The 902,172-nt window shown below is 66.4% G+C and carries 847 protein-coding genes, 7 tRNA genes, 7 pseudogenes and 5 riboswitches (2 of these 866 cut by a window edge); of the genes and pseudogenes, 451 read left to right on the top strand and 410 right to left on the bottom strand.

Annotated features, from left to right (window positions below):
• A protein-coding gene (ugpC, locus tag GV161_RS07100) for a sn-glycerol-3-phosphate ABC transporter ATP-binding protein UgpC (RefSeq protein WP_152015372.1) crosses the window boundary here: on the top strand, nucleotides 1-480 show its final stretch. It extends 588 nt beyond the left edge of the window; 480 of the gene's 1,068 nt are visible here — the last part of the coding sequence; its start codon lies beyond the left edge, outside the window; the stop codon is at nucleotides 478-480.
• A 20-nt stretch (nucleotides 481-500) separates the two neighbouring features.
• The gene (locus GV161_RS07095) at nucleotides 501-2,777 is read left to right on the top strand and encodes a glycoside hydrolase family 31 protein (RefSeq protein ID WP_152015373.1); all 2,277 of its coding nucleotides are present in this window, start codon (nucleotides 501-503) and stop codon (nucleotides 2,775-2,777) included.
• Nucleotides 2,778-2,834: 57 nt separating this feature from the next.
• Here GV161_RS07095 and GV161_RS07090 read toward each other — a convergent pair whose 3' ends face one another.
• From GV161_RS07090 to GV161_RS07070, 5 genes are read right to left on the bottom strand one after another with little or no spacing between them, the layout of a single operon-like run.
• Nucleotides 2,835-4,157, bottom strand: a complete 1,323-nt coding sequence (locus GV161_RS07090; protein WP_152015374.1) for an MFS transporter — start codon at nucleotides 4,155-4,157, stop codon at nucleotides 2,835-2,837.
• A gap of 54 nt (nucleotides 4,158-4,211) precedes the next feature.
• Entirely contained in the window at nucleotides 4,212-5,288 is a 1,077-nt protein-coding gene (locus GV161_RS07085; protein ID WP_152015375.1) for an Ldh family oxidoreductase, read from the bottom strand.
• Nucleotides 5,289-5,332: 44 nt separating this feature from the next.
• On the bottom strand, nucleotides 5,333-6,064 hold the full coding sequence (locus GV161_RS07080; RefSeq protein WP_152015376.1) for an SDR family oxidoreductase: 732 nt from the start codon (nucleotides 6,062-6,064) through the stop codon (nucleotides 5,333-5,335).
• A 1-nt stretch (nucleotide 6,065) separates the two neighbouring features.
• The gene (locus tag GV161_RS07075; protein ID WP_152015377.1) at nucleotides 6,066-7,196 is read right to left on the bottom strand and encodes a mandelate racemase/muconate lactonizing enzyme family protein; all 1,131 of its coding nucleotides are present in this window, start codon (nucleotides 7,194-7,196) and stop codon (nucleotides 6,066-6,068) included.
• 24 nt (nucleotides 7,197-7,220) lie between these two features.
• Nucleotides 7,221-7,904: a GntR family transcriptional regulator gene (locus GV161_RS07070; protein WP_152015378.1), complete on the bottom strand. Its 684-nt coding sequence runs from the start codon at nucleotides 7,902-7,904 to the stop codon at nucleotides 7,221-7,223.
• A gap of 146 nt (nucleotides 7,905-8,050) precedes the next feature.
• On the opposite strand from GV161_RS07070, the gene GV161_RS07065 reads away from it, so the two are divergent.
• Together GV161_RS07065 and GV161_RS07060 are read left to right on the top strand one after the other, a co-directional pair.
• The gene (locus GV161_RS07065; protein WP_152015379.1) at nucleotides 8,051-8,755 is read left to right on the top strand and encodes a GntR family transcriptional regulator; all 705 of its coding nucleotides are present in this window, start codon (nucleotides 8,051-8,053) and stop codon (nucleotides 8,753-8,755) included.
• 277 nt (nucleotides 8,756-9,032) lie between these two features.
• Nucleotides 9,033-9,992 carry a dihydrodipicolinate synthase family protein gene (locus tag GV161_RS07060; RefSeq protein ID WP_152015380.1) on the top strand — a complete coding sequence of 320 codons (960 nt, stop codon included), beginning with the start codon at nucleotides 9,033-9,035 and terminating at the stop codon, nucleotides 9,990-9,992.
• Nucleotides 9,993-10,216: 224 nt separating this feature from the next.
• Here the strand turns inward: GV161_RS07060 and GV161_RS07055 are convergent, their stop codons facing one another.
• On the bottom strand, nucleotides 10,217-11,251 hold the full coding sequence (locus GV161_RS07055) for an Ldh family oxidoreductase (protein ID WP_152015381.1): 1,035 nt from the start codon (nucleotides 11,249-11,251) through the stop codon (nucleotides 10,217-10,219).
• A gap of 102 nt (nucleotides 11,252-11,353) precedes the next feature.
• On the opposite strand from GV161_RS07055, the gene GV161_RS07050 reads away from it, so the two are divergent.
• Entirely contained in the window at nucleotides 11,354-12,355 is a 1,002-nt protein-coding gene (locus GV161_RS07050; protein ID WP_152015382.1) for a 4-hydroxyproline epimerase, read from the top strand.
• Here the strand turns inward: GV161_RS07050 and GV161_RS07045 are convergent.
• Nucleotides 12,309-13,277: an AraC family transcriptional regulator gene (locus GV161_RS07045; RefSeq protein ID WP_152015383.1), complete on the bottom strand. Its 969-nt coding sequence runs from the start codon at nucleotides 13,275-13,277 to the stop codon at nucleotides 12,309-12,311. The genes GV161_RS07050 and GV161_RS07045 overlap by 47 nt on opposite strands.
• Nucleotides 13,278-13,374: 97 nt before the next feature.
• Here GV161_RS07045 and GV161_RS07040 point away from each other — a divergent pair, with 97 nt between their 5' ends.
• Entirely contained in the window at nucleotides 13,375-14,133 is a 759-nt protein-coding gene (locus GV161_RS07040) for an SDR family oxidoreductase (protein WP_152015384.1), read from the top strand.
• Between the two features lie 24 nt (nucleotides 14,134-14,157).
• On the opposite strand, the gene GV161_RS07035 is transcribed toward GV161_RS07040, so the two are convergent.
• The 8 genes from GV161_RS07035 to GV161_RS07000 all read right to left on the bottom strand — a co-directional run bounded on the left by GV161_RS07035 (nucleotide 14,158) and on the right by GV161_RS07000 (nucleotide 24,754).
• A complete protein-coding gene (locus GV161_RS07035) occupies nucleotides 14,158-15,000 on the bottom strand; it encodes a TIM barrel protein (protein ID WP_152015385.1) in 843 nt (280 codons plus the stop codon).
• 13 nt (nucleotides 15,001-15,013) lie between these two features.
• The gene (locus tag GV161_RS07030) at nucleotides 15,014-15,628 is read right to left on the bottom strand and encodes an NIPSNAP family protein (protein WP_152015386.1); all 615 of its coding nucleotides are present in this window, start codon (nucleotides 15,626-15,628) and stop codon (nucleotides 15,014-15,016) included.
• Between the two features lie 21 nt (nucleotides 15,629-15,649).
• Complete coding sequence (locus GV161_RS07025; protein ID WP_152015387.1) at nucleotides 15,650-17,368, bottom strand: FAD-dependent oxidoreductase; 1,719 nt, start codon at nucleotides 17,366-17,368, stop codon at nucleotides 15,650-15,652.
• Complete coding sequence (locus tag GV161_RS07020; protein ID WP_152015388.1) at nucleotides 17,365-19,104, bottom strand: FAD-dependent oxidoreductase; 1,740 nt, start codon at nucleotides 19,102-19,104, stop codon at nucleotides 17,365-17,367. The genes GV161_RS07025 and GV161_RS07020 overlap by 4 nt, the downstream gene beginning before the upstream one ends.
• An 8-nt stretch (nucleotides 19,105-19,112) precedes the next feature.
• Complete coding sequence (locus GV161_RS07015) at nucleotides 19,113-19,919, bottom strand: shikimate dehydrogenase (RefSeq protein ID WP_152015389.1); 807 nt, start codon at nucleotides 19,917-19,919, stop codon at nucleotides 19,113-19,115.
• An 82-nt stretch (nucleotides 19,920-20,001) separates the two neighbouring features.
• Entirely contained in the window at nucleotides 20,002-22,524 is a 2,523-nt protein-coding gene (locus GV161_RS07010) for a branched-chain amino acid ABC transporter ATP-binding protein/permease (protein ID WP_152015390.1), read from the bottom strand.
• A complete protein-coding gene (locus tag GV161_RS07005) occupies nucleotides 22,521-23,390 on the bottom strand; it encodes a branched-chain amino acid ABC transporter permease (protein WP_152015391.1) in 870 nt (289 codons plus the stop codon). The genes GV161_RS07010 and GV161_RS07005 overlap by 4 nt, the downstream gene beginning before the upstream one ends.
• Before the next feature lie 92 nt (nucleotides 23,391-23,482).
• Nucleotides 23,483-24,754: an ABC transporter substrate-binding protein gene (locus GV161_RS07000; protein ID WP_152015392.1), complete on the bottom strand. Its 1,272-nt coding sequence runs from the start codon at nucleotides 24,752-24,754 to the stop codon at nucleotides 23,483-23,485.
• 202 nt (nucleotides 24,755-24,956) lie between these two features.
• Between GV161_RS07000 and GV161_RS06995 the strand changes: the two genes are divergently transcribed.
• The 7 genes from GV161_RS06995 (at nucleotide 24,957) to GV161_RS06965 (ending at nucleotide 32,394) form a co-directional block, all read left to right on the top strand.
• Entirely contained in the window at nucleotides 24,957-26,003 is a 1,047-nt protein-coding gene (locus GV161_RS06995; protein ID WP_152015393.1) for a Gfo/Idh/MocA family oxidoreductase, read from the top strand.
• A 4-nt stretch (nucleotides 26,004-26,007) separates the two neighbouring features.
• A complete protein-coding gene (locus GV161_RS06990) occupies nucleotides 26,008-26,865 on the top strand; it encodes an IclR family transcriptional regulator (protein WP_091837826.1) in 858 nt (285 codons plus the stop codon).
• Nucleotides 26,866-26,894: 29 nt separating this feature from the next.
• On the top strand, nucleotides 26,895-27,752 hold the full coding sequence (locus tag GV161_RS06985; RefSeq protein WP_152015394.1) for a sugar phosphate isomerase/epimerase family protein: 858 nt from the start codon (nucleotides 26,895-26,897) through the stop codon (nucleotides 27,750-27,752).
• A gap of 135 nt (nucleotides 27,753-27,887) precedes the next feature.
• On the top strand, nucleotides 27,888-29,315 hold the full coding sequence (locus GV161_RS06980; protein ID WP_152015395.1) for an FAD-dependent oxidoreductase: 1,428 nt from the start codon (nucleotides 27,888-27,890) through the stop codon (nucleotides 29,313-29,315).
• Between the two features lie 106 nt (nucleotides 29,316-29,421).
• Entirely contained in the window at nucleotides 29,422-30,474 is a 1,053-nt protein-coding gene (locus GV161_RS06975; RefSeq protein ID WP_159650185.1) for an ABC transporter substrate-binding protein, read from the top strand.
• Between the two features lie 34 nt (nucleotides 30,475-30,508).
• Nucleotides 30,509-31,315: an ABC transporter ATP-binding protein gene (locus GV161_RS06970; protein ID WP_244624145.1), complete on the top strand. Its 807-nt coding sequence runs from the start codon at nucleotides 30,509-30,511 to the stop codon at nucleotides 31,313-31,315.
• Nucleotides 31,312-32,394 carry an ABC transporter permease gene (locus GV161_RS06965; protein WP_152015397.1) on the top strand — a complete coding sequence of 361 codons (1,083 nt, stop codon included), beginning with the start codon at nucleotides 31,312-31,314 and terminating at the stop codon, nucleotides 32,392-32,394. The genes GV161_RS06970 and GV161_RS06965 overlap by 4 nt, the downstream gene beginning before the upstream one ends.
• 16 nt (nucleotides 32,395-32,410) lie before the next feature.
• Here the strand turns inward: GV161_RS06965 and GV161_RS06960 are convergent, their stop codons facing one another.
• The 3 genes from GV161_RS06960 to GV161_RS06950 form a co-directional block, all read right to left on the bottom strand.
• Nucleotides 32,411-33,100 carry a GntR family transcriptional regulator gene (locus GV161_RS06960; RefSeq protein WP_152015398.1) on the bottom strand — a complete coding sequence of 230 codons (690 nt, stop codon included), beginning with the start codon at nucleotides 33,098-33,100 and terminating at the stop codon, nucleotides 32,411-32,413.
• Nucleotides 33,101-33,255: 155 nt separating this feature from the next.
• Nucleotides 33,256-34,074 (bottom strand): sugar phosphate isomerase/epimerase family protein, encoded by an 819-nt coding sequence (locus GV161_RS06955; RefSeq protein WP_159650184.1) that lies wholly within the window; start codon nucleotides 34,072-34,074, stop codon nucleotides 33,256-33,258.
• A gap of 10 nt (nucleotides 34,075-34,084) precedes the next feature.
• Nucleotides 34,085-34,825: an SDR family NAD(P)-dependent oxidoreductase gene (locus tag GV161_RS06950; RefSeq protein ID WP_152015400.1), complete on the bottom strand. Its 741-nt coding sequence runs from the start codon at nucleotides 34,823-34,825 to the stop codon at nucleotides 34,085-34,087.
• Between the two features lie 151 nt (nucleotides 34,826-34,976).
• On the opposite strand from GV161_RS06950, the gene GV161_RS06945 reads away from it, so the two are divergent.
• From GV161_RS06945 to GV161_RS06910, 8 genes are all read left to right on the top strand, one after another.
• On the top strand, nucleotides 34,977-35,705 hold the full coding sequence (locus tag GV161_RS06945) for a hypothetical protein (RefSeq protein ID WP_152015401.1): 729 nt from the start codon (nucleotides 34,977-34,979) through the stop codon (nucleotides 35,703-35,705).
• Nucleotides 35,702-36,607: an NAD(P)-dependent oxidoreductase gene (locus tag GV161_RS06940; RefSeq protein ID WP_152015402.1), complete on the top strand. Its 906-nt coding sequence runs from the start codon at nucleotides 35,702-35,704 to the stop codon at nucleotides 36,605-36,607. Before GV161_RS06945 ends, GV161_RS06940 begins: the two co-directional genes overlap by 4 nt.
• 131 nt (nucleotides 36,608-36,738) lie before the next feature.
• Nucleotides 36,739-37,569 carry a transporter substrate-binding domain-containing protein gene (locus GV161_RS06935; RefSeq protein WP_152015403.1) on the top strand — a complete coding sequence of 277 codons (831 nt, stop codon included), beginning with the start codon at nucleotides 36,739-36,741 and terminating at the stop codon, nucleotides 37,567-37,569.
• Nucleotides 37,570-37,659: 90 nt separating this feature from the next.
• Complete coding sequence (gene aroQ / locus GV161_RS06930; RefSeq protein WP_152015404.1) at nucleotides 37,660-38,094, top strand: type II 3-dehydroquinate dehydratase; 435 nt, start codon at nucleotides 37,660-37,662, stop codon at nucleotides 38,092-38,094.
• A gap of 8 nt (nucleotides 38,095-38,102) precedes the next feature.
• Complete coding sequence (locus GV161_RS06925) at nucleotides 38,103-38,921, top strand: aldo/keto reductase (protein ID WP_244624146.1); 819 nt, start codon at nucleotides 38,103-38,105, stop codon at nucleotides 38,919-38,921.
• Between the two features lie 27 nt (nucleotides 38,922-38,948).
• On the top strand, nucleotides 38,949-39,611 hold the full coding sequence (locus tag GV161_RS06920) for an amino acid ABC transporter permease (RefSeq protein ID WP_152015406.1): 663 nt from the start codon (nucleotides 38,949-38,951) through the stop codon (nucleotides 39,609-39,611).
• 10 nt (nucleotides 39,612-39,621) lie between these two features.
• Nucleotides 39,622-40,266: an amino acid ABC transporter permease gene (locus GV161_RS06915; protein ID WP_152015407.1), complete on the top strand. Its 645-nt coding sequence runs from the start codon at nucleotides 39,622-39,624 to the stop codon at nucleotides 40,264-40,266.
• Nucleotides 40,267-40,324: 58 nt separating this feature from the next.
• On the top strand, nucleotides 40,325-41,044 hold the full coding sequence (locus GV161_RS06910) for an amino acid ABC transporter ATP-binding protein (RefSeq protein WP_152016220.1): 720 nt from the start codon (nucleotides 40,325-40,327) through the stop codon (nucleotides 41,042-41,044).
• Nucleotides 41,045-41,103: 59 nt separating this feature from the next.
• On the opposite strand, the gene GV161_RS06905 is transcribed toward GV161_RS06910, so the two are convergent.
• The 8 genes from GV161_RS06905 to GV161_RS06870 all read right to left on the bottom strand — a co-directional run bounded on the left by GV161_RS06905 (nucleotide 41,104) and on the right by GV161_RS06870 (nucleotide 50,415).
• A complete protein-coding gene (locus tag GV161_RS06905) occupies nucleotides 41,104-42,762 on the bottom strand; it encodes an OFA family MFS transporter (protein WP_152015408.1) in 1,659 nt (552 codons plus the stop codon).
• A 96-nt stretch (nucleotides 42,763-42,858) separates the two neighbouring features.
• Nucleotides 42,859-43,128 carry a formate dehydrogenase subunit delta gene (locus tag GV161_RS06900; RefSeq protein ID WP_348521245.1) on the bottom strand — a complete coding sequence of 90 codons (270 nt, stop codon included), beginning with the start codon at nucleotides 43,126-43,128 and terminating at the stop codon, nucleotides 42,859-42,861.
• Nucleotides 43,125-43,877, bottom strand: coding sequence for a formate dehydrogenase accessory sulfurtransferase FdhD (gene fdhD, locus GV161_RS06895; RefSeq protein ID WP_248310621.1), 753 nt, complete (start codon nucleotides 43,875-43,877; stop codon nucleotides 43,125-43,127). Before fdhD ends, GV161_RS06900 begins: the two co-directional genes overlap by 4 nt.
• A gap of 79 nt (nucleotides 43,878-43,956) precedes the next feature.
• Nucleotides 43,957-46,839 carry a formate dehydrogenase subunit alpha gene (fdhF, locus tag GV161_RS06890; protein ID WP_152015410.1) on the bottom strand — a complete coding sequence of 961 codons (2,883 nt, stop codon included), beginning with the start codon at nucleotides 46,837-46,839 and terminating at the stop codon, nucleotides 43,957-43,959.
• A 10-nt stretch (nucleotides 46,840-46,849) separates the two neighbouring features.
• Complete coding sequence (locus GV161_RS06885; RefSeq protein WP_152015411.1) at nucleotides 46,850-48,421, bottom strand: NADH-quinone oxidoreductase subunit NuoF; 1,572 nt, start codon at nucleotides 48,419-48,421, stop codon at nucleotides 46,850-46,852.
• A complete protein-coding gene (locus tag GV161_RS06880) occupies nucleotides 48,418-48,888 on the bottom strand; it encodes an NAD(P)H-dependent oxidoreductase subunit E (RefSeq protein ID WP_152015412.1) in 471 nt (156 codons plus the stop codon). The genes GV161_RS06885 and GV161_RS06880 overlap by 4 nt, the downstream gene beginning before the upstream one ends.
• A gap of 227 nt (nucleotides 48,889-49,115) precedes the next feature.
• Nucleotides 49,116-50,030: a LysR substrate-binding domain-containing protein gene (locus tag GV161_RS06875; RefSeq protein WP_244624147.1), complete on the bottom strand. Its 915-nt coding sequence runs from the start codon at nucleotides 50,028-50,030 to the stop codon at nucleotides 49,116-49,118.
• A gap of 160 nt (nucleotides 50,031-50,190) precedes the next feature.
• Nucleotides 50,191-50,415 carry a hypothetical protein gene (locus tag GV161_RS06870; protein ID WP_152015413.1) on the bottom strand — a complete coding sequence of 75 codons (225 nt, stop codon included), beginning with the start codon at nucleotides 50,413-50,415 and terminating at the stop codon, nucleotides 50,191-50,193.
• A gap of 348 nt (nucleotides 50,416-50,763) precedes the next feature.
• Between GV161_RS06870 and GV161_RS06865 the strand changes: the two genes are divergently transcribed.
• Nucleotides 50,764-56,028, top strand: a complete 5,265-nt coding sequence (locus tag GV161_RS06865) for an autotransporter domain-containing protein (protein WP_159650183.1) — start codon at nucleotides 50,764-50,766, stop codon at nucleotides 56,026-56,028.
• Between the two features lie 18 nt (nucleotides 56,029-56,046).
• Here GV161_RS06865 and GV161_RS06860 read toward each other — a convergent pair whose 3' ends face one another.
• The 3 genes from GV161_RS06860 to GV161_RS06850 form a co-directional block, all read right to left on the bottom strand.
• Nucleotides 56,047-58,677, bottom strand: coding sequence for an AAA family ATPase (locus GV161_RS06860; RefSeq protein WP_152015415.1), 2,631 nt, complete (start codon nucleotides 58,675-58,677; stop codon nucleotides 56,047-56,049).
• Nucleotides 58,677-59,798 carry a DNA repair exonuclease gene (locus tag GV161_RS06855; RefSeq protein ID WP_152015416.1) on the bottom strand — a complete coding sequence of 374 codons (1,122 nt, stop codon included), beginning with the start codon at nucleotides 59,796-59,798 and terminating at the stop codon, nucleotides 58,677-58,679. The genes GV161_RS06860 and GV161_RS06855 overlap by 1 nt, the downstream gene beginning before the upstream one ends.
• A 234-nt stretch (nucleotides 59,799-60,032) precedes the next feature.
• Nucleotides 60,033-60,109: transfer RNA gene (locus GV161_RS06850), tRNA-Arg, on the bottom strand.
• Between the two features lie 246 nt (nucleotides 60,110-60,355).
• Between GV161_RS06850 and GV161_RS06845 the strand changes: the two genes are divergently transcribed.
• Nucleotides 60,356-60,661, top strand: coding sequence for a hypothetical protein (locus tag GV161_RS06845; RefSeq protein WP_152015417.1), 306 nt, complete (start codon nucleotides 60,356-60,358; stop codon nucleotides 60,659-60,661).
• Nucleotides 60,662-60,686: 25 nt separating this feature from the next.
• Here the strand turns inward: GV161_RS06845 and GV161_RS06840 are convergent, their stop codons facing one another.
• From GV161_RS06840 to GV161_RS06800, 9 genes are all read right to left on the bottom strand, one after another.
• Nucleotides 60,687-63,821 (bottom strand): multidrug efflux RND transporter permease subunit, encoded by a 3,135-nt coding sequence (locus GV161_RS06840; RefSeq protein WP_152015418.1) that lies wholly within the window; start codon nucleotides 63,819-63,821, stop codon nucleotides 60,687-60,689.
• Nucleotides 63,822-63,825: 4 nt separating this feature from the next.
• A complete protein-coding gene (locus GV161_RS06835) occupies nucleotides 63,826-64,983 on the bottom strand; it encodes an efflux RND transporter periplasmic adaptor subunit (protein ID WP_244624148.1) in 1,158 nt (385 codons plus the stop codon).
• Nucleotides 64,984-65,147: 164 nt separating this feature from the next.
• Nucleotides 65,148-66,755: an FMN-binding glutamate synthase family protein gene (locus GV161_RS06830; RefSeq protein WP_152015419.1), complete on the bottom strand. Its 1,608-nt coding sequence runs from the start codon at nucleotides 66,753-66,755 to the stop codon at nucleotides 65,148-65,150.
• An 88-nt stretch (nucleotides 66,756-66,843) separates the two neighbouring features.
• On the bottom strand, nucleotides 66,844-67,851 hold the full coding sequence (locus GV161_RS06825; protein ID WP_152015420.1) for a hypothetical protein: 1,008 nt from the start codon (nucleotides 67,849-67,851) through the stop codon (nucleotides 66,844-66,846).
• Entirely contained in the window at nucleotides 67,848-68,639 is a 792-nt protein-coding gene (locus GV161_RS06820; protein WP_152015421.1) for an ABC transporter ATP-binding protein, read from the bottom strand. The genes GV161_RS06825 and GV161_RS06820 overlap by 4 nt, the downstream gene beginning before the upstream one ends.
• Nucleotides 68,639-69,625, bottom strand: coding sequence for an iron ABC transporter permease (locus GV161_RS06815; protein ID WP_244624198.1), 987 nt, complete (start codon nucleotides 69,623-69,625; stop codon nucleotides 68,639-68,641). Before GV161_RS06815 ends, GV161_RS06820 begins: the two co-directional genes overlap by 1 nt.
• Before the next feature lie 35 nt (nucleotides 69,626-69,660).
• Nucleotides 69,661-70,521, bottom strand: coding sequence for an ABC transporter substrate-binding protein (locus tag GV161_RS06810; RefSeq protein WP_201302994.1), 861 nt, complete (start codon nucleotides 70,519-70,521; stop codon nucleotides 69,661-69,663).
• Nucleotides 70,518-72,461, bottom strand: a complete 1,944-nt coding sequence (locus GV161_RS06805; RefSeq protein ID WP_244624149.1) for a TonB-dependent receptor — start codon at nucleotides 72,459-72,461, stop codon at nucleotides 70,518-70,520. Before GV161_RS06805 ends, GV161_RS06810 begins: the two co-directional genes overlap by 4 nt.
• Before the next feature lie 119 nt (nucleotides 72,462-72,580).
• Nucleotides 72,581-72,781: riboswitch (cobalamin riboswitch) on the bottom strand.
• A 46-nt stretch (nucleotides 72,782-72,827) separates the two neighbouring features.
• Nucleotides 72,828-73,583, bottom strand: coding sequence for a GntR family transcriptional regulator (locus GV161_RS06800; RefSeq protein ID WP_152015422.1), 756 nt, complete (start codon nucleotides 73,581-73,583; stop codon nucleotides 72,828-72,830).
• A gap of 141 nt (nucleotides 73,584-73,724) precedes the next feature.
• Between GV161_RS06800 and GV161_RS06795 the strand changes: the two genes are divergently transcribed.
• Nucleotides 73,725-76,112 (top strand): AI-2E family transporter, encoded by a 2,388-nt coding sequence (locus GV161_RS06795; protein WP_152015423.1) that lies wholly within the window; start codon nucleotides 73,725-73,727, stop codon nucleotides 76,110-76,112.
• Between the two features lie 97 nt (nucleotides 76,113-76,209).
• A complete protein-coding gene (locus tag GV161_RS06790) occupies nucleotides 76,210-77,325 on the top strand; it encodes a PLP-dependent cysteine synthase family protein (protein ID WP_152015424.1) in 1,116 nt (371 codons plus the stop codon).
• Between the two features lie 69 nt (nucleotides 77,326-77,394).
• Here GV161_RS06790 and GV161_RS06785 read toward each other — a convergent pair whose 3' ends face one another.
• The 3 genes from GV161_RS06785 to GV161_RS06775 form a co-directional block, all read right to left on the bottom strand.
• Nucleotides 77,395-78,291 carry a hypothetical protein gene (locus GV161_RS06785; RefSeq protein ID WP_152015425.1) on the bottom strand — a complete coding sequence of 299 codons (897 nt, stop codon included), beginning with the start codon at nucleotides 78,289-78,291 and terminating at the stop codon, nucleotides 77,395-77,397.
• A gap of 116 nt (nucleotides 78,292-78,407) precedes the next feature.
• Complete coding sequence (locus tag GV161_RS06780; RefSeq protein ID WP_159650182.1) at nucleotides 78,408-78,971, bottom strand: NUDIX domain-containing protein; 564 nt, start codon at nucleotides 78,969-78,971, stop codon at nucleotides 78,408-78,410.
• A 49-nt stretch (nucleotides 78,972-79,020) separates the two neighbouring features.
• Nucleotides 79,021-80,052: a DUF3616 domain-containing protein gene (locus GV161_RS06775; RefSeq protein ID WP_152015427.1), complete on the bottom strand. Its 1,032-nt coding sequence runs from the start codon at nucleotides 80,050-80,052 to the stop codon at nucleotides 79,021-79,023.
• Between the two features lie 955 nt (nucleotides 80,053-81,007).
• Between GV161_RS06775 and GV161_RS06770 the strand changes: the two genes are divergently transcribed.
• The 3 genes from GV161_RS06770 (at nucleotide 81,008) to GV161_RS06760 (ending at nucleotide 82,564) form a co-directional block, all read left to right on the top strand.
• Nucleotides 81,008-81,382 carry a hypothetical protein gene (locus tag GV161_RS06770; RefSeq protein ID WP_152015429.1) on the top strand — a complete coding sequence of 125 codons (375 nt, stop codon included), beginning with the start codon at nucleotides 81,008-81,010 and terminating at the stop codon, nucleotides 81,380-81,382.
• An 85-nt stretch (nucleotides 81,383-81,467) separates the two neighbouring features.
• Entirely contained in the window at nucleotides 81,468-81,797 is a 330-nt protein-coding gene (locus GV161_RS06765; RefSeq protein ID WP_152015430.1) for a hypothetical protein, read from the top strand.
• Nucleotides 81,798-82,060: 263 nt separating this feature from the next.
• Nucleotides 82,061-82,564 carry a hypothetical protein gene (locus GV161_RS06760; RefSeq protein ID WP_152015431.1) on the top strand — a complete coding sequence of 168 codons (504 nt, stop codon included), beginning with the start codon at nucleotides 82,061-82,063 and terminating at the stop codon, nucleotides 82,562-82,564.
• A 79-nt stretch (nucleotides 82,565-82,643) separates the two neighbouring features.
• On the opposite strand, the gene argC is transcribed toward GV161_RS06760, so the two are convergent.
• Nucleotides 82,644-83,618 (bottom strand): N-acetyl-gamma-glutamyl-phosphate reductase, encoded by a 975-nt coding sequence (gene argC, locus GV161_RS06755; protein WP_152015432.1) that lies wholly within the window; start codon nucleotides 83,616-83,618, stop codon nucleotides 82,644-82,646.
• Between the two features lie 357 nt (nucleotides 83,619-83,975).
• Here argC and GV161_RS06750 point away from each other — a divergent pair, with 357 nt between their 5' ends.
• Complete coding sequence (locus GV161_RS06750) at nucleotides 83,976-84,494, top strand: hypothetical protein (protein WP_152015433.1); 519 nt, start codon at nucleotides 83,976-83,978, stop codon at nucleotides 84,492-84,494.
• An 89-nt stretch (nucleotides 84,495-84,583) separates the two neighbouring features.
• On the opposite strand, the gene GV161_RS06745 is transcribed toward GV161_RS06750, so the two are convergent.
• Nucleotides 84,584-85,171 carry a hypothetical protein gene (locus GV161_RS06745; RefSeq protein WP_152015434.1) on the bottom strand — a complete coding sequence of 196 codons (588 nt, stop codon included), beginning with the start codon at nucleotides 85,169-85,171 and terminating at the stop codon, nucleotides 84,584-84,586.
• Between the two features lie 747 nt (nucleotides 85,172-85,918).
• Nucleotides 85,919-87,526 (bottom strand): malate synthase A, encoded by a 1,608-nt coding sequence (aceB, locus tag GV161_RS06740; RefSeq protein ID WP_152015435.1) that lies wholly within the window; start codon nucleotides 87,524-87,526, stop codon nucleotides 85,919-85,921.
• A 198-nt stretch (nucleotides 87,527-87,724) separates the two neighbouring features.
• Between aceB and GV161_RS06735 the strand changes: the two genes are divergently transcribed.
• Nucleotides 87,725-88,012: an SH3 domain-containing protein gene (locus tag GV161_RS06735; RefSeq protein WP_152015436.1), complete on the top strand. Its 288-nt coding sequence runs from the start codon at nucleotides 87,725-87,727 to the stop codon at nucleotides 88,010-88,012.
• 108 nt (nucleotides 88,013-88,120) lie between these two features.
• Here GV161_RS06735 and GV161_RS06730 read toward each other — a convergent pair whose 3' ends face one another.
• From GV161_RS06730 to GV161_RS06720, 3 genes are read right to left on the bottom strand one after another with little or no spacing between them, the layout of a single operon-like run.
• Complete coding sequence (locus GV161_RS06730) at nucleotides 88,121-88,723, bottom strand: HD family hydrolase (RefSeq protein WP_152015437.1); 603 nt, start codon at nucleotides 88,721-88,723, stop codon at nucleotides 88,121-88,123.
• A complete protein-coding gene (locus GV161_RS06725) occupies nucleotides 88,723-89,358 on the bottom strand; it encodes a DNA-3-methyladenine glycosylase I (RefSeq protein ID WP_152015438.1) in 636 nt (211 codons plus the stop codon). Before GV161_RS06725 ends, GV161_RS06730 begins: the two co-directional genes overlap by 1 nt.
• On the bottom strand, nucleotides 89,355-90,242 hold the full coding sequence (locus GV161_RS06720; protein ID WP_152015439.1) for a folate-binding protein YgfZ: 888 nt from the start codon (nucleotides 90,240-90,242) through the stop codon (nucleotides 89,355-89,357). Before GV161_RS06720 ends, GV161_RS06725 begins: the two co-directional genes overlap by 4 nt.
• 285 nt (nucleotides 90,243-90,527) lie before the next feature.
• Between GV161_RS06720 and GV161_RS06715 the strand changes: the two genes are divergently transcribed.
• The 4 genes from GV161_RS06715 to GV161_RS06700 all read left to right on the top strand — a co-directional run bounded on the left by GV161_RS06715 (nucleotide 90,528) and on the right by GV161_RS06700 (nucleotide 93,544).
• Complete coding sequence (locus GV161_RS06715; RefSeq protein ID WP_152015440.1) at nucleotides 90,528-91,190, top strand: dihydrofolate reductase family protein; 663 nt, start codon at nucleotides 90,528-90,530, stop codon at nucleotides 91,188-91,190.
• A gap of 116 nt (nucleotides 91,191-91,306) precedes the next feature.
• A complete protein-coding gene (locus GV161_RS06710) occupies nucleotides 91,307-91,729 on the top strand; it encodes a YciI family protein (RefSeq protein ID WP_152015441.1) in 423 nt (140 codons plus the stop codon).
• 81 nt (nucleotides 91,730-91,810) lie between these two features.
• Nucleotides 91,811-92,233, top strand: coding sequence for a YciI family protein (locus GV161_RS06705; RefSeq protein WP_152015442.1), 423 nt, complete (start codon nucleotides 91,811-91,813; stop codon nucleotides 92,231-92,233).
• Nucleotides 92,234-92,275: 42 nt separating this feature from the next.
• Nucleotides 92,276-93,544, top strand: a complete 1,269-nt coding sequence (locus tag GV161_RS06700; RefSeq protein WP_152015443.1) for an RNA polymerase sigma factor — start codon at nucleotides 92,276-92,278, stop codon at nucleotides 93,542-93,544.
• A gap of 31 nt (nucleotides 93,545-93,575) precedes the next feature.
• Here the strand turns inward: GV161_RS06700 and GV161_RS06695 are convergent, their stop codons facing one another.
• A complete protein-coding gene (locus tag GV161_RS06695) occupies nucleotides 93,576-94,451 on the bottom strand; it encodes an NAD(P)-binding domain-containing protein (protein WP_152015444.1) in 876 nt (291 codons plus the stop codon).
• Between the two features lie 186 nt (nucleotides 94,452-94,637).
• On the opposite strand from GV161_RS06695, the gene GV161_RS06690 reads away from it, so the two are divergent.
• Entirely contained in the window at nucleotides 94,638-94,985 is a 348-nt protein-coding gene (locus GV161_RS06690) for a helix-turn-helix domain-containing protein (RefSeq protein ID WP_152015445.1), read from the top strand.
• Here GV161_RS06690 and GV161_RS06685 read toward each other — a convergent pair whose 3' ends face one another.
• The 5 genes from GV161_RS06685 to pdxH form a co-directional block, all read right to left on the bottom strand.
• Nucleotides 94,986-95,255 carry a hypothetical protein gene (locus GV161_RS06685; RefSeq protein WP_244543908.1) on the bottom strand — a complete coding sequence of 90 codons (270 nt, stop codon included), beginning with the start codon at nucleotides 95,253-95,255 and terminating at the stop codon, nucleotides 94,986-94,988.
• Nucleotides 95,256-95,530: 275 nt separating this feature from the next.
• The gene (locus GV161_RS06680; RefSeq protein ID WP_152015446.1) at nucleotides 95,531-95,980 is read right to left on the bottom strand and encodes a TIGR02301 family protein; all 450 of its coding nucleotides are present in this window, start codon (nucleotides 95,978-95,980) and stop codon (nucleotides 95,531-95,533) included.
• On the bottom strand, nucleotides 95,977-96,471 hold the full coding sequence (locus tag GV161_RS06675; protein ID WP_348521246.1) for an NUDIX domain-containing protein: 495 nt from the start codon (nucleotides 96,469-96,471) through the stop codon (nucleotides 95,977-95,979). The genes GV161_RS06680 and GV161_RS06675 overlap by 4 nt, the downstream gene beginning before the upstream one ends.
• A complete protein-coding gene (locus GV161_RS06670) occupies nucleotides 96,468-97,190 on the bottom strand; it encodes an SDR family oxidoreductase (RefSeq protein WP_152016228.1) in 723 nt (240 codons plus the stop codon). Before GV161_RS06670 ends, GV161_RS06675 begins: the two co-directional genes overlap by 4 nt.
• Nucleotides 97,191-97,261: 71 nt before the next feature.
• The gene (pdxH, locus tag GV161_RS06665) at nucleotides 97,262-97,864 is read right to left on the bottom strand and encodes a pyridoxamine 5'-phosphate oxidase (RefSeq protein WP_244624150.1); all 603 of its coding nucleotides are present in this window, start codon (nucleotides 97,862-97,864) and stop codon (nucleotides 97,262-97,264) included.
• A 247-nt stretch (nucleotides 97,865-98,111) separates the two neighbouring features.
• Between pdxH and GV161_RS06660 the strand changes: the two genes are divergently transcribed.
• The 5 genes from GV161_RS06660 to GV161_RS06640 all read left to right on the top strand — a co-directional run bounded on the left by GV161_RS06660 (nucleotide 98,112) and on the right by GV161_RS06640 (nucleotide 101,090).
• Entirely contained in the window at nucleotides 98,112-98,465 is a 354-nt protein-coding gene (locus GV161_RS06660; protein ID WP_244624151.1) for an RT0821/Lpp0805 family surface protein, read from the top strand.
• A gap of 84 nt (nucleotides 98,466-98,549) precedes the next feature.
• Nucleotides 98,550-99,467, top strand: a complete 918-nt coding sequence (locus tag GV161_RS06655; RefSeq protein WP_152015449.1) for a J domain-containing protein — start codon at nucleotides 98,550-98,552, stop codon at nucleotides 99,465-99,467.
• 106 nt (nucleotides 99,468-99,573) lie between these two features.
• Nucleotides 99,574-100,413, top strand: coding sequence for an enoyl-ACP reductase FabI (gene fabI / locus GV161_RS06650; RefSeq protein ID WP_152015450.1), 840 nt, complete (start codon nucleotides 99,574-99,576; stop codon nucleotides 100,411-100,413).
• A 108-nt stretch (nucleotides 100,414-100,521) separates the two neighbouring features.
• Nucleotides 100,522-100,776: an AbrB/MazE/SpoVT family DNA-binding domain-containing protein gene (locus GV161_RS06645; protein ID WP_152015451.1), complete on the top strand. Its 255-nt coding sequence runs from the start codon at nucleotides 100,522-100,524 to the stop codon at nucleotides 100,774-100,776.
• Complete coding sequence (locus GV161_RS06640; RefSeq protein ID WP_152015452.1) at nucleotides 100,770-101,090, top strand: type II toxin-antitoxin system PemK/MazF family toxin; 321 nt, start codon at nucleotides 100,770-100,772, stop codon at nucleotides 101,088-101,090. Before GV161_RS06645 ends, GV161_RS06640 begins: the two co-directional genes overlap by 7 nt.
• On the opposite strand, the gene folK is transcribed toward GV161_RS06640, so the two are convergent.
• Genes folK through folP form a run of 3 tightly spaced genes read right to left on the bottom strand, consistent with a single transcriptional unit; the run spans nucleotide 101,078 to nucleotide 102,797 of the window.
• On the bottom strand, nucleotides 101,078-101,602 hold the full coding sequence (folK, locus tag GV161_RS06635) for a 2-amino-4-hydroxy-6-hydroxymethyldihydropteridine diphosphokinase (protein ID WP_152015453.1): 525 nt from the start codon (nucleotides 101,600-101,602) through the stop codon (nucleotides 101,078-101,080). The genes GV161_RS06640 and folK overlap by 13 nt on opposite strands.
• The gene (gene folB / locus GV161_RS06630; RefSeq protein ID WP_152015454.1) at nucleotides 101,599-101,967 is read right to left on the bottom strand and encodes a dihydroneopterin aldolase; all 369 of its coding nucleotides are present in this window, start codon (nucleotides 101,965-101,967) and stop codon (nucleotides 101,599-101,601) included. Before folB ends, folK begins: the two co-directional genes overlap by 4 nt.
• Entirely contained in the window at nucleotides 101,964-102,797 is an 834-nt protein-coding gene (folP, locus tag GV161_RS06625) for a dihydropteroate synthase (RefSeq protein WP_152015455.1), read from the bottom strand. The genes folB and folP overlap by 4 nt, the downstream gene beginning before the upstream one ends.
• Before the next feature lie 144 nt (nucleotides 102,798-102,941).
• On the opposite strand from folP, the gene GV161_RS06620 reads away from it, so the two are divergent.
• From GV161_RS06620 to ribB, 6 genes are all read left to right on the top strand, one after another.
• Nucleotides 102,942-103,538, top strand: a complete 597-nt coding sequence (locus tag GV161_RS06620; protein ID WP_152015456.1) for a histidine phosphatase family protein — start codon at nucleotides 102,942-102,944, stop codon at nucleotides 103,536-103,538.
• A 222-nt stretch (nucleotides 103,539-103,760) separates the two neighbouring features.
• Nucleotides 103,761-107,768, top strand: a complete 4,008-nt coding sequence (locus GV161_RS06615) for a Pls/PosA family non-ribosomal peptide synthetase (protein WP_152015457.1) — start codon at nucleotides 103,761-103,763, stop codon at nucleotides 107,766-107,768.
• Nucleotides 107,769-107,866: 98 nt separating this feature from the next.
• A complete protein-coding gene (locus GV161_RS06610; protein WP_152016229.1) occupies nucleotides 107,867-108,109 on the top strand; it encodes a type II toxin-antitoxin system Phd/YefM family antitoxin in 243 nt (80 codons plus the stop codon).
• Nucleotides 108,109-108,555, top strand: a complete 447-nt coding sequence (locus tag GV161_RS06605; RefSeq protein ID WP_152015458.1) for a type II toxin-antitoxin system VapC family toxin — start codon at nucleotides 108,109-108,111, stop codon at nucleotides 108,553-108,555. The genes GV161_RS06610 and GV161_RS06605 overlap by 1 nt, the downstream gene beginning before the upstream one ends.
• Nucleotides 108,556-108,587: 32 nt before the next feature.
• The gene (aroC, locus tag GV161_RS06600; RefSeq protein WP_152015459.1) at nucleotides 108,588-109,706 is read left to right on the top strand and encodes a chorismate synthase; all 1,119 of its coding nucleotides are present in this window, start codon (nucleotides 108,588-108,590) and stop codon (nucleotides 109,704-109,706) included.
• Nucleotides 109,707-109,899: 193 nt separating this feature from the next.
• Nucleotides 109,900-111,186, top strand: a complete 1,287-nt coding sequence (ribB, locus tag GV161_RS06595) for a 3,4-dihydroxy-2-butanone-4-phosphate synthase (protein WP_193219560.1) — start codon at nucleotides 109,900-109,902, stop codon at nucleotides 111,184-111,186.
• Nucleotides 111,187-111,366: 180 nt separating this feature from the next.
• On the opposite strand, the gene GV161_RS06590 is transcribed toward ribB, so the two are convergent.
• The gene (locus GV161_RS06590; protein ID WP_152015460.1) at nucleotides 111,367-112,296 is read right to left on the bottom strand and encodes a histone deacetylase family protein; all 930 of its coding nucleotides are present in this window, start codon (nucleotides 112,294-112,296) and stop codon (nucleotides 111,367-111,369) included.
• A 233-nt stretch (nucleotides 112,297-112,529) separates the two neighbouring features.
• Between GV161_RS06590 and GV161_RS06585 the strand changes: the two genes are divergently transcribed.
• Nucleotides 112,530-113,126, top strand: a complete 597-nt coding sequence (locus GV161_RS06585) for a L,D-transpeptidase (protein ID WP_152015461.1) — start codon at nucleotides 112,530-112,532, stop codon at nucleotides 113,124-113,126.
• A 24-nt stretch (nucleotides 113,127-113,150) separates the two neighbouring features.
• Here the strand turns inward: GV161_RS06585 and GV161_RS06580 are convergent, their stop codons facing one another.
• On the bottom strand, nucleotides 113,151-114,014 hold the full coding sequence (locus GV161_RS06580; protein WP_348521247.1) for a metallophosphoesterase: 864 nt from the start codon (nucleotides 114,012-114,014) through the stop codon (nucleotides 113,151-113,153).
• A 574-nt stretch (nucleotides 114,015-114,588) separates the two neighbouring features.
• On the bottom strand, nucleotides 114,589-115,971 hold the full coding sequence (locus tag GV161_RS06575; RefSeq protein ID WP_152015463.1) for an aminotransferase: 1,383 nt from the start codon (nucleotides 115,969-115,971) through the stop codon (nucleotides 114,589-114,591).
• A 359-nt stretch (nucleotides 115,972-116,330) separates the two neighbouring features.
• Between GV161_RS06575 and GV161_RS06570 the strand changes: the two genes are divergently transcribed.
• From GV161_RS06570 to GV161_RS06560, 3 genes are read left to right on the top strand one after another with little or no spacing between them, the layout of a single operon-like run.
• On the top strand, nucleotides 116,331-116,861 hold the full coding sequence (locus GV161_RS06570) for a hypothetical protein (RefSeq protein ID WP_152015464.1): 531 nt from the start codon (nucleotides 116,331-116,333) through the stop codon (nucleotides 116,859-116,861).
• Nucleotides 116,862-116,878: 17 nt separating this feature from the next.
• Nucleotides 116,879-117,277: a VOC family protein gene (locus GV161_RS06565; RefSeq protein ID WP_152016231.1), complete on the top strand. Its 399-nt coding sequence runs from the start codon at nucleotides 116,879-116,881 to the stop codon at nucleotides 117,275-117,277.
• Between the two features lie 18 nt (nucleotides 117,278-117,295).
• Nucleotides 117,296-118,324 carry a P1 family peptidase gene (locus tag GV161_RS06560; RefSeq protein ID WP_152015465.1) on the top strand — a complete coding sequence of 343 codons (1,029 nt, stop codon included), beginning with the start codon at nucleotides 117,296-117,298 and terminating at the stop codon, nucleotides 118,322-118,324.
• Between the two features lie 11 nt (nucleotides 118,325-118,335).
• Here GV161_RS06560 and GV161_RS06555 read toward each other — a convergent pair whose 3' ends face one another.
• The 4 genes from GV161_RS06555 to GV161_RS06540 form a co-directional block, all read right to left on the bottom strand.
• Nucleotides 118,336-118,584, bottom strand: coding sequence for a hypothetical protein (locus GV161_RS06555; RefSeq protein WP_152015466.1), 249 nt, complete (start codon nucleotides 118,582-118,584; stop codon nucleotides 118,336-118,338).
• Nucleotides 118,585-118,666: 82 nt separating this feature from the next.
• Entirely contained in the window at nucleotides 118,667-120,157 is a 1,491-nt protein-coding gene (locus tag GV161_RS06550) for an amidase family protein (protein WP_152015467.1), read from the bottom strand.
• A gap of 182 nt (nucleotides 120,158-120,339) precedes the next feature.
• Nucleotides 120,340-121,188, bottom strand: a complete 849-nt coding sequence (locus GV161_RS06545; protein ID WP_152015468.1) for a patatin-like phospholipase family protein — start codon at nucleotides 121,186-121,188, stop codon at nucleotides 120,340-120,342.
• Nucleotides 121,188-121,664: a MarR family transcriptional regulator gene (locus tag GV161_RS06540; protein WP_152015469.1), complete on the bottom strand. Its 477-nt coding sequence runs from the start codon at nucleotides 121,662-121,664 to the stop codon at nucleotides 121,188-121,190. Before GV161_RS06540 ends, GV161_RS06545 begins: the two co-directional genes overlap by 1 nt.
• 117 nt (nucleotides 121,665-121,781) lie before the next feature.
• On the opposite strand from GV161_RS06540, the gene GV161_RS06535 reads away from it, so the two are divergent.
• From GV161_RS06535 to GV161_RS06525, 3 genes are all read left to right on the top strand, one after another.
• The gene (locus tag GV161_RS06535; protein WP_152015470.1) at nucleotides 121,782-123,404 is read left to right on the top strand and encodes a long-chain-fatty-acid--CoA ligase; all 1,623 of its coding nucleotides are present in this window, start codon (nucleotides 121,782-121,784) and stop codon (nucleotides 123,402-123,404) included.
• Between the two features lie 677 nt (nucleotides 123,405-124,081).
• Nucleotides 124,082-124,831, top strand: coding sequence for an SDR family NAD(P)-dependent oxidoreductase (locus tag GV161_RS06530; RefSeq protein WP_152015471.1), 750 nt, complete (start codon nucleotides 124,082-124,084; stop codon nucleotides 124,829-124,831).
• 141 nt (nucleotides 124,832-124,972) lie between these two features.
• Nucleotides 124,973-125,758 carry a DUF4239 domain-containing protein gene (locus GV161_RS06525; RefSeq protein WP_152015472.1) on the top strand — a complete coding sequence of 262 codons (786 nt, stop codon included), beginning with the start codon at nucleotides 124,973-124,975 and terminating at the stop codon, nucleotides 125,756-125,758.
• A gap of 73 nt (nucleotides 125,759-125,831) precedes the next feature.
• Here GV161_RS06525 and GV161_RS06520 read toward each other — a convergent pair whose 3' ends face one another.
• The 4 genes from GV161_RS06520 to GV161_RS06505 all read right to left on the bottom strand — a co-directional run bounded on the left by GV161_RS06520 (nucleotide 125,832) and on the right by GV161_RS06505 (nucleotide 132,089).
• Nucleotides 125,832-127,406, bottom strand: coding sequence for an EAL domain-containing protein (locus GV161_RS06520; protein WP_152015473.1), 1,575 nt, complete (start codon nucleotides 127,404-127,406; stop codon nucleotides 125,832-125,834).
• 186 nt (nucleotides 127,407-127,592) lie between these two features.
• Complete coding sequence (locus tag GV161_RS06515; protein WP_152015474.1) at nucleotides 127,593-128,378, bottom strand: alpha/beta hydrolase; 786 nt, start codon at nucleotides 128,376-128,378, stop codon at nucleotides 127,593-127,595.
• Nucleotides 128,379-128,476: 98 nt separating this feature from the next.
• On the bottom strand, nucleotides 128,477-130,675 hold the full coding sequence (locus GV161_RS06510; RefSeq protein ID WP_159650181.1) for a methyl-accepting chemotaxis protein: 2,199 nt from the start codon (nucleotides 130,673-130,675) through the stop codon (nucleotides 128,477-128,479).
• 493 nt (nucleotides 130,676-131,168) lie between these two features.
• Complete coding sequence (locus GV161_RS06505) at nucleotides 131,169-132,089, bottom strand: LysR substrate-binding domain-containing protein (protein ID WP_152015476.1); 921 nt, start codon at nucleotides 132,087-132,089, stop codon at nucleotides 131,169-131,171.
• A gap of 75 nt (nucleotides 132,090-132,164) precedes the next feature.
• Here GV161_RS06505 and ilvD point away from each other — a divergent pair, with 75 nt between their 5' ends.
• From ilvD to GV161_RS06480, 5 genes are all read left to right on the top strand, one after another.
• A complete protein-coding gene (gene ilvD / locus GV161_RS06500) occupies nucleotides 132,165-134,006 on the top strand; it encodes a dihydroxy-acid dehydratase (protein WP_152015477.1) in 1,842 nt (613 codons plus the stop codon).
• A gap of 27 nt (nucleotides 134,007-134,033) precedes the next feature.
• A complete protein-coding gene (locus tag GV161_RS06495; protein WP_152015478.1) occupies nucleotides 134,034-134,933 on the top strand; it encodes an EamA family transporter in 900 nt (299 codons plus the stop codon).
• A 102-nt stretch (nucleotides 134,934-135,035) separates the two neighbouring features.
• A complete protein-coding gene (locus GV161_RS06490) occupies nucleotides 135,036-137,084 on the top strand; it encodes a caspase family protein (RefSeq protein WP_244624152.1) in 2,049 nt (682 codons plus the stop codon).
• A 9-nt stretch (nucleotides 137,085-137,093) separates the two neighbouring features.
• Nucleotides 137,094-138,431, top strand: a complete 1,338-nt coding sequence (locus tag GV161_RS06485) for a hypothetical protein (RefSeq protein WP_244624153.1) — start codon at nucleotides 137,094-137,096, stop codon at nucleotides 138,429-138,431.
• Between the two features lie 184 nt (nucleotides 138,432-138,615).
• Entirely contained in the window at nucleotides 138,616-139,392 is a 777-nt protein-coding gene (locus GV161_RS06480) for a DUF1499 domain-containing protein (RefSeq protein ID WP_152015480.1), read from the top strand.
• A 105-nt stretch (nucleotides 139,393-139,497) separates the two neighbouring features.
• Here the strand turns inward: GV161_RS06480 and GV161_RS06475 are convergent, their stop codons facing one another.
• On the bottom strand, nucleotides 139,498-140,433 hold the full coding sequence (locus GV161_RS06475; protein ID WP_152015481.1) for an MBL fold metallo-hydrolase: 936 nt from the start codon (nucleotides 140,431-140,433) through the stop codon (nucleotides 139,498-139,500).
• Nucleotides 140,434-140,541: 108 nt separating this feature from the next.
• Here GV161_RS06475 and GV161_RS06470 point away from each other — a divergent pair, with 108 nt between their 5' ends.
• On the top strand, nucleotides 140,542-141,168 hold the full coding sequence (locus tag GV161_RS06470) for a biotin transporter BioY (protein ID WP_244624154.1): 627 nt from the start codon (nucleotides 140,542-140,544) through the stop codon (nucleotides 141,166-141,168).
• A gap of 79 nt (nucleotides 141,169-141,247) precedes the next feature.
• Here the strand turns inward: GV161_RS06470 and GV161_RS06465 are convergent, their stop codons facing one another.
• Nucleotides 141,248-141,391 (bottom strand): hypothetical protein, encoded by a 144-nt coding sequence (locus GV161_RS06465; RefSeq protein WP_159650180.1) that lies wholly within the window; start codon nucleotides 141,389-141,391, stop codon nucleotides 141,248-141,250.
• Between the two features lie 309 nt (nucleotides 141,392-141,700).
• On the opposite strand from GV161_RS06465, the gene GV161_RS06460 reads away from it, so the two are divergent.
• The gene (locus GV161_RS06460; RefSeq protein WP_152015482.1) at nucleotides 141,701-142,018 is read left to right on the top strand and encodes a hypothetical protein; all 318 of its coding nucleotides are present in this window, start codon (nucleotides 141,701-141,703) and stop codon (nucleotides 142,016-142,018) included.
• A complete protein-coding gene (locus GV161_RS06455) occupies nucleotides 142,011-143,468 on the top strand; it encodes a methyl-accepting chemotaxis protein (protein WP_152015483.1) in 1,458 nt (485 codons plus the stop codon). Before GV161_RS06460 ends, GV161_RS06455 begins: the two co-directional genes overlap by 8 nt.
• Before the next feature lie 250 nt (nucleotides 143,469-143,718).
• Here GV161_RS06455 and GV161_RS06450 read toward each other — a convergent pair whose 3' ends face one another.
• From GV161_RS06450 to GV161_RS06415, 9 genes are all read right to left on the bottom strand, one after another.
• On the bottom strand, nucleotides 143,719-144,789 hold the full coding sequence (locus GV161_RS06450; protein WP_244624155.1) for a site-specific integrase: 1,071 nt from the start codon (nucleotides 144,787-144,789) through the stop codon (nucleotides 143,719-143,721).
• A complete protein-coding gene (locus tag GV161_RS31095) occupies nucleotides 144,753-145,121 on the bottom strand; it encodes an excisionase (protein ID WP_244624156.1) in 369 nt (122 codons plus the stop codon). Before GV161_RS31095 ends, GV161_RS06450 begins: the two co-directional genes overlap by 37 nt.
• A gap of 3 nt (nucleotides 145,122-145,124) precedes the next feature.
• Entirely contained in the window at nucleotides 145,125-146,090 is a 966-nt protein-coding gene (locus GV161_RS06445) for an oxidoreductase (protein ID WP_152015485.1), read from the bottom strand.
• Nucleotides 146,090-146,632 (bottom strand): hypothetical protein, encoded by a 543-nt coding sequence (locus GV161_RS06440; protein ID WP_152015486.1) that lies wholly within the window; start codon nucleotides 146,630-146,632, stop codon nucleotides 146,090-146,092. The genes GV161_RS06445 and GV161_RS06440 overlap by 1 nt, the downstream gene beginning before the upstream one ends.
• On the bottom strand, nucleotides 146,629-147,054 hold the full coding sequence (locus tag GV161_RS06435; protein ID WP_152015487.1) for a hypothetical protein: 426 nt from the start codon (nucleotides 147,052-147,054) through the stop codon (nucleotides 146,629-146,631). The genes GV161_RS06440 and GV161_RS06435 overlap by 4 nt, the downstream gene beginning before the upstream one ends.
• 81 nt (nucleotides 147,055-147,135) lie before the next feature.
• The gene (locus GV161_RS06430; RefSeq protein ID WP_152015488.1) at nucleotides 147,136-147,678 is read right to left on the bottom strand and encodes a DUF669 domain-containing protein; all 543 of its coding nucleotides are present in this window, start codon (nucleotides 147,676-147,678) and stop codon (nucleotides 147,136-147,138) included.
• Between the two features lie 29 nt (nucleotides 147,679-147,707).
• Nucleotides 147,708-148,523: an ATP-binding protein gene (locus tag GV161_RS06425; RefSeq protein WP_152015489.1), complete on the bottom strand. Its 816-nt coding sequence runs from the start codon at nucleotides 148,521-148,523 to the stop codon at nucleotides 147,708-147,710.
• Between the two features lie 111 nt (nucleotides 148,524-148,634).
• Nucleotides 148,635-149,210: a hypothetical protein gene (locus GV161_RS06420; protein WP_152015490.1), complete on the bottom strand. Its 576-nt coding sequence runs from the start codon at nucleotides 149,208-149,210 to the stop codon at nucleotides 148,635-148,637.
• Nucleotides 149,207-149,644: a hypothetical protein gene (locus tag GV161_RS06415; RefSeq protein ID WP_152015491.1), complete on the bottom strand. Its 438-nt coding sequence runs from the start codon at nucleotides 149,642-149,644 to the stop codon at nucleotides 149,207-149,209. Before GV161_RS06415 ends, GV161_RS06420 begins: the two co-directional genes overlap by 4 nt.
• Before the next feature lie 506 nt (nucleotides 149,645-150,150).
• Between GV161_RS06415 and GV161_RS06410 the strand changes: the two genes are divergently transcribed.
• The 19 genes from GV161_RS06410 to GV161_RS06320 all read left to right on the top strand — a co-directional run bounded on the left by GV161_RS06410 (nucleotide 150,151) and on the right by GV161_RS06320 (nucleotide 164,670).
• A complete protein-coding gene (locus GV161_RS06410) occupies nucleotides 150,151-150,885 on the top strand; it encodes a helix-turn-helix domain-containing protein (RefSeq protein WP_159650179.1) in 735 nt (244 codons plus the stop codon).
• Nucleotides 150,886-151,308: 423 nt separating this feature from the next.
• Complete coding sequence (locus GV161_RS06405) at nucleotides 151,309-151,614, top strand: hypothetical protein (RefSeq protein WP_152015494.1); 306 nt, start codon at nucleotides 151,309-151,311, stop codon at nucleotides 151,612-151,614.
• A 9-nt stretch (nucleotides 151,615-151,623) separates the two neighbouring features.
• Nucleotides 151,624-151,953, top strand: coding sequence for a hypothetical protein (locus GV161_RS06400; RefSeq protein ID WP_152015495.1), 330 nt, complete (start codon nucleotides 151,624-151,626; stop codon nucleotides 151,951-151,953).
• A gap of 5 nt (nucleotides 151,954-151,958) precedes the next feature.
• On the top strand, nucleotides 151,959-152,285 hold the full coding sequence (locus GV161_RS06395) for a hypothetical protein (RefSeq protein ID WP_152015496.1): 327 nt from the start codon (nucleotides 151,959-151,961) through the stop codon (nucleotides 152,283-152,285).
• Entirely contained in the window at nucleotides 152,282-152,437 is a 156-nt protein-coding gene (locus GV161_RS06390; RefSeq protein ID WP_159650178.1) for a hypothetical protein, read from the top strand. The genes GV161_RS06395 and GV161_RS06390 overlap by 4 nt, the downstream gene beginning before the upstream one ends.
• Nucleotides 152,434-154,104 carry a DEAD/DEAH box helicase gene (locus GV161_RS06385; protein ID WP_152015497.1) on the top strand — a complete coding sequence of 557 codons (1,671 nt, stop codon included), beginning with the start codon at nucleotides 152,434-152,436 and terminating at the stop codon, nucleotides 154,102-154,104. The genes GV161_RS06390 and GV161_RS06385 overlap by 4 nt, the downstream gene beginning before the upstream one ends.
• On the top strand, nucleotides 154,101-154,619 hold the full coding sequence (locus GV161_RS06380; RefSeq protein ID WP_152015498.1) for an RNase H family protein: 519 nt from the start codon (nucleotides 154,101-154,103) through the stop codon (nucleotides 154,617-154,619). The genes GV161_RS06385 and GV161_RS06380 overlap by 4 nt, the downstream gene beginning before the upstream one ends.
• Nucleotides 154,616-154,969: a transcriptional regulator gene (locus GV161_RS06375; RefSeq protein ID WP_244624157.1), complete on the top strand. Its 354-nt coding sequence runs from the start codon at nucleotides 154,616-154,618 to the stop codon at nucleotides 154,967-154,969. The genes GV161_RS06380 and GV161_RS06375 overlap by 4 nt, the downstream gene beginning before the upstream one ends.
• Nucleotides 154,966-155,595 carry a hypothetical protein gene (locus GV161_RS06370; RefSeq protein WP_152015499.1) on the top strand — a complete coding sequence of 210 codons (630 nt, stop codon included), beginning with the start codon at nucleotides 154,966-154,968 and terminating at the stop codon, nucleotides 155,593-155,595. Before GV161_RS06375 ends, GV161_RS06370 begins: the two co-directional genes overlap by 4 nt.
• Nucleotides 155,592-157,010, top strand: a complete 1,419-nt coding sequence (locus tag GV161_RS06365; protein WP_152015500.1) for a DEAD/DEAH box helicase — start codon at nucleotides 155,592-155,594, stop codon at nucleotides 157,008-157,010. The genes GV161_RS06370 and GV161_RS06365 overlap by 4 nt, the downstream gene beginning before the upstream one ends.
• Nucleotides 156,997-157,899 (top strand): DNA methyltransferase, encoded by a 903-nt coding sequence (locus tag GV161_RS06360; RefSeq protein WP_152015501.1) that lies wholly within the window; start codon nucleotides 156,997-156,999, stop codon nucleotides 157,897-157,899. Before GV161_RS06365 ends, GV161_RS06360 begins: the two co-directional genes overlap by 14 nt.
• Before the next feature lie 23 nt (nucleotides 157,900-157,922).
• On the top strand, nucleotides 157,923-158,378 hold the full coding sequence (locus GV161_RS06355) for a GcrA family cell cycle regulator (RefSeq protein WP_159650177.1): 456 nt from the start codon (nucleotides 157,923-157,925) through the stop codon (nucleotides 158,376-158,378).
• Complete coding sequence (locus GV161_RS06350) at nucleotides 158,375-159,487, top strand: hypothetical protein (protein ID WP_152015503.1); 1,113 nt, start codon at nucleotides 158,375-158,377, stop codon at nucleotides 159,485-159,487. Before GV161_RS06355 ends, GV161_RS06350 begins: the two co-directional genes overlap by 4 nt.
• A complete protein-coding gene (locus GV161_RS06345; protein ID WP_152015504.1) occupies nucleotides 159,484-159,690 on the top strand; it encodes a hypothetical protein in 207 nt (68 codons plus the stop codon). The genes GV161_RS06350 and GV161_RS06345 overlap by 4 nt, the downstream gene beginning before the upstream one ends.
• On the top strand, nucleotides 159,687-160,109 hold the full coding sequence (locus GV161_RS06340) for a hypothetical protein (RefSeq protein WP_152015505.1): 423 nt from the start codon (nucleotides 159,687-159,689) through the stop codon (nucleotides 160,107-160,109). Before GV161_RS06345 ends, GV161_RS06340 begins: the two co-directional genes overlap by 4 nt.
• Before the next feature lie 27 nt (nucleotides 160,110-160,136).
• Nucleotides 160,137-162,422: a bifunctional DNA primase/polymerase gene (locus GV161_RS06335; protein WP_152015506.1), complete on the top strand. Its 2,286-nt coding sequence runs from the start codon at nucleotides 160,137-160,139 to the stop codon at nucleotides 162,420-162,422.
• A 242-nt stretch (nucleotides 162,423-162,664) separates the two neighbouring features.
• Nucleotides 162,665-163,342 carry an NYN domain-containing protein gene (locus GV161_RS06330; RefSeq protein WP_152015507.1) on the top strand — a complete coding sequence of 226 codons (678 nt, stop codon included), beginning with the start codon at nucleotides 162,665-162,667 and terminating at the stop codon, nucleotides 163,340-163,342.
• A gap of 83 nt (nucleotides 163,343-163,425) precedes the next feature.
• The gene (locus tag GV161_RS06325; protein ID WP_152015508.1) at nucleotides 163,426-163,734 is read left to right on the top strand and encodes a hypothetical protein; all 309 of its coding nucleotides are present in this window, start codon (nucleotides 163,426-163,428) and stop codon (nucleotides 163,732-163,734) included.
• A gap of 378 nt (nucleotides 163,735-164,112) precedes the next feature.
• Nucleotides 164,113-164,670, top strand: coding sequence for a transcription termination/antitermination NusG family protein (locus GV161_RS06320; protein WP_159650176.1), 558 nt, complete (start codon nucleotides 164,113-164,115; stop codon nucleotides 164,668-164,670).
• A 79-nt stretch (nucleotides 164,671-164,749) separates the two neighbouring features.
• Here GV161_RS06320 and GV161_RS06315 read toward each other — a convergent pair whose 3' ends face one another.
• Entirely contained in the window at nucleotides 164,750-165,016 is a 267-nt protein-coding gene (locus GV161_RS06315; protein ID WP_152015510.1) for a helix-turn-helix transcriptional regulator, read from the bottom strand.
• Between the two features lie 265 nt (nucleotides 165,017-165,281).
• On the opposite strand from GV161_RS06315, the gene GV161_RS06310 reads away from it, so the two are divergent.
• The 16 genes from GV161_RS06310 to GV161_RS06235 all read left to right on the top strand — a co-directional run bounded on the left by GV161_RS06310 (nucleotide 165,282) and on the right by GV161_RS06235 (nucleotide 179,180).
• Nucleotides 165,282-165,821 (top strand): terminase small subunit, encoded by a 540-nt coding sequence (locus GV161_RS06310; protein WP_152015511.1) that lies wholly within the window; start codon nucleotides 165,282-165,284, stop codon nucleotides 165,819-165,821.
• Nucleotides 165,787-167,010 (top strand): PBSX family phage terminase large subunit, encoded by a 1,224-nt coding sequence (locus GV161_RS06305; RefSeq protein ID WP_193219561.1) that lies wholly within the window; start codon nucleotides 165,787-165,789, stop codon nucleotides 167,008-167,010. The genes GV161_RS06310 and GV161_RS06305 overlap by 35 nt, the downstream gene beginning before the upstream one ends.
• Nucleotides 167,011-167,016: 6 nt before the next feature.
• A complete protein-coding gene (locus GV161_RS06300) occupies nucleotides 167,017-168,483 on the top strand; it encodes a DUF1073 domain-containing protein (RefSeq protein WP_152015512.1) in 1,467 nt (488 codons plus the stop codon).
• On the top strand, nucleotides 168,380-169,144 hold the full coding sequence (locus GV161_RS06295; protein WP_152015513.1) for a phage minor head protein: 765 nt from the start codon (nucleotides 168,380-168,382) through the stop codon (nucleotides 169,142-169,144). The genes GV161_RS06300 and GV161_RS06295 overlap by 104 nt, the downstream gene beginning before the upstream one ends.
• Nucleotides 169,141-170,364: a DUF2213 domain-containing protein gene (locus tag GV161_RS06290; RefSeq protein WP_152015514.1), complete on the top strand. Its 1,224-nt coding sequence runs from the start codon at nucleotides 169,141-169,143 to the stop codon at nucleotides 170,362-170,364. The genes GV161_RS06295 and GV161_RS06290 overlap by 4 nt, the downstream gene beginning before the upstream one ends.
• Before the next feature lie 12 nt (nucleotides 170,365-170,376).
• Entirely contained in the window at nucleotides 170,377-170,868 is a 492-nt protein-coding gene (locus tag GV161_RS06285; protein ID WP_152015515.1) for a hypothetical protein, read from the top strand.
• A 16-nt stretch (nucleotides 170,869-170,884) separates the two neighbouring features.
• Entirely contained in the window at nucleotides 170,885-171,922 is a 1,038-nt protein-coding gene (locus GV161_RS06280) for a DUF2184 domain-containing protein (protein ID WP_152015516.1), read from the top strand.
• A gap of 3 nt (nucleotides 171,923-171,925) precedes the next feature.
• Nucleotides 171,926-172,288 carry a hypothetical protein gene (locus GV161_RS06275; RefSeq protein ID WP_152015517.1) on the top strand — a complete coding sequence of 121 codons (363 nt, stop codon included), beginning with the start codon at nucleotides 171,926-171,928 and terminating at the stop codon, nucleotides 172,286-172,288.
• Nucleotides 172,285-172,677: a DUF4054 domain-containing protein gene (locus tag GV161_RS06270; RefSeq protein WP_152015518.1), complete on the top strand. Its 393-nt coding sequence runs from the start codon at nucleotides 172,285-172,287 to the stop codon at nucleotides 172,675-172,677. The genes GV161_RS06275 and GV161_RS06270 overlap by 4 nt, the downstream gene beginning before the upstream one ends.
• Complete coding sequence (locus tag GV161_RS06265; RefSeq protein WP_152015519.1) at nucleotides 172,674-173,156, top strand: hypothetical protein; 483 nt, start codon at nucleotides 172,674-172,676, stop codon at nucleotides 173,154-173,156. Before GV161_RS06270 ends, GV161_RS06265 begins: the two co-directional genes overlap by 4 nt.
• Nucleotides 173,156-173,524: a hypothetical protein gene (locus tag GV161_RS06260; protein ID WP_152015520.1), complete on the top strand. Its 369-nt coding sequence runs from the start codon at nucleotides 173,156-173,158 to the stop codon at nucleotides 173,522-173,524. The genes GV161_RS06265 and GV161_RS06260 overlap by 1 nt, the downstream gene beginning before the upstream one ends.
• A gap of 12 nt (nucleotides 173,525-173,536) precedes the next feature.
• Nucleotides 173,537-174,121, top strand: a complete 585-nt coding sequence (locus tag GV161_RS06255) for a hypothetical protein (protein ID WP_159650175.1) — start codon at nucleotides 173,537-173,539, stop codon at nucleotides 174,119-174,121.
• A 2-nt stretch (nucleotides 174,122-174,123) separates the two neighbouring features.
• Entirely contained in the window at nucleotides 174,124-175,923 is a 1,800-nt protein-coding gene (locus GV161_RS06250) for a DUF3383 domain-containing protein (RefSeq protein WP_159650174.1), read from the top strand.
• 12 nt (nucleotides 175,924-175,935) lie between these two features.
• Nucleotides 175,936-176,397 carry a phage protein gene (locus GV161_RS06245; RefSeq protein WP_152015522.1) on the top strand — a complete coding sequence of 154 codons (462 nt, stop codon included), beginning with the start codon at nucleotides 175,936-175,938 and terminating at the stop codon, nucleotides 176,395-176,397.
• A complete protein-coding gene (locus tag GV161_RS06240) occupies nucleotides 176,334-176,828 on the top strand; it encodes a phage tail assembly chaperone (protein WP_152015523.1) in 495 nt (164 codons plus the stop codon). The genes GV161_RS06245 and GV161_RS06240 overlap by 64 nt, the downstream gene beginning before the upstream one ends.
• 180 nt (nucleotides 176,829-177,008) lie before the next feature.
• Nucleotides 177,009-179,180, top strand: a complete 2,172-nt coding sequence (locus tag GV161_RS06235; protein ID WP_152015524.1) for a phage tail tip lysozyme — start codon at nucleotides 177,009-177,011, stop codon at nucleotides 179,178-179,180.
• Between the two features lie 411 nt (nucleotides 179,181-179,591).
• Here GV161_RS06235 and GV161_RS06230 read toward each other — a convergent pair whose 3' ends face one another.
• Nucleotides 179,592-179,885 (bottom strand): hypothetical protein, encoded by a 294-nt coding sequence (locus GV161_RS06230; protein ID WP_152015525.1) that lies wholly within the window; start codon nucleotides 179,883-179,885, stop codon nucleotides 179,592-179,594.
• Nucleotides 179,886-179,956: 71 nt separating this feature from the next.
• Between GV161_RS06230 and GV161_RS06225 the strand changes: the two genes are divergently transcribed.
• The 14 genes from GV161_RS06225 to GV161_RS06160 all read left to right on the top strand — a co-directional run bounded on the left by GV161_RS06225 (nucleotide 179,957) and on the right by GV161_RS06160 (nucleotide 188,564).
• Nucleotides 179,957-180,499, top strand: coding sequence for a phage baseplate protein (locus GV161_RS06225; RefSeq protein ID WP_152015526.1), 543 nt, complete (start codon nucleotides 179,957-179,959; stop codon nucleotides 180,497-180,499).
• A 2-nt stretch (nucleotides 180,500-180,501) separates the two neighbouring features.
• On the top strand, nucleotides 180,502-180,813 hold the full coding sequence (locus GV161_RS06220; protein ID WP_152015527.1) for a hypothetical protein: 312 nt from the start codon (nucleotides 180,502-180,504) through the stop codon (nucleotides 180,811-180,813).
• A complete protein-coding gene (locus GV161_RS06215) occupies nucleotides 180,810-181,754 on the top strand; it encodes a hypothetical protein (RefSeq protein ID WP_152015528.1) in 945 nt (314 codons plus the stop codon). Before GV161_RS06220 ends, GV161_RS06215 begins: the two co-directional genes overlap by 4 nt.
• A gap of 3 nt (nucleotides 181,755-181,757) precedes the next feature.
• Nucleotides 181,758-182,459, top strand: a complete 702-nt coding sequence (locus GV161_RS06210) for a Gp138 family membrane-puncturing spike protein (RefSeq protein WP_152015529.1) — start codon at nucleotides 181,758-181,760, stop codon at nucleotides 182,457-182,459.
• The gene (locus tag GV161_RS06205; RefSeq protein ID WP_152015530.1) at nucleotides 182,459-182,812 is read left to right on the top strand and encodes a hypothetical protein; all 354 of its coding nucleotides are present in this window, start codon (nucleotides 182,459-182,461) and stop codon (nucleotides 182,810-182,812) included. Before GV161_RS06210 ends, GV161_RS06205 begins: the two co-directional genes overlap by 1 nt.
• A complete protein-coding gene (locus tag GV161_RS06200) occupies nucleotides 182,812-183,981 on the top strand; it encodes a baseplate J/gp47 family protein (protein WP_152015531.1) in 1,170 nt (389 codons plus the stop codon). Before GV161_RS06205 ends, GV161_RS06200 begins: the two co-directional genes overlap by 1 nt.
• A complete protein-coding gene (locus GV161_RS06195; protein ID WP_152015532.1) occupies nucleotides 183,981-184,661 on the top strand; it encodes a DUF2612 domain-containing protein in 681 nt (226 codons plus the stop codon). The genes GV161_RS06200 and GV161_RS06195 overlap by 1 nt, the downstream gene beginning before the upstream one ends.
• A gap of 14 nt (nucleotides 184,662-184,675) precedes the next feature.
• Entirely contained in the window at nucleotides 184,676-185,632 is a 957-nt protein-coding gene (locus tag GV161_RS06190) for a hypothetical protein (protein ID WP_159650173.1), read from the top strand.
• Nucleotides 185,633-185,643: 11 nt separating this feature from the next.
• Nucleotides 185,644-186,246: a DUF4376 domain-containing protein gene (locus GV161_RS06185; protein WP_159650172.1), complete on the top strand. Its 603-nt coding sequence runs from the start codon at nucleotides 185,644-185,646 to the stop codon at nucleotides 186,244-186,246.
• Between the two features lie 75 nt (nucleotides 186,247-186,321).
• Nucleotides 186,322-187,047 carry a peptidoglycan-binding protein gene (locus tag GV161_RS06180; protein WP_152015534.1) on the top strand — a complete coding sequence of 242 codons (726 nt, stop codon included), beginning with the start codon at nucleotides 186,322-186,324 and terminating at the stop codon, nucleotides 187,045-187,047.
• Between the two features lie 44 nt (nucleotides 187,048-187,091).
• Nucleotides 187,092-187,451 carry a hypothetical protein gene (locus GV161_RS06175; protein ID WP_152015535.1) on the top strand — a complete coding sequence of 120 codons (360 nt, stop codon included), beginning with the start codon at nucleotides 187,092-187,094 and terminating at the stop codon, nucleotides 187,449-187,451.
• A 13-nt stretch (nucleotides 187,452-187,464) separates the two neighbouring features.
• Nucleotides 187,465-187,728 carry a hypothetical protein gene (locus tag GV161_RS06170; protein ID WP_152015536.1) on the top strand — a complete coding sequence of 88 codons (264 nt, stop codon included), beginning with the start codon at nucleotides 187,465-187,467 and terminating at the stop codon, nucleotides 187,726-187,728.
• Between the two features lie 13 nt (nucleotides 187,729-187,741).
• Nucleotides 187,742-188,224: a hypothetical protein gene (locus GV161_RS06165; RefSeq protein ID WP_152015537.1), complete on the top strand. Its 483-nt coding sequence runs from the start codon at nucleotides 187,742-187,744 to the stop codon at nucleotides 188,222-188,224.
• Nucleotides 188,211-188,564 (top strand): hypothetical protein, encoded by a 354-nt coding sequence (locus GV161_RS06160; RefSeq protein WP_152015538.1) that lies wholly within the window; start codon nucleotides 188,211-188,213, stop codon nucleotides 188,562-188,564. The genes GV161_RS06165 and GV161_RS06160 overlap by 14 nt, the downstream gene beginning before the upstream one ends.
• A 120-nt stretch (nucleotides 188,565-188,684) precedes the next feature.
• On the opposite strand, the gene GV161_RS06155 is transcribed toward GV161_RS06160, so the two are convergent.
• A tRNA-Pro gene (locus GV161_RS06155) sits at nucleotides 188,685-188,761 on the bottom strand.
• A 179-nt stretch (nucleotides 188,762-188,940) separates the two neighbouring features.
• Between GV161_RS06155 and GV161_RS06150 the strand changes: the two genes are divergently transcribed.
• The 5 genes from GV161_RS06150 (at nucleotide 188,941) to GV161_RS06130 (ending at nucleotide 194,002) form a co-directional block, all read left to right on the top strand.
• Nucleotides 188,941-189,015: transfer RNA gene (locus GV161_RS06150), tRNA-Gln, on the top strand.
• Between the two features lie 662 nt (nucleotides 189,016-189,677).
• Nucleotides 189,678-190,043, top strand: a complete 366-nt coding sequence (locus tag GV161_RS06145; protein WP_244624158.1) for a DUF1127 domain-containing protein — start codon at nucleotides 189,678-189,680, stop codon at nucleotides 190,041-190,043.
• Nucleotides 190,044-190,133: 90 nt separating this feature from the next.
• On the top strand, nucleotides 190,134-190,970 hold the full coding sequence (locus GV161_RS06140; RefSeq protein WP_152015539.1) for a class I SAM-dependent methyltransferase: 837 nt from the start codon (nucleotides 190,134-190,136) through the stop codon (nucleotides 190,968-190,970).
• Between the two features lie 316 nt (nucleotides 190,971-191,286).
• The gene (locus GV161_RS06135; protein ID WP_152016237.1) at nucleotides 191,287-192,231 is read left to right on the top strand and encodes an ABC transporter substrate-binding protein; all 945 of its coding nucleotides are present in this window, start codon (nucleotides 191,287-191,289) and stop codon (nucleotides 192,229-192,231) included.
• Nucleotides 192,232-192,265: 34 nt separating this feature from the next.
• Nucleotides 192,266-194,002 (top strand): adenylate/guanylate cyclase domain-containing protein, encoded by a 1,737-nt coding sequence (locus tag GV161_RS06130; protein WP_152015540.1) that lies wholly within the window; start codon nucleotides 192,266-192,268, stop codon nucleotides 194,000-194,002.
• A gap of 32 nt (nucleotides 194,003-194,034) precedes the next feature.
• Here GV161_RS06130 and GV161_RS06125 read toward each other — a convergent pair whose 3' ends face one another.
• From GV161_RS06125 to mdlC (GV161_RS06075), 11 genes are all read right to left on the bottom strand, one after another.
• Nucleotides 194,035-194,718, bottom strand: a complete 684-nt coding sequence (locus GV161_RS06125; protein WP_152015541.1) for a Crp/Fnr family transcriptional regulator — start codon at nucleotides 194,716-194,718, stop codon at nucleotides 194,035-194,037.
• Nucleotides 194,719-195,298: 580 nt separating this feature from the next.
• Complete coding sequence (locus tag GV161_RS06120) at nucleotides 195,299-195,781, bottom strand: type VI secretion system tube protein Hcp (RefSeq protein ID WP_152015542.1); 483 nt, start codon at nucleotides 195,779-195,781, stop codon at nucleotides 195,299-195,301.
• Nucleotides 195,782-195,945: 164 nt separating this feature from the next.
• A complete protein-coding gene (locus tag GV161_RS06115) occupies nucleotides 195,946-196,962 on the bottom strand; it encodes a hypothetical protein (RefSeq protein WP_152015543.1) in 1,017 nt (338 codons plus the stop codon).
• Between the two features lie 162 nt (nucleotides 196,963-197,124).
• Nucleotides 197,125-197,547: a GFA family protein gene (locus tag GV161_RS06110; RefSeq protein ID WP_152015544.1), complete on the bottom strand. Its 423-nt coding sequence runs from the start codon at nucleotides 197,545-197,547 to the stop codon at nucleotides 197,125-197,127.
• A 373-nt stretch (nucleotides 197,548-197,920) separates the two neighbouring features.
• Entirely contained in the window at nucleotides 197,921-200,581 is a 2,661-nt protein-coding gene (locus tag GV161_RS06105; RefSeq protein ID WP_152015545.1) for a LuxR family transcriptional regulator, read from the bottom strand.
• A 993-nt stretch (nucleotides 200,582-201,574) separates the two neighbouring features.
• Nucleotides 201,575-202,636, bottom strand: coding sequence for a TRAP transporter substrate-binding protein (locus tag GV161_RS06100; RefSeq protein WP_152015546.1), 1,062 nt, complete (start codon nucleotides 202,634-202,636; stop codon nucleotides 201,575-201,577).
• Nucleotides 202,637-202,696: 60 nt separating this feature from the next.
• The gene (locus GV161_RS06095) at nucleotides 202,697-204,031 is read right to left on the bottom strand and encodes a TRAP transporter large permease (RefSeq protein WP_152015547.1); all 1,335 of its coding nucleotides are present in this window, start codon (nucleotides 204,029-204,031) and stop codon (nucleotides 202,697-202,699) included.
• On the bottom strand, nucleotides 204,028-204,576 hold the full coding sequence (locus GV161_RS06090) for a TRAP transporter small permease (RefSeq protein WP_152015548.1): 549 nt from the start codon (nucleotides 204,574-204,576) through the stop codon (nucleotides 204,028-204,030). Before GV161_RS06090 ends, GV161_RS06095 begins: the two co-directional genes overlap by 4 nt.
• 255 nt (nucleotides 204,577-204,831) lie before the next feature.
• A complete protein-coding gene (locus tag GV161_RS06085; protein ID WP_201302993.1) occupies nucleotides 204,832-205,755 on the bottom strand; it encodes a 2-dehydropantoate 2-reductase in 924 nt (307 codons plus the stop codon).
• 9 nt (nucleotides 205,756-205,764) lie between these two features.
• On the bottom strand, nucleotides 205,765-207,225 hold the full coding sequence (locus GV161_RS06080; RefSeq protein ID WP_152015549.1) for an aldehyde dehydrogenase: 1,461 nt from the start codon (nucleotides 207,223-207,225) through the stop codon (nucleotides 205,765-205,767).
• A gap of 17 nt (nucleotides 207,226-207,242) precedes the next feature.
• The gene (mdlC, locus tag GV161_RS06075; protein WP_152015550.1) at nucleotides 207,243-208,856 is read right to left on the bottom strand and encodes a benzoylformate decarboxylase; all 1,614 of its coding nucleotides are present in this window, start codon (nucleotides 208,854-208,856) and stop codon (nucleotides 207,243-207,245) included.
• 79 nt (nucleotides 208,857-208,935) lie between these two features.
• On the opposite strand from mdlC (GV161_RS06075), the gene GV161_RS06070 reads away from it, so the two are divergent.
• The gene (locus tag GV161_RS06070) at nucleotides 208,936-209,859 is read left to right on the top strand and encodes a LysR family transcriptional regulator (RefSeq protein ID WP_201302992.1); all 924 of its coding nucleotides are present in this window, start codon (nucleotides 208,936-208,938) and stop codon (nucleotides 209,857-209,859) included.
• Between the two features lie 30 nt (nucleotides 209,860-209,889).
• Here GV161_RS06070 and GV161_RS06065 read toward each other — a convergent pair whose 3' ends face one another.
• Complete coding sequence (locus GV161_RS06065) at nucleotides 209,890-210,369, bottom strand: DUF411 domain-containing protein (RefSeq protein ID WP_152015551.1); 480 nt, start codon at nucleotides 210,367-210,369, stop codon at nucleotides 209,890-209,892.
• 8 nt (nucleotides 210,370-210,377) lie between these two features.
• Nucleotides 210,378-210,644, bottom strand: coding sequence for a heavy-metal-associated domain-containing protein (locus GV161_RS06060; RefSeq protein ID WP_152015552.1), 267 nt, complete (start codon nucleotides 210,642-210,644; stop codon nucleotides 210,378-210,380).
• A 195-nt stretch (nucleotides 210,645-210,839) separates the two neighbouring features.
• Between GV161_RS06060 and GV161_RS06055 the strand changes: the two genes are divergently transcribed.
• Nucleotides 210,840-211,388, top strand: a complete 549-nt coding sequence (locus GV161_RS06055; protein ID WP_152015553.1) for a chromate transporter — start codon at nucleotides 210,840-210,842, stop codon at nucleotides 211,386-211,388.
• An 11-nt stretch (nucleotides 211,389-211,399) separates the two neighbouring features.
• Nucleotides 211,400-211,936 (top strand): chromate transporter, encoded by a 537-nt coding sequence (locus GV161_RS06050; RefSeq protein ID WP_152015554.1) that lies wholly within the window; start codon nucleotides 211,400-211,402, stop codon nucleotides 211,934-211,936.
• Between the two features lie 19 nt (nucleotides 211,937-211,955).
• Here the strand turns inward: GV161_RS06050 and GV161_RS06045 are convergent, their stop codons facing one another.
• Nucleotides 211,956-212,474, bottom strand: coding sequence for a thioredoxin family protein (locus tag GV161_RS06045; protein ID WP_152015555.1), 519 nt, complete (start codon nucleotides 212,472-212,474; stop codon nucleotides 211,956-211,958).
• 161 nt (nucleotides 212,475-212,635) lie between these two features.
• On the opposite strand from GV161_RS06045, the gene GV161_RS06040 reads away from it, so the two are divergent.
• The 3 genes from GV161_RS06040 to GV161_RS06030 are packed head-to-tail and all read left to right on the top strand — an operon-like array spanning nucleotide 212,636 to nucleotide 214,426.
• Nucleotides 212,636-212,947 carry a thioredoxin family protein gene (locus GV161_RS06040; RefSeq protein WP_244624159.1) on the top strand — a complete coding sequence of 104 codons (312 nt, stop codon included), beginning with the start codon at nucleotides 212,636-212,638 and terminating at the stop codon, nucleotides 212,945-212,947.
• A complete protein-coding gene (locus GV161_RS06035) occupies nucleotides 212,944-213,324 on the top strand; it encodes a metalloregulator ArsR/SmtB family transcription factor (RefSeq protein WP_152015557.1) in 381 nt (126 codons plus the stop codon). The genes GV161_RS06040 and GV161_RS06035 overlap by 4 nt, the downstream gene beginning before the upstream one ends.
• 28 nt (nucleotides 213,325-213,352) lie before the next feature.
• The gene (locus GV161_RS06030; RefSeq protein WP_152015558.1) at nucleotides 213,353-214,426 is read left to right on the top strand and encodes a YeeE/YedE family protein; all 1,074 of its coding nucleotides are present in this window, start codon (nucleotides 213,353-213,355) and stop codon (nucleotides 214,424-214,426) included.
• Here the strand turns inward: GV161_RS06030 and GV161_RS06025 are convergent.
• Nucleotides 214,401-214,751: a metalloregulator ArsR/SmtB family transcription factor gene (locus tag GV161_RS06025; protein ID WP_152015559.1), complete on the bottom strand. Its 351-nt coding sequence runs from the start codon at nucleotides 214,749-214,751 to the stop codon at nucleotides 214,401-214,403. The genes GV161_RS06030 and GV161_RS06025 overlap by 26 nt on opposite strands.
• Before the next feature lie 108 nt (nucleotides 214,752-214,859).
• On the opposite strand from GV161_RS06025, the gene GV161_RS06020 reads away from it, so the two are divergent.
• From GV161_RS06020 to GV161_RS06005, 4 genes are all read left to right on the top strand, one after another.
• Entirely contained in the window at nucleotides 214,860-215,288 is a 429-nt protein-coding gene (locus GV161_RS06020) for a YeeE/YedE family protein (protein WP_152015560.1), read from the top strand.
• An 8-nt stretch (nucleotides 215,289-215,296) separates the two neighbouring features.
• Nucleotides 215,297-215,758: a DUF6691 family protein gene (locus GV161_RS06015; protein ID WP_152015561.1), complete on the top strand. Its 462-nt coding sequence runs from the start codon at nucleotides 215,297-215,299 to the stop codon at nucleotides 215,756-215,758.
• Nucleotides 215,759-215,768: 10 nt separating this feature from the next.
• Nucleotides 215,769-216,662, top strand: a complete 894-nt coding sequence (locus tag GV161_RS06010; RefSeq protein WP_152015562.1) for an MBL fold metallo-hydrolase — start codon at nucleotides 215,769-215,771, stop codon at nucleotides 216,660-216,662.
• 89 nt (nucleotides 216,663-216,751) lie between these two features.
• On the top strand, nucleotides 216,752-217,360 hold the full coding sequence (locus GV161_RS06005) for a rhodanese-like domain-containing protein (RefSeq protein ID WP_152015563.1): 609 nt from the start codon (nucleotides 216,752-216,754) through the stop codon (nucleotides 217,358-217,360).
• Here the strand turns inward: GV161_RS06005 and GV161_RS06000 are convergent, their stop codons facing one another.
• From GV161_RS06000 to soxA, 3 genes are all read right to left on the bottom strand, one after another.
• Nucleotides 217,361-218,251 carry an MBL fold metallo-hydrolase gene (locus GV161_RS06000; RefSeq protein ID WP_152015564.1) on the bottom strand — a complete coding sequence of 297 codons (891 nt, stop codon included), beginning with the start codon at nucleotides 218,249-218,251 and terminating at the stop codon, nucleotides 217,361-217,363. It abuts the gene before it with no gap.
• A gap of 172 nt (nucleotides 218,252-218,423) precedes the next feature.
• Complete coding sequence (soxX, locus tag GV161_RS05995) at nucleotides 218,424-219,032, bottom strand: sulfur oxidation c-type cytochrome SoxX (RefSeq protein ID WP_152015565.1); 609 nt, start codon at nucleotides 219,030-219,032, stop codon at nucleotides 218,424-218,426.
• Between the two features lie 11 nt (nucleotides 219,033-219,043).
• Nucleotides 219,044-219,835 (bottom strand): sulfur oxidation c-type cytochrome SoxA, encoded by a 792-nt coding sequence (soxA, locus tag GV161_RS05990; RefSeq protein ID WP_244624200.1) that lies wholly within the window; start codon nucleotides 219,833-219,835, stop codon nucleotides 219,044-219,046.
• A 212-nt stretch (nucleotides 219,836-220,047) separates the two neighbouring features.
• On the opposite strand from soxA, the gene soxY reads away from it, so the two are divergent.
• The 9 genes from soxY (at nucleotide 220,048) to GV161_RS05945 (ending at nucleotide 227,849) form a co-directional block, all read left to right on the top strand.
• A complete protein-coding gene (gene soxY / locus GV161_RS05985) occupies nucleotides 220,048-220,512 on the top strand; it encodes a thiosulfate oxidation carrier protein SoxY (RefSeq protein WP_152015567.1) in 465 nt (154 codons plus the stop codon).
• 45 nt (nucleotides 220,513-220,557) lie between these two features.
• Nucleotides 220,558-220,887 (top strand): thiosulfate oxidation carrier complex protein SoxZ, encoded by a 330-nt coding sequence (gene soxZ / locus GV161_RS05980; RefSeq protein ID WP_091837539.1) that lies wholly within the window; start codon nucleotides 220,558-220,560, stop codon nucleotides 220,885-220,887.
• 91 nt (nucleotides 220,888-220,978) lie between these two features.
• Nucleotides 220,979-222,676 carry a thiosulfohydrolase SoxB gene (gene soxB / locus GV161_RS05975; RefSeq protein ID WP_152015568.1) on the top strand — a complete coding sequence of 566 codons (1,698 nt, stop codon included), beginning with the start codon at nucleotides 220,979-220,981 and terminating at the stop codon, nucleotides 222,674-222,676.
• A gap of 334 nt (nucleotides 222,677-223,010) precedes the next feature.
• Nucleotides 223,011-224,285, top strand: a complete 1,275-nt coding sequence (gene soxC, locus GV161_RS05970; protein ID WP_152015569.1) for a sulfite dehydrogenase — start codon at nucleotides 223,011-223,013, stop codon at nucleotides 224,283-224,285.
• Nucleotides 224,269-225,006, top strand: coding sequence for a cytochrome c (locus GV161_RS05965; protein ID WP_152015570.1), 738 nt, complete (start codon nucleotides 224,269-224,271; stop codon nucleotides 225,004-225,006). Before soxC ends, GV161_RS05965 begins: the two co-directional genes overlap by 17 nt.
• A gap of 215 nt (nucleotides 225,007-225,221) precedes the next feature.
• Nucleotides 225,222-225,506 carry a c-type cytochrome gene (locus GV161_RS05960; protein ID WP_152015571.1) on the top strand — a complete coding sequence of 95 codons (285 nt, stop codon included), beginning with the start codon at nucleotides 225,222-225,224 and terminating at the stop codon, nucleotides 225,504-225,506.
• A 35-nt stretch (nucleotides 225,507-225,541) separates the two neighbouring features.
• Nucleotides 225,542-226,069 carry a DsrE family protein gene (locus GV161_RS05955; protein WP_152015572.1) on the top strand — a complete coding sequence of 176 codons (528 nt, stop codon included), beginning with the start codon at nucleotides 225,542-225,544 and terminating at the stop codon, nucleotides 226,067-226,069.
• A gap of 47 nt (nucleotides 226,070-226,116) precedes the next feature.
• Nucleotides 226,117-227,391, top strand: a complete 1,275-nt coding sequence (locus GV161_RS05950) for an NAD(P)/FAD-dependent oxidoreductase (protein WP_152015573.1) — start codon at nucleotides 226,117-226,119, stop codon at nucleotides 227,389-227,391.
• A 71-nt stretch (nucleotides 227,392-227,462) separates the two neighbouring features.
• Nucleotides 227,463-227,849, top strand: a complete 387-nt coding sequence (locus GV161_RS05945; RefSeq protein ID WP_152015574.1) for a cytochrome c family protein — start codon at nucleotides 227,463-227,465, stop codon at nucleotides 227,847-227,849.
• 6 nt (nucleotides 227,850-227,855) lie between these two features.
• Here the strand turns inward: GV161_RS05945 and GV161_RS05940 are convergent, their stop codons facing one another.
• From GV161_RS05940 to GV161_RS05920, 5 genes are all read right to left on the bottom strand, one after another.
• Nucleotides 227,856-228,506, bottom strand: a complete 651-nt coding sequence (locus tag GV161_RS05940) for an ATP-binding cassette domain-containing protein (RefSeq protein ID WP_152015575.1) — start codon at nucleotides 228,504-228,506, stop codon at nucleotides 227,856-227,858.
• A complete protein-coding gene (locus GV161_RS05935; protein ID WP_152015576.1) occupies nucleotides 228,506-229,252 on the bottom strand; it encodes an ABC transporter ATP-binding protein in 747 nt (248 codons plus the stop codon). The genes GV161_RS05940 and GV161_RS05935 overlap by 1 nt, the downstream gene beginning before the upstream one ends.
• Nucleotides 229,249-230,172 (bottom strand): branched-chain amino acid ABC transporter permease, encoded by a 924-nt coding sequence (locus tag GV161_RS05930; RefSeq protein WP_152015577.1) that lies wholly within the window; start codon nucleotides 230,170-230,172, stop codon nucleotides 229,249-229,251. The genes GV161_RS05935 and GV161_RS05930 overlap by 4 nt, the downstream gene beginning before the upstream one ends.
• A 5-nt stretch (nucleotides 230,173-230,177) precedes the next feature.
• On the bottom strand, nucleotides 230,178-231,077 hold the full coding sequence (locus GV161_RS05925; protein WP_152015578.1) for a branched-chain amino acid ABC transporter permease: 900 nt from the start codon (nucleotides 231,075-231,077) through the stop codon (nucleotides 230,178-230,180).
• 70 nt (nucleotides 231,078-231,147) lie between these two features.
• Nucleotides 231,148-232,440, bottom strand: coding sequence for an ABC transporter substrate-binding protein (locus GV161_RS05920; protein ID WP_244624160.1), 1,293 nt, complete (start codon nucleotides 232,438-232,440; stop codon nucleotides 231,148-231,150).
• Nucleotides 232,441-232,630: 190 nt separating this feature from the next.
• Between GV161_RS05920 and GV161_RS05915 the strand changes: the two genes are divergently transcribed.
• Together GV161_RS05915 and GV161_RS05910 are read left to right on the top strand one after the other, a co-directional pair.
• Nucleotides 232,631-233,317, top strand: a complete 687-nt coding sequence (locus GV161_RS05915; RefSeq protein WP_152015579.1) for a DUF2848 domain-containing protein — start codon at nucleotides 232,631-232,633, stop codon at nucleotides 233,315-233,317.
• A 56-nt stretch (nucleotides 233,318-233,373) separates the two neighbouring features.
• Complete coding sequence (locus GV161_RS05910) at nucleotides 233,374-234,039, top strand: GntR family transcriptional regulator (protein ID WP_159650170.1); 666 nt, start codon at nucleotides 233,374-233,376, stop codon at nucleotides 234,037-234,039.
• 12 nt (nucleotides 234,040-234,051) lie between these two features.
• Here GV161_RS05910 and GV161_RS05905 read toward each other — a convergent pair whose 3' ends face one another.
• From GV161_RS05905 to GV161_RS05890, 4 genes are read right to left on the bottom strand one after another with little or no spacing between them, the layout of a single operon-like run.
• Nucleotides 234,052-235,395, bottom strand: a complete 1,344-nt coding sequence (locus GV161_RS05905) for an amidase (RefSeq protein WP_152015581.1) — start codon at nucleotides 235,393-235,395, stop codon at nucleotides 234,052-234,054.
• A gap of 7 nt (nucleotides 235,396-235,402) precedes the next feature.
• Nucleotides 235,403-235,783: a cupin domain-containing protein gene (locus GV161_RS05900; protein ID WP_152015582.1), complete on the bottom strand. Its 381-nt coding sequence runs from the start codon at nucleotides 235,781-235,783 to the stop codon at nucleotides 235,403-235,405.
• A 20-nt stretch (nucleotides 235,784-235,803) separates the two neighbouring features.
• Nucleotides 235,804-237,267 (bottom strand): 4-hydroxyphenylacetate 3-hydroxylase N-terminal domain-containing protein, encoded by a 1,464-nt coding sequence (locus tag GV161_RS05895; RefSeq protein ID WP_152015583.1) that lies wholly within the window; start codon nucleotides 237,265-237,267, stop codon nucleotides 235,804-235,806.
• 25 nt (nucleotides 237,268-237,292) lie between these two features.
• Nucleotides 237,293-237,811 (bottom strand): flavin reductase family protein, encoded by a 519-nt coding sequence (locus GV161_RS05890; RefSeq protein WP_152015584.1) that lies wholly within the window; start codon nucleotides 237,809-237,811, stop codon nucleotides 237,293-237,295.
• 101 nt (nucleotides 237,812-237,912) lie between these two features.
• On the opposite strand from GV161_RS05890, the gene GV161_RS05885 reads away from it, so the two are divergent.
• The 7 genes from GV161_RS05885 to GV161_RS05855 all read left to right on the top strand — a co-directional run bounded on the left by GV161_RS05885 (nucleotide 237,913) and on the right by GV161_RS05855 (nucleotide 244,772).
• Nucleotides 237,913-238,458, top strand: coding sequence for a MarR family transcriptional regulator (locus GV161_RS05885; RefSeq protein ID WP_152015585.1), 546 nt, complete (start codon nucleotides 237,913-237,915; stop codon nucleotides 238,456-238,458).
• 270 nt (nucleotides 238,459-238,728) lie between these two features.
• Complete coding sequence (locus tag GV161_RS05880; protein ID WP_152015586.1) at nucleotides 238,729-239,754, top strand: LacI family DNA-binding transcriptional regulator; 1,026 nt, start codon at nucleotides 238,729-238,731, stop codon at nucleotides 239,752-239,754.
• Nucleotides 239,751-240,701, top strand: coding sequence for a nucleoside hydrolase (locus tag GV161_RS05875; RefSeq protein ID WP_152015587.1), 951 nt, complete (start codon nucleotides 239,751-239,753; stop codon nucleotides 240,699-240,701). Before GV161_RS05880 ends, GV161_RS05875 begins: the two co-directional genes overlap by 4 nt.
• Complete coding sequence (locus tag GV161_RS05870; RefSeq protein ID WP_152015588.1) at nucleotides 240,698-241,642, top strand: nucleoside hydrolase; 945 nt, start codon at nucleotides 240,698-240,700, stop codon at nucleotides 241,640-241,642. Before GV161_RS05875 ends, GV161_RS05870 begins: the two co-directional genes overlap by 4 nt.
• A gap of 59 nt (nucleotides 241,643-241,701) precedes the next feature.
• Nucleotides 241,702-242,967 carry a sugar ABC transporter substrate-binding protein gene (locus GV161_RS05865; RefSeq protein ID WP_152015589.1) on the top strand — a complete coding sequence of 422 codons (1,266 nt, stop codon included), beginning with the start codon at nucleotides 241,702-241,704 and terminating at the stop codon, nucleotides 242,965-242,967.
• A 6-nt stretch (nucleotides 242,968-242,973) separates the two neighbouring features.
• Nucleotides 242,974-243,927: a sugar ABC transporter permease gene (locus tag GV161_RS05860; protein WP_201302991.1), complete on the top strand. Its 954-nt coding sequence runs from the start codon at nucleotides 242,974-242,976 to the stop codon at nucleotides 243,925-243,927.
• The gene (locus GV161_RS05855) at nucleotides 243,924-244,772 is read left to right on the top strand and encodes a carbohydrate ABC transporter permease (protein WP_152015590.1); all 849 of its coding nucleotides are present in this window, start codon (nucleotides 243,924-243,926) and stop codon (nucleotides 244,770-244,772) included. The genes GV161_RS05860 and GV161_RS05855 overlap by 4 nt, the downstream gene beginning before the upstream one ends.
• Nucleotides 244,773-244,841: 69 nt before the next feature.
• Here GV161_RS05855 and GV161_RS05850 read toward each other — a convergent pair whose 3' ends face one another.
• The 6 genes from GV161_RS05850 to GV161_RS05825 all read right to left on the bottom strand — a co-directional run bounded on the left by GV161_RS05850 (nucleotide 244,842) and on the right by GV161_RS05825 (nucleotide 250,727).
• Nucleotides 244,842-245,285 (bottom strand): gamma-glutamylcyclotransferase, encoded by a 444-nt coding sequence (locus tag GV161_RS05850; protein ID WP_152015591.1) that lies wholly within the window; start codon nucleotides 245,283-245,285, stop codon nucleotides 244,842-244,844.
• Between the two features lie 76 nt (nucleotides 245,286-245,361).
• On the bottom strand, nucleotides 245,362-246,399 hold the full coding sequence (locus GV161_RS05845) for an ABC transporter ATP-binding protein (RefSeq protein ID WP_152015592.1): 1,038 nt from the start codon (nucleotides 246,397-246,399) through the stop codon (nucleotides 245,362-245,364).
• A gap of 4 nt (nucleotides 246,400-246,403) precedes the next feature.
• On the bottom strand, nucleotides 246,404-247,267 hold the full coding sequence (locus GV161_RS05840) for an ABC transporter permease (protein WP_244624161.1): 864 nt from the start codon (nucleotides 247,265-247,267) through the stop codon (nucleotides 246,404-246,406).
• 2 nt (nucleotides 247,268-247,269) lie between these two features.
• Complete coding sequence (locus tag GV161_RS05835) at nucleotides 247,270-248,241, bottom strand: ABC transporter permease (protein WP_152015593.1); 972 nt, start codon at nucleotides 248,239-248,241, stop codon at nucleotides 247,270-247,272.
• 3 nt (nucleotides 248,242-248,244) lie between these two features.
• Nucleotides 248,245-249,090: an ATP-binding cassette domain-containing protein gene (locus GV161_RS05830; RefSeq protein ID WP_152015594.1), complete on the bottom strand. Its 846-nt coding sequence runs from the start codon at nucleotides 249,088-249,090 to the stop codon at nucleotides 248,245-248,247.
• Between the two features lie 29 nt (nucleotides 249,091-249,119).
• Nucleotides 249,120-250,727, bottom strand: a complete 1,608-nt coding sequence (locus GV161_RS05825; RefSeq protein ID WP_152015595.1) for an ABC transporter substrate-binding protein — start codon at nucleotides 250,725-250,727, stop codon at nucleotides 249,120-249,122.
• Between the two features lie 185 nt (nucleotides 250,728-250,912).
• Here GV161_RS05825 and GV161_RS05820 point away from each other — a divergent pair, with 185 nt between their 5' ends.
• Both GV161_RS05820 and GV161_RS05815 read left to right on the top strand, forming a co-directional pair.
• Nucleotides 250,913-251,842, top strand: a complete 930-nt coding sequence (locus GV161_RS05820; RefSeq protein WP_152015596.1) for a LysR substrate-binding domain-containing protein — start codon at nucleotides 250,913-250,915, stop codon at nucleotides 251,840-251,842.
• Nucleotides 251,843-252,124: 282 nt separating this feature from the next.
• Nucleotides 252,125-253,975, top strand: coding sequence for an ABC transporter ATP-binding protein (locus GV161_RS05815; protein ID WP_152015597.1), 1,851 nt, complete (start codon nucleotides 252,125-252,127; stop codon nucleotides 253,973-253,975).
• Between the two features lie 265 nt (nucleotides 253,976-254,240).
• Here GV161_RS05815 and GV161_RS05810 read toward each other — a convergent pair whose 3' ends face one another.
• From GV161_RS05810 to GV161_RS05785, 6 genes are all read right to left on the bottom strand, one after another.
• Entirely contained in the window at nucleotides 254,241-255,224 is a 984-nt protein-coding gene (locus tag GV161_RS05810; protein ID WP_152015598.1) for a peptide ABC transporter ATP-binding protein, read from the bottom strand.
• On the bottom strand, nucleotides 255,221-256,243 hold the full coding sequence (locus tag GV161_RS05805; protein WP_152015599.1) for an ABC transporter ATP-binding protein: 1,023 nt from the start codon (nucleotides 256,241-256,243) through the stop codon (nucleotides 255,221-255,223). Before GV161_RS05805 ends, GV161_RS05810 begins: the two co-directional genes overlap by 4 nt.
• Before the next feature lie 4 nt (nucleotides 256,244-256,247).
• A complete protein-coding gene (locus tag GV161_RS05800; RefSeq protein WP_152015600.1) occupies nucleotides 256,248-257,153 on the bottom strand; it encodes an ABC transporter permease subunit in 906 nt (301 codons plus the stop codon).
• 40 nt (nucleotides 257,154-257,193) lie between these two features.
• Nucleotides 257,194-258,204, bottom strand: coding sequence for an ABC transporter permease subunit (locus GV161_RS05795; RefSeq protein WP_152015601.1), 1,011 nt, complete (start codon nucleotides 258,202-258,204; stop codon nucleotides 257,194-257,196).
• Between the two features lie 283 nt (nucleotides 258,205-258,487).
• On the bottom strand, nucleotides 258,488-260,104 hold the full coding sequence (locus tag GV161_RS05790) for an ABC transporter substrate-binding protein (RefSeq protein WP_152015602.1): 1,617 nt from the start codon (nucleotides 260,102-260,104) through the stop codon (nucleotides 258,488-258,490).
• Nucleotides 260,105-260,266: 162 nt separating this feature from the next.
• On the bottom strand, nucleotides 260,267-261,856 hold the full coding sequence (locus GV161_RS05785; protein WP_152015603.1) for an ABC transporter substrate-binding protein: 1,590 nt from the start codon (nucleotides 261,854-261,856) through the stop codon (nucleotides 260,267-260,269).
• Nucleotides 261,857-262,128: 272 nt separating this feature from the next.
• On the opposite strand from GV161_RS05785, the gene GV161_RS05780 reads away from it, so the two are divergent.
• Complete coding sequence (locus GV161_RS05780; RefSeq protein ID WP_152015604.1) at nucleotides 262,129-263,463, top strand: 8-oxoguanine deaminase; 1,335 nt, start codon at nucleotides 262,129-262,131, stop codon at nucleotides 263,461-263,463.
• A 127-nt stretch (nucleotides 263,464-263,590) separates the two neighbouring features.
• On the opposite strand, the gene GV161_RS05775 is transcribed toward GV161_RS05780, so the two are convergent.
• The 4 genes from GV161_RS05775 to GV161_RS05760 form a co-directional block, all read right to left on the bottom strand.
• A complete protein-coding gene (locus tag GV161_RS05775; protein ID WP_152015605.1) occupies nucleotides 263,591-264,346 on the bottom strand; it encodes a pyrimidine 5'-nucleotidase in 756 nt (251 codons plus the stop codon).
• A gap of 187 nt (nucleotides 264,347-264,533) precedes the next feature.
• Nucleotides 264,534-265,430, bottom strand: coding sequence for an acetylglutamate kinase (gene argB / locus GV161_RS05770; RefSeq protein WP_152015606.1), 897 nt, complete (start codon nucleotides 265,428-265,430; stop codon nucleotides 264,534-264,536).
• Between the two features lie 89 nt (nucleotides 265,431-265,519).
• Nucleotides 265,520-265,891: a DUF423 domain-containing protein gene (locus GV161_RS05765; protein ID WP_159650169.1), complete on the bottom strand. Its 372-nt coding sequence runs from the start codon at nucleotides 265,889-265,891 to the stop codon at nucleotides 265,520-265,522.
• Between the two features lie 113 nt (nucleotides 265,892-266,004).
• Nucleotides 266,005-267,030: a YihY/virulence factor BrkB family protein gene (locus tag GV161_RS05760; protein WP_152015608.1), complete on the bottom strand. Its 1,026-nt coding sequence runs from the start codon at nucleotides 267,028-267,030 to the stop codon at nucleotides 266,005-266,007.
• Nucleotides 267,031-267,236: 206 nt separating this feature from the next.
• Between GV161_RS05760 and GV161_RS05755 the strand changes: the two genes are divergently transcribed.
• Nucleotides 267,237-267,947: an outer membrane protein gene (locus GV161_RS05755; RefSeq protein WP_152015609.1), complete on the top strand. Its 711-nt coding sequence runs from the start codon at nucleotides 267,237-267,239 to the stop codon at nucleotides 267,945-267,947.
• A 13-nt stretch (nucleotides 267,948-267,960) separates the two neighbouring features.
• On the opposite strand, the gene GV161_RS05750 is transcribed toward GV161_RS05755, so the two are convergent.
• Nucleotides 267,961-268,785, bottom strand: coding sequence for an AraC family transcriptional regulator (locus tag GV161_RS05750; RefSeq protein WP_244624162.1), 825 nt, complete (start codon nucleotides 268,783-268,785; stop codon nucleotides 267,961-267,963).
• Between the two features lie 68 nt (nucleotides 268,786-268,853).
• Between GV161_RS05750 and GV161_RS05745 the strand changes: the two genes are divergently transcribed.
• Nucleotides 268,854-270,029, top strand: coding sequence for a M20 aminoacylase family protein (locus GV161_RS05745; protein ID WP_152015610.1), 1,176 nt, complete (start codon nucleotides 268,854-268,856; stop codon nucleotides 270,027-270,029).
• Entirely contained in the window at nucleotides 270,026-271,156 is a 1,131-nt protein-coding gene (locus GV161_RS05740) for an aminotransferase class I/II-fold pyridoxal phosphate-dependent enzyme (RefSeq protein ID WP_152015611.1), read from the top strand. The genes GV161_RS05745 and GV161_RS05740 overlap by 4 nt, the downstream gene beginning before the upstream one ends.
• A 2-nt stretch (nucleotides 271,157-271,158) precedes the next feature.
• On the opposite strand, the gene GV161_RS05735 is transcribed toward GV161_RS05740, so the two are convergent.
• Genes GV161_RS05735 through GV161_RS05725 form a run of 3 tightly spaced genes read right to left on the bottom strand, consistent with a single transcriptional unit; the run spans nucleotide 271,159 to nucleotide 272,625 of the window.
• Nucleotides 271,159-271,461, bottom strand: coding sequence for a hypothetical protein (locus GV161_RS05735; RefSeq protein WP_152015612.1), 303 nt, complete (start codon nucleotides 271,459-271,461; stop codon nucleotides 271,159-271,161).
• On the bottom strand, nucleotides 271,454-271,990 hold the full coding sequence (locus GV161_RS05730; protein ID WP_152015613.1) for a DUF6151 family protein: 537 nt from the start codon (nucleotides 271,988-271,990) through the stop codon (nucleotides 271,454-271,456). Before GV161_RS05730 ends, GV161_RS05735 begins: the two co-directional genes overlap by 8 nt.
• Nucleotides 271,987-272,625 (bottom strand): TetR/AcrR family transcriptional regulator, encoded by a 639-nt coding sequence (locus tag GV161_RS05725; RefSeq protein ID WP_152015614.1) that lies wholly within the window; start codon nucleotides 272,623-272,625, stop codon nucleotides 271,987-271,989. Before GV161_RS05725 ends, GV161_RS05730 begins: the two co-directional genes overlap by 4 nt.
• Nucleotides 272,626-272,724: 99 nt before the next feature.
• Here GV161_RS05725 and GV161_RS05720 point away from each other — a divergent pair, with 99 nt between their 5' ends.
• Both GV161_RS05720 and GV161_RS05715 read left to right on the top strand, forming a co-directional pair.
• Nucleotides 272,725-273,315 carry a helix-turn-helix domain-containing protein gene (locus GV161_RS05720; protein WP_152015615.1) on the top strand — a complete coding sequence of 197 codons (591 nt, stop codon included), beginning with the start codon at nucleotides 272,725-272,727 and terminating at the stop codon, nucleotides 273,313-273,315.
• A gap of 13 nt (nucleotides 273,316-273,328) precedes the next feature.
• Complete coding sequence (locus tag GV161_RS05715; protein WP_152015616.1) at nucleotides 273,329-274,126, top strand: SRPBCC domain-containing protein; 798 nt, start codon at nucleotides 273,329-273,331, stop codon at nucleotides 274,124-274,126.
• Between the two features lie 9 nt (nucleotides 274,127-274,135).
• Here GV161_RS05715 and GV161_RS05710 read toward each other — a convergent pair whose 3' ends face one another.
• Complete coding sequence (locus GV161_RS05710; protein WP_152015617.1) at nucleotides 274,136-275,005, bottom strand: LysR substrate-binding domain-containing protein; 870 nt, start codon at nucleotides 275,003-275,005, stop codon at nucleotides 274,136-274,138.
• Between the two features lie 130 nt (nucleotides 275,006-275,135).
• On the opposite strand from GV161_RS05710, the gene GV161_RS05705 reads away from it, so the two are divergent.
• Both GV161_RS05705 and tam read left to right on the top strand, forming a co-directional pair.
• Nucleotides 275,136-275,840 (top strand): SDR family oxidoreductase, encoded by a 705-nt coding sequence (locus GV161_RS05705; protein ID WP_152015618.1) that lies wholly within the window; start codon nucleotides 275,136-275,138, stop codon nucleotides 275,838-275,840.
• 43 nt (nucleotides 275,841-275,883) lie between these two features.
• Nucleotides 275,884-276,666 carry a trans-aconitate 2-methyltransferase gene (gene tam / locus GV161_RS05700; RefSeq protein WP_152015619.1) on the top strand — a complete coding sequence of 261 codons (783 nt, stop codon included), beginning with the start codon at nucleotides 275,884-275,886 and terminating at the stop codon, nucleotides 276,664-276,666.
• A 9-nt stretch (nucleotides 276,667-276,675) separates the two neighbouring features.
• Here tam and GV161_RS05695 read toward each other — a convergent pair whose 3' ends face one another.
• From GV161_RS05695 to GV161_RS05670, 6 genes are all read right to left on the bottom strand, one after another.
• Nucleotides 276,676-278,319, bottom strand: a complete 1,644-nt coding sequence (locus GV161_RS05695; protein WP_152015620.1) for a Na+/H+ antiporter — start codon at nucleotides 278,317-278,319, stop codon at nucleotides 276,676-276,678.
• A gap of 97 nt (nucleotides 278,320-278,416) precedes the next feature.
• A complete protein-coding gene (locus GV161_RS05690) occupies nucleotides 278,417-279,349 on the bottom strand; it encodes a 3-keto-5-aminohexanoate cleavage protein (protein WP_152015621.1) in 933 nt (310 codons plus the stop codon).
• A 38-nt stretch (nucleotides 279,350-279,387) separates the two neighbouring features.
• Nucleotides 279,388-280,329, bottom strand: a complete 942-nt coding sequence (locus GV161_RS05685) for a 3-hydroxyacyl-CoA dehydrogenase (RefSeq protein ID WP_152015622.1) — start codon at nucleotides 280,327-280,329, stop codon at nucleotides 279,388-279,390.
• A gap of 136 nt (nucleotides 280,330-280,465) precedes the next feature.
• Nucleotides 280,466-282,991 (bottom strand): branched-chain amino acid ABC transporter ATP-binding protein/permease, encoded by a 2,526-nt coding sequence (locus GV161_RS05680; RefSeq protein WP_152015623.1) that lies wholly within the window; start codon nucleotides 282,989-282,991, stop codon nucleotides 280,466-280,468.
• Between the two features lie 7 nt (nucleotides 282,992-282,998).
• The gene (locus GV161_RS05675; RefSeq protein WP_152015624.1) at nucleotides 282,999-283,907 is read right to left on the bottom strand and encodes a branched-chain amino acid ABC transporter permease; all 909 of its coding nucleotides are present in this window, start codon (nucleotides 283,905-283,907) and stop codon (nucleotides 282,999-283,001) included.
• Nucleotides 283,908-283,996: 89 nt separating this feature from the next.
• Nucleotides 283,997-285,256, bottom strand: coding sequence for an ABC transporter substrate-binding protein (locus GV161_RS05670; protein WP_152015625.1), 1,260 nt, complete (start codon nucleotides 285,254-285,256; stop codon nucleotides 283,997-283,999).
• 192 nt (nucleotides 285,257-285,448) lie between these two features.
• Here GV161_RS05670 and GV161_RS05665 point away from each other — a divergent pair, with 192 nt between their 5' ends.
• The 3 genes from GV161_RS05665 to GV161_RS05655 all read left to right on the top strand — a co-directional run bounded on the left by GV161_RS05665 (nucleotide 285,449) and on the right by GV161_RS05655 (nucleotide 288,492).
• Complete coding sequence (locus GV161_RS05665) at nucleotides 285,449-286,135, top strand: GntR family transcriptional regulator (RefSeq protein WP_348521249.1); 687 nt, start codon at nucleotides 285,449-285,451, stop codon at nucleotides 286,133-286,135.
• A gap of 38 nt (nucleotides 286,136-286,173) precedes the next feature.
• The gene (locus GV161_RS05660) at nucleotides 286,174-286,950 is read left to right on the top strand and encodes an SDR family oxidoreductase (protein ID WP_152015626.1); all 777 of its coding nucleotides are present in this window, start codon (nucleotides 286,174-286,176) and stop codon (nucleotides 286,948-286,950) included.
• A 138-nt stretch (nucleotides 286,951-287,088) separates the two neighbouring features.
• Nucleotides 287,089-288,492 carry a DUF2793 domain-containing protein gene (locus tag GV161_RS05655; protein WP_159650168.1) on the top strand — a complete coding sequence of 468 codons (1,404 nt, stop codon included), beginning with the start codon at nucleotides 287,089-287,091 and terminating at the stop codon, nucleotides 288,490-288,492.
• 21 nt (nucleotides 288,493-288,513) lie between these two features.
• Here the strand turns inward: GV161_RS05655 and GV161_RS05650 are convergent, their stop codons facing one another.
• The 7 genes from GV161_RS05650 to GV161_RS05620 all read right to left on the bottom strand — a co-directional run bounded on the left by GV161_RS05650 (nucleotide 288,514) and on the right by GV161_RS05620 (nucleotide 296,782).
• Nucleotides 288,514-289,854 carry a nucleotide sugar dehydrogenase gene (locus GV161_RS05650; protein ID WP_280179054.1) on the bottom strand — a complete coding sequence of 447 codons (1,341 nt, stop codon included), beginning with the start codon at nucleotides 289,852-289,854 and terminating at the stop codon, nucleotides 288,514-288,516.
• Between the two features lie 156 nt (nucleotides 289,855-290,010).
• Nucleotides 290,011-290,760, bottom strand: coding sequence for an FkbM family methyltransferase (locus tag GV161_RS05645; protein ID WP_152015629.1), 750 nt, complete (start codon nucleotides 290,758-290,760; stop codon nucleotides 290,011-290,013).
• Nucleotides 290,761-290,826: 66 nt separating this feature from the next.
• The gene (locus tag GV161_RS05640) at nucleotides 290,827-291,678 is read right to left on the bottom strand and encodes a metallophosphoesterase (protein ID WP_152015630.1); all 852 of its coding nucleotides are present in this window, start codon (nucleotides 291,676-291,678) and stop codon (nucleotides 290,827-290,829) included.
• Nucleotides 291,675-293,225, bottom strand: coding sequence for an ABC transporter substrate-binding protein (locus GV161_RS05635; protein WP_152015631.1), 1,551 nt, complete (start codon nucleotides 293,223-293,225; stop codon nucleotides 291,675-291,677). The genes GV161_RS05640 and GV161_RS05635 overlap by 4 nt, the downstream gene beginning before the upstream one ends.
• Nucleotides 293,226-293,285: 60 nt before the next feature.
• Entirely contained in the window at nucleotides 293,286-295,016 is a 1,731-nt protein-coding gene (gene araD, locus GV161_RS05630; RefSeq protein WP_152015632.1) for an L-arabinonate dehydratase, read from the bottom strand.
• 154 nt (nucleotides 295,017-295,170) lie between these two features.
• Nucleotides 295,171-296,085, bottom strand: a complete 915-nt coding sequence (locus tag GV161_RS05625; protein WP_152015633.1) for a dihydrodipicolinate synthase family protein — start codon at nucleotides 296,083-296,085, stop codon at nucleotides 295,171-295,173.
• Nucleotides 296,078-296,782 carry a GntR family transcriptional regulator gene (locus GV161_RS05620; protein WP_152015634.1) on the bottom strand — a complete coding sequence of 235 codons (705 nt, stop codon included), beginning with the start codon at nucleotides 296,780-296,782 and terminating at the stop codon, nucleotides 296,078-296,080. The genes GV161_RS05625 and GV161_RS05620 overlap by 8 nt, the downstream gene beginning before the upstream one ends.
• 206 nt (nucleotides 296,783-296,988) lie before the next feature.
• Here GV161_RS05620 and GV161_RS05615 point away from each other — a divergent pair, with 206 nt between their 5' ends.
• Both GV161_RS05615 and GV161_RS05610 read left to right on the top strand, forming a co-directional pair.
• A complete protein-coding gene (locus tag GV161_RS05615; protein ID WP_152015635.1) occupies nucleotides 296,989-297,975 on the top strand; it encodes a tripartite tricarboxylate transporter substrate binding protein in 987 nt (328 codons plus the stop codon).
• Nucleotides 297,976-298,086: 111 nt separating this feature from the next.
• Nucleotides 298,087-298,800, top strand: coding sequence for a ribonuclease activity regulator RraA (locus GV161_RS05610; RefSeq protein WP_152015636.1), 714 nt, complete (start codon nucleotides 298,087-298,089; stop codon nucleotides 298,798-298,800).
• Between the two features lie 21 nt (nucleotides 298,801-298,821).
• Here the strand turns inward: GV161_RS05610 and GV161_RS05605 are convergent, their stop codons facing one another.
• Entirely contained in the window at nucleotides 298,822-299,856 is a 1,035-nt protein-coding gene (locus GV161_RS05605; protein WP_152015637.1) for an LLM class flavin-dependent oxidoreductase, read from the bottom strand.
• A 247-nt stretch (nucleotides 299,857-300,103) separates the two neighbouring features.
• Here GV161_RS05605 and GV161_RS05600 point away from each other — a divergent pair, with 247 nt between their 5' ends.
• Nucleotides 300,104-300,301: a hypothetical protein gene (locus tag GV161_RS05600; RefSeq protein WP_152015638.1), complete on the top strand. Its 198-nt coding sequence runs from the start codon at nucleotides 300,104-300,106 to the stop codon at nucleotides 300,299-300,301.
• A 201-nt stretch (nucleotides 300,302-300,502) separates the two neighbouring features.
• Here GV161_RS05600 and GV161_RS05595 read toward each other — a convergent pair whose 3' ends face one another.
• The gene (locus tag GV161_RS05595) at nucleotides 300,503-300,967 is read right to left on the bottom strand and encodes a hypothetical protein (RefSeq protein ID WP_152015639.1); all 465 of its coding nucleotides are present in this window, start codon (nucleotides 300,965-300,967) and stop codon (nucleotides 300,503-300,505) included.
• Between the two features lie 220 nt (nucleotides 300,968-301,187).
• Here GV161_RS05595 and GV161_RS05590 point away from each other — a divergent pair, with 220 nt between their 5' ends.
• The 9 genes from GV161_RS05590 (at nucleotide 301,188) to ccoS (ending at nucleotide 309,820) form a co-directional block, all read left to right on the top strand.
• Nucleotides 301,188-301,844, top strand: coding sequence for a helix-turn-helix domain-containing protein (locus GV161_RS05590; RefSeq protein WP_152015640.1), 657 nt, complete (start codon nucleotides 301,188-301,190; stop codon nucleotides 301,842-301,844).
• Nucleotides 301,845-302,025: 181 nt separating this feature from the next.
• Nucleotides 302,026-303,639, top strand: a complete 1,614-nt coding sequence (gene ccoN / locus GV161_RS05585; RefSeq protein ID WP_244624202.1) for a cytochrome-c oxidase, cbb3-type subunit I — start codon at nucleotides 302,026-302,028, stop codon at nucleotides 303,637-303,639.
• 8 nt (nucleotides 303,640-303,647) lie between these two features.
• A complete protein-coding gene (gene ccoO / locus GV161_RS05580) occupies nucleotides 303,648-304,412 on the top strand; it encodes a cytochrome-c oxidase, cbb3-type subunit II (RefSeq protein WP_152015641.1) in 765 nt (254 codons plus the stop codon).
• Nucleotides 304,413-304,420: 8 nt separating this feature from the next.
• Nucleotides 304,421-304,576 (top strand): cbb3-type cytochrome c oxidase subunit 3, encoded by a 156-nt coding sequence (locus GV161_RS05575; protein ID WP_091837401.1) that lies wholly within the window; start codon nucleotides 304,421-304,423, stop codon nucleotides 304,574-304,576.
• Nucleotides 304,577-304,579: 3 nt separating this feature from the next.
• Nucleotides 304,580-305,464 carry a cytochrome-c oxidase, cbb3-type subunit III gene (ccoP, locus tag GV161_RS05570; protein WP_152015642.1) on the top strand — a complete coding sequence of 295 codons (885 nt, stop codon included), beginning with the start codon at nucleotides 304,580-304,582 and terminating at the stop codon, nucleotides 305,462-305,464.
• Nucleotide 305,465: 1 nt separating this feature from the next.
• Entirely contained in the window at nucleotides 305,466-306,920 is a 1,455-nt protein-coding gene (gene ccoG / locus GV161_RS05565; RefSeq protein WP_244624163.1) for a cytochrome c oxidase accessory protein CcoG, read from the top strand.
• Nucleotides 306,917-307,462, top strand: coding sequence for a FixH family protein (locus GV161_RS05560; protein WP_152015644.1), 546 nt, complete (start codon nucleotides 306,917-306,919; stop codon nucleotides 307,460-307,462). Before ccoG ends, GV161_RS05560 begins: the two co-directional genes overlap by 4 nt.
• Nucleotide 307,463: 1 nt before the next feature.
• The gene (locus GV161_RS05555) at nucleotides 307,464-309,653 is read left to right on the top strand and encodes a heavy metal translocating P-type ATPase (RefSeq protein ID WP_152015645.1); all 2,190 of its coding nucleotides are present in this window, start codon (nucleotides 307,464-307,466) and stop codon (nucleotides 309,651-309,653) included.
• Nucleotides 309,650-309,820 (top strand): cbb3-type cytochrome oxidase assembly protein CcoS, encoded by a 171-nt coding sequence (ccoS, locus tag GV161_RS05550; RefSeq protein WP_152015646.1) that lies wholly within the window; start codon nucleotides 309,650-309,652, stop codon nucleotides 309,818-309,820. The genes GV161_RS05555 and ccoS overlap by 4 nt, the downstream gene beginning before the upstream one ends.
• Here the strand turns inward: ccoS and tetR are convergent.
• Nucleotides 309,817-310,434: a tetracycline resistance transcriptional repressor TetR gene (tetR, locus tag GV161_RS05545; RefSeq protein ID WP_152015647.1), complete on the bottom strand. Its 618-nt coding sequence runs from the start codon at nucleotides 310,432-310,434 to the stop codon at nucleotides 309,817-309,819. The two genes, ccoS and tetR, sit on opposite strands and share 4 nt — an antisense overlap.
• Before the next feature lie 94 nt (nucleotides 310,435-310,528).
• Here tetR and tet point away from each other — a divergent pair, with 94 nt between their 5' ends.
• Nucleotides 310,529-311,755 carry a Tet(A)/Tet(B)/Tet(C) family tetracycline efflux MFS transporter gene (tet, locus tag GV161_RS05540; protein WP_152015648.1) on the top strand — a complete coding sequence of 409 codons (1,227 nt, stop codon included), beginning with the start codon at nucleotides 310,529-310,531 and terminating at the stop codon, nucleotides 311,753-311,755.
• Here tet and GV161_RS05535 read toward each other — a convergent pair.
• Nucleotides 311,709-312,329, bottom strand: a complete 621-nt coding sequence (locus GV161_RS05535; RefSeq protein WP_152015649.1) for a DsbA family protein — start codon at nucleotides 312,327-312,329, stop codon at nucleotides 311,709-311,711. The genes tet and GV161_RS05535 overlap by 47 nt on opposite strands.
• A gap of 176 nt (nucleotides 312,330-312,505) precedes the next feature.
• On the opposite strand from GV161_RS05535, the gene GV161_RS05530 reads away from it, so the two are divergent.
• The gene (locus GV161_RS05530; protein ID WP_152015650.1) at nucleotides 312,506-313,168 is read left to right on the top strand and encodes a response regulator transcription factor; all 663 of its coding nucleotides are present in this window, start codon (nucleotides 312,506-312,508) and stop codon (nucleotides 313,166-313,168) included.
• The gene (locus tag GV161_RS05525) at nucleotides 313,165-314,490 is read left to right on the top strand and encodes a sensor histidine kinase N-terminal domain-containing protein (RefSeq protein ID WP_152015651.1); all 1,326 of its coding nucleotides are present in this window, start codon (nucleotides 313,165-313,167) and stop codon (nucleotides 314,488-314,490) included. Before GV161_RS05530 ends, GV161_RS05525 begins: the two co-directional genes overlap by 4 nt.
• Before the next feature lie 55 nt (nucleotides 314,491-314,545).
• Here the strand turns inward: GV161_RS05525 and katG are convergent, their stop codons facing one another.
• Nucleotides 314,546-316,723 carry a catalase/peroxidase HPI gene (katG, locus tag GV161_RS05520; RefSeq protein WP_152015652.1) on the bottom strand — a complete coding sequence of 726 codons (2,178 nt, stop codon included), beginning with the start codon at nucleotides 316,721-316,723 and terminating at the stop codon, nucleotides 314,546-314,548.
• 99 nt (nucleotides 316,724-316,822) lie between these two features.
• Here katG and GV161_RS05515 point away from each other — a divergent pair, with 99 nt between their 5' ends.
• A complete protein-coding gene (locus tag GV161_RS05515) occupies nucleotides 316,823-317,755 on the top strand; it encodes a hydrogen peroxide-inducible genes activator (protein WP_152015653.1) in 933 nt (310 codons plus the stop codon).
• Nucleotides 317,756-318,004: 249 nt separating this feature from the next.
• Here the strand turns inward: GV161_RS05515 and GV161_RS05510 are convergent, their stop codons facing one another.
• Nucleotides 318,005-318,217 carry a hypothetical protein gene (locus GV161_RS05510; protein ID WP_152015654.1) on the bottom strand — a complete coding sequence of 71 codons (213 nt, stop codon included), beginning with the start codon at nucleotides 318,215-318,217 and terminating at the stop codon, nucleotides 318,005-318,007.
• 339 nt (nucleotides 318,218-318,556) lie between these two features.
• Here GV161_RS05510 and GV161_RS05505 point away from each other — a divergent pair, with 339 nt between their 5' ends.
• From GV161_RS05505 to GV161_RS05495, 3 genes are all read left to right on the top strand, one after another.
• Nucleotides 318,557-319,183 carry an FkbM family methyltransferase gene (locus GV161_RS05505; RefSeq protein ID WP_159650167.1) on the top strand — a complete coding sequence of 209 codons (627 nt, stop codon included), beginning with the start codon at nucleotides 318,557-318,559 and terminating at the stop codon, nucleotides 319,181-319,183.
• 440 nt (nucleotides 319,184-319,623) lie between these two features.
• Nucleotides 319,624-322,692, top strand: a complete 3,069-nt coding sequence (locus GV161_RS05500; protein ID WP_152015656.1) for a glycosyltransferase — start codon at nucleotides 319,624-319,626, stop codon at nucleotides 322,690-322,692.
• 28 nt (nucleotides 322,693-322,720) lie between these two features.
• Complete coding sequence (locus tag GV161_RS05495) at nucleotides 322,721-324,529, top strand: methyltransferase domain-containing protein (protein WP_152015657.1); 1,809 nt, start codon at nucleotides 322,721-322,723, stop codon at nucleotides 324,527-324,529.
• A 204-nt stretch (nucleotides 324,530-324,733) separates the two neighbouring features.
• Here GV161_RS05495 and GV161_RS05490 read toward each other — a convergent pair whose 3' ends face one another.
• The 31 genes from GV161_RS05490 to dnaG form a co-directional block, all read right to left on the bottom strand.
• Nucleotides 324,734-325,258 carry a TylF/MycF/NovP-related O-methyltransferase gene (locus tag GV161_RS05490; protein WP_159650166.1) on the bottom strand — a complete coding sequence of 175 codons (525 nt, stop codon included), beginning with the start codon at nucleotides 325,256-325,258 and terminating at the stop codon, nucleotides 324,734-324,736.
• Nucleotides 325,259-325,600: 342 nt separating this feature from the next.
• Nucleotides 325,601-325,945 (bottom strand): hypothetical protein, encoded by a 345-nt coding sequence (locus GV161_RS05485; RefSeq protein ID WP_152015659.1) that lies wholly within the window; start codon nucleotides 325,943-325,945, stop codon nucleotides 325,601-325,603.
• A 120-nt stretch (nucleotides 325,946-326,065) separates the two neighbouring features.
• Entirely contained in the window at nucleotides 326,066-326,314 is a 249-nt protein-coding gene (locus tag GV161_RS05480) for a hypothetical protein (protein ID WP_152015660.1), read from the bottom strand.
• Nucleotides 326,311-327,162 (bottom strand): glycoside hydrolase family 108 protein, encoded by an 852-nt coding sequence (locus GV161_RS05475; protein WP_152015661.1) that lies wholly within the window; start codon nucleotides 327,160-327,162, stop codon nucleotides 326,311-326,313. The genes GV161_RS05480 and GV161_RS05475 overlap by 4 nt, the downstream gene beginning before the upstream one ends.
• A 57-nt stretch (nucleotides 327,163-327,219) precedes the next feature.
• A complete protein-coding gene (locus GV161_RS05470) occupies nucleotides 327,220-327,825 on the bottom strand; it encodes a DUF4376 domain-containing protein (RefSeq protein ID WP_159650165.1) in 606 nt (201 codons plus the stop codon).
• 11 nt (nucleotides 327,826-327,836) lie between these two features.
• Nucleotides 327,837-328,745 carry a hypothetical protein gene (locus GV161_RS05465; RefSeq protein ID WP_159650164.1) on the bottom strand — a complete coding sequence of 303 codons (909 nt, stop codon included), beginning with the start codon at nucleotides 328,743-328,745 and terminating at the stop codon, nucleotides 327,837-327,839.
• The gene (locus GV161_RS05460; protein ID WP_152015663.1) at nucleotides 328,745-329,479 is read right to left on the bottom strand and encodes a DUF2313 domain-containing protein; all 735 of its coding nucleotides are present in this window, start codon (nucleotides 329,477-329,479) and stop codon (nucleotides 328,745-328,747) included. The genes GV161_RS05465 and GV161_RS05460 overlap by 1 nt, the downstream gene beginning before the upstream one ends.
• Nucleotides 329,479-330,552, bottom strand: coding sequence for a baseplate J/gp47 family protein (locus GV161_RS05455; RefSeq protein WP_159650163.1), 1,074 nt, complete (start codon nucleotides 330,550-330,552; stop codon nucleotides 329,479-329,481). The genes GV161_RS05460 and GV161_RS05455 overlap by 1 nt, the downstream gene beginning before the upstream one ends.
• Nucleotides 330,553-330,574: 22 nt before the next feature.
• Nucleotides 330,575-331,099 (bottom strand): phage GP46 family protein, encoded by a 525-nt coding sequence (locus GV161_RS05450; protein WP_152015665.1) that lies wholly within the window; start codon nucleotides 331,097-331,099, stop codon nucleotides 330,575-330,577.
• Nucleotides 331,099-331,554, bottom strand: a complete 456-nt coding sequence (locus GV161_RS05445) for a phage baseplate assembly protein (RefSeq protein ID WP_152015666.1) — start codon at nucleotides 331,552-331,554, stop codon at nucleotides 331,099-331,101. Before GV161_RS05445 ends, GV161_RS05450 begins: the two co-directional genes overlap by 1 nt.
• Nucleotides 331,551-332,672, bottom strand: coding sequence for a hypothetical protein (locus GV161_RS05440; RefSeq protein WP_152015667.1), 1,122 nt, complete (start codon nucleotides 332,670-332,672; stop codon nucleotides 331,551-331,553). The genes GV161_RS05445 and GV161_RS05440 overlap by 4 nt, the downstream gene beginning before the upstream one ends.
• Nucleotides 332,672-333,136, bottom strand: coding sequence for a hypothetical protein (locus GV161_RS05435; RefSeq protein ID WP_152015668.1), 465 nt, complete (start codon nucleotides 333,134-333,136; stop codon nucleotides 332,672-332,674). Before GV161_RS05435 ends, GV161_RS05440 begins: the two co-directional genes overlap by 1 nt.
• Nucleotides 333,133-333,855: a DNA circularization N-terminal domain-containing protein gene (locus GV161_RS05430; protein ID WP_152015669.1), complete on the bottom strand. Its 723-nt coding sequence runs from the start codon at nucleotides 333,853-333,855 to the stop codon at nucleotides 333,133-333,135. The genes GV161_RS05435 and GV161_RS05430 overlap by 4 nt, the downstream gene beginning before the upstream one ends.
• Nucleotides 333,855-336,248, bottom strand: a complete 2,394-nt coding sequence (locus tag GV161_RS05425) for a phage tail tape measure protein (RefSeq protein WP_152015670.1) — start codon at nucleotides 336,246-336,248, stop codon at nucleotides 333,855-333,857. Before GV161_RS05425 ends, GV161_RS05430 begins: the two co-directional genes overlap by 1 nt.
• 83 nt (nucleotides 336,249-336,331) lie before the next feature.
• Nucleotides 336,332-336,700, bottom strand: a complete 369-nt coding sequence (locus GV161_RS05420) for a hypothetical protein (RefSeq protein WP_152015671.1) — start codon at nucleotides 336,698-336,700, stop codon at nucleotides 336,332-336,334.
• 10 nt (nucleotides 336,701-336,710) lie between these two features.
• Complete coding sequence (locus tag GV161_RS05415) at nucleotides 336,711-337,100, bottom strand: hypothetical protein (protein WP_152015672.1); 390 nt, start codon at nucleotides 337,098-337,100, stop codon at nucleotides 336,711-336,713.
• 70 nt (nucleotides 337,101-337,170) lie between these two features.
• Nucleotides 337,171-338,682, bottom strand: a complete 1,512-nt coding sequence (locus GV161_RS05410) for a hypothetical protein (protein WP_152015673.1) — start codon at nucleotides 338,680-338,682, stop codon at nucleotides 337,171-337,173.
• Between the two features lie 47 nt (nucleotides 338,683-338,729).
• On the bottom strand, nucleotides 338,730-339,023 hold the full coding sequence (locus GV161_RS05405) for a hypothetical protein (protein ID WP_152015674.1): 294 nt from the start codon (nucleotides 339,021-339,023) through the stop codon (nucleotides 338,730-338,732).
• Entirely contained in the window at nucleotides 339,020-339,826 is an 807-nt protein-coding gene (locus tag GV161_RS05400) for a hypothetical protein (protein WP_152015675.1), read from the bottom strand. The genes GV161_RS05405 and GV161_RS05400 overlap by 4 nt, the downstream gene beginning before the upstream one ends.
• 6 nt (nucleotides 339,827-339,832) lie before the next feature.
• A complete protein-coding gene (locus GV161_RS05395) occupies nucleotides 339,833-340,246 on the bottom strand; it encodes a hypothetical protein (RefSeq protein ID WP_152015676.1) in 414 nt (137 codons plus the stop codon).
• A 10-nt stretch (nucleotides 340,247-340,256) separates the two neighbouring features.
• Entirely contained in the window at nucleotides 340,257-341,279 is a 1,023-nt protein-coding gene (locus GV161_RS05390) for a major capsid protein (RefSeq protein WP_152015677.1), read from the bottom strand.
• 52 nt (nucleotides 341,280-341,331) lie between these two features.
• The gene (locus GV161_RS05385; RefSeq protein ID WP_152015678.1) at nucleotides 341,332-342,009 is read right to left on the bottom strand and encodes a head decoration protein; all 678 of its coding nucleotides are present in this window, start codon (nucleotides 342,007-342,009) and stop codon (nucleotides 341,332-341,334) included.
• A 37-nt stretch (nucleotides 342,010-342,046) separates the two neighbouring features.
• Nucleotides 342,047-342,529: a hypothetical protein gene (locus GV161_RS05380; protein WP_152015679.1), complete on the bottom strand. Its 483-nt coding sequence runs from the start codon at nucleotides 342,527-342,529 to the stop codon at nucleotides 342,047-342,049.
• Nucleotides 342,530-342,554: 25 nt separating this feature from the next.
• Nucleotides 342,555-343,448: a S49 family peptidase gene (locus tag GV161_RS05375; RefSeq protein ID WP_159650162.1), complete on the bottom strand. Its 894-nt coding sequence runs from the start codon at nucleotides 343,446-343,448 to the stop codon at nucleotides 342,555-342,557.
• On the bottom strand, nucleotides 343,445-345,040 hold the full coding sequence (locus GV161_RS05370; RefSeq protein ID WP_152015681.1) for a phage portal protein: 1,596 nt from the start codon (nucleotides 345,038-345,040) through the stop codon (nucleotides 343,445-343,447). Before GV161_RS05370 ends, GV161_RS05375 begins: the two co-directional genes overlap by 4 nt.
• Nucleotides 345,040-345,234 carry a hypothetical protein gene (locus GV161_RS05365; RefSeq protein WP_152015682.1) on the bottom strand — a complete coding sequence of 65 codons (195 nt, stop codon included), beginning with the start codon at nucleotides 345,232-345,234 and terminating at the stop codon, nucleotides 345,040-345,042. Before GV161_RS05365 ends, GV161_RS05370 begins: the two co-directional genes overlap by 1 nt.
• A 20-nt stretch (nucleotides 345,235-345,254) precedes the next feature.
• Nucleotides 345,255-347,351 (bottom strand): terminase gpA endonuclease subunit, encoded by a 2,097-nt coding sequence (locus GV161_RS05360; RefSeq protein ID WP_152015683.1) that lies wholly within the window; start codon nucleotides 347,349-347,351, stop codon nucleotides 345,255-345,257.
• Nucleotides 347,352-347,357: 6 nt separating this feature from the next.
• A complete protein-coding gene (locus tag GV161_RS05355; protein WP_152015684.1) occupies nucleotides 347,358-347,927 on the bottom strand; it encodes a hypothetical protein in 570 nt (189 codons plus the stop codon).
• Between the two features lie 174 nt (nucleotides 347,928-348,101).
• Nucleotides 348,102-348,770 carry a hypothetical protein gene (locus tag GV161_RS05350; protein WP_152015685.1) on the bottom strand — a complete coding sequence of 223 codons (669 nt, stop codon included), beginning with the start codon at nucleotides 348,768-348,770 and terminating at the stop codon, nucleotides 348,102-348,104.
• Nucleotides 348,771-348,881: 111 nt separating this feature from the next.
• Nucleotides 348,882-349,688 (bottom strand): hypothetical protein, encoded by an 807-nt coding sequence (locus GV161_RS05345; RefSeq protein WP_152015686.1) that lies wholly within the window; start codon nucleotides 349,686-349,688, stop codon nucleotides 348,882-348,884.
• Nucleotides 349,689-350,035: 347 nt separating this feature from the next.
• The gene (gene dnaG / locus GV161_RS05340) at nucleotides 350,036-352,861 is read right to left on the bottom strand and encodes a DNA primase (protein ID WP_152015687.1); all 2,826 of its coding nucleotides are present in this window, start codon (nucleotides 352,859-352,861) and stop codon (nucleotides 350,036-350,038) included.
• Nucleotides 352,862-352,938: 77 nt separating this feature from the next.
• On the opposite strand from dnaG, the gene GV161_RS05335 reads away from it, so the two are divergent.
• Both GV161_RS05335 and GV161_RS05330 read left to right on the top strand, forming a co-directional pair.
• Nucleotides 352,939-353,178: a type II toxin-antitoxin system RelE/ParE family toxin gene (locus tag GV161_RS05335; protein WP_152015688.1), complete on the top strand. Its 240-nt coding sequence runs from the start codon at nucleotides 352,939-352,941 to the stop codon at nucleotides 353,176-353,178.
• A gap of 12 nt (nucleotides 353,179-353,190) precedes the next feature.
• Nucleotides 353,191-353,568, top strand: a complete 378-nt coding sequence (locus GV161_RS05330) for a helix-turn-helix transcriptional regulator (protein ID WP_152015689.1) — start codon at nucleotides 353,191-353,193, stop codon at nucleotides 353,566-353,568.
• A gap of 2 nt (nucleotides 353,569-353,570) precedes the next feature.
• Here GV161_RS05330 and GV161_RS05325 read toward each other — a convergent pair whose 3' ends face one another.
• The 8 genes from GV161_RS05325 to GV161_RS05290 are packed head-to-tail and all read right to left on the bottom strand — an operon-like array spanning nucleotide 353,571 to nucleotide 360,679.
• Nucleotides 353,571-356,120 (bottom strand): DNA methyltransferase, encoded by a 2,550-nt coding sequence (locus GV161_RS05325; RefSeq protein WP_244624165.1) that lies wholly within the window; start codon nucleotides 356,118-356,120, stop codon nucleotides 353,571-353,573.
• Entirely contained in the window at nucleotides 356,117-358,198 is a 2,082-nt protein-coding gene (locus tag GV161_RS05320) for a DNA cytosine methyltransferase (protein ID WP_152015690.1), read from the bottom strand. The genes GV161_RS05325 and GV161_RS05320 overlap by 4 nt, the downstream gene beginning before the upstream one ends.
• Nucleotides 358,198-358,371, bottom strand: a complete 174-nt coding sequence (locus GV161_RS05315) for a hypothetical protein (RefSeq protein ID WP_159650160.1) — start codon at nucleotides 358,369-358,371, stop codon at nucleotides 358,198-358,200. The genes GV161_RS05320 and GV161_RS05315 overlap by 1 nt, the downstream gene beginning before the upstream one ends.
• Nucleotides 358,372-358,572: a hypothetical protein gene (locus GV161_RS05310; RefSeq protein WP_152015691.1), complete on the bottom strand. Its 201-nt coding sequence runs from the start codon at nucleotides 358,570-358,572 to the stop codon at nucleotides 358,372-358,374.
• The gene (locus GV161_RS05305; RefSeq protein WP_152015692.1) at nucleotides 358,569-359,216 is read right to left on the bottom strand and encodes a sigma factor-like helix-turn-helix DNA-binding protein; all 648 of its coding nucleotides are present in this window, start codon (nucleotides 359,214-359,216) and stop codon (nucleotides 358,569-358,571) included. The genes GV161_RS05310 and GV161_RS05305 overlap by 4 nt, the downstream gene beginning before the upstream one ends.
• Nucleotides 359,213-359,476, bottom strand: a complete 264-nt coding sequence (locus GV161_RS05300; RefSeq protein ID WP_152015693.1) for a hypothetical protein — start codon at nucleotides 359,474-359,476, stop codon at nucleotides 359,213-359,215. The genes GV161_RS05305 and GV161_RS05300 overlap by 4 nt, the downstream gene beginning before the upstream one ends.
• Complete coding sequence (locus GV161_RS05295) at nucleotides 359,473-360,183, bottom strand: GcrA family cell cycle regulator (protein ID WP_159650159.1); 711 nt, start codon at nucleotides 360,181-360,183, stop codon at nucleotides 359,473-359,475. The genes GV161_RS05300 and GV161_RS05295 overlap by 4 nt, the downstream gene beginning before the upstream one ends.
• Nucleotides 360,184-360,187: 4 nt before the next feature.
• Complete coding sequence (locus tag GV161_RS05290; RefSeq protein WP_159650158.1) at nucleotides 360,188-360,679, bottom strand: hypothetical protein; 492 nt, start codon at nucleotides 360,677-360,679, stop codon at nucleotides 360,188-360,190.
• A 307-nt stretch (nucleotides 360,680-360,986) separates the two neighbouring features.
• Here GV161_RS05290 and GV161_RS05285 point away from each other — a divergent pair, with 307 nt between their 5' ends.
• From GV161_RS05285 to GV161_RS05235, 11 genes are all read left to right on the top strand, one after another.
• Nucleotides 360,987-361,907 carry an XRE family transcriptional regulator gene (locus GV161_RS05285; RefSeq protein ID WP_152015695.1) on the top strand — a complete coding sequence of 307 codons (921 nt, stop codon included), beginning with the start codon at nucleotides 360,987-360,989 and terminating at the stop codon, nucleotides 361,905-361,907.
• A 146-nt stretch (nucleotides 361,908-362,053) separates the two neighbouring features.
• Nucleotides 362,054-362,380 (top strand): hypothetical protein, encoded by a 327-nt coding sequence (locus tag GV161_RS05280; RefSeq protein ID WP_152015696.1) that lies wholly within the window; start codon nucleotides 362,054-362,056, stop codon nucleotides 362,378-362,380.
• A gap of 84 nt (nucleotides 362,381-362,464) precedes the next feature.
• On the top strand, nucleotides 362,465-362,818 hold the full coding sequence (locus GV161_RS05275; RefSeq protein WP_152015697.1) for a hypothetical protein: 354 nt from the start codon (nucleotides 362,465-362,467) through the stop codon (nucleotides 362,816-362,818).
• A gap of 1 nt (nucleotide 362,819) precedes the next feature.
• Complete coding sequence (locus GV161_RS05270; RefSeq protein WP_152015698.1) at nucleotides 362,820-363,191, top strand: hypothetical protein; 372 nt, start codon at nucleotides 362,820-362,822, stop codon at nucleotides 363,189-363,191.
• Entirely contained in the window at nucleotides 363,188-363,496 is a 309-nt protein-coding gene (locus tag GV161_RS05265; protein ID WP_152015699.1) for a hypothetical protein, read from the top strand. Before GV161_RS05270 ends, GV161_RS05265 begins: the two co-directional genes overlap by 4 nt.
• Complete coding sequence (locus GV161_RS05260) at nucleotides 363,493-364,233, top strand: hypothetical protein (RefSeq protein ID WP_152015700.1); 741 nt, start codon at nucleotides 363,493-363,495, stop codon at nucleotides 364,231-364,233. The genes GV161_RS05265 and GV161_RS05260 overlap by 4 nt, the downstream gene beginning before the upstream one ends.
• Entirely contained in the window at nucleotides 364,230-364,580 is a 351-nt protein-coding gene (locus GV161_RS05255; protein ID WP_152015701.1) for a hypothetical protein, read from the top strand. The genes GV161_RS05260 and GV161_RS05255 overlap by 4 nt, the downstream gene beginning before the upstream one ends.
• Nucleotides 364,570-366,537, top strand: coding sequence for a ParB/RepB/Spo0J family partition protein (locus tag GV161_RS05250; protein ID WP_159650157.1), 1,968 nt, complete (start codon nucleotides 364,570-364,572; stop codon nucleotides 366,535-366,537). The genes GV161_RS05255 and GV161_RS05250 overlap by 11 nt, the downstream gene beginning before the upstream one ends.
• The gene (locus GV161_RS05245) at nucleotides 366,534-367,040 is read left to right on the top strand and encodes a thermonuclease family protein (protein WP_152015703.1); all 507 of its coding nucleotides are present in this window, start codon (nucleotides 366,534-366,536) and stop codon (nucleotides 367,038-367,040) included. The genes GV161_RS05250 and GV161_RS05245 overlap by 4 nt, the downstream gene beginning before the upstream one ends.
• Before the next feature lie 2 nt (nucleotides 367,041-367,042).
• The gene (locus GV161_RS05240; RefSeq protein ID WP_152015704.1) at nucleotides 367,043-367,396 is read left to right on the top strand and encodes a hypothetical protein; all 354 of its coding nucleotides are present in this window, start codon (nucleotides 367,043-367,045) and stop codon (nucleotides 367,394-367,396) included.
• Nucleotides 367,393-367,878, top strand: a complete 486-nt coding sequence (locus tag GV161_RS05235; protein WP_152015705.1) for a hypothetical protein — start codon at nucleotides 367,393-367,395, stop codon at nucleotides 367,876-367,878. The genes GV161_RS05240 and GV161_RS05235 overlap by 4 nt, the downstream gene beginning before the upstream one ends.
• 137 nt (nucleotides 367,879-368,015) lie before the next feature.
• Here the strand turns inward: GV161_RS05235 and GV161_RS31090 are convergent, their stop codons facing one another.
• The 5 genes from GV161_RS31090 to mnmA form a co-directional block, all read right to left on the bottom strand.
• A complete protein-coding gene (locus GV161_RS31090; RefSeq protein ID WP_244624166.1) occupies nucleotides 368,016-368,687 on the bottom strand; it encodes a hypothetical protein in 672 nt (223 codons plus the stop codon).
• An 87-nt stretch (nucleotides 368,688-368,774) separates the two neighbouring features.
• Nucleotides 368,775-368,918: a hypothetical protein gene (locus GV161_RS05225; RefSeq protein ID WP_159650156.1), complete on the bottom strand. Its 144-nt coding sequence runs from the start codon at nucleotides 368,916-368,918 to the stop codon at nucleotides 368,775-368,777.
• A gap of 691 nt (nucleotides 368,919-369,609) precedes the next feature.
• Nucleotides 369,610-369,686: transfer RNA gene (locus GV161_RS05215), tRNA-Met, on the bottom strand.
• Between the two features lie 90 nt (nucleotides 369,687-369,776).
• The gene (locus GV161_RS05210; RefSeq protein ID WP_152015706.1) at nucleotides 369,777-370,406 is read right to left on the bottom strand and encodes a class I SAM-dependent methyltransferase; all 630 of its coding nucleotides are present in this window, start codon (nucleotides 370,404-370,406) and stop codon (nucleotides 369,777-369,779) included.
• Complete coding sequence (gene mnmA / locus GV161_RS05205) at nucleotides 370,403-371,587, bottom strand: tRNA 2-thiouridine(34) synthase MnmA (protein ID WP_152015707.1); 1,185 nt, start codon at nucleotides 371,585-371,587, stop codon at nucleotides 370,403-370,405. Before mnmA ends, GV161_RS05210 begins: the two co-directional genes overlap by 4 nt.
• Nucleotides 371,588-371,836: 249 nt before the next feature.
• Here mnmA and GV161_RS05200 point away from each other — a divergent pair, with 249 nt between their 5' ends.
• The 8 genes from GV161_RS05200 to GV161_RS05165 all read left to right on the top strand — a co-directional run bounded on the left by GV161_RS05200 (nucleotide 371,837) and on the right by GV161_RS05165 (nucleotide 380,207).
• Nucleotides 371,837-373,516, top strand: a complete 1,680-nt coding sequence (locus tag GV161_RS05200) for a flagellar hook-length control protein FliK (RefSeq protein ID WP_152015708.1) — start codon at nucleotides 371,837-371,839, stop codon at nucleotides 373,514-373,516.
• A 14-nt stretch (nucleotides 373,517-373,530) separates the two neighbouring features.
• Nucleotides 373,531-374,208: a flagellar hook capping FlgD N-terminal domain-containing protein gene (locus tag GV161_RS05195; protein WP_152015709.1), complete on the top strand. Its 678-nt coding sequence runs from the start codon at nucleotides 373,531-373,533 to the stop codon at nucleotides 374,206-374,208.
• Nucleotides 374,209-374,319: 111 nt separating this feature from the next.
• Nucleotides 374,320-374,595 carry a DUF1153 domain-containing protein gene (locus GV161_RS05190; protein WP_038359348.1) on the top strand — a complete coding sequence of 92 codons (276 nt, stop codon included), beginning with the start codon at nucleotides 374,320-374,322 and terminating at the stop codon, nucleotides 374,593-374,595.
• A 200-nt stretch (nucleotides 374,596-374,795) separates the two neighbouring features.
• Complete coding sequence (gene fliF, locus GV161_RS05185; RefSeq protein ID WP_152015710.1) at nucleotides 374,796-376,484, top strand: flagellar basal-body MS-ring/collar protein FliF; 1,689 nt, start codon at nucleotides 374,796-374,798, stop codon at nucleotides 376,482-376,484.
• Between the two features lie 71 nt (nucleotides 376,485-376,555).
• Nucleotides 376,556-377,584 carry a flagellar motor switch protein FliG gene (gene fliG / locus GV161_RS05180; RefSeq protein ID WP_244624203.1) on the top strand — a complete coding sequence of 343 codons (1,029 nt, stop codon included), beginning with the start codon at nucleotides 376,556-376,558 and terminating at the stop codon, nucleotides 377,582-377,584.
• Nucleotides 377,585-377,853: 269 nt separating this feature from the next.
• Nucleotides 377,854-378,438, top strand: coding sequence for a FliH/SctL family protein (locus GV161_RS05175; RefSeq protein ID WP_159650155.1), 585 nt, complete (start codon nucleotides 377,854-377,856; stop codon nucleotides 378,436-378,438).
• 6 nt (nucleotides 378,439-378,444) lie between these two features.
• Complete coding sequence (fliN, locus tag GV161_RS05170; RefSeq protein WP_152015713.1) at nucleotides 378,445-378,798, top strand: flagellar motor switch protein FliN; 354 nt, start codon at nucleotides 378,445-378,447, stop codon at nucleotides 378,796-378,798.
• A gap of 44 nt (nucleotides 378,799-378,842) precedes the next feature.
• A complete protein-coding gene (locus GV161_RS05165; RefSeq protein ID WP_152015714.1) occupies nucleotides 378,843-380,207 on the top strand; it encodes a sigma-54 dependent transcriptional regulator in 1,365 nt (454 codons plus the stop codon).
• A 65-nt stretch (nucleotides 380,208-380,272) separates the two neighbouring features.
• Here the strand turns inward: GV161_RS05165 and GV161_RS05160 are convergent, their stop codons facing one another.
• The 3 genes from GV161_RS05160 to GV161_RS05150 all read right to left on the bottom strand — a co-directional run bounded on the left by GV161_RS05160 (nucleotide 380,273) and on the right by GV161_RS05150 (nucleotide 382,557).
• Nucleotides 380,273-380,557, bottom strand: coding sequence for a hypothetical protein (locus GV161_RS05160; RefSeq protein ID WP_152015715.1), 285 nt, complete (start codon nucleotides 380,555-380,557; stop codon nucleotides 380,273-380,275).
• Nucleotides 380,558-380,743: 186 nt separating this feature from the next.
• Nucleotides 380,744-382,174: an MFS transporter gene (locus GV161_RS05155; protein ID WP_244624167.1), complete on the bottom strand. Its 1,431-nt coding sequence runs from the start codon at nucleotides 382,172-382,174 to the stop codon at nucleotides 380,744-380,746.
• An 83-nt stretch (nucleotides 382,175-382,257) separates the two neighbouring features.
• Nucleotides 382,258-382,557, bottom strand: a complete 300-nt coding sequence (locus GV161_RS05150) for a hypothetical protein (RefSeq protein ID WP_152015717.1) — start codon at nucleotides 382,555-382,557, stop codon at nucleotides 382,258-382,260.
• A 244-nt stretch (nucleotides 382,558-382,801) separates the two neighbouring features.
• On the opposite strand from GV161_RS05150, the gene flhA reads away from it, so the two are divergent.
• Nucleotides 382,802-384,925 (top strand): flagellar biosynthesis protein FlhA, encoded by a 2,124-nt coding sequence (gene flhA / locus GV161_RS05145; protein WP_152015718.1) that lies wholly within the window; start codon nucleotides 382,802-382,804, stop codon nucleotides 384,923-384,925.
• Nucleotides 384,926-384,931: 6 nt separating this feature from the next.
• Here the strand turns inward: flhA and GV161_RS05140 are convergent, their stop codons facing one another.
• Nucleotides 384,932-385,486, bottom strand: coding sequence for an XRE family transcriptional regulator (locus tag GV161_RS05140; protein WP_201302990.1), 555 nt, complete (start codon nucleotides 385,484-385,486; stop codon nucleotides 384,932-384,934).
• A 140-nt stretch (nucleotides 385,487-385,626) separates the two neighbouring features.
• Here GV161_RS05140 and GV161_RS05135 point away from each other — a divergent pair, with 140 nt between their 5' ends.
• Nucleotides 385,627-386,514, top strand: coding sequence for an EamA family transporter (locus GV161_RS05135; protein ID WP_152015720.1), 888 nt, complete (start codon nucleotides 385,627-385,629; stop codon nucleotides 386,512-386,514).
• Between the two features lie 4 nt (nucleotides 386,515-386,518).
• Here the strand turns inward: GV161_RS05135 and GV161_RS05130 are convergent, their stop codons facing one another.
• The 11 genes from GV161_RS05130 to GV161_RS05080 form a co-directional block, all read right to left on the bottom strand.
• Entirely contained in the window at nucleotides 386,519-387,613 is a 1,095-nt protein-coding gene (locus GV161_RS05130) for a YbhN family protein (protein WP_193219564.1), read from the bottom strand.
• Between the two features lie 176 nt (nucleotides 387,614-387,789).
• Nucleotides 387,790-388,173 (bottom strand): DUF305 domain-containing protein, encoded by a 384-nt coding sequence (locus GV161_RS05125; protein WP_152015721.1) that lies wholly within the window; start codon nucleotides 388,171-388,173, stop codon nucleotides 387,790-387,792.
• 82 nt (nucleotides 388,174-388,255) lie between these two features.
• Complete coding sequence (locus GV161_RS05120) at nucleotides 388,256-390,046, bottom strand: hypothetical protein (RefSeq protein ID WP_152015722.1); 1,791 nt, start codon at nucleotides 390,044-390,046, stop codon at nucleotides 388,256-388,258.
• A gap of 11 nt (nucleotides 390,047-390,057) precedes the next feature.
• The gene (locus GV161_RS05115; protein ID WP_152015723.1) at nucleotides 390,058-390,852 is read right to left on the bottom strand and encodes an aspartate dehydrogenase; all 795 of its coding nucleotides are present in this window, start codon (nucleotides 390,850-390,852) and stop codon (nucleotides 390,058-390,060) included.
• Between the two features lie 11 nt (nucleotides 390,853-390,863).
• A complete protein-coding gene (locus GV161_RS05110) occupies nucleotides 390,864-391,376 on the bottom strand; it encodes a cupin domain-containing protein (protein ID WP_152015724.1) in 513 nt (170 codons plus the stop codon).
• 13 nt (nucleotides 391,377-391,389) lie between these two features.
• Nucleotides 391,390-393,003, bottom strand: a complete 1,614-nt coding sequence (locus GV161_RS05105; protein ID WP_152015725.1) for an ABC transporter ATP-binding protein — start codon at nucleotides 393,001-393,003, stop codon at nucleotides 391,390-391,392.
• Nucleotides 393,000-393,830, bottom strand: a complete 831-nt coding sequence (locus GV161_RS05100) for an ABC transporter permease (protein ID WP_092156595.1) — start codon at nucleotides 393,828-393,830, stop codon at nucleotides 393,000-393,002. Before GV161_RS05100 ends, GV161_RS05105 begins: the two co-directional genes overlap by 4 nt.
• 3 nt (nucleotides 393,831-393,833) lie before the next feature.
• The gene (locus GV161_RS05095; protein WP_152015726.1) at nucleotides 393,834-394,811 is read right to left on the bottom strand and encodes an ABC transporter permease; all 978 of its coding nucleotides are present in this window, start codon (nucleotides 394,809-394,811) and stop codon (nucleotides 393,834-393,836) included.
• Between the two features lie 131 nt (nucleotides 394,812-394,942).
• Nucleotides 394,943-396,547 carry an ABC transporter substrate-binding protein gene (locus GV161_RS05090; RefSeq protein ID WP_152015727.1) on the bottom strand — a complete coding sequence of 535 codons (1,605 nt, stop codon included), beginning with the start codon at nucleotides 396,545-396,547 and terminating at the stop codon, nucleotides 394,943-394,945.
• A gap of 49 nt (nucleotides 396,548-396,596) precedes the next feature.
• Nucleotides 396,597-397,436: a VOC family protein gene (locus GV161_RS05085; protein ID WP_159650154.1), complete on the bottom strand. Its 840-nt coding sequence runs from the start codon at nucleotides 397,434-397,436 to the stop codon at nucleotides 396,597-396,599.
• Between the two features lie 303 nt (nucleotides 397,437-397,739).
• A complete protein-coding gene (locus tag GV161_RS05080) occupies nucleotides 397,740-398,504 on the bottom strand; it encodes a GntR family transcriptional regulator (RefSeq protein WP_152015729.1) in 765 nt (254 codons plus the stop codon).
• Nucleotides 398,505-398,636: 132 nt separating this feature from the next.
• On the opposite strand from GV161_RS05080, the gene GV161_RS05075 reads away from it, so the two are divergent.
• On the top strand, nucleotides 398,637-399,416 hold the full coding sequence (locus GV161_RS05075) for a pyrroline-5-carboxylate reductase dimerization domain-containing protein (protein ID WP_152015730.1): 780 nt from the start codon (nucleotides 398,637-398,639) through the stop codon (nucleotides 399,414-399,416).
• Nucleotides 399,417-399,421: 5 nt separating this feature from the next.
• Here the strand turns inward: GV161_RS05075 and GV161_RS05070 are convergent, their stop codons facing one another.
• The 5 genes from GV161_RS05070 to GV161_RS05050 are packed head-to-tail and all read right to left on the bottom strand — an operon-like array spanning nucleotide 399,422 to nucleotide 403,205.
• Entirely contained in the window at nucleotides 399,422-400,174 is a 753-nt protein-coding gene (locus GV161_RS05070; RefSeq protein ID WP_152015731.1) for an SDR family oxidoreductase, read from the bottom strand.
• A 22-nt stretch (nucleotides 400,175-400,196) separates the two neighbouring features.
• A complete protein-coding gene (locus GV161_RS05065; RefSeq protein WP_159650153.1) occupies nucleotides 400,197-401,132 on the bottom strand; it encodes a 3-hydroxyacyl-CoA dehydrogenase NAD-binding domain-containing protein in 936 nt (311 codons plus the stop codon).
• A gap of 2 nt (nucleotides 401,133-401,134) precedes the next feature.
• A complete protein-coding gene (locus GV161_RS05060) occupies nucleotides 401,135-401,965 on the bottom strand; it encodes an alpha/beta fold hydrolase (protein ID WP_152015733.1) in 831 nt (276 codons plus the stop codon).
• Nucleotides 401,962-402,834: a hypothetical protein gene (locus GV161_RS05055; protein ID WP_152015734.1), complete on the bottom strand. Its 873-nt coding sequence runs from the start codon at nucleotides 402,832-402,834 to the stop codon at nucleotides 401,962-401,964. The genes GV161_RS05060 and GV161_RS05055 overlap by 4 nt, the downstream gene beginning before the upstream one ends.
• Before the next feature lie 47 nt (nucleotides 402,835-402,881).
• Nucleotides 402,882-403,205 (bottom strand): NIPSNAP family protein, encoded by a 324-nt coding sequence (locus GV161_RS05050; RefSeq protein ID WP_152015735.1) that lies wholly within the window; start codon nucleotides 403,203-403,205, stop codon nucleotides 402,882-402,884.
• Nucleotides 403,206-403,473: 268 nt separating this feature from the next.
• Between GV161_RS05050 and GV161_RS05045 the strand changes: the two genes are divergently transcribed.
• Genes GV161_RS05045 through GV161_RS05035 form a run of 3 tightly spaced genes read left to right on the top strand, consistent with a single transcriptional unit; the run spans nucleotide 403,474 to nucleotide 406,702 of the window.
• A complete protein-coding gene (locus GV161_RS05045) occupies nucleotides 403,474-404,445 on the top strand; it encodes a thiamine pyrophosphate-dependent dehydrogenase E1 component subunit alpha (RefSeq protein WP_159650779.1) in 972 nt (323 codons plus the stop codon).
• A gap of 2 nt (nucleotides 404,446-404,447) precedes the next feature.
• Nucleotides 404,448-405,422 carry an alpha-ketoacid dehydrogenase subunit beta gene (locus GV161_RS05040; RefSeq protein ID WP_152015737.1) on the top strand — a complete coding sequence of 325 codons (975 nt, stop codon included), beginning with the start codon at nucleotides 404,448-404,450 and terminating at the stop codon, nucleotides 405,420-405,422.
• An 11-nt stretch (nucleotides 405,423-405,433) separates the two neighbouring features.
• Entirely contained in the window at nucleotides 405,434-406,702 is a 1,269-nt protein-coding gene (locus tag GV161_RS05035; RefSeq protein ID WP_152015738.1) for an acetoin dehydrogenase dihydrolipoyllysine-residue acetyltransferase subunit, read from the top strand.
• 10 nt (nucleotides 406,703-406,712) lie between these two features.
• On the opposite strand, the gene GV161_RS05030 is transcribed toward GV161_RS05035, so the two are convergent.
• Nucleotides 406,713-407,321: a helix-turn-helix transcriptional regulator gene (locus GV161_RS05030; protein ID WP_201303134.1), complete on the bottom strand. Its 609-nt coding sequence runs from the start codon at nucleotides 407,319-407,321 to the stop codon at nucleotides 406,713-406,715.
• Between the two features lie 294 nt (nucleotides 407,322-407,615).
• On the opposite strand from GV161_RS05030, the gene GV161_RS31315 reads away from it, so the two are divergent.
• From GV161_RS31315 to GV161_RS05010, 5 genes are read left to right on the top strand one after another with little or no spacing between them, the layout of a single operon-like run.
• Nucleotides 407,616-407,744 (top strand): hypothetical protein, encoded by a 129-nt coding sequence (locus tag GV161_RS31315; RefSeq protein ID WP_280179055.1) that lies wholly within the window; start codon nucleotides 407,616-407,618, stop codon nucleotides 407,742-407,744.
• A gap of 6 nt (nucleotides 407,745-407,750) precedes the next feature.
• Nucleotides 407,751-409,085, top strand: a complete 1,335-nt coding sequence (locus tag GV161_RS05025) for a DUF3137 domain-containing protein (RefSeq protein WP_152015740.1) — start codon at nucleotides 407,751-407,753, stop codon at nucleotides 409,083-409,085.
• On the top strand, nucleotides 409,082-409,651 hold the full coding sequence (locus GV161_RS05020) for a LemA family protein (protein WP_201303133.1): 570 nt from the start codon (nucleotides 409,082-409,084) through the stop codon (nucleotides 409,649-409,651). The genes GV161_RS05025 and GV161_RS05020 overlap by 4 nt, the downstream gene beginning before the upstream one ends.
• A 34-nt stretch (nucleotides 409,652-409,685) precedes the next feature.
• Nucleotides 409,686-410,000, top strand: a complete 315-nt coding sequence (locus GV161_RS05015; RefSeq protein WP_152015741.1) for a hypothetical protein — start codon at nucleotides 409,686-409,688, stop codon at nucleotides 409,998-410,000.
• Nucleotides 410,001-410,012: 12 nt separating this feature from the next.
• Nucleotides 410,013-412,481, top strand: coding sequence for a serine/threonine-protein kinase (locus GV161_RS05010; RefSeq protein WP_152015742.1), 2,469 nt, complete (start codon nucleotides 410,013-410,015; stop codon nucleotides 412,479-412,481).
• Here the strand turns inward: GV161_RS05010 and GV161_RS05005 are convergent.
• The gene (locus tag GV161_RS05005) at nucleotides 412,472-413,026 is read right to left on the bottom strand and encodes an ECF-type sigma factor (protein WP_152015743.1); all 555 of its coding nucleotides are present in this window, start codon (nucleotides 413,024-413,026) and stop codon (nucleotides 412,472-412,474) included. The two genes, GV161_RS05010 and GV161_RS05005, sit on opposite strands and share 10 nt — an antisense overlap.
• A 248-nt stretch (nucleotides 413,027-413,274) precedes the next feature.
• Entirely contained in the window at nucleotides 413,275-413,892 is a 618-nt protein-coding gene (locus tag GV161_RS05000; protein WP_152015744.1) for a TetR/AcrR family transcriptional regulator, read from the bottom strand.
• 108 nt (nucleotides 413,893-414,000) lie between these two features.
• Here GV161_RS05000 and GV161_RS04995 point away from each other — a divergent pair, with 108 nt between their 5' ends.
• From GV161_RS04995 to GV161_RS04955, 9 genes are all read left to right on the top strand, one after another.
• Entirely contained in the window at nucleotides 414,001-414,693 is a 693-nt protein-coding gene (locus tag GV161_RS04995; protein ID WP_152015745.1) for a PspA/IM30 family protein, read from the top strand.
• A 39-nt stretch (nucleotides 414,694-414,732) separates the two neighbouring features.
• Entirely contained in the window at nucleotides 414,733-415,011 is a 279-nt protein-coding gene (locus GV161_RS04990; RefSeq protein ID WP_152015746.1) for a YiaA/YiaB family inner membrane protein, read from the top strand.
• A gap of 116 nt (nucleotides 415,012-415,127) precedes the next feature.
• Nucleotides 415,128-418,538, top strand: a complete 3,411-nt coding sequence (locus GV161_RS04985) for an acyl-[ACP]--phospholipid O-acyltransferase (RefSeq protein WP_152015747.1) — start codon at nucleotides 415,128-415,130, stop codon at nucleotides 418,536-418,538.
• Between the two features lie 5 nt (nucleotides 418,539-418,543).
• A complete protein-coding gene (locus GV161_RS04980) occupies nucleotides 418,544-419,506 on the top strand; it encodes a hypothetical protein (protein WP_152015748.1) in 963 nt (320 codons plus the stop codon).
• Nucleotides 419,503-420,384 carry a ThiF family adenylyltransferase gene (locus tag GV161_RS04975; protein ID WP_152015749.1) on the top strand — a complete coding sequence of 294 codons (882 nt, stop codon included), beginning with the start codon at nucleotides 419,503-419,505 and terminating at the stop codon, nucleotides 420,382-420,384. The genes GV161_RS04980 and GV161_RS04975 overlap by 4 nt, the downstream gene beginning before the upstream one ends.
• Nucleotides 420,381-421,601: a hypothetical protein gene (locus GV161_RS04970; protein ID WP_152015750.1), complete on the top strand. Its 1,221-nt coding sequence runs from the start codon at nucleotides 420,381-420,383 to the stop codon at nucleotides 421,599-421,601. The genes GV161_RS04975 and GV161_RS04970 overlap by 4 nt, the downstream gene beginning before the upstream one ends.
• Nucleotides 421,598-422,713, top strand: a complete 1,116-nt coding sequence (locus GV161_RS04965) for a GNAT family N-acetyltransferase (RefSeq protein WP_152015751.1) — start codon at nucleotides 421,598-421,600, stop codon at nucleotides 422,711-422,713. Before GV161_RS04970 ends, GV161_RS04965 begins: the two co-directional genes overlap by 4 nt.
• Nucleotides 422,714-422,718: 5 nt before the next feature.
• Entirely contained in the window at nucleotides 422,719-423,711 is a 993-nt protein-coding gene (locus tag GV161_RS04960) for a hypothetical protein (RefSeq protein ID WP_244624168.1), read from the top strand.
• Between the two features lie 76 nt (nucleotides 423,712-423,787).
• Complete coding sequence (locus tag GV161_RS04955; RefSeq protein ID WP_348521250.1) at nucleotides 423,788-424,693, top strand: polyphosphate kinase 2 family protein; 906 nt, start codon at nucleotides 423,788-423,790, stop codon at nucleotides 424,691-424,693.
• On the opposite strand, the gene GV161_RS04950 is transcribed toward GV161_RS04955, so the two are convergent.
• Nucleotides 424,694-425,386 (bottom strand): TetR family transcriptional regulator, encoded by a 693-nt coding sequence (locus tag GV161_RS04950; RefSeq protein WP_152015754.1) that lies wholly within the window; start codon nucleotides 425,384-425,386, stop codon nucleotides 424,694-424,696.
• 150 nt (nucleotides 425,387-425,536) lie between these two features.
• Between GV161_RS04950 and GV161_RS04945 the strand changes: the two genes are divergently transcribed.
• Nucleotides 425,537-426,604: a Gfo/Idh/MocA family oxidoreductase gene (locus GV161_RS04945; protein ID WP_152015755.1), complete on the top strand. Its 1,068-nt coding sequence runs from the start codon at nucleotides 425,537-425,539 to the stop codon at nucleotides 426,602-426,604.
• Nucleotides 426,605-426,630: 26 nt separating this feature from the next.
• Here GV161_RS04945 and GV161_RS04940 read toward each other — a convergent pair whose 3' ends face one another.
• The 10 genes from GV161_RS04940 to GV161_RS04895 are packed head-to-tail and all read right to left on the bottom strand — an operon-like array spanning nucleotide 426,631 to nucleotide 435,292.
• Nucleotides 426,631-427,176: a TIGR02444 family protein gene (locus tag GV161_RS04940; protein ID WP_159650143.1), complete on the bottom strand. Its 546-nt coding sequence runs from the start codon at nucleotides 427,174-427,176 to the stop codon at nucleotides 426,631-426,633.
• Between the two features lies 1 nt (nucleotide 427,177).
• Entirely contained in the window at nucleotides 427,178-428,593 is a 1,416-nt protein-coding gene (locus GV161_RS04935) for an NAD(P)/FAD-dependent oxidoreductase (RefSeq protein WP_152015757.1), read from the bottom strand.
• On the bottom strand, nucleotides 428,590-428,886 hold the full coding sequence (locus tag GV161_RS04930) for a (2Fe-2S)-binding protein (RefSeq protein ID WP_152015758.1): 297 nt from the start codon (nucleotides 428,884-428,886) through the stop codon (nucleotides 428,590-428,592). The genes GV161_RS04935 and GV161_RS04930 overlap by 4 nt, the downstream gene beginning before the upstream one ends.
• A complete protein-coding gene (locus GV161_RS04925; RefSeq protein WP_152015759.1) occupies nucleotides 428,870-429,973 on the bottom strand; it encodes an FAD-dependent oxidoreductase in 1,104 nt (367 codons plus the stop codon). Before GV161_RS04925 ends, GV161_RS04930 begins: the two co-directional genes overlap by 17 nt.
• On the bottom strand, nucleotides 429,970-430,713 hold the full coding sequence (locus GV161_RS04920) for an aspartate/glutamate racemase family protein (protein ID WP_152015760.1): 744 nt from the start codon (nucleotides 430,711-430,713) through the stop codon (nucleotides 429,970-429,972). The genes GV161_RS04925 and GV161_RS04920 overlap by 4 nt, the downstream gene beginning before the upstream one ends.
• 16 nt (nucleotides 430,714-430,729) lie before the next feature.
• A complete protein-coding gene (locus tag GV161_RS04915) occupies nucleotides 430,730-431,338 on the bottom strand; it encodes a UbiX family flavin prenyltransferase (protein ID WP_152015761.1) in 609 nt (202 codons plus the stop codon).
• A gap of 16 nt (nucleotides 431,339-431,354) precedes the next feature.
• On the bottom strand, nucleotides 431,355-432,677 hold the full coding sequence (locus GV161_RS04910) for a UbiD family decarboxylase (protein ID WP_152015762.1): 1,323 nt from the start codon (nucleotides 432,675-432,677) through the stop codon (nucleotides 431,355-431,357).
• Nucleotides 432,678-432,714: 37 nt separating this feature from the next.
• Entirely contained in the window at nucleotides 432,715-433,482 is a 768-nt protein-coding gene (locus GV161_RS04905) for an ABC transporter permease (protein ID WP_152015763.1), read from the bottom strand.
• 2 nt (nucleotides 433,483-433,484) lie between these two features.
• Entirely contained in the window at nucleotides 433,485-434,243 is a 759-nt protein-coding gene (locus tag GV161_RS04900; RefSeq protein ID WP_152015764.1) for an ABC transporter ATP-binding protein, read from the bottom strand.
• 50 nt (nucleotides 434,244-434,293) lie between these two features.
• Nucleotides 434,294-435,292, bottom strand: a complete 999-nt coding sequence (locus GV161_RS04895; RefSeq protein WP_152015765.1) for an ABC transporter substrate-binding protein — start codon at nucleotides 435,290-435,292, stop codon at nucleotides 434,294-434,296.
• Nucleotides 435,293-435,539: 247 nt separating this feature from the next.
• Here GV161_RS04895 and GV161_RS04890 point away from each other — a divergent pair, with 247 nt between their 5' ends.
• The gene (locus tag GV161_RS04890; protein WP_159650142.1) at nucleotides 435,540-436,322 is read left to right on the top strand and encodes an IclR family transcriptional regulator; all 783 of its coding nucleotides are present in this window, start codon (nucleotides 435,540-435,542) and stop codon (nucleotides 436,320-436,322) included.
• 27 nt (nucleotides 436,323-436,349) lie between these two features.
• Here GV161_RS04890 and hutC read toward each other — a convergent pair whose 3' ends face one another.
• Complete coding sequence (hutC, locus tag GV161_RS04885; RefSeq protein ID WP_152015767.1) at nucleotides 436,350-437,132, bottom strand: histidine utilization repressor; 783 nt, start codon at nucleotides 437,130-437,132, stop codon at nucleotides 436,350-436,352.
• A gap of 236 nt (nucleotides 437,133-437,368) precedes the next feature.
• On the opposite strand from hutC, the gene GV161_RS04880 reads away from it, so the two are divergent.
• The 6 genes from GV161_RS04880 (at nucleotide 437,369) to GV161_RS04855 (ending at nucleotide 444,630) form a co-directional block, all read left to right on the top strand.
• Nucleotides 437,369-438,865 (top strand): aldehyde dehydrogenase, encoded by a 1,497-nt coding sequence (locus GV161_RS04880; protein WP_152015768.1) that lies wholly within the window; start codon nucleotides 437,369-437,371, stop codon nucleotides 438,863-438,865.
• A gap of 52 nt (nucleotides 438,866-438,917) precedes the next feature.
• Nucleotides 438,918-440,609, top strand: a complete 1,692-nt coding sequence (locus tag GV161_RS04875) for a thiamine pyrophosphate-binding protein (protein WP_244624169.1) — start codon at nucleotides 438,918-438,920, stop codon at nucleotides 440,607-440,609.
• Between the two features lie 124 nt (nucleotides 440,610-440,733).
• Nucleotides 440,734-441,759, top strand: coding sequence for an extracellular solute-binding protein (locus GV161_RS04870; RefSeq protein ID WP_152015769.1), 1,026 nt, complete (start codon nucleotides 440,734-440,736; stop codon nucleotides 441,757-441,759).
• Nucleotides 441,760-441,881: 122 nt separating this feature from the next.
• Nucleotides 441,882-442,979 carry an ABC transporter ATP-binding protein gene (locus GV161_RS04865; protein WP_152015770.1) on the top strand — a complete coding sequence of 366 codons (1,098 nt, stop codon included), beginning with the start codon at nucleotides 441,882-441,884 and terminating at the stop codon, nucleotides 442,977-442,979.
• An 8-nt stretch (nucleotides 442,980-442,987) separates the two neighbouring features.
• Nucleotides 442,988-443,842, top strand: a complete 855-nt coding sequence (locus GV161_RS04860; RefSeq protein WP_152015771.1) for an ABC transporter permease — start codon at nucleotides 442,988-442,990, stop codon at nucleotides 443,840-443,842.
• Nucleotides 443,839-444,630 (top strand): ABC transporter permease, encoded by a 792-nt coding sequence (locus GV161_RS04855; protein WP_152015772.1) that lies wholly within the window; start codon nucleotides 443,839-443,841, stop codon nucleotides 444,628-444,630. The genes GV161_RS04860 and GV161_RS04855 overlap by 4 nt, the downstream gene beginning before the upstream one ends.
• A 29-nt stretch (nucleotides 444,631-444,659) precedes the next feature.
• On the opposite strand, the gene GV161_RS04850 is transcribed toward GV161_RS04855, so the two are convergent.
• From GV161_RS04850 to GV161_RS04835, 4 genes are all read right to left on the bottom strand, one after another.
• Nucleotides 444,660-445,601, bottom strand: a complete 942-nt coding sequence (locus GV161_RS04850; RefSeq protein ID WP_152015773.1) for an ABC transporter permease — start codon at nucleotides 445,599-445,601, stop codon at nucleotides 444,660-444,662.
• Nucleotides 445,598-446,695 carry an ABC transporter permease gene (locus GV161_RS04845; RefSeq protein ID WP_152015774.1) on the bottom strand — a complete coding sequence of 366 codons (1,098 nt, stop codon included), beginning with the start codon at nucleotides 446,693-446,695 and terminating at the stop codon, nucleotides 445,598-445,600. Before GV161_RS04845 ends, GV161_RS04850 begins: the two co-directional genes overlap by 4 nt.
• Complete coding sequence (locus tag GV161_RS04840; RefSeq protein WP_152015775.1) at nucleotides 446,692-448,224, bottom strand: ABC transporter ATP-binding protein; 1,533 nt, start codon at nucleotides 448,222-448,224, stop codon at nucleotides 446,692-446,694. The genes GV161_RS04845 and GV161_RS04840 overlap by 4 nt, the downstream gene beginning before the upstream one ends.
• Before the next feature lie 63 nt (nucleotides 448,225-448,287).
• Nucleotides 448,288-449,262, bottom strand: a complete 975-nt coding sequence (locus GV161_RS04835; RefSeq protein WP_159650141.1) for a BMP family protein — start codon at nucleotides 449,260-449,262, stop codon at nucleotides 448,288-448,290.
• A 305-nt stretch (nucleotides 449,263-449,567) separates the two neighbouring features.
• On the opposite strand from GV161_RS04835, the gene GV161_RS04830 reads away from it, so the two are divergent.
• Together GV161_RS04830 and GV161_RS04825 are read left to right on the top strand one after the other, a co-directional pair.
• Entirely contained in the window at nucleotides 449,568-450,230 is a 663-nt protein-coding gene (locus GV161_RS04830; RefSeq protein ID WP_152015777.1) for an NAD(P)H-dependent oxidoreductase, read from the top strand.
• A gap of 16 nt (nucleotides 450,231-450,246) precedes the next feature.
• Nucleotides 450,247-451,134: a polysaccharide deacetylase gene (locus tag GV161_RS04825; protein WP_152015778.1), complete on the top strand. Its 888-nt coding sequence runs from the start codon at nucleotides 450,247-450,249 to the stop codon at nucleotides 451,132-451,134.
• On the opposite strand, the gene GV161_RS04820 is transcribed toward GV161_RS04825, so the two are convergent.
• Nucleotides 451,112-452,044 (bottom strand): LysR family transcriptional regulator, encoded by a 933-nt coding sequence (locus tag GV161_RS04820; RefSeq protein ID WP_152015779.1) that lies wholly within the window; start codon nucleotides 452,042-452,044, stop codon nucleotides 451,112-451,114. The genes GV161_RS04825 and GV161_RS04820 overlap by 23 nt on opposite strands.
• Before the next feature lie 12 nt (nucleotides 452,045-452,056).
• On the bottom strand, nucleotides 452,057-452,671 hold the full coding sequence (locus GV161_RS04815; protein ID WP_152015780.1) for an urea carboxylase-associated family protein: 615 nt from the start codon (nucleotides 452,669-452,671) through the stop codon (nucleotides 452,057-452,059).
• 109 nt (nucleotides 452,672-452,780) lie between these two features.
• On the opposite strand from GV161_RS04815, the gene GV161_RS04810 reads away from it, so the two are divergent.
• The gene (locus GV161_RS04810) at nucleotides 452,781-453,656 is read left to right on the top strand and encodes a LysR substrate-binding domain-containing protein (protein WP_152015781.1); all 876 of its coding nucleotides are present in this window, start codon (nucleotides 452,781-452,783) and stop codon (nucleotides 453,654-453,656) included.
• Nucleotides 453,657-453,681: 25 nt separating this feature from the next.
• On the opposite strand, the gene GV161_RS04805 is transcribed toward GV161_RS04810, so the two are convergent.
• From GV161_RS04805 to GV161_RS04770, 8 genes are read right to left on the bottom strand one after another with little or no spacing between them, the layout of a single operon-like run.
• The gene (locus GV161_RS04805; protein WP_152015782.1) at nucleotides 453,682-454,374 is read right to left on the bottom strand and encodes an RraA family protein; all 693 of its coding nucleotides are present in this window, start codon (nucleotides 454,372-454,374) and stop codon (nucleotides 453,682-453,684) included.
• Nucleotides 454,375-454,388: 14 nt separating this feature from the next.
• Nucleotides 454,389-455,174 carry an SDR family oxidoreductase gene (locus tag GV161_RS04800; RefSeq protein WP_152015783.1) on the bottom strand — a complete coding sequence of 262 codons (786 nt, stop codon included), beginning with the start codon at nucleotides 455,172-455,174 and terminating at the stop codon, nucleotides 454,389-454,391.
• A gap of 24 nt (nucleotides 455,175-455,198) precedes the next feature.
• The gene (locus GV161_RS04795; protein WP_152015784.1) at nucleotides 455,199-456,032 is read right to left on the bottom strand and encodes an aspartate dehydrogenase; all 834 of its coding nucleotides are present in this window, start codon (nucleotides 456,030-456,032) and stop codon (nucleotides 455,199-455,201) included.
• 16 nt (nucleotides 456,033-456,048) lie between these two features.
• Nucleotides 456,049-456,936, bottom strand: a complete 888-nt coding sequence (locus GV161_RS04790; protein WP_152015785.1) for a polysaccharide deacetylase family protein — start codon at nucleotides 456,934-456,936, stop codon at nucleotides 456,049-456,051.
• Between the two features lie 13 nt (nucleotides 456,937-456,949).
• On the bottom strand, nucleotides 456,950-457,906 hold the full coding sequence (locus GV161_RS04785; RefSeq protein WP_152015786.1) for a substrate-binding domain-containing protein: 957 nt from the start codon (nucleotides 457,904-457,906) through the stop codon (nucleotides 456,950-456,952).
• On the bottom strand, nucleotides 457,903-458,868 hold the full coding sequence (locus tag GV161_RS04780; RefSeq protein ID WP_152015787.1) for an ABC transporter permease: 966 nt from the start codon (nucleotides 458,866-458,868) through the stop codon (nucleotides 457,903-457,905). Before GV161_RS04780 ends, GV161_RS04785 begins: the two co-directional genes overlap by 4 nt.
• Nucleotides 458,865-459,866, bottom strand: coding sequence for an ABC transporter permease (locus GV161_RS04775; protein WP_152015788.1), 1,002 nt, complete (start codon nucleotides 459,864-459,866; stop codon nucleotides 458,865-458,867). Before GV161_RS04775 ends, GV161_RS04780 begins: the two co-directional genes overlap by 4 nt.
• Nucleotides 459,863-461,365 (bottom strand): sugar ABC transporter ATP-binding protein, encoded by a 1,503-nt coding sequence (locus GV161_RS04770; protein ID WP_159650140.1) that lies wholly within the window; start codon nucleotides 461,363-461,365, stop codon nucleotides 459,863-459,865. The genes GV161_RS04775 and GV161_RS04770 overlap by 4 nt, the downstream gene beginning before the upstream one ends.
• Nucleotides 461,366-461,504: 139 nt before the next feature.
• Between GV161_RS04770 and GV161_RS04765 the strand changes: the two genes are divergently transcribed.
• Nucleotides 461,505-462,479: a LysR substrate-binding domain-containing protein gene (locus tag GV161_RS04765; RefSeq protein WP_152015790.1), complete on the top strand. Its 975-nt coding sequence runs from the start codon at nucleotides 461,505-461,507 to the stop codon at nucleotides 462,477-462,479.
• A gap of 229 nt (nucleotides 462,480-462,708) precedes the next feature.
• Here GV161_RS04765 and GV161_RS04760 read toward each other — a convergent pair.
• From GV161_RS04760 to GV161_RS31420, 5 genes and pseudogenes are all read right to left on the bottom strand, one after another.
• Nucleotides 462,709-462,935: pseudogene (locus GV161_RS04760) on the bottom strand (PHB depolymerase family esterase); the annotation flags it as partial.
• Entirely contained in the window at nucleotides 462,932-463,627 is a 696-nt protein-coding gene (locus GV161_RS04755; RefSeq protein ID WP_152015791.1) for a response regulator transcription factor, read from the bottom strand. The gene GV161_RS04755 and the pseudogene GV161_RS04760, both read right to left, overlap by 4 nt.
• A 95-nt stretch (nucleotides 463,628-463,722) precedes the next feature.
• Entirely contained in the window at nucleotides 463,723-464,004 is a 282-nt protein-coding gene (locus tag GV161_RS04750; RefSeq protein WP_152015792.1) for a hypothetical protein, read from the bottom strand.
• A gap of 226 nt (nucleotides 464,005-464,230) precedes the next feature.
• Entirely contained in the window at nucleotides 464,231-464,890 is a 660-nt protein-coding gene (locus GV161_RS04745; RefSeq protein ID WP_152015793.1) for a hemolysin III family protein, read from the bottom strand.
• 146 nt (nucleotides 464,891-465,036) lie between these two features.
• Nucleotides 465,037-465,171: pseudogene (locus GV161_RS31420) on the bottom strand (DUF892 family protein); the annotation flags it as partial.
• A gap of 429 nt (nucleotides 465,172-465,600) precedes the next feature.
• Here GV161_RS31420 and GV161_RS04735 point away from each other — a divergent pair.
• Together GV161_RS04735 and GV161_RS04730 are read left to right on the top strand one after the other, a co-directional pair.
• Nucleotides 465,601-465,954: a hypothetical protein gene (locus GV161_RS04735; RefSeq protein ID WP_152015795.1), complete on the top strand. Its 354-nt coding sequence runs from the start codon at nucleotides 465,601-465,603 to the stop codon at nucleotides 465,952-465,954.
• Nucleotides 465,955-466,088: 134 nt separating this feature from the next.
• Nucleotides 466,089-466,352 (top strand): DUF1488 family protein, encoded by a 264-nt coding sequence (locus tag GV161_RS04730; protein WP_152015796.1) that lies wholly within the window; start codon nucleotides 466,089-466,091, stop codon nucleotides 466,350-466,352.
• 709 nt (nucleotides 466,353-467,061) lie between these two features.
• Here the strand turns inward: GV161_RS04730 and GV161_RS04725 are convergent.
• On the bottom strand, nucleotides 467,062-468,069 hold the full coding sequence (locus tag GV161_RS04725; RefSeq protein WP_152015797.1) for a glycosyltransferase family 4 protein: 1,008 nt from the start codon (nucleotides 468,067-468,069) through the stop codon (nucleotides 467,062-467,064).
• Nucleotides 468,070-468,089: 20 nt separating this feature from the next.
• The gene (locus tag GV161_RS04720) at nucleotides 468,090-469,697 is read right to left on the bottom strand and encodes an alpha-amylase family glycosyl hydrolase (protein ID WP_152015798.1); all 1,608 of its coding nucleotides are present in this window, start codon (nucleotides 469,695-469,697) and stop codon (nucleotides 468,090-468,092) included.
• A gap of 176 nt (nucleotides 469,698-469,873) precedes the next feature.
• Here GV161_RS04720 and GV161_RS04715 point away from each other — a divergent pair, with 176 nt between their 5' ends.
• Nucleotides 469,874-470,092 carry a hypothetical protein gene (locus GV161_RS04715; RefSeq protein ID WP_152015799.1) on the top strand — a complete coding sequence of 73 codons (219 nt, stop codon included), beginning with the start codon at nucleotides 469,874-469,876 and terminating at the stop codon, nucleotides 470,090-470,092.
• A gap of 31 nt (nucleotides 470,093-470,123) precedes the next feature.
• Here GV161_RS04715 and GV161_RS04710 read toward each other — a convergent pair whose 3' ends face one another.
• From GV161_RS04710 to GV161_RS04685, 6 genes are all read right to left on the bottom strand, one after another.
• Nucleotides 470,124-470,384: a hypothetical protein gene (locus tag GV161_RS04710; protein WP_244624170.1), complete on the bottom strand. Its 261-nt coding sequence runs from the start codon at nucleotides 470,382-470,384 to the stop codon at nucleotides 470,124-470,126.
• A 108-nt stretch (nucleotides 470,385-470,492) separates the two neighbouring features.
• A complete protein-coding gene (locus GV161_RS04705; protein WP_152015801.1) occupies nucleotides 470,493-470,717 on the bottom strand; it encodes a hypothetical protein in 225 nt (74 codons plus the stop codon).
• 54 nt (nucleotides 470,718-470,771) lie between these two features.
• Complete coding sequence (locus tag GV161_RS04700; RefSeq protein ID WP_152015802.1) at nucleotides 470,772-471,011, bottom strand: hypothetical protein; 240 nt, start codon at nucleotides 471,009-471,011, stop codon at nucleotides 470,772-470,774.
• Nucleotides 470,998-472,368 (bottom strand): glycoside hydrolase family 130 protein, encoded by a 1,371-nt coding sequence (locus tag GV161_RS04695; RefSeq protein ID WP_152015803.1) that lies wholly within the window; start codon nucleotides 472,366-472,368, stop codon nucleotides 470,998-471,000. Before GV161_RS04695 ends, GV161_RS04700 begins: the two co-directional genes overlap by 14 nt.
• A gap of 37 nt (nucleotides 472,369-472,405) precedes the next feature.
• Nucleotides 472,406-474,688 carry a glycosyltransferase family 4 protein gene (locus GV161_RS04690; protein ID WP_152015804.1) on the bottom strand — a complete coding sequence of 761 codons (2,283 nt, stop codon included), beginning with the start codon at nucleotides 474,686-474,688 and terminating at the stop codon, nucleotides 472,406-472,408.
• Nucleotides 474,689-475,804: 1,116 nt separating this feature from the next.
• Entirely contained in the window at nucleotides 475,805-476,068 is a 264-nt protein-coding gene (locus GV161_RS04685; RefSeq protein ID WP_152015806.1) for a hypothetical protein, read from the bottom strand.
• Between the two features lie 424 nt (nucleotides 476,069-476,492).
• On the opposite strand from GV161_RS04685, the gene GV161_RS04680 reads away from it, so the two are divergent.
• The 3 genes and pseudogenes from GV161_RS04680 to GV161_RS04675 all read left to right on the top strand — a co-directional run.
• Complete coding sequence (locus GV161_RS04680) at nucleotides 476,493-476,717, top strand: hypothetical protein (RefSeq protein WP_152015807.1); 225 nt, start codon at nucleotides 476,493-476,495, stop codon at nucleotides 476,715-476,717.
• A gap of 190 nt (nucleotides 476,718-476,907) precedes the next feature.
• On the top strand, nucleotides 476,908-477,033 hold the full coding sequence (locus GV161_RS31310; protein ID WP_280179056.1) for a hypothetical protein: 126 nt from the start codon (nucleotides 476,908-476,910) through the stop codon (nucleotides 477,031-477,033).
• Nucleotides 477,034-477,502: 469 nt separating this feature from the next.
• Nucleotides 477,503-477,796, top strand: a pseudogene (locus GV161_RS04675) (HNH endonuclease); the annotation flags it as partial.
• Nucleotides 477,797-478,564: 768 nt separating this feature from the next.
• Here GV161_RS04675 and metE read toward each other — a convergent pair.
• Nucleotides 478,565-480,910, bottom strand: a complete 2,346-nt coding sequence (metE, locus tag GV161_RS04670; RefSeq protein ID WP_152015809.1) for a 5-methyltetrahydropteroyltriglutamate--homocysteine S-methyltransferase — start codon at nucleotides 480,908-480,910, stop codon at nucleotides 478,565-478,567.
• Nucleotides 480,911-481,024: 114 nt separating this feature from the next.
• Nucleotides 481,025-481,227: riboswitch (cobalamin riboswitch) on the bottom strand.
• A gap of 153 nt (nucleotides 481,228-481,380) precedes the next feature.
• A riboswitch (cobalamin riboswitch) is annotated at nucleotides 481,381-481,579 on the top strand.
• A 112-nt stretch (nucleotides 481,580-481,691) separates the two neighbouring features.
• On the opposite strand from metE, the gene GV161_RS04665 reads away from it, so the two are divergent.
• From GV161_RS04665 to GV161_RS04620, 10 genes and pseudogenes are all read left to right on the top strand, one after another.
• The gene (locus GV161_RS04665) at nucleotides 481,692-484,607 is read left to right on the top strand and encodes a ribonucleoside-diphosphate reductase subunit alpha (protein WP_152015810.1); all 2,916 of its coding nucleotides are present in this window, start codon (nucleotides 481,692-481,694) and stop codon (nucleotides 484,605-484,607) included.
• 156 nt (nucleotides 484,608-484,763) lie between these two features.
• Nucleotides 484,764-485,885 (top strand): ribonucleotide-diphosphate reductase subunit beta, encoded by a 1,122-nt coding sequence (locus GV161_RS04660; RefSeq protein ID WP_152015811.1) that lies wholly within the window; start codon nucleotides 484,764-484,766, stop codon nucleotides 485,883-485,885.
• A gap of 5 nt (nucleotides 485,886-485,890) precedes the next feature.
• Nucleotides 485,891-486,673, top strand: coding sequence for a (2Fe-2S) ferredoxin domain-containing protein (locus GV161_RS04655; RefSeq protein ID WP_244624171.1), 783 nt, complete (start codon nucleotides 485,891-485,893; stop codon nucleotides 486,671-486,673).
• Nucleotides 486,674-486,697: 24 nt separating this feature from the next.
• Nucleotides 486,698-486,814: pseudogene (locus GV161_RS04650) on the top strand (cobalamin-binding protein); the annotation flags it as partial.
• An 86-nt stretch (nucleotides 486,815-486,900) separates the two neighbouring features.
• A riboswitch (cobalamin riboswitch) is annotated at nucleotides 486,901-487,103 on the top strand.
• 220 nt (nucleotides 487,104-487,323) lie between these two features.
• Nucleotides 487,324-488,082: a class I SAM-dependent methyltransferase gene (locus GV161_RS04645; RefSeq protein WP_152015812.1), complete on the top strand. Its 759-nt coding sequence runs from the start codon at nucleotides 487,324-487,326 to the stop codon at nucleotides 488,080-488,082.
• Nucleotides 488,079-490,238 (top strand): TonB-dependent receptor, encoded by a 2,160-nt coding sequence (locus GV161_RS04640; protein WP_152015813.1) that lies wholly within the window; start codon nucleotides 488,079-488,081, stop codon nucleotides 490,236-490,238. The genes GV161_RS04645 and GV161_RS04640 overlap by 4 nt, the downstream gene beginning before the upstream one ends.
• Nucleotides 490,239-490,245: 7 nt before the next feature.
• Nucleotides 490,246-491,133: an ABC transporter substrate-binding protein gene (locus tag GV161_RS04635; RefSeq protein ID WP_152015814.1), complete on the top strand. Its 888-nt coding sequence runs from the start codon at nucleotides 490,246-490,248 to the stop codon at nucleotides 491,131-491,133.
• Nucleotides 491,130-492,110, top strand: coding sequence for an iron ABC transporter permease (locus GV161_RS04630; protein ID WP_152015815.1), 981 nt, complete (start codon nucleotides 491,130-491,132; stop codon nucleotides 492,108-492,110). Before GV161_RS04635 ends, GV161_RS04630 begins: the two co-directional genes overlap by 4 nt.
• Nucleotides 492,107-492,856: an ABC transporter ATP-binding protein gene (locus GV161_RS04625; protein ID WP_152015816.1), complete on the top strand. Its 750-nt coding sequence runs from the start codon at nucleotides 492,107-492,109 to the stop codon at nucleotides 492,854-492,856. The genes GV161_RS04630 and GV161_RS04625 overlap by 4 nt, the downstream gene beginning before the upstream one ends.
• A gap of 204 nt (nucleotides 492,857-493,060) precedes the next feature.
• Nucleotides 493,061-493,288: a helix-turn-helix transcriptional regulator gene (locus GV161_RS04620; RefSeq protein ID WP_152015817.1), complete on the top strand. Its 228-nt coding sequence runs from the start codon at nucleotides 493,061-493,063 to the stop codon at nucleotides 493,286-493,288.
• A 93-nt stretch (nucleotides 493,289-493,381) separates the two neighbouring features.
• On the opposite strand, the gene GV161_RS04615 is transcribed toward GV161_RS04620, so the two are convergent.
• A complete protein-coding gene (locus tag GV161_RS04615) occupies nucleotides 493,382-494,434 on the bottom strand; it encodes a LacI family DNA-binding transcriptional regulator (protein WP_152015818.1) in 1,053 nt (350 codons plus the stop codon).
• Nucleotides 494,435-494,492: 58 nt separating this feature from the next.
• Nucleotides 494,493-495,692 carry a glycoside hydrolase family 88 protein gene (locus GV161_RS04610; protein WP_159650139.1) on the bottom strand — a complete coding sequence of 400 codons (1,200 nt, stop codon included), beginning with the start codon at nucleotides 495,690-495,692 and terminating at the stop codon, nucleotides 494,493-494,495.
• Between the two features lie 130 nt (nucleotides 495,693-495,822).
• On the opposite strand from GV161_RS04610, the gene GV161_RS04605 reads away from it, so the two are divergent.
• From GV161_RS04605 to GV161_RS04580, 6 genes are all read left to right on the top strand, one after another.
• A complete protein-coding gene (locus GV161_RS04605) occupies nucleotides 495,823-496,734 on the top strand; it encodes a sugar ABC transporter permease (protein ID WP_152015820.1) in 912 nt (303 codons plus the stop codon).
• Nucleotides 496,735-496,867: 133 nt separating this feature from the next.
• Nucleotides 496,868-497,620: a carbohydrate ABC transporter permease gene (locus GV161_RS04600; protein ID WP_244624204.1), complete on the top strand. Its 753-nt coding sequence runs from the start codon at nucleotides 496,868-496,870 to the stop codon at nucleotides 497,618-497,620.
• A 35-nt stretch (nucleotides 497,621-497,655) separates the two neighbouring features.
• Entirely contained in the window at nucleotides 497,656-498,738 is a 1,083-nt protein-coding gene (ugpC, locus tag GV161_RS04595) for a sn-glycerol-3-phosphate ABC transporter ATP-binding protein UgpC (protein WP_152015822.1), read from the top strand.
• Nucleotides 498,739-498,785: 47 nt separating this feature from the next.
• Complete coding sequence (locus GV161_RS04590) at nucleotides 498,786-500,069, top strand: extracellular solute-binding protein (protein WP_152015823.1); 1,284 nt, start codon at nucleotides 498,786-498,788, stop codon at nucleotides 500,067-500,069.
• A gap of 84 nt (nucleotides 500,070-500,153) precedes the next feature.
• Nucleotides 500,154-502,025 (top strand): DUF2264 domain-containing protein, encoded by a 1,872-nt coding sequence (locus GV161_RS04585; RefSeq protein ID WP_152015824.1) that lies wholly within the window; start codon nucleotides 500,154-500,156, stop codon nucleotides 502,023-502,025.
• Nucleotides 502,026-502,260: 235 nt separating this feature from the next.
• Nucleotides 502,261-503,160, top strand: a complete 900-nt coding sequence (locus GV161_RS04580) for an HNH endonuclease (RefSeq protein ID WP_152015825.1) — start codon at nucleotides 502,261-502,263, stop codon at nucleotides 503,158-503,160.
• Nucleotides 503,161-503,555: 395 nt separating this feature from the next.
• On the opposite strand, the gene GV161_RS04575 is transcribed toward GV161_RS04580, so the two are convergent.
• From GV161_RS04575 to GV161_RS04560, 4 genes are read right to left on the bottom strand one after another with little or no spacing between them, the layout of a single operon-like run.
• On the bottom strand, nucleotides 503,556-504,719 hold the full coding sequence (locus tag GV161_RS04575) for an acyl-CoA dehydrogenase family protein (protein ID WP_152015826.1): 1,164 nt from the start codon (nucleotides 504,717-504,719) through the stop codon (nucleotides 503,556-503,558).
• 20 nt (nucleotides 504,720-504,739) lie between these two features.
• Nucleotides 504,740-505,672, bottom strand: coding sequence for a 3-keto-5-aminohexanoate cleavage protein (locus tag GV161_RS04570; RefSeq protein ID WP_152015827.1), 933 nt, complete (start codon nucleotides 505,670-505,672; stop codon nucleotides 504,740-504,742).
• Nucleotides 505,673-505,675: 3 nt separating this feature from the next.
• On the bottom strand, nucleotides 505,676-506,605 hold the full coding sequence (locus GV161_RS04565; RefSeq protein ID WP_152015828.1) for an alpha/beta hydrolase: 930 nt from the start codon (nucleotides 506,603-506,605) through the stop codon (nucleotides 505,676-505,678).
• A gap of 10 nt (nucleotides 506,606-506,615) precedes the next feature.
• The gene (locus GV161_RS04560; protein WP_152016252.1) at nucleotides 506,616-507,665 is read right to left on the bottom strand and encodes an alcohol dehydrogenase; all 1,050 of its coding nucleotides are present in this window, start codon (nucleotides 507,663-507,665) and stop codon (nucleotides 506,616-506,618) included.
• 154 nt (nucleotides 507,666-507,819) lie between these two features.
• Here GV161_RS04560 and GV161_RS04555 point away from each other — a divergent pair, with 154 nt between their 5' ends.
• The 5 genes from GV161_RS04555 to GV161_RS04535 all read left to right on the top strand — a co-directional run bounded on the left by GV161_RS04555 (nucleotide 507,820) and on the right by GV161_RS04535 (nucleotide 513,692).
• The gene (locus tag GV161_RS04555) at nucleotides 507,820-509,292 is read left to right on the top strand and encodes an NAD-dependent succinate-semialdehyde dehydrogenase (protein WP_244624172.1); all 1,473 of its coding nucleotides are present in this window, start codon (nucleotides 507,820-507,822) and stop codon (nucleotides 509,290-509,292) included.
• Between the two features lie 70 nt (nucleotides 509,293-509,362).
• Nucleotides 509,363-510,604: an ABC transporter substrate-binding protein gene (locus GV161_RS04550; protein WP_152015829.1), complete on the top strand. Its 1,242-nt coding sequence runs from the start codon at nucleotides 509,363-509,365 to the stop codon at nucleotides 510,602-510,604.
• 67 nt (nucleotides 510,605-510,671) lie between these two features.
• Nucleotides 510,672-511,694, top strand: coding sequence for an NADP-dependent oxidoreductase (locus tag GV161_RS04545; RefSeq protein ID WP_152015830.1), 1,023 nt, complete (start codon nucleotides 510,672-510,674; stop codon nucleotides 511,692-511,694).
• Nucleotides 511,691-512,863 carry a CoA transferase gene (locus GV161_RS04540; RefSeq protein WP_152015831.1) on the top strand — a complete coding sequence of 391 codons (1,173 nt, stop codon included), beginning with the start codon at nucleotides 511,691-511,693 and terminating at the stop codon, nucleotides 512,861-512,863. Before GV161_RS04545 ends, GV161_RS04540 begins: the two co-directional genes overlap by 4 nt.
• A gap of 82 nt (nucleotides 512,864-512,945) precedes the next feature.
• Entirely contained in the window at nucleotides 512,946-513,692 is a 747-nt protein-coding gene (locus tag GV161_RS04535; RefSeq protein ID WP_152015832.1) for a FadR/GntR family transcriptional regulator, read from the top strand.
• A gap of 9 nt (nucleotides 513,693-513,701) precedes the next feature.
• Here GV161_RS04535 and GV161_RS04530 read toward each other — a convergent pair whose 3' ends face one another.
• Nucleotides 513,702-514,571, bottom strand: coding sequence for a CoA ester lyase (locus tag GV161_RS04530; RefSeq protein ID WP_152015833.1), 870 nt, complete (start codon nucleotides 514,569-514,571; stop codon nucleotides 513,702-513,704).
• 140 nt (nucleotides 514,572-514,711) lie between these two features.
• Between GV161_RS04530 and GV161_RS04525 the strand changes: the two genes are divergently transcribed.
• From GV161_RS04525 to GV161_RS04460, 14 genes are all read left to right on the top strand, one after another.
• Entirely contained in the window at nucleotides 514,712-516,382 is a 1,671-nt protein-coding gene (locus tag GV161_RS04525) for an NAD(P)/FAD-dependent oxidoreductase (protein ID WP_152015834.1), read from the top strand.
• 40 nt (nucleotides 516,383-516,422) lie between these two features.
• Nucleotides 516,423-517,397: a tripartite tricarboxylate transporter substrate binding protein gene (locus GV161_RS04520; RefSeq protein ID WP_159650138.1), complete on the top strand. Its 975-nt coding sequence runs from the start codon at nucleotides 516,423-516,425 to the stop codon at nucleotides 517,395-517,397.
• A gap of 70 nt (nucleotides 517,398-517,467) precedes the next feature.
• Nucleotides 517,468-518,658, top strand: a complete 1,191-nt coding sequence (locus GV161_RS04515; RefSeq protein ID WP_201302987.1) for a CoA transferase — start codon at nucleotides 517,468-517,470, stop codon at nucleotides 518,656-518,658.
• Between the two features lie 17 nt (nucleotides 518,659-518,675).
• Nucleotides 518,676-519,449 (top strand): enoyl-CoA hydratase-related protein, encoded by a 774-nt coding sequence (locus tag GV161_RS04510; protein ID WP_152015837.1) that lies wholly within the window; start codon nucleotides 518,676-518,678, stop codon nucleotides 519,447-519,449.
• A 28-nt stretch (nucleotides 519,450-519,477) separates the two neighbouring features.
• Entirely contained in the window at nucleotides 519,478-519,936 is a 459-nt protein-coding gene (locus tag GV161_RS04505) for a MaoC family dehydratase (protein ID WP_152015838.1), read from the top strand.
• 257 nt (nucleotides 519,937-520,193) lie between these two features.
• Nucleotides 520,194-521,423 (top strand): hypothetical protein, encoded by a 1,230-nt coding sequence (locus GV161_RS04500; protein WP_152015839.1) that lies wholly within the window; start codon nucleotides 520,194-520,196, stop codon nucleotides 521,421-521,423.
• Between the two features lie 371 nt (nucleotides 521,424-521,794).
• The gene (locus GV161_RS04495) at nucleotides 521,795-522,376 is read left to right on the top strand and encodes a hypothetical protein (RefSeq protein ID WP_159650137.1); all 582 of its coding nucleotides are present in this window, start codon (nucleotides 521,795-521,797) and stop codon (nucleotides 522,374-522,376) included.
• A gap of 84 nt (nucleotides 522,377-522,460) precedes the next feature.
• Entirely contained in the window at nucleotides 522,461-522,652 is a 192-nt protein-coding gene (locus GV161_RS04490; RefSeq protein WP_152015841.1) for a hypothetical protein, read from the top strand.
• Between the two features lie 79 nt (nucleotides 522,653-522,731).
• Nucleotides 522,732-522,941: a hypothetical protein gene (locus GV161_RS04485; RefSeq protein WP_152015842.1), complete on the top strand. Its 210-nt coding sequence runs from the start codon at nucleotides 522,732-522,734 to the stop codon at nucleotides 522,939-522,941.
• Nucleotides 522,938-523,504, top strand: coding sequence for a DNA-primase RepB domain-containing protein (locus tag GV161_RS04480; RefSeq protein WP_152015843.1), 567 nt, complete (start codon nucleotides 522,938-522,940; stop codon nucleotides 523,502-523,504). The genes GV161_RS04485 and GV161_RS04480 overlap by 4 nt, the downstream gene beginning before the upstream one ends.
• Nucleotides 523,505-523,507: 3 nt before the next feature.
• Entirely contained in the window at nucleotides 523,508-525,133 is a 1,626-nt protein-coding gene (locus GV161_RS04475; protein ID WP_152015844.1) for a virulence-associated E family protein, read from the top strand.
• Between the two features lie 328 nt (nucleotides 525,134-525,461).
• Nucleotides 525,462-526,703, top strand: coding sequence for a site-specific integrase (locus tag GV161_RS04470; RefSeq protein ID WP_152015845.1), 1,242 nt, complete (start codon nucleotides 525,462-525,464; stop codon nucleotides 526,701-526,703).
• A gap of 222 nt (nucleotides 526,704-526,925) precedes the next feature.
• Nucleotides 526,926-527,105 (top strand): hypothetical protein, encoded by a 180-nt coding sequence (locus tag GV161_RS04465; RefSeq protein WP_152015846.1) that lies wholly within the window; start codon nucleotides 526,926-526,928, stop codon nucleotides 527,103-527,105.
• Complete coding sequence (locus tag GV161_RS04460; RefSeq protein WP_152015847.1) at nucleotides 527,105-527,332, top strand: helix-turn-helix transcriptional regulator; 228 nt, start codon at nucleotides 527,105-527,107, stop codon at nucleotides 527,330-527,332. The genes GV161_RS04465 and GV161_RS04460 overlap by 1 nt, the downstream gene beginning before the upstream one ends.
• A 270-nt stretch (nucleotides 527,333-527,602) precedes the next feature.
• Here GV161_RS04460 and GV161_RS04455 read toward each other — a convergent pair whose 3' ends face one another.
• The gene (locus GV161_RS04455; RefSeq protein WP_152015848.1) at nucleotides 527,603-527,854 is read right to left on the bottom strand and encodes a hypothetical protein; all 252 of its coding nucleotides are present in this window, start codon (nucleotides 527,852-527,854) and stop codon (nucleotides 527,603-527,605) included.
• A gap of 54 nt (nucleotides 527,855-527,908) precedes the next feature.
• A complete protein-coding gene (locus GV161_RS04450) occupies nucleotides 527,909-528,625 on the bottom strand; it encodes a hypothetical protein (protein WP_152015849.1) in 717 nt (238 codons plus the stop codon).
• Nucleotides 528,626-528,739: 114 nt separating this feature from the next.
• Between GV161_RS04450 and GV161_RS04445 the strand changes: the two genes are divergently transcribed.
• The 8 genes from GV161_RS04445 (at nucleotide 528,740) to GV161_RS04410 (ending at nucleotide 539,153) form a co-directional block, all read left to right on the top strand.
• Nucleotides 528,740-528,967, top strand: coding sequence for a helix-turn-helix transcriptional regulator (locus GV161_RS04445; RefSeq protein ID WP_152015850.1), 228 nt, complete (start codon nucleotides 528,740-528,742; stop codon nucleotides 528,965-528,967).
• Nucleotides 528,968-529,146: 179 nt separating this feature from the next.
• On the top strand, nucleotides 529,147-529,746 hold the full coding sequence (locus GV161_RS04440; RefSeq protein WP_152015851.1) for a restriction endonuclease subunit S: 600 nt from the start codon (nucleotides 529,147-529,149) through the stop codon (nucleotides 529,744-529,746).
• The gene (locus GV161_RS04435; RefSeq protein WP_152015852.1) at nucleotides 529,743-531,311 is read left to right on the top strand and encodes a type I restriction-modification system subunit M; all 1,569 of its coding nucleotides are present in this window, start codon (nucleotides 529,743-529,745) and stop codon (nucleotides 531,309-531,311) included. Before GV161_RS04440 ends, GV161_RS04435 begins: the two co-directional genes overlap by 4 nt.
• Nucleotides 531,312-531,516: 205 nt before the next feature.
• A complete protein-coding gene (locus GV161_RS04430; RefSeq protein ID WP_159650136.1) occupies nucleotides 531,517-532,263 on the top strand; it encodes a GIY-YIG nuclease family protein in 747 nt (248 codons plus the stop codon).
• The gene (locus GV161_RS04425; RefSeq protein WP_152015854.1) at nucleotides 532,260-533,567 is read left to right on the top strand and encodes a restriction endonuclease subunit S; all 1,308 of its coding nucleotides are present in this window, start codon (nucleotides 532,260-532,262) and stop codon (nucleotides 533,565-533,567) included. Before GV161_RS04430 ends, GV161_RS04425 begins: the two co-directional genes overlap by 4 nt.
• Complete coding sequence (locus tag GV161_RS04420; protein ID WP_152015855.1) at nucleotides 533,567-535,207, top strand: DUF6119 family protein; 1,641 nt, start codon at nucleotides 533,567-533,569, stop codon at nucleotides 535,205-535,207. Before GV161_RS04425 ends, GV161_RS04420 begins: the two co-directional genes overlap by 1 nt.
• Nucleotides 535,204-538,425 (top strand): HsdR family type I site-specific deoxyribonuclease, encoded by a 3,222-nt coding sequence (locus GV161_RS04415; protein WP_152015856.1) that lies wholly within the window; start codon nucleotides 535,204-535,206, stop codon nucleotides 538,423-538,425. The genes GV161_RS04420 and GV161_RS04415 overlap by 4 nt, the downstream gene beginning before the upstream one ends.
• Nucleotides 538,426-538,433: 8 nt before the next feature.
• Entirely contained in the window at nucleotides 538,434-539,153 is a 720-nt protein-coding gene (locus GV161_RS04410) for a SprT family zinc-dependent metalloprotease (RefSeq protein WP_152015857.1), read from the top strand.
• A 50-nt stretch (nucleotides 539,154-539,203) separates the two neighbouring features.
• Here the strand turns inward: GV161_RS04410 and GV161_RS04405 are convergent.
• Nucleotides 539,204-539,408, bottom strand: a pseudogene (locus GV161_RS04405) (transposase domain-containing protein); the annotation flags it as partial.
• A 170-nt stretch (nucleotides 539,409-539,578) separates the two neighbouring features.
• Here GV161_RS04405 and GV161_RS04400 point away from each other — a divergent pair.
• Nucleotides 539,579-540,409: an inositol monophosphatase family protein gene (locus GV161_RS04400; protein ID WP_201302988.1), complete on the top strand. Its 831-nt coding sequence runs from the start codon at nucleotides 539,579-539,581 to the stop codon at nucleotides 540,407-540,409.
• On the opposite strand, the gene GV161_RS04395 is transcribed toward GV161_RS04400, so the two are convergent.
• Nucleotides 540,406-541,734 (bottom strand): FAD-binding oxidoreductase, encoded by a 1,329-nt coding sequence (locus tag GV161_RS04395; RefSeq protein ID WP_152012914.1) that lies wholly within the window; start codon nucleotides 541,732-541,734, stop codon nucleotides 540,406-540,408. The two genes, GV161_RS04400 and GV161_RS04395, sit on opposite strands and share 4 nt — an antisense overlap.
• Before the next feature lie 326 nt (nucleotides 541,735-542,060).
• Between GV161_RS04395 and GV161_RS04390 the strand changes: the two genes are divergently transcribed.
• The 7 genes from GV161_RS04390 (at nucleotide 542,061) to GV161_RS04360 (ending at nucleotide 555,384) form a co-directional block, all read left to right on the top strand.
• Nucleotides 542,061-542,912, top strand: a complete 852-nt coding sequence (locus GV161_RS04390; RefSeq protein WP_152012913.1) for a VOC family protein — start codon at nucleotides 542,061-542,063, stop codon at nucleotides 542,910-542,912.
• Nucleotides 542,913-543,010: 98 nt separating this feature from the next.
• Nucleotides 543,011-544,615: an ABC transporter substrate-binding protein gene (locus tag GV161_RS04385; protein WP_152012912.1), complete on the top strand. Its 1,605-nt coding sequence runs from the start codon at nucleotides 543,011-543,013 to the stop codon at nucleotides 544,613-544,615.
• Nucleotides 544,616-544,655: 40 nt separating this feature from the next.
• Nucleotides 544,656-545,633, top strand: a complete 978-nt coding sequence (locus tag GV161_RS04380) for an ABC transporter permease (RefSeq protein ID WP_152012911.1) — start codon at nucleotides 544,656-544,658, stop codon at nucleotides 545,631-545,633.
• Nucleotides 545,634-545,636: 3 nt separating this feature from the next.
• Nucleotides 545,637-546,467, top strand: coding sequence for an ABC transporter permease (locus tag GV161_RS04375; RefSeq protein WP_152012910.1), 831 nt, complete (start codon nucleotides 545,637-545,639; stop codon nucleotides 546,465-546,467).
• The gene (locus GV161_RS04370; protein ID WP_152012909.1) at nucleotides 546,464-548,095 is read left to right on the top strand and encodes an ABC transporter ATP-binding protein; all 1,632 of its coding nucleotides are present in this window, start codon (nucleotides 546,464-546,466) and stop codon (nucleotides 548,093-548,095) included. The genes GV161_RS04375 and GV161_RS04370 overlap by 4 nt, the downstream gene beginning before the upstream one ends.
• A gap of 136 nt (nucleotides 548,096-548,231) precedes the next feature.
• The gene (locus GV161_RS04365; protein ID WP_152012908.1) at nucleotides 548,232-549,851 is read left to right on the top strand and encodes a GMC family oxidoreductase N-terminal domain-containing protein; all 1,620 of its coding nucleotides are present in this window, start codon (nucleotides 548,232-548,234) and stop codon (nucleotides 549,849-549,851) included.
• Nucleotides 549,852-550,509: 658 nt separating this feature from the next.
• Nucleotides 550,510-555,384, top strand: a complete 4,875-nt coding sequence (locus GV161_RS04360; protein ID WP_159653918.1) for an autotransporter domain-containing protein — start codon at nucleotides 550,510-550,512, stop codon at nucleotides 555,382-555,384.
• Between the two features lie 97 nt (nucleotides 555,385-555,481).
• Here the strand turns inward: GV161_RS04360 and GV161_RS04355 are convergent, their stop codons facing one another.
• The 3 genes from GV161_RS04355 to GV161_RS04345 all read right to left on the bottom strand — a co-directional run bounded on the left by GV161_RS04355 (nucleotide 555,482) and on the right by GV161_RS04345 (nucleotide 557,637).
• Nucleotides 555,482-555,988, bottom strand: coding sequence for a cupin domain-containing protein (locus tag GV161_RS04355; RefSeq protein WP_152012906.1), 507 nt, complete (start codon nucleotides 555,986-555,988; stop codon nucleotides 555,482-555,484).
• Nucleotides 555,989-556,120: 132 nt separating this feature from the next.
• The gene (locus GV161_RS04350) at nucleotides 556,121-557,143 is read right to left on the bottom strand and encodes an alpha/beta hydrolase (protein WP_152012905.1); all 1,023 of its coding nucleotides are present in this window, start codon (nucleotides 557,141-557,143) and stop codon (nucleotides 556,121-556,123) included.
• Nucleotides 557,144-557,220: 77 nt separating this feature from the next.
• Nucleotides 557,221-557,637 carry an organic hydroperoxide resistance protein gene (locus GV161_RS04345; protein WP_152012904.1) on the bottom strand — a complete coding sequence of 139 codons (417 nt, stop codon included), beginning with the start codon at nucleotides 557,635-557,637 and terminating at the stop codon, nucleotides 557,221-557,223.
• Nucleotides 557,638-557,786: 149 nt separating this feature from the next.
• On the opposite strand from GV161_RS04345, the gene GV161_RS04340 reads away from it, so the two are divergent.
• Entirely contained in the window at nucleotides 557,787-558,266 is a 480-nt protein-coding gene (locus GV161_RS04340) for a MarR family transcriptional regulator (RefSeq protein ID WP_152012903.1), read from the top strand.
• Nucleotides 558,267-558,401: 135 nt separating this feature from the next.
• Here the strand turns inward: GV161_RS04340 and GV161_RS04335 are convergent, their stop codons facing one another.
• On the bottom strand, nucleotides 558,402-559,598 hold the full coding sequence (locus tag GV161_RS04335) for an aminotransferase class V-fold PLP-dependent enzyme (protein ID WP_193219517.1): 1,197 nt from the start codon (nucleotides 559,596-559,598) through the stop codon (nucleotides 558,402-558,404).
• A 141-nt stretch (nucleotides 559,599-559,739) separates the two neighbouring features.
• On the opposite strand from GV161_RS04335, the gene GV161_RS04330 reads away from it, so the two are divergent.
• The 6 genes from GV161_RS04330 to GV161_RS04305 all read left to right on the top strand — a co-directional run bounded on the left by GV161_RS04330 (nucleotide 559,740) and on the right by GV161_RS04305 (nucleotide 568,188).
• On the top strand, nucleotides 559,740-560,441 hold the full coding sequence (locus GV161_RS04330) for a GntR family transcriptional regulator (RefSeq protein WP_152012901.1): 702 nt from the start codon (nucleotides 559,740-559,742) through the stop codon (nucleotides 560,439-560,441).
• Between the two features lie 205 nt (nucleotides 560,442-560,646).
• Nucleotides 560,647-561,630: a tripartite tricarboxylate transporter substrate binding protein gene (locus GV161_RS04325; protein WP_152012900.1), complete on the top strand. Its 984-nt coding sequence runs from the start codon at nucleotides 560,647-560,649 to the stop codon at nucleotides 561,628-561,630.
• Between the two features lie 140 nt (nucleotides 561,631-561,770).
• Nucleotides 561,771-562,271, top strand: a complete 501-nt coding sequence (locus tag GV161_RS04320) for a tripartite tricarboxylate transporter TctB family protein (protein ID WP_152012899.1) — start codon at nucleotides 561,771-561,773, stop codon at nucleotides 562,269-562,271.
• A gap of 10 nt (nucleotides 562,272-562,281) precedes the next feature.
• Complete coding sequence (locus tag GV161_RS04315) at nucleotides 562,282-563,805, top strand: tripartite tricarboxylate transporter permease (RefSeq protein ID WP_152012898.1); 1,524 nt, start codon at nucleotides 562,282-562,284, stop codon at nucleotides 563,803-563,805.
• Nucleotides 563,802-566,720 carry an FAD-binding and (Fe-S)-binding domain-containing protein gene (locus tag GV161_RS04310; protein ID WP_152012897.1) on the top strand — a complete coding sequence of 973 codons (2,919 nt, stop codon included), beginning with the start codon at nucleotides 563,802-563,804 and terminating at the stop codon, nucleotides 566,718-566,720. The genes GV161_RS04315 and GV161_RS04310 overlap by 4 nt, the downstream gene beginning before the upstream one ends.
• A gap of 265 nt (nucleotides 566,721-566,985) precedes the next feature.
• The gene (locus GV161_RS04305) at nucleotides 566,986-568,188 is read left to right on the top strand and encodes a DNA translocase FtsK (RefSeq protein WP_248312379.1); all 1,203 of its coding nucleotides are present in this window, start codon (nucleotides 566,986-566,988) and stop codon (nucleotides 568,186-568,188) included.
• A gap of 630 nt (nucleotides 568,189-568,818) precedes the next feature.
• Here GV161_RS04305 and GV161_RS04300 read toward each other — a convergent pair.
• A tRNA-Gly gene (locus GV161_RS04300) sits at nucleotides 568,819-568,893 on the bottom strand.
• Between the two features lie 372 nt (nucleotides 568,894-569,265).
• Here GV161_RS04300 and GV161_RS04295 point away from each other — a divergent pair.
• The 5 genes from GV161_RS04295 (at nucleotide 569,266) to GV161_RS04275 (ending at nucleotide 573,615) form a co-directional block, all read left to right on the top strand.
• Nucleotides 569,266-569,793: a prolyl-tRNA synthetase associated domain-containing protein gene (locus GV161_RS04295; RefSeq protein WP_201302986.1), complete on the top strand. Its 528-nt coding sequence runs from the start codon at nucleotides 569,266-569,268 to the stop codon at nucleotides 569,791-569,793.
• Between the two features lie 87 nt (nucleotides 569,794-569,880).
• Nucleotides 569,881-570,780 (top strand): thioredoxin, encoded by a 900-nt coding sequence (gene trxA, locus GV161_RS04290; RefSeq protein ID WP_152013841.1) that lies wholly within the window; start codon nucleotides 569,881-569,883, stop codon nucleotides 570,778-570,780.
• A gap of 20 nt (nucleotides 570,781-570,800) precedes the next feature.
• The gene (locus GV161_RS04285; RefSeq protein WP_152013840.1) at nucleotides 570,801-571,472 is read left to right on the top strand and encodes an LON peptidase substrate-binding domain-containing protein; all 672 of its coding nucleotides are present in this window, start codon (nucleotides 570,801-570,803) and stop codon (nucleotides 571,470-571,472) included.
• Nucleotides 571,473-571,650: 178 nt separating this feature from the next.
• On the top strand, nucleotides 571,651-573,042 hold the full coding sequence (locus tag GV161_RS04280; RefSeq protein ID WP_152013839.1) for an MFS transporter: 1,392 nt from the start codon (nucleotides 571,651-571,653) through the stop codon (nucleotides 573,040-573,042).
• Nucleotides 573,043-573,153: 111 nt separating this feature from the next.
• Nucleotides 573,154-573,615 carry a hypothetical protein gene (locus GV161_RS04275; RefSeq protein WP_210253491.1) on the top strand — a complete coding sequence of 154 codons (462 nt, stop codon included), beginning with the start codon at nucleotides 573,154-573,156 and terminating at the stop codon, nucleotides 573,613-573,615.
• A 120-nt stretch (nucleotides 573,616-573,735) separates the two neighbouring features.
• Here GV161_RS04275 and GV161_RS04270 read toward each other — a convergent pair whose 3' ends face one another.
• A complete protein-coding gene (locus GV161_RS04270) occupies nucleotides 573,736-576,129 on the bottom strand; it encodes a transketolase (RefSeq protein WP_152013837.1) in 2,394 nt (797 codons plus the stop codon).
• Nucleotides 576,130-576,250: 121 nt separating this feature from the next.
• On the opposite strand from GV161_RS04270, the gene GV161_RS04265 reads away from it, so the two are divergent.
• Complete coding sequence (locus GV161_RS04265; protein WP_110491760.1) at nucleotides 576,251-576,733, top strand: Lrp/AsnC family transcriptional regulator; 483 nt, start codon at nucleotides 576,251-576,253, stop codon at nucleotides 576,731-576,733.
• Here the strand turns inward: GV161_RS04265 and GV161_RS04260 are convergent.
• Nucleotides 576,730-577,731 carry a GlxA family transcriptional regulator gene (locus GV161_RS04260; RefSeq protein ID WP_244623999.1) on the bottom strand — a complete coding sequence of 334 codons (1,002 nt, stop codon included), beginning with the start codon at nucleotides 577,729-577,731 and terminating at the stop codon, nucleotides 576,730-576,732. The two genes, GV161_RS04265 and GV161_RS04260, sit on opposite strands and share 4 nt — an antisense overlap.
• A 63-nt stretch (nucleotides 577,732-577,794) precedes the next feature.
• Here GV161_RS04260 and GV161_RS04255 point away from each other — a divergent pair, with 63 nt between their 5' ends.
• Entirely contained in the window at nucleotides 577,795-578,106 is a 312-nt protein-coding gene (locus tag GV161_RS04255; protein ID WP_152013836.1) for a DUF1272 domain-containing protein, read from the top strand.
• A 15-nt stretch (nucleotides 578,107-578,121) separates the two neighbouring features.
• Here GV161_RS04255 and GV161_RS04250 read toward each other — a convergent pair whose 3' ends face one another.
• A complete protein-coding gene (locus tag GV161_RS04250) occupies nucleotides 578,122-579,285 on the bottom strand; it encodes a patatin-like phospholipase family protein (RefSeq protein ID WP_152013835.1) in 1,164 nt (387 codons plus the stop codon).
• Nucleotides 579,286-579,503: 218 nt separating this feature from the next.
• Between GV161_RS04250 and GV161_RS04245 the strand changes: the two genes are divergently transcribed.
• Nucleotides 579,504-580,286, top strand: coding sequence for a 3-hydroxybutyrate dehydrogenase (locus tag GV161_RS04245; protein ID WP_152013834.1), 783 nt, complete (start codon nucleotides 579,504-579,506; stop codon nucleotides 580,284-580,286).
• 10 nt (nucleotides 580,287-580,296) lie between these two features.
• A complete protein-coding gene (locus tag GV161_RS04240) occupies nucleotides 580,297-581,043 on the top strand; it encodes an acetoacetate decarboxylase (protein WP_152013833.1) in 747 nt (248 codons plus the stop codon).
• Between the two features lie 164 nt (nucleotides 581,044-581,207).
• Here the strand turns inward: GV161_RS04240 and GV161_RS04235 are convergent, their stop codons facing one another.
• The 14 genes from GV161_RS04235 to GV161_RS04170 all read right to left on the bottom strand — a co-directional run bounded on the left by GV161_RS04235 (nucleotide 581,208) and on the right by GV161_RS04170 (nucleotide 594,138).
• Nucleotides 581,208-582,254 (bottom strand): amino acid ABC transporter permease, encoded by a 1,047-nt coding sequence (locus GV161_RS04235; RefSeq protein WP_152013832.1) that lies wholly within the window; start codon nucleotides 582,252-582,254, stop codon nucleotides 581,208-581,210.
• Entirely contained in the window at nucleotides 582,251-583,414 is a 1,164-nt protein-coding gene (locus tag GV161_RS04230; protein WP_244623998.1) for an ABC transporter permease subunit, read from the bottom strand. Before GV161_RS04230 ends, GV161_RS04235 begins: the two co-directional genes overlap by 4 nt.
• Before the next feature lie 199 nt (nucleotides 583,415-583,613).
• On the bottom strand, nucleotides 583,614-584,642 hold the full coding sequence (locus GV161_RS04225; RefSeq protein ID WP_152013830.1) for an amino acid ABC transporter substrate-binding protein: 1,029 nt from the start codon (nucleotides 584,640-584,642) through the stop codon (nucleotides 583,614-583,616).
• Nucleotides 584,643-584,771: 129 nt separating this feature from the next.
• The gene (locus GV161_RS04220) at nucleotides 584,772-585,101 is read right to left on the bottom strand and encodes a hypothetical protein (RefSeq protein WP_152013829.1); all 330 of its coding nucleotides are present in this window, start codon (nucleotides 585,099-585,101) and stop codon (nucleotides 584,772-584,774) included.
• A gap of 17 nt (nucleotides 585,102-585,118) precedes the next feature.
• Nucleotides 585,119-586,657 carry a serine hydrolase gene (locus tag GV161_RS04215; RefSeq protein ID WP_152013828.1) on the bottom strand — a complete coding sequence of 513 codons (1,539 nt, stop codon included), beginning with the start codon at nucleotides 586,655-586,657 and terminating at the stop codon, nucleotides 585,119-585,121.
• 153 nt (nucleotides 586,658-586,810) lie between these two features.
• Entirely contained in the window at nucleotides 586,811-587,572 is a 762-nt protein-coding gene (locus GV161_RS04210) for an ABC transporter ATP-binding protein (protein ID WP_152013827.1), read from the bottom strand.
• Nucleotides 587,569-588,579, bottom strand: a complete 1,011-nt coding sequence (locus tag GV161_RS04205; RefSeq protein WP_152013826.1) for an iron ABC transporter permease — start codon at nucleotides 588,577-588,579, stop codon at nucleotides 587,569-587,571. The genes GV161_RS04210 and GV161_RS04205 overlap by 4 nt, the downstream gene beginning before the upstream one ends.
• Before the next feature lie 157 nt (nucleotides 588,580-588,736).
• Nucleotides 588,737-589,771, bottom strand: coding sequence for an iron ABC transporter substrate-binding protein (locus GV161_RS04200; protein WP_152013825.1), 1,035 nt, complete (start codon nucleotides 589,769-589,771; stop codon nucleotides 588,737-588,739).
• On the bottom strand, nucleotides 589,758-590,237 hold the full coding sequence (gene tsaA / locus GV161_RS04195; protein WP_152013824.1) for a tRNA (N6-threonylcarbamoyladenosine(37)-N6)-methyltransferase TrmO: 480 nt from the start codon (nucleotides 590,235-590,237) through the stop codon (nucleotides 589,758-589,760). Before tsaA ends, GV161_RS04200 begins: the two co-directional genes overlap by 14 nt.
• A gap of 15 nt (nucleotides 590,238-590,252) precedes the next feature.
• A complete protein-coding gene (locus GV161_RS04190) occupies nucleotides 590,253-591,011 on the bottom strand; it encodes a molybdate ABC transporter substrate-binding protein (RefSeq protein ID WP_159654042.1) in 759 nt (252 codons plus the stop codon).
• Nucleotides 591,012-591,013: 2 nt separating this feature from the next.
• Nucleotides 591,014-591,832 (bottom strand): molybdate ABC transporter substrate-binding protein, encoded by an 819-nt coding sequence (locus GV161_RS04185; protein WP_152013822.1) that lies wholly within the window; start codon nucleotides 591,830-591,832, stop codon nucleotides 591,014-591,016.
• Between the two features lie 4 nt (nucleotides 591,833-591,836).
• Nucleotides 591,837-592,691: an extracellular solute-binding protein gene (locus GV161_RS04180; protein WP_152013821.1), complete on the bottom strand. Its 855-nt coding sequence runs from the start codon at nucleotides 592,689-592,691 to the stop codon at nucleotides 591,837-591,839.
• 31 nt (nucleotides 592,692-592,722) lie between these two features.
• On the bottom strand, nucleotides 592,723-593,445 hold the full coding sequence (locus tag GV161_RS04175; RefSeq protein ID WP_152013820.1) for an ATP-binding cassette domain-containing protein: 723 nt from the start codon (nucleotides 593,443-593,445) through the stop codon (nucleotides 592,723-592,725).
• Between the two features lie 6 nt (nucleotides 593,446-593,451).
• On the bottom strand, nucleotides 593,452-594,138 hold the full coding sequence (locus tag GV161_RS04170) for an ABC transporter permease (RefSeq protein ID WP_152013848.1): 687 nt from the start codon (nucleotides 594,136-594,138) through the stop codon (nucleotides 593,452-593,454).
• A 120-nt stretch (nucleotides 594,139-594,258) separates the two neighbouring features.
• Here GV161_RS04170 and GV161_RS04165 point away from each other — a divergent pair, with 120 nt between their 5' ends.
• The 3 genes from GV161_RS04165 (at nucleotide 594,259) to GV161_RS04155 (ending at nucleotide 596,913) form a co-directional block, all read left to right on the top strand.
• Nucleotides 594,259-595,149 carry a helix-turn-helix transcriptional regulator gene (locus GV161_RS04165; protein WP_152013819.1) on the top strand — a complete coding sequence of 297 codons (891 nt, stop codon included), beginning with the start codon at nucleotides 594,259-594,261 and terminating at the stop codon, nucleotides 595,147-595,149.
• 106 nt (nucleotides 595,150-595,255) lie between these two features.
• Nucleotides 595,256-596,413: a M20 aminoacylase family protein gene (locus GV161_RS04160; RefSeq protein ID WP_244623997.1), complete on the top strand. Its 1,158-nt coding sequence runs from the start codon at nucleotides 595,256-595,258 to the stop codon at nucleotides 596,411-596,413.
• Complete coding sequence (locus tag GV161_RS04155; RefSeq protein WP_244623996.1) at nucleotides 596,413-596,913, top strand: GNAT family N-acetyltransferase; 501 nt, start codon at nucleotides 596,413-596,415, stop codon at nucleotides 596,911-596,913. The genes GV161_RS04160 and GV161_RS04155 overlap by 1 nt, the downstream gene beginning before the upstream one ends.
• Here the strand turns inward: GV161_RS04155 and GV161_RS04150 are convergent.
• Together GV161_RS04150 and GV161_RS04145 are read right to left on the bottom strand one after the other, a co-directional pair.
• Nucleotides 596,902-597,696 (bottom strand): hypothetical protein, encoded by a 795-nt coding sequence (locus GV161_RS04150; protein ID WP_152013818.1) that lies wholly within the window; start codon nucleotides 597,694-597,696, stop codon nucleotides 596,902-596,904. The two genes, GV161_RS04155 and GV161_RS04150, sit on opposite strands and share 12 nt — an antisense overlap.
• 58 nt (nucleotides 597,697-597,754) lie before the next feature.
• A complete protein-coding gene (locus GV161_RS04145) occupies nucleotides 597,755-598,891 on the bottom strand; it encodes a DSD1 family PLP-dependent enzyme (protein ID WP_152013817.1) in 1,137 nt (378 codons plus the stop codon).
• A 107-nt stretch (nucleotides 598,892-598,998) separates the two neighbouring features.
• Between GV161_RS04145 and GV161_RS04140 the strand changes: the two genes are divergently transcribed.
• From GV161_RS04140 to GV161_RS04130, 3 genes are all read left to right on the top strand, one after another.
• Nucleotides 598,999-600,819: an ABC transporter ATP-binding protein gene (locus tag GV161_RS04140; protein WP_152013816.1), complete on the top strand. Its 1,821-nt coding sequence runs from the start codon at nucleotides 598,999-599,001 to the stop codon at nucleotides 600,817-600,819.
• Nucleotides 600,782-601,339 carry a GNAT family N-acetyltransferase gene (locus tag GV161_RS04135; protein ID WP_152013815.1) on the top strand — a complete coding sequence of 186 codons (558 nt, stop codon included), beginning with the start codon at nucleotides 600,782-600,784 and terminating at the stop codon, nucleotides 601,337-601,339. Before GV161_RS04140 ends, GV161_RS04135 begins: the two co-directional genes overlap by 38 nt.
• A gap of 127 nt (nucleotides 601,340-601,466) precedes the next feature.
• Nucleotides 601,467-602,999, top strand: coding sequence for an MFS transporter (locus GV161_RS04130; RefSeq protein ID WP_244623995.1), 1,533 nt, complete (start codon nucleotides 601,467-601,469; stop codon nucleotides 602,997-602,999).
• Between the two features lie 104 nt (nucleotides 603,000-603,103).
• Here the strand turns inward: GV161_RS04130 and GV161_RS04125 are convergent, their stop codons facing one another.
• Nucleotides 603,104-603,685 (bottom strand): invasion associated locus B family protein, encoded by a 582-nt coding sequence (locus GV161_RS04125; RefSeq protein WP_152013814.1) that lies wholly within the window; start codon nucleotides 603,683-603,685, stop codon nucleotides 603,104-603,106.
• 81 nt (nucleotides 603,686-603,766) lie between these two features.
• Nucleotides 603,767-604,810: a GTPase ObgE gene (gene obgE, locus GV161_RS04120; protein ID WP_152013813.1), complete on the bottom strand. Its 1,044-nt coding sequence runs from the start codon at nucleotides 604,808-604,810 to the stop codon at nucleotides 603,767-603,769.
• Between the two features lie 172 nt (nucleotides 604,811-604,982).
• Here obgE and GV161_RS04115 point away from each other — a divergent pair, with 172 nt between their 5' ends.
• Complete coding sequence (locus GV161_RS04115; protein WP_152013812.1) at nucleotides 604,983-606,134, top strand: PHB depolymerase family esterase; 1,152 nt, start codon at nucleotides 604,983-604,985, stop codon at nucleotides 606,132-606,134.
• A 42-nt stretch (nucleotides 606,135-606,176) separates the two neighbouring features.
• Here GV161_RS04115 and GV161_RS04110 read toward each other — a convergent pair whose 3' ends face one another.
• From GV161_RS04110 to GV161_RS04100, 3 genes are all read right to left on the bottom strand, one after another.
• Nucleotides 606,177-606,833, bottom strand: a complete 657-nt coding sequence (locus GV161_RS04110; RefSeq protein WP_152013811.1) for a GNAT family N-acetyltransferase — start codon at nucleotides 606,831-606,833, stop codon at nucleotides 606,177-606,179.
• A gap of 154 nt (nucleotides 606,834-606,987) precedes the next feature.
• Nucleotides 606,988-607,254 (bottom strand): 50S ribosomal protein L27, encoded by a 267-nt coding sequence (gene rpmA, locus GV161_RS04105; protein WP_129156727.1) that lies wholly within the window; start codon nucleotides 607,252-607,254, stop codon nucleotides 606,988-606,990.
• 99 nt (nucleotides 607,255-607,353) lie between these two features.
• On the bottom strand, nucleotides 607,354-608,049 hold the full coding sequence (locus GV161_RS04100; RefSeq protein ID WP_152013810.1) for a 50S ribosomal protein L21: 696 nt from the start codon (nucleotides 608,047-608,049) through the stop codon (nucleotides 607,354-607,356).
• Between the two features lie 345 nt (nucleotides 608,050-608,394).
• Between GV161_RS04100 and GV161_RS04095 the strand changes: the two genes are divergently transcribed.
• The 6 genes from GV161_RS04095 (at nucleotide 608,395) to GV161_RS04070 (ending at nucleotide 615,682) form a co-directional block, all read left to right on the top strand.
• A tRNA-Ser gene (locus GV161_RS04095) sits at nucleotides 608,395-608,484 on the top strand.
• 513 nt (nucleotides 608,485-608,997) lie between these two features.
• A complete protein-coding gene (locus GV161_RS04090) occupies nucleotides 608,998-609,666 on the top strand; it encodes a hypothetical protein (RefSeq protein ID WP_152013809.1) in 669 nt (222 codons plus the stop codon).
• A 524-nt stretch (nucleotides 609,667-610,190) separates the two neighbouring features.
• Nucleotides 610,191-611,708, top strand: a complete 1,518-nt coding sequence (locus tag GV161_RS04085) for a hypothetical protein (RefSeq protein ID WP_152013808.1) — start codon at nucleotides 610,191-610,193, stop codon at nucleotides 611,706-611,708.
• A gap of 319 nt (nucleotides 611,709-612,027) precedes the next feature.
• A complete protein-coding gene (locus tag GV161_RS04080; RefSeq protein ID WP_159650135.1) occupies nucleotides 612,028-613,221 on the top strand; it encodes a dsDNA nuclease domain-containing protein in 1,194 nt (397 codons plus the stop codon).
• Nucleotides 613,218-613,775, top strand: a complete 558-nt coding sequence (locus GV161_RS04075; RefSeq protein WP_152013806.1) for a hypothetical protein — start codon at nucleotides 613,218-613,220, stop codon at nucleotides 613,773-613,775. Before GV161_RS04080 ends, GV161_RS04075 begins: the two co-directional genes overlap by 4 nt.
• On the top strand, nucleotides 613,772-615,682 hold the full coding sequence (locus tag GV161_RS04070; protein ID WP_152013805.1) for a hypothetical protein: 1,911 nt from the start codon (nucleotides 613,772-613,774) through the stop codon (nucleotides 615,680-615,682). Before GV161_RS04075 ends, GV161_RS04070 begins: the two co-directional genes overlap by 4 nt.
• A 261-nt stretch (nucleotides 615,683-615,943) precedes the next feature.
• Here the strand turns inward: GV161_RS04070 and GV161_RS04065 are convergent, their stop codons facing one another.
• Both GV161_RS04065 and GV161_RS31080 read right to left on the bottom strand, forming a co-directional pair.
• Nucleotides 615,944-617,782: a hypothetical protein gene (locus GV161_RS04065; RefSeq protein WP_152013804.1), complete on the bottom strand. Its 1,839-nt coding sequence runs from the start codon at nucleotides 617,780-617,782 to the stop codon at nucleotides 615,944-615,946.
• Nucleotides 617,783-617,962: 180 nt separating this feature from the next.
• Nucleotides 617,963-618,335, bottom strand: a pseudogene (locus GV161_RS31080) (DDE-type integrase/transposase/recombinase); the annotation flags it as partial.
• A 65-nt stretch (nucleotides 618,336-618,400) separates the two neighbouring features.
• Between GV161_RS31080 and GV161_RS31075 the strand changes: the two are divergent.
• Both GV161_RS31075 and GV161_RS04050 read left to right on the top strand, forming a co-directional pair.
• On the top strand, nucleotides 618,401-620,212 hold the full coding sequence (locus tag GV161_RS31075) for a hypothetical protein (protein ID WP_244623994.1): 1,812 nt from the start codon (nucleotides 618,401-618,403) through the stop codon (nucleotides 620,210-620,212).
• A 165-nt stretch (nucleotides 620,213-620,377) separates the two neighbouring features.
• Complete coding sequence (locus GV161_RS04050) at nucleotides 620,378-625,669, top strand: ATP-binding protein (RefSeq protein ID WP_152013803.1); 5,292 nt, start codon at nucleotides 620,378-620,380, stop codon at nucleotides 625,667-625,669.
• A gap of 126 nt (nucleotides 625,670-625,795) precedes the next feature.
• Here GV161_RS04050 and GV161_RS30890 read toward each other — a convergent pair.
• A pseudogene (locus tag GV161_RS30890) lies at nucleotides 625,796-626,032 on the bottom strand (LysR substrate-binding domain-containing protein); the annotation flags it as partial.
• Between the two features lie 211 nt (nucleotides 626,033-626,243).
• Here GV161_RS30890 and GV161_RS04040 point away from each other — a divergent pair.
• Entirely contained in the window at nucleotides 626,244-626,684 is a 441-nt protein-coding gene (locus GV161_RS04040) for a hypothetical protein (protein ID WP_193219525.1), read from the top strand.
• 468 nt (nucleotides 626,685-627,152) lie between these two features.
• On the opposite strand, the gene GV161_RS04035 is transcribed toward GV161_RS04040, so the two are convergent.
• Nucleotides 627,153-628,079, bottom strand: coding sequence for a phosphotransferase (locus GV161_RS04035; RefSeq protein ID WP_152013801.1), 927 nt, complete (start codon nucleotides 628,077-628,079; stop codon nucleotides 627,153-627,155).
• An 808-nt stretch (nucleotides 628,080-628,887) separates the two neighbouring features.
• Between GV161_RS04035 and GV161_RS04025 the strand changes: the two genes are divergently transcribed.
• The 4 genes from GV161_RS04025 (at nucleotide 628,888) to GV161_RS04010 (ending at nucleotide 633,477) form a co-directional block, all read left to right on the top strand.
• The gene (locus GV161_RS04025; RefSeq protein ID WP_152013799.1) at nucleotides 628,888-629,808 is read left to right on the top strand and encodes a hypothetical protein; all 921 of its coding nucleotides are present in this window, start codon (nucleotides 628,888-628,890) and stop codon (nucleotides 629,806-629,808) included.
• Nucleotides 629,809-630,016: 208 nt separating this feature from the next.
• Nucleotides 630,017-631,030 carry a glycosyltransferase gene (locus GV161_RS04020; RefSeq protein ID WP_159650132.1) on the top strand — a complete coding sequence of 338 codons (1,014 nt, stop codon included), beginning with the start codon at nucleotides 630,017-630,019 and terminating at the stop codon, nucleotides 631,028-631,030.
• A gap of 481 nt (nucleotides 631,031-631,511) precedes the next feature.
• Nucleotides 631,512-633,134: autotransporter domain-containing protein (locus tag GV161_RS04015; RefSeq protein WP_210253490.1), on the top strand; the 1,623-nt coding region annotated here is incomplete at its 5' end.
• Nucleotides 633,135-633,231: 97 nt separating this feature from the next.
• Nucleotides 633,232-633,477, top strand: a complete 246-nt coding sequence (locus GV161_RS04010) for a hypothetical protein (RefSeq protein ID WP_152011742.1) — start codon at nucleotides 633,232-633,234, stop codon at nucleotides 633,475-633,477.
• Between the two features lie 85 nt (nucleotides 633,478-633,562).
• On the opposite strand, the gene GV161_RS04005 is transcribed toward GV161_RS04010, so the two are convergent.
• The 7 genes from GV161_RS04005 to GV161_RS03975 form a co-directional block, all read right to left on the bottom strand.
• Entirely contained in the window at nucleotides 633,563-634,525 is a 963-nt protein-coding gene (locus GV161_RS04005) for a DUF4432 family protein (RefSeq protein WP_152011743.1), read from the bottom strand.
• Between the two features lie 2 nt (nucleotides 634,526-634,527).
• Nucleotides 634,528-636,054, bottom strand: coding sequence for a sulfatase (locus GV161_RS04000; RefSeq protein WP_152011744.1), 1,527 nt, complete (start codon nucleotides 636,052-636,054; stop codon nucleotides 634,528-634,530).
• Between the two features lie 34 nt (nucleotides 636,055-636,088).
• A complete protein-coding gene (locus tag GV161_RS03995) occupies nucleotides 636,089-636,922 on the bottom strand; it encodes a carbohydrate ABC transporter permease (RefSeq protein ID WP_152011745.1) in 834 nt (277 codons plus the stop codon).
• Nucleotides 636,919-637,848: a sugar ABC transporter permease gene (locus GV161_RS03990; protein WP_201302983.1), complete on the bottom strand. Its 930-nt coding sequence runs from the start codon at nucleotides 637,846-637,848 to the stop codon at nucleotides 636,919-636,921. The genes GV161_RS03995 and GV161_RS03990 overlap by 4 nt, the downstream gene beginning before the upstream one ends.
• A 139-nt stretch (nucleotides 637,849-637,987) precedes the next feature.
• Nucleotides 637,988-639,346 carry an extracellular solute-binding protein gene (locus GV161_RS03985; RefSeq protein WP_152011746.1) on the bottom strand — a complete coding sequence of 453 codons (1,359 nt, stop codon included), beginning with the start codon at nucleotides 639,344-639,346 and terminating at the stop codon, nucleotides 637,988-637,990.
• Between the two features lie 72 nt (nucleotides 639,347-639,418).
• The gene (locus tag GV161_RS03980; RefSeq protein ID WP_244623841.1) at nucleotides 639,419-640,933 is read right to left on the bottom strand and encodes a hypothetical protein; all 1,515 of its coding nucleotides are present in this window, start codon (nucleotides 640,931-640,933) and stop codon (nucleotides 639,419-639,421) included.
• 122 nt (nucleotides 640,934-641,055) lie between these two features.
• Nucleotides 641,056-642,159, bottom strand: a complete 1,104-nt coding sequence (locus GV161_RS03975) for a GntR family transcriptional regulator (protein WP_159650130.1) — start codon at nucleotides 642,157-642,159, stop codon at nucleotides 641,056-641,058.
• Between the two features lie 205 nt (nucleotides 642,160-642,364).
• Here GV161_RS03975 and GV161_RS03970 point away from each other — a divergent pair, with 205 nt between their 5' ends.
• The 7 genes from GV161_RS03970 (at nucleotide 642,365) to GV161_RS03940 (ending at nucleotide 649,052) form a co-directional block, all read left to right on the top strand.
• Entirely contained in the window at nucleotides 642,365-643,180 is an 816-nt protein-coding gene (locus GV161_RS03970; RefSeq protein ID WP_244623842.1) for an ABC transporter ATP-binding protein, read from the top strand.
• The gene (locus tag GV161_RS03965) at nucleotides 643,177-643,968 is read left to right on the top strand and encodes an ABC transporter permease (protein ID WP_152011749.1); all 792 of its coding nucleotides are present in this window, start codon (nucleotides 643,177-643,179) and stop codon (nucleotides 643,966-643,968) included. Before GV161_RS03970 ends, GV161_RS03965 begins: the two co-directional genes overlap by 4 nt.
• Nucleotides 643,965-644,738 (top strand): ABC transporter permease, encoded by a 774-nt coding sequence (locus GV161_RS03960; RefSeq protein WP_152011750.1) that lies wholly within the window; start codon nucleotides 643,965-643,967, stop codon nucleotides 644,736-644,738. Before GV161_RS03965 ends, GV161_RS03960 begins: the two co-directional genes overlap by 4 nt.
• 36 nt (nucleotides 644,739-644,774) lie before the next feature.
• A complete protein-coding gene (locus tag GV161_RS03955; RefSeq protein ID WP_152011751.1) occupies nucleotides 644,775-645,824 on the top strand; it encodes an ABC transporter substrate-binding protein in 1,050 nt (349 codons plus the stop codon).
• 76 nt (nucleotides 645,825-645,900) lie between these two features.
• Complete coding sequence (locus GV161_RS03950; protein ID WP_152011752.1) at nucleotides 645,901-646,965, top strand: Gfo/Idh/MocA family oxidoreductase; 1,065 nt, start codon at nucleotides 645,901-645,903, stop codon at nucleotides 646,963-646,965.
• On the top strand, nucleotides 646,962-647,993 hold the full coding sequence (locus tag GV161_RS03945) for a Gfo/Idh/MocA family oxidoreductase (protein WP_152011753.1): 1,032 nt from the start codon (nucleotides 646,962-646,964) through the stop codon (nucleotides 647,991-647,993). The genes GV161_RS03950 and GV161_RS03945 overlap by 4 nt, the downstream gene beginning before the upstream one ends.
• A gap of 72 nt (nucleotides 647,994-648,065) precedes the next feature.
• A complete protein-coding gene (locus GV161_RS03940; protein ID WP_152011754.1) occupies nucleotides 648,066-649,052 on the top strand; it encodes a glucokinase in 987 nt (328 codons plus the stop codon).
• A gap of 12 nt (nucleotides 649,053-649,064) precedes the next feature.
• Here GV161_RS03940 and GV161_RS03935 read toward each other — a convergent pair whose 3' ends face one another.
• Both GV161_RS03935 and GV161_RS03930 read right to left on the bottom strand, forming a co-directional pair.
• A complete protein-coding gene (locus GV161_RS03935; RefSeq protein WP_152011755.1) occupies nucleotides 649,065-649,952 on the bottom strand; it encodes a sugar nucleotide-binding protein in 888 nt (295 codons plus the stop codon).
• A 194-nt stretch (nucleotides 649,953-650,146) separates the two neighbouring features.
• Nucleotides 650,147-650,353: a hypothetical protein gene (locus GV161_RS03930; RefSeq protein WP_152011756.1), complete on the bottom strand. Its 207-nt coding sequence runs from the start codon at nucleotides 650,351-650,353 to the stop codon at nucleotides 650,147-650,149.
• Nucleotides 650,354-650,388: 35 nt separating this feature from the next.
• Here GV161_RS03930 and acnA (GV161_RS03925) point away from each other — a divergent pair, with 35 nt between their 5' ends.
• The 4 genes from acnA (GV161_RS03925) (at nucleotide 650,389) to GV161_RS03910 (ending at nucleotide 657,114) form a co-directional block, all read left to right on the top strand.
• The gene (acnA, locus tag GV161_RS03925) at nucleotides 650,389-653,034 is read left to right on the top strand and encodes an aconitate hydratase AcnA (RefSeq protein ID WP_152011757.1); all 2,646 of its coding nucleotides are present in this window, start codon (nucleotides 650,389-650,391) and stop codon (nucleotides 653,032-653,034) included.
• 48 nt (nucleotides 653,035-653,082) lie between these two features.
• Nucleotides 653,083-654,039: a tripartite tricarboxylate transporter substrate binding protein gene (locus GV161_RS03920; protein WP_152011758.1), complete on the top strand. Its 957-nt coding sequence runs from the start codon at nucleotides 653,083-653,085 to the stop codon at nucleotides 654,037-654,039.
• Between the two features lie 69 nt (nucleotides 654,040-654,108).
• Nucleotides 654,109-655,011, top strand: coding sequence for a GntR family transcriptional regulator (locus GV161_RS03915; RefSeq protein ID WP_152011759.1), 903 nt, complete (start codon nucleotides 654,109-654,111; stop codon nucleotides 655,009-655,011).
• Between the two features lie 393 nt (nucleotides 655,012-655,404).
• The gene (locus tag GV161_RS03910; protein ID WP_152011760.1) at nucleotides 655,405-657,114 is read left to right on the top strand and encodes an MFS transporter; all 1,710 of its coding nucleotides are present in this window, start codon (nucleotides 655,405-655,407) and stop codon (nucleotides 657,112-657,114) included.
• Between the two features lie 249 nt (nucleotides 657,115-657,363).
• Here the strand turns inward: GV161_RS03910 and GV161_RS03905 are convergent, their stop codons facing one another.
• Entirely contained in the window at nucleotides 657,364-658,269 is a 906-nt protein-coding gene (locus GV161_RS03905) for a LysR family transcriptional regulator (RefSeq protein WP_152012433.1), read from the bottom strand.
• 296 nt (nucleotides 658,270-658,565) lie between these two features.
• On the opposite strand from GV161_RS03905, the gene GV161_RS03900 reads away from it, so the two are divergent.
• Nucleotides 658,566-659,363, top strand: a complete 798-nt coding sequence (locus GV161_RS03900; protein WP_152011761.1) for an alpha/beta fold hydrolase — start codon at nucleotides 658,566-658,568, stop codon at nucleotides 659,361-659,363.
• A gap of 91 nt (nucleotides 659,364-659,454) precedes the next feature.
• Here GV161_RS03900 and GV161_RS03895 read toward each other — a convergent pair whose 3' ends face one another.
• The 4 genes from GV161_RS03895 to GV161_RS03880 all read right to left on the bottom strand — a co-directional run bounded on the left by GV161_RS03895 (nucleotide 659,455) and on the right by GV161_RS03880 (nucleotide 665,091).
• The gene (locus tag GV161_RS03895) at nucleotides 659,455-660,924 is read right to left on the bottom strand and encodes an aldehyde dehydrogenase family protein (RefSeq protein WP_152011762.1); all 1,470 of its coding nucleotides are present in this window, start codon (nucleotides 660,922-660,924) and stop codon (nucleotides 659,455-659,457) included.
• Between the two features lie 48 nt (nucleotides 660,925-660,972).
• Nucleotides 660,973-662,613 carry a benzoylformate decarboxylase gene (gene mdlC / locus GV161_RS03890; protein ID WP_152011763.1) on the bottom strand — a complete coding sequence of 547 codons (1,641 nt, stop codon included), beginning with the start codon at nucleotides 662,611-662,613 and terminating at the stop codon, nucleotides 660,973-660,975.
• Nucleotides 662,614-662,680: 67 nt separating this feature from the next.
• Entirely contained in the window at nucleotides 662,681-663,985 is a 1,305-nt protein-coding gene (locus tag GV161_RS03885; RefSeq protein WP_152011764.1) for an MFS transporter, read from the bottom strand.
• Between the two features lie 152 nt (nucleotides 663,986-664,137).
• On the bottom strand, nucleotides 664,138-665,091 hold the full coding sequence (locus GV161_RS03880) for a LysR family transcriptional regulator (protein WP_152011765.1): 954 nt from the start codon (nucleotides 665,089-665,091) through the stop codon (nucleotides 664,138-664,140).
• A gap of 319 nt (nucleotides 665,092-665,410) precedes the next feature.
• Between GV161_RS03880 and GV161_RS03875 the strand changes: the two genes are divergently transcribed.
• The 6 genes from GV161_RS03875 to GV161_RS03850 all read left to right on the top strand — a co-directional run bounded on the left by GV161_RS03875 (nucleotide 665,411) and on the right by GV161_RS03850 (nucleotide 672,908).
• Nucleotides 665,411-666,220, top strand: a complete 810-nt coding sequence (locus tag GV161_RS03875; RefSeq protein WP_152011766.1) for a helix-turn-helix domain-containing protein — start codon at nucleotides 665,411-665,413, stop codon at nucleotides 666,218-666,220.
• Nucleotides 666,217-667,422, top strand: coding sequence for a PLP-dependent aminotransferase family protein (locus GV161_RS03870; protein ID WP_152011767.1), 1,206 nt, complete (start codon nucleotides 666,217-666,219; stop codon nucleotides 667,420-667,422). Before GV161_RS03875 ends, GV161_RS03870 begins: the two co-directional genes overlap by 4 nt.
• A gap of 413 nt (nucleotides 667,423-667,835) precedes the next feature.
• Nucleotides 667,836-669,539 carry a hybrid sensor histidine kinase/response regulator gene (locus GV161_RS03865; protein WP_152011768.1) on the top strand — a complete coding sequence of 568 codons (1,704 nt, stop codon included), beginning with the start codon at nucleotides 667,836-667,838 and terminating at the stop codon, nucleotides 669,537-669,539.
• Between the two features lie 83 nt (nucleotides 669,540-669,622).
• A complete protein-coding gene (locus GV161_RS03860; protein WP_244623843.1) occupies nucleotides 669,623-670,240 on the top strand; it encodes a response regulator transcription factor in 618 nt (205 codons plus the stop codon).
• A gap of 440 nt (nucleotides 670,241-670,680) precedes the next feature.
• Nucleotides 670,681-671,013: a hypothetical protein gene (locus GV161_RS03855; protein ID WP_152011769.1), complete on the top strand. Its 333-nt coding sequence runs from the start codon at nucleotides 670,681-670,683 to the stop codon at nucleotides 671,011-671,013.
• Nucleotides 671,014-671,354: 341 nt separating this feature from the next.
• Entirely contained in the window at nucleotides 671,355-672,908 is a 1,554-nt protein-coding gene (locus GV161_RS03850; protein ID WP_159650128.1) for a methyl-accepting chemotaxis protein, read from the top strand.
• 29 nt (nucleotides 672,909-672,937) lie between these two features.
• Here GV161_RS03850 and GV161_RS03845 read toward each other — a convergent pair whose 3' ends face one another.
• The 7 genes from GV161_RS03845 to GV161_RS03815 form a co-directional block, all read right to left on the bottom strand.
• On the bottom strand, nucleotides 672,938-674,524 hold the full coding sequence (locus GV161_RS03845; RefSeq protein WP_152011771.1) for an ABC transporter substrate-binding protein: 1,587 nt from the start codon (nucleotides 674,522-674,524) through the stop codon (nucleotides 672,938-672,940).
• Nucleotides 674,525-674,589: 65 nt separating this feature from the next.
• Nucleotides 674,590-676,185 (bottom strand): amidohydrolase, encoded by a 1,596-nt coding sequence (locus tag GV161_RS03840; RefSeq protein WP_159650127.1) that lies wholly within the window; start codon nucleotides 676,183-676,185, stop codon nucleotides 674,590-674,592.
• A gap of 295 nt (nucleotides 676,186-676,480) precedes the next feature.
• Nucleotides 676,481-680,809 carry an autotransporter domain-containing protein gene (locus GV161_RS03835; protein ID WP_159650126.1) on the bottom strand — a complete coding sequence of 1,443 codons (4,329 nt, stop codon included), beginning with the start codon at nucleotides 680,807-680,809 and terminating at the stop codon, nucleotides 676,481-676,483.
• Nucleotides 680,810-681,036: 227 nt separating this feature from the next.
• The gene (locus GV161_RS03830) at nucleotides 681,037-681,477 is read right to left on the bottom strand and encodes a hypothetical protein (RefSeq protein ID WP_152011773.1); all 441 of its coding nucleotides are present in this window, start codon (nucleotides 681,475-681,477) and stop codon (nucleotides 681,037-681,039) included.
• Complete coding sequence (locus GV161_RS03825) at nucleotides 681,467-682,966, bottom strand: tripartite tricarboxylate transporter permease (RefSeq protein WP_152011774.1); 1,500 nt, start codon at nucleotides 682,964-682,966, stop codon at nucleotides 681,467-681,469. The genes GV161_RS03830 and GV161_RS03825 overlap by 11 nt, the downstream gene beginning before the upstream one ends.
• The gene (locus tag GV161_RS03820; protein WP_152011775.1) at nucleotides 682,966-683,451 is read right to left on the bottom strand and encodes a tripartite tricarboxylate transporter TctB family protein; all 486 of its coding nucleotides are present in this window, start codon (nucleotides 683,449-683,451) and stop codon (nucleotides 682,966-682,968) included. The genes GV161_RS03825 and GV161_RS03820 overlap by 1 nt, the downstream gene beginning before the upstream one ends.
• The gene (locus GV161_RS03815) at nucleotides 683,448-684,431 is read right to left on the bottom strand and encodes a tripartite tricarboxylate transporter substrate binding protein (RefSeq protein WP_152011776.1); all 984 of its coding nucleotides are present in this window, start codon (nucleotides 684,429-684,431) and stop codon (nucleotides 683,448-683,450) included. Before GV161_RS03815 ends, GV161_RS03820 begins: the two co-directional genes overlap by 4 nt.
• A 398-nt stretch (nucleotides 684,432-684,829) precedes the next feature.
• On the opposite strand from GV161_RS03815, the gene GV161_RS03810 reads away from it, so the two are divergent.
• The 3 genes from GV161_RS03810 to GV161_RS03800 are packed head-to-tail and all read left to right on the top strand — an operon-like array spanning nucleotide 684,830 to nucleotide 687,247.
• Nucleotides 684,830-685,483 carry an NAD(P)H-dependent oxidoreductase gene (locus GV161_RS03810; RefSeq protein ID WP_152011777.1) on the top strand — a complete coding sequence of 218 codons (654 nt, stop codon included), beginning with the start codon at nucleotides 684,830-684,832 and terminating at the stop codon, nucleotides 685,481-685,483.
• Nucleotides 685,480-686,535 (top strand): LLM class flavin-dependent oxidoreductase, encoded by a 1,056-nt coding sequence (locus GV161_RS03805; protein ID WP_152011778.1) that lies wholly within the window; start codon nucleotides 685,480-685,482, stop codon nucleotides 686,533-686,535. The genes GV161_RS03810 and GV161_RS03805 overlap by 4 nt, the downstream gene beginning before the upstream one ends.
• Complete coding sequence (locus GV161_RS03800; protein ID WP_193219466.1) at nucleotides 686,528-687,247, top strand: SDR family oxidoreductase; 720 nt, start codon at nucleotides 686,528-686,530, stop codon at nucleotides 687,245-687,247. The genes GV161_RS03805 and GV161_RS03800 overlap by 8 nt, the downstream gene beginning before the upstream one ends.
• Before the next feature lie 7 nt (nucleotides 687,248-687,254).
• Here GV161_RS03800 and GV161_RS03795 read toward each other — a convergent pair whose 3' ends face one another.
• From GV161_RS03795 to GV161_RS03780, 4 genes are read right to left on the bottom strand one after another with little or no spacing between them, the layout of a single operon-like run.
• On the bottom strand, nucleotides 687,255-688,181 hold the full coding sequence (locus tag GV161_RS03795) for a LysR family transcriptional regulator (protein ID WP_159650125.1): 927 nt from the start codon (nucleotides 688,179-688,181) through the stop codon (nucleotides 687,255-687,257).
• A gap of 16 nt (nucleotides 688,182-688,197) precedes the next feature.
• Nucleotides 688,198-689,583: an FAD-dependent oxidoreductase gene (locus tag GV161_RS03790; protein WP_152011780.1), complete on the bottom strand. Its 1,386-nt coding sequence runs from the start codon at nucleotides 689,581-689,583 to the stop codon at nucleotides 688,198-688,200.
• 13 nt (nucleotides 689,584-689,596) lie between these two features.
• Nucleotides 689,597-690,547, bottom strand: a complete 951-nt coding sequence (locus GV161_RS03785) for an isocitrate lyase/PEP mutase family protein (protein WP_152011781.1) — start codon at nucleotides 690,545-690,547, stop codon at nucleotides 689,597-689,599.
• On the bottom strand, nucleotides 690,544-691,242 hold the full coding sequence (locus GV161_RS03780) for a GntR family transcriptional regulator (protein ID WP_152011782.1): 699 nt from the start codon (nucleotides 691,240-691,242) through the stop codon (nucleotides 690,544-690,546). Before GV161_RS03780 ends, GV161_RS03785 begins: the two co-directional genes overlap by 4 nt.
• A 229-nt stretch (nucleotides 691,243-691,471) precedes the next feature.
• On the opposite strand from GV161_RS03780, the gene acnA (GV161_RS03775) reads away from it, so the two are divergent.
• The 4 genes from acnA (GV161_RS03775) to GV161_RS03760 all read left to right on the top strand — a co-directional run bounded on the left by acnA (GV161_RS03775) (nucleotide 691,472) and on the right by GV161_RS03760 (nucleotide 696,828).
• A complete protein-coding gene (gene acnA, locus GV161_RS03775) occupies nucleotides 691,472-694,189 on the top strand; it encodes an aconitate hydratase AcnA (RefSeq protein WP_201304308.1) in 2,718 nt (905 codons plus the stop codon).
• Nucleotides 694,186-695,547, top strand: coding sequence for an amidohydrolase family protein (locus GV161_RS03770; protein ID WP_152011783.1), 1,362 nt, complete (start codon nucleotides 694,186-694,188; stop codon nucleotides 695,545-695,547). Before acnA (GV161_RS03775) ends, GV161_RS03770 begins: the two co-directional genes overlap by 4 nt.
• Before the next feature lie 18 nt (nucleotides 695,548-695,565).
• Nucleotides 695,566-696,297: an isochorismatase family protein gene (locus tag GV161_RS03765; protein ID WP_152011784.1), complete on the top strand. Its 732-nt coding sequence runs from the start codon at nucleotides 695,566-695,568 to the stop codon at nucleotides 696,295-696,297.
• A gap of 132 nt (nucleotides 696,298-696,429) precedes the next feature.
• Nucleotides 696,430-696,828, top strand: a complete 399-nt coding sequence (locus GV161_RS03760; RefSeq protein WP_152011785.1) for a RidA family protein — start codon at nucleotides 696,430-696,432, stop codon at nucleotides 696,826-696,828.
• A 172-nt stretch (nucleotides 696,829-697,000) separates the two neighbouring features.
• Here GV161_RS03760 and GV161_RS03755 read toward each other — a convergent pair whose 3' ends face one another.
• From GV161_RS03755 to GV161_RS03730, 6 genes are all read right to left on the bottom strand, one after another.
• Nucleotides 697,001-697,738, bottom strand: coding sequence for an arylmalonate decarboxylase (locus GV161_RS03755; protein ID WP_152011786.1), 738 nt, complete (start codon nucleotides 697,736-697,738; stop codon nucleotides 697,001-697,003).
• Nucleotides 697,739-697,746: 8 nt separating this feature from the next.
• Nucleotides 697,747-698,925: an FAD-dependent monooxygenase gene (locus tag GV161_RS03750; RefSeq protein WP_159650124.1), complete on the bottom strand. Its 1,179-nt coding sequence runs from the start codon at nucleotides 698,923-698,925 to the stop codon at nucleotides 697,747-697,749.
• A 93-nt stretch (nucleotides 698,926-699,018) separates the two neighbouring features.
• On the bottom strand, nucleotides 699,019-700,107 hold the full coding sequence (locus GV161_RS03745; RefSeq protein ID WP_152011788.1) for an ABC transporter ATP-binding protein: 1,089 nt from the start codon (nucleotides 700,105-700,107) through the stop codon (nucleotides 699,019-699,021).
• Nucleotides 700,108-700,115: 8 nt separating this feature from the next.
• The gene (locus tag GV161_RS03740; RefSeq protein ID WP_152011789.1) at nucleotides 700,116-700,961 is read right to left on the bottom strand and encodes an ABC transporter permease; all 846 of its coding nucleotides are present in this window, start codon (nucleotides 700,959-700,961) and stop codon (nucleotides 700,116-700,118) included.
• Between the two features lie 3 nt (nucleotides 700,962-700,964).
• On the bottom strand, nucleotides 700,965-702,143 hold the full coding sequence (locus tag GV161_RS03735; protein WP_152011790.1) for an ABC transporter permease: 1,179 nt from the start codon (nucleotides 702,141-702,143) through the stop codon (nucleotides 700,965-700,967).
• 27 nt (nucleotides 702,144-702,170) lie between these two features.
• Nucleotides 702,171-703,208, bottom strand: a complete 1,038-nt coding sequence (locus GV161_RS03730) for an ABC transporter substrate-binding protein (RefSeq protein ID WP_159650123.1) — start codon at nucleotides 703,206-703,208, stop codon at nucleotides 702,171-702,173.
• Nucleotides 703,209-703,384: 176 nt separating this feature from the next.
• Between GV161_RS03730 and GV161_RS03725 the strand changes: the two genes are divergently transcribed.
• Complete coding sequence (locus GV161_RS03725) at nucleotides 703,385-704,935, top strand: aldehyde dehydrogenase (RefSeq protein WP_152011792.1); 1,551 nt, start codon at nucleotides 703,385-703,387, stop codon at nucleotides 704,933-704,935.
• Between the two features lie 21 nt (nucleotides 704,936-704,956).
• On the opposite strand, the gene GV161_RS03720 is transcribed toward GV161_RS03725, so the two are convergent.
• Nucleotides 704,957-705,769 (bottom strand): GntR family transcriptional regulator, encoded by an 813-nt coding sequence (locus GV161_RS03720; RefSeq protein ID WP_152011793.1) that lies wholly within the window; start codon nucleotides 705,767-705,769, stop codon nucleotides 704,957-704,959.
• 158 nt (nucleotides 705,770-705,927) lie between these two features.
• Between GV161_RS03720 and GV161_RS03715 the strand changes: the two genes are divergently transcribed.
• Entirely contained in the window at nucleotides 705,928-707,232 is a 1,305-nt protein-coding gene (locus GV161_RS03715; RefSeq protein ID WP_152011794.1) for an aspartate aminotransferase family protein, read from the top strand.
• 134 nt (nucleotides 707,233-707,366) lie between these two features.
• On the opposite strand, the gene hemC is transcribed toward GV161_RS03715, so the two are convergent.
• The 3 genes from hemC to GV161_RS03700 form a co-directional block, all read right to left on the bottom strand.
• A complete protein-coding gene (hemC, locus tag GV161_RS03710) occupies nucleotides 707,367-708,311 on the bottom strand; it encodes a hydroxymethylbilane synthase (RefSeq protein WP_152011795.1) in 945 nt (314 codons plus the stop codon).
• 286 nt (nucleotides 708,312-708,597) lie between these two features.
• Complete coding sequence (locus tag GV161_RS03705; protein WP_152011796.1) at nucleotides 708,598-709,683, bottom strand: hypothetical protein; 1,086 nt, start codon at nucleotides 709,681-709,683, stop codon at nucleotides 708,598-708,600.
• Nucleotides 709,684-709,862: 179 nt separating this feature from the next.
• Nucleotides 709,863-710,123, bottom strand: coding sequence for a hypothetical protein (locus tag GV161_RS03700; protein WP_152011797.1), 261 nt, complete (start codon nucleotides 710,121-710,123; stop codon nucleotides 709,863-709,865).
• Between the two features lie 278 nt (nucleotides 710,124-710,401).
• Between GV161_RS03700 and GV161_RS03695 the strand changes: the two genes are divergently transcribed.
• The 3 genes from GV161_RS03695 to rpiB all read left to right on the top strand — a co-directional run bounded on the left by GV161_RS03695 (nucleotide 710,402) and on the right by rpiB (nucleotide 714,666).
• Nucleotides 710,402-711,397, top strand: coding sequence for an ABC transporter substrate-binding protein (locus tag GV161_RS03695; RefSeq protein ID WP_152011798.1), 996 nt, complete (start codon nucleotides 710,402-710,404; stop codon nucleotides 711,395-711,397).
• Nucleotides 711,394-714,075: an ATP-binding protein gene (locus GV161_RS03690; protein WP_152011799.1), complete on the top strand. Its 2,682-nt coding sequence runs from the start codon at nucleotides 711,394-711,396 to the stop codon at nucleotides 714,073-714,075. The genes GV161_RS03695 and GV161_RS03690 overlap by 4 nt, the downstream gene beginning before the upstream one ends.
• Nucleotides 714,076-714,216: 141 nt before the next feature.
• Nucleotides 714,217-714,666 carry a ribose 5-phosphate isomerase B gene (gene rpiB, locus GV161_RS03685; RefSeq protein ID WP_152011800.1) on the top strand — a complete coding sequence of 150 codons (450 nt, stop codon included), beginning with the start codon at nucleotides 714,217-714,219 and terminating at the stop codon, nucleotides 714,664-714,666.
• A 142-nt stretch (nucleotides 714,667-714,808) separates the two neighbouring features.
• Here the strand turns inward: rpiB and GV161_RS03680 are convergent, their stop codons facing one another.
• The 5 genes from GV161_RS03680 to GV161_RS03660 all read right to left on the bottom strand — a co-directional run bounded on the left by GV161_RS03680 (nucleotide 714,809) and on the right by GV161_RS03660 (nucleotide 720,578).
• Nucleotides 714,809-715,525, bottom strand: a complete 717-nt coding sequence (locus GV161_RS03680) for a response regulator (RefSeq protein WP_152011801.1) — start codon at nucleotides 715,523-715,525, stop codon at nucleotides 714,809-714,811.
• A 234-nt stretch (nucleotides 715,526-715,759) separates the two neighbouring features.
• Nucleotides 715,760-716,701, bottom strand: coding sequence for an ABC transporter permease (locus GV161_RS03675; RefSeq protein WP_152011802.1), 942 nt, complete (start codon nucleotides 716,699-716,701; stop codon nucleotides 715,760-715,762).
• The gene (locus tag GV161_RS03670; RefSeq protein ID WP_152011803.1) at nucleotides 716,667-717,626 is read right to left on the bottom strand and encodes an ABC transporter permease; all 960 of its coding nucleotides are present in this window, start codon (nucleotides 717,624-717,626) and stop codon (nucleotides 716,667-716,669) included. Before GV161_RS03670 ends, GV161_RS03675 begins: the two co-directional genes overlap by 35 nt.
• 146 nt (nucleotides 717,627-717,772) lie before the next feature.
• Nucleotides 717,773-719,560 (bottom strand): peptide ABC transporter substrate-binding protein, encoded by a 1,788-nt coding sequence (locus tag GV161_RS03665; RefSeq protein ID WP_152011804.1) that lies wholly within the window; start codon nucleotides 719,558-719,560, stop codon nucleotides 717,773-717,775.
• Between the two features lie 133 nt (nucleotides 719,561-719,693).
• On the bottom strand, nucleotides 719,694-720,578 hold the full coding sequence (locus tag GV161_RS03660; RefSeq protein WP_244623902.1) for a LysR family transcriptional regulator: 885 nt from the start codon (nucleotides 720,576-720,578) through the stop codon (nucleotides 719,694-719,696).
• A 142-nt stretch (nucleotides 720,579-720,720) separates the two neighbouring features.
• Between GV161_RS03660 and GV161_RS03655 the strand changes: the two genes are divergently transcribed.
• From GV161_RS03655 to GV161_RS03530, 26 genes are all read left to right on the top strand, one after another.
• Nucleotides 720,721-722,280: an ABC transporter substrate-binding protein gene (locus tag GV161_RS03655; protein WP_152011806.1), complete on the top strand. Its 1,560-nt coding sequence runs from the start codon at nucleotides 720,721-720,723 to the stop codon at nucleotides 722,278-722,280.
• 167 nt (nucleotides 722,281-722,447) lie between these two features.
• Nucleotides 722,448-723,392: an ABC transporter permease gene (locus tag GV161_RS03650; protein ID WP_152011807.1), complete on the top strand. Its 945-nt coding sequence runs from the start codon at nucleotides 722,448-722,450 to the stop codon at nucleotides 723,390-723,392.
• A complete protein-coding gene (locus tag GV161_RS03645; RefSeq protein WP_152011808.1) occupies nucleotides 723,389-724,273 on the top strand; it encodes an ABC transporter permease in 885 nt (294 codons plus the stop codon). Before GV161_RS03650 ends, GV161_RS03645 begins: the two co-directional genes overlap by 4 nt.
• A complete protein-coding gene (locus GV161_RS03640) occupies nucleotides 724,270-725,235 on the top strand; it encodes an ABC transporter ATP-binding protein (protein WP_152011809.1) in 966 nt (321 codons plus the stop codon). The genes GV161_RS03645 and GV161_RS03640 overlap by 4 nt, the downstream gene beginning before the upstream one ends.
• A complete protein-coding gene (locus GV161_RS03635) occupies nucleotides 725,232-726,104 on the top strand; it encodes an ATP-binding cassette domain-containing protein (protein ID WP_152011810.1) in 873 nt (290 codons plus the stop codon). Before GV161_RS03640 ends, GV161_RS03635 begins: the two co-directional genes overlap by 4 nt.
• Complete coding sequence (locus tag GV161_RS03630; RefSeq protein WP_152011811.1) at nucleotides 726,091-728,166, top strand: hydantoinase/oxoprolinase family protein; 2,076 nt, start codon at nucleotides 726,091-726,093, stop codon at nucleotides 728,164-728,166. The genes GV161_RS03635 and GV161_RS03630 overlap by 14 nt, the downstream gene beginning before the upstream one ends.
• The gene (locus GV161_RS03625) at nucleotides 728,163-729,905 is read left to right on the top strand and encodes a hydantoinase B/oxoprolinase family protein (RefSeq protein ID WP_152011812.1); all 1,743 of its coding nucleotides are present in this window, start codon (nucleotides 728,163-728,165) and stop codon (nucleotides 729,903-729,905) included. Before GV161_RS03630 ends, GV161_RS03625 begins: the two co-directional genes overlap by 4 nt.
• A complete protein-coding gene (locus GV161_RS03620; RefSeq protein ID WP_152011813.1) occupies nucleotides 729,902-731,059 on the top strand; it encodes a DSD1 family PLP-dependent enzyme in 1,158 nt (385 codons plus the stop codon). Before GV161_RS03625 ends, GV161_RS03620 begins: the two co-directional genes overlap by 4 nt.
• 264 nt (nucleotides 731,060-731,323) lie before the next feature.
• Nucleotides 731,324-731,566, top strand: coding sequence for a hypothetical protein (locus tag GV161_RS03615; RefSeq protein ID WP_152011814.1), 243 nt, complete (start codon nucleotides 731,324-731,326; stop codon nucleotides 731,564-731,566).
• 52 nt (nucleotides 731,567-731,618) lie between these two features.
• Nucleotides 731,619-733,370, top strand: a complete 1,752-nt coding sequence (locus GV161_RS03610) for an ABC transporter permease subunit (RefSeq protein ID WP_152011815.1) — start codon at nucleotides 731,619-731,621, stop codon at nucleotides 733,368-733,370.
• A gap of 24 nt (nucleotides 733,371-733,394) precedes the next feature.
• Entirely contained in the window at nucleotides 733,395-734,726 is a 1,332-nt protein-coding gene (locus tag GV161_RS03605; RefSeq protein WP_152011816.1) for a nitrate/sulfonate/bicarbonate ABC transporter ATP-binding protein, read from the top strand.
• Nucleotides 734,727-734,805: 79 nt separating this feature from the next.
• Entirely contained in the window at nucleotides 734,806-735,882 is a 1,077-nt protein-coding gene (locus GV161_RS03600; RefSeq protein WP_152011817.1) for an ATP-binding protein, read from the top strand.
• The gene (locus GV161_RS03595) at nucleotides 735,875-736,501 is read left to right on the top strand and encodes a response regulator (RefSeq protein ID WP_152011818.1); all 627 of its coding nucleotides are present in this window, start codon (nucleotides 735,875-735,877) and stop codon (nucleotides 736,499-736,501) included. The genes GV161_RS03600 and GV161_RS03595 overlap by 8 nt, the downstream gene beginning before the upstream one ends.
• The gene (locus GV161_RS03590) at nucleotides 736,498-737,418 is read left to right on the top strand and encodes a LysR family transcriptional regulator (protein ID WP_152011819.1); all 921 of its coding nucleotides are present in this window, start codon (nucleotides 736,498-736,500) and stop codon (nucleotides 737,416-737,418) included. Before GV161_RS03595 ends, GV161_RS03590 begins: the two co-directional genes overlap by 4 nt.
• 86 nt (nucleotides 737,419-737,504) lie before the next feature.
• Nucleotides 737,505-738,338, top strand: a complete 834-nt coding sequence (locus GV161_RS03585) for an NAD(P)-dependent oxidoreductase (protein WP_152011820.1) — start codon at nucleotides 737,505-737,507, stop codon at nucleotides 738,336-738,338.
• Nucleotides 738,338-739,321 (top strand): tripartite tricarboxylate transporter substrate binding protein, encoded by a 984-nt coding sequence (locus GV161_RS03580; RefSeq protein ID WP_152011821.1) that lies wholly within the window; start codon nucleotides 738,338-738,340, stop codon nucleotides 739,319-739,321. Before GV161_RS03585 ends, GV161_RS03580 begins: the two co-directional genes overlap by 1 nt.
• Nucleotides 739,322-739,325: 4 nt before the next feature.
• A complete protein-coding gene (locus tag GV161_RS03575; protein ID WP_152011822.1) occupies nucleotides 739,326-740,408 on the top strand; it encodes a 4-oxalomesaconate tautomerase in 1,083 nt (360 codons plus the stop codon).
• 16 nt (nucleotides 740,409-740,424) lie between these two features.
• Nucleotides 740,425-741,147: a PIG-L deacetylase family protein gene (locus tag GV161_RS03570; protein ID WP_152011823.1), complete on the top strand. Its 723-nt coding sequence runs from the start codon at nucleotides 740,425-740,427 to the stop codon at nucleotides 741,145-741,147.
• Nucleotides 741,144-741,833: a 4-carboxy-4-hydroxy-2-oxoadipate aldolase/oxaloacetate decarboxylase gene (locus tag GV161_RS03565; RefSeq protein WP_152011824.1), complete on the top strand. Its 690-nt coding sequence runs from the start codon at nucleotides 741,144-741,146 to the stop codon at nucleotides 741,831-741,833. Before GV161_RS03570 ends, GV161_RS03565 begins: the two co-directional genes overlap by 4 nt.
• Before the next feature lie 51 nt (nucleotides 741,834-741,884).
• Entirely contained in the window at nucleotides 741,885-743,057 is a 1,173-nt protein-coding gene (locus tag GV161_RS03560) for an ABC transporter substrate-binding protein (protein ID WP_152011825.1), read from the top strand.
• Between the two features lie 188 nt (nucleotides 743,058-743,245).
• Entirely contained in the window at nucleotides 743,246-744,103 is an 858-nt protein-coding gene (locus tag GV161_RS03555; protein ID WP_152011826.1) for a branched-chain amino acid ABC transporter permease, read from the top strand.
• Complete coding sequence (locus GV161_RS03550) at nucleotides 744,100-745,107, top strand: branched-chain amino acid ABC transporter permease (protein WP_152011827.1); 1,008 nt, start codon at nucleotides 744,100-744,102, stop codon at nucleotides 745,105-745,107. The genes GV161_RS03555 and GV161_RS03550 overlap by 4 nt, the downstream gene beginning before the upstream one ends.
• Nucleotides 745,104-745,856, top strand: a complete 753-nt coding sequence (locus tag GV161_RS03545; RefSeq protein ID WP_152011828.1) for an ABC transporter ATP-binding protein — start codon at nucleotides 745,104-745,106, stop codon at nucleotides 745,854-745,856. Before GV161_RS03550 ends, GV161_RS03545 begins: the two co-directional genes overlap by 4 nt.
• On the top strand, nucleotides 745,849-746,556 hold the full coding sequence (locus tag GV161_RS03540; protein WP_152011829.1) for an ABC transporter ATP-binding protein: 708 nt from the start codon (nucleotides 745,849-745,851) through the stop codon (nucleotides 746,554-746,556). Before GV161_RS03545 ends, GV161_RS03540 begins: the two co-directional genes overlap by 8 nt.
• Before the next feature lie 31 nt (nucleotides 746,557-746,587).
• Complete coding sequence (locus tag GV161_RS03535) at nucleotides 746,588-747,697, top strand: 5-methyltetrahydropteroyltriglutamate--homocysteine S-methyltransferase (RefSeq protein ID WP_152011830.1); 1,110 nt, start codon at nucleotides 746,588-746,590, stop codon at nucleotides 747,695-747,697.
• Entirely contained in the window at nucleotides 747,694-748,653 is a 960-nt protein-coding gene (locus GV161_RS03530) for a catechol 2,3-dioxygenase (protein WP_152011831.1), read from the top strand. The genes GV161_RS03535 and GV161_RS03530 overlap by 4 nt, the downstream gene beginning before the upstream one ends.
• 136 nt (nucleotides 748,654-748,789) lie before the next feature.
• On the opposite strand, the gene GV161_RS03525 is transcribed toward GV161_RS03530, so the two are convergent.
• The 4 genes from GV161_RS03525 to GV161_RS03510 are packed head-to-tail and all read right to left on the bottom strand — an operon-like array spanning nucleotide 748,790 to nucleotide 755,870.
• Nucleotides 748,790-749,461 carry an AroM family protein gene (locus GV161_RS03525; protein ID WP_152011832.1) on the bottom strand — a complete coding sequence of 224 codons (672 nt, stop codon included), beginning with the start codon at nucleotides 749,459-749,461 and terminating at the stop codon, nucleotides 748,790-748,792.
• Between the two features lie 58 nt (nucleotides 749,462-749,519).
• A complete protein-coding gene (locus GV161_RS03520; RefSeq protein ID WP_152011833.1) occupies nucleotides 749,520-751,193 on the bottom strand; it encodes an OPT/YSL family transporter in 1,674 nt (557 codons plus the stop codon).
• 46 nt (nucleotides 751,194-751,239) lie between these two features.
• Nucleotides 751,240-755,088, bottom strand: coding sequence for a hydantoinase B/oxoprolinase family protein (locus GV161_RS03515; RefSeq protein ID WP_152011834.1), 3,849 nt, complete (start codon nucleotides 755,086-755,088; stop codon nucleotides 751,240-751,242).
• Nucleotides 755,085-755,870 (bottom strand): IclR family transcriptional regulator, encoded by a 786-nt coding sequence (locus GV161_RS03510; RefSeq protein WP_152011835.1) that lies wholly within the window; start codon nucleotides 755,868-755,870, stop codon nucleotides 755,085-755,087. Before GV161_RS03510 ends, GV161_RS03515 begins: the two co-directional genes overlap by 4 nt.
• A gap of 406 nt (nucleotides 755,871-756,276) precedes the next feature.
• Between GV161_RS03510 and GV161_RS03505 the strand changes: the two genes are divergently transcribed.
• Genes GV161_RS03505 through GV161_RS03455 form a run of 11 tightly spaced genes read left to right on the top strand, consistent with a single transcriptional unit; the run spans nucleotide 756,277 to nucleotide 766,597 of the window.
• On the top strand, nucleotides 756,277-756,969 hold the full coding sequence (locus GV161_RS03505; RefSeq protein ID WP_152011836.1) for an MtnX-like HAD-IB family phosphatase: 693 nt from the start codon (nucleotides 756,277-756,279) through the stop codon (nucleotides 756,967-756,969).
• Nucleotides 756,962-758,410 (top strand): aminotransferase class III-fold pyridoxal phosphate-dependent enzyme, encoded by a 1,449-nt coding sequence (locus tag GV161_RS03500; protein WP_152011837.1) that lies wholly within the window; start codon nucleotides 756,962-756,964, stop codon nucleotides 758,408-758,410. Before GV161_RS03505 ends, GV161_RS03500 begins: the two co-directional genes overlap by 8 nt.
• Nucleotides 758,411-758,426: 16 nt before the next feature.
• Entirely contained in the window at nucleotides 758,427-759,350 is a 924-nt protein-coding gene (locus GV161_RS03495) for an arginase (protein WP_159650121.1), read from the top strand.
• Complete coding sequence (locus tag GV161_RS03490; protein ID WP_159650120.1) at nucleotides 759,347-759,709, top strand: EamA family transporter; 363 nt, start codon at nucleotides 759,347-759,349, stop codon at nucleotides 759,707-759,709. The genes GV161_RS03495 and GV161_RS03490 overlap by 4 nt, the downstream gene beginning before the upstream one ends.
• A 13-nt stretch (nucleotides 759,710-759,722) precedes the next feature.
• Nucleotides 759,723-760,568, top strand: a complete 846-nt coding sequence (locus GV161_RS03485) for an alpha/beta fold hydrolase (protein WP_152011838.1) — start codon at nucleotides 759,723-759,725, stop codon at nucleotides 760,566-760,568.
• Nucleotides 760,565-761,725 (top strand): GNAT family N-acetyltransferase, encoded by a 1,161-nt coding sequence (locus tag GV161_RS03480; RefSeq protein ID WP_152011839.1) that lies wholly within the window; start codon nucleotides 760,565-760,567, stop codon nucleotides 761,723-761,725. The genes GV161_RS03485 and GV161_RS03480 overlap by 4 nt, the downstream gene beginning before the upstream one ends.
• Nucleotides 761,722-762,114: an EamA family transporter gene (locus tag GV161_RS03475; protein ID WP_152011840.1), complete on the top strand. Its 393-nt coding sequence runs from the start codon at nucleotides 761,722-761,724 to the stop codon at nucleotides 762,112-762,114. Before GV161_RS03480 ends, GV161_RS03475 begins: the two co-directional genes overlap by 4 nt.
• Before the next feature lie 53 nt (nucleotides 762,115-762,167).
• Nucleotides 762,168-762,545: a DUF2147 domain-containing protein gene (locus GV161_RS03470; protein ID WP_159650119.1), complete on the top strand. Its 378-nt coding sequence runs from the start codon at nucleotides 762,168-762,170 to the stop codon at nucleotides 762,543-762,545.
• A 40-nt stretch (nucleotides 762,546-762,585) separates the two neighbouring features.
• Entirely contained in the window at nucleotides 762,586-764,313 is a 1,728-nt protein-coding gene (locus GV161_RS03465) for an ATP-binding protein (protein ID WP_152011842.1), read from the top strand.
• Nucleotides 764,310-765,686 (top strand): sigma-54 dependent transcriptional regulator, encoded by a 1,377-nt coding sequence (locus tag GV161_RS03460; RefSeq protein ID WP_152011843.1) that lies wholly within the window; start codon nucleotides 764,310-764,312, stop codon nucleotides 765,684-765,686. The genes GV161_RS03465 and GV161_RS03460 overlap by 4 nt, the downstream gene beginning before the upstream one ends.
• 23 nt (nucleotides 765,687-765,709) lie before the next feature.
• Nucleotides 765,710-766,597 (top strand): MipA/OmpV family protein, encoded by an 888-nt coding sequence (locus GV161_RS03455; protein ID WP_152011844.1) that lies wholly within the window; start codon nucleotides 765,710-765,712, stop codon nucleotides 766,595-766,597.
• A 17-nt stretch (nucleotides 766,598-766,614) separates the two neighbouring features.
• On the opposite strand, the gene GV161_RS03450 is transcribed toward GV161_RS03455, so the two are convergent.
• From GV161_RS03450 to GV161_RS03425, 6 genes are all read right to left on the bottom strand, one after another.
• Nucleotides 766,615-767,676 carry an ABC transporter ATP-binding protein gene (locus GV161_RS03450; RefSeq protein ID WP_152011845.1) on the bottom strand — a complete coding sequence of 354 codons (1,062 nt, stop codon included), beginning with the start codon at nucleotides 767,674-767,676 and terminating at the stop codon, nucleotides 766,615-766,617.
• 15 nt (nucleotides 767,677-767,691) lie between these two features.
• A complete protein-coding gene (locus GV161_RS03445) occupies nucleotides 767,692-769,878 on the bottom strand; it encodes an iron ABC transporter permease (RefSeq protein ID WP_152011846.1) in 2,187 nt (728 codons plus the stop codon).
• Between the two features lie 56 nt (nucleotides 769,879-769,934).
• Complete coding sequence (locus GV161_RS03440; RefSeq protein WP_244623903.1) at nucleotides 769,935-770,876, bottom strand: ABC transporter substrate-binding protein; 942 nt, start codon at nucleotides 770,874-770,876, stop codon at nucleotides 769,935-769,937.
• A gap of 164 nt (nucleotides 770,877-771,040) precedes the next feature.
• Complete coding sequence (locus tag GV161_RS03435) at nucleotides 771,041-771,841, bottom strand: inositol monophosphatase (protein WP_152011848.1); 801 nt, start codon at nucleotides 771,839-771,841, stop codon at nucleotides 771,041-771,043.
• The gene (gene iolG / locus GV161_RS03430; RefSeq protein ID WP_152011849.1) at nucleotides 771,841-772,842 is read right to left on the bottom strand and encodes an inositol 2-dehydrogenase; all 1,002 of its coding nucleotides are present in this window, start codon (nucleotides 772,840-772,842) and stop codon (nucleotides 771,841-771,843) included. The genes GV161_RS03435 and iolG overlap by 1 nt, the downstream gene beginning before the upstream one ends.
• A 36-nt stretch (nucleotides 772,843-772,878) precedes the next feature.
• Nucleotides 772,879-773,679: an SDR family oxidoreductase gene (locus tag GV161_RS03425; RefSeq protein ID WP_152011850.1), complete on the bottom strand. Its 801-nt coding sequence runs from the start codon at nucleotides 773,677-773,679 to the stop codon at nucleotides 772,879-772,881.
• Between the two features lie 123 nt (nucleotides 773,680-773,802).
• Between GV161_RS03425 and GV161_RS03420 the strand changes: the two genes are divergently transcribed.
• The 7 genes from GV161_RS03420 (at nucleotide 773,803) to GV161_RS03390 (ending at nucleotide 781,315) form a co-directional block, all read left to right on the top strand.
• On the top strand, nucleotides 773,803-774,651 hold the full coding sequence (locus tag GV161_RS03420; protein ID WP_152011851.1) for a MurR/RpiR family transcriptional regulator: 849 nt from the start codon (nucleotides 773,803-773,805) through the stop codon (nucleotides 774,649-774,651).
• Nucleotides 774,644-776,545 carry a 5-dehydro-2-deoxygluconokinase gene (gene iolC / locus GV161_RS03415; protein ID WP_152011852.1) on the top strand — a complete coding sequence of 634 codons (1,902 nt, stop codon included), beginning with the start codon at nucleotides 774,644-774,646 and terminating at the stop codon, nucleotides 776,543-776,545. The genes GV161_RS03420 and iolC overlap by 8 nt, the downstream gene beginning before the upstream one ends.
• A gap of 13 nt (nucleotides 776,546-776,558) precedes the next feature.
• A complete protein-coding gene (gene iolD, locus GV161_RS03410; protein ID WP_152011853.1) occupies nucleotides 776,559-778,400 on the top strand; it encodes a 3D-(3,5/4)-trihydroxycyclohexane-1,2-dione acylhydrolase (decyclizing) in 1,842 nt (613 codons plus the stop codon).
• Between the two features lie 14 nt (nucleotides 778,401-778,414).
• Nucleotides 778,415-779,314 (top strand): myo-inosose-2 dehydratase, encoded by a 900-nt coding sequence (gene iolE, locus GV161_RS03405; RefSeq protein WP_152011854.1) that lies wholly within the window; start codon nucleotides 778,415-778,417, stop codon nucleotides 779,312-779,314.
• 14 nt (nucleotides 779,315-779,328) lie between these two features.
• Nucleotides 779,329-780,132, top strand: a complete 804-nt coding sequence (gene iolB, locus GV161_RS03400) for a 5-deoxy-glucuronate isomerase (protein WP_152011855.1) — start codon at nucleotides 779,329-779,331, stop codon at nucleotides 780,130-780,132.
• Entirely contained in the window at nucleotides 780,129-780,881 is a 753-nt protein-coding gene (locus GV161_RS03395) for a hypothetical protein (RefSeq protein WP_244623846.1), read from the top strand. The genes iolB and GV161_RS03395 overlap by 4 nt, the downstream gene beginning before the upstream one ends.
• A 158-nt stretch (nucleotides 780,882-781,039) precedes the next feature.
• Nucleotides 781,040-781,315 carry a hypothetical protein gene (locus GV161_RS03390; RefSeq protein ID WP_152011857.1) on the top strand — a complete coding sequence of 92 codons (276 nt, stop codon included), beginning with the start codon at nucleotides 781,040-781,042 and terminating at the stop codon, nucleotides 781,313-781,315.
• Nucleotides 781,316-781,333: 18 nt separating this feature from the next.
• Here GV161_RS03390 and GV161_RS03385 read toward each other — a convergent pair whose 3' ends face one another.
• On the bottom strand, nucleotides 781,334-781,975 hold the full coding sequence (locus tag GV161_RS03385; RefSeq protein WP_152011858.1) for a hypothetical protein: 642 nt from the start codon (nucleotides 781,973-781,975) through the stop codon (nucleotides 781,334-781,336).
• A gap of 76 nt (nucleotides 781,976-782,051) precedes the next feature.
• Entirely contained in the window at nucleotides 782,052-782,252 is a 201-nt protein-coding gene (locus GV161_RS03380) for a hypothetical protein (protein WP_152011859.1), read from the bottom strand.
• Nucleotides 782,253-782,386: 134 nt separating this feature from the next.
• On the opposite strand from GV161_RS03380, the gene GV161_RS03375 reads away from it, so the two are divergent.
• Entirely contained in the window at nucleotides 782,387-782,872 is a 486-nt protein-coding gene (locus GV161_RS03375; protein ID WP_193219467.1) for a hypothetical protein, read from the top strand.
• A 66-nt stretch (nucleotides 782,873-782,938) separates the two neighbouring features.
• Here the strand turns inward: GV161_RS03375 and GV161_RS03370 are convergent, their stop codons facing one another.
• The 3 genes from GV161_RS03370 to GV161_RS03360 form a co-directional block, all read right to left on the bottom strand.
• Nucleotides 782,939-784,294, bottom strand: coding sequence for an amidohydrolase family protein (locus GV161_RS03370; RefSeq protein WP_244623847.1), 1,356 nt, complete (start codon nucleotides 784,292-784,294; stop codon nucleotides 782,939-782,941).
• Nucleotides 784,295-784,480: 186 nt separating this feature from the next.
• A complete protein-coding gene (locus GV161_RS03365) occupies nucleotides 784,481-785,338 on the bottom strand; it encodes a LysR family transcriptional regulator (RefSeq protein WP_152011861.1) in 858 nt (285 codons plus the stop codon).
• A 649-nt stretch (nucleotides 785,339-785,987) separates the two neighbouring features.
• Nucleotides 785,988-788,660 (bottom strand): autotransporter domain-containing protein, encoded by a 2,673-nt coding sequence (locus GV161_RS03360; RefSeq protein ID WP_159650118.1) that lies wholly within the window; start codon nucleotides 788,658-788,660, stop codon nucleotides 785,988-785,990.
• Nucleotides 788,661-789,051: 391 nt separating this feature from the next.
• Here GV161_RS03360 and GV161_RS31305 point away from each other — a divergent pair, with 391 nt between their 5' ends.
• The gene (locus GV161_RS31305; RefSeq protein WP_280179013.1) at nucleotides 789,052-789,186 is read left to right on the top strand and encodes a hypothetical protein; all 135 of its coding nucleotides are present in this window, start codon (nucleotides 789,052-789,054) and stop codon (nucleotides 789,184-789,186) included.
• Between the two features lie 320 nt (nucleotides 789,187-789,506).
• Here GV161_RS31305 and GV161_RS03355 read toward each other — a convergent pair.
• Nucleotides 789,507-789,582 (bottom strand) — tRNA-Ala (locus GV161_RS03355).
• Between the two features lie 109 nt (nucleotides 789,583-789,691).
• Here GV161_RS03355 and GV161_RS30885 point away from each other — a divergent pair.
• The 4 genes from GV161_RS30885 to GV161_RS31300 all read left to right on the top strand — a co-directional run bounded on the left by GV161_RS30885 (nucleotide 789,692) and on the right by GV161_RS31300 (nucleotide 791,931).
• A complete protein-coding gene (locus GV161_RS30885) occupies nucleotides 789,692-789,982 on the top strand; it encodes a YggT family protein (protein ID WP_091836582.1) in 291 nt (96 codons plus the stop codon).
• A 5-nt stretch (nucleotides 789,983-789,987) separates the two neighbouring features.
• Nucleotides 789,988-790,302 carry a DUF167 family protein gene (locus GV161_RS30880; protein WP_193219468.1) on the top strand — a complete coding sequence of 105 codons (315 nt, stop codon included), beginning with the start codon at nucleotides 789,988-789,990 and terminating at the stop codon, nucleotides 790,300-790,302.
• Between the two features lie 70 nt (nucleotides 790,303-790,372).
• Entirely contained in the window at nucleotides 790,373-791,092 is a 720-nt protein-coding gene (locus tag GV161_RS03345; RefSeq protein ID WP_152011863.1) for a carbonic anhydrase, read from the top strand.
• A gap of 179 nt (nucleotides 791,093-791,271) precedes the next feature.
• Entirely contained in the window at nucleotides 791,272-791,931 is a 660-nt protein-coding gene (locus GV161_RS31300) for a cold shock domain-containing protein (RefSeq protein WP_091836574.1), read from the top strand.
• 102 nt (nucleotides 791,932-792,033) lie between these two features.
• Here the strand turns inward: GV161_RS31300 and GV161_RS03335 are convergent, their stop codons facing one another.
• The 6 genes from GV161_RS03335 to GV161_RS03310 form a co-directional block, all read right to left on the bottom strand.
• Nucleotides 792,034-792,573: an MOSC domain-containing protein gene (locus GV161_RS03335; RefSeq protein WP_152011864.1), complete on the bottom strand. Its 540-nt coding sequence runs from the start codon at nucleotides 792,571-792,573 to the stop codon at nucleotides 792,034-792,036.
• 130 nt (nucleotides 792,574-792,703) lie between these two features.
• Nucleotides 792,704-793,192 (bottom strand): bacterioferritin, encoded by a 489-nt coding sequence (bfr, locus tag GV161_RS03330; RefSeq protein WP_152011865.1) that lies wholly within the window; start codon nucleotides 793,190-793,192, stop codon nucleotides 792,704-792,706.
• Between the two features lie 109 nt (nucleotides 793,193-793,301).
• Nucleotides 793,302-793,589, bottom strand: coding sequence for a hypothetical protein (locus tag GV161_RS03325; protein WP_152011866.1), 288 nt, complete (start codon nucleotides 793,587-793,589; stop codon nucleotides 793,302-793,304).
• The gene (irrA, locus tag GV161_RS03320; RefSeq protein ID WP_091836566.1) at nucleotides 793,586-794,119 is read right to left on the bottom strand and encodes an iron response transcriptional regulator IrrA; all 534 of its coding nucleotides are present in this window, start codon (nucleotides 794,117-794,119) and stop codon (nucleotides 793,586-793,588) included. The genes GV161_RS03325 and irrA overlap by 4 nt, the downstream gene beginning before the upstream one ends.
• A 169-nt stretch (nucleotides 794,120-794,288) precedes the next feature.
• Nucleotides 794,289-795,881 carry a DHA2 family efflux MFS transporter permease subunit gene (locus tag GV161_RS03315; RefSeq protein ID WP_152011867.1) on the bottom strand — a complete coding sequence of 531 codons (1,593 nt, stop codon included), beginning with the start codon at nucleotides 795,879-795,881 and terminating at the stop codon, nucleotides 794,289-794,291.
• Between the two features lie 276 nt (nucleotides 795,882-796,157).
• On the bottom strand, nucleotides 796,158-797,363 hold the full coding sequence (locus tag GV161_RS03310) for an HlyD family secretion protein (RefSeq protein ID WP_152011868.1): 1,206 nt from the start codon (nucleotides 797,361-797,363) through the stop codon (nucleotides 796,158-796,160).
• Between the two features lie 149 nt (nucleotides 797,364-797,512).
• Here GV161_RS03310 and GV161_RS03305 point away from each other — a divergent pair, with 149 nt between their 5' ends.
• Nucleotides 797,513-798,187 (top strand): TetR/AcrR family transcriptional regulator, encoded by a 675-nt coding sequence (locus GV161_RS03305; protein WP_152011869.1) that lies wholly within the window; start codon nucleotides 797,513-797,515, stop codon nucleotides 798,185-798,187.
• Here the strand turns inward: GV161_RS03305 and GV161_RS03300 are convergent.
• The 3 genes from GV161_RS03300 to GV161_RS03290 all read right to left on the bottom strand — a co-directional run bounded on the left by GV161_RS03300 (nucleotide 798,160) and on the right by GV161_RS03290 (nucleotide 801,252).
• Nucleotides 798,160-799,047: an alpha/beta hydrolase gene (locus tag GV161_RS03300; RefSeq protein WP_152011870.1), complete on the bottom strand. Its 888-nt coding sequence runs from the start codon at nucleotides 799,045-799,047 to the stop codon at nucleotides 798,160-798,162. The two genes, GV161_RS03305 and GV161_RS03300, sit on opposite strands and share 28 nt — an antisense overlap.
• A 71-nt stretch (nucleotides 799,048-799,118) precedes the next feature.
• Entirely contained in the window at nucleotides 799,119-800,045 is a 927-nt protein-coding gene (locus GV161_RS03295) for a DMT family transporter (RefSeq protein WP_348521259.1), read from the bottom strand.
• Between the two features lie 172 nt (nucleotides 800,046-800,217).
• Entirely contained in the window at nucleotides 800,218-801,252 is a 1,035-nt protein-coding gene (locus GV161_RS03290) for an aspartate-semialdehyde dehydrogenase (RefSeq protein WP_152011871.1), read from the bottom strand.
• A gap of 449 nt (nucleotides 801,253-801,701) precedes the next feature.
• Between GV161_RS03290 and GV161_RS03285 the strand changes: the two genes are divergently transcribed.
• Together GV161_RS03285 and GV161_RS03280 are read left to right on the top strand one after the other, a co-directional pair.
• The gene (locus GV161_RS03285) at nucleotides 801,702-802,781 is read left to right on the top strand and encodes a hypothetical protein (RefSeq protein ID WP_152011872.1); all 1,080 of its coding nucleotides are present in this window, start codon (nucleotides 801,702-801,704) and stop codon (nucleotides 802,779-802,781) included.
• 122 nt (nucleotides 802,782-802,903) lie between these two features.
• Nucleotides 802,904-803,209 (top strand): hypothetical protein, encoded by a 306-nt coding sequence (locus tag GV161_RS03280; protein ID WP_152011873.1) that lies wholly within the window; start codon nucleotides 802,904-802,906, stop codon nucleotides 803,207-803,209.
• Between the two features lie 58 nt (nucleotides 803,210-803,267).
• On the opposite strand, the gene GV161_RS03275 is transcribed toward GV161_RS03280, so the two are convergent.
• From GV161_RS03275 to GV161_RS03245, 7 genes are all read right to left on the bottom strand, one after another.
• Entirely contained in the window at nucleotides 803,268-804,704 is a 1,437-nt protein-coding gene (locus GV161_RS03275; RefSeq protein WP_152011874.1) for a homospermidine synthase, read from the bottom strand.
• A 97-nt stretch (nucleotides 804,705-804,801) separates the two neighbouring features.
• Entirely contained in the window at nucleotides 804,802-805,632 is an 831-nt protein-coding gene (locus GV161_RS03270) for a phosphodiesterase (RefSeq protein WP_152011875.1), read from the bottom strand.
• A gap of 108 nt (nucleotides 805,633-805,740) precedes the next feature.
• Complete coding sequence (locus GV161_RS03265; protein ID WP_152011876.1) at nucleotides 805,741-807,075, bottom strand: ABC transporter substrate-binding protein; 1,335 nt, start codon at nucleotides 807,073-807,075, stop codon at nucleotides 805,741-805,743.
• A 12-nt stretch (nucleotides 807,076-807,087) separates the two neighbouring features.
• Nucleotides 807,088-807,939, bottom strand: coding sequence for a carbohydrate ABC transporter permease (locus GV161_RS03260; RefSeq protein WP_152011877.1), 852 nt, complete (start codon nucleotides 807,937-807,939; stop codon nucleotides 807,088-807,090).
• Entirely contained in the window at nucleotides 807,936-808,832 is an 897-nt protein-coding gene (locus tag GV161_RS03255; RefSeq protein ID WP_244623849.1) for a sugar ABC transporter permease, read from the bottom strand. The genes GV161_RS03260 and GV161_RS03255 overlap by 4 nt, the downstream gene beginning before the upstream one ends.
• A gap of 204 nt (nucleotides 808,833-809,036) precedes the next feature.
• The gene (locus tag GV161_RS03250; protein ID WP_152011879.1) at nucleotides 809,037-809,573 is read right to left on the bottom strand and encodes an N-acetyltransferase; all 537 of its coding nucleotides are present in this window, start codon (nucleotides 809,571-809,573) and stop codon (nucleotides 809,037-809,039) included.
• A gap of 229 nt (nucleotides 809,574-809,802) precedes the next feature.
• Entirely contained in the window at nucleotides 809,803-810,948 is a 1,146-nt protein-coding gene (locus GV161_RS03245) for a type III PLP-dependent enzyme (protein ID WP_152011880.1), read from the bottom strand.
• Nucleotides 810,949-811,613: 665 nt separating this feature from the next.
• Between GV161_RS03245 and GV161_RS03240 the strand changes: the two genes are divergently transcribed.
• Nucleotides 811,614-813,191 (top strand): glucan biosynthesis protein G, encoded by a 1,578-nt coding sequence (locus tag GV161_RS03240; RefSeq protein WP_152011881.1) that lies wholly within the window; start codon nucleotides 811,614-811,616, stop codon nucleotides 813,189-813,191.
• Nucleotides 813,192-813,353: 162 nt separating this feature from the next.
• On the opposite strand, the gene GV161_RS03235 is transcribed toward GV161_RS03240, so the two are convergent.
• Complete coding sequence (locus GV161_RS03235; protein WP_152011882.1) at nucleotides 813,354-813,782, bottom strand: RidA family protein; 429 nt, start codon at nucleotides 813,780-813,782, stop codon at nucleotides 813,354-813,356.
• Between the two features lie 181 nt (nucleotides 813,783-813,963).
• Between GV161_RS03235 and GV161_RS31065 the strand changes: the two genes are divergently transcribed.
• The gene (locus GV161_RS31065; RefSeq protein ID WP_244665364.1) at nucleotides 813,964-814,689 is read left to right on the top strand and encodes an AprI/Inh family metalloprotease inhibitor; all 726 of its coding nucleotides are present in this window, start codon (nucleotides 813,964-813,966) and stop codon (nucleotides 814,687-814,689) included.
• 153 nt (nucleotides 814,690-814,842) lie between these two features.
• Here GV161_RS31065 and GV161_RS03225 read toward each other — a convergent pair whose 3' ends face one another.
• Nucleotides 814,843-815,460, bottom strand: coding sequence for a GNAT family N-acetyltransferase (locus GV161_RS03225; protein WP_159650117.1), 618 nt, complete (start codon nucleotides 815,458-815,460; stop codon nucleotides 814,843-814,845).
• Between the two features lie 271 nt (nucleotides 815,461-815,731).
• Nucleotides 815,732-816,328, bottom strand: a complete 597-nt coding sequence (locus tag GV161_RS03220; protein ID WP_152011884.1) for a LysE family translocator — start codon at nucleotides 816,326-816,328, stop codon at nucleotides 815,732-815,734.
• Nucleotides 816,329-816,425: 97 nt separating this feature from the next.
• Between GV161_RS03220 and GV161_RS03215 the strand changes: the two genes are divergently transcribed.
• The 11 genes from GV161_RS03215 to lpdA all read left to right on the top strand — a co-directional run bounded on the left by GV161_RS03215 (nucleotide 816,426) and on the right by lpdA (nucleotide 829,231).
• The gene (locus GV161_RS03215; RefSeq protein WP_244623851.1) at nucleotides 816,426-817,289 is read left to right on the top strand and encodes a LysR family transcriptional regulator; all 864 of its coding nucleotides are present in this window, start codon (nucleotides 816,426-816,428) and stop codon (nucleotides 817,287-817,289) included.
• An 88-nt stretch (nucleotides 817,290-817,377) separates the two neighbouring features.
• Complete coding sequence (zapE, locus tag GV161_RS03210; RefSeq protein WP_152011886.1) at nucleotides 817,378-818,556, top strand: cell division protein ZapE; 1,179 nt, start codon at nucleotides 817,378-817,380, stop codon at nucleotides 818,554-818,556.
• Nucleotides 818,557-818,558: 2 nt separating this feature from the next.
• A complete protein-coding gene (locus GV161_RS03205) occupies nucleotides 818,559-819,161 on the top strand; it encodes a TetR family transcriptional regulator (protein WP_244623852.1) in 603 nt (200 codons plus the stop codon).
• A 245-nt stretch (nucleotides 819,162-819,406) separates the two neighbouring features.
• Complete coding sequence (gene mdh, locus GV161_RS03200; RefSeq protein ID WP_152011887.1) at nucleotides 819,407-820,369, top strand: malate dehydrogenase; 963 nt, start codon at nucleotides 819,407-819,409, stop codon at nucleotides 820,367-820,369.
• 85 nt (nucleotides 820,370-820,454) lie between these two features.
• On the top strand, nucleotides 820,455-821,651 hold the full coding sequence (sucC, locus tag GV161_RS03195; protein ID WP_152011888.1) for an ADP-forming succinate--CoA ligase subunit beta: 1,197 nt from the start codon (nucleotides 820,455-820,457) through the stop codon (nucleotides 821,649-821,651).
• 9 nt (nucleotides 821,652-821,660) lie between these two features.
• Nucleotides 821,661-822,545, top strand: a complete 885-nt coding sequence (gene sucD / locus GV161_RS03190; RefSeq protein WP_152011889.1) for a succinate--CoA ligase subunit alpha — start codon at nucleotides 821,661-821,663, stop codon at nucleotides 822,543-822,545.
• A 133-nt stretch (nucleotides 822,546-822,678) separates the two neighbouring features.
• Nucleotides 822,679-825,636, top strand: coding sequence for a 2-oxoglutarate dehydrogenase E1 component (locus GV161_RS03185; RefSeq protein ID WP_152011890.1), 2,958 nt, complete (start codon nucleotides 822,679-822,681; stop codon nucleotides 825,634-825,636).
• Nucleotides 825,637-825,730: 94 nt separating this feature from the next.
• Entirely contained in the window at nucleotides 825,731-826,963 is a 1,233-nt protein-coding gene (gene odhB, locus GV161_RS03180) for a 2-oxoglutarate dehydrogenase complex dihydrolipoyllysine-residue succinyltransferase (protein WP_152011891.1), read from the top strand.
• 12 nt (nucleotides 826,964-826,975) lie between these two features.
• Nucleotides 826,976-827,362 (top strand): phosphopantetheine adenylyltransferase, encoded by a 387-nt coding sequence (locus tag GV161_RS03175; protein WP_152011892.1) that lies wholly within the window; start codon nucleotides 826,976-826,978, stop codon nucleotides 827,360-827,362.
• Nucleotides 827,363-827,377: 15 nt separating this feature from the next.
• Nucleotides 827,378-827,809, top strand: coding sequence for a VOC family protein (locus GV161_RS03170; RefSeq protein ID WP_152011893.1), 432 nt, complete (start codon nucleotides 827,378-827,380; stop codon nucleotides 827,807-827,809).
• 21 nt (nucleotides 827,810-827,830) lie between these two features.
• Entirely contained in the window at nucleotides 827,831-829,231 is a 1,401-nt protein-coding gene (lpdA, locus tag GV161_RS03165) for a dihydrolipoyl dehydrogenase (protein WP_152011894.1), read from the top strand.
• 144 nt (nucleotides 829,232-829,375) lie between these two features.
• Here lpdA and GV161_RS03160 read toward each other — a convergent pair whose 3' ends face one another.
• Both GV161_RS03160 and folD read right to left on the bottom strand, forming a co-directional pair.
• A complete protein-coding gene (locus tag GV161_RS03160; RefSeq protein ID WP_152011895.1) occupies nucleotides 829,376-830,167 on the bottom strand; it encodes a class I SAM-dependent methyltransferase in 792 nt (263 codons plus the stop codon).
• 101 nt (nucleotides 830,168-830,268) lie between these two features.
• Complete coding sequence (gene folD, locus GV161_RS03155) at nucleotides 830,269-831,123, bottom strand: bifunctional methylenetetrahydrofolate dehydrogenase/methenyltetrahydrofolate cyclohydrolase FolD (RefSeq protein ID WP_152011896.1); 855 nt, start codon at nucleotides 831,121-831,123, stop codon at nucleotides 830,269-830,271.
• Between folD and GV161_RS03150 the strand changes: the two genes are divergently transcribed.
• The 6 genes from GV161_RS03150 (at nucleotide 831,122) to GV161_RS03125 (ending at nucleotide 836,279) form a co-directional block, all read left to right on the top strand.
• Nucleotides 831,122-831,346, top strand: coding sequence for a hypothetical protein (locus GV161_RS03150; RefSeq protein WP_152011897.1), 225 nt, complete (start codon nucleotides 831,122-831,124; stop codon nucleotides 831,344-831,346). The genes folD and GV161_RS03150 overlap by 2 nt on opposite strands.
• 1 nt (nucleotide 831,347) lies before the next feature.
• Nucleotides 831,348-832,676: a cytosine deaminase gene (locus tag GV161_RS03145; RefSeq protein ID WP_152011898.1), complete on the top strand. Its 1,329-nt coding sequence runs from the start codon at nucleotides 831,348-831,350 to the stop codon at nucleotides 832,674-832,676.
• On the top strand, nucleotides 832,673-834,100 hold the full coding sequence (locus tag GV161_RS03140; RefSeq protein ID WP_152011899.1) for an FAD-binding oxidoreductase: 1,428 nt from the start codon (nucleotides 832,673-832,675) through the stop codon (nucleotides 834,098-834,100). The genes GV161_RS03145 and GV161_RS03140 overlap by 4 nt, the downstream gene beginning before the upstream one ends.
• 8 nt (nucleotides 834,101-834,108) lie before the next feature.
• Nucleotides 834,109-834,702: an NAD(P)H-dependent oxidoreductase gene (locus GV161_RS03135; protein WP_152011900.1), complete on the top strand. Its 594-nt coding sequence runs from the start codon at nucleotides 834,109-834,111 to the stop codon at nucleotides 834,700-834,702.
• A gap of 81 nt (nucleotides 834,703-834,783) precedes the next feature.
• The gene (locus GV161_RS03130; RefSeq protein WP_091836494.1) at nucleotides 834,784-835,257 is read left to right on the top strand and encodes a MarR family winged helix-turn-helix transcriptional regulator; all 474 of its coding nucleotides are present in this window, start codon (nucleotides 834,784-834,786) and stop codon (nucleotides 835,255-835,257) included.
• Between the two features lie 149 nt (nucleotides 835,258-835,406).
• Nucleotides 835,407-836,279, top strand: a complete 873-nt coding sequence (locus GV161_RS03125) for a DMT family transporter (protein ID WP_244623853.1) — start codon at nucleotides 835,407-835,409, stop codon at nucleotides 836,277-836,279.
• Between the two features lie 132 nt (nucleotides 836,280-836,411).
• Here the strand turns inward: GV161_RS03125 and GV161_RS03120 are convergent, their stop codons facing one another.
• Nucleotides 836,412-837,314, bottom strand: coding sequence for an NAD(P)-dependent oxidoreductase (locus GV161_RS03120; protein WP_152011901.1), 903 nt, complete (start codon nucleotides 837,312-837,314; stop codon nucleotides 836,412-836,414).
• Between the two features lie 104 nt (nucleotides 837,315-837,418).
• On the opposite strand from GV161_RS03120, the gene GV161_RS03115 reads away from it, so the two are divergent.
• Nucleotides 837,419-838,504, top strand: a complete 1,086-nt coding sequence (locus GV161_RS03115; protein ID WP_152011902.1) for a LacI family DNA-binding transcriptional regulator — start codon at nucleotides 837,419-837,421, stop codon at nucleotides 838,502-838,504.
• A 109-nt stretch (nucleotides 838,505-838,613) separates the two neighbouring features.
• Here GV161_RS03115 and GV161_RS03110 read toward each other — a convergent pair whose 3' ends face one another.
• From GV161_RS03110 to ugpC (GV161_RS03090), 5 genes are all read right to left on the bottom strand, one after another.
• Entirely contained in the window at nucleotides 838,614-839,504 is an 891-nt protein-coding gene (locus GV161_RS03110) for an NAD(P)-dependent oxidoreductase (RefSeq protein WP_152011903.1), read from the bottom strand.
• A 49-nt stretch (nucleotides 839,505-839,553) separates the two neighbouring features.
• A complete protein-coding gene (locus GV161_RS03105; RefSeq protein WP_152011904.1) occupies nucleotides 839,554-840,459 on the bottom strand; it encodes a carbohydrate ABC transporter permease in 906 nt (301 codons plus the stop codon).
• Nucleotides 840,452-841,405 carry a sugar ABC transporter permease gene (locus GV161_RS03100; RefSeq protein ID WP_152011905.1) on the bottom strand — a complete coding sequence of 318 codons (954 nt, stop codon included), beginning with the start codon at nucleotides 841,403-841,405 and terminating at the stop codon, nucleotides 840,452-840,454. The genes GV161_RS03105 and GV161_RS03100 overlap by 8 nt, the downstream gene beginning before the upstream one ends.
• 60 nt (nucleotides 841,406-841,465) lie before the next feature.
• Nucleotides 841,466-842,773, bottom strand: a complete 1,308-nt coding sequence (locus GV161_RS03095; RefSeq protein ID WP_152011906.1) for an extracellular solute-binding protein — start codon at nucleotides 842,771-842,773, stop codon at nucleotides 841,466-841,468.
• Nucleotides 842,774-842,878: 105 nt separating this feature from the next.
• Entirely contained in the window at nucleotides 842,879-843,931 is a 1,053-nt protein-coding gene (gene ugpC / locus GV161_RS03090) for a sn-glycerol-3-phosphate ABC transporter ATP-binding protein UgpC (RefSeq protein WP_152011907.1), read from the bottom strand.
• A 244-nt stretch (nucleotides 843,932-844,175) separates the two neighbouring features.
• On the opposite strand from ugpC (GV161_RS03090), the gene GV161_RS03085 reads away from it, so the two are divergent.
• The 3 genes from GV161_RS03085 (at nucleotide 844,176) to GV161_RS03075 (ending at nucleotide 846,898) form a co-directional block, all read left to right on the top strand.
• Nucleotides 844,176-844,937, top strand: coding sequence for a FadR/GntR family transcriptional regulator (locus tag GV161_RS03085; protein WP_159650116.1), 762 nt, complete (start codon nucleotides 844,176-844,178; stop codon nucleotides 844,935-844,937).
• A gap of 177 nt (nucleotides 844,938-845,114) precedes the next feature.
• The gene (locus tag GV161_RS03080) at nucleotides 845,115-846,089 is read left to right on the top strand and encodes a 2-hydroxyacid dehydrogenase (RefSeq protein ID WP_152011909.1); all 975 of its coding nucleotides are present in this window, start codon (nucleotides 845,115-845,117) and stop codon (nucleotides 846,087-846,089) included.
• The gene (locus tag GV161_RS03075) at nucleotides 846,074-846,898 is read left to right on the top strand and encodes an AprI/Inh family metalloprotease inhibitor (protein WP_159650115.1); all 825 of its coding nucleotides are present in this window, start codon (nucleotides 846,074-846,076) and stop codon (nucleotides 846,896-846,898) included. The genes GV161_RS03080 and GV161_RS03075 overlap by 16 nt, the downstream gene beginning before the upstream one ends.
• Before the next feature lie 156 nt (nucleotides 846,899-847,054).
• On the opposite strand, the gene denD (GV161_RS03070) is transcribed toward GV161_RS03075, so the two are convergent.
• The 9 genes from denD (GV161_RS03070) to GV161_RS03030 all read right to left on the bottom strand — a co-directional run bounded on the left by denD (GV161_RS03070) (nucleotide 847,055) and on the right by GV161_RS03030 (nucleotide 856,951).
• Complete coding sequence (denD, locus tag GV161_RS03070; protein WP_152011911.1) at nucleotides 847,055-848,038, bottom strand: D-erythronate dehydrogenase; 984 nt, start codon at nucleotides 848,036-848,038, stop codon at nucleotides 847,055-847,057.
• 29 nt (nucleotides 848,039-848,067) lie between these two features.
• Nucleotides 848,068-849,060, bottom strand: a complete 993-nt coding sequence (gene denD, locus GV161_RS03065; RefSeq protein WP_152011912.1) for a D-erythronate dehydrogenase — start codon at nucleotides 849,058-849,060, stop codon at nucleotides 848,068-848,070.
• Between the two features lie 19 nt (nucleotides 849,061-849,079).
• The gene (locus GV161_RS03060) at nucleotides 849,080-849,826 is read right to left on the bottom strand and encodes an SDR family oxidoreductase (protein WP_152011913.1); all 747 of its coding nucleotides are present in this window, start codon (nucleotides 849,824-849,826) and stop codon (nucleotides 849,080-849,082) included.
• Between the two features lie 38 nt (nucleotides 849,827-849,864).
• A complete protein-coding gene (locus GV161_RS03055; protein WP_152011914.1) occupies nucleotides 849,865-850,311 on the bottom strand; it encodes a GNAT family N-acetyltransferase in 447 nt (148 codons plus the stop codon).
• 1 nt (nucleotide 850,312) lies between these two features.
• Entirely contained in the window at nucleotides 850,313-850,987 is a 675-nt protein-coding gene (locus tag GV161_RS03050) for a GNAT family protein (protein WP_152011915.1), read from the bottom strand.
• Nucleotides 850,984-851,310 carry a hypothetical protein gene (locus tag GV161_RS03045; protein ID WP_152011916.1) on the bottom strand — a complete coding sequence of 109 codons (327 nt, stop codon included), beginning with the start codon at nucleotides 851,308-851,310 and terminating at the stop codon, nucleotides 850,984-850,986. Before GV161_RS03045 ends, GV161_RS03050 begins: the two co-directional genes overlap by 4 nt.
• Entirely contained in the window at nucleotides 851,307-852,146 is an 840-nt protein-coding gene (locus GV161_RS03040; protein WP_152011917.1) for an isocitrate lyase/phosphoenolpyruvate mutase family protein, read from the bottom strand. Before GV161_RS03040 ends, GV161_RS03045 begins: the two co-directional genes overlap by 4 nt.
• Before the next feature lie 147 nt (nucleotides 852,147-852,293).
• Complete coding sequence (locus GV161_RS03035; RefSeq protein ID WP_152011918.1) at nucleotides 852,294-854,132, bottom strand: IlvD/Edd family dehydratase; 1,839 nt, start codon at nucleotides 854,130-854,132, stop codon at nucleotides 852,294-852,296.
• 341 nt (nucleotides 854,133-854,473) lie between these two features.
• On the bottom strand, nucleotides 854,474-856,951 hold the full coding sequence (locus GV161_RS03030; protein WP_244623855.1) for a C1 family peptidase: 2,478 nt from the start codon (nucleotides 856,949-856,951) through the stop codon (nucleotides 854,474-854,476).
• On the opposite strand from GV161_RS03030, the gene GV161_RS03025 reads away from it, so the two are divergent.
• Both GV161_RS03025 and GV161_RS03020 read left to right on the top strand, forming a co-directional pair.
• Nucleotides 856,841-857,947: a pyridoxal phosphate-dependent aminotransferase gene (locus GV161_RS03025; RefSeq protein WP_244623905.1), complete on the top strand. Its 1,107-nt coding sequence runs from the start codon at nucleotides 856,841-856,843 to the stop codon at nucleotides 857,945-857,947. The genes GV161_RS03030 and GV161_RS03025 overlap by 111 nt on opposite strands.
• Before the next feature lie 2 nt (nucleotides 857,948-857,949).
• Nucleotides 857,950-858,285: an NIPSNAP family protein gene (locus GV161_RS03020; RefSeq protein ID WP_152011920.1), complete on the top strand. Its 336-nt coding sequence runs from the start codon at nucleotides 857,950-857,952 to the stop codon at nucleotides 858,283-858,285.
• A 6-nt stretch (nucleotides 858,286-858,291) separates the two neighbouring features.
• Here GV161_RS03020 and GV161_RS03015 read toward each other — a convergent pair whose 3' ends face one another.
• Entirely contained in the window at nucleotides 858,292-859,605 is a 1,314-nt protein-coding gene (locus tag GV161_RS03015) for an MFS transporter (protein WP_152011921.1), read from the bottom strand.
• Nucleotides 859,606-859,675: 70 nt separating this feature from the next.
• Nucleotides 859,676-860,569 carry a DUF533 domain-containing protein gene (locus tag GV161_RS03010; protein ID WP_152011922.1) on the bottom strand — a complete coding sequence of 298 codons (894 nt, stop codon included), beginning with the start codon at nucleotides 860,567-860,569 and terminating at the stop codon, nucleotides 859,676-859,678.
• Nucleotides 860,570-860,846: 277 nt separating this feature from the next.
• Here GV161_RS03010 and ykgO point away from each other — a divergent pair, with 277 nt between their 5' ends.
• From ykgO to GV161_RS02990, 4 genes are all read left to right on the top strand, one after another.
• Nucleotides 860,847-860,972 (top strand): type B 50S ribosomal protein L36, encoded by a 126-nt coding sequence (ykgO, locus tag GV161_RS03005; protein WP_038363015.1) that lies wholly within the window; start codon nucleotides 860,847-860,849, stop codon nucleotides 860,970-860,972.
• 166 nt (nucleotides 860,973-861,138) lie between these two features.
• Complete coding sequence (locus GV161_RS03000; protein ID WP_152011923.1) at nucleotides 861,139-861,780, top strand: tetratricopeptide repeat protein; 642 nt, start codon at nucleotides 861,139-861,141, stop codon at nucleotides 861,778-861,780.
• Between the two features lie 179 nt (nucleotides 861,781-861,959).
• Nucleotides 861,960-862,373: an MbcA/ParS/Xre antitoxin family protein gene (locus tag GV161_RS02995; protein WP_152011924.1), complete on the top strand. Its 414-nt coding sequence runs from the start codon at nucleotides 861,960-861,962 to the stop codon at nucleotides 862,371-862,373.
• Complete coding sequence (locus GV161_RS02990) at nucleotides 862,370-863,080, top strand: RES family NAD+ phosphorylase (RefSeq protein ID WP_244623856.1); 711 nt, start codon at nucleotides 862,370-862,372, stop codon at nucleotides 863,078-863,080. The genes GV161_RS02995 and GV161_RS02990 overlap by 4 nt, the downstream gene beginning before the upstream one ends.
• Before the next feature lie 72 nt (nucleotides 863,081-863,152).
• Here the strand turns inward: GV161_RS02990 and GV161_RS02985 are convergent, their stop codons facing one another.
• Complete coding sequence (locus GV161_RS02985) at nucleotides 863,153-863,587, bottom strand: 6,7-dimethyl-8-ribityllumazine synthase (RefSeq protein WP_152011926.1); 435 nt, start codon at nucleotides 863,585-863,587, stop codon at nucleotides 863,153-863,155.
• Between the two features lie 76 nt (nucleotides 863,588-863,663).
• A riboswitch (FMN riboswitch) is annotated at nucleotides 863,664-863,808 on the bottom strand.
• 120 nt (nucleotides 863,809-863,928) lie between these two features.
• On the opposite strand from GV161_RS02985, the gene GV161_RS02980 reads away from it, so the two are divergent.
• On the top strand, nucleotides 863,929-864,459 hold the full coding sequence (locus GV161_RS02980; protein WP_152011927.1) for a dihydrofolate reductase family protein: 531 nt from the start codon (nucleotides 863,929-863,931) through the stop codon (nucleotides 864,457-864,459).
• A gap of 495 nt (nucleotides 864,460-864,954) precedes the next feature.
• On the opposite strand, the gene pncB is transcribed toward GV161_RS02980, so the two are convergent.
• Nucleotides 864,955-866,259 carry a nicotinate phosphoribosyltransferase gene (gene pncB / locus GV161_RS02975; RefSeq protein WP_152011928.1) on the bottom strand — a complete coding sequence of 435 codons (1,305 nt, stop codon included), beginning with the start codon at nucleotides 866,257-866,259 and terminating at the stop codon, nucleotides 864,955-864,957.
• A gap of 331 nt (nucleotides 866,260-866,590) precedes the next feature.
• Here pncB and GV161_RS02970 point away from each other — a divergent pair, with 331 nt between their 5' ends.
• A complete protein-coding gene (locus GV161_RS02970) occupies nucleotides 866,591-867,505 on the top strand; it encodes a LysR family transcriptional regulator (RefSeq protein ID WP_152011929.1) in 915 nt (304 codons plus the stop codon).
• Between the two features lie 2 nt (nucleotides 867,506-867,507).
• Here GV161_RS02970 and GV161_RS02965 read toward each other — a convergent pair whose 3' ends face one another.
• From GV161_RS02965 to GV161_RS02945, 5 genes are all read right to left on the bottom strand, one after another.
• Nucleotides 867,508-868,113: a histidine phosphatase family protein gene (locus GV161_RS02965; RefSeq protein WP_152011930.1), complete on the bottom strand. Its 606-nt coding sequence runs from the start codon at nucleotides 868,111-868,113 to the stop codon at nucleotides 867,508-867,510.
• 43 nt (nucleotides 868,114-868,156) lie between these two features.
• On the bottom strand, nucleotides 868,157-869,656 hold the full coding sequence (locus GV161_RS02960) for a DASS family sodium-coupled anion symporter (RefSeq protein ID WP_152011931.1): 1,500 nt from the start codon (nucleotides 869,654-869,656) through the stop codon (nucleotides 868,157-868,159).
• A gap of 205 nt (nucleotides 869,657-869,861) precedes the next feature.
• On the bottom strand, nucleotides 869,862-871,301 hold the full coding sequence (pyk, locus tag GV161_RS02955) for a pyruvate kinase (RefSeq protein ID WP_152011932.1): 1,440 nt from the start codon (nucleotides 871,299-871,301) through the stop codon (nucleotides 869,862-869,864).
• Nucleotides 871,302-871,394: 93 nt separating this feature from the next.
• A complete protein-coding gene (locus tag GV161_RS02950; RefSeq protein ID WP_152011933.1) occupies nucleotides 871,395-871,832 on the bottom strand; it encodes a DUF1036 domain-containing protein in 438 nt (145 codons plus the stop codon).
• Nucleotides 871,829-873,127, bottom strand: a complete 1,299-nt coding sequence (locus tag GV161_RS02945; RefSeq protein WP_152012445.1) for a DUF4147 domain-containing protein — start codon at nucleotides 873,125-873,127, stop codon at nucleotides 871,829-871,831. The genes GV161_RS02950 and GV161_RS02945 overlap by 4 nt, the downstream gene beginning before the upstream one ends.
• A 256-nt stretch (nucleotides 873,128-873,383) precedes the next feature.
• Here GV161_RS02945 and GV161_RS02940 point away from each other — a divergent pair, with 256 nt between their 5' ends.
• Both GV161_RS02940 and GV161_RS02935 read left to right on the top strand, forming a co-directional pair.
• Nucleotides 873,384-874,178, top strand: a complete 795-nt coding sequence (locus GV161_RS02940) for an N-formylglutamate amidohydrolase (RefSeq protein WP_152011934.1) — start codon at nucleotides 873,384-873,386, stop codon at nucleotides 874,176-874,178.
• A gap of 184 nt (nucleotides 874,179-874,362) precedes the next feature.
• Complete coding sequence (locus tag GV161_RS02935; RefSeq protein ID WP_152011935.1) at nucleotides 874,363-874,605, top strand: DUF2312 domain-containing protein; 243 nt, start codon at nucleotides 874,363-874,365, stop codon at nucleotides 874,603-874,605.
• A gap of 230 nt (nucleotides 874,606-874,835) precedes the next feature.
• Here GV161_RS02935 and pcaQ read toward each other — a convergent pair whose 3' ends face one another.
• Nucleotides 874,836-875,786 carry a pca operon transcription factor PcaQ gene (gene pcaQ, locus GV161_RS02930; RefSeq protein WP_244623857.1) on the bottom strand — a complete coding sequence of 317 codons (951 nt, stop codon included), beginning with the start codon at nucleotides 875,784-875,786 and terminating at the stop codon, nucleotides 874,836-874,838.
• Between the two features lie 202 nt (nucleotides 875,787-875,988).
• Between pcaQ and pcaF the strand changes: the two genes are divergently transcribed.
• From pcaF to GV161_RS02915, 3 genes are read left to right on the top strand one after another with little or no spacing between them, the layout of a single operon-like run.
• Entirely contained in the window at nucleotides 875,989-877,197 is a 1,209-nt protein-coding gene (gene pcaF / locus GV161_RS02925) for a 3-oxoadipyl-CoA thiolase (RefSeq protein ID WP_152011936.1), read from the top strand.
• A 45-nt stretch (nucleotides 877,198-877,242) separates the two neighbouring features.
• Nucleotides 877,243-877,953: a CoA transferase subunit A gene (locus GV161_RS02920; protein WP_152011937.1), complete on the top strand. Its 711-nt coding sequence runs from the start codon at nucleotides 877,243-877,245 to the stop codon at nucleotides 877,951-877,953.
• A complete protein-coding gene (locus GV161_RS02915) occupies nucleotides 877,953-878,615 on the top strand; it encodes a 3-oxoacid CoA-transferase subunit B (RefSeq protein WP_152011938.1) in 663 nt (220 codons plus the stop codon). Before GV161_RS02920 ends, GV161_RS02915 begins: the two co-directional genes overlap by 1 nt.
• A 114-nt stretch (nucleotides 878,616-878,729) precedes the next feature.
• Here the strand turns inward: GV161_RS02915 and GV161_RS02910 are convergent, their stop codons facing one another.
• The 3 genes from GV161_RS02910 to GV161_RS02900 form a co-directional block, all read right to left on the bottom strand.
• Nucleotides 878,730-880,163: an NAD(P)(+) transhydrogenase (Re/Si-specific) subunit beta gene (locus tag GV161_RS02910; protein WP_152011939.1), complete on the bottom strand. Its 1,434-nt coding sequence runs from the start codon at nucleotides 880,161-880,163 to the stop codon at nucleotides 878,730-878,732.
• 10 nt (nucleotides 880,164-880,173) lie between these two features.
• Nucleotides 880,174-881,748 (bottom strand): Re/Si-specific NAD(P)(+) transhydrogenase subunit alpha, encoded by a 1,575-nt coding sequence (locus tag GV161_RS02905; RefSeq protein ID WP_152011940.1) that lies wholly within the window; start codon nucleotides 881,746-881,748, stop codon nucleotides 880,174-880,176.
• A 308-nt stretch (nucleotides 881,749-882,056) separates the two neighbouring features.
• Nucleotides 882,057-882,644 carry a nitroreductase family protein gene (locus GV161_RS02900; RefSeq protein WP_152011941.1) on the bottom strand — a complete coding sequence of 196 codons (588 nt, stop codon included), beginning with the start codon at nucleotides 882,642-882,644 and terminating at the stop codon, nucleotides 882,057-882,059.
• 187 nt (nucleotides 882,645-882,831) lie between these two features.
• Here GV161_RS02900 and GV161_RS02895 point away from each other — a divergent pair, with 187 nt between their 5' ends.
• Entirely contained in the window at nucleotides 882,832-883,812 is a 981-nt protein-coding gene (locus GV161_RS02895; protein ID WP_152011942.1) for a LysR family transcriptional regulator, read from the top strand.
• A gap of 78 nt (nucleotides 883,813-883,890) precedes the next feature.
• A complete protein-coding gene (locus tag GV161_RS02890) occupies nucleotides 883,891-884,499 on the top strand; it encodes a glutathione S-transferase family protein (RefSeq protein WP_152011943.1) in 609 nt (202 codons plus the stop codon).
• Nucleotides 884,500-884,512: 13 nt separating this feature from the next.
• Here the strand turns inward: GV161_RS02890 and GV161_RS30865 are convergent, their stop codons facing one another.
• The 3 genes from GV161_RS30865 to GV161_RS02875 all read right to left on the bottom strand — a co-directional run bounded on the left by GV161_RS30865 (nucleotide 884,513) and on the right by GV161_RS02875 (nucleotide 890,028).
• The gene (locus tag GV161_RS30865; protein ID WP_244623858.1) at nucleotides 884,513-886,270 is read right to left on the bottom strand and encodes a DUF882 domain-containing protein; all 1,758 of its coding nucleotides are present in this window, start codon (nucleotides 886,268-886,270) and stop codon (nucleotides 884,513-884,515) included.
• Between the two features lie 233 nt (nucleotides 886,271-886,503).
• Nucleotides 886,504-888,387, bottom strand: coding sequence for a L,D-transpeptidase family protein (locus tag GV161_RS02880; RefSeq protein WP_152011944.1), 1,884 nt, complete (start codon nucleotides 888,385-888,387; stop codon nucleotides 886,504-886,506).
• A gap of 150 nt (nucleotides 888,388-888,537) precedes the next feature.
• On the bottom strand, nucleotides 888,538-890,028 hold the full coding sequence (locus tag GV161_RS02875) for a sigma-54 dependent transcriptional regulator (protein WP_152011945.1): 1,491 nt from the start codon (nucleotides 890,026-890,028) through the stop codon (nucleotides 888,538-888,540).
• Nucleotides 890,029-890,229: 201 nt separating this feature from the next.
• Between GV161_RS02875 and GV161_RS02870 the strand changes: the two genes are divergently transcribed.
• From GV161_RS02870 to grxD, 6 genes are all read left to right on the top strand, one after another.
• A complete protein-coding gene (locus tag GV161_RS02870; RefSeq protein ID WP_152011946.1) occupies nucleotides 890,230-892,071 on the top strand; it encodes a M3 family oligoendopeptidase in 1,842 nt (613 codons plus the stop codon).
• 13 nt (nucleotides 892,072-892,084) lie between these two features.
• On the top strand, nucleotides 892,085-892,969 hold the full coding sequence (locus GV161_RS02865; RefSeq protein WP_152011947.1) for a methyltransferase domain-containing protein: 885 nt from the start codon (nucleotides 892,085-892,087) through the stop codon (nucleotides 892,967-892,969).
• Nucleotides 892,966-893,406: a thioesterase family protein gene (locus GV161_RS02860; RefSeq protein ID WP_152011948.1), complete on the top strand. Its 441-nt coding sequence runs from the start codon at nucleotides 892,966-892,968 to the stop codon at nucleotides 893,404-893,406. The genes GV161_RS02865 and GV161_RS02860 overlap by 4 nt, the downstream gene beginning before the upstream one ends.
• A gap of 95 nt (nucleotides 893,407-893,501) precedes the next feature.
• Nucleotides 893,502-895,712, top strand: a complete 2,211-nt coding sequence (gene purL, locus GV161_RS02855; RefSeq protein ID WP_152011949.1) for a phosphoribosylformylglycinamidine synthase subunit PurL — start codon at nucleotides 893,502-893,504, stop codon at nucleotides 895,710-895,712.
• Nucleotides 895,713-895,784: 72 nt separating this feature from the next.
• Nucleotides 895,785-896,021 carry a BolA family transcriptional regulator gene (locus GV161_RS02850; RefSeq protein WP_152011950.1) on the top strand — a complete coding sequence of 79 codons (237 nt, stop codon included), beginning with the start codon at nucleotides 895,785-895,787 and terminating at the stop codon, nucleotides 896,019-896,021.
• Between the two features lie 47 nt (nucleotides 896,022-896,068).
• Complete coding sequence (grxD, locus tag GV161_RS02845) at nucleotides 896,069-896,404, top strand: Grx4 family monothiol glutaredoxin (protein WP_091836387.1); 336 nt, start codon at nucleotides 896,069-896,071, stop codon at nucleotides 896,402-896,404.
• An 84-nt stretch (nucleotides 896,405-896,488) separates the two neighbouring features.
• On the opposite strand, the gene GV161_RS02840 is transcribed toward grxD, so the two are convergent.
• The 3 genes from GV161_RS02840 to GV161_RS02830 form a co-directional block, all read right to left on the bottom strand.
• Nucleotides 896,489-898,219, bottom strand: a complete 1,731-nt coding sequence (locus tag GV161_RS02840) for a carbamoyltransferase C-terminal domain-containing protein (protein WP_152012448.1) — start codon at nucleotides 898,217-898,219, stop codon at nucleotides 896,489-896,491.
• A 78-nt stretch (nucleotides 898,220-898,297) separates the two neighbouring features.
• Entirely contained in the window at nucleotides 898,298-899,290 is a 993-nt protein-coding gene (locus GV161_RS02835) for a hypothetical protein (RefSeq protein WP_152011951.1), read from the bottom strand.
• Between the two features lie 169 nt (nucleotides 899,291-899,459).
• Nucleotides 899,460-900,089 (bottom strand): TlpA disulfide reductase family protein, encoded by a 630-nt coding sequence (locus GV161_RS02830; protein ID WP_244623859.1) that lies wholly within the window; start codon nucleotides 900,087-900,089, stop codon nucleotides 899,460-899,462.
• Nucleotides 900,090-900,120: 31 nt separating this feature from the next.
• Here GV161_RS02830 and argH point away from each other — a divergent pair, with 31 nt between their 5' ends.
• From argH to lysA, 3 genes are all read left to right on the top strand, one after another.
• Entirely contained in the window at nucleotides 900,121-901,521 is a 1,401-nt protein-coding gene (gene argH, locus GV161_RS02825) for an argininosuccinate lyase (protein ID WP_152011953.1), read from the top strand.
• A gap of 76 nt (nucleotides 901,522-901,597) precedes the next feature.
• The gene (locus GV161_RS02820) at nucleotides 901,598-901,858 is read left to right on the top strand and encodes a lipoprotein (RefSeq protein WP_152011954.1); all 261 of its coding nucleotides are present in this window, start codon (nucleotides 901,598-901,600) and stop codon (nucleotides 901,856-901,858) included.
• A gap of 18 nt (nucleotides 901,859-901,876) precedes the next feature.
• Nucleotides 901,877-902,172, top strand: partial view of a diaminopimelate decarboxylase gene (gene lysA / locus GV161_RS02815; RefSeq protein WP_152011955.1) — the 5' portion only. The gene runs 994 nt beyond the window's last position; only the first 296 of its 1,290 coding nucleotides appear in the window; it begins with the start codon at nucleotides 901,877-901,879; its stop codon lies off the right edge, out of view.

The following is a 902,172-nucleotide window of genomic DNA, read 5'->3' as shown; positions in this document are numbered from 1 at the left end:
GCGATGACGCTGGCGCACCGCATCGTCGTGCTCCATGGCGGACGGATCGAGCAGGTCGGCACGCCGCTCGAACTCTACAACCGGCCTGACAACCTCTTCGTCGCCGGCTTCATCGGCTCGCCGCGCATGAACCTGCTGCCCGGCAAGGTGGTGAGGCCGGGCGCGGTCGCGATCGGCGAGGCTGGTCACGAGGTCGCCTGCCAGACCGGCGGCCTTGCCACCGGCGCATCGGTCACGCTCGGCATTCGGCCCGAGCACCTCTCGCTCGCCGCGCAGGATGGTGGCGTGCCGCTCGCGATCGAGCTGGTCGAGCGTCTTGGTGGCGAGAGCTATCTCTATGGCGCTTCGCCCGGCCTGCCGCAGATCACGCTCCGGCTCGACGGCCAGAGCGAGCACCAGCGTGGCGCCAGTGTCGCGCTCGCCTTCCCGCAGCAGCATCTGCACCTGTTCGACGAGAACGGCCGGGCCGTCCGGTCCTGACGACTGACTAGAGAGATCCCATGAAAGCCCTGACGCAAGGCCGCTATCTCGGCCGCGACGGCGAAGCCGCCTTGTTCGATGTCGGCCTCGGCGCGACGATCTCTGTGCGCATCCTCGAAGGCGATATCGGCCGGGTGACGCTGAAGCCGCAGGACGGCTATCGGCTCGATCGCGGCTGGTCGATCGCGCCGGGCGGGCTCGAGCCGGCTTATGAAGGACGCTCGCGCGACGATCTCTCCGGCTTCGCCTGCCCGCAGGCGAGCGTCAGCGAAGGCGAGGGCAAGGTCACGCTGTCGGCTGGCGGTCTCACCGCCGAGGTGACGCTCTCGCCCTTCGGCATTGCCTGGCGGCGCGAGGGCGAGGCGACGCCCTTCCTGCAGGATCGCACGACGCAGGCCTATCTGATCTCGCCGCGCACCGGCGCGGTGGCGCACTTCATGGCGCGCGACTATGCCGAGCGGCATTACGGGCTCGGCGACAAGGCGGGACCGCTCGACCGGACCGGCCGGCGCTTTGCCATCGATGCGGTCGATCCTTGCGGCTTCGATGCCGAGCTCTCCGACCCGCTCTACAAGATGCTGCCCTTCTTCATCGTCGACGGGAAGGCGGGCGCGCATGGCGTGTTCTACGACAACCTCTCGACGGGCAGCGTCGATCTCGGCTGCACGCTCGACAACTATCACGGCCTGTTCCGTTCCTGGAAAGGCGATGACGGCGATCTCGACTATTACGTCATGGCCGGCCCGACCGTGCCGGATGTGGTCAGGCGCTTCTCCTGGCTGACCGGCGGGCAGGCCTTCGCGCCGCGCTGGTCCTTCGGCTTCGGCGTGACCTCGATGGCGATCGCCGACGCGCCCGATGCCGATGCAAGGATCAGCGACTTCGTCGCCAAATGCCGCAAGCACGCCATCCCCTGCGACAGCTTCCACTTCGGCTCGGGTTACACCCAGATCGGCCAGCGCCGCTACGCCTTCAACTGGAACCGCGACAAGTTCCCGGAGCCGCTGGCGACGATGAAACGGCTGAACAAGGCCGGCATGCACACGGTCGCGAACCTGAAGCCCTGCCTGCTCGACGACCATCCGCGCCTCAAGGAGGCGCTGGACCAGGGCTTCCTGGTCAAGGATTCCAGGACCGGTGAGCCGGCCGTGGCGCAGTTCTGGGACGGGCTCGGCTTCCATGTCGACTTCACCAACCCGAAAGGCCGGGCCTGGTGGCGCGCGGGTATCGAGAGCGCGCTGCTCGACCATGGCTTCACCACGGTCTGGAACGACAATAACGAATACGAGATCTGGGACGAGGACGCTGTCTGCGACGGCGATGGGCGTCCGTTCCGGCAGGCACTGGCGCGCCCGGCGCAGCCGCTTTTGATGACCAAGCTGTCCTATGAGGCGCAAGCGGCGCGCGAGCCGGGCAAGCGCCAGTATGCGATCACGCGCGGCGGCTGTGCCGGCATCTCGCGCTACGCCCAGACCTGGTCGGGCGACAACGAGACCGCCTGGAAGACGCTGCGCTACAACCTGACCCAGGGCCTCAATATGAGCCTGTCGGGCATGTTCTCGATCGGCCACGATGTCGGCGGCTTCCATGGTCCGACGCCCGGACCGGAGCTTTTCGTCCGCTTCAACGAGTTCTGCGCGCTCTGGCCGCGCATGGTGATGAACTCCTGGAACGATGACGGCGTCGTCAACCTGCCCTGGATGTATCCGGAGATGGTGCCGCAGGTGCGCGAGGCGATCTCGCTGCGCTACCGGCTGATGCCCTATCTCTACACCCAGATGTGGCGGGCGAGCCGTGACAGCATCCCGGCCGTGCGCCCGCTGCTCTACGACTTCCCGCAGGATGCGACGGCGGTCGCGGTCGACGACGTCTTCATGCTCGGGCCGGACGTGCTGGTTGCGCCGGTGCTGGAGGAAGGCGCGCGCGAGCGAGCCGTCTACCTGCCACAGCATCAGGGCGGGTGGTACGACTGGCACAATGGCGAGCACTATCCCGGCGGCGTCACTGTGACGGTTGCGGCGCCGCTCGGCCGCTTGCCGCTGTTCGTGCGGGCCGGCGCGCTGATCCCGCTCGGTGACGCCAAGGGCATCAGCCAGGAGCGCGAGGTGCTGGTCTGCGGCGTGGTCGAGGGCGCCTCCGGCGAGCTCTATGAGGACGATGGCGAGACCGCTGATTGGCGCGGCGCCGGCTCGACCGTGCTGCGCTTCGAGGTCCGCAATGGCGAGGTCGCGATCGAGCAGCAGGGTGAGGCCAAGCCGCGCTTCAACAAGATCGCGATCCGGCAGATCGGGCAGTAGATCGGGAAAGCCGGATGAGCCTGCGGCTTGGGTCGCAGTCTCATCCGAGGCTCCGCCTCACTCGCTGCCGCGCTCATAGGAGCGCGAGCGGACGGCGAGGACGGCGATCGCCGTCACGGCGCAGCACAACATCAGATAGGCGACGACATAGGTCGGCTTGCCGCCGCCGGCCGTGACGAGCGCCGCCGCGATGAAGGGCGTCGGCCCGGCGATCGCGACGCTGTTCAGCTCGCGCGTCATGGCGATGCCGGAGAAGCGGTAGCGGGTCGGGAACAGGTTGGCGAGGAAGGCGCCCTGAGCGCTCGCCAGCCCGCCGAAACCGATGCCGTAGCCGATGCTGAGGGCGATCGTGCAGAGGACGATGTTCCTGGTGTCGAGCAGCGCGAACATCGGGAAGGCGTAGCAGAACACGAAGATCGCCCCGAACAGGTAGACTTTTGCATGGCCGACGCGGTCGGCGAGCGCGCCGATGATCGGCGTGGTGATGATGCCGGTCAGGGTCGCGATCATCACCGCGGTCAGCGCATCCGTGCGGGGCATGCCGAGCGTGTTGGTCATGTAGCTCAGGCTGAAGGCGCTGAGGATATAGGCGTTGGCGTTGTGGCCGGTGACCGACAGGAAGCCGAAGAGCAGTTCGCGCGGGCTCTTGCTGATGAGCTCGCGTAGCGGGACCTGCGCCTCATGGCGCTTCTCGGCCGCCTTCTCCATCGCCGCGACATATTCCGGCGTCTCGTCGAGATGCTTGCGGATGTAGAGGGCGACGAAGAAGAGCAGGCCGGAGGCCAGGAACGGCACGCGCCAGGCCCAGCCGAACAGCGTCTCCTCCGAGAGCAGCGATACCAGCAGGAAGCTAAGCGTCGCCAGCATGATGCCGACCACCGTCGCCGCCTGGAGATAGGCGGTGTAGTAGGCCTTGCGTTCCGGCGGCACGTATTCGGCGACGAGCGTGACCGCGCCGGCATATTCGGCGCCGGCGCCGAAGCCTTGCAGCAGTCGCAGGACGACGAGCAGCACCGGTGCCCAGATGCCGATCTGCGCATAGGTCGGCAGCAGGCCCATCGCCACGGTCGAGGCGCCCATCAGGGCGATGGTGAAGATCAGGGCCGGCTTGCGGCCGAAGCGGTCGCCGATATGCGAGATCACGATGCCGCCGAGCGGCCGGCTGAAGAAGCCGACGGCGAAGGTCGCGAAGGCTGCGAGCACGCCGGCCGAATCCGAGAATTGCGGGAAGAACAGCTTGTTGATGATCAGGCCCGCCGCCGCGCCATAGAGCGCGTAGTCGAACCATTCGATGACGGTGCCGATCGTCGCCGCCGCGACGGCGCGCCGGATGTTCGTCTGTTCGGCCGGTGTCGTTCCGGCCGCGATCGCCTGCGACATGGGGTTTCCTCGAAGCTTCGTTGTTCTTGGGGATGACGGTTGGCGGCCTAGCGGTCAGGTGATGGCAGCCGGCATGGCAAGGTCGAAGCGCGCCGCACTCTCGCTGAGCCCGGTGACGATGCTGGCGGAAAGCTCGACGCCGTCGCGCAATTGGCGTTCGCGCCGGGCGAGCCCATGGGCGCCCGGCAGCTCGACATGGTCGAAGCCGGGGCGAGGCTGCGCGGCATGACAGCGCTCCGCCAGGACCGCGACCTGGCGGTTGAAGTTCTCGGTTCCGCCGAAGGCGGCAGGGTCCATCACCAGGATGAAGACCGCTGCGCTCCAGCCGTCGCCGCCCTCGGCCCGGCCGCGCCCGGCGAGGCAGCCGGTGAGCAGCTCGACGATGAGCCCGATCGAGAAGCCCTTATGGCCGGCTTCGAGTCCGCCGAGCGGCAGGATCGTGCCGGGCGGGTCGGCGGCGATGACGTTCGGATCGGTCGATGGCCGGCCCAGCGCATCCATCAGGAAGGGGTGCGGCAGGTTTTCGCCGCGCTGGCGGTAGGCGGCGACGCCGCCATTGGTCATCAGCGCCGTCGACATGTCGATCAGGATCGGCGCATCCGGCGCCGGCGCACCGAAGGCGATCGGGTTCGAGGTCAGGACCGGCGTGACGCCGCCGAAGGGAGCGACGCTGCTGTGGCCGGGATCGGTCAGCGTCAGCAGCATCAGGCAGCCGGCGTCGATCGCCGGCTGGAGATAGGCGCCGAGACAGGCGGTGTGGTGGCTGCGCTGGATCGCGACGGCGCCGAGCCCGAAGCGCTTGGCCCGGGTGATCGCCTCGGTGGTGGCGCGGCGTGCCAGCCAGGGGCCGGGCAGCTTGCGCCCGTCCCAGGTCTGACAGGCGCCGATATCGTTGAGGATCTCGGGCTCGCCGGCAGCGGTCATGCCGCCGCTCTCGATCTCGCGCAGATAGAGCGGCAGCAAGGCGAGGCCATGCGTCGACTTGCCGAGCAGGTCACCCTCGACCAGGACCTCAGCGACATCACCGGCCTTGTCCTGTGGCAGGCCGGCGCGTTCCAGCAAAGTGCGCGCCAAAGCTGCGAGTTCGCCGGCGCGATAGCGGGCCGTGCCGTGCCCGGAAGGCTGGCTCATGCGAAATCCTCCTGTCGCCCTTTGCTTGTCAGGCAGCCGGGCCTTCAGATCGTCCAGCCGCCGTCGATGATGTGAGCCTGGCCGGTGGTGTAGGTCGCGCCTGCCAGGTAGACGACGAGATCGGCGATCTCCTGCGGCGTGCCGATCCGCCCGATCGGTTGGCGGGAGACGAAGGCGGCACGGGTTGCCTCATAGTCGCCTTGCGCACTCAGCCGCTGCTGCAATGACGGGCTCTCGACCGTGCCGGGGCAGATCGCGTTACAGCGGATGCCCTGGGCGACATAGTCCGCCGCGATCGACTTGGTCAGGCCGAGCACCGCCGCCTTGGTCAGGCCATAGGCGAAGCGGTTCGGCACGCCCTTCACGCTGGAGGCGACCGAGGCCATGTTGACGATGCAGCCGGATCTGCGCGCGAGCATGCCGGGCAGCGCCGCCTTGATCGTGCGCACCATCGCCTTGACGTTGAGGTCGTAGGCGAAGTCGAGGTCGGCCTCGCTCACCTCCAGTACCGTGCCGCTCTGGACGATGCCGGCGCAGTTGAAGAGCACATCGACCCGGCCGATCCCGGCGAAGAAGGCAGCGACGGCGGCGGCATCGAGCACGTCGAGCCTGCGGCGCTGCAAGTTCGGCCCGGCCTCGATCGCGGCCAGCGCGCCCTCGTTGATGTCCGTCGCCCAGACGATGGCGCCGGCACGGTCGAAGGCCTCAGCGGTGGCGCGGCCGATGCCTTGCGCCGCGGCGGTGATGACGACGATCTGTCCTGCGAGCGTACTCATCTCAAGCTCCCGCTTTGAGGGACGGCGCTGCGCCATGGCTCCTGCGGTGGACGATCGTGCGCTCCAGCGCCTGCCAGTCCCAGTCGATGCCGAGGCCGGGCTGGTCGGACGGGATCGCCTTGCCGTTCTCGATCCGGATCGGCGAGGAGGTCACGAGGTCGAGCTGCGGGATGTATTCGAGCCAGCGGCTATTGGGCACGGCGCAGCACAGGCCGAGATGGATCTCCATCAGGAAGTGCGGGCAGACCGGCACGTTGAAGGCCTCGGCCATGTGCGCGACCTTGAGCCAGGGCGTGATGCCGCCGATGCGGCCGACATCGACCTGGACGATCGAGCAGGCGCCGGCCTCGAGATAGTCCTTGAACTGCGAGAGCGAATACATGGACTCGCCGACCGCGATCGGCACCGTCGTGGACTGCGACAGGCGGCGATGGCCGCCGACATCGTCGGCGTGGATCGGCTCCTCGAACCAGGCGACGTCGAGCTTCTCGTAGTGGCGGGCGCGGCGGATCGCCTCGTCGAGCGAGAGGCCCTGATTGGCGTCGGTCATGATCTCCCAGCCGAAGCCGACCTTGTCGCGCACGGCCGAGAGGCGCTTCACGTCCTCGGCGACATGCGGGCGCCCGACCTTGACCTTGGTGCCGCCGAAGCCGCGTTCCTTGGCCTTGACGGCCTCGTCGACGAGCTCAGCCTCGTCCATGTGGAGCCAGCCGCCCTCGGTGTAATAGAGGTCGATGCTGGTCTTAGCGCCGCCGGCGAGGCGGTGCAGCGGCAGGCCGGCCTTGCGGGCGCGCAGGTCCCAGAGCGCGGTGTCGATCGCCGCGAGCGCGATCGAGGTGATGGCGCCGACCGTGGTGGCGTGGACGCGATAGAACAGAGCGCGCCAGAGCCCCTCGATCTCCTCGGCATCGCGGCCGATCAGCACGGGGGCGAGATGGTCGTCGATCAGCTTGCAGACCGAGGAGCCGCCGGTGCCGATGGTGTAGCTGTAGCCGGTGCCGGTGACGCCGTCGGCATCGGTGATGCGCACCAGCGGCGTCTCCTGCAGTTCGAAGCTCTGCACGGCGTCGGTGCGCTTGACCTTGGGCTTGAGGTCAGCCTGCAGCACTTCGACGGATACGATCTTGGCCATTCCGGATGTCCTTGTCGGGGCGTTTCAGCGTGCGCTCGGCTGGTCGGCATGCCAGCTGCCGTAGCGACGCCATGAGGTCGTCAGATGGGCCGCGACGGCGGCCTGCGCCCCGTCCTCGTCGCCGCGCTCGATCGCGTCGAGGATGGCGCGGTGTTCGCCCAGCATCGGGCCGATGTCGTGCGGGATGCGGCTGAACAGGCGGGCATGGTGCAGATGCGGATGCAGGCTGCGCACGGCCTGGGCGAGAATCTCGTTGCCGCCGGCCGCCAGGATCGCCTCGTGGAAGGCCTCATCGGCCTGGCTGGCGCCGACATAGTCCGATGTCTGCCCCTGCAGCGGGGCCGCCTCCATAGCCGCGATGCTCTCGCGCATGCGGGCGATGGCATCGGGATCGCGGCTGCGGGCGAGCTGCCTCGCGGCCCAGCCCTCATTGAGGATGCGGAAGTCGCGGAGCTGCTCGAACCAGTCGCGCGACGGCTCGGGCGCGACGGAGAAACCGGTGAAGGACGCCGCGGCGACGAGGCCGAGCCCCGACAGGCGGGTCAGCGCCTCGCGGATCGGCGAGGAACTAACCTCGAACTCGCGCGACAGCGCATCGATGTTGAGCTTCTCGCCGGGCGCGTAGTCGCGGTCGAGGATGCGCTCCATCAGCAGCGCCGTCACCTGATCGACCAGTGCGACGCGCGCCAGAACGGGCTTGCGGATCATCTTTTGCCTTCTCCCTGCCGGCTACTATCAAACACGGATCATCGATCGTCAATGACCGATCGTGCATGATCGATGAAATGAGGATGCGGCATCGTTTGCTGCGCTTTCGCTGGAGCTGTATTCGTCATGTCGACAAGGGACTGCACATGACCGAAAAGACCATGGCCGCGCCGACCGAGCGCAAGCGGGGCGAGGGCGTCAAGCTCGTCTACGACATCCTGCGCGACGACATCATCGACCTCGTGCTGCCGCCGGGCAGCCCGATCGACGAGATCCAGCTGGCCGAGCGGCTTTCGATGTCGCGCACGCCGATCCGCGAGGCGCTGGTGCGCCTGGCGAGCGAGGGGTTGGTGACGACGTTGCCGAACCGCTCGACGGTGGTGTCGAACATCGACTTCCTCAACCTGCACACCTTCTTCGACGCGATCACGCTGATGTATCGCGTCACCACAAGGCTGGCGGCGCAGTTCCATGTGCCAGGGGATCTCGACGGCATCCGTGCCCGGCAGGCCGCCTTCGCCGGGGCCGTCGAGGCGCAGGATGCGCTCGCCATGATCGCCACGAACCGCGATTTCCACGCTGCGATCGCCGAAGCCGGGCGCAATCCCTATTATACCGGGCTGTTCTGCCGCCTGCTCGACGAGGGCCGGCGTATCTTGCGGCTCTATTACTCCTCGTTCGAGGATCGCTTGCCGCAGCGCTATGTGGCGGAGCATGAAGAGATGATCGCGGCGATTGCCGCCCGCGACGTCGAGGGCGCCGACCGGCTGGCCAAGGCCCATGCCGACCAGATCGTCCAGCAGATCCAGCAGTTGATCGCGCGCGACCGGCGCCTGACGCTGGCGCTTTAACGAGCTACCCGATCTCCGTCATTCCGGGACTTCGCGCAGCGAAGGGCCCGGAATCTAGAATCGATGCCGGTGGCCCAGAAGCCGCGGGAACGGCAAGGCTTCTTCTGCCATGGCATCGGTTCTGGGTTCCGGGCTCAGGCCTTCGGCCTGCCCCGGAATGACGAATTCCCGCGTGTCGAAAATTCTTGTCGACAAATAAAATACAAAGAGTATTATGACCATCGATCGAGGCGGCGATGCACGCCGCCCGTGGAGCCGCCAGCCTGAGGAGCGCGTGATGAAGGCCCAGATCTTTTCCGGCTGCATGCCGGCGCTGATGACCCCCTGCAAGGACGACCGCAGCCCCGACTTCGATGCGCTGGTGCGCAAGGGCAAGGAGCTGATCGCCACCGGTATGTCGGCGGTGGTCTATTGCGGCTCGATGGGCGACTGGCCGCTGCTGACCGACGCGCAGCGCATGCAGGGCGTCGAGGCCCTGGTGAAGGCGGGCGTGCCGGTGATCGTCGGCACCGGCGCGGTCAACACCGCCTCCGCTGTCGCCCACGCCGCCCATGCCCAGACAATCGGCGCCAAGGGCCTGATGGTGATCCCGCGCGTGCTTTCGCGCGGTTCGGTGGTCGAGGCGCAGCGCCACCACTTCAAGGCGATCCTTGCGGCCGCGCCGGACCTGCCGGCGGTGATCTACAACAGCCCCTATTACGGTTTCGCCACCCGCTCCGACCTGTTCTTCGCGCTGCGGGCCGAGCATCCGAACCTGGTCGGCTTCAAGGAGTTCGGCGGTGCTGCCGACATGCGCTACGCCGCGGAAAACATCACCAGCCGCGACGATGACGTCTCGCTGATGATCGGCGTCGACACCTGCGTCTTCCACGGCTTCGTCAATTGCGGCGCGACCGGCGCGATCACCGGCATCGGCTGCGTGCTGCCCAGGGAGGTGCTGCACCTCGTCAGCCTGAGCCAGGCCGCGGCGAAGGGCGATGTCGAGGCACGCCGGCTCGCGCTCGAGCTGGAAGCGGCGCTCGCCGTGCTGTCCTCCTTCGACGAGGGGCCGGAACTCGTTCTCTATTTCAAGCACATGATGGTGCTGAAGGGAGACGCCGAGTACACACTGCACTTCAACCCGACCGACGCGCTCGGCGAGAGCCAGCGCGGCTATGTCGAGGCACAGCTCAAGCTGTTCGACAGCTGGTATGCGCAGTGGTCGAAGCAGGCCGGCGCGCTGAAGCACGCCGGCTGAGGGGTGCCGAGCGCGAGGCTGATCGCCCCAGTTCCTCCCTTCCCCCTTGTGGGGAAGGGTATGGGGATGGGGGTGGTTCCGCTTGGCGATTGTCCGCAGAAATAAGGGCTGGCAGCAGCGACGGCGCCGTCAACTTCTGCCGCTCGCTCCGGCTTTGCGACCCCCACCCCAACCCCTCCCCACAAGGGGGAGGGGTTTGCGTGTGCGTATGTAGCGGCCGCTGTTCAGGACACCGCGTCGAGCCCCAGCGCCTCCAGCCGGTCGAGCTGCTCGATCTCGGCAGCGGTCAGAACGATGCCCTCCGCCAGCGAGCCCTCCCGGGCCTTGAAGCGGCGCTGCGAGGGCAGGCGTGCACCCTGGCCGGCGATGGCCTCGAACAGGACCTCGGCGCGGGCGAAGGGATCGCCGGGGCGGCCGGCGGCGAAGCGCTCCGGCGAGAACGCCAGGATCAGTTCGCCATGCTGCGGCGCCAGCGTCGTGGTGCCGAGGAAGTCGAGCGCGCCCTGGCTGGTCAGATCGCCGATCATCACGCCAGCCAATAGTTCGATCATGGTCGAGATCGCCGAGCCCTTGTGTCCGCCGAAGGGCAGCATCGCCCCGGCGAGCGCCGCGGTCGGGTCGGTGGTCGGCTGGCCCTGCGAGTCGAGCGCCCAGCCTTCGGGCAGGGGTTTGCCGGCCCGGCGGTGCAGTTCGATCTCGCCGCGTGCCGCGACGCTGGTGGCGAAGTCGAAGACGTAAGGGGGCCCGCCCCGGCGCGGCCAGCCGAAGGCGAGCGGGTTGGTGCCGAGCAGGGCGCTGATTCCGCCGGCCGGTGCGACCGTCGCGTAGCTCGGGCACATCGCCAGCGCGGCGACGCCCATCCCGGCGAGCGCCTCGACCTCCGGCCAGAGCGCCGAAAAATGCGTGCAGTCGTTGATCACCAGTGCGGCGAGGCCGAGCTGTCTGGCTCGCTCGGCGAGGGCGGGCGCCCCCAGCTCGAAGCCGGCGCAGGAGAAGGCGCCGCCCACCGCCACCCGCAGCACGGCCGAGCCGTCATCGTGCAGCACGGGCTCGGCATCGGTCGAGACCTTGCCGGCCTTGATGGTGCGCAGGCAGCCTTCGACCCGGAATACGCCATGCGACTTGCAGCCGTCGCGCTCGCCGGCGGCGATCACGCGGGCAAGCGCTCCGGCATGAAGCGGCGACAATCCGCCCTTGCGGCAGACCGCCTCGATCCGGAGTGTCAACGCCTCCATGCTGAGGATCGTCGTCTCGCACATGGCGTTGCCTCGCTCTGTCGTTGCAAATCTGTATACATGCTGTATTCAAAAAGACGACATGACTTCAAGCAGGCTTTGCGCGCCTCAGGAAGGTTCTGAACCATGGCCAGCCACACCTTCTCCTGCATCGACGGCCACACCTGCGGCAATCCGGTTCGCCTGGTCTCGGGCGGCGGGCCCCGCCTCGAAGGCGCAACCATGCTGGAGAAGCGGGCGCACTTCCTGCGCGAGTTCGACTGGATCCGCACCGGGCTGATGTTCGAGCCGCGCGGGCACGACATGATGTCGGGCTCGATTCTCTATCCGCCGACACGGCCCGATTGCGACGTCGGCGTGCTGTTCATCGAGACCTCGGGCTGCCTGCCGATGTGCGGCCATGGCACGATCGGCACGATCACCATGGGCATCGAGAACGGGCTGATCACCCCGCGCGAGCCAGGCAGGCTCTCGATCGATGCGCCGGCCGGCAAGGTCGATATCAGCTATCGCCAGGAGGGCCGTTTCGTCGAGGAGGTCCGCCTGACCAATGTGCCGGGCTTCCTTTATGCGGAGGGGCTGACGGCCGAGGTCGAGGGGCTCGGCGAGATCGTCGTCGACGTCGCCTATGGCGGCAATTTCTATGCGATCGTCGAGCCGCAGAAGAATTTCCGGGACATGGCCGACCACACTGCCGGCGAGCTGGTCGGCTGGTCGCCGAAGCTGCGGGCGGCGCTAAACGCAAAGTACGAATTCGTCCATCCGGAGCACCCGGAGATCCGGGGCCTCTCCCACATCCAGTGGACCGGCAAGGCGACGCAGGACGGCGCCCATGCCCGCAACGCCGTGTTCTATGGCGAAAAGGCGATCGACCGCTCGCCCTGCGGCACCGGCACGTCGGCGCGGATGGCGCAGCTCGCCGCCAAGGGCAAGCTCGCGGTCGGTGACGAATTCGTGCACGAGTCGATCATCGGCTCGCTGTTCAAGGGCCGGGTCGAGGCGGCGACGACGGTGGCGAACCGCCCGGCGATCATCCCCTCGATCGCCGGCTGGGCCCGGATGACCGGCTACAACACCATCTTCATCGACGACCGCGATCCGTTCGCGCACGGCTTCGTGGTGAAATAGGCAGCTCCGCTGCGGCCGCGCGCTCGGCGAGGTTACGAGCATAGCGGCCGGGCGGCTGCCCGACATGGCGGCTGAAGGCCGTGCTGAAGGTGCTGGCTGAGCCATAGCCGACCCGCTCGGCGATCTCGGCGAGATCGATGTCGCGGCTGCGCAGCAGGTCCTTGGCCAGTGCCATCCGCCAGCCCAGCAGATATTCCATCGGCGGCACGCCGACATTGCGCGCGAAGCGCTCGAAGAAGGCCGAGCGCGACAGCGCGGCCTCCCGGGCGAGCCGGGCCATCGTCCAGGCGCGGGCCGGCTCGGCATGGATGCTACGGATCGCCTCGGCCAGCCTGACATCGCCGAGGCCGCGCAGCAGCCCCGCCGGCGCATCCGCCGCCTGCGTCAGCCGGAGCGCCTCGACCAGCAGGATCTCGACGAGACGGCCGAGCACCAGCTCCCGGCCCGGCCGCTGCGCGGCGGACTCCTCGGTGAGGAGCCGCACCAGGGTCGAGAGCCGGGGGATGTCGCGGATCTGGATCTGCGACGGCAGCAGCGAGACGAGCAGCCCGGCCTCGTCGACATCGAAGATGAAGTAGCCGCCAAGCAGGCGCACATTCGGCGGGCCGTTGGGATCGCCATGGCGCAGCTCGGTGTCGGGCGAGGGCGCGAGATCGGGCGTGATCAGCACCGGCGTCGCCGGCTCGAAGCCGGACAGGGTGAAGCCGGGCGTGGTCGGCAGCAGCACGAAATCGCCGGCTGCCAGGGTCAGGGCCTCCTCTCCGTCGACGGCGAGGCGGCAGCTGCCTTCGACGACCGCACAGAAGCTGGGATGGCCGAAATCGGCATAGCGCACGGCCCAGCGTCCGGCGCCGCTGATGCCCTTGGTGAACACCGCTTGTGGCCGCAGCAGGCTGATGCTCTCGGCGAGCGGATCGATCATGTCCGGACTATCTCAAATCAAATTTGGACTATCGATCGTAGATCGTCCTGAGCGCTGCTCGTATCACGGCGGCATCGAAACCAGCAAGGACATCATCATGAAGACGGTGCTGATCACCGGTTGCTCCTCGGGCTATGGCCTGGAGACCGCCCGCCATTTCCTCGCGCAGGGCTGGACCGTCGTCGCGACCATGCGCACGCCGCGCGAGGACATCCTGCCGCGCTCGCCGGCGCTGCGCATCCTCCCGCTCGACGTGACCGATGTGGACAGCATCGCGGCGGCGCTCGCGGAAGCCGGCCCGATCGACGCCCTCGTCAACAATGCCGGGATCGGCGTGGTCGGCGCCTTCGAGGCGACGCCGATGGAGCATATCCGCAAGGTCTTCGAGACCAACACCTTCGGGACGATGGCGATGTGCCAGGCGGTGATCCCGCAATTCCGGGCGCAGGGCTCCGGCGCGATCGTCAACGTCACCTCCAGCGTCACGCTGATCTCGATGCCGCTGGCGGCGGCCTATACGGCGAGCAAGCAGGCGATCGAGGGCTTCACCGGCTCGCTCGCTCACGAGCTCCGCCATTTCGGCATCAGGGCCAAGCTGGTCGAGCCGGGCTATGCGCCGACCACGCGCTTCACTGAGAACGCCGGCGTGCGCATCGAGGACCTGATCCCGGCGAGCTATGCCGCCTTCGCCGAGCCGATCTTCGCCACGTTTGCCAAGCCCGCCTTGACGACCAAGGAGAGCGATGTCGCAGAGGCCGTCTGGCAGGCGGCGAACGATCTGTCGGGCCGGCTCCACTTCCCGGCGGGCGCGGATGCAGTGGCGCTGGCGGAGATGGCCGGAGGCCGGCGCGGTTAGGCTGTTGGCGGTCGCCCCGCCCGGTCAGTCCGTCCGCAGCGACGCGCCCCTGGCCACCGCCGCATCGCGGGCGGCCAAGGTCGTTCGCGACGCCGCCAGGGCCTGGCGAGCCCATTCGCGCACGCCGAACTGCGCGGTGCGTTCGAGATGCGGAACCTCGACGCTGACCGGCAATTCGGCCGGGAGCTGGCTGAAAATGCCGACGAGGTCGATGCCGCCTTCGCCCGGCAGCAGGCGGGCCTGCCGGGCGGTGTGGATCAGGCCTTCGGTCGTGGCGGGGATCTCGGCCGGAGCGTCGCAGAGCTGGGCATAGCTCAGGCGTGCGGCCGGGATCGCGGCGATGTCGGCGAGCGTGGTCGTGGAGCGGCCGGTATGGAGCGCATCGACCAGCACGCGGCCATTGGGCTGGTCGGCAGCGGTGACGATGCGCAGTGCCGTGCTGGCGTCCGGAACCTTCGTCCAGGGCATGAATTCGAGATCGCCGGTGAGGCCATAGGGCGCCGCCGCCGCGCAGAAGGCTGCGAAGGAGGCGGTGAGGCGGCTCTCGTCGGGATCATCGCCTGCGACCAGCACGGCGCGGGCCTGCAGCGTGCCGCAGACCTCGAGGAAGGGCTTGATCGCCTCGACGGAGAAATCGGCGCCGAGCCGGATGATCTCGACATCGAAGACCGGCACGCCATCGGCGATGGCGCGCCGGGTCTCGGCCAGCAGCGTGGCGTCCTCGATCAGCGGGCTGGTGTCGCCGCCCGGCGCCGCCGGAAGCGCGCGCAGGCCGACGGCGTCATAGCCGAGCTCGGCGGCGAGCCGGACCGCATCGGGCGAGCTCAGTGGCACGGTAGTGAGATAGGCGAGCGACATCAGCGGCATGGTCGGCATCCTCTCAGGCCGGCGGCGAGATCGCGGTCGGCAGCGCGATCGTCGAGTACATCTCGCCGGTCAGCCATTCCGGCCCGCCCTTCGGCGGCCAGATGCCTTTGGCGACGGAGTCGGCGCGGACGGCGGCGCGCTGGTCGAGGCTGGAGAAGGGCCAGATGTGGGTGAAGCGCGGCGGCCCGTCGAGCGCATACATGGCGATGACGAGCGGCGAGAGTTCGACGCGCGCCGGTACAGCGGCCTGCCAGGCCGCAATCGTTGCCGGCACGCCGCCATGCTTCAGCATATAGGTACGGATTTCGTAGACGGCGCCGAGCTTGCCGGGCTGGACCGGCGGCAGGAAGGGGAAGGGCGCATAGCTGTCGAAGGCCAGTTTGGCGATGTCCTCGCCGGCGCCGAACGGATTGCCGCTGGCGAGCAGGCGCTGGCGCTCGGACAGCAATTCGGCCTCGTCGGTGAAGCCGCGCAGCAGGATGACCTGGTTGAGCGTGCCGATCTCGCTGGCCCAGCAGCCGAGCAGGCGGCCCTTCGCCTCCGGCGCCTTCAGTGCGGCGTCGATCGCGGCGACGACAGCTCCCGCCTTGCCGAGACGGACGGTGAGGGTAGCAATTTCATAGCGCATGGCAGCTCTCCGGGCGCGGGATCAGGAACGGTTGTTGGCGAGCGGGATGCCGCCGGCATGGTGGGCGGCGACGTAGCCGAAGGTCATGGCCGGGCCGAGGGTGATGCCCCCGGCCGGATAGCGGCCGGCCATCATGCTCGACATGTCGTTGCCGACCGCATAGAGGCCCGGGATCGGCGCATCATGGTCATCGAGCACGCGGCCCTGCGCATCCGTCTTCAGTCCGGCGAAGGTGCCGAGGCTGCCGGGCACGATCCTGACCGCATAGAACGGCCCCGGCCCGAGCGGCGCGACGCAAGGGTTCGGCCGGTTGTCGGCCGCGCCCTGGATGCGGTTGTAAGGCGTATCGCCGCGGCCGAATTCGGGGTCGCGGCCCTCGGCGGCGGCGGCGTTGTAGGTGTCGAGTGTTCGGGCCAGCCCAGCGGCATCGATGCCGCAGGCTGACGCAAGCTCGGCGATCGTCGCACCGCGCCTGAGATAGCCGTTGTTCAGCCAGGGCCGGATAAGGAAGGGGCGGGGCCGGACGCGGCCGAGCCCGTAACGGCGCAGGAAGGCGTGATCGCAAAGCAGCCAGGCCTCGGCCGGCTCGCCCGCAGGCGTCGCGGCAAAGAGCGCCTGCATCACGTCGTGATAGGAATCGGCCTCGTTGCAGAAGCGTCTGCCGTCGCCGCGCACCATCAGCGCACCTGGCTTGGCGCGCTCGACCAGATGCGGAAAGCGGCCGGGCTCGCCACCCGGCTTCGGCACCAGCGAGACCGGCGCCCAGGCGCCGGCATGCGCTAGATCGCTCCGGACACGCCCGCCTGCCGCCTCGCCGAGCCTGAGGCCGTCGCCGGTATTGCTGCAGGGCGCTGCCGACCAGTGCTCGCGGCCGGTCGGGGCATGCGGGAAGAGTGCCGACTTGCGGGCGAGATCATGCGGAAAGCCGCCGGTGGCGAGTATGACGCCGCGTCTCGCCTGGATTGTCTGGCGCTGGCCCGCGCGCTCGACGATCGCACCGGTTATACGCTCGCCCTCGCGCAGCAATTCCACCGCTGCGGTGTCCTTCAGCAGGGCAATGCCGAGATCATCCGCGGATTTGAGCAGGCGTGCGACCAGGGCATTGCCATTGACCAGATGCAGGCCACGGCCATGGCTGGCGCGATCAATGAAGTGGCGCACCAGCCGGCGCAGCACGTGCAGGAAGGAGGGAAGCTTGCGCGTCGCATTGAGGAAATGCTGGAGATCGGCGCCGGAGGCGATGTTCATGCCGAAGGGAGCGATTTCGGCCAGTGGCGGGCGCAGATCCCGCAGGCGCGCGCCAAGCTCGCGCCCGTCGAAGGGCTTGGCGCAGAGCGAGCGGCCGCCCGTGCCGGCGCCGGGTGTGTCGCCGTGGAAGTCCGGCATCAGGTTGCCGTCGACGAAGTCGAGCGCGCTCTCGCGCTGGAAGAAGTCAACCATGCGCGGCCCCTGCTCCAGCAGCATGGTGACGAAGGCCTCGTCATAACCCTCGCCGAGTTCATGGCGCAGATAGGTGCGGATCGTCTCCTCGTCCTCGTCGATCCCGGCGGCACGGGCGAGCGGATTGCGCGGCAGCCACATCCAGCCGCCGGACCAGGCGGTGGTGCCGCCGAAATGACGCTCCTTCTCGATCACGACGACGTCGAGGCCGAGCACGGCGGCAGTGACGGCGCTCGCCAGTCCGCCGGCGCCGGAGCCGATCACCAGCAGATCGCACGAGCTGGGCAGATCACTGCTCATTCCGCAGCACGCTCCGCTGCCGGCGTACGCTCCCCGAGCGCATGGCGGATCGCGCACCAGGCGAAGGTGATGGCCGGGCCGATGGTGATGCCGGGACCGGGATAGGTGCCGCCCATGATCGACTGCGCCTCGTTCCCGCAGGCATAGAGCCCGCCGATCGGCCGGTCGCCCTCGCCCAGCACCTGCCCGTTCTCGTCGATGACGAGCCCGGTTGCTGCGCCGATGTCGCCGGGCGTCAGTTTGACGGCGTAGAAGGGCGCGGTCGCGATCGGGCCGAGCGTCGGATTGGGTAGGCCCCGCGAGGCGTCGCCGTTGATACGGTGATAATCAGTGCTGCCGCGGCCGAACTCGGGATCGACGCCTTTGCGGACATGGTCGTTCATGCGGGCGATGGTGTCGGCGAGCGTCGCCGGTTCGATCGATAGCTTGCCGGCGAGTTCCGCCACGCTCGCGCCTTCGACGAGATAGCCGTCGGCGAGGAAGGGCCGGAGGTCACGCGTGCCCATCCTGACCATGCCGAGCCCATAGCGGCTTAAGGACTCGGCGTCGGTGATGATCCAGCAGGGAATGGTCGGGCGCGTCTGGTTCGCCTCGAACATGGCTCGGCTGAAGAGATGGTAGGAGGTGGATTCGTTGACGAAGCGCCGGCCGGTCTGGTCGACGCAGAGGGTGCCGGGCTTGCTGCGGTCGAGCACGAAATGCGGGAAGACGGCGGTGGTGCCGTCCGGCCGCGTCCGTGTCGAGACCGGCGCCCAATAAGCGTTGTCGCGGCTGCCCTCGCCGAAGCGGGCGCCGAGCTTGAGTGCCAGGTCCTGCATCGCACCGGTATGGCCGGGGGCAGCGGGGCTGAGCGCCGGCGTCGGGCTATGGAGCATGCCGGCGCGGCGCTGCGGATGGCGGTTGAAGCCGCCGGCGGCGAGCACGACGCCGAGGCCGGTCGCGATCGCGCGTGCCACGCCGCCCTGCTCGACAACGATGCCGGTTACGCCGTCGGGCCCGCTCTGCAGCTCAGTGATTGAGGCGTTGAGCAGGACGGTGCCGCCATGCTGCTTCAGGGTCAGCAGCAGGCTGCCGATCAGGGCGTTGCCCATGACAAGGCGAGTGCCGCGCTTGCCGCTCAGGCGGTCGAGCCCGTAGCGGCCGAGGATGGCGGCCGCGTGCTTGAAAGAGGCCCAGGAGGTCCTGAGCTTGAGCAGATGGCCGATATCGGTGCGGTCGATCATCATGCCGCCGAACAACGTGAATTCGGGGATCGGCGGGCGGATGCGGTGGAGATCGGCGCCGAGCCGGCGGCCATCGAACGGGATCGGCTCCAATGCGCGGCCGCGCAAGGTCGAGCCCTCGACATCCGATTCATAGTCGGGATGGGTGGCGTAGGGACGGAAATGCACCTCGCTGCGCTCTTCCAGCGTGGCGATCGCCTGCGGCCCCGCGCGCAGGAAGGCTTCGCGCAGCCGGGCCGAGGAATGATTGCCGACGACGCCATCGAGGAAGCGGGCGGCCTTCTCGAATGAATCGCCGGTCGCGACCTTCTCGGCATGCAGCGAGTTCGGGATCCAGGTCGTGGCTGCTGACAGGGCGCTGGTGCCGCCGACATGCTCGGTGCGCTCGACGACCAGCACCGAGAGGCCCTCCATCGCGGCGAAGACGGCGGCCGCCAGTCCTGCCGCTCCGGAACCGGCGACGATGACGTCGTAGGATGTCTGTTCCGGCAAGGCTGCCAGTGTCGTGAACACGATGGACCTCAGCCGATGCGCTCGCCTGCGAGCAGGAAGTCGACCATGGCGCTCTGCAGCGCCTGGTACATGTCGCTGCCGGTCGAGGTCTGGCAGCCGCGATTGCGGGCCGCCTCGATCAACGGCGAGACCACGGGAACGGTGATGACGCAGCCGACGAAGGTCTCGGGCGCGAGCTTGTCGACCTCGACCGGCAGCGGATCGCCCGGTTTCATGCCGGCGGGCGAGGCATTGGCGACGAGCTCGAACCCGGTCGGATCGGCGGAACCTACGCGGACCTTCGCACCGTTGCGGCCGTCGAGGCGGGCTATCAGCCGGTCGCGGCGCTCGGCGTCGGCATCGTGGATGGCGAGCTCGCGCACGCCGGCATCGACCAAAGCGAGTGCGATCGCCGAGCCGGCGCCGCCCGCGCCGACCAGCAGAGCGCGCTTGCCGGCGAGCTCGCCGCCATTGGCCTTGACCGCGCCGACGAAGCCGAGCCCGTCGACGATGTCGCCATGCCAGGCGCCATCCTTGCGCCGGCGCATGATGTTGACCGTGCCGAGGAAGTCGCCCCGCTCGGTCGCGCTGGCGCAATGGCGATGGCAGGCGAATTTGTGGGGGACGGTGACGATGATGCCGTCGCAGTTCGGCACATGGTCGAGTGCACCGAGGAAGGTGGAGAGATGCTCGGGCGCAACGCGCACGGGCGCGACGATGCCATCATGGCCGCGCGCGGCGAAGGCGGCGGTCATGCCAGCCGGCGACTTTACCTGCGCGATCGGCTCGCCGACGATGACATTGAGGCGCGTCGCGCCGGTGATGGTGATGCTCATGGTCATATCCTCCGGCAGCAGCAGTTTTTTGGTTGGCGCATTTTCTTCACGCGAACCGGTGCCCACTTCGCTCGAAAATGTTCTAGGCCGCGCGAGTGTCCTGGGTTTCGACGACGCCGAGAAGCCGTGCCTGCAAGGCTTCGTCATGCTCAAGCTGGGCGGCGTCGCCAGCGAAGGCGACCTGGCCGTTGACCAGCACATAGGCGCGGTCGACGATCGGCAGCACGAGCTCGGCATGGTGCTCGACGATGACCATGGCGACGCGGCCGCGCAGCTTCACCAGCGCCTCCATGACCTCGTTGACCACGGCGGGGGCCAGGCCCTCGAAGGGCTCGTCGAGCAGGACGAGCTTGCTCGGCACCATCAAGGCGCGAGCGATCGCGACCATCTGGCGCTCGCCGCCGGAGAGGTTCTCCGCCTTGGCCGCCTGGCGCGTCCTGAGGCGCGGGAACAGAGCGAAGGCCTCGTCCAGCGTGATGCCGCCCGGCCGCTGCGCCAGGAGCAGGTTCTCGGTGACGGTGAGGTTCGGGAAGAGCCGCCGCCCCTCCGGCACCAGCGAGATGCCGAGTCGATTGATCTCGAAGGGCCGGAGCTTGCGCAGGTCGGTGCCGGCGAAGCTGATCGAGCCTGCGTCGAGCGGCAGGCTGCCGGTCAGCGCGCGCAGCGTCGTGGTCTTGCCGACGCCGTTGCGGCCGAGCAGCGCCACCGCCTCGCCCTCGCGGATGGCAAGGTCGACGCCGGAGAGCACGGTGCTGCCACCATAGCCGACGGCGATGCCCTTGGCGTCGAGCAGCACCGGGCTCGTCGCACCCGCACGCCGCGCCACGGCTGGGGCGGACGCCCGCTCGCCATCCTTGGCGGCGCCGAGGTAGGCGGCGATGACCTCGGGATTGCGCGCGACCTCGGCCGGCTTGCCGTCGGCGATCATCCTGCCCTGATGCAGCACGGAGATGCGATCCGAGATCGCCAGCACCCGGTCGATGTCGTGCTCGATCAGCAGCACGGCATGGCGCTGGGCGAGCTTGCGGATGAGGTCGGCGACGACGATGCGGTCGGCCTCGGCGAGCCCCGCCAGCGGCTCGTCGAGCAGCAGCAGCTTGGCCTCGATCGCCAAGGTGACGCCGATCTCGAGCAGGCGCTTGGCGCCATGCGGCAGATCCTGGGCGAGCTCGGCGGCCTGGTCGGCGAGGCCGACGGCGTCGAGGATCGACCAGGTCCGGGTGTTGATCGCTGCGTCGGCATGGGCATCGCGCAGCAGGCCGCGGGCGCCGATCCGCTGTGCCTGCACGGCGATGCGGACATTCTCGAAGACGCTGAGGTTCGGGAAGATCGAGAGGATCTGGAAGGAGCGGCCCATGCCGAGCCGGGCGCGGGCATGCATCGGTAGGCGGGTGACTTCGTTCCCCTCGAAGAAGACCTCGCCGCTGGTGGGCGGCAGTACGCCGGTCAGCATGTTGTAGAAGGTGGTCTTGCCGGCGCCGTTGGGGCCGATGATCGAGTGCAGCACGAAGGGCTTGACCTGAAGGTCGATCTCCCTGGCTGTGACGAGGCTGCCGAACTGCTTGGAGAGCTTGCGCGTCTCCAGGATCGGCTTGTCGGGATCCATCTGCTGGGCGGCGCTGACATAGGGCTCGATCAGCGCCGGCCGCGGCGGGATGCTGTTGCGGGTCAGGGTCCAGCGCTGCTTGCCCAGGATGCGCTGCGCCAGGCCCTGGATGCCCTCCGGCGAGAGCAGCGCGAACAGGATCAGGACCGGGGCGAAGATCAGCCACCAGTTCTCGGTGATCGCCGAGAGCCGGTTTTCCAGGACGATGAAGGTGATCGCGCCCCAGAGCGGGCCGAGGAAATGATGCACGCCGCCGAGCACGGTCATCAGCAGCGCATCGCCCGCATGCTGCCAGCTCAGATTGTTGGCGTAGACGCCCTGCAGCAGGAAGGTCAGCAGCGCGCCGGAGAAGCCGACGAAGCCGGCCATGACGACGAAGGATCCGAGACGCAGCAGATAGACGTTGAAGCCGAGGCTGCGGGCGCGCTGCTCATTGTCGCGGACGGCCTGGAGCGCCCGGCCGAAGGGCGAATGCACCAGGCGCCAGAGCAGGCAGATGCCGGCGACGACGGCGGCCAGCACGAAGAGATGGAAGGAGAGGTCGCTGGGAAAGCTGGCGCGAGCGACGCCCTGCAAGCCGTTCTCGCCGCCGGTGACCGCCGTCCATTTGAAGGCGATCTCGAAGGCGATCTGCGAGCAGGCCAGGGTCAACAGCGAGAAGTAGAGGCCTTTACGGCGCAGGATCAGCGCTCCGAGCCCGAGGGCGAGCGCGAGCGAGAACAGCACGGCGAGCACGAGGCCGAAGACATCGTTGCTGATCCGCCCGAGCACGAAGAAGGCGGCGGCATAGCTGGCGCAGCCGAAGAAGACCGAGGCGCCGAAGGGGACGAGCCCGGTATAGCCAACGAGCAGGTTCACGCCCATGCCGTAGAGCGTATAGATCGCGATCTGGGTGATCAGCCCTATCGGCGCACCGAGGCCGAGCCAGAGCAGCGTCAGGCCGGACAGGACGAGCCCGGCCCAGAGGGCGGGATGCGCAAGGAAGCTGCGGACGTTCATTCGAAGCGCTCCCATTTTTCACCGAAGAGGCCACGGGGGCGCACGAGCAGGATCGCAGCCATCAGCACATACATCGCCGCCCCCGCCCATTCCGGCTGGAACTGGATGGTCATGGCGATGGTGATGCCGACCAGCAGGCCGGCGACGATCGCGCCGGCATAGGAGCCGAGCCCGCCGATCGTGACGATGACGAAGGCGGGCATGATCGCGCTCGCCGCCATCGTCGGCGTCACTGTCCATAGCGGCGCTGCGAGCAGTCCAGCCAGCCCGGCGAGCAGGCAGCCGATGCCGAAGACGAAGCTGAACACCACCGGCAGGTTGATGCCGAGCAGGCCGACCATCTCGGCATCGCGCGAGCCGGCCCGGATGATCCGGCCGAAGGGCGTGTAGGTCAGGAAGGCCCAGAAGGCGACGAGGGCGGCGACCGTCACCAGGAGCACGAACATCCGGTACTTGGTCAAAAGGACCGGCCCATATTCGACGAAGCCGGAGAGGAAGCGCGGCGCGCTGAACGGCAGCGGCGCCCCGCCGAAGATCAGGCGCAGCACCGCCTCGAAGAGCAGCGCCAGCGCAAAGGTCAGGATCAGCCCGAGCAGCGGCTCCTTGCCGTAGAGATGGCGGATCAGCACGATCTCGACCAGCATGCCGAGCGCGCCGGTGACGAAGGGTGCGAGCAGCGCCGCCCACCAGCCGAATTCGCGCGCCAGCACCAGGGCGACATAGGCGCCGAGCGCGAAGAAGGCGCCATGGGCGAAGTTCACGATGCCGAGCAGCCCGAAGATGATCGAGAGGCCGACGGCGATCAGGACATAGAGGAAGCCCAACACCAGGCCGTTCACGGCCTGGGACAGGATCATATCGAGCATGGCAGGCGCTCCTCGAACGGGCGCGGCGAGGGAAGAGGAAGGGACCGGCCGGCGCGTGGCTCGGCCGGTCCTTCATCCGGCTGGGCGGAGCGTCAGAGTGCGTCCATCTTGCAGGCGCTCTCGGCCTGCGAGCCGAAGGCCTTGTCGATATCTCCTTGCGTCTTCGGCAGTTCGGCCTTGATGTCGAAATAGTCCCATTTGTCGGTGATCTTCGGCTTGATGCCGGCGATCAGCAGGCGATTGACCATCTGGTGGTCGAAGTCGCGGTAGTGGACATCGAGGTCGCCGCGCTTGACCTGCCATTTTTCCAGCGCTGCGACGATCGCCGCCGGATCGGTCGATTTGGCGGCCTCGATCGCGTCGAGCAGGCTCTTCATGCCGAACCAGCCCATCCACGCCTTGTCGGCGGCGGGACGGTTGTATTTCTTCTCATAGGCCGCCGCCATCGCCTGTTCTTCCGGCGGATTGTTCGGGTTCTTGTAGTACCAGGTCAGGGTGTAGAGCCCGTCCGCAGCTTCCGGCCCGACGCCCCAGAGATCGGTGTTGCCCACCGAGATCTCGGCGAAGGGAATGCGCCCGCGCATGCCGAGCTCGTTCCACTGCTTCAGGAAGGTGGTGAGGTCGCTCGCCGCGACGCCGCCGATGACGACGTCGGGCTTGGCGGCGCGGATCTTCAGGATGAAGGAACTGTAGTCGGGCGTGCCGACCGGGACCTCGTCGGCGCCGACGATGGTGATGCCGTTCGCCTTGGCATAGGCCTCGAAGGCCTTCTTGATGTCCTGGCCGAAGGCGTAGGCGGCCGTCAGCAAATACCACTTCTTGCCGATCTCGCCGCAATAGGGGGCGAGCGCGCGGACATGCACCTCGACCGGCGGCTGCAGGCGGAAGGTGTACTTGTTGCAGGACTTGCCGGTGAGGTCGCCGGTGGCGGCGTTGGCGGCGATGTAAGGGATCTTGGCCTTCTTCGCCACGGCCGAGATGCCGAGCGCGAAAGAGCTCAGTGCGCCGCCGACCATGCCGACGACCTTGTGCTCGCCGACCAGGCGCTCGGCGTTCTGCTGGGCGCCCTGCGGGTTTGGCTCGTCGAGCCAGACGATCTCGGCGGGGCGGCCGAGCAGGCTGTTGTTGCGCTGCTCCAGCGCCAGCATTCCGCCTTGGGCGAGATATTCCGACTGGTCGACGATGCTGCCGGTCTTGGCCCAGAGCATGCCGATCTTGATCGGCTCGGCCGCGGCAGCGTTGCCGATATAGGGCATGCCGAGCCTGGCCGAGACGAGCCCGGTCGCGCCGAGCGAGCCTGCGCCGAGGAGAAGGCTCCGGCGCCTGATGGTGGAAATCCGCTGTGGCTTGTCTGCTTCGGTCACGACGTCCCTCCCTGCGTTGGCGTTCCCCGGAAGCCTTGTCTGGCTCCGATTGGCTGGCTCCGCGCTGCGGAGACGGCGGCGATCCTCTAGCACGACTGGAATAGAATTCCAGTCTTATTTTCAAAAATGGAATCTTGTTCCAGTTATCTTGACCGAAGCCCCCGCGGGCGGGATAAGGAGGGGCAATGCAGGAGGTCGGGCCATGGCGCCATTTTCAGTCGGGATCGTCGGGGCCGGAGCGATCGGCCGGCTGCATGCGGACGTGATCGCGGCGACGGATTTCGCGGCGGTCGCCGGCGTCGCCGACCCCACCGAAGCTGGCCGGGCCTATTGCGAGGAGCGCGGCCTGCGCTGGTTCCCGGACCATCAGGCCCTGATCGCGGCTGGTGGCGTCGAGGCGCTGATCGTCGCGACGCCGAACCAGACCCATCTGCCGATCGGGCTCGACGCGATCGCGCATGGGATTCCGGCGCTGATCGAGAAGCCGGTCGCGGTGACGGTGGCAGAGGGCGAGGAACTCGCGGCGGCCTCGGACCGAGCCGGCGTGCCGGTTCTCGTCGGCCATCACCGCCGTTACAATCCGATCATCGCCACGGCGCGCGAGACGGTGCAGGGCGGTGGTCTCGGGCGGCTGACCACGGCGACCGTGCTCTACACCTTCTACAAGCACGATGCCTATTTCGAGCTGGCCTGGCGGCGCGAGCCCGGTGGTGGGCCGGTGCTGATCAACCTGATCCACGAGATCGACCTGATCCGCTTCATCTGCGGCGAGATCGTCGGGGTGCAGGCCGTCACCTCCGACCGTGTCCGGGGCCTGCCGGTCGAGGATACCGCGGCGGTGCTGCTCGAACTCGCGAACGGGGCGCTGGTGACGGTCAGTCTGTCCGACACTGCGGTGACGCCGTGGAGCTGGGACTTGTCCTCTGGCGAATTGCCGAACTATCCGGCGCAGCCGGCGCCGGTGACCTCGCATTTCCTGTCGGGGACGGAAGGCTCGCTGACGCTGCCGGGGCTCGACCTCTGGCGCTATGACGGCGAGAAGAGCTGGTTTGCGCCGATCTCACGACAGGCGCTCCCGGTGACGCGCGAAAGCCCTTATCTGCGCCAGCTCAGCCACTTGCGCGATGTCGTGCGTGATGGCGCCAGGCCGCTGATCGACGCCGTCGATGCGACCCGCACGTTGCGGGCTACACTTGCCGTCCATGAAGCGGCACGCCAGAGACAACGCCAGGAACTCCATTATGGATAGGGCCATGGCGAAGAAGCTCGTCGCTGACACGGAAGAGGCCGAGGCCGATCAGGCTCCGAGCGGGTTGCTCGAGCGGACGCTGGGGGTGATCGAGCTCCTGGCGGCCCATGCGCACGGGCTGCCGCTCTACGAGATCGCCGAGCGGCTGAGCATTCCGCGCAGTGCGACACATCGCGTGCTGACCAGCCTGGTCGAGCGCGGCTATGTCCGGCAGGAGCGCCATCACGGCATGTACCAGCTCACGGCCAAGATCGCTTCGCTCGCCTTCAGCTTCCTCGCGGGTAGCGGCATCACCGATCTCGCCCAGCCGGTGCTCGACCAGCTGGCGCGCGAAACGGCCGAGCTGGTCCGTCTCGCTCTGATCGACGGGCGCGAGCTGATCTGGGTGGCGAAATCGCAGGGCTCGCCCTTCGGGCTGCGCTACGACCCCGATATGGGCCAGTCGGGCCGGCTTTCCTGCTCGGCCAGCGGCCATGCCTGGCTCTCCTGCCTGCCCGAGGAGGAGGCGCTCGCGATCGTCGAGCGCCAGGGCTACGGCTCGCGCGAGGAGTTCGGCCCGAAGGCGCCGCAGACGCCTGCGGCTTTACTCAAATACCTGCGCCAGGCGCGCAAGCGCGGCTTCAGCATGGTGAGCCAGACCTATTCGCCCTGGATGAGCGCGACGGCGGCGCCTATCCGCAGCGCCCAGAGCGGCGAGGTCATCGGCGCGCTGGTGATCGCCGGGCCGCATATCCGCCTGACCGAGGAGAAGATGCTGACCTTCTCGCCGATGCTGCTCAGCGCCGCCAGGGAACTGTCGCTGGCGCTGGGGGCGAGCCCGACGCTGGTCTCGCATCAGCCGCGGGGGCCCTTCTTCGGCTGAGGCCAATCTTCACAGGGACAAGCGAGAGAATGCAGCTGGCGGCCCACACCTTCGGTTTCGTCTGGCAGGAGGAGGCGGAGGCTGCGGTCGCGGCGCTGGCCCGCGCCGGCTTCCGCCGGATCCAGCTGATGGCGACGCCGCCGCATTTCGATCCATGGCGGGAAGACAAGGTCCGGACCGCAGCATTGCGCCAGCTTGTCGCCGACCACGCCCTTGAATTGCTGGCGGCGGACCTCGCCAGCAGCGATATCAACCTCGCCAGCGCCGCGCCCGAGGTCGTCGCCTTTTCGGTCGAGGCCTATCGCCGGCTGGCGCTGCGCTGTGCCGAACTGGGCGCCCCCCATGTCTGCGTCGGCTCCGGACGACGGCATGCGCTGCTCGCAAAGGCCAATGACCGGCTGATGCTGAGCTTCCGGCCGGCCTTTCGTCAGGTGGTGGAGGATGCGCGCCGGGCCGGAGTCGGCGTCATCCTGGAGAATCATCCGCAGGGCCTGCTCGACAGCGCCGCGACGATCATGCGCTTCCTCGACGAGGAGGGCTATGACGACATCAAGGTGATCTATGACGTCGCCAACGGCTTTGCGATCGGCGAGGATCCGGCGCAGGGCCTGCGCCGGCTCGCAGGACGCATCGGCATCGTCCACCTCTCCGACAGTCCGGCCGGCCAATGGCGGCACGACTCGATCGGCAGCGGCGCCATCGATTTTTCCGCGATCAGGCACGAGCTGGAGCGTCAGGGCTATGCCGGGCCGGTGGCGCTGGAGATCCTGTCGGAGGCGCCACTCGCCGGGCTGCTCGATGGCGTCGCGCGGCTGGTGGCGCAAGGCTGGCGCTTCGAGGGAGCGTTGCCGAACGCTGCCGAGCTCGGCGGTCGCGATGCAGACTGAGCGCACGGCACCTGTCGCAAATTCATTTGAACGCGGCGTGACAGCGATCCTATCCTCGCTGCCATGAGGCTGCCGCCGGGCGTTGCGCACCATATTGCGACGGTGTCCGGTCATGAGCCGCCAGGGAAACGCATCATGGGATCGATGGAAGGCGAGGGAGGACGGCTATTCTTCCGCTCCGAGACCTTCGACACGCAGAAATTCGAGCGCCGCCGGCCGTCGGACAGGACGGTCGCGGAACCAGCGCGCACGCTGCCCGTCCATACCGAGTGCGACGTGCTGGTCGTCGGCGGCGGGCCGGCCGGCACAGCGGCTGCCGTGGCGGCGGCGCGACTCGGTGCTGATGTCGTGCTGCTCGAGCGCTACAACCATCTCGGCGGGCTCTCGACCGGTGGCCTCGTCATCTGGATCGACCGGATGAGCGACTGGCAGGGCCGCCACGTCATCCGCGGCTTCGCCGAGGAAGTGCTGTCGCGCCTGACCCGCGACAAGATCGCCGGGCCGGAGCCGGCGGAGTGGGGCTCGCATGATCCCGAGCGCGTGGCGTATTGGGGCCAGCGCAACGCCGCCTTCAACGGCACGGTGACGCATGCGCCGACGCTCGATCCGGAATGGCTCAAGGCGGAATCGCTGGCCATGATCCTGGAGGCCGGCGTCCATCCGATCTTCCATGGCTGGGGCGCAAGCCCGATCATGGACGGGCGCCGCGTCGCCGGCTGCGCCTTCGAGAGCAAGGAGGGGCGGCGCGCCATCCTCGCGCGGGTGACGGTCGATGCCACCGGCGACGGCGATCTCTATGCCGGCGCTGGCTCGGCCTACGACACCGAGGTTGATACCCGCGACATCCATGGCTGCATGAACACCTCCTGGCTGTTCGGCGGCGTCGACATGAAGGCATTCCTGCGTTTCCGGGCAGAGACGCCGGAGCAGTTCACGCAGTTCATGGCGCAGGGGCGCGAGGCGCTCGGCTTCTTCGACAAGCCCTCGGTGTCCTGGCGCGACGACATCGCCGTCTTCATGGGGCCGCGCTTCGCCGGCTATTCGGCGCTCAAGGTCGAGGACCTCTCGGAGGTCGAGATCAGGAGCCATCGGCTGATGCTGGAGCATCTTGCCTTCTACCGCGCCCATGCGCCCGGGTTCTCCGGCGCCTTTATCATGCTGTCGGGCTCGCAGCTCGGCGTACGGCATGGCCGGCGGCTCGCGGGGCGCGGCAAGCTCACGCGCGAAAACTGGGACGGCGTCGTGGCGCAAGACGAGATCGGCGTCTCGCCCTCGCTTTCGCCGAAATTCCAGAACATCTCGGTGCCCTATGGCGCGATCGTGCCGCGCGAGGTCGACGGATTGCTGGCGCCCGGCCGGCATCTCTCCTGCGACGCCACTAGCCATTCCTTCATGCGCGAGATCCCGCAATGTTGGCTGACCGGCCAGGCGGCCGGCATCGCCGCGGCCATCGCCGCCGACCGGGGGCTGGCGCCGAGCGAGGTGCCGATCGCCGATCTCAGGGCCGCGCTCAAAGTCCAGGGCGCCTATCTCAACGAGGCCCCCGCGATGGCTGAAGGATGAGCATGCATCCGTCGCGCGGTTGACGAGAGCTCATGAGCAGGCCGAAGAAGCTTGTCGGGGATCAATGGGAAGGCGGCGGCAAGCCGTCTCCAAGGGAGGATCAAGAATGTCGTTTGGATTTGCCCGCTGGCGCAGCGCTTGTGCCGCCCTGGTCTTCGGCCTTGCCGGGGTCTCGTCTGCCTTGGCGCAGGCGCCGGCGCTGAAGCCGCTTGACTCGCCGCAGCCGGTGCGCGTCGCCTATGTGCCGATCACCAAGTTCGCGACCGCCTATGTCGCGGAAGCGCGCGGGCTCTTCAAGAAATACGGGCTCGACGTCAAGCTCGACAGCGTCAAGTCCGGCACCGAGGCGATCGCCTTCCTCGACAAGGGCTCGGTCGATATCGGCGGCATCGCGATCGTCGCCTCGCTCTGGTCGGCCTGGAATCGCGGGCTCGACATAAGGGTGATCGCGCCCGGCGCGCTCGACCCGATGACGGACGGGCCGACCAAGCTGATCGTCCGCACGGACCTGATCGAGAGCGGCGCGGTCAAGAGCGTCGCCGACCTCAAGGGCAAGCGCATCGCCGCGGCTGGCGGGCCGGGCAGCGGCGGCGAGTATTTCGTCAGCAAGGCGCTGGAGAGCGCCAAGGTCAGCCTGCGCGACGTGCAACTGCTCAATGTCGGCAATGCCGACATGCCGGCGGCGATGGAGGGCAAATCGGTCGATGCGGTGCTGACCTCCTCGCCCTATTCCGACCAGATCCTCAAGGCCGGCACCGGCAAGCTCCTGGTGCAGGACATCACGCCCGGGCTGATGACCGTCGCCTTCGTCGCTTCCGGCAAGTTCCTCAAGGAGCGGCCGGAGGTGGCCGAGCGCTTCGTGCTGGCGATGACCGAGGCGGCCCGGCTGATGCAGGGCGCAGATTATCTCTCGCAGGCCAATATGGACGCCTATCTCAAGTTCACGCCCTCGACCGCGGAGGCGATCAAGGGCGGTGGCGCCATCGTCTTCGATCCGAACATGGCGATCCCGACCTCTGGCCTCGCCGATATCGAGCGCGTCCATCGCGAGAACGGCCGCACCGAATACGAGAAGCCGCTCGACATGGCCAAGGTCGTCGACGAGCGCTTCGTCAGCAAGGCGATCGAGACCCTCGGCAAGGCCGCTCCCGCCAAGTGAGGAGGGGCTCAACGTCAGCCCGGAGGGTGATGCGATGATGCTGGCCATGCAGGCCGTGGCCGCGCCGAAGATCGGCGCGCGCAACGTCAGCAAGCATTATCCGACGGCGGACGGGGTCATGGTCGCGCTCGAGGATTTCTCGCTCGACGTCGCCGATGGCGAATTCGTCTGCATCGTCGGCCCGTCCGGCTGCGGCAAGTCGACCTTCCTGCGCATGGTCGCGGGGCTGGAATCGATCTCGCAGGGCGCGATCGCGATCCGGCCCGGCGCAGATGCGAACAAGCCGCTGAACAGCGTTGTCTTCCAGGAATATGCGATCTTCCCCTGGAAGACGCTGGCCGACAACGTCGCCTTCGGCCTGCAGATGCGCGGCATCGGCTGCAAGCAAAGGCTCGACACCGCCCGTTTCTGGCTCGACCGCGTCGGCCTCTCGAAGTTCGCCGATTATTACCCGCACCAGATCTCCGGCGGGATGAAGCAGCGCGTCAGCATCGTCAGGGCGCTCGCCAACGATCCCGAAGTGCTGCTGATGGACGAGCCGCTCGGCGCGCTCGACGCCCAGACCCGCGTCGTCATCCAGGAGGAATTGCTGCGGATCTGGGAGGAGACGCGCAAGACCGTGCTCTACATCACCCATAGCCTCGACGAGGCCGTGCTGCTCGGCGACCGCGTCATCCTGATGAGCGCCCAGCCAGGCAGGCATCTTGCGACCTTCAGGATCGATCTGCCGCGCCCGCGCAGCATCGCGACGACCAACCTGCCGGCCTTCGCCGAATACCGCGCCGCGATCTGGGAGAAGCTCAGCGCCGAGGTGACGCGGGCGATGGAGGCGCGGCCATGACCGTCACCTCCGCCAACGAGACCGGGACGGGTCGTGAGACAACGGCCCGCGCGATGGGCGGCAGCAACGACAAGCGCGCCCTCGTGCTGCTCGTCGCCGGTGGCCTCGCGGCCCATGCGCTGCTCGCCATCCTCGGCCTGTGGCGGGATTTCGCCTGGCCGGTGATCGGCCTCAGCTTCATCCTGCTGGTGCTGATCGGCGAACGCGTCGGCCGGATCGTGCCGGTGCGGGGCAGGGGCATCTATGAGCGCACGCTCGCCTTCGGCTTTCCGGCGCTGGTGCTGCTCACCTGGCAGCTCGCCGGCGATTACGGCCTGCTCAACACCACCTGGTTTCCGCAGCCCTCGCGCATTGCGGCCGGGCTCTGGGACCTGACGGTGCGCTATGACCGCTTCTCCGGCACAAGCCTCCTCGGCCGGCCCTGGCTGATCCCGGAGGTCTATGCCGCCGATGGCATGGCCGGGGTCTGGAAGCTGCTGTCCGAGAGCCACCTGCTGGCGACGGTTGGGCGGGTGCTCGGCGGCTTTATCCTGGGGGCGGTGCCGGGCGTGTTGCTCGGCGTCGTCATGGGCATGAACCAGACGGTGCGCCTGATGCTCGATACGACGCTGTCGGCGATCTATGTCCTGCCGAAGATCGCGATTTTCCCGATCGTGATGCTGATGTTCGCCGACCCCTTCGGCGAAGCCCCGAAGATCGTTGTGGTCGCGCTCGCGGTCTTCATCCTGATGGCGATCAACACGATGGCGGGCGTCCGCGGCATCGACAACGTCTACCTGATGGCCGGGCGCAATTACGGCGCGCGCGGCTGGTCGATGCTGCGCCATGTCATCCTGCCCGGCGCCATGCCGGTGATCTTCGCCGGCCTGCGCATCGCGCTGGGAACGGCGATGATCGTGATCATCTCGGTCGAGTTCGTGCGGGCCAAGCAAGGCGTCGGCTACATCACCTTCTACTACTGGGAGGTGCTCAACCCCGAGAAGATGTATGCCGGCCTCGTCGTGGTGATGGCGCTCGGCGTGCTGCTGACCTACGGCCTGCAATGGCTGCAGCGCCGGCTGATGCCCTGGCAGCGCTGAGGCGTCGGTCGGCAGCTCAATCCAGCAACGGGCTGAACTGGTCGAGCGAGGAGCTGCGGGAGGCTCGGCCGCCCGTCCCGCGGCCGGCCGGCACCGTGATTACGTAACGCTCTGTCATCTTCAGGATATGAGTCGAGATCGCCTCGATGGCTCCGGGAAGGTCGCTTCTTTCGAGCTTGTCGATGATCGCAAAGTGCTCCGCGCTGGCCTCGTTACGGATAGTGCCGGTGGAATTATGCGAACGAATCGCTGCCACCTTCCCCGACACCAGCCGATAGGCATCGATCAGATAGCTGTTACCGCTGTTCTCGATCAGAGCCTTGTGAAAATCGGTGTCGGCATTGGCACTGCCGGAATGATTGTCGGCCAGGATCGCCTCCTGCATCCTGCGGGCGGCGGCCGTCATGGCGGCGAGGGTGTCGCTTCGCTTGCGGACCATGGCCAGGCTCAGCGCTTCGGTCTCGATCATGCGGCGGAATTCGCAGAGGCTCTCGATATCTTCCCGCGTCGGCAGGAAGACGAAGCTGCCGCGCTGCGGCCGGATATCGATCAGGCCCTCCTGCTCCAGCGCCGTCAGCGCCTCGTGGACCGGGCTGCGGCTGACCCCGAGCCTGGAGGCGAGCTTGTCCTCCGACAAGGCGTCGCCGAGCTCGACCTCGCCGTCGAGAATGGCCCGGCGCAATCGCTCGGTGACGCGCGCCGTCAACAGCCCTCGTGGCCTTGAATCCACTGTGATGGACCTCCTCGACCTTAACCGGACGCCAAGCTTGCATCGAACGAGGCGAGCCGTATCCGCAACCGTGCATTGTCAGTCAGAAGAGCGGTCTTCTGGCAGGCGGCTTTCTGTCAAGTTGCAAGTGATCACGTCACAAGTGAATCGAGGAACGCCCGCGTCGCCTGCATCCCCCGCTTTGCCTTCTCCGTAAAGCTCAACCCCGCGACGCTCGCATGCGGGGTCTCGACGCTGATCCAGATGTCGCGCGGGAGCTGCGCCATCAGCTCCTTCAACCAGAGATCGCCCTCGCCCGGCAGCAACCTCGCGCCGCGTGCCTCGGCGATGGCGTCCGCATCGCTGGCGGGCTGCGCTGCCGGCGCGTCGCAGAGCTGGAGATAGAGCATGAGCTCCCCAGGCAGCGCCGCGACGCTGGCCGGGCTACCGCCCGAGCGCGAGAGGTGCAGCGTGTCCAGGAGGATACCGACATTGTCGCGGCCGGAGGCCTTCGCCAGATCAGCGGCGTCCTCGATCGTCGCGGCCGCGCGCCAGCGCATGAACTCGATCGCCATCTTGATGCCGTGCCGGGCAGCGGCATCTGCGATCCGTCCGAGATTGTCGGCGGCGCGCGATCTCTCGGGATCTTCCGAGGTGATCTGCATGATCGGCATGCCGAACTCGGCCGCAGTCTCGATCACCGGCAGCCAGGCCTCGACATCGGTCTGCGGCAGCAAGGTGAAGACCTCGCCGTCGAGGAAGCTGACGCCGAGATCGGCGGCCGCGGTTTTGATCTGCCGGATAAGTATCTTGTCGCCGACGATCGGGTGGGCGAGCTCTAGGCCATGCGGCGCGATCAGCCTGAGGCCGGCGGCGTCGTATCCGGCCGCGGCGGCGGCCCGCACTTGCTCGACCGGCGGGCAGCCAAAGACAGTCAGATAGGCGAGCGAAAGGGGGTAGCGTTGGTGCACGGCGAGGTCCTCAATAGGTCGCGCGGCCGCCGGAAATGTCGAAGACCGCGCCCGTCGAGAACGAGCACTCCTCCGAGGCGAGCCAGCCGACCAGTGCCGCGACCTCTTCCGCCCGGCCGAGCCGACCCATCGGGATCTTGGCGGTGACGAAGGCTTTGAACTCCGGCGTCAGCTGGTTGAGCATCTCGGTCTCGATCGCGGCAGGCGTCACGCAGTTCACCACGATCGGCGTCGTAGCCAGCTCCTTGCCGATCGACTTGGTCAGGCCGATCACGCCGGCCTTCGAGGCGGAATAGGCGACCGCGTTCGGGTTGCCCTCCTTGCCGGCGATCGAGGCGAGATTGACGATGCGGCCATAACCGGTCTTCAGCATCTCGCGCACCGCCGCCTGGCAGCAATGGAAGACGGCATCGAGGTTGAGCGCCATGACGAAGCGCCAGCCCTCGACCGGATACTCCGCGAACGGGGCGAGCGGGCCGTTATGACCGGCGCAGGTGACGAGGATGCCGAGCGGGCCGAGATCGGCCACGACCTTTTCGGTGGCGGCAGCGACCGCTGCAGCATCGGTGACGTCGACCTTGTAGCCCTTCGCGTTCGGCAGCTTTGCCGCGGCCTGCTGGGCGCGGCCGGCATCGATGTCCCAGATCGCGACCTTGTGGCCCTTGGCGGCGAGTCGCTCGGCGATCGGAAAGCCCAATCCGCCTGCGCCCCCGGTCACGATCGCGACCCGAGCCGTTTCCGCTGCCTGCATGTCTTCCTCCCGGTTGGATCGCCTCGCGATTAACCGCTTGACTCATCCAACATACTAACATTCTAGTGGGCTAGTTGTTGAGGAAACGGTCCCGTTGTCAAGCTGCCGAGAACAGGCTGGCTGGCGGCAGGAGGCTCGAGAGACGGACGAGATGGGACTGAAAGGTTCAGCCTTCCTGGCGATCTGGCACGACATCGCCGAGGGCCAGCATGGCGAATACATCGAATGGCATACCCGGGAGCACATGCCGGAGCGCCTTTCCGTGCCAGGCTTTCGGACCGGCAAGCGCCTGCATGCGCCGGAGGCCGACCGCTATGTCTTCGGTACGATCTATGCCGGCGATGATCTCGAGGTCTTCCGCTCGCCGGGCTATCTCGCCCGGCTGAACAATCCGACGCCGTGGACGGCGGCGGTGGCGCCGAGCTTCCAGAATTTCCTGCGCGTCGCCTGCGAGCGGGTCGCGAGCGCTGGCAACGGCGATGGCGGCAGCATGGCGACCATCCGCTTCGAATTCGCGCGTCCGGAGGCCGAGACCGCACTCCGGCAGGCGGCACAAAGCCTCGTCGAGCTGATCCTGACGCTGCCCGGCGTATCCTGCGTCCATCTCGGCATCGCCCGCAACGAGGTGTCCGGGGTACGTACTCGCGAGACGGAATTGCGCAGCGCGATGGCCGAAAAAGGCTTCGACGCCGTGATCCTGGTCGAGGGCTCGCAGCGCGCCGGCCTTGAAGCGGCCCAGCCGGAAGTCGAGCGCCTGGCCATCGCGACGGGTACGCTAACCGCGCCGGTGGTGGACCTCTATGAGACCGCCTTCAGCCTGACCAGCGAGGACATGCAGGGGCGGGATTTGCAGGACGCGAACCGGGAGGTGCGGGCATGACGCGCATCCTCGTCACCGGCGGCGGCGGCTTTCTCGGCGGCTGGATCCTGAAGCGCCTCGCCGAGGACGGCCATGCAGTCAGGATCTTCGATCGCTCGACCGATCGGCGCGTGCTGCGCGAGATCGCCGGCGAGCTGGCCGAGCAGGCCGAATGGGTCCAGGGCGACATCACCGATGCTGCAGCCCTGATGCAGGCGGCACGCGACTGTTCCGCCATCATCCATCTTGCTGCCCTGCTGACGCCGGCCTGCAAGGCCGATCCGGTGCTCGGTGCGCAGGTCAACCTGATCGGCACGCTCAACGTCTTCGCGGCGGCCAAGGCGAACGGCATCACGCAGGTCGCCTATGCCAGCAGCGGCGCCGTCTTCGGGCCGGATGACGGCGCAAGGCCGGAGCCGATCACCCATTACGGCGCTTTCAAGCTGGCGACCGAAGGTTGCGCCCGTGCCTATTGGCATGACGACGGCATCGCCAGTGTCGGCCTGCGCCCGACCATCGTCTACGGGCCGGGCCGCGAGATCGGCCTGACCGCCGGGCCGACGCTCGCCTGCCGCGCCGCAGCGGCCGGGCAGCCCTACACCATCGACTATTCCGGGGCGCAGGACCTGATCTTCGTTGGCGATGTCGCTGCGGCCTTCGCGGCGGCGGCGACGAGGCCGATCACCGGCGCGCATGCCTTTTCGCTGACCGGCGGCACCGCCGATGTCACGGAAGTCATCGCCGCGATCGAGGCGGAAGTGTCGGGCGCGTGGATCGGCTTCGATGGGCCGACGGTGCCGATGGCAGCTGAAATCGCGCCAACCCCGTTCGAGGCGGTTCTCGGAGCGATCCCGCGGACATCGCTGCGCGAGGGCATCGCCCGGACGCTGGCGCATTACCGCGCGCTCGCGCCGGCGGCATAAGCGGGCCGGAGGGGAGAGCCGCAAGCCGATCAAGGAGATTGCCGTTGCGAAAACGGGGCCCGGAACGGCCGCCACAAAACCATCGCGACGGCAAAAGCTGGTGACGACACAACAACTCGGAGGAGGACATCATGTTGGGCAAGTTTTCGCGCCGTGCCGCGCTCGCGATGGTCGCGGGTCTCGGTCTCTTCGGCACCGTATCGCAGGCCGACGCGCAGGCGCTCGAGAAGATCAAGAAGGCCGGCGTTATCCGCATCGGCGTGATGGGCGAGCAGGCGCCTTGGGGCTCGATCGACGCCAGCGGCCAGAACATCGGCTATGATGTCGATGTCGGCCGGCTGATCGGCGAGGAGCTCGGCGTCAAGGTCGAGTTCGTGCCGAATGCGGTCGCCGCCCGCATCCCGAACCTCCTGACCAACAAGGTCGACCTGCAGATGGCGGTGATGGGGATGTATCCCGACCGCGCCAAGGCGGTGCAGTTCTCCAAGCCCTATTCCGGGCTGAAGATCATCCTGCTCTCCAGCAAGAAGAACAAGATCGGGAAGATCGAGGACGCCCGCAGCCTGCGCATCGGCGTGCCGCGCGGCGCCGCCCAGGACAAGGCGATCACCACGCTGCTCGGCGACGTCCCGAACATCCGCCGCTTCGACGACGACAGCTCGACCATGCAGGCGCTCGTCTCCGGACAGGTCGACGCGATCGGCGGCAACACCACCTACAAGATCAATCTCGACAAGGCCGCGCCCGGCAACGACTTCGAGCAGAAGCTCGTCTTCAATGAGCAGTGGCAGGGCGTGACCACCAAGCTCGGCGATGCCGAGATCAACACCTGGCTGAACACGTTCATCGATAAGGCCACGGCCGATGGCCGACTCGAGAAGATCAGCCAGAAATGGCTGGCGCAGCCGCTGCCGAGCTTCCCGGCTGCGGTCGAGGGCGTGCCCTTCACCGTCGCCAAGTAAGGGCGGCTCAGACTCCCATACGCCAAGACAGGCATGGGCGCGGCGGTTCTTGCCGCCGCGCCGGCCTCACCGCTGTCGCGGAGGACGGGAATGCGGACGATCTTCATCCTGAACGGGCCGAACCTCAATTTGCTGGGGCAGCGCGAGCCGGAGATCTACGGCCACACGACGCTGGACGAGATCCGTGGCTGGTGCGAGGCCGATGCGGCCGAGCTCGGTCTCGCCGTCGACTTCCGCCAGTCGAATTTCGAGGGCGAGATCATCGAGGCCATTCATGCGGCCCGGATCAAGGCGGCCGGGATCATCATCAACCCGGCCGGCTATACCTTTACCTCGATCGCGATCCTGGACGCGCTCAAGATGTTCGATCGCCCCAAGATCGAGCTGCATATCTCGAACATCCACCAGCGCGAGGCGATCTATCATAACTCGCTGGTCTCGCGGACGGCGACCGCCGTCATCGCCGGCCTCGGCGCCTATGGCTACCGGCTCGCCTTGCGCGCCATGGCGGAGATGACCCGATGACCTCGCCCATGACGAAGACAATTCAGGGCGAAGCCATCCCGGCCCTCGGGCTGGGTACCTTCGAACTGACCGGGCCGGCGGGCGAAGCGGCGATCCGCGCCGCGATCGACCTCGGCTACCGGCAGATCGACACCGCGATCCGCTATGGCAACGAGGTCGAGGTCGGCCGGGCGATCCGGAGCTCCGGCGTGGCGCGGGGCGAACTCTTCGTCACTACCAAGATCTGGTTCAACGACCTTCAGCCCGACACGGTCCACCGCCGCGTCGAGGAGAGCCTGGAGCGGCTCGGGCTCGACCAGGTCGATCTCCTGCTGGTCCATTGGCCGGCAAAGGACGTGCCCCTCGGCGAGACGCTGGCGGCTTTCGTCGAGGAAAGGAACAGGGGCCGGACCCGCCTGATCGGCGTCAGTAATTTCACGGTCGCGTTGCTCGACGAGGCGCTCGACGTGCACAAGGCCGAGCTGTTCTGCAACCAGGTCGAATACCATCCTTTCCTGTCGCAACAGAAGCTGCTCGCCAGGATGCGGCAGGCCGGCATGCTGCTCAATGCCTACCAGCCGATTGCGCGCGGCAAGGTCTTCGACAACGAAGTGCTCAAGTCGCTCGGACACAAATACGGCAAGAGCGCCGGGCAGGTGACGCTCCGCTGGCTCACCCAGCAGGACGGCGTCGGGGCGATCCCGCGCTCAGCCCGCCTGGAGAACATGCGCGCCAATCTCGACATCTTCGACTTCGAGCTGTCGCCGGACGACATGGCGGCGATCCACGGGCTCGCCAGCGGCCAGCGCTATTCCCGCTTCGACTGGGAACCGGCTTGGGACGACTAAGCAAGAACAGGGGATGGGGGAGGACCGATGACACTCGATTTCAGCGTCGTGACCGGCGCCTGGCAGTCGCTGCTCCTGGGTACGTTCGGAACCCTGTTCCTGGCCTTCTCGGGGATGGTGCTCGCGATGATCATCGGCATCCTCGGCGTGGTCATCCTCAGGATGCAGCTGCGGCTGCCTTCGCTGCTGGTCAACGCCTTCATCGAGATCGTGCGCAACACGCCATTCCTGGTGCAGATATTCTTCCTGTTCTTCGCCCTGCCGCTCGCCGGCATCCGCCTCAACCCGACGCTGACGGCGATCCTGGCGCTCGGGGTCAATGGCGGCGCCTATGCGATCGAGATCATTCGCGGGGGCGTCGAGAGTGTGCCGAAGGGCCAGACCGAGGCGGGCCTGGCGCTCGGCCTGCACAAGCACGAGGTCTTCCGGCTGATCGTGCTGAAGCCGGCGCTGCGCGCGATCTACCCGTCACTGTCGAGCCAATTCATCCTGCTGACCCTGACCACGGCGATCTGCACCTCGATCTCGGCCTATGAGCTGACCTCGGTCGGCCAGCGCATCGAGGCGGAGACCTTCCGCAGCTTCGAGGTCTATTTCACCCTGACCGGCATCTATCTGGTGATCTCGCTGGTGACGATGTGGCTGCTCGCGGCGATCGGCCGCCGCGCCTTCAGCTATCCGCAGCGTTGAGGAGAGCGAGATGGGCATCCTCGAACTCACCTATCTCCTGCAGGGCCTGCTCTGGACCTTGCTGCTCGCCGCGATCGGCTTTGCCGGCGGCATCGTCTTCGGCGTCATCATCGCGCTGATGCGGGTCTCGGACTCGCCCTGGCTGCGGATCCCGGCGATCGGCTGGATCGGCCTGTTCCAGGGCACGCCGCTGCTGATGCAATTGTTCGTCGCTTATTTCGGGCTGCCCCTGCTTGGCTTCGACCTGCCGGCCTGGGCGGCCGTCTCGGTCGCGCTGACGGCGCATGCCTCGGCCTTCCTCGGTGAGATCTGGCGCGGCGCGATCCAGGCGGTGCCGCGGGGCCAGAGCGAGGCCGCCGATGCGCTCGGCCTGCCCGCTCGCAGCCGCATGTTCGACGTGATCATGCCGCAGGCCTTCAAATTGTCGCTGCCGGCGACCGTCGGCTTCCTCGTGCAACTGCTCAAGGGGACATCGCTCGCCGCGATCGTCGGGTTCATCGAGCTGACCCGGGCCGGCACGATCGTGTCCAACCAGATCTACAAGCCGTTGCTCGTCTTCGGCGTGGTCGGGGCGATGTATTTCGCCCTGTGCTGGCCACTCTCGCTCTGGGGCCGCCGGCTCGAGCAGAAGATGGCGGCTGCGACCGCGAAATGAGGGGATGACCGTGACCGAGCCCAGCAGTGCCAAAAACGCCACCGCTCCGATGATCGAGATGCGGCATGTCGAGAAGTTCTATGGCCCGTTCCATGCCCTCAAGGGCGTCAATCTCAACGTGGCCAAGGGCGAGAAGATCGTGCTCTGCGGCCCTTCGGGCTCGGGCAAGTCGACGCTGATCCGCTGCATCAATCACCTGGAAGCGATCAAGAGCGGCGAGATCACCGTCGCTGGCCACCGGCTTAGCGACAGCCAGAAGGCGGTCGACGCGGTGCGCCGCGAGGTCGGCATGGTCTTCCAGCAATTCAACCTGTTCCCGCATAAGACGGTGCTGGAGAACTGCATCCTGGCGCCGATGCGGGTGCGCGGCCTCTCGCGCAGCGAGGCGGAGGCGACGGGGCGGAAATATCTGGAGCGGGTCCGGATCGGCGACCAGTCGGCGAAATACCCGGCGCAGCTCTCAGGCGGCCAGCAGCAGCGCGTCGCGATCGCGCGGGCGCTGTGCATGGAACCGAAGGCGATGCTGTTCGACGAACCGACCTCGGCGCTCGATCCGGAAATGGTCAAGGAGGTCCTCGACACCATGGTCTCGCTCGCCCGCGACGGCATGACCATGATCTGCGTGACCCATGAAATGGGCTTCGCCCGGCAGGTGGCGGACCGCGTCATCTTCATGGCCGATGGCGCCATCGTCGAGGAGAACGATCCCGAGAGCTTCTTCCGGGCGCCGGCACACGCCCGCACCCGGGCCTTCCTCGGCGAGATCCTGCACCACTAGCCCTGTGGAATGAGTAAGAGCCGGACGCGCCGTGAAGCGCGTTCCGGCCCTTTCCGGGCTTAGCGGAACAGCGCCAGCGACTTGCTCAACGTGATCCAGACACCCCAGGCGAGCGGCAGGCCGACCACGGCCCAGGCGAGCAGCGTCGTGCCGTCGAAGCCGCCCTTGCCGATGCCGAAGGAGCCGTACTGGACGGTGGCGTTGGCGCTCGCGCCCTTGGCCTGCAGGGCAGCGACCTCCGCATCCTTCATGAACCACCTGGCCGCGACGGGACGGATGAGCAGGTTGCAGATGAAGCCGAGCACCAGCATGCCGGCGAGGATGTACATGGTCCGGTCATAGACCTGCGCACGCGGCACGCCGGCATTGATCTGCGCCTCGCGGATATAGTTCACCACCACCGGGCCGATGATGCCGGCGGTCGACCAGGCCGTGAGCAGCCGGCCATGGATCGCGCCGACGAACTGGGTGCCGAACATGTCGGCGAGATAGGCCGGAACGGTGGCGAAGCCGCCGCCATACATCGACAGGATGATGCAGAAGAAGGCGACGAAGAGCGCCAGCGAGCCGGCATGCGCTGCCCAGGGCGAGAGCCCGTACATCAGGATGCCGAGCCCGAAGAAGGTGGCGTAGGTCAGCTTGCGGCCGAGCTTGTCCGAGAGCGAGGCCCAGAAGAAGCGGCCCATGATGTTGAACAGCGAGAGCAGGCCGACGAAGGCGGCTGCGATCGTGGCGATCTGCTTCTTCTGCTCGGCGTCGAGGGTGGCGAAGCCGATCTCGGGCTTGCCGATCAGCGAGCCCGCGAAGATCTCCTGCAGCATCGGCGAGGCCATGCCGATGACGCCGATACCGGCCGAGACGTTGAGGCAGAGCGCTGCCCAGATCAGCCAGAACTGCGGCGTCTTGTGCGCATCCTTGAGATGGACATGGCCGGAGGTGATCATCGCGTTCTGGTTCGCCGGCGGGGTCCAGCCGTCGGGGCGCCAGCCCGAGGGCGGGATGCGGTAGCCGAAAGTGCCGGCCATCATGAAGACGAAGTAGATGCCGGCCATCACGACGAAGGTTTGCCAGACGCCGACCGAGGTCGGCGTCTTGAAGGTGTTCATCAGGATGTCGGCGAGCGGCGAGCCGATCATGGCGCCGCCGCCGAAGCCCATGATCGCCATGCCGGTGGCCATGCCGCGCCGGTCCGGGAACCACTTCACTAGCGTGGAGACCGGCGAGATGTAGCCGAGGCCGAGGCCGATGCCGCCGATCACGCCGGAGCCGAGCCACATCAGCCAGAGCTGGTGAGTGTAGATGCCGAAGGCCGAGATCAGCAGGCCGCCGCACCAGCACAGGGTCGAGACGAAGGCGGCCTTGCGCGGGCCGACGCGCTCGAGCCAGCCACCCCAGATCGCCGCGGACGAGCCGAGCAGCACGAAGAACAGCGTGTACATCCAGCCGAGATCGGCGACCTTCCAGTCGCAGGCGGTGGTGAACAGCGAGGCGATGAGGCCGACATCGGCGGCGCAGGCGACGGGCTTGGTCACGCCGATCGCCTGGCTGAGCGGCAGCCAGAACACCGAGAAGCCATAGGCCATGCCGATGCACAGATGGATGCAGAGCGCGGCCGGCGGCACGAGCCAGCGGTTGAAGCCGGCCCTGGCGATGATCCTTTCGCGGTCGAGCAACCCTATGCCGGGGGCCGTCTCGCCGATTCCTTGTGCGATGCTCATCCCTCGTCCCTTTCCCCAAAGCACTGCCGTCCGCGCCGGGGCTGCCCGGCTCGTTGCAACTGCCAATCGCGACGCTTGATCGGCCGTCGCGGCCATTCACCCGCTTGGCGCGGGCCTTATCTTGGCGCGCGCCTGCCACACAAGCGGCGACAGTGCTGACGCATCCTTTTCGAAGCCGACGCGGAAATCCTCCCGCATGCGCTTCGTCCAGAACTGGTTGATGTGGTCGGCGATCGAAGCGACGGCCTCGGCCTCGGGATAGGACTTGAAGAAGTCGCCGATCTGGTTCGCCATGAAGGCGAGCTTGGCGAGATTCTCGCTGGCGTGATCTTGGGTCATCGCCTCGTTGCTCTTCGCCTCGATCATCTCGCGACACTCTCCACGGTGTCGGCGAGGCGCCCGGCGAAGACCGTCGCGGAATCGGCTCGGGCGATGCAGACCAGGGTCAGGCCGAGCGCGTTCGCCCGTTCGATCGCCAGCGAGGTCGGCGCCGAGATCGAGACCAGCGTGCCGGCCCCGAAGATCGCTGCCTTCTCGACCATCTCGAAGGAAGCCCGGCTGGTGACCAGCACGAAGCCGTCGCTCGCATCATGGCCGGCGCGCAGGCGGGCGCCGATCAGCTTGTCCAGGGCGTTGTGCCGGCCGACATCCTCGCGCACGGCCAGGATCGCGCCATCGCGGTCGCACCAGGCTGCGGCATGGACCGAGCGGGTCAGGCGGTGCAGCGGCTGCTGGCGTTCGAGTGTGCCGAGCGCCGCGCCGATCGCTGCAGGCGAAACTGGCGTCGCCGTGGCGGCGCGCGCTTCCGCCGTCGGCAGGTCAGCGAGCGCCTCGACACCGCAGAGGCCACAGGAGGTGCGACCCGAGAGGTTGCGGCGGCGGGCGAGGTGCTCGCGAAAGCGGCCGGGCGCCAGCTCGACGCTGACGACGATGCCGTCCTGCTGCGGGGTCGCCGTGATCCCCCTGATCTCCTCGACGCTGCGGACGATGCCCTCGGTCAGGCTGAAGCCGGCGACGAAATCCTCGAGGTCGGACGGCGTCGCCATCATCACCGCATAGGGCATGGTGCCGTAGACGATGTTGACGGGCGCTTCGACCGCGACTTCGGCGCTCACGGGAGCCGCGTCACTGGTCGCGCCGAAGCTGATGGTCCGGACCTGAACCGCGTGGCTCGCCGGGGGCTGGGCGGGCGGGCTATTCCGCGGCATCGGGCAAGCGCCCCGCGATCAGGCGCAGCGAGACATCCTGCTCGCGATTGCGCTCCTGCCATTCGGAATAATAGTTCGTCCTGCGGACCTCGACCGCCGTGACCTTGTATTCCGGGCAGTTGGTCGCCCAGTCGGAATAGTCGGTGGTGATGACATTCGCGCCTGTCTCAGCATGGTGGAATGTGGTGTAGACCACGCCCGGCTGCACCCGCTCGGTGATCTCGGCGCGCAGCGAGATGTCGCCGGAGCGGCTGGCGAGCGCGACGAGATCGCCGTCCTTGATGCCGCGGCTCTCGGCGTCGAAGGGGTGGATCTCCAGCATGTCCTCGTCGTGCCAGGCCTGGTTTTCGGTCCGCCTGGTCTGCGCGCCGACATTGTATTGCGAGAGGATGCGCCCGGTGGTCAGGATCAGCGGATAGCGCGGGCCGGTGCGCTCCTGCGTCGGCACGTATTCGGTGATCATGAACTTGCCCTTGCCGCGCACGAAGCGGTCGACATGCATCAGGGGCGTGCCCGCCGGCGCCTTGTCGTTGCAAGGCCACTGCACCGAGCCGAGCTTCTCGAGCTTGTCGTAGCTGACACCGGCGAAGCTCGGCGTCAGGCGGGCGATCTCGTCCATGATCTCGCTGGGATGGCCATAGGCCATGTCGTAGCCGAGCGCCTGCGAGAGATCGATCGTCGCCTGCCATTCCGATTTGCCCGACAGCGGCGCCATCACCTGGCGGACGCGGTTGATGCGGCGCTCGGCATTGGTGAAGGTGCCGTCCTTCTCCAGGAAAGAGGAGCCTGGCAGGAAGACATGGGCGTATTTCGCCGTCTCGTTCAGGAAGAGGTCCTGGATGACGACGCATTCCATCGCGGCGAGACCCGCAGTGACGTGCTGGGTGTTCGGATCGGACTGGGCGATGTCCTCGCCCTGGACATAGAGGCCCTTGAAGCTGCCGCCGACGGCCTCATCCAGCATGTTCGGGATGCGCAGGCCCTGCTCGGCGTCGAGCGGCACGCCCCACATCATCTCGAAGACCTGCCGGGTCGCATCGTCGGCGACATGGCGATAGCCGGAGAATTCGTGCGGGAACGAGCCCATGTCGCAGGAACCCTGGACATTGTTCTGCCCGCGTAGAGGATTGATGCCGACGCCGTCGCGGCCGATATTGCCGGTCGCCATGGCAAGGTTCGCCATCGCCATCACCGTGGTCGAACCCTGGCTGTGCTCGGTGACGCCGAGCCCATAATAGATCGCGCCATTGCCGCCGGTTGCGTAGAGCCGCGCCGCGGCGCGGACATCGGCCGCCGGCACGCCGGTGAACTCCTCCGTGGCCTCGGGCGAATTGCGCTCCTGCGCGACGAAGCGGGCCCAGAGCTCGAAATCGGCGAGGTCGCAGCGCTCGCGGACGTAAGTCTCGGCGATCAGTCCCTCGGTCACCACGACATGCGAGATCGCGTTGAGCAGGGCGACATTGGTGCCGGGCTTCAATTGCAGGTGGTGGTCCGCCTTGATGTGCGGCGACTTGACGAGATCGATGCGGCGCGGATCGGCGACGATGAGCCGGGCCCCCTGACGCAGGCGCTTCTTCATACGCGAGGCGAAGACCGGATGGCCGTCGGTGGGATTGGCGCCGATGACGATGATGACGTCGGACTTGGCGACCGACTTGAAGTCCTGCGTTCCGGCTGAGGTCCCAAGCGTGGTCTTCAGTCCGTAGCCGGTCGGCGAATGGCAGACGCGGGCACAGGTATCGACATTGTTGTTGCGGAAGGCGGCGCGCACCAGCTTCTGGACGAGGAAGACCTCCTCATTGGTGCAGCGCGAGGAGGTGATGGCGCCGACCGACTCGCGGCCGTACTTGGCCTGGATGCGCTTGAACTCGCTGGCGGCGTAGCCGATCGCCTCATCCCAGGACACTTCGCGCCAGGGGTCGGTGATCTTTTCGCGGATCATCGGCTTGGTCATGCGGTCCTTGTGGGTCGCATAACCCCAGGCGAAACGGCCCTTGACGCAGGAATGGCCTTCGTTCGCCTGGCCGCCTTTATAGGGCACCATGCGCACGACGCGGTCGCCCTGCATCTCGGCCTTGAACGAGCAGCCGACCCCGCAATAAGCGCAGGTCGTTACCTTGGAATGCTCGGGCTGGCCGAGCTCGATCACCTTGTTCTCCATCAGCGTCGCCGTCGGGCAGGCCTGGACGCAAGCGCCGCAGGAGACGCATTCGGAGCCGAGGAAATCGGTCGGACCCGCGGCGACGCGTGAATCGAAACCGCGGCCGGTGATCGTCAGCGCAAAGGTACCCTGCACTTCGGCACAGGCGCGCACGCAGCGATTGCAGACGATGCACTTGCTGGGGTCATAGGTGAAATAGGGGTTCGAGGTGTCTTTCGGCAGCCAGTTCTCGTTGGCATAGCCGTCCATCACCGCCGGCTTGACGTGGTTCTCGCCGTCATAGCCGTAGCGGACCTCGCGCAGGCCGACCGCCCCTGCCATGTCCTGCAGTTCGCAATCGCCATTGGCCGAGCAGGTCAGGCAGTCGAGCGGATGGTCGGAGATGTAGAGCTCCATCACGCCCTTGCGCAGGGAAGACAGGTTCTCCGTCTGGGTGCGCACGACCATGCCGTCCTCGGCCGGGGTCGTGCAGGATGAGGGCGTGCCGCGTCGTCCCTCGATCTCGACCAGGCAGAGCCGGCAGGAGCCGAAAGGTTCGAGTGAATCCGTGGCGCAGAGCTTGGGGATCTTGGTGCCCAGGCTCATCGCCGCCGCCATCACCGAGGTGCCGGCCGGGACGGTGACGCTCTCGCCGTCGATCGTCAGCGTCACCGTCTTCTCGGCGACCCGGATCGGGGTTCCGAAATCGATCTCCTTGATCAGGCTCATCGATGTCTCCTCACTCGGCCGCCAGCGGCAGCTTCGGCGCCGGCGGGCGGTCGAAATCCTCGAAGAAATGGTTGAGCGCGCTCGTCACCGGCATTGGCGTGAGGCCACCCATGGCGCAGAGCGAAGCATCGGTCATCAGCTTGTTGAGATCGCGCAGCACGGCGAGGTTCTTCGGCCGCTCGGTACCAGCGATGATCCTGTCGACCAGCTCGACGCCGCGCGTCGCGCCGATGCGGCAGGGCGTGCACTTGCCGCAGCTTTCCTTGGCGCAGAACTCGAAGGCGAAGCGGGCTTGCCTGGCCATATCGACGCTGTCGTCGAAGACGACGATGCCGCCATGGCCGAGCATCGCCTTGATGCCGGCCAGCGCTTCGTAGTCCATCGGGGTGTCGAGCTGCTTGGCGGTGAGATAGGCACCGAGCGGACCGCCGACCTGCACGGCCCGGATCGGCCGGCCCGAGAGCGTGCCGCCGCCCAGATCCTCGATGATCTCGCGCAGCGAGATGCCGAAGGCGAGCTCGATCAGCCCGCCGCGCCTGACGTTGCCGCCGAGCTGCACCGGCAGCGTGCCGCGCGAGCGGCCCATGCCATAATCGGCGTAAGCCTTGGCGCCGTGGGTCAGGATCCAGGGCACAGCGGCGAAGGAGAGCACGTTGTTGACGATGGTCGGCTTGCCGAACAGGCCCTGCAAGGCCGGGATCGGCGGTTTGGCCCGGACGATGGCGCGCTTGCCTTCCAGGCTCTCCAGCAGCGAGGTCTCCTCGCCGCAGATATAGGCGCCGGCACCCAACCGGGCCTCGAGCTCGAAGGCCTTGCCCGAGCCGAGCACGGATGGGCCGAGCAGGCCGGCATTGCGCGCCTTCAGGATCGCGCGCTGCAGCGCCTTGTGGGCATGCGGATATTCCGAGCGCAGATAGATGTAGCCTTTGGTCGCGCCGACGGCGATCGCGGCGATCGTCATGCCCTCGATCAACAGGAAGGGGTCGCCTTCCATCAGCATCCGGTCGGCAAAGGTGCCGCTGTCGCCTTCGTCGGCGTTGCAGACGATGTATTTCTGTGTCGCCCTGGCGTCGTGGACGGTCTTCCACTTGATCCCGGTCGGGAAGCCGGCGCCGCCGCGGCCGCGCAGGCCGGATTCCTTGACTTCCTCGACGATCTCTCCGCCGGTGAGCGAGAGCGCCTTCTCCAGGCCCTTCAGCCCGTCATGAGCGCGATAATCGGCCAGCGAGAGCGGATCGGTGAGGCCGACGCGTGCGAAGGTCAGGCGCTGCTGGCGCTTCAGCCAGTCGAGTTCCTCGACCGGGCCGAGCCGCAAGGCGTGCGCGCCGCCGCTCTGGAAGCCGGCCTCGAACAGGCCGGTGACGTCCTTGGCCGCGACCGGGCCATAGGCGATCCGCCCCTCCGACGTCTCGACCTCGACCATCGGCTCGAGCCAGAGCATGCCGCGCGAGCCGTTACGGACGATCTCGACGACGACGCCGCGAGCCTGCGCTTCCCTGGCGATGGTCTGCGCCACGCCGTCCGCGCCGACCGAGAGGGCGGCGGCATCGATCGGGACGAAGATGCGAATGATGTCGCTCATTGCCGTGCTCCGCACAGCGCCGCGACGCGGTCGGCATCGACCCGGCCGAGCAATTCGCCCTCGACCAGAGCCGAGGGGCCGAGCGCGCAGTTGCCGAGGCAATAGACGGTCTCGACCACCGCATCATGGCTGCCGGCGTGAGCGTCGACGATGATGCCATGCTCGCGCGCCAGGTCCTGCACCAGCGTTTCGCAGCCGAGCGCCTGGCAGGCTTCGGCCCGGCAGAGCTTGACGATGCGGCGCGGCGGCGGGGCAGTGCGGAAGTCGTGATAGAAGGAGATGGTGCCGTGCACATCGGCCCGCGACAGGTTGAGCGCGTCGGCGATCAGCGGCACGGCCTTGGGATCGACATAGCCGAACTCGTCCTGCAGCGCATGCAGGATCGGCAAGGCCGCTCCTTCGAGATGCGAAAGCCCCGCGATGATCAGGCGAGCGCCGTCTTCGTCCCAGGCCGGGTATGCCGCCATGTCTCCTCCGTCCCCAGCCGGTTCGGCTCTCGATTGGAGGAATTGGACCTTAAGCTTGGAACAGGTTCAAATCGTTTGTTCCAACTGTACGATAGGTAAAACCTATCAAAAATAACCGAAGCGCGGATGGGACCGGATGAGCATAGCACGATCTGGCCGATAAGCATCGATTATCGCGTATTTTTGCGATGCACAAAAAATCTGCGCTGCGACGCGATAGGGCAAGGCTATCGTACGATCGGGCGCCTCGGGAGCGCGGCCTCGGCGACCGGGCGCGTCATCATCAGGAGGTTGCGCGCCAGTGGCGCGAAGGGTTGCCGGTCGGCGACGATCAGGCCGATGGTGCGTTGCGCGGCCGGCTCGACCAGAGGCAGCGCCTTGGTGCCGATCGGCACGCCGAAGAATTCGAGCAGCTGGATCGAGACGATGCTGGCGACGCCCTGGATGCCGGCATGGGAGCAGAGATTGAAGATCGAATTGGTCTCGATCGCCGGCCGCGGCGCCGCCCCGACCGAGCGGAAGATGCCGTCGATGATGCGCCGGTTCTGCATGTCGGAGGTGAGCAGGCAGAGCTTGAGCTCGGCGGCTTCCGCCCAGGTGATGGTGTCGCGCTCGCCGAACTCTCCATCCTCGCGCGTCAGCAGCACATAGGATTCCAGATAGATCGGCTTGGAGATCACCCGGTCGAGCGGCTCGTTGTCGAGATAGGTCAGGCCGACATCGAGCTCGAAATCGTCGATGCGCTGCTGGATCTCAGCCGAAGTCAGCGACAGCACCGTCAGCGACACCTCGGGATAGCGCGAGGAGAAGGGCGCGGTGATGTGCGCGATCATCGGCAGGGCGGTCGGGATCGCGCCGAGCCGGATGCGGCCGCTGATGCCCTCGCGCAGTTCCGCGATCGATTCCTTCATCAGGTCGGCCTCGGCGAGGATGCGCCTGGCATGGGCGAGCACCGCCTCGCCCTCCTTGGTCAGGCCCTGGAAGCGCCGGCCGCGCTCGACGATCAGCACGCCGAGCTCTTCCTCGAGCTGGACGATCGCGGCCGAGAGCGTCGGCTGCGAGACATGGCAGGCCTCGGCCGCCTTGCGGAAATGCTTTTCGCGAGCGAGCGCGTCGAGATAGACGAGCTGGCGAATGATCATGGCCGCATCTCAGGCATCCCCGTCGAACGGCGCTGGCTCCGGTTCGACTCCCACTCCATGCGGCGCGCCGCGAGCAGTCTTCCCAGATTCCAGAGATTTCCGATAGGCACGACGAAAAGGGGCCGCTGCCGCGACCCCGTCCCAAAGCTTGTGCCGGCGCTCAGTTGTGATGCGGCAATACGCCGGCATCACGGCCCGGCCGGCTTTCCACGTCCTTGAAGTGCTCGTGATAGGCGAGGTACTGCGCCTGCTCGGCGAGGGCTCGCTGGTTCTGGACCTGCTCATGCACGATGCTCTCGGCCCCGAGCTCGGTGGCATAGGCCATGGAGCTCGCTCCCGAAAGCAGAAGCGCCGCCGCGAGGGCGACAATCTTGCGCGAAAGCATGGCAATCTCCTGTGTGGTCGAGTCGCCCATGACATGAGCTAGTCACCGTCCGGCGCTTTCCAACGGCCCTGCGACGAGTAAGGGCTCACATTCCCGTTACGCTCTCCAGCTCCGGCAAATGGTCGCCGTCGAAGGCCGGATAGTCGCGCGACCGGGCAGGTTGGAGCAAATCCGCCACACCCCATCGATTTGGCAGGATGTGAACGGCTGTTCATTGCCTCGCGCGCGACGCTGCCTGAGTCTGCTTGTGCGGTTGGGGCCTGACTATTGATGCCGAACGATCTGAAGCTTGCGCGGATGCTGCCGGCGCGTGGCCGGTGGCCGGCGCAGCTATGTCAGTCCGTTTCGATGCTCGCACTCGGCCTTGCGCTGCTCGCCGCCGCGCCCGCCGCCATCGCCCAGTCGGTGACCGGCACCGGCGAGCTGACTCCCGCCATCCCGGCGGCGCCGCTCCCGAACTGGAATCTGGGAGGGGGCAATCTCACCATCGGCGACACCGGCGCCGGCACCTTGACCATAGCCGGTGGCGGGACCGTTTCCGATGTCCGTTTCGGCTCTATCGGCGGCCGGGCGGGCAGCACCGGCGCGCTGACGGTGACCGGCGCCGGCTCGAGCTGGAGCAGCGATCCGGGCTATATCTATGTCGGCCTTGCCGGCACCGGCACGTTGACGGTCGAGGATGGCGGCGCCGTCTCGACCGGCTACCTTCATATCGGCTATGCCGCCGCCGGCAACGGCACGGTGACCGTGACCGGCGCCGGCTCCAATCTGACCGCATCGACTTTTATCTCCGTTGGCTTCCACGGCGCCGGCTCATTGACCGTCGCGGATGGCGCCACGGTCTCCGGTGGCGGGGGCAGCGCCGACGGCAGCACTGTCGGCGCCTCCGCCAGCAGCAATGGCACGGTGACGGTGACCGGCGCGGGCTCGCGCTGGATTAATGCCGGCACCTTCAGGGTCGCCGTCTTCGGCACCGGCACTCTGAGGGTCGAGAATGGTGGTGTCGTCGAGAGCCTCGATGGCCGGCTCGGCGCTGGCGCCGGTAGCAATGGCACGGTGACGGTGACCGGCACCGGCTCGACGTGGACGAACAGCGGCCAGCTGATCGTCGGCCTCGCCGGCACCGGCACGCTGACGATCGAGAATGGCGGCCAGGTTTCTAACACCAATGGCACGATCGGCAGCAACGCCGGCTCAACCGGCACGGTGACGGTGACGGGCACGGGCTCGACCTGGACCAACAGCGGCTACCTCTATGTCGGCGATTCCGGCACCGGCACGTTGACCATCGAGAATGGCGGCACGGTTTCGAACACCTACAGCAATATCGCCAGAAACTCCGGCAGCGTCGGCGCGGTGACGGTGAGCGGTTCCGGTTCGCGCTGGAGCAACAGCGACGCGCTCCTTGTCGGCAACGCCGGCACGGGCACGCTGACCGTCGCAGCCGGCGGAACGGTCTCGAACACCACGGGCTATGTCGGCTTCAACCCCGGCGGCATTGGCACGGTGGCGGTGACGGGCGCCGGTTCGAGCTGGACCAACAGCGGTGAGCTCACTGTCGGCTACCTCGGCACTGGCACGCTGACTGTCGCGGATGGTGGGACGGTCTCGAACACCACGGGCTATGTCGGCAGAGACCTGGGCAGCACTGGCGCGGTGACGGTGAGTGGTTCCGGCTCGCGCTGGAGCAACAGCGGCGACCTCTATGTCGGCCACTCCGGCACCGGCACGCTGACCATCGAGAATGGCGGCAGGGTCAGCAACACGCTCTTTGGTTATGTCGGTACTTCGAGCGGCGGCATTGGCACGGTGACGGTGACGGGCGCCGGCTCGACCTGGACCAACAGCGCCGAGCTTCTTGTCGGCTACTCCGGCACCGGCACGCTGGCCGTCGAGAATGGCGGCAAGGTTTCGAATACCATTGGCTCTGTCGGCAGAAACGCCGGCAGCACGGGCACGGTGACTGTGACCGGCGCCGGCTCGCGCTGGACCAACAGCGCCGAACTCTATGTCGGCTATCAGGGCACCGGCACGCTGACCATCGCCGATGGCGGCACGGTCACCACCGCCGGGGCGGGCGGCTCCATCGGCACGCAGGCCGGTTCGACCGGCACTGTGAAGGTGACCGGCGCGGGCTCGACCTGGACCATCAACAACGTCTCGGCCATGACCGGCGAGCTCTATGTCGGCTCGGCCGGCACCGGCACGCTGATCGTCGAAGATGGCGGCGCGGTCCGGAATACCTCCGGCTATATCGGCTTTGCCTCCGGCAGCAGCGGCACCGCGACGGTGACGGGCGCCGGCTCGCGCTGGACCGTCGACGGCATCCTCGATGTCGGCCATGACGGCGCCGGCACGCTGACCATCGCCAATGGCGGAATAGTCCAGGCCGTCCTCAGCCAGATCGGAAAAAACGGCACCGGTACCGGTGCCGTGACAGTCACGGGCGCCGGCTCTATCTGGCAGAGCGGAAACGGCATCGAAATTGGCGGCAACGGAACGGTGACCGTCGAAAAGGGCGGCCATGTCGGAACGACTTGGCTGAATCTTTATGGCGGCACGCTGAACCTGGTCGGTGATGCCAGCAGTGGCCGTGGCGTGGTCGAGGCCAACTACGTCATCGTCAACCCCGGAGGCACGCTCAATCTGGACGGCGGCATCCTGCGCGCGCGCACGAACCAGTCCTCGTTCATCGACAGTGTCGGCGTGGTGACCATCGGCGCCAACGGCGCCTTCATCGACAGCGGTGGCCATTATATCGCCGTCTCGGCCACTCTCGGCGGCACGGGCGGATTGACCAAGCTCGGCAGCGGCACGCTGGTTCTGACCGGGAACAATACCTATGCCGGCGGGACGACGATATCCGCTGGCTGGCTCGTCGTCGGGGCGGACTTCAATCTCGGCGACGCCTCGGGCGGGCTGACGCTGGACGGCGGCACGCTCTTGGTGACAAACAGCTTCTCCTCCGCACGCACGGTGACGCTGGGTAGCGCCGGCGGCGGCATCGAGGTCGATAGCGGCTATACCTTGGCGCTGTCCGGCACGATCTCGGGCGCCGGCGGGCTGACCAAGAGCGGGGATGGCCAGCTGGCTCTGTCCGGCACCAGCACCTATTCGGGCGCGACCACGGTGTCGGCTGGCGAGCTCCTCATTGACGGCGCGCAGGCCATGTCGGCTGCGTCCGATTACACTGTCGCGGCGGGCGCCTCGCTCAATGTGAACAATGGGCTCGGCACGGTGACGGCCGGCTCGATCGCCGGCGCCGGGCAGATCCGGATCGAGAGCGGCTCGACGCTGGAAACCGGCGCGACCAACGCCTCGACCACCTTCAGCGGCCTGATCTCTGGCGATGGCGGCCTGCGCAAGGTCGGCACGGGCACGCTGACGCTGACCGAAGGCAACACCTATACCGGCGGCACCACGATCGCCGGCGGTGCGATCAGCATCTCCAAGGAGAGCAGGCTCGGCGCGACCTCGGGGGCGCTGACGCTGGATGGCGGCGTGCTGCAGGTGACCGATACGCTGCTGCACGAGCTCACCCGCAACATCATCCTCGGCAGCAATGGCGGCGGCTTCGACATCGTCGAGGCCGGCAACACCTTCTCGGTCTCGCAGTCCTTCTCCGGCACGGGCGCGCTCTCGAAGGCCGGCGCCGGTACGCTCGTGCTGAAGGGCACGAACAGCTATTCCGGCGCGACGACCGTGTCCGGCGGCACCTTGCGGGCGGGCGTCGCCGGCGCATTCTCGTCGGCCTCGGCCTTCACGGTGGCATCAGGCGCGACGCTCGACCTCGCTAACTTTAACCAGAGCATCGCCTCGCTCGCCGGTGCCGGCATGGTCACGCTCGGCTCGGGCACGCTGACCGCTGGCTCGGACAACAGCTCGACGATCTTTTCAGGCACGATCACCGGCACGGGCGGGGTGACCAAGGCCGGCACCGGCACGCTGACGCTGTCGGGAGCCAACACCTATACCGGTTCGACCAAGGTCTCGTCCGGCAAGCTCGTCGTGAACGGCTCGCTGGCGAGCACTGTCACGCTCGACGGCGGCACGCTCGGCGGCTCGGGCACGATCGCCGGCGTGAGCGTCGCCAGCGGCGCGACGGTGGCGCCGGGCAACTCGATCGGGACGCTGACGGTCTCCGGCAATGTCGCCTTCGCCTCGGGCTCGACCTATCAGGTCGAGATCAATGCCGCCGGTCAGGGCGACAAGATCGTGGCCTCCGGCTCGGCCAGCATCAGCGGCGGTACCGTCCAGGTTCTCGCCGAGAACGGCAACTACGCGGCCTCGACGAACTACACCATCCTGACCGCCTCCGGCGGGGTCTCGGGCCAGTTCTCGACGGTGACCTCGAACCTCGCCTTTCTGACGCCATCGCTGGCCTACGACAACAACAACGTCACGCTGACGATGATACGCAACGACGCCAGCTTCGGTCCTGATGGCGGTGGTGCGCAGCGGGCCTCCATCGCCGCGACGCGCAACCAGGGCTTCATCGCGATTGCGGCCGAGCGGCTCGGGGTCGGCAATCCCGTCTATGACGCGCTGGTCTCGGCGACGGCGGCTGAAGCCCGCGCCGGCTTCGACCTGCTCTCGGGCGAGGCGCATGCCCAGGCCGTCTCGGTGATGATCGACGAGAGCCGGCTGGTGCGCGACACCATTCTGGGCCACCTGCGCGGGCCGCTGCTGACGCAGCCTGGCCAGCAGATTGCAGGCGCCTTTACCGCCGATCTCCCCGGCCGCAAGAGCGCGATCGTGATGCCGGCCCCGGTGCCGCAGCCGCGCTACGCGCTCTGGGGCACGGCCTTCGGCAGCACCGGCAATACGGACGCCGACGGCAATGCCGCGAGCCTGAGCCGCCGCAGCGGTGGCGCCCTGCTCGGCGCCGACCTGGTGCTCTACGATGCGCCGGGGTCCTCGCTGAAGGTCGGCGTCGCCGGCGGCTACAGCCAGTCGCGCTTCGATCTCGATGCCAGGCTCTCCACGGGCAAGCTCGAGAGCGGCCATGCCGCGCTCTATGCCGGGGCGCGCTTCGGCAGCCTGCGCTTCGATGCTGGCGCGGCCTACACATGGTCGGAAAGCGACATCCGCCGCCAGGTCCAGATCCGCGGCTTCGGCGATCTGCTGCGGCTGCAGCGTCCGGGCTCGGTGACGCAAGGGTTTGCCGAACTCGGCTATGGCTTCGCGTTCGATGGCATCGCGCTCGAGCCCTTCGCGCAGCTCGCCTTGATCCGGGTCTCGACCGACGCCGGCACCGAGCGTGGCGGGGCGGCGGCCTTGCGCGTCTTCGGCAGCGACCAGACGCTCGGCTTCACCAGGCTGGGCCTGCGGGCCGAGGCGCAGATCGGGGCGATGCCGCTGTTCGCCCGCGCCATGCTCGGCTGGCGCCATGGCTTCGGCGAGCTCACGCCGCAGGCCAGGACCGCCTTCGTCGCCGGAACCACGCCGGCCACGGTCTTCGCTGCCAGGATCGATCGCGACGCCCTCGTCGCCGAGGCCGGCCTCGACTGGCGCATTTCGCAGGCCACCGCGCTCGGCCTGACCTACTCTGCGACAATCGGCGAGCGCTCCAGAGACCACGCCCTCAAGGGACGCGTCGAGATGCGGTTTTGAGGCTCCTGCCGCCGCTCCCTACGGATCGGGTTGCCACGGCTCCGTGCGCAGGACATGGCCGCCCAGCCGGGCGAAGGCGCGCTGGCGGCAGGAGAAGACGATGACCTGCTGGGCGCTGGCCTGGCGATGCAGCGCGTCGAACATTTTTTCGATGCGATCGTCGTCGGAATAGACCAGCGCATCGTCGAGGATGACGGGGGTGGGCTGGCCGCCCTTGGCGAGCAGCCGGGCGAAGGCCAGTCGTGTCAGGATCGCGAGCTGCTCGCGCATGCCGCCGCTGAGGACGCCGACCTGTTCGTCGAGGCCATTGCGCTGCACCGAGCGCGGCAGCAGCGTATCCTCGTCGAAGGTGACGCTGGCATCGTCGAACAGCAAGCCGAGGAGCGGGCGCAGCTCCTGCAGCACCGGCGCGAAATAATGGTCGCGCGCCTGCGAGCGCGCGGCTTCGAGCGCACCGCGCAGCCGGGTCAGGATAGCGACCTCGCGGGCGAGCGCAGCGGAGCGTTGCTGCGCCTGCGTGAGCTTGTCGCGAGTTTCCTGCCAGGCTTCTTCGATCGCTGTCTCAGTGCGGGTCTGGATGCGGCCATCGAGGCCCGCAGCCTCCTCGCGCAGGCGGGTGATCTCCTCGCGCGCTGCGTCCATGACCGAGCGCAGGCGCAACTGGCGGGCTTCTGCCGCCGCAAGGTCGATGGTGCGCGCCGCGAGCTCTTCGACCTGCTGCTGCGCCGCCCGCCAGGCCCGGTTCGTCTCGTCATGCTCCACCGAGAGGCGCTCCTCGCGCCCGTGCCATTCCCCCTCGGGACCCAGACTCTCGGCGAGTGCGGCGAGTGCGGAGGATAATCCGGCGGCGTGGCGTTCCGCCTCGACCAGAGCGGAGGCTGAGGTCTCGGTCCGGGCCTGCGCCGCTCGGGCCGCTTCGCGCATGGCGCCTACGCGCGCCTCGACGGTCCCAAGCTGTCGGCGTGCCGCATCCAGATCAGCGGGCGCTTCGTTGGCGCCGGCTGCTTCGGTCTCCAGGCGCGCGATCTGTTCCTGCAAGGCTGCGAGCCCGCCGGGCGCCAGCAGCAGGAGGCGCCGGCGCGCCAGGTCGAGATCGGCCTTGAGGTCGCGCGCCTGCACCTCGCGCAGGCGCGCCGCGGCGAGACTGTCGACCTGAAGCTCGTCGAGCAGCGCCTGCCGCTTCGCCCGTGTCCGGGCGATGTTCCGGTCGTCCTCCTCGGCCTGCGGCGCCGTGATGGTCAGGCGGCCGATCGCAGCGATCTCGATCTGCGTCGTGCCGGCGAGCGAGCGCTCCTCGGCTTGTGCAAGCGTCACGCCCGCGATCGAGATCCCGCCTTCCGCGCCGTCCGCGTAATCGATGCGCAAGTGCGGCGCCCGCGCTTCGGCCCTGGCCTGCAATTGCAGCAACTGACCGTCGACCTGCTCGAGCTCGGCGATCTTGCCGGCTGGCAGGACAAGGCTCTTGAGGGTCGCCTCCATGCGCTCGATCTGCTCGCGGGCGGCCTGCGCTTCCCGCTCGCTGTCCCGAGCGGTGGCCAGCCGATTCGCCGCCTCCTGCGCGCGCAAGGCCCGTTCCAGGCGGGCGAGGAGGTCACGCTGCTCGCGTTCCTCGCGTTCGGCGCTCTCAACCGCGGTCGCGGCCTCCCGCACGACGCCGGCGGCGCCCTGGTGGCGGGCGCGGGCGGCGTCCCGCTCCTTTGCGGCGCCGGTCTCGATGTCGCGCAGGCCGGCAAATCGGGCGAGCGCCTGCCGGAAGCCGGTCAGGGCCTGATCCGCCGAGATGCGCCGGTTCAGCGCCAGGGCCGCCTTGCTCTCCGCCGCCTTGAGGGATTCGGTCTGTGCCTTGGCGGTTGCTAATTCCGCCTCGGCTTCTGCCAGAGCGGCCTGGCGTTCCCGCGCCGTCTCCGGCGTATCGATCTCGGCGAGCCGCCCCCGGATCGCCCGGCGTCGGTCGAGCGCCGCGCGCAGATCTGCGACCTCGGCGCCAAGGCGGCGCTCCTGTTCCGCCAATTGCTCGCTCTCGTCGATGGCGATGGCGTAGGGACCGCCCGTCTTGGGCCTGCCGGTCGCCGTCACCAGCCGCAACAGTTCCTCCTCGCAGGCGATGAGCGCCTCGGTCATGCGCCGCCCGCCGGTTAGCGCCTCGACCTCGCCCTGGACCGAGGTCAGCACGGTTTCCCGCGCGCGCCGCTCCGTCTCGTCGTCCGCCTTGGCGCGCCGCTCGATGCCGGTCACGCCCTGTCGGACCCAGAGCAGGCCGGCCGGCCCGCTGATGCCGCCCTTCACCAGTCCGGAGATGAAGCGTTCGGCTTCGTCTGCCTGCGCGATCAGGCGGCCGCTGTCGCGCTCGCGGACCTGGGCGCGGCGGCCGCCATAGAACTGCTTGGTCAGCCGGAAGGCGCCGTCGGCGGTGGTGAGGTCCGCCTCGACCAGCGGATTGCCGCCGCTATAGGGCCGCAGCGCCTGGACAGAGCCGGGCGTGCCGGTATGCGGCTGGAAGAACAGCGCGTGCAGGGCGTCGAAGCAGGTCGACTTGCCATGCTCGTTGGCTGCGCAGAGCACGTTGATGCCGTCGCCGATGTTCTCGATGCGCACGCCGGTGCTGGCGAAGCGGCGAACATTGTGCAGGCGCAGGGCGGTCAGCTTCATCAGGACGCCGCCGCGCAATACGAGAACAGGCGCATCAGCGCCTCGCGTGCCACCTCGCGCTCACCGGAGGAGCGGCCGTCGTCCCGGCTCTCGGCGAGCAGCATGTCGGCGGCCTGCCGCAAGGCGCCAGCATGGTCGATCTGGTCAAGATCCTCGCTCTCGCATTCCGTGACCAGTTCCTGCGCTTCCAGCTGCAGCAGGGCAAATTCAGGCGCGATCGCCTTGATATCGGCTTCCAACCGAGCCCGCGCCGGCGGCCGCGTCCGACCGGTCGCGAGGATGCGAAGAAGTGTCTGGCGCCGCGCAGGACCCGCCGGCAGCAGCGCTGCCAGATGCGCGCCAGGGTCGTCGCCCGCCAGGCAGTCGAGCGCGAGCGTGCGCCAGTCGAACGATCCGGTCTCGATGGGTTCGACCACGGGCTCGGCCGCCGCTGCGGGAATCGTGACTAGCAAGGCGCGGCCCGAGGCGTCGTGCTTGAACCGGTCCGGCTCCGGCGCGCCGCTATACCAGGTGCGCGGTCCGATCCGCATCTGGCCGTGCCAATCCCCGAGGGCAAGATAATCGAGGCCGGCGCGGGTCGCCCGGTCGGGGGCGATGACGTCGCCGGCGCCGCCATCTTCCGAAAAGCTCTGTACGGCACCATGGGCGAACCCGATCCGGATCGCACCCGGCGGGGTCGCCGATCCGTCCAGCCATTCGGTGAGGTCGCGGCCCGGCCGGCGCGTTGTGCACGGCGCCGGCAGGAGGACGACGTCGTCGGTGAGCCGGAGAGGGGCCGGCTCGGTCGCGAGGACGACATTGCCGGGCCGCGACGTCGCAAGGCCTGCCCAGAGCGCCTCGGCGGCGAGCGAATCGTGGTTGCCGGGTAGCAGGATCCAGCGAAGGCCGTCATGCCCCGCCATGGCGGCCAGTGCCTGGCGAAGCACGGCCGGGCTCGGCGTTTCCGTATCGAACACGTCGCCGGCGAGCAGGATCGTCTGCGCACCCGCGGCGCGGGCTTGGGCCGCCAGCCGGTCGAGCACGGTATGGCGGGCCTCGCGCAGCCGCCCGCGCAGTTCGTCCGGCATCGAGCCGAAGGGCTTGCCGAGATGCAGGTCGGCGCTGTGAAGGAAGCGGAACATCTGACGTGGTCTACCTGCCGCTTCCGGCCGTGACCAGATGCTGGCCGCCCGCCTCGCGCTGGACCGGGTCGATCGATGAAACCGGGAGGTCGATCATCGAGATCGCGCTCCGCGCCTGCTCAACGTCATGGACCTTGCGCTACGCTGTCTTCCCCGGCCGCTGGGCGCAGGCCGGCGCAGGCCGGCGCAGGCCGGCGCAGCAGGTGCGTGGTGATTGGGGAAAGGAGTTTGAAATGGCGCGCCCGACACGATTCGAACGTGTGACCTTTGCCTTCGGAGGGCAACGCTCTATCCAGCTGAGCTACGGGCGCTTTCCGTGGAGGCTGGATAGCCGATCCCCGCTGCTTCGGCAATGCGGGAATTTGCGATGATGCGGTTCACGCTGCGAGACCGGTCCCGCACCAGACTCCCTCATTTAGGACGACAGCACGGGAGACCCGCCGATTTGAAGAACGGAGTGGACGGCTTCGACATCGAGGAGGTCTTCCCCGAGGACGGCGACCTCCTCGTGCTCTCGCTGGGCTTCGTGTCGGCGGGCGATTCGCTTGATATCCTGCATGTCGCATGTCGCATGTGGCCGGCAGCGCGGCGGCCGCCAGCCGCCGCGGGTCGAAGGCCTGCTCTACCTCGAACGCACCGACCAGGGTCTGGCCTGCGACGGCTGCGAGGTGATCCGGCTGGCGGCGCGTCTCGACCATGTCGAGCTCGTGCTGAGCGAAGAAGGCGCGCGGCTGCTGCAGCTGCCGCGCCTCGTCCGGTTCCGCTTCGGCACTCGTCCCGAGCTGCTTCCGACCGCGCTGGCTCAGCTGAAGGTTATGGCGGCCGCGGGACAGGATTGCGTCGTCATTGACGGGCCGGCGTGACGGCCCGTCGGCGCCCGGGGCCGGCTCAGGCCTGCTCCTCCTTCGGGCGCGTCGATGGCCGCAGGCGCTCGCGCAGCCCTTGGAAGACGACATAGAGCGCCGGGATCACGAAGATGCCGATGAAGGATGCCGCGAGCATGCCGCCGAAGACGGGCGTGCCGACATCGCGCCGGGCGAGCTTGGACGGCCCTTCCGCGATCACCAGCGGCAGCAGGCCGAGGATGAAGGCGAAGGAGGTCATCATCACCGGACGGAAGCGCAGGCGCGCGCCTTCGGTCGCCGCGTGCAGGAGCGGGTGGCCCTTCTCGCGCAATTCCTTGGCGAACTCGACGATCAGGATGCCGTTCTTGGCGGCGAGGCCGATCAGCACGACGATGCCGATCTGGGCGTAGAGATCGAGCGTCAGCTTCGCCAGGACGATTGCGATAAAGGCGCCGAGGACGCCGACCGCGACCGAGAGCAGCACCGGCACGGGGATCGTCCAGCTCTCGTAGAGCGCGACCAGGAAGAGATAGGCGAAGAGCAGCGCGAAGGCGAGGATGATCGCCGTCTGCCCCTCGGCCCGTTTCTCCTGGAAGGAGACGTCGGTCCATTCGCCGCGATAGCCCGGCGACAGGGTCTTGGCCGCGACCGCCTCCATCGCCTTCAGCGCCTGGCCGGAGGAGACGCCGGGGGCGGGCGAGCCCTGCAGCGTCACCGCCAGGCGGTTGTTGTAGCGGATCAGCGCCTGCGGGCCGACCACGACCTTGGCCTCGACGAAGGAGCGCAGCGGCACCATGTCGCCGGACTTGCTGCGGACATTGATGCGGTAGATGTCGTTGACCGAGGCGCGGTCGGTGCCCTCGGCCTGGACCTGGACCTGCCAGGTGCGGCCGAACAGGTTCATGTCGTTGACGTAATAGCCGCCGAGCGAGGCCTGGAGGGCCTGGAAGACGTCGCTCAAGGAGACGCCGAGGATCTGGACCTTGTCGCGGTCGATGTCGAGATAGATCGACGGCGCCGAATCCGAGAAGGTCGAGAACACCCGTCGCAATTGCGGGTCCTGATTGGCGGCCACCGTCAGGCCGCGGAGCGCCTGACCGAGCGCCTTGGCGTCGGAGGAGCCCATGTCCATCAGCACGTAGCTGAAGCCGCCGCCGCTACCGAGGCCGATGATCGGCGGCGGCGCGACCGGGACGACATTGCCGTCGCGCACGCTGCGGAACTTCTGGGCGAGCCGGGCGATGACGGCCGAGGCCGAATCCTCCGGGCTGGTGCGCTGGTCGAACGGCTTCAGGGTCACGACGAAGAAGCCGGCATTGGGCTGGGAGTAATTGTCGATGAAGTTTAGGCCGATGACCGTGGAATAATCCGCGATCGCCTTCTCGGTCTTCAGGATGCCCTCGACCTCGGCGGCGAGCGTCGATGTGCGGCCGATCGAGGCGCCATCGGGCAATTGCGCGACGACGAAGAAGGCGCCCTGGTCGTCCTCCGGCAGGAAGCCGGTCGGCGTGACCCGGCTCATGGCGTAGATGCCGGCGCCGAAGGCCGCGGTCAGGGCAAGGCTGATGGCCGAGACGCGCACGAGACGCGCCACGCCGTTGCCGTAACGGTCGCGCGTCCAGTCGATGCCGCGCATGATATGGCCGATCGGCCCGCGCCGCGGTCCGTGATGCGGCCTCAGCAGGATGGCGCAGAGCGCCGGCGACAGGGTCAGCGCGTTGATCGCCGAGAGCACCATCGCGACCGCGACGGTGACGGCGAACTGACGGAAGAGCTCGCCGGAGATGCCGGGGATGAAGGCGACCGGCACGAAGACCGAGAGCAGTACCAGCGTGATCGCGATGATCGGGGCGACGATCTCGCCCATGGCGCGCTTGGTCGCCTCGGCCGGCGAGAGCTCCGGATGCTCCTCCATCACGCGCTCGACGTTCTCGATAACGACGATCGCGTCGTCGACGACGATGCCGATGGCGAGGACCACCGCGAGCAGCGAGACGGTGTTGGCGGAGTAGCCGATGGCATTGAGCACGATGAAGGCGCCGACCAGGCTCACCGGCACGGCGATGGTCGGGATCAGCGTCGCCCTGAGATTGCCGAGGAAGATGTAGACGACGAGCACGACGAGGACGAAAGCCTCGATCAGCGTCTTCTGGACCTCGTGGATCGTGGCTGTGACGAAGGCGGTCGGGTCGTAGGTGACCTTCCAGGCGAGGCCGTCGGGGAAGGACTTTTCGAGGTCGCCGATCGTCTTCTTGACGGATTCGAGGGCTGTGAGAGCGTTGGCGCCGGGTGCCTGGTAGACGCCGATCAGCACGGCCGGGCCGCCGTTCAGGCGGGTGTCGCGGTCGAGATTGGCGGCGCCGAGCTCGAGGCGCGCGACATCCGAGAGCCGCAGGATCGAGCCGTCGGCATTGGTGCGCAGCACGATCTTGCCGAACTCTTCCGGCGAGGTCAGGCGGCCCTTGGTCTGGATGTTGAGCTGAAGCTGCTGGTCGTCGGAGATCGGCCGGGCGCCGATGCGGCCGACCGCGGCCTGCGCGTTCTGGCCCTGGATGGCGGCGATGATGTCGCCGGTGGTGATGTTGAGGCCGGTCAGGGCGTCGGTGCGGACCCAGGCGCGGATGGCGTAGTCCTGCGCGCCGAAGAGCGAGGCGTCGCCGACGCCGGCCGTGGACTTGATCGCATCGAGCAGGTTGATGGTGACGTAGTTCGAGACGAAGAGCGTGTCGTAATTGCCCTTCGGTGCATAGACGGCGATGACGCCGAGCAACGCCGAAGACTGTTTCTTGACGACGACGCCGCTGCGCTGGACCTCCTGCGGCAGCTTCGACAGAGCGAGCTGGACGCGGTTGTTGACGTTGACGTTGTTGATGTCGGGATTGGTGCCGAGCTCGAAGGAGACCTGCAGCGAGTAGCTGCCGTCATTGCCGCTGACGCTCTTCATGTAGAGCATCTTGTCGGTGCCGACGATCTGGGCCTCGATCGGCTGGGCGACGGTCTGCTCGACCACCGCGGCCGAAGCGCCGGGATAGGAAGCACGCACCGAGATCTGCGGTGGCACGATGTCGGGATATTGCGCGACGGGAATCGCGAACAGCGAGATCAGGCCCGCGATCGTGGTGACGAGCGCGATGACGATCGCCAGCCGAGGCCGGTCGACGAAGACGGAGCTCAGCATGATGTCAGCTCCGGCCGGTCGTCAGGGTCACCGGCGAGGCCAGCACCGGCACGCCGGGCCGGAGATTCTGCAGGCCCTGGATGACGATCTGCTCGTTGCCGGAAAGGCCCTGGTCGATCGCGACATAGGAGCCGGCCTCGGCCCCGACCTTGACCCGCTTCACCACCGCCTTGCCGTCCTCGACGGCGAAGACATAGGAGCCCTGCTGGTCGGCGATCAGCGCCGATTGCGGGACCAGCACCTTCTCTTCGCTCTTGTCGGCCTGGACGCCGACGCGAACGAGGGTGCCGTCGAGGAGCTTGCCGCCCGGATTGGGCAGAGTGGCGCGGACCAGCACTGTGTCGGTGGAGCGCTCGACGGAGACGTCGACGAAATCGACCCGGCCCTTCTGGTCGTAGGTGGAGCCGTCCGAGAATTTCAGGTTGACGAGCGGGGCGGAACCATCGGCTGGCAGGCGGTTCGTCTTCAGCGCCAGGAATTCGCGCTGGCTGACCGGGAAGGTGACATACATCGGGTCGTCGCTGACGATCTGGGCCAGCACACCGCTATCGGGGCTGACGACATTGCCCTTGGTCACCTTGGTGCGGCCGATGCGGCCGGCGATCGGCGCCTTGATCTCGGTGTAGCCGAGATTGATCTGGGCGGTCTTCAGATTGGCGGCGGCCGTGGTCTCGTCGCCCTGCGCGCCCTTCTCCTCGGCGACACGCTGGTCGCGGATGGCGACCGAGCCGGCATTGGTCTTCAGCAGATCCTCGGCACGCTGGCGCTGCACCGTGGCGTTCTGGAGGGCGCCCTGGGCCTTCTCGAGCGCGCCTTGCGCCTGCTCGACCGCCGCCTCGAACGGACTGCGCTCGATGCGGAAGAGCGGAGCCCCCTCGGCGACGCTCGCGCCGTCCTTGAACAGGACCTCTTCGAGATAGCCGGTGACGCGGGCACGGATGTCGACACGGTTCACCGCCTCGATCCGCCCGACGAAATCGGCGGTCTGGGTGATGGCGCGCTTCTCGGCGATCACGGTGCCGACGGGAACGGCGGTAGGCGCCGGCTGCTGGGCGAGGGCGCCCGCGCCGAGGCCGAAGATGAGGAACACCGCGAGCGTCGTGGAGGAAAGGCGCAAGGCCGTGGAGCGCTGCGCATGCGCCATCCGAGACCGCTCAGACATTCGTTAACCCCTTAGCCATTGTTCGCTCGGCCCAATCGACAGGCACGGAGCGAGCTATCCATATCCTGCGTCGATACTGGGCACATTCCTCCGAAAACGCTACGGTCTTGTTACGCGCCTGCGTTGCGTGCCCGGTTTTCATCATTGTCCTGGCGTGAATGCGCTCACGACAATCTGTCGAAGCTGTCGGTGCGGGCGAGATCCCAGTTGCGGCGATAGAAGGCGTGCTCGCAGAGCCCGGTCAGCAATTCGCCCGGCTGCAGGAAGACGTGCAGATCGGAGAACAGGCGGATTTCGGTGGCGCTGACGCGGCGCACGAGATGGTGCGGGCCTAGCTCTTCGGGATGGGTGAGGCCGGCCGCCGCCAGCATGTCGGCCAGCGCCTGCAGCGTGTTGGCGTGGAAGCGGTGGACGCGCTGCGCCTTGTCCGGCACCACCAGCGCCCGCTGACGGACGGCATCCTGCGTCGCGACGCCGGTCGGGCAGCGATTGGTGTTGCAGGACAAGGACTGGACGCAGCCGAGCGCGAACATGAAGCCGCGGGCGGCATTGGCCCAGTCGGCGCCGATCGCAAGCACGCTGGCGATGTCGAAGGCGCTGACGATGCGACCGGCGACGCCGATCTTGACCTTATCGCGCAAGCCGGCTCCGACCAGCACATTGTGGACGAAGAGCAGGCCCTCGCGCATCGGCAGGCCGATATGGTCGCTGAACTCGACCGGGGCGGCACCGGTGCCGCCCTCGGCGCCGTCGACGACGATGAAGTCTGGCACGACGCCGCTCTCCAGCATCGCCTTGACCATGCCCATGAACTCCCAGGGATGGCCTAGGCAGAGCTTGAATCCGACGGGCTTGCCGCCCGAGAGCTCGCGCAATTGGGCGATGAACGCCATCATCTCCAGCGGCGTCGAGAAGGCGCTGTGGCTCGGCGGCGAGATGCAGTCCTGCCCGACTGGGACACCGCGGGTCGCGGCGATCTCGGGCGTGACCTTCGGCGCTGGCAGGATGCCGCCATGACCGGGCTTGGCACCCTGGCTCAGCTTGATCTCGATCATCTTGACCTGGAGCTCGGTCGCCTGCCGGGCGAAGCGCTCGGGATCGAAGCGACCCTTGTCGTCGCGGCAGCCGAAATAGCCGCTGGCGACCTCCCAGACGATGTCGCCGCCGCCTTCGCGATGATAGGGGCTGATGTTGCCCTCGCCGGTGTCATGACTGAAGCGGCCGAGGCGCGCGCCGGTATTGAGCGCCCGGATCGCATTGGCGGAGAGCGAGCCGAAGCTCATTGCCGAGATGTTGAAGACGGAAGCCGAATAGGGCTGGCGGCACTGGTCGTTGCCGATGATGATGCGGAAGCTCTCGGGGTCGGAGACCGGCGCCGGCCGGGTCGAATGGCCGATGAACTCGTAGCCCTCGCGATAGACGTCGAGCAACGTGCCGAACGGGTGATCGCCGGCGAGGTTCTTGGCGCGGCGATAGACCAGCGAGCGCTGCGAGCGCGAGAACGGCGCTGCTTCCTCGTCCGCCTCGAACAGATATTGGCGCAGTTCGGGCCGGACCAGCTCGGCGAACCAGCGGATATGGCCGATTACCGGGTAGTTGCGCCGGATCGCATGCTCGGTCTGAGCGAGGTCCCAGAGCCCGAGCAGCGCCAACCCGGTCGCCAGCAGGCCGGGCAGCCAGAACCAGCTGTAACGGAAGGCCAGCGGAACCGTGATGAGCGCGACCAGAATGCAGACGATCAGCGTGGTGAAGCGGCTCAGTCGCAACGTCATATCCGATACCTGTCCGAACGAGATCCTTTCCTTCTAGCTTTGACAGATTCGAAAGACGATCGACCAGATGAGCGGACGGCCTTGCCGGCTAGGCATGGCCATAGGCGTCGGCGCCGTCTTCACTCGCCGGCTCCTGCCGGTCGAAGGTTTCGAGCCAGCGCGACAGGCCGGGCAGAGGAGGGCCGGCCCGCAATTGCCGCAGCGTGACACGCAAGGTGTGGCGCGCGAATTTGTTCGCCGGCTCGCGGAAGCCGGCGGGATCGGAGCCGGAGCGGATCGCTTCCAGAACCCCCTGCTTCAACGCCATGAGTTCAGGGTCGCCCGTGACGGCAAGGAGTGCCTGGAAGTGCTCATGTGCCGCGCCGTCCCAGGGCCGCGGCCGGGCCATCGCGTCCTTCAGCGGGTGGGTCGGGATGAGATGGGCGAAAGGCACCCAGCCGTTCGGCACCGGTTCGGTCGCCGCATGAGTGCGGCCGTTGCGCAGCAATTGCGGCAGGACATGGGTGTGCGGCCCTTCCGGGCTCTTGCCGTCGGCCGGCGGGATCGGCTGGTAGACCTCGCAGCGGCCGGCGCGCGTGACGAAGACGCGATGCGGGCCCTTCGCGATGATCGCCCCCATCGCCGGATTACCGGCCTCGAACAGGCTCCGGCCGGCGACGGTGCGCAAGCTCGCGATCAGCTCGGGATCGCCAGTGCGGATGCAGATATCGACCGGCAGCGTGCCGAGGCCCATGTCGAAGAGGATGCCGCCGCGGTCCTGGAGTCGCAGCGCCGCTGCGTCGGGACCGAGCTCGGTCAGGGCCGTGCGCCGGTTCATCGCGCAGGCCGCCTCCGGCAGGCAGAGCGCGACGCGATGGCTCCAGCCTTGGCCGACCGCGGTTTCGGAGGCGAAGAGCCTGACCCGCGAGAGATCGTCGAAGCCGATGCCGCCGCGATTCGTGACGGCGAAGAGCCGGCCCGGACCGTTGCCGAGTTCGACAGGCTCGCTGGGATCGCGCAGGAATTCGGCGATCGCGCCGAATGTGCCGAGATTCCACTGCGTCGTCTCGGTGGCGAGTTCCTGATGGATCAGGCTGGTCACGTCGTCTGCCGTCATCGGCTGGCTTCCTCGTTAGTCAGAGCCTGCCAGGGCAGGACGAATTGTTCGCCGCCGCGCTCGCCGCGCGCGACCGCGATGCCGAAGGCGCTTGCGAGGTTGGCATCGTCGAGCACGGCGGCTGGCTGGCCGTCGGCGAGAATTCGGCCTTGATCGAGCAGGACCAGCCGGTCGCAGAAGCGCCCGGCGAGCGAGAGGTCGTGCAGCACGACGACGACGCCGGTGCCGGCGGCCGCGATGCGCCTGAACAGCGCCATCGCTTCGAGCTGGTGGCGTGGATCGAGCCCGACCAGCGGCTCATCGGCGAGCAGCATCTCCGCTTCGACCGCCAGTGCCCGCGCCAGCAGCACGCGCACGCGTTCGCCGCCCGACAGACTGTCGAGACTGCGCTTGCGGAAGGCGCAGGCATCGGTCGCGGCGAAAGCCTTGTTGATCGCGGTGCGATCGGCCTCGGTCAGGTCGGCGAAGGGGCGCCGATGCGGCAGGCGGCCGAGCGCGACGACGGCCTCCGCCCGCATCTGCCATTGCACGCCGCCGCCCTGGGCGAGGAAGGCGAGCCGCTGCGCGAGCGCGCGGCGTCCCAGCGCTTTTGCGGGCTTGCCATCATAGAGAACTTTACCTGCTGCCGGCGGCAGCAGGTCGGCGAGGATGCGCAGCAAGGTGGTCTTGCCGGCGCCGTTGGCGCCGATCAGGCCGACGAGTTCGCCCGGTTGCAGGGCAAGATCGATGCCGGCGAGGATCGGCTTGCCGTCGAAGGCGATCGCGATGCCGTTCGCTTCGATACGCATCACGCCTCCCGCCGCAGGCGCTGGATCAGGCTGAACAGGAAGGGCGCGCCGATCAGGGCGGTGACGACGCCGAGCTTGAGTTCGGGCCGGATCGGCAGCAGCCGCAGCATCGTATCGGCTGCGAGCAGCAGGATGGCGCCACCGAAGCCGCTGACCAGCAGCAGCCGGCCGGGCTTGTGGCCGACCAGCGGGCGCAGGAGGTGCGGCACGACGAGGCCGACGAAACCGATCGCACCGGTGACCGCGACGGCGCTGCCGACGGCGAGCGCAGCGCCGCCGATCAGTCGCACTCGCAGCCAGGTCAGGTCGAAGCCGAGGCTGCGCGCCGTGTCCTCGCCGAGCGTGAGGCCGTCGAGCGCCGGCGCGCTGGAGAGAAGCAGGATCCAACCCGCTAGCATCAGCGGCAGCACAAGCCAGACATGGATCAGGCTGCGATCGGCGAGCGAGCCCATCAGCCAGAATACGATCTCCAGCGCGGCATAGGGGTTGGGCGCCAGGTTGAGCGCCAGCGAGGTCATCGCCCCGGCGAAGCTGTTGATCGCGACGCCGGCGAGGATCAGCGTCATCGTGCCGGCGCCGCGGCCATTGAGGGCGAAGAGCAGCAGCACGGCGAGCAATGCGCCGGCGATGCCGCCGAGCGGCAAAGCGAGCGCGAAGGCGCCGGCGAAACCGGAATAGAATACGGTGACGGCGCCGAAGGCGGCGGCGCTGGAGATGCCGACGATGCCGGGTTCGGCCAGCGGATTGCGCAGGAGACCCTGCATCGCCGCGCCGGCCAGCCCGAGGCTGAAGCCGACGATCGCGCCGAGGATGGCGCGCGGCAGGCGCAGTTCGACGAGTACCAGCGCCGGCAGGCTCTGCCGGCCGGCGAGCCAGTCGCTAAGCGCGGCGAAGAGGTCGAGCCGGGCATAACCGACGGCGAGCGACAGCGCGGCCATGACGAGCGCCGCGGCGGCCAGGAGGGCGACGAGCCGCCAATAGGACATCCGGTCGGATGCGGAGGAGGGCATGGCCGTAACGCTCATGGGCTTTTTCCGGCTGGCGTCGGCGCGGTCGCGTCGAGCAGCAATTCGATCGCGTCGATCACCGCCGGACCGGCGCAGGTCCAGAGCTTCGACGGCAAGGCGACGAGCTTCAGCCGGTCGCCGAGTCGGGCGAGGACGGGGTGATGCAGGATCTCATGGGCTAGCGAGGGCGGGCCGTTCGGCGTGGTGTTGAGGATCAGGATATCGGCCTTGCCGAGCGCGACGGTCTCGAGCGCGATCTGGCCGTAATTGTCGATGCCGAGCTCGGCGGCGAGGTTGGTCAGCCCCGCTGCCGTCAGGATCTCGTCAACGAGCGAGCCGCGCCCGGTGGTGAAGCCGTTCGGACGCAGCACGATCGCACGCGGATGCGCCGGGCGAGGGCGGTCCGCCAGCGCGGCGAGGCGCTTGTCGATCTCCGCGATCAGGGCTTCGCCGTTCTGCTGCTCGCCGAGCAGCCTCGCCATATCGCGGATCTGGGCGCGCATCTCGGCGAGGTTACCCGGCACGCCGAACTCGCGGACCGGCACGCCGACGCGCTTCAGCAGCGCGACGGTCGAGCGCGTCGTATAGGCGCCGGCGACGACGAGGTCGGGCTTTTGCGCCAGTACTTCCTCGACCAGACCGTGATTGGCCGGGATCGTCAGGGCGCGCGGAGCCATGTTAGCGTTGCGCGGGTCCTGCGACAGCCAGGTCACCGAGGCGACGTGCTTCGGTGACGCCAGCCGCAGCACCAGCTCGTCGGTGCACATGTTGAGCGAGACGATGCGCTTCGGCTTCCCTGGCGCATCGTCCGCATGGGTGGGGCCGCCGAACGCCGCCAGCCAGAGGCCGAGCGCGAGGGCAGCCAGTCGCCTCACAGGCTCACCCTGATCCCGCCGAAGGCGCTGAGGCCCGGCACCAGGAAGCCGACAGGGTTCTCGTAGCGCTTGTCGAACAGGTTATCGACGCGGCCGAACACGGTGAGTCTCTCGTCGACCTTGTAGTCTGCGGCGAGGTTGATGATCGCGGCGCCTGGCGCTCGCATCCTGGAGATCGAGAAGTCGCGGTTCCCGTCCATGCGAGCGCCGACATAGACCAGCGTCGCCGACAGCGTCAGCTTCTCGATCGGCATCCAGCTCGCAGTGACGCTCGCTTTGTGGCGCGGCCGGCGCAGCAGCTCCTGGCGCGCAGTCTCGTCCTTGGCGAGGGTGAAGGTATAGTCGGCCCGGACCTTGAACTGCGGCGTCAGTTCGAGCGCCGCAAAGGCCTCGACGCCCTTGGTCGTGGCGCGGCCGATGTTCGTATAGGAGGTGCGCGTGGCGTTGGTCAGGATCAGGTTGTCGATGTCGTTGTGGAACCAGGTCGCGCCGAAATTGACTTGCCCGTTCAGCAGCGGCTGCTCGAAGCCGACATCCCAGCCGCGGCTTTCCTCTGGCTTCAGATCGGGGTTGCCGTAGAAGTTGAAGGCCGGGCGTGAATCGCTGAAGCGCTCGCTCAGCGTCGGCGCCTTGAAGCCGGTGCCGTAGCTCGCCTTCAGCTTGGTGTCGGTGCCTGGCACGATGAAGACCGGTGCGATGCGATAGGTGGTGTGGCCGCCGAACTTGTCGTCGTCATCGTAGCGGATATTGGCGACGGTGAAGAAGCGGTCGGTCCAGTTCGACTGCAATTCGACGAAGGCGCCTCTATTGCCGTTCGAAACGGTCTTGGCGGAGGTGTCGAAGCGCTCGTTCTCATATTGCAGGCCCATCACCAGCGTCTGGCTCTGGGTGAGCTTCAGGTCGCCGCGCCAGTCGTATTTGGTGCGTTCGCCGAGGTTCTCGGTCGGCAGGCCGAGGATGCCTGCCGCGTTGGCTGTGCGGTTCGAGCGGTCCTGATTGCTGTAGGAGACGCCGAAGCGGTTGACGAAACGGCCCTCGAAGGGATCCCAGACGATCTCGCCGCGGGTGAAGGCCTGGCGGTAGTTCTGGCTCGAGCGGAAGCTGTTCGGCAGGCTCGGAAAGCCGGAATCGCCGGTGAACAGCAATTGCCCGTCGATATAGCGGCCGACCCAGTTGACGCTCAGCGTGTCGGTCAGCCTGGCGCCGAGGCGGGCGGAATAGCTCCAGTTGTCGTAGGAGCTCGGGTTACGCCGGCGGCCGGCGGGAACCAAGTTCGGCGGCGTCACCGGGGTCGAATCCGAGCGGAAATGGCTGACGTTGAAGGCGTAGTCGAAGCGGTCATTGCCGCCGCTCAGCCCGACGCTCTGGTTGAAGGTGCCGTAGGAGCCCGCCTCGACCGAGCCCGTCACCTTGGGCGGGCCCTCGCCGCGCTTGCTGGTGATCGAGATGACGCCGCCGAGCGCGTTGGCGCCATAGAGGCCGCTCTGCGGGCCGCGCAGCACCTCGATCCGCTCGATGTCGGTGGTGAGCATCTGGCCGAAATCGAAGGAACGGTTCGGCGTCGAGGGGTCGTTCACCTCTATGCCGTCGATCAGCACCTTGACGTGGTTCGAGTTGGTGCCGCGCATGAAGACCGAGGTCAGCCCGCCCGGGCCGCCAGTCTGGACGAGGTTGAGGCCGGGCACGGCGGCGAGCGCCTGCGGCAAGGTACGGCGCTGCTGGCGCTCGATCTCCTTGGCGGTGACGACGGTGACAGAGCTGGCGATCTCCCTGGCCGGGGTCGGAACGCCGGTCGGGCTGATGACGATCTCGTCGAGCGCGATCGGCTTCTCGCCCGATTGCGCCAGTGCAGAGAGCGATATCAACATGGTCGAGGCGGCGAGCAGGGAGAGGGCAAGGGGCGAATGCCCGCTCTTGGCGGGCTTTGGCAAACGGAACACGGGAAACCTCGGCGGTAACGTCAGTGGCACGTCACCGCGAACGAGATGTCCCCACCCACTCCCGAAACCGGGCGCGCGCAGTTCTACCACCCATCAGCGCACCCCGGCCGATGTGTTCGCGTGTGACCACGGCTGACGGCAGGTCTCCTGGCTCGCGGGTCGCTGCCCTTCGCCGCCTTCCCAGGGCCGAGGTCCCAGTGGCGTATGGCGAAAGGCTCGCCGCTTACAGTTGCGGGGGCAGCCGCAGCATGAGATGGCCGAGCCATCCGCACTGCGTTCCCTTTTGATCCCGTGAGGGAACCGTCGCGTTCACGAGTAGGGCGGAAATGCGGCAGCGTCAATTCGCCCGTTCACCCTCGCGAGCGGCTATTCCGCGGCCTTGAGCGAGCGCTTGCGTGCGGTCCTGGCGGGCTCCGCCGGCGCCTCCGCATAGGGCGCCAGGATCGCCATGATGTCGCGCCCGCGCGGCTTGGCTTCCGCCACCAGAGCGCGCTCCGCCACCGAATCGAGATGGTGGTGCATCAGGCTCGTGACTTTTCCGACGTCGCCGCTTGCGAGCGCGTCGATCAGCAGGCGGTGCTCGTTGATGCCGCATTCCGAGGAATGCGGCCGGCTGTAGAGCGACAGGATCAGGCAGCAGCGATAGGCGAGCTCACTGACATAGCGGATCAGGATCGGGCTCTCCGTCATCTCAGCGAGCAGGATGTGGAACTCGGTCGCGAGCCGGATCGATATCGCGTCCGGGCCGCCACGCGCCGCATCCTCCGAGTCGACATGGGCGCGCAGGGCCGCAAGCTGCGCCTTGCTCAGCCGGCCGGCGAGCTGGCGCACGACGAGGCGCTCCAGCTCGATGCGGATGTCGAAGGTGTCGCGCGCCTCCTGCCAGCTCGGTGTTGCCACCACGGCAGTGCGGTTGCGGCGTAGTTCGACCAGACCTTCGGCGGCGAGCTGGGCAAGCGCATGGCGTGCCAGGGTACGGCTGACGCCGAAGCGTTCGCCGAGCGCGTCCTCAGGCAAGGCCGCCCCGGGTTCGAGCGCGCGCTCGATGATCGCGCGGCGTAGCGCCCGGCAGATCATCCCAGCCTTGTCCGATGCGCCGTTTCCGGCCTCTTCCCGCGCCATCGCCGACACCAATGGTTGAAGATCGTTTCGTCTTAGCGCCTGGAGCTTGCAGTTCGCAATGCGGCGTGGGGCGCAGGCGGAACCGGGTGGTCCGTCCCACGTTCTTAAGGCGACCCAATAGGGGGCCGGGGGGCTTCGCGCATGGCAACGACACCGGCTCCGAGCCGAAGAGCGGTCCAGCCGGAGGTGGGTGGCATCGGCGCGGGCGATCTGGGTGGCGCCGACATCGTCAAGGTGGCGGCGACGCTCGTCTCGGCGGCAGTGATCATCGCAGCGCTCTATTACGGCCAGGACATCCTGATCCCGCTCGCCTTCGCCTTCCTGATCGGTTTCGCGCTCAATCCCCCGGTGATGTGGCTGCGGCGGCGCGGCGTGCCGAAGCTGGTCGCGATCGCGGCAGTGATGACGGTGGTGCTGGTGCTGCTGGCCGGGCTCTTCCTCGTGCTCGGCACGCAGCTGCGTTCGCTCGGCGAGCAACTGCCGAGCTATCAGTCGACGATCCATAACAAGCTCAACGATCTCAAGGCGCAGTTCAGGGCGCCGGGGATGCTCGATGGTGCGCTGAACGCGATCGCCTCCCTCCAGAAGGAAGTGGAGTCAGTGCAGGGCGCCGGGGCACAGCGCGTCGAGATCGTGCCGGCGCCGGGCACGCAATTGCAGGTGGCTCTGGTCTGGCTCGGGCGGGCACTCGAGCCGCTGGCGACGGCCGGCATCATTCTCGTCTTCGTGGTGCTGGCGCTGCTCGACCGGACCGACCTGCGCGACCGGTTGTTGCGCATCCTCGGCGGTAACCTGCACCGCTCGACCGATGCGATCGAGGATGCCGGCAGGCGGATCAGCCGCTACCTTCTGATGCAGCTCGTGGTGAACACCACCTTTGCCATCCCACTGGCGCTCGGCCTGTGGCTGATCGGCGTGCCCGGCGCTTTGCTCTGGGGCGTGGTCGCGGCTGTCTTGCGCTTCGTGCCTTATGTCGGCGCGCTGATTTCCGCGGTCTTCCCGCTGGCGCTCGCCTTCGCGGTCGACCCCGGCTGGCACATGGTGCTGTGGACATTGGCGCTGATCGCGGGGCTTGAGCTCATCAGCAACAACATCGTCGAACCTATGCTGTATGGCACCAGCACCGGGCTCTCGGCGATCTCGCTGATCGCCGCCGCGACGTTCTGGACCGCGCTCTGGGGCCCGGTCGGCCTGATCCTGTCGACGCCGCTGACGGTCTGCCTGCTGGTCCTCGGCAAGACGCTGCCGCAATTGCAGTTTCTCGACACGCTGCTCGGCTCGGTGCCGGTGCTCAGTCCGACCGAACGCATCTACCAGCGCCTGCTAGCGGGCGATGTCGACGAAGCCATCGAGATCGCCGAAAGCGAGATCGAGACGCTCTCCGTGGTGCCCTTCTATGACACCGTCGGCGTCGCGGTGCTGCGCCTCGCCAGCGACGATTATGGTCGCCAGGCGACTGCGGCGCACCGGCTGCGCATCGCGGAGGGAATGGAGGCGCTGCTGGAGGAGCTGCGCGAGGAGCACCCGGTCGCGGCTGCGGAGGGCTTGCCTCCGAAGGTGGTCTGCATCGGCGGCAAATGGGAGATCGACGGGATCGCCGCGCAGATGCTGGCCCATGCGCTCGACCTCGAAGGCGTCCCCGCGCAGGTGCGCAGGATCGCTCATGTCACGACGGGCTCGGTCGCCAGGCTCGATCTCGACGGGGTGCCGATCGTCTGCCTCAACTATTTCAGCGGCGAGCCCGACAACGCCGCCCGGCAGTTCTGCCGGCGCCTGCGGCAGCGCTGGCCGGAGCTGACGGTCATCGTGGTTCTCTGGACGGTGCCGCCCGAGAGGCTGGCGGGCGAGGCGAGCAAGGAGATCGGTGCCGACGAGATCGCCGCCTCGATCCAGGAGACGATCGGCCGGGTCCAGCGCCTGTTGCCCGAGACGGCGAGCGAACCGGCTGTGGTAGCGATGCCGGCCGACGATGCCGAGCGCTTGGCGGCGCTCCACGGTACGGGCTTCCTCGACGAGGCGCTGCGTGACGATCTCGATGCGATCGCCAAGCGCGCGGCCGATGCCTTCGATGTCGACGTGGCGATGATCTCGGCGATCGATGCCGAGCAGGAGATCGTCATCGGCGGCAGCAAGGAACTATCTGGTTTCGGCCGGGACGCGGCCGGGCGGCCGATCCTGCCACGCCGGGCGGCGATCTGCGAGCATGTCGTGGCCAGTGGCGAGACGCTGGTCGTCTCCGATACCGAGCGCGATGCGCGTTTTACAGACAATCCCGTCGCCAAGACCTGGGGCCTGCGCTTCTATGCCGGGGCGCCGCTGCGCTCCTCCGCCGGCCATGTGCTGGGAGCGCTCTGCATCCTCGATGCGGAAGCGCGCAATCTCGATCCGCGCGAGCGCGAGCTGCTGGAGAAGCTCGCGGCCGATGTCGTCGAGACGATCAGCCGGACCAGTGCCGACGGCTCGCGACAGCCGCCGGCCGAGGCGGAATCCGAAGCGAGCGCAACGGTCGGCCAGCCGGTGCCGGAGTAAGATCGGATGGCCAGCCATCGCAAGGACGGTTCGACGCTGGCCCCGGAGGCGGGCTTGCGCATAATGGCCTATCCGCCCTTGCGCACAGGTCTTCGCGATGGATGCCGAGCTTTCTCCTTCAGTCCGGAAACCCTGCTCCCGTGACTGGACCGACCGTGCCATCGCTGCGCTCGAAGCCGACCAGCACCGCTCGGCTGACACTCATCTCTTCAAGCTCGACTGCCCGGCGCTTGCAGGCATCGACATCTATCTCAAGGATGAATCGACCCATCCGACCGGGAGCCTGAAGCACCGGCTGGCGCGCTCGCTCTTCCTCTATGCGCTGTGCAATGGCCATATCCGCCAGGACACGCCGGTGATCGAGGCCTCATCCGGCTCGACGGCGGTGTCTGAGGCCTATTTCGCCCGGATGATCGGCGTGCCCTTCTATGCGGTGATGCCGCGCTCGACCTCGGCCGAGAAGGTCGCCGCCATCGAGCACCATGGCGGCACCTGCCATTTCATCGACGACGGACGCACGCTCTATGCGCAGGCCGAGGCGCTCGCCCACCAGCTCGGCGGCCACTACATGGACCAGTTCACCTATGCCGAACGGGCGACCGACTGGCGTGGCAACAACAACATCGCCGAATCGATCTTCCAGCAGATGGGCAAGGAGCCCCATCCTGTGCCGGCCTGGATGGTGATGAGCGCCGGCACGGGCGGCACCTCGGCGACGCTCGGGCGCTATCTGCGCTACAAGCGCCATGCCACCCGGCTCTGCGTCGCCGATGTCGAGCACTCGGCCTTCTTCGACGGCTATCGCACCGCCGATGCCGATTGCTGCTGCGAGCGGCCGTCGCTGATCGAAGGCATCGGGCGGCCGCGGGTCGAGCCCTCCTTCGTCTGCGGGGTGATCGATCGTATGGTGCGGGTGCCGGATGCCGCTTCGATCGCGGCGATGAACGTGCTCTCGCGCCGGCTCGGTCGCCGCGTCGGCGGCTCGACCGGGACCAATTTCTTCGCCTTGTGCTGGCTCGCCGATGCGATGCGGGCAAAGGGCGAACAGGGTTCGCTGGTCACGCTGATCTGCGATTCCGGCGAGCGCTATCTCCGGACCTATTACGATGCCGGCTGGTTGGCCGAACGCGGGCTCGAGCCCGCCCCTTACGAGCGTCGGATCGAGGCTGTCCTTGCCGGCGAGCGGCTGGAGTGCCCGCTCGAAGAGGCGTGAGGTGAACCGTCTTTTGTCGAAGCATCAGATTGGTCCCAAAAGTGGATTCCACTTTTGGGTCTGATGCTCTCAGAAGCTGTAGGCCGCCTTCACCTTCAGCAGGTGCTGGCTGAAATTGGTGATGTCGAGATCGCCCGGTACGCCCTTGGCCTTGCCAGCGATCTGGACGTTGTAGGCGGCCGAGATGGCGAGCTGCTTGCTCGCCTGCCAGAAGATGCCGGGGCCGGCGAAAGTGGCGTAGCCCGCTTCCTTGCCGAAGCCGAGCTCGTTGTGGCGGCGCTGATGGCGCACTTCGCCGCTGAGATAGAGCCCGTCGAGCACTTGCCAGGCGAGCGAGCCGCCGACCGTGAAGGTCGAGGAACGCAGATAGGAGCTCGGGCCCGTCCAGGTCAGGTCATGCGAGAAGTTGAGCGCGGCGTAGAGCTTGCCGGGGACGAGCGTCTTGTCGGCGAAAATGCGCAAGCCGGTGTTGTAGGTGGTGAAGTTGCTGGCACCGGTCGGATCGGTGCGGTTGAAGCTGGGATCGACGATGACGGTGAGGCCGATGCCGTGCAGGTCGCGGCCGAGCAAGCGGTACTTCATCTCGACGCCGGCACCGGCACTGCGATTGTCCGCCTTGCTGCCGCCGATGGTGGCGTCGGTGTAGCCGCCGAGGAGGTAGGGGCCGACCTCGAAGCAGGGGAAGAGCCCATAGGAGCCCTGCAACTGCAGGCCATGCGCGGCCTGGCGGCCGTCGCGGACGCCGAAGCCGCCATTATAGGTCAGGCTGGCGCCGAAGGAGCCGGGATCGGCGACATCCGAGCCGGTGGTGAAGCCGAAGGCGTCGGTCGGAATGCCCTCGCTCTCGCTGCAGGCCGAAAGCACCGGCGGCGCGGCCGGGGCGCCCTTGCGTGAGGGCAGGTCGGCGGCGAAGGCGGGCGAGAGCAGGCCCGAGACGGCAAGGGCGAAGGCGGCGGGCCTGAGCATAGCTGGCGATCCTGTTGGCGAATCGACTCTACGTAAATGCAAATGAGTTGCAACATTGGATGATCGATCGCGGGATCATAATGTTACATTGTTGCGATCTAGCAACAGCGAGCCGCTCAGTCCCGGGCGTTCAACGCATGCAAGCGTGCGAACGCGACCGGCGCGATCTCCGCCAGAGCTGCGATGGGCTTCCAGGCGGCCGCGTGGACCTCCTCTTCCTGGGCGATCAGCGGCAGCGCCGGATCGGCGATGAAGAGATATTGCAGGTCATGATGGATGTGTGGCGGCTCGCTGCGGCGTGGATTGCCCGGCACCTCATGGCTGTCGATCGCGAAGGGCAGATCGCCGCCGCGATGCCAGGGATGCAGGATAGGAGCGGCGACGCCGGTCTCCTCCACCGCCTCGCGCAAGGCCGAGGCATGGAAGCTCGCTGCCGGCTCGTAATGGCCGCCGGGCTGGAGCCAGCGGCCGATCACGACATGGTCGATCAACAGGATCTGCGCATGGTCGGGCGAGAGCACGAAGGCGCTGGTGGTGACATGGCCCGGCATGGTCTCGCGCCGGTCGAGCGCATGGCGCTCTGCCATCTGCCAGCGCAGCAGAGCGAGCCGCTCGCGCAGGCCTGCAACCTCGGCGAGATAGCGGGAGACAGTCGAATCGAGGCGCGCAAGGAAGCTCATGGCCACGCGCATCGCATGTCCGGCGCCAGCCGGGAAGGCCGCCTTCCGATCAGGGCAGCTTCAGCCGGTATTCCTCGAAGCCGCCATTCTTCACGCTGTCATAGCCGATGAGGACGCGCAGTTCGCCACGCTCCTGTGCCAGCACGGCGAGCGCCTCCGCCTTGGCGTCCTTGCGTCGGGGCAGCTCGCCGAGCTCACGGATGGCGGCGGGGTCGGCGGTGTCGAGCAGCAGGATCGCATATGGCACGTCCTGCTCCTGCGCCGGACCGACGAGGACGAGCAGGCGGCCATCGGCGAGCGGAGTAAGATCGCGCACGCCGCGCTGAGCTCCGGCGGCAAAGGCGAGGAGCTGCGGCTTGCTCGCTGCCGGCTCGCTGCCCGGCTTGAACAGTTCGGCAACGCTGCCACCGACGAGGAAGGCGCGGCCGCCAAGTGCTGGTGCGCGCAGGCCGAGCCAGAGCCGGTCGCCGACCACCGCGAGGCCCTCGATATTGAGCCCGTTGCTCGTCTCGTCGAGCGCCTTGCCGACAAAGGGCGCGACCTCGCCGGCCGCGCCGAGCAGATCGGCGACGCGCCAGCTCAATTCGGGGGTGCCGGCCTCGCCATTGCCGGCCACGATCCGGGCCAGCAGGAAGGAGGAGGGCCGATATTCGCCGCTGCGCCGCGAGCAGCCATGCGAGCCGACGACGTAGTAATGGCGATCGGCAAAGGCGACGCCCTCGCCGTCGAAATCCTCGAAGCCGCCATGCTTGGGGCAGCTGATCGCCGGCTGGCGTCCGCTCGCGGCGGCGGGGGCGCTGTCCTTGACCAGCGGCAGGCTGGGGCCGGGGATGATCGCGCCCTGCCTCAGCGTCGCGAACTGGGCGGCCTTGTTCTCGTCGTTGATCACGAGGCAGCGATAGTCGCCACCGGCGGGCGGGCGGCAGGCGATGCCGCTGATGTCCTTGGCGGGTTTGCGTGGCTTCTTGCCGGTGAAGTCGGAGGTCGCTTCGATCCTGCGCTCGGGTTTCAGCGTCTCGGCGCGGACGGCATTCGTTGCGAGAAGGCTGAGCGCGAGGGCGGAGAGGATCGCGAGCCGCATCTGGTCATGCTCCGACGGAAAGAGCGGACATAGGGGGCGTGGTGGTGGTTGCAAAGGCCCATGAAGCCGAATGCGCCTGCCCGCGGGGATAATGGGAGATCTTATCACCGGTGTCCTAGCCGGCCCGATAATGCGCTTCGGGCGAGGGAGTAGGCCGTGGCGCAAGCGGATTTCGCAACTGCATTGTTCGACATGCGGCTCGGCGTCGAGCGGATCGCCCTGGCACTGCTGGAGCTGAGACGTGATCTGCTCGCCAGAGGGTCTCGGACCCCGGTCGCGTCCAAATACAACCCCGATCAACCGCGCGTCCCGGCAGGAAATCCCGATGGCGGCCAGTGGACGAGCGGTGGAGGTGAGGGCAGCGCCGGTGAGGACAGTCTAAGCTCGGACCTCGAGAGAGCCCTCGATGGCCTGGACAAGGACTCTCTCGACTGGGCAACGGGTAGGTCGCGTGGAGGTGCCGGTGCCTGGCCGAACGCGACGCCTGCCCAGCAGGCTCGGCTCGTCGCGTCCGAGTTGCAGGCGCAGGCGGCGATCCGTCGGGTGCAGGAAATCGATGCGCGTTGGAAGCCGCCAGCTAGCATCTCGGAGGGCATCGAAGGCGCAATTGCGACGAACCAGGCTGCGGTTAGGCAAGCCGAGGCGCGGCTGCGCGAGCTGCAAGGGATGGGAATCGGGCCGGGGCCATTTGCGGAAGAATCGATACCATCCCGCGGCCCATCCCGACGATTCACAGCTGAGGAACGACAGGAAATCAATCGGCTGGGCTATACATATGGGTGCCATACATGCGGCACGACCGAGCCGGGTTTACCTAGTCGGAACTTTATCCCTGACCACCAAATTCCAAACGCGCTGAGCCCGAAAGGAAGTGGACAGAGGCTTTACCCTCATTGTCGATCATGCAGCGATGCGCAAGGCGGGAACATTCGGGCGATCCAGAGGAGACGGTAGGATGACCCAAACTGCCACTATCCAACCCGTGAATTCGATCGTTTTCGTCCATGGCGGTGGTGACTATGACGTTCCCGTTGACAAGCTGGAGCGGAACGGCAACCTGGTCGCCGCGAGCTCGAATTGCCTGATCGTTTGTGTGTATCCTGAGATCGACGGACCGACCCATATGACGCTGGGACGGTCCGCCGATGTCGACCCAGGCTCGACTCCTTCCTTCATTGGTGAGTTGGAGACGCCGCAAAAGACGCTCTTCATCGATCAAGTCGACGACGTCGTCGTGTTTACGCAAGCGGTGCCGTCGACGCTGACGACCATCCGCATCTGGTTTAGCCATCCACGCTGGCCGGAGAAGGTCGTGATCGGGATCGATTGATCGCGCGCCCTTATGCCGGGGTGGGTCCCTTGAAGGGGATAGCGTGACGATGGTCAGGACAGCAACGATTTGCCCGAGCAACTCGATGGTCATCGTCTCGGGCGGCCGTCCTGTCGACGTGCCTTCGGATCAGCCGATCGCGCCGGTCGCCGCGTCGCCGAGCTGTCTTTTGGTGGCTTGCATGCCGGAGGTGGATGGCGATACCGAGTTGACGATAGGCACGGCAGCTGACGTCGACCCCGGCTATGCTCCGGGGTTCGTTGGTCAACTCGAAACACCAAGGCTGCATATCCTTGTCGAGACGATCGACGATGAGATTGTTTTGGATCAGCCGGTTCGCGCGCTCGTTACACAGATTCGGATCTGGTTCAGCCATCCGCGGTGGCCGGAAAAGGTGGCGATCGGTATCGACTGATCATGTGTCGCTTCTTGCGGAGAAAATGATGCGACACATCATCGAAATTCGACCGGTCAACTCGATCGTGTTCTGCTGCGCATTCCGGTCCAGTCGCTGACGTTGTTGCAAGTAAATGGCAGCGGAACGCTGTGAGGCGAGGCTTGGCGGGCGCGTGCCTTGGTCGTTATCTTCGGGAATGGTCGTACGGGGGCGGTCAGGTGAAGGCAATCGAGCCGCGACCTTCCCGAGGTTCCGCGCGCTTGTGATCGAGCGAGGTAGCGGTGGTGAATGTCGAGCCCGGCGGCAGCTCGCCCTTCGGCAAGGCGGCCTGGCTACTTCTCATCCTGTCGGCCGGGCTTGCGGCCTATTTCGGGCTGTCTTCGCTGCTGCTGCCGTTTGTCGGGGCGCCGAACCTCTACACGGGAATCGAGCGCTGGATCGTTCCGGCAGCAGGCGCGCTCCAGCTCATGGCCGCTGCGGTGGCCTTCGTGCTTATCGGGCGTCGCGACTTGCGCGGCGCGACCCTCGCCGTGGCCGCGTGCTGGATGCTTGGATGGCTCGGGATGCTGCCGTCCGTCATCCGCAACGGGCTCGACCTCGACGCCGAAGCGCGGCGCACATTGGTCTATTTCATCGCGTTGCTCGTAATCGCGGTCTCGGCGGCGGCGTTGGCGTGGCGGAACCGCCATCCGATCCTGGCCGCCTTCATCGTGACTGCGCCGACCGCAGCCGGCGTCCTGTTCACTCTCGCCTTTGCGATCATGATCGCGATGTACGGTTTTTGAGTCGCGACGCCCTGCGCCGCTTGCGCGCATGAGCGGACCTCCGCAGCAGATTGAAGAGCTGCCCGGAGGTCCGCCTTCATCACGGCCAGATGGGTGCGCCGTCCAACCCCGCGGTTTCCGGCAGGCCGCAGATCAGGTTCGCGTTCTGCACCGCCTGGCCTGCCGCCCCCTTGCCGAGATTGTCGACCACGCCCATCGCGATCACCAGGTTGCGCTCCGGATCGGCCGCATAGCTGACGAAGGCGAGGTTCGAGCCGGTCGCCCATTTGGTCTGCGGCGGCCTGTCGGTCACGCGGACGAAGGAGCGCCCGGCGTAGAAGCGCCGTGCTGCGTCAAGGCACTGCTCCGTGGTGGCGCGCCCGCGGCAATAGATGGTGGCGAGGATGCCGCGGGTCATCGGCACCAGATGCGGCGTGAACACCAGCCCGGCCGCGCTGCCGCCGCTCAGCCGCTCGATCGTGCTGGCGATCTCGGGCATGTGGGTGTGCCTGAGCAGGCCGTAGGGCACCAGGTTCTCGTTGCTCTCGGCATAGCCGAACTTGCTGTCGCCGCCGCGGCCGGCACCGGAGATGCCGGTCTTGACGTCGATCACGATGTTGCCGGGCTCGATCAGCTTGCCGGCCAGCAGGGGCGCCAGTGCGGTCAGCGTCGCGGCCGGGAAGCAGCCGGGATTGGCGATGCGGGTCTGACCTTCGATCTGGGCCGGCCAGATATCGGCGAGGCCATAGGCCCAGCCGTCGACATAGCGGTGGTCGCCGCCGATATCGACGATCTTCACGTGCCTGGGAACGCGAGCCAGCGCTTCGGCCGAGGCGCCCGTGGGCAGCGACGCGAACAGCAGGTCGAGCTTCGGCAGGGCCGCAGGGTCCCATTTCTCGATGACCAGTTCGGCCAGCTTGGCCGGCACACCGGGGAAGCGGTCGACCAGACGGCTGCCGGCGCTGCTCTCGCCGGCGGCGTAGACCAGCTCGAAAGACGGGTGGCTCGCGATCAGGCGCAGCGCCTCGCCGCCGCCAAAACCGCTGATGCCGACAATGCCGACGCGAATGCTCATGATGGTGTCCTCTTTGGGGGGGCGGGCAAAAGAAAACCCCCGGAGCCGAGGGCTGCGGGGGTTCAGGAACGCGGGTCGAAGTCGCTTCGGCTGTGGCCTATGGTGAGGCCTTCACGCGGAAGGACGCTGATCGACGCGCAGCCAAGAAGCCGCCGCTCGGATGAAGCGGCGTCGGCGTCGGTCGCAAATGGTCCGGTTCCTGAGCATGCCCTGCGACACTGTCGGCACCGATAGTCGTCGTCAAGCGTAATGTCTGCTACCGGCCCTTAGCGGACGCGGGGCTAGTGAACTCCATAGCGCTCCTTGCTAGACATCACTCCCTAAAAATCCACACAGCGAGGCACCCTGTTGCTTGCAATGAAGCTGTTCCTCAGCGCCGTCGCTTTTTGCGCGGCGACAGCGATCCTTTTCGGCGACCCATCGCACGCGCTTGCCTTGGCGACAATCTGGTCTGATCGGCTAGGACTTCCCTATTGGAGGATGATTGCCCTCCTCTGCATGGCAGCCTCGGCTCTGATCTTCGCTACCCCGCTGAGAACTAGGATCAGCCCAGTACTGCGGCTGCCTGTCTTCACAATCTTGGCGGTGCTCCTGCCAACCGCAATTGTAGGGGTTTATGCCGACAGCGTCAGGCATCGTTCTGTTCTCGCATTTGGTGCAGAGGAGGTCGAAGAACATAGCTTCTTCGCGTCCATTCGAGAGGCTCCTGCGGAGTTTCAATTTTTCTTGCACACGGTGGCGCTTAAGAACTGCGTGCCTTACGCTTGGAGCTATCGGACGCTGTCGTTCTACGAGTTGCGGCCGAACGTAGCGGTCAATGTTTTGCAGCAGCGGTCGATCACCAAGTGCGGGATCACACGGACTGAGCGTCGCTGATCGACCGTCATATCTCCCAAGCTAAGTCCGCTCGCGACCCGTTGCGGAACTTGCGACAGTGCATAGGCGCGCTCCCGCGCCTCTTGCATTCACTTATGGATGCGCTCCAGAGCACGCGTGAAATCTTCGAAGCTTAGTTTGGGTAAGTCGGCGGGCGGTGGTGGTGCTTGGGGCGCTTCCGCCCAGTTGGCGCAGTTGCAGGCAGTCACCACCGAGCCGTTTGCTCGAACGGCGACGGCGAGGCCGGGACCAGCATCCGTCTGAAATACCAACAGCGGGGATGCGGTCTGCCCCCAAAAGCTGGCGATCGACGTATCTAAAACGCGGAACGATTTGCCTGCCTCCATGACCAAATCGGGCTTTATTCCAGCAGCCGTCATGCGGCCGAGAATTGTCATGCAGCCCGAATTGAAACAGGCCTGTTCGATGCGCAAGATAATTAAAGTTTCGCCTTCAACCGGCCCCTGCAACCAGCGAGCTTTTGTATTTTGCAGCGCGTTCTGAAAGTCGGCTGGCCGAAGCTCGCTCAATATGGTTGCCGCTCGCTCGCGAAATTCCGTGGGGAGCGGCAAGTCGATTCTATGGATCGCTTCGACGCATTGCGCATCGCCTGCAAGCGCGAGCGCCACCGCGCCGACGAGTGCTGCTCGTAGATTTACCCACAGATGACGGCTCAACTCAGGCTCCATGGCAGCCAGATATGAAGCGAACAATCTGGTCTCAAAGGCAGCCTTCTACAATGTCCTTTACCGACCCGTTGTAGGCATGGCTCAATGCCCAGTAGCTCTTTTAAACAAATGGCGGCGATTTGATGAGTTTGGCAGTTACCCGAATCTGGTGCTTCTTGATCGGTCTGATCCAGTTTTTGCATGGAGCGGCACACGTCGTTCTGCCGCTGGGTCAAGCCGGACTTGGTTGGGCTTGGGCCATCCCTAATGTAGTTCTTCCTATTGCTTCAGGCATCACGCTTGTTATCATCGGGTTGAGGGGCTTCCGATCTCGTTAATCTACTGCCTGCCCAGGATATTTTCGAATAATGAAAGCTGTAGCCATCACCTGTTCCGTGCTGCTCACGTTTTTCATCGCTGCCGTACTGGGCTGGATTGGCGCAATGGCATTTGGTTACGGGTATGGCCTATTCGCTACGCTATATTGGCCTCTTATGCCCGAGGAAGCCGCAGGGCCGCAGGCCGCTCGCGGTGTGGCTGTGCTCGTAGTCGGAGCCATTGGATTTCTGTGCGGCTGGTCGCTTGGCCTCATGACATGGTCGGCGACTTGGCGACGCGCAAAGGTGGCTGCCGGTATACCTGCAGGCGAGAGCCATTAGGTCCGCTTCCGACCCAAAGCGGGCAAAAGCTGAAATTTACGGCCGAGCGTCAGAGAGCAGACCCGCGCCGCCCATATGAGCGGCGCGGGTCTTCGGATCAGCCCAGCTTCCCGTAAGCCGGCACGGTCAGGAACTCCTCGAATTCCGGCGCGAGCGAGAGCTTCGAGAACAGGTCGATCGCCTCGGGGAAGCGGCCCTTGTCATAGGCCTCGGCCCCGAGCTCGCTCTTCACCCGCGCCATCTCCTCGGGCAGGCAGCGCTTGAACAGATCGGCGTCGACCTTGGCGCCGCCTTCGAGCGCGACACCGTACTGGACGAACTGCCAGATCTGGGCGCGGCTGATCTCGGCGGTCGCGGCATCCTCCATCATGTTGTAGATCGGCACGGCGCCGCGGCCGCGCAGCCAGGCTTCGAGATACTGCACGCCGACGCGGATGTTCTCGCGGAAGCCTTCCTCGGTGCGGGTGCCTTCGTGCACCTCAAGCAGGTTCTCGCGGCCGACCGAGACGTCCTCGCGCAGCTTGTTGAGCTGGTTCGCCTGCGGCATCAGCCGGTCGAACACCTCCATCGCGACGGGAACGAGGTCGGGATGGGCGACCCAGGTGCCGTCATGGCCGTCGCCGGCCTCGCGCTCCTTGTCGGCCTTGACCTTGGCGAAGGCGGCGGCATTGGCCTCGGGATTGTTCTTGACCGGGATCTGCGCCGCCATGCCGCCCATGGCGAAGGCGCCGCGGCGGTGGCAGGTCTTGATCAGCAGCAGCGAATAGGCGCGCAGGAAGGCCTTGGTCATCACCACCTGCGAGCGGTCGGGCAGGACGAAGGCCTTGTTGCGGGCGAGCTTCTTGATGAAGGAGAAGATGTAGTCCCAGCGGCCGCAGTTGAGGCCGGCCATGTGCTCGCGCAATTCGTAGAGGATCTCGTCCATCTCGAAGGCGGCCGGCAGGGTCTCGATCAGCACGGTCGCCTTGATCGTGCCGGTCTTCAGGCCGAGCGCGGTCTGGGCGGCGACGAAGACGTCGTTCCAGAGGCGCGCCTCGAGATGGCTCTCGAGCTTGGGCAGGTAGAAATAGGGGCCCGAGCCCTGGGCCAGCGCTGCCTTGGCGTTATGGAAGACATAGAGCCCGAAATCGACCAGCGAGCCCGAGGCGATCTCGCCGTCGATCTCGATATGGCGCTCGGGCAGGTGCCAGCCGCGCGGCCGGATGATCAGGACGGCGGGCTTGTCCTTGAGCTTGTAGGCCTTGCCCGAGGTCGCGTCGGTGAAGTCGATCTTGCCGGCCCAGCGATCCCTGAGGTTGATCTGGCCTTCGACCATGTTGGCCCAGACCGGCGAGGAGGCGTCCTCGAAATCGGCCATGAAGATCTTGGCGCCGGAGTTCAGCGCGTTGACGATCATCTTGCGGTCGACCGGGCCGGTGATCTCGACGCGGCGGTCGAGCAGATCGGCCGGGATGGTTGCGACCTTCCAGTCACCCTCGCGGATGTGCTTGGTCTCGGCCAGGAAATCCGGGGTCTCGCCGGCGTCGAAGCGCTTCTGGCGCTCCTTGCGCACAGCGAGCAGGCGCTTGCGGGTCTCGTTGAAGCGGCGCTGCAGGTCGGCGACGAAGGCGAGCGCATCATGGCTCAGGACCTCGTCATAGCGCTCGGCGAGCGCGCCCTTGACGACGACGCCGGCAGGAAGCTTCAGGCTGGTCGGGGCGGTCATGGCTGTCATCTCCCAAGGCAGCGATCAGATGGCTGCATTATGGGGCTTCATGATTATGGCCGGAACCGCAGAGAATGTCAGATGATCTGATCAGGAATGGAAATAATCCCCGGTGGAGGCGAAACCGACCCTGATGCTGCCATTGCAACTGCGTGTCACGGCGCGGGGCGTGCCGGTTGACGATCAGGGGACTTGTTCATGACCGCCACCCGCCTCGGCCTGCTCGCTGCCGCTTTCGCCGCCGGCCTCGTGACGACGCCGGCCTTCGCCCAGAACCGCTGCGCCGTCACCGACCCGACCGGCACGCCGCTCAACATCCGCGAGACGCCGAATGGCGAGATCATCGGCCGCGTCACCAACGGCGCCGGCATCCGCGTGATCAACACCAGCTCCGACGAGCGCGGCCGGGCCTGGGCGCTGATCAGCCCGCGCGGCCGCAACCATGTGGTCGGCTGGGTCTATCGGGAATTCGTGTCCTGTTATTGAGCAAGGGCGTCATGCTCGGGCTTGACCCGAGCATCTCGAAAACCAGTGCCTTCTCGTCCTGAGATTCTCGGCCCTTCGCTGCGCTCCGGCCGAGAATGACGCATGGGATTACTGCCCTGTTAGCTCCGTAAACCGCTTCAAAAACGCCCCCTGCGCCTGCTCCGTCGCCTGCGGCTCGAGCAGCGCCAGCACCTCGCGCGGCAAGGCTTGCGGGCGGCCGAAGAAGCGCAGTGCTTCCTCGCGCTCGAAGCCGGCGAGCTCGGTCGCCTCGAGGAAGGCCGAGATCTTGTCGGCGTCCTTGGTCTTGCGCTTGACGATGGCGGGCGTCGCAGCCGGCAGCCCGAAGCGCAGATGGATCGCCGCGAGCAGGCGCAACTCGACGCCCTTATAGGCATCGCCCATCACCGCCTTGAACGGCGAGATCATGTCGCCGATGACGTATTCCGGCGCATCGTGCAGCAGCGCCATCAGCCGCCATTCCCGCGACCAGTCGGGATTGAGATGGCCAGCGATCGCCTCGACCAGCAGAGAGTGCTGCGCCACCGAGAAGGAATGCGCGCCGCGGGTCTGGCCGTTCCAGCGTGCGACGCGGGAAAGACCATGGGCGATGTCCTCGATCTCGACATCGAGCGGCGAGGGGTCGAGCAGATCGAGCCGCCGGCCCGACAGCATGCGCTGCCAGGCGCGCGGCGGAGCGGGCGGCTTCACCATCAGGCGGCGGGGCGCGTGTCGCGGGCGAGCGCCGCGCATTCCTCTCGCCGGAAACAGCCGGTGAGGTGGTCGTTGACCATGCCGCAGGCCTGCATCACCGCATAGACGATGGTCGGGCCGCAGAAGGTGAAGCCGGCGGCCTTGAGCTCCCTTGAGATCGCCTTGGAGACGGCGGTCTCGGCCGGAACCTGCTCGTGGGTGCGGAAGCTGTTCTGGATCACGCGCCCGTCGAGATGCTTCCAGAGGAAGTCATTGAAGGGGCCTTTTTCGCTCAGCCTGAGATAGGCCTGGGCATTGCGGATGGTGCCCTCGATCTTGCCGCGATGGCGCACGATGCCGGCATCGGCCAGGAGCCGCTGGACATCGGGCTCGCCGAAGCGGGCGACGGTCTCGGGCTCGAAGCCGGAAAAGCCGGTGCGGAAGGCGTCGCGTTTTCGGAGGATGGTGATCCAGGACAGGCCGGCCTGGAAGCCGTCGAGCATCAGCTTTTCCCAGAGCGTGCGGGAATCGTATTCCGGCACGCCCCATTCGGTGTCGTGATAGGCGAGATAGAGCGGATCGCTCCCCGGCCAGATGCAGCGATATTTGCCGTCGGGACCCTCGACCGCCGCGCGCCCGCCGGTGACGTCACTCATGCCGCTGCTCCGAATTCTGGCTCGCCCGGAAAGGGGAAGCGAATGAAGGACGGCTTCGGCGCCAGCGTGAAGGCGAGGCCGCCGGCATCGAGCCTGTGGCCGGCGGCGAGCGCGTCCGCCACTCGGTCGAGCCGGAGCAAGGCAAGGCCGCGGCCATTGGCGCAGGAGCCGACACGGCCGAGCGTCTTGCCGCCGGCGCTGGCCTCGACGCCGTCATCCGGGTTGATGCCCTCGCTGAAGACGATCGGCACGATCCGCGAGCGGGCGGTGCCGCGGTGCTGCATGCGCGAGACGACCTCCTGGCCGATATAGCAGCCCTTCCTGAAGGAGACGCCGCCGAGCTGGTCGAACAGCGCCTCATGCGGAAAGGCGTCGCCATAGAGGAAGTCGCGCCCGCCATCGGGAATGCCGAGGCCGATGCGGCGGGCGTGATAGTCGTCCATCGAAGCATCGACGAGCTCGTCGGCACCATCGCGGTCGACGATGGCGCGTTCGCCGAGCTCTGGCAGGCGCGGATCGGCATAGACCAGCCCGGCTTCGGCCGGCAGCCTGCCGCCATCGGTCGCCGCGATCACCGCCGCGCTCTCGCTGAGATCGTCGAGCGTGACCTTGGCGCGCAGCTTGTAGAGCTTCAGCTTCTTCATCAGGTCGGAGATCTGGAGCAGGGGCGTGTCGAGCAGGAAGCCGCCGCCTTCCGCGTCCGGCACGGCGACGATCAGAAAATCGCCGATGATCTTGCCTTGCGGTGTCAGCAGCCCGCCGTATCCGGCGCGTTCGACCGTCACGGTCTCCATTGCGTTGGTGACGATGTTGTCGAGGAAATCGCGGGCGTCGCCGCCGCTGACGCGGATGACGCCGCGGTCGACCAATCTGGTTGCCGGCATGGTGGGGCTCTCTGAGCGATCGCTGTTTCGGCGCGGGCGCCGTTCGCCCCGATAGTTAGGGTGCTTCGGCCAAAGGCTCAACCAATGCGGCGATGGACCCAGGAAATGGGTGCCGTATGCCGCGCGGCCGTCCCGGTGAATTTTTTTTGAGGACCTGTCGATCCGGCGTTTTCCCATTCGACGTGTCAGCAAGAAGCAGCGGAGGTCGCAGGTCGTTGCCGCCTTCGCCCGAGCTTCGAAAGACGCGATGCGGGACCAGGCTCCCGCGAGTTCGGGAGAGATCAGATGAGACAAGTCGTTGCCGCCACTTTCGTGTCCCTCGACGGCGTCATGCAGGCGCCGGGCGGCCCGCAGGAGGATCCGCAGGGCGGCTTCAGCCATGGCGGCTGGACCTTCCAGTACTGGGACGAGGCGATGGGCAAGGTCATGGACAAGGCCCTGTCCGACGAGTTCGACCTGCTGCTCGGGCGCCGGACCTATGACATCTTCGCGGCGCACTGGCCCTATGCCGGCGACGATCCGATCGCGGTCAAGTTCAACGCCATTACCAAATATGTCGCGACCTCGGAGCCGCAGACCCTGGCCTGGCAGAACAGCGTCGCGCTGCGTGGCGATCCTGCCGCTGAGGTCGCAGCGCTGAAGCGCCAGGATGGGCGCAAGCTCCTGCTGCAGGGCTCGAGCGAACTGATCCAGGCGCTGTTGGCCAAGGACCTGATCGACGAGATCACGCTGCTGACCTTCCCTGTCGTGCTCGGCAAGGGCAAGCGGCTGTTCGGCTCGGGCGCCATGCCCGCCGCCTTCAAGCTGGTCGAAAGCAGCGCGTCCAGCACCGGCGTCATGATGGCGACCTATCGCCGCGAGGGCGAGGTCACGACCGGTTCGTTTGAGTTCGCCGAACCGAGCGCTGCTGAAATCGCCCGCCGCGAAAAATATGCAGCCAAGGGCTGAAAAAACTTTCGGACCTTGTCGATCGGGGCGCGCTTCGTTCGACGTGAAGACAGAGGGCGGGAATTCTCCCGCTCCATACCGAAGCAAAATCAACGCGTAGAGATGGGAGAAGACCGATGCGTGTCATGGTTCTGGTCAAGGCCAACAAGGACAGCGAAGCCGGCGTGATGCCGGACGAGGCCCTCCTCACCAAGATGGGCGCCTACAATGAGGAGCTGGTGAAGGCCGGTGTGCTGCTGGCGATGGACGGGCTCCATCCGAGCGCGAAGGGGCTGCGCATGCGCTTTTCGGGCGCGCAGCGGACGCTCACCGACGGCCCCTTCGCCGAGACCAAGGAGCTGCTCGCTGGCTTCTGGATCTGGCAGGTCCGCTCCTTCGACGAGGCAGTCGAGTGGCTGAAGCGTGCGCCCTTCGATGGCGACACCGAGATAGAGCTGCGCCCGATCTTCGAGATGGAGGATTTCGGCGAGGCGATCACGCCGGAACTGCGCGAGCAGGAAGAGCGCGTGCGGGCGGAGTCGGCGAAGCTCGCCGGCTGACCGGACCAAGGCTTTCAATTCCATTCAACCCGGAGGGTGCGAGGCGAGGCCTGCACCCCTCCAACCAAGCGGAGAAGACCGATGCGCTTCATGGTGATGGTCAAGGCGACCAAGGACAGCGAAGCTGGTGCGCCGCCGACCCGGGAACTGGTCGACGCGATGATGGCCTACAATGAAGAGCTGGTGAAAGCCGGCATCATGAAGGGCGGTGACGGCCTGCAGCCGAGCGCGAAGGGCGCACGCGTGCAGTTTGACGGCGAGAAGCGGTCCGTCGTCGACGGGCCGTTCGCCGAGACCAAGGAGCTGGTCGCCGGCTACTGGCTCTGGGAGTGCAAGTCGCTCGACGAGGCGGTTGCCTGGGTCAAGCGCTGCCCCAACCCGATGCCCGGCCCGTCCGAGATCGAGATCCGCCCGGTCGTCGACATCGCCGATTTCGGCGAAATGGTCTCGCCGGAAGCTGCCGCGACCTGGGACCGCCTCAAGAACGAGGTCGGCAACGGCTGAGCCGCTTGCCAGCCCCGATGTTGATGGTGTGTATCGCAAGCCATGACGGCAAGCGATGCACACCGCGCCATCGAGGCGGTCTTCCGGATCGAGGCTCCCAGGCTGATCGCGGGCCTCGCTCGCGTCACCCGCGATGTCGGCCGGGCCGAGGAGCTGGCGCAGGACGCGCTCGTTGCTGCGCTCCAGCAATGGCCTGATGAGGGTGTGCCGCGCAATCCCGGCGCCTGGCTGATGCAAGCGGCGAAGCACCGCGCGCTCGACGGCCTCCGACGCGCCAGGATGCTGCAGCGCAAGCATGAGGAGATCGGCCGCGACCTCGACGAAGAGGACGATCCGATCGCCGGGATCGAGGAAGCGCTCGACGACGAGCTCGGCGACGACCTGCTGCGGCTGATCTTCACCGCCTGTCACCCGGTTCTCGCGGTCGAGGCGCGATTGGCGCTGACGCTGCGCCTGATCGGCGGCCTCACCACCGAAGAGATCGCCCGCGCCTTCCTGGTGCCGGAGCCGACGATGGCCCAGCGCCTGGTCCGGGCGAAGAAGGCACTGGCCGAGGCCAAGGTGCCCTATGAAGTGCCACATGGCCCCGAGCTGGCGAACCGCCTCGCCTCAGTGCTCGAGGTGGTCTATCTGATCTTCAATGAGGGCTATGCCGCGACCGGGGGCGAAGACTGGGTGCGCCCGGCGCTCTGCCAGGAGGCGATGCGGCTCGGGCGCATTCTCGCCGGCCTCGCGCCGCAGGAGCCGGAGGTGCACGGCCTCGTCGCGCTGATGGAGTTGCAGGCCTCGCGCCTGCGCGCCCGGATCGGGCCGGATGGCGAGCCGGTACTGCTGCTCGACCAGAACCGGGCACGCTGGGACCGGTTGCTGATCAATCACGGCCTCAAGGCGCTGGAAACGGCGCGTAGGCTTTCGGCAGGGCCCAGCTCTTACGTCCTGCAGGCCGAGCTCGCGGCCTGCCATGCCCGCGCCAACACCGCCGGGGAGACCGACTGGCGCAGGATCGCGGCCCTCTACGGCGCCCTCGGCGAGCTGACGCCCTCGCCGGTGATCGAGCTCAACCGGGCGGTGGCGATCTCGATGGCGGAGGGGCCGGCAGCGGGGCTGGTGCTGGTCGATGCGCTCGCTTCCGCACCGGCATTGAAGAATTACCACCTGCTGCCGAGCGTGCGCGCCGATTTCCTGGTCAAGCTCGGCCGGCATGGCGAGGCTGAGGCCGAATTCACCCGCGCCGCCGGCATGACCCGGAACCGGCGCGAGCGCGATTTGCTGCTCGGCCGGGCGGAGACGGCGCGAAAGGCGGCCGGCTGAAACCGAGCGCAGCCGTCTGGCGGGCCGTTCTTCAGCGCATGAACTGCGAGATGGCGGCAAAATCGTCCTGGCGATGGCCCGCGGCGATCGCTCTGCGGAAAAGGTCGTCCTGCGCCTTGGGGACGAGATCATTCAGGCCGCGTTCGGCGCAGAGCTGCAAGAGCAGGCCGAAGGCGCCGTAATGGACGTCGAGTGAGGCGAGGGTCTCCGCGTCGGCGGCAAAGCGGCGATCGCGGATGCGGGCGACCAGATCGACCACAGCGCCCTCGACGACGGGCAGGAAGGCCTGCCGATGTTCCTCGAACAGGTCGAGCGCGATGCCCTCGGCCTGACAGATCGCGGCCGCCTGGAACTGGCCGAAGAGCGCGCCCCACATCTGCCCGAGCAGGGAAAGGTCGAGCGCCGAGGCGTGGCCGACATCCTCGCCGACGAATTGCGGATTGCCGCCGAGCGCCAGGAGGACGGCCTGGTTTGTGTCGAACAGGGCCCGAGGTCCGGAATAGAGGATGGTGCCGCCGGGCTCGCCGATGAAGTTCGGCGTCGCCATGATCGCGCCGTCGAGATAGCAGGTGCCGTTGCCGGCTGCCCACTGCGCCTGTTCGCGCGCCTGGTTCGGCGAGCCGGAAGAGACCTGAATGATCAGCTTGCCGCGCAGGGCGGCCGCAGTCTCCGGCACCCGAAACAGCCTGTCCGAATCGGCATAGGTGCTGACGCAGACGACGATGATGTCGACTGCCGCTGCGGCGGCAGCGACCGACGGCGCGACACTCGCGCCCTGGTCTGCAAGAGCTGAAGCCTTGCCGGGCGAGCGATTCCAGACATGGGTGGGGATGCCGGCCTTCAAAAAGGCCTGGGCGAGGGCGGCGCCCATGCGGCCGAGGCCGATGACGGAAACAATGGCACTCATCGATGGCTCTCCTGACAGGGTGGGAGCACGACTGCGATAGAAGGCAGGCCTTCGACCGCGCAGCGTCGCGCTCGCTCTGGGGTTTGGCGGACGCCGGCCCATGCCGGCGGCTGCGCAGGAGATTTCTCAGTTTTATTTTTTATTTCAATTACTTACATGAAGGTAAGTAGTCGGTTGGAGAAGGCTATGCCAGTCAGGGTCAATTTGCCGGACGAATGCGGTCTCGGCCAGGCGCTGTCGGTGATCGGCGGGCGCTGGAAATCAGTGATCCTGTGGGAGCTGCACGAACGGGCGCTGCGCTTCGGCGAATTGCGCCGGCGCCTGCCGGGGATCAGCGAGAAGGTGCTCTACGAGCAATTGCGCGAGATGGAGCGCGACGGCGTCGTCAGGCGCGAAGCTTTCGAGGAAGCAGTGCTGCGGGTCGAGTATTCGCTGACGCCAGCCGGGGCGGCGCTCAACGACGCCGCGCATACTCTGGCGCTATGGGGGCTCGCTCATGCCGGCCGCGGCGAACTCCCGGTCGCCGCCGAATGATCAGTGGCGCGTGCCGGTGGTGAAGTTGCCGCAGCGGATCTTCTCCGGCAGGGCCTCGGCGAAGACAGCGGTCGCCTCCTCGCCATAGGTCTCGACCAGCGTGCGCATCGCCGCGAACAGGGCGGCATGGGCGAGCGAGTCGGAGTCGAGCCCGTCCTGGCGCGCCTCGATGAAGGCGTCCTCGACATAGCAGTAGGCCACGCGGCGGGCGTCCTTGACGTCCTCGGCGAGGGTCGGGTCGAGCGGCAGGTCGTCGGAGAGAGCGGACATGAAGGCAGCGGTATCCGGCGTCGAAAGGAACCTGTCGGACGGAGCAGGCGCGCATGAGCCGCGACTGTTCCAGTGATTTGCCCGGTAAGGATACGATCCGTCGACAGCGGGCGCCATCACGGTCTTTAAGAAAGGTTAATTCTCGGGGGACAATTCTGCTTAAGAATGGCGCAAGCCCGTGCCGAAACCGCGTCGCCAAGCCTCCTGGAGGATGCAAAACGGGGATTTCACCCTGTGCCAAAATCTCTGATTGTCCCGAAAACGGGCATCCTGCTCTAGCCGCCGAAGCGGCTCGCCAGCGACTTGGCGAGTTTTTCGCCCTCCTGGGCGAGGCGGGCGGAGGCCTCCTGCGTGCCGTCGCTACAGGTGCGGTGCGTCGCCGAATAGGCGCGGTAGCCGCGGTTATAGGCGCTGGCCAGCCGCTCGCGCCGCTGCGGCGAGCGGCCTTCCGACTCGAGCAGCGTCGCCATGCGTTCGCGCCAGTCCTGGGCCTCCCGGGCTTCGCAGAGCGTGCGCAGATAGGCGAGCGAGCCGATGATCTCGGCGAGCTGCAGCAATTGCGGCTCATAGGGCGGGGCGGGCGATTCGGGTTCCGGCGGAGCCGGCTCGGCGGGGCGTTGCTGCTGCTGTTGAGGCGGGGCGGGCCGCCGCGTCTGCGCCAGCAGCGCCTGCGGGCTCGCGGTCAGTCCGGCGAGCATCAGGGCTGCGAGCGCGCTTTTCGTCATAAGCCAGCGTCGCCAGCGACAATGGCGGCAGCGCGGCGCAGCACGTCGCCGAGTTCGCGTGTCGTCGGCAGGCCGCCGAGCTTGAGCGGATCTGCCCACATCACGGCACCGGCTTCGGGACCCGGCCGCGGCTCGCCGGAGAGCCATTCTCCGACGAAGGAGGCGATGACGAAATGATGGGTCACCGCGCCTTTGGGATCGCGGCCGACGATCTCGACATGGCGGTTGAAGCCGACGATCCGCGCGCTGACGCCGACCTCCTCCTCCAATTCGCGCAGCGCCGCCTCCTCCAGGCTCTCGCCGGCCTCGACCTTGCCGCCGGGCAGAGACCAGAGCTGGTCGGCCGGCGGCTTGGTCCGCGTCGCCAGCAGGACCTTGCCGTGGCGGAAGACGGCGATCGAGGCGGCGAGCACCGGACGCGCCGCGGCGCGGGCGGGATTGGGGAAGCGGATGACTCGATTGTTGTCCTGGCCGTTGTCCTGCCCGCTCACACGTGCTGCCCGCCATTGATGTGGAGTTCGGCGCCGGTGACGTAGCTCGAGGCATCTGTGCAGAGGAAATGGATCGCCTTGGCGACCTCCTCGGTCTTGCCGAGCCGCCCGAGCGGCAAGGTCGCGACGATCTTCTCGGTGCCGGGGGAGAGGATGGCGGTGTCGATCTCGCCCGGAGAGATCGCATTGACGCGGATGCCGAGCGGGCCGAAATCGGCGGCCATCTCGCGGGTCAGGCTGGCGAGCGCCGCCTTCGAGGTCGCATAGGCCGCCCCGGCGAAGGGGTGGACGCGCGAGCCGGCGATCGAGGTGACGTTGACGATCGCGCCCCTCGCTGTGGTCAGTTCGTCGAGCAGGCCGCGCGCCAGCATGATCGGCGCGAAGAAGTTGACCTGGAAGACCTGGTGCCAGTCGTTGAACGAGGTCGTGGCCGCACCGAGCCGGCCGCCCTTCGGTCCCTTCGGCGAGATGCCGGCATTGTTGACCAGCGCATTGAGCTTGCCGCCTTCGGCGGCGAGGCGCTTCTTGATCTCGGCGATGCCGCGCATTGTGTCCTCGGGATCGCCGAGGTCGATCTGGACATGGTCGTCCGCGCCGGACGGCCAGGGGCATTTGTCGGAGAAGGCCTGGCGTGAGCAGGACAGGATGCGCCAGCCGGCCATGGCGAACTGCATCACCGTGGCATGGCCGATGCCGCGGCTGGCCCCGGTCAGCAGCATCACCGGGCGCTTGCCGGGCTCCGTCTTCGGGAAGTCGAACTTGGGCATGGCCATGTGCTTGTGACTTTCCCTCAGGGGTAGAGCCGCGCCTTCGTCCAGGCGTCGCCCGGCGTGGCACGGCGGAAGACGATGCGGTCATGCAGGCGGAAGGCGCCGTCGCGCCAGAACTCCATGTAGACCGGGGCGATGCGGAAGCCGGTCCAGTGCGGCGGGCGCGGCACCTCGCTGACGCCGAACTTCAGCGCATAGCTCGCCACCGCTTTTTCAAGCGCGAACCGGCTCTCCAGCGGCCGCGACTGCTGCGAGGCCCAGGCGCCGATCCGGCTGTCGCGCGGACGCGACTGGAAATAGGCATCGGCCTCGGCGTCGCTGACGCGGCTGACCGGGCCGCGGATGCGGACCTGCCGACGCAGGCTCTTCCAGTGGAACAGCGCAGCCGCCTTGGGCTGGCCGGCGAGTTCCTCGCCCTTCTGGCTCTGGGTGTTGGTGTAGAAGACGAAGCCCTCGGGGCTGCGGCCATTGAGCAGGACCATGCGGGAATTGGGCATGCCGTCGGCGTCGACTGTCGAGAGCGCCATGCCGTTCGGATCGTTCGGTTCGGAGGCCTTGGCCTCCTCCAGCCAGCTCTCGAACAGGGCGAAAGGCTCGCTCGCTTCGGTGAAGTCACCGCTCATTAACGCATTCACGTGCTTAATCCTCGGAGTTTCAGGAAGCGTTGGGCGAGCGCGATCCGCAATGCGGTTTGATTTGGTAGTCATATATAAGCCCCGCGCGCAGCGGAGCCAGAGGCCGCATGAGCGCAGGCCCCTTGCATCGGGGGCATCCCTCGTCGGCGCGCTCCTGCTCGGACTGGCCTCGGCCGGCTGCTCGATCTCCTTTCCGATCATCGGCCTCTCCAGCAAGGCCGAGGACGAGGTCGCGATGACCACCGCCTCGGTGCTGCCGGCCCGCGCCGTCGAGGGCAAGAGCCCGCTCGTCGGGCTCGCGCCCGATCTCGGTCCCGAGGACTGGCGCCGGGCGGAAGGCGCCATGGCGCTGGCGCTCGATCCGCAGGGCAATGGCGCGCCGGTCTCCTGGGACAACACCCAGAGCGGCATGAAGGGCACGTTCACGCCGGTCGGCGGGCCGTTCCTGAAATCGGACGAGATCTGCCGCGCCTTCCTGGCCTCGATGAGCCTGCAGACCGGCCCCGTGAAACTGCAGGGCACCGCCTGCCGGCCGTCCGGCGGTGAATGGGCGGTGACCGACGCCAAGCCGTGGAAAGGCACGGTTTAAGCCTGTTGCAACTGCGCCACAGTCTTCCCATCTAGGATGCGGTTCCGCTACGCCGGAATACGAAGCCTCCGGGGGTGTGTTTGAATGCGTGATCCGTATCAGGTTCTGGGCGTGGCGAAATCGGCCGATGAGGCCGAGATCAAGAAGGCTTATCGCCGCCGCGCCAAGGACCTGCACCCCGACCGCAACCAGGGTGACCCGAAGGCGCAGGAGAAATTCTCCGAGCTGAACACCGCCTATGAGGTTCTCGGCGACGCCGACAAGCGCAAGCAGTTCGATCGTGGCGAGATCGACGCCGAGGGCAAGCCGCGCTTTTCCGGCTTCGAGGGCATGGGGGCCGGGCGTCGCGGCGCGCAGCATGGCGGCTTCGATTTCCATTTCGACGGCGGCGGAGGCCCCGGCCGCGGCGGCGATCCCGGCTTCGATCCCGCCGACATCTTCGGCTCGCTCTTCGGCGAGGCTGCCAGGCGCGGTGGCGGGCGTGGCCGGCAGAGCCAGCCGCAGAAGCCGCCGGAGCAGAGCTTCAGCCTCGAGGTCGGCCTGGCCGAGGCGGTCAATGGCGGCACGCGCCGGGTGAAGCTGCCCGGCGGGCGCGAGGTCGAGGTGACGATCCCCGAGGGCGTCGCCGACGGCAAGGTCATGCGCCTGCGCGGTCTCGGCCAAACGCATCCGCTCACCGGCGAGGCCGGCGACGTGCTGATGACGATCAAGGTGAAGCCCGATTCCCGCTTCACCGTCGACGGCATCGACCTGCGTGCGCGCGTTGCGGTGCCGCTGGCGACGGCGGTGCTGGGCGGGCCGATCCATGTGCCGACGCTGTCGGGCGCCGTCGAGATGAAAGTGCCGCCGCTGACCGGCACGGCGCGCCAGTTCCGCCTGCGCGGCAAGGGCCTGCCCGGCGCCAAGAAGGGCGAGCATGGCGACCTCTTCGTCTCGATCGACATCGAGATGCCCAGCGAGGATGCCGAGCTGACCGCGCTGATGAAGGCGCGGGCTGGCTGAGACGCCTGAACAGGATTTCGGCACAGGGCGCTTCCACCCTTCGGCCGCCTCGGTTATGAGACCGTCCGGTTCCCTTTTGCCGGTTCGTCCAGTTCGAAGGTCTCAGATGCCTGAATCCAGCAGCGCCGCCCCGACCGCCAACCTCCTGCGGGGCAAGCGCGGTCTCGTCATGGGCGTCGCCAACAACCGCTCGATCGCCTGGGGCATCGCCAAGGCTGCGGCGGATGCCGGCGCCGAGCTCGCCTTCACTTATCAGGGCGATGCCTTGAAGAAGCGGGTCGAGCCGTTGGCGCAGCAGCTTGGCGGCCATGTCGTCGGCCATTGCGACGTCACCGACGGGGCGACGATCGATGCGGTCTTCGCCGAGATCGAGAAGCTCTGGGGCAAGCTCGACTTCGTCGTCCACTGCATCGCCTTCTCCGACAAGGACGAGTTGACCGGCCGGTATGTCGACACGACCGAGGCCAATTTCTCGAAGTCGCTGCTGATCTCCTGCTATTCGTTCACGGCGATCACACAGCGCGCCGAGAAGCTGATGCCGGATGGCGGCTCGCTGCTGACGCTGACCTATTACGGCGCCGAGAAATGGATGCCGCACTACAACGTCATGGGCGTCGCCAAGGCGGCGCTGGAATCGAGCGTGCAGTATCTCGCCGCCGATCTTGGCCCGTCGAAGATTCGCGTCAACGCGATTTCAGCCGGGCCGATCAAGACATTGGCGGCCTCGGGCATCGGCGATTTCCGCTATATCCTGCGCTGGAACGAATACAATTCGCCGCTGCGCCGCACCGTCACGATCGAGGAGGTCGGCGAGACTGCGGTCTTCCTGGTCTCCGACATGTCGCGCGGCATCACCGGCGAGGTGATGCATGTCGATGCCGGCTATCATGTCGTCGGCATGAAGGTGCCGACCGCGCCGGACATCTCGCTCGACAAGGGCGAGTGAGGGCTGAGGCCCGCCCGCAACGGCGCGCTGCAGACGACGTTTCTGTAGCTACTTTGTTGTAACGAGGCGACGCGTCGCCTATCTTGCTCGCGAGAGTGGGAGAGGGCCATGCTGAGCGCAGTCAAGAAATTCGGGAACTCGGCCGGCGTGCTGATCCCCAAGCCTTTGCTGGCCGAGATCGGCGCCAAAGCCGGCGACAGCGTCGAGCTCAGGGTCGAAGGCGGACGCATCGTGATCGAGCCGGTCATCCGCCCGGCGCGCGCTGGCTGGGCCGAAGATTCGCAGCGTCTCGCACGGGAACAGGACGACGAACTCGTCTGGCCGGAATTCGGCAATAGCGAAGACGCGGCCTTGGCATGGTGAAGCGCGGCGAGATCTGGCTGGCCGCGCTCGACCCGACAGTCGGCGGCGAAATCCAGAAGACATGCCCCTGTCTCATCATCTCGCCGCCGGAAATCCACGATTATCTGCGGACCGTCATCGTCGCACCGATGACGTCCGGCAGTCGGCCTGCCGGCTTCCGTGTGCCGGTGCAGTTTCAGGGCATCGATGGCTTGATCCTGCTCGAGCAGAGTCGTGCGCTCGACAAGCAAAGACTTCGGAAGAAGCTCGGCAGCGTTTCCGACGCGACCCTCGGACAGGTACTGAAGACCCTGCGGGAGCTCTACGCGGATTGAGCCGGTGAGGCGGCGCGCAGCCGATGCGTTCCGTCCTCATCCAGACTGACATCCTGGCTCGCGATTGCCATCAGCAGATCGGTGACGCTCCGCTCTCCGATCATGACCGCCGGCGCGATCTCCGCCAGCGGCGCCAGCACGAAGGCGCGCTCGGCGATGCGCGGATGCGGGACCTGGAGGCCTGGCCGGTCGATCGTCTCCGCGCCATAGGTCAGGATGTCGATGTCGAGCGTACGTGGCCCCCAGCGCTCGCGCCGCTCGCGGCCGCTCTCGCGCTCGATGTCGAGGCAGAGCGCAAGCAGGTCGTCGGCGGTGAGCGAGGTCTCGATCAGCACCGCCATGTTGCGGAATTCCGGCTGGTCGAGCTTGCCCCAGGGCGCCGTGCGCCAGACCGAGGAGACGGCCTTGAGCTCGGCTGCAGCATGAGCACGCAGCCGCGCCAGCGCCGCCGCGAAGGCCGCCACGGGATCGCCGAGATTGCCGCCGAGGCCGAGCGTCGCCTTGACGCTCACCGCGTGAAGTCCAGCTTGATCCCGACCGAATCCATGCGGCCGGGAATGGGCGGGGCGGGCTTGCGCAGCGTGACCGCGACCTTGGTCACGGCGGGGTATCCCGCCAGGATCGCCTCGGCCAGTGCCCGCGCCGCCGCCTCGAGCAGTTTGAAGCGCTTGCCCGAGAAGGTGCGTGTCACCAGGCCGACGACCTCGCCATAGTCGACGGTGTCGGCGATGTCGTCGCTGAGCGAGGATACCCGCAGGTCGCAGTCCAGCACCAGGTCCATCGAGAAGCGCTGGCCGAGCCGGCCTTCCTCGGCGAAATGGCCGTGATAGGCGTAGAGGTCGAGCGCCTCGATGAAGATCTGCCCGGTCGCGCTCATTGTGCTGCTCCGATCGCCGCCCAGATTTTCAAGGCGTCGACATGCTCGTCGACGTCATGGGCACGGATGATGGCGGCGCCTTGGGTGACGCCGTAAAGATGCGCGGCGATGCTGGCGGCGACGCGCTCGGCCGGCACCGCCTTGCCGATGACATGGCCGAGCACCGATTTGCGGGAAGCGCCGAGCAGGACCGGGCAGCCGAGCTCGCCGAGGCGGCGAAGCTCCTTCATCAGCAGAAGCGACTGCTCGGCGGTCTTGCCGAAGCGGCCGATGCCGGGATCGACGACGATCTGGCTGCGTGGCACGCCGGCTTCGATGGCGATTTCGATCGAGCGTTCGAGGAAGCGCATGACGTCGGTGAGGATATCGAGCCCGGGATCGACCTCCTCGCGGTTGTGCATCAGGACGATCGGTGCGCCATGGCGGGCGGCGACGCCGGCAATGGCGGGCTCGCGTTGCGCGCCCCAGACATCGTTGACGATCGCGGCGCCGGCTTTCAGCGCGGCCTCGGCGACTTCGGCCTTGTAGGTGTCGATCGAGATCGGGATGTCGCTCTGGGCGGCGATGCCGGTGATCACCGGCAGGACACGGGCAAGCTCGCTTGCCGCATCGAGGCGGATATGGTCGGGCCGTGTCGACTCGCCGCCGACATCGACGATATCGGCACCCTGCCGCACCAGCGTCAGCCCATGCGCGACCGCCACGGCGGGGTCGGCGAAGAGGCCGCCATCGGAAAAGGAATCCGGGGTGACGTTGACCACGCCCATCAGCAGGGGCCTGTGGCCGAGGTCGAGCCTGCGGCCATCCGGTAATGTCAGCGTGGCGTTCATGCGACTGTCGAGCGATGCGAGAGCCTGCCTCTTACACAGGGTAGCGAGGCGCGGCCACCACAAAGCTCACGAGGCAGTGAGGGCGGCCCCTGCGGCGCTTTCGCCGCTTTGACGTTGCTGTCGCTAGCGTGCATGAGGCGAAGCATGACTCCGCTGACGATTCCCGGCCGCCTCTTCCTCGTTCGCCACGGTGAAACCGACTGGAATCGCGAGGGCCGGTTGCAGGGCGGGAAGGACATTCCGCTCAACTCGCTCGGCCGGATGCAGGCTGAGGAGGCGGCGCGCCGGCTCAAGGCGCTGACGCCGAACTACGCCAGCGTGGACTATCTCTGCTCGCCGATGGAGCGGGCGCGCGAGACGATGACGATCCTGCGCCGCGAACTCGATCTGCCATCAGACGGTTTCCGCATCGACGAGCGCTTGCGCGAACTAACCTTCGGCGACTGGGAAGGCTTCACCTGGCGCGAGATCCGCAAGAGCGAGCGCGAGCTCGCACAGGCCCGCGAAAGCGACAAATGGGGCTTCGTGCCGCCCGGTGGCGAGAGCTACCGCATGCTGGCGGAGCGTATCCGGCCGGTGCTCGAGGGGCTGGCGCCGGACACGGTGATGGTCAGCCATGGCGGTGTGGCGCGGGCGGTGCTGGCGCTGATCGGCGCCGTCGGCACGGCCGATGCGGCGCGCGTCGAGATCTGGCAGGGCAAGATCCTCGTGGTCGAAGGCGGCAAGGCGACCTGGATGTGACGTTCGGCCGCCAAAAGCGGACGGTCACGTGATCGCACCCGGGTCTTCAGGCTTGCCGTTCAGCCGCGGTTAAGCCACATCTGCTCCTATACGGCCGGCAAGCGAGCTTCCGCGCGGCTGCGGGGTGTCCGGCCTAGGTTTGATGGACGTGTCGTCATGGGGTGGCGGCCGCCCGGCATGAGGTGCAGTCCAGGCGTCGGCCGGGACCTGCGGCGGAGCAGGATGAACGACATCACCACAGTTTCGGCCGGTACAGCCGGCTCGGGCGTGACGGCGCTCGCGATGCTGGCCGGCGAGAAGCGGCCCGATTTGCTGCGCGACGAAGTGCTCGCCGAGATCTTCGCAGCGAGCGTCGCTGCACGTCCCGATCACCCGGCGATGATCTGTGGTGATCGCCGGCTGAGCTATGTGCAGGTCTGGGAGCAGGCCCAGGCCCAGGCCCGTGGCCTCGCGCTCGCTGGTGTTGGGCCCGGCGACATGGTCGGCCTGTGGATGCCCCGCGGCATCGAGCTCCTGGTGGCGCAGATCGCCATCACGCTGTCGGGCGCCGCCTGGCTGCCCTTCGACGCGGAAGCGCCGGTCGAGCGCATCGCCATCTGCCTCAACGATGCCAGCGCCAAGGGGCTGGTGACGCAGACCGACTGGAAGGCGCGCGCCGCAGCGACTGAACGCACGGTCTGGTGCCCGCAGCAACTGGCCCAGGCGAGCGATGGCAAGCCGATGCCGACCCGCCCTGCCGGGCTGACGGCGGATCACCCGGCCTATCTGATCTACACCTCTGGCTCGACCGGCGTGCCCAAGGCGATCGTCATCAGCCAACGCAACATCTGCCATTTCCTGCGCTCGGGGAATGCGCTCTACGGGATGGGTCCGGAGGACGTCGTCTTCCAGGGCGCCTCGGTCGCCTTCGACCTGTCGATGGAAGAGATCTGGACGCCCTATCTCGTCGGCGCGACCCTGTTCGTCGCGACGCCGCAGATGATGGGCGATGCCGAGAAGCTGCCGTTGATCCTGAACGATGCCGGCGTCACCGTGATCGACACTGTGCCGACCCTGCTCGGCATCCTGCCCTCCGACGTGCCCTCGCTGACATTGATCCTGCTTGGCGGCGAGGCGTTGCCGCCCTCGATCGTGCAGAAATGGTCGAAGCCCGGCCGGCGCATCTTCAACACCTACGGGCCGACGGAAGCGACGGTGGTGGCGACAGCCGCCCCGGTCGAGCCGGGCGAGACGGTGACGATCGGCCGGCCGATCCCGAACTACACCGCCTATATCGTCGACGACGAGATGAAGCTGACTGGCGTCGGCCAGCAGGGCGAACTGCTGATCGGCGGTCCCGGCGTCGCCAAGGGCTATCATCTGCGCCCCGAGCTCACGGCCGAGAAGTTCATCGCCAATCCGTTCGGCGGAAGCGGCAGCGATCCGATCCTCTATCGCTCCGGCGACGCCGTCAGCCTCGACGAGAACGGCAACATCGTCTTCCACGGCCGCATCGACGACCAGGTCAAGATCCGCGGCTTCCGCGTCGAGCTCGGCGAGATCGAGACGGCGCTGTCGGACGAGGCCGGTATCAGCCAGGCCGCCGTGGTGTTGCGCACTGACGACGGCATCGAGCGGCTTGTCGCCTTCCTGGTCGGCGAGCCAGGCGTGCAGATCGAGGGCTCGGTGCTGCGGGCGTCGCTGCGCGAGAAGCTGCCGCCCTATATGATCCCGGCGCATTTCGAGCCGGTCGGCTCGCTGCCGCGCATGATCTCCGGCAAGGTCGACCGCAAGATGCTGAAGGCCGCGCCGTTGACGGCGCCGGCCGCGAGCGGCGAGCAGGAGCCGCCGCGCAACGAGACCGAGGCCGCCCTGCTCGACGCGGCCAAGCGCGTGCTCGGTGCGCAGGCGCTGCCGCTGGAGGCCGACTTCTTCATCGATCTCGGCGGTCATTCGCTGCTGGCGGCGCGCTTCATCTCGATCGTGCGCGAGACGCCGGCCTATGCCGGCATCACCCTGCAGGACGTCTACGGCGCGCGCACCTTGCGGGCGATGGCGGGACTGCTCGACTCACGCGGCGTGCGCGCCGAGGAAGACCTCTCCTTCACGCCGCCGCCGCTGCGGCGCCGCTTCTTCTGCGGCCTGGCGCAGGCGATCGCGCTGCCGATCATCATCAGCCTGTCGACGGCGCAATGGCTCGGCATCTTCGTCAGCTACATGCTGCTCTCGGGCGAAGAATTGTCGGCGATGGCGCAGGTCTTCGCGCTGCTCGGCATCTATGTCGCGATCACGCTCGTCACCGGCTTCATCGCGATTGGCCTGAAATGGCTGGTGCTCGGCCGGACCAAGCCCGGCACCTATCCGCTCTGGGGCGTCTATTATTTCCGCTGGTGGTTTGCCTCGCGCGTCGCCGGGCTCGTGCACATCAAATGGCTGCAGGGCACGCCGGTGATGCGCTTCTACTGGCGCCTGCTCGGCGCCAAGGTCGGGCGCGACGTCATAATCTCCGACTACGAGGCCGGCGCGATCGACCTCGTCGAGCTCGGCGACGGCACGACGCTGGGATCGAAGACCACCTTCGCCAATGCCGAGGCGATCGGGGCCGATTTCATCATCGGCCGGATCACCCTCGGCAAGGACGTCTATGCGGGGTCCTCGGTGGTGTTCGGCCATGGCTGCACCGTTGGCGATCACGCCGAGATCGGCGACCTCACGGCGATCGCGCCGGGCGCGCAGATCGGCGCGGCCGAGATCTGGGATGGTTCACCCGCCCGCAAGACCGGCACGGTCGATGTCGAGTCCCTGCCGCCGCAAGCCGAAGCGAGCGCCGGCCGGCGGGCGGCGATGACCCTGTTCTACATCGTCATGTTGATCGTGCTGCCGCCGATCAGCCTCTTGCCGATCTTCCCGGCCTTCTGGCTGTTCGACAGGATCGACAACTGGGTCGCGACCTGGTCCGATGTCAGCTATCTCTGGTACCTGCCGATCCTGACCTGGCCGACGGCGATCGGCCTGATCACCGTCACGGTCTTCCTGATCTGCGCGCTGCGCTGGGCGATCCTGCCGCGCGTCTCCTCCGGCAGCTATTCGATCCATTCCAGCTTCTACGCCCGCAAATGGACGGTAGCGCTGGCGACCGAGGTGACGCTGGAGACGCTCTCCTCGCTGTTCGCGACGATCTATATGCGCTTCTGGTACCGGATGATGGGCGCAAGGATCGGGCAGGGCGCGGAGATCTCGACCAACCTCTCCGGGCGCTATGACATCACCGGGATCGGCGCCGGCAACTTCATTGCCGACGAGGTGATCTTCGGCGACGAGGACATGCGGCGCGGCTATATGCGCCTCGACATGACCCGGACCGGCGAGCAGGTCTTCGTCGGCAACGATGCGGTGGTGCCGCCGGGTGCGGTGATCCCCGACAAGGTGTTGATCGGTATCAAGTCGAAGCCGCCCGCGAACGATCTGATGAGCGCCGGCGACACCTGGTTCGGCTCGCCGCCGATCAAGCTGCCGACGCGGCAGAAGGTCGATCTCGGTGCCGACTGGACCTACAAGCCCTCGACGGGCAAGAAGCTGGCGCGTGCCGTCTTCGAGGCGCTGCACACCTCCTTCCCGGCGATGCTGTTCATCACCTTCGGCACGCTGGCGGTCGATCTCGTGCTGCAGCAGAAGATCTTCGACCGCGACTGGACTGGCCTGGCGCTCGCCTTCATGGGCTGCGCCGTTCTGATTGCCATCACCCAGGCGCTGATCTGCGCGCTGATGAAATGGCTGCTGATGGGCGTCTACAAGCCGGTGATGAAGCCGATGTGGTCGTTCTGGGCGATGCGCACCGAGGCGATCGCCGTGCTCTATTGGGGTCTGGGCGGCAAGGTGCTGTTCGACTATCTGCGCGGTACGCCGTTCCTGCCCTGGTTCCTGCGCCTGTTCGGCGCGCAATACGGCCAGGGCGTCTGGCTGGATTCGACGGATATCACCGAGTTCGACTGCATCAAGGTCGGTGATTTCTGCACCGTCAACGCCCATTCGGCCCTGCAGACGCATCTCTACGAGGACCGGGTGATGAAGGTCGGCAAGGTCACGCTCGGCAAGGGCGTCTGCGTCGGCGCCGGGGCGACCGTGCTCTACGACACCCATGTCGGCGACTACGCCCAGATCGGCCTGCTTACCGTGATCATGAAGGGCGAGAACCTGCCGGCGAACACCCGCTGGGAGGGCGCTCCGGCTGTGCCGGCAAGCGGGCACTGAGGTCGCACGACCGACAACTCTCTGCCCGTCGGCCTGGCCACATTGCCTTCAGCGTGTTCCGACATTATATGACCATAGTGGTCATATCGGAAACGGCGATGCGAGAAATCCAACTCAAGGACGCCAAGGCCACCCTGTCTGCGGTGGTCGACCAAGCGGTTGGCGGAATGCCCTCGATCATCACGCGCCATGGTCGCAAGGATGCAGTCATCCTGTCGTTCGAGGATTATGAGCGGCTCTCGCGCGCGCCGAGCTTCGGGCGTTTGCTGGCGGCTTTCCCGGGTGAGCCGGAGGATATTCCCGAACGCAGCAGGGAGCCGACTCGACCCGTCGATCTCTGATGTTCCTGCTCGACACCAATGTGATCTCGGCATTGGCCCCCTCGAAGCGGGCGGAGGCGGGAGAACTGGCCGTCTGGCTCGATCGGGCGAGTCCCAATCTGTTCCTCTCGGTGATCACGGCCGCCGAGGTGGCAGCGGGCATCGCAAAGGCCGAACGGGAGGGCGCTGGCACCAAGGCGCGCGTGCTGGCCGAATGGTGGCAGGCGGTCGAGCACTTCTACGGAACGAAGGTGCTGCCGTTTGATCTGCGCTGTGCCCATCTCGCCGGTGGCATGCTCGATCGGGCGCGAGCGCATCGACCCGGTTTCGAAGACATCGCCATCGCTGCAACGGCCGAGGCACACGGCTTGATCGTGCTGACCAGGAATCTCCGACATTTCGCGCCTTTGGGCGTTTCCGCACGGGATCCGTTTCAGGGGCTGCCCCCGTTGCCGGAAACCGGGTAAGAAGCCAGCGCTTCAAGTCTCGTCAGGTTTCCATGTCTCACAACACTTTCGGCCATCTCTTCCGCGTCACCACCTTCGGCGAGAGCCATGGGCCTGCGATCGGCTGCGTCGTCGACGGTTGCCCCCCGCTGATCCCGCTGAGCGAGGCCGAGATCCAGCGCGACCTCGACAAGCGCCGGCCCGGACAGTCGCGCTACACGACGCAGCGCCAGGAGCCGGATCAGGTCCGCATCGTCTCCGGCGTCTTCGCGCGGGAGGCAGACGGCGAGCAGGTCACCACCGGCACTTCGATCGGGCTGATGATCGACAATGTCGACCAACGCTCGAAGGACTATTCCGAGATCAAGGACAAGTACCGGCCCGGCCATGCCGATTTCACCTATGACGTGAAATACGGCATCCGCGACTATCGCGGCGGTGGCCGCTCCTCGGCGCGCGAGACGGCGATGCGGGTCGCGGCCGGGGCGATCGCCCGCAAGGTCGTGCCGGGCATGCTGGTGCGCGGCGCCCTCGTGCAGATGGGGCCGCACAAGGTCGATCGTGGCAACTGGGACTGGGCCGAGGTCGGCAACAACCCGTTCTTCTGCCCGGATGCCAAGGCGGCCGAGCGCTTCGCCGATTATCTCGACGGCATCCGCAAGTCCGGCTCCTCGATTGGTGCCGTGCTCGAGATCGTCGCCGAGGGCGTGCCGGCGGGTCTGGGCGCGCCGATCTACGGTAAGCTGGACGCCGAGATCGCCGCGGCGCTGATGAGCATCAACGCGGTCAAGGGCGTCGAGATCGGCGATGGCTTCGCTGCCGCCGAACTCTCCGGCGAGGAGAATGCCGACGAGATGCGCGCCGGCAATGACGGCAAGCCGTTGTTCCTGTCGAACCATGCCGGCGGCATCCTGGGCGGCATCTCGACCGGCCAGCCGATCGTGGCGCGCTTCGCGGTGAAGCCGACCTCCTCGATCCTCTCGCCCCGCGCCACGGTGAACCGCACCGGCGGCGAGACCGAGATGTTCACCAAAGGCCGGCACGACCCCTGCGTCGGCATCCGCGCCGTGCCGGTGGGCGAGGCCATGGTCGCCTGCGTGCTCGCCGACCAGTATCTGCGCCACCGCGCTCAGGTCGGCGTGATCGAGCCGCGTTGGCCGTTCGAGGGCTGACCGCGTCATTCTCGGGCGAAGCGAAGCGCAGACCCGAGAATCTCAGAACGGGAAGGTGCTGGTAGGCGCTTTTTCCGGCAAGAGATGGTCGGGTCAAGCCCGGCCATGACGGCTCGGGATGATCATTTCAGTATTACTGAAAAATTTTCCTCCCTTCATTGCGGATGAAGCGGAGGCGTATTAGCTTCTCTTCATGAAGCTCGATGTCTGGCTCCAGCAAACCAAGACCGCCCGCAGCGCCTTCGCGCGGCAGGTCGGCCTTTCGCCCGCCAGCGTCACGGCGCTCTGCAACGATCCGACCGCCTGGATCTCACGCGAGAGCGCCGAGCGTATCGCCGCCGCGACCGGCGGCGCTGTCACCCCCAACGATTTTCTGGGCCTGCAGGGCCCGCGCGAGGCTGTCATGACCGCAAGCAATGTCGCCGAGACCGTCGAAGCCTTCGCGCGCGGCGAGATCGTCATCGTCACCGATGACGACGATCGCGAGAACGAGGGCGATCTCATCGTCGCCGCCTCGCTCTGCACGCAGGAGAAGATGGCCTTCATCATCCGCAACACCTGCGGCATCGTCTGCGCGCCGCTGACGTCGGGTGAGGCGCGCCGCCTGCGGCTCGACCCGATGGTCTCCTCCAACGATGCCCCGCTCGGCACCGCCTTCACCATCACGGTCGACGTCAAGCACGGGCTGACCACCGGTATCTCGGCGGAGCAGCGGACCAATACGGTGCGCGCGCTCGCCAACGGCAATATGGGCGCCGCCGATTTCGTCCGGCCCGGCCATGTCTTCCCGCTGATCGCCAAGGATGGCGGCGTCCTGATGCGCTCGGGCCATACCGAGGCCGCGGTCGATCTCTGCAAGCTCGCCGACCTGCCGCCGGTCGGCGTGATCTGCGAACTCGCCAATGACGACGGCACGGTGATGAAGGGCGCGCAGATCACGGCCTTCGCCCAGAAGCACAATCTTAAGCAGATCACGGTCGCCGACCTGATCGCCTATCGCCAGGCGCGCGAGAAGCTGGTCGAGCGCGTGCACTCCTTCCCGGTCAAGACCGAGTTCGGCGAGATGACCGGCCATGTCTACATCACGCCCTTTGACGACACGCAGCATTTCGCCTTCGTCATGGGCAAGCTCGGCGATGGCGAGAAGGTTCCGGCCCGGCTGCACCGCGCCAATGTCGTCGCCGACGTGCTCGGCGGCGCCTCCTCGATCCAGTGCGTGCTGCGCCGCTTCCAGCAGGAGGGCAAGGGCGTGCTGGTCTATCTGCGCGACGGCTCGGCGGGCGTGCCGATCAAGAGCGTCGAGGACGAGGAGGGCTCGGACGCGCTGCGCTCGCAGCAATGGCGCGAGGTCGGCCTCGGCGCCCAGATCCTGCGCGATCTCGGCGTCGCCTCGATCGTCAACCTGGCGTCCTCGACCCGCGCCTTCGTCGGCCTCTCGGGCTTCGGCATCGAGATCGCCGAGACCGCGCCGTTGGAGTGAGGCTCCGTCTTTCCGGGGCGGGCCGTCGGCTCGAGCCCGGAACCCAGAACCGATGTCCTTTCTCGATAGGGCGGCGATGTTCGCGCTTCTTTGGAGGCTGCATCGGTTCTGGGTTCCGGGCTCCTCGCTGCGCGAAGCCCCGGAAAGACGGCGTGTTTCCTCGCGAGCCGGCAGCTCGCCTCACCCCCGCATCAGCGCCATGACATGAGCGGCGGTCGATTTCGACAGGCCTTCGAGGTCGTAGCCGCCTTCCAGGATCGAGACGAGCCGTCCGCCGGCATGGCGGTCGGCGATCTCCATCAGCTTCTGCGTCGCCCAGGCGAAGTCGGCTTCCTTCAGGTTGATGTTGGCGAGCGGGTCGCGCCAATGCGCGTCGAAGCCGGCCGAGATGATCACCAGATCCGGCCGGAAGGCTGCGAGCCGCGGCAGGATCGCGCTCTCGAAGGCGTCGCGGAAGGCGTCGGCGCCGTCGCCGGCCCGAAGCGGTGCGTTGACGATCGTGCCGTGCTCGCCACGTTCGGAGGGCGCGCCGGTTCCGGGATAGAGCGGCATCTCATGGGTCGAGGCGTAGAGCACGCTAGCGTCGCCCCAGAAGATCTCCTGCGTGCCATTGCCGTGATGGACGTCCCAGTCGACGATGGCGACGCGCTCGGCGCCATGGGCATTCTGGGCATGGCGGGCGGCGATGGCGGCATTGTTGAAGAAGCAGAAGCCCATCGCCTTGTCGCTCTCGGCATGGTGACCGGGCGGGCGCATGGCGCTGAAGGCGTTGGTCGCGCGTCGGCTCATGACCTCGTCGACGGCGTGGACGGCAGCCCCGACGCCGTGAAGCGCCGCAGCGAGCGTACCTGGCGACATGATGGTGTCGGCATCGACCTGGACCATGCCCTCCTGCGGCGCGGCATCGACGATAGCCTGCGCATAGGCGGCGGGGTGGCAGAGCGCGACCTGGGCGAGCGTGCCTTCCGGGGCATCGACGCGCTGCAGATGCGCGAATCGCTCCTCCTCCAGCGCCTGCTCGACGGCGCGGATGCGGTCGGCGCGCTCGGGATGGCCCGGCGGCGTGACATGGCGGAGGCTGGAAGGATGGCTGATCAGCAGCGTCGTCACGCGCAAGTCTCCGATAGTCGCGAAGCTTTCCAAACGGGGTAGCCCGCAAGCGTGACCATATTGTCACTGCAATGCAGCAAGACGCCAGAGCAGGTGCTGAACTTCATTGCCTGAGAGTCATTTGCGCCGTAAGACCAGCTTGTGTTCGACCCGGGCCTTGTCTCGTCGGGTCACCGTTTTTTAACGATGCATTCATCATAACGAGCACCGTTTCGGTGCCGGCGGTGGACCCTATGAAGCAGACTCTCGTTACGGTGCTCGGCCTGTCGGTGCTTCTTGGCGCCTGCCAGTACAAGACGGTTCATGCGCCGTCGCTGTCGGCGCGCGATGCCGAATACATGGCGCTCGTCCCGAATTTCGAGACGCAGCTCACGCATCTGCCTTACGAGATCACCGACCCGACCGGCGAAGAGCCCGGCACGATCGTGGTCGATACCACCGAAAAGTTCCTCTACTTCGTCCTGCCGGGCAAAAAGGCGATCCGCTACGGCGTCGCAACCGGCGACGAAGCCTTCGGATGGACTGGTACGGCCGTGATGCAGCGCAAGGCCGAGTGGCCGCGCTGGACGCCGCCGGCCGAGATGATCGCGCGCTGGCCGCATCTGGCGCCGCGCGCCGGCGGCATGGAGGGCGGGCCGGACAATCCGCTCGGCGCCCGCGCCCTCTATCTCTACCAGAACGGCAAGGACACGCTCTACCGCATCCACGGCACCAATGAGCCGGAGACGATCGGCCGCTCGGCCTCGTCCGGCTGCATCCGGATGCGCAATATCGATGCGATCGACCTCTACAACCGCGCTGCGGTCGGCGGAAAGGTCATCGTCCGCTGATCGGATGACGCTGCGGCGTCGCCCTCAACCCAGTTCGATCAGGACGATCTCCGGCGGTGCGCCCAGCCGGATCGGCATTTTGCTGCTGACGCCGAGGCCTGCTGAGACGATCAGGTTGCAACCGTTCTCGACGATGTGACCGTAGGCGTAGCGGTTACCGTAGCGGGACGGCACCACGGGTGACCAGCCGAACAGCCTGACTTGGCCGCCATGGGTATGGCCCGATACCGTCAGAGCGATGCGCGCCGGCACCCTGGTGAAGATATCGGGCTCATGCGCCATCAGGATCACCGGTGCATCGTCTGTGACCATGGCGAGAGTGCTCGCGAGATCGTCGATGCCGCGATGGGCTCTGGGCATCCCCGGCGGCTGTAGCCAGCGTGGGAAGGCCCACTGATCGCCGAGTCCGGCGAGCCAGACCGGCCCGGCCGCGGTGTTGAGCTTGAGCGCCTGATTCTCCAGCACCGGAATACCGACCGCCGCCAGCGCCGAGCCAGCCAGCGTCGGGCCGCGGCGCGCGCTCTGGGCGCGCTCGTCATGCCACCAATCATGATTGCCGAGCACGGCAAAACGGCCATTGGGGGCCTGCAGCCGGGCGAGCTGCAGCGCCCATTCGACGGGCTGCGGATCACTCGGACGCCAATCGCGGCTGGCGACGAAATCACCGAGCAGGAGAATGAGGTCCGGTTTCAGCTGATTGGTCTGGTCGACGATCTCGCCTACGCGCGAGATCGGCATATAGCCGCTGCCGACATGGATGTCGCTGAGGACGGCGAGGCTCAGCCGCCTGCCCTCCGGCCAGCCGGCTGGCCGGAGCTTGTAGCGGGTCACGCCCTGATGGGTTGGCTCCCAGGCATAGGCATAGCCGCCGAGCCCGATGCCGGACAAAAAAAGACCGGCGAGAGTCTGAAGAACTCTGCGCCGGTCAAGCATTTGGGGTCTCAATGGGAGGTGGTCGTATCAATCTTCGAAACCGTTGCGCAGGAGCGCCGGAACGTCCCTGTGCTGCGAGGTCAACGCGGCCGGGGTCCAGCGGGTTCCCGCGAGAATGGCAGGAATCGCGATCGGACGAAAGCGCGATGCATAAGCCTCACGTGCGCTGGCATCATGGAAGCTGGCGGAGCGGTGCGCGGGGTGGCGCGGCTTATGCGTAGACATGATCCTCGATTTCCGGTTGTGGCGCCGACGGTTCCTGGCCGTCAGCACCGCCAATGTCGCTGCCGATCGGGTCGGGCCGGCGGCGGCATTTTGAATTTCTTGTGACGTTTTCATCGTCACACCGAGGCTTTGGTCAGCTTTGGCACAGTTTCGCTGGTAGGCAGGCTGAAATCAGCGCCAGCCGCTTTTTCTCGTCATGATCGGGCTTGTCCCGACCATGCACGTCTTCCTCCGTGGCATGCGGTGTCCACGACGTCATGCTCGCCACAAGGGCGAGCATGACGTCGTGGTTCGGGTGTGCGGATCAGCCCGCGAGCAGCCCCTCGGCCTTGACCCAGTCGAGCGTCTTGGCGAGCGCACGCTCGTAGCGGTCGAACAGCTCGTCGATCTCGGCTTCGCTGATCACCAGCGGCGGGCAGAAGGCAACGCGGTCGCCGCCCAGCGCGCGCAGGATCAGGCCTTCTTCCTGGGCGAAGCTGGTCGACTTGAGGGCGACGCCCTTCTTGGCCTCGAACTGGGCCTTGCTCGCCTTGTCCTTGACGAACTCGATGCCGCCGATCAGGCCGACGCCGCGGGCTTCACCGATAAGCGGGTGCTCGGCGAGCTTGGTGAGGCGCTGCAGGAACTTCGGCGCGACCTTGCGCACGTGATCGATGATCTTGTCGCGCTGGTAGATCTCCAGCGTCTTGACCGCGACCGCGCAGCCGACCGGGTGGCCGGCATAGGTGTTGCCGTGGCCGAAGGTGCCGATCTTCTTGCTCTGGTCGACGAGCACCTCATAGACCGGCTCGTTGATCAGCACGGCGCTGAGCGGGAAATAGGCCGAGGTCAGGGCCTTGGCGCAGGAGAGCGTGTCGGCCTTCATCTTGTAGGTGGTGGTGCCGAACATCTCGCCGGTGCGGCCGAAGCCGGTGATGACCTCGTCGGCGATGAAGAGGATGTCGTATTTGGCGAGGACGGCGTTGATCGCCTCGAAATAGCCCTCGGGCGGAGTGACCGCGCCGCCGGCGCCCATCACCGGCTCGGCGATGAAGGCGGCGACGGTGTCCGGCCCCTCGCGCTGGATCATCTCGTCGAGCTCGGCGGCGAGACGCGCCGAGAAGTCCAGTTCGCTCTCGCCCGGCTGCGCAAAGCGATAATGGTGCGGGCTGGAGGTGTGCAGGATGCCGGGGAGCGGCAGGTCGAAATCGGTATGGTTGGCCGGCAGGCCGGTCAGCGAGGCCGAGGCGACGGTGACACCGTGATAACCCTTCAGCCGCGAGATGATCTTCTTCTTCTTGGGCCGGCCGAGCGCATTGTTCATGTACCAGACCAGCTTGACCTGGGTGTCGTTCGCGTCCGAGCCGGAGGCGCCGTAGAACACCTTGGAGATCGGCACCGGCGCGATTTCCTTCAGCTTCTCGGCCAACTCAATCGCCGGATCATGGCTGCGGCCGGAGAAGAGATGGGTGAAGGGCAATTTCTTCAGCTGCTCATAGGCGGCCTCGGCCAGCTCCTGGTTGGAATAGCCGAGCGAGGTGCACCAGAGCCCGGCCATGCCCTCGATATAGTCCTTGCCGGTGGTGTCGTAGACGAAGACCCCCTTGCCGCGCTCGAGCACCAGCGGGCCGACTTCGCGATGCGTCGCCAGGTTGGTGTAGGGGTGGACGAGCGTCTCGATGTCGCGGACGGCGAGGTTGGTCAGCATTTCCCGGCTCCTGCTTATTTACGCGTTGTTTATGCGAGCATAGACCGCGATCGGCGCAAGCGCTGAGCGATTTTCCTGCAGATCAGGGCAGAGTCTGGCGCGGGACGGGCCCGGCTCGTCGGAATCTTGAGGCGACTTCCAATCCGCAGCCCTCATCCTGAGGAGCGATCGCGGGTCGTGTCTCGAAGGATATTCCAGATGGCTCAGGAGCCCACTAGAGCATCCTTCGAGGCGCAGCCTGATGACTGCTCCTCAGGATGAGGGCTGAGAGGCGGATATCGCGCCTGGAATCATTCCAAACCGGCTTGCCAGCCGCCGCCGCTCTGCGCATGGTTCCGCGCTCTTCGAAGAGGTCAGGCATGATCGATCCCGCCCGTATGGTGAACCAGCCGGCGCCCGGCCGCGACTGCGGCACGTGCACATTGTGCTGCAAGGTCTATGACGTGCCGGCGGTGGAGAGCGTCGCCGGCAGCTGGTGCAAGCACTGCCTGCCCGGCCGGGGCTGCGGCATCCATGCGACGCGGCCGGACCATTGCCGCGCCTTCTTCTGCCTCTGGATGACGCAGAGCTTCCTCGGCCCGGAATGGAAGCCTGACAAGGCGCGCTTCGTGCTGACCATGGACCCGGCGACGAACTGGCTGTTCGTCCAGCTCGATCCCGGCGCGCCGCAGGCCTGGCGCAAGGAGCCCTATCTCACCCAGCTGCGCCGCTGGGCCGCCGCCGGCAATCGCCCGGTCATCGTCTTCCTCAACAAGTCGGCGACGGCGGTCATGCCGGACCATGATGTGCAGCTCGGCCTGATCGCGGCCGATGAGCGGCTGGTCCTACGCGAGGAGCTTGCGGGCGGACGGCCGCGTGTGACCGTGGCGAAGGTCAAGGCGGCGGCGTGAGCGAGGCGAGCCGGCCGATGCTGCATCACCTGTCGCTTGGAGTGGCCGATATCGAGCGAGCCGTCGCCTTCTACGATGCCGTGCTCGCGCCGCTGGGTTACGTCCGGGTCTGGAGCGACCTTCGACCCGGCAAGAGCAATCAGGCGGTCGGCTATGGTGTTCCAGGCGGCGGCGACGGGCTGGCGCTGAAGCACCGTCCGGACGGGCAGCGGCCGCCAGGGCCGGGGTTCCATGTCGCTTTCGCGGCTCCCGGCCGGGGAGCGGTCGATACGTTCCATCGGGCGGCACTTCTGCATGGCGGGCGCGACAATGGCGGGCCGGGCCTGCGGGCGCATTACGGCCCGCACTACTATGCGGCCTTCGTCATTGATCCCGATGGCCACAACATCGAGGCCGTGTTCAACGCGGCCATGTGATCGGAACGGGAGGTCCCCTTGAGCAAGCGGGCGCGCGATTACGGCCTGATCTGCGGCGCGCTGCCGCCCGGCCCGCTCAATGCGATCACCGACGTACCGGGCGTCACCGTTGGCCACCGCACCCTGCGCGAAGACGATATCCGCACCGGCTTCACCGTGGTGCTGCCGCATCCGGGTGATCTCTTCCGCGAGAAGGTGAGGGCCGGCATCGAGGTGATCAATGGCTTCGGCAAGAGCGCCGGGCTGATGCAGCTCGCCGAACTCGGCCAGATTGAGACGCCGATCCTGCTCGGCAACACCTTCTCGGTCGGCGCCGGCACCGAGGCGCTGGTCGGGCGGGCGCTCGCCGGCAATCCGGAGATCGGCCGCAGCACGGGCACGGTCAACTCGCTCGTGCTCGAATGCAATGACGGCTTCCTCTCCGATATCAGGGCGCGGCGCCTGACGGTGGCGGATGCGGAAGCTGCGCTGGATGCTGCCAGCGGAGGACCGGTCGAGGAAGGCGCGGTCGGCGCCGGCACCGGCATGAGCGCCTTCGGCTTCAAGGGCGGCATCGGCACGGCCTCGCGCCTGATCGAGCTCGACCGCCGCAGCTTCACGCTCGGCGTGCTGGTGCAGGCGAATTTCGGCAATGCCGGCGATCTGGTTTTGCCCGATGGGCGCCGACCGGTGCCGCCCGCCGCAGGTTCGGCCCAGCCGCCGGAGCGCGGCTCAGTCATCATCGTGCTGGCGACCGACCTGCCGCTGGAGAGCCGCCAGCTCACGCGGATCGCCCGGCGCTGCGGCGCGGGGCTGGCGCGCCTTGGTGCCTTCTGGGGCCATGGCAGCGGCGACATCGCCATCGCCTTCTCGACCGCAGGCCGGATCGCCCATGACGACGAGGCCGGTCTCGTCCCGCTCACCGTCCTCAACGAGAACCGGATCGACCTGCCCTTCCGCGCCGCAGCCGAGGCGACGCAGGAAGCAGTGCTGAACGCCATGCTGGCGGCGCCGGAGACGGTCGGGCGTGACGGCAACCGAAGGCCTTCGCTGGCGGATTGTCTGTAAGTTGAGCCGATTCAGCCGATTTCTTTTCGGCAATCGGTCAGAAATTCGATCAACCCATCTACTGCTTCAGGCGTCAGCGCTATTTTTGTCCGTACGGAGTTTTCTGTCTCCGGCAAGGCAAACACGAATTTGGAATCCTCCTTTTCGCGAACCAGCGCCACGAGGAGGACTTGTGATGCGCCTTTGGTGAAGAAAAACTTCTTGGCTGCGATGTCCGCTCCGTAAAGCGGATCGAGGGCTCGTAAGAAACGCTCCAGCACCAGACGCCTCCACCAAGCTCTTTAAGGTGCTTAGTGGAGCGGAGTGACGTGCGCCTGTAAAGCGCTAGCCTATGGGAGGCAGTCACCCTGTTGCTGGCTCCTCCAGTAACGACGCTTCGGCCAGTCGCGGTACCCTAAATCCACCGCCCTGCTTCTCCAGCATCGCGCCGACTGCGATCGCCGTCCGGTCCTCGCCGAAGGGTGCGATGATCTGCACGCCGGTCGGCAGACCAGCCTTGGACAGACCGACCGGAGCCGAGAGTGCCGGCAGGTCGGCGCCGGTGGCGAGGCTCGCCCAGCACAGGAAGTCGAGATAGGGGCGCTCGACTCCGTCGATGTCGAGTCGGCGGGCGTGGAAATCGGGCAGATGGTCGTGCCTTTGCGCTGCGACCGGCGCCGGCGGGCAGAGCAATACGTCCCAACTCTGGAAGAAGCGGGCCCATTGCCGCTTCAGCGCGAGGCGGCGCTGGTGGAGCTGCTGGTAGAGGCCGGGTGTCATCCGGGCGCCGCGCGCCTGCAATGCCTGATGCGAAAGATCGCCGGGCGCATACTTCGCCGCTTGCGCCTGGATGCGGGCGCGCACTTTTGGCGGCAGGCCATAGGCGACGACGGCGTGGTTCAAGAGTGCATAGACCTCATAGGCCTCGGTGAAGCGGAAGCCGGGGCGGGCGGTCTCGTCGACGAGCGCGCCCGCTTCGGCGAGGCGCCGGCCGGCTTCGCGCACCGTGTCCGAGACCTCCTTCGTGACCGGCGCGAATGGCTCCTGCGCCCAGACCGCGACACGCAGGCCGCTCGCCTCGCGGTGGCGCGGCACCGGCAAGGCCGGGCCGGCGACGTTCGGATCGCGCGGGCCGGTCAGCACCGGTAGGATCAGGTCGAGGTCTTCGGTCGCGCGGGCGATCGGGCCGGCGACGACGAGATCGGCATTGCGCAAGGTGCGCCGCTCCGGCGGCGGCGGGATCAGGCCCCAAGTCGAGACCATGCCCCAGCTGGTCTTGAGGCCGAAGACGCCGCAGGCCTGCGCCGGCCAGCGGATCGAGGAGCCGAGATCGGAGCCGAGCTCGAAGGCGCTCATCCCCGTGGCGACCGCGACCGCCGCGCCACCCGAGGAGCCGCCCGGCGAATAGTCGGGATTCCACGGGTTGCTGGTTACGCCATGGGCCGGGTTGTAGCTCTGGAAGTCGCCGGAGAAGACCGGAACCATGGTCTTGCCGAGGATGATCGCACCGGCGGCGCGCAGGCGGGCGACGGCGGCGGCGTCCTCCTGCGGGATGCGCTCCTTATAGGCGGGCAGGCCGCCGGAGGAGGGCAGGCCGGCGATATCGAAGGCGTCCTTGATCGTGATCGGCAGCCCTTCGAGGGCGCGGGCCTTGCCGGAAGCGATGCGCCGATCCGATTCCGCCGCCATCGTTCGTGCCGCGTCGCGATCCTGCGCGACGATGGCGTTGAGCGACGGGTTCAGCGCGTCGATGCGGGCGAAGGTCGCTTCGAGCAGATCCATGGCGCTGAAGCGGCGGGCGAGTAGTCCGGCGCGCAGGCTGGTGGCGGAGGCGGTCAGATCGATCGAGGCCATCGCGGATTCCGGCGGGAGGGACTCGAATCGTAGTGCATTGCGGCAGGCGGCGGAACCGCACCCGTCATGGTCGGGCTTGTCCCGACCATCCACGTCTTTCCGGACGCAGTGCGGTGTTCAAGACGTGGATGCTCGCCACGAGGGCGAGCATGACGAGGTGGCTGGCATTGCCTTAGCTGCGTTCAACCCGCCTTCCGCCGCTCCATCGCTCTCAGGAAGTCCTCGCCATCCCTGACGCCGAGTTCGTAGGCGAAGCGGATGCCTTCCCAGTTGCGGATGGTGAACTGGCTGACGGGAATGGTCTGCGAGGGGCGGGCATAGGTGCGGTTCTTGATATCAGGCACCTCGGCGAAGGGGCGGGTCAGCAGCACCAGCGTCTGCTCGCCGGCCGCCTCCATCTCGGCGAGCGCCCAGGCCGGGGCGCTGTCGACGAGGCCGCCATCGAGCGCGGCACGGGCGCCGATATTGCCCGCCGGCATGAAGGGCGGCACGGCGGCGCTCGCCATCAGCGCATCGACCAGCTCTTCGGGATCGGCGCAGTCGGCGATGCGGATCAGGTCGGGCCGGAAGCCGAGCTTGCGGCCGACGGTCGGGTGGACCGGGCGGCGCAGGCGCTTTTCGAGCTGGTAGGCGCCGATCCCGATCGTGGTGATGACGGGCAATGGCCAGAAGCGCGGCGGCCGCGAGATCGCGATCAGGAAATCGGCCTGGCCCTTCAGCACTGCCAGCCGCTCGGGCGTGAACAGGCTCGCCAGCATGCTGCGGTACATCTCCGCGACCGGGAAGAGCCGTCCGCCACGGCGGAAGGCGGCCCAGTCGACCTCGGAGGTGCGGCCGGTGCAGGCCTGGCGCAGCATCTCGCGCACGGTGGGGCCGACGCCGAGCGCATTATAGAGCATCGCCCCGGCGCCGGCGCTGGCGCCGACGATGCGGCGCGGCTTCAGGCCGATGTGGGGCGCGACGGTCTCGTAGAAGCCGCCCTGCCAGTAGCAGCGATTGCCGCCGCCGGCGTAAGCCAGGCCGGCGAACATCAGGGCGTGTCGAGGGCGCGGGCGCGCTCGCGCCAGGCCAGCACCAGCCGGTCGAGCTCGGCGAGGTCCTCGTGCGGGAGCTTGCCGAGCGTCTGGGCAACATAATCGCGCTGCGTCGTCATGCCGGCGTCGGCGAGGCGCCGGCCTTCTGCTGTCAGGTGCATCGCATAGGAGCGCCGGTCGCCGACGATGGCGCGGCGCTCGACCAGTCCCGCCTGCACCAGCCGGTCGACCAGGCCGGAGACATTGCCCTTGGTGACGTAGAGCCGCTCGGCGAGCTCGCTCTGGCTGATGCCCTCGCGCTCGCTCAGGGTCGAGAGCAGGTCGAATTGCGGGATGGAGAGACCGAGCTCGCGGATGCGCGCTGTCATCTGGCCGAGCATGCGCTGATGCAGGCGCATGAAGCGGAACCAGACGCGATCCGGCTCGATGGGTTCCGGGGCGGGGATTGGGCGCGGCACTGACAAGGCGTTCATCCCTAGATCGTTTAGTTGTAAACTAACTCATCTCCAATCGGGAGGCGAGGGCTTTCGCCGCGAGCCGTCCGCTGGCTATGCTGCCAAAAAGCGAAGCAAGACGACAGGGAGAAACGCATGCTCGGGCTGATGCAGAATTGGCCGCTGCTGATCCACCGGATCATCGATCATGCAGCGATCCAGCATGGCACGCGTGAAGTCGTCTCCCGCAGCGTCGAAGGGCCGATCCGGCGCACGACCTATGCCGATATCCGCCAGAGCGCGCTCAGGATCGGCAAGAGGCTGACGCGCGAAGGCATCCGCCTCGGCGACCGCGTCGCAACGCTCGCCTGGAACACCGACCGGCATCTTGCGCTCTGGTACGGCATCAGCGGCATGGGTGCGATCACCCACACCGTCAATCCGCGGCTCTTCCCGGAGCAGATCGCCCAATTGATCGATCATGCCGAGGACCGGCTGGTCTTCTTCGACCTGACCTTCGTTGCGCTGATGGAAGGCCTGCAGGACAAGCTGCCATCAGTCGAGCGCTACATCGTCCTGACCGACGCCGCGCATATGCCGCAGACCTCGCTCCGGAACGCCGTCGCTTACGAGGACTGGCTCGCCGAGGTCGATGCCGATTTCGCCTGGGCCGCGTTCGACGAGAGCACTGCGGCCGGGCTCTGCTACACCTCGGGCACGACCGGCGGACCCAAGGGCGTGCTCTATTCGCACCGCTCCAACGTGCTGCACGCCATGGGCTGCGCCCAGCCGGACTATATGGGCCTGTCGGCACGGACCGTCGTCCTGCCGGTGGTGCCGCTCTTCCACGCCAACAGCTGGTCGCTCGCCTTCTCGGCGCCGATGACCGGGGCGAAGCTGGTGATGCCCGGCATGAAGCTCGACGGCGCCTCGCTCCTCGAACTGCTCAACGATGAAAAGGTGACGCTGACCGCGGCGGTGCCGACGGTCTGGCTCGGCCTGCTGCAGCATCTGGAAGCGACCGGCGGCAAGCTCGACACGCTGAAGCGCGTGGTGATCGGCGGCTCGGCCTGCCCGCGGGCGATGACCGAGGCGTTCGAGACAAAGTACGGCGTCACCGTCGACCATGCCTGGGGCATGACCGAGATGAGCCCGATCGGCTCGTTCTGCTCGATCAAGCCGATCTATGCCGATCTCACGGGCGATGCGCTCTACGACCTCAAGGTCAAGCAGGGCCATCCGCAGTTCGGTGTCGAATTCCGCCTGACCGATGATGATGGCGCCGACCTGCCCTGGGACGGCAAGACCTTCGGGTGCCTGAAGGTGCGTGGGCCCGCCGTCGCTGGCGCCTATTACAGGCATGACCAGCCGATCCTCGACGAGCACGGCTTCTTTGACACTGGCGATGTCGCGACGATCGACCCGCACGGCTACATGCAGGTCACCGACCGCTCCAAGGACGTGATCAAGTCCGGCGGCGAATGGATCTCCTCGATCGAGCTCGAAAACCTCGCCATCGGCCATCCCGATGTGGCGGAAGCCGCCGTGATCGGCGTTGCCCATCCGAAATGGGACGAGCGGCCGCTCTTGGTGATCGTGCCCAAGCCCGGCAGGACGCCCGGCCGCGACGAGATGCTCGCCTTCATGGCCGGCAAGGTCGCGAAATGGTGGCTGCCCGACGATGTCGTGCTGGTCGAAGCGATCCCGCACACCGCGACCGGCAAGATCCAGAAGACGGCGCTGCGCGAGATGTTCAGGGAGTATCGGTTGCCGGGGTGAGGGGGGTATCTTACTGTTCGCCGCTAAATGAGCCCTTTATCCGATAGGATTTTTTCCCACATCGACCTTGTCGAGGATATAACATCTAGCAGGAGATATTTCTTCCCATCAAAATACAGGTTTAGATGATGCCTTTCCCGCCCTTCGACTTGAGGCGCGAAATGGTCATACTCCCTAAACACAACCCAATCTCCATCTGTTGGATTCTGAGTAAGAATCAAGTGCTTTGACCTGTTAGCCAGGTCGCGAACGATCCTCCACTCTGGATATCGCCTTAAGGCCAGATCAAGCTCATCTTTGAGAAAAATGCCATCACCAATGAGCCATTCACGGAGAGAGTGGCTCCAAATGAAGTACGCGAGAGCATAGTCAAGCGCCGTGTTAAATTCGGTCGCTGGGAGGTTTGTTAGCGCGTGTACTGCGCGCTCTTCCCATCGTTTGGTTCGCCTGAAATGATTGCTCCAGCCGCCAACCCGGTCTGCTCCTCGACTAAGGGCGTCCTTAATTTCCTTCATTCCAGAAAGCTAAACCACAGCTGACGGATGAGCCAGTATGCCACTGAGTGAGCCGCCTCCGAGCAGGTACCTGCCATGCGCAGATGGCGGGCGGCGAGCCTTGAAGGCAAGCCTTGCGCCGCGGTTATCTAGATGTCGAAACGTCAGTAAGGAATCGCCCATATGGCCCAGGACTTCGCCGGCAAGCGCGTGATCGTGATGGGCGGCAGCCGCGGCATCGGGCGCGCGATCGCGCTGGGGTTCGCGGCGCGAGGTGCCGCGGTGTCAATTTGTGCGCGGAGTACGGGGCCGCTCGAAGCGACGCGCCGGGAGATCGAGGCGTTCGGCGTGACCGCACATGCGGCCAGCGTCGATCTCGCCGATGCAAGCGCGATCGAGGCCTATGTACCCGAGGCGGTCAAGGCTCTCGGCGGCCTGGATGTCCTCGTCAACAACGCCTCCGGCTTCGGCCATTCCGATGACGAGGAGGGCTGGGCCGCCTCGCTGACAATCGACATGATGGCGATCGTCCGCGGCAGCCATGCCGCGATCGCGCATCTGAAGCCGGGCTCGTCGATCGTGAACATCTCCTCGATCTCGGCGCTGCGGGCATCGTCGCGCTCGGCGCCCTATGGCGCGATCAAGGCGGCGGTGATGCACTACACGGCAAGCCAGGCGAAGATGCTGGCGAAGCAGGGCATCAGGGTGAACGGCGTCGCGCCCGGCTCGATCGAGTTCCCCGGCGGGACATGGGAGGATCGGAAGACCTCGAACCCCGAACTCTATCGCTCGACCCTGGCCAGCATCCCCTTCGGCCGGATGGGCAAGCCGGAGGAGGTTGCCGAGGTCGTGCTCTTCCTGGCCTCCGACAAGGCGAGCTGGGTCACCGCCCAGACCATCGTTGTCGATGGCGGGCAGCTCGTCGGACCCTGATCCCGGCTCATCCGCTGGCGGCAACGATTGGCGCTGCGGGAGATGTTCAGGGGCATCGCTTGCCGGGGTGAGGGAGTCGGGAGAAGCTGAGGCTCACACCGACTGGGTGTCCTGATCCAGAGGCCGAGCCAGGGAGATCGTATGGAACTCCTCCTGGTCCTCGCATTTCTCGCGCTGTTCAGCCTGAGCGCGCTGGCAGGCATGGCTTTGCGGAAACTCCTGCACGAACATCACCTGACCAGCGAGAACATGGATTCGATCAGGCTGGTGACTGGGCTGATGGTCACCTTCGCCGCACTCATCCTCAGCCTGCAATTATCGACGACCCGGGCACGTTTCGACGTCACCAGCGGCAATCGTTCCAGCTATGCCGCGCGCCTCGCCAATCTCGATCAGTGCCTGCGCATCTTCAAAACGGTCGCCGACCCGACCAGGCTGAAACTTCAACAGTACACGGCTGCAGTTATCGCCAGCACGTGGCCCCGTGAAACAGCACCTGTGGTCGCGGGTATGCCCGACACGCGCCGTATGGCGATACGCGGCGAGGATCGGAGTCTGTCGCAGCTGATCAATGACATCGGCGCAGATGTGGATATCCTGCCAACCACGGGCCTCGAACATTCAGCGACCCGCTGTCGGGCGGCCTATGCCGACGTCTCATCCGCAAGATGGAACGTGATCGAGGATGCCAACGCGCCATCCGGCGCCTTCTTTGTCGGCATCCTGAGCTTCTGGCTCAGCCTGGTCTTCCTGAGCTTCGGCCTGCAGATCCCGCGCCGAGCACTCAGCGCCGCCGTCCTGGCGATCGGGGTGCTCTCCGTCTCGAGCATCATGTTCATGATCGTCGACCTCAGCCTGCCCTATCAGGGGGTGTTCCATATCTCCAGTGAGGCGATGCGCGAGGCACTTGCGGACATGATGCGTTAGGGCGACGCGTCGAACTCCTCCGAGGATGATGAGCGCCGGAGAGCCCAGGCCTGCGACGGAGCGGGTTTGGCCGTCACGCTGCTTCCGGTACCGGAGCCCCTTCGTTGCGTTGCCTGTAAAACCGAAGAAACTCTCCGGGTGGCAAGGCCTTGGAGTAGAGCCAGCCCTGCGCGAACTCGACACCGGCGGCTTTCAGATAGGCTGCCTGCTCCGCCTTCTCCACACCTTCCGCCACGACGACGAATGTCAGGGTATGCGCCATGTCGATGATGGATGGCGTCACGATGCTGGTCGCAGCCTCGCGGCCGATGGCATCGATGAATGACTTGTCGATCTTGAGCGCATTGAGGGGCAGGCTTTCCAGAAGGGACAGGCTGGAATACCCCGTTCCAAAATCGTCGATCGCGATGGTGTGCCCGAGTTGCCGTGCCCGCTCGAGCGTGGCGCGAGCCGCGTCGGCCTCGATGAAGCTGCGCTCGGTTGCCTCGAGCCAGACTTGCGCCGGGTCGACTTGCGCTTTCTCGAGGGCGGGGGAGAGCACGTCCAGGAAGCGGCCGCTCTGGATGTCTTCGGCCGAGATGTTGATCGCGATGTGCAACGAGGGATCGGCTCGCAGCGCCGTCGCCATGTCTTCCAGCACCCGCGCGATCATGATGTCGGTCACGGGTGCGATCATGTGATGGTCTTCAGCATAGGTGATGAAAAGATCCGGCCGGACCCAGGTGCCGTCCGGTTTGGGCCATCGGACAAGCGCTTCAGCTCCAACGCATCTGCCGGTCGCAAGCTCGATGATGGGCTGATAGTGCGCCACGAACTCGCGGTAGACGATTCCTGTCTTCAGCTCGCCTGCCAGCGACATGCGCTGGCGCGATGCCCAGATGATCAATGCGATGATGCTCGCCGACATCGCCAAGCCGATTGGGATGAGTTTCCAGAGCTCGCTATCGGTGCGCCAGGCGACGACGCTGTGGTCCGAGATGGCGAAAGCAATGAAATCAGCGCTGCGCAGCGACGAGAACACCTTCTGACCAGTTGTACCACTGGTCTCCTCCAGCGAGAGCTGCCGCACCAGAAGAGGATCGGTGCGCCCTGACAAGGCGAGGAGTCTGCCGTCATATGTGGCGATCCCGATAACCATCGGGGTGTCGTGCAGGACGTCGATCAGGCGTTCCTTCTTGATGAGCGCCTGGTAAGGCCCGTATGCGACCGCTACCATCTCGGCGGGCGGACGCTGCAACGTCGGCCCCGAAGCTATGACGAGGCCAAAATCTTGCGACAGGACGATATCCGGCTTTCGCATCGGCTCCGGACTCGTCGAGGCCCCCCAACTGTCGCAGACCAACGTCCCATCTTTGAAAACATCGATTTTCTCTACGGAGAGGACATCCTTGGTCAATTGCTGCAATCGCTCCAGGTGGAGCGGTGAGCACAGCGCATGGTTTTCCATCACCAGCCGGCGCAAAGCATCCTTGGCTCGCGTGACCACCAGGTCGGCCCGCTGCAAGGTCCACCTCGCATAATCCTTCAAATGTACGCGTTCGGTCGCAATGGCCCGCTGCTGCGACAGGTAATAGGCAGCTGCCAGAGGTAGCAAGCCCAAGCTGATGCCAAGCCCAATCGCGATGGGCAGGATCAAGCGGCGGCGCATCAAAATACCTTTCCGGAGAGTATCCGGATTTATCCTAGCAGATATTCGCACGATGTTCAGTTTGATTGTATTTGTGCAATTATATACTCTACTGAAAGAGCTTGATAACCGTAAGATCGCGGTCTTTTGTCGAGGCGTTTTCGGGAGGAAAATCGCGGGGAGCGGGGATGAAGGCAGCACCGCGGATTAAATTGCGGCCAGGAAACCCGCGATCGCCGCGACGAGAACATCTTCTGCCTCGCGATGCGGGACATGGCCTACTCCCGGCAGGATCAGCGTCTCGCCGCGCCCCTCGGCGATGCGCGGGGGATGGCGGAGCGAGCCGTATTCGTCCAGTTCGCCATGGATGGCGAGGACCGGGCAGCGCATCGCGGCCAGCGGCCGGTCGAGCGTCCAGTCCGCGAAGGCGGGGGAGAGCCAGGTCCCGATCCAGGCTTCGAGCACCCAGGGCGTCTTGTCGCCGTGATAGCGCGCCAGCCGGGCGAAGTTGTCCGGGTTCTGGAAATCCTGCTGCGCCACCCTGATCCCGGCCAGCGTCCGATCCTCGATGAAGGTCTGGGCGGCGATGGTGACGAGGGCCTGGCAGCGGCCGGGCCAGCGCGCCGCCGTCTCGATCGCCATGCAGCCGCCAACGCTATGGCCGCAGGCGATGAAATCGCAGAGGCCGAGTTGGTCGCAGAGCTGCGGGACGACGCTCTCCGCCTCGTCCGCGACGAAATCGAGGCCGAGCGTTCCCGGATGCGGATCGGAACGGCCGAAGCCGAGGCGGTCATAGGCGACGACGCGCCGGCCGGTCGCGGTTGCCAGCTTTTCGGGGAAGCTGCGCCAGAGCTCGATCGCGCCGAGCGAGTCGTGGAAGAGCAGAACCGGCGTGAGCCGGTCCGCCTTGGGATCCGAGGGCGTCCAGCTGCGCGTGAAGAGCTGGTGCTCGCCGAGCCGGAGCAGGGCATCCCGTTGGTCGATCGTGGTCACTCAGGAAAGCTCTGCCGGCAATTGTCAGGGCGGCCATTCTGCCTGTGCCGGACCCTTTCGCAAGGACGCCGGCCGCCCTTGGGCGGCCGGCGGTGGGGTCAGAACTCGGCCCAGCCGCTGTCGCCATGCTTGCCGGCATTGGCGACCTTGCGCGGGGCCGGGCTGAAGGCGGTCGCGGCGAGCTGCTGCAGGCGCTGCGGCTCGGCAGCCGCAGGCTTGCGCACGGCGGCCGAGCGGGCCGGTGCGGCGTGAGACATGGACGCGGTGGCGGCAGCGTCGCCTCCGGTCTTGAAGGCCGCGACGAGGTCATTGAGCTGCGTGATGCGCTGGTTGAGCGCATTGGCGCTGGCGGCGCTCTGCTCGGAGAGTGCGGCGTTCTGCTGGGTCATCTCGTCCATATGGGCGACGGTCTGGCTCATCTCCTCGATGCCGTTGGCCTGCTCGGCCGCGGCCGAGGAGATGTCGGCGATGGTCGAGGCAACTTTCTGTGACGCCGCCAGGATCTGCGTCAGCGCGTCACCGGCCTGGCGGACCAGCTTGACGCCCTCGCCGACCTCGACGTTCGAGGAGGAGATCAGCGTCGAGATGTCCTTGGCGGCTTCGCCCGAGCGCTGCGCCAGGGTGCGTACCTCCGAGGCGACGACCGCGAAGCCCTTGCCGGCATCGCCCGCCCTGGCGGCCTCGACAGCGGCGTTGAGGGCGAGAAGGTTGGTCTGGAAGGCGATGTCGTCGATGACGCGGGTGATATCGGAGATCTTCTTCGAGGCCTCTTCGATCCGGGCCATGGCGCTGACCGCCTTGCCGGCGATCTCGCCGCCGCCCTCGGCTGCGCGCATCGCCTCCTCGGCGGTGGTCGCCGCCTGGCGCGAGGCCTGGGCAGACGCCTTGACGGAGGCCGCGAGCTCCTCGGTCGTCGCGGCGCTCTCCTCCAGCGAGGAGGCCTGCTCCTCGGTGCGCTTCGACAGATCATCCGCGCCGGTCGCGATCTCCCGGGCCGAGAGCCCGACATCGGCGGAGGTGAGCTGGATCGTCTTCACGGTCGAGGACAGGCGCTCGACGGTCTCGTTCACCGCGCTCTTCAACTCGCCGAAGCGGCCGCGATACTGGGTGGCGATATCCTGCGTCAGGTCGCCATCGGCGACACGCTGCAGCACGGCGACGAACTCGGTGGTGGCGCCGTCGACCACGGCATTGATCTCGTTGATGCCGGCGACCAGCTTCTGCATCTGCTCGTCGGCATCGTCGATCTGCAGCCGGGCCGAGAAATCGCCATCGGCCGCGGCGGCGACGACCTCGCCGACATCGGAGACCACGCGCGACATCGCCTCGGCCCGGGCGGCGCGGGCTGCGGCCTCGGCCCGCTCCTGAGCCTCCAGGGCGCGGATTTGCACCAGCTTGTCCCGGAACAGCAGCAGCGCGGTGGCGACGGCGCCGACCTCGTCATGCCGCCCGGTCTGCGGGATCGGCGTCTCGAGCTCACCATTGGAGAGCCCGTCGATGCTGGTCTTGATCGCGGCGAGCGGCCGGATGACGCGCGAGACGATCAGGGCGCCGGTCGCAAGCATCAGCGCGACCAGCGTGCCGAGCAGCAGGTTGAACACCCACTGGATCTGGCTGACGGTGGCGCCGGTCGCATCGAGGCGCGCATTTGTGCGGGCCTCGACCAGCCCGAAGAACTCGTCGACCGGCTTCATGATTTCGCCCTTCATCCGATCGTAATCGGCTGAAAACAGCAGCTCGCGGGCGAGGTTGAGGTCACGCTCCTTCTTGACGGTGTATTTGCCGCTGCCATCCTCGAACAGGCCCTTGGCGGCGTTCATGGCGCGGGTTTCGAGAGCGACGAGACCATCCGATTTGGCGGCGGCCTGGCCGAGCTTGGCGAATTCAGCCTCGGTGAAACCGGCCTCCTTCATCTCGGTCAGCAGAGCCTTGGTCTGGCCCGGGCCGCGGGGGCGCACGGCATTGTCGAGGACGAGGTCCCAGTAGATCCGATGCGGCTCGACGGGACGGGGCTTCTCGCCGCTGCGCATGGCGATGACTTCGAGGTATTGCTGCTCGTAACGCGCATTGCCGGTGACAGCGAAGGTTCGCGCCAGCCGCGTCAGGTCGTCTGAGCTCTGCCGAAATTCGTCGGCGAGCAAATAGGATGTGTGGGCCTGGCGATAGGCGCCGGCCCGGGCACCGACAGCCTGCTGCTGGAAATACCACGCCCCGATGATGGCCGCGATCAGGGCGGCGAAGAGTCCTGCAATGCACAGGAATATCTGCTTGATGGTGAGATTGGCTGCCAGGCGCATGCTTTTGATCCCAGTAGGACATGACATAAGGGAAGGTCGAGCCGGGCGAAGCGCGACCAGGTTCGGAGCGATTGGGGCGATCAATCGGTAGGACGCCGGAACCCGCGTCTGGTCGCGGGAACCCTGGTGGCGATGCGTTCGCAGGGCCGCAGGGACGCGTCGTTTCGGAAGGGTTGAACGCTGCTCCGATCGAGCATGCTGGTATCCAGAGTGCCGCTTTTCTAGGCATATCCTGAAGCGGGATAGTAAATTTTTACTGAAGGTTCAGGATCTTTTACTAACCTGTATGACCAGTCGTCAGTGGAAGCTGAGATTCCGATGCGGGATCGGGCGATGCCATCTCATCGCGGCGAGGCCATGATCGATATGTAGCGCATGAATACACGTATTGCGCGTTCTTGTATGATTATACAACCTGTGTAGTATTTACGGCCAAGTCTTCGAGAACGCCTGTCGCCACCGCCGAAAGCACCCCACGAGCCTGGCCTGTGTTTCACCCGGCGCCAACCTTCAATGTCTCGATGAGGAAGACCGCGAAGGCGCGAGCGGCCGGAGCGGGGCGGCCTGGAGCCAGATGCAAGGCGATCTCCGAGGCGGGCAGGGGAGGCAGGCCATCGGCCTCGCCGAGCAGGCGCAATCCCTCGCGGGCCGTGCCGGCCTTGACCACGGTGAGCGCCGCGCCAGCGGCGGCGACCGCCTCGACCGCGCCGATGCTGGAGGAGGAGAACAGGATGCGCCAGGGCCGGCCGGCCTCGTTCAGCGCCGCGAGCGCCCATTCGCGGTACATGTTCGGTGCCGTGAGCAAGGCGAGCGGCAATGGTCCTGCCGGTGGAAAGTCGTGGCGGTCGGACCAGGCCCAGGCGGTACGCTCGCTGCGCAGCACCTCGCCGCTGCCGTCCCCTGCCTTCTGCGTCGCCAATACGAGGTCGAAGGCCTCGCCGAGGCTGCCGATCAGGTCGCGGGTGAAGCCGGTGGTCACCTCGAGCTCGACCTCGGGATGGGAGCGGGCGAAACGGGCGAGCGTCTCGGGCAGGACAACGGTGGCGTAGTCGTCCATCACCGCGAGCCGGACGCGGCCGGAGACGTTTCGTGCCCGGACGACGTCGAGCGCCTCGTCATGCAGCGCGACGATGCGGCGGGCGTAGCCGAGGAAATCCTCGCCGGCGCGGGTCAGGAGGACCTCCTGTGGCGAGCGCTGCAGCAGGGTCTGGCCAGCGATCTCCTCGAGCTTGCGCACCTGCGTCGAGATCGTCGACTGCGTGCGGGCGAGCGCGGCGGCGGCGCGGGTGAAGGAGCGCAGTTCCGCGATGGTGACGAAGGAACGCAGCAGGTCGATGTCGATATTGCGCAGCATCGCAAGGCCTTTCGCGCCCGCAGCATGGACGGCGCCGATCATCCAAATCGAATAATTCAATTTTGGCTGGCCGGGCACGCCCGCTAGCTATAGGGCGAACCCTTCTGTTCGGGCGTCGCGTCAACGAGGTCAAGCATGCCGAGGCTGAGATCCGCCACCACCACCCATGGCCGCAACATGGCCGGCGCTCGCGGCCTCTGGCGCGCCACCGGCATGAAGGACTCGGACTTCGGCAAGCCGATCATCGCGGTGGTGAATTCCTTCACCCAGTTCGTGCCGGGCCATGTCCACCTGAAGGACCTCGGCCAGCTGGTCGCGCGCGAGATCGAGAAGGCCGGCGGCGTCGCCAAGGAGTTCAACACCATCGCGGTCGATGACGGCATCGCGATGGGCCATGACGGCATGCTCTATTCGCTGCCCTCGCGCGAGCTGATCGCCGACAGCGTCGAATACATGGTCAACGCCCATTGCGCCGACGCGATGGTCTGCATCTCCAATTGCGACAAGATCACGCCCGGCATGCTGATGGCGGCGATGCGCCTGAACATCCCCGTCGTGTTCGTCTCGGGCGGGCCGATGGAGGCTGGCAAGTACATCGCCGAGGGCGTGCTGAAGAAGGTGGATCTGGTCGATGCCATGGTCGCTGCGGCCGACAGCAAGTACTCGGACAGCGAAGTCGAGGTTATCGAGCGCTCGGCCTGCCCGACCTGCGGCTCCTGCTCGGGCATGTTCACCGCCAATTCGATGAACTGCCTGACCGAGGCGCTTGGCCTGGCGCTGCCGGGCAACGGCTCGACGCTGGCGACCCATGCCGACCGCAAGCGCCTGTTCGTCGAGGCCGGCCACCTCATCGTCGACATCGCCAAGCGCTACTATGAGCAGAACGACGAGAGCGTGCTGCCGCGCAATGTCGCGAGCTTCAAGGCCTTCGAGAACGCGATGACGCTCGATATCTCGATGGGCGGCTCGACCAATACGGTGCTGCATTTGCTTGCGGCCGCGCACGAGGCCGAGATCGACTTCACCATGGCCGATATCGACCGTCTCTCGCGCAATGTGCCGGTGCTGTGCAAGGTCGCGCCGGCCGTCGCAAACGTCCATATGGAGGACGTCCACCGCGCTGGCGGCATCATGGCGATCCTGGGCGAGCTCGACCGCGCCGGACTGATCGACACTTCGCTACCGACGGTGCACAGCGCGACGATGGGCGAGGCGCTCGAGCGCTGGGACATCAGGCAGACGCAGAGCGAGGCGGTGCGCTCCTTCTACAGCGCCGCGCCCGGCGGCGTGCCGACGCAGACGGCCTTCAGCCAGGACCGGCGCTATGAGGAGCTCGACCTCGACCGCGAAAAGGGCGTGATCCGCGAGAAGGCGCATGCGCATTCGCAGGATGGCGGCCTCGCCGTGCTCTACGGCAATATCGCGCTCGACGGCTGCATCGTGAAGACGGCCGGCGTCGATGCCTCGATCCTGACCTTCTCGGGCACGGCGGTGATCTTCGAGAGCCAGGACGCGGCGGTCGAGGGCATCCTCAACAACAAGGTCAAGGCCGGCGAGATCGTGCTGATCCGCTATGAGGGACCGCGCGGCGGGCCGGGCATGCAGGAGATGCTCTATCCGACCAGCTATCTGAAGTCGAAGGGTCTCGGAAAGGCCTGCGCGCTGGTCACGGACGGGCGCTTCTCCGGCGGCTCGTCGGGCCTCTCGATCGGCCATGTCTCACCCGAGGCGGCCGAGGGCGGCGCGATCGGCCTGGTCGAAAGCGGCGACGTGATCGAGATCGACATCCCCAGGCGCAGCATCGTCCTCAAGGTTTCCGACGAAGAGCTGGCGCACCGCCGTGCCGCAATGGACGCCAAGGGCAAGGATGGCTGGAAGCCGGTGGCGCCGCGCAAGCGCAAGGTCTCGACCGCGCTGAAAGCCTATGCGGCGCTGGCGACCAGCGCGGCCAAGGGGGCGGTGCGCGCGATCGATTGAGCTGACAAAGCCAGCGGAGGCCCCGGCATGAGCGAGCTCTGGGGTGTGGTGGCCGCGGCAGCGTCGAGCGCGCTTGGAGGGACCTCCATCGCCGCGACGCGCTATCTCGTCGGCCATCTCGATCCCCTCGCGATCGGCTCCTTCCGCTTCGGCATCGGCTGCCTGCTGCTTGCTCCAGTCGCCCTGCTCGGCGACCGGCGCTGGCCTGAACGCGGCGACTGGCTTCAGACCGCCGGGCTCGGGCTGCTCTTCTTCGCGATCTTCCCGATCCTGTTCAACGCCGCGCTGATCTATACGAGCAGCGCGCGTGGGGCGCTGGCCCTCTCGACCCTGCCGCTGCTGTCGCTGATGGTCGGCGCGGCCCTCGGCCGCGAGCGATTGACGGCGCGCAAGACCATCGGCGTGCTGGTCGCCATGGCAGGCGTCGGCTTCGCGCTGCTCTCCGGCCTCGGCCACGCGCCGCCGCAGGCCTGGCGCGGCGACCTCCTGATGATCGCGGCGGCGCTCTGCATGGCGCTTTACGGCATCTGGTCGAAGCCGGTGATCAGCCGCTGCGGACCGATCCCGTTCACCACGGTCGCGATGGCGGTCGGTGCTGTGGCGCTGGTTCTGATCTCGGCGCTGCGCGGCAGCTTCGATGCGGTCTCGCAATTCGCCGTCCCGCAATGGTCGGCGGCCATCTATCTCGGCGTGATCGGCGCCGCGCTGACCTTCTATCTCTGGGCCTTCGCCTTGGGGCGGGCGTCGCCGACCAGCGTTGCAGTCACCGTCACCATCAACCCGGTCACGGCCTCGCTGGTAGCCGCCGTGTTGCTGAACGAGCCGATCGGCTGGAATCTCGTCATTGGGATCGTCGTCGTCGGTATCGGCATCTGGCTCGCGACGACGGACGAGCAGGATCGTTCGGCTAGGCAAGGTGCAGGTTGAACGAACCGAGCGTCACATCTTCGCCACGGATCGTCCGGACAAAAGCCGCATCGACGCACCCGTGCGGTCCCGCGCTGGCGCGCCCTGATTTCGGAGGCGATCTTGCCGGCATTCCTGATCGCGATCCTGCTCTGGCTCGGGCTCGCCTCCAGTTCGATCGCGCAGGCCCCGCCGGCAACCTTCTCCGACAATGCCGAGTCGATCGCGGTGGTGGTCGGCAACAAGAGTTACAAGCAGACCAGCACGGTCGACTTCGCCCATAACGACGCCGAGGCGATCAAGGCCTGGCTCACCGGCACGCTCGGTTTCCGCGAACAGAACGTCTTTCTGCTGAAGGATGCGACGCTCGGCGAGCTCACCCAGATGTTCGGCAGCGAGGCCAATCCGCAAGGCGGCAAGCTATGGCGCAGCGCGGTCGAGGGCCGCTCCAACGTCTTCGTCTATTATTCCGGCCATGGCGTGCCTGATCTCGCCACGCGCCAGCCCTTCCTCTTGCCGCAGGACGGCAACCCGAACGCCAGCGAGAGCGGCTACGCCCTGCAGACGCTCTACCGCAATCTCGAGCTAGTCCGGCAGAAGATCGGGCCGCAGCGGCAATTGATCGCGATGATCGACGCCTGCTTCACCGGCGAGACCGGGCGCAAGGGCGAGAGCCTGCTTGCGGTCTCGGCGCCGGGCTTCACGCCGGCCAAGCCACGCACGGGCGGCGGTATCGTCAAGCTGGTCGCGACCTCCGGCACGACCCCGGCCAACTGGGACGAGAACCAGAAGCTCGGCCTGTTCACCAGCCGCTTCTTGATGGGCGCTGCCGGGCTGGCGCGGCCAGCGGGAGCGCCTGAGACCGGCCCGCTCGCCTGGTCCGACCTGCAGCGCTATCTCAAGGACAGCGTCGAGGCGGCGGCCCGGCGCGACAGCGGCCGCGAGCAGGCTCCGGAGATCGACCTCGCCTGGATCGCCTTGCCGGTGGCGCAGCCGGTGCCGGCCGTGGCGCGTGCCGTCGCATCGGCGCGCGATGAAGCCAACTGGCAGCGGGCCAAGGCGGCTGGCGAGCGCAGCGTGCTCGAGGCCTATGTCGCGCGCTGCGGCGAGACCTGCGGCTATCGCGAGGCGGCGATGGCGCTGCTGCTCGACAAGCGCCGCAGCGGCGAAGCCGCGAGCGACGAGCAGAACTGGATCAGGCTCGGCGGCTCCGGCAAGTACGAGGACTATCTCAAGGGCTGCGGCGCGGTCTGCGCCTATCGCTCCCTCGCCGAAGGCTATCTCGGCCGCACCGACGCTTCGCGCGATCCGCGCGTGCTGGACTGCGACGAGCTCGCGGGCGATCCCAACGATCCCGACAGGCGCGAGGGCGTCAAGGGCGTGAAGTTCGCGCGGATCGATGCCCGCGCCGCGATCTCGGCCTGCAAGCAGGCGGCGGAGTCGCAGCCGCAGATCAGGCGGCTCTCCTACCAGCTCGGCCGCTCCTACGACAAAGCCGAGCGCTACAAGGAGGCGCTCGCGGCTTACGACAAGGCGGCCGATGCCGGCAGTGCCGCGGCGATGAACAATCTCGGTGCGCTCTACGAGAATGGCCAGGGCAATAAGGTCGAGCTGCAGAAGGCCTTTACGCTCTATGAGCAGGCTGCCGGCACCGGCAATGCCATCGCGATGAGCAATGTCGGGCGCATGCTGCAATATGGCCGCGGCCGGCCGCGCGACGAGGCGGCGTCATTACGCTGGTACCAGAAGGCAGCCGAGGCGGGCGACGCCTTTTCGATCGCCAAGCTGGTGCCGGCCTATCTCGAAGGGCGTCCGGGTTTTCCGAAGAATCCGCAGAAGGGTTTTGACCTGTTCCGCCAGGCCGCCGACAAGGGCGATCCGATCGCGATGGTCTCGACGGCGACGCTGATCGACAACGGCTTCGGCTCCTTCTTCCCCGGCGCGAATTCGCTGCAGATGCTGATGAAGGCGCTGGAGAAGGGAGAGGCGGGCGCCGCGGCGATCTCCGCCAGCGATGTCTCCGAGCAGAAGCTGAAGCCGGAGACGGTGCGCGCCTTGCAACGGGCCGCCCAGAAGGCCGATCATTACAGCGGCGCGATCGATGGCCGCTTCAACCCCGTCTTTGTCCGGGCGCTCGATGGTTATGCGCGGTCGCTGGAGCAGGAGCATTAGGACCCGGCTGTGAGCGGTTTGCTGCGAAGCCTCCTCATCGCTGGACTGTTCCTCGCCGCCGGCGGCGCCGCGCGCGCCGACGCCTTGTCGACCTGGCTCGACAATGTCGCAGTCTGCTCGGGCAAACGCGATCTCTCGCTCGCCGTGGTCGGCTTCGATGGCGGCCAGCAGGTCTTGTCGCGCACGCAGGCCGACGAGGTCAGGCTCGCCATCGAGAGCCGCCTGCAGAGCGAAGGTCGGGTCAGGCTGGCGGCGAGCGCCGATGTCGTCCGCATCAAGACGCTGCGCGACAGCCTCAATCTGCAGAAGCAAGGCGAAGCCGAGGCGCAGATCCGCAGGGCGTTCGACGGCGATGCCAGCGTGTTCTTCACCGAGCCGGCGCGGCAGGAGGACAAAGCGAGTTTCCGCCTGCAAGCGATCGCCAAGACCGGCGACTGCAAGGCGACCAGCGAGCCAGTCGAGATCGCGATCCGGATCAAGCCCGGCGTGGTTGACGTCGACCAGGTGATGAGCCGGGTGGTCGAGAATCTCGCGCGCGCAGCGCCCGATCTCAGGCGGGTCGATATCTGCCCCTTCGCTGCAGTGAGCGGCTACAGCGGCTGCAGCGCAGCGCTCGGCGAGCGGCTGCTGCTGGCGCTCGACGCTGAATCGCGTTCCGACGATCGCGTCCTGCGCTCACGGCCGCTGGAGATCCGCAAGGCGGCTCCTGGCCAGTGTGGCGCTGTCGGCGCCGAGGTGACGACGCGCGGCCGTTTCGACCGGGACCGCGACGGCCAGAGCTGGATGGAGCTCGAATTCCGCCGCGGCGGCGCCGTGCTGGCGCCGAGCGGGCGCAATCGTATCCCGGTCGAAGGGCTGGGCTGCGACCCGGCGGTAAGGCCCTTTCTCGAGCATGTCGCCGCCACCGCCGGTTCGGATCGATCTCGGCTCGCTCTGCTGCCGGCGGCGTCGCCTTTCGCGAAAGGGAGGCGGCTCGATGTCCGAATCGAGGGCAAGGCCGGGACGCGGCTGTCCTGCTGGGTGCTGGCGCCTGACGGCACAGCCTCGGTCGTGCTGCCGGTGCGCGGCGAGGAGGGCAGGAGTGTGCTGCGCGCCGGCGGCCAGTCCTACCCCTATGATTTCGGGCTGAACGACATCGTGCTCGACGCGGCCTTCGAGAACCTGTTCGCCTGCTTCGGCACCGACGCCGAGCTGCCGGCGGCCTTGCGCGAGCGCTGGCTCAAGGCGGCGCCGAGCGCTGCCGAGGATGCGGCGACTTTACAGCCGGACGAGGTGCTCGATCTGATCGAGAAACTGCGGGCCGTGCCGGGCGTGGTCGAGGCGACGGCGCGGATCGTCGTGCGCTGATTTTCCTCTGAACCACCACCGTCATCCCGGACGTAGCGAAGCGGAGATCCGGGATCCATTCCTGAGCTTCACCGATAAACGTTCCGGCATGGGTCCCGGGTCTGCGCTACGCTCCGCCCGGGACGACTCGGTCAGTTTCAAGCGATCCCTTGTTTTCTTCCCGAGGCTCAAGCACCTAAGAGAGATGCACCGTCGTCTCGTCTTCGAGGAGCCAATCTCGCGCGCGGCGATCTGGAGCCGGCGGCTGGCGCTGTTCGGGCTGACGGTCGTCGTGCTCGCCGTGCTGATCTTCCGCTTCGGCCAGCCCTCGGTCGAGCGGCTGGCACCGATCGCCGGCGCCTATATCTTCGTGCTGCTCGCCTTCCTGCTGGCGCTCGCCGCCTTCGTCCGCATCTGGCAGGACGGGCATCGCGGCATCGGCATCGCCGTGCAGGCCTTCCTGCTCTGCCTGCTGCTGCTGGCACCGGTCGCCTATGGCGGCTTCCAGCTCGCGACGCTGCCCTTCCTTGCCGACGTCTCGACCGATGTCGACGAGCCGCCGGCCTTCAGCCGCTCGCGCGTGGCCCTGACCGCACGCGAGGGGCGGGTGCCCCCCGATGTTCCGGCCGAGCGGCGCAAGGCGCAGCGCCAGGGTTATCCGAAGGCGGTGCCGATCGTGCTCGAACTGCCGGCCGAGATTGCCTACGACATCGCCCGAAAAGCCTGCGTCACGCTCGGCTGGCAGGTGCTGGAGGGCGCCGCGCCGGGCGGGCGCAGCGGGGCGGGGCGGCTCGATGCGGTGGCGCGCTCGCGCGTGCTGCGCCTCGTCGACGACATCACCATCCGCATCAGGCCGCGCGCCGACGGCAGCCGCATCGACATCCGCTCGGCCTCGCGGCTGGGCGGCTTCGATTTCGGCGCCAACGCCAAGCGCATCGCAGCGTTCGAGGAAGAGGTGAAGCTTTTGGTCGAGCTGCGCTGAGCTGCATTGCCGTCATTGCGAGCGTAGCGAAGCAATCCAGGGGACGTAGAGCGCTGCCGCCCTGGATTGCTTCGTCGCTATGCTCCTCGCAATGACGATGGTGCTTCACGCCAGCCGGTAGCGGCTCGCCAGCAGCGGTGCCCCGTCGTCACAGAGGACGACGCCACGCTCGACCAGATCCTCGAGCTGCGCCAGCACCGAGAGCGATGCGGCGCCGAGCAGGCGAGGTGGGAGTTCCTGATAGATCGGCGGCACCATCTCGGCGATCGTTTCGTCGCCGGCCTGCAGACGGCTGAGGATTGCGGCCTCGCGCAGGCGGCGGTGCTGGACCAGCCCGCGCAGGAAGCGCTGAGGCTCGCGCACCGGGCCGCCATGGCCGGGCCAGTAGAGCCGGTCCTCGCGCCCGCGCAATTTCTCGATCGAGGCCATATAGGCGACCATCGAGCCGTCGGGCGGGGCGACGATCGTCGTCGACCAGGCCATGACATGGTCGCCCGAGAACAGCGTGTTCTCCTCCGGAAGGGCGAAGGCGAGGTGGTTGGCGGTGTGGCCGGGCGTTTCCAGTGCCTGGAGCGTCCAGCCCGGGCCGGAAACGGCATCGCCCTCGGCCATGATCAGATCGGGCGCGTAGTCCCGGTCGGCGGAGGCGTCGAGCGGATTGATCTCGCCGAGAACGAGTTCGCGTGCCGGCCGGTGCAGGCCGCAGCCGACGATGCGCGCGCCAGTCGCCGCCTTCAGCGCCCGCGCCGCCGGGGAATGGTCGCGATGGGTGTGGGTGATGACGATGTCGGTGACGGTCTCGCCAGCGACCGCCGCGAGCAGGGCCTCGACATGGCCGGGATCGTCCGGGCCGGGGTCGATGATCGCGATGCGCCCGCGCCCGACGATGTAGCTGCAGGTGCCGGTGAAGGTCATCGGCCCGCCATTGCCGGCGATCAGGCGGCGCACCAGCGGCGAGAGCTGGACGAGCTCGCCGGAGGCCGCGCCGGGGTCGCGGTCGAAATCGAGCGGCTCGTCGGTCTCGGGAGTAGGGCTGGTCATCTGCACATCCGGAAGCGGCATGATCTCCGGCTTGTCGGCCGGCGGGCCATTTCCTATAGACGAACAGGCCGGGCGTCGACGGCGCCCGAAGAAGAAGGACGAGATCCGATGGCCGAGACGCTGCCACTGCCCGCCACCTCCATGGTCAACGCGGCCCTGCCGGCCCTGTCGGATCCGCGCACGCGCGTCCTGCGCAATGTCGCGCTCGCCGTCATCGGCAGCCTGCTGATCGTCGCTGCCGCCAAGGTCAAGGTGCCGTTCTGGCCGGTGCCGATGACGCTTCAGACGCTGGCCGTGCTCGGCCTCGGCGCCGCCTATGGCGCGCGCTTGGGCGCTGCGACGGTCGCGCTCTACATCGCCTACGGCCTGTTCGGCCTGCCGGTCTTCACCAACACCCCACCAGTCGCGGCCGGCCCGCTCTATCTGCTCGGACCGACCGGCGGCTTCCTGATCGGCTTCGTCGCCGCGGCTGCGATCGCCGGCTGGGCCGGCTCGCGCGGCGCCTCGCTCCTGCGCCTCGCCGGCGGCGTGGTGCTGGCCGAGATCGTGCTGATGGCGCTCGGCTTCGCCTGGCTGGCGCTGGGCGCGCAGATGGCGAGCGGGGCGACCGGCCTCGGCTTCGCCAAGGCCTGGGCGGCGGGCGTCGAGCCCTTCCTGCTCGGCGACCTGATCAAGGCGGCGCTGGCTGCGAGCCTGGTCGGCGCCGGCTGGTCGGTGCTGAAGCGCCGCGGCTGAACCGATCGACTCCATGGAATCAGAAAGCCGGGGCGTTGCCCCGGCTTTTTTGTTGTCCGGAAGCTTCCGGCGTTCTGTGTCAGCCTGCCGGCTTCTGGTCGGTGCAGGCCTTCTTCACCGGCTGCAGGAACATGTCGAGTTCCATCATGTTGCCGCAGCGGTCGCAGCCGGCGAGCAGCGTCGTGAGGCCGAGAATGGCGATGAGGCGGAAGGCGGATTTCATGCGAGCGCGGCTCCAGATTGCGGCGCGAGCATAGCGAAGTGGCCCACTGCGCGCCACTGCGCGGGACGGGCTCCTCGCGCGGCACGCGGGGGCTACGTGCGACAACGCGGCGGAGCAGGGAATTCTCGGCTTCTACCCAGACTTGCATGCGAGACGCTGCGGCGGGGCCGCTTGTTCGTGTGCATCCAGATCTGGTGAGAAAGTGAACACTGGTTCACAGTAATCGCTTCCGTTTACCTGTTGTAAAGCCCAGCAGTCGCACTCTTTGGACAGTTTCTTAACTGCGGATCGGATGCCGGGGGGCACGCGATGCGTGAAATCGGCTTCGGCCTGATGTTCGCTCTGGCCATGGCTTTGGCCGCCTTCCTCGTCGCGGCCTGGCCGGTTCCCGGGCAGCCGATCGCTGCCTTCTTTCCGACCGGTACCTCCCAGCCGGAGATGGCGCGCGCCGTCGCGGAGGCGGGCGGCAGCATCCTCCAATTGGACGCCACTGCAGCCGTCGCGATCAGCGTCGGCGACGGCCGGGACTACGCTGCCGCGCTCTATCGGGCCGGTGCCTGGCTCGTCGTCGACGGTTCGCTGGCTCAATCTTGCATCCGTCAGGCAAGGGGCCTTGCAAATGGGTGAAGTCGAGCGGCTCCGCACACGATTCGCCAAGCTCCTGATCGCGATCCTGTGGGCCAATGTCGGCTTGCTCCTAGTCGGAACGCCGTCCGGCGGGCCTGCCCAGTCGAACCTCATTGTGATGGGTGGGGCTCTCGCAATCCTGAGCACCCTTGCCTGGCGCATTGACCGGATCGGCTGGATCACGCGTCAGGTCACCAGCGTCGCGCTCGTCGGCCAGGTCATGCTGCTGGTCTATGCCTTCGCCGGGCATCCCTACCAGGCCGACCTGCACATGTATTTCTTCGCCATGCTGGCGGTGCTGGCCGGCTGGCTGGACTGGCGCATCTTCCTGCCGGCGACCCTTGCCATCACCGCCCACCATCTCGCGCTGAGCGCCTTCAACTCGATGGGCGTGTTTCCCGGCGGCAGCGACATCAAGCGGGCTTTCCTGCATGGCGCCATCGTGGCCGTGCAGGCGGGGGCGCTGAGCTGGATCGTCTGGTCGCTGCGGCTTGCAGTCGAATCATCCGAGCGGGAGCGGAGCGAGGCGCAGGCAGCGCGCTCGATCGCCGACGAGGCGCGCCGGGATGTCGCCGAGACGACGGCGCGGGCGGCGCATGAGCGGCGGCGCATCCTGCATGACCTCGCCAACGAGTTCGAGCGCAAGATCGCCGGGATCGCGCGGGCGGTGATCGCCTCGATCGCCTCGCTCAGAGCCGCATCCGTGCAGATGCGGACCGGCGCGGAGGAGGTGTCCCAGCGCTCTGTCGCCGCATCGCAGGCATCGCGCTCCTCGTCGTCGAACGTCGTCGCCATCACCGAGGCGACTTCGGAACTCGCCAGTTCCTTCACCGAGGTCGATCGCCAGGTGAACGAGGCGGCCCGGCTCGTCGGCGACACCACGCAGCAGGCGCTGACCGTGCTCGACCGGGTCGGCGATCTCTCGCGCAAAGTGCATGAGATCGGCAACGTCACCCATGTCATCTCGACCATCGCCCGGCATACCAACCTGCTGGCGCTCAACGCCTCGATCGAGGCCGCCAGGATCGGCAATATGGGCGGCGGCTTCGCCGTGGTTGCGCATGAGATCAAGGGGCTTGCCGACGAGACCTGGCGGGCGACCGAGCAGATCCAGAGCCAGATCGACGCGATCGGCCTCTCCGGGGCCGATGCGATCAACGCGATCGACGCGATGACGGCGACGATCGACACGCTCAACCAGATTTCGATCGCCGTCGCGGCGGTCGTTGAGAAGCAGAACGTGGCGACGGCCGGCATCGCCGAGAATGTCAGGCGCGCCGCGGACGAGACCGTCACGGCCGGCGGGCATATCGACATCGTCAGCCGTGTCGCCGAGGAGACCGGCGAGGCGGCGAATCACGTGGCGGATTCGGCCGATGTGCTGTCGCGTCAGTCGGCCGATCTCGACAGCGAAGTCGCCGATTTTCTCGGCCGGATCCGGGTCGCCTGAGGCGGCTTTTCGGCTGGAGCGCGGCGGCATCGGAACGGGATGGACGGCCCTACGGATCGTCGGAACCGGGCCGCGCTCGTCGAAACCGTCGGCATCTCCGTCCGGAAACGAAAAAAAAGCCCCGAAGGGCCGTTTTCGCAACGTCTTGGACTATCTCGGGAAAATTTGGTCGGAGTGGCAGGATTTGAACCTGCGACCCCCTCGTCCCGAACGCTAGCCGGTGCGAATGTGGTGCGCGGGAACGCCGATTCTATCGGGCTTTTGCAAATTCCGGATCTCGTTCTGTTCCTGCGTTTCTGTCCATATCTGTCCGGAGTTCGCGCTTTGGCCTTTTGGCGATGGCAGCAGCGGCCTCGCGGTTATGGTCGGGGTGATGGTGGCCGTAGACGTTCTGAAGCGTCTCCAGCGTCATGCCGAGCATGCCGGACAGGGCGTAGGGATCAGCTCGGTTCTGCATGCCCCAGGTCGCGGCCGTGTGGCGGAGGATGTGCGGCGTGACGTCCTCGCCAAGGCCGGCCGCTTCGCGTACCGCCCGGAAGGCTTTGTGTACGCGCTCGACCGGCTGGCCGTTCCATTCGACCACGAAGCTCTTCGACAAGCCCTTGGCCTCCCAGCGGCGCAGGTGAGCCAACAAGCGCTGATCAAGCCCGACCGGCGGGGTGCGCTTCTTCGTCTCCCGAGTGCCCGGTGGCCGGCGATAGAAGACCCCGCGATCGAGGTCGACATAGCCATGGCCGACAGTCGGGCGGATAGCTGCCGCGCAGACGGCACCGGCGCGGGTGCCGGTGTAGAGGCCAACGAGAATGAAGCGAGCGACATGCCTGGCCGTGTAGCGGGCTGTCTCCAGCGGCGGCCCGCCATCGTCGCCGCGCCGCACGCGCTTTTGCTTCTCGCGCAACTGCCACGCCGCCCAGAGCAGGCGTGCGACCTCGGATCGTGTCAGCCAGCGCTCACGCGGCGGGCCGGCCTGCGGCAGTTCGACAGGGATAGGGTGTGGAAGGACTCGCTCTTTCCAGGCATGCCGCAGGGCCGCGCGCAGATCCTCGAGCTCGCGCCTCGCCGCACCATCTCCGCGCTCTTTCGCGTAAGCCTGGCAGGTGCTCGGCTTGATCTCTGAGCAGCAGCGCTCCTTCCACCATAGGGCGAGCCGCTTGATCCTCGCTCGCGCCTCTGACGGCCGCGCCTGTTTCTCAACTCGCTGTTCGAGATACAGCGCGAGGACATCGTAAATTTTCGGGTCACCGCTCGACAGCGCAACGGCGACCACAGGATTGTGCTTCTCGGTCAGATATTGGCTGAGAGCTTCCTCGGCTGCTCGCATTTCATGAGCAGCGAAGCCAGTCCGACGCTTATTGTTTCCGTCTCGGATGACCCAGCTGGCGCGGTCGACGACGGTTCCGGTGTCGTCGCGCCTTTCGGGCTGGAGGTAGAGCCTCGGTCCTTTTGACGGGCGCGGCATTGCTTCAACATCTCCTCGATCGCAGAGAGCGAGGTGTATTCCTTGCCGGCGACGAACCACGTTTCCAGCCGGCCGGCATCACGCTCCTTGCGCAGCCCGGCAGCCTTCATCCCCCCGCCCGGAAATGCAAGCTCTGCGGCTGTGGACAGGCGCAGCGGGGTGTCAGCAGTAACGGAACCGTCAGCGGCTAGCACGGCCTATTCTCCTGCCGCGTCTAGTCGCGGATCACTCGCCTGAGGCCCGTCGATCCATGTCGAGCCATCCGGCATGCGATAGGTGACCGTGCACGCCGCCTCGTCCGCGTCGATCTGGTCGCCCGGCACGAGATCCGGGATGTAAAGGTGCACGGCGCAGCCCTGCCGCTGTTCCTCGGCCGAGAGGTCGACGCCATGGCGGGCACATCCCCATCCGCCTTCCGAGACGCAGGATGCAAGGCAGGTTCGGCAGTTCCGCCGCGCCTCGGCCGCGCCGTGACAGACCTCGCGAGCGGGGCAGAACCTGCACTCCCAAAAATCAGGATCATCGCTGATGCGGGCCGGCGGGCTGTCAGCGAGCGCGATCCGTTCGGCCCTAGCTTCGTGCGCGGTGGCCAAGGCTGCATCGTAGCTGATGCGCTCGGCTTCGATCTCTTTCGTGTCGCGGTTTTCGGCAACGATCAGCGCTCGGGTGAGACCTAGCGCCCGCATACCGAGCTGGGCCTTGATGAAGTAGCTCGGTTCGCTCTCGCGGATGCCCTTGCGGCGCCAGTTCTCCCAGTCCTTGCGGCTGTAGATGCGGATCTGCAGGAGGTGTGTGGTCACTGGCGCTTCCGGCACCATTGTTGCTGTGCCGTCGAAGAACGTAGTCAGATGACCGCCGGCCATGCGCGCCGAAAATTTGAACCAGGTCTGCGGGTCGCGTGTCTGCACCTTCAAGCCGGCATTCATCAGCAGCGTGATGATCTCAGCCTTGCGCGACATGTCGCTCTCGATCAGACGCCGCTGCCTAGCTTCCGGGCTGAAGGACTTGTGCGCCCAGCGATAGGAGTACCAGAGGCGTCGGTCGCATGCGGTTGCAAGACCGGTGATGCGCAGACTCTCGCCGTCCTTGTACGGCGGCTTGCCGTCAAGGTGCGCCTCGATCGCGAGCGAGGTCGGTGATTGGAGAGACGGGAGCGCGGTCATTAGGCCGCCGCTTTTTCTGCGGCCTCGCGCAGCGCCCAGTATTCCGACATGGCGAGCTTCCGCGAGTGATCCGATGCAAAGCAGGGCGTCTCGCTATCACTCACGGGGACGGACAACAGCAGCGCGTCGCCGATGAATTCCCACGACATGTACATGATCCGCATGCCCAAGCCGTCGCCAGCTTTCATAGTGCTCCTACCGCCCATATGGGCGGTGAAGTGGCTCGCTCCTTTGGCATGAACGGAAGCCAGATCGGCGCAGATCGCCTTGAGTGCCTTTGTCGTACGCTTCGGCATAAACACCGGACGGCGCCGGTCGCCGAACGTCATACGCGTGACTTCGCGCCAGCCGGCTGGGCACTCGTCAGTAGGAAAGCAGAGCCCGGCGATGGTGCTGCCGCGCGTGACGAATTCGTCGCCCCCATGGCGTTTGGCGATGTCAGCCATGGCGACCAGCGCGTCGCTGCGCTCCTTGATGAACGCCTCGGCCTTCGCCTTATCCTCGCCGTCGGCGAGCCAGTATTCGCGCTCCTGATCGCTCATGACCTCAGCTCCTGCAGAACCTCGGCAACCGAGATGCAGATCCTGTCAGCCAGGAGCGCCATCAGCTCCGGTTCTTCACCGTCGCGGGTCAGGACGAGCGTGCGCTTGCCAGCGCCGGCCATCCATCCGAGCTCGAGATGGGCAGAGCGTCCGCTGGGCAGCAGTAGTAGCCCGGTATCGGCCCAGCGCATGGCCGAGAAATCGGCATTGAATCCCTGCGCCGCGCGCGGATGCGAGAGCAGCGCCCGGCGATAGTCGGCAGCAGAGCAGGGCAATTCCAGGCCAATGTCCGACCATTTGAACCCGGTCGAATGCGGCGGATTGCGGAAGTCATAGACTTCGTGCCCGGCGATGCGCAGGCGCTCGACCAGGGCGGGCTGTTCCGGGTTGCGCCAGGATGATGCGAGATAGATGCGAGCCATTTCGGTTTCTCCCGGCAAGGCTCCGCCGTTCGCCGTGGAAGGGTCCGCGGCGTCGCCTTGCTTCAGTTCGAGTTGATCAGGTCAGCGGGCGCCGGCTTGGCGGTTCATCCACCCTGGCCGGCTGCCGCCACCGGTTGCCGCCGAAGCGGCCTGACGCTGCTGCTGCGCCGGTGCCGGCCGCTGCACGGGGGCGGAGCGTTGCGAGCTCGCGCCGCCATCACGCGGGATGAAGCGGCTGATCTCGTTCTTCGGGTCGGGGTATTCAGGCGTCGTCTTGCCGATCTTCACGCTCGCCATGAACGCGATGCCGTGCAGGTCGTTGCTGTCCTCCAGCGGCCCGGTGTGGCCGATGGCAGCGCAGAGATTCTTGATCTCCCGCTGGCCGATCTCCTGCGCGGTCGCGTTCTCATGCTGGAAATTGTGCTGCGAGAAGATGCGCCGGTTCTCGTGCGGGCCGCTGACGACGCGATGCTGGAGCTTGAGAAGCATACCCTTGCCGCTCCTGGTCTGGACAAGGTCGCTGTCGACGACCTCCAGTTCATAGCGACCAGGCGGGATCGGCTCGAAACTACCATTGTCGTCGTCCGGGACTTCGTCGGGATTGAAGCCATTGAGGTTAGCCATAGCCGTCTCTCCTGTCGTTCGGGTTTGGGTCAGGCCGCCTTGGCGACCTTGGCGGGTTCGGCCGGCTCAGGCTGGCCGGGCAGGTACTTGGCCAGCTCGGCATAGCCCTGGCCCTCGCGGTACGGGATCTTCGCCGGCAGTTTGTAGCGGGAGCCGGCAACCTGCGACGGGCGCCCCTCGCTGTAGATGAAGCGGGTCGCGCCGCCCTCGGCATGCGCCCGCTTCTTGTTCGGGCCGGCGTCTTCTTCCTTCACCGTGACGTCCCGCTTCAGCAGCAAGATGGCGTCCATCTCGCGCTCGATGAGCTTCTGCGCCCGATCGTGCACGTCGATCTCGTAGCGGTGATAGGAGACGGTCTCCGGATCGTCGAAGCGGTCGACCTTGGCGTGACCGATGAGGATCGTCGTCATGCCGCGCCCGGTGCGCAGCATGTTGATCGCGTCCATCAGCTCCTTCCAGACGTTCAGGGCGTAGATGTAGCCCTTGCCGTAGCCGAAGTCCTCGATGCGCTGCTTGGCGTTGCCCTTCTCGTCGCCGCGCGCGCAGGTCTCGTCATAGATCATGACCTGCAGCTCGCTGATCGAGTCGATGACGAGCGTCTTGAATTCGTGCTCCTCCTCGTAAAGCGAGCGCATCGCCTCCATCACGTCGCCATAGGACTGGATCTCCGAGCGGCCCCAGCCGTCGAGCGAGACGGACGTGTTCTGCCCGTCCTCGATTTGAATGAAGACCGCGTCGGGGAATTCGCTGGCCAGCGTCGTCTTGCCGATCTTGGGCGGGCCGTAGATCAGGATGCGGGGCGGGTCGATCGCTTCGATCTTCCGCAGCTTGCTCATGAAGCTCATGGTTGCGTCTCTCTTTCGTCTCTGTCGGATCGTCTCCCGATTGAGGTCCGCGCCGGGGACCGGGAGACGAAACCGGATGTCGCCCCGCTCACGCGGGAAGCCCCGGCGCAGCTATGCAGCCTCAGCCCCTTCCTGAGGGAGGAGAGCAGGAAGGGGCCTCGGGCCGCCGCCGACGCTCGCGAGCGCAGCGGAAACGTGTTGGATGGGGACGACCGTCACGATGCAGGCCTTGCCGGCGACAGCATTCGAGCGGTGTGCCATGACGAGGTCGGCATAATGATCGTCGGGCGTCAGGCCGTGCGCGACGAGAAGATCCTCGGGCGCCTTGATCCGGTTGCTGCAGTCGCCGGGCATGCCGCGCGGGAGAGCCAGCAGGAAGGCGAACGGGCCAGTCACTGGCGACAGCCGCTCTTGTTTGAGCGCCCAGCCGGCGGCCTCGATCCAGCGCGCATAGTCCTGCGATTTTGCACGGCCGCGCCCGACAGCCTTGAACAGATTGTTGGTCGACGGAGGCAGAGGCAGCGTGATCGTGAAGCCCTGGGCGGCCCCAGCTGACGAGGCCGGGGCCTGTTTCCCAGATGAGTCACGAGTTGAGCTTACGCCATGGAGCCTCGTATCAACCGTAACCCGGAGCGCCGGGCGCGCATCGCCGGGTCTCCCGGCCATGTTCAGGAGCGGTGCGGTCATGGCGTCACCTGATGAGTGCCTTGCCCAATCGGGCGAGCAGCGCGCCGCAACGCATCAATCGCGTCGCTATGGAAATCCGGGTCGATCGCGACAAGCGCCGCCTCGATCCGCGCAAGACGCGCCTCAAGAGCCTGAGCTTCATCGCGCGTTTCCTGTTCGCGTTTCGATGCGCGTCGCAGCGCGTCCATTTCCTCAGCCCGGATCGCGCGGGCTTCCTTGCGCCAGATGTCTTCGGCCCGGCCGAAAGACATGGGCTTGGCGAGGAAGCGGGATGCCCGCCTGGCAGCGCGATTGATCGCGGATTTGATACTGTCTCCGGGCGGGCATGGCTGCGCCAGCGCCCGCATGAGATCGGAGGCTTCACAAACGGCACTCATAAGCAACACCGTGCGCTCGGGATGATTTTCCGATTTCTCGGGGTGAAATTCCGACATCTCGGGAACGCCTTCTGTTTTGATCAGGGCGTTCCGAGACGGAGATGTCCGAATGAGAAGACTTGATGCGATCGTCGCCGACCTGCTTGCCGGCCTGCAGGCGATGATCGCGAAACGTCAGCGCCGCAGGCTGCAGCGACTGAACCTGAGCCGCCGATCTGGGGCGGCGCGGCAGCCAAGGCGACGACGAGGGGAGGGCCGCGACTGACATCACGCGGCCTCCGCCAAATAGAAGTCATTCGCGGTGACTTGGCCGCGAGTTGCCTCAGTGATCCGGCGCATGTCGCCGGGACGGGGCACAGCCTGGCCCAGCATCCATCGGCTGACATTTTGACGACTTGATTGGACCTTCCGAGCGAACTCGGAAGGCTTCATGTCGTGGGTCCGGAGGTAATCGGCGAGTTTCATGTCACACGTTATGTCACATCATGAGTGACATCGCAAGCGGAAGCGTCGCAAATTATGTGCGTTCCGATTTGTGTCGCAATTTGCGAGCGTCCCGCGCCATGACGCCGCTCGCGCAAGCTGTTGAAAAAGCTGGGATCAGCCTCAGCGAATTGGCGCGTCAGCTCGGCACTAGCCGGCAGAACGTGTCACGCTGGGCATCCGGAGCTGTGCCGCTCCCGCGGGATCGCGCGGTCCGAGTGGCTGAGATCCTCGGGGTACCGGCGCACGTTCTTATTCTTGGGGGCGAAATGCACTCCGGGTCTGACGTTCTTCTGGCGCTCACGGCCAAGGAAGCACCGCAGATGACTGGCTACCGTGTTGAGCCAAATGCGGTGTTTGAAGGCGGCGATGTACGCCTCCCCGCCGTCGGGCAAATGCTCCGCGATATTCAAGAGCTCGGTGCTACCGTCGGCGGCTTCGGCGACGATGAAAGCGCGTTCGAGATGAATGGGCAGGTCGTTGACTTGGTCCCTCGGCCACCTGGCCTCGCTCATCGCAAGGATGTCTTCGCGTTGCGCGTGTCCAACAATAGCATGTGGCCAAAATTCAAAGACGGCGAGCGCGTTTATGTCGAGCGGCGCAAACCGGCTATCGGCGACGATGTCGTAATCGAACTGCACCCGGCCGAAGAAGGCCAGCCGGGGAAATCGTTCATCAAAAACCTGATCAGCCGAAGCTCCGCACTGATTATTGTTGAGCAGTACAACCCGTTCGGCCGCCTCGAGTTTGATTCGCGCGAAGTGCGGCAAGTTTTCCGGGTCATCCCCTGGCAGGAAGTAGCTGGCCTAGCCTAGCCGCGCCTGAAAGTCGGGATGAGGAATAGGTTGCGGCCATAGGCGCCGCGGTCCTTGCATGGCTGGCAGATGAGCTTCGGCTTGAGATCCGCATCGCACTGGAAGCCCTTTCCATAAAGCGACGAGAGGGTCTCAGGCCCCATGCGCTTTGCGTTGCCGCAGTCCTCGCATCGAATAAACAGCGCTGCGTAGTCCGCTAGCGTCGGCTTGGGGGATTGAGCGGGTCGCACGCTACTCATGATCAATCCTTAATGTTCCGTTTCTGTTCTCATTGAAGACAGAACCGGTGCAAGGAGTCGAGTCGAATGATTCGCCGCTCGTCCATGGCGGCGCACATCAGGATGTCACATTTTTTGTTCCACCCGTATTGTCACACGTCACATATTGTGAGACAACGTCTCCACCCAACCGGGAGACGAACTCATGGCAAACCCCTTCCACAATGTTTCCAGCGCCCTGCTCGCCGACGAGTATGGCCAGCTGAAAGGCGAGATCGACGCAAGATCCGAGCGCATCGACGCCATCAAGGCCGAGCTGATCGCTCGCAAAGAGGAGCGCGTCGAAGGCCGTCAGGTCACGCTGACGATCGCCGAGCAGACTTCGACCCGCCTCGACACGAAGGCCGTCGAAGCCTTCTTCGGGCCAGGATCGCTCGACCAGTTCAAGAAGGAGACCAAGTCGACCGTCGTGCGCATGAAGCCGACGCTCGTCTTCGGTCAGGCCGCGTGAGGTGCTCTGATGGGCACCTTCGACTTCACCTACGAGGCTTCCGATCTCGATCTCGGCAACTACTGCCTGTCCGGCGACTGGGCGCTGAAGCTTTCAACTGATGACGACGGCTTCAGCTTTAAGCTGATCGACGCCGAAAGCTGCCTGAAGGGCGTTTCGAAGGCGGGCTTTGCCAGCGTGCAGGAATGGGTCGAGTGCGACACATCTCCGCGCGCTCGCGGCTCGAAAGATCGCTCCCTCGTCCGGCAGGCCTACGAGGATGCTCTCGTCGAGCGCCGGGTGGATCGTTCAGCCGATCGCGCCGCATGGACGCATCAGTTCCTTCCGGCGGCGGAGTGATGGCCATGAGAACCGTCACCTACTGGATACCCGCCGCGACCCTCGCTGAGGCCGGCGTCGTCGCCCGAGCCGTTCATCGCCGCGCCGTGCCGCGCATGCCCTGGCATGGCGATGAAACCGCCTGCCAGCGCCGCGCTGACGAGTGCAATGCCTTGCTCGGCGCCCGGCCGGTCAAGCCGTTCGCCATCGTGATCGAGGAGCGAACCGTCGACGATGGCCGCATCGTCAATGTCTGGGCAGGCGACCGTATCGGCGAGATCGCTGCCGCCATCGTCCTCTTCGCCATGATCCCGCTCGTCGGCATCGCCAGCTTCTACGAGGTGATGGCATGACTCAGCACGAAGCGTTTGTCCTCGGCTGCATCGTCACGATCGTCGTCGAGTTGATCGTCCTTGGCGCTCTCTGGATCGCTCGCTCGCGCCAGAGCGTTGAAGCGGCGGACGAAGTGTATGGCGACTGGCCACATCTGGAGCGCCGGCCATGACCGAGCTTCGCCCCTATCAGCGCGAGGCGATCGACGCCGTCCATGCCTATTGGGAGAAGGGCGGCGGCAATCCGCTCGTCGATCTCGCCACCGGCACCGGCAAGAGCGTCGTCCTGGCGCAGCTCGTTCGCGACGTCGTCGAGGACTACGACGCCCGCGCGCTCGTTCTGACACACGTCAAGGAGTTGGTCGAACAGGACCTGCGCGCCACCCTGCGCCTTTGGCCGCAGTGCCCGGCCGGGATCAATTCCGCAGGTCTCGGCCGTCGCGATTTGCGCTCGCAGGTTCTGTTTGCCTCGATCCAGTCCGTCTTCAAGCAGGACGGATATTCGCTCGGCAAGCGCCATCTCGTGATCGTCGACGAGGCCCATCTCGTGCCGCGCTCCGGCGACGGGATGTATCTGACGCTGATCAACAAGCTGCGGGAGACCGAGCCGGAGCTGCGCGTCGTCGGCCTGACCGCGACGCCCTATCGCCTCGACTCCGGGCGCTTGAACGAAGGCGACGGCCGGCTGTTCGACGACATCGTCTATTCCTACGGCATCGGCGAAGGCGTGCGCGACGGCTTCCTGTCGCCGCTGAAGTCGCCGAACCTCGAGGTTGGCATTATCGACGCCCGCGGCATCGCCAAACTGGGCGGAGAATTCAAGGCGAGCGCGCTCGAGGCGGCTGCGAACAAGGACGCGCTCGTCAAGGCTGCGGTCGCCGATATCCTCGTGCGCGGCCAGGATCGCCGCGGCTGGATCTTGTTCTGTTCGGGCGTCGACCACTGCGAGACGGTGCGCGCTGAATTGGCGAGCCACGGCGTTGCGGTGGCCAGCGTCACCGGCGAGACGCCGAAGGACGAGCGGGACCGCGCCATCCGCTCCTTCAAGGCCGGCCAGCTGCGCGCCCTGACCAGCGTCGGCGTACTGACGACCGGCTTTGATGCCCCGCATGTCGATCTCATCGCCATGCTGCGCCCGACCCTGTCGACCGGCCTCTACGTGCAGATGCTCGGCCGTGGCACCCGGCTGGCTTCCGGCAAGGATAACTGCCTCGTCCTCGACTACAGCGGCAACGTCCGCCGCCATGGCCCGGTCGATGCCATCGAGATCCTCGGCCGCGGCCAGGAGGCCGGCAAGAGCGAGAAGACAGAGGTCGAAACCGTCAGGGCCAAGCCCTGCCCGCAGTGCAGCGAGCTCGTCGCGCTGCGCACCATGGAGTGTCTCGACTGCGGCTATCAGTGGCCCGTCGAACCCAAGCATGAGGCCAAGGCGGACGAGGAAGCCGCCGTCATGGTCCGCGAGGTCGAGGAGCGTTGGCTGACGGTCGACGGCATTTCCGCGCGCCCGCATGTCTCTGCGGCCGGCAACACCTCTCTGCGCGTCGACTATTTCGTCGGGCTGAAGGCCTACACCGACTGGGTCTCGCTCGGCCAGTTCGGATGGCCCGGCGAGAAGGCGGCCGCCTGGTGGAAGCGGATGACCGGCATGTCGGCGGAGGGCGTCGACGTAGACGGCGCCGATAGGCTGATCCGCGACGGTGACGCCAAGATCAACTGCAGCGCGATCCGCATCAAGCGCGACGGCAAGTACTGGCGCGTCGTCGAGCGGCTGCGCTCGGACGGCTTCGCGGTCGACGAGAAGCTGAAGCTTCGTGCGGTCGAGCGGAGGGTCGCGGCATGATCCTCACTCTCTTCTGTGACGCCTCGCATTGCTCTCGCACCCTGTCAGCTGGATGGGGAGCCTGGGCCAAGCGCGAGGAATGGGAGCGCGGTCGCATCTTCGGCGGCCCGCTGACCAGCAAGCCCATCAACTCGACCGAGGCCGAGCTCGCGGCCATCGCCAATGCGCTTCAGCAGCTCTCCGGCTCTGGAGATCTCACCGGCATCAAGACCCTGGTGATCCAGTCCGACAGCCTTGCCGCGCTGGCGATCGTCCGGTCCCTGCCGACGGCTGCATGGTCACGCAGCGACGATAGGCGGGATAGTAGCTCGGCACCGACCAAGCAGAGGCTATCGGCCTCCGAGATGGCATCGCTGTCGACTATCCGCGACGCCGCTGGCGGCCGACCCCTCTTCCTGCGCCACATCAAGGGCCACAAGTCCGGCACCGGTCGAAACTGGGTGAACGGCCAGTGCGACCGCGTCGCCAAGCGGCACATGGTCCAGCTGCGCCAGGCTGGCGAGATGACGGTATGACTGTCATCCGCTTCCCAAGACCGCGCATCTGCCTCGAATGCGGTGAGCAGTTTCAGGCCCGCGACGACGAGGTGCATTTCTGCACGACCGAATGCCGCAAGGCTTTCAATAACCGCCGGGCCGTGCGCGGCGCCGAGCTTTACGACCTCTACATGGCGCACCGGTTCGAGCGGACTGAGGCGCAGGCTGCCGGCGTGTTCAAGGCGATCAACCGCCTCGCCTCGAACTGGCGAGAAGAGGACAAGCGACAGCGCGCCGGCCGTAAGTCCTGGCGCCCCTTCCGCAGAATTTTCGACGCGAAGCCGTATCTCGGCGCCGTCCGCCTCGGCTGGATGAGGGCCGGACGATGAAGGCGCTTCGTGTTCTCGTCGCCTGCGAATTTTCCGGGACCGTGCGGCGCGCCTTTGCAGCTCGCGGCCACGATGCATGGTCCTGCGACCTGCTGCCGGCCGAAGATCGCAGTAACCGCCATATCGTAGGGGATGCCCGCGCGATCCTCAGCGATGGCTGGGATCTGCTGATGGTCGCGCATCCGCCTTGCACGCGACTGTGCAACAGCGGGGTGCGCTGGCTTTCAGTGCCTCCGGCCGGTCGATCGCTCGACGACATGTGGCGCGATCTCGACGAAGGCGCCGCTCTGTTCTCCGCATTCTGGAACGCGCCGATCGAGCGCATCGCCATCGAGAACCCGGTCATGCACCGGCATGCGAAGGCCCGCATCGTCAATTACCGCGAGCCGGCGCAGAGCGTGCAGCCGTGGCAGTTCGGCCATGGCGAGGTCAAACGGACGTGCCTCTGGCTGAAGAACCTGCCGCCGCTCACTCCTACCAGCGTCGTCGAAGGCCGCACGCCTCGCGTCCACCGAATGAGTCCCGGCCCTGATCGCTGGCGGGAACGCTCGCGCTTCTTCTCCGGCATCGCCGACGCGATGGCTGACCAGTGGGGCGGCCTTGTCGAAGAAACGAGGGCGGCATGACCGATCATCTCACCGCCTATCGCGCGCTCTGTGCGTCCAAGCGTTCCGAGCCGCTGCGCGCAGGTATCAGCCGCACGCCAGAGCTCAACGCCACGCTGCGTGACCATCAGCGTGCTGGCGTCGAATTCGCCCTGCGCGCCGGCCGCTCAGCGCTCTTCTACGATACAGGCCTCGGCAAGACCCGCATGATGCTCGACTGGGGCAGATGTGTCGTCGAGCACATGAACAAGCCGGTGCTGATGCTGGCGCCGCTCGCCGTTGGTGAGCAGCACCTGCGCGAGGCGGAAGCCATGGGCGTTGATGCGTCGATCTCGCGCTTCGGCCAGCCACCATCATCGCCGCGTATCGTCATCACCAACTATGAGCGCCTGGAGCGCTTCGACCCCGCTGATTATGCCGGCGTCATCCTCGACGAGTCGTCGATCCTGAAGAGCTTCACCGGCGCCACGACGCGCAAGCTAATCGAGGCCTTCCGGCAGACGCCTTTCCGTCTCGCTGGCAGCGCCACGCCGGCGCCGAACGACCATACCGAGCTGGGCCAGCATTCCGAGTTTCTTGGCGTCGACAGCCGGACCAAGATGCTGACGCGGTTTTTCCTTCACGATAGCGCCGACACCGGCGAATGGCGGCTCAAAGGTCATGCCGTTCGCCCGTTCTGGGACTGGGTCGCCAGCTGGGCGCGTTGCGTATCGAAGCCATCAGATCTCGGCTTCAGTGACGAAGGCTATGACCTCCCCGCGCTCGATATCGTCAAGCACCTGGTGCGCGCCGATCGCATGCAGGACGCCGGCGAGGAGAAGAACGGCCAGTTCCGCATGTTCCGCATCCCGGAACGATCGGCGACGTCGATCCACAAGGAGAAGCGCCTGACCGCAGCAGATCGGGCCGCGCATGTCGCTGGGATTGTTGCAGGTGTTCCGACCGGCGATCCCATCTGCATATGGGTCGATACCGACTACGAGGCGGAGGCCGTTCGCGCCGCCGTGCCGGAGGCGATTGAGGTCAGCGGCAAGATGCACGCCGATGTCAAGGAGGAGCGGCTTTCCGCGTTCTGCCGCGGTGAGCTGCGCGTCCTCCTGACGAAGCCGTCGATCGCCGGTTATGGCCTCAACTGGCAGCACTGCAACCAGACCGTCTTCACCGGCCTGAGCTTCAGCTACGAGGCCTTCTATCAGGCCGTCCGACGCTTCTGGCGCTTTGGCCAACCGCACCCAGTCTCGGCTCATGTCGTGATGGCGGACACCGAGGCCGCGATTGTCGAGGTCGTTCAGCGCAAGGCCGGCGACCATGACCGCATGAAGGCGGAAATGGCTGCCGCCATGCGCCGTGCCGCCGTCGAGCAAGCCGTTCTCAGTCCTTACAGCCCAGACAAGGAGGCCACGCTCCCGGCGTGGATGGCCAATGCAGGTCTTTGATCAGAAGATTGGCGAGCGCTTCGCCGCCTACAACGTCGACACCGTCGAATTTACGGCCGGCATGCCGGCGTCATCGGTCGATTTCAGCGTCTATTCTCCGCCCTTCGCCCACCTCTTCGTCTACAGCGAGAGTGAGCGCGACATGGGCAATGTCGCTGATTACGAGGAGTTCCGGGCGGCTTATCTTCCGCTGGTCACGGACCTCCTCCGCGTCACGAAGCCAGGGCGTGTCACTGCTGTCCATTCGAGCGATATCCCGACAACCGCCAGTCGCGACGGCGTGATCGGGCTGCGTGATTTCCCTTCGGACATTCGGCAGGCCCATGAAGATGCAGGGTGGATCTACGCCGGCAAGGTGACGATCTGGAAAGATCCCGTTGTCGAAATGCAGCGGACCAAAGCGCATGGCCTGCTCTACAAGACGTTTCGAACTGATGCGAGCCGCTGCCGCCCCGGCATGCCGGACTACCTGACTTTCTTCCGGAAGCCTGTCGACGGGGCGACCAGCAAGACCCCTGACCCGGTCGTCCACGACCCGAACCAATATCCAGTCGATCGATGGCAGGAGATCGCCTCGCCCGTCTGGATGACCGTCGACCAGACGAACGTCCTCAACGTCAAGGTCGTTCGCGACGACAAAGATGAGCGGCACCTTTGCCCGCTTCAGCTCGATGTCATCGAGCGAGCGATTACGCTCTATTCCAATCGCGACGACACGGTCTACTCGCCGTTCATGGGTATCGGCAGCGAGGGCTACCAGTCCCTACGCATGGGGAGAAGATTTATCGGGACAGAACTCAAGGACGCCTATTTTCGACAGGCGGTCAAAAACCTTGAGAAGGCCGAGCGCGAGGGGCCGGCAACCGATCTGCTGGCGAGGGTTGCGTGATGGCGCTGCCCTGGCCCGCTCAGATGATCGCCGAGGCGCGCCGGCTCTGGGAGGTGGAGGGCTATTCGGCCTCCCAGGTCGCGCAAGCGCTCGATCGCGATCACCGCTTCGCAACCTCGCGCAGCGCAATTTGTGGCCTTGCACACCGGCAGGGCTGGAGCGCCCGCAAGCTGCAGCTCAATCGTGTCTCGGCGCCGAAGAAAGAGCGCGTCGTTCGCCTCGTTGCGCCAAGGACCAAGCCGGCGCCGCTGCCCAAGCTTACCCTCGTACCGTCACCGTCGCCGCCCGTTCCGACGCCGATCGAGCGCCAAGGTGTCAGCTTCTTCGATCACCGCGAAGGTCAATGTCGCTGGCCGCTCTGGAGCCTCGGCACGCCGTTCGAGGCCAAGCGCTTCTGCGGCGAGCCGGCGCCCGGGCCGGGGCCGTACTGCGCCTATTGCCGAACCCTTTCCTATGAACCTGCCAGGAGCGCCGCATGAGCCTCACCTTCCTCGCCGGAGAGTTGCGCAAGGCTCTCATCGCCTGCAGGGGCGTTGTCGAGACGCATTCGACGATCCCGGTCCTCACCTGCATCGTCATCCGCACGGTCGACGATCAGACCTATGTCGAGGCGACCGACCTCGACCTGTATCTGCGCTGGCCGGTCGCGTCGACCGGGTCAGGTTGCTTCGTCGTGCCGTTCGCTCCGCTGGCCAAGATCGTGCGCCATCTCAGTGACGGCGAGATGATCCGGATTGGCGCCGCGCCCGACAATCGAGTCCGCATCGACATGACCGATGCCCGCGCTTCGTTCCTTAGCCTGCCAATCGCGGACTGGCCCGGCTCAGGCTGGGATATAGGCAAGGCTCCGCTCAATCTCACCATGCCGCCGTCCTCGCTCGCGGACTTGATCCCGTTCATCTCCACCGAGGAGACGCGCTACTACCTCAATGGCGTCTGCATCGACGTCGGCATGGAGACGGCCCGCACGGTGGCGACCAACGGTCACACGCTGGGCATGATCGTCGGCGCGGCTGATCGCGTCGATGACGGCGACTGCGGCCAGTTCATCGTCCCGCGCCGGGCGGTCAACTGGATCGCAGCCCATGCGAAGGGCGCCAATGCGCTCGACGTCGCGCTCACCTTTGCGAAGGTTCAGTTCAAGACGGCGGGTTTCGAACTGACCAGCAAGCTGATCGACGGCAAATACCCTGACTACAACCGCGTCGTGCCTGCCGCCGATACGCCGCCGCTGCTGGAGATCGATGCCGGCGCCTTCAATCGCAAGCTCGCGCGGCTGGAGGCGTTCGGGAAGCGCTATTGCGGCCTGAGCTATGACGGCTCGCGGCTCGTCGGCAGTGCCAGCGGAATGGACAATGAGCTGATCTCGATCGCCTTCGGCGGCAAGACGCATCGGCGCTTTGACCTGCAGTTCCAGTCCTGCCTGCTGATGCAGGGTCTCGCCTTTGTCGGCGGCCAGGTCGTCGTGAAGACCGGCGGCGACGGTCATCCTCTCCGGATCGAAGGTGATGGGTCTCGTATCGGCGTCGTCATGCCTGCCAGGGCTGGCGCTCTGAAGCACGACCTGCCGCAGGATATCGCGGCATGAGCGAGGAAACCCTGCTCTCGGCCGCGCGCCGCGCTCTCCGCTTCTTCCGGATCGACGAAGCCCATGGCGGCCTGACCAGCCAGGATACGCTCATCGCCATGGATACGCTGGCGCTTCAGGTCGAGAAGGAAAGCGAGCGCGAAAAACGGGCCGGCACTGACACATTTGACCATGCCGAATCGCCGTCAGGATCGCGGACATGACCGGCATCCTTCTCCAACGCTCCAAAAATCCTGCGCTCTGCATGTGTTGCAGCCGCATGGCGGTTGGGCTTGGCGTCTACGAAGGCCCGAACAAGCCGGTCGTCGCATGGGTCTGCAACAACCGCACCTGCTCAGATTGCACGGGAGTGCTCGTCACCATGAAGTCGAATGAACTGACCGCGCTCGAGCAACGCGCCTGCGAGGCATCCGCTGAGAAGGTGACCGAGGCGATCGTCAACGAGGTGATGGGCGCCATGTGGGACGCAGGCGTGCGCGATCTGTCCGCCGCCTCGCCGGAGCACGTCAATTCTGCTCTTGCCAACCTGAGGGCGCCTATGGCTGCTCAGGTCGAGGCCGCGCTGGTTGCCTTCGGCGCCTCGGTCAAGCAACAGCTGCAGAACGGTGAGTGTCCGTTCTGATCCCGCAACGCCTGCCTGCGGCGCATCATGGACAACCCCAATCTCACCGCCGCAAAACGTCTTGCCGACCTCGGCATAGCGGTCTTCCCATGCAACCAGACCAAGCGCCCGCAGCCAGGCGTGCGTTGGAAGGACGAGGCATCGACCGATCCTCGCCGCATCGAGGCGTGGTGGCGCCGGTGGCCCTCGTCGCTGCCCGCGTTCGAGCTCGGCCGACATAAGCTCGTCGCGATCGACTGCGACCGCCACGGCAAGGATGACGGCGTCATCGCGCTTGAGACCCTCGCAAGGGACAATGGTGACGACCCTCGCGACTGGCCGACGGTGGAAACGCCATCGACGGGCCGGCACGTGTTCTTCCGGCAGGATGGCGCGCTGACCAACGCCCGCGGCACGCTCCCGGCCGGGATCGACGTGCGCGGCAGCGGCGGCTACGTCATCGCTGAAGGGGCGGAGCTGCCGGACGGCCGCAACTATCATCCCCTTGGCGATGGCCTGGTCACGGCTCTGCAGGCCGATGCCATCCCAGACCTGCCGCAGTGGCTTGCAACCACGCTGGCCAGCAGGGTAGTCGACGACGCTCGCTCGGCTGAGATCATCGCGACTAGTCGCGTTCCAGCCGCCGCTCCGGCTCATAGGCCTGAGACCGGCGCGCGCGAGCGGGCAGCATTCGAGGCCGCTCTTGCCGATGAGGTCCGTAAGGTCACTCAGGCAGGCGAGGGGCAGCGCAACCATACCCTCAACATCGCCGCCTTCAGCCTTGCGCAGATGGTGGCCAGCGGATGGGGCGGCCAATCGGAAGTCGATATCGCGCTGACCGAGGCGGCGCTCGCGTGCGGACTGAGACAGCCCGAGATCCGCAAGACGATCGCCTCCGGCTTCGCGAGCGGGTCAAAGAAGCCGCGCGCCGCGCTGGATGATCGTGCGGGCTACGCAGACAGCGGCCCTGAGATCGAGATCAGGCTGACGAAGGTCAATGGCGTGACGATCGTGGCCGATACTGGCGAGGTTGTCGACGATGCCGACGATGATCCGGAGGACGAGGAGGGCGAGGCGCCGCCGATCGACGAGGCGCTGACGCATGTCGACGGCGTGCTAGGCGAAGTGATTGATTTCATCGTCGCGACCTCGCGGAGACCGAATAGACGGCTCGCGCTATCGGCCGCGCTGCCGCTGTGCGCCACGCTGCTGGGCAGGCGGATGGCGACGCCAACAGGTGCCGGGCTTCAGCTCTATGTCATCGCCACCTATCCGACCGGCGGCGGCAAGCAGCACCAGCTCGACGCGATCGACCGGCTGATGCGCGCGGCCGAACTGCAGCGTCATGTCGGCCCGTCGCAGTTCATGTCGATGTCAGCGCTGGTCAAGCACGTCGCCAACTCGCCGCTGACGATCTGCGCCCAGGATGAGTTCGGCGCCCTGCTGAAACGCTTGTCGCACCCGCGCGCGTCTACGCATGAGCAAGGCATCAGCATGGTCCTGCGCTCGCTCTGGGGTTCCAATTTTGCTACCGTGCGGACCCCGGCGTACGCCAGCACGTCGAGCGTGGAGATCGCGGCGCCCTGCCTGTCCCTTTACGGCCCGACGACGCCGGAAGAGCTCTACGAGGCGCTGCGCGGCCGCGACGTCGTCAACGGCTTCCTGAACCGCTTCCTCGTCATCGACGGCGGCGAGCGCGTGGCCGAGGTGGAGCCCAGACGCAAGCTGAGAGACGTCCCGGACAGTCTGCGCGACGGCATGATGCGCCTCTATCGCGCAGGCACCACCGGGCGCGGCAATCTCTCGGGCTACGTTTGCAAGAACACCGCCCCCGATCCTGAAGGCCTGCACGCAAGGTGGCAGGACCAGAGAGCCGAGGACATCTATCGCGACCTGTCGTCGACGGCGCAGCGGCGCATCGACGCCGATGCGGAGACCGGCCAGTTCATGGCCCGCGTGGCGGAGATTGCCGTCAGGTGCGCCACGATCCGCGCCTGCGGTCGCGACCCCGATATCCCGACCGTGACAGGCGACGATATGGATTGGGCCGCAGCGCTCGTCTGGCAGTCGACCGAGCGGCTTATCGGCGACGCCGGCCGGTTCATGGTCGACCCGTTGGGCGCAGCAGAATTCGAGCGCAAGCTGCTTGCCAAGGTCCATTCGGCCGGGCCGCGCGGCGTCCGCATGCGGGAACTGCACCGGGCGATGCAGAGACATTTCCGCTTCGCGAATGATCTCCGAAACACCCTCGATGCCCTGTCGCGCTCAGGCGTGATCGTCGTCGATGAGCGGAAGGTCGCCGGCGGCGTGTCGCGGCGAGTCATGATGGCCTAGAAAGGGGAAGGGGATAGCGGCGCGAGGACAAAATTATTGCAATTTGCCTCTGCGTTCGCCGAGAAGCGTCGCTAGAACCGCAGCGAGGCGGTGCCACATAAATCTGATTCTGTCAACTCCCTATTGAAAATGACGCGTTTTGCGTTATATTTAGCCCATAACCCACCCGCAGCGTGCTGCGGGCCCAAAGGCCGCAAAGGAGAAATCCGGCGCGGCCTTTGCTTTATCAGGGGCCGGAAGCCGTGAGGACCATCGTCTACGTTGATGGGTTCAATCTATATTACAGGCTTTTGAAAGACCAGCCGCAGTTCAAATGGTTAAATCTTTGCGAACTCGCTAAGCAGGTCTTAAGCCCGAAAAATCAAATCATCAAGGTCAGGTACTTTACAGCTCGCGTTTCAGGGCGATTTGACCCAACGACGCCAGCCAGGCAGCAGGCTTATCTCTCCGCGTTATCGACCATTCCCGAGATCGAAAGCCACTTCGGCAACTTCTTGGTTAGCAAGACATGGGCCGGGATTGTCCATCCCGATCTAGATCCTGCGAAACCAAACGCCAAGCCGCCATTCCTACCATGGCCAAACGTTGTACGCGTTCACAAAACCGAAGAGAAAGGAAGCGATGTCAATCTGGCCTCGCACCTGCTCTCAGATGCATATAACGACCGCTTCGATGTAGCTGCGATCATCACCAATGATACCGATCTCGTCGAGCCAATTCGCCTTGTTCGATCGGAGGTCGGAAAGACGATCGGCCTTCTGACGCCTGTGCCGAAGCCGTCTGCAAGTCTCGCCAGAGAGGCTCATTTCTGCCACCACATCACGAATAATCATCTTTCGAACTCCCAGTTTCCGGACTTCCTCAATTTGCCAGGCGGCAAAGTCGTCAATCGCCCTCCCGAGTGGGCAGCGGCGCCCTGATCGCCGCGGCTTCGTCGACCACGCTCCCTTGACTCCCACGACCTGATTGTTCCTGTTATGTTCTCAATCTGAGAACGTGACCCGTGTCGCCCGCTTCCATGCCCGAACAACCGCCGCAGACGCCTGCAGAAGCCATATCCATGGGCTGGGTATGGCTCCGCGTGGAGTGTATCCTGTGCTTCCACAAAGGGCAGGTGCGCTTCGACGAGTTCCGGATCATCGAGGCCAGGATGCAGCTCGCTCGACTGATGGCGCGCTGTCGCTGCTCGAAATGCGGCGGACGGCAATTCAGCCTCCTGCTCGGCACCTATCTGACCGGTAGCGGTCAGCCCTTCCCGCATTACCTGCCGATCGAAATCCGCGGTACCAGCATCATTTCCGCACCGCGATAGGTGTCGACGCAGGTGTCATCTAGGTGTCGACGCAGCGGTGACACCTGAAGCGCATCATGGCGAAAATGTGTTCTAGGTGTCGACGGCGGTGACAGCTACGGTGACACCTAGGTGACACCTATCTTATTGAAATCATTATATGTGATTTCTAATATCAATGACTTAGCAGGTGTCGGCGGCTTCTTAGGGGGTTTTTGCTGTTTTGAGAACAGATGCGAACGAACCCTCGATCACTCGATAAGGGCGCCGACACCTGACAGCGGCCAGTTTCGCCCTATACGATCCTAAACCAGCCGCTTGCCCATGGCTGGCGGCTCTGGCATCACGGTATCGCCGCCTTCCGACTGCTTCGCGAGTGCCCAACATGAAGGGCGCCGCATGTTCCAAGATCACTCCTGGTTCATCATCCACACCAAGTTCCAGCAGGACCGCATCTGCGCCGACGCGCTGGAGCGGAAGAAGTTCGGCGTCTATCTGCCGATGCGGCAGACGATCGTCACGCACGCTCGCCGCAAGGAGGTTGTGATGAGACCGGCGCTAGGCAGATATCTCTTCGTCGGCTTCGATCCGAATGAGCAGCTCGGCAAGCTTATGTCGGAGTGCAAGCGCACCATCGGCGTCGAATGGATGATTCAGCCGGCCGGAAGCCGCGCGCCGTTGCCGGTGCCGGCCAACATCATCGCGGCGCTACGCCAGGCGGAAGACGCCGGCACCTTCGACGATCCGGAGTGCATCAGGATCAGGGACGGCCAGGCGATGGCGAGCCGCTTGCCCAAGCGCGGCGACAAGGTGCAGGTGATGGAAGGGCCGTTCGCCGGGTTCCTGGCGGAGGTGGCCAGCGCTTCGACCGAGCATCGCATCGAGATCGTGATCAAGCATGCCCGTCTTGCAGGCCGCATCACGACGTCGCTTGCCAAGCTCGAAAAGGTGGCGTAGCCCATGAGCACGAGCCGGGCGGTGATTTGAAATCACCTGTCCGGCGGGAGCTTGAAAAAAGCCCGCGCAGCCCCGTCGATCAGGCGGGGCTTTGTTTTGCCGGAAGCTTCGCAAAGTCTCTCGCCGTTTTGGCGGTGATTGGATCGACGAGCGAAGCGTCGCCTTTTTCGACCGCGAGCATGAGTGTGAGGTGATCGAGGGCGAGGATGTGCCACATCCTGATCTTGGTCACGCCGTTCTCGATATCCTGCCAGCTGCGCGTCGACATGCCGAATGCGGCTGCCAGGTCTTCCTGGCGTAGTTCAGCCTTCTCCCTGAAGGCGACGATTCGCTCTTTGGTCCACATCGTTGTCTCTCCCGCGGCCTTGGGCTATTCTCTGTGTCGCGGGAACCGGGATGGCTGCAACCACCCCGGCCCCCGGACTTACCGGCTCATGGAGAGTGTCAGTCTCCACTTGCCGATCCGGACTTGGAAGGTGAGCTTGAAGCTCATGGGTTCCTCCTAGTCCTTCGTCAGGCGTTATTGCCTGACAGGATTTTTATACGAGGTTTCCTCGTGTCGCGCAAGCGAAATACGAGGAAACCTCGTATTTATTTTGGCCGCCACCCTCATGTCCCTTACCCCTCTGAGGCAGCGCTTCGTCGAGGAGTACCTTGTCGACCTGAACGGCACCGATGCGGCCATCCGGGCCGGCTACAGCGCTAAGTCGGCAAAAGCGCAGGCTTCCCAGCTCCTGGCGATCCCCGAGGTTCAGGCGGCCGTCTCCGAGGCGCAGGCTAGTCGCAGCGCTCGCACGAAGATCGATGCCGATTGGGTCCTAAACCGGCTCGCAGAAGAGGCCGATGCCGATGTCGCCGATCTCTACGACGATACCGGCACGCTGAAGCCGGTCAGGGACTGGCCGCTGATCTGGCGCAAAGGCCTCGTCGCCGGCCTCGATGTCGAGGAAGTCCGCGAAGAGGGCGCCGTCGTCGCAGTCGTCCGCAAGGTCAAGCTCAGCGATCGCATCAAGCGCATCGAGCTGATCGGAAAGCATGTCGGTGTGCAGGCGTTCCGCGAGCAGGTCGGTATCGGCGATCCGAACGGCGAACCGCTGAAGATCGAGACGATCCGCCGTGTCATCGTTGACCCTAAACATCGAGACACCTAGGGCGTTCGTCCCGCTACTTGAACCGGCCCGCTACAAGGGCGCCCACGGCGGTCGCGGCTCTGGCAAGTCACATTTCAAGGCCGAGGCTCTCGTCGAGCGCGCCCTGATGCAGCCGGGCCTGCGTTGGGCCTGCATCCGCGAAATCCAGAAGTCGCTGGAACAGTCGGTCAAGCGGCTGATCGAAGACAAGATCCAGAAGCTGGGCGTCGGCAGGCACTTCGACGTTCAGCGGGAGAAGATCATCACGCCCGGCAATGGCGTGATCATTTTCCAAGGCATGCAGAACCACACGGCCGAGTCGATCAAATCCCTGGAGGGGTTCGACGGCGGATGGGTCGAGGAAGCGCAATCACTCTCAACTCACAGCCTGAAGCTGCTCACGCCGACAATCCGCAAGCCGGGTTCGGAAATCTGGTTCAGCTGGAACCCGGATAGCCCCGAAGCGCCGGTCGACAAGCTCTTTCGTGGCGACAAGAAAATCGGCGCCCCTCACGGCATCGTCGTCGAGGCGAACTGGCGCGACAATCCCTGGTTTCCGGACGAGCTGGAACTCGATCGCCAAATCTGCCTTGCCCGGACGCCCGACGATTACGGGCATGTCTGGGAAGGCGAATATGTCACCATCTCGGAAGCCGTCATCTTCCGCCGCCGCGTCGAGGTCACGGCATTCGATGAGCCGGTCGAAGGCACTCGCATCTTCTTCGGTGGCGACTGGGGCTTCGCCAACGACCCGACGGCTCTGATCCGCTTCTGGATCGCCGACGATACCCTCTTCATCTCGCACGAGGCCTATGGGCACGGCGTCGAGATCGATGAAACGCCCGCGTTATTCGACAGCGTCCCGGGCTCGCGCTCCTGGCCGATCAAGGCGGACGGCGCCCGGCCTGAGACCATCAGCTACATGCGCCGGCAGGGCTTCAATATCGAAGCCGCGGAGAAATGGCCGGGCAGCGTCGAAGACGGCGTCGCGCACATGAAGGGGTTCAAGCGCATCGTGGTGCACGAGCGCTGCCCCCGGATCGCGCAGGAATTCAGGCTCTACGCCTACAAGGTCGACAAGATCAGCGGCGATATCCTGCCGATCATCGTCGACAAGTGGAACCACGGCATCGACGCCGTCCGCTATGGGCTGGACGGATACATTCAGGCCCGCGGCGGCCTCGGGGTGTGGTCGAAACTCGCGAGCTGACCGACTATGAGCAAGCCTCGCATCCGCGTCCCTTCGCGGGCGCTGACTGCTGACGGCTTCGTCAACTTTCAGGCTCGTCTCGGCTACGGCGCCGGCAACCAGTTCAGCGCGTCGACCTACCAGAACAACTTCATCTCGCGCGATCGCATCCGCCTCGAGGCGATGTATCGAACGAGCTGGGTCATCGGCCAGGCGGTCGACGTCGTTGCCGAGGACATGACCCGCGCCGGCGTCGACCTGAAGTCGAAGGACGACGCGGAGAACACCGAGGCAGTCCAGAACGCGCTTCGCCAGCTCGGTGTCTGGGCCTCGGTCGAGGAGACGGTGAAATGGGCTCGCCTCTATGGCGGCTGCATCGCCGTCATGCTGATCGACGGACAGGATACTGCGACCCCGCTGCGGGTCGAGACGATCAGGAAGGATCAGTTCAAGGGCCTCCTCGTGCTCGATCGCTGGATGGTTCAGCCGTCCGTCGTGAACTTCGTAGAGGACTACGGGCCTGAACTGGGCCACCCTGCCAGCTACGATGTCCTGCCAAACCCATGGGTGCCACTGTCAGGGAAGCGCGTCCACCACACTCGCGTCGTGCGATTGGAGGGTGTGAAGCTGCCTTATCAGCAGCGGCTCACCGAGAACGGTTGGGGCCAGTCGGTCGCCGAACGCATCTACGATCAGCTCGTCGCTTACGACAGTACCAGCCAGGGCGCTGCCCAGCTGGTCTACAAGGCGCACCTGCGGACGCTCTCGATCGACAAGCTGCGCGAGCTGATCGCCGCCGGCGGCCAGATGTTCGAAGCGGTCCTGAAGCAGGTCGACGTCATCCGCTCGATGCAGTCGAACGAGGGTTTGACCCTCCTCGACGCCAGCGACAAATTCGAGACCCACGCCTATTCGTTCTCCGGGTTGTCGGACGTCCTCCTGCAGTTCGGGCAGCAGCTTTCCGGCGCGCTTCAGATCCCGCTCGTGCGTCTGTTCGGTCAGTCCCCCGCCGGTCTCAATTCGACCGGCGAGAGCGACCTTCGCACCTACTACGACGGCATCCTGCAGAAGCAGGAAAGCACGCTGCGGGTGCCGATCGGGCGGCTGCTCGACGTCGTCTACCGCTCGGTTGTGGGTGCCGACCCGCCTGAGGATCTGATGTTCGAATTCGAGCCGCTCTGGCAGCTCTCCGACAAGGAGAAGGCCGATGTGGCGAAGACGATCACGGAGACCGTCGCGACGGCGAACGACGCTGGTCTGATCAGCGACAGGACTGCGCTCAACGAGTTGCGTCAGTCCGCGGAGATCACCGGCGTGTGGTCGAACATCACCAACGAGGAGATCGAGGCGGCCGAGGAGTTGCCGCCCGATCCGAGCGAGATGGCGCCGGATGCTGAAGCGGCTGACCTACGACCGGGAGACGAGACGATCGCCCCGAGCGGAATGGATCAGGAGCAGGAAGGCGGAGAAAAGGTACGCCAGCCAGCTGCGTAAGATCGCCCGCGTCGTAGCGGACATCATCTCAGGCTTCGGTGTCATCGGCCCGAACAACGAGGCCTCGCTGCGCCAGGCGCTCAACCGCTACGCCGACATGCTCGACGACTGGGCGAAGTCGGTGGCCCGCCGGATGCTCGCCGATGTCGCCGCCCGCGACGAGCGGGCATGGATGGCGGTTTCTCGCGAGATGGGCGCGGGGATCGGTCGCATCGTCAAGGAAACGCCGATTGGCGAGGCGATGCGCGAGAAGATGGCGGAACAGGTCGGGCTCATCAAAAGTCTGCCGCGCGAAGCTGCCGAGCGCGTTCATCGCCTGGTGATCGAGGGGCAGGAGACCGGCACGCGGGCTGAAGTCATCTCTCGCGAGATCCTGCGGACAGGCGAGGTCACGAAGTCGAGGGCCAACCTGATCGCCCGAACCGAAATCGGCCGCGCCGCGTCGACGCTGACGCAGGTCCGCGCTGAGGCTGTGGGCAGCGTCGGGTACATCTGGCGGACCTCGCGCGATGCGGACGTTCGGCCATCGCACAAGAGGATGGAAGGGCGCTTCGTGGCCTGGGACGCCCCGCCTGACCTCGACGGGCTGACCGGCCACGCCGGCGCGCTGCCCAACTGCCGCTGCTACGCCGAACCCGTCATCCCGGACCCCGACCTATGAAGTTCTTTTCGAAAGGCGAGATCGGGTCGCGCCGGACGGTCACGCCGGAAGGCTTCGTGGTTTGCCACGACGTTCCGATCGCCCGCATCGGTCAGCAGATCTATGCGGCGTTTGAGGTGCCGGTCGAAGCCAACATGGTCGGTGAGATCTTCATCGACCGGCCGGCCGAAGAGGTGTTCCGCGAAGAGACGGTGGCATCGTTCAACGGCAAGCCGGTCACGATCGAGCATCCGTCTGAGTTCGTCTCGCCCGACAATTGGAAGGCCCTGGCTCAGGGCGTGACCATGAACGCGCGAGCCGGGCAGGGGATCGACGGCGACGTCATCCTCGCCGACCTGCTGCTGACCGGTCGCGACGCCATCAAGCTCGTCGACCAGGACGGCATTCGCGAGGTCTCGGCTGGGTACGAGGCCGATTACGAGCAAATCGAGCCCGGGCGCGGGGTCCAGCGCAACATCATCGCGAACCACGTAGCGCTTGTGGCCATGGGCCGGTGCGGTTCGCGATGTGCCATCGGAGATGAAGACATGGCCAAGAAGACCTCATGGCTGGATCGGGTTCGCAGCGCCTTCAAATCGAAGGACGAGGCGGCGATGGAGGAGGCCCTGAAGGAGGCCCCGACCAGCGACAGCGACGACGAGGATGAGGACGACGAGAAGTCCAAGACCGGCGACAGCGCGGTTCTGGCGGCCATCGGCGGTCTCACCAAGCGCCTCGACACCATGGACGCCCAGATCAAGGCGCTCGCCACCAAGGACTCCGACGAGAAGAAGGAGACCGAGGACAGCGACGACGAGGACGAGGAAGACGGCAAGACCAAGGATGCCGCGCTGAAGCGCTTCCGGGACACCGTCTCTCGTGCCGAGATCCTCTCGCCGGGCGTGCGCATGCCGACGACCGACGCCAAGGCGAGCGCGAAGACCATCGACGCGGCCGTGTGCAGCTGCCAGCGCAAGGCGCTCGCGGCCGCCTATTCCACCGATGCCGGCAAGAAGGCCGTTCAGCCCTTCCTGGGCGGCGGCGAGCCGACGTTCGACACGATGGATGCCGCCACCCTGCAGGCTGCGTTCATCGGCGCCTCCGAGCTGATGCGCGCCCAGAACAACGCCGCTGGCCTGCGCCCCGGCGTGACCACGCAGGACTTCGGGCGCGCGCCCGTCAAGACCGCCGACCTGAACGCCAAGCACAAGGCGTTCTGGAACCGCAACCAGGCCAACTGAGGAGCATCCGACATGGTCTCTTTCCTGTACCGGATGCCCGCGGGCATTGCCGGTGACGTCACCCGTCCGTCGCAGTCGACGATCGAACCCGGTCAGATCGACGCCGCGGCTCCGCCGACGAAGTACGGCGTGTTCCTCAAGATGGTTTCCGGCAAGCTCCGGGCACTTGGCGCCGGCGATGCGGCTGTCACGCCCTACGGACTGCTGGCCCGTCCCTATCCGACCAACGCGGCCAACGAGCCGCTCGGCACGGCCACGCCGCCGACGTCCGGTCTCTGTGACCCGATGGTGCGCGGTTACATGACCGTGAAGCTCGCGCTCGGCACGGCGACCAAGGGCGGCGCCGTCTACGTCGTGACCACCGCCGGCGGCTCGGTCGTCGGGGGTGACATCGTCACTGCTGCCTCGCCGGCTGGCGGCGGCACGGCAACGGCGGTTCCCAACTGCATCTTCATGGGCGGGGCCGATGCCGACGGCAACGTCGAAATCCGCTTCAACATCTGACGGGGCCAGAGAGATCATGAGCAAGATCATCCTTCCCGGCCTCGGCGCGCCCCTGGCGGCCCCGGCCATCCTGAAGCGGGTTCGCTTCACCGACGCGGCCACCTTCGACCGCGCCACCATCGACTCGGCCGGCGCCTTCGTCATCGGCGAGCTCGAGCGTCTCGACCAGACGCTGCATGAGCCGCTGGTTTCGTTCTCCTGGTCGCGCGACATCGACCTGCGCTCCGACGTGTCGATCGCGGACGAGGTGTCGTCCTTCACGAATTCGACCTTCGCTGCGATCGGCGGCCTGACCCCGACCGGCAAGGCCTGGATCGGCAAAGATGCCTCGGCCATCGCCTCGCTGGCGCTGGATATCGGCAAGACCGCCAACCCGCTGAACCTGTGGGCGATGCAGCTCGGTTGGACGATCCCCGAGCTGGAAAGCGCGCAGCAGGTCGGGCGCCCGGTCGACAGCCAGAAGTATTCAGGCATGGTCCTGAAGCACAATATGGACATCGACGAGCAGGTCTACATCGGCGACACCGATCTGGGCTTCACCGGCCTCGTCAATTCCGGCCTGATCACGCCGTCGAACGTCCCTTCCGATGGTACCGGCTCCTCGCCGCTCTGGGCGAACAAGAGCCCGACGCAGATCCTGCGCGACGTCAACGACACTCTGACGGCCGCTTGGCAGGCCACCGGCTTTGCCCAGGTGCCGACGAAGCTGCTGCTGCCGCCGCTGAAATTTGCCTACATCAACGGGCAGCTGGTTTCGTCCGCCGCGGACAAGTCGATCCTGACCTATCTCCGGGAGAACTCCCTGACGATGGCGCAGACCGGTCGGCCGCTCGATATCCAGCCGGTGAAGTGGCTGACCGGCCGTGGCGCCGGCGCCACCGATCGCATGGTGGCGTACACCCAGGCGGAGAATTACGTCCGCTTCCCGATGGTGCCGCTGCAGCGCACCCCGCTGGAATACCGCGACCTGCGCCAGCTCGTGACCTACTTCGGGCGACTCGGCGTCGTCGAGTTCGTCTACCCCGAGACTGTCGCCTACCGGGATGGGATCTGAGCCATGGCCAAGAGCGAAACCTTCACCGTGTCGACCCCCGTCAAGGTCGACATCACCCTGAACGACGGCAAGGTCTACAGCCTCAAGCCGGGGCTCAACCACGGCGTCCCCGACGAGGTCGCGCATCACTGGTACGCCAAGGCGGCCGGGTGCGAGATCGTCGAGGCGAAGGCCGATGATGACGGCAAGGCCAAGGGCGGCAAGGGCAAGGGAAGCAAGGGCAAGGATGCCCCTGAGACCCCGCCCGAGCTGACGCTTGCCGAGCGCGCGAAGGCCGTTGGCCTCGACGACATCGCCGGACTGGCCGAGGACGAGGCCCTGAAGCTCATCGAGGAGGCGGAGGCCAAGGCGAAGGCCGCGGCGTGACCGTCACTCCGGCCAGCTTCCGCGAGCACTTTCCCGAGTTCGCGGACGTTACCAGCTACCCCGATGGCTCGGTCAGCTATTGGCTGGGCATCGGGGCATTGATGCTGCGCCCTGATCGCTGGGCTGATCTGCTCGACCACGGCCTCGAGCTGTTCACAGCGCACCACATCGCGCTTGCGCAGCAGGCGGTTCGGTCGTCGGCGTCCGGCGCTGTGCCTGGAGCCAATACGGGTGTGGTGACCGGCAAGACGGTCGACAAGGTGTCCGTCTCCTACGATGCCGGCAGCACCACGCTCGACACCGGCGCCGGTCACTGGAACGCCACGACCTATGGCGTCCAATTCCTGCAGCTTGCCCGCATGGCCGGCTCTGGCGGCTGGCAGCTGTGAACGTCCGCATCGTCAAGGATCGCGTTGGCGCGGTTCTGAAGGGCGTCCGGGATCTGACCTCGAAAGAGGTTCTCGTCGGCATCCCCTCGACCACGGCGGGCCGCACGGACACGCCGATCAACAATGCCGAGATCGGCTATCTCATGGAGACCGGATCGCCGGCGCAGAACATCCCGGAGCGGCCCTTTTTGGTCCCGGGCGTGGAGAGCGCCAGCAAGCAATTCGTGCCGCATCTCAAGGCCGCCGGCTTATCGGCACTGGAAGGCAAGTCCGAGATGATCCAGCGCGATTTCGATCGTGCTGGCATGGTGGCGGCGAACTCCGTCAAGGCGAAGATCACCGAGGGTCCGTTCACGCCGCTATCTCCCAAGACGCTGGCGAAGCGCCGGGCGAAGGGGAGGACCGGGGAGCGCCCCTTGATCGACACCGGCCAGTTGCGCCGCGCCGTCACACATGTGGTGCGCAAGAAGGGTAGCTGATGCCCCTGCTCGATGTTTCCGATGTGCTCAGCGATCCGCTGTTCGCCGATGCAGCCAATGTGACCCGCAGCGTCGTCGACGTCGACCCGCAGACCGGCCGCAGTGTCAAAACCGAGACAACTACCGCGATCTCGGTCGTCGTCACCTCCGACAAGGGCCGCAATCTCCAGCGCAACCCCGAGGCGGCACTGTCGACCGGCTCGATCATCATGCACTCGGTGTTCCGCTTCACCGAGGGTGGCGCCGGCCTCGACGCCGATGTCGTCACTTGGAACGGCCGCCGGTACACCGTCGTGACCGTCGACGATTATTCGCGCTACGGCGCCGGCTTCACCTGCGCCACCTGCCGGTTGCTCGATCTGCGCTGACGCGAGGCTTCCATGTCCAACGACAGTTCGACGGGCGGCTATCTCGCGCCGATCTCGACGCGTCCGGTCGAAGATGATGCCTTTGAGAATTTCATCGGCGATGTCGTCACCGGCATCACTGGCTTGACCCGCAGCCTCGTCCGACCGCGCTGGCAACCCGAGCCGCCGCCCCATCCGGACATCGGGACGAACTGGTGCGCGATCGGCGTCACGGTCATCGCGTCCGACTACGGCACGGTGAAGATCCATCATCCGGGAAATCAGGGCGAAGACGAACAGCAGCGTCACGACACGGTCGAGCTGCTGGCCAGCTTCTACGGGCCGAACGCCTACTCGTTTGCGAGCCGCTTGCGTGACGGCCTGATGGTCGCCCAGAACCGCGAGGCGATGCGGGCAGGCGGCGTCAACCTGCTCGAATGCACCAGGATGCGCACCGCCTCCGATCTGCTCAATGAGCGATGGGTGCGCCGCGTCGATCTCGAAATCCACCTGCGGCGCGCCTTCGTCCGCACCTACCCGATCCTGAACATTCTCTCCGTCGGCGGCGCATTCGAGGCGCATGGCGGGGAGACGCAGCCCTTCATCGTGGAGAACTGAACATGGCCCAGGGACTGGCAGTCTCCGACGTCGTCAACATCAATGTCAGCCTGGCGCCCGTGGCCGCTCCGACGCGGAACTTCGGGGCCGGCATGGCCGTCGGGGCTTCCGACGTCATCGACGTTGGCGAGCGGATTCGCAGCTACTCGAACATGGCCGGCGTCGCGCAGGACTTCTCCTCGACCGACGTCGAGTACCTCGCGGCGATGCGCCATTTCGGCCAGACGCCGCAGCCGTCGCTCTACTACATCGGTCGATGGGCTCGCGCTGCGACCAAGGCGACGCTGCGCGGCGGCGTCCTGACCTCGGCCCAGAGCGCGTTGTCGGTCTTCCAGGCGGTCACCGCCGGGGCATTCTTCATTTATATCGACGGCGTCCCGGTCACGGTCGACGGCATCAACTGGTCTGCCATCACCAACCTGAACGGTGCGGCTTCGCTCGTGCTTGCGGAGCTCCCTGTCGGCTCGGCCTTCGTCTGGGACGGCAACATCCGCCGTTTCCGGCTGCAGGGTCCGGGCATCGGCGCCGGCCGTACGCTGTCGTATGCCATGCCGCCGACGGCATTCGGTTCCTACACCTTCTCCGGCCAGCCCGCGCCAGCCGACACGATCACGATCAAGGGCACGGCGATCACCTTCGTCGCTTCGGGGGCGGCCGGTAACCAGGTCAACATCGGAGCTAACCTCGCTGCGACGTTGGCTTCGCTGGTCGCGTTCCTGAACGAGAGCGCGGACGCCAATCTCGTCGCCATGACCTACACGGTCGTCGGCTCCGTCCTCTATTGCATCAGCAAGGCGACCGGCACCGGCGGCAACGCCTACACCATTGCCAAATCCGGCACGAACATCGCAGTCTCCGGCGCAACGCTGTCCGGCGGAGCGGGTACCGACGTTTCCGGCATCCTGAAGCTCACGCAGGCCACCGCCAGCGCGCCGGCCGACGGCATCGACCCGGAAAGCCTTGTCGAGGCTCTGGAGGCGCTGGCGGACGTCTCTGGCGATTGGTATGCCGCGATCCTTGCCGAGGAGGGCGTCGGCATCCCGGAACTGCTGGCGGCGTCCGCCTTCATCGAAGCGCAGCAGAAGAAGCGCCGGCTCGGGCTGACTTCCGGCGATACCCGGATCATCGATCCCTCGATCACCGACGATCTCGCCTCCCAGCTTTCGGATGCCGGCTACAAGCGCACGTTTCTGCAGTATTCGACCAAGTCCGGCCAGTCGGTGGCCTCGTTCTTCGGCCGCGCTGCGACGGTGAACTTCCAGGGATCGAACACCACGATCACACTGATGTTCAAGCAGGAGCCGGGCATCACCCCGGAGACGATCACGCAGACGCAGGCCGCGGCCCTGAAGGCCAAGCACGCGAACGTCTTCGTCAACTACGACAACGACACTGCGATCATCCAGCACGGCGTCAACAGCGACGGCTCTTTCTTCGACGAGTGGCACGGCCTCGATTGGCTGGAGAACGACATCCAGACCGCGCTCTGGAACGTCCTCTACACCTTCCCGAAGGTGCCGCAGACGGACGAGGGCATGACCACGCTCCAGACGGTCATGGAAGCGCGGCTGGCGCAGGCGGTGCGGAACGGCCTCGTCGCGCCCGGCCAGTGGAACGCTGCCGGGTTCGGCCAGCTCAAGACCGGGGACTTCCTGCCCAAGGGCTACTACGTCTTCGCGCCCCCGGTGGCGCAGCAGAGCCAGGCCGATCGGGAGGCCCGCAAGTCGGTGCCGTTCCAGATCGCTGTGAAGCTCGCCGGCGCCGTCCACTCGGTGGACGTCATGATCAACGTCAACCGGTAATCGGGGGCCGCAATGTTCATCAACGCATACAGCTTCGCCGACGTCACGGCCTCCTATGTCGGGCCGGGCGGGACGATCACGCTCGGTGATGGCGCCGGCCCTGCCGAGGAAGGCATCTCGATTGCCCAGGCGGACAACAAGGGCACGCTGATGATGGGTGCCGACGGTTCCGGCACCCATTCGCTGCACAAGGCGCAGAACGGCATCGTGACGATCCGGCTGCTCAAGGGTTCGCCCACGAACAACCAGCTCATGACCGCCTACAATATCGAGACGAGTTCCGCATCGCTCTATGGCCAGGGCGTGATTGTGCTGCGCAACGCCGCGACCGGTGATGTCATCACCTGCCTCGGCCTCGGTTGGTCGAAGGCGCCGGATCTGACCTACGCCAAGGACTCGACCGTCAACGAATGGACCTTCAACGCTGGCCGCATCGAGTACCTGCTCGGCACCGGCACGCCTTCGGTGATCTGATGCTGAGCGCGCCCCTCGAATTCAACCTTGCCGGCCACACCTACAAAGCTGGTCGGCTCGATGCGATGACACAGCTCCATGTCGTTCGCCGGCTGGCACCGATCCTGACTACGCTGCGCTCGGTGGCGGAAGATGGGGCGGGCGGGAACGTTTCGCCCGAAGCTGCACTCCAGCGAGCGGTGGAGGCGCTGGGTGAGGTGTCCGACAATGCCGTCGAGTATGTCATCGCTCGCAGCATGGAGCGTGTGCAGCGCAAGATCGATGGTGATCGTGGCTGGGTTCCGGCCTGGAACAAGGTGGCCGGCAAGCCGCAGTTCGACGATATCGGTGGCATCCATCTCCTGACTATCGCATCGCGTGTCGTCATGAACGAGCTCGGCCCTTTTTTCGACGGGCTGGCGTCGAATTTGACCGGCGACAGCCCGGCCTGAAATACGACGCCGTCGCGCTGCCGGACGGCAAGGATTACGTCCTGCGGCCCGTCCTGCGCGGGCTCTGCCGGTACACCGATGTCATCGACGGCACCTTGTCGCTCTACGACGTGGCCGAGATGAACGACGCGCTCGACGTGCTCGACGAGAACACGTGGCGCTCGCAGGAGGCCTCCCGGAATGGCCGGTGACGTCATCAAGGAGTTTCTGGTCTCGCTCGGCTTCCGGGTTGAGCCAGGGCAGGAAAAGAAGTTCTCCGGCGCCGTCACGACCGCGACGAATTCGGTCGTTGCGCTGGGAAAAGCCGCTGCCGTCGCGTCTGCTGCCGTTTCGGCCGCGGTCGTCAAGATCAGCCGTTCGTTCGACAGCCTGTATTGGCAGGCGCAGCGCACGCAGACGACCGTCTCGCAGATCAAGGCCGTCAGCTATGCCGTCTCGCAGCTCGGGGGCTCGGCCGAGAGCGCCGGGTCGTCGATCGAGACATTCGGCAAGAACCTGAAGTGGAACCCCGGGTTTGAGGGGTTCCTGAAGCAGATCGGCGTCGTCACCCGCGAGAACGGCAAGCTTCGCGACAGCGTGGCGCTGCTGAAGGACTTCGCCAACACCATCAAGGGCCGCAGCCGCGCGGAACAGATGGGGCTGGCCGAGTTCGCCGGCGTCGACCTGAAGACGCTGGAAGCGCTCCAGAACGGCCAACTCGCAAAGCGAATGGCGGAGCACTCCGCCACACTGAAGCGACTCGGGGTCGATGAGGACGAGGCGGCCCGCAAGGCGAACGCGCTGCAGGTCGCGCTCGGCAAGCTCTCCGATACGCTTGGCGGCATCGGTACGTTGCTGCTCGATCGGTTTGGGCCGGGCCTGACCGGCACGTTCGAGAAGCTCGACGAGTTTCTTGTCCAGAACTCCGACAAGATCGTCGCCTTCTTCGACAAGCTCGGCAAGGTGGCCTCGGAGCTGGCCGGCATCTTCGAAAAGCTCCTCGAGGTGCTGGGTCCGCTCTGGCAGAAGTTCGACAACCTCACGCAGTCCATCGCCGGCGTCGACGGCCTCACGGCCGCGCTCGTCGCACTGATAGGCCTCAAGGTGTCCGGCTGGCTCCTCGGTGTCGCGGCAGCTATCGCGAAAGTCGGGACGGCCGCGTCGGTCGCGCTGCTCGGTGGCTCGCTCGGCAAGTTTCTCCGCCTGTTCGGTATCGGCGGCGCCATCGCGCTCGGCATGTCGCCGACGGAGGCTAATGGCGGAGAGGACCAGGAGATCGCTCGTCGTCGGGCTGCCGGTACGTTCGGGCCGGCCAGTCCGGGCGATCTGGAAGCTGATGCTGCCAAGCGCCAGCAGGGCCAGAGCAAGGACACGTCGCTTTGGGGCAAGGTGAAGCGCTGGTGGCGCGGTGGCGGAGACCCTTCGAATGGCGCAGCTACGGCGCCGAAGGGGAGCGCTGCTAAGTTGGCGGCGGCGCAAGAGTCCTATGATTTCTGGCGAAGCAAGGGCCTTTCTCACGAAGCTGCTTCAGGCCTCGTGGCAAACGAGGAAGCTGAGTCGGCGTTCAACCCTAACGCCCGAGGCGACGGAGGCCGTGCGCACGGTCTCTATCAGCATCATCCCGATCGCCGTGCCAACATCCTAAGGGGAACCGGCATCGACATGTCCTCAGCCGACGCGCGGCAACAGCGTGAAGGCGCTTATTGGGAGATGACGAAAGGCCAAGAGCGCAAAACCTGGAATATGCTCCAGGGCGTGACTTCAGCTGGAGAGGCCGGCGCTATCGTTTCGCGGGAATATGAGCGCCCGGCTGATCGCGCGGGGGAGGCTAACAAGCGGGCGGCTGCTGCCAACGGCTGGTCCGCTCGCCTTCAGCAGCAATCGACGGAAGTAACGCCGTCGGCAGCAGGCTCAGGCGGCCAGGCGGAGGCCTATCGCCGAAAGACTGGCCGCGACCTCCAGTCAGACATCAATTCGAAAGACCCCTATGTCCGTGACTGGGCTGCGAAAGAAGCCGGGCTCACCCCGAACTCCAAGGATGACGGCGGCTCGGTCAAGATGCCGAGTTTCGGCGATCGGGTGCGCGAGGCGGATCGGCAGACCGCCATGGGCCGCGTGCAGTCCTATGAAGACGCTATCGCGCAGGCCGGTGCAAACGTGGGTAAGATCGACGGTGGCGGCCTGGGCGGCAACGGCGCGTCTCTGACACCCCCTCCGGGTTCTACGGCCGGGACGACTGTCACGGTCAACCAGGAGAACCACGTCAGCGTCACTGGCTCCGGTGATCCCCACGACACCGCTCAACAGATCGGAAATACGCAGCGCGACGTTAACGCGGGCATGGTCCGGGATCTGAAGGGAGCGGTCAGATAATGGCTCAATTCGGAATTACTGGCTCCGCGTAGCAGCGGCACGGTTCTTTTGGACAGTCATGCCCATCGCCAGGGTGGCCACCTTTCGGTGGCCTTGCATAGGCGAACCGTTTGCCATTGTTATTTGCACACCGGGGACAAACATCGCTGTCCCCAGCTGTACGCCAGATGTAATGAGTGGACCCAACCGACTCGGCTCTCTTCCGATTGAAGTCCCAGGTCACCTCAGCTTGTTGCTTCCGTTCTGCTAAATGCCGCTGAAGGTCCGCTTTCTTCTCGGCCTCAGTCAAATTCTGCGACCGAGAAGGCGGGCGAACCCGGCGCTTCATCTCTTCTGGGAAAATCTTGTCGGTGAGAGCGAATGGATTTCCGTTCGTCTTTTGAAACAGACGACGCCACCAACTCATCGTCGCTACCGCATCTTGCTACCATCCAGCATCATGAAGCGCTTGTTGACCCAGCCGGTTCCAGAGGCTGTTTTGACATTCCAGCGGTTTCCCGACTGCCCGAGCACGACGGCTGGCGTGTGATCGTCCAAGTTACGGCAGGATAATTGATCGCGGTCGCACAACGCGGCGCCCGACTTGATCCAGCAATCCTGCTGATCAAGCGAGGAACACAGGCGACGAACGGCCTGATCCCAAGGCTCTGCCGCCCACGCGGCGCCGCTCGCCACCATCGCAATTGCAAGAACAAGCGCTCGCATATCCGTCTCCAAAGAGGGCGCGCACGATAGCACGCCGTCCGGCATCTTGACCAATTCCGACAGGTTTTCGCATGGCCCTGATCGACGGCGGGTACGCGCTGCTCAGCGACCCATCGACCCAGATCGCGCATTTCATCCCGGACGCTTCGCTGCGCGAGGTCGGACGGAACGACTATGCGATCACCGATCACCCGGTCGAAACCGGCGCGGTCGTTTCCGATCACGCGATTCAGCTTCCGCCATCGGTCGAGATCAACTGTGTCTTCTCTGGCTCCCCGCACGGCGAAGACTACCCGAACCGGCTGCTGATCAACCTCCTGCTTTTCCAGAAGAAGCGCCAGCCGATCGACGTCTACACGGTGCGCAGGCACTACGCGAACATGCTCATCCAGAGCGTTTCGCATACGACCGACAAGAACACCTCAACCGTGCTCATGGCGACGATCCGCTGCCGCCGCATCATGATCGTCAGCACCAAGACGACCTCGACCAAAGAGGCCGGCAAGGAAAGCCAGCAGTCGCCGGAAAAGACGGCGTCGACGGAGAAGACCGGATCTCAACAGATGAAGAGCTCGAACACATCGGGCTTCGCCGGCCCCAGCCAGCGGGCGTGACCATGGCCGTGCTTGAATTTCCGCTGTCCCCCAACGCGCAGCAGATGACGGTCTCGATCGGCGAGAAGGAATTCACCTTCCGCTTCGCTTGGTCGGATAGCCCGGCCGGAGGTTGGTTCATCGACATCTCGGCGCTCGACGGTACGCCGCTTGTGCGCGGGCTGCCGCTGACCGCCGGCGAGAACGTCCTTCAGCAGTTCGATTATCTCGGCATCGGAGGCGACATCTACGTCCAGACCGACGCCGATCCGCTGCAGGAGCCGACCTACGACAACCTCGGCCTCAACGGCCGCGTGCTTCTGGTGACGCCATGACGAAGCAGTGGCTGCGAAAATGCGTCCTCAAGATCGAGGGAGCCGGCGAAGATATCGACATGTCGGAGCTGCGTATCCGCTTTCAGGTCGAGGGGGCGCTGACCGACTTCTCCAATATCGCCTATATCTCGGTCACCAACCTCAGCGACCGCACCGCCCAGAAGATCCACGAGGAAGGCAAGCAGGTCACATTGGAGGCCGGCTATGAGGATGGCTATGGCGTCATCTTCAAGGGCAACATCTTCCAGAAGCGCGGCAATGCCCGCGAGACGCCGACGGACAAAGTCTTCCAGATCACCGGCAAGTCAGGCGATCGAGGCCTCGTCTATGGCGTCGTCAACAAAACGCTCTCCGCCGGCCACACCTGGCGAGATCAGGTCGACGTCGCGCTCGACGTCCTGAAGCCCTTCGGAATCACCGCGGGCCACATCGCCGATCTTGGCTCCCAGACCTTCCCGCGCGCTCGCAGCCTGTTCGGCCAAGCCCGCGACCTGCTGCGCACCATCACGCAGTCGACCGGGACGACCTTCCACATCACCGACCAGAAGCTGAACATCGTCAAATCGAACGAGACGCTGCCAGGCGAAGCCTTCGTGCTGAACTCCAACACCGGCATGATCGGCATGCCCGTCCAAACGCTGGGCGGAGTGCAGGTCCGCATGCTGCTCAATCCGCGCGTCGCGCCCGGAACGCGGCTGAAGATCGACCAGAAGTCCATCGTGCAGGCGCAGCTGGATCCGAGCGGGCGACCTGGCTCCTACGTCAACAACATGAGCTATCCGTCGCTCGCAACGGACGGGCTCTACAAGGTCGTCACCCGTGACCACATCGGCGATACCCGTGGCCAGCCCTGGTACACGGATGTTTCATGCATCGCCCTGGGTGAAAAGGGCCTCGTGACCAGCCGATACGGCGCTGCCGGCATCAACGTCCCGGACTGACCAATGTCGATCGATATCCGCGAGCGCATGCCGTCGCTTGGCGAGCTGATCACGGCTGCCGTTGATAAGGCGAAGTCGCAGATGGTGACCTCGCTGCCGGTGAAGGTCGTCAGCTACGACCCAGAAAAGCAGACCATCAAGGCCCAGATCACCGTCAAGGCCTATGTCCAGCAGGAGGACGGCTCCACCAAAGCCGTCGACTATCCGCAACTGGAGGACGTGCCGGTCCAGTTCCCTGGCGGCGGAGATCAGGTGATGACCTTCCCGATCAAGGAAGGCGACGAAGGCCTCGTGAGCTTCTCCTCTCGCTCGGTGGACAGTTGGCAACAGAGCGGCGGCGACCAGGCCCCGCAGGACGCCGGCATGAACAATCTCTCGTCAGGGTTCTTTCAGCCGGGCTTCCGATCAGAGCCGTCGGCGAAAAAGCTGACTGGCGTCTCCACTTCCGCAGTCGAGATGCGCAGCGTGGACGGCAACACACGCGTCAGCGTCTCCCAGGCTGGCGGCATGAGCGTCGCGACCAACAAGGCCGTGTCAGTTACGGCCGCGCAGGGCGTCACGATGTCTGGCGGGGCAGGGGACATCAATTTCACCGGAACGCTGAAGGTGACCGGCGAGATCGAGCTCAACGGCATCAAGCTATCGCTGCACAAGCACACCGGCGTCGTGCCCGGTGGCGGCACTTCGACAGGCCCGACGAACTGATGCTCTACCGCAAGCTCGACGAGAACGGCGACTACAGCTTCGGGCGTGGTCCCGTCGATTTCTGGCGCGACGTCCCCGACGCCGTGGCGCAGTCCGTCCGCACCCGCCTGCACCTCGAGCAAGGCGAATGGTACCTCGACAGCCAGGAAGGCACCCCCTGGCGCACTCAGGTGCTCGGCAAGCGGACTGAGAACACCCGCGACCTGATGATCCAGATGCGCGTCACCGAGACGCCAGGCGTCAACGAGCTCGTCTCCTACAGCTCCGACCTCAACCGCGAGACACGCGGCTTCAGTGTCGGGCTGACCATCGACACGATCTATGGCCCTGCCAGCCTCGTGGAGCCGCTGTAATGGCGTTGCCTGTCTGCACGATCGACGAAAACGGCATCCACAAGCCCGATTATGAGGAGGCGAGGGCCTACTTCGTCGAGGCCTTCCAAGGCATCTTCGGTCAGGACATCTATGTCGATCCCGACAGCCAGGATGGGCAGCACCTCGCCATCCTCTCTTCGGCGGTCAACGACGCCAATGCGATGGCCGTCGAGGTCTACAACTCGTTCTCGCCGTCGTCCGGCCGGGGCGCTGGCTTGTCGTCCATCGTCAAGATCAACGGCATCAAGCGGCGCGTCGCATCGTTCTCGACCGTCGATCTGCTGATCACCGGGCAGGCCGGCACAACGATCACGGATGGTGTTGCGACCGACGGAAATGGCAACCGCTGGGCGCTGCCCGCATCCGTCACGATCCCGCCCGACGGCGACATCGTCGTCACCGCGACCAGCAAGGCGCTGGGGGCGGTCACCGCGGCTGCAAACACGATCACGACCATCGGCACGCCGACGCGTGGCTGGCAGGATGTCACCAACCCCGCCGTGGCAACGCCGGGCGCTCCGGTCGAGAACGACGCCCAGCTGCGCATTCGCCAGTCGGTTTCGACCGCTATTCCTTCGCTGACAGTGTTCGAAGGGACGATGGGCGCGGTTGCTTCGATCCTCGGTGTCTCGCGCTACCGCGGGTACGAGAACGATTCGGACGCGACCGACAGCGACGGTATCCCCGGTCACACGATCTCGATCGTTGTCGATGGCGGCGATGCGCAGGCGATCGGCGAGGCCATTGCTGCCAAGAAGGCGCCGGGAACCGGTACCTTCGGCACGACCTCGGTCGACGTCATCGACGAGTATGGCGTCACCCGCGCAATCAAGTTCTTCCGCCCGACCAGCGTAGGCATCAAGGCCGAGATCACCCTGACGCCTCGGCAGGGGTATTCGGCGGTGATCGAGGCGCAGATCAAGCAGACGGTCGTCGACTATATCAACGCCATCCGCATCGGCGACGATGTCGTCCGGTCCAAGCTCTATCTGCCAGCGAACCTCTTCGGAGGCACTGGATCGCAGAGCTTCGACATCGGCAACCTGCAGATCGCCAAGCTTGCCGACCCGCTCGGTACCGCGGACATCGCCATCGCCTTCAACCAGGCGGCGGCGGCCTCGATCGCCAACATCTCGATCGTCAGCTGATGGCCTCCGTCGACGACTACCTGGCGCTGATCACGGCCTATCACCGTGGGAAGCCGAAGTTCTCTGCGATGGTCCGCGCGATCGTCGAACCGTTTGTCGCGATCCAGGATTTCATTGCTCATCTGCCTATCGACTTCGACCTCGACGTTGCGATCGGCGTGCAGCTCGATGTCGTCGGCGAGTGGGTAGGGCGATCTCGGTTCATCGAGACGCCGATCCCGAACGTCTACTTCACGCTGGATGACCCGCTCCGCGGCTTCAATCTCGGTGTCTGGAAAGGGCCGTACGACAACGACGTCGGCATCGTCAGGCTCGACGACGAGACCTATCGGACACTGCTGCGCGCCAAGATCGCGGCGAACAACTGGGATGGAACGCTCGGCACGGCGAAAGAAGCCCTGTCGATCATCTTCCCAGCCGGAGACACGCTCCTCTTCGTCCTCGACAACCAGGACATGAGCATGACGTTCGGCATGGCCGGGCGCATACCTTCCATCCTGTTCATGAGCCTGCTGTCGCGTGGCTACGTCCCGCTGAAGCCAGAGGGGGTGAGGGCGATCTACGCCGTCACCAGCGTCGATGACGCCCCGCTCTTCGGCTTCGACGTCCAGAACGAATTCATCTCCGGCTTCGACGCGGGCGCCTGGGCCGTCTCGCCGGAATTCTACTTCGATGCCTGAGGAGGCCGATCAGCATGGCGACCAATAATTTTCTGCCGTTCGCAATCGACCCGGCGGCCAATGTGATCAGCCAGGGGGCGTGGAACGCCCTGCTGGCCCGAACCGGGGGCTTCACCGCCGGCGTCGCTCAATCCAATCAGCTGAACAAGGTTTGGCGCCAGAGCTCTGTCATTGCCGCGCTCATCGGACGCTACGTCGCGGAGATTGGCGGTCTCGATGCCTTGGACGATGGCGATGTCACCGCTCTGCTGGATCACTTTGTGGCCACTCTTCGCGCTCAAGCCCCCAACTACTTCGTCGCCGGGGGGTCGGCGAACACACTGACCGTCACGTTCAGCCCGGCCTTCGTGAATGCTGCGGCGATGATCGGCGTGCCGATCCGGGTCAAGATCGCCTCGGCCAACACTGGCGCGGCAACGCTCAACGGTTACCCGATCGTGCGCCAGGATAGCGCCGCGACTCGCAAAGGCGACCTGCAGCCTGGCATCCGCGAAATGTTCTTCGACGGGACGAGCTTTCGGCTGTTTTCGCTGATTCTCCAAACCGAGAGGACGGTGACGCTGCTCGGCCGCGTGACGGCTCAGTATGCGACGAATGGCGTGGAAACCGCGATCGAATGGGCGCCGCCCGCGGCCGGTACCGACCCGCTCGGCTGGTACAACCCGGCTCAGCCGACGCGCCTGACCTGCCCCGCAGGCATCGACCGCGCCGTCTTCTCATTTTCCATTGGCTTCGAGGCCAGCAGCGTCGGCTATCGGAAGGGCCGCGTCGTGGTGAACGGGACGGCGGAGGGCTCCGGCCTGCCGGTGGATGTGCTTCTGCCGAACGCCTCGGACCTCACTATCCCGAACGGCGCCGGCGCACCCTATCCCATGGCTGCGGGCGATTATGCGCAGGTTCTCGCCTTCACCAACCCAGGCGGCCCCCACCTGCTGCGTCGTCAGAACACCTTCTTCTCTGTGTCTTACTGAGCGAGGCCGCCGTGACCGAGAATTCCCCCGAGCTTTCCGAAGACATCGTCGTCGAGGAAGCCGTGCCCGTCGTTTCCCCTCCGCCGCCCTGGGCCGAATGGGCCTCGATCCCTGTCGCCGGGACCGACGACCCCCGCGCCCTGGCGCTGGCAGCAGGCAGCGCGGCCGGGCCGTCCGACATGATCATCGACGACGGCCGCTTCTACGTCCGCGACGTGACGCAGGCGGCACTCGACGCGGCGCTGACGGCCGGCCCTGTGGTCGATCTGATCGCCTATCTCAAAGAGCTGCGCTGGCGGCGGGAGGTCGGCGGCGTCACGGTCGAGGTCGGCGGCGCGCCTGTCCTGGTCTCGACGGCGCGCGGTGACGACCGCGCGACGCTGCATGCGACGCTGACCGCCATCACGATGGGCCTACGGGCAGACGGTGCGACCTACAATTTCGTCGATGGGCGCCCGCGCGCGGTCAGCAACGCGGACATGCAGGTAGCGATCCTTGCGGCCCTCTCGCATGTCCAGGCCGCTTTCGACCTTGAGATGGCGCTGACTGTCGAGATCGAAGCCGGCACGATCACCACGACCGCCCAGCTCGACGCGGCATTCAGCGCCGCCTGACGCGCGCCCGCGCCAGCCGCTCGCCTCGACAGATGCGCCGCCTTCGGGCGGCATTTTCAAATCCGGAGAGATCTGATGACGATCGCTGAAATTCAGCGGGCGCTGGTCGCGCTTGGATTTTCGGTTGCTGTCGACGGCCGCTTTGGCGAAGAGAGCCGAGCCGCCATCAGGTTTTTCCAGCAGTGCTATGGGCTTCACGCCGATGGCATACCTGGCCCGCAGACGCAGGCCGCGCTGAAGCAGGCGCTGGCGGCGCCGAAGCCCGGCCGGCCGGAACCGGACAAGAGCGCAATGGCCGCGCCGGCGCCTGTCCCGCAGCGGCTCGGCACTGCCGCTGCGGCGCCGCCTCCCAATGTCGCCAGTCTGCAGCTGCTCGACACGGCGCGGCCCGTCGCGGAGATCATCTGGCATTGCACCGCCACGCCCGAAGGCAAAGACTTCACGGTCGCTGATGTCCGCGCCTGGCACAAGGCGCGGGGCTGGTCCGACATCGGCTACCACTATGTCGTCTATCGCGACGGCCGGATCATGCTCGGCCGGCCGGTTGGGCAGATCGGCGCCCATTGCGAGGGGCATAACACCGGCACGATCGGCTGCAGCTACATCGGCGGCCTCTCCGCCGACGGCAAAACCGCCAAGGACACTCGCACGTCGGCGCAGCGCGCTTCCATGCTCTGGCTGACGCAGCAGCTCTCCGCCAAGCATCGCGGCATCAAGCGCGTCTCCGGCCACAACCAGTACGCCAACAAGGCATGCCCGAGCTTCGACGTCCGCAAGGACGATCTCGGCCGCCTCATCTGAACCCGCCGGCGGCCGGGCCTGCCGTCATCCTCAGGAGCATCTCCATGAACCGCTTTGTCCTGGCGCTCGTCGCCCTGGGATCGCTGGCGCTCGCCGGCTGTCAGAGCCTGAACAATCCGACCGCATGGGGCCAGATCGCCGCCGGCGTCGGCGCCGTCATCGGCGAGACCAAGATCGACCCGCAGATCGAGCGCGTCAGCACGAAGCTGGCCCACTATTGCGCCGAGGTGCAGACGGCGGCGCTCGCCGTCGATCTCCTCGCCCCGGTGAAGCTTCAGGACGCCGCGAGCGACGGCCGCATCGCGGTCGCCACCTTCTGTGCCGCACCGCCGAAGAACTTGGCTCAAGCGCTGGCGGCTCTCGCCGGCGCCTATGCCGCGATCGAGGCCGCCAAGCGCGCCTGACTAGGAGACTACCATGAACGAACAGATCCTCAGCTTTCTCCGCACGCTTGTGCAGTCGGGCGCCAGCGCGCTCGCCGCCAAGGGCCTCATCGACCAGCAGGGCGAGACGGTCCTGGTCGCCTTCGTCATGTGGCTAATCCCGACGGCCTGGGGCCTCTATGTCCGGCGCAAGGCCGGCCTCGTCGCTTCGGCCGCGGCGCTCCCCGAGGTGGCGACGATCGTCACGACGCCGGAGATCGCGGCCAAGGTCGACGATCCATCCGTCACGACGCGATAGGGCAGGGCGAGTGATGCCCCATCGCGACAAGCCGCTGCCGGTAAGGCTCTATCTCGGCATCCACGATCACTTTCCGGCCCGCCGGTCGGAATGGGTGCTGGCCTGCATCCTGATCGCCTGGGGCTGGATCCTGCTGAAGCCTGCGGATGCGTTCGGCGGCAATCCTGCTTGGGCGCAGATGGCGGCGATGATGGGCGAGGAGGCGTGGGGCAAACTCGCTATCGCGATCGGCGCATTCCGGCTCGTCGCGCTCATCATCAACGGCACCTTCTCCCGCACTTGGTACGGGCGTTGGTCGCCGCATGTCAGGGCGCTGGCGAGCTTCCTGACATGCTTTCTCTGGTTCCAGATCTCGTTCGGTCTGTGGAATTCCGATGCGGCGACGACTGGCCTTGCTGTGTATCCCGGCCTGCTTGTGCTCGACGCGATGAACATCGTCGCCGCGACACGTGACGCGGGGAGCATGGACAAGGCCGTCTCTGATGACCGACCCTAGCGCGCTCACCACCGAAAACATCATCGGCACGGTGATCGCCGGGGTCGGGATCGGCATCTACGCCCTGCGCGAGTACTTCAAGACCCGCAAGGCACCGGCAACCGCACAGAACGGCGACCGGGTGATCCCCGGCGTGACCATCGCCGACATGCAGCCGATTCGCGAGCTCGCGGCCGAGCAGGCGCGCACCACGGCGGCCAATGAGCGCATCGCGGCCGCAGCCGAGGGCCTGTTCAAGCTGCTCAGCGATCAGGCGCAAGACGACGCGATTGAGGAAGAGGTTGAGCGCCGCCTCCGGCAGCGAGAGATCGATCGGCGGCGCCGCACCACGAGAACCTAACAGGCCGTCGTCATCGAAAGGTGGCGGCGGCCTTTTCGTTTCTGTCCGGGTTTCTGTCCGGAAAAGAAAAAGGGCCGATCCGGCCCTGTCTCTAACTACTTGCAAAGTCTCGGGAAATTTTGGTCGGAGTGGCAGGATTTGAACCTGCGACCCCCTCGTCCCGAACGAGGTGCTCTACCAGGCTGAGCCACACTCCGATCAACTGGTGGCCGGCTTATAGCCAGCCGCTCGCCGCAGCGCAACAGCCAAGGAGATGGGTCGTGCGATGTTTTTCCGCAAAGGCCCTGGATGCGCGGCGCTGCGCAGATGCTGACCCGGGGACGGGCGATCCGCTGTTGCGCGCCGCGGCGGCGCGCTCTAGAAGCGCAGCGCAGATTGGGGCGTCGCCAAGCGGTAAGGCAGCGGTTTTTGGTACCGCCATTCCCAGGTTCGAATCCTGGCGCCCCAGCCACTTTCCTGTAAAGCACTGATTTACAAGCGGTTCTGCTGTCATCAACGGTTCGGCAATGCGTTTTGCTGTAGCCCGGCGCGATCTTTTGCACCCACGCTCAGTGGAGCTTGCAAGCATATCCGGGCGCATCAGACTGAGCGCGGGGGTTTGACGATCGCTGGATCCGGCCGGGTTCCGCATTTCTCACAGACCAGCTGCACGGCGAGATCCATTAGCCGATCACTCCCATGACGCCCGGCAACAGGCGCCATAGAATTTGCTTCAGCACCCCGCAGGGCTCGCAGCTCATCTCCAGGTGCGTCTTCCCCGCATCGATGGCGTGGTTGACCGTTTCCATAAGGCCGCGGCCATGTCCTCGAAGCCGGCAGGGGTCTCATCCCACTGCTCATGAATGACGGCACCGTCCCAATCGCCGGAGGTCGGGTCGCCGGTCCGGGAAAACACGATCGCGCCGACCTTGCAGTCCTTGGCGCGAGCGCTCGCTCGCAAGGCCTCACCCGTCGTCGTCTGCAGGCTTTCCGATCGACCACAGTTCCACAATCGGCCTCGCCGGGACGCTGAGTCGATTGTGTGCGGCACCTCACGGACGAGATGCCCCCCGAACCGCCACAACGCTGCAACACCGCCCGAGGAGGCGGCGGACAAAGCAATGGAGCGGCACAATGTATGCGCTGAGAAGCGACTTTCTTCACGACATCGACGACCTGACCGACATGCTGCGGCCTCGCACCAAGTCGGTGCTCGATCGGCTGGTCGGGCGCATGGCGGTCGGGCAGATCTTCGGCGATCAGTTCCTCTATGAGGTCCACGGCCCCTTCGTCCCGCCGCATCAAAAGCCTGCCCGGCGCCCGCTGACGACCAGGCTGATCGAGGCGCTGTCGGGACGGCTGCGCAAGATCGCCCTTGGGGTGCAGATACGCCACGCGGCAAATGCGTTGTCGGGTCTCGACGACAGGATGCTGAAGGATATCGGCATCAGCCGTTCGGAGATCGAGTTCAGCGTTCGGCGCGCCGATCCGCGGCCGTGACCACTCGCTGTACGGCGCGAGGCCCCCAAAGCGCCATGCCCACCCGTTCATCCGAGCCTGCCGAGCGAAACTCACAGGGAGAAACATCCAATGTCCAGCATGCTTCAAGCCGCTGCTCCGCAGAAGGTCGACCACGCGGCGATCAAGCTGCGCCAGCATGGCGCCTGGTCGTCCGGCGATTACGCCATCGTCGGAACGACCCTGCAGATCGTCGGCGAACGTCTGTGCGAGGCGCTCGACTTGCGCAGCGGCCAGGCCGTGCTCGATGTCGCCGCCGGAAACGGCAATGCCAGTCTCGCTGCGGCTCGCCGCTGGTGCGATGTCACCAGCACGGACTATGTCGCGGCCCTGCTCGATCGCGGCCGCGAGCGCGCTGCGGCCGAGCGGCTCGACATCTCCTTCCGCGAAGCCGATGCCGAAGCCTTGCCGTTCGCGGATGGTCAGTTCGACGCGGTCATGTCGACCTTCGGGGTGATGTTCACGCCCGATCAGGAGCGCGCGGCCGCAGAGCTTCTGCGGGTCTGCAGGCACGGCGGCAAGATCGGCCTGGCCAACTGGACGCCGGACGGCTTCGTCGGCCAGCTCTTCAAAACGATCGGAAAGCATGTCGCGCCGGCTCCCGGACTGCGTTCGCCCGCGCTCTGGGGCACCGAGGAGCGCCTGGCCGAGCTGTTCGGGTCGGCCGGCGCGTCGATCCAGACGACGCGGCGCGACTTCGTCTTCCGCTATCGCTCGCCGGAGCACTGGCTCCAGGTCTTCAGCAGCTACTATGGACCGGTGCTCAAGGTCTTCGGGGCGCTGGACCAGCCTGCCAAGGCGGCGTTGGCACTGGATCTGATGGCGCTTGTCGAACAGTTCAACCGATCGGGCGATGCAACCGTGGTGGTGCCGAGCAGCTATCTCGAGGTTGTCGTCGCGCAGGGCTGAAATGAGTTCGGCCGCCTCAGTCCGCGCCTGCGCCCGGGCGGCTGCTCCAACTACACGCTGACGCGTCTTTCGCATCGACTAGGCCAGGCCGCTCGAACCGAGGATCCACGACCTTCGTGGCCCTCGGATCGGCCACCCGCGACTGGTTCAACGACACGGCTCATCCGGCATGATATAAGGGCATCTGTGCGGGTTCGGCGCTTTCCGACCTGCGCAGATCTCGGTCGGAAGGGGAACGGCCGTGCGTTCTATGCCCTGCTTCTTGCGCCAGGCTGTTCCAGCGACGCGGCGCGAGACCATCGTGCTGCTCGGCACGATGGCGGCATCGACGATCTCGGCCGGGGCGCAGCAGAAAACCACGCCGGTCATCGGTTATCTCGGCTCGGAATCGCCCGAGCCTTATGCCAGCCGCCTCGCCGCCTTTGCCGAGGGGCTGGCCGAAGCCGGGTATGTCGACGGCCGCAATGTCGCGATCGATTTTCGCTGGGCTGAAGGCCGATATAGCCGATTGCCGGCACTCGCAGTGGATCTGGCGGATCGGCAGGTCACCGTCATGGTCGCGCCGGGCGGTGCGGAGGTCGCGCTCGCCGCGCGATCCGCCACCAAGACGATCCCGATCGTCTTCGAGTTGGGGGGCGACCCTGTCGCGCTGGGGCTGGTCGCCAGCCTGTCCCGGCCCGGCGGCAATCTCACCGGCGTAAGCAGCCTGAGCGTGGAAGTCTCGCTGAAACGGCTGGAGTTCATGAGCGAGCTGTTTCCGGCCGCCAGGACCTTTGCCGTCGCCGTCAATCCGACGAGCCCGACCTCGGCTTCGCAATCGAGAAACCTGCAGGCCGCTGCGGGCACTCTCGGACTGGAGCTGCGCCTCCTCAATGCCAGCAGCGAGCCGGAGCTGGAGGCTCTGTTCGCGGCCGTACCGCAGATGCAGCTGCCCGGGCTGGTCTTCACCTCCGATCCTTATTTCGCCTACCGAAGCCGGCGCCTCGCCGAGCTTGCCATGCGTTACAAAGTACCCGCCATCACCCAGGCGCGGGATTTCCCCAACGCCGGCGGCCTGATGAGCTATGGTGGCGACTTCAGGCAGTCACACCGCCATACCGGAATCTATGCCGGCCGGATCATCAAGGGCGAGAAGCCCTCCGATCTGCCGGTCCAGCGCGTGACGAAGCTCGAGCTGTTCGTCAATCTGAAAGCGGCCGAGCAACTCGGGCTGACCATGCCGCCTTCAGTTTTGAGCAGCGCGGACGTGGTGATCGAATAGACTTGGCCGGAAAGCCGGCGCATGAGCTGTCACGGTGACTCAATCGCCATCCGCTCCACGGAGCTCGCTCTTCGCGAAGTATTTCATCGCGCTGTTCGCGGCAGTCGTCGTGCCGCTTCTTGTTGCCGGCGGTAGCGAAGCCTGGTTTGGGCATCGCGACCAGAAGGCCAGGCTGAACGACCTTCTCGAAGCAGAAGCCCGATCCGCCGCTGCGAAAATTCAGGATTTTCTGGACGGGATCCGCGATCAACTGGCGTGGACGGTCCAGCTGCCATGGTCCGACAGCGCTGACGAAAGACGCAGGCTCGACGCCTTTCGTCTGTTGCGTCAGGTCCCCGCCGTTATCAGCCTGGCCCTTGTCGATGCCACCGGGCGAGAGCGCATATTTGTCTCGCGCTTGGGGCTCAACAAGGTCGAGGGCGGTGCGGACCACTCGGTCAACCCTGCGCTCCAGAACGTCCGCCCGGATGGCGTTTGGTACGGCCCCGTGACCTTCCATGGCGGCTCCGAGCCCTTCTTGACCATTGCCGTAGCCGGTACCCGTTCGGCGGTCGGCGTGGCAGTCGCCGAGGTCAATCTCAAGCTGATCTGGGACGTCATCTCGGCGATCCGGGTCGGCCGAACCGGAGCAGCATTCGTCCTCGACCAGCCGGGGCGCCTCATCGCTCATCCCGATATCAGCCTGGTTCTGCGCGCCGACCAGACCGCAATCCAGCCGCTCCAGACTCTTCGAGCGAGCATTGCGGCGCAAAGCGGCCAGGCGACGTCAGGACGCGACATCGGCGGCCACATGGTTCTGGCCGCGATGGCGCCGATACCCGGCGTCGACTGGAGCGTCGTCGTCAAGCAACCGGTCGCCGAGGCCTTCGAGCCGATCTATGCCGCTCTGTGGCGCACCGGAGCAGTCCTCATCGTTGGTTCCGGCCTCGCGGCGGCGCTCGCCTACTGGCTTACCCAGCGCATGATCGAGCCGATCCGCATTCTGGAAGACGGCGTGGCGCGGATCGGCGCCAGGCAATTCGACCATCGGATCGACATCGCCACAGGCGACGAATTCGAGCGGCTGGCGACACGCTTCAACGAGATGGCGGGCGATCTGGCCGTGTCGCAGGAGCGCTCGGAGCGGATCGGCCGGCTGAAGCGATTTCTCGCGCCGCAGGTGGCCGAACTGGTCGACCGGTCTGGCGACGACAGCGTGCTCGACGGTCGGCGTATCGAGGTGGTCGTCGTTTTCGGCGACCTGCGCGGTTTCACGGCCTTCTCGGCGCGTGCCGAGCCCGACATCGTCATGAGCTTCCTCGGCGAATACTACGACGCACTGGACAGAGTGGTGATCGAGCACGGGGCCACGCTGACGCATTTTTCCGGTGACGGGATGATGGTCCTGATCAATGCCCCGGTGACTCGTGCGGATCCGGCTTTGTGCGCCGTCAATATGGCGCGGGACATGCAGAAGACCGTCCAGACCCTTTTGCTCGATCGACGGAGCCTCGACCATCAACTTGGCTTCGGGATCGGGCTCGCGATGGGGCTTGCGACGGTGGGGCGTATCGGCTCCGAAGGCCGGCTCGAATACACCGCGATTGGAACCGTCGTGAATCTCGCCTCGCGCCTATGCGCAAGCGCAGGTAATGCCGAAGTCCTGATCGATCTGGTCGCCGCGGAGGCCATCGATGGGCGAGCGCCTCTGGTCGAATTGAATGCGCACTTTCTGAAGGGGTTCGACCAACCTGTTCGGGTTTTCGCCGCTGACATAGGGGCAGCTGGATAAGCGCTCGAGCTGCCGCAGTGTTTACTCAGCTGCTAGGCGGCATCGACTTTTGCCAGACGCCGCAAATCGTCGATATCCCTGATCACCAGTCGTCCTCGTCCCAAGGAAATGACGCCGCTGCGCTTCCAGGACTGGAGGTGGCGGTTGACTGTTTCGCGCGTCACGCCGGTGAGCGATGCCAGTTCCTCCTGAGACGCACGGACATCCGTGCCGTAGTCGGCGGCGAGCACCAGAATGCGTCGCGCAAGCCGAATTGCGGATGGCAGGAATCTCGTCTCCTCCATGCGGTCTATGACATCGCGCAGCCGGGCGCAGAGGAGGCCGATGACCTGCTGCGCGATCGAAGGCTCGCGAGCAAGCAGGCTCAAGAATTCGCGTCGCGGCAGAAAAAACATGTCGGTGTCATCCATCGCCACGGCATCGGCGGTCCGGGACTGGCCGTCGAGCAGCGCGATTTCACCGAAGACGTCGCCGCCGCCGAGGACGTTCATCGTCATCTGCTGGCCGAGATCATCCGTCGTTCCGATGCGGATCAGGCCGCGCCTGATGGCATAGAGTCCGTCGCTGGGGTCGCCTTTCAGAAACAGTATCTCCCGCGAAGCGAGGTGTCGCGGTCTGCAGGCCGCCGCGATCTTCTCGAGGGCGTCCTGTTCGAAGCCCGCAAAGAATGGGTTCGCGGACAAGATATTCACGACGCGATGAAGGGCGTCGCTCATCGGTGGCCTCCAGAATTGAACCGCGACGGGGCCCTCCGCAGCCTCTGTGATCCGGCGCACAGAACGCCTGGTCGGAATTGTGCAGAAACCCGAGAAGATCGGCTGCCGCGGCTGTGTTGAGGTCATGTACGGTCGATCCTGAGGAGAGTACCACACTGGCGAACGGCCCGGACCGTCATGCGTTCACGCAACGATCAGGCCTTCGACCATTGCACGAGGCGCCCCCCCCGCGGCACGCGGGCGGGAAAGCCCATTCCTGGCGCGAATATCTCGTACAGCCCGGAAACTGCGCCTGGGGCTCGCCCAGGCTCTCGGAAGCCGAGGCTTTCACTACGGCGCAGCGCCCCTCGACGACAGGACTCCGAACGACATCGTCTCGTCGCGCATGGAGGTCCGCGACTTGAGGCCGCTATCATCTCGGACGTGCCGCCCTGTCCTGCCTGGATCGTTTCGGTCCGGCTGCTGACGTGGCGACGATGGGGCTGCGCACACGTCCAATGACGATGGTCCTCAAAAAACGGGAGGACGAACGCCGGCGGCCCGGCCGAAGTCCGCTCGCGCGGCGCCGGCCGGGGGCATGTTACTCCTTGTTTGCCTTGAGATCGTAGGTGCCGGTCACGGTCGAGCCGAGCGAGCCGTCCTTGTTCTGCGGCTTGTACTCGAACTTGATCTTGGCGAAGTTCAGCGAGAACTGGTCGGTCGGCACAGGGTTGCCACCGGTCGAGTCACCCGACTGATAGCTCGACACGAGCAGGTCCTCGAGGGTGATCGTGTAGAACTCCTGCTGGCCCTTGCCCTGCTTGCGGACATGCAGCACGGCTTTCTTGATGTGCTCGCCGGTGGCGCATTTCAGCATCAGCGTGGGCGAGGCCTTGCTGACATTGGCCGTGAATTGGAGATCCTGGAAACTGGCCTTGCCAGAGCCACCGCCGCCTCCGGAGCCGTGGCTTCCGGAGTTGCTCGCGCCCCAGGAGAAGGACTCGACCTCGATCGTGTCCTTGTGCTTGGAATCCTGGCTCTCGCCTTTGATTCCATCGATCTCGAGCAGAAAGTCGCTGGACATTTTCATCTCCGGTGTTTGATCGTCGTGAAACGAGGTTCGGTGGTGGAAGCGCGTCGCTTGCCAGGTCGCATTGGCATGCGCGGCAGGCGCGGGGCAGACGGTTTCGATGGTCAGCTAGAGCACCGGCAGCACGCGGGAGCGCCGCCATCGGGCATCGGCAAGCCTCAAGGCCCGCTTTGCACGGCCTTGATCGCCTCCGCGCGATCAAGCTTGATGTCGACCCGCCTCTCGGCCGGCACCGCGCCCTTCTGCTCGGCTTCGCGGTTGCCTTTGGCCTGCCGAACGAAGCGAATGGCCCGGCTCTCGAATTTTCGCCTGATCTCGATTTCCAGCGAGGTGACGCGATCCAGGCTGATCTTGTCATTGACCTTGGTGGAGCCGGTCGTGCTCGCGTAGCCGGAGAGCGAGATCGGCACCTTGCCGCCTTTGATCGCGCCCGTCAGGCTCGGGGAGTCCCGCTTCAAGCGGCTGATCCAATCGTCCAGCCGGGACAGATGCGCATCGCTGATGACCCGCTCGTTCTCCACGAATCGAACGGAGAACGACAGAAGATCCTCGGGGATCGTGACCGGCTTTTCCTTGCTTGGACGATTGACCGCGTAAAGGAAGATCTTGAGCGGCACATCGAGCGAATAAGACGACTTCGAGGCGCCGAGCCCGCTCACGCCGACGCCGTACAATCCGAAACTGAGCCCATCGCTCGAATCCCCCGCCTTCATCTTGATAAGGAGGGAAACGAATGCGGCATCGGCCTCGTGCGAATTCTGGTTCTGAGTCAGTTCGACGGCTACGGCGACGCCTGACGATCCACCGTTCGAGCCCAGATCGACCGTGCCTTGCGGATCGAACGAAAGTCCATCGTCGCCATAGTGCACAAGCCACGACGTGGAAAATTTATAGTGCCCGGTTCCAGGTGCATTAGGGTAATTTTGCTGAATCCTGGGATTCTGCATAAATTGCCCGATAGCGATGTTCGTAATATTGTCTTCATACAAGGCATAATCGATATTGATATTTAATTTTATCTCCGTTACTTTTTGCCACTTAATATGCCAGTACTTTGCTAAAAATATTGCACTGAATCCAGTGAAATCCAGTTCATGGGTGACATCACCGATAATTGATACCTTGGCGTCGATATTGATAGTCCCTTTATATTTATGTGGGTTGTAGATCTTCATCAACTTGCTTCCATATTCAGGATGCGATTCTACGACGCTGGGCATCCGCCCTCGCGTGTCCCATTCATTTCGTTGGGGGAGCGCCCAGCGCCTTGCTGTCGTCCGCTCGGCCTGCGCAAGCAGCTGAACCGCCGGCCTGAAGGCCTTCGACGATGTCGTGGACTACTCGGCGATTTCCTCGCCGGAGCCGCCGAACGCCGCCGGGAAGTCCTTCAGCTTGGGCAGGCCGTCCCGCATCGGCAGCACGGTCTCGGCGTAGTTGACGTGGACGCCGGGGGCAAAGGGCAGCGTCGGGATCGTCGCGGCGAAGACGTCGACGAGTCCCAAGGGCGGATGGTTCGTCATCAGATGCCCGCCGCATTTCGAACAGTACTGACGCTGGCTCAGCGCGGTCTTCTGGAAGGTCGCGACATGCTCGGCCCCGGATGTGACCCGCACCGCCTCGGGCTTCCACAGGGTAAACGCGTTCACCGGACCGCCGGACCACGAGCGGCAGGAGCTGCAATGGCAATAGCCCATCGCCTCCGCTTCGCCGCTGACCTCAAGTTCGACTGCGCCGCAAAAGCATTTTCCAAAGTGCGTCATGGCGTCCCGTTTTCAACTGATTGAACCCTGCTAACCTGATCAAGCTAGGCTCCGTGACAGGCGGCGGCATCGGGAAGGGCTCCCTATTTTGCGGCCTGGCCTTCCCTATTTTGTCGTCGCCACGATGAGTTCGATGTCCTGCCTCACCCGGCCGCTGAGTGGCCTCTCCTCGCATCGCGGCCTGGGCAGATGCGTCGGCCAACGGAAGCCGCAATGATCCTGAGGTGCCCGACGCAGGCCGCGAGGCCGAGTACGACGGCCCTGCAAGAGCGTCTCCGACAGGAGCCATTGCGTCCCGCCTCGATCCCGTTGGACTGCCCCAACTCGATCAAGCCATGTGGCGTGGCGGGCGGGAGCAGCGGGAGCGCTTTTCCTATTTTGCGGCGTTCTCTCTGTTCTGCGGCAGCAATCGCTGCTCGGCGGCAATCCGGGCCGCCTCAGCGCGCGTCCCGACCTCGAGCTTTCCGAGCACCGAGGAAACATGGTGATCGACGGTCTTCGGAGAGATGTGCAGCTGCGCGCCGATCCTGCCATTGCTCAAACCATCGGCGAGGCAGCCGAGAATCTCCATCTCGCGCCTGGTCAATGCGAACGGATTCCGGCGCGTGGACGCTCTTTGGCCGCGCGGAATCTTGAGCATTCCGTTGCCGCGCATCTTCTGCCGCAGGATCGCGGCTGCCGGCGCGGCACCGAGCCTGTCGAATATCTCGAGAGCGGCCAGCTGTGTCGGCGCGTCGCCATCCGTCAGAGCGCGAGCTTCCTCATAGGGACAGCCCAGGCGTCGCCAAGCTTCGGCCGCGCCCTGCCAATTCCCCTCGATCTGCAAGAGGAAGGGCGGCGCGCTGTACTCCGGCGCGACGACAGGGCCGCCGGCCTTCCAGCGCCAGAACGCGAGCTCGCCAGCGTACCAGTTGTGCCGGCACCGAGTGGCAAGATCGTAGACCGCGATTGCCTCTGCCCTCGCGGTCTCATGGTCGCCGGCAAGCCAGGCGATTTCGGCGCGCGCCGCCCGAACCGGCGCGAGCCGCTGCAGGGTGTTTGTCTGCAACGATAGCTCGAGCGCTTCGTCGAGAGCCGTGGTTGCGCCGGGATCGCCGCGCCTTGCGCGCAAGCGGCCCAATGCGACCAGGGCTACGATCCGGCTTATGGCCGCGATGTTGCGGCATTCGACAACCGAGGTTGCGATGTCGAAAGCCTCATTCCAGCGTCCCTGATAGAGCCGCGTGATCGCGAGCCAGGCGCCCATGTAATGACTGGCACGATCCAGGTCGCGATCGGCTGCGTAGGCGATGCCCTCGACGAGATGTCGTTCAGCTTCGAAGAACTGATGCTGCTCGCCATAGCATGACCCCAGATTAGTGTAGGCGTGGCCGATCAGGTCTTCGAGCCCGGCCTGGCGGGCGAAGGCGAGGCTTCTGTCCATATACGGACGGCCTCTCTCGTCTCCGGATACAAGCATCGCCGACCCGACAGTATTCTCCGCCGCGGCGATGATGGCCTTGTCATGGAAGCGGGAGGCGAGCTCGATCGCCTTCTTCCCCCAACGCATGGCGATCAGGCATTCTCGATTCAGCATCCGCAGATGGGCCTGGACCTGGTAGGCAGCTGCCAGCTCGCGCGTGGGAGGCATCACCTCCAGCACCTCGATGGCGCGCCGGCTCGCCTCTTCTGCGGCGGCGTTCTGGCCGCTCCGAACGAGAGGCAAGGCGCGAGCCGCGAGACTCTCGCCCTCCTTCAGGCGATCGCCCGCCTGCCGCCAGCATTCGGCCGCCTTGCGATGCGCTTCGCTGGCCTCGATCAGCTCATCGACGGTGGCGGATTCCCGGGCATAGGCTTCGAAGAGCTGTGCTCGTTCGGCGGGCGCTTGAGCGCCGGCGAAGTCGAGGACGCGGAGATACTGCGCGGCAGCGGCGCGATGAGCACCGGCAGCTGCGGCGGCGCGGGCCGCGGCAGGTCCGAATTCCAGGACGGCCTCTGTGTCGCCGGCACCCTCGGCGAAATGGGCCAGCAGCGCCAGGTCGCCGCGCCCGCCCCCAAAGGCTTTCAATCCTTCGAGCGCCAACCGGTTGAGCTCGCGACGACGTCTCGGGTCGAGATGGGTCAGGATCGCATCGCGGACCAGCTCGTGCCGGAACGCGATGCCAGATCCTGCGGCCTCGATCATTCCGTGCCTGACGCAATCCGCCAGGCCTTCGGCCGCGCCGCCAAGGACGTCTTCCAGCAGGCTGTACTCGATCCGGCTGCCGATCACGGCGGCGGCTTCCAGGACATTGCGGCCTGCCGCACTCAGCTTCGCGGCCCGCGCCAGAACGGCGTCGCGCACCGTCGTCGGTATGCCGCGCCCGGCATTGGCCAGAACCTCCGTGATGAAGAAGGGATTGCCCGACGTCAGCCGGTGCAGTGCGGCAGGATCGAGCGGCTGATCCGCCGCCAGGATGCGCACGGCGTCGATCGTCAACCGCGTCAACTCGATGCGGATGGCCGCTCTTGACGATGCCAGTTCGCCCAGAAGGATCTGCAGCGGATGCTGTGCGCCAATCTCGTCGTCGCGATAGGTCACGACGATGAGAATGCTGGTTTGCGCTAGGCGACGGGTGAGAAACCGGATGAGATCGAGCGTCGCCTCATCGGCCCAATGAATGTCCTCGATAAAGAGGAGCGTAGGCTGCGCCGGATCGCGGATCTGATCGAGCACGTTGGAGAAAAGGGCGGCGCGCGGCGTATCGCTCTCCAGTTGCGCCAAGAGCCGTCCCCCCAGCTGCGGAGCAATGTCGTAGAGCGGGCCGAGTGGCGAAGGCGTGAAAAGCGCATCGCAGTTTCCCTTCAATATGCGCATCGCGTGACCGCTGGTCGCGAGAAAGCGATCAACCAGGGACGTCTTCCCGATGCCCGCCTCGCCGCTGATCAACGCAATCCGCCCCTGACCGGCGATCGCCTCGCGGCGTGCGGCCTCCAGCGCTTCCAGATCTGCTTCTCGTTCGAGCAGCTCCAATCGCAATTCCGGCGGCGAGCGGTGGATGCGTTGAATGTTCAATGGGCACCCGGATCCAGGCTCAACGCCCGGCCTTCCATGGGCAGGCCGCGCCAGGCGACAGATGATGCAGCTGCTTCACTGAGATCCGCCTTGTCCGAGAGAAGGCCATAGCGCCGCACCTTGAACGCCCGCCACGGCTGTAATCTGTTCGGGGGCCCTTGATAGCATGTGCCACCATGTGATCGGTATCACGACACCGTATGTGATCTACATCACACTCCTGCGGCTTTCGCCGGTTTGGCGATCGGCAGCGACAGGTTGGAAGAGTTGCCAATGCCGAAGCCGAGACGCACCACGCCAGGAATAGGTCGTGGCGAGCAGTCATGCTTCACAGCTCCGATTTTGGATAAGCGGCCGAACCTCGGCGTGGCCGGCCTGGACAATCGGCTTGGCCGACTCTGAAGCTGTTTCGGCGTCGCTGAACATGAGTTCAGGGCTGCGAAGGGGATAAGCTGAACGTTAGCCAAGGGCCAGTTCCGGCCGTGCTGCCCTTACCGCACTGAACCGCCCGGAAGCGGCCCCCTACCTGTCAGCTCGCAGGGAAGGTGGGCGTCAGCTCCTGCCCCGTCTGCTACACTCGCTTGCTACAAAACATGCGTGTTTCGTTCATCCAGGCAGTCGTAACCGCTTGAAGAAATTGGTGCCGCGAAACTGGCTGGGTATCCTGGCGCTCCAGACATCTCCTCCTGAAGTCTCTGCAGGTACGCATTTGCATTCTCTGTAGCCGGCGCGATCTTTTGCACCCCCCTCAATAGAGCCTGCAGGCATAGCCGGGGCGTCAGGCTGAGCGCGGGGCTTGACGGTCTCGGGATCCGGCCCGGTTCTGCATTTCTGACAGATCAGGTGCGCGGCGAGATTCGTTAGCCGATCGCTTCCCATGACGCCCGGCAACAGGCGCCATGGGGTCTGCTTGATCATCCAGCAGGAGCCGCACCTGACGTTCTGGTGCGTCTGCCTGCTCGGATGGCGTCGTCGACGCGATCTAGCCTCAGCTCACTTGCCGTATTGCTGGATCAGCGCGCGGGCTTCGGCGAGCAGCTTCTTGCCGTCCGCGCCCTTGGCGCTGACCTCCTTGACCCATTCCTCCTCGACCGAGGCGGTGGCGTCGACCCAGCGCTTGTACTCGTCCTGCGGCAGGTCATAGAAGACGCCGCCCAGATCCGCCGCCTGCTTCTTGAAGGGCTCGACCACCGCGTCGAAACCGATCTCGCCGGCCCAGGCCGAGGTCTCCGGGCCGCTATTGGCGTCGATCACCTTCTTCAGGTCGGCCGGCAGGGCGTCGTATTTCGCCTGGTTCATCCCGAACAGGAAGATCGTGTTCGAAATGCGCGGCGCTCCCGCCGGCACGTTGAGATGGTACCTGGCGATCTCGGCCAGCTTGATCGATGGCGAGCCTTCCCACGGCACGGCGGCGCCATCGACGACGCCCTTGGCAAGTGATTCCGGCACGGCCGGCAGCGGCATCTGCACCGGGGTCGCGCCGAGCGCCGCGAGCATCTTCGAGTTGGCGCGCGTCGCGGCCCGAATCTTCAGGCCCTTCATGTCGGCAAGCGTCTTCGGCTGCTTGCTGGTGAAGTGGAAGAGCGCGCCGTCATGGACATGCATGAAGATGCGCTTGACGCCTTTGAACTCGTCCTCGGCATTCTTCTCGACATAGTCCCAGAAGGCGCGGCTGCCGGCCTTGGCCGTCACCACCATCCATGGCAGCTCGAAGACCTCGGACTTGGCGAAGCGGCCGGCTGCATAGGTCGGCACGGTCCAGATCGCATCGACGACGCCATCGCGCACCTGGTCGAAGAGCTGTGCCGGCGTGCCGCCGAGCTGCATCGCCGGGTAGATCTGGCATTTCAGCTTGTCGCCGGACTCCTTGGCGATCTTGTCGCACCAGGGCTGGATCAGTTTGACCTGCGCGCTCGAGGTCGAGGGCAGGAAATGATGGACGCGGATGATGACCTGCTGCGCCGCCGCCTGCGAGAGGCAGGCGAGGCTCGCCAGCCCGCCGAGGACGAGACCGGCGCAGAGCCGGCCGAGGATGGATGTCTGCTGCTTGCTCATGCTGCTCTCCCTGTGTGTTTTCTGCCTGTGCTGTCGTTGTCTGCCTAGTTGTGAACGGCCTCACAGCGCGCCGAATGCCTTGACCAGGACGAGCGAGATCGAGGGGAAGGCGACGAGGAGGATGATGCGGACGAGGTCGGAGGCCAGGAAGGGCATCACGCCCTTGAAGGTCTCGACCAGCGGCACGTCCTTGGCGAGGCGGTTGATGATGTAGACGTTCATGCCGACTGGCGGATGCACCAGGCCGATCTCGACCACCATCAGCGCCAGGATGCCGAACCAGATCGACTTGTCCTCGACCGACATGCCGTAGAAATCGAGCCCGACGATCATCGGATAGAAGATCGGGATCGTCAGCAGGATCATCGCCAGCGAATCCATGACGCAGCCGAGCAGGATGTAGATCAGGAGGATCATCGCCAGCACGAGGAGCGGGGCGAGGCCGCTGTCCTTGACCCAGGCCGCAAGCTCGGCCGGCATCTGCGACAAGGCGAGCGCTGTGTTCAGCATGTCGGCGCCGAGCAGGACGAGCAGGATCATCCCCGTCGCCTGCGCCGTGCCGAGCGCGCTGTCGATCAGGCCGCGCCAGCGCATTCCGCCACTGATCACCGCGATCGCGCCGCAGGCCGCGGCGCCGATCGCAGCCGCTTCGGTCGGCGTCGCCCAGCCGCCATAGATACCGACGATGACGAGCACGAAGACGAGGATCACCGGGAACACGCCGGCGAGCACCTTGAGCCGCTCCGGCCAGGGCACGCGCGGCCCGGCCGGCCCGGCTTCCGGATTGCGCCGCACGATCAGCTGCACGACGAACATGTAGCCGAACATCGCGATCAGCCCGGGCAGGACGGCCGCCATGAACAGCTTGCCGATCGATTCCTGGGTCAGGATCGCATAGATCACCAGCGGCACCGAGGGCGGGATCATGATGCCGAGCGTGCCGCCGGCTGCGAGCGCGCCGGTGGCGAGGCTGCCGGAATAGCGGTAGCGGCGCAGCTCCGGTAGCGCGACCTGGCCCATCGTCGCCGCGGTCGCAAGCGAGGAGCCGCAGATCGCGCCGAAGCCGGCGCAGGCGCCGATCGCCGCCATGGCGACGCCGCCGCGGCGATGGCCGATGAAGGCGCTGACGCAACGGAACAGGCTCGCCGACAGCCCGCCATGGGTGGCGAACTGGCCCATCAGCAGGAAGAGCGGGATGACCGTCAGGTCGTAATTCGACAGGCGGGCATAGGGGATGGATTTCAGGATGTTGAGCCAGGGCGTCCAGTTGCCGCCCATCAGGTAGACATAGCCGCCGGAGCCGGCGACGAACATCGCGATGCCGATCGGCACGCGAAACGCCATCAGCGCCAGCAGGCAGGCGAAGATGGTGAAGCCGACCGAGATCCCGCTCATCCACGGATCTCCCCGCGGCGCGTCGCTTCCTGGGCATGGCGTGTCGCCATGTAGAAGCCGGCCAGCGCCAGCAGTGCGAAGCCCGGCACCATCGCGATCTGCGCCCACCAGATGGGTATGTCGAGGATCGCCGAGGTTTCGCCGTCCTGACGGGTACCGACCGCGCCGACATAGACGCGCCAGGTGATGACCGCGCCGACGAGCCCGACCAGCAGCGAGCCGAAGGCGTCGAGCGCATGGTTGACCCAGGGCGGGGCGGCGGCCGTGAAGAAGTCGACCTTCACGTCGCCATGGTTGAGATGGCAATAGGCGAAGAAGGCGGCGGAAGCCGCGGCCGCGATCATCTGCAGGAGCTCGACATCGCCGGGAACGGGAGCAGAGAACAGCTTGCGGCCGACGATCGAGACGATCGACATCACGACGAGGCCGACGAAGAGCAGCCCTCCGATGATCGCCAGGACCTTGGCGACCGCCAGCAGCACGCGCCCCGACGGCCCGAAGATGATCGGATCGTTCGCCGGCACGCCCGGCACGGGTTCCTGCATCGGCCTTCCTCCCCTTGTCCGCCGTCGGCGCGCTTGCTTCCGCGCGTTCCGACCGCCAGGCGGATCGCTCCGCCTCTGTGATGCTTCGCACGGAAACGAGGCCGGAGCCCGCTCCCTTGCATGCCCGTCAGCCGTGCGATCCCTCTTCACCCGGCGCTTCGAAAACTATTTCACATGTTAAATAACATGCAACTGGAAAATTGAACGGCGGGAGCACGCCTTGGGCGCGTCGCGGATGGATGGTCCGAAAGGCCGTCATGCGTCCTGTTCCGCCATTTTCACGAGGGCGTAGAGCGCCTCGGTCCGCGCCACCGCGATGCCGTGCTTTTCGGCGATACGGACGACGGCGCCGTTCAGCGTCTCGATCTCGGTCGGACGCTTCGCCAGCAGGTCCTGCAGCATCGAGGGTTTGTGCCCGCCATGATGGTCGAGCGCATGGTCGATCGTCGCATGGCTGCGCTCGGGCAGGACCGCGAGGCCCTCCGCCTGCGCGACCGCGAGAACCTCGCTGGCGACGGCGTGAGCGAGCCGGCGCCCGTCCGATGCGCTGCCGAGGCCGCCGACCGTGCGCCGCGTCACCGCGCAGAGGCTGTTCAACGCGACATTGAAGGCGACCTTCTCCCAGATCGCGACGACCGCATCGGGATCAGCAGCGCAGGGCAACCCCGCCGCGTCCAGCGCCGCCGCCAGCTCATCGAGCGCGGCGTCCGTGCTGCCGTCGACCATGACGACGCGGGTCTTGCTCTCGCCGTGCGAATGCACCTCGCCGGGGGCGACGAGATCGGCCGGGACGGTGGTCATGCCGATGGCAATGCGCGAGGCATCGGCGAAGCCCGCCAGCTTCTCGGCATTGCCGAGGCCGTTCTGTAGACTGAGCAGGCGTGTCTGCGGCCCGATGAGATGCCTGGCCGCCGCCAGCGCGCCCTGCGTATGCATCGCCTTGGTGAAGACGATCAGCCAGTCAGGCTGCGTCGTCGCCTCCTCCGGCCGCAAGATCGGGAGCGTCAGCCGCCGTTCGCCGGCATCGTTGCGGATCAGCAGCCCATGCTCGCGCACCGCCGCGATCTGGGCCGGGTTGACGTCGATGAGCTCGACCTCATGCCCGGCCTCGGCCAGGAGCCCGCCGAACAGCGAGCCCATCGCGCCGGCGCCAAGAATGGAAATGCGCAGGGCGCTCATCGCCTGGCCTTAGAACGGATAGTGGCGCGGCGTGGTCTGCAGCGTCAGCCAGCGCAGTTCGGTGAAGGCCTCGATGCCGGCGCGCCCGCCGAAGCGGCCATAGCCGCTGTTCTTGACGCCGCCGAACGGCATCTGGGCCTCGTCATGCACGGTCGGGCCGTTGACATGGCAGATGCCGGATTCGATGCGGGCCGCGACGCGCCAGCCGCGCGCGGTGTCGCCAGTAAACACCGCGGCCGAGAGCCCATAGGGATTGTCGTTGGCGCAGGCGATCGCCGCCTCCTCGCCGTCGACGCGCACGATCGCCTTGACCGGGCCGAAGCTCTCCTCGCCATAGATCCGCATCGCCGGAGTGACATGGTCGAGCAGCGTCGCCGGGAACAAGGTCGTCTCCGCCTTGCCGCCGCAGACCAAAGTCGCGCCCTTGGCGAGCGCGTCGTCGATCAGGGCGTTGCAGCGCTCGACCGCCTTCATGTCGACGACCGAGCCGAGCACCACCGGCCCCTTGCGGGGATCGCCGAGTGGGAGCTTCTGCGCTTTCGCGGCGAGCCGCGCGACGAAATCGTCGGCGATCTTGCTGTCGACCACGATGCGCTCGGTCGACATGCAGATCTGGCCGGAATTGGCGAAGGCGCCGAAGGCGATGCCGGCGACCGCCGCATCGAGATCAGCATCGTCGAGCACAAGTGCCGGCGCCTTGCCGCCGAGTTCCAGCACCACCGGCTTCAGATGCTCGGCGCAGAGTTTCGCGATGATCCGCCCGACATGGGTCGAGCCGGTGAAGTTGACCCGCCGCACCGCCGGATGTCCGACCATCGCCGCGACGACCTCGGCGGCGTCCTCCGGCGCATTGGTGACGAAGTTGACGACGCCCTCCGGCAGCCCCGCTTCCTGCAGCGCCGCGATGATCAGCCCATGGGTGCGCGGGCAGAGCTCCGAACCCTTCAGCACGACGGTGTTGCCGCAGGCAAGCGGCACCGCGACGGCGCGGGTGGCGAGGATGACCGGCGCGTTCCACGGCGCCATGCCGAGCACGACGCCGGCCGGCTGGCGCACCGCCATGGCGAGGCTGCCCGGGACGTTGGAAGGGATGACCTCGCCACTGATCTGCGTCGTCAAGGAGGCTGCCTCGATCAGCATGTCGGCGGCGAGATGGACGTTGAAGCCGGCCCAGATGGCGGAAGCGCCGGTCTCGGCCGACATCGCGGCGGTGAAGTCGGCGGCGCGGGCCTCCAGCGCATGCGCGCCCTTGACCAGCAATTCGCGGCGCTTCGCGGGGGACGTCTGCGACCAGGCGGGGAAGGCGCGGGCGGCGGCATCGACCGCTGCGCGTGCATCGTCCGGCGTCGCCGCTGCGGCACGGCTGGCGACGGAGCCGTCGAGCGGATTACGCCGTTCGAAGACGCGCCCGCCGGTCGCCGCGACCGCCTTGCCGCCGATCAGGAGATTGATGGTCTCGGTGCTGGTCATCTCTCGATCCTCGAAGCTCAGGCGATCACGATGTCAATCAGGTTCGGGCCAGGCGCGGCGAAGGCGGCGCGCAGGCGCGGGGCAAGATCCTCGGGCCGCTCGACGCGCTCGCCCGGCACGCCCTGCCCACCCGCCAGTTGCGTGAAGTGGATACCGGGCAGTTCGGTCCCGGCCGGCTTGTCGTTCGGCGCGTAGCCGAAGACCGGCGCGAAATCCTGCAGCGCCGCATAGCGGCGGTTATTGAGGATCAGGAAGGTCATCGGCAGGTTGAGCTGCGCCGCGCTGTAGAGCGCCTGGATCGAATAGAGGCTGGAGCCGTCGCCGATCAGCGCGATCACCCGGCCCGGCAGCTTCATCCGCTGGCGTGCCAGCGCGATGCCAACCGCGGCCGGCATGCTGTGGCCGAGGCCGCCGCTCGCCATGGTGTAGAAGCTGTCTGCGCCGCTCATCGGCAGATAGGTCTGGATGGTCGAGCGCGTGCTCGGCGCCTCCTCGACCACGACGTCGTCGGTATGACGCTCGCGGTCGATCACCGAGAGCGCAAAGGCGGCCGACATCGGCACGCCAGGCGACGGCACCGGCGGGACGGGGCGAGACAATGCCGCCTCGCGTCCGGCCTGGGGCGCGCTCGCAGCGAGCAGCGCCCGCACGCCGAGATCGAGGCTGGCGACGACGCTGTCGCCGACAGGCGCCCAGGCCGCCTGCTGCGGATCGTCGACGATCTGGGCGAGCTGCGCGCCCGGAGGGACATGCGGGCCGTTGCCCTCGACGTGATAGGTGAAGGCCGGTGCACCCAGCACCAGGATGAAGTCGTGCGGCGCCAGGCGCTCGACGATCTTCTCGCGCATCGCCGGGAGGAAGCCGCAGAACTGGGGGTGGCGCTCGGGGAAGCCGCAGCGTGCGCACATCGGCGGGACATAGACCGAGGCCTGATGGCGCTCGGCCAGCGCGACGACAGCGGCGACGGCCTGATCGCGCGCGACGCCGGCGCCGACGACGAAGGCCGGCCGCTTGCTGGCGTTGAGGCGTTCGGCGATCGCGGCGATCGCGTCCGGCGCCGGCGCAAGCGCCTGGCTGACGCGGCGCGGCACCACGAATTCGCCGGGCTGGTCCCAGTCATCGGCCGGGATCGAGATGAAGACCGGGCCGCGCGGCGGCTGCATCGCGATATGGTAGGCCCGCGCCAGGGCCAGCGGCAGATCAGCGCCGCGCGCCGGCTCGATCGCCCATTTGACGTAAGGCTTCGGCAGCTCCGTCGCCTGCACCGAGGCGAGGAAGGGGTCGAAAGGCAGGATCGAGCGGGCCTGCTGGCCGGCGGTGATCAGGAGCGGCGTCTGGTTCTTGAACGCCGTGAAGATGTTGCCCATGGCGTGGCCGACACCGGCGGCCGAGTGCAGGTTGACCAGCGCCGCGTTGCGCGTCGCCTGGGCATAGCCGTCGGCCATTCCCACCACGACCGCTTCCTGCAGGCCGAGCACATAGCGGAAGTCTTCCGGGTACTCCCGGAACATCGGCAATTCGGTCGAGCCGGGATTGCCGAACACCGTGTCGATCCCAAGCTGGCGCAACAGGTCGAGCACGGCCTCGCGGACGCTCGGGCGGGCAGGAGAGGATGTGTTGTCGGCTGGCATGCGCGTCCCTCGGATTGGGGGCACTGTGACGACATGCTCGCCATTGCTCAATTAGATGAAGCGACTAAGTCTTATTCGTATGGCGAATATCGATTCGATCGACCTGAACCTGCTGAGGCTGTTCGACGCGGTTTACCGCACCCGCAATGTCAGCCGCGCCGCCGAGGAACTCGGGCTCTCGCAACCGGCGACCAGCCAGGCCCTGACGCGGCTGCGCCTGCTGCTGCGCGACCCGCTGTTCGAGCGCGTCGCCGGTGGCGTCAGGCCGACTGCGCGCTCGGAGCGCCTGGCGCATTCGGTCCAGGCGGGGCTGGCCCTCCTGGAAGCGGGCCTCAACGAGGGTGAGCACTTCGACCCTGCCACGACGGATGCTGAGCTGCGCCTGCATCTCAGCGATATCGGCGAAGGCCGCTTCCTGCCGCCGCTGATGACCAGTTTTCGCGAGATCGCGCCGAACCTGCGCATCGTCGCACGCGCCTGGCCGCATGAGGCGATCTCGGAGGCGCTCGACAATGGCCAGCTGCATTTCGCGCTCGGCTTCCTGCCGACCGTGGGCGGCACCGCCCATGCGGAGATGCTGAGCGACCGCTATCAGGTCTTCGTCCGCGCCGACCATCCGGTGACGCGCCAGGTCGTCGACGGCGCCTTGAGTGCGGATGATATCGCGAAGCTCGACTTCGTCGCCGTGCGCTCGCATGCCCAGACGCAGCGGATGCTGGAGATGCTGCATCTCGATCCGCGCATCCGGCTGGTCGTCTCCAGCTTCATGGCGCTGCCGCCGATCATCCGCGCCACCGACCTCGCCGTGCTGATGCCGCGTCAGATCGGCCTGCACCTCGAGCCGATCGGCGCCTTCGCGCTGCTCGAACCGGCGCTGCCGCAGCGCGATTTCAGTGTCGCGCTGCACTGGAGCCGGCGCCACGCCCAGAACGCCATGCTGCGCTGGGCGCGGGAGGTCATCCTGGAGCTGTTCCGGACCGGCCGGCGATCGGAACTCGACTGAGACTGTCCCTCCGCTGCGGACACGGGATCGTCAGATCGGCTGCGCCCCGCGATAGCGCGCGAAGACGTTCTGCCGGCCGGCCGAGAAGACGACGACGTCGTAGCTGTCGGGCGCCTGCCCCGGCACTTCCATGCCGGGCGAGCCGACCGGCATGCCGGCGACGGCGAGGCCGGTCACCTTCGGCTTCTCGGCGAGCAGGCGCTTGATCGCATCGGCCGGGACATGGCCTTCCAGCACATAGCCGCCGATCTCGGCGGTGTGGCAGGAGGCGAGCGCGTCGGGCACGCCGAGCTTCGTCTTCAGCGGCGCGACGTCCGGGACCTCGACCACCTCGACCGGGAAGCCTGCCGCCTGCACATGCTTGACCCAGTTGCCGCAGCAGCCGCAATTCGGATCGCGCGTCACGACCATCTTCGGCAGCGTCTCGGCGGCGCTGGCGGAGCGCGACAGCCCGAATGCGGCGGCGCCAACCAGCAGCGCGCGGCGGGAGAGGGTGAGTTCCTTCGTCATGTCCCGCCTCAACCGACCAGTTCCGCGCTCGGCGTATAGCCGGCCGCGGTGATGGCAGACCTGATCGCGGCGACATCGGCGCTGCCCTGCACGCTGACCAGCTTCGAGCCGGGATCGGCGGTGACGGAGGCGCCGGGGACCTTGCCCTCGACCGCTTGCTTGATCGTGCCGGCGCAGTGGCCGCAGGTCATGTCCTCGACGCGAAAGCTGATAGCACCGCCGGGATCGGGCATTGTGGCCGAGGTGGTGGTCGAATGCTGCTGGCAGGAGCACATGGTGGCAGGATCCTTCGAATGATGATTGCCGCAGCCTGCACCTTCCAGCGATGGTAAGGTCAAGCGCCTTTTGCGATTTTCTTGCAGGCAGCGCAGACCACGTCTTGGCACTCATGCCGGATATGCGGCATCGCGCTGGTCTGGCGGCGCAAAGCCTGCATTGTTTGCTTAAAGACGCCGCAGCCACGAACGCCCATGTCCGAGACAGATGTCCCGCGGCCGACGCCGCTGCAGCTCTTCCTGATCTTCGCCCGGATCGGCCTGACCAGCTTCGGCGGCGGCCTCAGCGGATGGATGCTGCGGGAGTTCGTCCAGCGCCGCCGTCTGCTGAGCGAGGAGGATTTCCTCAACGGCCTCTCGATCGCGCAGGCGCTGCCGGGGGTCAACGTCACCAACATGGCGATCTGGATCGGCTACCGGCTCGCGGGGCGGGCCGGCGCCGCCGTCTCCTGGCTCGGCATCGTCGTCCCGGCCGCGATCGTCATCGTCCTGATCGGCAGCGCCTTCGCCTCGATTTCAGGCTATGCGCTCAGCCATGTCGCACTCGACGGCGCGGCCGCCGCGGCGATCGGCCTCTCGCTGGCGATGGGATTGACGGCGGCGCGCCGGGTGCCGCGGCGGATCTTCCCGCTCGCCGTTATGGCCGCGACCTTCATCGCGGTCGTGGTGCTGCACTGGCCGCTGCTCTGGACCGTGCTGGGCATCGGTTCGCTCAGCATCGCCGTCGCCTACCATCAGGGCTGAGGACGCCAGCGATGCCGCCGACTGCCTTCAGCATCCTCCTCGTCTTCCTGCCGCTGTCGCTGGTCACGATCGGCGGCGGCCAGAGCGCGATCGCCGACATGCATCGCCAGATCGTCGACGTGAACCACTGGCTGACCGCCTCGCAATTCGTCGACGCCTTCGCCATCGCCCGGCTGGCGCCGGGGCCGGGCTCGCTGCTGGCGACGCTGATCGGCTGGCAGATCGCCGGCTTCTGGGGAGCGCTCGCCGCGACCGTCGGCATCTTCGGGCCGACCGCCGTGCTGATCTATGCGGTGACCAGCCTGTGGTCGCGCTATCAGGGCGCCCGCATCCTCACTGCACTGGAAACCGGCCTGCGGCCGGTCGCGGCCGGGATGATCCTGGCGGCTAGCTATGTCCTGATCCAGGCACTCGACGGCGGCTGGTTCGCGCGCGGTCTCGCCCTGCTCTCGACCGCACTGCTGATGCTGACGCCGGTCAACCCGCTCCTGCTGATCGGAGCCGGGGCCGGCTGCTTCGTCGGCCTGCACATGCTGGCGCTGGTCTAGACGACCGGATGCCTCGGTTTCACACGCCGTTCTTGACAGCGCGGAACTGGGCGATGAAGGCCTGCGGCTCGGGCAGCGAGGCCATGCGCGCAACCTCGCGCTCTTTCGGTGGCTTCGCCGCGAGCCCGTTGGCGCTGGCCGGGAAGAACTGGATCGCCGGCGTGCCCTCGATGCCGTAATGCTTGGCGAGCGCCTTCTCGCTCAGCTTGCCGCCGCCGAAATCGGTGACGTCGCGTGAGCCGAGGATGTTGAGGTGCAGCACCGCGAAATTGTCGCGGATATAGGCTTCGGTCGCCGGGTCGGCGAGGTGGACCTCGTGCATGCGCCGGCAGGCCGGGCAGTTGCGCAGGCCCCAGAGGATCGCGAAGCGCTTACCGCTTTGGCTAGCATTGGTCAGGTCCTCGGCGAGATCGAGGAAGCTCTCCAGATACCAGTCTTCCTGATAGAGCCCGTCCTCGCCGAGCTTCGCCTTGGCCAGGGCCGGCGCCGCCGACATCGCCACCACCGTGCTTGCCAGCAGGCCGCGTCGTGTGATCATGGCGTCGCCTCCGCAAGAGCCTCTACGGGACTCTGGTATAAACATATGAATACGACTATGTTCTGAGGATGATTGCAAGCAGGCGATATCGCGCAGGGGCGGCGGCAGCGTTCACGTTGCCGCTATTGCTGTCGCTGCCAGCCTTCGCGGCCGAGCTCGTCATGTACACGCGCAATGGCTGCCCGTTCTGCCTGCGCTTCGAGCGCGAGGTCGCGCCGGTTTATGCGAAGACGCGTGAGGGCAAGGCGGCGCCGCTGCGGCGGATCGACCTGCCGGCCGGTGGCGTGCGCGGCGAGGGGCTGCGCGAGCCGGTCATCGCGACGCCCACCTTCGTGCTGGTGGAGGAAGGCGAGGAAGTCGGCCGCATCACCGGCTATCTCAACGACGACATGTTCTGGGGTTTGCTCGGGCGGCTGGTTGCTGTCATTGAGACTCCCGACCAGGTTCAACGATCAGGCACGCAGACCCAATGACCGCGATCGTCTCGAAAGCGCTCGAAACTGAACTGCGCGATGGCGCCGAGTTCTCGCCCGAGCTTGACCAGCTGATGCGCAAGGCCCGCAAGGCCAGCGATTTCCTGAAAGCCCTCTCGCATGAGAACCGGCTGCTGCTGCTCTGCCTGCTGGCCGAGCGGGAGCGCACCGTGACCGAGCTCGAGAACCTGCTCTCGCTGCGCCAGCCCATGGTCTCGCAGCAGCTCGCGCGCCTGCGCCTCGACCAGCTCGTCACCACCCGCCGCGACGGCAAGGCAATCTATTACAGCCTCGCCAGCGACGATGTCCGACGCGTCATCGCCGTGATCTACGACATCTTCTGCAATCCGCCCGGAACCGAAGCCGGAAAATCGTGAGCATCCACCGCCTTCATCGGCGACTGCCATGATCGAGCTGCCGGCCTGGGGCGCGGCACTGGCGGGCGTGGCCGTGGGTGCCGCCTGTGGGTTCACCGTCCGCCGCGCCCGGCTGTGCTCCTTCGGCGCGGTCGAGGATGCCTGGATGGGCGGCGACACTCGCCGCCTCAGGATCTTCGGCCTTGCACTGGCGATCGCGCTCATCGGCACGCAAGCGCTGATCGGGCTGCATCTGCTCGACCCCGCCAATTCCACCTATGTCCAGCCGGCGTTGCCCTGGCTGTCGATCGCGGTCGGCAGCACGCTGTTCGGTCTCGGGATGGCGCTGGTCGGCACCTGCGGCTTCGGCTCGCTGATCCGGCTCGGCTCGGGCGACCTGCGCAGCCTGATCGTGATGATGGTGTTCGGCGCGGTCGCCTATGCGACGCTGCGCGGCATGTTTGCGCCGATCCGGATCGAGGTGCTGGAGAAGGTCTATTGGCCGCTGCCCGGCGGCCTCAAGGGCGACCTTGCCGGCATCCTGAGCTATCTCGGCGCCCCGGCTGCACGTGTCCTGATCACCGCTGCCGGCGCGCTCGCCCTGATCGCCATCGTCGCCATCGACCCGCGGCTGCGGCGTTCGCCACGATTGCTGCTCGCTGGGGCGACGCTCGGCCTCGCTGTGGTCGCCGGCTGGTGGGTGACCGGCGTCGCCGTCGATGCCTTCGACACCGTGCCGCGGGCGCAGAGCCTGACCTTCGTCTCGCCGGTCGGGCGGGCGCTCTATGCCGTGCTGAGCGTGCCCTCGGCCCTGCTCGAATTCGGGATCGGCACGCTCGCCGGCGTGACGCTCGGCTCATTCCTGTCGGCGCTCTATGACCGCGAATTCCGCTGGGAAGCGTTCGACGATGACCGCGAGATGCGCCGCCATCTCCTCGGCGCTGTGCTGATGGGCGGCGGCGGCGTACTCGCCGGTGGCTGCACGATCGGGCAGGGTATCTCGGCCGGCTCGATGCTGGCCCTGTCCTGGCCGCTGGCGATCGCCGGCATGATGATCGGCGCGCGGATCGGCATCGCCTTCCTGGTGGAAGGCTCGATCAGGGGGCTGTGGCAGCGCGGCTGATGGCCCGTGCCGGCGCGCAATAAAGCGCGTGCAACGTCTCCAGCACGGCCTTCGCCTCGTCGCTGGCAAGCGAGAAGAAGACTGCGATGCCGCGCCGCCGTGCGGCGATCAGCCCGAGCCGGCGCAACTGCGCCAGATGCGAAGCGACGCCAGCCGGGCTCAATCCGGTGATCTCTGCCAGTTCGGCGGCCCCCGCCTCGCCCTCGACGAGCCGGCAGAGGATGGTGAGCCGGCGCGGGCTGGCCATGGCGGCGAGAAGCGCGGCCGCCTCGCGGATCGGCGGGCTCGCGGGCGCTTCGGCGGCAGGTGGCGTTGCGATTGACATATTGTTTTTTCTATATATCTGATATTCGGAATTCGATAGTGCAGGAGATGGCCATGGTCAATGTCGATTCCGGCAATCGCACCCGTCGCCCTGCGGAGTGGCGCTGAGATGATCGAGACCACGTTCACCCCCGTGGCCTCGTTCGTCGGCGGCGGCATGATCGGCCTGGCGGCGGCGCTGCTGATGCTGTTCCAGGGCCGGATCGCCGGCATCAGCGGCATCGTCTCGCGCCTCTTGCCGTCGGATGCGGACGGCGAGACCGGCGGGCGTCTCGCCTTCGTCGCTGGTCTCGTGCTCGCACCCCTTGTCGTCTATGCTGCAGGATCGGCTTGGCCGGCTCCGCAGATCGCCGCGACTATCCCGGTCCTCGTCATCGCCGGCTTGCTCGTCGGCTTCGGCTCGGTCTGGGGCAATGGCTGCACTTCGGGCCACGGCATTTGCGGCCTGTCGCGCCTGTCGTTGCGCTCGCTGATCGCCGTCGCGACCTTCATGGCGAGTGCGATCGCGACCGTCTTCGTCGTTCGGCACCTGCTGTGAGGCCGGCCATGTCGATCCTCGTCCAGTTCGCCATCGGCCTGATCTTCGGCCTCGGGTTGATCCTTGCCGGCATGTCGAACCCGGCGAAGGTGCTGAATTTCCTCGATCTCGCCGCCATCCCGGCCGGGCGCTGGGACGCCAGCCTGCTCTTCGTCATGGCTGGCGGCATCGCCGTCACCATGCTTGGCTATCGGCTCGCTTTCGCCCGAGGTCGCCCGCTGTTCGCCGAGCGCTTCGCCCTGCCGAGTGCCGGCCGACCGGATGCACGACTGGTCACCGGCGCTGTCCTGTTCGGCATCGGCTGGGGGCTCGCGGGCTTCTGTCCCGGCCCGGCCCTGGTCGCGGCGCTGACCGGCGGCGTGCCGGCGCTGACCTTCCTCGCAGCGATGCTCGCCGGCATGATCATCGCCCGCGGGCTCGCGAGGGCCGCTGGCGCTTCCATTCGACCGGCCGAGCAGAGCCGGGCCTGAGGAGGGAAACATGGCCGCGATACCGCACCCGGTCGACCTGTCGACCAAGCCCGAGATCACCGCCTTCTTCGACGGACAGACGAACACGGTCAGCTATGTCGTCAAGGATCCCGGCTCGAACATCTGCGCCATCGTCGATTCGGTGATGGACATCGACTATGCCTCTGGCCGGATCACCTATGATTCCGCTGACAAGGTCATCGCTTACGTCCGCGAACGCGAGCTCGCGGTCGAATGGCTGATCGAGACCCATGTCCATGCCGATCACCTCTCCGGCGCGCCCTATATCCAGGACAAGCTTGGCGGCAGGATCGGCATCGGCGAGCGGATCACCATCGTCCAGGAGACTTTTGGCAAGATCTTCAACGAGGGCACCGCGTTCCAGCGCGACGGCAGCCAGTTCGACCATCTCTTTGCCGACGGCGACAGCTATGCGATCGGCGGCCTGAAGGCCTTCGCCATGCATACGCCCGGCCATACCCCGGCCTGCATGACCCATGTGGTCGGTGATGCCGCCTTCGTTGGCGACACGCTGTTCATGCCGGATGGCGGCTCGGCCCGGGCCGACTTCCCGGGCGGCGACGCGCGCACGCTCTACCGCTCGATCCAGCGGGTGCTGGCGCTGCCGCCGCAGACCCGCCTGTTCATGTGCCATGACTATGGCCCGAACGGCCGCGAGATCCGCTGGGAGACGACGGTCGCAGAGCAGCACGAGCATAACATCCATGTCCGCGACGGCATTGGCGAGGACGCGTTCGTCGCGATGCGCGAGGCGCGCGACGCGACGCTCGCCATGCCCAGGCTGATCATCCCCTCGCTGCAGGTGAACATGAAGGCCGGCGAGCTGCCGCAGCCGGACGAGAGCGGCAAGCGCTTCCTCAGGGTTCCGCTGAACAGCTTGTGACGAGCTCCCGCGGCCACTCTGTCGGCCAATCCAGCCGAGGATGGCGCTTGCCCGAAACCAGATGACGAATCTCGATCGATGAGGACAGCATGATGAACCGCAGGAATGCCCTGACGCTCGCAGCCGGGGCGGCCATCGCCGGCATCACTGTTCGCGCCGAGGCGCAGCAGGCTGCACCGGCAGCCGGCCCGCAGGCCGGTATCGCCAAGGCCAAGCAGACCACGCTCGGCCTTTACATGACTCCGCGGGAGGCGGCCGATGTGGTGGCGCGCGAGGGCACGAAAACCCTGTTCGTCGATGTCCGCACCCGCGCCGAGATGATGTTCACCGGCTGGGCGCCGGCGATCGACGGCAATGTGCCCTTCGTCGATGTCACCGAGTTCTGGGACTGGGACGACAAGGAAGGCCGCTACAAGCTCGAAGCGAATGCGACCTTCTCACAGGATGTCGGCCGGCTGCTGGCGGCGAAAGGCCTCGCCAAGACCGACCGCGTCATCGTCATGTGCCGCTCGGGCGATCGCTCGGCGCGGGCGGTCGACAAGCTCGCCGAGGCCGGCTTCACCCAGGCCTATAACCAGTATGAGGGCTTCGAGGGCGATCTCTCGCCGGAAGGCCGGCGCAGCGTGAACGGTTGGCGCAATGCCGGGTTGCCCTGGACCTTCAAGCCCGACAAGGCGAAATTCTACCTGCGCGGTTGATCAGGTCGCCGCGATGAAGCGATAGGCCGTGCCCTGCCGCTCAACGCGCCCGACCGCGCCGGGCAGGTGGTAGCCGATGATCTGCGTCTTCTCCTGGCTGAGCCGGTCGAGCAGCTTGCGCCGCGTCGCGACGGCGAGATCGGCGTCATGGTCGGAGGCCGGGCGCCAGTCCGGTCGCGTGAACGAGATCAGCGGATGCGTCAGCGCATCGCCGAGCACCATCACCGGCCCGCCAGCTGCCTTGAAGGCGAACGAGACATGGCCCGGCGTATGGCCGGGCGTCGCCACCGCCTCGATCCCCGGCAGCCATTCGCGGCCGGGCTCGACCCGTTCGAGCTTGTCGCCGAGCTCCTTGGCGATGCGCTGCGCCCCGGCGGCGAAGGCGTGGCGATCCTCGGGCAGGCCGGCATAGACCTTGGGATCGCTCCAGAAGCCGATCTCAGGCGCTGCCACCAGCCAGCGCGCATTGGGAAAGAGCGGGCTGTCGAACTCGTCGAGCGCGCCCCAGAAATGGTCGGGATGGAGATGCGTGAACAGCACATGCGTCACCGCATCGGGCTCGATCCCCGCCGTCTTCAGGCTCTCGCCGAGCTTGCCGGAACCCGCCAGGAAGTTCGCGCCTGAGCCGCAATCGAACAGGATGACGTCCTTGCCGCGCTTCAGGCAGGTGACGTTGAGGACCGAACGCGTCGGTCCGGTCTGCTTCGCCTCGGCGGCGAGCTCCGCCGGCGCGATATCGCGCGCCAGCATCGAGAGCGGCAACTCGAAGCTGCCGTCGCTGAGGACGGTCAGCGTCTCCTCGCCGGAGCCGAGCGTCGCGACGACCTGCGCCAGGGCCGGTGAGGCCAGGGCGCAGGCTCCGGCGGTGACGAACAGGCGACGCGTCAGCATGGAGCGCTCCGAGGATCGATCGGTGCAGTGAGTTCCAAAGGCGGCGGTTCCCTAGTCGTCATTGCGAGGAGGCGAAGCCGACGAAGCAATCCAGGAGCGGCAGAGCGCTACGTCCCCCTGGATTGCTTCGCTGCGCTCGCAATGACGGATGTGGCCGCAATGCCGGCTGCCCCTACTTGTTCACCGGCGATTCCGGATCGAAGAGATAGGCCATCACGTCCTTGATCTGCTGCTCGTCGAGCACCTTGTTCACGCCGAAGCGCGGCATGTTCGAGCAGGGCACCACCGCCATCGAATTGTAGATCTTCGTGTAGGCGTCCTTGATTGTCTCCGGATCGTATTTCCGGTCCTTGCCATAGGCGGCGAGGCTCGGCCCCAGCGTGCCGTAGCTCACTTCCTTCGGGTCGAGCTGGTGGCAGGCGAAGCAGTTGCCGCCGGCGACCGTGCCGGGCGGGTCGGAGAACTGGCCGCCACGGCCGTTATTGGCGACCTGATAGCCCTTCTTCCAGTCGCCGAGGAATTTGCCGTCGGCAGGGTAGACGACGCGGGCGCTCTCGCGCTTCAGCATCGCCTCGGAGTCGGCCGAGGACGGGTTGTTGCGGGTCGTGTTGCAGACCGAAAGCGAGTCGTCCGGCTTGATCCTGGCCTGCCATTCGGCCGAGGCCTTGCCGAAGGTCGACTTCAGATAAGCGTCGATCACGGCCTGCGACGGGCGCTCCTGTGCGCCGGCCCCGCCTGCTGCGAGGAGCACTACTGCGAAGGGAATGAGTGTCCTGATCATGACGTTTCCCCTCAGCGCTTGATCGACGGAACTTTGATCTCACCGCCTTCGGCCTGCTTCTGCAGGAAGACGGTGAGCGCGGTCAGGGCCTCCGAGCCGTATTCCGGCACCGGCCAGCGCTGCTGGCGATAGCAATCCCAAAGCCGGTGCTGCATCGTCCGGAGTGCGCTCTGCGAGACCCGGTAGGTCGGCCAGGAGCCCATCGTCTCCTGTGCGGTCTTGCCCTTGACCGAGAGGTTGGGCAGGCCCTGCAGGCGGATGCGCTTGCCTTCCTCGGCATGGCAGGTGGCGCAGGAGAAGTCGTTGACGCCGCCGCGGGTGTAGAACAGAGCCTCGCCGACCGCCGCCATCTCCTTCTCCTTGGGATGGGAGAGCTGCGGCTGGATCTTCATCTCGCTCGATTTGTTGGCGATGAAGGCGACGAGGTCCTCCATATCGGATGCCCGCGCCGGGCCCGAGAAGCGCCGCAGGACCACATCCTTGGTGTCGAGCCCCTGCAGCTTGTCCATGCACCAGAGCAGGCGCTGCTCGGTGTCCATCACCTTGTCGGCGTCGGCGAAATAGCGCGGCAGCTTGGCGAAGGCGCCTTCGAGCTTGCCCGGCCCCTCGCCGAGATCGCAGCCCTCCAGCGAGACGTTCTTGGTGCCGCGCTTCTCGGCCCACAGCGCTTCGCCGCGATCGACCGCCAGGAAGCCCGGATTCGAGAACGGGTCCGAGAGCATCTGGCGATAGCGCTCGATCTCCTTCTCGCTGTCGTCCTGCGGCGGCGACTGCGCGGTCAGCGGCCCGCCCGCGACTATCATGACGGCCGCCAATGCGGCCGCTCCGAGGATCGGAAGCTTCATCCCTCGCCCTTTCGTTTCCTCCGGGACCGCTTATCCTGCGATCTCGTCGCCGGCCCTCTCGGGGGCTTTACATTCACAAAAAACAATATCACGATACGTGCAAATGATTGGCGACCCGGCGCGGCGCCGTCAAGCGTTAAAACGAGACGAATTCCAGGGAGGAGCCCCGCATGCAAATCCAACCGTCGACGCTGTCGCGCCGCGATGCGGTGAAGGCCGCCGCCTGGGCTCTTGCTGCCGCCGCGATCGCGCCGAAGCTCGCCTTCGCCGACGAGAAGGCGGTCGCCGCCGAGATCAAGAAGCTCTACGGCGACAAGCCGATGGCCTCCGGCAAGATCAAGCTCGACGTGCCCGAGATCGCCGAGAACGGCCTGGTCGTGCCGATCAATGTCGAGATCGAGAGCCCGATGACGGAGGCCGACTACGTCAAGGCCGTGCACGTCTTCGCCGAAGGCAACCCGCTGCCGGGCGTCGTCAGCTACCAGTTCACCCCGGCCTGCGGAAAGGCCTCGGCCGCGACGCGCATGCGGCTCGCACAGACGCAGGACATCATTTGCGTCGCCGAGATGTCGAACGGCGCGCTGCATACGGCCAAGGCCAACATCAAGGTCACGATCGGCGGCTGCGGCGGCTGACGCCCGGCATCATCGTCACCGACCAGAACAAGGCGAGGAAACACCATGACCACCAAGCCCACGCCGCGCGTGCGCGTTCCGGCCAAGGCCACAGCCGGTGAGATCATCGAGATCAAGACGCTGATCTCGCACGAGATGGAATCCGGCCAGCGCAAGGACGCCAAGGGCGAGACCATCCCGCGCAAGATCATCAACAAGTTCTCGGCGAGCTTCAACGGCAAGCCGGTCTTCTCGGCCGACTGGTTCTCGGCGATTTCAGCCAATCCCTACCAGTCATTTTTCTTCAAGGCGACGGAATCGGGCGAGTTCACCTTCACCTGGAAGGATGACGACGGCTCGGAATACACCTCGAAGAACAAGCTGACGGTCGGCTGAGCCTTTTGAAATCGTATCGCCGCCGGCTTCCGGCGGCGCCTCCGCTTTGGATTCCCTGGATCGCGATGTGCGCGCATCCAAAGGATGAGTCATGATCTCGAGACGAGACTTCCTGCAGGCGACGGCGGTCGCCGCGGCTCTGACTGCCGGTTCCGGCCTCGGCCCGCTCGGGCGCGCCGCCGCCCAGCAGAAGCTGTCGCAGGCCGATATCCTGCGTTTCGAGCCGCAGGGCCAGGTCACCATCCTGCATGTGGCCGATATCCATGCCCAATTGATGCCGCTGCAATTCCGCGAGCCGGCGGTCAATCTCGGCGTCGGCGAGGTCAAGGGCCTGCCGCCGCATCTGACCGACGCGGCCTTCCGCGAGCATTTCAAGATCGCCGCCGGCTCGGCCGACGCCTTCGCACTGACCTCGGACGATTTCGTCGCGCTCGCCCGCAATTATGGCCGGATGGGCGGGCTCGATAGGATCGCAACACTGGTCAAGGCGGTCAGGGCCGAGCGCGGCGACGACAAGGTGCTGCTGCTCGACGGCGGCGACACCTGGCAGGGCAGCTGGAGTTCGCTCCAGACCAAGGGCCAGGACATGGTCGACGCGATGTCGGCCCTGAAGCTCGACGCCATGACCTCGCATTGGGAGTTCACGCTCGGCGCCGAGCGGGTCAAGGAGATCGTCGAGGCGGCGCCCTTCGCCTTCCTCGCCCAGAACATCCGCGACAAGGAGTGGAACGAGCCGGTCTTCCCGCCGCGCAAGGTCTTCGAGAAGGGCGGCGTCAAGGTCGCGGTGATCGGCCAGGCCCTGCCGCGCACCGCGGTCGCCAACCCGCGCTGGATGTTCCCGGAGTGGGAATTCGGCATCCGCGAGGATGAGTTGCAGAAGCAGGTCGAGGAAGCGCGTGCCGAGGGCGCCGCGATCGTCGTGCTGCTCTCGCATGACGGCTTCGACGTCGACCGCAAGCTGGCGAGCCGGGTCAAGGGCATCGACGTCATCCTGACCGCCCATACCCATGACGCGATGCCCGGGCTGATCCGGGTCGGCGAGACGGTGCTCGTCGCCTCCGGTTCGCATGGCAAGTTCGTCTCGCGTCTCGATATCGCGGTGAAGGATGGCAAGGTCGCCGATATCCGCTTCAAGCTGATGCCGGTCTTCGCCGATGCGATCGCGCCCGATCCGGAGATGGCAGCGCTGGTCACCAAGCTGCGCGCGCCTTATGCCGCCGAACTCGCCAAGGAGATCGGTCGCACCGAGTCGCTGCTCTACCGGCGCGGCAATTTCAACGGCACCTTCGACGACCTGATCTGCGACGCCATGCTCTCGCAGCGCGACGCCGAGATCGCGCTCTCGCCCGGCTTCCGCTGGGGCGGCTCGCTCCTGCCGGGCGAGGCGATCACCTGGGAGGCGATCAGCAACGCGACCGCGATCACCTATCCCAACTGCTACCGGATGGAGATGACCGGCGCGCAGCTCAAGGAGATCCTCGAGGACGTCGCCGACAATATCTTCCACCCCGATCCCTATTTCCAGGGCGGCGGCGACATGGTCCGTATCGGAGGCATGGGCTACGCCATCGATGTCAGCAAGCCGATGGGGAGCCGCATCTCCGGCCTGACGTATCTGAAATCCGGCAAGCCGATCGACGCTTCCCGCAAATACGTCGTCGCCGGCTGGGCCAGCGTCAACGAGGGCACGCAGGGGCCGCCGATCTGGGACGTGGTCCGCGACCACGTCGCCGCAGCGAAGACCATCACCATCAAGCCGAACGACGCCGTGAAGGTGAGCGGGGCATGAGCGTCGTGGTCACGGGGCACCGGCCTGACGCAGGGGCGCGTCCCCTTCCCCCCGCTTGCGGTGGGGAAGGGTTAGGGATGGGGGGCGGGAAAGCAGGGCTTGGACCTTCTTCCAGCGCTGACCGAGCGGCACTGCCCCCCAGGTTAGGGATGGGGGGCGGGAAAGCAGGGCTTGGACCTTCTTCCAGCTCTCACCGAGCGGCACTGCCCCCCACCCAACCCTCCCCACCGCAAGCGGGGGGAGGGCTTGCTCCCTCCAACCGCGACGCAACACCCTTTCCAGCGATTGTCCTGGCCACCGCCCCGACGACGATCGCCAGACAAGGAGACGAGGCATGACCTCTCCCGCAAAGCCCGATGCGCTGAGCCGCCGCCGCTTCCTTGGCGGGGCGGCGGTCGCCGGGGCCGGTCTCGCCGGCACCGGGCTCGCCCGTGCTGAAGCCGGCAAGCCCGATCCGCTGATCACCGAGGTCCAGGACTGGAGCCGCTATCTCGGCGAGGGCGTCGACAAGCGGCCCTATGGCACGCCGTCGCGCTTCGAGAAGAACGTGATCCGCCGCGACGTCTCCTGGTTGACGGCTTCGCCGGAATCCTCGGTCAACTTCACGCCGCTGCATGAGCTCGACGGGATCATCACCCCGTCCGGCCTCTGCTTCGAACGCCATCATGGCGGCATCGCCGATATCGACCCGGCCAATCACCGATTGATGATCCATGGCCTCGTCGACAAGCCGCTGGTCTTCACCATGGAAGACATCAAGCGGATGCCGCGGCAGAACCGCATCCACTTCCTCGAATGCGCTGCGAATTCCGGCATGGAGTGGCGCGGCGCGCAGCTCAATGGCTGCCAGTTCACCCACGGCATGGTCCACAACGTCATGTACACCGGCGTGCCGCTGAAGGTGCTGCTGGCCGAGGCGGGGGTGAAGGCCAATGCCAAATGGCTGATGCTGGAAGGCGCCGATTCCTCCGGCATGAACCGCTCGCTGCCGCTTGAGAAGGCGCTCGACGACACACTGATCGCCTTCGCCATGAACGGGGAGGCGCTGCGGCCCGAGCAGGGCTATCCGCTGCGTGCCGTGATCCCCGGCTGGGAAGGCAATCTCTGGGTCAAATGGCTCCGGCGCATCGAGGTCGGTGACCAGCCCTGGCAGGCGCGCGAGGAGACCTCGAAATACACCGATCTCCTCGCCGATGGCCGCTCGCGCCGCTTCACCTTCTTCATGGACGCCAAGTCGGTGGTGACCAATCCGTCGCCGCAGGCGCCGCTGAAGCAGAAGGGCCGCAACGTCCTCTCCGGCCTCGCCTGGTCGGGGCGCGGCACGATCAAGCGCGTCGACGTCACCCTCGACGGCGGCAAGAACTGGCAGCATGCCAGGATCGACGGGCCGGTGCTCGATAAGTCGCTGACCCGCTTCTATGTCGATTTCGACTGGACCGGGCAGGACCTGCTGATCCAGTCGCGGGCCATGGATTCGACCGGCTATCTCCAGCCGACCAAGGAGGAGCTGCGCAAGATCCGCGGCACCAACTCGATCTACCATAACAACGGCATCCAGACCTGGCATGTGAAGACGAACGGGGAGACCGAAAATGTCGAGATCGGTTAATCCCGTCCTGCTCGCGGGCCTCGCGGCATTTGCCGTCCTGGCCGCCGCGCCGCTGATCGCCCAGACCAAGCCGGCGGCAAAGCAGGCGCAGACGCATCCACCGGCCAAGGCTGCTCCGGCTCCCGCCCCGGCCGCCAAGCTCGGCCTCGGCCGCGAGGCGCTGCCGGAGGAGATCAAGGCCTGGGATATCGCGGTCCGCCCCGACGGCAAGGGCCTGCCGCCCGGCAAGGGCACAGTCAAGCAGGGCGACGAGGTCTTCCAGGCGCAGTGCGCCAGCTGCCATGGCGAATTCGGCCAGGGCAACAACCGCTGGCCGGTGCTGGCCGGCGGCATGGGCTCGCTGAAATCCGATCGGCCTGAGAAGACGATCGGCTCGTTCTGGCCCGACCTCTCGACGGTGTTCGACTATGTCCGCCGCGCCATGCCCTATGGCAACGCCCAGTCGCTCTCGCCGGACGAGCTCTACGCCGTTACCGCCTATTTGCTCTATCTGAACGACATCGTGAAGGACGAGGACTTCGAACTGTCCGATAAGAACTTCACCTCTGTGAAGCTGCCGAACGCGGCCGCCTTCTATGACGACGACCGCGAGACCACGGAGAAGGCCTTCTGGGGCAAGGAGCCGTGCATGACCAATTGCAAGCCGGAGGTGAAGATCACCGGACGGGCGGTGATCCTCGACGTGACGCCGGATTCGAAGACGGCGCCGAAGGTCGATTGATGCCGAGGGCCGGCCAGGAGCAATTGCTTAGGGCAGACCCGCGACGGCTCTGCCGGGCTCAAGCCCTCCCCCCGCTTGCGGTGGGGAGGGTTGGGAGGGGGGCAGTGCCGCTCGGTGCCACGCCGAAGAATGGTCTCGCCCTGCTTTGCGGCCCCCCATCCCTAACCCTTCCCCACCGCAAGCGGAGGGAAGGGAATGCGCGAACCGTTTTAGCGATGGTCCTGGCACTGGCCTTGTCGCCGGCGAACGCCGCCGGCGACAAGGCGCTGGGGGAATATCTCTCCGCCGAATGCACGACCTGCCACCAGAGCAGCGGCAAGCAGGTCGGCGGCATTCCGGCGATCGTGGGCCATCCGGCCGAGCAGTTCGTCGCGCTGATGAACGCTTATCGCGAACGGCAGCGTGACAACCAGGTGATGCAGGCGGTCGCGGCGCGGCTCTCCAGCGAGGAGATCGCGGCACTGGCCGCCTACTACGAGAGTCTGAAACCCAATCCATAGCCAGGCATATGGCCCGAGCAGCGGAGGAGGACACGATGTCGGAGGAAACCCAGCAGGCTTCGCGCCGGGCGCTGATGCTGGCGGCGGCCAGCGGCGTGGTCGCCGCGGCCACGCCGGTGCTCGCAGCGCCCCGGCAGACGGCGCTCGGCGACCTCAAAAAGGAGGCCGACGTCGCCTGCCTCTATCATTGCGATTTCGGCGAGCCGCAGCGCTTCATCCAGATGCTGCAGAACATCGCCAACCATTATTCCGCCTATGGCGCCGATCCGTTCGCACTGCAGCTCGCCATCGTCGCGCATGGCGCCGGGGTGAAGTTCTTCCTGGAGAACTTCGAGGGCACGAGCTGGAGCGAGGAGGCGGCCGCGATCCCGAAGATCTTCGAGCGGGTCGAGGACGTCGCCAAGAACGGGCTGAAGGTCCATCTCTGCGAGATCACCTTCTCCCGCCTCAAGATCGACAAGAGCAAGGCGCGCAAGGCCGAATTCGTCGGCTTCGTGCCCTCGGGCGTCGCCGCCGTCGCGGCGATGCAGGCCAAGGGCTTCGCTTATTTGAAGGTCGGATAGGGTCCGCAAGAGGCCCGCCGCCAATCATTGGAAGGGGAGAGGGAACCATGTCGACCAGTCGCCGCACATTCCTGACCGGCCTTGCCGCCGCGGGCAGCTTCGTCATCGCCTCGCCTGCCGTGCTCGGCCAGGGCAAGCCGCGCGTCGTGGTGATCGGCGGCGGAGCCGGCGGCGCGACCGCGGCGAGGTACATCGCCAAGGACTCGAACGGCGCCATCGCGGTGACGCTGGTCGAGGAGAACGAGGTCTACCAGACCTGCTTCCACTCCAACCTCTTCATCGGCGGCTTCAAGAGCTACGATGAGATCAGCCATCGCTATGACGCTCTGGCGAAGAACCATGGCATCACGCTGGCCCGCGCCCGCGCCACCCAGATCGACCGCGACAAGAAGGAGGTCGTGCTCTCCACCGGCGATCGCCTGCCTTATGACCGGCTCGTCGTCTCGCCCGGCATCGACCTGAAATACGATTCCGTCCCTGGCTGGTCGAAGGAGGTCGAGGAGGCGATGCCGCATGGCTGGAAGCCCGGCCGGCAGACGCAGTTGATCAGGCAGAAGCTCGACGCGGTGCCGAACGGCGGCACGATCGTGATGATCGCCCCGCCCAACCCCTATCGCTGCCCGCCCGGCCCCTATGAGCGCGCCTCGATGTTCGCGCATGTGCTCAAGGCGAGCGGCAAGCGCGATTGCAAGATCTTCATCCTCGACCCGAAGGACAGCTTCTCGAAGCAGGGCGTCTTCCAGGAGGGCTGGGAGAAGCATTACGGCGCGATGATCGAATGGCTCGGGCCGAAGGTGCATGACGGCATCAAATCGGTCGATCCCAAGACCAACACCGTCGTCACCGGCTTCGAGACCTACAAGGACAGCGCCTTCGTCAACGTCATCCCGGCCCAGATGGCCGGCGAGATCGCCCGCTCGGCGGGCCTGGCGCCGGCCGGCGGCTACTGCACCATCGATCCGGCCTCGATGAAGTCGGCCGCCGATCCCAGCATCTTCGTGCTTGGCGATGCCTGCATCGGCGGCGACATGCCGAAATCCGCCTTCTCGGCCAACAGCCAGGCCAAGGTCGCGGCGATGGTGATCCGCGGCGAGCTCGCGGGCGGCCGTACTTTCCCGGCGCGTTACATCAATACCTGCTGGTCGCTGATCGAGACCGACGACACCATCAAGGTCGGCGGTCGCTATGAGCCGAAGGACGGCAAGATCGCGGCAAGCGAAACCTTCGTCTCGCAGCCGCGCGAAAGTGCCGAACTGCGCAAGGAGAACCAGGCCGAGAACATCGGCTGGTACGCCGCGATCACCGCCGACATGTTCAGCTGAAGCCATTCACGGCGCGGCCGCCTCCGGGAAGCCGCGCCGACCACCCTCTCTTCAATCAAGGTCTGAAACGCATGAAACTGCCTGTCGCCGCCGCTGCTTTCGCCGTCGCCTTCATCACGACCAGCGCCCGGGCGCAGGACATTTCCGCCGGCGAGCGCTCGTGGAACAAGTGCCGGGCCTGCCACCAGACCGGCGAAGGTGCCAAGAATCTGGTCGGCCCCCATCTCAACGGACTGTTCGGCCGGCATACCGGGGCGGTCGAGGGCTACAGCTATTCGACCGCCAACAAGGGGGCCAACATCACCTGGGACGAGGCGGTCTTCGCTGAATACATCAAGGACCCGAAGGCCAAGATCCCCGGCACCAAGATGATCTTCGCCGGCATCAAGAACGACAAGGAAATCGCCGACCTCACCGCCTTCCTCAAGCAGTTCGACAAGGACGGCAAGAAGATGTGATCCGGCTTAGTTGATCGCACCGCGCTCGATCTGCAGCGTCTCGTCAGCGATCGCGTCGAGCAGCGCCGGCGTCGATTCCGTGATCAGGATGGCGAGGTCCGGCCGGCCGCGCCTGAGCTCGCCGAGCGTGCGCGCATAATCGAGCGCCAGCGCCGGGGCGAGGCCCTGGAAGGGCTCGTCGAGCAGCAGCGCCGTGCGGGCGACCATCAGCGCTCGGCCGAGCGCCACCATCTTGCCCTGGCCGCCGGAGACGCCGCCGCCCGGGCGCTTGCGCATGGTGTGGAGCTGCGGCAGCAGCTTATAGACCTCGTCGAGCCGCTTTGCCCGCTCGGGCGCCGGCAAAGAGAGCGCCAGCGCCGGCAGCAGGATGTTGTCCTCGACGGTGAACTCTGGCACCAGCCGGCGATCCTCCGGCGCATAGCCGATGCCTTGCGCGGCGCGCTGATAGGCTGGCGTCGTGCCGATCTCCTGGCCGTCGAGATGGACCGCGCCGGCTTCGACCGGCAGAAGCCCCATGATCGCCCGCAGCGTCGTGGTCTTGCCGGCGCCGTTGCGGCCGATCAGGATCGTGGTCTTGCCGGAGGTCAGCCCCAGCGACACCGATCGCAGCACCTGAACACCAGCGATCGCGACGGTCACGCCTTCCATGCGCAGCATCACGCCACCCCCACGACATTGCGCAGCACGCGCTCATCCTTGAACACCTCGGAGGGCGGCCCTTCAGCCATCACCGAGCCGGAATCCCAGACGACGACGCGGTCGGCGTAGCGCTGCACCACGTCCATGTCGTGCTCGACGAACAAAGCCGTGACCTTGGCGCGACGCAGCGCGGCCATCAGCGTCTCCATCAGGGTGAAGCGCTCGATCGTGCTGACGCCGCTGGTCGGCTCGTCGAGCAGGACGAGGCGCGGCTTCAGCGCCAGCGCGATGACGATGTCGAGGAGCTTGCGCCGTCCCTCCGGCAGCGTGCCGGCGAGCTGCCCGGCCTCGGCGTCGAGCCCGACGAGGGCCAGCAGTTCTTCCGCCTCGCGGCGGCGGCCATCGGCGCCGAGCGCCTTGAACGGCACCCAGATGCCGCGCTTGGCCGCGACCGCGATCATCAGGTTCTCGATCACGCTTTGGTCGAGGAAAAGCTGCGGGATCTGGAAAGCGCGGGCGATGCCGCGCCGGGCGATCGTGCGCGGCGCCATGGCGGTGATCGGCTTGCCGTCGAGATAGACCTCGCCCGAGCTCGGCCGGAGATAGCCGGTGCAGAGGTTGAGGAAGGTCGTCTTGCCCGAACCGTTCGGGCCGATGATGGCGAGGAACTCGCCCTCGCGGATCTCGAGGTTGACGCCGTCGGCAGCCTGTACGCCGTAGAAGGAGATGCGCAGGTTCTTGGCCTGGAGGAGGGGCGTGCTCATGCCGGCTCTCCGCTGCGGCGCCGGAGCAGGCCGTAGAGCCCGCTCGGCAGGAAGAAGATCACGCCGATCAGCGCGACACCGATGATCAGGTTCCAGGCATCGGTGACGCCGACCGCGAGCGTGTGCAGCACTTCGAGGAAGAGCGAGCCGATGAAGGGACCGGCGACGCCACCGATGCCGCCGAGCACCGCGACCAGGACGAGATGGCCGGACGCCGTCCAGAAGGCGAATTCGGGCAGGATATGGCCGATCGCCATCGCCGCGATCGCCCCGCCGATGCCGGCGAGCGCGGCCGAGATGGTGTAGGCGATCAGCAGGACGATACGGACGGGAACGCCGAGATATTCGAGCCGGAGCTCGTTGGTGTGCACGGCGGCGAGCGCATGGCCGAGTGGGCTCGCTAGGTAGCGCTGCACGCCGTAGCCGACGCCCACCATCAGCACGAGGCCGGCATAATAGAGCGCGGTGTCGAAGCTCGCCTTGTCGAGCGCCAGGCCGAAAAAGCGCGGCACCGCGAGGCGCAGTCCGTCCGTGCCGCCGGTGATGCCGTAGAGCTTGGAGAGCAGCGCGTAGAGCACCATCGACATGGCGAGGTTGAGCATGGCGAAGAAGATCGCGCGGTAGCGCACCAGGAAGGCGCCGACGAGGAGGCCGGCCAGCGCCGAGGCGAGCGTGCCGAGCACGAGCAGCACCACGAACTCGTTGAGGCCGGCCCGCGCCAGGAAGGCGATGGCATAGGCGCTGACGGCGTAGAACATGGCGTGGCCGATCGAGATCAGCCCGCCGCGCAGCAGCACGGCGACGCCCAGCGCGGCAAAGCCCTTGGCGACGGCGAGCGTCAGCACGAATTGCAGCCAGGGCGCGGCGATCGGCGCGAGCGCCAGCGCCGCGAGGGCGACGAGGAAGAGGGCGGCGCGCATGGCGGTCAGATCCTCCGGGTCGCCGCCTGGCCGAACAACCCGTAGGGGCGGACCAGCAGCACGACGAGCATGACGATGTAGGGCGCGACCGCATCGAGCGACGGCGCGAAATAGATGGCGAGCACGCGGGCGAGGCCGACGATGATCGCCGCCAGCGCCGCGCCCTCGATCTGGCCGAGCCCGCCGATGGCGGCGACGGCGAAGGCGAGCACCATGGTCTCGGCGCCGAGGCCGGGGGCGGCGCCCGCGGTCGGTGTCGCCAGCGCCCCGCCCAGCGCCGCCAGGAAGACGCCGAGCGTGAAGGAGAGGATGAAGACGCGGTTGGTGTTGATGCCGATGCTCTGGGCCATCTCGCGATCGGCGACGACGGCGGTGACGAGCCGGCCGATCCGGGTCTTCGTCAGCAGGAGGCGCAGGCCGACGACCACGATCACGGCGAGGCCGATCAGCAGGAGCTGGTAGTTGAGGTAGACGACGCCGCCGATCTGCGTCGAGCCGAGCAATTGCATCGGCGTATCCTCTGCGAGCGAGCGCACGCCGAAGACGATGCGCTGCAGGTCTTCCAGGATCAGGAACAGGCCGAAGGTGACGAGGATCTGGATCGCTTCCGGCTTGCCATAGGTCCAGCGCATCAGGCAGCGCTCGACCAGCGGGCCGAACAGGGCTGCGACGATTGCCGCGCTGAAGACGAGGGCCGGGAAGGAGAGCCAGGGGTTCAGGCTCGCGCTGGCGACCCACAAGCCGATCGAGGCGGCGACATAGGCGCCGATGGCGTAGAAGCTGCCATGCGCGACGTTGAGCACGCGCAAAACGCTGAAGACGAGCGTCAGCCCGACGGCGACGAAGAAGATCAGCGCCGCGCTGGCAAGGCCGTCGACGGCGAGCGGAATCAGGGTGTCGAGCATGGGCGGCACCTGGGATTGGTGACTGGGAAAAAGGGGCGGGAGGGCCGAAAGGCTCCTCCCGCCGGCGCGCTTACTGGTAGCTGCCGGGCTTGGGCTGGGCGGCGAGGAAGGCCGGGGTCAGCGTGCCCACCCATTTGATCGCGTCGTCGCCCTGGGGCGGCATCAGCGTGTCGCCCTTGTAGCGGACCATGCCGCCGATCACCGGGAACTTGTAGTCGGGCGACTTGGTGGTGACGCCGACGACCTGGTCGACGAGGCCGTCATTGTCCTTGCGGGTCACGGTGGTGCCGGTCAGCGTCTTGACCGTGCTGCCGCGCATGGCATCGGCGAGATCGTCGCGGCTCGGCCATTTGCCGCCGGTCTTCTTCAGCGCGGCCTCATAGGCGGCCTTCATGTAGATGATGGCGTTGGCCATCTTGACTGACGGGAAGACCGGATATTCGCCGAAGCGCTTCTCATAGGCCTCGACGAAGGCCTTGGTCACAGGATTGGCCCTGGCGTCGGGAGACATCCACCAGCCGTCGCCGAGCACGCCGACGATCACGCCCTCAGGCAGGTTGGCGCGCTGCAGCACGGTCTCGCCCAGCGCCAGCACGACCTGGCTCGAGGTGAACAGCCCGCGCGGCTGGGCCTGGCGCACGAAGTTCTCGAGATCGGCGCCCCAGAGGTTCGAGAAGACGACGTCCGGCCGCGAGGCCGAGAGCTTCGAGATCTCGGTCTGGAAATTGGCCGAGCCGAGTTTGGGGAACAGCTCCGCCACGACCTCGACATCCGGCTTCAGCGCCTTCATCGCGGTCTTGAAGATCAGCGCGGCGTCATGGCCGAAGGCGTAGTCGGGATTGACGATGGCGATCCGCTTCACATCCGGCTTGCGCTGCAGGAGATAGAGCGCATAGGCGACGAATTCCGGGATCGTGTTGCCGTTCGGGCGGAAATAATAGCGGCTCTTGCCGTCGAGCAGGAGCTGGTGTGTGTCGCAGTTCCAGCCGATCGTCGGGGCCTGCAGCTGCTCGGCGAGGGGGGCCAGCGCCAGGCAGTTGGCGCTCGACAGCGCCGCGATCATCACCTGGTTTCCCTTGTCCTCGGCGAGGCGGCGATATTCAGCGATGACGCCCTGCGTGCCCTGCGCCTCGTCGACATAGGTCGCCTTCAGCGGCACGCCGCCGATCCCGCCCCTGGCATTGATCATGTCGATCATCAGCTCGGCGGCGTTCTTGCCGGGGACGCCATAGGCGGCAGCCGGGCCCGAGGTGAAGGTCATGACGCCGACACCAAGGGATGCCGGCTTCTCCTGCGCGACGGCCGGGGCCGCAACTGCGCCGAACGAGACCGCCAGAGCGGCCATCCAAGCTGATCTGATCATGGTTTTCCTCTCCGTTTCCGATCGGCGTCCTGTCCGGGCGCCGTCGCCGTCCCTGCGCAACTGCGGCGCTTGAGATCCTCTATAAAAATCCTTGTGAAACTTCACAAGGATTTTTATAGAGGCATCGCGAAGTTTTTTTGGGCAGGCTGCCCTGCGAACGGGCAGCGCGATTTCGGGAAGGCGAGAGGCGATGAAGACCCTGGCACTGACGGTGGAGAGCCGGACCGGCTCCAGCCCGCTGACCGCGGCGATCGACGAATTGGTGATCGGCGGCTGGGCCGGGCGCGACAAGGCGGCGATGGAGCACCACATGGTCGAGTTGGAAGCGCTCGGCGTGAAGCGGCCGGCCTCGACGCCGGTCTATTATCGCGTCGCCGCCGCCCGGCTGACCACCGACCCGGTCATCGAGGATGTCGGCGCCAACAGCAGCGGCGAGGTCGAGGCCGTCCTGTTCGCCTGCGGCGGCAAGACCTATGTCGGCGTCGGCTCTGACCACACCGACCGCCAGGTCGAGACCTATGGCATCAGCGTCTCCAAGCAGGTCTGCGACAAGCCGGTCGCCGCGACCGTCTGGCCCTATGAGGAGGTCGCCGGCCATTGGGACGAGCTGATCCTGCGCAGCTTCGCGGTGATCGACGGCGAGCGCCGGCTCTACCAGGAGGGGCCGATCTCGGGCCTGCTCGCACCGGACGACCTGATCCGCGGCTTCAACGGCACCGGCGCGCTGCCCGAGGGCACGGCGATCTTCGGCGGCACCATGCCGGCGATCGGGGGCATCCAGATGGCCAGCCGCTTCGAAGGCGAGCTCGAGGATCCGGTCCTGCGCCGCAGCATCCGCTTTGGCTATGACCTGAAGATTCTACCGATCCGGGGTTGACGTCGCGGCCCCCGGAAGGACGATGGCTGCGACCTCAGACCGCGGTGCGAGCAAACGTGACTCTTCTGGACAAGCCCAAGGATGCGCAGCGGCATGTCTCGCTGCGTGACCAGGCCTACACTGCGATCAAGCGCCTGATCATCACCACCGGGCTGCGGCCGGGCGAGATTCTGAGCGAGCCCGCGTTGAGCACGCAGCTCGACATCGGCCGCACGCCGATCCGCCAGGCGATCGACCGCCTGCTCAATGACGGGCTGGTCGAGGTGATGCCGCGCAAGGGCACGATCGTGAAGCCGGTCAGCCTGGACGAGATCCTCAACATCATCGATGCGCGCATCGTCAACGAGACCTTCTGCGTGCGCGTCGCGGCTGAGCGGGCCAGCACCGAGGTGCCGGCCCAGCTCAGGCGCAATCTCGAGGCGATGCGCGAGGCGGCGCAGGCGCGCGACATCGAGACGATCGCCGATCTCGACCAGGAGTTTCACGCGATCATCGCCGGCTCGGCTCGCAATCCCGTGATGAGCGACCTGCTGCGGAACCTGCACGAGCGCTCGGCACGGATGTGGTTCATCTCGCTCAGTACCAACGAGCAGCATTTGCGCATCTGCGCCGAGCACGCCGCCATCGTCGACGGCATCGCCCGGCAGGACCCGGACGCGGCCGAGCGGGCGATGCGGGCGCATATCGAATCCTTCCGCGCCAACATCACGCGGCAGGGCTGAGCTTTCGCCAGCTCAGCCCGCCAGCGCCGCCTCGGCGGCCGCCGCGATCGCGAACAGGGCGGCATCCTCGCCGCCGGCCCGTGCCAGCATCAGCCCGGTCGGCGCCTCGCCCGCTCGATGCATCGGCAGCGAGATGCCGCAGCCGTCCATCATGTTGATCAGGGTCGGGTTGCGCAGCATCAGCAGGTTGAGGCGGGTGAAGGCCTCGTCATCGGCATCGCATTCGGCGATGCTCGGTGCCATCGTGGGGACAGTCGGCAGCGCCAGCACGTCGAAGGTGCCAACCTCCTCGCGCAGCGCGGCGACGAAGGCGGCGCGGGCGCGCAGCAGTTCGATATAGTCGGCGCAGTCCTGGTTGGCGCCGCGCAGAATGCGCTGGCGCACGCGCGGATCGTAGCCCTCGCCCTTCGCCGCGATCAGCGCGCGGTGATGCGCATAGGATTCAGCCGCGGCGAAGCCACCCTTGGCGTTGATCCGGGCGACCTCGGCGAAGCGCGCGAAAGGCTGCTCGATGATCTGCGCGCCGGCCCTGGACAGGGTGGTGAGCGCCCGCGCGAAGTGCGTGGCGACAGTCGCGTCGAGCCCGTCGAGCGCGACCGTCTGCGGCACGGCGATGCGCAGGCCGGCAAGGCCGATCGCCTGCGTCGGCAACTCGGCCCCGCTCATGATCTCGTGCAAAGCGCGGCAGCAGGCGACGCTGCGGGCGAGCGAGCCGATCGAATCGAGGCTCTGCGAGAGAGGAAACGCGCCGTCGAGCGGTACGCTTGATGCCGTCGGCTTGTAACCGGTGATGCCGCAGAGTGCGGCGGGGATGCGGCAGGAACCGCCGGTGTCGGAGCCAATGCCGGCCACCGCCATCCCGTCCGCGACCGAAACCGCCGCGCCTGAGGAGGAGCCGCCGGGGATGCGGCGGGTCGCGCGGTCATAAGGCGAGGCCGGCGTGCCGTGATGCGGGTTGAGGCCGAGCCCGGAAAAGGCGAACTCGCTCATATTGGTGCGGCCCATCACAATGAGCCCGGCACGGCGCAGGCGCGCGATCGCGGGCGCGTCGCGCTCTGCAGGTGACGCGTCGGCGAGCACGGTTGAACCCGCGGGCGTCGGCTCGCCGGCGAGGTCGAACAGGTCCTTCACCGAGATCGGGATGCCGGCGAAGGGGGAGGGGCTGAGCCCCGCATCCCGCAGGCGGTCCATTGCCTCGGCGGCGGCGAGCGCGGCCTCGCGATGGACCTTGATGAAGGCGAGCCGGCCCTCGCCATCCGGTGCCTCGATCCGCTCGAGCGCTTCGCGCACGAGGGTGAGCGAGCGTGTCCGTTCCGAAGCGAGATCGTCGGCGAGATTGGCGAGGGTCGGCATCATGGCTGGCTCAGACCGGGTCGAAATAGTGGATTTCGAGCAGGATGCAGCCCTTCTGCGACTTGAACGGCCCGTGCGGGGCATGCGGTGGGCGCACTGCATAGGTGTGCGGCGGGAAGCTCTCGCCGCCCTCGCCGTTGGCGTCGTTGCCGACGGTGAGGTCGCCCTCCATCAGATAGACCTCTTCCCAATAGTCATGGGAGAACGGCGCGGTGGTGTAGACGCCGGGCTGGAAGCGCAGCAGGCGGGTGCGCGTGCCGCGATTGTTCACCTCGTCGAGGGCGCCCGACAGGATCTTCTGCTGGATGCCGGCGGGATAGCCGGCCGGCACCTCCCAGCCCTTGGACATGTCGAGGGTGTAGAATTCGTCGTGGCTCTTGTTGACGGGCATGACGCTGTCCTTTCGCCGGCTCAGGCGGCTGATTTGGTGTCGAGGTCGTAGGAGTCCAGCATCGACTGGACGATGCCGCCGGCCTTGCCCCAGTCATAGGTGCGGAAGGAGTGGCCCTTGGTCACGAAGGTCGCCCCGGCATAGAACATCTCGTACTGGTGGTGGCGCGAGCCGAACTCGGAGCCGACCGCGTCCCAGGCGAGCTTGTAGAACTTGACCCGGTCATGCGAATTCGCGGCCGGCGACTGCTGGGTCTTCTCGATGATCGCTGCGATCTCGGGGTTGGCGAAATCGGCGATCGAGGAGGGCAGCATGATCATGCCGCCGCCGGCGAGCTCGCGCAGCGAGTTCAGGATCTTCGGATACATCTGCTGGGTCAGCACCTGCGCCGAATAGAGCATGTGCCGGTCGGGCACGAAGTAGGGGCCGGCCTGCGTGCCCTTGGCCTCCATGGCGTTGACGAAGGCGTCGACCATCGCCGCCTCGGCGGCGAGCTGGCCGAGGGTCTCGCGCACCTGCGGGAACTGGGTGATGCCGTTGGTCTGGGTGGTGCGATGGGCGATGCCCATCAGGAACTGCAGCTTCACCTTGAGGCGGATCATCGCCTGGTAGTTCTGGTAGACATGCGCCGGGGTCGCATGGAACTGCTTCTGGCACATCTCGACGCTGCCATCGATGAAGACCCGGTCCCACGGAACCTTGACATCGTCGAAGAACAGCACCGCATCGTTCTCGTCGTAGCGGCTGGCCAGCGGGTTGTCGAAGATCGAGCCCGCCTGCGCCTCATACGATTTGCGCGAGAGCATCTTCAGGCCCTTGGTGTTCATCGGGATGGCGAAGGAGACGGCATAGCGCTCCTCGCCCGGCTGCATCGGCTGGATCGTGGTGACGAAGACCTCGTTGGCGACGACGCCGCCGGTCGCCAGCATCTTGGCGCCGCGGATGGTGATGCCCTCGGCGTCGCGGTCGACGACGCCGGCGGTCAGGAACGGGTCGGCCTGCTCGGCCGCGTTCTTGGAGCGATCGGCCTGCGGGTTGATGATGACATAGGTCAGGTAGAGGTCGTTGTCGCGGGCGTAGCGATAGTAGCTTTCCAGCGCGGCGGCGCGGGCCGGATCGTAGCCCTCGAACACCGGCAGGCCCATGCGCATGCCGGAGATGCAGGAGGCGACATGGTCGGGCGCGCGGCCGAGGAAGCCGCCATGGATCGCGGTCCAGGCCTCCAGCGCCCGGCGGCGCTCGACCAGGTCGGCATAGGAGGTCGGCAACTGCCAGATCCGGTTGGCGCGGCCGCCGGTCTCGGTCTCGAAGGTCATGAGGTCGCGGCGCGAGGCATCGCCGGCGAAGTCGAACAGGCCGGCGACCGACTGCGCGACATTGCGGAAGGCGCGGTGGCTGGTGACGTCCTCGACACGGGCGCCGTCGATATAGATCGAGCGGTCGTCGCGCAGGCTGGCCAGATGCTGCTGTCCGGTCTTGGTCATGGGTCTCTCCTCGCTCTTTTGACTGTCAGTAGTGGATGGGCAGCGGCCAGGACGGCTCGCGCTGGGTCTCGTCGACGAGGTCGCGATAGCGGCCGCGGAAGAAGATCAAGGGCGCCGGAGTGCCGGCGCGCACGGTGTGGCGCAGCACCCGCACCAGGAAGATGACATGGTCGCCGCCGTCGTGATTGGCGTAGGGCTCGCACTCGAAATGGGCGAGCGATCCGGTGATCAGCGGTGCCTGGGCGTGACCGACGCTGCGCCTGGTCTCCGACCATTTGTCGCCGAGCGCCCGGGCGAAACGGTTGGATATGTGCTCCTGCTCGCGCGCCAGCACATTGACCGCGAAGCCCTTGGCCTCAAGCATGGCCGGCAGGCTGTTCGCCCGCCTGTCGACGCTGAACAGGACGAGCGGCGGATCGATCGAAACGGAGTTGAACGAACTCATGGTCATGCCGATGAGCTCCTCGCCGCTGCCCTGCGCGGTGATCACCGCGACGCCGGTGGCGAACTCGCCCAGGGATTGCCTGAAGGCCTTGGCGTCCATCGTCCCCTCCTCTCCGGTTGCTTTTGCGATGTATCCTTGTTAAGATAGCTTTGTAACAAAGCTATTAGAGTGAGTCAACAGCCCTTGAGGACGACCAAACCATGTCGAGCGAGAACCGGCGCATGACCGTGGCGAAGCCGGATTTGCTGGATGGCGGCAGCGATACGCGCTTCCGCGACCTGCTCTACGATTTCTTCGCCTTCGGCGGCCGGCTGGAGGAGGCGAGGGCACGCTTCGCCGCCTATATCGGGCTGACCCCGCCGCAATATCTGATCATGATCGCGATCAGCCGCGCCGCTGCCGTCGGCGAGGTCGGCGTGGCGCAGGTCGCCGAGCGGCTGCATCTCAGCGGCGCCTTCGTCACCATCGAAGTGAACAAGCTGGTGAAGAGCGGGCTCGTCGCCAAGCAGCCGCATGCCAGCGACAAGCGCCGGGTCAATCTCTCGGTGACGCCGCTAGGTGCGGAGATGCTGGAGCGCCTGGCTGCACTGCAGCGACCGGTGAACGATGCGCTGTTCGCCTCGCTCGACCGCGCGGATTTCGAGATGCTGAGCGGCATCATGCGCCGGCTCGCCCGCGGGGCGAAGCAGGCTCTCCATCTCGCCGATCACATCGTCGCCGACGAGAAGGCGCAGGCGCACGATTGAGATCGCGCGTACCGGCGCTCTCCTGATCATTATCATCGCTTGAGGCGAGGGGCGTTCGGCACGCGGAGGTTGCCGAATCCTTGCCTTTCCAGTGATACAAAACGTTTGCGCAAACGTTTTGTATGATTATCTTCCCCATAGAGCGGCCGTTGAGCCGCAGCGGGAGGCTCTGTTGGCGCGCCATTGCCGGTTTTCCAGCGTGTGTCGTCACACCATGGTGAAAGTCGTGCTGCGCCGCCGCGGCATCCTTGCCAGCCCTGGGCGCAGCCGATGGTGACGATCAAGGACGTCGCCCGCGCCGCCGGGGTCTCGGTGACCACGGTGTCCCATGCGGTCAACCGCACGCGTCATGTCAATCCGGGTACGATCGAGAAGGTCCAGGCGACGATCGAGCAGCTCGGCTACCAGCCGAGCGGCGTGGCGCGGGCGCTGAAGAGCAACCGCACCCACACCGTCGGCATGATCGTCACCAGCTCGACGAACCCGTTCTTCGCCGAGGTGATCCGTGGCGTCGAGACCGGCTGCTTCGATCGCGGCTACAGCCTGATGCTGTGCAATTCCGGCGATGTCGCGCAGAAGCTCACCGCCTATCTGCGCACGCTGATGATGAAGCGCATCGACGCGCTGCTGGTGATGACCAGCAATGCCAGCTCGGACTTCTTCCGCCGCCTCGAGCAGATCAGGACGGTGCCGATCATCGCGCTCGACACGACGATCCCGCGCGTCGACTGCCTGATCAACGACGATTCCCTGCTGGGCGGCCGGCTCGCCGGGGCGCATCTGGCGGGCAAAGGCTTTGCCCGCATCGGCTGCATCACCGGCCCGGCCGAGCATCCGCGCAGCATGGAGCGCCTCGCCGGCTTCACCGCGGCGCTGGGGGAGGCGGGCAGGCCGCTCGATACGGCGTTGATGATCGAGTCCGACCTTACCGTCGGCGGCGGCCATACGGCGATGGCCGCGCTGCTCGACCGCTGCGGTGCGAACCGGCCGGATGCGATCTTCTGCTTCAACGATCTCGTCGCCATCGGCGCGATGTGCGCGGCGCAGCAGCGCGGCCTGCGCGTGCCGGAGGACCTTGCGGTCATCGGCTATGACGACATCGACATCGCCGCCTTCACCTCGCCGCCGCTGACCACCATCCGCCAGCCGGCCTATGACATCGGCGTCAAGGCGGCCGAATTGCTGGTCGGCCTGCTCGACCATGGCCGGCCGTTGCCGCCCACGCTGGCGCTGGAGCCGGTGCTGGTCGAGCGCCTGTCCGTGACGCCCGCAACCAACCCTGGAAGGTCCGCATGACCCGCTACATCATCGATTGCGATCCCGGGCATGACGATGCGATGGCGATCCTCTACGCCGCCAAGCATCTCGACGTGGTCGGGCTGACCACCGTCGCCGGCAACTCCTCGCTGGAGAACTCGACCCGCAACGCCCTAGCGATCTGTACGCTGGCGGGCCTGAAGCTGCCCGTCGTGCCCGGCCTCGACCGCGCTTTGATCGAGCCGCCGCTCGACGGCGCCTATGTCCATGGCGCGACCGGCATCGACGGCGCGGAGCTGCCGGCACCCGGCTACGATCCGCTGAACCGGCATGCCGTCGATTTCATCATCGAGATCGCCAAGGCCGCACCCGGCGAGCTCAGCCTGATCGCGATCGGTCCGCTCAGCAATGTCGCGCTGGCGCTGCGGCTGGAGCCGCGGCTCGCCGGCTGGCTCAAGTCGATCGCGATCATGGGCGGCTCGACCACCAGCGGCAACCGCACGCCCTATGCCGAGTTCAACATCGTCTGCGATCCCGAGGCGGCGGCGATCGTCTTCGATGCCGGTGTGCCACTCAGCATGGTCGGGCTCAACGTCACTCGCCAGGCGGGGATCGCCGAGCGCCATATCGCCAGGCTGCGTCAGGGCGGCGGGCGGGTTTCTTCGGCAATGGCCGACCTGCTCGCCTTCTACCTTGCCAAGATGCAGGAGCGCTACGGCACGCCGACCGCGGCGATGCATGATCCCTGCGCCGTTATCCCGCTGGTCAAGCCGGGGCTGATCACCTTCCAGGCGCTGCCGGTCCATATCGAGCTCGGCGAAGGCCCGCTGCGAGGGATGACAGCCTGCGACAGCCGGCCGATGCGCCGCGACCACGACCAGCCCGGCGCCAGCCGCCCGGCGAATTGCAATGTCGCCGTCGCCGTCGATGGCGAGGCCTGCGTCGATGCCGTCATCGACACCATCCTCGGATATGACCGGCCATGATCCCGCTGCTCATCGACTGCGATCCCGGCCATGACGATTCCATGGCCATCCTCTATGCCGCCAAGCATTTCGAGCTGCGCGGCCTGACCACTGTGTTCGGCAACTCGATCGTCGAGAACACCACGCGCAATGCGCTGAAGATTTGCGAACTCGCCGGGCTCGACATCCCCGTCGCCGGCGGCATCGGCGCGCCTTTGGTCGGCAGCTTCGCGCCGTCGATGATCCATGGCGCCAGCGGCCTCGACGGCGCCGACCTGCCCGAGCCGAAGCGCCGGCCGGTCGACATGCATGCGGTGACGATGATCATCGAACAGGCGAAGAAGGCAGAAGGTGAGCTCGTGCTCGCCGCGATCGGCCCGCTGACCAATGTCGCAGTGGCGCTGCGCACCGAGCCGCGGCTGGCGCGCTGGCTGAAATGCATCACCATCATGGGCGGCAGCCTCGATATCGGCAATGCCGCGCCTTACGCCGAGGCGAACATCCTGAAGGATCCGGAAGCGGCGGCGGCCGTCTTCTCCTGCGATGCCGAGATCTATCTCGCTGGCCTCAACTTCACCCGCCAGGCGATCCTCGATCGCAGCCATGTCGAGCTGCTGCGGCGGGCGGGTGGGGCGGTGCCGGAGACCGTCGCCGGCATGCTCGATTTCTACCTGACCCGCAACGAAGCCCGCTACGGCAGGCCGATCTCGCCGATGCACGATCCCAGCGCCTTCGTGCCCTTCGTCCGGCCGGACCTCGTCGAGCACAAGCCCTTCCATATCCAGGTCGAGCTGGCGAGCCCGCTGCTGCGCGGCATGACCGTGGCGGACCAGCGCAACGTCACGCGCCGCCCGGACGAGCCGGAGCCGCCGCGCGCCAACGTCATGGCCGGCATCCGCATGGATGGGCCGGCCGCGACCCGGCATGTGATCGAGACGATCGCGAGCTATGGGCGCGGCTGAAAGCGCCCGGTTTCGACTGGCCTGCTGCCCGCAACAACAAGACTGATCAGGAGGATTGGATGACGACGCGCCGCACCGTTCTGAAGGGCATGACAGCCGCCGGCGGCCTGCTCGCTGCGCCGCAACTGTTGCGCGCCCAGGCCAAGACCGAGCTCAATGTGATCTGGGTCGGTTGGCCGGAGAGCCACATCACGCCGATGGCCGAGATGTTCATGAAGAACAACCCGACGATCGGCCTGAAGCTCGAGCGCATCCCGTTCAACGAGCTCTTCCCGGCGCTGGAAGTGCGCCTGCAGGCGCGCACGCCGCTGCCCGACATCTTCTTCGCCGATGGGCCGCTGACCGCCTCCTATTCGATCCGCAAGCATCTCGCCGAGCTGGACGGCATCCTCGGCAACGATCTTGGCCGCTACACCAAGGCGGCGCTTGCGCAGGGCACCTACAAGGGCAAGCTGATGACGCTGCCCTATATCAGCAGCGGCATGGTGCTGTTCCTCAACCGCAAGCACTTCGCCGATGCCGGCGTCGCCCTGCCCGAGCCCGATGTCGCCAAGCGCTGGACCTGGGAGCAGACGCTCGAAGCCGCCAAGAAGCTGACCGACTCCGCCAAGAACCAGTGGGGCCTCGTCTTCGAGATGGCCGACCGGCCCTATCAGGCGTTGACGCTGCCGCAGTCCAAGGGCGCGCAGGTGCTGAGCGAGGACGGGCTGACCGCGACGGGCTATGTCGATTCCAAGCCCTTCATCGACGCGATGCAGTTCTACGCCGACCTGTTCAACAAGCATAAGGTGACGCCGACCGGCGTGTTCGACACCAATCTCGCGCTCGAAATGTTCGCGACCGGCCGGGCTGCGATGTATCTCGCGACGACGCCGAGCCTCGCCTCGATCTCGGCGCGCAAGGATCTCGACTGGACGGTGGCGCCGCAGCCCTATTTCGAGGGCGGCAAGGCGGTGACGCCGACCGGCAGCTGGCATATCGGCATGAACCCGCGCACCAAGCAGCGCGCCGTGGCCGAGACCTTCATCAAGGCCTTCGCGCAGCCTGAGTATGTCGAGGCGCAGGCGCGCCTGCGGCCGAACCCGCCGGTGCTGAAATCGGTCTGGGATTCGATGGGCGCCGAGCTCGATACGCCCGGCTGGCGCATCGTCCGCTCCGAGATGGAGAACACCGCCGTGCCGCGGCCGGCGACGCCGGGCTGGCTCGAATACGAGGACATCCTGCGCGGCGCCTTCCGCGAGATCCAGGGCGGCGCCAATGTCGAGCAGCGGCTGAAGAAGGCCGCCCGCGACATCGACCGCGAATTCGCCAAGTACCGCGGCTGACTGGAGATGACCGCCTTGTCCGACCGGGCCTTGGCCCCCGTCGCCGCTTCGGAGGCGCCGCGTGCCGCGCGTCGCCGCTCCGCCGATCCGATGCAGCCGCGCACGCTGGTGCTGCTCGCCTTCCTCTTGCCGGCGCTGGCCTTCCTCGTCCTGTTCCGGCTGACGCCGATCGTGATCGCCATTGGCGGTAGCCTGTTCACCCAGAACCTTGCCGGCGAGACCTCCTTCGGCGGCCTGACGAATTTCGCGCAGCTCTTCGGCGACGAGCGCTTCTGGAATTCGCTGAAGGTCACGCTGATCTTCAACATCATCATCAACCCGCTGCAGATCGCCATTGCCTTCTGCTACGCGCTGCTGGTGATGGCGCCGGGCAGGGGCGTCACCTTCTTCCGTGCCGCCTTCTTTCTGCCGATGACGCTCTCCACCGGCCTTACCGCCGTGTTGTGGAACATCATGCTGGATTCCAATCTGGGACCGGTGAATGCCATCCTCGAGGGCATCGGCATCGGCCGCCAGCCCTTCTTCCTGTCGGAGCATCAGGCGCTCGGCACGATGATCGCCATCGCGACCTGGAAGGGCTGCGGCTATTGGATGATCTTCCTGCTGGCCGGGCTCTACCGCATTCCGGGCGAGCTCTACGAGGCCGCCCGCATCGACGGCGCCAGCCGCTGGCACCAGCTCGTCCACATCACCCTGCCGCAGATGCGCCGGCCGCTCGCCTTCGTCTTCGTGGCGGACACCGCGATCAACTTCCTGTTCTTCGCGCCGGTCTACATCATCACCAAGGGCGGGCCGAACGGCGCGACCGACCTGCTGATGTTCCGCGCCTACGAAAACGCCTTCACCTTCATCAACTGGGGACGTTCGCTGGCGCTGTCGACGATCATCCTCGTCATCATCGGCGTGATCGCCGCGATCGAGCTCCGGCTGTTCCGCGACAAGGAAGGAGCCGACGCATGAGCGTCGATCGCCGCTCCACCGTGCTGGCGCTCGGCACGGCCCGCTACGTCACGATGTCACTGATCGCGCTCGTGCTGCTCTTGCCGCTGATCTGGCTCGTCGTCTCCTCGCTGCGGCCGCCGGCTGATATCTTCGCCCATGGCAGCCGCCTCGGTTGGAGCATGCTGATCCCCGACCGGCTGACGCTGGAGAATTATACCTCGCTCATCGGCACCGGCTTCCCCCGTGCCGTCGGCAATTCGCTCTTCGTTGCGCTGACGACGATGGTGGTCGGTGTCGTCATCAATGCCGCCGCGGGCTTTGCCTTCGCGGTGTTCGATTTCCGCTTCAAGAACGTGATCTTCGTCTTCGTCCTTGCAGCGGCGATGATGCCGTTCGAGGCGATCGTCATCCCGCTCTACATCCTCGTGCAGAGTCTCGGCCTGATCGACAGCTACGCCGCGCTGATCCTGCCCGACCTCGCCAACGGCTTCGTCATCTTCATGTTCCGCCAGTTCTTCGCCGGCCTGCCGCGCGAGCTCTACGAGGCGGCGCGGGTCGATGGTGCCTCCTGGGGGCATATCTGGCTGAAGATCGCGCTGCCGATCTCCTGGCCGGTGGTGCTGACCGGCGGCATCATGCTGTTCATGCACCAGTTCGAAGCGTTCTTCTGGCCGCTGGTGGCAGCGCCGTCGCCGGAGCACACGCTCGTGCAGGTGGCGATCGCGCGCAATATCAGCCTTGAGGGTACGGAATGGGGGCGATTGTTTTCCTCGACCACGCTCGCCGGCCTGGTCGCGCTGGTGCCGTTCCTGCTCTTCCAGAAGTTCTACATCCGCAACTTCGTCACGAGCGGGCTGAAATAGGGTGGGTGATTGCGGCGGCCTCCGCCTGGAAGGTCGCCGCAATCCCGAAACAGGCGCTGACGGCGCAGATCACGCGCCGTTCATCAGTTTCTCAAGCTTGGCGATATAGGCCGGCGGCAGCTTGTTGGCGCGCGCGCCCTTGAGCAGCGGCTCGATATAGTGCGCCGGCGCACCTGCCGGTGCCGACGGGTTGGGCATGTCGTAGGTCGTCGAGGCAACGACCTCGCCGGCGGCGGTGTGCAGCACGATGGATTTATGGGCCCAATGGCCCTTGTCGGTGCCGGCGGACTTGTCCATCGCCGCCATGTCGCTCTCGGAGAGCTCGTAATGGACGCCCCAGGTCTCGGCACCCTTGACGGGAGCGAGCCGCGCGCCGTTGTAGGCGCCGTCCGTGGTCGTTCCGAAGGAAAGCTCGTAGTCCCTGAGGCAGGCGATGCTGAGCGCCTTTGCCGAGGGTGCGACGCCGTGGATCAGGTCGATATCCATCAGATTGGCATAGGCGAAGTAGTTCACGTCGGTCTCCTTGGCAGGTTTGAGTCTTGGACGAGGGCGCTCGCTCGGGATCAGCGGGCCGAAGCTCGGAAAGGCGTCATCGCGGCGCCTGGCGCAGGGCGTCCCAGGTCTGTGGCAGGGCCGCGAGCGGGGCGAGCGCGTCGATCTCGGCGGCGCGATGGCAGCGGGCCTGCCGCCCCGGCGCAACGGTCGCGAGCGGCGGCGGCTCGCTCCGGCACAGCGGCAAGGCGAAGGGGCAGCGCGCGGCGAAGCGGCAGCCTGGCGGCGGCTCGACGAGGTCGGGCGGCCCACCCGGGATTGCGATCGGTTCGTCGCGGCTGCCGAGGCGGGGCAGGGCGTTCTTCAGGCCGAGCGTATAGGGATGGGCCGGCCGGCGGATGACGTCGCGCGTCGGCCCGGTCTCGACGATCTCACCGGCATACATCACCGCGACGCGCTCGCAGTTCTCGATGACCAGAGCGAGGTCGTGCGTCACCAGCAGCAGCGAGAAGCCGAGCCGCTGCTGGAGTTCGCGCAGGCTGCGGAAGATCTGGTCCTGGACGACGACATCGAGCGCGGTCGTCGGCTCATCGGCGAGGACCAGCGGCGGCTCCAGCGCCAATGCCATGGCGATGATGGCGCGCTGGCGCATGCCGCCGGAGAACTGGTGCGGATAGTCGCGCGCCCGCTCCGGCGCGACACCGACCATGGTCAGCAGCTCTTGCGTGCGGCGCCAGGCCTCGGCGCGCGAGAGCTGGCGATGGGCGAGGATCGCCTCGGCGATCTGGTCGCCGACGCGCAGGACGGGGTTGAGCGCGTTGAGGGCGCTTTGTGTGATCATCGAGATGCCGGCCCAGCGCACGGCACGGCGTTGCTCGGCGCTGGCCGTCATGAGATTGCGGCCCTGGAAGGCGATGCTGCCGGCGTCGATGCGGGCATTGCCGGGCATCACGCCCATCACCGTCTTGAGCAGCGTGCTCTTGCCGCAGCCGGATTCGCCGATCAGGCCGAGATTCTCGCTCTTGCCGAGCGCGAGATCGATCTTGGCCAAGGCGCTGGCCGGGCCGCGCGGCGTGGAATAGCTCGCGCTGAGGCCGGCGATCGAGAGCAGGGGACGGGTGTCGCTTCCTGCCATGGCGTCAGCCCATCCTCAGGCGCGGGTTGACGACCTGCTCATAGGCGCGGCCGACGAAATAGACCGCCGAGACCAGCACCATGATCGCGATGCCCGGCGGCACCACCCACCAAGGCGCGCGGTACATCATCTGCGAGGCATAGGCGTCGTAGACGATCGAGCCCCAGCTCACCACCGTGGGATCGCCGAAGCCGAGGAAGCCGATGCTGGCCTCGGTGATGATCGCCCAGGCGAGCGCGAAGGCGACGCTGACCAGCGCGATCGGCATGATGTTGGGCGCGATCTCGCGATAGATGATCGTAAGATCGCTGGCGCCGGTGATGCGGGCGGCGGCGATGAAGGGCATCTCGCGCAGCGACAGCACCTGGGCGCGCACCACGCGCGCCGTCGAGCGCCACATCACCAGCGTCATCGCGATCACCATGGTGGTCAGGCTGCGGCCGGTGAGCGAGAGCACGATGATGATGAAGGGCAGGAAGGGCAGGCCGAGGAACATGTCGGTCAGCCGCATCAGGACAGAATCGATCCGGCCGCCGAAATAGCCGGATATCAGCCCGATATTGACGCCGATCAGCACGGTCCCCAGTGCGGTCAGCCCGCCGACGAGCAAAGCCGGGCGGGCGCCGACCAGCATCTGGCTGAGCACGTCGCGGCCGAGGAGGGTGGTGCCGAGCCAGTGCTGCCAGGAGGGCGGAGCGAGGCGCAGGAGCTTGCCGGCGGCGTCGTAATTGCGCGCGACCGGGTCATAGGGGGCGATCGCGGGCCCCAGGATCGCCAGCGCGACGCAGAGACCGAGGATCATCAGGCCGGTGGGACCGAAGGGACCGCGCCAGACCGCGCGAAAGAAATCGAGGATGATGGTCGACATGATCAGGCGTAGACGACGCGTGGATCGAGCAGACCGTAGAGCAGGTCCGCGATGAACGTGCCGAAGACGGTCAGCACGGCGATGAGCAGGAAGGCGGCCTGCGCCACGGGGTAATCGGCGCGGCTGATCGCCTCGATCATCAGGAGGCCGAGGCCCGGCCAGGAGAACACTGTCTCGATCACCACCGAGCCCGCCACGGCCCAGCCGAGGATCATCGGCAGCGTCGTCGCCAGCGGCAGCAGCGCGTTGCGGGCGGCATGGCCGAAGAGGACGCGGCGCTCGCTCAGCCCCTTCATCCGGGCGAGCTCGATATAGTCCTCGCCGATGGTCGAGAGCATGGTCGAGCGCATCAGCAGCAGCGGGAAGCAGAGCTGGTAGAGCGTGTTGACCAGGAAGGGCAGTGCGAGGTGATGCAGGAAGTCGGCGGAGAGATACATCCGCCAGTCCTGCTCGGGGAACATCCCGGGCGTGACGATGTGGCCGATCGGGAAGAGGTCGAGCTTGATCGAGAACAGCAAGATCGCGAGCATGCCGAGCCAGAACAATGGCGCCGATTGTAGTGCGGTCGCGGTGAAGACGAGGCTGACCTCAGCGGCGCCGCCGCGCTTCCAGGCGGCGATCGCGCCGATGACCGCGCCCAGGAGATAGGCGGCGAGCATCGAGGGCAGGATCAGCAGGATCGTATTGAGCAGGCGGCCCTGAATCATCTCGAAGACCGGCCGGTTGGTCTGGAAGGAGAAGCCGAAATCGAGGACGCAGAGATTGCGCAGATAGAGGAGATACTGCTCGAAGAGCGGCCGATCGAGCCCGAATTGCTGGCGCATCGCCTCCTGCGCCTTGGGATAGAGCGAGGGGCTGATCACCGTTGCGGTCGGGTCGCCCGGCAGGAGCCGGAACAGGAAGAACATCAGCGTCGCCATGGCGAACAGCGTCAGGACCATGTGGCAGAAGCGACGCAGGAGATAGCCGGCCATGGTTCAGCCCGCCGCTTGTTGGAGAGCGGGCGGCGGCACCCGGACGATGTCGGGATCGGCCGAGGGGATCGCTGCGATCAGCGTGCGCGTATAGGCGTCGCTCGGCGCTGACAGCACCGCCTCGACCGGGCCGGTCTCGACGATGCGGCCGCGATACATGATGGCGAGCCGGTCGCAGACCGCGCCGACCGTGGCGAGGTCATGGGTGATGTAGAGCATGGCGATTCCGCGATCGCGGGCGAGGCGCTTGAGCAGGCGCACGATGTCCCATTTGATCGAGACGTCGAGCATCGAGACCGGCTCGTCGGCGACGATGAAGCGCGGTTCGAGGATGATCGCGCGGGCGATGCAGACACGCTGGCGCTGGCCGCCGCTCAGCTCGTGCGGATGCTTGGCAAGATAGCTTTCGGGCGGGTTGAGGCCGACTTCCGCGAGGGCGTCACGGACGCTCGCCGCCACCTTGGCGCGGTCGCGGACGCCCTGGTAAAGCAGCGGCCGGCCGACCAGCTCCTCGACCGTATGCTGCGGGTTGAGTGCGCCATAGGGGTCCTGGAAGATCATCTGGACCTGGCGATGGAAGGCCTTCCTGTCGCGAGCACGGGCGTTGGCGCTGTCGGTGCCGTCAATCCGGATCGTGCCGGAGCTCGGCGTCTCCAGCCCGACCAGCAGGCGCCCGGTCGTCGACTTGCCCGAGCCGGATTCGCCGACGAGGCCGAGCACCTCGCCGGCGCCGATATCGAAGCTCACCCCCTCGACAGCCCGCGTGACCTCGCCACGCCGGCCGGGCAGCAGCGAGCGCAGGCCCGCCGCCGCGGCATAGTGTTTGGTCAGGTCGCGGACGTCGATCATCGGCGCAATGCTCGCGCGACCGGCGGTAATCACTTCGCCGGGGCGCGCAGGGCGCCGTCCGGGCCCCAGCTGTAGCCGGCGGCCTTCAGGATCGCTTTGGCCTTGTCGATGTCGTAGGCCGGCAACGGGATCGAAGCGTCGTGCCAGAAGGCGTTGACCGGGACGATCGGCGTGGCGCTGCGGCCGGCGTCGCCACCCAGCACTTCCTCGATGATCGCGTTATAGGGGATGGCATGGGCCATGGCCTGGCGCAGCGCCTTGCTGGCGAGCGCCGGGCGGGTGGTGTTGTAGCGCATCGACATGTGTCCGTTCGAGCGCGCCTGAATCAGCTTGACGTTCTTCTCGGCGGCGAACTCCTTGACCACCGTCGGCACGATCGGCTGGAAGGAGACGTCGATGTCACCCTTCTTCAGGGAGGCGCCGACGAGCTCGGCCGAGCCGAAGACGACGATCAGCAGATCGGAGGCCGGCTTGGCGAAATGATCGGCGCGACGCTGCAGCGAGATCTCCTGGCCTTCGCGCCAGTAGCGCAGCGTGTAGGGGCCACTGCCGACGAGCGGCATGTTGCGGAAATCCTGCGGCTTGGCGATGCCGGTCTTCTCGACTACGTCCCCCCAGACATGCTTGGGCAGGATCAGCACCTGGCCGAGCGTGTTGATGATGAAGGGCGCATAAGCCTCGGTGAGCTTGAAGCGCACCGTCGTGGGGTCGACGACCTCGACCGAAGCGAGCTTCTCCAGGTATTTCTTGAAATAGGCCGCGTCCCAGCGCTTCAAATAGTCAAAGGAGAATTTCACGTCCTCGGCGGTGACTGGCTTGCCGTCGCTGAAGCTGTGGCCCTGGCGGAGCTTGACCACCACGGTGGTGGGATCGACCACCTCCAGCGCCTCAGCCAGCCACATGCGCGGCGAGCCGTCGGCACCGAGCTCGACCAGCTTGTCGTAGACCAGGCTCAGCGTGTTGAAGTCCTCGACGATCGTCGCGGCCAGCGGGTTGAAGGTGCCCTGGTCGATGGTGCGGCCGATCTTCACGGCAGTACCGGCCTTGGAGGTCAGGCGCAGCATGTTCCAGAGCGAGCGCGGCCCGTCCGAAGTGTCTTCATAGCCGGGGATCTCGACCTTGGCGGTGTTCATCGCGAAGGTGTTGACGACATAGGCGAGGACCGCCTCGGGCTGCTCGTCTGCCAGGGCGCGCTGCAATTCGTGGATCACCTTGCGGCGCTCCTGCGCGTCATAGAGCGCGAGCTGCCTGCCACCGAGTTCGTCGACCTTCGGGCTGGAGAAGGAGCCGACATTGGAGTCGCCCGGCGCGCTGTTGCGCGAATTGAACTGGGCGTTGGTGAAGAAGTCGGGCTCCGAGCGCTGCGGCGAGCCCGAGAGGACCGACATCACCACGTCGAAATCATGCTCCTTGAACCATTTCGACAGCATCGGATTGGGGAAGGGCTGCGGGTCGAGCGTGACCTTCAGGCCGAGCTTGCGCCAGCCCTCGGCGACATAATTGGAGGTCTCGAAATAGTGCTGGTACTTGGCGGCCGGCCAGGTCAGCACCTTGATCTCGGGAACCGGCTGCTGCGCCAGAGCCATGCTTGCGCCGAGCCCGATCAGCGCGCCTGCGAATGCCGTCGCCAGCCTCATCGTCCTCCCCCTTCTTGTTCTATCGGACAGACAAGTCGCCCGGCGGCTCTCTAAGAGCGCTCGTGTCACGATTTGCCTGTCGCGTTCCCTCGCTCGGGAAGCTAGGGCCGGGCAGCCGGCTTGCCCATTGCTGATTTCCGATGCAGATCATTCCGGATTGGAATGAGCGGATGGGAGCGAGATCCGTGCGCAGGACCTTGCCACCGACCCGGGATCTCGCCTGCTTCGAGGCGGTCGCGCGCCACCGCAGCGTCACGCGCGCCGCGGCGGAGCTCAATCTAACGCAGAGCGCCGTCAGCCGCCGCCTGGCTGCGCTGGAGGAGTTGCTTGGCCAGAACCTGTTCCTCCGCGACAAGCAGCGACTGACCCCGACCGTTGCGGCCGAGGAATATGCCGAGGAGCTGCGCAGCCTCTTGAACCGGGTCGAGGTCGCGACCACCCGGCTGCTCTCGCATGGCCGCAAGGGCGGCGTCCTGACCGTCGCCTGCCTGCCGACCTTCGGCTCGCGCTGGCTGGTGCCGCGCCTCGCCCGCTTCATCGCGGCGCATCCGACGATCGACATCAACCTGATCTCGAAGATCCGGCCGTTCAGCTTCGAGGAGGACAAGGCGCATGCCGCGATCCACTTCGGCAGCCCGACCTGGCTGGGCGCCCGCATCCACCACCTGATGGACGAGCATGTGATCCCGGTCTGCGCACCCGAGCTGATCGGCGGCGAGGCGCTGGCCAGCCCCGAGGGTTTTGCCCGCCTGCCATTGCTGCAGCACACGACCCGGCCCTATCTCTGGCGCGACTGGCTTACTGACGCCGGCGCCAGCGGCGTCAACGGCATCGCCGGGCCGAAATTCGAGTATTATTCCCTCGTGATCCAGGCCGCGATCGCCGGGATCGGCGTCGCGATCCTTCCGGACTTCCTGGTCCGGGAGGAGATCCAGTCGGGAGCGCTGATGGTCGCCTGCCCGCATCGGATGCGCTGCGAGGACGCCTATTTCGTCGTCTACCCCAAGCGCTTCGACGAGAACGTCAATGTCCAGGCCTTCGTCGGCTGGCTCCGCGACGAGGCCGGGCTCTACACCGGTCAGGCACAGGCGAGCGAGACGAGCGTACCAATCTGATGCGGCGTGCGGGATCTCGAAGCGGCGCAGGACGCTGCTCCGCCGCCCGGTTTTGCTATGCAATGTAGACGCGAGTCGTACTTCAATCAGCGCGCAGGCCGTGCAGTTCGGTCGTGCACCGGCGCAAAAAGCAGGCAGGGTGCTGAATCTTTTATGACGCCGGCTGCTGACATCCGCCGCGCTCTGGGTATTCTGACACGACTTTGAACCCGGCCCACCGGCCGCGGGGTGGGCGCTTGTGCCCGGTCCGCAGCCCAATCAGATCGCTAAGAAGGACCTGGCATGACCTCTCCGATCCTCTCGGTCTCGAACCTGACGACCTCGTTCCGGGTCGAAGGACTCTGGAAGCCGGTGGTGCGCAACATCTCCTTCGACATCAAGCCGCAGGAAACGCTGGCGGTGGTCGGTGAATCCGGTTCCGGCAAGAGCGTCACCGCGCTCTCGATCATGCGGCTGACCCCGCCGAGCTCCAGCAAGATCGAGGGCTCGATCAAGCTCAACGGCAAGGAACTCCTGACCCTGCCGGATGCGCAGATGCGTCAGATCCGCGGCAACGATATCGCGATGATCTTCCAGGAGCCGATGACCTCGCTGAACCCGGTGCTGACCATCGGCTTCCAGATCGCCGAGGCGCTGATCCTGCATCGCGGCCTGTCGCGCTCCGAGGCCGAGGCCGAGACGGTGCGCCTGCTGGAGAAGGTCAAGATCCCCTCGGCGAAGTCGCGCTTCCACGAATATCCGCACCGCTTCTCCGGCGGCATGCGTCAGCGCGTGATGATCGCGATGGCGCTGGCCTGCAAGCCGAAGCTCCTGATCGCCGACGAGCCGACGACCGCGCTCGACGTGACGATCCAGGCGCAGATTCTGGAGCTGATCAAGCAGCTGCAGCAGGAAGAGGGCATGTCGGTCCTCTTCATCACCCACGACATGGGCGTCGTCGCCGAGATCGCCGACCGCACCGTCGTCATGTACAATGGCGACGAGGTCGAGACCGGCGCGACCGAAGATATCTTCGCAAACCCGCAGAAGCCCTACACCAAGGCGCTGCTTTCGGCCGTGCCGCGGCTGGGCTCAATGATCGGCCGTGGGCGTCCGATGCGCTTCCCGGTGGTCGACCGTGCGACTGGCGAATCCGATGTCCCGACCGAAACTCCCGATACGGTCCAGGCAGCCGAGCGCCCGGTACTGGAAGTCTCGGGGCTGACGACACGCTTCGAGATCCGCTCGGGCCTGCTCTCCTCGGTCAAGGGCCGGGTGCATGCGGTCGAGAACGTCTCCTTCAGCCTGAAGGCGGGCGAGACGCTGGCGCTGGTCGGCGAATCCGGCTGCGGCAAGTCGACGACGGGCCGCTCGGTGCTGCGCCTGGTCGAGCCGCTCTCCGGCTCGGTGCTGCTCGATGGCGTCGACGTGCTCAAGCTCAGCCAGGGCGAGCTGCGCGAGCAGCGCAAGCGCATGCAGATGATCTTCCAGGATCCGTTCGCCTCGCTCAACCCGCGCATGAATGTCGGCGCCGCGATCGCCGAGCCGCTGCTGATCAACAACCTCGCCAGCCGTTCCGAGGCGCGCGACAAGGTTGCGGACCTCCTGAAGCGGGTCGGCCTGCTGCCCGACATGGCGAGCCGCTTCCCGCACGAATTCTCCGGCGGCCAGCGCCAGCGCATCTGCATTGCCCGCGCGCTCGCGGTCGAGCCGCGCCTGATCGTGGCGGACGAAGCGGTTTCGGCGCTCGACGTTTCCGTCAAGGCGCAGGTGGTCAACCTGATGCTCGACCTGCAGGCGAGGATGGGGCTGGGCTATCTCTTCATCTCGCACGACATGGCGGTGGTCGAGCGCGTCAGCCACCGCGTCGCGGTGATGTATCTCGGCGAGATCGTCGAGATCGGCCCGCGCGAGGCGATCTTCGGCAATCCGCAGCACCCCTACACCAAGCGGCTGCTGGCGGCGGTGCCGATCGCCGATCCGGCCCGGCGCCTGCAGAAGCGCCCGGTCTCGAACGACGAGATCAAGAGCCCGATCCGTCCGGCCGACTACGTTCCGCCGGTGCGCCAGTACCGCGAGGTCTCGCCCGGCCATGCCGTGATGATCTGGGGCGAGGAGTGGGAAGCCAAGCCGGTCATTGCCAAGGTGGCGTGAGCGGAGCCGCGGCGTCTTTCCGGGGCAGGCCGAAGGCCTGAGCCCGGAGCCTATGTACACGACAAGACGCGATGGAGCGCCAAAGGTGTTAGGCGCTTTCTTGCAGAAAAGGCGCGAGTCGTCCCGGGCGACCGGAGGGAGACCCGGGACCCATTCCGGAACCTCTTTCGGAAAGGCTCCGGAATGGATCCCGGATCGGCGCCGCTGACGCGGCTTGTCCGGGATGACAGTGTGATAGGTGTCGAAGCCTAAGCTTCGCCCGGGCTCAGGCCGCCGCCTTCGCCAAAAACGTCTCGGCGTAGTGGCAGGCGACTTTCCGTCCGTCGACCTCGCGCTTCTGCGGGCGCTCGGTCCGGCAGCGATCGGCGACGAAGGGGCAGCGGGTCGAGAAGACGCAGCCCGTCGGCGGGTTGAGCGGCGAGGGCAGTTCGCCGCGCAGCACGATCTTCTCGCGCTTGTCGCCGCCGACGCGCGGCGTCGAGGCGAGCAGCGCCTGTGTATAGGGATGCAAGGGGCGGGCGTAGATGCGCTCCTTCGGCCCGTGCTCGATGGCATTGCCGAGATACATCACCATCACGTCATGGGCGATGTGGCGGACGACGCTGAGATCATGGGAGATGAAGAGATAGGCGAGTTTGAGCTCGTCCTGCAGGTCGGCGAGCAGGTTGAGAACCTGCGCCTGGATCGAGATGTCGAGCGCCGAGACCGGCTCGTCCGCGACCACCACCTTCGGCGACAGGATCAGTGCGCGGGCGATCGCGATGCGCTGGCGCTGGCCGCCCGAGAACATGTGCGGGTAGCGGGCATAGTGCTCCGGCCGCAGGCCGACCTTGGCCATCATGGCGCGGGCCTTCTCGGTGCGCTCGGCCTTGGAAAGGTCGGTGTTGATCAGCAGCGGCTCCTCGAGGATCGTGCCGATCTTCTTGCGCGGGTTGAGCGAGCCATAGGGGTTCTGGAAGACGAACTGGACGGTGCGGCGCAGGCGGCGCTGCTCGCTCGCCGGCGGCGAGACTGCGTCGAGGCCATCCAGGGTGAGAGAGCCGGAGGTCGGCTTCTCGATCAGCGTCGCCATGCGGGCGAGCGTCGATTTTCCGCAGCCGGATTCGCCGACGACAGCCAAGGTGCGTCCGGCTTCGACCGCAAAAGAGACCTTGTTGACCGCCTGCAACTGCGCCGGCGGGCGGAACAGCCCCTGCCTGACCTGATAGGTCTGGACCAGTTCGCGGGCTTCGATGACGGGATTGCTCATCGGGTCGCCTCCGTCGTCGCGCCGGCTTCGTCGCGGGCGCGCTCCGCCTCGCGCTGGGGATCGCCGAGCGGGTAATGGCAGCGCACATGGCCGTCAGCCCAAGGCCGGAGCTGCGGCTGGACGGTCCGCGAATGCTGGGTGGCGTAGGCGCAGCGCGGGCTGAACAGGCAGCCCTTCGGACGGTCGTTGAGGCCGGGCACCATGCCGGGGATGGTGGCGAGGCGGTTCGCACCTTCGCTGCGCTCGGGCAGGGCGGCGAGCAGCGCGGCGGAATAGGGATGCTGCGGAGCGGAGAACAGCGCGTCGACCTTGCGCTCCTCCATGATCTGCCCGGCATACATCACCATGATGCGCTGCGCGGTCTCGGCGACGACGCCCATATTGTGGGTGATCAGGACGAGCGCCATGTCGCGCTCCTTCTGCAGCGACATCAGGAGGTCGAGGATCTGCGCCTGGATGGTGACGTCGAGCGCGGTGGTCGGCTCGTCGGCGATCAGCAGGCGCGGATTGCAGGCGATCGCCATGGCGATCATCACGCGCTGGTTCATGCCGCCCGACATCTGATGCGGGAACGCCTTGAGGCGGCTCTCCGGGGCCGGAATGCCGACCTGCTCGAGCAACTCGATCGAGCGGCGCTTTGCAGCCTTGCCGTCCATGCCCTCGTGCTTCCTCAAGGTCTCGGCGAGCTGGAAGCCGATGGTGAAGCAGGGGTTCAGGCTGGTGCTCGGCTCCTGGAAGATCATGGCCACGTCCTTGCCGGTGAGCTGGCGGCGCTCGCGGGCGGACATGGTCAGCAGGTCGCGGCCGTCGAAGCGCAGCTTGTCGGCGCGGACGCGGCCGGGATAACCGACGAGGCCCATCAGCGCGAGCATGGTGACGCTCTTGCCGGAGCCGGATTCGCCGACGACGCCGAGCACCTCGCCCTCGTCGAGGGTGAGGTCGATACGGTCGACCGCGCGCAGGGTTCCCTGGGAAGTCGGGAACTCGACGCTGAGGTTTTCGATCTCGAGCAGGGGCATGGGATCAGCGCTTCAATTTGGGATCGAGGGCATCGCGCAGCCCGTCACCGAGCAGGTTGAAGGCGAGCACGGTGATCAGGATGGCAAGGCCCGGGAAGGTGACGACCCACCAGGCGCGCAGCACGAATTCGCGGGCGTCGGCGAGCATGGTGCCCCATTCCGGCGTCGGCGGCTGGGCGCCGAGGCCGAGGAAGCCGAGCGCGGCGGCGTCGAGGATCGCGGTGGAGACGCCGAGCGTCGCCTGCACGATCAGCGGTGCGGCGCAGTTCGGCAGGATCTCCGAGAACATCAGCCGGGCGGTCCGTGCGCCGCTGACCTGGGCGGCGACGACATAATCCTTCGAGGATTCGGCGATGACGGCGGCGCGGGTGATGCGGACATAGTGCGGCAGCACGACGATGGCGACGGCGAGCATCGCATTCATCAGGCCGGGGCCGAGGATGGCGACGATGACGATGGCGAGCAGCAGGCTCGGCATGGTCATCAGGATGTCCATCAGCCGCATGATCGCGATGTCGGCGATACCCTTGAAGAAGCCGGCGACGAGGCCGAGCACGATGCCGACGACGATGGCGAGCGCGACGACGGCGATGCCGATCACCAGCGAGAGCCGCGCGCCGTAGAGCAGGCGCGAGAGGATGTCGCGGCCGATCGCGTCGGTGCCGAGCGGATAGGAGAGCGAGCCGCCCTCCTGCCAGAACGGCGGCTTCAGGAAGACGGCGTTGTTGGTCAGGTTCGGATCATGCGGGGCGATCAGCGGCGCGAACAGCGCGCAGAACAGCACGAGGCCGATGACGATCAGGCCGGCGACGGCGCCGCGATTGGCGCTGAAATAGGTCCAGAACTCGCGGGCGGGGTGGGGCGGCGCGCCGGCTGGCGTGGCGGGAACTTGCAAGGTTTCGGCGCTCATGGGCGGAGGCTCCGATGGGAGCGAAGGGAGGAAAGAGCGTTCATCGTGCGTGCCTGATGCGCGGGTTGATCAGGCCGTAGGCGAGGTCGACCAGGAGGTTGACGCTCATCACCACCATGCCAAGGAGCAAGGTTCCGCCTTGCAGGACCGGATAGTCGCGCCGGCTGATCGCCTCGATCAGCCATTTGCCGACGCCCGGCCAGGAGAAGATCGTCTCGGTCAGGATCGCGCCGGTGAAGAGCGTGCCGACCTGCAGGCCGATCACGGTGACGACCGGGATCAGCGCATTGCGCAGCGCATGCAGGGCGACGACACGAAGGGGGGCCATGCCCTTGGCCCGGGCGGTGCGGATATAGTCCTCGCCGAGCACTTCCAGCATGGCCGAGCGGGTCATGCGGGCAATGACGGCGAGCGGCACGGTGCCGAGCACGATCGCCGGCAGCACCAGATGCGACAGCGCCGACCAGAAGGCATCGACATCGCCGGCGAGCAGGCTGTCGATGGTGAGGAAGCCGGTGACCGGCTCGATGAAATACTGCACCGCGATGCGACCGGAGACCGGGGTGATGCCGAGCTGCACCGAGAACAGCAGGATCAGCAGCAGGCCCCACCAGAAGATCGGCATGGAATAGCCGGTGAGCGATATGCCCATCACGCCATGGTCGAAGATCGAGTTTCGCTTCACCGCGGCGATGATGCCGGCCGGCAGGCCGATGATCAGCGCGATCAGGATGGCGCAGAGCGCAAGCTCGATGGTGGCGGGGAAGAGCTGGCCGAATTCGGAGAGGACGCTGTCGCGCGTCACGATCGACTTGCCGAGATCGCCCTGCACGACGCGCTCGATATAGCGGCCGTACTGGACGAAGAGCGGCTGGTCGAGCCCGTATTCCTTCAGCAATTGCGCATGGCGGGTGGGGTCGATGCCGCGCTCGCCGGCCATGGTCTCGATCGGATCGCCCGGCACGAGCCGGACCAGGAAGAAGGCCAGCAGTGTGATGCCGATGAAGGTCGGGATGACGAGGCTGACCCTGGTCAGGATGAAGCGAAGCATGGTTGCGCCAGTCTTGTTGGCCGGGCGTCTCGTCGCGCGGCGGCCCCTCTTGTGAGCTTATTCAAGTTCGAATTCAGGCGCAGCGCAAACACCAGAACGCCGCAAAGATCAAGAACGCGGCCACAAAATCGGTGGATCGCCAGGGTCAGGAAACAGATTGGCGCCTGCGCTCGACGCAAGACTCGAAAAACACTCGCGTCATACAGCGCAATATTAGGGACAGACCTAGCGCCGGCAAAGCAATGATTGCCATGCCGGCGCCGGGATTATTCGGCGCAGAGATTTATTTGCCGATCGAGACGCCGACGAATGGCTGCCCGCCGAAGAAATGGATCTTGTAGTCCTTCACCTCCTTGCGCACCGGCGTGAAAGCCTGGGCGTTGGCGAAGAGCAGGCCGGCGACATCTTCATGGAAGATTTCCTGGAAGCGCTTGTAGAGTTTGCTGCGCTCGGCCTGGTCGGTGATGGTGCTGGCCTTGGCGAGAGCGTCCGAAGCCTCCTTGTTGCACCAGCGCGCCCGGTTGGCGCCGGTCGCCACGCCTTCGCAGGTCCAGCCGGTGAGCAGGATCTGGCTCGGATCGGGATAGTCCCAGGTGTAGCCGAACATGCCGACCTCGTGCTCGCCGGCGCGGCCGCGCTTGAGGTATTCGCCCCATTCGAAGGTCTGGATCGTCGCCTTGACGCCGATCCTGGCCCAATCGGCCTGGATCAATTCTGCGGCGCGGCGGCCGTTCGGCATGTAGGCGCGCACGACGGGGATGGCCCAGAGCGTCGTCTCGAAGCCGTCGGGATAGCCGGCCTCCTTGAGCAGAGCCTTGGCCTTCTCCGGATCATAGGGCCGCGGCTTGAGGTCGGCGTCATGCGACCAGAGCGAGGGCGGAACCGCCGAGGCGGTCGGCTTGCCGGTGCCCTGGTAGACGGCGTCGATGATCGCCGGGATGTTGACAGCATAGGCCAGTGCCTCGCGCACGCGCTTGTCGCCGAAGGGCTTCTTCTGCTGGTTGAAGGCGAGGAAGCTCTGATCGGCGATGCTGCCCTGCAGCACGTTGATAGTCGGTTCGGTCTTCATCGCGGCCAGGTCGCCGGGATTGGGGTAGCGGGCGATCTGGCATTCGCCGGAGCGGACCTTGGCGAAGCGGACGGCGGCGTCGGGGGTGATCACGAAGATCAGGTCGTTGACCAGCGCCATGCGGTCGCGGTCGCCGGCGGCCTTGGTCCAGTGGTCCGGCACCGCCTTGAAGCGGATCACCGCGTCCTTCTGATAGGAGAGCAGCGAGAACGGGCCGGTGCCGATCGGGGCGAAGTCGATCTGCTCGGGCGTGCCGGCCTTGCTCATCGCTGCCGCGTATTCGGCCGAGAGGACCGACATCGGCTCGACCGAGAGTGCCGAGAGCAGCGGCGCGTTCGGCTTGGTCAGGACGATCCGGACGGTGTAGTCGTCGACCTTCTCGACCGCCTTCAGGCTCGGCTTCACGATCTCGCCGAAGAACTGGTAATTGCCGCTGCCGACCTTGGCGTAGGGGTGGTTGGCGTCGAGCATGCGGTTGAACGAGAACAGCACGTCGTCTGCGTTGAACTCGCGCGTCGGGGTGAAGCTCTTGCTGGCGTGCCATTTCACGCCCTTGCGCAGCTTGAAGGTGTAGGTCAGCGCGTCATCCGAGATCGTCCATGACTCGGCCAGGCTCGGGATGATCTGCGAGCCGCCGCGCTCAGTCGCCGTCAGGCGCTCATAGATCTGCGCCGCGACGTCATAGGCGGTGTTCTGGCTGCTGAACTGCGGATTGAGGAAGTCGGGGCTGGCTTCCGAGCAGACGACGAGCGCCTGGGCATTTGCGATGGCGGGCAGCAGCAGGGCGCCGAGGCCGAGGGCCAGGGTAAGGGGGCGGGCGGATCGGGACATGGCGATCTCTCGGGGGCAGGCAGCGGCCGGATCGGGCGCGAAGCCTCATGCCCCGTCGTCTTCCGGCCCGGGAAGGGCGCGGCCCGCGTGGGCCGCGCCGATTGGCAAGCATCATCCGTGCCGGCACCCGGCACGGATGATGGGTAGGCTCGGTTGCCGAGCTTACTTGATGTCGACGCCGTAGAAGACGTGGCGGCTGAACGGCGAGAGCTTGAAGTCGATCACTTCCTTGCGGACCGGCTTGAGCTGGACCGCATGGGCGATGGTGAACCAGGGCGCTTGCTCCTTGAAGATCACCTGCGCCTGCCGATAGAGCTTCTCGCGCTCGGCCTGGTCGGTGATCGTCTTGGCCTTCGTCACCAGCTCGTCGAAGGGCTGGTAGCAGAACTTTGCGACGTTGCCGCCATTGTTCTTGGAGGCGTCGCAGCCGAGCAGCGTGTGCAGGAAGTTGTCCGGATCGCCATTGTCGCCGGTCCAGCCGAACATGCCGGTCTGGTGCTCGCCCGCCTGCAGGCGCTTGCGATACTCGCCCCATTCGAAGGTCTTGATCTCGGCCTTGACGCCGACCTTGGCGAGGTCCGCCTGCATCAGTTCGGCGATGCGCTTGGCGTTGGGGTTGTAGGGACGCTGCACCGGCATTGCCCAGAGGTCGATCTCCAGCCCGTTCGGGTAGCCGGCATCGGCCAGCTCCTTCTTGGCCGCCTCCGGATCATAGGGATCGTCCTTGATGGTCTCGTTATAGGACCACATGGTCGGCGGGATCGGGTTGGTCGCCGCGACGCCGCTGGAGAGATAGACGGCGTCGATGATCGCCTTCTTGTTGATCGCCTTGTTGACGGCGCGGCGGACCTTGACGTCGTCGAAGGGCTTCTTGGTGGTGTTGTAGGCGAGATAGCCGATGTTCAGGCCTGGCTGCTCCAGGATCTGGACATTGGCGTCCTTCTTGATGGCGTCGAGATCGGCGGGGTTCGGATAGGGCATGACATGGCACTCGCCCTTCTGCAGCTTGGCCCAGCGGACCGAGGCGTCCGGCGTGATCGCGAAGATCAGGTCGTCGATCTTGGCCTTGCCGGCCCAGTATTCGGGGAAGGCCTTGTAGCGGATGATCGCGTCCTTCTGGTACTGCACCAGATAGAACGCGCCGGTGCCGACCGGCTCCTGGTCGAGCTTCTCGGGCGTGCCGGCCTTCAGCATCGCATCGGCGTATTCCTTCGACTGCACGCCGGCATATTGCATGGCGAGGTCGGCGAGGAAGGGCGCCTCAGGCTGGTTCAGCGTGATCTTGACGGTGTAGTCGTCGACCTTTTCGACCGACTTCAGCAGCTTGGGCATGCCCATGTCGTTGAAGTAGGAGTGGTTCGAGCTGGTCACCTTGTAATAGGGATTGGCTTCCTTCCACTGCCGCTCGAACATGAACATCACGTCGTCGGCGTTGAAGTCGCGCGTCGGCTTGAAGTTCTTGTTCGAATGCCACTTCACGTTCTTGCGCAGGTGGAGCGTGTAGGTCAGGCCATCCGGCGAGACGTCCCACTTCTCCGCCAGGGCGGGCTGAACCTTGACGCCGCCGCGCTCGAACTGGACGATGGTGTCGTAGATCTGGGTGTTGGCGTCGAAGGACGTGCCGGTGGTGTTGACGCTCGGCGCGAAATTCTCCGGGCTGCCTTCCGAGCAATAGACCAGCGTCTTGGCGGCCAGCGGCTGCGCCGCCATCAGCGCCGAGGCCGACAGCGTCGCCAGCAACAATTTCTTCATGGAATCTCTCCTTGAGCCACGCTTCGCCTCGCAAGGCGAACGTTTTCCCCTGTTGGACCGGAAGCCTCGCGGAGGAAATTCCGCCGGCCGCCTTGCCAACAGCTTATTGAAAGATGGCGGGCGCGAACAGTCGTCCGGGGCTCACCCTGGGCGTGTGTTTTTGCGCCGGAGCACGCAAAAACCTCATCCAGAAGACCCAGCCTGCCGGACTGGCCTTGGCCACCAGGCAAGCCTATGACATTCCAAGAGAATCACTAAGCGCCGGACCCACCATGCGCATCTGGATCAGGAACCCGCTCGCCATCCTCGCTGGGAATGCCGGGGGCGGGGTGGTGGTCGAGGACGGAATGATCGTCGAGCTGGTCGCGAGCGGTGCCTACCCGGCCCTGCCGGTGACAGAGAGCTTCGATGCCTCCGGCCATGTCGTGCTGCCCGGCTTGATCAACACCCACCACCATTTCTACCAGACGCTGACCCGGGCTCATCCGGCCGCGATCGACCGCGAGCTCTTTCCCTGGTTGAAGGCGCTCTATCCGCTCTGGGCGCGCTTACGGCCGGAGGATCTGCGCCTCGCGATGCGTGCCGCGCTGGTCGAGCTGATGCTGTCGGGTTGCACGACGGCGGCCGACCACCACTACCTCTATCCGGCCGGGCTGGAGAACGCCGTCGACATCGCCGTCGAGGAGGCGCGGGCGCTCGGCATCCGCGTCACCATCTCGCGTGGCTCGATGAACCTGTCGCAGAAGGATGGCGGCCTGCCGCCCGACGAGGTCGTGCAGGACGAGGACACCATCCTCGCCGATTGCGAGCGGGTGCTCGGCCTGTTCCATGATCCCAAGCCCGGCAGCATGGTGCAGATCGCGCTCGCGCCCTGCTCGCCCTTCTCGGTGACGACCTCGCTGATGGCGGCCTCGGCCGAGCTCGCGACGCGCTTCGATGCGCCGCTGCATACTCATCTCGCCGAGACGCAGGACGAGGACGCGTATTGCCTGGAGGTCTATGGCAAGCGCCCGCTCGACCTGCTGGAGGAAGCCGGCTGGTTGCGGCCGAAGACCTGGCTGGCGCACGGCATCCACTTCTCCTGCGAGGAATGCGAGCGATTGGGCAAGGCCGGAGTCGGCGTCTGCCATTGCCCGACCTCGAACGGCATGCTCGCTTCCGGCTTCTGCAAGACGCGCGAGCTGGAGGCGGCCGGCGCACCGGTTGGCCTCGGCGTCGACGGTTCGGCCAGCAATGACGGCTCGAACCTGATGGAGGAATTGCGCCACGCGCTGCTGGTCAACCGGCTGCATTACAAGAGCGCCAGCGCAGTGACGGCACGCGATACGATCCGCTGGGCGACGGAAGGCTCTGCACGCTGCCTGGGGCGTTCCGATATCGGCCGGATCGCGCCCGGCATGCAGGCTGATCTTGCCTTCTATCGGCTCGACGAGCTGCGTTTCTCGGGCGCGCATGACCCGATCGCGGCGCTGGTGCTGTGCGGCGCCAACCGGGCCGACCGCGTCATGGTCGGCGGCCGCTGGCGGGTGATCGATGGCGAGATTCCAGGCCTCGATCTCACGAGTCTGCGCCGGGCGCATGGGCTTGCGGCGGAGCGTTACGCCTAGACCTTGTGGAAGTCGTCCCGGACAAGCCGCGAAGCGGCGCCGATCCGGGACTCATTCCGGAACCTTTCCGAAAGACGTTCAGGAATGGATCCCGGGTCTCCCTTCGGTCGCCCGGTATGACACTGTCCTATTTAGCAACCGGAAACGGGGGGAGTTCAGGCCGCATCAGCGGCTTGAGGAACCCAGTCAGGTCATCGGTGACGAAATGGACGTGAGCGGCTTCGACCACGGCCTGCTCCGAGGCGTCGCGGAAGGGATCGGTCGTGCGCGGCACGATCAGCACCGTCTTCATGCCGAGGTCGTTCGGCACGATCAGGTTCTTGTCGATGTCCTCGAACATCGCCGCCCGGGCCGGATCGACCGCATGCTTGGCGAGGAAGTTCTCGTAGGTGGCGCGCTCGGGCTTGGGCAGGAAGCCGGCCTCGACGATGTCGAAGATGTCCTCGAAATGGTGGAGGATCCCAAGCTTGCCGGCGACGTTCTCGGCATGGCCGCGCGAGCCATTGGTCAGGATCAGCTTGCGGCCGGGCAGGGCGGCGATCGCCGCGCCGAGATCGGGATTGGGATCGAGCATCGTGAGGTCGATGTCGTGGGCGAAGGCGAGGAAATCGTCGGGATCGACGCCGTGTTCCTCCATCAAGCCTTTCAGCGTGGTGCCATAGCGCTCGTAATAATAGCGGCGCAGCTCGTGCGAGGAGAGGCCGTCGAGACCGAAGAGCTCGAGCAGGTACAGGCTGATCCGCTCGTTGACCTGTGGCCAGACCTGCGCCTCATGCGAATAAAGCGTGTTGTCGAGGTCGAAGATCCAGTGGTCGACATGGCCGAACGCCGCCTGCTCCGGCAGGAGCGGAACGGCGGTGGTGATTGATGCGTTCTGGTTCATTGGGGCATGTCATGTGGGGCTGACCATCATGACATGCAAGATGCTTGCAAAGTCCTTGCGACGATCAAGAGCGCTTCATGCTCGGGCTTGACCCGAGCATCTCTTGCCGAAAGGGCGTTGATCGGCGCCTTCTCGTCCTGAGATTCTCGGGTCTGCGCTGCGCTTCGCCCGAGAATGACGGCCACCTTCACTTCCGGATGATCGTGCCCGAGCCGGTATCGGTGAAGAGCTCGATCAGCGCGGCATGCGGAACCTTGCCGTCGAGAATGACCACAGCCTCGACGCCCTTTTCCAGCGCGTAGATGCAGGTCTCGATCTTCGGGATCATGCCGCCGGAGATGGTGCCGTCGGCGATCAGGCGCCGGCATTGCTCGATGGTGAGCTCCGGGATCAGATTCTTGTCCTTGTCGAGCACGCCCGGCACGTCGGTGAGCAGCAGCAGGCGCTTGGCGCCGAGCGCCCCGGCGATCGCGCCGGCGAAGGTGTCGGCGTTGACGTTGTAGGTCTGGCCGTCGGCGGCGGCGCAGACCGGCGCCAGCACCGGGATCAGCTCTTCCTTGAGGATCGCCTTGAGCACGGTGGTGTCGACCGTCTCGGGCTCGCCGACGAAGCCGAGGTCGAGCACCTGCTCGATCTTCGAATCGGGGTCGACGATGGTGCGGGTCGCCTTCCGGGCGAGCACCATGTTGCCGTCCTTGCCGCAGAGGCCGATCGCCTTGCCGCCCTCGCGCGAGATGTAGCCGACGATCTCCTTGTTGACCGAGCCGGCCAGGACCATCTCGACCACGTCGACGGTGGCGGCGTCGGTGACGCGCAGGCCCTGCTTGAACTCGGACTTGATGCCGAGCTTGTCGAGCATGCGGGCGATCTGCGGGCCGCCGCCATGGCAGACCACCGGCTTCAGGCCGGACTGCTCGAGCAGCACCACGTCCTCGGCGAAATCCTCGGCGGTGGCGGCGTCGCCCATGGCGTTGCCGCCATACTTGATGACGATCACCTCCTGGTCGTAGCGCTGCATGTGCGGCAGCGCCTGGACGAGCAGTTCGGCGGCTTGCGAGGGCGTGAGATTGTGAGGGGCGTTCATCGGCAGGCTCCGCGAAGGCGCAGGGAGGCAGCCGCGCCGCGCCGCGTTCTAACTGAAGACGAAAGGCTGCGAAAGCGTGCCGATGCCGGTCAGGCGCGCTTGGAGAACAGAGCTGCAAGGGCGAGCCCGAGCCAGCCGCCGAGCATCATGAAGCCGCCGGCGGGCGCAGCGCCGAGGAAGAGCCGCTCACCATGGAAGCCGCGCATGGCGAGGTCGGCCGAAAACAGCGCGACGCCGAGGATCAGCAGCGAGATCGCGAGCCGTGCCGGCCAGTCGGCGAGCAATTCGGCGCGGCGCGCGGCGCAGGTTGCGATCACCGCGGGCGCGTGGAAGAGCAGCATCTGCCCGGCGATCTGGACGTTGTCGGAGGCGCCGGAATGCGTGCCAGCTGCGAGCAGCGTCACGCCTGACAGTCCCATCAGCATGGCGATGGTGAGGTGGATGCGGGTCGCGGTGATCATGGGCATATCCGTTTGGCTGGCCGGGCAAGGGCCTGACGTGGCGATCAGCAGATGCTGCGCTTGAAGCCGAGGTCAAGCGGGTGCGGCTGTGGCATCATGCTCCAGTCGCGAGCTCAGCGTCCGCCCGGCGCGTTGCGGCTGAGTTGCGTCACCGGCGCGGGCGCCGAGCCATGGCGGCTCTGATGCTCCAGCTCGGCATTGAGCTCGGCCCCGGAGAGCACGATCGTCGCCGAGAGCCAGAGCCAGGTCATGAACACGACGATGGTCGCGAGCGAGCCATAAGTCGCAGTGTAGCGGCCGAGCGTGCTGACATACCAGGAGAAGCCGACGGAGGTCGCGACCCAGAGCAGCGCCGCGGCGATGGCGCCTGGCAGGACCCAGGCGAAGCGCGGCGGCTTGCGGCTCGGGCCGATCCAGTACAGGCAGCCGATCGCGGTGATGCCGACGAGAAAGAAGGCCGGCCAGCGCAGCCAGCGGATCAGCACTTCAAGCTCATGGCCGAAGGGGAAGAGCGCGCTCACCACCGGCAGGCTCGCGATCAGCGACAGGGCCAGGATCAGCACGACGAGGGCGCTCAACGTCGTGCCGAGCGAGACCAGGTTGAGGCGGATGAAGCCGCGGCGCTCGCGCACGCCATAGATGATGTTGAGCGCATCGAAGACCGCCTTCATCGCGGCATTGGCGCTCCAGACTGCGACGAGGAAGCTGATCAGGAAGGTGACGGAGAGATTGGCGGCGCCTTGGCTCGCCAGCCTGATCGCCTGCTCGCGGATCAGTTCGCGCGCCGCCAGCGGAAAGACGATGGTGACGTCGTCGAGCTGGCCGACGATCGTCGCCGGGTCGGTCAGCATGCCGTAGAGCGTCACCAGCAGCGACAGCGCCGGCACCAGCGAGAGCAGGGTAAAGAAGGCGACGGCGCCGGCGAGCGAGAGCACCCGCGCCTCCTGGATGCGGGCGGCGAAGCGCAGCAGCACGTCCTTCCAGCCGCGCCAGGGTAGGGTGATTGGGCTCCTGGCCCCGCGTCCGCGTCTCGCCTGGCGCAAGGGCTCGCCGATCCGGCGCGAGACCAGGCCATGGACATAGCCGGCGACGACGGCGGCGAGTCCGGCAGCGCCTGTCAGTCGCTTGAAATAGGCCATGGGCGCTCCGGTCGAAGGCCGCCGATCTTAAACGGCTCCGTCGCGCTGCCAACGTCGTGGCGGAGGTTTTCGTTCCGGCCCGGTACTCGCGACGAAGCCGCTTAGAGGTTCGTTAACCTTAACAATTTCATAATCGCGTTCCCATCGCCACCACGGCGCCGGCCGGATTCTCCTTGGCCGCAGCCGTCGTTCGAGCCGAGATCTTGATGAAGACCCTGCTGAAAGCCGCCGTCGCAACCATCGCCCTGCTCAGCGCCGGAGCCTCCCTGGCGGCCGATCTGCGTGGCAGGGGCGTGCTGCCGCCGGCGCCGGAACTGCCGACCTTCTACAACTGGAGCGGCGTCTATGTCGGCGGCCAGGTCGGCTATTCCTGGGGCTCCGACCGGGCGAGTGAATTCGCGACCGCCGGCCGCGTGCCGCTCGGCCGCTCCTTCGACTACAGCCCGTCCTCCTTCATCGGCGGCGCCCGCCTCGGCTTCAACTACCAGTTCGGCGCGATCGTGGTCGGCGTCGAGGGCGACATCGAGGGCATGAATGCCGCCGAAGGGAAGGGCGATCTCGGCGGCACGGTTCGCGTCCGGCAGGACTGGCAGGGCTCGGTGCGCGCCCGCCTCGGCTACAGCCTCGACCGGATCATGATCTACGCCACCGGCGGCGTCGCGTTCACCAAGCTCGAATATGCCTATGTCAGCCCGCTTGCGGGCCTGACCGAGACGATCAATTCCTCCAGGACCGGCTGGACGGTCGGCGGCGGCGTCGATTACGCCCTGACCGACAATCTGATCCTCGGCCTCGACTACCGCTACACCGACTATGGCCGCTTCGACCATGTCGGGGGTGGCGCCTATCTTGGCCGCACCGTCGAGCACGAGCCCTCCGCGCATGCGGTGCGCGCCAGCCTCGCCTACAAGTTCTGAGTGATCAGACGCCTCAGCCCGCCTTGCGGAACATGCCGGGCGTGATGCCGTGCACGGCGCGGAAGCTGCGCGAGAGATGGCTCTGGTCGGAAAAGCCGGCGGCGAAGGCGGCGTCCGCCAGGCTCAGCCCCTCTTGGATCAGCCGGTTGGCACGGCGCAGGCGGCGGTCGCGGATGAAGATGGCCGGCGTCGAGCCGGTCAGCTTCTTGAAATCGCGGATGACCTGGAAGCGGGTGACGCCTGCAGCCGCGGCGAGCGCCTGCAGGTCGATCTCGCCAGCGAGCCCTGCTTCGATCATCTCCTCATAGCGCGCGAAGCGGCGTTGTGCGCCTGAGCGATTGAGCGGTTCGGCCGGGCGGTCGGCGTCGCCATGCCAGAGGATCAGGCGGCGCAGCGCAGCCAATAGCGAGGCTTCGGCGCGGGTCGCATCCGCCGAGGTCGATTCCGCATGGGCGGCGGCGAGCAGTCGGGAAAGGCTGGGGTCGTCGAGTAGAACCTGCGGGAACAGCGGCGTCTGCGCCTGCCCAAGCTCGGCCGCGACCTCCGAGAGGAGCGCCACGGAAGGGTAGAAGGTGCGATAGGCCCAGCCCTGCTCGGCGCCGGCCTGCCCGTCATGCCATTCCTCGGGATTGACGACGAGCACCGATCCGGCCGGCGCCAGCACCTCCTGCCGGCCAACGCGCACGCGCTCGCAGCCCTCGGTGATCAGCGCGATGACATAGCCTTCATGGGTGTGGCGATCGTAGCGATGCTCGCGAAAGCGCGCTGCGAGCAGGCCGAGCTCTCGGAAGGCGGCGTGGCGCCAGAATTTCTGACTCTCCTGCTGCGGCACGTTCATCGGTCAATCTGGTTCAAGACGTTGCCCTGCCTGCTCTCCTAATCCTGGGGCATGGACAGGAGAGAACCATGCTGCACAATGACCCGATCGCCAAGCTGACGCCAGAGGTCGTCGCTTGGCGCCATCACATCCACGCCAATCCCGAGCTCGGCTTCCAGGAGGTCGAGACCGCCCGCTTCGTCGCCGAGAAGCTGCGCTCCTTCGGGCTCGAGGTGCAGGAAGGCATCGGCGGCACCGGCGTCGTGGGTACGCTGCGCTCGGGCTCCGGCAAGCGCGCCATCGGCCTGCGCGCCGAGCTCGACGCGCTACCGGTGATCGAGCGTACCGGACTGCCCTACGCCTCGAAGACGGAGGGCGTAATGCATGCCTGCGGCCATGACGGCCACAGCGCCATGCTGCTCGGAGCGGCGAAGCTGCTCAGCGAGACCCCGGATTTCGACGGCACCGTCCACTTCATCTTCCAGCCGGCCGAGGAGAACGAAGGAGGCAGCATGCGGATGATCGAGGCCGGGCTGTTCGAGCGCTTCCCGGTCGAGGCGGTCTATGCCGTGCACAACTGGCCGGGCGTGCCCTTCGGCACGATCGCGGCCCGCGGCGGGGCGCAGATGGCTGCGGTCGACAATTTCGAACTGCGCTTTTCCGGCCTCGGCGCCCATGTCGCCATGCCGCATCTCGGCGACGACCCGATCCTCGCCGCCGGGGCCTTCATCCAGAGCGTGCAGCGCATCGTCTCGCGCGGCGTCGACCCGCAGACGCCGATCGTGGTCAGCCTGACGCAGGTCCATGGCGGCAATGTCGGCAACATCGTGCCGAAGGAAATCTGGCTGCAGGGCACCTGCCGCTTCTTCGACCCGGCGCTGTCCGATCTGTGCGAGAGGCTCATCGGCGAGATCGCTGATGGTGTCGCCGCGTCGCACGGCGTCACCGCGACGCTCGATTACAAGCGCGGCTATCCGCCGGTGATCAACACCGTGGAGGCGGCGGCGCTGGCGGCGCGGGCTGCCGCCGCAGCTGTCGGGTCGGAGAACGTGTCGACCGAGTTCAAGCCGAGCCTGGGCTGCGAGGACTTCGCCTTCATGATCCGCGCCGCGAGCGGTTGCTATGCCTGGATCGGTGCCGGCGAGGTCGGCCCCGGCGAAGGCCTGCACGGCGACCGTTATGTCTTCAATGACGGCATCGTTCCGCATGTTCTGCGCTACTGGCAGAACCTTGTCGCCAACGCCTTGCCGAAGGTCACGCCATGAACGCGCATGTCCCCGCCCGCAGGGTGATCGAGCGCCGCCGCGGCGGGCGCATCCTGCTCGACGGCGTCGACACGATCATGCTCGGCGCCAACGACTATCTCGGCCTCTCGACCGATGAGCGTGTGTTGGCGGCGACCAACGAGGCCTTGCGGCTCTACGGCAGCGGTACGGGAATCTACCCGGTCTTCGCGACGACGCCATTGCACGAGGCGCTGGCGGAGAACCTCGCCTCCTTCCTCGGCGTCGAGGCGGTGGTGCTGTTCTCCTCCGGCGGTAGCGCCAATGGCGGGGTGCTGACGACATTGGTCGGCGCCGGCGACGTCATCATCTCCGACCGGCTGAACCATGCCAGCATCATCGATGGCTGCCGGCTCAGCCGGGCCGAGGTCGAGACCTATGAGAACCGCAACATCGCTGGTCTGCGGCGGGCGCTGGAAGGGACGAGGCGGGCTAAGCGCCGGCTGATCGTCACCGACGGCATCTTCAGCATGGAGGGCGGCGCGGCGCCGCTACCGGAGATCCAGGCGCTGGCGCGCGAGTTCGATGCGCTGCTGATGATCGACGAGGCGCATGCGACCGGCGTGGTCGGGCCGGGTGGCGCCGGCACCGCGCCGCTCTGCGGCCTTACCAATGGTGCGCCCGACATGCTGCTGACCGGCTCGTTGTCGAAGGCGCTGGGCGGGGCGAGCGGCGGCTTTGTCGCCGGCCCGCGCGCGCTGGTCGAGAAGCTCAAGACGCAATCGCGCAGCTGGATCTTCACCATGGGGATGACGACGGCGAACGCCGCGACGGCGCTGACGGCCCTGAAGATCTGCCGTAATGACCCCGGCCCGTGCGAGCGGCTCTGGCGCAATGTCGCTCACTTACGCGAGGCGCTGCGCTTCTATGCTCTCGCCTGCCACGACAGCGACAGCGCCATCACCGCCGTGAAGATCGGCGGCGAGGAGCGGGCGCGGGCGATGACCACGCGGCTGACACGGGCCGGCGTCTTCGCCCCGGCGGTGTCCTTTCCGATCGTGGCGCAAGGCGAGGCGCGGCTGCGTCTGCAGGTCAGCGCCGCGCATGAGACGGCCGAGCTCGACGAGGCGGCCGCCGCGCTGGCGACGGCGTTCGCCGAGACGGGTTGAGGTCAGCTCGTCGCGAGCCGGTAGAGATGCACCGGCTTGCGCGGCGCGCGCCTGATCACGCCCTTGGCTTCGAGGTCGAGCTGGACGGCTTTCAGCCACCAGCCGGCCGTGGCGCCCTGCGGGAAGAGATTGTCCGGGAGGAGCGGCAACAGCGCTTCCTTCGCATCCGGCACGGTCAGACCGGGCGCTTCGTCAGGCAGCGCGGCGAGCAAAGCCTTGCGCATCGCCAGGTACTTGCCGCGGTCGACCCGCTCGGACTTGCCGGGCTTGTTGACGTTCTCGATCTCGATCTTGTCGTCAGGCATCGATCGTCCCCGCTGTCGTGATTGTCGGATTGCGGAAGCCCATGGCGATCCAGGCGCCGAGCAGCTTGGCGTAGAAGGATACCGTGTGGGTCTTGAGGTTCGGGATGTCGGCCGGCAGGGCGGAGGCGTCGGGCAGGTCGCCCGTCATGGTCCGCAATTCCGGCTTCGGCCGGGCGTCTTCAGGCCAGAGATGCGTGTAGAGGCTGAGCCAATGCGCGCCCTTCATCTCAAGGAAGACCGGCGTGTTGCAGCAGGTCGCGACGACGCGGCGCGAGCCGGCATCGGGCTTCAGCCGGAACTCGCGCAGGTTCTCCGCGCCCGCAACGATCTCGACCCGGTCCTTGCGGTACTCGGCCGACGGCGTCGCGCCATATGAGGTGAGGATGTCGCTGCCGCCGGGCAGCTTGGCGAGCCGCGCCGCGGCGGCCCGGCAGCTGTCGCACAGGCATTCCGAAACGAGGATGGGGGCGCCCTGGACCCTCAGTCGGGTATGGCCGCAGGCGCAGCCGATCGTCATGGACTGGCTCATGCTGCGCGCTTCTCGGCGACGTGGAAGAGATGGCGGATGTAGCGATCGAGATGATCGAGGCTTTCGCGCGCCAGATCGGGATCATTGCCGGCCTTGGCGAGGACGAAGCCGCCCTGCAGCACGGCCTGGGTGTGCCGGGCGAGGCTTTCAGCCGTCCACCCGGTCGTGGTGATGCCGTGGTCGCGGCGCGCCTGCTCGATATCGGCCTCCAGCGTCGCGGCATGGCCGAAGATGCTGCGGCCGCAGGCGTCGCGGATGTCGGGTGCGCTGGCATGGACCTCTTGCGCCATCGTCCCGACCAGGCAGGTGAACTCGTAGAGGTCTCCGGCGATGATCGCCTTGCGGAAGGCGACATAGGCGAGGACGCGGTCGAGGGCCTCGGCCGGCTGATGATAAGGCGCGGCCGCGAAGAAGGGCGTGACTTCCTGCGTCCAGAACTCGGCAGCGGCGACGCCGAGCGCCTCCTTGCTGGCGAAATGATGGAAGAAGGCGCCTTTGGTGACATCGGCGGCGCGGCAGAGCTCGTCGACGCTGGTGGCGGCGAAGCCCTTGGCGCGGATGACGTCGCGCGCCGCTTCGAGCAGGCGGATGCGGGCATTGCCGCGTTCAGGGGACTGTTTGGTGGGGCGTGGCATGGTATAAACATACCAGTCAGTTGGTATGTTGCAAGCGGCTTCTTTCGGCTGTTGCTGCGATTCATTGACAAAAAAATCTGTCAATGAGAGCTTCGGGTCATGCTTGACCTCGATGTCATCGACGATCCCGTTCGCGCCGCCGTGGCGCTCGATCCAGTCAAGCGCCGGATTCTGGCCGAATTGTCGGAGCCGGCCTCGGCGGCGGCGCTCGCTGGGCGGGTCGGACTGACGCGGCAGAAGGTCAACTACCATTTGCGTGCGCTTGAGGAGCACCAGCTGGTCGCGCCGGCGGGCGAGCGGCACTGGGGCGGGCTGACCGAGCGCTTGCTGGTGGCGAGCGCCGCGTCCTTCGTCGTCTCGCCGGCGGCGCTGGGTTCGCTCGGGGCCGATCCCGAGCGCAACCGCGACCGGCTCTCGGCGAGCTACCTGATCGCGCTCGCAGCCAGGATCGTGCGCGAGGTCGGGGGGCTCTGGAACGAGGCACGCCGGCAGGAGAAGCGGTTGGCCACGCTCTCGCTCGACAGTGTCATCCGCTTTCGCTCGGCGGCCGAGCGTGCCGCCTTCACCCGCGAGCTGAGCGAGGCCGTGGCCGGGCTCGCCGCTCGCTATCACGACGAGAGTGCGCCCGGCGGGCGCTCGCATCGCCTCGTGGTCTGCGCCTATCCGGCGCCCGAGGCGACCAATTCCTGAAAGGATCAGAGTCATGCCGATCAAGAAGGATGGAACCGGCAAGCGCTGGGTCGAGATGGAAGTGCTTGTTCCCGGTACGCCCGAGCAGGTCTGGCAGGCGATGGCGACCGGGCCGGGCAATGCCGCCTGGTTCACCCGCACCACGATCGAGGAACGGGTCGGCGGCAAGCTCAGCTTTAATTTCGGGCCGGAGATGAGCTCGACCGGCGAGATCAACCTCTGGGAGCCGCCGCACCGCTTCGGCTACACCGAGTACGAATGGGGCGAGAAGGCCCCGCCGATCGCGACCGAGATCACCATCACCAGCCGCTCCGGCGGCCAATGCCTGGTCAGGATGGTGCACTCGCTCTTTGCCTCGAGCGATGACTGGGACGATCAGGTCGAAGGGTTCGAAGGCGGCTGGCCCAGCTTCTTCGCGGTGCTGCGGCTGTATCTCAGCCATTTTGTCGGTCTGAAAGGCGCTTCCTTCCAGGCGATGCGGGTGACCGAAGGCGAGCATCTCGCCGTATGGACGGAGCTGACCGAGACGCTTGGCCTTGCCGGAGCCAATGTTGGTGAGCGGCGCGAACTGGCGGCCGTGCCGCAAGCCTTCGCCGGCACGATCGAGCAGACCGAGCAGAACCGGAAGCAGCGCCATGTGCTGCTGCGCTCAGATGACGGTGTCGCGCTGATCGGCAGCTACCAGATGGGCGGTAAGGTCAATGTCAGCGCCAGCCTGTTCTTCTATGGCGACGATGCCGACAAACGTGTCGCCGAGAACGAGCCGAGATGGCAGGCCTGGCTCAAGGATACCTTCGTCTCGGCAGGTTGATCTCTCAGCTCAGCCGCGCTGTGCGAGCAGCCATGTCCTGACCAGTGTGGTTTGCTCGGTGTGCCGCGGTTTGCGGGCGCTGACCACGTAGAAGTCGAGGCCGCCGCGCATGCCGGCTGTCGTCGCAAGGGCGAGGCGGCCGGCGGCAAGGTCGGGCTCGACCAGGAAACGGCTGGCCAGCGCGATGCCCTGACCGGCGATCGCGGCATCGATCGCGAGCGCGGTCTGGTTGAAGCGCGTGCTGCGGATCGCCAGCGGCATGGATCGCCCGAGCGCGCGCTCGAAGAACTCCGGCCAGAGATCGTGTCCGTCGCGCAGCAGAGGCAGGCGTGCCAACTCGTCCTCGCTGGGGCACAGGGCAGGCTGGCAGATCGCGACGATCTCGTGCTCGAACAGCAGATCGGCGGTCAGGCCGGGACCGAAGGGCGGGCGGCCCTGGCGGATGGCGATATCGACGCCATCCGACTGGAAATTGGCGAGCGCATCGCTGGCGAGGATGTTGAGTTCGAGCTGCGGATGGGCGGCGGTGAAGTTCGGCAGGCGCGGCACCAGCCATTTGGCCGCGATGCTCGGCGTCGCGCTGATCGTCAGGCGCAAGGGCTGCGGGCGCAGGGTGTCGGTCGCCTCGGCCAGCAAAGCGAAGGCGCGGGCGACATGGGTTGCATAGCTGCGGCCGGCGCTGGTCAGGGCGAGCTGGCGCGGCTGGCGCTCGAACAGCTTTAGGCGTAACTCGGTCTCAAGGCCACGGACATGCTGGGCGACCGCGCCCTGGGTGACACCAAGCTCATCGGCCGCGGCACGGAAATTGAGATGCCGCGCTGCCGCCTCGAAGGCGCGCAGCGCATTGAGCGACGGCAGGCGTTGCTGCGGCTCGATCATGCAGTAGTTTTTCTATCGATACGATGTTGGCCAACTGACTGGTGAGCTTACGCGGCGAATGCGAGAAAGGCCATAATGAGCGCTGCCACCTGCGGCGTCACATGTCCTTCGCAGAATGATGGAGCGTCCTATGGCAGGAGAAAAAGTCGCTGTTGTTACCGCTGGTGGCAGCGGCATGGGTGCGGCCGCGGCGAAGCGGCTGGCGCAGGATGGCTTCAAGGTCGCGATCCTGTCCTCCTCGGGCAAGGGTGAGGCGCTGGCCAAGGAGCTCGGCGGCTTCGGCGTCACCGGCTCGAACCAGTCGAACGACGACCTGAAGCGGCTGGTCGACGAGACGATGGCGCGCTTCGGCCGCATCGACGTGCTGGTCAACAGCGCCGGCCACGGCCCGCGCGCGCCCATCACCGAGATCACCGACGAGCAATGGCATACAGGGCTTGACGTCTACCTGATGAACGTGATCCGGCCGACCCGGCTGGTCGCGCCGGTGATGGCGGCGCAGAAATCAGGCGCGATCGTCAACATCTCGACTGCCTGGGCCTTCGAGCCGGCCGCCAATTTCCCGACCTCGGCGGTGTTCCGCGCCGGGCTCGCCGCCTACACCAAGCTCTTCGCCGATCAGTATGCGGCCCAGAACGTGCGCATGAACAATGTCCTGCCCGGCTGGATCGACTCGCTGCCGGCGACCGAGGAGCGGCGCGCCGGCGTGCCGATGCAGCGCTACGGAACCAGCGAGGAGATCGCCGCGACGATCGCCTTCCTCGCCTCGGATGGCGCCGGCTATATCACCGGCCAGAACCTGCGCGTCGATGGCGGCTTGATGCGCTCGCTGTAGAGGCGTAGGCCGTCGCGCCAGACGGACGAACGGAGCAGGCGCGATGACGGGCAAGGTCGACTGGGATGCGAACCAGTATCTGCGCTTCGAGGACGAGCGGACGCGCCCGCCGCTCGACCTGATCCAGCGGGTTCGCCTTGCCGATCCGCAGCTTTGCATCGATCTCGGCTGCGGGCCGGGCAACAGCACCGAGCTGGTCGCCGCACGCTTCCCGAACGCGGCGGTCGAGGGCTTGGATTCTTCGCCGGACATGCTGGAGAAGGCGCGCAAGCGCCTGCCGCAGCTGTCCTTCACCCTGGCCGATCTGGAGAGCTGGTCGGCGCAGGGGCGCTACGATCTGATCTTCGCCAATGCGGCGCTGCAATGGATTCCAGACCATCCGGCCCTGTTCGCCCGATTGGCCGGGTCGCTGGCGCCGGGCGGGGTGCTCGCGGTGCAGATGCCGAACAATCTCAGCGAGCCCTCGCATGTCTCGATGGACGAGGCCGCGGCCGAAGGGCCGTGGGCGGCTCGCCTCGCCAATGCGCGGGCGTCGAAGGCGGTGATCGGCTCGTTCTCGGATTACCGGCGCTGGCTGATGGAGGCCGGCTGCGAGGTCGACATCTGGCAGACGACCTATGTCCATGCGCTCGCCGGGCACGACGCGATCGTCGAGTGGTTCAAGAGCACGGGCCTGAAGCCCTATATCGACCCGCTGCCGGTCGATGAGCGCGAGGCGTTCCTCGCCAGCTATCGCGAGAAGATCGCCAAGGCTTATCCGATCGAGCCTGACGGCAAGGTGCTGCTGCGCTTCCCGCGCCTGTTCATCCTGGCCACGCGGACCTGACGCTGGCGGTCAGTGCGACCTTGCTTTCGACTCGGCGAGCACGTCGTGCAGGACGAGCTCGTGCGCCAGCGCGTTGAAGGTCGTATCGTCGATCTCGCCGCTCCTGAGCAGGCCGCGCAAGGCCTCGCGCTCCGCCGCCAAGGCAGTCTGCCGCAGGGTGCTTTCCGAGCGCTGCAGCGCCACGGCCTCCTCGCGCGGCGTCTGGCCGTCGTCGAGTAAAGCAAGGCGGCGCCGATAGGTCGCGATCAGCCCCTCCGCCACGGCCTGGTCGACGGTCGCGGCGCCATCGGTGCCGCCGCGATGGGCGACGCCCTCCAGTCGCGCGATCGCAGCTTCGGTCGCCGTGATCCGCGCCCGCCGCAATTCGGTGGCGTGGATGGCGCCATGGCCGGCCGCCAGCCCGCGCACGATCGGCGGCAGGCCGAGGCTGGCGATCGCCAGCCAGAGCAGGATCACGCCAGCGGCCAGGAAGATCGCGACGTCGCGCCCGGGGAAGGGCGAGCCGTCGAGCGCCAGCACCGGGAATGACAGCACGCCGGCGAGCGTGACCGCGCCGCGCACGCCGGCGACCGAACCGGCCAGCCGCGTGCGCAGCGTGGTGTGGAATTGCTCCAGGCGTAGGCGCCGGCTGATGACGCGGCTCAGCGCGATGGCGACCGTGATCCAGATAAAGCGCAGCAGGATCAGGCAGAGCGTCAGTGCGACGATGATACCGAGCGGCTGCCAGAGCCAGTGCGTATCAATGAGTGCCGGCGGGACGGTGCGGATGATCGCCGGCAATTGCAGGCCGAGCAGCACGAAGATCGCGCCATTGAGGAGAAAGGCGAGCATCGTCCAGAAGGAGTGGGCCAGCATATAGGCGGAGACGCTGAGCTGGTTGGCGGTGCGCGTGCGTCCGACCGTCAGGCCGGCGACGACGGCAGCGAGCACGCCGGAAGCATGGATGGCTTCCGCGGCCAGGAAGGCAGCGAAGGGCAGGAACATCACGATCAGCACCTGCGCTTCCGGCGCGATCCGGTCGAACTTCGCCAGCAGCTTCAGCGCCCAGGACACGACGACGACCGCGAGCAAACCCGCGGCGACGCCGCCGGCGACGGCCAGGAGGAAGGCGAGCGAGGTCTGCCAGAGCGAGAAGCTGCCGGTCAGGGCAGCCGCGGCGGCGAAGCGGAAAATCACCAGGCCTGATGCATCGTTGAGCAGGGATTCCCCTTCGAGAATGTGCATCAGATTCTTCGGCACGGTCTCCTTGTCGACGATGGCGGAGACGGCGACCGCATCGGTTGGCGAGAGCACGGCGGCGAGTGCAAAAGCGACCGGCAGCGGCATGGACGGCACCAGCCAGTGCAGAGCGAGCCCGCAGAAAAGCGTGGTGAAGAAGACCAGGCCGAAGGCGAGCGACAGGATCGGCCGGAGCAGCTTGCGGTATTCGCGCTTCGGCGCCTCCCAGGCGTCGGCGAAGAGCAACGGGGCGATGAAGAGCAGGAGGAATAGCTCCGGCTCGATATGAGGATGGAAGCCGGCGGTCGGCCAGGCGAGGGCGGCGCCGAGCGCGATCTGGATGATCGGCAGCGGGATGACCCTGAGCAGCCGGGTCAGCGGCTGCGAGGCCACCACGGCCATGACCAGGATCAGGATGAAGGTGAAGGTCTGCATTGGCTACGCGGCCGGCCCGGTTCGCTTGGGGTCGGCCGCGAGGTTTATCGTTCGGCCTCCGATGAGCCAAGCTCACCGGAGGCGGGTGCACGCAATTTCAGAACGCGACCTTGTCGGCGCCCTTGAGCTGGAGCTGCTCGCGGGCATCGTCCGGGGTGGCGATCTCCAGGCCGAGGCCCTCGATGATCTTGCGCGCGGCGCGGACCTGGTCGGCGTTCGACTTGGCGAGCTGGCCCGGGCCGAGCCAGAGCGAATCCTCGAGGCCGACGCGCAAATTGCCGCCCATCGCGACCGCCATCGCCGCGATCGGAAGCTGGTGGCGGCCGGCGCCGAGCACCGACCAGTGATAGTCGTCGCCGAAGAGCCGGTCGGCCGTGCGCTTCATATGCGCGACATCCTCGGGATGCGGGCCGATGCCGCCGAGCAGGCCGAAGACCGACTGGACGAAGAAGGGCGGCTTGACCAGCCCGCGATCGACGAAATGCGCCAGCGTATAGAGATGGCCGATGTCGTAGCACTCGATCTCGAAGCGCGTGCCGTTCTCGGCGCACGTCGTCAGGATGTTCTCGATGTCCTTGAAGGTGTTCTTGAAGACGCGGTCGTTCGAGCCTTCCAGATAGGGCCGCTCCCAGTCATGCTTGAACTCCTTGAAGCGGTTCAGCATCGGGTAGAGCCCGAAATTCATCGAGCCCATGTTGAGCGAGGCGACCTCGGGCTTGAAATGGGCGCAGGGCTGCAGCCGCTCCTCGACCAGCATGGTCGGGGCGCCGCCGGTGGTGATGTTGATGACGCAGTTCGAGCGCTGCTTGATCACCTTGAGGAAGGGCTCGAACGCTTCCGGCGACTGGTCGGGCTGGCCGGTCTTGGGGTTGCGGGCATGGACATGGACCAGCGCTGCGCCGGCCTCGGCCGCGCCGACGGCGGCGTCGATGATCTCCTCCGGAGTCACCGGCAGATAGGGCGACATCGAGGGGGTGTGGATCGCGCCGGTGACGGCGCAGGTGATGATGACTTTGCGGTTCTTGGCCATGCGATTAAGTCCTTCGCTGATCCCTAAATCTTTGAAACTCACGCCGGCTTGCGCTTCGCGGCGCGCTTATGCGCCTGCAAAGCGGCGAGGCGGCTGTCGCGCCAGTCGCTGAGGCGCTTGACGCGGCCGGCTTCCTGCGCGCCGCGCCATTCGCGCATGACCTCGGCGACCGTCTCGGGCTTGAACGGGTTGCCGAGCCCTTCCGAGGATTTGACCATGCGGTCGAGCGAGTCGGAATAGCGCGAACAATAGTCGGGGATCCCGCCGGGCGCATTGAGCTCGATCGTCTCGAACGGGCCCATGAACGACCAGCGCAGGCCGAGCCCGTCGCGGATGGTCTTGTCGACATCCTCGGCGCTGGCGACGCCTTCGCCGACGAGGCGGAAGGCCTCGGCCAGCAGCACCGCCTGCAGGCGGTTGAGCACGAAGCCGGGCTTTTCCTTACGCAAGGTGATGGCGACCTGCCCGGCCTGCTCATAGATGCGCTTGGCCTTGGCGACGACCTTGGGATCGGTCCAGGGCGCCGGCGCGAGCTCGACGATCGGCACCAGATGCGGCGGGTTGACCGGATGGGCGACGAGGCAGCGGGCCCGGCCCTTCAGCTCCTCCGAGAAGGTCGAGGCCATGATGAAGGAGGTCGAGGAGGCCAGGATCGCCGAGGCCGGCGCCAGCGCGTCCATCTGCGCGAACAGCTCGCGCTTGGCTTCGACCGTCTCCGGCCCGTTCTCCTGCACCAGCGCGACGCCCTTCAGCGCATCTGCGAGGTCCTTGGCGACGCGGATGCGGGCGAGCGAGCCCTGGGGATCATCGACCAGGCCGTGGCCGGCGAGCTCCTTGAGGTTCTTGCCGATATGGCTGCGGGCGGCCTTGGCCGCCTCCGGCTTCACATCGTGCAGCGCGACCTCGAAGCCATGGCTGGCAAAGACGGTGGCCCAGGCGCGGCCGATCAGGCCCGAGCCGACGATGGCGATCTTGGTCATGCGGGAGAGTTCCGAGTGGGAGCGTGAGGGCGAGAGCAACCGCCGTCATTCTCGGGCGAAGCGAAGCGCAGACCCGAAAATCTCCTGAAAGAGATGTTCGGGTCTACGCCCGAGCATGACGCGCTACGGGATTCCATCACAGCCACAGCACCTGCCGCCGCAAGGCCAGATCCTGGCTCAGCGCTCGCGAGGGGCCGATATGGGTGACCTGGCCGCGCTCGAGGACGACGGTGCGGTCGGAGAGCGCCAGCGCCAGGTCGAGATGGTGGTCGACGATGACGATGGCGATCTCCTTGCGCAGCTTGTCGAAGGCCTCGAACAACTCCTCGACCACCGCCGGGGCCAGGCCCTCGAAGGGCTCGTCGAGCAGGAGCACCTTGGTGTCGCCGGAGAGGGCGCGCGCCACCGCGACCATCTGCTGCTCGCCGCCAGAGAGATAATCGGCCGGTGACTGCCAGCGCTCCCTGATGCGCGGGAAGAAGGCGAAGATCTTTTCGTCCTCCCAATGTGTGCCGTTGCCGGTGCGGCGGCGCAGGCGGCCGAGCTCCATATTGTCCTTGACGCTCATGCCGGCGAAGAGGCCGCGCCCCTGCGGGACGTAAGCCACGCCGGCGCGGGCGATCTGGGCCGGAGGCAGGCGGGCGATATCGCTGCCCGCCAAGCTGATCGTGCCGGACGCAGGCGGGGCGATGCCGGTGATGGTCTTGAGCAAAGTCGATTTGCCGGCGCCGTTGCGGCCGAGCAAGGCGACGATCTCGTTCTCATGCACGCCGAAGCTGACCTGCCGCAGGATGTGGCTCTTGCCGTAGAAGGTGTCGACCTGATCGAGGCCGAGCAGGACCTTGTCGCCGGCGGCGCTCTCGCGCGGCTTCTCGGCCAACGCATGGGCGCCGGAGCCGATATAGACCTCCTGCACCCTGGGTGAGGAGCGTGCATCCTCGACCGTGCCGTCGACCAGCACCGAGCCCTCGTTCATCACCGTGACATGGTCGGCGATGGCGAAGACGCGGTCGATGTCGTGCTCGACCAGGAGCACCGGCAGATCGGTCGAGATCGACTTGATCAGGTTGCCGACGCGCTCGCGCTCGGCCGCGGCGAGACCGGCGAGCGGCTCGTCGAGGAGCAAGATGCGCGGGCTGGTCGCGAGCGCCAAGGACATGTCGAGCAGGCGCTGGCCGCCATAGCTGAGGGAGCCGGCCTCCGCCTGCTCGATGCCGGAGAGGCCCATGGTCGAGATGACCTGACGGGTTTCGTCATTGACCTGCTCCAGGCCGCCAGCCGCCTGCCAGAGGCCGAAGCGTTCGGGCGCCCGCGCCTGCACGGCGAGGCGGACATTCTCGGCGACCGAAAGCGCCGGGAAGAGATTGGTGATCTGGAAGGCTCGGCCGATGCCGGCTCGCGTAATCGCTTCCGGCGAGAGGCCGGCGACATTGCGCTCGCGCAGGCGGACCTCGCCACGGTCCGGCTTGAACAGGCCGGAGATCAGGTTGAAGGCGGTGGTCTTGCCGGCGCCATTCGGGCCAATCAGCGCATGCAGCTTGCGGTCGCGCATGGCGATATCGACGTTCTCGACCGCCTTGATGCCGCCGAAGCTCTTGGCGAGGCCGGTCGCGGTCAAGATCGTGCCGTCGCCGGCATCCTGCGGCTTCATGAAGGCGGGGAGCTCGACCGCGCCGGCCTTGCGGGCCGACATCGCCGCATCCTCGGCCGCCTGCTTGCGGAAGGGCTTCAGCAGGCGCTGGCCGACACCGACGAGACCGTCCGGCGAGAAGACGATGAAGGCGACGAAGAGCAGGCCGAACCAGAACAGCCAGTTCTCGGTGACGCTGGAGAGAAGATCGCGGAAGACGACGAAGAAGAGCGCGCCTAGCGCCGGCCCGAGGAAGGAGCGCATGCCGCCGATCACCACCATCGCCAGCAATTCGCCGGAGAAGGCGACCGAGATCGGCTCGGCCGAGGTCATGCGGTTGTTGAAGAGGAGGAGCGTGCCGGCCAAGCCGGTCAGCGCCGCCGAGACGGTGAAGGCGACGAGCTTGTAGCGGGTGGTGGCATAGCCGAGGAACCGGGCGCGCTGCTCGTTCTCGCGGATCGCGACGAGGACGGTGCCGACCGGCGAGCGATGGAAGCGCCAGAGGCCGTAGACCACGGCGAAGCCGATGGTCGCGACCAGCATGTAGAAGGGCAGGGCGGTCTCGAAATCGATGCCGGCGAAGAGCGGGCGCTTGATGCCGCCGAGCCCGTCCTCGCCGCCGGTGACCGAGGTCCAGCGGAAGGCGACCGAATAGATCATGGCGGCGAGCGCCAGCGTCAGCAGCGAGAAATAGACGCCGCGGCGGCGCAGGATCAGCGCGCCGAAGGCGAAGGCGATCAGGGCGACGAGCGCGACCGCGAGCAGGATCGGCAAAGCGAACTGGCCGGGGAGCCAGTTGCGCTGGATCAGGCCGGCGGCATAGGCGGCGATGCCGAACCAGGCGCCATGGCCGAAGGAGACCAGGCCCGTCGTGCCGACCAGTACGTTGAGTGCCATGCAGGCGATGGCGAAGACGACGACCTCGGTCGCCGAGGTGGTGCCGAGCCCGACCGTGTGCATCAGCGAAGGCAGGATGGCGAGGCCGATGGCGGCGAAGGCAAGCGGGAGATAGTCGCGCTGGGAGCTGGTCATGTCGGCCTCACTCGAAGCGCTGGATGCGCTCGCCGAACAGGCCGCGCGGACGGAAGAGCAGGACGAGCAGCATCATCAGGTAGATCACCGCGGTCGACCATTGCGTCAGGCCAAGGCCGATGGTGATGCCCTTGACCAGGCCGACCATCAGGGCGGCGACGACGACGCCCCAGAACGAGCCGAGCCCGCCGATGACGACGACGACGAAGGCCGGGGTGATGATCTCCTGGCCCATGGCCGGATGGATCGAATAGATCGGCGCCAGCAACACGCCGGCAAGCCCGGCAAGGCCGATGCCGATGCCTGCGACCGTCATCATGTAGGGCTGCAAGGAGATGCCGAGCGCGCCGACCATGTCAGGGTTCTGCACGCCGGCGCGCACGACCCGGCCGAAGGCGGTGCGTTGCAGCAGGAACCAGAGGCCGAGGACGCAGGCTGCTGCGATCAGGATCAGCAAGGCACGGTAGCGCGAATAGATGAAGTCGCCGATGAAGAGCTGGCCGCGCAGTGCCGGCGGGATCGAGAAGGAGAGCGGCGGCGCGCCGAAGATCATGCGCAACGACTGCTCGGCGACCATGGCGAGGCCGAAGGTCAGGAGCAGCGAGAGGATCGGATCGGAGCGGTAGAAGCGCTGGAACAGCCCCCGCTCGATGACGATGCCGATCAGCGCGACCAGCACAGGAGAGGCGATGATGGCGCCGCCGAAGCCGATATGGGGCGCGAGCACGATCGTGAGATAGGCGCCGATCGCATAGAAGGCGCCATGCGCCAGGTTGACGATGCCGCCGAGCGAGAAGATCAGCGACAGGCCGAGCGCGATCAGGAGGTAATAGACCCCGTCGAGCAGCCCGTTCAGCACCTGCTGGATGAAGAGGGTGAGCAAGGGATGACCTTTGCGGACTCGTGCGATGAGCATCTCAGGCCGAAGGAGGCGCCAGCCGGCGCCTTCCAGTCATGAGATTCTCGGGTCTGCGCTGCGCTTCGCCCGAGAATGACGTGAGGTGCTCAGCTCATCTTGCAGACGGCTTCGTCGCCCTGGGTGGCGATGACCTCCATGTCCTCGTTCGGGCCGGGCACCGGCGGCGAAGAGGTGAAGAGGTCCCACTGGTTCTTGACCTGCGCCGCCGGCAGGGCGGTGATCGTATACATCTCGCTGATCAGCTGATGGTCGGAGGCGCGGAAATAACCCTGGCGCGGCTTCATCACGTCGAACTTCGCGCCCTTCTCGAGATGCTCGAGGATCTTGGCCGTATCGGTCGACTTCAGCTCGTTCATCGACTGGGCCATGACCTTGACGCCGACATAGTCGCCCCAGGCCTGGTTCTCCGGCGGCTTGCCGTATTTCTTGGTGAAGGCGGCGACGAAGGCCTTGGTCGAGGGCGTGTCGATCAGGTGATGCCAGACGCAGGGCCAGATGCCGCCGAAATTGTCCTTGCCGGCGGCCCAGGCGAGGGCGGTGTCGAAGCCGAAGCCGGCGACCGGGAAGGTCAGGCCGAATTCGGAATACTGCTTCAGGAAATTGGTGATCTGGTTGCCGGCAAGGTTGGAGATGACGAGATCGGGCTTGGCGGCACGGATCTCCAGCAGCAGCGCCGAGAAGTCGGTCGCGTCGGTCGGCACCAGCTTGTCGGCGGCGAACTGGCCGCCATTGGCTTCCATGAAGCGCTTGGCGACCTTGCTGAGATCATGGCCGAAGGCATAGTCGGCGGTGAGCGAGAACCACTTCTTGCCCTTGACCAGACCCTGTGCCAGCAGCGAGCGGCCGGCGCTCTTCACATACATCGAGTTCTGATGCTCGACATGGAACATGTAGCGGTTGCAGCTCTCGCCGCGGAGCGCATCGGAATTGCCGCCGGTGTTGAAGAACAGCTTCTTGTTGCGGGCCGCGACCTGCGAGATCGTCAGGCAGGAGGCCGACGAGATCTCGCCGATGATACAGGCGACCTGGTCGCGCTCGAACATGCGCTCGGCCTTGGTCGAGGCGGTCTGCGGGTTGACAGAGTCTTCCTTGAGCAGTTCGAGCTTGCGGCCGTTGATGCCGCCGGCGGCGTTGATCTCTTCAGCGGCGAGATCAGCGGCCATGACGCCGTATTCGCCGAGCGGGCCGAGGAAGCCGGTGCGCGGCGTCAGGTGCCCGAAGCGGATCGCTTCCGATGTCTGCGCGAGAATGACCGCCGGGCTGGCGACGAGGCCCGTGGCCATCCCGCCGAGCCCGACGAGCGTCTGACGACGCGAGAGGCCCTTGATCCTTGACTGCTCTGACATTCCGTTCCTCCCAGAACTCGCCCGCGCTCTTCGGCGTCGGATCGCGTGGATCGTCTTCTTCACTCTGCGGTTTCGAACCGCTTGTCGTGATCTGTGATCACAGTTAGGTTGGCAGACATGGTTGCCCGAGTCCAGCCCTCTGTTGCGCCGCAATCGCGGCCTGCCTCCTCCGGTGCGGGGAAGCTGGGAGAGGTGTCGGCGCTCGACGAGGTCGGCTCGCTCCAGCACGAGACGCTGGGCGAACGGGTCACCGGCGAGCTCAGGGCGCTGCTGATCGCCGGGCGGCTGGCGCCGGGCGAAAAGCTGTCGCTGCGCCGCGTCGCCGAAGCGCTCGGCGTCTCGATGATGCCGGTGCGCGAGGCGGTGAGCCGGCTCGCCGCCGACAAGGCGCTGGAAGTCCTGCCGGGGCGGGCGGTGCGCGTGCCGGTGCTGACGCTGGCGCAGTTCCGCGAGCTCACCCGGATCAGGCTGGTGGTCGAAGGCTTTGCCGCCGAGGAGGCGACGAAGGTCATCACCGACGCGCAGATCGCCGTGGTCGCCGAGCACGAGGCGGCGTTCCTGGCCGCGGCCAAGGACCCGCCTGACCCGGCCGCCGCGGTCGCGGCCAATCGCGACCTGCATTTTTCTCTCTACGAAGCCGCCGGCATGCCCTCGCTGGTCGAGATGATCGGGCGGCTCTGGCTGAAGGCCGGGCCGGTCCTCAATCTCGACATGCGGCACGAGCCGCGCCGGCTCGATGGCGGCAGCGCCGTCGTCGCGCATGCGCAATTGCTGGCGGCCCTGCGGCGGCGCGATCCGGCGGCGGCGCGGCAGGCGCTGGTCGAGGACATCAGCGCTGCGGCCGAGCATATCGAACGGACGGCGCGGCTGGCGGAATAACCGGCCGGCCGAAGAATGAAGGAAGAGGGACGGAAACGATGGATCTGACGATCAAGGGCTTGCGTGTGCTGGTGACGGCGGGCGCCAATGGCATCGGTCGGTCGACGGCGCGCGCCTTCGCGACAGAGGGCGCCAAGGTCCATATCTGCGACGTCGACGAGAAGGCGCTCGCCGAGATGGCTGAGAGCGATCCTGCGATCACACGCTCGGTCTGCGACGTCTCCGACCGCAAGGCCGTGGCAAGGCTGTTCGAGGAAGCCCTGGCGGCGCTCGGCGGGCTCGATTGCCTCGTCAACAATGCCGGCATCGCCGGGCCGACCGGCCGGGTCGATGAGATTGCGCCGGAGGACTGGGATTCCTGCGTGGCGATCGACCTGACGGGCCAGTTCAACTGCACGCGGCTCGCGGTCGAGCACCTCAAGCAGTCGAAGAACGCGTCGATCGTCAATCTCTCCAGCCAGGCCGGCAAGCACGGCTTCCCGTTGCGCTCGCCCTATGCCGCGGCGAAATGGGGCGTGATCGGCTTCACCAAGGCGCTCTCGGCCGAGCTCGGCGAGTTCGGCATCCGCGCCAACGCGATCTGCCCCGGCCTCGTCGACGGTCCCCGCATCCAGAGCGTCATCGCCAACAAGGCGCGCTCGCTCAACGTCTCGCATGACGAGATGACGCATCGGCTCTTCGCCGGCGTCTCGATCAAGCAGTTCGTCGATCCCACGGACATCGCCAAGCAGATCGTCTTCCTGGCCTCGCCCTTCGCCAAGACGATCTCGGGGCAGGAGATCTCGGTCTGCGGCGATACGCGGATGCTGAGCTGAGGGCTGCAGACGCATTTTTCCGGCTCGATCGACCCGGTGCGGGGATAGATTCGCAATCGATCCCCGCTGCTTGCGAAGCCCGCATAATCGGCTGGCATGGCGCGCCTCCCGCGCGCTGCTCCGATCCAGCGAGGTCCCATGAGCGATACGCCGCGTCTTGGCCTGCCCCTGCTCGCCGCCGGGCAGGCGCAAAAACATGTGACACACAATGATGCGCTGATGCGGCTCGACGCGCTGGTGCATCTCGTCGTCGCCAGCCGGACGCAGACCGTCCCGCCGGCTTCGCCCGGCGAGACCGCCGCCTATATCGTGCCGGCTGGTGGCACCGGCGTCTTCGCCGGGCACCAGGACGATCTTGCGATCTTCGAGGACGGTGCCTGGAGCTTCCTCGACCCGCGCTCCGGCTGGCAGGCCTGGGTGAGCGACGAGGCCGAGCATCATGTCTGGACCGGCACGCAATGGCGCCGCTCGCAGCCGGTGAGCAGTCTCGGTGCTGCGCTCTGGGGTGTGAATACGACCGCCGATACGACGAACCGGCTCTCGGTTTCCGCCGACGCGACCCTGTTCAATCACGCGGGCACCGACCATCGCCTCAAGCTCAACAAGGCGAGCGCCGCGCGCACGGCGAGCCTGCTCTTCCAGGACAACTGGTCCGGCCGGGCCGAGATCGGCCTCGCCGGTGACGACCAGCTCCGGATCAAGGTCAGCCCGGACGGGAGCAGCTGGACCGAGGCGCTGGTCGTCGACCGGACGAGCGGGCTGGTCACGCTCCCAGCCAGCAACTGGGCGCGTGAGACGCCGCGGCCGAACCTGCTCGTCAATGGCGACTGGCAGATCAACCAGCGGGGCTTTGCCGGCGGCTCATTGGCGGCCGGAGCGTTCGGCTATGACCGCTGGAAGGCGCATACCGGCGGCGCCAGCCTCAGCAGCAGCGGCTTCGACCTGACGCTGACCTCCGGCGCAATCCGCCAGATCGTCGAGCCGGCGCTCTGGGGCGTGACGTCCTTCGCATCGATGCCGCTATGCCTGTCGGTCGAGGCTCTCAGCGGCGGCAGTCTCGATGTGACGGTCGGCAGCGTCTCCGGAACGATCACTGCGGGCAGCGGCCGCCGCTTCGTCGCGTTGACGCCGGCTGCCGGCGACACCGGCAACCTGACGGTTCAGCTCGCGCCGGCGGCGGGGGCGGTGACCTTCCGCGCGATCAAGCTTGAGACCGGCGCGGCGCCCAGTTCATGGCTGGCGCGCAGCCAGACGCAGGAACGGCAGCTCTGCGAGCGCTACTATTGGCGGCCCGGCCATCCGTGGTTCATCGACTGCTATCAGGTGGGCAGCGCATACTCGCAGCAAATCCTCGCTTTCCCGACCGCGATGCGGACTGTGCCGACGGCAAGCTATTCCGTCACGGCAGAAGCCAACATATTCGGCGGCGAGCGCTCGATCTCGTCGAGCTCCAATGTCGGCGCACTGGCGATGATCCGGATTTCGACGCTCGGCCGGGCCTATGCCATCTTCAACGACATCGCCTTCAGCGCCGAGCTTTGAGCCGCCGCCGGCCGCGTTCCATCAGGCTTTGAAGATGTTGTCCGCCTTGATGCCGGCCCGTGTGCAGACATTGCGCGTGTCGATCACCAGCTTCGAGCCGGCGACGATCGCCGCATAGTCGACGTCGTCATGGTCGGTGGCGATGAGCACGGCGTCGAAAGCGGCGAGCGAGGCGGCATCGACCGGCACGCTCCTGCGGCCTGCGAGCGTCGGGTGCTCGCGGGTCGGCGGTAGCACCGGGACATGGGGGTCGTGGAAGGCGGTGCGGGCGCCGCGCTTCTCGATCAGTTCGATCAGCTTGAGCGAGGGGCTCTCGCGGGTATCCTCGACATTCTTCTTGTAGGCGAGGCCGAGGATCAGGATCGAGGCGTCGCTCAGATTCTTGCGGCCGTGGACGTCGAGCAGGGTCGCGAGGCGATCGACGACCAGATAGGGCATGCGGGTGTTGATCTCGCCGGCGAGCTCGATGAAGCGGGTAGCGACATCGTATTCGCGCGCCTTCCAGGTCAGGTAGAACGGGTCGATCGGGACGCAGTGGCCGCCGAGCCCGGGGCCGGGATAGAACGGCATGAAGCCGAATGGCTTGGTCTTGGCCGCCTCGATCACCTCCCAGATGTCGATGCCCATGGCCGAGTAGACCGTCTTGAGCTCGTTGACGAGGGCGATGTTGACGGCACGGAAGATGTTCTCGGTCAGCTTGACCGCCTCCGCGGTGGCAGTCGAGGAGACCGGCACGGTCTTGACGACGAGCGCTCCATAGAGCGCCAGCGCCATCGCCTGTGCGTCGAGGCCGTCGCCGCCGACGACCTTCGGGATGCTGGAGGTGCCGAAGTCCGGGTTGCCGGGGTCCTCGCGCTCTGGCGAGAAGGCGAGGAAGAAGTCCTCGCCGCTCTTCAGCCCGCTCGCCTTCTCCAGGAGTGGGCGCATGATCTCGTCGGTGGTACCGGGATAGGTGGTCGATTCCAGCACGACGAGCTGGCCGCGGCGCAGGCGCCGGCCGATCGCCTCGGTCGTCCTGACGACATAGGACAGATCCGGTTCGCGATGCCTGGTCAGCGGCGTCGGCACGGCGATCAAGAGCGCATCCGGCTCGCCCAGACGGTCGAAATCCGCGGTCGCAACGAAACGGTCGGCGGCCACGGCCTGCGCGATCGACTCCATCGGGATGTGCTTGATCGCACTGCGACCGGCATTGATGTCGTCGACGCGCCTGGCGTCGATGTCGAAGCCGACGACGCGAAAACCTTGCCGCAAGGTCGCGAGCGCGAGCGGAATGCCGACATAGCCGAGGCCGATGATGCCGACGACGAGCGAGCGGTCGTTGACGCGTTCAATGAATTGCTGGGCTGCTGGCGACGTCACGGTGCATCCTGAAATTGCGGCAGCATCGGCCAGCGGCTCATTTATCGGTCGAGCTTTTCCAGAGTTACCAAACTGCGTCAACATCCGCTGAGGCCTTCGTGATGCGGTCTGGCCCTGTGTGCATCCGTTGTGGCAGGCGTTTACCTGCGCTTGGCTTTAGTCTTTGAAAATGCTTTTGAAATGTCGGTTGATCGCGCCATCGTCGACCACGACGCCGCGGTTCCGCTCGATCAGGAACGCGGGGTGCCAGTACCAATCGTCGAAGCCGACATTGAGGCGGTCGTAGCCGGCCTCGGCCAGCAGAATTCGCATCTCCTCGCGCCGAGGCTCGACGAAATTGTGCTCGATGGTGAAGAGCGCGATACGGTGGCGGGCGAAGTCGATCGTGCGCAGAATCTCCAGTTCCGATCCTTCAGTGTCGAGCGAGACATAGTCGAAGCCGGTTTCGGCGAAGTCTGCCATCGCGGCGATCGCGGCGAAGCTGATCGTCTCGACCTGGATGAGCCCATGCGTTGCGGCGGCGCGAGCACGGTCGTCGGCATAGCGGTCATTGCCGGCGAATTCGGCCAGTGTCCCGATTTCCTGGGAGGGGATGAAGGACAGGACCTGGCCGGTCTCGCGATAGACCGCCCGTTCCAGGCAGATCGCGCTGCGGCTTTCGCGCAAGCGAGCGAAGAGGCCGGGGTTCGGCTCGACGCAGACACCCTGCCAGCCATGTTCGCTTTCGAGGAAGTAGCTGTTGCTGTGCAGGACGCCGTCGAAGGCGCCGATCTCGGCGAAGCGGCCGTCGCGGCGGCCATTGCACATGGCGAAGACCCAGCGCTCCTGCTCGATCTGCGAATTGGTTGGCATCTCATAGGCGATCGCGGGATCGAAACGGCGCTCGTCCAGTTCGGATTTCGTCATTGCCGCCCTTGCGCCTGCTGCCCGGAACAAGGCTAGCCGGGCCTCTTCAGAAGCGCCAGCTGGCACTCAGGCAGCGATCCGCGGCGGGGAGGGTGGCATCTCGCGCAGGAAGCGGTAGCGGCCATGCTGCTTGATGGCGGCGAGGTCATGCGAGACGAGGCCCTCAGGCCGGACAATCTCGACGCCGACATCATCGCCATCGAAGTCGAGCACCGCAAAGCCACAGCGCCGGTCGCCGCCCTGCCCGTGATTGCCGGAGAAGGCGAGCGAGGGTACCCAGAGATGGCGCAGGCCGTCGATCCGGCGGTCGCGATGCGCGTGCAGGTGGCCGCTGACGATCAGCCGGATATCGGCCTTGCAGAGACGCTGTATCAGCTCGCCACGCGGAGCTGGGCAGAGCGAGGCGGGGCTGGGCTCGGCCTCATCCGGACTCTCGACGAAGAGCGGCTTGTGCAGCACGAGTGCGACGCGGTCACCCTTACTCTCCGCGAGCATCGCATCGAGCCAGTCGTTCTGCTCGGCTTCACGGGCAAGCCCCGAGCCGAAGAGCTGTGCGTTGACGCCGAGCAGGGTCCAGCCGTCGAGCTGGAAGCGCCAACGGTCAACGCCGATGGCGTTGTCCCAGCGGGTGAGGCGCGGCTCGTCGACGATCTGGTTCGGATCTTGGCCCGGTGGTTCGTCGCCGATGTCGTGATTGCCGGGCAGCGGCAGCACGGTGCCGGGCAGCGTGGCCAGCGCCTTGGCGGCGAATTCCATCTCGGCGTCGCTGTCGGGCCCGTCGATGCAGAGGTCGCCGTTGACAATGGTGCAGGCCGCCTCGATCCGGCTGGCGGCGTCGCAGGCGAGCTGCCAGTTTGGCCAGAAGAAGCCGTGCGTGGGCGAGAGATGCGGGTCGGAGAGGACAATGACGCGGGTCATGCGAAGCTCAGGTTTAAGGGGCGGAAATCCATGTAGTAGAGCGGGTAGTGGTTCCACCTGACATCGCGGCGCTTCGCGAAGTATTCCCGCACCTGGTAGAGGGTCAGCGCCGGGGCCTCGGCCTCGTATTCGTCCATCAGCGCCAGCCAGAGCCGCTTGCGCTCGGCCGGATCGGTCGCGAGCTTCAGCTCGTCGCTGATCGCGTTGAATTTCACCGGCTGCCAGAAGCCGCTCTTCTGGGTCGAATAGTCCTTCGACAGATTGACCATCAGGCCGCCGCCGAGCGGATCGGGAAAGCGGAACGAGACCGAGATCGGCCGCACATCGGCGCCCGGGCGAATGACCTGGGCGACATTCTCGACGGTCTCGAGGCGGCTCCTGACGCCGACCGCCTCCCACATCTGCTGGACCACCTGCACGGCAAGGTCCATCTGCAGATAGTAGCCCGGCGCGATCCGGATCACGACCTCCTCGCCCTTGTAGCCGCCTTCCTTGAGGAGCTTGCGAGAGAGGTCGGGGTCATAGGCGTGGCCGCGGCGGCCGGTGTCGTAATAGTCGCCGAACGCCGGCGTCTGCAGCGCTGCCATGCGCTGGAAGTTCGGCCCCCAGAGCGACTTGCCGAGCGTCTCCATGTCGACGGCATGGTTGAGCCCGCGCCGGACGCGGGCATCCCTGACTACCGGGTTGCGCGTGTCGTAATAGAGGATATGGGCGAGATCGAGCACGACCTCGATGCCCTCCAGCGTCGGGCTGCCCCTGAATGTCTCGGCCTGCTCGGGGAGCAGGTTGGTGACGAGGTCAAAATCGCCCGCGTGCAGGCCGGCGAGGCGTGTCGCAGCTTCGGGCACGGCGATCAGGATGATCTGGCGCGCGGCAGGGCGACCCATCCAGTATTCGTCATGGCTTTCGAGCACGAGGCGCTGGTTGCGCTGGAATGAGCCGATGCGATAGGGGCCGCTGCCGACCGGCTTCTGGCGCATGCCGGCGAGGCCCTGCTCCTTGTAGAATTTCGCCGAATGGATCCAGCCGCCATAGGAGGCCAGGCGCTGCGGCATCGCCACGTCGGGCGTTGCGGTCCTGAATACGACCGTATCGCGTCCCTCTGCCTCCACCGCAGTGAGGTGGCCGAAATTGACGCGGCCCTCATGGTGCTGGACCTCCTTGCCGTACATGCGCTCGGGCGAGAAGGTCGAGAGCACGTCCTCGGCCGAGAGTACGCTGCCATCATGCATGCGCACGCCGTCGCGCAGCTTCGCCTCCCAGGTCAGCGGATCGCGCTGCCGCAGCGAGGTCGCAAGATGCGGCAGCAAATGCTGGCCGCCTTCGGCAGCCTCGCGGTTGAAGTCTCGGCGCCAGAGCGTGTCGAAGACATTGTAGGTCGACCGCAACCCGACATTCGAGATCGCCTCGAACGGCTCAAGTGTCGGCGGCAGCGCCTGCACGGCGACGCGCAGCACCGGGCGCGTATCGGCCTGCGCCCGCACCAATCTGGGCAGGAAAGCGGGCGCGGCGAGACCGGCTGCGAGAAGGTTGCGGCGGGTGACCATGGCGCGCTCCGTTGGGAGCCGCGAAGCTGGTCGCCTGCAGTTACAGCGATGTGACGGCGGTCAGTGAATCTCCGGCTCGGCCACCTTCGCCGTGCCCACGAGATAGTCGAAATCGCAGCCCTTGTCGGCCTGCTGGATATGGGCGGCGGACATCTTGCCCCAGCCGCGAGGATAGTCACGGTCGGGGGGCGACCAGCTCTTCAAGCGCTCGGCGATCTCGACATCCGACAGGTTGACAGAGATGCTGCGCGCTTCGACATCGACGCTGATGATGTCGCCGGTCTTCACCGCTGCGAGCGGGCCCTTGATATAGGCCTCCGGCGCGATGTGGAGCACGCAAGCGCCGTAGCTGGTGCCGGACATGCGGGCGTCGGAGAGCCTGAGCATGTCACGCACGCCCTGCTTCAGCAGCTTCTTCGGGATCGGCAGCATGCCCCATTCCGGCATGCCGGGGCCGCCGACCGGGCCGCAATTCTTCAGCACCATGACATGGTCGGCGGTGACGTCGAGGCTCTCGTCGTTCACTGCCTTCATCATCGCATCATAGTCCTCGAAGACGAGGGCCGGGCCGGAATGCCTGAGCAGGCGCTCCTCGGCCGCGGAAGGCTTGATGACGCAGCCGCCCGGAGCGAGGTTGCCCTTCAATACCGCGAGGCCGTTGGCGGTCGAGACCGGCTTGTCGAGCGGGCGGATGACGTTGTCGTCATAGACCTGGGCGAGGGCGATCGTCTCGGAGATCGGCTTGCCGGTCACCGTCATGGCGCCGGTGTGGAGCTTGCATTCGAGCTGCTTCAGCAGGGCAGGGAGCCCGCCGGCATAGAAGAAATCCTCCATCAGAAAGTCCCCGGACGGACGCAGGTTGGCGATCACCGGGACCTTGCGCGAGAAGGCGTCGAAATCATCGGGCGTCAGCGGCACGCCGGCGCGGCCGGCCATGGCGACGAGATGGATGATCGCATTGGTCGAGCCGGCGACCGCCATATGGACGGTGAGCGCGTTCTCGAAGCTCTTGCGGGTCAGGATGCGGTCGGGCGTCAGATCCTCCCAGACCATCTCGACGATGCGCTTGCCGGAGGCTGCGGCCATGCGCGGATGGGCGGCGTCGGCGGCGGGAATGGCGGAGGCGCCCGGCAGGGTGAGGCCAAGGACCTCGGCATGGCTCATCATGGTCGCGGCCGTGCCCATCACCATGCAGGTGCCGTAAGAGCGGGCGATGCCGCTCTCCATGTCGCGCCATTGCGCGTCGGAAATATTGCCGGCTTCCTTCTCGGCCCAGTACTTCCAGACATCGGCGCCGGAGCCGAGCGTCTTGCCGGCCCAGTTACCGCGCAGCATCGGACCGGCCGGCACGAAGATGAAGGGGAGCCCGGCGCTGCAGGCGCCCATGATCAAAGCCGGCGTGGACTTGTCGCAACCGCCGAGCAGCACGGCGCCGTCGAGCGGGTGCGAGCGGATCGATTCCTCCGCCTCCATCGCCAGGAAGTTGCGATAGAGCATGGTAGTCGGCTTCTGGTACTGCTCGGAAGCCGACATCACCGGGATCTCGACCGGGAAACCGCCGGCGGCCCAGACGGCGCGTTTCACCGCCTCGGCGCGGTCGCGCAGATGGGTGTGGCAGGGGTTGATCTCGGACCAGGTGTTGAGGATGCCGATCACCGGCTTGCCCATGAACTCGTCATGGTTGAGGCCCATCTGCAGCGCCCGCGAGCGGTGCCCGAAGGAGCGCAGGTCGCTGGCGCCGAACCAGCGCTTCGAGCGCAATGTGTCGGGCGTCTTGCGGGGATGGGACATCGGCGTTTCCTCGAATTTTTGGTGTTCTAACTTGGTGATCGGGCTGGAGAAACGTCATGGTCGGGCTTGACCCGACCATCTCGGAAACCAGTGCGTTCTGGTCCTGAGATTCTCGGGTCTTCGCTACGCTTCGCCCGAGAATGACGGCAGAAATTTACTCCGCTGCCGCGCGCTGGCTTCCCCAGCTGCCGACGATCTTGCGCAGCTCGGCGCGCTCGCTCTCGTTCAGCTCGGGCAGGCCGGGCAGGCGGACCGGGCCGACATTGGTGCCGAGCAGGCCGAGCGCTTCCTTGACCACGGTGACGTTGGCGCCGTTGCCGTATTTGGTCCGCAACGTCTCGAAGCCGGCGATCTCGTCAACGAGGCGGCGGGCGAGCTCGTAATTATTGGCCTCCAGTGCCTGCCAGATCGCCAGCGAGCGCTCGGGCGCGACATTGACCAGCCCCGAGGTGAAGCCGCGGGCGCCGAGCGCATGGAAGGGCGCGGCCCAGCCCTCGGCGAGGCCGCAGATCCAGTTGGCGCTCGAGCCTTGCGTGGCGCGGACGCATTCGGCGAGCAGCATCATATTGGGCGATGCGAACTTGACGCCGGCGACGTTGGGATGGGTCGCGACGCAGGCGAGGTCCTTCACGCCGATCGCGTCGGAGCGGATATAGGCGACGAGCGGGATCGTCAGCGCCTCGGCGATGGTGAGGATGTAGTCGGCCTGGCTTTGCGGGGCGGCGAAGGGGTCGAGCGGGTGATGCACCATCACCGCGTCGCAGCCGGCTTTGGCGGCGAGCTTGCCGGTCGCGATTGCCTCGCGCAAAGACCTTCCGATGCCGGCGGTGACCAGCGCCTTGCCGGCTGCGGCCTCGGCGGCGACGGCGTGGCTGCGCACCACCTCGTCGGTCGTCATCGGGTAGAATTCGCCGGTGTTGCCGGCCGAGACGATGTTGTGGATCCCGGCCTGCGCAATGCCCGCGACGATCTTGCCGGTCAGCGTCCAGTCGGCCTCGCCATCGCCTTTCCAGGCGGTGACGTGCACGCCGGAAATGCCGCGCAGCGCGGCGCGAACCTTGTCACTCATCGTAATCCAATCCTTCCGCATCGGCGCCGAAGACCTGGCGCACATGGCTCTTGGCGGAGCGCACGATATGGCTGCGCATGCGCTGCTCGGCCCTTGCCGGCTCGTGTGCGCGCAGCGCCTCGAAGATGCCGCGATGCTCCTCGAAGCCGCGGGCGCGTTCGCTCGGCTCGCCGAGCAGAGCAATGCGCTGGGCATGGTCGTACATGCGCTGGCCGTCGAGTCGGCGCTCCAGATAGGCGCAGCCGGAGATGCGGTGGATCATGCCGTGATAGGTCTCGTTCAGATTGACGAGGTCCTCGAGATCTCCATGCGCGGTCGCCTGCGCCATCTCGTCGATCAGGCGGGCCATCTCGGCGATCTCGCCGGCGCTGATGCGGTTGGCGGCGATGTGGGTCATGACGCTTTCGAGCGCGGCGCGGCCGAGCGCCATCTCCAGCGCCTGACGGGCCGAGAACTCGACGAAGACGCCGCGGCGGGCTTCGGTCCGGACCAGGCCCTCGCTCTCCAGCATGCGGATCGCGTCCTTCACCGGCGTGGTCGAGACCCCCAGCATGTCGGCGAGCTGGCGCTCGTTCAGCCGTTCGCCCTCGCGGAACTTTCCCGCGACGATCGCCCGGCGCAGGCGCTCGTGCACATGCTCGCGTAGCGAGCGCAGCAGGTGCGGCGAGACGGGTTCGATGGCGAGCGCGTTTGACATCCCGAGTCCTCTGGCGAGACAGCGGCACGATTCGTCTCGGCCGCAGCTCTCTCGCCATTGCCTCACCAGACACCACAAAGTGCAAGCGACATCAAGTCTGAAATTTCAGATTTCAAATCTGGAATTGCGTGCTATGGAGTCGAGCAAGACGGCCGCAAGACGCCGGAACGGCAAGGCTGGACGAGATAACGACGAGGGAGGATTGGATGACATCGATCACACGCCGCGGCCTGCTCGCCGGAGCCGGCGCCATGCTGGCCGCACCGGCCTTGACGCCTGCTTGGGCGCAGAGCGGCTATCCCGGAGGGAGGGTCGTCACCATCGTGGTGCCCTTCGCCGCGGGCGGCACGACCGACCTGCTCGGGCGCATCCTGGCCGATCGGCTGGGCGCACGCCTCGGTGGCAAGTTCATCGTCGAGAACCGGGTCGGGGCAGGCGGCAATACGGGCGCGGCGGCGGTCGCTAAGGCGGAACCGGACGGCTACATGCTGACCATGGGCACGGTTTCCAGCCATGCCATCAATCCCGGCGTCTACACCAAGATGCCCTATGACCACATCAAGGACTTCGCGCCGATCTCGCAGGTGGCGAGCGTGCCCAACCTGCTGATGGTCAATGTCGACCTGCCGGCCAAGACGGTGCCGGAACTGATCGAGCTCCTGAAGAAGAACCCCGGCAAATACTCCTTCGGCTCCTCGGGCGCCGGAACCTCGACCCATATGGCGGCCGAGCTGTTCAAGGTCTCGACCGGCACCGACATGGTCCACGTGCCCTATCGGTCGAGTGCACAGGTGACGCAGGACCTGCTCTCCGGCCAGATCCAGTTGACCTTCGACAACATCACCATCGCCTGGCCGCATGTCGAAGCCGGCAAGATCCGGGCGCTGGCGACGGCGACGCCGAAGCGGCTGGCGGTCGCGCCCGACCTGCCGGCGCTGTCGGAGTTCATCCCGGGCTATGATGCCAGCTCCTGGCACGGTTTCTTCGCGCCGTCGAAAGTGCCGCCGGAGATCGTCGCCAAGCTCTCGACCGAGACGCAGGCGATCATGCGCGAGCCGGCGGTGATCGAGCAGCTCAAGAAGCTCGGCGTCGACCCGGTCGGCTCAAGCCAGGCCGAGTTTACCGCCCATATCGCCAGCGAGACCAAGCGCTGGGCGGACGTTGCGCAGAAGGCGAATGTGAAGATCGAGTGAGCGAGGCTGGTTGGCGTCTAGTCATGAGATTCTCGGGTCAAGCCCGAGAATGACGGCCAGCACGGCGCCGGGACCATCACTGCAAGCGACAGATCAACAGGACAAAGCCGCATGACCGCCCTGACCTCCGAGAACCGCGAGAAGCTGAAGCGCGTCTCGACAGCGACGCTGACCACGGCGCTGTTCAAGCGCGGCCTGCGCAACCAGTTCATCCAGGACGTGCGCCCGCTCTCAGCCAACGCGCCGCGCATGGTCGGCGAGGCCTTCACGCTGCGCTACATTCCGGCGCGCGAGGATCTCGACCATCTCAGCGTGTTCGAGGGCACGCAGCATCCGCAGCGCGTCGCGGTCGAAACCTGCCCGCCCGGCCATGTCATGGTGATCGACAGCCGCAAGGATGCGCGCGCGGCCTCCGCCGGCTGCATCCTGGTGACGCGCCTGATGCAGCGCGGCGCCGCCGGCATCGTCACGGATGGCGGCTTCCGCGACAGCCCGGACATCGCCGCGCTGGGCTTTGCCGCCTATCACAGCCGGCCGAGTGCGCCGACCAACCTGATCCACCACCATGCGCTCGACATCAACGCGCCGATCGGCTGCGGCGACGTGCCGGTCTATCCCGGCGACATCGTCGTCGGCGACGGCGAGGGCGTCTGCGTGATCCCGGCCCATCTCGCCAACGAGGTAGCGGCCGAAGCCTATGAGCAGACCGCCTATGAGGATTTCGTCGAGATGAAGGTGCGGGAAGGGCGCGGCATTTTTGGCCTCTACCCGGCCAATGCCGAGACCAAGGCCGAGTTCGCCAGATGGCGGCCGGACTGGAAGTAGGTTGGCGAGCTGGCGGCGGATTCAGGCCGCCAGCAACTCCCGCACCATCGGGATGACCTCGCGGCCATAGAGCTCGATGCAGCGCAGCAGCTTGTCCTGCGTCAAGGGGCCGGCGCTGATCTTGAGCTGGAAGCGCTGCAGGCCGAGCGCCTTGACCGTCGCGGCGATCTTGCGCGCGACGGTCTCGGGCGAGCCGAGATAGAGGGCTCCGCCCGAAACCTCACGCTCGAACTCCTCGCGCGACAGCGGACCCCAGCCGCGCTCGGCACCGATACGGTCGCGCATCGTCTTGAAGGCGGGGAAGAACTCCTCGGCCGCCTGCTCATCGCTCGCCGCGACATAGCCGGGCGAATGCACGCCGATCGGCCGCTCGGCCTGGCCAAGGCGCCCCATCGCGTCGCGGTAGAGCTGGGCGTAAGGGACGAAGCGCTGGGCCGGACCGCCGATGATGGCGAGCATCAGCGGCAGGTCGTAGCGCGCGGCCCGCACCACCGATTCCGGGCTGCCGCCAACACCGATCCAGGTCGTCAGCTCGCCTTTTTCGATCGGCGGGAAGACCTGCTGGTCGCGCAGCGGCGGGCGCAAGGAACCTTCCCAGGTCACGCTCTTCTTGCGGAGAAGCTCGACGAAAAGGTCGAGCTTCTCCTCGAACAGCACCTCGTACTGGCGGAGGTCGAAGCCGAAGAGTGGGAAGGATTCGGTGAAGGAGCCGCGGCCGAGGATGACCTCGGCGCGGCCGTTCGAAAGTGCATCGACCGTCGAAAAGCGCTGGAAGACGCGGATCGGATCGTCCGAGCTCAGCACCGTCACGGCCGATCCCAAGCGGATGCGGCTGGTGCGCGTCGCGATGCCGGCAAGCACGGTCTCGGGCGAGGACACCGCGAAATCGCCGCGGTGATGCTCGCCGATACCGAAGAAGTCGATGCCGATCTCGTCGGCGAGCACGGCCTGCTCGACGAGGTCGCGGATCACCTGTGCATGCGGGAGGAGGACCCCGTCCGGGCCGGCGGTGACGTCGCCAAAGGTGTCGAGGCCGAGTTGGAGAGAGGCGGGCATGGTCGGGTCCGAAGCTGGTGCAGCACGCCGTTTTGCCGGCGCCCGCGCCATCTGGCGCTGGCATTGCCGCCGTTCAAGATGCGCCGGCGCCGAGGGGTCTATGCGAATTCGCCAAAATCGGTACCATGAGGAACAATAATATCCGCCTCACCCCCCATTTGGGTGTGGCGGGGCGCTGACGATTGCTGTTGCTTCGGCAAGCTCCGGGAAACGGATTCGCGCGCAGTCGCAAAGGGGGGAGAGGTTGATGGACGGCGAGGCTGTGGCCGAGAGCGATCGCTCTATCGTCGGCAATCCGATGCTGCTGCCGTTCTATGATCTGTCCTTCGAGGAAATCGAGCTGCTGTGCCGGGTGACGGCGGTGTGGCGAGAGGGCAGCACGGAGGTCGCCGACGGCGCCTGGTTCGCGAGTTTCATGGGCGCACGGAAGGAGCCGACCCGATAGGCGAGGCGATTCTAGTAGCGCTCGCCATGGTCGCCATTGCGGTGGGAGCGTGGTGGGCGACGACCCGGTGGCGGCTCTAGACGCGGCCGCCGCTCGACCATATCCGGCGAAGCCGGTTTGCCGGATATGCCTCGGCTTTTTGTTTTGCGCAGTTCCGGACGCCAAACCGCTGCGCACTTTCGCTGCAACGGCCTTGGACGATCACGCCGCCGGCTCGAGCCTGGCGCGGCCGAGGACCATGACACGGTCGATCTGGAAGCCGCAGCGCTGCAGGGCGTCGTGATCCTGCGGCCAGGCGGCCGAGCGCTCCAGCGAGATCGCGATGCGTGGCAGGTCAAGCTGGGCGGCGAGCTGGTTGGCAAAGCGCAGCAAGGCATCGACGAGACAGGTTCCAGGCAGCCGCATCATCGCGATCTCGGAGATCTCCAGCGTCGTGCCGCCCGTGATTGTGCGCGCAATGCGAAAGCCGAACAGGGCATGCGGCATGCCACGTGCGTCACGCAGGGCGAAGACACCTGATGGCTGAGTCCCGTCCTGCGAATGGTCGCGCACAAAGGCGGCCCAGCCATCCGGGGTGAGCTCGGGATGCAGCAGGGTGACGAGCCCGTAGACCGTGTCGGCGCTGTCCGGCAGGATGCGCGCGACTTCGAAGATGTCATCGCCCATCAGGTGCGGCTCTCCCGAGTTTCCAGGCAGCAACCTCGTTTCGCAGGGCCTATTGCCGCATTGATCTGGATCAAATCCGCAGCGCCGAGGCAGGGCGTGTGCTTTGTCAGCCTGCGGCCATGGGGTAGGGTCCTGTGATGAACAGGAAGGTGCGATTGTGAACTGTCAGCCCTCGGTGTGTAGCGGCGCCGCTCGCGGCGAGAGCGGATGCCGCAACTGCATGGTCCGCCTGGTCAGCGTCTGCGCCTCCCTGAACGATGACGAGCTCGCCTTGCTGGAGCAGCTGGCGATGCCGACGCATTTTGCCTCCGGCGACACGCTGTTCTCGCAAGGCGCCGAGGCGCACTGCGTCTACAACGTCACCGGCGGTGTCATCCGGCTCTACAAGCTTTTGTCCGACGGGCGCCGCCAGGTCGTCGGCTTCGCGTTGCCAGGCGATTTCCTCGGGCTCGCCATGCGCGATGCCTATGGCTTCTCGGCCGATGCGATCGGCGACGTTGCGGTCTGTGCCTTCTCGCGTGGCGCCTATACGGCTCTGGTCGACGCCAAGCCGCATCTGCTCAAGCGCCTGCACGAGTTCGCGACGCATGAGCTGACGCTCGCCCATGAACAGATGATGCTGCTCGGCCGGCGCACCGCCGAGGAGAAGCTGATCTGCTTCCTGCTCGGCATGCAGCAGCGCTGGGCCCGGCTCGGCAAGCCGTCGGTGACGGTGCCGCTGCCGATGACGCGGCAGGACATCGCCGATTTCCTCGGCCTGACGATCGAGACGGTCAGCCGCACCTTCACCCGTCTCGCCAAGGAGAAGACGATCCTGATCGTGCCCGGCGGCGTGCGCGTGATGAACGCGGAGCGGATGCACGCCGTCGCGGCGTGAGCTGCGCCTTCGCGCCGCAGCCCGTTCCGTCCTGCCCTTGACCTGGATCAAAGCCCCCCGCTCAACCGGCCGCTAAGCCTCCCGCTGAGGGCGCATCCCAGCGCCTGTGACGAAGCGGGAGTCAGCGGTGACGGCGACGACGAGCCCTGTCCGGGCAATGACGGTCGGCGAGATGATCGGGATGCTGATCGCGGGCGCCAGCGTGCTGCCGCTGATCCTGATCGGCGCACTGACCGAAAACTCCGGCTACGCCTTCCACGCCATGCTCGGCGCAGCCGCAGCCGCGGCCAGCATGATCCTGATCGGCAATCGCTGCTTCGACGGCTCGCCCGCGGTCCCGCCGCAGGAGATCGATGGCAAGCCCAATTACAATATGGGGCCGGTCAAGTTCGCGACCGTCGCCTCGATGGTCTGGGGCATCGCCGGCTTTGCCGTCGGGCTGATCATCGCGCTCCAGCTCGCCTTTCCCGGGCTGAACTTCGACCTGCCCTGGACCAATTTCGGCCGGATGCGGCCGCTGCACACCTCGGCGGTGGTCTTTGCCTTTGGCGGCAATGTGCTGATCGGCAGCTCGTTCTATGTCGTCCAGCGCACCTGCCGGGCCCGCCTCGCCGGCGACCTTTCGCCCTGGTTCGTCGTGCTCGGCTACAACCTGTTCATCGTCATCGCCGGCACCGGCTACCTGCTCGGGATCACCCAGAGCAAGGAATACGCCGAGCCGGAATGGTATGCCGATCTCTGGCTGACCCTGGTCTGGGTCGCCTATCTCCTGGTCTTCCTGTTCACGCTGAAGAAGCGCCGCGAGCCGCATATCTATGTGGCGAACTGGTTCTATCTCGGCTTCATCCTGACCATCGCGGTCCTGCATGTCGGCAACAACGTCGCCGTGCCGGTCTCGATCCTGTCGCCGAAGTCCTACGGGCTGTGGTCGGGCGTGCAGGATGCGATGTTCCAGTGGTGGTACGGCCACAACGCGGTCGGCTTCTTCCTGACCGCCGGTTTCCTCGCGATCATGTACTACTTCGTGCCCAAGCGCGCGGAGCGGCCGATCTACAGCTACCGGCTCTCGATCATCCATTTCTGGGCTCTGATCTTCATCTATATCTGGGCCGGCCCGCACCATCTCCACTACACCGCGCTGCCCGACTGGGCGCAGACGCTCGGCATGACCTTCTCGATCATGCTGTGGATGCCCTCCTGGGGCGGCATGATCAACGGCATCATGACCCTGTCGGGCGCCTGGGACCGGCTACGCACCGACCCGGTGTTGCGGATGATGGTGGTCTCGCTCGCCTTCTACGGCATGTCGACCTTCGAGGGGCCGCTGATGTCGATCAAGGCGGTGAACGGGCTCTCGCACTACACCGACTGGACCATCGGCCACGTCCATTCCGGCGCGCTCGGCTGGGTCGCCTACATCTCCTTCGGCGCGATCTATTGCCTGGTGCCCTGGCTGTGGAATCGCAAGGGGCTCTACTCGCTCAAGCTGGTGAGCTGGCACTTCTGGGTCTCGACCCTCGGCATCGTCTTCTACATCACGGCGATGTGGGTCTCTGGGATCCTGCAGGGCTTGATGTGGCGGGCCTATACCTCGCTCGGCTTCCTCGAATACGCCTTCATCGAGACCGTCGCGGCGATGCACCCGTTCTACGTGATCCGGGCGCTCGGCGGCGCGCTCTTCCTGATCGGCGCGCTGATCATGGCCTTCAATCTCTGGATGACCGTGCGCTGCGAGGAGGCTGCAGACACGCCGCAGGCCCATGCGCTGCCGCCGCGCCAGCTCGCCACCGCCTGAGGACCATCATGACGAGCATAGACCACAAGCCGCCGCGCCGCTCGCTCTGGGCCAAGCACAAGATCTTCGAGACAAACTCGATCATCCTCGCCCTCGGCACGCTGCTGGTGATCTCGATCGGCGGCCTCGTCGAGATCGCGCCGCTGTTCTATCTCCGGAACACGATCGAGACGGTGCAGGGCATGCGGCCCTATACGCCGCTCGAGCTGGCCGGGCGCGGCATCTATGTGCGCGAGGGCTGCTACAACTGCCACAGCCAGATGATCCGGCCGCTGCGCGACGAGGTCGAGCGCTACGGACACTACTCGCTCGCGGCCGAGAGCATGTACGACAAGCCGTTCCAGTGGGGCTCGAAGCGGACCGGGCCGGACCTCGCCCGCGTCGGCGGCAAGTATTCCGACGAATGGCAGCGGGCGCACTTGGCCGAGCCGCGCGCGATCGTGCCGCAGTCGATCATGCCGGGCTATTCCTTCCTGGAGAAGACTGAGCTGAAGTTCGGGGACATCGCCGACGAGCTCCGCGCCAACCGCGCCGGCGGCGTGCCCTATAGCGACGAGATGATCGCGCAGGCTGAGGCTGATCTGAAGGCGCAGGCGACGCCGGACCATCCCGGCCAGGCCGATCTGGAGAAGCGCTATCCCAAGGCGCAGTCGCGCGATTTCGACGGCAATCCGCAGCGCATCACCGAAGCCGACGCCCTGATCGCCTATCTGCAGGCGCTCGGCACGATGGTCGACTTCAAGCTCTACGACGACAAAGCCAACATCCGCTGAGCCAACCCATGCAAACGACCTATCACTGGCTCGCCGGCTTCGCCCAGTCCGCCGGGCTCCTCTACTTCGTCGCCGTCTTCCTCGGGGTCTGTGTCTACGCCTTCTGGCCGAAGAACCGCGCCCGCTTCGAAGAAGCCGCGCTCAACCCGCTGCGCGAGGACTGACCGATGGACCAGAAGCACGACGATCCCCATGTCGATGCCGCCACAGGCTACAGCACGACCGGCCATGAATGGGACGGCATCCGCGAGCTCAACACGCCGCTGCCGCGCTGGTGGCTCGGCATCTTCTACGCCACGATCGTCTGGTCGATCGGCTACTGGATCGTCTACCCGGCCTGGCCGCTGCTGACCGACGCGACCAGGGGCGTGATCGGCTATGCCAGCCGCGCCGACATCAGCGCGGACATGGCCAAGCTCAAGGCGCAGCGCGCGGCGCAGGCGGCCGGCATGGCGGACGCAACGCCGGCGCAAATCAAGGCCGACTCGACCCTGTTCCAGATCGCGATGGCGCAGGGCAAGGCCGCCTTCGGCGACAATTGCGCGGCATGCCATGGTGTCGGCGGCGCCGGTGCCAAGGGCTATCCCAACCTCAACGACGACGACTGGCTCTGGGGCGGCTCGCTTCCGGCGATCCAGCAGACGATCCGCCATGGCATCCGCGTCGCCGGCGACAACGACACCCGCGTCAGCCAGATGCCGGCCTTCGGGCGCGACGGCGTGCTGAAGCGCGAGGAGATCGCAGCCGTCGCCAGCCATGTCCGTGAACTCGCCGGCCTGCCGACCGAGCCGAAGGCGGACCTGCCGCTCGGGCGCAAGGTCTTTGCCGACAACTGTGCCGCCTGCCATGGCCCTGCCGGAAAGGGCAACCAGGAACTCGGCGCCCCCAACCTCACCGACTCGATCAGCCTCTACGGCATGGACATGGCCTCGCTGACCGAGACCATCAGCAACAGCCGCAACGGCGTGATGCCGGCTTGGGCCGGGCGTCTCGACGAGACCACGATCAAGGCGCTGACCGTCTATGTCCACTCGCTGGGGGGAGGACAGTAGCGTGAGCAGCACCGGGACCGACCAGGACGACATCCCGCTCTTCGCGGCGTCGCGGAAGGTCTATCCGCAGAGCGTGTCGGGTCCGTTCCGGCGCGCCAAGTGGCTCATCCTCTTCCTGTGCCTGGGCATCTACTACCTGCTGCCCTTCCTGCGCTGGGATCGCGGCCCCTATCTCCCCAACCAGGCGGTGCTGGCCGATATCGCCAATAACCGCTTCTACTTCTTCTTCATCGAGATCTGGCCGCAGGAGGTCTACTACTTCACCGGCCTGCTGATCCTGGCCTCCTTCGTCCTCTTCCTGATGAACGCGGTCGCAGGCCGGGTCTGGTGCGGCTATCTCTGCCCGCAGACGGTCTGGACCGACCTTTTCCTCGCGGTCGAGCGCTTCTTCGAGGGGGACCGGCGCGAGCGCATGCGCCGCGATGCCGAGCCCTGGGGCTTGGACACGCTCTGGCGCAAGACCGCCAAGCATGCGGTCTGGCTGGTCATCGCCTGGTGGACCGGCGGCGCCTGGGTGCTCTACTTCGCCGATGCGCCGACGCTGGTGCGCGAGCTTGCGACCTTCACCGCGCCGCTCTCGGCCTATGTCTGGATCGCGATCCTGACCTTCACCACCTATGCGCTCGCCGGCATCATGCGCGAGCAGGTGTGCAAGTATATGTGCCCCTGGCCGCGCATCCAGGCGGCTCTGACCGACGACGAAGCGCTCAACGTCACCTATCGCTATGATCGCGGCGAGCCGCGCGTCTCGGTCAAGCAGGCGGTGAAGCTGAAGGCGCAGGGCGCGCCGGCAGGCGACTGCATCGACTGCTTCCAATGCGTCGCGGTCTGCCCGACCGGGATCGACATCCGCGACGGCGCGCAGGTCGACTGCATCCAGTGCGGGCTGTGCATCGACGCCTGCGACACCGTGATGACCAAGATCGGCCGCCCGACCCGGCTGATCGCCTATGACACCGACGGCAATGTCCAGCGCCGCCTCGCCGGGCTCGCCGCGATCTACCGGCCGGTGCGCCTGCGCACCTTGGCCTATGCGGCGCTGATCGCGATCGTCGGCGGCGCCATGCTCTGGCAGCTCGCGACCCGCAGCACCGCCGGCATCTCGGTGCTGCATGAGCGCGCCCCATTGTTCGTCACGCTGAGCGACGGCTCGATCCGCAACGCCTATGCGGTGCGCCTGCTCAACAAGCGCCCGGAGCATCGGCCTTTCGCCCTAACGGTCTCTGGCCTGCCGGGCATCAGGATCGAGGCGGTCGGGATCACGCCGAGTGCCGATCTGCGCCCCGTCGTCAGCGTCGATCCCGATTCGACGCGCGAGGTGCGCGTCCTCGTCACCGTCCCGGCCGGCGTGCCGCTTGCGCCCTCGCAGGCGATCACCATCACCGCCTCCGATCTCTTCGCCGGCGAGACGGTGCGCGCCGACGACCATTTCATGGCGCCGGAGACCCATCGATGAGCTGCTGCGGAGTCATCCTCATGCCCTATGAGAATCCAAGGCCGATCGCCCCGCGCCGCCCCTTCGGGCTGACCGGCGGCATGGTCGCGGCCATGCTGATCCTGTTCTTCGGCGTGATCGTCTCGGTCAACGCGACGATCCTGACGATGGCGCTGCGGACCATGCCGGGCGTCGAGACCCGCAGCGCCTATGAGGACAGCCAGCGCTTCAACGAGGAGATCGCCCGCCAGCACGAGCGCGATGCACGCGGGTGGGCCGCCACCACGACGCTGGTCCGGCAAGGCGAGGGCGCGACGCTCGCAGTCAGCCTGGCCGATCGCAGTGGCGGGCCGCTCGCCGGCCTCGCGGCCAGCGCCCGCCTGCGCCACCCCGCGACCTCCGCCCGCGACCATGACCTCGTGCTGAGCGAAAGCCGGCCGGGGCGCTACGAGGCCCGCTTCGAGACGATCGAAGCCGGCTCCTGGATCCTCGAATTGCAGGCGAAGCGCGGCGAGGAGGTCGTCTTCGTCTCGCGCAGCCGCGTCACCTTGGCGGAGCGCTGAGATGGCGGCGCAGGACCTCTCTGTCTTCGTCCGCCATCGCGACGATGGCATCGCCAGCATGGAGCTGGCGGTCGACGGGATACGCTGCGCCGGCTGCATGCAGGCGATCGAGGGTGGGCTCGCCCGCGAGCCGGCCATTTTGGGCGCCCGCGTCAACCTCGCGCTGAAGCGCATCTCGGTCGAGTGGCGCGAGGCGCTGCTGCGGCCGGAGGCGGTGGTCGAGAAGCTGGCCGCGCTCGGCTTCAAGGCCTATCCCTTCGCGCCCGAGCGCCAGGTGGACGGGGCGGCTGCCGAGGAGCGTTATCTGCTGCGTGCGCTCGGCGTCGCCGGCTTCGCCTCGATGAACATCATGCTGCTCTCGGTCGCGGTCTGGTCCGGCAACAGCGGCGAGATCGACCCGACGACGCGCGACTTCTTCCACTGGCTCTCGGCCCTGATCGCGCTGCCGACCGCCGCCTATGCCGGCCGCCCCTTCTTCGAGAGCGCGCTTCGGGCTTTGAAGGCCGGCGCGGTCAACATGGACGTGCCGATCACCATCGGCGTCGTGCTGGCGCTGGTGATGTCGGTCGCCGAGACCTGGAACCATGGCCGCCACGCCTATTTCGACGGCGTGGTCATGCTGCTCTTTTTTCTCTTGATCGGGCGCTATCTCGACCAACTGATGCGGCGGCGCACCCGCGACCTTGCCGGCAATCTCGCCGCGCTTAAGGCCGAGACCGCGACGAGGCTCGCCGCCGATGGTAGCGCGACGGTGATGCCGATCGCCGCGATCGCTCCTGATGATCTCGTGCTGGTGCGACCGGGCGAGCGCGTCTCCGTCGACGGCATCGTCGAGACCGGCCGCTCCGAGCTCGACCAGAGCCTCGTCACCGGTGAGACCGCCCCAGTCGTGATCGGGCAGGGCGAGCGCGTCCATGCCGGCACGCTGAACCTGACCGGCGCCTTGACCGTGCGGGTTGAGGCGGCCGGGCAGGGCACGCTGCTCGACGAGATCGACCGGCTGATGGATCAGGCCGTCGGCAACCGCTCGCGCTATGTCCGCCTCTCCGACCGTGCCGCGCGGCTCTACGCCCCGGTGGTGCATACGCTGGCGGCCTCGACCTTCCTCGGCTGGCTGGCCTTCGGCCTGTCCTGGCCGGAGGCGCTGATGATCGCCGTCACCGTGCTGATCATCACCTGTCCCTGCGCGCTCGGTCTCGCCATTCCCGCCGTGCAGGTCGTCGCGGCCTCCGCACTGTTCAAGCGCAAGATCATGCTGAAGGAGGGCGATGCGCTGGAACGCCTGGCCGAGGCCGACATCGCCGTCTTCGACAAGACCGGCACGCTGACCCTGCCGGAGCCGGACATTCTCAATCCCGAAGCATTGCCGGTGGAACGGCGGGCCGAGATCGGGGCGCTCGCGGCGGCGAGCGGGCATCCGCTGGCGCAGGCCCTCGCAAGGGCGCTCGGCGTTTCGCGCGCCGCGGAAGACGTGCACGAGGAGCGCGGGCAGGGCCTCTCGGTCGGCAACGGGAACGACGAGCGCCGTCTCGGCAGCGTCGCCTTCTGCGGTGCGCAGGCGCAGGCGACCATGGTCGCGGCGCTGCATCCCGGCGCCTCGCTGATCGCCTATCGCCATGGCTCCTTCCGCACGGTGCTGGCGCTGGGGCAGGCGCTGCGGCCGCAGGCCTGCGAGACGGTCGCGGCGCTGCGCAAGGCTGGGCTAGAGGTCGCGATCCTCTCAGGCGACCGGTTCGAGGCGGTGGCGCCGATCGCCGCCGAGCTCGGCGTCACCGAATTGCATGCCGGCCTGATGCCGGGCGACAAGCTCGCTTTGCTCGAAAAGATGGCGGCTGGCGGCCGCAAGGTGCTGATGGTCGGTGACGGGCTCAATGACGCACCGGCGCTGGCAGGGGCGCATGTCTCGCTCTCGCCGGTCAGCGCCACCCATCTGGCGCAGGCGGCGGCCGACATCGTCTTCCTTGGCGAGAGCCTGGCACCGGTCGCGGGGGCGCTCGAAATCGCCCGCAAGGCGCGTCGGCTGATGCTGCAGAACCTCTTCTTCGCGGTGCTCTACAATGCGGTTGCGGTGCCGATCGCCATTGCCGGGTTGGCGACGCCGCTGGTCGCCGCCGTCGCCATGTCCGGCTCCTCGCTGGTGGTGACGCTCAATGCACTGCGTGCCCGGGGCGCGTCGGAGGCTCGGTCATGAACATCATCGTGATCCTGTTCCCCTTGGCGCTCGGCCTAGGGCTGTTGGGGCTTGGAGCCTTTTTCTGGTGCATGCGCAGCGGCCAGTATGCCGATCTCGACGGCGCGGCCTGGCGGATTCTGCAGGATGATGATGCGGGCAAGCCCTCCGGGAGCGATGAAGTCTAGGTTGAGAGCCGGCGTTCGAGGCCGGCAATGAAATTCTCCAGGCCGTAGTCGAAGGCAGTGTCCGCCCCATCCTGCTCGACCTCGTGGAAGAGGGTCTGCAGGAATATGGACAGTTCGGATGAGCCCGGTTCTGCACCTTCCCGCTCTGTCATGTCCGTCGGCGAGGCCTGCTCTTCGATAACGGCGCCGACCACATAGTGGCTGATTGCAGCCAGAGCGCGGGCGGCGTCCCTCGGGGCGAAGCCGCCCGCGCAGAGAAGACGAATCTGCGCTTCGATTGCGCCGGATTGCGGGGCACTCGGCCGAGTGCCGGCATGGATGCGCGCGCCATCGCGATAGGCGAGCAGCGCCTTGCGGAAGCTACGGGCGTTTTCACTCAGAAACACGCGCCAGTCCTCGCCGAGCCTCGGCATGGCGCGAGTATGGTTCTCGGTCAGCATGGCCTCAGCCAACGTATCCAGCAAAGCGCGCTTGTTGGGGAAATGCCAGTAGAGGGCCGGCTGCTGGACCTTCAGGCGTTCCGCGAGCCTACGTGTGGTGAGGCCGTCGGCCCCGACCTCGTTCAGCAGGCCGAGCGCTGCGCGAACGACGATATCTCGATCTAGTTTTGCCATTGCCGCTCGATCTCACCTCTTGACAATTTATCGATGATAAATTTTTTGTCCACGAACTTATCGTCGATAAATTTTGACTCGACCGGGAGCCAGCATGAACAAGTCGCTCGCCGTTGCTCTGATCGTCACCATTCTCGATGCCATGGGCGTTGGCCTGGTGATGCCTGTACTGCCGGCTCTGCTGCGTGAGCATGTGCAGCCCGGAGAGGTGGCTGCGCATTACGGCGCCCTGCTGTCGCTCTATGCGCTGATGCAGGTCTGCTTCGCGCCACTGCTCGGGCGACTATCGGACCGCTATGGCCGCCGCCCCGTGCTGCTGGTCTCGCTCGCCGGTTCTGCCATCGACTACGCGATCATGGCAGCGGCGCCGGAACTCTGGGTGCTCTATATCGGCCGACTCGTTTCCGGGATCACCGGAGCGACCGGATCGGTCGCAGCCGCCGCCATTGCCGACACGACGAAAGAAAGCGAGCGCGCACGCTGGTTCGGCTATATGAGCGCCTGCTTCGGCGTCGGCATCATCGCCGGACCTGCGATCGGGGGCATGTTGGGCGAGCAGGTAGCCCATGCCCCCTTCATCGCGGCGGCGCTCCTCAACGGTGCGGCGTGCGTGTTCGCCTGTTTTGCCCTGGCCGAGACCGGGCGCAATGCGAGTGACGGGGAAAGGCCGGGGTGTCCCGGGCCACTCGCAGGGCTTCGGCAGAGAGGCGTACTGAGGAGTGTCGCGCCGCTCTTCTACGTCTTCTTCCTCGTCCAGTTGATCGGCCAGGTGCCGGGAGCCCTATGGGTGATCTATGGCGAAGATCGCTTCCAATGGGATACAGCCATGGTCGGCCTGTCGCTAGCAGCCTTTGGCGCGATGCATGCGCTGGTCCAGGCCTTCCTCACCGGACGGCTTTCGAGCCGGCTCGGAGAGCGCCTAACCCTGCTTGTCGGCATGGCATCGGATGCCGCAGGCTTTCTCCTGCTGGCTTTTGTGACGCAGGGATGGATGGTCTGGCCGATTCTTGCCCTGCTAGCCAGCGGTGGGGTCGGCATGCCGGCGCTGCAGTCGATGCTGTCGCGGGCGGCTGGTAATGATCAGCAAGGAAGATTGCAGGGACTCCTCGCGAGTCTGACCAACCTGACCTCGGTCGTCGGCCCACTCGGCTTCACGATGCTCTATGCCGCGACGTCGGGAATCTGGAATGGCTGCGTCTGGATTGTCGGCGCGATGCTCTATCTGGCGTGCCTGCCGGCCTTGCGCAGGTCGGCCATGATCCGTGCGCCCGGCCTCACTGGGATGCCGGCTTGGCGCGGGCATCAGCGACGACCTGCTTGAAGCCCTTGTAGTCGAGAGTCGAGGTCCGGAACGGGCCGACCAGGTAGGTCGGCGTGCCCTGCAGCCCGAGCGAGTCGGCCTGGGCCATGTTCCGGCGCAGCAGCGCGGTGATCTTGTCGCCATTGGTGTCGAGATCGGCCTGGAGACGCGCCATGTCGATGCCGGCGCCCTGGATCGCCGCCGAGATCTGCGCCTTGCTCAGCCGCCCCTTGGTCGCCATCAGCGCATGGTGCGCGCGCTCATAGGCTCCCTGATAGGTCGCGGCGAGCGCGAGCTGCGCGGCATAGACCGAGGTCTCGGCGATGACCGGCCAGTCCTTGTAGACGAGCCGGATCTTGCCGTCCTCCTTGACGATGCGGGCGAGGTCCGGAGCCGATGTCTTGCAGTAGGGGCAGTTGTAGTCGAGGAAGGCGACGATCGTGACATCGCCATTGCGGTTGCCCGAGATGGGCGCTTCTGGGTCGTTCAGGATGGCCTCGACGTCGATCTTGTTCCCCTCGGCCAAGACGGCCTCCGGCAAGGCCGCAGCCAGAAGCGAAAGGCCGAGGAGGATGGTGCGACGGTCGTGGTGCATGGGCTTGCGGCTTTCTCGGCTGCCGGGACCGCGCTGCGCCTGCCGATCCGGGAGCCAGGCGCGGCTCGCGGCGGTCGCATCGTCACGTCCCCGGCGGTGGACGGATGCGGGCCATCGGCGCTACCCAGCTTAAGCCAGCCTTAAGCTCGGCGGTGATGCTGGGCCGTGGAGGTCACATGCGCGTGCTCATCGTCGAAGACGACCCGCTTCTCGCCGACGGTCTCGCCGTCGGGCTGAGGCTGCACGGCATGAATGCCGAGCTGGTCGGCAGTTGTGCCGATGCGCGGCATGCGCTGGCGGCCGGCGTCTTCGATGCGATGGTGCTCGACATCATGCTGCCGGACGGATCTGGCCTCGATCTGCTCCGGGATCTGCGGACACAGGGCGAGCGCTGCCCGATCCTGCTGCTGACCGCGCTCGACGAGACCCGCGACCGCATCGCCGGGCTCGACCGTGGCGCCGACGACTATCTCGGCAAGCCCTTCGACCTCGATGAGCTCGCGGCAAGGCTGCGCGCGATCGGGCGACGTGGCGAAGGCCGGGCAGCGCCCGCGATCGAGGCTGCCGGCCTCATGCTTGATCCGGCGCGCCACGCGGTGGCGCGAGACGGCACGACGATTGATGTGACGCGACGGGAGTTCGCCGTTCTGCGCGCGCTGGCTGAGCGGCCGGGCGTCATCCGCTCGCGCGCGCAACTGGAGGAGCGGCTCTATGGCTGGCAGGAGGATGTCGAGAGCAACGCGATCGAGGTCCATATCCACAATCTCAGGCAGAAGCTCGGGCGCGAGCTGATCGAGACGGTGCGTGGCCTCGGCTACCGCCTCAAGGACGTGTCATGAGCTCGCTGCGTGGCCGGCTGTTTGCGATCCTGGTCGTCACCACGAGCCTGATCTGGCTTGCCGCGACGGCCTGGATCTATCTCGGGACCAAGAACGAGCTCGAGCGCGTGCTCGACACGCGCCTGCAGGAAGCGGCGCGCATGGTCGCCTCGCTGGTGCATGACGATAGCTCCTCACAGGCAGCAATCGCCGGCACTCCGCAATTCAACCCCACGGAAGCGGCTGGCTACGAGCGCCAGCTCTCCTGCCAGATCTGGTCGCTGGGCGGGCGTCTCGTCGCTGCCTCGACGACGGCGCCGGCCGAACGGCTTTCGGCACATCCCAGCGGTTTCCATGACAGTGTGATCAACGGCGAGGCGTGGCGCGTCTATGCCATCGAGGACGCCGCCAAAGGCGTGCGGGTGCTGGTCGGTGACCGCCTCGGCCTGCGCGAGCGGCTCGTCCAGGATCTCGTGCTCGGGCTGGTGGCGCCGACCTTGCTGATGCTGCCACTCTTCGCCGGGCTGATCTGGCTCAGCGTCGGCAGGGGGCTGGCTCCTCTCCGTCAGATCGCCCGTGACCTGCAGAGCCGCCCGGCGGATGATCTGAGCCCTGTCGGCGCCAATGCGGTCAGGGAAATCCGCCCGCTAACCGATGCATTGAACGGGCTGTTCCGGCGTCTCGACCTGGCCAGGCGGCATGACCGCGAGATCACCGCCTTCGCCGCGCACGAGCTGCGAACACCGCTCGCCGGCATCCGCACGCAGGCGCAGATCGCGCGGGCAGCCGATAGCGACGCGATGCGCCTCTCGGCGCTCGACAGGATCATCGAGGGCGTGGACCGGACCGCCCGGCTGATCAGCCAATTGCTCGTCCTGGCCAGGCTGGATGCGGACGCCACCGGCTCCGACCGGCAGCGCATCCTCGTCGGTCCATTGCTGCGCGAGATCGATGGCGAGCGGAAATGGCCGGGGCAGACCGTCGAGATCGACCCGCGTCTCGATGACTTCGTCGTGCTGGGGGAGCCTGACAGTCTGCGGCTGGCCTTGCGCAACCTGCATGAGAATGCCTGCGGGCAGAGCCTTCCAGGCGGGCAGGTGCGCTGGCTGCGCGTCGCGGACAATGCGTTCGCGGTCGAGGATGATGGCCCGGGCATTCCGGACGAGGAGATATCGTTGGTGACGCAGCGTTTCTATCGAGGGCGCAGCAGCAGGACGGCTGGAACCGGCCTGGGTCTTTCGATCGTCGAAGTAGCACTCGCGCGCCTGGGCGCGGTGCTGACATTGGAGAATCGTCCCCTGGGCACAGGGCTGAAGGCGACGGTCACGCGTCCGGCGCCATGATTGTGCTGCCTTGATCAAGGCGCGGCCGCCACCGGGCGGCCGCGCCTCGCTATTCTCAGGCGACGTCGAAGCGGTCGAGGTTCATCACCTTGGTCCAGGCCGCGACGAAATCCTTGATGAACTTCTCCTTGGCGTCCTGGCTGGCATAGACCTCGGCGAGGGCGCGCAGGATCGAGTTCGAGCCGAAGACGAGATCGACGCGGGTACCGGTCCACTTGGCGGCGCCGGTCTTGCGATCGGTGCCCTCGAACACGTCCTTGGCCTCGGAAGTCGCCTTCCATTGCGTGCCCATGTCGAGCAGGTTGACGAAGAAGTCGTTCGTCAGCGCGCCCGGCCGGTTGGTCAGCACGCCGTGCTTGGAGCCGTCGGCATTGATGTCGATGGCGCGCAGACCGCCGATCAGCACCGTCAGCTCGGGGGCGGTCAGCGTCAGCAGCTGGGCGCGGTCGATCAGAGCCACCTCGGCCGGCACCCTGGCGCCCGGCTTCTGGTAGTTGCGGAAGCCGTCCAGAGCCGGCTCCATCACCGCGAAGGAATGGACCTCGGTCTGCTCCTGCTTGGCATCGGTACGGCCCGCGGTGAACGGCACGCTGACGTCATGGCCGGCGGCCTTGGCGGCCAGTTCGACGCCGACATTGCCGGCCAGCACGATCAGGTCGGCCAGCGAGACCTTCTGGTCGCCATCGGCCTCCTTGTTGAACTGGCGGCGGATGCCGTCGAGGACTTCGATCGCCTTGGCGAGCTGGGCGGGCTGGTTGACCTCCCAGTCCTTCTGGGGCGCGAGGCGAATGCGAGCGCCATTGGCGCCGCCGCGCTTGTCGCCGCCGCGGAAGGTCGCGGCCGAGGCCCAGGCGGTGCCGACCAGCTCGGAGACGCTGAGGCCCGAAGCCTTGATCTTCTCCTTCAGCGCGGCGACGTCCGCCTTGTTGACCAGCGGGTGGTCGGCGGCCGGCAGCACATCCTGCCAGATCAGCTCTTCCTTCGGCACTTCCGGGCCGAGATAGCGCGAGCGCGGGCCGAGATCGCGATGGGTCAGCTTGAACCAGGCGCGGGCGAAGGCCTCGGCGAAGGCCTGCGGGTTCTCGAGGAAGCGGCGCGAGATCTTCTCATAGGCCGGGTCCAGGCGCAGCGACAGGTCGGTCGTCAGCATGGTCGGCTTGTGCTTCTTCGACGGGTCGTGCGCGTCGGGGATGACCGCCTCGGCGTCCTTCGCCTCCCACTGGATGGCGCCGCCGGGGCTGCGCGTCTGCACCCATTCGTATTTGAACAGGTTCTCGAAGAAGAAGTTGCTCCACTGCGCCGGGGTCTGCGTCCAGGTGACCTCGATGCCGCTGCCGACCGCGTCGGCGCCATGGCCGGTGCCGAAATTGCTGGCCCAGCCGAGGCCCTGCGCCTCCAGCTCTGCGCCTTCCGGGTCCGGGCCCTTATGCGACTCGGGCGCGGCGCCATGGGTCTTGCCGAAGGTGTGGCCGCCGCCGATCAGCGCGACCGTCTCCTCGTCGTTCATCGCCATGCGGGCGAAGGTCTCGCGGATGAAATGCGCCGCCGAGATCGGATCGCCATTGGCGCCCGGACCCTCAGGGTTGACGTAGATCAGGCCCATTTCGGTCGCGCTGAGGGGCGCATCGAACTTGTCGAGCGGACGATGGGTCAGCCAGGCCGTCTCGGCGCCCCAGTTGACGTCGTGATCGGGTTCCCAGGTATCCTCGCGGCCGCCGGCGAAGCCGAAGGTGCGGAAGCCCATGGTCTCCAGCGCGACGTTGCCGGTGAGGATCAGCAGGTCGGCCCAGGAGATGGCCTGGCCGTATTTCTGCTTGATCGGCCAGAGCAGGCGGCGCGACTTGTCGATGTTGACATTGTCCGGCCAGCTGTTGAGCGGAGCGAAGCGCTGCTGGCCGCGACCGCCGCCGCCGCGGCCGTCGGCGAGGCGATAGGTGCCGGCGGCATGCCAGGACATGCGCACGAATTGCGGGCCGTAATTGCCGAAGTCGGCAGGCCACCAGTCCTGCGAGTCGGTCATCAGCTTGCGCAGGTCGTTCTTCAGCGCCTCATAGTCGAGCGTCTTGAACGCCTCGCGGTAGCTGAAGGCCGGATCGAGCGGATCGGACTTGGCCGAGTGCTGGTTCAAGAGGTCGACAGGCAGCTGGCTCGGCCACCAGTCGCGGTTCTGACGGGCGCCGCCGCCATGGGCGACGGGGCATTTGCCCGCGCTGTCCTCAGTCTTCGCGTTCATCTCTCTCTCCGAAGCTCGGCTGGGTTCCGGGATGGGTCTTAGCAGGGCCGTTTCATTATTTTAATTCCGATTTTCTGATCGCGACGATAAGCTCAGAATATGACGAACCTGACCTTCAAGCAGCTGCGCTATTTCGAGGCGCTGGCACGGCACGGCCATTTCGGCCGTGCGGCCGAAGCCTGCTCGATCTCGCAGCCGGCTTTGTCGCAGCAGATCAAGGCGCTGGAGGAGGAACTCGGCGCCGGGCTGTTCGAGAGGGACAGGCGCCAGGTCCGGCTGACGCGCTTCGGCGACGAGATCGCGGCGCGGGCCCGGGACGTCCTGCGCTCGCTCGACGAGCTGGAAGGCTATGCGCACGCCTCCCGGGAGGGAATGGTCACGCGGCTGCGCATCGGCGTGATCCCGACTGTCGCGCCGTACCTGCTGCCCGGCCTGATCGGCGATCTCACCCGCCTGCATGGCGAGCTCGACCTCAATGTGCGCGAGACGCTGACGCCGAAGCTGGTGCAGGAGCTGAGCGAGGGGCGGCTCGACATGGCGGTCGTCGCTCTGCCGGTGTCGGAGCCGTCGCTGACCGAGGTGGCGCTGTTCACCGAGCGCTTCGTCCTGGTGCGGCCGCGTGCGGACGAGGGCAAGCCGGCGCCGGATCGCGAGGCGCTGCGCGAGATGCGGCTGCTGCTGCTGGAAGAGGGGCATTGCTTCCGCGAGCAGGCCCTGTCGTTCTGCAGCACCAAGCCGCGGACGGTGCAATCGCGCGACCTGCTCGACGCCAGCTCGTTGTCGACGCTGGTGCAGATGGTCGATGCGGGCCTCGGGGTGACGCTGATCCCGGAAATGGCGGTAGCGGTCGAGACACGCTCGGCCTCGGTCGCGATCTCGCATTTCAAGGCGCCGGAGCCGTCCCGGACCATCGGTATGGTCTGGCGCAAGACCAGCCCGCTGGCGAAGCAGTTATTGGAGATCGCGGAGGTGGTGCGGCAATCGGCCGGCGCGCTGCGCGGGACGCACGGCAACGGCCTTGCGAAGCCGTAGCGGCAAGTGCCCGGAATAGATTGGGGCTGTACGATGAGATGGTAGCGGGAGAGGGACTCATACCGCCCCCCCGCATTCCCATCGCCTTCCGATTGCGGGCGAGCACCGTGGGAACCCCGTCCCCTTACACTTCATCAGTGGCCTGATCAGAATGCTGAGCAGCGCGGAATTGATCAGCAGCAACCTGCAGCGCGCTCCGCCTCTGGCTAAAGCCGAGGCGGCTATCGTCAGCCATGTAATGGCGATTATCTATGAATTACGATTTTGCCTTTGTAGTAATATAGCTTCTATCGCAGAGGCTATATCTCTTGCCGCCGCCTGATAACCTTTACCAAAATCAATATCGTCACTTTCTACAACTGCATGAGCGTGTGCGATAAGAAGTGCCTCGGACATGGCGTTTGCATACCCCTCTAAAATAGAGCTTCTATAAAGCTCAAGATCCGACTCTTTCCAATTCAAGCGCACATCTCCTAATTTGGCGCACTTATCCATCTGCAAAAAGCAGTCCGCAGTGAACATGGACCAGCAAATAGCATGAGAGAAACTGCGAAATTTTCTTACCTTATCGAGTTGTCCTCAAGGGCTGCACGGCCTGATCTAGCGTAAATCTTCAACATGAGGCGGTCCTTAACCTTAGCGTCTCAGCCGCTGGCGGGGGGCGCCATGAGGTCATAATGGCCTGCATCGCCGCGTCAAGGAATGCTGGCCCGAAGCAGCCATTGGTTCGGAAGAGAAAGAGCGAGTGGCGCCTCGACCAAATCTCGGTATTGTCAGCCCGCTACCAATCGGAGCCAGCCTGTGCACGCCAATTCAGCAGATTACGCCGCACGCCTTCATATCAGGCCGGGTGACATCGTCTATGATGTTGGGGCTAACAATGGACACGTGACCAGGATATTAGCGACCGTTGCGAAACATGTTTTCGCGTTTGAGCCGAACAAATCGGTTATAAAGCCATTGGCAGACGATAGAATCCCCAACGTAACTATAATTGAAAAGGCAGTTTCTGATGTGCCGGGCTTCGCTACGTTCTACGTTGATAATAGAGAGGGCGTCGGAGCGGTGGCATCTTCCTTGATGCCTTTGATTGGCATGGAGGGAAAAACACTTCCCGTCAGAGTGGAGACGACGACGATAGATCTATTTTCCCGTCAGTCCGCGACGGTGCCAAACCTGATAAAAATCGACGTGGAAGGATTTGAGCCTAACGTTATTGCCGGGGCCGAATGGGTCATCAGGGAATATAGACCTATTATAATATTTGAATTATGGGAATCTCATTGGAATAGGTTTCAAACGATGATCTCTCAGCTCCAGAAGGAGTATCATCTGGTAAAATTGTCGAATGGCGAAGCTGCTATTCCGTTCTACGATGGAGGTCAGTATGAAGGCATCGACGATATACTGTGTCTGCCCCTTCGATAAAACTTGGTTTATGCGGAATTGTATATTTTTCTTGGGTGCTAGCCCGAAATAACGCTCTTGCCTTTCGTACTCGCGCGGCAGGGAGATGCCGTGTCGGGCTTGCTTGCGCTTGACTAGATCGACAGAAGGTCCCTGCCACGACGGCGTCGTGGCAGCGCCCATTCCGTGGCGCCCCCGCAACTCGAGCTTCAGTCTGCGAACGATGGCGGCTTGCTAAAAAAGCCTAGTCGCGGGGTTCACCTGCCGCTTCCTTCATTCAGACAGCGAGTTTTGGTTGCTATCAACCGCAATGCAGCTCGCGCGACCGCGTAACCCCGCTCGGCGATATGAGCCAAGCACCTAGAGACGTCAGCGCGCCACTTGTGCCAACCTAAGAGTGTGTTAAATGCCGTATTAATGCTTTTGCAACGGGCAGGCAATCTGGCTAGGCGTTTGATACAATGCTGTACATCCTCGACCCAAACTTGAGGGATTTTGTAGGTCACTACCTCGAATATGATCGCTCCGTATCCGAAGCCGCCAAGTTGGCCGGCCTGTCATGTGTCATTCTCGGACACCGGTCATTTACACCTTCATTCGACGGCTTGATTGACGTACGTCCGATTTACTCGGCCGACATTTGGAACAGGCTGCCCGATCACGACTTTCATTCAGTTAAAAGCCTCGAATTTGCCAATTCTCAGTTTGCAGCAGAGACCATCCTGTTCCTAAAGGACCAACCGCTGGGACCGGAAGATATCATCTTCATTCCAACTCTGACAAAAGCGCAAATCGCAGGAGTCGCAGCGCTGGTGCAGCGTTTTGGCCAGTCCGGCGCAGCATTCGAAATCATGCTGCGATATCAGCCTGGCCTCTACGATGGGACGGTCGCGACGAAGGCATTTCGCTCGCTGGAGAGATTGTCCAAAACCACCCGCATCCGCTTGAGCACGGATAGTCACAGGCTCAGCTCCGAACTCGGCATGCTGACCGCGCTGGAGATTGCCGTCTATCCGATCCCGCACACGGACAAGTTTGCTACGCCGCTAAGTGGAATAACCGGTGACGGATTGCATTTCGTCAGCTTGGGTAATGCTCGCGGCGAAAAGGGGCTTGCCGAGATATTCGACGCGATCGAAATAACGGCCAGCAAGCCCTGGGCAGATCAGCTTCGCTTCACCCTTCAATGCAATGATCCATCAGAAGACGTTCGTGGTCGGATCGCACGGTATAAGGAGAAACCGGACAAGCGCGTAACGCTGATCGAGCAGGCCATGGGCACGGAGGCCTATTACGAACTGCTCGGCAATGCCGATGTCGTGCTGGTTCCTTACCACGTGGACATCTATGCCTCCCGCACATCAGGCGTCTTTCTCGAAGCCATGACGGCCGGTAAGATCGCAATCTGTACACGCGACACGTGGATGAGCGATCAGCTCGATCTCCATGGCGGCGGGATTGCAGTGGACGACCGATCCGCTGCGTCCCTCGCTATCGCGATCTCCGACGTGTTGAATACGTACGACGAGTTGCACGTCAAGGCGCAAGTCGCCAGAGCACACTGGAAAACCATCCACACGCCTGAAAACCTGATCTCGCATCTCAAGGGCTCTCCAGCATTCCCCGTTGCTGTTAAACCAGGTCGGCGCGCCGCAGTTATCTATCCATGGGGTGACGCGATCGATGGCGGCGCCGGGGCTGCTACACGGCTGCATCTGCTGGTTCGATACCTCGAACAGCATTACGATGAGATTCGCGTTGCGTTTCCTGGGAAAGGCCGGAAGCAAGTTTCGAAAAAAGCACTTTTTGAAGCATTCGAGAACGGTCGCTGGGACAACCATTGGCTTCGCCGTAGGCTTGAGCAACTATCTCGGTGGCTGTGGAAGGCCCACCCAGGCAAAGTGTTCCATTTATGGAACCATATCTGGCCGTTATTCGACCCCATAATAAAGCGTCGGAGCGAAGAACTCGCGCGCTGGGCGGACGATGCCTATCTCGAATACAGCTATTTTTCTCCCGTGGTCAGCAAAATCTTCAAGGCGCAGGGTAAGCCTGTTGTTCTGACGCAGCACGACATCCTTTCGGAAATATCGTCCGGCATTCCCGTTATTCACGACCTCACGCGCGTCTTTGAGTTTCGCGGCCTTCGCGCCGCCTCGCGCGTTGTGGTTGCCACGGAATATGAACGCAAGCTCTGTTCGGATGTCGGCATAAAGGCAGATGTTATACCTCATCCCATCGATGCCCACGCTCACGATTATCTGTCACGTGAGGACGCAAGCTTCATTGTCGAGCGAATTCTCGAACTCCCGGCGGAAGGCCGGACCGTCTGTCTGTTCGTCGGCGGCAGCTACGGCCCAAACAAGTCCGCAGCTGCACTCGTACGCTCGATGGCCGAAACAGCCGCCAACGATCCCGATCTCAACCGGGTCCTATTTGTCGTGGCTGGAGCCTGCATGGAGCCGCAACACGCCGAGAATTTCGTAGCGCTCGGGAAGATTGAAAGCACTGCACTGTCCGCACTCTATCGGGTCGAGCCGATCGTGCTGATTCCAATCAATGAAGGGACGGGGTCGAGCATCAAGAGCATCGAAGCTCTGGCCGCCGGATGTCCGATCATTTCGACCACGGTCGGGATGCGCGGGCTGGCGGTCGAGGGAGGGAGGCACTGCATCATCGAGGATAACGTCGAGCGCTTCCCGCTGCGCCTGAAGCAACTGATGGCCGGCGATATTGACGTAGCGGTGCTTCGTAGGGAAGCTCGTGAGTTCGGCAAAAACAATGACTACCGCAGAGTCTTTCAGGCCTATGATGCAGACAGAGCTTCGGCAACCAGGTTAAAGGCCGAGGAGATTCCCGCCAGCGTGCATTTTCGTGACCTAGTGCCCCGCGTCAGTACCAGCGGGACCGATGAAGTTAAGTCCTTTCTGGCCAAAAGACTTGGGATACCCCGGGCCGAGCTAGACGACCTGCCCGAGGAAGGATCTGCCATCTCGAACAAGTTCCGACATTGGCAGGAGCTGTACAAAGTTGGTCATCTCACCCAAATTTGGCGAGAGGCCGGCGATTTTTTCGAACAGGCCTATGAAATTGAGGGCCCGAGCTTCAAACCGGACGCCCGGGCCGAACTCTGGAACCTACTTAACTCCGAGAACAACGACCTGGCCGCCATTCTGGCGGAGGCGCTCTTGCAAAGCGTTCCGAAACTTCAGGATGCCGAGATCAGCTACATCGCCGCACAGGCCCTCCATCGGGTTCTCGGCGGAGGCTCACGCGTACTGAAACACTATGGAGACGCGATCGCTAATGGCTACGATGACGGTTGGGCGCATTACCACCGAGGTCACTTGTGGCTGATGGGTGCTCTCCCGGATGGGGTGACCGAGCTTAAAAAGGCAGTCCGGAAAGGCGGAGAAGCCAGCTCTGCCGCAAAAAAGGTTCTAAGCAGGTCTGACCTGAAGCACGTTGCACTACGTGGCGTCGTGACTAGATTCCACCATTACAATAACTGGCGCAATCGGTTCGATTGAACGGCATTTGAAAGACGGTGTGTCCCACATGAGCCCAACAGCCTGCCCTATTTGCGCGTCTACAGACCGCGCACGCTTCAACGAAAAGGGCGGCCGAGCCCTCCTCATCTGCAGGGATTGCCGACACCTCTCCTGGGAGAAGCTACCCTCCGAGACAGAGCTCGCCGGCTTTTATCGCCAGGAATACACCGATCACCATCAGCAGCTTGAGATCCAGAAGAATAATGCCTCCTACTATCGCGGCCATGTTGCCGAATTAGCTAATCTCGCACGTTGCGACGTTGCTGAACTGGCCATCGCCGATATTGGCAGCTCATACCCAGTTTTTGTGGAACAGGCGGTTGCTCAAGGCTGTCGCTCCGCAATCGCGGTCGACTGGTCAAGAGAAGCTGCAGAGTATGGTCGCAGCGTGGGAGTCCCAGTCGTTACCCCGGAAGAGTTCATCGAGCTGATCCCTGATGCTTCGCTCGACGTGCTACGTTACGCGCACACACTTGAACATATGATCGACCCTGCTGGCGCATTGAAACAACATCTCCAGAAGCTCAAGCCGGGAGGACTCGTCTATATAACCCAGCCCAATTTCCCAGTGCTCAAAGCACAGTTTTTTGGGCAGGATATCATGGACCAAGTTTGGCCGAACCACCTCCATTATTTCAGCCCGGCGTCAGCGCGAGCATTGCTTGAACTCTGTGGGCTCGACCTTTTGAGGTTTTTCACAATCGCCAATGCCGAAAAAACCGAGGCGAAATTCAGGACCGCATTCGATGTCGATATGGCGAATACACTTGCGGATTGGTGCCAAGGGAAGGGAGAAGAGGCTCGCGGAGCGCTCAGTAATTTTCCTTATTTCTTTGGGGAGAATTCTGCCATCTACGCGACTTTGAGGCCTGACGGCGCTGCCGCTTTGACAGCATGCCATGCTGACGTCGTAACCGCCATACAGAGCGTCTTATCTAGGCCATCTATGCCGAAAGCGGCGGCAGATGCAGAACCCTCTGTTCCGACCCCGACAGCTTCAGTCGTTAGCGAAGCGCTGCACCAGCAGCGCGTACTGGATTTGTTGCTGGACGCAGCGGCTCTGCAGGCTCGAACAATGTCGGTAGGGAAAGACAGCCGGTACAGGCTTGCAACTGACAGCCCGCTCGCTGGCGCGAGTGCGGATCATTTGCACCCGAGAGGTGCGGCCAATGATGACACGCGGCATCCCCGCTTTGTTCGTGCCTGCGAGAAGCACTTTAAGGCGCCGATCCGGCACCTCGACATTGGATGCGCTGGCGGCGGGCTGGTGTGGGACTTTCTGCTCTCCGGCCATCGATCAGTTGGCCTGGAGGGCAGCGACTTTCCGCTCGTCAACCAGAAGGCCTACTGGCGGGTCATTCCCGATAATCTGTTCACTGCCGACGCGACGAAGCCGTATCGCTTCCAGGATAGCGACGGAGCGCCCGCCAAGTTCGACGTCATCACGGCATGGGAGGTACTCGAGCATATCCCCGAGACGTCGATTCCTGGATTCTTGCAGAACATCTGTGAACACTTGGCGCCAGACGGAGTGTTTGTCTGTTCCATCGCCACCTTCTCCGACGAAGATCCGTCAACCGGTGCCGTTTGGCATGTCACAGTCAAGCCTCGCGACTGGTGGGAACCGGTTTTCAGGCACAATGGGCTAGAGGTCTGCGAAGGCATTTTCGGCCACCGAGACTTCGTACGCGGCTCCGGTAATCCGCGCGCGCATGATTGGGACGCCGCCAAGAACCCTGAACTGGGGTTTCATATGGTCACTCGCCTGAGGAGCTCTTCGCCTGCAGCAGAGGGCGGCAACAGCTCACGAGAATGAGCAACTGGTAACGGACGTTCAGGTCGCGGCACCGTGAAGCTACGACGCTATTTCCAAAGAATAGCTCCCGACACAAGCCGACGGTGCCACTTACACAAGAGCTCGGGCGCAGCACCGAGCTTGCGAGAAGACGCTGAGATGTCAGCGTTCTGTTAAAAGTAAAAAGGCCGGCGGCGCGACGCTGCGGCCTTGCCTAACATAATGTCAAATTCGGCCCGTCTTGATAACGACGGCATGCCCATTGAGATTATGCAGCACCACACCGTCTGATAAGCCGTAGACATCCTCGTTGACGAACTTGATGACACCTGCACAGTCGACCCAGCCGTAATCATCGAACACAACGGCACCGCCGACACTGACTTTTGGCCAAGCCCATTCAAAAGTCTGGCGCGCAGATTGATAAACGTCGACGTCGATGTGGATCAAGCTGAAGCACAGGCTTTCGAGTTTACTTGCCGTATCGTCTGGAAACATTCCTCGGTGAATGCGGACATTAGGGAGATTGTTTCGATCAACCCGCGCCTGCACCGCCTCTAGGCTGGTGTCGGAAAACTCGCCTCCCTTGTAAAAGGGGTCATGCTCACCGGCTTTTACGATCCCCTCAAACGTGTCGCACAGATGGACGATACGAGAGGCGTTGCAGCGAGCCGCTGCGTGAGCGAGAAGCACTCCAGTCCCTCCGGTCCAGACCCCAACTTCCAGAAAGTCCCCGTCGATATGCCCCATCTGAAGTGCTAGTCGCCATAGCTCATAGTGTCGGAACATGTCGACCGCGGTGTACTGGCTCACCTCAGCGAAGACGGTTTGAAGGCCACATCGGCCAACCATGGCGAGTAGTTCGCCTCGGACTTTAAATCCGATCGTGGCAGCCCGTATTCGATCTGCATCGCTGATGGCCCCTGTGAACGCTCGAGTACAGCGTCTTAGCCTGGCCGATGCTGAGAGGCCACGGACAAAAAATGGTTGCGCGCCCCTGAATGCTGACGCGGCCAGTATAAGGAAAAGCCGCCCAACGAGGGTGGTCGGCAGTTTCGGTGAGGCGATCGCCGGCCCGCCCAGCAATTCCGATTAGGATGCCTTCGGTCGGGCCGCTCCTCGTGCCGTGCGGCCTTCAATGACGCGATCGAGGCGCTCATTGACGCTTCCGACATCGTTCTGGACGTCGCGCAGCAGGTCCATGACCTGGCCGACCTGCTCGCGCAGGCCCTGCTTGCTGACATAGGTTTCGGCGACATGGACCCTGAATTCGCCGAGCGCCGTCGCCAGCACATCAGCCTTGGCGGTCGCGGTCGCGGCTGCAAGCATCGCGTCGGCGCGCGCCGACCGGATCGCGGATTCGATCCGGAACCAGAGCGCCCCGCCGGCGCCGCAGACGGTGAGGATAAAGCCAACCAGTTCGGCAGTGATCGTCACCGACCGGCCCTCCAGCCGCAGGCGCCGACGCCCTTGGCGTTGTGCTGGTCGATCTGCGCCATTGTCTGAGGCGTGTCCTTCGATGGCGCGCCGGCGATCGGCGCGAAAATCCGGCAGCCGTCAATCACGGCGGTCGAACTGCTGCACCCGGCTGCGGTCAGCACCACCGTGCAGGCGATCCACTTCCTTGCGCGCCGCATCGGCCGCCTCCTGCAGCTTGCGTTCCTGTGTGTTCGAGGCTGCTCGCTCGCCGCGGCGGTATTGCTGGCAGCCATAGTCGCCGATCCCGAGCACCAGGACGACGACGGCCCAGGCCTGCCATGGCAGCGCGCCGGCGACGAGGCGCGCGCCTGCCCAGAGCGCGCTCATGCCGTGACACCGTCAGGCAGGTCGAGTGCGTCGGCCAGAGCCTGGCCCTTGCGCGCAGCCCACCAGCGATAGGCGAAACCGCCCGCCGTGAGCACGACGCCGGTGATCACCAGTGCCGCGACGATGTTGCCGATGAACTGCGAGCTCGCGGCCAGCGGATCGAGCTGCTGGCGCGCTTGCTCGAGCACGCCGCCGAGCCCCCCTGAGCCGATGCCAGCGCCCGTCGTCGCATCAGCCGGGGCCTTGGTCGGCAGGGGCTTCGCCTGGTCGATCGTCGCCTTGGCGTTGCCGCCGGAGACGAAGGCAGGATCCGGCCCGACCGAGCCGGTGGCCCAGGCCTGGCCGATCTGCTTCACCTGCGCGACGCGCGCGCTCCAGCCGCGCCCGAAGGTCGACCAGGTCCTCAACGCCTGAAGAAAGGCGAGGCGCCGGCCGAGCATCAGGGCGATCAGTCGGTCGTGATCGGGATAGGCCTCGACCGCCGCCAGGGTCGCCTCGCCGATGACGCCGTCGACCTTGACCGATCCGAGCGCACGCTGCAGCCACTTCACCGCCTGCGACGGGCCGGAGTTCACCGCCCCGTCGAAGACGGCATAATCGACACCCTCCGGCAGGCTGTCGCCCTTCACTACGTCCCAATACTGCCGGCGATAGATGGCCTGCAGCTCGGCATCGGTGATCTGGCGAACTGAGCGCTTGGCCTCGTCGCGGCGCTTGCGATAGGCGTCGTAGACGCCCTGCGTCACGCCCTTCATCGTGGCGCCGCCCGGATCCTTGGGATGGTCCGCATAGCCGCCTTCGTGGACCAGGACGCGCGACAGCGCCCGCGCATAGTTCTGCGCAGTCATCAGATCACTCCGGATATGAGAAAGCCGCTCAAAGGCGACGTGGCGGACGCGGCTGCGTCAGGCGGCACTGAATGCCGCGTCGAGCTCGGCCGTTGTCGTGATGCTTCCCACTTCGATCTCGCCGGTCAGCGCCATCTCGAGGTCGAAGGTGGCCTGGACATGCGAGAGGGCTGCAAGGATCGCCACCTGCATGTCCGCATTGCTGACTGCGCGCGGGCGCCCATCGACGAAATTGTAGGTTGCGCCGTCTGCCCGCAGGCCCAGCGTGATCGCAGTCAGCGTGGCATGCAGCGTCGCGCGCTCATCGCCGCGCGCCGTCGCGACGAGGACGGGTTCGCCGCTGATCTCGACCGTGACGCCGGATGTCTCTCGCCGCCAGCGAAGATCCTTCAGATAGGCGATGAGATCGATAACAGGCCCGGCCGCCAGCGCCGCATCGAGCGTCGCCTGCGAGACGTCTCGGACGTAGAAGCGGCCGTCGTCGATGATCAGGTCGGACGGTCCTGCCGCGCTCCCGGCGGCTAGAGCCAAGGCCCGCGGATCTTCGATGTCGACGACAGCGATCGACGCCCAATCGGCCCAAGGGGGCGCTGGAGATACCACCGGTACAACTTCTTCAACGACAGCAACATTGTCGGGGGGGGCGGTGGCAATTTCGTTCACGGCGGCCTCGCTCAGTAGGAGACGGAAAAGGAGGTGTTGGCGCGCCGCAGCAAGTGCGGTCCGCCGGGGTTCGTGTACCCGAGGACCTGGACATAATCGCCCGCCGCCAACGGATAAGGCGAGCCGGTGCCGTTCGGGATACCTATGTCCGCGGCTGTCGGGAGAACAACATCCACCGGCAGACCCGAGCCTTCATTGACGCCGTTGTGCACCACTCGGCCCTTGCGGTAGCCGACGCTACTGTTCTCAAATCCGATGGCGAACGAAAAGACGGCGCGTTCGATGCCAACCGGGCAGGTCAGGCGCGTCGGCTGAGCTGGATTATACCAGCCGAGCGGATCGGTGCCGGCCGCCGGCGGTGCCCACTCGACAGCAGTTTCGACACCGTTTGGGAGGTATTGGGCCGTCACGCGGCCGGTTAGCGTCACCGTCCGCTCGGTCTGGAGAACGAGCGAGAAGAGCCGCAGATTTACGCCGTCGAAGAAGGCTTCGCGGATGCCGGGCTGCAGATCGCCCTTCCGCAATGCAGCGCCGTCCTGGCGCACGATCGCGATCGGGGCAAGCCCGTTGAGGGCAATCGCGGCGGGCCCAGTGTTCGCAAGCAATATTTTCAGCCGCAGGGGCGTTCCGATAGCGAGATCGTCATAGGACGCGATCGCGGGATCAAGCGCCCCCGTCAGGGCGTTCGCTGTACCGCCTACCGCGATGTAGTTCAGCCGCCCCGACCGGATGCCCTTGGCGACATCCAGGCTGCCGGTCGAAAGCGCCACGCCGCTCTTCTCGACGACATTGCTCAGCTCATCGAGGATATTCTGATAGCCATCTGCATCCGGCCGCGAGCCTCGCGCGCCGGTGCCCTGGTCGAAATTGACGTGAATCCCGCCCGGGCCGGGATAGAGGATAGGCTGCCAGCGCTTCATCAGGGGGTCTCCAAATCAAGGATGCCAAGGGTGTGAGCCGGACGCAGGCGCTCGATCAGGCAGGTGAGGCCGGTGTCGCTGAGCTCGCCGAAGCCGATCTCGCCAAAGCCGTTCTCGCCGAAGGCGAGCCAGTCGAGCGCGAGATCGGCGCCGCGGTAGAGGAAGATGTGCGGCAGTCCGACCGAGCCGAAGCCCTCGTCGCCGCCGAACTCCGACAATCCAAATTCGAAGGCGTTCGGCTCTTCGAAATCGACGGTGAAGCCGGCACGCCGCAGCTGGAACAGGATCTCGCGGCCATTCGCCGTCTCCAGCGGCGTCTTGGCGTCGAGCACGAGACCACGACGCTCGGCTAGTCCGGTGACGGCGGCCAGGCACTCGTCCGGCAAGCCGTGTTCGCGCTCATGGTCCTCGACGAATTCCGGTCGGCATTGCGTGATGAAGGCCCCGTAGCGCGCCCGGTTCAGCCAGTCATGAATTTGCGCCATGGTCTCGGCGACCATCCTGGCAAGGCCGTGCCAGACAAATTCGCCGATGCCGCGAACCGTCTCGTCCGGCCAGGCGCGCCCGCGCGGGAACAGCCGCAGGCTGGGGCGCCAGAGATCGTCCGCCGTCACGCCGGTGAGCCGATCGGTTGTGATCGGCGGCTCGCCGAGCCCGGGCGGCATGGCCAGCGGCGGCGGATCGGCCACCCAGTTGGGCGGTTGTCCCTGAATGACGATGATGGTGCGCGACATCAGGCGACCACCGTCAGGCCGCCGAAAACCGGATATTCGCCGGGTAGCAGACCGACGTCGGCGGGCGGCACGGTGAGGCGATGGCGCGTCTCGCCGACCGCGCGGCTCGCGGCTTCCGACAGCCAGGAGAGCGGGAAGGTCTCGCCGCCACGCGCGACGAAACCACGCTCGTCGAACAGGTCGAGCATCTCGGCGACGATCTCGGCCCGCGTTTCGGCGCTGTCGGTCGCGAGCTGGGAAATGGTGACGGGGATCAGCCTGGCGACCGGCTGGACCACGACGACGGTCGCGGCCAGCGGGCGCTTTGTCTCCAGATAGTCGGCGCAGCGCACGACATCTGCCGGGCCGGGGATGCGCCCCGCGCCGGAACCCTCGAGGAGCGGATAGACCCTGACCGTGCCGGGCTCCGGCGTCGAGGCGAAGGCGCGCGTGCCGGTGGTCGAGAAGCCGGCGACCTCGCCGACCCAGCCTTCGTAATCGCTCTTGGCGCCACCGCGGGGCTTGTTGCGCTTGCGGAAGATCAGGCGGCGGCGATACGGCTCATCCTGTTCCTTGACGATACCGCCCGACAGACCGAGGGGCCCGACCTCGCCGGCTTGCGTGATGCCATCCCAAGGCTCGCGCAGGCGGACCTCGGCACCGGCCGGCAGGTTGCCGAGCGCGCCGGTCTCCAGCGCATCGACCAGAACGCTGATGCTGTTGCCAGCAGCGACGGACCCGGCGCGGATCGAGAAGGACAAGCCACCGGCGTCGATGATCGCGCCGGCCGGCAGCGTCGCGCCATCGATCGCGGCAAAGATCATCAGCCCGGTCGCCGCCGCCGCGGGCTTGCGCCCGAGCCCGATCTCGTAACCGTGCAGATCGAGCATGTCGGCGTCTGCCGTCGAGACGAAGACCTGCTTGAAGATCCATTCGGCCCGCAGGTTGCCCTGGCCGGCCGCCATCGCTACGACCTTGATGAAGATCGGCAGGTTGTTCGGCCAGAGATCGGCGCGCGCGCCCTTGATGGCGGAGGCGACAAGGCCGCGCAGCCAGCGCGACGTCGCCGTCAGCGTCGGGATGGAGAATGCCATGATATCCTGCGGATGCTCGCCGTCAGCCGGCGCGAAGGGCGTCCCAGAGCCCCGCATAGGGCCCGGAATAGAGCACCGTCCCGTCGGGGCGGCGGATATGGATGATGCGCCGGATCAGGTTGTTTGCCGGATCCGGCTCTGCGGAGACGTCGACCTCGCCGATCGCGCCCTGATCCTGCAGCGGCTTCAGCGCGACAAGCGTGGAGTCGATGACGCGCTGAGCATTTTCGTCGTCGACCGCGTAGCGCCAGGCGGTCCATGTGGTCGAGCCGAGCGGGGCTTCGCCGCGGGCGCGATCGACGTCGAAGCCGTCGCCCGGCCAGCCGCGCACGTCATAGGCGTAAGGGTCGAGCGGGTCGCGCTCGCCGCGGGCGTCGGTCTCGAGCGCCAGCACGATCGCGGTCAGCAACGGGTTGCGCGCCAGCAGCCCGCCGGGGTTTCCCGGCTCAGAGAGGTGCGCCACAACCATGTCGCCGCGCTCGCCATCCCATACGGTATCGGGGCCGGCGGCCTGCGGCGCCAGCGGGTCGACGATCAGGCGGGCCATCAGGCGAAGCGGGCCCAGACGAAGGGCGATGGGCCCGATTCCGTCATCACCTTGGCGAAGGAGCCGCCTTCGGCCGGGTCGCCACCGAGATAGACTTTGCCGCCGCCGGCCTTCGGCGCGATGATCTGGTCGCCCTGAGCCGCCTTCATCAGGATCGAGCCATCCGGCTTCATCACATAGGCCTGCCCGTTCGGGCCATAGACGGTCTTGCCGCCTTCCTCTTGGCTTTTTGGACGGTCGCCCGGCGATTCCAAGGCGATGACCACACCGTTCTCGCGCGAGCGATCGAACAGGGCGACACCCATCGCGCCCTTCTTGGGCGCCGTCGAAATGCCGTCCTGCTGCGGCCTGTAAAGGTCGAGCTGCTCGCCGCCGGCGCCTCGGCCGGTGACCTTGCCGAACTCGCCGCTATCGTCGAAGCCGTCGGCGCGAAAGCGCACCATCTCGACGCTCATTCCAGCTCCTCATACTTCGCTTTCTTGGTTGGAACATTCCAGGCCTTGCCCGACTTGCCCTTGGGATCCTTGCCGCCGATCGTGCGCGGGTCGACCATTGTCAGCCGTGCGATCTGGGCATCCTTCGACCAGGTGAAGCGCCCGGTCTTGATCGCCATCAGCTGGTCGATCGCGACGTCGGGCGCGAGCACATGGCGGGCATAGGCCGGCATCCAGAGCTTGCCATCGGGGTCGCGCCAGTCGGGCGTGCCGATCACCACCTGCGTGCCGTTCCCGGCGTCGCCGCCGGCGGCGCGGCGGCCATCCCATTCGGCCCGCTCGCGCATGTCCGCCTGGTCGAAGTCATGCTCCATGCGCTGGATATCGATCCGATGACGACGAACCGCCTCATTCTCGACAGTGGCGTAGCCGTCGGTCTGATCCTTGCCGGAACTCGGCTTGTAGCGCTGGCCGTAATAGTGGGTTTCCGAGAACTGGCCGATCTCGCTGTCTTCGTATTGCAGCGTCTCGCAATTGGCGTCCTCGCCGCCGGTGATGAACTCGCCGGCGTGGCGACCGCGCACCCCCTTGTAGAAGACGACGCCGCCATCGCCGGAGCCTGTCTGCGACAGGCCGGCCTTGCGGGCTCGCTCCTCGATCACGCTGAAGGCGCGCTGGCCGGGCTGCCAGGCGATATCCATGGTGCGGCTGTCCGCCTCGATCGTCACCGGCACCTTGAACGGGCGATAGAGCGTCTTGGCGTGCTCGCCGATCTTCTTCTGCTTCAGGCGGTAGCCATGCTTGCGGCCATCGGCGGCGCTCTCGACGACGTCGCAAGCCTTGCTCTCAATGTATAGAAAGCGCCGCATCGCCGGCTTGCCAACATCACCATAGGTGCGCCGGACCCAGCCGGTGACGAGCAGCTCGTCTTCCTCTTCGCCCTTGGCCAGGAGCTGGGCCTCAGCGCCCCGCGGCGTCAGTGGCGGGAAAGGCACCTCGCTGACGCTGGCATTGGCGGCGCGCTCGGTGACGCCGGCGGTGACCTTGAATAGGGCGTTGTTGGCGTCGACCTCCCATTCGATCGAGAACAGCCCGGCATGGCGGACGCCGTCGATCAGGAGATAGAGGTCTTCGGCCATCAGCGGCCGGCCCCGGCCGGCGCATCGTCCGGCATCTGGGCCAGGAGCGTCTCAGGCAGGAACTCTGGACAGCGCGCGCCGTTGAGGCGCACCAGCTCGGCAGCGCGCTCGGTGTCGCCATAGAGCTGCCACGCGACCAGGCAAGCCGGCTGGCTTTCGCCGGTAGTCACACGCGCGATCGGCTTCAGCGACAGGATGCGCGCGTCGAGCGCCTGCAGCGCCGCGCCGTAGGCCTCGCCGACCGTGGTGAGCAAATTCTGGTCGCGGGCCGCAAGCTCGAGGAGCGGTTCCATCATCGTGACCAGCCGTTCGCGATAGGCCTCGGCCTGCTGGCGCGAAGAGTACGAGACGCGCAGCACGCCGCGGGCGAAGGCGAGCGCCGCCATGAGCCGGGCGAAGGCGCGCGCCATCTCGCGCCCGCGCTCTTCGGCGATGCGGGATTTCGCGCGCGGATACTCGCTCATAGGCCCAGCCACTCCTCGCCGAGCGCGATCGTCTCCAGGGCCGAGAGGCCGATATCGCCAGCGAGCGACAGCCCGTCGAAGATATCGCCAAGGCCGGCCCAGCCCGCGACCGAGCCGACGCCGGCGACGACGTCCGCAAGATCGCCGATGCCGGTCGCGATCGAAGCGACCATGTCGAACATGGCGAGGCCCTCGCTGATGAAGGCGGCGGCTTCGGAGACGAATGAGCCAAGGGAATCGATCAGGCCGCCAAGCGCCTCGCCGAAGGCGCCGGCGATGCCGGCGACGGCGCCGATCGCGCCGCCGACGATGCTCTCAGCCAGACCGAGAGAGGGCGCCCCGACATCGTCCGTTCCGTCCTCGACGAACTCGACGCGGCAGTTGAAGTAGCCAAGCTGCCGCGATTCCCAGCTGTCTTCCCAGCTGCGGGCCCAAACCATGACCGGCGGGCGCGCCGGCAGGATCAGCAGGCCGGGGGCTTCCACCTCCAGCGCCGCATTGAGCGCCATCATCCGCGCCTGTGCATTCGCCTCATCGGCGACATACATCTCCTCGCGGAAGCCATCCTCGTTCCGACCGAGATTGATGACGCGGTGGCGGCTCGACAGCGGGTAGCGGTCGATCTGCAGCGAGCGGGAGCCGGTGCGGGCGTCGCGGCGCACCTCGAAAGGCACGCCCCGGAAGGAGGCGCGGCGCAGATTGCCGCCAGGCGTCGCCATCAGAAGCGGCTCGCGGCCGAGGAGGCGCCGCCGCCGCCTTCCTTGCCGGGCAGCGAGACGCCGCCCATGCTCTTGGGAGCCTTGGCCTCGATCCGCGCATCGACCTTGGCCCAGAAGTCGGGCGACTGTTCCACTTTGACCTCGACCTTCGACGTAACGTCCACATCAGCTTTCGCCGTGATCTGGTCAGGCTTGACTTCGGCCTTGATGCCATCGAGCGCCTGCTTGATCGCGTCGCCGCCACCGCTGCCCTGCAATGGGTCCGCGCCGAGACCGGAGGCCGGCTTGTCCGCAAGCGTCTTCGCCGCCTGCTGCAACTGCTGAAACAATGCGCCGACCTGCTCGGGCTTTGCCGAGCCGGTCTGCTGGCGGAGCAAGACCTCGACGGCCGCCTTCAGTTCGCGCGCAGCGCTATCGGTCGAGCGGCCAGCCGTTGGGTCATAGCCGGTTTGCGTCCGCCCGCCGTCGGCATCGGTCGGGAGGCCGCGGCGCGTCAGAGAGCGGCTGCGCTCGACCTTCATCATATCGGCGAAGGCGCTCTGCAAGCGGGTGCCGGCCTCGCCGGTACCAGTCAGCGCATCGCCGGCCGTGACGGTATCGTCCGCACGCTCGATCCGCTGCTTTTCACGGTTCAGCGCTTCGACATCCCGATAGACGTCGGCACTGCGGGATGGCGCAGCGTTGTCGTTCGCGTTCTGCTCCCGCTCCTGCCGAAGGAAGTCGGCGCGGCGGCTCTGGCGCTCGCGATAGTCCTTGAGACCCTGCTCCTCGGCATATTCGTCCCGCGCTCGCCTATGCTGGGTCAGCGCGTGCATATGCGAACTGACCCGCTCCGCGACCGGCTTGCTGCGATCGTCGAGCACCTTCTTGGTCATCTTGCCGGCTTCGGCCCGGATGCCACCGCCGTCGAGCTGATCGAGCTCGGCCTGTTCCGCGATCGTCCGGCTCGACTTCTTGCGCAGGGCGGCCTCGCGGGCAGCGGCAGTCTTGGCGGCCCGCCCGGCGAAGCCACCATCGCGGATATCGTAGTATTCGGACTTCGGATCATCCAGCTTGCGCTGGCGTTCGCGCGCCCGTTCGGCGTTCTCCACCGCCTGCTCCGCCCGGGTCTTCTGACGATTGCCGATCCGGTTGAGCCGCTCGTCATCCGTTTCGCCTGGCTTCAGCGCCTCGCTCGCCGCGTCCAGCGCCTGCGTCGCAGCATCGGCCATGCGCTTGAATGCCGGCCCGACGCGGTTACCGACGATGTCCGCGAAACGCGAGGCCGAATTCGACAGCCGATCGAATGAGGTCTGACGGTCAGCGAGCACACGGGCGAGATCCGTCGCGACCGTGCCGGCCGAACTCGTCTGCATGGTGCGGGAGAGATCTTGCCACTCGCCCTTGAACATCATCAGCGCCTGGACGCCGCGCTTGAACTCCATGTCGTCGATAATCTCGCCGAGGCGGGATCGATCGCCCTTCAGAGCCTTGTCGACGAGCTGCTCGAAGACCTCGACCAAGTTCTTGCCCTCGGCCCGCGCCTTCTTGAATGCCGCCTCGGCATCGACGCCGAGCCCCTTCAAGGCCTTCGTCGTCTTGTCGCTCTCCATCTTGGCGAGGATGTTGTTCATCGACGCCACCGCCTCTTCGGCAGTGCCGGAGCCTTTGCGCATCACCTGCAGCATGGCGACGAGATCGGAGAGGCCCTTCTTGCCTTCGAAGCCGATCGCCGAAGCGGCCGGGCCAAGGCTGGGCAGATAGCGGGCCATGTCCTTCAGCTCGAATTTGCCGGCCTTGCCGCCTGCCGCCATGATGTCGAAGGCAGCCTGCATGTCGCCGCCGGCGAGCTTGAAGCTCTCGCCGACAGAATCCGCCGTCTTGGCGATGTCCTGTACTTCCGATCCGGACGCCTGCGCCGTCTTCGCCACGGCCGGCAGGAAGGCCATCGCTTCCGGCAGCGAGCGACCGGAGGCGACGAGCGCATCCAAGCCCTCGCGAACCTTGTCGACCGGCTGGGCCGTGTCGTCGGCGAGCCGCTGCAGTTCGGTCCATGACGCCTGCTGCGCGGCGCGCGAGGCATCGGCGGTGACGGCGATGCGCGTCATCGCCCGCTCATTCTGCGCAAATGCCCGGTTTGCGCCGCTAAGCGCCGCGCCCGCGCCATAGACCGAGATCACGCCGGCGAGCGGGCCGGCCGCACGCAGGGCTGCGGAGCCCACGCCGCCGAGCAGGGCGGTGGTGCGCGCCAAGCCGGCCTGCGTCCGCTCCTGCGCGCGGCCATTGTTCGACTGGGCGTTAAGCCGGGTCGCGGCGCGGTCGAGCCGATCGAAATTGCGCGCGACCATGGCGAGCACGGCCGAGGCGCGATCCTCGGCCGTGAGGATCGCGCGGGCTTCGTTGACGACGGTCATGGAAAGCTCCGCCTAGATGCCGAGGTTCTGACGCAGGGCCCAGGCCTGCCAGCGTCGATGCAGCGCCGTCATGTCGATCAGGCTCATTCGATCCGGGTCTTCGCGGATTCTGGCGCCGAAGAGGAGGTCGTCGGCGGCGGCGCCGGCGCCGTCTCGGCCGCCGGCGATGTGAAAAAACCGAGAAGCGCCGCCTTGGCGCGCTCGGCCTCCGCCGGGGTCAGCATGTCGACCAGGCCGGAATTGGCCTCGACTTCAACCAGCGCCTTCAGCCAGTCATAGACCGCCTGCCAGTTCGTCTCGTAGAGGCTCGACCGATCCGGCAGGTTGCGGATGCGCTCGATCTCCGGCAGCTGCCGCAGCAGGAAGAGTGTCGGATCCTTGAAGCCGATCTCGTCGACAAAGGTCTTCGCCGGCCATTCGCGCTGGCGGTCGAGCTTGAGGGTCCAGCCCATCGGTTAGCCCTCACTGATTCCGCAGGCGATAATTCGCCTTGGCGCAGGAGACCTCGAGGCCGGTCATCTTGCCGTCCTTCATCGAGCCCTGCGCTTCGCCGGTGAAGCCGGCCTGCGTCATGAAATGCGTCATGCCCGCCAGGACCTCGGTCCACGTCATATCGAACCGCGCGGTGATCAGCGCATTCCAGTTGATGCTGCCGCGGTCGAAATCGCAGGAGACGATCACCGGCTGCGGCTCGAAGCCGCGGTTCATGACCTGGTGGTCGCTGCTGACCTCGGCCGAAACCTTGTAGCCGGTGGACTTGATCTTGATCTCGCCCATGGCGGAGAGCGTCCGCCCGGCCAGCGGGCCGGAGAGGACGGAAATCACGACGTCGCCATAGTCCTTGCCGGCCATGGTGCGCTCCTGATGCTAGATTGAATAAGAGGCGCCCCGGCCGACGGCCGGGGCGTGGTGGCGCGCCGGATCAGGCCTGCGCGCCGGGGGCGAGCTCGCCGACGATCGACTTCGTCGCCATGATGTAGAAGGGGTTCGCCCGGTAGATGCGCTGCTCGGCATTGGCCCGAACCGGATCATCCGACAGCTCGACGCGCAGGTTCTGCTCGAAGGACTGCACGTCCTGCACGATCCGGCCGCGGCGGTTCAGATCGGTGTAGGAGGCGACGATCGTCTTGTGCAGATCCTGCGGCCGGGTCTGGCCTTCGGCGAAGTCTTCCTGATCGCCGACCAGCGTCGTGTTCTGATGGGTATTCCAGACATAGTGCCGCTGATACTGCACCGTATAGGCGTCGATACAGGGCCCGTTGATATCGAGATAGCTGATATCCTCGAGACCGGTCGAGGCGCGGCGCTGGAACGTCGTGATGACGCGCTCCAGATAGACCTTGCCCTCCTTGGCATCGAGCGGCGAGATACCGTCGAAATAAAGCAGGTTGCGCTGCGGCTCCGAATAGACGTCGTCGCTCTCCCAAGGTCCGGTCAGGCCCTTGACCTCGCGGCCGGTGAGCCCGCGGGCGAAGATCTGGACCTCGGTGATCGACCGGGCGAAGTCGAAGACGAAGGCCAGTTCCGCCCCGACGCAGGCGGCCATGATCGGCTCCGGCTCCGACGAGCTCTTCAACGCCGGCAATACGCGCTTGCGATCGTTCATCGCGTCGCCGATCGCCGCGACACTCGCCTGCGAGCCGATGATGCCGGCGCTAGCCCAGCCATAGCGCATGGCGAGCGGCCCCCATTGCTCTTCGAGCCAGGCGTCGATCGCGGTGAGCGAGGTCGCATCGCGATAGGCCGAGATCACCCAGGCGAAGTAGCCGGTGCCGACGCCGGCGAGAGCGGCAGCCATGTCGGGCCCGCCGGTGCCGGCCGTGAAGGTCAGGGTGCAGCAGGCGGCCAGCGGCGAGGTCTCGCCGCGGCTCTTGAAGCTGAGCCATGTCGTGTTGTTCAGCATCGCGCCGCCATTGCGGGCGGTGATCGTCGCGGTATCGGTCGCGGCGGTGCCGATCGCCATATCGACCAGCGACTTCGAATCGCCGGGGATGGTGACGCGCTGGTTGACCGCCGCGGCGATCTTGGCAGCGACCGTGTTGACGGTATCCGCCGCGGTCACGGTGATCTGGCGCCGCCGGTTGTTGCTGAACAGCCAGAACGGCCAGGTGCCCGGAGGCGGCAGGGTGTCGACCTTAACGTCGAGCTTCGCCTTGGTGCCGGTATCGGCGAGCGGCAGCACCCGAAAGTCGAGATAAGGCCGCGCCAGCCGAGCATAGTTCAGCATGGTGCCGAGCAGGGAGCCCGGGCCATAGGCGGTTTCGAGGTCGTCACGAATGCGCTGCGAAACGCCGAGCGGGACGGTCGATCCGGCAGCGACCGGGCCCGGGATCAGGACCTGCATGCCCTGCGCGAAGGGCGGCCGGCCCAGCGAGAACTCATTGCGATAGCCCGGGGTGCGGACGGGGCCGATCTGGTCGAAGGAAATGGTCATGGGTGGTCAGCCTCAGAACGGCGCGGGGCCGATTGCGGGAAGGCGGTTCAGCTCTTGCGGGGCTTCGATCCGCCCGCGTCGGCGGTCGGCTGCGGATCGGCTGCCGGCAGGTCGCTCGCCGGCGCGCCGGACGGCGCGAAGACATCGGCCGGCTCCGGCTGATGCGGCTTCAGCGCGACGTCACCGTCGCGCTCCAGGCGCAACAGATGGATCGAGCGCCTGACGCCGCGCAGCACATGGCCGAACGGCAGCAGCTCGCCGGTCTCGATGCGCACGCGGCGGCCCTCGGTGGGGTAGACGTCGACGAATTCCGGCGGGGTGGCCGGGGTCTGCTCGGTCATGGCAAGGGCTCCTTCGGATCGAGCGTGACGGAAAGGCGATCCGCCGGCGGCTCCGGCGGGGTCGATGGGCCAGGTGCTGGGGTGACCTGCGAGACGCCCTGAGCGACCAGGCCGGCGGAGAAGGGCCCGGGCGCAAAGCCGCTGCGGCGCTGCACGGCCGCAGCGAGGAAGGCGCGGGTCGATGCGAGGCCCCCCAGGGCGAACTCGGCGCGCTTGCGCTCGGGAGATGCCGCCGGCAGGCCGTCGACGACGAGCTGCAGCGCCTTCTCGCCATCGTCGAGCGGCGCGACGAAGTAAGAGGTCGCGAGCACCGCGAGTTTCTCGCCGGTCTCGGTCGACGGGTAGGGCTCGGCATCGAGCTTGACGATCCGGCGCCGCAACTTGCGCACCAGAGGGTCGGCTTCGATCACCAGCCAGATCTGATCCTGCAGCAGGGCGAGATGGTCGGCCATTTCCTGGTCGAGCAGGTCAGCGGCTTCGGCGTCGAACTCCTGCTCGGTCTCAGGATCCGTGAACTTCTGGCGCGAGGTGATCTGCGCCGAGATCACCAGCCGGGCCGTCAGGTCGAACCCGCGCTCGGCATGGGCGCCGTTCTGGCCAGAAAAGGCATCGCCCTCGGTCGCCTCGGCAGCGAAGACGACGAGCGGCGTGCGCTCGCCGCCGCGGCCGTCGATCTGGTCGAAGCGGGAATCGAAGAAGCGGTCGGCCGCGATGGTCGGCCAGCTTACGGTGGCGCCGTCCGGCCAATACGGGGCGAGCGCCGCCTTGACCGCAAGGCGGAGTGCCATGATGGACAGATGCATCTGCGCCTAGCCTTCGCCGAGGGCTTTCAGGTCGAGCCGGATATGTCCGGTCGCGTCGCCGCCCGGCGGCTTCTCGATGCGGAATTTTCGACCCACGGCGGGCGCCGGCAGCGTTTCCTGCACGACGTCGTCCTGCTGGATTCGGCAGCCCGTCGGCACCGACCAGACGACAAGGGCGAGAGCGTCGCCGACGATGCCGGGCGAGCGCGCCGTCTCGAAAGCGGTGGTGTCCGAGACCTTGCCGTCGAGCTTGTCGGGCGCGAACAAATGCGCCTGCACCTCGAATTCCGGCCGCGATGGATCCGGCTCCGGTCGGTCGCCGGCGCGCTTCACCTTGCGCGGCAGCACGCGCCAGGTAGCGCCGGTGGCGCGGGCGGCCGCAGCGCGCGACCGCCCGATGGCATCGGAAAAAGCCGTCACGGTTCAGCGATCAGTTCGAGCTGATCACCTCGACCAGCGCCTTCGGCCGCTTGCAGACCGGCAGCGGGTTGCTCTGGCTCTTGGTCTCGACGCCCTCGCCATGGTCGAGGATCTTCTCGCTGATGAAGATCTCTTCGCCGGGCGTGTTGACGCGATCCATGTGGTGGGGCGGGCCGTCATAGGTCGCGAAGGTCTCACTGGTACCGGCCGGATAGGCGTGGCCTTTGACCGGGTCGACAAGATATTCGTTGCCAGCCTTCAGGGGCACCTGCCCCTTGTATTCGCGGAAGAAGACGTTGCCGAATTCGAACGTCCGGCCATGGTCATTGCCCTGGCCATGGCGCTGCATGTTGGCGAGACCCTGCGCCGCCTGATAGTTGAGCCAGTACTTTTCGACCTTGGCATGCTGGACGAACTTACTGAACAGGGTCGAACCGATCACAACCTCGACGCTCGACACGGTATCGCCAACGACGCCAGCGTGAACCTTGTCATAGATCTCCTCGACCTTGTCGATGATATTCGTGCCCGCAGTGCCGAGCACCAGATCGACCTGCTGAGGAACGATATTGAAGAGCTGAAAGAAGTCGGCGAGCGTCGTGCCGTCACCGTCCTTGACGATGCCCTTCAAGGCGTTCACCCGCAAATATTCGCGCGTGATGGCGTGCTTGCGGCGGATCAGCATCAGGAGCTTCGCCGTCGCCGCAGCCATGGTCATCGGCACGGGGCGGCCATCGACGATCATCGCCTTGTTCTGGATATCGGCGGGGCCGATGTTGTCGATCGCCGGAAAGTGTGGGATCTGCAGCGGGATACCCTTGTTCTCTCCGGTCTGGCCGGGCGTGCCCTTGTCGCCGCGCGCCTTCTCCGGCAGCACGCGCAGCTTGTTGTCGGCGAAAGTCACCAGAACCGTCGTGGTCGAGATCGGCTCGGACGGAAAGAGGTTCAGCGCCTCCATCAGCCCGTACTGGTTCGGGATGGTGTTGACCTCGTTGGTCAGTGTGATGCTGTCGTACGGAAAGACGAATTCCATGGCGGGCGTCCTAGAAGGCCCGCGACCGCGGGCTGTTGCGGGATGAAACGGGTCAGACGTCGCGGGCGAGGATCAGCTGACTGGAGAGCGTCGCCAGGGCGCGGGCCTTGTCGGCGGCCGAGATGCCAGCCTTGAAGATCAGCCGCGAGGAGCGAACCAGCGCCATGCGGCGCACGATCAGCGCCTTCCGGTCGACGCTGGTAGCATCGACGGTGTCGCCGAGGACGGCGATGGCATACTGCGAGCCATCGACCGCCGCAGGGTCGTGCGGCACATACTCGAAGCTGCCGTCAGAGGCGGTCAGCGTGATCGCGCCGGTATCGCCCGCGACGAAGTCCGTTGCACCGTCCGCGAAGGTGAACTTGACCGAGCCGTCATAGGCGACGCCGACATTGCCGGTTCCATCGAGGGTACCGTCAGGGCGGAGCACCTCGAAGGTACCGGCATTGGCGGCCGGCTCGATGAAAACGATCGGATACTTTCCGACCTCCGCGCCAGGCGCGAAGGCCGGGTTCGCGAGGGTGAGGACGCCCTTGCCGGCTCCGGCGACATCGGTCTTTGCCGCCGCAAGGGCGCCGCGCATGATCTGGCCCAGCACTAGGCCGATCTTGCAGATGCCGGAGCCCGACGAAATGACGGCGGTCTCACGCGAGAAGCCGGGGTCGAGCTCCTGATAGAAGACTTCGCCGAAGGTCAGCGGCCTCTCGACGGTGCTGCCGGGAATGTACATGGTCGGGCTCCTGATTCAGGGATGGGTGAACTGGTTGTCAGGTGCGCTTGTTGGCTTTGACCTGCGCCTGCACCGCTGCGGACAAGCCGGCCTTAGCGTCACCATGCTCATTGCCGCCGCCCTGCGGCGCGATGTTCGGCTGCGGCACGTTCGCGCCGGTCAGGGTGCGAACAGGGGCGGCCTCCGCTTTGGGGGCGGTGGCCAGCAGGCCGCCGGCGGTGTCGGCGGCAAGGTCAGTGCTGAAGGCGAGGTGTTGCGCCATCGCGGCGCGGCCTTCGGCCTCCGGATGGGTGACGATCGCCTTGATCCGGTCGCGCTCGGCGGCGCGGGCTTCCGCGCGGACGGCGCTCAGATCGACCGGCTGCTGAGCGGTGGAAGCCGGAGCAGCCGGCGCAGGCGCTGCAGCAGCAGGCGCCGCGGCCGGGGCAGCGCCGCCCTCGGCCACGGCCGCCGCCGCCGCGAGAGCTGCGGGCGAGACGGAACCCGCCGCCGTGACGGCAGCGTTCGTGAGAAGGGACATTCCTGTTCTCCTGTTTGAAGCCGGTTCAGAGCCGGCTGACTTCCGCCCGGAAGGCGGCGAAGGCCTCGAGCGGATCGCCGATCGCGTCGGCGAGCCCGAGCGTGACGGCCTCGCGGCCGGAGAAGACCTGCGCCTCGGTCGCCATGGCGGCCTTGGCGGTCAGGGCCTTGCGGCGCCCGCCGGCGACGACTTCCGCAAAACGCGTGCGGACCTGGTCGAGATCGGCGCGGATCCTGTCGGCGACATCGGTCGAGAGCGCCGCGAACGGGTTGCCATCGACCTTGTGCGCACCCGACGAGATCAGCGTGACCTTCACGCCGGCCTCATCCAGCATCGCCGAATAGTCGACATGCATCACGACGGCGCCGATCGAGCCGGCAAAGCCGAATTCGGGCATGACAATGCGGCGCGCTTGGCTCGCCAGCAGATAGGCCGCCGAGCAGGCGCTGCTGGTCAGGATTGCCATGGTCGGCTTCTCCGCCGACAGGCGGGCGATATCTGCCGCCGTCTCGAAGACGCCGGAGACGGCGCCGCCGGGGGAATCGACCTCGAGTACGGCGGCCTTGACCGAGTGGTCGCGACGGGCGCGGGCGATCTGCGTGCGCAACCCTTCATAGGAGGTTTCGCCGCAATCCATGCCAATCCAGCTGCCCTTATGGACGAGCGCGCCCTCGATCTCGATGACGGCGACGCCGTCGACCGCTGGGAAAGCGTTGCGCCCCTCGCGCTGCAGGCGGACGTCGAGCCGCTGCGGCAATAGGCCGGCGCGCTGTTCCAGATCGGCCTGGCCCGCGATGACGACGGGCTTCCCGAACAGGCGCGGGCCGAGCGACTGCAACATGATGTGCGCGCGGGCACCGTCGATCGCGAGCGGCGTGTTCAGCAGCTCGGCGGCGACGCGGGACAGGAACAGGCTCATGGCGCCTCGCTCTCGGCAAGATCCGGCTGCGGCTGGGCGGAGCGTGCCGCGACACGCTGGATCACCGTGGCGCGGGTGAGCTTGCGGTCGACAAGCTCCTGCTCTTCGCGGGCGATCTGGTCGAGCACCTCCTCGTAATCGAGGCCCTGCTCGGCGCATTCCATCTCGAGCGTCGAGACCATCGTCTCCATGCGGAGCGCGGCGGATTCCGCTTCCTTGACCGGATCGACATAGCCGCGCCCCGGCCCAATCCAGCGGCCGGAGAGCCAGGCGGCCGGCTCGTCCCAAAGCAGCCGGCAGCCCTTAGGCTGGCGGATGTAACCCTTGTCGACGCCTTCCTCGATCACGCAGAGCGCCATCGGAATCGGTCCCTGCTCGATGAACTGTGCGACCTTGCGGCGGACCCCGCGCCAGGTCTCATTCATCAGGCTGCGTGAATTCGAGTAGTTCATCCGCTCGAAATTCAGCAGGATCTGCTGGCGCGACATGCCAGAGGCGGCGCCGATATGGTCGACGAACACGTCGTGAAAGTCGCGCATCGCCGCCGTCTGTCGCGGCGTGCCATTCATCGTGATCTTGTCGCCGACCGGCAGTACCGGGATCCGGGTTCCGCCGATCTTGACCGGGTTTCCCAAGTAGTAGTCGATCCGCCGGTCGTTATAGGTGTTGCCGGCATCGACCACCGACTGCGGATCCATCGACGCCGCGACTTCGGCGAAAGGCATGTTCGACTCGATGAAGGCGGCGTGCAACGCGTTGACCGCCGCGGCGGCGATCTCCAGCTCAGACCAGCGATCGACCATGCGGAGGCGCGAAATCATCGGCGCGAAGGGGGAGATCGGGCGGTTCTGATCTTCGCGCTCCGGCTCGAAAACGTGCATGAACACCGGGCGGCCATGGGCCATTTCGCGGGGCACCAGTTCCCAGCTCGCCGGCGAATAGCCGAAGCCGTCGCCGGGGTGGCGATTGCGGATGTAGTAACCGGTTGGCGCGCCATAACGGTCGATCGCGACGCCGCCGCGGAGGGTGTGATCGTCGCGCCGCCCGACCGGATTGCTTAAGCGTTCGGGGTCGACCGCGAGGAAGGCCGTCTCGTAGGGGCCTTGGCCTTCGCGCCAGGTCGAGACGACGCAAGCTTCATTGAGCTTGCAGACGCTGCGCGCCAGCAGCCGATAGAGGCCATTGGTCGAGACCTTGCGCTGCGCATCGGCGCGCTTGCGCGGGTCGTTGTAGTGGCGGGCGAGCTCGCGCTCGATCTGTTTGCCGAGATCCTGCGCCTGCTCGCGGGTGATGCCGAGCGTGTCGGCATGGGGTTTCGACGAAAAGCGCAGGCCTGCGCCGACGATCATGTCGACCATGCGGGTGAGCGCTGCGACCGCGATCGGGTTGTTGCGACCTAGATCTTCGGCACGGTCAGCAACCAGCCGACGGTCGCGCAGCACGGCGCCATCGCCGGAGAGGGTCGGCGGGCGCCAGTTCGCCAGGTCCTGCGACCGCAGATCGGCAGCGCGATAGGCTGACGCCGCCGCCGCGGCGCGCAATGGCGTCTGTCCGTCCGGCCCGACCAGCGCGGGCAGCGCGAGCGGCTGCATCAGAAGGCGAAGCCGATCGCCCCGCGGCGCGGGCGCCCCTCTTCCTTCGCCTTCAGATCGTCGATCCGATCATCCAGCCGCGCGAGGTTCGGCGGAGCGAATTCGACGCGGTGCGCGTTCGGCGTGACCATGACAGAGGTCGCCTGATCGCCGCGCAGAATGCGGTCGCGGGCCGCCTCGAGCTCCGCAAGCATTTCAGCATCGGTTGCCATCATCAGTCCTGTGCGTTGTTGAGCGCGGCGAGCCGCGCGAACATGTCGTTCTGAGGCTTCGCCGGCGCGGCCGATGCCGGTGGCGGAACCCCGTCGAAGAGATCGGCGACGCCTTCCGGCGGCGCCAGGCGCTCGCGCCATTTCGCCCATTGAACCGGGCCCATGGTGTCGAGGCCGAGCTGCCAGGCGAGGGCGCGGCAGCCGACGACGATGTCGAGCGCTTCGTTTGCCCAGCCGGCCCGCTTCACCCAGATCCGGTGATCGCCCGGCTTCTCATGAAGCTTGCGCCGGGCATTGCCCTTGGCCTCCTGCGCTGGGTCGATGCAGACCTCGGCAGTGAGTTGGCGGCAGTAAGCCTCGTCGACGATCTCCTTTGGCAGCCGCAGCGTGCCGGGGAGCCAGGCTCCGCCTTCCAGCGGCCCCGCCACGAACTGGCGCAGGCCCCGATAGACCGTGTGCTTCAGGTCGAAGACGCCTGTCGGATAGACGATCGCCTTCGACAGAACGCGGCCGTATTTGTCCTTGATCGGCAGCCGCTTTGGCGTGCCGACGATCGGCGCGGTCTTCTTCTCCGCACCCTCAAGAACCAAGAGCCTGTGGCCGCGGCCTGCTGCGATCGAACGAACCCAATTCGACCAGTTCGACCCGTCGATGCCCCAGCGCGCGACCTCGAGTATGCCGCCGGTCATCGCCGGCCAGGTCCTGGCGAGCAGTTCGTCTATGCCGGCGAGGGCTTCGACCGTCTCCGGCGCGAACGGAATGATGCCGCGGTCTAGCAGCACGCCCTGCGCCAGCGGACCCCAGGTCCAGACGCCCCATTCGAGGCGGTCGCCCTGCAGGTCGATCATGCCAGTCGCCAGCGGATGATCTGCGGTAGCGATCCGCGCCCTGATCTCCTCGCGGGCGGCATGCAGCTTCTCATGCTCGACTTCGCCGGCGCCATCTTCCCATGCGCGGCCGAGCGTCTGCTGCGTGAAGACCTTGAGCAGGACCGGCGAGGCCTTGGCCTTCTCCCAGCCTTCCCAGATCGATTGCCAAGTCTCCGCCGGCGAATAGGCCGTCCAGAGCTCATAGCTCGGTTCGAACTCGCGGCAGCGGCCCTCTTTCGGGGCGCAGCGATAGCGGTCCATCTGGGCCGGTTCGATAACGTCGGGCACCGCAGCCGGCTCGGCCTCAGGATCGTCAATCGAGGGAATCTGCCGGGTCGATATCCACTCGCCTTTCGCCAGCATCTCGGCCTTGTGACGCTCCTCGATCATGCCTCCGCAGGAGAGGCAGGCGAAGTGCGACAGAAAGGCGGTCGATTCCGACGGGGGCTGTAGCGCATCCTCCGTCAGGATCTGATAGGCGCCGCATTCCGGATGCGGGCACGGCACATAGCGCCGTCGGCGGTCGCCCTCTTCATAGGCTGCCGTGATCCGGCAGGTCGCCTTGTGGCCGGGCGTCCCGGAGACGAGGCGCTTGAGGTTTTGCGTATAGGCTTTCTGGCGGGCCTTGCCCTGCTCCAGCGGATCGCCTCGGCCATCCGTATCATAGGGATAGCCGGTGACCTCTTCGGCAATCAGGTACTTGACCGAGATCATCTGCAGGCCCTTCGACGAAGAGGCCGTGACGATTTGGTTGAACCCGCCGGCGAAGCGTTTGAAGGCGCTGGTCGACGCCGCTTCGTCGCGCTGATTTTCCTTCTTGACCCGCAGTCGCAGCTCCGGGCTGGCGTCAATGGTCGGCTGCAGCTTGACCCGGTTATACTTGATCGCTTCGTCCATCGACGGAAGCATGGTCAGCATCGGGCCGGCTGCGCGGTCGACGATGAAGGCGAACCAGTTGACGCCGACCTCGGTCTTCGCGGTCTGCGCCGCCCATTTCAGCGTGACTTGGCGCGCTGGGTGATCCGGATGCAGGCAGTCCTGCGGCTCGCGGACATGCGGCATCCGGTCGGTGCGCCAGTCTCCCGGCCAGGGCGAGCCGGATTCCGGCGAGACCTTGCGATAGCGATCGACGTATTCCGAGACCGTCAGATCCTCGACCGGCTCCGCTTTGCGGAAGAGCGCGGTCAGGAGCAGGCGGCCGGCGCGCGTCGCGACGGCTTCAGCCAGCATGTGACCTCATGTGGCGGACGGGCCGACCTCCGGCGGCAGGACGTCCTCGAGTGACCTGCGGAACGCCGCCAGCGTGCTGCGCTTCAGCTCGCGCAGGCCGGGGCGGATGTAGCGGGCTTCCGACCTGGTGCGCCGGGCGATATCGTCGACCGCATCGCTCTCGCCCTTGTCGAGCGCCGCAGAGAAGGCGGCGATGGCCGCCTCGGCAGCCTTCACCACGTCGGCGACGGGAACAACCTCGCCGCGCTCTAAGGCGCGCTTCTCTTCCTCGCGCTCCAGCTCGATCTCGTCGAGCCGGAGCTGAACTTCACCGCGGCGCTCCTTATGGGAGGAGACCTTGACCGCAGCCTTGTAAGGTTCGTCGCTGCCGCGCTCGACGCGAATATTGATCTGGCGATGCTCCAGCAGAGCATCGACATCGATCAGAGTTTCGCGCCCCTCGCGGCGCGGCTTGAACTCCGACGCATAGCGCGTGACGTACCGGGACAGGGTCGAGCGGTCGACCTTCTGGCGCTCCGCTGTCGAGACGATTTCCGCCGCCTTCGATACGGAAACGAAGCGTGCACCCGTGCTCACGCCTGTGCATTCCCGTGCATCGCTTCACGCGTCCCGGCAACTAGCGAAATCCCGCGGGTCAATGAACCCGCTGCCGGGGGGATGCCGGGGAAGGACCCGTGAAACACTTTTCGGGTTGCGTGAAACATTCCGAGCGTGCGGGTCGCGAGGCAGGCGAGGCGAGGGCGCATCAGGTCAGCGCGATCGGCCCGCGCGCAGCGCCCGCATGTAGTGGCCACGCGCCGCGCGCTGCGCCATGGACTTCACGTCCAGCCCCTCGACGACAACCCAGAGCTGGTGCGCCATCTCTGCGGGAAGCTCGGCAGCCACCCGGTTGAACTCGGCTTGCGAGCGGCGATCAATGAACGCCATCGGTACCATCACCCCGGCCACCGACCGGAAGCCCTGACGCCTGCCTTTGCCGACGCCGTAGACGATCCTGCCATTCAAGGTACCCCGGCGCTTCGCCGCGTTTCCGGGCTGAGAGCTGGGCCTGCCTGTCTTGCCCTGGAATGCGATGGGCAGATGCTCTTCGCCCTGGACCCAATCGTTCGGCACGACACCGACTTTGATCCCCTTGTAGGTCTGGAACGTCGGGAATTCCTTGAGGTTGATGGTGCCGCGCGCCACGATGCCGTAGCTCGCCGGGCCTTCCATCCCCCCCCTGATCTTGCGGCGCACCTCGCGAAGCTTGACGCCGAGCATGTCGCGCACGGCGCGGGTCATCAGGCCACGGGCCTTTTCGCCCTTGCGCTTGACGGCGCGACGGATCGCGATCGGGGCCCGCTGTCCGGCGGCGGCATAGAGGTTGCCGAGGTCGCCGAACTGCCGCCCGTCGCACCGCAACAGCACCGGACCGATCAAGCGCGCCTCCATGAAAAACGCCGCCTCGGTGCGAACCGGGCGGCGTCTTGCGATCTGATGAACCGTCACTGGTCTATGTCAAATTCCAGTCGCAGCGCAATCGGGGACGCATCACGACGCAACACGATTTTCCCAAGGCCGCGCCAGCCGCTGCGCCGGCTCCACGACATGGCCGGTCAACACGCCCGGCGCGCCGAGCGTCCGGCGGACCTCGTCGAGCGCCGCAAACCATACCTCGTATTCGGCCCGGTCGACGGCCGCGAGCATCGGATCGGGTGTCAGCGTCATTTTCTTGTAGGCATCATGCCAGGGCCGGCGCGACTTAGGATTGAAGCCGTCGACCTCGCGTTCGAACGATGTCACCCCCTCGGTCACCACCACCTTGCGGAACCAAGCCGGCTTGCCGTTGGTGCCGAGCACGAAGCTGCCGACCGGCGCCTTCGCCTGCCAGTCCGGGGCGCTGCGCATGATCGCATGATGGCGCACCAGCTCGGCCGGGCGCTGGCGAAAGCGCACGCGGCCCTTGCCGTCGGTCAGCAGGATGCGCCCGCGCGCCCGCCCGACGCAGTCGGCGATATCGGCAGCGGACAGGTTCATGTCGGCGAGTGGATTCCAGTCATCGGGAAAGCCGACTTCCCAATGGTCGAGGGCCGAGATCGCATCATGGGCGGCGAGAGCATCCGGATCGGGCGGGCCGCAGTCGATCGCGATGGGCAGCACGCCATATTGGTTCGGGCGGCCGTCGCTGACCATCTCGGCCAGCAGCTCGCCCTGTTGCGAGACGGCATCCCAGCCGCCGGCATAGCCGCTCGCCCCGCCGCCGCTGCGCCCGCCGAGCATGACCGGCTCACGCCCCGCCTTCGGTAGCTCCTCGACATAGGCCCAGGACAGGAAGGCCTCGATCCCGATGATTTTCATTTGCGCCGCTCCATTGGCAAACCTGTCAAACCTTTGAAGAGAAGAGGAAGGAAGGTTTGACAGGCCAAGCCCTTGAAAATGCTGGATTTGGTAAACCTGCCAGACCTGACAAAACCATTTCCGGCCCCGCCGGCTGACTACTTGGCCCGCGAGAGCGGGAACGAAGCGATTTTTACGCCCCGGTTGCGCTGCCGCTGACACACACGCCGCGCATGCGCGCGGACCCCTCAAAAAGGTCTGACAGGTTTGACAGGTCTGCCAGAGCCTTTGTTTTCAAGAGCTTGGCGTGGCCAACCTTATCGCGCTGGCAAACCTCAAGGTCTGCCAAGAGGCGCGGAAAAGGCGATTCACCCCTTCCATCCCGCTCCCTCTCGCGTCTCGGGTTCTTGCGGCCACGACACGGGCTGTTGCAGCGCGGCTTCGAAAGCGGCGCGGCAGTCGTCGAGCGGCGGCATCAGCCAGTGCCAGACGCGTTTCGTTTCGCTGGGGGTTTCGTCAGTGCACTGGCGTTTGTCGGCGATACCCGGGACGAGCTTCTGCAGCTTCATCCCTAGCTCGGTATCGGCGGCCTTGCGTTTGATACCGATCCGGTCGGCTGTGGCGATATAGTCATCGGCGAGCCAGCTCTTTGGGATCGCCGGCAACCAGTTATCGCATTTCGTCGTCGTTGTGCCCGACATGAGCCGGCCGAACCACCAGCTTTCGACCGATGACAGCGAGCGGATCTTCTGTTCGAGCAGCGCGTCGGTGCGCGGGATCGAGCGCAGTTCGACGGATGAGAGGTCGAAGGCGAGGAGATCGGCCAGCAGGGCCTGGCGCCCGCCTTGGTCGAGCTGCTCGTCCATCTCTCGGAAATAGTCGAAGTTCTCTTTGACGGTGTCGCCGACGTCGAAGACGGCGAAGCGGCGCTCGTCCATGCCGGCCGGCACCACCCAATCCTCATTCGAAGTCATCAGGATCCGCACATAGTTGACCAGCCGGATCGGATCGATGCCCTTGGCCTCGATCATCTGCCAGCGCGAGGTGATCAGTCCCTTCAGCCGGCCCTCTGCCGCCTTGTCGCCGGCCCAGACGGCTTCTTCGGCCTGCAGCAGCAGGCAGGCCGCCATATGGGCGTTGAACTGGCCGGTGATGTAACGGGGATCGTCGACCTGAAAGTGATGGTCTTCGATCAGCGAGCCGATGACCTCGCCGGGCTTGGTCTTGCCGGTGCCCATCTTGCCACGCAGCACCACGGCCGTCCCGACGCGCTCGCGCGGGCGCTGCACCAGATGGGCGAACCACGCCCAGAGCCAGGTGAAGCGCTCCTTGTTGCTGCCGCAGACATTGGCGAGCAGATGATCCTTGAAGATCGCGTAGGAGCCGGCGCCGGCCTTCGGCTCGACGGCAAAGCCCCGCCAGAGATTGAGATAGCCCGGCGTGCCCGGCGCGTTCTCCGGATCGGGATGGAACTCGATGCCGTCGAAGCTGCGGCGGTTCCTGTCGCGCAGCCAGCGATCGGCATAGGTCACGGTCTTGAGCTTGCCGTCACCGCTCAGGACCTGCGTCACGCGGTTGAGATAGAGCGCGCGAAAAGCGTCGAGGCCGAGCACGCGGACGCGGTCCTCGACCGGCGCTTTCGCCTGCTCGCGCACGATGACCGCCTTGGAGCCCATCAGGACGAGCGCCCATTCGCGGTTCAGCTTCTCGGTGTCATACCCCCATGCGGCGGCCTGCACCGTGCCGGCGGCCTCTTCACCCGATTCATCCCGGTCTCTCCCGCGCTTCGCTTTCGCGCCCTTGTCGGGAGCCTTGCCCTTGCCGCCATCGAGCAGCTTCAGCACCGGCAGCTTCGCCGCCTTCAGCCGCTGATTCAGTTCATTGCGATAGGCGTCGGCGACGTCGATATCGCCGATCGCGTCGACACGTCCGCGCACCGCCTTGACCAGCGCGGCCTTGCGCTCCGGCCGGTCGAGCGGGCCGGCCTCCGCCAGCATGCGCTCCCATGCCATATCGATGAAGGGAACGGCCGCTGCGGCGATCCGTTGCAGCGCCGCCAGCGCCCAGCCTGCGCCCAGCGTGGCGGCATCCTCTTCTCTGGCATAGCCCGGCCGGGCCACCCAGCCCGCCGCCAGCCGCAGCGCCCGCGCCACGATATCGGCCGGGTCGCGCCCGCCATCGAGCTGCGCGAAGGCGAGGGAGGACAGTGCCCCAAGGCGCGGCCATGCCAGGTCCACTACCTTGCCGGCGGCGCGCTGGCCGGCGGTGTCGCCGTCGAGCATGACGATCGGCGCCGGCGCGACCCGCCAGGCGGTTTCGAGATGCGCCTCGGTGATCGCGGTACCGAGCGGCGCGACCGCCTCGGTCCATCCGGCCTGATCCATCAGGACGACGTCGAGATAGCCCTCGACGATGGCGAGCCGGCCGGAGCCGAGCGCCTCCGGCCGGGCGCGATGCAGGTTGTAGAGCGTCGCGCCCTTGTCGAAGGCGGCCGTCTCCGGCCCGTTGAGGTACTTCGCCGCCTTGTCGTCGGGCGCGAGAGCCCGGCCGCCAAAGGAGACGAGCCGGCCCGAACCGTCATGGATCGGGAACATGATCCGGTCGCGGAAACGAGCATAAGCGCTGCGGCCGGGCTCATCAGGCTGCGCCAGCACGCCGGCGGCAAGCATGGCGGCGTCGTCGAAGCCTTTGGCGCGCATCGCCTTCAGGAAGGCGCTGCCGTCGGCCGGCGCATAGCCGAGGCCAAAGCGCTCGATGGAAAGCGGCGCGACCACACGTCCGGCCAGGAACTGCCGCGCCTGTTCGCTCTCGCTGAGGGCGCGCTGGTAGAACGCCTGCGCGGCGGCGAGCGTCGCGGCGATATCGCGCCGTTGCTCCGCCTTGGCCTTCGCCTCCGGTGTCAGCTCCGGCAGCTGCAAGCCCGCGCGTTCGGCGAGGATGTCGACGGATTCGACGAAGCTGACGCCCTTCGTCTCCATCACGAAGGCGAAGACGTCGCCATTGCGGCCGGAGGAGAAGTCGAACCAGCGCTCCTTGCTGTCGTTGACGAAGAAGGACGGCGTTTTCTCGGCTGAGAAGGGCGACAGGCCCTTATATTCCTTGCCCGCCTTGGCGAGCTTGACCTTGTCGCCGACCACCTGAGAGACAGGCAGGCGCGCTTTGATCTCGTCGAGGAATCTCTGTTCGAAGGCCATTCCGGTTAGCTGCCTTAGTATCTCGAAATGAGATATTCAGCCTTGACTGAATTATCTCTATATGAGATATAGAGGGCATGAAGACGGTCACCTACACCTCTGCCGCCCTTGCCGATCTGGCCAAGCACCGCAACCGGGCCGCCAAGATCATGGACAAGGTCGAGCGCTACGCGGCTGATGGCCTCGGCAACGTCAAGCAGCTCACCGGCTCGCCGGCCAAGCGCCTGCGGGTCGGTGATTTCCGAGTGATCTTCGAGGAGACCGCCACCACCATCACCGTCTCGCGCATCGCCCCGCGCGGCGGTATCTATGACTGAGGAGAGACCGCGATGAACGCCATCCCGCATGCGACCGTGACCACCCCCGGCGGCGAGGAGCTCGTGCTCGTGCCCCGCGCCGTCTTCGATGCGATGCAGGACCGCTTCGACGCAGCTGCCCATGCCGAGAGCATGGCCGCCGTCGCGCGCGGCGAGCAGGAGCTGCTTAGCGCCGAAGAGGTCCGCGCCGCGCTCCTCGAGGCGACCCCGCTCGCCTTCTGGCGCAAGAAGCGCGGCCTGACACAGACCACGCTCGCGGCGCAGGTCGGCATCAAGCAGGGCTTCCTGTCGGAGGTCGAAGCCGGCAAGAAGATGGGTGACCCGCAGCTCTATCGCCGCCTCGCCGGGGCGCTGCGCGTCCGCATGGAAGACCTGGTGCCGGAGGGCTGACGTCACGCCGCCGCTCCCTCGGCCGGGAGCCAGCCTTCCGCCGCGCCGAGGTCGAACAGCGTCGCAGTCGCCATCTTGCGCTGCGTCGCCTCCAGCACCTTGACGCCGTCGAGGAAGTAGCCGGGGTTGAGCTCGGCCGCGCGCCCGCGCCGGCCGGCCAGCAGCGCCCGCATCGGCACGGTGAAGAGCCCGCCGAACGGATCGAAGACGAGTTCGCCCGGCTCGCTCCAGCGCTGGATGCAGCGATCGACAATGTCGAACTGGAGCGGGCAGACATGCTGCTCTCGGCCCTTCGCCGCCTGCTCGGTGTTGAGCGTCAGCATGCGGTTGACGTCGCACCAGACGTCTTCGCGGTTCGTGCCGGGCATCAGCGCCATGTAGATCGAGGGCAGGCGCTGGCGGGCCTCCAGCGCCTCGCCGATCTTGAGATGCGTCTCGAAATCGTAGATGCGGCCGGCGCTGGCCTCGCGGAAGACCTTGGGCAGCAGCTTGGGGTCGATCGCCATCAGCTCCTGCGGCGTCAGCAGGCGGTTGCCGGAGGAGCGCCAGCGCGCATGCGCGTCGAGCTGCCAGCGCGCGAGACTGTAATCCTCGATCCGCTTCTGCACGGGATCGTCGGCATAGCCCTTGCTGCGGTCGCTCTGGACCTTGCGGAACAGCAGCACGAATTCAGGCGAGCCGACGCCCATCTTCGTGCCGTCCTTGCGCATCTCGGTATAGCCGAGGCGATAGGTCTGGTTGTTCTCGCGGACCACGTCGGTGTCGACATAGATCAGGCCGAGATAGGCGAGCCCGTGCCGGCGGTAATGGGCGATACAGTCGGCATGGAACGGGTTCACCGTCGGGAAGCCCAGGCCGGTGACGTTGCCGAACAGGATCCTGTCCTTGACGTGGATGCAGGCGAGCCGGCCTGGCTTCAGGATCCTGATCAGCTCCGGCGTCAGATGGTCCATCTGCGCGAAGAAGTGGCCGTCATTGTCGGTGTGGCCGAAGTCGTTATAGCTCGGCGTGTACTCATAGTGGTTGCTGAACGGGATCGAGGTCACGATGAGGTCGACCGAGTTTTCTGGCATGCTGCGCGCCTCCAGCACGCAGTCATTGTTGGCGACCTGCCAGCCTTCACCGGTCGCCTCGATCCGTTCGACCCCGATCGACCGTGTCAGCTCGGCCGTGAAGTTGAGCGGGTCGAGCCCGTATTCTCTGATGATGTCGGACATGGTTGCGACGAGCCTGTCGTGTTCGGCCCATTTCGCCATGAGGTCGCGCACCACCTCGCGTTCGGATTCCGCGTGGATGATGTCGATCTCGACGGTATGGGTCTGGAGGAAGCGGGCGATGCGGTGGATCGCCTGGATGAAGTCGTTGAACTTGTGCGAGACGCCGACGAACACGGCCTTGTGGCAGTGGCGCTGGAAGTTGCAGCCGGAGCCGGCGATCACCGGCTTTGCCGCCAGCAGCCGGAACTTGCCGTCCGAGAAGTCGACGATCGTCTGCTCGCGGGCGTCGAGGTCCTGCGTGCCGTAGACGCTGCGCACGCCCGGCAGGGCTTTCTCGATCGCCCGGCGCTCATCCTCGAGGTCGTGCCAGATGATCCGGTGTGCGGCCGGGTCGGCGGCGACGATCTGCGCCATCCGGGCGATGCGCGCCGGCAGAGTGTCGCGTCGCTCCTTCGCCTCCTGCATCAGGCCCCGCGCGCCGTCGCGGAACAGGATGCCCTGGCCGTCGCGCTCTTCGCCAGCATCGGCAAGGTTCGTCTCGACCTCGTGCCAGGTCACGTTGAGCGGCGGCAGGGCATAGCCCTCGTCGCTATGGCCGAGATCGGAGGGCCGCTGCACGAAGCAGGCCCAGCTGTTCACCCAAAGCCAGAACTCGCGTTCCTTGTGCGGATAGAGGGTGAGGTTACCGGCGCTCTCGCTGTCGCGCTGGAAGTAACGGGTCAGCGCCTGGCCGGTGTCCATCACGCCGAGGAAACCGGCATAGTGGATCAGCTCTTTGGTCCGGTTCGGCGAAGGCGTCGCCGTCGCGACGAAGCGGAAACGCACGCCGGCGAACAGCGCCAGGAAGGTCTGGAAGGTCTTGCTGCCATAGCTGCGCAGCACGCTTGCCTCGTCGAGGCTGGCGACATCGAACAGCGCCGGGTCGAGCTTGCCGTCGCGCACGATCTCGTAGTTCGTCAGGTATAGGCCGGGCCCGTCGATTTCGTCGCTGCGCCGAATGAAGCGGACATTCAGGCCGAGCGTCGCCGCGTCGCGGCGGAACTCCTGGCGCACGCCGAGCGGCAGCACGATCAGCCCGCGCCCGGCCTTGCCCTCCAGCGCGAACAGCTTGGCGAGCACCAGCGCGACGCTCTGCAGCTGGATGAAGGTCTTGCCGAGGCCGAAGGCGCAGAAGATCGCGCGCCGGCCGCCACGCACGGCCCAGCGCACGATGTCGCGCTGATGCGGCTTCAGCAGTGGATGCATCTCGCCGTCGTCGACATCGAAGCCGATGGCCGGCGCCATCCTGATCTTCGCCTCGAGGAAGGCGCGGTAGGGGTCAGCGTGCGCGTTCACTCCGCCGCCTCCATGAAGAACGGGAGCGGCGCGGCCGGCCTGCCGGGACGCTTGCGCTCACGCGGCTGGTAGTTGGCGGCGACCAGGTCGCGCGCCTCGGTCGGGCAGACGGCGTTGCCGCACATGTGCCCTTGCTGCTCGAGTGTGAACTCGATCACCGACCCGTCGGCGTTGATCCCGTGGTCGATGATGTAATCCGGCGGGAAGCCGTTGGCGGTGTAGCGCTCGCGCGGCGTCAGCATCCGCATGCAGATGTCGACCAGCACGAAGGTCGCGTCGTCGAGATCGACCGTCACGAACTCGCGCTCGTCCCAGCAGCCATGCTCGCGCAGGAAGGCCGCAACAACCCGCGCACGCTCCTGATGCTCCGGCCCGAAGGGCGGCGCCATGGCAGTCGCGTTCAACAGACCGAAGCGGTCCCGCACCGTGTCGGTGCGCAATGGCGCATCGGCCTGCGCGGCATCCTTCTCCGAGCCGTAATAGACCGTCATCATCGGCAGCGAGACGACGGCGTTATGCTGCCCGCCCGATGAATCGGTCAGCCCCGGTGAATCGGCGCTGGCGTCGCGCCTGTCGCTGCCACGCAGCGAAACCATCGACGCTGCGACCAGCCCCTGCGTGCAGCCCTTGTTGACGATCGTCGAGACCGGCTTCTCGACATCGTGTCCGATCAGACCGGTATTGTGCTGGGCGATGAACGCCGCCACCACGCCGGCCTTGCCGTCGCCGCCGGCCGTGATGGTGCCGACCGGCTCGTCGGCGCCGGAGCCGACGGAATTGCCGAACTGGCGCGTCAGGTGCACGACGGCAACGCTGCCCTCGTTCGCGTCGGGAACGATGGTCGGTCCAGGCTGATCTGCCGAAGCCGTGCGCGGCTCCTGTCCCGGCCGTTCGCCGTAGCGCGGCACCAGATAGGGCGCGACGACCGTGTTCTGATCCTTCGGCGAGGCGGTGATCGTCTGGATTGGCGCCTCGGACGGCCGCAGCCCGCCGCCCTGCTGCGCATAGGCGACGAAGGGCGCGACGATGCCGAGCGGCGCTGCGCCGCCACCATGCGTCTCGCTGGAATGCGCCGTGATGGTATGCACCGGCTCGTCGGCGCGGTGCCCCACGGCCCCGGTCCGGAACTTGGTCACGAAGGGCGTCACCAGCGCATCGTCGCGCTTGCCGGTCAGCGCCGTCAGCGGCACGTCGAGATCCCGGTCGCGGGCCTCGTCTCGGCCGGTATGGTTGACCTTGATGACGAAGGGCTTCGCCGCCTTCAGCACATAGCGCTCGACGCCCTTGGCCACCCGCGCCATCGTTTTCGGCGCCAGTGGCCGCTTGGCCGTCAGGCCGAGCTTGGCCTTGATCTGCGCGGCGCTGTCGAAGATCGACGGAATCGGCCGCGACCAGTCGATGCATTCCGCGATCGTCACCCAGGGCTTGAGTTCCCCGGCGGCGATCCGGACGGCATCGGCGGGCAGGTTCGGATTGCCGAAGCGAGCCGGCGGCCAGACGATTGGCTCGCCGTCGCGCCGCATCATCACGTAGAGCCGCTTGCGGATCGTGCCGGAGCCGGACCACCAGGCACGCCGCTCGCGCCATTCGACGATATAGCCGAGTGCACGCCATGCTTCGACGAAGGCCTTGAATGTCTCGCCCTTGCGCTTGGGGCAGCGCTTGCCGTTCGGCAGCAGCGGGCCCCAGTCGACATACTCCTCGACATTTTCGAGGCCGATGACGCGCGGACGCTGCCATTTCGGCAGGGCCTTGATCCAGCCATAGATCGCCCAGCCGATGCCGCGCGTCGTCGTCTCGCCGTCGCGGCGCGGCGCCGCGCCCTTCGCCTTGCTATGGTCGGTGCAATCGGGCGACATCCACAGGAAGCCGATCGGCTGCCCCTGGCACATGCCGACGGCGTCGACCGTCGCCACGTCCTGCAGCATGTGCCGCGTGTTCGGATGGTTCGCCCGGTGCATGGCGAGCGCGATGCGGTCATGGTTCACGGCGATGTCGGGCGAGCGGCCGAGCGCCATCTCGATCCCGGTGGACGCCCCGCCGCCGCCGGCGAAGGAATCGACGATCAGCTCACGCATCACTCGACCCCGTGCAGGAGAACGCTGACGGCGACGCCGACATAGACCAGCGCGATCGGCCACCAGATCCAGCGCACCGGTTCCGCTAAGATGCCGGCCGGGCGCAGGCCGCAGGCGCGCTCGATGCAGGTCAGCACGGCGGACAGACAGGCGGCGAAGACCGCGAGGCGCATTCACTCCTCCTCTTCGATCGCTTCGCGCAATTCGAGCGCGGTCATGCCTTCCGGCACGTTCTGTAGGAAGCGCAGGATGGTGTTGCGGGTGGCGGCGAGCCGGCCGGCCGAGACGCTGCGATGCGCCGCCGAACTCTCCATGATCGCGCCGTCGCCGCTGCCGGCCGCGACCTCGACGGCGTCCGTTACCTCGCCGGTCATGACGCGGTGGCCCCGATCTCGATCCGCTCGATCTTGCCGGCATAGGTTCGGCCCTCGCCGAAGCGGATCAGGTCGGCGAGGGCGTAGAGGTTCGTCGCCTCGGGCGAGGGCGGCAGCCGGCCGCCGTCGATCCATTCGGCGGCGCGCCCCAGGAAGATGGCGGCGCGATCCGGCGAGCCGGCCAGCACCAGCGTCATCGCATAGGCGACGACATTGGCGAGCGGCCCGGCGGCGGCGCGGCGCTCGCCGAGCGTCTCCGGCTCCGGTTCGGCGCGGTTCACCGTGGCGGCGAGCAGCAGCCCGTCTTCGTCCTGGCGGATCAGACCGCCCTTGCGCAGTCGCAGGATCGCCTCGCGGGCGATCGGTGCCGGCGCCCCACAACGCAGGATCGCCAGGCGGCGCGGCACGCCGCTGCCGCCGGCCAGCTCGATCATCGTCAGCAGGCGGTCGGTCAGGCTGCCCTGCCGCGTGGTGCGCGGGGCGGGCGGCAGATCGCCTGCCTTGCGCAGACGGTGAATCGTGGTGCTGACCGTGCCCTCGGAGACGGCGAGCTTCCGCGCGATCTCGGCATAAGTCAGGGGAGTTTGTTCGCTGGCCTTGACCAGATCGCAGATGCGCTCAGAAATCGTCTCGCCCGTGCTCACTGGCCTCTCCCGATCGGTGACATGGCGAAGGTGAAGCCGGGGCAAGCGGCGAGGTGCTTGAACACATGGCTGGCATAGGCGAGCGCTTCGGCCTGGCGGCGGGCCTCGCCGACGCTCAGGCGGTAAATCTCGGGCCGATCGGCTGATTGCGTGCTGGCGCGCGCGGCCTGCAGCTCCAGCTGATTGATCGCGACCAGCTCGGTATTGGCGGCGGCCAGGAGCCGCGCCGCGACCTCGTCGAAAGAAAGCGGTCCCGTCATGTGAAGGCTCCGGTGCGGCCGGCGGCAGTGAACTTGGCGGAGTTGGCGGCGCGCTCCTGCACGGTGCGGCCCTGGCGGGCGTCCGGAATGAGCGGACGGCAGGCGGCGCAATAGCTGCGACCGGCCTCGGACGGCTCGCCGCAGAACAGGCCGGTCCGCGCGAAGTCGCCCCAGAGCGGCATGCGGCAATGGTGCGCGCGCAGGTCCTGCAGGCTGACGGCGTTCGGCCCGGCCGGCTTCGGCCAGCCTTTTGGCGTGGTCAGTCTTGCCGGCGCATTGTCGATCGCGTCGTCGATCAGCGATTGCACCTCGTCGCGCTTTGCGGCTTGTGGAACGCGGACGATCAGACGCTCGGGAACACCGATGTCGTCGGATACGACCTTCGACTTGCCGGCGCCGCGCCTGTGAACCACGGAGGCCGCCCCTGTCGGCGCCGGCCCGGTCTTGCGGGCGGCTTCGATCGCTTCGACCAGCGGCATCTCCGCCGTGTCGGATGGCATGTGCATTCCGGCGGGCCCGGGCCCGGGCTCGACCGGCACGGCCTGCCCGGTGAAACGGATGCCGAGGCGATTGGCCTTGCCGAGTACGGCCGAGCGCGAGGTGCCGAGCCTGATCGCGACATCGGCGGCGGTATGGCCGGCCGCCGCCATCAGCGTCAGCAACTCGATCTTGGCTTTCGACCAGCCATCCCCAGCCTGCCGCGCCATCGGCTCAGCCTTCAACGGCGCGGAGCGCGGGGCCCCCGGCGCGAACCGAAGCGAGGTTGCGGCGCATGTCGCCGACCGCGGCGTCGAGCGCCCGGGCGGAACGGTCGATCCGCTCGGCTTCGGCGGGCGTGATCTTGCCATCTGCGAGCGCCAGCGCCATCGACGTGGCGAGCTCGGCCGTCTGGCGCAGTACCTCGGCATTGTCGCGGATCAGGCAGGTCGCTTCGCTGACCGCGGCGACGTCGTCGGAAAGGCGCCGGCCCTGCAGATCGGCCATCGCTTCGGTGATGATCGGCATGCCGATCTCGGCTTCCAGCGCCAGCGCTGCCGGAATCGGGATGATCCCTTCATCGGTGACGCTCTGCCAGCGCGACGCCTCGGTCTTCGACGACAGCGTGATTTCGCCGGCTCGCACCACGCCGCCGGCGCGGACGATGGCGTCTCGTGTCGCCGCCTTGATGCGGAAGAACCAGGCGTCCGAAATGGCGCGGGACATGGGGGCAAAGCTCCGCTGTCAACGGGAAAGCGCGTCGGGCTTTCCCATGTTGGGAAGAGGTTTCGGCTGGCAGTGTCGCGTCCGTCAGATCACGGCGGAGGCAACCAGTGACTCAGAGCAACGAACGGCATCAGGCGACCCTCGCTTCGGCCATGTCGGGGACGGTCTCGCGGCTGCGCCGGCGCGGCGCCTCCGGCTCTACCGTAGGGTCGGGCCGCGGCACATCAGCCGGCCAAGCGGTTTCGGCCGGCCAGTTGGCGGAGAACCACCAAAGCGCGCGGTCGCTTCGCTTTAGGGTCGGCGACGAATGACCGCGCTCCAGATCGACAAGGAGCTTGGATTCGTCGAAGGCCCGGCGCCCCGCGACCGAGAGCGAAACACTCTCGGCCGCGCAATAGGCGCGCGCTACCAGCAGGAGTTGGTCAGTGAGGGTCAGCATGACGGCGCGACGGTATGCGGAAATTTACCCTCGCGTCAAGGGGTGGATTTCCGCGCCGACAGAAAGGGTGAAACGGGGTATTTTCCCCGCATGACCGACAACCCACTCGGCGAGCGCATCAAGCAGCGGCTGGAGCTGCTTGGGAAGACTGCGACAGGCGCGTCGCTGGAGATAAGCCAGAACAAGGACCTGCTGCGCGACATCATCAATGGCCGCACCAGGAACCCGCGCACCGATACAATGCAGAAAGTCTCCCTCGTGCTTGAATGCACGGTGGAATGGCTGATGTACGGCGATGGCGAGCCGACGCCGCCGCTTTTGGAAGGCCGGCCGAAGCCTAATGCGCGCTTGACGGATATTGATCTGCCGGCTCGCGGCACGCTAGTTAGAGACATCGAGGTTCGCGGTACGATTGCAGGCTCGATGGGCGGCGCGTTCCAGTTCGAAGGTGGCGTAGTGGACTATGTGGCTAGGCCTCCCGGGCTGATCACCGCGAAAGGCATCTACGCGCTGTATGTCGAGGGCAATTCGATGTTCCCGGCCCACCCCGAGGGCGAACTCCGCTTTATCAGCGCATTCAAGCCGCCGCGGATCGGAGACACGGTCGCAGTCACCGCGCGTTACATGCCAGACGGCCCGGTCGAAAGCTTCATCAAGACCTATGTGAAGAAGACGCCGACCAAGCTTATAGTTGAGCAGCTGAACCCTAAGAACACGATCGAGTTTGATCTCAATTACGTGGTCAGCGTGCATAAAGTGCTGACAGTGAACGAACTTTTCGGGATCTAGGGCGAGGGCACCATGGTCGCGTTTCTTGGCATCATCTTTTTGCTGGCCTCTTCTCTGTCTTTGAATTGCTGCAGACCTGGCGCCCCGGCGCAACCGTCTTTCAGCAGATCTCGGTCAGGCTCGACCTTGGGCTGAGCTTGCTAACCATGGCGACGGCCGGTGGTCTCGCCGCCATCCTGGAGCAGTCGCGCTCTCAGACGGCGGCTTTGGTTTCAGGGCTGGCAAAGCTTCAGGGCGTTCCCGCCACGCCCCAAGGGCAACCGCAGAGCACAGCCGTTGCTGGCGCGCAGGCGCGGACTTCGGCGCCGCGACCTCCTGCTGGCGCTTCCGTTCATATGCATAGGAGCGTTCCATTTTATCTGATCGACGACGAATACGTCGCGACCGTCAACGGCAAGGAAGTCAAGGCCTCCACGACTGACCTAATGAAGCTCCGAATCAGTTCTGCGTTGAACGGCGAAAACCCCGCTTGATGCGGAAATTTACCCTCATTGACTTGACAGGGTAAATTTACCCTCTTAGCCTCACCCTCCATCCGCAACCGATGGAGGGCGTCGATGCACGCTGTCACCACCTCAGAGACGGGCCCGCGTTCGGCAACCAGCGCCGAGCTGCTCAAGGCCCAGCTTGTCGCCGAGCCGCTCGCCTGCCGCGCTCGTCAGGCGCTCGGCCGCGGCGATGGCCTCGGCTCCGCCGTAACCGCTGTCGTCGTCGCCGACATGGTCGAGCTCTTCGCCGTCGGTCGCGAGGAGCGCGGCTTCGCCGACGTGCAGGACCTGGTGCGCGCCGGCTATGACGGCGAACTCGCCTGGAAGCTCGGGCCGGCCGCCGGCAAGGAGCTGGCCCGGCGCGTCGCGCTGGCCGAGACCGAGCGCAGCGGCGATCTCGACGACGCGCCGGAGGCTGCCTGACATGGCCGCTTTCGCACTCAGCGAGGAGGAGATCGCGCGCCGCCGCGCCGCGATCCTCAGGCTGCAGCAGGTCACGGCGGATCTCGCCAGCTTCACGCAGCTGATGCAGCATGGGCGTGGGCAGGAGGGTCTTGCCCTCGGTCCCCTTGCCATGGCGGCGCGCAAAGGCTGGGCCTGCGCGCAATACGTCCTGATTCAGGCTGAAGGCGGCATGCCGTCGGTCGATCTGATCGCGGCCATAGCGCAGAGGGAACCGGGGCTCGCCTGCCCGAACCTGCGCCGGCTCGCGGACACGACATTGCTTGCCGCCGAGGCGCGGCTGCACGGTCGCCCGCCGGCCCCCGCCCCAAGCCTGCGCGAGGCCAGCCGATGAGCGCGGGCAAGCATAGCGAACGCGATATGGCCGAAGGCTACGTCGCCTTACGCGGCGCCATGTCCCGTGCCGAGGTCAAGGCAGCCGAGGATGAGGCTGCGCTGGCGGTAGCGCGCCTGGCAGCCGATGAGGCTCGCCTTGCCCATGAAACGCGGACAACGCTGGCCGACGCGCAGTTCCGGGCCAAGCTGCTCAACGGCGACACCGGCTTCGACGCTCTCGACATGGCCGATCTCGATGCGCTGCTCGGCATCGCCGACGGCATAACTCAGCGCCGCCGCGCGGCCGAACAGGTGCTGCTGTGAAATCCCCCGCGACCGTCCCGGCGCAGGCCGTGCCCTGGGCCCAGACCGCCAGCGGCCGAGCCCTGCCGCTCGGTCGGGCGATCGAACCCGGCGGGCTCGACATCCGGCGCGATGTCGGCGTGCCGCTGGGCAACACCGGCCGCTTCGCCAATCAGACGGCAAGCGGCATTCTCTATTCCGTCGCGCAACATTGCTGCATCGGCGCCGACTGGATCATGGCGCAGACCTTCGATTACCGGCTCGCCATGGCCTTCCTGATCCATGACGCGCCGGAAGGCCCGCTTGGAGACTGGACCACGCCAGTCCTGCAGGCGATGCAGATGGTGCTCGACGAGATGCGCCGCGAGGCCGGGCACGACCTGGTGCCGCGCATTTCCATGGCGGCGATCAAGAAGCGCATCAGCGATCCGATCGACCGCTACGTCCATGCCGAGGCGGGCCTGCCCTGGCCGCTGCCGCGCGAGATCGCATCCTACGTCCACCTGATCGACCGGCGCATGCTCAAGATCGAGCGCGAACATCTGCTCGCCCGCCCGCCGCGCGCCTGGGATGCCGGCATCGAGCAGTTGAAGCCGCTGCCGCTGAAGCAGCGGATCAAGCCGATGTCTTCGGCCAAGGCGGCCGAGAACTGGATCAACCGTTTCGAGGATTGGAGCGCCCGGCTTCATGCCGACAGGGGCGCCGGCCAGGGCTCGCTGATGGCCCTCGCATCGACAATCCGCGAGGCGGCGGAATGACACGGATCCGGCCAGCCGAGCGGCGCAAGTCTGCGACCTTTGAACTGGTCTACCAGTTCAAGCCCTATGCGGTGACGATCAGCCGCTTCGACAGCGACGTCAGCGATCCCGGCGCCGGCGGCGGCCCCGTTGCCGAGGTCTTCGTCTCCGGCCCGAAATCTGGCGAGCATATGCATGCGATCGTGCGCGACGCCGCGATCCTAGCCAGCCTCGCATTGCAGCTTGGCGCGCCGGTTGACGCGCTGCGAGCTTCCGTCTCCCGCGATGAGCGCGGCCAGCCTCATTCCATCATCGGCGCCGTGCTCGACGCCCTCGCCATTGAAGAGGCGAACCATCATGGATCGTGACATCCGCGAATTCTGGCCGCACGACCTCGTGCTGTCGCCGCTGAACTGCCGTAAGAACGATGACGACGTCACCGAGTTGAAGGCGTCGATCGCCCATCGCGGCGTGCTGCAGCCGCTGATCGGCAGGCTTCGCCCCGACGATACGGCCGAGATCGTCGCCGGCGGGCGCCGGATGCGCTGCGCCCGGGAGCTCTTCGACGAAGGCGTCCGGGCCGAGAAGGTCCGCGTCATCCTGCTCGAGGAAGGCGATGACGCCGACGCCTATGAAATCTCGATCGCTGAGAACGTCACCACAAGGCCGCTGCATCCCGTCGTCGAATTCGAGGCCTTCGCCGCCCTGGCCGAGCGCGGACGCACGCCAGACGAGATCGCGGCGCATTTCGGCATCACCGTCCGGCAGGCGCAGCAGCGCCTCGCGCTCGGCGGACTTCACCCCGCCATCCGTGCCGCATGGCATGACGGGCGGATCACGGCTGAGGCGGCGCGCGCCTTCACCCTGGCAGAGCCGGCCGAGCAGGCGGCCTATCTGGCGAGCGCAGGCCAGAACGATCTGCGCCCGCTCGCCATCCGCGATCATTTCGCGAGGGAATCGGTTCCCGCGACGACGCCGCTTGCACGCTTCGTCGGCGCCGACGCCTATACCGAAGCCGGCGGCGCATTGGTGCCGGATCTCTTCGCCGAGCATCGCGACTTCGCAGACGGCGCGCTGCTGCGCCGCCTCGCCGAAGGCATTCTCGACCATGAGGCGGAACGGGTGAAGGAGGTCGAAGGCTGGGCCGAGGTCCTGCATGGCGACGCCGCACGGGACCGCTTCACCTGGCAGCGCCTGCTGAAGCCGCCGGAACCGGATGGCCACTATGATGAGGATCCCGATCAAGCCGCTTGGCTGTCACTCTCCGCCGAAGACCGGGCCAAGGCCGTCGCGGTGCTGGAGATCGGCGAGGAAGGCCAGCTCCGGAGCCTGCGCGGCTTCATTAAGGCGCCATTGCCGAAACCTTCTGCCGTCAAGCCGGAGCGCACGGCGCTGACGAAGGCGGCGACGCGCGCCCCGGAGCCGCAGACGGAACTGCCGGAGACGGTCGAGCTGCCGACGCAAGCCGAGCAGGCAAAGCTGCCCGTCGCGGTGCTGGATACGCTCGCAACCGCCGCGACCAGTGCGGCGGCCCATGTCCTCGCCGGCGAACCGCGCATCGCTTTTGCGGCGCTGATCGCCTCACAGGTCAGCCGCGGCGGGCCAATCCGCATGTCCAATGACGGCCTGCGCCAGGGGCCCAGCCTCGGCTGGCCAGAAGTCGAGGATGGCGGCGCCGCTTTCAGCGAGGCCTTCCGCACCTGCCTGCAGCTGCCGCCCGAGCGCCTGACCAGCCTCGCCGCCCGCGTCATTGCCCGCAGCCTCGACTTTACTGCCAAGGCGGTCGCGCGCGGCATCGACCCGGCGGCGGTGCAGGACCTCCGCTGCGCTCTGCCGGCAGCGGCGCACCGCAAGGCTCTGGTCGCCGCCTTCGACGCATCAGCCTATTTCGCCGCCGCGCCGAAGGAATTCGCACTCGCGGCCCTGGCCGAATGCGGCGCCGCCAATCTTGCCGCGGCCAAGCTGACCAGGGCGGAAGCGGCCGAGCATGCCGCCCGCCTCGCCGGCGAACAGGGCTGGCTGCCGCCGCTGCTGCGCGGCGAGGCCTTCGACGCGACAGCCCCGCTGTCGCGCATCGACGCCGCGCCGGCACCCGAACCGCTGACGGCTGCCGAGGCGGCGCTGCAGATCTGGGAGCAGCAGGAGCAGGAAGCCCCGCAGACAACGGCCGGAGCTGTCCGCTCCTACTATGCGAAACTGAAGGTTCCGGATCTGCGCTTCCTGCTGAAATCCCGCGACGTGACCATCCCCTTCGGTGCGACCCGCGAGGCGATCATCGATCTCGCCTGTCAGTCCGACACGAACTTGGCCGAGGCAAGCCAATGACCCGCAATCCGAATGATTGGGCCGGCAGCGGCGAGTATCGCCGCGAGCTGCGCCGCGCCCGCCTGCTGCAATACGGTCTGGGGGCGGCCGTCGCCGGCGTCTTCACCCTGCTTTTCGGTATCGTGCTGGTCAGGGCGGAGGAGGTCGACGGCGACCGCATCGTCATCATCGACGGCGACACCGTCGCCCTGCCGGGCGGCGAGCGCATCCGGATCCTCAACATCGACGCGCCGGAGACCAGGGGCGCCCGCTGTGAGGCGGAAGCGGTCGCCGGCTATCGCGCCAAGGAGCGGCTTGCCGAGGTGATCCGCGGCGGCAAGGTCGAGGTCACCCGCTGCGAAGCCTCCGGGCGCTGCCAGGACCGCTATCGCCGCACCCTGGCGCGGCTCTCCGCCGGCGGGCGGGACCTTGGCGACGTGCTGGTCGCCGAGGGTAAGGCGCTCGCCTGGGCCACCGGCCCGGCCGCCCGCCAGAGCCGCGTCGCCTATTGGTGCGGGAGGTAGCGATGGCGAGGCTGAGAGACCTGCTCGACCGCATGGTCGCCAATCGTGCGGCCCGCGACGTCACCGAAGAGCGCAAGCTGCTCGCTGAATTCGCCGAGTTGCGGCGGGATAATCCACAGGCCGGCATCGTCGTCGGCACGCTGGATATCCCGCCCGACTGCTATGATTTTACCATTGACCTCGGCGCCTGCGACTTCGGCCTGGTGCATTGGGTGGCGCTGGCCGATTCTGCGCTCGAGCATGCGCTCAAGCTCATGACCGAGATGCCCGATCCGCCGGCCGACCTGATGGCCAGCATCATGCGGAGCCGGGCCGAGATCGACTTCGCCGACGACTCGGCCGAGGCGGTGCAATGAACCCGCTCTCGACCGATCTCGCCAAGGGCCTGCCGCCTTCCGGCGCCCCCGGCGATTTCCTCGGCCGCGACGGTGCCGGCAATCTATTTCTGCTGCGCTGGAGCGCAGGTGGCTGGGTGGCCCTCGGCTATGAAGGCGCCGGCGCGGCGACCCGGCCGACCTGTCGCGCGCTGACGGGCGTCGATCAAGGACTGATCACGGCGCATCGCGCGCTCGGCAAAGCGATATGCCGCGCCGATCTCGACGCGGCCGTGCTCGCAGTGCTGGCCCAGCGCGACGTGGCGATCACCGCTGTCATCCGCGGCATCGTCGCCACGCGGCCGGGCTGGCGCGACCTCACCACCAGGCGGATCCTGACCGCATGCCGCCGGCTGGAGCGCGCCCGCCTGATCGAACAGGCGCAGACATCCTACGCCGTGATGCTGTCCTGGCGGATCACCCAGGGCAGCCGGGAGCAGCATCATCGGAAAGGCGTGCACTGATGGCCGGCGGCGTTAACGAGATCTGATGCCGCGCGCCGCCGCCAAGCCGCCGCAGGCTCTCGACCCTGCCATTGCCCGGCTGGTCGAAGCGCTTGCGCGCGAGGCGGCCCGCCGCGATCATGCCGCCGCCACCGGCATCAGGATGGACTATGACACGCGCGGCCCTCTACGCCCGGTTCTCGACCGATCTGCAAAGTGACCGCTCGGTCGAGGACCAGCTCGCGCTTTGCCACGCCTACGCGGCTCGCCAGGACCTGAGCGTCACTGACATATTCGCCGACCGCGCCGCATCGGGAGCCTCGATCCATGGCCGGCCGGACTATCAGCGGCTGATCGGCCTCGCGCTTGCCGGGCAGTTCGATGTGATCCTGACCGAGGATCTCGACCGGCTCTCGCGCAATCTCGCCGATATCGCCCGGCTCTATGAGACCGCGCAGTTCGCCGGCGTGAAGCTCGTCACCGTCGCCGACGGCGAGATCAGCGAGATGCATATCGGGCTCAAGGGCACGATGTCGGCACTGTTCCTGAAGGGGCTGGCTCAGAAGGTTCGACGCGGCCTCGCCGGCGTCGTTCGCGACGGCCGCAGCGCTGGCGGCCGGGCTTATGGCTATCGGCCGGTTCCAGGCCAGCCCGGCAAGCTGGAGATCGTCGAGACGGAAGCCGCGATCATCCGCCGGATCTTCGCCGAGTATCTTTCCGGTGATTCGGCGCGCACCATCGCCGGGCGGCTCAACCAGGAGGGTGTGCCGCCGCCGCGCGGGCGCTTCTGGACCGCGATCACGATCAACGGCAACCGAAAGCGTGGGCACGGTCTGCTGCTCAACCCGATCTATGCCGGCAAGCGCGTCTGGAACCGGGTGCGCATGGTCAAGGACCCGGCGACAGGCAAGCGCATCTCACGCGTCAACGGCGAGGGTGACTGGCAGGAGCAGGATGCGCCGGAGCTGGCGATAGTCGATCGCGCTTCTTATCAGGCGGTTCAGCAGCGCCGGGGCAAGCGGGTCGAGAAAAGCCCGCGCGATCGCGCCGCGCCGCGGCACCTACTCTCCGGGCTGCTGCGCTGCGGAGCATGCGGCGCCGGCATGTCGATCAAGGATCGGCGCAGGAACCGCACGCGCATCCGCTGCACGCAGGCGATCGAGGCGAGGAGCTGTTCAGATGGTCGCGCCTATTGTCTCGAGGATGTCGAGGCGGCCGTCGTCGGCGGACTGAAGCAGCAGCTCGGCCAGAGCGAGGCCATCGCTCTCTATGTGAAGGCCTATAACGACGAGCGCCTACGGCTGGCGGCGGACGCGATCAATCAACGCGCACAGGCGGAGAGGCGATTGGCGGCAGCCGAGCGGGCCTATGATCGGGTCTATCGCGGCTATATCGACGGGATCATCGACGAGGAGGAATCAGCCCGCGAGCTGCCGCGACTTCGCGCAGAGAAAAAGCGTCTGCAGGACGAGCTCGCGGGGCTCGACGAGCCCCCGAAACTGGTCACCTTGCACCCGGCCGCCGTTAAGCACTATCTGGCAGCGATCGAGGCGCTGGCGCAGACGATCAGGGCCGGCAGCGCGTTCGGCGCCGAATCAAAAACCTCCCTGCGCGATCTGATCGCGACCGTGACGGTTCACCCGGCGCGAGTCGGGGAAGCTCCGGAGATATCGATAGAGGGCCACCTGACGAAGCTGGTTGGCGGCGACCATTTTCCGACCCGCCGCGTTGGGGGGGGACGGGGGAATTTGATGGTAGCGGGAGAGGGACTCGAACCCCCGACACGCGGATTATGATTCCGCTGCTCTAACCAGCTGAGCTACCCCGCCCCGATGGCGACGCACCGTGAACGGCGGTCAATCGCGACGGCGCGGATATAGGGGGCGGGGGGCGCCGGCGTCAAGCCTTGATGACGCGGTTTAGCGCAGCTTCCTCAGCCTGACCACCTTGAAATAGCCCTGGCCGACATGGACGGTCTCGTAGCGGCCGGTGCTGGCGGCCCAGCCGGTCAGGCGCGAGACCTTGAAATCGCTGCTCCAGCCGATCGCCCTGGCCAGCGGCGCGACTGCCTTCCAGAACGGCGCGGCGAAGCCGCCATCGTCGACCAGGCGGCTGGAGATGACGATCTCGCCGCCCGGGCGCAGCACCCGGTCCATCTCGGCGAGCGCCTGCTCGGGATCGGGCACGAGGGTGATGACGAACTGGGCGGTGACCGCGTCGAAGGAGTTGTCGGCGAAGCCGAGCCGGCAGGCGTCCATCACCATCAGGCCGCGGACATGGTCGAGATTCTGGCTCAGCACCTTGGCGCGGGCGACGCGCAGCATGTCGAGCGAGAGGTCGGCGCCGACGACCTGCTTGTCGCGCTCGAAATAGGGCAGGGTCAGGCCGGTGCCGACGCCGATCTCGAGGATGTCGCGGCCGCTGGCGCAGGCCGCCGCCACCGCCTCGCGCTGGGCGCGGGCAAGCAGGCCCTGATAGATCCGGTCGTAGAACTTCGCCCAGACCGCATAGACGCGCCTCTGCGCGTCGAGACCGTTCGTCGTCGTCATGAGATGGCGTAGGCGGGCTCGGGCTGCGGCGCCGGGCGAGGCGCCCGGTTGGCCATGATGACGCCGCCGCCGAGCACGCGGGCTCCGCTGCCGGCATGGTCGTAGATCACGCAGGCCTGGCCGGGCGAGACGCCCTCCTCGCCCTGCGCCAGCAGGACATGCACGCCCTTGTCGTCGACGAGCAGGCGGGCCTCGCGCGGGGCTCTGGTCGAGCGGACGCGGACCGCGACCTCGATGCCCTCGGGCGGCAGCTCGGCGAGCGCGAAGTCGCCGATCCAGTTGAGATCACGCAAGTCGACGCGGCTGACGCTCAAGGCCTCGCGCGGGCCGACGATGACATGCGCGTTCTCGGCGTCGAGCGCGACGACATAGAGCGGTTCGGCGCTGCTGATGCCGAGGCCCTTGCGCTGGCCAACCGTGTAGCGCAGCACGCCCTCGTGCTCGCCGAGCACGCGGCCGTCGAGGTGGACGATGGCGCCGGGGCGGGCGGCGCCCGGCTTCAGGCGCTCGATCACTTCGGCATAGCGGCCGTTCGGCACGAAGCAGATGTCCTGGCTGTCGGGCTTGTCGGCGATGGCGAGGCCGAATTCGGCGGCGAGCGCCCGGGTCTGGACTTTGTCGAGGCCGCCGAGCGGGAAGCGCAGCAAATCGAGCTGCTCCTGTGTGGTGGCATAGAGGAAATAGCTCTGGTCGCGGCTCTCGTCGGCGGCACGAAAGAGGCCGCGATGGCCGGTGCCGAGATCGCGGCTGGCGACATAATGGCCGGTGGCGAGCGCATCGGCCCCGAGCTCGCGGGCGAGGCCGAGCAGGTCGCGGAACTTCACGGTGCGATTGCACTCGACGCAAGGGATCGGCGTCTCACCGGCGAGATAGCTTTCAGCGAAGCGCTCGATCACCGCGTCGCGGAAGCGGCTCTCATAGTCGAGCACGTAATGCGGGATGCCGATCGCCTCGGCGACGCGGCGGGCGTCGTGGATGTCCTGGCCGGCGCAGCAGGCGCCGGCGCGATGCACGGCTTCGCCATGGTCGTAGAGCTGCAGGGTGACGCCGACGACGTCATAGCCCTGGCGCTTCAGCAGCGCCGCCACCACTGAGGAATCGACGCCGCCCGACATGGCCGCGACGACGCGTGTCGCCGCGGGCGGCTTGGCGATGTCGAGCGAGTTGAGCGAAACGGTCATCAGGGTTCCGGGCGGGTTCGAGCTGGAGAGCCCGAGGATTTGGGCGCTCTATAGCGGTTTTGACAGATGCCGGCCAGCATCCGGCCGGCAATTCCTGCCGAGTGGTGCCGTCCGATGACGTCATTCCTGCCGGGTTCGGGGTGCAGTCGATTCAATCAAGCTATTGAATTATAACGATTTTCTGGTTGGCTCACCTCTTGCTGGGAGAGCGGCGGCCACATCGTCACGGTTCCGTTCCGGAGAGTACCCATGTCAGCTGCGCCGGTTTCGCGTTCCTCTGCGCTGCCTGAGATCACGTTTCCGAGCCGCCGCGGCCCCGAGCGGGACGCCTCGGAACAGGCTTTCACCCTGCCGCCCGAGCCGGCGGACCGGCCGCGTCCGCGGCTGGATGACGATCGTCCCCGCGCGCGTCTCGATGATGACCGCAACGCCCGCGATGAGGCCGGCATGCGCGATCAGGCGAAGCCGGACGATGGCGCCCGCAAGACGAGCGCGGCTGATGCCAGGTCGTCGACCCGTGCCGACGATACCGGCAAGGACAGGAAGACTGCGGACGCCAGCGAGACATCCGACAAGACCAAGGCGGAGGCTGGCACAGACAAGGCTGAGGTGAAGGACGCCTCGGCGAGCGAGACCAAGACGAGCGAGACAGCTGCCGGCGACAAGCCAGCCGGAGGCAAGACGGTCGAGGAGCGCAAGGCCGCGTTGGCCGCTGCCCTCGACGGAGCGCCGGTGATCGGGAAGGGCACGCCGGACGAGCAGGCCGCCGCAGGTGCGGTGATGCAGCCCGTGCCGCCGCCTGCGATCGCCGCAGAATTCCTCGCGCTCGCGGCAGCCGCGCTCCAGGGCGGCGTGCCAGCAAAGCCGGAAGGCGTGACCACTGAGGACGGCAAGGCCGTGACGGCGGCTGGTGCGACCGGGGCTACGACGGCGCAGGCAACCGGCGAGGCCATCGCCGTGCCGGTCCCGCCAGTTCTGCCGGCGAAGGCCGACGGCCAGGCGAGCGCGGGCGGCGAGGCCGCCGCTGCCGACATCAAGGCGGGGCTGAAGCCGCAGCTTCCGGCTGCCGGTACCGAAGCCAAGACTGACGGCAAATCGGGCGAAGCCAAGTCCGGCGGCGCGGAGCAAGGCGCGGCGAAGACGGCTGAGACCAAGTCGGGCGAGGCGCAGGCCGCAGCCAAGGACGATAGCGAGACCGGCAAGGTCGCTGCGAGCGCCGCTGGCAGCGATACGAAGGCGACGGGCGATACCAAGGCTGCCGACAGCGCCGCTGCGCCTGCGGCCACCGGGCAGACGACGCAGGCTGCGTCGACCGAAGCCACCAGCGGCGCGCAGCAGGCAAGCGCGCCCTTGAGCCCGCAGGCGATTCTCGCGGCCGGGCCGCAGAGTTTGACCGCGCCGCAGGCGCCATTGACCGAGCTCGACGCCGCGGCCCAGGCGACGGCCCGTGCCCAGGCCGAGGCGGCCCACAAGATGACTTCCGGCGAGGCCGGGCGGCCGACGCCGCTGCATGTCGTGCCGATCGAGATCGGCGCGAAGGCGCTCGCCGGCAACAGGCGCTTCGACATCAGGCTCGATCCGGCCGAGCTCGGGCGCATCGACGTCAGCCTGGAAATCTCCGACAAGGGCGATGTCAGCGCCAAGCTGACCGTCGACCGGGTCGAGACGCTGCATATGCTGCAGCGCGATGCCCGGACGCTGGAACGCGCCTTCGAGCAGGCCGGCCTGAAGCCGTCCGAAGGCGGAATCGACCTCAGCCTGCGCGATCCGGGCGGCCAGCAGGCGGGCGGGCGCCAGCAGCAGGGCGACGAGACGCCGCGCGGCCGCCGCACCTGGGTCCAGGCCTCCGAAGACAGCGCGCTCGTCACCGATGTCGCGACCCTGCCGCGCAACGCCAGCCGTCTCGGCGGCGTCGATCTCAGCATCTAAGGGAGGGACGCGCCATGACCGTCTCCAATACCGGCAAGCTGTCGAATTCCCAGGTTGCGGCCGCCCAGAACAACACCGCGGGTGGCAACGGCACCTCGATCGCCAATAATTTCGACCAGTTCCTGACCCTGCTGACGACGCAGCTGAAGAACCAGAACCCGCTCGATCCGCTCGACACCAACCAGTTCACCCAGCAATTGGTGCAGTTCGCCGGCGTCGAGCAGCAGCTCAAGCAGAACGAGACGCTGACCGCGCTGCTCGGCGTCAGCAAGGCGACGACGGGTGCGAGCGCGATCGGCTTCGTCGGCCAGACGGTCACGGCCGACGGCGCCGCGACGCCGCTCAAAGAGGGCAAGGCCGAATGGAAGCTCAACGCCTCCAAGGGCGGCACCGGCACGGTCACCATCAAGGATTCGAGCGGCAAGGTCGTCTACAGCGGCACGAAGACGCTGACGGCCGGCGACCAGACCTATAGCTGGGACGGCAAGACCTCGACGGGGTCCACTGCGCCCGACGGCGAATACACCATCACTGTCGACGGCAAGGATGTCTCCGGCGCGGCGATCACGGTCAAGACCGAGATCACCGGCAAGGTCGACGGCATTGACTTCTCGACCACCGTGCCGACGCTGCTGATCGGCGCGATCAAGGTCCCGCTCGACAAGGTCAAATCGGTGAAGAGCACGTCCTGACGAACCCGTCATGAGCCATGCCGAAAGCCTGCGTGATTGCTTTAGGCAAAATTTAAGCCCGTCGGGGCTAGGCTCTCTGGCAGTAGGTCTGTTGAGTTGTGTGAGAGTACAATGACCGAGCCGCTGCGACCGCGCGTCAAATATGTGATCGGGCCCGATGGCAGCCCGTTGACGATCGCCGATCTGCCGCCGATGAACACGCGCCGCTGGGTGATCCGGCGCAAGGCCGAGGTCGTCGCCGCCGTGCGTGGCGGCCTGCTCAGCCTGGAGGAAGCCTGCCAGCGCTATACGCTGACGGTCGACGAATTCCTGAGCTGGCAGATGTCGATCGACCAGCATGGCCTCGCTGGCCTGCGCACCACCCGTATCCAGCACTACCGCCAGTAATTTCTTCTGGCGTCTGCAGAAATTCGGGAGGCGCCGGCCGAGAGGCCGGCGCTTTTCGCATTTCGGCGATGTGGCATTTCAGCCGAACTGTCCCGTTTCCTAACCGTCGTTAACCGGGCGCTAACCATGCACCGGGAAAAACTTGCCTAGTGGTGTGTCTGTGCGTTGGTCTCGCAGACACCGGGCGACGGAAGAACGACGTGAACGGGCTAGTCGAACAGTTCCGGAGATTCGGCGCGGCGCGGCTGGCGGCTATGCTGGCGGTGACGCTGGCGCTGATCGGCTTCTTCGCCTTCGTCATGCTGCGCATGTCGCAGCCGGCGATGGGCGTGCTCTTTGCCGACCTGTCGAGCCAGGACGTCGGCGCCATCACCAAGGACCTCGACACTCGCGGGATCAAATACGAATTGCGCGGCGATGGGCAGACCATCCTGGCACCGCGCGCCGATGTGCCGAAGCTTCGGCTCGAGCTCGCCGGCAAGGGCATCCCGTCCGGCGGCGGTGTCGGCTACGAGATCTTCGACAAGGGCGATGCCTTCTCCTCGACCAGCTTCGTCCAGAACATCAATCATCTGCGTGCGCTCGAGGGCGAGCTCTCGCGCACCATCCGCTCGATCGGCCGCGTCCAGGCAGCGCGCGTCCATCTCGTCATCCCGGAGCGGCGCCTGTTCGAGCGCGACCGGGAGCCGCCGCGCGCCTCGATCGCGCTCAAGCTCGCCGGCGATCTCGACAACGCCCAGGTCAGGGCGATCCGCCATCTCGTCTCCTCGGCCGTCGATGGCCTGAAGCCCGACCGGGTCTCGATCGTCGACGAGCGCGGCCGGCTCCTCGCCGACGGAGCCCAGGGCGAGCAGGGCATGATCGGCGTCGCGCTGGACGAGCGCCAGGGCACGATCGAGCGGCGGATCAAGGCGCAGGTCGACGACATCGTCGCGAGCATCGTCGGCCCGGGCCGAGCCCGCGTGCAGGTCTCGGCGACGCTCGATTCGAACCGGATCGAGAGCCGCTCCGAGACCTTCGATCCCGAAAGCAAGGTCATCCGCTCCAGCCAGAACCGCAACGAGGCCTCCGCCTCGAACGAGCAGCGCGAGGGCGTCACCGTCGGCAACGAATTGCCGGGCGCGCAGCAGAACCAGGGCCAGCAGCAAGGTGCGCAGCGCGACACCAGCTCGAAGAACGAGGAAGTCGTCAACTACGAGATCTCGCGCACCACCCGGACCGAGGTGCAGGAGGGCGGGCGCATCCGCAAACTCTCCGTCGCCGTGCTGGTCGACGGGCTCTACAGCAAGCAGGGCAGCGAGGTCAGCTACCAGCCGCGGCCGCCGGAGGAGCTGGAGCGCATCTCGCAGCTGGTGCGCACCGCGGTCGGCTTCGACCGCCAGCGCGGCGACCAGGTCGAGGTCGTCAACCTGCGCTTCGCCGAGGCGCCGCAGGCGCCGACGGACCTGACCGAGCAGACGCTGATTCAGCAGCTCACCTCCTTCACCAGGGAGGACATCGTCCGCTTCGCCGAAATGGGCGTGATTGCGCTGCTCATCCTGATGGTGCTGATGGTGGTGGTGCGCCCGCTGCTCAAGCAGGTACTGGCGCCCGATCGCGAGCTCCGGGCGATCCCGAGCTTCATGCGCAACGGCATGGTCGTCGTCGACCAGGGCACGGGCGATCCGTCGACCTTCCCGTCCGTCTCAGGCAGCGCGGGGACCGGTTCCGGCGGAGAGGGTGGCCAGATCGACGTCGAGGCGCCGTCCGAGCGCATGCTCGCGATCGCGCAGATCAAGGGCCAGCTCAAGGCCCAGTCGGTCGAGAAGATCGGCGCCATGGTCGCGCAGAACCCGGCGGATTCCGTCGCGGTGCTGCGCAGCTGGATCCACGAGAAAGCACCAGCGTGACGGGAGCCTGAACCATGGCCGCGACACGCTCCATCGCAACCCGCAGCGGAAGCAGCGACTCCGACGGCGAGATGACGAACTATTCCGACGGCCCGATGATGCTCGACAGCATGACCGGGCCGCAGCGCGCCGCGGTCATCCTGCTCATCCTCGGTGAAGACCATGGCCGGGTGATCTGGCAGGAATTCGACGACGAGGAAATCCGGATCATCACCCGCGCCATGGCCGAGCTCGGTACGGTCGATGCCGATCAGGTCGAGAAGCTGATGCTCGACTTCGTCGGCCGGCTGTCCAGCGCGGGGGCGATCACCGGCTCCTTCGACCGCACGATCTCGTTGCTGGAGAAGATCCTGCCGACCGACCAGGTCGCTCTGATCATGGAGGAGATCCGTGGTCCTGCCGGCCGCAACATGTGGCAGAAGCTCGGCAATATCGACGCCGTCGTGCTCGCGAACTTCCTCAAGAACGAATATCCGCAGACGATCGCCGTGATCCTGTCGCGCATCCGGCCCGACCATTCGGCCAATGTGCTGCGCAATCTGCCGAACGAATTGTCGATCGAGGTGGTCGGCCGGATGCTGCGCATGGAAGCGGTGCAGAAGGAGGCGCTCGACCATATCGAGAACACGCTGCGCACCGAATTCGTCTCGACGCTGACGCAGACGCGCCGGCGCGATCCGCACGAGATGATGGCCGAGATCTTCAACGGCTTCGATCGCCAGACCGAAGTGCGCTTCCTCGCCGCGCTCGACGCCACCAACCAGGAATCGGCCGAGCGCATCCGCGCCCTGATGTTCACCTTCGAGGATCTCGGCAAGCTCGATTCCGCCGGCCTGCAGACGCTGATGCGCCAGGTCGACAAGGATGCGCTGGCACGTGCCCTCAAGGGAGCCAACGAAGACATGCGCGCCTTCTTCATGGGGGCGATGTCGCAGCGCGCCGCCAAAGTCCTGCAGGACGACATACAGGGCCTCGGGCCGCTGCGCCTCAAGGAAGTCGACGAGGCGCAGATGAAGATGGTGACCCTGGCCAAGGACCTTGCCGAGAAGGGCGAGATCATCATCTCCAAGGGCAACTCCGAAGACGAGCTGGTTTACTAGAGGCTTTCATGGACCATGGATGAGACTTGGGTGAGGTCAAACCGTCCGAATGCCAGGAGCATTGTGCGGCCGATACCGCTGGTATCGGCAAGCGATGCGACGCCGCAGTCGGCCGGTTTCACCTCACCGCGCAGCGGCGTGGCGCTTTTGCCCGATTGCGGCGTCGCTCGTCACGGCCAAGCCGGAAGGCTTGGCCGCACCAAGCTTCTGGCACTCGTACAAAATCGCCAACGCCCAAGCCTCATCCATGGCCCATGAAAGCCTCTAATATGGCAGCAGCCAAGAAATTCATGTTCGCCACCGACTTCCGCGGCAACGGCAGCAAGGCGGTCGACGAGGCGACGCTCGAGGCCGCCCGGGCGGATGGATTCCACAGCGGGCTCGACCATGCGCGGCGCGAGGCCGACCAGCAATTGGGCGCACTGCTCTCGCAGCTGGTGCGCCAGAGCGAGCGATTGCTGGCGCACCAGGATGAGCAGCTGGCGCAGATCGAGGCGCAGGCTGCGCAGCTTGCGATCGCGACCGCGCGCAGCCTTGCCGGTGCGGCGCTTGCCGACAAGCCGCTGGCGCAATTGCTCGATGCGGCGCGCGAATGCCTTGCCCATGCCCGGCATGCGCCGCACCTGGCGATCCGGGTGCATGAGAGCCTGGTCGAGACCGTCGAGGCCAAGCTGTCGGCGTTGGCGCGCGAGACCGGATTCGCCGGCCGCATCGTCGTGCTGGGCGAGCCGGACATCGCCCTCGGCGATGGCCGGCTGGAATGGGCCGATGGCGGCATCGCGATCGAAAGCGCAACGCTCAATGAGGCGGTCGACAAGGCCGTCAGGGCCGTCTTCGGCCCGGCAGCGGGGTAAGAGACAATGGCAAACGAAAACGACCTCAACCTGCCGCCGCTCAACCCGGCCGATCTCTCCTTCGATAATTCCGGCTCCGACTCGGTCGCGCGCTCCGGGCCGGTCCCGGTCAAGACGGCGGAGGACCTCGAGCAGGTCTTCGACGTGCCGGTCACCGTCTCGGCCGTGCTCGGCTCGTCGCGGATCGCGGTCGGCGACCTCTTGCGCGTCACGCCCGGCACCGTGCTGGAGCTCGACCGGCGCGTCGGCGAGGCGATCGACATCTTCGTCAACGAGCGCCTGGTGGCGCGCGGCGAGGTCGTCGTGGTCGAGGAGCGCCTCGGCGTGACCATGACGGAAATCATCAAGACCGACCGGTGACGAACCGGCCGGAGCGACTGCATTCTTCAAGGAAGGCCTGAGCCATGCGCCTCATCATCGTCGGCAGCCTCAAGGGCCAGCTCATCACCGCCGCCAAGATCGCGGTGTCGCAGGGCGCCGCCGTCACCCATGCCGAGAGCATCGAGCAGGCGCTGGCGGTGCTGCGCACCAAGGGCGGCGACCTGCTGATGGTCGATGTCGAGCAGCCGATCGCCAAGCTCATCGCGGCGCTCGAGGCCGAGCGCATCCGCACCCCGCTGGTCGCCTGCGGCACCTCGACCGATGCCCGCGCCGCCGTCGCCGCGATCCAGGCCGGCGCGCGCGAATATGTGCCGCTGCCGCCCGATCCCGAATTGATCGCTGCCGTGCTCGCTGCCGTTGCCGGCGACAAGGCGAGCCTGATCTGGCGCGATCCGGCGATGGAGCGCGTCGTCCAGCTCGCCAACCAGATCGCACGCTCGGATGCGCCCGTTCTCGTCACCGGCGAGAGTGGCACCGGCAAGGAGATGATCGCGCAGCATCTGCACCAGAAGTCGCTGCGCAAGGACAAGCCCTTCGTTGCGGTCAACTGCGCCGCCATCCCCGACAACCTGCTCGAATCCGAACTGTTCGGCCATGAGAAGGGCGCCTTCACCGGCGCGATCGCCCGGCGGATCGGCAAGTTCGAGGAGGCCAATGGCGGCACGCTCCTGCTCGACGAAATCTCGGAGATGGATGTGCGCCTGCAGGCCAAGCTGCTGCGCGCGCTGCAGGAGCGGATGATCGATCGGGTCGGTGGAACGCAGCCGGTCAAGGTGGACCTGCGCATCATCGCGACCTCGAACCGCAATCTCGGCGACGCGGTGCGCGAGGGCTCTTTCCGTGAGGACCTGTTCTACCGGCTCAACGTTGTGCACCTGCGCCTGCCGGCGCTGCGCGAGCGGCCGGGCGACATCCTGGCGCTGGCCGACCATTTCGCCAGGAAATACGCCGAGCTGAACGGCATGCCGCTGCGACCGATCGCAGCCGAGGCGCGCAAGCTCCTGCTCGGCAACAGCTGGCGCGGCAACGTTCGCGAACTCGAAAACACCGTGCATCGCGCCGTCCTGCTGGCGCAGGGCGTCGAGATCGGCACCGAGGCGATGCTGACGCCGGAAGGCGAGACGCTTGGTCCAGCCAGCGGGCGAGACGTGGCGTCGCGGGCGGCGCAGACGGCCGAGGCGGTGACACGCGGCCTGGTCGGGCGGACCGTGGCCGATGTCGAACGCGACCTGATCCTCGACACGCTCGATCATTGCCTCGGCAACCGGACCCATGCCGCCAAGATCCTCGGCATCTCGATCCGGACGCTGCGCAACAAGCTCAGCGAGTATGTCGCGGCAGGGGTTCCCGTCGCCGAGCCGGGCCAGGCGCGGACGACCTCGCTCTGACACGCGATGACAAGCCCTGAAAAGCAAACGGGCCGGAGCGAAAGCTCCGGCCCGCTGGGGGTATCTCAGTAATAGTAGCGGCGACGATAATAGTAGCGCCGCGGGCGGTAATAATAGCGCGGGCGATAATAGTGGCGCCGATAGTAGCGCGGGCGACGGTAATAATAATACTGGCTGAAGTCGGCGTCGGTCTTGTCCAGGCCTTCCTTCAGCTCCTCCGACAGTTCCTCCGGCTTCTTGACCGGAAGGGGAGCGATCTTGGGCTGCGCGGCTTCCGAAGCGGCGATGCCGCCGACGCTGGCCGCGGCGAGACCGCCGAACAGCGCCATTACGAATGAACGTCGATCCATGTCATGCCTCCAGTTGGTTCGATCCAGGCGCCGCGTTCCCACGAGGCCACTCTATTCCCCTTTCTGACCACTCGTCACGCTGATGCTGCGACGATGGTTCACAAAGGGCCGACGGCGCGGGAGACCGGCCGTTAGCTTGTTGTGACGATTTGAGGCGCAATCGCCTGCCGAGCGTCCGCCGAGTCCTCATAGCGCTCCCAGCGGCTTGCAGACCTCTTCGAGCGGGCGGCGCTCGGCCTTGATCGCAAAGCGCCAGGCGATCAGCCCGGCGGCGATCATCAGCACGGCGCCAAACAGATAGCCGCCGAACACGCTCGCGCGCGAGCCGGTGTCGATCAGGGCGCCGAACAGCCAGGGGCCGGCGATGCCGCCGAGGCCGGTGCCGAGCGAATAGAACACCGCGATCGCCAGCGCCCTGATCTCGAGCGGGTAAGTCTCGCTCACGGTGAGATAGGCCGAGCTCGCCGCCGCCGAGGCGAAGAAGAAAACGACGCTCCAGCAGATGGTGAGCTGGCTGGCGTTGACCATCTCCCGCGCGAAGAGATAGCCCGTGCCGGCAAGCAGCAGGCCGGAGAGGATATAGGTTCCCGCGATCATCGGGCGCCGGCCGAGCGTGTCGAAGAGCCGGCCGATCAGGACGGGGCCGAGGAAGTTGCCGGCGGCGAAGGGCAGGATGAACCAGCCGATCAGGTTGGACGGGACGGCGTAGAAGTCGGTCAGGATCAGCGCGTAGGTGAAGAAGATCGCGTTGTAGAAGAAGGCTTGCGAGGTCATCAGCGCCAGCGCCACCAGCGTGCGCGGCCGGTGCGTGACGAAAAGCGTATGGGCGACTTCGCTCATCGGCGTGCCCGGCCGCGGGCGCAAGGTGAGCGTCGGCAGCGTCGCGGTGGGCTGCGGCGGCGAGAAGGATTCGATATGGGTGACGATCGCCTCCGCCTCGGCGATGCGGCCATGGCTCATCAGCCAGCGTGGGCTCTCCGGGATCCATTGCCGCAGGATCATGACGATCAGCCCGAGTGCTGCGCCGATGAAGAAGGCGAGGCGCCAGCCGGTGTCGGGCGACACGAGAGCCGGATCGAGCACGACGATCGCGGCGACGCCGCCGATCGCGGCGCCGACCCAGAAGGAGCCGTTGATGACGAGATCGGTCCAGCCGCGCACCCGCGCCGGCACGAGTTCCTGGATGGCCGAATTGATCGCGGTGTATTCGCCGCCGATGCCCATGCCGGTCAGGAAGCGGAAGAGCAGGAAGCTCCAGAGATTCCAGGAGAAGGCCGTCGCAGCCGTCGCGGAGAGATAGACCAGGACGGTAATGGTGAAGAGCTTCTTGCGGCCGAGCCGATCGGTGAGCCAGCCGAAGAAGACGGCGCCGATGACCGCGCCCGCGAGATAGGCGGCGCCGGCCATCCCGACCTCGGTATTGGTGAAGCGTAGGGTCGGGCTTTCCTTCAGCGCGCCGGAGACGGCGCCCGCCAGCGTGACCTCGAGCCCGTCGAGGATCCAGGTGATGCCGAGCGCGACGACGACGAGCGTATGGAAACGCGACCAGGGCAGGCGGTCGAGCCTGGCCGGAATGTCGGTGACGATCTCGCCGGTGCCTGTGCAGGTCTGCGTCACAATCGTCCTTCCCGCCGCTCCGTCCTGCTATCGCTTCAGGGCTGGCAGGCGGCCCTGAGGCCGCCCGCCGATAGTCGCCGCTCTCAGCGGTAGATCACACGCCGGCGCACCACGACCGGGCGGCGGTAAGGCCTTGGCCGGCGCACCACGACGGTGCGGCGGACGACGACCGGGCGACGATAGGGGCGGCGGCGCACGACGACGCGGTCACGCACCACGACCTGGCTGAAATCGGCATCGGTCTTGTCAAGCCCGGCTTTCAGCGCGGGAGCGAGCTCTTCCGGTGATGGAACCGGAGCTGCGGAGGGCGCCGCGCTCGCGGCCTGGGCGATGCCCATGCCACCGACGCTGGCGGCGGCGAGACCGCCGAAAAGGCTCAGCATGAATGAACGTCTATCCAACATATCCTCCAAAAGGCTTCGGCCAGGCGGCCAATGTCGTCGGCCCGCCGGAAGTTGGATGGCCGAATGCGGCCACAACGCGGCCATTCGATAACAGCCCGTTCAGGGAAAGGTTCCGAATGGGATTTTTTGAGGCTTCTTAACCACTCGTTCACTATGCGCTCGGCAAGAATTGCCGGGTACGACAGCCGCCCGGCGACGGGCGACGCGTGGGAGCTTCCGGTCGATGAGCGATGTGACGGCAGGCAGCGGCGGGGGCATGCAGATGCCGACGCGCGGCCAGATGGGCGCGCTGCTCAACCGGCCGGACCTGTTCCTCGCCATCGGCGTGATGGGCATCCTCGTGGTGCTGATCTTCCCGCTGCCGGCGATGCTGCTCGACATGCTGCTGGCGCTCTCGATCATCCTGTCGGTGCTCGTCCTGATGACGGCGCTGTTCATCGAGGAGCCGCTGGAGTTCTCGGCCTTCCCGACCGTGCTCCTGATCGTGACGATGCTGCGCCTCGCGCTGAACCTCGCCTCGACGCGCCTCATCCTCGCCCATGGCCATGAGGGCACTGCCGCCGCCGGCCACGTCATCGAGGCCTTCGGCAACTTCGTGATGAGCGGCAATTTCGTGATCGGGGTGATCGTCTTCACCATCCTGATCATCGTCAACTTCGTCGTCATCACCAAGGGCTCGGGCCGTATCGCCGAGGTCGCGGCGCGCTTTGCCCTCGATGCCTTGCCCGGCAAGCAGATGGCGATCGATGCCGACCTCTCGGCCGGGCTGATCGACCAGGACGTCGCCAAGGTCAGGCGCAAGGCGCTGGAGGACGAGGCCAACTTCTTCGGCTCGATGGATGGTGCCTCCAAGTTCGTGCGCGGCGACGCGATCGCCGGCCTGCTGATCACCTTCATCAACGTGATCGGCGGCATCATCATCGGCGTGGCGCAGCAGGGCATGAGCTTCGGCGCGGCGGCGCAGAGCTACACGCAGCTCACCGTCGGCGACGGCCTAGTCAGCCAGATCCCGGCGCTGATCGTCTCGACCGCGGCGGGCCTGCTCGTCTCGAAGTCGGGCGTGCGCGGCGCCGCCGACAAGGCGCTCGGCAAGCAGCTCTCGGGCTATCCCAAGGCGCTCGGCATGTCGGCGGCGGTGATGCTGCTGATCGCGATCCTGCCGGGCATCCCGATGCTGCCCTTCCTCGTCCTCGCCGCCGGCTCGGGCTGGCTGGCGCAGCATTTCGGCAAGCTCGCCAAGGCGCGGGAGTCGGAGGCCGCCGTGCAGGCGCAGGCGGCCTCGCCACTGGCGCCCGACGGCACGCCGAAGGAAGAGACACTCAACGACCTGCTCAAGCTCGACGAGCTCAAGATTGAGATCGGCTACGGCCTGCTGCCGCTGGTCAATGCACCGGGAGGGGCCGACCGGCTGACCGACCAGGTCCGGGCGCTGCGGCGTCAGCTTGCCGCCGAGCTCGGCTTCGTCATGCCGGCGGTGCGCATCGTCGACAACGTCCAGCTCGAGGCCAACCACTACTTCATCAAGATCAAGGAGATCGATGCCGGCCACGGCATGGTCTATCCCGGCCAGTACATGGCGATGGACCCGATGGGCGGCAGCGTGACGCTGCCCGGCCACAATGTGCTGGAGCCGACCTTCGGCCTGCCGGCGACCTGGATCGACGGGGCGCTGCAGGACGAGGCGCAACTGCGCGGCTACACCGTGGTCGATGCGGCGACCGTGATCTCGACCCACCTCACCGAAGTGCTGAAGTCGCACATGCCGGAGCTGCTCTCGCATGGCGAGGTGCAGAAGCTGCTGCGCGAACTGCCGAAGGACCATGCCGACCTCGTCAAGGAGATCGTCCCGAACCAGATCTCGACCACCGGCATCCAGCGCGTGCTGCAGCTTCTGCTCTCCGAGCGCATCTCGATCCGCGACCTCGCCACCATCGTCGAGGGCATTGCCGAGGTCGCCGGCAATGTCAGGAGCCCGCGCGACATTGCCGAGCATGTCCGCGTCCGCCTCGCCCGCCAGATCTGCGCGCAGTTCTCCAACCAGCACGGGCAATTGCCGATCATCACGCTGTCGCCGGCCTGGGAGAGCGTCTTCGCCGAATCGATCGTCGGCCAGGGCGAGGACCGGCATCTGGCCATGCAGCCCTCGCGGCTGCAGGACTTCGTCCATCAGGTGCGCGAGAAATTCGAGGACGCGGCGCGGCTCGGCGAGATGCCGGCGCTGGTCACCTCCGGCATGGCGCGGCCCTTCGTGCGCCAGATCATCGAGCGCTTCCGCCGCGAGACGCCGGTGCTCTCGCAGAGCGAGATCCACCCGCGGGCGAAGCTCAGGACGGTGGGAAGCGTCTGACGGAGGTCAGCGCCTGCTCACGACCACAAGATAGCGCGCCGGCCCGGTACCGGGATTGCTGAAGCGGCAATCGCTGGGCGGGCCGAGCTCCATGCAGTCGCCGGCCTGAAGCCGGGTGACGATGCCGCCCTCGTCGAAATCGAGCTCTCCCGACTGCATCCAGATCTGCTGGCGAATGAAGGCGTAGGAGCTGGCGGGATAGGCGATCGCCGCGCCGGGTGGCAACTCGCCGGCGACCAGTTCGAGATCGCCATTGCCGGCCGGCGAGATGGCGCGGCGGACGAAGCCGGTCTCCGGATCGCGCCAGAGCGGCTGGTCCTTGGCACGGCGGACGCGCTCGCCGGCATTTTCGATCCGCGCCAGCAGGTTCGACAGGGTGAGGCCGAAGGCGCCGGAGAGCCGGCCGAGCAGCACCGCGGTCGGGCTTGCCTCGCCGCGCTCGATCCGGCTGATCATGGCGCGCGAGACGCCCGAGCGCTCGGCGAGATCGTTCAGGCTCCAGCCGCGGGCCTCGCGCTCGCCGCGCAGCCGTTCTGCCAATCTTGACGCGAGATCGTCCATCATCATACCCTTGATTCTCTTATAATAGAGCGCGGCACGGGCGTTGGCCAGTGGGTGGGGCGTAGGTCCCTCCATCGACGCCATAGCCGCATGCCCGGCCGGCATTGGTTGTTCCCGCCACCCTCGCTAAGCGCTGCCCCATGTCCCGCAATGCCGCCCTCTTCGCGCTGATGTGCCTCGTCTGGGGCCTGACCTGGCTGCCGATCAAGGTCGGCTCGCAGCATGTGCCGCCGGTTTTCCTCGCGGCGTCGCGCTTCATCATCGCGGGGTCGCTGATGCTGGCCTGGGCCGGCCGGGACGTGCTGAAGGTGCCGGCTGCAGCCTGGCCGCGCGTCGTCATGACTGCGCTGCTGCTCAACACCGGCAACTACACCCTGCTGTTCTGGGGCACGGCGCAGGCGCCGACCGGGCTTGCCGCGATCGTCAACTTCGCGACCATCCCGATCTTCACCATCATCGCCAGCTACCTGATCGAGGGGCATGCGATCGGCGGGCGCAAGCTCGCTGCGATCGGGCTGGGAGCGGTCGGCCTCGGCTTCCTGTTCTCGACGCGGGCGCTGGGCGGGATCGCGGCGGCGAAGGGCGGGCCGCTCGAGCTCTGGGGGCTGGCCGCGGTGGCAGCCGGCACGCTGCTCTATTGCTTCGGCGCGGTCTGGTCGCGGCCGGTAATGGGCCGCATCCCGACACTGACGCTGGCCGGCTGGCAGACGCTGATCGGCGGTTTCGGACTCTGCCTGATGTCCGGCCTGCTGGAGAACGTCACGCCGGCGCACTTCGCCGCGCTGGTGTCGTGGCCGGTGCTGCCGGCGGTGGCGGTGCTGGTGATCGGCGGCTCGCTGATCGGCTTCACCATCTATCTCAGGCTGGTGCGCGACTGGGGCGCCTTCCGGGCGGGGCTCTATGCCTTCATCAGCCCGGCGGTCGCGGTCGGAGCAGGCGTCTTCGCGCTCGGCGAGCCGTTCGGCCCGGCCGAGGCGATCGGCAGCCTCCTGATGTTCGGCGCCGCGGCGATCGCGCTCAAGCGCTGAAGCCTTACTCCGGCTTGTCGATGTGCAGGGCCGCGGCCTTGGCCGCCGCCTGTTCCTGAGCCTTCACCTGCGTTTCGTGCGCCAGGGCCTTGCGTAGCTGGGCCCGCTCGAAGGCAAGCACGATCGGCAGCGAGATCACCAGCGGGATGATCAGGTAGAACATCCGCCAGACCAGCAATGCTGCGAAGACGGCCGGGGCCGGCACGCCCGGCATCACCGCGAGGAACACCGCCTCCATCACGCCGACGCCGCCCGGCACCTGGCTGAGCAGGCCGGCCGAGAACGAGATCAGGAAGGCGCCGAGCACGATGAAGAAGCCGGGATTGCCCTGCTCCGGCAGCGCGAAATAGATGATGCCGGCGGCGCCCATCAGCTCCAGTGGGGCGGCGAAGTACTGCCTGGCGACAATCGGCAGACGCGGATAGACCAGCTCGAACGAACCGATCTTGAGCGGCTTGAAGCGTAGCCAGGCGCCGATCGTGTAGAGCACGCAGAAGGCGATCAGGCCAAAGCCGATCAGGCGCGCCTGCTTGTCGCCGATGCCGAACCAGTCGGAGAGCCGGTGCAGCGGCCGCAGGATCTGCGGCTCGCCGATGAGCACGCACCCCATCAGGAGGATGGTGCCGAAGGCGAAGGTGAAGGAACAGAGCGCCACCAGCACTGCGATCTCGGCCGCGCTCAGGCCCTTTGCGTGATAGGCGCGGTAGCGCACCATGCCGCCGGAGAAGACCGAGGCGCCGATATTGTGCGAGAGCGCGTAGGTAACGAAGGAGCAGAGCGAGATATAGGCCCAGGAGATGCCCTTCTCGCGATGCAGATGCAAAAGCGCGATCCGGTCGTACCAGGCGAGCGCGGCATAGGCGACCAGCGTCGCGAGGCCGGCATGGAAGAAGGCGGCCGGCGGGATCAGTGCGATCTTCTGGCCGATGCCGGTGGCGACGATCTTGAACGCGTCCCAGAGGCCGGCCTGATCGAGCTGGGCCGCGATGGCCTCATTGGTCAGGGCCTCGGTCTTGAGCTTGTCCCAGAGCAGGTCGACCGACCAGATGACAGCGACGAGGCCGATCAGAGGCCAGAGATAGTCGAGGTATTTTTTCATCGAACCCGCGAGCAGCCGGAGGCGAGAGCAGAGCCCATGTGTGAATCACGGCTTGTGCATGCAGGACGCGTGGACGCAAGTCGCGCCGCCTCTCTGCCAAAGCCTGCCTTGCAGGGCAAGCCGCCGGCGTGAAGCGGGCCCCGGATCGCGACGAATCCGGGGCGGTGTGGCAAAGATCACTTGCCTTGCTTCTTCAGCCAGTCGCGCAGGAAGGCGATCTCCTTCTCCTGTTCGGTGATCACGCCTTCGGCGAGCTTGCGCAATTCGGGGTCCTTGCCATGGGCGAGCACGACTTTGGCCATGTCGACCGCCCCCTGATGATGCGGGATCATGCCGCGGGCGAAATCGACATCGGCGTCGCCGCTGAAGGCGATGCCCATCTCCCTGTGCATCTTGTCGTTGGCGGCCTTGTAGCCTTTCGTCGCCGCGGTACCGGCGGCGGCAGGCGTGGTTGTGCCATGGCTGCCATGACCCTGATGACCCTGCGCCAGGGCCAGGCCGGCGAGGCCGATGGTGGCGAACAGAGCGGCGCCCGCCAGGAGGCTGCGGGTGGTGGTCATGCTGATGTCCTTTCGGGAGGCCGGATCCGGCATGTCCGAACCCTCCGCGCCGATCATGTCATCAGCGCGGCGGAGTGCCGCCTCAGGCCGCTCCGGCCTGTGCCAACCGGGCCCGCGCGAGCGCATCGAGCTCGGCGACCAGGCCCTCCGGCGTCGGGCAGGGGATGACGCCGAGCCTGGCGAGATCATCGGTGACGTCGACCGGCAGGCCGGAATTCGAATCCTCGGGAATCTGGTTGAGGCGGCCGCCGATGCAGACCGGTAGATTCGCGCCGGCGCGCTCCAGCGCCGCGAGCACCTCGGTCGCGAAGCGTAGCGCGATGCCGTTATAGGTGCTGATCGCGATCACGTCGCAGCCAGTGGCCAGGGCGATGGCGACGAGATCGTCGGGGTCGGCCGAGGTGCCGCCATCGACCGGCTCGGCGTCGAGCCGCGTCAGCAGATGCTCGATCAGGCTCTTGCCGTGCTCGTGCACGTCGCTGCTGGCGACGCAGACCTTGAGACTGGCCTGTCCGATGCCGATGCGGGTGGGCGTCGCGACCTTGTCGAGCCAGCCTTCGGTCTCGTGCCGGAGTTCCTCGACCCATTCGGCCTCGACCAGAGCGCGGCGCCCGCCCCAGGCAGCGCGATCCGGCGCGCCCGAACCGTAATGCGCTTCCAGTCGTCGCGGGCCGATGCGGCGCAGCGCCAGCATGATCGCGGCGGCGTCGGCGATGTCGACGCCGAGATCGGCGAGGCCGGCGAGGATCCGGCAGCGGAATTTGTGTGCACCCGCGACGAGGTTCTCCGCCATCGCATCGACGGGGCGAAGGTCGATCAGGCCAAGGCTGCCGGAGGCGTGCTCGACCAGCCGTCCGGCGAACATCTGCGCGTCGATGATCTCGTCGGTGTCGGGAATGCGCTCGTTCTCGGTGACCGGGACCGGATTGATGGCATGGCCGCTGTGCTGCCGGCGCAGCGACCAGATGTCGGCCTGGAGATAGCTGGCAAGGCTGGCGAAATTGCCGGCTGGCGTCGATTTGTAAGAGACGGTGTTGCCGAAGATCATGCTACCGGGCGTGTCGGTCACCTGCATCATCGCGCGATGGAAGGCGAGCCGCACCAGCGGGGCGGTGAAATGGTGCCCGTAGCAATGCGAGGCGCGGGCGCCGATCAGTTCCTCGACGATGTATTTCTCGATCAGCACCATGCCGAGCGCCGAGCTCATATCGGAGAACAGGCCGGCGAAACCGTCGTCGAGATTGGAATGGACGAGCACCTCGACCGGCTGGGCGGCGATCAGGCCGAGGGCCGTCACGGTCGCCTCCGTCGTGGCGACGTCGTCGTCCCAGTCCGGCAGACGGAAGGTGAAGTACTGGCCGAGATTGCCGACGGTGGTGACGCCGGCCGCCAGCGCGGCGCGGGTATTCTCGACCGCACCGGGCAGGCCGAGCATGAAGTCGCCGAAATGCGCCGCTGCCGGAACGACGCCGGTGATGCGGGAGAAGTCCTCGGGGCCGGAGAGCACGATGCCGGTGCCGCGCGGGCGCTTATCACGCTCGCCCAGCGGGTAGCCCATCGACCAGTCGAGCGTGATGCCGAAGCGATCGACGGTGACGCCGAGCCTGGCGCAGCTCTCATGCACGGTCCGGATCGCCTCCAGCGTGCGCTCGACGCTGCGGAAGCCGATATGGGCATGCTGCATGATGCGCCCTTCGCCCGCCATGCGCCGCTTGTAGTCGGCCTCGCAGGCGACGCCGGCGGCGTCGAGGAAGAGATTGCGGCCGACCTGCCAGCCGCGGGCCATGGCGGCGCCGTCGGCGAGCAGCTCGGCACCCGGCCGCAAATTCGGCGGGACGAGATCGGCGAGCCTGGGCAGCACGGGCGCGGTCATCGGCACCTTTCCTAGATCGCGATGCGATCGAATTGCCGGCGGATCGCCGCGGCGAGGCTGGCGGCCGTCAGGGCCGAGGTCTTGGGGTTGGCGGGCGAAGGCAGGTTGACGAAGCTCATCCGGGCCGTGCCGAGCGCGCTCTCCGCCTCGATCTCATGGGTGTTTCCGGCTGCCCACGGGTCGGAGACGATGCGCACGGAAAGGCGGTCATGCCCGACCGCCAGCGCGATGGTCAGCCCGACATTGAGGTTCTTCGGATAGAGCTTGGCAGCTTTGCGCGCCGTGCCTTCATAGAGCACGATCTCGGCCTGCGCGGCCTTCTCCGCAAGGCCAAGCGCGGCGAGCTCGGGACCCCATGCCGCCGGCGGCTTGCGCGAGGTGTAGCAAACATGGGCGTCAGCCGTCTCGCCCAGCGCGGCGAGATAATCGAGACCGCCGACCGCGCCGGAAGGCACGATCAGGCGCGTCCTTCCCCGCTCGGCCGCCTCGGCGAGCCGGGCAAGGAGATCATCGTCGGCGAGCGCTCCGGTCGAGGCTGGGATGGCTGGAATGCCGGCGGCGAGGATTGCGGGCAGGAGCTGCGAGACGGTGGCATGGCCGGCCGCCTCGACAACGAGGGCAGGGCGCCAGGCCAGCAACTCGTCGACGGACGCGAGCAAGGTGAGGCCGGCTGGCACGTCGGCACGGCTCGGCGAATCCGGCTGCAGCAGGGCGGCGAAGGCAAAGCCCTCGTTCCCGAGCCGAGCCTGGATGTCCTTGGCGATCGTGCCGAAGCCGATCAGGCCGATGCGCCGTTCGCTCGCCATCGCGACTCCAATCAGGGCTGGCGCTGGTCTTTGGGCTGAGCCGCGAAGACGGTCTGGCGCTCGATCTCGAGCACGTTCTCCGGCCGCGGGAAATTCTCCGGGGCCGGTTCGCCGGCCGTCCGCGGGCGGCCGATCAGGCGGAAGAAGTCCTCGAGGCCGTTCGGCACGATCAGCCAGACCCAATGCAGGTCCTCGGTGCCGTCGTTGATGAACATATGGCGGCGGCTCTTGCCGACGAAGATCGCGGTGCCCGGCACGGCCGGCACGTCCTGGCCGTCGAGCACGGCCCGGCCCTTGCCCTTGATGAAGTAGATGACCTCCTCATGGCGGTCATGGCTGTGCTCGCGGACATGGCCGCCGGGCGGCACGGTCTGGGTGCCGAAGGCGAGCGGGTTGTCCATCCTGACCTTGGACGGGTCGAGCGCGACCTCGATATGGCCATTGGCCGGCACTGGCTGCCAGTAGCTCGTCGCGGTGCCGGGCTGGACGACGAAGGTCTCGCCGGGTTCGTAGGTCTCGCTCATCGGATCAGCTCCGTCAGTTCGCTCGTCCCGGCACGGCGGAAAGCAGCTTCTGGGTATAGGGGTGCTTCGGTGCGGCGAAGATATCGGCGGTGACGCCATGCTCGACGACCTCGCCGCGCTGCATGATCGCGATATGGTCGCAGATTTGCGCCGCGACGCGCAGGTCATGGGTGATGAAGATCATTGAGAGCGAAAGCTTGTCGCGCAGTTCGACCAGCAGCTTGAGGACCTGCGCCTGCACGGAGACGTCGAGTGCCGAGACGGCCTCGTCGGCGACCAGCACCTTGGGCTCTAGCGCCAGCGCCCGGGCGAGGCCGATGCGCTGGCGCTGGCCGCCGGAGAATTCGTGCGGCAGGCGGTCGGTTGCGGCAGGGTCGAGGCCGACCAGCGCGAAGAGCTCCTTGGCGCGGGCCATGGCGACGGTGCGCTTCGTGCCGCGGGCGATCAGGCCCTGCGTGACGAGATCGCCGACGCTGCGGCGGGGGTTGAGCGAGGCGTAAGGGTCCTGGAAGACCATCTGGACGAGATGGCGCTGGCGCCGCAGCGCCTCGCCCTCGAGGCCGCCGAAATCGACACCACCGAGCTCGATCGCGCCACTGTCGGGATCGAGCAGGCGCACGATGCAGCGCGCCAATGTCGACTTGCCCGAGCCGCTCTCGCCGACGATGCCGAGCGTCGCCTGGCTCGGCAGGGAGATGCTCGCCGACTTCACCGCATAGGTGACGCGCTGCTTGCGGCCGAACCAGCCGCCGCCGGTGCGGTAGGTCTTCGAGAGCTCGCGCACGGTCGCGATGGTCTGGTTAGGCAGAGCGCGCGGTGGCGGCGGCGTCAGGCTCGGCACCGCCGCGATCAGCGCCCTGGTGTAGGGATGCTGCGGGTTGTGCAGCACGGCTTGGGCGCTGCCGCTCTCGACCACCTTGCCGTGCTGCATCACCATGACCCGGTCGGCGATTTCGGCGACGACGCCGAAATCATGGGTGATGAACAGGACTGCCATGCCGGTGCGGCGCTGGATGTCGCGGATCAGCTCGAGGATCTGCGCCTGGATGGTGACGTCGAGCGCGGTGGTCGGCTCGTCGGCGATCAGGATCTTGGGCTCGAGCGCCAGCGCCATTGCGATCATCACGCGCTGGCGCTGCCCGCCGGAGAGCTCGTGCGGATAGGCGCGATAGGCCGAGGCCGGCTCGGGAATGCCGACCTCGTCGAGCAGTTTCAGCGCCCGCGCCTCGATCTCGGCCTTCGGCAGGTCGGTATGGGCGCGGAACATCTCGGCGATCTGGTCGCCAGCGGTGCGCAGCGGGTTCAGCGCCGTCATCGGCTCCTGGAAGATCATGCCGATCTCAGGGCCGCGGATGGCGCGCAGCTCGTCCTCGGTGAGGCGGACGATGTCGCGCTCGCCGAGCATGATCCTGCCGCTGCGGACCGGCAGCGAGGGCGGCAGCAAGCCCATCAGGGCCGAGGCGGTCATCGACTTGCCGGAACCGCTCTCGCCGACGACGCAGACGATCTCGCCGGCGTTCAGGGTCAGCGACAGCTTCTCGACGGCGAAAGGCCGGTCGGCGCCCCTGGGCAGGGCGATGGAGAGGTCCTCGATATGGACGAGCGGGGCAAACGCGGGAGCGCTCATCGGTTGCGCAGCCTCGGATTGAGCGCGTCGTTCAGCCCCTGGCCGACCAGCGAGACTGAGAGGATGGTCAGCAGGATGGCAACGCCGGGGATGGCCGAGACATACCATTCGCTGCGCAGCACCTTGCGGCCCTGGCCGATCAGGTTGCCCCAGGAGGCGATGTTCGGGTCGGAGAGATCGAGGAAGGCGAGGGCGCTCTCCAGCAGGATCGCCGTCGCCATCACCACGCTGCCATAGACGATGATCGGGGCGAGCGCGTTGGGCAGGACCTCGCGGAAGATGATCCAGCGATTGGTCAGGCCGAGCGTGCGGCAGGCCTGGACGAATTCGCGATTGCGCAGGGTCAGGAACTCGGCCCGCGTCAGCCGCGCCACCGCCGGCCAGGAGACGACGCCGATCGCGATCGTCACCGCCGTCATGTTCGAGCCGACGACGACGACCAGCACCAGCAGCAGGATGAAGTTCGGCAGGGTCTGGAAGGCCTCGGTCAGACGCATCAGCACGTCGTCGGTCAGCCCGCCATAGAAGCCGGCGAGCGCGCCGATGACGATGCCGATCGCGATGGCGATCAGGGTCGAGACTATGCCCATCAGCAGGGTGGTGCGGGCGCCATGGGCGATCTGGGCGGCGATGTCGCGTCCGGAAGCGTCGGTGCCGAGCAGGAAGCGGCCGGCGGGATTGGGCCATTGCAGCGGCCGGCCGGCGAGGCCGAGCGGATCGCGCGGATAGAGCACGTCGGCGAAGAGGGCGAGGCCGACGATGACGACGAGCAGGACGAGGCCGAGCATGGCGGCCGGGCTCATCAGGAAATGCTTGAGCGCCTTCATGGCTCAGGCTCCCGCGCTGATGCGGGGGTCGAGCCGCGCATAGACCAGGTCGACGATGAAGTTCACGCAGATGACCATGACGGCGGAGACGAAGACGATGCCGAGCAGGGTGTTGAGGTCGCGCTGGACCACCGATTCATAGGCGAGGCGGCCGATGCCGGGCAGCGAGAACACGCTCTCGATCACCACCGAGCCGCCGAGCATGGTGCCGGCCTGCAGGCCGATCAGCGTCACCATCGGTAGCAGCGCGTTGCGCAGCACGTGCTTGCGGACGATCTCGCCGCGGGTCAGCCCCTTGGCGCGGGCGGTGCGGACGAAGTCGAGGGTCGAGACCTCCAGCATCGAGGCCCGCATGATGCGCAGGTAGATGGCGAGGAAGATCAGCGCGAGCGTGATCGTCGGCTGGATCAGGTGGCGGGCGATGTCGAGCACCAGCCAGATCCCGGTGGCGCCCGAGCCGATCTCGTAGAGCCCGCCCGGTGGCAGCCAGGCCAGCCAGATCGAGAACACGACGATGCTCATCAGGCCGAGCCAGAAGGACGGCGTCGCATAGAAGAGGAGGCCGAGCAGCGAGATCAGCGTGTCGGCCCAGCCGTTGACGCGCTGCGCCGAGACGATGCCGAGCAGCATGCCGGCGAAGAAGGCGAAGCTCAGCGCCGATAGCATCAGCATCAGCGTCGCCGGCAGCCGCTCCAGGATCACGGTCGCGACCGGCTTGTTGTAGATGGCGGAGAAGCCGAGATCGAGCCGGACCAGCCGCCAGAGATAGTCGAGCAGGCGCACGGCCGCGCTGCCTTCCAGCCCGTAGAAGCGCCGCAGCTCCGCCGCCTGCGCGGGATCGCCGCCGCCCATCTGCGCCATCAGCGCATCGACGGTGTCGCCGGGGGCGAACTGCAGGAGGATGAACAATCCGGCGAGCAGGATGAGCAGCGTCGGGATGCTGCTCATCAGCCGTCGTCCGGCCAGTTTCAAGATGTGCATGAGCCGTGGTCTTCAAGCGCCGAACGTGTCCGGATGGCCGGCATCCGTGAGCGTCGGGCGGGTCTTGTCAAAAGGCGGTGATCAGGCGGGGAGCGGCCGCCATGGCAGGCAGCCGCTCCGACTCGGCCGGATCAGGGCTCGAACCACAAATCCGCCCAGTGGCTCGACGGCCAGCGCGGATTGTTGTGGTGGTTCTTCAGCTTCTTGCTGGTGACCGAGATGAACTGGCGTTCCGTCGCCATCCAGAGCGGCACCTCGGTGTTGAGCAGGTTGACGAGCTCCGGATAGGCGGCCTTGCGCTTGGCCGGATCGATCTCGAAGGCGGCGTCGTCCATCATCTTGTCGGCCTTGGGGTCGACCCAGCCCCACTGGTTGGTGAAGGCTGTGCCCTTCGGGCTGCCCGAGCGGTACCAGACCATGGTGCTGATCGCCGGGTCGGCGCGGTAGATGTGCCAGCCGGTCGAGAGGTCGTAGTCCCAGTCGCGATAGACCGCGGTCAGATAGGTCGCGGCGTCCGGACGCTGGAGCTCGACTTTGATGCCGACCTGCTGCAGCGACTGCTGGATGAAGGTCGACCAGAGCGGGATGTCCTCGCCGAAGGGCGGGCTCAGCATCTTCAGCGAGAAGCGCACCCCGCCGGCACCGCGCTTGAAGCCGGCCTCGTCGAGCAGCGCGTTCGCCTTCTTGACGTCGAAGGCATAGTCCGGCGCGCCGGCCTTGTAGAAATTGGTCGAGACCGACGGGATCGGCCCATGGGCGCGCTTGCCGTTGCCGTACAGGAAGTTCTCGATGAAGAAGTCGGTGTCCACGGCGTGGATGATGGCGCGGCGCACGCGCACATCGGCGAGCTCCTTGCGGCGCAGGTTGAACTCGATCGTGTTCTGGAAGGGCTGGCGCTCATTGCCGCGCGAGGAGACCTCGAAGCGAGCATCCTTGCCGAGCCGGTCGATATCGGCGAGCGGCAGTGAGGAATAGTTGCTCATATGGACCTGGCCGGCCTCGATCGCGGCGGTCGCGGCGGCCTTGTCGGTGATGAAGCGCCAGACGATCTTGTCGAGATAGGGGAAGCCCTTGCGCCAGTAGTCGGGGTTGCGCTCGGCGATGACGTACTGCCCGCGCTCATACTGGGCGAACTTGAACGGGCCGGTGCCGATCGGGGCGACGTTGGCCGGGTTGTCGAGGATATTGGTGCCTTCGTAGACGTGTTTCGGCGCGATGTAGCCGAGGTCCGGCGCCGCGCCCATGAACAGGTCCATCGGCATCGGGCGGCTGTAGCGGAAGATCGCGGTGTGGGCGTCGGGCGTGTCGACCGCCTCCAGCGCCGAATGCAGCGCGGTGCCGTAGTTCAGATGCTTCTTCCACAGCTCCATCGCCGTGTACTGCACGTCGGCCGAGGTGAAGGGCTTGCCGTCATGCCACTTCACGCCCTCGCGCAGCTTGATCGTGATGGTCCTGCCGTCGGCCGAGCCCTCCCAGCTCGTCGCCAGCATCGGCTCGAGCTCGCCCTTCTCGTTGAGATCGACCAGGGGCTCCATGATCTTGGAGGCGATGACGTAGACGCCGGTCGAGGCCCGCAGGGCCGGGTTCAGGATGCGCTGCTCCTGCGGCATGTGCACGGTGATGGTGCCGCCGCGGCGCGGCTCCTGGGCGAAGGTGGTGGCCGGCAGTGCGGCCGCCATTGCGAGCGCGCCGGCGCTGGTGAGCAGATGGCGCCGTGTCGGATGTGTCGTGGTCATGGTCCCCTCCATTGTCGTGATTTGCTTGTGAATTCTTGTTGGCGAGCGGTCATTCCCGTCTGGCGCATGCCTCCCAGCCGATCAGCGCGCCATCGACGCCCGCGCAGAGCAGGGCGTTCGGGCCGGTCCATTCGGCAAAGGGCGCCGCCGCCTTGATGTCCGCGATCGCTAGGACGATGCCGCAGCGCGGCAGCGCGTCGCCCGCCCCGCGGCCCCAGCGTGCTGCGAAGTCCGCCGCGTCGACGAAGACGAGATCGGCGCCGCGCGGGCGCATGGCGACGGTATGGGCGCCGGCAGTCGCGCTGACCGGCAGGTCGAGCAGCTTGCCGCAGAGTTCCGCTTCGGCGTGCGGATCGGCGGCGACGATCTCGATCCTCTTCAGCGCACTGGCGCCGTTACGATGGGCGGTCAGGCTCGGCAGCCAGACGGTGTCGCGGGTGAGATGCTGGCAGGCGAACAGGCGAACATTCCCGGGCACCGGCTCCAGCGGCCATTGGAAGATGCGGAAGGCGGCCTCGCCCATGCGCCCGCCGTCGAGCTCGACCGGGCGACGGAACTCGAACGGGCCGGTGCCGCCATCGAAGCCGTCGCGCTTCAGTGCGGCGAGGCCGCCAGCGGCATCGTCGGTGCGCATGGCGAGGCGCTCGAGCCCGGCGCCATCGACCAGGAAGCTGCGCGTCGGGGCGTTGAACTCGGTGGCGGTTAGCACGCCGAGGAGTTCGACATAGTCGTCCTCGAACATGATCGTGTGGTTGCCGGTGCCGAGATAGTCGCTGTGCAGGCCGCGCGGCGAGACCGTGAAGCCCAGCGCCTGCCAGCGCTGCGCCGACGCCGATAGCTCGCTCACGGCGATGACGATGTGGTCGAGCCCGAGGACGTGGTCGCGCATCCCTAGAGGTTCCATTCACAGCGGGATTTCCCCGATGGAGCGAACCGTGTCATAAGTGCATGCAGTTGTACAGGCACTTTTGGACATCACGTGCGCAGCCCCTGCCCAAATCGCAGATTCTTGCTGATGAAAGTGCCGGTCGTGGCACGCGCTGCGCTGGCCCGGAAGATGGTTGGGCCGAAGAAAAGCGCTTCGAATTCAAGGTCTGACTACAGCCGTGTGACTGCCGCGGCGATGGTCGGTCTGACAGGTCCGGGCTTTGCGCGTAATAGCCGACCATGCGGCCGCATAGAGGGCCTCGCGCTATTTCCGCGCGGCGCGTCCCCGGCGGCGTGGCGGTGTGTCCTCGTCCGGCAAGTAGCTCTTCAGGAGCGCTTCCTTGAGAGCGGCGCGGGCTTCGGCGAAGGTCAGCGAGATATGGCGACGCAGGATGTCGACGCCGCGCTCGCGGTCACGGTCGATCAGGGCCTGGAGGATGCGCGCATGGTCGTCGACCAGGCTCCAGTGCTGCGGGGCGTTCTCGATCTGGGCGCGGCGCACGAAACGGATGCGCGCATTCATACCGGTGAGCTGATGCACGATCTCGGGGTTGTTGGCGAGTTCGGCGAGGTGGACGTGGAAGGCCTCGTCCAGTTCGAGAATCTCGTCCGGGTCGCGCCTGTCGTAGCGCGGATGCGCATCGGCCCAGAAGGCCTGCAGCTTGGCGATGCCCGCTTCGTCGACGCGCTCGCAGGCCAGCGCGAAAGCGCCGGTCTCGATGATCGAACGCATCTCGAACAGGTCGAGCAGATCGTCGATGTCGAGCCCGCGGAAGCAGAAGCCGCGATTGGGCGTGAACACCAGGAAGCCTTCGGAGGCGAGCCGGTTCAACGCCTCGCGCACCGGGGTGCGCGAGAGGTCCAGCATCTCGGCGAGATGGACCTCGTTGATTCGCTCTGCCGGGCGCATCTTGAACTCGACCAGCTGCTGCCGGATCGCCTTGTAGGCGCGCTCGGCGCTGTCGGCGGCGCGGCGCGGCGCGGTCCTGTCGGCCTTTTCCGCGGTCATGGCCTTGGCGGTCTTCGGCATTCAGCCTCTCTGTCCGGCCGGTCTGCGGTCGCGCCCGGCCTCTCGACGCGTCATGCTTGAAAGCGCCTCGCACGCAAAAATCAACCACCGATCGCCATTGCTGCAAGCAGTGTGCGCACTCATGGATGCAACATGACACGAATTGGCTTCCTCGGCGTCGGTCATCTCGCGGAAGAGATGATCACCGGGCTCCTGCGCAGCGGATTGCCGGCGGGCGAGATGATCCTGTCGCCACGCGGGCTCGGTCCGAAGCTGGCGGAGCGCCACGGCATCGCGCTCGCGGCCGACAATGGCGCGCTCGTCGCTGCCGCTGAAATTGTGCTGCTGGCGACACGGCCGGGCGATGCGGTCGCCGCGATGACGGGGCTGGGCTGGCGGCCGGGCCAGATCCTGGTCTCGGCCTGCGCCGGCGTGCCCCTGGCGGATCTGCGCGCTGCGGCCGCGCCGGCTGAGGTGGTGCGGATCATGCCGCTGACGGCGGCCTCGATCGGCGCGAGCCCGACTACCGTTTATCCCGACCTGTCGGCGCTGCGGCCGCTGCTGGCGCGGCTCGGCGCAGTCATCCCGCTCGCCGACGAGGCCGGCTTCGAGACCGCGACGGTCAGCGCCGCGATCTATGGCTGGGCCCAGGTGCTGATCGGGCTCGGGCGCGACTGGTCGCTCGCCCAGGGGTTGGCACCCGAGACGGCGCGGCAACTGGCGGCGGAGACCTTCGTCGCCGCCGGCCGGATGATCGCCGAGCGGCCGGAGCCGGTCGAGGCGCTGCTCACGAGCCTGGCGACGCCGGGCGGCATCACCGAATGCGGCCTGAAGGTGCTCGAAGCCGGTGACGTCGAGGCAAGCTGGATTGGCGCCTGCGATGCCGTGCTGGAGAAGCTGACGGGCGCGCCAGCGAGCACCCGCCGCGCCTGAACGGCTCAGCCCTCCACCGATTTGAAGACATGGCCGCCGACCGCCTGGTCGGTCGGCGAGATCTCGATCTCGGTGACGTCGACATGCTGCGGCAGAGCGAGCACCGCGGCGATCGTCTCGGCGATGTCCTGCGGCTGCAGCGCGCGGACATGGCCGTACATGGTCTCGTTGAGGCGTTCGCGATCACCGCCGAAGGCGCGCAGATAGATCTCGGTCTCGACCCGGCCCGGGGCGAGATCGGTGATGCGGACATTGCTGCCGGCGAGATCATAGCGCAGCGAGCGGCAGGCATGGGCAAGGCCCGCCTTGGCGCCGCCATAGGCGGAGGTTCCGGCGAGCACGCCGCGTGCTGCGGTGGTGGTGATGTTGACGACATGGCCGCGCTTGCGGGCGACCATGCCCGACAGCAGTGCCCGCATCAGCAGCATCGGCGCGGTCAGGTTGACCGCGATCGTCTCGGCGATTTCCTCCGCGCTCTGCTCGTAGAGCGGCTTCACCGTGGCGACCATGCCGGCATTGTTGACGAGAACGTCGATCTCGGCGCCGCCGAGCCCGGCGACGATCGCGTCTGTATCCCGCACATCGGCGACGACGGGGACGACGCCGAATGCGTCGACAACACCGGCGAGCGCCTCGCGGCTACGGGCGACGCCGTAGACAATGAGGCCCATCCCGGTCAGCCGGGCGCAGATCGCGGCGCCGATGCCGCGCGAGGCTCCGGTAACGAGGGCAGTGCGATAGGGAAGGGGCGTTGCCATGCGGATGCTCCCGTTGCTGTCGTCAGAGGGCGGCGCGCTGTGTCATTACGCGCAGCAGGTCGACGAGGCCGGCATCGCGCTGGTCGCGCAAGTCGGCATCGCTACGCTCGCCGATGGCGGCGCGGACCTCCTGCGAGACGCGCGCGATCGTCGCCGGCTCCAGCCTGGCATCGCCAAGATCGTCCCAGATGTCCTGGTAGGTCTTGCCGTATTTGGTCAGGAAGGCCTCGATGCCCTCGGCGTTGAGATGGTTCGAGATGAACGAGCCCTGCAGCGTCCATTTCGGGCCGGGGCCGTAGCAGAAGGCGCGGTCGACGTCCTCGGCGCTGGCGACGCCGCTCTCGACCAGCGAGATCGCCTCGCGCCACATCGCGCCCATCAGCCGTAGCGCCAAATGTCCGGTGACCTCCTTGCGCAGCACGGCCGGCTTCTTGCCGAGCGCCTCGTAGAAGGCGCGGGTCTGCTCGATCACCTCGGGCGCCGTGTCGCGGCCGCCGACGATCTCAACCAGCGGCATCAGATGGACCGGGTTGAAGGGATGGGCGAGCACGATGCGTTGCGGCCGGGCGCAATTCGCCTGCATGTCCGAAACCAGCAGCGCCGAGGAGGAGGAAGCGATGATGACGTCGTCGCCGACATGGCGCTCGATCGCCGCGAGCAGCTCCTGCTTGAGGTCGAGCCGCTCGGGGCCCGATTCCTGGACGAAGACGACGCCGGCGAGCGCCTTGCCGAGATCGCTGGAGAAGCGGACCGGGCCGCGCGCTGTGCGGGCCGGTGCCAGGCGTTCGAGATCGTCGATCAGCGCCGGATGCAGCGCCTGGAAAGACTGCCAGCGCGCCGGGTCGGGATCATGGCAGGAGACCTCGTAACCGTGATGGGCGAAGGTCGCCGCCCAGCGCTGGCCGATGGTGCCGAGCCCGACCACGCCGATCGGCCCGCGCATCGCGTTCACATCCATGATCATGTCCTCGTCCCGGCGGCGGAAGAGCCGCCGCGCAAAAAGTCCAGCACCGCGTCGCGGTAGAGTTCGGGCTCAGCCCGCATGGCGTAATGGCCGCCGCGCGGCAGCACTGCGAGGTCCGCCTGCGGGATGCCGTCGGCGAGGCGCTGCGAGAGATAGGCGGGGGTGACGATGTCGTCGGCCGCGACCACGACGCGGACCGGGCAGGCGATCCGCGCCAGCCGGTCCTGAACATCATGGCCGAGCACGGCGAGCATGCGCTCGCGCACCACCGCGGCGTCCATGGGCTTCGAGCGGGTTGCTGCCGCCTGCAGCTCCGATTCGATGACAGCGTCGTTGGCGTCGAGCCAGTAGGGCGCGTTGAGGAGCGTCACCGCATGGCGGCGATAGGCGTCGATGCCGAGCCGGTCGAGCAGTTCGAGCCGCCCGGCGAACAGGCGGCGCATGTAGGCGCAAGGTCGGGCGAAGGTCGCCGACAGCACCAGCCGCGTGACCCGCTCCGGCTGGGCGAGCGCGAGGTCCTGGGCGATCGCCCCGCCGGTGGAATGGCCGAGGATGGCGGCGCTGGCGATGCCGAGATGGTCGAGCAGCCCGAAAAGGTCCTCGCGCATCGCGTCGATACTGGTCGGGCCCTCGAGGGCCGAGGAACCGCCGACGCCGCGATGGTCGTAGGTGATGACCTGGAAATAGGGCGCGCAGATCTCGGCGAAGGCGTTCCAGAACGAGGCGAGGCCGCCCAGGCCCGATATCAGCACGAGCGGCGGGCCGTCGCCGCGGAGCGTGTAGGCGAGGGTTCCGCCATCGGCGAGGGGAGCGAGCCGGGTCTTCATGCGGTGGTCTCGTCGAGCGCGGCGCGGGCAGCCGCGTTGACCGCCGACCACGGAATGCGCAGGTCGAGCCAGGCGGCCAGCCGGCCGGCGCAGAGGATGGCTTCGTCGACTAAAGCGGCAAGTGGGATGTCGTCGCGCCCGAAGGCCGCCTCCAGCGCGAAGATCGCCGCGGCACTCTCGCCGAGATGACAGAAATCGCGCAGCCGGGTCGCGGCCTTGTTACAGGCGACAGCTGCAATACGGCGGGAGATGCGTGGCTCTTCCGTCGCAAGGCCGCCGCGGACCCACCAGAGCAATTCCTGCAGGATGCGCGCCTCCGATTCCGCCAGGAAGAGCGGGCCGGCCGGGTGCATGGTCGCGCGCGAGGCGAGCAGGGCTTCGATATCGGTGGGTGAGCCGCTCCAGAGCTTGTGCCTGATGGCGACGAGTTCGTCCGGAACCTGCGATGGCCGTGGTTCAGGCGCCTGCACGCCTTCGACCGGCAGCAGATTGCCGGCGAAGAGCCTGCGCCCGTGCTGCTCGCGCAAGCGCAGGCCAAGCGCCTGGAGTTCCGGCAGCCCGCCCTCGATCCGGCCGAGCAGCGTGACCTCTGCTGTCTCGGCCTGGAGCGGCGCGAAGATCAGCTCGAGGAATTGCCGCGCCGGCCAGTACAGGAAGGCGCCGGGCTGTGCCTCCATCACGTCGACGCCGCCCTCCGCATCCTCGACGAAGGGCGCGTGCCAGTAGATGTGCTGGCCAGCGATCTTCGGGGTGTGGAGCTGGAGCGCGGTGGGCAAGGTCGCGGCGAGCGCGGCAAGCGTGCGAGGCGCCCGCGCCGTGTCGCAGGCGATCCGCCAGCAGTCGTCGCCGACGATCAGGTCGAGTTTCATGGGCTGGATGTCCGGCGTGGGGTCGTCTCGGTTCAGGTCTTTCCGTCTCAGGGCTTGGGCTTGAAGAAGGAGACGGGCTTGAGGATCTGGTTGCGCATGTCGAGCAGCGGGTCGGCCTCGACGACCTGCTTGCGATAGGCCTGCCAGGCTGGATCGGCCTCCATTGCGTCGCGGCGCGCCTCGCGATTGGCGAGGCTGTCATACTGCCAGAGATGCACGACGCGGCTGAGATCGCCGATATGGGTCTGGAAGAAGCCGAAGGGCTCGCCGAGATACTGGCGCTGCATCGGCAGGCCGACATCCTCATAGAGCTTCAGGAAGTCGTTCAGGCGGTTCGGCCGGGCCGTGTAGACGCGGTGGTCGAAGATCATCGTGCTTCTCCTCTGGTTCCGGCGGAAAGCCGGCTGTTCCTCCGGTGACACGCTCCGTGATCGGAGCGTGCGTTCGCCGTCGTGCGGCCGGTTCTGTCGCTTCGCTGCAAGACTGCATTATCTTGTGTAGACACTTATAGCGCTGCGCTGCGGACTGCGCTAGGGTCCCTCGCAGCGAAAGCTGTGAGTGCCTCCGTCTGCCTGCCCAGAGCCGGCGAAGGAGGCGCCAAGCGCACGGGAGAAAGCGGCGGCGATGAGGAATTCACCGATGGTGGATGAGCAGCTCGACATGCTCGGGCGGATGGTGGCGGTGCGCCATCTCGAGGAGCGGCTCGGCGAGCTGCACAAGGCCGGCAAGACGCGCGGGCCGATCCATCGCTGCGACGGCCAGGAGGCGGTCGGCATCGGCGCGACCGCGATGCTGGCCGACGATGATCTGCTCACCAGCACCCATCGCGGCCATGCGCATTATGTCGGCAAGGGCGTGGGCTTGCATCCGATCGTCGCCGAGATCCTCGGCCGCGCCACCGGCGCCTGCGCCGGCCGGGCCGGGCACATGCTGATCGCCGACGCGAAGAAGGGGCTGCTCGGCGGCAACGCCATCGTCGGCGGCGGCATTCCGGCGGCGACGGGCTTCGCCGTCTCGCTACAGATGAAGAACCGCGCCGATGGCGGCCAGCGCGTCGCCATGTGCATCTTTGGCGACGGTGCGGCGCAGACCGGCATCTGCCATGAATCGATGAATATCGCAGCGTTGTGGACGTTGCCTGTCGTGTTCGTGCTGGAGCACAACCAGTACGGGCTGACCGCTCATCATTCGACGCAATCCTCGGTGCCCGACCTCTCGGTCCGGGCCGCCGGCTACGGCATGCCGAGCGAGATCGTCGACGGCAACGACGTCATCGCCGTCCATCGCGCCGTCGGCGCCGCGGTCGAGCGGGCGCGGCGCGGCGAGGGACCCTCGCTGATCGAGGCCAAGACCTATCGCATGGTCGGCTTCTCGACGAGCGATGTCGGCGGCTACCAGACGGATGAGGACCTTGCCCTCTGGCGCGAGCGCGACCCGATCATGCTCGCCCGCGCCATGCTGGCCGACGCCGTTCCGGCCGAGCGGCTCGACGCGGTCATGGCGGCGGCGCGTGCGGAGGTCGATGCGGCCGTTGAGCAGGCCCTGGACGATCCGCTGCCCAGCTTCGCCGAGCATGCGCCGAGCGCGCCCTATACCGTTGCGGGAGCCTGACCATGGCGATGATGCGTTATGCCGAGGCGCTGCGTTCGGCGCTGCGCGAGGAGATGCAGCGCGATCCATCCGTCTGGCTGATGGGCGAGGACATCGCCGTCTATGGCGGCGTGTTCAAGGTTTCCAAGGACCTGATGGAGGAGTTCGGGCCTGAACGCGTGCGCGACACGCCGATCTCCGAGCAGACGCTGACCGCGATGGCAGTGACAGCGGCGATGGCCGGCACCCGTCCGGTGCTTGAGATCATGTATGCCGACTTCCTGCCGCTCAGCATCGATGCGCTGATGAACCAGGCCTCGATCTACAACTACATCTGGAACGGCCAGGTCACGATGCCCTTCGTGCTGCGCACGCAAGGCGGCGGCGGAGCCGGCGCCGGCGCTCAGCATTCCAAGAGCCTGGATGCGCTCGTCGCCCATATCCCCGGACTCAAGGTGGTCGCCCCCGCGACGGCGGCGGACGCCAAGGGCCTGCTCAAGGCGGCGATCCGCGACGACCATCCGGTGATCTTCCTGGAGCACAAGCTGCTCTACAACACGCGCGACGAGGTGCCGGATGGCGACCATCTCGTCGAGATCGGCAAGGCGCGCATCGCCCGCGCCGGCAGCGACGTCTCGATCATCGCCTCCTCGAAGATGGTGGTCGACGGGCTGAAGGCGGCCGACGAACTGGCCAAGGAGGGCATCTCCGCCGAGGTGGTCGATTTGCGCACGCTGCGCCCGCTCGATCGCGAGACGATCAAGGCGTCGATCACCCGCACGCACCATGCCGTGGTGGTCAACGAGGGCTGGCGCTTCTGCGGCTATGCCGCCGAGCTCAGCGCCACGATCATGGAGAGCTGCTTCGACGATCTCGACGCCCCGGTCGAGCGCGTCGCGACCCACGACATCCCGATCCCCTACAGCGAGCCGCTGGAAAGCACCGTCCTGCCCGATGCCAACAAGATCGCCGCGGCGGCGCGCCGGGCCCTGGCCTGAGGGAGGGCGGCATGAGCCATGAGATCACGCTCGCCGGCGGTGCCGGCGAATATATGGAGAGCGCGACCGTCGTCTCCTGGTCGGCCAAGGTCGGCGACCCCGTCAAGGCTGGCGACGTCGTCGTCGTGGTCGAGACGGCCAAGGCCGCGACCGAGATCGAAGCCGGGTGCGACGGCGTCCTTGCCGCGATCCTGGCGCCGGAAGGGGCGGAGGTCGGCATCGGGGCGGTGCTCGGACGCATCGCCGACAGCCTTGCTGCGGATGAGGTGGCCTTTGCCGCGTCGCAGCCGGCTATTGCAGTGCCGGAGGCTATGGTTCCCAACGCACTGGCCAAGGCCGAGACGGCCAGCCGGCGCATCAGCATCTCGCCGCTGGCCCGGCGGCTGGCGCGCCAGGCTGGTCTCGACACATCCGGCATCGCCGGCACTGGGCCGGGTGGGCGGATCAAGAGCCGAGACATCGAACGGGCCCTGCAGGAGCGGACGGAAGCCGCACCGGCGACTGCCCCCGTCGCAGTCGTGCACTCGCCTGTCGTGGCGAAAGCCGGCCCGGCCGTTCCGCTAGTGCTGCTCCATGGTTTCGGCGCCAATGCCGCGGCCTGGAACATGGTGCGGCCGCATCTCGATGGGCGCCCGGTGCTGACGCCGGAGCTGCCCGGCCACGGCCGGGAACCTGCGTTGGAAACGCCATCGCTGGAAGAGCTCGCCGAAGCGGTGCTCGGCCAGATCGAGGCCAGCGGCGCGCGCGAATGCGATCTCGTCGGGCATTCGCTCGGCGGCGCCGTTGCGGCGGTGCTGGCGGCGAACCAGTCGGTGCGGGTGCGCTCGCTGACGCTGATCGCTCCGGCGGGGCTGGGGCCGGAGATCGATAGCGGATTTCTCGCCGGCTTCCTCTCGGCGCGGACGGCGGAGAGCCTGGCGCCCTGGCTGGAGCGGCTCGCGGCCGATCCCGCCCGGCTGCCGCGCGGTTATGCCCAGGCGATGCTGCGCGAGCGCGAACGCTTCAGCGTCGGCGTGGCGCAGGCCGAAATCGCGCAGAAGCTGTTTCCGGATGGGACGCAGGCGATCAGGATCACTGCCGATCTCGACCGCTTCGCCGGGTCGCTCAAGGTGATCTGGGGCAGGGGCGATCGCATCATCCCGCAAAGGCATCAGGACGAATTGCCCAGCCATGCCGCCTGCCACCGGCTCGCAGGCGTCGGGCACATGCCCTATCTCGAAGCGCCGGCTCTCGTGGCGCAACTGATCCTGCAGAACGTGCGGAGCGCCGAGGCGAGCTGATGCGCCAGGCTTAGTGGCCGTAGCGCGCGACGAGGCAGGCGAACTCGCTCTGCCGGTGCGTATCGGTCTTGGCGAGGATGCGCTGCAGATGGGTTCGCACCGTCGTCGGCGCGACGCCGAGCTTGCGTGCCGCCTGGATGGTGTTCTCGCCGAGGAGGAGGCGCTCGGCAACGCGCGTCTCGGCGCCGGTCAGGCCGTGGTCGCGGGCGACATCGGCGAGCTTGCGGTCGATCGCGCCGGTCTGCTCCTGCATCACCACGACGAAGCGGGCGGGTTCGGCCGCATCGTTGCAATCCTCCGCCAGCGAGATGGCGAGCGCGAAGCTGCTGCGGCCGTCGCGATAGGACAGGCGCAACTCCGCTTCCGGTGTCGCGAGCCGGACCCAGCGCTGCAGGCGGCTGTTCAGCTCTCGGTCGCGGGTCGCAAAGCGCAGCGCGGAGATGATGCCGGCCCAGGTCAGCGCCAGCGCCGCGGCGTTCATTCGCTCGACGCGTAGTTCGGCGTCGAGGGTGAAGACGCAGATCGCATCCGCCGCCGGAGCCGGCCGCTCCCGCAGCTGCGGCATCCGGCAAGCGGGGCGGGAGGCGCTGCTGCTGGCGTAGATCTCGGTGATCGACATGGAATTCTGCTCCGGTGCTGATGGTCTCAGCGACGGAAACGGAAGCGCGCGGCGAATCCGGACACGCAGTGGGGTGAAATTTTCCAGCAGCGTCGTGCCGGCTCCTCGATTTGGAGGACGCGGCGGCCTCGTCATGCCGGTAATCACTGGAGCAAGGCCGTATCTCGGTCCCTCCAGGCGCGTGCGCCGTCATTGCCGCCAGTCGGTGGCACGCGCCGGGCATCCGGCCTCCTTCATGCGAAGGACGCCGGATGCCTGCGGAGGGCTTTTCCTGGACGACAGGGCGCGTGTTCAATGGTCGACGCGCTGGAATTCCGGGGCCTTGCCGCATTGGAGGAGCTGATGACCATGCCCGGCACGCCCGCCATCCATCCGTACAGCCGCGGCGGCCCGGCTTCGCCGTTGTGCGGTGCGCCGGGCTGAATCGTCATGACCGACCCCGCCCGCCAGACTGGACAGAGCGCCAAGCCGCGGCGCTACACCGCCGTCGAGACGCGGCAGGCGCAGCGCAAGGTCGGCCGCTATGGCGGCTGCCTGATGATGGCGCTGTTCGGCATCCCGCTTTTGATCGTGGCGATCGTGATGTCGGCGGGCTTCCTCGGCCCGGTCGCGGGCATGCTTCTGGTCATCATCGCCGTGATCGTCGGCCTCTTCTACAACCTGCTTCAGACTTCGCTGGTTCTGCTGATCCCGAGCGCGGTCCTCGCTGCGCTGGCCTATGCCATCTACCGGCACTATCACCTGCCGGTGGCGATGGCGTCGGCCGATACAGGCGCACGCTTCGCCGCCGAGATCGCGCGGCTGAACGGGCTGCGGCTGGAGGCTGCCAGGGATACCCGCCGCCGCGTGATGCTCTATGTGCCGATGGGTCTGGCGCTGGCCATGATTGTCCTCGTCATGCCAGGCCGGGGCGGCAGCAAGTCCGGCATGCTCGCCGAGTGGCTGCTCGTCCCTTTCCTGCTCGGCTTCGCCATCGCCGTGCCCTGGCTGATCGCGCTGAGCATTCCCGGGGGCCGCTATGCGAAGGCGTTCAAGCGCGAATTGATGCCGCTGCTGCTGCGGCGCCATGGCGAGCTGCGCTATGTCGAGGGCGCCGTGCCGGCGGTCGGCGATCTCGCTACGAGGGGACTCTTGCCGCGGCACGACCGGGCGGAGATCGACGATGCCATCGCCGGCCGCTATGCCGGCTACGAATTGCGCCTGAGCGAGATCGAGCTCGAACGCAGGAGCGGCAAGAACAACAGCACGGTGTTCAACGGCCTCCTGCTCGTGCTCGCGGTCGACACGCCCTTCCTCGGCACGACCATGGTGCTCGACAAGAGCCGCCCGGCTCCGTCCGGCCTGATGTCGGTCAGGCTGGAGGACCCGCGCTTCGCCTCGATCTACGATGTCTACGGCAACGACCAGGTCGAGGCACGCACCGTGCTGACGCCGGCGGTGATGGAGCGGCTGCTGTCGATGGCCGATGGTGGTGACTTCTTCCCGCCCTCCTGCCTGGTCGAGCGCGATAGCATCACCTTCGCCGTCGCGCAGACCGGAACGCGCCTGCTCTTCGAGCCGCCGAGCCTGCAGGCGCACGACGCCGCGACGCAGCTGCAATATCTCGAAGGCGAACTCGCGTTGGTGTTCCGCCTGGTCGATGCGATGATCGCCATGCATGTCGCGGTCAAGCCGGGCGGCACGATGCCTCCCGGCACATCCTTCTCCGAGCGGCCGGCTGAGCCGCCGGGCGATCCCTCATCCTCAAAGGGCCCGACGCCGTGACCGCTTTCCTGTTCCTCATGCTCGGCCTCGGCGTCGCGCTGTATCTCTGGTACGCGGCGATCGTCAGGCGCCGGAACGCCGTGGGCGAAGCGCTCGGTTCGATCGATGCGCAGCTGCAGCAACGCCACGACCTGATCCCCAATGTGCTCGCCATCGCCCGCCGCTTCCTGGAGCATGAGCGTGGCCTGCTGGAGGAGCTGACGGCATTGCGGGCGCGGGCCATGCCGAAGCTCGGCGAGCGCGACTTCGCCAGCGTCGCAGAGAAGTTCCGGACGGAAGAGGCTATCTCCGCCGACCTGACCCGGCTCTTCGCCGTGGCGGAGAATTATCCCGAGCTGACCTCCTCGGCGCCGATGGTCGAGGCGCAGCGCAGCTATGACGAGGTCGAGGCCAACATCGCCGCCGCTCGCCGCTTCTACAACAATGCCGTCGGCGATCTCAGGAATGCGGTGCAGGTCTTTCCCGGGTCGCTGGTGGCAGGGCTTGCGGGCGTGCGCGATTTGCCGCCCTTCTTCGAGGCGGCCGAGGCGGCGCGCCAGCCGGTCAAGGCGAGCGATCATCTCTAAGGGGGATGCGATGCGGATATCCGGGACCATTGCCGTGGCGTTCGTCACCTGCCTCGCGGCAGGCGCCACCGGGGCGGCCGAGGCGCTACCGAAGCTCGTCGGCCAGGACTACGGCAAGGCGCGCGCGGCCCTGCTGCGACAGGAGTGGCGGCCGGTTGCGTTGCCCGATGCCGATCAATGCATGGCCGGCGACAAGCGCTGCGCCGGGCGGCCGGAAATGTATGTCTGCGCCGGCACGGGTCTTGGCCAATGCGTCTTCGTCTGGCGCCGCAAGGCGGTGGTGATCGACGTGATGACCGAGGGCGAGGAGCGCCCGGTCGTGCGCTATGTGCGCCCGCGCAAGGACTGAACGGACGGCCTCATGAACCAGCGCGTCGATCTCGACCGGGAGCAATGGGCCGCGATCCGCGACCTGTTCGATGCGCTCGCCGAGGCTACGCCGGCGGAACGCGAACGCGCCTTGGCGGAAAGCCGGCAGCCGGCGGCGGTCATCGCCGAAGCCAAGGCGCTGCTCGCGGCGGCCGATGGGGCCGGCGATTTCATGCAGGCTGATGCGGGCCTGCTCGCGGGCGTGCCGGCGCCGGAGGTGCCGTATCAGTCGCTGCCGGCCGGAGCGCGGGTCGGCGCCTTCTCGATCGTGGCGCTGATCGGCCGGGGCGGGCAGGGCGAGGTCTACCAGGCCGAGCGCTGGCAGGGCGGCTTCGAGCAGAATGTCGCGCTCAAGTTGCTGCGTCCGGAGGCGGCCGAGCAATTCGCCCGCTTCGAATATGAGCGCCAGGTCCTCGCCGGCTTCGAGCATGCCGGCATCGCGCGCCTGGTCGATGGTGGCAAGGCGCCGGATGGGCGGCCCTATCTCGCCATGGAGTTCGTCGCCGGCACGGCGATCACGCGGCATTGCGCGGAGGCGGGTCTCCCACTCGATGCGCGGCTCGACCTGTTCGAGCAGGTCTGCGAGGCCGTCGCCTATGCGCATCGCAACCTCGTCGTCCATCGCGACCTCAAGCCGTCCAATGTGCTGGTGACGCCGGAGGGCCAGGTGAAGCTGCTCGATTTCGGCGTCGCCCATGCGCTGGAAGCGCCTGGCCAGACGCTGATGACGCAGGTCGTGTTCACGCCAGATTATGCCGCGCCTGAGCAGTTCGAAGGGCGCAACCCGACGACGGCGACCGATGTCTATGCGCTCGGTGCGATCCTGTTCGAATTGCTCACCGGCCGGCCGCCCTGGCAGTTGGCGAATTCGGCCTTCGCCGGGGCGATGCGCGTGATGCAGGACCAGCCGCCGCTGCCGAGTCGGGCCGCGGCCGAGCGCGAGGGTGCTCCGGTCCCGCCGGAGCAGCTGCGCGGCGATCTCGACGTCATCGTGCAGAAGGCGATGCGCTACGAGGCAGGCGAGCGCTATCAAAGCGTCGACGAACTCGCGGAGGATCTCCGGCGCTTTCGCCGGCTGGAACCGATCGCGGCGCGGCGCGGCGAGCAGCTCTACCGCATCCGCCGCTTCCTGCGCCGCAACCGGACGCCGCTGATCGCGGCCGGGCTGCTGCTGGCGGCGCTCGGGGCCGGCGTGGCCGGCGTCGTCATGCAGATGCGCCGGACCGAGATCGCCCGGCTCGCCGGCACCGCCGAGAACGAGCGCGCCACGGCGCTGCGCGACGGCTTCATGCTGCTGCTGCGTGCGGCGTCCCAGGGCGGCGGACCCGGTTTCGCCTCGGCGCGGCAGGTGCTCGATGCTGCCGCAGCGCAGTTGCAGCGCGAGGGCGATGCCCATGCGCCGCTGCTGCTGCGGACCCTGGCCGAGCTCTATGGCGAGATCGGCGATCCGCGCACGGCCATCAGGCTGATGGAGCGCTATGCCGAGCAGGTGCGCGGCAGCGCCGGCCGGCTGGCCGAAGCACAGCTGGCGCTGGCCGGCTACCGCTTCCAGCTCGGCGAGCGCGACAAGGCGCAGGCCGCGCTGTCCGAGGCGAAGCGCTTCTTCGAGAGCGAGCCGGCCCGCCATCCCAAGCAATTGGCGGAACTCGCCGGGGTCGAGGCCGGGCTGCTGCGCGAGGCCGGGAAGCGCCCGGAGGCGATGGCGCGGCTGCGGACGGCGATCGCCGAACTGACCGCCCTGTTCGGCCGCGACAATGGCGAGATCGCGACGCTGCAGCACAATCTCGCGCTGCATGCGCTGGAGGCCGGCCAGATCGAGGTGGCGGCGCAGGCGCTCGACGAGGCCGAGCGCGTGCTGGCGGCATCCGGGCGCGGCCGTTCGGTGATCGCAACCGGCGTGCTCAACCTGCGGGCCGCGCTGGCACTGCGCCAGGGCGATGCGGCCGGTGCCGAGACGCTATGGCGCCGGGCGGCCGAGCGGCAGCGGCGCGACTATGGGCCTTCGCTCGCTCTGGCCGCGATCGAGCTCAATCTCGGCCGGCTGATCATGGCCGGCAGCCGCTTCGCCGAGGCGATGCCGATTCTCGAAGGGGCGCTGCGCATCGCTGCTCCGCTCGCGGGCGAGAGCAACCCTGTCACCATCATGCTGCGCCAGAGCCGCGCCACCGGGCTGATGGTGCAGAACCGGCTCACCGAGGCGCAGGGCGAGATCGACCAGGCGTTGCGGGCGGCGCAGACCGCCTTCGGCGAGCGCCATCCCTATGTCGGGATCGGGCTCGGGGCGCGTTCGCAGATCCTGCTGGCGCGGGGCGATCCCGGCGCGGCCAGGCAGTCGCTCGAACAGGCGGAAGCCATCCTGCGCGAAGCCGGCACCGCCGGCGCGCCGCATCTCGCCGAGCTCGGCCCGACGCGCGCGCTGATCGAGGAGGCCCTGCGCGCAAAGGCGTCGCGTCAGCCCTGAAGCTCGCGATAGAGCCAGGCGCGGGCCTGGAGCCAGTCGCGCCTGACGGTGCGATCGCTGATGCCGAGGATGCGCCCGGTCTCCTCCTCGCTGTAGCCGGCGAAGAAGCGGCATTCGACGACCTTGACCAGGCGTGGATCGATCGCTTCGAGCGCGGCGAGCGCCTCGCTGATCCGGACGACCTCGTCGTCGCCTGCTGCCGGAAGATCGTGCTCATCGTTGAGCGGCAGGGGACGCTGGCCTTCGCCGCGCTTCTGGCTGAGCCGGGCGCGGGCGGCGTCGACGAGCGCGTGCCGCATGGCGGTCGCGGCGCTCGCCAGGAAATGCGCCTCGCTGGTCCAGCCGGCGCTCTGGCGCAGCTTGAGATAGCTCTCGCTGACCAAAGCCGTGGTCTGCAAGGTCAGCGGCTTGCCGGCGCGCAGACGTTCGCGATGCGCGATCCTGCGGAGCTCCTGATAGAGCGCATCGGTCAAGGCATCGAGCGAGAGGCTGGGGTCGGCGGCCGTCATCGCCGCGACGATAGTGATGCAGGCCGGGCGCTGCAACGCGGCGGAGATGCTGGTCAGGCGATTGCTTGCAAGGCTGGCTCATCCCCTTCCCCCCGCTTGCGGTGGGGAAGGGTTAGGGATGGGGGCCGCAAAGTAGGGCTCGGGACTTTTTCCAATCCGACGCCGAGCGGCACTGCCCCCCACCCGACCCTCCCCACCGCAAGCGGGGGGAGGGCTTGCGCATGCCGGCAACGGCGGAGAAAGCCTTCAAGTGATTGCCTTGGACCGCCGGTGACAAGCGTAGCTCAGGAGGGCGAGGCGAGGCCCCGGCAGACCAGACGGACCAGACCCTCGATCTGGCGGTCGAGATCGCGGCGCGGCACGGCGATCAGCTTCTCCTCCAGGCCGATCGCGACGACGCCATGGACGGCCGAGAACAGGGTCCGGCTCATCAGCATCCGCTCCGGCTCGGCTCGATCCGGCAGCAGCACGCTGAGCGGCTCCAGGATATGGCGGAACAGCGTCATCTGCTCGCTCACCGCCCAATCCGGCACCGTCGCGCCCTCGGCCATGCGGTGCTCGAACAGGACGCGCCAGAGCTGCAGGTTGTCGCGGGCGAAGGCGCAATAGGCGAGCGCGACTGCGACCAGCCTGTCGGTGGCCTCGTTAGCGGAGGCCGGTGCATCATCGCTCTCGGCCGCGCTCAGCGCCGCGTCGAGCCGTGCCAGCGTGCGCGAGCCGACACGCAGGACGAGTTCGTCCATGTCATCGACGAGATTGTAGATCGCGCCGAGCGCGCAGCCGATCTCCTGTGCCAATTCGCGCGCCTTCAGGCCGGGCAGGCCCCTCTCGGCGATCGCCTTCTCTGCCGCATCGATCAGCTGGATTCGCTGCCGCTCGCGGCGCTCTGCCGTCGTGGTCATTCCGTCGATCTCAAAATTTGTGAACATTGTTCAAAATATCTCTTGAACGCCGTTCATGGGTGGATTATGCATGTCCTCGTGAACAACGTTCATAGCAAGGAAGCGTCAATGTTCAAGATGTTTCTCACCTTTGTCCGCGGCAGCGCCGCCATTGCCGAGGAGCGCTTTGCCGATCGCAACGCGCTCCTCATCCTCGACCAGCAGATGCGCGATGCCGCCGGCGCCTTCGAGCGTGCCAAGAAGGCGCTCGCGGTCGCGATCGCGCAGGACCGGCAGGAGAGCGAGCGGCTCGCCGCGAGCCATGCCCGCATCGCCGATCTGGAGAACCGGGTCGCCGCGGCGCTCACCGCCGGCGACGACGTCCTGGCCCGTGAGGGCGCGGAGGCTATCGCCGCTTTGGAGGCCGACCGCGATGCGGCGGCGGGCGCGCAGGCGCTGTTCGCCGCCGAGATCGTCCGCCTGCGCCGCCATGTCGGCCAGGCCCAGGCGCGGATCGCCGAGCTGGATCGCGGCCGGCGTCTCGCCCGCGCCTCGGAAGCGGTGCGCCAGATGCGCCAGGGCCGCATCGAGACCGGCCCCGCCTATGAATCGACGTTGGCCGAAGCCGAGCAGACGCTGAAGCGCCTGCGCGAGCGTCAGGTCGAGGCCGAGGCGGCCGAGACCGCACTCGACGAACTCGACGGCGCGGCCGCCGCCTCGGTTACCGAGAAGCTCGCAGCCAAGGGCTTCGGTCCCAGGCTGCGGAGCACCGCCGACGATGTGCTGGAGCGGCTGCGCAGCTGCCAGCTCCAGGCGAATTGACCTCTTTCATCTGCAAAGGCACCCGACGGGAGAACAGCCATGAACCAGAATGCACAGCCCCATAGCGGCGCTTGGGTCAGCTTCACCTACGCCTCGTTCTTCGCCGCCGCGGCCATGGTTGGCGCCGGCGTCCTGTTCCTGCCGCTCGACTGGTGGGCCAAGGGCTATCTCGCCATGGGCTGCGTGATGCTCGTCCAGTCCTGCATCACCATGACCAAGACGGTCCGCGACATGCACGAGGCGTCCAAGCTGGTGAACCGGATCGAGGATGCCCGCACCGAGCGCCTGCTGATGGATGCCGGCAAGCCGGCTCTGTGAGTTTTGCTGCTCGGCCCGCAAGTCCCGCTTAACCGCAAACCGAGATCGGCCGGCGCAGGCAAGAGTTGCTAAAGCCCGGCCGGTGCAACCTCACCGTCCCTTCCCGTGAGATCGCCATGTTCGACACATTGATGCTGAAGCGGCGCTTCGCCCCGCTGTTCTGGGCGCAGTTCTTCTCAGCTTTCAACGACAATTTCCTCAAGAACGCGCTGGTCTTCATCATCCTCTACAAGCTCGCCGGCTCGCATGGCGAAGCGCTGGTGACCCTGGCGGGCGGGCTCTTCATCGCACCCTTCTTCCTGCTCTCGGGGGTCGGCGGCCAGATGGCCGACCGCTTCGACAAGGCGCTGATGGCGCAGCGGCTGAAGCTCGCCGAGATCGGCGCGGCGGCGGTCGCGGTGCTCGGCTTCACCCTGCCTTCCGTGCCGGTGCTGTTCGTCGCGCTTGTCCTGTTCGGCGTGATCGCGGCGCTGTTCGGCCCGATCAAATACGGCATCCTGCCCGACCATCTGAAGCGCGAGGAATTGCCGGCCGGCAACGCGCTGATCGAGGGCGCGACCTTCATCGCCATCCTGCTCGGCACCATCGCCGGCGGCCTCACCGCGCGTGAAGGCGGCGATGCCGCGCAGCTCAGCCTGCTGATCCTGGTCTTCGCGCTGGCCTGCTGGGTCGCGACCCTGTTCATCCCGAAGACCGGGCCGGCGGCGCCCGACCTCGTCGTCGACCGCAACATCCTGCGCTCGACCCGCGATCTCCTGAAGGATCTCTGGGGCGATGCCCGGCTGTGGCGCACCGGCGTCATGGTCTCGCTGTTCTGGCTGATCGGCGCGGTGGTGATGTCGCTCTTGCCCTCGCTGGTGAAGAACGGCATGGGCGGCACCGAGATGGTCGTCTCGACCTATCTCGGCATCTTCGCCATTGCGATCGCGGTCGGCTCCGGCATCGGCTCTTTCCTGTCGAGCGGGCGCATCGTGCTGCTGCCGGTGCCGGTCGCCGGCGTGGTGATGGGCCTGTTCGCGCTCGATCTCGGCTGGGCAGTCTCCGGCGTCGTCGCGCATCAGCCGGCGCAGGATATCGGCGCCTTCTTCGCAGGCCCCTCCGCCTGGCGCGTCGGCATCGACCTCGCCGGCCTCGCCATCGCCGGCGGCGTCTTCGTCGTGCCGTCCTTCGCGGCGGCGCAGGCCTGGGCCCCGGCCGAGAAGCGCGCCCGCATCGTCGCCGCCGTCAATGTGCTCTCGGCCGCCTTCATGGTCGCCGGCGCCGTCGTGGTCGCGCTGCTGCAGGCGGCGGGCCTGACGCTCAGCCATCTCTTCCTGCTGATCGGCGTCCTCACCATCGCGGCGTCCGTCTGGATCCTGCGGACGCTGCCGACCAATCCGCTCAGCGACTTCCTCTCGATCCTGTTCCGCGCCTTCTACCGGGTCGAGGTCAGCGGCCGCGAGAACATCGCCAAGGCCGGCGACAACGCGATCATCGCGCTGAACCACGTCTCCTTCCTCGATGCGGCGCTGGCGCTCTCGATCCTCGACAAGGAGCCGGTCTTCGCCATCGACCACGGCATCGCCCAGCGCTGGTGGGTGAAGCCCTTCCTGAAGCTGACCCGCGCCATGCCGCTCGATCCGGCGCGGCCGCTGGCGACGCGCTCGCTGATCAACGCCGTGAAGAACGGCGAGAGCCTGGTGATCTTCCCGGAAGGACGCCTCACCGTCACCGGCAGCCTGATGAAGGTCTATGACGGCGTCGGCATGATCGCCGAGAAGTCGGGCGCGCAGGTCGTGCCGGTGCGGATCGAGGGGCTGGAGGCGACGATCTTCTCGCGCCTGACCCGCGAGCAGGTGCGCCGGCGCTGGTTCCCCAAGGTGCGTGTCACCGTGCTGGAGCCGGTCTCGCTGAGCGTGCCGGAGGAGCTGAAGGGCAAGCCGCGGCGCCAGGCGGCGGGTGCGGCGCTCTACCAGATCATGTCCGACCTGATCTTCAAGACCACCGACATCGACCGCAGCGTCTTTTCGGCGGTGGCGGAAGCGGCGGTGGTCAACGGCAAGGGCCGCGTCGCGGTCGAGGATCCGATCACCGGCAGCCTGACCTATAAGCGCCTGTTGATCGGCGCCGAGGTGCTCGGCCGCAAGCTGATGCCGCTGGCCGGCAAGGGCGAGGCGATCGGCGTGATGCTGCCCAACGCCAATGGCGCGGCGGTGACGCTGCTCGGCCTGATGTCGGCGGCGCGCGTGCCGGCGATGATCAACTTCACGGCCGGCGCCACCAATATCGCCGCAGCCTGCAAGGCGGCGCAGGTCAAGACGATCGTCACCTCGCGCGCCTTCGTCGAGAAGGGCCGGATGGGGCCGCTGATCGAGGCGCTGCAGGCGGATGTCCGCATCGTCTATCTGGAAGACGTGCGCGCTACGGTCACGACCGGCGACAAGCTTTGGGCGCTCTGGCACCACGGCACGCCGATCGAAGAGGCCAAAGGCTCGGATCGCGCGGCGATCCTGTTCACCTCGGGCTCGGAGGGAGCGCCCAAGGGCGTGGTGCTCTCGCACCGGAACATGCTGGCCAATGCGGCGCAGGCCGCGGCCCGCATCGACTTCGGCCGGCGCGACAAGGTCTTCAACGTGCTGCCGGTGTTCCATTCCTTCGGCCTGACGGCGGGGCTCGTCCTGCCGCTGGTCTCGGGCGTGCCGGTCTATCTCTACCCGTCGCCGCTGCACTACCGAATGGTGCCGGAGCTGGTCTATGGCTGCAACGCCACCATCCTGTTCGGCACCGACACCTTCCTCACCGGCTATGCCCGCGCCGCGCACCCCTACGATCTGCGCTCGTTGCGCTACATCGTCGCCGGCGCCGAGCCGGTGAAGGACACGACGCGGCGGACCTATGCCGAGAAGTTCGGCCTGCGCATCCTGGAGGGCTACGGCGTGACCGAGACCGCGCCGGTGCTGGCGCTGAACACGCCTATGTTCAACCGCTTCGGCACGGTCGGTCGGATCATGCCCGGCATGGAAGCCAGGCTCGAGCCGATGCCGGGCGTCGAGGAGGGCGGCCGGCTGCATGTCAGCGGCCCGAACATCATGCTGGGCTATCTCAAGTCGGAGAATCCAGGCGTGCTCGAGCCGCCGCCCGAGGGCTGGCACGACACCGGCGACATCGTCGTGATCGACAAGGACGGCTTCGTCACCATCAAGGGCCGGGCCAAGCGCTTCGCCAAGATCGCCGGCGAGATGGTCTCGCTCGCCGCGGTCGAGGCGCTCGCCGCCGAATGCTGGCCGGGCGTGCTCTCCGGCGTCGCCAGCCTGCCCGATGCCCGCAAGGGCGAGCGGCTGGTGCTGGTGACGCAACAGAAGGACGCGACGCGCGCCGCCTTCCAGGCCTTCGCCAAGGGCAAGGGCGCCGCGGACCTGATGATCCCGGCCGAGGTGATGGTGGTGCCGGCCGTGCCGGTGCTCGGCTCCGGCAAGCTCGACTTCGCCGGCATCTCCAGGCTGGTGAAGGAGCGTGCCCAGGCTCCGGTCGCTGCCGTGGTGGCCTGAAGGCGATGCTCGGCTTCTGGTTGAAGGCACTCAGGCGGCCAACGCTCGACCTTACGCTCGCGACCGCGCCCGGTTTGACGACGCGGATCATCGAGCGGCCGGGCGTTGTGCTCGACGATGCCGAGCTCGCGGCGCTGGTCGAGCAGTTGCGGACCGTGGCAGGGCGGACGCTGGCGCAGGGCGCGCTGACCTATGGCGTCTTCTCCGGCGAGCGCGAGCGCCTGAGCCAGAGCATCGTCACCCTGATCAGCGAGACGGCGACCGGGCGACCGGTCGCCTTCAACGCCCTGGCGCAGATGCAGCTCTCGCTGAACGGCGAGCCGGAGCAGGTCACGCATCTCGGGCTCGTCATGGTCGATCCCGAGGTGCGCGGGCGCGGCCTCTCCTGGGTGCTCTACGGCCTGACCGTGCTGGTGCTGTTCGTGCGCGGGGGCCTGAGGCCGCGCTGGATCTCGAATGTGACGCAGGTTCCGAGCGTGGTCGGCATGGTCTGCGAGACCTTCTCCGACGTCTATCCTTCGCCGGATGCCGGCAGCCGCCAGAGCTTCGCGCACCTCTCACTCGCCCGGCAGATCATGCGCGGGCACCGCCATGTCTTCGGCGTGGGGGAGGAGGCCGGCTTCGAGGAGGCGCGCTCGGTCATCACCGACGCCTATACCGGTGGCTCGGACGATCTGAAGAAGAGCTTCGAGCAGGCGACCCAGCATCGCGAGCCGCGCTACAACACGTTCTGCCGGGAGACGCTGGACTACGAGCGGGGCGACGACGTGCTCCAGCTCGGCCGCATGGATCTGGCGGCGGCGCGGAGGTACCTGCTCGGGCAGGTTCCGCGCGCCTCGCTGCCCGGTCTGATCGGCGCTTCCGCCTTCCTCCTGCTGCAGCGGCTGGTGCTGCCCTTGCTGCACTGGCTCGACGATACCAGGCGTTTCGGCACATTGCGTCCACGCGCCGCCAGGACGAAGCCATGATTCCCGGATTCAGCTACGAGCTCTTCACCACCCGCAATATCGGCTTCGTCACGGAAGTAGAGCAGGCGCGGCTGCAGCAGGCGACGATCTTCGTCTGCGGCGTCGGCGGCATGGGCGGGGCCGCTTTCATGGCACTGGTCCGGGCCGGGATCGGCCGCTTCATCATCGCCGACATCGACGTCTTCGAGGTCTCGAACCTGAACCGGCAGGTCTTCGCCAATGCCGGCACGGTCGGCCAGCCCAAGGCGGAAGCCGCCGCCGAGGCGGCGCGCGCGATCAATCCGGAGATCGAGATCGAGGTGCTCGGCGCCGAATGGGCGGAGCGCCTGCCGGAGATCGCGGGGCGCTGCAAAATCATCGTCAACGGCATGGACGACATCGCCGCCGGCCTGCACCTCTACCGCACGGCGAAAGCGGCCGGCGCCAGCGTGATCGACGCCTATATGGCGCCGCTCCCCTCGGTGATCGTGGTCCGGCCGGAGGATCCGCGCCCGGAGGAGCGGCTCAGCTTCCCGACCCTCGGCAAGGATTGGCGCACGCTCAGCGAGGACGACAAGCGCGCGGCGATGCTGTGCGAGGTCACACATGTGATGCTGCATTCGCGCTCGCGCCATCATGTCGATCTCGCCATTGCCGGCGAGGTCGCGGCCGGCCGGCGCAGCCGGATGTCCTTTGCGCCGATGGTGATCACCACCGGCATGATGATGGCCTATGAGACGATTGCGCTGGCGCTCGGCAAGCGCACCGGCACCGATTGCCGCGGCTGGTTCTTCAACCCTTATCGGCCGGCGGTCGAGCGGCCCCTGCCGGCGCCGGTCGCGGCGCTGCTGAAGCCCTTCGTCGTGCGAGCGCTCAAGCAGATGGTGGCCGGGCCATGAATGGCGGCTTCGCCAACCCTGCCTTGGTCGCCGATTCCATCGTCGACATCTGCGGCGCGCTCGGCCTTGCCGTCGCCATGCTGACCTTGCGCCGGCGCGATCCACGCGGGGCGCTGACGACGCGTTTTCTCCTGGCGATGGGGCTCGTCGCTGCGCTCTTCCTGCTGCGCGGCCTCGGCTGGTGGAGCGGCAGCGTCCTGCTGGAGCGATTGGCGCTGTCCTGCGCCGCGCTGTTCCCGCTGGGGGCGCTGATCGTCACCGAAGGCATGCTGCGCCGGCATGCGCCGCGTGTCGGCAAGATCGCCGTGCTCGCCGGCTCCGGCCTGCTCGTGCTCGGCAGCCTCATCGGCCTTGCCGATCATCCCTGGGCCTATGACCTGGCGCTGGCCGGCTTTCAGTTCGTCACGGTCGCCTTTTGCGGGCTGCTGCTGTTCCGGCGCGATCCGGCTTCGCTGACCGAAGCGGAGAATACGAGTGTCTGGCGGCTCGGGCTCTGCGCCTTCCTGATCCTGCCCTTCGCGCTCAGCGATTTCCGGGGGCTGCTGCCGGATATGCCGGTCCGGCTTGGCGGTGTCGGCGCATTGCTGCTGGTTTCGATCGTGCTCGTGACCGGCGGCGCAGCGCCGACGCGCCGGCAAGGTTTCGTCCTGCTCGGCCTGCGTGTCGCGGCGGCATTGCTGCTGGGCGCAGCTGCCGCACATGTCACGCCCGGCGCCGACCTCGCCCATGGCGTCAGGCTCTGCGCCGTGACACTTGCCGGCGTTCTCGCGATCGCGCTCGCGGTCGATGCGCTGTCGAGTTCATTCGACGCGACTGCGCCCGGCGTCCTCGGCTCGCTCGCCCGCTCGCGCGCCGAGACGCGAGAGACGCTGATCGCCCAGCTCGCCGGGCACCCGCTGTTCAGCAGCGCCCGCCGGCTCGGCGAGGCCGAGCTCGGCGATTACGACCCCGCCGTCCTGAAGCCGGCGCTGCGCGAGATCAGCGTGCTCCATGCCTCCGGGCGAAGCTGGCCCTGGCCGTCGACCGAGCCGGCCGCCGAACGGCTCGCGGCCTTGATGGCGGCCCATTCCGTCAGCCATCTGCTCGTGCTCGGCGAGGAGCCGCTCGACCTGCTGCTGGTCACCGTGCCGGTGGTGTCGGACGATCCTGCGACCGAGACGGCGCTGGCGCTGGTGCGCCGGCTCCTGGCGAGCGCACCGAGCAAGGTCCCGGCATGATCGAGATCACCAGCAACGACCGCAAGGCAGCCTTCGCCGTCACGGCCGAGGTCTATCCGGCGGACAGCCCGTATGTGCCGCCGATGTGGTCCGATTTCGACCGCATGCTCGATCCCGCGCGCAATCCGCTGGTCAAGAACGGGCATGGCCGTTTCGAGTTGTTCACGGCGCTGAGGGACGGGCGACCGCTCGGACGCATCGTCGCTGCGATCCACGACGCCTCGAATGCGCGCCATGGCACGGCCCGGGCCCAGTTCGGCTATTTCGACTGCACCGATGGTGTCGAAATCGCTTCGGCTCTGCTCGGCGCTGCCGAGAACTGGGCGCGCGAACGCGGCATGGCGGAGCTCGTCGGCAACTTCAACCTGACGGCGATGCAGCAGGCCGGCGTCGTCACAGGCGGCTTCGAGAACGCGCCCTTCACCGACATGATCTTCAGCCCGCCGCATGTCGCGCGGCTGCTCGAAGCGAACGGCTATGCCCCGACCTTCCCGATGACGACCTTCCGGATCGCGCTCGCCGAGGTCGATCCCTCCGGCCTGCTCGGCGAGAAGCAAAGGGCGATCCTCGCCGATCCCGATTACCGCTGGATGCCGATCGACCGCCGGCATTTTGCCGAGCGGCTGGAAGAGTCGCGTCTCATCCTCAATGACGGCTTCGACGCCAATCCGATGTTTGTGCCGCCCACGGCGGAAGAATACCGCTTCCAGGCCGGCGACATGATGTGGGTGATCGACAAGCGCATCTCGACCGTGGTCCACCACAAGGGCGAGCCGGTCGGTGCGATCATCGCGATCCCCGACCTCAACCCGCTGGTGAAGGCGGCCGGCGGGCGGATCGGCCCGAGCTTCCCCTTGCGCTTCCTCTGGCATCGCTGGAGCAACCGGCGCGCCGTCATCGTCTACCAGTCGGTCAATCGCGCCTTCCATAATCACGGGCTCAACGGCGCCATGCTCTACAAGGTGACGAGCGCATTGAAGGCGGCGGGCTATGACGAGCTCGGCGGCACCTGGATCGCCGACGTCAACGGGCCGAGCCTCAGGCAAGCCGAGAAGGCGGGGGCAAAGCCGCTGCACCGGCTGCACCTCTTCGCCAAGAGCCTACGGGGCTGACGATGATGCTCGACCGGCCCCTGCTCGAAGAGCTGCTTGCCGAGGCCCGGCAGGCACCGAGCGTCCACAATATCCAGCCGACACGCTGGCGGCTCATTGGCGGCGATGAGCTGCTCCTGCTGGAAGACGTTGCGCGGCGCCTGCCGGCAGCCGATCCGTCAGGGCACGATGTCCGGCTCTCGCATGGCGCTGCGATCGAGGGGCTGTCGCTGGCGCTCGGCCGGCGCGGTTTGAGGATCGCGCAGATCGAGCCGCTGACCGATGCCACGGCGTCGGATGGCTTGCAGCCGATGGCGCGCATCACCATCGCAGCGGGCGGCGAACTCGATGGGCTGGCGGATTTCGTCTCCACCCGGGCGAGCTGGCGCGGCGGCTTCCGCCCGGTCGATCAGGCTGGCGAGGCGGCGTTCTACATGTTCTCCGCCATGGCCGGCGATGTGAAACTGGTCCGCGGCGCGGAAGCCGTTGACGCGATCGCAGGGATCGCCGACGAGGCCGGCTTCCACTTCCTCTGCGACGACGCCCATCGAGCCGAATTGCTGCGCTGGATGCGGCTATCGCGATCTGATCCGGCTTACCAGCGAGATGGGCTCAGCGCCGAGGCGATGGCGATGCCGGGCGTGGTCGCGTTCGCGACCAGGCTGGTGCTCGGCCCGCTGTTTTCGCCGCTGCGTCGGCTGGGTCTTGCCGCGACGCTGGTGAGCGAGCGCGGCAAGTTCGCGAACTCCGCCGTCGCACTTTTCCATCGGCCGGATGGCGAGGACCCGCTCGCGACCGGGCGCGCCTTCTACCGCGCCTGGTTGATGATGACGGCGCAGGGCCTCGCCGCCTGCCCGGTCTCGGTGCTGGCCGACTGGCCGGCGAGCAATCGGCAACTTATCGAGCGACATGGCGTTCCCGAAGGGCGGCGTCTGGTCAACGTCTTCAGGCTCGGGCAGCCCGATGGCGCGCCTGCGGGAGAGCGAGCCAGGCTGCCGGTATCGGAGCTGATCGTCTGATCGCAGTCGCAAGGCTGGACAATCGGCGACGGCACGACAGATTGAACACAGGTTTTTCTGCGAGAGGATGCCAGGCATGCTGCCGGACGAGATGGTCAAGCGCTTCAGGGTCACGGATGGCGACGATTTCAAGCTGAAGCATTTCGACCCCGGTGAGACCTGCGGCCTCGACCTCGACAAGGACGGCGCGCGCGATCTGCTGCAGACCGGCGTCAGGCGCCTGCGCGAGCTGCAGGAACGGCTCTTCGCCGAACGGCGCTGGTCGGTGCTGATCGTCCTGCAGGCGATCGATACCGCCGGCAAGGACGGGACGATCGAGCACGTCATGTCCGGCGTCAATCCGCAGGGCTGCGAGGTCACCTCCTTCAAGGCGCCGAGCTCGCTGGAGCTGCGCCATGACTTTCTCTGGCGCACCGCCTGCGCGCTGCCGGAACGCGGCGAGATCGGCATCTTCAACCGCTCCTATTACGAGGAGGTGTTGGTCGTCCGCGTCCATGAGGAGCTGCTGCGCAAGCAAGGCCTGCCGCCCAAGCTGATCGGCAAGCATGTCTGGCGCGATCGCTTCGAGAGCATCCGCGATTTCGAGAAGCATCTGGCGCGCAACGGCACTGTCGTCCTGAAGTTCTTCCTCAACCTGTCGAAGGACGAGCAGCGCCGGCGCCTGCTGGCGCGGATCGACGAGGCCGACAAGAACTGGAAGTTCGATGCGGGGGATCTCGCCGAACGCAAGCATTGGGACGACTACCAGGATGCCTACCAGGACGCGATCGCCGAGACCGCGACCAAGCATGCGCCCTGGCATGTCGTTCCCGCCGACAACAAATGGTTCACCCGGCTGATCGTCGCGGCGGCGATCGTCAACCGCCTCGAGAAGCTCGATCCGCAGTTTCCCGTGGTCGACGACGAGGCACGCAAGGTGATGGCGAAGGCGCGCAAGGAACTGCTCGCCGAGGATGACGGGCGCAAGCGCCGGGGAGATTAGTCAGCTGCCGCGGGCAGGGGAGGCCTCGTCGCTGCGAACATAGCGCCAAAGCACCTCGGCGATCTCGGCCCGCTGGCGGGCCTTCGCCTCGAGCGAGGACATGTCCCAGCGGAACTGCGCCTCGAAGGTATGGCGGTTCGCCACCGAGAAGATCGACAGGGCGTTCAGTGTGGCATGGAGCACGTGGGCCTCGATCTCCGGCCTGATCGCCCGAAGACCTTTACCCTTGGCGAGCACGCGCTCGATCTGGCCGATGATCGGCCTCGTCATTTGCTGGAGCGTCTCGCTGCTGGCGACATGCCGGCCGCGATGGATGTTCTCGATTGCGACGAGGCGGACGAATTCCGGGTTGGCCTGGTGAAAGTCGAAGGTGAATTCGGCGAGCCGGCGGATCGCCGCCTCCGGTTCGAGAGTTTCGAGATGCAGGCTCTCCTCCGCCTGGCGCATCCTGCCATAAGCCATCTCCAGCACGGCGATGAAGAGCTCTTCCTTCGAGTTGAAGTAGTAGAAGATCAGCCGCTTGGTGATCCCGGCCCGCGCGGCGATGGCGTCGGCATTGGCGCCGAGCAACCCGTTCTCGGCGAACTCCTCGAAGGCGATCTGCAGGATCTCGGCCTTGGTCTTCTCGCGATCCCGGCGGCGAACCTTGGCCGGTTCGCTGCTTGCCGGCTTGCGCGTGGTCACTGCCTTCATCCCGCGATCCCGATTGCCCGTTCCGATGCGGGCGTTCTTGTTACCCGATCCCGCGTCGCTTGACAGTAATTATCCATGTGGATAATTACTGTCAATTATCCGGCCAGTTAATTAAGGCTGATCGGAGTGGTCATAGGGAGCGAGGAGAGCATGACGACCATCGCAATCGGCGTGATCGGCGCAGGGCTGATCGGGCGCAAGCACCTGGCCAAGATCGCCGCGCATCCCGACTTCGAGCTGGCGGGAATCGCCGACGTCAATGCCGAGCAGGTCGCGGCCCAGAATCCCGATGCGCGCGTCTTCGCCGATTATCGCGCAATGCTCGACGAAGCCCGGCCGGCCGCCGTGATCATCGCCTCGCCCAACCAGCTCCATGCCGAGAACGGTATCGAATGCGCCCGCCGCGGCATCCACATCCTGATCGAGAAGCCGGTCACGGACACGCTGGAAACGGCGACTGCGCTGATCGCGGCGACCCGGGCCGCCGGTATCCGCTCGCTGGTCGGCCATCATCGCCGCCACCATCGCCAGGTCGCAACCTTGCGCTCCCTGCTGAACGAGGGCCGGATCGGCGATCTTGTCGGCGTCTCCGCGATCTGGGCGGTGCACAAGCCTGAAGCCTATTTCAGCGCGGCGCCCTGGCGGACGCAGGCCGGCGGCGGGCCGGTGCTGATCAACCTGATCCATGAGATCGACTTCCTGCGCTTCTCGGTCGGCGAGATCGTCGCGGTCGGCGCCGTCCTCTCCAATCGTCGCCGCGGCTTTGCCGTCGAGGACACGGCCGGCGTGCTGATCGAGTTCGAGAATGGGACGATCGGCACCTTCTTCGTCAGCGACAGCGCCGTCTCGCCCTGGACCACCGAGCAGGGCGTCGGCGAATCCCCGGAGTTCCCGTTCAGCGGCGAGAGCAGCTATCGCTTCATGGGCAGCCGCGGCGCGCTCGAATTCCCCAATCTGGTGCAGTGGACGCAGGCCGGCGAGACGCCGAGCTGGAACCTGCCGATCCAGGCGCAACGGATCCATGCGCCGACGCTCGATCCCTATATCGCCCAGCTCGACCATTTCCGCGATCTGGTCCGGGGGAAGGCCGCTTCGTTGCAACCGGTCGAGGACGGCGCGCGCACGCTGATCGCGACGCTCGCCGTGGCCGAGGCCGCCGCGAGCGGGCGGCGGATCGATCTGCGCGAGCGCTACGCGACGCTGCTTCCGCCGGCGTAGGGCGTTCGCCGGCCATCGCCAGGGGACTAGCGGTCCGCGGGGCTCCCGGTCACGCCGCGGTTGCGGACGACGGTGTCCCGCGCGGTCGCCAGGGCGGAGAGGGCGATGCCGATCGTGCGTTCGCTCCCTTGCTGCGAGCCGTCCTTGCTGAGCAGCAAGCCGAGCACCTCCTGCATCGGCAGGCCGGGGCTCGGCTCACGCCGGCCCAGCCATTGCTCGGTCATGGCGAGCTGGATTTGTTCAGCGAGAAGCTCGGCTGCCTTGACCTTCTCCCGCAGGAGCTGCCGCTCCTCGGGAAAGCCATCCCTCGGCGGTTTGAGGACACGGCGGATCTCGCGCAGCGGCAGGACCGTCGCTGCCCGCCATTCGGTCGTCTGCCGGTCGAGCTCAGCGACATCCTCTGACGAGAGCGGCTGCCGCAGGGCAAGATCGGCATAAGTCGCTGTCAGCAACTGGATCACATCGAGCCCGGCTTCGTCCTGCAAGGTCAGGCAGGCTTCGGCGACGCTGGGCAGCGCATAGAATTCCAGCGCGAAGCGCCAGAGCGGGCCGTCGAGGTCGAGCTTGCTCATGTCAGCCTCCACACTGCGAAGCATTCTGTTGCGAGGCCTTTGCCAGTTCACCCACGGTGACGGGCTTGATTGGGTCGCGGACGCGGTAATAGCCGGTTTCGGCCTCGCTCCGGTTCGTCTCTCGCGCGATCAGCCCGGTCACGCTCGGCCCGCAGAGCCGTCCCTGGCACGGGCCCATGCCGACACGCAGGAAGGCTTTCGCCTGGCTGGGGCCGAGCGCCCCGCGCTCCACCGCCTGGCGCAGCGAGCCGGCGCAGACCGCTTCGCAGCGACAGATCGTGACCGGATCCGGCGGCGCGACGAGATCCGGGCTCGGCCGGTACAGGCGGTCGAGGAATGGCCGGGCCGAAAGATGAGCGTTGCGCGCGTGTCGGACGCTGCGCAGCCGGGCGTCGCGTTCGGAGGGGGTAATTCGGCCGAGCTCCGCCAGGATGGCGTGGGCAGCCGCTTCGCCCTCATGACGGCTGGCTTGCGCCCCGATGATGCCGCCGGTATCGCCGGCGATGAAGATGCCGGGCTGCGTGCTGGCGCCCCGGGCATCGCGGCGCGGCTGGAAGCAGGATTGGGCGTCGTTCCAATCGAAGGCGCAGCCGAGCGAGCGCGGAAGCTGCTGCTGCGGGATCACGCCCTCATGCAGGCCGACCAGATCGCAGGCGAGCCGGTGCGGGGTCTTGCCGACGCGGAAGCGGATCGCGGTGGCGCGCTCTTCGCCCTCGATCGCGATCTCGCTGACGCCGCGCAGGAGTTTCACCCGCCCGAGCGTCAGGGCCGCGAGCAGGCCGGCGCCCTTGGCGAGATAGCGCCAGCCCTGGCCGGTGAAAGCGCGCGGCAGATGCGGCAGCGCGGCGGGAATGTTTCCGGATCGGGCGGTGTCGAGCAAGGTCAGGTGCTCGACGCCGGCATCGAGGCATTGCCGCGCGAAGAGATAGAAGAGCGGCCCGGTACCGGCGAGGACGACTCGCCCACTCGGGACGAGGCCACTCGATTTCAGCAGGATCTGCAGGGCGCCGACCGTCATCACGCCCGGCAAGGTCCAGCCCGCCAGCGGCACCGGGCGTTCCATCGCGCCTGTCGCGATCACCAGGGCTCTGGCCCGGTCGAGCGCGACCGTGCCGTAGGTGCGCGACCAGACCGTGGCGCCAGGCTCGACCCGCCAGACGGTGCTGGAGAAGCGTAGCTGGGTGCCGGAGGCGCGCAGGCGCTCAGTGAGCGCCGCGCCGTGCAGATAGTCGGGCCCGAGGATCGCCGAGAGCCTGGCATTGCCGCGGTTGCGCTCGATGGCGCGGTAGATTTGGCCGCCGGGCTCGGCCTGCTCGTCGAGCAGCAGGGTCCGCGCGCCGCCTTCGGCCAAGGTCGCCGCTGCCGCCATGCCGGCAGGGCCGGCGCCGATCACGATCGCATCCCAGTCCTGGCTCATGGCAACTGCCTTGCGCCGATCTGACGGCGCACCACCATGCCGTCCTGTGCCGGTGTCAGGCAGGCCTGCTGGTTCTGGCGGCCATCGATCTTGACCAGGCATTCGAAGCAGACGCCCATCATGCAGTAGGGCGCGCGCGGCGAGGCATCGACCGGGCTCTGCCGAAGTGCGCCGATGCCGGCGGCGAGCAGGGCGGCAGCCACGCTGTCGCCGGGGTGAAAGGCGATTTCGCGCCCCTCGAAGCTCAGGGAGGGGCCGCCTACGGCAGCGGCAGGCTCAATGCGCCTGAACATCGAACCGTCCGCTTCCGAAACTGGCGACCGCCGCGGGGAGGGCGCCGGCCGCGACCGTCGGGCCGATGTCGAAGGCATGCACGCTGGCGAGCGTCACCCCGCTATGGCAGGTCGCGGCGAAGGCGCCGGGATAGCGGTGGGATTCCTCATAGATCGGCAGCCCGTCCGGCGTCATGACGCGCAGCGAGCCCCAGAAGCGCACCACCCCCGCCGTCTCCAGCCCGGGCAGGACGCGCAGCGCCGTGGCGCAGAGGTCAGCCGCGGTCGCAACCTGCGTGCCGTCGTCGAAGCCGACCTCCTCATGGCTGCTGCCGAACAGGAACGAGCCTTCGGCGGTCTGGCGCAGGCAGTTTGCGGCGTAGGGGAAGCAGGCGCGCACGCGCTCCGTCACCACGATCTGGCCGCGCTCGGGTTCCACCGGCATGGACAGGCCGAGCTGCGGCGCGAGCCGGGCGGAACCGAGGCCGGCGGCGAGGACGATGCGGCGGCCATGGACCGCGCCAGCGGGCGTCGCGACGGTAAAGCCACCGGTTTCTGGGCGGATCTCGGTGACGGTGGTGCCAGGCCGATAGCTGCCGCCGCGATCCTGCAAGGCCTGCTGCAAGGCGCGCAGCAGATAGAGCGGGCTGACATGCGAATCCTCCGGTGAGAAGGAGGCCCCCACGACCTCGGGACCGATCCCGGGCACGAGATCGCGCAGCGCCGTCCGGTCGAGGAACTGCATCGTGATCTCGCCGCCATCGGCATGGCTGCGGGCGAGGACGTCGCGGCGCTTGTCGAGCTCGGCTTCGGAGAAGCAGAAGTGCAGGCCGCCCGTTTGCCGCCAGCCGGTATCGAGGCCGGTGGCGGCATGGAGTTCTCCTGCGAGGTCTTTCCACAAGCGGCCGGCCCGCAGCGACCAGTGCATATAGGCCGGCTTGCCGACGCCTTTGCCCTGCAGCCAGATCAGGCCGAAATTGCCGCGCGAGGCCCGGTACGCGACATCGCCTTCGTCGAGGAGGGCGACGCTGGCGCCGGCGCGGCTCGCGCCCCAGGCGATCGCGGCGCCGATCAGGCCGCCGCCGACCACGACGAGGTCGTAGGTCATCTGCGCAGCCTCGGAATGCCGTAATCCCGCGGCCGGATCGCGGCATGGAGCCAGTCGACCAGAGTGACGATGTCGAAGACCGGCAGGCTGAATGCGCGCTGGATCGCGGCCGAATGCGGCGGCAGGTTGGCGCATTCGCTGACGATGGCGCCGATCGCCGGGGTCTCAGCCAGCATGCGCTCTACGACCGCGAGCACCTCGCGCTCCTGGGCTTCGTGATTGGCGAGCGGCCGGTTCTCGCGCATATGCGAGCGGATGACGCCGTCCTCCGGCAACTCGCCGAGCGGCAGGCCGGTCGGGGCGCCGACATTACGGAAATGCCGGTCCTGCAGCGCCTTGCGGTCGGAGACGATCACGCCGACTGTCCGATCCTCGGGCAGCAGGTTGAGCGCGAGCGGGATCTGCATCAGGCTGGAGGTCGCGATCGGGACCGGGGAATGGCGGCGCAGCTCCGGATGGACCGCGGCGAGGAAGCCGCAACTCGTGGTGATGCCGGCGGCGCCGATCGCGACGAGATCGTCTATGGCGTCGCGGAACGGCCCGAGCGCCTGCTGCGGGTCGCCCTCGATCACGTCCTTCGGCGTGACGCCGCGCACGACGCGGAACTGCACCGGGAAGTCCCAGGTCCCGGTGTTGGCGACGTCGCCGGGCAAGCGGTCGAAGCCGGTGTCGAGCACGATGACGCCGATCATCGCGCCATGCACCGGGCGGCGTCTGGGGTGAGGCGCGGATGGTGTCATGACCGGGCTCCTGCGCTCAGGCTTCGGAAGCGGTCTTGCGGGCAGCCGCCATGCCGGCCCAGCGGCGGACCGCGCCGCAATCGACGCCGAACGGGTCGAGCGCGCGCCCGACGCTGTGGTCGACCATGTCGGCGATCGTCTCCGGCAGGGCGTAGAAGGCCGGCACCGGCGGCATGATGATCGCGCCCATCTCGGCAAGGCTGGTCATCGTCCTGAGATGGCCGAGATGCAGCGGAGTCTCCCTGACCATCAGCACCAGCTTGCGGCGCTCCTTGAGCACGACGTCGGCCGCCCGGCTGATCAGGGTCGAGGTCACGCCGGTCGCGATCTCCGACATGGTGCGCACCGAGCAGGGGGCGATCAACATGCCGAGCGTGCGAAACGAGCCGCTGGAGATGGTCGCGCCGATGTCCTGGATGTTGTGGACGACGCTCGCCTTCTCGGCCAGCGCCGCAGGGCTCATGCCGAGCTCCTGCGACAAAGTCAGATGCGCCGAGCGGGTGACGACGAGATGGGTCTCGACGCCCGCCGCCGCCAGCAGTTCGAGCGCCCGCACGCCGTAGACGGCGCCGGAGGCGCCGCTGATGCCGACGATGATGCGTAAAGGCGTGTCGCGATCGCTCATGGGAAACCCGCTGCGCTCAGGCGTTGTCGAACCAGTCGGAGAGGACGATCTGGTCGGCGAGGCGGATCTTCTTGCGCTCGAATTCCGGCTTGCGGTGGAACGGCTTGGTCGCGTCGATCAGCAGGCGGCCCCAATGGTCCTTCTGCTCGTCGCGATAGAAGGACGGCGTCTCCGGGATGATCAGCATGTCCTTGTCGGGCCGGCAGCGCGTCAGCGTCGCCCACATCACGTCGTCCATGTCGTAGATGTTCACGTCGGGGTCGACGACGGTGATGATCTTGGCCCAGATCGGCTCGGCGCCGATCGTCGCCAGCATGACCTGGCGGGCATGGCCCTCGAACTGCGTGTCCATCTTGACGATCGCGTGGTTGACGAAGGGCTGGCAGGTGACGTCGAGGATCCCCGGCAGGGCGGCGCTGAGGCGCTGGTAGATATTGGCGGAGACAGAGAGCTCCAGCGTCAGCACCTCTTCGGCCGAGCCGCACAGGATCGAGTGGAAGACGGCGTCCTTGCGGACGGTGACGCCCAGCACCTCGAAGACCGCGTTGGGGCCTTCCGGGACGTAATAGCCCATGAACTCGCCGAACGGTCCCTCGGGCCGGCGCTCGTTCGGCAGGAAGCGGCCCTCGATGACGATCTCGGTATCGGCCGGCACTTCGAGGTCGATATGCTTGCACTTGCGCATCGCGATCGGGCTGCCCTTGAGGCGGGCCGCGACTTCGAGCTCGTCGACATCATAGGGCAGCGGGGCGGCGGCGGTCAGGAACGAGGTCGAGGGCGCGCCGATCAGCATGGCCGCCTCGAGCGGCTTGCCCATCTTCTCGGCCTTCTCGTGATAGATCGTCAGGTGGTGGCGCGGTGCCAGCCGGCAGCGCAGCTCCTCGTCGCTGACGAACATCGAGCGGTGATAGGACAGGTTGCCGACGCCGGTCTCGGGGTCCTTGGCGATGAACATCGCCGAGGTAAAATAGGGCGCTGCGTCGCGGTCGGAATAGGTGATCAGCGGCAGCTCGGAGAGCTTGCACTCGATCAGCTCGTCATCCTGCGACTGCACGAAGGCGGGGCCGCCGGCGCTGCTGCCGAGATTGGCGAGATTGCTCCATTGCCGGCAGAAATCGGCGGCGTCGATGCCGATGATCTCGGCCAGCCGCTCGCGCGAGCCATAGACATTGGTGACGACCGGGAAGCGGGTGCCCTTGACCTTGTTGAACAGGATCGGCTTGCCCCAGCGCTTCTGCGCGGCATGGGTCACGGCGGCGAGCTCGTGGAAGGGATCGACCTCTCTGTCGACGACCAGCAGATCGCCTCTTTCCTTCAGGCGCGCGATATAGTTTCTCATCGGATTGTCCTTGCGGATGTGATGTCGGGCGGGCGCGTCAGCGCCGGCGTTGCGATGGGCGCCAGGTCAGGGCCATGCGCTCGAACAGCGAGACCGCCCCGATGCCGAGCGTGGTGAAAGCAGTGATCGAGACCAGCGCCGCGAAGACGAGCGGGGTATCCATGTTGAACTGACCGAACAGGATGAGATGGCCGATGCCGTCGTTGCCGCCGATGAACTCGCCGACGATCGAGCCGACCAGCGCCAGCGGGAAGGCGACCTTGAGCGCGTCGGTGATGTAGGGGACGGCGTTCATCAGGCGCACCTTGGTGAAGATGCGCCAGCGCGTGCCGCCGGCCAGCGTCGAGAGGTCGATGACATCGGCCTCGATCTCGCCGAGCCCGGTCAGCGAGTTCACGAAGATCGGGAACAGCGCCAGCAGAAAGGCGAGGATGATCTTGGATTCGACGCCGAGGCCGAACCAGATCACGAACAGCGGCGCCACCGCGATCTTCGGGATCGAGTTGAAGGCGGCGAGCAGCGGCATCACGATCGAGCGCAGCATCGGCACATAGATGACGAGCAGCGCGAGCAGGACGCCGAAGACCAGCGCCAGAACGAGGCCGACCAGCGTGGTCATGCCGGTCATCGCCAGTCCGTGCAGCTGGATCGAGGCGGTCTCGGCGAAGCGGGCGGCGATCGCGGAAGGCAGCGGCAGCACGTAGCCGGGGATGCCCAGCAGCGGCGCGCCGATCTCCCAGGCCAGCAGCAGGACGGCCAGGAACAGGAGCGGGCGCAGGCGCGCGACAAGGGAGGTCTCGGCCATCGTCAGTACTCCGTCTCGCCGGCTTCGATGCCCTCGCGCACGCGGGCGGCGAAGGCGACGAAGCGGGGATCGCGCAGGGTCGCGGTGGTGCGCGAGCGCGGCAGGTCGATCTCGACGATGTCGTGGATCCGCCCCGGCCGCGGCGACATCACCACGACGATGTCGGAGAGCAGGACGGCCTCGGTGATGCTGTGGGTGACGAAGAGCACGGTGTTTCGGCTCTCCTCCCAGAGTGTCTGCAGGGCGAAGCCCATGCGCTCGCGGGTGATGACGTCGAGCGCGCCGAAGGGCTCGTCCATCAGGATCAGCGAGGGCTTGAGCAGCATCGCCCGGCAGATCGCGGCGCGCTGCTGCATGCCGCCGGACAATTCGAAGGGGCGGCTGTCCTCGAAGCCGGAGAGGCCGGCGAGCGCCATCAGTTCGCGGGCGCGGCCCTCATAGTCGGCAGCGCGCAGCCCGCCCATTTCGGCGACGAACAGGATGTTGCCAAGGGTGGTGCGCCAGGGCAGCAGCACCGGCGACTGGAAGACCATGCCGACATCACGGATCGGGCCGGTGACCTCCTGCCCGCGCAGCTTGATGCGTCCGCTGCTGGCGCGCACCAGCCCGGCGGCGATGCGCAGCAAGGTGGACTTGCCGCAGCCGCTGGGGCCGACGATCGAGACGAAGCTGTTCTCGGGGACCGAGAAGGAGGCCCGGTCGATCGCCAGGGTCGAGCCGAAGGTCTTCGACAGATTGTCGATGACGAGGGAGGTGGACATGGAGGCTTCCGGAGTGCGGTCGTCAGGCTGAGAAGGGTGGCCGGAGCGGCCTATTTGCCCTTGATCGCGAAGAGGTCGTCGGGCGTCAGCGCCGCGTCGAGCTTCAGCGCCTTCTTCACCAGGTCGATGGTGCGCTGGATGCGCTTGTCCTCGGCCGCGCCGTAGCCATGCTCGGCTGTGTAGGGCGTCTGTATCGACTTGATCGCGCCGGTCCACTGCGTCAGCACGGTGTCGCGGTTCATGGCCGGGTTGGCCTTGACCATGATCTCGGCGGTCTCTTCCGGGTTCTTGATCGCGTATTCGACGGCCTTGCGCGTTGCAGCAGCAAAGCGCCTGGCCTCGTCGAGGTTCTTCTCGAGGGTCGGCGTGCCGGCGACGAGGACATAGCCGAAGACGTCATAGCCCCAGTCGACGAAGCTGGAGAATTCGACGGTCTTGCCCTGTGCGGTCGCGACCTTGGTCAGGGCCGGCATGTCGCCGTCAGAGCTGGCGGTGAACAGGTCGGCGCGGTTGCTCAGGAGCAGCGAGAAATAGACGCCGGGGTCGGCTGCCTGCCAGTCCAGCTTGGAGGCGTCGAGCTTCTTCTCGTCGAAGATGATCGGCAGCACGACGCGGGCGCTGTCGGTCTGCGATGCCGCGATCCGCTTGCCGATGATCGAGTCCGGCGTCTTGAACGGCGTCAGCGAGGCGAGGCCGCTGGTGGTGACGTCGGTGTAGACCATGAAGGCCTTGAGCTTGGCGCCCTTGGCGATCGCCTGAACGACCGGCCCGATTTCGGCCATGCCGTAATCGGCCTTGCCGCCGTCGACGGCGGCGATGACGAAGCCGCTGCCGGTCGCCGGTGCGATGTCGATGTCGAAGCCAGCTTCCTTATAGAAGCCCTTGTCGCGGCCGACGAAGAACGGAGCGTGACGGCCATTGTAGACGTAGTTGGTGAGGAAGGTGATCTTCTTCAGCGCCGGTGCCTGGGCCTGCGCTTCGACTGTCATCAGGCCACCGAAGCCGAGCATGGCAGCAAGGGATGCTGTCAGAATTCCGAGCTTGTGCATCAAAACCTCCCCGTTTTCCCGAACGCCGCCGGGCCTCGCCCGCTCACCGTCCGGATTCGCGTCGCCGCGATTGCCCCTGACCGGCGTGCCCGCCGGTTCGTCCCCGAATGGCCCGACCCGGATCGAACGAGCCGGGGTGCCGCGCTCTTTCTGGAAAATTATGTTGTGCAATGCGCAACAGTGTTGCACAATACGAGCTTGTCAGCCTTTGACGGTCTCGTCAAGCGAGATGCGGGAGCGTGCCCTGATGGAAAATCCCGTTGCGCAAGCGAGCGAGGCGCGGGGCGCCACCGTCGGTGCGGTAGAGCACGCAATCGCCGTCCTGCGCTGCCTGTCGGGATCGCCGGAGCCGCTGGGGATCAACGAGATCGCGCGGCGGATCGGGCTGCACAAAAGCTCGATCTCGCGGCTGGTTGCGACCCTTGTCGCGGCGCGGCTAGTCGAGCGCGATGCCGCCTCGGCGCGAATCAAGCTCGGGCCCGGTCTCGTCCTGCTCGCTGCGCCGGTGCTGGCCGAGCTGCACATCAAGGACCTGGTCCGGCCGGCCCTGGAAGAGCTGGCGGCGCGATCAGGCGAGACCGCCAGCTTCAACATGTGGGACGGCAGCGATGCCGTGACGATCGAGCAGGTCCCCGGTCCCGGCGCGGTCCGTATCTTCTCAGAGCCTGGCCGGCGCGATCCCGGCCATTGCACCGCCTGCGGCAAGATCCTGCTCGCCCATGAGCCGCAGGAGGCGATCGAGGCCTATTGCGCCGGCGCGCTGGAGCGCTTCAACGCGCGGACGATCACCGATCCCGCGGGGCTGCGGCAGGAACTGACGACGTCCCGCCAGCGCGGCTATGCGCTCAATGTCGGCGAGCTCGACGGCGAGATCAGCGCGATCGCTGCCGTGACCCATGATGCGCGTGGCAAGGTCGTCGGCAGCATCACCGTGACCGTGCCGAGCTACCGCTTCACGCCGGAACGGCAGGAGGAATTGATCGCCATGGTGGTTGAAACCGCGCGCCGGGTTTCGCGGAGCCAAGGTTAGGCCACCGCGGTTCGGGGTGACCTGACGCTAGCGGATCCGTCTTGGGAACTGTCCGGTGCTGCCCGGTGCCGACAGGACCGGCTGGGCCGATGTCGCCTCATGGGCGCTGCGCAGGCGGTAGCGATCCCCCGGATAGAGGAAGCGGCTGCGCGTCACCGGCACGTCACCGCGCCAGGTCCGGCGGTCGAGCAGCAGGCAAGGTTGGTTGGCATCGATCTGGAGGGCCTCGCGGCTTTCGTCGTCGGGCCGGATGGCGCGGATCGTGTTGTCGACAAAGGTGACCTCGGTCATGCGCAGCAGATAGGCGTGCGGCGTGATCCGGGTGAAGTCCTGCTCGAGATAGGTAGGGGCTTCAGCGGCGTTGACGAAGCGGTCCTCGATCTGGACCGGCGTGCCGTCCTCCTTGTGCAGCAGGCGCGAGTGGAACACGGTGCTACCCGCCGGCAGAGCCAGCAAGCCGACGAAGGGGCTGTCCAGGGCCAGCGCGCAGAGCGACATCACTTCGCTGGTATGGACGCCGCCGCTCGCCGAAATCTCCTCCGAGACGTCGGAAAGCTCGAAGATCGCGCATTGCATCCGCGGGCCGACGACGAAGGTGCCGCGGCCCTGGACGCGCACCAGCATGCCCTCGGTCTGCAACTCCCTGAGGGCCCGGCGCACAGTCAGGGCCGAGGCGCCGAACTCGGCCGCGAGATCCTCCTCGCGCGGGACCTGGAAGTCCGCCGGCCATTCCGCGGCACGGATCCGCTTTTCGATCGCGGTCTTGATTTGCCCGTAGAGCGGCTGGGTGACCTGGGTCAGCTCGGTCATGCAAGGGTCCTCTGTTCGGGTAGATCTGATATCACAATGCAATCCAAACGGTATCGGCCTCTGCTGCCTTTAAGAGCGGAATGCGTATTTTTTCAACAGGAAGGTGCTTGACACCCTCAGATCGTTCAGATCAGTATCGCATATTGATATCATATCGACTTCGAAATGATATGATAAAAATCTAGCCAGGAAGCGCCTCGTCTCGACTGCGCCCGGCTATGACGGGAGAGATTCTGATGACGTCGCATTCGCCCGCGCTGCGTACACTGGACATGTACATCGATGGTCAATGGGTGAAGCCGGCATCCGGGGAGTATTTCGAGACAGTTGATCCCTTCACCGCGCAGCCCTGGGCGATGGTTGCGCGCGGCGGCGCCGCAGACGCCGACCGCGCCGTGCGTGCAGCGCATCGCGCCTTCAAGGAGGGACCGTGGGGCAAGATGCACCCGTCCGAGCGCGGCAAGCTCATTCACCGGCTGGGCACGCTGATCGAAGAGCATGCCGATGCGCTCGCCGAGATCGAGGTGCGCGACAACGGCCGCCTGCTGGCCGAGATGCAGCACCAGATCCGCTACGTCCCGAAATGGTATTATTACTATGCTGGGCTGGCCGATAAGATCGAAGGGGTCGTGCATCCCTGTGACAAGCCGGCGCTGAGCTATTCACGGCCCGAGCCGCTTGGCGTCTGCGTGGCGATCATTCCGTGGAATGCGCCGCTGCTGCTGCTCTCGCTCAAGGCTGCGCCGGCGCTCGCCGCCGGCAACACGCTGGTGCTGAAGCCGGCCGAGCACACCTCGGCCACGGCGCTGAAGCTGATGGAGCTGGTCGAGGCCGCCGGCTTCCCGCCCGGCGTCGTCAACGTCGTCACCGGGTTCGGCAAGGAGGCCGGCGAGCCGCTGGTCACTCATCCGCTGACCCGCCATGTCGGCTTCACAGGCTCGACCGCGACCGGCGCATATCTCTATTCGCTCGCGGCGAAGGATGTGAAGCGGGTCAGCCTGGAACTCGGCGGCAAGTCCCCGAACATCGTCTTCGACGACGCCGACCTCAACAATGCCGTGCGCGGCGTGGTCGGCGGCATCTTCGGCGCGACCGGCCAGACCTGCATCGCCGGCTCGCGCCTCCTGGTCCAGCGTCGCGTCCACGATGAGTTCGTCGAGAAGCTCGCGGCCTTCACCAAGACCGCCCGCGTCGGCGATCCTCGCGATGCCCGCACCCAGGTCGGCCCGATCGCCAACAAGATGCAGTTCGAGAAGGTGCTCGGCTATGTCGACATCGCCCGCCAGGAGGGCGCAGAACTCCTGATCGGCGGCAAGCGCCCGGATGGCGACGAGTGCGCGCGGGGCTTCTTCGTCGAGCCGACGATCTTCACCGGCGTCAACAACGAGATGCGGATCGCGCGCGAGGAGGTCTTCGGGCCGATCCTCTCGACCCTGGTCTTCGACGATGCCGACGAGGCAGCCGCGATCGCAAACGACAGCGAGTTCGGCCTCGCCGCCGGCGTCTGGACCCGCGACATGAAGCTCGCCTTGCGCATGTCGGACCGGCTGGAGGCCGGCAGTGTCTGGGTCAACACCTATCGCGACATCTCCTACACGACCCCGTTCGGCGGCTACAAGAAGAGCGGCATCGGTCGCGAGAACGGCGTCGAGGGTATCCGCGAATATCTGCAGACCAAGGCGGTCTGGCTCTCGACCGCGGACGAGATCGCCAACCCCTTCGTCATTGGCTGAGGGTGATCAGCAGCATGGCCCTTCGACACTGCCTCAAGCGGAAACCGACGTCATGGTGATGAGAAAAGGGAGCGAGATCCTCGCCGACGAGCTGAAGCTCAACGGCGCCGAGATCATCTACCACGTTCCCGGCGAGAGCTTCCTCTGCGCGCTCGATGCGCTCGGCGTCCGCTATCCCGAGATCCGCGCGATCAGCTGCCGGCACGAAAACGGTGCGGCGCAGATGGCCGAGGCCTATGGCAAGCTGACCGGCCGCCCCGGCATCGCCTTCGTCACCCGCAGCCCGGGCGCGACCAACGCCGTCAACGCCGTCCACACCGCCTATCAGGATTCATCGCCGATGATCCTGATCGTCGGCCAGGTGAAGCGCGCCCTGATGGAGCGCGAAGCCTTCATGGCCTACGACTTCCGCACCATGTTCGCGCCGATGACGAAATGGGTCGCCCAGATCGACGACCCCAGGCGCATCCCGGAATTCGTGCAGCGTGCCTACCAGACGGCGATGACCGGGCGGATGGGGCCAGTGGTGCTGGTCGTCCCGGAAGATGTGTTCGAGGAGGAATGCGAGGTCGCGCCGGGTAAGCCGAGCGTGCCGGCCTCTGCCGGACAGCCTTCGGACGAGGCGGTCGAGCAGGTCTTCGCGATGCTCTCGGCTGCGCAGCGCCCGCTGCTGATCGTCGGCGGCTCCGGCTGGACGGAAGGTGCGCGCAACGACATCCAGGCCTTCGCGCTCGCCAACAATGTGCCGGTCGTCACCACCTTCCGGCGGCGCGACATCATCGACCACCGTCTGCCCTGTTATGTCGGCGAGATCGGCATCGGCTCGAACCCGGCGCTGCTGGCGCATGTCAAGGACACCGACTTCGTCATCATGTGCAACGACGCGCTCAGCGACGTGAACACGATCGGCGCCGGCTACATGGAAGGGTTCACGCTCTTCGACATCCCGGTGCCCAGGCAGAAGTTCGTCCACGTCACCCGCAGCTTCGACGAGCTCAACCGGGTCTTCCAGGTCGACCTCGCGCTGCTCGCCGACAACGACGCCTTCGCCCGCCGGCTCGCCGGCCATGCGCCGGTGGAGCATGCGGCGCGCGGCGCGTGGACGGCCGCCCTGCGCGAGACCTTCGAGATCGAGACCACGCCCCGACCTTGCCCGGGGGAGATCGACCTGCCGCAACTGATGAAATGGCTGCGCCAGCGCCTGCCCGAGGACGCCATCGTCACCAACGGCGTCGGGGCCTATGCGACCTGGAGCCAGCGCTACTTCGCGCATTACCGGCTGCACACGCAGCTCGGCCCGATCAGCGGCTCGATGGGCTACAGCCTGCCGGCGGCGATCTCGGCCAAGCTGCTGCATCCCAAGCGGGTGGTCGTCGATTTCGTCGGCGACGGTTGCTACCAGATGAGCTCGGAGGAGCTGGCGACCGCCGTGCAATACGGGGCGGCGGTGATCGTCGTGCTGTTCAACAACAACATGTACGGCACGATCCGCATCCACGAGGAGAACCGCCTCGAGGGCCGTGTCAACGGTACCCAGCTGGTCAATCCCGACTTCCACGCGCTGGCACTGGCCTATGGCGCCCATGCCGAGCGCGTCACCCGGACCGAGGAGTTCGCGCCGGCCTTTGAGCGCTGCCTGGCGTCGGGCAAGCCGGCGCTGATCGAGATGTGCGTCGACCAGGAAGCGATCCACTCGCGCTATTCGCTGACCGATCTCAGGAACCGTCGCAAGGCGAAGCACTGACTGCCCCTGCCGCCGCGGGCGGCAGGCTCTTCCGGCGCCGCCAAGAGGGCGCCGGCCATTCCAGCCCTCCGACAGAAGAGGGCCGCTGCGGATCTGACTGCAACCAACAATCGGGGATTCCAAGATGAACAGGACGATTTCGGCTTTGCTGCTCGCCGGGACGCTCGGCGCGTTGACCTCTCCCGCGCTGGCCCAGGAGTGCAAGCTCAGGGTCACCACCTGGGGCGGCAGCTATCAGAAGACCTATGAATCGGTCGCGGCGGGCTTCGAGAAGGCCCATAACTGCAAGATCGAGTGGGTCGTCGGCGCCAGCCCCGACCATCTCGTCAAGGCCCGGCTCGGCCAGGTCGACGTCGCCACCAACACGCTGCTGAATTCGATCGCGGGCGAAAAGGAAGGTCTGTGGCTGGCCCTCGACAAGGCCAAGATCCCGAACATGGCGAACCTGTACCCGAACGCGGTCCATTCGCCCTATACGGTCTTCGTCAATGTCGGCGACTACGTGCTCGCCTACAATGCCGACAAGGTGAAGACGGCGCCGACGAGCTGGGACGAGCTCTGGAAGCCGGACTACAAGAACCATGTCGTCATCTATGGCTTCGAGCACATCCCGACACTCAGCCTGACCGTGCAGCAGGCCGAACGGAACGGCGGCGGCATCGACAACATCCAGCCCGGCCTCGACAAGATGGCGGCGCTGATCAAGAGCGGCAACCTGATCGGCTCGCTCGACGTCGAGAGCCAGATGGTCTCGCTGTTCCAGACGCAGGACGCCTGGCTCGGCATGCTGGCGACCGGGCGCATGAAGGAGCTGCTGGAAAAGGGCGCCAAGAACGTCAAGTTCGCCCGCCCGGCCGAGGGCACCTTCCCGCTGATCAGCACGATCAACATCACCAAGGCGGCCAAGGACCCGGCCAAGGCGCAGGCCTTCGTCGACTACGTGCTGAGCCCCGAGGTCCAGATCGCCTTCGCGACGCGCAATCTCTACGCTCCGACCGTGCAGAACGCGCCGATCCCGGCCGACTTCCAGTTCCGTGACCTCCTGGTCCAGAACGAGCAGTTCAAGCGGCTGTTCCTGCCCGATCAGGAGAAGATCACGGCCAACAAGGCCAAGTGGCAGAACCAGCTCAACCAGATGACGAGCAAGTGAGCGCGCTCGCAAGCGCCGACCGGACGAGCAGGTCGGCGCCACACTCCTCGCAAGGCGTCGCCCGCTCGTCGGGCGCGCCGGTCAAAGCCTCGACGACGCCTTTATCCGGCAAAGCGGATGACATGAACGCATCACAGGACAAGGCCATCGAGGTCGCTTCCGTCTGCAGGCGCTATGGCGACGTCATGGCGGTCGACGACGTCTCCTTCGAGGTCGGCCATGGCGAGTTCGTGTCGTTGCTCGGCCCCAGCGGCTGCGGCAAGACCACGACCCTGCGGATGATCGCCGGCTTCATCATGGCGAGCGACGGCACCATCCGGGTCAACGGCCGCGATGTCACCCATCTGCCGCCGGAGAAGCGCGAGGTCGGCTTCGTCTTCCAGAACTACGCCTTGTGGCCGCATATGACGGTCGCCGAGAACGTCGCCTTCGGCCTGAAGCTGCGCAAGCGCGATCGGGCCTTCATCGCCCGCAAGATCGAGGAATCGCTCGGGGTCACCGGCCTGTCCGGCTATGAGGACCGACTGCCGCGCCAGCTTTCCGGTGGCCAGCAGCAGCGCGTCGCTTTGGCTCGGGCACTGGCACTCGAACCGCAGCTCCTGCTGATGGACGAGCCGCTCAGCAATCTTGACCGTGCGCTGCGCGTCGCGATGCGGCGCGAGCTGAAGCAATTGCAGTCGCGGCTGAAGATGACGACGCTCTATGTCACGCATGATCAGGAAGAGGCGCTGTCGATGTCCGACAGGGTGGTGATCATGAACCGCGGCAAGATCGCCCGCATCGCCCGCCCGGCCGAGGTCTATGACGATCCGCAGTCGGAGTTCGTCGCCGATTTCGTCGGCACCACCAACTTCTTCGACGGGGCGGTCACCGCGGCGTCCGGCGGGGTCTTGACCGTGCGCACCTGCGGCAATCTCGATTTGCTCGTGGCGGCCCCGGCCTCGATCGCCGTGGGCGAGCAGGTGCGCGTGCTGCTGCGCCCCGAGCGCATCCGCATCTACCCGCCCGGCCAGGACGGCCCGAACGTCTTTCCCGGCCGGATCAGCTTCGTCGAATATTACGGCCCGACGATCCGCTACACCGTCCAGCTCGATGGCGGCGAGAGCGTCTATGTCGAGACGCATCATGCGGGCGGCGCGGCTGCGATTGGCGATGACGTCCGCATCGGCGTCGAGCCCGGCGATTTCAGGCTGATCCGCAGCGAGGGAGGCCGGCCGTGAGGAGAGGGATGGCCGCTCCGCTCCTGCTCGCTCCGGCGATGGTGGCGCTGCTGATCTTCGTGGTCATGCCGCTGCTCTGGGTGGCGCGGACCAGCTTCAACCAAGGCGTCGACGGCGCCTACATGGTCTCCGCCCTGACCATGGACAATTATGCCCGCTTCCTCGGCAGCTCCTGGTACCTGATCAACACGCTCTGGTTCTCGATCCGCATCGCCATCGTCGCGACCGCGATCTCGGTGCTGCTCGGTTACCCCGTCGCGCTCTACATCGCCCAGACGCGCGGGCTGCAGAAGAGCATCCTGATGACGATGGTGCTGGCGCCGCTGCTGATCGGCCTCGTCACCCTGGTCTATGGCTGGATCGTCATCTTCCGCGGCGGCGGCCTCCTGAACTCACTGATGATCGCGATCGGCGTCTATGACGAGCCTGTCCGCTATATGTGGGACCTCAAGGGCGTGATCATCCTGCTGGTCTATATCGGCATGCCCTATATCGTGCTCTCGCTGCTGGACTCGATCGAGCGCATCAATCCCTCATTCGTCGAGGCGGCCCGCAATGTCGGCGCCAATCGCTGGCGCGCCTTCTGGAGCATCACTTTCCCGCTGACGCTGCCCGGCCTCTATGCCGGCCTGGTGATCGTCTTCACGCTCAATTTCTCGGCCTTTGCGGTGCCGCTGATGGTCGGCGCCAATGACACGCAGATGATCGGTCTCGTCATCTATCGCGAGGCGCTGCTGAACAACGACCTTCCCTTCGCATCGAGCCTGTCGGTGATCATGATCCTGGCCAATGCGACGATGCTGACCGGCATGTCCTTCCTGTTCGGCAAGCTGATCCTCAACCGGCTGGAGGCGAAACGATGATCCGGCTCGACCTGGGGTCGCTGGCGCTGCGGCTCGTCACCTATCTGGCGATGGGCTTCCTGTTCTTCCCGATCCTGATCACCCTTTTGGTTTCGGTGAACCCGCAGGAGTTCATCCTGCCGCCCTCCGGCTTCACGCTGGAATGGTTCCGCCAGGCCTGGACCTCCGACAGCTTCGTGCGGGGGATGGGGGTGAGCCTCTGGCTCGGCATCGCGGCGACGCTGATCGCCAATACGCTCGCCTTCATGGTCGTGTTGGCGATGGTCCGCTATGACTTCCGCGGCAAGGCGCTGATCAACCTCCTGATCATGTCGCCGCTGCTGATCCCGACGACGATCTTCAGCCTCGCGCTCTATGTCTTCTTCGCGCGGCTCGGCTTCGGTTCCGGCATTCCGGCGCTGGTCATCGGGCACTCGATCCATGTCCTGCCCTTCGCCGTCCGCATCCTGACGGCGAGCATGCAGAACTTCGATCTCTCGCTCGAGGAAGCCGCGCGCAATGTCGGGGCGGGGCCGGTCCGGACCATGGTCTCGATCACCCTGCCGGTGATCAGGACGGGCCTGGTCTCCAGCCTGGTGCTCTGCTTCGTCCTGTCCTGGAACGACTTCCCGATCTCGGTCTTCCTGGCGCCGGCGGGCTGGACGCCGCTGCCGGTCGAGCTCTTCTCCTACATCAAGTTCCAGTACGATGCCGTCGGGGCGGCGCTCGCCAGTTCGCTGATCCTGATCTCCATCGTGGTGATGGTCGTCATCGACCGGCTCTCGGGCCTGCGCCGCGTGCTGCGCTGAGGTCTGGCCGGGCGTTCATCGGCGGGCAGCTAGCGCTGCTCGCGCATATAGGCCTGCCCCGCGGCCGCCGGCTGGCGCGAACGCCCGATCGTCCAGGCGAGCGCTGCGATCGAGACCAGATAGGGCAGGATCTGGAAGATCTGGTAGGGCACGCCGGGAATGGCAAACTGCAGCCGGAACTGCAGCGCATCGCAGAGGCCGAAGAACAGTGCGGCCAGCGCGACGCCGGCCGGATGCCAGCGGCCAAGGATGATCGCGGCGAGCGCGAGGAAGCCTTTGCCCGCACTCATCCCGTCCGAGAAGATGTGAACCTGCGCCAGCACGAGATGGCAGCCGCCGAGCGCCGCCAGCATGCCGGAGAGCACCAGCGCGAGATAGCGGATGCAAATGATCGGCAGGCCGGCGCTGTCGGCTGCGCGCGGATTCTCGCCGGTCGCGCGCAGGGCAAGTCCCCAAGGTGTCAGGAAGAGCAGGACGGTGACGAGCAGGCAGAGCGCGACGAAGGCATAGGTCAGCGCGTCATGTGCGAACAGGGCCGGCCCCAGGATCGGCAAGCCAGACAGCGGCCCGAGATCGAGCGCCGGGAATCCGGCGACCTGCGTGCTGGTGGTGAGTCCGAAGACCGCACGTGCGAGGAACGCCGTGAGTCCCGCACAGAAGATGTTGACGGCGATGCCGGCGACGAGCTGGTTGACCCGAAAGGTCACGGTCAGCAGAGCGACGAGGAGGCCGCCGACCGCGCCTGCGGCGATGCCGGCGGCGAGGCCGATCAGCGGCATGCCCGTCGCATGGGCTCCGGCCGCCGCGGCGAGCGCGCCGGTGAGGATCAGGCCTTCGAGCGCGATGTTGTAGACCCCGCTGCGCTCGGCGATGACGCCGCCTAGCGCAGCGAAGGCGATCGGCATGGCGAGGCGGACGGAAGCCGCCAGCAAGGCTGCGAAGAAGGCAGCGTCGAAAGCAAGATCGGTCATGGCGTCGCCTTTCGCGGGCTGAGGTTGATCGGCTCGGCCGGCGCCGGTTTCGAGCGGAGGAAGGCGAGCAGCGAGGCCGGCGAAGGCTTCCAGGCAAGGCCGGCAGCGACGGTCATCACCACAAGGCCGAGGATCGCCTCGACGATGCTGCCGTCGAGGCCGATGGCGCGCTGCATGCTGCCGGACCCTGCCTTCAGAGCCGCGATCAGCAGTCCGGCGAGCGGCACCAGCAGCGGCTGCGCGCCTGCCATGAAGGCGACGACGATGCCGTCGAAGCCATAGCCGGCGCTGAACAGATGGAAGAGCCGGTATTTCAGGCCGACGATCTCGAGCCCGCCGGCCAGACCGGCGAGGCCGCCGCCGAGCGCCATGGCGACGACGATCTGGCGCTCGACCGCGATGCCGGCATAACGCGCAGCCTGCGGGTTACGGCCGATCACATCGAGTGCGAGGCCATGGCTGGTCCGGCTGAAATGGACGTGCAGTACGAGCGCCAGCACGAGGCCGAAGAGCGCGCCGAGATGGGCGTCGGTCTGCGGCAGCAACATCGGCAAGTGCAGGTTGGCAGGCAACTGCTCGGAGAACGGATAGGGCGCCTCTTCCGCCAGCAGCGGGCCGCTCACGGCATAGCTGACGATATGGATCGCGACGAAGTTGAGCAGCAAGGTGGCGATGACCTCGTTGACGCCGCGATACGCCTTCAGCGCCCCGGCGATCGCGGCCCAGGCCGCCCCGCCGATCACGGCGCTCGCCAGGACGAGCGGAATGCCGAGCCAGGGCGGGCAATCCGGCAGGCTAAGGCCCACCAGCGTGGCGCAGAGGCCGCCGATATAGATCTGGCCTTCTCCGCCGATGTTGTAGAGCCCGGCGCGGTAAGGCAGGCAGACGGCAAGCGCTGCGAGCACGATCGGACTGGCCTTCACCAGGGTGTTGGCGACGCCCCAATAGTCGGCGAAGCCTTCGTGGAAGAGCACGGCATAGGCCGTGAGCGGGTTGTGTCCGGCGATCCAGATCAGCAACGCGCCGAGCAGCAGCGCGATCAGCGTCGCCCAGAGGCTGCGCAGGCGGATGGCGATATCGAGAAGCGTGCTCATGCCGCGCGCTCCGCAGCGATGCCTGCCATCAGCAGCCCGACGCGCTCGGCGCTGACCTCCTGCGGCGTCAATTCGCCAGTGATGCGGCCGGCGCAGATCACGCCGATACGGTCGGCGACCTCCATGACATGCTCCAGTTCGGTCGAGATGTAGAGGATGGCGACACCCTTCTCGCGCTGCGCCAGGATCTGGCGCTGGACGAAGGCGATGGCGCCGAGATCGAGCCCCTTGGTCGCCTGGGCGATGATGAGGATGCGCGGCGCAGCTTCGATCTCCCGCGCCAGGATGATCTTCTGCTGGTTGCCGCCGGAGAGGTCGCGTGCCGCCTGCCGCGGCGAGCGCAGGCGGATGTCGTACTCCGCCGCCAGCCGCTTGCCCGTCGCCGCGATCGTCGCGCGGTCGAGCAGGCCATGCCGCGAGACCGGCGGCAGATCGAAGGAACGCAGCACGAGATTGGTCTCGACCGAATGGTCGAGCACGAGGCCGGTGCCGTGGCGATCCTCGGGCACGAAGCCGATCCTGGCCTCGCGCTGGCGGGAGCGGGCATCGAGCGGGCGAATATCGCGGCCATCGGCTGTCATCTCGCCGGAGATCAGCGGCCGCAGCCCGGTGATGATCTCGGCAAGCTCGCGCTGGCCATTGCCGTCGATGCCGACGAGACCGACCACCTCGCCGGCGCGGACGGTGAGCGAGAACTGGTCCAGTGCCCGGGTGCCGCGATCATTGTCGGCGACGAGGTCGCGCAAGACCAGTCGGTCCGCGCCGGGGCTCGTGCTGCGGGTGGTCGGCTCGACCGCGAGCTCCCGCCCGATCATCAGATGCGACAATTCCCGTGGCGAGGTGTCGATGATGCGGCGGCGGGCCACGACCTTGCCGGCGCGCATCACCGAGGCCTCGTCGGCGACCGCCATGACCTCCTCGAGCTTGTGGGTGACGAAGAGGATGGTGGTGCCGTCGGCGCGCAGGCGCCGAAGGCCGGCGAGAAAGCCGTCGATCTCGCTCGGCGCCAGCACCGAGGTCGGCTCGTCGAGGACGAGAATGTCGGCACCGCGATAGAGCGCCTTCAGGATCTCGACGCGTTGGCGCATTCCCATCGGCAGGCGCCAGACCTCGGCGGCGGGATCGACCTCGAAACCGATCTGCCGGCTCATCTCGGCTATGCGTGCCGCGTGCTCGGCCAGCCGCAGCCGCGTCAGCGGCCGGCCGAGGCCGAGCACGATGTTCTCGGTGACGCTCAGCGCCTCGGCGAGGTGGAAATGCTGATGGATCATGCCGATGCGATGGCGGATCGCATCGGCCGGGGAATGCAGCGCGATCGGCTGCCCGGCGATGCGGATTTCGCCCTCTTCCGGTCGGTAGAGCCCGTAGAGCACGTTCATCAGGCTGGTCTTGCCGGCGCCGTTCTCGCCGAGCACTGCATGGATGCTGGCCTTGGCGACTGTGAGGTCGACGCCGTCCAGCGCCCGAAAACGTCCGAACGTCTTCGAGACGCCGTCGACGACGAGATAGTCATGCTCGGACACTGCCATCCGATCCTCCCTCGCTGGCCGGCGCGCTCTTGCGGCGCGGCCGGTCTCACGCTTGCTTTTGGTTCAGACGGGCTGGACGGCGAGCTGGCCGGATTTCATCCGCGCGACCAGCGCTGCGATCTCGGCGACGGTCCCGGGCGGAACCTTCGGGCCGAAGCTGCCGAGGCGGACGGCTTCCGGCATGGTGATGTCGAACTTGTAGTTGCGGCCGGCGATGCCCTCGGCCTTGGCTTTGGCCAGCATGGCGAAGAGCAGGCCGCGCACGTCGAGAATGGCCGATTGCAGCATGATGTCAGGCCATTTGGTGACGGCGTCGTAATAGAGTCCGAAGGCCATCGCGCCCTTCTCGCGCACCGCCTGCAGGCTGCCGGCGGTGGCGCTGTCCATGGTCGGCCAGACGATGTCGACGCCCTGCGCGAGCTGGTTGACGGCGGCTTCCTTGCCCTTGGCGACATCGTCCCAGTCGCCAGTCCAGGTGGTGACGACCTGGCCGTCGCTGCGGGCGGCGCGGAAGCCGGCCTCGAAGCCGGCAACGCTGTCATTGGTGAACTTGAACTTCTGCGCCGCGATGATGCCGACCTTGCCGGTCTTGCTCATCCGTGCGGCCAGGAAGCCGAGCAGATAGGCCGGCTGCGAGAAGTGGAAATCGGCCGTCGCGACATTGGCCGAGGGGCGCAGGCCGTTGGTGACGAGGAAGCTCGTCTTGGGGAAGCGCGCGGCGACGCGGTCGACTGCATCCTGGAATTCGCCGCCATGACCGATCACCAGATTGTAGCCGCGCCTGGCATAGTCGGAGAGCACCTCGACCTGCTGCGGTTGGTGCACCTTCTCGCTATAGGCGGTCTCCGCCTGCAATTCGGTGCGGGCCTGAGCCAGCACCTCGAAGGCCGACTGGCTCCAGCCGCCGTCGGCGATGCTGCCCGGCAATGCGATCGCCACCTTGAGCGGCCCGCCGGCGGCGTGTGCCGATCGCGGCAGGGCTGCGAGGCCGACGCTCGCCGCGAGCGCCGCGGCCATGTCTCGCCTGGTCAGGGTCATGCTGATCTCCCGTGCTGGAATGAGGACTGGGCTCCCCTCGGATCGTTTTCGGCCCATCCCGCACGATGGCAGCAGCACGCCCCGGCTTGCGAAAGTGAGATTTGCTCAACCCGGCTTGAGAGATTCTTGGAACAGCCGGAGAAGCCGGAAAACAGCACCTGGACAAGCGGTTAGCGGCGCCGGGACGCGTGATGAAAATCTCTTCAGAGCCCTGAAGAAAAACTCGTTGGTGCGACCACGGGCGGCAACCCATCTTCGTTGCAACCGGCGAGCCTGGTGGCCTGCCGCCTCAACGAGGACCTGCCATGACGACGCTTCTTCATCTCGACGCCAGCGCCCGCGGCGACCGCTCGCTCAGCCGCGCCTTGTCCAGGGCCTTCGTCGAGGCCTGGCTCGCCCGCGAGCCCGATGCGAACGTGATCGCCCGCGATGTCGGGCGTGACCCGCCGCCCTTCCTCAACGAGGCCTGGGTCGCCGCGGCCTTCACGCCCGAGGAGGCCCGCACCCCGCAGCACAAGGCGGAGCTCGCCCTGTCCGACGAGCTGATCGCGGAGCTCGCCGCCGCCGATGTCATCGTGATGGGCACGCCGATGTACAATTACGGCATGCCGGCGCAGCTCAAGTCCTGGTTCGACAAGATCATCCGGATCGGCAAGACCTTCAGCTTCGACCTGGCGCGTGGCGATTTTCCGCTGGAGCCGATCCTCAGCGGCAAGACCCTGGTGGTGCTGAGCTCGCGCGGCGAGTTCGGATTCGGGCCGGGCGGCGTGCGCGCCGACATGAACCAGCTCGACCCGCATATCCGGACCTGCTCGCACTATCTCGGTGTCGAGTCGATCCATACGATTGCGATCGACTATCAGGAGTTCGGCGACGCCCGGCACAAGCGCTCGATCGCCGAGGCGCATGCGGCGGTGCCGGGGCTGGTCGATGAGCTCATCGCCGGCCGCCGCGCCGAGGCGGCGTAGAAGCGGGAGCGAAACCTTGATCCAGAATCCGATCCCGTGGCCGAACGGCGCGCGCTGCGCCTGCGCCATCACCTTCGACGTCGACGCCGACAGCCTGATCCATATCGCCAGGCCGAAGGACAGCTGGAACCGGCTATACCCGATCACAATGGGGCGCTACGGACCGACCGTCGGCGTCCCACGCATCCTCGAGACCTATCGCCGGCTCGGACTGAAGCAGTCCTTCTTTATCCCGGGCTGGACGATGGAACGCTATCCCGAGGCCGTCGAGGCGATCCTGGCGGGTGGCCACGAGATCGGCCATCACGGCTATCTCCATGAGGACCCGACCGAGATCTCGCCGGAGGCTGAGCGTAGCGCTTTCGAGAAAGCCCTCGCCATCCACCGGCGGATGACAGGCCGCACGCCGCGCGGCTATCGCGCGCCGGTCTACAATGCGACTCAGGCGACGATCGATCTCCTGATCGAGCACGGCTTTTCTTATGATTCCTCGCTGATGGCCGACGACATCCCCTATCGAATGCGTTCGGGCGGCAAGTATCTCTACGAGGTGCCCCCGCATTGGGGCTCCGACGACTGGCCGCCTTTCGCGCACTATGCCGAGATCGGCTACATGATGCAGGTGCAATCGCCGGAGCAGGGCCTCGCCGCCTCCTTCGCTGAATTTGAGGCGCAATACGAGGCTGGCGGCTTCTGGATGGGGATCTGGCACCCGTTCTTGACCGGGCGGCTAGCGCGCTGGGCCGTGGTCGAGCGCTGGCTCGAACAGGTTCTCGCGACGCGCCAGGTCTGGTTTGCGCCTCTGGAAGAGATCGTCGCTTATGTCGAGCGGCTGGTCGCGGCCGGCGAATACCAGGTCCGGACCGAGGAATTGCCCTATTTCACGCGGCCCGTGGCAGGGTGAGCGCGGGCGCCTCGCGCCGGCGGAAGGCGGTGGCCTCGGCGCGCAGCCAGTCGCGGAACAGCACGGTCGAGCGCTTGCGCGGCGTCGGGCCCTCGACCAGCCGAAAGGCGAAGCCCGGCAGGCTGCCGCCGTCGAGGCGCACCAGGCTGCCGTCGCGCAAGGCGTCGTCGACGAGGACATCGCTGCACAGGAGCGGACCGAGACCGCGATCGGCGGCATGCAAGGCCAAAGTCTCCTCGCTGAACCAGGACTGGCGGAAGTCCGGCGCCGTTCCCGGCAGCGCCTGCGCCAGCCAGGCCGGCCAGTCCGGCGCTTCGAGCGCGCGGTTCTTCCAGCGGTAGCCGATCAGCGGGCGGCCCAGCATGTTGGCGATGCCGGGGCTTTGGTCGCCGGGGCAAAGGTTGCCGGACGCGACAGCGATGTAGTTGTCCTCCAGCAGAACGGTCTGACGCTGATCGGCCGGCACGGCGCCGTAGCGGATGGCGAGGTCGATGCCCTCGGCCCGCAGGTCCATTACCTCCTCGGAGGCGTCGATATGGACCGTGATCGCCGGGTGTGCCGCATGGAAAGCATGCAGGCGCGGCATCAACCAGCGCTCGGCGAAGGCGCGCGTGGTCGAGACGGTGACCGCATCGGCCGAGCGTGAATCGTCGAGCAGGGCGAAGGCGTCGGCGAGCCGGTCGAAGCCGTCGCGCAACAGCGGGAACAGCGTCTCGCCCGACGCGGTCAGTGCGAGCGCCCGCGCCTGACGCTCGAACAGCTTCAGGCCGAGCACGGCTTCGAGATGGCGAACCTGATGGCTCACCGCCGTCACCGTGACGCAGAGCTCGTTGGCGGCCTGGGTGAAGCTGAGATGGCGCGCCGTCGCCTCGAAGGCGCGCACGGCATTGAGCGAAGGCAGCTTGCGCATGATGGGCCTCCGTCAGGCGATCTGGTAATGCGCGTCGGTCGGATGCATGGCGTTGACCGGCACCATGTCCTGCGGGCAGGCCGAGAAGACGATGATCAGGTCCATCTCGGCGCGCAGGGCGATATGCTGGCCGGGTTCGCTGACCGGCGCCTCGAAGGCGAGGCTGCCATCGGTCCGCACCGGCACGTTCATGAACAGGTTGAGCGGGCTCGGCGTCAGCGGCACGGCGATGCCGAGCGCGGCGAGCGCCGCCTTGAGATTGTCGGTGCAGCTGTCGTGATGACCGTGCGCGCCGAGCTGGCGATAGCGATGCTCGTCGCAGGCGGCAATCAGCATGTCGTGGATGCCGGGGGTGGTGTCCTCGACCACGGTCAGCATCGGGTTACGGCGATTGCTGACCAGCGTGTCGCCGACCGCCGGCATCAGCTTCAGGATCGCGGCCCGGCTGTGCTCCATCGAGAGATGCTCGTCGACATCGGCGGCGCTGAAGGCCCAGGTATCGACCACCTGCTTGCCATGGGTGTTGACGACGCGGACGCTCTCGCCGCGCTTGACCCTTGCGGCGACGCCGCTGCGGGCCGGGATCAGTTCGAGCGCCGACTGGAGCGCTCCGACCTGCTTGTTCATGGCGATCTCCTCGCTGGCTCATTCGCTGTGCCGGCAAGGAAACCCTCAAGCGTTATGCAAATCCAATAATTTGATTTGGCTTCATTATTAGAATAACATATGAAGCGGCATGCGCCTGCGCCAGCTCGAATGCTTCCGCGCCCTGATGATCCACGGCACGATGACGCGCGTCGCCGAATTGCTGGGGATCTCGCAGCCCGGCGTCAGCACGATGATCGCGGCGCTGGAGCACGATTTCGGCGTGCCGCTGTTCGTGCGGCGTGGCACGCGGCTGCAGCCGACGCCGGAAGCGCATCTGATCTATGCCGAGGCGAGCCGGGCGCTCGAGGCGGTCGAGAACACGGCGCGGGTCGCAAGCGAGATCCGCGCCGGAAAGCGCGGCCATCTCGCCATCACCGCCTATCCCAGCATCTCGATCGCGCTGCTGCCGCGGTTGCTCTCGGTCTTCGCTGCCGAGCGGCCCGGGTTGCAGATGAAGATCATCACGCGGGCATCGCAGAGCGTGAAGGAGCTGATGTCGACGCGGACCTTCGACTTCGCCATCGCCGAGCTACCGCTCGACTATCCGACCGCGCAGATGGAGGTCTTCAGCTATCAGTGCCAGTGCATGCTGCCGCTCGGCCATCCCTTGGCGGAGCGCGAGGAGATCACCCCGGCCGATCTCGATGGCTTGCCCTTCGTCACCCTGTTCCGGGGCGATCCGGTCTACCAGAAGCTCGCCGCCGCCTTCTCGGAATATGGCGCGCGCTGGAATGTGGTCGCCGAGACGGAGTTCTTCTCCTCGGCCTGCGAGCTCGTCGCCGCCGGCATCGGGGTCGGGATCGTCGATCCCGTCGTCAGTGGGCCTTTCACGGCCGACGTGGTGCGCCGGCCGTTCCGGCCGGCGATCTCCTACGAGATCGCCATCCTGCATCCGCTGCATGAGGAGCTGTCGCAGCTCGCGCGCGAGTTCATGGTCCCGCTGCGCGAGGCTTTGACGGCCTGACCTCCCGCGATGGTCGAGCGTCCGGTCAGACGTGGCCGTACTTCGCCAGGGCGTCGGCGAGCGAGAGCCCGCGCGAGAGCTCCTGCCGGATCTTGACCTCGACGGCGGTCAGCCGCTCGGCTTCGGCCAGCACCTCCTCGATCCGCTCGGCCGGGATGACGATGGCGCCGTCATCGTCGGCGAGGATGAAGTCGCCGGGCTTGATCTCGACATAGCGGCTGGTCGCGCCGCGCATCAGCACCGGAACCTGGCTGGCATTGACCTTCCAGCGGCCGATCGACTGCACCGGCGTGCGATAGCGCGCATAGACCGGGAAGGCCTGCTCGCCGATCCAGCGAATGTCGCGGATACCGCCGTCGACGAGGGCGCCGACGCAGCCCTTCTCCTTCATGCCAATCGCGATCAGCTCGCCGAAATAGCAGATGCCTTCGCCATCGCCGCTCCAGACCGTGACCTCGCCGGGCGAGACGCCCTGGCAAGCCGTCATCTTCTCGGCGTCGCCGCCGAGCGGAAACGGCGTCATCTGGCCGCGGATCGTATAGGCAAAGCCGGCGAGCTGTCCGGTCGTCGCGGGATAGGGCGCAAATTGCGGTGCGAGGCCCTGGTCCGGCAGGCCGAGCGTGTCGAGCACGTCGGCGACGTTGGAGGTGTCGACGGCGAGGAAGCGGTGGCGGATGTCCTCGCGCCAGATGGCGTCGCGCTGGGGCAGTTCGGTCATGATCTCATGTCCTTTCAGATGCTCTGGAGATAGCCGCCATCGACCCGGATGACCGAGCCGGTGATGTAGGCGGCGCGGGCGCTGGCGAGGAAGGCGACGGCGTCGGCGTATTCCTCGGGCGTGCCGTAGCGGCCGAGCGGGATCGAGCCCGTGCTCTCGGCGACGATGTCGGCGAGCGGGCGGCCTTCGCGCCTGGCCTTCTGCTCGTCGAGAAAGAGGATGCGGTCGGTGGCGATCCGCCCCGGCAGGATGATATTGCAGGTGATGCCGGAAGCGGCGACCTCGCGCGCCAGTGTCTTGGACCAGCCGACCAGCGACAGGCGCAGGGCGTTCGAGATCGCCAGATTCGGGATCGGTGCGACGACGCCCGAGGAGGTCGAGGTGACGACCCGCCCGAAGCCGCGCTCGCGCATCCCCGGTAGCACCTTGTCGGTTAGAGCGATGACGGAGAGCACCATCGCCTGGAACTGCGCCGTCCAGGTCTCGGGCGGCACGCCGGCGGCGAGGCTGGGCGGCGGGCCGCCAGTATTGTTGACGAGGATGTCGACCGGCCCGAGCGTCTCGCCGATCGCGGAAAGATGCCCGTCGGCCTCGTCAAGGCGGCCGATGTCCCAGCGCTGCGCCAGATGCGGCGCGCCGAGGGCGGCGAGGTCGGCCGCCGTGGCGGCGAGCGACGTTTTGTCGATATCGGCGAGCGCGACCTTGGCGCCTTCCCTTGCGAGCGTCCTGGCGATGGCGCGGCCGAGCCCGCCGCCGGCACCCAGTACGAGCGCCGTGCGTCCAGCAATTCCCAGATCCATGGTGGGTTCCTTGTGAGTCCTGGCTTACGAGCCGATGCGCAAGGGAGCGTCGAGCTTGCGCAGATAGGAGATGACCGAGAGCGCGGTGATGCGGCCGGTCTTGGGGTTGTCACTCGGCACGTTCTCGATGGTCATCGAGAAGCTGGCGGAGTCGGCGTCGACCTCGATCGTGTGGGTATTGCGGGTCAGCGCCGGGTCGGCCCAGATTTCCAGCGTCGTCCGGTCCGGCCCGATGCCGGCGAGCGAGAGCGCGACCGCGACATTGAGATTGGCCGGGAAGCCAATCGCCGCCTCGCGCGGCGTGCCGCTGAACACCCGCGTCGGCTCTCTGACATCGTCGAGCGCGATGTTGTTCTCGATCAGATAGGGCGCGCCGACGAGGCCGCGCACCGGCTTGCGCGTGATCATCCGGACCGAGCGAATCACGCCTTCTGCCGCGGCGGTGACGGCGTCGAGGCCGAGCAGGGCGCCGGTCGGCACGACGATCTGGCCGCCGTGCTGGCGGGCGATCTCGATCAGCCCCTCATGCGAGAGGATGGCGCCGGAGCTCAGCACGATCACCGTCTTGCCGGCACGCAGGAAGGGCTTGGCGATGGCCGGCAGCAAGGCGGCCGGCGCGCATTCGACGACGATGTCGGCGAGGCGTTCGAGCTCCTCGATTGCGACGACCGGGACCGGGCGGGAGAGATGGGAAAGCCGCTCGCGGGCCTTGTCGCGGTCATTGGCGGAGACGGCGACGAGCTCGCAGCCGGGCACGCCCTGGTCGAGCACGCTGGCGATCTTGAGGCCGACCGCGCCGAGACCGGCGATGGCGACCCGCCGGCGCGGATGCGCGCCGGGTGAGGATGGGGAAGTCATGGGCGTTTCCTTGCGATCAGCCGGCCGACGGGGCCGGGAACAGGCTGGCGTAATGGCGCGCGCAGGCGCCGGCCGTGGTGAACCAGATGCGGTCCTGGTGCTTGTTGAGATGGTCGAGCACCCGGCGGAACTGTCGGATGCGGAAGGGTTGGCCGACGATGAAGGTGTGGATCGTCATGCCGTAGACCAGCGCCTGCTGCTCGGACTGGCCGAGCATCTCGTCGAGATTGTCGATCGCCATGTCGGCGAAGGCCTGCGCCGTGCCATCATGCAGCACGACCATCGGCACGTCGTTGACCTCGTGCGGATAGGGCATTGCCAGCAGGGGGCCACCCTTGGTCTTGAGCCAGACCGGCTGGTCGTCCATCGGCCAGTCCATGGTGTAGCCGTAGCCGGCCTCAGTCAGCAGGTCCTCGGTGTTGGCGCTGGGATGGGCGCCGGGGCTCATCCAGCCGGCAGGCGCAGCGCCTTCATGGCTCGCGATCGCCTGCGTCGCCTCGGCGATCAGCCTTCGCTCGGCCTCGACCTCCATGCCATTCTGATGCTCGGAATTGGTGCGGCCATGGGCGACGATCTCGTCGCCGCGACGACGATGGGCCGCGACCAACTCGGGGCAGTGCTCGTAGCATTCGGTGTTGAGCAGCACCGAGAGCGGCAGGCGGTACTCGTCGAAGAGCTCGATCAGCCGCCAGCCGCCGACGCGGTTGCCGTATTCGCGCCAGGCCCAGTTGTAGGTGTTGGGGTGCTGGAGTCCCGGCGAATAGGGCAGGCCGAGCCCCGAGCCATAGGCGAAATGCTCGACGCAGAGCGCGACATAGACGGCGAGCCGCTTGCCGCCCGGCCAGGTGAAGTCCGGCCGGTCGACGATGGGCGAGTAGGGGAAGCGTCCGGAGCTAGGCAGCATGATCGTGCGTCCGTCAGGGGCGATAATCGGCCGGCGCGACGACCGAGGAGAGGTCGACGGTCGCGACGTTCTCGCGCGTCACCAGCAGAGCCGGCAGGACGACACGCGCCTCGACCGGCTGCTTGGCCGCGGCCTTCAGCGCCTGCGCCATCGCGGCCTTGCCCTGGGCGACGACCTGTTGGATCGAGGTGCAGGCGATGTCGCCGTCCTTCAGCATCTGCTGGGCGGTCGGGCTGAAATTCGAGGCCGAGACCTTCACCGGCTTGCTCGCCGACTTGAAGGCCGAGACGACGCCGGCCGCCATGTCGTCGGTCGCCGCATAGATGCCGGCGAGGTCGGGGAAGCGCTGCGTCCAGTCCTCGGCGGTGCCGAGCGCGGCGTTGCGATTGTCGGCGAGGCGCGATTCTGCGACGATCTTGACGTCGGGCGCCGCCTTGGCCAGCGCCTCGCGGAAGCCCTTGGCGCGCAGGTCCGACCAGGCCTGGCCGGCGGGGCCCGCCATCATTGCGACCGTGCCCTTGCCGCCGACCGCCTTGGCGAGGCATTCGGCCTGGAGCTTGCCCATGTCGGCATGGTCGGCGCTGACCAGCGAGGCAAGCTTCGGCGTGTTCGGCGGCGAGGAGATGCCGACCACCGGGATGCCGGCCTCGATCGCGCGCTCGACGATCGGCTTGACCGCATCGCCATTGGTGGCGCCGATCACGATCGCCGCGACCTTGCGCTGGATCAGGTCCTGCACCTGGGCGATCTGCTGCGAGGCGTTGGCGTCACCGCCGGCATTGAGCTTGAGCACGGTGGCGCCACCCGCCTTCGCCTCGCTCTCCATGCCGTAGACGGCGGAGATCCAGAAGGAGGAGGCGAGGTTCGGCACGGCGATGCCGATCGTCTTCTCCTGGGCGAGGGCCGGCTGCGCCAAAGCGGCGGCAGCGATCGAGGCGAGCAGCAGGCTACGGCGGGACAGGAATGTCATGGCGATACGTCCTTGGGCTGGCGGTTGCGGGAAAGGAGCGAGCGGAGGGCGGTGTCCATCAGGCCGGAGCCGAGGATGACGAGGCCGACGGTGACCTGCGCCAGGAAGGGCGAGACACCGGTGAGATTGAGTCCGGTCAGCACGGCCTGAACGAAGAACGCACCGGCCGCGACCGCGATGGCGTTGGCGACGCCACCCGACAACGCGGTCCCGCCGATGATCGCTGCGGCGATCGCCTGCAATTCCATGCCGGCGCCTTCGGTTGGCAGGCCGGCGCCGGCTCGGGCCGTCATCAGCGCTCCGGCAAGTCCGGCGAAGAGGCCGCAGAGCTGGTAGGCCCGGATTTGGAGCGCGCCGGCATCGGCGCCGACCAGGCTGACGGCTTCGGGATTGGCGCCGAGCATCAGGATGCGCTTGCCGAGTGTGGCGTGGCTCAGGAGGAACTGGGCGCCGAGGACGCAGGCGAGGGCGAGCCAGGCGAGCGGCGGCAGGCCGAGCACCGGATCGAAGGCGAGGCTGGTGGCATGGCCGGCTTCGGTGAGCGGCACGGCCTGGCCGTCATCGCTGACCAGCAGGGCGAGGCCCTTGAGCGCGACCAGCGAGCCGAGCGTCGCGACGATCGGCTGCAAGGCGAGCCGGCCGACGAGCCAGCCGTTCAGTGTGCCGCAAGCGAGACCGACCAGCGGGGCGACGAGCAGGCCGGCCAGCCCGAAGCTGTTGGCGGCCATGGCGGCGAGCGTTCCGGCCAGCGCCGCGATCGCGCCGACCGAGATGTCGAAGCCGCGGGCGGCGAGGGCGAACATCTGGCCTGTCGCCAGCAGGACGAGGACCCAGGCTTGGCCGGCGATGCTGGCGGCATTGCCGAGCGAGAGGAAGCCGGGCGCTATCGCGGCGAAGACGAGGCCGGCGGCGAGGATGCCGGCAGGTGCGACCAGCAGGCGAGGGGCGATGGCCGGGGTCATCCGCGCCTCCCGCCGGTGACGACGCGGATTGCGTTGCCGAGGAAGGCCCAGTCGCGCTGGAGCAGCACGGCAGCGACGACGAGCGTGCCGAGCAGGATGAGCTGGTAGGCGGTCGGCAGGTTCAGCAGCACCACGATGTTGTTGAGCATGGCGACGATCAGCACGCCGCAGGCGACCTGCAGGACATTGCCGCGTCCTCCCCCGAGCGGCAGCCCGCCGACGGCGCAGGCGGCGATGGTCTCGAAGGGCAGGTTCGGCGCGAGCATCGGCTGGCCCGAGGCGACGCGGCTGGTCAGGATGACGGCGCCGAGCGCGCAGAACAGGCCGGCCACGGCGTAGCCGGAGAAGACGAGGCGGGGCACGGAGAGGCCGGCGAGCCTGGCAGCCGTCGCATTGGCGCCGACCAGATACCAGCCGCGTCCGAGCCGGGTTTTCGCGAGCAGCAGATGCAGCGCGGCGAAGGCGATAGCGGCGCAGATGATCGGCACGGGTATGCCGAGGACCCGGCCGCGCGCCGGCCATGAGAAGGCGTCCGAGGGCGGCGCGTCGATCGGCAGGCCGCCGGCGAGCCAGGCGGCAAGGCCTGAGGCGATCATCAGCATGCCGAGCGTCGCGATCACCGGCGGCACGGCAAAGCGGGCAACGAGTAGGCCGTTGACCATGCCGATCGCAAGGATCAGCAGGCCGCCGAGGAGGAAGGCGCCGACCACACCGGCTGTCGGCAGGGCCATGACGATGACGACGCTGGCCAGCGCCGCCGAGGCACCGAACGAGAACTCGATGCCGGCGAGGATGACGACGATGGCCTGGCCGCAGGCGACGATGCCGAGGATCGCAGCGATGCGCAGCACGTTCTCGATATTGCCGAGCGTGCCGAAGCGCGGCACTGCGAGGGCGGCCAGCCCGAACAGCAGCGCCGTCACGACGAGGATGGCGGGCGGGCGCAGGATGGCAGGCATGCTGGAGGGGCCCCGGTCGCCGATTGGAAAGCTGCTCATGCCGCTGCCTTTCCGGCGAGCGCGGCCATGATCGCCTCGGTTGCGGCGCAGGCCGGCAGTTCCTGCGCGATCATGCCGTCCCGGACCACGAGATAGCGGTCGCAGAGCGCTGTCAGCTCGTCGAGGTCGCTCGATGCGACCAGGACGGCGACGCCCGAGCGCGCCATCTCGATGACGGCGCGGTGGATCATGGCGCGGGCGGCGACGTCGACCCCGCGCGTCGGCTCCAGCAGGACGAGGGCGCGCAGGTTCGGCAAGGCGAGGCAGCGCGCGATCAGCAGCTTCTGCTGGTTGCCGCCGCTGAAGCTCGCGGCCTCGGCGTCCGGCCGGGCCGGATGCAGGTGCAGGCGGCGCAGCAGCGGCTCGATCGCGTCGCGCTCACGCGCCTTGCCGAGGAGGCCACGAGCGGAAAAACGCGACAGGGCGCTGGCTGAGGCGTTGCCGATCGCGCTGACCGGCGGAAACAGTCCCTCGGCATGGCGATCGGCCGGGACGTAGGCGACGCCGAGGCGGACGGCTTCGCGCCGATCGCCGAGCGCAAAGCGCTGGTCGCCGACAGCGATCTCGCCCTGGCCGGGAGCGGCGCCGGCCATGGTGGCGGCGATCGCGAGCGCTCCGGAGCCGACCAGACCGGCGAGGCCGACGATTTCACCGGCGCGCACCGAGAGGTCGAGGCTATGGCCAGTCGCCATGCGGACATTGGCTGCAGTCAGGACCGGTTCGGCCCGGGCGCTGCCGGAGCGGTGCTCGTGCTCGACCTGCATGCCCAGCATCGCCTTGACCAGCGTGGCGCGGTCATGCCGGCCGATCGGGGCGGCGTCGATCACGGTGGCGCCATCGCGCAGCACCGTGACCTCATCGGCAAGGCGTTCGATCTCGTCGAATTTGTGCGAGATGAAGAGCACGGCCGCGCTGCCGGCGCAGAGATCGCGGACCACGGCGAAGAGCCGGTCGGCCTCAGCGCCGTTCAGCGCTGCCGTGGGCTCGTCGAGGACGAGGATGCGGCAATTGCGGCCGACACCGCGGGCGATTTCGAGCAATTGGCGCTCGCCGAGCGAAAGCGACGAGACCGCGCGATCGAGATCGAGGTCGAGCCCGACGCGGGCGAGCCAGGCCCGCGCCTCCTCGCGCGGCACCAGCGCCTTGCGGCTGAGGCCGGCACGGCCGGCGGCGAGCTGGAAGGCAGAAAGATTGTCGAGGACGGAGAGCTCGGGAAACAGGCTGAGATGCTGGTAGATCGGCACGATGCCGGCGGCGATCGCCTCGGCTACCGAGCGGAAGGCGACCGGCCGGCCAGCGATGGTGACGCTGCCGCTGTCGGGCTTCACAGCGCCGACGATGATCTTCACCAGGGTTGACTTGCCGGCGCCGTTCTCGCCGAGCAAGGCGTGGACGCGGCCAGCTTGCAAGGTGAGGTCGGCGCTGCGCAGCGCGCAGGTCGCGCCATAGCGCTTGGCGATGTCGCGCATGGCGAGCGCGATCGCTGGCTCGATCGTCATCGGCAGTTCCCCATTCACCGGTGCCATGCCCGTGGGCAGGTCCGGCGTTGACGAGACGATGCGGCCGTCGCTCGATCGTCACAAACGAATTGTTCGGCGCTCATGCATGATCTACCCTCATGCATGAGAGAGGTGCTGCATGCGAAAGAGGCGTCTGCCGCCATTGAATGCGTTGCGTGGCTTCGACGCTGCGGCGCGCCATTTGTCCTTCACCAAGGCAGCCGAGGAGCTGAACCTGACGCAGGGTGCGGTCAGCCGTCAGGTCAAGGAGCTCGAGCTCCATCTCGGGCAGGAGCTGTTCCACCGCTTCACCCGCAGGATCGAGTTCACCGCAGAGGGCGAGCAGTTCTTCCGGAGCGTCGAGAGCATGCTCGACGAGCTCGAGCGCGCCGCCGGCCGCTTTAGCCGACGCAAAGACCGAGCGACGTTGACGGTCTCGGTGCTGCCGACGATCGCCTCGGTCTGGCTGATGCCGCGGCTGCATCTCTTTACCAGCCTGCACCCGGAGATCGAGCTGCGTGTCGTCTCGTCGATCGAGCCGGCGGATCTGCTCGCTCATGAGGCCGATGTCGCGATCCGGGTCGGACGCTTGCCGGGCCGGCACTATGAGCGCAACCAGCCACGCATCGAGCTATCCATGCTGACGCGCTGGGACGGGGTCCATGCCGACGAACTCTTTCCTGATCGGCTGGTGCCGGTCTGCTCGCCTGGCCTGATCGGCGAGACGGACGTCACTCCCGCCGATCTGGCGCGCTGGCCGCTGATCCATACCTCGACGCGCCGCCACGCCTGGCCGGACTGGCTGAAAGCCCACGGCGTGCGGGCGGCGATCGAGATCGAGCCGACGCTGCAGTTCGGGCACTTCTTCATGTCTCTGGATGCTGCGCGACAAGGCCGCGGCATTGCGCTCGTGCCGGACATCATCCTGGCGCATGAGGAGGGCATGCGTGGATTGACGGTTCCGTTGACCAGCGAACTCGACAGCGCTGGCGAATATTACCTCCTGATCCACGAAAACCGTTTCGACGATCCGCGCGTGCAGGGTTTCAGGAATTGGGCCTTGAAAGAGGCTTTCAAAGTTCGCGGCAATTCATCGAAGCTCGTTCCGGCCTGACAGGGCGAAGGGATGGCGGCAGGCGATGTTGTGATCAGGTGGGACCAGAAAAGCAAAAAGCGCGGGGAAACCCGACGCTTATGTGCCTCTCGAGCCTGAGAATTGTCCGGAGCGGGCGAAGGGATTCGAACTCTCGACGCCAACCTTGGAAAACGATTTATCCTTCAATTCCAATATCTTGAGCGTGCCCGACGTAGGCGTCTGCGACCGATAGGATACATCTGCGTTCCCAGTTGAAACAGAGGTTCGGATGGTTCGTGCGCTGCTGCTCGGGATAAAGCAGGGCAAGCCATGTCGGTCCGCGAGCTGAGACCAGCCCGAGCCATTGTCATAAACGGCAGCCGACTGCGTACAGCCATGGAGAACGACGACGAGCGGCGCACCCGTCGGCAGCGGCTGCGGCACATAACATCAGCCTTGGAGTGCGCCCAGCGACCAAGGACCCCAGGACGTCAATCAAAAAGCGTCCATCCACGATCCGAGCCATACCGCATGATGTCTCCTCGTGAAGACAAACCTAGTTTCCTACAGGCGCGGAAGCGGTAGGTTTCGACTGACCTGACGCTCAGGCCGGTCTGGTCTGCGATGCTCTTGTTCGAATTGCTCGAGACGACGAGGCGCAGGACCTGAATTTCGCGTTCGCTCAGTTCGTCATCTGGGTTGTCGAGGCGACTTTCCATGCTGCCTATTGGGCGTCTTAATTCTCGCACCGACAGCGCCAGGCCTCCATCGAGGTACAGCCCGCCGCCCCGAACAGCCCTTAGGGCTTGCAGCAGTCTGTCGTTGGAGGCGCCATTCAGCAGGTAACCTGCGATGCCGAGCTGAAATGCTGCCTTGATCGACCTCGCATCGCGATCGTCGCATACGAGCAAGATCAGAATGAGCGGTGACACGCCCAAGATGCGCCTTACGAAGGCAAGACCGGCCGGCCTCAGCGTACCGATACAGATGATGGCTACTTCGGGGCTCTGCGAGCGAATGAATTCGACCGCGTCGAACATCGCCAATGGCACGCCAATGATGGTCGCGCCGGGGACTGCGCCGACAAGCGCGTTCAGGCCGGCAAGCATGATTGGCTGATCGCCGAAAAGCGCAATCCGCTGCTGAAATGGCGCCGGCATTATCGCGAGCCCTTCCGTGGGCAGCATGTCCGGGGATTCAGATGGAGTCAGAAACAGCTTGATGAAAGAGAAGCTTCTGCATCGGCCTGAATGAGAGCACGGCCTTCAAGAAATTTGCGTGTCTATTTCTTTTCGATGCCCAAGGGATTGAACATCTCGGTTATCGGGTTGTTCTGGCGGCGTGACCGGGCAGGCCGATCCGCATTGCGTTGTCCGGCTGAACCATTGATCTGCGCTTCACCGATGACCCGTTCCCGATCATCGAGACCCCTCACGCGATACTGAGGCTCGCTGTCGACCAGAGAGGGCAAGCGGCGCGTGACCGTATAGAGCCCGACGGCATTCTGGTCGTGAAAGCCGAAAGCCAGGCTGACCTGGTCGCCGACGTCATAGTGATGCGCCATTTCCATCTCCTGCCTGCGTCAGCTTGAGGAGCTGAGACTAACAGTAGCACATCGCATTGAGATCAAATCAAAAATCGGAGCTTTCGTGGCCATCGCGTCACGCGTGTGCCGTAGAGGAATATGGCCCCCCGGAGCCGTCTGCTCTTATCGGCAGCGTGACGCCCAGCTCCCAAGGCTGCGAACGAGAACCCGCCAGCCGCTTTTTCCTGAAAGGCCGTAAGCGCCGTCAGCTCGATGGAGCGATCGCATAAGCCTGAAAGACGGCCCCGTAGAAACAGCCGGAGGCGACGAGGACGAAGGCGTGCCAGATGGCGTTCTGGAACGGAAGGGTCTGCCAGACGTGAAAGACCACGCCCAGCGTGTAGAGAAGGCCGCCCGTCACGATCAGCCACAAGGCGACGCTCGGAAGCTGCGCGATGCTCTCCCAGGCAAAGACGCCGCTCCAGCCCATGAGGAGATAGAGCACAATCGACAGGCGATCATATCGGCCGGGTAAGGCGACCTTGAGCAGGACGCCGACAGCCGATGCGATCCAGACGATGGCCAGGAGGACATGCGCTGCCGCGCTCTCGCCTATTCGCGCCAGGAAAGGCGTGTAGGTTCCCGCGATCAAAATGTAGATCGCCGAATGGTCGAAGCGCCGCATCAGCCACTTCACCGGCGAAACCGGCAACATGTTGTAGACGGCGGAGGTGATCAGGACAGCCATCAGCGCGGAGCTGTAGATCGCAACCGGGATCAGACCAGGCATCGAAGCTGCGACAACGCGCGCGATCAGATACGCGACCGCGCCGACCCCCAGCACGATTCCGAGCCCATGGATCAGACCATCGGCCCAAAGCTCGGCACGATCGAAGTGGAAGCGCCCCTGCGTCGGTTGGTGCAATTCAGGCCCTTTCCCAGTCGCGCCATGCCGTTCGAATCCATGACGGATCGACACCGATAGCAAGGGTGCCTGCAGACAATGTGACAACGGTCAAGGAAAGGCTCGCCGAACAATGCTCGGCGAGCCTTTCTTGGTATCCCTGCGGATCAGGCCGCTTTGGCGACAGCCGCCGAGTTGGCCGGCTCGCCGAGCTGCGTCAGCAGCTTGTCGGTCCTGGTCTCCTCGGCGAGTGTCGCGTCCAGCAGCGCCACCGCCTCCTTGTGGCCGAGCTGCTTGGCCCAGGTCATGAAGTCGTGCGCTGTATCGCAGAACGCGACCTCGTCGGTGTGGAGACCAACGCGCTTGGCGCGCAGCCGTCCGGCGAGATTGCCGCCGGCGCCGGCCGCAACCAGGTGAACCAGAGCTAGCCAGATCAGGGCAGCGATGCCGAATGTCGTGGCGGCGACGCCCGCGTTCGACCAGGGCAAAACGGGAGATGGCTTGATCCGCATCTGTGCCAGGTTCTTGCCTGCTGCAAGCCGCGGAGACCCGTATGCCGGATCGACAGGTGACCATCATCGAAGAAAACGGCGCGCGTCGACTATTCGGATGCTCCATCTAAATGTGCTGTCGAAGAAATGGTTGAATCGAATCAAATGATGATCAGTCTCTCCCAATTGTGATATGATCTTCGACGGAAGATTTTCTTCCGGTTCGGAAAGTCCGACATCATGAAAATTCCAGCAGAACTGAAGCCGGCCGCCTGGGGCGCCGTCGGCGGGGCTATTGCCCTTGCGATCATTGGTTTCACCTGGGGCGGGTGGGTGACGCACAGCACGGCGGAGCGAGAAGCCAGGACGCGTTCGAGCACCGCTCTTGTGGCGGCTCTCTCGCCGATCTGCGTGGCGAAGTTCCAGCAGCAGGCCAATGCGACCGAGCAGCTCGTCGAATTCAAGAAGATCAGCTCCTGGCAGCAGGGTGATTTCATCGCGAAAGGTGGATGGGCGACGATGCCGGGGAGCTCCTCGCCCGATTCAGACGTGGCCAAGGCCTGCGCGGCAGCCCTGGGCGTTCCGAAAACCTGAGATGGTTCGTTCGTCGCGCGGCGCTGCGACCAGCCTGCGCCTTGTCGCGCGACGCACCTTCTCGGCGTCGCGCGACAACGACCCCAGCGCACCCACGGCACGCCTGAACCTGGTCAACCCTGGAGGATGATCCGATGAGCCTCCACTTCCCCAATCCAATCCGGCGATATGACACCGCCCGGGACTGCGTGTGCTTCTGGGGCTCCGATTCCGCCCTTGAGATCGCATTCGAGGTCGAGCTCGCAGCGTTGCGCAGCATCGACTTGTCAGCCGGGCCGGGCGAAGCGTCGATGCTGCGAGCTTATGACGGGCACCTCGCTACCATCCGGAAGGCTGCCGGGGCAGCCTATTCCCGCAAGCGTCAGAGCTACCATCGCTTGACTGCTGCCGACTTCTAATCGTGCTCGTGCTTCTCCCCCGACGGCTGGCCCACAGGCTTCCCGGGGGCTTCTGGCTGCCGCAGCGTGACTTTATCGGCAGCCGGCGCGGGTGCGGCCGGTGCGGCCGGCGCGGCTGTCGGGGCGATTGTCGGCTTATTGGTGTTTGCGGCCGGCTTCGGCTCGATCGTCCTGAAACGGATCATCATTATCCTGTCGGTTCGCTGACGCTCGCAGCATGAATTCGGTCCATGGGACTGCTGCCCGAGAGCACTGAACGCTACTTCCTCTTCGGCGCCGCGACCTTCACGACCGTAGTGGCAAGGCTGTTGGGGGCAGGATCTGCTAGCTTCGGTTTTTCCTGCTTCGGCTTCTTGGCCTCGCGGTTCCCGCGTCGTTCGCTTTTTGACATGCCGTTCTTGTCCTTGCTCGGAGATCGCGGGTCGCGATCTCTCGGGTTCGTATCGGCTGGAGCTGGGTGCCTTGCAGGCAATCGCCATCGAAATGCGCATGCGAGATTGCAGGCGCGGATGTCACTCAGGAGAAGCGAGCAAGTGCTCGGTGCAGCGCGGCCGGCTAGCAGCTGCCGCGGCTACCTGGGGGCGAGCCCAGGCAAGTCATGTCGAAGCAGGGTTGCAGCCTAGGCCAGGGCTGAGGAAAGCGCACGTTGTTTCTTCGCGGCTCTCCCTTGGGACCCGCGTGCCTTCCGTCCGCCGGGAGTGCATGTGGCTCATCCGAGGATGGACCGATACAGCTCGAGATAACGATCGGCCATTCGGTCGACGGTGAAGCGCGCCGCGACCGCTGCACGGCAGGCGGTGCGGTCGATCTCGGAGAGGCGCGCGATCGCAGCCACGGCCTCATCGACGCTGTCGACAAGGAACCCGGTCACGCCGTGTTCTATCAGCTCAGGCATCGAGCCGCGCCGGGAGGCGATGACGGGGGTGCCGCAGGCCAGCGCCTCGATGACCGACAATCCGAACGGCTCCTCGAAGTTGATCAGGTGCAACAACGCCTTCGCCGAGCCGAGCGCATGCATGCGAGCGCTGCCGCCGACGGGACCGAGATAGGCCACACTCTCGCTGGCGAGCGCGGGCGCGACCTGCGCGTCGTAGTAGCCGCGGTCCTGGACGATGCCGGCCATGACCAGACGCCGGCCGGCTGCGCGCGCCGCGGCGATCGCCTCGGCCGCGCCCTTGTCGGGGTGGATGCGGCCGAAGAAGAGCAGGTCGTCGCTCCCGGTTGGATCGAAGGGAAAATCCTCGATCCGGATGCCGTGATGGATCGTCGCGGCATAGCGCAAATCGGGGTGCCGGTCGGCGGCGCTGATCGCGACATAGTGGATCCGGTCCTCATAGGCCTTGAAGGCCGGCAGGATGCGCTCCGAGGAGAAGCCGTGAATCGTCGTCACCACCGGCGTGCCGACCAGGCGCGAGAAGGCGAGCGGCACGAAATCGGCCTGGTTGTGGATGATATCGAATTCGCCGGCGCGCTCGAAGACGTGGGCGACGTGCAGCAGCTCCCAGACCTTGGCGTCGATCGTCGGGTCTTCGGAGTACGGCGCCGGGCAGATGCCGGCCAAGGTGCCGGCCGTATGGCTGTCCCGGGTGGCGAACAGGGTGACGTCGACGCCGCGCACCACCAGCGCCTCGGTCAGCAGGCTCGTCACAAGCTCCCAGGGGCCGTAATGGCGCGGCGGGGTGCGCCAGGAGATCGGCGCCAGCATGGCGATGCGCATCCGTTCGCTCCTCCTTCTGGTCAGTCGGCGAGCGTCAGGATCACGCCCTCGTTCGGCCGCAGGAGCAACGCGCCGTCCTGCGCCAGCGTCAGACCGGCGAGCGTGGACAGGAGGGGGCGGCAACCATGCGCCCAGCCCGGCAAGGCCAGACGCTGCCGCCGCTCCCCGAGATTGAGCGCCACAATCAGCCGCTCTGCATCATGCCGACGCTCGTAGGCGAGTATATCGCCCTCGGCATCCAGCAGCGCGAAATCACCGATGGCCAGTGCAGGATGGGCGCGTCGAGCTGCAAGCAATCGGCGATGCAGCGCCAGCATCGAGGCCGGATCGGCCGATTGGCGCTCCACGTTCCGGGCTGGCCAGTCGGCGTTGAGCGGCAGCCAGGGCGCAGCGGTGCTGAAGCCGGCATGCGCACTGTCGTCCCACGGCATCGGCGTGCGGACCGGATCGCGCCCGAGACCCTTGCCCGGCTGGCGTAGCTCGCGCGGATCCTGGACCTGATCGGGCGGGATCGTGACATCGCTCAAGCCGAGCTCGTCGCCATAATAGAGGGTGGGCGTGCCCCGCAGCGTCAACAGCAGCATCGCCGCGACCCGGGCCTGGCTTTCCCCCAATCTGGTGGCGACGCGCGGGCGGTCGTGATTGCCGAGTACCCAGTTCGGCCAGCCGCCGGGCGGCAGCGCCGCCTCGTAAGCGGCGATGAGCGCGCCAAGCGACCGTGCCTGCCAGGGCGCGTCGATGAGTTGGAAGTTGAAGGGCAGGTGCACGCCGGGCCGATCTTCGCCGTAATAGCGCATCAGCCGCTCAACCGGCAGATAGATCTCGCCGACCAGCAGGCGCTCGCCTCTCCCTGCGGCCTCATATTCATCCGCAAAGGCACGCATTTCGGCCGCGATGCCATGGACTTCGGGCTGGTCGGTCGATTGCAGCTGGACCAACCGGTCCTTCTCGTCGAGGGCAGGCCAATAGGCCGGGTTCGGCGGGTTGTCCGGGAAGTCGGCAGCCTTGATCAGGTGCCAGAGCACATCGATGCGGAAGCCGTCGACGCCGCGGTCGAGCCAGAAGCGCAGCACGCCGTGCATCGCCGCCTGCACGGCCGGATTGCGCCAGTTGAGGTCCGGCTGCTGCTTCAGGAAGGCATGATAGTAGTACTGGCCGCTGGCCTCGTCCCATTCCCAGGCCGATCCGCCGAAATCGCTGATCCAGTTGTTGGGTGGTCCGCCTCCTGGGGCAGGGTCGCGCCAGAGATACCAGTCCCGTTTCGGACTGCCGCGCGAGGAGCGGCTTTCGGCGAACCAGGGATGCTGGTCGGAGGTATGGTTCGGCACGAAATCGAGCAGGAGCTTGAGCCCGCGCGCATGGGCCTGCGCGAGCAGGTCGTCGAAATCGGCGAGCGTGCCGAAGCGAGGATCGACGTCGCGGTAATCGGAGACGTCGTAGCCGAAATCGGCCATCGGCGAGGGATAGATCGGCGAAATCCAGATCGCATCGACGCCGAGTTCGGGAAGATGGCCCAGCCGCTGCGTGATACCCTGGAGGTCACCGATTCCATCGCCGTTGCTGTCCTGGAACGAGCGCGCGTAGATCTGGTAGATCACGCCGCTCTGCCACCACGGCGCGGGCATCATCGCCTCACCGCGCACGGCCGGGACATGACGGCCTCGTTTCCGAGCAAGCTCGCCGCAAACCGGAACAAAAGTGCCGCGGCGACAGTTCGCTCTTCATGACCAATCTCCGCAAGGTTCCATCGATCCGTCCCGATCCAGCCCCCCAGACAGGGAGCCCGCCGGTCGGCGACCACGACATGGAGCTGTCGCTGCCGGTGGATGCGCCGCGCAATGTCGTCAGGAAGCGGCAGCAGCGGGCTGCGCGTTCGCTGGCAGGCCAGCATATCGATGAGGCGCTGTCGGAACTGCCGATCTCCGACCAGGCCAAGGCATCGCGCAAGGCGAAGCTGATCGAGCTGCCGGACGACACCCCGATCAAAAGGCCCGCGAAGCGATCCAAGCCCGGTCCGGCCTAGCCTGTGCCTGCGCACCGCTGGACGGCCTTGCTCAGCCATCGGAATCAGGCCGCGCATCGTCGACAACGCGCCGGCAGGTTCCCCGGGTAAAGCGCTCGATCTCGGCCAGCGCGGCATCGAGCGACCCGAAAGGGCCTCGCCGCATGGCCTGCATCGTCGCGATCGCCTGGCCCGCGGGGTAGATCATGAATTCGCCCTCCGCCCTGTCCTCGACATATCCCATCGCTCGGCCGAGCAGGTCGGTTAGCAGCCAGGCCGTTCCGTCCGGCTTCCGCGTCACGTCGATGTCCAAGCGATCTCCGTTCGTCGGCCCCCCGATCCGAGGGGCTCAAGGGGCGGGCTTCAACCAGTCGGGGCAGAGGTCTTATCGTGGGTTACCCGGAAACGGTGATAGGGCCCGTCAAACCGGCTGCTTACGCTTGGGCCGTGGTGGCGCCGACGCTGCAGCGGCTCGGTCGGCCGCCTCTTTCTGCAGCCGCAATTCTCTCAAGCGCGCCGTGTTGGCGTCGCGCGCCTGATTGATGGTGTCCGTTTCGGACAGCACGCGATTGCGCGACAACGACTGGGTTTGCGTTCTCAGGAACGCAGCATCTGCGGTCACGCGGGATTTCGAGTTCTCTGCCAAGTGTCTTCTCCGAAGTGGGTCGGCGTGGGGTAGGAGACGAGCCTCGAGCAAGCGTCACCCGACGCGGCTGCGCACCGATCCGGGGCTGTCCGAAACAATCTGGTCATGGCCGATCGCCCGCTCATGGCCATCGGCACCGCGAACGCGGTATTCGCGCTCGCCGCTCGCCCGCGTCGGCATGATCCGCACGATCTCGTAGTCTCCGGCACCGGACTGATCGGCGAAGCCGAAGGACAGTCGGACCACGTCTCCCGGCGCGATCGGGCGGTGGGTCGTGGGCTTATCTTGGGTCATGTTCGTGCTCTTTCTCAGGGAGGGCGCCCTGCCGCAGATCATGCGTCTCGTCGGCGGCGACCGGGCTCAGGGCCTGCAGCAGCGCCCCGATCCTGATCGTCGCGAAATTGCAGTAGGTGTCGGAGACCGCATAGGGCAGGACGATCTGGTCCCGGTGGCGCATCGCACCGCAGGTGTAGACGACGTTGGGAACATAGCCCTCTCGCTCGGACGGCTCCGGCCGGACCAGGGGCTCGCGCGAACGCGCCAGCACCTTCGACGGATCCTGCTTGTCGAGCAGGACGGCGCCGATCGCATAGCGCCGCACCGGTCCGACGCCATGGGTGAACAAGAGCCAGCCTTCGTCGAGCTCGATCGGGGAGCCGCAAGTCCCGATCTGGATGAACTCCCAGGGGTATTGCGGCTTCAGGATCGCGACGCCGCCATCCCAATTCATCAGATCGTCCGAATAGACGAGATAGAGGTTTTCATTGTCCTGCCGCGCGATCATGGCGTAGCGACCAGCGATCTTGCGCGGGAACAGCGCCATGCCCTTGTTCACGGCGGCGCTGCCTCGCAGGGGCGACATTCGGAACGACAGGAAGTCGGTGGTCTCGATCAGCTCGGAGCGTATCCCCCTGCCGTTATAGGCCGTGTAGGTCGCGCGGAACACGCTGTGCCCACCCTCGTCGAACTCGACGAAGCGCGCATCCTCGATCCCGTTCGACTGCGAGGCCGTGATCGGAAAGATCACCCGCTCGCTGATGTCGCCGTCCGGGGAGAACGCCACTTCGACGTCGTCGCCGTCGAGGCGCACCATGCGATTGCGGAAGGTCGCGATCGTCGCGAGACGAGAGGTGGGATCGACGCTCAGGCTGCCGTCAGCGGCGATCGTGCCGGAGCGGAAGGTCAGGGACGAGATATGGCCCTCGCCGACCGCGCGAAGGCTGAGGACGAAGCGGCGCCCGCCCGGTGGAGCGCCGGACTGGTCGGGGTGCGAGACGATGCTCGGGTTGAAGAGCGCTGCCGCCTCAAACGAATACTCATGCAGGAAATAGGATCCGAGCAGCTGGCGTTGCGCTCTGCTGAACTCGCGGTGCGTGGTGAACACCTCCTCCATCTCGTCGGCCCGCGCCTCGAAACGTTCCAGTAGGTTGCGGTGTCGGCCGTTGAAGTTCTCCAGCACCTCGGCGAGCTGGCTTGCCGCCGCCTCCTGGTCCAGCCCCATGACGCGCGCAACGATGTGGTTCGCGCGCAGCTTGTCGGTCGGGTTCATGTCGCGCGGATCGGGCGAGGGCCCGAAGCGGCGCACCACCACCCGGGCGGGATCGGGGTAGAGGTGCAAAGCCTGCCGGTTCAGGAAGGTGGCTTGCGGCAAGGCGGCCCCAGTTCGGTTTGTGCGGATCGCCGAAGGCTCAGGCGTGCAAGACCCGAAGCGGCGCCAGTTTCGGGCGGTCCCCACTCATGCGGGAGAGCTGGCGAATCTCGGCGAGGCTGAGAAGGTAGGATACCACGGATTCGCCGCCGCGGTTCTCATTCGGCCGGTCGCGGTGGAGACCATCGCGGCAGGCGCCGGTTTCGAGATCGACCAGCGGTGTCGACAGGTCGTTCTCGCCAATGAACCAGGCGAAGGCGCGCACCGCTTCCGTCCGCCATTGCGCGTCACCATCGGCGCGCCAGGCCGCAAGGCAGGCCGAAATCGTCGCCGTGGCCTCCAGGGGCTGCTGGTCAAACGCCTTCGGCGGGCTGAGCCTGTCGCCGAAGCTCTCCGAACCCACCGGCCGGAACAGGCCGGCAGGTGTGCTCTGCACCCCGACCAGCCAGCGCAGCGAGCGCAGGCCGGCTTCGACATAGGCGGGAACCTGCATCGAAAGCCCGGTCGCGATCAAAGCCTGCGGCAAGCGGGCATTGTCATAAGAGAGACCTTCCTCGAACCAGACCCAGTCCGGCGTCTCGACCGTCGACAGCAGGGCAAGCAGACGGTCCGCCAGCAGGGAGCGCAACTGGATGGTGGAGGACGGCGCCGCGACCACGGCGCAGTAGGCGTCCAAGCCGAGCAGGGCGAATCCCCAGGCACGAGGCGAGCTGAAGCTCTCGACCGCGGGCAGCGCTTCGGCGAACAGCGCAGCGGCCCAGCGCCGCCGTGACGGGCTGGCGTCGCTGCGCGCGCATTCGCCGAGGGCCCAGAGGGTCCGGCCATGGCTGTCCTCCGAGCCGACCTCCTCGAGCCAGCGTCGATCGAAGCTCATGAAGTTGCGGAAGCGCCGCGCCTGCGGATTCCAGGCATGCTGGACGAAGGAGGCGAACCGCGCCGTCAGGGGCTCGGGCAGGTGCTGCTCGCCGGCGCTGCCGAGAAGGCAGGACAGCAGCAGCGCCCGGGCATTGTCGTCGACGCAGTAGCCATGCGCGCGATCCGGCACGGAATGGACGGCGTGCTGGAACAGGCCAGTGTCGTCGCACATGCAATGGAGGTGGTCGGTCCGCAGCTCCGGCGGCGCGGATGGCTGAAGGAATGGCTTTGCCTGCGCCGTCCCGGCAATCACGCTCAGCAAACGGCTACGCCGCGCCGACTCGAATGTGGCGAGATAGCGCTTTGCGGTCTGCTCCCAGGTCATGGAGCGGCTGCTGGCATAGGCGCGCTGGCGCATGGCCTGTCGCCTGGTCGAGTCAGTCAGCAATCCCGCGATCTCATTGCCGGTCGCGACGACGTCGCCGAACGGCACCAGCGCGCCGCGGCCATCGGCGAGCAATTCCTGGGCATGCCAATAGGGCGTCGAGACGACCGCTTTTCCAAGCCCGAAGCTATAGGCCAGCGTGCCCGAGGTCATCTGCGCCTCGTTGAGATAGGGCGTGACGTAAACGTCGCACATCGAGATGAAGCCGAGCAGCGTCTCGCGATCGACAAACTGGTCGAGGAAGACGACGTGATCCTCGATGCCGAGCTCGTGGACGCGCTTCTGCAAACCGATGCGATAGGCCTCGCCCTGCTCGCGGACGAGATGAGGGTGGGTGGCTCCAAGGACGACATAGACGGCATCGGGCCGGCGCCTCAGGATCGACGGCATCGCATCGATCATCACCTCGATGCCTTTATTGGGTGACAGCAGGCCGAAGGTCAGGATCACCGAGCGGCCGGCGAAGCCGAGCCTGGCCTTGGCCTCGTCCGGCTCGACGAAAGCAAAATCGGGGATGCCGTGCGCGATCACCTCGATCTTGTCGGCGGGAAGCCGGTAGATGGTGCGCAGCATGTCGCGCCCTTTCTCCGCCATGACGACGACGCGGGACGAGGCATCGACGATCCGCTCCATGACGCCGCGCTGCGCCGGGCTCGGTTTCGACAAGACGGTATGAAGCGTGGTGACAACCGGCATCGTCAGCCGTGACAGCAATCCGGCGACATGCGCGCCCGCTTCGCCGCCGAAGATGCCGAATTCGTGCTGCAGCGAGACGACGTCGAACCGGCCCTCGTTCAGGAAGTCGGCAGCGCGCGCATAGTCCTCTATTTGGTCATCGCGGATCTGGAACCCGACGGAGCCTGGATAATCGTAACCGTCGCCATCGTTCATCGCCACGATCGAGGTCGTCAGATCGGAGGCAGATGCAGCAACCGCCTGCTGCAGGTCCGTGGTGAAGGTGGCGATGCCGCAGCGGCGCGGCAGCGAGTTGCCGATGAAGGCGATCCGATGGAGTGCGGTCATGCGCGTGCCTCTGTGGTTGGAATCTGCGCTTTCGCCCCCGCGGCGGGCAGCAGAGGCCCGTGGATCGTGCTGCGGGCCGGCGCGATCGCATGTCGGTCTGTGATCGGCCGAAGAATGTCATGGCTGGGCAAGGTGGCATCATAGGCGACGAGGCAGGTCAGGCCCGTTCGCCCGGCGGCGAGATGCGTTGTCTGCGCCTGCACGAAGCAGCCTTCGCCCATTTGCGCCCGCCATGGCCCGATCCGGCCTTCGCCAGCGATCACCAGCAGCCAGGTCTCGGCCTGCGCGCGCAATTCCCAAAGCGATTCCGCAGCAAGGTCGAACCGCTCGAGGGTGAAGAACGGGGTCGCCAGGAGCAGTGTCCTGGCATCGCTCAGGCGTCGCGTCGGCACCTGTTTTGCGGCCGGTCCGGCATGGGCGGCGGCAACACCAAGCTCGATATGGAGCTCGCGCTGGCGACCGTGGTCGAACAGGCGGAAGGTCGTGTCGCTGCGTTGCTGGATCTCGGCAAGCACGAGGCCTGGACCGATCGCATGGATCGTCCCCGCCGGCACGAAGATGACATCGCCCGCCGCGGCGGCTTGCCAGGACATGCGCTCGGCGATCGAGCCGTCCTCGATCGCAGTTCGCAGTTGCTCCCGCGAGAGCGACGACTGCAAGCCGAGCGCCAGCGCGGCGCCAGGCTCGGCAGCAAGCACATACCAGGCTTCGGTCTTGCCGCGGGCAAGCCCCATTGCGTGGGCTGCGTCGTCATCCGGATGCACCTGGATCGACAGCGCTTCGCGCGTGAACAGCAGCTTGAGGAGCAAAGCGGGCTCAAGAGCCGAATCGTGGCGCTGCAACCAGATTTCGCCGATGGCGACGTCGTGATGATCGGTTCCGCTCCACGGCAGGAGATCGTGCGAGCCCCAAGGTTTAGGTACGGCCTGCAGGCGAGCCAATTCGAGGGCCATGGCGAACTCCAAGATCGCCGGGCTTCGACGGTTCGACGGGATTGTCGAAAGACGCTGCGGCGGGGCCGGCAAGGCATGGATACCGGCGAAGGCACCGGCCTTTGCGGGCCTTGTCTTTGCAAGAGCGACCGAGTTCCGGCCCGCGGCTTTCAGCACCTGCCGATCAAGGCAGCCGCTGGTCCTTTTCAAGGGCCGCGGCGAGATAAGCCGGCTCGATCGGAACCATCTGCTGTAAGGATTCGGGCAGTCCAATAGCCGGCAAATTGATGAAGCCGCCCACACGTCGCCAGGCAAGTCTGGACGTGCTCTCGATCGATACCTCGTCGTAGTCGACCCGGTATTCTCCGGCCGGCAGCGGCGCCTCGAAATCGGGCAGCAAAAATGGGCGTGAAAAGTGGACGGAGATCTGCGTGGTGCGATTGGTCACTGCGGCCTCCTTCCTAAGCAACATGATCTTGTCGGAGGTTTCCGACGAACGGGGAAAGGCGTGCCAGGCGACAGCCCGACCGCTCGCGGCCAGCAATTTCAATACCGACCGATCACGCTCGGATATGGGATAAATTTCACCTGATACAAGGCGAGAAAAATAATTCTCTCTCAGAAATTTTATGAAATACAGTTATAATCAAATATTTTTCCTATAAAATCTCCCCTCAAAACGTTGATCCCGTGCGATAATATCTCGATGTCTAAGGTTTTGGCCGTTTATTATTTTTTGTCTCTACCGATTCAGGTGGCGATTTCCCATATCAAAGGCTCGCTGCGCTTGCAGACAGGGACATGATGGGGTTGGCAGACTGTCATTCCGAGCGTGTGCGGTGTGCCCGCCCTCGCGCAGAAGGAATCGACTCATGGCTCGTTTGATCACGAAGACAGGACAGCGTGCCGAGATGGTCTGCGACATGTCGAATGGGAGATCGGGCAAGCTCATCTGCAACCCGGGCATATTGGCTCTCGCCGACCTTCAAGGCGATCTGATGCTCGAGACCGACGACGGTGGACGGTGCCATATCAGGATCACGTCGATCGGCGCGGACCATCTGACGTTTGCCGGACGGGTGATGGAACGCGTCTGAGGTCGGGTTTCGGCGATAGCTGGATTCTTACGCCAGGCGGATGATCGAGCCATGGGAGTGGTTCGGCGAACGGGGCGAGGCGTGCGCCCTCAGGCGAGCTTGGCAGGCATGCTGTCAGAAACCCGATTCCAGATGCATCGTTAATGCGAGGGCCTTGCCTATTCCCCAGAGCAGAATGTCGGAGCCCGCAATGACCAACGTCATGTCGCACTGGACCTTGTACAGGGTTTGGCTCTTGAGCCGATATCCGGTCTGGCTGGCCTATTGCGGGCTGATTGCAGCCATGGCGCTGGCTTTTGCCGTCGTATCGCATTGAACCGCGTTGACCGCCAAAGCGTAGCGGCCGAAATCGCGGCCTCCGCCTATGCTCCCGCACCCGTTGGCTCGGCGCTGACTTATGGCCTGATCAGCGTCTGCCTTTTCGGAGTGGCCGTGTGGGGCGTCGGGAAGTTCTATAGCATCGAACTTTTTCCGCATGCAGCGCCGCTTGCCGTCAGCGCCTTGCTGCCATTCGCATTCGGTCTGTGGCTGAGACGTAGGCGGAAACGCCGCCACCTGCGCGCTCGTTCGGTGGAGCGAGGGGAGCCGGCAGCGCCGATGTGAGGCTGTCATAGATACAAACATCGCCTTTCTCCCGCGCCAGGTACAGTTTCCCGGAGGTCGATCCATCTGCGTCGTACCAGACCGCCCGGACCTTCAAGAGGCTTGACCGGCCCGCTTCTGCCAGCCTTCGTGCTGCCGCAGCTATGCCGCCACTGCCATGCTGCGCATGCTGGGAACTAGGCGGCGGCGGCCGGACCGAGGTCGCCGCGGCTCACATTCGTTCCGTCGAAGCGAATGGGCCCGACATCGTCAACAACGGCATCGCCTTGTTGGGCACCGCTCACTGGATGTTCGATCGCGGTTCGATCGGCCTGTCCGACGACCTCGACATCTTGATCTCCCGGCAGGCCAATGATGCGGATGGGCTATGCAGCTTCATTAACAAGACGGGTCGAGCACTACCGCCACTGCGGGCCCACGACCGCCCGCATCCGCATTTCCTGCGGTGGCATCGGGACAATTACTTCAAACAGTGACCGTTAGCGGAAGCGAGCCAAGAGGCCCTATGCGGCTCCGGATCGTACTTGTAACCGCGAGGTAACCACGGGCTTTCGAGGCCTTTCGGCAAGGCTCTCAAAATGCTCAAGCTCAAAAAGCAAAAAGCGCCGGAAGATACGACGCTTACGTGCCTCCCAAGTCTTGTGATTGCTTGGATTGGGCGAATGGATTCGAACCATTGATCCCAAAATTGGCAAGAGATCGTTCATCGTACCTGGTTAGTACTGCTGTTTTCATCCAATTCACTTCGGTGATGCTCTGTTGCGTGCGGTGAAATTGCACCTGACGTAACCTGCGAGACCATGGTTGCATATTGTGAATGGATCGACACTGACGAACCTGCAACCCGCGTGTAATCCGGCACTCGATCGGGATCGCTATTTCCGAAATTGTTGTGCTTAGGTCTGCGTGCTTTTCTTTAGTTGGAAGTTAAAGCGCTCACGATGAGAAATATTGTTGAATTTCAGTGTACAAAGAAGTTTATTCTCTATGAGAAATCGTCGGATATATTTGGCCTATCTTATTTCAAGATACAGCGTGCTACCGCTCATGGCGGTCTTCCTGCCTATTTTCTTCTGAGCAGTCGAAAATATGTGAAACTGCGGGAGATTGTGGAGGTCATCGAGAAAAGTAGGGCGCTGGTAAACCGCAAGTAATCCAGCGGCGTGTGCTGCGCATCCGTAGTTGGCGGCGGCCTGTTGCCATCTCAGAAAATGCGGCAGCCCAGAAAGGCTGCCGCAATCTTTTCAGTATCGCGCCAAGCGAAGTGCCCGGGCTGCTTCGACCATGTTGATCAGCGCCGGCCTGACCTCTTCCCATTTACGGGTCTTCAGACCGCAGTCCGGATTGATCCAGAGCTGATCGTCGCTGAGGCGCTGGCGCGCAAGGTGAAGCAGCTCCTTCATCTCGGCGACCTCGGGTACGCGCGGCGAGTGGATGTCGTAGACGCCGGGGCCGATCTCGTTCGGGTACTGGTAGCTGCGGAAGGCCTCCAGCAGCTCCATCTTCGAGCGTGACGTCTCGATCGAGATGACGTCGGCGTCCATCGCCGCGATCGCGTCGATGATCTGGTTGAACTCCGAATAGCACATATGGGTGTGGACCTGCGTCTCGTCGGCGACACCGGAGGCGCAAATGCGGAAGCTCTCCACGGCCCAGTCGAGATAGTGCTTCCAGTCGCCATGGCGCAGCGGCAGGCCCTCGCGCAGCGCCGCCTCGTCGATCTGGATCATCGCCGCACCGGCCTTCTCCAGGTCGAGCACCTCGTCGCGGATCGCCAGCGCGATCTGCTTCGACGCGTCTCGCCGCGGGATGTCGTCGCGGACGAAGGACCAGTTCAGGATGGTGACGGGGCCGGTCAGCATCGCCTTCATCGGCTTCTTGGTCAGCGACTGCGCATAGCGCCACCATTCGACCGTCATCGGCTTCGGCCGCGAGACGTCGCCATAGAGGATCGGCGGGCGCACGCAGCGCGAGCCATAGCTCTGCACCCAGCCATGGCGGGTGAAGGCGAAGCCGGCGAGCTGCTCGCCGAAATACTGCACCATGTCGTTGCGCTCGAACTCGCCATGGACGAGCACATCGAGGCCGATCTCCTCCTGCCAGCGCACAGTCCGTGCCATCTCCTCGCGCAGGAACTGCTCGTATTCGGCATGGCCGAGCTGGCCCTTGTCATGGGCGGTGCGAGCCTTGCGGACCTCGGGCGTCTGCGGGAAGGAGCCGATCGTCGTGGTCGGGAAGGGCGGCAGATTGAAGCGGGCGCGCTGCAGCTTCGCGCGCTTGGCAAACGGGCTTTCCCGGCGCCCGAAGGCCTCGTTGATGGCTGCCATACGCTCGGCGACAGACTTGTCATTGACCTTCGGCGAGGCCTTGCGGGCCGCGGCCGCCGCAGACGACGAGGCGAGCTTATCCTTGACGCTGTCGCGCCCAAGACCGAGCGCCTGACCAAGCGTCGCGAGCTCCTCCATTTTCTGCACGGAGAATGCGAGCCAACTCTTCACGTCCGGGTCGAGATTGGTCTCGAGCTCGAGGTCGATCGGGCTGTGCAGCAGCGAGCAGGACGGCGCGACCTGGACATGGTCGGTGCCGCGCCTCGCGATCACCGGCTCGATCCGTGCCAGCACCTTCTCAAGGTCCGTGCGCCAGATATTGCGGCCGTCGACCACGCCGAGCGAGAGTACAAGACCGCGCGGAGCCTTGGCGAGAACCGGTTCCAGTTGCTCGGGAGCGCGGACGAGATCGAGATGCAGGCCCGCGATCGGCAGGGAGACGGCGGTGTCGAGATTGTCACCGAGCGCGCCGAAATAGGTTGTCAGCATCACCTTGAGCTTCGGCAGGGCGTGGGCGATCGTCGCATAGGTGCGCCGCAGCGCTTCGCGGGCGTTCTCATCGAGATCGAGCACCAGGCAGGGCTCGTCGATCTGCACCCAGTTGGCGCCATTGGCCGAGAGCCGGCGCAGGACGTCGACATAGACCGGCAGCAGTTCGCCGAGCAGCGAGAGTGGATCGAAGGCCGGATCCTTGGCCTTGCCGAGCTTGAGGAAGGTGACCGGGCCGAGCAGTACCGGCCGGGTCTCATAGCCGAGTGCCTTGGCCTCGCGATATTCCTCGACTGGCTTCAGCGAGGCGAGCTCGAAGCGCTGCCCGGCCGCGAACTCCGGCACCATGTAGTGATAATTGGTGTCGAACCACTTGGTCATCTCCTGAGCGGGAGCGCCGTGGGAGCGACCATGCCTGTGATGGGCGTGGCCGCAGGAAGCTTCCTCGTCGCCGCCCTGCGAGCCACGCGCCATGGCGAAGTAGGTTGCCAGCGATACGGCGCCACCCTTCCAGCCATAGATTGCAGGGATCGCCCCGACCATGACGCTGGTGTCAAGCACCTGGTCATAGAAGGAGAAGTCGTTCGACGGGATCACCGTGATCCCTTGCGCCTTCTGACGCGCCCAGTTGGCGGCACGTAAGGCCCGGGCAGCTTCGAGGAGCGACTTCTCGTCGGACTTTCCGGCCCAGAAGCTTTCGAGCGCGGTCTTGAGTTCACGGCGCGGGCCGATCCGCGGCGTGCCGAGAGTGGCAACGGAGACTGATTGAGACATAGGCTTAACCCCAACAAGTTGGGGGCAAAGGCCAGAGCGGACGCGGGACGATGACCGGCCGGAGATGGAATCCGGGCGGTGCCGCCAAGCGCACCACCGGGACACCCCGCCCGAGGACGTTCATGGTGTCGCGGCAGGTCTCCTGGCTCACGGGTCGTCGCTTGTGCCCGTCTTCCCAAGGCCGGAAGCCTCAGTGACATGGGTGGGCAGCAAGCTCGCCGCTTACAGTTGCGGGGGCAGCGCCGGCATCACACCGGCTTCCCTCTTAGCTCCGATGCAGCAAGCCACACCAGAGAACCTCGACGCCTGATGATGGCCCGTCCTTCACCGGCCGTCAATAGACGATATAAAGACATCTTTATGTCTCCATATTTAGAAGCTATCAGGGAGCGGGCGCCGAGCTGTCCCCGCTTTCCACATCTCGACTTGGAAGCATGCACGACCAGTTGACAGAGCATGGGCCAGTGACACTAAATCTAGTGGTCGATGGTCTCTCGATTCGCAAGATCGAGAGCTAAGAGGGAAGCCGGTGAGAGACCGGCGCTGCCCCCGCAACTGTCAGCGGTGAGTTCGCGTCCATGTAAGTCACTGAGGCCGCAAGGCCTTGGGAAGACGGACACGAGCGGCGATCCGTGAGCCAGGAGACCTGCCGCGACCCTAGTTTACGTCCACGGGCGGGGTGTCCCGGTGGTGCGCTTGGCAGGTCGCGGCTTTGGGTTGCCGCGCGCCTTCTCGACGCAACCGCTCGGCCTTTGCTCCCAACATCTTGGGGTTGATGCCGATGTCTCTTTCTCTTGAAATCGAGCGACCTGCTGCCGTTCCAAACGCGAGCCGGGCGTCCGTGTCGCCTTCGGCGACTTCGTCCGAGCCGGGCTACCAGCTCATTAGACGCAACGGCGCGGTGACGCCGTTCGATCCCTCCAAGATCGCGGTCGCGCTCACCAAGGCCTTCCTTGCCGTCGAGGGTTCCAGCGCCGCCGCCTCGCGCCGCATCCATGATGTCGTCGCCGAATTGACCGAGCAGGTCGTTGCCGGACTGACTCGCCGCGCCGCCACCGGCCGTACCTTCCATATCGAGGACGTGCAGGACCAGGTCGAACTCGCGCTGATGCGCGGCGAACACCACAAGGTCGCCCGCGCCTATGTGCTCTACCGGGCCGAGCGGGCGCGTGAGCGCGCTAAGGCGGTCGATGCAAAGCCCGCCGCCGCCGCGGCTCCCTCCCTGCAGATGAAGCTCGCCGACGGGACGCTCGTTCCACTCGATGCCGCCCGCCTCGACAAAGTCGTACGCGAGGCTTGCGCCGATCTCGACGGCGTTTCTCCCGAGCCGGTGCTCGCCGAGGTGCGCCGCAATCTCTATGACGGCATCTCGCTCGACGAGCTGGCGCTGGCGCCGATCCTCGCCGCCCGCACGCTGATCGAGAGCGAGCCGAACTACGCCAAGGTCTCGGCGAGGCTGCTGCTCGACAAGCTGCGTCGCGAGGCGCTGAGCTTCGTCCATGGCCATGCCGAACAGGCGACGCAGGCCGAGATGGCCGGCCGCTATGGCGAGTATTTCGAGGCCTATCTCAAGACCGGCATCGAGAACGAGCTGATCGACCCCGAGCTCGGCCGCTTCGACATCGCCCGCATCGCCGCCGCGCTGAAGCCGGAGCGCGACCTGCAGTTCGACTATCTCGGCTTCCAGACGCTCTACGACCGCTATTTCCTGCATGTCCGCGGCAACCGCTTCGAGCTGCCGCAGGCCTTCTTCATGCGCGTCGCCATGGGCCTCAGCCTGCGCGAGATCGACCGCGAGGCACGGGCGATCGAGTTCTACGGTCTGCTCTCCTCCTTCGACTTCATGGCCTCGACCCCGACCCTGTTCAATTCGGGCACGCTGCGGCCGCAACTCTCCTCCTGCTTCCTGACCACGGTCGCCGACGATCTCGACGGCATCTTCAAGGCGGTGAAGGACAATGCGCTGCTCGCCAAATATTCCGGCGGTCTCGGCAATGACTGGACGCCGGTGCGCGGCCTCGGCGCCCATATCAAGGGCACGAATGGCGAGAGCCAGGGCGTCGTGCCGTTCCTGAAGGTCGCCAACGACACCGCCATCGCGGTCAACCAGGGCGGCAAGCGCAAGGGCGCGGTCTGCGCCTATCTCGAGACCTGGCATGTCGACATCGAGGAGTTCCTCGACCTCCGCAAGAACACCGGGGACGACCGCCGCCGTACCCACGACATGAACACGGCGAACTGGATTCCCGACCTGTTCATGCAACGCGTCGAGGCTGGCGCCGACTGGACGCTGTTCTCGCCGGACGAGGTTCCCGACCTGCATGACCTCTATGGCAAGCCGTTCAAGGCCGCCTACGAGGCCTATGAGGCGAAGGCCGCCGCCGGCCAGATCAAGGTCTTCAAGCGGGTGAAGGCGGTCGATCTCTGGCGGCGCATGCTGACCATGCTGTTCGAGACCGGCCATCCCTGGATCACCTTCAAGGACGCCTGCAATCTGCGCTCGCCGCAGCAGCATGCCGGCGTGGTGCACTCCTCGAACCTCTGCACCGAGATCACGCTCAACACCTCGGCCGACGAGGTCGCGGTCTGCAATCTCGGCTCGGTCAACCTGGCGGCGCATGTCAGCGGGGAGGGGCTCGACCAGGCGCGGCTTAAGCGCACGGTGACGACTGCGATGCGGATGCTCGACAATGTCGTCGACATCAATTTCTACACGATCCCCGAGGCGCGCCGCTCGAACCTGCGCCACCGCCCGGTCGGCCTCGGCCTCATGGGCTTCCAGGACGCGCTGCAGACGCTGCGCCTGCCGGCTGCGTCCGAGGACGCGGTCGCCTTCGCCGATACCTCGATGGAGGCGATCAGCTTCCACGCGATCTCGGCCTCGGTCGACCTCGCCGCCGAGCGCGGCCGCTATCCGAGCTTCGAGGGCTCGCTCTGGTCGAAGGGCATCCTGCCGATCGACTCGCTCGACATTCTCTCGGATGCCCGCGACGGCGATGTCGAGCTTGATCGTTCCTCGACGCTGGATTGGGAGAGCCTGCGCCAGCGGGTGAAGACCACCGGCATGCGCAACTCGAACACGATGGCGATCGCGCCGACTGCGACGATCTCGAACATCGTCGGCGTCTCGCAGTCGATCGAGCCGTCCTATAGCCAGCTCTACGTCAAGGCGAACATGTCGGGCGACTTCACCGTGGTGAACGCCGGACTGGTCCACGACCTGAAGGCGCGCGAACTCTGGGACGAGGTGATGGTCTCGGACCTGAAATATTATGACGGCAAGGTCAGCCAGATCGACCGCGTGCCTGCCGATCTCAAGGCACTCTATGCGACCTCGTTCGAGATCCCGACCGAGTGGCTTATCCGCGCCGCCGCGCGCCGGCAGAAATGGATCGATCAGGGCCAGTCGCTCAACCTCTACATGGCGCAGCCCTCCGGCCGGAAGCTCGACGAGGCCTATCGGCTGGCCTGGCGACTCGGTCTGAAGACGACCTATTACCTGCGCGCGCTCTCGGCGACCCATGTCGAGAAATCGACGCTCAAGGGCACCGACGGCAAGCTCAACGCTGTCTCGGCGACGGTGCCGGTGGCTGCCAAGACGGCCGCTCCGATCATCGTCGATATCCCGCTCGAGAACGGCATGGCCGTGCCTAACGCCTGCTCGATCGACGATCCGACCTGCGAAGCCTGCCAGTAACAACCGCCGTCATTCCACCTCCCACGTCATTCTTGGGTGAAGCGAAGCGCAGACCCGAGAATCTCCGGCAAGACGAGACGTTGGCACCTCCTTTGGCGAGAGATGCTCGGGTCAGGCCCGAGCATGACGCCCTTCAATTTCAGAACGGAACATCACATGCTCGACTGGTCCGACACCAAGCCGGTGCCCGCCGCCAACCCCGCCATCCTGACCGCCCCCGCTCCCGAAGCCACCGGCCTTGGCGAGATAGACCGCAGTGGCGGGCGCGTCAGCGTCGACGAGAAGCGGATGATCAACTGCCGTGCCGACGTGAACCAGCTCTTGCCCCTGAAGTATAAATGGGCCTGGGAGAAATACCTTGCCGGCTGCAACAACCACTGGATGCCGACCGAGGTCTCGATGCAGGCCGATATCGCGCTGTGGAAGTCGAAGGACGGGCTGACCGAGGACGAGCGGCGCATGCTCAAGCGCAATCTCGGCTTCTTCGCCGCGTCCGAGAGCCTCGTCGCCAACAACATCGTGCTGGCGATCTACCGTCATCTCACCAACCCGGAATGCCGGCAGTATCTGCTGCGACAGGCCTTCGAGGAGGCGATCCATACCCACACCTTCCAGTACATCGTCGAGAGCCTCGGTCTCGACGAGGGCGAGCTGTTCAACATGTATCGTGAGGTGCCCTCGATCACCGACAAGGCGGCCTGGGCGCTGAAGCACACGCAGAACATCGAGGACCCCGACTTCCAGACCGGGACGCCCGACAACGACCAGGCGCTGCTGCGCGACCTGATCACCTTCTACGTGATCTTCGAGGGCATGTGGTTCTACACCGGTTTCGCGCAGATCCTCTCGCTCGGCCGGCGCAACAAGATGGTGGGGATCGCCGAGCAGTACCAGTACATCCTGCGCGACGAGAGCATCCACCTGAACTTCGGCATCGACGTGATCAACCAGATCAAGATCGAGAACCCGCATCTCTGGACCAAGGCCTTCCAGGACGAGGTCCGCGGCATGATCCGCGATGCGGCCGAGCTCGAAGCCGCCTATGGCCGGGATACGATGCCGAGAGGTTTCCTCGGCCTCAATGCGGCGCTCTGCGAGCAGTACATGCACTTCATCGCCAACCGCCGCTGCGGCCAGCTCGGGCTCACTCCCGTCTTCGCCGAGACCGAGAACCCGTTCCCCTGGATGAGCGAGGCGATGGACCTGAAGAAGGAGAAGAACTTCTTCGAGACCCGCGTCATTGAATATCAGAATGGCGGCGCGCTGAGCTGGGAGTGAGGCAGGTGAGCCAAGCTGACGATATGTCGCCGCCCGCGCCGGCCACGGTGCTGTTGCTCGCGCGCTCGGCGATCACCGCGCCGCCGCTCAAGGAGATGGAACGGTTGCGCGCTGCGCTCGCGCCGCGCCCCGGCGTGCATGAAGCCCTGTTCGCCTTTTCCGAGCAGGGCTCGCCATCGCTGCGGCACGCGCTCGACAAGCTGGTCGCCGCCGGCTGCGACCGGCTGGTCATCCTGCCCATGCTGATCCCGGCCGAGCCGAATTTCCAGGCCTGGCTCACGCGCACTTTGACCCGTTGGCGCTCGCGCGACGAACGGCCCTGGCCCGCCATCGAGATCGCGACCTTGCTGCCGAACGAAACGAGCCTCATCTCGCTGCTCGACTTGGCGCTTGCGGCCGAGCGGACCGAGCTTTCTCTCGGCTCCGCCAAGGTTTCTCCGGAAGGCTCGCTCGTGCCGGCACAGAAGCGGCGCGTGCTGGCCTGCATGGGCGGCCCCTGCAATGTCGCGGGAGCCGAGGTGATCTGGGGCCACCTCCGCAACGAGCAGGATCGCCTGTCCCTGCGGACCTCCGGCGATGGCTGCATGAGCGCCAAGACGAGCTGCCTCGGCCCATGCAATCTGGCGCCGGTCGTGCAGGTCTGGCCCGAAGGCACCAATTATGGCGGGGTCGATGAGGCCGCGGTCGACCGGATCATCGCAGAGCACATCCTCGGCGGCTGCCCGGTGGCGGATCTCGCCTATGAACCGACCGGCAAGAAGCAGTTCTTGCGAGCCCGCAAAGCCTGAAGCCGTCATGCAGGACAAGAGGCCGTGACCAGCTGCTTTCCTCCGCGACGCATCGTCTGCCTGACCGAGGAAACGGTCGAGACGCTCTATCTCCATGGCGAGCAGGAGCGGATCGTCGGCGTCTCCGGCTATACCATCCGCGCCGACGGCTCGATGCGATCGTCAGCGCCATCCACAGCCTGCGCGGCGATGCCGACGTAGCGGGTTGACGCCACAATCCCGCCATATAGGTTGACGCGCGTCGAGGTCTTCGGAGTGATCCGAAGCTAAGAGGGAATCCGGTGCGGCATCGATCGCCCAATCCGGAGCTGCCCCCGCAACTGTAAGCGGTGAGTTTTCGACCCTAACGTCACTGGCGCCAAGCGCTGGGAAGACGGTCGAAGGCGCTGATCCGCGAGCCAGGAGACCTGCCCCGACGGCGTATTGATGTCGCGCGGGCGGGGTGTCCGGCGGATCGCAGCATGTCCGGCCGCGATTGCTGCCGTATCTGCCGCGCTTCCGAGCAGCCCTGTTCCGCACAGCGAGGGGCTGACGACGATGACCATGCACCTGGGACTGCGCTGCCGCCATTGGCGCCAGGCGAAGCCGGCGACGCTTGTGGCCGACAAGATATATTGTAATGATATAACATATCATTCATAGGCATAGGCATGCCTGCTGCTCTTCCTCTCTCCACTCGGGCGAATGCCAGTTCGCTCGATCCTCTCGCGCTCTATGCCAGTGCGATCGATACCTCCGACTATGCGTCGCGCGTGGCGCCGCTGATCCGACAGCTGGCTCCGGGGATCGCCGATCTCGTCGATGTCGGCGCAGGCGGCGGCCAGCTCGGCGCGGCCATACGCGGCGAAGGCGCGGCCTGGACCGCGATCGAGCCGTCACCGGTGATGCAGGGGCGTCTCGCGCTCCGAGCCGAGCGGCCCCAGATCATCCCGCTCAGCTGGGATGATGAGCGCATTATCTGCGAGCCCGCCGACACGGTCCTCGCGGCGACGATGCCAGGTTATTTCCACGATCCACTCGCCTTCCTCGCGTGCTGCCGCCGCTGGGCGCGCCGGCAGATCGTCTGGGTCGTGCCGGCGCAGGCGACTCCGAAGGGGCTGATCCTCGCCGCCTGCCTGCCGCACGACTGGCATGGCGAGGACGAGACGCCGGGCATCGATCTGGTGCTGCCGCGGCTCGGCTCCGACCTGCCCGACCGGTCCGATGCGACGGACTGGACCTTCTCGCTGGTGCTGCCGGACCTTGCCGCCTTCGCGGCGTTCCAGGCCGACCGTCTGGGCTGGACGCCTGGCGATCCGCGCCGGCCTCAGCTCTTCGAACACCTCCACAAGCAAGCTGTGCCGACGCCGGCCGGCTTTCGCCTCTCCTGCCATCGCCGCTCGGCCATCCTCGTCTGGAACCTGTCATGACCCGCCCGACTTCCCGCAAGGCCTGCCTGCTTGCCGTGACCTGCCTGACGGCGAGTGCCCCTGCCCTCGCCCAGACCGAGATCAAGCTCGATGAGCTCGTCGTGACGGCGACGGGACGCCCCGAACCGCGCAGCAGCATTCCCGGCACTGTCCAGGTCATCGACGCCGCGCAGATCGAGCGCACCCATGCGCAGTCGCTCACCGACCTGCTGGCCGAGAATGCCGTGGGCTTCTTCAGCCAGTGGACGCCCGGGCAGACCTCGATCAACATCCGCGGCGGTGCCACCGACGGGCAAGGCAAGGACTTCCGCAGCCAGGTGCTGGTGCTGATGAACGGCCGGCGCGCCGGCACGGCAAACCTGTCCAAGCTGTCGACGGCCGATGTCGAGCGCATCGAGATCATCCGCGGCCCGTCCTCGGTCGTCTATGGCAGCCAGAACATCGGCGGCGTGATCAACATCATCCTGAAGACCGGCCGCACCGCGCCAGGCACGATGATCGAGGGAGCCGGCGGCTCCTGGGGGCTCCTGCAGGGCAAGGCCCAGACCGGCGGGCTCTATGACAGCATCGACTACTACGCCGGCATCTCCGGCGGCACCCGCGACGACTACCGGTCCGGCCGCGGCGGCTCGAAGATGGAGAACACCGGCTGGAAGCGTCTCGGCGTTGCCGGCGCGCTCGGCCTGCAGATTAATCCGGACCACCGCATCGAGACGACGCTGCGGACCGACGGCATCTACGATGTCGGTTTCCGCGGCTCCGGCGCCAACACGATCAGCCAGGAGGATCGCTACAACAACTCCTTCGACGTCACCTATCGGGGACAGCTCCCCGGCGGACAGTATCGCTGGATGCTGCAGGGCTATGCCGTGCAGGATGTCGACAATTTCCGCTGGGCCTCGCCGGTCATCCGTGGCGGCACCGGCTTGCCGGCGGCCGGCACGGCGGCCGATTACAACCGGCGTGAGCTGAATGTCATCGGCACGCGCTTCCAGCCGAGCATGACGCTCTGGGCTGGCAACGACCTGCTCGCCGGCTGGGATTGGGAGCGCAGCACCCTGCGCTTGACCCGTGACCGCATTGGCGTTCCCGGCAATCCGCTGACGCCGGTCTCGCCGCAGGACAACAACCAGTCCGAGACCGTCAACGCACTCTATGTCGAGGATTCGCAGAAGCTCTTCGACGACCGCGTCACATTGCGCGCCGGTGTGCGCCGGACTTTCGGCACGACCAGCTTCGAATACACGCCGAACCTCGCCGGCCAGCGCCCGCGCGAGGTCGACTATCAGGCGACGACCTATTCGACCGGCGTGACCTTCAAGGCGACTGACCGGCTGACCTTCCGCGTCGGCTACGCGACCGGGTTCCGGGCGCCGACCGCGACGGAGCTCGCAGCGGACTTCAACACGCTGGGCGGCGGGCGCATCTTCGGCAATCCGTCGCTGAAGCCGGAAACGAGCGAGCAGGTCGAGGCCGGAGCCGCCTATGCCGGAGAAGGCTGGCGGCTGGATCTGGCGATCTTCCAGAACGTCATTTCCGATCGCATCATCACGCGCGCCCGGCCGGGCGTGGCCAACACCTCCGATTATGCGAACAACTCCGGCGATGTCGTCGTGCGCGGCGTCGAACTGCAGACCGATGCCGATATCCTGAAGTTGGCGGGATATAGCGACACGCCCTGGCGCTGGTCCGTGTTCGGCAACGGCGCCTGGAACTTCGGCATGGAGGACAAGGGCGCCGCCGTCACCGCCAACAGCCGCAAGCCGGAGCGCATGTACCAGTACCAGGCGGCGATCGGCACGCGCCTCGGCCAGAGCGGCGTGCAGTATCCGTGGTCGGTGCAGGTCTCGGGCACGCTCTACGGGCCGATATGGTACAACACCGAGGAGAATCTCGTCGCCACCGCGGAGCCGAACCGCGACTGGATCCACCGCAAGAGCCCGTTCTGGGTCTGGAACGTGCGTGGCGAGGTCGAGATAGCCAAGGGCGTGAAGCTGTTCGCGCTGGTCAACAACCTCTTCAACAAGAACGAGCACCCGATCTTCATCGGCCTCGACAAGAGGCCCTACAAGCTCGACTCCCGCTTCGCCAATGGCGGCTACGGAACATCGATGCCGGGGCTTGAGGTCCAGGCCGGCCTGCAGGCCAGGTTCTGATCGTCTGATGACGCGCCTGCGCCGGCTCGGCCTGATCCTGGCACTGATTCCCGCGATCTGCTCTGCGGGGGCCGCCGAACCCGTTCGGCTGACCGACGCGCTCGGGCGGGTGGTGGAGATCACTCGCGCGCCGCAGCGGATCGTGCCGATCTTCGCCTCGAACACCGAGCTCGTCGCGGCGCTCGGCCTGTCTGACCGGGTCGTCGGCATCGAGGCCTATACGCGCTATCCGCCGGAGGTCCTCGACCGGCCTCAGGTCGGCGGACGGCTCGGCTTCTCGGTCGATGCCATCGTCGCGCAACGGCCGGAGCTGCTGATCGTCACGCCCTCGCGCCAGGCGATGCACCTGCTGATCGAGCCGATGCGCCGGCTTGGCATTCCCGTGATCGTGCTGCTCAGCCGCAGCGTCGCGGAGGTGATGGCCAATTTGCGCCTGGTCGGCCGGGCGACGGGAGAGCCAGATCAGGGCGATGCCGTCGCCAAGGCACTTGAGCAGCGCCTCGCGATCGTCGAAGCCGCCGCCCCTATGAAGCGACCCAGCGTAGTGATGATCACCGGGCGTCTTGGCAATGGGCTGGTGCTGGTGGCGCGCGCCGACAGCTATACCGGCGATGCCATGGTCAAGGCCGGCGGGCGCCATGCCCTGGAGCGGACCATCGTCGCGCAGGTCTCGCCCGAGGCGGTGATCGCTGCCGATCCCGACATCCTACTCTTCGCCGGCCGCAGGGACGAGCTCGACGCATTGGTCGCTCAGCCCGGTTGGCGTCTGCTGCGCGCCGTCCGCAGCGGCAGCGCCCATCTGGTCGCGCGCGCCGAATTCCTGATCCCCGGGCCGCGCACGGTCGACGGCATCGAGAAGCTGGCAGCGCTGCTGCGGCGGGCGGCCCAGCCATGAAGCGCCTCCCTCTTCTCATGCTTGCCGTCCTGCTGGCGCTCGCCTTCGGCGCCATGGCGGGCCATGACTGGGCGAGTCCTGCTCGGCTGGCCGCCGCCTTGTCGGGCGATACGTCGCTGCAAAGCCAGCTCCTGGTGGTCTGGCGGCTGCCGCGCGTCTTGGCGGCGGCGCTGGTTGGCGCGCTGCTGGGGCTGGGCGGTGCGATCTTCCAGGGCGTGTTCCGCAACCCGCTGGCCGAGCCTTATCTGCTCGGCTCCGCCGGAGGCGCTGCTATCGGCGCGACCATCGCGCTCCTCGTGCCGCTCGGCCTGCCGGCCGGGCCGGCCCTTGCCGGATTGTCCTTCCTCGGCGCCTGGGGCGCGACCTGGCTGGTCCTCGCCATCGCCGGTCTGCATGGACGGCCGGACACTGCGGGGCTGTTGCTTGCCGGCGTCGCGATCGCCGCGATGCTGGGGGGGCTACGGTCTTTCCTGATGCTGGCCCTCTCCGATGACACCGTGAATCTCCAGGTCGTGCTGAGCTGGACTCTGGGCGGCATCCAGACGCCGGATCAGTCCGGGCTGCTGTTGCTCACCGGCTTGGTCATTGTCGCACTCGCCTTGTCACTGAGGCTGGCGCGTGGGCTCGACCTGCTTGGCCTCGGCGAAGAGCAGGCCTTCGCCTTCGGGCTCGATCCCGCCCGCTTCGTCCGGATCGCGGTCCTGGTCGGCGCCGGCATCGTCGCCGCGGCCGTGGCTTATGGCGGCCTCGTCGCTTTCGTCGGTTTGATCGCGCCGCATCTGGCGCGCTGGTGGTCGGGGCCGCGCCATGCCGCCATGCTGCCGGCGAGCGCGTTGATTGGAGCCGCGCTCGTCTGCGCTTGCGACGCGATCGCGCGCGCCGTGCTGCCGCCGGCCGAAGTCCCGCTCGGGCTGATCACGGCGCTGTTCGGCGGGCCATTCTTCCTGCTGCTGCTGGCGCGGAGGCTCAGGGCATGACCGGGATCGAATGCCGTTCGATCTGCGCCGAGGCCGGTGGCAAGCGGCTGCTCGACGGTGTTTCGCTGAGCTTCAGCCTGGGCACCCTGACAGGCCTCGTCGGGCCCAACGGCGCTGGCAAGTCGACGCTGCTGCGCGTCCTCGCGGGCTATCGCCGGCCGGATGCCGGGCAGGTGCTCTGGCAGGGCCGCGACCTGGCAGAGTGGCCGGCAGCCGAACGCGGAGCGACGGCCGGCTATCTCCCGCAGCAGCTCGAGCCCGCCTGGAATTATTCGGTCGAGGAGATCATCGCGCTGGGAGCGAGCCGCGCTGCCGCCTCACGTCCGATTGCTGATCTCATCACCGAGCATGGCTTGAACGATCTCGCGAACCGCCGCTGGAGCGCGCTGTCGGGCGGCGAGAGAGCGCGAACAATGCTTGCCGCGACCGTCGCCTCGCGTCCGCGCATTATCCTCGCGGACGAACCCGGCGCCAGCCTGGACATCCGCCACAGGCTCGACCTGGCACATCGGCTGCAGTCGCTGGCCGAGACAGCAGTGGTCGTGGTGATCATGCACGACCTCGACCTCGCGGCCCGCTTCTGCGACCACATCGTGCTGCTTGATGCCGGGCGCGTGGCGGCCGATGCAGATGCGGAGGCGGTGGTTGCCGATCCCCAATTCGAACGGACTTTTCACATTCGGCTGCAGCGAGAGGCCCTCGATCGCGATCACGACTGGTTGATCGGGCTCAACGCGCAATCGTGAGGCGGACGTCGTTGGGGTTAGCAGAGTTTCGGGGGCGAACTACATAGAAAGATGCGAGGCATTTCACAGGGATATCAGCGCGGCTCCTTCACGCCTCGCCCCCGAATCGTCCATTCGGGGGCAGTATGCCGAAATATTCCGTTTTGGGGTATTCGAAATTGGGGTTGATGTGGATAGCCGGTTTCACCGCTTCAGGCGCCGGCTTTGGCTTCAACCCAACCCGAACTCTACAAGGCTCTGTTCCAGGCGCTTATCCAAGCGCGCAAGGATGCCGGTATCACGCAGGTCGAGCTGGCCGCGCGCATCGGGCGCCGGCAGACCTTCGTGTCGAAATACGAGACTGAGGAACGGCGGCTCGATGTGGCCGAGTACATCGCGATAGCGAGGGCGATGGGCGTCGAGCCTTACGGGATGATGCAAATGGTAAAGTAAGCCGATCCGCCTAGAGGTAAGCGAGGCCGAAATTGGCCATCTCCAGAAATCTAAAGGGTGCGTTTATGGACTGATTGGTCTGGATGCGCGCAACTAAGCGGCTGGCGGGAGCTGGCCTATGGTGGCTCGCTCGATCAGCCTGACACCGATATTCACGCGCAGGATGCTGGCCTCTGGGTCGGCGATCCGGCGCATCAGGGACTGCACGCCGAGCCGCCCAAGTTCGCCGCGATCGATCCGGATCGTGGTCAAAGGTGGTCGGCTGTTGGTCGCGATCGAGATGTCGTCGATTCCGACGACGGAGATGTCGTCGGGAACCCTGACGCCCTCGCTCTGCAGCCCCTGCATGACGCTGAGCGCGACCACGTCGGTCGCGCAGAAGAATGCCGTCACGCCATCCAGGCGCCCGTCCTGGAGGGCTTGCCTGATGGCGCGCTGCGCCTGGGGCAGCTCGACCTTCATCTGGAGCAGGTCGATCAGGTGCCTGTCGGGGTCGAACTCGATCCCGGCCTCCTCCAGCGCCATCTTGAAGCCCTCGAGACGGCGTTGCATCGACAGGCGATGCCGCGAGGCCACATGCACGATGTGCCGGTGGCCGGCTTCCAGCAACCTCCGGGTCGCCAACCAGCCGGCGCTCCAATTGTCGGGCAGCACGCAATCGAGCCGCATCGTCCGGTCCATGCCGTTGACCAGAACCGCCGGCAGTTTCGAGGCGACGAGCCTGTCGATGACAGCGGGGTCGTCCATGCCGACGGCCATGACGGCGCCGGGCCGGGCGGCGAGCAATTCGTCGAGCTCGGCGATGACCCGGCCATCGGCATGCGAAGTCAGCCGGACATCGAGCTTCAGCGAGTTCGCCGCAGCTTCCGTGATGACGCTCTGGACGACACCCTCGTAGAACTGCGAGTTCGAGTAAGCCTCCGCCGGAATGACGAGCACCGCGCCATCGACACCGGCCTTCTGCAGCGAGCGGGCGCTGCGATTGCCCTGGTAGCCCAGCTGCTCCGCCAGGCCGAGAATCCGGCGGCGGCTCTCGTCGCTGACGCCACCGCGATTGTTCAGCACCTTGGAGACGGACGCGACCGAGACACCCGCCGCATCGGCGATGTCGCGCAGGGTCGGCGCCAGGGTCTCGTCTTCGCTCATCCGGGCCACTTCTGCAGACCGCTCCCGCAATGGGAGAGACAGGGAATGAAGCGCCCCGTCACGACCAGAAGAACTGGTCGTGACCGAGCGAGCGCATCAACGCCTCCATAAAGTAATAATCACCATAGGGAAGCATCGTATCGGCATAGCCGGCCCTGACATGCGAAGCGCCGTGAGCGAGGAGCCCGAGCGCCTCTGGATCACGGGTCAGATCGCAGTGATCGAGCAGGCCAGTGAGCAGCCGGTCGCCCAAACCGCGCCAGCGTGCCGCCTCCCCCGCTTCGGATTGGTCCGCCAGCAGATAGACGCCCGCCGCCATGACCGCGGCGGCTGAGCTGTCGCGGTGCGTCCCGCGCTGGTCCGGCGCGCCGAAATCCCAGGCCGGCACGGCGTCATCCTCCATCAACGCCTCGGCCTTGGCCGCGAGTCGCCGGGCCGCTTCGGCATAGGCGAGATTGCCCGTGGTCAAGGCCGACTGCGCGAAGCCGTGGATCAGCCAGGCCTGGCCGCGTGACCAGCAAGAGTCGTCGGCATAGCCCTGATGGGTCTCGCCGCGCAGCGGCTTGCCGCTGGCTATATCGAAGACGAAGGTGTGGAAGGACGTGTCGTCGGGCCGGACGATGTGTTCGAGCGTGGTCTGCGCATGGGCGTCGGCCGCTTCGCGGAAATCCGCCCGGCCTGTCTCGCGATGTGCCCAGTAGAGCAGCGCGAGATTCTGCATGGTGTCGGCGATGATCCGGCCATTGGCGAATTCGGCCTGCATGCGGTGGGAATGAACCTGCCTGGCGTTCCAGGCCTGGATATAGCGCCCGTCAGGCCGATAACGGCAAACTAGTTGCCGCGCTGCGGCGAGCGCCATCTCGTGCGCCTCGTCGTCCCCCGTCATCAGCCACTCGGCCACGCAGCTGAGCGAAAACTGGAAGCCGAGATCGTGGTTCTGCGCATTCTGATGAGCGAGGATGCCGCGGAACACCGCCCGCCGCGCGCGCGCGGCGTTGAGGAAGGCCGGATCCCCGGTCAATTGCAACGCCAGCCAGAGTTGCCCAGCCTGGAAGCTGACCACCCAGTCATAAGGCCCGCAATAGACCCAGCTGTTGTCGGGAAGGCCGATCTTCGGATTGCGCAGGCCAATCACCGGCATGGTCTGACGCAATTTGGCGACGCAGCGCTCCAGCGCCTCCTGATGAGGCCGCGTGTCGCGCCTGGCGGCTGCGGCGGTCTCGACTGTCGAGAAATAGGTGCTTGGCTCGATGCGCATCGCTTGTCTCCCTAGGACGCGCATTTTTCGCATTAACGAATTAATTTCGTCAATGACGAAAATTTCTATTGAAGCAGATATTTTTCTTTCCTATCGTTCGCTAACACCGAGAGGCCCTGGGGAGGAGTCGATGCCGAACGCCGCAGCTGCGAACGCGCGCGCCGTCCAACGGGATGACCTCGCCGGCTACGGCTTCCTGCTGCCCTGGCTGCTCGGCTTTGTCCTGCTCACGCTGGGCCCGGTCGCCGCGTCGTTCTACCTGTCGCTGACCGACTATAGCGGCCTGTCGGCGCCCAACTGGGTCGGCATCGAGAACTACACGCGTATCGCCACCGACGATCCGCGCTTCATCACGGCGATGACGGTAACCTTCACCTTCGTGCTGCTGTCAGTGCCGCTCAAGCTGATCTTCGCCCTCGGCGTGGCGGTCGCCCTGAACAAGGGCCTGACCGGCCTCTCCTTCTTCCGGGCAGTGTTCTACCTGCCCTCGCTGATCGGAGGCAGCGTCGCGATCGCCGTGCTCTGGCGCCAGGTCTTCGCCGGCGACGGGCTCCTCAACCAGGCCCTGCACGCGCTGTTTGGCTATGAAGGGCCAAGCTGGATAGCGAACCCGTCGACCTCGCTCTACACGATCGTCCTGCTGGCGGTCTGGCAGTTCGGCTCGTCGATGATCATCTTCCTTGCAGGGCTGCGCCAGATTCCGCAGGATATCTACGAGGCGGCCAGCATCGACGGCGCCCTGCCCGTCCGGCAGTTCTTCAAGATCACCCTGCCTTTGCTGACGCCGGTGATCTTCTTCAACGCGGTGATCCAGACGATCGACGCATTCAAGGCCTTCACCTCGGCCTTCGTGATCAGCGACGGCACCGGCGGCCCGATCGACTCGACGCTGTTCTACCCCCTCTATCTCTACCAGGAAGCCTTCACGAACTTCCGCTTCGGCTACGCGTCGGCGCTGGCCTGGATCCTGGTGCTGATCATCGCGGCCTTCACCGCGCTCTCGTTCCTGTCGGCGCGCTACTGGGTACACTACGATGACTGAGGTGGTCAGGGCTCCCGCCATCGCGTTTCCGGCGGCGCCGAACCGGGCCGACAGCGCTTCGCCCTGGCGGCGCGCCTTCGCCTATGCGCTGCTGCTCGCCATAACCTTCGTGCTGCTCTATCCGCTGCTCTGGATGGTGGCGAGCTCGCTGAGGCCAGACTCCGAGATCTTCCATTCGACCTCGCTGATCCCGCAGGCTCCGACCTTCGACGCCTATCGCCGCGGCTGGAATGGGCTGAGCGTCGGCTTCAGCCAGCTCTTCCTCAACTCGCTGGTGATCTCGGTGTTGGTCGTCGCCGGCAACCTGCTCTCCTGCGCGATGGCGGCCTATGCCTTCACGCGGCTGCGCTTCCGCGGACGGGGCTTCTGGTTCGCCATGATGCTGGGCACCCTGATGCTGCCGCAGCATGCCGTGCTGATCCCGCAATACATCATGTTCCTGAAGCTCGGCTGGGTGAACACGATCCTGCCGCTGACGATCCCGAAATTCCTCGCCGTCGACGCCTTCTTCGTCTTCCTGATGGTGCAGTTCTTCCGCGGCATCCCGCGTGAGCTCGACGAGGCGGCGGTCATGGACGGCTGCGGGCCGCTGCGCATCTTCCTGAAGGTCATCCTGCCGCTGTCGACGCCGGTCCTGGCAACCGCCGCGGTGTTCTCTTTCATCTGGACCTGGGACGATTTCTTCGCGCCGCTGATCTACCTGAACGACATCGAGAAATACACCGCCCAGCTCGGCCTGCGCACCTTCGTCGACTCGGCTGGGCAATCGGACTGGGGAGCGCTCTTCGCCATGTCGACGCTCACCGTCCTGCCGATCTTCATCCTGTTCCTGGTGTTCCAGCGCTTGCTGATCGAAGGCATCGCCACGACTGGCATGAAGCGATGACCCGCCCCCTTTCGCTCCATCGGACGACAGCTGAAATGACCATGCTATCGCTCACGCAGGTTCAGAAGCGCTTCGGCGCCGTCGAAGTCATCCGTGGCGTCGATCTTACGATCGCGAGCGGCGAGTTCGTGGTCTTCGTCGGCCCGTCCGGCTGCGGGAAGTCGACCCTGCTCAGGATGATCGCCGGCCTCGAGCCGATCTCCGGCGGCGAACTGTCGATCGGCGGCATCAGGATGAACGAGACCGCGGCCTCGCAGCGCGGCATCGCCATGGTCTTCCAGTCCTATGCGCTCTATCCGCATATGAGCGTCTACAAGAACATGTCGTTCGGCCTCGAGACGGCGCGGATGCGGAAGGCCGAGATCGACCGGCGCGTGCGCAAGGCCGCCGAGATCCTGCAGATCACCCCGCTGCTCGAGCGCAAGCCGCGGCAGCTCTCGGGCGGCCAGCGCCAGCGCGTCGCGATCGGCCGCGCCATCGTGCGCGATCCCAAGATCTTCCTGTTTGACGAGCCGCTGTCCAATCTCGATGCCGAGCTGCGCGTCCAGACCCGGGTCGAGATCGCCAAGCTCCATGCCGATATCGGCGCGACCATGATCTATGTCACGCATGATCAGGTCGAAGCGATGACATTGGCCGACCGGATCGTGGTGCTGCGGGCCGGTATCGTCGAGCAGCAGGGCACGCCGCTCGACATCTACAACAAGCCGGCCAACCGGTTCGTGGCGGGCTTCATCGGCTCGCCGAAAATGAACTTTCTTGAAGTCACCGCTATCGCGGGCGGCGGCGACACCGCCACGATCGGGCTCGGCGCAAGCCGGTTCAGCATGCCCACCCGCCGCGGGTTCGATGCCAGCGAGCCGCTGACGCTCGGGATACGGCCGGAACATGTGGCGACCGGAGGCACTGCCGAGATCGACCTCGGCACGCTCAGTGTCGTCCATGTCGAACAGCTCGGCGGCCAGACCATCGCCTACGGCCGGCTCACCGACGGCCAGGCACTCAATGTGGTGCTCGAAGGCCAGCGCCGGATCAGTGCCGGCGACAGCCTGCCGGTCGGCGTCATGGCTGGAGGCTGCCATCTCTTCGGAAGCGACGAATTGCGCCTGAACAGCTGAAGCCGGGATCAACGACGACAACAACAATATTCGGGGAGGAGAGAGACATGCTCAGCAGACGCGACACCCTGCGCGGTGGCCTGGCGCTCGGCGCCACCGCCCTTGCACCAGCCGCCGGCTTTAACGCCCGGGCCGCCGAAGCGGTCATGCGCCTCTACTGGTGGGGCACGCCCACCCGCACGGAGCGGACGCTGGGTGCCGCCCGGCTGTTCGAGGCGGCCAATGCCGGGGTCAAGATCAATGGAGAGGTCGGCGGTGCCGATTACTGGTCGAAGCTGACGACGATGATCGCCGGCGGCAATGCGCCCGACATCTTCCAGCTCGAGCCCGGCCGCTTCCCCGACTACAGCCGCCGCGGCGCTACCCGGCCGCTCGACGAGTATCTCGGCAAGATCATCCGGACCGACCGTCTCTCGCCTGGCGTGCTGGCGCTTGGCACGGTCGACGGCAAGGTCACGGGCATGCCCCTGTCGCTCAACGCCTTCGCGCTGCTCTATCATGCCGAGGCGTTCAAGGACGCCGGCATCGCGCCGCCCAATGCAACGACGACCTGGGACCAGTTCGCCAGGCTCTGCATCGACCTGACCAAGGCGATGGGCAAGAAGAACGTATGGGCCGTCGGCAACTGCTCGCGCTACATGCAGACCTTCCAGTCCTGGCTCCTCCAGCGCGGCAAGCTCATCTTCACGCCAGAAGGCCGGCCGGGCTTCGACGCCAAGGACGGCGCCGAGTGGTTCGCCTATTGGGACGCGCTCGCCAAGGCAGGTGGCTGCGCCAACGCTGAAGTTCAGGCCCTCGACAAGGCCAACGTCGACAGCAACCAGATGGCGCGCGGCAACGCCGTGATGACGCTGTCCTACTCCAATCTCCTGGCAGCCTATCAGGCGGTCGCCAAAGCACCGCTCGATATCACGTCGCTACCGATCCAGAGCGAAACCACGCCGTCCGGCCTGTTCTACCGGCCGGGCCTGCATTGGTCGATCGCGAGCACGGCGAAGTCGCCCGAGCTGGCCGCCCGCTTCATCGACTTCTTCATCAACGACGTCGAAGCGGGCAAGGCGCTTGGAGTCGAGCGCGGCGCCCCGGTCAACCTGGATGTCATGGCGGCGATCGCGCCGACGATCGACCCGCTGGAGCGCAAGGTCCTCGACTACCTCAAGGCGATCGAGGGGCGTGTCGTCCCCTATCCGCCGCCCTATCCGCTCGGCACCTCCGAGTTCGACGAACGCTCCTTCCGCTCGATTGCCGACAAGGTCGCGTTCGGACAGCTCAGCCCGACGAAAGCCGGTGAGCAACTGCTCGCCGACGCACTGCGCATCATCAAGCCGTAACGCGGCGCATGACCATCGCGGGGCGCCGGCCGGGCGCTCCGCTCCGACGACGGGCGCCCGCATCACGGCCGGCGACAGGTGACCATGAGCGATACCATCTTCCCGGAAGGGCTCTTCCATCCCTGGTCCGGTAATCCGCTGCGCAGTCGCGCCGATGTCGAAAAGGCGCTGCGCGCACTGGCGGAGCCGGTCGAGCGCTATCGCTCGGCTGGCGGAGCGCGGTTGCGCCTCTCGGCCACCGCCGCTCATTTCGACCAGGCGCCGGCGGATATGGAAGGCTATGCCCGCCTGCTCTGGGGTCTGGCCCCGGCGCAGGTGGGAGGCGCCGACTGGATCGACTGGGGTCCGATTGCGCGGGGCCTCGCCAATGGCTGCGATCCCGATCATCCGGAATTCTGGGGCTGGCCGGGCCAGGTCGACCAGCGGCTGGTCGAGCTGGCGGCGATCGGCTTCGCCTTGCGGCTGGTCCCCGACAAACTCTGGGAGCCTCTCGATCTCCGCTCCCGAGCTCAAGTTACCGATTATCTCCGGCGCGGCCACGCCTGCGACTTTGCCGACAACAACTGGAAGTTCTTCCGGTTGATGATCGGCATGGCGCTGGGCAGCGTCGGCGCCGACTACGACCGCTCGCTCGACGAGCGCTACGCCGAGGAGATCGAGGCGTTCTATTTCGGTGATGGCTGGTACAGCGACGGCAATGTCCGGCGCGCCGACCACTACATCCCCTTCGCCTTCCACTTCTACGGACCGCTGCTCGCTGCCTTGCAGGGTGGCGAGCGTGCCGATGCCTATCGCGAGCGGGCTCGGCTGATCGCGCCCGACATCGCGCGCTGGTTCGCCGATGATGGTCCGGCTCTCGCCTTCGGGCGCTCGATGACCTACCGCTTCGCCGTCGCCGGCTTCTGGGGCGCGCTCTCCCTGATCGGCGAGGAGGTGCTGCCCTGGGGCCAGATCAAGGGCTTCTACCTGCGCAATCTGCGCTGGTGGGCGCAGCGTCCCATGGCGGAGCGCGACGGAATCCTGCCCGTCGGCTACGGCTATCCCGACCTGCACATGTGCGAGAGCTACAACTCGCCGCAATCGCCCTACTGGGCCTTCAAGGCCTTCCTGCCGCTCGCTTTGCCGGATGAGCACCCGTTCTGGGCAGCTCAGGAAGAGCCCTGCCCACCGCGGCCGACGCCCGCGGTGCTGCCTCATGCCGGCATGGTGGTGGCCAATCCCCCCGGCGATGCCGTCGCCCTGGCCTGCGGCCAGCAGACCGAGCCGACCAATCGCTGGGCCCGCCTCGGCGCCGAAAAATACGCGAAATTCGCCTATTCCGCGCGCTACGGCTTCAGCGTCGAGAGCGATCCCCTCCGCTTGTCGGAAGCCGTCCTCGACAACATGATCGGCTTCAGCAGCGACGGCCAGCATTACCGCTTCCGCGAGTACAACGAGGAAGTGCTGCTCGCCGACGACCTGCTGTTCGCGCGCTGGCGCCCTTGCGCCGATGTCGCCGTCGAGACTTGGATGTACTGGCGGGACGACCATCATGTCCGGGTGCATCGCGTCACCACGCCGCGCCGGCTCGTCGCCGTCGAGGGCGGCTTCGCCATCCCGCGCCCGCCAGGGCCCCCTGACGGGCTGCACGCGGCGTCTGGCGAAGCGATCATCCGGACGCCCGCCGATCTGTCGGCGCTGTTCGATCTCTCGCCGGGTCTGCAGCGAAGCGGCAAGGCCCAGATCGCGCCGCCAAACACCAATGTGATCGCCCCCAAGACGCTGGTCCCGCAGCTGGTCGGGAAGCTGCCGGAGGGCATCTCGGTACTGGCCTGCGCCGTGATCGCCGGCCCGCGCTCGCCAGCGCTCGACGCTTCAGTCCAGACAGACCTTCGGTCGCCGCCGGACCTCGCCGCACTCGAAGACAGGATCGCGCGGCTCGGCCGGCCGATCAGCCTGATGCGGCGCCCAGGCTGAGCGAGCCTGGAGGCAGGCTCTGCGCGCCCGCGGATCGAAGGTCGAGGGGCACGACGACGCGACCTTCGCCCGCGGCAGCTCAGCAGGCGATGTCGCGTTGGGAAGGAAACTCTGGTGCGCCAATCAGGAACGTCTGCCTCACGGCGATATGCCAACGCCTGCAAATGGCCCACCGAGGATTGACCAGGGCGTCTGGCCTTGCTCAGCTCCGTTGGGCAGAGTGGTTTGAACGATTATGGCCTTCGGTGTCTTCATCCATCGTCAGGATTCGATCTACGACGACAGCCCAGCCGAGCGGTACCAGTTCCCGCGTCAGTATCTCGGCCGCGTGCAAGCCTGTGTCGGTGACTGGATCATCTACTATGAGCCGCGGAAGGTTACCGGGACACGCGGCTACTTCGCGGTGGCCAAGGTCCAGCAGGTGATTCCCGATCCGGTTGCGCCGGGCATGTACATCGCCATCATCGAGCCGGGCAGCTATCTCGATTTCGCCAACCCGGTTCCCTTCACCGACGCTCAGGGTGTAATCGAGCACGGCGTCCTGAACGAGGAGGGGCGCATCTCTGGTCGTGCCCAGGCGGCAGTGCGCCCGCTCTCGCCAGTGGACTTCGATCGAATTACCAGCCTCGGCTTGGATGACCAGGCTCCGTTGTTGCCCCGCCTTGATGAGAATGCGGCATTGGGCGGCTTCGCGGAGGAGCAAGCTCCGTTTGTGTTCGAGCAGGATCGCGAGCGGGCGACGCTCCTTGCGTCTCGGATCGTTCGCGATCGCGTTTTCCGTCGTGTCGTTCTGCGCGCCTATGACGAGCGCTGCGCGATTACGGGTCTCAAACTGATCAATGGCGGCGGTCGGGCCGAGGTTGCCGCGGCCCACATTCGTCCGGTTGAGGCGAGGGGACCGGACATCGTCAACAATGGCATCGCCCTGTCGGGCACCGCTCACTGGATGTTCGATCGCGGCTTGATCAGCCTGTCGGACGATCTCGACATCCTGGTCTCGCGGCAGGCCAATGATGCGGAGGGGATACGCAGCTTCATCAACTGGACAGGCCGAGCACTACCGCCGCTGCGAGCCCACGATCGCCCGCACCCGCATTTCCTGCAGTGGCATCGGGAGAATTGCTTTAAACAGTGAGGATTAGCGGGAGTGGGCGGAGAGGCCCGGTGCGGCTCCGGATCGGACTTGTAACCGCGAGGTAACCACGGGCTTTCTGAGCCCTCTGGAAATGGCCCCAAACTGCCCAGGCCCGAAAAGCAAAAAGCGCCGGGAAACCCGACGCTTACGTGCTTCTCAAACCTAGAGATTGTCTGGAGCGGGCGAAGGGATTCGAACCCTCGACCCCAACCTTGGCAAGCAATTTATCAAGAAGTATCAGAGATTTACACCATTCCATGCTTGTCTCGCGATGGCGCGTCAGTGCACTCCAGTTCAGGTTGTAATGCCGAGGCTGCACTGAAATCAGGAGACTGGCATTGACGCCGATGCAGCCTGGAGACTGCAACCGCGAGGTAACCGCGTAGCTGGACCCCTCAATATGATTTCGGCTGCCCGAGCACCTTCTCGGCGATGAAAGAGAGGATCAGTTGCTCGCTGATCGGGGCGAGCCGCGTCACCAGCACCTCGCGCAGCAGACGCTCGACCTGGTACTCCTTGGCATAGCCCATGCCGCCATGGGTCATCACCGCCTGCAGGCAGGCGTCATAGCCGGCGCGGGCGCCAAGGAACTTGGCGCCGTTCGCTTCGGCGCCGCAGGGCTTGCCGGCGTCGTAGAGCGCGGCCGCCTTCATCGCCATCAGCCAGGCGGCCTCGAGTGCGATCCAGCGCTCGGCCAGCGGGTGCTGGATGCCCTGGTTCTGGCCGATCGGCCGACCGAAGACATTGCGTTCCCGGGCATAGCGGGCAGCCCGGCCGAGCGCGTCCTGGCCGATCGCGATTGCCTCGACTGCGATCAGCACGCGCTCGGGATTCAGGCTGTCGAGGAGGTAGCTGAAGCCCTTGCCTTCCTCGCCGATGCGGTCCTCGTCGGGAATGAAGACGTCGTCGATGAAGACCATGTTGGAATCGACCGCGGCGCGGCCATGCTTGGCGATGCTCTTCACCTCGAATGTCGAGCGGTCGAGATCGGTGTAGAAGATCGTCATGCCCTCGGTCGGGCGCTTGGCGTCCTTGCGCGCCGTGGTGCGGGTGAGCAGCAGGATCTTGCTGGCGACCTGCGCGGTCGAGGTCCAGATCTTGCGCCCGGAGACGCGATAGCCGCCCTCCACTTTGGTCGCGAAAGTCGTGATGTTGGTGGTGTCGAGCCCGGCATTGGGCTCGGTCACGCCGAAGCAGACCTGATCCTCACCCGAGACCAGCCGCGGCAGCCAGCGCTGCTTCTGCTCAGGCGAGCCGTGCACCACGATCGGATGCGGGCCGAACATGTTGATGTGGATCGAGGAGGCCGCCGCCATCGCCCCGCCACAGCCGGCGACGGTGTGCATGACCAGCGCCGCCTCAGTGACGCCGAGCCCGGCTCCGCCGAATTCCTCCGGCATGGTGACGCCGAGCCAGCCATCGGCCGCCATCGCCTGGTGGAACTCGCGCGGGAAGCGAGCGTCGCGGTCGCAGGCGGCCCAGTATTCGTCGTCGAAACGTTTGCATACCGCGGCGACGCCGTCGCAGAGCGCCCGTTGGTCGTCGTTCAGCTCGATCATCTCAAGAACTCTCGCTTGATCTAGAAGGCTGTCTTGTCGGCGCCCTTGAGGCCGAGCATGGCGCGGGCATCGGCGGGGCTGGCGATCTCCAGCGAGAGCTCGCCGAGGATGCGCCTGATCTTGTCGACCTGCTCGGCATTCGAGCGCGCCAGCACCCCCTTGCTGAGATGGAGCGAGTCTTCGAGCCCGACGCGCACGCAGCCGCCGAGGATCGCGCCCATGGTGACGAGGCTGGTCTGGTGGCGGCCGGCGCCGAGCACCGAGAGGATGTAGTCGTCGCCGAACAGGGAATCGGCGACGCGCTTCATGTGCATCAGGTTCTCGGTGTCGGGGCCGATGCCGCCGAGCACGCCGAAGATGCACTGCACCAGGAACGGTGGCTGAACCAGCTTGCGCTCGACGGCCCAGGCCAGGTTGTAGAGATGGCCGACATCATAGCACTCGAACTCGAACCGGGTGCCGTGGGCGCTGAGCTCGCCGATGCCGCGCTCGATCTGCGCGAAGGTGTTGGAGAGTATGAAGTCGCGCGTCATCTCCAGGTAGCCCTGTTCCCAGGGCTGCTTGTAGGCCTTGATCTTCTCCGCTGCCGGGAACAGCCCGAAATTCAGCGAACCCATGTTCATCGAGGCCAGCTCGGGTTTCAGCGTGTTCGCGGCGAGCAGACGCTGGTCGAGGCTCATGCCGAGCCCGCCGCCGGTGGTGATGTTCACCACCGCGTCGCAGCTCTGCCTGATGCGCGGCAGGAAGCGCATGTAATCCTCCGGCGCCGACGAGGGCGAGCCGTCGGCCTCGTTGCGGGCATGGAGATGCAGGATCGCAGCCCCCGCTTTGGCGGCATCGATCGCCTGCTCGGCGATCTGGTCGGCATTGACCGGCAAAGCCTCGGACATAGACGGGGTGTGGATCGAGCCCGTCACGGCGCAGCTGATGATGACCTTGTCGAGACGTTTCATGGGTCAGGCTCCGACTCGGCTGCAGGCGGTGGCGATCGCGGCCGCGACGGCGCGGATCTCGGCATCGACCGCACCAACATGGTTGTGCAGGCGGGCGAAGCCATGAGGCAGGCTGGCGGCGCAGCGATGCGTCACCGGCACGCCGGCCTCGGCGAGCCGTTCCGCATAGGCTTCGCCTTCGTCGCGGAGCACGTCGTATTCGGCGGTGACAATCAGGGCCGGCGGCAAGCCGGAGAGATCGGGCGCTCTGAGCGGTGAGATGTCCGGATCGCCACGCTGCGCCCGCGGCGCGTAATGGTCGAAGAACCAGAGCATGTCCTTGCGCGTCAGCGGTAGGCCGTCGCCATGCTGGCGATAACTCGGCCGGTCGAAGTCGCAATCGCTGACGGGGTAGAGCAGGGCCTGCAGCGCGAATGCGACGCGGCCGCGCACCCTGCGCGCCGCCACCGTGCCGAGATTGGCGCCGGCGCTGTCGCCGGCCACGACCAGCGGGACGCTTGCGCCGCAGAACTCCGCCACCTTCTCGGCAGCGAAGAGCAGGGCATCCTCGCAATCCTCCAGCCCGGCCGGAAATTTGCGCTCCGGCGCGAGCCGGTAGTCCGGCAGCAGCACGGCGCAGCCGCTCAGCGTTGCGAGATGGCGCGCCAGCACCTCGTAATCGTCGAGCTCACCGATCACCCAGCCGCCGCCATGGAGATAGACGACGAGCCCAGTGGGAGCCGTCTTCGGCAGCACAAGCCGCGCCGGGATCGCGCCACTGCGTGTCGGGATCGAGAGGTCGGTGATCGACCCGACTTCGGCTCCGGGCCCCAGCGCCGCACGTCCCGCCGCGACGAGCGCGCGGCTCTGCTCCGGCGTGCCGTCCGACAAGGCCGGCCGGCCGGCTGCGGCGAAGCTCTCCATCATCATCTGGAAGAACGGGTGCAGCGGCATCGCACGGCTCTCAGGGGGTCAGCACGACGCGGCCGAGGACCTGCCCGCGGCGCAGATCGTCGAGTGCGGCGGGGGCAGCAGTCAAAGGGCGACGGTCGAGTGGCGTCGCCGGCAGGCCATGCTCGCGCACCAGCGCCACCAGCTCGCGCAGCTCGGCCGGGCTGCCGATATAGCTGCCCTGGATCGTCAGCGCCTTCATCGGCACCAGCGGGACGGCGAGGGTCATCGCTCCGCCGAACAGGCCAACGATCACGAGCCGGCCGCCCTTGTCCAAGGTCTCGACCGCGAGCGTCGCGGTCTCGCCGCTGCCGACGAGGTCGAGCACGCCGAGGACGCTGCCGCCGAGGGCCCTGCGCAATTGGGCCGCGGCGTCGGGTGCTTTCGGGTCGATGGTTGCGAGTGCGCCGGCGGCCATCGCTGCCTCGCGCTTGCGCGGATCGAGCTCGACCACGACTGCGCCCTTGCCGCCGAGCTGCTTCAAGAGGCCGATGGCGATCAGCCCAAGCCCGCCGGCCCCAATGATCGCGAGCGGCTGACGCTGGAGCAGCGGTCCGAACTTCTTCAACGCGCTGTAGGTGGTGAGGCCCGAGCAGACGAGGGGGGCCGCGGCGACGGGATCGAGATCGCCGATCTCGACCAGATAGCGCGGATGCGGCACCAGCACGTAGTCGGCATAGCCGCCGTCGCGGTTGACGCCGAGGAAACGCGGCGCCGCGCAGAGATGCTCGTCGCCGACGGAGCAGGCGGCGCATTCGAGGCAGCCGATCCAGGAGCAGGCAAGGCAGCTTGCGCCGATCGTGACACCTTTCGCCTCGGGGCCGAGCGCGACGACCTCGCCGGCGCTCTCATGGCCGAGCGTCAGCGGCAGCTTCAGCCTGTCGGCGAAGGAGAGCTTGCGATCGCCGCCGAGATCGTAATGGCCCTCCCAGAGATGCACGTCGCTGTGGCAGACGCCGGCGCCGCGCACCTTGAGCAGGACCTCGGTGCCGGTCGGCTCCGGGCGCGGCTGCTCGCCGGCGGCGAGGGCCTGTCCGAACCCGGTCAACTGATAGCAGCGCATCATCGCTCGCATCGGTCTTCTCCTCCCAGTCGTGTTCTTTCGCCTCGGTGGCCACGCCTGTCTTGGCTCATGGGTAGCCCTCGGCAATTAAATCGTCAAATGGTTTGACCATTTAATGGTCGCTTGTTATCAACAAGCCAACTGGGAGGATGGAATGGAAGGGCTCGCGACGCCGATCGCCTATGCGATGGCCGGCGACTACGCCGTGGACGGACTGCAATTGCTAATCGGCGGAGCATGGCGGAAGGGCCGTGGTTCGGCGCTGCGGGTCACCAATCCAGCGACCGGCGGCGTGCTTGCTGAGCCGACAGGTGCTTCACGCGATGATCTCGACGCAGCACTCGCCAGCGCGGAGGCGGGTTTCGGGCTCTGGCGGCGGACGCCGGCGACCGGCCGGGCAGCGGTCCTTGCCCGAGCCGCTCAGCTGCTGCGCGAGCGAACCCAGGCGATCGCCCGGCTGATGACGCTCGAGCAGGGCAAGCCGCTGGCGCAGTCCGAGCTGGAGATCAGCCTCTGCGCCGAGACCTTCGACTGGTATGCGGCCGAGGCCGGGCGCGCCTATGGCCGCATCATCCCGGCGCGCGGTCCGGGCGCGCGGCAGATGGTGCTGCCGGAGCCGATCGGCCCCGTCGCGGCCTTCACGCCCTGGAATTTCCCGGCGCTGCTGGCCGCCCGCAAGGTCGCGCCGGCGCTGGCTGCGGGCTGCAGCTGCATCCTGAAACCGGCGGAGGAGACGCCCGCCTCGGCGCTCGCACTTGGCCGTGCCCTGGTCGATGCCGGCCTGCCTGCCGGCGTGCTCAACATCGTCTTCGGAGCCCCCGCCGAGATCTCGCGGCATCTCATCGCGTCCCCGGTGATCCGGAAGGTCACCTTCACCGGTTCGGTCCCCGTCGGCCGGAGCCTTGCGGTCCTGGCGGCGGAGCAGATCAAGCCGTGCACGCTGGAACTGGGCGGGCATGCGCCGGTCATCGTCCTCGACGATGCCGACATCGACGCGGCTGCGGCTCTGTCGGCGATCGGCAAGACCCGCAACGCCGGCCAGGTCTGCACCTCGCCGACGCGCTTCTACGTGCAGCGGCCGGCCTATGAACGGTTCGTCGAGCGTTTCGGCCAGGCACTCGCAAGCATCAGGCTCGGCGATGGCCTCGACCCGAATGCCGGCATGGGCCCGCTGGCCAATGCGCGCCGCCCGGAGGCGATGGAACGGCTCGTCGCCGACGCCATCAGCCATCAGGCCGAGGTCGTGACCGGCGGCGAGCGGGCAGGGGAGCGCGGCTTCTTCTGGCGTCCGACCTTGCTCGCCAACGTACCGGACGATGCGGCGGCGATGTCCGAGGAGCCCTTTGGCCCGCTCGCCTTGGTGAGCGCGTTCGACGAGCTCGACGAGGCCATTGCCCGCGCCAACCGCAGCAAGGTCGGCCTCGCCGGCTACGCCTTCACGCGTTCGGCCTCCGCTGCCGTCAAGCTTGGCGAGGAGCTTGAGGTCGGCGTCCTCGGCCTGAACTCGTTCGCGGTCTCGCATACCGAAGCGCCGTTCAGCGGCGTGAAGCAGAGCGGCTACGGCTATGAGGGCGGCAGCGAAGGGCACGCCGGCTTCCTGCACCAGAAATACGTCCACCACAGCTGACGACACCACCAGCCGGGCCGGCCTTTGCGCCGGCACCGAGCAATAACGCAGCGCTCAGGGAGGAGCAGCCATGTCACCGAACGCCTTCGATCAGCCTCCAGCTTCCCGCCGCCGGTGGCTGCCTGCCCTCGCTGCCCTGCCTGTCGCGCTGGCTCTGACAGGCACAGAGCTTCGGGCCCAGCAGCCGGCGCCGTTCAAGATCGGCGCGCTGAGCGACATGTCCGGCATCGTCGTCGACCTGTCGGGGCCGGGCACGGTCACTGCGATGAAGCTGGCGGTCGAGGATTTCGGCGGCTCGGTGCTCGGCCGGCCGATCCAGGTGCTCGAGGCCGACCATCTCAACAAGCCGGATGTCGGCATCACCGCCGCGCGCAAATGGTATGACGAGGGCGTCAGCGCGATCTTCGACGTCGGCATCACCTCGGTCGCGCTCGGCGTGCAGGAGCTCGCCAGGGACAAGAACAAGCTCGCCATCTATCTGAGCTCGGCCTCCAGCGACCTTACCGGCAAGAACTGCAGCCCGAACGGCATCCACTGGACCTACAACAACTACAGCCAGGCGCTCGGCGTCACGAAGTTCTACACCCAGGCCGGCGAGAAGAACTGGTATTTCATGACGGTGGACTACGCCTATGGCGTCAACGTCCAGCGCGACACGACGGCGATGATCGAGGCCGGTGGCGGCAAGGTCGTCGGCGCCTCCCGCCACCCCTTCGACACCAAGGACTTCTCCTCCGATCTGCTGAAGGGACAGACCTCCGGCGCCAATGTGATCGCGCTCGCGACGACGACCGCCCATGTCGCCAGCATCGTCAAGCAGGCCGACGAGTTCGGCATCCGCCCCAAGCAGAAGCTCGCCGCGCTCAGCCTGACCCTGCACGACGTCAAGGCCATGGGCCTGCAGACGGCGCAGGGGTTGTTGGTGACCTCGCCGTTCTACTGGGACCAGAACGACGAGACCCGGGCCTTCGCCAAGCGCTATTTCGAGCGCTTCAAGAAGATGCCGAACATGGTCCAGGCCAGCGCCTATGGCGCGGTCATGCACTATCTCAACGCGGTCAAGGCTGTCGGCGAGGACGATGCCATCAAGGTCGCGGCCAGGATGAAGGAGGCACCGGTCAACGACTTCATGACCAAGAACGGCAAGATCCGGGCTGATGGCCGCGTCGTCCGCGACATGTACATCTTCCGCGTCAAGACGCCGGCGGCCTCGAAGGGAGAGTGGGATCTCTACGAGACGCTGGCGACGATCCCCGGCGAGGAGGCCTTCCAGAAGGCCGACCCGGCGGCCTGTCCGCTGGTCAAGGGCTAAGGCACCTTCCAGCCGGCCCTGGCTTCGTGCCAGGGTCGGGCCTTCGGATGCAAGCGAGGAGACGACGATGACGAACCGCCAATGGCGTCTTGCCTCGCATCCGCAGGGCATGCCGACGCTCGAGACCTGGAGCCTGCACGAGGCGCCGATGCCGGAGCCCGGCCCCGGCCAGATCCTGGTCCGGACGCAATGGCTCTCGCTCGACCCCTATATGCGCGGCCGCATCAGCCCCTCGACGAACTACGCCAAGGGCGTCGGGATCGGGGAGCTGATGCAGGGCGGTGGCGTCGGCGAGGTGGTCACCTCGAACCATCCCGACTGGAAACCCGGCGACATCGCCGAGGCGATGGGCTTCGGCTGGCAGGAATATGCGGTGCTGACGCCGGACCTGCCCGGCGCCGCCAAGTCCAACAAGGTCGATCCGGCGCTCGGGCCGCCGCAGGCGACGCTGTCCTGGCTCGGCATGCCGGGCTTGACTGCCTATATCGGGCTCTTCGAGATCGGCCGGCCGAAGCCCGGCGACACGCTCGTCGTCTCCGCCGCCTCGGGCGCCGTTGGCCAGCTCGTCGGGCAGATCGGCAAGCTCTGCGGCGCGCGCGTGATCGGCATCGCCGGCTCTGACGAGAAGCTGGCCTGGTGTCGCTCCGTCGGCTTCGACGCGACGCTCAACTACAAGACGACGAACGACCTCACCGCCGCTCTGGCAGCACTCGCGCCCGGCGGTATCGACGTCTTCTTCGACAATACCGGCGGGCCGATCCATGACGCCGTGCTGCGTAATCTCGCAGTCGGGGCGCGCGTCGCCATCTGCGGCCGCATCGCGCTCGCCAATGACTTCGAGCAAGAGGATATCGGGCTGCGCGCCTCCTCGCGCCTGATCGTGACGCGGGCGCTGGTCCAGGGCTTCATCGCCTTCGACTGGTGGCATCGGCGCGGCGAGGCGATGGCGCGGCTTGCCGCCTGGCACCGCGAGGGCAGGATCCAGACCAGGGAGGATGTCCTCGACGGCTTCGAGCGCATGCCCGAGGCGTTCCTGCGCATGATGACGGGTCGCAATTTCGGGAAGCAACTCGTACGACTGAAGGCGTGAGCGAATCCCCTGCACCAAACCTTGCGCCGCTGGCCGGCGTCCGTGTCGTCGACCTGACGGCGATCGTCATGGGGCCGCTGGCGACGCAGCTGCTCGCCGATCTCGGCGCCGACGTCATCAAGGTCGAGCCGCCCGAAGGCGATATCCTACGCAAGGCAGGCGCGCCGCCAGGCTCGGATCGCGGGCCGCTCTTCGTCCATCTCAACCGCAACAAGCGCAGCGTCGTGCTCGACCTGAAGAGCCCGGAGGGGCGCGCGGCACTGCTGCGGGTCGTCGCCGATGCCGACCTGTTCGTGCACTCGATGCGCCCGCAGGCCATGGCCCGCCTCGGGCTCGGCTACGAGGCGCTCTCGGCGCTCAATCCGCGCCTGATCTATGCCGGACTGTTCGGCTTCGGCCAGCGCGGACCCTATGCCGAGCAGGGCGCTTTCGACGACCTGATCCAGGCGATCTCAGGCCTCGCCGACCTGCTCGGCCGCACCAGCGACGGCCAGCCGCGCTATGTTCCCGCCAATCTGGCCGACCGCACAGTCGGGCTCTATGCCTTCGGCCTGATGAGCGCGGCGCTGTTCCAGCGCGAGCGCACCGGCATTGGCTGCGAGCTCGGCATCCCGATGTTCGAGACGCTGGCGAGCCTGCTCTTCGGCGACCATCTCTTCGGCGAGACCTTCAAGCCTGCCTCCGCTCCTATCGGATATCCGCGCCTGATGGTGCGCGACCGCGGTCCATTCCCGACCAAGGACGGACACATCTGCTGCATGATCTACACGGACGCGCAGTGGCGCAGCTTCCTGAAGGTGGTCGGCCGCGACCCCGATTTGTCACGCGACAGCCGGCTCACCGACATGACGGCGCGGACCATCCATAGCGATGCCCTGTTCGAGATGGTCGGTGCGATCACCCGTGAGCATCCGACCGCTCATTGGGTCGCAACCTTGCGGGAGGCGGGGCTCACTGCGGTCGCGATGCGCTCGCTGGAAGAGCTCTGCGATGATCCGCATTTGCTGGCCACGGGCTTCTTCCAGGACGCGACCGGCGAGGACGGCCAGAGATTGCGGCTGTTCGGCCCGGTCGGCGACTGGAGCAATTGGCGGCCGGCCTTGCGACGTTTACCGCCGCATCTTGGGGAACATACGCGCGCGGTACTGGACCAAGGTGGCTGGGGCTAGCTGCCTTCTGCCTTGTCTTTGCTCTTACCATTATACCTTTTCAGGCGTATGATATGGCTTCCCGCCTGCGGAACCGAGCGAGATGACGAAACGGGGCGATTTTCCGGAGCCGATGCTGGGACGGATCTCCGTCCAGAAGTCCTATGAGGTGCTGGCCGACAAGCTGCGCCAGACCATCCTCGATGGCTCGCTGGAAGAAGGCACGCATCTGCCGACCGAGCGCGAACTCGTTAGCCAGACTGGCCTGAGCCGCGGTTCGGTGCGCGAAGCCCTGCGCAAGCTCGAGGTCGAGGGGCTGGTGAAGACCAAGCTCGGCCGCCTTGGTGGCAATATCGTCAGCCGGCCCGGCAACGACTCGATGGCGCATTTCGTCACGCAATTCGTTCGCGGGCGGCGCCTGTCGCTACGGACGCTGCAGCAGACGCGCGAGACGCTGGAGCCCGGACTTGCGCGTCTTGCCGCCGAGCATCGTAGCGCCGACGACATCGTCCGCCTGCGGGATCTGAACGCCGAGATGGCGCAGGCGCTGGGCGATCGCGATCGCTTCGCCGAGATCAATATCGCCTGGCACAACGCGGTCGCGACGGCGAGCCGCAACGATCTGCTGGCAGCCTTCCTCTACTCGATCTCCTATGACGTCGTGGTCTCGACCGTGAGCGACGAATACGACACCTCCAGCCTGCGCCAGGAGGTGGTGAAAGCGCATGAGCGCATCATCGCGGCGATCGTGGCAGGGGATGGCGATGCCGCCTTCCGCCGCATGGAGCGTCACGTCAAGGCGACGCGCGCCAAGACCAGGGCACGCGAGGAAACCGACCTGCCGGACTAGGCTCCGCGTTCAACCTTCCGCAGCGGCAACAATCGCACGAGCCAGCTTCAGATGCGGGATGTCGTACATCTTGCCGTCGATGCCAATCGTGCCGATGCCAGGATCGGCGTCGAAGGCAGCGACGATCCTTCTGGCCTGTGCCAGATCCTCCGCCGAAGGTGAGAAGCAGCGGTTGATCGTCTCGACCTGATCAGGGTGGATCGCGATGCGCCCGGTGAAGCCGTCGCGCTGTGAGATGCGGCAGCTTTCCTCCAAGCCCACCGGATCGCGGAAATCGGCATAGAGCGTGTCGATGCGTGCGACCTCGGCCGCGGCCGCTGCGAACAGGCACATGCTGCGCACGACCCGATAGGGCTGGGTCCAGTCGCCGTCCGGCTGCTTGTTGGTGCTGGAGCCGACGACGGCGCCGAGATCCTCCGCACCCCAGGTCAAGCCGGCGAGGCGCTCATGCGCCGGGGCATAGCTGCCGAGATTGAACATCGCGACCGCGGTCTCGGTCGAGACGACGATGATCTTGACCGTACCGCGCGCCATGCCGCTGCGGGTTTCTAGCGCGTCGAGATAGTGTCCGATCCGGACGATGTCCGCCGCGCCATTGGCCTTCGGCACCATGATCCCGTCGAGCCCGGGCCGGACCACGGCTGAAAGGTCCTCCAATGTCAGCCCGGTGTCGAGCGCGTTGACGCGGACCCAGAAGCTCCAGCTTCGCGGCGCGTCCGCGGCGAGCATCTCCTGAACCATCTCGCGCGCCACCGGCTTTCGCGCAGGGGCGACCGCGTCTTCGAGATCGAGGATCAGGCCGTCGGCGCCGCTAGCCTGGGCCTTGGCGAATTTCCGCTCGCTGTCGGCCGGAACGAAAAGCAGTGAACGCAGTCTCATGGGGTCGCCTCCCTATGTCGTGACGACAGGGTTAGCGCGCCAAATCGATAATCGTCAAATGGTTTGACCATTTTATAATTTGCGCTAGCCTAGCGTCCAAAGGCGGTAACGCGTTGCCGCCGGGCAGGAGGACGCAGCTCATGACAATGGAGGCCAACAGCCGGCCGGCCGGCGACAGCCGCTTCGATGTCGTGATCGTCGGCGCCGGCTTTTCCGGGCTCTTCATGCTGCACCGGCTGCGCGGCCTCGGCTTTTCCGTCCGCGTCTGCGAGGCCGGCTCGGATGTCGGCGGCACCTGGTTCTGGAACCGCTATCCCGGTGCGCGCTGCGACGTCGAAAGCATGCAGTACTCCTACTCCTTCGACGAGGCGCTGCAGCAGGACTGGCGCTGGAGCGAGCGCTTCGCCACCCAGCCCGAGATACTCAGCTACATCAACCATGTCGCCGATCGCTTCGACCTGCGCCGCGACATCAGCCTCGATACGCGCATCGCATCGGCGACCTATGATGAGGACGCCGCGGAATGGGCTCTGACCACGCAAGCGGGCGAGCGGATCGTTGCCCGCTTCTGCATCATGGCGACAGGCTGTCTCTCGGCCGCCCGCATCCCCGATTTTCCCGGAATGGTGGACTATCGCGGGCGCGTCTATCACACCGGCCACTGGCCGCATGAGGGCGTCGACTTCAGCGGATTGAACGTCGGCATCATCGGCACCGGCTCGTCGGCGATCCAGGCGATCCCGCCGATCGCGGCACAGGCCAGGCACCTCACCGTCTTCCAGCGCACGCCGAATTTCAGCGTGCCGGCACGTAACTGGAGGATGACCGACGCCTATGAACAATCCTGGAAGCAGGACTATGCCGCATTACGCCGGCGCGCTCGCGAGGAGACGCGGTCCGGCACGATCTACGAGTTCAGCGACAAGGGCGCCCTCGCTGTCGATGCCGAGACGCGCTGGCGCGAGTACGAGCGGCGCTGGCAGCAGGGCGGTGCCAATTTCATGCACGCCTACAACGACATCCTGGTCGACAAAGCGGCCAATGACACAGCCGCCGAGTTCGTTCGCGGCAAGATCCGCGAGACCGTCGCCGATCCGCAGACCGCGGAGGCACTGCTGCCGCACGGCCACCCGCTCGGAGCCAAGCGCATCTGCGTCGACACCGATTATTATGAGACCTTCAACCGCGACAACGTCACGCTGGTCGATGTTCGCCGGGCGCCGATCGAGCGGCTGACGCAGGGCGGCCTGCGCATCGGCGGGCGGGACTACGCCTTCGACGCCATCGTCTTCGCCACCGGCTTCGATGCAATGACCGGCGCGCTCGACGCCATCGCCATCCATGGCCGTGGCGGTGCGACGCTCAAGGAGGCCTGGTCGGCCGGCCCCCGAACCTATCTCGGCCTGATGAGCGTCGGCTTCCCGAACTTGTTCACCGTCACCGGCCCAGGCAGCCCCTCGGTGCTGAGCAATGTCATCGTCTCGATCGAGCAGCATGTCGACTGGATTGCCGACTGCCTGGCGCATCTGCGCCGGCAAGCGATCAGCACGATCGAGCCCGAGCAGGCGGCGCAGGATAATTGGGTCGCCCATGTCAACGAGGTCGCGCATCGCACGCTCTACCCGCAGGCCAACTCCTGGTACATGGGCGCCAATGTCCCCGGAAAGACGCGGGTTTTCATGCCCTATATCGGCGGTGTGAATGTCTACCGGCGCATTTGCGACGAGGTCGCCGCTGAGGGCTATCGCGGCTTTCGCCTTGCCGGCGCACCGGCGCTCGAGATCAAGCCCGAACCATGCGCAGCGCTTTAGTGACAGGCGTGCCGGGCGGTCATTTCCAGGGAGATTGCGGATGACGGGTTTGACGAGGAGAGCGCTGCTGGTCGCGGCCGCGCTGGCGGCTGGGATTGGAGCCGCGCAGGCACAATCCGAGAGCTATCCGCAGCGGCCGGTCACGCTCATCGTGCCGTTTCCTGCCGGCAGCGCCACTGACGCCGTGGCGCGCAAGGTCGGCGAGGGCCTGCAGAAGCAGCTCGGGCAAGGCTTCATCGTCGAGAACAAGGCCGGCGCCGACGGCATCATCGCCGCGCGCCAGGTCGCGAGCGCAACCCCGGACGGCTACACGCTGCTAATCACCACCAATACCACGCACTCCGCCAATCCGAGCATCTACCAGCATCTGCCCTATGATCCGAAGAAGGACTTCGCCCCGATCGGCGGCGTCATCCGCATCCCCTACATGCTGGCGGTTCGCTCCGATTTCCCGGCCGACGATTTCGGCGGCTTCGTCAAGACGGCCAAGGCTGCGAAGCCGCCACTCTCCTATGGCAGCGGCAATACCGGCGGGCGCGCTTCCGGCGAGTTGCTGAAATCCCTGCTCGGCTTCGACATGGTCAATGTGCCCTATCGCGGCACGCCGCAGGCGATGACCGACTTGATCGGCGGGCGCATCGACGTCTTCTTCCCGGATCCCGCCAGCGCGCTCGGCATGATCCGGGAGAAGAAGTTCAAGGTGCTGGCGGTGACGGGGCCGAAGCGGATCGGGAGCCTGCCGGAGCTGCCGACCCTGATGGAGCTCGGTGTCCGCGACTTCAACATCGTCGCCTGGGTCGCCGCCTTCGCGTCGGCCGGCACGCCGCAGCCGATCGTGCAGAAGCTCAACACGGCACTCAACACGCTGCTGCGCGATCCCGAGATGATCGGCTTCATCAACCAGATCGGTTCGGAGGTGCTCTCGACCAGTCCGGCGGAGCTTGGCGCCTTCGTCGAGGAGGATGCGAAGCGCTGGGTCGATCTGGTCGAGATCGCCAAGATCGAGCGCAAGTGATCGCGGCCGGGCCCTGCCCATTCCCATCAGACAGAGTGAAGCGCCCGGCCCAGGGCGCGGGAGATCGATCGTGGCCAAGCCGCTTCAAGGTGTGAAAGTCCTCGACCTGACCAAGGTCCTCGCCGGCCCGCTCTGCGCGCAATATCTCGGCGAGATGGGCGCTGACATCATCAAGGTCGAGCCGGTCGGCACCGGCGACGAGACCCGCGGCTGGCCGCCCTTCCGCGCCCCCGGGCTCGGCGCTGTCTTCCTCAGCGCCAATCGCAACAAGCGCAGCATCGCTGTCGATCTCAAGACCGAGCAGGGGCAGGCGGTCGTGCATCGCCTCGCCACGAGCTGCGACATCGCGATCGAAAGCTTCGGCACCGGGGTGGTCGAGCGCCTCGGCATCGATGCCGCAACGTTGCGCGGGCTCAATCCGCGGCTGATCTATTGCAGTATCTCGGGCTTCGGCCGCGCCGGGCCGATGCGCGACGCGCCCGGCTACGATGTCATCCTGCAGGCCTTCTGCGGTGTGATGGCGCTGACCGGCGACGAGAGCGGCGGCCATATCCGCAGCCCGATCTCGCCGATCGACCAGATGACCGGCACGCATGCGCTGAGCGGCATTCTCGCCCTGCTTTATCAGCGTGCGGTGACCGGGCAGGGCGGCACCGTCAACGTCTCGCTCTACGACACCGCAATGGGCCTGCTCGGCTATAATCTCCAGACCTTCTGGGAGAAGGGCGTGCAGCCGGCGAAATGTGGCTCGAGCCACGAATCGCTCTGCCCCTACCAGGCCTTCGAGGCGCAGGACGGGCCGATCATGATCGGCGTCGCCAACGACAATCTCTGGCGCAAGTTCTGCGCGGTCGTTGGCCTTGAGGAGATCGTCGATCACCCCGATTTTCGCAGCAATGCCGATCGCGTCCGCAACCGGGCCCGGACACTCGCGCAGGTTCAAGCCGCGCTGGCAGGGGGAACGGTGGCGCATTGGCACGCGACGTTGTCGCGGGCCGGCATTCCCTGTTCGCCGATCAATTCGCTGGCGCAACTGCTGGCCCATCCGCATACCGCCGCGAGCGGGATGGTGCTCAACTACGAGCACCCCGCCGCCGGTGGTCTCAAGGGCATCGCTCAGCCGGTGCGCTTCGATGGTGAGCCGGTGAGACCGGGCCTGCCGCCGCCGCTGCTCGGGCAGGATACGGATGCGGTGCTGGCCGAGATCGGCCTCTCCCAGAACGAGATCGCGGCGCTGCGTGAACTGCGCGCGGTCGCCTGAGGAGGTGAACGAGGCTCATGTCCATCGACCTCGACCGGGACGGCGCCGTCGCGATCATCACCATCAACCGCCCGGAGCGGCGCAACGCCATGGATGCCGAGCATTATGCCGGACTCTCCAGGGCCTGGACCGAGGTCCGTGACAACCCGGCGATCCGCGCAGCGATCATCACCGGCGCCGGCGACAAGGCCTTCAGCGCCGGTGCCGACCTCAAGAGCTTCACCGCCGCGCCGGCACCGCTGGCCGAGCTGATGCTGACCCAGCAAGGTCAGCTCCTCAACCGCGGGCTCGAGATCTGGAAGCCGGTGATCGCGGCCGTGAACGGCGCCTGCCTCGGCGGTGGTATGACGCTGGTTCTGGCGACCGATATCCGGGTTGCCGCTCGGCATGCGAGCTTCTCGGTCGCCGAGGTTAAGCGCGGGCTCTTTCCCGCCAATGGCGGCACCCAGCGGCTAATCCAGCAATTGCCGCATGCGATCGCGATGAAGCTTCTCCTCACGGGCGACAGCATGGATGCCGTGACGGCCGAGCGCTGGGGTCTGGTCAATCGAGTCGTCGAACCAGATGACCTCATGCCGGTGGCGCTGGATTATGCCCGTCGCATCGCCGAGAACGCGCCGCTGGCCGTCCAGGCGGCGAAGGAACTGGCGCTGCGCAGCCGCGATGTCGACCTCGCCACTGGCCTCAGACTGGAGCAGTTGATGCTGCGCCTGCTCCAGACCAGCGCCGACGCCAGCGAGGGTTCCACCGCCTTCAGCGAGAAGCGGCCACCCCGTTACACCGGCGCCTGACCCGCAGCAATTCAGTCGAGGAGCGACAATGGCCGGCCTTTATTTCGACGAGCTCAGCGTCGGGCAGATCTTCCGCCACGAGATCCGCCGCACCATCACGGAGGCGGACAATGTCTGGTTCAGCGCGCTGACCCACAATCCGGCCTATCTGCATCTCGATGAGGAGTATTGCCGAGCCGAGACCGAGTTCGGCCAGCGCATCGTCAACAGTGCCTTCACGCTCGGGCTGATGGTCGGCATCTCGGTCGGTGACACCACGCTCGGTACCGCGGTCGCCAATCTCGGCTGGGACGAGGTGCGCTTTCCTAAGCCACTCTTTCATGGCGACACGATCAGGGTCGAGACCGAGGTCGTCGAGCTGCGCGAGAGCCGTTCGCGACCGCAGGCCGGCATCGTCACATTCCTGCATCGTGCCTATAACCAGCACGGCGATCTCGTCGCCCAGTGTCGGCGTTCCGGACTGCAGAAGAGGCGGGCGGACACTTGATTGGTCGCTGGGAACGGCTCGTCAGAAATATCGGCATCTGCGTCGTTTCGAGGCGCCGCCGCTGTGCCCGCACGCTGTGGATTGAGGTGTTGTAGCTGCAGGGCCGTCTTGAAGCTTGTTCGCATTGGAAGCCGCAAAATGCGCTAGTATCCAGTCCGCGATGTAACCGCGGGGCTTCTTCGGTGTTCCGGTCCCGAGAAAATCCGATTGAGGCGGCACCCTGACAGCGATTCGCCCGCTGCCATTCGGTATCGCCTATGACTTCCAACCTGACCCGCCGCCAGCTCTATGACCTGATCTGGTCGCACGAGATGCCGCAAGTTGCCGAACACCTCGGTATCTCTGAATGGCAGATACGGCAGATCTGCGAGGATCACCGCGTGCCATTGCCGAAGGCCGCATTTTGGCGCGACAAGGCAGCCGGAAGGCGAACCAAGCAAGCAATCTTCACAACGACGATGGACGCGACGCTTGAGGTGATTACCTTCAACGGCAGCAAACCAATCGCTCCTCTTCCCACCGTTAGCCCGGCACCGGTTCGCCCGCCAGCAGCGCCCAAGCGCGAGCTCCCCAAAAAGGCACGGGCGAAAGGTGTCGAGTGGGTGAAGGTCGCCCAGCCACATCACGCTCTACTCGCCGTGGCGAAAGAGCTCAGGGCAAAGAAGCCAGACGCTCATGGCGTTGTTATCACCAGCGGCGATACGACTCCGCACACGTCGGTCGGCTTTCCTTCGGTCGAACGCGCCATTTTTGTTCTCGACAGGATCTTCCGCGACCTCGAGACGCGCGGCATTGGCATCAAACTCTCACGCCAATGGTTCACTGTCACCCGCGGCGACGAGTCGGTCGACTTCAAGCTGTCGGAGAAGGTTGCGAAGGTGAAGCACGTTCCGACTGATTACGAGTTGCAGCAGGAGGCGCGCCGGCTCCGCTCGGGAGGCGAAAATTACAGCTGGTATTGGAACAAAGCGTATCCCGAGTTTGATTACCTGCTGACCGGCGCTCTCAAGCTATCAATGTCGCTTTGGGGCAGCCACGGCAGTCGACTCGATTGGCAAGACCGCAAGACATTCTCTTTGGAAGATCAGATTGATGACATCGTCATCGCTTTCGAGGAGCGCCTGGAAGCCGACCGGTTGCGGAAGATTGGACGGGAGCGGGAACGTCGGCTTTCGATCCGCGCTGACGAAAATCGGAGATTGGCCGAGCAGCGTCGCAAGCGCGAGGATGAGCGAGACGCTCTAATCGCGGAGATTGTTCAGCTTCAGGCGAAGGCTCGCGATCTCAGGGCCTGGATTGATTGGGCCGCGCCGATCGAGGACTTTGAAACGAAGCGCATGCTCGAGTGGGCTCGTTCCCGTCTCGCCTCGATTGAGCGCGCGGTGAACCCGGCAAGGTTCGGCGATTGGTTGCGGGAGAAGAAGCTCTTTCCCGAGGTTGATCCGTTCGCGCCGCTACCAGCGGATCCGGACCTTGAAGAGGCTTGACCAGGCCACTCCTGCCAGTCTTCGAGGCGCCGCAGCCATGCCGCCACGTACATGCCATGCTGCGCCTGCTGTGAACTAGGAAGCGGCGGCGATTGCGCGTGCGCACGGGCGCGCTCGACTTTCTTACGCCATCGCCGCTTTCGGCCTGACACGCCTGTCATATGCTTCGTTTTTCCTCCGCGAGTGACATGTGGCAGGTGTGATCGGACGTAGCAGCTCCGACCAAGTGGCGCAGAGGGAGGAGTATGTGCTCCAATCCAACCACTGGAGCCTATTGGTGCGTGATAATGGAAAACGAAAGCGCCTCGTCCCTCGCCGTGTCGGACACATTTTGGAGCATCGCTAGGGGGAAATTGGAGGACGCCCGTTTCTTGAAGGCTCAAGCCATCGAAACTCGGCAGCAGTTTAGAGAGGGGACGTGGCGCCTGAACTCCGAGCATAAGTCGACATGGGAATTCCAACAGGGGATCAGGCAGAGGGACATTTCGCCTGAACTCGATCAACTTCCCCATTACATCGATCTGCTCCAAGAGGTATTTGACCGCTGTGAAGACCTTATCGACCAACGATTGGCGACCGAGGAATTTATACGACTCTACAGTGATTTAAGCGAATGTCTGGGGTTTCTGATCGACCGCTTATTTGACGATAGTGACGAGCTGCGTACCAGCCGAAAATCGAATGCAAAGCCGGTCGAAGACCATCTAACGTGGTATTGTAAATCTATCACGAAACGTTTGTACCAAGAGGACACCTTATCGGCAGCGCGGAAAGCCGTTGAATACATGATTCATCAGCGCGCGTCCGGGCCAAAAGGCGGTGAGTTTGGGGCTGATTGGTTTGCCCAATTTTACGCGAAGGACGGAGACATTCGCCGTGTCTTCCGCGAGCTGAAGGAATCTGAAATTCGCGATCGAGCACACGATCGATTCGCAGATATCCCTGACGTGTAAAGTCAATCCCCAGTGACCCGGTCATGTCATGGCTCGCCGATTGCGCAACCTTGCGATTGCTAACCCAGCGCAAGGAGCAACGAGATGACAGAAGACAACTATCACCCGCCGGACAAGCTGATTACGTATAGGCAGGCCGCTGACGCGCTCGGCCTGCCCTATTTCAAAATCCAGCGCGCCGCTGCTCGCGGTGAGCTCCCCACCTATTCGCTTCTGAACGGTCGCAAGTACGTGAAGCTGCGCGACATCGAAGCGCGCATCCGCCTCCACAACTAACCTTCCCACAAATCTCTGCTCCTTCTCCGTGCGGAAGCAACGCTTTCGCGAACGGGAGCTGCTGTCTGAAAGATAGATCATGGACGACACACCAGAGAATTACGTTTTTGTCCTCAATCGCGACGATGCCGACGCTTTTCACGACTTCATCTATGAGTGGGCTGCCGGCTGGGCCAGCGGCACCGGATTATACGAAATCCTCGAAATCGACGGCACCGTGTTGCTGCTGCCCACTAGCGGGTTGGCTGAGAAACCGCACACCATCCAGCTGAAGAGGCCGGCGCGATGAGCCTCGGCATTGCAGCTGATACCTCTGCCGCGATCAGCTTCCTGGAGGCCGTCCACTCGGACGGCCTTTGGTCCTTGACCGCCATCAAGCCGACCGGCGGACCTCCCACCGGTAAGGTCTTCACCCCCGCTGAACGTGAGCAAGCAGTCGGCTGGATCGACGCGCTCCAGGGCGTCGCTGGCCTCTATTACAGCGTCAACGAGGTCCGGCCGGACTTCCGCGGCGTGAAGGCGACCAAGGCCGACATCGTGGCTGCGCACTATGCCCATGTCGACATCGACCATCTCGACGGTCTTGAGCGGCTGCGGATCTACAAGCTCCCGCCGTCGCTCATCGTCTTCTCGGGTGGCGGCTATCAGGCCTTCTGGAAATTCGCCGAACCGACGACCGACCTTGAGCGCGTCGAGCGCATCAACCGCCAGCTCGCCGCCGATCTCGGCGGCGACAACTGCCACAACATCGACCGCATCATGCGGCTGCCGGGTACGATCAACCTTCCGAACGCGAAAAAGCGCAAGGCCGGTCGCGCGCCGATGCTCGCCTATGTCGTCGAGGGGATCTGAACTATGAACATCTACCATCTCGACCAATTTTCAGAGTTCCGCGAACCGGCTGCCGCGGCGATCGTCGCTCTCGGCGATGTCGACGTGGCTCAGATCGCTGCGCTGTCCGTCAACGAGCTGTCGGCGAGGGTCCCGGGGGCCGTTCGCGCGCTGATCGAGGCCGGCGACGATCCCGAGCGTCCGATGGGGCAGGACGGAGCGCGCTTCCCCTCGCGCAGCGAGGTTGTCTTCTCGGTCGCGTGCGGGCTTGCCCGCGCCGGCTGCACCGAGCATCAGATTGCCGGTGTCTTGATTAACAGGGCTCACGCAATCTCGGCCTCCATCCTCGAGAAGAAGGCACCAGAAAAATACGCATTGAAGCAGGCCCGTGCGGCAGTCACGGCAGTTGGCAACGGTTGGCCGGATACGACACAGAAGGGAAACCCGCGCCCGACACTGCGCAACGCGATCGTCGCGTTCCAGCGTCTTGGCGTCCAAGCTTCTCATGACCTGTTCCGGCGCCGCCATATGGTGCTCGGCCTGAAGCTGGAGGCCTTCCAGGGCGAATTGACGGACGACTTCTCCGCCATGTTGCGCAAGACCGTGCTGGACGAGTTCGGGTTCGATCCTGGCCGCGAGCATGTCCGCGATGCGCTGCATATGATGGCGCTCGAGAACTCCTACCACCCGATCCGCGACTACCTTGCCGGCCTAGAATGGGATGGTAAGCCTCGGATCGACACGTTGCTCGTCGACTATTTCGGCGCCGAGGATACTCCCTTGAACCGGGCAATCGGCCGGATTGTCCCGATCGCGGCCGTGCGGCGCGTTCGGCGGCCGGGGTGCAAGTTCGATGAGATTCTCGTACTCGAAGGCAAACAAGGCACCGGGAAGTCGACGGCACTGGCGATCCTCGCAGGGGCCGAGAACCACTCCGATCAGGAAATTCTGACCCTCGACAAGCGGGCACAGATGGAGGCCATGGCCGGCAAGTGGATTTACGAGCTTAGCGAGCTTGAGGGTCTCCGCAAGGCCGATGCGGCCAAGGTCAAGGCTTTTGCCTCGCAAGGAAGCGACCGTGCGCGGATGGCTTATGCGTATTTCGCTGACGAGCGCCCGCGCGAATGCATCTTCATCGGGACGACGAACGACGACCACTACCTCAGCGACCCCACCGGCAACCGCCGCTTCTGGCCGGTCAGGACAGGTGCGATCGACCTCGAGGCCCTCGCGCGCGACCGCGACCAACTGTGGGCCGAGGCGGCTGTTCTTGAAGCCGCCGACGAACCGATCCGACTGTCCCAGGAACTGTGGGAGGCGGCATCTGCGGAGCAAGCGGCGAGGACCGCGTTCGACCCATGGCTCGACACCCTGGCGAGCGTCCGAGGGGAAGAGGGGAACGGTACGACCGTCAAGGCCTCGACCAAGCATCTCCTGAGCTACGTCTTGAACATCGAGGTCGGCCGCCAAAAGCACCCCGATGCGACGCGGCTCGGCGCCTGCATGCGCGCGCTCGGCTGGGACGGGCCCAAGAGCATGCGCGTCCATGGCGTCAACGTCCGCGGCTACGAGCGACCGCAGCCTGACGATTGGAAACCGGATATGGCCGAGGCGATCACCGCCCGCAAGACCGATACTGGACCAGCGTAGCAGTGTAGCAGTGCGTAGCGGTCCCCTAGGGCGGCCCGGCGTGGTGGGCAGGCAGCACAGCGGCCCGGGTAGCCAGCCCCGGCGCCAGTGCACTGGGCCGCTACGCACTGCTACGCCGCTACGGCGCCACTGCGATTTCAACCTCGGCGAGCGATTGTTCTCAAGTATAGCAAGCCCCACCGAGACGGCATCTGAACGTATCTCGAAGGTTCTTGGTTACGCTCGTGGTTTCAATTCGAATGCTCTGAAGCTATCCGGCGCCCGGTGATTAATTGTGCGGGTTCCTCGGCCGTGATTTTCTGAGCGTTTTTCATTTTCCGAGGTCATTATGACATTCCGTGCCAACATCACCAAGCGAGTTCGCCGCCGCAGGCTCAAGTCAGGGGAGGTCGTGAAGCACTTGCGCTACGTGCTGAACTACCGCGAACCGATCTCGGGCGACCGCCGGCAGGAGTTCTACGAGACGCTGAAGGCTGCTGAGGCGCGCCGCAATGATCTCACCGCCAAGGTCATGTCGGACAGCTACGCCGACGAGCGCAAGGCGCCGACGGTTGGGTCCGCCATTGACCACTGGCTTGCCGATCGCGACGGCAAGGTGAAGCCGAATACGCTCGCGGGCTACAAGGTCGTGGTCGAGCATATCCGCGGGCCTTATTTCGATGGCGCGGCCAAGGAGAAGCTCGCCTGGAAGGCGTCGGGCAAGCTGCCGAAGGGCTGCCGCCTCGTGCCGATGCTTGGCGAGATCAAGACGAGCGAGCTGACCACGGCTCGCATCCGCGCCTGGCACCGCGAGTTGACGGCGCTGTCGGGGCAGTACACTGCCAACCGGGCGAAGTCGCATCTGATCTCGATCCTCGCCCTGAACGAGGAGGATTTCCGGGTGCGGGCGCCGTCGATGCCGCGCGGCCTCGGCCGCAACCGGGTGAAGACCAAGAAGGTCATCCTCACCCCGGCCGAGATCGGCAAGCTGGTCGAGGCGGCCAGGAGCGATCCGGAGCATGGGCTGTACTACGCCTTCCCGTTCCTCGCCGGGACGCGGCCGTCCGAGCAGCTCGGGCTGCTCTGGGAAGACGTCGACTTCGACGCCAACGTCATTCGCATCCGCCGCATCCAGGAGCGCGACGGCTCGCTGACCAACATGACCAAGACCGAGGCGGGCACGCGCGACATTCCAATGAGCGGGGTGCTGCGGGCGATGCTGCTCGACTGGCGCGTTCGTTGTCCGCGGCGGGGCAAGGAGCTGCACCGCGTCTTTCCTGGCCCCGGCCGGCTCCAGCCCTGGCCCAAGGTCGCTCGCATCGGCGGCGGCGGGCCGCTGCTTTACCAGAACTTCCGCCAGCGCTACTGGGAGCCGGTGTTCGAGAAGCTCGGCCTGCCCTATGTCACGCCGCACTCTGCCCGACATTCATTCATCTCGACGCTGCAGGCCGAGGGCATCGAGGTCGGTCTCGTCGCTAAGCTCGCCGGTCATGCCAACGCCACCGTGACGCTTGGCCATTACACCCAGGCTGTTCGCGGCGGGGAGGCGGCGGTGGCGGCGCTGGACCGGGCCTACGCCGTGGGCAGGTAGAACGCGCTGAGAGCGAGGTAGACCGCGCTCGCGCATGCGGGCGGACACCAGCGGGGAGGGGGGCGGCAAGCCGCTGCTCCCCGTCGGCATTTGCGGTCTTGCTGGGCTTATTGGTGCCGCGGCGATCCTGCGTCCGACGCAATATCAGCCTGTCTCCTGCAAAATTATGCGCGGCGTCGCCGCATGTTTCCATCGTCTTCGGAACACGATGGAGACGACGCCATGGACCAGTACCGCCTGATCGATCTGCGCACCCAGGCGCTGACCATCGTCACCCTGGAGCGGGCGGCCGAGCTCGCCGAGATCGACGCCGACGAGATCGTCTGGGCGATCGAGGCCGAGGGCATCTGCGAGACCGATCTGCACGTCATCGCGGCCATGGAGGAGCCCGCTGCGTTCTGATGCGACCGGGGTTGCATGCGCGCGTCGTCGCGCTGCTCGTCGCCGCGCGGCGAGATCACTGCCTGACGCAGGCTGATCTTGCCCGGCGCCTCGGCCGCTCGACTAACTTCGTCTTCCGCGTCGAGGCCGGCGCCCGCCATCTCGACGTCGCCGAGTTCATCGTCATCGCCCGCGCGCTCGAGGTCGATCCCTACGAGCTCCTGCGCCAGGCCGAAGCGCAGGGCTGACCGGCGGGCGGGCAGGGCACGCGGCTATAGCTATAGCGGCGCAGGGCGCCGCAGCCGCGGGGTACGGTACGGAGCGCCAGGGGCACGCTCATGCCGGCGGCAGGGCAGGGCAGGGCGGGGCCAGCCCGCGCGCAGTAGAGACAATGCGCGGCGCCCTCCGGGGGGCGACGCCTTCGCGACCTCCCCCCATCTTCATATTGTTGAAGCCAAGGCCGGGGGACCCGCGAGACATCCGCACAGTCCCATGGCTGATACTATGGCACGCGCTGGTTAGCGCCGCCGCACTCCCGCGGCGATCAAATCCAGGCCCTCGCTCATATCGGCGATGCGGCGCTGCATTTCCATCTGCTGCGCGACTGGCAGCATGGTGCGCATGCACTCATCATGCTGCGGCGAACGCTCGCCATAGCCGGCCTGGAAGCAGACCAGCTTCGAGCGGGCTTCGGCGACCTGTTGCGGCGTCTGGCAGCCGGCGAGTGAGATCGAGCAGAGTGCGAGGGTGGTCAGAATTTTGGTGCGCATAATTTTCTCCGGGCAAAAAATCGACACGGAAACACGCCGAAAACTCGCGCACAATCATGGGTTTGCTGGAGCGATCAACTGTGCGTGCAGGAAGCTCGGATCAGCGGTCTCGAGAACATGGTGCGCCGCCTGCGACAAGGCCGGGCGGTGCCGTTGTTGGATCGCCAGCATGAACACGACATTCGAGGTAAGTATCGCCCAGATCTCCGCGCCCGGTGCACCGCTATGGAGGTCACGAGCCAGAGTTTGAATGAAGCTAGCTCGCTCTTTCATGGGGAAGTGCTGGTAGACGAGCAGGGAATGCCCTGCGGCGTAAGTCGCCCTCAGCTCGTCGTGATAGACGTATTTTGACGATCTCTTCCGACCCTTCGGTGTGGCTCGCACTTCGATGCCGTTATCGGGATCGAAGAAGATCAGGTCGGTATTGGCTAGAGCCGCGCCGGCACGCCGGAACCAGAGCTGTCGCTCGAACAGCGCCTCCGGCACTATCTCGTTGAAATAGATCGCTCGTGCCAAGACGCCGCTTGCTTCGATTGTTCCCAGTCGCTGCCCGCGGGGCGTCTCTCGCACCGTCCGCATGATCGCGTGTAGCTCCGGGTCGTGCGCCTCTTGTTTGGGTAGGTCGAGATAGCCAAGCTTGTTGCCGTGCCCGCTGGCGTCGTCGCGCGTCAGCATCCAGCAGACGCCGAGCCTCAGGCCGGATCGAGCAAGCAGCCGCAGCAGGGCATATTTCCGATAGTCGTTGACGTCGCCGACGTACTGCTCCTTCACACTCCATCCCCCGAATCATCGCCTCGGGGTGCAGCATGCCGAAATACTCCATTTTGGGGTATTCGAAATTCGGGTTGAATTGGACGGCCGGTTTCACCGCTTCAGGCGCCGGCTTTGGCTTCAACCCAACCCGACCTCTACAAGGCCCTGCTCCAGGCGCTCATCCAGGCGCGAAAGGACGCCGGCATCACGCAGGTGGAACTCGCGGCTCGCATCGGGCGAAGACAGACCTTCGTGTCGAAATACGAGACCGAGGAACGACGGCTCGATGTGGCCGAGTACATTGCCATCGCGAGGGCGATCGAGGCCGAGCCCTACATGCTGATGCGGCAGGCAGAGTAAGCGATCAGCAGGTCCAATACGGCTGAATATGGCCATTCCGGACACCGGTAAGGTCCGCTTGTGGGCATTCAAATCGTACCGGCTGACGGGCTTTCATCGCTGGGCAAAGAGATAAAACAGAGCTAGAGAATCCCTCATATTCGCTTTGACTCAAATTTCGCACTTTGCTAGTTTGAGTCATGCTCGAACTCAGAGAAATTGCGGATGTGGTCTCCGGCGTCGCGGTCAAAGAGGCTGCGGGCGGCATGTCTCGCTGTGTTCGGCTGTCTGATCTCACGGAACTGCGAGCGGGGCATTCGCCCAAGTTGATGTCCGGAGAGGCGCCATCTGTGGCTCGCGCCTATGCGATCGATGAAGGCGATGTGATCGTCGGCGCGCGAGGATCTTTGACGGCCTCTTATGTAGGCGACGCCGCAATCATGGGGGCTTTTGTTTCTCTTGATCTTTATCTGGTGCGACCGAATCGCGCGATGGTCGATCCCTATTACCTCGCAGCGTTCCTCGATCTGCCGACGACGCAAGCCGCGTTTGCCGCCAGCAAGCAGGGGAGCGGTCTCGCGCGCCTGCCAAAGGAAGCTTTGGAACGGATGGAAGTGCCCCTTCCGCCGATGCATAGGCAGCGCCTTATCGCAGGTTTGTCAAACGCCTTCCGTTCGGAAAACGAACTGCTCCAGCGGCTGCTCAATCTCAACGAAACTACGGGTCGCGAGACGATCGCACGAGCCATCGAGGCGGCGGTGCAGATCAAGTTTGCGCAAGGGAAAGGATCAGCCCCATGACCGCACTCCGACAAGACGACATCCTCTCGGCGGTCTGGCGTGCCTGCGACACCTTTCGCGGCGCTGTCGATGCAACGCAGTATAAGGATTATATCCTCACGGTCCTGTTCCTGAAGTACATCAGCGACGTCCGGCGGAAGCATATCGAAGAGTTTCGTCGTGAATTCGGCGGCGATGAGTTTCGCATTCAAAGGCGGCTCGATCGTGAGCGCTTCAAGCTGCCCGGCATCGAGCTGAAGAACGCTAAAACGAATGCAGTGGAAGAAAAATTTCTAGCGGACTTCTATAGTCTCCATGAACGACGCTCGCGTGACAATATCGGTGAGCTGATCAATATCGCGCTCGACGCGATCGAGAAAGCGAACGAAGGCAAGCTTGGCGGCCTGTTCCGCGCGATCGATTTCAATTCCGAAACAAACCTCGGACAGGCGAGGGATCGCAATCGGCGGCTCAAGACCCTGTTGGAGGATTTCGCCAAGCCAGGGCTTGATCTTTCGGACACGTCGGAGGACGTGCTCGGCGATGCCTACATCTTCCTGATCGAGAAATTCGCCTCCGACGCTGGCAAGAAGGCAGGCGAGTTCTTCACGCCGCGCAAGGTGTCCGAGGTCGTTGCCAAGCTCGCTCATCCGAAGTCGGGCGATCGCATTTGCGATCCGGCCTGCGGGTCCGGCTCGCTGCTCCTGCGGGCTGGTGAAGAGGTGAGTGACGGCAACTACCAGCTCTTCGGCCAGGAATCGAATGGCCAGACCCGATCACTCGCGCGCCTCAACATGCTGCTGCACAAGCAGGACGGAGCGCGCATCGACTGGTGCGACACTCTGAACACGCCGACGTTGATCGAAAGCGATCATTTGATGCGCTTCGACGTCGTGGTCGCGAACCCGCCCTTCAGCCTCGACAAGTGGAACGGCAACACTGACTCGGCGGGGAATGCCCTTCCCGACCCCTATAAACGCTTCACACCGCACATGCCGCCGAAAAGCCGGGGCGACTACGCGTTCATTCTCCACATGCTGGCGATCACTCGGCCCACGGTCGGACGCATGGCCGTGGTCGCGCCACACGGCGTTCTGTTTCGGTCCGGCGCGGAAGGCCGCATCCGCGAAAAGATGATCCGCGACAACTTGCTCGACGCGGTCATCGGCTTGCCTGCTCAACTCTTCCCGACGACCGGCATTCCGGTTTGCATCATGGTGTTCGATAGGGCGCGCGAGGACAAGGGACTGCGCAGCCACGAGCGGGACATCCTGTTCATCGACGCGAGCCGCGACTTTGAGGCGAGCAAGAAGCAGAGCCGGCTGCGGGACGAGGATGTCGCCAAGATCATCGACACTTATCGGGGCCGCATCGAACGCGAACGCTACTCCCACAAGGCGAGCTTCGAGGAAATCGAGGAGAACGGCTTCAACCTCAACATCCCGCGTTACGTCGACACCTTCGAACCCGAGCCGGAGGTCGACCTTCAGGCGGTCCAGAACGAAATTCGTGATCTCGAAAGCAAGCTCGCCGAGACGCGGGCCAAGATGAACTTCTACCTGAAGGAACTCGGCATCGATGTCTGAGTCTCCTTCACGATACTCTTCCAAGCGCGGCCGAACACTGAAGCTCTATCTGGTCGATGGGTCGCCGTCTGGTGTCATCACGGCGGAGCTGGGCGTCTCTTCGGTCCGCGCGGCGGTCGCCTCTCGCACGGCCTTGCCGGAATTGATCAGGCGTGAGGAAGCCGCGCGCACGGGCATCTATCTACTCGTGGGCCCCGATCCCAACATGCCGGGTCGCCAGCTCGTCTATGTCGGCGAAGGCGATCAGGTGAAGACGCGCCTCGCTCATCACGACAGCGATGAGACGAAGGAGTTCTTCACCCGCACGGTGCTGATCGTCTCCAAGGACGAAAACCTGACGAAGGCGCATGGGCGCTATCTCGAAAGCCGGATCATCGCGGCCATTCGCGGCGCAGGCCGTGCAAAGCTCGTCAACGGCACGGAGCCGCCGTTCAAGGGCCTGCCAGAACCCGAGATCGCCGATATGGAGCGCGTTCTCGACGAGATCGAGGTGCTGCTCCCGGTGCTCGGTTTTGACGTGCTGCGTCCGGCGGGGCATGAGGCGGGCGAGTTGGTGAAAGCGGAAACGGCGATGCCGGTCGCGGCTCCATCGCCGATGGATGGCGATGCCGTGTTCTCCTTTACAGAAGCCGGCACCAAAGCGACCGCTCGCGAGGCCGGCGACGAGTTCGTCGTGCTCGCCGGATCGCTGGCGAAGGCGCTGGAAGTTCCGAGCTGCGGCGAGGGCTTGAAGCGCCGCCGTGCGGAACTCATCACAGACGGCATACTGACGCCCTCGGATGATCCAAAGTTCCTGCGCTTCACCGCCGATGTCGCCTTCGACTCGCCTTCCGGCGCGGCGGGCGCGGTCTATGGCGGCAACGTCAATGGCCGCTTCTACTGGAAGCACGCGACGACCGGCGAAACCTATGGCGACTGGCGCAAGCGCAGGATCGGCGGGGGTGCAGGATGAGCGACGCCCCCGAAGACATCGAAATTGAGAACGCGACCGCCTATCCGCCGAGCATTCAGGCTGGCATTCCTAAGCTTGGACAAACGCCGAAGGGATGGACGCGATACTTCCTGGGCGACCTCCTGCGTAGGGTTGTACGACCGGCGAAGCTTCGTGACGCCGAAGCCTATCAGCTCGTTACGGCGAAGCGCAGCCGGGGTGGCATCGTTGCGCGTGAGACGCTGCGCGGCGATCAAATCAAGACCAAGACTCAGTTCTATGTCGAGGGTGGCGACTTCCTGATCTCCAACCGGCAGGTGTCCCATGGGGCTTGCGGCATCGTGCCGGAAAGCCTGCACTGCGCTGTGGTGTCGAATGAGTACACGGCGTTTCGCACGTCACCAAAGCTTGACCTCGCATTCCTGAACGCGTTGTCGCACTCGGTCTATTTCCAGCAGACCTGCTTCCATTCAAGCATCGGTGTCCATGTCGAGAAGCTGGTCTTCCGGCTCGAAGACTGGATGGGCTGGGAATTCGACGTTCCCCCTCTCGACGAGCAACGGCGGATCGTCGCTGTTCTGGAAACATGGGATCGCGCTATCGCCGAGACCGAACAGCTCATCGACGCAAAGCGGCGGCGTTGGCGGCTCTTGGTAGGCGAGTTACGCCAAAATCGTTGGAAACCTGTCGCGCTCGGAAAGCTTGGTCGATGGGTTGGCGGCGGCACGCCAAGCAAGGTCGTAAACGACTATTGGCAGAATGGCGACATTCCATGGGTGTCGCCCAAGGATATGACCGAATGGCAAGTGTCTTCATCAGAAGACACGATCACGGCTCGCGCGGTTCGAGAGAGTGCAACTCAACTGCTTCCCGCAGGCTCTGTGCTGGTCGTCACGCGCAGCGGCATTCTCCGAACCAAAGTGCCCGTAGCTGTCGCAACAAGGCCGGTGTCCTTCAATCAAGACATCAAGGCGCTAGTCATGTCTGATGTTCGCTTCGGTAGCATCATTGCAGCGCTGATCCATGCCGAAGCCGACCGCCTACGGCGGGCCACAGTGAAAACCGGAACCACGGTCGAAAGCATCGACCTCGACGGGTTGAAAGCCTTCCAGCTCCGAGTTCCTGAAGGCGTTCGCGAAGTGGATATTGCGCATTCGGTTGTTGTTGGTGGATTGCAAGAGATCGATGGCCTCGAAAAACAGCTCGATCGCCTGCGCACTCAAAGGCGCGGTCTCATGCAAAAGCTGCTGACCGGCGGCTGGCGGCTCGATGCGCGTTTCGATCCGGTCGTTGCCGTGTCTCTTCTGGCCGTGAGGGGAGCGTGATGAGCAAGAAGACGCATACGGTATCGATCCGCTTGCTCCGGGACCACAAGCAGCCGGATGAAGCGGTTCGCGAGGGCGTGACTCTATCGGAATGGGACAAGTTGGAGGGCGCGAAGATCGCGCTCGACACGTTGAACGGTGGTACGCCGAAATGGGCTAAGTTCCTGAACCTGACGGAGCAGCAGAAGAAAGCGATCTTCAACGTCACCGCCTATGGTCTCATCTTTCTGTCAACAAAGGGCCGTTGGTTCGCACTGTCGTTTGGGCTTGGACACGTCAAGCTTGATCCCGACGCGTTCGAGCAAGACTTCGGCTTGCGCGTGGTGCTCAACACTGTTGCGCCGACCAAGCTTCGCAGCGCTGACATCCGAACGCCCGACGAAAACACGACGACCCGACGCACTCAGACGGCCCGTCGCTCGGACCAGACGGCGTTCAGCATCGACATTGAACGTGACATCGTCCGCGGATTGGCTGGCGAGCCGCATGATACAACGTTTGCGCTGAGAGTGGCCGGCAGCGACGGCTTGACGCTGACGAAAGAAATGGACGTCGGCGACCTACCTCAGGTTTGCGCCGACGCGCTGACTGCGTTCAGCAAGACCGATTACAAGACGAATTTCGGCTGGGTCGATCAGATCAAGCATGTGCGCGACAAGGCATTGATCGAAAAGCTCAATGTGGCCCTCGCCGCCGCCCTTCACGGGGCTCTGACGGGGCCGATTCCCGACACGCTGCATCTTGCCTATCCGGTCATCTATGACCCCGAGAAGGCGCGGCACATACAGTTCAAGGGGTTCCGCTCGACCAACATTCACACTGATCTCGAAATCAGCGCCTATATGGCTGATTTGAAGGAAAGAGGTGTCACGGCGTACGCGGCTGAGCATCTTGTCTTGCACAAGGCGCACGAATGCGATGCGAACGGGAAGGACGAGGGCGGAAGCTGGAAGATCAAGGAATGCCTTGTCTTCGAAGCCGAAGTCGATGGCCAGAAGTACGTGCTGTCAGGCGATCGATGGTACTGCATCGAAGCAAATCTAGCGAAAGAAGTCTCGGACTTTTTCGCCACGATCCCAATCCACACCCTGCCGCTTGCTGAGGCGAATGACAACGAAGAGAGCTACAACAAGCGTGTCGCTTCAGGCGGACATGATCTGCTTTGTCTCGATAGGAAAACAGTTAAGCCGACCGGCGCGAACTACGCGATTGAGGCATGCGACTTCCTCGGAAAAGACGGCGCGTTCGTTCACGTCAAGGACCACACCTCTTCGTCGCGCCTCAGCCATCTATTCAATCAGGGCACGGTCTCAGCGCGCGTCTTGAAGATGGACGGCGCTTTCCGCGACTTGCTTCGAGTTGAAATCGGGAAGCAAGAAGCGGCGTTTGCCTTGACCGGCTACCAGGCTCAGTTGGCGGGCGCATCAACATCCCTCGATCCCGCGAAACACAAGGTAATCTACGGCGTGCTCTGCGCTCAAAATACCGCGCGGCTGCCGTTCTTTAGCCTCGTGACATTTCGTCAGGCCGCAAAAGATCTTCAAGCACTTGGCTTCTCCTGCGCCTTCGCGTGGATCAAGAAACCAGCTTCGACCAAGGCCAAGAAGCCCCGAAAGCCAAAGGGCGGCGGTGCGCCATGACGCGCTCCCCCCAGTTCACCACCTCTGAGGCTGGCGGAGCGCAGCTGCAAACGCTGAATACGCTGATCAATTGCGGCTGGCGCTATGTGACCAAGGCGGAAGCCGATCAGTGGCGCGACGGACGGCGCAGTCTGCCCTTTCTCGAAACGCAACTGCGCAAGGACCTCGCCCGGATCAACCGCATCCACCTCGACGGGCGCGCCCATGCGTTCTCCGAAGCCAATATCGACGCTGCAGTGCGGCGACTTGCCGATCGCATCCCTGAAGGCGTCCTGCGCGCCAACGAGCGCATGACCGATGACTTGTTGCTAGGCATCGCCCTGCCGCAGACGATCGGCGCGACGTCGCGTGAGTGGCCCTTCAAGTTCATTGATTGGGCCGACTGGCGGGCCAACAGCTTTCAGGTGACAGCCGAATACACAGTGAGTGAGGCGGGAGGCACAACCATCCGCGTCGACCTCGCGCTGTTCGTTAATGGCATTCCGCTCGGTGTTATCGAGGTGAAGGCCTCGCACGTCGCGTCCGATGAGGGCATCGGCCAGCAAATCCGCAATCAGAAGGTTGGCGAAGGCGTCCCCGCGCTTTTCTATTCCGCGCAGCTTCTCGTTGCGGCCAACAGCCATGATCCACGCTACGGCACGGTCGGCACGCCGCGCAAGCTTTGGAGTGTGTGGAAAGAGCGGGAAGACCCGGACAGCTTCATCGCCGATGTGGTGAATAGGCCGCTGGACGGCATCGAATACAGGCGCGTCGCGCTTGATTTCGCTCCCTATATGAAGCGCCACGACGGCTTGATGGAAGACGGTAATCGCTTTGCGACGCCGCTAGATGAGACGCTTGTCGGGCTCTGTAGGCCGGAACGCTTCATGCGGCTCGTGCGGCACTACATGCTGTTCGACGGGCCCCACAAGAAGGTTGCCCGCTATCAGCAGGTCGCGACGATCGAAGCCTTGATGAAGCGGATCAAAGAGCTCGACGCGGCAGGCAAGCGCAGAGGCGGCGTCGTCTGGCACACGCAAGGGTCTGGCAAGAGCCTCACCATGGTGATGCTCGCCAAGTCTATCGTGATGTCGCATACCGCCGCGCGGATGGTGATCGTCACGGATCGAACTGACCTGGACGATCAAATTACCAAGACCTTTCGTGCGACCGGACATGAGCCGAAACGGGCGGCAACGGGCGAGAACCTGCTCACGCTTATCGAAGATCGGACGCCGATCGTCACCACGCTTATTCACAAGTTCCGGGCGGGTCTCAATAAGCGTCGAGTTGTCGACACCTCGCCAGATATCTTCGTGCTCGTCGACGAAAGCCATCGGAGCCAGCACGGTAGTTCGAAGTCGGTGGCGCTGGCCTCCATGCATGATCGCATGCGCGAGCTGTTGCCGAACGCTTGCTTCATCGCCTTCACCGGCACGCCGATCGCCAAGAAGGAGAAGAGCACCTTCGCCAAGTTCGGTGACCTCGTGCAGCCCGCTTATTCGATGCGCGATGCGGTCGGCGACAAGGCGGTCGTGCCGCTCCTTTATGAGGGGCGCGAAGTCGTCACTGACGTCGACGAAGGTCAGATCGATCGCTGGTTCGACGTTCACACTCGCGACTTATCCGATGCGCAGCGGGCCGATTTGAAGCGCAAGATGAGCCGCGCGCGGGAGATCGAAGGCATCGAATCCCGGCTGCAATCGATCGCTTTTGACGTGGGCCAGCACTTCCTCGCCAACTTCAAAAGTACGGGCCTGAAAGGCCAGGTTGCCGCATCCTCGAAACGGGCGGCGATCCAGCTCAAGAAGCTGTTCGACACCTTCGGCGTCGTTACCACGGAAGTCGTGATTTCCGCGCCGGACATGCGCGAAAGCGAAGATGAGGTCGACGAGAGCGACGATGATCTCGTCCGCACGTTCTGGCGTCGAATGATGGATCGGTACGGCGGAGAAGATGCCTACAACAAGACGATCATCGAGCAGTTCAAGGGGCCATCCGACCCTGACATCATTATTGTCGTCGACAAGCTGTTGACTGGCTTCGACGCGCCCCGCAACACGGTCCTTTATGTCGCGCGCAAGCTGCGGGAGCATGGCCTATTGCAGGCCATCGCGCGCGTGAACCGCGTCTTCGATGAAGATGGCGCTCCCGAAAAGCCGTTCGGCTTCATCGTGGATTATACAGGCGTCTTCAAAGACCTTGGCGAAGCCTTGTCAGCCTATGACGAGCTTGAAGGTTTTAGCGAGGTGGATATCGCGCAAACGATTGTTGCTATCCGTGAAGAGGCTGGCAAAGTGCCGGATGCTCACGCGGCGCTGCTCGACGTTTTCAAGTCGATCTCGAATACCTATGATGCTGAAGCTTATGCCAAGCTGCTTGCCGATGAGGTAATCCGCGAAGAGTTTTATCGTAGGCTGACCGAATTTGGTCGGTCCTTGAGCGTCGCTCTTGCTTCTCCTAGCTTCATCGAAGCGACAAAGCCGGAAGCCCTCCGGCGCTGGAAGGATGATCTCGGCCGATTCACGGCGCTCCGCGCTGCCGTGAGTCTGCGATACGCAGAGCGCGTTGATTGGCGAGACTACGAAAAAAGAGTGCGGCAACTGTTGGATCGGCATGTTGTGGCGCGCGACGTCATTCAGTTAGTTGAACCGCTGAACATCTTCGATGATCTGGCCATCGAAGTCCGAAGGAATTCAAAGAAAGAAACGGACGCGTCGATCGCCGATACGATCGCACATCAGCTCACGCGGATCGTCGAAGAGAAATGGGACGAGGACCCCATTCTTTTCGATCGCTTTTCGAAGCTCGTGAAGGACACGATCCGGAAATTCCACGAGGGCCGCTTGAGCGAGCTGGAGTATCTGGCTCAGATCAAAGGCCTACGTGACCGCGTCCAGTCAGGGCGCGGCGAAGGAGAACCAACTCCGGAACGACTGAGAAGTGATAGCCATGCCGAGGCTTTTTGGGGGCTGGCCAAACGTAATCTCGAAGCGAGCGGGGCGCCTGACGCTGAGCTTGCGGCCGACATTGCGCTGGAGTTCAGTTCGATCGTTCAGAAGCGGCGCAAGGTCGGCTGGCAGAATGATCGCGATGTCGAGAACGCAATCCGGAACGACATCGATGATTTTTTCTTTGAGGAGCTGCGCGGGCGGCGGGGACTGTTCATAGAACCGTCGGTGCTTGATGCGGTCGTTGACGATGTTCTCGCCTCGGCGAGAGTTCGACTCGCTCAATAGGCGCTACAATGCCGCCAGAGGATCTCCTGATTGAAATCACCTTTGGTGATCGCCGAACGACGGGCAAGGTCGTACGTGCAGAGCGCCGTTACCTCCGGATTGAAGTCGATCCTAATGGCTCGATCAATGTCACTGCGCCGATGTCCGCCGATCTTTCCGAAATCGTTCGCCGCGTAAATCGCCGAGGCGGTTGGATCTTTCAACAATTGGATAGTATCGCGGACCATCCGGTTCGAACGCCCGAACGGCGCTACGTCTCTGGCGAGACACATCTGTTCCTTGGGCGGCAGTATCGATTGGCCATCGAAGCCATCGATGATCCTTGCGTCCGGATAGATGGCGCTCGTCTCTTGGTAGGCGTCAGGAAGCTCAATGACCAAGCCCACTACCGACGCCTTCTAACCGCCTTCTACGCGCTGCAATCACGCGATGTGTTTCGTGAGCGTCTCGAACATGTCTTCCCGCCGTTTGCCCGCAAGGGCCTTACGAAGCCGCCACTTATCATTCGGAAATTATCGAAGCGTTGGGGAAGTTACACGCCAAAAGGGCGGATCGTGCTTAACGTCGATCTGGTTCGCGCCAGCCCGTTGCTGATCGATTACGTCATCTGTCACGAACTAGTGCACGCATTCCACCCTGATCACGGCAAAGAGTGGCGCTCAATGTTCGACGCCGTAATGCCCGATTGGCAGCAGCGGAAATCCTCGCTTGAGGCTGCTCTTCGGTAGACACATCCTTCCTGCTTGCCCCTTTTGTTCGTAAGCGCCGCGCCAGCACCCTATGGATTAGGGATTGAGGATTTCCGGAAGCGCCACGGCATGAGATCTTCGACGCCGCTTTGCGGGTGGCCGTTGATGATGGCGTCGAGGGTTTCAGCGATATAGGCGACGGGATTGACGTCGTTGAGCTTGCATGTGGCGACGAGGGACGATAGCAGCGCCCAGTTTTCCGCCCCGACCTCGTGGCCCGCGAACAGGGCGTTTNGGGGAGGGTTGGGTGGGGGCAGTGCCGCTTAGCGCGACATGAAAGAAGTCCCGAGCCCTGCTTTGCGGCCCCCCATCCCTAACCCTTCCCCACCGCAAGCGGGGGGAAGGGAATGCGTAAACCTTTCTCCTGATTGCCCTGCCACACTCCCTTTGCCGACTGGACCACGATGATCTTTACCCGCCAGGACCATGAGAGACTTGCCGGCATCCTCGCCGAAGCGGGTCGGCGCGAGGTCATGCCGCGCTTTCGCAATCTCGGCGAGGGCGAGATCCGCGAGAAGCGCTCGGCGACCGATCTGGTCACCGAGGCCGACGAGGCAGCGGAGCGCTTCATCAGCGCCGAGCTGGCCAAGGCTTTTCCGGGCGCGGTGCTGATCGGCGAGGAAGCTGCCGCTGCCGATCCTGCGCTGATCGAGCGGCTTGGCGATGCCGAGCTCGCCTTCGTCATCGACCCGATCGATGGCACCCTGAACTACGCTTCCGACCTGCCGCTCTTTGCGGTGATGGCCGCTGCGGTCGTCAAGGGCGAGGTCGTCGCCGCGGTGATCCATGATCCCATCGTTGCCGACAGCGCCATGGCGTTGCGCGGCGAAGGCGCCTGGCTCGCCGGTGACGGCACCAGCCGTGACCTGCGTGTGGCACCGCCGGCCGCCCCGCGCGAGATGACCGGGATGATGAGCTGGCAGTATTTCCCGGAGCCACTGCGCAGCACGCTGCCGGGGCGCACGCCTGCCTTCGCGAATGTCTGCTCGCTGCGCTGCTGCGGCCACGAATACCGCCTCGCCGCTGCCGGCAACGGCCATTTCCTGCTCTATGGCCGGCTCAATCCCTGGGATCACGCGCCGGGTTCGCTGATCCATGCCGAGGCGGGCGGCCATGTCCGCATGCTGGACGGCCAGCCCTATCGGCCGGCGCAGCCGACGCTCGGCCTGCTCTGCGCGCCCGATGAACAGAGCTGGCAGGAAATCCGCGCGATCCTGGTAGGGGAGCTCGCCTAGATCTCCCGCGCGTCCAGCTTGCGGTAGAGCGGCAGGGCGAGCGGCGCGATCCGGCGGATCAGACCCTGGAAGGGCTGCGGCTTCGGCGTCGACAGCGGCAGGCCGAGCGTCTCCAGCGCTGTCCCTTGCGTCGCCTTGGCCAACTCGCGGCCGAGCGAGATCGACAGCGCGACGGCGCGGCCATTGCAGCCAACCCAGCCAAAACCGTTCGGCCCGAGCTGATGAATACGCGGATACCCCGGCACCTGCGGCTGCAGCAGGTTGTCGGGAGTCATCCCGACATAGCCGGACCAGACATAGTCGAACTCGACCTCGCCGAGCTGCGGCCAGAGTCGCTTCAGCCGCGCCGCAACCGTCGGGCGCAGATTGGCCCCGCCGACGCCGGGCAGGACGGCGGCGCCGCCGGTGACCAGGCGATTGCGGGCGTCCCAGCGGGCGAAATAGAGCTCGCGATGCGTGTCCGACATCGCCTGCCGGCCGGGGATCACCGTCTTGGCGATGTTGTCGCTGACCGGCCTGGTCGCCATCTGCCAGGACAGGACGGGGATGACCTCATTGGCGATCTCCGGCGCGAGGCCGGGCTCGAACTCGCCAGTATAGGCGTTGGTCGCCAGCACGAGCGCCCGCGCCGTTACCGAGCCGTTTGCCGTCGTCACCAGCCAGCGGCCGTTCTGATGCGTCATGCTCACGGCCGGCGAGCGCGCATGGATGGTCGCACCGAGCCCGAGCGCGACCTCGGCAAGGCCGCGGGTCAAGGCGAGCGGGTTGATGTGACCGCCGGTGCGGTTCCAGAAACCGCCGAACCAGGCATCCGAGCCGAGCATCTCGGCCGTGGCCGCACGATCGAGCAGCTCGACCGGCGCGCCGATCGCCGACCATTCCCTGACGCGCTTCTCGGCGAGCTTGAAGCGCCCTGGTGAATGCACCGGCTGGACCCAGCCCGCCTGCTCGGCTTCGGCCGGGATCTCGTATTTGCGCACGAGGTCGAAGAGATATTGTGCTGCATCGCGCAACACAGCGTTGAAGCGCTCGCCGGCCTCGCCGTGCCGGGCGGTCATTGCAGAGGGATCGTGGCCGGCCAAAGTCGGGATGACCTGGCCGTTGTTGCGCCCGGAGGCGCCCCAGCCCGGCTCGGCCGCCTCCAGGATTGTGACGCCGACCCCGCTCTCGCGCAGATGGATCGCGGTCGAAAGCCCGGTGAAGCCGGCACCGATCACCACGACATCGCTCTCGATTGCGCCTTCAAGCGTCCCGAGCACAGGGCCGGGCTGGGCCGTGGCGGCCCAGAGCGAGGGCGGCCAGGTGACGGGGGAGGGGGCAGTCATCGGCGGCGTCTTTCGGCTGGGCATGAATGAGTGAGGACCCGCGTGGCGGGCCAGCCTTATCCTTGCCGCCATGTCCGCCGAGCTGCAAGCAGGGCGTTCCCAGCCGTTCATCCGAGGGAGAATAGTTTTCTATGTTTCTTGGCTGAAACGAATGGATTCTACCAAATTTTGGCTTCTCCGCTCGTCTCCTTGAAAATTCTATTCTCCGGACGCTATGTCTCCGGCGCAGCGGGGGCTGCCGGAATTGTCATCCCGAAGCGGTTGCGCCCTAACTTCCGTTCGGATGAACTCTCCCTTCCGCTGGGTTCTGGTCACAAGGGGGCGTCATGCCGCTCAAGCATATTCTCGGTCTCGACCATGTCGTGGTGACGGTTCGCGATCTCGACGCCTCGGCCCGGCAATGGCAGAGCCTCGGCTTCACCGTCTCGCCGCGCGGCACGCATTCGGCCATTCTCGGCAGCGGCAACTACACGATCATGTTCGGGGACGACTATGTCGAGCTGCTCGGCATCCTCGCCGAGACCGAGCACAACAAGCCGACCCGCGACTTCCTCCGGGAGCGCGAGGGGATCGAGCGGGCCGCCTTCACCACCGATGATGCTGCCGCTGGTGCGGCCGAGCTCAAGAGCCGCGGCCTCGAGCCGCTTGGCCCGGTGCATTTCGGCCGCCCGGTCGACCTGCCCAATGGTGGCAAGGGCGAAGCCAAGTTCAATGTCTTCCGCTGGCCGCTCGACGAGAACCCCGGCAGCCTGCGCATCTTCGCCTGCCAGCATCTGACTCGCGAGACCGTCTGGATTCCCGAGCTGCAGAGCCACGCCAATGGCGCGAGCCGGATCATCCGCGTCGAAGTGCTCGCCGACGATCCGAAGGCCGCAGCCGGGCATCTGAGCCGGTTGATCGACGAGCCGGTGAAGCAGCAGGACGATGGCTGGCTGGTGCCCTCCGGCGGCAAGCGCGCCGACTTCTTGTTCTACGATGCGGCCGGCCTCGCCCGGCGCTACCCGGAGGCGGTGCGAGCCGGCGCTGCGCCTGGCGGAGCCGTGGCGATCGTGCTGGCGAGCGCGGACCTCGATGGCGCGGCCAAGGCGCTCGGCTCAGTCGGTGTCCGGCATGGTGCGGCACTCAGCGTTCCCGCTGCGTCCGCCAATGGCCTGATCGTGACCTTCCTGCCGCAATAGTGCGGCTTTCCCCTTTCCGCTAACGGCCCCGTCGCATTGACGGGGCCTTGTGACGCCCGCATCGTGCCTGACATGCACGCCGGCCCAGGAGATCATCCATGGATATGACCCGCCGCGCCGCGCTGAAGATCAGCGCCGCCATCGCCTCGAGCGTGCTGTTCCCGATGCGCTCCTTCGGCCAGGAAACGCCGCGCAAGGGCGGTGTCTTCACCGTCCATTACGGCGCTGAGCAGCGCCAGCTCAACCCCAGCCTGCAGGCTTCGACCGGCGTCTACATCATCGGCGGCAAGATTCAGGAGCAGCTGGTCGACCTCGACGCCAAGGGCCAGCCGGTCGGCGTGCTCGCCGAGAGCTGGGAAGCCGCGCCCGACGGCAAGACCATCACCTTCAAGCTCCGCCCCGGCGTGACCTGGCATGACGGCAAGCCTTTCACCTCCGCCGACGTGCAGTTCACGGCGATGGAGATGTGGAAGAAGATCCTGAACTACGGCTCGACGCTGCAGCTCTTCCTCACAGCGGTCGATACGCCCGATCCGCTGACGGCGGTGTTCCGCTATGAGCGCCCGATGCCGCTCAACCTCTTGCTGCGGGCGCTGCCGGATCTCGGCTATGTCTCGCCGCGCCATCTCTACGAGGGCAAGGGCGACATCCGGCAGAACCCGGTCAATCTGGCGCCGGTCGGCACCGGGCCGTTCAAGTTCGTCCAGTACGAGCGCGGCCAGCACGTCATCGCCGAGCGCAACCCGAACTACTGGCGCGCCAATGCGCCCTATCTCGACCGGATCGTCTGGCGCGTGGTCACCGATCGCGCTGCCGCCGCCGCCCAGATGGAAGCCGGGCAGATCCACTACAGCCCGTTCTCGGGCCTGACGATCTCGGACTCGGCCCGCCTCGGCAAGGACCCGCGCTTCATCGTCTCGACCAAGGGCAATGAGGGCAACGCCCGCACCAACACCGTTGAGTTCAATTTCCGCCGCAAGGAGCTCGCCGACATCCGCGTCCGGCGTGCCATCGCGCATGCGCTCGACATCCCGTTCTTCATCGAGAACTTCCTCGGCGACTTCGCCAAGCGCGGCACTGGGCCGATCCCCTCGGTCTCGACTGATTTCTATCCGGCCGACAACGGCCCGCAGTATCCGTTCGACAAGAAGCTGGCCGCCAAGCTGCTCGACGAAGCCGGCTTCAAGCCCGGCACTGGGGGAACGCGCTTCTCGCTGCGGCTGCTGCCGGCGCCCTGGGGCGAGGACGTTTCGCTGTTCGCCACCTTCATCCAGCAGTCGCTCGCCGATGTCGGCATCAAGGTCGACATCGTCCGCACCGATGGCGGCGGCTTCCTGAAGCAGGTCTATGACGACCACGCCTTCGATCTCGCCACCGGCTGGCACCAGTACCGCAACGACCCGGCCGTCTCGACCACGGTGTGGTACCGGTCGGGCCAGCCCAAGGGCGCGCCCTGGACCAATCAGTGGGACTGGACCGACCCGACCATGGACAAGATCATCGACGACGCGGCGACCGAGGTCGATGCGGCCAAGCGCAAGGCGCTCTATGGCGACTTCGTGCGGCGCGCCAACACCGAGCTGCCGATCTGGACGCCGATCGAGCAGATCTTCCTGACCGCGATCAGCGCCAAGGCCCGCAACCACTCCAACACGCCGCGCTGGGGCTCGTCGTCCTGGCACGATCTTTGGTTGGCGGAGTGACGCTCTCGCCTACGTTGTCAGCCCGATACGGCCAGTTGCCATGCGTGTTCTAAGTCTCGCGGGGCGGCGTCTTGCCGCCTCGATCCCGACCCTGTTCCTGATCCTGATCGGGGTCTTCCTGCTGCTGCAGCTCGCGCCCGGCGACACGGTCGATGCGCTGATGGCGCAGATGGGCGGCGGCGATGCCACGACCGCCAAGCAGCTGCGCGAGTTCTACGGGCTCGACCTCTCGGTCTGGGCCCAGCTCGGCAATTATCTCTGGCGGCTGGTCCGGCTCGATCTCGGCTTCTCGGCGATCTACGGCAAGCCGGTGGCGACGGTGATCGCCGAGCGGCTGCCGGCGACCATCCTTTTGATGACCGCCTCGCTCTCCTTTGCCTTCTTCTTCGGGTTGATCCTCGGCGTCGTCGCGGCGCGCGGCGTCAACAAATGGCCGGATACGCTGATCTCGACATTCGGCCTGATGTTCTATGCGATGCCGACCTTCTGGTTCGGGCTGATGGCGATCGTCGTCTTCTCGATCTACCTGCAATGGCTGCCGGCCGGCGGCTTCGAGGACATCACCGTCAGCTATACCGGCCTGCGGCGGACGCTCGACATCGCCCTCCACCTCGTCCTGCCGACCTTGACGCTCGGCCTGTTCTACATGGCGATCTACCTTCGCATCATGCGCGGCTCGATGCTCGAGGTGCTCAATCTCGACTTCGTCCGCACGGCGCGCTCGAAGGGCATGGACGAGACGCGCGTCGTGGTGCGGCATGTGCTGCGCAACGCGCTGCTGCCGATGGTGACGCTGATCGGCCTGCAGGCCGGCACCATGCTCGGCGGCTCGGTCGTGGTCGAGAGCGTGTTCTCGCTGCCGGGGCTCGGGCGCCTCGCCTATGAATCGGTGATCCAGCGCGACCTCAACACGCTGCTCGGCATCGTCTTCGTCTCGGCGCTGCTGGTGATCGCGGTCAATTTCATCGTCGACCTGCTCTATGCCAGGCTCGATCCGCGCATCACGGCGGGGAGCTGAGTCATGGATCTGGTGAAGCTCTATGTCCGCAGCCCGGCCGCCGTCATTGGCCTCGTGCTGCTCATCCTCGTCCTCGCCATGGCGGCGAGCGCTGACTTTCTCTATCCGCGTGATCCGCTGGCACTCGCCGGGCGGCCGCTGATCTGGCCGTTCAGCAATCCGCGCTTCCTGCTCGGCACCGACAACTCCGGGCGCGACATCGCCGCCCAGATCTTCCACGGCGCGCGCATCTCGCTGCTGATCGGCGGCGTCGCGACGGTGATCTCGGTCATGATCGGCATCACCATCGGCGCCCTCGCCGGCTATTACGGCAGCTGGGTGGACACTGCCTTGATGCGCGTCACCGAGGCGTTCCAGACCCTGCCGAACTTCCTGCTGCTGCTGGTGCTGGTCGCGGTCTTCGGCTCGACCATCACCACGGTGACAGTCGCGATCGGCATCGTCTCCTGGCCGGCCTCGGCCCGGCTGACGCGGGCCGAGTTCCTCTCGCTGCGCAATCGCGAATTCGTGCAGGCGGGCCGGACGCTCGGCCTCAAGGATATGAGGTTGATCTTCGGCGAGATCCTGCCGAACGCGCTGCCGCCGGTGATCGTCTATGCCAGCGTCGTCATGGCGATCGCGATCCTGCTCGAAAGTGCGCTCGCCTTCCTCAAGCTCTCCGACCCGAACGTCGCTTCCTGGGGCAATCTGATCGGCGCCGGCCGCGACGTGCTGCGGGTGCAATGGTATGTCTCGGCCATTCCGGGCATTGCCATCCTCGTCACCGTGCTCGCCGTCTCGCTGGTCGGGCAGGGGCTCAACGACGCTCTCAATCCGAGGCTGAAGAGCCGATGAGCCCGATCCTCGTCCTCGACGATGTCAGCGTGAAACTGCCGGCTGGTGGTGACCGCTCGCACGCCATGGAAAAGGTCTCGCTCTCCCTGGCGGCGAACGAGATCCTCTGTGTCGTCGGCGAATCCGGTTCCGGCAAGTCGATGACCGCCAATGCGATCATGCGGCTCCTGCCGGGTGGCGTTGCGATCGATGGCGGCCGCATCCTGTTCGAGGGGCGCGACCTCTGTGGGCTGGGCGAAGCCGATATGCGCAAGGTGCGCGGCGCCGGCATCGCCATGATCTTCCAGGAGCCGATGACGGCGCTCAACCCGCTGCGCAGCATCGGCGACCAGATCGGCGAGATGTTCGAACTGCACAGCGAGCTGTCGGCGGCCGAGATCAAGGCCCGCACGCTTGCGCTGCTCGATGAAGTCCGCATTCCCGATCCGGCGCTCGCCTTCAAGGCCTATCCGCACGAGCTCTCCGGCGGCCAGCGCCAGCGCGCCATGATCGCGATGGCGCTGGCGCTCGATCCCAAGGTGTTGATCGCCGACGAGCCGACGACGGCGCTCGACGTCACCACCCAGGCGCAGATCCTGAAATTGATCCGCGATCTGCAGCGCCGCAAGGGTACGGCCGTCCTGTTCATTACCCATGATTTCGGCGTCGTCGCCGAGGTCGCCGACCGGGTCGCGGTGATGAGCAAGGGCGAGGTCGTCGAGGCCGGCGAGACCGAGGCCGTGCTCGGCAACCCGCAGCATGCCTATACCCGCCAGCTGATCGCCGCAGTGCCGCCGCTGAAAGCGCCGCCGCCGCGGGCCTTGTCCGCCGAGCCGATCATGACGATCGCGCACGTCTCGAAGACCTATCGCACCGGCGGCTTCCTCGGGCGCGGCCAGCGTGTCACGCACGCCGTCAAAGATGTCTCTCTGGTGCTGCCCAGGGGCGCGACGCTCGGCATCGTCGGCGAATCCGGCTCGGGCAAGTCGACGCTGGCGCGCTGCCTGGTGCGTTTGATCGATCCCGAAAGCGGCGAGATCCGCCTGAACGGCATTGATCTCGCGAGCCTGAGCCGCGAGGAGATGCGCTCGGCGACGCGCCATATCCAGATGGTGTTCCAGGACCCGTTCGCCTCGCTGAACCCGCGCCGCAAGGCCGGCGAGGCGGTGGCGCAGGGGCTGATCGTCCACGGCATGGCGCGGCCAGAGGCCCTGGCCCGCGCCAAGGAGCTGTTCGGGCTGGTCGGGCTCGATCCGGCGGCGACCGAACGCTATCCGCATGAATTCTCGGGCGGCCAGCGCCAGCGCATCGGCCTCGCCCGCGCGCTGGCGCTGGAGCCGGCGGTACTGGTCGCCGACGAGCCGGTCTCGGCGCTCGATGTCTCCGTGCAGGCGCAGGTACTGAAGCTGCTGGCGGAGCTGCGCCAGCGCCTCGGCCTCTCGATCGTCTTCATCACCCATGACCTGCGCGTCGCCGCCCAGGTCTGCGATCTCGTCGCGGTGATGAAGAGCGGAGAGGTGGTGGAGGCCGGGCCGATCGGCACGGTCTTCGGCGAGCCGCAGCACCCCTACACCAAGGCGTTGCTCGCCTCGATCCCGGGCCGCGAATTCGGCGCAGGGCAAGGGCGCGCTCGCGAGGCAATGGCTTGATCTGCCGACAACAGGCGCAGGCCGGGACGCGGCTCTCTGGCGCTGTCCCATCGTTTGAGCCCGGCATGCGTTGCCGGGGGCGCATCGCCGCTCTATCCCTGACTGGAGACTAGGCGAACAGGGCAGGGCGGCGACCATGGCTGGCGAGATCAGCATCGGCAGCTTCGATTACGTCGTCATCGGCGCCGGCTCGGCCGGCTGCGTGCTGGCCAACCGGCTCTCGGCCGATCCCCGTCGGAAGGTGCTGATCGTCGAGGCCGGCGGCAAGGACGACTGGATCTGGTTCCACATCCCGGTCGGTTATCTCTACGCCATCGGCAATCCGCGGGCCGACTGGCTGTACCAGACCGAGGTCGAGGCCGGGCTCGGCGGGCGCGTCCTCGCCTATCCGCGCGGCAAGGTCGTTGGCGGCAGCTCGGCGATCAACGCGATGATCTACATGCGCGGCCAGGCGGCCGATTACGATGGCTGGCGCCAGCAGGGGCTCAGCGGCTGGGGCTGGGACGACGTCCTGCCGCTCTTCCTCAAGCATGAGGACCATATCGCCCCGGATGGCCGTTTCCATCGCTCCGGCGGCGAGATGCGCGTCGAGCATCCGCGCGTGCGCTGGGATATCCTCGATGCGGTGCGCGACGCGGCCGAGGCGGCCGGCATCCGCAAGATCGACGACTTCAACACCGGCGACAATGAGGGCTCCTCCTATTTCCAGGTCACCCAGAAGCGCGGCCGGCGTTTCAGCGCGGCGCGCGCCTTCCTTGAGCCGGCGCTCAACCGCGACAATCTTCGCGTCGAGCTCGGCTGCATGGTCGAGCGCATCGTGGTCGAGGACGGCCGCGCCACTGGCGTCGTCCTGACGCGGGGCGGCGAGCGCTATCTCGCCGAGGTCTCGGGCGAGGTCCTGCTCAGCGCCGGTTCCGTCGGCTCGCCCGCCATCCTCGAGCGTTCGGGTATCGGCGACGGCGAGCGCTTGCGCGGGCTCGGCATCGAAACCGTCCGGCACGCCCCCGGCGTCGGCGAGAACCTGCAGGACCATCTGCAGCTACGGCCGATCTACAAGGTCGAGGGCGTGCGCACGCTCAACACCGACTACGCCAAGCTCTGGCGCCGGCCCCTGATGGCGCTGGAATATGCGGCGCGGCGCACCGGCCCTTTGACCATGGCGCCCTCGCAGATGGGCGCCTTCGCCAGATCGGCGCCGCATTACGCGACCGCCAATCTCGAATTCCATTTCCAGCCGCTCTCGCTCGACAAATGGGGCGACGGGCTGCACCCCTTTGGCGCCTTCACCGCGAGCGTCTGCAATCTGCGCCCGTCGAGCCGCGGCAGCGTCCACATCAAATCGGCGGACCCCGCTGCCGCGCCCGCGATCGCGCCGAACTACCTCTCAACGGAAGAGGACCGGCAGGTCGCGGTCGATGCGCTGAAGCTCGCCCGCCGCATCGTCGCGCAGCCGCCGCTCGCGCGCTTCAAGCCGCAGGAGCATCTGCCGGGGCCGGGCTATGACAGCGACGAGGCGCTGGCCGAGGTGGCCGGGCGGATCGGCACCACGATCTTCCATCCCGTCGGCACGGTGAAGATGGGCCGCGAGGACGATGCCATGGCCGTGCTTGACGAGCGCCTGCGCGTCCGTGGCATTGCAGGCCTGCGCGTCATTGATGCCTCGGTGATGCCGGCGATCACCTCCGGCAACACCGCCGCGCCCAGCATGATGATCGGCGAGAAGGGCGCGCAGATGGTGCGCGAGGACGCGCGCTAGCTGCGCCGATGGCCTCGCCGGCCTGAGCCGCGAGGGTCTGAAAGGCGAGCGCGAGCCCAAGGGGTGCGCGGGGTCGGTGGCGGCGGCCTTCCACTGCTGTGTCGAATGTCGATGTCGAATGTCGAAGCGGCCAAATGCTCGCCGCCTGCGAACCCGCGCGCGGTTCTCTTCAAGGTGCCTCGCCGGGCCTTCAGGTCGGGCAAGACCTGGCTTCGCCCGGACAAGGCCCCTCCGCCATTCCAGCCCGCGACGGCTGTTCAAAGCGGACACCGCTCTCCCGTCCGGCCGCACGATGCCTCGCGACAGCCCCCTTGGTCGGATGGGACGGGAGGAAGATAGCGCAGGTTTTGCAGACGGGGATTGATTGGGAGGTTGTCCCCGCGACGCTGGCGGGCACGCACTTGACGTTGGGGCAATATCTCTGTGTTGTCGAATGGGGGGATTGGTCGAGGCACCATAATGGAATCGCCATCGATCCGGCGTCTGCTTTCCTGAACGAAAAGAGTTTCGCATGGCCCGCAACCGCCATGATCCGGGGCGATGGCTGCGAACGCTGCGGCAACTCTGCAACAGAGTGCCGCCGCCGACGGATGTGAACAGCGGTTCATAGGCTGCGGGAGCGCTACACGATATAATTGCGATTGGTTGGGGGACCTTCGTGACATCCGTGCTGTTTGCCGAGACTGAGGAGCCGAGCCGCGCGCGGCTGGCGCGGCGCTTGCTCGCCGGCACGGGGATCGTGCTGATCGCCATGACGTTCGCCGGGCCGGCATCGGCTGATGGCGGAAGGGGCGGCAACCCCTTTATCGCCGGCTCCGGTGGCGGCGCGGGTGGCATCGACCAGCCCATCGCGGCCGGCGGCGCCGGCGGCAATGGCAGCAACGGCTATGGCGGCGGTGGCGGCGGCGGAGCGGGTGAAGGGGCCGGTGGAGCAGGCGGAGTGGGCGTCGGCGGGGCCGGCAATGGCGGAGCGGGCGGTGTCCACGGCGTCGTGCAGGTGCAGATTCCGCTGAGTGCGGCGCCTGGCACCGCCGGTGGCGCCGGTGGCAGCTCGGGCTCCGGTGCCGGCGGCGGCGGCGGCGCCGGCGGCTACGGCGCGGTCGTGATGGGAGCTGGTGAGACGGGCACCGTCAGCGGCACGATCACGGGTGGCTCGGGCGGCGCGGGCGGCACGTCGAGCAGCGGTTTCGACCAGGGTGGCTCCGGCGGCTCAGGTGGCAGCGGGCTGTTCTTCTTCTCCGGCCTCGCGATCCTGACAGTGAGCGGGAGCGGTACGATCCAGGGCGGAGATGGCGGCGCTGCCGGCGGCTCGAATGGCTCCGGCGGCCCAGGCGCGGCCGGCGCGGGCGGCGAGGGCATCGTCGGCTCGGATCTGAGGATCACGACCAGCGGTACGATCGCGGGCGGCATGTCCGGGGACGGCACGACCCGGGCGGCGGCGATCCACTTCACTGGAGGCCTCAACGCACTCACCTTCGGCAACGCCACCTCCGGCCTGATCGGCGGCATCGTCATCGACGGCGGTACGCTGATCTTCAACCAGGCGAGCGCGGTCACGGTCGACAACATCATCAGCGGCGGCGGGCGTATCGAAAAGCAGGGCGCCGGCACGCTGACGTTAAGCGGCAGCAATACCTATACAGGTGGCACGACGCTCACCGCCGGCACGCTCTCGATCTCCTCGAATGCGAATCTCGGAGATGCAGCAGGCGGTATCACCTTCGCCGGCGCCAGCACCCTGCAGGTGACGGGGAGCTTCTCGACGGCGCGGGCAATGACGCTCAACGCCAATGGCACGATCGAGGTGACCTCTGGCCAGAATTTCACCATGGGCGGTGCGATTTTCGGCACAGGCGGCCTCGTCAAGACGGGAAGCGGGACGCTGACCCTGACCGGCACCAATTTCTACACCGGCGGGACAACGATCTCGGAGGGTACGGTCTCGATCTCGTCCGACGCCAATCTCGGCAATGCGGCTACGGCGATCACCCTCTCCAACACCACGATCGTCGGCGGAGCAGGCACCGGGGCCGACGCCGTGCTGCGCACGACCGCGAGTTTCTCCAGCAACCGCAACATCGCCTTCACCAGCGGCGGCGGGCGGATCGAGACCGATACCGGGACGACGCTGACGCTCACCGGCTCGATCACGACCGGCGGCAGCGCCAGCTTCATCAAGCAGGGCACCGGCACGCTCGTGCTGACCGGCGATAGCTCGGCCGGCTACAATGGCCGCACCTGGGTCAACGAGGGCACGCTGCGGATCGAAGGCGGCGGCAAGCTCGGCAGCAACGCCGCCGGCGGGCAGGCCTATATCAGCAACGGCGCGACCGCGATCGTCACCGGCATAGGCTCGAGCTGGGAGACCTTCGGCCAGATGCGGGTCGGCGAGCACGGCTCCGGCACGCTGCGGATCGAGGCCGGTGGCTCGGTCAGGACCGGCGGCGGCTCGGGCACTGTCGGCATCGTCGGCGGCGGTGGCGACAGCTCGGTGACGATCACCGGCAGCGGTTCGCAATGGGTCGGCAACGGCACTGAGGTCTATATCGGCCACTCCAATGCCGGCTCGCTGACGCTCTCGGATGGCGGCAAGTTCGAGCTCACCGGCGCCAGCTCGATCCTGCAGGCCGGCCTGGTCGGCGGCAGCGCCGGCGGCACGATCAATATCGGCGCGGCCGAGGGCAGTGCTGCTGCGGCGGCGGGCGACCTTGTCGTCGAAACCGTCTCGTTGAACACCAGCGCCAGCAGGGTCGTCTTCAACCACACCAACATCGGCTACAGCTTCACCGCTGCGATCACCGGCTCAGGCTCGGTGCGGCAGGTCGCCGGCATTACCGTCCTGACTGGCAACAATGATTATTCCGGCGAGACGCAGGTCCTCGGTGGGCGCCTGATCGCCGGCAGCTCGGGCGGTTTCTCGGCGAATTCGGATTATACGGTTGCCTCAAGCGCCGTGCTCGAAGTGGCCGGTGGCTCCGGTACCGTTGCGACGATCGGTTCGCTGTCGGGAGCCGGTTTCGTCCGGATCGGCGTCGACGAGATGCTGATCACCGGGACCACCAACCAGACCACCACCTTCTCCGGTACCTTCCTCGGCGATGGTTCGCTCGAGTTCGTCGGCTCCGGCACGCAGATCGTCACCGGCACCGGTACGCTTGGCGGCGATCTCAGCATCTGCAGTTGCAGCACTGGCGCCTTTATCGTCCGCGGCGGCGCGCTGACCTTCGGTGGCGGCATTCAGGTCGAGGCTGGCACGCTCGTCCTCGACCAGGGGGCCTCGCTGACGGCAGGTAGCGATATCCAGGTCATCGGCGGCACGCTGGTGGTCAGCGAGGGCAGCAGGCTCGACAACGGTCCCGCCACCTTCTTCGTCGTTTCGACCGTCCGCATCGATGGTGCCGGCACGCTGGTGACGACCGGCAATGTGCTGGTCTTTGGGGCTTTCAGCCCGACTTCGGTCACCGTCTCGGGCGGTGCAACGTTGAATGGTAGTGGCGGCGCTGCCGTCGGCGGCTTCGGGGCGACCGCATCCGTGCTGGTGACCGGCGCCGGCTCGCAATGGATCGCCGGCGGCAGCGGCTTGGGGATCGGCGGCTCGGGTTCGACTGATGCCGCTTCGGTCACTGTCGCCGATGGCGGTGCGCTCGTCATCGCCTCCGGCGATCTCGGCATCGGCTCGCTCGGCACGCTCAACATCGGCAATGGCGGCAAGGCGGGCTCGGTCACGCTCAATGCCGGCGCCATCCTCAATGACGGCACGATCGTCGCCGACTTCACCGACAGCGCAACGCTGGCCATGGCGATCGACGGCTCGGGCACGCTGACCAAGCGCGGCACGGGCACGCTGACGCTGACGGGCGCCAGCACCTACACCGGCGGCACGACGGTTTCGTCCGGCAAGCTCGTCGTCAACGGCTCGATCACCAGCAATGTGACGCTGGACGGAGGCGTGCTTGGCGGCTCGGGCACGGTCGGGGCGGTGAGCGTCGGCAGCGGCGCGACGGTGGCGCCGGGCAACTCGATCGGGACGCTGAGCGTCTCCGGCAATGTCGCCTTCGCGAGCGGTTCGGCCTATCAGGTCGAAGTCAACGCGGCCGGCCAGAGCGACAGGATCGTGGCGTCGGGCTCGGCGACGCTTTCGGGCGGCACCGTGCAAGTGCTGGCCGAGAACGGCAACTATGCGGCGAGCACGAACTATACGATCCTGACGGCCTCGGGCGGGGTCTCCGGTCGGTTCTCGACGGTGACCTCAAACCTGGCCTTCCTGACGCCGTCGCTGGCTTACGACAGCCAGAACGTCACGCTGACCATGACGCGCAACGACAATTCCTTCGGCCCCGATGGCGGCGGAGGCTCCGGCGGTGGCAGCAGCACCGGCCGCAGCTCCATCGCGCAGACCCGCAACCAGGGCTTCATCGCGATCGCTGCCGAGCGGCTCGGGGTCGGCAACCCGGTCTATGACGCGCTGATCTCGGCGACGGCCGATCAGGCTCGCGCCGGCTTCGATCTGCTCTCGGGCGAAGCGCATGCCCAGGCGGTCTCGGTGATGATCGACGAGAGCCGGCTGGTGCGCGACACCATCCTCAGCCATCTGCGCGGCCCGCTGCTGACGCAGGCTCCCGGTCAGGTCGCGGCGAGCTTCAGCGCCGATCTGCCCGGCCGCAAGGGCGGGGTCGTGATGCCCGCCCCGGTACCACAGCCGCGTTACGCGCTCTGGGGCACGGCGTTCGGCAGCACCGGCAACAGCGATGGCGACGGCAATGCCGCGAGCATGAGCCGCCGCAGCGGCGGCGCCCTGCTCGGCGCCGATTTGATGCTCTACGACGCGCCGGGTTCGTCGTTGAAGGTTGGCGTCGCCGGCGGCTACAGCCAGTCGCGCTTCGATCTCGATGCCCGCCGCTCCAGCGGCAAGCTCGAGAGCGGCCATGCCGCGCTCTATGCCGGGGCGCGCTTCGGCAATCTCAGGCTCGATGCCGGCGCAGCCTACACATGGTCCGAGAGCGACATCCGCCGCCAGGTCCAGATCCGCGGTTTCGGCGATCTGTTGCGGCTGCAGCGTCCGGGTTCGGTGACGCAGGGCTTTGCCGAGCTCGGCTACGCCTTCGCCTTCAGCGGCATCGCACTCGAACCCTTCGCCCAGCTCGCTTTGATCCGGGTCTCGACCGATGCCGGCACCGAGCGCGGCGGGGCGGCGGCCTTGCGCGTGCTCTCCAGCGACCAGACGCTCGGCTTCACCACGCTGGGCCTGCGGGCCGAGGCGCAGCTCGGGGCGATGCCGCTGTTCGCCCGGGCCATGCTCGGCTGGCGCCACGGCTTTGGCGAGCTCACGCCGCAGGCCAGGACGGCCTTCGTCGCCGGCACCACGCCGGCGCAGGTCTTCGCCGCGAGGATCGACCGCGAAGCCCTCGTCGCCGAAGCCGGGCTCGACTGGCGCATCTCCTCGGCGACCGCGCTCGGCCTGACCTACTCCGCCGCCATCGGCGAGCGCTCCCGCGACCACGCTCTCAAGGGGCGCGTCGAGATGAGGTTTTGAGCGAAGTGTCTTCGGGCAGGGCGCGGTTCAACGCCCCCGGAAGCGGGATCGTCTGGCTGAAGGCGATCCGCGGAGCTGCCCGGCGGCAGCTCCAGCCTCAGGCGGCGAGGCCGCCCTGCGATCCGCGGTCGCCGCGGAGCATGTTGCGCAACTGGTAGGCGAGGGCGACCGGCGCCGGTAGGCGCTTGCGGCAGAAGGCGATCTTGCGGACGTAAGTATCGATCTGCCAGGTCGCCCAGGTCTTTCCGGCGAAATAGGCGATGTCGCCCTGGCGCAGCGTCCGCTCCGAGCCGTCCTGCGCGGTGACGTGCACCTCGCCTTCCAGGATCATCACGGTCTCGTCCCAGTCGAAGAACCAGCGGAACTCGCCGGCGGTGCAATCCCAGATGGCAGTGGAGGCGGCGTCGTCGCCGCTGCGCGAATGCAGGCCGACGCGGGCCATCGGCTCCCCGGCGATGATCCAGGACGGCTCGATCGGGGCCGGCTCCATCGGCAGGTCGCCCAGGGCGCGCGAGACGACCGGCGTCTGCTCGCCAGGTGCCACCAGCGGAATCTGCCGCAGCATCATCGCGGCCGCGCCGGCGAGCATCATCTTCAAGGCCATCAATACCTCCCTAAAATCGCGGGGATCGTAAGGGAGGAGGCGTAAAGGCGGCCCTCGGGATTTCCTTACATTTGTCGGCATCCAGAAGCGGCTCGGGTAACCCTTCCCAAGCCGCTCTCCGCAACGCTGCTTTCAGGCGTGGTCGACCGCGATGATCGCTTCGGCAAAGGCTGCCGGCGCCTCCTGCGGCAGGTTGTGACCGATGCCGCCATCGAGCGTCCGGTGCCGGTACCAGCCGGAGAACTTCTTCGCGTAGGCTGACGGGTCTGGATGCGGCGCGCCGTTGGCGTCGCCTTCCAGCGTGAAGGTCGGCACGGTGATCACCGGGAACGTCGCGAGCTTGCTCTCCAGGGCATCGAATTGCGGCTCGCCCTGCGCCAGGCCGAGGCGCCAGCGGTAGTTATGGATCGAGATCGCGACATGGTCGGGATTGTCGAAGGACGCGGCCGAGCGCGCGAAGACCGCATCGTCGAACGCCCACTTCGGCGAGGCGGTGTCCCAGATCAGGCGGGCGAAATCGCGCGTGTTCCTGGCGTAGCCGGCCGCGCCGCGCTCGGTGGCGAAATAGAACTGGTACCACCACTGCTGTTCGGCCTTGGGCGGCAACGGCGCCTCGTTCAGCTTCTGGCTGCCGATCAGGTAGCCGCTGACCGAGACCAGGCCCTTGACGCGCTGTGGCCAGAGCGCTGCGACGATGCAGGCGGTGCGCGCGCCCCAGTCGCAGCCGCCGAGCAGCACCTTGTCGAGCTTGAGCGCATCCATCAGCGCGATCACGTCGACGGCGAGCGCCGCCTGCTGGCCATTCCTCGGAGTGTCGGCGGAGAGGAAACGGGTTCCGCCATAGCCGCGCAGCGAAGGCACGATCACCCGGTAGCCCCTGGCCGCCAACAGTGGAGCGACATCGACATAGGTGTGGATGTCATAGGGCCAGCCATGGAGCAGGATGACGGCCGGCCCGTCGGCGGGGCCCTGCTCGGCATAGGAAACGCTGAGCACGCCCGCATTGATCTGCTTGAGCGGACCGAAGGACGACAATGCGGGCGATGCTGCCAGCGCCGGCCGACCGAGGCCGAGTCCGGCCGCGGCGACTGCTGTGGCCATGGCGCCGACGAAGAGGCGGCGGCTGGGATCGATGGTTTCGGAGGTCTTGGCCATGGGGGAATGCCTTCTGCGCGGGAGGGTCGGGAAGAGAGGCGCCGGCGGAGGTTTCTGCGCGGCGCCTCCCATGCTGGTCAGACGAGGTTGATCTCGACCTCGATGTTGCCGCGGGTCGCCTTGGAGTAGGGGCAGGTCTGATGTGCGGCATCGACCAAAGCGCGGGCGGTGTCACGATCCAGCCCCGGCAAGGCGACATTCAGGCGAGCCTGCAGGAAGTAGCCGCGCTCACCGTGGCGCAGGTCGACCTCGGCGTCGACCGCGGTGTCCGCGGGCACCGCGACCTTGCGCTCGCGCGCCGCCAGCCCGATCGCGCCGATGAAGCAGGCCGACCAGCCGGCGGCGAAGAGCTGCTCGGGATTGGTGCCGGCGCCGGGGGCGCCGGGCGAGGTCAGGTTGACCTCGAGGCGGCCATCCGAGCTGCGGGCGGCGCCGTCGCGGCCGCCGGTGGTGTGGGTGCGGCCGGTGTAGAGAACCTTGTCGGTGCTGGACATGTCTGGCTTCCTTCTGTGATTTAGATCGTGTCCGATCTAATCGGATACGCTTCTATATGTGAAGCGCGGAAGCGATGTCAACCCTTCCGATTTAATCGGATGCGATATATATGAGAGCGACGATGACCCGCTCACGACGAGGCCTGGCCATGCCTGTTCCGACCCAAGACGATCCGAAGGTGCCCAGACTGGCGGATTTCCTGTGCTTTGCGATCTATTCGGCCAATCTGGCCTATGGGCGCGCCTACAAGCCGATCCTGGACGAGCTCGGCCTGACCTACACCCAGTACATCGCGATCATCGCGCTCTGGGAGGAGGACAATCAGAGTGTCGGCAGCCTGGGCGAGAAGCTGTTCCTGGAGTCGAACACGCTGACCCCGATCCTGAAGAAGCTGGAAGCGCTCGGCTATGTCCGCCGCCAGCGCGACCCCGCCGATGAGCGCCAGGTGCGCGTCAGCCTGACGCCGGAGGGGCGCAAGCTGCGCGAGAAGGCGCTGCCGATGAACTTGGTGGCAGCGGCCGGGCTCGGCGAGGATTTTCCGGTGGTTCAGAAGGCTGTGGTCAGGCTGCGCCAGAACCTGTTGCGCGCGGCGCGAGGGCAGGGGGCGAAGGCGGCTGAGGCTGAATAGGTTTCAGGCGGGCGCATCCGTCATGGTCGGGCTTGTCCCGACCATCCACGTCTTCCCCAATGCAGGCGTGTTCAAGACGTGGATGCTCGCCACAAGGGCGAGCATGACGGGGCGGATAGGCGGTTTCCTCGAAACTCAGGCCACGGCCTTGGCCGCATTGCCAGCTTCAGCACCTTCGAGATCGGCCATCGCCGCCGCGACGCCGCCGCTGCGATGGGGCACGCCCGCCGCGGCAAGGCCCATCTCGACACCTGAGAGGGCGCCGAGCAAAGCGAGCTCGTTGCACTCGCCGAGATGGCCGATGCGGAAGACCTTGCCGGCGACCTTGCCGAGGCCGGAGCCGAGCGAGATGTTGTACTTCTCCAGCGCGATCTTGCGGAAGCGGTCGGCATCATGGCTCGGCGGCATCAGCACAGCGGTCAGCACAGGCGACTGCTCAGCCGGGTTCTGGCAGAGCACCTCGAGCCCCCAGGCCTTGACCGCGGCGCGGCAGGCGCTCCCGAGGCGCTGATGGCGGGAAAAGACGTTGTCGAGGCCTTCCTCCCGCAGCATGACGAGCGCTTCCTTCAGCCCGTAGAGCAGGTTCGTCGCAGGCGTGTAGGGGAAGAAGCCGGTCGCGTTGAACTTGATCATCTCCTGCCAGTCCCAGAAGGAGCGCGGCAGCGTGTTGCTCTTCGAGGCGGCCAGCGCCTTCTCCGAGACGGCGTTGAAGCTGAGGCCCGGCGGCAGCATCAGCCCTTTCTGCGAGCCGGACACGGTGACGTCGACCTGCCATTCGTCGTGGCGGTAGTCGACCGAGGCGAGCGAGGAGATGGTGTCGACCATGAACAGGGCAGGGTGCCCGGCAGCGTCGATCGCCTTGCGGATTTCGGCGATGCGGCTGGTCGCGCCGGTCGAGGTCTCGTTGTGGACGACCATCACCGCCTTGATCTTGCGGACCTTGTCCTCGGTGAGCCTGGCCTCGATCGCAGCGGGATCGGCGCCGCGGCGCCAGTCACCCGGGATGAACTCGACCTCGATGCCGAAGCGCGTGGCGATGTTCTTCCAAAGCGTGGCGAAATGGCCGGTCTCGGCCATCAGCACGGTGTCGCCGGGGGAGAGGGTGTTGGTGATCGCCGCCTCCCAGGCTCCGGTGCCGGAGGCGGGATAGATCACTACCGGCTGCTTCGTCTTGAAGACGGCCTTGCTGCCTTCGAGGACCTCCTTGCCGAGCGCCGCGAATTCGGCGCTGCGGTGGTCGATGATCGGCATGGCGATGGCGCGCAGGATCCGGTCCGGAATCGGGCTGGGACCGGGAATGTGCAGGAAGTGACGCCCTTGCATGGTCTTGATTTCCTCCCGTCAGGGCTTGGACGCCGCAGCGCCATTGCCAGTTATTTTGCATTCATTTTTTGGAAGATCAACTGCAGCATGGTATGCTAATAATCGACAGCCGGGCTCGACAGGTGGCCCGAGCCGACTTAGCGATGATGCATGAGCGAGCCATTTCTCGATACTCTCGATGAGCAAAGCCCGGCGCCGGCCGAGGTTGCGAAGCCGGTTGCCTCATTGCACGAGGGGTTGCTGGTTGCGCTGCGGGACTTCATCGTCGAGGGCAATCTCGAAGATGGTGCCCGCGTTCCGGAGCGAGCGCTGTGCGAGCGCTTCAATATCTCGCGCACGCCCCTGCGCGAGGCGCTGAAGGTTCTGGCTGCCGAGGGCCTGATCGAACTCCTGCCCAATCGCGGCGCGCGCGTACGTGAGCTGAGTTCCGCCGATGTCCGCGAGCTTTTCGATGTGATGGGTGGGCTGGAAGCGCTGGCGGGGCGGCTGGCCTGCGAACGGATTTCGGAGGTGGAGTTCGCCGAGATCGAGCGTATCCATCATGAAATGTATCGTTTCTATCTCCGTCGCGACATGCACGGCTATTTCCATTGCAACCAGGCGATCCATCAATTGATCGTTGCAGCTGCCGGCAATGCGACGCTGGCTGCGACCTATGCGAGCGTTGCCGGGCGAATCCGGCGGGTGCGTTATTCGGCCAATCTCGCCAAGGACCGTGATCGTCTCGGTGAGGCCATGCGCGAGCACGAGGCGATCCTCGATGCGCTGCGGCGCCGGGCGGGCTCGGAACTCTCCGACATCCTGTTCCTGCATCTGCGCAACAAGCGGAAGGCGGCGCAGGCTTCGGAGTGATCGTCGTTGCCGGAGGCGTGAGTGACGCGGTGATCCGGGGTCGGACGATCTCCGCGGGCCTGGATTGTTTCGCCATGCTCGCAATGACAGTCGCGCCAGATCGTCGTCATATCCTGTATTCTTACTTTTTGGATTGAATGCAAAATTTTTTGATCTAAGCTCCCGTCACCGCGCCGTCAGAGCGCAATCACAGGGAGGTGCGATCATGAAGCAGCAATGGCTGGCCGCGACCGCGATTCTGGCCGCCGGCATCGCGCCGGCTTCCGCCTGGGAGCCGACGAAGCCGATCGAGATCGTGGTGCCGTTCTCGGCCGGCGGAGCCTCCGACCAGATGGCGCGGACGATCCAGGGCATCATCCAGAAGCAGCAGTTCACCAAGCAGCCGATCATCGTCGTCAACAAGCCGGCGGCCGGCGGCGCCGAGGGCATGCTCGACATCCAGAAATCGGCGGGCGACCCGCACAAGCTGATCACCACCTCGAGCGGCATCTTCATGACGCCGATGGCGACCAAGCTGGCGCTGAACTGGACCGACTACACCCCGGTCGCGATGCTGGCGCAGGATTCCTTCCTGCTCTGGGTCAACGCCAAGGCGCCCTACAAGAATGCGAGCGACCTGATGACGGCGGCCAAGAGCGCCAATCCGGCGATGAAGATCGGCGGGACCTCGTCCAAGCGCGAGGACAATCTGCTCGTCTTCGCCATGGAGAAGCAGGGCGGCACCAAGTTCGCCTATATCCCCTATACCTCCGGCGGCCAGGCCTCGACCCAGCTCTCGGGCGGGCATGTCGAGGCCACTACCAACAACCCGGCCGAGGACCTCGCCAACTGGCGCGGCGGCGCCACGCGCCCGCTCTGCGTCTTCGCCGAGCAAAAGATGGCCTATACCGAGAAGGTCGCGGACGGACAGTCCTGGGCCGACATCCCGACCTGCGCCTCGCAGGGGCTGAATGTCAGCTACCAGATGCTGCGCGGCATGTTCATGCCCGGCAAGGTCAGCAAGGAGCAGCAGGCCTTTTATGTCGACCTGTTCAAGAAGGTCTCCGAGACGCCGGAATGGAAGGAGTACCTCGCCCGCAATGCGCTGGCGGCGGATTATCGCGACGGCGAGGCCTTCGTCTCCTTCCTGAAGGCCGACGAGGCGAAGCACGAGAAGCTGATGACCGAAGCCGGCTTCATGGCGAAGTGAGCGGATGACCGTTGCCGGGGTGCCTCGTCATCCCGGGCGACCAAAGGGAGGCTCGGGATCCATTCCGGAACGCTTCAGGAATGGATCCCGGATCGGCGCCGCTACGCGGCTTGTCCGGGATGACGCGCGAGGAACGGTGAATGACACACCCAGTTGAAGCTGAGGCCCAAGAACCCGGCATCTCGCGCCGTCCAGTTGAGATCGTTACGGCGCTGCTGCTGATCGGGCTCGCCGGCATCGTCCTATACGACTCGCATGGGCGTGGTGCCGGCTGGGATGGCGGTCCCCAGAACGGCTTCTTCCCGGCTCGCGTCGGCTGGATCTTCCTCGCCGCCTCGCTCTTCATTCTCTGGCAGTCGTTCCGCCGGCCGGATGCGGTCTTCGTCACCTATGAGCAATTGCGCCAGGTCGTCAGGGTGCTGGGGCCGCTCGTCCTGTTCGTGGCGCTGATCGGGCCGCTCGGGATCTACGTCGCCTCGGCGATTTTCATTCTGGTCTTCATGGGTGTGGTTGGCACCTCGCGCTGGTGGAGCATCGCGCTGACCGCCGTCCTGGTGCCGATCGCCTGCTTCTGGATCTTCGAATTGCAGTTCCGCGTGCCCCTGCCAAAGGGTCCGCTGGAAGCCATGCTCGGCTACTGAAGGACGCCCGATGGACGATCTCTCCTCGCTCATCGCCGGCTTCCAGGTCGCGCTTTCCTGGCACAATGTCGGCTTCATGGCAGTCGGGGTCATCCTCGGCATCATCGTCGGGGTGCTGCCGGGCCTAGGCGGGCCCAATGGCGTCGCGATCCTGCTGCCGCTGACCTTCGGCATGGACCCGACCTCGGCGATCATCCTGCTCTCGTCGATCTACTGGGGCGCGCTGTTCGGCGGGGCGATCACCTCGATCCTGTTCAACATCCCCGGCGAAGCATGGTCGGTCGCGACCACCTTCGACGGCTATCCGATGGCGGTGCAGGGCAAGGCGGCGGAAGCGCTGACGGCGGCCTTCACCGCTTCCTTCATCGGCGCGCTCTCCGGCGTCGTGCTGATCACCTTCGTCGCGCCGCTGGTCGCGCAGTTCGCGCTCAAATTCGGCCCGGCCGAGTTCTTCGCGGTCTTCCTTCTGACCTTCTGCTCATTCATCGGCATGGGCCGGGAGAACCGCGCCAAGATCATCGCCTCGCTCTGCATCGGCTTCCTGCTTGCGGCGGTCGGCCTCGACTCGATCTCGGGCGACCTGCGCATGACCTTCGGCTCGACCGAGCTGATGCGCGGCTTCGACTTCCTGATCGTGGTGATCGGCCTGTTCGGCGTCAGCGAGATCCTGCTGACGGTCGAGGAAGGGCTGGTGTTCAAGGGCAAGCAGGCGAAGATCGACCTCAAGGTCGTGCTGCGGACCTGGGCCGGCCTGCCGCGCTATTGGGCGACGCTGCTGCGCTCCGCGATCGTCGGCATGTGGATGGGCGTGACGCCGGGCGGCGCCATCGCCGCCTCCTTCATGGGTTACGGTCTCGCCAAGCGCTTCTCGAAACACGGCAAGAATTTCGGCAAGGGCGAGATCGAGGGCGTGCTGGCGCCGGAGACGGCCGCCCACGCGGCCGGCACCAGCGCGCTGCTGCCGATGCTGGCGCTCGGCATCCCCGGCTCGGCGACCGCGGCGGTGCTGCTCGGCGGCCTCCTGGTCTGGGGGCTCCAGCCCGGGCCGATGCTGTTCGTCGAGCAGAAGGATTTCGTCTGGGGCCTGATCGCCTCGATGTATCTTGGCAATCTCGCGGGGCTGATCATCGTGCTGGCGACGGTGCCGCTCTTTGCGGCGATCATGCGCATCCCGTTCTCCTTCGTCGCGCCAGTGATCCTGATCGTCTGTGCGATCGGCGCCTACACGATCTCGAACTCGATTTTCGACATCTGGCTGATGCTGATCTTCGGGATCGTCGGCTATGTCTTCAAGAAGCTCGATTACCCGCTGGCGCCGATGATCCTGGCGCTGGTGCTCGGTGACAGGGCGGAGGACGCCTTCCGCCAGGCGCTGCTCGGCTCCGGCGGCTCGCTCAATGTGTTCTGGGCGAACGGTCTCGTTGGAACGCTTGTCGTGCTCGCTCTGCTGCTGTTGTTCTGGGGCCCGATGGGCGATCTGATCTTGGCGTTGCGCGGTCGGAACCCCCCCAAGACCGCTGAGGCTGCGGAATGAACCAGACGACACTGCCGCGCCCGCACAGCCGCAATCTCGGCTTCGAACGGAAGCTGGCGCAGGCGCTGGAAGGGGAGGTGCGCTTCGACGCCTTTACCCGCGGGCGCTACGCCACCGACGCCTCGATCTACCAGATCGTGCCTCAAGGCGTCGCCTTCCCAAGGAGCGAGGCCGACATCGCCGCGGCGCTGACGATCGCGGCCGAGCATGGCGTGCCGGTGATCGCGCGCGGTGGCGGCACCTCGCAGAACGGCCAGCCGATCGGCGATGCGCTGATCCTCGACATGAGCCGGTATTTCAACGGGATCCGCGATTACGACCCGGCCGCGCATACGGTCTCGGTTGCGCCCGGCATCGTGCTGGAGGCGCTCAACACGCATGTGAAGAAGGACGGGCTGTTCTTCCCGGTCGAGCCCTCGACGGCGAGCCGCTGCACGATCGGGGGCATGGTCGGCAACAACTCCTCGGGCGCGCGCTCGCTGCGCTACGGGAAGATGGTCGACAATGTCATCGGCCTGAAGGCGATGTTCCATGACGGCGAGCCCTTCGCGCTCGGCGAAGGGCCGGTCGGCGACAATGCTTCGCCGCGGGCACGGGCGCTGATGGAGACGATGCTGGCGCTGGCTGACCGGCATCGCGACGAGATCGAGGCGATCTTCCCGAAGGTACAGCGTCGCGTCGGCGGCTATAATCTCGACGAGCTGATCGTGCCGCGGCCGAACCTGTCGCATCTGCTGGTCGGTTCGGAGGGCACGCTGGCGCTGACGACGCAGGCGACCTTGAAGCTCTCGCCCCTGCCGCAGCACCGCGTCATGGGCGTCTGCCATTTCCCGAATTTCCGCGCCGCGATGGAGACGACGCAGCACATCGTCGCGCTCGGGCCAGTCGCGGTCGAGCTCGTCGACAACAATGTGCTGGTGCTCGGCGCCGACATCCCGCTTTTCGTGCGCACGCTCGCCGACATCACCAAGGGCAAGCCCAACTGCCTGTTGCTGGTCGAGTTCGCCGGCGACGACCTCGCCGCGCTGAAGGGCGATCTCAGGCGGCTCGACCAGTGCATGGCCGATTACGGCTTCCCCGATGCGGTGGTGGAGGTTATCGAGCCGGCCCGGCAGAAGCCGGTCTGGGACGTCCGCGAAGCCTGCCTCAACATCATGATGTCGATGAAGGGCGACGGGAAGCCGGTCTCGTTCATCGAGGACTGCGCCGTCCCGCTCGAGCATCTCGCCGATTATACCGACGCGGTCACTGCCCTGTTCGAGCGCCACGGCACGCGCGGCACCTGGTATGCGCATGCCTCGGTCGGCTGCCTGCATGTCCGCCCGATCCTCAACATGAAGACGGAAGCCGGGGTGAAGGCGATGCGCGGCCTCGCCGAGGAGGCCTGCGAGCTGGTGCGCCGCTTCAAGGGCTCGTTCTCGGGCGAGCATGGCGACGGTATCTCGCGCTCGGACTTCGTCGAGCCGATGTTCGGGGGACCGCTGACCCGCGCTTTCGAGGCGGTCAAGGACGGGTTCGATCCGGAGAACCATCTCAACCCCGGCAAGATCGTCCGGCCCTACCATATGGACGACCGTAGTCTGATGCGTTTTGCGCCGGGCTACGCCACGCCGGTGCCGATGGAGACCGCGCTCGACTGGTCCGACTGGGGCGGTCTCGGCGGCGCCGTCGAGATGTGCAACAACAACGGCACCTGCCGGAAGATGGCGGGCGGCACGATGTGCCCGTCCTGGCGCGCGACGCGCGAGGAGCAGCATCTCACCCGGGGGCGGGCCAATACGCTGCGCCTCGCCATCTCCGGCCAGCTTGGGCCGGATGCCTTCACCTCGCCGGAGATGAAGGAGACGCTCGATCTCTGTGTCTCCTGCAAGGGCTGCAAGCGCGACTGCCCGACCGGCGTCGACATGGCCCGGATGAAGGTCGAGTTCCTGCATCACTACCATGGCAAGCACGGCCTGCCGCTGAAGGAGCGCCTGATCGCCTATTTGCCGCGCTATGCGCCGTTCACGGCGAAGCTCGCGCCGCTCATGAACCTGCGCGATCGCATTCCGCTGCTGGCCAAGCTCAGCGAACGTTGGCTCGGTTTTTCGGCACGGCGCTCGCTGCCGGTTTGGCACAAACCCTGGCGCGAGGCGGCTGGCCGGTCGGACCCGTCGGCCGTGCGAGGCGATGGCCGCGACATCGTGCTCTTCGGCGACACCTTCAATCGCTATTTCGAGCGCGAGAACCTGGAGGCGGCCGAGCGTGTGCTGGTTGCCGGCGGCTACCGCTTGCACCGCGTCGAAGCTGCGGGGGGAGGGCGGCCGCTCTGCTGCGGGCGCACCTTCCTCTCGGCCGGGCTGGTCGACGAAGCGCGGGCCGAGGTGCGGCGGACGCTCGATGCGCTCGCACCCTTCGTCGCCAAGGGCGCGCGGATCGTCGGGCTCGAACCCTCCTGCCTGATGAGCTTCCGCGACGAGTTCGGCGCGCTGCTGCCGAAGGCCGAGGTCGAGCCCCTGGCCAAGGCGGCGCTGCTGGTCGAGGAACTGCTGGCCGCCGATATGGCTGCGGGCCGGACCAACCTGCTATTGCAGGACCAGACCGGGCGCGTCGCGCATCTGCATGGCCACTGCCACCAGAAGGCCTTTGATGCGATGGGCGCGGTCGAGAAGACCTTGCGGGCGGTGCCGGGGCTCGAGGTCAAGCCGATCGAATCGAGCTGCTGCGGCATGTCGGGTGCCTTCGGCTATGGCGCTGCGACGATCGATGTCTCGCTGGCGATGGGCGAGCTCTCGCTGCTGCCGGCGGTGCGCAAGGCTGCGGCGAACGATCTCATTGTCGCGGACGGCACAAGCTGCCGCCACCAGATCCATGACGGCGCCGGCCGCGACGCCGTGCATGTGGTCAGGGTGTTGGACGACGCGCTGAAGGGCTGACCTTTCGGAGGAACCACACCGCTCAAGGAACGAGACCTGGCAGGCCACGATCCACAGCAATCTCCGGCGCGAGTTCAGGGGCTGTTAACCCTGCGCCGGTACCTCTCGATGCTCAGTCGAGTGAGTGTCGGGCCAGCGTTGATCCATGCGTCGAATCCATCGCAATCTCCAGACGAACAGCGCCTCTCCCGCGGCTCGGATCTCGGATCAACTTACTGATTTCGCAGATATTCCGGAGCCTGCTTCGGCCGATCGTCGCGCCTCCGTGGAACAGGCTGCGCCTGGGCTCGTCCGTTACGGACGTACGCCCGACAAGGTCCGCCGGCAGGATGTCGAGCGCGTTGCCGCGGCGGTTGCTGTCACGCTGCCCGCGCCCGAGCCGGAGGCGCCCGTCGATCCCGGTCGCGTCCGCTATTGGCGCACTCCGCGGCACATGCTGCAGCAGGTCTGGGGTGGCGGGGCGCCCGAGGCACCGATGCCCGAACTGACGCCGCAAGCCGAGGCCGAGATGGCGGGGGAGGGCGAGGGTGCGCTGATGGCGCCCGACCTCGATTCGCCGCTGCCGGAAGAGAGCTCGACCGAGGCGGTCACGACCCCGTTCGCTTTCCTCTCCGATGCCGCCTTCTGGGAGTTCATCCCTGATGCGGAGCAGGAGGACGAATCCACGTTCGAGAGTGCGCCGCCGGTCCTCGCAGCGAGGGCGCCTCTGCAGACGGTCCAGCCCATCGCACGGATGGCGGCGGCCGAACCGGAGCGCCCGGTGCCTGCTCCGGTTCCCGCGCCTGCGTCGGCGACGATGTCCTTCGGCTGGACGCAGCCTTATCGCTTCGAGCTGAGCCTGACGCCGCCTGCTCTGCAGATCATCGCTCCGGCTCCTGCGCCGGCCGTCCCGGCACCCGCACCCAAGGCTCCGGCTCCGGCACCGCGTCGCAGGATCATGGGGCAGCTCGCTTCCGCTGCAACTCCTGCCGTCGCGCTCGCACCCAAGGCGGTCGAGGCGGAGGCCGTGCCTGCGCCTGTGCAGCAGAAGGTTTCGGTCGTGCCTGCGGCGCCGAAGCTGCGTGCGGCTATGCCCCTGACCAGGCCAGCCGCATTCCATGGCTTCGAGCTGCCGCCAATCGAGTTCCTGGCGGAGCCGCCGCAGATCGCGGCAACGATCCCGATCGAGCTCATCCAGCAGAATTCCGGCCTGCTCGAAGGGATTCTGGAGGACTTCAACGTCCGTGGCGAGGTGGTTCAGGCCTGCCCCGGCCCTGTTGTGACGCTGTACGAGCTTGAGCCCGCGCCGGGCACGAAGTCGTCGCGGGTGATCTCTCTCGCCGACGACATCGCGCGCTCGATGAGCGCGGTCTCGGCGCGTGTCGCGGTGGTGTGTCGCGACGTCCAATTGGACGTCCATTTGCACGTCTGCTTCCATCCCGATCCTCCGTCTCGCCAATCGGAGGATGCTGCCACATACAGCTCATGAACCGCACGAGGGGACCGGCGTGGCGCTTACTTTTGTTCAACCATCCGTCTAGCCAATTCGCCCGAAACCGACCGCAAGAGCCGGTTGCGCCCGCAGCTACCGCTGGCGTTCCGCTCCGCAAACATGTCATCGCCGATCTGCCGGAAGGCGGTTTTGCCGTATCGGACTTCGTAGGCGTCGACCTTCGCGCTGATCTCCTCGGGCGGGTGAAGTGCTCTCTTGTCGTGATAATCGCGCCCGCGATGAGCCAAACACAATCTCGCTCGAGCCCTGGCTCAGGTAATTCTCACAGCTGGCAGAATGTCGGCATTCCGGCGACGCTTCGAAACCCGCTAGTGGCGCACTGCTGACGGGATAGTCGATTGCGCTTAACATTCAATTGCGGGCCAGGTCGAGCACTACTGCCACTGCGAGCCCATGATCGTCTGCATCCGCATTTCCTACGGTGGCATCGAGAGAATTGCTTCAAACAATGAGCGTAGGCGGATAGGCGCCGGATCGTACTTGTAACCGCGAGGTAACCACAGGCTTCCGGAGCCGCTGGGAAATCACCTCGAACTGCCGAGGCCCAAAAAGCAAAAAGCGCCGGGAAACCCGACGCTTACGTGCTTCTCAAGCCTTGAGATTGTCTGGAGCGGGCGAAGGGATTCGAACCCTCGACCCCAACCTTGGCAAGGTTGTGCTCTACCCCTGAGCTACACCCGCATCCGAGACAGTCGCGCCGTGTTGGCGGCGCGGCCGGTTTATTGCCCAACGGGACGAGAAGCGCAAGCGCCTTGTTGCAATTTTCTGATCGTCGCGTGACAGGTCGGCAAAACCGCCGAAGAAACAGCGCCATAGCCGGGGCAAGCGCCGGCTGTGCCGCCAGTTCTGCCGATCCGGCGGGCGATATGATGGAGAAACACCTGTCATCCTGGGCGACTCGGGCGCCATCTCGATGCGAGCGATGTCCGGCCGCCCTATGCTGCGCGGAGCGACGCGAAGGGGCAGCTGGCCTGTTTCATGCCTCGCTTCGCTTGCCTGCGCCGGCCGGCGGCCTTAGGCATCGCGCAGCTTCCCTGTTCTGACCGGCCGAGCATGCCCACGCCTTTTTCTCCCGACGCTCTCATCGCCAAGCTCGATGAACTTGGTATCAAGACCGAGCGCATCGACCATGTCGCAGTCTTCACCGTCGCCGAATCGAAGGAACTGCGCGGCAAGGTTCCCGGCCATCACACCAAGAACCTGTTCCTGAAGGACAAGAAGGGACGGATCTTCCTGGTCTCGGCGCTGGAGAGCACGCGGATCGACCTGAAGCGGCTGCATGAGCGGCTCGGCGCCAGCGGGCGGCTGTCTTTCGGCTCGGCCGAGCTCTTGATGGAGAAGCTGGGCGTCACGCCAGGCTCGGTCACCGCCTTTGCCGTGGTCAATGACCATGCCGGAGACGTCACAATGGTGCTCGATGCCGCCCTGATGGATGGCGAGCGCCTGAATTTCCATCCCTTGGTCAACACGGCGACGCTTGGCATCTCCAGAGACGATATGATCGCCTTCCTGCGCGCGGTCGGGCACGAGCCGATGATCATTGACCTTCCGACGCCGCCGGACGATGGACAGAACGGCTGAAGCCACCCATCTATGGGATGGCCCGCGGCGCGGGCATCCGGTTTTTTCGATTTTCACATCGACAGATTGCTAGGTGAAGGACGAGCCATGCTGGTCAATGGCGATGCGGCCCCGGCCAAGGGGCTGATCAAGGACACGACGACGCAAGGCTTCCGCCAGGACGTCATCGCCGAATCGATGAACCAGCCGGTGCTGGTCGACTTCTGGGCGCCCTGGTGCGGCCCCTGCAAGCAATTGACCCCGGTGATCGAGAAGGTGGTCAACGAGGCCGGCGGGAAGGTCAAGCTGGTCAAGATGAACATCGACGAGCACCCGGCGATCCCCGGCCAGCTCGGCATCCAGTCGATTCCGGCGGTGATCGCCTTCCAGCGTGGCCAGCCGATCGACGGCTTCATGGGCGCGCAGCCGGAGAGCCAGGTCAAGGCCTTCATCGAGAAGCTCGTGGGACCGATGGGGCCCGGGCCGATCGAGGAGGTATTGGCGGCTGCGGCGGAGGCTTTGGAGGCGGGCGACGCGGCGGGCGCAAGCGAGCTCTATGCCGAGGTTCTGGCGGCCGAGCCGGAGAACATCACTGCGATTGCCGGAATGGCACGCCTGCATCTCGACGCCGGCGACATCGAGGGTGCCAAAGGTTTCCTCGCCATGGTGCCCGAGGCGAAAGCCCAGGATCCGGCCGTCGCGGCGGTCAGGGCCGCGGTCGAGCTTGTCGAGCAGGCCGCCTCGCTCGGCGACACGGCCGAGCTCGAGGCCATGCTCGCGGCGAATCCGAAAGATCATCAGGCGCGGTTCGACCTGGCCCTGGCGCTGAACGCCCGCGACAAGCGCGAGGAGGCGGTCGACCATCTGATCGCGATCATCAAGGCCGACCGCACATGGAACGATGACGGCGCCCGCAAGCAGCTGCTGCAGTTGTTCGAGGCCTGGGGGCCGATGGACGAGCACAGCGTCGCCGGCCGTCGCAAGCTGTCGGTCCTGCTGTTTTCGTGAGGAGAGAGGAGCGCACGCCGATGGGCATGAACGCGGTCTATTCCGGGCCTGAGGATTGCCCGGCGGTGATTCCGCTGTTTCCGCTCGCCGGCGCGCTCTTGCTGCCGCGTGGGCAGATGCCGCTCAACATCTTCGAGCCGCGCTATCTTGCCATGATTGACGACGCGCTGCGCACGCATCGCGTCATCGGCATGATCCAGCCCGAGCCGGAGAACGGACGCCAGCCGCAGGTGCCTCCGCTGCTCCAGGTCGGCTGCATCGGCCGGATCACGCAGTTCGCCGAGACGGGCGACGACCGCTACATCATCACGCTGACCGGCATTTCGCGCTTCCGGCTGGAGGAGGAACTCTCCGTCACCACGCCCTATCGCCAGGGCCGTGTCTCCTATGGCGATTTCGCCGTCGATTTCGAGGCTCGCGCCGGCGAGGACGAGGTCGATCGCGCCGGGCTCATCAAGGCGCTGCGCAGCTTCGCCAAGGCGAACGAGCTCAAGATCGACTGGAAGGGTGTCAACGAGGCGCCGAACGAGGCGCTGGTCAATGCGCTCTCGATGATGTGCCCGTTCGGGCCGCGCGAGAAACAGGCGCTGCTGGAGGCACCGAGCCTGAAGACCCGAGCCGAGGTGCTGGTCGCGATCACCGAGATCGAGCTGGCGCGCGGCGGCTCCGATCCGGACACGACGCTGCAGTGAGTGATTTGCGGGCTTTCCCTTCCATCGTCGTCCCGGGCGACCGGAGGGAGACCCTGGGCCCATGCCTGAGCGTTTCCGATAGAAGTTCAGGCATGGGTCCCGGATCGGCGCCACTGGCGCGGCTTGTCCGGGACGACCAGCTTCCTTTCAATTCAGGTATGGTCCTTTGACTGCCGCAATGACTCAATCTGGTGGCGCGGACAGCCCGCCCGCCACCTATCCGCCACGGCGCTCGGTTGTCGCCTGGATCTTTTTCGACTGGTCGGCGCAGCCCTTCTTCACCCTCGTCACCACCTTCGTCTTCGCGCCCTTCTTCGCCTCGGCCCTGGCGAGCGATGCGGCGGAAGGGCAGGCGCTCTGGGGCTATGCGACCGGTCTTGCCGGGCTCGCCATCGCGCTGCTCTCGCCGCTGCTCGGTGGCATCGCCGACAGGACCGGCCCTCGCAAGCCATGGATCGCCGTGTTCGGCGCCATGCTGGTCGCGGGCTCGGCGATGCTCTGGTACGCCAAGCCGGGTTCGCCCTGGGCGGTGCCGATCGCTCTCGCCGGCTTCGTCATCGGCACGATCGGTGCCGAGTTCGCGACGATCTTCAACAATGCGATGATGACGCGGTTGGTGCCGCCGGAGCGGCTCGGACGGCTCTCCGGCACCGGCTGGGCCGTCGGCTATCTCGGCGGGTTGGTCTCGCTCACGCTGACGCTCGGCTTCCTCGCCGCCGATCCGCACACTGGCAAGACCCTGGCTGGCCTGTCGCCGCTGTTTGGACTCGATGCTGCCGCTCGCGAGGGCGACCGCTTCTCGGGGCCGCTCACCGCGCTCTGGTTCGTGATCTTCGTCACCCCGATGTTCTTGCTGACGCCGGACTCGCCGCGGACCGGCATTCCGCTGAAGGCGGCGGCTGCCGGCGGCTTCTCGCATCTCAAGGCGACGATCGCCGAATTGCCCTCGCTGCCCGGGCTTGGCCGCTTCCTGCTCGCGAACATGATCTATCAGGACGGGCTGGTCGCGCTCTTTGCCTTCGGCGGCATCTATGGGGCCGGCGTCTTCGGCTGGCAGACGATCGAGCTGGGTGTCTTCGGCATCCTGCTCACCGTCACCGGCACGCTCGGGGCCTGGGCCGGCGGCAAGCTCGACGATGCGATCGGCGGCAAGCCAGTGATCCTCGGCGCGATAGCCTGCCTGCTCTTCGCCTGCATCGGCATCCTCTCGCTCGGGCCGGGACAGGTCGCCTTCGTCATCGAGGCCGCGCCGGCAACACCCGGCGACGGACTCTTCGCCTCGCTGCCGGAGAAGGTCTATCTCGGATTGGGGCTGCTGATCGGCTTGGTCGCCGGCCCGTTGCAGGCGTCTTCGCGCAGCCTGCTCGCCCGCATCGCGCCGCCCGCCCGGATCGGCGAGTTCTTCGGCCTGTTCGCATTGGCCGGGAAGGTGACCTCGTTCCTGGGGCCGACGCTGGTCGCGCTGGCGACGACCGTTTTTGCGAGCCAGCGCGCGGGCCTGGCGGTGCTGATCGGCTTCTTCCTGACTGGGGCGTGGCTGATCGCTGGGGTGAAGGTGAAGCGCCCGTAGGCTCGCTCGACACTGCTGCCGACGCAGGCTGGCAGCAGGTGCGCTATCGTGTCCGGAAAGGCGAACTCAAAGCCTGGCTGGCGCGGGAGGGTTGCGATGCGGATCGTGGAGATGGACGCGCCCGCAGGGCAGGGCGCCCAGCTGAAGCAAGTGGCGATCGGCGACAATCTCGTCGCGCCGCAGGCCGTGCTGAAATGGTATGAGATCGCCGAAGCCGGCATCGATGCCGAGATCGTCGCGTTGGCACGACAGGCGGCAGAAGGGTTTGCGGCCGGCCGGAACGGCGAGGTCGGCTTCGCCATCCTGCATCGCTGCGGCGAGCACTTTCATTTCCTGCTGCTCTGCACCTGGCGCGGCACCAACGAGCTCTGGGAAACCGTGCAGTTCATCGACGAGGGCATGGCGGCCTTCGCGCCGTTCGACGCCCCGCATGCCCATCGCGGGACATTCTGCATCTGGGAGATGACGGCGGTCTCGCATGAGACCGCGGCCTGGCGGAGGTTCCTGCTGTCGCCGCGCAGCCAGGCCGATCTCGAAACCTATCTGCGCAGCCGCTACACCGGCGAGGCTTGAAAGAGCGTCATTCTCGGGCGGAGCGAAGCGCAGACCCGAGAATCTCATGACGAATAGGCGCTGACTGGAGCCTCTTGCGGCCTGAGATGCTCGGGTCAAGCCCGAGCATGACGATCTGTATCAAGGCAGCGCCTTCAGATACCGCACCGGCCGACCCGGTGCGGCTGCGTTCGCCGCGTGCACGATCGCGTTCGCGTCGATGCCGAAATGGCGGTAAAGGTCGGCGACCGTGCCGGTCTGGCCGAAATGCTCGACGCCGAGCGCCTTCTGGCGATGGCCATGGACGCTGCCGAGCCAGGCCAAAGTCGCCGGGTGGCCGTCCAGCACCGAGACGATGCCGCAATCGCGCGAGAGCTCGCCGAGCAGGCGCTCGACATGGCTGGTCGCGGCGTGGTTGCCGCGCTGGCGCGCCCGCTCCGCCGCTTGCCAGCCGGCATTGAGCCGGTCGGCCGAGGTGATCGCGAGCAGGCCGACATCGCGCCGGTCCTCACCGAGCAGGCCGACAGCCTCGATCGCCTCGGGCGCGACGGCGCCGGTATAGGCAATCACGACCGAGGCGTTCGGGCCGGGCTTCCTCAGCCAATAGGCGCCGTCGATGATGTCGCGCTCCAGCTCAGGGGTCATGGCGCGCTTGGGCTGCTCGACCTGGCGGGTCGAGAGCCGCAGGTAGACCGAGCCGCCGGTCTCGTCGCGCAGCCAGGTGCGCTCGTCCGGATCGCCCTCGCCATCCTTCTGCAGGTATTCGAACGACCAGCGCATCATCACGGCAAGTTCGTCGACGAAGGCTGGCTCGAAGGCGCAGAGCCCGTCCTGGCTCATGCCGATCAACGGGGTCGCGATCGACTGGTGCGCGCCGCCCTCGGGCGCCAGCGTGACGCCAGCCGGCGTCGCCACGACCATGAAGCGGGCGTCCTGGTAGCAGGCATAGTTCAGCGCATCGAGCCCGCGCGAGATGAAGGGATCGTAGAGCGTGCCGATCGGGATCAGGCGCTCGCCGAAGATCGAATGCGACAGCCCGAGCGCCGAGAGGTTGATGAACAGGTTCATCTCGGCGATGCCGAGCTCGATATGCTGGCCTTTCGGCGAGAACTCCCATTTTTGCATCGAGGGGATGCGCTCGTCCTTGAAGGTGTCGGCCATCGAGGCGCGCGCGAACAGGCCGCGCCGGTTGACCCAGGGGCCGAGATTGGTCGAGACGGTGACGTCGGGCGCGGTGGTGACGATGCGGTCGGCGAGCGGGCCGCCGAGCTTGGCGAGCTCGTCGAGCACCTTGCCGAAGCCCATCTGCGTCGACATCGTTGCCTGGATGCCGGCTTCGAGCTTGGCCGGGACGGGCAGGGCCGGAGCCGAAAGGCGCCGGCGCCCCTTGGCGAAGAACGGCACCTTGTCGAGGAAGGCGCGGATTTCCTTTTCCGGGAGCGTCAGCCCCTCGAACAGGTCCCATTCATGGCCGGGCCGGACCTTGTTGGCGGCCTTGAAGCCTTCCATCTGCTCCTTGGTCATCAGGCCGGAATGGTTGTCCTTGTGGCCGGCGAGCGGCAGGCCAAAGCCCTTGACCGTGTAGGCCAGGAAGCAGACGGGCCGGTCATGATCGATAGCTTCGAAGGCCTCGAGGATCGAAGGCAGGTCGTGGCCGCCGAGATTGCACATCAGCTTAGAGAGTTCGGCGTCGGAGCGCTTCTCGATCAGCTTGGTCACCGGACCCTGATCGCCGAGATCGTCCATCAGGCGCTTGCGCCAGGCAGCTCCGCCCTGGAAGGTCAGGGCCGAATAGAGCTGGTTCGGGCAGGAATCGATCCAGGCCTTCAGCCGCTCGCCGCCCTTTTCCTTGAAGGCGGCCTGCTGGAGCGAGCCGTATTTCAGCGTGACGACATCCCAGCCGAAATTCTTGAACATCTGCTCGAAGCGGTCATAGAGGCCCTCGCGGATGACCGCGTCGAGCGACTGGCGATTATAGTCGATCACCCACCAGGTGTTGCGCAGGCCATGCTTCCAGCCCTCCATCAGGGCTTCGAAGATGTTGCCTTCGTCGAGCTCGGCATCGCCGATCAGCGCGACCATGCGGCCCTCGGGCGCGTCCTTGCCCCAGCCATGGGCCTTCACATAGTCCTGCACCAGCGAGGAGAAGAGCGTCTGGGCGACGCCGAGGCCGACCGAACCGGTCGAGAAATCGACATCGTCGATGTCCTTGGTGCGCGAGGGATAGCTCTGCGCGCCCTTGTAGCCGCGGAAGTTCTCGAGCTTCTCCTGCGTCTGCAGGCCCATCAGATAGTTGATGGCGTGGAAGATCGGCGAGGCGTGCGGCTTCACCGCCACCCGGTCCTGCGGCTTGAGCGCGGCCATGTAGAGCGCCGTCATGATCGTCGCCAGCGAGGCCGAGGAAGCCTGGTGGCCGCCGACCTTCATCCCGTCCTCGTTCGGGCGGATGTGGTTGGCATTGTGGATCGTCCACGAAGCCAGCCAGAGGATCTTCTTCTCCAGCTCGGCGAGGATGGGCAGGCGGGGATCGGACATCGCGGTGCTCCTTGGGCCGGGACATCATGCACAATTGCCTTGGGGAAGGCAGCTAAAGACCGCCTCGCCGGCTTACGGAATTGGCGGTTTCCGCTAAGCTCGCTTGGCGAGGCGAGGGAAAATGCCAGAGTTCAAGCTCGACGAGATCGACCGCCGCATCGTCCAGGCCTTGCAGGCGGATGGGCGCATCAGCGTGCAGGAGCTGGCCGGCAAGGTCGGGCTGTCGCCCAGCCCCTGCGCGCGGCGGGTGCGCCTGCTGGAGGAGGCGGGGATCATCGAGGGCTATGTCGCCATCGTGAACCAGGAGAAGCTGGGCCTTCCCGTCTCGGTCTTCGCCTCGATCAAGCTGGAGCGCCAGCGCGAGGAGGAGCTCGACCGCTTCGCCGCGGCGGTCTCGCGCTGGCCCGAAGTCGCCGACTGCTACCTGATGACCGGGCAGCGCGACTATCTCCTGCGCATCATCGTCAGCGATCTTGCCGCCTATGAGCGCTTCCTCAAGGACAAGCTGACCCGGCTCGACAATGTCGCCTCGATCGAATCGAGCTTCGCGCTCGGGCGGGTGAAGCGCTCCTATTCGGTGCCGGTGGAGCTCGGGCGGGGCTAGGCGGTTCGCGCGTTTCCGAAGCGCGTCCGATACTCGCCCGGCGCGACGCCATAGCGGCGCAGGAAGGCGCGGCGCAGGCGTTCGTCGTCGCCGAAGCCGGCGCGGACCGCGATCTGCTGGATGCCGATATCCGTTTCTTCGAGCAGGTCGCGGGCGAGGTCGAGCCTGACTGCCTCGACCGCCTTGGCCGGGCTGGCGCCGGTCTCCTGCGCATAGATTCTGGCAAAATGGCGCGGGCTCATCGCCATGATGCGGGCGAGCTCGGGAACGGAGAGATCGCCGGCGGCGTGTTCGCGCATATGGGCATGCAGGGCGTCGAAGCGCCCGGCGGCGTCGCGCGACTGGCGCTGCAATTCGCCGCTGAACTGCGCCTGGCCGCCGGGGCGCTTGAGATAGAGCACGAGATCGCGCGCCAGATCGAGCGCCGCCTTGCGCCCCAGGTCCTCCTCGACCATGGCGAGCGCCATGTCGATGCCGGTGGAGACGCCCGCCGAGGTCCAGATTTGGCCGTTGCTGACGAAGATCGCATCCGGCCTGACCGTGGTCGCCGGACGGGCCTTGCCGAGGCGCTCGGTGTATTCCCAATGTGTCGTCGCCTCGCAGCCATCCAGCAAGCCGGCGGCAGCGAGGATGAAGGCACCGAGGCAGATCGAGCCGAGGCGCCGGACCTTGCCGCTCTGCTCGTGCAGGAAGGCGAGCAGTACAGCCGAGCCGGCCGCGTCCAGCGCTGAGCGGCCACCTGAGACCAGCAGCGTATCGATCGGCCGGGCGGCAGCCTCGGCGAGGGGGATGCTCGGCAGCGGCACGCCCGCATCGGTTTCGACCGGGCCGCCATGCTCGGAGGCAAGGGTGATCGCGTAGACAGAGCTGCCATCTGGGTGCTTGGCATCATTGAAGACCTGCAACGGCCCTGTGACGTCGAGCAGCTTGGTGCGCGGGAAGAGCACGATGACGACGCGGATTGGCGGCGTGACAGTCATGGCAGGAAACGAGGTCATCTTGTCATTTATGACATTGTCGCCTCATGGCATCCAGTCCCTGCAACGAGAGGAAAAGACGCCATGCTTGAGCTGCGGCCGAACTGCGAACTCTGCGACTGCGACCTGCCGCCAGCCTCGCTGGAGGCGCGCATCTGCAGCTATGAATGCACCTACTGCGTGGAATGCGCCGAGAAGACGCTCGAAAACGTCTGCCCGAGCTGCGGCGGCGGCTTCGTGCAGCGGCCGATCCGGCCGGTCGGCGATTGGGGCGGGCTCGGCCTCGGCCTGGCGAACCGCCCCGCCGGTACGAAGCGCCACCATTCGCAATGGACGGCCGAGCAGCGGCGCGAGCGCAGCGACTTGCTGCGCAACGTACCGCCGCAGGAGCGTTGACAGGGCCTCTGAGGTTCAGCGGCGCTCGAAATCGCGATGGACGTCGTGCGTGACGATGCCGGCGCCGTCCGGCGGGATCGTCAGCCAGTCCTTGCGGGTGAGCGTCTGCTTGGTGTCCTCGTAGCCGGAGTGCCAGTGATCCGTCATCGAGGTGCGCGAGAACTCGTGGTCCTTGGCGTGGCTCTCATAGCTTTTCTGCTGGTAGATCAGCTGCAGGATGGTGTGCTCGGGGATCAAGGCGAGCTCGTCGCGGAGCTTGCGATCCTCCTCGCTCAGGGCATCCTCGGGGATGTGGGTCAGAGCATCATGGGTCTTCTTCTTCCAGCTCTGCAGCGTCTGGAACAGATCGGTGACCATGCGGGTGCGTGAGGAGTACATGATGTCCTTGTGGCGGCCCATCACGTCCTGCATCGTCCGCGGGATCGGGCCACGTGACGAGAACAGGTCGACCTGGAAGATCAGCGAGTTCAGCGTGTCGTCCTGGTTGAGCAGATGCGACAGCGGCGTATTCGAGACGATGCCGCCGTCCCAGTAGTGGTCGGTGCCGATCTGCACGGTCGGGAAGGCCGGTGGCAACGCGCCCGAGGCCATGACATGCTCGGGTGTGATCTCTTCCTGCGTGTTGTCGAAATAGACGAAATTGCCGGAAAGCGCGTTGACGGCGCCGACCGAGAAATGCGTGCGCTTTTCGTTGATCAGGTCGAAGTCGACCAGCTCCAGCAGGGTCTCGCGCAAGGGCGAGGTGTCGTAGAAGCTGGTCGCGTCAGTGGCGCCGGCCGGTGCCAGCCAGGCGCTGGTGCGGCGCGGCTCGAAGAAGCCGGGCTGGCCGAGCACTGTGGTCATGAAGGACGACGTCGCGTTGCGGGCCTGACGGAAGATGTCGCCCTCCGGCGTGAACCACCAGACCTTGCGGTCGGTGATGCGGTTCCAGAAGGTCTCCAGCCGTTCGAGCCGGCGCTCGCGTGGATTGCCGGCGATCAGTGCCGCGTTGATCGCGCCGATCGAGACGCCCGAGACCCAGTCGGGAGCGATATCGGCCTCGTGCAACGCCTGATAGACGCCTGCCTGATAGGCGCCGAGCGCGCCGCCGCCCTGGAGCACGAGCGCGACGCGGTCGCAGCGCTCCGGGCGCCAGCCGAGATAGCGGTCGGTGGGGGACGGCGCAAAAGGGGCGTTCATGGCGCGGATTCCGTTCGCTCGATCATTGGGAAGAGCTGGATTGCGCCCATGTCTGGGGGGTGGGCGGTGACAGGCATGTGACGCGGGCAGTGTTGGATATCGGTGTCACCGGCCCGTCAGACAAGCTTCATCGCCGCGTCAGCTTGCTCTTCCACCTCAGCGGCATGGAGTTTGCGACGCAGCATCGCGTCGTGCCCTCGTGGCCGGGAGATCAGAGCATGCTCAAAGGCAAGACCGCCGTCGTCACAGGCTCGACCTCCGGAATCGGCCTCGCCATTGCCCGCGCCTATGCGGCCGAGGGCGCCAATATCGTCATCAACGGCTTCGGCGCGCCGGAGGCGATTGAGCAGGAGCGTGCCGGCATCGAGGCCGATTTCGGGGTGAAGGCGCGCTATTCGCCGGCCGACATGGCCCATGGTGGCGCTATCGCAGCGATGATCGCCGAGGCCGAGGCTGAGTTCGGCGGCGTCGACATCCTCGTCAACAATGCCGGCATCCAGTTCGTCTCGCCGGTCGAGGAGTTCCCGGTCGAGAAATGGGACGCGATCATCGCAATCAACCTCTCGGCCGCCTTCCACGCCATCCGCGCCGCGCTGCCAGGGATGAAGCAGCGCAAATGGGGCCGGATCATCAACACGGCCTCGGCTCATGCACTGGTCGCCTCGCCGTTCAAATCGGCTTATGTCGCGGCCAAGCACGGCATCGCCGGGCTGACCAAGACGGTCGCGCTGGAAGCGGCGACCTTCGGTATCACCGCCAACGCGATCTGTCCTGGCTATGTCTGGACGCCCCTGGTCGAGAAGCAGATTCCCGAGACCATGGCGGCGCGCAATCTTACCAAGGAGCAGGTCATCAACGATGTCCTGCTGCACGCGCAGCCGACCAAGCAGTTCGTCACCAGCGAGGAGGTGGCGGCGCTCGCTGTCTTCCTCGCTTCCGATGCGGCAAAGTCGATCACCGGCGTCATCCTGCCGGTCGATGGCGGCTGGACCGCGCAGTGAGGGCACGACCATGAACCGCCAGCAGATCCTCGACCTGCCCTCGATGCCGCTCGCCGGGCCGAGCTATCCGGCCGGGCCGTACCGCTTCATCGACCGCGAATACATGATCATCAGCTACGAGACCGATCCGGAGCTGATCCGCCATCATCTGCCCGAGCCGCTGATGCCGACGGCGCAGCCGATCGTGCACTATGAATGGATCAAGATGCCGGATTCCTCCGGCTTCGGCACCTATACCGAGACCGGGATCGTCATCCCCTGCCTGTTCGGTGAGGAGGAGGTCAGCTTCGTCTCGCAGATGTATCTCGACATCGAGCCGCCGATCTCGGCGGGACGCGAGATCTGGGGCTTCCCGAAGAAATACGCCCATCCCAAGCTCGAGGTGGTCAAGGACACGCTGACCGGCACGCTCGAATATGCCGGCCAGCAGGTCGCCATGGGCACGATGGGTTACAAGCACGAAAGCCTCGCCGGCAACGGCGTCAGGACGACGGCGATGCTGACCAAGACGCAGGTCAACCTGAAGATCATTCCCGGCGTCGACGGCGAGCCGGAGATCTGCCAGCTCGTCGCGCTCAACCTCACCGACATCACGGTGAAGGGCTCCTGGATCGGCCCGGGCCGGCTGCACCTGATCCCGCATGTCAACGCGCCGGTCGCCGACCTGCCGGTGCGCAAGGTACTGGGCGCGCATCACTTCATCGCCGACCTGACGCTGCCCTTCGGCCGCAAGATCCACGACTACATGAAGGGGTGAGGCGGGGGCGTCATTCTCGGGCGAAGCCCTCGGGTCCGACCTTCGGTCGGCCCAAGGATAAACTCCGCGCAGACCCGAGAATCTCATGACGAGAAGGCGCTGGCCGGAGCCTCCTTCGGCCTGAGATGCTCGGGTCAAGCCCGAGCATGACGCGCTAGAGGCCGCTACCGCCCTCGCTTCGTCTCCATGCTCCGGCTCCAGCGCGAGAGCGCAAAGCAGATCAGCCAATAGAGGGCGCCGGAGAAGACATAGGCCTCCATGTTCATGCCGACCCAGTTGGGATCGGCGAGCGAGGCCTGGGCGATGCCGAGCAGATCGAGGATCGAGACGACGAGAACAAGCGTGGTGTTCTTGACCAGCGCGATGAACTCGTTGGTGATCGCCGGCAGCGAGATGCGCAGGGCCTGCGGCAGGATGATGAACCAGGTCGCCTTCCAGTAGCTGAGGCCGAGCGCGGTCGCCGCCTCGCGCTGGCCCTTCGGCAGGGCCTGCAGGCCGCCGCGCACGGCTTCGGCCATGTAGGCGGCGATGCAGAAGCCGAGGCCGATCACGGCGCGCGCCAGCCGGTCGACGCCGATGCCGGCCGGCATGATCAGTGGCAGCAGCAGCGAGGCCAGGAAGATCACCGCGATGATCGGCACGCCGCGCCAGAACTCGATGAACAGTACCGAGATCAGCTTGACCACCTTGAGCTCGGACTGCCGGCCGAGCGCAAGCAGGATGCCGAGCGGGATCGCGATCAGGCTGGCATAGATCGAGATGAAGACGGTCAGCATCAGCCCGCCCCATTCGCGCGTCTCGATCGCGCGCAGGCCGAAGCCGCCGCCGAGCAGCCAGACGCCGAGCGGCGGCAGGATGACGAGCGCAGCAAGGCCGAAGCCCAGCTTCAGCCGTTTCGGCGCGAAGACGATCGCTGCGCCGGAGAGCACGAAGGCGAGGCCAGCGAGGTTCGGCCGCCAGCGCTCCTCTGCGGGATAGAACCCGTACATGAACTGGCTGAAGCGCGCCTTGATGAAGACCCAGCAGGCCCCGGTGCCGGTGCAGTCATTGCGGGTCTGGCCGCTCCAGGTCGCGTCGATCAGGGCCCAGCGGATGATCGGCACGGCGATCCAGGCGATCAGCGCTGCGAGCAGCAGCGTCACCACGGTGATGGTCGGCGAGCCGAACAGGCGCTCGCGCCAGCTGGTCGGGAGGGAGGCGGCGGCACTCATCGGGTCACCAGCGCGATGCGGGCATTGTACCAGTTCATGAAGGCGGAGACGGCGAGGCCGATGACGAGATAGACCGCGAGCGTCATGGCGATGATCTCGATCGCCTGGCCGGTGTTGTTGAGCGCCGAGCCCATGAACAGGCTGACGACGTCGGGATAGGCGATGGCCGCGCCGAAGGACGAGTTCTTGAGAACGTTGAGATACTGGTTGGTCATCGGCGGCGTCATCACCCGCAGCGCCTGTGGGATGGTGACGAGCCGCAGCGTCTGGCCGGAGCGCAGGCCGAGCGCGCTCGACGCCTCGATCTGGCCGTACGGGACCGACTGGATGCCGCCGCGCACGATCTCGGCGATGAAGCCGGCGGTGTAGGTGACGAGCGCTGCCAGCAGCGCGACGAATTCGGGGATGACGACGAAGCCGCCGCGATAGTTGAAGCCGCGCAGCACCGGAATGTCCCAGCGCGTCGCCAGCGTCGCCCAGGCGAATGCCAGCACGGGGACGAGAAGCAGCAGGGCGAGGCCGACGCCCAGCACCGGCGCGTCCTTGCCGGTCTCCTCCTTGCGCCGCCTGGCCCAGCGCAGGAAGAGCCAGTGCAGCAGGCAGGAGATCGCGATCGCGATGAAGGCGTATTTGAAGTTCGCGCCGGCGTCCGGCAGCGGGATAGTCAGGCCGCGATTGTTGAGGAAGGCGACGCCGAAGACCGAGAGGCTCTCGCGCGGCGCCGGCAGGGCGGCGATGACGCCGAAATACCAGAACAGCACGAAGAACAGCAGCGGGATGTTGCGGACGAGCTCGACATAGGCGCCGGCGATGGCCTGAACCAGCCAGATCGAGGAGAGCCGGGCGATACCGATCAGGAAGCCGAGTGCCGTCGACAGCACCAGCGCGATCACCGTCACCAGCATCGTATTGGCGACGCCAGCCCAGAACAGTGCGAGGATGTTGTCGGACTGGGTGTAGTTGGTCAGGACGAAGGGCACCTCGATGCCCGAGGTGCGCCAGAGGAAGTCGAAGCCCGAGGCGATGCCGGCCTGGACCATGTTCTGCGAGGCGTTGCGGATGAAATAGACCAGCAGCGCCACGAGGCCGATCAGCAGCGCCGCCTGGTAGAAGACGTCGCGGACGCGCTTGTCGTTGATGAAGGCGAAGGCCTTGGCCACGGTCGCAGCGCCCTTCTGGCTCGATGAAGAGGGAATGGTCGTCCCGGGCGACCCATCGGGTCCGACCTTCGGTCGGCCCGACGGCAGGCTCCGAGAGACCCGGGACCCATGCCGGAAAAGTTCAGGCATGGGTCCCGATCGGCGCCGCTGGCGCGGCTTGTCCGGGACGACCCGTGTCAGGCGAGAGCGGTGGCCGCTCTCACTGGAACGGCGGGGTGAAGAGCAGGCCGCCCTTGGTCCAGAGCTGGTTCTGGCCACGCTCGAGCTTCAGCGGCGAGCCCATGCCGACGGTGCGCTCATAGCTCTCGCCATAGTTCCCGACCTGCTTGATCGCCTTGTACATCCAGTCGTCGGGCAGGCCCATCATCGCGCCGAAGCCGCCCTCGGCGCCGAGCAGGCGGCGAACCTCGGTGTTCTTCGAGCTCGCCTTCATCTCATCGACGTTCTTGGAGGTGACACCGAGCATCTCGGCGGCGATGGTGCCGTTCAGCACCCAGCGCACGATCAGCTGCCAGCGCTCGTCGCCATAGCGGGTGACCGGCCCCTGCGGGTCGTTCGAGATCGGCTTGGTCAGGATGGTGTGGTCGTCCGGAACCTTGAGCTTGGCGCGCTGGCCTGCGAGGGCGCCGACGCCGGCGGTGTAGGCGTCGCAGCGGCCGCTGTCATAGGCGGTGATGGCGTCGTCGTTCTTCTGGAAATTGGTGATGGTGACCTTGAGGTTGCGCTCGCGGAACCAGTCGGCGGCGTTCTTCTCCTCGGTCGAGCCGGCGGCGACGCAGACCGAGGCGCCGTCGAGATCTTCGGCCGACTTCACGTTCGCCTTCTTGCGGACGATGAAGGTCTGGCCCTCATAGAAGTTGATGCCCTGGAAGTTGAGGCCGAGCGTGGCGTTGCGCGAGAAGGTGATGGTCGAGTTGCGCGAGAGCACGTCGACCTGGCCCGATTGCAGGATCGGCCAGCGCTGCTGCACCGAGGTCGGGGTGTACTTCACCTTGGTGGCATCGCCGAGCACGGCGGCGGCGAGCGCGCGGCAATAGTCGACGTCGAGCCCGGTCCACTCGCCCTTGTCGTTGGCGAAGGAGAAGCCAGGCAGGCCGAGATGCACGCCACATTCGAGATGGCCGCGCGCCTTGATCGCATCGAGCGTCGGGCTGGGCGCCAGCTGTTGTGCGGAAGCGGCGAGGGTGCCGGCGGCGAGCAGCGCCGCAGCGAGAGCGAAGGTCTTCATGTCCATTCCCCATCCTGTGGCGCCATGACGCCACGTCTGGGCGACTATGCAACAGCCCGACGGGGAAAAGTAAGGGGGGTGGGGCAGTTTCCTGCCACCCCCTGACGTGGCCGCTGCGACGCCGGCGATCTACCAGCCGCGCTGAGCCTTGATCGCCCGCTTCTGCATGTCCTTCTGCTGACGCCAGTAGTCCTTCTGGGCGTCGAGCTGCATGCGCTGCCAGTCGCGGATGCGATCCTTGCGCGAGGTCGTGTCGCGATAGTCGTTCCAGTCGTAATGATCGTCGTGGACGTCATCGTCGCCGAGCGCGTCGAAGAACTTGCGCAGGGCCGAGCGGGCGGGCTCCACCGGTAGGGAGGCGGCAGTCTCTGGCAGAGGCGCGAAGGCCGGCGCGGCCGAGGCGTTGGAGCTGATGGCGAGAGCGGCGGCGAACGACAGGAGGGGGATGCGGATCGTCATGATGCTGCTCCCTCCCGTCACTGCGCTGCGCGGGCAAAGCTGTGCGGCAGCTCGGGACTGAGCCAGCGCATCTGGGTGATCTTGCCGGCGGCGTCGGTCTCGAAGCGCAGGCGGACGAAAGGCTCGCCGCCGGACATTTCGGCTGGCGCGACGAAGGCGCCGACCGGGGCCAGCCGCGCCTGGAACAGATAGGGATCGTCCTTGTTCGGCTCGAGCAGGAGCTGCGCCTCGGTCTTCTCCAGCGTCAGGCTGAGCTTGCCGCCGGCGAGAGCCACGGTGGCGTCGCCGAGGATCGGCGAGGCGTAGCTGCCGACGAAGCCGGCGGCGAGCGGCGAGAGCGGGCCGGGCACGAAGCCGGCAGCCTCGGCCTGCGCTGCCTCGCGCCGTGTCTTCAATGCGGCTGCACCGAGCGCGATATTGTCGACGGCGGGATTGCCGAGCACGCGGTCGTAGAACCACATCGCCAGCGAATCCGGCATGCCGCCATTCTCGAGATTGGTCAGGATGACGATGCCGGTCCTGCCGTCCGGCAGGAAGCCGGCATGCGCGCCGAAGCCGGAGGTGCCGCCATTGTGCCAGATGATCCGGCCGCGCGGCGTCGCAGTCGCGACCCAGCCGACGGCATAGGAGCTGCGCTCGTTCATGGCGACGCGCGGGGTCCAGGTGACGTCGAGATTGTCCTCGGAGACCAGGATCTTGCCCTCGAACTGGCCGCGGCCGAGCTGCAGGCGCAGCCACTTCGCCATATCGGGGATGTTCGAGTTCAGCGCCCCGGCCGGGCCGAGCGCATAGGGAAAGGACGGGTGGAAGGGCACGGCGACGGGCTTGTCGGCAAGACGATGGCCCTGCGCATGGTTGGCTGCGGCGGTGATCGCCTCGGCCGTAGCCGTGGTCGCGGTCATGCCGAGCGGGGCCAGCAGGCTCTTCTGCAGCGAGTCGAACCAGGACGGCGCGCCGTTGACCTTGGCGACGATCTCGCCGCCGACGACATGCGGGATGTTGAGATAGCGGAAATCGGAGCGGAACATTCCGAGCTGCGGCGCGACGCGCAGCGAGCGGATCAATGTCTGCTTGTCGTAGCCGAGCATGGTCAGCGCGTCGTTGACGTAAGCTGTCAGGCCGGAGCGCTGGGCGGCGAGGTCGAGCACGCGGAAATCGCGGGTGACCCAGGGATCGGCGAGCTGGAATTCGGGGATATGGTCGATAACGGGATCGTTCCAGCCGAGCCGGCCGGCATCGACCGCCTGCGCCAAGGTGGTGGCGAGGAAGGCCTTGGTGGTCGAGCCGACCTGGAAAATGGTCTCGGGGGTGACCTGCTCGGGCTTGCCAAGCTCGCGGATGCCGAAGCCCTTGGTGTAGATCAGCTTGTCGTCATGGACGATGCCGATGGCGACGCCCGGCACCGAGAAGGCCTTCATGCCTTCGGCGACCTGCTTCTCGAACTCCGGCAACAGCGCTTCGATCGAGGCTTGCGCGGGCTGCTGCGCGCCCGCCGTCGATATGTCCGAGATCGCGGCGAGGCCACAGAGGAGCGCGGCTCCGATGATGCGCTTCATTCACTATCCCCCAAGGCATCGCATAGGCCGGCCGATCATGCTGCCGAAAGCGGTACGTCCGCCGGCGCCGCCACGATCACATGCCATGTTCTGACCGTAGGTAAATGGGATCAGGAGATTGTGACGGGATCGGCGCTTGCGCACGCCGGTTGCTCAGCCGGGCAGGAAGGCGAGCTTTCCGTCGCCTCTGACGGTCTCGATCGCGACGCCGTAGAGCGTGGCGAGCCGCTCCGGCGTCAGCAGATCGGCCGCCTTGCCGCTGGCGAGGGCCTGGCCGTCGCGCAGCAGCAGCGCCCGGTCGGCATAGCGGAGCGCCTGGTTGGGATCGTGCGTTGTGAAGAGCACGCCCAGCCCCTCGGCGGCGAGGCGGCGGATCTGGTTCATCACCTTGCCCTGATTGCCGAAATCGAGGCTCGCCGTCGGCTCGTCCAAGATGACGTAGCGCGGCTCCTGCGCCAGTGCGCGGGCAATCATGACGAGCTGGCGCTCGCCGCCGGAGATCTCGGTGTAGGGGCGCACGGCCAGATGCGTGATCCCAAGCCGCTGCAGCATAGCCTGCACCATCTCGCGGTCATGCGCCGAAGGCGCTGCGAACAGGCTGGAGCGGGCGGTGCGGCCCATCAGCACGACCTCGCTGACCGAGAAGGCGAAGGTGCCGGCATGGACCTGCGGCACATAGGCGAGAGCGCGGGCGCGCTCGCCGACGGAAAGTGCAGCCAATGGCTGGCTGTCGAGCGTGAGCGAACCCGCCTTGGCCGGCAGCAGGCCGAGCAGGGTCTTGAGCAGGGTGGTCTTGCCGTGACCGTTCGGGCCTAGCAGTGCCAGCACCTCGCCGCCGGCGAGATCGAGCGCGATGTCGCAGCCGATCTCGCGCTCGCGATAGCCATAGGCGAGGGCGCTGGCTTCGAGGCTCACGACCAACCTCCGCGGGCCGAGGCGAGCAGCCAGATGAAGAATGGCGTGCCGATCACGGCGGTAAGAATGCCGAGCGGCGTCTCGACCGGAGCGGCGGTGCGCGCCAGCGTGTCGATGGCGAGGAGGTAGCCGCCGCCGAGCAGCGCCGCCGTCGGCAGCAGCCGGCCGAAATCGGGGCCGACGAGGAAACGGGCGAGATGCGGCACGACGAGGCCGACCCAGCCGATGATGCCGGCCGCCGCGACGCTCGCCGCCGTCACCAGCGTCGCGGCGGCGATGATGGCAATGCGCAAGGGGCCTGTGGCGAGGCCGAGCGCGCGCGCTTCCTCTTCCGGCAGCGACATCACGTTCATGCGCCAGCGCAGCGCCAGCAGGATGACCGCGCCGATCAGGACCGGGCCGAGCAGGGGGATGAGGTCGGGCTTGGCCGTGCCGGCGAGGCTGCCGAGCAGCCAAAAGGTCATGGCCGGTAGTTGGTTGTACGGGTCGGCCCAGTACTTCACCAGACCGATGCCGGCCCCTAACAGCGAGCCGACGACGACGCCGGTCAGCACCAGCACGAGCACGGGATCGCCGCGCCGGATCGTCGAGCCGATGGCGTAGACCGCGCCGACCGCGACGAGCCCGCCGGCGAAGGCAGCGAGCTGGATGCCGATGAGGCCGAGCGAGAGATAGATGCCGATGACGGCGCCGAGCGCTGCGCCCGAGGAGGCGCCGAGGATGTCGGGCGAGACCAGCGGATTGCGGAACAGGCCCTGGAAGGCGCAGCCGGCGATGGCGAGCGCCGAACCGCACAGGATCGCGGCGAGGATGCGCGGGCCGCGAATGTTCCAGACGACGGTCTCGATCTGGGTCGGCAGGCCGGAGGGCTCGCCGGTGAGCAGCGACCAGAGGAGGCGACCGAGATCGCCGGGCGCGACCGGAAAGCGCCCGAGCGCGAAGGCGGCAAGCACGGCGAGCGCCAGCAGGACAAGGGCGATCAGATTGCCGCGCAGGGAGGAGGTCATGGCGATTGGGGGCACTCGTCGGGACACCGAACCACGACATTGTCATCCCGGACAAGCCGCGAAGCGGCGCCGATCCGGGATACATTCCGGAACGGGTCAGGAATGGATCCCGGGTCTCTGCTGCGCTTCGCCCGGGATGACAAGATCATTTGAGACATCACCCGCGTCCAGCGAGCACGCGGTCGAGCTGCGCTTCGCTCGGCGTCACCTGGTAGAACAGGGTGTGGAAGTCGCGGGCGAGCTTGCGGATGTCCTCCGGGAATTGCGCGGGATAGAGCAGCTTGGCCAGCCACCACAACCCGATCGCGCGGTTCACCGAGGGCGGAAAGTCGACCCAGCCGAAGGGCAGTTTCGGCGAAAGATGGACGCGGCCCTCGCGCACCGCCTTGACCCCGGCCCAGTTCGGATCACCGCGCACGCTTTCAGCAAAGGCGAGGTCTATGGTGACGATGACGTCGGGATTCCAGGCCAGCACCTGTTCGAGCGAGACCTGAGCGAGGCCGCTGCCCTGCTGCTCGGCGGCGGCATTGCGGGCGCCGAGGAAAGAGAGCGTCTCGACATTGATCGAGCCGCCAAGCCCGGTTTCCAGCCCGCGCGGACCGCGGGCATAGTAGACGCTCGGGCGCTTCTCGGCGGGGATCGCGGCGATGCGGCCGCGGATGGTGGCGAAACTGTCCTCGCACCAGCGCGCCAGCGTCTCGGCGCGCTCGCTGTGGCCGGAGAGCTCGCCGAGGATGCGATAGCTCGCCGGGGTCTGGTCGAAGCGGCCGTCGAGCAGGGCGTAGGGGATGCCGGTCTGCTGCTGCACGCGCTCGGCGAGCTCGACATAGGTGCGGCCGGTCGAGCCGGAATCGATGATCAGGTCGGGCCTGGCCTGCAGCACGGCTTCGAGATTGGCGCTGTTGCCGCGGCCGGTGATGCGGCCGACCTCCGGGCGATCGCCAATGCCGGGCAGCAGGAATTCGCGCTCCTCCGGCCGGTTGGCGCGAGGCCAGCCGATCAGGAGATCGGGCGCGAGCGTGTAGACCAGGATCGCCGCCGGCGGCCCGGCCGGGAAGATGCGCTCGACCTTGGCGGGAAGCGGGACCTCGCGGCCGGCACCGTCGCGGATGGTCGCGGCGCGGGCGAGGCGCGGAGCGGCGATCGTCGCGCCGAGGCCGGCGAGGACAGCGCGGCGGTCAGGATGCGGCATGGGAGGTTTCCGTGGCGCCGTGCGAATGGCTGCAGCGAAAAGGCTTGATATCGAGGAGCGGAGTGCCGTCGAGGCAGTCGAGCCCGCGTACCAGCAGAGTGCCGCCTTCCACGCCCTCCAGCTTCACCCGTGACAATGCGATCGGGTTCGGCCTGACCGGCGAGCGTAGCGCGAAGGTACCGAGTGCGCTGCCGCCACGCGGCGTCTGCGTGAGCAGATCGCGCCGCGCTTCGTGCATCCAGTAGAGCAGGTCGAGTTCGGCGAAGGCTTCGATGCCCCTGAGCGCAGCCTGCCAATGGGAGGCGATCTCGACACGGCAGATCGGCCCGTCCTGCCGGCCCTGGCGCGGGCAGTCGTCGCGCGTCGCGAACGGCGTGCGGATGCGACCGATGAAGACGAGCCGGGCGTCGGTCTGCTCGGGCAGTGGCGCTTCGGTCTCGCCCGGCCGGGTCGCTTGCCAATCCATGATGGTGCCCTTCCGCTATCCCTCGCGCGGCAGGCCGGGTGTGGCGAAGCCATGCCTTGCCAGAATCGCCTGACCCTGCAGCGAGAGGATGTACATGGCGAGCCGGTAGCCGTTAGGCGAGGCCCTGTTCAGCACCGTCAGGCCGTAATCGACGCCGACTGCGAGCTGGTCCGGCAGCCGCAACATCGCGATCCCCGGCTGCTCTCTGGCAAGCGGCTGGGCGTTGGTGCGATAGGCCAGGAAGATGTCGGCCTCGCCGCTCGCCAGCTTGTGACCGTAGACGTTGAGGCCTTCGGGTGCCGGCAGGCAGTCCGGCCCGCCGGTGAGCTTCAGCGCCTTGGCTTCGAGCGCCGCTTTTGCGCCGGGCCTCACCGCTTCCGCCCTGGCGAAGACCGCGAAGGCGTAGTCGCCCGAGGGATCGGCCTTCGGCGTCGAGGTGCCGAGCCTGACCTTGGGATCGAGCATCAGCTCGAGCAGATTGGCGCTCGTCGCTACCAGGCCCGGCCGCAGGAAGGCGCAGAGCTCGTTGCGGGCAAAGAGCACGGCCGGGCCGGCGAGGCCGGCGCGCGTCAGCACCTGAGGATGCTCCAGATTGGCCGAGGCGAAGACCTCGCCGGCTTCACCCCTCGCGAGCCGGTCCTTGAGCAGGCCGGAAGCGCCGAATTGCGCCGAGACGGAAATATCCGTCTCGGTCTCAAAAGCTCCGGCGACGTCGAGCAGGGTCGCGCGCAGACTGCCGGCAGCGTGCAGGCTCACCGGGGCCGGCGCAACCAAGGTCACTTCCCTTCGCGCGGCAGGCCGGGCGCGACGAAGCCGTGCCGCGCCAAGATGCGCTGTCCATCGGATGACAGGATGAACATGGCGAGCCGATAGGCATTCGGTGAGGCGCCATTCATCACGGTCAGCCCGTAATCGGCACCGACCAGCAGCTTTTCCGGCAACCTGACCATGCGGACGCCGGGCTGTTCGCGGGCGATCGGGTCGGCATTGGTGCAATAGCCGAGGAAAAGGTCAGCGGCGCCGGTCGCCAGCAGATGGCCGGTGCCGTTGCGGTCCGGCGGGGTCGGGGCGCTGTTCGGGCCGCCGACGAGTTGTAGCGCCTTGGCCTCCAGCGCCGCCTTGGCTCCGGATTTCAGCGCCTCGGCCTTGGCGAAGACCTGCCAGGCATAGTCGCCGGACGGGTCGGCCTTTGGCGTCGAGGTGCCGAGCTTGAGCTTGGGATCAAGCATCTGCGCGAGCAGCGTGTTGCTGGTCACGTCGAGCCCGGGACGGGCGAAGGCGCAGGTCTCGTTGCGCACGAAGAGCACGACCGGGCCGGCCTTGCCGTCCTTCGCCAGCGCGAGCGGGTGATCCATGTTGGCGGAGGCGAAGACCTCGGCCGGCTCGCCCTTGGCAAGAGCCTCGCGCAGCAGGCCGGAGGGCCGGAAGCTGGTCGTGACCGGAATGCGCGCCGAGGCTTCGAAGGCCTTGGAGACCTCGGTCAGCGCGTTCTTCAGGCTGCCGGCGGCATGGAGCAGCACCGGCTTTTCGGACTGTTGCGCCGGGGCGAGCGCCGGCCACAGGCTGACGAAGGCGGCGAGTGCGAGCCTGCGCATCGGCTCAGGCTCCCGCTTGGCCGGCGTTCGGGAAGAAGAGCTGCTGGCCGTCGATCTTGTAGTCGGCGATCGCCTTCTGGCCCTCCGGGCTGGTCAGCCAATCGGCGAAGAGCTTGCCATCGGCGACTTTCACATGCGGGTGCTTGGCCGGGTTCACCGACATCACGCCGTACTGGTTGAACAGGCGCTGGTCGCCCTCGACCGAAATGACGAGATCGCCGCGGTTCTTGAACGAGATCCAGGTGGCGCGGTCGGAAAGGACATAGGCGCCCATGGCGCCGGAAGTGTTGAGCGCCGCGCCCATGCCCTGGCCGATCTCACGATACCAGGGACCTTTCTGCGCGGCAATGTCGACGCCCGCGACCTTCCAGAGATTGAGCTCGGCGGCATGGGTGCCGGACTTGTCGCCGCGCGAGACGAAGGGCGCGGCCTTCTCCTGGATTGTCTTCAGCGCTGCGACGATGTCCTTGGTCCCGGCGACGCCAGCCGGATCGCCCTTGGGACCGATCAGGACGAAGTCGTTGTACATCACCGGGCGGCGCTCGGTCGAAAAGCCCTCCTCGACGAATTTCAGCTCCTGCGCCTTGGCGTGGACGAAGACGACGTCGGCATCGCCGCGGCGGGCGGTGTCGAGCGCCTGGCCGGTGCCCTGCGAGATGACCCGGACCTCGATGCCGGTCTTGGCCTTGAACAGCGGCAGGATGTGATTGAACAAGCCGGAATCCTGGGTCGAGGTGGTCGAGGCCACGGTGATGAATCGTTCGCCGCTCGGGGCCGCTGGTGCCTGGGCGAGCGCGATGCCGGTCAGGCCGAGGAACAGGCCGGTGGCGAGGAGAGAGCGGCGGGGCAAGGCGGTCATCGGGCGTTTCTCCTGTTGTCGTCTTTGTGAATCACCAGAGCAGTTCGCCGGCTAGGAAGGCGCGCGCCTCGGCCGACTGCGGGCCGGCAAAGAACTCCCGGGCTGGCGCGTCCTCGACCAGGCGGCCGCGATGCAGGAAGAGCACGCGGTCGGCCAGGCGCCGGGCCTGGCCGAGATCATGGGTCGACATCATCACGGTGATGCCTTCGGCGACGAGGCCGGAGAGCAGCTCCTCGATCTGGCGCGTCGCGGCGGGATCGAGCTGCGAGGTCGGCTCGTCCAGGAAGAGCAATTCGGGCCTTAGCGCCCAGGCGCGGGCGATGGCGAGGCGCTGTTGCTCGCCGCCGGAGAGCAGGCGGGCCGGCTGGCTGGCGCGTTCGGCAAGGCCGAAGCGCTGCAGCGCCTGCGCCGCGCGGGCCTTGCGCTCGGTGCTATTGGCACCGGCGGCGGCGAGGGCGTGGGTGATATTGGCCTCGACCGAACGGCGCAGCATGATCGGCTTCTGGAAGACCATGGCATGGCGCTTGGCCCGGCCTTCGGCTCCGGCGGCCCAGCGCACCGCGCCGCGGCTCGGCGCCAGCAAGCCATGACAGAGGCGAAGGGTCAGCGACTTGCCGGCGCCGTTCGGCCCGAGCAGCACGGTGAGGCCGCCAGCCGGGATGGTGAAGCTGTTGGGTTCGACCAAGAGCTTGCCGTCGCCGGAGAAGGCGGCGGCCTCGACTGTGAGCGGCAGGATCGAGGTTACGCTCAGCATGACGGTTCAACCGGCATATCGGGCGCCGATGCGGCTGGCGCCGAAGGCGATGGCGTTGATAGCGAGCGTCAACGAGAGCAGGACGAGGCCGAGGCCGAGCGCGAGCGGCAGGTCACCCTTCGAGGTCTCCAGCGTGATCGCCGTCGTCATGGTGCGGGTGTAGCCGGCGATGTTGCCGCCGACGATCAGGACGGCGCCGACCTCGGCACTGGCCCGCCCGAAGCCGGCGAGCAGTGCCGTCGCCAGGGCAAAGCGCCCATCGAAGAGCAGGGTCGGGATGGCGCGCAGACCTTCGAGCCCGACCGAGCGCAGATGGTCGCGGTACTCGCTCCAGAGGTCCTCGATCACCTGCCGGGTCAGCGCGATCACGATCGGCAGGACGAGGATCACCTGCGCGATGATCATCGCCGTCGGCGTGAACAGCAGGCCGAGCGGTCCGAGCGGGCCGGAGCGCGAGAGCAGCAGGAAGACGGCAAGCCCGGCGACGACCGGCGGCAGGCCCATCAGCGCGTTCAGGCAAACGATGATGGCGGAGCGGCCCGGGAAACGCGCCAGTGCCAGCGCCGCGCCGAGTGGCAGGCCGATCAGCGCCGCGATTAGCACCGCGGTCAGCGTGACGCGCAACGACAGGAAGACGATGCCGAGGAAGCCGGGATCGAGCCCGACCACCAGGGCAAACGCCGCCTGAAAGATTGCGCCGACGTCCAAAACCTGCTCCCGCGCGCTTGCCTTGAGATTGCAAGCATTTGCAATTGGTAGAGTTCAATGCGACCAAATGCCAACATCGTAACCAGCGCAGGTGCGTGCAGGCTGATGCAGGATCAGACTTGGCTGACGACTGACGAGGCAGCGAACTATCTGCGTCTCAAAGAGCGCAAGCTCTACGAACTGGTCGGGCAAGGCGCGGTGCCCTGCACCAAGCTTTCCGGCAAGTGGCTGTTCCCGCGTGCTGGGCTCGACCGCTGGCTCGAGGCGGGCCTGTCACGGCCGGCCGGGTTCGACGCGGTCCCGCCGCCGCCGATCGTCGGCGGCAGCCAGGATTCGCTGCTGGAACTCGCCATCCGCGAATCCGGCTGCGGGCTGGCGCTGCTGGCCGAGGGGTCGCAGGCGGGGCTCGACCGGCTGGTGCGTAACGAGGTCGCCATCGCCGCATTGCATCTGCACGCGACGCCGGATGATGACGCCGCCAACCTCGCCGCGATCCGGGCTGAAGCCTCGCTGCACGATGCGGTCGTGATCAACTTCGCCCGGCGCGAGCAGGGGCTGCTGATCGCATCCGACAACCCGCTTGGAATCGACGGGCTCGGCGCGGCCATCGCAAAAGGCGCCCGCTTTGCTCAGCGCCAGCGCGGAGCGGGGGCGCAATTGTTGTTGCTGAGCCTGCTCGAACGGGCCGGGGTCTCGTCCGGCCGGATGGTCGTCGCCGACGGCGTCTGCGCCACCGGCCAGGATCTGGCGCTGGCGATCCGCTCTGGCCGGGCCGATTGCGGCATCGCGGCGCGCGCCATCGCCATGGCCTTCGGCCTCGCCTTCCTGCCGCTGGTCTGGGAGCACGTCGACCTGGTGATGCGCCGGCGGAGCTATTTCGAGCCGGCGACGCAGAAGCTGCTCGCCTGGATGCGCGGTGCCGACATGGCGGTGCGAGCAAGGGAGTTCGGCGGCTATGACCTGTCGACCAGTGGGAGCGTGCGGCTGAACCGCTAAGCAGACGCTTGCGAAACAAGCTTGCAAATGGGGCGGGCAATTGCAGCGCCTGTTGCGCTGGCGTCGGCATAGTCTTCCGGCGGAGTAAAGCAGGCGAGGACAGCCCGTGACGACCGATCTCGACAAGCTCGTGCAGGAGATGACCGGCTGGCGACGCGACCTGCACGCCCATCCGGAATTCGGCTTCGAAGAGACGCGCACCGGCGCCTTCGTCGCGGCCAAGCTGCGCGAGTTCGGCCTCGACGATGTCGCCGAGGGCATCGGCGGCACCGGCGTCGTCGGCACGCTGAAGCGCGGCAGCGGCAACCGGGCGATCGCATTGCGGGCCGACATGGACGCTTTGCGCATCCCCGAGCAAAGCGAGCAGCCGCACCGTTCGCAGACCCCCGGCGTCATGCATGCCTGCGGTCATGACGGCCACACCGCCATGCTGCTCGGCGCGGCGAAGCTCCTGGCGGAGGAGGGCGGTTTCGACGGCACCGTGCGCTTCGTCTTCCAGCCGGCCGAGGAATGGGGGCGCGGCGCGCTGGCCATGCTCGATGACGGGCTGATGGAGCGCTTTCCGTTCGAGGAGATCTACGGGTTGCACAATGCGCCGAGGCTGCCGGTCGGCAAATTCCAGACCCGCATTGGCCCGATCATGTCGGCGGAGGATAATTTCGAGATTATCCTCACCGGCGTCGGTGGCCACGCTGCTCGCCCGCATGTCGGCAACGAGACGCTGGTCGCCGCCTGCGCCCTCGTCACCAGCCTGCAGACGATTGTTTCGCGCCGCCTCAGTCCGGCTGACATCGCTGTGGTCTCGGTGACCGAGCTGGTCACTGACGGCACTCGCAACGCTCTGCCGGGTCAGGCACGCATCCTAGGCGATGCCCGCAGCTTCCACCCCGAGGTGAGCGCCGATATCGAGGCACAGATGCGCGTGATCAGCGAAGGCATCGCGCGCGCCTACAATGTCGAGCAGTCGGTGAGCTACACGCGCGAATTCGTGCCGCTGCTCAACCAGCCGGCTCAGACCGAGGCGGCACTGGAGGCGGCGCGGAACGTGCTCGGGCCTGAGAACGTCTCGGTGGTGTCGGAGCCCTTCACCGGCTCGGAGGATTTTGCCCGCTTCCTTGCGCATGTGCCGGGCTGCTTCTCTTTCGTCGGCAATGGCGACAGCGCTCCGCTGCACAACCCACGCTACGATTTTGATGACGAAGGGCTGATCCATGGCGCACGCTTCCACACCGAGATCGTCAGGCGGCGTCTGGCTGTGGCGTGATGGCGAACCTCGCAACTGAAGGACTCGTCGATATGCGCACGCGACCGGCCGTCACTAGCGATGCGGAGGCGATGAGCGCGGTCCTGCGCGCCATCATCGTCGCGTACGGGCGGGAGCGTCCCAGTGATCCCGACTTCGTTCTCGCGACTTATATTGCCCATCCCGACCGCGTCGCCTGCACGGTCGCGCTCGATGATGCCGGGACGGTCCTCGGCTTTCAGTCCCTGCGCCGGGCACGGCCTGGTGATCCCTATGGAACGCCCGATGGCTGGGGGAGCATCGGGACGCATGTCTCGCCGCGTGCCGGCCGGAAGGGTGTCGGCACGGTGCTGTTCGCGGTCACGCGGCAGGCTGCTTCGGAGGCGGGTATCGGCCGGATCGATGCCGCTATCCGCGACGACAACGCACTGGGCCTCGCCTATTACGAGGCGCGAGGCTTCCGGACCCACCGAATTGAAGACGGGGTGGTCCACAAGGTCTACACGGTGTCAGAGGGCTGACGAGCGGCCCTCATATCGTCGCCAGACACAGACCTTGTGCACATATTCCCGGTTGCGCTCGGCCTCGCCGAAGGGGGCGACCGGCCAGAGCCAGCTCTCATCTTCTTTCGGCAGCTCGACGCCGTACATCAGGTCGAGCCGGTCATGGATCGCTCCGCTGCGGTCGCGCTCGACCATCTCGACATCGCTGATCAGGCAGACATGGCCTTTGAAGCGGGAAAGATCCTCGAGATGCCAGGTGATGCAGCGGGCCGGCAGATTGTCGGGCAGGGCCGCGGCGCGTGCGGAGCTGTCCTCAAGCCAGTCGGCGACCGGCCAGGCGAGCTGCGAGAGCAGGTTGGCCGAGATGACGAGGTCGACGCTGTCGTCGGCAATGAGATCGGCGAGCGGGTCCTGCCGGCCCTCCTCCTCGCCGGCGAGCCAGGCCATGGCGCCGGTGAGGTCGCGGCTGAGGAGGCTGATCTTGCCCTGTCGCCAGAGCTTCAGGCGCAGCAGCGGCAGATGAACGATATCGACGAGCACGACCTGCTCGAAGCTGGCGCAGAGCGTGTCCAGCGGGATGTCGCGGGCTGGACCGGAGCCGAGCACCACGACCTTGCGCCGCTGCGGCAGGGAGGCTGCGACCTCGGCGATGATCGCGCGGCAGCGGGCCTGATGTGGTTCCCAGGCCTTGCGCTGGCGCCGGCCGCGCGACCAGAGCGCGATCCCTTCCCGCAGCAGGCCGAACCGGCGCGCCAGCGGCGCAGCCGGCGTCAGGGCCTGCAGCGCCAGCTCGGCGAGCATCAGAACATGATGCCGAAAAGTGGATGCCGGCTTTCGGTCGACATCATGCCCGCTGGAATCAGCCGAGCGCGCCGCGCGCCGCGACCGGCCAGACCGCCTCGACATGAGCGTCCGGGCCACCCAGGCCGCGCACGCAGACATACCAGTCGTGCAGGTTGACGGTCGGGTCGCAATGGCCGGGCACGAGCAGGACACGCTCGCCGCGATGCGGCACGGCGACGGGATCGCCGGTCAGGATGCCGTGCTCGTCGGAGGGCTTGGTGTAGATCACGCCGTCGCGCTGCCAGGGCACCGGCATCCCTGAATCGACCGCGGCGGCCTTGTGGCCGGCATCGACGATGGCGCGGTCCGGCACCGGCTTGCTCATCACCCCCGCGAGCACGAACAGCGCGTGCTGGAAGGTGCTGAAGGTCGAGCCGTCGGCCATGCGGTTACGGGCATAGTCGGCGTCCATGAAGATGTAGGAGCCGCATTGCAGCTCGTTCCAGACGCCGGAGCGGCTCTCCAGCTCGAAGGTTCCGGTACCGGCGCCGCCGACGGTCTCGCAGGCGAGGCCGGCCTGGGCGAGGCGCTCGATCGCATTGCGGGTGAGCAGTCCGGCGCGCTCGATCGCCTCGCTGCGCTCGTCGACCGAACGCATGTGCTGGGCCGAGCCGTGATAGGCCTGCACGCCGCGGAAGCGCAGCGTGTTGCTGCGCGCCACCGCCTCGGCGAGCCGGACCGCGGCCTCGCCGGGGGCGACGCCGCAACGGCGCCCGCCGATGTCGAGCTCGACCAGCACGTCGAGGACGACGTCGTTGCGTGCTGCCGCCTCGGCGGCCTCGCGCACGCCCTCGATATGGTCGACGCAGAGCCCGATTCGGGCCTCGCGCGCCAGCTTGGCCAGCCGGTCGAGCTTGGCGGCGCCGGCGATCTCATTGGTGACGAGCACGTCGGTGACGCCGCCGGCGACCAGGATCTCCGCTTCGCCGACCTTCTGGCAGCATTGCCCGACCGCACCATGGGCGATCTGGCGCAGGGCGATCTCCGGGCTCTTATGCGTCTTGGCATGGGGGCGCAGACGCACGCCCGTCGCCTCGGCGAAAGCCGCCATGGTGACGAGATTCCGCTCGAAGGCGTCGAGATCGATGATCAAGGCGGGCGTATCGATCTCGGCGAAGGACTGTCCGGGCCGGGCCGGCGGGGAAAGGGGCATGTGCTCTCGAATCTGGTGAATCAACTCATGTCCATCGGACGTCAGCTTCGTGTCCGGAGCAAGACCGGTAGTGGCGCTTGCATGGCGGCCATGTTAGGCCGCGCGCCATGAAGATCGGCCGCGTCACCGACGATACCTTTGCGCTCTTCGCCCGAGTCTGGCGCGAGCGCGGGCGGCAATACACGCCGCAACTCCTCGCCATCCTCGGTCTCGTCGTGGTCATCGCGGCGACGACGAGCTTCTATCCACTGCTGATCAAGGCGGCTTTCGACGCCTTCGCCGACCCGATCGGGGCCGAGGCGACCGGCTTCGTGCGCCGCATGGAGCGGCTGGTGTCGAAGTCGATCGATTTCGAGATCGGCGTGGTCAACGCCGTCGCGGTCGTCGTGGTGATCGTCACTGCGATCAAGGGCTTCTCGCTGCTGACCCAGACGGTGATGACCAACAGCGTCGTCAGCCGGATCGAGGCCGACATGCAGAGCGCGCTCTACGACCATCTGATCGATGCCGACCTGGCGCAGCTCCAGAGGGAAAACCCGGCCTCGCTCACGCAACGCTTCACCACCGACTTCACCTTCGTCAAGGAGGCGCTGACCCGGCTGGTCAACATCGCGGTCCGCGACGTGATGACGGCGATCGCGCTGGTCGGCGCCATGCTCTGGATCGACTGGAAGATGACGGCGGTCGTGCTGCTGATCGCGCCGGTCGTCGCCAGGCCGATCGGCCGGATCGGCAAGAAGCTGCGTCGGATGGCGGCCTCGCAGCAGGAGCAGACCGGGCTCATGGCGAGCCTGGTCACCGAGAGCCTGCAGGGCGCGCGCGTCGCCAAGACCGATTCGCTCGAGCCTTATCTGAAGGAGCGCGCGGCCGGGGCCTTCGAGACGATCCGGGCGCTGAAGATGAAGGCGGCCAATGCCCGCGGCCGGCTCGATCCATTGCTCGAGGTCGCCGGCGGGCTCGCGGTCGCCGGCGTGCTCTCGGCGATCGGCGTGCGCATCACCTCGGGCAGTTCCACCGTCGGCGACTTCACCGGCTATGTCTCGGCGCTGCTGCTGGCGGCCCAGCCGATGCGCTCGCTCGGCAATCTCAACGCCATCGTCCAGGAGGCTGGCGCCTCGCTGAAGCGCTATTACGCGCTGATCGACGAGAAGTCGCTGATCACCGAGCGCCCGGATGCCAGGCCGCTGGCGGTGAATGGTGGGGAGGTCGCCTTCTGCGACCTGCGTTTCCGTTATCGCGACGACCAGCGCGGGCTCGAAGGCATCGACCTCGTCGCCGAGGCCGGCAAGACCACGGCGCTGGTCGGCCGCTCCGGCTCCGGCAAATCGACCATGCTGGCGCTGGTGCCGCGGCTCTATGATCCCACCGAGGGCCGGGTCGAGATCGACGGGCAGGACATCCGCGACGTGACCCTGCGCAGCCTGCGCGGCCAGATCGGCGTGGTCAGCCAGGATGTCGTGCTGTTCGACGACACGGTGCGCGCCAATATCGGCTTCGGCCGTCCGGGTGCGAGCGAGGCGGACATCGTCGCGGCGGCCAGGGCGGCGGCGGCGCACGACTTCATCATGGCGATGCCCGACGGCTATGACACGAAGGTCGGCGAGCGCGGCTCGCGCCTTTCGGGCGGCGAACGCCAGCGCCTCGCCATCGCTCGCGCCATCCTCAAGGATGCCCCGATCCTGCTGCTCGACGAGGCGACCAGCGCACTCGACACCCAGTCGGAGCGATTGGTGCAGGAGGCACTGGCGGAGCTGATGAAGGGCCGGACGACGCTGGTCATCGCGCACCGGCTGTCGACCGTGCGCGAGGCCGACCAGATCGTCGTGCTCGACGAGGGCAAGGTGGTGGAGACCGGCGACCATGACGGGCTGATCGCGCGCGACGGTGCCTATGCGCGGCTCTACCGGCTGCAATTCGCGGAGGGCTAGAGCCATTCGCCTGGAGACCGAACGCCTCGTCCTCGACCTGCATGGCCTCGAGCATTTCGAGCCGCTCTGCGAGATGTGGGGCGATGCGGCGGTGGTGCATCATATCGGCCAGCCTTCGACGCCTCAGGACGCCTGGATGCGGCTGCTGCGCTATCGCGGGCTGTGGCCGCTGCTCGGCTACGGCTATTGGGTGTTGACCGAGAAGGCGAGCGGCCACTTTGTCGGGGATCTCGGTTTCGCCGATTTCCACCGGGCGATCGAGCCGTCGATCCGCGGTATCCCCGAAGCCGGCTGGGTGTTGGCAGGCTGGGCGCACGGACAGGGATTCGCGAGCGAGGCGCTCACCGCCGCACTCGCCTGGCTCGACGGGCAAGGCGCACACGACAGCTCAGTCTGCCTGATCGCGCCGGAAAACCAGCCGTCGCTGCGGCTGGCGCGACGCTTCGGCTTCCGGGACGAGCGCATCGTCAGCTTCTCCGGGCACGACACGCTGCTGCTGCGGCGGGCGCGGCCGACATAGCGCCAAGCTGGCGCGTCGGCGCTGCCGCAAGCACGTCGGGCATGCGCGCGTGGCGGGCAGCTGCTGACAGGAGCTGCCACATTCTGTTGGCAGTGTTCCGGCTTAAAAAATTGAAAGAGACTTTGCCGTGACGACCCCGACGAACGCCGCCGCGCCGGCGCGTAAGGCCACCCGCCGCGAATGGCTGGGCCTGATCGCGATCGCCTTCCCCTGCATGATCTATTCGATGGACCTGACGGTGCTGAACCTGGCGGTCCCGACACTGACGCGCGAGCTCAAGCCGACAGCGGGCGAACTACTCTGGATCATCGATATCTACGGCTTCATGGTCGCCGGATTCCTGATGACCATGGGCACGCTCGGCGACCGGATCGGCCGGCGCAAGCTCCTGCTGATCGGCGCGGCCGCCTTCGGCGTCGCCTCGACCGTCGCCGCCTTCTCGACCAGCACCGAGATGCTGATCGTGATGCGGGCGCTGCTTGGCATCGCCGGGGCGACACTGGCGCCCTCGACGCTCTCGCTGATCGCTGTGATGTTCGAGGACGAGACCGAGCGCACCTTCGCGATCTCGATGTGGATCGCCAGCTTCTCGGCTGGCGCCGTGATCGGACCGCTGATCGGCGGCGCGCTGATCGAGTATTTCTGGTGGGGCTCGGTCTTCCTGATCGCGGTGCCGCCGATGCTGATCCTGCTGGTGATCGGGCCGATCCTGCTGCCGGAATACAAGGCACCGCAGGCAGGGCGCCTCGATCTGCCGAGCGCTCTGCTCTCGCTGGCGACGATCCTGCCGGTGATCTACGGAATCAAGCACTGGGCCGAGTTCGGCCTCTCGGCCTCGGCCGCCGGCTGCATCGTCGCGGGACTGGTGTTCGGCGTGGTGTTCGCGCGCCGGCAGACGCGCCTCGCCGATCCGATGGTCGATCTCACCTTGTTCGGGATTGCCGCCTTCCGCGCGGCACTGGCGATCAACCTCGCCGGCATCATGGTGATGTTCGGCAGTTTCATCTTCATGGCGCAGTATCTGCAACTGGTCGCCGGGCTGACGCCGCTGGAAGCCGGCATCTGGTCGCTGCCTTCGGCAGTCGCCTTCACGCTCGCCTCCTTCGCGGTGACGCCGCTGTCCGTGCGCTTCAAGCCCGCGACGCTGATGGCCGGCGGCATGGTGCTCTCCGGCCTTGGTTTCGCTTGGCTCGCCTTCGCCCCGAACCTCGTCCAGATCGTCGCTTCATCGATCCTGTTTTCGATCGGCTTCACGCCAGTGATCGCGCTGACGACCGGGATCGTGGTCGGCTCGGCGCCGCAGGAGCGAGCGGGGGCGGCCTCGGCCATGTCCGAGACCAGTATCGAACTGGGCGGCGCGCTCGGCATCGCCGTCTTCGGTAGCCTCGGCGCGGCGCTCTATCGCCAGAGCATGGCGGGGCTTTCGGTCGCGGGTGTCGACAGCGCGACGCTGGCGCCGGCGCGCTCGACGCTCGGCGGGGCGCTCGCTGCAGCCGAGCAGCTGGCGCCCGACCAGTCGGCGCACCTGCTGCAGGCGGCGCGCGAGGCCTTCATGACGGGATTCCATGCGGTCGCGCTGATCGCGATCGCCGGCATGGTTTTCTGCATCGCCGTGGCGCTGACGGCGTTGCGCGATGCAAAGCCTTCGGCGGCGCACTGAAGACCGTCATTCTCAGGCTTGACCTGGGATCTCCTGGCGAGAAGGCGCTGACTAGCGCTTCACCCGGCCTGAGATGCTCGGGGCAAGCCCGAGCATGACGCTGCTCATGGCTCGCGCTGCAGCGCCTCGGCAGCCGCCGGGAAGCCGCGGAAGGAAAGTGGCAGCGTGACCTCGCGCTTGCCGGCGTCGAGATAGCGCATCTGGCCGGCCTCGCCGAAGCCGCGCCAGCGCTTGAAGACGTCGTCGCTCAGTGTCGCCTCGGCGAAGCAGCCACCGGGCAGGCAACGCTGGAAGACGGCGAGCGCCTCGTCCTTCTCGGCGACGACCACGCGCACGCTGGCCTTGTCGCCGAGCGCAAGGTTCGGCGGAACCTGGATCACCAGCTTGATCGGCTCGCTCTTGACCGGGCGGCCGATGGCAACCAGCGCGATCGGGCCGCGCTGGCCCTGCTGTTCCAGGGTCTGGACGATTTCGCAGACGCGGGCTGCAACGCTCTGCTGGCAGCGCAGGATCCAGTCGCCATAGCTTGCGGTGGTGTTGTCGGGCTGGGAGACGGCACCGGGCGTCGGGGTCGCCTGGGCCTGGACCGGGCGCGGCTGGGCGGGGCGTTGCGCCGGAGCCTGGGCAAAAGCGGTTCCTGCCATGAGCGCGGCGGAGAGGGCGAGGGCAGTCTGTCGTCTCAGCATGGCTGCAATGGTCCAAAGCGGGCAATCGCCGACTTCAAGACCAGGAGTGACCGCCGCGCAAGTCGAAGTTGTGAACGGCTGTCAAGGATGCCAGCCGCTCTCCTGCGCCGGAGCCTCGTCCTTGACCTCCTGGGCGCGCGCTTCCTCGACCACCGCGAAGACCGCGCGCAGCGCCGCCTCGACGCCTTCGCCCGAGGCGGCCGACAGCGCGATCGGCGTGCGGCCGCTGGCGCGCTTCAGGCGGGCGAGCTGTTCCTTGCGCGCCTCCGGCGTCAGCGCGTCGACCTTGGAGAGCGCGACGATCTCCGGCTTCTCGTCGAGGTCGGCGCCATAGGCGGCAAGCTCCTTGCGCACCGTCTTGTAGGCCTTGCCGGCATGCTCGGTCGTGCCCTCGACGAGGTGCAGCAGCACGCGGCAGCGCTCGATATGGCCGAGGAAGCGGTCGCCGAGGCCATGGCCCTCATGCGCGCCTTCGATCAGGCCGGGGATGTCGGCGAGTACCATCTCGCGCGCATCGACACGGACGACGCCGAGGCCGGGGTGCAGCGTGGTGAAGGGATAATCGGCGATCTTCGGCTTGGCCGCCGTCACCGTGGCGAGGAAGGTCGACTTGCCGGCATTGGGCAGGCCGACGAGGCCGGCATCGGCGATCAGCTTGAGCCGCAGCCAGACCCAGCGCTCCTCGCCCGGCAGGCCGGGATTGGCATGGCGCGGTGCCTGGTTGGTCGAGGTCTTGAAATAGGCGTTGCCGAAGCCGCCGTTGCCGCCCTTGCACAGGACGAAGCGCTGGCCGGGCTCGGTCAAGTCGGCGATCAGCGTCTCGCCGTCCTCGTCGAGGATCTCGGTGCCCGGGGGGACCTTCAGGACGATCGCCGGGCCATTGGCGCCATGGCGGTCCTTGCCCATGCCGTGCTCGCCGATCCTGGCCTTGAAGTGCTGCTGGAAGCGGAAGTCGATCAGCGTGTTCAGGCCCTGGACGCATTCGACCACGACGTCGCCGCCGCGCCCGCCATCGCCGCCATTGGGCCCGCCGAACTCGATGAACTTCTCGCGCCGGAACGAGACGCAGCCGGCGCCGCCGTCACCGGCTTTCACATAGATCTTGGCTTGGTCGAGGAATTTCATGGAGGAGTAGGTAGTCGCATGAGCGCAGGAGAGCAATGCGTCGCGACGCTTCTCCGGTCCGACTGCGTCGCTCTTTTCCGAAATTATGTTGCAGTGCAGCAACGAATGCCCATCTCGGACGTTGTCACCCGCCAGCACCACTCCGGCAACTGACGACACAAGGGCCATCACGATGCGAAAGCTCTCCGACACGATCGCCCGCCTATCGGCCTACCGCACCCAGCTGGGGGGCGGGGCGAATATCGATGCGTCTGGCCGCCTCGGCACCTTGCCGGAGTTCGGCAGCAATCCCGGTGCGCTGCTCGCCCGGAGCTATCTTCCGCCCGGGCTTCCCACCGGCGCTCCTCTCGTCGTGGTGCTGCATGGCTGCACCCAGACTGCTTCCGGCTACGATCTTGGCTCCGGCTGGTCGACACTGGCCGATCGCGACGGCTTTGCGCTGCTTTTTCCCGAGCAGCAGCGCGCCAACAACGCCAATCTCTGCTTCAACTGGTTCGAGCCGGGCGATACGCAACGCGGCAAGGGCGAGGCGCTGTCGATCAGCCAGATGATCGAAGCGATGATCGCACGCCATGGCCTCGATCGGGGCCGCGTCTTCATTACGGGCTTGTCGGCGGGCGGGGCCATGGCCGGCGTCATGCTCGCGACCTATCCCGAGCTCTTCGCCGGTGGCGCGATCATTGCGGGTCTGCCCTATGGCGTCGCAGCCACCATTCCCGAAGCCTTCGACCGCATGCGGGCCCATGGGCTGCCCGGGGAGAAAAGGCTGCAGGATCTGGTGCGCTCCGCCTCGCGGCATGATGGGCCATGGCCGACAATTTCGATCTGGCAGGGCAGCGCCGACCGCACCGTCGCCCCTGCCAATGCCGCAGCGCTCATCGCGCAGTGGCGCGGTGTCCACGACCTGCCTGCCGAGCCGTCCGCGAGCGAATCGGTGGACGGCCAGAGGCGCCGGGTCTGGCGTGACGCCGATGGCCGCAACCTGATCGAGGAGTACAGCATTGCCGGAATGGGCCATGGTACGCCGATCGCCGGCGACGGAATCGGCCGACCGGGGCCGTATATGCTGGCCGCCGGCATTTCCTCGACACAGCGGGTCGCCCGGTTCTGGGGGCTGGCGGCCGGTGAGGCAGAGAAGGCCAGGCCGGACGCGAAAACGCCGGCTGTTCCGCTCCCGGTGCAAGAGCCTGCCATCGCCGCCGGTCCGGCGCAGCCGGAGCCTGAACCGCCGCGCGTGATCGATCGGTCGGCTACGCGGCCTGCAGCCACTGGCGTGCGCAAGATCATCGAGGACGCGCTGCGCTCAGCCGGCCTAATGCGGTGAAGAAGGATTTCGACCCCGCCCGGGAGGGCGGGGCCGAGGGCTTCAAGCGAGGCAGGGCTCCTCGCTGAAGCTGTCAGCCTGCTGCTGCTGTTCGGCCGCCGGCAGCGGCGCCCAGCCGGAGGCGCTCCAGCTCTTCAGCGCCGCCCAGGTCGAGCGGTCGAGCCGGAACTGCTCGCAGGGGAACAGGCCGCCACGCGCCGGCAGCGACTTCAGGAAGGAGCCCTCCTGCCGAAAGCCGCTCTTCTCCAGCACCCGGCGCGAGGCCGGATTGATGACGCGGGTGTCGGCCTCGACCGCATCGATCTCGACCAGCGAGAACATTGTGTCGATCAGCGCCTGCACCGCCTCGGTGGCATAGCCCTTGTTCCAGTGCGGCGTGCCGAGCCAGTAGCCGATGAACGGCCGTCCGGTCGCCTGCTTGTGCGCGCCGATCATGCCGATCAGTTCGTTCGGCTTCTCGCGCGGGGTGATCGCCAGCACGAGGTGCTCGCCGAGCGCGTTGCCCTTGCGCGTCGCGAAGACGAAGGGGTCGACCGCCTGGGTCGGATAGGGATGCGGAATCGAGGCGGTCATCTCGGCCACGGCCTTCTCGCCGGCGAGGCGCAGGATGGCGGTGGCGTCGGCGATCCGCGGCCAGCGCAGCCACAGCCGCCTGGTCTCGAGCCGGAAGACGTCGTCTCTCGTCAATTCGGGGAACATCGGGTCTCTCCGTCGGCGCAAACGAAAGGGGGAGATGGGCTTTGGTCCCATCTCCCCCTCGCTGACCTTCGGGAAACCCGCTTTCGGGCTTTTATTCCCTTGATCCGTCCGGTTCGATGGAACCGGCGGATCGAGAACATTCCCTATCCGCCGTTTATTCTGCGGCCTCTTGGGCCGGGACTACGTTCACGAAAGCTCGGCCGAGCTTCGTCGTGAATCGGACGCGACCGTTCGACGTGGCAAAGAGCGTATGGTCTTTGCCCATGCCGACGTTCACGCCGGCGTGCCATTTGGTGCCGCGCTGACGAATGATGATGTTGCCCGGCACGACCACCTGGTCGCCGAAACGCTTCACGCCGAGGCGCTTGCTTTCGGAGTCGCGACCATTGCGGGACGAGCCGCCTGCCTTTTTGTGAGCCATAACGCCCTACCTCAAAAACTCTTCAGTCGATGTAACCCGAATCGGCGGCAAAAGCCACCCCGACCGGGCATGAAGCTGCGCGGTGCCTGTCAGCGCCGGTCAGTAGTCTTCGCCGGAAGCGAGCTCGGCCTGGTCGGCCTTGGCCCGCGGCGGCTTGCCGGCGAGCAGCTCCTTGGCCTGCTCGACCCACTCCTCGCGGGTGGCGCGGCCACGAAGCTTGAGCTCCTCGTCCCACTTGGCGATATCGGCCTCGGTCCAGGCGGCGATGTCGTTCCAGGAGGTGATGCCGGCGGCGCGCAGCTTCTTCTCGATGGTTGGGCCGACGCCCGAGATCAGCGAGAGGTTGGAGGCGTCGAGGCCTTCGGCCTTGGCGTCAGCCTTGGCCTTCGCCGGCTTGGCCGCAGCCTTGCCCTTGACGGTTTCGCTGCCGGCCTTGAGCGCGACCGGGGCAGCTTCGCCCTTCTTCATCTCCGGCTTCTTGCCGCCGGTGAGGATGTCGGTGATGCGCACCACGGTCAGCTCGGCGCGGAAGCCGCGCTTGCGCTTCGAATTCTGGCGGCGACGCTTCTTGAAGGCAATGACCTTCTCGCCGCGGGCCTGCTCGACGATCTCGCCGGCGACGGTGATGTCGCCGAGGAAGGGGGCGCCGATCGTCGACTTCTCGCCATCGGTCAGCATCAGGACGGAGCCGAAAGCGACGGTGTCGCCCGGGTTGCCCTCGATCTTGGCGACGGTGATGCGGTCATTGGCGGCGACGCGGAACTGCTTGCCGCCGGTCTTGATGACTGCGAACATCTTAGTGTTCTCCATGTTGAGCCCCGCCCTGTCATGTGCCCTCAGAAGGGCGCACGCGGGACGGCTTTTTGGCAGTCGGTTGCGTGGTCGGGTTTGCTCTTTGAGGCCCACTGCGCCTGCCGCATCGAAGCGGCAAGGTCGGCGGCAGCCAAAAGAGATCAGGCGCGGGTTTCCCCACGCCGGACGCGGCTTCCTAGTCGCGCAGGGGCGAGCCGTCAAGGAAAAGCAGCATGGCAGCGATTGATTTCAGGGCGATGACGGCGTTGTGGATGCATTGCTCCGGAAAGGCTTGTGCAGCGGGGATGCAGTGTGTAGTAAGCACCCCGCCTCGACCAGAGCGACCGCGGACAGGTGGCAGAGTGGTTGAATGCACCGCACTCGAAATGCGGCATACCCGCAAGGGTATCGGGGGTTCAAATCCCTCCCTGTCCGCCATATTTTCTCATAAAATATTGATTTTGCTCAGAATTTTTTAAAGCAATCGCCGCCGACTCACAAAATCGCCTACAAAAGCCCAGTTGCTGAGAAAAATCGCCGCGCCGATCTACGCAGCTTCGGTCGTTTTTGCCTCTGCGGCAGCGATGTGCGCATGCAGACCTCGCATCGGACGAGAATTAGAGGTCGTGCAGCTCGCGCAGAGAGCCCTAGTCCCAAAGACTGAAGCATCGAACGAAATCCTCAGAAAGCGTGGTTATTTCAATGAGTTGCCGGACCGCTCCGGGACCAAATCCATTGTGAGGGCCGACTGAACGCGTTAGGATATGAATGCGCGTTCAAGTTGCGTGCCGCGTAATGAAACTCCGATTCGGCGAGAAGCTCACACCGAGGTCGGGCATGTGCAGGAGGGAATCAATGCGGTGCAGTCGGCTGAGCGAGAACGGACTTCTATGCCGGCGCGATCGCCGAGTTGAGCGCGGCCAAACCAGCTGAGAATTTTGCCGTGCTGTGATGCGATATCTGATCAGGGTAGCTGACGATGCTCTCGAATCTCTGGCTTTGGCAGCGATTGAGGCCTGTTGCCTAGGAGACGGACAAGGCCGAGATTTCGAGCATGTTGAGACATATGGTTATCTGTGGGGGTACAGGAAAATCGCTCCCGACCTCACGACGATTTTCATCGCGAAAGCTTCGGTCAGCATCTCGGCATGCCGAGGCGACAGCTATGTCATTCCAAACCCCCAAGCGTTACCGTTGAAGGATAACTTCGTCGCGCGGTGGTCACCTCACCTGGCATTCCTCGGGGAGTTTCACTCGCATCCGTTCAAAGATTTCGCGTCGGTCAGACAGTCACGCGGTTTTGAGTTCTCTGAGCAGGATATCGATTCATTCGTTGGGGATGACCCTCTTTGGTCGCGGAGCAGCAACAATCCGATTATGCTCGTCATCACGGTTTGTCGCCTATCACAGGTCCGGGCTTCGTGGTGCTCGCAGCCGAGAGGCAACGTGTTCACCTTCTCAGTAGGAGAATTTAGGTTCTGGCTGAATGCCGCGGTCGGGTTCGTTAGCGAGAACGGCGACCGCTACTACACAGAGAACCGGCGCTCGGCGGCAACGCTTGATCTAAATTCTCGATACTTCAACCTTCAAAACGATCGAATTCACGAGCTCGCTGGATGATTCGGCTTCAGTCGGGGAGTCTAAGTCGCTGCTTATGTCGCTAACGCTCGCCGAGCTTCCACTTCCGCAAATGGCCCATAGCAGACAATGGGAGGGTCCGCTTTCCGGCCGGTTGGCCAGCGTCATCATGCGAGGGTCATGTTCAGGGGGGCGGGACCTTCGGAACGCAAGCTTCCGGGCGCATCGAAGCTTCGCGTTTCGACGAGTGAGATATGCCTAAGCGGTAGCAGCGTTCGACAGCTTGGTGACGCGAGCGGGCGGGAGGCTAAGTGACGTCTCTTCTCAACCGGTTGGAAACGCTCTATAAAAATGCGACGCACTACTGGCTTCTTGAACGGAGCGCCGGTGGGTAGTCGTGTTAATAAATTGCGCAGTGTGACAGGCTCCTCAAGATGGCCTTTTCGGTCGCATCCTTTCTTCGAAATCATGGCCCAACACGGGCCTCGACGATTGCGGCGGCGCTGCAAGCTGAAGGACTATCAGCTGAGGCGGCCCGGCAGCGCGTCTCGAGGACGTCAGCGCCAGTGCGGCGCTTCCCCATTCCCCTGCTGCCGAAGCGGGAGGGCTACCTTTATCTCGATGGCCAACGCAACACCGAGCAGTTCTGGGAGCACCTCCTTAGGGATCTACGGGCAACAGGATCGGTCTATGGCGCGGCGATAGACGGCATGCTGGCCCGGGGCGGCACGATCCTCGCTGAGGACTTTCCAACCATCAGCGGCGCACCCGCCAGGCCCCAGAAGAAGCAGCTTGCAGCCGACCTCGTGCTGAAGCGGTTGCAGGCGGCGGGCGCCGTCTCGGCCATCCACGATCCCGACGTCGGAGACCTGTTGATTGCTCGGGGCTTCACCGAGCGCACCGGAAAGGCGCCACTGAAAGCGCGCCGATTGGCCGAGGTTGTTCTGCTCGATGGCGTGCGCGAGTGGGCGCGCAAAATGGGGATGGCGTCATACAACTCGATCACCATCCGCGGGGAAGATGCGCACCAGCTCGTCGGCGCCTTCGCCTTCGACCTCGGCGGACCAAGCTTCCTTCTGCCCCTTCAAGGGCCGGCCGGTAAGAATGGCTTCGTCGTGGCCGATGTCTTCGCCGATGGCACCCTGACGCCGCCGCAGCTCCAGTTCTTCATCCGCAAAGCTGGGATGTTGAAAGCCAGCCTTCCGGACATCGGGGTGCTGTCGATCCTGGTCGCCGATAGTTTCAGCGGTCCTGCGCTAACAGCGGGGCACGCCGCTGGCATCATGCTGGCCACGCCGAAGGATCTGTTCGGCCAGCGGGTCGGCAGCGCTATGCGCACTCTGCTGGAGACCCTTCGCAACGCGGCGGGCTACGCGTCGACGAGCCCAGACCGGCTGGTCTACCTTCTCGACAACCTAGTCGATATCGAAGGGCGTGCTGGCAATCTGCGCGGCATCCTCTTCGAGCTGGTCGCCGGCTACTTAGCGCGCCGCGACGCTGTCTCGATCGACATCGGCGTCGTCGCGACCGATCCGGAAACCGGGCGCAAGGTGGAGATCGATGTGCAGAAGGTGACGGCGCAGGCTGCCGCCGTCACTGCGATCGAATGCAAGGGCAAGGGACCAGGCGGGATTGTTGGCGCCGAGGAGGTCCGCCGGTGGCTTGCCAAAATCCCGACCATCAAGGCTCACTATCGCAGTCACCGTTATTTCTGCGAAGCCGAAGTCAACTTCGAACTCTGGACGTCTGGCACATTCGACCCCGAGGCCCTGACCCTACTTGAGGCGGAGAAAGCCCGCAGGACGCGCACCCCGATCGGGTGGCGGGACGGGGCCAGCGTGCTTGAGATGGCCGCGACGGCGAAAGAAAAAGCGGTCGCAGACGCGTTGTTCCAGCATTATCTGAAGCACCCGCTTTCCGAGGTCGTCGTGCAGATCAACGGCGAAGCGGTTCCGGGCGCGACCGAAGGCATCGCCCCGGAGATGAGGGGCTATTTCAGCTACGCCAGTGTCAACTCAAGGGCGGCCGAAAGCCAGGCTGCGCCGCCGCCCGCACCTCAGCCGCTAGCCTTGCCGGCGCCCTAGTCAGTAGCCATGGCCTCGACCCTGCGAAATCTGATCCAGCGCTACCTCCATGGGATGACCCACGCGGTGCTGGACGTGGAGCCGAGGCGTTTGGCCAATCTGGAAATTCCGAACGTGGAAGGATTGTCGAAAACCAGCGGATCGACTTGGCCTTGGACGACTTGTCGGAGACGAAGCTGGCGCAGCTCGGCCTGACCTAGATGGCGGCAGCAGCGATTGATGAATTTCGGTTCAATGTCTTGGCAGACTACATCCACGGGTTGTAGCGTTGGTCTCGCATCGGAATGCGATCCAGGGTGTGATTCAACGAGGGGAATCGTTGAGAAGCGACGACGCAGGCTTGGCTGAATCTGCCGCGGAATTTCCGTCAGTTGATGACGTGAAGCCGGCCGAGGAAGGGGGCCCCACCGCCCGGATAGGATTCAGCTATCAAGACGAGGTCGCCGTCGGCCTCGTGCTAGAGATGCTCGCTAAGCCCAGTATCACCAAGATCCACTGCGAGACACACGACGACATGATCGTTGTGTCCATCGAGGACAATCCTGAAGACGGGACCCCCCTCTTCATTGCCGAATATGTGCAAATAAAAGGGGGTGGCGCTGAGACACTCTACTCGGTCGCCAACCTTTGCTCGCGAGAGGACAAGAAGCCCGGGAGCTCGCTTTACGAGACCTCGCTCGGGCGTGATCGCCATCGAGAAGCTTCGCGATTTCGGCTGATTACAAACCGGCCCGTCAAGAGCGAGCTCGAAATTCTCACCTATCCTCTAGGGGCACCTGGCCGAGAGGTGGACGGGGAGCGATTCAGAGCCCTCTTGGACGACATTGGCGGTCGAATGCCGGGTGTCACCTCTGCCAAGGGAAACGCGGGCAAGTATTGGTGTAGCAACTGCCTGTGGGAGGTTCGCGCCGAGGTCCACAACGTACGCGACGCGAATCTACGCTCCATCCTCCAGCTCGCCCACAATGACGGTTGGAAGATCGTCTACGAACAGGCTGAAGAGCTGCTGACCGAGTTGTTGGCTCGGATGAAGGCGGCTGGCGAAGCGCGCTGGGAGCCCGATCGAGCGAAAAAGATCATCCTTCGGCGGGAGCTCGTGGCGTGGTGGAACCGCCGACGCCAAGAACTCATCGAAGGTGTCTCCAATACGGCGGGAGGAAAGCTCTCGACGAAGCTGAGCGACATAGGCTCGGAAGACAGCCAGATCGCTATGGCGGTCGATTTACGGCGTCGATACGGCGCGGCCGTGCGAACGTCGCGTTACATGGAAGACGGTCAGCTCGAGCGACTGCAGCTGCTGGTCCAATCCAAAATGGCCACCCTTCGCAGTGCGTATGTTGCAGGCGAAATCGACCCGTCAGGTCAGGCGTTTCACGCTCTTTGCTTGAAGGAGATCGATCAGATCGCCCAAAACGAGATTGTCGACGGAACGGATGCGGCCGGCTTTCTGAAAGGCTGCATGTACGACATCGCCGATCGGTGCCTGCACCGCTTTAGTCGGCCGATCCGATGAGGTCGCTAAACCGACTCGGTACACGCCCGGCCAGCCTGCCGCTCGCGGCCGACGACATCGTTGAATTTCACGCGGCGCGGCTTCTGCTGTTGACCCTTCTGTGCGGCGTTAGCGGCCGCATCGAGGGCCTCACGAAGATGGCGAAGCTGGATTTTTTCTCTCGTTACCCGGAGTTCTTCGAGGCCGCAGCTCAAACGCAGGCGAAACCAGTGCCCTCTCACGAGCCTTCTGCAGCCGTCGAGTCCGCCATGGTCCGTCACCACTACGGCCCTTGGGACAAACGATACTACCACGTCCTCGCCCACCTAGAGGCGAAGCAACTTATCAAGATCACGAAGGTCAAGAAGACCTACGTCATTGCGTTGACCGAAATAGGTAAAGAGCGAGCTCAGCGTATCGCTGAAAAGCCTTCCTTCCAGCCGCTGGCCGCCAGGATGCGCGAGATCAAAAAGGTTTTCGGACTACGCACCGGAAGCTCGTTGAAAAACATGATCTACAACATGTTCGACTCTGAAGTTAGCCGCCGACCTCTGGGCGAGATAATCGAGAAATGACTGGGCACTATCTCTCCGTTGGCCGAGTTGAACGACGGCTCTGGACCGGCAACACGGAGGCGATCGCCTTCGAGCCGGGCGTCAATCTTCTGATCGGACGCCCAAACACAGGGAAAACCCAGTGGCTCAAGATCATCGACTTCCTGCTGGGTGATCCGGATCCGTTCGAAAGCCGTTTCGACGAAGTCTTATCCGAGAAATACGAGGCCGCCGCAGCCGAGTTTCTCATCGGTTCAGAGAAACTGGTCGTGGAACGCCGTTGGCGCGAAGCCGGCATGAAGACCAAGGCCATCGTCGATGGAGAGGTAATCGACGCCGTTGAATTCCAGCATAGGCTGATGGCCAAGCTCGGGATTCCCGTCCTTCACTATCCAAAGGGCAACCCCCAGTCCGGCCAGACGTGGCCGGAGCTGAGTTTTCGGTCCCTGCTTCGCCACATTCATCGGCGGCAAGGGTTCTGGTCTGACTTAGCCGACAAACAACCCGAAGGTGAGCAGCACGCCTGCCTGCTTCAGTTCGGCGGGATTGCCGAGCTCATCTATTCCGACGAGTACGGAGATCTGATCGAGCTCACACTGGAAGCCCGGCGGCTCACGGCTCGGCTCGAACAATACAACTGGACTCTCGATGCTCTCGCTCGCGACCTGCTCGACGAGAATGATCCGATCAGGGCGGGCGTTACAAAGGCCGCTATCGAAGCTGGTGACAAAGAGGTCACAAACCAAATTCTTGAATTGCGAGCCAAGCGGATCGCAGTGATCGATGAGGCTTCCCAGGGTGTCGCCAGCGCCCAATCCTCACGCGTGGCTCACCTCAGCGCCGAGCGCGCGCGGCTCCTAGTGGAGCGTGAGACAAGCGAAAGGCATGGACGAGAGACTGCCGATCGTCTGGCCGACATGCTGCGATATCGGGCTGATTTGACGGAGGAGCTCACGCGTCTCGCGAGAGCACACGATGCCGGCGAGCTTCTCGCCGATCTGCGGATCACGCACTGCCCCGCGTGCGACCAAGTGCTCAAGGCACGCGAGAGAAGTGCCGACCACTGCCACCTTTGCCATCAGCACCTTCCCGATGAGCCTGAGATGTCCGAATTGGGAGACGCTCGGTTGCTCTTCGAGCAGGAGCGCCTGCAAGGCGAGGTCAAAGAAGCCTCCGACCTTGTCGGTCTGCTAAACCGGGATCTTGAGATCCAAAGGAAGGGTTGGACACGGCGCAAGGAAGAGCTTCGCCAGATCGAGAATGAACTCGAACCAGCCCGCGCGGCCGTCTCAGCGCTGATTCAAGAGAACGTCAGTGGTATCGATGTCGAGCTCGGCCGCCTGAGCGAACGCCAGCGCCAAATCACGCGGTTGAAGACCGCGCTAAAATCAGGTGAGGATCTGAAGGCGCAGGTTGATGCGATCCAAAAAAGGATCGAGCCGCTTCAGGAGATCGTCGACACCATCCTGCAGTCGGTCGACTTCCAAGCCCCCGCAGACTGGCTTGCGGAAGGGATGAATGCCTATCTGACACGGATCGAACAGCTCAAGCCGGGCGCCTGGAGTCACAGTCCTGTCAACATCACTTTCAACAGGCGCTCGTTCGAATTCCGCGTCGGGAAAAGGCGTTGGTCGGCCGCGCTCGGGGGAAGCGATACTCTGTATTTTTTGATGGCTTACCACTACGGGCTTCTAAGCCTCAGCGACAAACCGGGCATGCACTATCCGGGAATCTCGGTGATCGACTTACCTGGCGACTTTCTCGGAGAGTCGGTGGAGGACAAGGAAAATTTCATCGTTAAGCCCTTCATCGAGCTTCTGTCTCGCGAGAGCTTCGAAGGAGCCCAGGTGATCATCACAGGTGCCGCCTTCGACGGTTTGACCTCGGTTCGACGCCAGACTTTGCACGAAGTCTTCAAGGGCCAGTAGCGATCTTTCCAATCCGTGCAGTTTATGAAAGGCGCGAAAAGCCGCTGCTCGATAGCAGTCCTGCCTGGTGCTCTAAGTTAGAACGGCATCCCAATCCGTTGGCTCAGCCGCTTCGACAGGAGCCGACGATGCGATCGCGGCCACGACAACGAGGCGCAAGGGAAGCTCGCCCGGCTGATACAGGGGGCGTCGGCTTGGCAAGCGGGTAGTATCAGCAGCTGCCGGTGTTGATTGACATGGAAACTCTGCGCCGAACTACGATCACGCCCGCTTCCTCCTGAAGCCCGCAAGATCCACCTTGGGGTCGATAAGTTTTAGACACACATCGCGCGTAGTTTCATCAATAATGTAGTCTTCCGGACGTGCTTGTAGGCGAGGGTGGTAGCCGCGGATCCAGAGTCCAGCCTTTACCTCGCCTAATTTCGTGCGAGCGAAACTGACAACATCATCGAAAGCTGCGCCCTTTTTCTGCTCTTGTGCCCTGGCCAGCTCGAATTCACGGATGCGCTGGCTAAGGAGCCGGTTAACGCCGACGTAGTCGTCATCGCTGATCGCCGCGACCTCCCGGGGAATTCGGCCGCCCAGATCTCGGTGCGGGGCGTTGAACCACCCGTCGGCCTCTCCACCCAATCCCTGCCAGGCTTCCGATTTCAGCCGGCCGACACGGCTATCGGCTGCTGCCTGCTCCTTCTGCGCCTTGGCCAGCTCGCGCGCGGCGCGCTCCAGGGCCTTACGTTCCATTTGGCGGTGGAGCTCGCCAGTCAGCGGCAGCCCCATCAGATCCATATCTGGCTCGGGGCGGCTCTGGATTTGCCATCGAAGATTCACCAAGTCGCCGCGGAACGATCGCCACGGCATGTCGTCGAGATGGAGGGCCTTCTTCGGCGAAAAATCGCGACCGGGCATGATCTGATCGGCCCATGCTCTGATGTCGAATGCCTCTGTCTCCCCGGGAGGAAGGTCCTTCAACGCATCTAGAACGCACGATTCGAGGTCATCGAACCGCTTGGCGGGGCGCTCTCGAAGCTCGCGCGCCTTTTCAACCACCTTTCTCAGCCCTGGCGAAGCGCGCCATCCATCGCCGTCTCCCGTGGCCGTGAGGACCCCGCTGGCGTCGAGAAACTTCAGATATTCACGAACCGCGTATATGGCGATCTGGAAATCTGCGGCTTTTCGCCGGGCCACGTCGATGACCTCGCGGCTGAGCTCCCTGAAGTACGCATCGACCCAGCCCTGATCCTCGGTCATGAAGTAGGTCTCGGCGAGGCCAAACTCCGGATATCCCGCCCCGAGAAACATCTGCAGGACTGCGGCCTGCCACTGCGCAAGAGGCACGGTAAAGCAGCCCGACCCCCTGACTTCGGTATCGATGTAGTCGTCTAGCCCATCGCCGCGGATTGCCTTCTCCGCCTTCCCGGAGCCAGGCACCTTGGCGGGTCGTCGATGCTGGTATTTGCTGACGACGTCGGAGGCAGCCTTGTCGATGGCCTTCGCTCTGTCGTGGGCACGCTTACGGGCCCGCTGGCGCGCCTCACCGTCCAACGGATTGTGGAGCCAGCTCCGTTCGGCTTTGAACAGGATGATGTCGGCGAGCTCGCCAAGCTTCATATGCCGAAAGGGCGACAGGTTGATCTCGATCGCTCCGATGTTGAGCCTTTTAATTTCGGCGATCTTCTCGGGCCCGCATGCGTGGGTGACCTTGAATTCAACGATGAGTGGCCGCCCTCGCTTCACCAGCAAGACGTCCGGGATGACCGCACCCGTCTTCCTTTCTAGAATGGCCTTATCGAATTTGCGGATGCCGGCGGGCACCACAACCTCTTCTTCGCCAGCTTCCGTCACCTTCCGCGGAGGGAGCATGAATTCAAGATGTTGGTCGACGACTTCCTTGGCGAACTTGTGCAGGGCAGTTTCGCCTGCCGATGTGCAGGTGAGGCCTGCTACGCCGTGATGGGCGAAGTGAGCGGCCCGCTTATCATCTTTCGTCCTTGCGACCATTCGGCGATCGCAGCCCGGGCAGATGCAATTGCAGGCCAGGCCCCTCGGCACGTCACGAATCGAAACGAGCCTGCCGTGTTCGTCAACGGCGACGATGGACATCCCATTCCGCCCACAATCGAAAAGCGCGTCGAGCGAGATGTCCAAAACGCTCGATTTTTTTATCGGCTCAGCCATTAAGCGAGGCGACCATAGGTCAGATCGCGGCGCAAGGCCCTACGATCCGCCAAACCGTTACTGCTGACATTGGCCTGCTGCCAGTTCTGGCGACGCTCAGTTGAGCTATTCCACCTTCTTTTCGAACTCGGCCGGGCTGAGATAGCCGATGGTCGAGTGCCTGCGGATGGTGTTGTAGAACCGCTCGATGTAGTCGAACACATCCGCTAAGGCGGCGTCGGGGGGCGGTAGACCTTGCCCCTAATCCGCTCGGTTTTCAGGGATAAGGAGAAGCTCTCCATCGCGGCATTGTCGAACAGGTGACGCCGCTCTGGGCTAGCAGCTCCTGGAAGTGCTGGCTGGTGCATTGGCTGCCCTGATCGGAGCGATGCATCTGGGCGCCCGGCTTGCCGCGGCGGCATATCACCATGATAAGCGCGTCGGTGACGAGTCCCGCCGTCATCTCAGCCTTCATCGACCAGCCGACGACAGAGCGCGAGGTTTGATGCCGCGTCCAGATTGTGCATCCTCGTGTACAGACAGCAACGTCTGTCGGGGGGAGAGATGATCGAACACCTGCAGGCGGGAAAGACCGCCAACTTTTTCGCGCTCAGCGAGCCACTAACGGACGGTGATATCGAGGCGCTGTTCGATCAGCTCCGAGCGGGCCAGCCCACCGCTCAGGCAAACCTGTTCCGCCATCGCCGCGAGGTCTCAGGGGCATCGATTTGGTCGGCGATCTCGTTCCTCTACGAGCAATCGCCATCATTTCTCCCCGAACAGGCCCACGTGCGTGAGCTGGCCTGCGGCTTCCTTATGGTGGTCGAGCATCGTGGGCACGTCGCTGTGTTCAAATCCCGTCTCGACCTGCCGCCCCAGTTCAAGCGTCTGCATTTGAGGCGCGTCCCCGTCAGCCGGGTCGATCTAGCCGTCGCGCGCCACGATGCGATCTTCGAGAAGATAAGATTGCGGAACATGTCGGTGTCGAAACTGGCCATGCGCACGAAAACGCTGGAGGCCGACGACCTTCGCAATACGGTTGGCCCCGCAGCGTCGAGCCGCTATGTGCCTCAGGCATATACCGTACGCACCGGCGTCGGGCACTATTCCGCGACACCGAGCACGGGCAGGATCGCCCAGCGCTCCGACCGCGTCGGGCACGAACACCTCATAGAATATGCCGCAGCGGTGATCGACAGCCTGCTCGCAGGCGCCGGGGCACCGGCACCTTTCATCGATACCTTCGCCCGGGCAATCGATCTCGCTGCCATTGGCAATGTCGCCCTGTCCTCATTCGCGGTCGACGTCGCCGGACTTGCCGAGGACATTCACGAACATGAGCAGGTTCGGCTCGTGCGTATGGTCGATGGAGCCGCGACGCCGCTGACGGCCGTGGAGACTGCCGCTGTCCTCGCGGAACTGAACGTCGTCTTCGAGGTACACGGCTTGGACAGGGCACGGGAAATTCGTGACGACGCCGGCGCACGCAGGGGTGCCGTCGCAGTCAATAAGGATCGCATCGCGCTTCGCGACCTGCAACTTCCGCTCGCCGCAAGCGTGGAGGTCGAGCGGACGGCTCATCCGATTGGTCAGGATCCCGATCGCATCTCACTCCGCAAGCACATCGACCGCGAGAACCGTTTTATCGTCCTCTTCGAAGACGTCTCGTTAGCTTATATCGACGGCACGCTCTATCGCGACGGCGGCCTGACCCAAGGCGGCACCGAACTCCTGCGATATCTGCGTCCGGATGCGGCGTTAGCAGGGGTAACTAGCGAAAAGGGCCGATTCGCCGCCAATCGTGCCGCCTTCCAGGCGACGTCCACGTTCGGGGTCGTGGTGGACCGCGTATCCCTCGGCGACGACGTGCTGGTTTGCGACGACCTAGGCGACGAGTGGGCGGACTTCATCGGCCTGAACAACACCAGCACCCCACCCCGCATCACCTTCTACCATGCGAAGCATGGCGCTCTTTCCCTTGGCGCTTCACCGTTCCATGTCTCCGTGGGCCAGGCCATGAAGAACCTGGGCCGCATGGCGCTGCCCGTCGACGCGATGCCCGCCAAGATAGCTACGTGGCAACAGACATATTCGAACGAGAATGTAAGAAGCGCCATCCCCAGGACCCTACGCGGCAACGCGAACCGCCTCCTTGCCGACTTCGAGGCCGCGCGCCTGGCGCCGGACGCGATCCGTCGCGTCGTGATCGTGACATCGTCCCTTAGCTTTGGCGCGGTGCAAGGGGCCCTTGCGGAAATAGCGGCGGGTGGCCGCAGGCCAGACCCGTATTTCGTACAGCTGTATTGGCTCCTCATGTCATTCTTCAGCGCCTGCGCCGAAGTGAATGCGCACGGGTACATGGTCTGCCGGGAGTAGGGGGCCGCAGAGCCACACGGGGCGTGAGCTTAAGTCAGCTATTGTCGCAAGATAAGCGGTATTCTTCGCGACATAGCATCTTGAAGCTGTGGCATAGGTTTCTTCTTGGCCGCTAACATAGATTTAGCCCGGGGCGACCGGAAATCAGGGGGCGAGTGACACTGCGTGGCCGTGGAATTAGACCATCACGCCTATATCGAGCGCATTCTGGATCGAGAGTTACGACTCACACTGGTCGGCGTGGAACTCGGCTCCGCGCGCGACGACGCAATGCGCGAGCTGACAAACACAGCCGCCAGCCTCTACGACGGGCGCATCCTGCGGGAGTTGATCCAAAACGCCTACGACGGTTCAGGTCGCGACATGGCGCGCATCCTCGTTAGGCTCGATCTGACGGTGGGCGACCACGGCGTGCTCTACGTTGCCAATAGTGGGCAAGGCTTCACCACTCAGGACGTCGACTCGATCGTTAACCCCGCTCAGAGCCGTAAGCGGCCCGGAAATGCGATTGGCCACAAGGGATTGGGCTTCCGCAGTGTTGAGCTGGTGAGCGCGGATCCGCAGATCTTCTCCATGGCCATTGGCGGGAGGATCGGCGCCTCGCAATTCGACGGCTATTGCTTCGGCTTCGCGTCTGAACGACATCAGAGGGAGCGGCTCGGGCTGTTGACCGACAGTGCCTTGATCGATCAAGCCGTCGGCAAGGCTCACGCGCTTCAGCTGCCGCGTCCCCTGCGCGACCAGCCACTGGACGTCCAGGCCTATGCAATGGAGGGCTTCGCGACTCTGGTTCGTCTGCCGCTACGCACCGCGCGCGCCGCAGAGCAGCTGGGCGAAGAGTGCCGCGCCCTTTTCGACGAACGGGCGCCGCTTCCACTGTTCCTCACTCGCCTAGCCGAGCTCACGATCGAGAGCGTAACCGCCCAAGGCATCGAGCGACGGATCCTCCAGCGGCGGCGGCGCCCAGCTCGGCGCCTGCCGAACGGCGGCGGCGTGGAATTGTCGGAGATCGAAGTCGACGAGCGCGCCTATCTCCTCGCGACACGCGCCGTGGATCGAAGGCGTTTCCAGAAGGCCGTCGAGCGCGCGATCGCCGAACAACACCGGGTCGAGAAGTGGCGCGACTGGCAAGGCGAGCCCTTGATAAGCGTGGCTATACCGCTCAGTAGTGACGTCGGCATGGGTCGGTATTATGCCTTCCTGCCGATGGAGGCGGTGACGCCTTTTCACGGCTACGTCGATGCGCCATTCTTCCCGGACCCGGATCGCAAGGACCTATCGTTCGCGAATCCGTTGAACGACATGCTGCTCGACGCCGTTGCCGAGCTTTGCATCGACACGACCAAGCTGTTCGCGGCCGCGAACGAGGTGCGCTCGGACCTGGTGCATGCGGCGGTCGACGCCGTCGCCTGGAGCGGGTGGCGCGAGCGGCTCCTCGCTGTCTATGGGCGGCGGGGCGAGGATCTCGGCGCCTTTCCGTTGCCGATCATGCGCTTGGCGACCTCGGACGCCCGGTGGAGCCGGTTCGACGAGGTGTTCGATTGGCAGGACGAGCAGCACAAGATCCTGAAAGGCGTCACGCTCGCCAAGGCGAATGACCTTCCGCTCTTAAGGCGCAACATGGGCCGGCGTCGGGTCGAGGCGCTCAGAGCGCTAGCCGAGGACGCCGACTACCCGCTGGAGCCTTGGCCCGAGAAGCTCGCGGAATGGATTCCGGCGATCGCGGCCGATCTCGCGCGGCGCCGCAAGGCGACGCGGCAGGAGTGGGAGGACTTCTACGCCGACCTCGCCGCGTTGACGGACACCCTGCCTCACCTCAAGGGCGCGCCGATCTTCCGCGACGAAGATGGGAAGCTCGCGCCTGCAGACGGCGGAGCCGGAGGCGGGCGCATCTACATCCATCCCGACGCGGACATCGGCGGAGGCAAGCGCCGGAGGCTGACCGACGCTAAGCTCTTTCCGCCCCGCAGCCTGCTGAAGGACGTGAGGTTCGCCGACCCCGGGCTCACATGGCCCACCCGTGTTACCAACGCGTTGGTCGCCGCCGGCCTAGCCAGTCAGTTCAGCCTCGTCCATGTTTTGGGCAACATCGGGAAGCTGCTCGGAGCGCGTCCCCGAGCCCGAGACCTGACGTCCGCCCTGACGTGGGCCTTCGGCGCTTGGAAGAACCACAGGACGGCGGAGGTGGAGGCGGCGTTGAGGTCAGCGGGGCTCCGCGTGCCCACGGGCAGCGGTGTTCATGCCGCCGCCAACGCCACCTACTTTTCCGCCGCCTGGCGTGACACGCAGGGCGATCTCCTCTCGGAATATGTCGCCGCCGCCGGCCCAGTTTCGAGGCTCGTAGCCAACCTCGAAAAGTCGCTGCTGCCCCCGTGGGACGTGTGGTCGGCGCGGATGGGCGGGACCAGCGCGGACCGGATCGCGTTCCTCCGTGTGGCGGGTGTTCGAGACGGACTCTTCCCGGTCAAGTACACCGTCGTGCGTCTCGAGGCTTGGCAATGGGCGCAGCTCCGACGGGGCGAGCTGCCTGCGCAGCAGATCGAAATGACGGTAGGGCCATACTGGCGCAAGGCGCTCTTCGATGCGCCGCGGCTGAACTATCAGAGCCGGCCCTATACCTTCACGGACTCCTGGTTCCTGCCGGGCCAGGGGTTCTACGATCGCTTCACGCCTGCTGCACGGCACAGCTTCGCGCGGCTGGTGGTCCGCTATCTGCAAGACGCGCCCGAAGCCCACTTTCAGGCCCATCTTCAACGTCAGGGCGGCAATTCTGACTTGGTTCGCTGGTCAACGCCGCTCGCTGCGTTTCTGCGGCAGGCCCCTTGGCTGCCGCTAGCCGGGTCCGACGAGTTCGATGGCGTGGCTCCGAACGCTTGCTGGTATGCGCCGAGGTCCGAGCTGCCGCGCTTCGTGCGCCGCTTGGACCGAACGATCCGGGATCAGCTCGACGCCACTCCCGATCTACGCCAAATAATGACCGCGCGACTAGGCCTGCAGATCTGGACCAACGTGGACACTGCGGACCGGCGGATCGTTGCGCTCGGTGATATCTGGCGGGCCGGCATCCCCGACGCGGAACACGACAGCTTCCGCAAGGCTTATCGCGAGGCCTGGGAACACTGGCTTCAGCGGCCGGAACCGAAGAGCCTGCCAGGGCGACTGCCGCTGGTGGTCGAGGTAAGCGGCCGCCTGACCACCTTGCCGCTCGATCGCACGGATCCAGATCGACCGACGGTCTATGTGGGCGACGGCGCCTGGCCGGTTCTGGAGCAGCTTCTGACCGCGCTCGGCCGCGCGGTCTTGAGCGCCCCGCCGAGCCAAGCCGAGGCGTGCGCGACGAGTCTGAGAAGAACGCTCGGCGGCAAAGTCGAAGTCGTCCGCCACGACCTTCTGGAGGTCAAGGTCGATGGTCGCACCTTCTCGCCCGCTTCGGGCGGTGAACTGCTCGTCGGTGACGATCGGGAATGGCTCGTCGAGCTCGCGGTCCTGATCGCCGAACTGGGCGCGCCCCTCACCAACCGCGTGACGCCTCGCTCCCGCCAGCTCCTCATGGACGGAATGCGGCGGACACGGCTCCATTTCGTCGGCGAAGTGCATGTATCCGTAGGCGGCAGCGAGGGCGCGCTCCCCGAGGAGCTCGACGGCATCCTGCCCGCGCCGGACGACGAAAACCCAGCTATTATCGTCCGCGGCCCAGAGCAGGTCGATTGGCAACTCATGGCACGGATCTCGGGCGCCCTAGCTCTGGCGTTGAACCGGCCGAGCCTGATCGATCATATCCGCCTTGTCTTTTATGCTCTGGAGCGTGAGGCGAGCGCTAAGGGATTGGCGTTCGCAATGCCGGATGATTCGACACTGGCTGCTGCCCTCGGAAAGCCGATCGCTCGCATCCGAGAGGTCCTCCGCTCTCTTCGTTCGACGAGCGCCCGGCTGCTCGAACTGCTGACGCCAGCCGTGCAGGCGATGCATGGTTCGGACATGGCAGACCGCCTACGCCAGAGCGCCGACCGGCTGCTGGAGGAGGGTGACGTCCTGACGCTGCTGATCGGTGGCGGCCTCGGCGCAGCGCGGGCCCAAAATCTGATTGATCTTTGCCGCGAAGCTGACAGCCTCAACGATCTGCGCCGGCGGCTCGGCCTCGATCTCCCGACTTTCAATGCCGTATTGACCGCTCTCGGACCGCCTTGGCGTCCGCTCGGCTTCGCTGATCGTCTGGCGAAAGCGTTCGGTCTGCGTTTGGAAGAGAGGCGGATCGAGCTGGAGCAACGCGTCCGCGATGCCTGGCTCGATCGCTTCGACGCGGGGGAAAGCCTCGCCGACTACCGGATGCAGATTATGCTGCCGGATATCGTTATGCCGCAGGCTTGGATTGCCACCTACGACGAGGCCAACGAGGGGCTCATCGACAGCGCGATCGACGCGCAGATGGCGAACCTGACCAAAAGCGACAAGCCTAGCGTCGCGATCGATCGGGTGCGCGCCACCAACAGAGCTCTTCTCAACGCGAACCTGGACTTCGTCCGTCAGCGATTGCGCGCCTGGGCCGGCAAGGACAGCGTGACCCGGAAGCTTTCGACGACTTGGACCTCCCCGGCCGAGCTTATTATACGCGCTGCTATGGGGTCCGGCTGTCTAGATTTCCGCCTGCTCGATCTGCAGACCCTACCCAAGGCGCTCGCGGTAGGCGATCTGTGGCCGTCCGGTGCGGCGACCAGTCTCGAGCTCGAAGCATTGGGGCTATCGGCGGACGACTTGGAAGCGGAGCGGAAGCAGGAGCAGGCGGCTCTCGAGCGCGCTCAACGCGCCAAGCGCAGTATCGTCTTTGGCGAGGTCGAGGTGGACGGCGGCGCGGAAGCACCGCTCCAAGCCGTGGCGCAAGCGTTTGGAGATGCGTTCGACAAGTCTTCGTTTCGCGCCCGCTCGGGACCGGCCAAGCTCGAACGCTTCACTCCGGAAGCGCGGCCGCCACGGGATCGGAAGGGCGGGCCTGGGGGGCGACGCGGCGACGATCCGACTTATCTCAGCGAGGAGCAGCGGACTCTGCTGGGTTTCGCGGGTGAGTTGGCGGCTTACCGCTATCTCCAGCTGACCCAGCGGGGGTTCGCGGACGAGCATTGGCTATCGTCCATGGGGAGACGCTATCTCGGTCTGCCCGCCACCCAGGATGACGACGGCTTCGACTTCCGAATCCCCAGATCGCGCGGAGCTGTGCATTTCGAGGTAAAGGCTCACACGGGTGATCCCGGCTATGTGGATCTGGAGAGGTCGCAGATCACGGCGGCGGCCTCCATGGCCGGAGAGAGCGGCCCCCAGTGGCGCATACTCTACGTCACCCATGTACGCCTGCCTGCGCTCGTGACCGTTTACGAACTACCCAATCCCTTCTCGCCATCCAGCGCAGCCTTCTATCGAGAACAGCAGCGCCACGGGTCAAGGCTCGTGATTAAGCGAGCTTAGAACTCGGCTCCATCATTGGCTGTTGCGGGCCGTTGAGGCCTTCTCTACGGCGTGGACGGAAGGTCCGCTCCTTGGCGTCCCGCCAATGTCAGCTTGTGGCGCGCAGCTGCAGACATGGAGGCCGGCTCAACCCGGAGCGACAGTTGTCTGAGGACGCGTTTCGCAGCGGGCTGAAAACAGACGCTCCCCGACAAAATCGACGAAGCCCCTGACCTTCGGCGAGAGGTTGCGGTTGGAGGGCCAGATCAAGCTGAAATGGCCGGGAGCATCGATCCGGTCGTCGAGCAGGGTGCGAAGCTGACCCTTCGCGAGGGGATCGCGCACCAGGAAGTCCGGCATGCAGCCGATGCCGAGCCCGGCGATGAGCGAGATTGCGGCCGGCAGGCTGATGATCGCACTCTCTGCGCCGCTGCTAGTTCTGCCGATCGCCGCCGGTCTGCTGACGCGTTGGTTTGCACCAGCGACGATCTGCGGCGTGGGCCTGCTGATCTGCGCCGCTGGCCTGTTCTGGCTGAGCCGAATCCCTCTCGGGGGCGAGACAATGGGCGTCGCTCTGCCAATGGCATTGATCGGCGTGGGCATCAGCCTACCCTGGGGGCTGATGGATGGGCTCGCTGTCAGCGTCGTGCCCAAGGAGCGCGCCGGCATGGCGACCGGCATCTTCAGCACGACACGCGTGGCTGGCGAAGGTGTGGCGCTCGCTGTGGTCAGCGCCGTGCTGTCCGCCCTGACGGCGGGGCATCTCGCTGCTGGCGGAGCGTCGGCGCAGGCAGGCCTGGTCGCCCAGCGGCTCGTCACCGGCGATGTCGAGAGCGCTGCGGCCGCTGTGCTGCAGATGAGCCATGCTGCGCTTGTCCAGAGCTATGGCGAGGCATTCGCGACGTTGCTCCTGATGCTTTGCGCCATCACAATCATCACCGCTGTCGTGGTCTTTGCCTTCCTCGGGCGCAGAGAGGAACCGGGAACCGAGCGATTGGTGGGGACAGAAGAGCGCCTATGCACATCGGAAGCCTGACTCGGCTGGCTCCGCCGCGGCGTGTATGGGCCGCGCGCGGCCGGAAAAGGCGGCAGATGCAATCGAGCGGAGCGCGACAGCCCAACCGGCCGAAAGAGTAGGCACCGATCATCACATCCAGTGTCCGCTTCTGGGCTAAGTCCCAATGTCGGCTTGTGGCGCAGGGCTGATGGATAGCGGTCAAAAACTCGACGGCCACCTCCGGGCGCAAGCCGAAGTTGGGTTTCTACACAGAAACGGGCATTCGGATCCGTTTCACGGCAGCTGTCCAGCTAAACCCGCGGTCTGCTCCGATGGGGCATGCGGCGCGCCTGAGCGGTGGCCGCAGACTGAGGGGGCGAAAATTGGCTGGGCGCGGCGAACCGGACATTCGAGCTTGCGCCCATCTCGGCTTGAGGAGCTCCGCGCTCCTGTCGAAAGGGCACGTGCCGGACCGACGCGCTGATTCCGGTACGATCAGGTAATCTATCAGACCCCGGCGCGCCTCAGAAAGGCTGCTACTGTCTCCCTTAGCTCCTCCGGCTCCGCGCTGTTCGCCCGGCAGATTTTGAACGAGAGCGCGCGACCATAGTGGAGCAGTGACATCAGCTTTAGGCGCTCGCGCTCTTGCTCAGGGGGGACTGCCCAGGCTAGCACACGGTCCACGACATCCTCCCCTAGCTCCCAGAAGCACAAAAAATCGAACGAACGATCCCCCATTTCACAATCGCCAAAATCCAGAACAGAAAGTGTTCCCTTCTGAGTGTCATAAAGAATATGATCTGTCGTTAAATCCCCGTGAATAAGATTAGTTATGATCCATTCTTCTTCACTGTATTTTTTAATGAAAGCTTCAAATTTCTTTGCAAAAACTTCGCCAAGAAAATTATTTACAATATAAGCGTGCGACGAAACATACCTTTTGCCGAATTTAATAATGTGATTGCCATTCTCTCCCGGCAAAAAACAATGAGGGATCTGTGCGTGAATGAATTGGAGGAAGAGTCCGATTAGACTTTCTATTCGCTCCCGCTCTGGGCCTGTACAGCTTCGAAAAAAGAACCCGGTCACGGGAGTTCCGGAAAGGAGCGGATACCCGCCGTACGACGAGTCAGACGCTCTATGTTGGTATTTCGGTATTAGAATTGGGCAGTCGCGAGCAAGCGTATCCAGCAGACGCATCTCTAGCTGAAACCGCTGCGCGCGCCTCACAGTCCGCGGGAACCTGAAGGCGACGATATCCGAACCGACGAGGACGCGATGATCCCGTCCCCCCTCGACCAAGCGCCAGCGAAGCCCCTGGAATTGCGGGAAATCTCGCTCGACCTCGTACACTAGCTCCTCGACCGAAGCAGATGCTCTTCTGTGGACATGACTGGCAAAAGATGACGAGGGTGTTGCCAGGTGAGCCTGCATTGCTACCGTGTGCCTGCCTTAGCGGAAACGCCTGTGGGTTTGAGGGCAACATGGAAGCCAAAATTGCTGCAGAAGAGCAAGACACATTTGAGGCTCGCGGCTACACTCGCGCATTCACCTGCCTGACTCCATCACACTGTCGCGAGATCGCTGAGAGCTACCGTCGATCTCGGAACTTGTTTGCCTGGCCCGAAGGTTCTCCAAGTCATCTGCCGGAGCGGGCTCTCAGCGAGCGGCCCTGGTTCAAGAGTATGCATAGCGTTCTACCTTGTGTCGCAGAGGCCGCCAGATGTCCTGAGGTTGTGCGGCGTGTCCGCGAAGCAATTGGACCGGAGGTTGTGCTTTGGGGGGGCACTATAACGGAGCGACAGCCGGGTCAGGCGCATAGATGGCACGTCGATGTTGAGCTATCCGTGTGCGACGGTGTGACCGCATTTATAGGGATCGAAAACATGGAGCCAAGCTCAAGCTTGAATGTCGTTCCTGGTTCCCACAAGCTTGAGCCCTCCTTACTAATGGCATGGAAAAACAGTGGCTGCATCGGACACGAAGGCGTTGAGTACGCGCCATTGAATATTCCTCTTTTAACCGGGGAGGGCTTCCTCTTCCATGGACGTCTCTGGCATGGCTCATTGAACTCGTCAGATAAGAGTCGACTGGCCTTGGTATTGCAGTATTCTTCCAAAGGGGCGAACCCGCGCATCCCATTAAACTGGGATGAGCCTATCCGCTGGGCTGCCTCACCCCCTCCGTGCTTAGATATCACGGATTAATAGGGCTCACTGAAGTCCGTTGAGGGTCGCTGATAATGAAGATCTGCGCGATTACGACTTATTACAATCCAGCAGGTTATATCAGCAGGCGGAAGAACTACACCGAGTTTCGGAAACGGCTTTCGATTCCACTTGTCACCGTTGAATTAGCGAACAACGTCTTCGAGCTTGGAAGGATGGACGCGGATATCTTACTCCAGGTCCGCAGCCCGTCCGTTCTGTGGCACAAGGAGCGTTTGCTTAACATTGCCCTTGATAACGTGCCGACGGGAACGGAAGCTGTCGCTTGGATCGACTGTGACACTTTCTTCGAGGATGATGGTTGGATTCAAGATCTACAGCGAGCTCTTGTGTGTGCTGACCTAGTTCAGCTCTTCAGCAAGATGTACGATGTCACCCCGGATGGAAAGGGCGGCATGGCTCGCATGAAACCGGGCGCCTCGGGCAGAGGAATCGCATATCTGGTGTCGTCAAATCTACTTGATAGCGGCGACTTCCAACCTGAAGAAGGCGCGGCCATGCGAAAAGGCCTGTTCGGGCTTGCCTGGGCAGCCCCGTTAGAGCTCATGTTGCGCCATCGATTCTACGACACAATGATCTGTGGAAGTGGAGACCGAGCTCTTGCCTGCGCCGCTTGGGGCCGGTTCTCTGAGGCCGCGTCCACGGCTTTCATGACAACAAAGCGCGAATTGCACTACCGAAGCTGGGGGCAACCCTTCTTTGGAGAGGTTGGAGGGCGGGTAGGTTACTTAGAGCGTCCACTCTATCACATCTGGCATGGGGAGATCGCGAACAGGAAGTACTTGGAAAGGCATAAGCGGATCGCAGAGATAGGCTTTGATCCCGAAGATGACCTAAAGCCAGGGTCTTCTGGAGAATGGTGTCTGCGCGATCCAGACGGCCCCTTATCGCACTTCCTAAAGTCTTACTTCGCCGGCAGGCAAGAAGATGGTTGAGAGATCTCACGTACACGTTATCACCCAACAGTATGGCGATGAAGGTGGCCTCGCTAGCTGGACCTCTCGCTTTGTCGCGATGATGAGTGATTTCGTTGGACAAGTTTCTGTTTATGTCTGGGGCAAAGGTAGCCGGCTTACGACTGGATCAGCCAGTCTTAGCAGTCGGGCTGATCTATTCGATATGGAGGCGGAGAGGCACCTTTGGATGCTCCCTATCGAGCAGTCGGGAATGCCTAGCTTCAAGGTGAATAACGAACTTCTGCGATACACCGCGCTGGGTATCTCGACAAAACTGACCGCGGCGAGAGATAGAAGCCCGCACCAGGACCATGTCCTGCTTTCGAATTTCATGCTGGGTTCCGGATTTATCGGGGCGACCATCTCAGAGGATCTATCAGTGCCACATGTCGCGATCGCCGCTGGCACCGACATTAACCGTGGATTGTATGTTCCGTCCGAGCGATCCACATTAGAGTACGTGCTGCAAAACGCGTCTGTTGCTGTCGCATTGAACGAAACCCACCGGCGACAGCTGAGCCGCCTTGGACAGCTAGAGAGCGTAGTCTGCATGCGCCCCTCGGTTGAAAAAGAAGCAATGAGGCTGCATTGGGCCCGGGACCGTGAGAGGTCGATTATTTCCCTGTTTTCTGACTGCGGTTATTCCAGCAAAAAAGGCACGCACGCGCTCTCGCGCGCGGTCGACATCCTTCGATCTCGCGGACACAAGATCCTACTTACGATTTGCGGCGGCGTCGAAGAAGCTGAAAAAAAATTTTGGCAAGGGTGGAAGGCAGAAAGATATCGGGCAGGCATGAATGAGTTCCTCGGCTTTATCCCAAAAGATCGAGTTTGGGAGCTCATGGCAACCTGTGACTGGTATTGTTCTGCGAGTTTGGGGGAGGGGTGTTCGAACGCGCGTACGACAGCAATGTGTATTGGAGTTCCTATGGTGACCACCAATACGGGCGAGATTGTGGATCTGGTAACAGCCGGAAATGATCATATATTCGTGGTCCAACCCGGTAATTTCGAAGATCTCCTTTCGGGTCTTGAGAGAGCATGCCGCGCAACCGTCTCGGATGAGATCTATGTTAAGGAGGATTTCGTCGCTAACATCCGCTCTTGTTTCGACTCGGATCGCGAGGCTCTCAAATGGAAGGAGATCTTGCAGGCTGCTTTCGCAAAGCCAAGCGATAAGCTTCCGCGAGCAGGCATATAGGCCATCTCCGCCACCGAGATAGCGCATCACTAGGTCAGAGAATTCACATTAGCTGCGATGCATGAGGGTCTTGGCGACGGCTCAGACTGCTTGCATCCATACTCGGCGCAACCGCGCGATCTCGCCCGTTGCATGCGGCGTCATCGGCATGGTAACCTTCAGTTTCTTCGCCTGCGCCGAAGGGGCGGTGCATGCCGGAAAGATAATGCATGTGATCTTCGACGATCACCCGCTTCAAAAGCCCCCCAAGTCGCACGCCTAATCTCGCGTGACCTGAGACCCTTTTCTCCTCCGGTCTGAGGGAGAGTCCTGAGTTTCTGATCCGAGACCAGATGCTGGATCGCCGGACGGTAGAGTTTCCGGCCTTTGATCACGGCGGCGGGCTGGGTGTCCCGCCGGGATTTTGCAGCAGGATCGGTGGCTTGTTGCCGATGACCCCGTGCGGCCGATCCTCGTTGTAGTAGCTGAGCCAAGCCTCCANAGCTCCGGCTTCTCCGGTTCGAGCACGGTCTCCGCCGGCACGCTCATCGTCAACGGCGCGCTCGGCGGCGGGCTCGCGGTCGAGGCCGGCGCCCGGCTGCAGGGCAGCGGCACCGTCGGTTCGACCACGATCCAGGCGGGCGCGACGATCGCACCGGGCAACTCGATCGGAACAATCACCGTCGCCGGCGACATCACCTTCGCACAAGGCTCGACCTATGAAGTCGAGGTCAGCCCGGACGGCAGTGCAAGCGACCTGATCCGCGCCAGCGGCAAGGCGCGGCTGTCCGGTGGCTCGGTGCTCCATCTCGGCGAGGACGGCACCTATTGGGCCAATCAGCGCTACACCATCCTGACGGCGAGCCAAGGGGTCGAAGGCCGCTTCGACGAGGTCAGCTCGCGCTATCTCTTCCTCGATCCGTCGCTGGACTACGGCGCCGACAGCGTCACGCTGACCCTGCTGCGGAACGATCTGGCGTTCGCCGCGATCGCCCGGACGCGCAACCAGGCGCAGACGGCGCTCGGCCTGGAGAGCCTCGGCGAGGCCAACCCGCTCTGGCTCAGCTTCACGCAACTGCGCGACGAAAGCGAGGCCCGGCAGGCCTATGACAGCCTGTCGGGCGAGATCCATGCTTCGGCCAAGACGGTGCTGATCGAAGGCAGCCAGATGATGCGCGGGGCCGTATCCGACCGGATCCGCGCCGCCTTCGACGGGATCGGCGCGCCGCGCATCGCGACCCTGGCCTATGCCTCGGGCAAGGGGGCGATGGACAAGGGGGCGATCTCGGCCGCGCCGGCGGAGAGCCTGGCGCTCTGGGCGCGCGGCTTCGGCTCCTGGGGCCAGTCGCGCGGCGACGGCAATGCCGCCTCGCTGACGCGCTCGAGCAATGGGCTCGCCGCGGGCTTCGACATCGCGGCGGCGCAGGAGGCCAGGATCGGCATCGCCGCCGGCTATTCGCGTTCGCGGTTCGAGGTGGCGCGGCGGCTGTCGCGCGGCGAGGCCGACAGCTACCATATCGGTCTCTATGGCGGCGCCCGCTTCGACCGCTTGCGCCTGACCGGCGCCGTCAGCCATGCCTGGCACGAACTGTCGACGCGGCGCAGCGTCTCCTTCCCCGGCCTCAGTGAGCAGCTTTCGTCCAGGCATGAGGCGCGCAGCATCCAGGCCTTCGGCGAGATCGCCTATCGCTTCGATCTCGGGCCGGCGGCGTTCGAGCCCTTCGCCAATCTCGCTTATGTCAACCTGCGCAGCGATGCCTTCGCCGAGACCGGCGGCGTCGCCGCGCTCTTTGCCCGGGCGCAGACGAGCGCCGTCGCCTTCGCCACGCTCGGCCTGCGCGCGCAGATGCGCTTCGACCTCGGCAGCCTGCCGGCGCGGCTCGACACCACGCTCGGCTGGCGGCGCGCCGCCGGCGACATCACGCCGCTGTCGCTGCAGGGCTTTGCCGGCGGCGCGCCCTTCGCGATCGCCGGCGTTCCGATCGCACGCGACGCACTCGTCCTCGGCGCCGGCCTCACGCTAACCGTCGCCCCAGGCGCCGAACTCGCCCTCGCCTATGACGCACAGATCGCCTCGCGCGCCACCGACCACACGCTCAACGCAAGACTCGATATCAGATTCTGAGCTGTCGCCGGATAGTCATCGTCAATAAGTGACTCGTATTCCAGCGATTTGGCCGCTAGCGTAGTGGTTGTGAGTTGCGTAGCGATGAGGTGGTGTCATGCCGAACGCCGACGCCTTGATGATCTCGTCTTATGAAGAGCGGAAGGCTGCTGTGCTGCGAGCTGCACAGCTGATCTCATCCGCGAGAGGCTCTGACGGCGAGCGAGAATTCGAGCTTCTGACCGAGGCCATCGCGGAGTTCGACATCCGCCAGGAAGCACTCGGCTACATCGAGATCCCGCCGGCTTTCATGCAGTTCCTGTCCCATGGGCATCAGAACCGGACGTCGAGCAGCCGTCGCTGAGACGAAGAAGGCTGTTCGGCTGGCAGGGCGCTGACGGTCTGGAAAGCGCGACGGTACCGACGGCCTGCGACGGTCATCGGATGCGTCACGCAGCCCCGAGAGGACCGCTGCTTCTCCGGCAATCGGCCACGTCGATGTCGATCTCGAACACGCAGCTGCCACCCGGCTTGAGCACGGGAGACGGGGCGTTGCGGCCGTCATCGAGGCGCCCGATCGAGCAGGGTTCGATCGACATCACGCCGGCGCCCGGCCGCAAATCGCGCCAGAGCTGCAACCAGGGCAGTTCGACGGTGTTCCAGTGAAAGGCGATGGTCGCCGCCTGGCCGCTTACGCTGCAGTTCGCTTGCGCGCTCGTCGCAGGGTGCAGCGACGCTGGTGTCACGGCGTCCTCGGGTGCGGAGAGCGGACCCGCCAAGCATTCGCCGTCGAGCTCGATCGTGCTGCCGCCCGCGATCATCGGATAGCCGAGATTGAAATGGTAGAGCGCCATGATCGGGGCGGGCTCGGCGCCGATCACCGTCACCTGGTCGCGAAGGCTGAGCGAGCTGCCGCCGATCGGCGCCTCGATCCGCCGCCGCAGGCGATAGCCGAAGCCGCCATGGGCCCAGCAGAGCGCCTCGCCCTCGCAGAACAGCATCGGCGCGCTAGCCTCCCAGTCCTCGCCATAGGCGATCAGCCGTGCCGGCGTGAACGGGGCCGAGCCGTGCAGGGGACGCCCATCCGCCGGCTGGCGGATATGGTCGAAGCCGCAGGTGTTGAGGAAGCCGCCGAAGGCGGTGCTGAAGCGCCGCTCCCGGCCGGCCGGACCGGTATCCGGCCGGCGCAAGCCGGCGGGGCTCTGCCAGCCGAGCTGGACGCCGCGCCAGGACAGGGTCGCGATGTCCATCAGCCGCCCGACAGTCACCCAGAAATCGAGCCCGCCGCCGGTCGAGAAGGCCAGGGTCTCGATACCGGCCTCAGGCCCTTCTGCGAGGACGATGCGGCGCACGCTGGCGAACTGCCGGGGATCGGCGGCGAGATGGCGCGGGAAGGTCGCCGGCTTGCGCATCGTTAGTCGGCCGCATCCGGGGCGAAGTCGATGCGGGTGAAGGCCTCCGGCGGCGCGCCATTGGCCACCATCAGGCGTCGCATCAGCGCAGTGAGCCGCGCCTCGGTGGCAGGATCGTTCAAGGGGGCTTCCTGTCCTGGATCGGTCGCGAGGTCGTAGAGGCGCGTCTCGGATTCCAGCAGCCCGCCCGGGCCGTAGTTGTTGTACATCGGCGAGCGCTCGATCACCGGCACTTTCAGCAGGTTCGCGCCCTTGGTGAAGCCGAGCGGCGGCGAGATCGTCGCGCCCGCCAGCTCCTCCGTGGAGAATGGCGAGAAGATGTGCGTCGGCATCAGCGTGTATTGGTAGAGTTCCTGCTTCGACAGGTCCTCCGGGAAGCGGTGATAGGTGTAGCGCCCGTCGGCGACATTCACCGCTCCGCCGAAATAGCCGAAGAGCACGCCGTCGCGCAGCGCAGTGCCGTCGGCCATGCGGCAGAGCGAGAGGCCCTCGTTTTCGGCCGGCGGGGTGGCGCCGAACAGGTCGAGGAAGGTCGGCGCGAGGTCGATCGACTGGGTCAGCGCCTGCGAGCGCGTGCCGTCGCGTTCGGGATGGCGGGGATCGTGCAGGAAGAGCGGGATATGGGCGACCTCCTCATAGAGGTTCATCCGGTTCTTGGCCCAGAAATCATGCTCGCCGAGCAGGAAGCCGTGGTCGGTGGTGACGACGAGGGCGGTGTCCTTCCACATGTCGTTGGCGTCGAACCAGTCGAGCAGCTTCCCGAGCAGGTCGTCACACATCGCCACGACCGCGTAATAGTTGGCGCGAAGCTCCTCGCATTCCGCCGGCAACTCGTCGACACGGCCATAGCGCGGCCAGTCGCGGATCGGGCCGTTCCAGCCGGTGTCGAAGGCCTCCTTGAAGCGGGCAGGGGCGGTGAAGGGCTCGTGCGGGTCGAAGGTCTCGATCTGCAGCAGCCAGTTGTCGGCGTCCTTGTTGCGCTCGAGGAAGTCGAAACCCTCGGCGAAGCAGCGCACCGAGGGGAAATCCTCCTCGGCCTTGATGAACTCGCGGTTGATGATGTTCTGGCCGAAATAGCTGCGGCGGGCGTCGCTGAACTGGCGCGCATGGTATTTCTCGCGCAGCCGCTCCCAATGCGGCTGCACCATCGCCTTCCAGCGATCGCCCTCCTGTCCGCGCACGAACTCGTAGGAATCATAGCGGTTGTGGTAGGTCGCCCCGCCATCCTCCCAATAGTGGAAGTGGTCGGTGATCAGGTGGCTGTAGGTCCCGGTCTCCTTGTGCAGGATCTCAGGAAAAGCGTTGTCGAAGGGTTCGAGCGGACCCCAGCTGCGGTGCAGGAAGGTGAGCCGTCCGGTCAGCATGTCGCGCCGTGCCGGCATGCAGGGCAGGCTGCCGACATAATGCTGGTCGAAGCTCACCGACCGGCGCGCCAGCCTGTCGAAATTCGGCGTCGGCACGCGCTTGCCGCCATAGCAGCCGAGCATGTGGCGGTTCAGCGAATCGAAGAGGACGAATACGGCCTTCACAGTGGTCTCCCGGCTCGGCTTCGCAGACAGGGCGCTATTTCACGGCGCCCTGGGTCAGGCCTTTGACGATGTAGCGTTGGGCGAAGAGCATCACGATCAGAGCCGGCAGCATGGCAAGGCCGGCGCTGGCCGCCATCTGCGTGTACTGGATCTCGAATTCCTGGGCGAATTTGGCGATCGCGACCGGGACGGTCGCGGTCTGCTTCATCGTCAGCGCCAGCGAGACCGCGAATTCGTTCCAGGAGAAGACGAAGGTCAGGACCGAGGTGGCGGCGAGGCCGGGGGCGATCACCGGTAGCACGACGTTCCAGAGCAGGACCGGCGTGGTCGCGCCATCCATCAGCGCGGCCTCTTCCAGTTCCTTCGGCACCTCGCGGATGAAGACGCTCATCAGCCAGATCGCCATCGGCAGGTTGAGGGTCGCATGCGCCAGGATCAGGCCGGTGAAGCTGTTCTCCAGCCCGACGGTGCGCAGCATGGTGAACCAGGCGCTGGCGAGCGCGACCGGCGGGATCATGTGGAAGACCAGCGTCCAGGCCAGGAAGACCTGCACGACCCAGCGGCGCCAGCGCGTGCGGTTGAGCGAGAAGGCGGCCAGCGTCGCCGCGCCGACGCAGAGCAGGGTACTCGCCACGCCGACGATGATCGAGTTGCGGTAGTTGACCAGGAATTCCGAGGTCTTGGAGAACAGCACCTCGTGGAAGTTGAAGAGAACAGGCGAGAAGGTGACCTCGCCCATCAGCAGCGAGATCTGGGTGCGGAAACCGGCGGCGACCGTCCAGATCACCGGGACCAGCACGATCGCCGCACTGATCATGAGGGTGGCGTGGATCGGCCAGCCCGAGGAAGCGCCGGACCGGCCGCTCATGCCCGTCCCTCCGAGCGCCGGCGCGCCGACAGCGCCACCGCGAGCAGCAGGCAGACCAGGAAGATCACGGTCACCGACATCGCCGAGCCGTAGCCCGCTTTGTCTTCGGTGAAGAAGCGCTGGTAGAGCGTGAAGCTGATGACCTCGGTCGCCGTGCCCGGTCCGCCCTTGGTCAAGAGATAGACCTCGTCGAAGACCTTGAAGGCGAGGACGAGGCGGAAGGCGAAGGTGACGACGATGGTCGGCACCATCAATGGCAGGGTGACGTAGAGCAGTTCCTGCCAGGCGCTGGCGCCGTCGATCTTGGTGGCCTCGTAGACGTCCTGCGGCAGCGATTCCAGCCCTGCCAGGAAGAGCAGGAAGCAGAACGGCGTCCAGTGCCAGATGTCGACCATGATCACCGAGAGCAGGGCGATCCGGCCATCGCCGAGCCAGTCGACGGGTCCCAGCCCGACGAGGCCGAGGATCTGGTTGGCCAGCCCGAAATCGAAGTTGAGAATCAGCTTCCAGATGGCGCCGATAACGATGCCGGGGATCAGGATCGGCAGGATGAAGATGGTCCGGTAGAGCACGCGCGCCCGGCTGACCTTGCTGACCAGCAGCGCGAGCGCGAAGCCGAGCAGCATCTGTCCGGTCACCGCCCCGAGCGCGAACAGGCCGGTATTCCAGAGGCCAGCACCGAACAGGGCATCGCTGAACAAAGCGCGGTAATGATCGAGCCCGGCCCAGCTGCGCACGGCCCGGCCCTCGGCCCAGGCGATGTTCTGGAAGCTGGTCAGGACGAGCCCGACGAGTGGGACGATACTGAGCGCCAGCAGCATCAGCAGAGCGGGCGCGAGCGTCAGCCAGCGCCAGAGACGCTGGTCGGCACTCTCCATCTGCCCGGCAATGCCCTGCGCATCGCCCTTTGCCGCGGCTTCCGCCATGCCCCGTTCCCCTCGCCGCTCTAGAGCCGGATCCGATCAGATTGAATCAATCTGATCGGTGAATCCGTCTCTAACTTTATGATAGAGAACGCTTTTCCGATCAGCTTGCGATGCAAGCTGATCGGAGCGTGCTCTAGCGTCACTTCAGCGGCTGGAGCCCGCCGGTCTTGTAGGAATACTTCTCCATGATCTTGTGGATCTCGGCGGACATGCCGTTGAGGGCATCGATGCTGGTGATCTCGCCGGCCACGGCCCGGTTGAGCCCGATCTCGAGCACGGCGATGACATCGTTGGCCTCGGGGAACTGGTAGATGTTGACCGCGTGCGGCAGCGCCTCGGCCAGGGGCTTCATCCAGCGGTATTTGCGCTCATCGGCGATCGGATCCTTGTAGACGGCGGCGTGCACCGGAATGCCGCCGGCCTTCGCCGTCTCCATCTGGGCGTCCTTGGTCTGGAACCAGCGCAGGAACTCGACCGCCGCGCGCTTGCGGTCGTCGGGCACGTTGCGCGAGATGCCGGCGAGCCAGTGTCCCAGGCCCGGAGCGGTCGGCAATCCCGGCTGCGAGGGCGGCGGCGCGAATTCGATTTTGTCGACCACGGCCGACTTGTTGGGATCGTCCATCTGCGACCAGGCGGCGATCACCATCATGATGTGCGCGGCATGGCCGGTCACCATCGCCTGGATCACCTCTGCCTGGTCGGAGGCGGCCGTCTTGGGGTGGCCGACGGTGCGCGCCAGCCGGATGTAGTAGTCGAGCGCCGCGCGCCCTTCGGGCGAGTTCAGCGTCACCGAATAGTCGCCGGCCGACTGGTCCTTGAAGATGCCGCCGCCGAAACCGTAGAGGTAGGGGTAGAAGTCGTAGGCGACGGTATGGGGCCCGCGCGCGCCGCGCTGGACGATGCCGTACATGCCCGGCGGTTTGTGGAACTTGGCCGAATTCGCCTCGAGCTCGGCGAAGGTCTTCGGCGCCGACAGCCCGGCCTGCTTGTAGAGGTCGCCGCGGTAATAGAGCAGCGGGATCAGCGGCGAGACCGGCAGCGACATCAGCTTGCCGTCGGCCGTCACCGTCTTCTTCTGGGCGTTGTAATAGATGGTGTCGCCGAGCGTGTAGATCTCTGGATCGAGCTTGAAGCCGGGGTCGATGTCGGTGATCGCATCGAGGAAGCCACCGGCATACATCTCGGTGAACCAGCCGGAGTTCATGATCAGGATGTCGTACTGGCCGCGCTGGGCACGGACCGAGTTCCGCTGCTTCTCCAGCGATCCCGCGAAGGGATTGACGTCGAGCTCGACCTTGTTGCCGGTCGCCGCCTCATAGGCCTCGACCGTGCGGCGGAAGCTGGCGAACCAGGGCGACTGGTTCACCACGATGGTGATGGGTGCGAGACCCTTGGCGTAGAGCGGCCGGATGCCGCCGGTGCCGAGCGCGGCGCCGAGGCCGGCGGCGCCCACCCCCTTCAGGAGATCGCGTCGCGGCATGCGAAAGTCGAAGCTCATGTCATCCTCCCTGCGAAACCGGTCCACGCTAGTCTGCCGTCAGCTTAACGGTCTTCCGTCAGTCCTGCGCCCTTATCGGCAAAAGATTGGGCTGGCCCAGGCCCACTGGCCGTTGGCCTGGCGCATCCGAACATAGACCCAGTCGCCGGATCGCAGCGGTTCGAGCGCGATCTTGCCTTGCCATTGCCATTGATGCGGACGCGGCAGGGGGAAGAGCCTGAAGGCCGGGCTGTCGATCGGGCCGAGATTGGCCGCCAGCGCCCCGCCGAGCAGGCGCTCCGGCGTCGCCTCGAAACGCTGGCCATTGGCGTCGAGCACGAAGCGGGCATCGCTGCGCAGCCGCACGCGCGCCGCGATCGCCTGCATCGCCGGCGTCATGTTGTTCGGGTTCGACGAGGCGGTGATCGAGAAGCCGATCCGATTCCCGTCGAGCAAGATCTCGTCCTCGTCCTGCCCGTCGGCATCGCCTTCGAGTGGCGAGACGACCTCGTTGCCGCGCAGGCGCGGCTCGACCGAGAGGAATTCGCCGCCCTCGACCCGCAACGATCCGCTCCAGCGGTGCTGCCTGCCACGCGCGCCCCAGCCCAGTTCCAGGACGACGATGGTCTCCAGCCCGGCGCGGTCGCCATCGATCGGGGATGCCTCGACCTCGGGCACAACGCGCCGCACCAGCGCGCCGTTCCGGATGACGTCGATATAGTCGATATGCCCGGGCGCGACGGCTTCAAGGCGGAGATCGGGGTCTGCGCCGGCCTCGACCTCGCCGCCCGGCATCGCCCCGCCGAGCGTGAAGAAGAGATGCGCGTTGTCGCCGGTCAGGGCGCCGGTGCGGCGCTGCATGATCGCGTCCCAGAGCGCGCCGCGATCATTGCTGCCGGCATAGACCACGGAGCGGCCATGGCCGTAGGAGCCGGGATAGCCGCTGTGATGGTCGGTATTCCCGAGGAAGCCGAAGCGATGGCCGAGATCGAGGCCGTGCCGCACGGTCGAATGGCCGTCGCTCGGCCCCATCGAATGCAGGAAAGGCCGGTCCATGATCGAGGTCTCGGAGCAGCCATGCATGGAGACGATCTCCAGTACCGGCGACAGCTCCGGATCGAACGAGGCCCAATTGATGCCGCGCGCCCCGAGCCGGTAGCCGATATGGTGCGGAAAGGCGAAGGCGCCCGCGCCGGCCTCGGCCTGCAGCATCGGCTTCAGCTCCGCCGGGCTGTCCGCCTTGAGGATCGGGCGCGGCGTCAGATCGCGATAGACGATCGTGTAGTCGCCGTGGGCGAAGGAATGGATCTCGTAGCCGGGGAAGACGGTGAAGCGGCCGGGCTCGTCCGCTGCCGCGAGCGTGGCGAAGTGCCCCGGCCAGAGCCTGTCCAGCCGGGCGAAGCCCTTGACGTGGAAGTCGACGATATGGGCGACGCTGGCATCGTCGACCGGCATGTCGGGCCAGTAGGCATGGCCGGTGACCGAGACGAAATCGAGCTGCCGGCGGGCCCGCTTCAGCGCCTGTTCGAGGCTGCCATGGCCGTATGAGATGCCGCAGTGATTGTGCAGGTCGCCGTAAAACGGCCTGACCCCCGCCTTCGAGGCCAAGGGTGACAGCCTTTCCGGAAGGCGCTCGCCAAGCATGCCATTCCCACCCGCTTATTGGTCTTTCTGGCGGGCACGCTAGCGTGGTCTAATATATATTGCAATGTACCTCTGACGCGATCTCGTCAGGGCCGCTTCGGCTGCGCCGTGCTGCCGCGCACGACCTGGTCGCAATGCAGGTAGATGATCTGTGGCGAGAGCTGCGGCTGCTCGATCCGGCGGCGAATCGTTTCCACCAGCTTCTCGGCCGCCTTCCGCTGTGAGCTGCCCGCGATGGTCATGACCCCGAGATGTTCGCTCGGCACGTCGCGGTGACCGAGCACGACGACGCTGAGATCGTTCGGCCAGTCGATGCCGAGCCTTTGCAGACCTTGGGTGACGCCCAGCGTATCCGAGATGCCGAGCGTCAGCAGCGCCGTGAACGGCAGTCGGCCATCGTCGGACAGGAGCGGCTGCAACGTATCGGCGACAGCATCGAGCACGCTGTGGCTGGGGTGCTGGACCCGTTCGAGCACAATCGGCGGATGAAAGCTGAAGCGGCCTCGCTCGATCGCCGCATGGCGGCCGAAGGCGCGGCGCGCCGCCAGGATCGGCTGGGCCATGGTGTTGATCGAGACCAGACCGAAGGAGCGGTGGCCGAGATCGACGAGCTGGCGCAGCGCCATTTCCAGCGCGTCCTCCCAATCCGTGCCGATGCGGTCGATGTCGACGCCGGAGACGGTATGGCCGTCGACGACCAGCGCCTTCGCCTTCTGCTGCAGCAGATGCAGCAGGCGGATCGGGATGCTCTCGTAATGCGACTGCAGCACGACCGCGTCGAAATTCGGGATCGAATTGAGGATTTCGAGCAGGTGATCGGTATGGTGATAGGAGATCTGCACCACCTTGGCGTCCTGCCGCGACATCTCCTCGACGATGTAGTTCTGCACCAAAGCGCAGCGCTCGTTCATGCTGGCGTTCGACAGGATCAGAAGGCTGTCGAGCCCGGTTTCGCGGCCGCTCTCGCCGGCGCGCACTGCGCCGCCGCGGGTGACATAGGTGCCGCGCCCGACCTGCGATACCAACAGGCCTTCGCCCTTCAAATGATCAAGCGCTTCCTGGACGGTCGCCTGGCTGACCTGATGCTTCTTCATCAGGTCGCGCACCGTGGGCAGGCGCGCGCCATCATCGAGCCGCTCGATCATCTCGTGGAGCGTCCGCAGGACGATGTTCGCCGAGCCGTTGCGCATGGGTCCCTCTCGACAGCCTCCCGATGCCACGGCGCCGAAGCGTGTTCGCCGCATACAATCGCCACCAGCGCGCTGCAACCGGAGATACCGGCTTCGACTCGCTAACGGCATTATATGCACTGAAATACAAATTGCACTTTACAATTTGTTCTCTTGCACTAGCCTGACCTCAAGGCCGGCTTTAAAGGCCGGGGGAGGAGTGCCGATGAGCTGCGCCGGCAATGTTTCGATGCGCGAGCCGGACGCGACGCCCCAGAGGGTCCATCCGGCCCGGTCGCCGTTCATTCGGATCGAGGCCGTGCACAAGGCGTTCGCCGCGCGCCAGGGCGGTGAGCTCACGGTCCTCGACAGCATCGACCTCGACATCGCCGAGAACGAGTTCGTCTCCCTGATCGGCCGCAGCGGCTGCGGCAAGACCACGCTGCTCAACATTATCGCCGGCCTCGACGCCGCGACCTCCGGCCGGATCGCGATCGGCGAGCGGCCGGTGACCGGCCCCGGCCAGGGCCAGGGCGTCGTCTTCCAGCAGCACGCGCTGTTCCCCTGGCTCACCGCCCTCGGCAATGTCTCCTTCGGCTTCCGCAAGGCCGGCCTGCCGCGCGAGGAGCGCCGCGAGCGCAGCGTCGAATTGCTGCGCCTCGTCGGGCTGGAGGCGGCGGCGAACAAATATCCGCGCGAGATGTCGGGCGGCATGCAGCAGCGCGTGTCGATCGCCCGTGCGCTCGCGCTCGATCCGCAGATCCTGCTGATGGACGAGCCCTTTGGCGCCCTCGACGAGCTGACCCGCATCGAATTGCAGCAGGAGTTGCTGCGCATCTGGCAGGCGCGGCGCAAGACCGTCGTCTTCGTCACCCATTCGATCGACGAAGCCCTGATGCTGTCGGACCGGATCGTGCTGCTTGCGCCCAATCCCGGCCGGATCCAGCGGATCTTCGAGGTGCCGATGCCGCGACCGCGTTCGCGCACCGAGCCGGGTTTCAACGCGCTCTACGACGAGATCTGGAGCGAGTTGTCGTCATGAACGCCCGGCTCGCCCGCGCCGCCAGCTCGCTCGCGGTCATCGCCGTGCTGCTCGCGGCCTGGGAGCTCGCCGTCGGCTACGGCCTGCTCAAGGCCTATCAGTTTCCGCCGCCGAGCAAGATCGCCCGCGGCTTCGTCGAATTGTCGCTCACCGGCTTTCCCACCGGCGTCTCGCTCTGGACCCATGCCGGCGTGACGATCTGGCGCGTGCTGCAAGGCTATGTCGCAGCCATCCTGCTCGCCGTGCCGCTCGGCCTGCTGATCGGCGCCCTGCCGGTGCTCGACAAGCTGAGCGCCCCACTCATCGTGTTCTGCCGCTCGGTCGCGACGCTGAGCCTGCTGCCGCTCGTCATCGTCTGGTTCGGGGCGGGCGAGCTGACCAAGGTCGTGCTGATCGGCTATGGCTGCTTCTGGACGATGCTGTCGAACGTGATCGCTGGCGTCCGCTATGTCGACCCTGTGCTGGTTCGGGCGGCGCGCTCCTTCGGGATGCAGGGCCCGGAACTCTATCGCGAGGTCGTGCTGCCGGCGGCGTTGCCGCGCATCTTCGCCGGCGCCCGCATGGCGCTCGGCGTCGGCTTCATGGTTATCGTCGGCGCCGAGATGATCGGCACGATCCAGGGGCTGGGCGCCCTGATCATGGAGGCGCGCACCTTCTATCGCAGCGAGATCACCATCGTCGGCATGCTGGTGATCGGACTGCTCGGCTTCCTGATCTCCAGCGGGCTCGCCGGGCTCGAACGCATCCTCATGCCCTGGGCCGGCAATCTCGATCAGGTGCGGCGATGAGCGCGGGCACCCTTCGCAGCAACGATCTTGCGCTCGGCGTCATCGGCACGCTGGCTGTGATCCTGCTCTGGGAAACCTCGGTGCGCACGGGTCTGATCGACCCGGCGGTGTTCCCGAGCCCGTCGCTCGCCATCGCTGCCGCCACCGAGCGCCTGACGGCGCAGCAACTCGGCGAGAACCTGTCCTGGAGCCTGGCCCGGGTCTTCTCCGGCTTTGCCCTCGGAGCGCTCGCCGGCGTCGTGGTCGGCATCCCCGCCGGCTGGTATCGCCGCTTCGGACTGATCGTAAGCCCGCTGGTCGAGCTGCTGCGGCCGATCCCGCCGCTGGCCTGGATTCCGCTGGCGATCATCTGGTTCGGCCTCGGCGAGCCCTCGAAGTTCTTCATCATCTTCCTCGGCGCCTTCTTCCCGGTCGTCACCGCCGCCTATCAGGGCATGCGCGGCGTCGATCCGATGCTGCTGCGCGCCGGCCAGACCATGGGCCTCTCGGGCGTGCCGCTGCTCTTGCGCGTCGCGATCCCTGCCGCCGCGCCCGATCTGGCGACGGGGCTGCGCATCGGCTGGGGCCTGAGCTTCGGCGTGCTCGTCGCCGCCGAGCTGATCGCAGCCGACAGGGGCCTCGGCTACATGATCATCGCCGAGCGCAATGCCGGCGGCTCGGTCGGCGTCATCATCGTCGGCATCCTGCTGATCGGCGCCCTCAATCTCCTGACCGACGCGGCCATCGGCGTGGCGATCCGGCATTGGGTCGGCCGCTGGCACGGCAGCTAGAGGCGACTATCCGAAAACCAAAAAGGGGAGGTTCGAATGACGGCATTTTCGACGCATTTGCGCAGCGCGGCGCTGGCCGGGCTGCTGACGCTGGCCGGCCTGCTGCCGGCGGCGGCGCAGAAGCTCGAGACCGACAAGCTCTCGATCAGCATCGGCCCGGACCTGCCCTTCCTCGTCCACATCGTCGCGAAGGAGAAGGGCTGGTTCGCCGAGGCCGGCTTCAAGACCGTCGAGTTCAAGACCTTCGCCTCGGGCAACCTCGCCGGCGAAGCGCTGCTCGCCGACCAGGTCCAGCTCTGGACGCCCGGCAATCTGCCGCCGGTCTCGATGGCGCATAACGGCGTGCCGGTGGTCATCCTCGGCACCAATGCCGTCAGCCACGGGCTGGAGAAGATCGTCGTCCGCAAGGATGCCGGCGTCGAGAACCCGGAGGATCTCTACAAGGTCAAGCTCGGCCTTTTGGTGAGTTCGACCTCCGGCGCGCTGCTCGACAATGTCGCCAAGCGCTACGGGCTGGATGCGAGCAAGATCAAGACCGTCAACCTCGCTCCGCCGGAAGCGATGGCGGCGATGGCCAGCAACGAGATCCAGGGCATGGTGTTCTGGGAGCCGTTCCCGTACCGCGCCGTCAAGGAGCAGGGCGCCAGGATCGTCCATAGCGGCACGACCAGCTATTTCGCCAAGAACAAGGGCGAAGCCGCGCCCGTCTCCAACAACCGCACGATCTGGGTCGCCTCGCAGGACTGGGTGCGCAAGAACCCGAATGCGGCGAACGCCCTGGTCAAGGTGCTACTCAAGGCGCAGGCCTATGTCGCCGACCCCGCCAACAAGGCGGAGGTGATCAAGATCTTCTCGGATGTCCAGAAGCAGCCGGCCGAGATGAACGAGGCGCTGCTCGCCGACTACAGCTTCAACTCGAAAGTGGATCAGGCCTATGTCGACGACATGGCGGCGATCGTCGGCTTCCTGAAGGCGACCAACCGCATCCCGGGCCAGCCCATCGACGCGCTGACCTACACCTATACCGCTCCGCTGAAGGCGGTGGATCCGGCTCTGGTCGCGATCGAGGGCCGATGGAAGCCCTGATCGCCGGACGGGGCGGCTTTCTCCTGGAGGCCGCCTCGCTCATCTCTCCTGAACTGACGTCTTTGCGCGAGGCATCATGAGCCGCTCCCCGTCGGACAAGGTCTGCGTGGCGCTGATCGGCGCAGGCTTCATCGCCGACTATCATGTCGGCGGTCTCCGGGCCGCGGGCGGGGCGCAGATTGCGACTCTCGTCGGGCGGCGGCGCGAGGTTGCCGAGACGCGCGCTGCCGCGCTCGGCATCGCCCGCGTCGAGACCGACTATCGGACGGTGCTCGACGATCCCGCGATCGACGCCGTCGTCATCGCCTCGCCCGACAACACCCATGAGCGTATCGCCATCGATGCGCTTGGCGCCGGCAAGGCGGTGCTGCTGCAAAAGCCGATGGCGCTCGACAGCGCGCAATGCCGCGCGATCCTCGCTGCAGCGGCGAAAGCCTCAGCGCCGCTGAGCGTCAGCTTCATGCACCGCTACTTTCCCGAAGTGCTCTGGCTGCGCGAGCTGCTGGCGAGCGGCAGGCTCGGCAGGGTTCATTCGCTGCGACTGCGCAACGCCACGCCCGGCGCCGACTGGGCCGACTGGTTCTTCCGGCCCGGCGAGGTCTCGGGCGGGGTCGTGATGCAGCTTGGCGTGCATGGGATCGACCTGTGCCGCCATCTCTTCGGCGAGATCGGCGATGTCGCGGCACGTGCGCGGACAGCGCGGCCGGAGCGGCGGCTGGCAGACGGCCGCACCGTCCGCACCGCGCTGGAGGACACCGTCGCCGCGACCTACGGCCTGGCCGACGGCGCGATCGCCAGCCATGAGATGAGCTATACCGAGCGGGCGGGCTGCGACCGTTTCCGGCTCGAGCTCTATACCGACGCCGGCACGGTCTTCCTGCGCACGGAGCGGGGCTCGGCCGCGCTCTTCGCGCCCGACCTGACCGGCGAGAAGGCCTGGGTCGCGCCGCCGCTCATCGACGTGCCGCTCGGGCAAGCCCATCACCGCCATTGGCTCGATGTCGTGCGCGGGCTCGCGCCGGCTGACGGCACCGCCGAGGCCGGCCTGCGCTCGGTCGAGGTTGCCGAGGCGATCTATCAGGCGGCGCGGACCGGGCAGCGTGTGCCGACCGCGCCCACAGCACCAATGGAGCCGAGATGAGCCTGCGGATCGCGATCCTGGGGGTCGCTCACTACCACGCCAATTTCTGGACGAAGGCCTTCCTGGCGAGCGAGGGCGTCGCCGTCGCCGGCGCCTGCGATGCCGACCCTGCGCGCCTGGAGGCTTTCGCCAGGCAGCACGGCATCGCAGCCGTCGCCGATCTCGCCACGCTGCTCGCCGGCAGTGATGCGGTCGCGATCTGCTCGGAAACCGTGAACCATCCGGCGCTGGTCCGCGCCGCTGCGGAGAAGGGGCTGCCGGTGCTGTGCGAGAAGCCGCTCGGCGCCACCATGGAGCAGTGCGACGCCATCGCCGCGATCGTGGCGGAGACCGGCATCCGCTTCATGCAGAGCTTCCCGAAGCGCTTCGACCCGGTGAACCACGAGATCGCCGATCTGCTGCGCGAGGGTGTCGTCGGCCGCATCACGCTGGTGCGCATCAGGCACGGACACAGCCACGGTTTCGACCCGAATTTCCGCAAGGGCTGGTTCGTCGATCCCGCGCAATCGGGCGGCGGCACCTTGCTCGACGAAGGCGTGCACGCCGCCGATTTCCTGCACTGGCTGTTCGGGATGCCGGAGAGCGCCTATGCGACGAGCTCGTCCGACACCTTCGGCCTGCCGGTCGAGGATACTGCCGCGGCGGTCTTCCGCTACGGGAACGGGATGATCGCCGAGGTCACGACGAGCTGGGCGTTCGCCGCCGCCGACACCTCGATCGAGATCTACGGCACCGAGGGCACGATCCTGCTCGGCGGCGTCGACATCGCCTCGCGTCCGACGCGCGAGAGCGAATTCCTCAGGGTGTTCCGCCGTGAGGAGGGTGGTGGGCGTTGGGCGTCGTCGCCGACCGTTCCGCATTTCAAGACCGGCGTCTTCCACGAGCATGTCGCCTGGGCGTTCGTGAAGGCCCTCAAGGAGGGCGGGCCCATGCCCGTCACCCTGGACGATGGCCGCCATGCCTTCGCGATGATCGACGCGGCCTATCGCTCGGTGCGCTCCGGCCGCGCCGAGCCGGTCAGAGCCTGAACGAAGAGAAGCGAGCAACGCCATGGCGAGCCAGATGCTCGACGAGCGCAGCGGCGCAATGAGCGCGCCCCGATGATGGCACTGGTCTCCGATATCGGCGGCACGAATACGAGGCTCGGCGTCGTCGAGGATGGCGAGCTCGTCCCGGAAAGTCTGGGCAGCTTCGCCAATGGCGATTTCGACAGCTATGAAGCGGTGGTCGAGACCTATCTGGACCGGCTCGGCCAGCGGCGCCTCGATGCCTGCTGCATCGCGCTGGCCGGGGTTCCGACGCCGGACGGGGCGCAATTGACGAACCGCGACTGGATGATCGCCCGGAGCGGTCTGCAGGCGCTGACCGGCGCGCCCTCCGTCGGCTTCCTGAACGATTTCGAGGCGCTGGGGTATTCGCTCATCGCGCCTGAACGATTGGAGACGCAGCCGGTTCTCGCATCGGCCGTGTCGCTGCCACTGCGTGCCACCCGCATGGTCCTGGGTGCCGGCACCGGCTTCAACGCCGCCGCCTGCCATTGGCCGGCGTTCGGACGGGTGCCCCATGTCGCGGCCGCCGAATGCGGGCACACGACACTGGCGATCGAGGGCGAGGAGGAATGCGGGCTCCAGGCCGCGCTGGCGGCAGGCCGGGGCCGCGCCTCGGTCGAGCGAGCCTTGTCCGGCAATGGCTTGCGCGAGATCCATGCCTGGGTCTGCCATCGCGATGGTCGGCCGTGCCGAGCCAGGACGAGCGCCGAGATCACCAGCGCCGCGGTCGCGGGAACCGATGAGCAGGCGGTCGCGGCCGCCCATCTTTTCCTGCGCTTGCTCGGGCGGGTCGCGGGCGATCTCGCCCTGACCTTCCTGCCGCATGGCGGCATCTATCTCTATGGCGGCGTTTGCCGGGCGCTCGCGCCTCTCCTTGTCGGTACCGACACTTTTCGCGATGCCTTCCGTGCCAAAGGTCGGATGGGTCCGTTCATGGCGGATTTCGACGCGCATCTCCTGCTCGACGATCGTGTCGCCCTGATCGGTTGCGTCGAATGGCTGCGGATCGCGGACGCGTCGCGCGCCTGCCCGGTGTGAATATCGGGGCTCCTAGCTCGACGCCGGTCGCTCGGCGAAGGTTTCGACCTGCATGGCCACGGCGCGCCAATCGAGTTCGCCGCCGAACAGCTCCGCCGCCAGGCCGGAGTCGAGGGCGCTGTAATGGGGGCGGACGACCGAGGAGCCGAGATCGCTCATCGGGACAGGGACCAGTTCGGGTGTCCGCCGTCCGGCGCGGCGAAGCGCGTCGAAGGCCGTGGCGACCCAGTCGGCCCGCGACACGGCCGGCGAGCCGGTGAGATGGAGCAGGCGCGGGATGGGCTCTCTGGCCGCCATGCGTTCGGCCAGGTCCAGCAGCCGCCCGGCGAGCGGAACGATCGGCGTCGGAGAGCCGATCTGATCGCGGGCGATCCTGACGCTATCGTCCTGTCCGCGCAGGAGATGGGCGATGAAGTCCTTGCCGTCGCCGAACAGCCAGGCCACCCGAGCGATGCAGACCTCCCCGCCGGCGGCGAGGACCTGTCGTTCGGCCTCGGCCTTCAGCTCGCCATACAGGTTGACCGGCGACACCGGATCGCTTTCGCGCCACGGACGGTGCGTTGGGGCACCGAAGACATAATCCGTCGAGATCTGGATGAACGGCGTTCCAGCCTGGGCGCAGGCGCGGGCCATCTGACCGGGCGCCAGCGCGTTGATGGCCTGGGCCCGCTCCGGCGTGCGCTCGCAGGCTTCGAGGCTGGCGATCGCCGCCACATTGATGACGACGTCCGGTTTCAGCCTCGCGAGCGCGGCCTGAAAGGCGAAGGCATCGGAGATGTCGAGTTCGGCGCGCGACAGGGCCTGTACACGATCCCCGCCGACGAGCGACAGCACACTGGCAAGCCGGCCGCTTCCGCCGCTGACGAGAATGCGGATATCGGACTGTCGTCCCTCGGTCATCGACTTTCAGTCCCAAGCCTAGCGATCGTGAATCAGGTCCCGGACGGCAATGTCGAGCAAGCCTCCCCGGAGTGGCAATCACGGCGGGTATGACCTTACACCCGCTGAATGTGCATAGCGCATGCCTGGCGCTCGCGGAGGAGACGTTCGACATCAAGGAGCGGAATGCTCGCCGATCGGGGCGAGCTTCACGATCACGTGGATCGCGCCGAAGACGAGATGCGCGCCGGCGTCGATGACGCCGCGGACGGGCTTGTGTGCTCGCCGAGATGCGGGAGCACATAGCCGAACAGGATCGAGACCAGCGCCACCGACAGGAGGTCGCCCTTGGCTAAGGCGTCGACGACCGTGTCGGGGATGACGTCGAGCAGGAACTCAACAGGTTGCACGTCGATCCACATATTCCATTTTATATCTTCTATATGCAATATCCATCATGCTTCGGTTCTCAGCGATCTCTGCAGTCGGGAATGCAATCCGGGTAGACGCCGCCAGCGGGGTCGGTTCTGAGTACGCTCGCCTGCCGCACACCTTTCGCATACTGGCCGAGAACGTCGCCCGAAACGCGCCCTCCTCGGCAGAGCGCGATGCGGCCATCGCAGCGATCCGCGACTGGCTGAAGGCTGGGACGAGCAGCGCGGAGATTGCCTTTCAGCCCTCGCGGGTGCTGATGCACGACACCACCTGCACGCCGGCGCTGGTCGACATTGCCGGGATGCGCGACGCGCTCGCCGATGCGGGCGGCGATCCCGAGGCGCTCAGCCCCGTCATGCCGGTCGACGTCTCCGTCGATCATTCGCTGGGTGTCGACGTCTCGGCTCTGCCGGGCGCGGCCGATCTCAACAAGGAGCGCGAATATCGCCGCAACGGCGAGCGCTACCGCTTCCTCAAATGGGCGACGCAGGCGATGCTCGGGGTGCGGGTCAATCCGCCCGGTACCGGCATCATGCACACGATCAACCTCGAGCAGCTCGCGACGGTCGTCGGCACGACCGTGATCGAGGGCCGCACGGTTGCCGTGCCCGACACGCTGATCGGGACCGACAGCCATACGCCGATGATCAACGGGATCGGCGTGCTGGCCTGGGGCGTTGGCGGGCTCGAGGCCGAAAGCGTGATGTTCGGCATGCCGGTGATGATGCGGCTGCCCGATGTGATCGGCGTGCGCCTGGACGGCCGGTTGCGCGAGGGCGTCCTGGCAACGGATCTGGCGCTCACCGTCACGCAGCTCCTGCGCGAGCGCAGGGTGACCGGGGCTTTCGTCGAGTTCTTCGGACCGGGTGTCTCGACCCTGTCAGCCGGCGAACGCGCGGTCGTCGCGAACATGACGCCCGAATTCGGAGCGTCGACGGCCTTCTTCCCCATTGACGAGCGCACGCTCGCCTATCTGACTCAGACCGGCCGTGACGCGCGGGCCGTCGCGCTGGTCGACGCCTACGCCAAGGCGCAGGGGCTGTGGTTCGACCCAGCCGCCGAGCCGCGCTTCACCGACACCGTGGCACTTGATCTCGGGACGGTCGAGACGAGCCTTGCCGGCCCCTTCCGGCCGCAGGACCGGCTGCCGCTCTCCGGCGTGCCGGCGGCGCTGGCCGCGCTTCCGCAGCCGACGACGCTGGCGGCGGGTTTGCCACGCCATCCGGTCGCGATCGCCGCGATCACGAGCTGCACCAACACCAGCGACCCGCGCCTGCTTGTCGCGGCGGGGCTGGTGGCGCGCAAGGCCCGTGCGCTTGGCCTTCTTCCGCTGCCCTGGGTCAAGACCTCGCTCGCGCCGGGCTCGCCGGCGGCCGAGCGTTTCTTGCGCCGCTCCGGCCTCCTCGACGATCTCGAATCTCTCGGCTTCGGGATCGTCGGCTATGGCTGCACCACCTGCATCGGCAATTCGGGGCCGCTGCTGCCGGTGATGGAGCAGGCAGTCTCGGCCGGTGAGACGCTTCCGGTCGCGATCCTCTCGGGCAATCGCAACTTCCCCGGACGCGTCCATGGCCAGGTTGAGGTCGGCTTCCTCGCCTCGCCGCCGCTCGTTGTCGCCTATGCCCTCGCAGGAGACGCGACGCGCGACCTCTCACGCGACGCGATCGGCCGGGCCGGTGACATTGCAATCCACCTGTCCGACCTCTGGCCGTCGGGCGAGGAGATCGATGCAGCTTTGGCTGCCGGGCTCGATCGCGGCGACTTCCGTGACGCGTTCGCGCACGCTTCCGCCGATCCGAACTGGGTCGGGCTCGACGCGCCGTCGACGCCGCGTTTCCCGTGGGACCCGTCGTCGACCTATCTGCGCCGGCCTCCTTTCGCCCGTACCGACGCGCCCATCTCCCTCGGCCGGTTCAGCGCCCACCCGATCCTGGTTCTCGGCGACGACATCACCACCGATCATATCTCGCCCGCCGGGCAGACCCCTGCTGCGAGCCAAGCGGGGCGGTGGCTGATCGAGCATGGCGAGAATCCGCGCGACCTCAACGTCTACGCCTCGCGGCGTGGCAATTGGGAGGTCATGCTGCGCGGCCTGTTCACCAACCGAACGGTGCTCAACCGGCTGGAACCCGACCTCCCGCCGGGGTCGACCCGGCACGCGGCCAGCTGCGAGGTGCTGCCGCTCTGGGTCGCCGCGGAGCGCTATCGGGCGGCGGGCGAAGCCATCGTGATCGTCGCAGGCGAGCGCTATGGCACGGGCTCCTCGCGCGACTGGGCGGCGAAGGGCCTCGGCCTTCTCGGCGTCCGCGCTGTGCTCGCGGCGAGCTTCGAGCGCATCCACCGTTCGAACCTGATCGGCATGGGTATCCTGCCGCTCACCTTCGACGATGCCGCGCAAGGTGCCGGCCTGTCGCTCCGGCCCGGCGACCGCATCGAGATCGCGGTGCCCGAGAGCCTGCTCGTGCCGCGTCTCGCGACGCAGGTCACGCTCGCTCGCGCGGGCGGCGAGCGCCTGTCGATCCCAATGCACCTTGCGGTCGAGACGGAACTCGAATGCGAGACGCTGCGCGCCGGCGGCATGCTGCCGCTGATCCTGCGGCGCTTCCTGCCCGATCACGGAGATCACCCGCCGGGTGAAGGCGATGCGAGCGAACGCCGCCACGCCTGACGGCGCCTTGCGTCTCGACCACACCAGACCACAAACGGAGGAAAGTCCATGATCGATCGTCGACTTCTACTCGCCTGCGCCACCGTCTTCATCGCCGCTCCGGCCATGGCCCAGGCCCCGGCTGAACTCAAGATCATAGCCCCGGCCGGACCAGGCGGTGGCTGGGACACGGCCGCGCGCTCGATCCAGCAGGTCCTGGCCAGCACTGGCCTCGCCAAGAGCGTCCAGGTCCAGAACGTCACGGGCGCGGGCGGCACCGTGGGCCTTGCCCAGTTCATCAACGGATCGAAGGGCGATCCGTCCCAGCTGATGGTCAACGGCATCACCACGGTGGGGGCGATCCTGACCAACAAGGCGCCGGTCAGCCTCGACCAGGTCACCCCGCTCGCGCGCCTGACGGGCGATCCGTTGGTCATCGTCGTGCCGGAGAACTCGCCGCACAAGACGATCAAGGACGTGGCCGCAGCCATCAAGGCCGATCCCTCGCGCTTCATCTGGGCCGGTGGATCGGCCGGCGGAGCCGACCACATCCTCGCCGCGCTCGTGACGAAAGCGGCCGGCAGCGATCCTGGCAAGCTCAACTATGTCGCCTTCTCGGGAGGCGGCGAGGCGCTCGCGGCCATGCTCGGGGGGCGGGTGACGGCCGGCGTGTCGGGCTATGGCGAGTTTGAGAGCCAGATCAAGGCAGGCAAGCTGAGGGCCATCGCCCTGTCCTCGGGCAAGCGTCTCGACGGCGCGGATGTCCCGACGCTGAAGGAGCTGGGCATGGACGTCGAGGTCGTCAACTGGCGCGCCGTCATGGCGGCGCCCGGTATCTCGGCTCAGCAACGGCAGGAGCTCACCGCCGTCTTCGACAAGATGGTCAAGTCGAAGGAATGGGCGGAGGTACTGAAGGTCCGCGGCTGGGACGATTACTACCTTGCCGGAGAGCCTTTCGCTGCCTTCCTCAAGGAGGAGCAGGTCCGCGTCGCTGACGTTCTGCGCTCGATCGGACTCGTCAAATAAGCTTCGAATCGCCGCCTGCCTCGGGTAGATGCTCTCGTCGGCGGCTTCGTCGGCCGGAGGGAGCGCATCGTGGCACGGGCGGGCGGACAGGACCTCGGAGAGACGCTGGCGGCGAAGCTGCTCGGAGAGATCCGGGAGTTGCGGCTCGCCGCCGGGACGCATCTGCGCGCACAGGATCTCGCGACCCGCCTCGGCGTCTCGCGTTTCCCGGTGGGCCAGGCTCTTCAACTGCTCGCCGGCAAGGGCGTGCTGCGCCATGAGCCCAACCGCGGCTATTTTGTCGGCGAGAGCGAACCTCCCAGCGCAGAGGAGCTGGGGCTCGCCGGCACCGACGGCCGCGACGCGATCTATTTCCGGATCGCGGAGGATCGTCTTGGCGGCGTGCTTCCCGACCAGATCACAGAAGCCGAGCTGCGCGAGCGCTACGGGTTGACGCGAGCCAAGCTCACGATGGTGCTGACGCGCATCAGCTCCGAGGGCTGGGCCGAGCGACGCGCCGGCTATGGCTGGACTTTCCTGCCCGTCCTGAACACGCCGGAAAGCCTGGAGCAGAGCTACCGGCTCCGTCTTGTCCTCGAGCCTGCGGCCCTCCTCGAGTCGGGCTACGACCTTCCGCCCGAGCAGATAGCCATCTGCCGCCATGCCGAGGAGAGGCTGCTCGCGGGTGCCATCGAGACCGACTCCGCTGACGCGCTGCACGAGCGCGGGGTGCGCTTCCATGAGACGATCGTCGGAGCGAGCGGCAACCCGTTCTTCCTCGATACGATCAGGCGGCTCAATCGCGTGCGCCGCTTGCTGTCCTACCGGTCGATGCTGGACCGCAAGCGTTACCGCGCGCAATGCGAGGAGCACCTCGCCATCCTCGACAGCCTCGCGCGCCGCGATCAGGACGAAGCTGCCGACCGACTGCGTGCCCATCTGCTCCACACGATCGAGGATCTGGCGCGCATTCGCCCGATCCTGTCGCGCTGAAGCATGGCCTTTCCATTGCGATGGTTGAGAAGCAATATTGCATTTATTGATGCAAATATGTTAAATATCGACCAATCGATTTGGGAAGATTGATCACGGCGCTGCCGCGGCGACGGGCCGCTTCTGGGCAAGATGCCAACGCCCTCTTGTGGCGCATCAGGCGAGTGACGGGCGCAGCATATAGGTTTCGGATGCGGCATGCTTGTCGAAGCTCAACCGGCCCATCGGCGTCAGCCTGGAATATAGGGCGTATCATCGGCCCGAAGCCGCCCCTGAACCCCAGATGAGCCACAGCCTCCGTTCCTGAAACCCGAAAGCAGTCTCAAATCATCTGATGATGGACAATGGCGCAGTGCCGCTTCCCATCGCCCGCCGGCATGCTCTAACTGTGGCATGCCGCAAGAGCCCGCCACGCAGACCACTGCCGAAACCGCCGAAGCCGACCTCGCGGCCGAGGGCCTGAAGCCTGATGACGGGCGCTATTCGGCTTTTGCGCCGTTGCGCCAGCCGATCTTCCGTGCGGTCTGGATCGCTAGCCTTGCCTCGAACTTCGGTGGCCTGGTCCAGATGGTGGGCGCGGCCTGGCTGATGACCTCGCTCTCCAATTCGCCGGACATGGTCGCGCTCGTCCAGGCCTCGACCGCGCTGCCGGTGATGCTGTTCTCGCTTGCCGCCGGCGCGATCGCGGACAATTACGACCGTCGCCGCATCCTGCTGACGGCGCAGGGCTTCATGCTCGCTGTTTCGGTCATGCTGGCGGTTTTCGCCTGGTATGGGCTGCTCTCGCCCTGGCTGCTCCTGACCTTCACCTTCCTGCTCGGTTGTGGCAACGCGCTCAACAACCCGGCCTGGCAGTCTTCGGTCGGCGACATGGTGCCGCGCCCCGAAGTGCCGGCGGCGGTGACGCTGAACAGCGTCGCCTTCAACATCGCTCGTAGCGTCGGCCCGGCAATCGGCGGCGCCATTGTCGCCGCCTTCGGCGCGGTCGCGGCCTTCGTCGTTAATGCCTTCAGCTATATCGGCCTGCTCGTCGTGCTGGCGCGCTGGCAGCCGCCGCGCGTTGAGCGCGTGCTGCCGCGCGAGACGTTCTTGATCGCGATGAGCGCCGGTCTGCGCTATGTCGCGATGTCGCCCAATATCCGCGCCGTCATCCTGCGAGCCTCCCTCTTCGGCTTTGGCGGCATCGTCGGTCTCGCTTTGATGCCGCTGGTTGCGCGCGATCTCGTGCGCGGCGGCCCGCTGACATACGGCATCCTGCTGGGAGCCTTCGGCGCCGGCGCGGTCGCCGGAGCCTTCGTCAGCGCCCGGTTGCGCCGTCGTTTCAGCACCGAGACCCTCGTGCGCCTGACCTTCCTGGCCTATGCGGCTGCGGCCCTGATTGTGGCACTGAGCCCGACCCTATGGCTCACCATGCCTGCGCTTGCGGTCGGCGGCGCCTGCTGGGTGCTGGCGCTCTCGACCTTCAATTCGACGGTGCAGCTATCGGCGCCGCGCTGGGTGGTGGGGCGCGCGCTTGCGCTCTACCAGATGGCGGCCTTCGGCGGCATGGCCGCGGGCAGCTGGGCCTGGGGCTGGGTCACCCTCCATTCCGGTCCGGCCGGCGGCCTCACCGCGGCGGCGGTCGCACTGGTCTTCGGCGCGGCCGCCGGGCTGCGGTACCAGCTGCCCCCGCTTGAGGCGCTCAATCTCGATCCGCTCGGCCGCTGGCGAAAGCCCGAGGTCGCGGTCGATATCGAGCCGCGCAGCGGCCCGGTCTTCGTCACCATCGAATGGCGGATCCGGCAGGAGGACGTGGTCGAGTTCCTGAAGGCAATGGAGGAACGCCGGCGCATCCGCCGCCGCGACGGCGCCCGCCACTGGTCGCTGCTGCGCGACCTGACCGATGCCGAACTCTGGATCGAGCGCTACGACAGCCCGACCTGGGTCGAATATGTTCGCCAGGCCCAGCGCGTCACCCAGGCTGACGCCGAGATCGGCGACAGGGTCAGGGATCTGCATATCGGGCCCGAGCCGCCGGTCGTGCACCGCATGGTCGAGCGTCAGACCGGCGTGCTGCCGCGGGAGATACTGCGCGCGACCCAGCGGGCGCAGGCGTCGCCCTGAGCGGCGGCGCCGAAGCCGCTCAACGTCGCGACCACGCGCGTGAAAGAGGCCCCTGAGGTGACTGGGGGCGCTCGGCGTGGGCAGGTGCGGGACATTTTGGAGCCTTGCCGTCGCGCGTCAAACCTTCTGAGCGTGCGCCGGCCAATTCGAGCCGGTTATTGGCCCAGCGTCGTGTTCGACGAAGCTTTGCGCGAGCGCAAGAAGCGGCCACGTATCAAGCGCCGGGCAATGGCGTTCAGATGAACGGTCCTAGAAATCGCCGGTGAACGATGCGGACCGCGCCCGCAGGTGCTGCCACAGCGCCTCCGCGACGGGGCCATGGAGCCGATCGCGCCGGCGTATGGCCGCCACGGTTTCGACCCGGCCGGGCAGATGTTCGCCAGCGATCGAGAGCAACCGGCCATCCTTGAGCTCCTCGCGGATGAGCCATGCCGGCAGATGCCCCCAGGCAAGTCCGTGAAGGATCAGCTCCTTCTTCATCTGGTGGTCGGGGACGGAGCAGCGCTGCGAGCCCTCGACGAGGAAATAGCTGTCCGGCGAGGGCTGCCGCGCCGTGTCGCGGATGACGCATTGGGTGTAGGGCCGCATCTGCTCAGGCGTGGTGGCCGGTCCTAAGGCGACTGACAGGAACCCTGGCGCCACCACTGGAACGAACTCCACGGCGCAGAGATCGACCCGCTCGAGACGCGGATCCGACGGATCGGCGTGATGCAGGATCAGGTCGGCCTGGCCCTCCAGCAGGCGCTCGAGCGGTCCGTTGATAGTCTCATACTCCAGATGGAGGCGCGTCCGGTTGTGGCCGGCGAAGAACCGGCCGAGCAGGCGCAGGGCGGAGGGCCTCGGACAGACATCGCCCAGCACGACGCGCAGGATCGTTTCCTCGCCGCTCGCCAGTTGATCGGCATAGCCGTGCAGATGGTCGAACTCGCGCAGCATCAGCCGGGCGCGTGCATGAAACAGCGCCCCCGCCTCGGTCAGAGCTACCCTGTAGCCGCTGCGGTCGAGCAAGGTCAGCTTCAGCACATGTTCGAGGCGGGCGACGGCCGCGAACACGGATGGATGCGAGCGGTTCAAGGCGAGCGCCGCGGCCTGAAAGCTGCCTTGGCTGGCGACGGCGTCGAAACACCTGAGATCGTGAAGCTTCAGATCACTCAATGTCTTCATTTTCGACAGAGATTGTCAGAACATAGTAATATTCTACGACACTGACATGGCCTAGCGATATCTGCGACCGGCGCGCATTCCGCCGGCCCCAGGGCGGCCGGACAGGCTCCCGTTCGATCGGAAGGACATGCGGCATGGCCGGTTTCGTCACGCGTCGCAGCGCAATCGCGCTAGGTGGCTCCGCCCTTATGGCGCCAGGTCTGGCCGCAGCCCAGTCGGCCGGCGGATCCAGCGCCGGCGCAGCGCGGAACGCTGCCAACCCAAACCAGACCAGGAATGAGAGCAAGATGACCGAGACCCGTCATTTCACCGCCGGCGACGGCTGCCGCATCGCCTATCAGCTGACCGGCGCTGCCGACCGGCCGGTCCTGATGCTGTCGAATTCGATCGCAACCTCGCTCCACATGTGGGACGGGCAGGTGCAGACGCTGTCGGAGACATACCGCGTGCTGCGCTATGATTTTCGCGGCCACGGCAAGTCCGATACGCCGGCCGGTGCCTATTCGATCGACCGGCTGGGGCGCGATGTGATCGAGCTGCTCGATTCACTAGAGATCAAGCAGGCGCATTTCTGCGGCCTGTCGATGGGGGGCTGGGTCGGGCAATGGCTCGCCGTCCATGCACCTGATCGGATCGGCCGGCTCATCCTCTCCAACACCGCGGCTTATCTCGGACCGCCCTCCAATTTCGATGCGCAGATCCGGGCGGTGCTCGCGGTCAAGGACATGTCGGACACGGCGGACCAGTTCATGCGCAACTGGTTCCCCGCCTCGATGCTGGCGGGTCCGAACGAGATCGTCGACACCTTCCGGGCCATGGTCCTCGCGACGCCGCCGCGAGGTCTCGCCGGCTGTTTCGCCGCTCTGCGTGATAACGATCTGCGCCGGACGATCGCGCTGATCAAGGCGCCGACGCTGGTGATCGGCGGCATAGACGACAAGGTGACCCTGGCGAGCCATAGCGAGGAAATCGCAGCGACGATTCCCGGCGCCAAGCTGGTGCTGATGCCGGGCGTTCATATGCTCAATGTCGAGCGACCTGCGGAATTCCTTGACGCAGTGAAGGGCTTCCTGGCGGCCGCATAGGAATCGGCTTCGCAAGACGGCCTCGCGGGAGCTCAGGCGATGACGCGTTCGTCGCCTTCTTCGTCACGGCCCCATCCTCTCGCGGACCGGGCTACGACAAAACTGGAAGCAGCTCAGTTGCCTTCAGAGCGATGTGCTTGACCTCCTGAAAATCGTGCAGAGAGGCGAGGCCGTTCAACCGGCCGAGGCCGCTCTGCTTGAAGCCGCCTTCCTCGAACTCGTCGTGGATGGCGGCCCAGTCATTGATCCAGACCGTGCCGACCTGGAGCGCGCGGGCGAGGCGAAGCTGCCGATCCGGGTTGCGGCTCCAGATGCTGGCTGCCAAGCCGAAATCGCTGTTGTTGGCGAGGGCGATGGCGGCAGCCTCGCCCTCGAAAACCTGGAAGGTCGCCACCGGCCCGAAGACCTCTTCCTGAACGATCGCCAGCTCCGGGCTGGAAACCTCGAGCAGCGTGGGCCGATAGAACGCTCCCGCGGCGAGCGCCGGGTCGTTCGCAGGGCCGCCACGGACGATGGCACGGGCGCCTTCGGCCAGTGCCTTTTCCACCACGGCGTTGATGCGCGCCACGCTTTGCTGGTCGATCAGCGGACCCATCTCGCTCGCCGGGTCGGAGGCCGGGCCGAGCCGGACTTTGGCGAGCCGCTCCGCAAGGGCCTGCCGCAGCCGGTCGGCGATCCCGCGTTCCGCCAGGATTCGGCTGCCGGCCATGCAGAACTGGCCGGCGAAGACGGTGACGGCCTTTTCGAGCACGGGTAGCGCGGCCTCGATATCGGCATCGTCGAACACGATCATCGGTGTCTTGCCGCCGAGCTCCAGGCCGAAGCGTTTCAGGCGGGCGGCGCCGGCGGCCGCGATCGCGCGGCCGGTCCGGGTGCTGCCCGTGAAGCTGATCACCGGAACGTCGGGCGCCTCGACCAGGAAGGCCGAGCCGGCGATGCCGCTCTCGGAGAAGATGTTGACGACGCCCGCCGGCAGCTCAGGGATCTCCGACAGGATGCGCGCGATGAAGGCGTTCACCTGCGCGGTCTGGCCGGGCATCTTTGCGACGACGGTGGTGCCGGCGGCGAGTGCCGGACCAAGCGAGCGCATCAGCAGGACCACGGGGCTGTTCCACGGCACGATCAGGCCGGCAACGCCGACCGGCTCGTGCAAGACCATCGAATAGGCATTCGGCCGGACCGCCAAGGCGCGGCCGTGCTGGGCGAGCGCCAGGGCAGCGCAATAGCGCAGCTTCGACGGGACGGTCGCGACCTCGAACCGGGCTTCCGGCAGGATCTTGCCGTTCTCGGTTGCCAGGATCTGCGCCAACTCGTCGGCTCGTGCCTCGATACGGTCGGCGATCGCATTGAGGACGCGGGCGCGCAAGCGCCGGTCATCGCGCCAGGGACTGTGCAGAAAGGCCCTTCGCGCCGCGGCCACGGCACGCTCTGCATCGCCCAGCGTCGCATCCGCGAATGACCCGATGGTTCCTCCGGTAGCCGGATCGACGCTCGAAGCCTTGATGGGGCTATCGCTCCACTCCCCATCGATCCAGTTCAAGGCATGCGGCAGCTGTGTCACGGGACGATTTCCTGATTGGTTGGTGGCAAGCCGTGGCAGCGGTCGCTGTCAGTCGAGCCCGTAGAGGCCGGGCACGGCCCGATCGACCACGACTTCGACGAGTGTCGGTGAGGTGCTGGCGAATGCCTGCGCGAGAGCAGGCGCCAGATCGGCGGCGCGCTCGACGCGCATCGCCTCGCAGCCATGCCCGGTGGCTAGGGCCGGGAAGTCCAGCCCGGGCAGGTCGATGCCAGGCGGGGCAGGGCTTTTCATCAATTGGCTGAAGGCGCGCATGGCGCCGTAGCCGCCATTGTTCAGGACCACCACGGTGAGCGGCAGCCGGTGTTGCGCCGCTGTCCACAAGGCCTGGACGGAGTACATCGCCGAGCCGTCGCCGATGATGCAGATCACCGGTCGTGTCGGCTCGGCGAGCCCGATGCCGACCGATGCAGGCAAGGCAAAACCCAGCCCGCCGCTCGCCATGCAGTAGAAGCCGTTGTCGTGGATCGGCAGGTGGCGTTGGAGCGCCTCCTTGTGGGAGGGCGCTTCCTCGACGATCACGCTGCCAGCGGCACGCAGATCCGCGATCGTCTGCATAACGAGGCTCGCCGGGATCAGGTCGGCGATGGTGATCCGCGGTGCCGGAGAGCGCCCGGCGCCAGCGGGCAGGCGCTCTCGTTGTGGCAGCCGCGCCAGCAGCTCGGAGACCGCAGGGCGCATGGACGACAGCAGGCTGGCGCCGGCTGCTGCGGAGGCGGCGGCATCGCCGTCGTCGGTGATCTGGAGGATCGGCGGTCCCGACTGCAACCCGGCCAGATCGCCGGCGACATGGAAGGTGAAGGCGGGCGCGCCGAGAACGAGCACCAGGTCGTATTGCCCGAGCCGCTTGGCGAGAGGTTCGGGTGCAGCCGGCAGGAAGCCATTGAAGAGCGGGTGGTCTTCCGGGAATGAGGCGCGGCTCGCGACCGGTGCGGTCCAGACTGCCGCCTGGAGACGCTCGGCGAGCGTGACGACGAGCGCCGAGGCATCGTCCCGTGCGACGCCCGCTCCGACGACGATGGCTGGCCGCTCGCTGGCGTCGAGCGCCGCGGCGAAGTCTTGCAGCAGCTCGAGGTTGGGGCCGAAGTCACGACTGGTCTGCCGGGGCAGCACCGGGGGGCAGGGGGCCTGCCAGTCGTCTGCGGGGATGGAGACGAAGGTCGGGCCGCAGGGCTTCTGCATCGCGATGGCGTGGGCCTGTGCGATGGCGAGCGGCACGTCCTCGGCGCGCGCGGGCTCGCAGCTCCATTTCACATAGGGCTTCGGAAACTCCGTCGCCGAGGTGGCGCCGAGAAAAGGGCGCAACGGAAGCAGCGGCCGAGCCTGCTGGCCGGCGGTGATGACGAGCGGCGTCTGGTTCCGGTAGGCCGTGTAGATGCTGCCGAGCGCATGGCCGACGCCGGCGGCGGAATGCAGGTTGACGAATGCCGCGGTGCCGGTGACCTGGGCATAGCCGTCGGCCATCCCGACGACGCTGCTCTCCTGCAGGCCAAGCACATAGCGGAAATCGCCTGGCCAATCATGCAGGAAGGCGAGTTCGGTCGAGCCGGGATTGCCGAACACCGTGGTCATGCCGAGCGCGCGCAGAAGCGAGATGGTCGCATCGCGAACGGTGCCGGCCGGCTCCGCGCGCTGCGGGCCCGGAGCGCCGGCCTTGTCTGTTGGCTGCATGGTGGTTCCTAGCTGGATCCGGCCCTGCGCGGGCCCGGACTGATCCGGGCGGGGGCCGGCGGCTCGCTCAGATCGAGCGGAGCCTGGTTTCGTCGGCGACGACCACGGCCGTGACGGCGATGATCGAGACGATGCTGAAATAGATCACGATGGGCACAAGGCTGCCGCCGCTCCAGGCGAGCAGGCTGGCTGCGATCACAGGCATGGCGCCGCCGCCGAAGATCGTGCCGAACTGCCGGCCTAGCGACACGCCGCTGAAGCGAATGCGGGTGTCCGAGAACAGCTCGGGATAGAAGCTCGAGGTGACCCCGATATGCATGGGCTGGATGAGCGCCCCCGGGATGGCCATGGCGAGCATGACGAGCAGGGTGTCGCGGGTCTGCAGCAGCGGAAAGAAGAAAAAGGCCACGTAGAGCCCGGCCAAGACGAAGCCGGTGCCCAATACCAGGCGTCGGCCGATACGGTCCGACAGGCTGCCGAAAAGCGGCACCATTCCGATCGCGATGACATTGCCGATCAGGACGCCACGCAGCAGCGTGGCCTGATCAAGCCCCAGCGTCTTCACGCCATAGGAGAGGCCGAAGATCGAGGTGAGATAGAAGACGCCGGATTCGGCCAGCGCGCAGCAGAACACGATGAAGGCCGGCCGCTTGTAGTTGTCGAGCACCTGGAGCAGTGGAATTCGCGTCGGCGCCGTCCGCGCAGCCTCGAATACCGGCGATTCCTCGACTTTGAGCCGGACATAGAAGCCGAGGGCCACGAGCACGATGCTGAACAGGAATGGCACGCGCCAGCCCCAGTCCAGCAGAATGCCACTGGGCAGCGTCGCCACGAAGGAGACCACCAAGGTGGCGATCACGACGCCGGCGAAGTTGCCGGACTGGGCGATCGAGGCGAAGACGCCGCGCTTGCCCTCCGGCGCGCTCTCCAGCATCAGCACCGGCGCCCCGGTGGACTCGCCGCCAAGGGCGAACCCCTGCAGGAAGCGCAGGACCAGCAGCAGAACCGCCGCCCAGATCCCCAGCGAGCCGTAGGTCGGCAAGAGGCCGATCGCCGTCGTCGACAGCCCCATCAGGATCAACGTCGCCGCCATCACCGGCTTGCGACCGAGGCGGTCGCCGAAATGGCCGAAGAACAGGCCGCCAAGGGGCCTTGCCACGAAGCCGACGGCAAAGATGCCGAGCACGGCGATCGTACCCGCAACCGGGTCCGCATTGGGAAAGAACAGCTTGTCGAACACCAACGGCGCGAGGAAACCGTACAGCATGAAATCATACCATTCGATCGCCGAGCCTAGAAAACAGGACAGCGCGACTTTGGAACGGTCTTTCCTGCCAAGCGCAAATTGCTTGCCGATGGCCGCTGCCGACATGGTCTTCCCCCGCGAATATTATGGCATTCGCAAAGCTGTTCGCCTGCGAAGCGATTATCGTGAGGCAAAGCATGGCCGTCCGCGCCGCCGGGCGTCGAGCGGCATTTCGTCAAGCATTGTTCGCATTCGGGAAACCGACGCCGGAGGCCCGATCAGCGGCCGCCCAGATCGGGACCGCTGCTGCACACCGGCGGCCGCACCGATCGTTCCGGCTGCGCCGTCAGGATGTCGACCAGTGCGGCCATGGCCGGTGAGAGGATCGCGTTGCGCAAGGTCGCGAGGTGCAGGTTGCAGGAGGCCCAGCTCTCCGCCAGCGGAATGCTGACGAGGCCGCGGCTGGCGACCTCCCGCGCGGCACTGCGCATCGGCAGCACCGTTATACCCAGCCCTCCCTGCACCACTCGGCTGGTCGAGGCGATGCCATGCACGCGAATGCGCGTGACCAGCTCGGCGCCATGGCTTGCTGCCTTCTGGGCCAGCAAGTTGCCGATCGCGGAATCCGGCGGCAGCACCCAATCCTGGTCGAGCAGCTCTGCGAACCGAACTGTGGTCCGGCCGGCGAGCGGATGCGCCGGAGGAACCACGATCCCGAGCGCGTCGCATCGATAGGGCCGAAGACGCAGGCCGGGACTGACTTCGGCGCCAAGCAGGATGCCCAGCTCCGCCCGGCCATCGAGCACGCTCTCGGCGACCGCATTGCTGGTCTGTTCTTCAACCGAGAGTCGGACATAGGGATAGCTGCCGAGGAATGTCCGCAATTGCTCGGGCAAGTCATGAAAAAGGGCTGGCCCCGAAACGCTCAGCCGAATCTGCTCCAGGACGCCATCCGTGATGTCCTGCAGCTCACCTTCGAGCTGGTCGATATCGGCAAGGATCTTGTGCGCATGTGTGGCAATCGCGCGCCCTGGCACTGTCAAGCCGATGCCGCGGCCGGCTCGCTCGATGAGGCGGAAACCCAGAGAATCCTCGAGGAAGCGGATGCGGCGGCTCGCTGCCGAAACCACGATATGGAGCTCCTCGGCCGCCAGCGAGAGGTTGCCGTGACGTTCGATGCCGGCGATCAGCTTCATGGTCTTGAGGCTGAGCCGGTCGTTGAGCTTCACCATGACGATCTCCCGGGAGCGGCGGTCGGGCAGCCTTGCCGTCAAGCGTACAAGATTTGCTGAAATCTCAAAATATGAGAAATTGACTGGACCAATGTATCAGTAATATCGACAAAGCAAGAAAATGGAGAAGTCGATTTATGCGCCCGACTTTGTGGAGCCGGCAGCACCGCGGCCCCTGTTCGTGCGGGCCAGGAACGGTCCCGTGCGAAGGGCTGGATGAGAGGCCCGGCCTTGCGCAAGCCGATGTCGAGGCCTGCCGGGCTAGGCCCGTCGGTCATCTGGCCGACCAGGTCGTGACCAAGACGAGCCGGGGCGAGCCGTGAGCAGCCTCGGGCGCTATATCAAGCTGCTTCGGCTGTTCGGGGAGGCAAAGGGCAGCTGGACGGTGCAGGAGATGGCGGAGGCGCTCGGCAGGCCGCCAAGCACGATCTACCGGACGGTGAGGGACCTGGTGGGCGAGGGCTTTCTCGAGCCGGCCTATGAGGCGCATTACCGTCTTGGCCCGGCCTTCGTCGAGTTCGACCGGCTCGTCCGCTTGACCGATCCATTGGTCCGGGCCGGGCACTCCCACCTGCATGATCTCGTCACTCAAGCTGGTGTGCCATGCCTCGCACTGCTGGCGCGTCTGTACGGCGATACCGTGCTCTGCGTCGCCGATGCGGCCTTTGGCAGCCTGCCGGCGCGCCCGTCCTATGAGCGTGGGCGGCCGATGCCGCTGACCCGGGGCGCAACCTCGAAGACGATCCTGTCGCTGCTGCCCGCTCGCCGATTGTCCCGGCTCGTGACCGACAGCCTCGCCGGTACGACCGGGGCCGACGAAGCTGCAGCGCGGGCAGAGCTCGGGGAGCTGCGTGGTGTGCTCGCAGGCATACGCCGGTCTGGATACTGCATCACCCGCGGCGAGATCGATGACGGGCTCGTCGGCATTGCCGTGCCGATTGCGGCGACGGGGCTCGGCATCACCGCCAGCGTCAGTCTCGTCCTCGATGCCCGTAGCCTCGACGAGAAGCTTGAGCATCGCCTCGTGCTCCAGCTCGTCGCGTCAGCCAGCCTGCTGGTCGACCAGTTGACGGGCCTGCGTGCGCCCTCCGCCCCACGCGCAACCTCGAGCCTTCGGGACGTCGAATGATCCAGATGGAACAGCGCTTCTCGCGCTATGCGAACCGTATCGTGCCGTCCGCCATCCGCGGCCTGGCGACCATGGCCAAGGCAGCCGATTGCATATCGTTCGGTCCCGGCGAGCCCGATTCCTCGCTCTTTCCCGTGGCTGAAATCCGCGACAGTCTCGCCCGGATCCTGTCTCAGCCGGAGCGGACCCGGGCTGCCCTGCAATATGGCCCGAGCGAGGGCGACCCGGCTCTGCGCGAACGGATCTGCGCCTATATGCGCGCCAAAGGCGTGGCGTGTGAACGGCAGAACATCCTGCTGACGAACGGCGCTCAGCAGGCGCTCGATCTCGTCACCGAGCTGTTCGCCGAGCCCGGCGCGAGCGTTCTGGTCCAGAGCCCGACCTATCCTGGCGCGCTGCAGATCTTCTTCGCGCACGGCGCAAGAGTGCAATCGCTGGAGATGGCAGGGCGCGCTGCCGATGAAAGGCCCGCGCTGATCTACGCGATGTCGAATTTCCACAATCCGACCGGGGCCACGCTGTCGCTCGCCCAGCGCCGCGAGCTCATCGCCCTGGCGCAGGAGCTGGATACGGTCCTGGTCGAGGACGATCCCTACGAAGTGCTGCGCTATGAGGGCGCGGCGCTGCCGCCGCTCCTGGCCGTCGACATCGAGGCGTGCTCGATCGAGGAGGCGCGGACGATCTATCTCGGCACCTTCTCAAAGGCGATTGCGCCCGGCTTTCGCGTCGGCTGGCTGGTGGCGCCGAGCTCCGTGGTCGCCAAGCTCGCCCTGATGAAGCAGAGCGAGGACCTGCAGGCCGGCAGCCTGGCCCAGGCCTGCTTGCGCGGCCTGTTCGACGGCATCCTCGACAGCCATGCGAACCGCTTGCGCGACGCTTACCGCATCCGGCGGGACACGATGCTGTCGGCACTCCAATTGGAACTCGGCAACCATGCCAGCTGGGTCGCTCCCCAGGGCGGGTTCTTCATCTGGCTGAATCTCAATGCCGATATCGATGCGCATGCGCTCTTGAGCCGGGCTGCGGTCGCAGGGGTGACCTATGTTCCGGGCTCGGCCTTCCAGCCCGATGGGCAGGCGACAGCGTCGCTGCGCCTCAGCTTTTCGGCCGCCCCGCTCGATCGCATGGAAGAGGGCGTGCGGCGCCTGGCGAAGGTGCTGCGGGACTGCACAGCGCGGGCGGAGGATCGCGTCGCGCGATAGAGCAGAATTCTCGTTCCATTTCGAGGGCGAGGGGGGAGTGAGCGGCCGGGCCCCAATTCAATCGGCGGCGTGTCGGAGCCAAGCGCCCGGAGGCCGTGGCAGAAGCGGCGCCTGGTTCAAGACACGCTGCGCCGCGGCGATGACCGCCTCGATCTCGGCTGTGGTCTCGCCGATGGGATGACCGGCGCAGACCGCTGCCCTAAGGTCGGCTGAGACGGCCTCAGGTATCGACCTGATTTTGAGCGGCGATGAATGCCTGTCAGTATGGTCCCGCGCAAAGTGGATATCGGCTTGCGCGAAGGTGATGGATAGGGGCGAGGATCGGCACACTTCTACGTTTCATGACAATCCCAACTTTTTGAAGTGATGGGCATGCTGCGATATCTGCCGCATCGTGATCGGCGGCGCCCCTGGTGACAGTGTTCCGACGCCCGACATCGGCGCTCTTTCTGGTGCTGGGCATCCTGAGCTTGCTGGCATTCGAGGCCTGGCGGAGTCACCGGGCAGCACAGGAGGACGCAGAGCGCAACGTCGTCAACCTGGTGAAGCTGTTGTCCGAGCAGACGGGCCGCACCATCCAATCGATCGATCTGAGCCTTCAAGGCATGGCGGCGGAGGCGGCAGGCACGCCCAACCTCGCCGACAATGATCCGCGCTTCGTCGCCGATCTGCGCAAGCGGCTGAGTGTCTTGCCCTATGTGCGCGCGCTGTTCGTGGTCGGAGCCGACGGCTTCGTGTCGCAGAGCACCAGCTACCCGGCATCGCCACGAACCAGCCTGGCGGATCGACCCTATTTTACGGTCCAGAAGGACAGCCCGTCCGTGGGGCTGCATATCGATGCTCCCCTGCGCAGCCGCGCGTCGGGGGCCTGGATCGTCGCGCTGTCGCGCCGGATCGAGGGGCTCGACGGCAGCTTCGCCGGGGCCACGGTGGCTGTGATCGACCCGATGTATTTCGAGCGCTTCTACAGCCAGCTCTGGGTCAATGGCGGCACGGTCGCCCTGTTTCATAGAGACGGCGTCGAACTCGCCCGTTCTCCGCATATCCACGCCTTGATCGGCACCTCGGCCGCTGGACGGGAAACCTTCAGGCGATTTCGCGACGGGAGCGCTCCGGAGGTCTTCTGGGGGACGAGTCCGATCGACGGCAATGAGCGGGTCGCAAGCTTCAGGGCTCTCGAAAACCTGCCGCTCGTCATGCTCGTAACGATGCGGGAGGCTGTCGTCATGCGCTCCTGGCGCTCGCATATGACCGTGACGAGCGTCGGGGCGGCCATCATCATCGTGATGTTCGCCGGCATGGAAGCGCTGACACGGGATCATCGGCTGCAAGAGGAGCGGGCCAGGGCGCGCCTGGCGGAAGCGGAGCGGCTCGAATCGATCGGCCGGTTCGCGGCGGGAGTGGCGCATGATGTTGGAAACCTGCAGAGGATCCTTCGATCCGCCGTCCTGCTGCTGCGCCCGCAAACGGCCGACCGGCCCAAGGCGAGCGAATTACTGGATCAGATCGACGCCACCCTCACCGTCGGCGGCGAGCTGGTCACCCAATTGCTGTCGCATGCCCGCACTGGCAGCCGCGCGCCTGGGGTCAATGACCTGAATCTCGTCCTAACCGAGGCGCTGCCGATGCTTCATCGCGCTGCGGGGCCGAAGGTGGAGGTCCGCCTGTCGACCGCGGCATCGGCCTTGCCGTGCCGGATCGACCGTCCCCAGCTTCTCGCCGTCCTGCTGAACCTGATCCTGAATGCGCGCGACGCGATGCCGGATGGGGGAAGGGTGTCGCTCGATGTCAGGGACGAGCGTCCTCCGGGGCAGGGCGGGCCGGGCTGGAGCGAAGTCCGCGTGTCGGACAACGGGCAGGGCATGTCGGAAACGGTCCTCGGCCAGGCCTTGGACCCGTTCTTCACGACCAAGACGGCCGGGCAGGGCAGCGGCCTGGGACTCAGCCAGGTCCAGACCTTCATCGACGACAGCCGGGGAGGGCTGGAGATCACGAGCGAGCAAGGAAAAGGAACGACGATCCGCCTGCGTCTGCCGCTGGCCGAGATCGACGCGACTGAAGAGGCCGGGTCACGCGCACTGCCATCCGTCCCGGATACGGCGCGCCGGCCCGCTTGATTCTGCGAGATCGACAACCGAGACTGCGATGAGCAAGTCGAGACCCGAACATGATGGGTAGACGAGAGCTGAGAATACTGGTCGTGGACGACCATCCCATCGTCCGTGGGGGACTGAGGGCAATCCTCGAAACTCAGCCGGGTTGGCATGTTTGCGCCGAAGCCGGGAATGGCGAAGAGGCGGTGCGTCTCACGCTCGAACATGTCCCCGACATCGTGGTAATCGATCACTCCCTGCCGGTGCTGAACGGGTTGGAAGCGGTTCGACAGGTTCTCAAGGCCCTGCCCGACATCCGGATGCTGATCTATACGATGCATGACGATGACGGGCTGATCTACGATGCGCTGAAGGCTGGTGCACGCGGCTATCTGCTCAAGTCCGAGGACGACGGGGAGGTCGTCGCCAGCGTCCGGGCGCTGGCGGAGGGGAAAACCTATTTCTCGCAGCGCGTGGCGAAATGCCTGCTGGATCAGCTCCTCAGCGGCGAAAAGATAGTGGCATCGCAGACATTGACGGCCCGTGAGCGCGAGGTGGTGCAACTCGTCGCGGAAGGGGAATCGAACAAATCCATCGCGCGCCGCTGGGGCCTCAGCATCAAGACCGTCGACACGCACCGCACTTCGGCGATGAAGAAGCTCAATCTGCGCACGGCGGTCGATCTGGCCCGTTACGCGATCCGAAACAGGCTGATCGAACCCTAGCCACGGATTTGATCGAGCGCGATATTGGGGACTGTCCTGCCTCGGCGGGCACCTCACGGCGAAGCCATGGCATGGCTCCGATGATGACACGTTGGGAGATGCGTCGATTAAAATGAGGGGAGAGGCGCTTCGCGTCGAAAGACCTGCTTTCCGGCCGATCTGCAATGTCAGCTGGCCGAGGTAAGCCCTAGGGGAATAGTGGCGCAATACTCGGGTGTTTGCCCGGTTGTCCCATTTTCCCAGCGCCAGCTAGATTGAATTTCCGGGTGATGTTGCGGAATTGATGCGAGAATCGTATCTGGTGTGCGCAAGTTGTATTTCAAATATTATTTGGTTATTTTGTTTTTGGAAAATGAACGTAACAGTGTCTGTGTTTTATTCTCTGCAGGATTTCAAGCGAAAAGCAGCACTGAAGTGCCGAATTTGATCGGATAAGCAAGATGTCGGTCATCGATCTGCAAAGTCATGTCCTTCTCAAAAAGAGCAGGGGCGTCGAGGCGTTCACCCAGTCGATCGCGAAGGTGAATTCCGAAATAAAATTCATGAAGGACATCATCGAGAGAGCGCAGATCAATGACGACGACAAGATCGCCATCCTGTCGAATTTCATCCGCATCTTCGAATTGTCGTTCAAGTCACTGGTGACGTATTATTCCGTTGCCTACAAGGATCTCGCCGAGCAATTCACCGCTGCGGGCGACCACTCGGCCGCTGACGGTGGCGAGCAATCCGGCGCTTCTCCGCGTACCGATGCGGCGGACCATGGCAATTGACCTGCTGATCGGCCGCTGGCCGACCGAGGCGGCCGCGATCCGTCGGACGCAGGCGATCATCGAGTTCGACACCACGGACACCTGATCTTGGCGCAGGCGGGAACCGAAGTGGGCATCGGCCTTGCGTCCTCGGGCGGGCGGGGCCGTCATCCGCTCGCTTCCAGCGACAGGCCCCCGGCCGCCCAGGTTGCGGAGTCGCGAGATCGCCATCCGCCCCCGGGGCCGCAATTGGCGCCCCATCTTGTCAAAGCACGGGCTGGTCCGAGACGGGGATTGCGTTCCCCGCCGGGTGCTCTCGTTTCAGAGTGTGAGTGATGGAGCGAACCACTATTCATCGTGAGATGAGCTGGCACACGCGCTCGCTCCTGAGCTACGACGCCTGGGTCGTCCGATCGCTCCGTCTTCCACTGTTGACGGGCTACGCCGCCGCTGCGCTGCGCCAGGCGCAAGCCGCCCGCTATCTCCAGACCCTGCCGCCGATCCTGGTTTCGGCCATGCTCTCCGCCGCCACCATCGCCGTCGTCGCGCTCTATTACGGCTGGCGGCTTTTTCCGCTGGCCTGGGCCTCCTGGGTGATCGTCACCGCCTGGGTAGGCATCGCGCGGATCCGGCGGGTCCGGGAGCGGCGCCGGACCGATGCGCCGTCGCAACGTTTCGTCGCCCGGATCATCCTCGACACCGCGGTCGTCGCGATGCCGTGGGCGGTGCTGCCGATCGTCGTCAATCCGGGCATCGCGCCGGAGATGGAGGTGATCATCGCGACCATGCTGGCCGGGCTGGCCTGCGCCGGCGTTTTCATCATGGCGATCATTCCCTCGGCCGGAGTGCTGTTTCTCGCCATGCTGATGATCGGACGCATCGTTCAGCTCGGCTTCACGCCGCTCGACCACGCCATCCCCAATCTGGTGCAGCAGGCGATGTACGGCCTGGCGCTGGTGCTGGCGTTGCGGACTATGGCGCAGCTCTTCATCGAGCATGTCCAGGCTTCCGCGGTGATCACCTCCCTTGGCGAGGAGGCGCAGGAGCGTGCGAGTCATGAGGAGTGGCGGCGCTCGCAGGTGCAGCACCTGGCCGGCGACTTCAAGGAGACCGTCAGCCGGCCCCTGCAGCAGATGTCCCAGGCCGTCGACCAGATGAACGGCGCGGCCACCCAATTGTCGGAGATCTCGACGACCTCCCGTCTGGGATTGGAAGAGCTGCTCGCGACCGTTGCGGAGACGAAGGGGGGCATGCGGCTGGTCGAAGCCGAATCCCTCAGGCTGTCCGAGAGCATTGCCATGGTTCTCGACGCCGCGCGCAACACCACTGCCCTCGTCCAGGTCGCTGCCGCCGAGGTCGCGTCCTCAATCGCCGTCAAGGAGCAACTCGGTTGCGCCGTCCGCGACATCGAGCGGATCGCGGACCTGATCAGCGATATCGCCAGGCAAACCAACCTGCTCGCCCTCAACGCCACGATCGAGGCGGCGCGTGCGGGGCCGGAGGGCAAAGGGTTCGTCGTGGTCGCGCGGGAGGTGAAGCTCCTGGCTTCACGGACGGAGGCGGCGACGGAGGAGATCTGCGGCCGGATCAAAGTCGTTCGATCCGCCGCGGAGGATTCCCTTTCGGCGAGCCGGACCATCGGCAACTCGGCGAAGGCGATCGTGAATGTCAGCAACGACATCATCGTCGCGGCCGATCTGCAGGCGAACGGCGTGGCGTCGATCGTCGAGGCGGTGACGCAAGGGGTCGCGGCGGCTGAGCGCGCTGCCCTGACGATCGAGGAGGTTGCCTCGCGGACGGCCCAGACCTTGAGCCAGGGCGCCCATGTCTCTGAGGCCGCCGGCCATGTCGATCGCTCGACGCGCGATCTTGCTGGCGTCGTCGAGACCTTCACCACAGGCATTGTCGCGGTGTGACAAGAAGGGCGGGGCTGCGGCTGCCCCGCTCAGCTTGGCCGCGCGCCCCAAAAGAGGGGGATGCCGCGCGGCAGATCGGTGATGCTGGTGCGCCAGGCGCTCTGGGTCTTCCACTGGCCGAGCGGGATGAAGGGCACGTCCTGCCAGGCCTGCTCCTGGATCGCCCGGCAGACGCGCTGGCGCTCAGCGAGGTCGGACGCCTCGAACCAGGAGTCGCGCAGCCGCTCGATCTCGGGTGAGGTCAGCCAGCCGCCGGCCGCCTTGCCGTCGCCGCGCAGGCTGATGCTGACCGCCGGGTTCACCAGATCATTGCCGGACCAGGTGCCGATGAAGGCGCTCCAGCCGCCGTTCTCGACCGGCTGCTGGCTGGTTCGCCGCTGCATCACCGTGCCCCAATCGGTCGAGACATAGTCGACATTCATGCCGATGCGGGTGAGCAGATCCTGCGCGACCAGAGCGAGCGCATTGATCGCGTCGATGTTCGAGGCGGCGAGCAGGACGACCCTCTCGCCGCGATAGCCGGCGGCGGCAAGGTCGCGCTTGGCCTTGGCAAGGTCGCGTGGGCCGAACAGCCCGGCCATGCCCGCATCGTTCGCCATCGGCGTACCGGGCGTGAAATAGCCAACCCGGTCGTTCCACATCGCCCGATCGTCGCCCGCAATCGCCTGCATGAACGGGGCCTGGTCGACCGCGGCGAGCACGGCGCGCCGGATTGCCGGATTGTTGAAGGGGGGCTGGAGATGGTTGAACCGGAACACGCCGATCGAGCCGGCCGGGTCAAGCGTCTCGACGGCGACCTTGCCGTTGCCCTTCAGCAGCGGGATCAGGTCGGGCGGCGGAGCCTCCCACCAATCGATCTCGCCCGACTGGAGCGCGCCCGCGGCTGTGCCGGCATCGGGAATGGTGACCCACTCGACCCGGTCGAAATGGACGACTTTGGCGCCGGCGACGAAGCTCGGCTTGCCGGGAGCCGGGACATAGCGGTCGAACTTGGCATAGGCCGCCGAGGCTCCGGGCACCCGCTCCGAAGCGAGGAAGCGGAACGGGCCGCTGCCGATGACCTCGGTGATCTGCGTCGTCTGCGGGGTGAGGGCGATCCGCTCCGGCATGATCGCGCACATATACGGGCTGGCCTTGCCCAGCGCCGCCGGCAGGAGCGGGAAAGGACGCTTCAGCTGAAAGCGGATCTCGCGATCGGAAGCGGCCGAGAGCTCGTCCGTCACAGCCATCAGCTTCTGGCCGAACGCGTCGGCAGACGCCCAGCGCCGGATGCTGGCGACGCAATCCTGGGCGCGCACCGGCGTGCCGTCATGGAAGAGCAGCCCGTCGCGTAAGGTCAGCCGCCACAGCAGGCCATCGTTCTCGACCACATGTCCCGCCACCATCTGGGGCTGCGGCTCGAACCCGGAATCCAGCCCGTAGAGCGTGTCGAACACCATGAAGCCGTGGTTCCGCGCGATATAGGCCAGCGTCCAGCCGGGATCGACGAAGCTGAGATCGGCATGCGGGGCAAAGCGCAAGGTGCGGGCGCGGTTCGCCTGGGCCTGGCCGAGGCGCGGCATGGCAAGCCCTGCGGCGGCGGCGCTCGCTCCGGCGATGAAGTGGCGGCGGTGCATGCTTCCGATCTTCCCTTTTGTCGATTGTATCGTCATCTCGTTCCGGCTGTGCCGCGGCGGTTTCTTCAGGCGCTGCCGTGCACGAGCCTTCCCTCGAACCAGGTGGCCAAAACCTTCGTCTGTGCGATCGCCAGCGGCTCAATCGTCATCAGATCGCGGTCCAGCATGACCATGTCCGCCGACAATCCCGGTGCGAGCCGGCCGGTGCGGTGGCCGAGGCGCATCGCTGCCGCCGGATTGGTCGTATAGAGCGGCAGGACCTCGGTGATGCTCACGGCCTGATCGGGCGCATGCACGCCCTCGTGGCGTCCGGTCGGATCGCGGCGGGTGACGAGGCCGCACATCGCCTCCCAGGGATCGAGGTCGGGCGCGATCGTACGCCAGTCGGAGGCAGCGACGACGGCCGCGCCGGCGGCGAGGATGTCGCGAACCGGCCAGACCGTTGCATAGCGCTCAGCGCCGACCATCCTCTCATGCGTCAGGCTCGCCGAATTGGGATGCCAGAGCGGCGGGCACATGTCGTGGAGGACATTCAGCTCGGCCAGGCGCGGAATGTCCGCTGCGGTGATGAACTGGCCATGGGCGATCTGGTGCTGTGGCCCATCGGGGCCGTTGCGGCGGCGCACCTGCTCGACGGCATCGAGCACCATGCGGATGGCGCGATCGCCCACCGCGTGCACTTTCACGCCGAGGCCGTCCCCGTCGAAATCGGCGATCGCCTCGGTCAGCTCGTCCAGGGTCAGCGAGGTCGCGACTGGCGGTTCGTCGGGCGCGCTGGCATAGGGGGCGAGCATAGCGGCGGTGCGCAACGACGGCACGCCGTCGAGGAAGATCTTGGCGAAATCGGCATTCATATGCGGGCCGCAAAGCTCGCGGCGCTGCTCGCGCATGACCTTGACCTCATCGGCCGCATAACCGGAGCAGGTCGGGCTCAAAGCGAGATGGAAGGCGGCCCAGCAGGTCAAAGCGCCGGCATCGTCGAGGGCCCGGTAGAACTGCAGCGCCTCCAGGCTCGCTGACGCATCGGCGAAGCCGGTGATGCCGAGGCTGTTGAGATAGGCGATCGAGGCGCGCGCCGCCTCGGCCTTCCCGGCTGCGGTGAGTTCGGGGATGGCGTCGGTGACAGGCCAGGCACCGGACTCGATGAGCAGGCCGGTCGGCTGTCCTGCGGCATCCTTGACGATCTCACCATCCGGCGGGTTCGGCGTCGCGGCATCGATGCCGGCGATCCGCAAGGCGGCGGAGTTGGCGAAATAGCCATGGCCGCTGAGGTGCTGCATCGCAACGGGCCGGCCGCGACTGACCGCATCCAGGGCCGCCAGCGCGCCGGGCTCGCGCATCCGACCGAGGGCACGCGCTCCATAGGCGCCGGCGACGACCCAATCGCGCCCGTCCTGGCGGGCGCAGGCCGCTTCGATCTTGCCCAGGATCGTGTCGAAATCGTCGGCCGTGTCGAGCGCTGTCGTATGGAGGCGTGCGATCATGCTGGAGAGGAGGTGGACATGGAAGTCGATCAACCCCGGCATCAGCATGCGGCCGCCGAGGTCAACGAGATCGGTCGCTTCTGTCCGCAGAGCCATGACCTCGGTCTGCGTGCCGAGCCTTACGATCCGGCCGCCGGAGACAGCAAGGGCCTCCGCCACGGGGTTCGCCGCGTCCATTGTGCGGATCACCCCGTTGTATAGGATCGTTTCGGCCACGGGGCCGGGCCTTGCTGCATTCGGCCTATCGGTCATCCCTGTCCCCTCCAAAGCGGTGTCGGGTGACCCAAACAAAAAAACCGGCGCTTCCGCTCCGGCCCTTGCGGGCTCAGAGGAAAAGCGCCGGTTCGAATTGCTCCCCTGGAAGCCCGCCTTTGAGAAGGGCCTCCAGCACAAGTCACCTAGCGGACTCAGTACGTGCCGAAATCTCGGCTCTGTCAACCGTTGCCGCTACTGCTTTGGAAAGCTCCTTCCTTCAGAACCTCATCTCGACCCTGCCCTTGAGGGCGTGGTCGCGGGAGCGTTCGCCGATTGCGGCGGAGTAGGTCAGGCCGAGCGCGGTGGCCGAGGAGATGCGCCAGTCGAGCCCGGCTTCGGCGACGAGGGCTTCGCGGTCGATCCGGGCGGCGAAGACCTGCGCCGGCGTGGTGCCGGCGACGAAGGCGGTGCGCGCCTGCGGGGTGAGCTCGCCAAAGCCGTGGCGCCAGCCGAGCATGGCCCGGGCGAACAGCGGCATCGCCCCGAGCTGCGCCTCGGCCCGCAAGCCGAGCGTAGTGAAGCCGAGCGTCTGGTCGGAAGAGAGAACACGCAGGGCCGCCGCCCCGCCACGCTCGGTGCCGGCGTCGGTGCTGACCCGGATCAGCGCCAACTGGGCGAACGGCTCCAGCGCGACCCCACTGAAGGCGAAGGCATAGCCGAGCTCGGCGAAGCCTTGCGTCACCGAACCCGGACGCTGCAGCCGCAGGAGATCGCCAAAACCGCGGACCGCGATCTGGCGGCGGATGTCGCTCTCGGACCATGTGTAGGCTGCGCCGGCATCGAGCCTGAGCTGGCCGAAGCGCGCCCCGGCATAGAGCGCGGCATGGCCGCTCTCGAGCTTGCCGCTGGAGCGGCGGGCGTCGAGGTCGAAGCGCGACTGGCTGTAGCCACCGGCGACGCCAACCTTCAGCGAGGAGCCCGGCGCATCGTAGAGCATGACGTCCGCACCGAGCAGGGCGCCGCCGCTGCGGCGGCTCATGCTCGCGGCATTGCCGTCGCCGTCGGTGTTGCCGGTGCTGCCGAAGGCCGTGCCCCAGAGTGCATAGCGCGGCTGCGGCACCGGGGCGGGCATCACGATCCCGCTTTTGCGGCCGGGCAGATCGGCAGTGAAGCTCGCCGCGACCTGACCGGGGGCTTGCGTCAGCAGCGGGCCGCGCAGATGGCTGAGGATGGTGTCGCGCACCAGCCGGCTCTCGTCGATCATCACCGAGACCGCCTGGGCATGCGCTTCGCCCGAGAGCAGGTCGAAGCCGGCGCGGGCCTGATCGGCCGTCGCCGAGATCAGCACGTCATAGACCGGGTTGCCGCCCCCGAGCCGCTCCGCCGCCATCGCGATGAAGCCCTGGTTGCGGGTCGCGGCGACAGAGGTTCCGCCAGAGCTGCCGCCACTATTGTCGGGGCCGAACGAGGTGTCGTTGCGCGTCATCGTCAGCGTGACGTTCGTGCCGCCATAGCTCAGCGAGGGCGTCAGGAAGGCGAGGTTCGACGTGACGCTGGTGAAGGTTCCGTTCACCCCGCCCGAGGCGGTCAGGATCGTATAGTTCGTGCTCGCCGCGTAGTTGCCGTTCTCGGCCAGCACTTGCACCGTGCCGCCCGAGATCGTCGCCGAGCCGGAGGCCACGATCCTGTCGCCCTGCCCGGCGGCATTGACCTCGACCTGATAGGTCGAGCCCGAGGCGAACGAGACATTGCCCGACACCGTCAACGTCCCGATCGAATTGCCGGGCGCAACAGTCGCGCCGTTGCCGACGCTCACGCCGGCGATCGTGCCCGAGCCGCCGAGCGTGCCGCCATCGAGCACCACCGTGCTCGCCAGCGAGCCGTTGACGACCAGCTTGCCGGACGAGACCTTGGTCGAACCCGTGTAGGTGTTCGTGCCGGTCAGCGTCAGCGTGCCCGTGCCGGTCTTGGTGACCCCGCCCGTGCCGGTGATCGTGCCGGAGAAGGTGGTCGAGCTGTTGTCCGAGCCCGCCGTCAGCGTGCCCGAGCCGAGCGTGACCATGCCGGCGCCGGCGAGCGAGGCGATCGTCTGGTTGAGACTGGCGAGATCGAGCGTCGCGCCTGATGCCACCGTGAAGGCCGAGTTCTGCGAGAACGCGCCGGCGACGCCCGCCCGCAGCGTTCCCCCCGAGACCGTCGTCGCGCCCGAATAGCTGCTGGCGCTCTTCAGGATCGTCGTTCCCGCGAGCTGGCGCACCGAGCCGGTACCGGTGATCGACGGCGAGAAGCTGTAGCTGGCCTCGGTGTGGTTGAAGACCAGCTTGCTGGCGCTGGTGTTCAGCGCAACGGTGCTGACGATGAGGTTGCCTGCCGCCGTGGCGGTGCTGCCCTCGGCTGCGCCGATATTGACTGTGCCGCCGGCGCTGCCGCCGACGAGGCCGAGATCGAGCGTGGTGTTGCTGCCGCCGCTCTCGATGCCGCCCACGGTCAGCTGCAGCGTTCCGCCCTCGGACAGTGTCAAGGTGCCGGCATTGGCATGGCCGACATAGAGGTGCGTTCCGCTGCCGACCCATTGCGAGCCCGCCCCGGTGATCGTCACCGAGCTGTCGCCGTCGACGCCGACGATGCCGACAGTGCCGGAGCCGCTGCCGGTCCTCACCGAGCCGCCATTCTCGATCAGCAATGTGCCCGAGCCGATCTCGCCGACCCGCATCTGGCCGAAGGTCTCCCAGCTCGAGCCCGTGCCGGTGACGATCGCGGTGGCGCCGTTGCTGATATAGGCCTGTCCGCTGGTGCCAACGTTGCCGAGCTTGCCGCCGCCCTCGATCCGCAGCGTGCCCTCGTTGACCCAGGTCCGGCCATTATAGCCTCCCGAGCTGTTGCCGGTCAGAACCAGCGTGCCGGCGCCCTGCTTGATGAAGCTGGCGCTGCCGCTGGTGGTGATCGAACCGGTGAGCGTCAGCGTCGTGCCCGCATCGGTCTCGATCCGCCCACCGCCGGTGGTGAAGGCGATGCTCCGACCGCTGGAGAAGGTCGACATGGTGCGCAGGACAGCGTCAGCACCGGTGCCGGCCCCGCCGACGATCGTGGTGTTGGAAAGCGTGATGCCGGTGCCGGCATTGCCGAGATTGGCATCGGACGAGATCGAGAGCGTGCCAGCCGAGATCGTCGTCCCGCCGGTGTAGAAATTCGTGCCGGTCAGGACCAGCGTGCCGGTCCCCGTCTTGGCGATGCCACCGGTGCCAGTGATCGCGCCATCCATGGTGAAAGTCTGGTCGGCGGTCACTTCGACCGTGCCGTTGGCGTTGAGCGTGACCGCCCGCGCCGTCGAGAAGCTCGCCGTCACCTGCAAGGCGCCGCCGTTGAAGGTGAGCCCACCCGATACGTCGCCGAGATTGGTATCCTGCGAGACTGAGAGCTTGCCTGCGGAAAGTGTCGTCCCGCCGGTATAGGTGTTTTCGCCGGTCAAGGTCAGCGTGCCCGAGCCCTCTTTGGCCACGCTGCCGCCGCCGCTGACGACGCTGCTGATCGTCGCGGCGATCGTCTGGTCGAAGGTCAGTGTGCCGGTGTCGATGACGATGCCGCCATTGATGGTCGCCGAGGCGGAGCCGATGGTGAGCTTGTTGCTGCCGCCGGTGAAGTGGAGCGCCGCGGCGCGCGTCGTGCCGTCGCCCGAGAGGCCGCCCTCGATCGTGCCGTTATTGGTGATGATCAGGTCGGCACCGACGATGGCCTCGCCGCCGGCAGCGCCGACGCCGTTCGCCTCTTCGCCTGGATTAGGGGTACGACCAAAAGACGTCGGCAAATTCGAGCCGCCGCGCCCGCCATCGCCACCGCGGACCGTGCCGTTGACGGTCAGCGTCGTCGTCGCGCCGCCATTGGTGAAGACCAGCCCGGCGCCGCCAACGCCGGCCGCGCCGGCGGCGCCAGTACCATCCGACACATACGAGCCGCCATTTCCGCCCTTGCCGCCCTGGATCGTGCCATCGATGAACAGGGTCTGGGCCGCGCTGCCATCGGTGAAGAGCAGGCCGGTGCCGCCGGAGCCGCCACCGCCGCCGAAACCATAAAAGCTACCACCGCCATGGCCGCCATTACCGCCGGTGAGCGTGCCGGCGATCGCTCCCGTCGCACCCGCGCCCGTGACCACGGCACCAAAGCCGCCGGCGCCACCGCCGCCGCCCGAGTAGAAATAGCCGGAGGTACCGTCGCCGCCATTGCTGCCGGTATTGGCACCGGCCGGCAGGGCCGCGCCGACGGCGCCATGCACGCCGCCATCGCCGCCTCGGCCCTCGCTGGGGTTGCCATCGCCAGCGAGCCCGCCAGTTCCGCCGGTAATAGCGCCGGCGCCACCGCCGCCACCGCCCGCGTTGCCTCCTGGCGCTATTTGCCCCCTGGCGCCCGCACCACCGGCACCCGTCGGGTTGTCGATGCCGCCCGCGCCGCCGGAGCCGGGTTGCGCGCTGCTTCGGTCGCCGCCGCGGCCGCCATTGGCGAGCGCCTGCCCGGCGGACAGGAGCAGCACGAGCGCCGTGCCCGCGAGCAGGCGCGAGGCGAGCCGCGTACGAGATGTCCCGCCGAGCGCAGGAGTGGTGACCGATATCATGAGAATGCCCAACCCAACCGCGGCACAGGCTTAGGCGGGTAAGGGCAGGAGGCAATGAACAGCCGTTCACATCTCTAGATAAAATAATTTGTTGCAAATCTGCCGCAGTCGCCTTGGCTCGGCCCTGTCTGGTGGCCACATCTACCGACAGGCGACATCATCCTGCCTCGGATCGCGAGGCAGACGCGGTTACAGCATTCGGCCGGGAGCGGGTGGATGAGGCGGCTTCAGCAGGGACTCGGGATCTGTGCGGCCAGCCGTGTCTCGCCGCTGTCGTTCCAGACTTCCTGGCGCCGGATCAATCCGCTGGAAATCTCGAAGCGGTCGACGAAGCGGATGCCGGAGAAGGCGCTGCCATCAGGCCATTGGCCATAGAGGCTGCCGAGGACGTAGACGATCGCCGCCCCGTCCACTCGCTCGCAGAGGTCGCAGCGCTCGACATGCTTGGCGATGCTGCGATAGCGGCCGGACGAGCCGGCGACGATCGCGGAAAGATCGCTGTGCCTTGCGCCGCCGGGGAAGATGAACTCGGCATTCGCAATGACGAAGCCACGGGCGGCATCGAGATCGCGCCGCTCCATTGCGGCGAGATAGCGGAGCGCGAGGGCCTGTGGCCCGTCATGGCGCTCGGCCGCGAGGGCAGGGGAGAGGATCGCGTCAGAGCTCATTGACCGCCCGCGCCACCATCAGCTTCTGGCGGACTTTCGAGAACATCGGCAGCACGATCAGCAGCAGGCCGAAGGCCAGGATGGTCAAAGCGATCGGCCGGCCCATCAGATAGTCGAGCGGATCGCGCGCCAGCATCATGGTCTGGCGCAGGTTGAACTCGATCGGCCCGCCGAGCACGAAGGCGAGGATCAGCGGCGCGGTATCGAAGCGCAGCTTGCGCAGGCCGTAGCCGAGCACGCCGAACAGCAGCAGGAGCAGGACCTCGACCGGGTTGTTGTTGAGCGAATAGGCGCCGATGATCATGAACAGGATCAGCGCGGCGTAGAGTGCGCGGTAGGGCACCTTCAGGAGCTGCACCCAGATGCCGATCAGCGGCAGGTTGAGCAGCACCAGCATGACGTTGCCGACATACATCGAGGCGATCACGCCCCAGAAGATCTCCGGCCGCTCCTGGATCATCAGCGGGCCGGGCGTGACGTTGTGGACGATCAGGGCGCCGAGCAGCAGGGCCGTGACGGGGTTGCCGGGCAGGCCGAGCGCTAGCAGCGGGATGAAGGAGCCGGCCGCGCCGGCATTGTTGGCGGCTTCCGGCCCGGCGACGCCCTCGACCGCGCCGTTGCCGAACTCCTCCGGGTGCTTCGTGAACTTCTTCTCGACGCCATAGGAGATGAAGGAGGCGAGCGTCGCTCCGCCGCCCGGCAAGAGGCCGATCAGGAAGCCGAGCACCGAGCCGCGGGCGATCGGCATGGCCGAGCGCTTCCAGTCCTCCTTGGTCGGCATCAGGCTGCCGACGGGCACCGCCTGCATCGAGCGGGTGCGGAACTTCTCGACGTTCTCGAAGACCTCGCCCAGGCCGAAGATGCCCATGGCGACGACGACGACGCCGAAGCCGTCGGTCAGCTCGGGGATGCCGAGGGTGAAGCGCGGCTGGCCGGTGATGACGTCCTGCCCGACCATGGCGAGCAGCAGGCCGGCGGCGATCATGATCAGCGACTTGACGACATTGCCCTTGGCCAGGACCAGGATGACGATGAAGCCGAGCAGCAGCAGCGACAGGTTCTCGGCCGGCCCGAAGCGGATGGCGAACTCGACCAGCGGCATGCTGATCAGGCCGATGGCGAGCGCGCCGACCGTGCCGGCGACGAAGGAGCCGATCGCGGCGATGGCGATGGCGCTGCCGGCGCGGCCCTGCTGCGCCATCTTGTAGCCGTCGAGGCAGGTGACGACGCTCTGGGCCTCGCCGGGTATCTTGACGAGGATCGCCGTGGTCGAGCCGCCATAGCTGGCGCCGTAATAGATGCCGGCGATCATGATGATCGCCGAGACCGGGTCGAGCCCGATGGTTAGCGGCAGCAGCATCGCGATCGCCGCCGTCGGCCCGAGCCCGGGCAGGACGCCGATCAGCGTGCCGATCAGCGCGCCGCCGAAGCAGAAGACCAGGTTCATCGGCTTCAGGGCGACGATGAACCCTCCGAGCAAGCCTTCCATCAGTAACCCCAGAGCGAGCCGGCCGGCATGTTGACCGAGAGCGCGACGACGAAGAGCAGATAGGCGGCGAGGGCGGTCAGCACGGCCCGGACCAGGGCTTTGGCCGAGACCAGTTTCTCCTCGCCGATGGCATAGAGGCCGTACATCAGCGCGGTGCCGGCGACGATGAAGCCGAGGCTTGTCAGCAGCAGCGCGAAGGCGCCGATCATCAGCGCGACGAGCGCGACCATCGCCGCGCCGTGCAGGCCGCCATCGTCCTCATCCGCGTCGGTCTCGTCCGCACCCGGCTTGAGGAGCAGCGCGAGGCTCAGGCCGGTCATCGCCAGGGAGAGCAGCAGCGGCACCGCGCCGGGGCCGAGCAATCGGCTCGTGCCGAGCGGTAATTGCAGCGAGGCGAAGGTGCCGATCAGGCCGCAGATGATGCCGACGACCGCGCCGAGGCGCGGTCGCAGGGTCTCGGCCAGGCCGTTCGTCTTTCCGGTCACTTGGCCAGGCCGAGTTTGACGAGAAGCGGCTTCATCATTGCGCTTTCCTCGGCGATCTCGCGGCCGAAGACGTCTGGGCCGGCGAACTCGACCTCGGTCATCGTGCTCTGCGCGAAGGCGACGACGGCCGGGCCGATGGCGGCCTTCTCGATCGCGGCGGCGAGCTGCTGCACCACGGCGTCGGGTGTGGCCTTCGGCGCCCAGATGCCGACCAGCGGCGAGAGGGCGAGATCGACGCCGGATTCGGCGAAGGTCGGCACATCCGGCAGGATCTTGGCGCGCGTCTTGCCGAACTGGGCGATGGCGACCATGCGGCCGCCCTTGGCCTGCGGTACGATCGACTGGGCGAAGCCGAGCGCGAGGTCGATGGTGCCGCCGACTGTCGCCGCCACCGCGGGCGTCGCGCCGGGGAAGGGCACATGGGTCAGCTTGATGTCGGCGGCTAGGGCGAACGCCTCGCCGGAGAGATGCGTGCCGCCGCCGGTGCCGGCGCTGCCGAAGGTGACCTTCTCCGGATTGGCCTTGGCATAGGCGACGAGGCTCTTCACATCGTTGAAGGGCGCGCCGATGCGCGCTCCCATCACGTTGGGGCCGAGGCCGACGCGGGCGACCGGCCGCAGGTCCGAGACCGCATAGGGAAGCTGGTTCTGGTGCGGGGCGACCGAGAGCGGCGCCGAGGTCGAGAACAGCAAGGTGTGGCCGTCGGGCTTGGCCGATTTGGCGACGTAGTTCGCGCCGATCGTGCCGCCGGCGCCGGGCCGGGTCTCGACCAGCACGTTCTTGCCGAGGATCTTCTCCATCTCGGTGCCGAAGGCACGGGCGAACTGGTCGGTCGAGCCGGGGGCATAGGGCACGACGAAGGTGATCGGCTGCGTCGGAAAGGCCCAGGCTGTACGGCTCGCCAGGCCGAGCCCGGCCGTCGCGGCCAACCCGCCGAGGAGGGCGCGCCTCCCGATCCCCGCATCGTCCATCCCGCTCATCGGTCTTCTTCCTTCGTTCCGCCCTGATCGGCGCGTGGCGGGCAAGGTGCCCGGGCCAGGCGCGATGCCTGAGCCTTTGCTGTATGCAAAAAAATGTCAACACTTCTTGCTGCGCCGGCTGGCGCATATTTCGGCATTTATTTCAAAAGGCAGCCGGTCAAGTCACTGCGGGCAAGAGAAGTCGCAACCCGACGTTGTCGCGCGGCCATTCCTCGCTGAAGCCAATGCGATCCACGGACGCTGCGCGTTGGAGGTTGAGCGGGCTGGTAGTGATTAGTGTCAACAGTATTGATGGAGGCTGCATGCAATCCGCTTATGGGGCGATGACGAAACGGCCTTGGACGTCAGCTCGCCAACCCGGTTTCGTGATGCCGATCTGTCCTGTTCGAGCGGAGACCATGCTGGCCACGTCCCCTCCCGCCGGAACACCCGCCGTCAAGCCGCTGATCGTCGGCATCGGCGGCACGCCCCGTGAGCAATCCTCGACCGAACTCGCCTTGCGCCATGCCTGCGAGGCGATCGGGGACGAAGCCGAGATCCGCATCTTCGCCGGGCGCGACCTGCTGCTGCCGCTCTACCAGCCGGGCGTCGCGAGCCGCGATGCGGGTGCTGCAGCGCTGGTCTCGGCGCTGATGCATTGCGACGGGCTGATCATCGCGAGCCCGGCCTATCACGGCAGTGTCTCCGGCCTGATCAAGAACGCGCTCGACTATGCCGAAGAGCTCTCGGGGGAGGCGCGGCCCTATCTCGACGGCGTGCCTATCGGGCTGATCGCCTGCGCCGCCGGCTCGCAGGCCGCCGGCCAGACGCTGGCGACGCTGCGGACGATCGCGCATGCCCTGCGCGGCTGGCCGACGCCCTATGGCGCGACGATCCGCACCACGCCCGGACTGTTCGCAGGCGGAACCTGCCACGACCCGGTGGTCGCTGCCGATCTCGTCCGCGTCGGCGAGCAGGTCCTCACCTTCGCCCAAAGGCAGGCGGCGGCGCTGGTCGGACTGGCCTCCGTGCAACGTGCCACGACCTTCGTGCCAACTGAGAGCAGGCCATGAGACTGGGAATCTGGGCTCCCTTGCCCCACACCATCCGGGCCGAACCCGAGATGGAGCGCGCGATCGCCGAACTCGGCACGGCCGGCGCCGGCGGGTTGGCCGATACCTCCTTCGAGTTCGCCGCGCGCATCCTGCAGCAGGCCGAGGAGGCCGGCTTCTCGATCTCGCTGATCGCCGAGCGCTGGCTCGGGCCCGACCTCGAATCCTGGGTGATGGCCTCGGCGCTGTCGCAGCGCACGCGGCGGATGGAGTTGATGGTCGCGGCTCACCCCGGCATCGTCACGCCGCAGGCCGTGGCCAAGATGGGCGCCTCGCTCGACCGGATCAGCGGCGGGCGCTTCGCGATCAACTTGGTCAATGGCTGGTGGCCGGACGAGCTCAATCTGTTCGGCAATGGCGGCTGGCTGGAGAGCAGCGCCGATCGCGCCGCGCGCCTCGGCGAGTTCGTCCGGGTGCTGCGCGGCCTGTGGACGCAAGATGCGTTCTCGTTCAGCGGCCGCTATTACACGGTCGACAAGGCGAGCCTGCCCCTGAAGGTGCGCCGCTCGCCGCCGCCGATCTATGCCGCCAGCCGCTCGCCAGAGGGCAAGGCGCTGGTGGCGGAAAGCTGCGATGTCTGGTTCGCCGATTACGTGCCCGACTATCGGCTCTACGACGATAATCTCGCGGTGATGACGCAGGAGATCGCGGAGATGAAGGCGCTTGCCGCCGGTCATGGCCGCGAGCTCGGGATCGGCCTCAGCGCGCATGTGATCTGCGCCGATACGTTGGACGATGCCCATGCCCAGGCCGAGGAGATGCTGGACTATGGCAAGCGCAGCCGGATCGCGGCGGTGGCGGCGCGCGGGCTCGGCGCCGGCCTCGTCGGCACGCCGGAGCTGCTGGCGCAACGGATCGAGACCTATCAGCGCATCGGCGTCGATTGCCTGATGCTGCGCTTCCACCCGATGGCGGAGGGGCTCGCGAACTTCGCGGACAAGGTCGTCCCGCTGCTGCGCGAGCGGCTCGTCATCGATGCTGGGGCGATGCAGCCGGAGCCGGCTTATGGCTGAGGTGGTGACACCCCGCCATGCTCTGATCACCGGCAGCTCGTCCGGGATCGGTCTTGCGCTGGCGCAGCGCCTGCTTGCGGCAGGCTGGCGCGTCACCGGGTTCGACCGCCAGCCGGCGCCGACTGAGGCGGAGGCTGCCGGCCTGCGCACGATCCCGCTCGACCTGCTCGATGCATCAGCTCTGGCAGGTGTCCTGCCGGAGATCCTGGCGGAGCGGCCGGACGCCTTCGTGCACTGCGCCGGGGTGATGCGGACCGGGCGCATCACCGAGATCCGCGACGAGGATGTCGAGATGCTCTGGCGGCTGCATGTCGGTGCCGCCATCGCCATCCTGCGCGAACTCGCGCCGGCCTTGCCCGAGGGGCGCGGCCGCATCGTGCTGCTGTCGAGCCGCGGTGCGCTCGGTCGGCCGGGGCGCGGCGCCTATGCCGCGACCAAGGCGGCGCTGCACGGCCTTGCCCGCAGCCTGGCACTGGAGCTGGCGCCGCGCGGCATCACCGTCAATGTCGTGGCGCCGGCCGCGACCGACACGCCGATGCTGCGCGACCCCAGCCGCGGCGAGGCGCCGTCCGTCTCGCTGCCGATCGGCCGGCTGATTGCGCCGGACGAGGTCGCCTATCTCGTGCAGTGCCTGCTGGCGCCGGAGGCCGGGGCGATCACCGGCCAGACGCTTTATGTCTGCGGTGGGGCCTCGCTGGTGGCGCCGGGCTAGAAGCTTTTCACTCCGGCCCGATCGCGCCGGGCCAGCCTCCCTGCTCGGTCATCTCGCGTATGATCCCGAGTGCGATGCGGGCGAACTCGGTCGCGATGGTCGAGGGTGAGGGCAAATCGAGCTCGACCAGCGCCAGCGGCCAATAGGCGCGCGGCGCGATCGGGCGGATGTCGATCTCCCCGGCGAGCATGCCGGCGGCAAGGGTGGCGCGCGTCATCAGGCTGACGCCGAGGCCGCGCCTGACCAGCCCGCTGGTGATGACGTGGTCGTCGACCTCGTAGCGGGCATCGACCCACAGGCCCTCACGCGCGGCCCAGGCGTCGAGCAGTCGGCGTGAGGCGTTCGGCCGGCTCGGCAGGATCAGCGGCAGCTTGACGATCTCGGCCGACGGCAATTCGCCGATGCCATCGCCGAGGCTGCCAGGGAGCCCGACGACGAAGACCTCCTCGCGCAGCAGGGGCGTAACCCTGAGGCCGCGCTGCGGCAGCGGATCATGGGCGAAGGCGAGATCGAGCTGGCGACGGGCGAGCAGGTCGTGCAGCTGGCTCGAAAAGCCGCCCACGATCTTGACCTCGACCTGCTCATGCGCGGCGCTGAAGCGGGCGAGCAGAGGCGGCGCCAAGAGATGGCCGACGCCCGGCGGCATGCCGATGGTGAGGCGGCCGGTCAGGGCGGCCGAGCCGCGGCGAACGTCGCTGGCGGCCTGCTCGACCTGGCGCAGGAGCTGAGCGGAGTGCTCGAACAGGATGCGGCCGGCCTCGGTCAGCCGGGCGCCGTCGCGGCCACGTTCAAGCAGTTCCTTGCCGAGCTCGGCCTCCAGTTCGCGGATGGTGCGGCTTACGGCGGGCTGCGAGATGCGCAGCATCTCCGAGGCGCGGCTGAAGCTGCCGCATTCTGCGACCGTCCGGAAATAGCGCAGCGCCCTGAGGTCCATCGGCTGCGCCTGCGCTCTAGGTCGATTGCGCGTGGCTAGCCGCAGCTCGCCCGGCGATGAAGCCGAGGCCGAGCGCGGCGAGCAGGCCGTTTCCGGAGGCATAGCCGGCGCCGCCCGCCCGTCCGCTGACGCCGGCCGCGGCGCCGCCGCCAGCATAGAGGCCCGGCACGATGCCGCCGTCCTGGCGCAGCACCCGCGCCTCCTCGTCGACCAGCGGGCCGCCCTGGGTGTGGAACAGCGCCGGGGCGATCCTTGTCGCCACGAACGGCGCCTGCAGCGGCCCCATGCCCCAGGCCTTGCGGCCGAGGGCATCCGGCCGATCGCCAGTGGCTACGCCGGCTGCCAGCGCCAGCGTTTCGGCGAGCGCATCCGGCGGCAGCCGGCAGGCAGAGGCGAGCGCGTCGGTATCGGCGAAATCGGGCGCGCCACCATGGGCGACGAGCACGCCGAAATCCGGCTGGCCGGCGGCGGTGGCCTCACGGATGCGGCTGTCATAGATCGCGAACAGGCGTCCGCCGCGTGCAAGGGCCGGGGCGGCGAAGGCAGAGTAGCCGAGGGTCTCGTCGGCGAAGCGGCGGCCGGTCTCGTCGACGATGACACCGCCCTTCTCGACAACCGTCCAGGTGACGAGCTCGCCATGCGGCTGGGCGATGGCGGAATGAGCCTGGTAGGCGCCCATATTGGCGAGGCGCGCCCCGAGCGCCTCGCCCCAACGCACGGCCTCGCCATCGCTGCCGAGCGCGCCGAAATACTCGGCGCCGGCGATGTCGGGGGCGTGGCGGGCAAGCAATTCCCGGTCATGACCAAAGCCGTTGCAGGCGAGGATCACGGCCTTGGCCGTGATCAGGCTCTCCGCGCTGCCTTGGGTTTGTATGCGCGCGCCGCGGACGATGCCGTCCTCGGCGAGAAGGGCGGTTGCAGGGGTGGCCAGCGCCACCGGAATGCCGCGCGCTTCGGCCGCCTGCCAGAGGCCCTGCATCAGATCGGCGCCGCGGCGCGAGGGCACGGCGTGCAGGCGGTTGACGCTGTGTCCGACATGCCGATAGGCGCCGATCAATTCGATCGGCAGGCCGATGGTATCGGCGAGCCATTCGACCATCGGCGCCGAGATGGCGGCGAGACTGTCGACCAGCGCCTCGGCCTCGTGCGGACCGGCTGTGCGGCGCAGGTCGGCGGCGAAGCGGGCTGGATCGTCGGCGATGCCGGCTGCAGCCTGGAAGCGGGTGCCGGCGGCGGGGATCGAGCCGCTCGACAGCATGGTGTTGCCGGCAAGGCGCGGCAGCTTCTCGACGACCGCGACTTCGGCGCCCGCCTCATGCGCGGCGAGCGCCGCGACGAGGCCGCAGCCGCCGGCGCCGATCACCAGGACGTCGACTTCGAGGTCGGGCTCGGGGGAGGCCATGGCCGGCCCCGCCTCAGGAAGCCTTCGCCGTCGCCTTGTACTTGGTCTCGTAATGGTCGGTGGTGAGGAGCTGCTTCTCCAGCGCCTGCATGGCCGGGAAGCCCATCAGGTTCCAGATCTCCTCGATGCCGACCAGCAGGTCGGAGCGATCAGCCGGGATGCCGGTTTCCATCACGCCGCGCATCACCGAGAGCGCCTCCTGCATCGCCTTGATCGCGGCGGCCGGCAGCATGCGCGGCAGGCTGATGCGGCGCACGCCGAGCTCCTTGAGGCGCGGCAGCGGGATCAGCGGCGTGGTCGGGCGCGGGCGGATACCGAAACCCATATTGATCGAGACTGGCTTGCCGCCGGCCGCCTCGACGACACGGGCGATCTGGTCCTCGGTCTTGACGGCGTCGGGGAAGATCGCGTCGGCGCCGGCGGCGACATAGGCGCGGATGCGCTCCAGCGTCGCGTCGATGCCCTCGACCGCGAGGGCGTCGGTGCGGGCGATGATGACGAAATCGTCGTCGCGGCGGGCGAGGCAGGCGGCCTCGATCTTCTTGACCATCTCCTCCTTGGAGACGACCTCCTTGCCCGGCATGTGGCCGCAGCGCTTCGGGCTGACCTGGTCTTCCAGGTTGACGCCGGCGACGCCCGCCTCCTCGAACATTTGCACGGTGTAGTGCACGTTCATCGGGTTGCCGTAGCCGTTGTCGGCGTCGCAGGTCAGCGGGATCGCGATCGAGCGGGCGAGCTGGCGGCAGTGATTGACGTTCTCGTTCAGCCCCATCATGCCGAGATCCTCGACGCCGAGGATCGAGTTGGCGATGGCGGCGCCGCTGGTGCAGGCGCTCTTGAAGCCGGCGGCCTCGACCAGGCGGGCGCTGTAGCCGTCATAGACGCCGGGCGAGACCAGGAACTCGCCGGAATTGAGCAGGGCCCGGAAGGCGGCCGGAGCCGAAATCTCGCGTCTGGCGATCATGATGCTCGTTTCTCCGCATCGGCGGCAGCAATGGATGGGGTTTCGGGAACCTGGGCCAGCACATGGCGGCCGGCGCGCTCGACATGCGAGCGCATCAGGGATTCGGCGAGGGCGCCATCGCGCATCTTGATGGCGCGCAGGATCTGCCAGTGCTCGGTGAAGGCGAGTTCCTTGCGCTCCGGCACGGCGCCGGAGATGCGCCGGTAGATGCGCAGCAGGTGGTAGAGATCGCCGCAAAGGCTATCGATGATGCGGCTGTTGCCGCTGGCGCGGACGACCCGCTCGTGGAAGTCGAAGTGCGCGCCTTCCGGCTGGCGCCCGGAATGGGCGGCTTCGAGATCGGCGATCAACGCATCGATCTCGGTCTCGCTCATCCGCTGGGCGGCGAGGCGGCAGGCGTAGCCTTCGAGCGCCTCGCGCATCTGGAAGAGCTCCAGGATCGCCTGGGCGGACAGGGAGACGACGCGCGCCCGCAGGAAGGGCTCGCGCGAGACGAGCTGGATGCCCTGGAGACGGCGGATGGCCTCGCGGACCGGCCCGCGGCTGACACCGAAGCGCGTGGCCAGCACGGATTCGTTGACGACCATGCCGGGGGCGAGCTCGGTGCTGTAGATCAGCTCGAGAATGCGGCCGAAGATCCCTTCGCCGAGCGTCTCGGGGCGCCGTTCGCCGGTTGCCGGTTCCTGCAGGTCCATGCGTGAACGTTAGGAGCGGCTCAAAAATGTGTCAACAGTTTTGAAGAGTGCTCGCTGGAAGCCCGCAAGCAGGACCTCGCACGACCGGTCCCGTAAATACCGCGACTTTGATTTAGCTGCCGGCCAGTCGAAAATCAAAATGTCTGTAGAAAAATACTTTTCTGAAAGTGTTGACATTAATTGGCCCTCCTCGCATTTTCCGGGCGTGTTGAACGATGCGAGCCGCGGAATGGCCGGCGTCATGATGTCCGATGACAGCCTGAAAACTGATGCCGCGGCCGGGGCTTATGTCTCGGTCGCCCGCGCGGCCGAGCGTGCCGGCGTAGGCCTCGCCACGCTACCCTACGCCTGCCGCGTCTTCGTCGAGAATCTCGAACGGGGCAGGCTCTGCGATCCCAATATCGGTGCGGACGCCGTTGCGGCGATGCTGCGTTGGCGCGACAACCACGGCGTCGGCGTGCCGCTGACCGTCGGCCGCGTCATCCTGCCGGATTCGAGCGGCCTGCCGGTGCTGCTCGACCTGGCTTCGCTGCGCGACGCCGTTGCCGAGGCCGGCTGCGATCCGGCCAGCGTCGAGCCGCGCATTCCTGTCGACGTCATCGTCGACCATTCCCTGCAGGTCGACGTCTCCGCCACGCCCGATGCGATGGCGCGCAACATGGCGCGCGAGTTCGAGCGCAATGGCGAGCGCTACAGCTTCCTGAAATGGGCGCAGCAGGCGTTTCGCTCCGTCCGCGTCTATCCGCCCGGCACCGGCATCATCCATCAGGTCAATCTGGAGCACATCGCCCCGGTCGTCACCCGGGTCGCGACGCCGCTCGGTGAGATCGCCTGCGCGGACTTCGTCATCGGCGGCGATTCCCACACGCCGATGATCAATGGCATCGGCGTGCTCGGCTGGGGCGTCGGCGGTATCGAGGCGCAGGCGGCGATGCTCGGCCAGCCCTATGTCTTCCCAGTGCCGGAATTCGTCGGCGTCAGGCTGGTCGGGGCGCTGCCCGCCGGCGCGACCACCACCGACCTCGTCCTCACCGTCACCGAGCGGCTGCGGCGCGAGCGTGTCGTTTCGACTGTGATCGAGTATTTCGGGCCGGGCGCGGCGACGCTGTCGGTGCCGTCCAGGGCGACGCTCGCCAATATGGCGCCGGAATACGGCGCCACCGCCGGCTTCTTCCCGATCGACGCGCAGACCATCGCCTATCTCGCCCGCACGCGCTCGCCGGAGCAGGTCGCCTTCGTCGAGGCCTATGCGCGGGCCAATGCCATGTTCCGCGAGCCCGGACTGCCCGACCCCGCTTATTCCCGTGTCGTCGAGATCGACCTCGCCAGGGTCGGTCGTAGCGTCGCCGGGCCGCGCCGCCCGCAGGACCGGCTCGATCTTGCTGCAGTCGCGACGGATTTCGTGGGCCGGCTACCGCAACCGCTGGCGGATGGCGGTTTCGCCGCCGACCCCGCCGCGGCCGTTCCGGTCTCGACACCAGCAGGTTCAGCCGAGCTCCGGCACGGCGCGCTGGCGATCGCGGCGATCACCGCCTGCACCAACACGTCCAACCCGGCGGTGATGATCGCGGCCGGGTTGCTGGCGCGCAATGCGGTCGCTGCCGGGCTCACGGTCCCAGACTGGGTCAAGACCTCGCTGGCGCCGGGCTCGCGCGTGGTGACGCGCTATCTCGACGAGCTCGGCCTGCTGGCGCCGCTGGAGCAGCTCGGCTTCGGCGTGGTCGGCTATGGCTGCACCACCTGCGGCGGCAAGTCGGGGCCGCTGCTGCCGGTGATGGCGCAGGCGATCGATGCTGGCGGGCTGGTTGCCGCCGCCGCGCTGTCGGGCAATCGGAATTTCGAGGGCCGCATCCATCGCCAAGTGCGGGCCAACTACATCATGTCGCCGCCGCTGGTCGTCGCCTTCGCGCTGGCCGGGCGGATCGACATCGATCTCGAAAGCGAGCCGCTCAACGGCGCGGATGCGGAAAGGGCGATCCGCCTCGCCGATCTCTGGCCGGACGAAGCCGAGATCGCCACGTTGGCGGCACGTGCCGGCGATGCGCGCCTGTTCCGCGAGGTCTATGGCGATATGCCCTCCAGCCTGCTCTGGGACGAGCTTGCCGCGCCGACCGGGCTCCGCTTCGGCTGGAATCCGCAATCGAGCTATCTGGTCGAGCCGCCCTTCCTGGAACTCGCTCGCGAGCGAGCGCGCGAGGGCGTACCGGAGGCGCTGCATAGTGCGCGCGTTCTCGGCGTGTACGGCGACTCGCTGACCACCGACCACATTTCGCCGAGCGGCGAGATTCCGGTCGACAGCCCGGCGGGGCGCTATCTGATCGGACTCGGCATCGAGCCGAAAGCGTTCAACACCTATGTCGGTCGGCGCTGCAATCACGAGGTGATGGCGCGCGCGACCTTCGCCAATCTGCGGATCAAGAACCAGATGGTGCCCGGCCGCGAGGGTGGCTGGACGCAACTGCAGCCGGAGGGCCAGGTTGTCTCCGTCCATGAGGCGGCAAGCGCCTATGGCGAGCGCGGCGTGCCGCTGGTCGTGCTGGGCGGCAAGGACTACGGCATGGGCTCCAGCCGCGACTGGGCGGCCAAGGGTTCGGCTCTGCTCGGCGTGCGCGCCGTCGTCGCCGAGAGCTATGAGCGCATCCACCGCTCCAACCTGATCGGCATGGGTGTGGTGCCGCTGCGCTTCGCGGAAGGGCAGGGCTGGCGCCAGCTCGGCCTCGACGGCAGCGAGAGCTTGGATATCGAGGGGTTGTCGGCCGCGATCGACGGCATCGGCTCGGCCACGGTCACCGCCACCGGCGCTTCTGGGTCGATCCGCTTCTCGGTCACGGCCGATGTTTCGACCATGAGCGAGCGTGCCTGCCTGCGGGCCGGCGGCATCATGGCCGAAGTCCTTGCCTTCTTCATCCGGCGCGCCGCGCCAGCCCTGGTCACGGAGCATCCATGAGTTTCGATCTCTTGCTGGCGGGGGGCGAGATCGTCTTCCCGGGCGTCGGGGTCCGCACCGGCTCGGTCGCGGTCAAGGACGGGCGCATCGCCGCGCTGCTGGCGCCGGGCGAGCAGGCGAGCGCCAGGGAGGTGATCGACTGCCGCGGCAAATGGGTGATGCCGGGGCTGATCGACCCGCACACCCATATCGGCTTCGGCTCGAACGAGACCGATTTCGAGACCGAATCGCGCTCGGCCGCCATTGGCGGCGTCACCGGGATGATGACCTTCCACCGCTCCAACGATTTGCGCCAGTCGACCGGGCCTTGGAAGGAGCGCGGCGAGAGCCAGTCGCTGATCGATTTCGGCTTCCATTTCGGCGTCACCAGCAAGCTGCACATCGAGACGCTGCCGGAATGCGCCGAGCGCTTCGGCGTGACCTCGATCAAGGTCTACCTGATGTACAAGGGCGCCTCGGGCGCGGCGAAGGGCTTCACCGAGATCGATGACGGCCTGCTCTACCGGGCGCTGCTGCAGGGCGCGCGCATCAAGGGCGGCGTCGTCGGCGTGCATTGCGAGAATGTCGAGGTCATCCCGGTCTTCCGCGAGCCGCTGAAGGAAGCCGGCCGCAACGACCTGCCCGTCTGGGACGAGCAGAGCCCCGGCTTCCTCGAGGCCGAGAACGTCTTCCGGGTGATCTATTTCGGCGAGAAGGCCGGGTGCCCGGTCAATATCGTGCACATGTCGAGCGCCGAGAGTCTGGAGATCGTGCGCCGGGCGAAGCGGCCCGGCCGCGCGCCGATCCATGTCGAGACCTGCAGCCATTACCTTGCGCTGACCAGCCAGTCGCCGATCGGCTTCCTCGGCAAGGTCAATCCGCCGCTACGGTCTGAAAACGATGTCGAGGCGCTGTGGGAGGGCGTGCGCGACGGCACGATCTCGACCATCGGCTCCGACCATGTGCCGCGCAAGCGCGAGACCAAGGGGCCGGACATCTGGAAGGCCAGCGCCGGCTTTCCCGGCATCGGCACGCTGCTGCCGGTCCTGATCCATGAGGGCGTGCACAAGCGCGGCCTGCCGATCGAGCAGATCGCCGCTGCGACCAGCGCCAATGTCGCGAAGCTCTATTCGATCCCGAACAAGGGCGGTATCGCCGTCGGCATGGATGCCGACCTCGTCGTCGTCGATCCGGACAGGGAGGTCCTGATCGATCCGGCGACGCAGGAATCGCACTCCGACTACTCGCCCTATGAGGGCATGCGCTTCAAGGGCGCGCCCGTGCGTACCATCCTGCGCGGCCGCGTCATCGCCAGCGACGGCGTTGTCGATCCCCAGGCCCGCGCGACGCCGGCCGGCCGCTACCTGCACCGCTCCTAAGACCGAAAGCTGAAGACGATGACCAAGCGAATCTGGGACGATTTCCTGACCGAGCGCGACAAGCAGGTCTATGCGCAGGCCGGCTATGGCAAGCGCGGCGGCTTCGGCAAGCGTCCGGCCCTGTTCATCATCGACGTCCAGTACAATTTCTGCGGCGACAAGCCGGAGGACATCCTGGAAGGCCTCAAGCAGTACCGCACCCATTGCGGCCCCGAAGCCTGGGCGGCGGTCGAACACATCGTGCCGCTGCTGGAGATGGCCCGCGAGAAGAACATTCCGGTCTTCTACACCGAGAGCGCCCGCCGGCCGGACATGATCGATTCCGGCGTGCAGGTCGGCAAGAACCATCGCGGCGCCGAGAAGACCTCGACCGAAGGCACGCATGCGACCCAGACGGTCGCACCGCTGGCGCCGCGCCCGCAGGACATCCGCATCGGCAAGCGCAAGCCGTCCTGCTTCTTCGGCACCATCTTCATGAGCCATCTCAACTTCTTCGACGTCGATACGCTGATCCTGACCGGCTGCACCACCTCGGGCTGCCTGCGGGCGACGGCGGTCGACGCCTATTCCTATAATTTCAAGGTGGTGATCCCGGAGGAGACGGCGTTCGACCGCTTCCAGGCGAGCCATGCGATCAACCTGTTCGACCTCAACTGCAAATATGCCGACGTGATTCCGTCGGCCGAGGTGAAGGATTATCTCGGCGGGCTTGCGGTTCGCGACGATTTGCCGACCGGCGTGCAGGGCTGAGGCTTTCGCCAGACGTCATTCTCGGCCGAAGCGCAGCGGAGAGCCGGGAATCTCTGGACGAGTGTGCTCCAGAGCCCCATTCGGCATGAGATGCTCGGGACAGGCCCGAGCATGACGCCTGAGAGGACCCTTATGGCCGATCGCGAGATCATCGTCCCGGAATCGATGCGTGCCATCGTCGAGCGGGCCGGCTATGCGCCGGCCGTGCGCGTCGGCGAGATCGTCTATGTGGTCGGCCAGGTCGGCCGCACCGCCGATCTTCAGGTGATCGACGACCCGGCGGAGCAGTTCGCTGCTGCCTGGGAGAATGTCCGGATCGTGCTGGAGGCGGCCGGCTGCAGCTTCGCCGACATGGTCGACGTCACCACCTACCATGTCGGGATGGCGCGCCACATGGATGTGTTCCGCGAGGTCAAGAATCGCCTCGTCCCGCGCGAAGGCTATGCCTGGACGCGGATCGGCGTCTCCGAGCTTGCCCATCCCGGCCTCTTGGTCGAGATCAAATGCGTCGCCCACCGGCCCGGGCGCTGAGAGACTTTCTGGAAACTCAGCCCTCATCCTGAGGAGCAGCCGTCAGGTTCCGTCTCGAAGGATGTTCCAGCTGGTTCCGGAGCCTCCTGAAACATCCTTCGAGGCGCCGCTTCGCGACTCCTCAGGATGAGGGCTCAGAGAACGCCCGAATAGACTCTGAGCCGGGCCTCGCTTAGCCCAGCGTCGCGCTCAATCTGGCGCAGGCCCGCGTGAACAGCGCACCGGGCTTCACGCCGGCCTGCTTCATCATCCACCAGGCGCAGCAGAGATTGGACGAGAGCAGCGGCGGGGCCGAGCCTTCGGGGCGGGCCAGCATGGCCGGCAGGGTGATCATGCCGGTGCCGCTCATGACGATGGCGTCGATGCCGGCGGTCTCGACCTGGCGCAGGGCCTCCTCGACCTCTTCCGTGGTCAGCTCGTAAGCGCGGAAGGCCTCGGAGACCTTGACCACCTGAGCGACGGTGAAGCCGGCGCCGGTCCAGTAGCCAGCGGCCTCCTCGGTCAGCCAGGCAGGGTAGGGCGAGAACAGGCAGATGCGCTTGGCGCCGATCGCCTTCAGGGCATGGCGGATCGCGCCGCTTGCCGTCTCGACGGGAAAGCCCGCGGCTTCGGAGAGGCATGCGGCTAGCGCGTCGTCGGCGCTGGCGCCGAGCCGGTAGCTCGGCCCGGTCAGCGCGACGGTGGCAGCGTCGAGCTTCAAGCTGCCGAAGGTTTTCAGCGCCGGTTGGTAGGAGGCGATATAGGCGCGGTTGCGCTGCTCCAGCGTCGTGTCCGGCATCACCGGCAGGCGCGTGGCGTAGAGCCGGGCACCCGAGGAGACCAGCCGGTTCATCTCCGGCTCGACGGTGGGATTGGCCGGCGGGACGAGCAGGCCGAGTGCAGGCTGCGCGGCGAGTTGGGCGAGATCCATGGTGTCCCTCAGGCGGCGCGGGCAGGGCGCTCGAGCATGTCGAGCATCGCGGCGGCGGCGAGATAGTCGATGGCACTGCTGCGCGAGGCGGCGAGGTCGCGCACCTTCTGCAGCCAGTCCTCGCCGCCGGCGACGTTGCGGTCGGTGCGCGGGATCAGCATCTCTTCGGCGACGCGCTTGCGCTCGGCGGCGGCTGCGACGACCAGTTCCGGCCGGTGCTCGCGCAGGGCGCGGATCATCGCCTCGGCAAGCGCCTTCGCATCGTGGATGCCGCAATTCATGTTCATGCCGCCGCGGGTGTTGGTGACATGGGCGCCGTCGCCGGCGAGGAAAGCGCGGCCGACATGGTAGTGCGAGGCGACGCGGCGGCTGGCGCCGTAGACGTCGCGTCCGAGCACCGTTGGCGGCGTGGTCCAGCTCGGCATGACCTCGCGGATGCGGTCGGCGAACCAGCCGTCCTGCAGGGCGGTCTCGTCCGGCACATCGCCCGGCACGCGGATGATGATGCGCCAGCAATCCGGCATCTTGAGGAAGCTCAGGGACTTCGAGCCATTGTGCAGATAGGTGATCGAGGCGATCCCCGGCAGCACCTCGTCGAGATCGTCCGAGGTCATCACGCGCAGGACCTTGTGCGGATAGACCATGCCGTCGAAGGCGATGCCGAGCGCTTCGCGCACGGCGCTGCGGGCGCCGTCGGTGCCGAGCAAATAGTCCGCGGCGATGGTCAGCTTCTGCCCATCGCGATCGGCGGTGACGGAGACGCTATTCTCGTCCTGCGTAACTGCCTCGAAGCCGGTGCCGAACAGCACGCGGGCATTGGGGAGGGCCTCGATCTGAGCCAGCAGCAGCGGCGTCAGCCTCGCCTGCTCCAGATGCAGCCGGAAGGGGAAGGGGGTGCGCTCGGAAAGATCGGCCAGGACGAACTCGGCGAAGGGGCCTTCCGGCGTGCGGTACTGGATGCGCTTGACGATCTCGCCCTCGGCCAGCATCGGCGCGAGCACGCCGAGATCGTCGAGGATCTCCAGCGTCGCCGGGTGGAAGGTCGAGGCCTTGGAGGCCGCGGTGAGGGCGGCGCGCTTTTCGAGCACGACGATGTCGACGCCCGCTCTGGCAAGGATCAGGGCCGCGACGAGGCCGACCGGCCCGGCGCCGGCTACGATCACTTGCGTTGTCAGGCTGGTGGTCATGGACATCCTCCGCAGCGGCGCCGAGCGCCGCGCATCTATTTGTATTAAGTATGCTACTTAATATGTTTTAGCAAGAGCGGCCAGAGTCGGCCGTCAGGTCTCTTCGGGGCCGAGCACGAGACAGTTCGCCGTCGCCCAGCCGACCGGGATGCGCTCGCCGCGCTGCAGAGCGGGCAGCCCGTCGCGGAAGGTCAGGCGGGCGGTGAAGCTGTCGGAGCTGCCGAGGCGCAGGCGCAGGCGGGTATGGTCGCCGTAATAGACGAGTTCCTCGATCACGGCGTCGAAGCGGTTCTCGCCGGCGGCGGCCGGGCCGATCAGGACCTTCTCGGGCCGCAGCGCCAGCACGGCGGGTGCGCCGACCGGCAGATCGGTGCCCGCCATGGCGTGGACCTCGCTGCCATCGGAGAGGCGCAGGCGGCATTGGGCGCCGTCGCGCTCGGCAATGGTGCCGTCGAGCTTGTTGTTCTCGCCGATGAAGGAGGCGACGAAGGCATTGGCCGGCTTCTCGTAGATCTCGGTCGGCGGCGCCAGTTGCTGGATGCGGCCATGATGGAAGACGGCGACGCGGTTCGACATGGTCAGCGCCTCGCCCTGGTCATGGGTGACGTAGACCACGGTGACGCCGAGCTGCTCGTGGATGTGCTTGATCTCGAGCTGCATGTGCTCGCGCAATTGCTTGTCGAGCGCGCCGAGCGGCTCGTCCATCAGCACGAGCTTGGGCCGGAAGACCAGCGCCCGCGCCAAGGCGATGCGCTGCTGCTGGCCGCCGGAGAGCTGCGTCGGCCGCCGGTCGGCGAGATGGCCGAGCTTGACCATGTCGAGCGCGCCGCGAACCCTTTCCTCGCGCTCAGCCCGGCCGACGCTCTGCATCTCCATCGGGAAGGAGAGGTTGGCGGCAACGCTCATATGCGGGAACAGCGCATAGTTCTGGAAGACCACGCCGATGCCGCGCCGATGGGCGGGGACGTTGTTCAGCGGGCGGCCGTCGAAGGTGATGGTGCCGCCGGAGGGATCCTCGAAGCCGGCCAGCATCATCAGCGTCGTGGTCTTGCCCGAGCCGGAAGGGCCGAGCAGCGTGACGAACTCGCCGCGCTCGACCGCGAAGTCGAGCGACTTCACGACCTGCGTCGCGCCGTCATAGCTCTTGGTGACCTTGTCGAAGACGATGATGGGGTCGCTCATGCTCGGGCTCATGCGGTCGGTCCGGAGGGAGAGGCCCCGCGGGCCTGGGCGCGCTTCCGGATGAATTCGTTCAGGGCCAGCAGCAGCACCGAGAAGAGGATCAGCAGCACGGCGGCGGCGGCGATGGTCGGGCTCAGGAACTCGCGCAGGCCGGCATACATCTGGCGCGGCAGCGTGAACTGGCCGGGGCTGGCGATGAACAGCGCCACGATCAGCTCGTCGAAGGAGGTGGCGAAGGCGAAGAGCGCGCCCGTCGCCACGCCCGGCGCGATCAGCGGCAGCACGACGCGGCGGAAGGCGATCGCCGGATTGGCGCCGAGGCTGGCGGCGGCGCGCAGCAGGTTCTGGTCGAAGGTCTGCAGCGAGGCCAGCACCGTCAGCAGCACGAAGGGCACCGACAGCACGGTATGGGCGAGGATCAGGCCGGTTAGCGTCGAGCCGAGGCCGACAAGCGACAGCGAGAAATACATGGCGATCGCCGTGACGATGACCGGCGTCACCATCGGCAGCGACAGGATGGCGAGCAGCAAAGCCTTGCCGGGGAAGCGGCCGAGGAAGATGCCGAAGGCGGCGAGGGTGCCGAGCAGCGTCGCCAGGATCATGGTGGCGATGCCGACGACGAAGCTGTTCCAGGTGGCGCTGAGCCAGCGGCTGGAGCTGAAGAAGTCCTCGTACCAGCGCAGCGAGTAGCCCGGCGTCGGCAGCACCAGCAATTCGCCCGAGGAGAGCGAGAGCGGGAAGACGACGACGATCGGCGCCACCAGGAAGAGCAGGATCAGGGCCGTGGCGAGCGCCAGCGCGAGGCGTCCGGCCGAGAGCTTGCGTGCAGGGGAGGAGGAAGCGGTGCCGGCCATCGCTCAGACCTTCACATTGCCGGAGCGGAAGCCGGGCACGATCAGCCGCGCGACGATGACGAGCAGCGCGGTCATCGTCATCAGCAGCGTCGCCAGCGCGGCGGCCATGCCCCAGTTCACCGAGGTGTTGGTGAAGAAGGCGATGAAGTAGCTGACCATCTGGTCGCCGGAGCCGCCGACCAGAGCGGGCGTGATGTAGAAGCCGACCGAGAGCATGAACACCATCAGCGATCCCGCGGCGACGCCGGGCATGGTCAGCGGCAGATAGATGCGCAGGAAGCGGCGCCAGCCCGGCGCGCCGAGCGAGGCGGCGGCGCGCATATAGTCCGGCTTGATCCCCTTCATCACGCCGTAGAGCGGCAGGATGGCGAAGGGCAGCAGCACATGGACCATGGCGAGATAGACGGCGAAGCGCGTGAAGATCATCGTCAGCGGCTGGTTGACGATGTCGAAGGCGAGCAGCAGCGCGTTGATCGGTCCCTCGCGCTGCAGGATGATGAACCAGGCCGTCGTCCGCACCAGGATCGAGGTCCAGAACGGGATCAGCACCAGCATCATCCCGGCATTGGCCCAGCCCTGCGGCAGGATCGAGAGGGTGTAGGCGACCGGATAGGCCAGCAGCGCGCAGATCACCGTGACGATCAGGCTGATCTCGAAGGTGCGCCAGAACAGCGGCAGGAAGACAGCATCCTCGGCACCGGCATGGACGATGCCCTTGTCGGTCGGCCGCATATCGAGCGAGCGCAGCAGATAGAGCGAGGTCCAGGGGCCGGTCGCGCGCTTGAACATCCGCCAGAGCTCAGGCTCGCCCCAGCGTGGATTGAGCGCGATCAGGCTGTCCTTTACCGGCGGAGCCAGGCGCGCCGAGGCGCGGGCGGCCTGCAGCAAAAGGCTGCGCAGGCCGGTCTCCTCGAAGTTCAGGCGGCTGAGGACGGCCCCGGCCTCCTGGTTCTGCTGCGCGGTCCGCAGTTCCTCGACGATGGCGGCGAAGGCCTCGTCGGGCGGCAGGTCGTTGCCGTCCCAGGCGCGCAGAAGCGTCGCGGTGCGGGGCAGGGCGGTCGAAAATTCGGAATCGTCGACCGCCCGATAGAGCGTTGCCCCGAGCGGGACGAGGAAGCTCAGCGTGACCAGGAGCAGGAGGGGCGCGATCAGCGCCGCCGCCAGCAGGTTCCGTCGTGACATGCCGAGTCCCCGTGCCCGCGCGACGGCTTACTTCGCCAGCCAGGCGTTGAAGCGGGCCTCGAGATCCTCACCGTGCTCGACCCAGAACTCGGTGTTGATGAAGAGCCCTTCCTTGGCGTGGTTGGCGACCATGCCGGGGTTCTTCTTGATGACCTCGGGGTTGTTGGCAACGGCGGTGTTGGCCGGCGACACCGCCCAGTCCTGCGCCAGGCTGGTCAGCGGCTTCTCGTCGGTCATGTAGCTGATCAGCTTCATGCCCTCGGCCTTGTTCGGCGAGTTGCGTACCACCGTCCAGTAGTCGAACGAGAACAGCAGCGTGTTCCACTGCACCGGGTACTTGGCGCCGCCCTCATTGGCGCGGATCGTGCGCCCGACATAACCGACCGCATAGGCGGCTTCGCCCGAGCCGACGAGCTGCAGCGGCTGCGTGCCCGACTTCCACCAGACGACATGCGGCTTGATCTGGTCGAGCTTGGCGAAGGCGCGCTTCTGCCCGTCCGGCGTGGCCAGCACCTTGTAGACATCGGCGGCCGGCACGCCGTCGGCGAGCAGGGCGATCTCCAGCGTCATCTTGGCGCCAGAGCGCAGCGAGCGCTTGCCGGGGAACTTCTGGACATCCCAGAGCTCGGCATAGTTGGCCGGGCCGGTGGGGTTACGGGCCTGGTCGTAGAACAGGCTGACGCCCCAGCCGACGGCGCCCGCGCCGCAGGCGGTGGTACCGCCGGGGATGAACTTCTTCTGGTCGATGACGCTCCAGTCGAGCTTCTCGAAGACGCCGTCCTCGCAGCCGCGGGCGAGCTCGGGCGCCTCGACCATGATCACGTCGTAGGTGACGTCGTTCGACTTCACCATCGAATAGATCTTGGCCATCTCGCCATTGTAGACGTCGTCGGCGACCTTGATGCCCTTCTCGGCGGCATAGCCCTGGAACAGGTGCTTGCGGGCATTGTCCTGGAAGCCGCCGCCGAAGCCGACCACCATCAGGTCGCGCGCCAAAGCGGGAGCCGCTGCAGCGGCCAGCCCGAGCGCGAACAGTCCCGCGCAGGCAAATCTCGTCGTCTTCATGCTCATCCCCTCGTTCTTATGGATATCAAGCCCGGATTTCGACGGCCGTCGACGGCAGTCGCGCTGCCGCGTTAAGCCGCCAGCCACCCGCGTGACAAGCGTATTGGTATTTTTGATATGATGATGATACATATCTGTCAACGGCTACCCGACGCCGTGCTCTCCAGGGACCTCCGATGACCGCAGCCACGCTTTCGCTCGATCCGATCTCGCCCGCAATCCGCCCGACCCAGCAGGATTCGGACCAGCGCTATCGCTATCAGCACTATATCGACGGCGCCTTCGTCGATCCGGCGAGCAATGCCTGGCTGGAGACTTCGGATCCGGTGACGGGCGAGGACTGGGCCTGGGTGGCGCGGGGCGATGCCGCCGACGTCGAGCAGGCGGTCACCGCGGCGCATCGCGCCTTCTCCGAAGGAGCCTGGCCGGCTTTGTCGGCTTCGGGCCGCGGCGCGCTGATGCGCAAGCTCGGCGACCTCATCACCGAGAACGCCGACTGGCTGGCGCGGGTCGAGATGCGCGACAACGGCAAACTCTACGCCGAGCTGTCGATGCAGATGCGCTATATGGCGAACTATTATTACTACTATGGCGGCCTGGCCGATAAGATCGAAGGCACGGTGATCCCGACCGACAAGCCCGGCGTGTTCAACTACACCAAGCCGGAACCGATCGGCGTCGTCGCCTGTATCATGCCGTGGAACTCGCCGCTGCCGCTGACCAGCCTGAAGCTGGCGCCGGCGCTGGCGGCCGGCTGCACCGTCGTGCTGAAGCCGTCCGAGTTCACCTCGGCCTCGCTGCTCGAATTCGTCAAGCTGGTCGAGGCAGCCGGTTTCCCCAAGGGTGTCGTCAACGTCATCACCGGCTATGGCGCCGAGGTCGGCGACGCGCTGATCAGCCACCCGCTGGTCGAGCGCATCGCCTTCACCGGTGGCCCCGAAGCCGGGCGGATGATCAACGAGAAGGCCGCCCGCCACATGAAGCGAGTGACGCTGGAGCTCGGCGGCAAGTCGCCGAACATTATCTTTGACGATGCCGAGCTCGACCAGGCGGTGAAGGGCGCTGTCGCCGGCATCTTCGCGGCCTCGGGCCAGACCTGCGTCGCCGGCTCGCGCCTTCTGGTACAGGACACGATCCACGACGCCTTCGTCGAGCAGCTCAAGGCCTTCATCGCCGATGTCAGGTTCGGCCACCCCTCCGATCCGGCAACGCAGGTCGCGCCGATCTCGACCAGGCCGCAGCTTGAGAAGATCAAGTCCTATGTCGAGATCGCCAAATCCGAGGGCGCGCGCCTTGTTGCCGGCGGCGAGCCGGCCTCGGTGCCGGGCTATCCGAAGGGACTCTTCTTCAAGCCGACCATCTTCGTCGACGTGAAGAACAGCATGCGTATCGCCCAGGAGGAGGTGTTCGGCCCGGTCCTGTCGGTGATCCGCTTCAAGGACGAGGACGAGGCGGTCCGCATCGCCAACGACACGCAGTTCGGCCTCGCTGCCGGCATCTGGACGCAGTCGATGCGCCGGGCACTGACCATGGCGAACCGGGTCCGCGCCGGAACGGTCTGGGTCAACAACTACCGCTCGACCAGCACGACCTCGCCCTTCGGCGGCTTCAAGATGAGCGGTGTCGGCCGCGAGGGCGGCATTGCCGGCATCAGGGAGTACATGGAGACCAAGAGCGTCTGGATCTCGACGGCGACGGACATCCCGAACCCGTTCATCCGGCGCTGACGCGAAACTGGCAGCGGCGTCCTAGGCGGCGCCGCTGTCGGTGATCATCGCCTTCCAGGGCGTGCCGAGATTCTGGCCGTCGATCGAGTACTGCACGCGGTATTCGTAACGATCGGGCCGGTAGAGCGCCTGCAGCAACTCGATCAGGCGTCCGTCCTCGTCGCGGACATGGCGGGTCATCGCCACCAGCGGCGTGCCGATCGCGACGTCGAGATGCGGCGCCACATCGGAATCGGCGAGCACGGCCGTGATCTTTTCTTCGAAGCGGGCGAGCTTGACGCCCGCTGCGGCGAGCGTGGCGGAGACCGGCAGCGAGGAGATCGCGGTGCGCGGCACCAGCGGAGCGAGGTCGGCGGGGAGGTAGCAGAGCGTGTGCGAGATCGGCGAGCGCTCGTCGCCCCGGACGCGCTCGATCCGCAAGAGCTCCGTGCCATCGGCGATCTCGAAGGTCTGGGCGAGCAAGGGCGAGGGCCGGACGAAATCATAGGCGAGCAAGGCGATCTTCGTCTTGCGGGCGAGGGAGATCTGGTTGTTGAGCAGCTGGCTTGCGGGCTCGCCCGCCTCGTTCGCCGGCGTCAGCGGAAAGGTGCCGCGACCGCGCTGGCGCAGGACGCGCCCCTCGCGCTCCAGCCTCTCCATCGCCTTGCGGATGGTGACGCGCGACACGCTGAAGGTCTCGGCGAGGTCGTCCTCGCTCGGGATCGGGGAGCCCTGCGGATAGGAGCCGTCCATGATCTTCTGAAGCAGCATGACGTAGACGCGGTGATAGAGCGGGATGACATCCCGTTCCGACGAAGGCCGCTCAGCCGCCGTACCCGTCTGCGGTCTCGCCATGGATTGCCTTCCCGGATTCGTCGTGGGGAATCGCTAGCATGTATGGTCTGGAATACCAATCAGGCCGGCTGCTCGCGGAAGTATGTTGTATTATGTTTATATCATTGATACTTATTTGCTGCCTTTGACGCCCAATTGACACCTATGTGAGACAAGTGATGAGTGACAGCCTCGACGCCGCAGACCGCACGCGCTTTGTCGGCTCCTATGCGCATCGCAAGAGCGCGCTGTCCCATCTCGCCTATGGCGTGTCCTCGACTCCGCGCGCAACGCAGAATCCGGTTGCGATCACTATCGAGCGCGGCGAAGGCGCTCATGTCGTCGATGTCGACGGCAACCGCTTCGTCGACTATGCGCTCGGCTATGGCCCGCTGATCCTGGGCCATACGCCTCCGTCAGTGATCGCCGCCGTCCAGAACGAGCTCGGCCGCGGCCTGCGGACCGCGAGCGTGCACAGGGGTGAGGCGGAGCTGGCCGAGCTGATCGCGGCTTGCGTGCCTTCGGCCGAGCAGACGAGCTTCGTCAGCACCGGCACCGAGGCGATCCAGCTCGCCTTGCGCGTCGCGCGCGCTGCGACGGGGCGCGTCAAGATCATCAAGTTCCGGGCCAATTATCATGGCTGGGCCGACGGCATCCATGTCGGCAATGCGATCGGGCAGGACGGCGCCTCGGCGCTCGGCCAGGATCCGCAGGCGGCGCAGAGCGTGACGCTGCTGGATTGGGGCGATGCCGAGCAGGTCGAGGCGGTGCTCGATTCCAGCTTCGCCGCGGTCATCGTTGAGCCGGCCGCGATCAATGGCGGTTGCTTCGAGCCGCCTGCCGGCTTCCTGGAGCGGCTGCGGACGGCGACGCAGCGCTGTGGCGCGCTGCTGATCTTCGACGAGGTGATCACCGGCTTCCGCCTCGCCCTCGGCGGTGCGCAGGAACGCTATGGCGTGACGCCCGATATCAGCGTGCTCGGCAAGGCGCTTGGCGCCGGCCTGCCGATCAGTGCGGTCTCGGGCAGCCGTGCGGCGATGGAGGTTCTGTCGAGTGGCCGGCTGATGCATCGCGGCACCTTCAACGGCAACCCGCTTTCGGTGGCGGCTGCGATCGCCTGCCTCAAGGTGCTGCAGGCTGAGCGCGGGGAGATCTATCCGCGCATGGACGGATTCGCGGCGCGGCTATGCGGGTTCCTGAACGATCAGGCCGCGCGTCGCGGCGTTCCGGTCCGGGCGCGCCAGGCCGGGGCGGCGTTGCAGATCTTCGCCGCCAACGGGCCGGTCGAGACGTTGCGCGACACGGCGAAGGTCGACAAGGACAAGACGCTGGTGTTCACCGGCGCCCTGCTCAGGCAGGGGGTGATGACTCTGCCGCGCGGTCTCTGCTACCTGTCATCCGCCCACAGCCTGGCCGATATCGAGGCGACCGAGGCGGCGATCGCGGCCGCGATGAAGACGCTGGCGCAGTCGACGGCCGCGTGAGACGGCCTGGTCGCAGCGCGTTCGGCGGGCGCTGCAGCCGTCTCAAAATCTGTTCAGACCTGCAGCCCTCGCCCTGAGGAGGCCCGAAGGGCCGTCTCGAAGGATGAGGGATCGATGATTTTTCGCTCAGGCTCTCAGGACTGCAGCATCTTGAAGTGGCTGCAGAATTCCCGGTAGCTCGACTGCAGGATCTTCTCGCCGCCGCGGATCTTCAGCGTTTCGGCGACGGCGAGACCGAGCTCCTTCGCCTGCTCTCCCGGCTCGTCCTGCGTCGCGACGACCCGTTCATGGCCGTCGAGCGAGGTGATCTGGGCCTGCAGGCTCAGCCGCTCGTCCTGCCAGTTGCAGACGGCGCCGACGGGCAGGCTGCAGCCGGCCCCGAGCGCATGCATCATCTCGCGCTCGGCATCGACCTCGGCCCTGGTCTTGCGGCACTCGATCGAGCGCAGGATCTCGACCAGCTCGGTATCTTCGCCGCGCGCCTCGATGCCCAGCGCGCCCTGGCCGACGGCATAGGGAAACGCGACGGGGTCGAGGAATGCCGACGACTTGCTCCCGAGACCAAGCCGCTCCAGCCCGGCATGGGCCAGGATGACGGCGTCGAGCGCATCGTCACCTTCGATCTTGGCGAGCCGCGGGCCGATGTTGCCGCGGATGGGAACGACGGTGACGTCGGGCCGCAGGCTGAGGATCTGCGCGCGGCGGCGCAGCGAGCCGGTTCCGACCCGCGCACCTTCCGGCAGGTCTTCGAGCGCCGAGCCACACAGGACATCGCGCGGATCCTCGCGCTTGGGCACTGACGCCAGGACGAGTCCGTCACGAAGGAGGGTCGGCAGATCCTTGAGGGAATGGACGACGAAATCGACGTCCTTGCGGAGCAATTGCTCCTCATGCTCGGTCGTGAAGACGCCGATCATGCCGAACTGGTGGAACTCGGAGACCCTGTCGCGATCGGCGACCGTGGAAATCGGGCAGATCTCGAATTCGATGTGCGGATGCAATGCCTGAATTGAACCAATTACAAAGTTGGTTTGCGTCATGGCAAGGGGGCTGCGGCGGGTGCCAACGCGAAGAAGCATAATTCGTGTAACCTGTTTGCGCCGTGCACGCGCGATCGGCCCCCGTCTAGCAGTTGCGATCCCGGAGTGAAAGTGCGGCAGATTCGCCGGCTCGGGGGCTCGAAGATGCGCTTCTCCGCCAGGCCGTCAGGGCCGGAAACCGGGTGGATGGTGCCCTTGATGGCGCGGTTGAGACAGCTTTCCGTACTGGCAGCGCGGCGGACCATGCACTAACAATCAAGCCTTCGGGCGTGGACCGACTCGGGTCCCAACCCAAAGCAGGTCGCGCCGTCTTCGGGGGCAAACCTCATTGCCGAAACCGCGCGATGAGGCCGACGAGTTCGACCTGGTTCGCCGTCGACGTCTTGGCATAGAGCGCTTTCGCGTGGGTCCTTGCCGTCTCGTGGGAGATGCCGAGCGCTGCGGCCGCCTCGACAACCCCATGCCGCTCGATGATCGCTTGAGCCACCCGCGTCTCGGACGGCGTCAGCTGATAGTGCTGTCCGAATGTTGCCAGGTCGGGTCGAGAGGTTTCTTCCAGATCTTTAACTGTCACCATTGCGAACGCGGGGGCTAGGAAGCCGAGCGCGTTTCCTCGCAGGCGAAGCGCGTGGAAGATCAGAGGTCTCTTGCCAGGGCGGGGGATCGTTACCGGTCGCAACGCGGCAGCGTCCGGAGCGAGATCTGGCCAGACCGATGCAGCGAGGTGCCGGTCGAGCATTGCGCTGCCGTGCGGCAGGCGCACGCGTCCCTGCTGAAGCTGAAAAACCTTGCCGACCATGCGCCCGGCTGCGTCGGTCATTCTGACGACCCGGCAGAACCTGTCGATGAACAGGCAGGCACCCGTCATTGCATTGGCGGCGTCGACCGCGCCGTCGAGCCTGGCGAACTCGAGCCGCCGGGCGATGGTCGCCGCGCGGGAGGCGACATCCCCTAGGCGGGCCAGGCGAAGCTGCTCCTCCGCGAGATAAGCTCCTGCGTCCTCGCCGCGCTGGAAGGTCAGGCACCACAGGTCGTCGCCAGTGGTGACGCGTAGCCCGGCGAACCAGCCGAAACCCAGCGGGCGCAGGAAGTCGGCATAGAAGTCTAGCCGGGCCATTCGATCCGGTGCGACGAAGTCCTGATCGACCATGATGCCGCGCTGCTTCATCAATGGCACGCCGGCATGGCGGAAATCGCGTTGATGCCAGCCGTCCTTGACGTAGCGTTCGGCAAGCTCGCCCGCTCCCTCTGTCGGCAGAATGAGCGGGCCGTGTCCTTCTACGGTGAAGAGGGCTGCACCCTTCGAGCCGGTGGCGCGAGCCATCATTTCGAGCGCCGCCTGCCAGGCGTCGGGGTCGGTCGCCGCGTCAAGAAGCATCGTCTCAGCGCGCAGGAGTATTTCGTCGTTCATCGTCAGCTCGAGCCGGAGCTATCTGCCGCCCGGCCATGTTGTTGATACTGTTCCTGGTCGGCCATGTGATAGTGACGTCGGGTAATATTTGATCAAGTCAATGCGTAAAGGAACGGAGGGCTTCGTATCGGGTGCGAATGGTGCTGCGACTTCGGTTCCGATTGGAGCGGAAGGCGGCCTCAGATCGAAATTCCGCACTTGGTCTGCTGCTCGTTCTTGTAGCCGACCGCAGCCTTGCCGGTCGGGGCGTTCCATTGGCCTTGGGCGTTCTTGGCGGCATGGCTGGCGAAGACGTCGGCATAGCAGTTCGGGTTCGGATAGCCGCGCTTCTTCGCGATCGACATGCCGGTCTGATGTGCAGTCTTGCTATCCTGCGCCCAGCTTGGAGTGGACAGGGCGATAGCCGCGGTGACAACGACATAGAATTGCGTCGAGAACATCGGCATCCCCTGAGCCGGATCGCATCGTTTGCCGCACCCCTCTTTCCTCGAAGGGCGCCTCGGCGGAACGTCGCCACCATCATTCGAGGGATGCCGCTGCGCGTCACCCAATCGGGTGAGACCTCGATAGCGGCCGGACGGCTCCGAAGCAGCGGTGCGCCGCTGCGTTCGGGCTTCGCGTGCAACCACCGTGGCCATCTCCTCTCGACGCGAACAGGCGGAGCATGCAAATTATCCACTAGGGAGCGGCCGGCTCCTTCCTTCATCTGGTTCGCCGCATGCATCGCCGCTCCCTCCTGGTTGCCCTGGCATCATGCGGCCTTGCGATATCGGGGCGGTCGGCTCGCGCGGCCGAGCCGACCAAACGGATTTCGATGTTGATCGGGCTGCCGCTCGACCACCCCATCGTGAGCGCGCGCGTGGCCGAGCTCTATCGGCTGCTGGCCGAGCGGGGCTGGGTCGAAGGCAAGAATCTGCGGGTCAGCTGGAGAGTCTGGGAAACGAGCGAGGCGGACCTTGCCCGAGGCGCCGCCGAGGTGGTCGCCGAGAACCCGGACATCATCGTCGTCGGCTCCAGCGCCGAGACCGCTGCCGTGCTGGCGAAGACCCGGCGGATCCCGGTGCTGTTCGGGACGGCCTCCGATCCTGTCGGGAGCGGCTTCGTGCGCTCGCTCGAACGCCCCGACGGAAACGCCACGGGCTTCAGCAACAACGACCCCGCCATGTCGGAGAAATGGGTCGAGCTCCTGACCGAGATCGCGCCGGCGACGCGGCGCATCGGCGTGGTCTTCAATCCTCACTCGACGCCGGCGGCCGGCGCGACCTATCTCGCGCGCCTGCAGGCGGCGGCGACGGGCGGCGGGCCAACCTTCGAGACGATCCACGTGACCGAACCTTCCGCGATCGACAGCGGGATCGCGGGATTTGCCGGCAAGGGGGCGGGAGGCGGCCTGGTCTTCCTGCCGGACAGCTTCACCTATCGAAACGCTGCGCTCTGCACTGCCACTGCGGCGCGCCTGGCCCTGCCCGCCGTCTACCCGTTCGACACCTTCACCTTGCAGGGCGGGTTGATGTCCTATGCCGGGGCGCGCGAGGAGACGGCCGAGATGCTGGCCTCCTATATCGACCTCATCCTGCGCGGGGCCGACGTCGCAGAGCTGCCGGTGCAATTCTCGCGCAGCTTCGAGTTGGTCATCAACGAGAAGGCTGCTGCGGCCCTGGGGCTGAGCCTGCCGGCCTCGCTGCGGATCCGTGCGCAACGGATCCTGTCGTGACGCAGCAGGATCGTTCGGCAGGGCAGGAAGGTATGCCACGCCGGCGCGGCGAGCTCGCCCGCAAATATGCGCTCTTTGTCGGCCTTGCGATCTGCCTTGCGCTCGGGCTCAACACGGCGATCGCGGCCTTCTTCGCCTTCTCGGACCAACGGGCCCTGCTGGTCCGGGTCCAGCAGGAGCAGGCCAGGGCGGCGGCCCAGAGGATCGGCGCTTTCGTCGCCGACATCATGGGGCATCTCGACTGGGCCTCTCAAAGCGGCGCCAGCAGCAATTCGCCGGAAGAGCGCCGGCTCGACGGCCTGCGCTTGATGCGGCAGGTTCCCGCCGTCCTCGATTTGCGCCAGATCGACCCGGTGGGGCGCGAGCAGCTCCTCCTGTCGCGCTACGCCCGCGATCGGGCGGATGGCGGCACCGACTGGTCGGCTGATCCTGGCTTCCAGGCGGCCCTGGCACAGGGCAGTTTCTACAGCGAGGTCGAATTCCGGCGCGGCTCGGAACCGCACATGGTGCTGCTCAAGCGGGCGGCGTCGCCTCCGCACTGGGTCGCGCGGGCAACCGTCAATCTCGTCTTCATCCGGGAGTTGGTCTCCCGCCTCAAGGTCGGCGCGGCCGGCCGCGCTTATGTCGTCACCCGCTCCGGGCGCCTGATCGCTCATCCCGACCTGCGCTTCGTGCTGCGCAACACCAATCTCGCCGCGCTTGTGAACGCACATGAGGCTGCCGGAGCGGCCAGAGCCGGGCTTTCGGTGACGGATATCGAAGGCCGGCGCGTCCTGTCGGTGATGGCGCCGGTTCCGGACCTCGACTGGAACGTGGTGATCGACCTGCCGGAGAGCGAAGCGTTCGCGCCGATCCATGCATCGATCCTGCGTTCACTTGCAGTGCTGCTCGTGGCCCTGCTGGTCGCGGTGCTGGCCGGCATCATGCTCAGCCGCAGGCTGGTGGCGCCGATCAAGGCGCTCGGCGAGGGGGCTGCACGAATCGGCCGCGGCGAGCTTGCGGCGCAGATCACGATCCGCACGGGCGACGAGTTGCAGGAGCTGGGCGAGCAGTTCAACGTGATGGCCGGGCGCCTGGCGGAAAGCCGCGCCGTGCTGGAGGACAAGGTCGCCGAACGCACCGCCGCCCTGGAACAGGCACTGCAGCTCGCCTCCGCCGGGCAGAAGACGGCAGAGGAGGCGACGCGGGCCAAATCCCGGTTCCTGGCGGTGGTCGGGCACGATATCCGCACGCCGCTCGCCGGCGTGCTCGGCGTCCTCGAGCTGATCGACCGCCGCCGCATGAGCCAGCGCGACCGCCGCCTCGTCGCCATGGCCGCGACCTCGGGCGAAGCGCTGGTCGACCTCGCCAATGCGACGCTCGACCTGTCGCGGCTGGAGGCCGGGACGGAAGGGCTCGATCGGCGTGATTTCGACCTCGGCCCCCTCCTTGGCGCTGCGGTGGCGCTGATGCGGCCACCGGCCGAGCAGAAGGGCCTTGTCCTCACGCTGCGCTCGCCGCCCGAAGGGCTGCGCCTGCACGGCGATGCCGGCAAGATCCACCGCATCCTGGTCAACCTGCTGCGCAATGCGATCAGCTTCACTGAAGCGGGAAAGGTGGAGCTCGGGGCCGAATTGCAGCGCGCCTCGGCGGGGAAAGGCCTCGAACTGACATTGGCGGTTCGCGATACCGGCATCGGTATCGATCCGGCCATGCAACGGCAGATATTCCAGGATTTCGTGCAGGTCGATCCGGAAACCGGGCGGCGCAATGGTGGCGTCGGGCTCGGCCTGGCGATCTGCAGCAAGCTGGCCGAGCTGATGGGCGGCTCGATCTCCGTCGTCAGCGCCAGAGGACAGGGCAGTACCTTCTCGGTCAGGCTGCCAGTGACGGCGGCCAAGGCTGCCGCCCGGCCAGGCGAGGTGGCGACGGGGCAATTGCAGACGATCCTCGTGGTCGACGACGACCCTGTCACGCGGGAGGTCGCGCGGCTCATGGTCGGCAAGGCTGGCCACAAGGTGCAGGCTGCCGCTTCCGGCGAAGCCGCGCTGAAGACGCTGCGCCGGCGCTCCTTCGATCTCGTGCTGCTCGACATGCACATGACCGGGATCGACGGCATCGAGACCACCCTGGCGATCCGCGAAATCACCGGCATCGCGCAGCCGCGCATCGTCGCACTGACGGCCGATGTCTCGCCGGAGACGATGCGGCGCATGCGTGCGGCGGGATTGACCACGATTCTGTCGAAGCCGATCACCTCCGCTGCCCTGCTGCAGGTGATCGGGCGCGGCAGCAGCCGCGGTGGCCGGAGCCAGGTCGTGGCGCTTTCGGCCGAGCAGCCTGTCGACGCGGGCTTCTTCGGGACGCAGCGCCGCCTGATCGGCCATGAGCGCACGCGGCAGCTCGTGGTGCTGTTCGCGACCGTGTCCGGGGCGATCCTGACCCAGATGCAGGCCGCCCTGCCGGTGTCAGACCGGAGCGAGCTGCGGCGGCTGGCGCATCAATTGGGGAGCTCTGCCGGGGCGGTCGGGCTCGGGCAGGTCCTTGCCCTCGCGAGCGCGCTCGAACGCGATGCGGCGAAAGCCGATCCTGAAGCGCTCATAGCTGCGGTCGAGGCGCTCGGGCTGGCCCGCAGCGACGCCCTGGACGCCTTGGCCGGGCTGGAGGACGAGGCACCGGCGGCCGCTAACGCATTTTGAGATCGGATGACCTCGGGCGCTTTTCGATCCGGGCGGACCGCGAAGGTCTGAGGCATTGACGAGACAAGATGCGGACGAGACAAGACGCGCCTGATCCAACCCAGGCTGCCGGACGGCATCCGGAAAAGGGACGACTTCGCCATGACCGCCAGCAACCGCGTCGTCCTCTCCAGCGACCATGCCGCCATTCCGCTCCGCCAGGCCATAGCCGCTCATGTTGCGGCGCAGGGCTGGGTTGTGATCGATATCGGGCCGACGACGCCCGAGAGCACGCATTATCCCAAGCACGGTGAAGCGGCGGCACGGCTTGTCGCCTCCGGCGACTGCCGGCTCGGGATCATCCTGTGCGGTACCGGGCAGGGCATCATGATGGCGGCGAACAAGGTCAAGGGCATCCGTTGCGGCGTCTGCTCCGACACGTTCTCTGCCCGCATGATCCGTCAGCACAACGACGCCAACATGCTGTCGATCGGCGCGCGCGTCGTCGGTGAAGGGCTGGCGCTCGACATCGTCGATGCGTTCCTGAACACCGGGTTCGAGGGGGGCCGGCATGCGACGCGGGTGGAGATGATCGGGGCGCTGGAAAGCTAGCGCCGTCCCCGGCTTCGTTCGAAGTCGGCTAGAGCACGCGCCGATCAGATTGCAACGCAATCTGATCGGATAACGCGTTCTCTCTCATAAGCTTAGAGACGGATTCACTGATCAGGTCGATTCAACCTGATCAGATCCGGCTCTAGATGCGCTCGACGGGGACGCCGATCTTGTAGCCCTTGCCGCTGACGGTCGCGATGATCCCCGACTTGTCAGTGTCCCCGAGCTTTTTGCGCAGGCGTGCGACCAGAGCATCGACGCTGCGTGCGTCGACATCGGTGAAGCGGTTGCTGATGACCTCGATCAGATAGTCGCGGCTGAGGGGATGGCCGTTGCTCTCGATCAGCGCGGCGAGCAGATCGAACTCGCCGCGGGTCAGGCGCATGGGCTCGCCGTTATTCATTGCGAGCTCGCGGCGCAGCAGGTCGATCGTGAACGGCCCAAAGATCGCCACGGTGTTGCGGCGCGCCGTGTCGCGTTCGGTCCGGCGGCGGCGGAGCAGCGAGCGGGCCCTGGCGAGAAGGTCGCGCAGGTCGACCGGCTTGCTGACATAGTGGTCGCCGGCAAGCTCGAGCGCGACGATGCGATCGACATCGGCGTCGCGCCGGGTCACGAAGATGATGCCCGCATCCGAGGACGACTGGAGTTCTCGCGCTAGCTCCAGGCCGTCGCCGTCGGGCAGGACGACATCGATGAAGATCAGGTCCGGCCTGAAGCGTCGCACCGCCTGCCTGGCCTGGGCGATGGTCTCGGCCTCCTCGACCTGGAAGCCCTGATCGGTGAAATAGCCGGCGATGACCGTGCGGGTGACGGGGTCGTCCTCGACGATGACGAGCCGGTCGCGGAAGGTCGCATCCATCAGCTCTGCTTCCCCTGTCGGCGCTCCGATTCTTGCGCGATTCGGCCGAGCGGACGATTCTACAGGGACGGATACGCCGCAAGCGATCGAGTCTGCGGATGTTGACGGCTGTTCACCGCGCGGTCAAAGGCGAGGCCGGCTATCCACCGTCAGTTCCGTCAGCGAACGGCGGAGGAGATGAGGACTATGTGCTGCCAGGCCGGGTTGCCGGCCTGGCGTTGTCGTATCGCGCGCTCAGATCACCCGGCGCGGGTCCAGCGCGTCGCGCAGGCCGTCGCCGATGAAGTTGATCGACAGGACGGTCAGGAAGATCGCCGCGCCCGGGAACAGCGCCCAGTGCGGGGCGGTGTCGAGATGGTCCTTGGCGTCGAAGAGCAGGCGCCCCCAGGTCGGGATATCAGGCGGGAAGCCGAGGCCGAGGAAGGAGAGCGTCGATTCCGCAATGATCGCCGAGGAGACCTCGATCGTCGAGGCGACGATGACCGGGCCGACGGCGTTGGGCAGGATGTGCCGCGTCATCTGGCGGAATTTGGTGGCGCCCTGAGCCTTGGCGGCTTCGACGAACTCCTTTTCGCGCAGCGAGAGGAACTGCGCGCGGACCAACCGGGCGACCGGCATCCAGCGCAGGCCGCCGATGACGACGACGATCAGGATGAAGACGCCGCCCTCGACGCCGAACAATGCCTTGAGCTGCTCGCGGAACAGATAGATCACGAGCAGCAGCAGCGGCAGCTGCGGCAGCGACAGGAACAGGTCCGTCACCCACATCAGCGCGGGGTCGGCGATCTTGCGCGACATGCCGGCCGTGGCGCCGATCAAGACACCAACGGTGGTCGCGACCACCATGGCGGCAAGGCCGACCGCGAGCGAGATGCGCCCGCCATACATCATCCGCGCCAGGATATCCTGACCGAGATCGTCGGTGCCGAAGGGATGCGCCAGCGACGGGCCCTGGAGCTGCGCCGAGAAGTCGATGTCGTTGATCGGGATGGGCCAGAACCAGGGGCCGACGACGACGCCGAGGATCAGCAAGGCGAGGATGAGCGCGCTCGCCATGGCGAGCTTGTGGCGGCGGAAGCGCCGCCAGGTTTCACGTCCGGGCGAGACCGATACGGCCGCCCCGGCGTTGCCCACGGCCGGATCAGCCGAAGGAGATGCGAGGGTCGAGCCAGCCATAGAGCAGATCCGCGATGAGGTTGAAGAGGACGACCAGGCAGGCGAAGACGAAGGTCACGGCCATGATCACGGGGGTGTCGTTGGCGAGGATCGCGTCGATCAGCAGCGAGCCGATGCCGGGGATCCGGAAGATCTGCTCGGTGACGATGGCGCCGCCGAAGACCGCCGGCATCTGGAGGGCGACGAGCGTCACGACCGGGATCAGCGCGTTGCGCGTGATGTGCCGGAGCGTGACCCGCTTCTCGCTGAGGCCCTTGGCGCGTGCCGTCGTGACGTAGTCGAGCCGGATCACGTCGAGCACGGCCGAGCGAACATAACGCGTATACGACGCCGCCTGGAACAGGCCGAGCACTGTTATCGGCATGATCGCCTGACGGAACATCTCCCAATACCAGCGCCAGCCGCTAGCCGCGATGTCGGAGCGGTAGACGAAGGGGAACCAGTCGAGCTTGATCGAGAACAGCAGGATCAGGAGGAGGCCGGTGAAGAAGGTCGGCAGCGAGAAGCCGACGAAGGCGAGCGTGTTGGCGATCTGGTCGAAGACCGAATAGGGCCGCGTCGCCGCGTAGATCCCAACCGGCAGCGCGATGCACAGCGCCAGGATCTGCGAGGTGCCGACGACGAAGAGCGTGGTCGGCACGCGCTGCATGATCAGGGTGTCGACGTTGATGCGGCTGGCGAAGGAGAAGCCCCAGTCGCCCTGCGCCATGGCGGAGAGCCAGCGCAGATAGCGCACCATGATCGGATCATTGAGGCCGAAGCTGGCGCGCAGCGCCTCGCGGACCTCGGGTGGGACATTGGGGTTGGTCGCCATCTCCGAGAACGGGTCGCCCGGCGCCAGCGCCAGGACCGTGAACAGGATCAGGCTGATACCGAGCAGGCTCGGTATGGCGATCAGCAATCGCCGCAGAAGATAAGTCGCCATCAAGGATTCCCGTGAAGCGGGGTGTCGCGAAAGCGAGCCGCACGGGTTGATGGCGATGAGACGCCACCGGGCCGGGGCGGCTCGCGCGGAAGCGGCAAGGACCGCTCGAGGACGATGTCAGGCGTCCGCGAGCGGCTTAGCCAGCCTCAGCTGCGATACCAGGCAGCGACGTTCCAGGTGTCGACATCCCAGCCGCTGTGATCGTGCATCAGGTTGGTCACCGAGGCGGCGACGCGGGTGCGCGAGAGCAATGGCAGGATCACATTCGCTTCACAGAAGATCTCGTCGACCTTGATCAGCAACGCAGCGCGCTTGGCCGGGTCGAGCTCCTTCTGGGCAGCCTTGTAGGCTTCGTCGGCCGCAGGATCCGAATAGCGCGAGACGTTCCGGCCCAGCCACTTGTTCTCCTTGTTGGCGATCTCCCAGGAGGTGAACTGGTTGAGGAAGCGCTCCGGGTCGGGCTGCGGCTGCGTCGTCGTGTACATTTCGATGTCGACATAGAGCTTGGTGTAGGTGTCGGGGTTCGCCACGTCCGACGAGAAGAACACCGATGCCGTCACCGACTTCAGCTCGAGGTCGATGCCGGCCTTCTGGCAGGCCTGCTTGATGATCGCCTGTGTCTTCTGGCGCGGGGCGTTGATCGAGGTCTGGTAGACGTATTTGAGCTTTTTGCCGTCCTTCTCGCGGATGCCGTCGGAGCCACGCTTCCAGCCGGCCTCGTCGAGGATCTTGTTGGCCTTGTCGATGTTGAATTCGTATTTCAGCTTCTGCGAGCGGAACTGCTTGGGCTCGTTGACGAAGCTCGCTGTCGCCCGACCGCCGCGGCCATAGATGAATTTCTGGATCGAATCGCGGTCGATCAGCAGGTTGAACGCCTGGCGCACCTTGGGATCCGACAGGGTCGGGTGCTTGGTCTTGACGCTGGAGCGCTCGCCGTCGACCTCGGTCCAGGGATCGGTCGTGTTGAGGATGATGAACTCGATGTCGCCCGACGGCACGGCGCTGACCTTGCCGCGGCCGCCGGTCTCCATCTTCTTGAGGACCTCGTCCTCGACCTGGAGGTTCCAAGCATAATCGAATTCGCCGGTCTGCAGCACGGCGCGCGCCGCCGAGACCGCATCGCCGCCGCCCTTGACCTCGATCGTGTCGAAATGCGGCTGGTTCTTGACGTGATAATCCTCGTTGCGCGTGCCGGTGAGGATGTCGCCCGGCTTGAACTCGGCGAACTTGTAGGGGCCGGTGCCGACCGGCTTCAGATTGGCCGGAGCCTCGCGCGATTTCGCGCCCTTGTACTCGCCGAAATGATGCTTGGGCAGGATCTGGCCGACGACGCCGACGAAGGGATCGGCCCAGAACGGCGTCGCTTCCTTGAAGATCACCTTGACGGTGTGGTCGTCGACCTTCTCGACCTTGATGTTGGTGTAGGAGCCGGTGGTGTAGGCGGCGGTCGCCGGATCGGCGGCGTATTCCCAGGTGAAGACGACATCGTCGGCGGTGAAGGGCTTGCCGTCATGCCATTTGACGCCCTGCTTCAGCTTCCAGGTCACCACCTTGCCGTCGGCGGAGAGCCCGCCATTGGCCCTTGTCGGAACTTCGGCGGCGAGCTGCGGCGTGAGATTGCCGTCCTTGTCCCAGCCGGCAAGCGGCTCGAAGAAGATGCGCCCGGCGATCTGGTCCTTGGTGCCGCTGGCGAAATGCGGATTGAGCAGCGTCGGCGCCTGCCAGAGCAGGATCTTGAGCGGCCCGCCACCGCCGGCCTTGGTCGGCTTGTACTGCAGCGACGCCTGCGCCATGGCGACGTCGTTCCAGGCCAGGATCTGCGAAGCGATCGGCGCCGTGATGCCGACGGCAGCCAGTCTCCGAATGAAGGAGCGGCGGGAGATCGCGCCGTCCTTAACGTTCTCGATCAAGCTGCTCAGCGTACGCTCGTCCATCATATTCCCCTGTTTTAGCTGGCCTATTATGAGATGGCCCGGAGGGGAGCCTAATGCATGCTCGGCCCGGCGGCTATGCCCTGTTTTGGCCGCAAATCCGGCATTCCGCCTGGATAAGGAGCATAGCCTTGCGTCAGCTGGTCGCGATCTCACGTGCGAGATTGGCGAGATAGCCGCACTCGTCGGCGGATTCGTTGTTCCACCACATCGCGCAAAGATTGTGCGAGGGGATCGGTGGATCGGCTTCGAGCACGCGCAGCGCCAGCTTCTCGCCGGAGAGGTGGATCATCTCGCGCGGGATCATCGCCGCGCCGGTGCCGGCGCTGGCGAGGCGGGCGATCACGGTCAGCGGGTTGCAGGTGTTGAGGCGACGTGGCTTGAGGCCATGCGCGCCGAACCACATCTGAATCGTGGTGAACAGGCCGGATGGCGAGCTGTTGGTGAAGATCGGCAGGTCGACCAGGTTCTCTGGCGTCGCGACATTGCCAGCAAAGGGCAGGCCTTCGCCCACCACCCAGACGAGATCGATCAGCCAGAGCGGGACGATGGTGACCCCCTCATGAGCGCGCGGCTGCGAGAGGAAGGCGATGTCGATCGAGCGGTCGAGCAGGAGCTGCTCGAGCTTGGTGCTGAAGTCGACGGTGACGTCGACCTGCAATTCGGCATGGCGGCGCGCCAGCTGGGCGAGCAGGTCCGGCAGGATGGCGGCTGCGAAGGAATCGGCGGCGCCGATGCGCAGCAGGCTCTTGCCGCGCAAGCCGTCCTTGCTGTGGCGCTGCACCTGCTCGGCATGGGCCAGCATGCGCTCGACATCGGCATAGATCGCATTGCCGAGCGTCGTCGGCACGGGGCGGTAGAGCGAGCGGTCGAAGAGCTCGCCGTCGAGGATGCGCTCGAGTTCCTTGATGCGCAGGCTGACCGTCGGTTGCGACAGGTTGAGATGCAGGGCAGCGGCGCGAAACCCGCCGAGCCGGGCCACCCAGTAGAACGCTTCCGCCTGACCGAAGGTATAGCGCATCGCCAAGATGATAGCCTCAGACAATCGAGCGGCAAGCACTTCTTATTTTTAATCGCCGCCCCGGCGCTCTAGCTTTCTCATGTTCGGCGCGGCGCCGGTCTCCGGCGCCGCCAAGGCATTGCCATAAAACAGGGGGACTCCGATGCTGACCGTGCCGACAAATCGCCGTGCGTTTCTCGCAGCTGCAGCAGGCGGTGCCCTTGGCGGCCTCTTGCCCGCGAGCCTGCTCCATGCCCAGCCGAACAATGGCAAGACGCTGACCATCGTCCTGCCGAGCAATCCGATCACCATCGATCCGATAAACCAGCTCAATCACGATGCGATGGTGCTCGGCCAGACCGTGTTCGAGAACCTGGTCGAATACGATGTCGACGGCGTGCTGAAGCCGCAGCTCGCCAAGGCCCTGCCGGTGATCTCGGCCGACAAGAAGACCTACATTTTCGAGCTGCGCGACGATGTCACCTTCCACAACGGCAAGAAGATGACGGCGGAGGATGTGAAATACTCCTTCGACTACCTGCTCGATCCCGCCAACAAGGCGGCGCGCCGCTCGCTCTTCACCCGCATCACCAAGGTCACGGTGCTGGATCCGCTCAAGGTCCAGTTCGAGCTGTCGGAGCCTTACGGCCCCTGGCTCTATTTCCTGACCAAATACATGGGCATCTACCCCGTTGGCTCGCGCAAGGAGCATGGCGACGACTATTTCAAGTCGAAGCCTGCCGGCGTCGGCACCGGCTTCGGCGTCTTCGAGGAATGGAAGCCGAACGACTATATCAGCTTCAGGAAGAACCCGAACTACTGGCGCAAGGGCCTGCCGCATTGGGACCGGCTCGTCGTCAAGATGATCCCCGAGGACGCGACCCGCGTCGCCTATCTGCTGACCGGGCAGGTCGACCTGATCAGTGCGCCGCCGCCGCGCGAGTTCAACCGGCTGAAGACCATGCCCGGCATCACCGGCGCCTCGCGTCCGACGCTGGGCGGGGCGCTGCTGATGTATACAAACAATCTCAAGCCGCCCTTTGACGACGTCAATTTCCGCAAGGCGGTTTCCGCTGCGATCGACCGCAAGACGATCGGCGAGAAGGTCTATTACGGGCTGCTCGAGCCCTCGTCCGTGCCGGCGCCTTCGCGCGGCTGGTGGTTCAACGCCGAGGCGGACAAGGAGCTCGGCTTCGATCTCGACAAGGCGAAAGCCCTGCTCGCCAAGTCGAAATACGCTGGTGGTGCCGAGTTCGACCTCAGCATCCAGGCCGAGCCCTATCTGCTCGACACCAAGGATGCAGCGATCTTCGTGCAGGGGCAGCTCGCCAAGATCGGCATCAAGGTCAATCTCAAGGTCTACGAGTTCTCGGTCCTGATCCAACAGGCGATCCGCGGCGAGCATCAGGCGGCGCTGCAGGTCTTCATGTCGCCCGGCGAGCCGAGCTACATCATGCAGGTCTGCCTGACGCCGGAGCAGGTGCTGTCCAAGAGCACGGGCTACAACAATCCCGAGTTCAACCAGACTCTGGCAGCGGCCTTCGCGGAGACGGAAGAAGCCAAGCTCAAGGAGCTCTACGGCAAGCTGCAGACGCTCGCCGCCCGCGACGCGCCGATCGGCGTGCTCGGCTATGTCCACGCCTCCAATCTCTGGCGGCAGGCGCTGCAGGATGTGAAGGTCAACCAGGGCCTGACCATCGCGCCCGGCGAGGTCAAGGTTTGACGTCTTCCCCCTGTGCGGTGGCCCCGGGCGAGCGCAGCTCGACCCGGGACCCATTCCGGAACCTCAATCGGAAAGGCTCCGGAATGGATCCCGGATCTCCGCTTCGCTCCGTCCGGGATGACACGAGAGTGACATCGGATCGTACCCGTCTCTAGGATCGTAGGCTCATGCTCCGCCTCGTCGCAGGCCGCATCGTCTCCTCGATCGGCACGCTGCTCTTCGTCGGCCTCGCGCTGTTCGCGCTGACGCGCTCCGGTCCGGGCTCCCCGGCCCGGATCGTGCTCGGGGCTGATGCGACGGCCGAGCAGATCGCGCAGTTCGAGCAGGCGCATGGCCTCGACCGGCCCTTCCTCTCGCAATATGCCGCCTGGCTCGGCGACATCTTGCGCGGGGATTTCGGCAGGTCCTTCGTCACCGGTCGCGACGTCGCGACCGACATTGTGAACGCCCTGCCGGTGACGCTGTCGATCGTACTCTTCGCCTTCGCCATCGCGCTCGTCTGCGGCGTCGGCATCGGCGTTCTCGCCGCGCTACGGCCGGGCGGTACCTTCGACCGGGTCAGTCGCTTCGCCGCGGTGCTCGGCCTGTCGATCCCGGCCTTCTGGCTCGGCATCGTGCTGATCCGCTTCCTCGCCGTCGACCTGCGCTGGTTGCCGCCGGGCGGTTATTTCCCGCTCTCGGCCGGCCTCAAGCTGCACCTGCAGAGCATCCTGATGCCTTCGCTCTCGCTCGCCGTCTACTACATCGCCGTGCTGGCGCGGATGACGCAGGCGAGCCTGCAGGAGACCTTGCGCGGCGACTATGTCCGCACCGCCCGCGCCATGGGGCTCTCTTCCCGCCAGGTCGTGTTCTACGCGCTGGTCAACGCGCTGCCGCCGGTCGTCAATCTCGCCGCGCTCTCCTTCGGCTACATGTTCGGCTGGGCGCTGATCATCGAGCAGGTCTTCAACATCCCCGGCCTGTCGCGCGCACTGTTGAACGCGATCTCGCAGCGCGACTTCCTGCTGTTGCAGGGCATCGTCTTCCTGTTCACCGCGATCTTCGTCTTCGCCAATCTCGGCGCCGACCTGATCAACCGCGTGCTCGATCCGCGCCAGAGGGCGGCGGCATGAGCAGTCTGCGCAAAGCCCTTGATGGTCTCGACTGGAGCGGCTGGCTCGGGGCCGGCATCGTCGGGCTGATCGTGCTCGCCGCGATCTTCGCGCCGCTGATCGCGCCTTACGATCCGCTCGCGCTCAACATCGAGGACAGGCTGGCGGCGCCCGATTTGAGGCACTGGCTCGGCACCGACCAGGGCGGCCGTGACGTGCTGAGCCGCATCCTGTTCGGCGCGCGCGCCTCGCTCTCGGTCGGGGTTGGCGCGGTGCTGATCGGCGCGCTGATCGGCGTCTCCGCCGGGGTCGTCGCCGCCTATAAGGGCGGGCTCGGCGAGCAGGTCGTGATGCGCATCGTCGACGGTGTTGCCTCGATCCCGCTCTTGGTCTGGGCGATCGCCATCGTCGGCATCCTCGGCGTCGGGCCGCTGCCGGTGGGGCCGCTGCTGCTGCCGAACGAGGTCAAGATCGTCGTCCTCGTCGGCTGCCTGTTCTCGCCGGTCTTCGCCCGCGTCACCTATGCGGTGGCCAGGCGCATTGCCAGTGCCGACTATGTCCGCGCCCGCTTCCTGCAGGGCGCCTCGCACTGGCAGATCGTCAGCGGCGACGTGCTGCCGAACTGCCTCTCGCCGATCATCGTGCAGGGCACGCTGCTGGTTGCGATCGGCATCGTCATCGAGGCCTCGATCAGCTTCGTCGGTCTCGGCGTGCAGCCGCCACAGCCGAGCTGGGGCACCATGCTCTCGGACGCCCGCAGCGCGATCTATTCCGGCGAATGGTGGCTGCCGGTCTTCCCGGGCCTTGCCATCTCGCTGACGGTGATCGGCTTCAACCTGCTCGGCGATGCGGTGCGCGAACTGTTCGACCCGCGCAGCGAAGCCAGGACACTGGTCGCATGAGCCCGGCCCTGCTCAGCGTCGAGGGCCTGCGCGTCGGCTTCCGCTCGGCCGGTGGCGGCATGGTCGAGGCGGTGCGCGGCGTCGACTTTTCAGTCGCGCCGGGCGAAGCAGTCGGCATCGTCGGCGAGTCCGGCTCGGGCAAGAGCCTCAGCATGCTGGCGGTGATGCGCCTGCTCGGTGCGCCGGCACGGGCCACCGGCGGGCGGGTGCTCTTCGACGGCGAAGACCTACTCGCCGCGGATGAAAGGCGGATGCGGGCGTTGCGCGGGCGCGACATCGCCATGGTCTTCCAGGACCCGCAGAGCTCGCTCAACCCGGCGCTGACCATCGGCCGCCAGATCACCGATGTGGTGCGGGCGCATCGTGGCGTCTCGTCGGCCGAAGCCAGGCGCATCGCGGCGGAGGCGCTGGAGCGCGTCGGCATCCGCGATGCCGGCAAGCGCCTCGCCTCCTATCCGCATGAATTCTCCGGCGGCATGCGCCAGCGCGCGCTGATCGCGATGGCGATCGCCTGCCGGCCGCGCCTGCTGATTGCCGACGAGCCGACCACGGCGCTCGATGTCACCGTGCAGGCCCAGATCGTCGACCTTATCGCGGAACTCCGCCGTGAACTCGGCCTCGCCGTCGTCTTCATCTCGCACAACCTGCAACTCGTCGCCGAGATCGTCGACCGTGTCGTCGTGATGTATGGCGGCAAGGTCGTCGAGGACGGGCCGGTCGAGGCGATCGAGCGCGCTCCGCGCCATCCCTATACCAGCCTGCTCAAGGCCTGCGTGCCGAGCCTGACCGGTCCGGTCGGGCCGCTCACGGCGATCGAAGGGGCGCCGCCGCGGTTGGGCCGTTTGCCGGTAGGCTGCCCGTTCTCGCCGCGCTGCCCGGATGCCGTCGAGCCCTGCGCCAATGAGATGCCGGCGCTGGTCGCCGATGCCGGGCACCGCACCGCCTGCTGGAGGCCGCGATGACCGGCCCGATCCTGTCGGTGCGCGGCGTCTCCAAATCCTTCCCGCAGGGCGGGCTGCTCAACCGCCTGCTCGGGCGCGACAGCCGGCTCGTCGCGCTTGACGATGTCAGCCTCGATGTCATGCGTGGCGACGTTGTCGGCATCGTCGGCGAGAGCGGCTCGGGCAAGTCGACCCTAGCGGGGCTCGCGGTCGGGCTGGCGCGGCCGACCACAGGCGAGGTCCTGCTCGATGGCCAGTCGATGGCGGACCTGATGCGCGACCATGCCGGGCCATGGCGCCGGCGCGTCCAGATGGTCTTCCAGGATTCGAGCAGCGCGCTGAACCCGCGCAAGAGCGTCGCACGCTGCCTCGGCGAGACGCTGGCGCTGCGCGGCATGCCCAAAGCGCAGCGCGAGAATGAGATCGCCGAACTGCTGACGCTGGTCGGGCTCGGTCCCGAGATCGGGCCGCGTTTGCCGCACGAACTCTCCGGTGGCCAGCGCCAGCGCATCGGCCTCGCCCGGGCGCTGGCGATGAAGCCGGAGGTGCTGATCGCCGACGAGCCGGTCTCGGCACTCGACGTCTCCCTGCAGGCGCAGGTGATCAACTTGCTCTCGCGCCTCACCCGCGAGCTCGGCCTGACGCTGCTCTTCATCAGCCACGACCTCGCTTTGGTACGCACGCTGAGCAGCCGCATCGTCGTGATGCGCAAGGGCGCGATCGTCGAGCAGGGGCCTTGCCTCGACGTGCTCGACCGGCCGCAGCATCCCTACACCCAAGCCCTCATCGCCGCCGTGCCGAAGGGCCTGGCCGGCCGGCGCATGCCGCTGCCCGTCCGTGCCGACGTGGCGGCTCCAGAAACCTGGGAAGACATCCATGGCGCAGCATAGCTACCGGATCGGCATCGACATCGGCGGCACCTTCACCGACGTCGTCGTCGCGCGCGACGACGGGCTGATCGAGACTCGCAAGGTGCCCTCGACGCCGGACGATTACAGCCGCGGCATCGCCCAGGCACTGAAGGCGCTGGTCGAGGACTACCAGACCACGCCCGACCGCATCACCGGCATCGTCCATGCGACGACGGTCGCGACCAATGCGATCCTCGAATACAAGGGCGCCCGCACCGGTCTTTTGACGACCGAGGGCTTCCGCGACGTGCTCGAAATGCGCCGGCTGCGCATCCCGGTGCTCTATGACCTGCAATACGACAAGCCGAAGCCGCTCGCGGCCAGGCATTTGCGGCTTGAGGCGCGCGAGCGGCTTGCTGCGGATGGCTCGGTGCGGATCCCGCTTTCGAAAGAGGATGTCGTCGCGGCTGCGCGGCGCTTTCGCGAGGAGGGCGTCGAGGCGGTCGCGATCAGCTTCCTGCACGCCTATGCCAATCCCCAGCACGAGATCGAGGCTGAAGACATCCTGCGCACCGAGTTGGGCGACGGCGTCTATATCTGCCGCGGCTCGGAGATCCTGCCGGAGATCCGCGAATACGAGCGTACCTCGACCGTGGTGGTGAACGCCTATATCGGCCCGGTCGTGCGCAATTATGCCAGCGCGCTGACGGCGCGGCTCGCCTCGATCGGCGTCACCTGCCAGGTCGAAATGATGCATTCCGGCGGCGGTATCATGCGGCTGGGCTCGGCGGTGAAGCGGGCGGCGTCGCTGGTCGAATCCGGTCCGGCCGCCGGCGTCATCGCCTGCGCGCGACTGGTCTCTGGCGGAGACGAGCCCTGCATCATCTCCTTCGACATGGGCGGTACCACCGCCAAGGCGGCGCTGATCGAGCATGGCGAGCCGGCCCGCACCACCGAGTACGAGGTCGGGGCCGGCATCAATCTGTCGAGCAAGCTGGTCAAGGGCGGCGGCTACCCGATCAAGATGCCCTTCATCGACGTATCCGAGATCGGGGCGGGCGGCGGCAGCATCGTCGCCATCGACAAAATGAACCAGGTCTCTGTCGGACCGCAGAGCGCCGGCGCCTGGCCCGGCCCGGTCTGCTACGGGCTGGGCGGCAAGCAGGCGACGCTGACCGACGCCTTCCTGACGCTCGGCTACATCAACGACATCGCGCTAGCGGGCGGCAGTTTCCCTCTGCAAGCCGATGCCGGCCGCGCCGCGCTGAACGACCAGGTCGCGCGCCCGCTCGGTCTTGATCTCCAGCAGACGGCGCGCGGCGTGCTGACGCTCGCGGTGACGACCATGACGCGGGCGGTCAAGGCGGTCTCGACCTATCGCGGCCGCGATCCGCGCCAGGCGACCTTGGTCGCCTTCGGCGGCAACGGCCCGGTGGTCGCGGCCGAGGTCGCTGGCGCGCTCGGCATCCGCCGCGTCATCGTCCCACGCGCCGCTGGCGTCTTCAGCGCCCTCGGTTTGCTGCGCTCCGATGTCGAGCAGGAGTTCGTGCGGCCTTCGCGACGGCGGGCCGGCGAGCTCGATAATGCCGGGCTGGAGCAGCTCTTCGCCGGGCTCGGTGCCGATGCCCGCCGCATCCTCGCGCTCGAAGGCTATGATCTCGCGCAGGCCGAGTTCCGCTATGCCGCCGACCTGCGTTATGTCGGCCAGGCCTATGAGCTCACCGTGCCGGCGAGGCGCTTCGACATCGCCGAGCTCAACGAGCTGTTCCACCGCGAGCATGAGCGCACCTATGGCCATCGCTCGCAGAAGGACGCGGTCCATCTCGTCAATGCCCGCCTGACGGTGCGCCTGCCACTGATCGCGCCGCGCCAGCAATTCGCCGCGGAAGCGCCGATGCGCCGGGCCGACCGGACTGTCTCCTTCAACGCCAGCGGGTCCGCGGCCTCGATCGCAGTGATCGGCCGAGCCGATCTCGACGGCACGGCGCGGCGCGGGCCCTTCGTCATCGAGGAATACGACTGCACCTGCGTCGTCGGTCCCGGCCAGAGCGCGCGGCTCGACGAGGCCGGCAATATCGACATTGCCCTGGAGGCCGCATGAGCATGCGCGAGATCGACCCGATCACCCTCGAAGTGATCCGCAACGCGCTGGCCTCGACCGCCGACGAGATGGCGCTGATCGTGATGCGCTCGGCCTATTCGCCTGTCGTGCGCGACATCATGGATTACTCGACCGCGCTCTGCGATGCGAAGGGCCGGGTGATCGCGCAGGGCCTGACCCTGCCGATCCAGCTCTGCTCCTTCCCGCGCATCATGGGTTTCGTCCGCGAGCGCTATGGCGACACGTTGGAGCCGGGCGACATCCTGATCGCCAACGACCCCTATGGCTCGGGCGGCCAGCATCTGCCCGACATCTACATTCTGAAGCCGATCTTCGTGGACGGCCGGCTTTCGGGCTTTGCCGCCACCGTGGCGCATCATACCGATCTCGGCGGCATCGTGCCCGGCTCGGTTGCGATCTACGCCACCGAGATCCAACAGGAAGGCCTGCGCCTGCCGCTGCTGAAGCTCTATGGGGCCGGTGAGCCGGTCGACGCGGTTTTCCGTATCCTCGAGGCGAATACCCGCTCGCCGATCGAGGTGCTCGGCGACATTCGCGCCCAGATCGCGGCCTGCAACGTCGCCGAGGAAGGCTTGAAGACGCTGATCGGCCGCTACGGCGCCCAGGAACTGGACAGCTATATCGACGCGCTGCACGACCATGCCGAGGGGATGATGCGGGACGTGATCCGCGCTCTACCGAACGGCGTCTATCGCGCCACCGACTATATCGATGGCGTCGGCGAGAACCCTGAGCCGCTGCCGATCGTCGCGACCGTCACCGTCGCCGACGACACGATCGACATCGATTTCACCGGCACCGCCGACCAGGTCGCGGCCTCGATCAACTGCCCGATCTCGCTGCCTGAATCGGCCTCGTTCTGCGCGATCCGCTGCCTGTCGCAGCAGGATATCCCCAATTGCGAGGGGTACCTGCGGCCGATCACCGTCAGGGCGCCCGAGGGCTGTTTGGTCAATCCGCGCTATCCGGCGGCCTGCGGCGCGCGCGGGGTCGTTGGCTACCGCGTTTTCGACGCGATCATGCAGGCGCTGGCGCAGATCGTGCCGGAGCGCGCCATCGGCGGTTCCGAGGGCGGGCCCTATTTGCTGGCGGGTGGCGGCATGCATGAGGGGAGGCCCTTCGTGCTCAACGAGATGGTGGTCGGCACCTGGGGCGCCCGCGCCGGCAAGGACGGCATCGAGGGCATTTCCAACCCCGCCGCCAACCTCTCCAACCAGCCGGTCGAGATGATCGAGGCCGACATGCCGGTCGAGGTGCTGTGTTATGGGCTGGTGCCGGATACCGGCGGCCCCGGCGAGTTCCGCGGCGGGCTCTCGCTCATTCGCGAATTCCGCTTTCTGGCGCCGGTCCGCTTCGTGCTGCGCGGCGACCGGCGCGATCACCCGCCTTTCGGCTTCGAGGGCGGCAGCCCCGGCGCGCCCTCGGCCCATATCCTGATCCGCGCCGATGGTACGGAGCAGAGCCTGCCGACCATGCCGATGGAGAGCTTCGCTGCTCGGGCTGGAGATGTCTTTCGCCTGATCGGTGCCGGTGGCGGCGGCTATGGCGATGCGCTGAAGCGTGATCCTATTCGCGTCGAGGACGATCTGCGCGAGGGGAAGGTCACGGTAGAGGGCGCCGCCCGGGATTACGGCGTGGTCTTCGCTGCGGATGGTGTGAGCGTCGATCGCGACGCCACGGCCCATCACCGCGCGGCGCTTGCGGAGGCAAGGACATGAGCAAGGCCTTGTTCGGCGCAGCTGCGCTCAATGAAAAGCTCGTCGGCGATCCCGGCAGCCGGGCGCGTCTGGAGACACCGGCCGCCGTTCTCGACCTCGACCAGTTCGAGCACAATATCGCGCTGATGGCTGAGACCTGCCGCGGGGCCGGGCTGAACCTCAGGCCGCATGCGAAGTCGCATAAATGCGCCGAGATCACGCGCCGGCAAATGGCGGCCGGTGCGCTCGGCAATTGCTGCGCCAAGCCGGGCGAACTGCTGGCGCTGTTGGAGGGCGGTGCGCGCGACCTCCTGCTCAGCGCGCCGATCGCCAGTCCCGCCAAGATCGACGCGCTGGCGCGCGCGGCGGCAGCGGGCGGGCGCATCGGCGTCGTGGTCGACCGGGCCGATCTCGCCACGGCCTACGCCGAGGCTGCGAGGCGGCACGGCACGGCTTTCGACGTGCTGGTCGATCTCGATGTCGGGCTCAAGCGCAGCGGCATCGCGACGCCGGCTGAGGCGGTCGAACTGGCGAGGCTCGTTTCCGGGCTGGACGGGTTGCGCTATCGCGGCGTCCAGGCCTATCAGGGCCGCGTTCAGCATATCGACGACTTCGCCGCGCGCCGCGCCGCCAACCAGGAGATGGGCCGGCTGCTCGCTTCGATGATCGAGGCGCTGCGCGAGGCCGGCTTCGCGCCGGAGATCGTTTCGGGGGGCGGCACCGGCAGCCATCTCCTCGATGGCGAGGACCGGTTGCTGACCGAGATCCAGGCTGGCTCCTATGTCTTCATGGACGAGGCCTATGACAGCGTCGACATGCACGGCCGCGGCGGGCCGGAGTTCAAGCCGGCGCTGCGCATCGCCGTCACCGTGATCGGCCACAGTTCGCTCGGCTTCGCCATCACCGATGGCGGCAGCAAGAGTTTTGCGCTCGATGGCCCGCCGCCGCGTGTCTTCCTGAATGGCGAACTGGTCGGGCGGATCGAATGGTGTGGCGACGAGTTCGGCCGCATCCTGCCTCTAGAGGGGCAGGATGCGCTATCGATCGGTACGGTCGTCGAATGCACGGTCCCGCATTGCGACCCGACGATCAACCTGCACGACATCCTGCATGTCGTGCGCGGCGCCGACCTCGTGGCGCAATGGCCGGTCGAGGCGCGCGGCCGCGCCGACTGATCGGGAGCCGCCGGGCGTGGCGGCGGCGGGGCTATACCAAGGTATCGGCCGCGATCCCATCGTCCGATTGATCGCTATCGCCTTGAGGCGCAGAGAGCGGATGTCTTCGCGGCGCTGACCGCGAAGCGCTCTCGCAACTACCGGCTTTCCGTCGCAGGGACGTGGCCATGCCGACCGATCGCGCGCAGCCATCGCTGCGGCGCGTGTCGTCATGCGTGCCCGCTCGCTCCTCGGAGGGCCCCACCGGGATCGAAGAGGTGGGCCATGAACAACGTCGTCGCATTTCGGCATTCTGCAATCTCGCGGGCGCTGGCGCCGGCCTGGCCGAGCCTGCGCCGGAGCAGTGGCGCGCTGATGCATACGGCCATACCGAGGCGACGGGCTCTGGTCGCCGAGTGGCGCATCAGCGCGACGGACGGGCGCCTGGAATGCCGCTGGCGCAGCGAGGGCGGGGAGCAGCGCGACGAGGATGGCAGTCAGTGTTCATGGCGCAGGCGCGCCGCCTGACCAAGTCGCTCAGCCCGCAAGTCCGGCCGCCTCCATTCCGCCGAGGTCCATTATGGCGTTCCCAACGAACCGCGAGGCCGGGCGCAGCGCGCTCGCCGCCCTGACGCGCAATCGCGTCCTTCCCAATCTTTATGATCTGGCGGCTTTCACGCTGCTGGCCGCGCTCGCCGTGCTGGCCTTGCACGGCGCAACGGCGATGCGCGCGCCGCTCTCCGGTCTTGCTGTGGAGCCGGTCGTGCTCGATCCGGCACTGCTGCCGGACTATGCGCTGCGCACCACGATGCGGATGTTCGCAGCGATCATCGCCTCGCTCGTCTTCACCTTCACCATCGCGACGCTGGCGGCCAAGAGCCGGCGGGCCGAGATGGTGATCATCCCGGCGCTCGACATCCTGCAATCGGTGCCGGTGCTCGGCTTTCTGACCTTCACCGTCACCTTCTTCATGGGGCTGTTCCCCGGCAGCCAGCTCGGCGCCGAATGCGCCTCGATCTTCGCGATCTTCACCAGCCAGGCCTGGAACATGGCCTTCTCGTTCTATCAGTCGCTGCGCACCGTTCCCCGCGATCTCGACGAGGTCAGCCGCAGCTTCGGCCTGTCGTCCTGGCAGCGCTTCTGGCGGCTGGAGGCGCCCTTCGCCATGCCGGGCCTGGTCTGGAACACGATGATGTCGATGTCGGGCGGCTGGTTCTTCGTCGTCGCCTCCGAGGCGATCTCCGTCGGCGACACCACCGTGCAGTTGCCGGGCCTCGGCTCCTGGCTGGCGCTCGCCATCAAGGAGCAGGATTTCACCGCCGTGGCCTGGGCGGTGCTGGCGATGGCGATCGTCATCGGCCTCTACGACCAGCTGCTGTTCCGGCCGATCGTCGCCTGGGCCGACAAGTTCCGCTTCGAGCAGACCGCCGGCCAGCAGAAGCCGCGCTCCTGGGTGCATGCGCTCGCCCGGCGCACCCGCCTGCTCAAGCGCCTGACGGCTCCGTTCGCCTGGCTCGGCGGCAGGCTACTGCTGGTGCGCGTCCGCAGCGTGCAGTCGGCGCGCCGCGAGGTCAGCGCGGGTACCAGCAAGGCGCTCGACCGGATCTGGCTCGCGCTGGTCCTCGGGCTCGGCGCCTGGGCGATGTGGACCGCCGTCGCCTATCTCGGGCAGAGCCTGTCCTGGGCCGATGCCTGGGACCCGCTGGCGCGCGGCCTCGTCACCTTGCTGCGCGTCACCTTGCTGATCGCCGTTGCCAGCCTGATCTGGATCCCGGTCGGCGTCTGGATCGGCCTGCGCCCGGCCGTCGCCGAGCGCGTCCAGCCGGTGGCGCAGTTCCTCGCGGCGTTCCCGGCGAATGTGCTGTTCCCCTTCGCCGTCATCGCCATCGTCGCGACCGGCGCCAGCCCGGACATCTGGCTCTCGCCGCTGATGGTGCTGGGTACGCAATGGTACATCCTGTTCAACGTCATCGCCGGCGCGAGCGCCTTTCCGACCGATCTGCGCGAGGCGGCCAGCGTCTACCAGCTGCGCTCCTGGACGTGGTGGCGGCGCGTCATGCTGCCGGGGATCTTCCCCTATTACGTCACCGGCGCGCTGACCGCGTCCGGCGGCTCGTGGAACGCCAGCATCGTCGCCGAAGTCGCGAGCTGGGGGGATACCAAGCTCGAGGCCTATGGCCTTGGCGCCTACATCGCCAACGCGACCGAGGCCGGCGATTTCGCGCGCGTCGTGCTCGGCATCGCCATCATGTCGCTCTTCGTCACCCTCTTCAACCGCCTGCTCTGGCGCCCGCTCTATGCGATGGCGGAACGCCGGATGCGCCTCGACTGACCCTTTTCGCAGGAGGATGCCGCTATGAACGAGATCGTCGCGACCCGCGATTTCAAGGCCGGGAAGGCCACGCCGCTCGTCAGCGCCAAAGAGGTCTGCCAGAGCTACGACAAGGGCGCGGCCGGCTCGCTGGTCGTGCTCGACAAGGTCGATGTCGAGCTGCGGCCTGGCGAGATCGTCGGCCTGCTCGGCCGCTCCGGCTCGGGCAAGTCGACGCTGCTGCGGGCAATCGCCGGGCTGATCCAGCCGAGTGGCGGCACCGTCACCTTCGAGGGGCGGACGGTGACTGGGCCGAGCTCGGGCGTCGCTGTGGTGTTCCAGAGCTTTGCGCTGTTCCCCTGGCTGAGCGTGCTGGAGAATGTCGAGCTCGGCCTGGAAGCGCAGGGCGTCGCACCGGCCGAGCGGCGCAAGCGCGCGCTTGCCGCCATCGACCTGATCGGCCTCGACGGCTTCGAGAGCGCCTATCCGAAGGAGCTCTCCGGCGGCATGCGCCAGCGCGTTGGATTGGCGCGTGCACTTGTGGTCCACCCCAAGGTGCTGCTGATGGACGAGCCCTTCTCGGCGCTCGACGTGCTCACCGCCGAGACGCTGCGTACCGACCTGCTCGACCTCTGGTGCGAGGGCAGGATGCCGATCGAGGCGATCCTGATGGTGACGCACAATATCGAGGAAGCGGTGCTGATGTGCGACCGCATCCTGATCTTCGGCTCCAATCCCGGCCGGGTCATCGCCGAATTGCGGGTCGAGCTGCCGCAGCCGCGCAACCGCCTCGATCCCGCCTTTCGCACCCTGGTCGAGGACATCTATGCCCGCATGACCGCGAAAGCCGGCACGCCGGCGCGCGACGGCTTCTTCCCCGGCACCGGCATCGCCATGGCGCTGCCGCGGGTCTCGACCAATCTGATGGCCGGGCTGATCGAGACGATCGCCGGCGCGCCCTACAGAGGCGAGGCCGACCTGCCGCCGCTCGCGGCCGAATTGCACCTGGAGATCGACGACCTCTTCCCGGTCGCCGAGACGCTTCAGCTGCTGCGCTTCGCCGATCTCGAAGGCGGCGATATCAGGCTGACCGCCGCCGGACTGCGCTTCGCCGACGCCGATGTGGATGGGCGCAAGCGCCTCTTCGCCCAGCAGCTCGCGGCCTATGTGCCGCTGGCTGCGCATATCCGGCGAGTGCTCGACGAGCGCTCCAGCCACAAGGCGCCGGCCCCGCGCTTCCGTGACGAGCTCGAGGACCACATGTCGGAGGACTATGCCGCGACGACGCTGAAGGCGGTGACGAACTGGGCCCGCTACGGCGAATACTTCGCCTATGACGAGGATGCCGACCTGTTCACGCTGGACAATCCGAGCTGATGCCTGGGCTGGACAGAGCGGCCACCGGCCTGTCTTGTCCGGTAGATTGGTGAGACGGGCGGGAGGCGAAGGGCGAGGCATGATGCGCGATCGCGAGCGCATGCGCATCGAAAGACCATGGCTCTGGCTCGGCCTGATCGCGACGGTGGCCGCGATCTTTCTGGCCGACACCTTCACCAGCCTGGAGATCGCGGTCGCCGTCCTCTATGTCGCGGTGATCCTGATCTCGGTCAGGTTCGACCGGCCGGCGGTCGTCGTGTCGTTCGGCGCTGCCAGCGCTGTGCTGACGATACTGAGCTATCTGCTGACCCCGCGCGGAATCCAGGAGACCGGCCTGGCGAACGGGGCCCTGAGCCTGATCGCCATCGGCGCGACCACCTATCTGGCCTTGCGGATCGAGGCCGCCGAGGCGCGCGTCCGCCAGACCCAGGCCGAGCTGGCCCATATGGCGCGCGTCACCACCATGGGCGAACTGACCGCCTCGATCGCGCATGAGGTCAGCCAGCCGCTTGCCGGGATCGTCGCCAGCGGTCATGCCGCGCTGCGCTGGCTCGCGGCGACGCCGCCCGATCCCGACGAGGCCAGGCGGGCGCTGCAGCGCGTCGTCGCCGATGCCGATCGCGCCGGCGAGGTGATCGGGCGGGTGCGCAACCTCGTGGCCAAGGCTCCGCCCTCGCGCGACAGGCTCGACCTGGTCGCGCTGATCGAGGAGATCCTGGCGCTGGCCCGGGGTGAATTGCGCAAGCATCGCGTGGCGCTTCATATCGACATGGCCGGTGACCTGCCGCAGCCGCTCGGCGACAAGGTCCAGCTGCAGCAGGTCGTGCTCAACCTGGTGATCAATGCGGTGGAGGCGATGGGTGGGCTCGATTCCGGGCCGCGCGACCTGCTGGTCGGCGCCGCCAGCGATGGCCGCACGATCACGGTGAGCGTCCGTGACACCGGCATCAGCCTGTCGCCGGCTGCGATCGAGCAGGTGTTCGAGGCCTTCCACTCGACCAAGCCGCGCGGGATGGGCATGGGCCTTGCGATCAGCCGCTCGATCGTCGAGGCGCATGGCGGGACGATCTATGCCGCCGTCAATCTTCCACGCGGCATGGTCTTCGGTTTCACCTTGCCGGCGACCGACGCAGAAACGGACGAGCGCCATGGATAAGCCGGCGACCGTCTTCGTGGTCGATGACGATGTCTCGGTCCGCGAGGGGCTCGACAGCCTGTTCCGCTCGGTCGGCTATGCGGTCTCAGCTTTCGCTTCTGTGCGGGAGTTCGCGCTGGTCCGGCGTCCCGACACGCCGTCCTGCCTCGTGCTCGACGTCAGGATGCCCGGCCCAAGCGGCATGGATTTCCAAGCCGAGCTCGCCACGCTGAACGATCCGATCCCGATCGTCTTCCTCACAGGTCATGGCGACGTGCCGATGGCGGTGCGGGCAATCAAGGCGGGCGCGGTCGAGTTCCTGCTGAAGCCGTTCCGCGAGCAGGACCTTTTGGACGCGGTGCGCACGGCGATGGAGAAGGACGAGGCGAGGCGCCGGGACGAGGCGGCGCTCGCCGAGCTGAAGTCGCGCTTCGCGACTTTGACCGTGCGCGAGAGGGAGGTGCTCGCCTTCGTCGCGCAAGGGCGCCTCAACAAGCAGATCGCAGCCGATCTCGGCCTGAGCGAAGTGACCGTGAAGGTGCATCGCGGTCAGGTGATGCGGAAGATGGGCGCTGCGACGCTGGCCGAGCTGGTCCGGCTCGCCGATCTCATCTCCGGAAAGGAGAGGGCGATCCGATGAGAGTGGACGTTCTCGGATTGCAGGCCTTCGTCAGCATCGCCGAGCGCGGCAGCTTCCGTGCGGCCGCCTCGCATCTCAACCTGTCGCAGACGGCGCTCAGCCATCGCATCCGCAAACTGGAGGAGTCGCTGGGAACGCCGCTCTTCCTGCGTACGACGCGGCAGGTCTCGCTGACCGCGGCGGGCACGACGCTGCTGCCGCGGGCGCGGCGCATCTTCGAGGACCTCGGCTTCGCCATCAACGAGGTTCGCATCGATCTGCGCGAGGGCGATGAGCAGGTCTCGCTCGGCTGCCTGCCGACGGTGGCGGCGCATTGCATGCCGGCTGTGATCGCCACCTTTGCCGCGCGCCATCCCGGCGTCGGCGTCCGCATCCACGACAACTCGGCGTCCGAGATCGCCGACAAGGTCCAGTCGGGCGAGGCCGAGTTCGGCGTCACCATTGTCGCCGCCAATCGCTGGGACCTCGAGCTGAAGCCGGTCGTCAAGGAGCCGTTCGTGCTGGTCAGCCATCGCTCGATGCCGCTGGCGCAGGCGAGCTCGTTGACGTGGGCGCAATTGCAGGACGAGCCGCTGGTGCGGATCAGCGCCGAGACCGGTAACCGCATCCTGATCGACGATGCGCTCGGCGCCAGGCGCGAGAGCCTGACCTGGCGCTACGAGGTCCAGCGCGTCGTCACCGCGGTCAGCCTGGTGCGCTCGCGCATCGGCTACGCGGTGGTGCCGCAGCTTTCGCTCGATGTCGTCGATGCCGGCGAGCTCGTCGCTGTTCCCTTGCGCTCGCCGGCTGTGACCCGCACGCTCGGCATCATCACGCGCAAGTCGGTGCCGCTGCGCCCGGTGACGCGGGATCTGATCGCGCTATTGAGCCAGGCGCTGAAGCGCAGCGTCGCGCCGCGGCGAGATGAAGAAAAGTAATCAATCGCTGCATTCTTATCATTTGATGGCAGAATGGCTTTGGCCGAACCTCGCGGCGGGACGAAACGCGCGAGGAGAGGCCAGCGATGGCAGGCGCCAACACGGCAGCGATCGCCTTCATCGGCTTCGGCGAGGTCGGCCAGGCCTTTTCGCGCGGGCTGCTGGCGAATGAAGGCGTCGCCATCCGCGCCTATGACCTGCTCTTCGGCAGCGAGGCCGGCAGCCGTCTGGAGATGGTGGCGCAGGAGCTCGGCGTCGTCCGCGTTGCCTCCGCGCAGGAAGCCTGCACGGGCGCGACCTTCGTGTTCTCGGCAGTCACTGCCGACCGCGCCGAGGCGGTGGCGAGCGAGGCGGCTGCCTGGCTGAAGCCGGGGCAGGTCTTCGTCGACGTCAATTCGGCGGCGCCTTCGACCAAGCAACGGGCGGCTGAAGCCGTCAGCGCCAGCGGTGCCGATTATCTCGAAGCCGCCGTGATGGCGCCGGTGCTGAAGCCCGGGCTCAAGGTCGCGATCCTCAGCGGTGGGCCCAAGGCGCAGGCCGCGTCCGAGATTCTGAACGGGCTCGGCATGAACCTGACGCCGGTCTCCGAGGTCTATGGCCGGGCCTCGGCGATGAAGCTTTGCCGCTCGATCGTCATCAAGGGGCTGGAGGCGCTGATGGTCGATTGCGCCGCCGCCTGCGAGGCCTGGGACGTCAAGGACCTGGTCTTCGCCAGCCTCAACGCGACCTTCCCGTCGATCGATTTCAATGCCCTTGCCGCCGATATGCGCGAGCGTGTCGCGACCCATGGCGTGCGCCGCTCGGCGGAGATGCGCGAGGCGGCAGAGATGTTGGCAGTTGCGAACCTCCATCCTGGCCTGGCCCAGGCAGTCGCCGACGCCCAGCTGCGCGGGGCTCGCCGCAAGGAGGGCGCCCGGTGATGCTGGATCGCCGCTCCGTCCTCGCCGGCTTCGGGCTCGCCGGTTTCGCCGGACTGGGGCCGGTACGCGCTCAGCCGGAGTGGCCGAGCCAGCTGATCCGGATCGTCGTGCCGTTCACGCCCGGCGGCAGCACCGATGTGCTGGCGCGGCTGATCGCCAACAAGCTCGAGCGCAGCATTCCCGGCAAGGGTTTCGTGATCGAGAACCGGCCGGGCGCCGGCGGAATGACCGCCTCGGGGCAGGTCGCCAAGTCCGAGCCCGACGGGCACACGCTGATGATGGGCCATATCGGGACGCTGGCCTTCGCACCCTCGCTCTATCCGAACGTGCCCTATGACCCGATCAAGGATTTCCAGCCGGTCGCGCTCGTCGCGATGCTGCCGAACATCCTGGCGATCAATCCGAAGCTGCCGGCCAAGACCCTCGGCGAGTTCATCGCCTACGCCAAGGCGAACCCTGGCAAGCTGAACTATTCCTCCGGCGGGCAAGGCAGCGCCGCCCACATCGCCACCGCCTATTTCTGCCATCGCGCCGGCATTGAGGCGACGCATGTGCCCTATCGCGGCACCGCACCCTCGGTGAACGATCTCGTCGCCGGCAACATCCAGTTCACGCTGACGGGCGGGCCGGCAGTGCTGCCTCTGGCGGAGGGCGGGCAACTCAGGGTGCTCGGCGTCGCCGCGCGCGAGCGCGTCGGCTTCGCGCCGGAGTTGCCGACGCTGTCCGAGAGCGGTCTGCCGGATTTCGAAGCGGTGCAGTGGTACGGGATGGTTGCGCCGGCGCGCACGCCGCAACGAATCGTCGAGCGGCTCAATCGCGAGATCAACGCGCTGCTCGGCCAGCCCGATTTCGCCGGGGCGCTGGCCAAGGATGGCGCCATCGCCCGACCGGAGACGCCGGAGGGCTTCGGCAAATTGATCGGCTCGGAACTCGTGCTCTGGCGCGAGGTCATTACCCGTGCCGGCATCAAGGCGGCGGAATAGAGCTATGGGCCAGCTCGCCATCCCCTGCATGCTGATCCGCGGCGGCACCTCAAAGGGCGCCTATTTCCTGCGCGACGACCTGCCGGGGGATATCGCCGCGCGCGACGCCTTCCTGCTCGCGGTGATGGGCTCGCCCGACAAGCGTCAGGTCGACGGGCTCGGCGGCGCACATCCCCTGACCAGCAAGGTCGCGATCGTTTCGCCCTCGACCGAGCCCGGCTGCGATATCGACTTCCTGTTTGCGCAGGTCGGCGTCGAGACGGCTTCGGTCGATACCACCCCGAACTGCGGCAACATCCTCGCCGGGATCGGGCCGTTCGCGCTGGCGCGCGGCCTGGTGAAGGCGAGCGGGCCGCGCACGACCGTGCGGGTCCGGACGATCAACACCGGCACGATCGCCGATCTCACCATGGATACGCCGGACGGTGAGGCGAGCGCCGAGGGTTCCGCGCGCATCGACGGGGTGCCGGGAACGTCGGCGCCGATCGATATCGGCTTCCTCGATGCCGAGGGCTCTGTTTGTGGGGCGCTGTTGCCGACCGGGAACGTTGTCGACGTTGTCGAGGGCGTGCCCTGCACGCTGATCGACAACGGCATGCCGGTGATCGTGATGCGCGCCGCTGATGTCGGCCGCACCGGTTATGAGCCGCGCGACCAGCTCAACGAGGATGCCGAGCTCAAGGCTCGCATCGAGCGTATTCGCCTCGCCGCCGGGCCGCTGATGAATCTCGGCGATGTCGCGAAGAAGGTCGTGCCGAAGATCGCGCTGGTGGCGCCGCCGCAAGCGGGTGGGGCGATCTCGACCCGCAGCTTCATCCCGCACGAATGCCATGCCTCGATCGGCGTCTTCGCCGCGGTGACGGTCGCGACCGCAGCGGTGCTGCCCGGCTCGCCTGCGGCTTCGGTGGTCGTGATGCCCGAAGGACGCAAGCGGACGCTTTCGGTCGAGCACCCGACCGGCGAGTTCACGGTGACGTTGACCGTCGGCGGGACGACAGAGCAGCCGGTGGTCGAGCGGGCCGGGTTGCTGCGCACCGCCCGTATCCTGATGGCAGGGCAGGCCTTCGTGCCGGCCGGCAGATTGTAAGAGAGGAGCGCACGCGATGAGCGCCCAGAAGACAGGTCTGGTCATCACAGCCCATCCCGGCGATTTCGTCTGGCGTGCCGGCGGCGCCATTGCGCTGCATGCCAGGCGCGGCATGCGCGTCAAGATCCTCTGCCTGTCCTATGGCGAGCGCGGCGAGAGCCAGTTCGCCTGGAAGAAGGCGGGCGTGCAGATGGCGGAGGTCAAGGCGCAGCGCCGCGAGGAAGCGGAAGCCGCTGCAACGGCACTCGGCGCCGAGATCGAGTTCATGGATGCCGGCGACTATCCGCTGCGCACCACCGAGCCGATGCTGGAGCGCGCCATCGACATCTTCCACGAACTCAATCCGAGCTTCGTGCTGACCCATGCGCTCGAAGATCCCTATAATGTCGACCATCCCGAGGCGACACGCTTTGCCCAGGAGGCGCGCATCATCGCGCAGGCGGCTGGGCACAAGCCCGATCCCAACCGCGCCTATGCCGCCCCGCCGGTCTTCCTGTTCGAGCCGCACCAGCCCGAGCAGTGCAATTTCAAGCCGAACGTGATCCTCAACATCGACGAGGTCTGGGAGCAGAAGCGCAAGGCGTTCGAGATCCTCGCGGCGCAGAAGCATCTCTGGGAATACTACACCCGCGTCGCGCTCAATCGCGGCATGCAGGGCGGCCGCAATTCCGGCAAGGCGATGACCTATGGCGAGGCCTATCAGCGCCTCTTCCCGGAAGCGCTGGAGACGCTGGCATGAACCCGGTCGTCATCCGCACCAGGAAGCGCGCTCCGGCCGCGGCGACGGCCGATCTCGCTGCGCTCGGCGTCTCCACCACGCATGAGGCGATGGGCCGGAGCGGCCTGCTCAAGCCTTATATGCGGCCGATCTATGCCGGCGCGCAGATCGCCGGCGGGGCGGTGACGGTGCTGGCCCAGCCCGGCGACAACTGGATGATCCATGTCGCGATCGAGCAGGTGCAGCCCGGCGACGTGCTCGTCGTCGCCTGCACGACCGACAACACCGACGGCATGTTCGGCGATCTGCTGGCGACCTCGCTCAAGGCGCGCGGCGGCATCGGCCTCGTCATCGATGCCGGCGTTCGTGATGTGCGCACGCTGACCGAGATGGGCTTTCCGGTCTGGTCGCGGGCGATCTCGGCCAAGGGCACGGTCAAGGCGACGCTTGGATCGGTCAACATCCCGGTGGTCTGCGCCGGAGCGCTCATTCATCCCGGCGACGTGATCGTCGCCGACGATGACGGGGTGGTGGTGGTGCCGCGGCGCGAGGCCGAGGCGGTCGCTGCCGCCGGCCGCAAGCGCGAAGCCAATGAAGACGAAAAGCGTAGACGTCTGGCTGCTGGCGAACTCGGGCTGGACATGTACGCTATGCGCGACGGCCTCGCCAAAGCGGGCCTCGTCTATCGCGGTGACGACGGCGAATAATCCAACGAAAGCCCCGACAAGGGGATCGGCTACCATCTCGGGAGGAACGACATGACCAATCGCAGGACTGTTCTCAGTGGAATGCTCGGCCTCGCCTTGGCCGCCTCGGTCAGCGGCGCGGCTCTGGCGCAGGATGCGGTCAAGATCGGCCTGATCCTGCCGATGACCGGCCCCTTCGCCTCGACCGGCCGGCAGATCGCCGCGGCGGCCAATCTCTATATCCAGGAGAAGGGCGCGACCGTCGCCGGCAAGAAGGTCGAGCTGATCGTCAAGGACGACACCGGCACCGCTGACGTCACCCGCCGCATCGCGCAGGAACTGATCGTCAACGACAAGGTCACCGCGATCGCCGGCTTCGGCCTGACGCCGCTGGCGCTCGCCACCGCCCCGCTGGCGACGCAGGCCAAGACGCCGATGATGGTGATGGCGGCCGCGACCGGGATCATCACCGAGCGCTCGCCCTTCATCGTGCGCACCAGCCAGGTCGTGCCGCAGATCGGTTCGCCGTTCGGAACCTGGATTGCCAAGCAGGGCACCAAGCGGGTCATCACCATCGTCTCCGACTACGGCCCTGGCCATGACGTCGAGAGCTCGTTCTCGGAGGCGTTCAAGGCTGGTGGCGGCCAGGTCGAGAACATCCGCGTGCCCCTGCAGAATCCGGACTTCTCGCCCTTCCTGCAGCGCGTCGCCGACGCCAAGCCGGAGGCCCTGCTCGTCTTCGTACCGTCCGGCGTCGGCGCCCAGTTCATGAAGCAGTTCGTCGAGCGCGGCCTCGACAAGAGCGGCATCAAGCTGATCGGCACCGGCGACCTGACCGATGACGACATCCTCAACGGCATGGGCGACATTGCGCTCGGCGTCATCACCGCCCAGCACTATTCGGCTTCGCATGACAGCCCGGAGAACAAGGCCTTCGTCGAGGGCTTCAAGAAGGCCAATCCCGGCCTGCGCCCCAACTTCATGGCGGTCGGCGGCTATGACGGCATGCACGCGCTCTATGAGGGCCTGAAGAAGACCAAGGGTGAGGGCGGCGAGGCGCTGGTCACCGCGATGAAGGGAATGAGCTGGACGAGCCCGCGCGGGCCGATCTCGATCGATCCGGAGACGCGCGACATCATCCAGAACGTCTATATCCGCAAGGTCGAGCGCGTGAACGGCGAGCTCTGGAATCAGGAGTTCGAGACGATCCCCAACGTCAAGGATCCGACCAAGGCCAAGAAGTAAGCCTTCCAAAACGCCCTCAGCCCTCATCCTGAGGAGCCGCGGAACGCGGCGTCTCGCAGGATGTTCCAGATGTCTCTGGAACCTCCTGGAGCATCCTTCGAGACGCCATTCTCAAGGGAATGGCTCCTCAGGATGAGGGCTGAGGGATCAAGTCGAGTGGTTCCCGAGCAGGCCAAGGTAGAGCACGCGTGCTGACCATCCTCTTCGACGGCGTCGCCTACGGCATGATCCTGTTCGTGCTGGCCTGCGGGCTGTCCGTGACCATGGGGTTGATGAACTTCATCAACCTCGCCCACGGCGCCTTCGCCATGTTCGGCGGCTATGTCACCGTGCTGGCGATGCAGCGGCTCGGCCTGCCGTTCCTCATGGCGCTGCCGGCGGCCTTCCTTGCCGCCGCGCTCGCGGGGCTCGTGCTGGAGCGGCTGGTCTACCGGCCGATGTACGCCAAGAGCCATCTCGACCAGGTGATGTTCTCGATCGGGCTGGTGTTCATGGCCGTCGCCGGCGCCGACTACCTGATGGGATCGAGCCAGCAATTCGTGCATCTGCCGGCCTGGCTGAGCGGGCGTTTCGATGTCGCGGGGATCGGCGTCGGCCGTTACCGGCTCTTCATCATCGTGCTCTGCGGTGCTCTCGCCTTCGCGATGCAATGGGGCTTCACCCGCACCCGCTTCGGCAGCCGGCTTCGGGCGGCGGTAGACGATGCCAGGGTGGCGCGCGGCCTCGGCATCCCCGTCAACCGGATGTTCGCGCTGACCTTCGCCTTCGGCTCAGGTCTGGCCGGCCTCGGCGGTGCGCTCGGCATCGAATTGATGGGGCTCGATCCGACCTTTCCGCTGAAGTTCATGATCTACTTCCTGATCGTCGTGACCGTCGGCGGCACCTCGACGATTTCCGGGCCGTTCTTCGCGGCGATGCTGCTCGGGGTCGCCGATGTCGCCGGCAAGTATCTCGTGCCGCAGCTCGGCGCCTTCATCATCTATGCGCTGATGGTGATCCTGCTGATCACCCGGCCGCACGGCCTGTTCGTCAGGGGCCGGGCATGAGCGCGGACGGCATCGAGGCCCGCGTCCGGCGCTCGCTTTACAGTGCCCGGCGCTGGCATCCGGCCGAGATCGTCTTCTGGGTCCTGGCGCTGGCGGCCTTCTTCCTGCTGCCGCGCCAGCTCCTCATCCTCAACGAAATCGCGATCCTCGGACTGTTCGCGCTCTCGCTCGATCTGATCCTCGGCTATGCCGGCATCGTCTCGCTGGGGCATGCCGCCTTCTTCGGCTTCGGCGCCTATGCCGCCGGGCTCTTCGCCAAGCATGCCAGCGTTGACCCCTTGGCGGGCCTCGCCGTCGGCATGGGCGCTGCCGGCCTGCTCGGCCTCATCACCAGCCCACTGATCCTGCGTGGCAGCGACCTGACGCGGCTGATGGTGACGCTCGGCGTCGCACTGATCCTGGGGGAGCTGGCGAACTCGCTCGGCGGGATCACCGGCGGCGCCGACGGTCTGCAGGGCATCATGATGGGGCCGGTGCTCGGCCTGTTCGAGTTCGATATCTTCGGCAAGGTCGCCTATCTCTATTCGCTCGCCGTGCTCTTCGTGCTGTTCGTGCTGGCGCGGCGCATCGTGAGCTCGCCCTTCGGCCTGTCGCTGCGGGCGATCCGCGACAATCCCTTACGCGCCTCGGCCTCCGGCGTGCCGCTGCATTGGCGGCTGGTCGCGGTCTACACGCTCGCGGCCGCCTATGCCGGGGCGGCTGGCGCGCTGCTCGCCCAGACCACGCAGTTCGTCTCGCTTGACGTGCTCGCCTTCCACCGCTCGGCCGATCTGATGCTGGTGCTGATCATCGGCGGCGCTGGCTATCTCTATGGCGGTTTGATCGGCGCGGTCGCCTTCAAGCTGCTGCAGGATGTGATCGCCAGCTTCACCCCGCAATACTGGATGTTCTGGATCGGGCTGTTCCTGGTGCTGTTCGTGCTCGGCGGCCGCGAATTGATCCATGGCGGCATCAAGGCGGTGGTTAGCCGTTTCGCGCGCCTCGGCCGGAGGGCGTCGACATGAGCGTGGCGCTCCAGACCTTCGATCTGTGCAAGAGCTTCGGCGGTATCACCGCTACGGATCATGTCGACTTCACGCTGGCGAAAGGCGCACGCCACGCGCTGATAGGCCCGAACGGCGCCGGCAAGACCACCTTCGTCAATCAGCTGACCGGCGTGCTGCGGCCAAGCTCGGGCCGGGTCGAGCTGATGGGCGAGGACATCACCACGCTGCCGCGCGAGGCCCGGGTCGGGCGCGGCCTGGCGCGGACCTTCCAGATCAACCAGCTCTTCGGAACGATGACGCCGGTCGAGATGATCGCGCTCGTAACCTCCGAGCGGCTCGGCCGCGGCTGTCAGCCCTTGCGCGCACTCGACAGGGATGCCGAACTCGTCGCGGAGACGGCCGAGATCCTCGCCCGCTTCAGGCTCGACGACATCATGGACGAGCGCATCGCGACCTTGCCCTATGGCAAGCAGCGGCAGATCGAGATCGCCGCCGCCTTCGCCGCCAAGCCCAGCGTGCTCCTGCTCGACGAGCCGGCGGCGGGCGTGCCTGAGGCCGAGCGGCGCGAGCTTATGGCGACAGTCGCCGGCTTGCCGGAGGACGTCTCTGTCCTGCTGATCGAGCACGACATGGATCTCGTCTTCCGCTTCGCGACGCGGATCACCGTGCTGGTCAATGGCCGGCTGCTCGCCGAAGGTACGCCCAGCGAGATCGCCAATGATCCAGCCGTTCGCGCCGCCTATCTCGGGGAGCACGGCCATGGCTGAGCTCCTCAAGGTCGAACGCCTCAGTGCCGGCTATGGCGAGGCCCAGGTGCTGTTCGACATCGATCTTGCGCTCGCCGAGGGCCGTTCGCTGGCGCTGCTCGGCCGCAACGGCGTCGGCAAGACCACGCTGGTCAACAGCATCATCGGCGTCACCCGCCGCCGTGGCGGCAAGATCGCGCTGGCCGGGCGCGACATCACCGGCTTCTCGCCCGAGCAGCGCGCGCATGCCGGCATCGGCTGGGTGCCGCAGGAGCGCAACATCTTCAAATCGCTGACCGTGCTGGAGAACCTGACCGCCGTCGCGACGCCGGGTGCATGGACGACGGAACGCGTCTTCGCGATGTTTCCGCGCCTCGCCGAGCGCAAGGCCAATCTCGGCAACCAGCTCTCCGGCGGCGAGCAGCAGATGCTGGCGATCGGCCGCGCTCTGGTGCTCAATCCCAAGCTTCTTTTGCTCGACGAGCCGACCGAGGGGCTGGCGCCGATCATCGTCGAGGAATTGCTGCGTGCCCTGAAGCGCCTCGTCCGCGAGGAGGGGCTCTCGGCGATCGTGATCGAGCAGCACGCCCGCAAGATCCTCGAGCTCACCGACGAGGCGATCGTGCTCGAGCGCGGCCGCGTCGTCCTCGCCGCGGGGAGTGCCGAGCTCCTCGCCGACCCGTCACGGCTGGAGCGCCATCTCGGCCTCACAGCTGCCTGAGCCAACGACAGTACCGAAGAAAGGAAACGCCATGAGCCAGAGACAGAAGCCGCCGTTCCGCGGCGACATGGTCGGCAGCCTGCTGCGCAGTGCGCCGGTCAAGGATGCCCGCGGCAAGCACGCGGCCGGTGAGATCGGCCAGGCCGAATTAACGGCGATCGAGGACGAGGAGATCAGGAAGCTCGTGCGCAAGCAGGAGGAGGTCGGCCTGCAGGCGGTGACCGATGGCGAGTTCCGCCGCGCCTTCTGGCATTTCGACTTCCTCGACGGCCTTTCCGGTGTCACCAGCTTCGAGACCGATTCAGGCATCCAGTTCAAGGGCGTCACCACCAAGGGGCATGCGGTCCGCGTCACCGGCAAGCTCGATTTCCCGGTCGACCACCCGCATCTCGCGCATTTCAAGTTCCTGGCCTCGACGACCAGCCGCGTGCCGAAGATGACGATCCCGAGCCCGTCCATGCTGCACTATCGCGGTGGCCGGAAGGCGATCGATCCGAGCGCCTATCTCAGGATCGAGGACTATTACGAGGATCTCGGCAAGGTCTACGCCAAGGCGATCAAGGCGTTCTACGATGCCGGCTGCCGCTATCTGCAGCTCGACGACACCAGCCTGTCCTATTTCTGCGATCCCGAGCAGCGCAAGATGCTGGCCGAGCGCGGCGACGATCCGGAGCAACTGGTCTTCATCTATCGCGACGTCCTCAATGCGGCGCTGAAGGCCAAGCCCGCCGACATGCAGATCACCACCCACACCTGCCGCGGCAATTTCAAGTCGACCTTCATCGCCTCCGGCGGCTACGAGCCGGTCGCCGAGATGGTCTTCAACGAGATCAATGTCGACGGCTATTTCATGGAGTGGGACGACGACCGCTCCGGCGGCTTCGAGCCGCTGCGCTTCCTGCCCAAGGGCGACAAGCAGGTCGTGCTCGGGCTGGTGACCTCGAAATTCGGCGAGATCGAGAGCAAGGACAATCTCAAGCGCCGTATCGAGGCAGCCTCGAAGTTTGCCCCGCTGGAGCAGCTCTGCCTGTCGCCGCAATGCGGCTTCGCCTCGACCGAGGAAGGCAATGTCCTGGCCGAGGACGAGCAATGGGCCAAGCTCTCGCGCATCCTCGAAGTCGCAAGGGAAGTCTGGGGATGAGCAGCGAGCCCTGCTTCGACATCGCGCATCTCGGCCATGTCGAGCTCTTCACCGACAAGCCGCAGGAGAGTCTCGACTTCTTCGTCGACATCTTCGGGCTGACGGAGAGCGGGCGCGAAGGCGACAGCGTCTACTTACGTGCCTGGGACGATTACGAGTTCCACACGCTGAAGCTCACCGCGGCGAAGACGACCGGCGTCGGCCATATCGGCTATCGCGCCTCAAGCGAGGCGGCGCTCATGCGGCGCGTCGCTGCGATCGAGGCGATGGGCTGTGGCATCGGCTGGAGCGAGGGCGATCTCGGCCATGGCCGGGCCTATCGCTTCCGCGATCCGGACGACCATGTCTTCGAGATCTATTTCGGGACCAACAAATATGCCGCTCCCGAGAAGGAGCGGCCTGCCCTGAAGAACCAGGCGCAGCGCAACCATGGCCGTGGCTGCGCCGTGCGCCGGCTCGACCATCTCAACCTCCTGGCGCAGGACGTCGCGGCGATCCGCGATTTCATGCCGAAGGCGCTGGGCAGCCGCGTCACCGAGCAGATCGTGCTCGATTCCGGCGAGGTTGGCGGCTGCTGGTTCACCGTCAACAACAAGAGCTACGACATCGCCTATACCCGCGACCACACGCCGGCGCGCGGGCGCTTCCACCACGTCACCTATGCTGTCGACCAGCGCGAGCATATCCTTGAGGCGGCCGATCTCTTCCTCGAGAACGGCGTCTTCATCGAGACCGGCCCACATAAGCACGCGGTGCAGCAGACCTTCTTCCTCTATGTCTACGAACCCGCCGGAAACCGCGTCGAGATCGCCAATGCCGGCGCCCGCCTGATCCTCGATCCCGACTGGCAGACGGTGACCTGGACGGAAGAGGAGCGGAAGAAGGGCCAGGCCTGGGGGTTGAAGACGATCGAGAGCTTCCACACCCACGGCACGCCGCCGGGGGCGAAGGGGTAGGGCGGCTTTCGATCAGATGGGATCGCTGGAACCGTCATTGCGAGGAGCGTAGCGACGAAGCAATCCAGGGGGACGTGGAGCGCTGCCGCCCCTGGATTGCTTCGCTGCGCTCGCAATGACGGCCAGCTGATTGTCCTCAAACCACCTCCGAGACGATCTTGGCGATCAGCGCGTTCGACAGGATGACGGGGAGGCCGGCTGCGGCCGCGTCCTGGCGATGGCGCTCGACGAAGCCCATGCAGTCCATCAGCAGGATGTCGGCGCCGCGCTCGGCCAGGGCTTCAGCCGCCTCCGCGACTGTCAGGCCGTCGCCGCCATAGGGCGAGGCGGCGGCATAGATCGGGGCGCGGCCGAGCGGCCCCCATTTCCCGGCCTCCGAGGCGATCTGTTCGGCGAGCGGCACGATGATGCCGAGCTGCGCATCCTGGACCAGTGCCGCGACGGTCGGCGGCAGGACGCGGTCCGGCTCGATCAATCGAGCGCGCTCCGTCCGCAGGCTAGCGAAATGGCCGGTGCAGAGCATCAGGATCGTGCTGCAGCCGGCGGCTTCGAGCATGGAAAGCTTGGCTTGCGCGGCCCGCTCGGTGTGCTGGCGGTCGATGACGACCGAGGTCCCATCGAGCAGCTTGGTGATCAGGAGCGCACCATCGGGCTCGGGTGCGAAGTCACGGTCGATCTCCTCGCGCGACAGTCCATCGAGCACGCCGGCATGTTGGCGCGGGAGCTCTGAGCCCAGCACCGCATCGAGGATCGGCGTGATGTCGGTGCGCGGTGCCTGGCCGATGGTGAGGGTGCCGAGCTTGGCCATGGCGAGGTTCCTCCTTTGGACAGAAGAGGCCCCGGCATCGGTCCGGGGCCTCTGTCTCTCAGGGCTTGTTGAAGTTCTTCGCGACGGAGTCGAAGAAGGAGAAGATCGCGTCGCCGGCGATGACGCCTGCGGCGAAAACCTCCATGTCGCCCTCGCCATCGGCGCCGCGCAGCTTCTCCCAGACCAGCCGGCAGAGGATGCCGGCCAGCACCGCCCAGCCCGCCATCGGGAAGTTGATCAGCAGGCCGGTGGCGAAGAGCACGCCGATCTGGCGCTTCGGCCCGCCGACGAATTGCAGGATCGCGCCGGGAATCGCCCAGAGGAAGAGCTGCCAGGCGACGCCGGGCGCGACGCCGGCCTTGATCGTCGCAGCATAGACCTTGTCGACGGGGGCGACGAGGTTCCGGTCGAAGAAGGACTGGTAGGAGACCAGTACGACCGCGCCGGCGACGACGAAGGCGAACATCGCGGCAAAGAGCTGCTGGCGGCGGCCTTCGCGCTCGAAGGCCGGGTCGGCGCCGTTGCCACGCAGGAGGTAGCCGGCCTTGAGGTCGTAGCCCATGTCGGCGAAGGCCGGTCCGGTCGCGGCCGAGAAGCCGACCAGCAGAGCCAGCGCCGGCATCGGGAAGCCGATGAGCATGCCGATGATCAGGGTGATCAGCGCCACCGCGAAGGCCGGGAACCAGCCGGAATGCATCGCGGCGAGGCCGACGATCAGCTCGTGCACATAGGCCGCGAAGGCGGCGTAGAGCACGAACAGGATCAGCATGCCGATCGACATGTCGGTCATCAGTCCGCCGACGAGCGCGATGAAGATGGCGATGACGAGGTAGCCGATCGTGCCGAGCCCGAGTGCGCGCTTCACCTCGGCGTCCGAGGTGCCCGAGGCTGCCTCGGCCTGCTTTTGGGCTTCGTCGCGGCGGAAGAGCAGGAGGCCGACCTGGAGCAGGGCGACGAGGCCGGCGCCGATCATGAAGCCGTGCGGGATGTAGGCGGCCATCAGGTCGCCCTTGGGGATGATGGTCTCGAAGAGCGGGCCGCCGAAGATCTGGCTGGAATAGCCGCGCAGCAGCAGGCCGATGCCGAACATGGCCAGAGCCCAGATATTGCCGATAAAGGCGACGCCGAAGGCGGACATCGGGATACTCGACATCGCGGCCGAGCCAGCGAAACCGATCCAGGCCAGCGGTACCTTGACGAAGCCAATGAGGATCGCGGTGACGAAGCCGACGCCCATCAGCACCGCCTTGCGGCCGCCCTCGTCGCCGGCCTTGATCGCCTCGGCGGCGGCGACGCCGGGCGGCCAGGCGCCGGTCGCCGGGAAGACGCGGGAATCGAACATTCGGTAGAGCAGGTAGGCGTCGAGCAACATGGCGAAGAAGGCGCCGGCCAGCATCGGCAGCACCAGGTCCGGCCGGCCGAGCAGCCAGGGGATGCCGACCGGCAACAACAGGCTGTTCGCCGCCCCGAAGGTGGCCGAGGAGATCGCGCTCTGGGCCAGGTTCTGGACATGGATCGATCGGTAGCGCGCGAAGATCGCGAGCGGCACGCGCGCCAAAGCCATGGCGGCGAGCGCGCCGATCAGCGAGGTGTTGGCGGTAATGCCGAGCGAGACCAGCAGTTGCATCCCGATGATCGCGCCGAAGACGCAGAGGATCGCGATCAGCGCCAGCGTCGCCGGCTCGAACAGGCTGGGGTGCCGCTGAGGCACTCCGTCATTTTGCGTCGTCATGCCTCAGTCCCCTCATTCGCCCCTGTGGGCTTGTCCGTTTGATCCGTCAGGCAACAAGGATGCCGGTCTTGGCTTCGCCGACATCCTGGGAGGCATGGGCGGCATGCATGCCGTAGTCGCGCCTGGCCGCTTCCGGCGAGACGAGGCCAAGCGCGATGTCGCGGGCGATCGCTTCGCGGGAGCGCTCCGAAGCCGGGCCGTAGCCGGCGCCGCCGGCGAGCACGAGCTCGACGATCTCGTGCGGCTGCTTGACCTGGACGAGCTCGCCGGTGCCGACGTCCTTCAGCACATGGCCCTGCTCGTCGATGACCCGACCGGAGGCGCCGCCGCCGGCCTTGCCCTGGAACAGGCCCGGGATCGGGTTGTTGACCCCTTCCGGATAGAGCGAGACCAGCGTCGGCAGGCCGTCATCGGAGAGCTTGCGCAGGCGAACGCGCTGGCCGAGGCCACCGCGCTGGCGGCCGGCGCCGCCGGAGTCGGTCAGATAGGTCTTCTCGACCACCAGCACCGGCACCCGTGATTCGAAGGTCTCGATCGAGGTGTTGGCCGCCGAGGTCGGGTAGAGCAGGCCCGACTTGCCGTCGCCATGGGCCGAGCCGCCCTGGCCGCCGCCGACGAAGAGCATGTCGGAATAGGTGTCGCCGGCCTGGTCGCGGCCATAGACGCTCGCCGCCACCGGCAGGCCGGTGAAGGCCTGCACCTGCTTCGGCGCCGCCTGCGACAGGGCGCGGAAGATGTTCGGCGCCAGGTACCAGCCGGTGCGGGTGCGCAAATTGACCGCCAGCGGCTTGTCGCAGTTCAGGATCGAGCCCTTGGGCGCATCGATCGAGAAGGCGCGGTAGCAGCCGGCGTTGCCGCGCACCGACGGCGTCAGCATGCATTTCAGCGGGTAGGTAGCGTGCGCCATCGTGTAGTTGAGCGTGCAGTTCAGCCCGCCCTGCGGCAGCTGCGGCGGCGCGCCGGCGAAGTCGAGATGGATGGTGTCGTCCTTGACCGTCAGCGCCAGCGGATAGGTCATCGGCGTGCCGAGCGGGTTGTTCGAGACGGTGCCGTGATAGACGCCGTCCGGCAGCGCCCGGATCGCCTCGCGCATCGCCTTCTCGGAGCGGCTCTGCACGACATGGGCGAGGGCGCACAGGTCCTGCATGCCGTAATCGGTGAGGAAGGACTGCAGCCGCTCGGCGCCGATCGCGTTCGCGGCGACGAAGGAATGGAGGTCGCCGAGCACCTGCTCGGAATTGCGGACGTTCTCAGCCAGCAGCCGGACCAGCGTCTCGTTGATCCTGCCGGCCTCGTAGAGCTTCATCGGCGGGATCTGGAAGCCTTCCTCGTAGATCTCGCGGGCCCGCAGCGAATCCTTGGTGCCGCCGATGTCGGAGACATGGCCGACCGTGCCCATCAGGCCGACGACGCGGTTCCCGAGGAAGACCGGGGTGACGATGGCGATGTCGAAGAGATGGCCGGCGCAGAGCCAGGGATCGTTGGTGATCAAGACGTCGCCGGGCTTCAGCGTCTCGGCCGGGTAGCGCTCCAGCAGAGCCTTGACCGCCCGCGGCAGGGTCAGGTTGAAGACCGGCATGGCGCGCGGCGAGTGCGCCAGGGTCTCGCCTTCGGGATCGAGCAGCTCGCAGGCGAAGTCCTGCGCTTCCGAGATCACCAGCGAGAAGGCGGTGCGGCAGACGGTCAGCCACATCTCCTCGACGACGTTGATCATCCGGCTCCACATGATCTCCAGCGAGATCGGATCGGCCTCGATGCGGCGGGCGGCTTCGGCAAGCGGCATGTCGGCGGTGATGGTGGTCTCGGCCGCGTTGGCCTGGCCGACATGGATGATCAGGTTCAGGACATCGTCGATCGTGACCTTGTCGCCAGGCGGGACGATCGTGGTCGCCTCGCGCTCCTCGATGATCGCAGGGCCGCTGATGGTGTCGCCGGAGCGCAAGGCGTAGCGGTCATAGACCTCCGCCTCGCTCCAGCCACCTTCGAACCAGGCGCGGCGGCTGCCCTTGACCTTCACCGTGGCGTCGCCGCCGCCGGCCGCACCGGAGAGGGAGAGCGTCGGCACCGGGCCGGCGCAGCGGACGCGGAAGTTGATCGCCTCCAGCCGCGCGCCTTCGTAGACCGAGGTGTAGCGCGCCGAATAGGCCTTGCTGAAGGCGGCGCGGATCGCCTCCAGACTCGACGCGTCGATCGCGCCTGAGGGCAGCGGCACGGAAATGTCGTGCATCTGGCCGACGAGGCGCATGTCGGCCGAGCGCTCGACCGTGACGTCGGCGAGCTTCACGCCGGCCTCGATCAGGTGCTTGCGGCCTTCCTCTTCCAGTTCGGTCAGCACGCGGTTGACCGCGGCGGCATCGAAGCCTTCGGAGAACTCGACCGGCAGCGAGCGCACCTGATCGAAGGAGAGCGGTGCGGCAAGGAAGCCGAGTGCCGAAGCGGCACCTGAGGCCGGCGGGATGATGACCTGCTTGACGCCGAGGACGCGGGCGACGTCGACGGCATGGGCGGGACCGGCGCCGCCGAAGCCCACCATCGCGTAATGGCGGGGGTCCTTGCCCTTCTCGACAAGATGGACGCGGGCAGCCGCGCCCATGCTCTCGACCACGACCTTGTGGATGCCCCAGGCGGCCTCCTCGATCGAGAGGCCGAGCGGCTCGGCGACAGTCGAGACGGCCTTGCGCGCCGCGTCGAGATCGAGCGCCATGCGCCCGCCGAGGAAGAACTTCGGATCGTAATAGCCGAGCACGAGATTGGCGTCGGTCACGGTCGGCTTGGTCCCGCCCATGCCATAGCAGGCCGGGCCGGGATCGGAGCCGGCCGAATGCGGGCCGACCTTGAGCAGGCCGACCTCGTCGATCGCCGCGATCGAGCCGCCGCCGGCGCCGATCTCGATCATGTCGATCACCGGCGCCTTGATCGGCAGGCCGGAGCCCTTGGCGAAGCGGTTGACGCGGCCGGCTTCGAGCATCGGTGCAATCTCGGCGCGGCCATCCTCGATCATGCAGGCCTTGGCTGTGGTGCCGCCCATGTCGAAGGAGATCACGTCCTTATGGCCGGCGAGCTCGCCGAACAGGGCCGTGGCAAGGCCGCCGCCGGCCGGGCCGCTTTCGAGCAGGCGGATCGGGAAGGTGCGCGCCGTCTCGGGTGAGACCAGGCCGCCGGCCGAATGCATCAGCCGCAGCGCGCCGGTGAAGGAGCGGGCGGCGAGCTCGCGCTCCAGCCGCTCCAGATAGCGCCGCATCAGCGGCTGGACATAGGCGTTCGCGGCGGTGGTGACGAAGCGCTGGTACTCCCAGATCTCGGCGACGACCTCGCTCGACAGCGAGACGGTCAGCTCAGGGCAGGTCTCACGTACGATGCGGCCGGCTTCCTGCTCATGGGCGGGATTGCGGTAGCTGTTGAGGAAGCAGATCGCGATCGCCTCGCAGCCGGCGGCCGCGAGTTCCCGAGCGGCCTTGCGGACGGCCTCGGCATCGAGCGCGGTCACGACCTTGCCGTCGCGGTCCATGCGCTCGGGCACTTCGAGGCGATGCTCGCGCGAGACCAGGGGATCAGGGAAGGTCAGAAAGAGATCGTAGATGTCGTAGCGCTGCTCGGTCCCCATTTCGAGGATGTCGCGGAAGCCCCTGGTGGTGATCAGGCCGAGCCTGGAGCCCTTACGCTCGATCACGGCGTTGGTGACGAGGGTCGTCCCATGAACGATGTCGCCGACATCGGCGAGCGTGATTCCGGCCATCTCGACGAGTTCGCCAAGGCCGATCAGTGCGGCTTCCGACGGGTCGTGCGGCGTGGTCAGGCGCTTGTGCAGGAGCACCGAGCGCTCGTGACCGTCATAGAGAATGAAGTCGGTGAAGGTGCCGCCGATGTCGAAGCCGATGCGCCAGCGATTGCTCATGGAGCAGTCTCCGAAGGTGTGAGGTTCAAGGGGAAGAAGCGCTTGTCCCGGGTGAGGGCCGCGATCTCGGCGGCGCCTTCGGACAGGGAACGGATGATGGAAAGGCGCTCACCCGGCTCCACCGTCGCAGCCGGGAAGGAGATGCAGAGCGCGACCTCGTCGCCGGTGGCGGGATCGCCGAGGCCGACCGAGATGGCGCGCACGCCGCGCACCGCCTCGTCATGGGACTCGGCGAAGCCGTTGCGGCGGGTCTCGGCCAGCCGCGCCAAAAGCTCGTCCATGTCGCGGGGCGCGGTTTCGGACGGGGCGGTGAACCCCTCAGGGTAGAGTGCGCGGACCTCGGCGTCGGGAAGCCTGGCGAGCAAAGCGCGGCCGGTGCTGGAGGCGAAGGCGGGGATGCGGTCGCCGATCGACGTGACGACCCGCAGCGCATGCCGGCCGGGATGGGCGGTGACGCCGATGATCTCGGTGCCGCGGCGCACGCTGATATAGCCGGTGTGGCCGATCTGGTCGGATGCGCGTCCGACCACGGCGTCGGCGCGGTCGATCAGCGACGCTGCGAAACGGTAGAGCTGGCCGACCTGCGCGAGCAGCAGCGCCGGGCGATAGCGCTTGCTGTCACCGACCGTTTCCAGAAGCCCTTCGTCGCGCATCGCCCGTAGCAGGCGCGAGGCGTTGCTCTTGGGCATGCCGAGGAGAGTCACGAGGTCGGTCACGGTCACGTCGTGACGCGTGCTGGAGAAGCAACGAAGCACGTCTGCGGCTGCCGTCAGGATGGACATCCGAGTCGCTTCCGAAAAAGTTCCAAAAAATGGAACTTAGGTTGCAATATAAGGAACAATACGCCGGCTTGATGACGAGTCAAGACGGTTTGTGTCGCCGGTGGGTCTCTGGCGGTTCGAATCGTTCGCGCGGGGAGGCGAGATCGGTTCTGTGGCACGCTGGGTGCTGGATGGCCTTCGCGAGACGCTGTGGTCTTGCGACCTGCTCTGCCCGCCGCATATCGCGCAATCCTCGGGCAAGCTCTCCGCTTATAGACTGGATGTGAGGCTCCAAAAAATGGAGCCGCCTCCAAAAGACGAGATCTGTAGCTTGAGGCCACAGCCTCTTCATCTCGACATTTCAAAGACTTGGTGTGTGGCACGATGGTTGCTGAGCGGCGCGCGGACTGGCTGGAGCGCAGCAGGCATGAACTGGCAGGCAATCGTTGATTTCGACGGAACGATCTCACGCGAGGATACGACCGACCGTGTGCTCCAGCGTTTCGCGGAGCCGGGCTGGGAAGAGATCGAGGCGGATTGGGTCGCTGGAGAGATCGGCTCGCGCGAGTGCATGGAGCGTCAGGTCGCCCTGCTGCACGCCTCGCCCGACGTGTTCGACACCTTCGTCTCCTCGCTGGCGATCGACTGGGGCTTTGCGGCCTTCGTGCGGCTGTGCCAGCGCGCCGGCATCCCGGTCACCGTCGTCTCCGACGGGCTCGACCGCACGATCCATGCGCTCTTGGGCCGTGCGGGTCTGAACGGTTTGACGGTCGTCGCCAACCATATCGAGCCGCTGCCGGGCGATCGCTGGCGGCTGACCTCGCCGCATGCTGACCCGTCCGGCGGCTGCACGAGCGGCACCTGCAAGTGCCGGGTCGCCAGCAGCCTCAGCCGGCCGCTGACGCTCCTCGTCGGCGATGGTCGCTCGGATTTCTGCGTCGCCGGCCAGGCCGACCTCGTCTTCGCCAAGAAGAGCCTGATCGCGCATTGCCGCGACAACGGCATCGGCCATCGCCCATTCAACACCTTCTCGGAGGCCGTCGGCCTCCTCGAAACCCTGCTGTCGGAAACCACGACGGAACCGGCAGCAACTGCACGCAAGGACATGATCAATGGATGACGGCTTCACCCTGCTCGACCGCGCCGGGGCGGTCGATGTTTCCTCCGCGCCGGCGGCGACGCTGGCCGAGGAAGAGGCTCGCCTGCTCGCGCTCGAGGCCGAATACTGCTCGCATGGCGACACCGTCCACTACACGCAGTTCCCGAAGATCTTCTCGGGCTGCGAGGGCTCGTTCATGCTCGACGCGGCGGGCAACCGCTTCCTCGACCTGCAGATGTGGTACTCGGCCGTCAATTTCGGCTACGCCAATCCGCGCCTGAACAATGCGCTGAAGCGCCAGATCGACACGCTGCCGCAGGTGGCGAGCCAGTATCTGCACCGCGAGAAGATCGAGCTCGCTGCGATGATCGCGCAGGACGCACAGCGCAAGTTCGGCACCAAGGGGCGCGTCCACTTCAATGTCGGCGGCGCCCAGGCGGTCGAGGATTCGCTCAAGCTCGTGCGCAACGCCAAGCACGGCAAGAGCCTGATGTTCGCCTTCGAGGGCGGCTATCACGGCCGTACGCTCGGCGCCTCGGCGATCACTTCGTCCTATCGCTATCGCCGCCGCTTCGGCCATTTCGGCGAGCGCGCGCATTTCATCCCGTTCCCCTACCATTTCCGCGGTCCCAAGGGGATGAGCAAGGAAGAGTACGGGCATCACTGCGTGCAGCAGTTCGCCCGCCTGTTCGAGAGCGAGTACAACGGCGTCTGGGATCCCAAGGTCCGCGAGGCCGAATATGCGGCCTTCTATGTCGAGCCGCTGCAGGGTACGGGCGGCTACGTCATCCCGCCGCCGAACTTCTTCATCGAGCTCAAGAAGGTGCTCGACCAGCACGGCATCCTGCTCGTCGTCGACGAGATCCAGATGGGCTTCTACCGGACGGGCAAGCTCTGGTCGATCGAGCATTTCGGCGTGCAGCCGGACGTGATCGTCTTCGGCAAGGCGGTCACCAACGGGCTGAACCCACTCTCGGGCATCTGGGCCAAGGAAGAGCTGATCAACCCGACCGTGTTCCCGCCGGGCTCGACCCATTCGACCTTCAACGCCAACCCGCTCGGCACCGCCGTCGCGCTGGAAGCGATGAAGATGATGGAGGAAGAGGACTACGAGACCATGGTCATGGCCAAGGGCGCGTATTTCCTCGAAGGCCTGCAGGGGCTGAAGCGTCGCCACAAGATCGTCGGCGAGGTCGATGGGCTCGGCATGGCGCTGCGGATCGAGATCTGCGAGCCGCATGACAGCTTCACCCCGTCGAAGCGGCTGGTCGATCTGATGTGTGACGAGGGCATGAAGGCCGACCTCGAGGTCGGCGGCAAGCGCTACGGCCTCGTGCTCGACATCGGCGGCTACTACAAGAACGTCATCACCCTCGCGCCGGCATTGACCATGAGCTATGCCGAGATCGACCTCGCGATCGAGCTGCTCGACCAGCTCTTCGCCCGCGTCGCCAGCGCCTGAGCAGTGGAGACGGGCCTTGCGCCTGCGCATAATCGACCTCGACGGTAGCGTGGCGGCGCAGGAGCCGCTGCGCCGGCGCATCGACGCCGGCACGGCCGCGTGCATCGAGGCCGCCGACCTCGCCGGCGCCATGCGCATCGTCGCGAGCCGCCGGGCCAAGGCCGAGCTGCTGGGGCGCCTTGGCCAACGCGATGGCGAAGGGAAGGGCGTGCCCGTCTTCTTCTACGGCTCCGGCGATTTCCACCACGTCACCTCGGTGCTGCTGAATCGCGTCGAGGAGCCGGTCACGGTCGTGCATTTCGACAACCATCCCGACTGGGTCAGCTTTCCCGCCACGGTGAATTGCGGCGCCTGGGTCAACCGGGCGCTGGAGTTACCGCAGGTTCGCAAGGTCGTGACGATCGGCCCGTGCAGCGACGATCTCGTGCGCCCGGAATGGCAGTTCGCCAATCTCCGGGCCGTGGCCGAGGGGCGGATCGCGCTCTATCCTTGGCGGCATGCGCCCTCGCGGGTGTGGGGTCGCTATGGCAAGACCGCGAGCTTCCGTCAGGAGAGCGGCCATCTGCATTGGCGCAATCTCGCCGACGAGGATTGGTCGGATTTCCTCGACGAGCTGATCGCGGCGATCCCGACGTCTGCCGTCTGGCTGACGATCGACAAGGACGTGCTCGGGCCGGGCGAAGCCTGCACCAATTGGGACCAGGGCGAATTGCCGCTGCGCCATCTCCTCGCGGCGGTCGAGCGGCTGGCAAGCGAGCGCCGGATCGTCGGTGCCGATGTCTGCGGCGACTGGTCGGAGCCGCGCTTCAGCGACCCTTTCCGCGCGACGCTCGCCTATTTCGACCATCCGCCGCGCTTCAGGCCGACGCCCGAGCAACTCTCCGTCAATGCCCGCATCAATGCGAGCCTGATCGACTGCTTCCAGCGGGTGCTGTCATGAATACGACGATCATCCTCTGGTTCGTGGCGTCGATCATCTGCGACGTCGCCGGCCAGATCTTCTTCAAGATCGGCGCCGACCGGCTGCCGCAGGGCGCCGATTTCCGGGCCACGGCGGCGGCAGTGGCACGCTGCGGCTGGATCACCGCCGGGCTCGCGACCTATGTCGCTGAGTTCTTCATCTGGCTGCGCATCCTGGCGGAAGTGCCGCTCTCGATCGCCTTTCCGATCGCCAGCGCCAACTTCCTCGCCATTTCCCTGGCCAGCGCCGTCTTCCTCGGCGAGCGCGTCGGGCGGCGGCAATGGCTCGGCTCCTTCCTCATCACTTGCGGCGTTATTATCGTCGCCAGAACAGCCTGACGGACATGTTCCGATGACCAAGCGCGATTTCAGTGTCCGCCTCGCCGGGGACCGCACCGGCTTCCTGCTCATCCACGGCCTCGGCGGCACGCCGGTCGAGCTGCGCTTCGTCGCCCGTGCGCTGCACCGGGCCGGCCATACCGTGCACTGCCCGCAGCTCGCGGGGCATTGCGCCGGGGAGGCGGAGATCCTCGCCACCGGCTGGCGTGACTGGGCGCAGAGCGTGTTCGACGAGCTCGAGCGCATGCGCGCGATCTGCGACACGGTGATCGTCGGCGGGCTCTCCATGGGCGCGGTGCTGGCGATGCATGTCGCCGCCCAGCGCCCGAAAGAGGTCGATGGACTTGCGCTCTACGCTCCGACCTTCTGGTATGATGGCTGGTCGATCCCGCGCTACGCCTTCCTGCTGAAATGGTTCATCAACACGCCGTTCGGGCGGCGCTACAGCTTCGTCGAGCGCGAACCCTATGGGTTGAAGGACACCCGCTCCCGCGCTCTTGTGGTCTCGTCGCTGACGAGCGGCGACAGCTCGACCGCCGGCCTGCTCGGCACGCCTTCCGGCGCGCTGAAGCAGATGTGGGACCTGATCGCGATCACTCGCCGCGAGCTGCCACAGGTCAAATGCCCGGCCCTGCTGGTCCATCCGCGCGAAGACGATATCGCCGACCTCAGGAACGCCTTCGAGATCCAGCGCAAGCTCGGCGGACTGGTCGATGCGGTGATCCTCGACGACAGCTATCACCTCGTCACCATCGACCAGCAGCATGACATCGTGATCGAGCGCTCGCTGGCGCTGGCTTCGCGGCTTGCCAAGGCCCACCGCCCGGTGGCGCCGCTGCGTGTCGTGGCAGCCGAATGAGCACGCCCGAAGGCCGTATCCTGGCCGGCATCGCGGATATCTCCGCTGCCGCCTGGGACGGCTGCCTGCCCGGCGAGGCCGAATGCCATGCCTATTACACCGCATGCGACGCGGTCGCCGCGCAGACCGGCGTCGGCTTGCGCATGGCGGCCGCCTGTGCGGAATCTGATGGCGAGGTCGTCGCGGTGGCGCCGTTCTTCCGGCTGAACTACCGGCTCGACACGCCGCTGCAGGGCAAGCTGAGGAGCTTCGGCGACGCCCTGTTCCGCCATGTTCCGGGGCTTGTCACCTTGAAGGTGCTCTGCGTCGGCTCGCCCTATGCCGAGCGCTGCCATCTCGGCTTCTCGCCGAAGCTCGATGCCGCCGGGCGTGCCGCCGCCTTCCAGGCGCTCGCCGCCACGCTGGAGCGGCAGGCCGCCGAGGAGAGGGTTCATCTCGTGGTCTGGAAGGACCTCGCGCCGGCCGAGGAAGAGGGCTTCGGCGGCGTCTTGAAGCAGGTCGGCTTCGCCCGGCTCGGCAGCCTGCCGGTCGCGCTGCTCGACCTGCCCTTCCAGGACGAAGCCGCCTATCTCGCCTCGCTCTCGGCGGCGACGCGCAAGGACATCAAGCGCAAACTCGCCAAGGCGGGGGAGGTGCGCATCGCCTTCCACACCGACATTGCCGGGCTGGAGCCGAAGATCGATGCGCTCTACGAGGCGACGCGGGCCCAGAGCGGGCTCGACTATGGCGACCTCGAAGTGCTGCCACCTGGTTATTTCGGCGCGGTCTCGCGCGCGCTCGGCGAGCGGGCGGTGTTCGTGCTCTACTGGATCGGCGAGGAGCTCGCCGCCTTCAACCTGCTGCTGGTCGAGTCCGGCCGGGTGATCGACAAGTTCCTGGGCATGCGCTACCCGCTGGCCCGCGAGCACAATCTTTACGCCGTGAGCTGGATGGCGAATGTGCGCTTCTGCCTGGAGCGCGGCATCGACAAGCTCCAGAGCGGTCAGACGGCCTATGCCTCGAAGCTGCGCTTCGGCAGCCGGCTGGTGCCCTCGACCCTGCATGTGCGGCACCGGCTCGCGCCGCTGCAATGGGCGCTGCGGTCGCTGAGCCCATGGCTCGGCTTCGAGCGCTTCGACCCCGATCTTGCCGCAATCGCCCGAAAGAAGGCCGCATGAGCAGTATCTCGCCACCGGCTAGCAATGCGTGGGGTCGCCAGCTGGCGATCTGGCTCGCCTTCATCGTGCTCGACACCGCCACGCAGCTCGCCTTCAAATGGGGCGCTGACGGCATCGGCGACATGGAATTCGGCCTCGCCATGATGGCGAAGGCGGTGTCGCTGCCGGGCGTTTGGGTCGCGACGCTGGGCTATATCGGCGTCTTCGTCGTCTGGATGGTGATCCTGCGCGACATGCCGCTCAGCCGCGCCTTCCCGATGACGGGGCTGGTCTATGTCACAGTTCCGCTGTTCGCCTGGTTCACCTTCGATGAACACATCGATCTGGTTCGCGCAGGCGGAATCGCGCTGATCATCGCAGGCGTGTTCCTGCTCGGGGGTGACGAATGAGACGTGGAGCTGGCCTTGGACTTGGTCTGATCTCTCTGTTTGCGACTGCGCCGATGGCGGCGCAGCCGGCCCTGGCCGATCCGATGACCGACATCGTTGGGCGCTGGCGCGATTCGGACGGCGAGTCCGAGATCGCCATCAGCCGCTGCGGCCCGGCATTATGCGGCAAGATCGTCTGGCTGAAAGAGGAACGTTTCGACATCTACAATCCCAATGAGGGGCTGCGGAAGCGCTCGCTGATGGGCATCCAGGTGCTCTCCGGCTTCAAGCCGGCCGCGAAGGGCGGGCTTGAGGGCGAGGGCTATAATCCCGCTGATGGCAAGACCTATCGCACAACGCTCGAACTGGCCTCGTCCCGGAGCCTCGTCATGCGCGGCTGCGTGCTCGGCGGCCTGATCTGCGACGACGACACCTGGTCGCGGCAGCCATGATGGTCGCCGGCGGCCGGAGGTGAAGGAAACGAGATCCGGCATGTCGACGCGGATGGCATCGCTCCGATTCAGGCTGGTGATTGGCTTCATGCTGGTCAGCGTGCCGGCGATGCTGGCCTCCGCCTTCATCGCCGCCAGGCTGATCTCGGACGCTTTCGAGGACAATGTCGAGCAATGGCTCGGCGATACCTCGCGCTTCTTCGCGCTCGAGATCGCCGAGGCGACGCAGGAGGCGCAGCGCGTCGCCGGCGTGATCGGTCACCGGCTCGAGCAATCGAGCAGCGACCAGAAGATGCAGAAGACCGTCGAGCGCGAGTTCGCGGTGCTGAACTCGGTCGGCTACGACCTGATCGCGATCTATCGCCCGGGTGGCGAAGTGCTGTTCAAGACGCGCGATTTCAGCAGCCTCACCCCACTGCCGACCGAGACCAGCCTCGGCCTGTTCCGCATCGAGACCGACGGCAAGCGCTGGATCATGGCAGGTGCCGTCCAGGCCGTGCAGATCGGCGGCCAGCCGGCCAATCTCCTGGTCGGGACCTGGCTCGATGAAAGCTCCTTCGGCGGCATCAAGGTGGTGACAGCGCTGGAGATCCGCTTCTTTGCCCTGTTCGACGGCAAGCCGGAACTGGTGATGCAGACGCATTCCGACCGCGCAGCCGTCTTGCCTGCGGCCATACGGGCGCGATTGGAGGCCGGGGAGGACGGGATCTTCGACTCCGATGCCGATGGCGGCGCCTATCGCGCCGTCTATGCGGGGTTGCGCGGCATCGACGGCCAACTCGCAGCGATCAGTTTCATCGGCATGCGCAGCGAGGCGGGATTCTTCGAGCAGCTCGGCCGGGAGAGCCTGTTCCTCGGCATCTTCCTGCTCGGCAGCGCGATCTCGATCGTCGTCGGTATCCTGACTTCGGATCTGCTGGTGCGCCCCTTGCGCGCGCTGACCCATGGCGTGCGCGCGATCGCGGCCGGGGATTTCGGCCAGCGCGTCTCGGCGGGGGGCGGGCGTGAGATCGTCGAGCTCGCCACCGGCTTCAACGGCATGGCCGAGCAGCTCGGCAAGCTGCAGGAACTCGAGGCAGAGCTCAGGCGAAAGGACCGGCTCTCGGCACTCGGCCAGGCGGCGATGGTGATCGCCCACGAGGTGCGCAACCCGCTCGGGATCATCAAGACCTCGACGGAGGTCGTCCGCAACCGCGCCAAGCTCGGCAATGCCGAAGAGAAGATGCTGGGCTATGTCATCGACGAGGTGCGTCGCATCGAGACCCTGGTCCGCGACTTCCTCGATTTCGCGCAGCCCAAGCCGCCGGTGAAGGTCGAGCTCCCCTTGCGCGCAGTGATCGATCGCGTCGCGGCCATCGCGGCGCCCGAGTTCTCCCGCCAGAAGATCGAACTCTCGGTCGAGGACCACAGCGGCGGCGCGACGGTCCTCGGCGATCCCGACCAGCTCTACCAGGCCTGTCTCAACCTCGTCCTCAACGCGATCGACGCGATGCCCGAGGGGGGGACGATCCAGGCCAGCGTGCGCGCCACCGGGGAGAGCGTCTCGCTGACGATCAGCGATGAAGGCGCAGGCGTGCCCGACGCGATCCGCCCGGAGATCTTCAACCCGTTCTTCACCACCAAGGCGAAGGGCACCGGGCTTGGGCTCGCCAAGGTGCAGACCGTGGCGGAAGCCCATGGCGGCAGCGCCACCTGCGTCTGCGAGCCGGGGCGAGGTGCGGCCTTCACCATCGCGTTGCCGCGGGCGAAACCGGGAGCGCCGGCATGAGCCATTCCATCCTGGTCGTCGACGACGAGGTGCGGCTCGCCGACGTGCTGGCGGCGGCGCTGGAGGACCTCGGCTTCCGCGCCACGGCCGTCCACAGCGCGCGCGCCGCACTCGGCGAGCTCGAACAGGCGCGCTTCGACTTGGTGCTGACCGATCTCAGGCTGCCGGTGATGGACGGGCGCGCGCTGCTGCGCGAGGTCCGCAGCCGCTGGCCGGAGGTGCCGGTCATCATCATCACCGCCTTCGCGGCGGTCCGCGACGCGGTCGACCTCGTCAAGGAGGGCGCGTTCGACTACATCGCCAAGCCCTTCGAGATCGACGACGTCTCGGCCACGATCAGGCGGGCGCTGCGCCTCGCCGATGTGGTGCGCGACAATGAAAGGCTGCGCAGCGAGCTCGAAGGCCGCTACAGCTTCGACACGCTGATCGGCAACAGCGCCTCGTTCCGTCGCGTGATCGAGCAGGTCACCGAGGTCTGCGAGACGAAGGCGACCGTGCTGCTCAACGGCGAGAGCGGTACCGGCAAGGAGCTGGTCGCCAAGGCGATCCACTTCAACAGCCCGCGGCGCGACAAGCCCTTCATCGCGGTCAACTGCGCGGCGATTCCCGAGACCCTGCTGGAGAGCGAGCTCTTTGGCCATGTGAAGGGTGCCTTCACCGGGGCGCTCGCCAACCGCGCCGGCCGCTTCGCCGCGGCCGATGGCGGCACGCTCTTCCTCGACGAGATCGGCGACATGCCGCTGCCGATCCAAGCCAAGCTGCTGCGGGTGATCCAGGAACGCAGCTTCGAGCCGGTCGGTGCGACCCGGACCCAGACGGTCGACGTCAGGCTGGTCGCGGCGACACACAAGGACATGCGCCAGGCCGTCGACGAGGGCAGCTTCCGCGAGGACCTGTTCTACCGCCTCAACGTCTTCCCGATCCTGCTGCCGCCGCTGCGCGACCGTGCCGACGACGTCCCGCTGCTGGCCACGCATTTCCTGGCCGAGCTCGCTGAAGCGATGGGCAAGCGAGCGAGCGGCTTCTCGCCGGCCGCCCTGGCTGCCATGACCGCCTATGACTGGCCGGGAAACATCCGCGAGCTGCACAACTGCGTCGAAAGGGCGGTGATCGTTGCCAAGGCGCCGACGATCGATGCTGCCGACCTGCCGCAGGATCTGTTCAACACCACGCGCCGGGTCGATCGCGACAGCTTGCCGCGCGATCTTGACGCCGAGCTCGAGCGGATCGAGCGCGATTTCATCCTCGAGGCGCTGAGGCGCAGCGACGGCGTGCAGGTCAGGGCTGCGAAATTGCTAGGCATAGCGGAAAGAAGCCTTTGGCACCGCATTAAGAAACTCGGTATTAGGCTGGGCCGCGCGATCGCGGACTGACGACTCACGGGACGACCCTCTCCATGCTTTCTCTCGTACGTCACGAACGCCCAGCTCGCGGCCTGCGCCGGCCTGTCGCTGTCCTGGCCGGAATCGCCGCGCTGCTCGTCCTCTCGAACGGGGCGGTGCGCGCGAATGACGATGACGACGATGACGACAATACCAAGCGGGTCCTGACCGATCCGACACCGGCCAAGGGCTGGATCATCACGCTGGGCGGCTCCTTCCAGGTCGGCCCGAAATATGACGGGGCAAACTCCGCCGGACCGTCCTTCATGCCGTCGCTGTCTTGGCGCCGCGCCGGTGAGCCGGCCGGGTTCAGCGCCCCCGACGACAGCCTGGACTACGCGATCTACGACACCGATCGCTTCGATATCGGCGTGGTCGGTGCCTATCGCGCCGGCCGTTATTCGGGTTCGAGCATCCGGCTTCTGGGCATGCGCGACGTGCCCTGGGCGATCGAGGCCGGCGTTTTCGCCGAATACTGGGTCCTTCCCGAGCGGCTGCGCACCCGCGTCGAGGTCCGCCAGGGCTTCAACGGGCATCATGGCGTGGTCGCCGATTTCTCGGCCGATTGGGTCGAGCGCTTCGGAGCCTTCACCTTCGCCGTCGGTCCGCGCGCCTCGCTCGGCAGCGCCTCCTATATGCGCCGGAACTTCGGCGTCCTGCCGGGAGAGGCTGCGCTCAACGGCACGATTTCCGCCTACAAGCCCGGCGCCGGCGCCAAATCGGTCGGTCTCGCGTCGTCGCTGGAATATGCGTGGTCGCCGAGCTTCTCGACCACGCTGTTCGCTCGCTACGACCGACTGGTCGGCGACGCCGGCAACTCGCCGCTGGTCGACAAGCTCGGCCAGCGTAACCAGTTCTCGGTCGGCATCGGCGCGAGCTATTCCTTCAACATCGGCGGCTGAGGCCGACCGGCGGGCGCTCAGGGCACCAGGATCACGCCCGAGCTGGCGAAGGAGAGCCAGACCGCCGTGCCTGGCAGCAGCATGTCGTCGACATCGTGGCTGATGACGAAGAGCTCGCCCACGGCGGTCTCTATCATCAGGTCGAGATGGTTGCCGAGATATGCGCATTTGCGGACACTGCCCGGCAGCGTGCCCTGGCTTTCATGGCGCGAGACCAGGAGGCTCTGCGGCCTGATCGCTGCCTTGGCCTGTCCCGGCTGCAGGCCGCGCGCCGCCAATGAGATGTTCGCCGGACCGATCGCGACAGCAGCCCGCCCGTCGGCGACCGATTTCACGGTGACGTCGACCATGTTGGCGTCGCCGATGAAGTCGGCGACGAAGGCGTCGGCCGGCTCCTCGTAGAGCTGGCGCGGCGTGCCTTCCTGGGCGATGCGGGAATTCGACATCACGATGATGCGGTCAGAGACGGCGAGCGCCTCCTCCTGGTCGTGGGTGACATAAGCGACGGTGAGGTTGAGCGTCTGCTGTAGTTCGCGAATCTCCTCGCGCACGCGCCGGCGCAGCTTGGCGTCGAGATTGGAGAGCGGCTCGTCGAAGAGCAGGACCTGCGGCTCCAGCACGAGGGCGCGGGCGACGGCGACGCGCTGCTGCTGGCCGCCTGAGAGCTCCGAGGGGAAACGCTTCTCGAAGCCCTTGAGGCCGACCAGCGCCAGCTTCTCCAGCGCCATTTCCTGCGCCTTGGCCTTGGACAGGCCCTTCACGGTCGGGCCGTAGGCGGCATTCTCGAGCACGTTCATATGCGGGAAGAGCGCATAGGACTGGAAGACCATGCTGACGTCGCGATCGGCGGCGGAGAGCCGGGTGACGTCCTTGTCGCCGATCAGGATCTGGCCCTCGCTGGCGATCTCCAGCCCGGCGATCATGCGCAGCGTCGTGGTCTTGCCGCAGCCGGAGGGGCCGAGCAGCGTGACGAGCTTGCCGGCCTCGATCGAGAAGCTGACATTGTCGACCGCCGTCACCGCGCCATAGCGCATGCTGACATTGCGGAACTCGACTGAGGCGGGGCCGGCCTTGGGCATGGCTGCAACGTATCCTTACTTGATCGGCTCGGCGGCGGAGGAGGCGAGGGCGGGCGTGGTGCTGCGCCGGCCGAGCTTGCGCTCGCCGACGCCGAGCTGGATCAGGCTGATGCCAATCGCCATCACCACGATCAGCACCGAGGAATAGGCGATGGCGAGGCCGAACTCGCCGGCCTCGACGCGGCCGACGATATAGGCGGTGGCGAGATTGTACTCGGCCGAGACCAGGAAGATCACGGCGCTCACCGTCGTCATGCTGCGCACGAAGCTGTAGATCAGCGCGGCGACGAGGGCCGGGCGCAGCAGCGGCAGCACCACCCGCCAGAGCGTGGTGAAGCTGCGGGCCGAGAGCGTCGCCGAAGCCTCGTCCAGGCTCTTGTCGATCTGCGACAGCCCGGCGATGCCGGAGCGCACCCCGACCGGCATGTTGCGGAAGACGAAGGCGATGATCAGGATCAACCCGGTGCCGGTGATCTCGACCGGCGGCACGTTGAAGGCGAGGATGTAGGCGACGCCGAGCACGGTGCCGGGAATGGCGAAGCTCAGCATGGTCGCAAATTCCAGCATGCCGCGTCCGGCGAAGCGCTGGCGCGTCAGGAGATAGGCGGTGAGCAGGCCGATGATCGCGGTCAGCGGCGCCGAGATCGCCGCGAGCTTCAGCGTGGTGAAGAAGGATGGCCAGGCCGAGCCGTCGAAATAGAGCCCGCGGCTGAAATCGATCGAGAAGCCGGTGATGTAGTGCTGTAGCGTCGGGGTGTGGTCGCGCCCCATCGTCTTCACGAAGCCGCCCATCAGGATGACGACGTAGATGACAGCGGTCAGCGCCACCCAGGGCACGATCACGAGAGCCGAAATCCAGGTGATCCGGCGCGGCAATGGCGTCGGCAGGCCGGAATCGCCCTTGCCGGTGACGGTGGTGTAGGACTTGCCGCCGAGCCAGTATTGCTGCGCCCAGAAGGCGGCGAGCGTGAAGCCGAGCAGGACAATGGCGAGCACCGCTGCCTGGCCCTGGTTATGCGCGGCGCCGACCACGGCGAAGAAGATCTTGGTCGAGAGCACCTCGAAATTGCCGCCGAGCACCAGCGGATTGCCGAAATCGGCCATGCTCTCGACGAAGCCGAGCAGGAAGGCATTGGCGAGGCCCGGTCGCAGCAGGGGCCAGGTCACCGTACGGAAGGTCGTCCAGCGCTTGGCGCCGAGCGTCTGGGAGGCTTCTTCCAGGCTCGGCGCGATGCCCTGCACGACGCCGATGAGCACGAGGAAGGCAATTGGCGCGAAGGCGAGCACCTGGGCGAGCAGCACGCCGGGCAGGCCGTAGATCCAGCGCGAGCGCGGAATGCCGAACCAGTCGAACATCAGTGTCGAGAACAGGCCCGAACGGCCGAAGAGCAGGATCAGCGCCAGGCCGATGACGAAGGGCGGCGTGATGATCGGCAGCACGGTGAGCAGGCGCATGGCCCGCTTGCCGGGCATGCCGGTGCGCAGGATCAGGAGCGCGCAGGCGAGGCCGAGCAAGGTGGTGATCAGCCCTGTCAGCACCGCCAGGATCAGTGTGTTCCAGGCGACGCCGCAATTGGTGTTGGCGCTGAGGCAGCCCAGCCCCCAGATCGTCGAGGAGAAGAGGCGCTCGACGAACTCGCCGAGGACGAGGGCGCCGCTGGAATCGACCAAAGCGCTGCGCAGGATCACTGCAACCGGCAGGAAGATGAAGATGACGATCAGCATGATGACGATGCCGATCGAGGAAGTGGTGAAAAGGTCGCCACGGCAGAGGCCGCGATAGGCGAGGCCGTGGCAGAGCAGCAGAAGCAGTGAGACGAGGGTGACGAGCGCGCCGAAGCCCATGCCAGGCTGGACGGCGCCGCTGCCGCCGAGCAGGGCGGCCAGCGCCGGCATGCCCTGGTCCCTGAGCGTGACGGCGAAGCCCTGGGCGAAGAAGACGGCGAGGCCGACAAAGCCGATCCAGGCCAGGAGCTTGCCGGTGCCGGCATTCTCCTGGCGGAAGGCGAGCAGGCTGGCAAGGAGAAGGGCGATGCCGACCGGCAGGAGCCAGGGTGCCGCCCCCGAGAGCACGAGCGCCAGCGCCGTGCCGGACTTGCCGAACGGATAGCCGGAAAGGCTCATCCCCTCGGGCAGATACCAGGGGATGAGTACATAGCCGAGCCAGCCGGCCAGCAGCGCAAGCCTCGTCGCGGGACGCATCGTCTCTCGCCTCTCGTCTCAGATGTCAGCGGTCAGCGTGCGCTCAACTGGGCGGCTCACTTCGGCAGCGCCTTGATCTCCTTGTCCCACTTCGTCAGCAGCCGGACGCGCTCGGCCGAGGAGCCGTATTTGACGAAGTCGTACTTGATCAGCTTCATGTCCGACATCTTCGGCGCCTGGGCCGGAACCGGTGCGTTCTTGTTCGACGGTACCTGATAGGACTTGGCCGGCGCGGCGAGCGCCTGTGCCGCCGGGGTCAGAGCCCAGTCGTAGAACTTCTTGGCATTGTCGAGATTGCGCGCGCCCTTGACGATCGACATCGAGCCGATCTCGTAGCCGGTGCCCTCGCAGGGGGCGACGGCCTTGATCGGGTCGCCCTGCACGGCGAAGACGACGGCGTCATGGATGAAGACGATGCCGACGGCGGTCTCGCCGAGGCTCGCCGCCTTGGCCGGCGCGGCGCCCGACTTGGTGTACTGGCTGATGTTCTTGTGCAGGGCCCTGAGATAGTCGAAGCCCTTGTCCTCGCCCATCAGCTGCACGACCGTGGCGAGCAGGTTGTAGGCGGTGCCGGAGGAGTTGGGGTCGGCGACCTGGACGTCGTCCTTCAGCTTGGGATCGAGCAGGTCGGCCCAGCATTTGGGCTCGTTGAGGCCCTTGGCCTTGATCTGCTGGGTGTTGTAGCCGAAGCCGAGCGCGCCGGCATAGATGCCGACCGAACGCTTCTTGGCGGCTTCCCACTGCGCCAGCGCCCATTCGTGCAGGTCCTTGTTGGCAGGCGATTCATAGTCCTGCGTCAAGCCTTCCTCGGCCGCCTGCAGATGTGGGTCGCCGGTGCCGCCCCACCAGATGTCGCCGCGCGGATTGGACGATTCCGCCTTGAGCTGGGCATAGATTTCGCCGGCCGACTTGCGGGTCATCGCGACCTTGATGCCGGTCTCCTTCTCGAAAGCGCCGCTCATGGCGCGGCACCATTCTTCCTGCACGCCGCAATACATGACGAGCGAGCCCTGCGCTTGGGCCGGCGCGGCGGCGAAAGCCGCGCTCGCGGCGGCGGCAAAGAGCCCGGCGCGAAGCCAGTGATGTTTCTGCATGGTCTTCCTCCCGATATCTGGTTCTGTCTGTTCTTGTTGGGTCGATAGTGACCGTTCGTCGGAAAAGATCAACGATCCCTGTGCCGGCTCATGATTCCGGTGATGCGCTCCAGCTCGGCCGTCAGCTCCGGGGTGCAGCACAGCACCGGGTTGCCGACCTTGATCGCATCGCCCGCGAAGAAGTCGTTGCTGTCGGCGCCGGCTTCGGCGGCGATCACCAGCCCGGCGGCGACGTCCCAGGCGTTGATGTGCAATTCGGCATAGGCTTCGGTGCGGCCGATCGCGACATGGCAGAGGCCGAGCGCGCCCGAGCCCGAGCGCTTGACCGAAGCGCCGGCAGCGAAGCCGCGCCCGACCGTGGCGAGATAATCCTCATTGGGAATGCGGGTCGACCAGCCGAATTCGAGATAGGCGCGGCGGATATCGGCCGTGCCGGAGACCTTGATCGGCTCGCCGTTCATGGTCGCGCCGCGGCCGCGGCGGCCGATATAGACCTCGCCCAGCGCCGGCGCCGAGATGATGCCGATCTCGGGCACGCCGTTGAGCAGCAGGCCGACCGAGATGCACCAGGTGCGATCGCCGCGGGCAAAGTTCGAAGTGCCGTCGATCGGATCGATGATCCAGACCGCGTCGGCCGCTTCGCCGCCGCCTTCCTCGCCGATCACGGCATCATCCGGAAACAACATGGCGAGGCGTTCGCGCAGGAAGACCTCGACCGCGCCGTCGGCGACGGTGAGCCAGTCCTGCGCGCCCTTCATGCTGACGCCGAGGCTGTCCTTGCGGCTGAAGTAGCCGAGCGCCAAGCGGCTCGCCTCGTCGACGAGGCCGAGGACCGCATATTGGCGCAGATCGAGTTCGGCAGGCGTCATCACAGCGCCTCGAGCGAAACGGCGACCGGCTTGCCGGTGCGGCGGGATTCGGTCGCGGCATCAGCCAGGATCTGGGCTTTCAGCCCGTCGAGGCCAGAGGGCGAGGGCGCGCGCTTGTCGCGGCAGGCCGTGACGAAGGCATCGAGCTCGGCGCGATAGGCCGCGGCGTAGCGCTCCAGGAAGAAGTTCTGCACGGGATCGGCGCGGAAGCCGGCGCCGGTCGCGATCTCCACCGTGGTCTCGTGGATATTGCCGGCGCGCAGCATGCCCTTGGAGCCGTGCACTTCGATGCGCTGGTCGTAGCCATAGGTGGCACGGCGCGAATTGGAGATCTGGGCGATGCGCCCGCTCGCGGTGCGCATCAGCACGGCGGCGGTGTCGACGTCGCCGGCCTGGCCGATCGCCGGATCGACCAAAGCCGAGCCGAGGGCGAAGACCTCGACCGGTTCCTCGGCGAGGAGGAAGCGTGCCATGTCGAAATCATGGATCATCATGTCGCGGAACAGGCCGCCCGAGCGCTTGACGTACTCGACCGGCGGGGGGCCGGGATCGCGCGAGATGACGCTGACGATCTCGATGGCGCCGGCCTCGCCCGCCCGCAGGCGGCCCTCCAGCGCGGCGAAGTTCGGGTCGAAGCGGCGGTTGAAGCCGATCATCAGTGGCTTGCCGGACTTCGAGACGACCTCGAGGCAGCGGCGGATGCGGCCGGCGTCGAGATCTACCGGCTTCTCGCAGAACACGGCCTTGCCAGCCGAGACGGCGGCCTCGATCAGGTCGGCATGGGTGTCGGTCGGCGTGCAGATCACCACGGCGTCGATGCCGGCATCGGCGAGGATCGCCTCGGTGCTTGCGACCTTGGCGCCGGACGCCTGGGCGAGCGAGGCGGCGGCCTCGGCGGACGCGTCGGAGAGCGCGACCAGTTGCGCATCTGAGCGCGCCGCGACATTGAGCCCGTGAATGCGCCCGATGCGGCCGGCGCCCAGCAATCCAAATCTCATCACGTCCGTGGTCCTGCGGTTCGAGAGTGCTCCGGCGCCTCAGTCGTGCGCGCCGAGAATGGTCTGGTCGAAGTCGACATTGGCGCCGGTCATCAGCCCCGATTCGGATGACGCCAGATAGGCGACGGCCTTGGCGACCTCGCGCGGATCGATCAGGCGGCCGAAGGGGCGGCTGGCCTCAGCCTTCTCCAGCCAGCCATCCTGCGCGTCATGGCGCAGGCGCATGATCGCATCCTCGCCCGGTGTCGCCATCCAGCCGATATTGAGGCCGTTGACGCGGATGCGGTCGGAAAGCAGTCCGTAGGCGGTGTTGCGGGTCAGTGTCGCCAGTGCGCCCTTCGAGACACTGTAGGCGGCGAGGAAGGGCTGGCCGCCATGGGCCGACATCGACTGGATGTTGACGATTGAACCCCGGGTGCCCTGCTGGCGCATCAGGGTCGCGGCATCCTGGATCAGGAAGAAGGGCGCGGTCAGGTTGACCGCCATGATGCGGGCATAGAGCTCAGGGCTGGTGTCGAAGATCGTGCCGCGATCGGTGTCGCCGGCGGCGTTGACGAGAATGTCGAGCCGGCCGAAAGCTTTCTCCGCGGCAGGGACGATTCCGCGGACCGCGTCGAGATCGGCAAGGTCGGCGGCGTGGAAGAGGGCGTTGCAGCCGGAGGCCTTCAGGCTGCTGGCGACCGCCTCGCCACGCCCGCGATTGCGGCCGGTGAGCACGAGTCCGGCAGCGCCGCGCGTGGCGAATTCCCGGGCGATCGCCTCGCCCAGACCCTGGCTGCCGCCGGTGACGACGGCGACCTTGCCATCGAGGTCGCGGCGAAAGTCGGTTGGCTCAGACAACGCGGTCTCTCCCTGGGAGTGCCATTGTCACAATGGCACATTATTTTTATTGCGCTTGACTAATGGAACAAACATTCCATTCTCTGGCGGCGCAAGTCAAGGCCGCGAGAGCCCCTGTTCCCGATGACATCGCCAGTGCAGCAGGAAACGCCAAAGGACGATTTCGACGGCTTCGTCGCCCTGTTGCGCGAGCGCGGGCCGAGCCTGCCGAAACGGCTGCGGCAGGTCGCCGATTACGCGCTCGCCAATCCCGACGATATGGCGCTCAGCACGGCGGCGCAGGTGGCACAGCAGGCCGGAGTGCAGGCTTCGACATTGGTGCGCTTCGCTCAGGCGCTCGACTATTCCGGCTTCAGCGAATTGCAGCAGCTCTTCCGCTCGCGGCTGCGCCAGCAATTCCCCGACTATCGCGAAAGGCTAGTCGCGCTCCGTGAAGACGGTGCGGCCGGGCCGAACATGGCGCAGGTGCTGCTCGATGGCTTCGTCGAGGCCAGCCGCAGCTCACTGACGCGGCTGCAATCGACCGTGAAACATCATGATGTCGACAGGGCGACCGACCTGCTTGCCGGGGCGGAGACGATCATCCTCATCGGTGCACGCCGGATGTTTACGGTGGTGTCCTATCTCGCCTATGCCTTCGGCAAGCTCGGCATCCGGGCGGTGCTGGTGGACAACATTGCCGCGCTCGGTCCCGAGCAGGCGGCGATTGCTCGCCAAGGCGATGTCGTCGTCGCCGTCAGCTGCGCGCCCTATACGCCGGCGACGGTGGCGATGGCGGCGCAGGCCCATGCCAAGGGCATTCCGGTGATCGCGATCACCGACAGCGCGCTCAGCCCGCTCGCCCAGCATTGTTCCCTGTGGCTCGAGGTCGAGGAGGCCGATTACGGTGCCTTCCGCTCGATGTCGGCCACCTTCGCACTTGCCATGACGCTTGCCGTCGGCACCGCCGAGAAAGCCCGTCCCGATGCCTGAACCCGTGCTCGACCTGATCTCGATCGGCCGCTCCTCGGTCGATCTCTATGGCCAGCAGATCGGCGGCCGACTGGAGGATATGGGCTCGTTCTCCAAGGCGGTCGGCGGCTGCCCGACCAATATCGCGATCGGCACGGCAAGGCTCGGCCTGAAATCGGCGGTGATCACCCGCGTCGGCGACGAGCAGATGGGCCGCTTCATCCTGGAGCAATTGCAGCGCGAGGGCGTCGAGACCAAGGGCGTCGTCGTCGATCCCAAGCGCCTGACCTCGCTGGTCATTCTTGGCGTGCGCGACGAGAAGACCTTCCCGCTGATCTTCTACCGCACCGACTGCGCCGATGCGGCGCTCGACGAGAGCGAGATCGACGAGGCCTTCATCGCTTCGGCCAAGGCAGTCGTCGTCACCGGCACGCATTTCGCCATTCCAAACGCGGCCAAGGCGCAGCGCAAGGCGATCGCATTCGCCCGCAAGCATGGCCGCAAGGTGGTGTTCGACGTCGACTACCGGCCCAATCTCTGGGGGCTCGCAGGTCATGCTGCCGGCGAGGAGCGCTATATCCGCTCGGACAGCGTCACCCAGCATCTGCAAGCGATCCTGCCGGAGTGCGACCTCATCGTCGGCACCGAGGAGGAATTGCACGCCGCCGGCGGCTCCGAGGACACGCTCGCCGCGATCCGCAATATCCGCGCGCTGAGCAAGGCGACGATCGTCTGCAAGCGCGGGCCGATGGGCTGTGTCGTCTTTCCGGGCGCCATTCCCGCTTCGATCGAGGACGGGATCAAGGGGCCGGGCTTCCCGGTCGAGGTCTATAATGTGCTGGGGGCGGGTGACGCCTTCATGTCCGGCTTCCTGCGCGGCTATCTCAGCGACGAGCCGATCGAGACCTGCTGCAAATGGGCCAATGCCTGCGGCGCCTTCGCCGTCTCGCGCCTGCTCTGCTCGCCGGAGAGCCCGACCTTCGCCGAGCTGCAGTTCTTTCTGAAACATGGCTCGCCGCATCGGGCGCTGCGCCATGACGTGGCGATCAACCATGTCCATTGGGCGACGACGCGCCGGCCGCAGGCCGCGACGCTGATGGCACTCGCCATCGACCATCGCTCCCAGGTCGAGGCGATGGCAGACGAGGCCGGCGTGCCGCGCGAGCGCATCCAGCTCTTCAAGCGGCTCGCCGTCGATGCCGCGGCGCGGATCGCGGAGGGTGCCGAGGGCTTCGGCATGCTGCTCGACGGGCGCCATGGCCGCGAGGCGCTGTTTCGGGCCGGTGATCACGGCTTCTGGGTGGCGCGGCCGCTGGAGGTGCCGGGTTCGCGGCCTCTCAGGCTGGAGACTGATGCCGACGGCTCGCTCGGTGCGGCGCTGAACGAGTGGCCGGTCGACCATGTCGCCAAGGTGCTGGCCTTCTACCATCCCGACGACGATGCGGCGCTGAAGGCCGAGCAGGAGGCGACGCTGAAGCGCGTCGCGCTCGCCTGCCGGCAGGTTGGTCGCGAATTGCTGGTCGAGATCATCTGCTCGAAGAACGGCCCGGTCGGCGACGACACCATGGCCTCGGTCATGCGCCGGCTCTATGCGATTGGCATCAAGCCGGATTGGTGGAAGCTGGAGGGGCAGCCCACTGCTGCTGCCTGGGCTGCGGTCGATGCCGCGATCGCCGAGAACGATCCCTATTGCCGCGGCGTCGTGCTGCTCGGCCTCGATGCGCCATTGCCGGAACTGGAGCTGGCCTTCAGGCTGGCGCAGACCGCAAAGACGGTAAAGGGTTTCGCGGTCGGGCGCTCGATCTTCGGCGAGGCGGCGCGCGGCTGGCTTGCGGGCGCGCTCGACGACGAGGCCGCGACCGCGATGATGGCCGAGCGCTTCGGCCGGCTGGTCGACGCCTGGCAAGCGCGCTGAGGAGATTGCGATCATGAGCACGGTACGGCTCACCATGGCGCAGGCGCTGGTGGCAGCGATGGCGGCGCAGAAGACGGTCGTCGGCGGCCGGACACTGCCGCTCTTCGCCGGTGTCTGGGCGATCTTCGGCCATGGCAATGTCGCCGGTCTCGGCGAGGCGCTGCATGGCGCCCGCGACATCCTGCCGACGCTGCGCGCCCATAACGAGCAGGCGATGGCGCACTCCGCGATCGCCTTCGCCAAGGTCTCGCGCCGGCGCCGGATGATGGCGGTGACGAGCTCGATCGGGCCGGGCGCGACCAATATGGTGACGGCCGCCGCGGTCGCGCATGTCAATCGCCTGCCACTGCTCCTGCTGCCGGGCGATGTCTTCGCCGGCCGCCGGCCCGATCCAGTGCTGCAGCAGATCGAGGATTTCGGTGATGGTACCGTTTCCGCCAATGACTGCTTTAAGGCCGTCTCGCGCTATTTCGACAGGATCACCCGGCCGGAGCAGATCATCCCCGCCTTCGAGCGGGCGATGCAGGTCCTGACTGATCCGTCGGAGTGTGGGCCGGTGACGCTGGCGCTGTGCCAGGACGTGCAGACGGAAGCCTATGATTATCCCGAAAGCTTCTTCGTCGAGCGGATCCGGCAGCCGCGCCGGACGCGTCCGGACGAGCAGGAGCTGGCGCAGGCGATAGAGCTGCTGAAAGCCGCGAAGCGGCCATTGGTCGTGGCTGGCGGCGGCACGCTCTACAGCGAGGCCGAAGGCGAGCTCGCCCGCTTTTGCCTGGCGCACGGCATCCCGAGCGCCGAGACGCAAGCCGGCAAGAGCGCCCTGCCGCATGACCATCCGCTCAATCTCGGCGCGATCGGCGTCACGGGTACCGGTGCAGCGAATGAAGCGGCGAAAACCGCCGATGTCGTGCTCGCGGTCGGCACGCGCCTGCAGGATTTCACCACCGGCTCGCGCGCGCTCTTCGCCGATCCCGGCTGCCGGATCATCGGGTTGAATACGCAAGCCTTTGATGCCGGCAAGCACGGTGCGCAGCCGCTGGTTGCCGACGCGAAGGCAGGCCTCGCCGAGCTGGAGGTCGCGCTGGCGGGCTGGAAAGCGCCGGCCGGCTGGACGGCTCAGGCGCAGGCATCGCGCGATGCCTGGCTCACCACCGCCGCGCGCTATACCGCGGCGAGCAATCAGGCCCTGCCAAGCGATGCGCAGGTTGTCGGCGCAGTGCAGCGCCAGAGCCGGACTAGCGACGTCGTGCTTTGCGCCGCCGGCGGCCTACCCGGCGAATTGCACAAGCTCTGGCAGGCCGGCGCGCCTGGCGGCTACCATATGGAATACGGCTATTCCTGCATGGGCTACGAGATCGCCGGCGGCCTCGGTGCCAAGCTCGCCGATCCCGCGCGCGAGGTCTTCGTCATGGTCGGTGACGGCTCCTATCTGATGATGAACTCGGAGATCGCGACCTCGGTGATGCTCGGCATCAAGCTCACCATCGTCGTGCTCGACAATCGCGGCTTTGGCTGCATCAACCGACTGCAGAATGCGACCGGCGGCGCCTCATTCAACAATCTCCTGCGCGACACCCGCCATGAGACGCTGCCCGAGATCGATTTCGCCGCGCATGCCGGCTCGATGGGCGCTATCGCATGCAAGGTCACGGGTCTAGCCGAGCTGGAATCGGCGCTCGCCGAGGCGCGCGGCCATGACCGCACCAGCGTCATCGTCATCGATACCGACCCGCTGATCTCGACTGATGCCGGCGGGCATTGGTGGGAGGTCGCGGTGCCCGAGATTTCGGTGCGCGACGAGGTCAAGGCGGCGCGCAAGCGCTATGACGGCGCGCTCGCCGCGCGCGACAACTGATCAAAGAGGACGACATGCCTATCCGTATCGGCGCCAACCCCATCGGCTGGTCGAATGACGATCTCCAGGACATCGGTGGCGCGACGCCGCTCGAAACCTGCCTGGCCGAGGCCCGCGAAGCCGGCTTCGTCGGCATGGAGCTTGGTCACAAGTTCCCGCGCGAGCCGAAAGCGCTGAAGGCGGCCCTCGACCCCTTCGGCATGGCCTGCATCTCCGGCTGGTATTCGGCCGAATTGCTAAAGCGCGATGCCGATGAGGAGATGAAGCACCTCCGGCCTCATCTCGACCTGCTGAAAGCGATGGGCTCGACTGTACTGGTCTTCGCCGAGACCTCGAACGCGATCCATGGCGACCGCAGCAAGCCCTTGTCGCAGCGGCCGGTGATGGCGGCGGGCGATTGGGCGCAGTTCGGCCGGCGAATCACCGAGGTCGCCGAGCGCACGCTCGCCGAAGGCGTCAGGCTGGTCTACCACCATCATATGGGCACGATCGTCGAGAGCGAGGCCGATATCGACGCCTTCATGGCGGCGACTGGCGAGGCGGCGCATCTGCTGCTCGACACCGGCCATGCCACCTGGGGCGGGGCCGATCCGGTCAAGCTCGCCGAGCGCTATCGTGCTCGCATCAGCCATGTCCATGCCAAGGACGTGCGCAAGGGCGTGATGGAGCAGGCGCGCCGGGAGGATTGGAGCTTCCTCGACGCCATTCTCGGCAAGGGCCGGGAGCTCGGCGTCTACACCGTGCCGGGCGACGGCATGGTCGACTACCCCGCGGTGTTCAAGGCGCTGCCGGGCTATTCCGGCTGGGTCGTGGTCGAGGCCGAGCAGGATCCCGAAAAGGCGCATCCGCTGACCTATGCCAAGAAGGGCGTCGCCCATCTCAAGCAGAGCCTGAAGGAGGCCGGGCTCGTCTGAGCTCGGGGACGATCATGTCGAAGCTGCTGGTCAAGCCGCAGGCGCCCGATGCCGAGGGGCGCATCCACGAGATCACGCCTGAAACGGCCGGCTGGGAGCATGTCGGCTTCGCCGTGTACCGGCTCGCCGACGGGCAGAGCCTGTCGCGCGAGACCGGTGGCAGGGAGCATTGCCTCGTCCTGCTCTCGGGCAAGGTTTCGGCCAGCGCCGGCGGTCAGGAGTTCGGCGTGATCGGCGGGCGCTCCTCGCCCTTCGAGCCTGATCCCTGGTCGCTTTATGTCCCGGCCGGCTCGAACTGGAGCGTCACGGCACAGGGGCCGTGCGAAATCGCGATCTGCTCGGCGCCGGGTAAGGCGGGAGCCCGTCCGGCCCGCGTCATCGCGGCCGCCGATGTCGGCTCGCTGACGCGCGGGGAGGGCAGCAACACCCGCCATGTCCGCAATATCCTGCCCGAGACGGAAAGCGCTGACGGCCTCCTCGTCGTCGAGGTGATCACGCCCTCGGGCTGCTGGTCGAGCTACCCGCCGCACAAGCACGATCGGGACAACCTGCCGGCTGAATCCCTGCTGGAAGAGACCTATTACCACCGCCTCAACCCGCCGCAGGGTTTTGGCTTCCAGCGCGTCTATACCGATGACCGCTCGCTCGACGAGACCATGGCGTTTTCGGATGGCGATGTCGTTTTGGTGCCCAGGGGATATCACCCAGTCGGCGCGCCGCATGGCTACGAGCTCTATTATCTCAACGTCATGGCCGGGCCGAAGCGGGTCTGGAAGTTCCACAACGACCCCGCGCATGAGTGGATGCTGAAGGCGTGAGCGAGGCTGCCGGGATCGAACTGATCGGCGACGAGGAGCTCGCCTATCTCCGCAGCCGCACGGCCTTCGCGTCCGGCGCCGGCATGGCGCTCGACGACGGCTATCGCCTGGCGCATCTGCCGTTGATCGACCCCGCCCATCCCAAGGCGATCGCGCGCAAGAACGGCACACATTACGAGAACGGCCGGCACCCTGCGATCTATTCGCTGGTCGTGCCGACGCTGGGTCTGACGGACGCCCCGGCGTATCGGGAGCTCGAACAAGAGCTGCGCGAGGCGCCATTCGCGAGCAAGATCGCCTGGGACATCGTGGCCAGGCGACAGGCAAAGCTGCATGCGACGGTGTGCGGCTCGCTGTCTGTCGGTGCGCCGCCGCTGATCGGTCCTGCGGCGCGAGAGGCGCTTTCGCGCATCGGGCCGGTCGCCATGGAGCTACGCGGCCTGTTCTCGGGCAATGTCAATCGCGGCCGGCTGTATCTGCGGCTCTACCCGGAACGCCGCGACGGGCAGAACGCCCTCCATCTCCTCCAGCGGGCGCTCGGGCGGCCGACCAGCGATCTCTATGTCGTCGGTATCTGGAACCTGAAGGACGACCTCGACGTTGCCGAGGCGGCAGCGCTTGCCGCCTTGGTTGAGCGCTGGTGGGACAGGCCGATCCGGCGCTTCAGCGCCGATGCGCTCTGGCTCATGGGAGCCGGGGACGACCTCGTGCTCGATTCTGAAATCGTCGAGACTCTGAGCCTGACATAGGCCGGCAACCGGCAAGGCGCCGTTCCGGCTTGCCTTGCCGGCCGGACGGGTCTACGTCGCGCTCACCGCTTTCAGTCGCCGCTCTGCGGCCCCGCGATCCCTTCGGCCCGCCTTGGGCGCCGCTGCCGGACGGATCGCCCAACCGACAAGGACCGACCATGGCCCGCAAGAAATCAAAGCCACTCGACGCCGCCTACGTGCTGTTCGACGTGTTCTACGAGGATGGCTCACGCAGCTCCAATCGCCGCGTTCCCACCGAATTGCTTGGCGGGATCGATGGCGACGAGCCCGCGCTGGAGGCAATTCAGGAGCAGGACCGCGTGATCGCCGAGAGGTCGGGCAAGCCGCCGCTTGCGATCCGGAGCGTGGTGCGGGCGGGCGATGCCGAGAAGCAAGCGGCTCGCCAGGCGGAGAAGGCCTCGCGCCGGGGCTGAGCCGCCCAGTCGATGGACTTACCGCTTGGCCCGGCGGCGAGCGGCGGGCTGTGACTGGCTGCTACTGCCGCTGCTGCTCAGAAGCGAGCCGATCACATAGAGCGCCAGGCCGACGCCGACGACAGCGGCGAGCGGCTCGCGTTCGCCGCGACGCACCAGCATCTGACCGCCTTCTCGGGCATAGTCACGGCCCATGTCGAGATAGTCCTGCCCGCGGTTGGCATAATCGCGGCCGCGATCGAGCTGTTCGCGACCATTGCCGACGAGATCGCGCCCGGCGCGCAGCGCCTGGTCGCTGTAGTCGCGCAGCATCCGCGTCCAGCCTGATGTGTCGGGCTGCCAGCTCGACCGGCGCGGCGTCATCGCCCAGGTGAGCAGGCCGACGCTGAGCGCGCCGACCGCGAAGGTCGCAAGCGGATGGCGGTTGACGGTTTCAACTGCCGCCTCGCCGGTTTCCTGGGCATAGCGGCCGGCATCGCGCAATGTGTCGCGTGGATCGATCTCGGCCAGTTTCTCCTTGGCCCGGCCATAGCCGTCCTTGACGGTCTCGGCCGTGCGGTTGGCGAGATCCGCGGCCCGAGCCGCGACGCTGCCTGTCGCCCGATCGATCTCATCCTCGTTGGAGGGCACGTCCGGTGGCAGGCGCTTGTCGTTGTCCATCGTTCGACTCCATGGGCTCGAATGGCTTCATGGTCGAAACGAAGGAGTAGCGGCAGGGTTCCGCTGCCGGGCGCGATTAGCGCGTGGCGCGACGCGTGGTGCGGACGACACTGGGGGCGCTGACGGCGCCGGCGGCCCCGCCGACCACGGCCCCGACTGGTCCAGCTATGACCGCTCCCGTCCCGGCGCCGACCGCAGCGCCGCTGACGCGTTGTTCCAGCGTCGTGCAGGCAGTGAGGCCGAGAGCGAGGATGGCGAGGGTGATTGCGAACTTCATCGGGACGTCCTTGAGTTGTTGCTGTGATGGAACGAGCAACTAGCCCAGAAGTTGCCGCAGGGCGATGGCAGAGATTTCCATCGTTGGTTAAGCTCGCCGCGGCGAGCTCGACTCATCGCCCAGGGAGACTGCACATGAAGACGCTTCTGTTCTCCACCGCCCTTGCTCTGATGACCATGGGTCTCGCCGGCGCGCCGGCCTCGGCCCTGACCATGAAGGAGTGCAGTACCAAGTATCAGGACGCCAAGAAGGCGAACACGCTGAAGGGCCAGAAGTGGAACGATTTCCGCAAGGCCAATTGCGCCGATGACGACGCCTCGGAGAACGATGCGGCTGCGGCGGTGACGGACGCTCCGGCTCCGGCGGCGACGCCGGCTGCGACCACGGCAGGCAAGCCGGCGGCGGCGACTCCGGCAAAGCCCGCCGGCAAGGCCAAGGCCGCGGTCTTCCCGCGGGTCGTCTCGCCGAAATACTCGGATGAGACCGCCGGCCGCGCGCGCCTCAAGACCTGCGCCGACCAGTACAACGCCAACAAGGCCGCGAACGCCAATGGCGAGCTGAAGTGGATCGAGAAGGGCGGCGGCTACTGGAGCCAGTGCAACGCCAAGCTCAAGGGCTGAGCAGGAATAGGTGTGGCGCGCCCGGGCCTCGGGCGCGCCGGCAATATCGTCTCGACCTTATGAGCGTCAGGCCTTGCCGACGCTGCCGTAGACCATCCGCCCCTTGTGGAAGGTGGCGCTGCGCGCTGGAACGCGTGCGACGGCCTCGGCGGAGCAGCTGGCACCGACCAGCGTGAAGCCAGCGGTGTCGCCGACCTTCGGCCAGGCGCGCTTGCCCTCGTCGTCGAGCGGCAGGACGCCGCCGGTGGCGATGGCGAGCGAGCGCGACAGCCGGAACTCGTCGGAGTTCCGATAGACCTGCGCGTAGAAATAGGACCGCTCCAGCATGTCGCCGCTGCCGAAGGGCGACCAATGGTCGATCACGCTGTCGGTGCCGGTCATCACGGAGACACCCTTGTCCTGCAATTGCGGCAGCGGCATCGTTAGGGCGCCGAGCGGCACGGTCGAGGCGATCGTCATCTTCTGGGCCGAAAGGCGCTGGATCGTCTCCGCCTGCAGACCGGGCGCCATGGTCGCCAGGGCAAAGCCGTGGCTGATCGTCACCTTGCCGCGCAGCGCCGGGTTCTTCTCGACCGTGTCGATCATGTAGGTGATGGCGGCAGCGCCGGACGGGCCGGTCTCGTGCAGATGGATGTCGACGCCCTTGCCGGTGTCGAGCGCGATCTGGAACATCGCGTCGAGCGATTTCTCCATCGCCTTGTCGACATTGGTCGGATCGAGCCCGCCGACATATTGCACGCCCATCTTCATGGCCTCGCGCATCAGCCCGTCGACCTTGGAATGCAGCAGGCCGTGCTGCGGGAAGGCGACGATCTCGCAGGAGAAGTCGTCGCGGTGCTTTTCGAGCGCGAGCAGCAGGTGCTCCAGGCTCTTCAGCCCGCTGACCGGATCGATGTTGCAATGGCTGCGGGCGGTGGTTGTGCCCTTCGACTGCAAGAGGGCGATCAGGCCTTCGGCGCGCTCCTGCGAGGTCGGCAGCAGCGTCGGGATCAGCTTCTCCTCCAGGGCGATCATGTCCATGATCGTCTTGCCCTGACGTGGGCGCGGCGCTTGCCAGGGTCCGCCATAGAAGGTCTTGTCGAGATGGATGTGCATGTCGCGCATCGCCGGCAGTGCCAGCTGACCCCCGGCGTCGTAGCGCGGCAGGGTGGCGGAAAGGGCAGCGCCGGCCGGATGCAGGGCGGTGATTGTCCCGTCCTTGACCTCCAGCGTGTAGAGCCCGGTGCGGGTGCCGACCACGATGTCGCCGTCATAGTCGAAGCCGTCTTCGAGGCGGACGCCGCCGAGATAGTAGTGGCGGTCGCTCAGCGTGGTGACACCGGTCTTGCCGGCGTCCTTCTCGGGCTTGCTCGGCGCCGCCTCGGCGCTGCCACCGGCGAGGCCGATGACCGTGGCGGCTGTGGTGAGCTGGCCCGTCTGCATGAGAAAACCCCTGCGGCTCTGGTGCTGCACGCTGCCCATGTCGTTTCCCCGGACTGATGTTGGTGTTCTCCCTCTACGAGAGGGCCGTCCGCGGTGGCAGCGATGTTTGCCCATGATGATCATTCGATTCGGCAATGATCAATGTGCCCAGGCCGATAGCCGGAAGCGGGCCTTGAAAAAACCTGCCTATGGCTCCAGCCCGCAGAAGGCGCTGAGTTGTCCGGCGAGAGCTATGGTCGCGTCCGGAGCGTTGTCGCGGTAGTAAAGCGCCAGTTCGAAGCCGGTCACGTCCGGCAGGCCTTCCGCCGCCCCAAGCACACGGTGGCCCTGCTGTCGGCAACTCGCCGGAAGCAAGGTCAGCCCGAGACCAGCGGCGGAGGCGGCGATGAGCGCAGCCAGGCTCGTGCTGGCGTAGCTGACGCGCCAGCGTATGCCGAGACCGTCCAGCGCCTCGCACAGTTCCTCGCGGTAGAGCCCGTTGAGCGGGAAGACCGCCAGCGGCACCGGCGCACGCTCGATGGCGGGGTGGGCCAGGCTGTCGAGCCAGAGCAATGGCTCGGGTCGCGCGGCGCGCGGTGGCTGGCGGCGGCGCTGCTTGACCAGGATCAGGTCCAGTTCCTCGCGCTCATAGGCGCTGTAGAGATCGGCGCTGAGGCCGCTGGTGACGTCGAGGCGCAGATGCGGCTCCGCCAGGCTGAACTGCGCGAGCAGGCCGGCGGTCGGAACGGTGAAATCCTCGGGCATGCCGAGCCTGAGCACGCCGTCGCGCCAGAAGCCGGTCAGCGCGTCATGCGCCTCTTCGTGCAGAGCGAGGATGCGCCTTGCATAGCTCAGCAGCCGGCTGCCTTCCTCAGTCAACTGGACCTGATGCGGGTTGCGCTCGAACAGCGGCTTGCCCAGCATCTCCTCCAGGCGCCTGACCTGCTGGCTGACGGTGGATTGCGACAGCGAGACCCGCTCGGCGGCGCGGGTGAAGCTCATGCTCTCGCAGACCGCGACGAAGCTCTGCAGCAGCTGCGGATTGAACATGGGATAGCGGGTCATCGTCGCGCTGCCGGGCGGTTCGAGGCGGGTCGCCCGATACTAGGCGGCGCAAGCGCCGGCAGCCAAGGCGAGGCCATCGCTCAAACTGCTTCAGCGGCATGATTTTGGGAGATCAACGATCAGTCGTCGGGCCTGCTGGAGCTGAGGGCCACCACACTGAGCTGACAGGGTGCCAAAACACGCCTTCTGTGTACAGGTTCAGTTTATGTTCTATCAGACTCTTGTTTTGTTCTGTCTCACCGTGCCGCACAATGACTGTCTCCTGTTGAGGTAAAAGTTGGGCTATCCTCGCCCGATTAGCCGCACGACGATGCTACGTCGGGAATCACCGCGCACCTTTGCCGGTCTAGGCTCGCTCGGTGTCGTCCTGAACGGCACGAAGCTCCGCACTGAGGCGGGCGAGCCGCTTCGTCACCTCGTCCAGCCTCATTTGGTCGACGGGGTCTTGCTGCCCTTCCGGCCCGAGTGTGAAAAGACCGTCGTCGGCCGCGGCCCGGAGTTGGCGGAAGATCTGGCGCAGCTGTGAGGCGAGGCTGAGGTCGAGGCGCTGCGGCGCCGGCTCGAAGGCGTGACCGGCGGTGAGTGGTCCGTGTCAGGGCCGGGAGCGAGGTGAAGTTGCGCGCGACCGGTTACGCGCTCCCACTCTCGGTCAGAACCTGATCTCGACCTTGCCCCTGAGCGTATGGTCGCGGGCGTTCGCGCCATAGACGCCGCCATAGCTCACACCGAGATTGACGCTGGACAGGCCGCGCCAATCCAGTCCGGCCTCGACGACGGCGGCATCGCGATCGGCCTGAGCGCTTGCGACGCGAAAGCTGGACGAGCCGCTGCTGAAGGCGGCCAGCGCCGTGGGCGTGACCTCGCCGAAGGAATGGCGCCAAGCTAGCGAGCTGCGCGCGAACAGGGGCCCGCCGCCGAGCCTGATCTCCGTCCGCAGGCCGAGCGTGGACAGACCGAACCATTGCGAGCCGGACGCCACCGCCAAGGCGGCGGAGCCGCCGGTTTCCGTCACCCTGTCGCTCTGCAGATTGAGCAGCACGACCTGCGCGAAGGGCTCGAGCCCGAACCGCCCGACATCGAAGCGATAGCCGACATCCAGAAAGGTCTGGGCCAGCATGCCTCCCGGGCTGGACGTCAGGCTTTCGCCGAAGTTCCGGAATGCGACGCGGCGATCGATGTCGCCGGCGCTCCAGCTGACGGCGGCGCCGAGCGTCAGGTTGAGGCCACCGAATCTGGCTGCACCGTAAAGCGCGGCATGAACATTGTCGGAAGAGCCGGAGGTCGCGCGCGTGGCGATGTCGAAATGCGAGCGCGTATAGCCCGCCGCCGCGCCCAGACGCCAGGTCTCATCGATCGCGACCTCGCCGCCGACGAGGAAGCCGCCGCCATTGCGCCTCATCGCGCCCGCGTTAGCGGTGCCGTCTGACCGGCCCTGATAGCCGATCGCTGTTCCCCAGGCCGAGAAGCGCGGCGCCGCCAGATTGGAGCGTGAAGCGCTGCCCGCCAAGACCCCGCCCGGCCCGTCGGCGCTCCAGGATGCGACGCCCGGGCCGGCAGCACCAGGGGGCAGCCGCGTATGCGACAGCAACGCGTCGCGCATCGCATTGCCGTCGGCCACCGTGTTCAATGCGTTGGCCGCATGTGCCTCGCCCGCCAGCAGGCTCAGGCCGGTGCGCGCTTCCGCGACGGTCGAGCCGATCAGCGCCTCGTAGACGCGATTGCCATTGCCCAGCGTCTCGGCCACGACTCCGACTGCGCTCTGGTTGGCCGTCGTCGCCACCGTATATCCCGTGCCGCCGAAACGCCGGTCGTTTCGGGCCATCGTCAGGGTCACATCGGTCGCGCCGTAGCTCAGCGAGGGCGTGAGGAAGGCGAGATCGGAGGTCACGGCCGAGAACTGGCCGCTGACACCGCCCTGCGCCGTCAGGATGGTGTAGCGTGTGACCTGGTTGTAGTCGCCATTGGCGGCGACGACCTGGACCGTGCCGCCAGACAGCGTTGCCATCCCGGACGCGACGATCCTGTCGCTCTGGCCCGAGGCATCGACCTCGACCCGATAGGTCGAGGCCGAGCCGAGGGAGACATTTCCGGCGACCGTCAGCGTGCCGATCGAATTGCCCGGAGCGACCGTGCCGGAAACGGCGGCAATGCCGCCGACCGTTCCGGCGCCGCCCAGCGTGCCGCCATTGACGACCACGGTCGAGCCCGCCAGCGACCCGTTGACGGACAGCGTGCCCGCTTCGACCGAGGTCTGGCCGGTGAAGCTGCTCGACCCCGTGAAGGTGACGACGCCGCTGCCGCGCTTGGTGACGGAGCCGGCGCCAGACAGGACACCGGCGTAAGTGCCCGTATTGCTCTGGTCGAACACCAGGGCTGCATCGACCTGGATCGCGCCCTGCAGGCTCGTCGTGGTCCCGGCCAGCGTGCCGCCGGAGACGGTCGTCCCCCCGGTGTAGCTGTTCGCCCCCGTCAGGGTCAGCGTCCCGCTCCCGACCTTCACGAGCGAGCCGCCTCTATAAAAATTCCCCTCACTGTCGATGATCGCACCGCTGAACGTCGTCGAAAGATTATTGCTGCCGACAGTCAGCTGCTTGGAGCCGAGCTCGACCGTGCCGGCCCCCTCGATCGAGCCTGCAGTCATGCCTGCTGTCGTTAAACTGAGTATGGCGAGCTCGCCGGACACGACGAACCGGGCATTGCCTCCCGTGCTGTATTCCGAAAAGGATACGGCAGTGCTGAAGCCAACGATGATCGTTGCATCGCCGGCCGTCGAATGTCCCTCGAATAGGGCTAACGAATAAGGTCGGATCGTTGCGTTGCCAGCTGTGCTGTCATCCTGAAATCTTAAATCCCGCGAGCTGATGTTCGAATCGGCGGCGGTGCTGGTGCCGCGAAATACAACAGCGCCATCGCTCGTGATGTGGGCGTTTCCGGCGCTCGCGGAATTGAGGAAGTACATCCCATTGAATCTGAAAACTTCAAACGTCTGCGTATTGCTCGAATTGTTGACGATCCCAGCTCCGTCGAAGGTAATACTTCCTCTGAAACGATAGGCTGGCGCATCCGCGTTGAAGGTGAAGCCGCCATGGGTCGAGAACATATAGTATTCGGTGCGAGCGCTCGTACCGAAATAGCCCGTTCCGGTCGGGACGGTTCCAGTGGACCAGTTCTGACCTTCGTTGGTATTGGCGCCCGGAGGGTTATAAAGCCAGGTCGCATCGGTGCCCGCGGCCTGCGCCGATCCGGACACTGACAGGCAGGCCATGATACCTGCATCGAGAGCGAAAGCGATGCACGCAATCCGCCGCCCCAGCGTCCGCATCCTGCCCCCATCGCCGCGAAGCCGCTCCGCATCGCACGCTGCCGCACAACCTAAGCGAGATAGCCTCATGGACCGGATAAGCGCAACAATTTCCTCGACGGCGTGCCCGGCAGGACGGGCGACGAGCGCGGGATCAAGGGCGTGCGGGGAGAGGCCGCCGTCGCCGCGCTGCGGGCGTCGATCGAGCGCTATGAGGAGATCAGGCGGGCGGGGGCCAGCGCATGAGCCCGATCCGCATCAACCGCAGCTGCGGCCGGGGCAAGCCGTCGCGCTCCTTCGCCGTGAAGCCCGTCACTCTCCCGACGTTCTCGTTCTACGGCCATCTGCCCGTCGTCTTCGCTGACGGGGAACTGGTCATCGGCAGGTGCGTCATACCAATGGGGCGCCGCGCATGAGCAGTCAGCAGATTGTACGTAAGGCCGGCCTGACAGGTGCGGCCATCGCCTCCAGCGAAGAGCAGGTGGAAGCCGACGCTGCGGCGAGCATTCCGCTCGCTCGTCAACTTGCCGCGCGAGGAAGAGATTGAGGCTTCGTCGCCGGAGATGCTGGTCGTCGCGCTCAAACGGGTCTGCGCAGCGCTCACCGCCGACAGCGTCGTGATGCCATCCGAAGCTTGCGAATCACTCGGGCTGGAGGACGGCGCGAGCTACGGTCAAGGGGCCGCGGCGGCCAAGGCGCAATGGAGCTGGGTTTCGCGATCAATCGTCGACCACGATCCATCGAGTACCGCGGCGACCCCACGGCTTCGATAGGAGAGGGCACACGGCCAAGCGCTGCCGCTTGTTGGGGTAAGACCACCTGGTCCCGCCAAATCCCGTTTAATCCCGGCTATTTAGCAGAAATCCCTGGTGGAGCTGAGGGGATTCGAACCCCTGACCTCTGCAGTGCGATTGCAGCGCTCTCCCATCTGAGCTACAGCCCCCAGGGCGCTGGCCTTCTAGGCCCTGCGTTGCGCTCCTGTCAATCGCTTGCGGCAGGAGTTTTGTGGGTGCTTGTCGCAGAGTGCCCGGCCTTCTCGGAGATGCTGCTCGATGCGTGCCGTTCTCGACGTCGTGATGCTGGCGCTGAACCTCTATGTCTGGATCCTGATCGCCTCGGCCGTGCTGAGCTGGCTGATCGCCTTCAACGTCGTCAACACCCGCAACCAGTTCGTCTCGACGGTCTGGGATTTCCTTTACCGCATCACCGAGCCGGCGCTGCGGCCGATCCGCAACATGCTGCCCAATCTCGGCGGCATCGACATCTCGCCGATCATCCTGCTGCTGCTGATCTTCTTCATCCAGAGCGTGATCACCCGCTACATCTACCCGAACGTTTTCTAGGCCGGATGGCCGCCTGGTCGGTCACGTCGGACGGGCTCGTGCTGTCCGTCCGCCTGACGCCGCGCGGCGGGCGCGATGGCCTTGACGGCGTCGAGACGCTGGCCGATGGGCGCGACGTGCTGAAGGCCAGAGTCCGGGCCGCTCCGAGCGAGGGCGAGGCCAATGCCGCGCTGATCGCGCTGTTGGCCAAAGAGTTTTCGGTCTCCCGCTCCCAGGTTTCGCTGACGGCCGGCGCGAGCGCGCGAGTGAAGCGCATCCTGATTTGCGGCGATGCGCTGGCGCTGGCGGCGCGATTGCAGAAGCAGTTTTGCGAGATTTGATGCTGCGTTGCAGCAGAATCAGCTGGACGGGCTCTTGACGAGGGCCGTCGGCTTCTGGCCCAACTGAGCCATGGACCAGCAAGCCCCCGAGCCGTTCCCGCAGCGCCTGACGGAAGGCTATCGTGCCTTCCTGGACGACCGCTTCGTTCGCGAGCAGAGTCGCTACGAAAAACTCGCCGAAAGCGGCCAGACGCCGAAGATCATGCTGATCGGCTGCTGCGATTCGCGGGTCTCGCCCGAAGTGATCTTCGATGCGAGCCCGGGCGAGATGTTCGTGATCCGCAACATCGCCAACCTGATCCCGCCCTTCTCGCCGGACGACCAGCTGCACGGCACCTCGGCAGCGCTCGAATACGGCGTCCAGGCGCTCAAGGTCGAGCATATCGTCGTGCTCGGCCATGGCCGCTGCGGCGGCATCAAGGCCTTTGCCGACGATACGCAGGGACCGCTCTCGTCCGGCGATTTCATCGGCCGCTGGATCACGCTGGTCGAACCCGCGGCCAGGCGCTCGGGCGGGCGCGGTCGAAACGAGACTCTGGACGATTATGTGGAGCGCCTCGCTTTGCTCTCGGTCCAGCAGTCGCTCGCGAACCTGCGCACTTTCCCCTGCATCAATATCCTCGAGAGCAAGGGCAGGCTGCACCTGCACGGCGCCTATTTCGCGGTCGCCAGCGGCATGCTGATGCTCCTCGATCCGCAGACCGGACAGTTCGTCCCGGCGGTCGGCGAGATGCCCAAGAAAGTGCAGATGATCCGCTGCTCGGAAGCTGCGCCGGGACAGGACGGTTGACGTCTGCTCCGGAACGGGTGAGTTTTAGTCGATCCGCCGCTTGAAACGGCGGTCGCTGGGGAAAAAATTTGCAATCCGGCACGATTTCGCCGGACAAGCATTTTTGCTGCGCCGCACCGATGACGAACCCGGAAGCTTGCGCTAGATTGCGTGCTCCCGGTCACTATCGTTGAAGCTGCATGTTCGATCGTCGTAAGCCCGCCGCCCCGGCGCCCTTCGTCACCCACGAGAATATCGAAGCCAAGGTCAAGTGGTTCGATCCGGAGAAAGGCTTCGGCTTTGCCTCTCCGGCGGACGGCTCCGGCGACGTTTTTCTCCACATCTCGGCCATCGGCCCGCAGGATCCGCAGGACCTGCAGCCCGGTGCGACCATCATCTGTGATCTCGGCGAAGGCCGGCGCGGCCTGCAGGTCGTCTCCGTCCACGAGATCGACGCCTCGACCGCAGCCCCTGCCGCGCCGCGTGGCGCCGGCGGTCCGGGTGGCGGTGGTCGTCCGTTCTCGCCGCGCCCGCCGCGCGACGATTTCGGTGGCGGCTATGGCGGTGGCGGCGGCTATGACCGCGGCGACCGTGGCGGCTTCGACCGCGGCGATCGCGGTGGCTTCGATCGTGGCGCCAGCGCCCCGATGGAAGGCCCGTTCGACGGCGCGGTGAAGTTCTTCAACACCGATCGCGGCTTCGGCTTCATCGCCCCCGACAAGGGCGGGCCGGACGTGTTCCTGCACGTCTCGTCGCTGAGCCGTAGCGGCCTGCAGCCGCCGATGGACGGGCAGCGCGTGCGCTTCTCGATCCGCGCCGGCAAGAAGGGCCCCGAGGCCGCGAACATCAGCTTCCTCTGAGGAGCTGGTCGCGAGCGCATCTCACCGGTCAGGCTGCATCAGCCTGACCGGCCTACGATCTTGACGCTTCGATGAGGCGGCGGGCCGAAAGGCTCTGCCGCCTCAAACGCGTTCTAGGGCCCGGTGCGGCAAAGCGGGCAAGCTGATCCCAATCGAATCGCCGGGACGGACCTCTCCGCCCTCCAGCACGATTGCCATGACGCCGGCTTTGCGGATCAGCTTTCCGTCCGCATCGCGGCCGAGAACGGCCTTGAGCAGGCCGGGCTGGAAGGCCTCGATCTGGACGCAAGGATTGCGCAGGCCGGTGATCTCGACGAGCGCCTCGGCACCGAGCCGCAGGCGGGCGCCGGCGGGCAAAGCGAGCAGGTCGAGCCCGCGCGTGGTGACGTTCTCGCCCATATCGCCGGGCCGGAGCGCAAAACCGCTGGCGGCGAGCTCCTCGAAAAGCTCTGCATGGATCAGATGGACCTGGCGCAGATTCGGCTGCGTCGGATCGACGGCGACACGCGAGCGATGCTTCACCGTCTCGCCGCAATGGGCATCGCCTTCGACGCCGAGGCCCGTGAGCAGGCGAATCGCCGGCAGGAGCGGCTTGCTGAAGCGGTGGCCTTCATCCCGAGCTACCGCGACGATCTCAGCCATTCGTTCGGTCCTCCATCAGGGTAGCCGGTTTCTGACACGCGGTGCGGTGTTTGGGGAGGCGCTTGCGCAACAAAAAACCGGGCCTGTCACCAGGCCCGGTCGATCGCCCCTTTGAAACGGCTGCCGCAGGTCAGTGCTCGTCGCCCACGAGCCCGCCGACATGCTTCTGGGTGTAGAGTTCGAGGCCGATGCGGCCGATCAGGTCGAGCTGCGTCTCGAGGAAGTCGATATGGCCTTCCTCATCCTTCATCAGGGCCTTGAACAGGTCCTCGGACGGGTAGTCGCCGACATCGCGGCAGTACTTCGCCGCTTCCTGATAAAGGGAGCGTGCCTCGACCTCGGCCTTGAGGTCGCATTCGATCACTTCCTTGACGTTCTCGCCGATGCGCAGCGCGTCGAGGGTCTGGAGATTCGGGAAGCCTTCGAGGAAGAGGATGCGGTCGACGAAACGGTCGGCATGGACCATCTCCTCGATCGATTCCTTCTTCCAGGTCTTGGCCATGTCCTTCAGCCCCCAATTATCGAGCATCCGGTAGTGCAGCCAATACTGGTTGATGGCCGTGAGCTCGGAACGCAGGCCCTTGTTGAGGTATTCGATGACCTTCTTGTCGCCCTTCATGCCGCTCTCCTCGCAATCGACTACATTAGAATGATCCTAATGTAGAGCGGCCGGATAGGAAAGGGAAGGGCAGATTTCGCGCCTGGCGCGAGAAAAGCGTCGCGTCGAATCAGGCGGCGACGCGGTCGTCGTTCTCTTCGAGGCCAGCCATCATCAGGCCAACCGAGACATGCACGGCGCAGTCGATATCGTGGCTGGCGCAGCTATGGCACTGGCTGGCGCAGGCGGCGCGCGCCTCGACGAGCAAGGAGCGGACCTCGCGGGCACAACGTCCGCAATCCGGGCTGCAGCCGAGGCAGTCATAGGCCTCGCCCGCGGTGCGCGGACCGCTGCCGTCAGGAGCAATGGTGCCCTTGATCTGCCGGCAGGAAAGAACGTTGCAGGAGCAGACGATCACGCCCGGTGGCCCCCGGCGACCTTCGTCACCGTCTCCTCGCCATCGGCGCGACGCAGGCGCACGATCACCTCGACCGAGGAGATCATCATGCCTTCCGGCGCGACCGGCAGGCCCGAGACATGAATCTCGGAACCGGGGATGTCGACGACGGTCTCGTCGTCCTCGTTGTAGAAGTGGTGATGCTCCGAGACATTGGTGTCGAAGAAGGTCTTCGGCCCGGAGACCGAGACCTGGCGCAGCAGGCCGGCCTCGGAGAACTGGCGCAGCGTGTTGTAGACGGTGGCGAGCGAGAGCGGCTCGCGGGCGCGCAGCGCCTCCTCATAGAGCATCTCGGCGCTGACATGGCGGTCGCCCTTGGCGAAGAGCAGCCAGCCCAGCGCCATGCGCTGGCGGGTCGGACGCAGGCCGACGCTGCGCAGGCGTGCCTTGACCGCGCTGATCGGGCAGGCAGCCGGGGCCTTCTGGGGCCAGGGGATCTGCTCCGCCTGGGTCCGCGCCGGGATGCCATCCTTGAGGGACAGAATGCTCATGAACGCCTTCCAACTCGAAGATCGGTGCCACTGTAGTTTAGAATTTATCTAAACTACTGATATTGTTAGTATTTTTGCCTTCTCCAAAGCCGACTGTCAATCTCTTCGCACCTGCGGCAAGACGCATCAGGGAGTTGTCCATAGTGCAGGGAGCCTCATTCGGCGGACCTCAATGCCCGCCACCGCCTCCGGCTCCGGGCTTGGCCGCCGGCGGCTTGGTCATGAAGAGGGACAGCAACACCAGGGCGCCGAAGATCACGGTGAGGCCGAGAAAGACGTCGCCGAAGGCCATGACCAGCGCCTGCTTGTGGGCCCGCTGCGTCAGCAGCTTCAGCGCCATCGACTGGGCGGCGTCGCCATACTCGATGAAGCGCTGCGTCATCGAGGCGAGGTTCTCTTCGGCGATCTGGCGTCCGGCGGCGACAACCTCGTGCAGACGGGTGATGTGCAGGTCGGTGCGGTTGTTGAGCAGGGTGTTGATGACGGCGAGCCCGACCGCACCGCCGAGATTACGGGTGAGGTTGTAGAGACCGGAGGCATTCTTGAGCTGCTGCGGCGGCAGGGTGCCGAGGGCGAGGTTGTTGATCGGCACCATGCACAGCATCAGCGAGCAGCCGCGCAGGATCTGCGGCACCAGGAGCTCGTAGAAGTCCCAATCGGCAGTGATCCCAGAGGCGATGTAGGTGCCGAGCGCGAAGCCGCCGAAACCGATCATCATCATGATCCGCGGGTCGAGCTTGGCCGAGAGGCGCCCCGCGATCGGCGCCGTCAGGAACATGGCGAGGCCGGTGACGAACATGGTCTCGCCGATCATCAGCGCATCATAGCCGCGGATGCGTCCGAGATAGACCGGGTAGAGATAGGTCAGGCCGTAGAGGCCGATGCCCATGGTGAAGGAGAACAGCGAGCCGAAGGCGAAGTTGCGGTTCCTGAAGGCGTAGAGATCGACCAGCGGATCGTCGCGCGTCAGCGCCCGCCAGAAGAACAGGACGGCACCGATCACCATCACGAAGGAGAACAGGACGATCTCGTGGCTCTCGAACCAGTCGAGCCGCGTACCCTCCTCGAGCACGTATTCCATGCTGCCGAGGAAGGCGGCCATGGCGCCGAGGCCGACCCAGTCGAAGCGGCGCAGCAGCCTGTGGTCGGGCTTGTCGAAGTCGATCAGCGTCCAGGCGGCGATGGTGACGCCGATGCCGGGCACGACATTGACCAGGAAGAGCCAGTGCCAGGAGAAGGCATGGCTCAGATAGCCGCCGACGGTCGGCCCGATCGTCGGGGCGAGCGTGGCGATCAGGCCGATCAGCGGCGAGACGATCGGCCGCTTCGAGGCCGGGAAGATGGTGAAGGCCGCGGCAAAGACGCCGGGAATCATGCCGCCACCGATGAAGCCCTGGATCGCGCGCCAGAGGATCATCTCGTTGATCGAGCTGGAGGTGGCGCAGAGGATGCTCGCGACCGTGAAGCCGGCGGCTGCGATCGAGAAGAAGACGCGGGTCGAGAGCGCCCGGCTGAGATAGCCGGACAAGGGGATCATGATGACTTCGGCGATCAGGTAGGCGGTCTGGACCCAGGCGATCTCGTCGCTGGAGGCGGACAGGCCGGCCTGGATCTCGGCGAGCGAGGCCGAGACGATCTGGATGTCGAGGATCGCCATGAACATGCCGAAGACCATCGCCAGGAAGGCGAAGATCCGGCGCAGTGGAATGGCGTCGGCAGCCGGCGCGGCGGCGGCCGGGATGGCGGTCGTGGCGGTGGCCATGCGGCCTCCTCGACAGGAGATTTCTGTCTGGTTTACGGAGCCGGGCCCCCGGCCCGAGGAGCGCCGTGAGGCGCGGTGCGCTTTGGCCCAGAAGGGGCGATTGAGCCTTGGCGCATCGCCATTTCCCGGTCGGAAATGGCTCCTCGGGTCGAGGGCCCGGTGAGAGCCGGATTCGATCAGGCCGGAACGACCTGATCCGTGAATCCGCCTCTCACTTTGCGTAAGAGACCGTTTTGCCGATCGGCTTGCGTGCAAGCCGATCGGAACGGGCTCTGGTTACTTCGCGACGTTCCCGCGCGGGTCGATCGAGACCACGACCGACATGCCCGGGCGCAGAATGTGCTTGCCGGCCGATTCCGGCGACAGGACGATGCGGACCGGCACGCGCTGGACGATCTTGGTGAAGTTGCCGGTGGCGTTGTCGGGCGGCAGCAAGGTGAAGACCGAGCCGGTGCCGCCGGCAATGCCGCTGACCGTGCCGTCGAAAGCCTGGCCGGGCAGGGCGTCGACGGTGATCTTCGCCTTGTCGCCGATCTTCAGCGGGCCTACCTGCGTCTCCTTGAAGTTGGCGTCGACATAGACCTTGTCGAGCGGGACGATCGACATCAGGCGCTTGCCGGCGCTGACGAGGTCGCCGAGCTGCATGTTGGTGTTGGCGACGAGGCCGTCGATCGGCGCCGAGATCGACATGAAGGAGAGGTCGCGCGCCGCCTTGTCCTCGGCGACCTTGAGCTCGTCGATCTGGCGGGCGGCCTCGACGCGCTGCGCCTTCAGCACCTCAATATTGGCCTGCGCCTGCACGACGCCGGCCTTGGCGCTGGCGAGCGAGGCGACGGCCTGGTCGCGTGCGGCGGTGGCGGCGTCGAGCGTCGCCTGCGAGCCATAGGACTTGGCGGCGAGGTTGTGGGCGCGGTCGAAATCGGCGGTGGTGCGGGTGACGGCGGCCTCGGTCGAAATCTGCTGCGCCTGGGCCTGCTGCAGGCTGGCGCGGGCAGCCTCGATCTGCGCGTCGATGCGCGAGAGCGTGGCCTTGGCGGTGGCGCTCTTGGCCTGGGCGCTCTCCAGCGCGATGCGCTGGTCGCCATCGTCGAGCTTGACCAGCGGCTGGCCGGCCTTGATCTCCTGGTTCTGCGTCACCGCGATCGTGGCGATGTTGGCGGGCAGCTTGGCCGAGATCGTCGCCATTTCGGCGCCGACATAGGCGTCGTCGGTCGAGACGATGAAGCGGCCATTGCGCCACCAGTCGATGCCATACCAGAGGCTGGCGGTAAGCGCCGTGCCGGCGACGAGGATCAGCGCGACGCGCTTGGCGCCGCTGCGCTTGCGCGCCGGTTTCTCGGCGGCCTGGGACGGGGCGGCCATGTCGTCGCTCGCCTTGCGGCCTTCGACGGGCGCGGGAGTCTGTTCCAGCGCCGGGTCGACCAGCTTCAAACGGTCGCGGCGTGGCTCAAGGCGCTTTTCAAGGGTGGTTTCGGCAGTCATGGTGACAATGCCCTGACAATCTGGTTTCGAACCGCTCGGTTCGATTGCGCTTGAAATAGCGCCGTACGGGGTGCATATCAAGAGGAAATCGAACCGATCGGTTCGATTATTTTTGCAAGCGCGAATATGCGCGAGACGGATGGAACAGGATGAGCGCGACGCTCGAGCCGCGACATGTCAAGGCGATCTCCCGTAACCGGCGGGTCGCCGGTGCTGATCCCGAGAAGCGCCACCAGATCCTCGAAGGGGCGCATGCCGTGTTCACGGCACGCGGTTTCGACGCGGCCAGCATGAACGACATCGCTTCGGCTGCGAATGTCTCCAAGGGCACGCTCTATGTCTATTTCGAGGACAAGGAGCATCTCTTCGTCGCGCTGATCGAGCGCGAGCGTGAGAAGCAGAAGCAGGGCATGTATGCCGCCCTGGCTGAAGAGCCTGACCTCAATCTGGCGCTGATGAATTTCGGCAGTGGACTGGTGCGCCTGCTGACCGGTCCCTTTGCGATGAGCGCCCACCGCATCGTGCTCGGGGTCGCCGAGCGCATGCCCGATCTCGGCCGTGAGTTCTACGAGCGCGGCCCGATGCAGGGCGCGCAGCAGCTCGCCGCCTTCCTCGCCCGCCGCGTCGAGCAGGGCGAGTTGGCGATCGAGAACACGGCCCTGGCGGCGGCGCAGTTCGTCGACCTCTCGCAGTCGACCCTGATGCGGCCACGCCTGTTCAATGCCGAGCGCATGCCGCCGAGCGAAGACGAGATCGCTTACGTCGTCGGCGAGGCGGTGGCGACCTTCATGGCGCGCTATGGCGTCGTGGCCAAGGGCGCCTGAGCGCGGGCGAAGCGCACCATATCGGCAAGGACCGGGGCGCGGTCGCGGAACCCGGCGTTGAGCGCGAGCAGAATGCCGGCATGGCCGAGGCCGGGATAGGTCCTGAGTTCGACTGTTGCCCCCGCCGTGCGGAGCTTCTGTGCGAGTGAGACGCTGTTGCGCGGCCGGACCGTTTCGTCCTCATCACCGGTGGCAAGGAAGACGCGTGGCGCAAGGGCGCTGGCAAAGGCGACCGGTTGTGTCTCGGTGAGACGCGGGAACTCGCCGAAGGCGGCGATGCTGCGGGGGTCGTCGAGCGGCAGGAAATCGTACGGGCCGGCGAGTCCGGCGACGCCGCGAATGAAGCCCGGGCGTAACCCGACGCGGGCAAGGAAGCGGCGGTCGAGCACCAGCATCATCGCGTTGTAGGCGCCGGCGGAATGACCGCTCAGCGCGATGCCGCTGGCATTTCCGCCATAGGATGCGATCTGGTCGCGGACCCAGCGCAGGGCCAGCGCACCGTCCTCGACGAAGGCGGGGAAGCGCACCTGCGGCACGAGGCGATAATCGGGAATGACGGTGACGAAACCCAACGCCGCGAAGGCGCGGCCGACAAAGCCATAATCGGCGCGCTCGCCGCTGTTCCAGCCGCCGCCATAGAGGAAGACCATGACCGGCGCTTGGCCCGCGCCTCGCTCCGGCACGTAGATATCGAGCCTGTGGCGCTCGTCCGGGCCGTAGGCGATGCCGCTCGCAGCCAGGCGGCCGCCGGCGTCGGCCGGGGTCAGCGCATCGATCAATCCGAGCGGCGAGCAGGCCGACAGGAATGCCGAGCCGGTGGCGAGGAAGGCTCGGCGGCCGAGCCGGATGAAAGAGGTCATTGCACTGCGAGGCTAGGATGAGGGCGACGCTCTGGATAGAGCGCTGCCCGCCGGCTGGATGCAGGCCGCGCCTATCGCCCGGTGACTTTGCGGGCCCTGATGCGTTCGCGATGGGCGGTGTAGAGGCCTGACGCGATGATGATCGCCGAGCCGAACCAGGTGACGGCGTCGGGCAGCACCGAGAACAGAATGAAGCCGAAGGCGGAAGCCCAGAGCAGCTGGACATAGGAGAATGGCGCCAGCAGCGAAGCGTCGGCATGCCGGAAGGCCTGGATCACGAACCAGTGGCCGACGGTCGAGGAGACACCGATGAACAGGCCGACCAGCAGCGCCTGTGCCGACAGGGGCTGCCAGGTCAGGGGCTGGAGCGCCGAGAGCACGATGCAGCCGACGACAGCCGACCAGGCGAGCGTCGTCACCGGGTTCTCGGTCGCGCTCATCATCCGGGTGACGATCAGCGCGAAGGCCCAGGTCACGGCCGAGAGCACCGGCAATATCGAGGCTGCCTGGAAATCGCTGCCGCCGGGACGGACGACGATCAGCACGCCGATCAGGCCGACGGCGGTCGCGGTCCAGCGCCGCCAGCCGATCTTTTCGCCGAGGATCGGGATCGACAAGGCGGTGACGAAGAGCGGCGAGACGAAGCTCGTCGCGGTCGCGTCGGCGATCGGCAGGTATCTCAGCGACGAGACGAAGAGGATCGAGGAGACGGTGACGGCGACGCCACGCAGGATCTGCATGCTCGCGCGCCGCGGCTTCAGCTGCTTGAAGCCGCCAGGAGCGGCGACGGCCAGCATGATCAGGGCGAAGGCGGCATAGCGCAGCCAGACGACCTGGATGGCCGGCGTCGTGGCTGTCAGGTATTTCGAGGCGACGTCGGCGGCCGAGAGGAAGACGCTGCCGAGCAGCATCAGGCCGATGCCGCGCAGGCTGTTGTCACGTCGCGGCGCGGGACGTTGCGGCGGCTCGGCCGGGGCTGGTTCGACCGGCAGAGGCACTCTGGTCAAGGTGTCGGGCAAGGTCTTCGGCGAATCTCGATGAGAAGCCGACCGTAGCCGATGATCGGGGCGATCCCTCGCGCAAATCCGGCACGGCCGCCATGCGTGCACGCAAGAAAAAGGCGGGCACGAGGCCCGCCTTGAAATTTTCTTTAAATCGGCAGGCCTGAACTCAGGCCGCCTGCTTGCGCGGCTGGATCAGCTTGCGGTTGACCAGCACCTCGGCGATCTGGACCGCATTGAGCGCGGCGCCCTTGCGCAGATTGTCCGAGACGCACCAGAAGGCGAGGCCGTTCTCGACCGTGGCGTCCTCGCGGATGCGCGAAATATAGGTCGCGTCCTCGCCGGCCGCTTCATGCGGGGTGATGTAGCCACCGGGCTCGTGCTTGTCGATGACGAGGATGCCGGGAGCGGTGCGCAGCACCTCGCGCGCCTCGTCGGCGGTGATCGGCTTCTCGCATTCGATGTTGACGCTCTCGGAATGGCCGATGAAGACCGGCACGCGCACGCAGGTGGCGGTCAGCTTGATCTTCGGATCGAGGATCTTCTTGGTCTCCGCCATCATCTTCCACTCTTCCTTGGTGAAGCCGTCTTCCATGAAGACGTCGATGTGCGGGATGACGTTGAAGGCGATGCGCTTGGAGAACTTCTTCGCCTCGACCTCGCCGGCGGCGAAGACGGAGCGGGTCTGGTTGAAGAGCTCGTCCATCGCCTCCTTGCCGGCGCCGGAGACCGACTGATAGGTCGAGACGACGACGCGCTTGACGCCGAAGCGCTCATGCAGCGGCTTCAGCGCCACGACGAGCTGCGCCGTCGAGCAGTTCGGGTTGGCGATGATGTTCATCTTGCTGAAGCCGGCGGTCGCGGCGGCGTTCACTTCCGGCACAACCAGCGGCACGTCGGGATGCATGCGCCAGGTCGAGGAGTTGTCGATCACGACGGCGCCCTGCGCGCCGATCTTCGGCGACCATTCCTTCGAGACCGCGCCGCCCGCCGACATCAGGCAGATGTCGGTGTCGGAGAAGTCGTAGTGCTCGAGCGCCTTCACCTTCAGCGTCTTGTCGCCGAAGGAGACCTCGGTGCCGATCGAACGGGAGGAGGCGAGGGCGACGACCTCGCTGACTGGGAAAGCACGCTCGGCGAGGATGTCGAGCATTTCATGGCCCACATTGCCCGTGGCGCCGACGACCGCGACCTTGAAGCTCATCTCTATGAATTCCTTCTGGCGAAACCGGTTGTGCCTCCCCGGGGAGGCCGTCGCCGCTCATCTCGATCGCGGGTTCGGCCGGTTGACCCCGGCCGGGGGGGAGATCCCGGAATCGAGGCGACGTGTCAGTGCGACGTCCGGGTTTTCCCGGCCGTCGTTTTGGTCGTGGTTTTCGTCGTCAGACGGAACGTCACAGAGCCAACCTGAACATCATCGCGAAGCCGGGAGATAAGTGCCCGGCGCGCAATCCCAAACACAAGCTGCCGTAAAAAGTCAATCGTCCTGCTGCCGCACCAGCATTAACCCTGCCTCCTTACCGGCCATTGACCCTGTTTCGCGATGGAACGCGCCCGGTAACCACCTGCTCATCGCGCCCGGCGAAAGCTCGCCTGCGAGTGGGACGAAGCGGCTTGCAGGGGTGTGGGCCGTCCAACGGGTTGGGTATTGTCGTGTCCGGGGACGAGATCAGCGCCATCTGGCAGCGCTTCAAGCTGCGCCTGCAGGAAAGCGGGCAACGCCTTCAGCCGCGCCTGCAGGGCCTGGCGAACGCGACGCCGAGCCGCTTCGATCTTGCAGCACGGTTGGTGGATCTCGCCGATGCAGCCGAGACCGGCTTCGCACGGATCATGCGGCCGGTGCGGCGCGCGCTGCGTTCGGGCGCTATCGGCTTGACCGGGGGCCTTGTCTGGCGCGGCCTGGCTGCGCTGACCGGGGTCAGCCTGACCGCGGTGCTCGTCGCCGGTCTCTCCTCGGGCTCCTCGGATCCGGCGCTGGCGAGCCTCGCCTCACCGGCCGAAGCTTCGACCGCACCGCTCGTCCGTGACGTTCGCCTGCAAGCGCTGCCGATCGCCGCCGGGCAGGACGGCTGGGTGATGATCGGTCGTCCGATCGCGCTGTTCGGCCTGGAGTCGCCCGAACTCGACAAGCGCAGCGCCTACGAGGCGCGGCGCAGCCAGGACGGCCAGCGCCGCGAGGACATGTTGAGCTTCGGTGAATTCGGCGACAGCAAATCCTTCCTGGCGCTCAAGTTCCAGGTCAATCGCGATGCACAGGTGCGGAAGGCGCTTGCCGGGCTGGCGCAACCCTTCGTGATCACGCTGGTGCGCGAGAGCGCGGCGCGCGGCCTCTCGATCGGGCGCAGCGGCGCGGCGACCACAATCGAGACCAAGTTCGGCACCGTCGAGACCGCCGATATCGGCCTGAGCGACGGCAAAGCCGGGCGAGCCTGCATCGCCTTCCGCCATCTCGACGGGGCAGCGCATCTGTCCTTCTCCGGCTGGTGGTGCGGCAGCGAGGTGCGGCCGGCTGACAGGGCGCAACTGATCTGCCTGATCGACCGGATCGATCTCCTGAGTGCCGGCGACGATCCCGAGCTGCGCGCCAATTTCGCCCGCACCGAGCTCAACCGTCGGCAAGGCTGCTCGGTGCCGCGGCTGGCGGCGACCGGGCGCAAGGGGTCCTGGCTCGATGCCGACGGCAAGGCCCCGGCACTGCGGCCGACCAGCAGCAAGCAGGCGCAGGCGCGGTAACGGCCTCGTGTGGCCGCCCTGCACTGGCGGGGCGCAACAAAAGCATTAACTCTGGAATTGTATCGTCAGCGACAGCCGATCCGCCGCAGCCTCGGCGGGGGCAACCGCCTCAGGAGATCGTCATGCGTTCGCTTTCCCGTCTCGCCGCCGGCCTGGCCCTGTCCGTTGCAGCGGTCACCTTCGCCGCCTCGGTGGCCGAGGCGCAGCAGCAGCGCCGCCCGCTGCGTGTCACCGTCCAGAAGCGCAGCTATTTCGACGCCGGCAATGTCGTTCCTGTCGGCAGCATGAACCGCTATGCGACCCAGAACATCGTGGCGAGCCCGGTCTATTCGGCTTCGGGCGAGCTTTATGGCGAGGGCACGTTGCCCTCGCGCATCGGCTCGGGCGCCAACCCGTTCGCCAACAGCTTCTCGACGCTGCGCTACTGAGCGGTTGCGAGCTTGAATCGAAAAGGCCCGCCGTGAGGCGGGCCTTTTGCTTTTGGCGTCAGCGCACCAGGATATTCTTGAACTGCCAGGGATCGCTGGTGTCGATGTCTTCCGGAAACAGTCCCGGGCGGCCATCGAGGGGCGTCCAGTCGGTGTAGTAGCCCTGCACCAGTCCGAGATAGGGCATCTGGATCGAAAGGCAGCGGTCTAGATCCATCTCCTCGACCTCGACGATGCCGGCCTTGGGGTTCTCCAGCGCCCAGACCATGCCGGCGAGTACGGCCGAGGTGACCTGCAGGCCGGTCGCGGTCTGGTAGGGAGCGAGTTTGCGCGCCTCGTCCGTCGAGAGCTGAGAGCCGAACCAGTAGGCGCCCTTGTCGTGGCCGTAGAGCAGCACGCCGAGCTCGTCGATGCCGTCGATGACCTCGTTCTCCTCGAGGATGTGGTGCTCCTCCTGCGGGCGGCCGGCATTGCCGAACATCTCGTGCAGCGAGAGCACGGCATCGTTGGCCGGATGATAGGCGTAGTGGCAGGTCGGCCGGTAGATCGCCTTGCCGGCCTCGTCGCGCACGGTGAAGTAGTCGGCGATCGAGATCGACTCGTTATGCGTCACCAGGAAGCCGTATTGCGGGCCCGGGGTCGGGCACCAGCTGCGCACCTTGGTCTCGGCGCCGGCCTGCATCAGGTAGATCGCCGCTTGCGAGCCGGCCTCATGGGTGCGGGCGTTGTCCGGCATCCATTTCTCATGGGTGCCCCAACCCAGTTCGGCCGGCTGCACGCCCTCGGAGATGAAGCCCTCGACCGACCAGGTGTTGACGAAGACGCCCGGCGGCTTGGGATTCTTCGAGCGCTGCGTGTCGCGCTCGGCGATGTGGATGCCCTTGACGCCGACCTGCTTCATCAGCCCGGCCCATTCCTCGCGGGTGGTCGGCTGCGGCACGTTGAGGCGCATGTCGGCGGCGAGGTTCAGCAGCGCCTTCTTGGCGAGCCATGAGGCCATGCCGGGATTGGCGCCGCAGCAGGAGACGGCCGTGGTCGAGCCGGGCGCACGGGCGCGCTTGGCGGCGAGGGTCATCTCGCGCAGCGCATAGTTCGAGCGCTCGCCCGGACCCTTCGTCTCGTCGAAATAGAAGCCGAGCCAGGGCTCGTTGACCGTGTCGATATAGAGGGCTCCGAGGCTGGAGCAGAATTCCATCAGGTCGCGCGAACCGGTGTCGCAGGACAGGTTGACGCAAAAGCCCTGGCCACCGCCCGCGGTCAGCAGCGGCTCCAGCATGGTCTTGTAGTTCTCGAGCGTCACGGCTTCCTGGATGAAGCGGATGCCGCGCTCGTCCAGAAGGGCGCGGTTGTCGTCGTCGGGTGCGATCACCACGAACCGGCTCTTGTCGAATTTGAGATGCCGCTCGATCAGCGGCAGCGTCCCGCGGCCGATCGAACCGAAGCCGATCATCACGATCGGGCCGCTGATCTCGCCGTATACGGGCCAATCCGTCATTCTTTTCAACTCCTGGGTTGTGCGTTTGTGGACAAGCGGACGCTGGTATGGCCTGGCGTCCCCAGGGTCAACCGGAACGGGCGCCAGGCCAGCGGTATCAGGCATGCGCGCCGGGATAGTCGGCGTCGAGCACGAAGGGGTAGGGGCCCGGATAGCGCTCGACATAAGCCATGTGGCTGACGAGGCCGGTGCCGGCGCGATAGCTGTGCAGGTAATAGGCCGGCGGCTCCATATGGAAGGTCGCCGGCCCTTCGGGAGCGAGATCGAGCGTGACCTGGTGCGTCACGCTCGGCGCGATCTGCGCGATCGTGCCGGCGAAGCGCGTCGTGATCGGCCGGTGATGGTGGCCGCAGAGAATGCGCTCGACGTTCGGGTAGCGGGCGACGATCTCGCGGAAGCCGTCGGCGCCTTCGAGCAGGCGAATGCGGTCCATGTGGATGATGCCGCAGTCGAAGGGCGGGTGGTGCATGAAGATGACGACCGGCTTGCCGTTGGCGCCGGCGAGCGCCTTCTCCAGAAAGGCGAGGCGCTTGTCGCAGAGCGCTCCGGCGCTCTGGCCGGGCAGCAAGGTGTCGAGGCCGATCAGCCTGACATCGCCGAGATCGGCGCAAAACTGGATGAAGCCGTCGTCGAGCACGGCGTGCGGTCCGAGCTTCAGGCCGGCCGTCAGAGTCTCGCGGCGATCGTGATTGCCCGGCAGCAGCAGAACCGGCACCTCGACACGCTCCAGCAGGTTCGCCAGCAGTCCGTATTCCTCGGCGAGGCCGCAATCGGTGAGGTCGCCGGTGATAACCAGCGCATCCGGCTGCGGGCGCAGGGCTGCGACGACGTCGAGCGCGCGTTCGGTCAGGGCGTTGGTCTCGGAGACACGATAGGCCGGCTTGCCGAGCGGGCGGATGTGCAGGTCGGTGATGTGGGCGATCAGCATGGTCGTCTTGTCCGATGAGGAGGCGTCACGGCCGGGCTCTGATCGGCCATTTCGGGAGAGGAGCGAGCCGCATCCGGGCCTGGGTCCGGATGCGGCTCTGTTGTCGGTTCACTGCGTCGGCAGCTTCAGCGCGGTCTGCTCGACATAGGGCTTCATGATCTCGTCCGCGGTCTTCTGGGCCGAGACGAGCGCCTCCTTGGGCTGCTTCTTGCCGGAGAGCACGGCCTGGAGCTCGTCCTCGATCGCCTTGCGGACCGGAACCGTCTTGTAGGTCGCGAACCAGGGCTTGGCGTAGGCGAGCTGGCTGACGGCGATGCCGGCGTCAGGATTCTTGGCGATGAACTCCTTCATCTCCGGCAGCTCGTAGGCCGCCATGTTCGGGGCGAAGTAGCCGGTGGCGCGGCTCCACCAGCCGGACTTCTCCGGCGAGGTCATCCAGTTGATCAGGGTCCAGGCGGCCTTGCGGCGCTCGCCTTCGACGCCGGTCGGGATGACGAGCGAGGCGCCGCCGATCGGCACCTCGTTCTTCACGTTCTTCGGCACGAAGGCGACCTTGTAGGGGAACTTCGCGTTGGTGCGGATATGAGTCAGCGAGCCGGTCGAGAGCAGCATCATCGAGGCCTGGCCGGAGAGGAAGGCGGTCGAGACCGCGCCGCCCGCCTGGACGCCGGCCGGGTGGACCTTGTGCTTGGCGACGAGGTCCGACCAGAAGGTCAGGGCGCCGAGCATCGACGGGCTGTCATAGTAGACCTCGCCGCCGTAATCGACATTGAACCACTGGCCGCCATTCGACTGGGTCAGGGCCTGCAGGATCCAGCCGCCGTAATCGTAGTTCGAGGGCACCATGATGCCCCAGCGGGTGACGCGGTCGCCCTCGCGCTTGGTCAGCTTTTTGGCGGCGGCGGCGAGCTCCTCCCAATTCGTCGGCAGCTTCTCCGGATCGAGGCCGGCTTCCCTGAAGTGGTCGGCGTTGACATAGAGCAGCGGCGTCGAATTGTGGAAGGGCACGCCATAGACCGAGCGGTCAAGCACCGCGTTGCCGTGCAGGGCGCGGAAGAACTGGCCCATATAGGCGTCGTTGCTCTTGCCGTCGGCCTTGATCAGGTCGTCGAGCTTCTGGATCTCGCCCTCGATCTTGAGGTCGAGCAGGAAGTTGGCCGACATGATCACGGCCGCCGGCGGCTTGCCGGCCTTCATCGCGGCGCGGGTCTTGATCAGCGTCTCGTCATAGGAACCGGTGTAGACCGGCGTCGCCTTGATCGCAGGGTTCTTCTCGTTGAACTCCTTGATCAGCGCGGTCATGTCGCGGGCGAGCTGTCCGTCGACCGGGACGGGGAAAAACAGCTCGATCTCGGTCGGCGCCTGCGCGAAGGCGGGTGCGACCGCGAACGAAGCGGCAAGCGCCGCGCCGGCGAGGACCGATCTGCGGGTGGTGATGGTCATTGTCTGGACCCCTTACTTGATGCCTGACGAGACGAAGGAATTGACGAAGGCGCGCTGGAACAGCGCGAAGGCGATCAGCAACGGTGCGCTGACCATCAGGGTGCCGGCGGCGATGACGCCCCAGGCCTGCGCGCCCTCGGCACCGCGCGTGAACGAGGCGAGGCCGACGGTGAGAGGGCGCAGGTCCGGCGAATTGATCACCATCAGCGGCCAGAGGAACTCGTTCCAGTGGCTGGTGACCGAGACGATCGAGAAGGCGATCAGCGAGGGCTTCGCCAAAGGCAGGTAGATGAAGCCGATGCGCTGCCAGACGCTGGCGCCATCGATCAGCGCCGCATCCTCGAGCTCGCGCGGGATCGCCAGAAAGGCCTGGCGCATCAGGAAGGTGCCGAAGGCGGAGGCGAAATAGGGCGCCATCACGCCAAGCAGGCTGTCATAGAGGCCAAGCTTGGCGATCATCGCCAGATTGGGGACGATCAGCACGACCGGCGCCAGCATCAGCTGCAGCAGGAACAGGTAGAAGCACAGCGTCCGGCCGGGGAAGTCGATGCGGGCGAAGGCATAGCCCGCCAGCGTGATGGTGACGATCTGCACGGCCAGGATGCCGAAGCTGATGATCGCGGTGTTGAGGCCATAGCGCGGGAAATCGGCCGAGGCCCAGGCCTCGGCGAAGTTGCCGAGCGTCGGGAGGTAGGACGGCACCAGCGAGGCCATGCCCGAGCCGCCATAGGTGTGCGGGTTGAAGGCGGCGACCAGCATCCAGAGAAACGGCACCATCCAGAGCGCCGCGAGCAGCAAGGTCGCGGCGTAGCCGAGCCTGGGCGTGATCTCGCGGTTGGCGACGCCGGTCGAGGCCTCGATCATTGGTCGCGCTCCCCGAAGGAGCGCTCGATCGTGCGCAGCGAACTCGCGGAGATGACGAGCAGCAGCGCCAGCATGACGAGCGTGCCGGCGGCGGCGCGGCCTGCGTCGTAGCTCTCGACCGCCTGCTGGTAGACGTAGAACAGCAGCAGGTTGGTGGAGTCGGACGGGCCGCCCTTGGTCAGCACGAAGACGTGGTCGACCTGGGTCACGACGTTGAGCAGCCCGATCACCAGCACGAAGCCGATCGTCGGCTTGAGATAGGGCAGGGTGACGTAGCGCAGGCGCTGCCAGGGATTGGCGCCGTCGAGGATCGCCGCCTCATAGGCGTCGGCCGGAACCGCCTGAAGGCCGGCGAGAAAGAACAGCATGTAGTAGCCGGCGTTCTTCCAGATCGTCAGGCCCATGATCGACCAGAGCGCGATATCCGGGTCGCCCAGCCAGTTCGGCCCGGAGATCGCGAGCTTGGCGAGGTGGTAGTCGAGCAATCCGGCATTGGGCAGGAAGATGAACAGGAAGACCGAGGCGGCCGCGACGAGCGGGATCAGCACCGGCAGGAAGAAGAGCGAGCGGAACAGCGCGTTGACGCGGCTCGACCGGACCAGCGCCATGGCGAAGCCGAGCGCCAGCACGAGGCTCGGGATCACGGTGCCGATGGCGTAGAGCAGGTTGTTGGCGAGGGCCTTGCGGAAGGCGGCATCGGCGAAGAGCGCGGCGAAGTTTGCGAGGCCGACGAAGCCCTGCGGACCGCCGACCTTCTGCTGGTTGTGCAACGATTGCCAGAAGACCTGAGCGACCGGCCAGTAGGTGAACAGCGTCAGCAGGATCAGCGAGGGCGCCAGCAAGCCGAAGGCGAGCAGCGTCGACCGGCGCGGCCGCCAAGTCGTGAACCGCACAGCTTGAGGCCGTACCAAGCTATTCGCCAGAACCGTGTCTGCCATTGTTCCCGCCTTCGCGGCGGGTGATGGCGGTCCTGGACGACAGTCCGGTGAAATTTGAATGACGCTTCGGCGACGAGGGCGGTGAAATAGCGGGCGCCTGAACGCAGAACGGGCGGACCCTAGGGCCTGCCCGCTGAACTTGGTGTCGAGGCTGCGACGTCAGGCTGCGCGACGTCGGAGACCTTCCGCTCCGGCGGCCGGCACGAGCGCTCCCGTGGCCTTGAGCACGCCGCTCGCGCCCTGGAGCGCGCCGTCGCGGAGTTCCAGGCCGAGGAAGCGCTCGCGCTCGAACGGGCCCGGCATGGAAAGATCGGCCATCGGCTCGGCGGTGAAGCCGAACCGCTCGTAATAGGGCGCGTCGCCGACCAGCAGGATCGCGCCATGGCCGCGGCAGGCGGCGCGCCAGATCGCCTCGCGCATCATCGCCTTGCCGAGGCCTTCGCCCTGCAGTTCCGGCGAGACCGCGAGCGGGCCGAGCAGCAGCGCAGGCTTGCCGGCGGCCTCGACATGCCAGAGGCGCACGGTCGCGACGATCGCGCCATCGCGCTCGGCAGTCAGGGCCAGGCCTTCCGCCGGCAGGCGGCCTTCGCGCAGACGCTCGCTCGACTTGGTCGTGCGGCGCTCGCCGAGGCAGCGGTCGAGCAGGACCTCGCGGCCCGGGATATCGGTCTCGATCTCGTCGCGGATCGTGATCATGACGCACCTCCTACCGGAGCGCCCGCCATCGCGCGGACCTTCCCGGCGCCGCGCGAGCGCGGCCACAAACTAGGGATTGTGTGGAAGAGGGTCCGGCGGGAGCCACGCTCGCGCTCCATTCTTGGAGGCACGAACGCTCCGCCCGCTTTCACGGGCAGCCTGCCGATAGCTGGCAGGGCGCTTCGCCGGACCCGATGAGTGAGGGAGGGCGGCAAGCCCTCCCGTTTCGTCAGATGACGTACTGCTTCAGCGGCGGGAAGCCGTTGAAGGCGACGGCCGCATAGGTCGTCGTATAGGCGCCGGTGCCCTCGATCAGGACCTTGTCCCCGATCTCCAGGCTGAACGGCAGCATGTACGGGGTCTTCTCGTACATGACGTCGACCGAATCGCAGGTCGGGCCGGCGAGCACGCAGGGAACCGTGGCGTCGCCGTCCCGGATCGTTCGGATCGGGTAGCGGATCGCCTCGTCCATCGTCTCGGCGAGGCCGTTGAACTTGCCGATGTCGAGATAGACCCAGCGAACCTGATCGTCCTCGCTCTTCTTCGAGATCAGCACGACCTCGGCCTCGATCAGGCCGGCTTCGCCGACCATGCCGCGGCCCGGCTCGATGATGGTCTCCGGCAGACGGTTGCCGAAATGCTTCGACAGCGCCTGGAAGATCGCATCGCCATAGGCCGGGACGCCCGGGATCGGCTTCAGGTAGCGCGCCGGGAAGCCGCCGCCGAGGTTGACCATCGACAGCGACAGGCCGCGGGTGGCGCACTCCTTGAACACGGCCGAGGCCGAGGCGAGGGCCGAATCCCAGGCGTTCACGTTCGCCTGCTGCGAGCCGACATGGAACGAGATGCCATAGGCCTGCAGGCCGAGGCGATGACCATGCTCGAGCACGTCCGCGGCCATTTCGGGCACGCAGCCGAACTTGCGCGAAAGCGGCCAGTCGGCGCCGGCGCCGTCGCAGAGGATGCGGCAGAAGATACGCGCGCCTTCGGCCTTGGTGGCAGTGGCGGCACGGGCGACCTTCTCGACCTCGGCTTCGCAGTCGACGGCGAACAGGCGCACGCCGAGCTCCATGGCGCGGGCGACGTCGCGCTCCTTCTTGATGGTGTTGCCGAAGGAGATGCGGTCGGCCGTGGCGCCGGCCGAAAGCGCCAGCTCAATCTCGACGACCGAGGCGCAATCGAAGCAGGAACCGAGCTTGGCGAGGAGGCGCAGCACTTCCGGCGCCGGGTTCGCCTTGACCGCGTAGAAGACGCGGGTGTCCGGCAGCGCCCGGGAGAAGGCGACATAGTTCTCGCGCACGACTTCGAGGTCGATCACGACGCAGGGACCATCCTCGCGGCGGTCACGCAGAAATTCACGGATGCGCTCGGTCATGAGACGCTGCTCCTCTTCGACGCAAGCGGCGCCGATACGACGTGTAGCCGGTTGAAACGACCGCGACCCGAGGCGCTGTGGAGACGCCTTAGGACTGCGGACGAGACGTCCGGACCCGAAACACCGTCGATTGGGAGATTAACCCCGCACGCCCGGCAATGAAGGACAAGCCTCTTCGGTGTTGGCCTTTGGAGGACCAACGAGACCAAAAAAGCCCGCTCCGTCGTTGCTTTAAGCTACGTCCCCCGTGGAGATTCGGGGTTCGCCGGTTTCGCCTCCGGCTGCTGGTCGCTGTTCGGGAGCGGCCCTCTTGCGAGCGCCGGGAGCGTGATTTGAGGGGATATCCATCCCCCTCCATCCGTTTCCCATCCCTGGCGGCTGTCCGGCCTCTTGTCCGGATGCCCACCGACCAGCACGCGGCCACAGGCACGTGCGAATTGGGTGAGCTGCATATACGGGCGCGTGCCCCGCGCTTCAAGTTTTTTCTGACGGCCGGGACCGGATTTTTTACAGGACGGGGCGGCGCGACGGGGTGCCGCTCTCATTTCCTTTTGACGTTGGCTCGCGCAGGCCATGGCGGCGCCCTAGACCAGCCCCATTTCATCGCCTAAGTCGTTGGCGTAGTGCGCCTTCGCGCGCCTATATCCATGGGGCAAGCTTCGATCATGACTGTTACCGATCGCCGCCGGGTTCTGGCCGGGCTGAGCGCCGCATTGTGCGCCACCGCCGCGCCGCAGGCTTTGCTGGCGCAACAGCCGGAACAGGCGCCGCCGCAGCCGCGATTCGGCTTCGACGAGGTGGTGCGCCGGGCCCGCGAGATCGCGGCCGTGCCCTATGAAGCAGGGCCGGCATTGCCGGAGGCGCTGACGCGGCTCGATTTCGACGCCTGGCGCGAGATCCGCTTCCGGCCGGAGCGGGCGCTGCTCGCCCAGTCGAACTCCGGCTTCCGCATGCAGATGTTCCACCCCGGCTTCCTGTTCACCCGGCCGGTGACGGTGAATGTGATTCGCGACGGCGTACCGACACCGGTGCCCTATGCCGCCAATCTCTTCGACTACGGGCGAACCAAGTTCGACAAGCCCCTGCCGGTCAATCTCGGCTTCGCCGGCTTCCGGCTGCACTACCCGCTCAACGATCCGCGCGTCTTCGACGAGCTGATCTCCTTCATCGGCGCGAGCTATTTCCGCGTGCTAGGGCGCGGGCAACGCTATGGCCTCTCGGCGCGCGGCCTTTCGATCGGCGCAGGCGTGCCGGGCGGCGAGGAGTTTCCGATCTTCCGCGAGTTCTGGGTGGAGACGCCGGCAGCCGATGCCGACCGCATCACGGTCTATGCGCTGCTCGATTCGCCTTCCGTTGCCGGAGCCTATCGCTTCCATATCTATCCGGATGGCGACAGCGTGATCGATGTCGGCGCGGCGCTGTTCCCGCGCAAGCCGATCGAGAAGCTCGGCCTGGCGCCGCTGACCTCGATGTTCTTCACCGGCGAGAACGACCGGCGCTTCCACGATGATTTCCGCAGCGAGCTGCACGATTCGGACGGCCTCCTGATCCACTCCAGCACCGGCGAGTGGATCTGGCGCCCCCTGCGCAACGCCCGCGTCCCGGCCGCCTCCTCCTTCGTCGAGCGCAATGTCCGCGGCTTCGGCCTGATGCAGCGCGACCGGGTGTTCGAGCACTATCAGGACCTCGACCTCAACTATGAGCTCAGGCCGTCCTACTGGATCGAGCCGCAAGGCGACTGGGGCGAGGGCGTGGTCGAACTGATCGAACTGCCGACCACGGATGAAACCAACGACAACATCGTCGCGCTCTGGGCGCCGAAGCTGGCGCTGGAGCCAGGGCGCGAATTCCGCTTCGGCTACAAGCTCACCGCCATGCTGGACTCCAGCGATCTGCATCCGGGCGGACGGGCGATCAACACCTACCAGGCCAAGCCGAAGGCGCTCGGCTCGGGTGAGGCGGTGACCGAGAATACAAGGCGCTTCATCGTCGACTTCGCCGGCGGCGATCTCGGCTATTATCTGAAGCAGCCGGAAAAGGTCGAGATCGTGCCCTCGATCGCCTATGGCCGGATCAACCGCGCCTTCCTGGTGCCGAATCCAAAGACGGAGGGCTTCCGGGCCTTCATCGACATCGTGGTCGAGCCGGGCCAACTCGCCGAGATGCGCGCCTTCCTGAAGAGCGGCAGCAAGACCCTGACCGAGACCTGGAGCTTCCCCTGGCGGGCGCCCGACGCGAGCTGAGCCGGACCTTCGCGAAGGCTCTATCCAACCTCGCGGGTCATCCCGGGCGACCGGAGGGAGACCCGGGACCCATTCCTGAACCTCACCGATAGAGGCTCAGGCATGGATCCCGGATCGGCGCGGCTTCGCCGCTTGTCCGGGATGACCTGGAAGGTTGTCGAATCAGAATTTCGGCGCCGTAACCGTACGCGTCGGCTTGCGCCGCTTCTCGGGCGCTGCCGCGACCACCTCGATCTCGACCTTGAACTCCGGCAGGGTGAAGCCGGAGACGATCATCAGGGTCGAGGCCGGCGGCGGGGTGCCGACATGGGCGTCGCGCGAGTCCATATAGCCTTTCATATGGGCGCGGTCGGTGACGTAGGCGTTGATGCGGACGATGTCCTTCAGCGTCATCCCGGCTTCGCCGAGGATCGCGGCGATGTTGGAAAAGCAGAGATCGGCCTGCTCCCTGGCGCCTTCCGGAATCGTCCCGTCGGTGGCGATGCCGAGCTGGCCGGAGCAGAAGGCGAGCCGCTGGCCTGCAGGCAGTTCGACGCCGTGGCTGTAGCGGGCGAAGGGCGCGCGGATCGAGGAGGGAGTGAGCGGCTTCATCTGATAGTCCGGATGACGGGGGCACCGTTCTGCCACGCCATATGCGCGCTGCAAAACCATGTTGAGACTTGACCGATGCGCGTTTTGCAGCCTTGAACCGCGCGCACGCCAAATATTTCATGCCGCGTTCAGGCGGCATGGGCACAATGCCGCGGACGGGCGACTGGTCGAGATGGTGGGAATGAGCTTGAGGACTTCTGCGCTGCTGCGGGCCGCGAGCCTGCTGCCTCTCGTGCTGCTGACCGCCTGCGCGGGCTCGCAGCGTTTTGGTGGATATGGCTCGGGTTCGGGCCAGGCCGTGGCGCGCGCGCCTGTTTATAGCGAACCGATCCAGTCGGCACCGCCGATCCAGTCGGCGCCGATCACCTCCGAGCCTTTGCCGCCGCCGGGTGGCTACCCGAGCGCGCCGCCGCAGGCGGGCGGTTATCCGCCCGGTGGCCCTGCGCCGGGCGCCGGCGGCATGCCGCCCCAGAACGATCCGTTCTTCGACCCGCAGGCAGCGCAGCCGGGGCAGCAGCCGCCGGTGCAGCAGCAGCGCCCGGTCGAGCCGGCGCCACCTCAGGTCGCCAACGCCAATCCGGGCGCGGCTCCGGGTGGAAGCCCGACACGCGGCGGGGCGGTCTCGAGCCGCGATGGCGTCATCGGCAACTGGACGGCGCAGGAGGCGACCGGCGGCTCCTGCCGGGTGCAGCTTTCGAGTTCGCCTTCGCTCGATCTCTACCGCGCCAACGCCACGGGCTGCAGCAATCGCGACCTGCAACAGGTCAATGCCTGGGATTACCGCGACGGCGAGGTCTATCTCTACCAGAGGGGTGGTTCGGTCGTGGCGCGCCTGCGCGTCGGCAGCGGCGGTGCGATGAACGGCGCGATCACCAAATCGGGCGCCGGGCTCTCGATGAATCGATAAGCACGGCGCCCGTCGTCATTGCGAGGTGTCCCCAACGCGTCATGCTCGCCCTTGTGGCGAGCATCCACGTCTTGAACACCGCACGCGATCAATGAAGACGTGGATGGTCGGGACGAGCCCGACCATGACGGCGAGGGTGCCTCTTGCTAATGCTCAGTGCCGAGAGGCGCTCCGGCCGAACAGGGCGGAAGGCCAGAAACTGCGCTGCAGCGAGAGCGACAGGGTCGCAAAGCTGCGGGCATTGTCCATCGCTTCGTCGAGCAGGGTGAACGGCGTCGGTGCGCCGGTGGCGATCCGGCCCTCGACATCGGCGTAGCCGCCGACCATCTCGGCCTCGAACTTGCGCGCGAGATTCCGCATCGCCGCGTTCTCGGGCAGGCAGGTCATGTAGAGCGTGCGGATGTTGCGGTTGCGTGCTGCCGTTATCAGGCGGCCGAACAGCTCCCCGCCGATGCCGCGCCGGCGCCAGTCGCGCTCGACGCTGAAGGCGGCTTCGCCCGTCTGGACGATGATCTCCTCCAGCCCGCGCAATTCGGCGGCGCCGCGGACCTCGCCGGCCTCGACATAGGCGTAGACGAGCCCACCGACGCCGAAGGTGGTTTCGGCGTAAGCGCGGAGAAAATCATCGTTGACCGCCGTCCCGAAACGCTCGCGCCGTGTGCCGGCGTCGAGGCGAAGGAGATGGGCGGTGAAGAGGTCGCGCTCGGCAGGCCAGAGACGCCTGACCTCGCCATGCCTGGCCTTTGCGCCAGACTTGATCGAACGATTCAATTGCAGCTCCTGTGAAAGCGCGGATGGCGCTGCCCAGAGGAGGCGTGTCTTCCCTAACTCGAAGAGCAAGATGCGCTCCCGATCTGGGAATGCAAGAGGCGCAATTGCGGCAATTTACGGCTAAATGCCTGTAAGATTGGCCGGAATGGTTAAGGCTGCGCGGGAGCCCGTCCGATCGGCTTGCTTTGCAAGCTGATCGGTAAACGGTCTCCCGTCCAAAGTGAGAGACGGATTCACCGATCAGGTTGGGCCAACCTGGTCGGATCCGGCTCTATCGCCACATCGTGGCAATCGAAGCTGCGAGCATCAGGGCGAGAGCAATGTTGAGGGCTCGCCATTGCCAGGCTTGCGTCAGCAACCGCGCAAGAAGCAGTCCGGCGACGCACCAGAGCATCAGTGACAGCAGCGCCAGAACACCAAAGACAGTGCCGAGCAGGGCGGCGAGTTCTCCTGCACCGCGGGCGATCTCGCCGAAGGAGGCAGCAGCGCCGAGCGTCATCGCCCAGCCCTTGGGGTTCTGCAGCTGAATCCAGAGCGCGCCAAGGAAGCTGGTCGGCCTGGCGATGCTCCTGTCGAGATGCGGCGGGCCGCTGCGGCCGACCCTGACCGCGAGCCAGAGCAGATAGGCGGAGCCGGCGAGTTTCATCGCGAGTTCGAGGGACGGCATTGCCAGCAGCAGGCCGGCGAGCCCGGCCGCTGCGGCCACCGCCATTCCGGCCAGCCCAATGGCCACTCCGATCATGAAGGGCAGGGAGCGGCGAAAGCCGAAATGGGCGCCTGACGCTGTGGCGAGGGTGGTGGTGGCGCCCGGTGTCACAGTCGAAATGGCGGCGAAGGCGATGAGCGGCAGGATCGATTCCGGCGACATGGGGCGACTCCAAATGGAGCCGAGGGAATAGGTTTCATGGTCGGATCATGAAAACGAATGTTGAAGCGATTCAGCATTACGATTCATAATGGGAGGCATGCGCAATCTCGACCTCGAACTGATCCGGGCCTTCGTCGCCGTCGCCGACCATGGCAGCATGACGATCGCCGGTAACGCGTTGCATCTGACGCAGAGCGCCGTCAGTCAGCAGATCATGCGGCTCGAGCGGCGGCTCGGACAGGCCTTGTTCCACCGCGAGCGGCGCGGGCTGAAGTTGACGGCCTCGGGCGACCGCCTGCTCGCGAAGGCGCGCCGGCTGATCGGTCTCAATGACGAGATCTGGGCCGAAATGACGACGGGCTGCGCCGGCACGGTCAGGCTCGGCGTGCCCTATGATCTCGTCGGCACCGCGCTCGCGCCGATCCTGAAAGGCTTTGCCGAAGCGAGCCCGCTGGTCGAGATCTCGCTGGTCTGCGCCTCCTCGCCGCAATTGCTGGAGGCGCTCGGCAAGGGCGAGGTCGATCTTGCTCTGGTCGAGGAGCCGCTTGCGGCCGCAGGCGGCGAATGCCTCGGCATCGAACGGCTGGTCTGGGTCGGCGCCAGGGCCGGCACGGCCCATCTGAAGCGGCCCTTGCCGCTCTCGCTGGTTGCCGACAGCTGCGCCTTCCGTCCGGCGGTGACGACGGCACTCGATGGCCAGGGGAAGGCCTGGCGCAGCGTCTTCGAGAACGGCAATATCGATGCGACCACGGCGACGGTCCGGACCGACCTTGCCGTTACCGCCTGGCTCGCCTGCACGGTCCCGCCCGATCTCGATATTCTCGGCTCACCGGAGGGGTTGCCCGAGCTGCCGCCCTTCGCGATCACGCTGCATCTGTCGCGCTCGCAGCCCTCGGAAGCGGCGCGCGAGCTTGCCCGCCATCTGCGCGCCGGCTGGCAGCGCCCGCGGCAGGCCGCATAGCCCGCAGGCCTCACCGAGGGTTGCGAGGCGCGCCGCCCTGCCGTAACCCGGAAGTTGACGTCCCTTCTTGCTATCCCGCCTCCAGGCCATGTCCGCCACGCTTTCCGAACGTTATGACGCCCTGGTCGCTTCGGGCGCGATCGAGCGCGATCCGGCGCAGGTCGCTGTCGTCAGGCGGCTGCAGGCGCTGTCCGAAACTCTCGGCAGCCGCAAGCTGGCGAAGAAGAGCAGCGCGCTCGGCTGGCTGTTCGGCCGCAAGCAGCCGTCTGCGGACGCAGTCAAAGGGCTCTACATCTGGGGCTCGGTCGGCCGCGGCAAGACCATGCTGATGGACCTGTTCTACGAGACGGTCCCGGTCGCGGCGCGGCGGCGCGTGCATTTCCACGCCTTCATGGCCGATGTGCATGAGCGCATCCACGCCTACCGTCAGGCACTCAAGGCAGGGACGGTCAAGGAACCGGACCCGATCGGGCCGGTTGCGGCGGAACTGGCTGAAGAAGCGAGCCTGCTCTGCTTCGACGAGTTCACCGTCACCGACATCGCCGACGCGATGATCCTCGGGCGGCTGTTCACCAAGCTGTTCGCCGACGGCGTCATCGTGGTCGCGACCTCGAATGTCGAGCCGTCGCGGCTCTATGAGGGCGGGCTCAACCGCGCGCTCTTCCTGCCCTTCATTGAATTGCTCGCCAGCAAGGTCGACGTGATCAAGCTGGAGGCGCGTACCGATTTCCGGCTGGAGAAGCTCGGTGGCGCGCCAACCTATCACGTCCCTGCCGACGACAAGGCCAAGGCCGCGCTCGACAAGGCCTTCAGCCAGCTCACCGGCGTGGCGCAGGGCGCGCCCACGACGATCGCGATCAAGGGTCATGAGCTCAAGCTGCCGCAGGCGGCGGGCGGCGTGGCGCGAGCGAGCTTCAAGGACCTCTGCGCCCAGGCCTATGGCGCCTCCGACTATCTCGCGCTCGCCCAGCACTTTCATACGCTGATCCTCGACGACATCCCGATCATGGACATCGAGCGGCGCAACGAGGCCAAGCGCTTCATCATCCTGATCGACACGCTCTATGAGAGTCATGTGAAGCTCGTCGCCTCGGCGGCGGCGGAGCCGACCGGCCTCTATGTCGCGCAGAACGGGCGCGAGGCCTTCGAGTTCGATCGGACGGTGTCGCGCCTGATCGAGATGCGCTCGGAGGAATATCTCGCTCTGCCGCATGGCCAAGCCGACTCGGCGGCGAGCGGCGACGCGACCGGGCTGGTGGAGACCTGAGCGTGGCGACGCCGCGCGAGCCGAGTGAGATGCGCATTCTCTCGGTCGCCGGCGAGCATCTGCGCCGGCACGGCCTGCGCCGCTTCACCGTGGTCGCGGTGGCGGAAGAGGCGGGCATGACCCATGCCAATGTCTATCGCTACTTTCCCTCGCGCACGGCGCTGATCGATGCGGTGGTCGATGTCTGGCTGAAGGCGGCCGAGCGTTCGCTCGCCGACATCGCCGACGGGCCGGATCCGGCTGAGGACAAGCTCGAGCGCTTGATCCTGGCGCTCGCAAAGGCGAACCGCACCCTGCTGCACGAGGAGCCGCATCTGTTCGCGGCGCTGTCGCAGGCCGTGGCAAAGCGCCATGCGATCAGCCGACGCAACCGAACCCGGGTACGTGCCTTGTTCGAGCGCGTCATCGACGACGGCATCGCCACAGGGGCCTTCGAGCCGCGCGACCGCGACCGCGCTATCGCCTTCGTGATCGACGCTACACACCGTTTCATCCATCCTGCCTCGCTGGAACTGGAGGCGGATGTCCCGCAGGCCTCGGTCGATGCCAGGCTCGCGACCCTGATCAGGGTGGCGCTGCGCACGCTCGCGACCGGCGTCATCTGAAAAAATGACAGTTTCTGTAATATGTAACTGCCTGTTTTCGAGGCAGGTTGACGGGGCATTTTCGTCAGGTAGCTTTTAACAGCTTGGTTTTGCTGGGTATTCCGTGATCGGAGGGCCGAAAGCGCCGCTTGGGGACGTTCCAATGTCCAATTTTCGACAGGGTTGAGCCCGAGAGCGGCTTGGGTCAAAGAACCCACGGCTTTTCGGCTGCAACAGCTCTCGCATCCAACAACAAGGATTCGGCAATGGCCCGCAAGAAGATCGCCCTCATCGGCGCCGGACAGATCGGCGGCACGCTCGCGCACCTCGCGGGCCTCAAGGAGCTGGGCGACGTCGTCCTGTTCGATATCGCCGAGGGTATTCCCCAGGGCAAAGGCCTTGATATCGCCGAGTCCGCCCCGGTCGACGGCTTCGACGCCGGCTACAAGGGCACGCAGTCCTATGAGGACATCAAGGGCGCCGACGTGATCATCGTCACCGCCGGCGTGCCGCGCAAGCCCGGCATGAGCCGCGACGACCTGATCGGCATCAACCTCAAGGTGATGAAGTCGGTCGGCGAAGGCATCAAGCAGTATGCTCCCAAGGCCTTCGTGATCTGCATCACCAACCCACTCGATGCGATGGTCTGGGCCCTGCAGAAGTTCTCGGGCCTCAAGCCCAACATGATCTGCGGCATGGCCGGCGTGCTCGACTCGGCCCGCTTCCGCCACTTCCTCGCCGACGAGTTCAAGGTCTCGGTCAAGGACGTCTCGGCCTTCGTGCTCGGCGGCCATGGCGACGACATGGTGCCGCTGGTCCGTTACTCGGGCGTCGCCGGCATCCCGCTGCCCGACCTCGTCAAGATGAAGTGGACGACGCAGGAGCGCATTGACGCGATCGTCGACCGGACCCGCAAGGGCGGCGGCGAGATCGTCAACCTGCTCAAGACCGGCTCGGCCTTCTACGCTCCGGCCGCCTCGGCGATCGCCATGGCCGAGAGCTATCTCAAGGACCAGAAGCGCGTCCTGCCGGCGGCCGCCGCGCTCAAGGGCCAGTACGGCGTCAAGGACATGTTCCTCGGCGTGCCGGTGGTGATCGGCGCCAAGGGTGTCGAGCGGGTCGTCAAGATCCGCCTCAACGGCGCCGAGAAGGAGATGCTGGCCAAGTCGGTCGCCTCGGTCCAGGGTCTTATCGACGCCTGCAAGAGCATCGACGCGTCATTGGCGTGAGACAGACGGATGGCGTGATGGCCGGCGGCAACGTCTTCGGCCATCACGCCGTCGCCTCTCCCTTTACCGGCACAGGACATCAGGCATGAACATCCACGAATATCAGGGCAAGGCGGTTCTCAAGGAGTACGGCGCGCCCGTCTCCGCCGGCTTCCCGGCGCTATCGGTGGCGGAGGCCGTCGAGGCCGCGAAGAAGCTGCCCGGACCGCTCTATGTGGTGAAGAGCCAGATTCATGCCGGCGGGCGCGGCAAGGGCAAGTTCAAGGAACTGCCAGCCGACGCCAAGGGCGGCGTGCGGCTCGCCAAGTCGATCGAAGAGGTCGAGAGCCACGCCAAGGAGATGCTCGGCAACACGCTGGTGACGGCGCAGACCGGCCCGGCCGGCAAGCAGGTCAACCGCCTCTATATCGAGGATGGCTCGGACATCTCGAAGGAATTCTACCTCTCGGCGCTGGTCGATCGCGAGACCTCGCGCGTCGCCTTCGTGGTCTCGACCGAGGGTGGCATGGACATCGAGAAGGTGGCCCATGACACGCCCGAGAAGATCCTGACCTTCTCGGTCGATCCGGCCACCGGCATCATGCCGCATCACGGCCGCACCGTCGCCAAGGCGCTCGAGCTCTCCGGCGACCAGGCCAAGCAGGCGGCGAGCGTGCTCGGCCAGATCTATGCCGCCTTCGTCGGCAAGGACATGGCGATGCTCGAGATCAACCCGCTGATCGTGACGACGCAGGGCCAGGTCAAGTGCCTCGACGCCAAGGTCTCGTTCGACTCGAATTCGCTCTACCGCCATCCCGAGCTGATGGAGCTGCGTGACGAGACCGAGGAGGACGCCAAGGAGATCGAAGCGTCCAAGTATGATCTTGCCTATATCGCGCTCGACGGCACGATCGGCTGCATGGTCAACGGCGCCGGCCTCGCCATGGCGACGCTCGACATCATCCAGCTCTACGGGGAAAGCCCGGCGAACTTCCTCGATGTCGGCGGCGGCGCCTCCGAGGAGAAGGTCACCGCGGCCTTCAAGATCATCACCGCCGATCCGAAGGTGAAGGGCATCCTGGTCAACATCTTCGGCGGCATCATGAAGTGCGACGTCATCGCCCGCGGCGTGATCGCAGCGGTGAAGACGGTCGGGCTCGAAGTGCCGCTGGTGGTGCGCCTCGAAGGCACCAACGTGGCGGAAGGCAAGCAGATCATCCGCGACTCCGGTCTCAACGTCATCCCGGCAGATGACCTCGACGACGCCGCGCAGAAGATCGTCGCTGCGATCAAGAAGGCTTGAGGTAAACCAATGTCCATCCTGATCGACAAGACCACCAAGGTCATCTGCCAGGGCTTCACCGGCAAGAACGGCACCTTCCACTCCGAGCAGGCGATCGCCTATGGCACGCAGATGGTCGGCGGTACCTCGCCGGGTAAGGGCGGCAGCCTGCATCTCGGCCTGCCCGTCTTCGACACCGTCGCCGAGGCGCGCGAGAAGACTGGGGCTACCGCCTCGGTCGTCTACGTTCCGCCGCCGGGTGCGGCCGACGCGATCTGCGAAGCGATCGACGCCGAGATCCCGCTGGTGATCTGCATCACCGAGGGCATCCCGGTGCTCGACATGGTCCGCGTCAAGCGTTCGCTCTCGGGCTCGAAGACCCGCCTGATCGGGCCGAACTGCCCGGGCGTCGTCACCGCCGGCGAGAGCAAGATCGGCATCATGCCGGCCAATATCTTCAAGCCCGGTTCGGTCGGCATCGTCTCGCGCTCCGGCACGCTGACCTATGAGGCGGTGTTCCAGACCACGAACGAGGGCCTCGGCCAGACCACGGCCGTCGGCATCGGCGGCGACCCGGTCAAGGGCACCGAGTTTATCGACATGCTCGAAATGTTCCTCGCCGACGATAAGACCACGTCGATCGTGATGATCGGCGAGATCGGCGGCTCGGCCGAGGAAGAGGCGGCGCAGTTCATCAAGGACGAGGCCAAGCGCGGGCGCAAGAAGCCGATGGTCGGCTTCATCGCCGGCCGCACGGCTCCTCCCGGCCGCCGCATGGGCCATGCCGGCGCGATCATCTCCGGCGGCAAGGGCGGCGCGGAAGACAAGATCGCGGCGATGGAAGCGGCCGGTATCCGGGTCTCGCCGTCGCCGGCGCGCCTTGGAAAGACCTTGGTCGAAGTATTGAAGGGCTGAGAGACGGGCTGCGTCATGGTCGGCCTTGAGCCGACCATCTCATGACCAGCCAGGCTCGACAAAAAGATGCTCGGGCCTTGCCCGAGCATGACGGCAAGACGAAGCGGCAGGTTAGGCAGAAGGCAGGACGACCATGGCTCGCCAGGACATCAACGAGGCTCTCGCGCAGACGGGTTTCCTCTATGGCGGCAACGCGGCCTATATCGAGGACCTCTACGCCCGCTATCAGGCTGACCCCAAGTCGGTCGATCCGGAGTGGCAGGGCTTCTTCTCCGCGCTGAACGACGACAAGCAGGTCGTCGTCGACAACGCCAAGGGCGCGTCCTGGAAGAGGCCGAACTGGCCGATCCCGGCCGGTGGCGAGCTGGTCTCGGCGCTCGACGGCAACTGGGCCGCGGTCGAGAAGGCTGTCGGCGAGAAGCTCGGCGCCAAGGCCAAGGCTGCCGGCGCGACGCTGTCCGCTGCCGATGTCCAGCAGGCGACCCGCGACTCGGTTCGCGCGATCATGCTGATCCGCGCTTACCGCATGCGCGGCCACCTCCATGCCCAGCTCGACCCGCTGGGAATCGAGAGCCAGAAGGATCCGGAGGAGCTGTCCCCGGCGGCCTTCGGCTTCACCGAGGCCGATCTCGACCGCAAGATCTTCATCGACAATGTGCTCGGCCTGGAGTTCGCCACCATCCGCGAGATGACGGCGATCCTGCAGCGGACCTATTGCGGCACGGTCGGCATCGAGTTCATGCACATCTCCGACCCTGAGCAGAAGGCCTGGCTGCAGGAGCGGATCGAGGGGCCGGACAAGGAGATCGCCTTCACCCGCGAGGGCAAGAAGGCGATCCTGAACAAGCTGGTCGAGACCGAGGGCTTCGAGAAGTTCCTCGACCTCAAGTTCACCGGTACCAAGCGCTTCGGCCTGGATGGCGGTGAGTCGCTGGTTCCGGCGCTGGAGCAGATCATCAAGCGCGGCGGCGCGCTGGGCGTGCGCGACATCGTCTTCGGCATGGCCCATCGCGGCCGCCTCAACGTGCTGACCCAGGTGCTGGGCAAGCCGCATCGCGCCCTGTTCCACGAATTCAAGGGCGGCTCCTTCGCCCCTGACGACGTCGAGGGCTCGGGCGACGTCAAGTACCATCTCGGCGCCTCCAGCGATCGCGAGTTCGACGGCAACAACGTCCACGTCTCGCTGACCGCCAATCCCTCGCATCTCGAGATCGTCGACCCCGTGGTGCTCGGCAAGGTCCGCGCCAAGCAGGACCAGTTCGGCGATATCGTCGAGCGCTCCAAGGTGCTGCCGCTGCTGATCCACGGCGATGCCGCCTTCGCCGGCCAGGGCGTCGTGGCCGAATGCCTCGGCCTGTCCGGGCTGAAGGGCCACCGCACCGGCGGCTCGCTGCACTTCATCATCAACAACCAGATCGGCTTCACCACCTATCCGCGCTATTCGCGCTCCTCGCCCTATCCGTCCGATGTGGCGAAGATGGTCGAGGCACCGGTCTTCCATGTGAACGGCGATGATCCGGAAGCGGTCGTCTTCGCCGCCAAGATCGCGATCGAGTTCCGGCAGAAGTTCCACAAGCCGGTCGTGATCGACATGTTCTGCTATCGCCGCTTCGGCCATAACGAAGGCGACGAGCCGGGCTTCACCCAGCCGCTGATGTACCGCAAGATCCGCGGCCACAAGTCGACGCTGGAGCTCTACAGCACCAAGCTCGAAGCCGAGGGCGTGATCCAGCCGGGCGAGCTCGACCAGATGCGCGCCGCCTGGAAGGAGAAGCTCGAGGTCGAGTTCGACGCCGGCCAGGCCTTCAAGCCGAACAAGGCCGACTGGCTCGACGGTCGCTGGGCCGGCATGAAGGCCATCCGCGCCGACGAGGACGATCCGCGTCGCGGCGCGACCGGCGTGCCCGAAGCCGTGCTGAAAGAGATCACGCAGAAGATCACCGAGGTCCCGGAAGGCTTCAACCTCCACAAGACGATCCAGCGCTTCCTCGACAACCGCCGCAAGGCGGTCGAGAGCGGGCAGGGCATCGACTGGGCGACGGCGGAATCGCTCGCCTTCGGCTCGCTGTTGCTCGACGGCAATCCGGTGCGCCTCTCCGGCCAGGATTGCGAGCGCGGCACCTTCTCGCAGCGCCATTCGGTGCTGATCGACCAGGAAACCGAAGCCCGTCACACCTCGCTGAACCATATCCGCGAGGGCCAGTCCCGCTACGAGGTCATCAACTCGATGCTCTCGGAAGAGGCGGTGCTCGGCTTCGAATACGGCTACACCCTGTCGGAGCCGAACGCGCTGACCTGCTGGGAGGCGCAGTTCGGTGACTTCGCCAATGGCGCGCAGGTGGTGTTCGACCAGTTCATCTCCTCGGGCGAGCGCAAGTGGCTGCGCATGTCGGGCCTCGTCTGCCTGCTGCCGCACGGCTATGAAGGCCAGGGTCCGGAGCACTCCTCGGCCCGTCTCGAGCGCTTCCTGCAAATGTGCGCCGAGGACAACATGCAGGTGGCGAACTGCTCGACGCCGGCGAGCTATTTCCACATCCTGCGCCGCCAGCTGAAGCGCGACTTCCGCAAGCCGCTGATCCTGATGACGCCGAAGTCGCTGCTGCGCCACAAGCGCTGCGTCTCCGACCTCAGCGAGCTGGCCGAGGGCTCGACCTTCCACCGCGTGCTGCACGACGATGCCGAGCGCGGCAAGTCGACCACCAAGCTGGTCAAGGATTCGAAGATCCGCCGCGTCGTGCTCTGCTCGGGCAAGGTCTATTTCGACCTGCTGGAAGAGCGCGAGAAGCGTGGGCTGGACGATGTCTACCTGATGCGCGTCGAGCAGCTTTATCCGTTCCCGCTGAAGTCGCTGGCGCAGGAGCTGGCGCGCTTCAAGGGCGCCGACGTCGTCTGGTGCCAGGAGGAGCCGAAGAACCAGGGCGCCTGGACCTTCGTCGAGCCCTATCTGGAATGGGTGCTGGGCCATGCCGGCTCGAAGTCGAAGCGGCCGCGCTATGTCGGCCGCCCGGCCTCGGCCGCGACTGCGACCGGCCTGATGTCGAAGCACGTCGCCCAGCTCAACGCCTTCCTGGACGAGACCTTCGCGGTCTGATCCGGATTCATCCAGCGGAGCATGATCTTTTCCGAAAACCGGTTTCCACTTTTCGGGATCATGCTCAGACAAAAGACACGAGAAGAGGCCTGACATGGCGACCGAAATCCGCGTTCCGACCCTCGGCGAATCCGTCTCCGAGGCCACTATCGGCAAGTGGTTCAAGAAGCCCGGCGACGCGGTGAAGGCGGACGAGCCTTTGGTCGAGCTCGAGACCGACAAGGTGACGCTGGAGGTCAACGCTCCGGCCGCCGGCGTGCTCGGCGAGATCGTCGCCAAGGAAGGCGAAACGGTCGGCGTCAGCGCGCTGCTCGGCACGATCGCGGCCGGCGACGGCAAGGCGGCGGCCGCTCCGGCCAAGTCTGCCGCCGAAGCGCCCAAGCCGGCTGCTCCGGCTCCGGCTGCGGCCGCCACCGCGCCTGCGACCAAGGCGGCCGATTCCGGCCCGGCCGTTTCGCGCCTCGCCGCCGAGAGCGGCGTCGACCCCTCAAAGGTCGCTGCTTCCGGCAAGGATGGCCGCGTCACCAAGGGCGACATGCTGGCGGCGATCGCGGCCGGCCCGGCCGTCGCTGCAGCCGCGCCGGCCGCCCCGATCCAGGTGCGGGCGCCGTCGGCTCCGGACGATGCCTCGCGCGAAGAGCGGGTCAAGATGACCAAGCTGCGCCAGACCATCGCGCGCCGCCTCAAGGAAGCGCAGACCAACGCCGCGATGCTGACCACCTTCAACGAGGTGGACATGACCAACGTCATGGCGCTGCGCAACCAGTACAAGGACGTCTTCGAGAAGAAGCATGGCGTGAAGCTCGGCTTCATGGGCTTCTTCGTGAAGGCCTGCGTGCAGGCTCTGAAGGAAATCCCCTCGGTCAACGCCGAGATCGACGGCACCGACATCGTCTACAAGAACTACTACCATGTCGCGGTCGCCGTCGGCACCGACAAGGGCCTGGTCGTGCCTGTGGTGCGCGATGCCGACCAGCTCTCGATCGCCGGTGTCGAGAAGGAGATCGGCGCCCTCGGCAAGAAGGCCCGAGACGGCTCGCTCAAGATCGAGGACATGCAGGGCGGCACCTTCACCATCTCGAATGGTGGCGTCTATGGCTCGCTGATGTCGACGCCGATCCTCAATGCGCCGCAGTCGGCGATCCTCGGCATGCACAAGATCCAGGAGCGCCCGATGGTGGTCGGCGGCCAGATCGTGATCCGGCCGATGATGTATCTGGCGGTCTCCTATGACCACCGCATCATCGACGGCAAGGAAGCCGTGACCTTCCTTGTCCGCATCAAGGAAGGCCTGGAAGACCCAGCGCGCCTCGTCCTCGACCTCTGAGACCTCGCTGAGATGGCGATACCGGCAAAACTGGTCCCGGTCGGCCTGGTCATTGCCGGCATCGTCAACCTGCTGCCGACGACCGGCGTAGCTGGGGTTGGCTGGCTGCGCTCGCTCTACGGTTTCGAGATCGCCAATCCTGATCTCGAAATCCTGCTGCGGCACCGTGCCGTGCTGTTCGGTCTTGTGGGCGTATTGTTGCTGGCGGCTGCCATTCGTCCCGGGCTGCGTGATGTGGCTGTACTCGTCGCGGGCGCGAGCATGGCGAGCTTCATCGTCATCGCGCTGCTCGTCGGTGGTTATGGCCCCGCAATCAGCAAGGTCGTGATCGCCGACGTCATCGGGCTCATAGCGCTCGTGCCGACCATAGTCGCGCGGTTGGCACCATCGCACCGATAGGAAGGGGGACGGAGCATGGCGTTCGGACCCAATCCCCCACCGATCCAGGCGCATATCTGCGTCAAGGGCGGCGAAGTGGCGATCGCCTTCTACGAGAAAGCCTTCGGCGCACAGTGCACCTTCAAGGCGATGGCCGAGGACGGCGAGCGCGTCATGCATGCCAACCTCGCGCTCTTCGGCAGCGAGGTGATGCTGCACGATGAATTCCCGGAGTTCGGCGGCGATGTCATGGCGCCGAACTCGCGTGGCGGCGCCAGCATGGCGATCAGCATCAACCTGCCGCAGCCAGCCGATGTCGATGCCGCCATCGCCAGGGCCGCTTCTGCTGGTGCCGATGTCGTCATGCCGGCGAGCGATGTGTTCTGGGGCGCCCGCTATGGCCGCCTGCGCGATCCTTTCGGCCATGTCTGGGCCTTCAACGCGCCATTGGCGCAACCCCAATCGTAAAGTCTGAACGGAAGAGAGACCATGTCCTACGATCTCGTCGTCATCGGAACCGGCCCCGGCGGCTATGTTTGTGCCATCCGCGCTGCCCAGCTCGGCCTCAAGGTCGCGGTGGTCGAGAAGCGCAAGACCCATGGCGGCACCTGCCTCAACGTCGGCTGCATCCCCTCCAAGGCGCTGCTGCATGCTTCCGAGATGTTCGAGGAGGCCAGCCATACTTTCCCGAGTCTCGGCATCAGCGTCGGGAAGCCGAAGCTCGATCTGAAGCAGATGCTGGTCCACAAGCAGGAGACCATCGATGCCAACGTCAACGGCGTCGCCTTCCTGCTGAAGAAGAACAAGATCGACCCGTTCCACGGCACGGCCTCGATCCCGGCGGCCAGCAAGGTCGTCGTCACCGCCGAGGACGGCAAGACGCAGGAGCTGGAAACCAAGAACATCGTCATCGCCACCGGCTCGGAATCGGCGGCGCTGCCGGGCGTTTCGATCGACGAGAAGACGGTGGTGACCTCGACCGGCGCGCTCGAGCTGACCGCCGTGCCAAAGGAGCTGCTGGTTGTCGGCGCCGGCGTGATCGGCCTGGAGATCGGCTCGGTCTGGGCCCGGCTCGGCGCCAAGGTGACCGTCGTCGAATATCTCGACCGCATCCTGCCCGGCATGGATGACGAGATCGCCAAGCAGTTCCAGCGCATCCTGCAGAAGCAGGGCTTCGCCTTCCATCTCGGCTCGAAGGTCACCAAGGTCGAGACCGCCAAGAAGGGCGGCGCCACCGTCACGGTCGAGCCGGCTGCCGGCGGCGAGGCCAAGACGCTCAACGCCGACATCGTCCTGGTCGCGATCGGCCGGCGCCCGAACACGGACGGCCTGACCCTCGACAAGGCGGGCGTCGCGACCGAGCGCGGCCGCGTCATCATCGACGACCACTTCAAGACCAATGTCGATGGCATCTACGCGATCGGCGACGTGGTGCGCGGGCCGATGCTGGCGCACAAGGCCGAGGATGAGGGCGTCGCCGTCGCCGAAATCCTTGCCGGCAAGCACGGCCATGTGAACTACGACGCTATTCCTGGCATCGTCTACACCGCCCCCGAGGTCGCGGCGATCGGCAAGATCGAGGAGGAGCTGAAGGCCGCGGGCGTCGCCTACAAGGTCGGCAAGTTCCCGTTCACGGCCAATGGCCGGGCGCGGGCGATGCGGCACACCGACGGCTTCGTCAAATTCCTTGCCGACGCTACGACCGACCGTGTGCTCGGCTGCCACATCATCGGCCCGCATGCCGGCGACCTGATCGCCGAGGTGACGGTGCTGATGGAGTTCGGCGGCTCGGCTGAGGACCTCGCCCGCACCTGCCACGCCCATCCGACGCTGGCCGAGGCGGTCAAGGAAGCGGCGCTCGCCGTCGACAAGCGCCCGATCCACATGTGATCGAGGGTATGCATGCCATTCTCGGGCGGTGCACAGCGCCGACCCGGGACTCTCGTGCAGAATAGGGCGCCTTCTCGTCCTGAGATGGTCGGGTCAAGCCCGACCATGACGGAGCTTACGAATTCCGCTGAGCGCCATAAGCGGTCAGTGTGGCGCACCGGCCTTTTTGCAGACGAGGTTCAGGAGCCCGTCGCGGCTGGTATCGTCGCCCGCGGCGAGCGGGCGGCCATCCTCGCCGAAGCGAGCCAGGATCTCGAAGCCAGCCGCCTCGAGCTGGCGTTCCTGCGTCGCCAGGTCGACGAAATAGAACAGCCCGCTCCAGCGATGGGCGGGGTCGACATGGATGGCGTAGTCGGCCTCCTCATGCGCGAAGGGCCGCAGGCGCAGATAGTTGATCCAGCTCTGCGGATGCACCGAGTTCATGATCTCGCGCGGGTGCCAGGAGCGCGCATGCAGCGGCATGCCGCCGGCTCGGTTCCAGGCGCGGTTGTGGAAGGAGAAGGCGAAGACGCCGCCGGGCGCCAGCACCTCATGTACGGCTGCGATGACGGCGAGGCGCTCGGCATGGTCGAAGGCGCTGAGGATGGCGAGGGCGCCGAGCACGAAGTCGAAGCGGCCAGGACCGAACTCGCTGATCGCGCGGACATCCATGTCGAGGAAGGTCGCGCTCGGAAAGCGGCGCCTGGCGACAGCGAGCATTGCCTCGGCCTTGTCGATCCCGACATAGTCGGCGACATCAGGCAGCAGCGCTCCCGTGGTGCGGCCGGAGCCGACGCCGAGATCGAGCAGGCGCTTGCCGGCATAGGCTTCGTGAAAGCGTTCGAGGATCATCGCTTCGGAGGCAAAGAGACTCTGTCCGCCGTACCATTCGGCGATTTCGGTCCGGTCGAACAGATCGGCATTGTGCCGGGCGATGTCGATGGCCGAGCCTTGCATGGCGCGCCTCCACGTCGTTCGAGAACCCGACCTTGCTCCCGCCCGCGGCGCCGCACAAATTCTTGGTTAATCTATAGTTAACGCCGGTGTCGACGTCCGACCTATTTGCGTCGGGCGCGATAGGCGGTCAGCGTATTGCGCAGCAGGCAGGCGATGGTCATCGGCCCGACGCCGCCGGGAACCGGCGTGATCGCGCCGGCGACCTCGGCCGCCTCGGCATAGTCGACATCGCCGGCGAGCTTGCCGTCGGGCATGCGGTTGATGCCGACATCGATCACGGTCGCGCCCGGCTTGATCCAGTCGCCCTTGACCATGCGCGGCCGGCCGACTGCGGCGACGACGATGTCGGCGCGCTTCACGACGGCCGGCAGATCACGCGTACGCGAATGGGCGATGGTGACGGTGCAATCGGCCTGGAGCAGCAATTGCGCCACCGGCCGGCCGACCAGCTCGGAGCGGCCGATGACGACCGCTTCCAGCCCCGACAGTGACGGCAACGCCTGCTTCAGCAACAGCATGCAGCCGAGCGGCGTGCAGGGCACGAGGCCGTTCTTGCCGCCGGCGAGCAGGCCGGCATTGATCGGATGGAGGCCGTCGACATCCTTGGCCGGGTCGATCGCATCGATGATGTGGCCTGTGTCGATATGCTTGGGCAGCGGCAGCTGGACGAGGATGCCGTCGACGCCATCATCGGCGTTGAGCTCGGCGATCTTGGCGAGCAGCGTTGCTTCCGTGGTCTCGGTCGGCAGGCGATGGGCGACCGAGTTCATCCCGATCTCGGCCGCAAGCTTCTCCTTGGAGGCGACATAGACCTTGCTGGCCGGGTCCTCGCCGACGAGTACGACATGCAGGCCGGGCGCGGGCTTGCCGGCTGCCTTGAGCGCTGCGATCTCGCGAGCGATCTGCGCCCTGAGTTCCGCCGCCGCCGCCTTGCCGTCGATGATGCGTGCCGTCATGACCAGCTCCTTGGTGAGGCATCGGATCGAAAAGCGGATTCCAATTTCCGGTTTGATGCCCTGCGCCGCTCTCTTGCTGCATCGCGACAGAACGGACAAGGGCCGCTTTGCCCTGAATGCCTTGCGGGTGAGGATGCCGCTGGCGCCGCTTGATCGGGGCGCGCCGAGCCAGCATGGTCGGCAGGTGATTCACAAGGGCGGCGTGCAAGCCGGAGACGACTGACGTGACCACCGGCTTTGCAGCAATCCCGGCTTCCGGCAGCTATGTGCTGCGCAATGCCAGGGCGCCTGCCTGCCTGGTCGAGGCCGGCGGCCTGGCGAGCGATCGCGACGGCCTGGCGTTGCTCGACATCGCCGTCGAGGACGGTGGCATCGTCTCGCTCCTGCCGGCGGGTACGCCCGTGCTCGACGCCACTCCCTCGCTCGATCTCGATGGCGGCATCGCGCTGCCGCGGCTGGTCGATGCCCACACCCATCTCGACAAGGGTCATATCTGGCCGCGCCGGCCCAATCCGGACGGCAGCTTCATGGGCGCGCTGAGCGCGGTCGCGGCCGATCGCGAGGCAAACTGGTCGGCCGGCGACGTGCGGGCGCGCATGGAGTTCGGCCTGCGCTGCGCCTATGCCCATGGCACGGCGGCGATCCGCACCCATCTCGACTCGCTCGGCAAGCAGATCGGCATCTCCTGGCCGGTTTATGCCGAGTTGCGCGCGGAATGGGCCGGGCGGATCGCGCTGCAGGCGTCGCCGCTGTTCGGCATCGATGCCGTCGCCGATCCCACACATATGCAGGCGATCACGAAAGCCGTGACCGATCATGGCGACAGGCTGCTCGGCGCCGTCACCTATATGGTGCCGGAGCTCGAGGCTGCGCTCGACACGCTGTTCAGGACCGCGATCGAAAACGGCTTCGACCTCGACTTCCATGTCGACGAGACCAATGATCCGGCGGCGCGCTCGCTTGAGCACATCGCCGATGCGGCGCTGCGCCATCGTTTCGCGGGCAAGATTCTGGCCGGGCATTGCTGCTCGCTCTCGCTGCAGCAGCCGCAGGACGAGGCGCGCATCATCGGCAAGGTCAGGGAGGCCGGCATCGCCGTAGTCTCGCTGCCGATGTGCAACATGTATCTGCAGGACCGGCAGCGTGGGCGCACGCCACGCTGGCGCGGCGTCACGGCGCTGCATGAGCTGAAGGCCGCTGGCGTGCCGGTGACGATCGCCTCCGACAACACCCGCGACCCGTTCTATGCCTATGGCGATCTCGATCTGGTCGAGACGCTGCGCGAGGGTACGCGCATCCTCCAGCTCGACCATTCCGACCGGGACTGGGCGAGGGCGGTCGCTGCGACGCCAGCCGAGATCATGGGGCTTTCAAGCGCTGGTCGTATCGCGGTGGGCGGCCCTGCCGATCTGATCCTGACCCCCGCCCGCGACTGGACCGAATTCTTCGCCAGGCCGCAGGCCGACCGGACCGTTCTGGTCAATGGCCGCGCCATCGACCGTACCTTGCCCGATTATCGCGAACTCGATTCCCTGATGAGCCGCCCCGCATGACCGCACGCTACGACATCGACGCCCTGAAACGCCGTCTGAACGGTATCCGCACGGAGGACAACCCGGCGCTGGTCAAGCAGAAGAGCCGCGACTTCTTCTGGTATTCGCCGAAGCTGAAGCGCCAGCTTGACCATGTCGTCGCCGATATCATCGTTTCGCCGGTGAGCGAGGCGCAGGTGCTGGAGACGCTCTCGGCGGCGCATGCGCTCGGAGTTCCCGTGACGCCGCGCGGCACCGGCACCGGCAACTACGGCCAGGCCATGCCGCTCTCGGGCGGCATCGTGCTCGACCTCTCCGGTTTCAACAAGGTGACCAGCATCGAGGCCGGGCGCTATGTCGCCGAGCCCGGCGCGGTGCTGGCCAGGATCGACCAGGAGACGCGCGCCCATTCCCGACAGGAGATCCGGCTGCATCCCTCGACCTACCACACGGCTTCGGTCGGCGGCTTCATCGCCGGCGGCTCCGGCGGCGTCGGCTCGATCAAATGGGGCGGCCTGCGCGACTGGGGCAACATCATCTCGCTGCGCGTCGCGACCATGGAAGGCACGCCGCGCATCCTCGAGCTGCAGGGCGATGATCTGCACAAGGTCGCCCATGCCTACGGCACCAACGGCATCATCACGCAGGTCGAGATGCCGCTCGGCCCGGCCTATGCCTGGGTCGACGTCATCCTCGGTTTCGACGAGTTGCGCGCCGCGACCGAGTTCGCCAATGCGCTCGGCGAGCAGGACGGGCTGGCGCTGAAGAACCTTGCTGTGGTCGCCGCGCCCGCGCCGCACGACTATTTCCTGCGCCACCGGAAGTTCCTGCCGCGCGAGAGCCATTGCGTGATGGTCATGGTCGCCGACTTCGCGGTCGAGTCGATGCTCGCCTTCGCCCGTCGCTTCGGCGGCTCGCAATTGCTGATGCGCTCCGACAAGCTGACAGCGGAGGAGGCCAAAGGCCTGCCGCCGACCTTCGAGCTCGGCTGGAATCACACCACTTTGCGGGCGCTGCGGGTCGATCCGTCGATCACCTATCTGCAGGTGCTCTATCCCTTCCCGAACCAGGTCGATCTCGTCGACAAGATCCATGCCCGCTTCGGCGACGAGGTGACCTGCCATCTCGAATTCGTCCGCTTCGACGGCAAGATCACCTGCTTTGGCCTGCCGCTGGTGCGCTTCACCAGCGAGGAGCGGCTGGAGGAGATCATGGCGATTCATGAAGAGATGGGTGCGCCGATCTTCAACCCGCACCGCTACACGCTGGAGGAGGGCGGGATGAAGCAGACCGACGAGGTCCAGCTCGCCTTCAAGCGCGAGGCCGATCCGCAGGGGCTGCTCAACCCCGGCAAGATGATCGCCTGGGAAGACCCGAACTACGACTACCGCTCGGGCAAGACCTTCCTGTTCAAGGCTCTCGGCGAAGCCGGTGTCGGCGCCTGAACCGATCGATGCGCGCGCTCGTCCTCTACGCCCACCCCGATCCCAGGAGTTTCGGGGCGGCGGTGCATGAGACGCTCGTCTCCGCGCTGCGCCGCGCTGGGCACGAGGTCGACGATTGCGACCTCTATGCCGAGGGTTTCGATCCGGTGCTGAGCCGCGAGGAGCGCGTCGGCTACCACGATCTTGCCAGCAACCAGAAAAATGTAGCTGGCTATGTTGGGCGCCTGCTGCGGGCGGAAGCGCTGTACCTGTGCTTCCCGGTCTGGAACTATGGCTATCCGGCGATCATGAAGGGCTATTTCGACCGCGTCTTCCTGCCCGGCGTCTCGTTCAAGCTGGTCGACGGTTCGATCCGTCCGAATCTCTGGAACATTCGCCGGCTGACGACGGTGACGAGCTATGGCGGCTCGCGCTGGCGGACTTTCCTGATGGGCGACCCGCCGCGCCGGCAGATCAAGCGCGGCTTGCGGGCGGTGTGCCACCCGGCGGCGCGGGTCTCCTATCTCGCGCATTACGACATGAACCGGTCGACGTCGCAGAGCCGGGCGGCTTTTCTCGCCAGGGTGGAGCAGGAAATCGCACGGATTCAAAAGCCTGTCTGACAATTGTCATCGGCTTGTCATGAAGGCGAGCGATTGCACAGCCGGCGAAAAGTATCCGCAACCTTTTCCAAGGGCCGGCTCATGACCAAGTCCCTCGAAAAAAGCGTCGGCCGTGCCCTGTTGGTGACGGCGCGGCTTCACAGGGCACGGATGGGCGAGCGTCTCAACGCGCTCGGGCTCTTTCCAGGCCAGGAACAAGCGCTGAAATCCCTGCAGGGTGCACCGATGACGATGGGTGAGCTCGCGACCTTGTTGCGGGTCAAGCCGCCGACCGTGTCCAAGACGATCGGCCGGCTTTCGCTGCAGGGGCTGGTGACGCGCGAGGGCGGCGGGCGCGACGGCCGGCTGGTGCAGGTGGCGCTGACCGAGAACGGCCAGAAGACCGCGGCGGCGCTCGATGCGGTCTGGAACCAGGTCGAGGAAGAGCTGCTCGAAAAGCTGGATGCCAAGGAACGCAAGCAATTGCGCAAATTGCTGCGCAAGGCGTCGAAGGGCTTGTCCAAGGCTGGCGCCGATGTCGAGGATGCCGAGGACGAGGCCGAGGACGCCGCCTGACGCCAGGCGCGTCAGCAGCATGACTCGCATGCGCTGGCGAGCTGGTTTCAAGCCTTAAATCGGTTCATTGATGTCTCGTCATTCCTCCAGAGCATGACGAGATCGTGTCGGCCGCACCCGCTCCGCTTCCGGATACGCGCCGGACACGCTTGACCGCCATCGCCCTGATGAGTGGGGCGATCGTCTGCTTTTCGCTGCTCGATACATGCGCGAAATGGCTCGGCGGAACGATGCAGCCGATGCAGGTGGTCCTGGCGCGCTATGTGATCAGCGTCGCCCTGGTCTCGCTCCTGCTCAATCCCTGGAGCCATCCCGGCATCACCCGGACCAAGCGTCCCTGGCTGCAGGGCTTCCGCTCGCTGCTGCTGCTCGGCTCGACCGCGCTCAACTTCGTCGCCCTGCAATATCTGCAACTGGCCGAGACGGTCTCGATCATGTTCGCGGCGCCGCTGCTGGTCGCGCTGCTGGCGGGGCCCTTGCTCGGCGAATGGGCCGGGCCGCGCCGCTTGATCGCGATCGGCGTCGGCTTCCTCGGTGTCCTCGTGGTGACGCGGCCGGGGCTCGGAGGCCTGCATCCGGCGGCCCTGCTCAGCGTCTGCGGTTGCTTCTGCTACGCCTTCTATGCCCTGTCGACGCGGATGCTGGCCTCAAGCGATTCGCCGCAGACGACGATGTTCTATTCCGGCATTGGCGGGGTGGTGATCATGCTGCCGCTGCTGCCGCTGTACTGGTCCTGGCCGGCGGACTGGCAGAGCTGGCTGCTGATGTGCGGCACCGGTTTCTTCGGCGCGGTCGGCCATTGGCTGTTGATCCTGGCGCATCAGCGGGCGCCGGCGACGATCCTGGCGCCGTTCATCTATTCCCAGATCATCTGGATGATCCTGCTCGGCTGGTTCGTCTTCGGCCAGATCCCCGACCGCTTCACCTTCATCGGCGCAGCGGTCGTGATCGCCTCCGGACTTTATCTGCTCTACCGCGAGCGCGTCCGGCACGTGCCCGAAGGCTCGGCCCGCTTGGACTGATTCCGGCACGCATCTTGAAGCCTCCTCCCGTGGATGGAGGCCATGATGACGGTTTGGCACCGCAACTGGCTACCGGCTACCGCGTTCGGCACAGATGTGGTCCGGGCGCGTCCCGCCGTGGCACAGCCAGACTCAGCCGAGCGAAACCTTGCTCTGGGCGGCGACGAAATCCGAGAGCATCGGCACATAGTCCTCGCCCTTGCCGCTGGCGACGGCTGCCGCATAGACGTTCTTGACGGCGCCGCCGACCGGGTTCGGAACGCCGGCAGCGTTGGCGAGGCTCTCCAGATAGCGGACATCCTTCAGCGCGTTGGAGAGCGTGAACTTGTGCGCATCCGGATCGCGCTCCAGCACGTATTGCATGAAGGTCCGGTAGAAACCGCACTCCATGCGCCCGCCGGTGATGACGCTGTCGAAGGTCTGCGGGGTGATGCCGACCTTCTGGGCCAGCGTCAGAGCCTCCGCATAGATGGCGCCGTAACCGAGGGAGAGGAAGTTGTTGAGCAGCTTCATCTTGTGGCCGTCGCCGACCGGGCCGAGATGCACGATCTTCTGGGCCCAGGCTTCGCAGACCGGGCGGATGCGCTCGAAAACGCCACTGTCCGCGCCAATCATCGTGGAGAGTTGACCGAGCTTCGCCTGGGCGGGTGTTCCGCCCAGCGGCGCGTCACAGAGGTGCAGGCCCATGGCAGCGAGCCGTTCCGCCAGAGCGATCGTCGAGACCGGGTCGGAGGTCGAGCAGTCGACGATGACCGTGCCGGGCCTGGCACCGGCGGCGATGCCGTCCGGCCCGTTGACGACCTGTTCGACCTGCGGAGAGCCGGTGATGCAAAGGAAGATGATGCTGGCCTTCTCGGCGAGTTCCCTGGGCGTGGCTGCCTCCGCGGCGCCGGCCGCCTTCAACTCCTCGACGGGCTTGCGATTGCGATGGCCCATGACGGTTAGGCGAAAGCCTTTGGCGAGAATGCAGTTCGCCATGCCCTGACCCATGTAACCGACGCCGATGAAGCCGATCGATTCTTTAGTCGCGCTCATCTTCAGTTTCTCCGAATTCTATGAGATGGAACAAAGCAATGCGGAACGATTTGGCCAAGAACTGGTTGAATGCATCGGCTTACCGGCTTCAGGAGAAGCGATCGATGGCGAATGACGGACACTCGCGCGACCCCTCGGGGGCGGGTAAGGCGGGTGTAAAGCCCGGTGGCCGGGGTCGCGTTACCTTGCAGATCATCGCCGATCGGCTGGAGGTCTCTACCGCGACAGTTTCGCTCGCTCTGCGCGAAAGTCCGCTGGTCGCCGACGGCACCCGTCTTCGGGTGCAGCAGATCGCGCGCGAGATGGGCTATAGCTACAACCGCAGCGCGGCCTCGCTGCGGACCGACCGGACCAACATCCTCGGCGTCGGCTTCCACGACATCACCAATCCCTATTTCGCCGAGTTGCTCGCGGCGATCGAGGAGACGGCGGCGGCGCATGGCCGCTCGATCCTGCTCGGCACCTATGCCGAGAACCTCCAGCGGCAGGACCGTGTCCTCACCACGCTCAAGGAATATCGCCCCGACGGCATGATCATCTGCCCGGCCGGCGGCACCACGGCCGAGACCCTGCAGCACCTGATGGCGGCGCAGGTGCCACTGGTCCAGCTGTCGCGCGAAATTCCCGGCATCGGACTCGACTTCGTCGGCTCGGACGACCGGCACGGCACTGTGCTGGCAGTCGAGCATCTCATCGGCCTCGGCCACACCCGCATCGCCTTTCTCGGCGAAAGCCCGCTGATCTCGACCGGGCGCAACCGCTATCGCGGCTATTGCGAGACCCTGGCCAAGCACGGCCTGCCGCTCGATCCCACGATCGTCTACTCGGCCTATGGCACGCGCGAGAACGGGCTGAAGGGCGTCCAGAAGGTGCTCGACGCCGCGAACCCGCCGACTGCCGCGGTCTGTTTCAACGATCTCACCGCCTTCGGCGCGATGCTCGGCCTGCGCCATCGCGGCCTGGAGGCTGGTGCGGACTTCTCGATCATCGGCTGCGACGATGTTCAGGAAGCCTCGCAGTGGTACCCCGCCTTGACCACGGTCAAGAACTTCCAGGACGAGATGGGCCGCAAGACCGCGGAGATGCTGCTCCGCCGCATCGCCGATCCAGCGGCACCGCCGCAGCGAGCCGTGCTGACGCCGGAGTTGGTGGTGCGCGAGACCACGGCGCCGCCGAAGGCAGCGCGCTGAAGCTGGAGCATTTCCGGGTTTCTCCGAAACGCAGAAATACTCTAACTTGTTGTTTTGACGCATTTTCTTCACGCGAACCGGTGTCCACTTCGCTCGAAAATGCTTTAGCTCAGGCATCGTTGTCCGGCTTGCGGTTCAGCGCCCGATAAGCGCGGACCACATGCGAGTCGTCGCGCCCGCCATGGCCGAGGCCCGAGGCGGCGAGAAACATCTGGTGCGCGGCCGCTGCGAGCGGCAAAGCCGCCTTGGCGGCACGGCCGGCATCGAGGACGATGCCGAGGTCCTTGACGAAGATGTCGACGGCGCTGGCGACCGGCGGCTCGTCTTCGAGCATGCGTGGGCCGCGGTCCCTGAGCATCCAGGACGAGGCGGCCGAGCCGCCCATGATCTCGAACAGCACTGCACCGTCGATGCCGGCCTTCTGCGCCAGCGAGAGCGCCTCCGCCGCGACCGCGATATGGACGCCGCAGAGCAATTGGTTGACGGTCTTCACCGTCGCGCCCTGGCCCGGCTTCCCGCCGACATGGAAGACCTTGTCGCCCATGGCGTCGAGCACCGGCTTGGCCCTGGCGAAGCTGTCGGCGGGGGCGCCGACCATGATGGTGAGCGTGCCTCCTTCAGCGCCCTTGACGCCGCCCGAGACCGGCGCATCGACGAAATGCCGGCCCGTCTTCGTCACGGCGTCGGCGATGGCCTCGACCTCGCCGGGTGGGCAGGTCGCCATCAGGATGACGGTGGCGCCCGGAGCCAGCCTATCGAGCGCGCCGGCGTCGAACAGGACCGAGCGGGCCTGTGCGGCGTTGACCACCATGAGGACGAGCGTCTCGGCTCCTTCAGCCGCGGCGGCAGCGCTATCGGCAGCCTGGCCCCCGGCTGCGACGAGCGCGGTTCGGGCGCTCTCCCTCATGTCGAAGCCGGTTACGCGGAACTGGTGCTTGACGAGATTTTCGGCCATCGGCGCGCCCATGGCGCCGAGCCCGACGAAGGCGATTGAAGTCACAATTCTTTGCCTTGGTTGGAAGGCGAGCGGCCTGGCCGCCCGCCGGGAGCTACTCCTTCACCGCACCCGTCATCGAGGCGACGTAGTAGTCGACGAAGAAGGAATAGAGGATCGCGACGGGGATCGAGCCGAGCAGCGCGCCGGCCATCAGTGAGCCCCAATGGTAGACGTCGCCCTCGACGAGCTGGGTCAGAACAGCGACCGGGACGGTCTTCTTCTCGGCCGACTGGATGAAGGCGAGCGCGTAGATGAACTCGTTCCAGGACAGAGTGAAGGCGAAGATGCCGGCCGAGATCAGCCCGGGCAGCGCCAGCGGCAGGGTGATCTTCCAGAGTGTCTGCAGCCTCGTCGCGCCGTCGATCATGGCGCATTCCTCGAGCTCGTAGGGGATCGACTTGAAGTAGCCGATCAGGAGCCAGGTGCAGAACGGGATCAGGAAGGTCGGATAGGTCAGGATCAGCGCGAGCTGGGAGTCGTACAGTCCGAACTGGAAGATCAGCGTCGCCAGCGGAATAAACAGGATCGAGGGCGGCACCAGATAGGCGAGGTAGATGGCCAGGCCGACATATTGCGAGCCCTTGAACTTCAAGCGCTGGATCGCATAGGCGGCGAGCACGCTGGAGAAGAGCGAGAGCGCGGTTGCGACCGTCGCAACCGTCATCGTCGTCAGCAGCCATTGCGGGTAGTCGGTCTGGAACAGCAGCTTGTTGATGTTGTCCAGCGTCGGCGACTTCACCCAGAACGGGTTGTTGTTCTTGTAGTCGAGCAATTCGCCATTCGGTTTGATCGCCGTGATCGCCATCCAGTAGAATGGGAACAGCAGCACGATCACGAAGAGCGAGAGCGGCAGATAGAGCGTGATGAAGCGGCGTGGTCCCGAGGACCAGTCGATCACTCCGGTCCGCTCCTCGTCGACAAGATGCGGGCGCGGGGCAGGGGCGGTCTGATCAGTCATTGTCTTCTCCCTGCTGCCATTTGCGGCGGGCGAGCGCGAAGTAGCTGAACAGCGTCGCCATCACGAGGAAGGGGATCATCGCCACCGCGATCGCCGCGCCCTCGCCGAGCTGGCCGCCGGGGATGCCGCGCTGGAAGGCGAGGGTCGCCATCAGATGGGTCGAGTTGATCGGGCCGCCGCGGGTGATGGCGTAGACGAGCTGGAAGTCGGTGAAGGTGAACAGCACCGAGAAGGTCAGCACGATCGCCAGGATCGGCATCAGCATCGGCAGGGTGACATGCCGGAAGCGCTGCCAGGCATTGGCACCGTCGAGCATCGCCGCCTCGTAGAGCGTCGGCGAGATCGTCTGCAGACCGGCGAGCAGCGAGATCGCAACGAAGGGGATGCCGCGCCAGGTGTTCGCCGCGATCAGCGACCAGCGCGCGGCCCAGGGCTCGCCGAGGAAGTCGATATAGGTGGTGCGCCAGCCGAGCACGTCGACCAGCACGTAGGAAATGATCGAGAACTGCGGATCGTAGATCCACCAGAAGGCGATGGCTGAGAGCACAGTCGGGACGATCCAGGGCACCAGGATCAAGGCCCGCAGCAGCGACTTGAACGGCAGATGATTGTTCAGCAGCAGCGCCAACCACAGGCCCAGGCCGAACTTCCCGACCGTGGCGACGCCGGTATAGAGCAGAGTGTTCCAGACCGAGGTGATGAAGACCCGATCCTGCATCAGCGAGGTGAAGTTCTCTAAGCCGATGAAGTGGCCCGCGCGGCCGATGCGGGTATCGGTGAAGGCGAGCCAGATCCCGAGGCCCAGCGGATAGCTCAGGAAGACGAGCAGCAGGGTGGCCGTCGGAAGCAGGCAAAGAAAGATGAGAAAGGATTTGTTGTCGAGCAGCCGGACCAGCCAGTTCTGTGGCAGATGGTGAACGGTCCTGGCTTCAGCGGCGATCGTCATGGCGCTCTTCCCGTGAAGCAGCCGCGCCGCCGGAAGGTCCCGGCGGCGCGGTCGTGACGATCAGGTGCGGTAGTAGCGCTTGGCGCGGCGCTCGGCTTCGGCCGCCGCCTCTTCAGGCGTGGCCTGCCCGGCGCAGACGGAAGCGACCATCTGGACCATGACGTATTCGGCGTTGACCGTGCCGGCCGCCTCGGTGATCGCGCCCTTGTAGCCGCTCCACAGAGCCCGCTCCCAGGTGTCGCGGTAGACCAGGATCTTGGGATCGCCCTCCCAGACCTTGCTCTTCGCGTAGCCCTTCAGCGGCTGCGTCCAGTAGCCGAAGCAGCCGGTCAGCCACTTGTCGTACTGTTCCGTCTCCATCATGAAGCGGAGATATTCCTTGGCGGCGTTCGGGAACTTGGTGTGCTTGAACACCATGGCGTTGATCACCAGCGCCGTCTCGGTCGGCCGGCCGACGCCGGCGCCGACGGGCATCGGTGCGTGGTTCAGATCCTTGCCGATCTCTGCGGTCTTCTCGTCCTTCGAGTTCTTGATCGAGAAGTAGAGCGAGACGCCGTTCTGGGTCAGGCCGATTTCACCCGCCGTCAGCGCCTTGTTGTTGCTGATGTCGAGCCAGGACAATGTGCCCGGGATGAAGGTCTCGTAGAGCGCCTTGGCGTATTTCAGCGCCTCGATCGTCTCCTTGCTGTTGATCGCGACCTTGTTGTTCTCGTCGACCATGTAGCCGCCATGCGACCAGACCAGCCAGTTGCAGAACGAGTTGCCGTCACCGACGGCATTGCCGAGGGCAAAACCAGGAGGATGGCCTTTGGCCTTGAGTTTGCGGCAGAGATCGAGGAAGCCGGCGTGGTCGGTCGGGAACTTGTCGAAGCCTGCTTCCTTGACCCAGGATTCGCGATAGACCGCCGGGCCGCCGGAGCCGCCCATCGGAATCGAGATCCAGGTATTGGTCTTGTCTTTCTTGCCGTATTTCTCGGCGACCGGGTACCAGCCGCCATATTTCTTGCCGAGGTCTTCGGCGACCGGGGTCAGGTCGATCAGCTTGTCGGCGAAAATGTGCGGATCGTCGGCCCAGCCGACAACGATGTCGGGGCCGGCGCCGGTATTGGCGGTGACGGCGGTCTGCGGGCGCAGATCCTCCCAGCTCGCGTAGTCGACGCGGACCTGGACGCCGGTCGCCTTGGTGAATGCTTCGGTGTTCTCGTTGAAGATCGTCTGGTCGGGGTCGACGAATTTGGTCGGGCGCAGCACGCGCAGTGTCGCGCCCTTCTCGATATTGGCGGTCTGGGCGATCGACGGTGCGGCAAGGGTAGCGCCGGCTGCGAGCCCTGCGCCGCCGATCAATACGTCACGTCTGGAAATGCTCATCGCTTGTCTCCTCCGGGTTGCCGCGAGGCCCTGCATGGGAGCCTCGTCGCGTTTTTGTGGGCCATCGCCGCCGCCGGGGTGTTCCCCGTGCGGCGGCGACGAAAATCAGATCCGCTTGCCGGTCGCGGCGTCGAACAGATGGGTCACCGAGGTATCGGGCCGGATCTTGATCGTCTCGCCGGGCCTGGCGGTGATGCGTTCGCGGAAGACGCAGGTCAGGTCCTGCCCGCCGCAGCGAACGACGACCTGGGTTTCCGAGCCCATCGGCTCGATGACCACGACTTCTGCAGGAAGCCCGCTCGCATCGAGAATGAGATGTTCCGGACGGATGCCCAGCACGGCGGCCCGGTCGTTCGAATCCGCCGGATGCTTGCCGATCGGCCAGATCACGCCGCCCTGGGTCTCGAAGCCGTTGGCGCGGATCGTGCCCTTCAGCAGGTTCATCGAGGGCGAGCCGATAAAGGCGGCGACGAAGAGGTTCGCCGGGTTGTCGTAGAGGTCGAGCGGCGCGCCCATCTGCTCGACGATGCCGTCATGCATCACGACGATCTTGTCGGCCATGGTCATGGCCTCGATCTGGTCGTGGGTGACGTAGACCGTCGTGGTCTTGAGGCGCTGGTGCAGTTCCTTGATCTCGGTGCGCATCTGCACGCGCAGCTTGGCGTCGAGGTTCGACAGCGGTTCGTCGAAGAGGAAGACCTGCGGATCGCGCACGATGGCACGGCCCATGGCGACGCGCTGGCGCTGGCCACCGGAGAGCTGGCGCGGATAACGGTCGAGCAGCTTGTCGAGGCCGAGAATGCCGGCGGCCTTGTTGACGCGCTCGTCGATCTCGGCTTTCGGCGCTTTCCGCAGCTTCATCGAGAAGGCCATGTTGTCGGCCACCGTCATATGCGGATAGAGCGCATAGTTCTGGAACACCATGGCGATGTCGCGCTCCTTCGGCGGCACGTCGTTGACGACGCGCGGACCGATGCGGATCTCGCCGCCCGAGATGTTCTCGAGGCCGGCGATCATGCGCAGCAAGGTCGATTTTCCGCAGCCCGACGGGCCGACGAGAATGACGAATTCGCCATCATTGATGTCGATATCGACGCCATGAATGACTTGCGTCGAGCCATAGGCCTTGCGCACGTCGGCAATCTGGACGGATGCCATCTTGGTTGTTTCTCCCGCTCTTTGGTTTGCCCCGGGGTGCCTGACACAATCCCCGCCGGCGGCGTTGCAGAACATCGGCTTCTGACGGCCGATCGAGACGAGGCCGCGCAACACAGGCGAGCCGCCTGTTGCGTCAACCTCGTTCCCGGATAAAGTCATACGATAGAAACAGGCGTGTCAAGCGCTGCACCGGCAGCGGGGCGAGCTCTCGCAGGCTGGCGATCACGGAGGAATGCGCGGTTCGATGCAGCTTCATGTCAAAGCGCGCGCGACGAGGCTCAATCCAGACCGGCTCTTCGGCCAGGTTGCGCACAGGCTCGCGGTCGCAATCATCACCGGCGCCTCGCCGGCGGGAGCGCTGCTGCCGAACGAGGACGATCTGAAGGATGAAATCTCAGTCTCGCGCACCGCCTATCGCGAGGCCGTGAAGTTTCTGACCGGCAAGGGACTGGTCGAGGCCAGGCCGAAGAGCGGCACGCGGGTGGCGCCGCGCGAGACCTGGAATCTGCTCGACCCCGATGTGCTCGCCTGGCATTTCAAGGCTGATCCCAACGAGAAATTCATCCGCGATCTGTTCGAGCTTCGGCTCTTCGTCGAGCCGAGCGCGGCCCGGCTGGCGGCGCAGCGGCGCAGCGATGCCGATCTCAGCCGGATCGAGGCGGCCTTTCGTGGCATGGCCGAAAACCCGCCCTATGCCGAGCCGACCGTCAATGCCGACCTCGCCTTCCACGAGGCGATCTTCGCCGCGACCCGCAATCCGCCGCTGCAATGCCTCGCGCCCGCGGTTTGCGCGACGATCCAGTGGTCGTTGTTCCTGAAGGCGCCCGACGACCGCTTCTTTTTCACGGCGTCATTGATCGATCATGAGCGTGTGCTTGAGGCGATCGTGCAGCGCGATGGCGAGCTCGCGGCGGCGCGGATGAGCGGACTGGTGATCGACAGCCTGAACAGCACTTTGCGCCTGCTCGCCGGTCGAACTGATGCAGATGCGGGCAAAACCGCGTGATTAAATCATACTATATCGGGCTGAATCGACAGCGGAGCCGGGATGGCATAACCGGCTCTGCGAGCAGCCCTTGTCTGCGGTTGTGGGAATTCCCCGGCGGCACGCGAGCAGCTAGGTTGATCTAATCGTTTTAAGAATTTGAAATCAAGCCAGCAAGCGTTCCACGAAAGCAGGACCATGACCACACAGAACAAGATCGAGATCGTCATGACCGGGCCGCTGATGGCCTATGCCGCCGACCAGCTGAAGGCGCGCTTCATCGTGCACGAGCTCTGGAAGGAGCAGGATCGTGCAGCGGCGCTTGCTGCCGTGAAGGACCGGGTGCGCGGCGTCGCCGGCGGCGGCGCGCATGTGCGCATCGACGACGCGCTGTTCGATGCGCTGCCGAAGCTGGAAGTCGTTTCGAACTTCGGCGTCGGCTACGACAATGTCGATGCCAAGGCCGCCGGGAAGCGCGGCCTCATCGTCACCAATACGCCTGATGTGCTGACCGACGAGGTCGCCGATCTCGCCATCGGCCTCCTGCTGTCGACCGTACGTCAGCTGCCGCAGGTCGACCGCTATCTGCGCGCCGGCAAGTGGCTGCAGGGCGCCTATCCGCTCACCACCTCGCTGCGCAAGCGCAAGATCGGCATCGTCGGCCTCGGCCGGATCGGCAAGGCTGTGGCGCGCCGGCTCGAAGCCTTCGACGTGCCGATCGCCTATCATGGCCGCTCGCGCCAGGCCGATGTCGCCTATCGCTACTATCCCTCACTGGTCGAGATGGCCCAGGATGTCGACACGCTGGTCTCGGTCGCGCCGGGCGGCGATTCGACCCATCACATCATCAATGCCGAGGTTCTGAAGGCGCTCGGGCCGAACGGCATCGTCGTCAATGTCGGCCGCGGCACGGTGATCGACGAGCAGGCGCTGATCGAGGCGCTGAAGACTAAGACCATCCTCTCTGCCGGCCTCGACGTGTTCGAGGACGAGCCGCGCGTGCCGGCCGAGCTGATCGCGATGGATCACATCGTGCTTCTGCCGCATGTCGGCTCGGCATCTGTGCATACGCGCGAACAGATGGGCCAGCTTCTGGTCGACAATCTTGTTTCATGGTTCGATGGCAAGGGTCCTCTGACACCGGTTGCCGAGACGCCATGGACAAAAGCCTGATCAAGACGGGAATGCGCTGGATGCAGCGGGGCGTAGCGATCGCCGCTCTGGCGCTGCTCGCCGCCTTGCCGGTTGGGGCGCAGACGCAATCGCTGCCACGCGGTGCCGAGAAGGCGCCCGAGGGCCTGAAGCCCTTCATCGGCGCATGGGACCTCGAGAAGCTCGGCTCGGCGCGCGAGTGCACGGTGACCTTCGGGGCCGAGACGGCCGGGCAGGGCCGGCAGGTCCGGTTCCCGGCGACGTGCCGGCGTGCCCTGCCGATTCTCACCGGGGTCGTCGCCTGGGATGTCGCCGATGGCGCGCCCAGGCTGCTCGACGGCCATGGCAAGCCGGTGATCGTCTTCAGCGGGAAGGCCGATCCGGGGCGGCGCGGCAAAGGCAGCGATGGCGCGGAATACGGGCTCGACCCGGCCGGCTATGTGCGGGCGCAGCAGCGTCCGGCGCCTGGACGGGCTGAGCTTGCGGCGACGGCGGCGGCGCGCCCGACTGCCGTCGATCCTGCGAGCGCGCCTGCGGCAGGCAGTGTCCCCGGCCGCTATACGGTGATGCGACAGGCTGGACGCGATGTCTGCAAGCTGGTGCTCTCCACCAATCCCTCGGCCAATGCCGGCGCGTCGGTCGCGAGCTTCGACGGGCTTTGCCCGGACACCGGGTTGACGATCTTCTCGCCGGTCGCCTGGCGCTATGAGGCCGGCCGGCTCGAATTGATCGCCCGCAAGGGCCACAAGGTCGAGCTGGTCTTCGAGGGCGGGCAGTGGCGCAAGGACCCGGCGGTCGGCGCGCCGCTGCTGCTGAAGAAGCTGCCTTAAGGTCGATTGGCCTCTGGGCCCAACGGCTCTTCTCGTCATGGTCGGGCTCGTCCCGACCATCCACGTCTTTGCTTCACCGATCGCATGCGGTGTTCAAGACGTGGATGCTCGGCACAAGGCCGAGCATGACGGTGGCGATGCTTTAAGCCTAGGCGATTACGCGACGAACGTGCCGCCGAGCTCGTCGTCGATATGGGCGCGGATGATCTCCTCGAAGCTCGATTCCGCCTTGAAGCCGAGCGCCGGCGCGCGCTTCGCGTCGAAATTGCGCGGCCAGCCGGCGACGATGGCGTCGATCACCGGATCGGGCACACGCTTGATGCGCTTGACCACGTTCTCGCCGGCGACCTTGCGCAGCGCCTCGATCTGCTCGGCGACGGTGGCGGAATAGCCCGGCATGGTCAGGGCGCGGCGCGGGCCGATCGCAGCCGTATCCATCGTCGCGGCGTGGACGAGGAAGCCAACGGCCGAGCGCGGCGAGGCGTGCCAGTGGCGGACCTGGTCGGAGACCGGCAGCACCGCGTCCTGGCCGTTGAGCGGTTCGCGGATGATGTTGGAGAAGAAGCCGGAGGCGGCCTTGTTCGGCGCGCCCGGCCGGACGCAGATCGTCGGCAGGCGGATGCCGATGCCGTCGAAGAAACCGCGGCGGGAGTAGTCGCTGAGCAGCAATTCGCCGATCGCCTTCTGCGTGCCGTAGCTGGTCAGCGGCGTGGTGAAGAACTCGTCCTCGATCTTGTCATGGAAGGGCGCGCCGAAGACGGCGATCGAGGAGGTGAAGATCACGCGCGGCTTGTAGCCGTTGCCGGTGAGGCGGATCGCGTCGAAGAGATAGCGCGTGCCGTCGAGATTGATGCGGTAGCCCTTGTCGAAATCGGCCTCGGCCTCGCCGGAGACGATCGCGGCGAGATGGACGATCAGCTCCGGGCGCGAGGCGATCAGCTTCTCGGCTTCGCCCGGCTGGGAGAGGTCGGAGGTCAGCGACTCGAAGGCGAAGGGCGCATTCGCCGGCGTCGCAGCCGGGAAGACGTCCTGCGCCGTCACCTTGTCGATCGCCTTGCCGCCGAGGCCGCCGTCGCGTGCCAGGCGCTCGATGAACTTGCGGCCGACCATGCCGGCGCCGCCGATGACGAGGATGTGCATGCTTTTGTCCGATCTTTTGCTTCTTAAGTTCAGTTGGGTAGGCGGCCGCCGAGATCGTCCTCGATATGGACGCGGATGATCTCGTCGAAATCCTGTTCGGCCCGGAAGCCGAGCGACAGTGCCCGCTTGGCGTCGAAGCGGGTCGGCCAGCCCTTGACGATGTCGGCGGCGGCCTTGTCGGGGGCGCGCCGGATCAGCTTCACCGCCTTGTCGCCGGCGATGCGGCGCAAAGCCTCGATCTGCTCGCCTACGGTGACGCAGACGCCGGGCATGCTGAGGTTGATGCGTGGGCCGAGATCTTCGCGGGTCAGCGAGGCGCCGTGCAGCAGGAAGCCGACGGCTGAGCGCGGCGAGGCATGGGTGAAGATGACGTCGTCCTCGACCGGCAGCAGCGCCTCCTGGCCCTGCAGCGGCTCGCGGATGATGCCGGAGAAGAAGCCGCCGGCCGAAGCGTTGGGTTTGCCCGGCCGGATCACGATCGAGGGGAAGCGGATACCGACGCCATCGACGAAGCCCCGGCGCGAATAGTCGGCGAGCAGCAATTCGCCGATCGCCTTCTGCGCGCCATAGCTGGTCAGCGGCGTGACGTGGAACTCGTCGGAGATCGCCGGCGGGAAGGGCGCGCCGAAGATGCCGCTCGATGAGGAAAAGACGAGCTTGGGCACATAAGGCCCATTCTTCGCGCTCTCCTGCCGGATCGCCTCCAGCAGATTGCACATGCCGTCGAGATTGATGCGATAGCCCTTGTCGAAATCGCGTTCCGCCTCGCCGGAGATGATCGCGGCGAGGTGGAAGATGATGTCGGGCCGCAGCGCTGCGAGTTCGGCCGCGACCGCTGCCGAACTCGAATCCTCGGTGCGGCTCTCGATCGGCCCATCGAAGCCTGCCGGGCGCGGCGGCGCCACGACGTCGGTCAGCGTCAGCCGGGTGAGCGGCTTGCCGGCACAGGCGCCCTCGCGGGCGATGCGCGCGGCGAGCCGCGAGCCGATCATGCCGGCGGCGCCGCTGATCAGGACGTGCATGGCGTTTCTCCTGCGCTGATCAGAGCGCGAAGCCACCATCGGCGAGATGGATCTGGCCGGTGGTGTAGCTCGCCTCGTCGGAGCCGAGATAGACCGCGAGCCAGGCGATTTCCTCGGCGGTTCCGAGCCGGCCCATGGGCTGGCGGTCGATGAAGGCCTGGCGGGCTTGAGCCTCGGTCGTCTTGGTCACCTTGGCGAGGTCGACGATGCGCTGGTCGAGCGAGGGCGACTGGATCGTGCCGGGGCAGATCGCGTTCGAGCGGATGCCCTTCTTGATGTAGTCGGCGGCGACCGCCTTGGTCAGGCCGATCACCGCGGCCTTGGTCGCGCCGTAGACATAGCGGTTCGGGATGCCGCGGACCGAGCCGGCGCCCGAGGCGATGTTGACGATCGAGCCCTTGCCGGCGGCGAGCATGCCGGGAACAAAGGCCTTGATCGTGCGGTGCATCGACTTGACGTTGAGGTCGAAGGAGAACTCCCAAGCCTTGTCGTCGCACTCCAGGATCGTGCCGTGATGGACGTAGCCGGCGGCGTTGACGAGGATGTCGATGGTGCCGACCTTCTCGGCGAAAGCCTCGACCGCCTTGGTCGAGAGCACGTCGAGCTTGCGCTTCTTCGCCTTCGGGATGCCGTCGAGCAGGGCGACGTCCTTGTCGGTCGCCCAGACGGTCGCGCCCTCGGCCACGAAGGCCTCGGCGATCGCCCGCCCGATGCCCTGGCCGGCTGCGGTGACGACCGCGACCTTGCCCTTCAAACGTCCTGCCATGTCGTTTCTTCCCTTTTGTCCGATTATCGGAAGGCTGGTTACCGAAGGTTCTTGCGCATATGGATCAGCCGGCGATCCGGCAGATCCTCGAAATGGGTGGTCTGGTAGCCGAGGCGCTCATACCAGCCGATGCGGTCGGCGAGCTTGGCATGGGTGTAGAGATGGACGGCGTCGTGGCCGAGCGCCTTGGCCCGCTCCTCGGTGAAATTCATCAACTGCGAGCCGATCTTCCTGCCGGTGGCGGCGGGCGAGACGGCGATGCTCCAGAGCGTGAACTTCGCCGGCTCGTCCTCGAGCACGAGGACGCCGTCGAGCGCCCCCTCGCTCTCGGCGAGCCAGACCTCGTGTTCCGCCAGCACCTCACGATAATCGGCGATGCGCGGCAGGGAGGGCACGCCGATGATGCTCTCATTCGGCAGATAGGCGGCCTGCGTCAGCGCGACGATCGCCGGGATGTCGTCCGTCGTGGCGCGACGCAGGGCCATCTCAGGCGGCCCCCGCAGTCTTCGTGAAGCCGGCCAGCGAGCTCTTCTGCTGGCCCTGCGCGTCGAAATTCTCGGGTGCGAGCCAGTTGCGGAAGGCCTGCCCGACCTTCGGCCATTCGCCGTCGAGGATCGAGAACCAGGCGGTGTCGCGATTTTCGCCCTTCACCACCTGATGCTGACGGAAGAGGCCTTCGTACTGGAAGCCGAAGCGCTGCGCGGCGCGCTTGGAGGGCTCGTTGCGGTTGTTGCACTTCCACTCATAGCGGCGATAGCCGAGCGAGAAGCCGTAGTCGCCGACGAGATAGACCGCCTCGGTCGCCATGCGGGTGCGCTGCATCGACAGTGAATAGGTGATCCAGCCGACCTCGAAGACGCCGTGCTCGGGCCGGATCTCCATCATCCAGAGATGGCCCTTGGCCTTGCCGTCGGCCTCGTCGATCACGGCGAAGGGGATGATGCCGGCCTTGCCTGCCATCATCGTCAGCAGTTCGCCATAGGCTTCGCGGCTCGGCGGAAGCGTTGCGGGCAGCCAATCCCAGACGGAAGGATGGCCGGCCATGGCCTGCCAGATGTCGTCGAGATGTCGAGCGGGATCGAGCGGCTCCAGCCGGCAATAGCGGCCCTGCAGCACCTTGACCGGCGGGAAGGAGCGGGGCGTCCAGTTCAGCGTCGTCATGCCTTGATCGTCCTGCGCCAGGCGGTGAAGTCGTGCGTGATCTGCCAGTCCGGGCCGAGCTCGGCGGCGATGGCGGCAGCGAGTGCCCCGCCTTCCGCTTCCCAGGCCAACCGTTCGACTTCGTTGGCGAAATTGGAACTCGCCTCGTCGGCCTCGTCATAAATGGCGTCGAAAACGTCCATCCAGCTTTCCAGCCGGTCGGCGAGGTCGTCCGACAGGCCGACATCGTCGGCATCGACCGGCTTGCGCTTGCCCTTGGCGTCGATCTGCCAGAGCCCACTCTTGCCGAGCCATTCCGGGGCAATGAGAAGCTGCCCGCTCACGAGCGCGCCTTGAGATCGTCGCGGAAGAACGGGTTGAGCGGGGCCGAGGCGCCGTTGCCGGCGAAGCCCTTGAAGCTGCCTTCGTCCTTGATCAGCCGGGTCGCCTCGATGAAGGCGGCCCAGGCAGCGCGGGCCAGGGCTCCGCCGATCGAGATGCGGCGCGTGCCGGTGGCGGCGATGTCGGAGGCGCTGAGGCCGAAATCGCCATAGACCAGCGTGTTGACCGGCTTGCCGCCGGCCGCTGCGACGATGGCGCCAATGTCGGCTGCCGTCTTCGGGCCGGGGGCGTAGAGCACGTCGGCGCCCGCTTCGGCATAGGCCTTGATGCGTCGCACCGACTCGTTCAGCGCGTCGGGATGGCCAGTCAGGAAGCATTCGGCGCGGGCCGTCAGCACGATCCCGGTGCCGGTCTCGTCGACGGCGCGACGGGCTGCCCTGATGCGCTCGACGGCGAGCTCGAAGGGATAGAGCGGCTTGTCGCTGCGGCCGGTCGCGTCCTCGATCGAGAGGCCGGCGACGCCGGTCGCGATGCAGAGCTTGACGTTGGCGGCGACGCCGTCCGGGGTATCGGCATAGCCGTTCTCGAAATCGGCATTGATCGGCAGATCCGGCACCGCCTTCACCAGCTCGGCGAGATGAGCCAGCATCATGTCGCGCGGCACATCCTGGTCGGCCCGTCCTTGCGTGAAGGCGAAGCCGGCACTGGTCGAGGCCAGCGCCTTGAAGCCCTGGCCGCGCAGCCAGCGGGCCGAGCCCTCGTCCCAGGGGTTTGGCATGACGAAGCAGCCGGATTGGTGGAGTTTGCGAAACGCGTCGACTTGCGGGCTGTAAGTCATTTTAAATCGTTTCAAATGAGCTCAGGGGCGTCATACTGTCGTCCCTGAGCCGATTTGTCAGCCCCGCTCCCACGCATCTGCCGGCGAGGCGCGATGCGCGGCGGGAATGACCGGCGGCAGGAGCCCCGCCGCCGGCCATGCGCGATATCAGTGGTTGTCGCGCGGAATGCCGAACTTCTTGTGGATCTTCTGGTACTTGACCGCCGGCTTCAGCACCATGCCCTCGGAGAGCTCGTCGACGATCTTGCGCTGGATCTCCTGCCAGGGCGTCTGGCTCTTCGGGTACTTGTAGCCGCCGGCCGCCTTGAGCTCGGCGCGGCGCTTCTCCAGCTCCTCGTCCGAGATCAGGATGTTGGCGGTGCGCTTCTTCAGGTCGATGCGGACCTTGTCGCCGGTCTTGAGGAGCGCAAGGCCGCCGCCGGTCGCCGCTTCCGGCGAGGCGTTGAGGATCGAGGGCGAGCCCGACGTGCCGGACTGGCGGCCATCGCCGACGCAGGCGAGGGCGGTGACGCCCTTCTTGATCAGGTAATCCGGCGGCCGCATGTTCACCACCTCGGCCGCGCCGGGATACCCGACCGGGCCGACGCCGCGGATGAACAGAACGGTATGCTCGTCGATTCCGAGCGCGGGATCGTCGATGCGGTGGTGGTAATCCTCCGGCCCGTCGAAGACGACGGCCTTGCCCTCAAAGGCCATCGGGTCTTTCGGGTTCTCGAGATAGCGCTTGCGGAACTCCGGCGTGATCACCGAGGTCTTCATGATCGCCGAATCGAACAGGTTGCCGGAGAGGTTGAGGAACCCGGCCTCCTTTTTCATCGGTTCATCATAGGCCTTGATGACCTCGCGGTCGCCCGTGAAGGCGCCTTCGCAGTTCTCGATATGGGTCTTGCCGTTGGCGGTGATCGCGGGCTTGAGCCGGCCCTTGGCGATCAGCTCGGCAATCACGGCGGGCAGGCCGCCGGCGCGGTAATAATCCTCACCGAGATATTCGCCGGCCGGCTGCATGTTGACCAAGAGCGGCGTGTCGTAGCCGATCTTGGTCCAGTCCTCGTTGTCGAGCTTGACGCCGATATGCTTGGCGATGGCGTTGACGTGGATCGGGGCATTGGTCGAGCCGCCGATCGCCGAGTTGATGACGATGGTGTTCTCGAAGGCCTCGCGGGTCAGGATCTTCGAGGGGATCAGGTTCTCCCAGACCATCTCGACGATGCGGCGGCCGGTGAGATAGGCCATCTCGTAGCGGTCGCGATAAGGCGCGGGGATCGCGGCGGCGCCGGGCAGGGTCATGCCCATCGCCTCGGCGAGCGCGTTCATGGTCGAGGCCGTGCCCATGGTGTTGCAATGACCCGCGGATGGCGCGGACGAAGCGACAAGATCGACGAAGCCACGATAATCGATCTCGCCGGCCGCCATCATCTGGCGTGCCTTCCAGACGATCGTGCCTGAACCGGTGCGCTCGCCGCGGAAGGAGCCGTTCAGCATCGGCCCGCCGGGCAGGGCGATCGCCGGGATGTCGACCGTTGCGGCGGCCATGATCTGGGCCGGGGTGGTCTTGTCGCAGCCGGTGGTCAGCACGACGCCGTCGATCGGGTAGCCGTAGAGGATCTCGACCAGGCTGAGGTACTGCAGGTTGCGGTCGAGCGAGGCGGTCGGCCGCTTGCAGGTTTCCTGGATCGGATGGATCGGGAACTCGAAAGGCACGCCGCCCATCTCGCGGATGCCGTCGCGGACTCTGCTGGCGAGTTCGAGGTGATGGCGGTTGCAGGGGGCGATGTCGGAGCCGGTCTGGGCGATGCCGATGATCGGGCGGCCGGACTGCAACTCCTCGCGCGACAGGCCGAAATTCATGGTGCGCTCGATATAGAGCGCGGTCATGTCGGCATTGGCGGGATTGTCGAACCAGGCTTTCGAGCGCAACTGCTCCGGCTTGATCTTCCGCGCCGGCTTCTTCCCACTAGGCGTCTTGCCATTAGGCGTCTTGGCCATCCCGTCATTCCCTCTCGCAGCCAGGCGGCGTTCGCGCCGCTTCAGCATCGTCTTTAAATCGATTTGACCGGCAGGTCATGCTGGTCGCAAGCGGATCGGCAAGGGCGCTTGCCGGCTGCTGTATTCTGCATACAGCAGCTTATGGCGTCGTGCCAATCGCTTGGTGGGCGCCGCTGCCAGCAAAAGTCGCTGCGGCGCAGTTTGCAAGTGTTCCAAATGCGCCCCTGCCTCCCAGGCAGCGCAGCCGCGCGCCGTGAGAGCAGGAAAATCGCCGACCCGCATTCATGCGCCACGCCGCATTGATGTGGATCAGGCGGTGTCCGGAGACCGACGGCCGGCTTTCAATAGCCCGTCAATTCGTCGCTGGTCGGAGGTTTTTTGGGAGCCTTGCCAAGAATTCGCGTCATGATGGTCGTCAGCGTCGCAACATCGTTGTCGAAGCCGCCATGGCTGGTCGAGCGGGTCAGGTTGAGCTTGTCGTTCGCGCTCGACGAATAATCGATCTGGATCTTGTCCGAGGGGCGTAACTCGTCACGAAAGCGCTGCATGCCTGCCAATGGCATATTGGCTTTCTCTTCATAAGCGCGGGAGACGAGATAGAGGAGCGAGCGGCTGTAGCCGAACGGCCCACCCCAGCCGACGACGTCGTTTCGCTCGCGTTCGTCATCGAGATTGTAGAGGTAGATCTTGTCCTTCAGCGCCGGTCCGCCGGGCTTGGCGAGATAGCGCGCGTAAGTCTCCTGGAAGAACTCGGCGGTGCAGGCCGGCGCCATCAAGTGGATCGAGCCGAATTCGAGCTGCGACAGGCCGAAGCGGGGCATCGCCGCAAGCAATTCTCCCAGCATGATCGCGCCGGCACTATGCCCGACCAGGTGCAGCAACGGCCGTTCGGCGGCCTTGTCGAGGCCCTGAAGCAACGGCTTCAACCCGTAGAAGCCACCGTCATAGGTCGTGCCCCTGGCGAAGGACATGGCGGCATCCTGTTTCATGTTGCGCCAGGCCCGCAGGCCGAGAGGGCGCAACAGCGTCTCGAGCGCGAGGTCGCCGAGAAAGCCGGCGGCGCGCCCCTCCTGCGCCTCGGACATCCTGCCGAAGACCTCACCGATCGCCTCGGTGTTCCACATCAGATGGAAGTTATAGATGCCATTGCCGCTGAAGACCGCATTGCGCTTCCACGTGGCGATTCGATTGGCCTCGTCGTTGGTACTGTTCAAGCCGCCATGCGCGTAGATGACGAGGTGCTGGTAACCCTGCCCATCGTTCGATTCCGCATCGATCAAGCGTTTGACGGTTTCGGTCATTTCAGCCGGCGTCGGCGAATAGTAGCGGCCGCCGGTGACGTAGGCGCCGTCGTCGATATTGATGAAATGGCCGACGATATCCGTCCGCACAGGGGAAGGCGCGGTTTCCCGGAGCATGCCGGCATTGGCGAGCGTGCGTCGCGGCAAGGCGCTGAAGGCGGTCGGAGCGTGGACGCCGAGCTGCAACACCCAGGCATCCATGACGGTCGCAGCCCAGTCTTCGTATGACCAGTGGGCGATACCGTCATCACCCCAGGAACTGCCCCAGGAGTTCAGCACCCAGAAGCCGGTCGCATCATAGCCGACGATGACGAAGGCGTGGCCTCCGGCGGACACGCCGCTCGGCACGATCTGATTTTTCTCCGGCCTGGCCCAGCCGGAGTGAATCTGCGCGGAGGCGACGATGACGCCGATCTCGTCGATGGCGGCGTGATAGTCGGCGAGATCCGGCATCAATCTGTAGTAGGCGCCGATCCGGTTCTGGCGTGCCTCCTTGCCGATCTCATAGGTCAGGACCCACGGATCGGTCGCGTCATCGTCGACCAGTCCCTGGGTGCAGACGCCGTTGCGGTAGAAGCCGCTGATCGCGCCGCGAATGCTCGACCCTTCATAACGGGTGCCGGTCCACTCGTCGTTGAGCTTGGCCATTTCGTAGAGCATGCGGGCGCTCACGCTGATCGCCGGCGCGTCGAGACCGGCGCGGTGCAGCAGCATGTCCACCGCATGGGCGAGCGCATAACCCGTGCAGCTGTTGCTGCTGCCCTGATCGCGGATCTTGAAGGGGATCGACGGGTACCTGCTCGGCCTCAAAGCCCGCAAATGGGGCTGGTAGATGCGGTCGCGGATATCAGGCAGGTCCGGCAGGACATCCAGCCTGCGTCCCGAGAGTTCTTTGGGAACCGCGCTGAACGAACGATTGGCGATCCGGATCTCGGGGACATCGGTGTCGGCAACCGTGTCGGAGGGCATCTCGATCGGGGCCGGGGCAGGCTCCACTCCGATCTTGGCCGCTGCTTCCGAAGGGGGCACCGGCTCGATCGGCTTTTGAGCCTTGCTGGTGCGGCCGACTGGCGGTTTCCCCGGTGTCGTCGCTTTTGCCATGTCTCTCCCCCAAACGATCGCGGTCGAGGCAAGCAATGGCGAAGCCGCGTATCCGGCCGTTCTTATGAACGTCAGGATTGCATCGCGGGTCTCCCATGTCGAGATGCGCCGCAGGGTTTGGCGTGCCGCGATGACGATGGGAGCGGTCCTCTTGTCAGGTCGGCGCTTTGCACGGAAGAGAGTGTGAAAGACGCGGCCGGTGGCGCCGCAAGCGAAGAGGAAACTGCCATGACGCTGCACGTCGTCCCATCCTTCGGCCGGATCGGTGAGGAGAACGCCTTCGCCGTGCTCGCCCGCGCCACCGAATTGCAGCGCCAGGGCAAGGACATCATCAATCTCGGCATCGGCCAGCCGGACTTCCCGACGCCGGAGCATATCGTCGAGGCTGCGGTGAAGGCGCTGCGCGACGGCCATCATGGCTACACTCCGGCCAACGGCATCCTGCCGCTGCGCGAGGCGGTCGCCGCCGACCTGTACAAGCGCTTTTCGGTCGATGTCTCGCCGGAGGAGGTGATGATCGTGCCGGGCGGCAAGGTCACCATGTTCATGGCGATCCTGATGTTCGGCGAGCCCGGCGCCGAGATCCTCTATCCCGATCCCGGCTTCCCGATCTATCGCTCGATGATCGAGTACACCGGCGCGACGCCAATCCCGGTGCCGATCCGCGAGGAGAACGGCTTTGCCTTCTCGGCCGAGGAGACGCTGGCACTGATCACGCCGAAGACCAGATTGCTGATCGTGAACTCGCCCGCGAACCCGACCGGCGGCGTCACGCCCAAGGCCGAGGTCGACAAGCTCGTGGCCGGCCTCGCCCGCTTCCCCGACGTCGCGGTCATGTCGGACGAGATCTACGACCAGATGCTCTATGACGGCGAAAAGCACGTCTGCCTGCTGAGCTATCCCGAGATCCGCGACCGGCTGATCCTGCTCAATGGCTGGTCGAAGACCTATGCCATGACCGGCTGGCGCATGGGTTTCTCGGTCTGGCCGAAGCCGCTCTACGACAACGCCCGCAAGCTCGCGGTGAACTCGCATTCCTGCGTCAACGCGCCGGCGCAGTGGGCGGGGCTCGCAGCACTGACCGGCCCGCAGGATGCGGTCGCGATGATGCTGGCGGAGTTCGACCGGCGCCGGAAGGCGGTGGTCGCCGGGCTGAATGGCTTGCCCGGCGTCTCCTGCATCGTGCCGAAGGGCGCCTTCTATGCCTTCCCGAACGTGTCGCAAACCGGCTGGAAGGCGAAGAAGCTGGCTTCGGCCCTGCTCGATGAGGCCGGTGTCGCCACGATCGGCGGGCCGGATTTCGGCGTGCATGGCGAGGGCTATATCCGGCTCTCCTACGCCAATTCGCTTGAGAACATCGAACGTGCGCTCGGACGGATGGGCGAGTTCCTCAAGAACGCCAAGGCGGCCTGACCATGACGATCACCTGCCATCTGCGTTACGTCGTCGACCCCTACCAGCTCCCGGCCTTCGAGGCCTATGGCAAGGCCTGGATCCGCTTGGTCGAGCGGTTCGGCGGCAAGCATCACGGCTATTTCATGCCGTCGGAAGGGACCTCGAACGTCGCGCTGGCGATGTTCAGCTTCCCGTCATTCGCGGAGTACGAGGCCTATCGCGAGGCCTCGTTCAAGGACGCCGAATGCCTCGCCGTGGTTGCCGAGAACGACAAGCAGCGCTTCATCGTCAGCTATGAGCGTAGCTTCTTCCGGCCGGTGTTCGAGGACGATCAGGGCGTCAAGCGCGCGCCCTGAAGCGGTTCACCCGGAAGACTTGACGCGTCCTGGCACCAGCCGGACCTTGCGCGGCGCTGCCAGCCAGATCGCCGCCGCCGAGATGAAGCAGCAGGCGATGACCAGCAGGAAGGCGAGGCGGTAGCTGCCGGTGGCGTCGTGGATCGTGCCGGCGAGCCAGGGTCCGGCGGCGCCGCCGCCGAGCAGCGCCACGGTGACTGTCCCGAAGATCGCGCCGAAATGCGGCCCCTCGAAAATCTCGAAGACGATCGGACCCAGCACCGAGGTGATCGCATAGCCTAGGAAGCCCTGCGTGATCACCATCAGGTAGAGCAGAGCGGGCGAAGGCGTGTGCTCCAGCGCGATCAGCGCGGCGTAGCAGATGGCGAAGCCGAGGCAGCCGATCATCCAGATCCATTCGCGGCCGATCCGGTCCGACAGGGCGCCGAGACTGATCTGGCCGGGAATAGCGACGGCGCTGACCAGCCCCAGCGCCCAGGCCGCCATGAGCGGTGTGAAGCCGACCTCGATCAGGTACTTGGTCTGGTGGACCTGGACGGCATACCAGGCGACCAGCGCGCAGAAATAGCCGATCATGATCCACCAGAGGCGGGCCGTGCGCAGCGCTCGCGCCAGCGTCCATTCGACTGCGACCCAGGCCGGATCGACCACCGCCGCCCTGCGTTGCGCGGCGACGGCGCCGGCCGGACCAGTCTCGCCATCCGGCTGCAGGCCGAGATCCTGCGGTTTGCGCCGGACCAGCAGGTTGAGCGGGCCAAGAAGGAACAGGACGAGCAGGCCCATGATCCAGCAGGCGGCGCGCCAGCCGTCCCGGCTGATGATCGATTGCAGCCACGGCAGGAGCAGCAGCGCTCCGACGCCGACGCCGGAAAAGGCGATGCTGATCGCGAAGGCCCGGCGGCGCACGAACCAGTTCGGCAGGAACAGCGACTGAGCCGAAAAACTCATCAGGTTGGCGCCGCAGCCGACGAGGACGCCAAGCGTCAAATAGAGGTGCCAGGCCGCGCCGATCGCAGGCGCGATCAGCATGCCCGCTGCCAGCATCGCCACGCCGGTCTCGATGACCACGCGCGGGCCGTGCTTGTCCATCATGCGGCCGACGAAGGTGCTGGTGACGGCCGAGAGCAGGAAGCCGAAGGAGAAGGCGCCCGAGGCGAGGCCGCGATCCCAGCCGAATTCGTCGATCAGCGGCGGCAGCAGCAGCGAGAACGCGGTGCGCGCATTGACGGCCACCGCCATGGTGACGAAGGCGATGCCGATGACGAGCCAGCCATAATAGAACGGCAGGCGTGCCGACCAATGTGGGTTTGGTGATTGCATGCCGCATTGGACGGCTCGGTGCGCCGGGCGGTCAATCCTTGCCCGGCGCACTGCAGACCTGCGTTACAGGTCAGGCCTTCGCGGCGCTCGCCGCTGAATCGATGTTCGCGACCAGCTCGGCATCGAGGCCGAGCGAGCCGGCGAGGCCGGCGAGGAAGTCCTTCTCGGCCGGGGTATCCGGATTGATGGCGATCCGGGCAGCCGTATAGATCTGCGCCGCGAGCTCGGGCGTCTCGGCGCCTTCGACCAGCGCATCGACACTGGCGGGGTTCGCCAGTTCATTGGTCAGCCATTGATTGGCTTCGGCATCGAGGCCGGCTTCGCGCAGGCCGCCGAGGATGGCGTTGCGTTCGGTCGCGTCGATCTTGCCGTCGGCTGCAGCCGCCGCGATCATGGCACGGATGAAGAGCAGCGCATGCTCGTTCTTCGCCGCTTCCGGTTCGAAGCCGGAGCCGGCGGGGGCTGGCAATGCGGCCTGCTGGTCGGCGCCGAGCAGCGGCTTGCCGGCCTGGTAATTCTGATAGGCCTTGTAGGCGAGACCGCCGACCAGAGCGAGGCCGCCCATCTTGGCGGCTGAGCCGGCGATCGAGCGGCCCGCCGAGGTGCCGAAGATCAGCGCGCCGAGGCCGCCGAGTACGGCGCCGGCGGCGAGCTGGTTGCCGCCGAGCATGCCCTTGGCCTGCTCGATCAACTGCTCGGGCGTCTTGCCGCCGGAGAGCTGGCCGACGATGTCGGTCGCGCCCTGCTGCAGGCCGGTGTTGCGCGCAGCGTCCTGCACGCCCTGGCTGGCCTGGCCGAAGATCTGGCCGGCCATGCCGGCGAGACCGCCGGCGCCGCCGGCTTGCTGGACCTGCTGGGCGAGATTGCCGAGCACGCCGCCCAGCCCGCCAGCCTGGCCGCCCTGGGCGCCAGCCTGGCTGCCCGCATTGACGAGGGCATCGAGGAGGGACTTGGCGTTGAACATCGAGAGAGCTCCCTGATAGGTCTGCCGCCGCCGCAATCTAGGTATGCAGTGGCCGGGACGCTAGGGCCGCCATGCGATTGCGACGAGAGCATGACGCATGCGATCGTACGCCGGAAAAACGCGCCGGGGCCTTGCCAATCGCCGCAAAATCCTTATACAGCCGGCCATCGCATCAGGCACGCACGTCGTTTGCTCGATGAGAGCCGGCCTCCGGTTCGCGTCGCCTTCAGTTTTTTGACCGGTTCTGCCATAAGGCGGGCCGATGGGAGTACCGGTTATGAAGATCCGCAATTCGCTGAAGTCGCTCCGCGCCCGCCATCGCGACAATCAGCTCGTGCGCCGCAAGGGCCGCGTTTACATCATCAACAAGGTCCAGAAGCGCTTCAAGGCGCGTCAGGGCTGAGGTTTCGCGCGGCCGTCAGGCCGCGCTGGAAGCTTCCTTGTGAGATTGAAAGAGCGGGCTGCACAGTGTGCGGCCCGCTTTTTTGGCTTGCGCGCGACCTCGCTTCTCCAGCGATCTCGCTGGGCCGTGAATTGACGCCGGGCTTCGTCAGGCCCACCTTGAGAGCATGAGACTCTCTCGTCTTGCCCGCCTTGCGCTGATTCCGGGGCTGCTGCTTGCGGCTGCCCCCGGAACGCTTGCGCAGGACAAACCGCTGCGTGACGGCGCCGTGCCGAACGCCGATCGCGACGACAAGCCCAACCTGCCGGAAGCCCCGCCGCCGCGCAGCCCCGTCACGCTCGACCGGTTGTTCGAGCGGCTTGCCGGCGCCAAGACGCCGGAAGAGGCGAAGGGAATCGCCAATCTGATCCAACGGCGCTGGGCGCGGTCGGGGTCGGATACGGCTGATCTCCTGATGACGCGGGCGCAGGATGCGCTGAAGGCGCGCGAATTGCCGCTGGCGATCGAATTGCTCGACCGGGTCGTCACCCTGGAGCCCGACTGGGCCGAGGGCTGGAATCAGCGGGCCAATGCGCTGTTCCTCTCGGGCGATCCGATTCGCTCGCTGCTCGACATCGCCGAGACGCTGAAGCGAGAGCCGCGCCATTACGGCGCGATGATGGGGCTCGGCACGATCCTGCGCCAGCAAGGCGACGACAAGCGCGCCATGGTCGCCTATCGGCGGGCGCTCGTCATCTATCCGCAGCTCGACGCGGTGAAGGACGCCGTCGAATCGCTCAAGCTCGAGGTCGAAGGTCGCGACGCCTGAGTCGCCTCGCGCATCGTGCTCGGGCCTGACCCGAGCATCTCATGCCGGATGAAACTCTGATCGGCACCTTCTTGCCCTGAGATTCTCGGATCTCCGCTTCGCTGCGTCGAATGACGCGTGGTCACGCTCTTGCCATTTGGCAGCGTTTTATCTATATTCTGCCAAATGGAGATTGCCCGATGAGCCTGCTCTCGCCGGTTTCGACCTCGCCCGATGCCTTCTCGCCTGCTGCGATCACCGAGGCCGAGGCTGCGGCGATGTTCCGCGCGTCGGTGAACCTCTTCCGCCTCTGGGGCTTGACCGACGAGGAGGCCGCCGTGCTGCTCGACCAGCCGGTGCGCAGCTATCGGCGCTGGAAGGCAGGCGAGATCGGTCGCATCGACCGCGATGCCAAAGCGCGGCTCTCCAACCTGATGGGCATCCACAAGGCGCTGCGCCTGATCTTCCGCGAGCCGCAGCGCGGCTATGCCTGGATCAAGGCGGGTAACGAGGCTTTCGCCGGCAGGTCGGCGCTGGAGGTCATGCTCGGCGGCGAGCTCACCGATCTGATGCGGGTGCGGCGCTATCTCGACGCGGAGCGCGGGCTCTGGTGAGCACGGACGACTTTCCGGTCGCGCCGGTCGCTTGGCCTGGCGCGGTCCGTATCATCCGCAGCGCCTTCCCGCCGATCGACCTGTTCGAAGATATCGCGGACCCCGCCGACTGGCCGCTGCTGATCCTGGCGGAGATGAAGACCAATCCGCGGCTGATGGAGACGATCGGCAATCTCGACCTGGTGCCACCCACCCGCCGCGTCTCCGGACTGGGCGCGAGCTGGCTGATGGCACCGTTCACCCATGTCAGCCGCGATCGGCCGAGCCGGTTCAGCGATGGCAGCTTCGGCGTGCTCTATATCGCCGACAGCTTCGAGACGGCGCTGTTCGAGACGATCCACCACCATGGTCGCTTCATGGCGCGGACGAAGGAGCCGCCCGGCTGGACCTCGCAGTTCCGGGAACTGGTGCTGTCGATCGAGGCCAACCTGCACGATCTGCGCGGCGAGCGGGCTGGGGAGAGCGTGCTGCTGCGGCTAGACGATTACTTGGAAAGCCAGACGCTGGGTTTGAGGCTGCGCGCCGCCGGCTCGGATGGCGTGACCTATCCGAGCGTGCGTCGGCCAGGCGGGGAGTGCGCCGGGCTGTTCTGGCCCGATCTCGCCGGCAATCCCGTCCAGGGCCGGCATCTCGACTATCACTGGAACGGCGAGTGGGTCGACCTCTACCGCGAGGCCGGGACCGGCAAGGTGTTCCGGATCGGGTAGCCACGATCATCGACGAGATCGGTGCAAGGCTGCCTCCCGATCGCTCGGAAGGCAGCTCATGCGTTGGCGCGCTTACGCAGCCAGGCGGGCGCGCGTTCGCACGATCATCAGGGCCGCCTCGGCCGCTTCGCGACCCTTGGTGACGAAATGCGCCCTGAAGATTTCGGCGTGATGCGCCCCCTCCCGGTAATGATGCGGGGTCAGCGAGACCGAGAGCACCGGCACGCCGGTGTCGAGCCCGGCCCGCATCAATCCGTCGACGACGGCTTGTGCGACGAACTCGTGGCGGTAGATGCCGCCGTCCACGACCAGGGCCGCAGCGGCCACGGCAGCGTAGCGGCCAGTCGCGGTGAGGTCGCGTGCGAGCAGCGGCATCTCGAATGCTCCCGGCACGTCGAACACATCGACCTGATCGGGAGGGATGATCTCGAGAAATCCTTTGAGGGCCTGGTCGACGATATCGGCGTGCCAGGCGGCCTTGATGAAGGCAAAACGGGCGAGTGTCACAGTGATCTCCTTTCGCGACAGACACGTCACCCAAGGCGATCACGGCCGCGCGCCGCGCCTGTGGGCGCGGACGACGGCACGTTCTCTTTCATCCGGACTGTGACCGTCGGCTCAGGCATCGCACCTGATCTGCTGACCCTTCCTTGCGAAAGGCGCTCGCGGGCTCACGGCCGAGGCCGCATACCGCCGGTGGGGAATTTCGCCCCGCCCTGAGAACGCGTTCACGATAGCCGACTCGCACGCCGCGGCAAGGAACAGCCGCCATGCGCTGGAAGCGGGCGCATTTCTGCATCGCTGCGGCTCACGCTATCCTGGGCGACGTGGCGTGGAGGCTTTGCAGCGTGGCCAAGCTCATCTTCGGAATGAACCTGTCTTTGGACGGCTATGTCGACCACGAGGCCTTTGCGCCTGATGCCGTGCTCTTCCGCCACTGGATCGAGCATGTGCGAGGCTTGGCGGGCAGCGTCTACGGTCGCCGCATGTACGAGATCATGCGCTATTGGGACGAGGACCATCCTGAGTGGACCGCGGATCATCGCGACTTCGCAGCGGCCTGGCGGCGCCTGCCGAAATGGGTTGTGTCGCGCTCGCTCACATCGGTCGGCCCCAATGCGACACTCGTCGCCGGTGACATGGAGACTGCGATCCGCAGGCTGAAGGATGAGCTGGCGGGTGAGATTACGGTGTCCGGGCCGAAGCTTGCGCAAAGCGTGACCGAGCTTGGTCTCATCGACGAGTATCGGCTCTACTTCCACCCGCATGTGCTGGGGCATGGCACGCCGTTCTTCGCAGGCCCCCGGCCGCCGCTGCGCCTCGTCGCCAGCGGTCGCATCGGCGAGAGCGTGATCAGGCTGACCTATGTTCCTGCTTAGTCACACAAGCTCGCTTGCCTGTTCCTGCTGAGCGAGAGGACCGCTTTGGGTCGAAAACTGCCTTTAATCAGGGACTGAGACGATGCCGCCGAGCGATACGCGCCCGACGTCTCAGTTCGTCCATGATGTCCTTGATCTCGCAATCCAGCACGTACAGGTCACCCAGAGAGTGCCCGTTCAAAGGGCCACCATATATGAGCCCCATGGCGCGATAAAAAATGCGTGCATGCAAAGGGCCTCTGCCGAAGGGCATGCCGACGCCAATCTTGTACAGCCATCGGTTTGGGGCATCAGCGGCGCGCGATGAAAGCCATTCGCGATAGGCGAGGCTCTTTTCAAGGTGCGTAGCCAGCCCTTCGTCGCTCAGCTTAGCGAGGTCACCGCGTAGGTTGATGCCAAGTCTCACAGGTACGCCTGCCGGGGTGAATTGCTTGAAATCTGCACCACGCCAATGCCCGCCATGGGGCGTAAGCAGCGGCGCGCAAAACCCCGCCGCTAAACCCTCACCGCTTTCGCCTTTCGGTCCGCCCCGCCGAACACCCGCAGATACCTTGCGATCTCGGCCGGGTCGCCGGTCGCCTTGTTCGGGTTGTCGGAGAGCTTCACCGCCGGGCGGCCATTGGCGCTGACGACCTTGCAGACCAGTGAGATCGGGTCGAGATCGGGCGTGCCGACCGGCGAGCAGCCGACGAAGTCGTTGGTCAGGTTGGTGCCCCAGCCGAAGCCGGTGCGGACCCTTCCGTGGAAATGGCGATAGGCCTCCTCGATCGAGTCGATGTCCATGCCGTCGGAGAAAATCAGCAGCTTGCTCTTGGGATCGCGGCCCTGGGATGTCCACCAGGCGATGATCTGCTCGCCGGCCTCGATCGGCGGGGCGCTGTCAGGGCGAAAACCGGTCCAGTCGGCGAGCCAGGACGGGGCATCGTCGAGGAAGGCCGTGGTGCCGAAGGCGTCCGGCAGCACGATCAGGAGGTTGCCACCATAGACCTGGCGCCATTCGTCGAGCACGCGATAGGGCGCGCGCTTCAGTTCCTCGTCGCTGTCGGCCAGCGCCGCCAGCACCATCGGCAGTTCATGGGCGTTGGTGCCGATCGCCTCAAGATCGTGCTCCATGGCGAGCAGGACGTTGGAGGTGCCGGTGAAGGTCGGCCCCAGGCCCTCCTTCAGCGCCTCGACGCACCAGCGCTGCCAGAGATGACCATGGCGGCGGCGCGTGCCAAAATCGGAGATGCGCAGATCGGGCAGCTTCTTCAGCCGCTCGACCTTGTCCCAGAGCTTCGACTTGGCGCGGGCATAGAGCACGTCGAGCGCGAAGCGGTCCCAGCCCTTGAGTGCCTGGCGCGAGCGCAGCTCGTTGACGATGGCGAGTGCCGGGATCTCCCACATCATCGAGTGGGTCCAGGGGCCGGCGAAGGTCAGCTCGTACTGGCCGTCGACTTTGCGGAGTTCGTATTCGGGCAGGCGGAACTCGGCGAGCCAGGCGATGAAGTCCGGCGTGAACATCTGGGTCTTGCCGTAGAAGCTGTTGCCGGCGAGCCAGATCAGCTCCTTCTTGGTGAAGCGTAGCCCACGGGCATGGTCGAGCTGGGCGCGCAGCTCGGCTTCCTCGATCACGTCGGCGAGGCGAATCTGCTTGGAGCGATTGATCAGGCCGAAGGTGACCTGCACCTCCGGGTGGAAGCTCCTGATCATCTGCAGCATCAGCAGCTTGTAGAAATCGGTGTCGAGCAGGCTGCGGATGATCGGGTCGAGCCGCCAGCTGTGATTGTAGGTCCGGGTGGCGATGTCGGTGAGGGCCATGGGCGTCGCTGGCTCGCTGAGACTACGTGTCCGCTCGAGACGCCGTGAGGGCGGCCTGCGCCTGGCATTTTTCTGCGCTTCGGTGCTCACGTACTTGAGTACGCTCCGCTCCGATGCTCGAAAAACACCAGTCTCGTCACGCCCTGACGACGCCTCAAACGGACACTGACGCCTCCAGCAGTAGAGCAGGGGAGGGCCGAGGGGAATGGCGGCTGCCGAGGCAAGGATTTCCCGGCTGCGGCGGGCCTGCTCAGATCATAATCATCCCTGATTGATATTCTCTGGTTGATAAATGACGATGGCGACATCGTGCAGCCGTCGGGACGAGCCGGTGAACATCAACCAGATCGAGGCCTTCCTGGTGCTGGCGGAGTGTCTCAGCGTCACCGAGACCGCCAGGAGGATGCATTGCACGCAGCCGGCCGTGACCATGCGCATCCGCATGCTCGAGCAGGAGCTCGACACGATGCTGTTCGATCGGATCGCCAAGCGGATGCATCTGACGCAGCAGGGCGTGGCCTTCCGCGATTATGCGCTGCAGGTCGTCAACGCGCTCGGCGCGGCACGCGAGCACCTGCGCCAGATGGGCGATCCGCTAGGCGGTACCATCCATTTCGGCGCCAGCAACTTCATTGGCGTCTACCTCGTTCCGGCGATCATCGCCCGGCATAAGCAGCTTGCGTCGAAGCTGGCCTTCGAGCTCGATATCGCCTCCTCCTCCGAGCTGATCCGCCGGCTCGAGGCGAACAGCGTCGAGTTCCTGATCGTCTCCGACCAGATTGAGCTCGATCCGCAGCGCTTCCTGTTCCGCGAGCTCTGCCGCGACGAGCTGGTGCTGATCACGGCGCCGGGCCATCCCTTTGCGCGGCGCGGCGAGGTGGTGCCGGGGGAGCTCGCCAAGGAGACCTTCCTGATCAAGCCCGAGCCCTCGGCGACGCGGCAATTCCTGGTGGAACGGATGCGCCGCAGCGGGATCAGGCTCGGCCCGGAAATGCACATCTCCAGCCTGGAGGCGATCAAGCAGGGCGTGATGCACGGTCTCGGCGTCTCGATCGTCTCGCGGATGGCGGTGGCGCACGACATCGCCGGCGGCCTGCTTGTTGAGGTGCCGATTGCGGGCGCCACCTTCGAGCGGGGCATCAGGATCGCGCATCATCGCGGCAAGCTGCTCTCGCCGGCGACGGCGCGCTTCCTCGATTTGCTGGTCAGCGAGCCCTTGCCAGGGCGGTTCGCGGCACTGCGCTGATATCAGTCGGCCACGTCCAGATCGGGCGTGAAGGCGCCGAGATTATAGGCTTCGAGCCGGGGCGCTGCCGCATTGCCATCGGCGAAATCGAAGATGGTCAGCGTGCCGGGGGTCACCGGCAGGATCTGATTGGGCGCAAGCCCGAGCAGCACGTTGCAGGCGGCGCGGACGACGCCGCTATGGACGATGGCGAGGAGATCGCCGCCGCCGCGCCCGATCCAGTCTGCGAGCGCATCGCGGATGCGCGCCGTGAACTGCTGCCAGCTCTCGCCGCCGGCCGGGGTCAGGCGACCGGCGCGCCAGGCGGCATAGTCGTCGGGCTGGCTGGCGATCAGCTCGTCCTTGGCGCGGCCGGTCCAGGCGCCCATGTCGAGCTCGCGCAGGCGCGGCTCCAGCACGGCGTCCTCGTAGCCGACGATCCGCGCCGTCTGGCGGGCGCGGCCGAGGTCGGAGGAGACGATCCTGGCCGGGGCGAGCGTGCGCAGGCTCGGCGCGATTGCCTGCGCCTGCGCGACGCCGCGCTCGGAGAGGGGGGAGTCGTCATGGCCCTGCAGGCGTTTCTGCGTGTTCCAGAGGGTTTCGCCGTGGCGAAGCAGGATCAGTCTCATCGGATCGGCTCTGTCGTGGGATTGGCTGCGGTCCGGCGGAGTGTCAGAGGCCGTAGCCCAGCAGCCGGAACCAGGTGAACACCGACAGCGAGATCAGGACGGCGCCGATGAAGCAGGTGATGAGGCCGTATTTCAGCTGGTCGAGCACCGAGAAATAGCCGGTCGCGAAGTAGATGGTGTTGACCTTCGAGTGCGGCGGCAGGGTGATCGTGTAGGTCAGCGTGAACGATGCGGCGAGGGCGAGCGTCACCGGGTTCATGCCGAGCGTCTTGGCCAGTGCGATGAAGGCCGGGATCATGATCGTCGTGCGCACGGTCTTCGAGGTGAAGATCATGTGGCTGAACATGCTCAGGAAGATCACGACGACATAGACGGTTGCCGGCGCCATCGTCTCGAGACCGAGCCCGTAGACGAGCTTGCCGATGATCCATTGCGCGCCCTTGGTCGATTCGAGCGCGTTGCCGGCGGCGTAGGCGCCGGCCGCGAAGATCATCAGGTCCCATTTGATGTTTGCCTCCTTCCAGGTGATCAGGCCGATCCCGGGCATGAGGCAGAGCGTGGCGGCGATGACGGCGGTCATGTAGACCGAGAGGCCGAAGCCGTTGAACCAGGCCTCCTGATAGTCCTCCGTCGCCCAGAGCAGCAGCGTCAGGACGAAGATCACCATCGCCTTCTTCTCGGGGAGGGTGAGCTTGCCGAGGCCGGCGAGCTGTTCCTTGAGCTTGGCCATGCCCTCCGAGAAGCCGGTCTCGCCGCGGAAATCGAACAGCTTGAGGCCGACAAAGAAGGTCAGCAGCATGGTCAGGATTGCCGAGGGCATCGCGGCCAGGAGCCAGTCCATGTAGCCGATGTCGGTCCCGGCCTGCTCCTTGATGAATTTCACCGCGATCATGTTGGCAGCGGTGCCGGTCATCACGCCGGAGGTGGCGACGGCGTCGGCCTGGACGCCGAGCAGCATCATCAGCCGGCCGAAATTGCTCTGGCCGGGAACGGCGCGATAGATCTCCAGCAGGATGACGCAGATCGGTACCATCAGGCTGGCGCGTGCCGTGGTCGAGGGTACGAAAAAGGCGAGCGCGAAGTTGATGAAGATCAGGACCAGCAGGGTCCGTTTCGGCGTGCCGCCGAAGGAGGTGATCATCCACAGGGCGAAGCGGCGGGCGAGGTTGGACTTGACCATCGCTGCGGTCAGCACGAAGGCCGAAACCATCAGCCAGATCACGTCGAAGCCCAGCGTCTCGAAGGCGACGCGCTCCTTGACCGTGCCGGTCAGGGTCAGCGCGATGATCGCCAGCATGGAGGTGAGGTAGATCGGGATCGATCCGGCGACCCAGAGCGTCAGGGCGGCGCAGAAGATCGCCAGCGCCTTCTGGCCGGGATAGCTGAGGCCCGCCGGTGTCGGCATCAGCAACAGCAGGGCGAAGACAGCAATCGCGAGCGGAATGCCGATCTTCTTCAGAACAGATTCGGACTTCCCGCCGCCGGCCTCAGTGCCGCCGGAGAAATCCGCGGAGCCTAAGCTCTTCACTGCCTCGCCGCTCATGCGTCCCTCCCCGGACCGTGTTTTGCAGGACGATAGCTTCGGCTCATTCAAAACGAAAATTTAATATCTTTATTTACTTGATAAGTATCTTCTATGGACTTGCGAGCTGGGTAGCGGCGCCGGGACAACGGAAAACGCCCGGACCGATGGCGATCCGGGCGTTGCCGTGTTGGTGAGATCGCTCAGCTGCGAGCGAAGCGTCCGCTCACGCCTGCTCGACATGCTCCTTCGCGACGAAGGCGATGCGGACCATGTTGGTTGCGCCCGGCGTGCCGAACGGAACGCCGGCGACGACGATGAGCCGGTCGCCCTCGGCGGCAAAACGCTCGCGCACCGCGAACTTGCAGGCGCGGAAGGCCATGTCGTCGATGTCGCTTGCGTCCTTGGTCACCACCGAATGGACGCCCCAGACGAGGGTGAGCCGGCGCGCCGTGGCGGCGTTCGGCGTCAGCGCGATCACCGTCGAGTTCGGGCGCTCGCGGGCGATGCGGAAGGCGGTCGAGCCCGAGGAGGTCCAGGCGGCGATCGCCTTGAGATTGAGCGCGTCGGCGATCTCGTGCGAGGCCTTGGCGATGGCGTCGGCGCCGGTCGCTTCCGGCTCCGCCTTCTGCGATTCAAGGATGGAGCGATAGACCGAGTCGCTCTCCACCTCCTCGGCGATGCGGTTCATCATCGCGACCGCCTCGATCGGGTACTGGCCGGCGGCGCTCTCGGCCGAGAGCATGACGGCGTCGGCGCCCTCGAACACGGCGGTGGCGACGTCGGACACCTCGGCGCGGGTCGGAACCGGCGCGGTGATCATGCTTTCCAGCATCTGCGTCGCGACGACGACAGGCTTGCCCATGCGCCGGGCCATGCGGGTGATGCGCTTCTGGGTGCCCGGCACCTTCTCGAGCGGCATCTCGACCCCGAGATCGCCGCGCGCCACCATGATCGCATCGGACGCTTCGATGATCTCCTGCAGGCGCAGCACGGCCTGCGGCTTCTCGATCTTGGCGAGCGCCAGCGCCCGGCCTTGCACGATCTTGCGCAGCTCGGCCATGTCCTCCGGCCGCTGCACGAAGGAGAGGGCGATCCAGTCGACGCCGGCTTCTGCTGCGGCCTCGGCGTCGGAACGGTCCTTGTCGGTCATGGCCGAGACCGGGATCGTGGTGTCGGGCAGGCTGACGCCCTTGCGCGAGGAGAGGCGGCCGCCGACGACGACCTTGGTCACGGCCTGCTTGGGCGAAGCCTTCTCGACGACGAGACGGATCTTGCCGTCGTCAAGAATGAGGTGATGGCCGGGCTCCAGCGCCGAGAGGATCTCCGGATGCGGCAGGTGCACGCGCTTGACGGTGCCGGGCGCCGGGTCGGCGTCGAGGATGAAGCGGGCATCCTTCTCCAGCATCACGCCGCCATCGCCGCCGAACTGGCCGACGCGCAGCTTCGGCCCCTGCAGGTCGGCGAGGATGCCGACCGGGCGGCGGAACTGCTTCTCCAGCCCGCGCAGCATCGCGATCCTTGCCGGCAGATCCTCGCGCTGGGTGTGGCTCATATTGATGCGGAAGACGTCGACGCCGGCCTTGAACAGGGCGGCGCACATCTCCGAGGTGGACGAGGCCGGCCCCAGCGTCGCGATGATCTTGATCCGCCGTTCCCGCCTCATCACGTCATTCCCCCTTCAAAAACCCATTTGGACCCGCTTCCGGCAGGCCTCGCCGATTCAACCGATTAGGGCAAGCGATTTGCTGCACCGCAATCACGGGCGCGGCGCGGCGCCGGCCGTGTCGGTGAGCTGGATCGTCCAGCCTTTCTGCTCGCCGGTGTCGACCTCGAAGAAGCCGGAGCGCTCATAGCCGCGCGCCAGGCAGTCCTCGATGCCGCGGATAGTGAATTCCTTGTTGCGCGTGCACATGACGGATTTGCCGGTCCATTCGCCGCCTTTGTCGTAGTCGACGGCGTGGACGTAGTAGAAGCGCGCCGCCAGCGTGCCGCGCAGCAGGGTCTCGCAGGCGCGCGGAGCCAGGTTCCACCAGCCTTCGGTGATCCAGCCTTGCGCATCGCGATAACCGAGGGCGATGCCGACGCGGCTGCCGGTCGTGTTGCACATGCGCAGATCGGCCAGCGCCGGGCCGGCACCGGCCATCAGCAGCCCTCCGGCCAGCAACATCGAATGGAGACGTGCGCTTCGGCTCATGAATCGCTTCTTGGATCGATCAGAATCACGCGGCAATCGTTGACATTGGTCAGGGTCGGGCCGGTCTGCAACAGGTCGCCGAGAGCCGAGAAGAAGCCGGTCGAGTCGTTCTGGGCCAGCGATTTGGCGGGATCGAGGCCGAGGCCGCGGGCGCGCGCCAGCGTCGTCTCGTCGATCACCGCGCCGGCCGGGTCGGTCGCCTCGCCGCCGCCGCCATCGGTGCCGTCGGTGTCGCCCGAGAGCGCGACGATGCCGGGCTCGCCAGCGAGCGCGATCGCCAGGGCCAGCGCGAATTCCTGGTTCGGGCCGCCGCGGCCATTGCCGGCGATGGTGACGGTGAGCTCGCCGCCGGAGATCAGCGCAACGCGGCGCCCGGCCGCCTTCAGCTCGCGTGCCCGCTGCGCCTGGGCGGCGGCGACGTCGCGCGCCTCGCCTTCGAGATCAGGGCCGAGATCGATCGGCTCATAACCGGCCTCGGCGGCGGCCTTGACCGCCGCGGCAATGGCGTCGGCCGGGCGTGCGACGATGCGGTATTCGCTGCCGGCGAAGGCGGGATCGCCGGGCTTGGGCGTTTCGCTGGCGTCGTCGGCGAGCAGGGCCTGCGCCGCGGGTGGCAGCGCCAGCCCGTAGCGGGCGACGATGGCGCGGGCATCGGCCATCGTGCTCGGGTCGGGCACGGTCGGCCCCGAGGCGATCGCGGCGGGATCGTCATGCGGCACGTCGGAGACGGCGAGGGTCAGCAGCTTGCCCGGAGCGGCGGCGAGCGCGAGCCGGCCGCCCTTGATGCGCGAGAGCCGCTTGCGGACGATGTTCATCTCGCCGATCGGCGCGCCGGAGCGCAGCAGCGCCTTGTTGACCGCCTGCTTCTCGGCGAGTGCGAGCGCACCGGCCGGCGCGACCCAGTTGGCCGAGCCGCCGCCGGAGAGCAGCACCAGGACGAGATCGTCGGCGGTGGCGGAGGCGGCGAGTGCGAGCGCGCGTGTCGCGCTGGCGATGCTGCCCTCGTCGGGCACCGGGTGGCCGGCGGCCAGCATCGGGATATGGCGGGTCTGTGCCTCGTAGCCATGGCGGGCGACTGCATGGCCGAGGAAGCGTTCGGGCGGCAGCTTCAGCGTGTCGAGATAATGGGCTTCCGCCAGCAGAGTCATGCTGCCGGCGGCCTTGCCGGCGGCCAGCAGGATCAGGCGCCCCTTCGGAGGCGGGGGCGGCAGATGCGCGGCGAGCCAGCTGCGCGGATGGGCTCTGTCCACGGCGGCGTCGAAGATCCGGCGGGCGACCCGATGCCGCTCTGCAATTGCGTCCTGCCGCTGCTCCAAGCGCCTTCCCCGTGCGAATCTGCTGCTGGCAATCGACTTTCGTCTTAGCCTCTTATCGGCCTCTTACTAGAGCATGTCCCGCAAAAGTGGATACCGCATTTGCGATCAGCACATGTTCCAGGATGTTGCGGCAGCGTGAATTCTTGCCGCTCTGCCGTTCCGGGCGAGGCGAAAGCGCGCTATGTCGCGCCTGCGCGGGCGCAGCTCGCGATGCGACGGATGGTCCGAGGTCATGATGCGTGCGGACGAGGACTTGCAGGGCGGTGCTCCGGTGCGGCAGCCCGGCGATGTCGAGATCATCGCGGGGGATCCGGCGAGCGGCATCCTGCTGCTTTGCGACCATGCGACCAATGCGATCCCGCCTGAGCTGAACCTGCTCGGCCTGCCGCCGCAGCAGCTCGAACGCCACATCGCCTACGATATCGGAGCGGCCGAGATGACGCGGGCGATGGCGCAGGCGCTGGGCGCTCCTGCCGTGCTCAGCAATTTCTCGCGCCTGCTGATCGATCCCAATCGCGGCCGCGACGATCCGACTCTGGTGATGCGGATCTCCGACGGCGCGATCGTGCCGGGCAATGCCCGGATCGACGAAGCCGGGATCGCCGAACGGATCGCGCGCTATTACGCGCCCTATGACACCGCGATCGACGCCGCGATCGAGACGGCGATCGCTGCCGGCTACCCGCCGGCGATCGTCTCGCTGCACTCCTTCACGCCGTTCTGGAAGGGCGTGCCACGGCCCTGGCATGCCGGCGTGCTCTGGGACAGGGAAGGGCGCCTCGCGCAGGCGCTGATCGCGGCGCTGCAAGCGGAGGGCGATCTGATCGTCGGCGACAACGAACCCTATAATGGCGGCCTGCCGGGCGACACGATCGACCGCCATGCGACGCGCCGCGGTCTGCTCGACGCGCTGATCGAGATCAGGCAGGACCTGATCGGCGAGCCGCATGCGGCCCGCGCCTGGGGCCTCAGGCTGGCGCGGCTGCTGCCGGGAGCGCTGGCTGCGGCTCTAGATCGCGTCGCATTTTGACGGTTCCGTCAAAATGCGGAAAACGTGATCGATTTTCAAAGTTTAGAGCATTGCTTGCGCGAAAAACCGGTGCCCACTTTTTCGCGCAATGCTCTTGAGATGTGAACTCAGCGCCCTTCCTGCTTGACCTTGCCGCCCATCCTTGCGAACCCCTGCGGCCAATTTCCGAAGAAGGGTTTTGAGAATGGACGATCCGGTTGCAGGCGATCAGCTCAAGAGCATCGTGCAGCGCATCGAGCGGCTTGAGGAAGAGAAGAAGACGATCTCCGACGACATCAAGGAGGTCTATTCCGAGGCCAAAGCCAATGGCTACGACGTCAAGGTGCTGCGCAAGGTGATCGCGCTGCGCAAGCGCGACCTCGACGAGCGCAAGGAGGAAGAGGCGATCCTCGACCTTTATCTGCAGGCGGTCGGCGAGAGCGCCTGAGGCCATCGTCAGGGCCTGGCCAAAAAATAGGGCGCGCGTTTTCGCGAGCTCAGGCTTCGATATCCATCACGCCGTCATCCCAGACGAAGCGAAGCGTAGATCCGGGATCCATTCCTGAGCCTTTCCGATAGAGGTTCCGGAATGGGTCCCGGTCTCCCTCCGGTCGCCCGGGACGACCCGCGCTTTTTTCAGCTGGAAGGCGCCCTCGAAATCGTTGCGGTCTTGGCTCTTCAGGAGCCTCCCGCGCGCCAGCCGGCGGCGATCTCCCTCAGCGCCGCAATGAAGATCTGGGCCGACAGCGACAGCACGGCATCGGCGCGCGTCGTCAGGCCGACCGGACCCAGCGTGTCTTCCGTATGGGCCGGTAGCAGGGCCAGCTGGCCGCTGGCGACGTCCTCGGCGACCACGCCTTCGGAAATGAACCAGATCGCATCGGTCTGCTTGAGATAGCCGCGGGCGAAGGCGTCCGAGACGGTCTCGATCACGCCTGAGCGGGGCTGGATCGAATTGGCGATCATGTAGCGCTCGACCGTCGAGCTGATCACCGATCCCGGCGGCGGCATGAGCAGCTGATGCTGTGCGATCGCCGCAAGGGCGAACGCCTCCGCATGAAGCAGGGGATGCCCCGGCCGGACGACCAGCCCGATCCGCTCGGAGTAGAGGTGCTCGAAGGTGAAGCCGGTCATCGTCTCCGGCGCGGCCATGCGGCCGATGACGAGATCGAGGTCGCCGAGCCGGAGCTGCGCCATGAGCACGTCGTTCGCCCCGGTCACGACCCGCGGCCTGAGGCGGTCATAGCGCTGCGTCATATGGGCGATGGCGGCCGGCAGGATCCGGGCCGACGCCGTCGGCAGTGCCCCGACGGTGAAAGCATGCTCGGGCGACATCTCGTCGCCGCCCACCATCCGCATGCCCTGCTTCAGCGCGGTGACACTGGCGCTGGCATAGCGCAGGAAGATCTCGCCGGCGCCGGTGAGCAGCATGGTCCGGCGGTTGGGCTCGAACAGGGCCACGCCCAGGAGCTCTTCGAGTTCCTGCACGGTCTTGGACATGGCGGGCTGGCTGACATGGAGCACCGAAGCCGCCTTGACGACGCTTTTCAGCCGCGCAACCTCGATGAAGCAGCGCAGATGGCGAAATTTGATGCGCCGATCCATCGTCGACAGGCGCGGCTCGGCCATAGTTCGATAACCTCACGGTTATTATCGCGGGCAGTGAATTCATTTAACATAAGAGTTTCGCTGCTGCATATTCCCACCGCACGCTGGCATCCGCGGCGCTTGCGACCCCGTCGAGGGGCGCGCACCCGGGCGGCGAACGAGATTTCCATCCGTCGCATCCGGCGGCGAATGGCATCCGAGGAAACAACAAGGGTTTTCCCGCATGAGCGAAGCCTTCATCTGCGCCTATGTCCGCACGCCGATCGGCCGTTTCGGCGGCTCCCTGTCTTCGGTGCGAGCAGACGATCTCGGCGCCGTGCCGTTGAAGGCCCTGATCGAGCGCAATCCGGGCGTCGATTTCGGCGCTGTCGACGATGTGATCTTCGGCTGCGCCAATCAGGCGGGCGAGGACAACCGCAATGTCGCGCGCATGTCGCTGCTGCTCGCCGGCCTGCCCAAGGAGGTGCCGGGCACGACGATGAATCGGCTCTGCGGCTCGGGCATGGATGCGGTCATCGCCGCGGCCCGCGCGATCAAGGCCGGCGAGGCCGAATTGATGATCGCCGGCGGCGTCGAGAGCATGTCGCGCGCGCCCTTCGTACTGCCGAAGGCCGACAGTGCCTTCTCGCGTCATGCCGAGATCCACGACACCACCATCGGCTGGCGCTTCATCAACCCGCTGATGAAGGCGCAATACGGCGTCGATTCCATGCCGGAGACCGGCGAGAACGTCGCCGCCGACTGCAAGATCAGCCGCGCCGACCAGGACGCCTTCGCGCTGCGCTCGCAGCTCAAGGCCGTTGCGGCCCAGCAGAATGGCCGGCTCGGCAAGGAGATCGTTCCGGTCGTCATCGCGCAGCGCAAGGGCGATCCGATCCGCGTCGAGAGCGACGAGCATCCGCGCGGCGACACCACGCTGGAGAAGCTCGCCAAGCTGCCGACGCCCTTCAGGAAGGAGGGCGGCACGGTCACCGCCGGCAACGCCTCGGGCGTCAATGACGGCGCCGCGGCGCTGATCGTCGCCTCCGAGAAGGCGATGGCGAAATATGGCCTGACCCCGCTGGCGCGCGTGCTCGGCGGCGCCACCGGCGGCGTCGCGCCGCGGGTCATGGGACTCGGGCCGATCCCGGCGACGCGCAAGCTCTGCGAGCGGCTCGGCATCAAGCCCGGTGATTTCGATGTGGTCGAGCTGAACGAGGCCTTTGCCAGCCAGGGCATCGCCGTGCTGCGCGAGCTCGGCATCGCCGAGGACGGAGCCCATGTGAACCCGAATGGCGGGGCGATCGCGCTCGGCCATCCGCTCGGCATGTCGGGCGCCCGCATCGCCGGCACAGCCGCGCTGGAGCTGTCGCTCACCGGCAAGCGCCGTGCGCTCGCCACCATGTGCATCGGTGTCGGCCAGGGCATCGCCATCGGACTCGAACGCGCCTGACGGCAGCCTGTCGGGACAATCCAAAGACAACGGGAGTGAAACTGAATGACGCAGAAGGTTTATGACAGCCCGGCGGCGGCCCTCGACGGGCTGCTGTTCGACGGAATGACGATCATGTCGGGCGGCTTCGGCCTGTCGGGCAATCCCGAGAGCCTGATCCCGCAGATCCGCGATTCCGGCGTGAAGAACCTCACCGTGATCTCGAACAATGCCGGCGCCGACGGCTTCGGCCTGTGGATGCTGCTGCAGACCCGGCAGATCAAGAAGATGATCGCGTCCTATGTCGGCGAGAACAAGCTGTTCGAGCAGCAATACCTCTCCGGCGAGCTCGAACTGGAGCTCAACCCGCAGGGCACGCTGGCCGAGCGCATCCGTGCCGGTGGCGCCGGCATCCCGGCCTTCTACACCCGCACTGGCGTCGGCACCGTCGTCGCTGAAGGCAAGCCGGTCGAGGAGTTCGAGGGGCAGCTTTACGTTCGCGAGACCTGGCTGCGCGCCGATCTCGCCATCGTCAAGGCGTGGAAGGCCGACACCGCCGGCAACCTCGTCTACCGGCGCACGGCGCGCAACTTCAACCCGAACATGGCGACAGCCGGCAAGGTCACTGTCGCCGAGGTTGAGGAGATCGTGCCGGTCGGTTCGCTCGATCCGGAAGGCATCCATACGCCCGGCATCTATGTCGACCGCCTGATCAAGAGCACGATCAACGAGAAGAAGATCGAGAAGCTCACCGAGCGCAAGAGGGAGACCGCCTGATGGCCTGGACCCGTGAACAGGTGGCCGCCCGCGCCGCCAAGGAGCTGCAGGACGGCTTCTATGTCAATCTCGGCATCGGCATCCCGACACTGGTGGCGAACTACATCCCCGAGGGCGTCGACGTGACGCTGCAGTCGGAGAACGGCCTGCTTGGCATCGGTCCCTTTCCCTATGAGGGCGAGGCCGATCCCGACCTGATCAATGCCGGCAAGCAGACGATCACGGTCCTGCCCAGCTCGAGCTTCTTCTCCTCGGCCGACTCGTTCGCGATGATCCGCGGCGGCCATATCGACCTCACCATCCTCGGCGCCATGGAAGTGGCGGCCAATGGCGACATCGCCAACTGGACCATTCCCGGCAAGATGGTGAAGGGCATGGGCGGCGCGATGGATCTCGTCGCCGGCGTCAAGAAGGTGATCGTGGTGATGGATCACGCCAACAAAGCGGGTGAATCCAAGGTGCTGGAGCGCTGCTCGCTGCCGCTGACCGGGCAGGGCGTGGTCGACCTGATCATCACCGATCTCTGCGTCATGGCCTGCGACAAGGCCAAGGGCGGCGGGTTGACCCTGATCGAGCTGGCTCCCGACGTCACGCTCGACGAGGTCAAGGCCAAGACGGCGGCGCCGTTCACCGTGGCACCGGAGCTGGCGAAGGCGGCCTGAACGGCGTCTTCGCGCAAGAACAAAGCCCGCCCGGCGATGTCGCCGGGCGGGCTTTTCTGTTTCTGCCGCGTTGCCCGTGCAGCCCGGTGAAGCCGGGCCGCACTGTGGGGGCGATCAGGCGATCTTGGGCAGAAGCTCGTCGAGACTCTTCTTGGCGTCGCCATAGAACATCCGCGTGTTCTCCTTGTAGAAGAGCGGGTTCTCGATGCCGGAATAGCCCGTGCCCTGGCCGCGCTTGGAGACGAAGACCTGCTTCGCCTTCCAGACCTCGAGCACCGGCATGCCGGCGATCGGCGAGTTCGGATCTTCCTGTGCTGCCGGATTGACGATGTCGTTCGAGCCGATGACGATCGCGACGTCCGTGGACGGGAAGTCCTCGTTGATCTCGTCCATCTCCATGACGATGTCGTAGGGCACCTTCGCCTCGGCGAGCAGCACGTTCATATGGCCCGGCAGACGCCCGGCCACCGGGTGGATGGCGAAGCGCACCTCCTTGCCGGCGGAGCGCAGCTTGCGGGTCAGTTCCGAGACCGATTGCTGCGCCTGCGCCACTGCCATGCCGTAGCCCGGCACGATGATGACGCTGTCGGCGTCGTTCAGCGCGGTGGCGACGCCGTCGACGTCGATCGCGATCTGCTCGCCCTCGATCGCCTGCGCCGGTCCGGTGGTGTTGCCGAAGCCGCCGAGGATGACCGAGATGAAGGAGCGGTTCATCGCTTTGCACATGATGTAGCTGAGGATCGCGCCCGACGAGCCGACCAGCGCACCGACGACGATCAGCAGGTCGTTGCCGAGCGTGAAGCCGATCGCCGCCGCCGCCCAGCCCGAATAGCTGTTCAGCATCGAGACCACGACCGGCATGTCGGCGCCGCCGATGCCCATGATCAGGTGGTAGCCGATGAAGAAGGCGAGCAGCGTCATCAGGAAGAGGGCCCAGAAGCCTGCCCCCTGCACATAGAGGATCAGCAGCAGCAGCGAGAGCGCTGCGGCGCTAGCGTTGAGCATATGGCCGCCGGGCAGCTTCTTGGCCTTGCCGTCGACCTTTCCAGCGAGCTTGCCGAAGGCGATGATCGAGCCGGTGAAGGTGACCGCGCCGATGAAGACGCCGAGGAAGACCTCGACCTTCAGAATGCTGATTTCGACCCCGGTCTTGTGCGCCAGCACGCCGGCAAAGCCAGTCAGCGCCTCGCGGGCCACCGCGTCGAGCCTCATCACCGAAGCGAGCTCGATATGGGCGTTGAAGCCGATCAGGACCGCCGCGAGGCCGACGAAGGAGTGCAGCGCCGCGACCAGCTGCGGCATCTCGGTCATCTGCACCTTCATCGCCACCTGCCAGCCGATCGCCGCGGCGATGGCGAACATGACGATGACGAGCCAGAGCTTGCCGCTGCCGGGGCCGAAGACCGTGGCGATGACGGCGAGCGCCATGCCGACGATGCCGTACCAGACCGCGCGCTTGGCGCTTTCCTGGTTCGAGAGGCCGCCGAGGGAGAGGATGAACAGGATGGCGGCGGAGATGTAAGCCGCAGAAACGATACCGATGCTCACTGCGGCCCCCTCAGGACTTCTGGAACATGGCGAGCATCCGGCGCGTGACCAGGAAGCCGCCGACGATGTTGATGGAGGCGATCAGCACCGAGATCATCGCCAGGAAGGTGACGAGCCAGCTGGACGAGCCGATCTGCAAGAGGGCACCGAGCACGATGATGCCGGAGATCGCGTTGGTGACGGCCATCAGCGGCGTGTGCAGCGAATGCGACACGTTCCAGATCACCTGGAAGCCGACGAAGCAGGCGAGGGCGAAGACGATGAAGTGGCTCATGAAGCTTACCGGCGCATAGGCGCCGACGATCAGCATCAGCACCGTGCCGACGCCGAGCAGCATCAGCTGGGACTGGGTCTGTGCCTTGAAGGCGGCTGCTTCCTTCGCCCGCTTTTCCTCAGGGGTCAGCTCCTTGGCCTTCTCCTTCGGCTTCTGGGTCGCGATCGCGGCGACCTTGGGCGGCGGCGGCGGGAAGGTGATGGCGCCCTCGAAGGTCACCGTCGCACCGCGAATGACGTCATCCTCCATGTTATGGACCGGCTTGCCGTCCTTGGCCGGCGTCAGGTCCGTCATCATGTGGCGGATATTGGTGGCGTAGAGCGTCGAGGACTGGGCCGCCATCCGGCTCGGGAAGTCGGTGTAGCCGACGATCGTGACCCCGTTCGGCGTGACGATCTTCTCGTCCGGCTTGGTCAGCTCGCAATTGCCGCCGCGCTCGGCGGCAAGGTCGACGATGACCGAGCCGGGCTTCATTGCCTCGACCATGTCCCTGGTCCACAGCACCGGCGCATCGCGGCCGGGGATCAGCGCCGTGGTGATGACGATGTCGATCTGCGGGGCGAGCTCGCGGAACTTCTTGAGCTGGGCCTCGCGGAACTCGGGGCTGGAGGGCGCGGCATAGCCGCCGGTCGCGGCGCCGTCCTGCTGCTGGCCCTTGAAGTCGAGAAAGACGAACTGCGCACCCATCGATTCGATCTGCTCGGCCACTTCCGGGCGGACGTCGAAAGCGTAAGTGATGGCGCCGAGCGAAGTCGCCGTGCCGATCGCGGCAAGGCCGGCGACGCCGGCACCGACGACCAGCACCTTGGCCGGCGGGACTTTGCCCGCGGCGGTGATCTGGCCGGTGAAGAAGCGGCCGAAATTGTTGCCGGCCTCGATCACGGCGCGATAGCCGGCAATGTTGGCCATCGACGAGAGCGCGTCCATCTTCTGGGCGCGCGAGATGCGCGGCACCATGTCCATGGCGATGACGTTGGCGCTCTTGTCCTTGCAGAACTCCAGCAGCTCCTTGTTCTGCGCCGGATAGAAGAACGAGATCAGCGTCTTGCCGGCCTTGAGTCGTTCGGCCTCCGCCGTCTCGGGCGGGCGCACCTTGGCGATGATGTCGGCTTCGTCCCAGAGCGCGGCGGCCGTCTCGACGACCGTCACGCCGGCAGCGCGATAGGCATCGTCCGTGAAGCCGGCGGCAAGGCCTGCTCCGGTCTCGACGAGGCAGTCATAGCCGAGTTTCTGCAGCTGCTGCGCGCTGTCGGGCGTCATCGCCACGCGTGCCTCACCCGCGAAGAGTTCCTTAGGCGAACCGATCTTCACTACGCTCCCCCTCCTGCCGTGAGCCCGGCTGTTCAGCCTGGCGAGCAACTGCGAAACCTGCAGACATTTCCCTATGGCATCCGACAGGAGCGGCATCTTTGCAAGCGCCGAGGCGCGCGCCGGACTGATCGAGCCGGCCGGCCGGCGGACCTATCGTCAGCGGTGGAGGCTGCAATCCGGGTGAGAGTAGCCCCATTTCAGTCGGAATCGGTGTGCATCGCACAAAAATGCCGCCCGGAGCATGTTCCCCGGACGGCGCTTTATTCTTCAGGGTGTTGCTTCAGGCAATCAGCCCGAGTTGCACCCGATCAACGGTGGGTGCGGAACCGGACCTCGTCGTCGATGAAGGTCTTCTCGCCAAAGGGCGCCTCATTCGAGCCGAAGGGCATCTGCGCCGTCAGCTTCCAGGACGCCGGGATGTTCCAGGTCTTGGCGACCTCGGCATCGACCAGCGGGTGATAGTGCTGGAGGCTCGCGCCGATGCCGGCGTCGGCCAGCGCGGTCCACACCGCCAGCTGCGCCATGCCGGTCGAATGCTCCGACCAGATCGGAAAGTTGTGCGCATAGAGCGGGAAATTGGCCTGGAGCGCCTTGACCGGCTCCTGGTCCTCGAAGAACAGCACGGTTCCGGCGCCGCTGGCGAAGCCTTCGATCTTCTTGGCAGTCCCCGCGAAGTCGGCAGCCGGCACGATCGCCTGAAGCGCCTCCTTGGCGATGCTCCAGAACTTGTCGCTCTCCCTGCCGAACAGAATGACGGCGCGCGAGCTCTGCGAATTGAAGCTGGACGGGGAGAGGCGGACCGCTTCCCGGATCAGGGCATCGACCTGCGTTTCGGAGATCGGCAGATTCTTGCCGAGAGCATATTGCGTACGGCGCTTCTTGAGCTTGTCGAGCATGGCTTCCTCATCTGTGACGCTGGCAGGCCGATGAAACGGGGCTGTTTGTCTCGGAGCGCGCCTCGTGGCGGCCTTCCTGCGAAAGCGGGATTTGATGAGGGAGAGGTAGCGGTTCACTTGCCGCACCAGAATGCCCATATTGGGCATCAATCTGTTGCTCATCCAGGAACACTTGCGGGAACGCTTCATGTCCGAGATCGACGATATCAGGAGCTTTGTCGCCGTCGTCGACGCCGGCGGCTTCGGCCGGGCCGCGCATAGCCTCGGCCTGGCGAAATCGATCGTCAGCCGCCGTATCGCCCGCCTGGAGGCCGATCTCGGCACGCGCCTGCTCAGCCGCACGACCCGTGGCGTCGCCGCCACCGAGGCCGGCCTGGAATTCAAGGCGCGCGGCGAGCGCATCCTGTCCGAGCTCGCCGAGGCGCGCGAGGCGATGGCGCAGCAATCCGAAGGTGTCGCCGGACGCCTGAGGCTGTCGATGCCGCTCTCCTTCGGCTACCGGCATCTCGCGCCGGTGCTGGCGGAGCTGGCGGAGCGCCATCCCCGGCTGGAACTCGATGTCGAGGCCAGCGATCGCCAGGTCGATCTGATCGGCGAGCGCTTCGATGCCGCGATCCGGATCGGCTCGCTCAAGGATTCCAGCCTGGTGGCGCGGCGCATCGCCCCGGTCAAGGCGGCGGTGCTGGGCAGCCCGGGCTATTTCGCCAGCCACGGCCGGCCGGAGACGCCGCTCGACCTCGCCCGGCACGAATGCCTGGTCTATTCCGGCAACAGCGTGGTCGACTGGGGCTTCCGCATAGGCCGGCGCTGGGCCTCGGTGCGCCCATCCGGGCGGCTGCGCTCGGACAATGGCGATACGCTGCTGCGCTGGGCCGAGGCCGGGCTCGGCATCGTGCTGCTGCCGACCTTCATCGCCAGCGACGCGATCCGCGCCGGGACGGTCGAGCATATCCTCTGGCGCTATCCGATGCGGGAGAGCGCACTGCATGTCGTGCGCCCGCCGGGGCCTTACGTGCCCGGCAAGGTGCGGGTCCTGATCGATCTCATGCTCGAGCGCTTCGGCAACACGCCGTCCTGGGATCCCTGCCAGGCGGCCGTTCAGGCGAAGATCGCGGCCGGTGAACTGGCGCCGGAAGACTATCCCGCCGACGAGCATCAAATGGCGTGAAGTCGCGCTTCACCCGAATTCGCGTGGCAAGGGGGCCATAAGCGGCCAGTGTTCCGCCCATGACAATGGGAGATCACGATGCTGCTGGTTGGAATGCTCGACAGCCCCTATGTGCGGCGCGCCGCCATCACCGGGACCTTGCTCGGCCTCGATTTCGAGCATCGCTCGGTCTCGGTGTTTCGCCACATGCCGGAGTTCCGCAAGATCAACCCGCTGATCAAGGCGCCGACGCTGGTCGCCGATGACGGCACGGTGCTCAGCGAATCCCTGCTGATCATCCAGCATTTCGAGGATATCGCCGGCCGCTCGCTGCGGCCGACCGACAAGGCCCAGCGGGTCAGGGATCTCAGCCTGACCGGCATCGGCATCGTCGCCGCCGACAAGGCGGTCTCGGTCGAATACGAGCGCAAGCGGCCGGAAGAGAAGCGCTACGACAACTGGCAGGAGCGCATCCTGGCGCAGCTCCACACGGCTTTGGACCTACTGGATCAGGCCGCCCAGCGTGGGGAGATCGGTGCGGGTCCTGAGCTCAGGCCGGGCGACATCGCCGCCGCGATCGCCTGGGGGTTCTGCCGCTTCGTCATTCCGGAATTCGCCCCGGAGGCGCGCTGGCCGGTGCTGGCGCGCCAGGCTGCAGCCTGCGAGGCCCTTCCGGTGTTCAAGGCCTGGCCGATCGACAAGGAATAGGCTGAGGGATTGCTCAGTTCTGGACGAAGGTCGTCGGCAGTGCCTTGACCGCCGGGCCGCTGAAGCCGCTGGTGCCGACATCGCTGGGCTCGGCGGCAGAGAAGCCGAGCGAGGCGGCGGGGCTGGCGCCGGCGACCCAGCCCTTGGCCTGAGCCTCCGCACCAGCCTTCGCCCTGGCGGTCGCGACGGTGGCGCGGCGTACGGGAGGGACCTCCGGTGCCGAGACGGCGGCGAAGAGCGAGTCGAGGCCGGCCCGGTCGGCATTATATTCCGCAGCGATCGGGGTGCTGCGCGGCCGCACAGCGATCTGCGTCGTGCCAGCTTGCTCCGGCGCGGCGCCCGGTGGGCGCGGCCGGATCGGCGGCATCGGATGATTGATCGCGACCAGTTTGGCGCCGGCGGGAACGGCGTCCTCGGCGTCGTCGCTCAGACGCAGTCCCTCGGTCGACAGGCTCGCCAGCGCGACCGGGCGCGACGGCGGCAGCGGGGCCGAGACGGCCTTGCCCGTAAGGATGGTCTCCAGCGACGGGCCGGGCAGGTCGGTCGGCCTACGCGGCGGCAGCGAGGCGAGGATGAGCTTCTGCTCGGAGGCGGGCAGCGGCAGGGCTGTGGCGTCCGCCGCCAGGGCGGCGAGCTGCGGCGAGCCGGTCGGCGGATTCGGCGCCGGTGGCATCAGGCCGCTCGGGCGCGCGACGGGAAGCGCGGTCGCGATCGGGGCGGGTTTTTGCGGTTCGGGCGGCGCAACCTGGGCAGGAGCCAAGGCGGCGACCTGCGTCTCCTCCGGCGGCGGCGCGGTGGTGGTCGTCGCGCGATTCGACCGCTCGCGCAGCACGGAACGGCCGCTCGGCTCGGGCTGGGCCGGCTGCGCATTGAACACGGCAAAGCGACCACCATCGCCGCTGTTGCTGTCGCCGGCATAGGCCATGACAGTCGGCTGCTGCGTCGGCGCGCGACGTGCCGCGGCCGCACGGCCACGGGTCGGGCGGGCGTCGGCCTCTTCGTCGTCGCCGCCGAACAGCGCGGCCCAGAAGCTCTTGCCACCGCCACCGGACGCCATGATCGCGCCCTCGTCGAAATCTCCGGCAGCGTAGCCCATCACCGAGCCGCCGCTGGAGAGGATCTCGGCCTTGGCGACCTCATAGCCGCCCAGCGGCTTGCCGTCGGCCGGCAGGTGCACCGTCTTCTCGTCCGGGAAGAGCCGGACCAACTGGTCGCGGGTCATGCGCGGCCAGGAACGGACCGAGCCGGCGTCGAGATGGACGAAGGGGGTGTGCGCGCCGGGATAGAAGCCGACGCCGCCGCGCTGCATCCGCATCGCAGTCTCGCGCATGCGGGCGGTCGGGGTATCAGGCAGATAGAAATCCATCGCCTTGCCGAGCATGTGCTGGCTGTGCTTGGCGACGCCGCGCGAGCGCCGGCGCAGCATCGAGTTGGTGCCGGGCGAACGATAGGCGGAGACGACGTGGAAGGGCTGGTCGGAGCCGACCTTGCGATGGACTTCCCAGGCGATATCGAACAGCCGTGGATCCATCCGGATCGGCTCGTCGATGCGCCAGTCGCGCAGCGCCCAGTTCAGCTTCTCCAACGCCGCGGAATCGTAGCGGCCGTCACGCTTGAAGGTGACGGTCGTCTCCTCCTTGGTGTGCATATGCTTGATCGTGATCGTGCGGGTGTCGCCGTTGGCGACGGCGTTCTGCGTGCCGCGCACGCCAAGCACCAGGAAGCTTGCGCCCGTGGCGAGCAGGAAGCCGGCACGCGCGCTCAGCCGCAAAAACCGCGGGAGCCGTGCTGCGATCTCGGCTTTTGACCTGCTCACTCTGCCAGACCCGTCTCGAAGCACCGGGCGAGCCGGAGCGGTAAACGTGAAGGAACAGTTGCCGAGAAGGCTTAACGGGAGGTTACCGGCGAGACAACTCCCCGCCGGAATCCGGCAAGCAAGATTGCTCGCTACCGGCAGATCATGGCGAAACCGTGCCGAATGGGACTTTTCCCAGGCCGGAACGGTCAGGAACGTTGCTCGAGGGCGTTCCTGACCAGCCTGTGGAAACCGTAGATATCGTCGAAGGTGGTGACGGCACCGGCTGCGTCTACGACGATCGTCTCATAGACGAGATGGATCTGCAGAGGCTGCGGCAGCTTGATGGTGCGCTCGCCGGAGCCGATCAGCCGCTTCAGCCGCTCGCTCGTCCATTCCGGCCCGAGCACCTGATCGGCGAGGGCGAACGGGTTCTCGACGCGCACGCAGCCATGGCTGAAGGCGCGCTTGCCGGCGCCGAACAGGCCGCGATTCGGCGTGTCGTGCAGATAAACGGCATGGTCATTCGGGAACATGAACTTGATCCAGCCGAGCGCATTGCGCTCGCCCGGCGGCTGGCGCACCGAGATGCTGCCGTTCTTACCCCGCGTCACGACATAGCCGCGCCTGGCGGCATAGTTCGGATCGTTGGCGAGCCCGGGCAGGAACTCCTTCTTCAGGATCGAGGGCGGCACGTACCAGGACGGATTGACGACGACATGCTCCATCCGGTGCGAGAATACCGGCGTCGCCGATTCCGGCTTGCCGACGATCACGCGCGACTCATAGGCGAGCTTGTCGCCGTGCATCACGCGCATCCGGTATTCGGGGATGTTCACGACGATGCGGTTCTCGCCGATATCGCTCGGCAGCCAGCGCCAGCGCTCCATCTGGGCGATGATGTCGCTCTCCAGCCGGGTCGAGCGCGGCATGGCGAGCGCGGCGACGGTCTGGTCGCTGAGCACGCCGTCGGCGCGCAGGCCCGCCTGCTTCTGGAAGTCGGCCAGAGCCAGCGCGGTCGAGCGGTCATAAACCGGCTCCTCGCTGCTGCCGAGGCCGAGCCGGGCGCGAATCAGCGGCACGCGGGCATCGCGCATGCCGACCTTGAGGGTGGGGCCGGCCGGGACGCGGGCAACCGGCGTCTCCGGCTTGTGGGCGCGCAACTCAGCGAGCTTGGCCTTCAGGTGCTGATAGCCGGCGTGCCGGGGATTATAGGCGGCCAGCACGGCGCCGGCATCGGCCGCACCGGCGAGCTCGGACAGTACCTCGGTCGCAGACGGCAATTCGAGCTTCGGCGTGATCAGCTTCGACAGGCGACGCGGGTCGAGACGGCCGCCGCGGGCATCGCGGGCATAGAGCACGGCGAGCGCCGAGAGCCGGATATCGGCCGCGGCGAGGCTGTCCTTGTCGCTGCCTTCGAAGACCGGGAGCAGATAGTCGCCGGCGCGCAAGCCGTCATCGCCGGCGTGGCCGAGCTGTGCGACGATCTGCTTGCCGGACGCGCCAAGGTCCTTGCCGTCGATCCAGAACGGCCGGTTCTCGTTGGCGGCATAAGCTGCGACGATGTCGGCCCGCTCGCGAGCGGAGAGGCGGGGCAGGGCGGCTGCGATCTCGGCCTGGGCCGCGATCCGGCCGGAGAGTTCGAGCCCCGGCGGCATCGTGACCGCGACGTCGGGAAGAGGCGGCAGGTCGATCTGCGAGGGCTTGGCCAGTTGCGGCTGCGGCGCGGGTTCAGCCGGCTTCACCAGGGCCGGATCGACCGGCGGCATCTCCGGCTCGGGCAGGTCGAGGTCGAGCTCTGTCGGGGTACGGTCAGGCCTGGTCGAAAGCGCGCCGGTGACCATCTCCCTGGTCTCGGCTGCATCCGCCGATTGCAGGCTGGTGGACGGGCGTAGGTCGAGCGTCACTTCCGCCGGGGCGGGAATATCGAGCTTCTGCGGCCCGGTATCGCTGTTCAGGATGACCAGGGCCGGCTGCTCGGGCAGCGGCATGCCGATGTCGCCCGTTGCCTCCTGCGCGGTCGCGGAGGCGAGGAGCAGCGAGAGGCCGAGCGTGGTGGCTGAGACGGTTTCCGCCAGGCGGCGAAGGCGCATCGATAAACTTCCCCGGTCCCTGGCCGATCCACGCCGATAACTGCGTGACTCGGCCTGCTTCGACAAGATGCCGCCCTGCAACAGCGGCCGATATTCGCCCTCTGCAACCCGTTCCCTGTGGGCTGCAGAATGCGTTTCGATTCGGGCTGATCAGGCAGCGTCGGCGCCGTCGGCGGCATCCTCGCCTTCGATCAGCCCGTAGTCCTTGAGCTTGCGGTAGAGTGTCGAGCGGCCGATGCCGAGCTTGCGCGAGATCTCGGACATGTGGCCGCGATAATGGGCGAGCGCGAACTTGATGATCTCGCGTTCCAGCTCGTCGAGCGTGCGCATGTCGGAGCCGGCGACGAGGTCGAGCGCATTGGGATCGCGGACCGGCACCTGGATGACGCGCGGCGGCGCCTCGCCACGCGGCTCGCTGGCAATGGAGGCCGGCGCCGGCGGGATGCGTACGTCGAATCCGTCCATCTGCGCCGCGATCTGCGGGAATTCGGCGATCGTGAGCTCGTCGCCATCGGAGAGCACGACGGCGCGGAACATCGCGTTCTCGAGCTGGCGGACATTGCCGGGCCAGTCATAGTCGGCGAGCAGGGAGAGCGCCTCGGCGCTGATGCCGCGCAGCTTGCGACCCTCTTCGGCGGCGAAGCGAGCGAGGAAGCCGCGGGCGAGGTCGGCGACGTCCTCCCGGCGCCGGCGCAGCGGCGGCAAGGTGATCGGGAAGACGTTGAGGCGGTAATACAGGTCCTCGCGGAACTCGCCGCGCTTGACCTGCTCCAGCAGGCTCTTGTTGGTTGCCGAGATGATGCGGATGTCGACGCGCACCGATTTCTTGCCGCCGACCGGGTCGACCTCGCTCTCCTGGATGGCGCGCAGCAGCTTGACCTGCGCATCGAGCGGCAATTCGCCGACCTCGTCGAGGAAGAGCGTACCGCCATTGGCCTCGACGAACTTGCCGATATGACGCTCGGTCGCGCCGGTGAAGGCGCCCTTCTCATGGCCGAACAGGATGGATTCGACGAGGTTATGCGGGATCGCGCCGCAGTTGACGGTCACGAAGGGCTTGCCCCTGCGGTCGCTGGAGCCCTGGATGGCGCGGGCCAGCACCTCCTTGCCGACGCCGGATTCGCCTTCGATCAGGATCGGGATGTTGGAGCGGGCGGCGCGTTCGGCGAGCTGGATGACGCGGCCCATGTCCTGGCTCTTGCTGGCGAGATCGCGGAAACCGAGCTGGCCGGAGGCGCGCCGCTTCATGTAGCGGATCTCGTGCTCGAGAGCCCCGAGCTTGAGCGCGTTCTTGAGCGAGACCTGCAGGCGTTCGGCACCGGCCGGCTTGACCACGAAGTCGACGGCGCCGGCGCGCATCGCCGTGACCACGGTCTCGATCGAGCCGTTGGCGGTCTGGACGATCACCGGCACCGCGCTGCCGCGCTCGCGCAGCGCGGCAAGCACGCCCATGCCGTCGAGGCCGGGCATGACGAGGTCGAGGATCAGGCAGTCGATGCGACGTGATTCGTCGACGAGAACCGCCAGCGCCTGCTCGCCACCTTCCGCCAGCGCGACCTCGTAGCCGAAGCGCTTCAGCATCGCGTCGAGCAGCCGGCGCTGGACGGGATCGTCGTCTACGACGAGGATGGTTGCGGACATGAAACCTCGGCAGGCCAGGCGATTAGCCGGAATCGGCTGTTCCGTTTCGGGTCACTGTCGGGGAGAACGGTTAAGCGCCGCTTAAGCCGGCGAAGCCTGCGGGAAATCGGGCGCCTGTGGCAGCGCTGCCGTTGATCGGAAGCGGCAGGCCGCGCATATGAGGGGCCACAACCGATCCCGACAGGCCGAGGCAGAGACGACATGACCCGCCCGTTCGACCGTCCCGCAATCGCACGCGTCGCCCATGCCGGAGGCGCGGCCGAGGCGCTCGGCGCCCTGCCGGAGTGGGATCTGACGCATCTTTACCCAGCGATGGATTCGCCCGCCTTCGCAGCCGATGTCGAGCGCGCCGCGACCGAGGCGCGCCGCTTCGCCGAGCTCTATCGCGGCAAGCTCGCGGTGCTCGCCGCGCGCGAGGATGCCAGCGCCGCGCTGGCCGAGGCGGTCAAGGCCTATGAGGGCCTGGAGGATCTGGTCGGCAAGATCATGTCCTATGCCGGCCTGGTCTATTCCGGCGAGACCACCGACCCGCAGCGCGCCAAGTTCTATGGCGACACGCAGGACAAGGTCACTGCGATTTCGACCGAGCTGCTGTTCTTCGGGCTCGAACTCAACCGGATCGACGAGGCGCTGCTGGCCAAGGCGGCGGCGCAGGCGCCGCTCAGCCACTGGAAGCCCTGGCTCGACGATCTCGCCAAGGACAAGCCGCACCAGCTCGAGGATCGGATCGAGGAGCTCTTCCACGAGAAGTCGGTCACCGGCCATGGCGCCTGGAACCGGCTCTTCGACGAGACCATCGCCTCGCTGCGCTTCAATGTCGGCGGCGACGACCTCACGCTCGAACTGACGCTGAACCGGCTGCAGGACGCCGAAGGCGCCGTGCGCAAGGAGGCGGCAGAGGTGCTCGGCACCGTGTTCCGCCAGCATTTGCGCACCTTCGGCCTGATCACCAACACGCTCGCCAAGGACAAGGAGATCTCCGACCGCTGGCGCAAATTCGAGGACGTCGCCGATTCCCGCCATCTGGCGAACCGGGTCGAGCGCGAGGTGGTCGATGCGTTGGTCGCGGCGGTGCGCGAGGCCTATCCGCGCCTGTCGCATCGCTATTACAAGCTGAAGGCGCGCTGGTTCGGCCAGGAGGCGCTCGACTATTGGGATCGCAACGCGCCGCTGCCCAAGGTCGAGCAGCGGACCATCCCCTGGACGGAAGCACGCGACACGGTGCTTTCGGCCTATGGCAACTTCTCAGCCGATATGGCGGGGATCGCCCAGCGCTTCTTCGACGAGCGCTGGATCGACGCGCCAGCTCGCCCAGGCAAGGCGCCGGGCGCCTTCGCGCATCCGACCGTGCCGTCGGCGCACCCCTATGTGCTGCTCAACTACCAGGGCAAGCCGCGCGACGTGATGACGCTGGCGCATGAGCTCGGCCATGGTGTGCACCAGGTGCTGGCCGGGCCGAACGGCGCGTTGATGGCGCCGACGCCGCTGACCCTGGCGGAGACGGCGAGCGTCTTCGGGGAGATGCTGACCTTCCGCAAGCTGCTCGACGAGACGCGCGACCAGAAGCAGCGCAAGGCGATGCTGGCGGCCAAGGTCGAGGACATGATCAACACAGTCGTGCGCCAGATCGCCTTCTACTCCTTCGAGCGCAAGGTCCATGAAGCCCGCCGGCAGGGCGAGCTGACGGCCGAGAATCTCTGTGATCTCTGGCTCAGCGTGCAGTCGGAGAGTCTCGGGCCGGCGATCCGGCTCGGGCCGGGCTACGAGACTTTCTGGGCCTATATCCCGCACTTCATCCACTCGCCCTTCTATGTCTACGCCTATGCCTTCGGCGATTGCCTGGTGAACTCGCTCTACGGCGTCTACCAGAACTCGGCCTCGGGCTTTCAGGAGCGCTATTTCGCGCTGCTCTCGGCCGGCGGCACCAAGCACCATTCCGAGCTGTTGAAGCCGTTCGGCCTGGATGCGCGCGATCCGGCCTTCTGGCAGATCGGGCTCAAGATGATCGAAGGGCTGATCATCGAGCTGGAGGGCATGGAGTGAGCAGGGGCGCGCGGTGAGCTCAGTCGTCTTCGACCGCGCGCTCTATCGCCGCCGCCTTTCGGCAGCGCTCGCCGCCGGCTATCCGGATTTCCTGCTGGTGCGCTGCGCTGCCGATCTCGACGAGCGGCTCTCGGCCGTGCTCCGCCGCTTCGAACGGGCGGCGGATCTCGGCACGCCGCTGCCCTTGGTCGGGCCGGTGCTGCAGGCGAGGGCGGGGGACCTGCTGCGCATGGCGGAGGTCGCCGAGACCAGCGCCACTATCGTCGGTGATCTCGAAGCCTTGCCCTTCGCCGCGGAATCGCTCGACCTCGCGGCCTCCCTGCTGGCGCTGCATGCAGTCAACGACCTGCCCGGCTCCCTCATCCAGATCAAGCGCGCGCTCAGGCCCGACGGGCTCTTCATCGCCTGCCTGCTCGCCGGCCAGAGCCTGACCGAATTGCGGCAGTCGCTGCTCGCGGCCGAGGTCGAATTGACCGGCGGCGCGAGCCCGCGCGTCGCGCCCTTTGCCGATCTGCGCGATCTCGGCGGCTTGCTGCAAAGGGCCGGCTTTGCGCTGCCGGTGATCGACAGCGAAAGCGTCACCGTCCGCTATGGCGACATGTTCGGGCTGCTGCGCGATCTGCGCGCCATGGGCTGGGCCAATGCGCTGACCGAGCGCAGCCGCAAGCCGCTGCGGCGAGCCGTGCTGCTGCGAGCGGCCGAGCTCTATGCCGAGCGCTTTGCCGATCCGGACGGGCGCCTGCGCGCGACCTTCGAGATCGTCTGGCTCTCCGGCTGGGCGCCGCATGAGAGCCAGCAGAAACCGCTGCGGCCCGGCTCGGCCAAGGCGCGGCTGGCTGATGCGCTCGGCGTTCCCGAGATCGGCGCGGGCGACAAGGCGGGCGGGGAGAAGCCATGAGCGACAAGCCGGTTAGGCTGGGGCGGGCCGATTTCCGCCTGTTCCGCACGATACCGACGCGCTGGGCCGACAATGACGTCTTCGGCCACGTCAACAATGTGATCTTCTACAACTGGTTCGACACGGTGGTGAACGCCTGGCTGATCGAGCAGGGCTTTCTCGACGTCAAAGAGAGTAGGATCGTCGGTCTCGTCGTCGGCACGCGCTGCGACTATTTCGAGAGCGTCGCCTTCCCGGAGGTGGTCGAGGGGGCGCTCGCCGTCGAAAAACTCGGCCGCTCTTCGGTGACCTACCGCATCGGCATCTTCCGGCAGGGCGGGGAGCTGACCGCGGCGCAGGGCCACTTCACCCATGTCTATGTCGAGCGCGGCCCGCAGACGCCGGTCCCGATTCCGGCGAAGCTGCGCGCGGCCATGGCGGAGATCGGGGTGGGGTAGGCGCTCCCAACGATTGTGTCAGCGGCCGTTTTCAGGCTATTGCCCCCGCTTGAGATCGAGCCCTTGGCTCGCCCCCTCCGTCAGGAACAGGCCGCGTGATTCCCAACGACATCAAGATCACCCCGCAGCTGGTCGCCGAGCACGGCCTCAAGCCGGACGAGTATCAGCGCTTCCTGCACCTGATCGGGCGCGAGCCGTCGATCACCGAGCTCGGCATCGTCTCGGCGATGTGGAACGAGCACTGCTCGTATAAGTCGTCCAAGATCCATTTGAAGACGCTGCCGACCAAGGCGCCCTGGGTGATCCAGGGGCCGGGCGAGAATGCCGGCGTGATCGATATCGGCGACGGGCTCGCGGTGGTCTTCAAGATGGAGAGCCACAACCACCCGTCCTTCATCGAGCCCTATCAGGGCGCGACCACCGGCGTCGGCGGCATCCTGCGTGACGTCTTCACCATGGGGGCGCGGCCGATCGCGGTGCTCGACGCGCTGCGCTTCGGCGACCCGTCGCACCCGAAGACCCGCCATCTGGTCTCCGGCGTCGTCGCCGGCATCGGCGGCTACGGTAACTCCTTCGGCGTGCCCAATGTCGGCGGCGCCACCGGCTTCCATCGCCGCTATGACGGCAATAACCTCGTCAACGCCATGGCGGTCGGCCTCGCGCGCACCGACGAGATCTTCTACGCCAAGGCCTCGGGCGTCGGTAAGGCGATCGTCTATCTCGGCTCCAAGACCGGCCGCGACGGCATCCATGGCGCGACCATGGCCTCGGCCGCCTTCGGCGAGGGGGCCGAGGAGAAGCGCCCGACCGTGCAGGTTGGCGACCCCTTTGCCGAGAAGCTGCTGCTGGAAGCCTGCCTCGAGATCATGGCCGCGGGCCATGTCGACGCGATCCAAGACATGGGCGCGGCCGGCCTGACCTGCTCGGCGGTCGAGATGGGAGCCAAGGGCGACCTCGGCGTCGAACTCGATCTCAACGCGGTGCCCTGCCGCGAAGCGCAGATGAGCGCCTATGAGATGATGCTCTCGGAAAGCCAGGAGCGGATGCTCATGGTGATCAAGCCCGGCCATGAGGAGCCGGCCGAGGCGATCTTCCGCAAATGGGGCCTCGACTTCGCCGTCGTCGGCAAGACCACCGACACGCTGCGCTTCGTCGTCAAGCATGACGGCGAGACCATGGCCGACCTGCCGATCAAGGAACTCGGCGACGAGGCTCCCGAATACGACCGGCCCTGGGTCGAGACGCCGAAGCGGCCGGTGATCGATGCCGCCAGCGTGACGCCCCCGATGTCGAACAGCGAGGCGCTGCTCGCGCTGGTCGGCTCGCCCGATCTGTCGTCGAAGCGCTGGATCTACGAGCAGTACGACACGCTGATCCTCGGCAATTCGGCGGTGACGCCGGGCGGGGATGCCGGCATCGTGCGCATCGAGGACGGGCCGAAGGGCCTCGCCATGACCGCCGACGTGACGCCGCGCTATTGCGAGGCCGATCCGTTCGAGGGCGGCAAGCAGGCGGTCGCCGAAGCCTGGCGCAACCTGACCGCGGTTGGTGCGCTGCCGCTCGCCATCACCGACAACCTCAATTTCGGCAATCCCGAGCGGCCCGAGGTGATGGGCCAGCTCGTCGGCTGCATCCGCGGCATCGGCGAGGCCTGCAGGGCGCTCGACTTCCCGGTCGTTTCCGGTAACGTCTCGCTCTACAACGAGACCAACGGCGTCTCGATCCTGCCGACCCCGACCATCGGCGGCGTCGGCGTGCTCGCCGATGTGACAAAGCACGCCACGATCGGCTTCAAGGCCGATGGCGAGGCGATCGTCCTGATCGGCGAGACCAACGGCTGGCTCGGCCAGAGCGCCTATCTGTCGACGGTCTGCGGCCGCGAAGAAGGCGCGCCGCCGCCGGTCGATCTTGCGGTCGAGCGCCGCAATGGCGAATTCGTGCGCTCCTTGATCACGGCTGGTCGGCTCAGCGCCTGCCACGACCTCTCGGATGGCGGCCTTGCCGTCGCGCTGGCCGAGATGGCTATGGCGAAGGGCATCGGCGCCAACATCACGGCGCTGCCGACAGGGCCGGCTCATGCGGTGCTGTTCGGCGAGGATCAGGGCCGTTACCTGCTCTCGCTGCCGGCTGACGCCGCCGAGGCGGTCGTTGCCGAAGCGAAGGCCGCAGGCGTGCCGGCTGAGATCATCGGCAAGACCGGCGGCAGCGAGCTTGCCCTGCCGGGCGAAGCCGCCGTCTCGGTCGCCGCCCTGCGCAAGACCCATGAAAGCTGGCTGCCGGACTACATGGCCGGCAAAGCCGGATAGAGTTTGTTTTGACGCATTTTCTTCACGCGAACCGGTTTCCACTTCGCTTGAAAATGCTTTGAGGAGATCGCCATGGCGATGGAAGCGAGCGAGATCGAGCGCATGATCAAGGCGGTGTTCCCCGACGCCGTCGTCGAGATCAAGGATCTCGCCGGCGACGGTGATCATTATGCTGCGACGGTGGTTTCGGCCGCCTTCAAGGGCAAGTCGCGCGTGCAGCAGCATCAGATGGTCTATGCCGCCTTGCAAGGAAACATGGGCGGCGTGCTGCATGCCCTTGCGCTGACGACGACGGTTCCCCAAGATTAGAACGAGTTCATCCGGCGGGCCTTGAACCCGCATTTGGAGATAAAGCCATGAGCGATGTGAACGCCCGTATCGATGCCGAAGTGAAGTCCAGCGACGTGGTGCTCTTCATGAAGGGCACGCCGCAATTCCCGATGTGCGGCTTCTCCGGCCAGGTCGTGCAGATCCTCTCTTACGTCGGCGTGCCCTTCAAGGGCGTCAACGTGCTCGAGGATCAGGAGATCCGCGAGGGCATCAAGGCCTATTCGAACTGGCCGACCATCCCGCAGCTCTACGTCAAGGGCGAGTTCGTCGGCGGCTGCGACATTACCCGTGAGATGTTCCAGGCCGGCGAGTTGCAGGCGCTGCTCGAAGAGAAGGGCATCGCCGTCAAGCAGGCGAGCTGAGCTTTTTCATCTTCAGAATCGAAAAGGCGGCGCGTGAGCGCCGCCTTTTTCATGTCCGGATAGGCCGACGGCCACAGCGGGCGATTACTTCACCAGCAGCCAGTCCTCGACCACGAGCGCGTCCAGTCCGCTCGTATAGAACATCAGGATCGCGTCCTCGCTCGTGTGCAGGATCGGCTTGCCCATGATGTTGAACGAGGTGTTGAGGATCACCGGCACGCCGGTGATCTCGTGGAACGCGGTGATCAGGGCGTGGTAGCGCGGATTGCGCTCGGCGGTGACGCTCTGCAGCCGCCCGGTTGAGTCCTCGTGGACGACGGCGGGAACGCGTGAACGCACCGCTTCCTTCCAGGTCAGGGTGCGCTCCATATAGGGCGCGTCCTGGTAGTTCTCGAACCAGTCGGGGCCGTGCTCGGCCAGGATCGAAGGCGCGAACGGCCGGAAGGCCTCGCGGTACTTCACCTTGGCGTTGAGGAGGTCCTTGGCGTTCGCCGGGCGCGGATCGGCCAGGATCGAGCGGTTGCCGAGTGCGCGCGGCCCGAACTCGGCGCGTCCCTGCGCCCAGCCGATGAGCTTGCCCTCCGCCAGGAGCTTGGCCGTCGCGGTGATGATCTCGTCGGGCGACAGCTTCTTCAGGCGCGGCTCCCAGGCCGCCATGCGTTCGAAGGGTTCGGTCGATAGGCTCGAGCCGAGATAGGGGCTCATCGGCCCCTTGGGCGCCTGCCAATCCGGATTGGCCTCGGCATGGGCGAGCCAGGCGGCGCCGATCGCATTGCCGTCATCGGCCGGGGCTGAGGGGACATAAACCTGCTTGAAGCCGTGGCGGCCGACGATCTTGCCGTTGAAGGACGAGTTGAGCGCGCAGCCGCCGGCGAGCACGAGATTCTCCGACGGGCAGAGCGCCGCGGTCTCGGCGAGCAGCGCCTCCATCATTTCGGCGAAGACGTCCTGGCCGCAGCGCGAGAGATCGGCCCAGCCCTTGTCGAGCGCGTCGGCCGGGCGGCGAGCCAGGATTTCGTCGGCGACGTTCTGGACCGTCGCGGCGTCGGCGAAGGTGAGCTTGGTGCCCTCGACGCGATAGAGCTTGCGCAGCAGAGCGAGCAATTCGGGATCGCTCCGGCCATAGGGCGCGAGCCCCATGATCTTCCATTCCTCGCCCTTGGCCTGGTCGAAGCCGGCGAGATCGGTGACGAAGCCGAAATAGAAGCCGATCGATTCGCGGCCGCGATGACGCTTCAGCTCGGTGAGGCGGCCATCCCTGAGCGCGAAGATCGCGGAAGCGCCGGTCTCGCCCATGCCATCGACGGCGAGGCAGGCGGCATCGCGGAAGGGCGAAGACCAGGAGGCATAGGCGGCATGGCTGAGATGGTGGCCATAGCGCTTCATCCCGGTGATCTTCGCCTCGCCGAAGGCGCGGTCGAGGCCGAGCAGGGTACCGAGGCCGGCGCGCTGCTGCTGATGGTGCAGGTTGGCGATCAAGGCGCGCTCGCTGCGCTCGGGCACGAGCGAGCGATTGAACGCGGGCGAAAGCTTCAACAGTGAGTCGAGGCTGAAGGAGCCGGCGCGGCTCATCTGGTCGAGGAAGCCGGTGAATTCCTCGCCCCAACTGGTGGCGAGCCTGATCTCCGCGCCCTTCGGGATATAGCGCTTGAGCAGGCTTTCCATCCGCACAGCCGTGTCCGGCTCGCAGTTCGGGGCACGCTTGTATTGCAGATAGCGCTCGGCCGCCTCGGCGAAGAGGACCTCTCCGCTGGGATTGACGATGGCGATGGCCGGGTCGTGGAAGGTGGTGGCGAGGCCGATGGTGTAGCTCATGGCCGGCAGCGTATGGAGCAGCCGGCCGGCCATGGCAAATGTTGCAGATCGGTGACGCCGGGTAGTGGCGTCAGTCGATCACTGGGCGAAGGCGATGCTGTCGGCGATCGCCTTGATCGCCGGCTCCAGCGAGGGATAGGTCGCTTCGTCGGCGCTGACGATCATGCGCACGAAGCGGCCATCCGGGCCAAGGCCGATATACTGGGAAAAGCGCTTGCCGGTGCCACCCTCAGCGGTCTTGCCCGAGAGCAGCACGCCATCCTTGCTGCCGGCGAAGGCGACCGTCTCGCGCTTGGCGATCTCGGCCTCCTCGAAGCCGCGCGTCGTCTGCAGCAGCTTTTCGGCGACGGCGGTCAGCTGGCCGGCCGCGACCTGGCCGCCGGTCTGGTAGCTGACGATCAGCATGGGCTGGCTGCCCTTGGGGTCGACGTTCAGCGGGCCCGAGGTCATCAGCACGCCGAGGCCGCCGAAGGTGTCGACGACGCGGAAAGGCTCGGTGGCGCGGACGCGGAAGGGCAGGGCGGCGAGCTTCTGGTCGAGCGTCGGCTCGGCACCGAGCGAGACGCTCTTCAGCATGGTGACGACGTCATCGCCGTCGAGATCGGAATCCTCCGGCGCCTGCACGGTGATCATCACGGTCTTGGCGCCCTTGAGCAGCACGATCCACTTATCGAAGGTGGTGCCGGCAACATTCTGCTGGCCGGTCAGAATGCGGCCCTTGCCCCCGGCAGTCTCGATGTCCTCGGCCTCGTCGATCACGATGTTCTGCTTAGCGAAGTTCGTCTTGGCAGTTTCCGCGTTGCCGAACAGCGCCTGCAACTGCGTATGTGCCTCGGGCGGCATTTCGACTACCAGGACCGACGCCTTGGCTTCGGCATGCTCGAGGCCCGCGAACTTGCTGGACGGCACGAAGCCCTTCAGCGGTGCCAGCGAGACCGTGGTTCCGGAGATCGCGGTGCGATCCTGAGCCTGCGCAGTGACTGCCAATCCGGCGGCCAGCAAGCCACCCATGGCCAGCCGAAGGGCCGTTCGGGCGGCCTGGCGCACTGTGACCAAGTCGAATCGGATCATCGCTTCGCTCCTATACGATTGCTGGTGTCCGCGTTGCCGACGCGGCCCATGTTGCAACTGGCTGAGCGGATACAGGTTCACATCCCGCGACGTTATAATCGAAGGATGAGGCCTTAAGCCGCTTGCCGCCCTTGTGGGCGTCAGCGGCCTGATCGACAGGAGTGGGAGGTCAGCGGCGGCCGATCGCCGCGGTGATCAGCGCCTTGGCGTCGGCGCCGGCCCATTCGGCGGGCCCTTGCAACAGAGCGAGCTCGCAGCCGGCCGGGTCGACCAGCAGGCTGATCGGCATGCCCTCGACCTTCTTCACGGCGCGGATGTCCTGAAAGACCTTGGCCTGCGGGTCGGCATAGTAGGCAAGGCGAGTAATGCTCTTGTCAGCCAGCCACTTCTTCGGCTTGTCGGGGTGGCGCGTGTCGATATTGATCGCCACCACCTCGAAATCGGCGTTGCCGAGCGCACCCTGGAGCGCATCGAGCGCCGGCATCTCGGTCAGGCAGGGCAGACACCAGGTCGCCCAGAGATTGACCAGCACCGTCCTGCCTCGAAAGGCCGACAGCGTCGTCGGCTTGCCGTCCGGCCCGTTGAAGGCAAGATCGGGCAGGAGCGCCGGCTGCTTGGCGACCTCGACGGCCGCGACCTCGCCTTTCGCCAGGGCGCGCAGTGTTTCAACCTTTGCCGAGGCGGCGCTGCAAGTGGAATTGCCGGCTCCGCCCCGCACGGAGTAGAAGGCCCCTGCGCCGCCGAGCACCAGCAGCGCCAAGGCCCCACAGGCCATCGCCATTTTCGACCGAGACGTCATCGTACGTCCTTGAAGAGCAGGAAAGACCGCCGTGAGCAACCGCATGTGGGGTGGGCGTTTCGCCACAGGTCCCGACGCCATCATGGAGGAGATCAACGCCTCCATCGATTTCGACCAGCGCCTCTGGCGCCAGGATATCCGCGGCTCGCTGGCACATGCTGCCATGCTCGCCGAGACCGGCATCCTGACGCGTGAGGACGTGGACGCGATCTCGGCCGGACTCAAGGGCATCGAGGCCGAGATCGAGGCCGGGCGCTTCACGTTCTCGCGCGCTCTCGAAGACATCCACATGAACATAGAGAGCAATCTCAAGGACCGGATCGGCCTCGCCGCCGGGCGCCTGCACACTGCGCGCTCGCGCAACGACCAGGTCGCGACCGATATGCGCCTGTGGGTGCGCGATGCGCTCGACCAGCTCGACGAGCAGGTCGCCGACCTTCAGCTCGCCCTCGCCGAAAAGGCGGATAGCTATGCCGGCGCGGTGATGCCGGGCTTCACCCATCTGCAGTCGGCACAGCCGGTCACCTTCGGCCATCACCTGCTGGCTTACGTCGAGATGCTGGCGCGCGATCGCAGCCGGCTTCGTGACGCCCGCGAGCGCATGAATGAATCCCCGCTCGGCGCCGCTGCGCTCGCCGGCACATCCTTCCCGATCGACCGGCACATGACGGCCAAGGCGCTCGGTTTCGCCCGCCCGACCGCCAACTCGCTGGATTCGGTCTCGGATCGCGATTTCGTGCTGGAGACGCTGTCTGCCGCCTCGATCTGCGCCATGCACCTGTCGCGCCTGGCCGAGGAGATCGTGCTGTGGGCGACGCCGCAATTCGGTTTCGTCAAGCTCTCCGACAAGTTCTCGACCGGCTCCTCGATCATGCCGCAGAAGCGCAATCCCGACGCCGCTGAGCTGGTGCGCGGCAAGGCGGGCCGCGTCTTCGGCGCGCTGCAAGGCATGCTGACGATGATGAAGGGGCTGCCGCTGACCTATTCGAAGGACATGCAGGAGGACAAGGAGGGCACCTTCGACGCGGTGCAGACCCTGTCGCTCTGCCTCGCTGCCAGCGCCGGCATGGTCCGCGACATGCAGCCGGACCTGAAGACAATGAAGAAGGCGGCCGGGCTCGGCTACGCCACAGCCACCGACCTCGCCGACTGGCTGGTGCGCGTGCTGAAGATGCCGTTCCGCGACGCCCACCACGTCACCGGCCGGCTCGTCGGTATCGCCTCGGCCAAGGGCGTCGGGCTGGAGAAGCTCTCGCTCGCCGAGATGCAGGAGGTCGAGCCCAAGATCGGCGACGAGATTTTCGCGGTGCTCGGCGTCGAGCGCTCGGTGAAGAGCCGCACCAGCTATGGCGGCACAGCCCCCGCCAATGTGAAGCGGCAGGCCAGGCGCTGGCTGAAGCAGCTCGCCAAGGACGCGAAGCCGCAGTCATGATCCCGGCGCAAAGGCTCGCAAGCTTGCGCGCCATTCGCTACACTCGTCCCGAAGCTTCGCCTAAGGATCATCGTTCGTGCCGCAATCCCGCCTGAAACTCGGCCGCACCGTGCTGGTGGTCGGCCTGCTCGGCCTCGCGCTCGCGGCTTGCGGCCGCCGTGGACCGCTGGAGCCGCCGCCGAACGCCAAGAACGCGATCGATCTGCCGGATCAGCAGACGGGCGCCGTCGAGAACAGCTTCAACGCTTCGGAAGCTTCGCCGCTCGGCAAGCCGCCGAAGCGCAACAAGGCGATCGAGGTACCCGAGAAGCCCTTCGTGCTCGACCCGTTGCTCTGACAGTCTTCCGGACCTTCGATGCATCACTTCGCCTATCGCGACGGCGCGCTCTTCGCCGAGGATGTCGACCTGCGCGAGATCGCGGCAGACGTCGGAACGCCGGTCTATGTCTATTCCTCGGCGACGATCGAGCGGCATTATCGCCTCTATGAGGCGGCGATGGCGTCGACCATGCCGGGCAAGCCGGCGCATGTCTTCTACGCCATGAAGGCGAACAGCAATCTCGGCGTGCTGAAGACGCTGGCCGCGCTCGGCGCCGGCGCCGACACGGTCTCCGAGGGCGAGATCCGCAAGGCGCTCGCCGCCGGCTTCCC

This window comes from Bosea sp. 29B, from assembly GCF_902506165.1.
In the GTDB taxonomy this organism is placed as follows: domain Bacteria; phylum Pseudomonadota; class Alphaproteobacteria; order Rhizobiales; family Beijerinckiaceae; genus Allobosea.
The sequence above is the reverse complement of the archived record's forward strand: the minus strand, read 5'-3'. Positions and strand labels throughout refer to the sequence as shown.

Coding starts and splice junctions, on each gene's coding strand:
- GV161_RS03500 (WP_152011837.1), top strand. CDS start 756,962: ATGGATGACGGCTTCACCCTGCTCGACCGCGCCGGGGCGGTCGATGTT.
- GV161_RS03470 (WP_159650119.1), top strand. CDS start 762,168: ATGGCGGCGCAGCCGGCCCTGGCCGATCCGATGACCGACATCGTTGGG.
- GV161_RS04575 (WP_152015826.1), bottom strand. CDS start 504,719: ATGATCGAGCTGAACGACGACCAACGGGCGCTCTGCGACGGCGTCGCC.
- GV161_RS06525 (WP_152015472.1), top strand. CDS start 124,973: ATGGAACTCCTCCTGGTCCTCGCATTTCTCGCGCTGTTCAGCCTGAGC.
- GV161_RS06015 (WP_152015561.1), top strand. CDS start 215,297: ATGTCGATCCTCGTCCAGTTCGCCATCGGCCTGATCTTCGGCCTCGGG.
- folB (WP_152015454.1), bottom strand. CDS start 101,967: ATGAGCGCGACCGGGCAGATCTTCATCGAGGCGCTCGACCTCTACGCC.
- GV161_RS03790 (WP_152011780.1), bottom strand. CDS start 689,583: ATGGCCTCCCCCGAGCCCGACCTCGAAGTCGACGTCCTGGTGATCGGC.
- GV161_RS03570 (WP_152011823.1), top strand. CDS start 740,425: ATGAGCGCCCAGAAGACAGGTCTGGTCATCACAGCCCATCCCGGCGAT.
- GV161_RS03800 (WP_193219466.1), top strand. CDS start 686,528: ATGGCTGAGGTGGTGACACCCCGCCATGCTCTGATCACCGGCAGCTCG.
- GV161_RS04115 (WP_152013812.1), top strand. CDS start 604,983: ATGCGAAAGCTCTCCGACACGATCGCCCGCCTATCGGCCTACCGCACC.
- GV161_RS04425 (WP_152015854.1), top strand. CDS start 532,260: ATGAGCGACGCCCCCGAAGACATCGAAATTGAGAACGCGACCGCCTAT.
- GV161_RS04465 (WP_152015846.1), top strand. CDS start 526,926: ATGGACCAGTACCGCCTGATCGATCTGCGCACCCAGGCGCTGACCATC.
- mnmA (WP_152015707.1), bottom strand. CDS start 371,587: ATGACCGTTTCGCTCAACTCGCTCGACATCGCCAAGCCGCCCGCGGCG.
- ccoS (WP_152015646.1), top strand. CDS start 309,650: ATGAACATCATCGTGATCCTGTTCCCCTTGGCGCTCGGCCTAGGGCTG.
- GV161_RS05900 (WP_152015582.1), bottom strand. CDS start 235,783: ATGCCCGTCAACAAGAGCCACGACGAATTCTACACCCTCGACATGTCC.
- GV161_RS06240 (WP_152015523.1), top strand. CDS start 176,334: ATGGACCTTCAACGCTGGCCGCATCGAGTACCTGCTCGGCACCGGCAC.
- GV161_RS05415 (WP_152015672.1), bottom strand. CDS start 337,100: ATGGCCGGCAAGGACTATGGCGACGTCGTGATTTCCGTCCTCTCCGGC.
- GV161_RS03485 (WP_152011838.1), top strand. CDS start 759,723: ATGACCAAGCGCGATTTCAGTGTCCGCCTCGCCGGGGACCGCACCGGC.
- GV161_RS06870 (WP_152015413.1), bottom strand. CDS start 50,415: ATGCTTTCGCGCAAGATTGTCGCCCTCGCGGCGGCGCTTCTGCTTTCG.
- GV161_RS03140 (WP_152011899.1), top strand. CDS start 832,673: ATGACCGCACGCTACGACATCGACGCCCTGAAACGCCGTCTGAACGGT.
- GV161_RS03475 (WP_152011840.1), top strand. CDS start 761,722: ATGAGCAGTATCTCGCCACCGGCTAGCAATGCGTGGGGTCGCCAGCTG.
- GV161_RS05085 (WP_159650154.1), bottom strand. CDS start 397,436: ATGCGCGACCACGTCCTCGGGCTCGACCACATCGTCATCGCCGTGAGC.
- iolB (WP_152011855.1), top strand. CDS start 779,329: ATGTCGAAGCTGCTGGTCAAGCCGCAGGCGCCCGATGCCGAGGGGCGC.
- denD (WP_152011911.1), bottom strand. CDS start 848,038: ATGCACATCCTCGTCATCGGCGGCGCCGGCATGGTCGGCCGCAAGTTC.
- GV161_RS03075 (WP_159650115.1), top strand. CDS start 846,074: ATGGACAAAAGCCTGATCAAGACGGGAATGCGCTGGATGCAGCGGGGC.
- GV161_RS03855 (WP_152011769.1), top strand. CDS start 670,681: ATGTCGGTCATCGATCTGCAAAGTCATGTCCTTCTCAAAAAGAGCAGG.
- GV161_RS06610 (WP_152016229.1), top strand. CDS start 107,867: ATGCGAGAAATCCAACTCAAGGACGCCAAGGCCACCCTGTCTGCGGTG.
- GV161_RS06000 (WP_152015564.1), bottom strand. CDS start 218,251: ATGCTGACGCGTCGCCTGTTCGTCACCGCCGGAGCCTGCGCCCTGGCC.
- GV161_RS05335 (WP_152015688.1), top strand. CDS start 352,939: ATGAAGACGGTCACCTACACCTCTGCCGCCCTTGCCGATCTGGCCAAG.
- GV161_RS06865 (WP_159650183.1), top strand. CDS start 50,764: ATGCTCGCACTCGGCCTTGCGCTGCTCGCCGCCGCGCCCGCCGCCATC.
- GV161_RS04200 (WP_152013825.1), bottom strand. CDS start 589,771: ATGCCGCATCCTGACCGCCGCGCTGTCCTCGCCGGCCTCGGCGCGACG.
- GV161_RS03635 (WP_152011810.1), top strand. CDS start 725,232: ATGACCGGCCCGATCCTGTCGGTGCGCGGCGTCTCCAAATCCTTCCCG.
- GV161_RS03435 (WP_152011848.1), bottom strand. CDS start 771,841: ATGACGCCTGCCGAACTCGATCTGCGCCAATATGCGGTCCTCGGCCTC.
- lpdA (WP_152011894.1), top strand. CDS start 827,831: ATGTCCTACGATCTCGTCGTCATCGGAACCGGCCCCGGCGGCTATGTT.
- GV161_RS05560 (WP_152015644.1), top strand. CDS start 306,917: ATGAGCTGCTGCGGAGTCATCCTCATGCCCTATGAGAATCCAAGGCCG.
- GV161_RS05815 (WP_152015597.1), top strand. CDS start 252,125: ATGACCTCTCCGATCCTCTCGGTCTCGAACCTGACGACCTCGTTCCGG.
- GV161_RS04835 (WP_159650141.1), bottom strand. CDS start 449,262: ATGACCCTGACCAGGCGAGACATGGCCGCGGCGCTCGCGGCGAGCGTC.
- GV161_RS05515 (WP_152015653.1), top strand. CDS start 316,823: ATGACGAACCTGACCTTCAAGCAGCTGCGCTATTTCGAGGCGCTGGCA.
- GV161_RS06695 (WP_152015444.1), bottom strand. CDS start 94,451: ATGAGTGCCATTGTTTCCGTCATCGGCCTCGGCCGCATGGGCGCCGCC.
- GV161_RS31310 (WP_280179056.1), top strand. CDS start 476,908: ATGACCAACGTCATGTCGCACTGGACCTTGTACAGGGTTTGGCTCTTG.
- GV161_RS07045 (WP_152015383.1), bottom strand. CDS start 13,277: ATGATCGATCCGCTCGCCGAGAGCATCAGCCTGCTGCGGCCACAAGCG.
- GV161_RS06040 (WP_244624159.1), top strand. CDS start 212,636: ATGTACACGCGCAATGGCTGCCCGTTCTGCCTGCGCTTCGAGCGCGAG.
- GV161_RS05685 (WP_152015622.1), bottom strand. CDS start 280,329: ATGACCAAGATCGCCATCGTCGGCTCGGGCCTGATCGGCCGCGCCTGG.
- GV161_RS06360 (WP_152015501.1), top strand. CDS start 156,997: ATGCAGGTCTTTGATCAGAAGATTGGCGAGCGCTTCGCCGCCTACAAC.
- GV161_RS06275 (WP_152015517.1), top strand. CDS start 171,926: ATGGCCAAGAGCGAAACCTTCACCGTGTCGACCCCCGTCAAGGTCGAC.
- GV161_RS06210 (WP_152015529.1), top strand. CDS start 181,758: ATGTCGATCGATATCCGCGAGCGCATGCCGTCGCTTGGCGAGCTGATC.
- GV161_RS06170 (WP_152015536.1), top strand. CDS start 187,465: ATGAACGAACAGATCCTCAGCTTTCTCCGCACGCTTGTGCAGTCGGGC.
- GV161_RS06310 (WP_152015511.1), top strand. CDS start 165,282: ATGTCCCTTACCCCTCTGAGGCAGCGCTTCGTCGAGGAGTACCTTGTC.
- GV161_RS06615 (WP_152015457.1), top strand. CDS start 103,761: ATGAACGACATCACCACAGTTTCGGCCGGTACAGCCGGCTCGGGCGTG.
- iolC (WP_152011852.1), top strand. CDS start 774,644: ATGCCTGAACCCGTGCTCGACCTGATCTCGATCGGCCGCTCCTCGGTC.
- GV161_RS06425 (WP_152015489.1), bottom strand. CDS start 148,523: ATGAGCTTCATGAGCAAGCTGCGGAAGATCGAAGCGATCGACCCGCCC.
- GV161_RS06345 (WP_152015504.1), top strand. CDS start 159,484: ATGAGCGAGGAAACCCTGCTCTCGGCCGCGCGCCGCGCTCTCCGCTTC.
- GV161_RS05590 (WP_152015640.1), top strand. CDS start 301,188: ATGGTCCGCCTGGTCAGCGTCTGCGCCTCCCTGAACGATGACGAGCTC.
- GV161_RS03215 (WP_244623851.1), top strand. CDS start 816,426: ATGCGCAATCTCGACCTCGAACTGATCCGGGCCTTCGTCGCCGTCGCC.
- GV161_RS03360 (WP_159650118.1), bottom strand. CDS start 788,660: ATGCGGACGCTGGGGCGGCGGATTGCGTGCATCGCTTTCGCTCTCGAT.
- GV161_RS03175 (WP_152011892.1), top strand. CDS start 826,976: ATGGCGATACCGGCAAAACTGGTCCCGGTCGGCCTGGTCATTGCCGGC.
- GV161_RS03545 (WP_152011828.1), top strand. CDS start 745,104: ATGAGCGTGGCGCTCCAGACCTTCGATCTGTGCAAGAGCTTCGGCGGT.
- mdlC (WP_152015550.1), bottom strand. CDS start 208,856: ATGCCAGCCGACAACACATCCTCTCCTGCCCGCCCGAGCGTCCGCGAG.
- GV161_RS03560 (WP_152011825.1), top strand. CDS start 741,885: ATGACCAATCGCAGGACTGTTCTCAGTGGAATGCTCGGCCTCGCCTTG.
- GV161_RS06905 (WP_152015408.1), bottom strand. CDS start 42,762: ATGAGCATCGCACAAGGAATCGGCGAGACGGCCCCCGGCATAGGGTTG.
- GV161_RS05945 (WP_152015574.1), top strand. CDS start 227,463: ATGAAACTGCCTGTCGCCGCCGCTGCTTTCGCCGTCGCCTTCATCACG.
- katG (WP_152015652.1), bottom strand. CDS start 316,723: ATGAACGCGAAGACTGAGGACAGCGCGGGCAAATGCCCCGTCGCCCAT.
- GV161_RS04730 (WP_152015796.1), top strand. CDS start 466,089: ATGAGCCTCCACTTCCCCAATCCAATCCGGCGATATGACACCGCCCGG.
- GV161_RS03715 (WP_152011794.1), top strand. CDS start 705,928: ATGAGTGACAGCCTCGACGCCGCAGACCGCACGCGCTTTGTCGGCTCC.
- GV161_RS05280 (WP_152015696.1), top strand. CDS start 362,054: ATGGCGACGGCCGGTGGTCTCGCCGCCATCCTGGAGCAGTCGCGCTCT.
- GV161_RS03830 (WP_152011773.1), bottom strand. CDS start 681,477: ATGAGCTCTGACGCGATCCTCTCCCCTGCCCTCGCGGCCGAGCGCCAT.
- GV161_RS06450 (WP_244624155.1), bottom strand. CDS start 144,789: ATGCGAGCAGCCGAGGAAGCTCTCAGCCAATATCTGACCGAGAAGCAC.
- GV161_RS02835 (WP_152011951.1), bottom strand. CDS start 899,290: ATGATCCGATTCGACTTGGTCACAGTGCGCCAGGCCGCCCGAACGGCC.
- GV161_RS05445 (WP_152015666.1), bottom strand. CDS start 331,554: ATGAGCGTCGAGATGGTGCGCTTTCGCGCCGACGGCTTCGACGATAGC.
- GV161_RS05625 (WP_152015633.1), bottom strand. CDS start 296,085: ATGAGTGACAAGGTTCGCGCCGCGCTGCGCGGCATTTCCGGCGTGCAC.
- GV161_RS04475 (WP_152015844.1), top strand. CDS start 523,508: ATGAACATCTACCATCTCGACCAATTTTCAGAGTTCCGCGAACCGGCT.
- GV161_RS05200 (WP_152015708.1), top strand. CDS start 371,837: ATGTCAGCTGCGCCGGTTTCGCGTTCCTCTGCGCTGCCTGAGATCACG.
- GV161_RS03930 (WP_152011756.1), bottom strand. CDS start 650,353: ATGTGGATCGACGTGCAACCTGTTGAGTTCCTGCTCGACGTCATCCCC.
- GV161_RS05790 (WP_152015602.1), bottom strand. CDS start 260,104: ATGTCCCGATCCGCCCGCCCCCTTACCCTGGCCCTCGGCCTCGGCGCC.
- GV161_RS03935 (WP_152011755.1), bottom strand. CDS start 649,952: ATGACCGAGGGACGACAGTCCGATATCCGCATTCTCGTCAGCGGCGGA.
- GV161_RS05040 (WP_152015737.1), top strand. CDS start 404,448: ATGGCGATGATGCGTTATGCCGAGGCGCTGCGTTCGGCGCTGCGCGAG.
- GV161_RS03550 (WP_152011827.1), top strand. CDS start 744,100: ATGAGCGCGGACGGCATCGAGGCCCGCGTCCGGCGCTCGCTTTACAGT.
- GV161_RS05125 (WP_152015721.1), bottom strand. CDS start 388,173: ATGACCACCACCCGCAGCCTCCTGGCGGGCGCCGCTCTGTTCGCCACC.
- GV161_RS04235 (WP_152013832.1), bottom strand. CDS start 582,254: ATGAGTGCCGCCGCCTCCCTCCCGACCAGCTGGCGCGAGCGCCTGTTC.
- GV161_RS03985 (WP_152011746.1), bottom strand. CDS start 639,346: ATGAGCTTCGACTTTCGCATGCCGCGACGCGATCTCCTGAAGGGGGTG.
- GV161_RS03445 (WP_152011846.1), bottom strand. CDS start 769,878: ATGCGTCCCGCGACGAGGCTTGCGCTGCTGGCCGGCTGGCTCGGCTAT.
- GV161_RS02860 (WP_152011948.1), top strand. CDS start 892,966: ATGAGCGACAAGCCGGTTAGGCTGGGGCGGGCCGATTTCCGCCTGTTC.
- GV161_RS06775 (WP_152015427.1), bottom strand. CDS start 80,052: ATGCGGCTCGCGATCCTCTCCGCCCTCGCGCTCAGCCTTCTCGCAACG.
- GV161_RS04895 (WP_152015765.1), bottom strand. CDS start 435,292: ATGCACAAGCTCGGAATTCTGACAGCATCCCTTGCTGCCATGCTCGGC.
- GV161_RS03730 (WP_159650123.1), bottom strand. CDS start 703,208: ATGAAGACGACGAGATTTGCCTGCGCGGGACTGTTCGCGCTCGGGCTG.
- GV161_RS04180 (WP_152013821.1), bottom strand. CDS start 592,691: ATGACCGCCTTGCCCCGCCGCTCTCTCCTCGCCACCGGCCTGTTCCTC.
- GV161_RS05110 (WP_152015724.1), bottom strand. CDS start 391,376: ATGAGCGAGACCTACGAACCCGGCGAGACCTTCGTCGTCCAGCCCGGC.
- GV161_RS03625 (WP_152011812.1), top strand. CDS start 728,163: ATGAGCATGCGCGAGATCGACCCGATCACCCTCGAAGTGATCCGCAAC.
- ugpC (WP_152015822.1), top strand. CDS start 497,656: ATGACCATGCTATCGCTCACGCAGGTTCAGAAGCGCTTCGGCGCCGTC.
- GV161_RS03610 (WP_152011815.1), top strand. CDS start 731,619: ATGGCGTTCCCAACGAACCGCGAGGCCGGGCGCAGCGCGCTCGCCGCC.
- mdh (WP_152011887.1), top strand. CDS start 819,407: ATGGCCCGCAAGAAGATCGCCCTCATCGGCGCCGGACAGATCGGCGGC.
- GV161_RS06910 (WP_152016220.1), top strand. CDS start 40,325: ATGCGGCATGTCGAGAAGTTCTATGGCCCGTTCCATGCCCTCAAGGGC.
- GV161_RS04025 (WP_152013799.1), top strand. CDS start 628,888: ATGAAGATCTGCGCGATTACGACTTATTACAATCCAGCAGGTTATATC.
- GV161_RS04880 (WP_152015768.1), top strand. CDS start 437,369: ATGACGTCGCATTCGCCCGCGCTGCGTACACTGGACATGTACATCGAT.
- GV161_RS04530 (WP_152015833.1), bottom strand. CDS start 514,571: ATGAGACTGCGTTCACTGCTTTTCGTTCCGGCCGACAGCGAGCGGAAA.
- GV161_RS05890 (WP_152015584.1), bottom strand. CDS start 237,811: ATGGACGCCAAGGCCTTCAGGCAATCCCTGGGCGAGTTCGCCACCGGC.
- GV161_RS04980 (WP_152015748.1), top strand. CDS start 418,544: ATGCTCGGCTTCTGGTTGAAGGCACTCAGGCGGCCAACGCTCGACCTT.
- GV161_RS06195 (WP_152015532.1), top strand. CDS start 183,981: ATGGCCTCCGTCGACGACTACCTGGCGCTGATCACGGCCTATCACCGT.
- GV161_RS05955 (WP_152015572.1), top strand. CDS start 225,542: ATGTCGGAGGAAACCCAGCAGGCTTCGCGCCGGGCGCTGATGCTGGCG.
- GV161_RS06765 (WP_152015430.1), top strand. CDS start 81,468: ATGGTCATCGTCTCGGGCGGCCGTCCTGTCGACGTGCCTTCGGATCAG.
- GV161_RS05775 (WP_152015605.1), bottom strand. CDS start 264,346: ATGAACCAGAACGCATCAATCACCACCGCCGTTCCGCTCCTGCCGGAG.
- GV161_RS04800 (WP_152015783.1), bottom strand. CDS start 455,174: ATGGATCTGGGAATTGCTGGACGCACGGCGCTCGTACTGGGTGCCGGC.
- GV161_RS05370 (WP_152015681.1), bottom strand. CDS start 345,040: ATGCAGCCGCTCGCGCTGCCCGCGCTGGTCGGGCCGGACGGACAGACG.
- GV161_RS03815 (WP_152011776.1), bottom strand. CDS start 684,431: ATGAGCGGGATGGACGATGCGGGGATCGGGAGGCGCGCCCTCCTCGGC.
- iolE (WP_152011854.1), top strand. CDS start 778,415: ATGCCTATCCGTATCGGCGCCAACCCCATCGGCTGGTCGAATGACGAT.
- GV161_RS04240 (WP_152013833.1), top strand. CDS start 580,297: ATGAACCGCCAGCAGATCCTCGACCTGCCCTCGATGCCGCTCGCCGGG.
- GV161_RS02965 (WP_152011930.1), bottom strand. CDS start 868,113: ATGAGACTGATCCTGCTTCGCCACGGCGAAACCCTCTGGAACACGCAG.
- GV161_RS05965 (WP_152015570.1), top strand. CDS start 224,269: ATGTCGAGATCGGTTAATCCCGTCCTGCTCGCGGGCCTCGCGGCATTT.
- fdhF (WP_152015410.1), bottom strand. CDS start 46,839: ATGAGCCTGATCAAGGAGATCGATTTCGGAACCCCGATCCGGGTCGCC.
- GV161_RS05045 (WP_159650779.1), top strand. CDS start 403,474: ATGGTGGATGAGCAGCTCGACATGCTCGGGCGGATGGTGGCGGTGCGC.
- GV161_RS06855 (WP_152015416.1), bottom strand. CDS start 59,798: ATGTTCCGCTTCCTTCACAGCGCCGACCTGCATCTCGGCAAGCCCTTC.
- GV161_RS31315 (WP_280179055.1), top strand. CDS start 407,616: ATGGTCGACGCGCTGGAATTCCGGGGCCTTGCCGCATTGGAGGAGCTG.
- GV161_RS05755 (WP_152015609.1), top strand. CDS start 267,237: ATGAAGACCCTGCTGAAAGCCGCCGTCGCAACCATCGCCCTGCTCAGC.
- GV161_RS03270 (WP_152011875.1), bottom strand. CDS start 805,632: ATGCTGATCGCCCACATCACCGACCTGCACATCCGCCCGCTCGGCAAG.
- GV161_RS04555 (WP_244624172.1), top strand. CDS start 507,820: ATGGAAGGGCTCGCGACGCCGATCGCCTATGCGATGGCCGGCGACTAC.
- trxA (WP_152013841.1), top strand. CDS start 569,881: ATGCTGGTCAATGGCGATGCGGCCCCGGCCAAGGGGCTGATCAAGGAC.
- GV161_RS04140 (WP_152013816.1), top strand. CDS start 598,999: ATGAAGATCGGCCGCGTCACCGACGATACCTTTGCGCTCTTCGCCCGA.
- GV161_RS04220 (WP_152013829.1), bottom strand. CDS start 585,101: ATGACGATCCGCATCCCCCTCCTGTCGTTCGCCGCCGCTCTCGCCATC.
- GV161_RS05860 (WP_201302991.1), top strand. CDS start 242,974: ATGACCGCCTTGTCCGACCGGGCCTTGGCCCCCGTCGCCGCTTCGGAG.
- GV161_RS05930 (WP_152015577.1), bottom strand. CDS start 230,172: ATGCGCGCCGCCCTCTTCCTCGTCGCCCTCGCGGCGCTGGCGCTCGCG.
- GV161_RS06670 (WP_152016228.1), bottom strand. CDS start 97,190: ATGCTGCTGACCGGGGCCAGCCGCGGCATCGGCCATGCCACGGTGATG.
- GV161_RS05915 (WP_152015579.1), top strand. CDS start 232,631: ATGAAGACCCTGGCACTGACGGTGGAGAGCCGGACCGGCTCCAGCCCG.
- GV161_RS03645 (WP_152011808.1), top strand. CDS start 723,389: ATGAGCAGTCTGCGCAAAGCCCTTGATGGTCTCGACTGGAGCGGCTGG.
- GV161_RS05270 (WP_152015698.1), top strand. CDS start 362,820: ATGGCCGCTTTCGCACTCAGCGAGGAGGAGATCGCGCGCCGCCGCGCC.
- GV161_RS06785 (WP_152015425.1), bottom strand. CDS start 78,291: ATGCTCAGGCCCGCCGCCTTCGCCCTTGCCGTCTCGGGCCTGCTCTCG.
- GV161_RS05090 (WP_152015727.1), bottom strand. CDS start 396,547: ATGACCACGACACATCCGACACGGCGCCATCTGCTCACCAGCGCCGGC.
- GV161_RS05265 (WP_152015699.1), top strand. CDS start 363,188: ATGAGCGCGGGCAAGCATAGCGAACGCGATATGGCCGAAGGCTACGTC.
- GV161_RS05430 (WP_152015669.1), bottom strand. CDS start 333,855: ATGGCGACGCCTGGCGGCAATCTGCGCCGCGCCTCCTTCCGGGGCGTG.
- GV161_RS05875 (WP_152015587.1), top strand. CDS start 239,751: ATGACCCGCTACATCATCGATTGCGATCCCGGGCATGACGATGCGATG.
- GV161_RS04310 (WP_152012897.1), top strand. CDS start 563,802: ATGAACCAGACGACACTGCCGCGCCCGCACAGCCGCAATCTCGGCTTC.
- GV161_RS03510 (WP_152011835.1), bottom strand. CDS start 755,870: ATGTCCATCCTGACGGCAGCCGCAGACGTGCTTCGTTGCTTCTCCAGC.
- GV161_RS04320 (WP_152012899.1), top strand. CDS start 561,771: ATGACACACCCAGTTGAAGCTGAGGCCCAAGAACCCGGCATCTCGCGC.
- GV161_RS06405 (WP_152015494.1), top strand. CDS start 151,309: ATGGCAAACCCCTTCCACAATGTTTCCAGCGCCCTGCTCGCCGACGAG.
- GV161_RS03185 (WP_152011890.1), top strand. CDS start 822,679: ATGGCTCGCCAGGACATCAACGAGGCTCTCGCGCAGACGGGTTTCCTC.
- GV161_RS03705 (WP_152011796.1), bottom strand. CDS start 709,683: ATGAACGACGAAATACTCCTGCGCGCTGAGACGATGCTTCTTGACGCG.
- GV161_RS05330 (WP_152015689.1), top strand. CDS start 353,191: ATGAACGCCATCCCGCATGCGACCGTGACCACCCCCGGCGGCGAGGAG.
- GV161_RS03260 (WP_152011877.1), bottom strand. CDS start 807,939: ATGATCGAGGCCTCGACCGGCGTCGCCAACCGCGAGATCACGCCCAGG.
- GV161_RS05380 (WP_152015679.1), bottom strand. CDS start 342,529: ATGTCCCTTCTCACGAACGCTGCCGTCACGGCGGCGGGTTCCGTCTCG.
- GV161_RS03520 (WP_152011833.1), bottom strand. CDS start 751,193: ATGACGACGCAAAATGACGGAGTGCCTCAGCGGCACCCCAGCCTGTTC.
- GV161_RS04075 (WP_152013806.1), top strand. CDS start 613,218: ATGAGGTCGCTAAACCGACTCGGTACACGCCCGGCCAGCCTGCCGCTC.
- GV161_RS05835 (WP_152015593.1), bottom strand. CDS start 248,241: ATGGCCGGCTATCTCCTGCGTCGCTTCTGCCACATGGTCCTGACGCTG.
- GV161_RS06145 (WP_244624158.1), top strand. CDS start 189,678: ATGTATGCGCTGAGAAGCGACTTTCTTCACGACATCGACGACCTGACC.
- GV161_RS04485 (WP_152015842.1), top strand. CDS start 522,732: ATGGACGACACACCAGAGAATTACGTTTTTGTCCTCAATCGCGACGAT.
- GV161_RS03785 (WP_152011781.1), bottom strand. CDS start 690,547: ATGATCGCCAGACGCGAGATTTCGGCTCCGGCCGCCTTCCGGGCCCTG.
- GV161_RS04295 (WP_201302986.1), top strand. CDS start 569,266: ATGCCCACGCCTTTTTCTCCCGACGCTCTCATCGCCAAGCTCGATGAA.
- GV161_RS04325 (WP_152012900.1), top strand. CDS start 560,647: ATGAAGCAGCAATGGCTGGCCGCGACCGCGATTCTGGCCGCCGGCATC.
- GV161_RS04910 (WP_152015762.1), bottom strand. CDS start 432,677: ATGAGAAACTATATCGCGCGCCTGAAGGAAAGAGGCGATCTGCTGGTC.
- GV161_RS04420 (WP_152015855.1), top strand. CDS start 533,567: ATGAGCAAGAAGACGCATACGGTATCGATCCGCTTGCTCCGGGACCAC.
- GV161_RS03235 (WP_152011882.1), bottom strand. CDS start 813,782: ATGAAGCCGCTCACTCCCTCCTCGATCCGCGCGCCCTTCGCCCGCTAC.
- GV161_RS06280 (WP_152015516.1), top strand. CDS start 170,885: ATGAGCAAGATCATCCTTCCCGGCCTCGGCGCGCCCCTGGCGGCCCCG.
- GV161_RS04925 (WP_152015759.1), bottom strand. CDS start 429,973: ATGACCTACGACCTCGTCGTGGTCGGCGGCGGCCTGATCGGCGCCGCG.
- GV161_RS06710 (WP_152015441.1), top strand. CDS start 91,307: ATGCGTGTCATGGTTCTGGTCAAGGCCAACAAGGACAGCGAAGCCGGC.
- GV161_RS04820 (WP_152015779.1), bottom strand. CDS start 452,044: ATGCGCAAGCTGCCTTCGCTCAATGCCGTGCGCGCCTTCGAGGCGACG.
- GV161_RS04735 (WP_152015795.1), top strand. CDS start 465,601: ATGAAAATTCCAGCAGAACTGAAGCCGGCCGCCTGGGGCGCCGTCGGC.
- GV161_RS03940 (WP_152011754.1), top strand. CDS start 648,066: ATGATGGCACTGGTCTCCGATATCGGCGGCACGAATACGAGGCTCGGC.
- GV161_RS02915 (WP_152011938.1), top strand. CDS start 877,953: ATGGCCTGGACCCGTGAACAGGTGGCCGCCCGCGCCGCCAAGGAGCTG.
- GV161_RS04815 (WP_152015780.1), bottom strand. CDS start 452,671: ATGAACAAGCAGGTCGGAGCGCTCCAGTCGGCGCTCGAACTGATCCCG.
- GV161_RS03990 (WP_201302983.1), bottom strand. CDS start 637,848: ATGGCGGAAGCCGCGGCAAAGGGCGATGCGCAGGGCATTGCCGGGCAG.
- GV161_RS04720 (WP_152015798.1), bottom strand. CDS start 469,697: ATGATGCCCGCGCCGTGGTGGCAGAGCGGCGTGATCTACCAGATCTAC.
- GV161_RS06290 (WP_152015514.1), top strand. CDS start 169,141: ATGAAGTTCTTTTCGAAAGGCGAGATCGGGTCGCGCCGGACGGTCACG.
- GV161_RS05410 (WP_152015673.1), bottom strand. CDS start 338,682: ATGACCATTTCCTTCGACCAGATCGGCCCCGTCCGCACCCCGGGCTAT.
- ilvD (WP_152015477.1), top strand. CDS start 132,165: ATGCCGAGGCTGAGATCCGCCACCACCACCCATGGCCGCAACATGGCC.
- GV161_RS04490 (WP_152015841.1), top strand. CDS start 522,461: ATGACAGAAGACAACTATCACCCGCCGGACAAGCTGATTACGTATAGG.
- ribB (WP_193219560.1), top strand. CDS start 109,900: ATGAAGCTCGATGTCTGGCTCCAGCAAACCAAGACCGCCCGCAGCGCC.
- GV161_RS04790 (WP_152015785.1), bottom strand. CDS start 456,936: ATGCTGCCTAGCTCCGGACGCTTCCCCTACTCGCCCATCGTCGACCGG.
- GV161_RS03290 (WP_152011871.1), bottom strand. CDS start 801,252: ATGAGCTTCAAGGTCGCGGTCGTCGGCGCCACGGGCAATGTGGGCCAT.
- GV161_RS04975 (WP_152015749.1), top strand. CDS start 419,503: ATGATTCCCGGATTCAGCTACGAGCTCTTCACCACCCGCAATATCGGC.
- argC (WP_152015432.1), bottom strand. CDS start 83,618: ATGAGCATTCGCGTCGGCATTGTCGGCATCAGCGGTTTTGGCGGCGGC.
- GV161_RS03605 (WP_152011816.1), top strand. CDS start 733,395: ATGAACGAGATCGTCGCGACCCGCGATTTCAAGGCCGGGAAGGCCACG.
- soxY (WP_152015567.1), top strand. CDS start 220,048: ATGCAAATCCAACCGTCGACGCTGTCGCGCCGCGATGCGGTGAAGGCC.
- GV161_RS05315 (WP_159650160.1), bottom strand. CDS start 358,371: ATGCGCCTCGCGGTCTTCGCCGCCTGTCTGTCCGCCGTGCTGACCTGC.
- GV161_RS05465 (WP_159650164.1), bottom strand. CDS start 328,745: ATGAAGCGCTGGCAGCCTATCCTCTATCCCGGCCCGGGCGGGATTCAC.
- odhB (WP_152011891.1), top strand. CDS start 825,731: ATGGCGACCGAAATCCGCGTTCCGACCCTCGGCGAATCCGTCTCCGAG.
- GV161_RS03680 (WP_152011801.1), bottom strand. CDS start 715,525: ATGGATGCGACCTTCCGCGACCGGCTCGTCATCGTCGAGGACGACCCC.
- GV161_RS04250 (WP_152013835.1), bottom strand. CDS start 579,285: ATGAACGCCCCTTTTGCGCCGTCCCCCACCGACCGCTATCTCGGCTGG.
- GV161_RS03505 (WP_152011836.1), top strand. CDS start 756,277: ATGAACTGGCAGGCAATCGTTGATTTCGACGGAACGATCTCACGCGAG.
- GV161_RS03535 (WP_152011830.1), top strand. CDS start 746,588: ATGAGCCAGAGACAGAAGCCGCCGTTCCGCGGCGACATGGTCGGCAGC.
- GV161_RS07040 (WP_152015384.1), top strand. CDS start 13,375: ATGAAGACGGTGCTGATCACCGGTTGCTCCTCGGGCTATGGCCTGGAG.
- GV161_RS05880 (WP_152015586.1), top strand. CDS start 238,729: ATGGTGACGATCAAGGACGTCGCCCGCGCCGCCGGGGTCTCGGTGACC.
- GV161_RS05525 (WP_152015651.1), top strand. CDS start 313,165: ATGAGCTCGCTGCGTGGCCGGCTGTTTGCGATCCTGGTCGTCACCACG.
- GV161_RS05175 (WP_159650155.1), top strand. CDS start 377,854: ATGGCAGCAGCCAAGAAATTCATGTTCGCCACCGACTTCCGCGGCAAC.
- GV161_RS06260 (WP_152015520.1), top strand. CDS start 173,156: ATGCCCCTGCTCGATGTTTCCGATGTGCTCAGCGATCCGCTGTTCGCC.
- GV161_RS03530 (WP_152011831.1), top strand. CDS start 747,694: ATGAGCAGCGAGCCCTGCTTCGACATCGCGCATCTCGGCCATGTCGAG.
- GV161_RS03565 (WP_152011824.1), top strand. CDS start 741,144: ATGAACCCGGTCGTCATCCGCACCAGGAAGCGCGCTCCGGCCGCGGCG.
- GV161_RS06655 (WP_152015449.1), top strand. CDS start 98,550: ATGCGTGATCCGTATCAGGTTCTGGGCGTGGCGAAATCGGCCGATGAG.
- GV161_RS06915 (WP_152015407.1), top strand. CDS start 39,622: ATGGGCATCCTCGAACTCACCTATCTCCTGCAGGGCCTGCTCTGGACC.
- GV161_RS06095 (WP_152015547.1), bottom strand. CDS start 204,031: ATGAGCGGGATCTCGGTCGGCTTCACCATCTTCGCCTGCCTGCTGGCG.
- GV161_RS05165 (WP_152015714.1), top strand. CDS start 378,843: ATGCGCCTCATCATCGTCGGCAGCCTCAAGGGCCAGCTCATCACCGCC.
- GV161_RS04535 (WP_152015832.1), top strand. CDS start 512,946: ATGACGAAACGGGGCGATTTTCCGGAGCCGATGCTGGGACGGATCTCC.
- GV161_RS04435 (WP_152015852.1), top strand. CDS start 529,743: ATGACCGCACTCCGACAAGACGACATCCTCTCGGCGGTCTGGCGTGCC.
- GV161_RS03275 (WP_152011874.1), bottom strand. CDS start 804,704: ATGACGGATTGGCCCGTATACGGCGAGATCAGCGGCCCGATCGTGATG.
- GV161_RS05235 (WP_152015705.1), top strand. CDS start 367,393: ATGAACCCGCTCTCGACCGATCTCGCCAAGGGCCTGCCGCCTTCCGGC.
- GV161_RS06680 (WP_152015446.1), bottom strand. CDS start 95,980: ATGACGAAAAGCGCGCTCGCAGCCCTGATGCTCGCCGGACTGACCGCG.
- GV161_RS05660 (WP_152015626.1), top strand. CDS start 286,174: ATGGATCTGACGATCAAGGGCTTGCGTGTGCTGGTGACGGCGGGCGCC.
- GV161_RS06430 (WP_152015488.1), bottom strand. CDS start 147,678: ATGGCTAACCTCAATGGCTTCAATCCCGACGAAGTCCCGGACGACGAC.
- GV161_RS05765 (WP_159650169.1), bottom strand. CDS start 265,891: ATGATCACCGCGACCCGCATCCACCTCACCATCGCCATGCTGATGGGA.
- GV161_RS04005 (WP_152011743.1), bottom strand. CDS start 634,525: ATGCGCAAGCCGGCGACCTTCCCGCGCCATCTCGCCGCCGATCCCCGG.
- GV161_RS06815 (WP_244624198.1), bottom strand. CDS start 69,625: ATGTCCTATTGGCGGCTCGTCGCCCTCCTGGCCGCCGCGGCGCTCGTC.
- GV161_RS06585 (WP_152015461.1), top strand. CDS start 112,530: ATGAAGCAGACTCTCGTTACGGTGCTCGGCCTGTCGGTGCTTCTTGGC.
- GV161_RS03780 (WP_152011782.1), bottom strand. CDS start 691,242: ATGGACCTGCAGGAACCGGCAACCGGCGAACGGCGCCCCGAGACGCTC.
- GV161_RS04205 (WP_152013826.1), bottom strand. CDS start 588,579: ATGACCTCCTCCCTGCGCGGCAATCTGATCGCCCTTGTCCTGCTGGCG.
- GV161_RS03665 (WP_152011804.1), bottom strand. CDS start 719,560: ATGGACGAGCGTACGCTGAGCAGCTTGATCGAGAACGTTAAGGACGGC.
- GV161_RS04770 (WP_159650140.1), bottom strand. CDS start 461,365: ATGACGATCGAGCCAGCGATCGCGCTCGCCATGCGCGACATCGCCAAG.
- GV161_RS05615 (WP_152015635.1), top strand. CDS start 296,989: ATGACATCGATCACACGCCGCGGCCTGCTCGCCGGAGCCGGCGCCATG.
- GV161_RS02920 (WP_152011937.1), top strand. CDS start 877,243: ATGACGCAGAAGGTTTATGACAGCCCGGCGGCGGCCCTCGACGGGCTG.
- GV161_RS05840 (WP_244624161.1), bottom strand. CDS start 247,267: ATGTCGACCATCATCCTCGATTTCTTTCGCGCGGTCTGGCGCGGTCCC.
- GV161_RS06355 (WP_159650177.1), top strand. CDS start 157,923: ATGATCGCCGAGGCGCGCCGGCTCTGGGAGGTGGAGGGCTATTCGGCC.
- GV161_RS06750 (WP_152015433.1), top strand. CDS start 83,976: ATGAAGCTGTTCCTCAGCGCCGTCGCTTTTTGCGCGGCGACAGCGATC.
- ykgO (WP_038363015.1), top strand. CDS start 860,847: ATGAAGATCCGCAATTCGCTGAAGTCGCTCCGCGCCCGCCATCGCGAC.
- GV161_RS03975 (WP_159650130.1), bottom strand. CDS start 642,159: ATGCGCAACGGCTCGGCGAACATCGTCCTGCGGACGCTCCACGAGATG.
- GV161_RS05100 (WP_092156595.1), bottom strand. CDS start 393,830: ATGAAGGCGCTCAAGCATTTCCTGATGAGCCCGGCCGCCATGCTCGGC.
- GV161_RS05375 (WP_159650162.1), bottom strand. CDS start 343,448: ATGAGCCTGTTCCTGTCCCGCGTCGCCGCCGAGCTGCTGAACACGCCG.
- GV161_RS05055 (WP_152015734.1), bottom strand. CDS start 402,834: ATGAAACTCGACCTGATCGTCGGCGACGACTGCTGGCGGATCGCCTGC.
- GV161_RS06795 (WP_152015423.1), top strand. CDS start 73,725: ATGGCAACGACACCGGCTCCGAGCCGAAGAGCGGTCCAGCCGGAGGTG.
- GV161_RS03740 (WP_152011789.1), bottom strand. CDS start 700,961: ATGGCCGGCACCGCTTCCTCCTCCCCTGCACGCAAGCTCTCGGCCGGA.
- GV161_RS04225 (WP_152013830.1), bottom strand. CDS start 584,642: ATGAAGACCTTCGCTCTCGCTGCGGCGCTGCTCGCCGCCGGCACCCTC.
- GV161_RS06950 (WP_152015400.1), bottom strand. CDS start 34,825: ATGCAGGCAGCGGAAACGGCTCGGGTCGCGATCGTGACCGGGGGCGCA.
- GV161_RS06970 (WP_244624145.1), top strand. CDS start 30,509: ATGATGCTGGCCATGCAGGCCGTGGCCGCGCCGAAGATCGGCGCGCGC.
- sucD (WP_152011889.1), top strand. CDS start 821,661: ATGTCCATCCTGATCGACAAGACCACCAAGGTCATCTGCCAGGGCTTC.
- irrA (WP_091836566.1), bottom strand. CDS start 794,119: ATGAGCATTCTGTCCCTCAAGGATGGCATCCCGGCGCGGACCCAGGCG.
- GV161_RS03885 (WP_152011764.1), bottom strand. CDS start 663,985: ATGTCGGCAGCGGCCATCGGCAAGCAATTTGCGCTTGGCAGGAAAGAC.
- GV161_RS05960 (WP_152015571.1), top strand. CDS start 225,222: ATGGTCCTGGCACTGGCCTTGTCGCCGGCGAACGCCGCCGGCGACAAG.
- GV161_RS05345 (WP_152015686.1), bottom strand. CDS start 349,688: ATGAAAATCATCGGGATCGAGGCCTTCCTGTCCTGGGCCTATGTCGAG.
- GV161_RS04155 (WP_244623996.1), top strand. CDS start 596,413: ATGGCGAACCTCGCAACTGAAGGACTCGTCGATATGCGCACGCGACCG.
- GV161_RS04345 (WP_152012904.1), bottom strand. CDS start 557,637: ATGTCCAGCACCGACAAGGTTCTCTACACCGGCCGCACCCACACCACC.
- GV161_RS03640 (WP_152011809.1), top strand. CDS start 724,270: ATGAGCCCGGCCCTGCTCAGCGTCGAGGGCCTGCGCGTCGGCTTCCGC.
- GV161_RS03910 (WP_152011760.1), top strand. CDS start 655,405: ATGCCGCAAGAGCCCGCCACGCAGACCACTGCCGAAACCGCCGAAGCC.
- GV161_RS06370 (WP_152015499.1), top strand. CDS start 154,966: ATGAAGGCGCTTCGTGTTCTCGTCGCCTGCGAATTTTCCGGGACCGTG.
- GV161_RS31300 (WP_091836574.1), top strand. CDS start 791,272: ATGTTCGATCGTCGTAAGCCCGCCGCCCCGGCGCCCTTCGTCACCCAC.
- GV161_RS03000 (WP_152011923.1), top strand. CDS start 861,139: ATGAGACTCTCTCGTCTTGCCCGCCTTGCGCTGATTCCGGGGCTGCTG.
- GV161_RS06140 (WP_152015539.1), top strand. CDS start 190,134: ATGTCCAGCATGCTTCAAGCCGCTGCTCCGCAGAAGGTCGACCACGCG.
- GV161_RS03965 (WP_152011749.1), top strand. CDS start 643,177: ATGAACGCCCGGCTCGCCCGCGCCGCCAGCTCGCTCGCGGTCATCGCC.
- GV161_RS06835 (WP_244624148.1), bottom strand. CDS start 64,983: ATGTCTGAGCGGTCTCGGATGGCGCATGCGCAGCGCTCCACGGCCTTG.
- GV161_RS05675 (WP_152015624.1), bottom strand. CDS start 283,907: ATGCTCATCGCACGAGTCCGCAAAGGTCATCCCTTGCTCACCCTCTTC.
- GV161_RS05750 (WP_244624162.1), bottom strand. CDS start 268,785: ATGAACGTGCCGCAGCAGGAGAGTCAGAAATTCTGGCGCCACGCCGCC.
- GV161_RS06715 (WP_152015440.1), top strand. CDS start 90,528: ATGAGACAAGTCGTTGCCGCCACTTTCGTGTCCCTCGACGGCGTCATG.
- GV161_RS05925 (WP_152015578.1), bottom strand. CDS start 231,077: ATGCTCGACACCCTGATTCCGCTCGCCGTCGACGGCCTTGCCAGCGCG.
- GV161_RS06470 (WP_244624154.1), top strand. CDS start 140,542: ATGGCCGAGACGCTGCCACTGCCCGCCACCTCCATGGTCAACGCGGCC.
- GV161_RS06480 (WP_152015480.1), top strand. CDS start 138,616: ATGCACCGTCGTCTCGTCTTCGAGGAGCCAATCTCGCGCGCGGCGATC.
- GV161_RS03250 (WP_152011879.1), bottom strand. CDS start 809,573: ATGATCACGATCCGCGACGAGATCGAGACCGATATCCCGGGCCGCGAG.
- GV161_RS05320 (WP_152015690.1), bottom strand. CDS start 358,198: ATGCGTGAGCTGATCGTCGATTCCTTCGCCGGCGGCGGCGGGGCGTCC.
- ccoN (WP_244624202.1), top strand. CDS start 302,026: ATGCTGATCGCGGGCGCCAGCGTGCTGCCGCTGATCCTGATCGGCGCA.
- GV161_RS06880 (WP_152015412.1), bottom strand. CDS start 48,888: ATGGCGGCATACCCGGCCTGGGACGAAGACGGCGCTCGCCTGATCATC.
- GV161_RS04915 (WP_152015761.1), bottom strand. CDS start 431,338: ATGAGCGATCGCGACACGCCTTTACGCATCATCGTCGGCATCAGCGGC.
- GV161_RS05195 (WP_152015709.1), top strand. CDS start 373,531: ATGACCGTCTCCAATACCGGCAAGCTGTCGAATTCCCAGGTTGCGGCC.
- GV161_RS05555 (WP_152015645.1), top strand. CDS start 307,464: ATGGCGGCGCAGGACCTCTCTGTCTTCGTCCGCCATCGCGACGATGGC.
- pcaQ (WP_244623857.1), bottom strand. CDS start 875,786: ATGGCCGAGCCGCGCCTGTCGACGATGGATCGGCGCATCAAATTTCGC.
- GV161_RS06315 (WP_152015510.1), bottom strand. CDS start 165,016: ATGTGGACCAAAGAGCGAATCGTCGCCTTCAGGGAGAAGGCTGAACTA.
- GV161_RS06385 (WP_152015497.1), top strand. CDS start 152,434: ATGACCGAGCTTCGCCCCTATCAGCGCGAGGCGATCGACGCCGTCCAT.
- GV161_RS04985 (WP_152015747.1), top strand. CDS start 415,128: ATGTTCGACACATTGATGCTGAAGCGGCGCTTCGCCCCGCTGTTCTGG.
- GV161_RS04100 (WP_152013810.1), bottom strand. CDS start 608,049: ATGTTCGCAGTCATCAAGACCGGCGGCAAGCAGTTCCGCGTCGCCGCC.
- GV161_RS06520 (WP_152015473.1), bottom strand. CDS start 127,406: ATGCGCCGCCGCTTGATCCTGCCCATCGCGATTGGGCTTGGCATCAGC.
- GV161_RS07015 (WP_152015389.1), bottom strand. CDS start 19,919: ATGAGCATCACCATCACCGGCGCGACGCGCCTCAATGTCATCGTCGGC.
- GV161_RS04245 (WP_152013834.1), top strand. CDS start 579,504: ATGCTCAAAGGCAAGACCGCCGTCGTCACAGGCTCGACCTCCGGAATC.
- GV161_RS05600 (WP_152015638.1), top strand. CDS start 300,104: ATGGACGGCGAGGCTGTGGCCGAGAGCGATCGCTCTATCGTCGGCAAT.
- GV161_RS06825 (WP_152015420.1), bottom strand. CDS start 67,851: ATGACGGCAGACGACGTGACCAGCCTGATCCATCAGGAACTCGCCACC.
- GV161_RS04375 (WP_152012910.1), top strand. CDS start 545,637: ATGGATCTGGTGAAGCTCTATGTCCGCAGCCCGGCCGCCGTCATTGGC.
- GV161_RS04970 (WP_152015750.1), top strand. CDS start 420,381: ATGAATGGCGGCTTCGCCAACCCTGCCTTGGTCGCCGATTCCATCGTC.
- GV161_RS04480 (WP_152015843.1), top strand. CDS start 522,938: ATGAGCCTCGGCATTGCAGCTGATACCTCTGCCGCGATCAGCTTCCTG.
- GV161_RS31305 (WP_280179013.1), top strand. CDS start 789,052: ATGAGCAGTCAGCAGATTGTACGTAAGGCCGGCCTGACAGGTGCGGCC.
- GV161_RS04215 (WP_152013828.1), bottom strand. CDS start 586,657: ATGAAGCGCATCATCGGAGCCGCGCTCCTCTGTGGCCTCGCCGCGATC.
- GV161_RS06545 (WP_152015468.1), bottom strand. CDS start 121,188: ATGTTCGCCGGCCTGGCTTACGCCGGCGGCGGCAATCGCTGCTACTGG.
- GV161_RS05805 (WP_152015599.1), bottom strand. CDS start 256,243: ATGCCCCTGCTCGAGATCGAAAACCTCAGCGTCGAGTTCCCGACTTCC.
- GV161_RS05250 (WP_159650157.1), top strand. CDS start 364,570: ATGGATCGTGACATCCGCGAATTCTGGCCGCACGACCTCGTGCTGTCG.
- GV161_RS03615 (WP_152011814.1), top strand. CDS start 731,324: ATGAACAACGTCGTCGCATTTCGGCATTCTGCAATCTCGCGGGCGCTG.
- acnA (WP_152011757.1), top strand. CDS start 650,389: ATGCTTCGGTTCTCAGCGATCTCTGCAGTCGGGAATGCAATCCGGGTA.
- GV161_RS06800 (WP_152015422.1), bottom strand. CDS start 73,583: ATGGCGCGGGAAGAGGCCGGAAACGGCGCATCGGACAAGGCTGGGATG.
- GV161_RS03760 (WP_152011785.1), top strand. CDS start 696,430: ATGGCCGATCGCGAGATCATCGTCCCGGAATCGATGCGTGCCATCGTC.
- GV161_RS04605 (WP_152015820.1), top strand. CDS start 495,823: ATGCCGAACGCCGCAGCTGCGAACGCGCGCGCCGTCCAACGGGATGAC.
- GV161_RS04370 (WP_152012909.1), top strand. CDS start 546,464: ATGAGCCCGATCCTCGTCCTCGACGATGTCAGCGTGAAACTGCCGGCT.
- GV161_RS02890 (WP_152011943.1), top strand. CDS start 883,891: ATGCTGCTGGTTGGAATGCTCGACAGCCCCTATGTGCGGCGCGCCGCC.
- GV161_RS05105 (WP_152015725.1), bottom strand. CDS start 393,003: ATGAGCGCTCCCGCGTTTGCCCCGCTCGTCCATATCGAGGACCTCTCC.
- GV161_RS04455 (WP_152015848.1), bottom strand. CDS start 527,854: ATGCGCACCAAAATTCTGACCACCCTCGCACTCTGCTCGATCTCACTC.
- GV161_RS06090 (WP_152015548.1), bottom strand. CDS start 204,576: ATGCAGGAACCCGTGCCGGGCGTGCCGGCGAACGATCCGATCATCTTC.
- GV161_RS04990 (WP_152015746.1), top strand. CDS start 414,733: ATGAACCAGAATGCACAGCCCCATAGCGGCGCTTGGGTCAGCTTCACC.
- GV161_RS05530 (WP_152015650.1), top strand. CDS start 312,506: ATGCGCGTGCTCATCGTCGAAGACGACCCGCTTCTCGCCGACGGTCTC.
- GV161_RS06645 (WP_152015451.1), top strand. CDS start 100,522: ATGCTGAGCGCAGTCAAGAAATTCGGGAACTCGGCCGGCGTGCTGATC.
- pcaF (WP_152011936.1), top strand. CDS start 875,989: ATGAGCGAAGCCTTCATCTGCGCCTATGTCCGCACGCCGATCGGCCGT.
- GV161_RS04570 (WP_152015827.1), bottom strand. CDS start 505,672: ATGAAACGTCTCGACAAGGTCATCATCAGCTGCGCCGTGACGGGCTCG.
- GV161_RS07055 (WP_152015381.1), bottom strand. CDS start 11,251: ATGTGCGAGACGACGATCCTCAGCATGGAGGCGTTGACACTCCGGATC.
- GV161_RS04285 (WP_152013840.1), top strand. CDS start 570,801: ATGGGCATGAACGCGGTCTATTCCGGGCCTGAGGATTGCCCGGCGGTG.
- GV161_RS03240 (WP_152011881.1), top strand. CDS start 811,614: ATGACTGTTACCGATCGCCGCCGGGTTCTGGCCGGGCTGAGCGCCGCA.
- GV161_RS04070 (WP_152013805.1), top strand. CDS start 613,772: ATGACTGGGCACTATCTCTCCGTTGGCCGAGTTGAACGACGGCTCTGG.
- GV161_RS05150 (WP_152015717.1), bottom strand. CDS start 382,557: ATGCTGAGCCTTTTCGGCGGTCTCGCCGCCGCCAGCGTCGGTGGCATG.
- GV161_RS03055 (WP_152011914.1), bottom strand. CDS start 850,311: ATGGCCCTGCGTCGCGCCACGACGGACGACATCCCGGCGATCGTCGCG.
- GV161_RS04615 (WP_152015818.1), bottom strand. CDS start 494,434: ATGAGCGAAGACGAGACCCTGGCGCCGACCCTGCGCGACATCGCCGAT.
- GV161_RS07050 (WP_152015382.1), top strand. CDS start 11,354: ATGGCCAGCCACACCTTCTCCTGCATCGACGGCCACACCTGCGGCAAT.
- GV161_RS05855 (WP_152015590.1), top strand. CDS start 243,924: ATGAGCGTCGATCGCCGCTCCACCGTGCTGGCGCTCGGCACGGCCCGC.
- aroC (WP_152015459.1), top strand. CDS start 108,588: ATGTCTCACAACACTTTCGGCCATCTCTTCCGCGTCACCACCTTCGGC.
- GV161_RS05785 (WP_152015603.1), bottom strand. CDS start 261,856: ATGAAGAAATTGTTGCTGGCGACGCTGTCGGCCTCGGCGCTGATGGCG.
- GV161_RS06860 (WP_152015415.1), bottom strand. CDS start 58,677: ATGAAGCTGACCGCCCTGCGCCTGCACAATGTTCGCCGCTTCGCCAGC.
- GV161_RS05575 (WP_091837401.1), top strand. CDS start 304,421: ATGCAAACGACCTATCACTGGCTCGCCGGCTTCGCCCAGTCCGCCGGG.
- GV161_RS03040 (WP_152011917.1), bottom strand. CDS start 852,146: ATGACTTACAGCCCGCAAGTCGACGCGTTTCGCAAACTCCACCAATCC.
- GV161_RS03265 (WP_152011876.1), bottom strand. CDS start 807,075: ATGACCATCACCACCCGCAGATCGGTCCTCGCCGGCGCGGCGCTTGCC.
- GV161_RS06875 (WP_244624147.1), bottom strand. CDS start 50,030: ATGATCATTCGCCAGCTCGTCTATCTCGACGCGCTCGCTCGCGAAAAG.
- GV161_RS04315 (WP_152012898.1), top strand. CDS start 562,282: ATGGACGATCTCTCCTCGCTCATCGCCGGCTTCCAGGTCGCGCTTTCC.
- GV161_RS04965 (WP_152015751.1), top strand. CDS start 421,598: ATGATCGAGATCACCAGCAACGACCGCAAGGCAGCCTTCGCCGTCACG.
- GV161_RS05115 (WP_152015723.1), bottom strand. CDS start 390,852: ATGGCGAGCGAACGGCGCATCGGCCTGATCGGCTTCGGCACGATCGCC.
- GV161_RS04870 (WP_152015769.1), top strand. CDS start 440,734: ATGAACAGGACGATTTCGGCTTTGCTGCTCGCCGGGACGCTCGGCGCG.
- GV161_RS04395 (WP_152012914.1), bottom strand. CDS start 541,734: ATGACTGCCCCCTCCCCCGTCACCTGGCCGCCCTCGCTCTGGGCCGCC.
- GV161_RS06725 (WP_152015438.1), bottom strand. CDS start 89,358: ATGAGTGACGTCACCGGCGGGCGCGCGGCGGTCGAGGGTCCCGACGGC.
- ccoO (WP_152015641.1), top strand. CDS start 303,648: ATGACGAGCATAGACCACAAGCCGCCGCGCCGCTCGCTCTGGGCCAAG.
- GV161_RS05825 (WP_152015595.1), bottom strand. CDS start 250,727: ATGAGGCTGGCGACGGCATTCGCAGGCGCGCTGATCGGGCTCGGCGCA.
- GV161_RS04580 (WP_152015825.1), top strand. CDS start 502,261: ATGGCCTTCGGTGTCTTCATCCATCGTCAGGATTCGATCTACGACGAC.
- argB (WP_152015606.1), bottom strand. CDS start 265,430: ATGAACGCCCCTCACAATCTCACGCCCTCGCAAGCCGCCGAACTGCTC.
- obgE (WP_152013813.1), bottom strand. CDS start 604,810: ATGAAATTCCTCGACCAAGCCAAGATCTATGTGAAAGCCGGTGACGGC.
- GV161_RS04265 (WP_110491760.1), top strand. CDS start 576,251: ATGCCAGAGTTCAAGCTCGACGAGATCGACCGCCGCATCGTCCAGGCC.
- GV161_RS03085 (WP_159650116.1), top strand. CDS start 844,176: ATGCAGCTTCATGTCAAAGCGCGCGCGACGAGGCTCAATCCAGACCGG.
- GV161_RS03660 (WP_244623902.1), bottom strand. CDS start 720,578: ATGCGCTATACCTTCGGTCAGGCGGAAGCGTTCTACTGGGTGGCCCGG.
- GV161_RS06110 (WP_152015544.1), bottom strand. CDS start 197,547: ATGACGCACTTTGGAAAATGCTTTTGCGGCGCAGTCGAACTTGAGGTC.
- GV161_RS06620 (WP_152015456.1), top strand. CDS start 102,942: ATGACTCCGCTGACGATTCCCGGCCGCCTCTTCCTCGTTCGCCACGGT.
- GV161_RS04660 (WP_152015811.1), top strand. CDS start 484,764: ATGCTCGACTGGTCCGACACCAAGCCGGTGCCCGCCGCCAACCCCGCC.
- ugpC (WP_152011907.1), bottom strand. CDS start 843,931: ATGGCATCCGTCCAGATTGCCGACGTGCGCAAGGCCTATGGCTCGACG.
- GV161_RS31075 (WP_244623994.1), top strand. CDS start 618,401: ATGATCGAACACCTGCAGGCGGGAAAGACCGCCAACTTTTTCGCGCTC.
- GV161_RS06010 (WP_152015562.1), top strand. CDS start 215,769: ATGGCCGCGATACCGCACCCGGTCGACCTGTCGACCAAGCCCGAGATC.
- GV161_RS04035 (WP_152013801.1), bottom strand. CDS start 628,079: ATGCAGGCTCACCTGGCAACACCCTCGTCATCTTTTGCCAGTCATGTC.
- GV161_RS05670 (WP_152015625.1), bottom strand. CDS start 285,256: ATGTCAGAGCAGTCAAGGATCAAGGGCCTCTCGCGTCGTCAGACGCTC.
- pyk (WP_152011932.1), bottom strand. CDS start 871,301: ATGAGGCGGGAACGGCGGATCAAGATCATCGCGACGCTGGGGCCGGCC.
- GV161_RS04145 (WP_152013817.1), bottom strand. CDS start 598,891: ATGCCCCTTTCCCCGCCGGCCCGGCCCGGACAGTCCTTCGCCGAGATC.
- GV161_RS06020 (WP_152015560.1), top strand. CDS start 214,860: ATGATCGAGACCACGTTCACCCCCGTGGCCTCGTTCGTCGGCGGCGGC.
- GV161_RS03735 (WP_152011790.1), bottom strand. CDS start 702,143: ATGTCACGACGGAACCTGCTGGCGGCGGCGCTGATCGCGCCCCTCCTG.
- GV161_RS06005 (WP_152015563.1), top strand. CDS start 216,752: ATGATGAACCGCAGGAATGCCCTGACGCTCGCAGCCGGGGCGGCCATC.
- GV161_RS06080 (WP_152015549.1), bottom strand. CDS start 207,225: ATGACCAGCACCGAGACCATCAATCTCCTGATCGGCGGCAAGGCGGTC.
- GV161_RS03370 (WP_244623847.1), bottom strand. CDS start 784,294: ATGCAGACGGGCCAGCTCACCACAGCCGCCACGGTCATCGGCCTCGCC.
- GV161_RS04635 (WP_152015814.1), top strand. CDS start 490,246: ATGACGCGCCTGCGCCGGCTCGGCCTGATCCTGGCACTGATTCCCGCG.
- GV161_RS06845 (WP_152015417.1), top strand. CDS start 60,356: ATGTCGCATGTCGCATGTGGCCGGCAGCGCGGCGGCCGCCAGCCGCCG.
- GV161_RS03220 (WP_152011884.1), bottom strand. CDS start 816,328: ATGTCGCCGGAATCGATCCTGCCGCTCATCGCCTTCGCCGCCATTTCG.
- GV161_RS04600 (WP_244624204.1), top strand. CDS start 496,868: ATGGTGGCGAGCTCGCTGAGGCCAGACTCCGAGATCTTCCATTCGACC.
- soxX (WP_152015565.1), bottom strand. CDS start 219,032: ATGATCAGGACACTCATTCCCTTCGCAGTAGTGCTCCTCGCAGCAGGC.
- GV161_RS06165 (WP_152015537.1), top strand. CDS start 187,742: ATGCCCCATCGCGACAAGCCGCTGCCGGTAAGGCTCTATCTCGGCATC.
- GV161_RS03845 (WP_152011771.1), bottom strand. CDS start 674,524: ATGCACCGCCGCCACTTCATCGCCGGAGCGAGCGCCGCCGCCGCAGGG.
- GV161_RS04850 (WP_152015773.1), bottom strand. CDS start 445,601: ATGACCGATCTTGCTTTCGACGCTGCCTTCTTCGCAGCCTTGCTGGCG.
- GV161_RS06495 (WP_152015478.1), top strand. CDS start 134,034: ATGAGCGAGCTCTGGGGTGTGGTGGCCGCGGCAGCGTCGAGCGCGCTT.
- GV161_RS05710 (WP_152015617.1), bottom strand. CDS start 275,005: ATGATCGAGCCGCAGCAACGCCTGCCGTCGCTCAATGCGCTGCGCGCC.
- GV161_RS04340 (WP_152012903.1), top strand. CDS start 557,787: ATGCCTGTTCCGACCCAAGACGATCCGAAGGTGCCCAGACTGGCGGAT.
- mdlC (WP_152011763.1), bottom strand. CDS start 662,613: ATGCAGCCAACAGACAAGGCCGGCGCTCCGGGCCCGCAGCGCGCGGAG.
- GV161_RS05035 (WP_152015738.1), top strand. CDS start 405,434: ATGAGCCATGAGATCACGCTCGCCGGCGGTGCCGGCGAATATATGGAG.
- GV161_RS04400 (WP_201302988.1), top strand. CDS start 539,579: ATGATCTTTACCCGCCAGGACCATGAGAGACTTGCCGGCATCCTCGCC.
- GV161_RS07060 (WP_152015380.1), top strand. CDS start 9,033: ATGAAGGCCCAGATCTTTTCCGGCTGCATGCCGGCGCTGATGACCCCC.
- GV161_RS06065 (WP_152015551.1), bottom strand. CDS start 210,369: ATGACGAAGGAACTCACCCTCTCCCGCCGCGCGCTGCTGGTTGGCGCC.
- GV161_RS06200 (WP_152015531.1), top strand. CDS start 182,812: ATGGCGTTGCCTGTCTGCACGATCGACGAAAACGGCATCCACAAGCCC.
- GV161_RS05800 (WP_152015600.1), bottom strand. CDS start 257,153: ATGAGCGCCGAAACCTTGCAAGTTCCCGCCACGCCAGCCGGCGCGCCG.
- GV161_RS03810 (WP_152011777.1), top strand. CDS start 684,830: ATGCTGGCCACGTCCCCTCCCGCCGGAACACCCGCCGTCAAGCCGCTG.
- GV161_RS07065 (WP_152015379.1), top strand. CDS start 8,051: ATGACCGAAAAGACCATGGCCGCGCCGACCGAGCGCAAGCGGGGCGAG.
- GV161_RS04065 (WP_152013804.1), bottom strand. CDS start 617,782: ATGTCCATCGTCGCCGTTGACGAACACGGCAGGCTCGTTTCGATTCGT.
- GV161_RS05075 (WP_152015730.1), top strand. CDS start 398,637: ATGACACGAATTGGCTTCCTCGGCGTCGGTCATCTCGCGGAAGAGATG.
- GV161_RS04275 (WP_210253491.1), top strand. CDS start 573,154: ATGGACGCGCCCGCAGGGCAGGGCGCCCAGCTGAAGCAAGTGGCGATC.
- GV161_RS05490 (WP_159650166.1), bottom strand. CDS start 325,258: ATGGGGCATATCGACGGGGACTTTCTGGAAGTTGGGGTCTGGACCGGA.
- GV161_RS06980 (WP_152015395.1), top strand. CDS start 27,888: ATGGGATCGATGGAAGGCGAGGGAGGACGGCTATTCTTCCGCTCCGAG.
- GV161_RS05310 (WP_152015691.1), bottom strand. CDS start 358,572: ATGACCGGCGAGGTAACGGACGCCGTCGAGGTCGCGGCCGGCAGCGGC.
- GV161_RS03825 (WP_152011774.1), bottom strand. CDS start 682,966: ATGGAAGGCTTGCTCGGAGGGTTCATCGTCGCCCTGAAGCCGATGAAC.
- GV161_RS03945 (WP_152011753.1), top strand. CDS start 646,962: ATGAGCCTGCGGATCGCGATCCTGGGGGTCGCTCACTACCACGCCAAT.
- GV161_RS02870 (WP_152011946.1), top strand. CDS start 890,230: ATGACCCGCCCGTTCGACCGTCCCGCAATCGCACGCGTCGCCCATGCC.
- GV161_RS06255 (WP_159650175.1), top strand. CDS start 173,537: ATGTCCAACGACAGTTCGACGGGCGGCTATCTCGCGCCGATCTCGACG.
- GV161_RS06050 (WP_152015554.1), top strand. CDS start 211,400: ATGCCGCCGACTGCCTTCAGCATCCTCCTCGTCTTCCTGCCGCTGTCG.
- GV161_RS04610 (WP_159650139.1), bottom strand. CDS start 495,692: ATGCGCATCGAGCCAAGCACCTATTTCTCGACAGTCGAGACCGCCGCA.
- GV161_RS04590 (WP_152015823.1), top strand. CDS start 498,786: ATGCTCAGCAGACGCGACACCCTGCGCGGTGGCCTGGCGCTCGGCGCC.
- GV161_RS06035 (WP_152015557.1), top strand. CDS start 212,944: ATGACCGCGATCGTCTCGAAAGCGCTCGAAACTGAACTGCGCGATGGC.
- tetR (WP_152015647.1), bottom strand. CDS start 310,434: ATGGCAAAACTAGATCGAGATATCGTCGTTCGCGCAGCGCTCGGCCTG.
- GV161_RS06575 (WP_152015463.1), bottom strand. CDS start 115,971: ATGCTGACCAACCTCGCCGTCCGCGACATCGAGACGCTCGTCCACCCC.
- GV161_RS05500 (WP_152015656.1), top strand. CDS start 319,624: ATGCTGTACATCCTCGACCCAAACTTGAGGGATTTTGTAGGTCACTAC.
- GV161_RS04350 (WP_152012905.1), bottom strand. CDS start 557,143: ATGGCCAAGACCTCCGAAACCATCGATCCCAGCCGCCGCCTCTTCGTC.
- GV161_RS04150 (WP_152013818.1), bottom strand. CDS start 597,696: ATGCTCGCCGAGCTGGCGCTGCAGGCCCTGACGCCGGCTGCGCCGCTG.
- GV161_RS06230 (WP_152015525.1), bottom strand. CDS start 179,885: ATGCGAGCGCTTGTTCTTGCAATTGCGATGGTGGCGAGCGGCGCCGCG.
- tam (WP_152015619.1), top strand. CDS start 275,884: ATGACGGGCAAGGTCGACTGGGATGCGAACCAGTATCTGCGCTTCGAG.
- GV161_RS03450 (WP_152011845.1), bottom strand. CDS start 767,676: ATGCCCAAGGCCGGCCCCGCCTCAGTCGAGTTCCGCAATGTCAGCATG.
- GV161_RS05160 (WP_152015715.1), bottom strand. CDS start 380,557: ATGGATCGACGTTCATTCGTAATGGCGCTGTTCGGCGGTCTCGCCGCG.
- GV161_RS04810 (WP_152015781.1), top strand. CDS start 452,781: ATGCGCCTGCGCCAGCTCGAATGCTTCCGCGCCCTGATGATCCACGGC.
- GV161_RS03100 (WP_152011905.1), bottom strand. CDS start 841,405: ATGACGATCGCCGCTGAAGCCAGGACCGTTCACCATCTGCCACAGAAC.
- GV161_RS06160 (WP_152015538.1), top strand. CDS start 188,211: ATGACCGACCCTAGCGCGCTCACCACCGAAAACATCATCGGCACGGTG.
- GV161_RS03795 (WP_159650125.1), bottom strand. CDS start 688,181: ATGGACCTCAGGGCGCTGCGCTATTTCCGGACGGTCGCAGAATGCGGC.
- GV161_RS04905 (WP_152015763.1), bottom strand. CDS start 433,482: ATGGCCGAGACCTCCCTTGTCGCGCGCCTGCGCCCGCTCCTGTTCCTG.
- GV161_RS05535 (WP_152015649.1), bottom strand. CDS start 312,329: ATGCACCACGACCGTCGCACCATCCTCCTCGGCCTTTCGCTTCTGGCT.
- GV161_RS05425 (WP_152015670.1), bottom strand. CDS start 336,248: ATGACCGTCGTCAACGAAGCCCGCGCGATCCTCACGGCCGAGGATCGC.
- sucC (WP_152011888.1), top strand. CDS start 820,455: ATGAACATCCACGAATATCAGGGCAAGGCGGTTCTCAAGGAGTACGGC.
- GV161_RS04550 (WP_152015829.1), top strand. CDS start 509,363: ATGTCACCGAACGCCTTCGATCAGCCTCCAGCTTCCCGCCGCCGGTGG.
- hutC (WP_152015767.1), bottom strand. CDS start 437,132: ATGACCGAGCTGACCCAGGTCACCCAGCCGCTCTACGGGCAAATCAAG.
- GV161_RS03310 (WP_152011868.1), bottom strand. CDS start 797,363: ATGACTGCCGAAACCACCCTTGAAAAGCGCCTTGAGCCACGCCGCGAC.
- GV161_RS06535 (WP_152015470.1), top strand. CDS start 121,782: ATGCTCGGGCTGATGCAGAATTGGCCGCTGCTGATCCACCGGATCATC.
- GV161_RS07075 (WP_152015377.1), bottom strand. CDS start 7,196: ATGGCCAAGATCGTATCCGTCGAAGTGCTGCAGGCTGACCTCAAGCCC.
- GV161_RS05605 (WP_152015637.1), bottom strand. CDS start 299,856: ATGCCCGCCTCTCTCCAACTCGGCCTCGACACCTTTGGCGACGTCACC.
- GV161_RS03020 (WP_152011920.1), top strand. CDS start 857,950: ATGACGATCACCTGCCATCTGCGTTACGTCGTCGACCCCTACCAGCTC.
- GV161_RS05385 (WP_152015678.1), bottom strand. CDS start 342,009: ATGTACATTCCCGGCAGCACCGTCGAGAGGCCGCTGACCTTCGGCGAA.
- GV161_RS05030 (WP_201303134.1), bottom strand. CDS start 407,321: ATGTCGATCACCGAGATCTACGCCAGCAGCAGCGCCTCCCGCCCCGCT.
- GV161_RS05720 (WP_152015615.1), top strand. CDS start 272,725: ATGCTTGACCTCGATGTCATCGACGATCCCGTTCGCGCCGCCGTGGCG.
- GV161_RS04840 (WP_152015775.1), bottom strand. CDS start 448,224: ATGGCAGTGTCCGAGCATGACTATCTCGTCGTCGACGGCGTCTCGAAG.
- GV161_RS05690 (WP_152015621.1), bottom strand. CDS start 279,349: ATGGCCAAGAACCGCAAAGTCATCATCACCTGCGCCGTCACCGGCGCG.
- tsaA (WP_152013824.1), bottom strand. CDS start 590,237: ATGGATTGGCAAGCGACCCGGCCGGGCGAGACCGAAGCGCCACTGCCC.
- GV161_RS05795 (WP_152015601.1), bottom strand. CDS start 258,204: ATGCTTCGCTTCATCCTGACCAGGGTCAGCCTCGTCATCCCGACCTTC.
- GV161_RS06530 (WP_152015471.1), top strand. CDS start 124,082: ATGGCCCAGGACTTCGCCGGCAAGCGCGTGATCGTGATGGGCGGCAGC.
- GV161_RS05620 (WP_152015634.1), bottom strand. CDS start 296,782: ATGTCAAACGCGCTCGCCATCGAACCCGTCTCGCCGCACCTGCTGCGC.
- GV161_RS04940 (WP_159650143.1), bottom strand. CDS start 427,176: ATGAGCAAGCTCGACCTCGACGGCCCGCTCTGGCGCTTCGCGCTGGAA.
- GV161_RS04950 (WP_152015754.1), bottom strand. CDS start 425,386: ATGAAGGCAGTGACCACGCGCAAGCCGGCAAGCAGCGAACCGGCCAAG.
- GV161_RS03650 (WP_152011807.1), top strand. CDS start 722,448: ATGCTCCGCCTCGTCGCAGGCCGCATCGTCTCCTCGATCGGCACGCTG.
- GV161_RS06440 (WP_152015486.1), bottom strand. CDS start 146,632: ATGAGCGATCAGGAGCGCGAATACTGGCTCGCCGACGGCGAGGATAAG.
- GV161_RS05635 (WP_152015631.1), bottom strand. CDS start 293,225: ATGGTCACCCGCCGCAACCTTCTCGCAGCCGGTCTCGCCGCGCCCGCT.
- GV161_RS04470 (WP_152015845.1), top strand. CDS start 525,462: ATGACATTCCGTGCCAACATCACCAAGCGAGTTCGCCGCCGCAGGCTC.
- GV161_RS05735 (WP_152015612.1), bottom strand. CDS start 271,461: ATGCCTGACGACAAGATCGAGATCGAGAACGTCAACAAGCCCGGCAAG.
- zapE (WP_152011886.1), top strand. CDS start 817,378: ATGTCCGCCACGCTTTCCGAACGTTATGACGCCCTGGTCGCTTCGGGC.
- metE (WP_152015809.1), bottom strand. CDS start 480,910: ATGTCTCAATCAGTCTCCGTTGCCACTCTCGGCACGCCGCGGATCGGC.
- GV161_RS04805 (WP_152015782.1), bottom strand. CDS start 454,374: ATGACCGAACTGCCCCAGCGCGACGCCATCTGGCGCGAGGACATCCGC.
- GV161_RS03920 (WP_152011758.1), top strand. CDS start 653,083: ATGATCGATCGTCGACTTCTACTCGCCTGCGCCACCGTCTTCATCGCC.
- tet (WP_152015648.1), top strand. CDS start 310,529: ATGAACAAGTCGCTCGCCGTTGCTCTGATCGTCACCATTCTCGATGCC.
- GV161_RS05810 (WP_152015598.1), bottom strand. CDS start 255,224: ATGAGCAATCCCGTCATCGAAGCCCGCGAACTGGTCCAGACCTATCAG.
- GV161_RS07010 (WP_152015390.1), bottom strand. CDS start 22,524: ATGAACGTCCGCAGCTTCCTTGCGCATCCCGCCCTCTGGGCCGGGCTC.
- GV161_RS04125 (WP_152013814.1), bottom strand. CDS start 603,685: ATGCTGAGACGACAGACTGCCCTCGCCCTCTCCGCCGCGCTCATGGCA.
- GV161_RS04365 (WP_152012908.1), top strand. CDS start 548,232: ATGGCTGGCGAGATCAGCATCGGCAGCTTCGATTACGTCGTCATCGGC.
- GV161_RS05640 (WP_152015630.1), bottom strand. CDS start 291,678: ATGACCCGCGTCATTGTCCTCTCCGACCCGCATCTCTCGCCCACGCAC.
- GV161_RS06190 (WP_159650173.1), top strand. CDS start 184,676: ATGGCGACCAATAATTTTCTGCCGTTCGCAATCGACCCGGCGGCCAAT.
- GV161_RS05920 (WP_244624160.1), bottom strand. CDS start 232,440: ATGATCAGATCAGCTTGGATGGCCGCTCTGGCGGTCTCGTTCGGCGCA.
- GV161_RS03035 (WP_152011918.1), bottom strand. CDS start 854,132: ATGGCCAAGACGCCTAATGGCAAGACGCCTAGTGGGAAGAAGCCGGCG.
- GV161_RS06940 (WP_152015402.1), top strand. CDS start 35,702: ATGACGCGCATCCTCGTCACCGGCGGCGGCGGCTTTCTCGGCGGCTGG.
- GV161_RS04165 (WP_152013819.1), top strand. CDS start 594,259: ATGCAGGATCAGACTTGGCTGACGACTGACGAGGCAGCGAACTATCTG.
- GV161_RS04380 (WP_152012911.1), top strand. CDS start 544,656: ATGCGTGTTCTAAGTCTCGCGGGGCGGCGTCTTGCCGCCTCGATCCCG.
- GV161_RS04520 (WP_159650138.1), top strand. CDS start 516,423: ATGACGGGTTTGACGAGGAGAGCGCTGCTGGTCGCGGCCGCGCTGGCG.
- GV161_RS02895 (WP_152011942.1), top strand. CDS start 882,832: ATGTCCGAGATCGACGATATCAGGAGCTTTGTCGCCGTCGTCGACGCC.
- GV161_RS06365 (WP_152015500.1), top strand. CDS start 155,592: ATGACCGATCATCTCACCGCCTATCGCGCGCTCTGTGCGTCCAAGCGT.
- GV161_RS06380 (WP_152015498.1), top strand. CDS start 154,101: ATGATCCTCACTCTCTTCTGTGACGCCTCGCATTGCTCTCGCACCCTG.
- GV161_RS03960 (WP_152011750.1), top strand. CDS start 643,965: ATGAGCGCGGGCACCCTTCGCAGCAACGATCTTGCGCTCGGCGTCATC.
- GV161_RS06420 (WP_152015490.1), bottom strand. CDS start 149,210: ATGACCGCACCGCTCCTGAACATGGCCGGGAGACCCGGCGATGCGCGC.
- GV161_RS04715 (WP_152015799.1), top strand. CDS start 469,874: ATGGAGCTGTCGCTGCCGGTGGATGCGCCGCGCAATGTCGTCAGGAAG.
- GV161_RS05695 (WP_152015620.1), bottom strand. CDS start 278,319: ATGCAGACCTTCACCTTCATCCTGATCCTGGTCATGGCCGTGGTGGCC.
- GV161_RS06125 (WP_152015541.1), bottom strand. CDS start 194,718: ATGAGCGACGCCCTTCATCGCGTCGTGAATATCTTGTCCGCGAACCCA.
- GV161_RS02995 (WP_152011924.1), top strand. CDS start 861,960: ATGAGCCTGCTCTCGCCGGTTTCGACCTCGCCCGATGCCTTCTCGCCT.
- GV161_RS03015 (WP_152011921.1), bottom strand. CDS start 859,605: ATGCAATCACCAAACCCACATTGGTCGGCACGCCTGCCGTTCTATTAT.
- GV161_RS04630 (WP_152015815.1), top strand. CDS start 491,130: ATGAAGCGCCTCCCTCTTCTCATGCTTGCCGTCCTGCTGGCGCTCGCC.
- GV161_RS05905 (WP_152015581.1), bottom strand. CDS start 235,395: ATGATGCCGACCCTCGCCAATCTCGCCGACGATCTCGCTTCGGAACGG.
- GV161_RS05000 (WP_152015744.1), bottom strand. CDS start 413,892: ATGACCACGACGGCAGAGCGCCGCGAGCGGCAGCGAATCCAGCTGATC.
- GV161_RS03655 (WP_152011806.1), top strand. CDS start 720,721: ATGCTGACCGTGCCGACAAATCGCCGTGCGTTTCTCGCAGCTGCAGCA.
- GV161_RS05450 (WP_152015665.1), bottom strand. CDS start 331,099: ATGGCCCGCCTGATCGTCGACCCGCTGGCGCCGCAGGCCGCCGGCCCC.
- GV161_RS06985 (WP_152015394.1), top strand. CDS start 26,895: ATGCAGCTGGCGGCCCACACCTTCGGTTTCGTCTGGCAGGAGGAGGCG.
- GV161_RS05610 (WP_152015636.1), top strand. CDS start 298,087: ATGACCGCCCTGACCTCCGAGAACCGCGAGAAGCTGAAGCGCGTCTCG.
- GV161_RS04830 (WP_152015777.1), top strand. CDS start 449,568: ATGACGACGCTTCTTCATCTCGACGCCAGCGCCCGCGGCGACCGCTCG.
- GV161_RS03440 (WP_244623903.1), bottom strand. CDS start 770,876: ATGTATTGCGGCGTGCAGGAAGAATGGTGCCGCGCCATGAGCGGCGCT.
- GV161_RS06830 (WP_152015419.1), bottom strand. CDS start 66,755: ATGACGTTGCGACTGAGCCGCTTCACCACGCTGATCGTCTGCATTCTG.
- GV161_RS03245 (WP_152011880.1), bottom strand. CDS start 810,948: ATGACCGAGCGCATCCGTGAATTTCTGCGTGACCGCCGCGAGGATGGT.
- GV161_RS04690 (WP_152015804.1), bottom strand. CDS start 474,688: ATGACCGCACTCCATCGGATCGCCTTCATCGGCAACTCGCTGCCGCGC.
- GV161_RS05740 (WP_152015611.1), top strand. CDS start 270,026: ATGAACGCGCATGTCCCCGCCCGCAGGGTGATCGAGCGCCGCCGCGGC.
- GV161_RS05725 (WP_152015614.1), bottom strand. CDS start 272,625: ATGCCACGCCCCACCAAACAGTCCCCTGAACGCGGCAATGCCCGCATC.
- GV161_RS05130 (WP_193219564.1), bottom strand. CDS start 387,613: ATGAAAAAATACCTCGACTATCTCTGGCCTCTGATCGGCCTCGTCGCT.
- GV161_RS03120 (WP_152011901.1), bottom strand. CDS start 837,314: ATGAGCGCGACTAAAGAATCGATCGGCTTCATCGGCGTCGGTTACATG.
- GV161_RS03420 (WP_152011851.1), top strand. CDS start 773,803: ATGACATCGCCAGTGCAGCAGGAAACGCCAAAGGACGATTTCGACGGC.
- bfr (WP_152011865.1), bottom strand. CDS start 793,192: ATGAAGGGCGACAAGAAGGTCATCGAATACCTCAACAAGGGCCTGCGT.
- GV161_RS06990 (WP_091837826.1), top strand. CDS start 26,008: ATGGCGAAGAAGCTCGTCGCTGACACGGAAGAGGCCGAGGCCGATCAG.
- GV161_RS06400 (WP_152015495.1), top strand. CDS start 151,624: ATGGGCACCTTCGACTTCACCTACGAGGCTTCCGATCTCGATCTCGGC.
- GV161_RS02880 (WP_152011944.1), bottom strand. CDS start 888,387: ATGCGCCTTCGCCGCCTGGCGGAAACCGTCTCAGCCACCACGCTCGGC.
- GV161_RS03770 (WP_152011783.1), top strand. CDS start 694,186: ATGAGTTTCGATCTCTTGCTGGCGGGGGGCGAGATCGTCTTCCCGGGC.
- GV161_RS06685 (WP_244543908.1), bottom strand. CDS start 95,255: ATGTCCGCTCTCTCCGACGACCTGCCGCTCGACCCGACCCTCGCCGAG.
- GV161_RS06415 (WP_152015491.1), bottom strand. CDS start 149,644: ATGTCGGAATTTCACCCCGAGAAATCGGAAAATCATCCCGAGCGCACG.
- GV161_RS03955 (WP_152011751.1), top strand. CDS start 644,775: ATGACGGCATTTTCGACGCATTTGCGCAGCGCGGCGCTGGCCGGGCTG.
- soxB (WP_152015568.1), top strand. CDS start 220,979: ATGATCTCGAGACGAGACTTCCTGCAGGCGACGGCGGTCGCCGCGGCT.
- GV161_RS05435 (WP_152015668.1), bottom strand. CDS start 333,136: ATGAGCGAGTATCCGCGCGCGAAATCCCGCATCGCCGAAGAGCGCGGG.
- GV161_RS04765 (WP_152015790.1), top strand. CDS start 461,505: ATGCGAAAGAGGCGTCTGCCGCCATTGAATGCGTTGCGTGGCTTCGAC.
- GV161_RS06700 (WP_152015443.1), top strand. CDS start 92,276: ATGACGGCAAGCGATGCACACCGCGCCATCGAGGCGGTCTTCCGGATC.
- GV161_RS04020 (WP_159650132.1), top strand. CDS start 630,017: ATGCTCCCTATCGAGCAGTCGGGAATGCCTAGCTTCAAGGTGAATAAC.
- GV161_RS06605 (WP_152015458.1), top strand. CDS start 108,109: ATGTTCCTGCTCGACACCAATGTGATCTCGGCATTGGCCCCCTCGAAG.
- aroQ (WP_152015404.1), top strand. CDS start 37,660: ATGCGGACGATCTTCATCCTGAACGGGCCGAACCTCAATTTGCTGGGG.
- GV161_RS05365 (WP_152015682.1), bottom strand. CDS start 345,234: ATGCTTGCGGAGCTCGAGGCGGCCCGCGACCGCATTCTGCGCGGCGAT.
- GV161_RS05400 (WP_152015675.1), bottom strand. CDS start 339,826: ATGCATCTGTCCATCATGGCACTCCGCCTTGCGGTCAAGGCGGCGCTC.
- GV161_RS02900 (WP_152011941.1), bottom strand. CDS start 882,644: ATGCTCGACAAGCTCAAGAAGCGCCGTACGCAATATGCTCTCGGCAAG.
- GV161_RS06175 (WP_152015535.1), top strand. CDS start 187,092: ATGAACCGCTTTGTCCTGGCGCTCGTCGCCCTGGGATCGCTGGCGCTC.
- GV161_RS06030 (WP_152015558.1), top strand. CDS start 213,353: ATGATCGAGCTGCCGGCCTGGGGCGCGGCACTGGCGGGCGTGGCCGTG.
- GV161_RS03365 (WP_152011861.1), bottom strand. CDS start 785,338: ATGACCCGCTATCCCATGTTCAATCCGCAGCTGCTGCAGAGCTTCGTC.
- GV161_RS05940 (WP_152015575.1), bottom strand. CDS start 228,506: ATGCTGCGCATGGAAGGCGTGACCGTCGCGATCGCTGGTGTTCAGGTG.
- GV161_RS06570 (WP_152015464.1), top strand. CDS start 116,331: ATGATCGATCCCGCCCGTATGGTGAACCAGCCGGCGCCCGGCCGCGAC.
- GV161_RS04960 (WP_244624168.1), top strand. CDS start 422,719: ATGCTCGACCGGCCCCTGCTCGAAGAGCTGCTTGCCGAGGCCCGGCAG.
- GV161_RS06900 (WP_348521245.1), bottom strand. CDS start 43,128: ATGATCGAGGCGAAGAGCAACGAGGCGATGACCCAAGATCACGCCAGC.
- GV161_RS04175 (WP_152013820.1), bottom strand. CDS start 593,445: ATGCTGAGCGTAACCTCGATCCTGCCGCTCACAGTCGAGGCCGCCGCC.
- GV161_RS03620 (WP_152011813.1), top strand. CDS start 729,902: ATGAGCAAGGCCTTGTTCGGCGCAGCTGCGCTCAATGAAAAGCTCGTC.
- GV161_RS03380 (WP_152011859.1), bottom strand. CDS start 782,252: ATGAAGTTCGCAATCACCCTCGCCATCCTCGCTCTCGGCCTCACTGCC.
- GV161_RS04865 (WP_152015770.1), top strand. CDS start 441,882: ATGAACGCATCACAGGACAAGGCCATCGAGGTCGCTTCCGTCTGCAGG.
- GV161_RS06115 (WP_152015543.1), bottom strand. CDS start 196,962: ATGAAGATCTACAACCCACATAAATATAAAGGGACTATCAATATCGAC.
- GV161_RS03700 (WP_152011797.1), bottom strand. CDS start 710,123: ATGTTCTCGACGCAATTCTATGTCGTTGTCACCGCGGCTATCGCCCTG.
- GV161_RS03050 (WP_152011915.1), bottom strand. CDS start 850,987: ATGACGACGCTGAACTGGACGCCCCGCTCCTTCCCGCCGGTCAAGGTG.
- GV161_RS03540 (WP_152011829.1), top strand. CDS start 745,849: ATGGCTGAGCTCCTCAAGGTCGAACGCCTCAGTGCCGGCTATGGCGAG.
- GV161_RS06975 (WP_159650185.1), top strand. CDS start 29,422: ATGTCGTTTGGATTTGCCCGCTGGCGCAGCGCTTGTGCCGCCCTGGTC.
- GV161_RS04010 (WP_152011742.1), top strand. CDS start 633,232: ATGCCGAACGCCGACGCCTTGATGATCTCGTCTTATGAAGAGCGGAAG.
- GV161_RS04415 (WP_152015856.1), top strand. CDS start 535,204: ATGACGCGCTCCCCCCAGTTCACCACCTCTGAGGCTGGCGGAGCGCAG.
- GV161_RS05870 (WP_152015588.1), top strand. CDS start 240,698: ATGATCCCGCTGCTCATCGACTGCGATCCCGGCCATGACGATTCCATG.
- GV161_RS05715 (WP_152015616.1), top strand. CDS start 273,329: ATGCCGATCAAGAAGGATGGAACCGGCAAGCGCTGGGTCGAGATGGAA.
- GV161_RS03995 (WP_152011745.1), bottom strand. CDS start 636,922: ATGAGCGGCCGGTCCGGCGCTTCCTCGGGCTGGCCGATCCACGCCACC.
- fliN (WP_152015713.1), top strand. CDS start 378,445: ATGGCAAACGAAAACGACCTCAACCTGCCGCCGCTCAACCCGGCCGAT.
- GV161_RS05080 (WP_152015729.1), bottom strand. CDS start 398,504: ATGCCGAAGACCGCCAAGGCCATGACCGCGGAAAAGGCCGACAGGACC.
- GV161_RS05455 (WP_159650163.1), bottom strand. CDS start 330,552: ATGGCATTCTCCATCCCGACGCTGACGGCGACGTCGCGCTGGCTGCGC.
- GV161_RS03515 (WP_152011834.1), bottom strand. CDS start 755,088: ATGAGCAATCGCTGGCGCATCGGCTTCGACATCGGCGGCACCTTCACC.
- GV161_RS05360 (WP_152015683.1), bottom strand. CDS start 347,351: ATGCTGGCTGAAGCCGTCGCGACGCGCGCCGGCCGCCTGCTCCTGACC.
- soxC (WP_152015569.1), top strand. CDS start 223,011: ATGACCTCTCCCGCAAAGCCCGATGCGCTGAGCCGCCGCCGCTTCCTT.
- GV161_RS03600 (WP_152011817.1), top strand. CDS start 734,806: ATGATGCGCGATCGCGAGCGCATGCGCATCGAAAGACCATGGCTCTGG.
- GV161_RS07070 (WP_152015378.1), bottom strand. CDS start 7,904: ATGATCCGCAAGCCCGTTCTGGCGCGCGTCGCACTGGTCGATCAGGTG.
- GV161_RS04560 (WP_152016252.1), bottom strand. CDS start 507,665: ATGCGCTGCTATCAGTTGACCGGGTTCGGACAGGCCCTCGCCGCCGGC.
- GV161_RS06455 (WP_152015483.1), top strand. CDS start 142,011: ATGGGTGAAGTCGAGCGGCTCCGCACACGATTCGCCAAGCTCCTGATC.
- GV161_RS06770 (WP_152015429.1), top strand. CDS start 81,008: ATGACCCAAACTGCCACTATCCAACCCGTGAATTCGATCGTTTTCGTC.
- GV161_RS03115 (WP_152011902.1), top strand. CDS start 837,419: ATGGCGAATGACGGACACTCGCGCGACCCCTCGGGGGCGGGTAAGGCG.
- GV161_RS02935 (WP_152011935.1), top strand. CDS start 874,363: ATGGACGATCCGGTTGCAGGCGATCAGCTCAAGAGCATCGTGCAGCGC.
- grxD (WP_091836387.1), top strand. CDS start 896,069: ATGAGCGATGTGAACGCCCGTATCGATGCCGAAGTGAAGTCCAGCGAC.
- fliG (WP_244624203.1), top strand. CDS start 376,556: ATGACGAACTATTCCGACGGCCCGATGATGCTCGACAGCATGACCGGG.
- GV161_RS06070 (WP_201302992.1), top strand. CDS start 208,936: ATGGCGAATATCGATTCGATCGACCTGAACCTGCTGAGGCTGTTCGAC.
- GV161_RS05420 (WP_152015671.1), bottom strand. CDS start 336,700: ATGGGCTGGACCCTCAAGCTCGACCGCCAGCGCGAATGGCCGGCGAAG.
- GV161_RS03010 (WP_152011922.1), bottom strand. CDS start 860,569: ATGTTCAACGCCAAGTCCCTCCTCGATGCCCTCGTCAATGCGGGCAGC.
- GV161_RS04900 (WP_152015764.1), bottom strand. CDS start 434,243: ATGTCCACCTCCCTCGTCATCGACAATCTGTCGAAGACCTTCGGCTCG.
- GV161_RS05190 (WP_038359348.1), top strand. CDS start 374,320: ATGACCGAGCCGCTGCGACCGCGCGTCAAATATGTGATCGGGCCCGAT.
- GV161_RS30885 (WP_091836582.1), top strand. CDS start 789,692: ATGCGTGCCGTTCTCGACGTCGTGATGCTGGCGCTGAACCTCTATGTC.
- GV161_RS03870 (WP_152011767.1), top strand. CDS start 666,217: ATGATCCAGATGGAACAGCGCTTCTCGCGCTATGCGAACCGTATCGTG.
- GV161_RS05495 (WP_152015657.1), top strand. CDS start 322,721: ATGAGCCCAACAGCCTGCCCTATTTGCGCGTCTACAGACCGCGCACGC.
- GV161_RS03315 (WP_152011867.1), bottom strand. CDS start 795,881: ATGGCCACCGCCACGACCGCCATCCCGGCCGCCGCCGCGCCGGCTGCC.
- GV161_RS03135 (WP_152011900.1), top strand. CDS start 834,109: ATGCGCGCGCTCGTCCTCTACGCCCACCCCGATCCCAGGAGTTTCGGG.
- GV161_RS04755 (WP_152015791.1), bottom strand. CDS start 463,627: ATGCTGCCCACGGAAGGGCTCGCGATAATGCCGGCGCCATTTCAGCAG.
- ccoP (WP_152015642.1), top strand. CDS start 304,580: ATGGACCAGAAGCACGACGATCCCCATGTCGATGCCGCCACAGGCTAC.
- GV161_RS03805 (WP_152011778.1), top strand. CDS start 685,480: ATGAGACTGGGAATCTGGGCTCCCTTGCCCCACACCATCCGGGCCGAA.
- GV161_RS03480 (WP_152011839.1), top strand. CDS start 760,565: ATGAGCACGCCCGAAGGCCGTATCCTGGCCGGCATCGCGGATATCTCC.
- GV161_RS06730 (WP_152015437.1), bottom strand. CDS start 88,723: ATGGTGAAGCCGCCCGCTCCGCCGCGCGCCTGGCAGCGCATGCTGTCG.
- GV161_RS07025 (WP_152015387.1), bottom strand. CDS start 17,368: ATGAGCAGTGATCTGCCCAGCTCGTGCGATCTGCTGGTGATCGGCTCC.
- GV161_RS05120 (WP_152015722.1), bottom strand. CDS start 390,046: ATGACCGCGCCCGTGCTGCCCAGGCTCGCCGATCTCGTCCCGCCGAAT.
- GV161_RS04775 (WP_152015788.1), bottom strand. CDS start 459,866: ATGAGCAGCTTTCCAATCGGCGACCGGGGCCCCTCCAGCATGCCTGCC.
- GV161_RS04135 (WP_152013815.1), top strand. CDS start 600,782: ATGCGCGGCTCTACCGGCTGCAATTCGCGGAGGGCTAGAGCCATTCGC.
- GV161_RS06920 (WP_152015406.1), top strand. CDS start 38,949: ATGACACTCGATTTCAGCGTCGTGACCGGCGCCTGGCAGTCGCTGCTC.
- GV161_RS06245 (WP_152015522.1), top strand. CDS start 175,936: ATGTTCATCAACGCATACAGCTTCGCCGACGTCACGGCCTCCTATGTC.
- GV161_RS06135 (WP_152016237.1), top strand. CDS start 191,287: ATGGCGGCATCGACGATCTCGGCCGGGGCGCAGCAGAAAACCACGCCG.
- GV161_RS06935 (WP_152015403.1), top strand. CDS start 36,739: ATGTTGGGCAAGTTTTCGCGCCGTGCCGCGCTCGCGATGGTCGCGGGT.
- GV161_RS06180 (WP_152015534.1), top strand. CDS start 186,322: ATGACGATCGCTGAAATTCAGCGGGCGCTGGTCGCGCTTGGATTTTCG.
- GV161_RS03575 (WP_152011822.1), top strand. CDS start 739,326: ATGGGCCAGCTCGCCATCCCCTGCATGCTGATCCGCGGCGGCACCTCA.
- GV161_RS04510 (WP_152015837.1), top strand. CDS start 518,676: ATGTCCATCGACCTCGACCGGGACGGCGCCGTCGCGATCATCACCATC.
- GV161_RS06460 (WP_152015482.1), top strand. CDS start 141,701: ATGCGTGAAATCGGCTTCGGCCTGATGTTCGCTCTGGCCATGGCTTTG.
- GV161_RS03080 (WP_152011909.1), top strand. CDS start 845,115: ATGACCACACAGAACAAGATCGAGATCGTCATGACCGGGCCGCTGATG.
- GV161_RS03630 (WP_152011811.1), top strand. CDS start 726,091: ATGGCGCAGCATAGCTACCGGATCGGCATCGACATCGGCGGCACCTTC.
- GV161_RS03695 (WP_152011798.1), top strand. CDS start 710,402: ATGCATCGCCGCTCCCTCCTGGTTGCCCTGGCATCATGCGGCCTTGCG.
- GV161_RS06055 (WP_152015553.1), top strand. CDS start 210,840: ATGTCCGAGACAGATGTCCCGCGGCCGACGCCGCTGCAGCTCTTCCTG.
- GV161_RS04640 (WP_152015813.1), top strand. CDS start 488,079: ATGACCCGCCCGACTTCCCGCAAGGCCTGCCTGCTTGCCGTGACCTGC.
- GV161_RS03060 (WP_152011913.1), bottom strand. CDS start 849,826: ATGGCAGGACGTTTGAAGGGCAAGGTCGCGGTCGTCACCGCAGCCGGC.
- fabI (WP_152015450.1), top strand. CDS start 99,574: ATGCCTGAATCCAGCAGCGCCGCCCCGACCGCCAACCTCCTGCGGGGC.
- GV161_RS02875 (WP_152011945.1), bottom strand. CDS start 890,028: ATGTCCGCAACCATCCTCGTCGTAGACGACGATCCCGTCCAGCGCCGG.
- GV161_RS05865 (WP_152015589.1), top strand. CDS start 241,702: ATGACGACGCGCCGCACCGTTCTGAAGGGCATGACAGCCGCCGGCGGC.
- GV161_RS04700 (WP_152015802.1), bottom strand. CDS start 471,011: ATGACCCAAGATAAGCCCACGACCCACCGCCCGATCGCGCCGGGAGAC.
- GV161_RS04280 (WP_152013839.1), top strand. CDS start 571,651: ATGACTCAATCTGGTGGCGCGGACAGCCCGCCCGCCACCTATCCGCCA.
- GV161_RS05830 (WP_152015594.1), bottom strand. CDS start 249,090: ATGATCGACGTCCGCGACCTGACCAAACACTATGCCGCGGCGGCGGGC.
- GV161_RS03765 (WP_152011784.1), top strand. CDS start 695,566: ATGACCAAGCGAATCTGGGACGATTTCCTGACCGAGCGCGACAAGCAG.
- soxA (WP_244624200.1), bottom strand. CDS start 219,835: ATGATAGTCGCGGGCGGGCCGCTGACCGCGCAGTCGCCGCCGCAGGAC.
- GV161_RS04260 (WP_244623999.1), bottom strand. CDS start 577,731: ATGACCTCGTTTCCTGCCATGACTGTCACGCCGCCAATCCGCGTCGTC.
- GV161_RS03900 (WP_152011761.1), top strand. CDS start 658,566: ATGACCGAGACCCGTCATTTCACCGCCGGCGACGGCTGCCGCATCGCC.
- GV161_RS06375 (WP_244624157.1), top strand. CDS start 154,616: ATGACTGTCATCCGCTTCCCAAGACCGCGCATCTGCCTCGAATGCGGT.
- GV161_RS05095 (WP_152015726.1), bottom strand. CDS start 394,811: ATGCACATCTTGAAACTGGCCGGACGACGGCTGATGAGCAGCATCCCG.
- GV161_RS03385 (WP_152011858.1), bottom strand. CDS start 781,975: ATGGACAACGACAAGCGCCTGCCACCGGACGTGCCCTCCAACGAGGAT.
- GV161_RS05050 (WP_152015735.1), bottom strand. CDS start 403,205: ATGATCTTCGACCACCGCGTCTACACGGCCCGGCCGAACCGCCTGAAC.
- GV161_RS03105 (WP_152011904.1), bottom strand. CDS start 840,459: ATGACTGATCAGACCGCCCCTGCCCCGCGCCCGCATCTTGTCGACGAG.
- GV161_RS04845 (WP_152015774.1), bottom strand. CDS start 446,695: ATGAGCACGCTTCTCGATATCGCCATCCGCCTGCGCAGCCTCTGGGCG.
- GV161_RS05645 (WP_152015629.1), bottom strand. CDS start 290,760: ATGACGAAATCCGAACTGGACGAGCGCCGTTTCGATCCCGCGATCGCC.
- GV161_RS02840 (WP_152012448.1), bottom strand. CDS start 898,219: ATGAGCTACACCATCGGCCTCGCCACCACCTTCCACGACCCGGCCATC.
- GV161_RS06320 (WP_159650176.1), top strand. CDS start 164,113: ATGTTCCAAGATCACTCCTGGTTCATCATCCACACCAAGTTCCAGCAG.
- GV161_RS06965 (WP_152015397.1), top strand. CDS start 31,312: ATGACCGTCACCTCCGCCAACGAGACCGGGACGGGTCGTGAGACAACG.
- denD (WP_152011912.1), bottom strand. CDS start 849,060: ATGCACGTCCTGATCAGCGGCGCCGCCGGCATGATCGGCTCGCGGCTC.
- GV161_RS03335 (WP_152011864.1), bottom strand. CDS start 792,573: ATGGCTGAGATCGTCGCGGTAGCTCGGGATGAAGGCCACCGCTTCAGC.
- GV161_RS05240 (WP_152015704.1), top strand. CDS start 367,043: ATGGCGAGGCTGAGAGACCTGCTCGACCGCATGGTCGCCAATCGTGCG.
- GV161_RS03160 (WP_152011895.1), bottom strand. CDS start 830,167: ATGCAAGGCTCGGCCATCGACATCGCCCGGCACAATGCCGATCTGTTC.
- GV161_RS04665 (WP_152015810.1), top strand. CDS start 481,692: ATGTCTCTTTCTCTTGAAATCGAGCGACCTGCTGCCGTTCCAAACGCG.
- GV161_RS03720 (WP_152011793.1), bottom strand. CDS start 705,769: ATGGCGAGACCGCAGACGGGTACGGCGGCTGAGCGGCCTTCGTCGGAA.
- GV161_RS06300 (WP_152015512.1), top strand. CDS start 167,017: ATGAGCAAGCCTCGCATCCGCGTCCCTTCGCGGGCGCTGACTGCTGAC.
- aceB (WP_152015435.1), bottom strand. CDS start 87,526: ATGACCGCCCCGACCAGCCTGAAGCTTCCTGCCGGCGTCGTCGTCAAG.
- GV161_RS05845 (WP_152015592.1), bottom strand. CDS start 246,399: ATGGCAGGAAGCGACACCCGTCCCCTGCTCTCGATCGCCGGCCTCAGC.
- GV161_RS04385 (WP_152012912.1), top strand. CDS start 543,011: ATGGATATGACCCGCCGCGCCGCGCTGAAGATCAGCGCCGCCATCGCC.
- GV161_RS05680 (WP_152015623.1), bottom strand. CDS start 282,991: ATGACCAGCTCCCAGCGCGACTATCTCCCGCTTGCCTTCGCCGCCATC.
- GV161_RS04930 (WP_152015758.1), bottom strand. CDS start 428,886: ATGTTCAGGCGCATTGAGCCTGCCGCTGCCGTAGGCGGCCCCTCCCTG.
- GV161_RS03345 (WP_152011863.1), top strand. CDS start 790,373: ATGGACCAGCAAGCCCCCGAGCCGTTCCCGCAGCGCCTGACGGAAGGC.
- GV161_RS06640 (WP_152015452.1), top strand. CDS start 100,770: ATGGTGAAGCGCGGCGAGATCTGGCTGGCCGCGCTCGACCCGACAGTC.
- GV161_RS05300 (WP_152015693.1), bottom strand. CDS start 359,476: ATGACGGGACCGCTTTCTTTCGACGAGGTCGCGGCGCGGCTCCTGGCC.
- GV161_RS04545 (WP_152015830.1), top strand. CDS start 510,672: ATGACGAACCGCCAATGGCGTCTTGCCTCGCATCCGCAGGGCATGCCG.
- GV161_RS06690 (WP_152015445.1), top strand. CDS start 94,638: ATGCCAGTCAGGGTCAATTTGCCGGACGAATGCGGTCTCGGCCAGGCG.
- GV161_RS04390 (WP_152012913.1), top strand. CDS start 542,061: ATGCCGCTCAAGCATATTCTCGGTCTCGACCATGTCGTGGTGACGGTT.
- GV161_RS03130 (WP_091836494.1), top strand. CDS start 834,784: ATGACCAAGTCCCTCGAAAAAAGCGTCGGCCGTGCCCTGTTGGTGACG.
- GV161_RS03595 (WP_152011818.1), top strand. CDS start 735,875: ATGGATAAGCCGGCGACCGTCTTCGTGGTCGATGACGATGTCTCGGTC.
- GV161_RS03460 (WP_152011843.1), top strand. CDS start 764,310: ATGAGCCATTCCATCCTGGTCGTCGACGACGAGGTGCGGCTCGCCGAC.
- GV161_RS05290 (WP_159650158.1), bottom strand. CDS start 360,679: ATGTCCCGCGCCATTTCGGACGCCTGGTTCTTCCGCATCAAGGCGGCG.
- GV161_RS05140 (WP_201302990.1), bottom strand. CDS start 385,486: ATGGACGATCTCGCGTCAAGATTGGCAGAACGGCTGCGCGGCGAGCGC.
- GV161_RS06885 (WP_152015411.1), bottom strand. CDS start 48,421: ATGAGCGACATCATTCGCATCTTCGTCCCGATCGATGCCGCCGCCCTC.
- GV161_RS03585 (WP_152011820.1), top strand. CDS start 737,505: ATGGCAGGCGCCAACACGGCAGCGATCGCCTTCATCGGCTTCGGCGAG.
- GV161_RS06235 (WP_152015524.1), top strand. CDS start 177,009: ATGGCCGGTGACGTCATCAAGGAGTTTCTGGTCTCGCTCGGCTTCCGG.
- GV161_RS04440 (WP_152015851.1), top strand. CDS start 529,147: ATGCTCGAACTCAGAGAAATTGCGGATGTGGTCTCCGGCGTCGCGGTC.
- GV161_RS04585 (WP_152015824.1), top strand. CDS start 500,154: ATGAGCGATACCATCTTCCCGGAAGGGCTCTTCCATCCCTGGTCCGGT.
- GV161_RS02830 (WP_244623859.1), bottom strand. CDS start 900,089: ATGACGTCTCGGTCGAAAATGGCGATGGCCTGTGGGGCCTTGGCGCTG.
- GV161_RS04110 (WP_152013811.1), bottom strand. CDS start 606,833: ATGTTCCCCGAATTGACGAGAGACGACGTCTTCCGGCTCGAGACCAGG.
- GV161_RS06025 (WP_152015559.1), bottom strand. CDS start 214,751: ATGTCAATCGCAACGCCACCTGCCGCCGAAGCGCCCGCGAGCCCGCCG.
- araD (WP_152015632.1), bottom strand. CDS start 295,016: ATGTCCCATCCCCGCAAGACGCCCGACACATTGCGCTCGAAGCGCTGG.
- GV161_RS03280 (WP_152011873.1), top strand. CDS start 802,904: ATGCGTTCGCTTTCCCGTCTCGCCGCCGGCCTGGCCCTGTCCGTTGCA.
- GV161_RS06100 (WP_152015546.1), bottom strand. CDS start 202,636: ATGAGCAAGCAGCAGACATCCATCCTCGGCCGGCTCTGCGCCGGTCTC.
- GV161_RS07095 (WP_152015373.1), top strand. CDS start 501: ATGAAAGCCCTGACGCAAGGCCGCTATCTCGGCCGCGACGGCGAAGCC.
- iolD (WP_152011853.1), top strand. CDS start 776,559: ATGAGCACGGTACGGCTCACCATGGCGCAGGCGCTGGTGGCAGCGATG.
- GV161_RS06120 (WP_152015542.1), bottom strand. CDS start 195,781: ATGTCCAGCGACTTTCTGCTCGAGATCGATGGAATCAAAGGCGAGAGC.
- GV161_RS03880 (WP_152011765.1), bottom strand. CDS start 665,091: ATGGTGAAGCTCAACGACCGGCTCAGCCTCAAGACCATGAAGCTGATC.
- GV161_RS03150 (WP_152011897.1), top strand. CDS start 831,122: ATGACCAGCTCCTTGGTGAGGCATCGGATCGAAAAGCGGATTCCAATT.
- GV161_RS06285 (WP_152015515.1), top strand. CDS start 170,377: ATGGTCTCTTTCCTGTACCGGATGCCCGCGGGCATTGCCGGTGACGTC.
- GV161_RS06250 (WP_159650174.1), top strand. CDS start 174,124: ATGGCCCAGGGACTGGCAGTCTCCGACGTCGTCAACATCAATGTCAGC.
- GV161_RS04255 (WP_152013836.1), top strand. CDS start 577,795: ATGCTTGAGCTGCGGCCGAACTGCGAACTCTGCGACTGCGACCTGCCG.
- GV161_RS04330 (WP_152012901.1), top strand. CDS start 559,740: ATGAGCGAGCCATTTCTCGATACTCTCGATGAGCAAAGCCCGGCGCCG.
- GV161_RS03525 (WP_152011832.1), bottom strand. CDS start 749,461: ATGGCCAAGCTCGGCACCCTCACCATCGGCCAGGCACCGCGCACCGAC.
- GV161_RS06945 (WP_152015401.1), top strand. CDS start 34,977: ATGGGACTGAAAGGTTCAGCCTTCCTGGCGATCTGGCACGACATCGCC.
- GV161_RS03170 (WP_152011893.1), top strand. CDS start 827,378: ATGGCGTTCGGACCCAATCCCCCACCGATCCAGGCGCATATCTGCGTC.
- GV161_RS04460 (WP_152015847.1), top strand. CDS start 527,105: ATGCGACCGGGGTTGCATGCGCGCGTCGTCGCGCTGCTCGTCGCCGCG.
- GV161_RS04525 (WP_152015834.1), top strand. CDS start 514,712: ATGACAATGGAGGCCAACAGCCGGCCGGCCGGCGACAGCCGCTTCGAT.
- GV161_RS05730 (WP_152015613.1), bottom strand. CDS start 271,990: ATGAGCCAGTCCATGACGATCGGCTGCGCCTGCGGCCATACCCGACTG.
- GV161_RS07035 (WP_152015385.1), bottom strand. CDS start 15,000: ATGCCGCTGATGTCGCTCGCCTATCTCACTACCGTGCCACTGAGCTCG.
- GV161_RS05935 (WP_152015576.1), bottom strand. CDS start 229,252: ATGAGCACGCCCCTCCTCCAGGCCAAGAACCTGCGCATCTCCTTCTAC.
- GV161_RS05595 (WP_152015639.1), bottom strand. CDS start 300,967: ATGGGCGATGACATCTTCGAAGTCGCGCGCATCCTGCCGGACAGCGCC.
- GV161_RS05390 (WP_152015677.1), bottom strand. CDS start 341,279: ATGGAATTCGTCTTTCCGTACGACAGCATCACACTGACCAACGAGGTC.
- GV161_RS04645 (WP_152015812.1), top strand. CDS start 487,324: ATGCCTGCTGCTCTTCCTCTCTCCACTCGGGCGAATGCCAGTTCGCTC.
- GV161_RS03305 (WP_152011869.1), top strand. CDS start 797,513: ATGAGCGCGACGCTCGAGCCGCGACATGTCAAGGCGATCTCCCGTAAC.
- GV161_RS04780 (WP_152015787.1), bottom strand. CDS start 458,868: ATGACCCCGGCCATCGCCCCTCGCCTGCTGGTCGCACCTGCCGGCATC.
- pncB (WP_152011928.1), bottom strand. CDS start 866,259: ATGGCCCTCACCGACATCGCCACCCGGACCTACAATCACAGCTGGCGG.
- GV161_RS05895 (WP_152015583.1), bottom strand. CDS start 237,267: ATGACCAAGACCGGACAGCAGCATCTGGCCAGCCTGCGCGACGACCGC.
- GV161_RS04995 (WP_152015745.1), top strand. CDS start 414,001: ATGTTCAAGATGTTTCTCACCTTTGTCCGCGGCAGCGCCGCCATTGCC.
- GV161_RS05135 (WP_152015720.1), top strand. CDS start 385,627: ATGTCCCGCAATGCCGCCCTCTTCGCGCTGATGTGCCTCGTCTGGGGC.
- GV161_RS06550 (WP_152015467.1), bottom strand. CDS start 120,157: ATGGCCTCGATCGATCTGACCGCCTCCGCCACCAGCCTGCGCGCCGGA.
- GV161_RS04855 (WP_152015772.1), top strand. CDS start 443,839: ATGATCCGGCTCGACCTGGGGTCGCTGGCGCTGCGGCTCGTCACCTAT.
- GV161_RS06335 (WP_152015506.1), top strand. CDS start 160,137: ATGGACAACCCCAATCTCACCGCCGCAAAACGTCTTGCCGACCTCGGC.
- GV161_RS05745 (WP_152015610.1), top strand. CDS start 268,854: ATGCTGCACAATGACCCGATCGCCAAGCTGACGCCAGAGGTCGTCGCT.
- GV161_RS04955 (WP_348521250.1), top strand. CDS start 423,788: ATGCTGCCGGACGAGATGGTCAAGCGCTTCAGGGTCACGGATGGCGAC.
- GV161_RS05275 (WP_152015697.1), top strand. CDS start 362,465: ATGCACGCTGTCACCACCTCAGAGACGGGCCCGCGTTCGGCAACCAGC.
- GV161_RS03590 (WP_152011819.1), top strand. CDS start 736,498: ATGAGAGTGGACGTTCTCGGATTGCAGGCCTTCGTCAGCATCGCCGAG.
- GV161_RS06720 (WP_152015439.1), bottom strand. CDS start 90,242: ATGCCGGCAACCAGATTGGTCGACCGCGGCGTCATCCGCGTCAGCGGC.
- GV161_RS04920 (WP_152015760.1), bottom strand. CDS start 430,713: ATGACACCATCCGCGCCTCACCCCAGACGCCGCCCGGTGCATGGCGCG.
- dnaG (WP_152015687.1), bottom strand. CDS start 352,861: ATGGCCTTCGAACAGAGATTCCTCGACGAGATCAAAGCGCGCCTGCCT.
- GV161_RS03835 (WP_159650126.1), bottom strand. CDS start 680,809: ATGATATCGGTCACCACTCCTGCGCTCGGCGGGACATCTCGTACGCGG.
- GV161_RS05885 (WP_152015585.1), top strand. CDS start 237,913: ATGTCGAGCGAGAACCGGCGCATGACCGTGGCGAAGCCGGATTTGCTG.
- GV161_RS04505 (WP_152015838.1), top strand. CDS start 519,478: ATGGCCGGCCTTTATTTCGACGAGCTCAGCGTCGGGCAGATCTTCCGC.
- GV161_RS03580 (WP_152011821.1), top strand. CDS start 738,338: ATGCTGGATCGCCGCTCCGTCCTCGCCGGCTTCGGGCTCGCCGGTTTC.
- rpmA (WP_129156727.1), bottom strand. CDS start 607,254: ATGGCTCACAAAAAGGCAGGCGGCTCGTCCCGCAATGGTCGCGACTCC.
- GV161_RS05405 (WP_152015674.1), bottom strand. CDS start 339,023: ATGACCGAGCAGACCCCGGCCACCCCGCCGGAATTCGTCGACGTCTAC.
- GV161_RS03970 (WP_244623842.1), top strand. CDS start 642,365: ATGAGCTGCGCCGGCAATGTTTCGATGCGCGAGCCGGACGCGACGCCC.
- rpiB (WP_152011800.1), top strand. CDS start 714,217: ATGACCGCCAGCAACCGCGTCGTCCTCTCCAGCGACCATGCCGCCATT.
- GV161_RS06350 (WP_152015503.1), top strand. CDS start 158,375: ATGAGCCTCACCTTCCTCGCCGGAGAGTTGCGCAAGGCTCTCATCGCC.
- GV161_RS05025 (WP_152015740.1), top strand. CDS start 407,751: ATGACCGACCCCGCCCGCCAGACTGGACAGAGCGCCAAGCCGCGGCGC.
- GV161_RS06225 (WP_152015526.1), top strand. CDS start 179,957: ATGGCCCTGATCGACGGCGGGTACGCGCTGCTCAGCGACCCATCGACC.
- GV161_RS04410 (WP_152015857.1), top strand. CDS start 538,434: ATGCCGCCAGAGGATCTCCTGATTGAAATCACCTTTGGTGATCGCCGA.
- GV161_RS03670 (WP_152011803.1), bottom strand. CDS start 717,626: ATGGCGACTTATCTTCTGCGGCGATTGCTGATCGCCATACCGAGCCTG.
- GV161_RS03750 (WP_159650124.1), bottom strand. CDS start 698,925: ATGACCACCAGCCTGACAACGCAAGTGATCGTAGCCGGCGCCGGGCCG.
- GV161_RS07090 (WP_152015374.1), bottom strand. CDS start 4,157: ATGTCGCAGGCGATCGCGGCCGGAACGACACCGGCCGAACAGACGAAC.
- GV161_RS06435 (WP_152015487.1), bottom strand. CDS start 147,054: ATGGCTCGCATCTATCTCGCATCATCCTGGCGCAACCCGGAACAGCCC.
- GV161_RS06085 (WP_201302993.1), bottom strand. CDS start 205,755: ATGAGCGCCCTGCGCATTTCCATTCTTGGCGCCGGCGCGATGGGCTCG.
- GV161_RS05705 (WP_152015618.1), top strand. CDS start 275,136: ATGGCAGGAGAAAAAGTCGCTGTTGTTACCGCTGGTGGCAGCGGCATG.
- GV161_RS05950 (WP_152015573.1), top strand. CDS start 226,117: ATGTCGACCAGTCGCCGCACATTCCTGACCGGCCTTGCCGCCGCGGGC.
- GV161_RS06215 (WP_152015528.1), top strand. CDS start 180,810: ATGACGAAGCAGTGGCTGCGAAAATGCGTCCTCAAGATCGAGGGAGCC.
- GV161_RS04565 (WP_152015828.1), bottom strand. CDS start 506,605: ATGCCGCTGCACCCGTTCTTCCAGATGATGATGGAGAGCTTCGCCGCA.
- GV161_RS31065 (WP_244665364.1), top strand. CDS start 813,964: ATGAGCTTGAGGACTTCTGCGCTGCTGCGGGCCGCGAGCCTGCTGCCT.
- GV161_RS04270 (WP_152013837.1), bottom strand. CDS start 576,129: ATGTCCGATCCCCGCCTGCCCATCCTCGCCGAGCTGGAGAAGAAGATC.
- GV161_RS07085 (WP_152015375.1), bottom strand. CDS start 5,288: ATGAGCCAGCCTTCCGGGCACGGCACGGCCCGCTATCGCGCCGGCGAA.
- GV161_RS04795 (WP_152015784.1), bottom strand. CDS start 456,032: ATGACTTCCCCATCCTCACCCGGCGCGCATCCGCGCCGGCGGGTCGCC.
- GV161_RS03465 (WP_152011842.1), top strand. CDS start 762,586: ATGTCGACGCGGATGGCATCGCTCCGATTCAGGCTGGTGATTGGCTTC.
- hemC (WP_152011795.1), bottom strand. CDS start 708,311: ATGCTTCTTCGCGTTGGCACCCGCCGCAGCCCCCTTGCCATGACGCAA.
- GV161_RS06390 (WP_159650178.1), top strand. CDS start 152,282: ATGACTCAGCACGAAGCGTTTGTCCTCGGCTGCATCGTCACGATCGTC.
- GV161_RS03390 (WP_152011857.1), top strand. CDS start 781,040: ATGGCCCGCAAGAAATCAAAGCCACTCGACGCCGCCTACGTGCTGTTC.
- GV161_RS06820 (WP_152015421.1), bottom strand. CDS start 68,639: ATGCGTATCGAAGCGAACGGCATCGCGATCGCCTTCGACGGCAAGCCG.
- GV161_RS06735 (WP_152015436.1), top strand. CDS start 87,725: ATGACCGCCACCCGCCTCGGCCTGCTCGCTGCCGCTTTCGCCGCCGGC.
- GV161_RS05655 (WP_159650168.1), top strand. CDS start 287,089: ATGAGCGATACGCCGCGTCTTGGCCTGCCCCTGCTCGCCGCCGGGCAG.
- GV161_RS03300 (WP_152011870.1), bottom strand. CDS start 799,047: ATGACCTCTTTCATCCGGCTCGGCCGCCGAGCCTTCCTCGCCACCGGC.
- GV161_RS06995 (WP_152015393.1), top strand. CDS start 24,957: ATGGCGCCATTTTCAGTCGGGATCGTCGGGGCCGGAGCGATCGGCCGG.
- GV161_RS02850 (WP_152011950.1), top strand. CDS start 895,785: ATGGCGATGGAAGCGAGCGAGATCGAGCGCATGATCAAGGCGGTGTTC.
- GV161_RS06840 (WP_152015418.1), bottom strand. CDS start 63,821: ATGCTGAGCTCCGTCTTCGTCGACCGGCCTCGGCTGGCGATCGTCATC.
- GV161_RS03490 (WP_159650120.1), top strand. CDS start 759,347: ATGAATACGACGATCATCCTCTGGTTCGTGGCGTCGATCATCTGCGAC.
- GV161_RS05060 (WP_152015733.1), bottom strand. CDS start 401,965: ATGAAGACCCGGCTCGCTCCCCTCGCCGATGGCGGAACCCTCGCCTAC.
- GV161_RS06660 (WP_244624151.1), top strand. CDS start 98,112: ATGACCACCGCCTCGGTGCTGCCGGCCCGCGCCGTCGAGGGCAAGAGC.
- GV161_RS03455 (WP_152011844.1), top strand. CDS start 765,710: ATGCTTTCTCTCGTACGTCACGAACGCCCAGCTCGCGGCCTGCGCCGG.
- GV161_RS03725 (WP_152011792.1), top strand. CDS start 703,385: ATGACCGCAGCCACGCTTTCGCTCGATCCGATCTCGCCCGCAATCCGC.
- GV161_RS03030 (WP_244623855.1), bottom strand. CDS start 856,951: ATGATGGCCGTCGCGCAGCGCCTTCACCGCAGCCTCGACGATATGCTC.
- GV161_RS04945 (WP_152015755.1), top strand. CDS start 425,537: ATGACGACCATCGCAATCGGCGTGATCGGCGCAGGGCTGATCGGGCGC.
- acnA (WP_201304308.1), top strand. CDS start 691,472: ATGGCCGGCGTCATGATGTCCGATGACAGCCTGAAAACTGATGCCGCG.
- flhA (WP_152015718.1), top strand. CDS start 382,802: ATGAGCGATGTGACGGCAGGCAGCGGCGGGGGCATGCAGATGCCGACG.
- GV161_RS04725 (WP_152015797.1), bottom strand. CDS start 468,069: ATGCGCATCGCCATGCTGGCGCCGATCTCCTGGCGCACCCCGCCGCGC.
- GV161_RS04090 (WP_152013809.1), top strand. CDS start 608,998: ATGCGATATCTGATCAGGGTAGCTGACGATGCTCTCGAATCTCTGGCT.
- GV161_RS06510 (WP_159650181.1), bottom strand. CDS start 130,675: ATGCGCCTGGCAGCCAATCTCACCATCAAGCAGATATTCCTGTGCATT.
- pdxH (WP_244624150.1), bottom strand. CDS start 97,864: ATGAGCGGTGACTTCACCGAAGCGAGCGAGCCTTTCGCCCTGTTCGAG.
- GV161_RS05065 (WP_159650153.1), bottom strand. CDS start 401,132: ATGGATGTGAACGCGATGCGCGGGCCGATCGGCGTGGTCGGGCTCGGC.
- GV161_RS06705 (WP_152015442.1), top strand. CDS start 91,811: ATGCGCTTCATGGTGATGGTCAAGGCGACCAAGGACAGCGAAGCTGGT.
- GV161_RS06780 (WP_159650182.1), bottom strand. CDS start 78,971: ATGAGCTTCCTTGCGCGCCTCGATTCGACTGTCTCCCGCTATCTCGCC.
- GV161_RS04875 (WP_244624169.1), top strand. CDS start 438,918: ATGGTGATGAGAAAAGGGAGCGAGATCCTCGCCGACGAGCTGAAGCTC.
- GV161_RS06465 (WP_159650180.1), bottom strand. CDS start 141,391: ATGAAATCCGCCTTCCGCCTCATCGCCATTCTCGGCCTCACGACGCTG.
- GV161_RS06445 (WP_152015485.1), bottom strand. CDS start 146,090: ATGACCGCGCTCCCGTCTCTCCAATCACCGACCTCGCTCGCGATCGAG.
- GV161_RS03840 (WP_159650127.1), bottom strand. CDS start 676,185: ATGGACGCGGCGAACCCCGTGGCGGAGGCCCTTGCTGTCTCCGGCGGC.
- GV161_RS06475 (WP_152015481.1), bottom strand. CDS start 140,433: ATGACCAGCCCTACTCCCGAGACCGACGAGCCGCTCGATTTCGACCGC.
- GV161_RS04785 (WP_152015786.1), bottom strand. CDS start 457,906: ATGACATTCCTGTCCCGCCGTAGCCTGCTGCTCGCCTCGATCGCTGCC.
- GV161_RS05460 (WP_152015663.1), bottom strand. CDS start 329,479: ATGTCGCGCACCATCATCGTCATTCAGGGACAACCGCCCAACTGGGTG.
- GV161_RS06540 (WP_152015469.1), bottom strand. CDS start 121,664: ATGAACGCCTTGTCAGTGCCGCGCCCAATCCCCGCCCCGGAACCCATC.
- GV161_RS04890 (WP_159650142.1), top strand. CDS start 435,540: ATGGAAAATCCCGTTGCGCAAGCGAGCGAGGCGCGGGGCGCCACCGTC.
- GV161_RS04185 (WP_152013822.1), bottom strand. CDS start 591,832: ATGCGCAGGCTCGCACTCGCCGCCTTCGTCAGCCTGTGGCCGGCGCTC.
- folP (WP_152015455.1), bottom strand. CDS start 102,797: ATGAACGCCACGCTGACATTACCGGATGGCCGCAGGCTCGACCTCGGC.
- GV161_RS06565 (WP_152016231.1), top strand. CDS start 116,879: ATGCTGCATCACCTGTCGCTTGGAGTGGCCGATATCGAGCGAGCCGTC.
- GV161_RS05010 (WP_152015742.1), top strand. CDS start 410,013: ATGAACCAGCGCGTCGATCTCGACCGGGAGCAATGGGCCGCGATCCGC.
- GV161_RS05070 (WP_152015731.1), bottom strand. CDS start 400,174: ATGGCAACGCCCCTTCCCTATCGCACTGCCCTCGTTACCGGAGCCTCG.
- GV161_RS02950 (WP_152011933.1), bottom strand. CDS start 871,832: ATGAGCCGAAGCGCACGTCTCCATTCGATGTTGCTGGCCGGAGGGCTG.
- GV161_RS06410 (WP_159650179.1), top strand. CDS start 150,151: ATGACGCCGCTCGCGCAAGCTGTTGAAAAAGCTGGGATCAGCCTCAGC.
- GV161_RS06790 (WP_152015424.1), top strand. CDS start 76,210: ATGGATGCCGAGCTTTCTCCTTCAGTCCGGAAACCCTGCTCCCGTGAC.
- GV161_RS06045 (WP_152015555.1), bottom strand. CDS start 212,474: ATGATCACACGACGCGGCCTGCTGGCAAGCACGGTGGTGGCGATGTCG.
- GV161_RS05245 (WP_152015703.1), top strand. CDS start 366,534: ATGACCCGCAATCCGAATGATTGGGCCGGCAGCGGCGAGTATCGCCGC.
- GV161_RS07080 (WP_152015376.1), bottom strand. CDS start 6,064: ATGAGTACGCTCGCAGGACAGATCGTCGTCATCACCGCCGCGGCGCAA.
- GV161_RS03375 (WP_193219467.1), top strand. CDS start 782,387: ATGAAGACGCTTCTGTTCTCCACCGCCCTTGCTCTGATGACCATGGGT.
- GV161_RS03675 (WP_152011802.1), bottom strand. CDS start 716,701: ATGGCTGGCTCGACCCTCGCATCTCCTTCGGCTGATCCGGCCGTGGGC.
- GV161_RS03745 (WP_152011788.1), bottom strand. CDS start 700,107: ATGAGCGACCCCATCATCGTCTTCGACAAGGTCACCAAGAGCTATGAC.
- GV161_RS04625 (WP_152015816.1), top strand. CDS start 492,107: ATGACCGGGATCGAATGCCGTTCGATCTGCGCCGAGGCCGGTGGCAAG.
- GV161_RS05255 (WP_152015701.1), top strand. CDS start 364,230: ATGACACGGATCCGGCCAGCCGAGCGGCGCAAGTCTGCGACCTTTGAA.
- GV161_RS02960 (WP_152011931.1), bottom strand. CDS start 869,656: ATGAGCGGCGAGGCAGTGAAGAGCTTAGGCTCCGCGGATTTCTCCGGC.
- GV161_RS04500 (WP_152015839.1), top strand. CDS start 520,194: ATGACTTCCAACCTGACCCGCCGCCAGCTCTATGACCTGATCTGGTCG.
- GV161_RS04935 (WP_152015757.1), bottom strand. CDS start 428,593: ATGAGCCAGGACTGGGATGCGATCGTGATCGGCGCCGGCCCTGCCGGC.
- GV161_RS05210 (WP_152015706.1), bottom strand. CDS start 370,406: ATGACGACGACGAACGGTCTCGACGCGCAGAGGCGCGTCTATGCGGTC.
- GV161_RS05440 (WP_152015667.1), bottom strand. CDS start 332,672: ATGGCCGAAGACCTCTATCTCCTGATCGACGGCGTCCGCCATGCCGGG.
- GV161_RS07030 (WP_152015386.1), bottom strand. CDS start 15,628: ATGCGCTATGAAATTGCTACCCTCACCGTCCGTCTCGGCAAGGCGGGA.
- GV161_RS03095 (WP_152011906.1), bottom strand. CDS start 842,773: ATGAGCATTTCCAGACGTGACGTATTGATCGGCGGCGCAGGGCTCGCA.
- GV161_RS07005 (WP_152015391.1), bottom strand. CDS start 23,390: ATGCTCGATATGATCCTGTCCCAGGCCGTGAACGGCCTGGTGTTGGGC.
- GV161_RS03755 (WP_152011786.1), bottom strand. CDS start 697,738: ATGGATCTCGCCCAACTCGCCGCGCAGCCTGCACTCGGCCTGCTCGTC.
- soxZ (WP_091837539.1), top strand. CDS start 220,558: ATGACCACCAAGCCCACGCCGCGCGTGCGCGTTCCGGCCAAGGCCACA.
- GV161_RS04355 (WP_152012906.1), bottom strand. CDS start 555,988: ATGGCCTTGAAGATGATGCTCGCCGGCGCGGCCGCGATGATGCTGCGG.
- GV161_RS05285 (WP_152015695.1), top strand. CDS start 360,987: ATGACCGCGCTCCAGATCGACAAGGAGCTTGGATTCGTCGAAGGCCCG.
- GV161_RS30880 (WP_193219468.1), top strand. CDS start 789,988: ATGGCCGCCTGGTCGGTCACGTCGGACGGGCTCGTGCTGTCCGTCCGC.
- GV161_RS05295 (WP_159650159.1), bottom strand. CDS start 360,183: ATGGCGCGGCAGGCTGGGGATGGCTGGTCGAAAGCCAAGATCGAGTTG.
- GV161_RS02940 (WP_152011934.1), top strand. CDS start 873,384: ATGCGTGCGGACGAGGACTTGCAGGGCGGTGCTCCGGTGCGGCAGCCC.
- GV161_RS06395 (WP_152015496.1), top strand. CDS start 151,959: ATGAGAACCGTCACCTACTGGATACCCGCCGCGACCCTCGCTGAGGCC.
- GV161_RS04860 (WP_152015771.1), top strand. CDS start 442,988: ATGGCCGCTCCGCTCCTGCTCGCTCCGGCGATGGTGGCGCTGCTGATC.
- GV161_RS05760 (WP_152015608.1), bottom strand. CDS start 267,030: ATGGCCTATTTCAAGCGACTGACAGGCGCTGCCGGACTCGCCGCCGTC.
- GV161_RS04430 (WP_159650136.1), top strand. CDS start 531,517: ATGCCGGGTCGCCAGCTCGTCTATGTCGGCGAAGGCGATCAGGTGAAG.
- GV161_RS03850 (WP_159650128.1), top strand. CDS start 671,355: ATGAGCTGGCACACGCGCTCGCTCCTGAGCTACGACGCCTGGGTCGTC.
- folD (WP_152011896.1), bottom strand. CDS start 831,123: ATGACGGCACGCATCATCGACGGCAAGGCGGCGGCGGCGGAACTCAGG.
- GV161_RS06925 (WP_244624146.1), top strand. CDS start 38,103: ATGACGAAGACAATTCAGGGCGAAGCCATCCCGGCCCTCGGGCTGGGT.
- GV161_RS04750 (WP_152015792.1), bottom strand. CDS start 464,004: ATGGCGCATCACTATGACGTCGGCGACCAGGTCAGCCTGGCTTTCGGC.
- GV161_RS06295 (WP_152015513.1), top strand. CDS start 168,380: ATGCTGAAGCGGCTGACCTACGACCGGGAGACGAGACGATCGCCCCGA.
- GV161_RS04680 (WP_152015807.1), top strand. CDS start 476,493: ATGGCTCGTTTGATCACGAAGACAGGACAGCGTGCCGAGATGGTCTGC.
- GV161_RS06340 (WP_152015505.1), top strand. CDS start 159,687: ATGACCGGCATCCTTCTCCAACGCTCCAAAAATCCTGCGCTCTGCATG.
- GV161_RS06205 (WP_152015530.1), top strand. CDS start 182,459: ATGCTCTACCGCAAGCTCGACGAGAACGGCGACTACAGCTTCGGGCGT.
- GV161_RS05780 (WP_152015604.1), top strand. CDS start 262,129: ATGCGCATCTGGATCAGGAACCCGCTCGCCATCCTCGCTGGGAATGCC.
- GV161_RS06220 (WP_152015527.1), top strand. CDS start 180,502: ATGGCCGTGCTTGAATTTCCGCTGTCCCCCAACGCGCAGCAGATGACG.
- GV161_RS06060 (WP_152015552.1), bottom strand. CDS start 210,644: ATGTGCTCCTGCCAGCAGCATTCGACCACCACCTCGGCCACAATGCCC.
- GV161_RS03950 (WP_152011752.1), top strand. CDS start 645,901: ATGAGCCGCTCCCCGTCGGACAAGGTCTGCGTGGCGCTGATCGGCGCA.
- GV161_RS05480 (WP_152015660.1), bottom strand. CDS start 326,314: ATGAGCGCGCTCTGGGCAGGCGCGCGCCTCGTCGCCGGCGCGCTGCCA.
- GV161_RS05475 (WP_152015661.1), bottom strand. CDS start 327,162: ATGACTGCGCAGAACTATGCGCGGGCGCTGTCGCGCGTCCTGGTCCAC.